The 922,746-nt window shown below is 68.6% G+C and carries 732 protein-coding genes, 1 tRNA gene, 3 rRNA genes, 5 pseudogenes and 3 riboswitches (1 of these 744 only partly in view); of the genes and pseudogenes, 442 read left to right on the top strand and 299 right to left on the bottom strand.

Translation table 11 applies throughout. The features are described 5' to 3' along the window. Nucleotides 1-298: 298 nt before the first annotated feature. Both AORI_RS69560 and AORI_RS69555 read left to right on the top strand, forming a co-directional pair. Nucleotides 299-1,351, top strand: a complete 1,053-nt coding sequence (locus tag AORI_RS69560; protein ID WP_016336032.1) for a C40 family peptidase — start codon at nucleotides 299-301, stop codon at nucleotides 1,349-1,351. Nucleotides 1,352-1,428: 77 nt separating this feature from the next. Beyond that, nucleotides 1,429-2,586 carry a glycosyltransferase family 4 protein gene (locus tag AORI_RS69555; protein ID WP_200870939.1) on the top strand — a complete coding sequence of 386 codons (1,158 nt, stop codon included), beginning with the start codon at nucleotides 1,429-1,431 and terminating at the stop codon, nucleotides 2,584-2,586. Between the two features lie 4 nt (nucleotides 2,587-2,590). Here AORI_RS69555 and AORI_RS69550 read toward each other — a convergent pair whose 3' ends face one another. Beyond that, the gene (locus AORI_RS69550; protein ID WP_016336030.1) at nucleotides 2,591-3,214 is read right to left on the bottom strand and encodes a nucleoside/nucleotide kinase family protein; all 624 of its coding nucleotides are present in this window, start codon (nucleotides 3,212-3,214) and stop codon (nucleotides 2,591-2,593) included. Nucleotides 3,215-3,338: 124 nt separating this feature from the next. Between AORI_RS69550 and AORI_RS69545 the strand changes: the two genes are divergently transcribed. The 10 genes from AORI_RS69545 to AORI_RS69505 all read left to right on the top strand — a co-directional run bounded on the left by AORI_RS69545 (nucleotide 3,339) and on the right by AORI_RS69505 (nucleotide 15,015). Further along, the gene (locus tag AORI_RS69545; RefSeq protein WP_016336029.1) at nucleotides 3,339-3,692 is read left to right on the top strand and encodes an SRPBCC domain-containing protein; all 354 of its coding nucleotides are present in this window, start codon (nucleotides 3,339-3,341) and stop codon (nucleotides 3,690-3,692) included. Nucleotides 3,693-3,717: 25 nt separating this feature from the next. Then, nucleotides 3,718-4,917 carry a cytochrome P450 family protein gene (locus AORI_RS69540; RefSeq protein ID WP_016336028.1) on the top strand — a complete coding sequence of 400 codons (1,200 nt, stop codon included), beginning with the start codon at nucleotides 3,718-3,720 and terminating at the stop codon, nucleotides 4,915-4,917. A 25-nt stretch (nucleotides 4,918-4,942) separates the two neighbouring features. After that, nucleotides 4,943-6,223, top strand: a complete 1,281-nt coding sequence (locus tag AORI_RS69535) for an adenosylmethionine--8-amino-7-oxononanoate transaminase (RefSeq protein WP_016336027.1) — start codon at nucleotides 4,943-4,945, stop codon at nucleotides 6,221-6,223. A gap of 239 nt (nucleotides 6,224-6,462) precedes the next feature. Then, entirely contained in the window at nucleotides 6,463-8,715 is a 2,253-nt protein-coding gene (locus AORI_RS69530) for a bifunctional SulP family inorganic anion transporter/carbonic anhydrase (protein ID WP_016336026.1), read from the top strand. A 232-nt stretch (nucleotides 8,716-8,947) separates the two neighbouring features. After that, nucleotides 8,948-11,152 carry a SulP family inorganic anion transporter gene (locus AORI_RS69525; RefSeq protein WP_043849068.1) on the top strand — a complete coding sequence of 735 codons (2,205 nt, stop codon included), beginning with the start codon at nucleotides 8,948-8,950 and terminating at the stop codon, nucleotides 11,150-11,152. A 49-nt stretch (nucleotides 11,153-11,201) separates the two neighbouring features. Continuing rightward, complete coding sequence (gene bioD / locus AORI_RS69520) at nucleotides 11,202-11,924, top strand: dethiobiotin synthase (protein WP_043848281.1); 723 nt, start codon at nucleotides 11,202-11,204, stop codon at nucleotides 11,922-11,924. Nucleotides 11,925-12,008: 84 nt separating this feature from the next. Continuing rightward, nucleotides 12,009-13,025 carry a biotin synthase BioB gene (gene bioB / locus AORI_RS69515; RefSeq protein WP_016336023.1) on the top strand — a complete coding sequence of 339 codons (1,017 nt, stop codon included), beginning with the start codon at nucleotides 12,009-12,011 and terminating at the stop codon, nucleotides 13,023-13,025. Continuing rightward, on the top strand, nucleotides 13,012-13,215 hold the full coding sequence (bsaP, locus tag AORI_RS84465; protein WP_081809725.1) for a biotin synthase auxiliary protein BsaP: 204 nt from the start codon (nucleotides 13,012-13,014) through the stop codon (nucleotides 13,213-13,215). Before bioB ends, bsaP begins: the two co-directional genes overlap by 14 nt. 89 nt (nucleotides 13,216-13,304) lie before the next feature. Beyond that, the gene (locus tag AORI_RS69510; RefSeq protein WP_016336022.1) at nucleotides 13,305-13,910 is read left to right on the top strand and encodes a DUF2567 domain-containing protein; all 606 of its coding nucleotides are present in this window, start codon (nucleotides 13,305-13,307) and stop codon (nucleotides 13,908-13,910) included. 46 nt (nucleotides 13,911-13,956) lie between these two features. Then, nucleotides 13,957-15,015 (top strand): M48 family metallopeptidase, encoded by a 1,059-nt coding sequence (locus AORI_RS69505; protein WP_016336021.1) that lies wholly within the window; start codon nucleotides 13,957-13,959, stop codon nucleotides 15,013-15,015. A gap of 286 nt (nucleotides 15,016-15,301) precedes the next feature. Here AORI_RS69505 and AORI_RS69500 read toward each other — a convergent pair whose 3' ends face one another. After that, nucleotides 15,302-16,018: an LON peptidase substrate-binding domain-containing protein gene (locus AORI_RS69500; protein ID WP_016336020.1), complete on the bottom strand. Its 717-nt coding sequence runs from the start codon at nucleotides 16,016-16,018 to the stop codon at nucleotides 15,302-15,304. 40 nt (nucleotides 16,019-16,058) lie between these two features. Then, entirely contained in the window at nucleotides 16,059-16,694 is a 636-nt protein-coding gene (locus AORI_RS69495) for an NUDIX hydrolase (protein WP_016336019.1), read from the bottom strand. Nucleotides 16,695-16,809: 115 nt separating this feature from the next. Here AORI_RS69495 and nadA point away from each other — a divergent pair, with 115 nt between their 5' ends. The 4 genes from nadA to AORI_RS69475 are packed head-to-tail and all read left to right on the top strand — an operon-like array spanning nucleotide 16,810 to nucleotide 21,575. Then, the gene (nadA, locus tag AORI_RS69490) at nucleotides 16,810-17,820 is read left to right on the top strand and encodes a quinolinate synthase NadA (RefSeq protein WP_016336018.1); all 1,011 of its coding nucleotides are present in this window, start codon (nucleotides 16,810-16,812) and stop codon (nucleotides 17,818-17,820) included. Next, nucleotides 17,817-19,472 (top strand): L-aspartate oxidase, encoded by a 1,656-nt coding sequence (locus tag AORI_RS69485; RefSeq protein WP_016336017.1) that lies wholly within the window; start codon nucleotides 17,817-17,819, stop codon nucleotides 19,470-19,472. Before nadA ends, AORI_RS69485 begins: the two co-directional genes overlap by 4 nt. Next, the gene (nadC, locus tag AORI_RS69480) at nucleotides 19,469-20,359 is read left to right on the top strand and encodes a carboxylating nicotinate-nucleotide diphosphorylase (protein ID WP_016336016.1); all 891 of its coding nucleotides are present in this window, start codon (nucleotides 19,469-19,471) and stop codon (nucleotides 20,357-20,359) included. Before AORI_RS69485 ends, nadC begins: the two co-directional genes overlap by 4 nt. Before the next feature lie 46 nt (nucleotides 20,360-20,405). After that, nucleotides 20,406-21,575 carry a S8 family serine peptidase gene (locus tag AORI_RS69475; RefSeq protein WP_016336015.1) on the top strand — a complete coding sequence of 390 codons (1,170 nt, stop codon included), beginning with the start codon at nucleotides 20,406-20,408 and terminating at the stop codon, nucleotides 21,573-21,575. 62 nt (nucleotides 21,576-21,637) lie between these two features. Here the strand turns inward: AORI_RS69475 and AORI_RS69470 are convergent, their stop codons facing one another. From AORI_RS69470 to AORI_RS69445, 6 genes are all read right to left on the bottom strand, one after another. Then, nucleotides 21,638-22,015 carry a hypothetical protein gene (locus AORI_RS69470; protein WP_043849066.1) on the bottom strand — a complete coding sequence of 126 codons (378 nt, stop codon included), beginning with the start codon at nucleotides 22,013-22,015 and terminating at the stop codon, nucleotides 21,638-21,640. Nucleotides 22,016-22,025: 10 nt separating this feature from the next. After that, nucleotides 22,026-23,372, bottom strand: coding sequence for an alpha/beta hydrolase (locus AORI_RS69465; RefSeq protein WP_043848280.1), 1,347 nt, complete (start codon nucleotides 23,370-23,372; stop codon nucleotides 22,026-22,028). 29 nt (nucleotides 23,373-23,401) lie between these two features. Then, nucleotides 23,402-24,709 carry a WXG100 family type VII secretion target gene (locus AORI_RS69460; protein WP_016336012.1) on the bottom strand — a complete coding sequence of 436 codons (1,308 nt, stop codon included), beginning with the start codon at nucleotides 24,707-24,709 and terminating at the stop codon, nucleotides 23,402-23,404. Next, nucleotides 24,706-25,110 carry a hypothetical protein gene (locus AORI_RS69455; protein ID WP_016336011.1) on the bottom strand — a complete coding sequence of 135 codons (405 nt, stop codon included), beginning with the start codon at nucleotides 25,108-25,110 and terminating at the stop codon, nucleotides 24,706-24,708. The genes AORI_RS69460 and AORI_RS69455 overlap by 4 nt, the downstream gene beginning before the upstream one ends. A 111-nt stretch (nucleotides 25,111-25,221) precedes the next feature. Next, nucleotides 25,222-25,524: a hypothetical protein gene (locus AORI_RS69450; protein WP_005155348.1), complete on the bottom strand. Its 303-nt coding sequence runs from the start codon at nucleotides 25,522-25,524 to the stop codon at nucleotides 25,222-25,224. Between the two features lie 21 nt (nucleotides 25,525-25,545). Further along, nucleotides 25,546-25,887 (bottom strand): WXG100 family type VII secretion target, encoded by a 342-nt coding sequence (locus AORI_RS69445; protein ID WP_076153289.1) that lies wholly within the window; start codon nucleotides 25,885-25,887, stop codon nucleotides 25,546-25,548. Nucleotides 25,888-26,081: 194 nt separating this feature from the next. On the opposite strand from AORI_RS69445, the gene AORI_RS69440 reads away from it, so the two are divergent. Next, nucleotides 26,082-27,062, top strand: coding sequence for a hypothetical protein (locus AORI_RS69440; RefSeq protein ID WP_016336010.1), 981 nt, complete (start codon nucleotides 26,082-26,084; stop codon nucleotides 27,060-27,062). A gap of 63 nt (nucleotides 27,063-27,125) precedes the next feature. Here the strand turns inward: AORI_RS69440 and AORI_RS69435 are convergent, their stop codons facing one another. Next, nucleotides 27,126-27,824 (bottom strand): S1 family peptidase, encoded by a 699-nt coding sequence (locus AORI_RS69435; RefSeq protein ID WP_043848279.1) that lies wholly within the window; start codon nucleotides 27,822-27,824, stop codon nucleotides 27,126-27,128. 182 nt (nucleotides 27,825-28,006) lie between these two features. On the opposite strand from AORI_RS69435, the gene cpt reads away from it, so the two are divergent. Beyond that, a complete protein-coding gene (cpt, locus tag AORI_RS69430; protein WP_200870938.1) occupies nucleotides 28,007-28,561 on the top strand; it encodes a chloramphenicol phosphotransferase CPT in 555 nt (184 codons plus the stop codon). 294 nt (nucleotides 28,562-28,855) lie between these two features. Here cpt and AORI_RS69425 read toward each other — a convergent pair whose 3' ends face one another. Beyond that, nucleotides 28,856-30,037 carry an HNH endonuclease signature motif containing protein gene (locus AORI_RS69425; protein ID WP_081809724.1) on the bottom strand — a complete coding sequence of 394 codons (1,182 nt, stop codon included), beginning with the start codon at nucleotides 30,035-30,037 and terminating at the stop codon, nucleotides 28,856-28,858. Nucleotides 30,038-30,366: 329 nt separating this feature from the next. Further along, on the bottom strand, nucleotides 30,367-34,308 hold the full coding sequence (locus tag AORI_RS69420) for a type VII secretion protein EccC (protein ID WP_016336006.1): 3,942 nt from the start codon (nucleotides 34,306-34,308) through the stop codon (nucleotides 30,367-30,369). 152 nt (nucleotides 34,309-34,460) lie between these two features. On the opposite strand from AORI_RS69420, the gene AORI_RS69415 reads away from it, so the two are divergent. Genes AORI_RS69415 through eccD (AORI_RS69390) form a run of 6 tightly spaced genes read left to right on the top strand, consistent with a single transcriptional unit; the run spans nucleotide 34,461 to nucleotide 39,892 of the window. Further along, the gene (locus AORI_RS69415) at nucleotides 34,461-35,240 is read left to right on the top strand and encodes a WXG100 family type VII secretion target (RefSeq protein ID WP_016336005.1); all 780 of its coding nucleotides are present in this window, start codon (nucleotides 34,461-34,463) and stop codon (nucleotides 35,238-35,240) included. Between the two features lie 21 nt (nucleotides 35,241-35,261). After that, nucleotides 35,262-36,302 (top strand): hypothetical protein, encoded by a 1,041-nt coding sequence (locus AORI_RS69410; protein WP_016336004.1) that lies wholly within the window; start codon nucleotides 35,262-35,264, stop codon nucleotides 36,300-36,302. Between the two features lie 17 nt (nucleotides 36,303-36,319). Then, on the top strand, nucleotides 36,320-37,669 hold the full coding sequence (locus AORI_RS69405; RefSeq protein WP_016336003.1) for a WXG100 family type VII secretion target: 1,350 nt from the start codon (nucleotides 36,320-36,322) through the stop codon (nucleotides 37,667-37,669). 14 nt (nucleotides 37,670-37,683) lie between these two features. Next, a complete protein-coding gene (locus tag AORI_RS69400; RefSeq protein ID WP_043849063.1) occupies nucleotides 37,684-38,193 on the top strand; it encodes a hypothetical protein in 510 nt (169 codons plus the stop codon). Then, nucleotides 38,190-38,519, top strand: coding sequence for a YbaB/EbfC family nucleoid-associated protein (locus tag AORI_RS69395; RefSeq protein WP_016336001.1), 330 nt, complete (start codon nucleotides 38,190-38,192; stop codon nucleotides 38,517-38,519). The genes AORI_RS69400 and AORI_RS69395 overlap by 4 nt, the downstream gene beginning before the upstream one ends. After that, a complete protein-coding gene (gene eccD, locus AORI_RS69390) occupies nucleotides 38,516-39,892 on the top strand; it encodes a type VII secretion integral membrane protein EccD (protein WP_016336000.1) in 1,377 nt (458 codons plus the stop codon). Before AORI_RS69395 ends, eccD (AORI_RS69390) begins: the two co-directional genes overlap by 4 nt. Before the next feature lie 298 nt (nucleotides 39,893-40,190). Here eccD (AORI_RS69390) and AORI_RS69385 read toward each other — a convergent pair whose 3' ends face one another. After that, a complete protein-coding gene (locus tag AORI_RS69385) occupies nucleotides 40,191-41,264 on the bottom strand; it encodes a type VII secretion protein EccE (RefSeq protein ID WP_016335999.1) in 1,074 nt (357 codons plus the stop codon). Nucleotides 41,265-41,411: 147 nt separating this feature from the next. Here AORI_RS69385 and eccB (AORI_RS69380) point away from each other — a divergent pair, with 147 nt between their 5' ends. Genes eccB (AORI_RS69380) through AORI_RS69370 form a run of 3 tightly spaced genes read left to right on the top strand, consistent with a single transcriptional unit; the run spans nucleotide 41,412 to nucleotide 44,226 of the window. Beyond that, entirely contained in the window at nucleotides 41,412-42,836 is a 1,425-nt protein-coding gene (gene eccB / locus AORI_RS69380) for a type VII secretion protein EccB (RefSeq protein WP_016335998.1), read from the top strand. After that, nucleotides 42,833-43,573, top strand: a complete 741-nt coding sequence (locus AORI_RS69375) for a response regulator transcription factor (protein ID WP_016335997.1) — start codon at nucleotides 42,833-42,835, stop codon at nucleotides 43,571-43,573. The genes eccB (AORI_RS69380) and AORI_RS69375 overlap by 4 nt, the downstream gene beginning before the upstream one ends. Then, nucleotides 43,570-44,226 carry a response regulator gene (locus AORI_RS69370; protein ID WP_016335996.1) on the top strand — a complete coding sequence of 219 codons (657 nt, stop codon included), beginning with the start codon at nucleotides 43,570-43,572 and terminating at the stop codon, nucleotides 44,224-44,226. The genes AORI_RS69375 and AORI_RS69370 overlap by 4 nt, the downstream gene beginning before the upstream one ends. 20 nt (nucleotides 44,227-44,246) lie before the next feature. On the opposite strand, the gene AORI_RS69365 is transcribed toward AORI_RS69370, so the two are convergent. Beyond that, complete coding sequence (locus AORI_RS69365) at nucleotides 44,247-45,143, bottom strand: SMP-30/gluconolactonase/LRE family protein (protein ID WP_016335995.1); 897 nt, start codon at nucleotides 45,141-45,143, stop codon at nucleotides 44,247-44,249. A 68-nt stretch (nucleotides 45,144-45,211) separates the two neighbouring features. Here AORI_RS69365 and AORI_RS69360 point away from each other — a divergent pair, with 68 nt between their 5' ends. After that, nucleotides 45,212-45,700, top strand: coding sequence for an Lrp/AsnC family transcriptional regulator (locus tag AORI_RS69360; RefSeq protein ID WP_043848277.1), 489 nt, complete (start codon nucleotides 45,212-45,214; stop codon nucleotides 45,698-45,700). On the opposite strand, the gene AORI_RS69355 is transcribed toward AORI_RS69360, so the two are convergent. Next, nucleotides 45,648-46,442 carry a carbon-nitrogen hydrolase family protein gene (locus AORI_RS69355; protein ID WP_043849062.1) on the bottom strand — a complete coding sequence of 265 codons (795 nt, stop codon included), beginning with the start codon at nucleotides 46,440-46,442 and terminating at the stop codon, nucleotides 45,648-45,650. The genes AORI_RS69360 and AORI_RS69355 overlap by 53 nt on opposite strands. Nucleotides 46,443-46,526: 84 nt before the next feature. Here AORI_RS69355 and hisD point away from each other — a divergent pair, with 84 nt between their 5' ends. Genes hisD through hisB form a run of 3 tightly spaced genes read left to right on the top strand, consistent with a single transcriptional unit; the run spans nucleotide 46,527 to nucleotide 49,545 of the window. Beyond that, on the top strand, nucleotides 46,527-47,852 hold the full coding sequence (hisD, locus tag AORI_RS69350; RefSeq protein WP_016335993.1) for a histidinol dehydrogenase: 1,326 nt from the start codon (nucleotides 46,527-46,529) through the stop codon (nucleotides 47,850-47,852). Continuing rightward, entirely contained in the window at nucleotides 47,849-48,949 is a 1,101-nt protein-coding gene (locus AORI_RS69345; protein WP_016335992.1) for a histidinol-phosphate transaminase, read from the top strand. The genes hisD and AORI_RS69345 overlap by 4 nt, the downstream gene beginning before the upstream one ends. Continuing rightward, on the top strand, nucleotides 48,946-49,545 hold the full coding sequence (gene hisB / locus AORI_RS69340; RefSeq protein ID WP_007029930.1) for an imidazoleglycerol-phosphate dehydratase HisB: 600 nt from the start codon (nucleotides 48,946-48,948) through the stop codon (nucleotides 49,543-49,545). The genes AORI_RS69345 and hisB overlap by 4 nt, the downstream gene beginning before the upstream one ends. Nucleotides 49,546-49,562: 17 nt before the next feature. Here hisB and AORI_RS69335 read toward each other — a convergent pair whose 3' ends face one another. From AORI_RS69335 to AORI_RS69325, 3 genes are read right to left on the bottom strand one after another with little or no spacing between them, the layout of a single operon-like run. Beyond that, nucleotides 49,563-50,135: a dihydrofolate reductase family protein gene (locus AORI_RS69335; protein ID WP_016335991.1), complete on the bottom strand. Its 573-nt coding sequence runs from the start codon at nucleotides 50,133-50,135 to the stop codon at nucleotides 49,563-49,565. Then, nucleotides 50,135-50,605: an SRPBCC family protein gene (locus tag AORI_RS69330; protein ID WP_016335990.1), complete on the bottom strand. Its 471-nt coding sequence runs from the start codon at nucleotides 50,603-50,605 to the stop codon at nucleotides 50,135-50,137. Before AORI_RS69330 ends, AORI_RS69335 begins: the two co-directional genes overlap by 1 nt. Continuing rightward, a complete protein-coding gene (locus AORI_RS69325) occupies nucleotides 50,602-50,940 on the bottom strand; it encodes an ArsR/SmtB family transcription factor (protein ID WP_016335989.1) in 339 nt (112 codons plus the stop codon). The genes AORI_RS69330 and AORI_RS69325 overlap by 4 nt, the downstream gene beginning before the upstream one ends. 88 nt (nucleotides 50,941-51,028) lie before the next feature. On the opposite strand from AORI_RS69325, the gene AORI_RS83945 reads away from it, so the two are divergent. Continuing rightward, entirely contained in the window at nucleotides 51,029-51,184 is a 156-nt protein-coding gene (locus AORI_RS83945; protein WP_016335988.1) for a hypothetical protein, read from the top strand. Nucleotides 51,185-51,237: 53 nt separating this feature from the next. Next, on the top strand, nucleotides 51,238-51,792 hold the full coding sequence (locus tag AORI_RS69320) for an NADAR family protein (RefSeq protein WP_043849061.1): 555 nt from the start codon (nucleotides 51,238-51,240) through the stop codon (nucleotides 51,790-51,792). 60 nt (nucleotides 51,793-51,852) lie between these two features. Here the strand turns inward: AORI_RS69320 and AORI_RS69315 are convergent, their stop codons facing one another. After that, nucleotides 51,853-54,033 carry an MMPL family transporter gene (locus tag AORI_RS69315; protein WP_016335986.1) on the bottom strand — a complete coding sequence of 727 codons (2,181 nt, stop codon included), beginning with the start codon at nucleotides 54,031-54,033 and terminating at the stop codon, nucleotides 51,853-51,855. A 160-nt stretch (nucleotides 54,034-54,193) separates the two neighbouring features. On the opposite strand from AORI_RS69315, the gene AORI_RS69310 reads away from it, so the two are divergent. Then, the gene (locus AORI_RS69310; RefSeq protein ID WP_016335985.1) at nucleotides 54,194-54,763 is read left to right on the top strand and encodes a TetR/AcrR family transcriptional regulator; all 570 of its coding nucleotides are present in this window, start codon (nucleotides 54,194-54,196) and stop codon (nucleotides 54,761-54,763) included. A gap of 46 nt (nucleotides 54,764-54,809) precedes the next feature. After that, the gene (locus AORI_RS69305) at nucleotides 54,810-55,682 is read left to right on the top strand and encodes a prenyltransferase/squalene oxidase repeat-containing protein (RefSeq protein WP_016335984.1); all 873 of its coding nucleotides are present in this window, start codon (nucleotides 54,810-54,812) and stop codon (nucleotides 55,680-55,682) included. Here the strand turns inward: AORI_RS69305 and AORI_RS69300 are convergent. Together AORI_RS69300 and soxR are read right to left on the bottom strand one after the other, a co-directional pair. Then, nucleotides 55,679-56,227, bottom strand: a complete 549-nt coding sequence (locus tag AORI_RS69300; RefSeq protein WP_016335983.1) for an RNA 2'-phosphotransferase — start codon at nucleotides 56,225-56,227, stop codon at nucleotides 55,679-55,681. The two genes, AORI_RS69305 and AORI_RS69300, sit on opposite strands and share 4 nt — an antisense overlap. Before the next feature lie 46 nt (nucleotides 56,228-56,273). After that, on the bottom strand, nucleotides 56,274-56,735 hold the full coding sequence (gene soxR / locus AORI_RS69295; RefSeq protein ID WP_016335982.1) for a redox-sensitive transcriptional activator SoxR: 462 nt from the start codon (nucleotides 56,733-56,735) through the stop codon (nucleotides 56,274-56,276). Between the two features lie 52 nt (nucleotides 56,736-56,787). On the opposite strand from soxR, the gene AORI_RS69290 reads away from it, so the two are divergent. From AORI_RS69290 to AORI_RS69280, 3 genes are read left to right on the top strand one after another with little or no spacing between them, the layout of a single operon-like run. Then, complete coding sequence (locus AORI_RS69290; protein ID WP_016335981.1) at nucleotides 56,788-57,480, top strand: thiamine pyrophosphate-dependent enzyme; 693 nt, start codon at nucleotides 56,788-56,790, stop codon at nucleotides 57,478-57,480. A gap of 4 nt (nucleotides 57,481-57,484) precedes the next feature. Beyond that, complete coding sequence (locus AORI_RS69285; protein ID WP_016335980.1) at nucleotides 57,485-58,375, top strand: transketolase family protein; 891 nt, start codon at nucleotides 57,485-57,487, stop codon at nucleotides 58,373-58,375. Nucleotides 58,376-58,385: 10 nt separating this feature from the next. Beyond that, the gene (locus AORI_RS69280) at nucleotides 58,386-58,814 is read left to right on the top strand and encodes an NUDIX hydrolase (protein WP_016335979.1); all 429 of its coding nucleotides are present in this window, start codon (nucleotides 58,386-58,388) and stop codon (nucleotides 58,812-58,814) included. Here AORI_RS69280 and AORI_RS69275 read toward each other — a convergent pair. The 3 genes from AORI_RS69275 to AORI_RS69265 all read right to left on the bottom strand — a co-directional run bounded on the left by AORI_RS69275 (nucleotide 58,800) and on the right by AORI_RS69265 (nucleotide 60,935). Further along, entirely contained in the window at nucleotides 58,800-59,468 is a 669-nt protein-coding gene (locus AORI_RS69275; protein ID WP_016335978.1) for an NIPSNAP family protein, read from the bottom strand. The genes AORI_RS69280 and AORI_RS69275 overlap by 15 nt on opposite strands. Nucleotides 59,469-59,512: 44 nt before the next feature. Continuing rightward, entirely contained in the window at nucleotides 59,513-60,685 is a 1,173-nt protein-coding gene (locus AORI_RS69270) for an acyl-CoA dehydrogenase family protein (protein WP_016335977.1), read from the bottom strand. A gap of 70 nt (nucleotides 60,686-60,755) precedes the next feature. Further along, nucleotides 60,756-60,935 carry a hypothetical protein gene (locus AORI_RS69265; RefSeq protein WP_016335976.1) on the bottom strand — a complete coding sequence of 60 codons (180 nt, stop codon included), beginning with the start codon at nucleotides 60,933-60,935 and terminating at the stop codon, nucleotides 60,756-60,758. Between the two features lie 136 nt (nucleotides 60,936-61,071). Between AORI_RS69265 and hisH the strand changes: the two genes are divergently transcribed. The 3 genes from hisH (at nucleotide 61,072) to AORI_RS69250 (ending at nucleotide 62,879) form a co-directional block, all read left to right on the top strand. Next, a complete protein-coding gene (gene hisH / locus AORI_RS69260) occupies nucleotides 61,072-61,695 on the top strand; it encodes an imidazole glycerol phosphate synthase subunit HisH (protein ID WP_016335975.1) in 624 nt (207 codons plus the stop codon). Between the two features lie 9 nt (nucleotides 61,696-61,704). Next, nucleotides 61,705-62,442 carry a bifunctional 1-(5-phosphoribosyl)-5-((5-phosphoribosylamino)methylideneamino)imidazole-4-carboxamide isomerase/phosphoribosylanthranilate isomerase PriA gene (priA, locus tag AORI_RS69255; RefSeq protein ID WP_007029948.1) on the top strand — a complete coding sequence of 246 codons (738 nt, stop codon included), beginning with the start codon at nucleotides 61,705-61,707 and terminating at the stop codon, nucleotides 62,440-62,442. 80 nt (nucleotides 62,443-62,522) lie between these two features. Further along, complete coding sequence (locus AORI_RS69250) at nucleotides 62,523-62,879, top strand: DUF1330 domain-containing protein (RefSeq protein ID WP_016335973.1); 357 nt, start codon at nucleotides 62,523-62,525, stop codon at nucleotides 62,877-62,879. Here the strand turns inward: AORI_RS69250 and AORI_RS69245 are convergent. The 9 genes from AORI_RS69245 to AORI_RS69205 form a co-directional block, all read right to left on the bottom strand. Continuing rightward, entirely contained in the window at nucleotides 62,863-63,249 is a 387-nt protein-coding gene (locus tag AORI_RS69245) for a PPOX class F420-dependent oxidoreductase (RefSeq protein ID WP_016335972.1), read from the bottom strand. The genes AORI_RS69250 and AORI_RS69245 overlap by 17 nt on opposite strands. Nucleotides 63,250-63,258: 9 nt before the next feature. Beyond that, entirely contained in the window at nucleotides 63,259-63,993 is a 735-nt protein-coding gene (locus AORI_RS69240) for an ABC transporter permease (RefSeq protein ID WP_016335971.1), read from the bottom strand. Then, entirely contained in the window at nucleotides 63,990-64,715 is a 726-nt protein-coding gene (locus AORI_RS69235) for an ABC transporter ATP-binding protein (protein WP_043848275.1), read from the bottom strand. The genes AORI_RS69240 and AORI_RS69235 overlap by 4 nt, the downstream gene beginning before the upstream one ends. 49 nt (nucleotides 64,716-64,764) lie before the next feature. Next, entirely contained in the window at nucleotides 64,765-65,325 is a 561-nt protein-coding gene (locus AORI_RS69230; protein WP_016335969.1) for a putative glycolipid-binding domain-containing protein, read from the bottom strand. Continuing rightward, a complete protein-coding gene (locus tag AORI_RS69225; protein WP_016335968.1) occupies nucleotides 65,322-66,245 on the bottom strand; it encodes an NADP-dependent oxidoreductase in 924 nt (307 codons plus the stop codon). Before AORI_RS69225 ends, AORI_RS69230 begins: the two co-directional genes overlap by 4 nt. 28 nt (nucleotides 66,246-66,273) lie before the next feature. Continuing rightward, nucleotides 66,274-67,272 (bottom strand): hypothetical protein, encoded by a 999-nt coding sequence (locus AORI_RS69220; RefSeq protein ID WP_016335967.1) that lies wholly within the window; start codon nucleotides 67,270-67,272, stop codon nucleotides 66,274-66,276. Then, nucleotides 67,269-67,778, bottom strand: coding sequence for an RNA polymerase sigma factor (locus tag AORI_RS69215; protein WP_016335966.1), 510 nt, complete (start codon nucleotides 67,776-67,778; stop codon nucleotides 67,269-67,271). The genes AORI_RS69220 and AORI_RS69215 overlap by 4 nt, the downstream gene beginning before the upstream one ends. Nucleotides 67,779-67,867: 89 nt before the next feature. Next, nucleotides 67,868-69,088: a phytase gene (locus AORI_RS69210; protein WP_043848274.1), complete on the bottom strand. Its 1,221-nt coding sequence runs from the start codon at nucleotides 69,086-69,088 to the stop codon at nucleotides 67,868-67,870. A 10-nt stretch (nucleotides 69,089-69,098) separates the two neighbouring features. Next, nucleotides 69,099-69,701, bottom strand: coding sequence for a TetR/AcrR family transcriptional regulator (locus AORI_RS69205; protein ID WP_016335964.1), 603 nt, complete (start codon nucleotides 69,699-69,701; stop codon nucleotides 69,099-69,101). A 38-nt stretch (nucleotides 69,702-69,739) separates the two neighbouring features. Here AORI_RS69205 and hisF point away from each other — a divergent pair, with 38 nt between their 5' ends. From hisF to AORI_RS69180, 5 genes are all read left to right on the top strand, one after another. Next, nucleotides 69,740-70,513, top strand: coding sequence for an imidazole glycerol phosphate synthase subunit HisF (hisF, locus tag AORI_RS69200; RefSeq protein WP_016335963.1), 774 nt, complete (start codon nucleotides 69,740-69,742; stop codon nucleotides 70,511-70,513). Next, on the top strand, nucleotides 70,510-70,899 hold the full coding sequence (locus AORI_RS69195) for a hypothetical protein (protein WP_016335962.1): 390 nt from the start codon (nucleotides 70,510-70,512) through the stop codon (nucleotides 70,897-70,899). The genes hisF and AORI_RS69195 overlap by 4 nt, the downstream gene beginning before the upstream one ends. Then, nucleotides 70,889-71,245 (top strand): phosphoribosyl-AMP cyclohydrolase, encoded by a 357-nt coding sequence (gene hisI, locus AORI_RS69190; RefSeq protein WP_016335961.1) that lies wholly within the window; start codon nucleotides 70,889-70,891, stop codon nucleotides 71,243-71,245. Before AORI_RS69195 ends, hisI begins: the two co-directional genes overlap by 11 nt. Nucleotides 71,246-71,248: 3 nt before the next feature. Beyond that, nucleotides 71,249-71,611, top strand: coding sequence for a DUF1304 domain-containing protein (locus AORI_RS69185; protein WP_016335960.1), 363 nt, complete (start codon nucleotides 71,249-71,251; stop codon nucleotides 71,609-71,611). Nucleotides 71,612-71,713: 102 nt separating this feature from the next. After that, entirely contained in the window at nucleotides 71,714-72,319 is a 606-nt protein-coding gene (locus AORI_RS69180; RefSeq protein ID WP_016335959.1) for a hypothetical protein, read from the top strand. Between the two features lie 33 nt (nucleotides 72,320-72,352). Here the strand turns inward: AORI_RS69180 and AORI_RS69175 are convergent, their stop codons facing one another. After that, nucleotides 72,353-72,958, bottom strand: a complete 606-nt coding sequence (locus AORI_RS69175; protein WP_043848273.1) for a TetR/AcrR family transcriptional regulator — start codon at nucleotides 72,956-72,958, stop codon at nucleotides 72,353-72,355. A 95-nt stretch (nucleotides 72,959-73,053) separates the two neighbouring features. On the opposite strand from AORI_RS69175, the gene AORI_RS69170 reads away from it, so the two are divergent. The 5 genes from AORI_RS69170 to trpA all read left to right on the top strand — a co-directional run bounded on the left by AORI_RS69170 (nucleotide 73,054) and on the right by trpA (nucleotide 78,182). Continuing rightward, the gene (locus AORI_RS69170; RefSeq protein WP_016335957.1) at nucleotides 73,054-74,616 is read left to right on the top strand and encodes an anthranilate synthase component I; all 1,563 of its coding nucleotides are present in this window, start codon (nucleotides 73,054-73,056) and stop codon (nucleotides 74,614-74,616) included. Beyond that, nucleotides 74,609-75,166: a Trp biosynthesis-associated membrane protein gene (locus AORI_RS69165; protein WP_016335956.1), complete on the top strand. Its 558-nt coding sequence runs from the start codon at nucleotides 74,609-74,611 to the stop codon at nucleotides 75,164-75,166. Before AORI_RS69170 ends, AORI_RS69165 begins: the two co-directional genes overlap by 8 nt. 192 nt (nucleotides 75,167-75,358) lie before the next feature. Next, entirely contained in the window at nucleotides 75,359-76,168 is an 810-nt protein-coding gene (gene trpC, locus AORI_RS69160) for an indole-3-glycerol phosphate synthase TrpC (protein WP_005155232.1), read from the top strand. Continuing rightward, the gene (gene trpB / locus AORI_RS69155; RefSeq protein ID WP_046199846.1) at nucleotides 76,165-77,394 is read left to right on the top strand and encodes a tryptophan synthase subunit beta; all 1,230 of its coding nucleotides are present in this window, start codon (nucleotides 76,165-76,167) and stop codon (nucleotides 77,392-77,394) included. The genes trpC and trpB overlap by 4 nt, the downstream gene beginning before the upstream one ends. Then, entirely contained in the window at nucleotides 77,391-78,182 is a 792-nt protein-coding gene (gene trpA, locus AORI_RS69150; protein ID WP_016335954.1) for a tryptophan synthase subunit alpha, read from the top strand. Before trpB ends, trpA begins: the two co-directional genes overlap by 4 nt. 97 nt (nucleotides 78,183-78,279) lie before the next feature. Here trpA and AORI_RS69145 read toward each other — a convergent pair whose 3' ends face one another. Continuing rightward, on the bottom strand, nucleotides 78,280-79,653 hold the full coding sequence (locus tag AORI_RS69145) for a glutamine synthetase family protein (RefSeq protein ID WP_016335953.1): 1,374 nt from the start codon (nucleotides 79,651-79,653) through the stop codon (nucleotides 78,280-78,282). 96 nt (nucleotides 79,654-79,749) lie between these two features. Here AORI_RS69145 and AORI_RS69140 point away from each other — a divergent pair, with 96 nt between their 5' ends. Genes AORI_RS69140 through lgt form a run of 3 tightly spaced genes read left to right on the top strand, consistent with a single transcriptional unit; the run spans nucleotide 79,750 to nucleotide 83,137 of the window. After that, nucleotides 79,750-80,892: an amidohydrolase family protein gene (locus AORI_RS69140; RefSeq protein ID WP_016335952.1), complete on the top strand. Its 1,143-nt coding sequence runs from the start codon at nucleotides 79,750-79,752 to the stop codon at nucleotides 80,890-80,892. Next, nucleotides 80,889-82,058, top strand: coding sequence for a M20 metallopeptidase family protein (locus AORI_RS69135; protein WP_016335951.1), 1,170 nt, complete (start codon nucleotides 80,889-80,891; stop codon nucleotides 82,056-82,058). The genes AORI_RS69140 and AORI_RS69135 overlap by 4 nt, the downstream gene beginning before the upstream one ends. A 29-nt stretch (nucleotides 82,059-82,087) precedes the next feature. Then, the gene (gene lgt, locus AORI_RS69130; RefSeq protein WP_016335950.1) at nucleotides 82,088-83,137 is read left to right on the top strand and encodes a prolipoprotein diacylglyceryl transferase; all 1,050 of its coding nucleotides are present in this window, start codon (nucleotides 82,088-82,090) and stop codon (nucleotides 83,135-83,137) included. A gap of 263 nt (nucleotides 83,138-83,400) precedes the next feature. On the opposite strand, the gene AORI_RS69120 is transcribed toward lgt, so the two are convergent. Then, nucleotides 83,401-84,465, bottom strand: a complete 1,065-nt coding sequence (locus tag AORI_RS69120; RefSeq protein WP_016335948.1) for an NAD(P)H-dependent amine dehydrogenase family protein — start codon at nucleotides 84,463-84,465, stop codon at nucleotides 83,401-83,403. Nucleotides 84,466-84,477: 12 nt separating this feature from the next. Beyond that, nucleotides 84,478-85,263 (bottom strand): SDR family oxidoreductase, encoded by a 786-nt coding sequence (locus AORI_RS69115; protein ID WP_016335947.1) that lies wholly within the window; start codon nucleotides 85,261-85,263, stop codon nucleotides 84,478-84,480. 325 nt (nucleotides 85,264-85,588) lie between these two features. Between AORI_RS69115 and gltB the strand changes: the two genes are divergently transcribed. The 5 genes from gltB (at nucleotide 85,589) to AORI_RS69090 (ending at nucleotide 95,753) form a co-directional block, all read left to right on the top strand. After that, nucleotides 85,589-90,157: a glutamate synthase large subunit gene (gltB, locus tag AORI_RS69110; RefSeq protein WP_016335946.1), complete on the top strand. Its 4,569-nt coding sequence runs from the start codon at nucleotides 85,589-85,591 to the stop codon at nucleotides 90,155-90,157. Continuing rightward, on the top strand, nucleotides 90,150-91,658 hold the full coding sequence (locus AORI_RS69105; protein ID WP_016335945.1) for a glutamate synthase subunit beta: 1,509 nt from the start codon (nucleotides 90,150-90,152) through the stop codon (nucleotides 91,656-91,658). Before gltB ends, AORI_RS69105 begins: the two co-directional genes overlap by 8 nt. A 170-nt stretch (nucleotides 91,659-91,828) precedes the next feature. Then, nucleotides 91,829-93,220, top strand: a complete 1,392-nt coding sequence (locus tag AORI_RS69100) for an alpha/beta hydrolase (RefSeq protein WP_043848272.1) — start codon at nucleotides 91,829-91,831, stop codon at nucleotides 93,218-93,220. A 128-nt stretch (nucleotides 93,221-93,348) separates the two neighbouring features. Next, nucleotides 93,349-94,281, top strand: coding sequence for a trypsin-like serine peptidase (locus tag AORI_RS69095; RefSeq protein WP_016335943.1), 933 nt, complete (start codon nucleotides 93,349-93,351; stop codon nucleotides 94,279-94,281). A gap of 80 nt (nucleotides 94,282-94,361) precedes the next feature. Continuing rightward, the gene (locus AORI_RS69090; protein ID WP_043849059.1) at nucleotides 94,362-95,753 is read left to right on the top strand and encodes a class II 3-deoxy-7-phosphoheptulonate synthase; all 1,392 of its coding nucleotides are present in this window, start codon (nucleotides 94,362-94,364) and stop codon (nucleotides 95,751-95,753) included. 74 nt (nucleotides 95,754-95,827) lie between these two features. Here AORI_RS69090 and AORI_RS69085 read toward each other — a convergent pair whose 3' ends face one another. Further along, on the bottom strand, nucleotides 95,828-97,132 hold the full coding sequence (locus AORI_RS69085; protein WP_016335941.1) for a wax ester/triacylglycerol synthase family O-acyltransferase: 1,305 nt from the start codon (nucleotides 97,130-97,132) through the stop codon (nucleotides 95,828-95,830). Between the two features lie 222 nt (nucleotides 97,133-97,354). Here AORI_RS69085 and AORI_RS69080 point away from each other — a divergent pair, with 222 nt between their 5' ends. Beyond that, nucleotides 97,355-97,864: a DinB family protein gene (locus tag AORI_RS69080; RefSeq protein WP_016335940.1), complete on the top strand. Its 510-nt coding sequence runs from the start codon at nucleotides 97,355-97,357 to the stop codon at nucleotides 97,862-97,864. On the opposite strand, the gene AORI_RS69075 is transcribed toward AORI_RS69080, so the two are convergent. After that, the gene (locus tag AORI_RS69075; protein ID WP_016335939.1) at nucleotides 97,851-98,636 is read right to left on the bottom strand and encodes a DUF1295 domain-containing protein; all 786 of its coding nucleotides are present in this window, start codon (nucleotides 98,634-98,636) and stop codon (nucleotides 97,851-97,853) included. The genes AORI_RS69080 and AORI_RS69075 overlap by 14 nt on opposite strands. Then, complete coding sequence (locus AORI_RS69070) at nucleotides 98,636-99,907, bottom strand: SAM-dependent methyltransferase (RefSeq protein ID WP_043848271.1); 1,272 nt, start codon at nucleotides 99,905-99,907, stop codon at nucleotides 98,636-98,638. Before AORI_RS69070 ends, AORI_RS69075 begins: the two co-directional genes overlap by 1 nt. Before the next feature lie 87 nt (nucleotides 99,908-99,994). Between AORI_RS69070 and AORI_RS69065 the strand changes: the two genes are divergently transcribed. From AORI_RS69065 to AORI_RS69015, 11 genes are all read left to right on the top strand, one after another. Continuing rightward, on the top strand, nucleotides 99,995-101,272 hold the full coding sequence (locus tag AORI_RS69065; protein WP_016335937.1) for an NAD(P)/FAD-dependent oxidoreductase: 1,278 nt from the start codon (nucleotides 99,995-99,997) through the stop codon (nucleotides 101,270-101,272). Further along, nucleotides 101,266-102,006: a DUF1365 domain-containing protein gene (locus tag AORI_RS69060; protein ID WP_016335936.1), complete on the top strand. Its 741-nt coding sequence runs from the start codon at nucleotides 101,266-101,268 to the stop codon at nucleotides 102,004-102,006. Before AORI_RS69065 ends, AORI_RS69060 begins: the two co-directional genes overlap by 7 nt. Further along, nucleotides 101,999-102,607, top strand: coding sequence for an ECF RNA polymerase sigma factor SigK (gene sigK / locus AORI_RS69055; protein WP_043848270.1), 609 nt, complete (start codon nucleotides 101,999-102,001; stop codon nucleotides 102,605-102,607). Before AORI_RS69060 ends, sigK (AORI_RS69055) begins: the two co-directional genes overlap by 8 nt. Next, on the top strand, nucleotides 102,604-103,374 hold the full coding sequence (locus AORI_RS69050) for an anti-sigma factor (protein ID WP_016335934.1): 771 nt from the start codon (nucleotides 102,604-102,606) through the stop codon (nucleotides 103,372-103,374). The genes sigK (AORI_RS69055) and AORI_RS69050 overlap by 4 nt, the downstream gene beginning before the upstream one ends. Nucleotides 103,375-103,798: 424 nt before the next feature. Beyond that, nucleotides 103,799-105,121 (top strand): cell division protein FtsZ, encoded by a 1,323-nt coding sequence (gene ftsZ / locus AORI_RS69045; protein WP_016335933.1) that lies wholly within the window; start codon nucleotides 103,799-103,801, stop codon nucleotides 105,119-105,121. 74 nt (nucleotides 105,122-105,195) lie between these two features. Then, nucleotides 105,196-105,903: a peptidoglycan editing factor PgeF gene (pgeF, locus tag AORI_RS69040; protein WP_016335932.1), complete on the top strand. Its 708-nt coding sequence runs from the start codon at nucleotides 105,196-105,198 to the stop codon at nucleotides 105,901-105,903. Beyond that, nucleotides 105,900-106,631, top strand: a complete 732-nt coding sequence (locus AORI_RS69035; protein WP_016335931.1) for a YggS family pyridoxal phosphate-dependent enzyme — start codon at nucleotides 105,900-105,902, stop codon at nucleotides 106,629-106,631. Before pgeF ends, AORI_RS69035 begins: the two co-directional genes overlap by 4 nt. An 81-nt stretch (nucleotides 106,632-106,712) precedes the next feature. Beyond that, complete coding sequence (locus AORI_RS69030; RefSeq protein ID WP_016335930.1) at nucleotides 106,713-107,312, top strand: cell division protein SepF; 600 nt, start codon at nucleotides 106,713-106,715, stop codon at nucleotides 107,310-107,312. A gap of 114 nt (nucleotides 107,313-107,426) precedes the next feature. Then, a complete protein-coding gene (locus AORI_RS69025) occupies nucleotides 107,427-107,702 on the top strand; it encodes a YggT family protein (protein ID WP_005155180.1) in 276 nt (91 codons plus the stop codon). A gap of 54 nt (nucleotides 107,703-107,756) precedes the next feature. Then, nucleotides 107,757-108,617: a DivIVA-like cell division protein Wag31 gene (gene wag31 / locus AORI_RS69020; RefSeq protein WP_016335929.1), complete on the top strand. Its 861-nt coding sequence runs from the start codon at nucleotides 107,757-107,759 to the stop codon at nucleotides 108,615-108,617. A gap of 78 nt (nucleotides 108,618-108,695) precedes the next feature. Continuing rightward, the gene (locus AORI_RS69015; RefSeq protein ID WP_016335928.1) at nucleotides 108,696-109,247 is read left to right on the top strand and encodes a hypothetical protein; all 552 of its coding nucleotides are present in this window, start codon (nucleotides 108,696-108,698) and stop codon (nucleotides 109,245-109,247) included. On the opposite strand, the gene AORI_RS69010 is transcribed toward AORI_RS69015, so the two are convergent. Continuing rightward, a complete protein-coding gene (locus tag AORI_RS69010) occupies nucleotides 109,244-111,052 on the bottom strand; it encodes an FUSC family protein (protein WP_016335927.1) in 1,809 nt (602 codons plus the stop codon). The two genes, AORI_RS69015 and AORI_RS69010, sit on opposite strands and share 4 nt — an antisense overlap. A 247-nt stretch (nucleotides 111,053-111,299) precedes the next feature. Here AORI_RS69010 and AORI_RS69005 point away from each other — a divergent pair, with 247 nt between their 5' ends. Beyond that, complete coding sequence (locus AORI_RS69005) at nucleotides 111,300-112,556, top strand: HNH endonuclease signature motif containing protein (protein ID WP_043848269.1); 1,257 nt, start codon at nucleotides 111,300-111,302, stop codon at nucleotides 112,554-112,556. A gap of 72 nt (nucleotides 112,557-112,628) precedes the next feature. Here the strand turns inward: AORI_RS69005 and AORI_RS69000 are convergent, their stop codons facing one another. Then, nucleotides 112,629-114,263 (bottom strand): hypothetical protein, encoded by a 1,635-nt coding sequence (locus tag AORI_RS69000; protein WP_016335925.1) that lies wholly within the window; start codon nucleotides 114,261-114,263, stop codon nucleotides 112,629-112,631. Nucleotides 114,264-114,603: 340 nt separating this feature from the next. On the opposite strand from AORI_RS69000, the gene ileS reads away from it, so the two are divergent. From ileS to AORI_RS68955, 9 genes are all read left to right on the top strand, one after another. Further along, entirely contained in the window at nucleotides 114,604-117,765 is a 3,162-nt protein-coding gene (ileS, locus tag AORI_RS68995; protein ID WP_016335924.1) for an isoleucine--tRNA ligase, read from the top strand. Between the two features lie 220 nt (nucleotides 117,766-117,985). Further along, nucleotides 117,986-119,587 carry a penicillin-binding transpeptidase domain-containing protein gene (locus tag AORI_RS68990; protein WP_016335923.1) on the top strand — a complete coding sequence of 534 codons (1,602 nt, stop codon included), beginning with the start codon at nucleotides 117,986-117,988 and terminating at the stop codon, nucleotides 119,585-119,587. A gap of 43 nt (nucleotides 119,588-119,630) precedes the next feature. Then, nucleotides 119,631-120,314: an ArsR/SmtB family transcription factor gene (locus AORI_RS68985; RefSeq protein ID WP_016335922.1), complete on the top strand. Its 684-nt coding sequence runs from the start codon at nucleotides 119,631-119,633 to the stop codon at nucleotides 120,312-120,314. 112 nt (nucleotides 120,315-120,426) lie between these two features. Beyond that, nucleotides 120,427-121,905, top strand: a complete 1,479-nt coding sequence (locus AORI_RS68980; RefSeq protein ID WP_016335921.1) for a potassium/proton antiporter — start codon at nucleotides 120,427-120,429, stop codon at nucleotides 121,903-121,905. Nucleotides 121,906-122,036: 131 nt separating this feature from the next. After that, nucleotides 122,037-122,720 carry a M23 family metallopeptidase gene (locus AORI_RS68975; RefSeq protein ID WP_016335920.1) on the top strand — a complete coding sequence of 228 codons (684 nt, stop codon included), beginning with the start codon at nucleotides 122,037-122,039 and terminating at the stop codon, nucleotides 122,718-122,720. Between the two features lie 128 nt (nucleotides 122,721-122,848). Beyond that, a riboswitch (SAM riboswitch) is annotated at nucleotides 122,849-122,963 on the top strand. Between the two features lie 32 nt (nucleotides 122,964-122,995). Further along, nucleotides 122,996-124,339 (top strand): aminotransferase class V-fold PLP-dependent enzyme, encoded by a 1,344-nt coding sequence (locus tag AORI_RS68970; protein ID WP_016335919.1) that lies wholly within the window; start codon nucleotides 122,996-122,998, stop codon nucleotides 124,337-124,339. 19 nt (nucleotides 124,340-124,358) lie between these two features. After that, nucleotides 124,359-124,967 carry a hypothetical protein gene (locus AORI_RS83055; RefSeq protein WP_016335918.1) on the top strand — a complete coding sequence of 203 codons (609 nt, stop codon included), beginning with the start codon at nucleotides 124,359-124,361 and terminating at the stop codon, nucleotides 124,965-124,967. Nucleotides 124,968-124,991: 24 nt separating this feature from the next. Beyond that, a complete protein-coding gene (gene lspA, locus AORI_RS68960) occupies nucleotides 124,992-125,555 on the top strand; it encodes a signal peptidase II (RefSeq protein WP_016335917.1) in 564 nt (187 codons plus the stop codon). Beyond that, complete coding sequence (locus tag AORI_RS68955) at nucleotides 125,552-126,478, top strand: RluA family pseudouridine synthase (protein WP_016335916.1); 927 nt, start codon at nucleotides 125,552-125,554, stop codon at nucleotides 126,476-126,478. The genes lspA and AORI_RS68955 overlap by 4 nt, the downstream gene beginning before the upstream one ends. A 390-nt stretch (nucleotides 126,479-126,868) precedes the next feature. Here the strand turns inward: AORI_RS68955 and AORI_RS68950 are convergent, their stop codons facing one another. Then, nucleotides 126,869-127,855 carry an AsnC family protein gene (locus tag AORI_RS68950; protein WP_016335915.1) on the bottom strand — a complete coding sequence of 329 codons (987 nt, stop codon included), beginning with the start codon at nucleotides 127,853-127,855 and terminating at the stop codon, nucleotides 126,869-126,871. A 125-nt stretch (nucleotides 127,856-127,980) separates the two neighbouring features. Between AORI_RS68950 and AORI_RS68945 the strand changes: the two genes are divergently transcribed. The 4 genes from AORI_RS68945 to AORI_RS68930 all read left to right on the top strand — a co-directional run bounded on the left by AORI_RS68945 (nucleotide 127,981) and on the right by AORI_RS68930 (nucleotide 133,792). Further along, nucleotides 127,981-131,292 carry a DUF885 domain-containing protein gene (locus tag AORI_RS68945; RefSeq protein ID WP_016335914.1) on the top strand — a complete coding sequence of 1,104 codons (3,312 nt, stop codon included), beginning with the start codon at nucleotides 127,981-127,983 and terminating at the stop codon, nucleotides 131,290-131,292. An 80-nt stretch (nucleotides 131,293-131,372) separates the two neighbouring features. Beyond that, complete coding sequence (locus AORI_RS68940; RefSeq protein ID WP_016335913.1) at nucleotides 131,373-132,413, top strand: LLM class F420-dependent oxidoreductase; 1,041 nt, start codon at nucleotides 131,373-131,375, stop codon at nucleotides 132,411-132,413. Between the two features lie 203 nt (nucleotides 132,414-132,616). After that, nucleotides 132,617-133,573, top strand: a complete 957-nt coding sequence (locus tag AORI_RS68935; RefSeq protein ID WP_016335912.1) for a Ppx/GppA phosphatase family protein — start codon at nucleotides 132,617-132,619, stop codon at nucleotides 133,571-133,573. A 39-nt stretch (nucleotides 133,574-133,612) separates the two neighbouring features. After that, nucleotides 133,613-133,792: a hypothetical protein gene (locus tag AORI_RS68930; protein WP_016335911.1), complete on the top strand. Its 180-nt coding sequence runs from the start codon at nucleotides 133,613-133,615 to the stop codon at nucleotides 133,790-133,792. Nucleotides 133,793-133,798: 6 nt separating this feature from the next. Here AORI_RS68930 and AORI_RS68925 read toward each other — a convergent pair whose 3' ends face one another. Genes AORI_RS68925 through AORI_RS68915 form a run of 3 tightly spaced genes read right to left on the bottom strand, consistent with a single transcriptional unit; the run spans nucleotide 133,799 to nucleotide 137,490 of the window. Further along, nucleotides 133,799-136,099 (bottom strand): glycoside hydrolase family 65 protein, encoded by a 2,301-nt coding sequence (locus AORI_RS68925; protein WP_123799087.1) that lies wholly within the window; start codon nucleotides 136,097-136,099, stop codon nucleotides 133,799-133,801. Nucleotides 136,100-136,155: 56 nt separating this feature from the next. Continuing rightward, on the bottom strand, nucleotides 136,156-136,890 hold the full coding sequence (locus AORI_RS68920; RefSeq protein ID WP_016335909.1) for an HAD family hydrolase: 735 nt from the start codon (nucleotides 136,888-136,890) through the stop codon (nucleotides 136,156-136,158). A 42-nt stretch (nucleotides 136,891-136,932) separates the two neighbouring features. Continuing rightward, nucleotides 136,933-137,490: a TetR/AcrR family transcriptional regulator gene (locus tag AORI_RS68915; RefSeq protein WP_228688211.1), complete on the bottom strand. Its 558-nt coding sequence runs from the start codon at nucleotides 137,488-137,490 to the stop codon at nucleotides 136,933-136,935. Between the two features lie 72 nt (nucleotides 137,491-137,562). On the opposite strand from AORI_RS68915, the gene AORI_RS68910 reads away from it, so the two are divergent. After that, nucleotides 137,563-138,069 (top strand): PaaI family thioesterase, encoded by a 507-nt coding sequence (locus AORI_RS68910; protein ID WP_016335907.1) that lies wholly within the window; start codon nucleotides 137,563-137,565, stop codon nucleotides 138,067-138,069. On the opposite strand, the gene AORI_RS68905 is transcribed toward AORI_RS68910, so the two are convergent. The 3 genes from AORI_RS68905 to AORI_RS68895 all read right to left on the bottom strand — a co-directional run bounded on the left by AORI_RS68905 (nucleotide 138,066) and on the right by AORI_RS68895 (nucleotide 140,603). Continuing rightward, the gene (locus AORI_RS68905; RefSeq protein ID WP_016335906.1) at nucleotides 138,066-138,419 is read right to left on the bottom strand and encodes a nuclear transport factor 2 family protein; all 354 of its coding nucleotides are present in this window, start codon (nucleotides 138,417-138,419) and stop codon (nucleotides 138,066-138,068) included. The two genes, AORI_RS68910 and AORI_RS68905, sit on opposite strands and share 4 nt — an antisense overlap. Before the next feature lie 44 nt (nucleotides 138,420-138,463). After that, nucleotides 138,464-139,666, bottom strand: coding sequence for an ROK family transcriptional regulator (locus tag AORI_RS68900; RefSeq protein WP_016335905.1), 1,203 nt, complete (start codon nucleotides 139,664-139,666; stop codon nucleotides 138,464-138,466). Nucleotides 139,667-139,874: 208 nt separating this feature from the next. Continuing rightward, nucleotides 139,875-140,603, bottom strand: coding sequence for a zf-HC2 domain-containing protein (locus AORI_RS68895; RefSeq protein ID WP_016335904.1), 729 nt, complete (start codon nucleotides 140,601-140,603; stop codon nucleotides 139,875-139,877). A 58-nt stretch (nucleotides 140,604-140,661) separates the two neighbouring features. Between AORI_RS68895 and sigC the strand changes: the two genes are divergently transcribed. The 5 genes from sigC to AORI_RS68870 all read left to right on the top strand — a co-directional run bounded on the left by sigC (nucleotide 140,662) and on the right by AORI_RS68870 (nucleotide 146,351). After that, the gene (gene sigC, locus AORI_RS68890) at nucleotides 140,662-141,231 is read left to right on the top strand and encodes an RNA polymerase sigma factor SigC (protein ID WP_016335903.1); all 570 of its coding nucleotides are present in this window, start codon (nucleotides 140,662-140,664) and stop codon (nucleotides 141,229-141,231) included. A 180-nt stretch (nucleotides 141,232-141,411) separates the two neighbouring features. Then, nucleotides 141,412-143,664 carry a xanthine dehydrogenase family protein molybdopterin-binding subunit gene (locus AORI_RS68885; RefSeq protein WP_016335902.1) on the top strand — a complete coding sequence of 751 codons (2,253 nt, stop codon included), beginning with the start codon at nucleotides 141,412-141,414 and terminating at the stop codon, nucleotides 143,662-143,664. A gap of 26 nt (nucleotides 143,665-143,690) precedes the next feature. After that, a complete protein-coding gene (locus AORI_RS68880; protein WP_016335901.1) occupies nucleotides 143,691-144,146 on the top strand; it encodes a (2Fe-2S)-binding protein in 456 nt (151 codons plus the stop codon). Between the two features lie 140 nt (nucleotides 144,147-144,286). Then, entirely contained in the window at nucleotides 144,287-145,528 is a 1,242-nt protein-coding gene (locus AORI_RS68875; protein ID WP_016335900.1) for a PucR family transcriptional regulator, read from the top strand. A 10-nt stretch (nucleotides 145,529-145,538) separates the two neighbouring features. Beyond that, entirely contained in the window at nucleotides 145,539-146,351 is an 813-nt protein-coding gene (locus AORI_RS68870; protein WP_016335899.1) for an aldo/keto reductase, read from the top strand. A gap of 328 nt (nucleotides 146,352-146,679) precedes the next feature. On the opposite strand, the gene AORI_RS68865 is transcribed toward AORI_RS68870, so the two are convergent. From AORI_RS68865 to AORI_RS68855, 3 genes are read right to left on the bottom strand one after another with little or no spacing between them, the layout of a single operon-like run. Continuing rightward, nucleotides 146,680-147,426, bottom strand: coding sequence for a class I SAM-dependent methyltransferase (locus AORI_RS68865; protein WP_016335898.1), 747 nt, complete (start codon nucleotides 147,424-147,426; stop codon nucleotides 146,680-146,682). A 44-nt stretch (nucleotides 147,427-147,470) separates the two neighbouring features. Further along, nucleotides 147,471-148,505, bottom strand: a complete 1,035-nt coding sequence (mgrA, locus tag AORI_RS68860; RefSeq protein ID WP_016335897.1) for an L-glyceraldehyde 3-phosphate reductase — start codon at nucleotides 148,503-148,505, stop codon at nucleotides 147,471-147,473. Next, nucleotides 148,502-149,461, bottom strand: coding sequence for a helix-turn-helix transcriptional regulator (locus AORI_RS68855; protein WP_228688210.1), 960 nt, complete (start codon nucleotides 149,459-149,461; stop codon nucleotides 148,502-148,504). Before AORI_RS68855 ends, mgrA begins: the two co-directional genes overlap by 4 nt. Nucleotides 149,462-149,523: 62 nt before the next feature. Here AORI_RS68855 and AORI_RS68850 point away from each other — a divergent pair, with 62 nt between their 5' ends. From AORI_RS68850 to AORI_RS68840, 3 genes are read left to right on the top strand one after another with little or no spacing between them, the layout of a single operon-like run. After that, complete coding sequence (locus tag AORI_RS68850; RefSeq protein WP_016335895.1) at nucleotides 149,524-150,963, top strand: MFS transporter; 1,440 nt, start codon at nucleotides 149,524-149,526, stop codon at nucleotides 150,961-150,963. A gap of 21 nt (nucleotides 150,964-150,984) precedes the next feature. Continuing rightward, a complete protein-coding gene (locus AORI_RS68845; RefSeq protein WP_005155088.1) occupies nucleotides 150,985-151,866 on the top strand; it encodes an AAA family ATPase in 882 nt (293 codons plus the stop codon). Then, nucleotides 151,863-153,212 carry a vWA domain-containing protein gene (locus AORI_RS68840; protein WP_016335893.1) on the top strand — a complete coding sequence of 450 codons (1,350 nt, stop codon included), beginning with the start codon at nucleotides 151,863-151,865 and terminating at the stop codon, nucleotides 153,210-153,212. Before AORI_RS68845 ends, AORI_RS68840 begins: the two co-directional genes overlap by 4 nt. Here the strand turns inward: AORI_RS68840 and AORI_RS68835 are convergent. Further along, complete coding sequence (locus tag AORI_RS68835) at nucleotides 153,209-154,030, bottom strand: lytic transglycosylase domain-containing protein (protein ID WP_123798564.1); 822 nt, start codon at nucleotides 154,028-154,030, stop codon at nucleotides 153,209-153,211. The genes AORI_RS68840 and AORI_RS68835 overlap by 4 nt on opposite strands. A gap of 274 nt (nucleotides 154,031-154,304) precedes the next feature. On the opposite strand from AORI_RS68835, the gene AORI_RS68830 reads away from it, so the two are divergent. Continuing rightward, nucleotides 154,305-155,729 carry a cellulase family glycosylhydrolase gene (locus AORI_RS68830; protein WP_016335891.1) on the top strand — a complete coding sequence of 475 codons (1,425 nt, stop codon included), beginning with the start codon at nucleotides 154,305-154,307 and terminating at the stop codon, nucleotides 155,727-155,729. Nucleotides 155,730-155,799: 70 nt separating this feature from the next. On the opposite strand, the gene add is transcribed toward AORI_RS68830, so the two are convergent. Then, the gene (gene add, locus AORI_RS68825; RefSeq protein ID WP_043848268.1) at nucleotides 155,800-156,774 is read right to left on the bottom strand and encodes an adenosine deaminase; all 975 of its coding nucleotides are present in this window, start codon (nucleotides 156,772-156,774) and stop codon (nucleotides 155,800-155,802) included. A gap of 153 nt (nucleotides 156,775-156,927) precedes the next feature. On the opposite strand from add, the gene AORI_RS68820 reads away from it, so the two are divergent. Then, nucleotides 156,928-157,146, top strand: coding sequence for an antitoxin (locus tag AORI_RS68820; RefSeq protein ID WP_016335889.1), 219 nt, complete (start codon nucleotides 156,928-156,930; stop codon nucleotides 157,144-157,146). Here the strand turns inward: AORI_RS68820 and recQ are convergent. Beyond that, entirely contained in the window at nucleotides 157,143-158,984 is a 1,842-nt protein-coding gene (recQ, locus tag AORI_RS68815; protein ID WP_016335888.1) for a DNA helicase RecQ, read from the bottom strand. The genes AORI_RS68820 and recQ overlap by 4 nt on opposite strands. 41 nt (nucleotides 158,985-159,025) lie before the next feature. Then, nucleotides 159,026-159,367: an ArsR/SmtB family transcription factor gene (locus AORI_RS68810; protein WP_016335887.1), complete on the bottom strand. Its 342-nt coding sequence runs from the start codon at nucleotides 159,365-159,367 to the stop codon at nucleotides 159,026-159,028. A gap of 100 nt (nucleotides 159,368-159,467) precedes the next feature. On the opposite strand from AORI_RS68810, the gene AORI_RS68805 reads away from it, so the two are divergent. Next, a complete protein-coding gene (locus AORI_RS68805; RefSeq protein WP_043848267.1) occupies nucleotides 159,468-159,980 on the top strand; it encodes a mycothiol transferase in 513 nt (170 codons plus the stop codon). Between the two features lie 57 nt (nucleotides 159,981-160,037). Beyond that, complete coding sequence (locus tag AORI_RS68800) at nucleotides 160,038-160,592, top strand: hypothetical protein (protein ID WP_043848266.1); 555 nt, start codon at nucleotides 160,038-160,040, stop codon at nucleotides 160,590-160,592. Here AORI_RS68800 and AORI_RS68795 read toward each other — a convergent pair. Beyond that, nucleotides 160,589-161,458, bottom strand: a complete 870-nt coding sequence (locus AORI_RS68795) for a hypothetical protein (RefSeq protein ID WP_016335884.1) — start codon at nucleotides 161,456-161,458, stop codon at nucleotides 160,589-160,591. The genes AORI_RS68800 and AORI_RS68795 overlap by 4 nt on opposite strands. A 188-nt stretch (nucleotides 161,459-161,646) precedes the next feature. On the opposite strand from AORI_RS68795, the gene AORI_RS68790 reads away from it, so the two are divergent. Next, nucleotides 161,647-162,597: a hypothetical protein gene (locus AORI_RS68790; protein WP_016335883.1), complete on the top strand. Its 951-nt coding sequence runs from the start codon at nucleotides 161,647-161,649 to the stop codon at nucleotides 162,595-162,597. Here AORI_RS68790 and AORI_RS68785 read toward each other — a convergent pair. The 5 genes from AORI_RS68785 to pdxR all read right to left on the bottom strand — a co-directional run bounded on the left by AORI_RS68785 (nucleotide 162,587) and on the right by pdxR (nucleotide 166,783). Continuing rightward, on the bottom strand, nucleotides 162,587-163,213 hold the full coding sequence (locus AORI_RS68785; protein ID WP_043849054.1) for a TetR/AcrR family transcriptional regulator: 627 nt from the start codon (nucleotides 163,211-163,213) through the stop codon (nucleotides 162,587-162,589). The two genes, AORI_RS68790 and AORI_RS68785, sit on opposite strands and share 11 nt — an antisense overlap. A 92-nt stretch (nucleotides 163,214-163,305) precedes the next feature. Continuing rightward, the gene (locus tag AORI_RS68780; RefSeq protein WP_016335881.1) at nucleotides 163,306-163,614 is read right to left on the bottom strand and encodes a cupin domain-containing protein; all 309 of its coding nucleotides are present in this window, start codon (nucleotides 163,612-163,614) and stop codon (nucleotides 163,306-163,308) included. A gap of 36 nt (nucleotides 163,615-163,650) precedes the next feature. Continuing rightward, the gene (locus tag AORI_RS68775) at nucleotides 163,651-164,679 is read right to left on the bottom strand and encodes a polyprenyl synthetase family protein (RefSeq protein WP_016335880.1); all 1,029 of its coding nucleotides are present in this window, start codon (nucleotides 164,677-164,679) and stop codon (nucleotides 163,651-163,653) included. 84 nt (nucleotides 164,680-164,763) lie between these two features. Beyond that, entirely contained in the window at nucleotides 164,764-165,207 is a 444-nt protein-coding gene (locus AORI_RS68770) for a single-stranded DNA-binding protein (protein WP_016335879.1), read from the bottom strand. A gap of 124 nt (nucleotides 165,208-165,331) precedes the next feature. Further along, entirely contained in the window at nucleotides 165,332-166,783 is a 1,452-nt protein-coding gene (gene pdxR, locus AORI_RS68765; RefSeq protein ID WP_016335878.1) for a MocR-like pyridoxine biosynthesis transcription factor PdxR, read from the bottom strand. An 80-nt stretch (nucleotides 166,784-166,863) separates the two neighbouring features. Here pdxR and AORI_RS68760 point away from each other — a divergent pair, with 80 nt between their 5' ends. Continuing rightward, on the top strand, nucleotides 166,864-168,069 hold the full coding sequence (locus tag AORI_RS68760) for an MFS transporter (protein WP_016335877.1): 1,206 nt from the start codon (nucleotides 166,864-166,866) through the stop codon (nucleotides 168,067-168,069). Here AORI_RS68760 and AORI_RS68755 read toward each other — a convergent pair. Then, complete coding sequence (locus AORI_RS68755) at nucleotides 168,047-168,439, bottom strand: NUDIX domain-containing protein (RefSeq protein WP_081809815.1); 393 nt, start codon at nucleotides 168,437-168,439, stop codon at nucleotides 168,047-168,049. The genes AORI_RS68760 and AORI_RS68755 overlap by 23 nt on opposite strands. Before the next feature lie 78 nt (nucleotides 168,440-168,517). Between AORI_RS68755 and AORI_RS68750 the strand changes: the two genes are divergently transcribed. Then, the gene (locus AORI_RS68750) at nucleotides 168,518-169,675 is read left to right on the top strand and encodes an epoxide hydrolase family protein (protein WP_016335875.1); all 1,158 of its coding nucleotides are present in this window, start codon (nucleotides 168,518-168,520) and stop codon (nucleotides 169,673-169,675) included. On the opposite strand, the gene AORI_RS68745 is transcribed toward AORI_RS68750, so the two are convergent. Then, nucleotides 169,668-170,714, bottom strand: a complete 1,047-nt coding sequence (locus AORI_RS68745; protein ID WP_016335874.1) for a winged helix DNA-binding domain-containing protein — start codon at nucleotides 170,712-170,714, stop codon at nucleotides 169,668-169,670. The two genes, AORI_RS68750 and AORI_RS68745, sit on opposite strands and share 8 nt — an antisense overlap. After that, nucleotides 170,711-171,697: a cation diffusion facilitator family transporter gene (locus AORI_RS68740; RefSeq protein WP_016335873.1), complete on the bottom strand. Its 987-nt coding sequence runs from the start codon at nucleotides 171,695-171,697 to the stop codon at nucleotides 170,711-170,713. The genes AORI_RS68745 and AORI_RS68740 overlap by 4 nt, the downstream gene beginning before the upstream one ends. A gap of 75 nt (nucleotides 171,698-171,772) precedes the next feature. On the opposite strand from AORI_RS68740, the gene AORI_RS68735 reads away from it, so the two are divergent. The 3 genes from AORI_RS68735 to AORI_RS68725 are packed head-to-tail and all read left to right on the top strand — an operon-like array spanning nucleotide 171,773 to nucleotide 173,169. Beyond that, nucleotides 171,773-172,144: an ArsR/SmtB family transcription factor gene (locus tag AORI_RS68735; protein WP_016335872.1), complete on the top strand. Its 372-nt coding sequence runs from the start codon at nucleotides 171,773-171,775 to the stop codon at nucleotides 172,142-172,144. A 19-nt stretch (nucleotides 172,145-172,163) separates the two neighbouring features. Continuing rightward, nucleotides 172,164-172,535 carry a DUF6153 family protein gene (locus AORI_RS68730; RefSeq protein WP_016335871.1) on the top strand — a complete coding sequence of 124 codons (372 nt, stop codon included), beginning with the start codon at nucleotides 172,164-172,166 and terminating at the stop codon, nucleotides 172,533-172,535. Nucleotides 172,536-172,581: 46 nt separating this feature from the next. Then, the gene (locus tag AORI_RS68725; RefSeq protein WP_016335870.1) at nucleotides 172,582-173,169 is read left to right on the top strand and encodes a DUF305 domain-containing protein; all 588 of its coding nucleotides are present in this window, start codon (nucleotides 172,582-172,584) and stop codon (nucleotides 173,167-173,169) included. 24 nt (nucleotides 173,170-173,193) lie between these two features. Here AORI_RS68725 and AORI_RS68720 read toward each other — a convergent pair whose 3' ends face one another. Next, a complete protein-coding gene (locus AORI_RS68720; protein ID WP_016335869.1) occupies nucleotides 173,194-173,574 on the bottom strand; it encodes a helix-turn-helix domain-containing protein in 381 nt (126 codons plus the stop codon). A 28-nt stretch (nucleotides 173,575-173,602) separates the two neighbouring features. On the opposite strand from AORI_RS68720, the gene AORI_RS68715 reads away from it, so the two are divergent. Further along, a complete protein-coding gene (locus AORI_RS68715) occupies nucleotides 173,603-174,298 on the top strand; it encodes a methyltransferase domain-containing protein (RefSeq protein WP_016335868.1) in 696 nt (231 codons plus the stop codon). Nucleotides 174,299-174,345: 47 nt separating this feature from the next. After that, nucleotides 174,346-175,584 (top strand): HNH endonuclease signature motif containing protein, encoded by a 1,239-nt coding sequence (locus AORI_RS68710; RefSeq protein WP_420806972.1) that lies wholly within the window; start codon nucleotides 174,346-174,348, stop codon nucleotides 175,582-175,584. A 789-nt stretch (nucleotides 175,585-176,373) separates the two neighbouring features. Here the strand turns inward: AORI_RS68710 and AORI_RS84455 are convergent. Continuing rightward, nucleotides 176,374-177,030: a SagB/ThcOx family dehydrogenase gene (locus AORI_RS84455; RefSeq protein WP_228688209.1), complete on the bottom strand. Its 657-nt coding sequence runs from the start codon at nucleotides 177,028-177,030 to the stop codon at nucleotides 176,374-176,376. 99 nt (nucleotides 177,031-177,129) lie between these two features. Here AORI_RS84455 and AORI_RS84450 point away from each other — a divergent pair, with 99 nt between their 5' ends. Next, nucleotides 177,130-177,429 carry a hypothetical protein gene (locus AORI_RS84450; protein WP_228688208.1) on the top strand — a complete coding sequence of 100 codons (300 nt, stop codon included), beginning with the start codon at nucleotides 177,130-177,132 and terminating at the stop codon, nucleotides 177,427-177,429. A 72-nt stretch (nucleotides 177,430-177,501) separates the two neighbouring features. On the opposite strand, the gene AORI_RS84620 is transcribed toward AORI_RS84450, so the two are convergent. Continuing rightward, nucleotides 177,502-177,624, bottom strand: a complete 123-nt coding sequence (locus tag AORI_RS84620) for a hypothetical protein (RefSeq protein WP_255431501.1) — start codon at nucleotides 177,622-177,624, stop codon at nucleotides 177,502-177,504. Nucleotides 177,625-177,711: 87 nt separating this feature from the next. Then, entirely contained in the window at nucleotides 177,712-180,618 is a 2,907-nt protein-coding gene (locus AORI_RS68700) for an AfsR/SARP family transcriptional regulator (protein WP_016335865.1), read from the bottom strand. A gap of 431 nt (nucleotides 180,619-181,049) precedes the next feature. On the opposite strand from AORI_RS68700, the gene AORI_RS68695 reads away from it, so the two are divergent. Then, nucleotides 181,050-181,328 carry a YggT family protein gene (locus AORI_RS68695; protein WP_016335864.1) on the top strand — a complete coding sequence of 93 codons (279 nt, stop codon included), beginning with the start codon at nucleotides 181,050-181,052 and terminating at the stop codon, nucleotides 181,326-181,328. A 58-nt stretch (nucleotides 181,329-181,386) separates the two neighbouring features. Then, nucleotides 181,387-182,319 carry a non-homologous end joining protein Ku gene (gene ku / locus AORI_RS68690; RefSeq protein WP_016335863.1) on the top strand — a complete coding sequence of 311 codons (933 nt, stop codon included), beginning with the start codon at nucleotides 181,387-181,389 and terminating at the stop codon, nucleotides 182,317-182,319. Here the strand turns inward: ku and AORI_RS68685 are convergent. Together AORI_RS68685 and AORI_RS68680 are read right to left on the bottom strand one after the other, a co-directional pair. Then, on the bottom strand, nucleotides 182,306-182,953 hold the full coding sequence (locus AORI_RS68685) for a B3/B4 domain-containing protein (protein ID WP_016335862.1): 648 nt from the start codon (nucleotides 182,951-182,953) through the stop codon (nucleotides 182,306-182,308). The two genes, ku and AORI_RS68685, sit on opposite strands and share 14 nt — an antisense overlap. 11 nt (nucleotides 182,954-182,964) lie before the next feature. Next, nucleotides 182,965-183,576, bottom strand: coding sequence for a LysE family translocator (locus tag AORI_RS68680; RefSeq protein ID WP_043849051.1), 612 nt, complete (start codon nucleotides 183,574-183,576; stop codon nucleotides 182,965-182,967). Nucleotides 183,577-183,715: 139 nt separating this feature from the next. On the opposite strand from AORI_RS68680, the gene AORI_RS68675 reads away from it, so the two are divergent. From AORI_RS68675 to AORI_RS68665, 3 genes are all read left to right on the top strand, one after another. Further along, nucleotides 183,716-184,216: a hypothetical protein gene (locus tag AORI_RS68675; protein ID WP_016335860.1), complete on the top strand. Its 501-nt coding sequence runs from the start codon at nucleotides 183,716-183,718 to the stop codon at nucleotides 184,214-184,216. After that, entirely contained in the window at nucleotides 184,216-185,100 is an 885-nt protein-coding gene (locus AORI_RS68670; protein WP_016335859.1) for an alpha/beta fold hydrolase, read from the top strand. The genes AORI_RS68675 and AORI_RS68670 overlap by 1 nt, the downstream gene beginning before the upstream one ends. A gap of 84 nt (nucleotides 185,101-185,184) precedes the next feature. Further along, entirely contained in the window at nucleotides 185,185-185,391 is a 207-nt protein-coding gene (locus tag AORI_RS68665; protein WP_016335858.1) for a CsbD family protein, read from the top strand. Nucleotides 185,392-185,437: 46 nt separating this feature from the next. On the opposite strand, the gene AORI_RS68660 is transcribed toward AORI_RS68665, so the two are convergent. Further along, entirely contained in the window at nucleotides 185,438-186,544 is a 1,107-nt protein-coding gene (locus tag AORI_RS68660; protein WP_016335857.1) for a cytochrome P450 family protein, read from the bottom strand. Between the two features lie 86 nt (nucleotides 186,545-186,630). Between AORI_RS68660 and AORI_RS68655 the strand changes: the two genes are divergently transcribed. From AORI_RS68655 to AORI_RS68645, 3 genes are all read left to right on the top strand, one after another. After that, nucleotides 186,631-187,098 carry a MarR family winged helix-turn-helix transcriptional regulator gene (locus AORI_RS68655; RefSeq protein ID WP_016335856.1) on the top strand — a complete coding sequence of 156 codons (468 nt, stop codon included), beginning with the start codon at nucleotides 186,631-186,633 and terminating at the stop codon, nucleotides 187,096-187,098. A 95-nt stretch (nucleotides 187,099-187,193) separates the two neighbouring features. Next, complete coding sequence (gene sigK / locus AORI_RS68650) at nucleotides 187,194-187,790, top strand: ECF RNA polymerase sigma factor SigK (RefSeq protein ID WP_016335855.1); 597 nt, start codon at nucleotides 187,194-187,196, stop codon at nucleotides 187,788-187,790. Continuing rightward, a complete protein-coding gene (locus AORI_RS68645; protein WP_016335854.1) occupies nucleotides 187,787-188,482 on the top strand; it encodes an anti-sigma factor in 696 nt (231 codons plus the stop codon). The genes sigK (AORI_RS68650) and AORI_RS68645 overlap by 4 nt, the downstream gene beginning before the upstream one ends. Here AORI_RS68645 and AORI_RS68640 read toward each other — a convergent pair. From AORI_RS68640 to AORI_RS68615, 6 genes are read right to left on the bottom strand one after another with little or no spacing between them, the layout of a single operon-like run. Further along, nucleotides 188,479-189,414, bottom strand: a complete 936-nt coding sequence (locus AORI_RS68640; RefSeq protein WP_016335853.1) for an SDR family NAD(P)-dependent oxidoreductase — start codon at nucleotides 189,412-189,414, stop codon at nucleotides 188,479-188,481. The two genes, AORI_RS68645 and AORI_RS68640, sit on opposite strands and share 4 nt — an antisense overlap. 60 nt (nucleotides 189,415-189,474) lie before the next feature. Then, complete coding sequence (locus tag AORI_RS68635; RefSeq protein ID WP_016335852.1) at nucleotides 189,475-190,041, bottom strand: alkaline shock response membrane anchor protein AmaP; 567 nt, start codon at nucleotides 190,039-190,041, stop codon at nucleotides 189,475-189,477. Continuing rightward, nucleotides 190,038-190,565, bottom strand: a complete 528-nt coding sequence (locus AORI_RS68630) for a DUF6286 domain-containing protein (protein WP_016335851.1) — start codon at nucleotides 190,563-190,565, stop codon at nucleotides 190,038-190,040. Before AORI_RS68630 ends, AORI_RS68635 begins: the two co-directional genes overlap by 4 nt. Continuing rightward, nucleotides 190,562-190,948 (bottom strand): Asp23/Gls24 family envelope stress response protein, encoded by a 387-nt coding sequence (locus tag AORI_RS68625; protein WP_016335850.1) that lies wholly within the window; start codon nucleotides 190,946-190,948, stop codon nucleotides 190,562-190,564. The genes AORI_RS68630 and AORI_RS68625 overlap by 4 nt, the downstream gene beginning before the upstream one ends. Nucleotides 190,949-190,953: 5 nt before the next feature. Further along, nucleotides 190,954-191,130 carry a hypothetical protein gene (locus tag AORI_RS83940; protein WP_016335849.1) on the bottom strand — a complete coding sequence of 59 codons (177 nt, stop codon included), beginning with the start codon at nucleotides 191,128-191,130 and terminating at the stop codon, nucleotides 190,954-190,956. Between the two features lie 41 nt (nucleotides 191,131-191,171). Further along, nucleotides 191,172-191,630 (bottom strand): Asp23/Gls24 family envelope stress response protein, encoded by a 459-nt coding sequence (locus AORI_RS68615; RefSeq protein ID WP_016335848.1) that lies wholly within the window; start codon nucleotides 191,628-191,630, stop codon nucleotides 191,172-191,174. 245 nt (nucleotides 191,631-191,875) lie between these two features. Between AORI_RS68615 and AORI_RS68610 the strand changes: the two genes are divergently transcribed. From AORI_RS68610 to AORI_RS68590, 5 genes are read left to right on the top strand one after another with little or no spacing between them, the layout of a single operon-like run. Continuing rightward, nucleotides 191,876-193,321 (top strand): alpha/beta hydrolase, encoded by a 1,446-nt coding sequence (locus AORI_RS68610; protein WP_016335847.1) that lies wholly within the window; start codon nucleotides 191,876-191,878, stop codon nucleotides 193,319-193,321. A 16-nt stretch (nucleotides 193,322-193,337) separates the two neighbouring features. Further along, nucleotides 193,338-194,840, top strand: a complete 1,503-nt coding sequence (locus AORI_RS68605) for a sensor histidine kinase (protein WP_046200022.1) — start codon at nucleotides 193,338-193,340, stop codon at nucleotides 194,838-194,840. Next, nucleotides 194,837-195,490, top strand: coding sequence for a response regulator (locus AORI_RS68600; RefSeq protein WP_016335845.1), 654 nt, complete (start codon nucleotides 194,837-194,839; stop codon nucleotides 195,488-195,490). Before AORI_RS68605 ends, AORI_RS68600 begins: the two co-directional genes overlap by 4 nt. A gap of 50 nt (nucleotides 195,491-195,540) precedes the next feature. Continuing rightward, nucleotides 195,541-196,749 (top strand): alkaline phosphatase, encoded by a 1,209-nt coding sequence (locus AORI_RS68595; RefSeq protein ID WP_016335844.1) that lies wholly within the window; start codon nucleotides 195,541-195,543, stop codon nucleotides 196,747-196,749. A gap of 31 nt (nucleotides 196,750-196,780) precedes the next feature. Then, complete coding sequence (locus AORI_RS68590; RefSeq protein ID WP_016335843.1) at nucleotides 196,781-197,701, top strand: methylenetetrahydrofolate reductase; 921 nt, start codon at nucleotides 196,781-196,783, stop codon at nucleotides 197,699-197,701. A 24-nt stretch (nucleotides 197,702-197,725) separates the two neighbouring features. Here AORI_RS68590 and AORI_RS68585 read toward each other — a convergent pair whose 3' ends face one another. Then, on the bottom strand, nucleotides 197,726-198,115 hold the full coding sequence (locus AORI_RS68585) for a winged helix-turn-helix transcriptional regulator (RefSeq protein WP_016335842.1): 390 nt from the start codon (nucleotides 198,113-198,115) through the stop codon (nucleotides 197,726-197,728). A 143-nt stretch (nucleotides 198,116-198,258) separates the two neighbouring features. Here AORI_RS68585 and AORI_RS68580 point away from each other — a divergent pair, with 143 nt between their 5' ends. Together AORI_RS68580 and ligD (AORI_RS68575) are read left to right on the top strand one after the other, a co-directional pair. Then, complete coding sequence (locus tag AORI_RS68580; protein WP_016335841.1) at nucleotides 198,259-198,987, top strand: SDR family NAD(P)-dependent oxidoreductase; 729 nt, start codon at nucleotides 198,259-198,261, stop codon at nucleotides 198,985-198,987. A 195-nt stretch (nucleotides 198,988-199,182) separates the two neighbouring features. Beyond that, nucleotides 199,183-201,219, top strand: a complete 2,037-nt coding sequence (gene ligD, locus AORI_RS68575; RefSeq protein ID WP_016335840.1) for a DNA ligase D — start codon at nucleotides 199,183-199,185, stop codon at nucleotides 201,217-201,219. 15 nt (nucleotides 201,220-201,234) lie between these two features. Here ligD (AORI_RS68575) and AORI_RS68570 read toward each other — a convergent pair whose 3' ends face one another. The 4 genes from AORI_RS68570 to AORI_RS68550 all read right to left on the bottom strand — a co-directional run bounded on the left by AORI_RS68570 (nucleotide 201,235) and on the right by AORI_RS68550 (nucleotide 203,904). Further along, nucleotides 201,235-201,519, bottom strand: a complete 285-nt coding sequence (locus AORI_RS68570) for a J domain-containing protein (protein ID WP_016335839.1) — start codon at nucleotides 201,517-201,519, stop codon at nucleotides 201,235-201,237. 193 nt (nucleotides 201,520-201,712) lie between these two features. Then, on the bottom strand, nucleotides 201,713-202,144 hold the full coding sequence (locus AORI_RS68565) for an Hsp20/alpha crystallin family protein (RefSeq protein ID WP_016335838.1): 432 nt from the start codon (nucleotides 202,142-202,144) through the stop codon (nucleotides 201,713-201,715). A gap of 63 nt (nucleotides 202,145-202,207) precedes the next feature. Beyond that, nucleotides 202,208-202,621: a hypothetical protein gene (locus tag AORI_RS68560; protein ID WP_016335837.1), complete on the bottom strand. Its 414-nt coding sequence runs from the start codon at nucleotides 202,619-202,621 to the stop codon at nucleotides 202,208-202,210. An 845-nt stretch (nucleotides 202,622-203,466) separates the two neighbouring features. Next, entirely contained in the window at nucleotides 203,467-203,904 is a 438-nt protein-coding gene (locus AORI_RS68550) for a DUF2243 domain-containing protein (protein ID WP_016335835.1), read from the bottom strand. 112 nt (nucleotides 203,905-204,016) lie between these two features. Here AORI_RS68550 and AORI_RS83720 point away from each other — a divergent pair, with 112 nt between their 5' ends. Then, nucleotides 204,017-204,157: a hypothetical protein gene (locus AORI_RS83720; protein WP_158509145.1), complete on the top strand. Its 141-nt coding sequence runs from the start codon at nucleotides 204,017-204,019 to the stop codon at nucleotides 204,155-204,157. 25 nt (nucleotides 204,158-204,182) lie between these two features. Here the strand turns inward: AORI_RS83720 and ctaD (AORI_RS68545) are convergent, their stop codons facing one another. Beyond that, nucleotides 204,183-205,955, bottom strand: a complete 1,773-nt coding sequence (ctaD, locus tag AORI_RS68545) for an aa3-type cytochrome oxidase subunit I (RefSeq protein WP_016335834.1) — start codon at nucleotides 205,953-205,955, stop codon at nucleotides 204,183-204,185. Between the two features lie 141 nt (nucleotides 205,956-206,096). On the opposite strand from ctaD (AORI_RS68545), the gene AORI_RS68540 reads away from it, so the two are divergent. The 9 genes from AORI_RS68540 to AORI_RS68505 all read left to right on the top strand — a co-directional run bounded on the left by AORI_RS68540 (nucleotide 206,097) and on the right by AORI_RS68505 (nucleotide 215,498). After that, the gene (locus tag AORI_RS68540) at nucleotides 206,097-206,651 is read left to right on the top strand and encodes a hemerythrin domain-containing protein (protein WP_016335833.1); all 555 of its coding nucleotides are present in this window, start codon (nucleotides 206,097-206,099) and stop codon (nucleotides 206,649-206,651) included. Nucleotides 206,652-206,675: 24 nt separating this feature from the next. Beyond that, entirely contained in the window at nucleotides 206,676-207,065 is a 390-nt protein-coding gene (locus tag AORI_RS68535) for a hypothetical protein (RefSeq protein ID WP_016335832.1), read from the top strand. 75 nt (nucleotides 207,066-207,140) lie between these two features. Next, entirely contained in the window at nucleotides 207,141-207,281 is a 141-nt protein-coding gene (locus AORI_RS83525) for a hypothetical protein (RefSeq protein WP_228688207.1), read from the top strand. 1,048 nt (nucleotides 207,282-208,329) lie between these two features. Further along, nucleotides 208,330-209,997 (top strand): carbamoyltransferase N-terminal domain-containing protein, encoded by a 1,668-nt coding sequence (locus AORI_RS68530; RefSeq protein WP_228688206.1) that lies wholly within the window; start codon nucleotides 208,330-208,332, stop codon nucleotides 209,995-209,997. Then, nucleotides 209,994-211,265 (top strand): cytochrome P450, encoded by a 1,272-nt coding sequence (locus tag AORI_RS68525; protein ID WP_016335830.1) that lies wholly within the window; start codon nucleotides 209,994-209,996, stop codon nucleotides 211,263-211,265. The genes AORI_RS68530 and AORI_RS68525 overlap by 4 nt, the downstream gene beginning before the upstream one ends. Beyond that, complete coding sequence (locus AORI_RS68520) at nucleotides 211,262-212,983, top strand: fatty acyl-AMP ligase (protein ID WP_016335829.1); 1,722 nt, start codon at nucleotides 211,262-211,264, stop codon at nucleotides 212,981-212,983. Before AORI_RS68525 ends, AORI_RS68520 begins: the two co-directional genes overlap by 4 nt. A 23-nt stretch (nucleotides 212,984-213,006) precedes the next feature. After that, nucleotides 213,007-213,291, top strand: coding sequence for an acyl carrier protein (locus tag AORI_RS68515; RefSeq protein ID WP_016335828.1), 285 nt, complete (start codon nucleotides 213,007-213,009; stop codon nucleotides 213,289-213,291). Nucleotides 213,292-213,304: 13 nt separating this feature from the next. Further along, entirely contained in the window at nucleotides 213,305-214,555 is a 1,251-nt protein-coding gene (locus AORI_RS68510; protein ID WP_016335827.1) for a cytochrome P450 family protein, read from the top strand. A gap of 46 nt (nucleotides 214,556-214,601) precedes the next feature. Next, nucleotides 214,602-215,498: an AurF N-oxygenase family protein gene (locus tag AORI_RS68505; protein ID WP_043848264.1), complete on the top strand. Its 897-nt coding sequence runs from the start codon at nucleotides 214,602-214,604 to the stop codon at nucleotides 215,496-215,498. A gap of 437 nt (nucleotides 215,499-215,935) precedes the next feature. On the opposite strand, the gene AORI_RS68500 is transcribed toward AORI_RS68505, so the two are convergent. The 3 genes from AORI_RS68500 to AORI_RS68490 are packed head-to-tail and all read right to left on the bottom strand — an operon-like array spanning nucleotide 215,936 to nucleotide 225,109. After that, a complete protein-coding gene (locus tag AORI_RS68500) occupies nucleotides 215,936-220,879 on the bottom strand; it encodes a KR domain-containing protein (RefSeq protein ID WP_016335825.1) in 4,944 nt (1,647 codons plus the stop codon). A 22-nt stretch (nucleotides 220,880-220,901) separates the two neighbouring features. Then, nucleotides 220,902-223,931 (bottom strand): SDR family oxidoreductase, encoded by a 3,030-nt coding sequence (locus AORI_RS68495; protein ID WP_016335824.1) that lies wholly within the window; start codon nucleotides 223,929-223,931, stop codon nucleotides 220,902-220,904. Beyond that, entirely contained in the window at nucleotides 223,928-225,109 is a 1,182-nt protein-coding gene (locus AORI_RS68490; protein WP_158509144.1) for an acyltransferase domain-containing protein, read from the bottom strand. The genes AORI_RS68495 and AORI_RS68490 overlap by 4 nt, the downstream gene beginning before the upstream one ends. 614 nt (nucleotides 225,110-225,723) lie before the next feature. Between AORI_RS68490 and AORI_RS68485 the strand changes: the two genes are divergently transcribed. Beyond that, nucleotides 225,724-226,785 (top strand): AMP-binding protein, encoded by a 1,062-nt coding sequence (locus tag AORI_RS68485; RefSeq protein WP_016335822.1) that lies wholly within the window; start codon nucleotides 225,724-225,726, stop codon nucleotides 226,783-226,785. Next, nucleotides 226,785-228,158, top strand: a complete 1,374-nt coding sequence (locus AORI_RS68480) for an aldehyde dehydrogenase family protein (protein ID WP_016335821.1) — start codon at nucleotides 226,785-226,787, stop codon at nucleotides 228,156-228,158. Before AORI_RS68485 ends, AORI_RS68480 begins: the two co-directional genes overlap by 1 nt. Nucleotides 228,159-228,264: 106 nt before the next feature. Here the strand turns inward: AORI_RS68480 and AORI_RS84445 are convergent, their stop codons facing one another. Continuing rightward, a complete protein-coding gene (locus AORI_RS84445; protein WP_228688205.1) occupies nucleotides 228,265-228,489 on the bottom strand; it encodes a hypothetical protein in 225 nt (74 codons plus the stop codon). Nucleotides 228,490-228,675: 186 nt separating this feature from the next. Here AORI_RS84445 and AORI_RS68475 point away from each other — a divergent pair, with 186 nt between their 5' ends. Next, nucleotides 228,676-229,839 carry a methyltransferase gene (locus tag AORI_RS68475; protein ID WP_228688204.1) on the top strand — a complete coding sequence of 388 codons (1,164 nt, stop codon included), beginning with the start codon at nucleotides 228,676-228,678 and terminating at the stop codon, nucleotides 229,837-229,839. 195 nt (nucleotides 229,840-230,034) lie between these two features. Here AORI_RS68475 and gntA read toward each other — a convergent pair whose 3' ends face one another. Further along, the gene (gntA, locus tag AORI_RS68470; RefSeq protein WP_043849041.1) at nucleotides 230,035-230,739 is read right to left on the bottom strand and encodes a guanitoxin biosynthesis heme-dependent pre-guanitoxin N-hydroxylase GntA; all 705 of its coding nucleotides are present in this window, start codon (nucleotides 230,737-230,739) and stop codon (nucleotides 230,035-230,037) included. A gap of 712 nt (nucleotides 230,740-231,451) precedes the next feature. Between gntA and AORI_RS68465 the strand changes: the two genes are divergently transcribed. Continuing rightward, complete coding sequence (locus tag AORI_RS68465; RefSeq protein ID WP_016335818.1) at nucleotides 231,452-232,054, top strand: GNAT family N-acetyltransferase; 603 nt, start codon at nucleotides 231,452-231,454, stop codon at nucleotides 232,052-232,054. Further along, nucleotides 232,051-233,430, top strand: a complete 1,380-nt coding sequence (locus AORI_RS68460; protein WP_016335817.1) for a pyridoxal phosphate-dependent decarboxylase family protein — start codon at nucleotides 232,051-232,053, stop codon at nucleotides 233,428-233,430. Before AORI_RS68465 ends, AORI_RS68460 begins: the two co-directional genes overlap by 4 nt. Nucleotides 233,431-233,781: 351 nt before the next feature. Here AORI_RS68460 and AORI_RS68455 read toward each other — a convergent pair whose 3' ends face one another. The 8 genes from AORI_RS68455 to AORI_RS68425 form a co-directional block, all read right to left on the bottom strand. Then, a complete protein-coding gene (locus tag AORI_RS68455) occupies nucleotides 233,782-234,075 on the bottom strand; it encodes a hypothetical protein (protein ID WP_016335816.1) in 294 nt (97 codons plus the stop codon). Between the two features lie 53 nt (nucleotides 234,076-234,128). Then, nucleotides 234,129-235,373, bottom strand: coding sequence for a wax ester/triacylglycerol synthase domain-containing protein (locus AORI_RS68450; protein ID WP_016335815.1), 1,245 nt, complete (start codon nucleotides 235,371-235,373; stop codon nucleotides 234,129-234,131). Next, nucleotides 235,370-235,492 carry a hypothetical protein gene (locus AORI_RS84615; protein ID WP_267283962.1) on the bottom strand — a complete coding sequence of 41 codons (123 nt, stop codon included), beginning with the start codon at nucleotides 235,490-235,492 and terminating at the stop codon, nucleotides 235,370-235,372. Before AORI_RS84615 ends, AORI_RS68450 begins: the two co-directional genes overlap by 4 nt. A gap of 28 nt (nucleotides 235,493-235,520) precedes the next feature. Continuing rightward, complete coding sequence (locus AORI_RS68445) at nucleotides 235,521-236,897, bottom strand: pyridoxal phosphate-dependent decarboxylase family protein (protein ID WP_016335814.1); 1,377 nt, start codon at nucleotides 236,895-236,897, stop codon at nucleotides 235,521-235,523. A 56-nt stretch (nucleotides 236,898-236,953) separates the two neighbouring features. Next, a complete protein-coding gene (locus AORI_RS82535) occupies nucleotides 236,954-238,144 on the bottom strand; it encodes a tryptophan 2,3-dioxygenase family protein (RefSeq protein WP_016335813.1) in 1,191 nt (396 codons plus the stop codon). A gap of 62 nt (nucleotides 238,145-238,206) precedes the next feature. Beyond that, nucleotides 238,207-239,388: an acyl-CoA dehydrogenase family protein gene (locus AORI_RS68435; RefSeq protein ID WP_043848261.1), complete on the bottom strand. Its 1,182-nt coding sequence runs from the start codon at nucleotides 239,386-239,388 to the stop codon at nucleotides 238,207-238,209. A 75-nt stretch (nucleotides 239,389-239,463) separates the two neighbouring features. After that, nucleotides 239,464-240,678 carry an MFS transporter gene (locus tag AORI_RS68430; RefSeq protein ID WP_016335811.1) on the bottom strand — a complete coding sequence of 405 codons (1,215 nt, stop codon included), beginning with the start codon at nucleotides 240,676-240,678 and terminating at the stop codon, nucleotides 239,464-239,466. 655 nt (nucleotides 240,679-241,333) lie between these two features. Next, entirely contained in the window at nucleotides 241,334-242,560 is a 1,227-nt protein-coding gene (locus tag AORI_RS68425) for an MFS transporter (RefSeq protein ID WP_046199844.1), read from the bottom strand. A gap of 524 nt (nucleotides 242,561-243,084) precedes the next feature. On the opposite strand from AORI_RS68425, the gene AORI_RS68420 reads away from it, so the two are divergent. Then, a complete protein-coding gene (locus AORI_RS68420; RefSeq protein ID WP_016335809.1) occupies nucleotides 243,085-243,864 on the top strand; it encodes a helix-turn-helix domain-containing protein in 780 nt (259 codons plus the stop codon). A gap of 79 nt (nucleotides 243,865-243,943) precedes the next feature. Here AORI_RS68420 and AORI_RS68415 read toward each other — a convergent pair whose 3' ends face one another. Further along, nucleotides 243,944-246,742, bottom strand: a complete 2,799-nt coding sequence (locus AORI_RS68415) for an AfsR/SARP family transcriptional regulator (protein WP_043848260.1) — start codon at nucleotides 246,740-246,742, stop codon at nucleotides 243,944-243,946. 353 nt (nucleotides 246,743-247,095) lie between these two features. Here AORI_RS68415 and AORI_RS68410 point away from each other — a divergent pair, with 353 nt between their 5' ends. The 4 genes from AORI_RS68410 (at nucleotide 247,096) to AORI_RS68395 (ending at nucleotide 250,745) form a co-directional block, all read left to right on the top strand. Beyond that, nucleotides 247,096-247,359: a hypothetical protein gene (locus tag AORI_RS68410; RefSeq protein ID WP_043849038.1), complete on the top strand. Its 264-nt coding sequence runs from the start codon at nucleotides 247,096-247,098 to the stop codon at nucleotides 247,357-247,359. Between the two features lie 48 nt (nucleotides 247,360-247,407). Beyond that, nucleotides 247,408-248,427: a hypothetical protein gene (locus AORI_RS68405; RefSeq protein WP_228688203.1), complete on the top strand. Its 1,020-nt coding sequence runs from the start codon at nucleotides 247,408-247,410 to the stop codon at nucleotides 248,425-248,427. Nucleotides 248,428-248,837: 410 nt separating this feature from the next. Continuing rightward, nucleotides 248,838-249,089, top strand: coding sequence for a hypothetical protein (locus tag AORI_RS68400; protein ID WP_016335804.1), 252 nt, complete (start codon nucleotides 248,838-248,840; stop codon nucleotides 249,087-249,089). A 588-nt stretch (nucleotides 249,090-249,677) separates the two neighbouring features. Next, nucleotides 249,678-250,745, top strand: coding sequence for an alcohol dehydrogenase catalytic domain-containing protein (locus AORI_RS68395; protein WP_228688202.1), 1,068 nt, complete (start codon nucleotides 249,678-249,680; stop codon nucleotides 250,743-250,745). A gap of 61 nt (nucleotides 250,746-250,806) precedes the next feature. On the opposite strand, the gene AORI_RS68390 is transcribed toward AORI_RS68395, so the two are convergent. Continuing rightward, on the bottom strand, nucleotides 250,807-251,181 hold the full coding sequence (locus AORI_RS68390) for a hypothetical protein (RefSeq protein WP_228688201.1): 375 nt from the start codon (nucleotides 251,179-251,181) through the stop codon (nucleotides 250,807-250,809). Nucleotides 251,182-251,510: 329 nt separating this feature from the next. On the opposite strand from AORI_RS68390, the gene AORI_RS68385 reads away from it, so the two are divergent. The 6 genes from AORI_RS68385 to AORI_RS68360 all read left to right on the top strand — a co-directional run bounded on the left by AORI_RS68385 (nucleotide 251,511) and on the right by AORI_RS68360 (nucleotide 257,993). Continuing rightward, nucleotides 251,511-252,317: a GntR family transcriptional regulator gene (locus AORI_RS68385; protein WP_016335801.1), complete on the top strand. Its 807-nt coding sequence runs from the start codon at nucleotides 251,511-251,513 to the stop codon at nucleotides 252,315-252,317. A 591-nt stretch (nucleotides 252,318-252,908) separates the two neighbouring features. Beyond that, nucleotides 252,909-253,535 carry a helix-turn-helix transcriptional regulator gene (locus AORI_RS68380; RefSeq protein ID WP_016335800.1) on the top strand — a complete coding sequence of 209 codons (627 nt, stop codon included), beginning with the start codon at nucleotides 252,909-252,911 and terminating at the stop codon, nucleotides 253,533-253,535. A 50-nt stretch (nucleotides 253,536-253,585) separates the two neighbouring features. Next, the gene (locus AORI_RS68375) at nucleotides 253,586-254,851 is read left to right on the top strand and encodes an ABC transporter substrate-binding protein (RefSeq protein WP_016335799.1); all 1,266 of its coding nucleotides are present in this window, start codon (nucleotides 253,586-253,588) and stop codon (nucleotides 254,849-254,851) included. A 46-nt stretch (nucleotides 254,852-254,897) separates the two neighbouring features. Beyond that, a complete protein-coding gene (locus AORI_RS68370) occupies nucleotides 254,898-255,755 on the top strand; it encodes a carbohydrate ABC transporter permease (protein ID WP_016335798.1) in 858 nt (285 codons plus the stop codon). After that, entirely contained in the window at nucleotides 255,755-256,597 is an 843-nt protein-coding gene (locus AORI_RS68365; RefSeq protein WP_016335797.1) for a carbohydrate ABC transporter permease, read from the top strand. The genes AORI_RS68370 and AORI_RS68365 overlap by 1 nt, the downstream gene beginning before the upstream one ends. A gap of 10 nt (nucleotides 256,598-256,607) precedes the next feature. Next, entirely contained in the window at nucleotides 256,608-257,993 is a 1,386-nt protein-coding gene (locus AORI_RS68360; protein ID WP_016335796.1) for a GH1 family beta-glucosidase, read from the top strand. Here the strand turns inward: AORI_RS68360 and AORI_RS68355 are convergent. From AORI_RS68355 to AORI_RS68325, 7 genes are all read right to left on the bottom strand, one after another. After that, nucleotides 257,965-261,636 carry an ATP-binding protein gene (locus AORI_RS68355; protein WP_046200019.1) on the bottom strand — a complete coding sequence of 1,224 codons (3,672 nt, stop codon included), beginning with the start codon at nucleotides 261,634-261,636 and terminating at the stop codon, nucleotides 257,965-257,967. The genes AORI_RS68360 and AORI_RS68355 overlap by 29 nt on opposite strands. Further along, nucleotides 261,633-264,740 carry an ATP-binding protein gene (locus AORI_RS68350; RefSeq protein ID WP_051552918.1) on the bottom strand — a complete coding sequence of 1,036 codons (3,108 nt, stop codon included), beginning with the start codon at nucleotides 264,738-264,740 and terminating at the stop codon, nucleotides 261,633-261,635. Before AORI_RS68350 ends, AORI_RS68355 begins: the two co-directional genes overlap by 4 nt. Before the next feature lie 332 nt (nucleotides 264,741-265,072). Beyond that, entirely contained in the window at nucleotides 265,073-265,519 is a 447-nt protein-coding gene (locus tag AORI_RS68345) for a hypothetical protein (RefSeq protein WP_228688199.1), read from the bottom strand. 1,178 nt (nucleotides 265,520-266,697) lie between these two features. Then, complete coding sequence (locus tag AORI_RS83715; protein ID WP_228688198.1) at nucleotides 266,698-266,874, bottom strand: hypothetical protein; 177 nt, start codon at nucleotides 266,872-266,874, stop codon at nucleotides 266,698-266,700. A gap of 711 nt (nucleotides 266,875-267,585) precedes the next feature. Continuing rightward, nucleotides 267,586-268,206, bottom strand: coding sequence for a helix-turn-helix transcriptional regulator (locus tag AORI_RS68335; protein WP_016335791.1), 621 nt, complete (start codon nucleotides 268,204-268,206; stop codon nucleotides 267,586-267,588). A 100-nt stretch (nucleotides 268,207-268,306) separates the two neighbouring features. After that, nucleotides 268,307-268,942, bottom strand: a complete 636-nt coding sequence (locus AORI_RS68330; protein ID WP_016335790.1) for a helix-turn-helix transcriptional regulator — start codon at nucleotides 268,940-268,942, stop codon at nucleotides 268,307-268,309. 368 nt (nucleotides 268,943-269,310) lie between these two features. Next, nucleotides 269,311-270,753, bottom strand: coding sequence for an amino acid permease (locus AORI_RS68325; RefSeq protein ID WP_046199842.1), 1,443 nt, complete (start codon nucleotides 270,751-270,753; stop codon nucleotides 269,311-269,313). Nucleotides 270,754-271,269: 516 nt separating this feature from the next. Between AORI_RS68325 and AORI_RS68320 the strand changes: the two genes are divergently transcribed. The 3 genes from AORI_RS68320 to AORI_RS68310 all read left to right on the top strand — a co-directional run bounded on the left by AORI_RS68320 (nucleotide 271,270) and on the right by AORI_RS68310 (nucleotide 276,553). Further along, complete coding sequence (locus AORI_RS68320; protein WP_228688197.1) at nucleotides 271,270-273,762, top strand: helix-turn-helix transcriptional regulator; 2,493 nt, start codon at nucleotides 271,270-271,272, stop codon at nucleotides 273,760-273,762. Beyond that, nucleotides 273,746-274,255, top strand: a complete 510-nt coding sequence (locus AORI_RS68315; protein ID WP_016335787.1) for an SsgA family sporulation/cell division regulator — start codon at nucleotides 273,746-273,748, stop codon at nucleotides 274,253-274,255. Before AORI_RS68320 ends, AORI_RS68315 begins: the two co-directional genes overlap by 17 nt. A gap of 72 nt (nucleotides 274,256-274,327) precedes the next feature. Beyond that, nucleotides 274,328-276,553 (top strand): hypothetical protein, encoded by a 2,226-nt coding sequence (locus AORI_RS68310; RefSeq protein ID WP_228688196.1) that lies wholly within the window; start codon nucleotides 274,328-274,330, stop codon nucleotides 276,551-276,553. A 322-nt stretch (nucleotides 276,554-276,875) separates the two neighbouring features. Here AORI_RS68310 and AORI_RS68305 read toward each other — a convergent pair whose 3' ends face one another. Beyond that, complete coding sequence (locus AORI_RS68305) at nucleotides 276,876-278,282, bottom strand: helix-turn-helix transcriptional regulator (RefSeq protein WP_016335785.1); 1,407 nt, start codon at nucleotides 278,280-278,282, stop codon at nucleotides 276,876-276,878. A gap of 544 nt (nucleotides 278,283-278,826) precedes the next feature. On the opposite strand from AORI_RS68305, the gene AORI_RS68300 reads away from it, so the two are divergent. The 5 genes from AORI_RS68300 (at nucleotide 278,827) to mycP (ending at nucleotide 321,354) form a co-directional block, all read left to right on the top strand. Further along, complete coding sequence (locus AORI_RS68300; protein ID WP_016335784.1) at nucleotides 278,827-281,226, top strand: right-handed parallel beta-helix repeat-containing protein; 2,400 nt, start codon at nucleotides 278,827-278,829, stop codon at nucleotides 281,224-281,226. 56 nt (nucleotides 281,227-281,282) lie between these two features. Then, a complete protein-coding gene (locus AORI_RS68295; RefSeq protein ID WP_016335783.1) occupies nucleotides 281,283-283,820 on the top strand; it encodes a hypothetical protein in 2,538 nt (845 codons plus the stop codon). A gap of 56 nt (nucleotides 283,821-283,876) precedes the next feature. Further along, nucleotides 283,877-284,224 (top strand): WXG100 family type VII secretion target, encoded by a 348-nt coding sequence (locus tag AORI_RS68290; protein ID WP_016335782.1) that lies wholly within the window; start codon nucleotides 283,877-283,879, stop codon nucleotides 284,222-284,224. Nucleotides 284,225-284,287: 63 nt separating this feature from the next. After that, nucleotides 284,288-320,002 (top strand): WXG100-like domain-containing protein, encoded by a 35,715-nt coding sequence (locus tag AORI_RS68275; RefSeq protein WP_476692322.1) that lies wholly within the window; start codon nucleotides 284,288-284,290, stop codon nucleotides 320,000-320,002. Nucleotides 320,003-320,118: 116 nt separating this feature from the next. After that, nucleotides 320,119-321,354, top strand: a complete 1,236-nt coding sequence (mycP, locus tag AORI_RS68270; protein ID WP_016335779.1) for a type VII secretion-associated serine protease mycosin — start codon at nucleotides 320,119-320,121, stop codon at nucleotides 321,352-321,354. Between the two features lie 552 nt (nucleotides 321,355-321,906). Here mycP and AORI_RS68265 read toward each other — a convergent pair. Then, nucleotides 321,907-325,887 carry a type VII secretion protein EccC gene (locus AORI_RS68265; protein ID WP_016335778.1) on the bottom strand — a complete coding sequence of 1,327 codons (3,981 nt, stop codon included), beginning with the start codon at nucleotides 325,885-325,887 and terminating at the stop codon, nucleotides 321,907-321,909. A 257-nt stretch (nucleotides 325,888-326,144) separates the two neighbouring features. Here AORI_RS68265 and AORI_RS68260 point away from each other — a divergent pair, with 257 nt between their 5' ends. The 4 genes from AORI_RS68260 (at nucleotide 326,145) to AORI_RS68245 (ending at nucleotide 335,566) form a co-directional block, all read left to right on the top strand. After that, the gene (locus AORI_RS68260; RefSeq protein WP_016335777.1) at nucleotides 326,145-327,890 is read left to right on the top strand and encodes a hypothetical protein; all 1,746 of its coding nucleotides are present in this window, start codon (nucleotides 326,145-326,147) and stop codon (nucleotides 327,888-327,890) included. A gap of 240 nt (nucleotides 327,891-328,130) precedes the next feature. Beyond that, nucleotides 328,131-328,496, top strand: coding sequence for a WXG100 family type VII secretion target (locus tag AORI_RS68255; RefSeq protein WP_123798553.1), 366 nt, complete (start codon nucleotides 328,131-328,133; stop codon nucleotides 328,494-328,496). Between the two features lie 107 nt (nucleotides 328,497-328,603). Next, nucleotides 328,604-334,936, top strand: a complete 6,333-nt coding sequence (locus AORI_RS68250) for a WXG100-like domain-containing protein (protein ID WP_123798551.1) — start codon at nucleotides 328,604-328,606, stop codon at nucleotides 334,934-334,936. 213 nt (nucleotides 334,937-335,149) lie between these two features. Continuing rightward, entirely contained in the window at nucleotides 335,150-335,566 is a 417-nt protein-coding gene (locus AORI_RS68245; RefSeq protein ID WP_046199841.1) for a hypothetical protein, read from the top strand. Nucleotides 335,567-336,056: 490 nt separating this feature from the next. On the opposite strand, the gene AORI_RS68240 is transcribed toward AORI_RS68245, so the two are convergent. Further along, on the bottom strand, nucleotides 336,057-336,812 hold the full coding sequence (locus AORI_RS68240) for an HpcH/HpaI aldolase family protein (protein ID WP_123798549.1): 756 nt from the start codon (nucleotides 336,810-336,812) through the stop codon (nucleotides 336,057-336,059). Next, a complete protein-coding gene (locus AORI_RS68235) occupies nucleotides 336,809-338,173 on the bottom strand; it encodes a M24 family metallopeptidase (protein WP_228688195.1) in 1,365 nt (454 codons plus the stop codon). The genes AORI_RS68240 and AORI_RS68235 overlap by 4 nt, the downstream gene beginning before the upstream one ends. Here AORI_RS68235 and AORI_RS68230 point away from each other — a divergent pair. Beyond that, nucleotides 338,156-338,884, top strand: a complete 729-nt coding sequence (locus AORI_RS68230) for an SDR family NAD(P)-dependent oxidoreductase (protein ID WP_016335771.1) — start codon at nucleotides 338,156-338,158, stop codon at nucleotides 338,882-338,884. The genes AORI_RS68235 and AORI_RS68230 overlap by 18 nt on opposite strands. An 18-nt stretch (nucleotides 338,885-338,902) precedes the next feature. Here AORI_RS68230 and AORI_RS68225 read toward each other — a convergent pair whose 3' ends face one another. Beyond that, nucleotides 338,903-340,177, bottom strand: a complete 1,275-nt coding sequence (locus AORI_RS68225; RefSeq protein ID WP_016335770.1) for a sedoheptulose 7-phosphate cyclase — start codon at nucleotides 340,175-340,177, stop codon at nucleotides 338,903-338,905. Nucleotides 340,178-340,237: 60 nt separating this feature from the next. After that, nucleotides 340,238-341,167, bottom strand: a complete 930-nt coding sequence (locus AORI_RS68220; RefSeq protein ID WP_016335769.1) for an ATP-grasp domain-containing protein — start codon at nucleotides 341,165-341,167, stop codon at nucleotides 340,238-340,240. A 374-nt stretch (nucleotides 341,168-341,541) separates the two neighbouring features. Here AORI_RS68220 and AORI_RS68215 point away from each other — a divergent pair, with 374 nt between their 5' ends. The 4 genes from AORI_RS68215 to AORI_RS68200 are packed head-to-tail and all read left to right on the top strand — an operon-like array spanning nucleotide 341,542 to nucleotide 346,725. Continuing rightward, on the top strand, nucleotides 341,542-342,999 hold the full coding sequence (locus AORI_RS68215) for an aromatic amino acid ammonia-lyase (protein ID WP_228688194.1): 1,458 nt from the start codon (nucleotides 341,542-341,544) through the stop codon (nucleotides 342,997-342,999). Continuing rightward, nucleotides 342,996-343,814: a hypothetical protein gene (locus AORI_RS68210; protein ID WP_063751885.1), complete on the top strand. Its 819-nt coding sequence runs from the start codon at nucleotides 342,996-342,998 to the stop codon at nucleotides 343,812-343,814. The genes AORI_RS68215 and AORI_RS68210 overlap by 4 nt, the downstream gene beginning before the upstream one ends. Then, nucleotides 343,811-344,485, top strand: coding sequence for an O-methyltransferase (locus AORI_RS68205; RefSeq protein WP_016335766.1), 675 nt, complete (start codon nucleotides 343,811-343,813; stop codon nucleotides 344,483-344,485). The genes AORI_RS68210 and AORI_RS68205 overlap by 4 nt, the downstream gene beginning before the upstream one ends. Before the next feature lie 8 nt (nucleotides 344,486-344,493). After that, nucleotides 344,494-346,725, top strand: a complete 2,232-nt coding sequence (locus tag AORI_RS68200) for an SDR family NAD(P)-dependent oxidoreductase (protein WP_016335765.1) — start codon at nucleotides 344,494-344,496, stop codon at nucleotides 346,723-346,725. 29 nt (nucleotides 346,726-346,754) lie between these two features. On the opposite strand, the gene AORI_RS68195 is transcribed toward AORI_RS68200, so the two are convergent. Next, a complete protein-coding gene (locus AORI_RS68195; protein WP_016335764.1) occupies nucleotides 346,755-347,900 on the bottom strand; it encodes a helix-turn-helix transcriptional regulator in 1,146 nt (381 codons plus the stop codon). A 684-nt stretch (nucleotides 347,901-348,584) separates the two neighbouring features. On the opposite strand from AORI_RS68195, the gene AORI_RS68190 reads away from it, so the two are divergent. From AORI_RS68190 to AORI_RS68180, 3 genes are all read left to right on the top strand, one after another. Next, nucleotides 348,585-350,006, top strand: a complete 1,422-nt coding sequence (locus tag AORI_RS68190; RefSeq protein WP_043848253.1) for an acyltransferase domain-containing protein — start codon at nucleotides 348,585-348,587, stop codon at nucleotides 350,004-350,006. Continuing rightward, complete coding sequence (locus AORI_RS68185; protein ID WP_016335762.1) at nucleotides 350,003-355,555, top strand: SDR family oxidoreductase; 5,553 nt, start codon at nucleotides 350,003-350,005, stop codon at nucleotides 355,553-355,555. The genes AORI_RS68190 and AORI_RS68185 overlap by 4 nt, the downstream gene beginning before the upstream one ends. A 246-nt stretch (nucleotides 355,556-355,801) precedes the next feature. Continuing rightward, complete coding sequence (locus tag AORI_RS68180; protein WP_016335761.1) at nucleotides 355,802-356,437, top strand: helix-turn-helix transcriptional regulator; 636 nt, start codon at nucleotides 355,802-355,804, stop codon at nucleotides 356,435-356,437. On the opposite strand, the gene AORI_RS68175 is transcribed toward AORI_RS68180, so the two are convergent. Next, entirely contained in the window at nucleotides 356,430-356,975 is a 546-nt protein-coding gene (locus AORI_RS68175; RefSeq protein ID WP_123798546.1) for a hypothetical protein, read from the bottom strand. The genes AORI_RS68180 and AORI_RS68175 overlap by 8 nt on opposite strands. A gap of 400 nt (nucleotides 356,976-357,375) precedes the next feature. Beyond that, on the bottom strand, nucleotides 357,376-358,443 hold the full coding sequence (locus AORI_RS68170) for a hypothetical protein (protein ID WP_016335759.1): 1,068 nt from the start codon (nucleotides 358,441-358,443) through the stop codon (nucleotides 357,376-357,378). A gap of 333 nt (nucleotides 358,444-358,776) precedes the next feature. Here AORI_RS68170 and AORI_RS68165 point away from each other — a divergent pair, with 333 nt between their 5' ends. Further along, nucleotides 358,777-359,187: a cold shock domain-containing protein gene (locus AORI_RS68165; RefSeq protein WP_016335758.1), complete on the top strand. Its 411-nt coding sequence runs from the start codon at nucleotides 358,777-358,779 to the stop codon at nucleotides 359,185-359,187. Nucleotides 359,188-359,368: 181 nt separating this feature from the next. After that, complete coding sequence (locus tag AORI_RS68160) at nucleotides 359,369-359,821, top strand: SsgA family sporulation/cell division regulator (RefSeq protein ID WP_051552917.1); 453 nt, start codon at nucleotides 359,369-359,371, stop codon at nucleotides 359,819-359,821. Between the two features lie 110 nt (nucleotides 359,822-359,931). Here the strand turns inward: AORI_RS68160 and AORI_RS68155 are convergent, their stop codons facing one another. After that, nucleotides 359,932-360,531 carry a type VII secretion system-associated protein gene (locus AORI_RS68155; protein ID WP_016335756.1) on the bottom strand — a complete coding sequence of 200 codons (600 nt, stop codon included), beginning with the start codon at nucleotides 360,529-360,531 and terminating at the stop codon, nucleotides 359,932-359,934. Between the two features lie 81 nt (nucleotides 360,532-360,612). Further along, nucleotides 360,613-361,872, bottom strand: coding sequence for a salicylate synthase (locus AORI_RS68150; protein WP_016335755.1), 1,260 nt, complete (start codon nucleotides 361,870-361,872; stop codon nucleotides 360,613-360,615). Nucleotides 361,873-362,323: 451 nt separating this feature from the next. Between AORI_RS68150 and AORI_RS68145 the strand changes: the two genes are divergently transcribed. Further along, nucleotides 362,324-362,872, top strand: a complete 549-nt coding sequence (locus AORI_RS68145; RefSeq protein ID WP_043849028.1) for a type VII secretion system-associated protein — start codon at nucleotides 362,324-362,326, stop codon at nucleotides 362,870-362,872. Between the two features lie 20 nt (nucleotides 362,873-362,892). Here AORI_RS68145 and AORI_RS68140 read toward each other — a convergent pair whose 3' ends face one another. Then, a complete protein-coding gene (locus AORI_RS68140; protein WP_016335753.1) occupies nucleotides 362,893-365,616 on the bottom strand; it encodes an AAA family ATPase in 2,724 nt (907 codons plus the stop codon). Between the two features lie 279 nt (nucleotides 365,617-365,895). On the opposite strand from AORI_RS68140, the gene AORI_RS68135 reads away from it, so the two are divergent. The 9 genes and pseudogenes from AORI_RS68135 to AORI_RS84825 form a co-directional block, all read left to right on the top strand. After that, on the top strand, nucleotides 365,896-366,363 hold the full coding sequence (locus AORI_RS68135; protein WP_043848252.1) for a YbaB/EbfC family nucleoid-associated protein: 468 nt from the start codon (nucleotides 365,896-365,898) through the stop codon (nucleotides 366,361-366,363). Nucleotides 366,364-366,652: 289 nt separating this feature from the next. Continuing rightward, nucleotides 366,653-368,047, top strand: coding sequence for a type VII secretion integral membrane protein EccD (gene eccD, locus AORI_RS68130; RefSeq protein WP_016335751.1), 1,395 nt, complete (start codon nucleotides 366,653-366,655; stop codon nucleotides 368,045-368,047). Beyond that, nucleotides 368,047-369,477, top strand: coding sequence for a type VII secretion protein EccB (gene eccB, locus AORI_RS68125; RefSeq protein WP_016335750.1), 1,431 nt, complete (start codon nucleotides 368,047-368,049; stop codon nucleotides 369,475-369,477). Before eccD (AORI_RS68130) ends, eccB (AORI_RS68125) begins: the two co-directional genes overlap by 1 nt. Nucleotides 369,478-369,638: 161 nt before the next feature. Continuing rightward, entirely contained in the window at nucleotides 369,639-369,965 is a 327-nt protein-coding gene (locus tag AORI_RS68120) for a hypothetical protein (RefSeq protein WP_016335749.1), read from the top strand. A gap of 50 nt (nucleotides 369,966-370,015) precedes the next feature. Next, nucleotides 370,016-370,312, top strand: a complete 297-nt coding sequence (locus AORI_RS68115) for a WXG100 family type VII secretion target (RefSeq protein WP_016335748.1) — start codon at nucleotides 370,016-370,018, stop codon at nucleotides 370,310-370,312. A 90-nt stretch (nucleotides 370,313-370,402) separates the two neighbouring features. Then, complete coding sequence (locus tag AORI_RS68110) at nucleotides 370,403-370,861, top strand: hypothetical protein (RefSeq protein WP_016335747.1); 459 nt, start codon at nucleotides 370,403-370,405, stop codon at nucleotides 370,859-370,861. An 87-nt stretch (nucleotides 370,862-370,948) separates the two neighbouring features. Continuing rightward, a complete protein-coding gene (locus AORI_RS68105) occupies nucleotides 370,949-373,726 on the top strand; it encodes a large repetitive protein (RefSeq protein ID WP_200870936.1) in 2,778 nt (925 codons plus the stop codon). Between the two features lie 461 nt (nucleotides 373,727-374,187). Next, nucleotides 374,188-374,514 (top strand): hypothetical protein, encoded by a 327-nt coding sequence (locus tag AORI_RS68100; RefSeq protein WP_016335745.1) that lies wholly within the window; start codon nucleotides 374,188-374,190, stop codon nucleotides 374,512-374,514. A gap of 123 nt (nucleotides 374,515-374,637) precedes the next feature. Continuing rightward, nucleotides 374,638-375,021: pseudogene (locus tag AORI_RS84825) on the top strand (WXG100-like domain-containing protein); the annotation flags it as partial. Nucleotides 375,022-376,544: 1,523 nt separating this feature from the next. Here AORI_RS84825 and AORI_RS83515 read toward each other — a convergent pair. Then, nucleotides 376,545-377,246: a hypothetical protein gene (locus AORI_RS83515; protein ID WP_123798543.1), complete on the bottom strand. Its 702-nt coding sequence runs from the start codon at nucleotides 377,244-377,246 to the stop codon at nucleotides 376,545-376,547. A 919-nt stretch (nucleotides 377,247-378,165) separates the two neighbouring features. Between AORI_RS83515 and AORI_RS68085 the strand changes: the two genes are divergently transcribed. Further along, the gene (locus AORI_RS68085; protein WP_016335742.1) at nucleotides 378,166-412,020 is read left to right on the top strand and encodes a hypothetical protein; all 33,855 of its coding nucleotides are present in this window, start codon (nucleotides 378,166-378,168) and stop codon (nucleotides 412,018-412,020) included. Next, nucleotides 412,013-412,687, top strand: a complete 675-nt coding sequence (locus tag AORI_RS68080) for a type VII secretion system-associated protein (RefSeq protein ID WP_228688192.1) — start codon at nucleotides 412,013-412,015, stop codon at nucleotides 412,685-412,687. The genes AORI_RS68085 and AORI_RS68080 overlap by 8 nt, the downstream gene beginning before the upstream one ends. Before the next feature lie 52 nt (nucleotides 412,688-412,739). On the opposite strand, the gene AORI_RS68075 is transcribed toward AORI_RS68080, so the two are convergent. The 4 genes from AORI_RS68075 to AORI_RS68060 form a co-directional block, all read right to left on the bottom strand. Next, nucleotides 412,740-414,221, bottom strand: a complete 1,482-nt coding sequence (locus tag AORI_RS68075; RefSeq protein WP_016335740.1) for a multicopper oxidase family protein — start codon at nucleotides 414,219-414,221, stop codon at nucleotides 412,740-412,742. Beyond that, nucleotides 414,130-414,774 carry a hypothetical protein gene (locus AORI_RS83510; RefSeq protein ID WP_016335739.1) on the bottom strand — a complete coding sequence of 215 codons (645 nt, stop codon included), beginning with the start codon at nucleotides 414,772-414,774 and terminating at the stop codon, nucleotides 414,130-414,132. Before AORI_RS83510 ends, AORI_RS68075 begins: the two co-directional genes overlap by 92 nt. Before the next feature lie 39 nt (nucleotides 414,775-414,813). Next, entirely contained in the window at nucleotides 414,814-415,719 is a 906-nt protein-coding gene (locus AORI_RS68065) for a nuclear transport factor 2 family protein (protein WP_158509143.1), read from the bottom strand. A 112-nt stretch (nucleotides 415,720-415,831) separates the two neighbouring features. Next, nucleotides 415,832-416,827: a zinc-binding dehydrogenase gene (locus tag AORI_RS68060; protein ID WP_228688191.1), complete on the bottom strand. Its 996-nt coding sequence runs from the start codon at nucleotides 416,825-416,827 to the stop codon at nucleotides 415,832-415,834. 903 nt (nucleotides 416,828-417,730) lie between these two features. Here AORI_RS68060 and AORI_RS68055 point away from each other — a divergent pair. The 10 genes from AORI_RS68055 (at nucleotide 417,731) to AORI_RS68010 (ending at nucleotide 427,166) form a co-directional block, all read left to right on the top strand. Continuing rightward, nucleotides 417,731-417,979 carry a hypothetical protein gene (locus tag AORI_RS68055; protein ID WP_228688190.1) on the top strand — a complete coding sequence of 83 codons (249 nt, stop codon included), beginning with the start codon at nucleotides 417,731-417,733 and terminating at the stop codon, nucleotides 417,977-417,979. A gap of 158 nt (nucleotides 417,980-418,137) precedes the next feature. Then, a complete protein-coding gene (locus tag AORI_RS68050) occupies nucleotides 418,138-418,668 on the top strand; it encodes a hypothetical protein (protein WP_123798538.1) in 531 nt (176 codons plus the stop codon). A 131-nt stretch (nucleotides 418,669-418,799) separates the two neighbouring features. Next, on the top strand, nucleotides 418,800-419,408 hold the full coding sequence (locus AORI_RS68045) for a hypothetical protein (RefSeq protein ID WP_063751895.1): 609 nt from the start codon (nucleotides 418,800-418,802) through the stop codon (nucleotides 419,406-419,408). After that, nucleotides 419,408-420,529, top strand: coding sequence for a C40 family peptidase (locus AORI_RS84690; protein WP_016335733.1), 1,122 nt, complete (start codon nucleotides 419,408-419,410; stop codon nucleotides 420,527-420,529). The genes AORI_RS68045 and AORI_RS84690 overlap by 1 nt, the downstream gene beginning before the upstream one ends. Further along, complete coding sequence (locus AORI_RS68035; protein WP_016335732.1) at nucleotides 420,522-421,280, top strand: hypothetical protein; 759 nt, start codon at nucleotides 420,522-420,524, stop codon at nucleotides 421,278-421,280. The genes AORI_RS84690 and AORI_RS68035 overlap by 8 nt, the downstream gene beginning before the upstream one ends. Then, nucleotides 421,277-421,579 (top strand): hypothetical protein, encoded by a 303-nt coding sequence (locus AORI_RS68030; RefSeq protein ID WP_016335731.1) that lies wholly within the window; start codon nucleotides 421,277-421,279, stop codon nucleotides 421,577-421,579. The genes AORI_RS68035 and AORI_RS68030 overlap by 4 nt, the downstream gene beginning before the upstream one ends. Nucleotides 421,580-421,589: 10 nt before the next feature. Next, entirely contained in the window at nucleotides 421,590-422,717 is a 1,128-nt protein-coding gene (locus AORI_RS83775; RefSeq protein WP_016335730.1) for a hypothetical protein, read from the top strand. Next, a complete protein-coding gene (locus AORI_RS68020) occupies nucleotides 422,717-424,189 on the top strand; it encodes an SCO6880 family protein (protein ID WP_016335729.1) in 1,473 nt (490 codons plus the stop codon). Before AORI_RS83775 ends, AORI_RS68020 begins: the two co-directional genes overlap by 1 nt. Then, a complete protein-coding gene (locus AORI_RS68015; protein ID WP_016335728.1) occupies nucleotides 424,186-425,619 on the top strand; it encodes an ATP/GTP-binding motif-containing protein in 1,434 nt (477 codons plus the stop codon). Before AORI_RS68020 ends, AORI_RS68015 begins: the two co-directional genes overlap by 4 nt. 299 nt (nucleotides 425,620-425,918) lie before the next feature. Further along, on the top strand, nucleotides 425,919-427,166 hold the full coding sequence (locus tag AORI_RS68010; protein WP_016335727.1) for a helix-turn-helix domain-containing protein: 1,248 nt from the start codon (nucleotides 425,919-425,921) through the stop codon (nucleotides 427,164-427,166). Nucleotides 427,167-427,187: 21 nt separating this feature from the next. On the opposite strand, the gene AORI_RS68005 is transcribed toward AORI_RS68010, so the two are convergent. From AORI_RS68005 to AORI_RS67965, 9 genes are all read right to left on the bottom strand, one after another. Next, a complete protein-coding gene (locus tag AORI_RS68005) occupies nucleotides 427,188-428,396 on the bottom strand; it encodes a cytochrome P450 (RefSeq protein ID WP_016335726.1) in 1,209 nt (402 codons plus the stop codon). A gap of 20 nt (nucleotides 428,397-428,416) precedes the next feature. Continuing rightward, a complete protein-coding gene (locus tag AORI_RS68000) occupies nucleotides 428,417-429,388 on the bottom strand; it encodes an aldo/keto reductase (protein WP_016335725.1) in 972 nt (323 codons plus the stop codon). Between the two features lie 5 nt (nucleotides 429,389-429,393). Then, nucleotides 429,394-430,185, bottom strand: coding sequence for an SDR family NAD(P)-dependent oxidoreductase (locus AORI_RS67995; RefSeq protein WP_016335724.1), 792 nt, complete (start codon nucleotides 430,183-430,185; stop codon nucleotides 429,394-429,396). A gap of 155 nt (nucleotides 430,186-430,340) precedes the next feature. After that, complete coding sequence (locus AORI_RS67990) at nucleotides 430,341-431,534, bottom strand: phthiocerol/phthiodiolone dimycocerosyl transferase family protein (protein WP_016335723.1); 1,194 nt, start codon at nucleotides 431,532-431,534, stop codon at nucleotides 430,341-430,343. Between the two features lie 985 nt (nucleotides 431,535-432,519). Next, nucleotides 432,520-432,837: a 2Fe-2S iron-sulfur cluster-binding protein gene (locus AORI_RS67985; RefSeq protein ID WP_016335722.1), complete on the bottom strand. Its 318-nt coding sequence runs from the start codon at nucleotides 432,835-432,837 to the stop codon at nucleotides 432,520-432,522. Next, nucleotides 432,825-433,931 carry an acyl-CoA dehydrogenase family protein gene (locus tag AORI_RS67980; RefSeq protein WP_016335721.1) on the bottom strand — a complete coding sequence of 369 codons (1,107 nt, stop codon included), beginning with the start codon at nucleotides 433,929-433,931 and terminating at the stop codon, nucleotides 432,825-432,827. The genes AORI_RS67985 and AORI_RS67980 overlap by 13 nt, the downstream gene beginning before the upstream one ends. A 462-nt stretch (nucleotides 433,932-434,393) precedes the next feature. Next, on the bottom strand, nucleotides 434,394-439,610 hold the full coding sequence (locus AORI_RS67975; protein ID WP_043848249.1) for a type I polyketide synthase: 5,217 nt from the start codon (nucleotides 439,608-439,610) through the stop codon (nucleotides 434,394-434,396). Between the two features lie 148 nt (nucleotides 439,611-439,758). Continuing rightward, nucleotides 439,759-440,376, bottom strand: a complete 618-nt coding sequence (locus AORI_RS67970) for an LOG family protein (protein ID WP_016335719.1) — start codon at nucleotides 440,374-440,376, stop codon at nucleotides 439,759-439,761. Between the two features lie 1,037 nt (nucleotides 440,377-441,413). Further along, entirely contained in the window at nucleotides 441,414-442,709 is a 1,296-nt protein-coding gene (locus AORI_RS67965; RefSeq protein WP_016335718.1) for a beta-ketoacyl [acyl carrier protein] synthase domain-containing protein, read from the bottom strand. A 286-nt stretch (nucleotides 442,710-442,995) separates the two neighbouring features. Between AORI_RS67965 and asnB the strand changes: the two genes are divergently transcribed. Then, complete coding sequence (gene asnB / locus AORI_RS67960; protein ID WP_046200014.1) at nucleotides 442,996-444,849, top strand: asparagine synthase (glutamine-hydrolyzing); 1,854 nt, start codon at nucleotides 442,996-442,998, stop codon at nucleotides 444,847-444,849. A 771-nt stretch (nucleotides 444,850-445,620) separates the two neighbouring features. Here asnB and AORI_RS67955 read toward each other — a convergent pair. The 4 genes from AORI_RS67955 to AORI_RS67940 form a co-directional block, all read right to left on the bottom strand. Beyond that, the gene (locus AORI_RS67955; RefSeq protein ID WP_016335716.1) at nucleotides 445,621-446,937 is read right to left on the bottom strand and encodes a nucleotide disphospho-sugar-binding domain-containing protein; all 1,317 of its coding nucleotides are present in this window, start codon (nucleotides 446,935-446,937) and stop codon (nucleotides 445,621-445,623) included. Between the two features lie 285 nt (nucleotides 446,938-447,222). Then, nucleotides 447,223-447,753, bottom strand: coding sequence for a hypothetical protein (locus tag AORI_RS67950; protein WP_016335715.1), 531 nt, complete (start codon nucleotides 447,751-447,753; stop codon nucleotides 447,223-447,225). Between the two features lie 66 nt (nucleotides 447,754-447,819). Next, entirely contained in the window at nucleotides 447,820-455,535 is a 7,716-nt protein-coding gene (locus AORI_RS67945) for a type I polyketide synthase (protein ID WP_063751883.1), read from the bottom strand. A 24-nt stretch (nucleotides 455,536-455,559) separates the two neighbouring features. Then, a complete protein-coding gene (locus tag AORI_RS67940) occupies nucleotides 455,560-457,050 on the bottom strand; it encodes an acyl-CoA synthetase (RefSeq protein WP_228688189.1) in 1,491 nt (496 codons plus the stop codon). 749 nt (nucleotides 457,051-457,799) lie between these two features. Between AORI_RS67940 and AORI_RS83710 the strand changes: the two genes are divergently transcribed. From AORI_RS83710 to AORI_RS67915, 5 genes are read left to right on the top strand one after another with little or no spacing between them, the layout of a single operon-like run. Beyond that, nucleotides 457,800-458,216, top strand: coding sequence for an NUDIX domain-containing protein (locus tag AORI_RS83710; protein ID WP_185927372.1), 417 nt, complete (start codon nucleotides 457,800-457,802; stop codon nucleotides 458,214-458,216). Continuing rightward, nucleotides 458,216-459,238, top strand: coding sequence for an NAD-dependent epimerase/dehydratase family protein (locus AORI_RS67930; protein WP_016335711.1), 1,023 nt, complete (start codon nucleotides 458,216-458,218; stop codon nucleotides 459,236-459,238). Before AORI_RS83710 ends, AORI_RS67930 begins: the two co-directional genes overlap by 1 nt. A 29-nt stretch (nucleotides 459,239-459,267) precedes the next feature. Beyond that, nucleotides 459,268-460,578: a D-arabinono-1,4-lactone oxidase gene (locus tag AORI_RS67925; protein WP_081809717.1), complete on the top strand. Its 1,311-nt coding sequence runs from the start codon at nucleotides 459,268-459,270 to the stop codon at nucleotides 460,576-460,578. After that, complete coding sequence (locus AORI_RS67920; RefSeq protein WP_016335709.1) at nucleotides 460,575-461,999, top strand: MFS transporter; 1,425 nt, start codon at nucleotides 460,575-460,577, stop codon at nucleotides 461,997-461,999. The genes AORI_RS67925 and AORI_RS67920 overlap by 4 nt, the downstream gene beginning before the upstream one ends. Further along, complete coding sequence (locus AORI_RS67915) at nucleotides 461,996-462,874, top strand: sugar phosphate isomerase/epimerase family protein (protein WP_016335708.1); 879 nt, start codon at nucleotides 461,996-461,998, stop codon at nucleotides 462,872-462,874. The genes AORI_RS67920 and AORI_RS67915 overlap by 4 nt, the downstream gene beginning before the upstream one ends. Before the next feature lie 344 nt (nucleotides 462,875-463,218). On the opposite strand, the gene AORI_RS67910 is transcribed toward AORI_RS67915, so the two are convergent. Next, nucleotides 463,219-463,548: a GntR family transcriptional regulator gene (locus AORI_RS67910; RefSeq protein ID WP_016335707.1), complete on the bottom strand. Its 330-nt coding sequence runs from the start codon at nucleotides 463,546-463,548 to the stop codon at nucleotides 463,219-463,221. 238 nt (nucleotides 463,549-463,786) lie between these two features. Here AORI_RS67910 and AORI_RS82530 point away from each other — a divergent pair, with 238 nt between their 5' ends. From AORI_RS82530 to AORI_RS67890, 4 genes are all read left to right on the top strand, one after another. Continuing rightward, nucleotides 463,787-466,267 (top strand): AMP-binding protein, encoded by a 2,481-nt coding sequence (locus tag AORI_RS82530; RefSeq protein ID WP_016335706.1) that lies wholly within the window; start codon nucleotides 463,787-463,789, stop codon nucleotides 466,265-466,267. Between the two features lie 6 nt (nucleotides 466,268-466,273). After that, entirely contained in the window at nucleotides 466,274-467,347 is a 1,074-nt protein-coding gene (locus AORI_RS67900) for an aldo/keto reductase (RefSeq protein WP_016335705.1), read from the top strand. A 790-nt stretch (nucleotides 467,348-468,137) separates the two neighbouring features. Then, entirely contained in the window at nucleotides 468,138-469,163 is a 1,026-nt protein-coding gene (locus AORI_RS67895) for an alcohol dehydrogenase catalytic domain-containing protein (protein WP_043848247.1), read from the top strand. A gap of 338 nt (nucleotides 469,164-469,501) precedes the next feature. Beyond that, nucleotides 469,502-470,962, top strand: coding sequence for an aromatic amino acid ammonia-lyase (locus AORI_RS67890; RefSeq protein WP_267283961.1), 1,461 nt, complete (start codon nucleotides 469,502-469,504; stop codon nucleotides 470,960-470,962). A 133-nt stretch (nucleotides 470,963-471,095) separates the two neighbouring features. Here AORI_RS67890 and AORI_RS84795 read toward each other — a convergent pair whose 3' ends face one another. From AORI_RS84795 to AORI_RS67880, 3 genes are all read right to left on the bottom strand, one after another. Then, nucleotides 471,096-471,881: an IS3 family transposase gene (locus AORI_RS84795; RefSeq protein ID WP_123798536.1), complete on the bottom strand. Its 786-nt coding sequence runs from the start codon at nucleotides 471,879-471,881 to the stop codon at nucleotides 471,096-471,098. Beyond that, complete coding sequence (locus AORI_RS67885; RefSeq protein ID WP_016335702.1) at nucleotides 471,878-472,162, bottom strand: transposase; 285 nt, start codon at nucleotides 472,160-472,162, stop codon at nucleotides 471,878-471,880. The genes AORI_RS84795 and AORI_RS67885 overlap by 4 nt, the downstream gene beginning before the upstream one ends. 182 nt (nucleotides 472,163-472,344) lie before the next feature. After that, nucleotides 472,345-472,938: a TetR/AcrR family transcriptional regulator gene (locus tag AORI_RS67880; RefSeq protein WP_043849016.1), complete on the bottom strand. Its 594-nt coding sequence runs from the start codon at nucleotides 472,936-472,938 to the stop codon at nucleotides 472,345-472,347. Nucleotides 472,939-473,008: 70 nt separating this feature from the next. Here AORI_RS67880 and AORI_RS67875 point away from each other — a divergent pair, with 70 nt between their 5' ends. After that, nucleotides 473,009-473,881: an SDR family oxidoreductase gene (locus AORI_RS67875; protein ID WP_016335700.1), complete on the top strand. Its 873-nt coding sequence runs from the start codon at nucleotides 473,009-473,011 to the stop codon at nucleotides 473,879-473,881. A 348-nt stretch (nucleotides 473,882-474,229) separates the two neighbouring features. Next, nucleotides 474,230-474,706, top strand: a pseudogene (locus AORI_RS67870) (transposase); the annotation flags it as partial. A gap of 405 nt (nucleotides 474,707-475,111) precedes the next feature. Here AORI_RS67870 and AORI_RS84685 read toward each other — a convergent pair. Continuing rightward, complete coding sequence (locus tag AORI_RS84685; protein WP_016335698.1) at nucleotides 475,112-477,655, bottom strand: aldehyde dehydrogenase family protein; 2,544 nt, start codon at nucleotides 477,653-477,655, stop codon at nucleotides 475,112-475,114. Nucleotides 477,656-478,250: 595 nt separating this feature from the next. Here AORI_RS84685 and AORI_RS83495 point away from each other — a divergent pair. Further along, the gene (locus AORI_RS83495) at nucleotides 478,251-478,457 is read left to right on the top strand and encodes a hypothetical protein (RefSeq protein WP_123798534.1); all 207 of its coding nucleotides are present in this window, start codon (nucleotides 478,251-478,253) and stop codon (nucleotides 478,455-478,457) included. Nucleotides 478,458-478,775: 318 nt separating this feature from the next. Here the strand turns inward: AORI_RS83495 and AORI_RS67860 are convergent, their stop codons facing one another. Both AORI_RS67860 and AORI_RS67855 read right to left on the bottom strand, forming a co-directional pair. After that, nucleotides 478,776-480,473 carry an MFS transporter gene (locus tag AORI_RS67860; protein ID WP_228688188.1) on the bottom strand — a complete coding sequence of 566 codons (1,698 nt, stop codon included), beginning with the start codon at nucleotides 480,471-480,473 and terminating at the stop codon, nucleotides 478,776-478,778. An 849-nt stretch (nucleotides 480,474-481,322) separates the two neighbouring features. Further along, nucleotides 481,323-481,396 (bottom strand) — tRNA-Leu (locus tag AORI_RS67855). Nucleotides 481,397-481,568: 172 nt separating this feature from the next. Between AORI_RS67855 and AORI_RS67850 the strand changes: the two genes are divergently transcribed. The 3 genes from AORI_RS67850 to AORI_RS67840 are packed head-to-tail and all read left to right on the top strand — an operon-like array spanning nucleotide 481,569 to nucleotide 484,041. Beyond that, complete coding sequence (locus tag AORI_RS67850) at nucleotides 481,569-482,180, top strand: ANTAR domain-containing response regulator (RefSeq protein ID WP_005157321.1); 612 nt, start codon at nucleotides 481,569-481,571, stop codon at nucleotides 482,178-482,180. 60 nt (nucleotides 482,181-482,240) lie between these two features. Next, on the top strand, nucleotides 482,241-482,609 hold the full coding sequence (locus AORI_RS67845) for a hypothetical protein (protein WP_016335695.1): 369 nt from the start codon (nucleotides 482,241-482,243) through the stop codon (nucleotides 482,607-482,609). 4 nt (nucleotides 482,610-482,613) lie between these two features. Beyond that, on the top strand, nucleotides 482,614-484,041 hold the full coding sequence (locus tag AORI_RS67840; RefSeq protein ID WP_016335694.1) for a caspase, EACC1-associated type: 1,428 nt from the start codon (nucleotides 482,614-482,616) through the stop codon (nucleotides 484,039-484,041). 6 nt (nucleotides 484,042-484,047) lie between these two features. Here the strand turns inward: AORI_RS67840 and AORI_RS67835 are convergent, their stop codons facing one another. Then, a complete protein-coding gene (locus AORI_RS67835) occupies nucleotides 484,048-484,656 on the bottom strand; it encodes a gamma carbonic anhydrase family protein (RefSeq protein ID WP_043848245.1) in 609 nt (202 codons plus the stop codon). Between the two features lie 143 nt (nucleotides 484,657-484,799). Between AORI_RS67835 and AORI_RS67830 the strand changes: the two genes are divergently transcribed. Both AORI_RS67830 and AORI_RS67825 read left to right on the top strand, forming a co-directional pair. Further along, entirely contained in the window at nucleotides 484,800-485,642 is an 843-nt protein-coding gene (locus AORI_RS67830; protein ID WP_016335692.1) for an alpha/beta fold hydrolase, read from the top strand. A gap of 9 nt (nucleotides 485,643-485,651) precedes the next feature. Continuing rightward, nucleotides 485,652-486,506: a helix-turn-helix domain-containing protein gene (locus tag AORI_RS67825; protein ID WP_228688187.1), complete on the top strand. Its 855-nt coding sequence runs from the start codon at nucleotides 485,652-485,654 to the stop codon at nucleotides 486,504-486,506. Here AORI_RS67825 and AORI_RS67820 read toward each other — a convergent pair. The 6 genes from AORI_RS67820 to AORI_RS67795 all read right to left on the bottom strand — a co-directional run bounded on the left by AORI_RS67820 (nucleotide 486,488) and on the right by AORI_RS67795 (nucleotide 494,380). Continuing rightward, entirely contained in the window at nucleotides 486,488-487,891 is a 1,404-nt protein-coding gene (locus AORI_RS67820; protein ID WP_016335690.1) for a tryptophanase, read from the bottom strand. The two genes, AORI_RS67825 and AORI_RS67820, sit on opposite strands and share 19 nt — an antisense overlap. Next, on the bottom strand, nucleotides 487,884-489,053 hold the full coding sequence (locus AORI_RS67815) for a cation:proton antiporter (protein WP_016335689.1): 1,170 nt from the start codon (nucleotides 489,051-489,053) through the stop codon (nucleotides 487,884-487,886). Before AORI_RS67815 ends, AORI_RS67820 begins: the two co-directional genes overlap by 8 nt. Further along, nucleotides 489,046-490,410 carry a tryptophan 7-halogenase gene (locus AORI_RS67810; protein WP_016335688.1) on the bottom strand — a complete coding sequence of 455 codons (1,365 nt, stop codon included), beginning with the start codon at nucleotides 490,408-490,410 and terminating at the stop codon, nucleotides 489,046-489,048. The genes AORI_RS67815 and AORI_RS67810 overlap by 8 nt, the downstream gene beginning before the upstream one ends. After that, complete coding sequence (locus AORI_RS67805) at nucleotides 490,410-492,161, bottom strand: amino acid adenylation domain-containing protein (RefSeq protein ID WP_228688186.1); 1,752 nt, start codon at nucleotides 492,159-492,161, stop codon at nucleotides 490,410-490,412. Before AORI_RS67805 ends, AORI_RS67810 begins: the two co-directional genes overlap by 1 nt. Further along, complete coding sequence (locus AORI_RS67800; RefSeq protein ID WP_043849013.1) at nucleotides 492,154-492,915, bottom strand: thioesterase II family protein; 762 nt, start codon at nucleotides 492,913-492,915, stop codon at nucleotides 492,154-492,156. Before AORI_RS67800 ends, AORI_RS67805 begins: the two co-directional genes overlap by 8 nt. A gap of 481 nt (nucleotides 492,916-493,396) precedes the next feature. After that, on the bottom strand, nucleotides 493,397-494,380 hold the full coding sequence (locus AORI_RS67795) for an Lrp/AsnC family transcriptional regulator (protein WP_016335685.1): 984 nt from the start codon (nucleotides 494,378-494,380) through the stop codon (nucleotides 493,397-493,399). 159 nt (nucleotides 494,381-494,539) lie between these two features. On the opposite strand from AORI_RS67795, the gene AORI_RS67790 reads away from it, so the two are divergent. The 3 genes from AORI_RS67790 to AORI_RS67780 all read left to right on the top strand — a co-directional run bounded on the left by AORI_RS67790 (nucleotide 494,540) and on the right by AORI_RS67780 (nucleotide 498,211). Beyond that, nucleotides 494,540-496,048, top strand: a complete 1,509-nt coding sequence (locus AORI_RS67790) for an AbgT family transporter (protein ID WP_016335684.1) — start codon at nucleotides 494,540-494,542, stop codon at nucleotides 496,046-496,048. 12 nt (nucleotides 496,049-496,060) lie between these two features. Further along, a complete protein-coding gene (locus tag AORI_RS67785; protein WP_016335683.1) occupies nucleotides 496,061-497,194 on the top strand; it encodes a M20 family metallopeptidase in 1,134 nt (377 codons plus the stop codon). Between the two features lie 81 nt (nucleotides 497,195-497,275). Next, on the top strand, nucleotides 497,276-498,211 hold the full coding sequence (locus AORI_RS67780) for a universal stress protein (protein ID WP_016335682.1): 936 nt from the start codon (nucleotides 497,276-497,278) through the stop codon (nucleotides 498,209-498,211). Here the strand turns inward: AORI_RS67780 and AORI_RS67775 are convergent. Next, nucleotides 498,178-498,468: a DUF3040 domain-containing protein gene (locus AORI_RS67775; protein ID WP_016335681.1), complete on the bottom strand. Its 291-nt coding sequence runs from the start codon at nucleotides 498,466-498,468 to the stop codon at nucleotides 498,178-498,180. The genes AORI_RS67780 and AORI_RS67775 overlap by 34 nt on opposite strands. A 181-nt stretch (nucleotides 498,469-498,649) precedes the next feature. Here AORI_RS67775 and AORI_RS67770 point away from each other — a divergent pair, with 181 nt between their 5' ends. The 3 genes from AORI_RS67770 (at nucleotide 498,650) to AORI_RS82525 (ending at nucleotide 503,775) form a co-directional block, all read left to right on the top strand. Beyond that, nucleotides 498,650-499,585 (top strand): glycoside hydrolase family 43 protein, encoded by a 936-nt coding sequence (locus AORI_RS67770; protein WP_016335680.1) that lies wholly within the window; start codon nucleotides 498,650-498,652, stop codon nucleotides 499,583-499,585. A gap of 62 nt (nucleotides 499,586-499,647) precedes the next feature. Beyond that, nucleotides 499,648-499,881: a DUF6480 family protein gene (locus AORI_RS67765; protein WP_016335679.1), complete on the top strand. Its 234-nt coding sequence runs from the start codon at nucleotides 499,648-499,650 to the stop codon at nucleotides 499,879-499,881. A gap of 624 nt (nucleotides 499,882-500,505) precedes the next feature. Next, complete coding sequence (locus AORI_RS82525) at nucleotides 500,506-503,775, top strand: AfsR/SARP family transcriptional regulator (protein ID WP_016335678.1); 3,270 nt, start codon at nucleotides 500,506-500,508, stop codon at nucleotides 503,773-503,775. Here AORI_RS82525 and AORI_RS67755 read toward each other — a convergent pair. The 3 genes from AORI_RS67755 to lxmK form a co-directional block, all read right to left on the bottom strand. Further along, nucleotides 503,749-504,975, bottom strand: coding sequence for an MFS transporter (locus AORI_RS67755; RefSeq protein ID WP_043848242.1), 1,227 nt, complete (start codon nucleotides 504,973-504,975; stop codon nucleotides 503,749-503,751). The two genes, AORI_RS82525 and AORI_RS67755, sit on opposite strands and share 27 nt — an antisense overlap. 278 nt (nucleotides 504,976-505,253) lie before the next feature. Then, the gene (locus AORI_RS82520) at nucleotides 505,254-506,171 is read right to left on the bottom strand and encodes a T3SS effector HopA1 family protein (RefSeq protein ID WP_123798532.1); all 918 of its coding nucleotides are present in this window, start codon (nucleotides 506,169-506,171) and stop codon (nucleotides 505,254-505,256) included. Next, nucleotides 506,168-507,172, bottom strand: coding sequence for a class V lanthionine synthetase subunit LxmK (gene lxmK / locus AORI_RS83020; protein WP_081809712.1), 1,005 nt, complete (start codon nucleotides 507,170-507,172; stop codon nucleotides 506,168-506,170). The genes AORI_RS82520 and lxmK overlap by 4 nt, the downstream gene beginning before the upstream one ends. Before the next feature lie 87 nt (nucleotides 507,173-507,259). On the opposite strand from lxmK, the gene AORI_RS67740 reads away from it, so the two are divergent. From AORI_RS67740 to AORI_RS67720, 5 genes are all read left to right on the top strand, one after another. Then, on the top strand, nucleotides 507,260-508,000 hold the full coding sequence (locus AORI_RS67740) for a GNAT family N-acetyltransferase (RefSeq protein WP_043848241.1): 741 nt from the start codon (nucleotides 507,260-507,262) through the stop codon (nucleotides 507,998-508,000). A 287-nt stretch (nucleotides 508,001-508,287) separates the two neighbouring features. Continuing rightward, the gene (locus tag AORI_RS67735) at nucleotides 508,288-509,355 is read left to right on the top strand and encodes a ParB/RepB/Spo0J family partition protein (RefSeq protein ID WP_046199836.1); all 1,068 of its coding nucleotides are present in this window, start codon (nucleotides 508,288-508,290) and stop codon (nucleotides 509,353-509,355) included. A 229-nt stretch (nucleotides 509,356-509,584) separates the two neighbouring features. Next, on the top strand, nucleotides 509,585-511,369 hold the full coding sequence (locus AORI_RS67730) for an amino acid adenylation domain-containing protein (RefSeq protein WP_123798528.1): 1,785 nt from the start codon (nucleotides 509,585-509,587) through the stop codon (nucleotides 511,367-511,369). Then, entirely contained in the window at nucleotides 511,370-512,122 is a 753-nt protein-coding gene (locus tag AORI_RS67725; protein ID WP_016335672.1) for a thioesterase II family protein, read from the top strand. Nucleotides 512,123-512,305: 183 nt separating this feature from the next. Further along, nucleotides 512,306-515,806: a non-ribosomal peptide synthetase gene (locus tag AORI_RS67720; protein ID WP_016335671.1), complete on the top strand. Its 3,501-nt coding sequence runs from the start codon at nucleotides 512,306-512,308 to the stop codon at nucleotides 515,804-515,806. A 7-nt stretch (nucleotides 515,807-515,813) separates the two neighbouring features. On the opposite strand, the gene AORI_RS67715 is transcribed toward AORI_RS67720, so the two are convergent. Beyond that, nucleotides 515,814-517,568 (bottom strand): condensation domain-containing protein, encoded by a 1,755-nt coding sequence (locus AORI_RS67715; RefSeq protein ID WP_016335670.1) that lies wholly within the window; start codon nucleotides 517,566-517,568, stop codon nucleotides 515,814-515,816. Nucleotides 517,569-517,651: 83 nt separating this feature from the next. Between AORI_RS67715 and AORI_RS67710 the strand changes: the two genes are divergently transcribed. The 11 genes from AORI_RS67710 (at nucleotide 517,652) to AORI_RS67660 (ending at nucleotide 537,053) form a co-directional block, all read left to right on the top strand. Beyond that, the gene (locus AORI_RS67710) at nucleotides 517,652-518,536 is read left to right on the top strand and encodes a thioesterase domain-containing protein (protein ID WP_158509141.1); all 885 of its coding nucleotides are present in this window, start codon (nucleotides 517,652-517,654) and stop codon (nucleotides 518,534-518,536) included. After that, complete coding sequence (locus AORI_RS82515; protein WP_016335668.1) at nucleotides 518,533-521,433, top strand: non-ribosomal peptide synthetase; 2,901 nt, start codon at nucleotides 518,533-518,535, stop codon at nucleotides 521,431-521,433. The genes AORI_RS67710 and AORI_RS82515 overlap by 4 nt, the downstream gene beginning before the upstream one ends. Nucleotides 521,434-521,520: 87 nt before the next feature. Continuing rightward, complete coding sequence (locus AORI_RS67700) at nucleotides 521,521-522,801, top strand: helix-turn-helix domain-containing protein (RefSeq protein WP_016335667.1); 1,281 nt, start codon at nucleotides 521,521-521,523, stop codon at nucleotides 522,799-522,801. A gap of 94 nt (nucleotides 522,802-522,895) precedes the next feature. Next, nucleotides 522,896-524,488: a condensation domain-containing protein gene (locus tag AORI_RS67695; RefSeq protein WP_016335666.1), complete on the top strand. Its 1,593-nt coding sequence runs from the start codon at nucleotides 522,896-522,898 to the stop codon at nucleotides 524,486-524,488. Between the two features lie 215 nt (nucleotides 524,489-524,703). Further along, nucleotides 524,704-530,388: a non-ribosomal peptide synthetase gene (locus tag AORI_RS67690; protein WP_123798526.1), complete on the top strand. Its 5,685-nt coding sequence runs from the start codon at nucleotides 524,704-524,706 to the stop codon at nucleotides 530,386-530,388. After that, nucleotides 530,385-531,605 (top strand): aminotransferase-like domain-containing protein, encoded by a 1,221-nt coding sequence (locus tag AORI_RS67685; protein ID WP_016335663.1) that lies wholly within the window; start codon nucleotides 530,385-530,387, stop codon nucleotides 531,603-531,605. The genes AORI_RS67690 and AORI_RS67685 overlap by 4 nt, the downstream gene beginning before the upstream one ends. 35 nt (nucleotides 531,606-531,640) lie before the next feature. Beyond that, nucleotides 531,641-532,072: a cupin domain-containing protein gene (locus tag AORI_RS67680; protein WP_200870935.1), complete on the top strand. Its 432-nt coding sequence runs from the start codon at nucleotides 531,641-531,643 to the stop codon at nucleotides 532,070-532,072. Beyond that, the gene (locus AORI_RS67675; protein ID WP_016335661.1) at nucleotides 532,059-533,555 is read left to right on the top strand and encodes a condensation domain-containing protein; all 1,497 of its coding nucleotides are present in this window, start codon (nucleotides 532,059-532,061) and stop codon (nucleotides 533,553-533,555) included. The genes AORI_RS67680 and AORI_RS67675 overlap by 14 nt, the downstream gene beginning before the upstream one ends. 2 nt (nucleotides 533,556-533,557) lie before the next feature. Beyond that, nucleotides 533,558-535,141 (top strand): tryptophan halogenase family protein, encoded by a 1,584-nt coding sequence (locus AORI_RS67670; protein WP_016335660.1) that lies wholly within the window; start codon nucleotides 533,558-533,560, stop codon nucleotides 535,139-535,141. A gap of 32 nt (nucleotides 535,142-535,173) precedes the next feature. Further along, nucleotides 535,174-535,698, top strand: coding sequence for a flavin reductase family protein (locus tag AORI_RS67665; protein WP_016335659.1), 525 nt, complete (start codon nucleotides 535,174-535,176; stop codon nucleotides 535,696-535,698). Further along, nucleotides 535,695-537,053, top strand: a complete 1,359-nt coding sequence (locus AORI_RS67660; RefSeq protein WP_016335658.1) for a cation:proton antiporter — start codon at nucleotides 535,695-535,697, stop codon at nucleotides 537,051-537,053. Before AORI_RS67665 ends, AORI_RS67660 begins: the two co-directional genes overlap by 4 nt. 17 nt (nucleotides 537,054-537,070) lie before the next feature. Here the strand turns inward: AORI_RS67660 and AORI_RS67655 are convergent, their stop codons facing one another. Together AORI_RS67655 and AORI_RS67650 are read right to left on the bottom strand one after the other, a co-directional pair. Next, nucleotides 537,071-537,964 (bottom strand): TauD/TfdA family dioxygenase, encoded by an 894-nt coding sequence (locus AORI_RS67655; protein ID WP_016335657.1) that lies wholly within the window; start codon nucleotides 537,962-537,964, stop codon nucleotides 537,071-537,073. Beyond that, nucleotides 537,961-538,995: a GntG family PLP-dependent aldolase gene (locus AORI_RS67650; RefSeq protein WP_016335656.1), complete on the bottom strand. Its 1,035-nt coding sequence runs from the start codon at nucleotides 538,993-538,995 to the stop codon at nucleotides 537,961-537,963. Before AORI_RS67650 ends, AORI_RS67655 begins: the two co-directional genes overlap by 4 nt. 87 nt (nucleotides 538,996-539,082) lie before the next feature. On the opposite strand from AORI_RS67650, the gene AORI_RS67645 reads away from it, so the two are divergent. The 12 genes from AORI_RS67645 (at nucleotide 539,083) to AORI_RS67590 (ending at nucleotide 555,612) form a co-directional block, all read left to right on the top strand. Then, a complete protein-coding gene (locus AORI_RS67645) occupies nucleotides 539,083-540,462 on the top strand; it encodes a condensation domain-containing protein (protein ID WP_158509140.1) in 1,380 nt (459 codons plus the stop codon). Between the two features lie 49 nt (nucleotides 540,463-540,511). Continuing rightward, the gene (gene dpgA, locus AORI_RS67640; RefSeq protein ID WP_016335654.1) at nucleotides 540,512-541,579 is read left to right on the top strand and encodes a 3,5-dihydroxyphenylacetyl-CoA synthase DpgA; all 1,068 of its coding nucleotides are present in this window, start codon (nucleotides 540,512-540,514) and stop codon (nucleotides 541,577-541,579) included. Between the two features lie 21 nt (nucleotides 541,580-541,600). Next, nucleotides 541,601-542,287, top strand: coding sequence for an enoyl-CoA-hydratase DpgB (gene dpgB, locus AORI_RS67635; RefSeq protein ID WP_043848240.1), 687 nt, complete (start codon nucleotides 541,601-541,603; stop codon nucleotides 542,285-542,287). Then, the gene (locus AORI_RS67630; RefSeq protein ID WP_016335652.1) at nucleotides 542,284-543,594 is read left to right on the top strand and encodes an enoyl-CoA hydratase/isomerase family protein; all 1,311 of its coding nucleotides are present in this window, start codon (nucleotides 542,284-542,286) and stop codon (nucleotides 543,592-543,594) included. The genes dpgB and AORI_RS67630 overlap by 4 nt, the downstream gene beginning before the upstream one ends. After that, entirely contained in the window at nucleotides 543,579-544,877 is a 1,299-nt protein-coding gene (locus AORI_RS67625; protein ID WP_016335651.1) for an aminotransferase-like domain-containing protein, read from the top strand. The genes AORI_RS67630 and AORI_RS67625 overlap by 16 nt, the downstream gene beginning before the upstream one ends. Before the next feature lie 12 nt (nucleotides 544,878-544,889). Then, on the top strand, nucleotides 544,890-545,249 hold the full coding sequence (locus tag AORI_RS67620) for a peptidase inhibitor family I36 protein (RefSeq protein ID WP_016335650.1): 360 nt from the start codon (nucleotides 544,890-544,892) through the stop codon (nucleotides 545,247-545,249). Nucleotides 545,250-545,284: 35 nt separating this feature from the next. Then, nucleotides 545,285-548,350 carry a non-ribosomal peptide synthetase gene (locus AORI_RS67615; RefSeq protein ID WP_016335649.1) on the top strand — a complete coding sequence of 1,022 codons (3,066 nt, stop codon included), beginning with the start codon at nucleotides 545,285-545,287 and terminating at the stop codon, nucleotides 548,348-548,350. Continuing rightward, complete coding sequence (locus AORI_RS67610; RefSeq protein WP_016335648.1) at nucleotides 548,347-549,852, top strand: lyase family protein; 1,506 nt, start codon at nucleotides 548,347-548,349, stop codon at nucleotides 549,850-549,852. Before AORI_RS67615 ends, AORI_RS67610 begins: the two co-directional genes overlap by 4 nt. Next, a complete protein-coding gene (locus AORI_RS67605) occupies nucleotides 549,849-550,766 on the top strand; it encodes a GHMP family kinase ATP-binding protein (protein WP_016335647.1) in 918 nt (305 codons plus the stop codon). The genes AORI_RS67610 and AORI_RS67605 overlap by 4 nt, the downstream gene beginning before the upstream one ends. Before the next feature lie 21 nt (nucleotides 550,767-550,787). Further along, nucleotides 550,788-553,289, top strand: coding sequence for a pyridoxal-phosphate dependent enzyme (locus AORI_RS67600; RefSeq protein WP_228688185.1), 2,502 nt, complete (start codon nucleotides 550,788-550,790; stop codon nucleotides 553,287-553,289). Then, complete coding sequence (locus AORI_RS67595) at nucleotides 553,286-554,764, top strand: aldehyde dehydrogenase family protein (protein WP_016335645.1); 1,479 nt, start codon at nucleotides 553,286-553,288, stop codon at nucleotides 554,762-554,764. Before AORI_RS67600 ends, AORI_RS67595 begins: the two co-directional genes overlap by 4 nt. Nucleotides 554,765-554,901: 137 nt before the next feature. Further along, nucleotides 554,902-555,612, top strand: a complete 711-nt coding sequence (locus tag AORI_RS67590; RefSeq protein WP_123798524.1) for a class I SAM-dependent DNA methyltransferase — start codon at nucleotides 554,902-554,904, stop codon at nucleotides 555,610-555,612. Between the two features lie 73 nt (nucleotides 555,613-555,685). Here AORI_RS67590 and AORI_RS67585 read toward each other — a convergent pair whose 3' ends face one another. Beyond that, nucleotides 555,686-556,936, bottom strand: coding sequence for an MFS transporter (locus AORI_RS67585; protein WP_016335643.1), 1,251 nt, complete (start codon nucleotides 556,934-556,936; stop codon nucleotides 555,686-555,688). Nucleotides 556,937-557,063: 127 nt separating this feature from the next. On the opposite strand from AORI_RS67585, the gene AORI_RS67580 reads away from it, so the two are divergent. Both AORI_RS67580 and dpgD read left to right on the top strand, forming a co-directional pair. Next, nucleotides 557,064-557,423, top strand: a complete 360-nt coding sequence (locus AORI_RS67580) for a helix-turn-helix transcriptional regulator (RefSeq protein WP_043848999.1) — start codon at nucleotides 557,064-557,066, stop codon at nucleotides 557,421-557,423. Between the two features lie 53 nt (nucleotides 557,424-557,476). Continuing rightward, nucleotides 557,477-558,280, top strand: coding sequence for an enoyl-CoA-hydratase DpgD (gene dpgD, locus AORI_RS67575; protein WP_081809709.1), 804 nt, complete (start codon nucleotides 557,477-557,479; stop codon nucleotides 558,278-558,280). A gap of 103 nt (nucleotides 558,281-558,383) precedes the next feature. On the opposite strand, the gene AORI_RS67570 is transcribed toward dpgD, so the two are convergent. Further along, entirely contained in the window at nucleotides 558,384-559,442 is a 1,059-nt protein-coding gene (locus AORI_RS67570; protein WP_016335640.1) for a M20 family metallopeptidase, read from the bottom strand. Then, nucleotides 559,439-560,428, bottom strand: coding sequence for a LacI family DNA-binding transcriptional regulator (locus AORI_RS67565; RefSeq protein ID WP_016335639.1), 990 nt, complete (start codon nucleotides 560,426-560,428; stop codon nucleotides 559,439-559,441). The genes AORI_RS67570 and AORI_RS67565 overlap by 4 nt, the downstream gene beginning before the upstream one ends. 111 nt (nucleotides 560,429-560,539) lie before the next feature. On the opposite strand from AORI_RS67565, the gene AORI_RS67560 reads away from it, so the two are divergent. From AORI_RS67560 to AORI_RS67530, 7 genes are all read left to right on the top strand, one after another. Continuing rightward, complete coding sequence (locus AORI_RS67560) at nucleotides 560,540-561,292, top strand: glutamine amidotransferase (RefSeq protein ID WP_016335638.1); 753 nt, start codon at nucleotides 560,540-560,542, stop codon at nucleotides 561,290-561,292. Nucleotides 561,293-561,323: 31 nt separating this feature from the next. Then, the gene (locus tag AORI_RS67555) at nucleotides 561,324-562,319 is read left to right on the top strand and encodes a DMT family transporter (protein WP_016335637.1); all 996 of its coding nucleotides are present in this window, start codon (nucleotides 561,324-561,326) and stop codon (nucleotides 562,317-562,319) included. Next, nucleotides 562,312-563,346 carry a phosphotriesterase family protein gene (locus tag AORI_RS67550; RefSeq protein ID WP_016335636.1) on the top strand — a complete coding sequence of 345 codons (1,035 nt, stop codon included), beginning with the start codon at nucleotides 562,312-562,314 and terminating at the stop codon, nucleotides 563,344-563,346. The genes AORI_RS67555 and AORI_RS67550 overlap by 8 nt, the downstream gene beginning before the upstream one ends. After that, on the top strand, nucleotides 563,343-564,269 hold the full coding sequence (locus tag AORI_RS67545) for a ribokinase (RefSeq protein WP_200870933.1): 927 nt from the start codon (nucleotides 563,343-563,345) through the stop codon (nucleotides 564,267-564,269). The genes AORI_RS67550 and AORI_RS67545 overlap by 4 nt, the downstream gene beginning before the upstream one ends. Before the next feature lie 278 nt (nucleotides 564,270-564,547). Continuing rightward, nucleotides 564,548-564,859: a hypothetical protein gene (locus tag AORI_RS67540; protein WP_016335634.1), complete on the top strand. Its 312-nt coding sequence runs from the start codon at nucleotides 564,548-564,550 to the stop codon at nucleotides 564,857-564,859. A gap of 14 nt (nucleotides 564,860-564,873) precedes the next feature. Next, nucleotides 564,874-566,121, top strand: a complete 1,248-nt coding sequence (locus AORI_RS67535) for a nucleotide sugar dehydrogenase (RefSeq protein WP_016335633.1) — start codon at nucleotides 564,874-564,876, stop codon at nucleotides 566,119-566,121. Nucleotides 566,122-566,199: 78 nt separating this feature from the next. After that, nucleotides 566,200-566,736: an EF-hand domain-containing protein gene (locus tag AORI_RS67530; protein WP_016335632.1), complete on the top strand. Its 537-nt coding sequence runs from the start codon at nucleotides 566,200-566,202 to the stop codon at nucleotides 566,734-566,736. Nucleotides 566,737-567,114: 378 nt separating this feature from the next. Here AORI_RS67530 and AORI_RS67525 read toward each other — a convergent pair whose 3' ends face one another. The 6 genes from AORI_RS67525 to AORI_RS67500 are packed head-to-tail and all read right to left on the bottom strand — an operon-like array spanning nucleotide 567,115 to nucleotide 572,480. After that, nucleotides 567,115-567,516, bottom strand: a complete 402-nt coding sequence (locus AORI_RS67525; protein ID WP_038510733.1) for a DUF6917 domain-containing protein — start codon at nucleotides 567,514-567,516, stop codon at nucleotides 567,115-567,117. Beyond that, a complete protein-coding gene (locus AORI_RS67520; protein WP_016335630.1) occupies nucleotides 567,449-568,393 on the bottom strand; it encodes a Gfo/Idh/MocA family protein in 945 nt (314 codons plus the stop codon). The genes AORI_RS67525 and AORI_RS67520 overlap by 68 nt, the downstream gene beginning before the upstream one ends. Next, nucleotides 568,390-569,439, bottom strand: a complete 1,050-nt coding sequence (locus tag AORI_RS67515) for an Ldh family oxidoreductase (RefSeq protein ID WP_016335629.1) — start codon at nucleotides 569,437-569,439, stop codon at nucleotides 568,390-568,392. Before AORI_RS67515 ends, AORI_RS67520 begins: the two co-directional genes overlap by 4 nt. Continuing rightward, nucleotides 569,436-570,656, bottom strand: a complete 1,221-nt coding sequence (locus AORI_RS67510) for a M20/M25/M40 family metallo-hydrolase (protein ID WP_016335628.1) — start codon at nucleotides 570,654-570,656, stop codon at nucleotides 569,436-569,438. The genes AORI_RS67515 and AORI_RS67510 overlap by 4 nt, the downstream gene beginning before the upstream one ends. Beyond that, nucleotides 570,653-571,471 (bottom strand): sugar phosphate isomerase/epimerase family protein, encoded by an 819-nt coding sequence (locus tag AORI_RS67505; RefSeq protein WP_016335627.1) that lies wholly within the window; start codon nucleotides 571,469-571,471, stop codon nucleotides 570,653-570,655. Before AORI_RS67505 ends, AORI_RS67510 begins: the two co-directional genes overlap by 4 nt. After that, nucleotides 571,461-572,480 carry a Gfo/Idh/MocA family oxidoreductase gene (locus AORI_RS67500; protein WP_016335626.1) on the bottom strand — a complete coding sequence of 340 codons (1,020 nt, stop codon included), beginning with the start codon at nucleotides 572,478-572,480 and terminating at the stop codon, nucleotides 571,461-571,463. Before AORI_RS67500 ends, AORI_RS67505 begins: the two co-directional genes overlap by 11 nt. Before the next feature lie 99 nt (nucleotides 572,481-572,579). On the opposite strand from AORI_RS67500, the gene AORI_RS67495 reads away from it, so the two are divergent. From AORI_RS67495 to AORI_RS67455, 9 genes are read left to right on the top strand one after another with little or no spacing between them, the layout of a single operon-like run. Beyond that, nucleotides 572,580-573,794, top strand: coding sequence for a DegT/DnrJ/EryC1/StrS family aminotransferase (locus tag AORI_RS67495; protein WP_420806971.1), 1,215 nt, complete (start codon nucleotides 572,580-572,582; stop codon nucleotides 573,792-573,794). Continuing rightward, nucleotides 573,791-574,912 (top strand): DegT/DnrJ/EryC1/StrS family aminotransferase, encoded by a 1,122-nt coding sequence (locus tag AORI_RS67490; protein WP_016335624.1) that lies wholly within the window; start codon nucleotides 573,791-573,793, stop codon nucleotides 574,910-574,912. The genes AORI_RS67495 and AORI_RS67490 overlap by 4 nt, the downstream gene beginning before the upstream one ends. After that, nucleotides 574,912-575,553 (top strand): class I SAM-dependent methyltransferase, encoded by a 642-nt coding sequence (locus AORI_RS67485; protein WP_016335623.1) that lies wholly within the window; start codon nucleotides 574,912-574,914, stop codon nucleotides 575,551-575,553. The genes AORI_RS67490 and AORI_RS67485 overlap by 1 nt, the downstream gene beginning before the upstream one ends. Beyond that, entirely contained in the window at nucleotides 575,550-576,473 is a 924-nt protein-coding gene (locus tag AORI_RS67480; protein ID WP_016335622.1) for a UbiA family prenyltransferase, read from the top strand. The genes AORI_RS67485 and AORI_RS67480 overlap by 4 nt, the downstream gene beginning before the upstream one ends. Then, the gene (locus AORI_RS67475) at nucleotides 576,470-577,774 is read left to right on the top strand and encodes a protoporphyrinogen/coproporphyrinogen oxidase (protein WP_016335621.1); all 1,305 of its coding nucleotides are present in this window, start codon (nucleotides 576,470-576,472) and stop codon (nucleotides 577,772-577,774) included. Before AORI_RS67480 ends, AORI_RS67475 begins: the two co-directional genes overlap by 4 nt. After that, complete coding sequence (locus AORI_RS67470) at nucleotides 577,771-579,264, top strand: class I adenylate-forming enzyme family protein (protein ID WP_016335620.1); 1,494 nt, start codon at nucleotides 577,771-577,773, stop codon at nucleotides 579,262-579,264. The genes AORI_RS67475 and AORI_RS67470 overlap by 4 nt, the downstream gene beginning before the upstream one ends. Continuing rightward, complete coding sequence (locus AORI_RS67465; protein ID WP_016335619.1) at nucleotides 579,255-580,046, top strand: class I SAM-dependent methyltransferase; 792 nt, start codon at nucleotides 579,255-579,257, stop codon at nucleotides 580,044-580,046. Before AORI_RS67470 ends, AORI_RS67465 begins: the two co-directional genes overlap by 10 nt. Further along, on the top strand, nucleotides 580,043-581,416 hold the full coding sequence (locus AORI_RS67460) for a CoA transferase (protein WP_016335618.1): 1,374 nt from the start codon (nucleotides 580,043-580,045) through the stop codon (nucleotides 581,414-581,416). The genes AORI_RS67465 and AORI_RS67460 overlap by 4 nt, the downstream gene beginning before the upstream one ends. Further along, nucleotides 581,413-582,888: a class I adenylate-forming enzyme family protein gene (locus AORI_RS67455; protein ID WP_016335617.1), complete on the top strand. Its 1,476-nt coding sequence runs from the start codon at nucleotides 581,413-581,415 to the stop codon at nucleotides 582,886-582,888. Before AORI_RS67460 ends, AORI_RS67455 begins: the two co-directional genes overlap by 4 nt. Nucleotides 582,889-583,051: 163 nt before the next feature. Here the strand turns inward: AORI_RS67455 and AORI_RS67450 are convergent, their stop codons facing one another. Next, complete coding sequence (locus AORI_RS67450; RefSeq protein WP_016335616.1) at nucleotides 583,052-583,873, bottom strand: S1 family peptidase; 822 nt, start codon at nucleotides 583,871-583,873, stop codon at nucleotides 583,052-583,054. A 316-nt stretch (nucleotides 583,874-584,189) separates the two neighbouring features. Between AORI_RS67450 and AORI_RS67445 the strand changes: the two genes are divergently transcribed. The 3 genes from AORI_RS67445 to AORI_RS67435 all read left to right on the top strand — a co-directional run bounded on the left by AORI_RS67445 (nucleotide 584,190) and on the right by AORI_RS67435 (nucleotide 586,432). Then, a complete protein-coding gene (locus AORI_RS67445) occupies nucleotides 584,190-584,924 on the top strand; it encodes a helix-turn-helix domain-containing protein (RefSeq protein ID WP_016335615.1) in 735 nt (244 codons plus the stop codon). 37 nt (nucleotides 584,925-584,961) lie between these two features. After that, nucleotides 584,962-585,372 (top strand): VOC family protein, encoded by a 411-nt coding sequence (locus tag AORI_RS67440; protein ID WP_016335614.1) that lies wholly within the window; start codon nucleotides 584,962-584,964, stop codon nucleotides 585,370-585,372. A gap of 82 nt (nucleotides 585,373-585,454) precedes the next feature. Further along, nucleotides 585,455-586,432: an RNA polymerase subunit sigma-70 gene (locus AORI_RS67435; protein WP_016335613.1), complete on the top strand. Its 978-nt coding sequence runs from the start codon at nucleotides 585,455-585,457 to the stop codon at nucleotides 586,430-586,432. Between the two features lie 290 nt (nucleotides 586,433-586,722). On the opposite strand, the gene AORI_RS67430 is transcribed toward AORI_RS67435, so the two are convergent. Continuing rightward, entirely contained in the window at nucleotides 586,723-587,121 is a 399-nt protein-coding gene (locus tag AORI_RS67430; RefSeq protein ID WP_016335612.1) for a DUF5313 domain-containing protein, read from the bottom strand. Nucleotides 587,122-587,225: 104 nt separating this feature from the next. Here AORI_RS67430 and AORI_RS67425 point away from each other — a divergent pair, with 104 nt between their 5' ends. Together AORI_RS67425 and AORI_RS67420 are read left to right on the top strand one after the other, a co-directional pair. Next, a complete protein-coding gene (locus tag AORI_RS67425; protein WP_043848995.1) occupies nucleotides 587,226-587,669 on the top strand; it encodes a MarR family winged helix-turn-helix transcriptional regulator in 444 nt (147 codons plus the stop codon). A gap of 100 nt (nucleotides 587,670-587,769) precedes the next feature. After that, entirely contained in the window at nucleotides 587,770-588,201 is a 432-nt protein-coding gene (locus tag AORI_RS67420; RefSeq protein WP_016335610.1) for a DUF6292 family protein, read from the top strand. Here AORI_RS67420 and AORI_RS67415 read toward each other — a convergent pair whose 3' ends face one another. Together AORI_RS67415 and AORI_RS84065 are read right to left on the bottom strand one after the other, a co-directional pair. Beyond that, nucleotides 588,202-588,714 carry a YceI family protein gene (locus AORI_RS67415; RefSeq protein WP_016335609.1) on the bottom strand — a complete coding sequence of 171 codons (513 nt, stop codon included), beginning with the start codon at nucleotides 588,712-588,714 and terminating at the stop codon, nucleotides 588,202-588,204. Then, nucleotides 588,711-589,307 (bottom strand): hypothetical protein, encoded by a 597-nt coding sequence (locus tag AORI_RS84065; protein ID WP_016335608.1) that lies wholly within the window; start codon nucleotides 589,305-589,307, stop codon nucleotides 588,711-588,713. The genes AORI_RS67415 and AORI_RS84065 overlap by 4 nt, the downstream gene beginning before the upstream one ends. A gap of 112 nt (nucleotides 589,308-589,419) precedes the next feature. Here AORI_RS84065 and AORI_RS67405 point away from each other — a divergent pair, with 112 nt between their 5' ends. Further along, nucleotides 589,420-592,131, top strand: coding sequence for an ATP-binding protein (locus tag AORI_RS67405; RefSeq protein ID WP_016335607.1), 2,712 nt, complete (start codon nucleotides 589,420-589,422; stop codon nucleotides 592,129-592,131). Here AORI_RS67405 and AORI_RS67400 read toward each other — a convergent pair. Beyond that, nucleotides 592,121-592,867 (bottom strand): thioesterase II family protein, encoded by a 747-nt coding sequence (locus tag AORI_RS67400; protein WP_200870931.1) that lies wholly within the window; start codon nucleotides 592,865-592,867, stop codon nucleotides 592,121-592,123. The two genes, AORI_RS67405 and AORI_RS67400, sit on opposite strands and share 11 nt — an antisense overlap. A 138-nt stretch (nucleotides 592,868-593,005) precedes the next feature. On the opposite strand from AORI_RS67400, the gene AORI_RS67395 reads away from it, so the two are divergent. Beyond that, nucleotides 593,006-593,896 (top strand): TIGR03854 family LLM class F420-dependent oxidoreductase, encoded by an 891-nt coding sequence (locus tag AORI_RS67395; RefSeq protein ID WP_016335605.1) that lies wholly within the window; start codon nucleotides 593,006-593,008, stop codon nucleotides 593,894-593,896. Nucleotides 593,897-593,971: 75 nt separating this feature from the next. On the opposite strand, the gene AORI_RS67390 is transcribed toward AORI_RS67395, so the two are convergent. Then, on the bottom strand, nucleotides 593,972-595,492 hold the full coding sequence (locus AORI_RS67390) for an MDR family MFS transporter (RefSeq protein WP_016335604.1): 1,521 nt from the start codon (nucleotides 595,490-595,492) through the stop codon (nucleotides 593,972-593,974). A gap of 111 nt (nucleotides 595,493-595,603) precedes the next feature. On the opposite strand from AORI_RS67390, the gene AORI_RS67385 reads away from it, so the two are divergent. The 3 genes from AORI_RS67385 to ligD (AORI_RS67375) are packed head-to-tail and all read left to right on the top strand — an operon-like array spanning nucleotide 595,604 to nucleotide 598,878. Beyond that, nucleotides 595,604-596,755 (top strand): DUF1015 family protein, encoded by a 1,152-nt coding sequence (locus AORI_RS67385; protein ID WP_016335603.1) that lies wholly within the window; start codon nucleotides 595,604-595,606, stop codon nucleotides 596,753-596,755. A gap of 39 nt (nucleotides 596,756-596,794) precedes the next feature. Beyond that, nucleotides 596,795-597,874, top strand: coding sequence for an ATP-dependent DNA ligase (locus tag AORI_RS67380; protein ID WP_016335602.1), 1,080 nt, complete (start codon nucleotides 596,795-596,797; stop codon nucleotides 597,872-597,874). After that, nucleotides 597,871-598,878 carry a non-homologous end-joining DNA ligase gene (gene ligD / locus AORI_RS67375; RefSeq protein ID WP_016335601.1) on the top strand — a complete coding sequence of 336 codons (1,008 nt, stop codon included), beginning with the start codon at nucleotides 597,871-597,873 and terminating at the stop codon, nucleotides 598,876-598,878. The genes AORI_RS67380 and ligD (AORI_RS67375) overlap by 4 nt, the downstream gene beginning before the upstream one ends. Before the next feature lie 56 nt (nucleotides 598,879-598,934). On the opposite strand, the gene AORI_RS67370 is transcribed toward ligD (AORI_RS67375), so the two are convergent. Beyond that, on the bottom strand, nucleotides 598,935-599,201 hold the full coding sequence (locus AORI_RS67370; RefSeq protein ID WP_016335600.1) for a hypothetical protein: 267 nt from the start codon (nucleotides 599,199-599,201) through the stop codon (nucleotides 598,935-598,937). 289 nt (nucleotides 599,202-599,490) lie between these two features. Next, nucleotides 599,491-600,507: a CobW family GTP-binding protein gene (locus AORI_RS67365; RefSeq protein ID WP_016335599.1), complete on the bottom strand. Its 1,017-nt coding sequence runs from the start codon at nucleotides 600,505-600,507 to the stop codon at nucleotides 599,491-599,493. Between the two features lie 375 nt (nucleotides 600,508-600,882). Between AORI_RS67365 and AORI_RS67360 the strand changes: the two genes are divergently transcribed. The 5 genes from AORI_RS67360 to AORI_RS67340 all read left to right on the top strand — a co-directional run bounded on the left by AORI_RS67360 (nucleotide 600,883) and on the right by AORI_RS67340 (nucleotide 605,141). Continuing rightward, nucleotides 600,883-602,091, top strand: a complete 1,209-nt coding sequence (locus AORI_RS67360; protein WP_016335598.1) for a nitric oxide synthase oxygenase — start codon at nucleotides 600,883-600,885, stop codon at nucleotides 602,089-602,091. 88 nt (nucleotides 602,092-602,179) lie between these two features. Then, nucleotides 602,180-602,686 carry a flavodoxin domain-containing protein gene (locus AORI_RS67355; protein ID WP_043848991.1) on the top strand — a complete coding sequence of 169 codons (507 nt, stop codon included), beginning with the start codon at nucleotides 602,180-602,182 and terminating at the stop codon, nucleotides 602,684-602,686. 214 nt (nucleotides 602,687-602,900) lie between these two features. Further along, entirely contained in the window at nucleotides 602,901-603,173 is a 273-nt protein-coding gene (locus tag AORI_RS67350) for a DUF1905 domain-containing protein (protein ID WP_016335596.1), read from the top strand. A gap of 1 nt (nucleotide 603,174) precedes the next feature. Next, complete coding sequence (locus AORI_RS67345) at nucleotides 603,175-603,642, top strand: hypothetical protein (protein ID WP_016335595.1); 468 nt, start codon at nucleotides 603,175-603,177, stop codon at nucleotides 603,640-603,642. Nucleotides 603,643-603,731: 89 nt separating this feature from the next. Further along, nucleotides 603,732-605,141: a DHA2 family efflux MFS transporter permease subunit gene (locus AORI_RS67340; RefSeq protein WP_016335594.1), complete on the top strand. Its 1,410-nt coding sequence runs from the start codon at nucleotides 603,732-603,734 to the stop codon at nucleotides 605,139-605,141. Between the two features lie 67 nt (nucleotides 605,142-605,208). Here AORI_RS67340 and AORI_RS67335 read toward each other — a convergent pair whose 3' ends face one another. Beyond that, nucleotides 605,209-606,705, bottom strand: coding sequence for a sialidase family protein (locus AORI_RS67335; protein ID WP_043848237.1), 1,497 nt, complete (start codon nucleotides 606,703-606,705; stop codon nucleotides 605,209-605,211). A gap of 174 nt (nucleotides 606,706-606,879) precedes the next feature. Between AORI_RS67335 and AORI_RS67330 the strand changes: the two genes are divergently transcribed. Further along, nucleotides 606,880-607,476, top strand: coding sequence for a hypothetical protein (locus tag AORI_RS67330; protein WP_016335592.1), 597 nt, complete (start codon nucleotides 606,880-606,882; stop codon nucleotides 607,474-607,476). Nucleotides 607,477-607,494: 18 nt separating this feature from the next. Here the strand turns inward: AORI_RS67330 and AORI_RS67325 are convergent, their stop codons facing one another. Continuing rightward, nucleotides 607,495-608,193 carry a Crp/Fnr family transcriptional regulator gene (locus AORI_RS67325; protein WP_016335591.1) on the bottom strand — a complete coding sequence of 233 codons (699 nt, stop codon included), beginning with the start codon at nucleotides 608,191-608,193 and terminating at the stop codon, nucleotides 607,495-607,497. 36 nt (nucleotides 608,194-608,229) lie between these two features. Next, nucleotides 608,230-609,654 (bottom strand): aminotransferase-like domain-containing protein, encoded by a 1,425-nt coding sequence (locus AORI_RS67320; RefSeq protein WP_016335590.1) that lies wholly within the window; start codon nucleotides 609,652-609,654, stop codon nucleotides 608,230-608,232. On the opposite strand from AORI_RS67320, the gene AORI_RS67315 reads away from it, so the two are divergent. Beyond that, nucleotides 609,653-610,549, top strand: coding sequence for a DMT family transporter (locus tag AORI_RS67315; RefSeq protein WP_043848236.1), 897 nt, complete (start codon nucleotides 609,653-609,655; stop codon nucleotides 610,547-610,549). The two genes, AORI_RS67320 and AORI_RS67315, sit on opposite strands and share 2 nt — an antisense overlap. Nucleotides 610,550-610,704: 155 nt before the next feature. Next, nucleotides 610,705-611,880 (top strand): MFS transporter, encoded by a 1,176-nt coding sequence (locus AORI_RS67310; RefSeq protein WP_016335588.1) that lies wholly within the window; start codon nucleotides 610,705-610,707, stop codon nucleotides 611,878-611,880. Here the strand turns inward: AORI_RS67310 and AORI_RS67305 are convergent. Next, a complete protein-coding gene (locus AORI_RS67305; RefSeq protein ID WP_016335587.1) occupies nucleotides 611,858-612,847 on the bottom strand; it encodes a YeiH family protein in 990 nt (329 codons plus the stop codon). The two genes, AORI_RS67310 and AORI_RS67305, sit on opposite strands and share 23 nt — an antisense overlap. Before the next feature lie 71 nt (nucleotides 612,848-612,918). Between AORI_RS67305 and AORI_RS67300 the strand changes: the two genes are divergently transcribed. Then, a complete protein-coding gene (locus AORI_RS67300) occupies nucleotides 612,919-613,824 on the top strand; it encodes a LysR family transcriptional regulator (RefSeq protein ID WP_016335586.1) in 906 nt (301 codons plus the stop codon). Nucleotides 613,825-613,964: 140 nt separating this feature from the next. Here the strand turns inward: AORI_RS67300 and AORI_RS67295 are convergent, their stop codons facing one another. Further along, nucleotides 613,965-614,972 (bottom strand): serine hydrolase domain-containing protein, encoded by a 1,008-nt coding sequence (locus AORI_RS67295; protein ID WP_043848235.1) that lies wholly within the window; start codon nucleotides 614,970-614,972, stop codon nucleotides 613,965-613,967. 133 nt (nucleotides 614,973-615,105) lie between these two features. Between AORI_RS67295 and ctaD (AORI_RS67290) the strand changes: the two genes are divergently transcribed. Both ctaD (AORI_RS67290) and AORI_RS67285 read left to right on the top strand, forming a co-directional pair. Further along, nucleotides 615,106-616,860 (top strand): aa3-type cytochrome oxidase subunit I, encoded by a 1,755-nt coding sequence (gene ctaD / locus AORI_RS67290; RefSeq protein ID WP_081809811.1) that lies wholly within the window; start codon nucleotides 615,106-615,108, stop codon nucleotides 616,858-616,860. Nucleotides 616,861-616,883: 23 nt separating this feature from the next. Then, nucleotides 616,884-617,426 carry a bifunctional nuclease family protein gene (locus AORI_RS67285; RefSeq protein ID WP_016335583.1) on the top strand — a complete coding sequence of 181 codons (543 nt, stop codon included), beginning with the start codon at nucleotides 616,884-616,886 and terminating at the stop codon, nucleotides 617,424-617,426. An 84-nt stretch (nucleotides 617,427-617,510) separates the two neighbouring features. On the opposite strand, the gene AORI_RS67280 is transcribed toward AORI_RS67285, so the two are convergent. From AORI_RS67280 to AORI_RS67255, 6 genes are all read right to left on the bottom strand, one after another. Further along, entirely contained in the window at nucleotides 617,511-623,000 is a 5,490-nt protein-coding gene (locus tag AORI_RS67280) for an ATP-binding protein (RefSeq protein WP_016335582.1), read from the bottom strand. A gap of 595 nt (nucleotides 623,001-623,595) precedes the next feature. Further along, nucleotides 623,596-624,813, bottom strand: a complete 1,218-nt coding sequence (locus AORI_RS67275; RefSeq protein ID WP_063751893.1) for an HNH endonuclease signature motif containing protein — start codon at nucleotides 624,811-624,813, stop codon at nucleotides 623,596-623,598. 76 nt (nucleotides 624,814-624,889) lie between these two features. Then, a complete protein-coding gene (locus tag AORI_RS67270) occupies nucleotides 624,890-626,239 on the bottom strand; it encodes a GH1 family beta-glucosidase (protein ID WP_016335579.1) in 1,350 nt (449 codons plus the stop codon). An 11-nt stretch (nucleotides 626,240-626,250) separates the two neighbouring features. Further along, nucleotides 626,251-627,510, bottom strand: a complete 1,260-nt coding sequence (locus AORI_RS67265) for an ABC transporter substrate-binding protein (protein WP_016335578.1) — start codon at nucleotides 627,508-627,510, stop codon at nucleotides 626,251-626,253. A 20-nt stretch (nucleotides 627,511-627,530) separates the two neighbouring features. Beyond that, on the bottom strand, nucleotides 627,531-631,178 hold the full coding sequence (locus AORI_RS67260; RefSeq protein ID WP_016335577.1) for an ATP-binding protein: 3,648 nt from the start codon (nucleotides 631,176-631,178) through the stop codon (nucleotides 627,531-627,533). A gap of 63 nt (nucleotides 631,179-631,241) precedes the next feature. Next, on the bottom strand, nucleotides 631,242-633,299 hold the full coding sequence (locus AORI_RS67255) for an ATP-binding protein (protein WP_016335576.1): 2,058 nt from the start codon (nucleotides 633,297-633,299) through the stop codon (nucleotides 631,242-631,244). A gap of 276 nt (nucleotides 633,300-633,575) precedes the next feature. Here AORI_RS67255 and AORI_RS67250 point away from each other — a divergent pair, with 276 nt between their 5' ends. Both AORI_RS67250 and AORI_RS67245 read left to right on the top strand, forming a co-directional pair. After that, nucleotides 633,576-633,827, top strand: a complete 252-nt coding sequence (locus AORI_RS67250) for a hypothetical protein (RefSeq protein ID WP_043848987.1) — start codon at nucleotides 633,576-633,578, stop codon at nucleotides 633,825-633,827. A gap of 86 nt (nucleotides 633,828-633,913) precedes the next feature. Beyond that, on the top strand, nucleotides 633,914-634,549 hold the full coding sequence (locus AORI_RS67245; RefSeq protein WP_016335574.1) for a helix-turn-helix transcriptional regulator: 636 nt from the start codon (nucleotides 633,914-633,916) through the stop codon (nucleotides 634,547-634,549). Here the strand turns inward: AORI_RS67245 and AORI_RS67240 are convergent. After that, on the bottom strand, nucleotides 634,479-635,432 hold the full coding sequence (locus AORI_RS67240) for a hypothetical protein (RefSeq protein ID WP_228688184.1): 954 nt from the start codon (nucleotides 635,430-635,432) through the stop codon (nucleotides 634,479-634,481). The genes AORI_RS67245 and AORI_RS67240 overlap by 71 nt on opposite strands. 87 nt (nucleotides 635,433-635,519) lie before the next feature. After that, nucleotides 635,520-636,047 carry an EF-hand domain-containing protein gene (locus AORI_RS67235; protein ID WP_016335573.1) on the bottom strand — a complete coding sequence of 176 codons (528 nt, stop codon included), beginning with the start codon at nucleotides 636,045-636,047 and terminating at the stop codon, nucleotides 635,520-635,522. A gap of 146 nt (nucleotides 636,048-636,193) precedes the next feature. Between AORI_RS67235 and AORI_RS83015 the strand changes: the two genes are divergently transcribed. From AORI_RS83015 to AORI_RS67225, 3 genes are all read left to right on the top strand, one after another. Further along, nucleotides 636,194-636,400, top strand: coding sequence for a hypothetical protein (locus tag AORI_RS83015; RefSeq protein ID WP_016335572.1), 207 nt, complete (start codon nucleotides 636,194-636,196; stop codon nucleotides 636,398-636,400). 72 nt (nucleotides 636,401-636,472) lie between these two features. After that, complete coding sequence (locus AORI_RS67230; RefSeq protein WP_016335571.1) at nucleotides 636,473-636,649, top strand: CsbD family protein; 177 nt, start codon at nucleotides 636,473-636,475, stop codon at nucleotides 636,647-636,649. Between the two features lie 54 nt (nucleotides 636,650-636,703). After that, nucleotides 636,704-637,369 carry a pentapeptide repeat-containing protein gene (locus AORI_RS67225; RefSeq protein WP_016335570.1) on the top strand — a complete coding sequence of 222 codons (666 nt, stop codon included), beginning with the start codon at nucleotides 636,704-636,706 and terminating at the stop codon, nucleotides 637,367-637,369. Here AORI_RS67225 and AORI_RS67220 read toward each other — a convergent pair. Continuing rightward, nucleotides 637,354-637,689: a cupin domain-containing protein gene (locus AORI_RS67220; RefSeq protein WP_016335569.1), complete on the bottom strand. Its 336-nt coding sequence runs from the start codon at nucleotides 637,687-637,689 to the stop codon at nucleotides 637,354-637,356. The genes AORI_RS67225 and AORI_RS67220 overlap by 16 nt on opposite strands. Before the next feature lie 70 nt (nucleotides 637,690-637,759). Between AORI_RS67220 and AORI_RS67215 the strand changes: the two genes are divergently transcribed. Both AORI_RS67215 and AORI_RS67210 read left to right on the top strand, forming a co-directional pair. Continuing rightward, entirely contained in the window at nucleotides 637,760-638,704 is a 945-nt protein-coding gene (locus tag AORI_RS67215) for a GlxA family transcriptional regulator (RefSeq protein ID WP_016335568.1), read from the top strand. Nucleotides 638,705-638,749: 45 nt separating this feature from the next. Next, nucleotides 638,750-639,082, top strand: a complete 333-nt coding sequence (locus AORI_RS67210) for a helix-turn-helix domain-containing protein (protein WP_016335567.1) — start codon at nucleotides 638,750-638,752, stop codon at nucleotides 639,080-639,082. Between the two features lie 149 nt (nucleotides 639,083-639,231). On the opposite strand, the gene AORI_RS67205 is transcribed toward AORI_RS67210, so the two are convergent. From AORI_RS67205 to AORI_RS67195, 3 genes are read right to left on the bottom strand one after another with little or no spacing between them, the layout of a single operon-like run. After that, nucleotides 639,232-639,822 (bottom strand): ClpP family protease, encoded by a 591-nt coding sequence (locus AORI_RS67205; RefSeq protein WP_016335566.1) that lies wholly within the window; start codon nucleotides 639,820-639,822, stop codon nucleotides 639,232-639,234. Further along, the gene (locus AORI_RS67200) at nucleotides 639,819-640,445 is read right to left on the bottom strand and encodes a ClpP family protease (RefSeq protein WP_016335565.1); all 627 of its coding nucleotides are present in this window, start codon (nucleotides 640,443-640,445) and stop codon (nucleotides 639,819-639,821) included. Before AORI_RS67200 ends, AORI_RS67205 begins: the two co-directional genes overlap by 4 nt. 56 nt (nucleotides 640,446-640,501) lie before the next feature. Next, the gene (locus tag AORI_RS67195; RefSeq protein WP_016335564.1) at nucleotides 640,502-641,707 is read right to left on the bottom strand and encodes a serine/threonine-protein kinase; all 1,206 of its coding nucleotides are present in this window, start codon (nucleotides 641,705-641,707) and stop codon (nucleotides 640,502-640,504) included. A gap of 117 nt (nucleotides 641,708-641,824) precedes the next feature. Here AORI_RS67195 and AORI_RS67190 point away from each other — a divergent pair, with 117 nt between their 5' ends. Further along, nucleotides 641,825-643,384 (top strand): PucR family transcriptional regulator, encoded by a 1,560-nt coding sequence (locus AORI_RS67190; RefSeq protein ID WP_016335563.1) that lies wholly within the window; start codon nucleotides 641,825-641,827, stop codon nucleotides 643,382-643,384. Here the strand turns inward: AORI_RS67190 and AORI_RS67185 are convergent. The 3 genes from AORI_RS67185 to AORI_RS67175 are packed head-to-tail and all read right to left on the bottom strand — an operon-like array spanning nucleotide 643,372 to nucleotide 645,964. Continuing rightward, nucleotides 643,372-644,241 (bottom strand): polysaccharide deacetylase family protein, encoded by an 870-nt coding sequence (locus AORI_RS67185; protein ID WP_016335562.1) that lies wholly within the window; start codon nucleotides 644,239-644,241, stop codon nucleotides 643,372-643,374. The two genes, AORI_RS67190 and AORI_RS67185, sit on opposite strands and share 13 nt — an antisense overlap. After that, entirely contained in the window at nucleotides 644,238-645,350 is a 1,113-nt protein-coding gene (locus AORI_RS67180) for an oxidoreductase (RefSeq protein ID WP_016335561.1), read from the bottom strand. Before AORI_RS67180 ends, AORI_RS67185 begins: the two co-directional genes overlap by 4 nt. After that, the gene (locus AORI_RS67175; RefSeq protein ID WP_043848233.1) at nucleotides 645,347-645,964 is read right to left on the bottom strand and encodes a DUF1989 domain-containing protein; all 618 of its coding nucleotides are present in this window, start codon (nucleotides 645,962-645,964) and stop codon (nucleotides 645,347-645,349) included. Before AORI_RS67175 ends, AORI_RS67180 begins: the two co-directional genes overlap by 4 nt. 380 nt (nucleotides 645,965-646,344) lie before the next feature. Between AORI_RS67175 and AORI_RS67170 the strand changes: the two genes are divergently transcribed. The 3 genes from AORI_RS67170 to fahA all read left to right on the top strand — a co-directional run bounded on the left by AORI_RS67170 (nucleotide 646,345) and on the right by fahA (nucleotide 648,982). Continuing rightward, the gene (locus AORI_RS67170; protein ID WP_016335559.1) at nucleotides 646,345-646,887 is read left to right on the top strand and encodes a MarR family winged helix-turn-helix transcriptional regulator; all 543 of its coding nucleotides are present in this window, start codon (nucleotides 646,345-646,347) and stop codon (nucleotides 646,885-646,887) included. An 80-nt stretch (nucleotides 646,888-646,967) separates the two neighbouring features. Next, nucleotides 646,968-647,810: a hypothetical protein gene (locus tag AORI_RS67165; RefSeq protein ID WP_016335558.1), complete on the top strand. Its 843-nt coding sequence runs from the start codon at nucleotides 646,968-646,970 to the stop codon at nucleotides 647,808-647,810. After that, the gene (gene fahA, locus AORI_RS67160) at nucleotides 647,807-648,982 is read left to right on the top strand and encodes a fumarylacetoacetase (protein ID WP_016335557.1); all 1,176 of its coding nucleotides are present in this window, start codon (nucleotides 647,807-647,809) and stop codon (nucleotides 648,980-648,982) included. Before AORI_RS67165 ends, fahA begins: the two co-directional genes overlap by 4 nt. A gap of 1 nt (nucleotide 648,983) precedes the next feature. Here the strand turns inward: fahA and AORI_RS67155 are convergent, their stop codons facing one another. The 6 genes from AORI_RS67155 to bdeA are packed head-to-tail and all read right to left on the bottom strand — an operon-like array spanning nucleotide 648,984 to nucleotide 654,559. Then, on the bottom strand, nucleotides 648,984-650,291 hold the full coding sequence (locus AORI_RS67155; protein WP_016335556.1) for an ABC transporter substrate-binding protein: 1,308 nt from the start codon (nucleotides 650,289-650,291) through the stop codon (nucleotides 648,984-648,986). Continuing rightward, on the bottom strand, nucleotides 650,288-651,289 hold the full coding sequence (locus AORI_RS67150) for a branched-chain amino acid ABC transporter permease (protein ID WP_016335555.1): 1,002 nt from the start codon (nucleotides 651,287-651,289) through the stop codon (nucleotides 650,288-650,290). Before AORI_RS67150 ends, AORI_RS67155 begins: the two co-directional genes overlap by 4 nt. A 1-nt stretch (nucleotide 651,290) precedes the next feature. Beyond that, nucleotides 651,291-652,169 (bottom strand): branched-chain amino acid ABC transporter permease, encoded by an 879-nt coding sequence (locus AORI_RS67145; protein ID WP_016335554.1) that lies wholly within the window; start codon nucleotides 652,167-652,169, stop codon nucleotides 651,291-651,293. Between the two features lie 11 nt (nucleotides 652,170-652,180). Continuing rightward, nucleotides 652,181-652,885: an ABC transporter ATP-binding protein gene (locus tag AORI_RS67140; protein ID WP_016335553.1), complete on the bottom strand. Its 705-nt coding sequence runs from the start codon at nucleotides 652,883-652,885 to the stop codon at nucleotides 652,181-652,183. Further along, entirely contained in the window at nucleotides 652,872-653,642 is a 771-nt protein-coding gene (locus AORI_RS67135) for an ABC transporter ATP-binding protein (protein ID WP_016335552.1), read from the bottom strand. The genes AORI_RS67140 and AORI_RS67135 overlap by 14 nt, the downstream gene beginning before the upstream one ends. A gap of 59 nt (nucleotides 653,643-653,701) precedes the next feature. Then, nucleotides 653,702-654,559, bottom strand: coding sequence for a bis(hydroxyethyl) terephthalate hydrolase (bdeA, locus tag AORI_RS67130; RefSeq protein WP_016335551.1), 858 nt, complete (start codon nucleotides 654,557-654,559; stop codon nucleotides 653,702-653,704). 140 nt (nucleotides 654,560-654,699) lie between these two features. On the opposite strand from bdeA, the gene AORI_RS67125 reads away from it, so the two are divergent. Both AORI_RS67125 and AORI_RS67120 read left to right on the top strand, forming a co-directional pair. After that, nucleotides 654,700-655,296: a QsdR family transcriptional regulator gene (locus AORI_RS67125; protein WP_016335550.1), complete on the top strand. Its 597-nt coding sequence runs from the start codon at nucleotides 654,700-654,702 to the stop codon at nucleotides 655,294-655,296. Nucleotides 655,297-655,344: 48 nt separating this feature from the next. Continuing rightward, the gene (locus tag AORI_RS67120; RefSeq protein ID WP_016335549.1) at nucleotides 655,345-657,711 is read left to right on the top strand and encodes a helix-turn-helix transcriptional regulator; all 2,367 of its coding nucleotides are present in this window, start codon (nucleotides 655,345-655,347) and stop codon (nucleotides 657,709-657,711) included. Between the two features lie 411 nt (nucleotides 657,712-658,122). On the opposite strand, the gene AORI_RS67115 is transcribed toward AORI_RS67120, so the two are convergent. Beyond that, nucleotides 658,123-659,130, bottom strand: a complete 1,008-nt coding sequence (locus tag AORI_RS67115; protein WP_043848232.1) for a prenyltransferase/squalene oxidase repeat-containing protein — start codon at nucleotides 659,128-659,130, stop codon at nucleotides 658,123-658,125. A gap of 32 nt (nucleotides 659,131-659,162) precedes the next feature. Then, nucleotides 659,163-659,311, bottom strand: a riboswitch (cobalamin riboswitch). A 93-nt stretch (nucleotides 659,312-659,404) separates the two neighbouring features. After that, nucleotides 659,405-659,470, top strand: a riboswitch (cobalamin riboswitch). Between the two features lie 89 nt (nucleotides 659,471-659,559). On the opposite strand from AORI_RS67115, the gene AORI_RS67110 reads away from it, so the two are divergent. The 6 genes and pseudogenes from AORI_RS67110 to AORI_RS67085 all read left to right on the top strand — a co-directional run bounded on the left by AORI_RS67110 (nucleotide 659,560) and on the right by AORI_RS67085 (nucleotide 667,062). After that, nucleotides 659,560-662,004 (top strand): hypothetical protein, encoded by a 2,445-nt coding sequence (locus AORI_RS67110; RefSeq protein ID WP_016335547.1) that lies wholly within the window; start codon nucleotides 659,560-659,562, stop codon nucleotides 662,002-662,004. Continuing rightward, nucleotides 662,001-662,561: a hypothetical protein gene (locus AORI_RS67105; RefSeq protein WP_016335546.1), complete on the top strand. Its 561-nt coding sequence runs from the start codon at nucleotides 662,001-662,003 to the stop codon at nucleotides 662,559-662,561. The genes AORI_RS67110 and AORI_RS67105 overlap by 4 nt, the downstream gene beginning before the upstream one ends. Then, the gene (locus AORI_RS67100; RefSeq protein WP_016335545.1) at nucleotides 662,558-663,481 is read left to right on the top strand and encodes a hypothetical protein; all 924 of its coding nucleotides are present in this window, start codon (nucleotides 662,558-662,560) and stop codon (nucleotides 663,479-663,481) included. The genes AORI_RS67105 and AORI_RS67100 overlap by 4 nt, the downstream gene beginning before the upstream one ends. Next, nucleotides 663,481-664,593, top strand: coding sequence for an energy-coupling factor transporter transmembrane component T (locus AORI_RS67095; protein WP_016335544.1), 1,113 nt, complete (start codon nucleotides 663,481-663,483; stop codon nucleotides 664,591-664,593). The genes AORI_RS67100 and AORI_RS67095 overlap by 1 nt, the downstream gene beginning before the upstream one ends. Further along, nucleotides 664,590-666,184, top strand: a pseudogene (locus AORI_RS82270) (ABC transporter ATP-binding protein). Before AORI_RS67095 ends, AORI_RS82270 begins: the two are co-directional and overlap by 4 nt. After that, nucleotides 666,181-667,062: an ECF transporter S component gene (locus AORI_RS67085; protein WP_016335543.1), complete on the top strand. Its 882-nt coding sequence runs from the start codon at nucleotides 666,181-666,183 to the stop codon at nucleotides 667,060-667,062. The pseudogene AORI_RS82270 and the gene AORI_RS67085 overlap by 4 nt, the downstream one beginning before the upstream one ends. On the opposite strand, the gene AORI_RS67080 is transcribed toward AORI_RS67085, so the two are convergent. Next, complete coding sequence (locus tag AORI_RS67080; RefSeq protein WP_043848231.1) at nucleotides 666,992-667,351, bottom strand: hypothetical protein; 360 nt, start codon at nucleotides 667,349-667,351, stop codon at nucleotides 666,992-666,994. The genes AORI_RS67085 and AORI_RS67080 overlap by 71 nt on opposite strands. 340 nt (nucleotides 667,352-667,691) lie before the next feature. Beyond that, complete coding sequence (locus tag AORI_RS67075) at nucleotides 667,692-668,144, bottom strand: SRPBCC family protein (protein ID WP_016335542.1); 453 nt, start codon at nucleotides 668,142-668,144, stop codon at nucleotides 667,692-667,694. 140 nt (nucleotides 668,145-668,284) lie between these two features. Here AORI_RS67075 and AORI_RS82265 point away from each other — a divergent pair. The 5 genes and pseudogenes from AORI_RS82265 (at nucleotide 668,285) to AORI_RS67050 (ending at nucleotide 671,603) form a co-directional block, all read left to right on the top strand. Then, nucleotides 668,285-668,814: pseudogene (locus AORI_RS82265) on the top strand (TetR/AcrR family transcriptional regulator). A gap of 101 nt (nucleotides 668,815-668,915) precedes the next feature. Further along, nucleotides 668,916-669,494: a hypothetical protein gene (locus AORI_RS67065; RefSeq protein ID WP_016335540.1), complete on the top strand. Its 579-nt coding sequence runs from the start codon at nucleotides 668,916-668,918 to the stop codon at nucleotides 669,492-669,494. A gap of 115 nt (nucleotides 669,495-669,609) precedes the next feature. Beyond that, nucleotides 669,610-669,906: a hypothetical protein gene (locus AORI_RS67060; RefSeq protein WP_016335539.1), complete on the top strand. Its 297-nt coding sequence runs from the start codon at nucleotides 669,610-669,612 to the stop codon at nucleotides 669,904-669,906. A 193-nt stretch (nucleotides 669,907-670,099) separates the two neighbouring features. Continuing rightward, on the top strand, nucleotides 670,100-671,332 hold the full coding sequence (locus AORI_RS67055) for a hypothetical protein (protein WP_016335538.1): 1,233 nt from the start codon (nucleotides 670,100-670,102) through the stop codon (nucleotides 671,330-671,332). A 37-nt stretch (nucleotides 671,333-671,369) separates the two neighbouring features. Further along, a complete protein-coding gene (locus tag AORI_RS67050) occupies nucleotides 671,370-671,603 on the top strand; it encodes a hypothetical protein (RefSeq protein ID WP_016335537.1) in 234 nt (77 codons plus the stop codon). 4 nt (nucleotides 671,604-671,607) lie between these two features. Here the strand turns inward: AORI_RS67050 and AORI_RS67045 are convergent, their stop codons facing one another. Then, nucleotides 671,608-671,835: a hypothetical protein gene (locus AORI_RS67045; protein WP_046199830.1), complete on the bottom strand. Its 228-nt coding sequence runs from the start codon at nucleotides 671,833-671,835 to the stop codon at nucleotides 671,608-671,610. Between the two features lie 211 nt (nucleotides 671,836-672,046). Between AORI_RS67045 and AORI_RS67040 the strand changes: the two genes are divergently transcribed. Together AORI_RS67040 and AORI_RS67035 are read left to right on the top strand one after the other, a co-directional pair. After that, nucleotides 672,047-672,880, top strand: coding sequence for a hypothetical protein (locus AORI_RS67040; protein WP_228688183.1), 834 nt, complete (start codon nucleotides 672,047-672,049; stop codon nucleotides 672,878-672,880). A 15-nt stretch (nucleotides 672,881-672,895) separates the two neighbouring features. Continuing rightward, nucleotides 672,896-673,609, top strand: a complete 714-nt coding sequence (locus tag AORI_RS67035; RefSeq protein ID WP_016335534.1) for a hypothetical protein — start codon at nucleotides 672,896-672,898, stop codon at nucleotides 673,607-673,609. A gap of 156 nt (nucleotides 673,610-673,765) precedes the next feature. On the opposite strand, the gene AORI_RS67030 is transcribed toward AORI_RS67035, so the two are convergent. After that, nucleotides 673,766-675,421, bottom strand: a complete 1,656-nt coding sequence (locus AORI_RS67030) for a glutamate--tRNA ligase (protein WP_016335533.1) — start codon at nucleotides 675,419-675,421, stop codon at nucleotides 673,766-673,768. 170 nt (nucleotides 675,422-675,591) lie between these two features. On the opposite strand from AORI_RS67030, the gene AORI_RS67025 reads away from it, so the two are divergent. From AORI_RS67025 to AORI_RS83930, 4 genes are all read left to right on the top strand, one after another. After that, a complete protein-coding gene (locus AORI_RS67025; protein WP_016335532.1) occupies nucleotides 675,592-676,830 on the top strand; it encodes a hypothetical protein in 1,239 nt (412 codons plus the stop codon). After that, complete coding sequence (locus AORI_RS67020; protein WP_016335531.1) at nucleotides 676,827-678,362, top strand: vWA domain-containing protein; 1,536 nt, start codon at nucleotides 676,827-676,829, stop codon at nucleotides 678,360-678,362. The genes AORI_RS67025 and AORI_RS67020 overlap by 4 nt, the downstream gene beginning before the upstream one ends. Beyond that, on the top strand, nucleotides 678,349-679,122 hold the full coding sequence (locus AORI_RS67015; protein WP_016335530.1) for a hypothetical protein: 774 nt from the start codon (nucleotides 678,349-678,351) through the stop codon (nucleotides 679,120-679,122). The genes AORI_RS67020 and AORI_RS67015 overlap by 14 nt, the downstream gene beginning before the upstream one ends. Before the next feature lie 146 nt (nucleotides 679,123-679,268). Further along, nucleotides 679,269-679,445: a hypothetical protein gene (locus tag AORI_RS83930; protein WP_167337776.1), complete on the top strand. Its 177-nt coding sequence runs from the start codon at nucleotides 679,269-679,271 to the stop codon at nucleotides 679,443-679,445. Here the strand turns inward: AORI_RS83930 and AORI_RS67010 are convergent. Then, nucleotides 679,392-680,333, bottom strand: a complete 942-nt coding sequence (locus tag AORI_RS67010) for an MBL fold metallo-hydrolase (protein WP_016335529.1) — start codon at nucleotides 680,331-680,333, stop codon at nucleotides 679,392-679,394. The genes AORI_RS83930 and AORI_RS67010 overlap by 54 nt on opposite strands. Nucleotides 680,334-680,415: 82 nt before the next feature. Between AORI_RS67010 and AORI_RS67005 the strand changes: the two genes are divergently transcribed. The 4 genes from AORI_RS67005 to AORI_RS66990 all read left to right on the top strand — a co-directional run bounded on the left by AORI_RS67005 (nucleotide 680,416) and on the right by AORI_RS66990 (nucleotide 683,147). Further along, nucleotides 680,416-681,276, top strand: coding sequence for a LysR family transcriptional regulator (locus AORI_RS67005; RefSeq protein WP_043848230.1), 861 nt, complete (start codon nucleotides 680,416-680,418; stop codon nucleotides 681,274-681,276). A gap of 90 nt (nucleotides 681,277-681,366) precedes the next feature. Beyond that, nucleotides 681,367-682,260 (top strand): MBL fold metallo-hydrolase, encoded by an 894-nt coding sequence (locus AORI_RS67000; protein ID WP_016335527.1) that lies wholly within the window; start codon nucleotides 681,367-681,369, stop codon nucleotides 682,258-682,260. 10 nt (nucleotides 682,261-682,270) lie between these two features. Further along, on the top strand, nucleotides 682,271-682,699 hold the full coding sequence (locus AORI_RS66995) for a winged helix-turn-helix transcriptional regulator (protein WP_081809708.1): 429 nt from the start codon (nucleotides 682,271-682,273) through the stop codon (nucleotides 682,697-682,699). 28 nt (nucleotides 682,700-682,727) lie between these two features. Then, on the top strand, nucleotides 682,728-683,147 hold the full coding sequence (locus tag AORI_RS66990; RefSeq protein WP_016335525.1) for a hypothetical protein: 420 nt from the start codon (nucleotides 682,728-682,730) through the stop codon (nucleotides 683,145-683,147). Here the strand turns inward: AORI_RS66990 and AORI_RS66985 are convergent, their stop codons facing one another. The 4 genes from AORI_RS66985 to AORI_RS66975 are packed head-to-tail and all read right to left on the bottom strand — an operon-like array spanning nucleotide 683,148 to nucleotide 685,102. Next, nucleotides 683,148-683,474, bottom strand: coding sequence for a DUF3140 domain-containing protein (locus AORI_RS66985; protein ID WP_016335524.1), 327 nt, complete (start codon nucleotides 683,472-683,474; stop codon nucleotides 683,148-683,150). It abuts the gene before it with no gap. Then, nucleotides 683,471-683,680 (bottom strand): hypervirulence associated TUDOR domain-containing protein, encoded by a 210-nt coding sequence (locus AORI_RS83010; RefSeq protein ID WP_016335523.1) that lies wholly within the window; start codon nucleotides 683,678-683,680, stop codon nucleotides 683,471-683,473. The genes AORI_RS66985 and AORI_RS83010 overlap by 4 nt, the downstream gene beginning before the upstream one ends. Next, nucleotides 683,677-684,159 carry an MSMEG_6728 family protein gene (locus AORI_RS66980; RefSeq protein ID WP_016335522.1) on the bottom strand — a complete coding sequence of 161 codons (483 nt, stop codon included), beginning with the start codon at nucleotides 684,157-684,159 and terminating at the stop codon, nucleotides 683,677-683,679. The genes AORI_RS83010 and AORI_RS66980 overlap by 4 nt, the downstream gene beginning before the upstream one ends. Before the next feature lie 37 nt (nucleotides 684,160-684,196). Continuing rightward, entirely contained in the window at nucleotides 684,197-685,102 is a 906-nt protein-coding gene (locus AORI_RS66975; RefSeq protein WP_016335521.1) for a glutaminase, read from the bottom strand. 171 nt (nucleotides 685,103-685,273) lie between these two features. On the opposite strand from AORI_RS66975, the gene AORI_RS66970 reads away from it, so the two are divergent. Beyond that, nucleotides 685,274-686,662 carry an amino acid permease gene (locus tag AORI_RS66970; protein ID WP_016335520.1) on the top strand — a complete coding sequence of 463 codons (1,389 nt, stop codon included), beginning with the start codon at nucleotides 685,274-685,276 and terminating at the stop codon, nucleotides 686,660-686,662. Between the two features lie 218 nt (nucleotides 686,663-686,880). Here the strand turns inward: AORI_RS66970 and AORI_RS66965 are convergent, their stop codons facing one another. Beyond that, the gene (locus tag AORI_RS66965) at nucleotides 686,881-688,365 is read right to left on the bottom strand and encodes a CoA-acylating methylmalonate-semialdehyde dehydrogenase (RefSeq protein ID WP_016335519.1); all 1,485 of its coding nucleotides are present in this window, start codon (nucleotides 688,363-688,365) and stop codon (nucleotides 686,881-686,883) included. Nucleotides 688,366-688,385: 20 nt separating this feature from the next. Next, nucleotides 688,386-689,255 (bottom strand): Cgl0159 family (beta/alpha)8-fold protein, encoded by an 870-nt coding sequence (locus AORI_RS66960; RefSeq protein ID WP_043848982.1) that lies wholly within the window; start codon nucleotides 689,253-689,255, stop codon nucleotides 688,386-688,388. 109 nt (nucleotides 689,256-689,364) lie between these two features. Between AORI_RS66960 and AORI_RS66955 the strand changes: the two genes are divergently transcribed. Beyond that, complete coding sequence (locus AORI_RS66955; protein ID WP_016335517.1) at nucleotides 689,365-690,114, top strand: GntR family transcriptional regulator; 750 nt, start codon at nucleotides 689,365-689,367, stop codon at nucleotides 690,112-690,114. Here AORI_RS66955 and AORI_RS66950 read toward each other — a convergent pair. From AORI_RS66950 to AORI_RS66940, 3 genes are all read right to left on the bottom strand, one after another. Further along, nucleotides 690,094-691,539: an APC family permease gene (locus AORI_RS66950; RefSeq protein ID WP_016335516.1), complete on the bottom strand. Its 1,446-nt coding sequence runs from the start codon at nucleotides 691,537-691,539 to the stop codon at nucleotides 690,094-690,096. The two genes, AORI_RS66955 and AORI_RS66950, sit on opposite strands and share 21 nt — an antisense overlap. A 215-nt stretch (nucleotides 691,540-691,754) precedes the next feature. Beyond that, complete coding sequence (locus AORI_RS66945) at nucleotides 691,755-692,204, bottom strand: MoaF C-terminal domain-containing protein (protein ID WP_016335515.1); 450 nt, start codon at nucleotides 692,202-692,204, stop codon at nucleotides 691,755-691,757. A 99-nt stretch (nucleotides 692,205-692,303) separates the two neighbouring features. Further along, the gene (locus AORI_RS66940) at nucleotides 692,304-692,777 is read right to left on the bottom strand and encodes a carboxymuconolactone decarboxylase family protein (RefSeq protein ID WP_016335514.1); all 474 of its coding nucleotides are present in this window, start codon (nucleotides 692,775-692,777) and stop codon (nucleotides 692,304-692,306) included. Nucleotides 692,778-692,995: 218 nt separating this feature from the next. Between AORI_RS66940 and AORI_RS66935 the strand changes: the two genes are divergently transcribed. The 10 genes from AORI_RS66935 to AORI_RS66890 all read left to right on the top strand — a co-directional run bounded on the left by AORI_RS66935 (nucleotide 692,996) and on the right by AORI_RS66890 (nucleotide 706,207). Further along, on the top strand, nucleotides 692,996-693,877 hold the full coding sequence (locus tag AORI_RS66935) for an SIS domain-containing protein (RefSeq protein ID WP_016335513.1): 882 nt from the start codon (nucleotides 692,996-692,998) through the stop codon (nucleotides 693,875-693,877). 7 nt (nucleotides 693,878-693,884) lie between these two features. Next, nucleotides 693,885-694,775, top strand: coding sequence for a 1-phosphofructokinase family hexose kinase (locus AORI_RS66930; RefSeq protein WP_016335512.1), 891 nt, complete (start codon nucleotides 693,885-693,887; stop codon nucleotides 694,773-694,775). A 10-nt stretch (nucleotides 694,776-694,785) separates the two neighbouring features. Continuing rightward, on the top strand, nucleotides 694,786-695,667 hold the full coding sequence (locus AORI_RS66925) for a class II fructose-bisphosphate aldolase (RefSeq protein WP_016335511.1): 882 nt from the start codon (nucleotides 694,786-694,788) through the stop codon (nucleotides 695,665-695,667). An 81-nt stretch (nucleotides 695,668-695,748) separates the two neighbouring features. Further along, nucleotides 695,749-697,140 carry an ABC transporter substrate-binding protein gene (locus AORI_RS66920; RefSeq protein ID WP_016335510.1) on the top strand — a complete coding sequence of 464 codons (1,392 nt, stop codon included), beginning with the start codon at nucleotides 695,749-695,751 and terminating at the stop codon, nucleotides 697,138-697,140. Continuing rightward, complete coding sequence (locus tag AORI_RS66915) at nucleotides 697,140-698,078, top strand: carbohydrate ABC transporter permease (RefSeq protein WP_016335509.1); 939 nt, start codon at nucleotides 697,140-697,142, stop codon at nucleotides 698,076-698,078. The genes AORI_RS66920 and AORI_RS66915 overlap by 1 nt, the downstream gene beginning before the upstream one ends. Before the next feature lie 10 nt (nucleotides 698,079-698,088). After that, nucleotides 698,089-699,018: a carbohydrate ABC transporter permease gene (locus tag AORI_RS66910; RefSeq protein WP_016335508.1), complete on the top strand. Its 930-nt coding sequence runs from the start codon at nucleotides 698,089-698,091 to the stop codon at nucleotides 699,016-699,018. A gap of 6 nt (nucleotides 699,019-699,024) precedes the next feature. Next, nucleotides 699,025-700,092: an ABC transporter ATP-binding protein gene (locus AORI_RS66905; RefSeq protein WP_016335507.1), complete on the top strand. Its 1,068-nt coding sequence runs from the start codon at nucleotides 699,025-699,027 to the stop codon at nucleotides 700,090-700,092. After that, nucleotides 700,089-701,945, top strand: coding sequence for a DUF5107 domain-containing protein (locus tag AORI_RS66900; RefSeq protein ID WP_016335506.1), 1,857 nt, complete (start codon nucleotides 700,089-700,091; stop codon nucleotides 701,943-701,945). The genes AORI_RS66905 and AORI_RS66900 overlap by 4 nt, the downstream gene beginning before the upstream one ends. A 126-nt stretch (nucleotides 701,946-702,071) precedes the next feature. Beyond that, nucleotides 702,072-702,857 carry a DeoR/GlpR family DNA-binding transcription regulator gene (locus tag AORI_RS66895; protein ID WP_016335505.1) on the top strand — a complete coding sequence of 262 codons (786 nt, stop codon included), beginning with the start codon at nucleotides 702,072-702,074 and terminating at the stop codon, nucleotides 702,855-702,857. Between the two features lie 254 nt (nucleotides 702,858-703,111). Beyond that, nucleotides 703,112-706,207 (top strand): TIM-barrel domain-containing protein, encoded by a 3,096-nt coding sequence (locus AORI_RS66890; RefSeq protein WP_016335504.1) that lies wholly within the window; start codon nucleotides 703,112-703,114, stop codon nucleotides 706,205-706,207. A 49-nt stretch (nucleotides 706,208-706,256) separates the two neighbouring features. Here AORI_RS66890 and AORI_RS66885 read toward each other — a convergent pair whose 3' ends face one another. Further along, nucleotides 706,257-706,898: an FMN-dependent NADH-azoreductase gene (locus tag AORI_RS66885; protein ID WP_016335503.1), complete on the bottom strand. Its 642-nt coding sequence runs from the start codon at nucleotides 706,896-706,898 to the stop codon at nucleotides 706,257-706,259. 83 nt (nucleotides 706,899-706,981) lie between these two features. On the opposite strand from AORI_RS66885, the gene AORI_RS66880 reads away from it, so the two are divergent. Beyond that, nucleotides 706,982-707,461, top strand: a complete 480-nt coding sequence (locus tag AORI_RS66880) for a MarR family winged helix-turn-helix transcriptional regulator (protein ID WP_016335502.1) — start codon at nucleotides 706,982-706,984, stop codon at nucleotides 707,459-707,461. Here AORI_RS66880 and AORI_RS66875 read toward each other — a convergent pair. Both AORI_RS66875 and AORI_RS66870 read right to left on the bottom strand, forming a co-directional pair. Beyond that, nucleotides 707,458-707,754 (bottom strand): DUF6506 family protein, encoded by a 297-nt coding sequence (locus AORI_RS66875; protein ID WP_016335501.1) that lies wholly within the window; start codon nucleotides 707,752-707,754, stop codon nucleotides 707,458-707,460. The two genes, AORI_RS66880 and AORI_RS66875, sit on opposite strands and share 4 nt — an antisense overlap. A 141-nt stretch (nucleotides 707,755-707,895) precedes the next feature. Continuing rightward, entirely contained in the window at nucleotides 707,896-708,717 is an 822-nt protein-coding gene (locus AORI_RS66870; protein WP_081809707.1) for a LysR family transcriptional regulator, read from the bottom strand. Between the two features lie 38 nt (nucleotides 708,718-708,755). Here AORI_RS66870 and AORI_RS66865 point away from each other — a divergent pair, with 38 nt between their 5' ends. Together AORI_RS66865 and AORI_RS66860 are read left to right on the top strand one after the other, a co-directional pair. Beyond that, nucleotides 708,756-709,202 carry a hypothetical protein gene (locus tag AORI_RS66865; RefSeq protein ID WP_016335499.1) on the top strand — a complete coding sequence of 149 codons (447 nt, stop codon included), beginning with the start codon at nucleotides 708,756-708,758 and terminating at the stop codon, nucleotides 709,200-709,202. Next, complete coding sequence (locus AORI_RS66860) at nucleotides 709,199-709,732, top strand: hypothetical protein (protein WP_016335498.1); 534 nt, start codon at nucleotides 709,199-709,201, stop codon at nucleotides 709,730-709,732. The genes AORI_RS66865 and AORI_RS66860 overlap by 4 nt, the downstream gene beginning before the upstream one ends. A gap of 45 nt (nucleotides 709,733-709,777) precedes the next feature. Here the strand turns inward: AORI_RS66860 and AORI_RS66855 are convergent, their stop codons facing one another. The 5 genes from AORI_RS66855 to AORI_RS66835 form a co-directional block, all read right to left on the bottom strand. Then, the gene (locus AORI_RS66855; protein WP_016335497.1) at nucleotides 709,778-710,491 is read right to left on the bottom strand and encodes an ABC transporter ATP-binding protein; all 714 of its coding nucleotides are present in this window, start codon (nucleotides 710,489-710,491) and stop codon (nucleotides 709,778-709,780) included. Next, complete coding sequence (locus AORI_RS66850; RefSeq protein WP_016335496.1) at nucleotides 710,481-711,254, bottom strand: ABC transporter ATP-binding protein; 774 nt, start codon at nucleotides 711,252-711,254, stop codon at nucleotides 710,481-710,483. Before AORI_RS66850 ends, AORI_RS66855 begins: the two co-directional genes overlap by 11 nt. After that, nucleotides 711,251-712,390: a branched-chain amino acid ABC transporter permease gene (locus tag AORI_RS66845; RefSeq protein WP_016335495.1), complete on the bottom strand. Its 1,140-nt coding sequence runs from the start codon at nucleotides 712,388-712,390 to the stop codon at nucleotides 711,251-711,253. The genes AORI_RS66850 and AORI_RS66845 overlap by 4 nt, the downstream gene beginning before the upstream one ends. Next, nucleotides 712,387-713,358: a branched-chain amino acid ABC transporter permease gene (locus AORI_RS66840; RefSeq protein WP_016335494.1), complete on the bottom strand. Its 972-nt coding sequence runs from the start codon at nucleotides 713,356-713,358 to the stop codon at nucleotides 712,387-712,389. The genes AORI_RS66845 and AORI_RS66840 overlap by 4 nt, the downstream gene beginning before the upstream one ends. A 114-nt stretch (nucleotides 713,359-713,472) precedes the next feature. Further along, nucleotides 713,473-714,627, bottom strand: a complete 1,155-nt coding sequence (locus AORI_RS66835; RefSeq protein ID WP_016335493.1) for a branched-chain amino acid ABC transporter substrate-binding protein — start codon at nucleotides 714,625-714,627, stop codon at nucleotides 713,473-713,475. 436 nt (nucleotides 714,628-715,063) lie between these two features. Between AORI_RS66835 and AORI_RS66830 the strand changes: the two genes are divergently transcribed. Further along, nucleotides 715,064-715,876, top strand: a complete 813-nt coding sequence (locus AORI_RS66830) for an alpha/beta fold hydrolase (protein WP_016335492.1) — start codon at nucleotides 715,064-715,066, stop codon at nucleotides 715,874-715,876. Here the strand turns inward: AORI_RS66830 and AORI_RS66825 are convergent. Further along, nucleotides 715,842-716,819, bottom strand: coding sequence for a LysR family transcriptional regulator (locus AORI_RS66825; protein WP_016335491.1), 978 nt, complete (start codon nucleotides 716,817-716,819; stop codon nucleotides 715,842-715,844). The genes AORI_RS66830 and AORI_RS66825 overlap by 35 nt on opposite strands. A 168-nt stretch (nucleotides 716,820-716,987) precedes the next feature. After that, on the bottom strand, nucleotides 716,988-717,416 hold the full coding sequence (locus tag AORI_RS66820) for a PaaI family thioesterase (RefSeq protein WP_016335490.1): 429 nt from the start codon (nucleotides 717,414-717,416) through the stop codon (nucleotides 716,988-716,990). A 223-nt stretch (nucleotides 717,417-717,639) separates the two neighbouring features. Here AORI_RS66820 and polA point away from each other — a divergent pair, with 223 nt between their 5' ends. The 7 genes from polA (at nucleotide 717,640) to AORI_RS66785 (ending at nucleotide 728,420) form a co-directional block, all read left to right on the top strand. Then, nucleotides 717,640-720,381 carry a DNA polymerase I gene (gene polA, locus AORI_RS66815; RefSeq protein WP_016335489.1) on the top strand — a complete coding sequence of 914 codons (2,742 nt, stop codon included), beginning with the start codon at nucleotides 717,640-717,642 and terminating at the stop codon, nucleotides 720,379-720,381. Between the two features lie 64 nt (nucleotides 720,382-720,445). Continuing rightward, complete coding sequence (locus AORI_RS66810; RefSeq protein WP_043848229.1) at nucleotides 720,446-722,050, top strand: S1 family peptidase; 1,605 nt, start codon at nucleotides 720,446-720,448, stop codon at nucleotides 722,048-722,050. Further along, nucleotides 722,047-724,290 (top strand): serine/threonine-protein kinase, encoded by a 2,244-nt coding sequence (locus AORI_RS66805; RefSeq protein ID WP_016335487.1) that lies wholly within the window; start codon nucleotides 722,047-722,049, stop codon nucleotides 724,288-724,290. Before AORI_RS66810 ends, AORI_RS66805 begins: the two co-directional genes overlap by 4 nt. 10 nt (nucleotides 724,291-724,300) lie before the next feature. Continuing rightward, nucleotides 724,301-725,716 carry a VWA domain-containing protein gene (locus tag AORI_RS66800; RefSeq protein WP_016335486.1) on the top strand — a complete coding sequence of 472 codons (1,416 nt, stop codon included), beginning with the start codon at nucleotides 724,301-724,303 and terminating at the stop codon, nucleotides 725,714-725,716. Beyond that, a complete protein-coding gene (locus AORI_RS66795; RefSeq protein ID WP_016335485.1) occupies nucleotides 725,713-726,801 on the top strand; it encodes a hypothetical protein in 1,089 nt (362 codons plus the stop codon). The genes AORI_RS66800 and AORI_RS66795 overlap by 4 nt, the downstream gene beginning before the upstream one ends. Beyond that, on the top strand, nucleotides 726,798-728,087 hold the full coding sequence (locus AORI_RS66790) for an ABC transporter substrate-binding protein (RefSeq protein ID WP_016335484.1): 1,290 nt from the start codon (nucleotides 726,798-726,800) through the stop codon (nucleotides 728,085-728,087). Before AORI_RS66795 ends, AORI_RS66790 begins: the two co-directional genes overlap by 4 nt. 9 nt (nucleotides 728,088-728,096) lie before the next feature. Further along, entirely contained in the window at nucleotides 728,097-728,420 is a 324-nt protein-coding gene (locus tag AORI_RS66785) for a CU044_2847 family protein (protein WP_016335483.1), read from the top strand. Between the two features lie 322 nt (nucleotides 728,421-728,742). Here the strand turns inward: AORI_RS66785 and AORI_RS66780 are convergent, their stop codons facing one another. The 6 genes from AORI_RS66780 to AORI_RS66755 all read right to left on the bottom strand — a co-directional run bounded on the left by AORI_RS66780 (nucleotide 728,743) and on the right by AORI_RS66755 (nucleotide 734,735). Continuing rightward, nucleotides 728,743-729,321 (bottom strand): TetR/AcrR family transcriptional regulator, encoded by a 579-nt coding sequence (locus AORI_RS66780; protein WP_016335482.1) that lies wholly within the window; start codon nucleotides 729,319-729,321, stop codon nucleotides 728,743-728,745. Further along, entirely contained in the window at nucleotides 729,318-731,213 is a 1,896-nt protein-coding gene (locus tag AORI_RS66775) for a YhgE/Pip domain-containing protein (RefSeq protein WP_016335481.1), read from the bottom strand. Before AORI_RS66775 ends, AORI_RS66780 begins: the two co-directional genes overlap by 4 nt. Further along, complete coding sequence (locus tag AORI_RS66770; RefSeq protein WP_016335480.1) at nucleotides 731,210-731,884, bottom strand: ATP-binding cassette domain-containing protein; 675 nt, start codon at nucleotides 731,882-731,884, stop codon at nucleotides 731,210-731,212. The genes AORI_RS66775 and AORI_RS66770 overlap by 4 nt, the downstream gene beginning before the upstream one ends. Nucleotides 731,885-732,023: 139 nt before the next feature. Then, the gene (locus AORI_RS66765; RefSeq protein ID WP_016335479.1) at nucleotides 732,024-732,953 is read right to left on the bottom strand and encodes a GNAT family N-acetyltransferase; all 930 of its coding nucleotides are present in this window, start codon (nucleotides 732,951-732,953) and stop codon (nucleotides 732,024-732,026) included. Nucleotides 732,954-732,984: 31 nt separating this feature from the next. Continuing rightward, nucleotides 732,985-733,887 (bottom strand): GNAT family N-acetyltransferase, encoded by a 903-nt coding sequence (locus AORI_RS66760; protein ID WP_016335478.1) that lies wholly within the window; start codon nucleotides 733,885-733,887, stop codon nucleotides 732,985-732,987. Beyond that, entirely contained in the window at nucleotides 733,884-734,735 is an 852-nt protein-coding gene (locus tag AORI_RS66755; RefSeq protein ID WP_016335477.1) for a class I SAM-dependent methyltransferase, read from the bottom strand. The genes AORI_RS66760 and AORI_RS66755 overlap by 4 nt, the downstream gene beginning before the upstream one ends. Nucleotides 734,736-735,040: 305 nt before the next feature. Between AORI_RS66755 and rpsA the strand changes: the two genes are divergently transcribed. Next, nucleotides 735,041-736,540, top strand: a complete 1,500-nt coding sequence (gene rpsA, locus AORI_RS66750) for a 30S ribosomal protein S1 (RefSeq protein ID WP_005159322.1) — start codon at nucleotides 735,041-735,043, stop codon at nucleotides 736,538-736,540. A gap of 153 nt (nucleotides 736,541-736,693) precedes the next feature. Here the strand turns inward: rpsA and AORI_RS66745 are convergent, their stop codons facing one another. Further along, entirely contained in the window at nucleotides 736,694-736,918 is a 225-nt protein-coding gene (locus AORI_RS66745; protein WP_016335476.1) for a hypothetical protein, read from the bottom strand. Nucleotides 736,919-737,115: 197 nt separating this feature from the next. Here AORI_RS66745 and coaE point away from each other — a divergent pair, with 197 nt between their 5' ends. Further along, the gene (gene coaE / locus AORI_RS66740) at nucleotides 737,116-738,300 is read left to right on the top strand and encodes a dephospho-CoA kinase (protein ID WP_016335475.1); all 1,185 of its coding nucleotides are present in this window, start codon (nucleotides 737,116-737,118) and stop codon (nucleotides 738,298-738,300) included. Between the two features lie 7 nt (nucleotides 738,301-738,307). Here coaE and AORI_RS66735 read toward each other — a convergent pair whose 3' ends face one another. The 3 genes from AORI_RS66735 to AORI_RS66725 form a co-directional block, all read right to left on the bottom strand. Next, nucleotides 738,308-739,828 (bottom strand): ArnT family glycosyltransferase, encoded by a 1,521-nt coding sequence (locus AORI_RS66735; protein WP_016335474.1) that lies wholly within the window; start codon nucleotides 739,826-739,828, stop codon nucleotides 738,308-738,310. Nucleotides 739,829-739,918: 90 nt separating this feature from the next. Beyond that, nucleotides 739,919-741,433, bottom strand: a complete 1,515-nt coding sequence (locus tag AORI_RS66730; protein WP_016335473.1) for an ArnT family glycosyltransferase — start codon at nucleotides 741,431-741,433, stop codon at nucleotides 739,919-739,921. Between the two features lie 139 nt (nucleotides 741,434-741,572). After that, nucleotides 741,573-742,088, bottom strand: coding sequence for a ribonuclease FAU-1 family protein (locus AORI_RS66725; protein ID WP_016335472.1), 516 nt, complete (start codon nucleotides 742,086-742,088; stop codon nucleotides 741,573-741,575). Between the two features lie 143 nt (nucleotides 742,089-742,231). Between AORI_RS66725 and AORI_RS66720 the strand changes: the two genes are divergently transcribed. Together AORI_RS66720 and uvrB are read left to right on the top strand one after the other, a co-directional pair. Then, nucleotides 742,232-743,542: a DUF5685 family protein gene (locus AORI_RS66720; protein WP_016335471.1), complete on the top strand. Its 1,311-nt coding sequence runs from the start codon at nucleotides 742,232-742,234 to the stop codon at nucleotides 743,540-743,542. A gap of 51 nt (nucleotides 743,543-743,593) precedes the next feature. Beyond that, nucleotides 743,594-745,750 carry an excinuclease ABC subunit UvrB gene (uvrB, locus tag AORI_RS66715; RefSeq protein ID WP_016335470.1) on the top strand — a complete coding sequence of 719 codons (2,157 nt, stop codon included), beginning with the start codon at nucleotides 743,594-743,596 and terminating at the stop codon, nucleotides 745,748-745,750. Between the two features lie 75 nt (nucleotides 745,751-745,825). On the opposite strand, the gene AORI_RS66710 is transcribed toward uvrB, so the two are convergent. The 5 genes from AORI_RS66710 to AORI_RS66690 form a co-directional block, all read right to left on the bottom strand. After that, nucleotides 745,826-747,235 (bottom strand): S28 family serine protease, encoded by a 1,410-nt coding sequence (locus AORI_RS66710; RefSeq protein WP_016335469.1) that lies wholly within the window; start codon nucleotides 747,233-747,235, stop codon nucleotides 745,826-745,828. Nucleotides 747,236-747,324: 89 nt separating this feature from the next. Then, nucleotides 747,325-748,095: an enoyl-CoA hydratase/isomerase family protein gene (locus AORI_RS66705; protein ID WP_016335468.1), complete on the bottom strand. Its 771-nt coding sequence runs from the start codon at nucleotides 748,093-748,095 to the stop codon at nucleotides 747,325-747,327. A gap of 42 nt (nucleotides 748,096-748,137) precedes the next feature. Then, a complete protein-coding gene (locus AORI_RS66700; protein ID WP_016335467.1) occupies nucleotides 748,138-748,560 on the bottom strand; it encodes a hypothetical protein in 423 nt (140 codons plus the stop codon). 259 nt (nucleotides 748,561-748,819) lie between these two features. After that, nucleotides 748,820-749,779: an ABC transporter permease gene (locus tag AORI_RS66695; RefSeq protein ID WP_016335466.1), complete on the bottom strand. Its 960-nt coding sequence runs from the start codon at nucleotides 749,777-749,779 to the stop codon at nucleotides 748,820-748,822. After that, on the bottom strand, nucleotides 749,772-752,660 hold the full coding sequence (locus tag AORI_RS66690) for an alpha/beta fold hydrolase (RefSeq protein ID WP_043848979.1): 2,889 nt from the start codon (nucleotides 752,658-752,660) through the stop codon (nucleotides 749,772-749,774). Before AORI_RS66690 ends, AORI_RS66695 begins: the two co-directional genes overlap by 8 nt. 336 nt (nucleotides 752,661-752,996) lie before the next feature. Here AORI_RS66690 and AORI_RS66685 point away from each other — a divergent pair, with 336 nt between their 5' ends. Further along, entirely contained in the window at nucleotides 752,997-753,971 is a 975-nt protein-coding gene (locus tag AORI_RS66685; protein ID WP_016335464.1) for a TerC family protein, read from the top strand. 30 nt (nucleotides 753,972-754,001) lie between these two features. Next, nucleotides 754,002-755,963, top strand: a complete 1,962-nt coding sequence (locus AORI_RS66680; RefSeq protein ID WP_016335463.1) for a S9 family peptidase — start codon at nucleotides 754,002-754,004, stop codon at nucleotides 755,961-755,963. A 24-nt stretch (nucleotides 755,964-755,987) separates the two neighbouring features. On the opposite strand, the gene AORI_RS66675 is transcribed toward AORI_RS66680, so the two are convergent. The 4 genes from AORI_RS66675 to AORI_RS66660 all read right to left on the bottom strand — a co-directional run bounded on the left by AORI_RS66675 (nucleotide 755,988) and on the right by AORI_RS66660 (nucleotide 759,381). Continuing rightward, the gene (locus tag AORI_RS66675; RefSeq protein ID WP_016335462.1) at nucleotides 755,988-756,686 is read right to left on the bottom strand and encodes a GAF and ANTAR domain-containing protein; all 699 of its coding nucleotides are present in this window, start codon (nucleotides 756,684-756,686) and stop codon (nucleotides 755,988-755,990) included. A gap of 57 nt (nucleotides 756,687-756,743) precedes the next feature. After that, nucleotides 756,744-757,400, bottom strand: a complete 657-nt coding sequence (locus AORI_RS66670; protein WP_016335461.1) for an RES family NAD+ phosphorylase — start codon at nucleotides 757,398-757,400, stop codon at nucleotides 756,744-756,746. A 95-nt stretch (nucleotides 757,401-757,495) separates the two neighbouring features. Then, nucleotides 757,496-758,077, bottom strand: coding sequence for a hypothetical protein (locus AORI_RS66665; protein ID WP_016335460.1), 582 nt, complete (start codon nucleotides 758,075-758,077; stop codon nucleotides 757,496-757,498). Nucleotides 758,078-758,400: 323 nt separating this feature from the next. Further along, a complete protein-coding gene (locus tag AORI_RS66660; protein ID WP_016335459.1) occupies nucleotides 758,401-759,381 on the bottom strand; it encodes a LacI family DNA-binding transcriptional regulator in 981 nt (326 codons plus the stop codon). Nucleotides 759,382-759,495: 114 nt separating this feature from the next. Here AORI_RS66660 and AORI_RS66655 point away from each other — a divergent pair, with 114 nt between their 5' ends. Further along, nucleotides 759,496-761,022, top strand: a complete 1,527-nt coding sequence (locus AORI_RS66655; protein WP_016335458.1) for an FGGY-family carbohydrate kinase — start codon at nucleotides 759,496-759,498, stop codon at nucleotides 761,020-761,022. Here AORI_RS66655 and AORI_RS66650 read toward each other — a convergent pair. Next, nucleotides 760,953-761,636 carry a helix-turn-helix domain-containing protein gene (locus AORI_RS66650; RefSeq protein ID WP_046199827.1) on the bottom strand — a complete coding sequence of 228 codons (684 nt, stop codon included), beginning with the start codon at nucleotides 761,634-761,636 and terminating at the stop codon, nucleotides 760,953-760,955. The genes AORI_RS66655 and AORI_RS66650 overlap by 70 nt on opposite strands. 30 nt (nucleotides 761,637-761,666) lie before the next feature. On the opposite strand from AORI_RS66650, the gene AORI_RS66645 reads away from it, so the two are divergent. From AORI_RS66645 to AORI_RS66635, 3 genes are all read left to right on the top strand, one after another. Then, entirely contained in the window at nucleotides 761,667-762,071 is a 405-nt protein-coding gene (locus tag AORI_RS66645; protein WP_016335457.1) for an NUDIX hydrolase, read from the top strand. A 201-nt stretch (nucleotides 762,072-762,272) separates the two neighbouring features. Then, the gene (locus AORI_RS66640) at nucleotides 762,273-762,758 is read left to right on the top strand and encodes an MmpS family transport accessory protein (RefSeq protein ID WP_016335456.1); all 486 of its coding nucleotides are present in this window, start codon (nucleotides 762,273-762,275) and stop codon (nucleotides 762,756-762,758) included. Between the two features lie 22 nt (nucleotides 762,759-762,780). Further along, a complete protein-coding gene (locus tag AORI_RS66635; protein WP_016335455.1) occupies nucleotides 762,781-763,548 on the top strand; it encodes an ABC transporter permease in 768 nt (255 codons plus the stop codon). Here the strand turns inward: AORI_RS66635 and AORI_RS66630 are convergent. The 10 genes from AORI_RS66630 to AORI_RS66585 form a co-directional block, all read right to left on the bottom strand. Beyond that, nucleotides 763,511-764,197, bottom strand: coding sequence for a histidine phosphatase family protein (locus AORI_RS66630; protein WP_016335454.1), 687 nt, complete (start codon nucleotides 764,195-764,197; stop codon nucleotides 763,511-763,513). The genes AORI_RS66635 and AORI_RS66630 overlap by 38 nt on opposite strands. 18 nt (nucleotides 764,198-764,215) lie before the next feature. Beyond that, nucleotides 764,216-766,084, bottom strand: a complete 1,869-nt coding sequence (locus tag AORI_RS66625) for a Na+/H+ antiporter (RefSeq protein WP_081809808.1) — start codon at nucleotides 766,082-766,084, stop codon at nucleotides 764,216-764,218. Between the two features lie 40 nt (nucleotides 766,085-766,124). Beyond that, entirely contained in the window at nucleotides 766,125-766,520 is a 396-nt protein-coding gene (locus AORI_RS66620; protein WP_016335452.1) for a VOC family protein, read from the bottom strand. Nucleotides 766,521-766,525: 5 nt separating this feature from the next. Further along, entirely contained in the window at nucleotides 766,526-766,930 is a 405-nt protein-coding gene (locus tag AORI_RS66615) for a helix-turn-helix transcriptional regulator (RefSeq protein WP_199749084.1), read from the bottom strand. A 118-nt stretch (nucleotides 766,931-767,048) separates the two neighbouring features. Continuing rightward, nucleotides 767,049-770,126 (bottom strand): glycosyl hydrolase 2 galactose-binding domain-containing protein, encoded by a 3,078-nt coding sequence (locus tag AORI_RS66610; protein WP_016335450.1) that lies wholly within the window; start codon nucleotides 770,124-770,126, stop codon nucleotides 767,049-767,051. Between the two features lie 122 nt (nucleotides 770,127-770,248). After that, a complete protein-coding gene (locus AORI_RS66605; protein ID WP_016335449.1) occupies nucleotides 770,249-770,635 on the bottom strand; it encodes a YchJ family protein in 387 nt (128 codons plus the stop codon). A gap of 19 nt (nucleotides 770,636-770,654) precedes the next feature. Then, a complete protein-coding gene (locus AORI_RS66600) occupies nucleotides 770,655-771,032 on the bottom strand; it encodes a DUF1801 domain-containing protein (protein ID WP_016335448.1) in 378 nt (125 codons plus the stop codon). Between the two features lie 73 nt (nucleotides 771,033-771,105). Then, nucleotides 771,106-771,309 carry a helix-hairpin-helix domain-containing protein gene (locus AORI_RS66595; protein WP_016335447.1) on the bottom strand — a complete coding sequence of 68 codons (204 nt, stop codon included), beginning with the start codon at nucleotides 771,307-771,309 and terminating at the stop codon, nucleotides 771,106-771,108. Between the two features lie 56 nt (nucleotides 771,310-771,365). After that, a complete protein-coding gene (locus tag AORI_RS84425) occupies nucleotides 771,366-772,292 on the bottom strand; it encodes a hypothetical protein (RefSeq protein ID WP_228688180.1) in 927 nt (308 codons plus the stop codon). Between the two features lie 60 nt (nucleotides 772,293-772,352). After that, nucleotides 772,353-773,606, bottom strand: coding sequence for an HNH endonuclease signature motif containing protein (locus AORI_RS66585; RefSeq protein ID WP_016335445.1), 1,254 nt, complete (start codon nucleotides 773,604-773,606; stop codon nucleotides 772,353-772,355). A gap of 214 nt (nucleotides 773,607-773,820) precedes the next feature. Here AORI_RS66585 and AORI_RS66580 point away from each other — a divergent pair, with 214 nt between their 5' ends. Both AORI_RS66580 and AORI_RS66575 read left to right on the top strand, forming a co-directional pair. Further along, the gene (locus AORI_RS66580; protein WP_043848227.1) at nucleotides 773,821-774,162 is read left to right on the top strand and encodes an antibiotic biosynthesis monooxygenase family protein; all 342 of its coding nucleotides are present in this window, start codon (nucleotides 773,821-773,823) and stop codon (nucleotides 774,160-774,162) included. 37 nt (nucleotides 774,163-774,199) lie between these two features. After that, a complete protein-coding gene (locus AORI_RS66575; protein ID WP_016335443.1) occupies nucleotides 774,200-774,991 on the top strand; it encodes a DUF1684 domain-containing protein in 792 nt (263 codons plus the stop codon). Here AORI_RS66575 and AORI_RS66570 read toward each other — a convergent pair. The 8 genes from AORI_RS66570 to AORI_RS83925 all read right to left on the bottom strand — a co-directional run bounded on the left by AORI_RS66570 (nucleotide 774,973) and on the right by AORI_RS83925 (nucleotide 783,304). Then, on the bottom strand, nucleotides 774,973-775,968 hold the full coding sequence (locus AORI_RS66570) for a BtrH N-terminal domain-containing protein (RefSeq protein ID WP_043848974.1): 996 nt from the start codon (nucleotides 775,966-775,968) through the stop codon (nucleotides 774,973-774,975). The two genes, AORI_RS66575 and AORI_RS66570, sit on opposite strands and share 19 nt — an antisense overlap. Further along, on the bottom strand, nucleotides 775,965-776,768 hold the full coding sequence (locus tag AORI_RS66565) for a MerR family transcriptional regulator (RefSeq protein WP_016335441.1): 804 nt from the start codon (nucleotides 776,766-776,768) through the stop codon (nucleotides 775,965-775,967). The genes AORI_RS66570 and AORI_RS66565 overlap by 4 nt, the downstream gene beginning before the upstream one ends. Before the next feature lie 46 nt (nucleotides 776,769-776,814). Continuing rightward, nucleotides 776,815-779,715 (bottom strand): alpha-L-fucosidase, encoded by a 2,901-nt coding sequence (locus AORI_RS66560; RefSeq protein ID WP_016335440.1) that lies wholly within the window; start codon nucleotides 779,713-779,715, stop codon nucleotides 776,815-776,817. Nucleotides 779,716-779,874: 159 nt separating this feature from the next. Further along, nucleotides 779,875-780,561, bottom strand: coding sequence for a hypothetical protein (locus AORI_RS66555; protein WP_016335439.1), 687 nt, complete (start codon nucleotides 780,559-780,561; stop codon nucleotides 779,875-779,877). A 38-nt stretch (nucleotides 780,562-780,599) separates the two neighbouring features. Continuing rightward, nucleotides 780,600-781,313, bottom strand: coding sequence for a HEAT repeat domain-containing protein (locus AORI_RS66550; RefSeq protein WP_016335438.1), 714 nt, complete (start codon nucleotides 781,311-781,313; stop codon nucleotides 780,600-780,602). Between the two features lie 190 nt (nucleotides 781,314-781,503). Continuing rightward, a complete protein-coding gene (locus AORI_RS66545) occupies nucleotides 781,504-781,998 on the bottom strand; it encodes an AMIN-like domain-containing (lipo)protein (protein ID WP_016335437.1) in 495 nt (164 codons plus the stop codon). 79 nt (nucleotides 781,999-782,077) lie between these two features. After that, nucleotides 782,078-783,097, bottom strand: a complete 1,020-nt coding sequence (locus AORI_RS66540; RefSeq protein ID WP_016335436.1) for a DUF6734 family protein — start codon at nucleotides 783,095-783,097, stop codon at nucleotides 782,078-782,080. 39 nt (nucleotides 783,098-783,136) lie between these two features. Further along, a complete protein-coding gene (locus AORI_RS83925; protein ID WP_167337775.1) occupies nucleotides 783,137-783,304 on the bottom strand; it encodes a hypothetical protein in 168 nt (55 codons plus the stop codon). A gap of 187 nt (nucleotides 783,305-783,491) precedes the next feature. Here AORI_RS83925 and AORI_RS66535 point away from each other — a divergent pair, with 187 nt between their 5' ends. Then, on the top strand, nucleotides 783,492-784,676 hold the full coding sequence (locus AORI_RS66535) for a hypothetical protein (protein ID WP_016335435.1): 1,185 nt from the start codon (nucleotides 783,492-783,494) through the stop codon (nucleotides 784,674-784,676). A 51-nt stretch (nucleotides 784,677-784,727) separates the two neighbouring features. Here AORI_RS66535 and AORI_RS83705 read toward each other — a convergent pair whose 3' ends face one another. Then, complete coding sequence (locus tag AORI_RS83705) at nucleotides 784,728-784,877, bottom strand: hypothetical protein (RefSeq protein ID WP_158509139.1); 150 nt, start codon at nucleotides 784,875-784,877, stop codon at nucleotides 784,728-784,730. Nucleotides 784,878-784,934: 57 nt separating this feature from the next. Here AORI_RS83705 and AORI_RS66530 point away from each other — a divergent pair, with 57 nt between their 5' ends. From AORI_RS66530 to AORI_RS66520, 3 genes are read left to right on the top strand one after another with little or no spacing between them, the layout of a single operon-like run. Further along, nucleotides 784,935-785,282, top strand: coding sequence for a hypothetical protein (locus tag AORI_RS66530; RefSeq protein ID WP_016335434.1), 348 nt, complete (start codon nucleotides 784,935-784,937; stop codon nucleotides 785,280-785,282). A gap of 33 nt (nucleotides 785,283-785,315) precedes the next feature. After that, on the top strand, nucleotides 785,316-785,594 hold the full coding sequence (locus AORI_RS66525) for a type II toxin-antitoxin system Phd/YefM family antitoxin (RefSeq protein WP_016335433.1): 279 nt from the start codon (nucleotides 785,316-785,318) through the stop codon (nucleotides 785,592-785,594). Next, a complete protein-coding gene (locus tag AORI_RS66520) occupies nucleotides 785,587-785,991 on the top strand; it encodes a type II toxin-antitoxin system VapC family toxin (RefSeq protein ID WP_043848226.1) in 405 nt (134 codons plus the stop codon). The genes AORI_RS66525 and AORI_RS66520 overlap by 8 nt, the downstream gene beginning before the upstream one ends. A 176-nt stretch (nucleotides 785,992-786,167) precedes the next feature. Here AORI_RS66520 and AORI_RS66515 read toward each other — a convergent pair whose 3' ends face one another. Then, nucleotides 786,168-786,845, bottom strand: a complete 678-nt coding sequence (locus AORI_RS66515; protein WP_043848225.1) for an MBL fold metallo-hydrolase — start codon at nucleotides 786,843-786,845, stop codon at nucleotides 786,168-786,170. 107 nt (nucleotides 786,846-786,952) lie between these two features. Between AORI_RS66515 and AORI_RS66510 the strand changes: the two genes are divergently transcribed. Both AORI_RS66510 and uvrA read left to right on the top strand, forming a co-directional pair. Next, the gene (locus AORI_RS66510) at nucleotides 786,953-788,176 is read left to right on the top strand and encodes an acyltransferase family protein (RefSeq protein ID WP_016335430.1); all 1,224 of its coding nucleotides are present in this window, start codon (nucleotides 786,953-786,955) and stop codon (nucleotides 788,174-788,176) included. 77 nt (nucleotides 788,177-788,253) lie between these two features. Then, on the top strand, nucleotides 788,254-791,109 hold the full coding sequence (uvrA, locus tag AORI_RS66505) for an excinuclease ABC subunit UvrA (protein ID WP_016335429.1): 2,856 nt from the start codon (nucleotides 788,254-788,256) through the stop codon (nucleotides 791,107-791,109). 25 nt (nucleotides 791,110-791,134) lie between these two features. On the opposite strand, the gene AORI_RS66500 is transcribed toward uvrA, so the two are convergent. Continuing rightward, nucleotides 791,135-791,776 (bottom strand): fibronectin type III domain-containing protein, encoded by a 642-nt coding sequence (locus tag AORI_RS66500; RefSeq protein WP_016335428.1) that lies wholly within the window; start codon nucleotides 791,774-791,776, stop codon nucleotides 791,135-791,137. A gap of 260 nt (nucleotides 791,777-792,036) precedes the next feature. Here AORI_RS66500 and AORI_RS66495 point away from each other — a divergent pair, with 260 nt between their 5' ends. The 4 genes from AORI_RS66495 to AORI_RS66480 are packed head-to-tail and all read left to right on the top strand — an operon-like array spanning nucleotide 792,037 to nucleotide 794,470. After that, a complete protein-coding gene (locus tag AORI_RS66495; RefSeq protein ID WP_016335427.1) occupies nucleotides 792,037-792,588 on the top strand; it encodes a sigma-70 family RNA polymerase sigma factor in 552 nt (183 codons plus the stop codon). Continuing rightward, a complete protein-coding gene (locus AORI_RS66490) occupies nucleotides 792,585-793,295 on the top strand; it encodes an anti-sigma factor family protein (RefSeq protein WP_016335426.1) in 711 nt (236 codons plus the stop codon). The genes AORI_RS66495 and AORI_RS66490 overlap by 4 nt, the downstream gene beginning before the upstream one ends. Beyond that, nucleotides 793,292-793,756, top strand: a complete 465-nt coding sequence (locus AORI_RS66485) for an SRPBCC family protein (RefSeq protein WP_016335425.1) — start codon at nucleotides 793,292-793,294, stop codon at nucleotides 793,754-793,756. Before AORI_RS66490 ends, AORI_RS66485 begins: the two co-directional genes overlap by 4 nt. Nucleotides 793,757-793,765: 9 nt before the next feature. Next, nucleotides 793,766-794,470 carry a carbon-nitrogen hydrolase family protein gene (locus tag AORI_RS66480; RefSeq protein ID WP_016335424.1) on the top strand — a complete coding sequence of 235 codons (705 nt, stop codon included), beginning with the start codon at nucleotides 793,766-793,768 and terminating at the stop codon, nucleotides 794,468-794,470. Here AORI_RS66480 and AORI_RS66475 read toward each other — a convergent pair. Then, a complete protein-coding gene (locus AORI_RS66475) occupies nucleotides 794,449-795,852 on the bottom strand; it encodes an MFS transporter (protein WP_016335423.1) in 1,404 nt (467 codons plus the stop codon). The two genes, AORI_RS66480 and AORI_RS66475, sit on opposite strands and share 22 nt — an antisense overlap. Nucleotides 795,853-795,951: 99 nt before the next feature. Between AORI_RS66475 and AORI_RS66470 the strand changes: the two genes are divergently transcribed. Next, on the top strand, nucleotides 795,952-796,353 hold the full coding sequence (locus tag AORI_RS66470; RefSeq protein ID WP_016335422.1) for a winged helix-turn-helix transcriptional regulator: 402 nt from the start codon (nucleotides 795,952-795,954) through the stop codon (nucleotides 796,351-796,353). Here AORI_RS66470 and AORI_RS66465 read toward each other — a convergent pair. Then, on the bottom strand, nucleotides 796,343-796,924 hold the full coding sequence (locus AORI_RS66465; RefSeq protein WP_016335421.1) for a DUF6000 family protein: 582 nt from the start codon (nucleotides 796,922-796,924) through the stop codon (nucleotides 796,343-796,345). The genes AORI_RS66470 and AORI_RS66465 overlap by 11 nt on opposite strands. 82 nt (nucleotides 796,925-797,006) lie before the next feature. Next, nucleotides 797,007-798,326, bottom strand: a complete 1,320-nt coding sequence (locus AORI_RS66460; protein ID WP_016335420.1) for a C4-dicarboxylate transporter DctA — start codon at nucleotides 798,324-798,326, stop codon at nucleotides 797,007-797,009. Between the two features lie 206 nt (nucleotides 798,327-798,532). On the opposite strand from AORI_RS66460, the gene AORI_RS66455 reads away from it, so the two are divergent. From AORI_RS66455 to AORI_RS66435, 5 genes are all read left to right on the top strand, one after another. Next, nucleotides 798,533-800,137, top strand: coding sequence for an ATP-binding protein (locus tag AORI_RS66455; RefSeq protein ID WP_016335419.1), 1,605 nt, complete (start codon nucleotides 798,533-798,535; stop codon nucleotides 800,135-800,137). Beyond that, nucleotides 800,134-800,802 (top strand): response regulator, encoded by a 669-nt coding sequence (locus AORI_RS66450; RefSeq protein ID WP_016335418.1) that lies wholly within the window; start codon nucleotides 800,134-800,136, stop codon nucleotides 800,800-800,802. Before AORI_RS66455 ends, AORI_RS66450 begins: the two co-directional genes overlap by 4 nt. A 36-nt stretch (nucleotides 800,803-800,838) precedes the next feature. Continuing rightward, the gene (locus tag AORI_RS66445) at nucleotides 800,839-801,204 is read left to right on the top strand and encodes a MerR family transcriptional regulator (protein WP_016335417.1); all 366 of its coding nucleotides are present in this window, start codon (nucleotides 800,839-800,841) and stop codon (nucleotides 801,202-801,204) included. An 18-nt stretch (nucleotides 801,205-801,222) separates the two neighbouring features. Next, on the top strand, nucleotides 801,223-802,170 hold the full coding sequence (locus AORI_RS66440) for an alcohol dehydrogenase catalytic domain-containing protein (RefSeq protein ID WP_016335416.1): 948 nt from the start codon (nucleotides 801,223-801,225) through the stop codon (nucleotides 802,168-802,170). 153 nt (nucleotides 802,171-802,323) lie between these two features. Beyond that, nucleotides 802,324-802,872, top strand: a complete 549-nt coding sequence (locus tag AORI_RS66435) for a snapalysin family zinc-dependent metalloprotease (protein ID WP_016335415.1) — start codon at nucleotides 802,324-802,326, stop codon at nucleotides 802,870-802,872. A 282-nt stretch (nucleotides 802,873-803,154) separates the two neighbouring features. Here AORI_RS66435 and AORI_RS66430 read toward each other — a convergent pair whose 3' ends face one another. Then, nucleotides 803,155-804,405, bottom strand: coding sequence for a choice-of-anchor Q domain-containing protein (locus tag AORI_RS66430; RefSeq protein ID WP_016335414.1), 1,251 nt, complete (start codon nucleotides 804,403-804,405; stop codon nucleotides 803,155-803,157). A 67-nt stretch (nucleotides 804,406-804,472) separates the two neighbouring features. Between AORI_RS66430 and AORI_RS66425 the strand changes: the two genes are divergently transcribed. Then, nucleotides 804,473-805,570 (top strand): DUF5005 domain-containing protein, encoded by a 1,098-nt coding sequence (locus AORI_RS66425; RefSeq protein WP_016335413.1) that lies wholly within the window; start codon nucleotides 804,473-804,475, stop codon nucleotides 805,568-805,570. 245 nt (nucleotides 805,571-805,815) lie between these two features. Here AORI_RS66425 and AORI_RS66420 read toward each other — a convergent pair whose 3' ends face one another. Genes AORI_RS66420 through AORI_RS66380 form a run of 9 tightly spaced genes read right to left on the bottom strand, consistent with a single transcriptional unit; the run spans nucleotide 805,816 to nucleotide 816,394 of the window. Next, nucleotides 805,816-806,376, bottom strand: coding sequence for a hypothetical protein (locus AORI_RS66420; RefSeq protein WP_043848224.1), 561 nt, complete (start codon nucleotides 806,374-806,376; stop codon nucleotides 805,816-805,818). A 21-nt stretch (nucleotides 806,377-806,397) separates the two neighbouring features. Further along, nucleotides 806,398-807,804 (bottom strand): beta-N-acetylhexosaminidase, encoded by a 1,407-nt coding sequence (locus tag AORI_RS66415; RefSeq protein WP_016335411.1) that lies wholly within the window; start codon nucleotides 807,802-807,804, stop codon nucleotides 806,398-806,400. 1 nt (nucleotide 807,805) lies between these two features. Next, complete coding sequence (locus tag AORI_RS66410; protein WP_016335410.1) at nucleotides 807,806-808,672, bottom strand: carbohydrate ABC transporter permease; 867 nt, start codon at nucleotides 808,670-808,672, stop codon at nucleotides 807,806-807,808. Next, complete coding sequence (locus AORI_RS66405) at nucleotides 808,663-809,622, bottom strand: carbohydrate ABC transporter permease (RefSeq protein ID WP_016335409.1); 960 nt, start codon at nucleotides 809,620-809,622, stop codon at nucleotides 808,663-808,665. Before AORI_RS66405 ends, AORI_RS66410 begins: the two co-directional genes overlap by 10 nt. Continuing rightward, nucleotides 809,623-810,906, bottom strand: coding sequence for an extracellular solute-binding protein (locus AORI_RS66400; RefSeq protein ID WP_016335408.1), 1,284 nt, complete (start codon nucleotides 810,904-810,906; stop codon nucleotides 809,623-809,625). Nucleotides 810,907-810,917: 11 nt separating this feature from the next. Further along, nucleotides 810,918-812,048 carry a lactonase family protein gene (locus AORI_RS66395; RefSeq protein WP_016335407.1) on the bottom strand — a complete coding sequence of 377 codons (1,131 nt, stop codon included), beginning with the start codon at nucleotides 812,046-812,048 and terminating at the stop codon, nucleotides 810,918-810,920. A 27-nt stretch (nucleotides 812,049-812,075) separates the two neighbouring features. After that, a complete protein-coding gene (locus AORI_RS66390) occupies nucleotides 812,076-813,464 on the bottom strand; it encodes a GntP family permease (protein ID WP_016335406.1) in 1,389 nt (462 codons plus the stop codon). Next, nucleotides 813,461-815,056 carry an N-acyl-D-amino-acid deacylase family protein gene (locus AORI_RS66385; protein WP_016335405.1) on the bottom strand — a complete coding sequence of 532 codons (1,596 nt, stop codon included), beginning with the start codon at nucleotides 815,054-815,056 and terminating at the stop codon, nucleotides 813,461-813,463. Before AORI_RS66385 ends, AORI_RS66390 begins: the two co-directional genes overlap by 4 nt. Nucleotides 815,057-815,089: 33 nt before the next feature. Continuing rightward, entirely contained in the window at nucleotides 815,090-816,394 is a 1,305-nt protein-coding gene (locus AORI_RS66380) for an amino acid deaminase (protein WP_016335404.1), read from the bottom strand. A gap of 150 nt (nucleotides 816,395-816,544) precedes the next feature. Between AORI_RS66380 and AORI_RS66375 the strand changes: the two genes are divergently transcribed. From AORI_RS66375 to AORI_RS66365, 3 genes are read left to right on the top strand one after another with little or no spacing between them, the layout of a single operon-like run. Next, nucleotides 816,545-817,486, top strand: coding sequence for a sugar kinase (locus AORI_RS66375; protein WP_420806992.1), 942 nt, complete (start codon nucleotides 816,545-816,547; stop codon nucleotides 817,484-817,486). Next, nucleotides 817,483-818,247: an IclR family transcriptional regulator gene (locus tag AORI_RS66370; protein WP_016335402.1), complete on the top strand. Its 765-nt coding sequence runs from the start codon at nucleotides 817,483-817,485 to the stop codon at nucleotides 818,245-818,247. The genes AORI_RS66375 and AORI_RS66370 overlap by 4 nt, the downstream gene beginning before the upstream one ends. Further along, complete coding sequence (locus tag AORI_RS66365) at nucleotides 818,244-818,627, top strand: RidA family protein (protein WP_007028047.1); 384 nt, start codon at nucleotides 818,244-818,246, stop codon at nucleotides 818,625-818,627. Before AORI_RS66370 ends, AORI_RS66365 begins: the two co-directional genes overlap by 4 nt. 69 nt (nucleotides 818,628-818,696) lie before the next feature. Here AORI_RS66365 and AORI_RS66360 read toward each other — a convergent pair whose 3' ends face one another. From AORI_RS66360 to AORI_RS66350, 3 genes are all read right to left on the bottom strand, one after another. Further along, nucleotides 818,697-819,692 carry a 1-aminocyclopropane-1-carboxylate deaminase gene (locus AORI_RS66360; protein ID WP_016335401.1) on the bottom strand — a complete coding sequence of 332 codons (996 nt, stop codon included), beginning with the start codon at nucleotides 819,690-819,692 and terminating at the stop codon, nucleotides 818,697-818,699. After that, nucleotides 819,689-820,318, bottom strand: a complete 630-nt coding sequence (locus AORI_RS66355) for a GntR family transcriptional regulator (RefSeq protein ID WP_016335400.1) — start codon at nucleotides 820,316-820,318, stop codon at nucleotides 819,689-819,691. Before AORI_RS66355 ends, AORI_RS66360 begins: the two co-directional genes overlap by 4 nt. A gap of 133 nt (nucleotides 820,319-820,451) precedes the next feature. After that, nucleotides 820,452-820,811, bottom strand: a complete 360-nt coding sequence (locus AORI_RS66350; protein WP_005163289.1) for a DUF1844 domain-containing protein — start codon at nucleotides 820,809-820,811, stop codon at nucleotides 820,452-820,454. 270 nt (nucleotides 820,812-821,081) lie between these two features. On the opposite strand from AORI_RS66350, the gene infC reads away from it, so the two are divergent. The 7 genes from infC to AORI_RS66315 all read left to right on the top strand — a co-directional run bounded on the left by infC (nucleotide 821,082) and on the right by AORI_RS66315 (nucleotide 830,537). Then, on the top strand, nucleotides 821,082-821,657 hold the full coding sequence (gene infC / locus AORI_RS66345; RefSeq protein ID WP_051071860.1) for a translation initiation factor IF-3: 576 nt from the start codon (nucleotides 821,082-821,084) through the stop codon (nucleotides 821,655-821,657). Between the two features lie 70 nt (nucleotides 821,658-821,727). Then, a complete protein-coding gene (gene rpmI / locus AORI_RS66340) occupies nucleotides 821,728-821,922 on the top strand; it encodes a 50S ribosomal protein L35 (RefSeq protein WP_007028043.1) in 195 nt (64 codons plus the stop codon). Between the two features lie 62 nt (nucleotides 821,923-821,984). After that, nucleotides 821,985-822,362, top strand: coding sequence for a 50S ribosomal protein L20 (gene rplT / locus AORI_RS66335; RefSeq protein WP_005163284.1), 378 nt, complete (start codon nucleotides 821,985-821,987; stop codon nucleotides 822,360-822,362). Continuing rightward, on the top strand, nucleotides 822,359-823,192 hold the full coding sequence (locus AORI_RS66330; protein ID WP_081809806.1) for a TrmH family RNA methyltransferase: 834 nt from the start codon (nucleotides 822,359-822,361) through the stop codon (nucleotides 823,190-823,192). Before rplT ends, AORI_RS66330 begins: the two co-directional genes overlap by 4 nt. A 236-nt stretch (nucleotides 823,193-823,428) precedes the next feature. After that, on the top strand, nucleotides 823,429-824,493 hold the full coding sequence (gene pheS, locus AORI_RS66325) for a phenylalanine--tRNA ligase subunit alpha (RefSeq protein ID WP_016335397.1): 1,065 nt from the start codon (nucleotides 823,429-823,431) through the stop codon (nucleotides 824,491-824,493). Then, the gene (gene pheT / locus AORI_RS66320) at nucleotides 824,494-827,064 is read left to right on the top strand and encodes a phenylalanine--tRNA ligase subunit beta (protein WP_016335396.1); all 2,571 of its coding nucleotides are present in this window, start codon (nucleotides 824,494-824,496) and stop codon (nucleotides 827,062-827,064) included. Nucleotides 827,065-827,150: 86 nt separating this feature from the next. Further along, nucleotides 827,151-830,537, top strand: a complete 3,387-nt coding sequence (locus AORI_RS66315; protein WP_016335395.1) for a tetratricopeptide repeat protein — start codon at nucleotides 827,151-827,153, stop codon at nucleotides 830,535-830,537. On the opposite strand, the gene AORI_RS66310 is transcribed toward AORI_RS66315, so the two are convergent. After that, complete coding sequence (locus AORI_RS66310) at nucleotides 830,518-831,210, bottom strand: DNA alkylation repair protein (protein ID WP_016335394.1); 693 nt, start codon at nucleotides 831,208-831,210, stop codon at nucleotides 830,518-830,520. The genes AORI_RS66315 and AORI_RS66310 overlap by 20 nt on opposite strands. 185 nt (nucleotides 831,211-831,395) lie before the next feature. Between AORI_RS66310 and AORI_RS66305 the strand changes: the two genes are divergently transcribed. Further along, on the top strand, nucleotides 831,396-832,982 hold the full coding sequence (locus AORI_RS66305) for an alpha/beta hydrolase (protein WP_016335393.1): 1,587 nt from the start codon (nucleotides 831,396-831,398) through the stop codon (nucleotides 832,980-832,982). A gap of 182 nt (nucleotides 832,983-833,164) precedes the next feature. On the opposite strand, the gene AORI_RS66300 is transcribed toward AORI_RS66305, so the two are convergent. Next, nucleotides 833,165-833,593 carry a DUF6294 family protein gene (locus tag AORI_RS66300; RefSeq protein ID WP_016335392.1) on the bottom strand — a complete coding sequence of 143 codons (429 nt, stop codon included), beginning with the start codon at nucleotides 833,591-833,593 and terminating at the stop codon, nucleotides 833,165-833,167. 227 nt (nucleotides 833,594-833,820) lie between these two features. Between AORI_RS66300 and AORI_RS66295 the strand changes: the two genes are divergently transcribed. Beyond that, nucleotides 833,821-834,315 carry a hypothetical protein gene (locus AORI_RS66295; RefSeq protein WP_016335391.1) on the top strand — a complete coding sequence of 165 codons (495 nt, stop codon included), beginning with the start codon at nucleotides 833,821-833,823 and terminating at the stop codon, nucleotides 834,313-834,315. Between the two features lie 41 nt (nucleotides 834,316-834,356). On the opposite strand, the gene AORI_RS66290 is transcribed toward AORI_RS66295, so the two are convergent. Continuing rightward, complete coding sequence (locus AORI_RS66290) at nucleotides 834,357-835,322, bottom strand: helix-turn-helix transcriptional regulator (protein WP_016335390.1); 966 nt, start codon at nucleotides 835,320-835,322, stop codon at nucleotides 834,357-834,359. 90 nt (nucleotides 835,323-835,412) lie between these two features. Between AORI_RS66290 and argC the strand changes: the two genes are divergently transcribed. From argC to argH, 8 genes are read left to right on the top strand one after another with little or no spacing between them, the layout of a single operon-like run. Then, a complete protein-coding gene (argC, locus tag AORI_RS66285; protein ID WP_043848221.1) occupies nucleotides 835,413-836,441 on the top strand; it encodes an N-acetyl-gamma-glutamyl-phosphate reductase in 1,029 nt (342 codons plus the stop codon). Then, nucleotides 836,438-837,598, top strand: coding sequence for a bifunctional glutamate N-acetyltransferase/amino-acid acetyltransferase ArgJ (gene argJ, locus AORI_RS66280; RefSeq protein WP_016335388.1), 1,161 nt, complete (start codon nucleotides 836,438-836,440; stop codon nucleotides 837,596-837,598). Before argC ends, argJ begins: the two co-directional genes overlap by 4 nt. Further along, complete coding sequence (gene argB, locus AORI_RS66275) at nucleotides 837,595-838,515, top strand: acetylglutamate kinase (RefSeq protein ID WP_016335387.1); 921 nt, start codon at nucleotides 837,595-837,597, stop codon at nucleotides 838,513-838,515. The genes argJ and argB overlap by 4 nt, the downstream gene beginning before the upstream one ends. Further along, nucleotides 838,512-839,705: an acetylornithine transaminase gene (locus tag AORI_RS66270; RefSeq protein ID WP_016335386.1), complete on the top strand. Its 1,194-nt coding sequence runs from the start codon at nucleotides 838,512-838,514 to the stop codon at nucleotides 839,703-839,705. Before argB ends, AORI_RS66270 begins: the two co-directional genes overlap by 4 nt. 16 nt (nucleotides 839,706-839,721) lie before the next feature. After that, a complete protein-coding gene (argF, locus tag AORI_RS66265; RefSeq protein WP_016335385.1) occupies nucleotides 839,722-840,648 on the top strand; it encodes an ornithine carbamoyltransferase in 927 nt (308 codons plus the stop codon). Continuing rightward, nucleotides 840,645-841,166 (top strand): arginine repressor, encoded by a 522-nt coding sequence (locus AORI_RS66260; protein WP_016335384.1) that lies wholly within the window; start codon nucleotides 840,645-840,647, stop codon nucleotides 841,164-841,166. The genes argF and AORI_RS66260 overlap by 4 nt, the downstream gene beginning before the upstream one ends. Further along, nucleotides 841,156-841,509 carry an adenine nucleotide alpha hydrolase family protein gene (locus AORI_RS66255; RefSeq protein WP_016335383.1) on the top strand — a complete coding sequence of 118 codons (354 nt, stop codon included), beginning with the start codon at nucleotides 841,156-841,158 and terminating at the stop codon, nucleotides 841,507-841,509. The genes AORI_RS66260 and AORI_RS66255 overlap by 11 nt, the downstream gene beginning before the upstream one ends. A 27-nt stretch (nucleotides 841,510-841,536) precedes the next feature. Next, entirely contained in the window at nucleotides 841,537-842,952 is a 1,416-nt protein-coding gene (gene argH, locus AORI_RS66250; protein ID WP_016335382.1) for an argininosuccinate lyase, read from the top strand. A gap of 61 nt (nucleotides 842,953-843,013) precedes the next feature. Here the strand turns inward: argH and AORI_RS66245 are convergent, their stop codons facing one another. Then, nucleotides 843,014-843,709, bottom strand: a complete 696-nt coding sequence (locus AORI_RS66245; protein WP_016335381.1) for a TetR/AcrR family transcriptional regulator — start codon at nucleotides 843,707-843,709, stop codon at nucleotides 843,014-843,016. A 34-nt stretch (nucleotides 843,710-843,743) separates the two neighbouring features. On the opposite strand from AORI_RS66245, the gene AORI_RS66240 reads away from it, so the two are divergent. The 14 genes from AORI_RS66240 to AORI_RS66175 all read left to right on the top strand — a co-directional run bounded on the left by AORI_RS66240 (nucleotide 843,744) and on the right by AORI_RS66175 (nucleotide 861,687). After that, nucleotides 843,744-845,129: a serine hydrolase domain-containing protein gene (locus AORI_RS66240; RefSeq protein WP_043848220.1), complete on the top strand. Its 1,386-nt coding sequence runs from the start codon at nucleotides 843,744-843,746 to the stop codon at nucleotides 845,127-845,129. Between the two features lie 40 nt (nucleotides 845,130-845,169). Next, nucleotides 845,170-845,805 (top strand): DNA-3-methyladenine glycosylase, encoded by a 636-nt coding sequence (locus tag AORI_RS66235; RefSeq protein WP_200870930.1) that lies wholly within the window; start codon nucleotides 845,170-845,172, stop codon nucleotides 845,803-845,805. 32 nt (nucleotides 845,806-845,837) lie between these two features. Beyond that, nucleotides 845,838-847,112 carry a tyrosine--tRNA ligase gene (gene tyrS / locus AORI_RS66230; protein WP_016335378.1) on the top strand — a complete coding sequence of 425 codons (1,275 nt, stop codon included), beginning with the start codon at nucleotides 845,838-845,840 and terminating at the stop codon, nucleotides 847,110-847,112. Between the two features lie 349 nt (nucleotides 847,113-847,461). After that, nucleotides 847,462-848,980: ribosomal RNA gene (locus AORI_RS66225) — 16S ribosomal RNA — on the top strand. 320 nt (nucleotides 848,981-849,300) lie between these two features. After that, nucleotides 849,301-852,437: ribosomal RNA gene (locus tag AORI_RS66220) — 23S ribosomal RNA — on the top strand. An 80-nt stretch (nucleotides 852,438-852,517) separates the two neighbouring features. Continuing rightward, nucleotides 852,518-852,634: ribosomal RNA gene (rrf, locus tag AORI_RS66215) — 5S ribosomal RNA — on the top strand. The 16S, 23S and 5S rRNA genes sit together here, the layout of an rRNA operon. Nucleotides 852,635-852,794: 160 nt before the next feature. Next, complete coding sequence (locus AORI_RS66210; RefSeq protein WP_016335377.1) at nucleotides 852,795-854,588, top strand: hypothetical protein; 1,794 nt, start codon at nucleotides 852,795-852,797, stop codon at nucleotides 854,586-854,588. Beyond that, nucleotides 854,581-855,570 carry an HAD-IIA family hydrolase gene (locus AORI_RS66205; RefSeq protein ID WP_016335376.1) on the top strand — a complete coding sequence of 330 codons (990 nt, stop codon included), beginning with the start codon at nucleotides 854,581-854,583 and terminating at the stop codon, nucleotides 855,568-855,570. Before AORI_RS66210 ends, AORI_RS66205 begins: the two co-directional genes overlap by 8 nt. 76 nt (nucleotides 855,571-855,646) lie before the next feature. After that, the gene (locus AORI_RS66200) at nucleotides 855,647-855,826 is read left to right on the top strand and encodes a hypothetical protein (RefSeq protein ID WP_016335375.1); all 180 of its coding nucleotides are present in this window, start codon (nucleotides 855,647-855,649) and stop codon (nucleotides 855,824-855,826) included. A 4-nt stretch (nucleotides 855,827-855,830) separates the two neighbouring features. Beyond that, on the top strand, nucleotides 855,831-856,646 hold the full coding sequence (locus AORI_RS66195) for a TlyA family RNA methyltransferase (protein ID WP_016335374.1): 816 nt from the start codon (nucleotides 855,831-855,833) through the stop codon (nucleotides 856,644-856,646). Then, nucleotides 856,643-857,554 (top strand): NAD kinase, encoded by a 912-nt coding sequence (locus tag AORI_RS66190; protein WP_016335373.1) that lies wholly within the window; start codon nucleotides 856,643-856,645, stop codon nucleotides 857,552-857,554. Before AORI_RS66195 ends, AORI_RS66190 begins: the two co-directional genes overlap by 4 nt. Nucleotides 857,555-857,658: 104 nt before the next feature. After that, complete coding sequence (gene recN / locus AORI_RS66185) at nucleotides 857,659-859,455, top strand: DNA repair protein RecN (protein ID WP_037348283.1); 1,797 nt, start codon at nucleotides 857,659-857,661, stop codon at nucleotides 859,453-859,455. Nucleotides 859,456-859,558: 103 nt separating this feature from the next. Then, on the top strand, nucleotides 859,559-860,743 hold the full coding sequence (gene steA, locus AORI_RS66180; protein ID WP_016335371.1) for a putative cytokinetic ring protein SteA: 1,185 nt from the start codon (nucleotides 859,559-859,561) through the stop codon (nucleotides 860,741-860,743). Continuing rightward, nucleotides 860,740-861,687, top strand: a complete 948-nt coding sequence (locus AORI_RS66175) for a copper transporter (RefSeq protein ID WP_016335370.1) — start codon at nucleotides 860,740-860,742, stop codon at nucleotides 861,685-861,687. The genes steA and AORI_RS66175 overlap by 4 nt, the downstream gene beginning before the upstream one ends. A gap of 188 nt (nucleotides 861,688-861,875) precedes the next feature. Here the strand turns inward: AORI_RS66175 and AORI_RS66170 are convergent, their stop codons facing one another. Beyond that, nucleotides 861,876-862,595 (bottom strand): aspartate/glutamate racemase family protein, encoded by a 720-nt coding sequence (locus AORI_RS66170; RefSeq protein ID WP_016335369.1) that lies wholly within the window; start codon nucleotides 862,593-862,595, stop codon nucleotides 861,876-861,878. Then, on the bottom strand, nucleotides 862,595-864,037 hold the full coding sequence (locus tag AORI_RS66165) for an NCS1 family nucleobase:cation symporter-1 (protein WP_016335368.1): 1,443 nt from the start codon (nucleotides 864,035-864,037) through the stop codon (nucleotides 862,595-862,597). Before AORI_RS66165 ends, AORI_RS66170 begins: the two co-directional genes overlap by 1 nt. 147 nt (nucleotides 864,038-864,184) lie before the next feature. On the opposite strand from AORI_RS66165, the gene AORI_RS66160 reads away from it, so the two are divergent. Together AORI_RS66160 and AORI_RS66155 are read left to right on the top strand one after the other, a co-directional pair. Then, nucleotides 864,185-864,862, top strand: coding sequence for a GntR family transcriptional regulator (locus AORI_RS66160; RefSeq protein WP_016335367.1), 678 nt, complete (start codon nucleotides 864,185-864,187; stop codon nucleotides 864,860-864,862). Nucleotides 864,863-864,885: 23 nt separating this feature from the next. Beyond that, a complete protein-coding gene (locus tag AORI_RS66155; protein ID WP_016335366.1) occupies nucleotides 864,886-865,821 on the top strand; it encodes an aminoglycoside phosphotransferase/kinase family protein in 936 nt (311 codons plus the stop codon). On the opposite strand, the gene aroA is transcribed toward AORI_RS66155, so the two are convergent. Continuing rightward, nucleotides 865,818-867,104 carry a 3-phosphoshikimate 1-carboxyvinyltransferase gene (gene aroA, locus AORI_RS66150; RefSeq protein WP_016335365.1) on the bottom strand — a complete coding sequence of 429 codons (1,287 nt, stop codon included), beginning with the start codon at nucleotides 867,102-867,104 and terminating at the stop codon, nucleotides 865,818-865,820. The two genes, AORI_RS66155 and aroA, sit on opposite strands and share 4 nt — an antisense overlap. Before the next feature lie 88 nt (nucleotides 867,105-867,192). On the opposite strand from aroA, the gene AORI_RS66145 reads away from it, so the two are divergent. Together AORI_RS66145 and AORI_RS66140 are read left to right on the top strand one after the other, a co-directional pair. Next, a complete protein-coding gene (locus AORI_RS66145) occupies nucleotides 867,193-868,893 on the top strand; it encodes a CTP synthase (RefSeq protein WP_081809706.1) in 1,701 nt (566 codons plus the stop codon). Continuing rightward, the gene (locus AORI_RS66140; protein WP_016335363.1) at nucleotides 868,890-869,516 is read left to right on the top strand and encodes an NUDIX domain-containing protein; all 627 of its coding nucleotides are present in this window, start codon (nucleotides 868,890-868,892) and stop codon (nucleotides 869,514-869,516) included. The genes AORI_RS66145 and AORI_RS66140 overlap by 4 nt, the downstream gene beginning before the upstream one ends. Nucleotides 869,517-869,567: 51 nt before the next feature. Here the strand turns inward: AORI_RS66140 and AORI_RS66135 are convergent, their stop codons facing one another. After that, nucleotides 869,568-870,053, bottom strand: a complete 486-nt coding sequence (locus AORI_RS66135; RefSeq protein WP_016335362.1) for a DUF1707 domain-containing protein — start codon at nucleotides 870,051-870,053, stop codon at nucleotides 869,568-869,570. A gap of 118 nt (nucleotides 870,054-870,171) precedes the next feature. Here AORI_RS66135 and xerD point away from each other — a divergent pair, with 118 nt between their 5' ends. The 7 genes from xerD (at nucleotide 870,172) to AORI_RS66100 (ending at nucleotide 877,336) form a co-directional block, all read left to right on the top strand. Continuing rightward, nucleotides 870,172-871,074, top strand: coding sequence for a site-specific tyrosine recombinase XerD (xerD, locus tag AORI_RS66130; protein ID WP_016335361.1), 903 nt, complete (start codon nucleotides 870,172-870,174; stop codon nucleotides 871,072-871,074). Between the two features lie 255 nt (nucleotides 871,075-871,329). Next, nucleotides 871,330-872,355: a ParA family protein gene (locus tag AORI_RS66125; protein ID WP_016335360.1), complete on the top strand. Its 1,026-nt coding sequence runs from the start codon at nucleotides 871,330-871,332 to the stop codon at nucleotides 872,353-872,355. After that, on the top strand, nucleotides 872,352-872,777 hold the full coding sequence (locus AORI_RS66120) for a hypothetical protein (RefSeq protein ID WP_016335359.1): 426 nt from the start codon (nucleotides 872,352-872,354) through the stop codon (nucleotides 872,775-872,777). Before AORI_RS66125 ends, AORI_RS66120 begins: the two co-directional genes overlap by 4 nt. Further along, nucleotides 872,777-873,712, top strand: coding sequence for a segregation and condensation protein A (locus AORI_RS66115; protein ID WP_043848219.1), 936 nt, complete (start codon nucleotides 872,777-872,779; stop codon nucleotides 873,710-873,712). Before AORI_RS66120 ends, AORI_RS66115 begins: the two co-directional genes overlap by 1 nt. After that, a complete protein-coding gene (gene scpB, locus AORI_RS66110; RefSeq protein ID WP_016335357.1) occupies nucleotides 873,709-874,578 on the top strand; it encodes an SMC-Scp complex subunit ScpB in 870 nt (289 codons plus the stop codon). The genes AORI_RS66115 and scpB overlap by 4 nt, the downstream gene beginning before the upstream one ends. Next, entirely contained in the window at nucleotides 874,568-875,320 is a 753-nt protein-coding gene (locus AORI_RS66105; RefSeq protein ID WP_007035528.1) for a pseudouridine synthase, read from the top strand. Before scpB ends, AORI_RS66105 begins: the two co-directional genes overlap by 11 nt. A 147-nt stretch (nucleotides 875,321-875,467) precedes the next feature. Next, nucleotides 875,468-877,336 carry a Xaa-Pro dipeptidyl-peptidase gene (locus tag AORI_RS66100; RefSeq protein ID WP_016335356.1) on the top strand — a complete coding sequence of 623 codons (1,869 nt, stop codon included), beginning with the start codon at nucleotides 875,468-875,470 and terminating at the stop codon, nucleotides 877,334-877,336. Nucleotides 877,337-877,414: 78 nt separating this feature from the next. On the opposite strand, the gene AORI_RS66095 is transcribed toward AORI_RS66100, so the two are convergent. Genes AORI_RS66095 through AORI_RS66085 form a run of 3 tightly spaced genes read right to left on the bottom strand, consistent with a single transcriptional unit; the run spans nucleotide 877,415 to nucleotide 879,508 of the window. After that, on the bottom strand, nucleotides 877,415-878,611 hold the full coding sequence (locus AORI_RS66095) for a cation:proton antiporter (RefSeq protein ID WP_016335355.1): 1,197 nt from the start codon (nucleotides 878,609-878,611) through the stop codon (nucleotides 877,415-877,417). 6 nt (nucleotides 878,612-878,617) lie between these two features. Then, nucleotides 878,618-879,100 (bottom strand): cation:proton antiporter regulatory subunit, encoded by a 483-nt coding sequence (locus AORI_RS66090; protein WP_016335354.1) that lies wholly within the window; start codon nucleotides 879,098-879,100, stop codon nucleotides 878,618-878,620. Nucleotides 879,101-879,115: 15 nt separating this feature from the next. Further along, entirely contained in the window at nucleotides 879,116-879,508 is a 393-nt protein-coding gene (locus AORI_RS66085; protein WP_016335353.1) for a DUF4267 domain-containing protein, read from the bottom strand. Between the two features lie 91 nt (nucleotides 879,509-879,599). Here AORI_RS66085 and AORI_RS66080 point away from each other — a divergent pair, with 91 nt between their 5' ends. The 6 genes from AORI_RS66080 (at nucleotide 879,600) to AORI_RS66055 (ending at nucleotide 888,634) form a co-directional block, all read left to right on the top strand. Then, nucleotides 879,600-880,178: a TetR/AcrR family transcriptional regulator gene (locus tag AORI_RS66080; protein WP_016335352.1), complete on the top strand. Its 579-nt coding sequence runs from the start codon at nucleotides 879,600-879,602 to the stop codon at nucleotides 880,176-880,178. A gap of 92 nt (nucleotides 880,179-880,270) precedes the next feature. Continuing rightward, nucleotides 880,271-880,975, top strand: coding sequence for a (d)CMP kinase (gene cmk, locus AORI_RS66075; protein ID WP_043848218.1), 705 nt, complete (start codon nucleotides 880,271-880,273; stop codon nucleotides 880,973-880,975). Then, a complete protein-coding gene (locus AORI_RS66070; RefSeq protein ID WP_016335350.1) occupies nucleotides 880,972-881,640 on the top strand; it encodes a lysophospholipid acyltransferase family protein in 669 nt (222 codons plus the stop codon). The genes cmk and AORI_RS66070 overlap by 4 nt, the downstream gene beginning before the upstream one ends. A 4-nt stretch (nucleotides 881,641-881,644) precedes the next feature. Next, entirely contained in the window at nucleotides 881,645-883,126 is a 1,482-nt protein-coding gene (gene der, locus AORI_RS66065; protein ID WP_016335349.1) for a ribosome biogenesis GTPase Der, read from the top strand. 247 nt (nucleotides 883,127-883,373) lie between these two features. Further along, nucleotides 883,374-887,276, top strand: a complete 3,903-nt coding sequence (locus tag AORI_RS66060; RefSeq protein WP_016335348.1) for a Pls/PosA family non-ribosomal peptide synthetase — start codon at nucleotides 883,374-883,376, stop codon at nucleotides 887,274-887,276. 20 nt (nucleotides 887,277-887,296) lie between these two features. Continuing rightward, the gene (locus tag AORI_RS66055) at nucleotides 887,297-888,634 is read left to right on the top strand and encodes a M1 family metallopeptidase (protein WP_016335347.1); all 1,338 of its coding nucleotides are present in this window, start codon (nucleotides 887,297-887,299) and stop codon (nucleotides 888,632-888,634) included. A gap of 324 nt (nucleotides 888,635-888,958) precedes the next feature. Here AORI_RS66055 and AORI_RS84055 read toward each other — a convergent pair whose 3' ends face one another. Then, entirely contained in the window at nucleotides 888,959-889,117 is a 159-nt protein-coding gene (locus AORI_RS84055; RefSeq protein ID WP_200870929.1) for a hypothetical protein, read from the bottom strand. Between the two features lie 27 nt (nucleotides 889,118-889,144). Between AORI_RS84055 and AORI_RS82510 the strand changes: the two genes are divergently transcribed. The 7 genes from AORI_RS82510 (at nucleotide 889,145) to AORI_RS66020 (ending at nucleotide 899,568) form a co-directional block, all read left to right on the top strand. Then, a complete protein-coding gene (locus AORI_RS82510) occupies nucleotides 889,145-889,753 on the top strand; it encodes a hypothetical protein (protein ID WP_016335346.1) in 609 nt (202 codons plus the stop codon). A gap of 44 nt (nucleotides 889,754-889,797) precedes the next feature. Further along, complete coding sequence (locus AORI_RS66045) at nucleotides 889,798-892,224, top strand: PEP/pyruvate-binding domain-containing protein (protein ID WP_016335345.1); 2,427 nt, start codon at nucleotides 889,798-889,800, stop codon at nucleotides 892,222-892,224. Then, nucleotides 892,221-892,877 carry a tyrosine-protein phosphatase gene (locus AORI_RS66040; RefSeq protein ID WP_016335344.1) on the top strand — a complete coding sequence of 219 codons (657 nt, stop codon included), beginning with the start codon at nucleotides 892,221-892,223 and terminating at the stop codon, nucleotides 892,875-892,877. Before AORI_RS66045 ends, AORI_RS66040 begins: the two co-directional genes overlap by 4 nt. Before the next feature lie 135 nt (nucleotides 892,878-893,012). Next, a complete protein-coding gene (locus AORI_RS66035) occupies nucleotides 893,013-895,292 on the top strand; it encodes a glycosyl hydrolase family 95 catalytic domain-containing protein (RefSeq protein ID WP_043848217.1) in 2,280 nt (759 codons plus the stop codon). Nucleotides 895,293-895,294: 2 nt separating this feature from the next. Then, complete coding sequence (locus AORI_RS66030; RefSeq protein ID WP_016335342.1) at nucleotides 895,295-897,586, top strand: glycosyl hydrolase family 95 catalytic domain-containing protein; 2,292 nt, start codon at nucleotides 895,295-895,297, stop codon at nucleotides 897,584-897,586. Between the two features lie 60 nt (nucleotides 897,587-897,646). Continuing rightward, nucleotides 897,647-898,600, top strand: a complete 954-nt coding sequence (locus AORI_RS66025; protein WP_016335341.1) for a peptidylprolyl isomerase — start codon at nucleotides 897,647-897,649, stop codon at nucleotides 898,598-898,600. A 254-nt stretch (nucleotides 898,601-898,854) separates the two neighbouring features. Next, the gene (locus AORI_RS66020; RefSeq protein ID WP_016335340.1) at nucleotides 898,855-899,568 is read left to right on the top strand and encodes a MerR family transcriptional regulator; all 714 of its coding nucleotides are present in this window, start codon (nucleotides 898,855-898,857) and stop codon (nucleotides 899,566-899,568) included. Here AORI_RS66020 and AORI_RS66015 read toward each other — a convergent pair. Beyond that, the gene (locus tag AORI_RS66015; protein ID WP_037348294.1) at nucleotides 899,550-899,984 is read right to left on the bottom strand and encodes a MarR family winged helix-turn-helix transcriptional regulator; all 435 of its coding nucleotides are present in this window, start codon (nucleotides 899,982-899,984) and stop codon (nucleotides 899,550-899,552) included. The two genes, AORI_RS66020 and AORI_RS66015, sit on opposite strands and share 19 nt — an antisense overlap. A gap of 57 nt (nucleotides 899,985-900,041) precedes the next feature. Here AORI_RS66015 and AORI_RS66010 point away from each other — a divergent pair, with 57 nt between their 5' ends. Genes AORI_RS66010 through AORI_RS82260 form a run of 3 tightly spaced genes read left to right on the top strand, consistent with a single transcriptional unit; the run spans nucleotide 900,042 to nucleotide 901,514 of the window. Then, entirely contained in the window at nucleotides 900,042-900,548 is a 507-nt protein-coding gene (locus AORI_RS66010; protein ID WP_016335338.1) for a DUF6790 family protein, read from the top strand. 22 nt (nucleotides 900,549-900,570) lie between these two features. Then, a complete protein-coding gene (locus AORI_RS66005; RefSeq protein ID WP_016335337.1) occupies nucleotides 900,571-901,287 on the top strand; it encodes a TMEM175 family protein in 717 nt (238 codons plus the stop codon). Beyond that, nucleotides 901,284-901,514 carry a hypothetical protein gene (locus AORI_RS82260; protein WP_016335336.1) on the top strand — a complete coding sequence of 77 codons (231 nt, stop codon included), beginning with the start codon at nucleotides 901,284-901,286 and terminating at the stop codon, nucleotides 901,512-901,514. Before AORI_RS66005 ends, AORI_RS82260 begins: the two co-directional genes overlap by 4 nt. Nucleotides 901,515-901,723: 209 nt before the next feature. Here AORI_RS82260 and AORI_RS65995 read toward each other — a convergent pair whose 3' ends face one another. Next, on the bottom strand, nucleotides 901,724-902,548 hold the full coding sequence (locus AORI_RS65995; protein ID WP_016335335.1) for an NAD-dependent epimerase/dehydratase family protein: 825 nt from the start codon (nucleotides 902,546-902,548) through the stop codon (nucleotides 901,724-901,726). A 37-nt stretch (nucleotides 902,549-902,585) separates the two neighbouring features. Next, a complete protein-coding gene (locus AORI_RS65990) occupies nucleotides 902,586-903,392 on the bottom strand; it encodes an IclR family transcriptional regulator (RefSeq protein WP_016335334.1) in 807 nt (268 codons plus the stop codon). A 154-nt stretch (nucleotides 903,393-903,546) separates the two neighbouring features. On the opposite strand from AORI_RS65990, the gene AORI_RS65985 reads away from it, so the two are divergent. The 8 genes from AORI_RS65985 to AORI_RS65950 all read left to right on the top strand — a co-directional run bounded on the left by AORI_RS65985 (nucleotide 903,547) and on the right by AORI_RS65950 (nucleotide 914,458). Further along, entirely contained in the window at nucleotides 903,547-905,058 is a 1,512-nt protein-coding gene (locus tag AORI_RS65985; RefSeq protein WP_016335333.1) for a sodium:solute symporter family protein, read from the top strand. Between the two features lie 46 nt (nucleotides 905,059-905,104). After that, entirely contained in the window at nucleotides 905,105-906,049 is a 945-nt protein-coding gene (locus AORI_RS65980; RefSeq protein WP_016335332.1) for a 5-dehydro-4-deoxyglucarate dehydratase, read from the top strand. A gap of 2 nt (nucleotides 906,050-906,051) precedes the next feature. Beyond that, nucleotides 906,052-907,308 (top strand): enolase C-terminal domain-like protein, encoded by a 1,257-nt coding sequence (locus AORI_RS65975; protein ID WP_016335331.1) that lies wholly within the window; start codon nucleotides 906,052-906,054, stop codon nucleotides 907,306-907,308. A gap of 4 nt (nucleotides 907,309-907,312) precedes the next feature. Next, the gene (locus AORI_RS65970; protein WP_016335330.1) at nucleotides 907,313-908,458 is read left to right on the top strand and encodes a hypothetical protein; all 1,146 of its coding nucleotides are present in this window, start codon (nucleotides 907,313-907,315) and stop codon (nucleotides 908,456-908,458) included. A 15-nt stretch (nucleotides 908,459-908,473) separates the two neighbouring features. After that, nucleotides 908,474-909,931 (top strand): aldehyde dehydrogenase (NADP(+)), encoded by a 1,458-nt coding sequence (locus AORI_RS65965; RefSeq protein ID WP_016335329.1) that lies wholly within the window; start codon nucleotides 908,474-908,476, stop codon nucleotides 909,929-909,931. A gap of 106 nt (nucleotides 909,932-910,037) precedes the next feature. Then, the gene (locus AORI_RS65960) at nucleotides 910,038-912,380 is read left to right on the top strand and encodes a polysaccharide lyase 8 family protein (RefSeq protein WP_043848216.1); all 2,343 of its coding nucleotides are present in this window, start codon (nucleotides 910,038-910,040) and stop codon (nucleotides 912,378-912,380) included. 62 nt (nucleotides 912,381-912,442) lie between these two features. Beyond that, nucleotides 912,443-913,591 carry an epoxide hydrolase family protein gene (locus AORI_RS65955; protein ID WP_016335327.1) on the top strand — a complete coding sequence of 383 codons (1,149 nt, stop codon included), beginning with the start codon at nucleotides 912,443-912,445 and terminating at the stop codon, nucleotides 913,589-913,591. A 69-nt stretch (nucleotides 913,592-913,660) separates the two neighbouring features. After that, nucleotides 913,661-914,458 (top strand): alpha/beta fold hydrolase, encoded by a 798-nt coding sequence (locus tag AORI_RS65950; protein ID WP_016335326.1) that lies wholly within the window; start codon nucleotides 913,661-913,663, stop codon nucleotides 914,456-914,458. On the opposite strand, the gene AORI_RS65945 is transcribed toward AORI_RS65950, so the two are convergent. After that, complete coding sequence (locus tag AORI_RS65945) at nucleotides 914,451-917,150, bottom strand: AfsR/SARP family transcriptional regulator (RefSeq protein ID WP_016335325.1); 2,700 nt, start codon at nucleotides 917,148-917,150, stop codon at nucleotides 914,451-914,453. The two genes, AORI_RS65950 and AORI_RS65945, sit on opposite strands and share 8 nt — an antisense overlap. Nucleotides 917,151-917,274: 124 nt before the next feature. Here AORI_RS65945 and AORI_RS65940 point away from each other — a divergent pair, with 124 nt between their 5' ends. Beyond that, the gene (locus AORI_RS65940; protein WP_016335324.1) at nucleotides 917,275-917,763 is read left to right on the top strand and encodes a hypothetical protein; all 489 of its coding nucleotides are present in this window, start codon (nucleotides 917,275-917,277) and stop codon (nucleotides 917,761-917,763) included. 59 nt (nucleotides 917,764-917,822) lie between these two features. On the opposite strand, the gene AORI_RS65935 is transcribed toward AORI_RS65940, so the two are convergent. Then, nucleotides 917,823-918,635 (bottom strand): SAM-dependent methyltransferase, encoded by an 813-nt coding sequence (locus AORI_RS65935; RefSeq protein WP_016335323.1) that lies wholly within the window; start codon nucleotides 918,633-918,635, stop codon nucleotides 917,823-917,825. Between the two features lie 171 nt (nucleotides 918,636-918,806). Between AORI_RS65935 and AORI_RS65930 the strand changes: the two genes are divergently transcribed. From AORI_RS65930 to AORI_RS84420, 3 genes and pseudogenes are all read left to right on the top strand, one after another. Beyond that, nucleotides 918,807-920,150, top strand: a complete 1,344-nt coding sequence (locus AORI_RS65930; RefSeq protein ID WP_016335322.1) for a cytochrome P450 — start codon at nucleotides 918,807-918,809, stop codon at nucleotides 920,148-920,150. A 76-nt stretch (nucleotides 920,151-920,226) separates the two neighbouring features. Further along, nucleotides 920,227-921,276: an alpha/beta hydrolase gene (locus AORI_RS65925; RefSeq protein ID WP_123798512.1), complete on the top strand. Its 1,050-nt coding sequence runs from the start codon at nucleotides 920,227-920,229 to the stop codon at nucleotides 921,274-921,276. A gap of 423 nt (nucleotides 921,277-921,699) precedes the next feature. After that, nucleotides 921,700-922,746: pseudogene (locus tag AORI_RS84420) on the top strand (diguanylate cyclase domain-containing protein) (its annotated part continues 237 nt past the right edge of the window); the annotation flags it as partial.

The raw sequence follows: 922,746 nt of genomic DNA, 5'->3' as shown, positions 1-922,746 counted from the left end.
CCCTTCCCATGGTGGACGCGGTGCCCCTGGTTTCGTAACCTGTCCGAGATCTCGTGGCCGGAAGCCGTCGCCGGACGGCGACACGGGATCGCCACTGAGGCAGCTTTGTCGGGGAGCTGCACCGGAACCAGCCAAGCGCCAAACCTGTTGCGATAGCACTCGGCCAGGCGCGAGGCGGGCAACGCGGGGAACCGCGCGGACCTCACGGTCGGCGTCGCGGCTTCGCGGAAGAGGGCCCCCGACCTCTTCGTCCCGGGTTCCGAGTCGGTGGCCGACAGCAAAGGAGACACGCGCGACCGTGCAGTCGCATCCAGTCAAGCGCGTGGTGTCAGGAGCTCTGGCCGCGGCCGCGGTGATCACCGCGGTGACAGTGGCCCAGCCTTCAGCCACCGCTGCCCCAGGCCCCGCCCTCCAACAGCCCCCGTCCGGCTCGGACGCGCTCGCCAAGTACCGCGACCTCGCGGCACAGGCCGAGAAGGCGAACGAAGACCTCCTCAAGGCGAAGGACGACCTCGCCGCGAAGCAGGGTGAGCTCGACAAGGCGACCGCCGACGCCGCCGCGGCCAAGGAACTCGGCATCAAGGCGGCCGGTGACGAGAAGACCTTCCAGGCCGAGGTGAACAAGTTCGCCGGTGCCTCCTTCACCAGCGGTGTGCAGCTGAACAAGCTGTCGTCGCTGCTGTCGGGCGCGTCGACCCAGGACTTCCTGGAGCGTTCCTCGGCACTCGAGGTCCTCGCCGCGAACAAGAACACCGCTCTGACCAACCTGAGCGGTGCCGTCGCCCAGGCCGCGGCCGCGGCCAAGCAGGCGGCGGACGCCCAGAACACCGCCACCTCCGCCCGTGACGCGGCCGCCAAGCTGACCACGGACATCGAGGCGCGCCAGAAGACGCTGAGCGACCAGCTCAAGGAGATCGAGCGCGCCGGCGGCAACCTGAGCGCCGCGGATCGCAACGCCCAGAAGGACAAGGGCGGCGCGTTCCCGAACCTGCCCGCCCCGGGTCCCGCCGCGGCGGCGGCCCTCGCGGCCGCGAAGAGCAAGCTCGGCAGCCCGTACGGCTGGGGTGACACCGGACCGTCGTCCTTCGACTGCTCCGGTCTGATGCTCTGGGCGTATAAGCAGGCCGGTCTGACCCTGCCGCGGTCCAGCCGTCAGCAGTCGACCTTCGGCGCCCCGGTGCAGAGGTCGCAGCTCCAGCCGGGCGACCTGGTGTTCTACAACTCGCCGGTCTCGCACGTCGGCATGTACGTCGGCAACGGCATGATGGTGCACGCGCCGACCACCGGTGACGTCGTCAAGGTGTCGCCGCTGCAGAACAACTACGTCGGCGCCCGTCGCCCGACGGCCTGACGAACAGACGACAAGGGGCGGTACCGCGCAGGCGGTGCCGCCCCTTTCGCACGCGGAGGGCCAAGTAGCCTGCAGGGGTGCTGAGGACCCTGCTGGTGACCAACGACTTCCCGCCCCGGCCGGGCGGTATCCAGAACTACCTGAACTCGCTGGCCACCCGCCTGCCCGCGGACGACCTGGTCGTCTACGCCCCCTCATGGGAGTCGAGCACCGGCTCGCACGGCGAGTTCGACGCCGCCGCCCCGTTCGAGGTGGTGCGCCATCCGACGTCGCTGATGCTGCCGACCCCGGACGTGCTCAAGCGGGCGAAGGAGATCATGCGCGCCCGCGACTGCGAGGCCGTCTGGTTCGGCGCCGCGGCGCCGCTGGCGTTGCTGGGGCATCCGCTGCGGGCGGCGGGCGCGCGCCGGGTGCTGGCGTCGACGCACGGACACGAGGTCGGCTGGTCGATGCTGCCGGGCTCACGGCAGGCGCTGCGGCGGATCGGCGACACCGTCGACGTGATCACTTACGTCAGCAAGTACACGCGTTCCCGGTTTTCGGCCGCCTTCGGCCCGATGGCGGGGCTGGAGATGCTCCCGTGCGGCGTCGACACCGCGCTCTACCGGCCGGATCCGGCCGCCGGCAAGGAGATCCGCGAGCGGCACGGGCTCGCCGACCGGCCGACGATCGTCTGCGTTTCGCGGCTGGTGCCGCGAAAGGGCCAGGACATGCTGATCAAGATCCTGCCCGAGCTGCGCAAGCGGATCCCGGACGTGGCGCTGCTGCTCGTCGGCGGCGGTCCGTACCGCAAGACGCTCACCGGACTCGTCGAAGCGCTGGGGGTCGAGGACAGCGTCGTCATCACCGGATCGGTGCCGTGGAAGGAGTTGCCCGCGCACTACAACGCGGGTGACGTCTTCGCGATGCCGGCGCGGACGCGCGGGAAGGGGCTCGACGTCGAGGGCCTGGGCATCGTGTACCTGGAAGCGTCGGCGACCGGGCTGCCGGTCGTCGCCGGGAATTCCGGTGGTGCACCGGAAACGGTGCTGGACGAGGTCACCGGGCACGTCGTCGACGGCCGCGACGAGCAGCAGCTGAGGGAGACGCTGGCCGCGTTGCTGGCCGATCCGGTGCGGGCACGGCGGATGGGGGCCGCCGGTCGCGACTGGGTCGGCGAGAACTGGCGGTGGGACACCATGGCGAGCCGGCTTTCCGGCCTGCTCGACGGCGACCCCGTCGCGGCGGTGCGTTGAGGAATCAGGGTTCGTAACGCGCCGGATGCTTCGGATCGTCGACGCGGATCACCACGTCCGACAGCGCCGACGGATCGACTTCCTGTTCGTAGCGCGCGTAAGCGGGGAGTGCCCAGGCGTCGGGCACGCGCCGCTTCAGCGCGCCGGGCGAGAGCCACAGGTGCACGCTCAGGTCGAAGGCGAGCCCCGCGCCGAACAGGAACTCGCCGTCCAGCAGGACGACGCCGCCCTCGGGCAGTTCGACGCGTTCGGCGCGGGTGGCGCGATCGCGGACGGGATCCCACAAGGACGGGAGGACCAGGCCGCTTCCGTCCTCGGCGAGCGGGTCGAGCACTTCGCGGCGCAGGGCCCCGAGGTCGAGCCAGTCGCTGTAGCGCGAGTCCGGGTCCTCCTTGCCGCGTTCGAAGCGCAACGAGGCGGGGCGGAGGAAGTCGTTCGCCGAGATCCGCAACACCGCGTGACCGGCGATCCGCAGGGGATCGACCAGGGCGTCGGCGAGTTCTGTGGTGTTGGTCGCACCGGCCGCGCCGTCGATCGCGACCGCGATCCGGCGGCGGCCCGTGATCGCCGTGATGCGCTCGGTCAGTTCGGAGACCAGCAGAGCGGGAGAAATCGGACGGTAGCGCACGGGAAGACATCCTCCACCCGGACCGGTGACTGTCGCACGGTACACCCGATGGGATGATGGCCCGGTGACCAAGACAACGGCCAAAACAGCCGGAAGTGGTTGGCAGGTAGGCGTTTCCCAGACGGTGCCGTACAGCGGCACCCAGGTGTGGGACTTCCTGGTCGGACGCGAGGGCGTCGGCATCTGGCTCGGTCCGGGCGCCGAACTCGGCCACGAGCTGGGCGCGGCGTACGAGACGGCCAACGGGACGACCGGCGAGATCCGCGGCCGCTCCGAAGGCGACAAGCTCCGGCTGACCTGGCGCCCGAAGGACTGGGACCACGATTCGACCCTGCAGATCACGGTGAGCGGCACCGACCAGAAGACCACGCTCCGTTTCCACCAGGAATGGCTCGCGGGCGCCGACGAGCGCGAGGAACAGCGGGCATACTGGACCGAGGTGACCGAGCGAGTGGTGGCCGCGCTGGCCGAACGCTGACCGGCGCGCCGGGGGAGGCGTACCGATGGGGGAACCGAAGAACCTGGACTGGGAGCTCGTCCAGGATCCACACCGGGTTTCGGCACTGCTGCGTGAAGAGGGCCCGGCCCGCAAGGTCCGGTTGCCGCGCGGCCTGAACGTCTGGATCGTCACCGGATACGCCGAAGCCCGCGCGATCCTCGCGGATTCCCGGGTGGGCAAGGATCCGGAGGCGATCCGGCGGCTCTTCGAACGCGACGGTTTCGAATCCGCGGCCGACAACGCCGTCCGCGCGCTCGGCGCGCATATGCTCAACTCGGATCCGCCGGACCACACGCGGTTGCGCAAACTGGTCAACCAGGCCTTCACCTCCCGTACGGTTTCCCGTCTGCGGCCGAGGATCGAGCAGATCACCGCGGAACTGCTGGACGGCATCGGCGACGCCGAGCGCATCGACCTCCTGCCCGCTTTCGCCGTCCCGTTGCCGATCCGGGTGATCTGCGAACTGCTCGGCGTCCACGCGGGCGACCAGCCGGCGTTCGCGACCTGGTCGAACACGATGGTCGCCTGGTCGACGCCGGAGGAACTCCAGGCCGCGGCCGCGAAGATGCACGCGTACCTCGTCGACCTCATCGAAGAGAAGCGCGCCGAGCCCGCCGATGACCTGCTTTCGGCCCTGATCCACGCCAGCGACGAAGGCGATTCGCTCACCGCGGACGAATTGCTGGCCATGGCGTTCCTGCTGCTGGTGGCGGGATTCGAGACGACGGTCAACCTGATCGCGAACAGCGTCTTGGCGCTGCTTCGGGAGCCGGACCAGCTGGCCGCCCTCCGGTCTGATCCCGCCCTGATCCCCGGCGCGGTCGAGGAGTTCCTGCGCTACGACGGCGCGATCCACCTGGCGACCATCCGGTTCACCAAGGAGGCCGTGCCCGTCGGTGACGTCGAAATCCCGGCAGGCGAGTTCGTGCTCGTCTCCCTGCTGGGCGCGAACCGGGACGCCGGACGGTTCGAAGACCCGGACCGCCTGGACGTCACGCGTTCGGCGTCGGGGCATCTCGCGTTCGGCCACGGCATCCACTACTGCGTCGGCGCCCCGCTGGCTCGGCTGGAGGCCGAGATCGCCTTGCGCGGGCTGCTGGAGAGGTTCCCCGCCCTCGGCCTGGACGCCGAACCGGAAACCCTGCGGTGGCGGGAAAGCACCCTGGTCCACGGTCTGGAGACCCTCCCTGTGCGCCTGCGCTGAGGAGGGCGTGTCGTAGGGTCGCCGGATGGACGCCGCCGAACTCCTCGCGCTCGACGCGGAACACGTCTGGCACCCGTACGGGCCGATGCCGAGCACGATCGACTCCCTGCTGGTCCGCGAGGCGAGCGGGGTCCGGCTCACCCTCGACGACGGCCGCGAACTGATCGACGGCATGTCGTCGTGGTGGGCGGCGATCCACGGCTACCGGAACCCGGTGCTGGACGCGGCGCTGGCGGAGCAGGCGGGCCGGATGAGCCACGTGATGTTCGGCGGGCTCACCCACGAACCGGCGATCAGGCTGGCGAAGACCCTCGTCGACCTCGCGCCGGAGGGGTTGCGTCACGTCTTCCTGTGCGACTCGGGGTCGGTGTCGGTCGAGGTCGCGGTCAAGATGTGCCTGCAGTACTGGCAGTCGGTGGGGCGCAAGGAAAAGCGGCGCCTGATGACCTGGCGCGGCGGCTACCACGGCGACACGTTCACGCCGATGAGCGTCTGCGACCCCGAGGGCGGGATGCACTCGCTGTGGCGCGGGATCCTGCCGGATCAGCTGTTCCTGCCCAGGCCGCCCGGCGGTTTCGCCGACGAGCCGGATCAGGACTACCTGGAGCTGCTCGCGACCGAGATCGGGCGGCACGCGGGTGAGCTGGCCGCGATCATCGTCGAGCCGGTCGTGCAGGGCGCCGGCGGGATGCGGTTCCACCCGCCCGCGTACCTGCGCGCGCTGCACGAGATCACCGAGGCGAACGACGTCCTGCTCATCTTCGACGAGATCGCCACCGGTTTCGGCCGCACCGGCCGGATGTTCGCCGCCGAGCACGCCGGGGTCACGCCCGACGTCCTGTGCCTCGGCAAGGCGCTGACCGGCGGGTACCTGACGATGGCGGCGGCGCTGTGCACCCCGGAGATCGCCGACGGGATCTCGCGCGGTGAGCTGCCCGTGCTGGCGCACGGCCCGACGTTCATGGCGAACCCGCTGTCCTCGGCCGTCGCCAACGCCTCGCTGGGGATCCTGGCCGAAGGCGGCTGGAGGTCCGACGTCCCGCGGATCGAGGCCGCGCTGAAGGCCGGGCTCGAACCGGCTCGCGAACTCCCCGCGGTCGCCGACGTGCGCGTGCTCGGCGCCATCGGCGTGATCGAACTGGACCATCCCGTGGACATGGCGGTGGCGACGGAGATCCTGACCGGGAACGGGGTCTGGCTGCGCCCGTTCCGGAACCTGATCTACACGATGCCGCCCTACATCTCCGAGGCGGACGACCTCGCCGCGATCACTTCCGCAATGGTGTCGGCCGCACAAAAAGCGTAAAAACGGCAAAATTCAGCCCAAAGAGTGTGACAGCGGCCACAGCATTCCGGAGAGGCCACGCTCGGTACAGAGCGTGGTCGCGAGTTGATCTTGGTCAAGCGAACGGGCGAGTCCGATCGGGGTCCTTCTCGGGTGCTTTGTCGCGAAAGCCGGGTATGTCCTAGTTCGCTGGCGCACAAGCAAACCTGAGAAACCTTTGCGTAGCGGACTTTTGCGCGCCGATCCGGTTTCCTGCCCCCATGATCGACATCGTTGGTGACGAGCACGACACCGGGCCTCCGGGCCGCCGCAATCCCGCATCGACCCTCCTGAAGAACCTCCGCCACGACGTCCCGGCTTCGGTCGTCGTCTTCCTCGTGGCCGTCCCGCTTTCGCTCGGCGTCGCGCACGCCGCCGGAGCCCCCTTGCTCGCGGGACTCGTCTCCGCCGTCGTCGGCGGGATCGTCGCGAGCCTCTTCGGCGCCTCTCCCCTGCAGGTCAGCGGTCCCTCCGCCGCGCTGACCATCGTCATCGCGGAGAGCATCGCCACCTTCGGCTGGGCCGCCACCTGCGCGATCACCGCCGGGGCGGGCCTGGTCCAGATCCTCTTCGGCCTCTGCCGCGTCGCCCGCGCCTCACTGGTGATCTCGCCCGCCATCGTGCACGGCCTGCTCGCCGGGATCGGGTTGATCCTCGTCCTCGGCCAGCTGCACGTCGTGCTCGGCGGCACGGCGCGGGGTTCCACGATCGAGAACGTCCTCGCGCTGCCGGGCCGGATCGTCGGGCACCACGACCAGGCCGCGCTGATCGGTGTCGTCACCGTCGGTGTTCTGCTGGCCTGGACGCGGATGCCGCGATCGGTGCGCCGCGTCCCCGGGCCGCTCGCCGCCGTCGCGCTGGCGACCGGCCTTTCCGTCGCGGCGGGGATGGACCTGCCGCGCGTCGACCTCCCGAACGGCTTGCCGGGGCTGGGTTTCGTCCCCGAGGTGCCGTCCGGGTCCTGGGCCGCGATCATCGGGGCCGTCCTCTCCATCGCGCTCATCGCCAGCCTGGAGAGCCTGCTTTCCGCCGTGGCCATCGACAAACTCCGCGACGGGCAGCGCACCGACCTCAACCGCGAACTGGTCGGCCAGGGCCTGGCGAACGTCGCCGCCGGGTCGCTCGGCGGGTTCCCGGTCACCGGCGTCGTCGTGCGCACCATGACCAATTTCGAAGCTGGCGCCCGCACCCGGATGTCGGCGACCCTGCACAGCGTCTGGATCCTCGGCTGCTGTCTGTTCCTCGCGGGCGCGCTGCGGCTGATCCCGCTCGCCGCGCTCGCCGGTCTCCTCGTCTACGTCGGCGCCAAACTGGTCAACCTCACCAATCTCCGCGAGGTCCGCCGTCACGGTGATCTGCCGGTCTATCTCGCGACCCTGCTCGGCGCGGTCGCCGTGAACCTGCTGACCGGGGTCGCCGCGGGGATCGCGGTGGCGCTCGCGCTGATGCTGCGCCGCATGCTGTTCTCCGGGATCCACGTCGAACGGGACGGCTCGCGGACCCGCGTCGTCATCGAAGGCGCGCTCACTTTCCTTTCCGTGCCAAGGCTCACGACCGTGCTGGGGGAAGTTCCCGAGCGGGCGGAGGTGACGCTGGAACTGTTCGTCGACTACCTCGACCACGCCGCTTTCGACTGCCTGCGCGGCTGGCAGCGCGCGTACGAACGCGCCGGGGGAACCGTGATCGTCGACGAGATCGGGCATCCGTGGTTCGAACGCGGCAAGGCGGGTGTGCCGACCGTGCGCCGCGGCGTGGCGTCCCGCGTGGTGCCGCGCTGGCTCGCGCCGTGGTCGCAATGGCAGGCCGAACATCTCGAACTGCCGAGCCAGCGCGGCGGCAGCGTTCCGTTGTGCCGCGGTGCTTCGGAGTTCCAGCGGCGGACGGCGCCGCTGCTGCGGAGCACCTGGGACGGGCTGGCGAACGGGCAACAGCCGCATACGCTCTTCATCACCTGTGGCGACGCGCGGATCGTCCCGAACCTGATCACCACGAGCGGGCCGGGTGACCTGTTCACCGTGCGGAACATCGGGAACCTCGTCCCGCGCGCCGAAGCGGACTTCTCGGTGGGGGCGGCGATCGAGTACGCCGTCGGGCTGCTGCGGGTGCGGGAAGTGGTGGTGTGCGGGCATTCCGGCTGTGGCGCGATGAAGGCGTTGCTCGGGGACGCGCCCGCCGGCCTCGCGCATCTCGGCGGCTGGCTCCGTCATGGCGAGGCGACCATGCGGCGCAGGGAAAGCGAAGGGCCGGTGCTGCTCGACGGCGTGCGGCCGTCGCACGAAGGCGATCGGCTCGCGCTGCACAACGTGGTGCAGCAACTGGAAAACCTGCGTTCGTACCCAGTTGTCGACGCCGCGCTGGCGCGCGGGGAACTGCGGCTGACGGGGATGTACTTCGACGTCGGGAAGGCGAACGTGTACCTGCTCGACGAAGCGCTGCGGTCGTTCACCTCGGCGGCGGCCCCGGTGAAGTCCTGACACGTCGTGAGTGGCGAGGACGGTTCTAACCGTCCTCGCCACTCACGACGATCTTGGCCGGGCGGCCGACCGATAGTTCCCAGGATCCGGGACAGGACAAGGCTTTTCGCAACACTGGAGTCATCTCCAGGCAACGAATCGAGGCGAAAGTGGGCCACGCCACCCGTTCGTAGAGTGATGTTCACTCGATCAGGTGGTGCGAATCGGACAATTCACCAGTTTCCTGGTGATCATGCTCGCCAGTTCTAAGAAGCCCAAACCTCTCGCCGTGCTTCGTCACGACCTGCCCGCCTCGTTGGTGGTGTTCCTCGTCGCCGTCCCGCTTTCCCTCGGGATCGCTCTCGCGTCAGGGGCGCCGATCGTCGCGGGGCTGATCGCTGCCGTGGTGGGAGGTGTGGTCGCGGGAGCCCTCGGCGGCTCCGTGCTTCAGGTCAGCGGCCCGGCCGCCGGCCTGACGGTGATCATGGCCGAGACCATCGCGACCTTCGGCTGGGCGACCACCTGCGCGATCACCGTCGCCGCGGGCGCGCTGCAGATCCTGCTGGGGCTGAGCCGGATCGCCCGCGCGGCGCTCGCCATCTCGCCCGCCATCGTCCACGGCATGCTGGCCGGCATCGGCGTCACGATCGTGCTCGGCCAGCTCCACGTCGTGCTGGGCGGAGCGGCGCAGAGTTCGGCGCTCGAGAACATCGCGCAACTGCCCGCGCAGATCGTCGGCCACCACGACACCGCCGCGCTGATCGGCGTGCTCACGATCGGCATCCTGCTCGTGTGGCCGCGGCTGCCCAAGGCCGTCCGCAAGGTGCCCGGCCCGCTCGCCGCGATCGCGCTGGTGACCGTGCTGTCCGTCGCCACCGCGATGACCCTGCCCCGGGTCGACCTGCCGGGCGACCTGCTCAACATCCGTTTCGCGCCGGAATTCCCGGACACCGGCTGGGGCGCGTTCGCCGTCGCGGTCGTCACCATCGCCCTCATCGCGAGCGTGGAAAGCCTGCTTTCGGCCGTCGCCGTCGACAAGATGCACACCGGGCCGCGGTCGAACCTCGACCGCGAACTGATCGGCCAGGGCGCCGCGAACATGACCTCCGGCGCACTGGGCGGTCTCCCCGTCACCGGCGTGATCGTCCGCAGCTCGACCAACGTCGCCGCCGGTGCGCGCACCCGGGCGTCCGCGGTCCTGCACGGCGTCTGGATCCTGGTGTTCGTCGCCGCGTTCGCCGGGCTCATCCAGAACATCCCGCTCGCCGCGCTGGCCGGTCTGCTCGTCCACGTCGGCGCGAAACTGGTGAACCCCGGCCACATGAAGCAGGTCCTCAAGCACGGTGACCTGGGGCTGTACCTGGTGACGCTCGCCGGTGTAGTCGTCTTCGACCTGCTCACCGGCGTCCTGCTCGGGATCGCGCTGTCGGTGCTGCTGATGCTGCGGCGCACGGTGTGGTCCGGGATCCACGCCGAGCGCGACGGCGACGAATGGCGCGTCGTCGTCGAAGGCGTCCTGACGTTCCTTTCGGTGCCGAGGCTCAGCCGTGTGCTCGCGACCGTGCCCGAAGGCGCGAAGGTGACCTTGGAACTGGTCGTCGACTACCTCGATCACGCCGCCTTCGAGAGCCTGTCGAACTGGCAGCAGGGCCACGAACGAGCCGGCGGCACGGTGACTGTCGACGAGGTCGGGCATCCGTGGTTCGCCAAGGGCAAATCCGGAGATCCCACGCTGACCCGGACGGCCGCGGCGCGTTCGGTGCCGCGCTTCCTCGCCCCGTGGTCCGACTGGCAGGCCAAGGACGTCGAACTGCCCGGACAGCGCGGCGGGCCCACCCTGCGCGGGGCGACCGAGTTCCAGCGGCGTACCGCCGCGCTCATGCAGCCCGCGCTCAGCAAGCTGGCCGCCGGTCAGTCGCCGCACACCCTGTTCATCACCTGCGGTGACGCGCGGATCGTGCCGAACATGATCACCACGAGCGGTCCCGGTGACCTGTTCACCGTGCGCAACATCGGGAACCTCGTGCCCGCCCGCCGGGCCGATCCGTCGATGGGCGCCACCGTCGAGTTCGCCGTCGGCGTGCTGAAGGTGCGCGAGATCGTGGTCTGCGGTCATTCCGGCTGCGGCGCGATGCAGGCGCTGGCCACCGGAGCCCCGGACGGCGCGCCGATGCTGGCCTCCTGGCTGCGGCACGCCGAGCCGAGCGCGCATCGCGAGGCCACGGTGACCCTCGATGGCGAACGCCCGGGCAGCGAGGTCGACCGGCTCGCGCTCAAGAACGTGCTCCAGCAGCTGGAGCACCTGCGCCACTATCCGCTGATCGCCGAGGCGGAGGCGCGCGGCGAGCTGCACCTGACCGGGATGTACTTCGACGTCGGGGCGGCGCAGGTCTACCTGTCGGACGACGGGAGCCCGTCGTTCACCCCGGTCGGGGTCGTCACCGCATCCGGGGGCTAACGGAAGCCGTTCAGCGGGACTCGATTCCGACCCACTAGATTCAACGCACGTGAGCATGCTGGTCATGACCGGCACCGGTACGGGTGTCGGCAAGACGATCTCCACCGCCGCCATCGCCGCTCTGGCCGCCGGTCAGGGCCAGCGTGTCGCCGTGCTGAAACCGGCGCAGACCGGAGTGGGCCCGGACGAGCCGGGCGACCTCGCCGACGTCCTTCGCCTCGCCGGCCCGGTCACCACCCGTGAGCTGCGGAGGTACCCGGATCCGCTGTCGCCGGAGGCGGCGGCCAGGCTTTCGGGACTGCCGACGCTCGCCCCGAGCGAGATCGCCGCCGCGGCGAGCGACCTCGACGGCGAACACGACCTGACCCTCATCGAGGGCGCGGGCGGGCTGCTGGTGCGTTTCGACGCCGACGGGGCCACGCTGGCCGATGTCGCCTGGTCGCTGGGCGCGCTGGTCATCATCGTCGCCGAGGCCGGGCTGGGCACGCTCAACGCCACCGCCCTGACCGCCGAGGTCGCCACCAAACGCGGGCTGACCGTGGCCGGGGTGATCATCGGATCGTGGCCGGACGAGCCGGATCTGGCGGCGGTGTCGAATCTGCGGGACCTGCCGGTCGCCGCCGGGGCCCCGCTGCTGGGCGTGCTGCCCGCAGGCCTGGGCACGGCCGGGCCCGAGGAGTTCGCCGACCGGGCCAAGACGGGTCTTTCGCCGTGGTTCGGTGGTGAATTCGATCCGGAATGCTTCGTCGGCCGGGCCTCGGCACAGAAGTGACCTGCGTCGCTGTGGCCGAGCCGCCCGGTCGTGCACGATGATGTGCCTTCGCTTCACCGCCCCACCTCGAACAGGAGCCGCCTCGTGACCACTGCCCCGGAGACCGTCGACATCCTCGCCGTGGCGCGTGACCAGGTCCTCGAGCGCGGTGTCGGGCTCGGCGAGGAGCAGATCCTCGAAGTCCTGCGGCTCGACGACGACCGCCTGACCGACCTGCTGGCGCTGGCCCACGAGGTCCGGATGCGCTGGTGCGGCCCCGAGGTCGAGGTCGAGGGCATCATCAGCCTCAAGACCGGCGGCTGCCCGGAGGACTGCCACTTCTGCTCGCAGTCCGGCCGGTTCCCGACGCCGGTGCGGTCGGCGTGGCTGGACATCCCCGGCCTGGTCAAGGCCGCCCGCCAGACCGCCGAGACCGGCGCGACCGAGTTCTGCATCGTCGCCGCCGTCCGCGGCCCCGACAAGCGGCTGCTCTCGCAGGTCCGCGAGGGGATCAAGGCCATCCGCGAGGACGGCAACGACATCCAGATCGCGTGCTCGCTCGGCATGCTCACCCAGGAGCAGGTCGACGAGCTCGTCGAGATGGGCGTGCACCGCTACAACCACAACCTGGAGACCGCGCGCTCGCATTTCGCGAACGTCGTCACCACGCACACGTGGGAAGAGCGCTGGGAGACTCTCCGCATGATCCGCGAGGCGGGCATGGAGGTCTGCTGCGGCGGCATCATCGGCATGGGGGAGAGCGTCGAGCAGCGCGCCGAGTTCGCCGCGCAGCTGGCCGAACTGAACCCGGACGAGTGCACGATGAACTTCCTCATCCCGCAGCCGGGCACGCCGTATGAGGACTACGAGGTCGTCGAGGGCAAGGACGCGCTGCGCACCGTGGCCGCGTTCCGGCTCGCGATGCCCCGTCCGCTGCTCCGCTTCTCCGGCGGACGTGAGCTGACCTTCGGCGACCTGGGCACCAAGCAGGGCATGCTCGGCGGCATCAACGCGATCATCGTCGGCAACTACCTGACCAACCTCGGCCGCCCGGCCACCGCGGACCTGGCGATGCTCGAAGAGCTGAAGATGCCGGTGAAGGCGATCAGTGACGTCCTCTGACCCTGCGGCGTACTGCGTCCACTGTGGACAGACGTCCGACGGTGGCGCGGAGCATCCGGCTTGCCACAATCCCAGAACGGCACTCGAGCCGCCGCGGTACTGCACGTACTGCGCGCGGCGGATGGTCGTCCAGATCACCCCGGTCGGGTGGACGGCCCGGTGCAGCCGTCACGGTGAACTAGCCGGCTGACACTTTCCCGCCATTCGGTGCCGGGTTGCGTGCGCTGGGGGCGTCATTGGTTACGCTCTGCACAAGCAGCACGAGGGAGGAGTCCGGGGTTGGGCGAGACGACGGGTAAACCGGCGCACCTGTCTTCCAGCGTGCCCGACCCCTGGTCGGTGCCCGTGCTGCCGAGGCCTCGCCGCCCGTACCCCAAGGTCGTCGTCAAGGCCGATCTGCTGCCCGCGGTCAGCGTCCTGTCCACGGCCGGCCTGCTCGGTTTCCCGCTGGCCTGGCTGTGGGCGAGGCTCGCGCCGCCCCAGCGGATGCGGGTGATCAACGACCAGGGCGGTCTCGCCCCGCTGGAGCTGGAGAGCTGGCACCGCTTCGACGACCTCGCCGTCTACGGTTTCCTCGCGCTCGGCGCCGGGCTGCTGATCGGCATCGTGACCTGGCTGCTGCGGGAACGCCGCGGCCCGGTCGTGCTGATCGCCGCGACCGGCGGCGCGACCCTCGCGGGCTGGCTGGGGACGACGATGGGCGTCGCGTTCGCCAACGGCCGCTACGAGATCGGTGCCGCGCCCGCCGTCGGCGACGTCATCGCGAAGGCGCCGCAGATCGAATCGACGTGGATCATGCTCGCCGCGCCGTTGATGACGACGCTGGCGTACACGCTGCTGACCGCGTGGAACGGACGGGAAGACCTGGGCCGCCGCCTCGGCTGACGAATTTCCTCTAGGGTGGGCGGCAACTTCTCTAGGGGGCTTTCTCTTGACCGACGACATCGAGGTTTCCCGGCACAACGCCGTCCGCTTCCCGGGTATCAGCCCGCGCGCCTACGAACACCCCGTCGATCGCGGCGCACTGGCCACCCTGCGCGCCGTTCCGGGGTTCGCGCAGGTCGTGAAGGCGGTTTCCGGTTTCTACGCCGAACGCGGTGAGCGGCTCATGGCGCTCGCGTCCGCGATCCGGGTCGGCCCGACGCAGTATCCGGAACTGGACAGGCTGCGCCACGAATGCGCCGAAACGCTCGACCTCGACCGCGTGCCGAACCTGTTCGTCGCCCGCAGCCCCGAGGTCAACGCGCAGACGATCGGGATGGACGAGCCGTTCATCGTGCTCAACACCGCGGCCGTCGAGGCGATGGACCTCGCGTCGCTGCGGTTCGTGATCGGGCACGAGATGGGGCACGTGCTGTCCGGGCACGCGGTGTACCGCACGATCATGATCCGGCTGATCGGCCTGCAGATGTCGATGTCGTGGACGCCGGTGAGCGCGATCGGCATCCGTGTCGTCATCGCGGCGCTGCGCGAGTGGTACCGCAAGGCCGAACTGTCCTGCGACCGCGCCGGGCTGCTGTGCTCGCAGGACCCGACGGCGGCGCTGCGCTCGCAGATCCTGGTCGCGGGCGGGATCGACCCGTCGAAGATCGACATCCCGGCCTTCCTGCAGCAGGCTTCGGAGTACGAATCGGTCGACGACATCCGCGACAGTTACCTGAAGCTGCGTTACGTCGAGACGATGTCGCATCCGCTGGCCGTCGTGCGCGCCGCCCAGCTGCAGAAGTGGGCCGCGTCTGAGGAGTACCGGGGGATCCTGGCCGGCGAGTACCCGCGCCGTGACGAGGACGCGCCTTCGTCCACCTGGACCGACGACCTGAAGTCGGCCGCGAAGTCGTACAAGGACTCCTGGAACAGCTCGACCGACCCGCTGACGAAGGTGTTCAGCGACGTCGGCGAGGCGGTGTCCGGGGCTGCGGGGAAGGTGTGGAGCAAGTTCGGGACCGGCAACGGGTCGGACGACGGGGGTTCTTCGGAGGCCGGCAAGTAGCGCTTCGCGGATGTCATGAAAGGGCCGTTCAGGACGTTTTTTGTCCTGAACGGCCCTTTCATGACGCGGGTCGGCACCTCACGCGCGCTATGAAAGGTCCTTTCCTTGCAAAATTTGCAAGGAAAGGACCTTTCATAGCATTCGGGGCAGGGGGAGGGCGGGCTAAAGGGACCTTCGCCGCGTCTCGCGTGGTGAAGGGAGCTTTCGTCGCGTCGCATGCGGGGAAAGCGCCCTTCGGCCCCCGGCGAGGGAGCGGCGGCCGGCAGGGAGCGAGGGGCCCGGCGCTTCAGTTCAGGTTCGAGGGGCGCGTGAACTCGCCGAGTTCCCCCGGCGGCATCGGCACCGCGCCCAGCGTGCTCAGGAACCCGGCCTCCCGCGTCAGCAGACGGCACGCGATCCGCAGCCGCCGCAGCGGGTTCGTCTCCTCCAGCAGGCGCTGCCGGTCCTCCAGCGGGAGCAGGCAGTCGGCGGTGAGCCGGTACGCGAGTGCCGCGATGTCACCGTCCTCGGGCGGGGTGGTCCAGTCCTCGTCGTTCCAGGCGGACTCGCAGTAGCGCCGGTGGGCGGCCTTCGCGACGTCGGCGAGCCTGGTCACGGTGTCGCCGTGCACCGTGGCGATGCGGTCGTCGGGCACCCATTCGACCGAGCCGATCAGGTACGGCGCGGAGACGCGGTCGATCTCCAGCAGCCGGAACCGGCGCCGTGCGGTGGTGACGACGTCGAATCTGCCGTCCGGCAGCCGTTTCGCCTCGCGCAGCACCGTGCTGCAGCCGAACTCGTGGACGTGTTCGGGCCCGCTGACCTCCCTGATCATCGCCGAACGCAGCGCGACGACGCCGAACTCGCGGTCCGGGACCACTTCGGCGACGAGGTCCGCCATCAGCTGCCGGTACCGCGGTTCGAAGATGTGCAACGGAAGGTGTGTTCCGGGCAGAAGCACGGTCTGTAGCGGGAACAGCGGCAAGATCGCCTTCCCGGTGGACTCCTCGCTCGGCTCGGTCACCCGTTCAAGGTACGGGGACCGGGAGGAGTTCGCAGGGCGGTCACTTCCCGGTGGGCGGACGGAACACCGCGAACGGGTCGGTGATCTGCATCCCCTTGCCCGCGAAGGAGAACAGCGCCGCCGGGCGGCCACCGCTGCGTCCGGGCGGGGCGGTGTGGCCGGTGGGCAGGAGCAACCCGCGCCGGGACAGCACACGTTGCAGGTTCGTCGCGGACACGCGGTAACCCAGCGCAGCCGAGTACAGCCTCCGCAACGCCGAAACGGTGAACTCTTCCGGGGCGAGCGCGAAGCCGAGGTTCGTGTAGCAGAGCTTCGAGCGGAGGCGGTCCCGCGCGCGCAGGACGATGGACTCGTGGTCGAACGCCGTCCGGGGGAGCTCGGAAACGTCGTGCCACTCGGTGTCTTCGGGGATCTCGGGGTCCACATCGGACGGTACGAGGCCGAGGAACGCCGTCGCGACGACGCGGGGGCCCGGCACCCGGTCCGGGGCGCTGAAGACGGCCAGTTGCTCCACATGCTTCAGCTGGCGTACGTCGACCTTCTCCGCGAGCTGCCGCCGGATGGACGCCTCGACGTCTTCATCCGGGCGAAGCCTGCCGCCGGGAAGGGACCAGCGGCCCAGGTGCGGATCGAGCGCGCGCCGCCACAGCAGGACCCGGAGTGTGTCCGAGCGCACTTGAAGGACCGCCCCCAAGACCTCGTGGGCGAGGGGGGTCTGGGTGTTAAGATGACTTCGCACGGTTTTCGATTATAAGGCGAAAACCGGAGACAGGTCCAGGAGGGCCAGAACGATGACGAGCACTCTGCAGAACGACTTGACCCCGTACGGTGGCGTGGTCGCCGACGCGGCTTGGGCGGAGGAGGTGCGCAGCCTCGCGCGCAAACGCGACGCCGTCCTGCTCGCGCACAACTACCAGGTCCCCGAGATCCAGGACATCGCCGATTTCACCGGCGACTCCCTCGCGCTCAGCCGCATCGCGGCGAGCAGTGACGCGTCCACCATCGTCTTCTGCGGCGTGCACTTCATGGCCGAGACGGCGAAGATCCTGGCGCCGGAGAAGACGGTCCTGATCCCGGACGCGCGGGCCGGCTGCTCGCTGGCGGACTCGATCACCGGCGCCGAACTGCGCGCCTGGAAGGCCGAGCACCCCGGCGCGGTCGTCGTGTCGTACGTGAACACCACGGCCGAGGTCAAGGCGGAGACCGACATCTGCTGCACGTCGTCGAACGCCGTCGACGTGGTCGCGTCCATCCCCGCTGACCAGGAGGTTCTCTTCCTGCCGGACCAGTTCCTCGGTGCGCACGTCAAACGCGTGACCGGCCGGGAGAACATGCACATCTGGGCCGGGGAGTGCCACGTGCACGCCGGGATCAACGGCGCCGAGCTGGCCGAGCGGGCCTCGGAGAACCCGGACGCCGACCTGTTCATCCACCCGGAATGCGGCTGCGCGACCTCGGCGCTGTACCTGGCGGGAGAGGGCGCCGTCGCCCCCGAGCGGGTCAAGATCCTCTCGACCGGCGACATGGTCCACGCCGCCCGCGACACCAAGGCGACGTCGGTGCTCGTGGCCACCGAGATCGGGATGATCCACCAGCTGCGCAAGGCCGCGCCGGAGATCGACTTCCGCGCGGTGAACGACCGGGCGTCCTGCCGGTACATGAAGATGATCACGCCGGCCGCCCTGCTGCGGTCGCTGCGCGAGGGCGCCGACGAGGTCCACGTCGACGCCGAGACCGCCGCCCGTGCCCGCGCTTCCGTGCAGCGCATGATCGAGATCGGGCAGCCTGGCGGCGGAGAATGACCGACCCGGTTACCGCTCTCCAGGCGAAAACCCACCCGGTCTGGGAGGCCGCCGCCGATCTCGTGGTGATCGGCAGCGGGGTGGCCGGGCTCACCGCCGCGCTGCGCGCGCACGAGCTCGGCCTGCACGTCCTGGTGGTCACCAAGGCGACGGTCTCCGACGGCAACACCCGCTGGGCGCAGGGCGGCATCGCGGTCGTGCTGGAGGGCGAGCACGAGCGAGGCGACTCGGTCGGCAAGCACGCCGAGGACACGCTCACCGCCGGTGCCGGGCTGTGCGACGAGGATGCCGTCCGGTCGATCATCGCCGGTGGCCCCGCCGCGGTGGCCCGGCTGCGGGCGGAGGGGGCGCGGTTCGACCCGGCGGCCGAAGGGCGGCCCGAGCTGGCCCGCACGCGGGAAGGCGGGCACAGCGCGTTCCGCGTCATCCACGCGGGTGGCGACGCGACCGGCGCCGAGGTCGAGCGGACGCTGGTCGCGACGGCCGGTGACCGGCGGATCCCGGTGCTGGAGCACCACATCGCGGTCGACGCGATTCGCACGCCCGCGGGCGAGGTCGTCGGGGTGACCGTCCTCGACCACAACGGGGTGCCCGGCGTCGTCCGGGCGCCCGCGGTGCTCCTGGCCAGCGGCGGGCTGGGGCAGCTTTATCAGGCGACGTCGAATCCGGAGCTCGCCACGGGGGACGGGCTGGCGCTGGCGTTGCGCGCGGGCGCGCAGGTCGCGGACGTCGAGTTCGTCCAGTTCCACCCGACGGTCCTGTTCACACCCGGCGCGCGCGGCCGCCTCCCGCTGGTCACCGAGGCGGTGCGCGGCGAGGGCGCGACCCTCCACGACGCGACGGGCGCCTCGGTGATGCGCGGCGTCCACCCGCTCGGCGATCTCGCGCCCCGGGATGTCGTGTCGGCGGCCATCACACGCCGGATGGGGCAGGCGCCCGGCGGTGTCGACGACCACGTCTTCCTCGACGCCACCGGGATTTCCGGCTTCGCCCAACGGTTCCCGACCGTCCACGCGGCGTGCGCGGCGATCGGGCTGGACCCGGCCGAAGACCCGATCCCGGTCACCCCCGCGGCGCATTTCGCCTGTGGCGGGGTGGTGACCACTGTGGACGGACGGTCCGGTGTCCGCGGGCTCTACGCCGCGGGCGAGGTCGCGAGGACGGGCCTGCACGGCGCGAACCGCTTGGCCTCCAACAGTTTGCTCGAAGGTCTGGTGGTCGGGCAGCGGGTGGCGGAAGCGGTCGCCATCGACCTCGCCGCCGGCCTGCTGGGCGACCCGCGCCGCGGTGTGCTCCTGCCGCCGGCGAAGGTCCCGGTGGCCGATCGGGACGCGTTGCAGCGGGCGATGAGCCGGTACGCCGCCATCGGCCGGGACGCAGAAGGTCTCGCGGTCGTGGGTTCGGTGCTCGATCTATCCGTGACCGAGAGTCCTTTGTGGACACCGAGGATCGTGGAGGACGCGGCGCTCACCCTGGTGGCGGAGGCCTTGGTCGCGGCGGCGGCGCGCCGTACGGAGTCCCGTGGCTGCCACGTGCGGACCGATTTCCCCGAACGCGACGACGACGTCCGGCAGCGCGGTCAGCTCATCCGGCTCAGCCCCTCGGGGCAGCCGGTGCTGGCCGATCCGATCGCTTTGGAGGGTGTGGCATGACCGAATTCTCCCCGTGGGTCGTCAAGGCACTGGCCGATCACGGCCTCGACGTCGCCGACGTGCACCGGGTCGTCACGACGGCGCTGGCCGAGGATCTGCGGTACGGGCCCGACGCGACGACGAACGCCACCGTCCCCGAATCCGCGCGTGCGCTGGCCGAACTCACGCCGAGGTCGGCCGGGGTGGTCGCCGGGATCCCGGTGGCGCTGGCGGTGTTCGACGTCGTGCTCGGGTCGGATCTGGAGATCCTGGCCGCCCGTGACGACGGCGACCGGCTGACCGCCGGCGAGCCCGCGCTGGTCGTCCGCGGCCCGGTGCGTGGCCTGCTCACCGCCGAACGCACCGCGCTGAACCTGTTGTGCCACCTGTCCGGTATCGCCACCGCGACCGCCGCCTGGGTGGCCGCGGTGGAGGGGACCGGTTGCCGGGTCAGGGATTCCCGCAAGACCCTGCCCGGGCTCCGGCTGCTGGAGAAGTACGCCGTCCGCGCGGGCGGCGGGGTGAACCACCGGCTCGGGCTCGGCGACGCGGTGCTGATCAAGGACAACCACGTGGTCGCCGCCGGTTCGGTGACCGCGGCGCTCGCCGCCGCGCGCGAGCACGCGCCCGAACTGCACTGCGAGGTCGAGGTCGACGACCTGGCCCAGCTGGAGGAGGCGCTCACCGCGGGTGCCGACGAGGTGCTGCTGGACAACTTCACGCCCGACGAATGCGCGAAGGCGGTCGACCGGCGTGACGAGGTTTCCCCGAAGACCCGCCTGGAATCCTCGGGCGGCCTGCGGCTCGACGTCGCGCGGGCTTACGCGGAGTCCGGTGTGGACTTCCTCGCCGTCGGAGCGCTCACGCATTCCTCACCCGCGCTCGACCTCGGGATGGACCTGCGCTGACGTGGCGCACTAGAATTCCCTTGTGTGACAAGGGGATTCTGGAGGAATGGTGGGCTTTGCCGGTAAAAGTGCCGTCGCGGGATGCGTCGGTTTCGTGGCACTGCTCGGCACCCCCGTCCCGTCGACGGCGGTCGCCGAGCAGTGCGCCAACCCGACGGGTACCTACACCGCGGCCGTCCCGTGGGGACAGCGGCTGATCGATCCCGTGCGGCTCTGGCCGCTGTCCCGCGGCACCGGCCAGCTGGTCGCGGTGATCGGCACCGGCGTCGACGGCGGCAACGGCCAGTTCGCGCCGGGGCAGCTCCTCGGCGGGCAGGGCACCGAGGCCGAAGACTGCGACGGCCGCGGCACGATCGCCGCCGGGATCGTCGGCGCGCAACCGGATCCGTCCACGACGTTCACCGGCATCGCGCCCGGCGCCAAGATCCTGCCGATCCGCTACACCCAGGTGAACGGCGGCGGCGATCCCGGACAACTCGCGGGCGCCATCGAGACCGCGCTGAACCGCGGTGCCGGGATCATCCTGATCGCCGTCCCGGCCGCTTCCGACAGTCCCGCGCTGACCGGCGCCGTCTCGCGCGCCAGGGAGAAGGGCGCGCTGATCGTCTCGCCCGCCGCGGGGACCCAGCAGGGCCAGACGTCGTACCCGACGGCGACACCGGGCGTGCTCGCCGTGGGTTCGACCAACCAGGCAGGCGAGGCCGTGCAGACGGAATCCGGTGCCTACGTGGGGATTTCCGCGCCCGGTGCCGAACTGGTCAGCACGTCCGCCGGAGCGGGCGGGACGGTGGCGCACCGGTGGCCGGTGAGCGATCCGAGCCTGGCCGCCGCGCACGTCGCCGGGGTCGCCGCGCTCGTGCGCGCGTATCACCCCGGGCTGTCGCCGGAGCAGGTCGTCGCGCGGCTGACGCTGACCGCGCACCGCGGTCCGAGCGGTGGGCACGATCCCCGCCGGGGCTGGGGCGCGATCGACGCCTACGCCGCCGTTTCCGCCTCGATCCCGGCCGGTACGCCCGGCCCGGGAGGACCGCCGAGCGTCGGCCCGGACACGTTCGTCGTCCCCGCGGCGGCCCCGGCCCCCACCAAGGCGGACAAGGTCTCCGGTGTGCTCGCCATCGCCGGGGTGGCCCTCGCCATCGCGGCCGGCGTGGTGGTGGCCGCGGTCCGGCGGGGCAAACGACGGGGCTGGAAACCTTCGCGATTCCGCGCCTCGTGAGCGGCAGCGGTGTACTGGGGGACACCGCCGCCGCTCACGAGGTCTTTCGCGACCCCCTGGGTTTAGGGGACGGATACGCAGGCCGTCGAGCCCACGATGGCCACGCCGTCGCCGGCGCGGGAGACGTGCACGTTGAAGTCGGCGCCGTCGCGGCTGAACTGCGCGATCAGCTCACGCGGGTTGCTGCGGTCGCGCCACCGCCAGCCCTGGCCTTCCAGCATGGGGAGGACGTCTTCGACGAGTTTGCGGATCGCGTCGGTCGCGTCGTCCACCCGGAGGCCGTACTGCCAGCAGAGCGACCGGCCTGGCTGAGTGGGGTCGCAGTCCAGTTCGCCTTCCACGGTGCGCTCCGCGGTGGTGCCGAAGGTGCCCGCGACACCGTCGATGACCGCCGTGAGGTCCTCGGCCAGCGGGTCGAGTCCGGTGTGCCTCGTGATCATGAACAATCCCTCACAAGCCTCGTCCGACGCCTTCGATGACCATCTCGCGCAGCGAGCCGCCGGTGAAGCCTTCGTGCGTGACCGCGCCGCCCGTGATCACACCGTAGATGTTGTTCCACGAATCGGAACCCGGTTTGAGCACACCGCTGTGGGAATCGAAACCCCACTGCAGATCGCCGTTCGCGTCGCGGCCGGTTTCCAGTTCGACGACGCCGGGGAAGCGGTCGGGGTCCGCTCCGTGCCCGGCGCCGAGCCATTCGACCAGCCCCGCGTTGCCCTGTGCGATCACGATCGGGTCGAAGGGAGCCGTCATGGAGTACCGCTGCACACCGGCCTGGCTGGCCGGCAGGTCGCTCGGGCTCCAGATCCCGTGTCCCATGCCCGCGGATTCGACGTGCAGCACCTGATCGGCCCTGAGCCCGAGCTGCTCGGCGAGCCCCACGGTGGCGCCGCCGTAGCTGTGCCCGACGGCGGTGACCACGACTCCCGGTCCGGCGTGGCTGTCGATCTGGCCGCGCAGTTCGTCGCCGAACGCCTTGAGATCGGGCGCCATCGTCTGCGCGTAGTGCGCTGCCGGGCCCTCGGTGACGACGTTCTGGGGGAACACCCCGTCGGCCCAGACCACCATCGCGGTCCGGCCGGTGGCGTCCGCGGCGACCAGGCTCTTGCCGAGGTCGGCGTAGCTCTGGAAGTTGTCGAACGAGGTGTTGACGCCGGGGACGAACAATCCGACGTTGCGGGTGCCCGGCTCGATGCGGCCGACCAGTTCGACGATGCGCCCGTTACCGGACGGGTCGAACCGCAGGATCTGCCGGTCGTTGGCGAGGATGTCCTCGTACAGCGCGATCCGGGTGCGCGCGCTCGCGATGTCGTCGGCTTTCCCGCCCTGTGCCAGGAGATTCGCGAGCCGCTCGCGTTCGGCGGTCAGCGCGTCGGTGACCTTCGTGCGGTTCTCGGCGATCGCGGTGGCCCACGATCCGGTGTCGGCCGCGCCGCCGACGCCTGCCGGATTCCCGGCCTTGGGCAACGGGTTCTCCGGCATCAGCGACCGGTACGAGGCGGCGACCTGGACGTCGGCGCGCCGGTAGCCGCCACCAGCGGCCGTCAGCCCTTGATGGATCACCGTCGCCTTGGTGATCTGGCCGTCGAGTTTGCCCGAGACGTCTTTGATCGTCTTGGTGTACGTGGCCGAAGCCGCGCTGGAAGCCGAAACCTGGCCGAACGCGGTGGCGGGGACGTTCTCGCCCGCCAGCGCGGTCTGCGCGGTCTTGAGCACGCCGGCGCGCTGTTCGAGTTCGGCCGCCGCCGCTTCGAGCCTGGCGGGGGCGACTCGGTAACCGCCCGCACTGGATGCCATCACCGAGCCGCCTCTCCTGGTCGGGAAAATCAGTACTGTTCGGGTTCTTCGCCGAGCACGGCGGGAGCGACCGGGGACGACTGGCCCCAGACGTTCTCGGTCTCCACGAGCCACGGCGGGATCCGCCGTCCGGAGCCCATGTCGCCGCCCGCACCCATGCCCATCGGCATCATGGGCATCATCGGCATCGCGCCCTTGGCCGCCGCCGCGCCCGCGGCACCGGCCGCTCCGCCCGCGAGGCCGCTCATCGCGCTGCCCGGGCCACCGTCGCCGGCCAGGCCGGAGAACGCGGCCGGAGCCTCACCGGGGCCGGAGAACCCGCCGCCGCCACCACCGGCGCCGATCGCGCCGCCGTCCAGCGAGGGCGCTCCGCCACCGCCGATCGGGATGCCGCCGCCGGCACCACCCGCGGTCGCGCCGGCCGCACCGGCGCCGCCGCCCGCGGGCTCGCCGTTCTTGTCCTTGTCGTTCTTGCCGTTCGCCCACGCGGGCACCCGCGGCATGATCGAACCGAACCGGCCGAACGCGGCGGCCGAAGCCGCGGCGAGACCGGCGGTGAACATGTCGCCGAACAACGGGTTCGACTTGGGCGGCTGACCGGGCTGTCCGGTGGTGGGCGGGGTGGAGCCGTCCGAGGGCAGCGGATGCGTGTTGTCGCCCGGAACGACGCCGACGCCGGGCGTCCCGCCGATGTTGTTGCCGACCGAACCGCCAGGGGCGGTGCCGCCACCGGTGACCGGCGGCGGGGCGACGGCGTTCGGCGAGGCCGGGATCGATTCCTCTGCCGTGGAGTATTCGCCCGCGAGCTGGGTCATCACCACGATCGCCTTGCTGTGCGCCGCGCTGGCCGCGCTCGCCGCCTGCTGCTGCGCTTCGACGTTCGCGATGGCCTGCTGCCGCTGCTGGGCGGCGTTGATGATCGTCGCCTGCGACGAATCCGGCGGCAGGAGCGGCGGATTGACGGCCAGCGCGAGATCGGCGGGGGAGACGTCCGGCACCGCGACCGGCGGCGGCATCTCCTTCTTGGCCTTCACGAGCGCGTCCGCAGCGTCCTCGAGAAGGTTGTTCATCGCGTGCGCGGTCTGGGCGACCTTGCGGATTCCGCCGACGAGATCGGTGATCATCGTGTGGTACTTGTCGGCCGCTCCGCCGGTCCAGTTGCCGGAGAAGTCCTTCAGCTCGCCGGTGAGGTTCTCGGCCTGCTCGAACAGCCCGGAGCCGGTGGACTGCCATTTGTGGGCCGCGTGGCGGGCCGTGTTGGGGTCGCCCGCCTGCAGCATCGCGTAGAGCTGCTGGTGCGAGTACGCGGCGAAGTTCGTGTGCGCGGTGTCGGTCATCCCTTGTTCCCCCCGCCGTTCGAGCCGCTGTTACCGCCCAGCACGCCCCCGAGGACGTTGAGCAACGGATCGAGCAGCCCGGTCTGCTGGCTCGAGTGGTTCATGTCGCCCGCCACCGAATCGTCGGCCGCCGCGTAACCGTCGGCGACGGTCGTCGTGACGTCCTGCGCGAACGTGATCGCGCCCTTGACCTGATCCAGCAGGCCCTGCATCTCGGCGACGGCCGCCTGGTGCGCCTTGTTGAGTGAACCCGCTTCCCCGAACTCGCCGAACAGCAGTGGCTGTTCGCTCAGGGTCAGCAGGAAGTCGTTCGGCTTGGACATCGCGTGGATCTGGGTCTCCAGTTCCCGCACGAAGTCCTTCAGTGATTCCAGATGGACGTAGTACGAGTGGTCTTGCATTGATCCCGGCTCTCTCGTGAACGGCCACGCCGACAAGGGGGACGACAACACGCAAAGCCGGCCGGCCGGTGCCGAGGGGGGTGAAAGCACCGGCCGGCCGACGGATGGGGATCAGCCGGCGAACAGGCCCTGGTTGCGGTTCTCCAGGCTGTGCTGGAGATCGTGGGCGTCGCCGACCTTGCCACCGAACTGCGCGATGATCGCCACGATGTCCGCGGTGGCCTGGCGCAGGCGGGTTTCAGACGCACGGGCGGCCTCACCGGCGGAGCTGCCGGAGGCGTACCAGGTCTGGGTGATCGGCTGCAGGTTGGTGTGCAGCTGTTCGAGCTGTGAGGTGAGCGCCTTGGCCTTGGCGGCCAGCGAGGCCGAGCTGTGCTGCAGCGCGGCGAAGTTGATTTCGACGACGTCAGCCATGATTGGTGGTCCTCTCGCGGATCAGGGGTTCAGCCGGTGGATCACGGTCTGGTCGACGACTCCGCTGACCCCGGTGAGGCTTTCCCGGACCTGCTCGTCACCCGAGTTGTAGTTCCGGTTGCTCTCGTGCACGAGGCGCGACATCGTGTTGAGCTCGTTCACGGCGATGGTCATCTTCTCCTGCAGGCGGCGCTGCAGGTCCCAGAACGCGACCGCCTGGTCACCCTTGTAGTTGTGCAGGGTCTGGGTCAGCTCGCTCTCCAAGCTGGCCATCGTGGTCTTGGCGTTCGACGCGGTTTCCTCGAACCCCTGGACGGCGCGCGCCATCGCAGCTGCGTCTGCCTGATATCCCGTACCGGTCATTGATGGGCCACCTCCTCTCATCTCGCTGGAAATCCCGGTGAGCACCAGGGGACGCCCTGTCTGCTCTTGTGAAGGACACGCTAGAAAAGAGGGGAGTGCGGTCAAACGGCACAACTGCCGGTCGCGGTGACGGCACTATTACCCACAGGTCGGCGGTAGGGCTCTCCCCACCCCCGATCAGGGGGAGTACTCCAGTGTCCGGATCGGAGCTTCCCGGCACGCTCGAATCCATGGTGGACAAGGGATCCAGGACAGTACCGCATCGCCCGTTGATGATCTTGGCGGCGGCGATGGCGGTGCTCGGCGTGATCGCGCTCGGGGGCCTGGTCTTCGACGATCGCAGCCTCGTGAACGCGCCCATTTGGCTCAAACCGCTCAAGTTCACGATCTCCGTGGGGCTCTACGCGGTGACACTGGCCTGGCTGATCGGTCAGCTGACCCGGGGCAAGCGGCTCGGCTGGTGGCTCGGGACGGTGTTCGCGGTCGGCCTCGGCATGGACATGGCGCTGCTGTTCTGGCAGATCGCCGTCCGCGGGCGGACGCTGCACTTCAACCGGGAGACCCCGGTCGACCAGTGGATCAACAACATGGTCGCGAACGGCGCGTTCACCGGCTGGGCCGCGACGGCGGCCATCGCGATTCTCCTGCTGTTCCAACGGCTTCCCGACCGGGCGATGAATTCCGCGTTGCGCGCGGGTGCCGCGTTGTCGGTCGCCGGGATCGGGATCGCGTTGCTCATGTTCGGGCCGAACGAGCAGCAGCTGGCCCAGTTCCGCGCCGGCGAACGGCCGTCGATCGTCGGCGCCCACGCGGTCGGCGTGCCCGATGGCGGGCCGGGGCTGCCGGTGCTGGGGTGGAGCACGGTGGGCGGGGACATGCGGATCCCGCACTTCTTCGGGATCCACGCGATCCAGGTGCTGCCGCTGGTCGCTTTCGGACTGCTCAAACTCGCCCGGCGGTATCCGGTGCTCGAATCGGAATTCGTGCGGCGGAATCTGGTGCGGACCGCTTCGGTGGGCTTCGCGGCGCTGCTCGTGCTGCTCACTTGGCAGGCTCAGCGTGGACAGTCCATTGTGCATCCGGACTTCTGGACGCTGGTCGCCGGCGCGGGGATCATCGCCGTCGTGGCGGCGGGTTCGGCGCTTTCGCTCCGGCCGATGCATCAACTGGCATAGTGCTCAGTGCGTCCACTTTGGACAGGTGGCCGTTCGCGCGCGAACGGCCACCTGTCGGTCGTCTCAGACTCCCGCAGTGGCGCGGATCCAGTCGCGGCTCGCCGCGACGCTCGCGTAGTTCTGGGTGCCCTGCGGGTTCGTGCCGGAGTTGCTGCCGGTGGAGCAGACGCCGACCTGGACGCCGTTCGCAAGCTGCGGACCGCCCGAGTCGCCGTGCCAGGCGGAACCATTGATGCCGACGCTGGCGATGGCCTGGCCGCCGTACGCGTCACTGCTGGTGCCGGTGATGCGGACATCGGCCGTCTTCAGGACGCTCGAAGGCGGGTTGCTGCCCTGCGTACGTCCCCAGCCGTAGATCTGGTTCGTGGTGCCGTTGGCGGGGTTCGCGGTGCCGAGCTTCATGTACGTCGTGCTGACCGCGGTCGTGAGGTGCAGCAGGGCGATGTCGCCGCTAGGCGCGGCCTTCTGCTGGTCGACGTCGGCCTCGGTGCCCTGGTTCAGGTTGACGTTGCCGACCTTGACGTGCATACCGGGCTTGTTGAGGCAGTGTTTCGCGGTGAGGACCCATTGCGGCGCGATGATCGTGCCGGAGCAGTTGAAACCGCCGAACGCGGTGGCGTCGTCCCAGTAGATCTGGGCGCCCCACGGCGCGGAACTCACGGTGCCGCCGCCGATGATGTCCTGGCCCGCGTTCGCGGCGGGGGTGGCGGCAAGGGTCAGCGCCGCGGCGGCGCCCGCCACCGTTGCGACGATCTTGGACATACGCATGAATACGCCCTTCGGCCTGCGTCGGGGGAACCGCTTCGATTCGAAACGGTTTCACCAAGTTAGGTCGCGGTAAGGGTTTTAGTAACCTACCGAAGTCGGTAAACGTCGTGAGGAATGTATTGGCACGTCCCTTGTATCCGTTTTGCTGGAAAAGTGTTCGTCTTTAGGCTGTCAGCGTGACGACCAGGGTGATCGTGTTGAACGGCGGCTCCAGTTCCGGCAAGTCGGGGATAGCCCGGTGCCTGCAAGCGGTGTTGCCGGATCCCTGGCTCACCCTCGGTGTGGACACCTTGATCGACGCCATGCCTGCCGCCGTGGACGAGGGGATCGAGTTCGCGGGGGACGGCGGGGTGAGTGTCGGATCCGGTTTCCGGCAGCTCGAGGACGCGTGGATGGCCGGTGTCGCGGCGATGGTGCGGGCGGGGGCCCGGGTGATCATCGACGACGCGTTCCTCGGTGGGGCCGCCTCGCAGCGGCGGTGGCGTGACGCGCTGGACGGACTCGACGTGCTGTGGGTCGGGGTCCGGTGTGACGGCGTCGTGGCCGCCGGGCGGGAGATGGCACGGGGAGACCGGGTCACGGGGATGGCGGAGGCGCAGGCCGAGGTCGTGCATCGGGGCGTGGTTTACGACTTCGAGGTGGACACGGGGGTGAACGAGGCTCTGGCCTGTGCGCGGGAGATCGCCGCACGGGTCTTGACCGCCGGGGCCGGTTCGCCGGCGGTGGAGTAAGCGCTGCCGGCGAATTCGAATCACGGCCGATTTGGTGCTCTCGTTGGGGAGTCTCTTCGTTGAGCTTGGACTTCAGGTCGAGGTCGACGTTCCGTGATCGTGTCGCGCATTGCGAAGCTGGGCTCTCAACTCGCCGCCGGTGAAGGACGTTTCGACGGTGTCGTCGACTTCCGGCGACGCGGGTGTGGTGCCCAGGGCGTGCCCACCGGATGGCTTTTCAACTAGACCTGGTCGTGGGCGCGGCGGTGTCCTACCCGTCGCGTGTCCGGGTAGCGGCGGGGTGGTCCGCGCCGGTCAGAAGGGTGGGGTGTCGTCTTCGGGTTGGGGTCGTGGGTCGTGGAGTGGTTCGGGGGTTGTGGTGTAGGTGCGGCCTGTGGGGGTGGTGATGGTCATGCCGCCGTTGCCGGTGGGTTCTGCGGTCCAGCCGGGTTCTTCTTTGAGCATGTTGTGGATTTTGCAGGCGGCGTGGCAGTTGTGGTGGTCGGTGCTGCCGTTGCGGGCCCAGGTGGTGATGTGGTCGATTTCGGAGAACTCGGCGGGGCGGTGGCATCCGGGGTGGGTGCATTCCCGGTCGCGGGCTTTGATCAGGCGGGCGAGCGACGCCGGGGATCGGTAGGTGCCGGGGCTGGCTTCGAGGAGTTGCCCGGTGAGCGGGTCGGTGATCAGCCGGGACCAGGTGGAGCCGGGATCGGCGGCGATCTCTCGGGCGAGCCAGCCAGGAATCGGCCCGTAACCAGCCAGGGTCGCGGGATCCTCCCGGGCGCCGGTCAGGGTCAGCAAGTCGACATAGACATGGACATGCGCCCGAGGCGCACCACGACCGTCCTCGGCGAGGAGTCGTTCGGCGAAGATGTCCGCACGATGCTGGTCAAGGGTGCGGGTCTTGTCGGATGCGCGGCGGGCTTTGGCCGCGCGGGACAGGGACGCGTAGACCGAGCTGGCGACTTCGGCGGGAAGATAACCCGACAGCTTCGACATGGTCTCGTGCTCGTGGTCCAGCGACACATGCCGCAACGCGCGTTTCTGCTCGGCGCGGTCGCGATAGCCGTCGGGGTCGAATTTCTGTACCGCGTGATCCACCGATTTCCGGATCGCCGTCGGGTCACGCCCGGCCAGACGGCCCGCCATCCAGGCATCCACCAGGGCGGCGACCTCATCGGACACCTCCCGGGTCAACTGGGACACCTTCGACGCCTTGTACAGATCGATATCACCGTTTTCCAGCGCTGCCAACGTGTTCGGCAACCGGCGAATCAGCGCGCACGAGGTTTCGACCAGCAGATAGGCCTGATTACGAGAGACCGAGAAGGCCAACGCGACCTCCTCGGTCACCGATCTTCGAGAGCCACCCACCCTGGCGAACTGGGCTATCGAGTGCACCTGCCGTCCCTGTGCACGGCGAAGCACCACCTCCTCGTCGTAGGCGGCGTCGAGAAAACGAGCGGCTTTCGGATTAAAAGCAAGAGATTGGGTCATGACAAAGATCATACCCGAACACGCGTTCGAGTTCTACTGAATCGGCGGTGAGGGGTAAACCATCTAACGTGCCCGAGAATCTATTGGTAGGCAAGGAAAGTGCGACTTCGATGAGTCGGGACGGCTTGTCGTAAGGAGAATCGGCCACCTCGCGCCAGGAACAGTATCCGAAACAGTTCCCCGCCCGGAAACGGTGACGAGATCGCGACCCCGACGACGGCCGATACGACGCACCTCACATTTTCACCTGGCTCGCCAGATGCCGGCGTGACGCGCTCGACCTGCGCCGCCGCCGCGGCGTGGAAAGCAAGTGCCAGGGCCGGCGACGCTCAGTCCTCCACCGGCTTCGTCCACGCCACCTGCACCAGCCCGGTCCCATGCCGCCGCGACACCAGCACACCCCGCCCGGCGGGCTGCGGTCCCGGTTTCACGTCCCCGAGCAGTGCCCCTTCGTCCCGCGAGCCGGACATCACGAGCCCGGGCGAACCCAGCTCCCGGATCCGTTGCAGCACAGGCTCGAACAGCGAACGCCCGGCACCGCCGCTGCCGCGTGCGATGACGAGGTGGAGCCCGATGTCCCGGGCCTGCGGCAGGAATTCCAGCAGCGGCTGCAACGGGTTCCGGCCCACGGTCGCGACCATCTCGTAGTCGTCGACGAGCACGAACAGCTCCGGGCCACGCCACCAAGACCGGTTCCGCAACTGCTCCGGCGTGACGTCCGGGCCGGGCAGCCGGTTCCGCATCGCCTGCTGGCATTGGTCGATCAGCCCGCCCAGCACAGTTTCCGAACCCGCGTAGCCGAGCAGATGCGAATCAGGCACCGCGCCCAGCATTCCTCGCCGGTAGTCGGCGACCACGATCGCCGCTTCCTCCGGCGAGTACTTCGACACGATGCCCTGCGCGATCGCGCGCAGGAGCGAGCTCTTGCCGGATTCCACGTCGCCGAAGGCCACGAAATGCGGTTCGGTGGCGAAGTCGAGATGCACCGGCCGCAGATTCGATTCCGCGATGCCGAGCGTGACCTGCTTGCGCGGCCCGGCTTCCAGCGAGTCCAGCGGGACCTCGGGAGGCAGCAGCCGGACCTGCGGCGCCGCCGCACCCTTCCAGGCCGCCGAGATCCGGCGATTCAGGTCCAGTCCACCCGCGCCGACGGTGTCCGGCCGCTGGTCCGAGTCGATCCGCGGGAGCGCCGCGAGGAAGTGCAGTTTGTCCGCGGTCAGGCCGCGGCCCGGCCGGTCCGCCGGGACGTTCTGCGCGATCTTGCGGTCGATCAGCGAGTCCGCCGGCTCGCCGAGCCGCAGTTCGAACTTGGTGCCGATCGCGTCCCGCAGCGGCGCGCGCATCCCCATCCACTGGTTGATCGAGACGACGACGTGGATGCCGAAGCCGAGCCCGCGTGACGCGAGGCTGGTGATCTGTTCCTCCAGCTGTTCGTATTCCTGGCGGATCGTGGTCCAGTTGTCCACGAACAGGAAGACGTCGCCGAATTCGCGCCCGTCGGTGCTCTCCTGGTATTCCGAACGCCGCTGGCGGAACGTCGTGATCGACTCGATCCCGTTGGCGGAGAAGAACTCCTCACGCTGTTCGAGCAGGGTCGTCAGCTCCGCCACCACCCGGCGGCACCGCTGGGCGTCACGCCGGGTCGCGTAGCCGGACACGTGGGGCAGCCCGGCGATCGGCGCCAGCGCACCACCACCCATGTCCAGCACGAACAGCTGGACCTCTTCCGGCGTGTGGGTCAGCGCGAGCATGGCGGCGATGTCGCGCATCAGCGTGCTCTTGCCGCTCTGCGGCGCCCCGACGATCAGCGCGTGCCCGGCGGCACCGGAGAAATCGGCCCACAGCATGTCGCGCCGCTGTTCGAAGGGCTTGTCCACCAACGCGACCGGGATCATCAGCTTGCCGTTGCCGCCCCAGCCCAGCGGGCACAAGCCGCGTGCGGGGTCTTCGCCGAGCGGCGGCAGCAGCTGATCCAAGGTGGGCGGTTCGGCCAGCGGCGGAAGCCAGATCTGGTGCGCTTCCGGTCCCTTGCCTTCGATCCGCGAGATCATCGCGCCGATGATCGTCTCGCCGGTGCCCTTTTCGACCGGCTCTTCGGCTTCGACGGTCACCGGGATCTCGACCGGCGCCAGCGTGAACGGCATCAGGCCGAGACTCTGGCCGTCCTTGCGCACGATCTTGCTGCGCGGAGGCAGTTCTCCGGAGACGTACGCGGCCTTGAGCCGGATGAGGGTGTCGTTGTCGGACTTCAGATACGCCGAACCCGGCACGGGCGGCAGCTGGTACGCGTCCGCGACGCCGAGGACCGCGCGGCTCTCCGACGCGGAGAACGTCCGCAGGCCGATCCGGTACGACAGATGCGAGTCCAGCCCGCGCAGCCGCCCTTCCTCCAGGCGCTGCGAGGCCAGCAGCAGGTGGATCCCGAGGCTCCGGCCCAGCCGCCCGATCGCGACGAACAGGTCGATGAACTCCGGCCGCGACGACAGCAGCTCGCTGAATTCGTCGATGATCACCAGCAGCGACGGCAACGGCCGTAGGTTGGCACCCGATTCCCTGGCCTTTTCGTAGTCCCGCACCGACGCGTAGTTCCCGGCGGCGTGCAGGAGTTCCTGACGCCGCAACAGTTCGCCGTTCAGCGCGTCCGCCATGCGGTCGACCAGCGCGAGGTCGTCGGACAGGTTGGTGATCACAGCGCAGGTGTGCGGCAGCCCGGTCATCCCGGCGAACGTCGCACCACCCTTGAAGTCGATCAGCGCGAGGTTCAGCTTCTCCGAAGAATGCGTGACGGCGAGCGCGGTCACCAGCGTCCGCAGCAGCTCGCTCTTGCCGGACCCGGTCGCGCCGATGACGAGCCCGTGCGGCCCCATCCCGCCTTCGGCCGATTCCTTGAGGTCCAGGTCGACGGGCCTGCCTTCGGGGTTGACGCCCAACGGGATCCGCAGCCGGTCTCGCGCCGAACGCGGTGCCCAGGTGACCGCGGTGTCGGTGTCGCGCGGATCGCCGATGCCGAGCAGCCCCGCCAGCCCGAACGTCGCCGACATCGGGGCCTCGCTGACCACCGCCGCTCCCTGGAACAGCGGCGTCAGCATCCGGGACAGCGCCTCGGCGGCCCCGCGGTCCAAGGTGTCCGGCTTGCCGAGGAACCCGAGCCGCTGCTCCGTGCCGTCGCCGACGACCATGCCGAGCTGATCGGGACTCATGTGCAGGCTCAGCAGCCGTTCCGACGAGACCGAACGCGGCTGCTCGGTGCCGATCTCCACCACGGTGACGCCGAGCCTGCCCTCTTCGGCGACGAGCCGCGCGTCGGCGTGGACGTGCCCGCCGTCCACGATCACGACGACGTGCGGCAGATCCAGCCGGGCGTCCGGCCGCCGGGTGAACGCGGGCCGGTCGCCGAGGTCGGGGCCGAGGAGGTCGGCGAGCTTCCCGGAGTCGGCGTCGACTAGCCGTCGCGGTCCCGCTGCGTCGGCCGCGGTCGAGGCGACGTGCGGCAGCCACTTCGCCCATTCCCAGTCGTGCAGCCGGTCGTTCTTGACGCACAACGCGATCCGCAGGTCACCGGGTGAATGGAAGGTCGCGAGCTGGGTCAGCAGCGCCCGCGCCGTCCCGAGCGTGTCCGGGCGGCGTCCGGACAGGCTGACCTGCGCGAACGACCGCAGCGAGATCGCGACCGGGAGTCCGTCCACCGTCGAGTAGGTGCGGATGAAGTGCTTGAGGTTCGTCGAGCACACCGGGTCGAGGTCTTCCAGCGGCACGGTCTGCGGCGCCTTCAGCGGTGTCGCCAGCCGCTGCGGCCCCGTCCCGACGCGCACCTGCCCGAACTGCGGATCGGATTTGCGGCGGTCCCACAGCTTCCCCGTCTCGATGTACGCCCACAGATCCGCCGGGTCGGGCTGCAACGCCGCCATCGCCGCGCGCTGGTTGTCCGCGATCTCGCGGACCTGGCCGCGCAGACCGGTCAGGTACCGCTGGTAGTCGCGGCGTTCCTCGTTGATCTGCGCCTTCTTCTGCGCGCCGCCGCGGCCGAGCGACATCACCACCATGCCCACCATCGCGGTGAGGAACAACGCGCCGAAGATGTAGGTCATCACCCCGCCGTCGCGTCCGATGTAGACGAACGACATGGCGCCCATGCCCAGCATCATCGGCATGAACATCAGTAGTTGCATGGCTCCGCCGGAGGAGCCTTTCGGCAGCATCGGCGGGGACTGCAGGACGATCTCTCCGGGCTGCTCGCCCAGGGCCGGCAGGCGGTCGCGAGTGGCGCTCATCAGGGTCTTTCTGGCCGCTTGTGGGTAATCCTGCCGATCATTCTGGCCACTCGTGCCGCCCTTGCGGTGGGTACTTTTGCCGTCCGCTCACGTCTGGTGGCGAACTTACGCTGCTGGTCACGCAGACGTGGGGGAACGAGAGAAGGAGAGCCATGGTCGGCACGGGCGAGTACCGGGCGGAGCCCGAGGCCATGCGCTCGGCGGTCGGGAACCTGGGCGGCATCATCATGCAGGGCATCAACGTCGTCGCCGACCTCGAACGCACCGTCCTGCAGCCGATGTCGTTCGCCACGTTCGGCAGCGCGGTGGCGGCGGCCAACACGGCGATGCAGAGCCAGCAGGTGGTCGCGGTCCGCACCCTGTTGCAGCTGCTGCAGCAGATCAACGGCTTCATCAAGAGCAGCGCCGACGCGTACCAGGCCGCCGACGAGGCGGTCGCGGGCGGATACGGCGGCCGCCCCGGCGGCGGTGCCGGATCGACGTCTTCGTCGATCTGGGGGAACTCGCACGCTTCCGAGCTGGCGACGCTGGCCATCAACGACAGCGCCGGCGGCACCGGCGAGCCGTCTTCGGTCGGCAACGTGCTGCGCTACCTGCAGGACGCGCGGCTGGGGCAGCTCGGTGACCACCCGATCACCGACACGCGCTTCCACGGCGTCTCGGACTTCAACGACTGGCTGGCCGGTGACGCCGACAACCAGGCGCGGGTCGGGGTCATCGAGGTCTACGCGGGCACGGCGCGCAACTTCGGCGACGTGCCGGGCGGTGTGCACAGCGGTGACGTCGTCGTGGTCGAACCGCTCCTGTTCTCCGACAGCAAGCCGATCATCGCCATCGCCGGAGAGGGCGGGCTGCTCTACAACCACGGAATCGTCGAAGCGGACATCAACGGCCTGGCGAAGGTCAGCGTCTACCGCCCGGCTTCCGTCTGACTTCCGGCCTGAGGAGCGACCATGCTGACTTACCCCAATTCCAGCGCGATGGACGCCACGGCGTCCTCGGGCGGGCCGATCACCATCCTGCCGCAGATCCTCACCGGCCAGCCGGAGCAGATCGCGAAGCACGTGCTCGAGGTGCTCAAGAAGGCCAACGAGTTCCTCACCATGTACAACGAGGTGACGAAGGCCGCCGAGCAGCTGGGCAAGATCTGGTCCGGTGGCGCGTCGGACTCCGCGCTGAAGAAGATCACCGATTCCCTGAACTCGCTGACCAAGATCATCCAGGTCGTGCAGAAGGGCGCCGAGCTGCTCGGCATCGCGGGAACGCTGATCAAGACCGCGCAGACCGCGTACAAGGCGGTGGTCTCGGCGGTGAACCCGACGGTCGCGGGCCTGATGTCGAATCCGTGGACCTACGGTGCCGCCGTCGCGCTTTCCACCGCCACCAGTGCTTCGCTGCGCGCGTTCATCACCGCGATCGGCGCGCTGCTGAAGGCGCTCGGCGTGGTCGACCTCGCCAACCAGATCACCCAGATCGCCACCATCATCGGCGAGGTCCAGAAACTGTTCGGGCACAACGACGCCGGCGACAACGGCGCGGCCGGCAACTCGGCGGTCTCCGGGACCCCGGTCACCAACCCGCAGGCGCCGGGTTCGGTCGCCAGCGGTTCCGGGCAGGCCGCGATCGGTGGTTCCGGTGGCGGCGCGGGCGGCGGTTCGACGCCGGGCGAGACGCCGCCGTTCACCCAGTACCGGCCGCCTGCCTTGGGCGGCAACGGATCCCAGGGCAACTGGCCGGGTGGCGCCGACGCCTGGATCCCGGTGGACAGACCCTCGGGCGGCGGCGCGGGTTCGCCGGGCTCGTTCCCGGGAGCGGGCGCGGGCAACGGGAACACCGTCACCATCACCACCGACCTGAGCACCGGCAAGTCCACCGTGCAGGCGCCGGGCGGCCAGGACATCGATATCGACATCGACATGAACTACGGCGGGAAGCACTTCGAGCAGCACATCGACATCGATGCGGGTGCTGACTCACCGGCGAAGGGCAGGTAGCCGTGTGGGGGAGCGGTGTGGTCGACGCTTCGGGCGTCGTCAGCTCGATCCTGTCGAATTACCGGCGGCTGGTGGTCGAGTACCAGCGGCGGGTCACCGGTGACCCTTCGGCGCTGACCGCGGCCGGTCAGCGGTGCGGCGACCGGGCGTCGACGGTTTCCGGCCGGGCGGACGAGATCGGCAAGGCGTCGAAGGCGCTCAACGCGTCTTGGGAAGGCGACGCCTACACGGCGTTCTCCGTCTCCGCCACGAAACTGTGCCAGGAACTCGGCGAGCTCGGCGCGAAACTGAGCGACCAGTCGAACCGGCTGCGGGCCGGGGCGCAGGCGCTGCAGGGCGCGAAGTCCTGTGTGGACTCGATCCTCGCGCAGTTCGACCAGTACGCCGCGCAGCTCACCAGCCAGGCACGGACGGCGAACGCGAACGCCGTCAACGCCTTCATCTCCGCCGCCCGTCAGCTCGGCGAACGGGCAGCGCAGGCGGCACAGGAGATCGCCGACGAGCTGAGCGAGGAACTCGCGCGGCTGTTCCCGCCGGAGGGCACCGGCCGGATCGAGCACGAGCTCGGCAAATGGGGCCGCGGCCCGTTGTACTGGCTCAACGGCGAAGCGCTCGACGGCCGCAAGCGCCCGCGTTCGCATCCTTCGTGGTTCGGCAATTCCGGCTGGAAGAAGCTCACCTGGGACGGGCTCGAAGGCACGCGCGCCCCGCGTGCCGGCGACACCCCGTTCGGCAGGCCGAAGCCGGAGACCCTGGGCGAAAAGGCCTGGGGCAACACCGAGATCACCTACGCCAAGTGGAAACAGGAACAGGACGGTTTCACCCCGGGGTGGGACGCCAAGATCTCCACACAGGGCTGGGACTTCAAGGCGGCCGGCCACGCCGAATTGGCCGCCTTCAAGGAAGAGCTCGAAGGCAAGAAGGAATGGGGCGTCGCTTCGGCCAGCGCCAAGGGGACCGCGTTCGTCGGCGGCGAGGTGAACGGATCGCTGCAGGCGGGCGCGCACGGCGTCGGCGTGCACGCCAACGCCTTCGTGGGCGGCAAGATCGAAGGCGAGCTCGCGGCGGACGTGGCGGGTGTCGGCGTCGGCGCGAGCGGCACCCTCCAATATGGACTCGGTGCGCAGCTCGACGGCCAGGCCGTCTACGACGCCGGGCACATCAAGGTCAACTTCAAGGCGGGCGTCGCGCTCGGGCTCGGTGCCGGGATCGGCGCGAAGATCGACATCGACCTGCCGAAGATCGCCGACACCTTCGGCGAGTACGGCGGCGCGGCCGTCGACGCGGTGAGCGGCGCGGCCGGCCAGGCGGCGGACGCCGTCGGCGAGGCGTGGGACGACGCGATCTCCTACGTGGGCACGTGGTGACGGGGATGAACGACATGGCGACGCAGGACCGGGTCTCCCTTCCGCTCGGCTTCGACATCCCCGACGGCTGGGTGCCGGTCGAGCCGTCGTCCGTCGGCGCCGAGGGCGCGGTCTTCGTGGCGGTGCACCGCGGGACCGCGTCGGAGTTCACCCCGAACATCACCCTGAGCGTCGGGCAACGCCCGGACCAGGCGCAGATCACCGACATCGCCGACGAGGCCGTCGAACGCCTCGGCCGCACCATGGCCGCGCTGGAAGTGGTGCGGCGCAGGGTGATCGGCGCCGGGGTCGCGCCGGGTGTGACGCAGGTGCTGCGCATCCGCACCGGCGAAGGGCAGGACCTCGTCCAGACGCAGGTGCTGCTGACCGTGCCGGGGGCGAACCCGGCCGAGCGGCTGATCCTCGAGATCGCCTGCACCGCGACCCCCGAGGCGGCCCGCGGCCTCGGCGACGACTTCCGGCGGTTCGTGGGCAGTGTCCACGTCCGCCGGGATACCACCGCAGATGAAGGAGAAGACTCGTGACCACCGACCCCTACGCCATGCCGGACATGGACGAGTTGCTGGACCAGGTCCGCAAGCAGACCGAAGAGGTGCAGCGCATCCAGCGTTCGGTCGAGGCGATGGAGGTCAAGGCGCACTCCCGGCAGAACGAGGTCACCGTCGTGCTGCGCGGTGACGGCCGGTTCACCTCGATCGACATCGACCCGCGCGCGGTGCGCCAGTACGACGCGCGCAACCTCTCGGAGATCGTGCTGGAGGCGGTCAACAACGGGCTGCAGAAACTGGCCGAGGCCAGCAGCGCCAAATTCGCCCCGGTCATCGAGTCCGCCAAGTCGATCGAAGCATGACGGCCGCGATCGCGGGCTCCACCCGGCGCGTCACGGTGGTGACACCGCGGGCGCGCGTCGATGTGGCGCTGCCGCAGCAGAGCACTTTCGCCGAACTCGTCCCGCAGCTCGTGCGGCTCGCGGGTGCTTCGGGGCAGGCGTCGGCCGAGCATCCCGGCTGGGTGCTGTCCCGGCTCGGCGGCGCTCCGCTCGCGCTCGGGCTCACGGTGGCCGCCGCGCAGGTGCGCGACGGCGAAGTCCTCCATCTGACCCCGCGGGAACGCCCGCGGGGTCCGCTGCTGTTCGACGACGTCGTCGATTCGATCGCCAGCGTGGCCGAGTCGGGCACCGGCCGCTGGGGTCCGTCGGTGGCGCGCAAGGCGGGCATCGTCGCGTCCGTGGTGCTGCTGCTCGCCGGCGGGCTGCTGGTGCAGGCGGCGGCGTCGGGGAGTGTGCTGGCGCCGATCGGGACCGGGCTGCTCGCACTGGTCCTGGTTCTGGGCGGTGGCGCGCTGAGCCGCGCGTACGGCGACGCGGAGGCCGGTGCCGCCGGTGCCCTCGCCGGGGTCGGCGCGGCCCTGCTGGCCGGGATGTCGATCCTGTCGCCGCATCCGCTGTTCTCCCTGTCGGCGGGACCGCTGGCCGCGGGGCTCGCGGTGGTGACCGTGTACGGCGTGATCGCGGCCGTTTCGGTGGCGGACCGGCTGCCGTGGTTCGTCGCGGTGACCGTCGCGGCCGGGCTCGGCGCGATCACCACCGCAGTCGTGCTGCTGGCCGACGTCCGTCCGGTCTCGGCGGCCGCCGTCGTCGCCGTCGTGGCGACCGCTCTGGCCGCGGTGGCGCCGATGATGGCGCTGCGGCTCGGCAGGCTGCCGCTGCCGCGGGTGCCGGACGACATGGACTCGTTCCGCGCCGACGAGAACCCTTCGCTCGGCGAGGACATGGTCGGCGGCACGACTTACGCGCAGGCGTTGCTGACCGGGCTGCTCGTCGCGCTCGGGCTCGTCGTGGTCTCGGCGTCGGTGGTCCTGTCGTCTTCCGGCGGTGCCTGGGAAGCCGGCCTGAGCGCGCTGCTGGGCCTGGCGCTGATGCTGCGTTCGCGTGCGTTCGCCGGCCGTTCGCAGCGGCTCGTGCTCATCGGTTTCGGTGCGGCGGCCCTGGCGGCGGCCGGTTTCTGGCTCGCCGCGGACGGTCCGCGCTCGTTCGTCTTCGCCGCCGGTTGTGCCGTCGTCGTCGCGGCGGGCGTCTGTCTCACCTACGCGACGCGTGTCGCGAAGGGACGACGTTCCCCTTACTGGGCAAGGACTCTCGATATCGTCGAGTTCCTGGTGCTGCTCTCGCTGATCCCGTTCGTCGGCATGATCGCCGGGGTCTACGAAGCCGTGCGGGGCTGATCCCCTTTGCCGAAGGATCCCGTCCACAAGGGACATCTCTTGGCGATCATGTGTCCGATTGATCCATATGTGCGTTTCCGCGCGAGGTCGTGAGTGGTAAAGAGGGTTAGAACGACCCGAATCACTCACGACCCCCGCGTTGAACTGGTCATGTCAGTGCTCGCGCCTTGCCTTTCGGCTCGAATAGATCTCTGACTTCGGCGTGGTGCGGTCCCTTTCGCGACGTCAATGCGTCACGTCCGTGGAGGATTCCTTCCCTACCCTCAGAGAAGAAAGGAACCCTCCACGGACCGTCCCCTCAGTTCTCCAGCGCCAGCGGCAGGGTCCGCCGGACCGCCGCCGCGTGCCGTCCGTGCAGCGGGGTGACCGCGATCCCGCCCGGCCGCACCGTTTCCGCCCCCGGCCGCCCGCCGACCCGGATGGTCACCTCGGACTTCTCGCGCCCGCCAGGGGAGCGGTACAGCGTGTACGAAGTCGCGGTGAACGCCGAGCCGGGGACGTGAAGATCCAGTGTCCGCGTGAGATCCCGCTCCGAGCGGGGCCGGTAGCAGACCTGCGACGCGCCGCCCCAGTCCCAGGAACGCCAGCCGTCCACCGGCGCGCCCTGACCGCTGCCGAGCGCGACGCGCAGGTTTTCCGCCACCTCGCCGGCTTCGAGCACGGTGCTCTCGAACCCGGCTTCGGCCAGCGCGCCCATGAGCGACAGCGCCGCGCAGGCGGTGCTCCGCAGCGCGCCCAGTTCCCCGCCGCCCCTGGCGAGCGCCGCGATCGGCGCGTCCTCAGGGCGGTACCGGACGGTGAGCCAGCGGACGCGCAGCACCGACTGTCCATTGGGGACGGTCCAGGTCAGCAGTTGCGCGCTGGACAAAGGGATCCCGGTGCTCGCGTACGCGTCGCGCAGGATGCCGACGAGCAGGTCCGGCGCGGGCGCCATGGCGCCCGGGGTGAGTCGGACGATCGCGCTCCATCCGTCGCTCACCTCGGCGACACCGAACCGGTTGCCCGCGCGGTCGACGTGCTGACGCACCCGGACCGGGCCGGCGATCCGGTGCAGCGGATCGGGGACTTCGGGTTTGGTCCGGCGCTTCAGCCGGTAACCGGCCCAGGTGAGCACCCAGCCCGCGGCGTGGCGTCCGGCGAAGCGGACCGACGTCGTCAGCACGAGGACGCCGGCGACGGCGGCGACGCTGATCCGCGCGGCCTGCGGGATCCCGTCGACGGTGAAGGCCAGCAGGATCGCGATCCCGGCGATCTCCCAGAGCGCCGCCTGCAGCGGGCGGACCGGCAGCAGCCAGGGCAGGGGAGCCGCGCCCGCGACACCTCGCGCGGGAGCGTGTTCCTGGACCGGGCGGGCCGGGGCATCAACCGACAAGGAATTCCCCTTCTCCGTGCACGCGCCCGACGGTAGCCCCGCCCCGCGCGGGGGAGGGGCGTAAAAAATACCCTCACCGCGAACCGGGGCCGGACCTAACGTGAGCACCCTCGAAACGGGTGGGCACGAACGGCGGGGGACGGGAGCGTGTGGACGCAGCGGGACCAGATCCAGGCCTACCAATTCCTCCGCAGGAGACTGGTTTCGGCACTGGTCTCGGCTGACGCCAACCACCCGGTCGCCCCGAGCCGCAGGCTCGTCATCGGCACCCTGTGCGGGCTCGGTGTGGCGTTGCTGGTCACCGCGGTGTTCGGCGTGATCGGCCTGCTGAACCCCTCCGGCGGCAAGGACTGGCTTGCGGGCGGCAAGGTGATCGTCGAGGAGGGCACCGGCGCGCGCTACATCCTCGGCCAGGACGGCGCTTTGCATCCGGTGCTCAACTACGCCTCCGCGCGGCTGATGGCGGGCGGCAACGGCGAGGCCACTGTGACCGTCCCTTCGGACAAGCTCGCGAAGGCGCCGAGGGGTTCGCAGATCGGCATCCCCGGCGCCCCCGATTCGCTGCCCGCGGCGGCCGCGCTCGTGAAAACCCCGTGGACGGCCTGTTCGCGGACGACCCAGGACGCGCCCGCGTCGGCCGAACCGGAGACGACGGTGCTCCTCGGCGCGCCCGCCGCCGGGATCGACCTGCCGAGGGATCAGGCCGTCGTGGTCCGCGTCCCCGAGGGGGAGCGTTATCTCGTGACGGCCGGGCGCCGCTACAAGCTCACCCCGGAAGCCGCCACGGCGTTGCAGTTCGACACCTACCCGGCGATCGCGGTGTCCTCCCGGTGGATCGGCACCGTCGCCGCCGGACGCGATCTCGCCTACCGCGCGGTCGAGGACGCCGGGCGGCCCGGCCCGAAGGTCGGCGGCACCGCGACGAAGGTCGGCTCGGTGCTCGGCGTCATCGACGCGATGGCGTCGCCCAACGACGCGACGTCGTACTACCTCGTCCACGCCGAAGGGCTCGAACCGATCGGCCAGACCGAGGCGAGCCTGCTGATCAACACCCCGCAGAACGCCGACGCCTATACCGGCGTCCCGGCGCCCGTCGCGGTGCGCGCGGCCGACGTCGCCGTGGTGGCGAAGGTCGGCACGGCACGGGCGGGCGGGGCCGATCCCGCGGAGTATCCCGATCGGATCCCGCGAAAAGCGCCCGTTACCGGACAGTCCGTGACGTTATGCGCACAGGGTTCTCGAATCGTTATCTCCGCACAGGTCCCGTTGCCGCAAGGTGCGAAGGCGATCCCGGTGACCGCGCGGACGGACGCGTTGGTCGCCGACGCCGTCTTCGTGCCCCCGTCGGGAGGCGCGGTGGTGGCGGAATCCGGTTCCGGCACGGTCTACGTCGTCACCGACACGGGCCAGAAGTACCCGGTGGCGAGCACTGAGGCACTCGCTTCCCTCGGCTACGGCCAAGCCGAACGGCAACCGGTTCCGAATGGATTGCTGGCACTGGTTCCGCGCGGTCCCGCGCTGGATCCGGCGCAAGCGGGCCGTGCGGTGTCCGCGGCGGGTGGGACGGGGTGATCGGGAACGTGCAGAGGACCGAAGACAGGCCGGAGACCGACCGGGTCGACGTCGCGGTGATCGAGGACCATCCGCTGTACCGGCACGCCGTGGTCCGGGTCCTCACCGAGGCCGACGGCATCGAACTGGGCGCGGTGGTCGATTCGGTCGCCCGGTTCCACGTCCACCCGCAGCCGCCCGGCAGCGTGGTGCTGCTCGACCTCGGCCTGCCGGGGATCGCCGGGGCGGCGGCCGTGCTCCAGGTGTGCGAACTGGGACATCACGTGCTCGTGGTGTCCGCGCAGGCCGAGCCCGAGCAGGTGCTCGGCGCGATCGCGGCCGGTGCCAAGGGTTTCCTGTCCAAGGACGTCGACGTCGACGAGCTGCTGACCGCGATCAGGACGGTCGCGCGCGGCCGGGCCTACGTTTCCGCGGTGGTGGCCGGAATGATCATCAAGGACAACGCCGACCGTCCCGCGTCGGCTCCGGACGTCGCGCTCTCCGCACGGGAGAAGCAAGTCCTGCGGCTCGTCGCCGCGGGCGAACGCGACGTCGACATCGCCCGCATCCTGGGCATCGGAGTTCGGACGGTCCGCGGTTACCTGGACCGGATCCGTGACAAACTCGGAGAGAGAAGGCGGGCCGGTCTGGTCCGCAAGGCCATCCAGCTCGGGCTCGCGTCTCCGCCGGAGGTGCCCGGTCCGTCTCGGCCGGTCGCGCCCCGCGCCGACGCGGGCGGATTCGAAGGACGCCGGTGAACGCAGACGAGCAGCAGCCGAAACGCAGTACGCCGATCAACGTCGGGGTGATCGAAGATCATCCGCTGTACCGGGACGCGGTCGCACGTGTCCTCACCGAGGCGCCCGACATCGAGCTGGGCGCCGTCGCCGACTCCGTCGCGCGGTTCGCCGTCCAGGAGCAGCCTCCCGGCAGCGTCGTCGTCCTCGACCTCAAGCTGCGGGGTGTCCAGGACGCCGCCGCGGTGCTGGAGGTGGGACAGATGGGGCACAAAGTGCTCGTGGTGTCCGCGCACGCCGAACAGCCCGAGGTGCTCGGCGCCATGCAGGCCGGGGCGAAGGGCTTCCTGTCCAAGGACGTCGACGGCGACGAGCTCCTGCGCGCCATCCGCACCATCGCCGAAGACAACGCGTACGTGTCGCCGACGCTGGCCGGGATGATCATCCAGGACAGCGAAGACCGCCACGCCGGGCCCAAGATCGTCCTGTCCGAACGGGAGAAGCAGGTCCTGCGGCTGGTCGCGGCCGGCGAGCGGGACGTCGACGTGGCGGAGATCCTGAACATCAGCGTGCGGACGGTGCGGTCCTATCTCGACCGGATCCGGGACAAGACCGGCGAGCGGCGGCGCGCCGGCTTCGTCCGCGTGGCGATCCGGGAAGGCCTGCTGCGCTAGCCCCCCACGCATTTCGTCCTCTAAATGCGTGGAGCGGAGAAGTTCACCCGCAGCGTGTACACCGAACTGGACGCGGTGATGAACAGGTCGTTCCGCCGCGGCCCGCCGAAGGTCAGGTTCGAACAGACCTCCGGTACCCGCAGCTTCCCGATCCTCGTGCCGTCGGGCGCGAAGCAGTGCAGGCCGTCGTGCGCAGCCGCCCAGAGCCGCCCGGCGGCGTCCAGCCGCATCCCGTCGAAACCGCCGGCGTCGCTCGTCGCGAAGACCTCGCCACCGGAGAGCCGTCCGTTCTCCACCGAGAAAACCCTGATGTGGCTGGGTTTCTGCCGCGTGTCCGCGATGTAGAGCAGCGACTCGTCGAGGGAGAACGCCAGCCCGTTCGGGCGCGAGAAGTCGTCCGCGACGATCCGCACCGAACCGTCCACCGGATCGACGCGGTAGACGTGACAGGCGCCGATCTCGCTCTCGGCTTGATGGCCTTCGTAGTCGCTGTCGATGCCGTAACTCGGGTCGGTGAACCAGATCGCGCCGTCCAAGGACTCGACGACATCGTTGGGGCTGTTGAACCTCTTGCCCTGATAGGTCTCCGCGAGGACGGTGGTCGTGCCGTCGTGCTCGGTACGCGTCACCCGGCGGCCGCCCTGTTCGCAGCTGACGAGCCTGCCCTGCCGGTCGACGGTGTGCCCGTTGTGGAATCCGGCGGGCTCGCGGAACACGCCGACCGCGCCCGTCGTCTCGTCCCAGCGCAGCACCCGGTCGTTCGGGATGTCGCTGAACACCAGGTACCGCCCGGCGGGGAAGTAGGCGGGGCCCTCGGTCCACCGGCAGCCGGTGTGCAGCCGCCGCATCCACTCGTCCCCGTTGACCCGGGCGAATCGCTCGTCGAGCACCTCGAACTGTGCCTTGACCATGTCCATGAGAACCCCAGTGCTCCGAATGAGATATTGCGATCATCCTGAACCGCCGAACTTGATATGGTCAAGCCATGGATGACGTAGATCGCATGTTGCTCACTGCGTTGCAGCAGGACGCGACGCAGGCGTACGCCGCGCTCGGCAAGGCGGTCGGGCTGTCCGCGGGCGCCGCGCACGAGCGGGTCCGCAAACTGCGCGAACAGGGCGTCATCCGGCGCACGACCGTCGACGTCGACCCGGCGGCCGTCGGCCGGGGCGTGATGGCGTTCGTGCTGGTCGAGGCGGGCTCGTGGATGGGCGACGCGCCGACCAAGGCCGCGCTGGAGGCGCTTCCGGAGGTCGTCGAGGCGCACATCATCGCGGGCCCGGCCTCGCTGCTGGTGAAGGTGCGCACGCCGACCACCGAGGAGCTTCAGGCGTCCTTGCGCAGGCTGTACGCGATCGAGGGCGTCACCGGGACTCAGACGATCGTGGTGCTCGAATCCTTCTTCGAGCGATCGGTGGACGCTACAGGCGACGGTTCGCCAGAACGCCCGTCGCCGCCCGCGCCTTCCCGCTGATCGCGGGGTCGAGATCGACGACGACCAGTTCCGCCCCGGCGCCCAGCTGGGTGTGGACGCGGCCGAAACCGTCGGACACCGTGGAATAGCCGATCCCGGTCGGCGCCTTGGGGTTCACCGGGGTCGACGTCGTGGCCGGATCGGCCTGCCCGCAGCCCAGCACCCAGCAGCCGGAGTCGAGCGCGCGGGCGCGCACCAGCACCTCCCACTGCTCGCGTTTGCCCTCGCCCGCGCCCCAGGACGTGGGCACGAGCACGATGTCGGCGCCGTCGTCGGCCAGCTTCCGGAACAGTTCGGGGAAGCGGATGTCGTAACAGGTCGCGAGGCCGAAGGTGACCCCGTCGACCTCGAAGGTGACGGGCGCGGTGCCCGGGGCGACCGTGTCGGACTCGGCGAACCCGAACGCGTCGTACAGATGGATCTTGTCGTAGCCGAAATGGTGTCCGGCGCCGGTGACGAGCAGCGTGTTGCTCACGCGCCCGTCGGGTGACGGCGTGAACATGCCCGCGACGACCACGACGCCCTGCTCGTCGGCGAGGGCCGCCACTGTGGACGCCCAGGGACCGTCCAAGGGTTGCGCGACCGGCGCGAGCGGGATGCCGAAGCGCGCCATCGCCGCCTCGGGGAACACCACGATCCGCGCGCCCTCGGCCGCCGCGGCCGTCACGCCTTCGCGAATCAGCTTCAGGTTCGTTTCGGGATCCTCGGCCGCCGTGAGCTGGCACAACCCGATTCGCGGCACGGAGGCCTCCCTCATCGTGGGATCGCTGGTCACCACCCCAGTGTGCCTGCTCGGGGCGATCCGGCCACCTCGTACCCTTGACCCATGCTGAACCGTACCGACCTGCGTGGACAGGTCCCGTCCGTTGCCGAACTCAGGAGCACGCTCCCGCGTGCCGAGTACGACGTGGACGCGGCGCTGCATCACGTACGGCCGGTGGTCGAGGCGGTCCGCGATCGCGGCGTCGAAGCGGTCCTCGAGTACACCGAGAAGTTCGACAAGGTGCGTCCCGGCGGTGTCCGCGTGGCCGCCTCGGAGCTCACCAGCGCGCTCGCGAACCTGGACCCGGCCGTCCGCGAGGCGCTGGAGGAGTCCATCGTCCGCGCCCGCAAGGTCCACGGCGATCAGCGCCGTCAGGACGTCACGACCGAGGTCGTCGACGGCGGCACCGTCACCGAGCGCTGGATCCCGGTCGAGCGCGTCGGGCTGTACGCGCCGGGCGGGCTCGCGGTGTACCCCTCGACCGTGGTGATGAACGTCGTCCCGGCACAGATCGCCGGCGTCGGCACGCTCGTGCTGTGCTCGCCGCCGCAGGCCGCGTTCGGCGGGCTCCCGCACCCGACGATCCTGGCGGCCGCCGAACTGCTCGGCGTCGACGAGGTCTGGGCCGTCGGCGGCGCGCAGGCCGTGGCGCTGCTCGCGTACGGCGGCACGGACACCGACGGCGCGACGCTGGAGCCCGTCGACATCGTCACCGGGCCGGGCAACATCTACCTCACCGCGGCCAAGCGGCTGCTGCGCGGCATCATCGGCATCGACTCCGAGGCGGGCCCGACCGAGATCGCGATCCTCGCCGACGAGACCGCCGACCCGGTGCACGTCGCCGCCGACCTGATCAGCCAGGCCGAGCACGACCCGCTCGCCGCGAGTGTGCTGGTCACCACGTCCGAGGGGCTCGCGGACGCCGTCGACAAGGAACTCACCGGGCGCGTCGCCGCGACCAAGCACTCCGAGCGAGTGACGGAGGCCTTGGGCGGCAAGCAGTCCGGCGTCATTCTGGTGTCCACTGTGGACGACGGGATCCGCGTTGTGGACGCGTACGCCGCCGAGCACCTGGAGATCCAGACCGCGGACGCGCGTGCGGTGGCGGCTCGCGTGCGCAACGCCGGTGCGATCTTCGTCGGGGCGTACGCGCCGGTCTCGCTCGGCGACTACTGCGCCGGGTCGAACCACGTCCTGCCGACCGGCGGATTCGCGCGGCACTCGTCCGGGCTCTCGGTGCAGAGCTTCCTCAAGGGCGTGCACGTCGTCGACTACAGCCAGGACGCGCTGCGCGAGATCGCCGGCCGCGTCGTCGCGCTGGCGAACGCCGAAGACCTGCCCGCGCACGGCGAGGCCATCACGGCACGGTTCGAGGGAGAGCGGGCATGAGCATCGGCGAGGAGATCACGCTCGACGCGCTTCCGCTGCGGGAGGACCTGCGGGGCAAGACCCCGTACGGCGCACCGCAGCTCGACGTGCCTATCCGGCTCAACACCAACGAAAACCCGTACCCGCCGCCGGACGCGCTGGTGGCCGACGTCGCCGAGGCCGTCCGCGCCGAGGCCGCTTCGCTGCACCGCTACCCGGATCGCGACGCCGTCGCGCTGCGCCAGGACCTCGCGGACTATCTCGCGGTGTCCACCGGCGTGCTGGTGTCGGAGTCGAACGTGTGGGCCGCCAACGGATCCAACGAGATCCTGCAGCAGATCCTGCAGGCCTTCGGCGGTCCCGGCCGGTCGGCGCTGGGCTTCGAGCCGTCGTACTCGATGCACCCGATCATCTCGGCGGGCACCCGCACCGACTGGCTGCCGGTGCCGCGCCGCGACGATTTCACGCTCGACACCGAGAAGGCGGCCGCGCTGGTGGGCGAACGCCGTCCGGACATCGTGTTCGTGACCAGCCCGAACAACCCGACCGGCGGGTCGATCCCGTTCGGCGAGTTGCGCGGGCTGCTCGAAGCGGCGCCGGGCATCGTGGTGGTCGACGAGGCGTACGCGGAGTTCTCGTCGCAGCCGAGCGCCGTCGAGCTGATCGAGGAGTACCCGGCGAAGCTGATCGTGTCGCGCACGATGAGCAAGGCGTTCGCCTTCGCGGGCGGACGGCTCGGCTATCTGGCTGCCGCGCCCGCGATCGTCGACGCGCTGCAGCTGGTGCGCCTGCCGTACCACCTCTCGAAGCTCACGCAGGCCGCCGCGCGCGCCGCGCTGCGGCACGCGGACGCCACCCTCGCCTCGGTCGCCAAACTCGCGGCCGAACGCGACCGCGTGGTGGAATCGTTGCTGGGCTTGGGATTCACGCCGGTCCCGAGCGACGCGAACTTCGTCCTCTTCGGACGGTTCGCGGACGCGCCCGCGACCTGGAAGTCCTATTTGGACAACGGTGTGCTGATCAGGGACGTCGGCATCGCCGGGCACCTGCGGGTGACCATCGGCACGCCGGAAGAGAACGACGCCTTTCTCGAGGCCAGCAAGGAGGTGCCGCGATGAGTCGCGTCGGCAAGGTGGATCGCACCACCAAGGAATCGTCCATTTCGGTCCAGCTCGACCTGGACGGCACGGGTCAGGTGGAGATCGACACCGGTGTCCCGTTCTACGACCACATGCTCACCGCGTTCGGTGTGCACGGCTCGCTCGACCTCAAGGTGCAGGCGACCGGTGACGTGCACATCGACGCGCACCACACCGTCGAGGACACCGCGATCGTGCTCGGCCAGGCGCTGCGGCAGGCGCTCGGCGACAAAAGCGGTATCCGCCGGTTCGGCGACGCGTGGATCCCGATGGACGAGACCCTCGCGCACGCCGCGATCGACGTCTCCGGGCGCCCGTACTGCGTTCACCTCGGCGAGCCGGAGCAGTTCAACAGCTTCACCATCGGCGGGAACTACCCGTTCGTGCTGACGCGGCACGTGTTCGACTCGCTGTCGTTCCACGCGCAGATCGCGCTGCACGTGCGGGTGCTGCACGGCCGGGACCCGCACCACATCGCGGAGGCCGAGTACAAGGCCGTCGCGCGGGCACTGCGGGCCGCCACCGAGCCGGACCCGCGGGCGGGCGGCATCCCGTCGACGAAGGGCGTCCTCTGACTACCGCATCCAGAGGACTAAATGCGTCCGGTGGGGCGGTAGGTAGTGAGCTGGACACCGGACGGGGTCGTCGTGGACCCGACGAAGTCCAGGGTCTGGGCAGGCGTTCCTTCGGCGAAGAAACGCTTGCCCGTGCCCAAAAGGAGCGGATAGACGGCCAGTACGACTTCGTCCGCGAGCCCGTTTTCGAGCAGGGGTGACGTCAGCGTGGAACTGCCGGACAGGATGAGGTCGGGGCCGTCCTGCGCCTTGAGGCGGCGGACGCTTTCGACGACGTCCGGGCCGACTCCCTCGAACGGACCCCATTTCAGGCTTTCCGGTCGATGGGTGACGACGAACTTCGTCGCCGCCTTGAGCCGGTCCGCGAACGGCTCGCTCGGCGCGTCCGGCCAGGATTCCGACCAGAGGTCGTAGGTGTGACGGCCGAGCAGCAGGTCGAAGCTGTCGGTGTGCGCGGCCAGGAGGGCTTCCCGGCCGGCGGGGGTCCGGTAGGGCATGTTCCAGCCGCTGTACGGGAAGCCGTTCTCGTCGGCCGAATGCTGGATCACGCCGTCGAGCGAGATGTGCTCGATGATCTTGAGCCTTCTCATCAAGCCTCCAGCAGTGCGTCGAGCTGGGGCATCGCGGCGCGGAAGCCCTCTTCCATCCCGGGGATCGTCTTCTCCATGGCTTCGACGCTGGAAAAGCGCGTCACATGGATCATCCGGGATCCCGTGGAGGTCGTCTCGAAGGTGAAAGTCATCGAGGTGGGCATGTCCTCGTCGTTGTCGTCGCCGTCTTCCGCCTCGAAGAAGCCGATGGGGTTCACCTCGGTGAACTTCCAGGAATTGGGCCACTTCTCCCCGTTGGGCCCAGTCAGGAAGTACTCGGCGCGGCCGCCCGTCCGGAAATCGTGATGAGTGAACGTGGCGGGCGCGAACGGCGGCCCCCAGAAGCGTTCCAATTGTCTTGGATCCTCCCAAGCCGCCCAGAGGCGCTTTTGCGAAACGGAAAAGTCCGCCACGACGGTGAGGTGGAGTTTCTCGGGATCTTTGGTGACCGAGGTGATCGGCATCGTCATTCCCCTTCCCGGAGGACATCGTCGAGCTGCGCCACCCGTTGGCGCCAAAGGACTTCGTAGGAATCGAGAAGCTCGGTGGCGCGCTGGAGCCGCTCGCGGTCGGTCGACACCAGCTGTTCGCGCCCGTGGGCGCGCTTCCGCACGAGACCCGCGCGCTGGAGCACGGCGACGTGTTTCTGCACCGCGGCGAAGCTCATCTCGTAATGCGCGGCGAGCTCGGAGACCGACGGCGCTTCCGCGATCGCCCGGGCCAGGATGTCGCGGCGGGTGCCGTCGGCCAAGGCGCGGAAGAGCTGGTTGAGCGACTCCTCGTTCTCCTCGCGAAGTACAACCATGTGGTTGTACGTTAGCCGGGTCCGGTCCCGGCGGCAAGGTGCGAGCCCGGCGCGATCCGGCTCGCTGGCGTGTGGCAGGGTGACGGTCGTGAGTAACACGACCATCGCTGTGCTGCTGTTCGCGCTCGGCGGCTTCCTGATCGGCGGCGTCTACGCGACCTGGAAGAGCGTCAAGTTCATGGCCGTCGTGCTGGGGATCGGCGCGCTGCTGGCCATCGGCGGCGCCATCGCCTGGCTGGCCTGACCGGCCTGGTAAATCGGCTGCGCGCCGCGACGTCGGCGAGCATGCTGTCCGGCATGTCCGGAAACCCGCGCTCGGTCGCCGAGGTCGTCCGGCTCCAGCGATCGGGGAGCCGCGTCAAATTCCTGTACTTCTGGGGTCATCAGCCCCGGCGTGACGGCACGGTCGGGCCCGAATGCTTCAGTCAGTGGTGGCCTGCCCGGTTCGCCGCCGACGGCGAAACCTTCCCGACGGCCGAGCACTACATGATGTGGCGCAAAGCGGTCCTGTTCGACGACGCCGAGAGCGCGGCGCGGATCCTCGGCGCCCGGCATCCGCGCGAGGCCAAGGCGATGGGCCGCGAAGTGCGGGGATTCGAGCAGGCACGCTGGGAGGACGAGCGCTACGGCATCGTCCTCGACGGAACGGTCGCGAAGTTCGGACAACACCAGAACCTGCGGGACTTCCTGCTCGGCACCAGGAATCGCGTGCTGGTCGAGGCCAGCCCGCTGGACACCGTGTGGGGGATCGGGCTGGCGGCCGACCATCCGCACGTCGAAAACGCCGAACGCTGGCGCGGGCTGAACCTGCTCGGCTTCGCGCTGGGAGAGGCCCGCGCGGCACTCGCCTGAACGCCGTGAAGGCCTCCTTGAGGGACCCAGAGTCCCTCAAGGAGGCCTTCACGGACGGACCTACTTCGTGGCGTCGACCAGCTCTCGCTCATCAGGCGCATCAAGCTGCTTCGCGAGCTTCTCGCCTTCGACGTCGACATCGGGCAGCACGCGGTCCAGCCACTTCGGCAGCCACCACGCACCGCGGCCGAGCAGCGACATCAGCGCCGGCACGATGGTCATCCGGATCACGAACGCGTCCACCAGCACCCCGAAGGCCAGCGCGAACCCGATCGACTGGATCAGCGAGGACTCCGCGAGCACGAATCCGGCGAACACACTGATCATGATCAGCGCGGCGGCGACCACGACGCGGGAGCCGTGCCGGAAACCGGTCACCATCGCCTGCTGCGGGTCGGCGCCGTGGACGTATTCCTCCCGCATCCGGGTCACCAGGAACACCTGGTAGTCCATCGCGAGCCCGAACAGCACACCGATGAGCAGGATCGGCAGCATGCTCATGATCGGCCCGGTCGTCTTCACACCGAGCAGGTCGGTGAGCCAGCCCCACTGGAACACGGCCACCACGGCACCGAACGTCGCGACCACCGAACCGAGGAAGCCCAGCGTCGCCTTCAGCGGCACGACGATCGACCGGAACACCAGCATCAGCAGCAGGAACGCGAGCCCGACGATCAGCGCGAGGTAGGGCAGCATCGCGTCGGCGAGTTTCTCCGAGACGTCGATGTTGGCCGCGGTCTGGCCGGTCACCGCCAGCGACGCACCGGTGGCCGTGCCCAGTTTCGCGTTCAGGCCGCGGATGTCGCTGACCAGGTCTTCGGTCGCGGTGCTGCTCGGGCCGCTCTTCGGGATGACGGTCAGCAGCGCCAGGTCACCGTCGCGGTTGGTCCTGGGCGGCGTGACGATCGGGCGTTCGGGGAGGCCGCCGATACCCGCGGCCGCCTGCTGGAGCGCGGCTTGCCGGTCGGCGCTGCCGCTCAGGTCGACGACGATCACCAGCGGGCCGTTGGCGCCCTCGCCGAAACTGCGGGCGACGGTGTCGTAGGCCTTGCGCTGGGTGGTGTCCGGCGCGGCGGTGCTGTCGTTCGGCAGGCCGAGCTGCATGCTCGCGGCGGGCACGGCGACGATCGCGAGCCCGGCGATCGCGGCGATCAGCACCGGGATGCGGTGGCGGGCGACGAATTTCGCCCAGCGCTCGCCGTGTGTCGTCTCGCTTTCCTTGCGGCGCAAGCGGATCTTGCCGCCCGCCAGTTTGGCGCCGGCGAAGCCGAGCACGGCTGGCAGCAGGGTGAGCGCGATGACGACCGCGATCGCGACCGTGATCGCCGCCGCGATGCCCATCTCGCCGAGGAACGGGATGCCGACGACGGTCAGGCCGGCCAGCGCGATGATGACGGTCAGCCCGGCGAACACCACGGCGGAGCCCGCGGTGCCGGTGGCGCGGCCGGCGGCTTCCTCCGGATCGCGGCCGACGGTGAGTTCGTGGCGGTAGCGGGAAACGATGAAGAGCGCGTAGTCGATGCCGACGGCGAGGCCGATCATCAGCGCGAGCACCGGCGTGTTCGTGTTCAGTTCGAGGAAACCGGACGCCGTCGTGATGCCCGCCATGCCGATGCCGACGCCGATGAGCGCGGTCAGCAGCGGGATCCCGGCCGCGAGCAGCGAGCCGAAGGTGATGATCAGGACGACCGCGGCGACGGCGACCCCCAGGCCTTCGGTGGCGTTGGTCGCGGGCATCGCCTGCACGGCGTCACCGCCGAATTCGACGGTGTACCCGGCCGCCTTGGCGGAATCGGCGGCGGCCATCAGGCCGTCGCGGTCGGCGTCGGTGAGCTCGAAACCCGGCACGCGATAGCTGACCTGCGCCAGCGCCACATGCTTGTCGGGCGAGATCGCCTGCACCTGCAACGGGTCGACCACCCCGGCGACCTTCGGCGCGTCCTTGAGTCCCTTGACGAGGCCGGCGATCGCCGCTTGCCCGTTCGCGTCGGTGATGTCGCCGGGCGTCGAGATGACGACGCGCCCCGTCGCGCCACCGGCGGCGGCCTCCGGGAACCGGTCGGCGAGCTGGTCGATCGCCTTCTGCGACTCGGTGCCGGGGATGGTCACCGAGTTCGAAAGCTGGCCGGACAGGGTCAGCGCTCCCGCGCCGAGGGCCACCAGGACGGCGGCCCACACCGCCGTCACCAGTGCCCGGCGCCGGAACGAGAACCGGCCCAGGCGGTAGAGGAAGCTGGCCACGAAAGTCTCCCGTTCACTCGATCAGGTTCATTCCAAGCTAGCCGATCGGCTAGGGGCCTACAAGCCGATCGGCAAGTGTGTGACTAGCCGCACGGCTAGTACTCGTTTGGCCACGCGGGCACGCTTGACGTAATCTCCGACGGCTGAACGAGGAGGGAACATGGACGTCGTCCACGCGGAGGACACCCGCACGCGACTACTGGGCACGGCGTTGCGGTTGTTCACCGAACACGGCGTGGAAGGCACCTCGCTGCAGATGATCGCGGACGCCCTCGGCGTCACGAAGGCCGCCGTCTACTACCACTTCAAGACGAAGGCGGAGATCACCGAATCCGTCGCCGAGCCCGTGCTGCGCGAGCTGGAGGGCATCGTCGACGACGCGCGCGCCCAGCGCACCCGGGGCGCGCAGATCGACCACCTGCTGGACGGTTTCGTCGATCTCGTGGTGCGGCACCGTTCGCTGGTCGCCCTGTTCTCCAGCGACCCCGGCATCGCCCGCGCGATCGAGAAGTCCGTGCACAGCTCGGACAGTTTCAAGAACCGGCTGCTGGAGATCCTGGTCGGCCCGGATCCGGATCTCACCGCGATCGTCACCGCGCAGGTGCTGCTGGCGGGGATCGCCGTCGCCGGCGGCTCGCCCGAGGTCGCCTCGCTCGACGACGAGACGCTGCGCGAAACGCTCTTGGCCGTCGGGCGCAAGCTCTACAACCGTCCGCGCCGCCGCTCGTGACCGATGTGTTCAAGACAGCGGCCGCGATCCACGCGACCCTGTCGGTATGAACATCGATCTGAAGACGGCGGCCACGTTCATGGCCACCCAGGCCCGGCTACTCGACAGGCGGCGCTTCGAGGTGCTGTTCCGCGACGGTGATCCGGCGGCGGCGCTCGCCGCGCTGGAGGCGTATCGCAATCCCGACGGTGGTTACGGTCACGGGCTGGAACCCGATTGCCGCTCGGCGACGAGCCAGCCGGGTGGCGCGCTGCACGCTTTCGAGGTCTTCGCCGACGTCGGCCCGGTGATCAGCCCGCGCGCGGCCGGACTCTGCGACTGGCTCGACTCGATCACCCTTCCCGACGGCGGGATCCCGTTCGCGCTCCCGATGCCGGATCCGTTCGGCAGCGCGCCGTTCTGGGCGAACGCGGATCCGTCGGTCTCCTCGCTGCAGATCACCGCGATCGTCGCGGCCACCGCCCATCGCGTCGCGGCGCACGATCCCGCGGTCGCCGCGCATCCGTGGCTGGCGAAGGCGACGGGCTACTGCCTCGGCGAGATCGAAAAGCTCGATGAGACACCGCACGCGCTCGTGCTCGCCTTCGCGATGAAGCTGGTGGACGCCCTGGGCGACACGCGTCTGGTCGAGAAGCTCGGCCGGTTCCTCCCGGCCGACGGGGTGGTGGCCGTCGGCGGCGGAATCGAGGGCGAGGCCATGCGCCCGCTCGATTTCGCCCCGGAACCCGGCGGCCCGGCACGGAAGCTGTTCCGGCCCGAGGTCATCGAAGCGGATCTGCGGCGGGTGGCGGGCGGCCAGCACGAGGACGGCGGCTGGCGGGTCGACTACGCCAGCTATTCGCCCGCGGCCGCGCTGGAGTGGAACGGCATGTTCACCGTGGGCACGCTGGGGCTGCTGCGGGCCAACGGCCTCGTTTAAGGGAGCCGCCGCAGGAACTCCGGCGGAACGGCGGCGGTGAGCCAGACACCGTTGGCGCTGACCTGGAATTCGTGCCCGGCGGCGGTCATCTCCCGTGCGCCGACGGCGAGCAGCACCGGGACGCCACGCCGGGCCCCGACGGCTCGCGCGGTGTCCACGGTCGCCGAAAGATGCACGGCGTGCCGGTTCATCGGCCGGAGTCCCTCGTGCATGATCGCGTCGAGGAACCGGGACACCGTGCCGTGGTAGAGCACGTCCGGCGGGATCGCCGCGGGCAGCGCGAGGTCGACCTCGACACTGTGGCCCTGGCTGGCGCGGATCCGAAGCCCGTCCTCGTCGAAGGCGAAGCGCCGCTTGTCGTTGCCCTCGACGACTTCGTCGAGTTCGGCGCGCGTGAGCTTCAAGCCGTTGCGCCGCAAGGCCGCCAAGAGCGTGTCGACTTCGACCCAGCCGTCGGGGGTGAGGGTGATCCCGATGTCGCCGGGTGCGTGCCGCAGATGCCGGGAGAGTCGTTTCGAGACCCGGATGAGGTGTTTCTTGTCCATTTCGAGTCCTAGTGACCCACAGCCGGCCCCCGCGTGGCAACGGAATTCAGATGCCGCCCTCGGAAGCCGGGCGCAGTTTGCCCGCGCCGGGGCCGAACCGCGACATCTGGTCGTCGGCGTTGTAGAGCCCGCAGCTGCGCAGGGAAAGGCAACCGCAGCCGACGCAGCCGGTCAGCCTGTCGCGCAGGCGCTGCAACGCGTCGATCCGCGCGTCGAGCTCGTCCTGCCAGCCCCGTGAGAGGCGGGCCCAGTCGGCCTTGGTGGGGGCGTGGTCCTTGGGTAGGGTCTCCAGTGCCGAGCTGATGTCGTCCAGGCTGAGGCCGACCCGTTGCGCGGCGCGGATGAAGGCGATCCGGCGCAGCACCGAACGCGAGTACCGCCGCTGGTTGCCCGCGGAGCGCTCGGAGCTGATCAGCCCTTTGTCCTCGTAGAAACGCAAAGCCGTATGGGGCACGCCGCTGCGGTCGGCGACCTGCCCGATGCTCAGGTGTTCAGCCAGTCTCGTCACGTCGCCAGGCTAGCCTTGACTTCGACCTAAGTCGAGGTTGCAACCTCGGTTCATGACCACTGACATCAAGACCGGCTACGAGGATCTGCCGCGGCTGATCTCGCTGATGACCGGGGACGAGAAGCATCAAGCCGCCGCCGAGTCCACTGTGGACGTATTGTGGGTGCTCTACGACCGTGTGCTCGACATCACCCCGGAGAACGTCCGCGAGCCCGGCCGCGACCGCTTCCTGCTGTCGAAGGGCCACGGCCCGATGGCCTATTACGCGGTGCTGGCGAAGAAGGGCTTCATCCACGAGGAGGAACTCGCCGACTGGACTTCGGCCGAGTCCCGGCTCGGCCACCATCCGGACCGGGCGCGGCTGCCCGTGGCCGAGATCTCCAGCGGTTCGCTCGGGCACGGCCTGCCGCTGGCCATCGGCACGGTGTTCGGCCTGCGCGCCAAGGGATTCCGTGACGCCAAGGTCGTCACCCTGGTCGGCGACGCGGAACTCGACGAGGGCTCCAACCAAGAGGCCATCGCGGTCGCCGGCCGCATCGGCATGCCGCAGCTGACCGCCGTCGTCGTCGACAACTCCTCGGCCACGCACGGCTGGCCCGGTGGGATCGCGCGCCGGTTCGAGGTCGAGGGCTGGACCACGCGCACCGTCGACGGCCGTGATCACGACGCCCTCCACGAAGCCTTCACCACCCCCCATCCGGACCGGCCGCTCGCCGTGGTCGCGACCGTCGAGCGAAAGGCCTGAAGCCGTGAACATGCGTGACACGTTCCTGGAAGCCGCCGCCGAAGTGCTCGACACCGACCCGAACGTCGCCGTCGTGCTCGCCGACATCTCCGCGGCACAACTCGCCTTCGCCGCGAGGAAACACCCCGACCGGGTGCTCAACGTCGGCATCCGCGAACAACTGATGATGAGCACCGCGGGCGGGCTGGCGCTGGCCGGGATGCGCCCGATCGTCCACACCTTCTCGTCGTTCCTCGTGGAGCGGGCCTTCGAGCAGGTCAAACTCGACCTCGGGCACCAGGACGTCGGCGCCGTGCTCGTGTCCTCGGGCGCGTCCTACGACATGCCGACCGCCGGGCGCACGCATCAGGCGCCCGGGGATGTCGCCCTCATCGACACGCTGCCGGGCTGGACCGTGCACGTGCCGGGACACCCCGAGGAAGCACGGCGGCTGCTGCTCGAGTCCATCCCCGGCACCGGGCGCGTCTATCTCCGGCTTTCCGCGCAGGAGAACGCCAAAGCGCATCTGGGCGCGGGACTCCAGACGCTGCGCGAAGGTACGCGAGGAGTGGTGGTGGCCGTCGGGCCGATGCTCGACAGGGTGCTGGAAGCGACCGCCGGCCTCGACGTCACCGTGCTCTACACCTCGACGATCCGGCCGTTCGACGCCGCCGGGCTGCGCTCGGCCGTCGAGGCCGCGGACAGCACCGACGTCGTCCTGGTCGAGCCCTACCTCGCGGGGACCTCGGCGCACGCGGTGGCGGACGTCTTGTCCGGAACGCCGCACCGGCTGCTTTCCCTCGGCGTCCGCCGCGACGCGGAGGTCCGGATCTACGGCGAAATGGCCGACCACGACCTCGCGCACGGTCTCGACGCCGGCTCGATCGCCTTGTCGGTCAAGGAATTCCTCCGCTAGCGTCACCGGGATGACGAAGATCCGCCCGCTCGCGCTCGGGGTCATCCGCCGCAGCGAAGACCTTCTCGTGTTCGAAGGCCGTGATCACACCAAAGGCGTAACCTACCACCGGCCGCTCGGCGGCGGGATCGAGTTCGGTGAGACCGCCGCCGAGGCGCTGCACCGCGAATTCCAGGAGGAACTCGCGGCGGAGCTGACCTCGGTCGAGCAGATCGCCGTGCTGGAGAACGTGTTCACCTTCGAAGGCAGGCCGGGGCACGAGATCGTGTTCCTGTTCACCGCCGACCTCATCGACAAGACGTTCTACGAGCGCGACGAGGTCGGCGTCGTCCTCGACGACGGCGCACGCGTGCACTGGCTGCCGATGGCCGACGTGGCGAGCGGCAAGGCGATCCTCTACCCGGACGGACTCGCGGACCTCCTTTCAGCGCAGGACTGAGCGCGCGGTCGGGGCCAGTTCCAGTTGCTGCCAAGGGCGTTCGAGCTTGTCCGCGAGTTCCGCGCCCACCCCGGCGAGGACTTCCCGGTGCTCTTCGGCGGGCTTCGAGAACCAGACGAACACCGTCTCGTCCTCCCGCACGGGAAGCCGGGGGAAGGTGTTCTCCGCCGGCTCCGTTTCGAAGTGGCCGAACGTGTCCACACCGGAATCCCGCAGCCTGGGGGCCACGGTGTCCGCGAAGTACGCGGAGAACTCCTTGACCGGGACGGCCGGATGGCACACCGTCGCCAGCACCCGGGACTCCCCGCCGCCGCCGGGCGCGGGGAAGCCGGGCCCGGACGGGCGCAGCAGGAGGACGTCCGAGGCGTCGATCATCGTCTCGTTCGCCGCCGGGCCGTGCGCACGCCAAACCGGCCCGCCGTAGAACGCCTCGAGCGCGGCCCGCCTGGTGGCCATGTCTCGGAAACCGCGCAGCCACACGAACTTGTCCGGCTCCGCCGGTTCGCGGAAGAGGCCGAACAAGCGCATGCCGCAGGCTTCCTGGCTCTCCACGAACTCGCGCTCGAAGAGCTCGATCAGCTCGTCCCGGCGGCCGGGGTGCAGGGTGTACCGGCGCAGCTCGACGACGGACTGGAACTCGGGGGAATCGACCATGTGCGGACCATAAAGGCCCGCACCGACAGTTTCCGGCGGACGGCTCAGCGGAAGGCGGCCAGCCCGGTGACCGACTGGCCGAGCGAGAGCGCGTGCATCTCCTCGGTGCCCTCGTAGGTCAGCACGGTCTCCAGGTTCGACATATGCCGCATCACCGGGTACTCCAGCGAGATCCCGTTGGCGCCGAGCATGCCGCGCGCGGTCCTGGCGACCTCCAGCGCGGAGCGGACGTTGGCGAGCTTGCCGAAGCTGACGTGGTTGTGGTGCAGCGTCCCGGCGTCCTTGAGCCGCCCGATCCGCAGCGCGACCAGCCCGGCGCGGTTGACCTCGACGACGAGGTCGGCGAGCTTGCGCTGGGTGAGCTGGAAACCGGCCAGCGGTTTGCCGAACTGTTCCCGGCTCAGCGTGTACTCCAGCGCTGACTCGTAGCAGGAACGAGCGGCGCCGACGACGCCGAACAGGATCCCGTAGCGCGCCTCGTTCAGGCAGGACAGCGGCCCGCGCAGCCCCCTGACCTCGGGGAACGCCGCCGAATCCGGCAGGCGGACGCCGTCGAGCACGAGTTCCGCGGTCAGCGAGGCCCGCAGCGAAAGCTTGTGCTTGACCTCGTTCGCGGTGAAGCCCGGCGTGTTCGTGGGGACGACGAAGCCGCGCACGCCCTCGTCGGTCTGCGCCCAGACGACCGCGACGTCGGCCACGGTTCCGTTGGTGATCCACATCTTCGTGCCGCTCAGCACCCAGTCGGAGCCGTCGCGCACCGCGCGCGTCCGCATGCTGCCGGGGTCGCTGCCGGCGTCCGGTTCGGTCAGGCCGAAGCAGCCGAGCGCCTCACCGGCGGCCATCCGCGGCAGCCACTCCTGCTTGTGCTCCTCGGTGCCCCATTTGTGGATCGCGTACATCGCCAGCGAACCCTGCACCGAGACGAAGCTGCGCAGCCCGGAATCGACGGCCTCCAGCTCACGGCAGGCGATGCCGTAGGCGACGGCGCTGGTCCCGGCACAGCCGTAACCCTCCAGGTGCATGCCGAGCAGGCCGAGCTGCCCGAACCCCTTGGCGAGCTCGGCGGCGGGCAGGGCGCCCGATTCGTACCATTCGGCGATGTTCGGCAGCAGCTGATCCTGCGCGTAGGAGCGCACGGCGTCCCGCATGGCCCGGTCCTCGGCGGAAAGCTCGGCGTCGAGATCGAGGAAGTCGCGCGGATCCGGGCTGCTGCTCATGCGTCACTCCTGGTCGGCTCGGTGGGCACCTTCCCAAGAAGAAAACCACACACTGGACCGGAGTCGGGTGTCAGCGATCGCGCCATCCGGTGGTCTTCGTCACCTGAACCGATGCCGTGGCCGTCCGGGCGGGGGCGGAGCGCCGCTTCTGCGCCGGGATCAGCAGCTCCGCGAAGGTAGGGAAAGGCACGCTGTCGATGTCCTCGCGCCACGCGTTGAGCAGGCGGGTCAGGTCGTCGGCGTCCTGCATCGTTCCTCCATAAGTGCAGGGCGGTCCTGCGCCGGCCTTTCACTCGGAGTCGCTATTACCCAGAAGAGTGAAGGTCGAAACAGGGAATCCGGGAAAAATCCGGTCCGCTAGCCTGGATGGCGTGGCTACTCCTCGCGTGGTGATCCTGGACTACGGGTCCGGCAATCTCCGGTCCGCCGAACGCGCCGTCGAGCGCGCCGGCGCCGACGTCGAGGTCACCGCCGACCCGCATGCCGCGCTCGAGGCGGACGGCCTGGTCGTCCCCGGTGTCGGCGCCTTCTCCGCCTGCATGGAGGGGCTGCGGTCGGTTTCGGGGGAGAAGATCATCGGCAAGCGCCTCGCCGGCGGCCGCCCCGTGCTGGGCATCTGCGTCGGCATGCAGATCCTGTTCGAACGCGGGGTCGAGCACGGTGTGGAGGCCGAAGGCGCCGGTGAGTGGCCGGGCACGGTCGACCGGCTGGAGGCCGACGTCCTCCCCCACATGGGGTGGAACACCGTCCGCGCGCCCGAGGATTCGCGGCTTTTCGCCGGGCTCGACGCGGACACGCGGTTCTATTTCGTGCACTCCTACGCCGCGCGGACCTGGGATCTGGATTCCGGCCTCGCCGGGCAGCAACCCAAGGTGACCTGGGCGAACCACGGCCAGGACTTCGTCGCCGCCGTCGAGAACGGGCCGCTGTGGGCGACCCAGTTCCACCCCGAGAAGTCCGGGGACGCGGGTGCGCACCTGCTGCGCAACTGGCTGAACACCCTCGCTTAGAGTGGGCGCGTGACTTTCACGCTCCTTCCCGCCGTTGATGTGGCCGATGGCCAGGCCGTGCGACTCGTCCAGGGCGAGGCCGGCACCGAGACCTCCTATGGCAGCCCGCTGGAGGCGGCGCTCGCCTGGCAGCGTGACGGGGCGGAATGGATCCATCTGGTGGATCTCGACGCCGCGTTCGGCAAGGGCTCCAACCGCGAGCTGCTCGCCGACGTCGTGGCGAAGCTCGACGTCCAGGTGGAGCTGTCCGGCGGCATCCGCGACGACGCCTCGCTGGAGGCCGCGCTGGCCACCGGCGCCCGCCGGGTCAACCTCGGCACGGCGGCGCTGGAGGACCCGGAGTGGACCGCGAAGGTCGTTTCGTCCTACGGCGACCGTGTCGCCATCGGGCTGGACGTGCGCATCACCGAGGCCGGGCACCGGCTGTCCGCCCGCGGCTGGACGCAGGACGGCGGTGACCTCTGGGAGGTCCTCGACCGGCTCGACCGCGACGGCGCGCAGCGCTACGTCGTCACCGACGTGAGCAAGGACGGCACGCTCCAGGGCCCGAACATCGACCTGCTCCGCGAGGTCGCCGCGCGTACCGACGCGCCGGTCATCGCCTCCGGCGGTGTGTCCAGTGTGGACGACCTTCGCGCGCTGGCCGCGCTGGCCCGCGACGGTGTCGAGGGTTCCATCGTCGGCAAGGCGCTCTACGCCGGCGCGTTCACCCTCCCCGAGGCGCTCGCGGCCGTCGCGGAGTTCTGAGCTTTACCTCCGGGGTAATCGACGCCACGCGCCCGCTCGGTCAGGATTCCTTCCAGGACAACGAAACCTGGGAGGACATCATGACCGCGTACGGAATCGCCCACCTTCGCCCCGCCGCCGTGCTGGCCGAAGAGGTCTTCGAGTACATGGAACGGATCCAGGCCACGCTCGATCCCTTCGGCGGCAAGTTCCTCGTGCACGGGAACGAGATCGAGGTCGTCGAGGGGGAGTGGCCGGGGGCGCTGGTGATGATCGGCTTCCCGAGCCTCGCCGTGGCCCGCGAGTGGTACGCGTCGGCCGCCTACCAGGAGATCCTGCACCTGCGGGCGGACCACATCCCGGGCGATCTGATCCTGGTGGACGGCTGCGGGCCGGACCACGACTCGGCGGCGATGGCGGCGGAGCTGCGGGCGGCTCAGCTCACTCGGCCAGCTTGACCGCGATCCCCACGGTCCGGTCCTTCGGCCCCCGCAGCCTGCTGAAGAACATCGTCACCCGGCCGGTGATCCCGTACTTCCGCGCGATCACCTTGCGCACCCGTTCGGTCTCGTCGAGGTCCAGCAGCCGCGCCTCGCCCGCGACGACGTCGCCGTGGGTCTTGTTGCCCCGGAAGTCGCAGGCCTGGACCTCGACCCGTCCGCTGTTGCGGATGCGCTTGACCTTGCCCGCCTTCCGCTCGGACCAGAGCACCAGTTCACCGCCGTCGCCCGCCGCCCAGACCGGCGTCGGCACCGGGGTGCCGTTCTTGCGGAAGGTGGTCAGGACGACGTACTTCTCGGCGGCGATCCGCTCGAACTCCGATCCCATGTGGAAAGTCTAGGCCGTCCGCCTGCGCAAGGTCGCCGCGCCGAGGACCAGCGCCGCCAGGGCACACGCTCCGACGATGATCAGATTCCGGATCAGCGTCGCGTCCACGGTGCCCGACGTGGTGACGCGGGTGAGCGCTTCGACGGCGTACGAAAGCGGCATCACGTTCGAAAGCCAGTTCAGGAGCCAGCCCATCTCCCCGCGCGGCACGAACAGGCCGCACAGCAGGATCTGCGGCAGCACGAACAGCGGCATGAACTGCACCGCCTGGAACTCCGTCCGCGCGAACGCGCTCACGAAGAGGCCGAGCGCCATCCCGAGAAGCGCGTCGAGGACGGCGATGAGCAGCAGCATCCCGATCGAGCCCGCGATGTCGAGGCCCAGCCAGGCGAGCGACACCCCGGCGGCGACGCCGACCTGCACGATCGCGATCGAGCCGAACGCGAGCGCGTAGCCGAAGAGCAGGTCCATCCTGCCGATCGGCAGGGTCATCAGCCGTTCCAGGGTGGCGGTGGTGCGCTCGCGCAGTGTCGTGATCGAGGTGATCAGGAACATGATCAGGAACGGGAAGACACCGAGCAGTGCCGGGGCGACGCGGCTGAACACCGCTTCGGAGTTGAAGACGAAGCGCAGCAGCACCATCAGCAGCGACGGGACGACGATCAGCATCGCGACGGTGCGCGGATCGTGCCGGAGCTGCAGGAGGATGCGGCGGGCAGTGGCCAGGGTCAAGGCGGGGTTCATGAGGGGCTCACCTCGGTCTCGCGGACCAGCCGCAGGAACGCCTGCTCCAGATCGGTCGTCCCGGTGCGCTCGCGCAGCCCGGCCGGGGTGTCGTCGGCGAGGATCCGACCTTTGCGCATGAGCAGCAGACGGTCGCATCGCGCGGCTTCGTCCATGACGTGGCTGGACACGAGCAGCGTCGCCCCGCCCTCGGCGAGACGGCGGAAAAGGGCCCAGAGTTCGTCGCGGAGCACGGGATCCAGGCCGACGGTCGGCTCGTCGAGGACGAGCAGTTCGGGCTTTCCGAGCAGTGCGACGGCGAGGTTGGCCCGGCTGTGCTGGCCGCCCGACAGGGCGCCGACGAGCTTGCCCGCGTGCTCGGTGAGTCCGACCTCGCCGATCACTCTGTCCACATCGGACACCGGAGCGCGGAGCACGGAAGCGAAGTAGCGCAAGGCTTCCGTGATGGTGAGGTCGGCGTAGATGGCCGGGTTCTGGGTGGCGTAGCCGATCAAGCGGCGCAGCGGCGGGCTGCCCGCGGGGTGGCCGAGCACGGTGACCTCGCCCGCGGCGACGATCTGCACGCCGACGATCGAGCGCATCAGCGTCGTCTTGCCGCAGCCACTGGGGCCGAGTAGGCCGGTGATCCGGCCGCGCGGCGTCGCGAAACCGATGTCCCTGACGACCTCACGGCCGCCGCGGATGACCCGCAGGCCGGTCACGGAGATCGCAGAATTAGTCATGTGTTTAATTCTGCACCCGTTGAGAAGCGAGAGTCAAGGGGTGCGGCGTTCAGGACAGCCGCACGGCGATGCCCGGGTAGTCGTGCACCAGCAGGTGCCGGTCGTAGCGCAGCACGCAGGAGAAATCGAAGACCGGTGCGGTATAGGCGAAATCGCGGTCACCGATCCGCTCGTAGCGCTGCTCGAGCCGCTCCACGGCGAGATCGCTCGCCCGGACGTACACGGCGGGCGCCCCGGCGGCGGCACCTGGCGCCAGGCCGAGCCGGTGCACCGGCAGCGTGTTCGTCATCGACGACGACTCGAGGTCCACGTCGAAACAGCCGTCGAGCCGTGGATTCGCGACCCCGTCCACCCGCCATCGTCCGTCGCCGCCGGATTCGAGCACCGTGCGCCGGGCGCCGCTCGCCGACCGGCCCGAGATCTCCGCCGACCGCGTATGCCAGCCGGCGTCGACGGTGATCGCGTACTCGACGAACCAGGATTCACCGTCCTCGACGGCCGTCGTGGCCCCGCTTATCCTCCAGCCGCCTTCGTGTTCTTGGAAGAACGCGACCTCGAGCCCGGTCCTGGCGTCCCGATGCAGCCAGCTCGCCGTCGCGGGAAGGCTCATGGGACCAGGACGAGCTTGCCCCGGACGTGGCCCGCTTCGCTCTCGTCCTGGGCCGCGGCCGCTTCGGCGAGCGGGTAGACACGGGCGATCGGCAGGTCGAGCTTGCCTTCTGCGGCGAGCGCGGCGCCTTCGGCCAGCGAGCCGGGCACCTGCTCGGCCGGGGATCCCGAGGTGAAGCGGACGCCGTGCTCGGCCGCGTCCGGCGCGGCGATGGTGATGACCCGCTTCGGGCCACCCGTCAGCTCGACGAGGGTGGCAAGCGAGCCACGCCCGGAGGCGTCGAACGACGCGTCGACCCCCTGGGGCGCGACGTCGCGTACGCGTTCGGCGAGTCCTTCGCCGTACTGGACCGGGACGGCGCCCAGCGAGCGCAGGTACTCGTGGTTCCCTTCGCTCGCGGTGCCCACCACGGTCAGCCCGCGCGCGACGGCGAGCTGCACGGCGATGGTGCCGACACCACCCGCGGCGCCGTCGATGAGCAGGGTCTCGCCCTTCTCGAGATCCAGCAGGTTGAGGGCGCGATAGGCGGTGTTGACGACAGCGGGCAGCGCGGCGGCCAGTTCCCACGAAAGCGACTCCGGTTTGGTGATCAGGCGCGCGGGATCCGCGAGGACGTACTCCGCGTATCCGCCCGCTCCGGAGCCGAGCACTTCGTCGCCGGCCGCGAAACCGGACACGCCCTCGCCGATCGCGTCGATCACGCCGGCGATGTCGCCACCGGGGACGGCCGGGAACTCCGTCGGGAAGGCGTCGGCCATCAGCCCGGAGCGGATCTTCCAGTCGATGGGGTTCACGCCCGCGGCCCTGACGGCGACCCGCACCTGACCGGGGCCCGGCTCGGGCAGCTCGCGCTCGAGGACGCGAAGGACCCCGGAGTCGCCGTATTCGGTGAACGCGATGGAGCGGTAGGTGTCCGTCATGCCGTCGACAACCCGCGCCCCTCCGTCACTATTCCGGTGCCTTCCCGAACCAGCCGAAGTCGCCGGGGATCAGCTGGATGTCGTTCGCGATGCCGAGCAGGGTGGCCTGGTCCCGTTTGCCGGACACGGTGAGCCAGCGCCCGCCTTCCACCTGGACGGCGACCGTTTCGTCCTCGTGTCCGAGCCGCCCGGTCCGTTCGGGCAGGGAGAAGCCGTCGGTCCCCCTGACCTTGAGCGGCACGGGCGCGGCGTCGCCCGAGTCCGGCCGTTCGGCGCGGAGTGACGCCCTGACGACCGCCGCCGCGGTGGGTTGCCCGGTGCGGGTGGCTTCGAGTTCGGTCGCGGCCCCGCCGACGGTCATGAACAGGTTCACGCCGGACAGTTCCAGGTCGGCGGGCAACCGGCCGAACCGCAGTTCGCCCGACACCCGGGCACGGTCGTCCCGGACCATCTCGTCCGCGATCCGCTGACCGACGTCGCGCGGGTTCTTCACCCCGATCAACGTCAAGCTCAGCAGATACGTGTCGTCGGGCGACCAGGTCAGCATCGTCCCGTCGCCGTAGACCTCCGCGACCATCCCGACGCGGCCGTGCACGATGATCTGGTTCGGCGCGGGCGCGATGGTCCACGGCCCGCGCCGGTCGTCCAGCGGTGTGGTGGTCAGCTGCACCTGCCCGGCCTCGCCGCTGCTCCACGTCCTGGTCTGCGGTCCGGGATAGGCCTTCGCGCTCCGGGTCAGCTCCTTGAAGCCGTCGGGCAACCAGCCGGGCTTGTACGGCAGCACCGTCCAGTCGGCGTTTCGCGGCGAGGCGGGGGTGACCGTGGTGTAGGCCCGCAGGCCCAGCGGGACGGCGAGCGCGATGATCGCGACCGCCGCCGCGACCAGTGCCAAGGCCATCGTCGGACGGCTCGACGGCCGTTGGGCCAGCACCTCGCGGATCTCGGCCCCGTCGGGCGCCCGCGTCGCCAGATGTTCGAGGCTCTCCCGGATCAGGTCCTCGGTGTGCTCGTCACTCAGTCGGGTCATTTGCGGGCTCCCGTGGGCTGCACGGACGGGGACGGCCCGGTTTCCCGCAGCGTCGCGAGCGCGCGCGAGATCTGGCTGCGCACGGTCGACGTCGCGCAGCGGAGCACCGCGGCGATCTCCTCGTCGGAGTAGTTCTCGTAGTAGCGGAGCACGATCGCGGCGCGTTGTTTGCGCGGGAGCTTCGCGAGCCGGTCCAGCATCGCGTCGCGTTCGTCGTACTCGATGGAGTGATCGGAGACCGGCGGGCTCACCAGGTCGAGCACTTCCGGCGACGACGGTGTCACCCGGCGGACCGCCAGCCGCCTTCGCCACGAGAGGTACTCGTTGGTCACCATCCGGCGGACGTAGGTCGGTGGCGAGTCGATCTTCGGCCAGCGTTGCTGAGCACGCAGCAGCACCTCCTGGACGATGTCCTGCGCCAGATACGGATCGTCGGTCAGGACGGTCGCGTAGCGCAGGAGCCCGTCCAGGCGATCCGCGACGAACTCGTCGAAGGTCGCAGGCACGTGTCCCCCTCAGCCGGTGGTCTCCCTCTAGGGACGCGCGAGACCACCCGGCTGATGCATCGGGAACGGAACTTTCTCGGTGAACACGATCACCGCACGGCGGTCTCCAGGCGGACGAAGGCGAATCCGGTCGTCGCGAGCTCTTCACCGGCGGGGTCGGTCGCCGCCGGGCGGCGTTCGCCGTCGTGCACCACCAGCAGGCCGTGCGGGAACAGCGGCCCCAGGGACTTCGTGGAGATCGCGGCGCCGTCGGAGTGCTCGACCGAGTCGGTCCCGTGTCCGGCGACGACCCGGAAATCACGCCGCGGCGTGCCTTCACGGTCGTAGACCACGAACCGGGAGTCGCCCTGGCTCGACGCGAGCAGCTTGCCGTCGGCCAGCGCCAGCCCTTCGGCGTCCGCCGTCAGCCACTTGCCGCCGAAACCGGGGTCGGGGCCGTCTGCGACGCATTCCTCGGTCGCCTCGTCGAACCGCTGCGGCACCCCGAACGACCGCACCTTGTCGATCAGTACCGGACGGCCGAAACCGGCTCCGTCCACCGGGATCCGCCAGATCCCGACGTCCTCCTGCGCGGTGTAGAGCACGCGGTTCGCGGTGTCGAGGATCGAACCTTCCAGCTGCGGCCGCTCGTCCGGTTCGCCGCAGGGCGACCACGTCTTCCCGTTCGGCAGCCGGAACTCCGACGGCAGGTCGATCGTGCCGATCGGCGCCGTGCCGACGGTGCCGTCCGCTTTGTCGACAAGTCGCAAGAGCGCCACCCGGGTCTCGTGGCGCCGGGTCACCGCGACCCAGCGCGCGCCGGTGCGCGGGTCGCGTCCGGCGGTGAGCCCGTACGCGGTCCGCTGTTCGTCCACTTCGGACTCCGACGCGGAGAAAACCGGTGGGGCGGCGGGATCCGTGACGTCACGCAGCACCCGCGAGCCGGCCGCGGCACCGGCCGGGTCGATCCGGTAGACGCGCACGCGGTCCCGGCCGCGGTCGCTCACCACGGCGAGATCGCCGACGACGTCGACGTTGTTGAACCGGCCGCCCGCGGGAACGGCGAGATGCTGCAACTGCCGCGCCTTCAGGTCGAACGCGGCCAGCCCGCCTTCCTTGAGCGTGCCGAGCACGACGCTGGCCGACGGATTCTTCGGGTGGACCCAGATCGCCGGGTCGTCGGCGTCGGCGTTCGCCGGGTCCGCACCGGCGTCGTCGACGTACGCCCTGGTCTGCGCCACGGGCGAGGGGTTCTGGCCCGCTTCGGCGGGCGCGGCGGCGAGCAGTGAGGCCGCCAGCAGGGGGAGGGGGAGGAGAGCAGCTATGCGCATCCTCGGGAAGCTAGCCGCGCGGAGTGACCGGGTGGTGAACGTCGGGGGTCAGGTAGTACTGCGCGACCGGCGCCAGCATCGCGACGATCTCGTCCTCCGAGGCGGCGGCCAGCGGCGGGAGCCCGATGACGTAGCGCAACAGCGCGAACCCGATCATCTGGGCGGCGATCCCGGCCACCCGGACCTTCGGCACGCCGCGTGCCTCGGCGACCCGCGCCAGCACCGCCCGCTCCAGGAACTGCCGCATCATGGTCGCGACCTGCTCGTTCGTGGTGGCGGACCGGATCATCGCCAGGAACGGCGCGCGGCCCTCCGGGGCCCGCCAGAGACCGAGGAACGCGCGGACGAGGCGTTCGCCGATCTCGTCCTCGGGGCCTTCGAGGATCCGGGGGACCAGCTCGCCCGGATCGACGGGCAGGTTCATCGACATGGCGAAGAGCCGTTGCTTGGTGCCGAAGAAATGGTGCAGCAGCGCGGCGTTGACCCCGGCGTCGGCCGCGATGCCGCGCACGGTCGCCCCGTCGTAGCCCTGTTCGGCGAACCTGCGCCGTGCCGCTTCGAGGATCACCTCCCGCGTCTCGGTCTGCCCCGGACGCCGCCCCGCCTGTGCCATTCCGCGAGCTTAGAACGCGCTTGACTACGCTTGTCCCCATGTCAGTCGCAGTCAGGGTCATCCCGTGTCTCGACGTCGACGCGGGCCGTGTGGTGAAGGGCGTCAACTTCGCCGACCTGCGCGACGCCGGCGACCCCGTCGAACTCGCCCGCCTGTACGACGCCGAGGGCGCGGACGAGCTCACGTTCCTCGACGTCACGGCCTCCTCCGGGGACCGTGAGACCACCTTCGACGTGGTCCGCCGGACCGCGGAGCAGGTGTTCATCCCGCTCACCGTCGGTGGCGGCGTGCGCACGAACGACGACGTCAACCGGCTGCTGCGCACCGGTGCGGACAAGGTGAGCATCAACACCGCCGCCATCGCGCGGCCGGAGTTCCTGCGCGAGGCGTCCCGCCGGTTCGGCGCGCAGTGCGTCGTGCTGTCGGTGGACGCGCGCCGGGTCCCCGAGGGCACCGAACCGACCCCGTCCGGCTTCGAGGTGACCACTCACGGCGGCCGTCGCGGCACCGGGATCGACGCCGTCGAATGGGCCGCGCGCGGCGAGGAACTCGGCGTCGGCGAGATCCTGCTCAACTCGATGGACGCCGACGGCACGAAGAATGGCTTCGACCTCGAACTCCTCACCCAGGTGCGCGCGGCCGTCCGCGTCCCGGTGATCGCCAGCGGCGGCGCCGGCGCGCTGGAACACTTCCTGCCCGCCGTCGAGGCCGGTGCGGACGCGGTGCTCGCGGCGAGCGTGTTCCACTTCGGACAGTTGAAGATCGGCGAGGTCAAGAGCGCGCTGCGCGCCGGGGGAGTCGTGGTCCGGTGATCCCGAACCAGTGGAAGGCCGCCACCGAGGTCAAGGTCGTCTGCGCGCTGCTGCTCGGGCTCGCCGTCGCGTACCTCGCGATGGCCGGGATCCTCATGTTCGCGCCGTATTCGTCCGCGCGGACGTTCCTGCTGCCGGGGACGTCGCTCGTGCTCGGCGGTCTCGTCGTGGCGGGGCTGGTGCTGAAGATGTCGTCCGCGCGGTTCGCCGGGTTCGCGGTCAGCTTCCTCTTCGGCTTGCTGCACGCGCTGTCGATGCTGGCGGCGGAACTCTTCTGGGTGAAGATCGTCTCCGGGATCCTCTTCGCCGGGTACATCTACACGGCGGTCCTGCTCAACTCGATGCCGGTGAAACGGCACCTTCTCGGAGCCACGAATGACGCTTGACCCCGCCCTGTCGGATCGCCTGAAGCGCAACGCCGACGGGCTGATCGCGGCCGTCGTCGTCGAACACTCCACATCGGACGTGCTGATGATGGCGTGGATGAACGACGAGGCGCTCGAACGCACGCTCACCACGCGGCGCGGCACCTACTACTCGCGCAGCCGCAAGGAACTGTGGGTCAAGGGCGAGACGTCGGGCCACGTCCAGCACGTGCGCGAGGTGCGGATCGACTGCGACGGCGATACCGTCCTGCTGCGCGTCGACCAGACCGGCCCGGCCTGTCACACCGGCACGCACACCTGTTTCGACACCGACGAACGGCTGCTGCTGGCCGACGAGAGCGAGTAATCCGTGAATGTCGTCGCCAACGTGCTGGTCGGCATCGTCGCGCTGATCCACCTGTACATCGTCGTGCTCGAGATGTTCCTGTGGACCACCCCGCGCGCTCGCGCCTCCTTCGGCACCACCGAGGAGTTCGCGAAGGCGAGCTCCGCGCTCGCGGCGAATCAGGGGCTGTACAACGGTTTCCTGGCCGCCGCGCTGATCTGGGGCCTGAGCGCGACCGGAAGCACGGCTTGGCAGTTCAAGATCTACGGCCTCGCGTGCGTGATCGTGGCCGGGCTCTACGGGACGGCGACGGCGAGCAAGAAGATCTTCTTCGTGCAGGTGGTGCCGGGCACGCTGGCGTTGATCGCGGTGCTGGTCGCGGGCTGACGCGCCTGCTCACTTGTACGCTCGGCCGAGGCTTGCGGTTGCCCTGGAGCGACACTGAACTCGTTATCCGGAAAGGCCGCTCTTCTCGATTAACCTCAGTGCATGAAACTGGGGCGAGGGAAAAAGAAGACCGACCGTCCGAGACGACGTCCAAGGGTCGCCGGGCGACCTCCCTTCGCCGAGGACCACGACTTCACCGAAAGCTTCGAGGCGCCGACGGTCCACGAAGAAGTGGCCAACCCCTTGATCGAAAAACTGTCGCTTCTCGAACAACGGGCGGCGGCTTGGGCGGTCTTCTGGATCGCATACTTCGTCGTGTGCCAGATAGTCTCCGAAGATCGCCGATTCGAGGTGCTCGCCCCGCTGTCCTTGGCGGCCGTCTACGGCATTCCGGCGTGTCTGTACGCGGCCTGGCTCTGGAAGAGTCGCCGCCGCTCCGCTGAGAAGACCGGCTTGCGCGAGGCCACGGCGACGGTCCGGCCGGGCTGGTTGTACCCCAGGATCGACGTCTATCTCGAGCGCGACTACAAGCTGCTCCAGACGCGCCGGTCACTGCGGATCGCTCCCCGTTTCAAGGGACTTCAGAAGGTCCCCGTCTTCATCGGTGGCGAGGACACGGACATGATCGTGATCTTCCCGCGGGGCCGGTTCTCGAAGGACACGCTCTACACGGTCCCTGTCAAGGAGATCGAACCGGACACGGCGTGAGCGAAGGCGTAACTCGCGTGATCGCCCGAAGGGTCAGTCGATGTCGCCGGTCAGGTAACGCTGCACAGTCGGTGCGATCGCGGTGACGAGCGGCTCGATCTCGCTCGAAGCCATCGGCTCGAATTTCGCGACGTAGCGCACCAGCCCCATTCCGACGAGCTGGGAGGCGCAGAGCGTGGTCCGCAGTTCGACGCGGTCCGAGCCCAGGCCGCCGATCACCTTCGTGAAGAAGTTCTGGAAGAAGCCGCGCAGCACGGCCGCGGCCTGCTCGTGCCCGGCGACGCTACGGACGAGGGCCTGGAACACCTCGCCGCCCGCGCCGTCCCATCGGGTGAGGAAGGTACGGACGATCCGCTGGCCGAACTCGTCGTCGGGTCCGTCGCGCAGCACCACGAGCAGTTCGTGCGGGTCGAAGGGGAGCTTCAGGATGGCTTGGGCGAACAGCCCTTCCTTGCTGCCGAACCAGTGGTTCACCATCGCCGCGTCGACCCCGGCCCGGGTCGCGATCGCGCGCACGGTCGCGCCGTCGAAGCCGCTCTCGCCGAACACCGCGCGCGCCGCTTCGATCAGCGCGGTCCGGGTGTCCTGTCCGCCGGGCCGCCGTCCCCGTCGCCGCACGGTAGTGTCTTCACCAGCCATGGCGTCATCATGAACGGACCCGGCCAGAAATTCAACAAACTTTGAATTCATCCCCCCGTCCCGGTCCGCCCGGCCGTTGCAGCACAATGAGCGACATGGTCAGCGCCGCAAACGCCAGCCCGTCGGGGCTCGGCTCGGTCAGCCCTTCGCGCGACGAGTTCCGCGCGCTCGCCGAGGGCCGTCGCGTCATCCCCGTTGTCCGTCGCGTGCTCGCCGACGGTGAGACCCCCATCGGGGTCTACCGCAAGCTCGCCGCCGACCGGCCGGGGACGTTCCTGTTCGAATCGGCGGAGAACGGCGCTTCCTGGAGCCGATGGTCGTTCATCGGCGTCGACAGCCCCGCCGCGCTGACCGTGCGTGACGGCCAGGCCGTGTGGACCGGCACCCCGCCGGTCGGCCTGCCGACCGAGGGCGACCCGCTCACCGTCCTGCGCGAGACCGTCGCGGCGCTCCACACCGAGCAGCTGCCCGGGATGCCGCCGCTCACCGGCGGCATGGTCGGCTACATCGGCTACGACGCCGTCCGCTGGCTCGAACGGCTCCCCGAGCTAGCCGAGCGTGACCTCGACATCCCCGAGCTCACCATGCTGCTGGCGACCGATCTGGCCGCCTTCGACCACCACGAGGGCACCGTCACGCTGATCGCCAACGCGGTCAACTGGGACGACTCGGCCGAGCGCGTCGACGCCGCGTACGACGACGCCGTCGCGCGCCTGAACGCGATGACCAAGCAGCTGCACGTCGCCGCCCCGGCCACGGCCGCGGTCTTCGACCGTCCCGCGCCCGAATTCACGCGCCGCCGGTCCAAGCCCGACTTCCACGCGGCCGTCGAGAAGGCCGTCGAGGCGATCAAGGCGGGCGAAGCGTTCCAAATCGTGCCGTCGCAACGCTTCGAGATCGAGACCCAGGCCGACGCGCTCGACGTCTACCGGGTACTGCGCACGTCCAACCCGAGCCCGTACATGTACCTGCTGCGCCTGGACGGTTTCGACATCGTCGGATCCAGTCCGGAGTCGCTGGTCACCGTGCGGGACGGCCGCGCGACCACGCATCCGATCGCGGGCACCCGCTGGCGCGGCGCCGATCCGGAGGAGGACGCGCAGCTGGCCAAGGACCTGCTCGCGGACGAGAAGGAGCGCGCCGAGCACCTGATGCTCGTCGACCTCGGCCGCAACGACCTCGGCAAGGTCTGCAAGCCCGGCACCGTGCGTGTCGTCGACTTCTTCGACGTCGAGCGCTACAGCCACGTCATGCACATCGTCTCCACGGTCACCGGGGAGCTCCTCGACGACAAGACGGCTTTCGACGCCGTCACCGCCTGTTTCCCGGCAGGAACGCTCTCGGGCGCGCCGAAGGTCCGCGCGATGCAGCTGATCGAGGAGCTGGAGCCGACCCGCAGGGCGCTCTACGGCGGCGTTGTCGGCTATCTCGACTTCGCGGGCGACGCCGACACCGCGATCGCGATCCGCACCGCGCTGATGAAGGACGGCACCGCGTACGTCCAGGCCGGCGGGGGAGTCGTCGCCGACTCGGTGGCCGACTACGAGGACAACGAGTCGCTCAACAAGGCCCGTACGGTGCTTTCCGCCGTCGCGGCGGCGCAGACGATGATCGCGGCGGACGAACTCGACCCGGCGGGTGACAGCACTCGTGTCTGACGCCCCGGCGAAGAAGGCCAAGCGTCCACTGTGGATCGCCGTGGTGGGCCTGCTGCTGGGCGCGGTCGCGCTGTGGGGTTCCTCGCGGCTGGTCTGGTTCGCGGAGTTCCGCGACGGTGGCGTGCGCGGCACCGTGCTGTACACGGAAACCGGTTCACAGCGCGCGGTTGCGCTGATTCCTCTCGCGTTGCTGGCGCTCGCCGGCACGGCCGGGCTGATCGCCACCGGTGGCTGGCCACGCCGGGTGCTCGGCGTGGTACTCGCCGTGTCCGGCCTCGCGGCGGTGTGGATCGGCGTGGCGGGCGGCTCGTTCAGCGGATTCGCCGACGGACTGCCCGTCGCCCAGATGCTGGGAGCCCGCGGTCTCGCGATCCTCGGGGGAATTCTCGTGACCGCGGGCGGGTTGGCAGCGATCAAGGGCGCGGGCCGGATGCCGCGCCTCGGCGCGAAGTATTCGGCGCCGGGGGCGAAGAAGAAGGCCGCGAAGGATCCGGAGACCGAGCTGTGGGAGGCGCTGTCCGACGGCGAAGATCCCACCGCGACACGGTGACGACGGCGGAATTCGCGGGTTTCGGAGATCTACGCCGGGAAAGATGACACGGTGGGCATTCGGAGTAACGGACATACCCGGAACCAGGCCGTATCCGTGCGGGGGTTAGCATCGTTTCGGCGGGAAGGGGAAGGTTTTTGTGAGCGACCTTGCGAAGGAATCCGTGAGTACGACGGCCGGTGAGGAACTCCGGTGAGCGTGCTCGAAGACATCGTCGCCGGCGTCCGTGCCGATCTCGCCGAGCGCGAGGCGGCTCTGCCGTTCGACGAACTGAAGAAGCGCGCGACCCAGGTCGCGCCCCCACGTGACGTCCTCGCGGCCCTGCGCGAGTCCGGTATCGGCGTCATCGCCGAGGTGAAGCGGCGCAGCCCGTCCAAGGGCGATCTGGCCGAGATCCCGGATCCGGCCGCGCTGGCGAAGGACTACGCCGACGGCGGCGCCCGGGTGATCAGCGTGCTGACCGAGCAGCGGCGGTTCGGCGGCTCGCTCGCCGACCTCGACGCGGTCCGCGCGGCGGTCGACATCCCGGTGCTGCGCAAGGACTTCATCGTCAGCCCGTACCAGGTCCACGAGGCGCGGCTGCACGGCGCCGACATGGTCCTGCTGATCGTGGCCGCGCTGGAGCAGAACGCCCTGATCGCGTTGCTGGACCGCGTCGAATCCCTCGGGATGACCGCGCTGGTCGAGATCCACAACGCCGAAGAGGCCGACAAGGCACTCGAAGCCGGCGCGAAGGTGATCGGTGTCAACGCCCGCAACCTGCACACCCTCGAGGTCGACAGGGACGTCTTCTCGCGGCTGGCTCCCGGCCTGCCGATGGACGTCTTCAAGATCGCCGAGTCCGGTGTCCGCGGCCCCGGCGACCTGATGTCCTACGCGGGTCACGGCGCCGACGCCGTCCTCGTGGGCGAAGGGCTCGTCGCTTCGGGAGACCCGAAGGGCGCCCTGGTCAAGCTCGTGACCGCCGGTTCGCACCCCGCTTGCCCGAGGCCTTCTCGATGAGCGTGGAGTACACCGAAACACCGCACGGCGAGCACGACCCGGACGGCCGGGGCTACTACGGCCCGTACGGCGGCCGGTTCATGCCCGAGGCCCTGATCGGCGTCGTCGACGAGGTCGCGGCGGAATACGACAAGGCGAGGACCGACCCGGACTTCGTCAACGAGTTCCGGCGCCTGCTGCGCGAGTACGCCGGCCGCCCGTCGCTGCTCACCGAGGCCAAGCGCTTCGGCGAGCACGCCGGCGGCGCCCGGATCTTCCTCAAGCGCGAGGATCTGAACCACACCGGTTCGCACAAGATCAACAACGTGCTCGGCCAGGCGCTGCTCACCAAGCGGATGGGCAAGAAGCGGGTCATCGCCGAGACCGGGGCCGGACAGCACGGCGTGGCCACCGCCACCGCCTGCGCGCTGCTGGACCTGGAATGCATCGTCTACATGGGCGAGGTCGACACCGAGCGGCAGGCGCTGAACGTCGCCCGCATGAAGCTGCTCGGCGCCGAGGTCGTCCCGGTGAAGACCGGTTCGCGCACGCTCAAGGACGCGATCAACGAGGCGCTGCGCGACTGGGTCACCAACGCCGACACCACGCATTACCTGTTCGGCACGGCGGCGGGCCCGTACCCGTTCCCGATGATGGTGCGGAACTTCCACAAGATCATCGGCGAGGAGGCCCGCGCCCAGATCCTGGAGCAGGCGGGCCGCCTGCCCGACGCCGTCGCGGCCTGCGTCGGCGGCGGGTCGAACGCGATCGGGATCTTCCACGGCTTCATCGACGACGAGTCGGTGCGCCTGGTCGGTCTCGAACCGGGTGGCGAGGGCATCGAGGGCAACCGTCACGGAGCCACGCTGACCAAGGGCACGCCGGGCAACCTGCACGGCGCGATGACGTACCTGCTGCAGGACGAGGACGGCCAGACCGTCGAATCGCACTCGATCTCCGCGGGCCTCGACTACCCGGGCGTCGGCCCGGAGCACGCGTGGCTCAAGGACAGCGGCCGTGCCGAGTACCGGCCGGTGACCGACGCCGAGGCGATGGACGCGTTCAAGCTGCTTTCGCGCACCGAGGGCATCATCCCGGCGATCGAGTCGGCGCACGCGCTGGCCGGCGCGCTGGTGCTCGGCCGTGAACTCGGCCCCGAGGGGCTGATCATCGTGAACCTGTCCGGTCGCGGCGACAAGGACATGGACACGGCCGCGAAGTACTTCGGCCTGGTGGAGAACGCATGAGCGCGCTGGACGACATCTTCGCGAAGACCCGGGCGGAGGGACGCGGAGCGCTGATCGGCTACCTCCCGGCCGGTTTTCCGACGGTCGACGGGTCCAAGGACCTGCTGGCCGCGGTGGTCGACGGCGGCGCCGACCTGGTCGAGGTGGGCGTGCCCTACTCGGACCCGGTGATGGACGGCCCGACCATCCAGGCCGCGTCGGTGAGCGCGCTCTCCGGCGGCTTCAAGCTCAAGCACCTGTTCGAGGTCGTCGAGTCGGTGTCGGCGCGCGGCGGCAAGGCCGTCGTGATGACCTACTGGAACCCGGTGCACCGCTACGGTGTCGACCGTTTCGCGCGGGACCTCGCCGCCGCGGGCGGGCTTGGGATGATCACCCCGGACCTGATCCCGGACGAGGCCGACGAGTGGATGGCCGCCTCCGAACAGCATGGTCTGGACCGGATCTTCCTGGTCGCGCCGTCCTCCTCGGAGGAGCGGATCGCGAAGACCGTCGCGGCCGCTTCCGGCTTCGTGTACGCCACCGCCGTGATGGGCGTGACGGGTGCTCGTGACCAGGTCGGCGTGCACGCCGAGGAGCTGGTCGAGCGGACCCGCGCGCATACGGAACTGCCGATCGGCGTCGGGATCGGCGTCCGGTCCGGCGAGCAGGCGGCGCAGGTCGCCGGGTTCGCGGACGGCGTCATCGTCGGCTCGGCGCTGGTGACGGCCGCGGCGAGCGGGACCGATGCGGTGCGCGAGCTTTCGGCCGAACTGGCCGCGGGTGTGCGGAAGGCCGTCGCCCCCGCTTGATCCTGACGTGGGCTGAAGGGGCCCTTCACCGCATGCGACGCAGTGAAGGGCCCCTTCACTGCGTCTGATGCGGGGAAAGCGTCCTTCAGCCCCTCGCTCAGTGCCGCCACCGCTGCGCTTCGGTGATCTCCTCCGGGCTCGCGTCCGCGAACCGCTCGATCTCCGCCCGTCGCACGTCCACGATCGTCGTCGCCAGCGGAGCGCCGAACGCGGCCGCCAGGTCCTTGTCCGCCTCGAACGCGGCGACGGCCTCCTCCAGCCGCTGAGGCAGGCGCTCGACCCCGCGGGCGGCGCGCTCCTCCTCGGTCAGGGTTCCGGGATCGACGTCGAGCGGCTCCGGCAGTGACGCGTCCTCGTCGACACCGGCCATCCCGGCGAACAGCAGCGCGGCCGCCAGCAGATACGGATTCGCGGTCAGGTCGAAGCATTTGACCTCGAGATTCGCCGCCGTCTCACGGTTCCCGGCGACGCCGCGCACCAGCCGCAGCGGCGTCTCCCGGTTCTCCAGCCCCCACGCGGTGTACACCCCCGCCCAGTGGTGCGGCTCCAGCCGCAGGTAGCTGACCACCGACGGAGCCCCGATCGCGAGCAGCGCGGGCAGCCGCTCCAGGATGCCCGCGCTGAACGACTCGGCGACCGGTGTCAGCCCGAAAACCCTTTCCCCGCCGGAGAAAAGGTTCCGTGCACCGTCCCAGACGCTCAGATGCACATGCCCGCCGTTGCCGACGCCGGCGGGCGCGAACTTCGGGGTGAAGGACGCCTTGAGCCCGTGCCGGTGGCTGAGCGCGCGGATCGTCTCCTTCGTCAGCACGGCGACGTCGGCCGCCCGCACCGGATCGGCCGCGGCGACGGACAGCTCGAACTGGCCGTCGGCGTATTCGGGATGGATCTGCTCCACTCCGACACCCTGTTGGTCCAAAGTGGACACGAGGGCGCGAAGATAGTCGGCGCGCTCGGAAAGCCTCGCGTAACCGTAGGCCGGGCCCGCCGTGGCCGACTTCGCGTCGTCCGGGGCGTCGGCGCCGGTGATCACCCATTCGATTTCGAAACTCATCCGCGCCCGCTGACCGCGTGCGGCGAGCCGGTCCACCGCGGTCGCGAGCAGGGCCCGCGGATCCTGCGGATGCGGCTCGCCCTCCTGGTCGAGTTTCGTCACCGGCGCCCAAGCCCAGCCGGGCTGCCCGGCGAGCACGGTCAGCGCGTCGAGATCCGGATGCAGCCGCAGGTCGCCGACCGGCCCGAGGGAATGCTCACCGCCGGTGATGACGTCGTCGAAACCGAAGAAATCGAAGGAATTCGAAGCGCCGACACCCCACGCGGCCGCCGACGGCAGCTTCCGCAGCGGCACCGCCTTGACCCGCGCGATCCCGGCGTTGTCCACGAAGGTCAGCGCCACGAGCTCGACACCCCGTGCCCGGAGTTCCCCGGTGAGGGCGGTCGCGCGGGCCGTCAGTGCTTCCCGGTTCACCATGGTTCCTCATCCTGGCCTGTTCTCCAGCCCCTTGCCACGCCCGGATCCGGCCATAGGGTGAGGCCGCACTCGTCGATCACGAGAAGGGACGCGCTCATGCCGGGAACCCCGATCCTGCCGTTCGTGGCCCGGACGCGGCTGGTGGACCACCACTGCCACGGCGTCGTCACCGGCGACCTCGGCCGGATCGAGTTCGAACAGCTGCTCACCGAGGCCGACACCGTCTCGTCACTGGGCACGACCCTGTTCGATTCGCTGATCGGGCTCGCCGTGCGGGCCCGCTGCGCTCCCGTGCTCGACCTGCCGCCGCACGTCCCCGCCGAGGTTTATCTGGCCCGCCGCGCCGAACTGGGCGCCACGGAGGTCAACGCGCGGTTCCTGCGCGCCACCGGCACGACCGAGTTCCTGCTCGACGGCGGTTTCCTGCCGGACACGCTGACCACGACGGAGCAGTTCGCGGCCTTGTCCGGCGCTCGCGCGCGGGACATCGTCCGCCTCGAACAGGTCGCCGAAACGGTGATCGGAGCGACCGGCGCCGCCGGATTCGCCGAAGCCTTCACCGGCGAACTGGCGAAACGCGCCACGACGGCCGTCGGGTTCAAATCCATCGCCGCCTACCGGGTCGGCCTCGACCTGGCGGAGGAGAGGCCCACGGACGCCGAAGTCACCGAAGCGGCGGGCCGCTGGCTCGCGCGGATCGAGGCGGGCGAACCGGTCCGGCTCGCGGACGAGGTGCTGCACCGGTTCCTGATCTGGACCGGGATCGACCTGGCGTTGCCGATCCAGTTCCACGTCGGGTTCGGCGATTCCGACGTCGACCTGCATCGCTGCGATCCGCTGCTGCTCACCGCGCTGCTGCGGGCCACCCGGTCACACGGGGTGCCCATCATGCTGCTGCACAACTATCCCTTCCACCGGAACGCCGCGTATCTGGCACAGGTGTTCGAGCACGTGTTCGTCGACGTGGGACTCGCGACGCACAACGCCGGTCATCGTGCGCCCGCGATCATCGCGGAGACAATGGAGATCGTGCCGTTCGGGAAGCTGCTGTTCTCCACGGACGCGTTCGGGCTGGCCGAGCTGTACCACCTCGGTACCGCGCTGTTCCGGCAAGGACTGTCCGACTTCCTGTACGCGGGGCTCACTGCGGACGTACTGTCCGAAGTGGACGCGCATCGGATAGCGGCGCTGGTGGGGCACCGCAACGCCGAACGGGTGTACGGGCTGGAGGGGACATGACGGAGCTGGACGAACTGCACGACCGGTGGGAGGCCGCGGTCGAAGCGGAGCTGCCATCCGCGATCGAACTGCGGCACCGGGTGCACGCCGACCCCCGGGCGTCGGGGGACGAGGAGGACACCGCGCGCGTCGTCGTCGAGGCGCTGGGCATCGACGACGGGGTCCGGGTCGCGAAGACCGGGCGCGCCGTGCTGCTCCCCGGGACCCGGCCGGGACCGGCCGTGGCGCTGCGTACCGAACTGGACGCGCTGCCGGTCAGCGAGCGCACCGGGATCCCGTGGGCCTCGGAGACGCCGCTGATGCACGCGTGCGGACACGACGTGCACATGGCCGCGCTCGTCGCCACCTGCCGCGCGGCCGCCGCCGTCGGGGTGCCGCGGCCGCTCGTCGCGCTCCTGCAGCCGCGTGAGGAGACGTCGCCGTCCGGCGCGCTGGACATCGTCGAGTCGGGCGTGCTCACCGAGTACGGCGTCGAGTCGGTGATCGGCGCGCACGTCCAGCCCCGGCTCGCGGCGGGCGTGGTGTCGGCGGTGCCGGGACCGGTCAACGCCTCCACCGACGAGTTCGACATCGTCGTCCGCGGCCAGGGCGGGCACGCCGGGTACCCGCATCTGCTGCGGGACCCGATCCTCGCGCTCAGCCAGATCGTGGTGAGCCTGCAGCAGCTCGCGAGCCGCCGGGTCGACCCGGTGTTCGGCGCGGTCTGCTCGGTCGGCCGGATCGAAGCCGGGACCACGGCGAACGTCGTGCCGAACGAGGCCCGTCTGTCGGGCTCGCTGCGGCTGATGCGTGCCGAAGACCGCGACCTCGCGCTGGAGGGGCTCGCCGAGGTCGTCCACGGAACCGCGAAGGCGCACGGCTGCCGGGCGGAACTCGAGATCAGCCCGTGCGAACCGGTGCTGCACAACGACGCCGGGCTCACCCAGCGCGCGCACCGGCGGCTCGTCCGGACCGGGGTGGCCGTGGACACCGAATTCCGGTCGTTCGGCGCCGACGACTTCGCGCACTACTGCGGGATGTCGCGCGGGCTGATGATGTTCGTCGGCCTCGGCGACACCGCGGGCGCGCCGAGCCTGCACGACGAGGTGTTCCTGCCACCCGACGCCGCCGTCGGGCAGGTCGCGTCGGCGCTGATCGCGGGCTATTTGGCCGCCGTCGAGGGCTGACGCCCCCAAGAAGTCGATGAAGCGCTACGGTGGCCGACGTGAATACCGCCTCGGCAGCGTTCCTCGCGACCATCCCCAGCCCCGACCAGGGCGTCTGGCATATCGGGCCGATCCCGATCCGGGCCTACGCGCTCTGCATCATCGCCGGCATCATCGTGGCGATCTGGCTGGGCGAGCGACGCTGGGTGAACCGCGGCGGCACGAAGGGCACCGTCATCGACGTCGCCGTCTTCGCGGTGCCGTTCGGCCTGGTCGGCGGCCGGTTGTACCACGTCATCACCGACAACCAGCTGTACTTCGGCGAGGGCAAGAACCCGCTCAACGCGCTGAAGATCTGGGACGGCGGCCTCGGGATCTGGGGCGCCATCGCGCTCGGCGCCGTCGGCGCGCTGATCGCCTGCCGCCGCCGGGGCATCCCGCTGCCCGCGATGGCGGACGCGCTCGCGCCGGGGATCGTGATCGCGCAGGCGATCGGGCGGCTCGGCAACTACTTCAACCAGGAGCTCTACGGCGCGCACACCGATCTGCCGTGGGGCCTGGAGATCTACCAGCGCTACAACCCGACCAACCCGGACGACTTCCTGAACGGCGTCGCGATCGGGCACGTCCCGCTGCCGGACAGCCCGGTGCACCCGACGTTCCTCTACGAGCTGCTCTGGAACCTCGGTGTCGCGCTGCTGGTCATCTGGGCGGACAAGAAGTTCCGCCTCGGCCACGGCCGGGTGTTCGCGCTGTACGTCGCCGGGTATACCGCTGGCCGGTTCTGGATCGAGATGATGCGGACCGACACCGCGAACCACATCCTCGGCCTGCGGGTCAACGTGTGGACCTCGATCCTGCTGTTCGCCGCGGCGATCGCGTACTTCGTCCTCGCCGCCAAACGGGGGCCGAGGGAAGCGCCGGAAACGCTGTGGAGCAAGGACGTGCCGCGCGAGGACGCCGACTCCGACTCCGCTTCGGCCTCCGCTTCGGCCGACTCCGGTGAGTCGCACGCGGAGGTCGCCGCGGCTCCGGACACGGTCCGGGACTCCGCCGCCGACAAGGCGACCGAGGACCCGAAGCCGGACGCCGAGAAGTAGCGCTCCGCCCTCCGTCGCGAGTGCCATGAAAGGTCCTTTCCTTGCAAATTTTGCAAGGAAAGGACCTTTCATGGCATCGGGGACTCGCCGCGGTGAGTCGCGTGACCAGACGGACGACACATGTGTCCAGACGGACGACACGCGTGATCAGGTGGACGGCACGCGCCAGGACCTGGCTACGGCCCGTGCCGTCGATCCCGTCACGCGTGTCGTCCGTCTGATCACACGTGTCGTCCACGCAGTCACGTGAAAGTGCCGCCGCCTCAGGGAGTCACCAGGCCCCGGCCAGTCACCAAAGGCAGGTCCAGCGCCGTCAGCAGCCCGGCCGGAGCCGCCACCACCGCCGGGATCGCGTTCACCAGCCGCATCGCGGTCGCCTTCAGCCCGGCGGTGTTGTGGTCACCGTCGGTCCCGACCAACCGCAGGTCCAGTTCATACCGAGGCTCGCCGGTCACCTGGACGCGGTAGCAGCCCTGCCCGGTCGGCTGCGGCCAGTCCGGCCCGAGGTCGCCGCGCAGCCGCGTGATGTGCTCCAGCACGCACACCGCCCGCCCGCCGCGCATTCCGCGCACTTCGAACCGCAGTGCCGCCGCCGTGCCCTCCTTGATGGTTCCCGAGGCGATCTCGAACGTCTCAGGCGCCGGGAGCCGCTCGTAGGCCTCCTCGACGGCGTCGAGCTCGACGTCCAGCCCGGCCGCGAGCTGCCGTACGACGCTGCCCCAGGCCAGCGACAGCACGCCGGGCTGCAGCAGCAGCGGCAGGTCGTCCATCTCGCGGCCGAAGCCCATGATGTCGAACAGCACCTTGCCGTTGTCGTACGTCGAATAGTCGAGGATCTCCAGGCAGCGCACCTCGTCGATCCGCTCGCACACGCCGGTGAGCACCAGCGGTAACCAGTCGTTGGCGAAGCCGGGGTCAACACCGTTGACCCACAGCGAAGCGCCGCCTTCGCGGGCCGCTTCGCGGATCGGCTCGATCATCTCCGGCGGCACGACACCTTCGGGGTACTGGAGGAACACCGGGCTGCTGGACACCACGTTGATCCCCGCGTGCAGGAAGCGTTTCAGGTCCTCGACGGCCTCGACGAGCCTGTCGTCGGCCATCGCCGTGTAGAGCACGCAATCCGGCTTCAGCGCGATGAGTGCGTCCGCGTCGGTGGTGGCCGCGACGCCGAGCAGGCGCCCGAGCCCGGCCAGTTCCCCGGCGTCCACGCCCGCCTTGGCCTCGCTGGAGACCCAGACCCCGGCGAGTTCGAGATCGGGCCGAGCGGCTATCCCGGCCAGCGCGTGGCGGCCGACGTTCCCGGTACTCCACTGGACCACGCGCAAAGCGTTCGCCTCCTATAGATCGGGCAGACCGAGCTCCAGATTCGGCGCCTGCAGCCCACCGTCGACTTCGATGATCTTGCCGGTGACGTACCGGCCCGCGCCCGACGCCAGGAACACGACAGTGGCCGCGATGTCCTCGGCCTCGCCGATCCGGCGCAGGGGAGTGGCGGCCTCCATCCGGGCGCGCAGCTCGTCGTTGCCCACCACCACTTCGAGCGCGGAGGTCGCCACCGAGCCGACCGAGATCGCGTTCACCCGCACCTTCGGCGCGAGGTCGGCCGCGGCGAGCCGGGTGTAGTGCGCCAGCGCGGCCTTCGCCGTGCCGTACGCGGCGAAACCACGGCCGGTCACGCGGCCCATGACCGACGAGATGTTGACGACCGAGCCGCCCGACTCCAGTAAGGACGGTGCCGCCGCGACGGTCAGCGCGTGCGCGGTGGAGACGTTGAAGCGAAAGGCTTCTTCGAGGAAGTCCGCGGTGGTTTCCAGCAGCGGCCGTGGATACGTGCCGCCGACGTTGTTGACGACCAGGTCCAGCCGCCCGAACTCCGCCTTCGCGATACGCGCCAGCTCGCCGGCGGCGGCCGGGTCGCTCAGATCGGCGGGCACCACGTGGGCGCGCCTGCCGGTGGCGGCGACCAGGGCGGCCACGTCTTCGAGCTGGGTTTCGGTGCGGGAGGAGATCACCACGTCGGCGCCGGCCTCGGCGAGCGCCACGGCGGTCGCCGCGCCGATCCCGCGTCCGGCGCCGGTGACCACGGCGACCTGGTCGGTGAGCCGGAAACGGTCCAGGATCATGGCCGGAACTGTAACACGTTCTATTTCCGGTGTCCTGGGCTCGCGCCGGGCGCCGTGAGTGACTAGGGTCGCCTCACCGCTTCTCGTGACATCCCGGAACAGGACATATACTTAGCGGAACGAACTACTGTGACCTCATCAGGAACTGTGTCGTTCCGGGCGTCCAGATCGTTACCCATCGGCGGGCTTTCGCGCCCGCCGAATTGATGCCTACGTGTTTCACAGGTGTTAAAGTCGCGCTAACGAACGGGCCATCGTCGTCCCGTGCGCATCCCCCGGCCGGTCCGCCCGGCCGCTGAGCACAGACGACGAAGGAGGTCCCTTCATGATCTTCTCCGCCATTCCCGGCAAACAGGGTCTCTACGATCCCGAATCCGAACAGGACTCCTGCGGTGTGGCCATGGTGGCCGACGTCCGCGGGCGGCGCTCGCACGGCATCGTCACCGACGGCCTGTCCGCGCTGACGAACCTCGACCATCGAGGGGCCGCCGGAGCGGAGCCGACCAGTGGCGACGGGGCGGGCATCCTGCTGCAGCTCCCGGACGAGCTGCTGCGGGCGGAGGTGGACTTCCCCCTGCCCGAGGCGGACGCGGACGGTCACCAGACCTACGCGACCGGGATCGGTTTCCTGCCCTCGGACGTCGAGGAGCGGAACAAGGCCATCGCCCTGATCGAGCGGATCGCCGGCGAAGAGGGCCTCGACGTCCTCGGCTGGCGTGAGGTACCGGTCGACGCCGACCGCGCCGACATCGGCCCCACGGCGCGTTCGGTCATGCCGCATTTCGCGATGCTGTTCGTCGCGGGCGCCGAGGCCGACGGGCGATGTCCGTCCGGGCTCGAACTGGACCGCCTGGCCTTCTGTCTCCGCAAGCGCGTCGAGAACGAGAGCGTGACCGCGGGCTGCGGCACCTACTTCCCGTCGCTGTCCTCGCGGACCATCGTCTACAAGGGAATGCTGACCCCCGAGCAGCTCCCGCTCTTCTTCGCCGACCTGACCGACACCCGGCTCACCAGCGCCATCGCGCTCGTGCACTCCCGGTTCTCCACCAACACCTTCCCGTCGTGGCCGCTGGCGCATCCGTTCCGGTTCGTCGCGCACAACGGCGAGATCAACACCATCCGGGGCAACCGCAACCGCATGCGCGCCCGCGAGGCGCTGCTCGAATCGGACCTCATCCCCGGCGACCTCACCCGGCTGTACCCGATCTGCTCGCCCGACGCGTCGGACTCCGCCTCCTTCGACGAGGTGCTGGAGCTGCTGCACCTCGGCGGGCGGTCGCTCCCGCACGCGGTGCTGATGATGATCCCCGAAGCGTGGGAGAACCACACCGGGATGGACGCACAGCGCCGTGCGTTCTACCAGTTCCACGCCAGCCTCATGGAGCCGTGGGACGGCCCGGCCTGTGTCACCTTCACCGACGGCACGCTCGTCGGCGCGGTGCTCGACCGCAACGGCCTGCGGCCCGCCCGATGGTGGCGCACCGCGGACGACCGCGTCGTGCTGGCCAGTGAGGCGGGCGTCCTCGACGTCGCCCCCGCCGACGTCGTGGCCAAGGGCCGTCTCAAGCCCGGCCGCATGTTCCTGGTGGACACCGAGGCGGGCCGGATCGTCGACGACGAAGAGGTCAAGTCGGCGCTGGCCAAGGAACTCCCGTACGAGGGCTGGCTGCACGCCGGTCTCCTGCAGATCGCCGACCTGCCGGACCGCGACCACATCGTGCAGAGCCACGATTCCGTGCTGCGGCGCCAGCTTTCCTTCGGCTACACCGAAGAAGAGCTGAAGATCCTCCTCGCGCCGATGGCGGTCAAGGCGGCCGAGCCGATCGGTTCGATGGGCTCCGACACCCCGCCCGCGGTGCTGTCGCAGCGTTCGCGGCTGCTCTACGACTACTTCAAGCAGAACTTCGCGCAGGTCACCAACCCGCCGCTGGACGCGATCCGCGAAGAGCTCGTCACCTCGATGAGCCGCATCATGGGCCCCGAGCGCAACCTGCTCGCCCCCGGTCCGGCCTCCTGCCGTCACGTGCAGCTGCCGTATCCGGTGATCGACAACGACGAACTCGCCAAGCTGATCCACATCAACGACGACGGCGACCTTCCCGGCTTCGCGTGCAGTGTCCTTTCCGGACTGTACGAAGTGGACGGTGGTGCCGAGGCGCTGGCGTCCGCGATCGAGCGGGTCCGGCGCGAGGCCTCCGAAGCGATCGCGGCCGGCGCGCGCACACTCGTGCTGTCCGATCGCGACTCCGACCACCGCATGGCGCCGATCCCGTCGCTGCTGCTAGTGTCCGCGGTGCACCACCATCTGGTGCGCACCAAGGAGCGGCTCCGCGTCGCGCTGGTCGTCGAGACCGGTGACGCGCGCGAGGTCCACCACGTCGCGCTGCTGCTCGGCTACGGCGCCGCGGCGGTGAACCCGTACCTGGCCTTCGAGACCATCGAGGACATGATCTCGACCGGTGCGGTCACCGGGATCGAGCCCGCCACGGCGGTCCGCAACTACGTCAAGGCGCTCGTGAAGGGCGTCCTGAAGATCATGTCGAAGATGGGCATCTCGACCGTCGGCGCGTACACCGCGGCGCAGGTCTTCGAATCCTTCGGCCTGGCCCAGGATCTGCTCGACGAGTACTTCACCGGGACGTCGTCGAAGCTCGGCGGGGTCGGGCTGACCGTGCTCGCCGAAGAGGTCGCCACGCGTCACCGCCGGGCGTACCCGGACAACCCGACCGATCGTGTCCACCGTGGACTCGAGACCGGCGGAGAGTACGCGTATCGCCGCGAGGGCGAACTGCACCTGTTCACCCCCGAGACCGTCTTCCTGTTGCAGCACGCGACGAAGACCGGCCGCGAAGAGGTCTACAAGAAGTACTCCGACGAGGTGCACCGCCTGTACCGCCAGGGCGGCGCGCTGCGCGGGCTGTTCGCCTTCCGCGAGGGCGTCCGCGAGCCCGTCCCGCTGGACGAGGTCGAGCCCGTCGAGGCGATCTTCAAGCGCTTCAACACCGGCGCGATGTCCTATGGCTCGATTTCGGCCGAGGCGCACGAAACGCTCGCCATCGCGATGAACCGCATCGGCGGACGGTCGAACACCGGCGAGGGCGGGGAAGACCCCGAGCGGCTCTACGACCCGGCACGGCGCAGCGCGATCAAGCAGGTCGCGAGCGGCCGGTTCGGCGTCACGAGCGAATACCTCGTCAACGCCGACGACATCCAGATCAAGATGGCGCAGGGCGCGAAGCCGGGCGAGGGCGGGCAGCTTCCGCCCAACAAGGTGTACCCGTGGATCGCGCGCACCCGGCACTCGACGCCGGGCGTCGGGCTCATCTCGCCGCCGCCGCACCACGACATCTACTCGATCGAGGATCTCGCCCAGCTGATCCACGACCTCAAGAACGCCAACGAGAACGCCCGCATCCACGTGAAGCTGGTGTCCTCGCTCGGCGTCGGCACGGTCGCGGCAGGCGTGTCCAAGGCGCACGCCGACGTCGTGCTGATCTCCGGCCACGACGGCGGCACCGGCGCCTCCCCGATGAACTCGCTCAAGCACGCGGGCACACCGTGGGAGATCGGCCTCGCCGAGACCCAGCAGACGTTGCTGCTCAACGGTTTGCGCGACCGGATCACCGTGCAGGTCGACGGCGCGATGAAGACCGGCAAGGACGTCGTCATCGCCGCGCTGCTCGGCGCGGAGGAGTACGGCTTCGCGACGGCGCCGCTGATCGTCGAAGGCTGCGTCATGATGCGCGTCTGCCACCTCGACACCTGCCCGGTCGGCGTCGCGACCCAGAGCCCGGATCTGCGCAAGCGGTACACCGGCCAGGCCGACCACGTCGTGAACTACTTCCGGTTCGTCGCCGAAGAGGTCCGGGAAACGTTGGCGGCACTCGGTTTCCGCACTCTCGACGAGGCCATCGGGCACGCCGAGGTGCTGAACACCGACGAGGCGATCGAGCACTGGAAGGCCTCCGGTCTCGACCTCGCGCCGATCTTCGAGATGCCGACCGAAACCCCGTACGGCGGGGCGAAGCGGCGCACGCGGGCGCAGGACCACGGCCTGGAGCACGCGCTCGACCGGACGCTGATCCAGCTCGCCGAGGCGGCGCTGGAGGACGCGCATCCGGTGCGGCTGGAACTGCCGGTACGGAACGTGAACCGGACCGTCGGCACGCTGCTCGGTTCCGAGATCACCCGTCGCTACGGCGGTGAGGGGCTGCCCGAGGACACGATCCACGTGCTGCTGACCGGTTCCGCCGGGCAGTCGCTCGGGGCGTTCCTGCCGCGCGGCATCACACTCGACATGGTCGGCGACGCGAACGACTACGTCGGCAAGGGCCTTTCGGGCGGGCGGATCATCGTGCGCCCGCATCCGGACGCGAAGTTCGCCGCGGAAGGCCAGACCATCGCCGGGAACACGCTGGCCTACGGTGCCACCGGCGGCGAGATGTTCCTGCGCGGCCAGGTCGGCGAACGGTTCTGCGTGCGCAACTCCGGCGCGGTGGTGGTCGCCGAAGGCGTCGGCGACCACGCCTTCGAGTACATGACCGGCGGACAGGCCGTGGTCCTCGGCCCGACCGGGCGCAACCTCGCGGCGGGTATGTCCGGCGGCGAGGCCTACGTGCTCGACTTGGACCGCGGCAAGGTCAACGAGGAGATGGTGAACCTCCAGACGCCGTCGTCCGAGGACCTCGCCTGGCTCAAGAAGACCGTGCAGAAGCACTACGACCTCACACGTTCGGCCGTGGCCGCGTCGCTGCTCGGCGACTGGCCGCGTCGCTCGGCGGCGTTCACCAAGGTGATGCCCCGCGACTACCAGCGTGTCCTTGACGCGGCGAAGGCGGCGCGTGCCGCGGGCCGCGACGTCGACGAAGCGATCATGGAGGCCGCTCGTGGCTGATCCGACGGGTTTCCTGAAGTACGACCGTGAAGAGCCGAAGAAGAAGTCCAAAGAGGACCGTCTCGCCACCTGGGGCGAGGTCTACGCCGACGTGGAACCCGGCGAGCGCAACGAACAGGTGCGCAAGCAGGCTTCCCGGTGCATGGACTGCGGTATCCCGTTCTGTCACTCCGGTGGTTCCGGCTGCCCGCTGGGCAACCTGATCCCGGAGTGGAACGACCTGGTGCGCCGCGGCGACTGGGCCGCGGCGAGCGACCGGCTGCACGCGACCAACAACTTCCCCGAGTTCACCGGGAAGCTGTGCCCCGCGCCGTGCGAGGCGGGCTGCGTGCTGTCGATCTCGCCGCTGTCCGGCGGTCCGGTGTCGATCAAGCGGGTCGAGCAGACGATCGCCGACCAGTCCTGGGAAGCCGGTTACGTGCAGCCGCAGGTCTCGGCGGTTTCGTCGGGGCAGCGGGTCGCGGTCGTCGGCTCCGGTCCGGCCGGGCTCGCCGCCGCGCAGCAGCTGACCCGAGCCGGCCACGAGGTGACCGTCTTCGAGCGGGACGACCGGCTCGGCGGCCTGCTGCGGTACGGCATTCCTGAGTTCAAGATGGAGAAGAAGGTCCTCGACCGCCGGCTCGCGCAGCTCCGCAAGGAGGGCACGAAGTTCGTCACCGGCTGCGAGGTCGGCGTCGACCTGACCGTCGAGGAACTGCGGGCGGAGTACGACGCGGTGATCCTCGCGGTGGGCGCGCTGCGCGGCCGTGACGACAAGACCACGCCCGGCCGCGAGCTCGCCGGGATCCACCTGGCGATGGAACATCTGGTCCCGGCCAACAAGTACGTCGAGGGCGACGGCCCGTCGGCGATCGACGCGGCGGGCAAGCACGTCGTCATCATCGGCGGCGGCGACACCGGGGCCGACTCCTACGGCACCGCGACCCGGCAGGGCGCGCTTTCGGTGACCCAGCTGGACCAGTACCCGGCGCCACCGTCCACAAGGGACGACGAACGCTCGCCGTGGCCGACCTGGCCGTACATCCTGCGCACCTATCCGGCGCACGAGGAGGCGGGCGAGCGCAAGTTCGCCGTCGCGGTCACCCGGTTCATCGGTGACGACGAAGGCAACGTGCGCGCCGTGGAGCTCCGTCAGGTCCGCGTGGTCAAGGACCCCGAGACCGGCAAGCGGATGGTGACCCCGGTCAACGACGAGGTCGAGGAACTGCCCGCCGACCTCGTGCTGCTCGCGATCGGGTTCGAGGGTGTCGAGCACATGCCGCTGCTGGACGGGCTCGGTCTCTCGCTGACCCAGCGGGGCACGCTCTCGTGCGGCGCGGACTGGCAGACCTCCTCGCCCGGCGTGTTCGTCTGCGGCGACGCGCACCGCGGTGCCTCGCTGGTGGTGTGGGCGATCGCCGAGGGACGTTCGGTGGCGAGTGCCGTCGACGCGTACCTCACCGGCGCTTCGGACCTGCCCGCCCCGGTGCACCCGACGGCGCTGCCGCTCGCGGTGGTCTGAGCCTGGTGGAGATGTCAGGAAAGGGTCGTTCAAGACGTTTTTCGTCCTGAACGACCCTTTCCTGACACTCGGGGTCGACGAACGACAGGGTGAGACCCCACCCAAGGCGGAGGTCCGGGATCAGGCCGTGGTCCGACGCGGTAGAGCCTTCCGCCCGCCAAGCTCGCCGCATGAGAAAAACGTTGGCGGTACTGGCTTTCCTGCCACTGACCATGGTCGTCCCGGCGACCGCCGAAGCGGCTCCGGCGCTGCGCTGGACGTCGCCGTGCCCGGACTACGGCATGACTCCCTCACCGACCGAGGGCCTCGAATGCGCGAAACTCCGGGTGCCGCTGGACTACGCCGATCCCGGCGGCCGGACCATCGAGCTCACCATTTCCCGCAAGGCGAGCAACTCGCCGAAGCGGCGAGGCGCGCTGCTGATGAACCCGGGCGGCCCAGGGAGCCCCGGCCTCGCGATGCCCGCGCAACTCGCGCAGCGACAGGGACAGTCCGGCCTGCTCGACAGTTACGACGTCATCGGTTTCGACCCACGCGGGACCGGCTACAGCACGCCGGTGACCTGTGACCTGAGCGAGGAACAGCGGTTCATCCTCGTCGGCCCGTACGCGGAGGGTCCACGTGACGTCGCCGAGAAGGCGGTGAAGTCGCGTGCGGTGGCGAAGCAATGCGCCGAGTCGAAGACCGCGGATCTCCTGCCGCACATGACCACCGCCAACACCGCGCGCGACCTGGACCGGATCCGCGCGGCGTTGGGGGAGCGGAAGATCTCGTACTACGGCGTTTCGTACGGGAGCTATCTCGGCGCGGCGTATGCGTCGATGTTCCCCGCGCGCACGGATCGGATCGTGCTGGACAGCCTGGTCGGCCCCAACGGGCTGGATGTCCAGGCACATCAGCGGTTCGCGGACGGCTTCGACGACCGTTTCGGTGACTTCGCGGCTTGGGCGGCGGCGCGGGACGACGTCTACCACCTCGGGCGGACACCGGCCGAGGTGACGGCGAAGTTCTTCGAGCTGGCCGAAAAGCGCCCAGGAATCCGCACCGACACCTGGGGAGCGCTGTACGACGACGCGAACTTCCCCGGCCTGGCCGAGCGATGGGCCGCTCCGGCGGCGAAGGCACAAGGCGGACCGCCGGACACCGACAATCACGCCGCGCTCCAGCTCCAGGTGCTCTGCAACGACTCCGACTGGCCGGAAAGCGTTCGCCACTACCAAAAAGCAGTCGAACGGGCCCGCGTGACGCAGCCGATGTTCGGCCCCGCGGCCGCGAACATCACCCCGTGCGCGTTCTGGCCCGTCGAACGCCGCGAACCGCCCGTGCGGATCCACGACCGCGGACCGACGAACATCCTGCTGGTGCAGAATCTTCGCGACCCGGCGACCCCGCTTGTCGGCGCCCGCGAGATGCGGTCGGCGCTGGGCGCACGGGCGAAGTTCGTCACCGTGGACGCCGGCGGGCACGGTGTCTTCACCATGGGCAACGCCTGTGGCAACGACTTCGTGATCCGGTATCTGCGGGACGGCGTCCTCCCGGCGGCCGACGCGCACTGCCGCTAGACCGAACGGCCCATACGCCACCCCGGATGCGGCCGAACGGCCGCTTGTACCCCTGGTAGCAGGACAAATACTTTCGAAATGTCGTGCAAGTCATACGGCAATTCACCGGTGGCGAAAGGTGGTACGCCATGAAGAGGACGGCTTCCCGGGCGGGGATACTGGCGGCACTCGTGGGGCTGGCGGTGACGGCGCTGACGGCCGTCGCGAACCCCGCCCACGCCGGGCCGGTCCAGCATCAGGCAGCGACCGGCGCGCAGGCGGTCGCGGCCTACTGGACTCCGGAGCGGATGCGGTCGGCGGTGCCGATCGAACAGCTGGTCCAGGCGCCCGCCTTCACCCCGAAGGATGTCGCGAAGGGTACGAGCACGATCATCCAGAGCATCCCCAACGGCGGGGGCGCGTGGACCGGCGCCGGCAAGGTCGTGCAGACCGCGGGCCGGGTGTTCTTCACCATGGGCGGGCGGAACGCGTCGTGCTCCGGTGACGCGGTCACGAGCACGAACGGCAGTGTCGTGATCACCGCCGGGCACTGCGTGAAGTACCAGGGCGCCTGGCACACCAACTGGACCTTCGCTCCCGGCTACAACAATGGCAACACGCCCTACGGCACCTGGGCAGCGAAGAGCACGCTGACCACTCCGCAGTGGGAAGCGAGCGAGGACATGAACTACGACATCGGCGCGGCCGTGGTGAATCCGCTCAACGGGCAGAAGCTGACCGACGTCGTCGGCGCGCAGGGGATCGCGTTCAACCAGGCGCGCAACCAGTCGATGTACACGTTCGGGTACCCGGCGGCGGCGCCGTACGACGGCTCGAAGCTGATCTACTGCAGCGGGAGCACCTTCACGGACTTCCTGCTCACCAAGGACCACGGGATGAACTGCAACATGACCGGTGGTTCGAGCGGCGGCCCGTGGTTCCTCAACTTCAGCGAGGCGACCGGTGCCGGCATCCAGGCCTCGGTGAACAGCTTCGGGTACAACTTCCTGCCCGGCTACATGTTCGGCCCGTACTTCGGCACGGACGCGCAGAACCTCTACAACAAGGCCCAGGCCGCCTGATCTCCTCCGCCGCCCGTCCACGTTCTGGGACTTTCGTCCCGGTGGGCGGGCGGCTTTCGGCCCGGCATATCCTGGTGCCCGTGAACTGGACAGTGGACGTTCCCGTCGACACGCTCCCCGAACTGCCACCCCTGCCGCCCGGGCTGCGTGAGCGGCTCGACGACGCGCTTTCCCGGCCCGCCGCCCAGCAGCCCGAGTGGCCGGACGCCGAGTTGACGAAGCGCGTCCGCGGTGTGCTGGAGAGCGTGCCGCCGATCACCGTCCCCGCCGAGATCGACCGCCTTTCGGACCGGCTCGCCATGGTCGCCCGCGGCGAGGCGTTCCTGCTGCAGGGCGGCGACTGCGCGGAGACGTTCGAATCGAACACCGAGCCGCATATCCGCGCCAACCTGCGCACCCTGCTGCAGATGGCCGTCGTCCTCACCTACGGCGCGAGCCTGCCGGTGGTGAAGGTCGGCCGGATCGCGGGCCAGTACGCGAAGCCGCGTTCGGCCTCCACCGACGCGCTCGGCCTGCCGGTGTACCGCGGCGACATCATCAACTCGCTCGTCGCCAAGCCCGAACTGCGCGTGCCGGACCCCGGCCGGATGATCCGCGCCTACGCGAACGCGGGCGCCGCGATGAACCTCGTCCGCGCGCTCACCGGCGCCGGCATGGCGGACCTGCACCAGGTGCACGACTGGAACAAGGACTTCGTGAAGTCCTCGCCCGCCAGCGAGCGCTACGAGGCGCTGGCCTCGGAGATCGACCGCGGCCTGCGGTTCATGTCGGCCTGCGGCGTCACCGACACCTCGCTCCAGTCCACCGAGATCTTCGCCAGCCACGAGGCGCTGCTGCTGGACTACGAGCGCTCCATGCTGCGGATGGACCGCGCGGACGCGGCGAACCCCAAGCTGTACAACCTGTCCTCTCACTTCCTGTGGGTGGGCGAGCGGACGCGGCAGCTCGACGGCGCGCACATCGCCTTCGCCGAACTGCTGGCCAACCCGATCGGTCTCAAGATCGGCCCGACGACCACGCCCGAGCAGGCCGTCGAGTACGTCCGGCGGCTCGACCCGCGCAACGAGCCCGGCCGCCTGACGCTGATCGCCCGGATGGGCAACGGCAAGGTGCGCGAGGTGCTGCCCGCGATCGTCGAGAAGGTCGAGGCGTCCGGGCACAAGGTCATCTGGCAGTGCGACCCGATGCACGGCAACACGCACGAGTCTTCGACGGGTTACAAGACCCGGCACTTCGACCGGATCGTGGACGAGGTGCAGGGCTTCTTCGAGGTGCACCGCAAGCTCGGCACCTACCCGGGCGGCATCCACGTCGAGCTGACCGGCGAGGACGTCACCGAATGCCTCGGCGGCGCGCAGGAGATCTCGGATCTGGACCTTTCGGGCCGGTACGAGACCGCGTGCGACCCGCGGCTGAACACGCAGCAGTCGCTGGAGCTGGCGTTCCTGGTCGCGGAGATGCTGCGCGGCTGACCGACCCTGGATGTCATGAAAGGGTCGTTCAGGACAAAAGATGTCCTGAACGACCCTTTCATGACATTTGGGTGCTAGGCGGTGTCCAGCAGGCGCGAAGCGGACTTGAGCACCCCGTCCCGCAGCGAACCCACGTCCGAGACCGCCGCCCCGTTCGCCTGAAGTCCGATGTGGACCGAGTCGCGATAGGTCGCCACCGCGATCCCGATCGCCTGCCGCGGCGCCAGCGGCACGAACGGGTACACGCCCGAAACCTTCGTCCCGTCCAGGGTGAGGCGGTTGGGCGGCACCGGCACCGTGGTCACCACGAGATCGAACAGCAGCGGCGCGGCCAGCCCGGCGGCCTTCGAACCGAGCCGGTGCAGCATCGGCGGCATCCGGTCGGCGAGCAGCGGGAAGGCGCCCGCGCCCCGGGCCGGGCCCGCCGCCTTGTTCCGGCTCATCTCACGCTGGACGGCCAGCAGCCGCTCCACCGGATCGTCGAGGCCGACCGGCAGCTCGCAGAGGTACCCGGACAGCTTGTTCCCGCCGAGCTGCTCGGCGGACCGCCCGCGCACGCTGACCGGGATGAGCGCCCGCAGCGTCCGGTCGTCGGCGCGCTGGCCGCGGTTGATCATCCATTCGCGCAGCGCGCCGCTGAGGATCGCCAGCACGACGTCGTTGGCGGTCCCGCCGTGGGCCCGGCGGATCCGCCGGATCTCGGCGGTCTCCAGCCGGACGAGGCCGAGCCGTCGTTCGGTCGACGGCGGCGCGCTGAGCGGGGACAGCGGCGAACGGGTCGCCCGGACGACCGAAGAGGCGATCCCGGCCTGGGCCAGCGTCGAGCCGACCGCTTCCTTGACAGCGTCCACAGGGGAGCGGGGCGAGGGCGGCAGGGACCCGCTGTGCGGACGCCTCGGCGCGCGGGGAAGCTCGTCGAGCAGGCCGACGGCGACGGCGTACGCGCCGGCCCCGTCGGTCAGGGCGTGGTGCAGTTTCAGCAGCAACGCGAACTCGCCGTCCGGCAGGCCGGTGACGAGATGCAAGTCCCACAAGGGTTTTCCGGTGTCGAGCGGTCGTCCCATCCAGCGTGACGCGTAGGCGGAGAGCGGGTCCGGTTCGTACAGGGAGCTCAGGTGGTGATGTGAAATATGTTCACTGGCAACGAAATCCGGGTCTTCGGCCCAGATCGCGGCACCGGGCGGGAACAGCGCGGTGCGGGGACGCTGACGCAGCTTGGGGAGCCGCGCCGCCCGCTCGGCGAGCAGCGTGGTCAGCTCGCGCGCGTGCACCTGCCCGTGCGGGCGGAAGGTGACCACCGCCCCCATGTGCATGGGCGTCGTTTCGCTTTCCAGGCAAAGGAAAGCGACATCGAGTGCGCTCAGCTGCAGGCCTGACATCAGTGACCTTTCTCGGGTGCTCCGGCTATGGGCACAACTGCACCAGCCTGACATGACGGGCGGGTGGTCGTCATGTTTCCTCGGCGCTAACTACCGCCGGTTTCACTCGAACGATGGGATCACGTTCGGACATGGACCACGGCTCTGCGACAGATGGTGGACAGTGCGTCCCGGGGTAACTCGTTAGCGGATCATCCGAGGAAACCGGCAGACTGAACGACCATGACCGACGAACCGAAGCGCCCCGAACCGCCGCTCACCGGCGACGAGCGCACCCAGCTGAACGGCTTCCTCGACTTCCTCCGCGCCACTGTCGTGTGGAAATGCTCGGGCCTCACCGACGAACAGGCCCGGCGGCCGCTCGTCCCCAGCGAACTGACCACCGTCGCCGGTCTGCTCGGGCACCTGACCCTCGTCGAGCAGTACTGGTTCAACGTGGTGCTCAACGGACAGGAGGACGTCTGGAAGGAGGCACTGGAGGCCGATCCGGACGCCGAGTTCCGGGTCGCCATGCAGACCCCGATCGAGCAGCTGATCGCCGCCTACGAGGCCGAGTGCGAGCGGAGCCGCAAGATCGTCGAAGCGATGGGGCTGGACGACGAGGTCCCCTTCCGCGGCGACCGCAAGGTCAACGTCCGGTTCGTGGTCGCGCACATGATCGAGGAGACCGGCAGGCACGCCGGCCACCTCGACCTGTTGCGCGAGCTGACGGACGGTCTCACCGGGGAGTGAGCTTGCGAGGGGGCAGCGGGAAGAACCCGCTGGTCCGCTCGACGTACGTCGCGTATCCCGGCCGCGAACGCCGCAAACCCTTCTCCAGCAAAGGTTTTCCGGTCCCCTTGGCCAGCGTGTACGTCATCGCGACCGGCGACAGCACGGTCGCCGCCCCCACCCAGCTCGAACACGCCAGTAGGTACAGGCCCCACCACACGCACGCGTCCCCGAAGTAGTTGGGATGCCGGGTGTAGCGCCACAGCCCGCTGTCGAGCACCTTCCCCTTGTTGCCGGGGTCGGCCTTGAAGCGGCGCAGCTGCTCGTCGCCGATCGCCTCGAACCCGAAGCCGACCAGCCACACCGCGACGCCCAGCCACGCCGTCACCCCGAAGGTGTCGCCGTACATCGCGAACTGGACCGGCAGCGAGACGAACCAGAGCACCACGGCCTGGACCAGGTACACGCGGACGAACAGCTTGAGCGCCGGATTCGGGCCGGCGCTCTCGGCCATCCGCACGTAGCGCGGGTCTTCGGGCAGCTTGTGGTTGCGCAGGTGGAGGTGGACGCCGAGGCGCACACCCCAGACCGCGGTCAGCAGCGCGGCGACCACGCGCAGCGCGACCGACCCGTCCCCGAGCGGGGCCGCCACCAGCGCGACGAGCGCGAAGCCCGGCCCCCACAGCGTGTCGACGGTGTCGTACCGCTTCCGCCACCGCGCGATGCCGAAGGTGACGACGAAGGCCAGCAGCGTCGTGCCCGCCGTGACCGCGAGCGTCCCGCCGAGGGGCATCAGGACCACTCCCGGGTGGCGGGCAGCGCGCTCAGGCCGTCTTCCGAGGTACGGACCGCGAGGATCTGGTCCACGCCCATCCGGTTCTCTTCGAACGCGAGCGCACCGCCGACCAGATACAGCCGCCAGACCCGCGCGCCGGATTCACCGATCAGCGCGACGACGTCGTCCCAGTTGCCTTCGAGCGTCTTCTCCCAGGCGCGGACCGTGCGCACGTAGTGCTCCCGCAGCGCGTGGACGTCGCGGATTTCGAAGCCCGCGGTCTCCAGATGCCCGAGGGTGCGGCTCAGCGGCCGCATCGTCATGTCGGGGGCGATGTAGCGCTCGATGAACGCGCCGCCGCCGGGCGCCACCGCGCCGCGGGACATCTGCTGCAGGACCAGCCGTCCGGTGGGCTTGAGCATCCGGTACAGCGTCCGTGTGTACTCGGGGTAGTTCTCCTCGCCGACGTGTTCACCCATCTCGATGGAGGCGACGGCGTCGAAGGGCTCGTCACGCAGTTCGCGATAGTCCTGCCGCCGGACCTCGACGCGATCCTCCAGATCGTGCTGGACGAGGCGGCCGCGGACGTGCTGGAGCTGTTCCGCCGACAGCGTGATCCCGACGGCGGTCACGCCGTGATGTTTCGCGGCGTGCACCAGGAGCGAGCCCCAGCCGCAGCCGACGTCGAGCAGCCGCATCCCCGGGCGCAGGCCGAGCTTGCGGCAGATCAGTTCGAGCTTGTCCCACTGGGCCTGTTCGAGGTCGTAACCCTCCTCCTCAGACGTCCAGTACGCCGACGAATAGGCCATCGATTCGTCCATCAACAGCTGGTAGAAGGCATTGCCGAGGTCGTAGTGGTGCGCGATCGCCGACTTGTCGCGGAGCAGGGTGTGCAGCTTCCCGGACAGCCGGGCCTCCTCGGCGGGCGGTGCGGGCGGCGGCCCGACGACACCGAGGCGCACCGCGAGGCGCAGGGCCTCGGCCCAATCGCGCGGGCCGAGCTTCGCGCCGCGCACGGCACCCGAACGGGTCAGCGCCCAGATCCGGCGGAATCCGTCGGCGAGATCGCCCTCGACGTCGAGATCACCCGAGACGTATGCCCTGGCCAGGCCCAATTCGCCGGGGGCGTAGAGGAGACGGCGCAGGGCCCGGCGGTTGTGGAGTACCACGGTCGGGGCATCCGGCGGACCGGCGCGTACGCCATCCCAGGTACGCAAACCGACCGGAAGGGCACCACCGAGGAGCCGCTCGACGAACGGGGCTAGGCGGGACACAGGACTGTTCGGCATAGTCGTCATTCGCTCCCGGACCGGAAAGGGATGGGTCGGATGCCGAGCCGGTTCACGAGATCCAATCCTCGCCCGATCCGGCTCCGAATGCTTCACGTGCACACCAAGGGTCAACGCATCGGAGTCATCGGCAGCGGCGTGGCCGGCCTCACGGCCGCCTATCTGCTGCAACGCCGCTACGAGGTACTGCTGTTCGAAGCCGAGGACAGGTTGGGCGGGCACGCGCACACCCACGACGTCCCGAGCGCGCACGGCGGCACCGTCGGCGTCGATTCCGGGTTCATCGTGCACAACGAGCGTACCTACCCGAACCTGCTCCGCCTGTTCGCCGAACTGGGCGTCGCCACCCGCGACACCGAGATGTCGATGAGCATCCGCTGCGACGGCTGCGGGCTCCAGTACGCCGGCGCGAAGGGCCTGAAAGGCCTGTTCGCGCAGCCGCGCAACGTCGCACGGGGCCGCTACCTGCGGATGCTCGCCGACGTCAAACGCTTCCACCGGCACGCGAGGCGCGTCCTCGAAGCGCCCGAGGCCGGAGACGTCACCCTCGGCGCCTTCCTCGCGATCGGCGGGTACACGAAGTACTTCGTCGACCACTTCATGCTCCCGGTCGTTTCGACCGTCTGGTCCGCCGACCGGACCGACACGCTCAGGTACCCGGCGCGCTACCTGTTCGAGTTCCTCCGCAACCACGGGATGCTGTCGGTCGGCGGGTCCCCGAAGTGGCGCACCGTCGTCGGCGGCTCTCGCGAGTACGTCGAGCGGGCGGCCAAACAGCTGACCGCGGTGCACCTGTCGACCCCGGTCCGCTCGGTCAAGCGCACCGCGCGGGGGATCGAGGTCCGCGACGACGCCGACACACGGCACCGGCTCGACAAGGTCGTCCTCGCCACGCACGCGGACCAGGCGCTGAAGCTGCTCGCTTCGCCGACCGCGGCCGAGCGCGACGTCCTCGGGGCCTTCCGGTACTCCAGCAACGAGGCGTGGCTGCACACCGACACCGGCGTGCTCCCGACGGCGGAATCGGCGCGGGCGGGCTGGAACTACGCGACCCCGTTCTGCGGCGCCCATCACGGCGCGGTCCAGGTGTCCTACGACATGAACCGCCTGATGCGGCTCGACGAGCCGACCGGCTACGTCGTCACGCTCAACCCGGGCACCGGCCCGGCCGACGGTGCGGTGCTCGCCAAGATGACCTACGAACACCCGGTCTACACGCCGGAATCCGTGGCCGCCCAGTGCCGTCTGCCCGAACTGAACGACGCCACGGTCGCCTTCGCCGGCGCGTACCACGGCTGGGGTTTCCACGAGGACGGCTGCGCGTCCGGCGTCCGCGCGGCCGAGAACTTCGGGGTGCGATGGTGACCGTCATGGCCGTGCTCTACGACTCCACGGTGGCGCATGTCCGGCGCCTCGATCCGCCGATCTCGTTCGCCCACCGGATCTACCTGTGGTTCGTCGACCTCGACGTGCCGCCGAAGCTGCCGTGGTGGCTTCGCACCTTCGCCCGCTTCGACTCGCGAGACCACTTCGCGCCCGAGGACACCTCCAGCATCCGGTCCAAATTGGACCACTGGCTCGCGGCGCGCGGTGTCGACCTCCGCGGCGGCCGGGTGCTGATGCTGGCCGGCGCGCGGATGCTCGGCCACAACTTCAACCCGATCACCCTGTACTGGTGCCACCGGCCCGACGGCGGACTCGAATGCGTCGTCGCCGAGGTGCACAACACCTACGGGGGCAGGCACGCGTACCTCCTGCGGCCCGACGCGGACGGGAACGCCTTCGCGGACAAGGAGTTCTACGTCTCGCCGTTCCAGTCGATGGACGGCGAGTACCGAATGGCGGTGCCCAGGCCCGAGTCGCTGCTTTCGGTCAAGATCGCCCTCCACCAGGACGGCCGGACACCGTTGATCGCGTCGCTGCGCGGTGTGCGACGCCCCGCCACCGCCAAGTGGCTGGCGCACATGCTGATCACCCGTCCGCTCATGCCGCACCGGGTCTCCGCGCTGATCCGGCGGCATGGGGTCAAACTGTGGTTGAAGAAGGCGCCGATCACCCCACGGACGCCGCGGACGGCCGGAGGCAGGCTTGATGGATGAATCGGCACGCCCGCGCCGGATGGCGCCCGTCCCCGGTGACGGCGAACCGGCCGGCCCGACGGCCGAGGATCTGCTCGTCCGGGTCGCGAAGGGTGACGAGCGGGCCTTCGACGCCTTGTACGACCAGCTCGCCGGGCCGGTCCTCGGCCTCGTGCGGCGGATCCTCCGTGACGCCGCGCAGTCCGAAGAGGTCACGCAGGAGGTCATGGTGGAGCTGTGGCGCACGGCCACGCGCTACTCCCCGGAGCGGGGGAGCGCGCTGAACTGGGCCATGACGCTCGCGCACCGCCGCGCGGTCGACCGCGTCCGCTCGGCACGCGCCAGTTCGGACCGCGAGGTCAAGGCGACCTTCGAGGCCGCCCGCGCGCGGCCCTTCGACGAGGTGGCCGAGGCCGTGGCGGCCCGCTGGGAGCGTTCGCAGGTACGCCGCTGCCTGACCACCCTCACCGAGCTGCAACGGGAATCCGTGCTGCTCGCCTACTACCAGGGCTACACCTATCGCGAGGTCTCGGAGGTGCTGCAGACGCCGCACGGGACCATCAAGACCCGTCTCCGGGACGGCCTGATCAGGCTCCGGGACTGTTTGGGGGTGACGGCATGACCATGCCCGAGATGCACACGCTCACCGGCGCGTACGCCGTCGACGCGCTGTCCGAAGTGGAGCGAGCGCAGTTCCAGCGGCACCTCGCCGAGTGTGCTTCGTGCGCGCAAGAGGTCCTCGAACTGCAGATGACCGCGACCCGGCTCGGTGCCGCGCTGGCCGAGGACCCGCCGCCCGAACTCAAGCGACGCGTGCTCGCCGAGGCGATGGCGACCAGGCAACAGCCGCCGAAGACGCGCTTCGGCGCGGGGGAGCGCGTCAAGGACCGGCGTCGCGCCCCGCGCTGGGCGATCGCCGCGGTCGCGGCGGCCGTCGTCGGGCTCGCGGGCACCGCCGTGTTCGGCGGGATCGCCTACGACAACCACTCGCAACTGACGGCCGCGCGGGAGCGTGCGGCGCAGTACGCGGAGCGCTACGCCCCGGTCGCCGACGTCCTTTCGGCGGCCGATCTCCGGACCGGGCACGCCGAGACCTCGGCCGGCGGTGGCGGGACCGTGATGATGTCGCGCGCCAAGGACCGGCTGGTGTTCATGGCGGCGCAGCTGCCGGCGAACGAACCGGGCCGGGTCTACCAGGCCTGGCTCATGTTCCCGGGTGCCGCACCCAAACCCGCCGGGCTCATTTCCGGTGGTCAGGACGGTGCGCTGCTGGTCGCCGACGGGCTCGGCGGGGCGGAGAAGTTCGCGCTCAGCGTCGAACAGGCGGGCGGATCACCGACCGGGACGCCGTCGAAGGACGTCGTCATGGTCATGTCGATGCCGACCTGATCTTGCTCTTGCCGTCTGGCAGTGAACCCGCGTCCGCGATCGACGTCGGCAGGGCGCTGCTTGGTCGAATCTCTCACGTCCGTGAGTAAGGCGCCCTGCCACCGCGATAGCGGGGCCTTCGGCGGGCGGGCTCACGCGTCATGTCCCTTCACGAGTTCGTTCTCAGCTCCGCCAATGGCCCCTTTACCAGGCCGCCGTTCGCCGCCGCGACCGGGTCTCGCTCTTGCGCCCGCGAACATGTTGTGGCAAAACACCTTTGCGACACACGGCGTGGCTACTGGATTCGAGCCAGCCTGGTGCATACCGTCCTGCTTCAACGTCGGCAGTTGACATAACTCTCAATCTGAACTTCAGCTCGAGGGTTCGGCACAGGCTCAGCGACCGGCGGGCAGCACGGGCACACACGATCAGGAAGGCGGCCCCGATGACGCCCCCGCACAACTACCTTGCGGTGATCAAGGTCGTCGGTATCGGCGGCGGCGGCGTGAACGCCGTGAACCGCATGATCGAGGTCGGCCTCAAGGGCGTCGAGTTCATCGCGGTGAACACCGACGCGCAGGCACTGCTCATGTCCGACGCCGACGTCAAGCTCGACATCGGCCGGGAACTGACCCGCGGCCTCGGCGCCGGCGCCGCCCCCGAGGTGGGGCAGAAGGCCGCCGAGGACCACCGCGAAGAGATCGAAGAGGTCATCAAGGGCGCCGACATGGTGTTCGTGACCGCGGGCGAGGGCGGTGGCACCGGTACCGGTGGCGCGCCGGTCGTCGCCCAGATCGCCCGCAAGCTCGGCGCGCTGACCATCGGCGTCGTCACCCGCCCGTTCACCTTCGAGGGCAAGCGCCGCAGCAAGCAGGCCGAAGAGGGCATCCAGCAGCTGCGCAACGAATGCGACACGCTCATCGTGATCCCGAACGACCGGCTGCTGCAGCTGGGCGACATCGGCGTCTCGCTGATGGACGCCTTCCGCTCGGCGGACGAGGTGCTGCTGTCCGGTGTCCAGGGCATCACCGACCTGATCACCACGCCGGGACTGATCAACCTGGACTTCGCCGACGTCAAGAGCGTCATGTCCGGCGCGGGTTCCGCGCTGATGGGCATCGGCTCGGCGCGCGGCGAGGGCCGGGCGATCCAGGCGGCGGAGAAGGCGATCAACTCGCCGCTGCTGGAAGCATCGATGGACGGGGCACACGGCGCGCTGCTGTCGATCGCGGGCGGGTCGGATCTCGGCCTGTTCGAGATCAACGAAGCCGCGTCGCTGGTGCAGGAGTCCGCGCACCCCGACGCCAACATCATCTTCGGGACGATCATCGACGACTCTCTCGGCGACGAGGTCCGGGTCACCGTGATCGCGGCCGGGTTCGACGCCGGCACCCCGACCCACAAGAAGCTCGACCCGCCCGCGTTCGGCTCCCGCACGAACTCGACCGCGTCAGCGCAGGCAGGCCAGGTCAACGCCGGCGGGGCGACCCCGGTGCAGAGCCCGCCCTCGGGTGCCACTCCGGTGCCGTCGACCGGGTCGAACGGCTATCCGGTCGCGCCGCCGCGCACCCACACGCCGATGCCGTCCGCCCGCAACGAGGGCAACGGTTCGCTGAGCGGCGGGCTCCCGCAGCCCGGCGGCGGTTCGCGCGGCTACTCGCCGATCGGGTCGAACACGAACCACGGCAGCCTGCCCGGCCGTGCCACCCCGGTGCACGACGACCCGTCGGACGACGAGGTCGACGTGCCGCCGTTCATGCGCCGGTAGTTCGCCAGTACGTTCCGTGAAGGCCTCCTTGACTACAGTCGAGGGGGCCTTCACTCAGGTCTAGGAGGAAAAGCGTGCGGGTACGGCGGGTCGTCACGACAAGGGCGGGCGGGGCTTCCCGCGCGCCTTACGACACCTTCAACCTCGGTGATCACGTCGGCGACGACGCGGGCGACGTCTACGCCAACCGCAAGCGCCTCGCCACCGAACTCGGCCTCGCCGAGGACAGGCTGGCGTGGATGGAGCAGGTCCACGGCCGGACCGCGACCATCGTGGACGGTTCGGAGACCTCCGCCGCCGAAGCGACCGACGCGCTCGTGACGGCCGAGCCCGGCCTCGCGCTCGTGGTGCTCGTCGCCGACTGCGTACCTCTTCTGCTGGCCGACGCGGAAGCCGGTGTCGTCGCCGCCGTCCACGCGGGCCGCGTCGGCGCCAGGGTCGGCGTCGTCCCCGCCGCGGTCGAGGCGATGCGTTCGCTCGGCGCCGAACCGGCCAGGACCGAAGCGCTGCTCGGTCCCGCGATCTGCGGCGACTGCTACGAAGTCCCCGCCGACATGGCCGCCGACGTCGAAAAGCACGTGCCGGGCAGTGCCTGCAAAACCCGCAAGGGCACGCCGGGGCTCGACCTGCGTGCGGGTCTTTGGCGGCAACTGGCCGACCTCGGCGTCGGCAAGATCGGCGTCGATCCGCGCTGCACCAACGAAGACAAGACCCTCTTCAGCTTCCGTCGCGACGGCACCACAGGCCGGATCGCGGGCATCACGTGGCTGGACGCGTCGTGAGTGACACCCGCAAGGGGGAACTCGCCGCCTCCCTCGCCGAAGTGGAAGAGCGGATCGCGGCCGCGTGCAAGGCCGCCGGCCGGGCACGCGACGAGGTCAAGCTGCTCGCGGTCACCAAGACCTTCCCGGCGCTCGACGCCGCGCTGCTCGCCGACCTCGGCGCGCTCGACCTCGCCGAGAACCGCGATCAGGAAGCGGGCGCGAAGGCCGAAGAGGTCGCCGGTCTGCGGCCGGACGCCCGGATCCGCTGGCATATGGTCGGCAGCCTGCAGCGGAACAAGGCCAAATCCGTCGTGCGCTGGGCCGACGAGGTCCAGTCCGTCGACTCCGAACGGCTGGCCGAGGCGCTCGCGAAGGCGACCAAGTCGGCCCTCGAATCCGGGCAACGCGAGCACCCGCTGGACGTCCTCATTCAAGTAAGTCTCGATGACGATCCGAAGCGCGGGGGCATTCGGTTGAGCGAAGTGAGCCATTTGGCGGAGCGGATAGCCCATGTGGGTGATATTCGCCTCCGAGGGCTTATGGCGGTCGCCCCGCTGGGTACTGATCCCGCGGAGGCGTTCGGGAAACTCGCCCGAGCGTCGGAGCGTCTACGGGAAGAACACCCAAATGCCCGTGAGATCTCCGCCGGAATGAGCAATGATCTCGAGCAGGCGATCGCGCACGGGTCGACCTGTGTGCGTGTCGGAACCGCGTTGCTCGGTGGACGCGGTTTAGCCTCGCCTTAGGGAATACCGTCCCGTCGTTACGGGGAGTGGCGGCGAGGGCGGGGGAGTACGTGCGGGACGCGGCTAAGGCTAGGGAGAGGCATGAGCGCGCTGCAGAAGCTGAAGGCCTACTTCGGGATGGTGCCCGCGGACGAAGACGGCTATGACGTCGAGGATGACTACCGGCGAGGCTACGCCGACGACGAGTACGACTACGACGACGAGCCGCCGGCCCGGTCACGGGGTGGACGTTACCGGGACGAAGTTGACACTTATGACGAGCCCGCACCCCGGCCTCGGTCACGCTCCGTGGCCAGCCCGGAGCCTGCCGTCCACGGAGCGCTGGCGATGGACCGTCAGCCGGAGCCGGTCGCGCGGCTGCGGCCGGTCACCGAGCCGGTCCGTCCGGCGGTGCGTGACCCGTTGAGCCGGATCACGACGCTGCACCCGACGAGCTACGCGGAAGCGCGCGCGATCGGGGAGCACTACCGGGAGGGCATCCCGGTGATCATGAACCTCACGGAGATGGAGAACGCGGACGCGAAGCGTCTCGTCGACTTCGCCGCGGGGCTCGCTTTCGCGTTGCGCGGATCGATGGACAAGGTCACCAACAAGGTGTTCCTTCTCTCACCGCCCGATGTGGATGTCACCGCGGAGGACCGTCGGCGGATTGCCGAAGGCGGATTATTCCTGCGCGGCTGATCACCCGGTGACCGCTGAGCGCAGCCGGATGTGATTTTGTCGACTCATCGGCATCCGTGGCCCGTCAACTGCGTCTTTTGACGCGAGGCATGGCAGAGTGGTTACGTGAATGCTGTGTTGCTGGTCGTCTGGTACGTGCTGTTCGCCTTCTGGCTCCTGCTGACGGCACGGATCGTCGTCGAGCTCGTGCGTGCTTTCGCTCGCGAGTGGCGTCCTGCCGGAGGGGTTGCGGTAACGCTCGAGACCATCTACACAGTGACCGACCCACCGGTTCGTCTGTTCAGACGAATCATCCCGACCGTACGAATCGGCGGCGTCGGACTGGACTTATCGATTATGGTGCTGCTGTTGGTTGTGTTCTTCGCGATGCAGCTGGCAACGCCAGGGTGATTTTCGGGGAAGCCCCGGTGGACCTGCAGGCCATGGAGTGCGTGAGGTGATCTGATGTCGTTGACCCCCGCTGACGTGCATAACGTCGCGTTCAGCAAGCCGCCCATTGGCAAAAGGGGCTACAACGAGGACGAGGTGGACGCGTTCCTCGACCTGGTGGAGACCGAGCTTGCCCGGTTGATCGAGGACAACAACGAGCTGCGGCAGCAGGTCGAGCAGCTCGACAACGAGCTCGAGACCACGCGTGGTGAGCTCGAAAACGCCAAGGCCGGCGCCGTCGGCCCGCCGCCGCAGGTACGCGACGAGCCGTCGCGCCGCCTGGCGCCGGTGCCGCCGCCGCAGTCGGCGATGGAGCAGACCCAGGCCCACTCGATGGTGCCGGACAACGGGGAGCCCAACGTCCAGGCCGCGAAGGTGCTCGGGCTGGCGCAGGAAATGGCCGACCGGCTCACCGCCGAGGCCAAGACCGAGTCGGACGGCATGCTCGCCGAAGCCCGGACCAAGTCCGAGCAGCTGCTGTCGGACGCGCGGTCCAAGTCGGACTCGATGGTGAACGAGGCGCGCACGCGTGCCGAGACGATGCTGAACGACGCGCGGACCCGTGCCGAGACCTTGGAGCGCCAGGCGCGCGACAAGGCGACGACCATGGAGCGCGAGGCTCAGCGCAAGTACACCGAGACCATGAACAACATGAACGCGGAGAAGGGCTCGCTGGGCAAGAAGATCGAAGAGCTGCGCACGATCGAGCGGGAGTACCGCACGAGGCTGCGCGGGTTCCTCGAGTCCCAGCTGCGTGAGCTCGACGACCGTGGTTCGGCCGCTCCCGCATCGGCGTCCTCGTCGACCTCGGGGCAGTCGTCGTCCTCCGGTAGCGGACAGGGTTACTCGTTCGGCCCCCGGGCCGAAGCGGGCTGATTTCTACCCACTGGAACGGCCTCGGCACTCTCCGGAGGGTCGGGGCCGTTCCGCTGTGCGCTCGTGTTGTAATTCACCGTGCTCTTCATCGTCCTGGTACTGGTACTGGCGGCTCTGGGGCTGCTCGTCGCGGCGCTCATCACCGCGAACTCCCTGTGGGCTTGGATCTCCATCGGCCTCTCCGTCGTCGCGGGGTTGCTGCTCCTCTTCGACTGGCTGCGCCGCCGGAAGAAGCGCGCGGCCGCGGCTCCCGCGGAGGAGGAAGACCCGGCCGAAGAGGATGAGCCCGCCGAGGATGAGGAAAAGACACCCGAGGACGTCGAGCAGACCGTCTTGATGCCCGCCGCGGGTGAACTCGGTGACGCGGAAGACACCCCGGAGCCTCAGCAAAGCGGCGACCCCGGCGAGGAGAAGAGCGACCCCGCGGATGTGGCGGTCGTCTCCGAACTCGAGGTCGAGGTCGTCGTCGTCGACGAGTACCCGCGCTATCACGTGACTTCGTGCGAGTGGCTCGAAACCAGGGACACCATCCCGCTCGGCATCGGTGAGGCGCGGCAGCTCGGGTTCACCCCGTGCGCGCTGTGCACACCCGACGCCGAGATCGCCGGGAATCACCGCGAGAAGGCTTAGAGCTTCAGCGCCGCTTCGCCGACCGCCACGACGTCGGCGGCGATCGTGTCGAGCACCAGGCGCTGTTCCTCGTCCGCGTCCCGCGGCACGGTGATCTCCGCGGTTTCTTCGGTACCGAGTGTGCGCGCCGCCTCGTCGACGGCATTCGCCGCTTCGGCCGATCCGGGCCGCAGCAGGAGCGATGACGCCGTGACGGACAGGCCGCGCAACGCTTCGGCGGCCTTCTCCAGCGCGTCCTGTTGACCGGGCGCGGGTTGCTTCGTGCCCGGCTCCGCCGCGAGCAGACCGTGATGGGCGATGGTGGCGGCACGGAACTCGCGGCCGAGCGTCCGCGGGTCGACGTCCTCCCCGCGTAGTTTCCGCGCCACCGAACCGAGCAGCTCCCGGGTGGCGCAGACGGCGTTCTCGAACCGTTCCCCCGGGCCGGGTTTCGGCACCCCGGGGATCGCGGCGAAACCGAACAGCAGCGCGATGGCGCCGGCGAGGACCATCAGGAGCAGGTACTCGACGAGCACGTAACGCGGGTCGAGATGCCGGGTGGTCGCGTTCATGCCGACCGACATCAGGACCATGCAGCCGTTGAACACCGCCGGCCGCGTCTGCATGAACGAGAACCCGCCGAGGAGCGCGACGAGCCCGATTGGCAGCAGAAACCCTTGCGGCAGAAGCCAAAGGACGAGACTGAGCACGACGGCGCCGCCGAGCGAGCCGCCGATCCGCTGCCAGGCCTTGCCGAGGCTGTCCCGCCATTCCGGTTGCAGGATGGCGAACGTGCCGAGCAGGAACGACACGGTGAGCGGGTCACCGGGCCGGAAACTCGCGACCACCAGCGCCAGCCCGACGCCGAGCCCGCAGCGGAGCGCGTGCCGGAACTGCGCCGACTGCCAGGAAAACGCGCCACTCAGCTCGATCCGGCGCAGTTCCTTGCGCAGTCCCTTCGGAACGTCCACACGAGACTCGTCGCGTTCGGTCGCCGCGGTCCGGATGGTTTCGAGCGCCTCCCAGAGCGCGGTGACGAGCCTCGCCGTGGCGCCGGGCAACCCGCCGGGCTCGTTGCGCCGCACCGGTTCGACGTCGTTCGGCGCGGTGGGACTTCGGACGGCTTCGGCCAGTCTCGCGGCTTCTTCCTTGGCGGCGTCGAGTGTTTCGCCGATTTCCTTGCTGTCCAGCCGTTTCCGGCGGATCTCCAGCAACCCCGTGGCCGCGCGATACCGGAACAGGCCGCCGAGGACCCCGCCGGTCCAGCGACGGGGCCGGTCCGCGAGCCAAAGCCTCGCCGCACGCACTTGGGTTTCGGAAGTATCCGTCGAGAGCGCGTCGGCCAGCGCGTCACGGGTCGGCTTGGCGGGATCCTTCGCGCCCATCAGCACCCGCAACAGGATCACGACCCCCACCGCGAGCGCGGGCGCCCCCAGGATCTGCCCCGCCGACGCCGTGCCCGTCAACTGGAAGCCGTACCCGAACAGCGACGCCATCCCGAGTCCCAGTCCGACGGTCACGAACCGAGGCCCGAGCACCGGCAGCAGGCCGGCCACGACCACGATCGCCACCAGCAGCCCGATCGCCGCCCACTGCGACACCGCGCCCAGCAACCGCGGCACCCCGACCGCGAGGATCAGCGCGGGCGCGAACCACGCCAGCAACCGCAGATCCGCCCACAGCGGCCCGCCGACCGCCGCGATGAGACAGAAGAGCGCCGTGAGGGCGGCCAGGACGGCCGCGTTGCCCAGTCCCAAGAGGAACCCGAGCCCGCTGACGCCACCGAGGACGACCAGCAGGACGATGAGGAGTCCGGGCCCTTTCATCGGGCCCCGCAGATCGGCATACCGTCAACCTAGATGCGGTGGCGGGGACGGCAACTCGGGGGCTGCGTGGTGGGCCGGCGTTGGCCGCGCTCGTGACCTGAATTCGGCCTAGTGCTTAAGGCGCCTTCGTGTCCTTAAGGTGCTTCGCCGCTTTAAGACTTACTTCGCTGTCGCCATTTTTCGGCAATTCTCTTCGTTGGTCTGTTTGGGCTAGCGCATGCGTTCGGTTCAGGCTAGCTTCGGTGTCGTGGCCAGCAACGATGCACCTCCGAGGACGTCCACCGAGTGGTGGCGCGTCGACACCGCGACGCTGCACGCCCGCAAACAAGAACTCGAAGTTCTTAAACGCCAGTTGGATGCCGAGCAGAACGCCATCCTCGCGGAGATCAATTCTCGCGGGATCCGTGGCTGCAGTGGTCATTCAACGCTGGCGGGGTTGATTTTCGAGGATTTCCTGGTGTCGGACAAGGAAGCCGGTGCCCGCGCCGATCGGGTGCTGGCTCTGCATCCCGGCCCCTCGATCGGTGGGGACCCCGAGCCGCCGTTGGCGCCGTTGACGGCCGAGGCTGCTGCGGAGGGTGCGATCGGTGGTGGCCAGATCGACGCGATTATCAAGACTCTCGCCAGGATTCCGTCGAGTGTCCCGGACGCGGATGTGCGGGCCGGGGAGAAAATCCTCGTCGAACTGGCCAGACATGCGGGGCCACGCCAGATCGCCCGCGCCGGCCGCCGCCTGCTCGACGAACTCGACCCCGACGGCAAAGAACCCCGCAACGACGACCCCAAAGACACCCGCCCCGAACTACGGTTCGTTAAGCACCGCGACGGCACCCTGGGCCTCAAAGCGCGACTCGACCTGGAAACCTACGCCCGCTTGAAGTCCGACCTGGATCCGATGGCCAAACCGCACAAGGCCATCGACGGCATTCGGGACTCCCGCACCCAGGACGAACGCTATGGCGATGCCTTCACCGACTACGTCCGGTTGAAGACCACCAGCCGCAACCTCCCCGGCCAAGCCGGGGAAGCGACCCACATCCTCATCACCATGTCCTACGACGACCTGATCCGGGACATCGGCGAAGCCCACCTCGACCTCGTCGGCCCGATCAGCGCCACCGACGCGAGGATCCTCGCCTGCGACGCCCGCGTCAGACCCGGCGTCCTCGGCACCGCAGGCGAACCACTCGACATCGGCCGGTCCAAACGCACCGTGTCGTTGGCCCAGAAGTACGCGCTCACCCTTCGAGATGGTGGCTGCGCGTTCCCGGGCTGCGACATGCCCGTACCCCGTTGTACGGCTCACCACATTGTTTTCTGGCGGCATCACGGCGAAACGAAGATCGACAACCTCGTACTCCTGTGCACCAGACACCATCGGCTGATCCACCGCAGCGAATGGAAAGTCCAGATCGCCCAAGACGGACTCCCCGAATTCACCCCACCCACCTACCTCGACCCCACCAGCACGCCAAGGAGGAACACCATGCACCTCAGGACATAGGCCGTTTCGTGACTGTATAACGACCTACACGGCTGCGCTCAGGGCCGTCGGCTCGGCGATCGGGGCGTGCTCTTAGGCGCGCAAAAGGTAAGCCCGATTCCGCAATGCCCTTGCCCGCGCCGTGGGAGTCAGCCGGACGGCCTCTTCCGCGGCATCGGCGGCGTCCTCGAAACGCTCCATCGTCAAGAAGAGCTCCGCGAGATCGGCGCGGGTCCAGCCGAGCGCGTCGGTGTTCTCGGCGGACTCGAAGCTTTCGGCGGCCATGAGCAGCCGGAAAACCGCCTCGTCGAGATCGCCGAACGACTGCGAGAGCTTTCCGTGGGTGTACAGCACCTCGGCCTGCACCTCGGGGTTCCCGCCGACGGGGTCGGGCTTGTCGATCAGGTCGAGAGCGGCCTTCGGATCGCCTGTGAACGCCAGGATCCACACCGCCATCAGCCGTGCGCGGGCGGCGTTCGTGTAGTCCGACTTCGCCAGGAAGAGGTCGATGGCATCCCGCGCGAACGTCAAGGCTCGCAAAGGGTCCTCTTCCAGAGACGGCGCAGCGCCCCAGAACGCGCGCGCCCCGGGATCACGGTCGGTGGCTCCGGCACGTTCGCGGGAACCGGCGAGGCGGCGCGCGAGCAGTTCACCTTCGGGGTTCGGCAGGAGCTCGTCGAACCGTTCCCACATGACGGCGGCGAACTCAGGATCGTCTTCGTTGCGTTCGGCCAGGGAAGCCAGTTCCTCCACGGTCGTCGGATAGATCACGAGGCGCGACCCCATTTGCTTGGTACGGGGCAGCAACGCCGAACCCAGGTCCACTGCGACCGGGGCCGGATCCTCGGCGAGCGACGCCCGGATCCGCTCGCTTTGCACGGGGTTGCCGTTGCGGGCGTCGAACCGGGCGGCGATCTCCAGCGTGAGGGACGCGTGGGAGTCCGTCACCAAGGCCGCCGCGGCGTGGAACTCCATCGTCGCGAAGGGCGTCGATCGCCACCCGCCGTGCCGGGCGACCAGTTTCCGGGCGGCGGCGTGATTCCCCGTGTGCGCGCAGAACTCGACGTGCCGGGCCAGCGAGCCGAACTCCGCCGGTTCGGTCCAGAAGGCCGAATAGGATGCCCGGAACGCTTCCACCGCGTCGTCGAGCCGCCCGGCTCGGGCGTACGGGAGCATCAGTGCCGCGAGCATCGCGTGCGGCTGGCGGGAGCAGCGGTCGTCGTCGGAGAAGAGCTCGACGGCGTCGTCGAAGCGGCCGATCCGGAGCAGGTGGTCGATCCTCAAGCCGGTGTCGCACTGGCCGCACCGCGAGCTTTCCGCAGGAGCTTCGTACCCGACGTCCGCATCGGTGCCGAGATGCGACGCGATGATCAGGCGGTTGTCGGGCATCGGGCCGAAGAGCCGTTCCCCTTCGTCGAGCGCGGCGAGGGTGTCCGCGAGCGGAACGCGCGGGTCTTCGGTGAACGCCTCGGCGAGGTGGTCGAACACCGGCCTGAGGTCGGGGTCGCCGGAGTCCAGGCACAGGGAGAGGGGCTCGAACGCCTTCGCGGGCTCGCCGCCGAGCAGGTAAGCGGTGGTGAGCCGGACGCGCGCCTCGTTCCGATGCGCGATCAAGCCGAGCGCGTCCACGCGACGAGTCACCTTCTCGAGCGCGGCGATCTGCCCCGGGCCTTCCCGCATCCGGTCGGTGACGCGGATCTGGCGCCAGAGCTGTTCTTCGGTGTCCATCACCCTCCTCGGGCGGGAGCCTAATCACGGCCGCCGGCCGCCGCCTCCGGGTTTCCGCACACCCCGGACAACCCGGTTGCCCTCGCGCGCTACCCTTGACTCAACTGGCACCGATCCGGCCATCACCGGGGAGCCTCCGGAAGAACAGGGCCCGCGCCCTCAGTAGAACCGGACGGGTACGGCCCGTCACAGCCGTCGAATGAGCGGCCCAGCCGGAAACACCGACCGGCCGGGCAAGCGGGGTGGTACCGCGGAACGCGCCGGAAACGGCCGTCTCGTCCCCGTGTGGGTGGAAGCCCGTACACGAGACGAGCAGTGTCGGATCTGAGGAGCACCGAAGATGTATCCCAAGGCACAGGTGGACGGCGAGACCGGCGTCCCGTCCCAGCCTTCGTTCCCCGAGTCGGAAAAGCGCGTCCTCGCGTACTGGGAAGCCGATCGGACCTTCCAGGCGTCGATCGACGCCCGCGACCCCGGCGTCAACGGTTCGAACGAGTACGTCTTCTACGACGGCCCGCCGTTCGCCAACGGTCTCCCGCACTACGGTCACCTGCTCACCGGGTACGTGAAGGACCTGGTGCCGCGTTACCAGACCATGAAGGGCAAGCGCGTCGAGCGCCGCTTCGGCTGGGACACCCACGGCCTGCCCGCCGAACTCGAGGCCATGCGCCAGCTCGGGATCACCGAGAAATCCGAGATCGACGCGATGGGCATCGACGTCTTCAACGACGCCTGCCGCGAGTCCGTGCTGCGCTACACCGGCGAATGGCAGGACTACGTCACCCGTCAGGCCCGCTGGGTCGACTTCGACAACGACTACAAGACGCTCGACCTGTCCTACATGGAGTCGGTCATCTGGGCGTTCAAGCAGCTGTGGGACAAGGGCCTGGTCTACGAGGGCTACCGCGTCCTGCCCTACTGCTGGCGCGACGAGACCCCGCTGTCCAACCACGAGCTGCGCATGGACGACGACGTCTACGCCAGCCGCCAGGACCCGGCCGTCACGGTCGGTTTCCGCTTGGAGGGCAACGACAACGAGCTCGACGGCACGTACCTGCTGATCTGGACCACGACCCCGTGGACGCTGCCGTCCAACCTGGCGACCGCGGTGCACCCGGACGTGCGGTACGTCGTGGTGGAAAGCGACGGCAAGCGGTTCCTGCTCGCCGAAGCGCGCGTCGCCGCGTACGCCCGCGAACTCGGTGAGGAGCCGACGGTCGTCGGGCACTACACCGGTACCGAGCTGCTCGGAACCCGTTATGCCCCACCGTTCCCATACTTCGCCGGGCACGAGAACGCGCACCGCGTGCTGTCCGCGGACTACGTCACCACCGAGGACGGCACCGGTGTCGTCCACATCGCGCCCGCCTACGGTGAAGAGGACAAGGTCGTCACCGACGCGGCGGGCATCGTCCCGGTCACCCCGGTGGACGCGCAGGGCAAGTTCGACGCGACCGTCTCGGATTACGAGGGCCAGCAGGTCTTCGACGCCAACCCGAACATCATCAAGGACCTCAAGAACGGCACCGGTTCGGCCGGCCGTCAGGGCGCGGTCCTGCTGCGTCACGAGACCTACGAGCACCCGTACCCGCACTGCTGGCGCTGCCGGAACCCGCTGATCTACCGCGCCGTCTCGTCGTGGTTCGTCGCGGTGACCGAGATCAAGGACCGGATGGTCGAGCTGAACCAGCAGATCACCTGGTACCCGGAGAACGTCAAGGACGGCCAGTTCGGCAAATGGCTGGAGAACGCCCGCGACTGGTCGGTCTCCCGCAACCGGTACTTCGGCACGCCGATCCCGGTGTGGCAGTCGGACGACCCGGCGTACCCGCGCACGGACGTGTACGGCTCGCTCGACGAGATCGAGCGCGATTTCGGCGTGCGGCTGGAGAACCTGCACCGGCCGTTCATCGACGACCTGACCCGGCCCAACCCGGACGACCCGACCGGGAAGTCCACCATGCGCCGGATCGAGGACGTGCTGGACGTCTGGTTCGACTCGGGCTCGATGCCGTACGCGCAGGTGCACTATCCGTTCGAGAACACCGAGTGGTTCGAGCACCACTACCCGGGCGACTTCATCGTCGAGTACATCGGGCAGACGCGCGGCTGGTTCTACGTCCTGCACGTGCTGGCGACCGCGCTGTTCGACCGGCCGGCGTTCCGCACCTGCATCTCGCACGGCATCGTGCTCGGCTCGGACGGCCAGAAGATGTCCAAGTCGCTGCGCAACTATCCGGACGTCAACGAGGTCTTCGACCGTGACGGCTCCGACGCGATGCGCTGGTACCTGATGGCGAGCCCGATCCTGCGTGGCGGGAACCTGGTCGTCACCGACAAGGGCATCCGCGACGCCGTCCGCCAGGCCGTGCTGCCGCTGTGGAACTCGTACTACTTCCTCGCGCTCTACGCGAACGCCGAGGGCGTGGAAGGCCAGTGGCGCACGGATTCGAAGCACATCCTCGACCGGTATGTGCTGGCGAAGACGCACGAACTGGTGACCGACGTCGAGCACGCGCTCGACACCTATGACGTCGCCGGTGCCTGCTCGACCGTCCGCGACTTCCTCGAGGTGCTGACGAACTGGTACGTGCGCCGCTCACGTGACCGGTTCTGGGCGGGCGAGCAGGACGCGATCGACACCCTGCACACCGTGCTGGAGGTGACCTCGCGGGTGGTGGCGCCGCTGCTGCCGCTGACCACGGAGGTCGTCTGGCGCGGCCTGACCGGCGGCCGTTCGGTGCACCTGACCGACTGGCCGAACGCGCTCGACCTGCCCGCCGACGCGGCGCTGGTGACGGCGATGGACCGGGTGCGCCAGGTGGCGTCTTCGGCGCTGTCGCTGCGGAAGTCGAACAAGCTGCGCGTGCGGCTGCCGCTGGCCAAGCTGGTCGTCGCCGCGCACGAGGCCGACTCGCTGCGCGACTTCACCGACATCCTGCGCGACGAGGTCAACGTCAAATCCGTCGAGCTGACCACGGACGTCGCCGCGCACGGCGGGTTCGAGGTCGCGGTGAACGCCCGTGCGGCCGGACCGCGGCTGGGCAAGGACGTCCAGACGGTGATCAAGGCCGTCAAGGCCGGTGAGTGGACGACGTCCGAGAGCGGCGCCGTCGTGGCGGCTGGGATCGAACTCGTCGAAGGCGAGTACGACCGGCGTCTGGTCGCCAAGGGCGGCGGCGCGGCCGCGGAACTGCCGGGCGGTGCCGGGCTGGTGCTGCTCGACACCGAGGTGACCGACGAACTGGCGGCCGAGGGCCTGGCCCGTGACCTGGTCCGGGTCGTGCAGCAGGCCCGCCGCGACGCCGGGCTCGACGTCGCCGACCGCATCGCGCTGACGGTCGACGCGCCGGAAGACGTGGTCACGGCCGCGAAGACGCACGAGGAGTTCATCGCTTCGGAGACGTTGGCGACTTCGGTGGCGTACGGCACCGTCGCCGACGGCTCGGCCGGGACGGTCGGGGAGGGCACCAAGGTGACCGTGGCGGTCACCAAGGCCTGACCCTGCGCTGGCTAGGAATGTCATGAAAGGGTCGTTCAGGACAGAAAATGTCCTGAACGACCCTTTCATGACATCCAGAGCGGGTTACCGATCACCGGGATCACGAAACGGATTCGGAACAGCCGCTTTCCCGCCCTAAACGCGCCTTGCGCGGGGGAAATCGGCAGGCTGGCGCCCGGGGGCGCGCGAGGGGCGCGCCGCACTGGGGGAGAGCGAATCCATGAGTCCTGCCCGGAAAAGAGGGATCCTGATCGGCGCCGCGCTGGCGGTGGTCGCCATCGTGGTGGCCGCGGTGGTGCTGCTGGTCAGGGAGGACCGGGCGCCGGCGGCTTCCGGCGGTGGCCAGGGCGACGCCACCGAGAGCGCGCAGGAGAGCCCGGCGCAGGTCGCAGGCCGATTCCTGCGGCTGTTCGACACCGGTGACCTGACCACCGCCCCGGTCGACGATCCGGCGGCGGCCACGACCGCCCTGTCCGGAACGCGCACGGCGCTCAACGGGGCGTCGGTCAAGACGTCGCTCGGCGAGGTCCCGACGACACCGGGCAACGCGACCACGACGTCGGCCACCTTCCACGTCGCGTGGACCTTCGCGGGCAACAGCGCCTGGAAGTACGAGGGCAAGCTTGAGCTGGTGCGCAACGCCGGGAAGTGGGTGGTCCGCTGGGCGATGTCGGTGATCCACCCGAAGCTCGAAGCGGGCCAGCGGCTTTCGCTCGCCCCCGTCGCGGCCAAGCCGATCGTGGCCGACCGCGACGGCAAGGCACTCGTCGGCGGTGACGCGACGGGCGTCGCGCCGATCCTGCAGGGAGCGTTGTCCAAGGTCGCCTCGGGGGAGAACAGCGGCACCGGAGCGACCGTCACCGTGTCCCGTGTCGACGTCTCCGGCAAACCGGTCGAGACGCTCTTCGGACAGGCGGCCGAGACGGACAAGCCGCTGGTTTCGACCTTGAGCGTGGCGTCCCAGAACGCCGCCCAGAAGGCCGTCGACGGCTTCGCGGGACCGGCGATCATCGTCGCGATGAAGACCTCGGGCGAGCTGCTGGCGGTCGCGCAGAACGGTGCCGCCGGGAACCAGCCGAAGGCGCTCAACGGCCTGTACTCGCCGGGTTCGGCCTTCAAGATCGCCACGGCGACCGCGGCGCTGCAGCAGGGCGGGGTATCCGCCGACTCGCCGTTGCCCTGCCCGGGCAGCGAGCAGATCGGGACCCGCACGCTCAAGAACGACAACGGGTTCGACCTGGGGACCGTCTCGCTGAAGACGGCGTTCGCCGCGTCGTGCAACACGACCTTCGGGCGGCTCGCCGGGCAACTGCCCGCGGACGGCCTCGCGAAGGCCGCGAGCCAGCTCGGCCTCAACGCCGACTTCGAGATCCCCGGACTGGCGACGGAGGCCGGGAAGGTGGAGCCGTCGGGCAGCGGTGACGAGCAGGTCGAGGCCGGGATCGGCCAGGGCAGGGTGCAGGTCAGCCCACTGGGCGCGGCGCTCATGGCCGCGACGGTCGCGACCGGGAAGCCGGTCGTGCCGAAGCTGTGGCAGGGGCTGGAGACCAAGGTCAACGCCGGGTACCAGGCTCCGCCTGCCGGGGTGCTGAACCAGGTCCGCGCGATGATGCGCGAGGTCTGCACGACGGGGACCGCGAAAGCGTTGAAGGGCAGCGGAGCCGTCTTCGGCAAGACCGGTACGGCGCAGTTCGGCTCGGGCGCCGACGCCAACGGCTGGTTCGTCGGCTATCGCGGCGACGTCGCTTTCGCCGTCATGCTCGAAGGTTCCAACGACTCCAAACCCGCGGTCCAGCTGGCGGCGAAGTTCCTGGCGGGCTGACGCTTCGGCCGCCGCCGAACCATGCGTCTTCTACGGTGAGGGCATGGAAACGATCGCACTGGCCGAGGTCGCGGCCGTGCTCGCCGATCCGAGCCGCGCGTCGATGTGCCTCGCGCTGCTCGACGGGCGCGCCTGGACGGTGACCGAGCTGGCGGGTGCGGCCGAGGTGGCCGCGTCGACGGCGAGCGAGCACGTGACGAAGCTGACCGACGCCGGGTTCGTCGTGCGCGTCAAGCAGGGGAGGCACAGTTACGTCCGGATAGCCGACCCCCGGGTGGCGGAGCTGATCGAGCATTTGGCACAGCACGCCGAGCATCGGCCGGTGAAGGGACTGCGGTCTTCGGTGCGGGTGAAGCGGCTGGAGTTCGCCAGGACCTGCTACGACCACCTCGCCGGGACGGTCGGGGTCGCGCTACGGGACGGGATGCTCACCACCGGGCTGATCGACGACGCCGGCGGATTGACGCTGACCGGCCGAGGACGCGAAGTGCTCGACGCGCTCGGGGTGGAGATCGACGACGGCCGCCGTCCGATGCTGCGTGACTGTCTGGATTGGACAGTGCGCCGTGATCATCTGGCGGGCCGGGTCGCCGCGGCGTTACTGTCTCACGGAGTGAGCGCCGGCTGGTTGTCCCGTGAGGGCAACCGCGCGGTGAAAGTCCTGCCCGCGGCGGAAGAACCGTTCGCCGAACTCGGTGTCGACCTGGTGGCCCTGCGCAGTCCCTAATGGACAGTCTGTAACACAGGTTATCCGGACGCTTTTCGGCCGGTACACGAACGTGTGACGATCACCGCCTCACTATTCTGGAGCCCTCACGGCGACCGGAACGGGAGGCGACATGGAGCAGCTCCCGCTCATCCTCGGTACCGGTGGCGCGGTGCTTCTCGTCGCCGTGATCGCCGTCCGGGTGTCGATCCGGGTCGGCCTTCCTTCGCTGCTGCTGTACCTGGGGATGGGGGTCCTGCTCGGCGAAGCCGGGTTCGGCATCCAGTACGACAACCCCGAGCTCACCCAGTCGCTCGGCCTCGCCGCGCTGGTGATGATCCTGTCCGAAGGTGGCCTCACCACCCGGTGGACGGCCGTGAAACCCTCGCTGGGCATCGGAATCGCACTGTCCACAGTGGCCGTCGCGGTGAGCATCGCGGTCACCGGCGCGGCGTTGCACTGGCTGCTGGGCCTGGACTGGCGGATGGCGTTGCTGTGGGGCGCGGTACTCGCCTCCACCGACGCCGCCGCGGTCTTCTCCGTGCTGAGATCGGCGGGGATCGGGAAGCGGCTCGTGGGCGCGCTGGAGATCGAGTCCGGCATCAACGACGCCCCGGCCTACATCGCGGTCGTCGTCCTCGCCGAGGGGGCGACCATCGACTGGTCGCTGCCGCTGCTGGTGGTCTACGAACTCGCCGCCGGCCTGGTGATCGGCCTGGCCTTCGGCTGGGGCGGCGCGTTCGCGCTGCGCCGGGCGGCGCTTCCCGCCACCGGCCTGTACCCGCTGGCCACGGTCGCGGTGTGCGTCGTGGCGTACTCGAGCGGGCAGCTCGCCCACGCGTCGGGACTGCTCGCCACCTACGTCGCCGCCTTGGTGCTGGGGAACTCGAAGCTGCCGCACCGATCGGACACGCTCTCCTTCGCCGAAGGGCTCGGCTGGCTCGCGCAGATCGGCCTGTTCGTGCTGCTCGGCCTGTTCGCCTCGCCGAGCAGGATCTTCGAAAGCCTGGTCCAGGGCCTGGTCGCGGGCGCGGTCGTGTTGCTGCTGGCCCGCCCGCTGTCGGTGTTCCTGTCGGCGCTGCCGTTCAAGATCCCCTGGCGGGAACAGGTGTTCCTGTCCTGGGCCGGGCTGCGCGGAGCGGTCCCGATCGTGCTCGCGCTGATCCCGCTGTCGTCCGGGGTGCCCGGCGCGCAGGAGCTGGTCGACGCGGTGTTCGTGCTGGTCATCGTGCTGACGCTGCTCCAGGGGGCGACGCTGACCCCGCTCGCGCGAGCGCTCGGGCTGGCCCAGCACGCCGAGGCGCACGAGATCGACGTCGACTCCGCGCCGCTCGACGAGATGGGCGCGGAACTCCTGCAGGTCCGGATCAACACCGGATCGAAGATGCACGGCGTCTACCTGGCCGAGCTGCGGCTGCCGGTGGGGGCGACGATCAGCCTCCTCGTCCGCGACGGCACCGGCTTCACGCCGAACAAGAACACGCGGCTTCAGGAACGCGACCAGTTACTCGTCGTGACCACCGCCGAGGTCCGTGACGCGGCCGAACGACGCCTGCGGGCGGTCGACCGCGCCGGCCGCCTGGCCAGGTGGAAGGGCGAATCCGGCCAGTAGATCACGAACCGGCACCAGCTGTTCGTCGGTTGATCTCAGAAAATTCTTCCCTTTTGTACTCCCTTTGGATTACTTTCCCCGCAATCGACTCCATCGAATGGGTGAGTGTCACGGGGTAAGGAGTACGCAAGGTGACGAAACTTCCTGCGCGGTTCGCCGGTCTGGGGGTTACCGCGACCCTCGTCGGGGTGGTTCTCGCGGCCCCGACGGCGACAGCGGCCGGCGCCTTTCCCGCGTTCGGGCTGCCCTTCGACACGGGCCAATCCGTCTACTCGGCAGGCATTCACTCGGACAACGGGAACTCCGGCGTGAAGAACGCCATCGACTTCAGCCCCGGCGACAAGACCGTTCGCGCCCCGCTGGCGGGCACCGTCCGGATCCAGCACTGCTCCGGTGGCGACTGGGTGACCGTCGACCATGACGGCGGCTGGCGCACCGGGTACTACCACATGGAGAACATTTCGGTCACCGACGGCCAGAAGGTCGCCCCGGGCGACGCCCTCGGCCGGACCGGCAACGCGCTGCCCTGCGGTGGCAGCAGCACCGGCGCCCACGTGCACTTCACCTTGTGGACCCTGCCCACGGTCGCCGCCCAGGGCGGCGACTCGCGCGACTTCGGGGTCGGCGCGGGCAACTGGGACGGCAAGTCCTACGACGAGGTCTCGACCAAGGTCGCCGAGGCTTACGGCGAAGCGGTCGACGGCAAGACCTTCGGCGGCTGGCAGTTCACCGCGGGCGCCGATCAGTACTCGGGTACCGCGACCGAACTCTCCTCCCGCGCGACCATCGGGCTGCCCGGCCGATTCCGGGTCTGACCTGCCGTTGCCCGGCGCGGCGCGGCGCCGGGCAACGGTGTTTCCCGCTCACCGGGCACGTGAGCGGCGTCTCAAGATGCGGACGAGGGCTGGCTCGATCGGCCGCTCATCCGCTAACTTCGTCCGTAGGTCACGAGTGTCAGCGTCAAGCCCCGGCTAGCTGACCGGCAACCCTCCTTCCGCGGTGGGGTGCCCCGGGTGAGGACCTGGCTCGTCGCGCGGTGCGACGGGCAAGCGCGGGATCCTCGTCGGGTCCCCTGGCCCGGAGGATGACGATGACCCTCGCTCTCGAACGCACCAGCACCCCTGCTGAAACCGTTGCCACGCACGAAATCCCGGCGGTCGCCTGCGCCGATCTGCGGGTTCCGCTGGTCACCGGCGGCGACATCGGCTACGCCAACCTCGATCACGCGGCGAGTGCCCCGTGTCTGGACAAGGTGCGCGCCGCGGTCGACGAGTTCCTGCCCTGGTACGCCAGCGTGCACCGCGGCGCGGGGTTCGCCTCGCAGGTCTCCACCAAGCTCTACGAGCGCACACGCGGAATCCTGCGGGACTTCGTCGACGCGCGATCGACCGACACCGTCGTGTTCACCCGCAACACCACCGATTCCTTCAACCTTCTGGCGCGCAGCCTGCCGAAGCACACGTCGGTCGTGGTGTTCGACACCGAGCACCACGCCGCGCTGCTGCCGTGGAAGGGCCCGAACGTCCGCCGGATCGAGACGCCGCGCACCCGCCTCGCCGCGGTGTCTGCTGTGGACGAAGCGCTCGCGGACTGCCCGCAGGGACCGCGGCTGGTGGTGCTCACCGGCGCGTCCAACGTGACCGGGGAACTGTTGCCGGTCAAGGAGATCGCGGCCGTCGCGCGGCGGCACGGCGCCCGCATCGCGCTCGACGCGGCCCAGCTCGCGCCGCACCGGAAGATCTCGGTGCGCGAACTCGACGTTGACTACGTCGCGCTGTCGGGCCACAAGCTGTACGCGCCTTTCGGTGCCGGCGCGCTGATCGGCCGCGCGGACTGGCTGCGCGCGGCCCAGCCGTACCTCGCCGGCGGCGGCGCGACGAAGCTCGTCAGCCGTGAATCCGTGGTCTGGAATTCCGGACCTGAGCGGCACGAAGCCGGTTCGCCCAACACTGTCGGCGTCTACGCGCTCGGGGTCGCCTGCGAGACCCTGGCCGCGAACTGGGACGGCATCGTCGCCCACGAAGAGGAACTGCTCGCGCGGCTGCGTCGCGGCCTCGCCGCCATTCCCGGCTTCGCCGAATTGCGGCTGTTCGACGCTCCGGTCGACCGCGTCGGCACGCTCAGCTTCGTCGTCGACGGATTCGAACCCGGCTGGCTCGCCGCGGTCCTGTCCGCGGAGTACGGCATCGGCGTGCGGGACGGCGCGTTCTGCGCGCACGTGGCGACCAAACGGCTGATCGCCGTCGCCGGTTCGTCGGGGCAGCAGGCCGTGCGCGTGAGCCTCGGCCTCGGCAGCACCACCGAGCACGTGGACCGGATCGTCCTGGCGCTGCGCCAGATCGTCGCCCGCGGCGCGCGCTGGCAGTACGAGAAGCCGGAAGGCCGCTGGGTGCCGGAAAACGATCCGCGGGAGCTTCCCCCGTTCTGCGCCTGAGCCACTACCCTCACCCCGCATGGGGAACGAACGACCGCGTTACTGGTTCCCGCTGGCGTTACTGGGATTCGCCCAGCTGCTGGTGGTGGCCTTTTCGCTGGGCGGGATCCGGTCCGGGGGTTGGTTCGCCTACGCGCCCGCGACGGGCGATGGGCAGTTCCTGACCCAGAATCTGTACGCGGTCGGGGACGGCGGGGTCTTCGGTTCGGTGAATTCGGTGTCGTTCTCCGGTCTCGGCCGGAACGACGGCTGGCTGTTCGCCGTGTTCGCGGTCTACCTCGGCACGGTGCTCTTCTACGCCCTTCGGACGAAGACCATGCGGTGGTGGAAGGTCGCCGCGATCGCGCTCGGCGGCCTGGTCGCCATCGCACTGGCCGACCTGGTCGGCTACTGGGAGTTCGACCTCGGCGGGGACACCCGGAGCGCGATCCTGCTGACGATCGGCCTGCTCCTGCTCGCCTGGCTGGACCGCAGCGTGCTGGTGCTGGCCGTGGCCGCGGCGTTCGTGCTCTGCGCGGTCGTGCCCGCACGAGGACAGCTCGCGCTGGTGCTGTCCTCGCTGGTCGCGCTCGCCGGGGCGTTCGCGGCCCTGCTGAGCAGGCCGAAGGCGGCCGCCGAGGAGGCCTGAACACGCTCAGTGGACAATGGGGGAGTGAGTACAGAGCCCGAAACGGCGCCACCGTCGCCGCCGCTGCCCAAGAAGCGCGTCGCCGTGGTGTTCGCCGTCGCCGCGGTGCTGTGGGGGATCGACCTCCTCACCAAGCAGATCGCCGTGTCCACGCTGGAGGGCAAGCAGCCGGTCGAGTTCCTCGGCGGGCTCGTGTACTTCCAGCTGGTGCGCAACCCCGGTGCCGCCTTCTCGATGGCGACCGGGCTGACCTGGGTGCTCGCGCTGGTCGCGATCGCCGTCGTGATCGCCATCGTCTGGCTGTCCCGGCGGCTGCGCTCGGTCGGCTGGGCGATCGGCCTCGGCCTCGTGCTGGCCGGCGCGCTCGGCAACCTGACCGACCGGATCTTCCGCGCCCCCGGCCCGCTGCAGGGGCACGTGGTCGACATGATCTCCGCCTTCGCGCCGAACGGGCAGGGCTGGGCGATCTTCAACGTCGCCGACTCCGCGATCTGCGTCGGCGGCGTGCTCATCGTGATTCTTTCCTTGCTGGGCAAGGACTACGACGGAACATCCACAAAGGACAAGAAGAAGGCGGCGACCGAATGAGCGCGCGCATGCTGCCCGTCCCCGACGGGCTCGACGGAATGCGCGTCGACGCGGGGCTGGCGAAGCTGCTGGGACTTTCCCGCACCGTCGTGGCGGAACTGGCCGAATCCGGTGAGGTCTTCCTCGACGGCAGGCCCGCCGGGAAGTCGGACCGGCTGACCGCCGGCGGGCTGCTCGAAGTGACGCTGCCCGATCCGGCGTCGGCCGTCGAGGTCGTCGCGGAGCCCGTCGAGGGGATGAAGATCCTGCACGACGATGACGACATCGTGGTGATCTCGAAGCCGGTCGGCGTCGCCGTGCACCCGAGCCCAGGCTGGACCGGGCCGACCGTCGTCGGCGGGCTCGCCGCCGCCGGGCTGCGCATCGCGACCTCGGGCGCGGCCGAACGCCAGGGTGTCGTGCACCGGCTGGACGCCGGCACCACCGGCGTGATGGTCGTGGCGAAGAGCGAGCACGCGTACACCGTGCTGAAGCGGGCGTTCAAGGAACGCACCGTCGACAAGGGCTACCACGCCATCGTCCAGGGCCACCCGGACCCGACGCGCGGCACCATCGACGCGCCGATCGACCGGCACCCCCGGCACGACTACAAGTTCGCCGTCGTCCAGGGCGGACGGCCGAGCGTCACGCACTACGAGGTCGTCGAGGCCTTCCGCGCCGCTTCGCTGGCGCAGATCAAGCTGGAGACCGGCCGCACGCACCAGATCCGCGTGCACTTCTCGGCGCTCAAGCACCCGTGCGTCGGTGACCTGACCTACGGCGCCGACCCCGTGCTGGCGCGCAAGCTCGGGCTTTCGCGGCAGTGGCTGCACGCGAAGACGCTCGCCTTCGCGCACCCGGCCGACGGGCGCTGGGTCGAGTTCGAGTCGGAGTACCCGGACGACCTGGCGAACGCGCTGCGGATCCTGCAGGACGAGAACTAGCCGCTTGCCGCATTTAGTCCTCTGAATGCGGCCGGGGTACGTGAAGGACCCCTTCATTGCGTCTAGCGCAGTGAAGGGGTCCTTCACGTACTTGAGGGGGTGCTTGGATGTCATGAAAGGGTCGTTCAGGACGAAATATGTCCTGAACGACCCTTTCATGACATCCGGGGGAGTCGCGAAGGCCTAGTTCCCTCGGCTGAGCCGCGTGAAGGGGTCCTTCACGCGCAACCGTTGTGGCGTGTGGGTCTTCCGTGACCGTTGAGGCGATCGGCGGGCCGTGAAGGCCTCCTTCACAACCCTGAGGGTAGGAAAGGAGGCCTTCACTACCGTTGCCTCATTGCGTCCTGAAGAGCCGCATTTAGTCCTCTGAATGCGGAGACAGAGGGCGCGTCAGTCCTCGATCGACCAGGTCAGCGTGCGCTCGTCCGGTTCCGGCCGCGGTGACCAGCGCACGGCGACCACGCGGGTGGCGTCCGGCAGCACGTAGACGGTGTGCCCGCCGAGGGTCTCACCGGGCCGCACGCCGATCTTGTGCGGCGGCCGCGACGTCAGCGAGACCGGAGCTTTCGCGATCGGCTTGCCGTCCGCGGTGAGCAGTTCGAGGTAGTTGTCCGGAAGCGACACGAACGGGATGTTCCCGCGGTTGGTGATCTCGGTGTGCACCACGACCGACCGTTCCCCGGCCTCCAGCGAGTAGCCCGCCGCGCTGAACAGGTAGTCCGCCGGGTCCTGGACCTCGAGCAACTGGACGGTGAGCTGTTCGCCCTCCAGGCCCTGGGTCTCCATCACGTCGCCGGTCCGGCCCTTCTTGCCCTCCGGGGCGGCTTGCGGAGTGACCTGCTGCTCGTCGCCGCGCGCCCAGGACGCGGTCTGGGGGACGCCCCAGGTGCTCATCACCGGGTCGGCGGGCGCCATCGGCGGCGGGGCGAACTGCTGCTGCGGCGGGGCAGGCGGACGCGGCGGGGGCTGCGGCGGCGCCATCGGCTGGCGCACCGGGGCCGACGGCGGACCCGGGTAGCGGCCCGAAGGCGTGCCGTGCACGTTGTACGCGCCCGAAGGCGTCCCCTGGACGTTGTACGGCCCCGAGGGCGTGCCCTGGATGTTGTGCGGCCCGGAGTGTCCCGGGGGACGCTGAGGTTGTTGCGGGGGCTGTTGGGCCCAGGAGGGCGGGGCGCTCGAGATCGCGGCCCGCAGCCCGTTCGGGTCGCTCTCCACGCCCACGAGCAGCGGCAACCCGCTGCCCGAGAGGGCGACCAGGCGGTACGCGACCTCGCGCGGATCCATCCCGACCTTCGCCGCGAGTTCGTGTACGGCCGCCTTGCCCAGGTCCGCGAGGGCGGCGAGCAGGCGGATGTCCACGGGATCGGTCACGGCCACGTCGGGGAACGCTACCGTCTCGCCTCCGGCGCCGCGGGGAGAGGCCGCAAATCCCGGCTTCGGTAGTACTCGCTCTCCATTAGGGTCGGGGATACCGCCTCCATCGACCACTGGGGAAAGCAAACATGAGCCAAGTCTCCGCCCTCGCCGACGAGTTCGTCGAAGCCCTCTTCGACGCCGAGCCGGTCATGCCCGCTTTGCAGGGCTTCCGTCCGGAATCGACCGGCCTCACCGATCTCAGCGAGGCCGCGGGAGACGCTTTCCGCGCGCGGCTGGCCGGGCTCGCCGAGCGGGCCGAGGCACTCGCCACGGACGGGTTGAGCGCGGAGGAGAAGACCACCCGTGACGTCCTGATCGCGATGGCGCGGGCGAGGATCGCCCTGCTGGACTCGCGGTTCGTCGAGTTCACCATCAGCGACCTGTTCATCTCGCCCGCCGCCGAGGTGCTCACCGTGCTGCCGATGATGTCGGTCGGGACGGGCGCGCAGGCCGACGCCCACCTCGGGCGGATCGCCGCGATCCCGGAGTACCTGCGGCAGGCCGCGCAGCGGCACCGGGACGGCGTCGCCCGCGGCCTGGTCCCGGTCGCCTACCTGGTCGACGCCGCCGTCGCGTACCTCGACCGGCACCTCGCCGACCCTTCGGCCGATCCGCTGCTGCGCCAGCCCGCGCCCGACGAGGACTTCGAGACCCGCCGCGCGGAACTGCTGCGCGACGTCGTCCGTCCCGCGATCGCCGAGTACCGGGAGGTGCTCGCGAAGGAGATCGCGCCGCACGGCCGTCCCGAGGACAAGCCCGGCGTCTGCTGGCTGCCCGACGGCGAGCGCCTCTACGCCCTGCTCGCCGAGATGCACACCACGACCGTCCGCACCCCGCGTGAGCTGCACCAGACCGGTCTCGACGTGATCGCCGGCCTCGCCGACGAGTACCGCGAGTACGGCTCACGGGTCTTCGGCACCAGCGACCTGCAGGAGATCTTCAGCAAGCTCCGCAGCGACCCGGACCTGCGCTGGTCCAGCGCCGAGGAGATGCTCGACTCCGCCCGCGCGGCCATCACCAGGGCCGAGGCCGAGGCGCCGAACTGGTTCGGCCGGATCCCGCCGCAGCCGTGGACGGTCGAGGCGGTCCCCGCCGAATCCGCGCCCGGCGCGCCCGCCGCGTACTACATGTGGCCCGCCGTCGACGGCTCCCGCCCCGGCATCTACTTCGCCAACACCCACAAGGCGGAGGAGCGGTTCCGGCACGCGGCCGAGGCGACGGCCTTCCACGAGGCCATCCCCGGCCACCACTTCCAGCTGAGCCTCGCGCAGGGCCTCACCGAGCTCCCGTTGCTCCGCCGTGTCGGCGACTTCACCGCGTACGCCGAGGGCTGGGGCCTGTACACCGAGCGCCTCGCCGACGAGATGGGCCTGTACTCCGACGACGTCGCGAAGCTCGGCATGCTGACCATGGATTCGATGCGTGCCGGACGGCTGGTCGTCGACACCGGGTTGCACGCGCTGGGCTGGAGCCGCCGTCAGGCCATCGACTTCCTCACCGAGAACACGCCGATGGCGCTCGTGGAGATCGAGTCCGAAGTGGACCGGTACATCGCGTTCCCCGGCCAGGCGCTGTCGTACATGGTGGGACGGCTGGAGATCCAGCGCATCCGCGCCGCGGCCGAGCTGACGCTGGGCAGCCGGTTCGACATCAAGGCCTTCCACGACGTCGTGCTCGGCGGCGGGTCGCTGCCGCTTTCGGTGCTGGACGGCGTGGTCCGCGACTGGGTGAAGGGCCACGGCGACACCCCGAACGGCCTCGCCGAGGAGCTGATGGAGCTCAAGTTCGAGGAGCTTCCGCTGTGGCGTTCGCTGCTCGGACTCCCCGGCGACGAAGGCGCGTTGCCCGACCCGAGCGCGGAGGCCGCGGCCGCGCAGCGCGCGTCGGCGGTCGCCATCGCCGAACGGGCCGAAGCCCTTGCCACCGAAGGACTTTCCCCGGCCGAGGCGGTCACCCGCGAAGTCGTGATCCAGCAGGCGAAGGCGATGGTCGACGTCATCGATTCGCGGGCCTCGGAGTTCTCGGTCAGCGACGGGCTCGCCTCGCCCGCGCTGTTCATGCTCAACGAACTTTCGGTGCTGTCGCTGAACGACGAGGAAAAGGTCCGCGGTTACCTGAAGCGGCTGGAAGGCCTGGGCGCCTACCTGGACGCCCTGATCGTGCGCCAGCGCGCGGCCGCGGCCGACGGTCTCGTCCCGCCCGGCTTCCTCGTCGAAGGCGGGATCGCTTACGTGGAGCGCTATCTCGGCGACGAGGCGGGGGATCCGCTGGCGCTCACCGCGTCCGTTTCCGTGGACGGCTACGAGGCCGAACGTGACCGGCTGCTGGCCGAGGTCGTCCGGCCCGCCTACAAGCGGTATCGCGATTTCCTCGCCGACGAGCTGCGTCCCGTGGCGAAGCCCGAAACCGAGCCGGGTCTCTGCGCGCTTCCCGGCGGGCAGGAGAAGTACGCCGCGCTGATCCGGGCGCATACGTCCACCGAGCGCACCGCGCGGGATCTGCACGACACCGGCCTCGACATGATCGCGAAACTGGCCGACCAATACCGCGAGCTGGGCGAGAAGATCTTCGGCACCAAGGACCTCGACGAAATCTTCGAACGGCTGCGCACCGACCCGGCACTGCGCTGGCGGGACGGCGACGAACTGCTCGACGCCGCGCGTGACGCCATCACCCGCGCCGAAGCCGTCGCGCCGGAGTGGTTCTCGACCGTGCCCGAGGAGCGGTGCCAGGTCGAGCCGGTCCCACCGGCGGAGGCGCCCGGCGGCACGCTGGCGTACTACATCGAGGCGGCGCTCGACGGTTCGCGGCCGGGCACCTACTACGCGAACACCTACGAGGCCGAGCAGCGCCCGAAGCACACGAGCGAGGCGATCGCCTTCCACGAAGCCGTTCCGGGGCACCACTTCCAGATCTGCATCGCGCACAAGCTCAAGGGCCTGCCCATGTTGCGCGGGCACGCCGACGTCAACGCCTACGTCGAAGGCTGGGGTCTCTACTCGGAGCGCCTCGCCGACGAGATGGGCCTGTACTCGAGCGACCTGACCAGGTTCGGCATGCTCACCCAGGATTCGATGCGCGCCGGACGGCTGGTCGTCGACACCGGGATGCACGCGCTCGGCTGGAGCCGTCAGCAGGCCGTCGACTATCTGGCCGAGAACACGCCGATGGCCAGGGTGGAGATCGAGGCCGAGATCGACCGCTACGCCGCCGTTCCCGGGCAGGCGCTGTCGTACATGGTGGGACGCCTGGAGATCGAACGGATCCGCGCCGAGGCCGAGGCCGCGCTCGGGGACCGGTTCGACATCAAGGGCTTCCACGAGGTCGTGCTGAGCAACGGGATCCTGCCGCTGGCGGTGCTGGACGACGTGGTGAAGGGCTGGGTGGCCGCGCAGTGAGCCGGAACACACGCGAAGTAGGCGCTCCCGGCGCATACTGTCGCTAAGCGAGCGCTCAGTAACTCGATGAGGAGATGCGGATGAGGATCGGGACCGCGATCAGCTACGCCGGCGGGTTCGCCGAGAGCGTGGCCGACATCGTCGAACTGGAGAAGGCCGGGCTGGACATCGTCTTCGTCCCCGAGGCCTATTCGTTCGACGCGGTCAGCCAGCTCGGCTACGTCGCGGCGAAGACCGAGCGCGTCCAGATCGCGTCGGGCATCTTCCAGATCTACACGCGGACGCCGACGCTGACCGCGATGACCGCCGCCGGGCTCGACTTCGTGTCCGACGGCCGGTTCACGCTCGGCATCGGCGCCTCCGGTCCGCAGGTCATCGAGGGTTTCCACGGTGTGAAGTACGACGCGCCGCTCGGGCGCACGCGCGAGATCATCGACATCTGCCGTCAGGTGTGGCGGCGGGAGAAGGTGGTGCACTCCGGTACGCACTACTCGATCCCGCTGCCACCCGAGCAGGGCACGGGTCTCGGCAAGCCGCTGAAGCTGATCAACCACCCGGTGCGCGAGCGGATCCCGATCCTGCTGGCGTCGATCGGCCCGAAGAACGTCGCGCTCACCGCCGAACTCGCCGAGGGCTGGGAGCCGATCTTCTTCCACCCCGAGAAGGCCGCGGACGTCTGGGGCGCGTCGCTGGCCGAGGGCAAGGCGAAGCGCGACCCGTCGCTGGGCGAGCTGGACACCTTCGTCGGCACCGCGCTGGCGATCGGTGACGACGTCGAAGGGATGCTGGACCACCTTCGCGGCATGCTGGCGCTCTACATCGGCGGCATGGGCGCGCGCGGCAAGAACTTCTACAACAGTCTCGCTCAGCGGTACGGCTACGAAGCCGAAGCGAAGCTCATCCAGGATCTCTACCTGGACGGCAAGAAGGAAGAGGCTGCCGCGGCGGTGCCGAAGGAATTGATCAGGGCGATCTCGCTGATCGGTCCCGAGGGTTACGTCAAGGAGCGGCTGGCCGCCTTCCGCGAGGCCGGTGCGACCACGCTGGTGGTCAACCCGCTCCTGCCCGGCCGGGAGGCCCGCGTCGCGCAGGTTTCGAAGCTGCGCGAACTCATCGACTAGGCGCGCAGGGGGAGGCGAACCTCTCACCTGTATCGATACGGTATACTTGACCTGCGCCGGTGTAACCCCTTCGTGGTCAAAAAACGGCCTCCCGGTGGAAAGAGAACGTGAATCACGCCTGAACGGCGGGGAAATCCGCCATTATCAGGAGTGAAAGCGAGACCTCGGGGGAATCCGTTCGCGACGAAGGTGAGGTGCCTCGCGTGCGCAAGCAGATCGGCGAGCCGTCCGCCGCGGTCCTGGACGTCGGTTCGTTCAGTGCGCGGCTGGTGGTCCTGGCCAAGGGTGGTTCGCCACTCGATCCCGTGCTGAGCCACCAGACGCGGCTGCGGTTGGACCGGGAACTCGACGATGACGGGAACCTGACCCGGCGTGGCATCGACGCGGTCTCCTCCGCGGTCAAGGCGGGGATGACCATTGCCGCCAAGCACGGTGTCGAGGACGTGTACCCGCTCGCCACGTCGTCGATCCGCGACGCGGCCAACGTGAAGCAGGTCGTCTGTGACGTCGCGAAGGCCACCGGGGTCAAACTGCGCTTCCTCACCGGCCGCCGCGAGGCCGAGCTGGCCTACGTCGGCGCGCGCCGCTGGTACGGCGCCTCCGCCGGGCGGCTGCTCGTGCTCGACATCGGCGGCGGGACCGTCGAACTCGCCGCGGGCGACGCCGAGGAAGCCGGGTTCGCGCATTCCCTGCCGCTCGGCGCGCGTTCGCTGACCCGGGACTGGTTCGCCACCGAATGCCCGTCGCCCAAGGTCGTGCGGGCGATGCGGGAACACGTGCTCGACGAGGTCCGCGACGCGATGCAGGACGTCCTGCCGCATATCCGCGACCATCGCGCCGTCGGCTGCTCCAAGGTGCTGCGGCAACTCGCCCGGCTCGCCGGCGACCGGCCGTCCCGCTCCAGGGAACTGCACCTCGACGACCTCCGCGCATGGATCCCGCGGCTGGCGAAGCTGCCCGCGAAACGCCGCGCCGAACTGCCGGGCATCTCGCGGCAGCGCTCCCATCAGGCGCTCGCGGGCGCGATCGTCGCCGAGGCGCTGCTGACGCTTTCGGGTGGTCAGGTCGCCATCTGCCCGTGGTCCACCAGGGACGGGCTGCTGCTCGGCATGCTCGACGGGCTGGTCACGCTGGACGGCAAACCGGCGAAAGCCGCCTGAGGACTGGCGCATCCGGCCGCGAGCGGGTACCCCGGACACATGAGGGAAAGCAAGAAGAGCTTCGGGCAGGACGACGAAGAAGACCTCGACGACCTCCGCGGGATCCAGCCGAAGACCGACGTGCCGAGCGCGCCCAACCGTGACATCGGGCCGCACGGCACCAAGGAGGTCGACGACGTGCCGGGCGGCGGCGAGGCGCCGGTCGAACCCCCGGACTGACCGGTATCACGCGTCCTTCGGCCGCCGTCGCGCCGGAGCGCGGCCCGCGGGCTGTGTCGGCGCCGGCCCCGGATCGATCGCCGGGATCGGCAGCCGCACCGGTTCGGCGGTCACGGTGAACGTCTCGCCGTGGTGCGCCAGTTCCAGCGGGTCCCCGGTGATCACGTGGTACGTCGCGCTCTCGCCGTCGATCTCGACCTGGAACCGGGTGCCGCGGAAGGTCAGCCGGAACGCGATCCGCCGCAGCTGGGGCGGCAGCCTCGGCGCGAAGGTCAGCCGCCCGCCGTGGTCGCGCAGCCCGCCGAATCCGGCCACGGTGCCCTGCCACGCGCCCGCGAGCGACGCCAGGTGCAGCCCGTTGCGGACGTTGTTGTGCACGTCGTGCAGGTCGGTCAGCGCCGCCTCGGCGAGGTAGTCGTAAGCCAGGTCGAGATGCCCGACCTCGGCCGCCACCACGGCCTGCGTTCCCGCGGACAGCGAGGAATCCCGCACGGTGATCGCCTCGTAGTAGGCGAAGTCGCGAGCCTTCTGTTCAGGGGTGAAGGAATCCCCGCACAGGTGCAGCGCGAGCACCAGATCGGCCTGTTTGACCACCTGCTTGCGGTACAGGTCGAAGTACGGGAAGTTCAGCAGCAGCGGGTAGAAATCCAGGTCCGTCGCCTCGAAATCCCACTCGTCGTGCTCCAGGAACCCTTCGGACTGCGGATGGACGCCGAGGTCCTCGTCGTAGGGCACCAGCATCGCGTCGGCCGCCTTGCGCCACAACGCGACCTCGTCCTCGCCGACCTCGAACCGCCGGGCGATGTCGTCGTGCTGGCCGACGATTTCGGCGGCGTAGAAGAGATTCCGGCGGGCCATCAGGTTCGTGTAGACGTTGTTGTCCGCCACCGCGGAGTACTCGTCCGGTCCGGTGACACCGTCGATCCGGAAGCGGCCTCGCCGGTCGAAATGCCCCAGCGAAACCCACAGCCGCGCGGTTTCGAAGAGCAGTTCCGCGCCGCAGGTCCGCATGAACTCGTCGTCACCGGTGGCGTTGAGATAGCGCACGACGGCGTCGGAGATGTCCGCGCTGACGTGGAACGCCGCCGTGCCCGCCGGCCAGTACGCCGAACACTCGGCACCGTTGATGGACCGCCAGGGGAACGCGGCACCGCGTAAACCCAGCTGCGCCGCCCTTTCCCGCGCTTTGTCCAAAGTGGAGTGACGCCAGCGCAGGGCGTCGCGGGCGGCGTCCGGGATGCTGTAGGTGAGCACGGGCAGGACGAAGGTCTCGGTGTCCCAGAACGCGTGGCCGTCGTAGCCGGGGCCGGTCAATCCCTTGCCCGCCAGCGCCCTCGTCTCGCCGCGGGCCCCGGCCTGCAGGAGATGGAAGAGCGCGAACCGCACGGCCTGCTGCAGTTCGGGGTCGCCGTCGATCTCGATGTCCGAGGTCTCCCAGAAGTCGTCGAGGAACGCCTTCTGTTCGGCGAGCAGTCCCTTCCAGCCGGTCTGCCGGGCCCCGGCCAGCGCGGCCTCGACCTGCGCGCGCACGGCGGGCACCGAACGCTGCGCGGACCAGCCGTAGGCGAGGAACTTGGTGATCCGCAGCCGTCCGCCCTTGGGCACGTCGACGGCGATGGTGAGCCGCGCGAGATCGTCTTCGGCCTCGATATGCGTGCGCACGCCGTCGGAGACGTCGATCTTGTGGTCCATCGCCGCGGCCATCCGCAGCCCGGATCGCCGGGTCTGGTGCACCAGCACCGCGTGATACGCCTCCGCGTGGTGATATTCGCCGACCAGCGGCGATTCCAGCGCCGCCGCGACCCGCGGATCGCGCGTGTCGGACTCGATCGGCTCGTTCGCCAGCAGATCCGACTGCACCACCAGCTGGAGATCGTCGTCGAGCGGTTCGACCTCGTACCGGATCGCGGCGACGGCGCGCTGGGTGAACGAGACCAGGCGTTCGGTCTTCACCCGGACCCGGCGCCCGGTGGGTGAGGACCAGACGGTGTCGCGCGCGAGGGTGCCCTTCCGGAAGTCGAGCACGCGGTCGTGTTCGGTGGCCTGGCCGTAGCGCATGTCGAGTGGTTCGTCCTCGACCAGCAGCCGGATTATCTTGCCGTCGGTCACGTTGACGACCGTCTGGCCTTCTTCGGGGTAGCCGTAACCGCTTTCGGCGTACGGAAGGTCGTGCTGTTCGTAGAAACCGTTGAGGTAGGTGCCCGGCAGGCCGCGCGGCTCCGCCTCCTCCAGCGTGCCGCGCAGGCCGATGTGCCCGTTGGACACCGCGAACGCCGATTCGGTGCGCTGCAACGCGTCGACGTCCATCCCGTGCCAGCGCAGCTCCCAGGGCGCGACCTCGTAGCCGCGGAAAAGCGCTTCGCTCACTTGCGGTCCTCCAGGAGTTCGGCGAGGTCGTCCACCACGACGTCGGCACCGTGCGCGAGCAGTTCGCCCGCCTGGTGCGCGCGGTTCACCCCGACCACGTAACCGAAACCGCCGTCCTTGCCTGCCTGTACGCCCGCGAGCGCGTCCTCGAAGACCGCCGCGTTCGCCGGGGCGACACCGAACGCCTCGGCGCCGGCGAGGAAGGAATCGGGCGCGGGTTTGCCGCGCAGGTTCTTCTCGGCGATCACGATGCCGTCGATCCGCGCTTCGACGAACTTGGTCAGGTCGGCGGCGTCGAGCACCTTGGCGCCGTTGGCCGACGAAGTGACGACGCCGATGCGCAGTCCGGCCGCCTTCGCCGCTTCCAGATACCGGACGGAACCCGGGTACGGGGTCACGCCCTCCTCGTCGATGATCTTCAGCACCAGCTGGTTCTTGCGGTTCCCGACGCCGTTGACGGTGGCGGCGTCGATGCCGTCGCCGGGATTTCCCTCGGGCAGCTCGATTCCGCGTGAGGTGAGGAAGGTGCGGACGCCGTCGGCCCTCGGCCTTCCGTCGACGTAGGCCGCGTAGTCGGTGTCGGTGAACGGCGAGAACGCGTCGCCGTCGCGGGCGCGCAGGAACTCGTCGAACGTGCGCTTCCACGCTTCGCGATGCTGGGCCGCGGTTCCGGTCAGCACGCCGTCGAGGTCGAAGAGACAGGCCGTGATGGTGTCGGGCAGACCGATCATGTCTGGCAACGCTACCCGGGCTCGACGGTACTCGCTCGGCTCTCAGGCGGCGCGGACCACGAGCGCGACGTGCCGCGCGGCCCGCTCCAGCGGTTCCGGCGACCGGTGGACCCGGCTCACCAGCAGCGCGCCTTCCAGGTTGTTCATGATGGCCGTCGCGACGTCCTCGGGATCTTCGGCCTCGCCGAGCAGTTCGACGAGCAGCTTGTGCCAGGCGGCGAACGCGTCCTGGCACGCCTTGGTGATCGCGGGGGAGGCGTGCGCCATCTCCAGCGTGATCGTGGCGAGCGGGCAGCCACCGCGGTAGTCGTCGGCGGCCAGCGCTTCACCCGCCTTGCGATACCACCAGGCCACGGCGTCTTCGACCGTCTCGTTGCGCTCGAAAGCGCGGCGGACCGTCTTCGCCACGACGGCGGTGCCGAGCTCGATCGCGGCGACCGCGAGCTGCTCCTTGCCGCCGGGGAAGTGGTGGTACGCCGACCCCCACGGCGTGCCTGCCTGCTCGACCAGCCGCCGCCATGAAGTCGCCTGGTAGCCCTCGCGGCGGAAGAGCGTCATCGCGGTCGAGATCATCCGCTCGCGAGTGGTGGTGTCGGACACGTGGCCCAGCATAGTCCTTGACTAGGACGACCGTCTTAGGAAAGCCTAGGACGATCGTCTTAGGAGGCAGCCATGACCATCGACGTCACCGGGCAGACCAGGCAGAAGACCGTGACCTGGCAGGATCCGCTGCCCACCGCCCGGCTCGGCCGGGAGCTGTCCGGGCTCGACTACCTGACCGGGATCGCTGAGGGCCGGATCCCGCCCGCGCCGATCTCCGCGCATTTCGGCATGCGCTGGGTGAGCGTGGCCGAGGGTGACGTCGTGATCGCCGCGACGCCGGACGAGTCGCTCTACAACCCGATCGGCACCGTGCACGGCGGGGTCGCGGCGACCCTGCTGGATTCGGCGGTGGCGTGCGCGGTGCACTCGACCCTGCCCGCCGGCGTCGGGTACACCTCGGTGGAGCTGAAGGTGAACTACCTGCGCGCGATTTCCGGTTCGGTGGGGGAGATCCGCGCGCACGGCTGGATCGTGAAGGCCGGTTCGCGCGTCGCGTTCGCCGAGGGCGACATCCGCGACGGGCAGGGCAAGGTGCTCGCGACGGCGTCGAGCACCTGCCTGATCATCAAGCCCTAGAACATCCCGGCGCCCGGCGGCACGGGCTGCTTGACGTCCCAGTGCTCCACGATGAGCCCGTCTTCCACGCGCACGATGTCGACGATGGCGGCTCCGAGCTCCTCACCCGGCCGGACGACGTGCAGGTGCACGACGACGTGCTCGTCGTCGGCGATCACGCGTTTCACCGCGACGTCCGCGTCCGCCAGCGGTGAATTCCGCATGGCTTCGACGAAAGCGTCACGGCCGGAGGGGAAACCCGGGCTGTGGGTGACGAAATCCGGGTGCACGTCCCTGCCCGCGGCGGCGAAGTCCTTGTGCACGAACATGTTCTCGAAGCAGTCGAGGACGATCTTCTTGGCTGTGGTCATAGGAACAGCGTGCACCCGCTGTCGATTACCGCGGAGGTAATGCCTCAGGCCGCGCCGACCTTGCGTTCGAAGACCAGGCCCTCCGCGGCGCGCAGCCCGACGCTGATCGCGCCGGTGAGCACTCCGTCGTCGCCCAGTTCGCCCTGGACGACCGCCGGGACCAGGGGCGTGAACGAGCGCAAGGCGCGGTCGATCGGGTCGAGCAGCAGATCGGCCGCGGTGCCGATGCCGCCGCCGAGCACGATCAGCTCGGGGTCGATCACCGCCGCCACCGACGCCACGGTGTACGCGAGCCTGTCGGCCTCCGCCTCGACGGCACGCAGGGCGAGCTCGTCGCCGTCGCGGGCGAGCCGGAAGACCTCGCGGGCGGATTTCGCCGTGCCGAGGCCGAGTTCACGCGCGCCGCGCACGACGGACTGTGCCGCCGTCGCCTCTTCGAGGTGGCCGCGGACCGGTGGGGCGTCCTCGCCCTCGCCCGCCGCGTGCGACTGGCCATAGGGCAGGTAGCCGATCTCGCCCGCCGCGCCCGTCGCGCCGCGGAAGACCTGACCGTTGACCATCACGCCCATCCCGACGCCGGTGCCGATGGTGATGCAGCCGAACACGGACGCGCCGCGCGCGGCCCCGCGTTCCCATTCGCCGACGGCGGTGAGGTTCGCGTCGTTCTCGACCATGAGGTCCGGGCCGAGGACGCCTTCGAGTTCGTCGAGCAAGCCCGCCTTGCCCCAGCCGGGCAGGTTCGGCGCGTGCCGGAAGCAGCGTTTGTCCGGGTCGGCGACGCCGGGGGAGCCGAGGACCCGCACGACGATGTCCGCCTGGGACAGTCCCGCTTCGCGCACCGTCGCCGAGGCGAGGGCGCCGACGGCGCTGACGAGCGCGGTGCCCGAACGCGAGGTGTTCCGCTCGTCACGGCGGGCGACCACGGTGTGGCCGAGATCCGAGACGGCGACGCGGAGGTGCTCGCGTCCGATGTCGACACCGAGGACGTAGCCCGCCGTGGGATCCGCTTCGTAGAGCACGGCGGACCGGCCGGTGCCGGTCGAGGTGTGGCCGGTCGCCCTGGCGAGACCGGCGGCTTCGAGCGCCAGTAACGCTTGGCTCACCGTGGGTTTCGAAAGGCCGGTGTCCTTGGCGACTTGGGGCCGCGTCGCCGGGCCGCTGCGGCGCAGGAGGTCCAGCACGGCGCGCTGATTGATCTTCCGCATCCCGGCGGGGGTGCCGACGGGTGGGTTTTCTGCGCCAACCACGAGCTTCGCCTCCTGTCGAACCAAGGTGTTCCACCAAAGTTATCCGCCTCCGGCCCGAAATGGGCAAGAAGGTTTACATTCGGTGGTCCCAGGCGACGATAAACGTGTCCGCGCCGCGAATCGCGCACGCCGCGCGCGAAAAACCGTGATTCACCCGGTATCCGGGCGCGTGCTCCCAGTGACCGGTAATGGTCTAGACCAGACGGCTTCAGGCGACGTGGCGGCTCGCGGGCCGCCGGAATCCCCTGTGCTGCCGGGGTCGTTCGGGGGTTTCGCCGGTCTCGTGGTCCGTTTCGGCGCTGTGGGCACCCGGGTGATCGGCCGTCGTCGCCGGGCTGGGGCGGTTGCGCAGCCGGTGCTGCCGGTTCACCACGTACAGCAACATCAGTCCGGCGACGACCAACCCGTGGGTGAGCACGCGCCCGGCGGTCACCTGCCCGGTGACGAGGTCACCCGCCGACAGTGCCAGGAGCAGCGCGACGAAACCGGTCAGCGCGGGCAGCTGGCCGGCCGCCGCCTTCGTGCGGACGGCCGCCCAGCCGAGTCCGACGCCGACGGCGAGGTTCCACGCGCTGCTTTCGTGGGAAAGGTGCCCGATCAGGGATTCCGTGCCGTGGCCCGCGGTGTGGTCTTCGACGCCCAGCAGCTGGGCGAAGGCGAGCCCGAGCTGCGCGATCGCGACCAGCGCGAGCGCTATCCTGGCTGGCCAGCCCTCGCTCGGCGGGGCGGGTGTGCGTTCGAGGATGACGGCGGTGAGGTCCGGGACCGCGGGAGCGGGCCGCAGCAGTATCGCCCGGTGCATCCGCTCGGCGCGCGAAAGCCACGACCGGCACGCGGCGCAACCGGCCACGTGCCGGTCGACCACCTCGGGTGGGGCGGGTTCGGTTTCGCCGTCGAGCCGGGCCGACAGGGCCTCGCGGCAGGTCTCGCACTTCACGTCTCACTTGTCGGGCGCGGGCCTGCCCCGGTTCCCGCGACGCTGCTACGTTTCTCGTATGGCCGGGGCGCGCAACCACGACGACGAGCGGGTGACCGAGCTCGCCCTCGCCGCCGCTCGCGGCGACCGGCGGGCGCTCGAGGACTGGGTGCGTGCCACCCAGGCGGACGTCTGGCGTTTCGTCGCGCACCTCGCCGACGTCGGCGCCGCCGACGATCTCACCCAGGAGACGTACCTGCGCGCGTTCGGCAGCCTGCGCCGGTTCGCCGGCCGGTCGTCCTCGCGGACCTGGCTCCTGTCGATCGCGCGCCGCGTGGTGGTCGACCGCATTCGCGCGGCTTCGGCGCGCCCGAAGCTCGCCGACGTCGACTGGGAGGCCACCGCCGAACGCCGCGGTGCCCGTCAGGCCGAGGGCGTCGCCGGGTTCGAAGACCTCGTGGAGCTGCGGATGCTGCTCGACGGGCTCGACCCGGAGCGGCGCGAGGTCCTCGTCCTCACCCAGGTGCTGGGCCTTTCCTATGCCGAGGCCGCCGAGATCTGCGGCTGCCCGGTCGGCACCGTGCGTTCGCGCGTCGCGCGCGCCCGCGAAGACCTGCTGGAAGCGGGCCGGGAGCGCGACTCCATCTGACGCCCGCCTGTGGCGCGTCACACATTTGAGCCCTTCCGCTGTCACCTCGTCACACAGATGGGGCGACACGACTACTCCGCGTTGACTAGGCCGAATGCCGATGCCTAGCGTGTCGCCATCCAACCCCAGGCCGCGCGAGGGTCCCCGCCTGCTCCGCGCGCTCTCGAAGGGATCTTCCCGATGGCCAGTCCCACCACCGCTGAGGGCCACGGCAGTGAGGCTCCGGACCCCGGAGGCCTCGGCCGCCGCCGGTTCCTGACCTTCCTCGTCGCCGCGCCCACCCTCACGATCGCCACGAAGATCGGTATCGACACCGTCTCGCCCGAAGAGGCCGAAGCCGTCATCCCGACCCCGCCGGGCCCGGCCGAGATCCTCGACCTCGGCGACGTGCTGATCCTGTCGAACGCCCCCACCGCCAACCTGCTCGTCCTCGAAGTCCGCGAAGACGGCCGGGTCCGGCTGGAACTGCCGCGGACCGAGGTCGGCCAGGGCATCACCACGGCGAACGCGATGCTGGTCGCCGAAGAAATGGACCTCCCGCTCGATCAGGTCGACGTCGTCCTCTCCGACGCCCGCTCGGAGCTGCTGTTCAACCAGCTGACCGGCGGCTCCAACACGATGCGCTCGCTCTACACCCCGGTGCGGACCGCGGCGGCCGCCGCGCGCGCCCGCCTGGTCGCGACCGCCGCCAAGCAGTGGGGCGCCAAGGCCGACCGGCTGTCCACAAGGGACGGTGCGGTGATCGCCCCCGACGGCCGCCGCGCGGACTACGGCGCGCTGGCCAAACCCGCCGCCCGCGCCGACCTCGGCAAGCTCACCGCGACCCCGAAGGCCGAGTCCGCGCACAAGCTGGTCGGCACGCCGCAATCGCGCAAGGACGCCCGCGCGATGGTCACCGGGCAGCTGAAATACACCCTCGACCTGGACGTTCCCGGCGCGAAGCCGGTCATGGTCCGCCGCCCGCCGACGATCAACGGCACGGTCGCGAAGGTGAACAACGAGGCGGCCGTCCGCGCCATGCCGGGCATCATCGACATCGCGGTCATCAAGACCGGGGTCGCGGTGATGGCCGAGACGTTCGGCCAGGCGCTGGACGGCAAGAACGCCCTCGACGTCAGCTGGAACGGCGGCACCGTCGACGGGGAGAACAACGCGACGATCAAGAAGAAGCTGCAAGCCGCGGCGCTTCCGTTCGTCGTCCCGCCGCTGCTGACCCAGTACGTCGACGGCGAGTTCGACTTCGCCTTCGCCAGCCACGCCCCGCTGGAGACCAACTCGGCGGTCGCCGACGTCCGCGAGGACAGCGCGACCATCTGGTCCGGGATGAAGGTGCCGATCCTCGCGAAGCAGAACATCGCGCGGGAACTCGGTCTGCCCGAGAACAAGGTCACCGTGCACGTCCAGCAGGCGGGCGGATCGTTCGGCAGGCGGCTGTTCTCCGACGGCGCCATCGAGGCCGCGCGCGCCTCCAAGGCGTTCAAGCGGCCGGTGCGGCTGATGTGGAGCCGCATCGACGACATGCGCCACGGCCGCGCCCGTGCCGCGAGCCACCACAAGATCCGCGCCACCTTCGCGCTCGGCCAGGTGCTCACCTTCGAACACCGCGTCGCCAGCGTGGAGACCGACTGGAGCCACGGGCTCGGCGAGGTACTCACCGCGTTCGCCGCCGAACTGCCGGTCGGCGGCAACCTGAGCTTCGCGCAGACGGTGTTCCTGCTGACGGTGAAGTCGCCGTACAACTTCGGCGTCACCACGCAGCTGCTCAACGAGGTGCCGGTGGACTTCCACACCGGTGCATGGCGGTCGGTTTACTCGTCGAGCACGCGCGGCGCGGAAGAGATCATGGTCGACGAGATCGCCGCGAAGCTCGGGAAGGACCCGGTGGAGTTCCGGCGCGAGTTCATCAAGGACGACCGGCAGCGCGCCGTGCTGGACAAGGTCGCGGAACTCGGTGAGTGGGGCAAGAAGATGCCCAAGGGCTTCGCGCAGGGTGTCGCCGTGCACGGCGAGTACAAGTCGTACACCGCCTGCCTCGTCGAAATGGACGCCCGCGACCCGAAGAAGCCGCGTGTCACCAAGGCGACCATCGCGGTCGACGTCGGCAAGCCGATCAACCCGCGCGGGATCGAGGCGCAGATGCTCGGCGGCCTGACCGACGGCATCTCCACCACGCTGACCGCGGGCCTGCACATCGACAAGGGGCTGCCGCTGGAGGGCAGCTACTCGCAGTTCCACTACGCGCGGCAGAAGAACTCGCCGATGGACGTCAAGGTGTTCGTCATGCCGGAGACGGGCGAGATCGGCGGTGCCGGGGAACTCGGCGTGCCCGCGCCGGTCGGCGCGATCGGGAACGCCTACGCGCGGGCGACCGGGATCAAACCGCGCAGTTTCCCGATCAACTTCCCGATCGACTTCGACCCCTTCCCCCGCTGACTTTCCTTCCCCGCCAAGGAGTTCCGATGCCCAATTACACCTTCACGGTGAACGGGAAGACCGTCACCGTCGACGCGCCCGCGGATCTGCCCATGCTGTGGGCGTTGCGGGACAAGCTCGGCGTCCGCGGCCCTAAGTACGGCTGCGGGATCAACGTCTGCAAGGCCTGCACCAGCCACCTCGACGGCGAGGCGTTCAACCCGTGTGTGACGCCCGTGTCCGACTGCTCGGGCAAGGAGGTCACCACGATCGAAGGCCTCGCCGACGGTGACGACCTGCACCCGGTGCAGGAGGCCTGGCTGGAACAGGACGTCGCGCAGTGCGGCTACTGCCAGCCGGGGCAGATCATGGCCGCGGTGGCGCTGCTGAAGAAGACGAAGAACCCGACCGACGCCGAGATCGACGCGATCCAGAACGTCTGCCGGTGCGGCACCTACTTCCGGATCCGCGAAGCCATCAAGAGCGCGGCCGCGAAGATGTGAACCACCGCCGGTGCGGCGGGAATCCCGATTTCCCGCCGCACCGGCGGAGTCTTTCCGCTTCGACAGGCCGCCTCCGGGCAAGTCGTGTTAGATGACGGCCCCAGGGACTCGACGAGGAGTCCCTGCCCCGGAGGACGTCCATGCACTACGAAACTGTGCTCCGCGAAGGCTCGGCCGTCATCGTCGCCGAACTGGCCGTCGAGGTCGAAAAGCAGCTTCCCGGGCTCATCGACGGCACCGTCGAGCAGATCCGCGCCGAAATGCCGGTGTACCGCGACGCGCAGTTCGTCAGCCTCGCCGAACTGCGGACGTCGGTGCGGAACAACCTCGAGTTCGTCATGCGGACCTTGCGCGGCACGGAGAAACCCGACCTCGCGCAAGCGCGGGCGACCGGGCGCGCGCGGGCGTTGCAGGGCGCGCCGCTGCCGGAACTCCTCCGGGCCTACCGGATCGGGCTCACCGAGGTGTGGAACCGGTTCGTCGAACTGACCGCGTCGGGCGAGCACCAGGACCTCCGCGGCCTCGTCGCCGCGACGTCGGCGATCTGGGCGCTGATCGACGACTATGCCGAGGCGCTGACGACGACCTACCGCGACACCACCGCCGAAGTCATGCTGGCGCACCAAAGCCGGCGCTCGGCGTTGGTCGAGGCGTTGTTCGCGGGCGGCGCGGCCACCGAAGGCACGCTGTGGGACATCGCGCGCGTGCTGGAGCTCTCGCTCGACGGGACCTATGTGGTCGTCGCGGCGGAGACCCCGCGCGTCGGGCACGAACCGTTGCCACAGATCGAAAACCGGCTTCGCGAACGGCATCACGCGTCCGCCTGGCGGCTCACCCCGGACCTGCAGGTCGGCGTGGTCTCGATGCGGGATCCGGCGGCGTCCCAGGTGATCATCGGGCTGCTGAGGGAGAATCAGACCGGCCGGATCGGCGTCAGCCCGGTGTTCACCGGACTCGGGAACACCTCGCGCGCCCTGCACCTCGCGCGGGTCGCGCTGTCCAGCATGATGCCGGGGACGACGGGAATGGTGCAGTTCAACGAATCCCCGCTCGCCGGTCTCGTCGCCAGCGCGCCGGAGGCGTCGGTCCAGCTCGCGCATCACGTGCTCCGGCCGATCCTCGACCTGTCCGGCGACGACCGCAACGTGCTGCTGCTGACGTTGCGGGCGTGGTTCGAATGCCAGGGCTCCACGAAGCTGACGTCGGAGCGGATGTTCTGTCACCCCAACACGATCCGGCACCGGCTGAAGCGGATCTCCGAGGAACTCGGCCGTTCGCTGACCGATCCGGCGGACATCGCCGAACTCGGCGCGGCCCTGCGTGCGCTCCACATGTTCCCGGATACCTCGCATCTGCCCTCGCCGCGGGATCCGCTGCGCTAGGTTTCCCGGCATGGAACAGTTCGCCATCGGCGGAGACCTGCCCGTACGCCGTCTCGGTTTCGGCGCCATGCATCTGCCCACCGACGCCGGACCCGCACGCGAGAACGCGATCGCCGTCGCGCGGCGCGCGGTCGAACTCGGCATCACGCTGATCGACACCGCGCACCTCTACGGCGGCGGGGCGAACGAGGAACTGCTCGCCGAGGCGCTTCACCCGTATCCGGACGACCTGGTGGTCACCACGAAGGTCGGCGTCGTGCGGACCGGCGACGACTGGAAGTACGACGGGCGGCCGGAATCCCTGCGCGTGCAGGTGGACGAGGGACTTCGGCGGCTGCGGGTCGAGCGGATCGAGCTGCTGCAACTGCACCGCATCGACCCGGAGACCCCGCTGGCCGACCAGCTCGGCGCGCTGCGGGACCTGCGCGACGAGGGCAAGATCGGCCGGATCGGGCTGTCGGAGGTCACCGTGGACGAACTCGCGCGGGCGCGGGAGATCGTGGACATCGCGAGTGTGCAGAACCGCTACAGCCTCCTCGACCGCGAGCACGAAGCGGTGCTGGACGCGTGCGAGGCGGCCGGGATCGCTTTCCTGCCTTGGCGTCCGGTGCTCGGTGCCGCGTCTTCCGGTGGTGCCGAGCTCACGGCCGTCGCCGCGGAGCTCGGTGTGACCACGGCGCAGGTCGGGCTCGCATGGCTGCTCGCGCGGTCGCCGGTGATCCTGCCGATCCCGGGGACGGCGAACGTCGCGCACCTTGAGGAGAACTTCGCCGCGGCGGAGGTCAAGTTGACCGGCGAGCACCTGGAGCGGCTGGGCGCGTGAGTGGTGCCTCTGAGGTACATGAAGGCCCCCTTCCTGTACCCAGGCGCCAGGGCCCCGGGGTCGTGAGTGTTTTTGGTCGTTCTAACGAGCAAAAACACTCACGACCCCACTTGTGCAAGCCTCCCCGCCAGGCGCTTATGCGACTTTGCCGGGGCCCTGACCTAGGCGTAAGAAAGGGGTCCTTCACGCGCACCACCGTGACTGCTGGGATTGGTGTTGTTGCTGAGGCTGCGGGCGGCGATGGCCTAGTCCGTGAAGGCCTCCTTCCCTACCTTCAGGGTAGGCAAGGAGGCCTTCACGGACTCTTGGTTCTGAGAGTCCGTACCGCTCACGAAGGCTTGACGGCCTCCACCAGCACACGACGGGAGTGCGCGACGAACTTCCCGTCGGTCTCGATCACCCGATGGAGTTCCGCGAGCTTGTCTCGGTACTTCCCTACCTCGAATCCCGGCACGATCCAGATCACCTTCCGGAGGAAGTGGACGACCGCGGCGAGGTCGAAGAACTCCATCCGCAGTTTCGCCGGTTCGAGCCGATCCACCCGGAGCCCGACGGCTTCCGCCTCGATCCGCAGAACGTCGGGCGTCCAGCCGCCGTAGTCCTGCGGGCCGAGGAAGAACTCCTTCAGCTCCCGCACGGTGCCCGCGCCGATCTGCTGCGACAGGAAGGTGCCGCCCGGACGCAGCACGCGGGCGATCTCCCGCCACGGATTCGCGATCGGATGACGGCTGCTCACCAGATCGAAGGACTCGTTGGGGAAGGGAAGGGGCGCGTCGTACTCGGCCTCGACCACCTGGCCGCCGAGGGGCGCGAGGTTCCTCCGCGCGACCTCGACGTTCGGCGGCCAGCCTTCGGTGGCGGCGAGGACCGGCGGCGGTTCCGGGATGCCCGCGAGCACCTCGCCGCCGCCGGTCTGCAGGTCCAGCCCGGCGGCGGCCGCCGCCATCCGCTCGCCGAGCAACCGCGAGTAACCCCACGGCGGCCGTTCCTCCGTGGCCCGTCCTTCGAACCACGAGAAGTCCCAGCCTTCGACCGGGACGGCCTCTCCTTCGGCGAGCTGATCTTCGAAAGTCATCTCCGCAGTCTCGGCTCCCCGGCCCGGTGGGGCAACGCGATTAGCTAGCCGGCGTCGGTCGAGCGCTTCCAGAGGTTGATGTCGGCCTCGGTGGCGTAGCGGTCGATCTCGGCCAGCTCCTCGTTCGTGAAGTGCAGATTCTTCAGCGCGCCGACGTTGTCCTCCAGCTGGGCGACGCTGCTCGCGCCGATCAGCACCGACGTCATCCGCGGGTCACGCAGGCCCCACGCCAGCGCGAGCTGCGCCAGCGTCTGGCCGCGGCGCTGAGCGATCTCGTTCAGTGCCCGGATCTTGCCGAGGGTGCTCTCGGTGATCGTGTCCGGGTTGAGTGACTTCCCCTGCGCGGCACGGGAATTCTCGGGAACGCCGTCGAGGTAGCGGCTGGTCAGCAGCCCCTGTGCCAGCGGCGAGAAGGCGATGCAGCCCGCGCCTTCGGCTTCGAGCGTGTCGAGCAGCTTGTCGCCTTCGAGCCAGCGGTTGAACATCGAGTACGACGGCTGGTGGATGAGCAGCGGGGTGCCCAGCTCGCGAAGGAGCCGGGCGGCCTCGGCGGTCTTCTCCGACGAGTACGACGAGATGCCGACGTACAGCGCGCGTCCGGACCGGACGGCGGTGTCGAGCGCGCCGACCGTCTCTTCGAGCGGCGTGTCGGGGTCGAAACGGTGCGAGTAGAAGATGTCGACGTAGTCCAGGCCCATCCGGCCGAGCGATTGGTCCAAAGAGGACAACAGGTACTTGCGCGAGCCCCATTCGCCGTACGGGCCCGGCCACATGTCGTACCCCGCCTTGGTCGAGATGACCAGTTCGTCCCGGTACGGCTTGAAGTCCGATGCCAGCAGCCTGCCGAAGTTCTCCTCCGCCGAGCCGTAGGGCGGGCCGTAGTTGTTGGCGAGGTCGAAATGGGTGATGCCCAGGTCGAACGCGCGCCGCGCGATGTCCCGCTGCGTGCCCAGCGGCTTGTCGTTCCCGAAGTTGTGCCACAGGCCCAGCGAGATCGCGGGCAGCTTCAGGCCGCTGCGCCCGGTGCGGCGATAGGGGATGCTCTCGTATCGGCCCTCGGCCGCGACATAGGTGCTCACGGCCCGATGCTAGCCGTCGTGAAGAGGGCGGCGACGGACGCGAGGTGGTCTTTGAACGCCGAAGGGCTCTCGACCTCGAAAGGCGCGCCGATGGCGGCGAGGATCAGGACCGGCCAGTCGAAGGTGTCGACGTTCATCGTCAGGCGGCACGACATCTCGTCGATCGCTTCGAGCGCGCCGCCGAGGTACCGCACCGCCGATTCGACCCGGTCCTTCGGCGCCTGCACCCGGACGACCAGCGTATGCGTGGTCGGCCTCGCCTTGATCTGCGCCTCGACGAACTTGACCGCGTCGCCGCCGGGGATCTCGCGCGGCCGGTAGCGGGCGCCGGTGGTGCGCGGCTCGCTGAGCCTGTCCACGCGGAAGGTGCGCCAGTCCACCCGGTCGAGGTCCCACGCCACCAGGTACCAGCGCCGTCCGAGCGAGACGAGCCGGTGCGGCTCGACCAGCCGGGCGGACTCCTCGCCACCGCGTGCCGCGTAGTCGAACTTCAGCCGCTCGTCGTCCCGGCACGCCTGCGCGATCACCGTCAGGCTGGCGGCGTTGACCCGGGGACCCGTGACGGCCGCCGGCGTCGTGTACGCCTGGAGCGCGTCGACACGCCTGCGCAGCCGCGGCGGCATCACCTGGACGACCTTCGTCAGCGCCCGGACCGAGGTCTCCTCGATGCCCTCCACCGAACCGCTCGCCGCCGTCCGGAGGCCGACCGCGATCGCCACGGCCTCCTCGTCGTCCAGCAGCAGCGGCGGCATGACCGTGCCCGACCGCAGCTGGTAGCCGCCGGCGACGCCGCGGCTCGCGTTGACCGGATAACCCAGCTCGCGGAGCCGTTCGACGTCGCGCCGCAGCGTCCGCTCACTCACTTCGAGCTTGTCGCTCAGCTCGATCCCCGACCAGAAGCGGTGTGTCTGCAGCAGGGAGAGCAACCGCAGCATCCGTGCACTCGTGTTCGCCATGAATCCAGATTCGCTCGCATTCCGGTCAGAAAGTGGCCGGAATTGACTTTAGCGTTGTTCCCATGACGATGACACTGGACACCCCGAGCGGTGTGACCACGGAAAACGTGGAGAAGTCCTACCGCTGGCGCTGGCCCGCGCTGTTCGTGATCCTGACCGGCTCGGTGATGGAACTGCTCGACATGACGGTCACGAGCATCGCCGGACCGGTCATGCGGGAGTCGCTCGGCGGCGGCACGGCGATGATCCAGTGGCTCGGCGTGGCCTACACCCTCGCGATGGTGTCCGGCCTGCTCACCGGCGGGCGGCTCGGTGACATCTTCGGCCGCAAGCGCATGTTCCTGATCGGCGCGATCGGTTTCGTCGTGGGCTCGCTGTTCTGCGCGATCGCGGTGAACCCCGAGATGATCATCACCGCGCGGGTGGTGCAGGGCCTCTTCGGCGCCGCGATGGTGCCGCAGGGCCTCGGCATGATGAAGGAGATGTTCGCGGGCAAGGAACTGCAGTCCGCGTTCGGCATGTTCGGGCCGGTGATGGGCCTCGCCGCGGTCGGCGGCCCGATCCTCGCGGGCTGGCTGGTCGACGCCGATCTCTTCGGCACCGGCTGGCGGATGATCTTCCTGATCAACCTCCCGATCGGCGCGCTGGCCGTGCTCGCGGCGCTGAAGTTCCTTCCCGAGTCCCGTCCCGGCGGTTCGCTCACCCTCGACATCCCCGGCGCGCTGCTCGCGACCACCGGCGCGCTGCTGATCGTCTTCCCGCTGGTGCAGGGGCGTGAGTACGGCTGGCCGCTGTGGACGTTCGCGATGATGGCCGCCGCGGTCGTGGTGTTCGGTGTGTTCGCGTGGTTCGAGAAGCGCAAGAGCCGCCGCGGCGGCGACCCGCTGGTCGAGCCGAGCCTGTTCCGCAAGCGCAGCTTCCTCGCCGGGATGGCGACCGGGACGATCTACTTCGCGGCGTTCTCCGGCTTCGGCCTGGTCTTCACGCTGTATCTGCAGCTCGGGCTCGGTTTCTCGCCGCTCAAGGCCGGGCTGACCGGGGTGCCGATGTCGCTGGGGATGATCGTCGGGATGGGCCTGGTGCAGGCGGTGCGCAAGCACGGCCGCAAGGTGCTGCACACCGGCGCGCTGATCATGACCGCCGGCGTGGTCGCTCTCCTGCTGCTCCTCGGCCCGGAGACCGGTCCGTGGCTGATCGCCCCGGCGTTGCTGGTGGTCGGGATCGGCTCCGGACTGATCATGGGGCCGTACTTCGAGATCGCCCTGTCCGGGGTGGAACCGGCGGAGGCCGGATCGGCGTCGGGCGCGCTGACGTCGCTCCAGCAGGTCGGCGGCGCGCTGGGGCTCGCGCTGCTGGGCACGGTGTTCTTCGATGCGGGGACCGCCGACCCGACCGGCGCGGCCCAGCGGACGTTCTGGGTGGTCGCGGTGATGGTGATGCTCACCTTCGCGGTCGGGTTCCTGCTGCCGAAGCGGATTCGCGACGTAGAGTCGGCCGGGTAGGCGATCGAGCTGGGAGGCCGCGTGGCTGGGACCGGGTACTTCACATCAGTCGAAGACGTGACGGCGAAGCTCGCCGACACCGGCTACCTGGCCTCCGCGGCCGTCGCCACCACGGTGTTCCTCGCGGACGCCCTCGGCAAGCCGTTGCTGATCGAGGGCCCCGCGGGGGTCGGCAAGACCGAGCTGGCGAAGGCGGTCGCGCAGGCGAGCGGCTCCCGGCTCGTGCGCTTGCAGTGCTACGAAGGCGTCGACGAGTCTCGCGCGCTGTACGAGTGGAACCACGCGAAGCAGCTTCTCCGGATCACCGCCGGCAAGGACGAGACGTGGGACGAAGCCCGCAACGACATCTTCGGTGAAGAGTTCCTGCTGGCCAGGCCGCTTCTGACGGCCATCAAGGGCGACGAGCCGACCGTCCTGCTCATCGACGAGACCGACAAGGCCGACGTCGAGATCGAGGGGCTGCTGCTGGAGGTGCTCGGCGACTTCCAGATCACCGTCCCGGAACTCGGCACGATCACCGCCGGACGCAAGCCGTTCGTGGTGCTGACCTCCAACGCGACGCGCGAGCTTTCGGAGGCGCTGCGCCGCCGGTGCCTGTTCCTGCACATCGACTTCCCCGACGCGGCGCTGGAGCAGCGCATCGTGCGGCTCAAGGTGCCGGGCGTCGACGACGCGCTCGCCGCGTCCGTGGTCAAGGTGATCACCGCGCTGCGGGCGATGGAGCTGAGGAAGGCGCCGTCGGTCGCCGAGACCATCGACTGGGCGCGGACCCTGCTGGCGCTCGGCGCGGACAGCCTCGGCGAGGACGTCGTCCGCGCGAGCCTCGGCGTCATCCTCAAGCACCAGGACGACGTCGTGAAGGCGGACGCGCGGCTGGAACTCGGCAAGGTCCTCGACTCGTGAGCGGCGTGCCGGGCAGGCTCGTCGAATTCGTGGAAGCGTTGCGGGAACACGGAATCCCGGCGGGGCCCAGCGAGACGGTCGACGCCGCCGCGGCACTCGAAGTGCTGGGCCTCGACTCCCGCGAGCAGATGCGGGAAGGGCTCGCGGCGGCGCTGGTCCGGCGCGGCGGCCAGCGCGCGGTGTTCGACGCGACCTTCGACATCTACTTCCCGCTCGGTGTCGGCGCGCCGTCGCAGGACCCCGTCGACGATCTGGCCGCGCTGCGCGACCGGCTCGCCACCGCGCTCGCGGCGAACGATCAGCCGGAGCTGACGCAGCTGGCCGGGCTCGCCGTCGACATGCTGGGGGAGTACGGGGGCACGGCGGGCAGCGGCGGCTGGTCGGCGCACCAGACGCTGGAACGGCTCCAGCCGCAGACGCTCGTGGTCCGGGTGCTCGAAGCGATCCGTGCGGGCGGCCAGGAGGAGTTCACCGACCGGCTGGATCGCGACGACGTCCGCCGCCGCGTCGAGGGTTTCCGCGGTCTCGTGCGGACCGAAGCACGGCGGCGTGTGGCGGAAGTCCGTGGCAGGGAAAGGGTTTCGCGGCACGCGGTGGCGCCCGCCGCCGACCGCGTCGACTTCCTGCTCGCCAGCCGCGCGCAACTCGCCGAACTCCGCCGGGTCGTGCAGCCGTTGTCACGCAAGCTCGCCACGCGCTTGGCCGCCCGGCGACGGCGGCACGCGCGCGGGCGCATCGACCTGCGCCGGACGCTGCGGCGCTCGCTGTCCACCGGCGGCGTCCCGATGCGGCCGTCGTACCGGCGGCATCGGCCGGGAAGGCCGGAAATCGTGCTGCTGTGCGACATGTCGGGGTCGGTGGCCGGCTTCGCGAACTTCACCATGCTGCTGGTGCAGGCCCTGCGCGACCAGTTCAGCAAGGTGCGGGTGTTCGCGTTCATCGACGCCTGCGACGAGATCACCCACCTCGTCGACACCGGCGCCGCCGATCCCGAAGACCTCGGCGCGCGCATCCTCGCCGACGCGGAACTGACCCGCTGGGACGGGCACAGCGACTACGGGCACGCGCTCGGCGAGTTCGTCGAGCGCTACTCGGACGCGGTGGGCCCCAGGACGTCCATGCTCATCCTCGGTGACGCCAGGACCAACGGCGGTGACCCGAACCTCGACGCGGTGCGCGGGATCGCCGCCGCGGCAAGGCATACGTACTGGCTCAACCCCGAGCGGACCGAGCTGTGGTCCACCGGTGACTCCGAGGCGCACGCGTACGCGGAGGTCGTCGAGATGTACGAATGCCGGAACGTGCACCAGCTGACCCGGCTGGTGACCCGTCTTCTGCCCGCTTAAGGCTTCAGTGCCGCTTTCCCATAGGCGTCGGCGTTGCTGAACACTTCCTGCCCGTACTGGGTGGAGTTGTTGTAGGTCAGCACCGCGGTCCACCAGCCGGAGGGGTCGCCGAGGTCGCCGCCCCGCGCGCACATGTACCGCGCGGTCGTCATCGCGGCGTCGTCGATGTTCTGCGGGTCCGGCGCGGCGCCGTCGCCGCTCGCGCGGACGCCGTACCGCTTCCACGTGGCGGGCAGGAACTGCATCGGCCCGACCGCGCGGTCCCATTTGGGGTCGCCGTCGAGTGCGCCCTTGTCGGTGTCGACGACCGCAAGCACGCCGGGGGAGCCGTCGAGCGGGATACCGATGATCGGCGGCGTCACGACACCGTCCTCGCCGGCGCGGGAACCGTCGTGCCGGGCGTGCTGGGACTCGGTCCGGCCGATCCCGGCGATGGTCGCCCAGGTGATCTCGCAACGCGGAGTGGTCTTCGCGGTCTTCTCGGCCGCGTTCACGTACGCCCGCAGCGCGCGTGAGGGGATGTCCGTGTTCTCCGACACCTTCGCGATCCAGGCGTCCTTCGCGGGCTCCGCGGGCAGCGGTCCCGCGTCGCCGGGGATGGCCGAACGCGGGGCGGGCTTGAGCGAGGGGACCTCGAATTCCGGCTTGACCGGCACCGGCTCACGGTCGTTGAGGCTGACCACGACCCAGACGGCACCGGCGACCAAGGCGCCCACGACCAGGAGCGCGAGCATCACGCAGCCACGCGGGCCACGTTTCCTGGGCGCCTGCTGCCACTGGTCCATCAGGTCCAGGGTCGAAGGGGACGAAGCGGTCACCGGTTCCACGGTACGTGACGAATGTGGAGAACTTGTGTGGCCCGCCGTCCGGGTGATGCGGACCACGACCCGCATTTCGTCCTCTGAATGCGGTACTTGCGCGTGCAACTACCGCAAGTAGAGGACCGACTGCGGGGTGCGATCGCCCCCTTTGCCCTGTTGACAGCGCTTCATCCGGATGGTGAGACTAGTCCGCGTTAGGAAGGTTTCTTAACAAGGGCTCGCCGCGCCCCCGCTTCACGGAACGCAACGACGCTTCTGAAGGAGACACAAAGTGGTACGCCCAAGATGGCGGGCGGCGCTGGTCACGGTGCTCGCGGCCGCCTCGGTCCCGATCTCCGCCCAGGCCGCTTCCGCGGCTCCCGTCCGATACGAGTCCGAGAACGCGACGATCTCGCGCGGCGTGGTCGAAGCCAATCACACCGGCTTCACCGGATCCGGCTTCGTCAACTATGACAACGTCACCGGTAGCTACGTCGAGTACACCGTCAACGCGGCGCAGGCGGGCCCGCACACGCTGACCTTCCGTTACGCCAACGGCACTACCGCCAACCGCCCGCTCGACATCACCGTCAACGGCTCCATCGCCGTCGACGACCTCGGGTTCGCCGGCACGGGCGCGTGGACGAGCTGGAGTACCGTCACCACCACGGTGAATCTCGCCGCGGGCAGCAACAAGATCCGCACCACCGCCGTCACGTCGAACGGCGGCCCCAACGCGGACTCGCTGTCGGTCGAAAGCGGCGGCGGTCCGGGCGCCGGGACGCCGGTGTCCATCAACGGCAAGCTCCACGTCTGCGGCGTCAAACTGTGCAACCAGTACGGCAAGCCCATCCAGCTGCGGGGGATGAGCACGCACGGGATCCAGTGGTACAGCCAGTGCGTGAAGACCGCCTCGCTGGACGCGCTGGCCAACGACTGGAAGGCCGACATCCTGCGGGTCGCCATGTACATCCAGGACGACGGCTATGAGAGCAACCCGCGCAAGTTCACCGACATGATGCACAACTACATCGAAGAGGCGACGAAACGCGGGATGTACGTCCTCGTCGACTGGCACCAGCTCGACCCGGGCGACCCGAACGTGAACACGGACCTCGCGAAGACCTTCTTCACCGAGATCGCCCAGCGGCACAAGGACAAGGTCAACATCATCTACGACGTCGCGAACGAGCCGAACGGCGTCAGCTGGGCGGACGTGAAGCGGTACGCCGAAGAGGTCATCCCGGTGATCCGTGCCCAGGACCCGGACAGCGTCGTCTTCCTCGGCACGCACGGCTGGTCGACCTTCGGCGTCTCCGACCAGCGCGACGAGACCGACATCCTGAACAACCCGGTCAACGCCACCAACATCATGTACACGTTCCACTTCTACGCGGCGTCGCACCAGGACGAGCACTACGACGCGCTGGCGCGGACGGCCGACAAGCTCCCGGTGTTCGTCACGGAATTCGGCACCCAGACCTACACGGGTGACGGCGGGAACGACTTCACGTATTCGCAGAAGTACCTGGATCTGCTGGCCGCCAAGAAGATCGGCTGGACGAACTGGAACTTCTCCGACGACTTCCGCTCCGGTGCCGTGTTCAAGACCGGAACCTGCGCCGGGAACTCCTTCACCGGCACTTCGATGCTGAAGCCCGCCGGTGTCTGGGTGCGGGACCGCATCCGCACCCCGGACGACTTCCCGACCGGCTGACCCCCTCGCGTTTCGTCCTCTGAATGCGGTGCTTGCACGCGCAAGTACCGCATTCAGAGGACTAATTGCGTCAGGAGAGCCAGGCGTCGATCTCGGCGTGGAGGGAACGCTTGAGCTCGGCGGGCGCGAAGGACGCGTCGACGGCGGCGCGGGCCAGCCCGGCGAGTGCGTGATCGTCATAGGCGAACGCTTCCCGGGTGCGCAGGAATTCGTCGGTCAGCGTCGTTCCGGTGATCGAGGGGACGTCGGTGCTGAGGGTGACCACGAGTCCGGCGTCGACCAGCCGGGGGAGCGGGTGCTCCTCGAACGACGGCACGAGTCCGAGCGTCACGTTCGACGACGGGCAGACCTCCAGCGCGATTCCGCGTTCCCGCACCTCGGCGACCAGCGCGAGATCCTCCAAGATCCGGATGCCGTGGCCGATCCGTTCGCTGTGCCCGACTTCCAGCGCCTCGCGAATGCTGGCCGGGCCTGCGTCCTCCCCGGCGTGGTGGATCAGGTGCAGCCCCGCCTCCTCGGCTTCGTCACAGATCCCGGCGAACGGCGCGAGCGGGTACTTCTCCTCCCCGGCGAGGCCGATCGCGAACACCCCGTCCGGGGCGTACCGGCGGGCGAGGTCGAGGGTGAGCCGGGCGCGTTCGACCGGACGGCGGCGCGAATGGTCCAGGATCATTCGCCAGTGAAGGCCGTGTTCGGCGGCACCCGTCGACAGTCCTTTGAGGACGGACTCCAGCGGCATGTCCGGCTCGCCGAGCCGTTCGCCGTGCGAAGCCGCCGTGAAGGTGACTTCGGCGTAGCGGACGCCGTCCGCGGCCTGGTCCTCGCAGAACTCCCGCGCCACCCGTTCGAAGTCCTCCGGTCTCCGCAGGCAGGAACGCAGCAGCCCGTTGTAGTCACCGAACGCGCGGAACCCGTCGAACACGGGTTGTTCCGCAGGGACGGCGATGCCGTTCGCCTCGCCGATGTCACGGAGCGTGTCCGGCCGGATGGTGCTCTCGAGGTGGACGTGCAGATGGGCCTTGGGCAGCAGCGAAAGATCCCGCATGAGCACGAATTTAGTGGTCGTGACCGTCGGCGCGCGCCCCGTTTTCCGGCGGTCATCATCCGAAATGAGTGATTCGGCTCGCCGCGGGGAACCCAGGAGCCATCACCGGTCGTTGAGCAGGACAACCAGACGACCCCGAGGAAAGGGACCACAGTGCCTCTACTGCGGAAGTTGACCGCCCTGGCCGGCACCGCCGGGGCCGTGCGCGCCTACGTGCGGAAGAACCCCGAGAAGGTCTCCAAGGTCGTGAACAAGGCCGCGACCTTCGTCGACCACAAGACCAAGGGCAAGTACCACAGCCAGATCGACGGCGCGGTGCGCAAGGTCGACGGGATGACCGGACGGCCGCCGCGCCGACCCTACGAGCACTAGGCGTCGGCTAGCGTCTCGAGGATCTGCTCGCCGTATTTGGCGAGCTTGTTCTCGCCGACGCCGCTGACCGTGCCCAGCTCCTGCAGCGTGGCCGGCCGTTTGGTGGCGATCTGGCGCAGGGTCGCGTCGTGGAAGATCACGTACGCGGGCACCCCCTGCTCCTTCGCCGCCGCGGCCCGCCACGACCGCAGCAGCTCGAACACCGGCGCCGCCTCGGCGGGCATGTCGGCGGCCGCGGCCTTCTTCGCGCTGGAGCGGGCCGCGGCCTTCGCCGCTCGCTCCGGCTCACGCCGCAACTGGACCTTTCGCGACCCGTTCAGGACTTCAGCGCTGCCCTCGGTCAGCACCAGCGAGCCGTAGTCGCCCTCGACCGCCGCCAGCCCTTGCGCCAGGAGCTGCCGCACGACGGCACGCCACTCCGGCTCCTTCAGCTCCGTGCCGATCCCGAAGACCTTCAACGTGTCGTGCCGATGCTGGTTCACCTTCGGGGTGGACTTGCCGAGCAGGATGTCGATGATCTGCCCGGCGCCGAACTTCTGCCGCCGCTCGTTCTGCAGCCGGACGATGGTGGAAAGAAGCTTCTGCGCCGGGATCGTGCCGTCCCAGGTCTCCGGCGGCGCCAGGCAGGTGTCGCAGTTGCCGCAGGGCTCGCTCCGCTGCCCGAAGTAGCTCAGCACCTGCACACGGCGGCATTCGACCGTCTCGCACAGCGCCAGCATCGCGTTGAGGTGCGCGCTCAGCTGCCGCTTGTGCGCGTCGGACCCCTCCGAGGTGTCGATCATCTTGCGCTGCTGGACGACGTCCTGGAGGCCGTACGCCAGCCACGCCGTCGACGGCAGCCCGTCGCGGCCCGCGCGACCGGTCTCCTGGTAGTAGCCTTCGACGGACTTCGGCAGGTCCAGATGCGCCACGAACCGGACGTCCGGCTTGTCGATGCCCATGCCGAAGGCGATCGTCGCGACGACGATCAGCCCGTCCTCGCGCAGGAACCGCGACTGATGCTTCGCGCGGGTCCGCGCGTCGAGCCCGGCGTGATAGGGCACCGCCGGGATCCCGTTCTCCACCAGGAAGTCCGCGGTCTTCTCGACCGAATTCCGTGACAGGCAGTAGACGATGCCCGCGTCGCCCTTGTGCTCGGTGCGCAGCAGCTCCAGCAACTGCCGCTGCGGCGAGTTCTTGCCGACGATGCGGTACTGGATGTTCGGCCGGTCGAAGCTCGCGACGAAATGCCGCGCGTCCTCCAGGTTGAGCCGGGACGCGATCTCGGCGTGCGTCGCCTTCGTGGCCGTCGCGGTGAGCGCGATCCTCGGCACGTCCGGCCAGCGCTCGTGCACCGCGGACAGCATCAGGTAGTCGGGGCGGAAGTCGTGACCCCACTGGGAGACGCAGTGCGCCTCGTCGATCGCGAACAGGGAGATCTTGCCGCGATCGAGCAGCCGCACCGTCGACTCGACCGAAAGCCGCTCGGGCGCCAGGTACAGCAGGTCCAGCTCGCCGGAGAGGAACGCGGACTCGACCTTGTTCCGCTCGGCGTAGTCCTGCGTCGAGTTCAGGAACCCCGCGCGCACGCCGAGGTTGCGCAGCGCGTCGACCTGGTCCTGCATCAACGCTATCAGCGGCGAGATCACCACGCCGACGCCCGGCCGCACCAGCGCGGGGATCTGGTAGCACAGCGACTTCCCGCCGCCGGTGGGCATGAGGACGAGCGCGTCACCGCCTGCGATGACGTGTTCGACGATGGCGTGCTGGTCGCCGCGGAAGTCGTCGTAGCCGAAGACGCGGTTCAGCGTTTCAAGGGCTTCCGAGACTTCCGAGGTACCGATGTCGGGGGCTGCCACCCGCACGATTCTAGGGGCGGGGTCCGACAGTCCCCGCGCGCCTAGTCTTCGGCGGCCTTCCGCCGTTCACGGCGGCCGCGGGCGATCTCGGTGGCGAGCGCGTCGAGCGGCCCGGTCCAGAATCGCCGGTACTGCTCCAGCCAGCCGTCGATCTCCTTGAGCGGGCCCGGATCGACCGAGTACAGCCGTCGCGCGCCCTCGGCGCGGACCGTGGTGAAGCCGTTTTCGCGCAGGACGCGCAGATGCTGGGAGACCGCGGGTTGCGAGATCCCGAACTCGGCGCGGACCACGGTGGTCACGTCGCCGGAACTCTGTTCCCCGCCCGCCAGCAGTTCCAGGATCCGGCGGCGTACCGGATCCCCGAGGACGTCGAACGCGTGCATCCGGCAACTATCACGGCCTGGGCTTATATAAGTCAAGGTTGCAAGGCCGGGGTCACCTCTCGGTGGCATCGTGGGGCTGGAGACGCCGGAAGGGGAATCGATGAAACTGGCCGAAGTGGTGGCCGACGGGTTCGGCCGCGTCCGGGAAGTGGTGCACGCCGCCGTCGAGGGGCTGGACGCCGATCAGCTGATCGCGAGCCCGGCGCCGGGTGCGAACACGATCGCGTGGCTGGTCTGGCATCTGGCCCGGGTGCAGGACGATCACGTCGCCGACCTGATGGGCACCGAGCAGCTCTGGACCGCGCAGGACTGGGTCGGCCGCTTCGGGCTGCCCTTCCCGGCGTCGGACATCGGGTACGGGCATCGCCCCGAAGACGTCGAGGCGGTCCGTGTCGGCTCCGCCGACCTGTTGACCGGGTACTACGACGCGGTGCACGAGGCGACGGCGGCCTGGGTCGCCGGACTCGGTGAGGCCGATCTGGACCGTATTGTCGACGAGGCGTGGGACCCGCCCGTCAGTCTCGGGGTTCGCCTGGTCAGCGTGCTGTCCGACGATCTCCAGCATGCCGGGCAAGCGGCGTATGTCCGGGGGCTCGTACTCCGCGATACGTAGCCGAGGTGCCGCTCCACGACGGACGACGGGAGCCTCGCCCGCGGAAACACTGGTCGCATGAGTACTTCCACAGTGTGGCGACCGCTCACCCCGCGGTGGCGGAAACTCGTCCTCGTCGTCCATGTCGTTTCGTCACTCGGCTGGCTCGGGATCACCATGGTGAACGCGGTCCTGACCTTCACCTCGGTGTTCACCGACGACGCGCGGCGCCAGCACGCCGCCATCCTGATGATGGAGCAGATCGGCGGCTACCTGCTGCTGCCGGTCAGCCTGACCGCCCTGGTCAGCGGGATCGTGCTCGGCGTCGGCACGAAATGGGGGCTGATCCGGTACAAGTGGGTGGCGATCAAACTCGTGCTGACCCTGATCGCCGCCGGGCTGACGTTGTTCTCGCTACTGCCGGGGATCAGGGAGCTGGCTGCCGCGGCGGAGTCCACTATGGACGGTGTGTTCGTGGAGGCGGGGCGTCGCGTGGACGGGTTCTATCCGATCATCGTGTCCACGACGATGTACGTGACCATGACCGTGCTGTCGGTGTACAAGCCGGGCGGCAAGACACCATACGGACGGCGGGTGGCCGCCACGCGGCTTCGTGACCGGCAGCCTGCCTAGAACCGTTCGAGGGCGTCGTCGATACGCGCCGCCTCGGCGCGCAGATCGTCCAGGACGGTCTGCGCTGACGCGGTCTCGCCGTTCGCCGTCTCTTCCTCGAGTTCGGCGTCGGCGAGCCGCCGCCGGAGGTCGTTCGCCTTCTCCGTGGCCTTCTCGGCGCGGCGTTCGGCGCGGGAAAGGTCGATCTCGGCCTGCTTGCGGGCCTTCGCGAGGTCGGCCGCCTCGCGCCGGAGCCGGTTGAACTCCGCCACCCGCTTCTGTTCGCGTTCGGCCTCTTCGCGGGCCTTGTCGATCCGCTCCTGTTCGGCCTTCTCGGCGGCCGCGCGCTTCGCCTTCCTCCGATCGTCCAAATGCGACACGGTGGCCGGCTTTTCCCGTTCCGGTGCGGGTTTCCGCTTCGGTTGCGGGATGAACCCGCTGGTCAGCCATTGGTCACCCGAGCTGTCCGCGCCGCTGCTCAGCCGTCCGGCCAGGGCGAGCGCCGCCACTTCGGGATCGGCCACGACGGCTTCGAGGGTGGCTTCGACTTCGCGGCTGACGGACTCGCTCATCGAGCGTTCGTCCCGCAGGATCCGGTTCACCAGCTCCTGGCGCCGCCGGGCGAGCTTGCGGAGGTCTGCACCGGCCAGCGCCGAATGCGCCTTGCGGAGCTCATCGCCCAGCTTGGCCAGCTCCGCCAGCTCGGGGGACCCGGCGCGGCGGTTGAGGATCGTGGCGGCGAGCGTCGGCTTCCGCAGGGCGCGGATACGTTCGGCCAGGGCCGCGTCACCCGCCGCCTTGGCCTCTTTCGCCCGTTGGTTGCGCACCGCGACGAACTCGGCCGGATCGCCGGCGTAGAGCTCGTCCGCGACCTCGTCGAAGTCCATCGTCCTCCGCAGGTTTCAGTGGCCGTACACGTCCGCCGATGATCCCACGAGACCCGGCGGCTTTCACCTTTTCGGAATTACCCGGAGCCGGACGGACCAAGGGGAGATCGGCACTTTGGAGGTGGCGCGACCCGGGCGGCGGAACAACGATGAGCAGCGGGGGAAGCCAACAGCCGCTGGAGGTACGAATGTCCGTGACCGAACGCGCTCCCGTTTCCCCGCAGGCGGATTTCCTCGGCTCGGGACCCTATCCGGAACACAAGGGGCGCGTCGTCCTCTGGTCCGTCCTCGCCGGCTTCGCGCTGACGGTGATCTGGTCGGCTCCCTTTGTGGACAGTGTGATCGGCGACAGCGTCGCCAACACCCTCCTGGGACACGACGCCAAGGCGACCCCGATCGGCGGGGTGCTGGCCGGAACGTTCTTCGCGTTCGTCTCGGGCCTCGCCGGAACCTTCACCGCGTGCAACATCGCCGCCTTCGGTGCCGTCGCCCCGCTTGTCGGCGGAGGAACCACCGGACGACCGAAGTTCACCCACACCTTGAAACCGCTCGGCTGGATCGCGGCGGGAATGCTGACGGTTTCCGTGGTGTACGGCGTCATCGTCGCGCTCGTGGGCACCAGGATGCCGCAGTTCTCGACCGTCTCGTCACCGGGCGGGCTCACGCCGCGCAACATCCAGTCGATGATCGTCTATGGCGTGATCGGGATCGTGTTCATCGTGTTGGGCTTGGCTTCTGTCGGCCTCATCCGTAATCCGATCGCCGGTCTCACCCGCCGGTTCCCGCCCGCGCCGCTCGTCCTGATGGGCGCGCTCATCGGCGGTTTCCTGGTCGGCAGGCCGTTCCCGCTGTTCCGGATGATGTTCCGCAGCGCGGCCGAGAGCCACAACGTCTTCTACGGCGCAGCCGCGTTCGCTTTGCAATCGGTCGGGAACATCCTGGTGATGGCGCTGTTGTTCCTGGTGCTCACCCACGGCACGGGCGGGCGGTTGCAGCGATGGATGCTCGCGAAGCCCACCAGGATCGCCGTGGTGACCGGCGCCGCGTTGCTGGTCGCCGGCACGTTCACGCTGCTGTACTGGGATCTGCGGGTGCTCGGCCGGACCGGCGTCATCTGGTATCCGACCATCAAGTGGTGAACAGCCGCGCCAGTACCTGCTCGACCGAGTCCTGAAGGCACCTCGCCGCGTCCTCCCGGCCGGCGAGGTGTTTCAGCAGGCCTTGCTGGAACAGTCCGTCGAAGAGCGCGTATGTCGTCGATGGTGCGAAATCCGCCGGTTTGCCCAGCAGTTCCGCGTACCGGGACACGACCCGCCAGATCATCAGTTCGAGTGTCTCGTCGATGGCCAGCACCTCGGCCTGGAACAGTTTCTCGAACAGGCTCTGGTTGCGCAGGTCGTACCAGAGCCGGTGCAGCCGGGCGTTTTCACGCAGCGTGGCAGCCGTCGCGGCGCCGAATGCGGTCTTCAGTTCTTCGGCGGTCTCCGCGGTCTCGACCATCCGGTCGTATCTCGTGACGCATTCGGCCTTGTACTGCTTGACGCAATAGGTGATCAGCTCGGCCTTGTTGCGGAAGTAGTAGTGCAGCACCCCGTGGGAGAACTCGGAGTTCTGCGCGATCTCCCGCAGGCTCGTGCGCGCGTAGCCCAGTTCGGACAACGTGACCAGCGCCGACATCGCCAGCTGCGCGCGCCGTTGGTCGAATCTGTCCACCTGGCGGGTTTTGTCACCACTGCGGTCCGCCACGTCGGTCACGATTCCCGGTTCCCGTCGCCTCGGGTGCCCGCCGTCCACGAGCACGTCGTCGGATTCTAGACCCGGGAAGGGTTTTCTGGCGCCCGACAGAATTACTCGAGCCATTCGGTGATGAAATGGTCGCTTTCGTGGATGTGGACGGCTTCGTAGACCTCCGGGCCGATCACGGCGAACTTGTGCGGTGTCTCCGCGGGCACGACCAGGACGTCGCCCGCCCCGCCTTCGCGCTCGGAATCGCCGATGGTGAACCTCACCCGGCCGCGGATGATGACGAAGGTTTCCGGATACGGGTGCTGGTGCAGCCTCGGCCCGGAACCGTCGACGTCGGTTCGTTCGCGGATGATCGAGACTCCGGAACCGATGTCGCGGCCTTCGACGTTTTCCAGGGTATCGGTGGTCATTCCGCCACTGTAACCCCGCTCACGGGCACCGTGGGCCTATTCGCCGCGGTCGACCACGAACGCCGAAAGGCCGACGAGCAGTGCTCGGGCGGGCCGGTCGGGGAGGCTGAGCGCGAGGTCCTTCGCCTTGGCCGCGTACCCGTGTGCCTCGGCGAGGGCACGCACGACTCCGGCGGAGTCGCGCAGGAGCCCCAGCGCCTCCTGGCGGACCGCCGGATCGGAAACCGGCCCGTGCCCGATGATCTCGCGCAACCGGGCCGCGCCCGGTCCCTCGTCGTCGAGCGAGTGCAGCATCGGCAAGGTGACGATGCCTTCGCGGAGATCCGTACCCGCGGACTTGCCGAGGTCGGTGCTGGACGCCGAGATGTCGAGGACGTCGTCGGAGATCTGGAACGCCACGCCGATCAGTTCGCCGTACTGGCCCAACGTTTCGATGGTCCGCTCATCCGCGCCCGACACCTGTGCGCCGAGTCTGCCCGCCATCGCGATCAGCGAAGCGGACTTGTCGGCCATCACCTGGATGTGGTGCTCGTAGGGCGCGTGACGGCCGCAGTCTTCGAACGGCCCTGTCGTCTCCAGGAACTGACCGCGCACGAGCCTGCCGAACGTCTCCGCCTGCGAGCGCAACGCGTAGTCGCCGAGCCCGGCACCGACCCGCGCCGCGCAGGCGAGCACGTAATCGCCGATCAGGACGGCTTTCTTGTTGCCCCACAGGGAGTTCGCGCTGGCGACCCCGTGCCGCATCGGCGCCTCGTCCATGACGTCGTCGTGGTAGAGCGTCGCGACATGGACGAGCTCGACGAGTACGGCCGCCGAGATCGCCTCGTCCCGTCCGTCGCCGAACGCGGCTCCGGCCAGCGCCATCAACGGACGCAGCCTCTTCCCGCCCGCGCGGACGAGATGGGTGGCGGCTTCGGTGAGCTCCGGCTGCCCTGGGCTGTGCAACACCTCCTGAAGTCTCTCTTCGACCCGGGCGAGCCCGGTGCGGAGTTCGGCGGCGAACCTCCTGTGCCGCTCGAGGGCCGGGTCCAGCCCGAGTTCCGTGACGATCGTGGTCGTGTTCACGACCTCCAGCCTCCGGGCCGGAGGTGCGCGACCGCCTGACGCGCGGGAGGGAGATCGCTCCCTCCCGGGAGGGAAACCGCCCGGTCAGAAGGGCGGCTCCGGATTTCCGGCGGCCACCGGCGTTCGCTCCCACGCGCCGTCCGACGGCGTGCCCGCCGAGCTCCGGCCCGCCTTGTTCACCTTCGCCGTGGCGTAGCGCAGCGACGGGCCGATCTCGTCGACGTCGAGCTCGACCACCGTGCGTTTCTCGCCCTCCTTCGTTTCGAACGATCGCTGTTTCAGCCTGCCCTGCACGATCACCCTGGTCCCCCTGGTGAGCGATTCGGCCAGGTTCTCCGCGGCCTGCTTCCACAGCGCGCAGCGCAGGAACAGCGGATCTCCGTCACGCCATTCCCCGCTCGCGCGGTCCAGGACGCGTGGCGTCGACGCGACCGTGAAGTTCGCTACCGCGGCGCCCGACGGGGTGAACTTCAGCTCCGGGTCGGTCGTCAGGTTGCCGATCACCGTGAGCACCGTTTCTCCGGCCATGGGACTTTCCTCCTCTGCTCCGCGCGCGGCCCCGGACGGGCCCGCTGTCGCCTGGGAACAGGAGACCACCGGGGTACGACAGTTTTCGGCGTCCCGCGGCGACCGGATGTCAGGAAAGGGTCGTTCAAGACGGAAAGTGTCCGGAACGGACCTTTCCTGACATCCCGGCGGCCGAAACGCACTCGCCGAGCCGGGCGAGCCCTTCGTCGATGCGGTCGGAACCGACCAGTCCGTAGCCGATCACCAAGCCGCCGCGCGTTCCTCCATACGTGGAAAGGCTTTCGACGGCCACCCCGGCCCGGCCCGCTTCGGTGACCGCGTTGTCCACAGTGACTGTCGCATGTGGAGAGACCGGTGCGCACAAGTGAAGCCCGGCGCTGGAAGGGACGATCTCCAGCGCGTCCCGGAGCTCGTCGCGCACGAAGGCCAGGATCCGGTCCCGTCGTACCGAATACTCCCGGGTGGCCTTGCGTACGTGGCGGGCGAGCAGTCCCTCGTCGATGAAGCTCGCCAACGCCGATTGGGTGACGAGGTCGCCGTGCCAGTCCATGAGCTGCTTCGCCTGGCGCAACGCCGGCCGCAGCGAGGCGGGCGCCACGAGAAAACCCAATCGCAGCAACGGAAGCAAGGTCTTCGAGAAGGATCCGACGTAGAGCACCCTGCCGTCGTGGTCCAGGCTCTGGAGCGGTTCGAGCGGCCGGTCCGAGAAGCGGTACTCGCTGTCGTAGTCGTCCTCGATGATCACCGCGTCGTTCCGTTCCGCCCACGCGAGCAACGCCGTCCTCCTGGCGAGTGACATCGGCGTGCCGAGCGGGAACTGGTGCGAGGGCGTCGTATAGATCAATCGGATGCCCTTCGTCAGGGCAGTGACGTCGAGACCTTCGGCGTCCACCGGCACCTTCACGATCCGGGCGCCATGGGCGGTGAAAAGCCGCTCGGCCGGGGGATAACCGGGGTCTTCGACGGCGACACGCGTGCCGGGTTCGATCAGGACCCGGCCGATCAGGTCGAGGGCCTGTTGCGCGCCTTGGGTGACCAGGACGTCCTCGGCGCCGGCGCGCACGGATCGGGCGGCGCCGATGTGCCGGGCGATCGCCACCCGCAGTGCTTCGAGCCCGGCCGGGTCGGCGTACCCCGATGGCGGGAGCAGTGACGGCCGGAGCGCCTGGCTGACCAGCCGCCGCCAGGTCCGCAACGGGAACAGGGCCGGATCGGGGGCGCCGACCCGGAAGTCGAACGCGGGCCGGTCGACGCCGGGAGGGGCCGGCAGCGAACTCCAACGCGCGATGGGCCGCACCCCGGTGCCCGCGGGCGCGGCGCGCTTCGAACGCGCCACGAAGCCGGGGCTGACGAAGGTCCCGCGTCCGACATGGCTGTCGAGGAAGCCTTCGGCGGTGAGCCGTTCGTAGGCGACCGCGACGGTATTGCGCGAGACGTCGAGTTCCCGGGCCAGGTCCCTGGTCGGGGGAAGGCGTTCCCCGGCGCGCAGGCGACCGTCCAGGATGCCGTCGCGGAGCTGGCGGTAGATCCGCGCGGCCAGGTCGGTGTGCCCGTCGAGGCTGATGTGAAACGGCACGTTCCGAGCCTATATTGGCCCAATCCGATCGGCGGATATTGGAGCTGGGATGTGGCCAATCCGGTGCTTAGTTTGAGCATATGAAGCGACTGACCTCGGCCCAGCTGATCAGCTCCGTCGGCGACGGCGCCTACTACGTCACCTCGGCCCTGTACTTCACGCTGATCGTCGGGCTTTCGCCCGCGCAGGTGGGGCTCGGCCTCACCGTGGGCTGGGCGGTCGGCTCGGTGTCCGGGGTCGCGCTGGGGCAACTGGCCGACCGCCGGGGACCGAAGGGCACGGCCGTCCTGCTGGCACTGGGCACGGCCGCGTCGGTCACGGCGTTCTTGTTCGTGGACTCGATCATCGCGTTCGTGATCGCGGCCTGTGTGTATGCCTGCTGCCAATGCGGCCTCGGCGCGGCACGGCAGGCGCTGCTCGCCGGCCTGATCGACCCCGCCGGGCGCACGACGTTCCGCGCCCGGTTGCAGGCGATGTCCAACGCGGGGATCGCGATCGGCGCGGCGCTCGGCGGGATCGCCCTGGCGATCGGGACGCGGGAAGCGTTCCTGACGGTGTTCGTGGTCGACGCGCTGGCCTTCGTCGCCGCGGCGCTCGTGCTCCGCAAGGTGCCCCCGGTGGCTCCGGTGCCGATGCGCGCGGGCGAGCCCTCCGTGGCCGTCCTCCGCGACCGCCCGTATGCGCTTCTGGCGCTGCTCAACATGATCATGCTGCTCTACATGCCGCTGTTCAGCCTGGTCCTCCCGCTGTGGATCTCGACCCGGACCGCGGCACCTAGCTGGCTCGTCTCGGCGATGCTGGTGCTCAACACGGCGAGCGTGGTGGTGTTCCAGGTGCGGGTGGCGCGCGGCGTGACCGGCCTGCGCGGCGCCTCCCGCTACGTCCGCCACGCGGGACTGCTGCTTTTCGTCTCCTGCCTGATCTTCTCGTTCTCCGCCATGGGCGACTCCGCGTGGGCGGCGGCGCTGGTCCTGCTGGCGGGCGCCGCGCTGCAGGTGGTGGGGGAGATGGCGCAGGCGGCGGGCTCCTGGGAGATCGGCTTCGGTCTCGCCCCCGACGGCAAACAGGGGCAGTACCAAGGACTCTTCGGCGCGGGGACGGCCATCGCCCGCATGCTCGGCCCGGTACTGCTGACCGGTCTGATCCTGGTCGGCGGCACGGTCGGCTGGGTGGTGCTGGGCGGATTGTTCCTGCTGGCGGGGACGCTCACCGCGCCCGCCGTCCGCTGGGCGGAGCGGACGAGGCCGCGGCAAGGTCTCGAGGTCAGTCCTCCAGTGCCCGCCTGAAGTGCTCGGCGAGATCGAGTCCCGCGGTTTCTTCCGGGGCGCACCACACGAAGGCGTCGTGCTCGTCGGGGTCGAGCACGACTTCGCCCAGCTCCTCCTCGGCGAGCGCGTACACCGCGGCGTGGATCCGCATCGGCCTGCCCGCGACGTCGTCCCAGCTGTGGGTGCCGCGTTCGCCGGTGACGTGAACGGTCAGCCCGGTCTCCTCGGCGAACTCGCGGACCACGGTCTCGGCCGGTCGCTCGCCCGGCTCGACGGTCCCGCCCGGCAGTTCCCAGCGGCCGCCCAGGAACGACGACGGCTGCCGCCGGATGAACAGGATCTTCCCGTCGCGGATGAGCCTGCCGTACGCCAAGTACTTGTCCGTCACGAGCGAATCTTCCCGCACTCGGAATATCCTCTCGATCGAGGACCAAACCTGTCCGCAATGGCTCGTAACGTGGGCTTTATGGAAAACACCGAGCTCCGCCCCTTCCGCCTCGACATCCCCCAAGAGCAGTTGGACGAGCTGCACGCGAAGCTCGACGGCACGCGCTGGCCCGCGCCGCTCCCCGGCGACGGCTGGGACACCGGAGTGCCGGTGGCCTGGCTGCGCGGACTCGCCGAATACTGGCGCGACGGCTACGACTGGCGCGCCGCCGAACGCGAGATCAACCGTCACCCGCAGTTCACCACGGTCATCGACGGGCAGCGGATCCACTTCCTGCACGTCCGCTCGCCCGAAGCCGGCGCGACGCCGCTGATCCTCACGCACGGCTGGCCGGGTTCGGTGGTGGAGTTCCTCGACGTCATCGGGCCGCTCACGGACCCGAAAGCGTACGGCGGCGACCCGGCGGACGCGTTCCACCTCGTGATCCCGTCGCTTCCGGGCTTCGGTTTTTCGGGCCCTGTCTCGGATTCCGGGTGGACCATGCCGCGGATCGGCCGGGCATGGGCCGAGCTGATGCGCCGGCTCGGCTACGAACGCTACGGCGTGCAGGGCGGCGACCTCGGCGCTTCGGTGTCGCCGGAGGTGGCGAGGTTCGCGCCGGACAAGGTGATCGGCGTGCACGTCAACGGCGGGCTGACGCCGATGCCCCCGATGTCGTTGTCGGACGAGGAACTCGCTTCGCTGAGCGACATCGAACGCGATCGCATCGACCGGATCCGTGCTTTCATGCGGGAGGAGGCCGGCTACATCTCGATCCAGTCCACGCGGCCGCAGACCCTCGGCTACGGGCTCGTCGATTCCCCGGTCGCGCAGCTGGCCTGGATCATGGACAAGTTCCGCGAGTGGACGCATCCGCGTCCCACCCTGCCCGAGGAGATCATCGGCAAGGACCGGTTGCTGACCAACGTCATGTTCACCTGGCTGACCGGGACCGCGGCTTCGTCCGCGTACGTCGGCTACGCGCAGGCTGAAACCTGGGGAGCCGTCGAGAAGAACTCCGGCGTGCCGACGGCGGCGCTGATCTTCGCGCACGATGTCGGGATCCGGCGGTATTCCGAGGACGCCCACACGATCGTGCGGTGGACCGACGTCGATCGCGGCGGGCATTTCGCGGCGATGGAAGAACCCGAGATCCTGGTCTCGGATGTGCGGGAGTTCTTCCGGTCCCTCAAATGACGAGGACGGCCGTCTCGCCGAGGAAGCGACCGTAATCGTCCACTTCGGACTCCAGGCCGGTGATGGCGGACCGCGAAAGCATGGCGAAGGGCTCCACGACCACCTTCGTCTGCTTCGCGGTCCGCTTGGTGTGCCAGGTTCCGGCGATCCGGCCGTCGACCAGCACCGTCGGCGCGATCATCCCGCCGCCGGCGTTGACGCGTTTCGCCTCGGCCGGGTCTAGGAGCAGATCGCGGTCGCGGTAGCCCAGCAGGTACGTGTCGAAGGCGCCGAGCAGACGCGGAGGGCATGGGGGAGCGGACAACTCGGTCTGCGCGAGGGCGAAGCCGCCGCCGGCGGAAACGAGGTCCAGCGCGTCGAAAGCCTTGCGGCAGAGGCCGAGCGGGAGCCCGGACCAAACGACGAAGTCTTCGACGGTCGCGATGCCGTACGCGGTCAGGTACCGGTGGGCGAGTTCGGTATGCGGTTCCGCCGGGTCGTGGCCTTCGGCGGCCCATTCGTCCAGGAGTACGTACGTCGGCTCCGTCCCGGCGTCGTGGCCTCGGCACAGCAGCCCGCGATTGGCCGCGTACGCCAGGAGATGGGCCGGGGCCTGGGACTTCGCGTCGAGCGCGATGCCGTCGGCGGCCAAGCCGTCGAGGATCTCCTGGCGGGTGAGTGCCTTGCCCCGCAAGAGATCCTGGAGTCTCTCGAGAGCGCGTCCGCAGAGCTCGTCGGTGAGGTCAAGCTGCCTGCGGCGTCCCTGCCCCGCCTGGACGTTGCGCGGTCCGAACAGCCGGTTCAGCCAGCGGAGATCCACCGTCGGCACCAAGTGGAGCGTCTTGCGCATCAACCAGGTGCGCGTCACGTCACGGGATGTGTCGATGTCGTGGGCAGTCAGGCCCCGGCTACGGGCCCGGAACGTGAGCCGCGCGGCGGGCGTCGACTGCGCCTGGACGGCCGCGATGGATCCGGCGACGGCGAGCACGTCCGCGGCCGGAGCGGTCAGCAGTTGCGCGCGGGCACGGACGGCGCGGATGTCGTTGTCGGACGGCGTCACCCGCTGACGATCTCATGGGCGTTCACCGGCTCGGTGTGCACGACCGCTTCCGCGAGCCGCGGGAGGACCTCGCGCAGCCGCGCCTCGACACGATGGGCGAGGCGGTGTGCCTCGGTGACGGTCAGCCCGGCCTCGACCGACACCGCCAGCTCCGCGCGCAGGCTGTGCCCGATCCAGCGCATCCGCAGGTCCCGCGTGCCGAGCACGCCGGGAACCTCGGCGGCCGCGTGTTCGGCACGATCGACGTCGGCCGGGTCGACGGCGTCCATCAGGCGGCGGAAGACCTCCTTGGCCGCGTCGCGCAGGACGAACAGGATCGCGACGGTGATGGCGAGACCGACGATCGGGTCGGCCATCGGGAAGCCGAACGCGACACCGGCGGCGCCGAGCACGACCGCGAGCGAGGTGAACCCGTCGGTGCGGGCATGCAGGCCGTCCGCGACCAATGCGGCCGACCCGATCTCGCGACCGACGGTGATCCGGTACCTGGCCACGAGTTCGTTGCCCGCGAAACCGATGACACCCGCCGCCGCGACCACCCACAGATGCTGGACCGGACGAGGATCGAGCAGCCGCTGGACGGACTCGTACCCGGCGAGGAAGGCCGAGGCGGCGATGAGCAGGACGACGAGCACACCGGCCAGGTCTTCGGCGCGGCCGAGCCCGTAGGTGTAGCGGCGGGTGGCGGCGCGGCGGCCGAGCAGGAAGGCGATGCCGAGCGGGAGCGCGGTCAGCGCGTCGGCGAAGTTGTGGATCGTGTCGCCGAGCAGGGCGACCGAACCGGTGATCAGCACGAGCGCGAGCTGGGCGACGGCGGTGACGAACAGGGCGGCGAACGACCAGATCAGCGTCCGGACGCCGCGTTTGCTGGTCTCCAACGCGCTGTCGACACGGTCGGCGCTGTCGTGGCTGTGTGGAGTCAGGAGGTGCCGGAGACGGCTCTTCGCCGCCTGGTGGCCATGACTGTGTCCATGCCCTGGCATCTTCCACCTCACTGTCATGCTACCTGCGCAGTCATGCAGGTACGCAGGCAGAAGGATAGCGGCTATCCTCCTGGCATGCACGAGTCGGTCCCGGATTTCGAGATGCCCACCGAGGAGCAGGTCCACCTGGCCGCGGAGACGTTCCGGCTGCTCGCGGATCCGACGAGGGTCAAGGTCCTCTGGGCGCTCCTGCAGGGCGAGTCCTCGGTCGCCTGTCTCGCGGAGCTGGCGGGCGCGGCGCCGACGGCGGTCAGCCAGCACCTCGCGAAACTGCGGCTCGCGGGCCTGGTGAAGGGGCGCCGTGAGGGGACGTTCGTCTACTACTCGGCGGCCAACGATCACGTCCGCGGCCTGCTCGCGCAGGCGCTGTTCCACGCCGACCACCTCGATCGCGACATCCCGGCAGTGCATTCGGCGGCGAAACCCCACCGTCCGGTGGCGCACTGAATCCGGCTACGGTGGAGCCGTGACCCAGTCCTCGCGCCCGGCCGTCCTGCGGTGGCTGCTGCTGTGCGTGGTGGCGCTGGGGCTCGTCGGCATGCACCACGTCGTCGCCGGGTCCGGCCACGGCGCGGAGCACTCCGCCGTCGCGATGGCGGATCCGTGTTGCGCGGACACGCCTTCGCACGACGACGGTGGACACAGTGGACTGCACCTGTGTCTCGCGGTGCTCGCCGCGGGGGTCCTGCTGATCGTCACCTGGCTGCTCGTCCGCAATGGACGGACGGTGGCGACGTGGAAGTCTCGGCGGGCCGGTGGTTCGGCGTCAGGCCGTGATCCGCCGCGCTGGAGACCGGTGCCGGAGAAGTTGTCCCTCCTTTGCGTGTTGCGGGTGTGACAGGCGGGTTCGTCCGCCCTACCCGAAACCGACTCGAGGAAGAATCATGACCAGCAGCAAACTGGTCGGAGCGGCGCTCGCCGCTCTGGCCTCCTTCGCCGTGCTCACCGGATGCGCCAGTTCCGACACCGCTTCCACCGGGCACGACATGTCCACGGTGAAGGCACCGGATCCCGAGCAGGCAAGCCACAACCAGGCCGACGTCACGTTCGCGCAAGGGATGATCCCGCACCACGAACAGGCGCTCGCGATGGCGAAACTCGTCGAGGGCCGCACCCGGAACGCGAAGGTCGTCGACCTCGCCGCCCGGATCCAGAAGGCGCAGGATCCGGAGATCCAGCAGCTGAACGGCCTGTTGAAGGGCTGGGGTGTGGCGCCGTCGGGCGAGCACTCCGGGCACGGCTCGGCGTCCGGCATGATGACCGAGGACGATCTCGCGAAACTCGGCAAGGCGAAGGACGCCGCCTTCGACAAGCAGTGGCTGGAGATGATGGTCAAACATCACGAAGGCGCGCTGGAGATGGCGAAGACCGCGCTGCAGCAGGGCAGCAACGCCGAGGTGAAGGCCTTGGCGCAGAAGGTGATCGACGGTCAGCAGGCCGAGATCACCGAGATGCGCACACTGCTCGGCTGAGTGGGGTGGTGGCGCGGGTCCGGATCAACCGGCCCGCGCCACCGCCTCCCGGAAATGCGCGCACTGGGTGAAATCGTCGTGCTCGCACCCGAGAGCGCAGTCGACGATCGCGAGTGAGGCCTGTGCTGCCGCTATCCGTCGTTCGAGCTCTTGCTTGTGCTGCTTGAGGATCGCTTCGCGATCGCTGGGCTTCTGGAACATCTCGCGGATGCCGTCGAGGCTCAGCCCCGCCTCTTTCGCGCGCAGGATGATCGCGATCCGGTAGAGGTCGTTGTCGTCGTACCGCCGCCGATCGCCCGTCCGCGCCGGCTTGAGAAGGCCCACGGATTCCCAGTGGCGCAGAACGTGCGTCGCCAGGCCGAAGCGCTCGGCGACCTCGCCGACGCTCAAGGTGCTTGACTTCATGTCGACATTAAGTCGGACGATCCCGGGTATGTCCATGATGCAGCGGCTCGACGCCGCCGATGCCCTGCCGGGAGCCGCCGAACTGCGTGCCCGGACCTACGAACTGCTCCGGCTCGAACCCGGCTCCGCGGTGATCGACGTCGGTTGCGGTGCGGGGCTGGCCGTCTCGGAGTTGTCGGCGCGGGGTCTTCGGGCTGTCGGCGTCGACCTTTCGGGCGAGATGATCGACGAGGCCCTTCGACGTTGGCCTGAGCGGGATTTCCTTCTCGGGGACGCTTACGCGCTGCCGGTGGACGGTGGGTTCGCGGGCTACCGGGCGGACAAGGTGTTCCATGAACTGGCGGAGTCGGAACTCGCTCTCGCCGAGGCGCGGCGGGTTCTGGTCCCAGGTGGACGGGTCGTGCTTTCCGGGCCCGACTGGGAGGGCCTGATGATCGATTCCTCCTACCCGGCGCTGACACGGGAGATCGTGCGTGCCCGGGCTTCGGTGATCGCCGCGCCTCGGATCGCGCGTGGGTTTCGGCGGCTGCTCACCGGGTGCGGATTTCGCGACGTCTCGATGGAGGGGCTCATCGGGTTTCTCGGTGGGGAGTCGTTTTTTCGCGGGCTGGTTGAGGTTGCAGTCCGGGTGGGGGCTATTTCTGTTGAGGAGGGGGAGGTTTGGCTGGCGGAACAGGTTGATGTTGTTGCTGTGCCGCAGTTTCTGGCTTCGGGGGTGGCTTGAGTCTTTGTGTTTCGAAAACTGTCGGTGGTCGGTTGTACGTTCTGGGTGTGGACACTCTCAACGCCACTGTGGCGCTCTTGAAGGAAATCACTGCGTCGGAATTTTTGAGGGAGGTTAATGGTTCGCTGGATACGTTGGGGGATGACGATGCCGTGGCTGCTGCTGTTGCGGCGTCGGAAGGGATCGCGCGGTTGGAGGCTGTTCGGTTTCGTGCTTTGGGGCGGTTGAGTCGGTATCGTGATGGTGTCTCCAGTGTGGTGCAGGAGGTCGCGTTGGCTCTGTCTGTTGTGGACGGTCATGCGGCTGGGTTGGTGTCGACGGCTGAGGCGTTGATGACCCGTCTGCCTCGCACGCTGGGGTTGCTGGATGCCGGCAAGGTGGGTGGTTTCGGGGCGATGAAAGTCGCTGCGGCCACGGCGTGGTTGTCGGATGACGATGCTCGCGCGGTGGATGCGGTTCTGGAGGACCGGTTGCCGGACCGGAACTCTGATCAGGTCCGGAAGGCGGCTAGTCATGCGGCGATGATGGCCGATCGGGACGGGGCGGCTCGGCGGGCTGAACGGAATCGTGGTGGGCGGCGTTTGTCTGTGCGTCATGGTGAGACTGGGGTGGCGTCGATCGAGGTCGAGGACGGTCCTGTGGAGAAGGTGGCTGCCGCGTATACGCGGATCGATCGTGAGGCGCGGGCGCTGCGGGCTGGTGGGGAGACACGCACGTTGGATCAGCTTCGTGCGGATGTCGCTCTTGATCTTTTGCTGGGTGGTCAGGGTGGGAAGAGTGAGCGGTCGGAGGTGTTTCTTTACATGGACTTGAACACCTACCTTGGGCTGAACGATGATCCGGCGGAGATGGCGGGGCATGGGCATATTCCGGCGTCGTTGGCGCGGGAGATCGCTGGTGGGTCGAATACGGTGTTGCGGCGGATCATCACGGATCCGTTGTCGGGGCAGGTTCTCGATCTAGGGCGGGATCGCTATCGGCCTACCGCCGGTCTCGGTGAGTTCGTGCGGGTGCGGGATCGTGAGTGCCGAAGACCGGGGTGTCACCGGGTGGCGCAGGCCTGCGATCTGGATCATTCGGTGCCGTGGCAGTTCGGTGGTCATACCGCGGATACCGAGTTGGTCGATCTGTGCCGTCGTGACCATCGGTTGAAGGACGAGCTTGGTTGGAACTATCGGTTGGGTTCGGATGGGACCTTGACGATCACCACGCCTACGGGGCAGAGATACGACAGCTCGCCTCCGCCGCTGCATGAACCTCGGGCGGAGGAACCGCCGCCGTTCTGAGTAGTTGCCGGAAAACGGCCAGGGTGTTCACGAGGTTGCGATTCCGGTAGCGGCCCTTGCTGGAGCCGCGTCATGATCGGTGGGCGTCGCCGGAAAGTGGCAACGGCTTGCGGACAGCCCGGCTTGCTTAGGACAGTGTCGCCGTCTTGAGCCGCGCCATGATCAGTGGCGACGCCGGAAAATGGTGAGAACCGCATGGCCGCGTGAGAGCCGACAGAGCAGCGTCACCGGGACTTGGTGCCGCCAAACGGTAACGGCTCATGAGCGTGAGCCTCCCGGAGGGATCCGATACCAAGCTGGCCGATCGCGACGACCCGTTGAAGACGAGCCCGGCCAACCTCGGACGGCACTTTCACGAGCGCGACGCTTGCTGGGCAGAGTTGCGTCAGCTCGCGTTCGCCGCCGTTTCGAGTTGTCGTCGGAAAACGGCAACGGCCCGCGGCTGCGGGTACCCGTCCGAGGAATTGATACCGAACTGGTCGATCGCGACCACCGGTTGAGGACGAGCCGGCCAACCTTCGACGGCTCTTTCACGGTCGCGACGCCCGTTGAGCAGAGAGGCTTCAGCTGTATGAATCTAGTGCTGGGGAGGCGAAGTCGTTGCCGGGAAACGGCGGGAACCGCAAGAGGCTCGCGAGCGCTGGCAACCACCCAAGGCCTCGATCGTGGGACCAAACCCTGCCCGACGTTAAAGCAGCACACCACCCTCGCTGCACGAGAAACCACCACGGTTCCAGGCCGTCGCCGAAATCCGGCCACGCCTCCACCGCCGGACCGGATCAGCCGCCGTCACAAACGATTGCCCACCACAGACATACCGAGCACCAGCTCGTTCGCCGGATCACATCCAAGGAGGTCCTCGACCAGTTCGTCGCGGAGCGCGGCGGTGAACGTGACGTTCAGGCCCAGCGCGGTCGCCAGCAGGTACACGGTTTGGCTGAGGTGGCCGACGTCCATCAGCAGCACGCGATACGTGCGGCTCACCGGGTACTTCCACTGGTTCCGCTCGATGACGCTGGTGTAGATCAGCAGCGCGCCGGCGTTTCCGGTCCACTGCTGGTCGCCGGCGAGCGCGATCAGCTGGTCGTCGTCGATCTTGCCGTCCAGCGGCGTGAGGCCGTGCCGGAAGCCGTCGTAGTGGTAGGCGCCGCGGGCCAGGCCCTCGACGTTCCTCGCGTAGACGTACACCTCTGTCGGATGCCGCGCGCCGCCCGACGGGCTCGTCTTGAAGACGTTCCCGGTGGCGGGGATGTCGGGATGCGTTTCCGGCCTCGTCGGCCTGGCCGCGGTGAGAAGCGCGCTCAAATCGCGCAGCCGTAAGGGTTCTTCGCCGAACTCGCGGACGCTTCTGCGCCGGCTCAGCGCGTCGCCGAGCCCGATCGTGTTCAGTGGTTCCGGTGACGGTTCGGGCAGCGCGATCGTGTGGCGCTCGCCCGAAGGCCTCACCGGAGAAGGCGGAGGGCTGACCTTCGCCTTCTCCAGCAAGGTTTTAGCCGTCGTTTCGCTGGTCGTGAACTCGGTCTCGCGTAACGAGCGCGTGCCGAAGTGAAACGCCCGGGCGGACGTTCCCCAAGGGCCCCAATCCCGAAGGATCTCTTCTTCACGTCGTTGCCGGTGAGAACCTTTGACCACCAGTACTTCGTACCGGATCATCGCTCGCGCGATACGGACGAGCCTTTCCCCGATCTCGGGATTCTCATCCGCTTCGTGGACCGATTCCGGTTCTCGCCAAGAACTGAACCAACGCAGGACGCGTTCGGTTCCTTCGGCGAGTTTGAGCTGGCGATGACCGAGGTGATCGTCCCAGACGACGTCACCATCGGACCAATAGAGCGTTCCGCATGAGGAAACCCTGACCAGCATCGAATGTCTTGCGCCCCAGTCCCCAGTAAATACTTTCCGAATACGTCAGGTCATTCAGCGTCGCGAGCGGAAAGGAGGCCCGCCGTGCGGCGGCGGCTCGAACCCGCCCCAGGTGCTCTGCGCCTTGTACTCCGCTTCGAGCTCGTACAAGAACTCGTCTTCATCCTCATCGTGCATGCCGCCGATCCTCTCCGTGAACGGTTACTCCGGTCAAGCGAATATACCTACGCCAACAGGGTACCGGAGCAGAACGGCTAATTACGCCTAGTAATCGTTCAGGCGCTGTTTGAGTTCGCGAACCTCGGGCGACTCCGAAATGCCGAGATCGGTGTAGAGGCGCAATGCGAACCGGCGATGACGGTCCGCATTCAGTCGCTCACCGAGAATGTCGAAGGCGAACGCCATCTCCTTGTGGGCGATGGGCAGCATGCTGCGATTCCCGGTCGATTCCAGCACTTCCACCGCGGTCCTCAACTGGCTGACCGCGAGCGCGCCGTCACCGAGTCCGCGCGAATTGATACCGAGGGCGAGAAAGCATTCCGCCTCGAGATCGGGTGATTCGTTCTCCTGCGCGAGCCGCAGTGCCTGGTCGAGTTCCTCGGCGGCTTCGGGATAGCGCCTGCTCTCGGTGTGGATCAGCCCGATCCGGTGCCGGGCGCGGGCCTCGATGAGCACGCTGCCGTGGGCATGGGCGGTCTCGCGGACCCAGCCGAGATGTTCGATCGCCTGGTCCGGCTCGCCCTTGAGCCAGTGGGTGACCCCCGAGTTGCCCCTCGCCCGGCACTGCATCCGGACGTCGCCGGTGGTCGACGCCAGCTCGAACACCTCGTTGAACAGCCGGTTCGCCTCGGTGAACTCGTTGAGCCGCCACAGGGTCAGCGCGTACATGTGCAGGGCCTGGTATTCGAGGACCACGTTCCCGGTGACCCGCGCGGCGGACAGGGCGAGGGTCTCCAGCTCCCTGGCCTGCCGGTAGTAGCCGCGGTTGTCGAAGTAGCGCCACACCGCCGAACAGAAGGGCACGAGGTCCGAGTACTGCTGATGGTTGTTCATCGCGACGGCCACCGGCAGCACGTTCTGCCATTGCGCGTCCATCCAGTGCGCGGCCTGGTCGTAGTCCGCGAAGGACTGTCCGAACTCGCTCTTCGGGACCTCGAGGCCGCCCGGCTCCTCTTCGGAATCCGGGTCGATGAACTCCATCGCGGCCGCGACGGTGCTGCGGTAGTAGTCGAACAGCCGCCGCATCATCGCCTCGCGCTGGTGCTCGGGCTCCTCGGCGAGCAGGAGCTCGCGACCGTAGCTGCGGAGGAGGTCGTGCATCTCGTAGCGGTCCATCGACGGCTGGCGCAGGAGGTTCACGTCGACGAGGCGTTCGGCGAGCCGCCGGGCCTCGGCGAGGTCGACTTCGGCCAGGGCCGCCGTGGAGTGGAGATCGAACGCGGCACCGGGATGGTGGCTCAACCGGCGGAACACCCGGCGTTCGGTTTCGGACAAGTTCAGATAGGACACCCGGAACGCGCCCGCGACGTCGCGTTCCCCCGCGGTGAGCTCGCCGAACCGGTTCCGCTCGTCGCGCAGCTGCCTGGCGACGAAGTCGAGCGTCCACGACGCCCGCGCGCGCAGCCTGCTCGCCGTGACGGCCAGCGCGAGCGGGAGATCACCGCACAGGCTCGCGACCTGGTCGGCCGCGTCCGGGGACTCCCGCTTCAACCGGGACGGCCCGACGATCCGGCCGAGCAGGTCCACCGCGTCGGCCCGGCTGAACGGTTCCAGCGAGAGCAGCTCGGCGCCGTCGAGGTCCACGAGCCGGGTGCGGCTGGTGATCAGCACACAACAGCTCGCCGCACCGGGTAGCAGCGGGCTCACCTGCGTCGCCCCGATGGCGTTGTCCAGCACCAGGAGCACACGTTTGCCGGCGAGGCAGCTGCGGAACAACGCCGCGCGCTGCTCGGTGCCGGCGGGGATGTCCGAACCCTGGATGCCGAGCGACCGCAGCAGCGCTTCGAGCGCGGCTCCCGGATCGACGGGGTCTCCGGCCGGGGAGAACCCTTCGAGGTTCACGAACAGCTGCCCGTCCGGGAAGAGCGGGGCGAGCCGGTGCGCGGCGTGGACGGCCAGCGCGGTCTTCCCGACGCCGGGCATGCCGTCGATCGCGATCAGCCGCGGCCCCGCCGAGGAGTCGTCCTGGCCGATTTCGAGGACGGTCCGCAGTTCGGTGGCGCGGCCGCCGAACGCGGGGAGGTCCGCGGGAAGCTGTGCGGGACGGGGGAAGAGCGCCTTCTGCGCGTCGGCGTCTTCGCGGCGCCCGCCGGTGTCCATTCCGGTACGGAGCCCGCCGACGCCGTACCGGACGAGGGCGCCGTCCTCCATCAGTTCGGCGTCGGCGCGCAGGATCTGCTGGTGGAGCGCGCTCAGCTCGGCGCTCGGGTCCACGCCGAGTTCCTCGGCGAGCGCGATCCTGGTCCGGTCGAACGTCCGCAGGGCGTCGGCGCCGCGACCTGCCCGGTAGAGCGCCAGCATGGTGAGGCACTGCAGGGTCTCGCGGGTGGGATGCCAGGCGGCGAGGTCGAAGGCCTCACGAGCCGCCGCCTCGGTCTCGCCGAGCCGGAGCCTGGCGCCGATGAGGAGTTCGCAGGCGGCGAGGCGTTCTTCGTCGAGGCGCCGCGCCGTCTGCTCGATGGCGTCGCCTTCGAGACCGTCGAACGCCGGGCCGCGCCAGAGCGAGAGCGCGTCGGCCAGTTTGGCGGCCGCCTGGGAGATCAGCCCGGCCGCCAGGAGCTCGGCGCCCTGGTTGTAGTCGGCCTCGAAGCGGACAGAGTCGAGCGAGGCGCTGCTGATGACGACGCGGTACGCCGAACCGGTGGTGACCACGGCGGACCGGGCCACCCCGAGGTCGTGCCGCAGCCGCGCGATCGCGTTGCTGACCTGGCGGACCGCGGTCTTCGGCGGATTTTCGGGCCACATCGTGCCGATCAGGTACGACACCGGGACGAGCCTGCCCGCGTTGATCAGCAGGGCGGCGAGGAGGCGCTGTTCACGGCGTCCGCCCAGCCGGACGGGGACGCCGTCGACCTCGGCTTCGAGCGGGCCGAGAACGGAGAAGCCGAGCTGGGAACTCTGGACGGCGGTTCGAGGCGATCCCGCCGAATCGGGTAGACGATCAGCGGTCATATGCCACTATGTCGTCCGAGGCCGTGAGCGTGCTCACGCACTACCTCCAGTCCGTTCGCCGGCTGATCGGCACCCTAGCCCACCGCTTCGGCCTCCAGCCAGGTCGGCGCGGGGCGCGCCGTACTGCATTCGGCCTAACGGGCGTGCGCGGGCCTGCCCTGAAACCTTCCCGATTCTACGCCCCATGGCCGCTGATCTGCGCGGATGTCCGCCGGTGGAGAGCCGATGTAATTCCGATGCAGGCCCTTGGAAAGCTGAAGGCACAGCTGGCGGGTCGGAGCGACGGGGCAGCGCGCCGAACCGTGTGTAGGGGCTCCGCGGCGGTTGGCCTTCGTACTGGGGGTGGCCAACCGCCCTGGTAGCCCTTTCTTCTCGTCACAGGTCGCTCCCAGCTGAGCACGGCACACTGGACCGAAGAGGAGTGTGCCGTCATGAGTGCTCTTGGTGATATCGCAGGTGTCCTGCTCACCCTGTTCCTGGTCGTGCTCATCGTCCGGCTGGTGCTGGACTGGGCCGTCAATCTCGCCACGCGGCTGCCCGCCTGGGCGTTCCGGGTCCGCGACTTCGCCCATCGGCTGACCGAGCCCGTCCTGGCGCCGGTCCGCCGCGTGCTCCCTCCCGTGCGGACCGGTGGCGTGGCGTTCGACCTCGCCTTCACCCTCGTGTTCCTCGGGGTCGTGCTCCTGCAGTCCCTCGCCTTCAGTCTCTGACCAGGTGTGATCCGCCGCGATCACGGGTACCAGATCGCTGGAGGAGAGGAGTGTGCCCATGCGCCCGGTCTGGAGCGGTTCGCTTTCGCTCGGTCTGGTGACGGTGCCGGTCCGCCTGTACAGCGCGGTCGAAGACCATACGGTCCACTTCCGCCAGTTCCAGCGCGGCACCGAGGACCGCATCCGGTACCGGCGGGTGAACGAGCGCACCGGCAAGGAAGTCGGCTACGAAGACATCGTCAAGGGTTACGAGCTCGACAGCGGCGAGTACGTCGTCGTCGAGCCGGAGGAACTGGACGAGATCGCGCCCGGCCGGTCGAAGTCGCTCGACATCGAGAGCTTCGTCGAGCTGGACGCCATCGACCCGATGTTCTTCGACAAGACCTACTGGCTCGCGCCCGCGAAGGACGAGTTCGAGCGTCCGTACGCGCTGCTGCTCGAGGCGATGGACTCGTCGGGGAAGGCCGGGATCGCCAAGTTCGTCATGCGCGGCCGCGAGTACCTGGCACTGGTGCGTTCCGGCGACGGCGTGATGGTGCTCAACACCCTCCATTTCGCGGCCGACCTGCGGGATCCCGCCGAGCAGCTGCCGGACCTGCCCGGCAAGGCGAAGGCGCGCGGCAAGGAACTCGACATGGCCGTCAACCTGATCGACGCGATGAGCGACGAATGGCGGCCCGAGGAGTACCGCGACACCTACACCGACCGGGTCCGGGAGCTGATCAAGGCCAAGAAGAAGGGCGACACCATCACACCGGCCACCGAGCCCGGGGAGCCGACGAAGGTCGTCGACCTGTTCGAGGCGCTTTCGAAGAGCGTGGAGAGCGGAAAGGCCAAGAAGAAGTCCGGGGCGAAGAAGAAGCCGACAGCGAAGAAGGACCTCTCGTCGCTGTCGAAGGCCGAATTGGACAAGCTGGCGCGGGAACGCGACATCAAGGGACGGTCGAAGATGACCCGCGCGAGCCTGGAGAAGGCGCTCAAGGCCTCGTGACGACGCCTGCCGCCGCGAGTTCGCCCGCGATGGCCTCGATCAGGAGCCGGACGTCCTCCGCCGCCGTCGCGTGCAGCCCTTCGGACACGATCAGTACGTCGGACGTCGTGGCGGAGACCGCGGAATGCCCGCTCTGCCGGTTCGTCCATCGCCGTGCGTGGGCCTGGCCGTCCTCGTCCGCGAAGATCACCTCGCCGGGGTTCGGCTGCTCGACCGTGCCGGCGAAGGTCACGTACTTCTCGTCGCCGCGAGCGTGACGGACTTCCAGCGAGCCGCTGATCTTCGCGACGTCGAGCACGGCGACCGGGATGGCGTAGGCGACCGAAACCGCGTTGCAGAGGTCGATCACCGGATGGATGCGGGGGAGCGTGCCTTCTTTCCGCAGCCTGCGCAGCAACGATTCCGACGCGCAGCGGTACTGCGTCGGCTTCAGGCCCATCTTGGCGAACGCCCGCCGCCACGCCTGGATCTCGGGGAACTCCGATTCCGGGCCGTCCGCGAGCCGCCGCGTCGCCCGCGCGACGAACTTCTCGAGATCGACCGGCAGGTCCGGGGTGATCCCGGTGGCTTGGAGGGTGCCGACGGCGAGGCCAGGGTGGCCGGAACGGACGTCAGGGTGGTGCTGGAGTCGCATGCTGGACCTGTCTACTGGGTGGTGAACGCGAGTTTGGCGCCGAGCGCGGCGAAGGAACCGGCGAAGACCCGCCGGAGCCAGGCGAGCACGCGCGGCCGGGAAAGAACGTGGTGCCGCACGCCGGCGGCGAGGATGCCGTACACGCTGAACACCACGAACGTCGCCAGCATGAACACGCCGCTCAGCAGCAGCATCCGGGGAATCGAACCGGGCTCGCCCGCCGGGACGAACTGGGGCAGGAACGCGAAGAAGAACAGCGTCAGCTTCGGGTTCAGGACGTTGATCAGGACGCCGGACGTGATCGTCCGCAGCGCGGACGTGGGTTCGGGATCGCCCTCCACGACGATGGCTTCCCGGTCCTTCAGCGTCGCCCACGCCATGTAGAGCAGGTACGCCACACCGAGGTACTTGAGAATCTCGAACGCCACCGCGCTCGCGTGCAGCAGCGCCGCGAGGCCGGTGATCGCGGCGATCATGTGGGGGACGATGCCGAGGGTGCAGGCGGTCGCGGCGAGGACGCTCGCGCGTCTTCCGCGGGCCAGCCCGGCGGAAAGGGTGTAGACCACGCCGGTGCCGGGCGTGGCGACCACGACCAGCGTGGTGATCAGGAAGGCGATGCTCACGCCGACCACTGTGCGCGCCGTTTGGCCTCGTGGACAGAGCCAAACCCGTGCCACTCCACTGGACCAAAGGGTTGATCGACGGGTTCACCGGATGGAGTGGCATGATGCACGCTCGCACGTCGACGAGGAAGGCCTTGGTTTGAGCGCGCGCACTTCCCAGATGGACGACCTGCGGCTGGTGGCACAACCGAACGCCGTGTTGTGCTCCGAGCTCTTCGTCCGTCTCATCTTGTCGGATTGGTCCTTGCGGCCGTTGCTCGATCAGGCGAAGACCGCCGCCGCCAGACTGGTGGGCACGCTGGTCGACGCGGCCGATCCGAAGGAGCCGCCGTTCCTGACGCTGAGGTTGCGCCTGCGCTCGGACGTGCTGGTCATCGAGGTCGACCACGAGCTGGACGGGCTTCCGGTGCCGACGCCCGCGCCGGGCGAGCGGACCGGGGTGGCGCCGAGCGCGACCGGCGGGGTGACCGTCTGGTGCGAGCTTCCGCTGCCCGGCGGCCTGTCCGCCGGACAGGTCCGGCTGCCGAGGCGAGGCGACCGGCGCACGCTGGTGGACGAACCCGTGTCCGGCGAGCCCGTCGGCGCCGATCCCGAAGTCCTGGAACGGCTTTTGACGAGGCTGAGCGGCTGGTCCGGCTGATGGCGACGAAGCGCGTCACGACGCCGGTCCTCGAGATCGAATACGAACACCTCGGCGAGGCGGGCGGGCCGCCGGTGGTCCTGCTGCACGGGTTCCCGTACGACGTCCGCGCCTACGACGAGGTCGCCGCGCTCCTCGCGGCGGGCGGTGCCTCGGTGTACGTCCCGTATCTCCGCGGCTTCGGAGGGACGCGGTTCCTCGACGACGCCACGCCCCGCTCCGGGCAGCAGGCCGCGCTCGCGCAGGACCTGCTCGACTTCATGGACGCGCTGGCGCTGGAAAACGCCGTCGTCGCCGGATACGACTGGGGTGGCCGCGCGGCGTGCATCGTGGCCGCGCTCCGGCCGGAGCGCGTGCGCGGACTGGTGTCGGTGGACGGTTACAACGTCCAGAACCTCGCTTACGCCGGGGAACCGGCGCCGCCGGAATGGGAACGCACCTACTGGTACCAGTACTACTTCCATTCCGAGCGCGGCCGCCGAGGGCTGACGGAGAACCGCGACGAGCTGTGCGCGTTGTTGTGGCGCACCTGGTCACCGACGTGGACCGGCGCCGACGCGGCGTTCCCGGCGAGCGCGCAGAGCCTCCACAATCCGGACTTCGTCGACGTCGTCATCCATTCGTACCGGCACCGGTTCGGTCTGGCGGAGGGCGATCCGCGGTATCAGGCGCTCGAAGACCTGATCGCGCGGGAGCCTGCCATCACGGTGCCGGCGGTGGTCCTGGAAAGCGGGGACGACGGCGTCGGCGGGCCCAGCGCGGCGGGCGATCGCGAGTACTTCACCGGGCCGTACGAGCATCGGGTTCTGCCAGGAGTGGGCCACAACGTTCCTCAGGAGGCGCCTGAAGCGTTCGCCGCCGCGGTGACGTCTCTGCTCGGGTGAGCGCGATCACCCGTCCGTGTGCGTGACGAATCCTGATCTTCGCTTGTCCTTCGGAGGTAAGGCACACGATCCGGAGGAGGAACGATGTCTTTGGGTGACAAGATCAGCAACAAGGCGGAAGAGTTCGGCGGTAAGGCCAAGGAGGCCGCCGGTGACGCCACCGGCAACGACGAACTGCGCGCGGAAGGTCAGGCGGACCAGGCGAAGGCCGGCCTCAAGGGCGCCGTCGAGAACGTGAAGGACGCCGTCGGCGACGCGGCGGACAAGATCCGCGACACCTTCAAGAAGTAGCGGTCCTTTCGGGCCGGGGCGGTGGGTTTCCGCGCCCCGGCCCGGTTCATCCGTGCAGTCGCACCGGCAGGCTCGTGAGCCGCGTGCCCTGGATGCCGCCGAGGAACGTCTGCCGAAGTTCCCCGTACGGCACGGCGAGCCGGGCTCCGGGGAACTCCGTGCGCAGCACCGTCGCCACCGCCCGCAGTTCGAGCTGCGCGAGCTGGGCGCCGACGCAGAAATGCGGCCCCGCCCCGAAGGTCAGGTCCGGACCCGGTTTCCTCGCCGGGTCCGTGTTGATGCCCTGGATGTCGACGAGCACCGGTGCCCCGGCGGGGAGCCGGACCCCGGCGAGGTCGAGTTCCACGGTGGTGAACCGCCACAGCGTGAACGGCGCGGGCGGATGGTCCTTGAGCGTTTCGCGGACGAGGTCGTTCACGGATGCCTTGTCCCCGTTCAGCAGCCGCGAAATCAGGAAGCCGATCGAGGCGTCGGTGGTCAGCTGCCCGGCGAAGATCAACGCGAACAGGTGATACCGAAGGTCCTTTTCGGACGTTCCGGGCGGGAGGCTGTCGCGTAGTTCCGTCGCGAGCCCCGTCCGGTTCGGCGTCAGCCCCGCGGCGGCGAGATCCGCGATCGCGGCGATGGCCTTGCCCTGCGCACCCGGTTCCGGATCCGACATGCGGCGGCAGGCGTCGACGGCGGTGTCGAGCAGGTGGAGCGGGATTCCGAGCAGGTCGAGCAGCACCGTCAGCGGAAAACGGGTGGAGAACCCGTCCATGAGGTCGACGGTCTCGCCACCGAGGTCCGTCAGCAGGGCGCGCGCGATCCGGTGGATCCGGTCCGCCTGCGCCTGGATCCGTTTGGCGCTCAGCAGTGGTGCGTGCGCACGCCGCAAACGCGTGTGTTCGGGCCCGTCCAGCGTGGTGAGGGACGGCTGTTCGGCGGCGGTCTGTTCGAGCGCCGTCCAGCCCGCGGGGGCCAGCGCCGGATCCTTGGCGATGCGGGGATCGGAGAGGACTTCGCGGGCCAGGCCCTCCTCGATGACTATCCACGCGCTTCCGCCCTCGGGGGCGGCCACTTCGACGAGGGGACCGGCGGCTCTCAGCGCGGGACGGACGGGATCGGGTTCGGTGATGCCGCGGGTCGACGCGGCGAACGGATCGGGGAGCACGGGAACTCCTTCATGAGAAAGTAGCTTCACCATGAAGGTATATTTGCGGCCGGTAGGTTGTCAAAGCACGGAACCGAGGAGGGGTGATGACGGACGATGTCGCGGCGCGGAGCGCGTCGCTCCTGGACGGCCTCCGGAGCTTCGGGGCGAACTACACCGAATTCACCCGCCGGTTCGCGGACTGGCTCGGCCTGCACGCCACCGACGCCGCCGCGCTGGTGGAGATCCTCTACGCCGAAGACACCGGATCGCCGTTGTCCCCGGCCCGGCTCGGCGAACGCATCGCCCTGACCTCCGGTGCGACCACGAACCTGCTCAACCGGCTGGAGAACCTCGGCTACGTGGTGCGGACCAGGGAGAACACCGACCGCCGGGTGGTGACCCTGCGCAGCGGCACCGACATCCAGGCGCCCGCGCGGGAGTTCTTCGGCCCGTTCAGCGCCGGGCTCGCGGCGCTCGTGGCGGAGTATCCGCCCGAAGAGATCGAACGCTTCGAGGGCTTCCTCCGGCAGCTGAAGTCCACAATGGACAAGGTGCTCGAAGAGCAGGCATGACTGGCGGACCAGTCCGATCCGCTCTCGGCACCGAATACCTCCCGGACGCCCTGGTAACCGCGTAGCCGGGCGTCGGGTGAGGTGGAGGCAGCTTGATGGTCGAGGGTGTGCGGACGAGTCCGCGCGGAAGCGGCGGCACCGGAACGGAGCCCGCCGAGACGAGTTTGATGCAACGCGTCGCGGCCGGCGACGAACAGGCGTTCGCCGACCTGTACGACGTCGTGGCGGGACCGGTGTGGGGTGTGGTGAACAGGGTCGTGCGCAACGGCACGTTCGCCGAGGAGGTCACCCAAGAGGTCCTGGTGGAGGTGTGGCGGACGGCCGCGCGGTTCAAACCGGGCAAGGGGAGCACGCTGGCCTGGGTGCTCACCATCGCGCACCGGCGGGCGGTGGACAGGGTGCGGTCGCATCAGGCCGCGCTCGACCGGGACGACCGCGCGGGCAGACTCGATTTCCGGCGCCCCTTCGACGAGGTCGCCGAGTCGACGATCAGCAACCTCGAGCAGCAGCGGGTGCGCCAGTGCCTGTCCGCGCTGACCGACCTGCAACGCGAATCGGTGGTGCTGGCCTATTACAACGGCTACACCTACCCGGAGGTCGCGGAAGTGCTCGACACCGCTCCCGGCACGGTGAAGACCCGCATCCGCGACGGCCTGATCCGGCTGCGCGACTGCCTGGGGGTGGGGCAGTGACCGCCGAACTGCACACGCTGACCGGGGCTTACGCCGTGGACGCCGTCCCGGCGGAAGAGGCCGCGGCGTTCGAACGGCACCTGCGGGGTTGTCCCGCGTGCAGCCAAGAGGTCCGTGAACTCCGGGAGACCGCCGCGCGGCTGGGCAGGGCCCTGGCCACCGCGCCACCGCCGAGGCTGCGGGAAGCGACGCTCGCTCGGGTCGCCCACACGCGTCAGTGGCCGCCCTCGATCGCGCGTCGCAGCGGGGTCGTGAAGACCCGCGTCGCCCTTTGGGGTGCCGCGGCGGCGGCCGTCGGAGCGCTGGTGTTCGGCCTGGTGACCACGGGCACCGATCCCGCGCGACCGCAGCCGACCGGCGTCGACGCCGTGCTCGCCGCGCCCGACGCCTCGACGGTCAAGAGCGCCGAACGCGGGACGACCACGGTCGTGACCTCGCGGAGCCAGGGCAAGATCGTCGTACTGGCCGGTGAACTCCCGCCGTTGGCGGCGGGCAAGGCGTATCAGGTGTGGCTCATCGGGGCGAGCGGGGTGCATTCGGCCGGTCTGCTGGCGCCGGACGGTCCACATCGGACTCGTCCGGTGCTCGCGCGGTTGCCGGACGGGATCGACCGGGTCGGCATCACCGCGGAACCCGCCGGAGGATCGCCCGCGCCGACGGTCCCGGCGGTGGTGATGGTGGATCTGACCTAGAGCCCGGTCAGCCGCTCGCAGGCCTGCCACAGTTCTCGGCGCTGCGCGGCGGTTTCCCGGGTCTTGCCGAGGTAGTGCGTCGGGCGCTGGACGCGGTCGTGCCAGAACATGCCGTTGTACCGGCCCGGTTCCTCGGCGGCGGCGAGCCACACGAACGTGTCCGCGCCCTGCTCGGGGTTCCGCAAGAGCGGGCCCGTCAGCTTCCGGAACGTCGGCAAGGAGGTCGCGACCCCGGGCGTGTCCGCCCAGCCGGGGTGGGCGCTGTGCACGGTGATCCCGGAGCCGTCCAGCCGGTCCGCCCACAGTTCGGCGAGCACCACCTGCATCCGTTTGGTGCGCGCGTAGCCGGCGGCCGGTTTGTACTCGTCGCGGCGGTACTGCAGGTCGTCGGCGCGCAGCGGCTGGCCGTACATGCCACCGGAGCTGACCCAGATCACCCTCGCGCCGTCGGAGAGCTTCGGCCGGAGCGACGCGGTCAGCAGATGGGGGCCGAGTACGTGCGTGGCCAGCATGAGTTCGTTGCCCTCGGCCGTCTCCGTGCGTTCCGCCGGCATGACTCCGGCGTTGTGCACGAGCACGTCGACCTCGCCGTCGAGATTCTTGACGTAGTCGCGCACCGACGAGATCAGGCTGACGTCGCAGTGGTCGGCGATGATCCGCGAACCGGGCGCGGCGCGCTCGATTTCGGCGCGGGCGGCGTCCCCGTCGCCGCGGATCGCGATGCGGACGGTCGCGCCCAGCTTCGCCAGGCCGATGGCCGTCGCCTTGCCCAGGCCCGCCTTCGCCCCGGTCACCACGGCGACCTTGCCCGTGAGCGCGTCCGGCGCGGGATCCCCGGGCCACCACATCCGGCGCAGGAGGTAGCCGATGTTGCCGTACCCGAGCAGGGTCCGGTCGAGCACGGTGTCGGCGGCGCGGGTCACGGTGGACATGCGGATGCTCCTCCTCGGTCGTGGTATCCGTCTTCCCGGCGAGCCCGCGGCGGAAACGTCTTACCGGATGCGGGGCCCGGCCTTCGCGGAGAAGCGGAACTCGATGGTCATCGGAAGGTCGTCGAGATCCAGCGCCTGACGCAGCCTCGGCAAACCCTCTTCGGTGATCCGTTCACGGATCGCGGCCAGATCGCCGTCCTGTTCGGCGCTCAGCACCACGGCCAGCACCGGTGCGTCCTGGGTGCCGCCGAGCGTGGCGTGCGCGGCGTGGACGCCGGGATAGGTCGCGACCTCCGCCGTGAAGGGTTCCACCGCGGTGCTCGCGGCCAGCGCGGTCCGGCCGGTGTCCTGCTCGAAACGCCAGGTGTGGGATTTGGGTTTGCGGACCGGCTGCGCGATCAGCCAGCGCAGGGCAAGCAGCCCGAGGATCACCGCGCCCCCGGCGACGGCGTACCAGACCCAGCCGGGTGGCGTGGCGGTGCCGGGGACGAGCGTGGTGGCGGGATCCAGCAGCGGGATCCGGCCGAAATGGGTGCCGACGGCGAACCCGCCACCGGCGATCAGCACGAGCCCGGTCAGCACCAGCAGGGTGCGGTTCAGCCGGGCGGGACGGTTGAGGTCGGTCATGACGCGCTCCTGGTGGCCTTGACCCGGACCCGCACGGCGGGAACGGTGGCGGGACCGATCTGGGCGAGACGGTGCTCGATGGCGGCGCGGACGGCATCGGCGAGCCCCGCGGTGTTCGTCCGCCCGGTGGTCACCACGGAGACGACCGAGCGCCGCTTCACCTTCAGCTTCGCGGCCGAGACACCGTCCACAGTGGAGGCCGCCGTGCGCAGGGTCGACCGGTAGCTGCGCCGGGAGGCGCCCGAATCCGGGCCGCCTTCGAGTGGCAGCACGGTCGGCCTTCCCGGCACGATCGCGCTCACGAGGAGCAGCAGGCCGAGAAGCGCGACCACGCCACCGGCGATCGCCGGAAGGGGATCACTCCACCGGAGATCGTGCAGCGCGGACGCGACGGCGTCGTAGCTGATCCACGGTTTCTCCCCGACGATCGTCTGGACCGCGACGGCGGCGGCCAGGACACATCCGGCGAGCACCACGAGGGCGACCAGCACGGCCGGGACACTGCGGCGGGGGCGCCGTTTCATCGGACCCTCCTCGTCTCGGTCTCCCCGGAATGCAGGGCGGTGACGGTGATGTCGACCCGCGTGACGGTCAGGCCCGAGAGCCCGCCGACGCGGCGGATCAGATGCTCGCGCACGGCCTCGGTGGTGGCGCGCACTGAAAGCGGGTACTTCACCGAAAGCCGGACGTCCAAAGTGGTCGTCGAACCGGTGACGTGCGCGCTCACCTTGGCGCCCTGGTCGAGGTCTTCGCCGCCGACCGCGATCCCGAGCACCCGGGAAGCCGCGCCGCCGACGCCGTCGACCTCGGTGATCGCCCGCGCGGCGATCCGTTCGACGGCGCCGTCGGCCACGGTCAGCCCGCCGCGCCCGTCCGTTCCGGGCGCGGCGGCGGTCATGGTCGTCATGGCGATCAGCCCCTGTCGCGGCCCGCCAGGGCCGAAAGGTCGAGCTTGCCGTCGAGGAACCTGCCGACCAGCAGGCCGAGCGCGGCGAGCACGAGCACGACGAGGAAGGCGCCGAAGCCGCCGAACGCGCCGGCCACGCCGAGCACGAGACCGGTCAACAGGCCGAGTTGGGTGGCGTTCATGAACGTTCTCCTTGCTGTCTGGCGCGGACCGGCGCCGATGGTCACTGGACTCGGCCGGACTCGGCGTTGTCGTCGGCGTCGTCGTCGCCCGGGATGTGCACGTCGGACACGTTGATGTTGACCTCGACTACCTCGAGCCCGGTCATCTGCTCGACCGCGCCGATCACGTTGCGGCGCACCGATTTCGCGAGGTCCGCGATCGCGACGCCGTATTCCACGACGATCTGCAGGTCGACCGCGGCCTGGCGCTCGCCGACCTCGACGGAGACGCCCTGCCCGGCGGACGCGGTGGCGCCCGGGATGCGCTCGCGCAGCGCGTTGAACGCGCGCACGGCGCCGCCGCCCAGCGCGTGGACACCGGTGATCTCCCGGGTCGCGAGGCCCGCGACCTTCTGCACGACGGTGTCCGCGATCGTGGTCACGCCCTGGGTGGAGACGAGCGCGCTGTTCTCGGCGGTGGAGTTCGAGTTCGGCTTGGCGGTGGTGGCGGTGTTCGTCATCGCGATCTCCTCAATTCGGATTCCGTTGCCTGCGGTGGAAGTTCTTCGCTCCCACACTCCATAGACCCAGCCGCGCGGAGATCGTCACGACCCGATCGTGTGGTCTGGATCTCATCGTTCGCGGGTATGTCTTTCGGCCTAGTCCCCGCGGCCGACACCGCCGTCCTTTTCCCTCCCGTGGAGGGTCGTGCGCGCGGTGGGCGGCGGGGTTGGATCGTCCGGTGTCCCGAAGGCAGGAGTTACGAGTGAGCTGGAAATGCGTGATGCTGTCGCTCGCGCTGGTCGCCGGATGTACCACCTCGCAGGGAAGCCCGGCGCCGGAGACCAAAGTGGACGAACCGGAGCGCGAGGCGGCACTGGCGTCGTTCTACCGGCAGACCCTGGACTGGCGCCCCTGTGACGCCCTCCAGTGCGCGAACCTGACCGTGCCCGTGGACTACCGGCGGCCGGACGGGCCGAAGTTCACGCTGCCGGTGATCAAGGCGGCGGCGACCCGGCCGGGGGAGCGGCTCGGCACGCTCGTCGCCGGCGCGGGTGGCCCCGGGCAGTCCGGGGTCGCCATGGTGAAGGACATCGCGGGCACGTGGCCCGCCTCGGTCCGGGCCCGCTTCGACCTGGTCGGCTTCGATCCGCGGGGGATCGGAGGCAGCGAACCCCGGCTCCGCTGCGAGACGGTGGGGGAGCCCGATTCGAAGGCTCCCGAGGGCCTGCCGCTGATCGGCGCCGAGGTCCCGAGTACCCGGCAGTACACCGAGGCGTGCCTGAAACACACCGGGGAGAACGTGCTGCGGCACCTGGGCACCGACGACGTCGTCAGCGATCTCGACGTCCTGCGCGTGGTCACCGGACAGGAGAAACTGACCTATCTCGGCTACTCCTACGGCACGCGGATCGGGCAGTTGTACGCCGACCGGTTCCCGAAGAAGATTCGCGCCATGGTGCTCGACGGCGTCGACAACACCTATCTCGACTGGCGGGCCGACACCGTCGAGCAGGCGAAAGGTGTGGAAGACACCCTGCTGACCTACGCGAAACAATGTGCCACGAGGACCGGCAAACCGTGCCCCGGCCGCGACGAGACCGAAATCCTGGCCACCGTCGACCGGGTACTGGCCAAAGCGGACAAAGCGGGTGACGGGAGCGCTCTTCGCTCGGAGATCTCCGCGAAAGTCACTTTTCCGGCGGACTGGCCGGAGCTGTCGGAAATCATCCTCGGCGCCGACGCTCCCTCGGACGGCTCGTCGGACGAGCCCGCCGACGAGCCGGAACCCTCGACCGACACGACCGACGCGCTCACCGTCGTCAACTGTCTCGACCGGACCCATCCCACCGATCTGGCGGCCTACGAGGACGCCGCGCGAGAGCTTCGCCGCGTTTCCCGGCTCTCGTCCGGCACGGAAGCACTCGGCTGCGCCTTCCTGCCCACCGGCGCGACGCCGTCCCGGACGGTCCGTGCGGACGGCGCGCCGCCGATCCTGCTCGTCGGGACCACGAAGGACGCCGCGACACCGTATGGCTGGGCACGGCGGCTGCCGGAAAGCCTCAAATCCGCGGTGCTTCTGTCCAATGAGGACGTCGGGCACGCCGTCTTCGGCGGTGGATCGTCCTGTGTGGACGATGCGGTCGGCCGGTATCTGGTCGACTTGACGATTCCCGCCGCCCCGGCCCGCTGCACCACCGGTCCCGTGTGATGCTGGACGCGTGAAGATGCTCGACCGGCTGCTCGCCGAGGTGCTCCTCGGCGGATTCGTCGCGGGCGTGACGGTCTTCCTCGCCGATCTGCTGCCGTCGTGGGGCTGGCCGGAGGTGTTCTCGCCGTCGGCGCCGGTGCTGACCGCGGTGATCGCCTGCGCCGTCGTGCTGGTGCTGCTGCGCCGCCGGTTCACGGTGGCCGCGCTGCTCGCCGCGACCGTGCTGTTCGGGCTGTTCCCCGCGACCGGTGTCGCGCTCGCGGTCGTCGCGCACACGGCGGGGACCCGGGGACGGCGGTGGCCGGTGTTCGCCCTCGCCGCGCTGCTGCCCGCCGCGGTCGTGCTGCTCACCCAGCCCGCCTTCCGCTGGCAGTACGTCCTCGTGGTGATCGCCGTTTCGACGGTCTCGTGCCTCGTCCTGCCCGCGCTGGCGGGGGCGATGCAGGCGCAGCGGGCGAGACTGGTGGTGGCGTTGCGCGACCGCGCCCGGCTGGAGGAACGCTCGCGGCTCGCCGAGGAGATGCACGACCAGCTCGGGCACCGGCTCAGCCTCATCACGATGTTCTCCGGCGCGCTGGAGGTCGCCGCCGAGGGCAAGGATCCCGAGTTGCGGCAGGCCGCCGGGCACGTCCGGTCGACGGCCAAGCTCGCGCTCGAAGAACTGCGGGAGTCGCTCGGCATCCTGCGGCCGGGCGGTGAGCCGGCCGAGCCCGCCGAAGCCACCGACGCCGCCGGTACGAAGGCCGACATCGAGGGCCTGGTGGCGTCGTCGCGCGATGCCGGCCTCGACGTGGCGTTCGACTGGCGTGGTTCCGACCTCGACGGCGTCCGGCCGCCGGTCCGGCGGGCCGTGCACCGCCTGGTGCGCGAGGCGCTGACCAACGTGCACAAGCACGCCGCCGGGGCTTCGGTCACCGTCGTCGTCGACCACGGCCCCGATTCGGTGCAGGTCGTGGTGCGCAACGGCGCCGAGCAGGTGACGGCGGAGCGGCTGCCCGGTACCGGGCGCGGGCTGGGCGGCCTGCGTGAACGGGTCCGTCTCCTCGGCGGGACGTTCACGGCCGGACCGGATCCGGAAGGCGGCTTCGCCGTCACGGCCGGCCTGCCGAAACGGGTGAACGCGCCACTCGCCGAAGAGCCGGGCGAGGAGCGGCCGGGCCGGATCCAGTCCGGTCTGCTGCTGACGACCGGTCTGGCGGCCGTCGCCGCGTTGCTGCTGACCACGCTCGCCTTCGTGCCGCCACTCACGCCTGCCGACCACGAGGATCCGCTGGCCAGCGTGAAGATCGGGATGACGCCGGAGGAGGTCGAGGCGTGGTTCGGCCCGAACGAACCCGCGGCGCACGCCGCCGCGGAGGGGTACGAGCCGCCGATACCCGGCGACAGCTACTGCGTCTACGTCGCGGCCGCCGATCCGCCCGACGCGGAAACCGCCGCGATCTTCCGGTTCTGCTTCGGCGACCGGGGTTTGGTGGACAAGACCTGGTTCGAGGTCCCCGTACCGGAGGAGACGCCGTGATCCGGGTCCTGCTCGCCGACGACGAACCGCTGCTCCGCGCGGGCGCGCGGCTCCTGCTGAACCAGGCGGGCGACATCGACGTCGTGGCCGAGGCCTCGGACGGCGCGGAGGCGATCGACGTCGTGCGGCGGATACCCGTGGACGTCGCGCTGATGGACATCCGGATGCCCGGGACCGGCGGGCTCGCCGCGGTCGAGGAGATCGCCCGTGAGGTGCGGGTCATCATGCTCACCACGTTCGGGGACGAGGCCTACGTGGCCCGCGCCCTGCGCGCGGGAGCGGCCGGGTTCCTGCTCAAGGACACCGATCCGGCGCAGCTCATCCAGGCGGTGCGGTCCGCGGCCGCCGGCGAGGCGGTGCTGTCACCCCGGATAGCGCAGCAGGTCATCGACCGGTTCCGCGACGCCGACGCGGCGGACGCCGACAACGCCGCACGGGCCAGGCGGCGGATCGAGGCGCTGACCGGCAGGGAGCTCGACGTCCTGGTGCGCGTGGGGCGGGGGCTCGGCAACGCGGAGATCGCGGGGGAGCTGCGGCTGTCGAACGGCACGGTGAAGATCCACGTCAGCCGGATCCTCGCCAAGCTGGGCTGCGCGAACCGGGTCCAGGCCGCGATCCTCGCGCACGACGCGGGCATTCTGCGCGGTTGAACGAGCTCCCGTTCTCTGTTAGGAAAGGTTCCTAACTAACTGGAGGCGATGTGCGCGGACGTGGTCTTGCGGCGGCGACGGTGCTGGTGGTCCTGTGCGGTGGCTCGGCCGCCGTCGCGGACACGACGACGGCGGGGTCCGGCGCGCGGAACATCATCTACATCCAGGGCGACGGTCTCGGCCTCGGCCAGCGGGATCTGCTGCGGCTGGCGCTCAAGGGCAAGAACGGCAGACTCGCGATGGACGGGCTCGCGGCCACCGGTCTCGTGCGGACGGCTTCGGACGACCCCGACGAGATCGTCACCGACTCCGCCGCGGCGGCCACCGCGCTCGCGACCGGGCACAAGACGCGCAACGGCGCGGTCGGCGTGGACGGCCACGGGCGCCCGCTGGAGACGATTCTCGAACGGGCGAAGCGGGCGGGGAAGTCGACCGGCCTGGTCACCACCGCGCAGGTGACGGGCGCGTCGCCGGCGGCCTTCGCGGCGCACGTGCCCAGCCGGGACTCGCAGAGCGACATCGCGAAGCAGTACATCGAGAACAGCCGCCCGGACGTCCTGCTCGGCGGCGGCGAGGACTGGTGGTATCCCAAGGGGAACCCCGGGCTCTGGCCGGACAAGCCGGGGGAGGAGAGCCGCAGTCCCTACGGCAACCTGGTCGAACGCGCGCAGCGGACCGGCTACACCTACGTGCGCGACGGCGACGAACTGCGGGCCACGCGGGCGAACCGGATCCTCGGCCTGTTCGCGAACGAGGACATGGTCGACTACGGCCCCGACGGCGTCGGGAAGTACGCGCCGCGGGTGCCGCTCCAGCAGATGGCGCGCAAGGCGCTGGACACCCTCTCGAAGAACCCGCGCGGCTTCTTCCTGTTCCTGGAGGAAGAAGGGACCGACGGGATGTCGCACGAGAACAACGCGCACGGCGTGATCGACGCGGGCCGCGCGCTCGACGACACCGTCGCCGAGGTCCTGCGCTTCGTCCGCACGCACCCCGACACGCTGGTGATCATCGGCGGTGATCACGAGACGGGCGGATTGAGTATCGAGAACTACGACGCCTCCGACACCGACCCGGGCCAGGACGGCCCCTTCGACGTACCGGGTTCGAAGCTCCGGTTCACTGTGGACTGGACGACGCATGACCACACCGGCGCCGACACCCCGGTCACCGCCGAAGGCCCCGGCTCCACTCGCTTGGGTGGCACGGTCCAGAACACCGACGTCCATTGGGTGATGCGGCTGGCGAGCGGTCTCTGAGCACGATGCGCGCTTCGGTTACGGTTCCCCCATGGACCTTGTGCGCCGCATCGACCGCGCCGCGGGTGAATTCCTGCTGTTCGCTCTGACCCCACCGCGCCTGGCCACCGCTCACGAACGCGTTCAACAGATCGCCGACGCCACCATGGCCCGCTTGCGCCCGTTGGATCTCGACGGCCTGATCCTCTACGACATCGATGACGAAGCGGCCCGGAACCCCGCGCGGCGCCCGTTCCCGTTCGTGCCGACCCTCGACCCCGCGAACTATCTCGCGGACAACTTCACGAGCTGGCAGACCCCGGTCATCGTGTACCGGGCGGTCGGGAAGTACGCGCCGTCGGAGCTGCGGACCTGGCTGGCGGCCCAGGATCCGGCGCGCGTGATGACGGTTCTCGTCGGCGCGTCGTCCAGCAAGATCGACACCATGACGTCACTCGCGGATGCCCAGGCACTGCGGCGTGACGCCAATCCCGGCCTGTCACTCGGCGGCGTCGCGATTCCGGAACGGCACAGCCGCCGGGACGACGAACATCACCGGCTGCTGGCGAAACAGGACGCCGGTTGCCGGTTCTTCGTGACCCAGGTGGTCTACGACGTCAACGCGGCGAAGAACCTCGTTTCCGACTATCACTACGAATGCGTCGCGCGCGGACGAGCACCCGTGCCGATCGTCTTCACCTTCTCGGTCTGCGGATCGTTGAAGACACTCGACTTCCTGCGGTGGCTGGGCGTCGACGTGCCGCGGTGGATCGAGAACGACCTCAAGCACGCCGCCGACACCCTCGAAGCGTCGTATCAGCTGGCCCTCGCGGCGGCCACGGAACTGATGACCTACTGCCGCGGCCTGGACGTCCCGTTCGGCATCAACGTCGAAAGCGTGTCGATCAGGCGGGAAGAGATCGAGGCGTCCGTACGGCTCGCCGAACGGCTTCGGGCGGAGATCAAGGGCTGAACCCCGGCCGCGGCGCGCCGGGGATCAGGACTGCGTTCGCGGTGGATGGGTGGTGTCGTAGCGGCGCCGGTTGTCGGTGATCTCGTGCCGGTGGGTGGTGGCCCATTCGCCGAGGGCCACGGCCGCGTCCAGCAGCGTGGTGCCGAGTGCGGTGAGGGTGTAGTCGACGCGCGGGGGAACGCTGGGGTGCACGGTGCGGGTCACCAGGCCGTCGCGTTCGAGTTGCCGCAGGGTCAAGGTGAGCATGCGCTGGGAGATGCCGGTGATCGCGCGGTGTAGCTCGCTGAAGCGCAAGGTCCGGTCGCCGAGTCGCCCGACGACCTGGATCGTCCACTTGTCGCCGATGAGGGCGAGGATCTGCAGCACCTGACGGCACGCCTCGTCGTCCGGTTCGGGGTTTCCGTGGGTTGCCAAGGGTTACCTCCGTGTGCGTCACCGACATGAATGTGCCGTCTTGCCGGCGGCAGCTCTGTGACAAACCATGGCTCTACGAACAAAGAGTAACCGCCGGCGGCCGAGGAACTCGTCCTGGCCGGGGTGGTCGGAAAGGAGTCGAGGTGGCGAAGACCCTTGTCGTCGTCGGTGCCGGCCCGGGGCTGGGGATGGGCGTGGCCCGGAGTTTCGGCCGTCAGGGTTTCCGGGTCGGGCTGATCGCCCGGAACGAGGACGTGCTCGATGGTCTGGTCGGCGAGCTGGCCGAACTCGGTGTGACCGCCGGGGCGTTTCCCGCCGACATCCGTGATCGTGACGCGCTGGTCGATGCCCTCACCGCGGCCAGGCGGACGCTGGGACCGGTCGACGTGCTGGAGTTCAGCCCCAGCCCGACCGGCGCGATCACCCACGCCGCGCAGACCACGGCCGGCTCCGCCACCGAGCAGTTCGAATTGCACGTGCTGGGTGCGGTGACGGCCGTGGGACAGGTGTTGCCGGACATGCGTGCCCGTGGCGACGGAACGCTCCTGCTGACCACCGGCGTTTCCTCGGCCATCCCCGCACCGTTCCTGGCCAACGTGGGCCTGGCCATGGCCGGTTTGCGGAACTGGGCACACGCCCTGCACACCGAACTACGGCCCCAGGGCATCCACGTGGCTACGGTGACTATCGCGTCCGGTGTCATTCCCGGCGACGTGGTGGCCGACCCCGACGTGATCGGTGCCCGCTACTACGAGCTCTACAGGCAGCGGGACCGCGCCGAAGAGGTCATCGGCGACCTCGATGCGTTCCGCGCCCTCGTCGCCGGAGGAGTCGGCGATCCCGGTAGGGCCGGCGCATCGACGGCGGGCTAAGCCACTCCTGAACGCCGCTGCCCGCGGCCAAGCAGGCTGCCCGCCCTCCAGGGCGCAACGCCGAGATCGGTCAGCGCCACCCTTTCCGGGGTGTTGACCTGCGCGTATCCAGCGCGGTTACGCCAAGCGGGTTACGGTCGAACCGCGGACGACTCGCACGGTGTCCGGTGCGGTCGGCGGTGACGGGAGCTCGTGATGGCGCGGGAGGCGGTGCGCGGTGTTCCGGGGTGGGTGAGCCCGATGCTGGCCAGTCCGGACGGTGGCCGGTTGCGGGAGGGGCCGGAGTGGGCGTACGAGTACAAGCTCGACGGCTACCGGGCGTGCATGAGGATCGCCGCCGACGGCACCACGGTGTTGACCAGCCGTAACGACGTCGACTTCACCGACGAGTTCCTGGATCTGACCGGTGTCCTGACGGAGGCGCTGGAGGGGCGGAGCGCGGTGCTGGACGGGGAGATCGTCGTCTACAACGACGCGGGTCAGATCGACTTCGGGTTGCTGCAGGAACGCCGCGGCCGCTACCAGACCCATCGCGGCTCTGCTCGCCGTGACGAGCCGTTCGCCGACGACGTTCCGGTCCGGTTCCTGGCGTTCGATTTGGTGCAGCTCGGCGGTGTCTCGCTGCTGCGTGAGCCGTATGACGAGCGCCGGCGGCAGTTGACCGCGCTGCCGATGCCGGATCCGTACCGGGTGGAGGTGGTGCGCGGGTTCACCTTCACCGATCTGGCCGCGGATCGCCGGACCCCGTGGCACCTGCTCGACCACGTGAAAGCCAGTGGTCACGAGGGATTGGTCGCGAAGCTCCGCACCGCCGCCTACACCCCCGGGCGCCGCAGCAACGCCTGGCTGAAACATCCGCTGATCCAGACGGCCGAGGTGATCGTCTGCGGTTACCGGCCCGGGCAGGGACGGCTGGACGGGCTGATGGGCGGGCTCCTGCTCGGTGCCCACGACCCGGACACCGGCGACCTGGTCTACATCGGTGACGTCGGCACCGGCTTCACCGAAGCCGAACGAGCCCGCTTGCAGGCCCGGCTCGACGCCCTCGAGCGGAAGCGGCATCCCTTCGCTGAGACACCACCCAGGGCCGACACCGCGAGGGCGCAGTGGGTGGAGCCGGAGCTGGTGGGCGAGGTGGTGTTCCGGCAGTTCACCCGCGGCGCCGGTCGCCTGCGGCATACCGCGTGGCGGGGTCTGCGCGATGACAAGGAGCCTGCCGACGTCCTGGCCCCGCAACGACGCGAGCCCGCCTCTGCCCGAAAGACCACGCGTGAGCAGGCACAAGGTGATCCGGTGGCCGAGGATCAGCCCACGGCTTCACCGGGGGCGAAGATCACCGTCCAGGCCGGTGACCGGAGACTCGTTCTGTCCAATTTGGACAAACCTTTGTATCCGGACGGGTTCACGAAGGGGGAGGTGATCAACTACTACTCGCGTATCGCCCCGGTGCTGCTGCCGCATCTGGCCGGGCGTCCGGTGACGTTCATCCGCTTCCCGGACGGTGTCGGCGGGGAGCAGTTCTTCGAGAAGAACGTCCCGCACGGCGCGCCGGCGTGGCTGCCGACCGCCCGGATCGCTCGCAGCGGCAGCCGGGGCTCGACAGAGCCGGTCACGTACGCGTTGCTGGACGAGCTCGCCGCGGTGGTGTGGGCGGCGAACATGGCCGCACTCGAACTCCACGTTCCACAATGGACCGTCGGCGACGACGGCACGCGCCGCCCGCCGGACCGGCTGGTGTTCGACCTCGACCCCGGGCCGGGAACCTCGATCGTGCACTGCTGCCGCGTCGCCGAACGACTGCACGAAGCCCTGACGGACAACGGGTTGACGCCGCTGGCGAAGACGTCCGGCTCGAAGGGCATGCAGCTCTACTGCGCCATCACCACCGACGACCCTGCGGCCCCGTCGGCGTACGCGAAGAAACTCGCCCAACGCCTGGCCCGGGAGACACCGGGCAAGGTGACCGCCGTGATGGCCAAAGCCCAGCGCACCGGGCGGGTGTTCATCGACTGGTCCCAGAACAACCCCGCCAAGACCACCGTCGCCCCGTACTCGCTGCGCGGCCGCGACCACCCCACCGTCTCCACCCCGGTCACCTGGGACGAAGTCCGCGCCTGCCGCCGCCCGGCACAGCTGGTGTTCACCGCCGACGACGTCCTCGACCGCGTCAACGAACACGGCGACCTCCTCGCCGGACTCGACGTCACACGCGCTCCATTGCCCTCCGGCTGACGGCCGTAGGCCCGATCACGGCTTCTCGCCGTCATCGGAGCCTGGACGCCACCGGAGGTAGGGCGACGAGCTCCGTCGCTTGTGGACACGGACGGGAATGGCGACGCCGCGCGACCCGGTCGTCCGCGGCGCTTTGGCGCGAAGCGTCCGGTAGGCCGCCAGGACGGCGGCGAGGCGCTCGGGATCAGGGAACCGGCCATCGGGGTGCAGCCTGCGAACGAGACGGCGATACGCCGTCGCGATATCGGCCGGGGTCGCGTCGCGAGCCACCCCGAGCACTGTGTACGGATCGGCCGTCATGATCCATCACCCGCCTCCGGAACCCTGTCAGTGCCAGGGTTCCCGGTCCGCGAGCGCGGGAACACCACGTCGATGGTCGGCCACGTCCGCCACGGGCTTTCGTCGTGGAGCATCGCGGTACTCCTGCGCTGAGGGGCGCGGCCCGCCCCGCGGAAGGGCGGGCCGCTCCGCGTCGAGTGGAACTCGGGAACGGTCAGGGGTTGATCTGCTCGGCCTTTTCGCCACTGGTGACGGCGATCTTGCGTGGCTTGGCCTGTTCGGCGATCGGGATGCGCAGGGTAAGCACCCCGGCGTCGTAATCCGCGCTGATGTCGTCGGTCGTCAGCGTGTCTCCCAGGAACAGTTGACGGCTGAACACCCCGCGAGGCCTCTCGGCCACCTGGACCTCGGCGTTCCCGCCCGGTTCGAGGGCGCGTTCGGCCTTGACCGTCAGCACGTGGCGTTCCACGTCGATTTCGATCGAATCCGGCGAGACCCCGGGCAGGTCGAACGCCACCACGTATTCGTTGCCGGACCGGTAGGCATCCATCGGCATCATCACTTGGCGGGAAGCGGTGCCGTTGGCGCCCAGGAACTGCTGGGTGAGCCTGTCCAGCTCACGGAACGGATCGGTTCGCATCAACATCACAATTGCCTCCTTCCTCGTATCGCCACTTCTTCGTGGCGAAAGCGTGTGCCTTCGTTCTTTTCAGCGGCGGCTCGCCGCTTCGTGTTCCTGTCCGGCCGCCGTGGCGCCCGGCGAGGAATCGCCGAAGGAGCGGAAGCGGAAACGAATCCGGCCGGCGCCGTCCGCGACCCGGTCGGCCATCGGTTCGATGATCCCGGCCGTGCCCGGCTCGTCGAGGCGGGCCAGCAGGCGGGCGAGTTCGTCGGGTGCCTCGACCGGTTCGACGGGTGTCTGGATCAGTGTGCGATGCAGGATGCCGACGTCCCAGCCGCTGGTGTTGCCGCTGCCCGCGGGGACCGCGACGGTGGCGTCGAACAGCCAGCGCGGGGATTTGCCGGGAATCGACGGGGTGGCGTGCGCGGTCAGCCCGATGACCTGGTCGGCACGGAGAAGACCATCGCTGAGAGTGCGTATCCAGACTTTGTTCAACCCCATGAATGCTCCATCGGTTCGTGAGCGGGAGTCCGTGGTCAGTCGCGGGTGAGATCGTCCAGGTGGTGTCTGCGGGCGGCGACGGCGACCATCGCGACGATGCCCGTGACCACGGTGCTGAAAACGATCACAGCTGTCATGCTTTCCGTCCTTGTGGAGAGGCGTGGTCCGTTAGCACTCTCGACCGCCGAGTGCTAATTCTCTCATAGCACGTCGAGCGCGGGTCCGCAAGCGTGCGGGGCTTGACATCCTCGGCAGGGCGGGTTACATAGTTTTTCAGAGATGACTTGACCTGGCTTCGGTCCCGACGACGTTCCGGGGAGTGATCGACATGCGGCACGGTATCCGCCGTACAGCGGTGAACGAAGCGTTCGCCGAGCTGGTGTACGCGGACCCGGTGTGGCTGCGCACCGAGTTCGAGTCGATCATCGCGGCCTCTTTCGCCGATGTCTCACGCATTCCCCCTCGGCGTTCGTGGGGCCTGGCCCCGTCCGAGCGATCGCGGGCCGCTCGGACCGCACGGCCTGCCCGTTCACCGACAGCGCGACCGTGTCCCGCGGTCCACGTCGGTGAGCGCTGGATGCGGCAGCGTTCACCTCCGGTACCGGTTCGTGAGTCCGGCACGGCTGAGTGAAAGGCAGGTGATGTCATCGAGCGCGACTTTCAGGACTGTGACACTCCAGCGACCCCGCCGCGCGCCGCGGCGGGGTCCTTGCAAGTGGCCGTTGGCCGCCTGGAACGGACGAACACCGTTGCCGCCAAACAGGTCGGCGGCGGGACCGTCGCTTGAACGACGCCTGTGAAGACGGACGCCCACCAACGGCCGGCATCCCGGCAAGACCCGGTGTTCATCGGGTCCCGGCGGGGGAGCGGGACGAGCGTGAGGTCAGCAGGCCTGCTGTCACCAGGACGGCTCCGAGTGCAAGGAAGCCGAGGTCGTAGGCGAGTTGGTACGGGCCTGGGCGGACGTGGTGCACGCCGAGGATCAGGTGGTCGACGGTGCCTTCTACGAGGTTGAACACGCCCCAGCCTGTCGCCATGCCGCCCCAGAGGGTCCGCGCGGCCAGCCGGTCACCCCGGTTCAGCAGGACCACACCGGCGATCACGAAGATCAGGCACAGGAGGTGGAATAGTCCATCGCCGACCATGTTGAGGTGAAGGTCGTGCGGGGTGGTCGGCGGGTACCAGCTCGACAGCATGTGATGCCAGCCCAGAATCTGGTGGGCGACGATACCGTCGATGAATCCGCCGAACCCCAATCCCAGTAGCAGCGTCGCCCGGTTCACCGAACGCTTCGTTCTCGAGGAAATTCCATACCTGCCCGGGTATCCGCCAGATGGGTACTCAAACGCCGGTTGGCGCGAGCCGACGGCGAAATTGCGGTAGGAGCCGGCGCCCGTGCTGCAGTTCGCCCTGGCGCTGGGTGCGCCCGGTGTGGTCCTCGAGACGCTGGCTTATGCCGATTCGTCCTTCGTCACCGAACTCCGTGAGCGTTTGCGGTACGGGACCGATCGGGGACTGGCCACCGAATCGGCGTGAAGAGGCTTGCGGCCATGGTCGAGGGTCAACGCCCGCGAGGGTCGCGGCTGGGCCCTTGGTCGTCGGGTTGAGTGGCGGAGGCGGCGACTTCGGCCGGGTCCGCGGCGTTCCCAGGATGGCCGGTCGTCCGGTGGGCTTCGTCGCGGATTCGTTCGATCATGTGCGGGTAGTGCAGTTCGAACGCGGGGCGTTCGGAGCGGATCCGGGGTAGTTCGAGAAAGTTGTGGCGGGGTGGCGGGCTGGTGGTCGCCCATTCCAGGGAGTTGCCGAAACCCCAGGGATCGTCGACGTCGACGGGTTCGCCGTAGCGGTAGCTTTTGAACACGTTCCACATGAACGGCAGTACGGACAGGCCGAGCAGGAAGGCGCCGACGGTGGAGACCATGTGCATGCCGGTGAATTGATCGCTGTGCAGATAGTCGGCGTAGCGGCGGGGCATGCCCGCGTTGCCGAGCCAGTGCTGGACCAGGAACGTCGTGTGGAAGCCGAGGAACGTGGTCCAGAAATGCCATTTGGCGAGCCGCTCGTCCATCATCCGTCCGGTCATCTTGGGGAACCAGAAGTAGATCCCGGCGAAGGTGGCGAACACGATGGTGCCGAACAGCACGTAATGGAAGTGCGCCACCACGAAATAGGTGTCGTGGATGTGGAAATCCAGCGGCGGCGAAGCGAGGATGATCCCGGTCAGCCCGCCGAGCAGGAACGTCACCAGGAATCCGACCGACCACAGCATCGGTGATTCGAAGGTCAGCTGCCCCTTCCACATGGTGCCGATCCAGTTGAAGAACTTGATCCCGGTCGGCACCGCGATGAGAAAGGTCATGATGGAGAAGAACGGCAGCAGCACCGCGCCGGTGGCGAACATGTGGTGCGCCCACACCGCCACCGACAGCGCGGTGATCGCGATCGTCGCGAACACCATGAGTTTGTAGCCGAACAACGGTTTCCGGCTGAACACCGGGACGATCTCGCTGACGATGCCGAAATACGGCAACGCGACGATGTACACCTCGGGATGGCCGAAGAACCAGAACAGGTGCTGCCAGAGGATCGCCCCGCCGTTGGCCGGGTCGAAAACGTGCGCTCCGAGATGCCTGTCGGCCATCAGACCGAACAACGCCGCCGTCAGGATCGGGAACGCCAGCAGGATCAGGATGCTGGTGAAGAAGATGTTCCAGGTGAAGATCGGCATGCGCCACATCAGCATCCCCGGGCAGCGCAGGCAGACGATCGTGGTGATCATGTTGACCGCGCCGAGGATCGTGCCGAGCCCGGTCACGATCAGCCCGGCGATCCACAGATCCCCGCCGACGCCCGGTGAGTGCACGGCCGTCGACAAGGGGGTGTAGGCCGTCCAGCCGAAGTCCGGCGGCCCGCCCGGCGTCAGATAGCCGCCGAGCACGATCATCGCGCCGAACAGGTACAGCCAGTAGGAGAAGGCGTTCAGCCGCGGAAACGCCACGTCGGGCGACCCGATCTGAAGCGGTACGAGGAAGTTGGCGAAGGCGAACACATTCGGCGTGGCGTAGAGCAGCAGCATGATCGTGCCGTGCATGGTGAAGAGCTGGTTGTACTGCTCTGGAGACAGGAACTGCAGTCCCGGCCGGGCCAGTTCGCCGCGCATCAGCAGTGCCGTGAAGCCACCGATCAGGAAGAACCCGAACGACGTGACCATGTACATCACGCCGATCGTCTTCGGATCCGTCGTCCTCATCAGCTTCAGCAGGGTGTTCCCGCGCCTGCCCTTCCGGCGGGGCGCGTGCGGAACCTGGAGGGGCCGTGCCGGCGTCTGGGTCATCGCGCTGCCTGTTCTTCCGGGGACGTCGCAGGCGTGTACCCGGCTTCTCGATCGTCACACCTGTTCGCGGTGATGTGTGAAGCACGGCGAGGCGGGAATCCGGGGGCAACCGCATGTTCCCGCCGGACAGAGGAAGAAAAAGTGCCCGACAACGAAAACGAAGACGTCATCGCCCTGTTGCACCGTCAGCACGACGAGATCCGGCTGCTGTTCACCGAACTGGAGACCGCGGAAGGAGAACAGCGCCGGGACCTGTTCCGTGACCTGGTCCGGCTGCTCGCCGTGCACGAGACCGCCGAAGAAGAGGTGGTTCACCCGGAAGTGCGCGGCTTGCCGGACGGCGAACACGTAGTGGAAGCCCGTATCGGCGAGGAACACCGCGCCAAGCGGCTGCTCGTCACCTTGACCGAGATGGGGCCGGAGGCCGAGGGCTTCGACACCCTGCTCGTCCAGTTGCGCGAAGACGTTCTCGCGCACGCGGAACACGAAGAAAAAGAGGAGTTCCCGCTGCTGCGGGCGGCGCACGGCCCCGAACGGCTCCGCGCCATGGCCGCGACCGTCCGGGTGGCGGAAGCGATCGCGCCGACCCGCCCCCATCCCGGGGTCGAAAGCGCGACGGCGAACCTCCTGCTCGGCCCGCCCATCGCGATCATGGACCGCGCCCGCGACGCCATCCGCGACGCCCTCGGCCGCTGATCCGCGTAGCACGAAAGGTGAATCATGTCCGAGCACGATCAGGCTTACGCCGCTCCGCAGGACACCGGCGCGCCCGACCCCGTCGAGACCGACCCCGCGGCGCTGAACAGCGCCGAAGATCTCGACGAAGACCGCTTGCGTGTCGACCCGCTCGAAGAGGGAATGGATCCGCCGGAGCACTGGAGCGGGGTGACCAAACACGGCATGACCCCGTGGGAACAAGCGCATCCCGCCCCGCTCGGTGAGCGTCTGGCCGAGGAACGTCCCGACGTCGACGAGACGGCGGAAGCCGCCGACCGTGAGCGGGAGGAAAGACCGGACAGCGTCGACTACGCCGAAGACCTCGGCGTCGCGGCCGATTTCGCGGGCGGTTCCGTGCCCGACGAGATCCGCACCCCACCACCCCCGGACTGAGCGAGTCCGCCGAGGAAAGGCGGACGAATGAGAACAGCACGAACAGTCGCCGCGGCCACCGGGGGAGGTGCCGGTGTGGTCGCCTTGACCGTCAACCGCGCGCCCGACGAAGTGGGGCCGAGCGAGGCGAAGTCACTCATCGAAACGGGGATCGTGCTGGAGGCGGATCCTCCAGCCACGCATCCGGGGCCTTCGGCGAAGTGCTGTGGAAAGTGACCCGCAACGCCCAGAAAGGCGGACGGCTGTCAGGAATGGATGCCTCGGTGATCACCGACCGGCCCCCTCGACGCCGAGAACCGCGGTATCATCCTCGGTTACGCCACGACCTCAACCACTCTGGCAAATCCGGTCGTCAGATGGTGCGCAGGAGATCTGTCCAGGGGTTGACCACTTCCCGTTCGCCCGTCCCGGCCGGCTTCCGGGAGCGCATAGTTCCCGGCGCCGGGGCTCACCAGACGCATAATGGCACCTGAACTTCCCTCCGTGGCTTCAGCATGCCCGTACTGCATACCTGCGGTTGTCCTCACCCGTCTGAAGCGCTACCGAGCCGGTACGTGCGTCACGGCCCGCATCCGAGTCGTTCGCGATGTGCTGGCAGGTCTTGACACCGCCCATAGCTCGCACGTAGTCGTCTGACGGATACCTGGGCTTGGAGTGCATGTTGAAGGCGCACAAGCTCCGCTGCACGTACACCTGGTCCTTCCTGGCCACCTTTCCTGCGATCGTGGCCTGAGCAATGCCACATCGACCGGCGGAAGCCTGGTGCGCAATTCGGTCCGCACGAGGGGCACGGCGATGGCGGGCAGTCCGGCGAAACCGGCGATCGGGGTGTAGCCGTAGATCGGCTGAGGGAGAGGGGTCCAGCGGAGGCTCGGGCTGTCCACTACGAATGCTCAGTGCGCGGGAGCCGACCACGACTTCGCGTCTGGCTGCGTCCGGATCGCGTGGGGGTTCGGCCTGTTCCGGCGTTGTCCGGCGAGCAGGTATTCCATGAGATGTGACCCGAACTGCCCGAATATCGGCCCGGGTTGCCCTGATTGCCCTTCGGCTCACGCCGCGTACAACAAGGTCGGGCGGTCGCATCCACAAAGTGACCGAAGAGGCAACGATCTTATGCGGGAAGTCCAATTCCGCCCGGTCGTGTTGGACATTTTTATTCCGCATACCGAAGATGGTGCCGGAATTCTTCTGTTCGGCTGACCTCCGCGAAGCGGGAAATCGACTCCGGGTAGGGGGCACCACCATCAGCGAGATCTTCTGCGGATTGAAGCTCACCCACGACGGCTCCCTGGCCGCGATCGAAGACGATCGATTGCTTTTTTCGATCGAGGCCGAAAAACTGGAGAACCGGGCCCGGTATTCGGCGCTGAACACGTGGTGCGACCTCATCGCCGTGCTCGACGGGCAGGGGCTGCGCCCGGAAGAACTGACTTCGATCGCGGTGGACGGCTGGGGACGAACCGCGGGGGAGGACACCCACCAGGTCCACGTGATCGACGACGCGGGCGCCCGGCGCCCGGTACCGGTCGCCTCCTATCGCGACTCGCCCGGCACCGGCATCGACCCGCTCAGCCGTCCGTTCGAAACGGCCGAACTGTTCGGTGACGGCCTGGTGAAGTTTCGCAGTTTCAGCCACGCGACCGGCCACGCGCTGGCGGGCTACTGCAGCAGCCCGTTCGCCCAGCGAGGTGAATCCGCGCTCATCGTGGTGTGGGACGGCGGCATGGCGCCCTGTCTGTATCACTACGACCCGGTCCGCCGGTCCTTGCGGCCGCTGCGCTGGCTGTCGGACGTCTTGGGTGGCCTGTACCCCATCTTCGCCACCCACCTCGAACCCTTCCGTACCGGGGACGGCGCGCTCGACACCGATGCCCGGAAACTGGAGACGGTGATCCTGCCGGTCTCCGGCAAAGCGATGGCCTACGCGGCATTGGGGAGCCCGGACGACGACGTCCTGGCCGCCATGGCGGCCGCTTCCAGCAGGCACCGGCCCAACGACGTCGTGCCCATGTATCTGTGGAGCCGCTCCGTCCTGCGCGACCTGGCGCCGAAGAAGCTTTCCGACGCCACCTTGATGGCGTCGATGCAGGAATACCTTGGGGGGCTGCTGGTCGAGGCGCTCCGCCGGTTCGTGATCGAGCACGAAGAGTTCCGCGGCACGCCGCTCGCGTTGTCCGGTGGATGTGCCTTGAACATCAAGTGGAACGCCCGCGTGCGTGACTCCGGCCTGTTCTCCGAGGTGTGGGTACCGCCGTTCCCCAACGACGCGGGTTCGGCCATCGGCGCGGCCTGTGCGGAGATGATCGACCGCACCGGGAACAGTGCCCTGCACTGGTCCGCCTTCGCGGGACCGGAGGTCGTTCCCGGCGCCGAAGTGCCGGAGGGCTGGTCGTCGACGCCGTGCACGCTTGACGAACTGGCCGAACTGCTCGCCGTCGAAGGCGAACCGGTGATCGTACTGACCGGCCGGGCCGAGATCGGTCCCCGCGCGCTCGGGCACCGGAGCATCATCGCCCCGGCGATCGACGCCGGGATGCTGGACCGGCTGAACGAGCTCAAGCAGCGCGCGTCCTACCGGCCGGTGGCACCGATCTGCCTGGAGGACGCGGCTCCCGACGTGTTCTCGCCGGGCACCCGCGACCCGTACATGTTGTTCGAGCACCAGGTCCGTCCGGAATGGCGTGCGCGGGTCCCGGCCGTGGTGCACGTCGACGGCAGCGCCCGGCTGCAGACCGTCGGTGCGGAGAACCCGGTGATGTACGAACTGCTGACCGCCTACCGGCGCCGGACCGGGGTACCGGTGTTGTGCAACACCAGCGCGAACTTCAACGGCTCCGGGTTCTTCCCGGACGTCGCCTCCGCCGCCCGCTGGGGAAAGGTCCGCTACATCTGGTCGGAAGGCGCCCTTTACCGCTCCGAGGCCGGCCGATGACCACCGACCTCGGAGAGGTCTTCACCCGCTTACCGGAGGTCCTGCGTGAGCGGGAGCCCTACCCGGTTCTCGCCCACCTGCGGGAATCCTCGCCGTATCCCGCTTCGGACGGCGTCGTGGTGGTGGCGAAACACGAACACTGTTCGGCGATCCTGCGCGACCCACGCGTCAGTAGCGACAGGAGCCGGGCCCGCATCTTCCATGAGGACGTCCACCCGGCGAGCCGGAAGCTCGTCGACCTCGATCCGCCGGACCACACCCGCCTCCGCCGCCTGGTGTCCAAGGCCTTCACCGGGCGCGCCCTCGCGCCACTGCTGCCGCGGATCAGTGCGACGGTGCACGACCTCCTCGACGCGGTACCCCCGGACGGTCTTTTCGATGTCATCAAGGATTTCGCTTCGCCGCTGGCGTTGTCGACGGTCTGTAACCAGCTGGGTGTTCCCGCCGCGGACCACGAACGGGTCGGCGACTGGTCCAGGACGCTTTCCCGCGGGCTGTACCCGCTTCCGCTGGGATCGGTGGACCAGGAGGCGACCGGCGACGCGGCGCGGGCGGGCGGGCGCCTGCTCGTCTACTTCAAGAAGCTGCTCGCGGAACCACGTTCGGCGCCGTACGGTCCCGTCCTCGACGTCCTGCTGAACACCGGAGACGAGGGAAGCGGGCTGAGTGAAAGCGAAGTCCTCGGTATCTGCGTGCTGCTGATCAACGCCGGCTACGAGACGACGGTCGGTCTCGTCGGAAACGGCGTCCGGGCACTGCTGGAGCATCCGGAGCAGTTGCGGCGTCTCGCCGGGGATCCGGACCTGGCGCCCGCGGTGGTGGACGAGGTGCTGCGATACGACTCGCCCGCACAGATCACCACGAGAGTGGCCATCGCCGACCTGACCGTCGGTGGACTGCGGATCGCGGCAGGGGATCTCCTGGTCCTCCTGCTGGGTGCGGCCAATCGCGATCCCGCCGTCTTCACCGGGCCGGACGAGTTCGACATCGGCCGGACGGGAGCCGGGCAGCACCTCGCTTTCGCGTCGGGTCCGCATTTCTGCCTCGGCAGCGGGCTCGCCCGGATCGAGGGAGCCGCCGCGTTCGCGGCGTTCGCCGGTCGCGTGATCGAGCCGAAGATGACCGATCGGCTCACCTACAAGGCGACCCCGAGTTTGCGTGGGCCGGAAAGTCTCGTAGTCGCGTTCAGCGGTGTCCGTGCTGCGCCACCGGTGCTCAGCAGAGCGACAGCCGACCACGGAGTCGGCCAGGAAAGGAGGCGGACGTGACCGGTGTGACCACGGGCCCAGGCGTGGCGCGGGTCTTCCAGGAGCGGGTCCGGGAGCACGGTGAGCGGGAGGCCGTGGCCTTCGTTCGAGACCCGGACGACCCGGCCTCCACCGTGTCCTGGAGTTATCGACGGCTGCACGACGAGGCGAGCGCCGTCGCGGCACAACTCGAACGACTGGCCCGGCCGGGAGACCGGATCCTGCTGACCTATCCGTCCGGACCGCATTTCGCCGCGGCATTCCTCGGCTGTCTCTACAGTGGACTGATCGCTGTTCCGGCGCCGTTGCCCGTGCGCTCAAAACAGCAGAAGCGGCGGTTGACGGCCATCGCGGAGGACGCCGGTGTCTCGGTGGTGCTGGCCCACTCGGGCGACCGCGACGTCGTACTGGACTGGGTGTCCTCGGAAGGGCTCGACGATCTGGCTCCCGTGTTCACCGACACCGTGAACCCCGCCCCGGCGGCGGACTTCTCCGCGCGGGAAAGCGGACCCGACGCCCCCGCCTTCCTGCAGTACACCTCCGGGTCCACGGGTGACGCCAAAGGTGTCGTGCTGACCCACGACAACATCCTGACCAATTCCCGGATCCTGTTCGAGATCACCGATCTGCCGCCGGAAGAGATCCGCCTGGTCTGCTGGCTCCCGCTCTACCACGACATGGGGTTGATCGGCCAGCTGCTGAGCCCGCTGTTGTTCGGTGGAACCTCGTATCTCCTCGATCCCGGCACCTTCGTCCGGCGTCCCTATTCCTGGCTGCGCACCATCGACCGGTACCGCGCCACGGTTTCGGCGGCCCCCGACTTCGCCTTCGGCCTTTGTGTCGACCGGATCTCCGACGAGGAGGTCTCCCGGCTCGACCTGTCGACCTGGAAGATGGCGACCAATGGTGCCGACTGGCTCAACCTGTCCACCATGCGCGGCTTCGCGGACAAGTTCGCCCCCGCCGGGTTCAAGGCCGAAATGTGCCCGGCTTACGGCCTGGCGGAGGCCACGCTGATCGTGGCGAGCCGTCGTTCGTCCACCCTGCGGGTCCTCGACGCGGACCGGAACGCGCTCGACGGCGGGGCCTTCGAGGTCGCGGATCCGCCCGAGACCGGCAAGCAGATCATCAGCTGCGGGTACCCGCACGAGATCGATCTGGAACTCGTCGATCCGGACACCCTGGAGCCTCTCGGCGAAGACCAGGTCGGTGAGATCTGGCTGCGCGGACGCAGCGTCGCCAAGGGGTACTGGGGCAAGGCCGAACAGACCAGCCAGTTGTTCCACGCGACCACGGCCCAGGGCGACGGACCGTATCTCCGGACCGGCGATCTCGGGTTCCGCCACGACGGTGAGCTTTATGTGACCGGGCGGATCAAGGAGGTCATCGTCGTGCGGGGGCTGAAGATCTACCCGCAGGACATCGAGTCCGCCTTGCGGGCGGAATTCCCGGAACTGCCGGGGATCACCGCGGCCTTCCGCCTTCCTGGACCCGAGGACGAACCGGACCGGGTCGTCATCACGCACGAGGTCCGCGAAGCATCGGCCGAACACCTGGCGGAACTGGCGCAGAAGGTCGTGCACCTGGTGGCTCGCGAGTTCGGTGCCCAGGTCGCCGGGGTGTCATTCCTCCGCCCGGGCGGCGTACAGCGGACCACCAGCGGGAAGGTGAAACGCGTCGAAATGCGCGAACGCTATCTGGCCGGCTCGTTGCAGCCGGTCTATCAGTACACCCGCTGAACTCGAGGACTGGAGAGCAGGAAATGAGCATCGAGCAGAACGGTCTGCAGCAGATCGACGAAGAAAAGCTGCGTGAGTGGCTGGTCTCCCAGGCCGCCAAGTACGCGAAGCTGGACGACGCCGAGATCGACGCCGACACGCCGCTGTCCCAGTACGGCTTGGATTCGGTGAGCGCGGTCGCCCTCGCCGTCGACCTCGAGGACGAATTCGGGATCGTGCTCGGCGTCGACACGCTGTGGAAGTACCCGACCGTGAACCTCGTGGTCGAGATGCTTCTCTCGACCCCCCGACGAAGCCAGCGGGATTAGCGGAGGAACTTCGGTGGATGACCTTTCGACCGCCCGCACCGTCCAAGAGCGACGGTGCCCCGTCGGCACCTCTTTGCACAGCAAGCTCAGGACACCGGAGTTCGCGGCGAATCCGTTCGACCTGCTCGGCGAACTGCGGGAGAGCGGGCCGGTGCACCGGTGCGAACCGCCCGGCGCGGCCCCGATCTGGCTGATCACCCGACACGCGGAGGGGGCCGCCGCGCTCACCGACCCTCGGCTGGTGAAGGATCCGACCGCGGTCGGTCTGCCCGCGGGCTGGCAGCCCGGCACGGAAACGTCCCAGCTCTGGTCGAAGGATCTGGCCGGCAACGACCCGCCGAACCACACCCGGCTGCGCAAGCTCGTGGCCCGTCCGTTCACGAAGCGCCGTGTCGAGGCGATGCGGCCGGGCATCGAGAAGGCGGCCCGGGAACTGCGCGAGACCATGGTGCGGCACGAAACCTTCGATCTGGTCACCGAGTTCGCCGGCGGTCTGACCACCGCCACGATCTGCGATCTGCTCGGTATACCCGCCGCCGACCGGGACACCTTCCAAGGGTGGGCGGACACGTTCTTCACCGTCACCGTGCCTGGGCAGGCGGACAACGACCTGTTCGTCTCGATCACCAAGTATTTCGCCAGGCTCATCGCCCGCAAGCGCGACGATCCGCAGGACGATCTCCTGAGCGCCCTGATCAAGGACACCGGAAACGACAAACTCGACGGCCACGAACTGATCTCGATGGCGTCGTCGCTGCTGCTCACGGGGCACGAGCCCGCCGTCCGGCTGATCGGCAACATCCTGTTCAGCCTGCTGCGGAGGCCCGAACTGGTCCGGGAACTGCGAGAGGACCCGTCGCTGATCCCCGCCACCATCAGGGAGATCATCCGATTCGACAGCCCGGCGCTGACCTCGTTGGTCCGCTTCGCCGCCGAAGACATCGAGATGGGCGACGTGGTGATCCGCCGCGGGGACGCCGTGCTGGTCTCGTTGCTCTCGGCCAACCGTGATCCGGCGAGGTTCGAGCAGGCGGACGAATTCCTCCCGGCCCGGGACACCGCCGGTCACCTCGGTTTCGGTCTCGGCATCCACTTCTGCATCGGCGCACAGCTGGCCCAACTGGAGGCGGAGGTGGCGGTGCGGGAACTGCTGCCGCTGCTGCCCGAACTCAGCCTCGCCGTGCCGGAAAGCGAACTGCCCTATCACCCGGGGCTGCAGATGTACGGGGTGCAAAGCCTGCCGGTGCGCCTTCACCGGACGTGACGAACCCGCTTGGCTCTATTCGCCGAACTAGTGGAGATGAGGTGCCATGTCCCCTGTGACAAGGGAAACGAACCGTGAGAAGACGGCGGAGCGGCTGCTCAAGTCGTCCGCCGGAAAATTCTACGACCCCGAAGTCGACATCGACTGGAACGCTCCACTGGTCGAGGGCAAGTCCTTCATGCTCCCTCACCGCTCTTCGCTCTACGGCACGAAGCTGTGGGACACGCTATCGCATGAGCAACGCATCGAGCTCAGCAAACACGAGATGGCCAACGTCGCGGGTTTGGGATTATGGTTCGAAAACCTCGTGATGCAGATGCTCCTCAAAGAGCTCTACACAGGGGATCAGATCAGCTCGCACGCCCAGTACGCGCTGACCGAGATCGCGGACGAATGCCGCCACTCGACCATGTTCGCGCGGCTGACCGTCTGGATGGATTGCCCGGTCTACGGCCCCGTACCGTGGATGCGCCAGCTGGGGAAGCTCCTGCCCACCCTCAGCTACGGGCCCGCCCGTTATGCCGCGATCCTGGTCGCGGAAGAGGTACTCGACCGCATCGGGCGTGAACAGATGAACAACCCGGACATCCAGCCCCTGGTGCGGATGGTCAACCGGATCCACGTGCTCGAAGAGGCCCGTCACGTCACCTTCGCCCGCGAAGAGCTCACCCGCGGGATGGCCCGGCTGTCCAAGGCGGAATTGCTCTACCAGCAGGCCATGGCCGCACAGATCTCGTTCCTCGTGGTTCGCGCGTTGGTCAACCCGAACTTCTTCGCGGCCGTCGGGATCCGGCCTCGTGACGGAGCCAAAGCGGCATGGAGCAACCCGAACTGGCACGAGACCATTCGTTGGGCGGGAGAGAAGGTCATGCCGTTCCTTCTGGATTCGGGCCTGGTCGGCAAACCCGGCATGTACTTCTGGCGTAAGTCCTTTCTTTTGTGAAGTGTGGAGGAGCACGGCGTCGCGGGCCGGCCGACGGGTGAGCCCGATCCTTGACGGGTAAGGGCGACCACGGCGCGTCCGTGAAGGCCTCCTTCCCTACCTTGAGAGTAGGGAAGGAGGCCTTTATGTCTTTCACGCCTACAAAGCCGCGGGCCACGAGTAGGTACCTGAGAGAGGGTTCGGGTTCTATTGAGGAGTAAGGCAAAGGTGGCGTGGTCGGTACAGGGGGCGTGAGTGGCGTTTCGTGTTCTAAGCCGAAACGCCACTCACGACCAGCGCACGACCAGGGCCGAAGGCTCCCATCACCGCATCAGACGCGACGAAGGGAGCCTTCACCCCGCCGCCTGCCCCGCCCACGAGCACGACACGTTTGCCATACTCCTCAATAGAATCCGAAACGCCACTCACGACAGCGGCTCGGCTAGGCCGCATTCGCCTCACCCGCCGTCGACCCGCAGCACCACACGTCCGTCCGCCATCGCGAGTCCTCCGCCCGGCTCCATGTGCACGGCTGTGGCGCCCCTGGCTCCTGGAAGGGCGACGATCCGCGCGATCTTCATCTGCCCCCCGGTGGACTCCGCCGGCGCCAGGATGGCGGCCAGCGCCGGATGCGGCAGGCAGGCGGCAGGCGTCGGCGTACCGCACCAGAGGTCCTCGTCCGCGTGGGCGCGCACCCCGACGAGCCCGCCGACCGGGGCCTCGGGCGCCTCGGGCGGGCGCTCGCCGTAGTTCACCACCGCCGTGGCCACCGTGCCGGCGTCGTCGTTCACCGTCACCTGTACTCGCCAGACCTCACCGTTCCAGCCGCCGGCCGCGTCGAACTCCAGAGCCAGGGAGTTCCCGTCATGCCGAAGCCTGTCGAGGTGGATGTCCACCTCGGAGATCGATTCCAGGTGCTGGCGCGGATGTCCTTCCGGGCGTACCCAGTCACCGGCGGCGAGGACGTATTCGAGCAACATCGGCACGGAGAGCGCGCCGGTGGATTCGCGCAGGTGGGGGTCCTCGGCGAGGGTCCATCGGTGCCGAGTGCGGAATCGCTCGTGCTCGACGAACCGGCTGACCTCGCCGAGGAGCAGCCTGCCGGTGTCCACTCGTCTCCGGTCCGGGCTCCCGGCGGGCCACGCCGTGCTGCGCAGATGATGCGGCCGGGCCATCACGCCGAGCCTGCCGAAGTAGCCGGATTCCCCGCTGTGGTCAGGGTTCGCGGTCAGTGCGGCCATTTCCGAGAGCCAGTTCGCGACGCCGTTCGCGGGTGACATCGTGGAACCGTAACGGGCGGCACCGACGTAGTGCACGATGTTGCCGGTGCGTTCCCAAGTCGGCCAGTTGATCGTGTGCACAGGCACGCCACTACGCCGCGCCGTCCACAGTCCGAGCCTGCTCAGCGCGCCGCTGCCCGCCGCGTAGGCGGTGTGACCGACCATCCCGCCGCTCGCGGACATGGATCCCGCGCAGGAGACGAAGCGCAAGGGCCGGTCCACCGACGCCCGCGCGGAGACCGCGTCGAACAGGGTCGCGAAGCCGGTGACCTTCACGTCGACCGCCCGCACCACTTCCTCCGGCGTCAGCCGGGAGAACCGGACACCGCGGTAAGTGGCGGCGTTGTGCACCAGCACGGTCGGGCCGGCGTCCAGAGAGGACAGAAGTCGTTCGACCTGAGCCCGGTCGGTGACATCGCAAGGCTCGTAACGGATCCGCAGGCCGTTATCGGCCGCGGCGGCGAGGTTGGCCAGCGCGGTTCGGACGAATTCGGCGTCCTCGACGGCGCGACGGCCTTCGGCGACTCCGCCGGGTTCACCGGCCGCCTCGATGAGCCGCCTCTTGCGCCAGTCGGTGAAGGTGGCGTCGTCCGGCTCCGCACCGGGTCCGGTCAGAGGGCGTCTTCCGGTGACCACCACCTCCGCGCCGAGGGCGGCGAGTCGCCGCGCGAGGGCGAAACCGACTCCTCGCCCGCCACCGGAGACGAGTACGCAGTCTTCGGGGCCCACCGGCGACGCCGAGGCCGGGTCCGATGGTGCGGAGGTGATCCGGACACGCTGAACGTGGCGTACCCCGTCCCGGTAGCCGACCTCCTGATCGCCGGGCAGTCCGGCTTCGGTGTCGAGCACCCTGGCGATCGTGGCGGCGTCACCGCGGTCGAGGTCGATGCTCCTCGTGCGGACCCCGGGAAGTTCGACCATCAGGTTCTTCGCGAGTGCGACCCAGGCCCCGCTCAGCGGTTGGGGGACGGGACCACCGGAGCGACCGAACAGCCCGTCGCCATGGCCGACCGTCAGATACTGGAAGCGGTCCGCTTCCGCCGATTCGAGCCAGTGGTCGTACACCGCCTGGAGTGCCGCGGTGGTGGTCTGGAGAGCTTCACGCCAGGCCTGATCACCCAGCTCGTAGTCGGTGAGACCGGTGAGCGTGAGATCCGCGATGACATCCCACTCGGCCGTCAGTTCCGCGACACGCGCCGGGGAATCCGCCGTGACGACGACAGCGCCTCGTGCGGCGAGTTGTTCCGCCACCGCTTCCGTAGTGGGTCCGTGCGCGCCCAGCACCAGCACCCGCCGGTCCAGGAGCCCACCCGGAGCGGGCTCCGCCGGACGCGGCACCGGCTCGGCCACCCAACGCTGCACCGGCCTCGAGAAGGAGGAACCGTCGTAGGCGAGGAGCTGCGGGCGCACCGCCGGTTCGTTTTCCGCGCCGTCCGCGGGTGCCCGCACCGCCGGTGGGGGCACCGTCAGAGGATGTGCCGCACGCTGCTCGTCGACCGTCCGCACCTGTCCGCTTTCCTGATGCACGTAACCCAGCGGTTCGCCGGTCGCGCCGGTCATCCGCAGCACGAGCCGTCCGTCCGAGGTGAAGACCCCGCCCCAGTCACCGGTCTCCGGGCCGGAGGTGGCCCTCAGCGTCAGTTCCTCCCCGGCCAGCGCGACGTCGTCGAGTCCGCCGTAGAAGTCGATCCTGCGAACCGTCCGCGGCACCGCGATCGGGCTCCACCCGTCTTCGGCGGCCACCGCCATCACCTGCGCCAGCGCGTCACAGACGACGGCGGGGAACACCGCGTCCTCGAACCAGCGCGTCACCTCGACGCGGTCGAGTGTCAGCGTGGCCAGTTTGCCCTCGTGACCGAAGTGGACCCGTTCTGCCGCCGCGAAGATCCCGGACAGCGCGACGAACGGGTTCGGCAGTTGATAAGGGTTCGCCAGCTCCACGGAGCCGGCGGTGACGGGAAGCCGATCCGGTCGCGGCCGCGGGCACTCGACCTGCCGGTCACGCAGGACCACCGACATCCTGCCGTGCTCCCGGTCGGTGGCCAGCACCGTCCCGTCCGGCGCGACGACATCGGTCAGGATCCGAACTCGCACCACGGTTTCGCCGTACTCGCCAGGCGTGTCCTCGACGACCTCCGCCACGATCTTCTTCCGCTGCGGCTGGGCGGAATCCCGGAAGACGCGGACGAAGCGGTCGAGGGAGAGGTCGCGTACGCCGACCGGCACCCGGCCGGGCACCAGCGCTTTCGCCGCCTGTGCGGCGATCTCCACGACGAGCATCCCGGGGACGGTGGGATGCCCGCCGACGAGATGGTGCCGCAGGTAGGTGTCACGGTCGACGCTGAATTCTCGGTGGGCGACCAGCCTGCCCGCGCCCGCTTCGGTGACTTCGCCGAGCAGCGGTTCCGCCTTCGGCCCGGGGCCGGGGGCCCAGACCGCGATCCGCTGCGGATGCCGCTCGCTCATGATGCGCCGTTCGACCGCGCCGAAATAGCCGAGGGTGGGGGCAGCGCCCGGCCTGCTCAGCTCGGCGAGGAAGTGCGCGATGCCCTCGGCGGCGGGCATCCGCGACAGATGCCGGTCCAGCACCTCGGCCACCAGTGGCTCGGTTGAGCGGGTCGTGCCGTCCCACAGTCCCCAGCCGAAGGTGGTTTCGGTCGAATCCGTCGCCGCGTCCGCGGCGGTGTACAGGAAGTCGTTGGCCGCGGCATAGTCGGTCTCGCCTTGGATACCGAAGAGCCCGGCCAGCGAACCCGCGTTGACCCAGCGCCGCGGCGGGTTCGCGGCGAAGGCGTGTTTGAGCGCGTGATAGGTGTCGACCTTGATGTCACGCACGGCGCGGAAGTTCTTCAGCGGTTTCGCGGGCAGTTCCGCGGAGCGGGTCAGCCCGGAGAAGTTCAGCAACAGATCCACGGGCCTCCCGTCGTGCGCCGCCACCACCTCCGCGCACACCCGCCGGACCTCGTCCGGATCACGCGTGTCACACACGTGGTAGTGCACCTTGCCCTCGCCGCAAAGCGCGGTGAGCCGGGCGAGATCGGCGTGCACTTCCCGGGCTTGGGCGAGTTTTCGCAGCCTGGCGTTGGCCATCGGTACACCGCCGGCTTCACGGGCGGCCGCCACCAGGGCCGTCCGGCGACGAAGCCGATGGGCTTCCTCGTCCTCGACCAGTTCTTCGTGGTCGTAGGCGGAAAGGTCGTTGGTGCCGAGGATGTGGACGACGGGACGGCAGTTCTCCGCCAAGCCGAGCAGGGTGAGCATTCCGATGCCCCGGCTCGTGCCCGCACCGAGGACGACGGAGCCCTCGGCCAGTACCGGTCCCCGCGCCGGCGGCACGGGGGCGGGCCGCGCGCGCCGTACCCAGCGCTCACCGCCTCCCAGTACGACTCCCGGCAGGGCGTGCCGGACCCGCATCTCTTCGGTGAGCTGCGCGGGAGCCGCTTGATCGTCCGCAGCGGTCAGGACCACGCAGAACCGTGCGTCGGCGACCACCGGTTCCAGCTCCAGCACCTTGACCAGTCCGGTGAACAATCCCGCGTAGGGGTGGACCGCTCCGTCTTCGCGTGCGCCGCCGGAAAGGGCGATTCCGTAGGTTTCCAGCTCCCTGGCGGCCTTCGCGACGAGAAAACAGGCGTCATGCAGCCGGAGTACATCTGCGGGGGCCGAAACACGGTCCAGCCAGTCGTGCCAAGGATCAAGGGTCGCGAGCACGCGTACATGCCGGTAGGACCGTTCGGCCAGCATCGCGAGCAGTTCCTCGTCGTCGCTCACCCGCCGGCCGCCGAGCCGCCAGCCCACGTCATCGAACCGAAGGACGGTCGCGTCGTCCGACAGCCCCTCCGGCACCGAAGCGCCATCAGCGAGCACCGCCAACGTGTCGGCTGGGAACAGCGGTCCGGCAGGGAGCACAGGGACGCGCTTTTCCCGCTGCCAGGACAGTTCGTACCGTTGCAGCACGGTCGTGGGCGAGGCCGGGGCCCTGACCCGCAACCGGGCCGTCCGGCCGTTCGACTCGCGGGCCACGACCTGTTCGGGCACCTTGCCGGTCAGCACTTCCAGCAGTTCCCGCGCTCCCTCGGCGCCGAAGAGATGCGGTGAATCGACGCCATCCGGAATGCTCATGACAACTCCAAAGCAGTGTGCGTCAGGGTTCGATGTGCGCGAGCACGGGTAGGGACCATTCCTCGGCCTTCTCCGCCGAAGTGACCGCGAAGAGGTAAGCGCCTTCGACGTCGACGGAGTCACCGGACGGTTTCTCCCGTAGCGACCGGACCCAGGCGGGGTACGGGTTGGCGCTCATCCCGCCCACCAGGGCCAGGTCGAGATCGCCTTCTTCGAGGAACCGGGCCGCGGTCTCGAAGGATTCGAGCAGAGCCGCGTTCCCGGCGTCCACCACCAAGTTCAGCCCGCGGAGGTCGAAGTGGTTGGCGATCCTGGAGGCGATGACGTTCGGCATCACCCCGGGCTGGGTGTCCGGGTTGATCGCGGGCCAGGTGCCTGCCACCTCGGACCACATCCGGTCGAGGAAGTCCGCCACGGCGGGGGCAGGATTCCCGCCCACCGCGGCCCGGATGTCGTCGAAATGCACCCGCAGCTGGGCGCCGTGCATCGCGCCGGTCTGGCCGGTCACACCGAACAGGACGCCCGTGGTGTCGCGGTGGGTCTCGCACTGTTTCCGCACCGGGGCGGGAAGCCGCGCCATGCATTCGAGGGCCAGTAGCTGTGCCCTGTCGATCCGGCGCATCATCGGCGGTGGCAACGCGACCCCGTCGATCGGGTGGACCGGGTAGACCGCACCGAAGGAGGCCGCGCCGTCGTCCGGCTCGCAGGCCGACCAGCCGACGATCACCAGCGGCCGGGACCGGACGGCGACCGGGGCGGCCCCACGCGGCTCCTCGGACGTCCTCGAATACAGCTCGGGAAGATACTCCGACACCACGGCTGTCGCGTTCGTGCCGCCGAAGCCGAACGCGGCCACCGCGCCGGTCCGCGCTCGATCACGGGCACTTCGCCGCCAGTCCGTGGTCCGGCGTGGCACCTCGATGTTCGTGGTCTGCTCCGTGACCCGCGCGGGCAGGCGTGCGAACCGGTGCTGGGGCGGGATCCGGTCGTGGCGCAGACACAGCAGGAGGTGGATCAGGGACACCACGCCCGCCGGCCACCCGGTGTGCCCGATGACGGATTTGTTGGACACCACGGTGACCGGGCGGTCCGGCGCGTAGACCTCGGCGATACCGAGCAGTTCGGCGGTGTCGCCCGTGGGGGTGCCGGTCGCGTGCGCGATGACGAGGTCGATGTCCCGCGGGCTGGTGGCGGCCTTGGCCAGCGCCCGTCGCGCCGCCATCACCTGGCCGGTGGTGGCGGGTGCGTTGATGGCCTTGCCCTTACCGTCCGCCGACAGACCGACTCCACGGACGATGCCGAGCACGGTGTCGCCGTCCGCCAGCGCCCGGGACAGCTTCTTCAGCACCACGAGTCCCGCGCCGTCGGCGAACAGCACGCCGTTGGCGCCTTCGTCGAGCGATCGGACTTCGCCGGTGGGGGACAGGCCGCCCATTTTGGCGAACGCCACCATATAGGTGACCTGCATGACGGCCGAGCCACCGCATACGGCGACGTCGCAGCGGCCGGAATTCAGTTCGCGGATACCCCGGTCCAGTGCGTACAGCGAGGACGAACAAGCCGTGTCCACCACGTGCACGGCGGAATCACGGGGGAGGATCCCCGCGATGGCGTCCGACGCGATCGCGTGCGGCAACGACCGGGCGGCATCGCCCGTGCCGCGCGGGAAACGGGCCAGGACGCGCTGCTCGACCTGATGTTTCTCCTCAGCGGTCATGCCCTGCGCGTGTGGTCCGTCAAGCGCTTCGCGTACCGCGGCCACCACCTGGGCCTCGGAAAGGTGCTGGCTGCCGTCGGCGGTGAGCCCGACGCAGAAGGCGACTCGGTCGCGCGCGCCCACACTGGTGCTCTCGAGCGCCTGATACAGGCTGTGCCGCAGCCACAGGGTGCTGAAATCGACGTCCGCCGGTGCTTCCGCCGCGAGCCGGGGATGCGGACGGAAACCGGTGATGAGACCGGAAACCGGCTGCGATCCCTTGTCCGGCACGTCGGTGCGGTCAGGGGTGAACGCGGCGGTCACCCAACGATCGGGGGTGGCCTCGGTGAACAGGTTCGGTCCGTCGACCAGCACGTCCCAGAACTCGTCCGGACTGGACGCGCCGGGAACCGCCATGCCCATCCCCACGACGACGATCGGATCTTCGGTGTCCGGCTCCGCGGGCGGAGTGGACTCGGGTGCCGGTGGTGGAGCGACTTCCCGCACCGCGCGGGGGTTCTCGATCCGGCGCTTCGCAACGACGGGCTCGGGGGTGGACTCCGTTTCCTGCTCGGGAAGATTCCCGCACATCAGGTCGACACCGCCGTCCGCGCTGACCGTCTGCCCGGTGATCCAGCGGGAGCGGGACGAGGCGAGGAAAGCGACCAGCTCGGCGAACTCGTCGACCTCACCCAGCCTGCGGCCCAATGGCGTCCGGTCCCGCATCATCGAGGCGAAGTCGGCGTAACCGGGGAACATGCGACCGCCCGCGGTGTCCAGCAGCCCGCCGGAGGCGGTGTTGACCCGGATCCCCGCCGGGCCCAGCTCCACCGCGAGATACCGCGTCATCGCCTCGAGCGCCGCCTTGGTGACGCCGATGGCGAGGTAGTCCTTCAGCACCGAGCGCGCCCCCACCGAGGACACGTTGACCACACTGGCCTGACCGCTCGCGGCCAGCAGCGGCCGGGCCCGTTGCACGCAGCGCAACGGTGCCTTGAGGTTCGTCGCCAGTGCCCGGTCGAGCTCGTCCTCGCTGATCCCGGCGGCGGTGCCGAAGATCCCGAGTGCGGCGTTGTTGACCAGGATGTCCAGTCTGCCCTCGGCCTCCAGGATTTGCCCCATGATCCGTTCGACGTGCTCGTCCTTGGCGACCGAACCGCGCGCGAGCCGGACGTCCAGCCCTTCGGCGGACAAGCGCCCGGCGATCTCCTTGCCTCGCTGGAAGGAGTGGAAGCAGTTGAGGTAGACGACCGCCCCGCGGCGCGCGAGCAGTTCCACCACCGCGGAACCGACGCCGCCCGCGCCACCGGTCACCAGCGCGACGCGGCCTTCCAGTTCCCCGGTCGCCGGGTTCACCCGCGACTGCCGATCACATAGTCGGTGACCTTGGCGAGCGTGTCCAGGTCGGTACTGCGGAAACCCGGCGCGGGCGCGGGAAGATCGAAGATCTGCCGGGCCTTCGTCAGCAGTTCCGTCTGGCGCATCGAGTCGACGCCGAGGTCCGCCTCCAGCGCCGCGTCCTCGGTCAGCACCTCGACCGGGTATTCCAGCGCTTCGGCGTACAGTTCCCGCAACTGGGAGAACACCTTCCCCCGCGCCGGGATCGAGCCGGCGGCGACCAGGGCCGGAGCCGGCACCGTCTCCTGCGCAGGAGGCGCGGCGGGAGCCGGGACGGCGACCTCCTGCCGTGTGCTGCGGGCAGGGGTGGTTTGCCCGGTCTGCGTGAGGGCGCTCACCGCGGAGGCGAGCGGCATGGCGGCACGGACGAGTTTGGTGAGCGTCTCACCCGCGCCCAGCTCGATGAACGACCGCCTTCCTTCGGCGTAGAGGCCGGAAAGTGTCTCCCGGAACTGAACCGGCTGGGACAGATGAAGCCCCAGCAGGGTGGCCAGGTCGTCGCCATCGTGATACCGGCGCCCGAGGATCGGGGAATACACAGGGACGGCGAAGCCGCCCGCTTTGTACTCGGCGGCCTTGGTGGCCAGTTTCCGCCCCGCCGGAACGAGAGCGTGATTGTGGAACCCGTAAGGCGAAGAGACCGCGCCAGTGCCGATTCCGAGCGTTTCCGCCACCGTGCGAGCCGTGGCCAACTGCGCCGCGGGACCCGACAGCACGCTTTGTTCGTCGGCGTTGTCGACCGCGAAGGCCAGGCCTGGCAGTTCCGCGAGCGAGAGCAGAAGCTCGCTGCGGGCCCGGCCGCACCGCAATGCGAGCAGGCCGCCCTCGGGAGCGTGTGCACGCAGGACTTCGTTGCGGTCACAGACGAGGGAAGCACCGTCCGCGACGGAGAACGCCCCGCCGATCACGAGGGCCGCGATCTCCCCGAAGCTGTGCCCCACCACCAGATCGAGGATCGTGCCGCGGGCGGCGAGAATCCGGTACGCGGTGACGGAGGCGCCGTAGATCGCCAGCTGGAGTTCGTCCGGATGCCGGGTGAGCATTTCTTCGAGCGAGGGTGCCTCGGCCGCGAACACCACCGAACTGACGGTGCGGCCGGTCCGTGCGCGATACACCTCGTCGATGGTTTCGAACACTTCGTGCACCGATTCGTCACCGCGTGCCCAGGGAACGGCCAACGTGCCTGGCCGGTACGCCCCTTGTCCGGGAACCAGTCCGACTTCAGTCTGTCCGAGGTCCATCGTTCGGCCCACCTTCTGTCCGGCTTCTGTTTTCTGTCGTGCCAGGAAATATGGGGAAGCTTTCGATTTCCGGACGGTATCGGCCGACCTCGCGTCAGAAGGTGAAAAGTGCCCGAACAGTGCGCGGGGTAGCCCTTTTGTCACCGGTGCCGGGGTACGCGTGAAGTTCACCTGCGGCCGACCGGCTCATGATCGAGGGGTTGCCCTTTCGGGCAGGGTCGTTGGACGAAGGAGGGGGACCAAGGGTGGCCTGTCACGGCCGCCGGTCACCGTCGCCCCGCGCGCAGGTTCATGGGGCAGACCCGCTGTCCGAAAGTCCTCGCGTGATGGTCTTTTGGAGTGTATCGGGGGTTGCATTGTTGCCGTAACGGTACGTGACTGGGTACATCTTTCGGTGTTGCGCTCCGATGACCTCGGAAACTGGGGAGTTTCCCGTCTGAGGCGATTTCTGGATCGGCAGGTAAAGGTCGATGTCCGTTAGTCTTTCTTTTCTCGAGTGGGACCATGAATTGGCGGCTGCCGAGGGTGACTTCTATTCGGCGGCGATGGAATGGCACTTCGGTCCGGAGACAGGGTCGCCGTTCTGGCTGGCCAAGGCGGACTCCCTCGGGTTCGATCCGCGCCGGGACGTCCGTACCCACGCCGATCTGCGCCGGTTCCCGAATGTGGTCGGCGAACTGCGGAACGTTCCGGTCGAAGCCCTGATACCGCGGGGATACGGTGACCGACCGGATGTGATCGGCGCCTTCGACAGCGGTGGCACCACAGGCGCGCCGAAACGCGTCCTGCTCATGTCGGACTGGATGCGGCATTCCTTGACGTGGAAGTCGCTGCGCATGGACGACCTGGGATTCCCGTTCGACGCCAACTGGCTGACGATCGCGCCGAGCGGACCGCATATCTTCGGCAGGTTGATGGCCGAGGTGACCCGGATGCGAGGCGGCATCTGTTTCACGATCGACCTCGATCCGCGCTGGGTACGCAAATCGCTGGCGCTGGGGCGCACCGAAGAGGCGAACAGGTACGCCGACCATGTGGTGGACCAGGCGCACTCGATCCTCGAACAACAGGACATCGGCGTTCTCGTGGTGACCCCGCCCTTGCTCGTCCGGATGGCCGAGTCCGACCGCCTGGTCGACCTTGTCAACGAAAAGGTGTCGGTGATCATGTGGGGCGGAGCGCATCTGGACGCCGACACTCGCGCGGTCCTGCAGGGCGAGGTTTTCCCGAAGGTAAGGCTTTGCGGCCAGTACGGGAGCACCATGATCTTGGGTGGGAGCATGGAGCGCGCGGGTTCCGGTAAGCCGGCGGGACAATGCGTGTTCGATTCTTTCTCGCCCTACACGACGTTTTCGGTCGTCGATCCCGACTCGTTGAAGGAGGTCGCCGAGGGCGAGCGTGGGCAGGTCGTCATGCATCACGTCAGCAAGTCCTTGTTGCTGCCGAACAACCTGGAGCGGGACCTCGCCACCAGGGTCGCCGCGCCGGCCGGAGCCTTGGGTGTCTCGGTCGCCGACGTCACACCCGTCGCCGTCTTCGAAGAGGCCCAGGTCATCGAAGGTGTCTACTGATGGCCGTCATTCCGCGCCTGGACGCGCTCGGCCCTTCGAACACCTTCCGGTCACACCGTGCCGACGAGGTGACCGGTGTGGACGGGACCGCGCTTGCGGAGCTCAGCTTGGCGCCCGGTCTCTACGTGAAGCGCAGTATCGCGAGGATGCGGGAAGCGCGTCCGATGCCCTTGTCGGTACGGATCGACCGGATCGCGGCCGCTGGCGCACGGTTCTTGCGAACGGTCGGCGGGGTCTCGCTGGACGAACACGAGCGACAGGTGTCGCAAGCGTCCGGCGTGGCGTTGTCCGTGGTCAGAGAGGCCTCCCAGGCCATCGTGCGCAGCGCCGCGGCGGTGGGGGAGTCGGTGCGGCTCGCGCGCCCGCTCGGAACCGGTGACGATTGGCACGAGGTGTCTTCGACGGGAGCGGTCTGGACGCGCCGAGGTGACGTGCTCGCAGTGCAGGCACCGGGAAATCATCCCGCGACCCACGCCGCCTGGCTCGAGGCGCTCGCGTTGGGATACCGGGTCGCCGTACGGCCTTCGCGACGGGAACCGTTCACCCCGTATCGCCTGGTCCAGGCTCTCCGAATGAGCGGATTCGGCGCTGAGCAGGTGACTTTCCTGCCCACGGACTACACCGTGGCCCGGGAGTTCGTTGACACCGCGGATCTGGCCTTGGTCTATGGCGGAAGCGACGCCGTGGCCAGGTATCGGGACCGGGGCGATGTACTCGTGCAGGGGCCGGGCCGCTCCAAGGTCTTGATCGCCGACGGCGACTGGGCCGAGCATGTCGACACCGTGGTGTCCTCCGTGGCCGGCTTCGGGGGAACCGCCTGCGTGAACGCCTCCGCGGTCCTGGTCGACGGCGAAGCGGCCGCATTCGCGAAAGAGCTCGCCCGCCGGCTGGCCGAAGTCGCCGTGGCGCCACCGGCGAGCGAAGCCGCCGTTCTCCCCGCGTTCCCGTTGGAACGCGCACGCGAACTCGAGACCTACCTGCGGAGCGAGCTGGACGGTGGCGAGCTGCTGTCCGGCGGTGAGCTTCTCGAACCGTTGCCCGGTGGCGGTGCGGTCCTGCGACCGGCTGTCGTCCTGCTCGACCGTCCGAATCCGTCGCGGCTCGGTATCGAGCTTCCGTTCCCGTGCGTGTGGGTCGCCCCGTGGTCGCCCGCGGACGGGATCACGCCACTTCGCCACAGCCTGACCGTCACCGCCATCACCGGCGACGAAGAACTGTTGGCGTCGTTGATCGAGGAAACCACCATCGGCAACCTTCACATCGGTGACCGGCCGACCCACGAGATGCGGCCCGGCCTGCCGCACGACGGGCACCTGGCGGAGTTCCTGATGCGAAGCAAGACCGTGATCCGGGGCGACTTCGCCCACCACTGAGACGGCTTTGGTCGATTCGGGAGGACCGAAAGTGCTGAGCAGTCAAGACGAACTCCGGTTGTACAGGGCTGCCTCGCTGGCCGCCCGGTCGACCGCCCCAGGTGCCCTAGCCCGCCTTCTCGGGAATCCTGCCGCCGCTGACATCGACGATCGAGTCGAGTTCGATCACGTCGCGGTCCTCGTCTTCCCGGATTCCGAGACGGACGTCCGCGATTTCCTGGCCGAGGCAGGCTTCGAGACGAGGCCTTCCGTGCCGAGCCGGGTGGTCCGGTCCAGGCTCGCCGAGCGCCATCGTGTTGCCGAGGATGATCTGGACGTCACCATCGTCCACGCGTCGCCGATCACGGGCCTAGGCGGCGACCTGGAGATCTTCGTCCTCCCACGCGGCTCGGCCGAGAGGGTCGCGCCGGGGCTCATCGAGCGTGAGCGCGCGAGGGAGGAAGAGTCCCACACCGGTTGGCTGGTCGCGGAGGGGCAACTCGAGGGAATCCGGCGGACCTGCCGGGACGCTCTCGGGATGGAACCCGATGGTGGTGGCCACAATCCCCACGAAGACACCGGTACGGGCGGCCGGTCGGTGGTGTACTTCAAGGCTCCGGCAGGCGACAACGAGTACCGCCCCCGGTTCGAACTGACCGCGAGAGGACACCACGCGGAGGTTCTCGCCGCGCACGTGGGGGAACCGGTGTCGATGCCCGACGAGCACACCGCTCTCCTGTCGCTCCTCGCCGGCCACTGGTCGGCACGTGCTCTCCACGTGTCCGTCGAGCTGGGGATCCCGGACGCGGTCGGCGACGAAGCGCTCGAGCCGGCTGAAGTGGCACGCCGTATCGGTTGTGATGCCGGCGCCACCGCACGTTTTCTGCGATTCCTCGTGCGGGTGGGCGTGGTCCGGCTGCGAGCGAACGGTTGCTACGAGACGACGGAGAGGGGAAGACTTCTCCGTGCGGCCAATCCCTTCAGCGACTTGACCCGGCTCTACGGTAACGAGTTCTACGACGCCTGGAACGAGCTCGCCGCAGCTCTGCGAACGGGTCGCACGGCCTTCAGTCATCACTATGGGATGGAGCATTTCGACTATTTCGCCACCGCCCCGGAATCGTCCCGGACCTTCGACCGCGCCATGCAGGCCGTCACCCGCCTCGTCGCGGAGGAGCTCAGTCACTCCTGTCCTTTCCCCGCCGGAACGACCGTGGTCGACATCGGGGGTGGCAATGGCACGTTGCTACGCACGATCGTGGACGAGCATCCCGGCGTGTCGGGCGTGGTGTTCGATCGAGCGCACGTCATCGGATCGGCGGTGACCGAACCCGGCGGTAGGGTGCGCTTCGAGGCAGGCGACTTCTTCGAGGAAGTACCCGCGGGTGCGCAGACGTATCTGCTGTCCCGGGTGCTGCACGACTGGGATGACGAGGATTGCGACCGCATCCTGCACAACTGTCGCCGTGCTTGCGATGCCGGCGCCAGGCTTCTCGTGGTGGAGCGCCTGCTTCCGAGCGGCTCGTCGAGCCGGCCGGTCGATCTCGCCGAACCCTGGGACTTGCAGATGCTCGCGGTCACCGGTGGCCGCGAGCGCGATCGGACGGAGTACGAAAAGCTCCTGTATGGATCGGGTTTCCGTGTCGATCGGGTTATCGCGATGCCGGTGGATCTGAACCTTCTCATCGCCACCGCGGTCTGACCCGTCACAGAGCTGACATTCGCAGGCCTCCGTCGTCGCCGAGCTCGTGAATACCCTGCTCGGCCCAGGTGAGGGGCAGCCTCGCCAGGGGTTTACGTTGCACTCACCCGAATACGTCGGCTGATGTCGGCAAGACCTCGTCACACCTGCTGGCTCAATCCTCCAGGTGAGGGGCACGGCGGACGGTGCCAAGAGTCAGCCGGCGGGGCGCTGCACCATGTCCGAGGTGTACTTGACCGAAGAAGGTTCGTGTCGCGAGGTGAACGGACACTTCCAGTCCTCTTCGGTCATCCGTCCGGAGAAGTGCCGGGACGGCATCTGGTACTCGTAGGTGGTGAAGCTCGGGTTGACCGAGCCGTTGTTGGTCGTCTCGCGTTTGCGGATCGCGTCCTGCATCGAGAAGAACTTGTCGCCCAGCAACATGAATTGCAGCATCGAGTTGAACGCGATCGCCGGCCGGGAGAACCGGCGGCTCGCCCGGGACGAACCGGGGTGCATGCCGATGGCGAAGAACGAGTGCCCGCCGACGTGGAAACCGAAGTTCGGTTCGTTGGGATCCGAGGTGAAATCTTCGTCGAGGCCGTAGGTGCGGCTGTCGATGTCGTGCATGAGCTGGAGATGGCGCCACATCAGGCGTTCGTACTCCTCCTCGTGGAGGATCCCGCCGGGTTCTTCGAAGGTGGACACGAACGTGCGGAAGCTCTTGTCCGACAACGTAGGCCGGATGTCGCGGGCGTAGCCGAGCATGTCGCGGTAGTGGGCACGCGCCGACTCCGGATCGCCCAGCGTCGGATAGTGGCCGTGGACGATCGAGCCCTTCTTCAACGCGGCACGAGCTCCGAGGCAGCTGAACTCCGTGGTCTGGATGAACGCTTCGAGCTCCGCTTTCGGGTCGCTCATTTCACTCCACCTTTCCGATACTTCCCGGCCGATCGATGCCTGCCGGGGAAGCCAGTCGAAAGCGCGCGCGGGGGCCGGGCGCGCCGGGAGGGCCGGAGCGGTCACGTGGCCCGCGCCGACGTCCAGTGCCGCGATCGTACACTCAGGACGGTGGTCGACTTCGATGTCGCCGGTGAGGGAAAGCGAGGGCGCGGAAAGTCCGGCCAGTCGGGTGCCGTCGACCTTGAGGTAGGCCTCCTTGCAGGTCCAGTACCGGAAGAAGGTCAGGGGCTCGAACACGGCGTCGGCCTCTATCGGTCGCAGCGCCGCGTGGTCAGGCCGTCGTGGTCGACTTCCCGGACCTCTTCGACGACGATACCGACCCGGAACCCGGCCGCGACCAGCGCCAGCGCACTGGATCGGACAAGCTGAACTCGATCCCCGTCGCGCCGTCCAAGGCCGGGCGGGCACCGTCGCGGCATCATCACCCAGAGTCGGCGTGTAACAGCCGTGACCACTTTGTGTCACTCTCCAGCGGGTTCATTCTTTTCCCTTTCGGGCAGTTTCACCGGAAACTTCGCCCTGATTCATTGAACGTCGATCGGCGTCAAAAGGCCGCCCGGTTACGGTACAGCGGTCGTGATCTCAACCTCACAACGGCGACAGCGTCCGTCGGCAGCCGATGTCGGTACCGACCATGAGTGCAAGTCCTACAGGGAACGGAAGTTCGGCCGTGCAGATCGTGAACGCCACAGAAAGCGACGCTCCGGCAATCGGCGAACTCGTCGCCGAATCATTCGCGCAGTTGGACCTGGCGCGCTGGCTGATCGACGACAAGGACGATTGGAAAAGAATCGCTCCGCGATACTTCGAGGCGGAGGTCAGGGATGCCGTGACCAACGGCGCCGTCTACACGTTCCCTGATCTCTCTGCCGTCCTGGTCATGTTCGACGGCGACGCAACGCACGAACCTGATCCAGGCCGGCAAAAGTGGCTCGAGGAAACTACTGGGCCATACTATGACAGGTTCGTGCGGCTCGAAGAGGCTTTGAAGGATCGCCGGCCGAGCAGGCCCCATCAATACGGTGCGATCGTTGCCGTCCGCGCTGGAGATCGCAGCAAGGGAGCCTGCTCCCTGCTGCTCGAACATTTCCACCGCATTCTCGACGAACGCGGGCAAGACCTTTACTGCGAAGCCGCGAGCAAGAATCTGGAAGGTTTCTTCGCCCGGCATGGCTACACCACGTTCGGGCCGCCGGTGATCCTTGACGGCCGCGAGCTTGTGCATCCGATTTGGCGCGATGCCGGCCGCCCTGCCGACGAGGTGCATTCATGAATCAGCGCATGCATCGACACGATGATAGGCTTTTCGACCTGATTTCGAACCATGTGCACGAACAGTTGCACAGCGACGACATCGCTTTGGACTGCCCGGACTCGGGTGAGGATCTCGGCGAGGTATTGGACGGCCTGCTCTGCGCGTCCGGGAACGATCCGGAACACGTGCTCAAGCTGTACCAGCGAGAGTTGTCTCGAACGATCATAAACCAGGCAAGCCCTCGGTTTTTGTCCTTTATCCCGGGAGCGCCGACCAAGGCGGCCCAACTGTTCGACATGGTGGTGTCCAGCGACGCGCTCCTGGGCACGTTCTGGCTGGAATCAGCCGGGGTGATCGCGGCGGAGAACCAAGTTCTCCGGCTGATCGCCGATCTGGCCGGTCTTCCCGCGACAGCCGGTGGCTGCTTCGTCTCCGGCGGCTCGGCAGGAAATCTCTCGGCTCTCGTGGTGGCGCGTGACATAGCCCGTCGGCGACTGGGGCTTCCCGTGGGTTCCCGGCTCAGGGTCGCGGTCAGTGACCAGGCGCACTCTTCGGTGGGGAGCACGCTCAACGTCATCGGGGTGGAGGCATTGGTCGTACCGTCTGTCGACCATCGTTTCACCGGAGCGGCATTGCGCGCGGCGCTGGAGGACGACCGCGACCCGAGCCCCGTGATCGCCGTCGTGGCCACGGCTGGAACCACCAACGCCGGAATCATCGACGACCTGGCGGGGATAGCGGATGCCGCCGAGGCGCACGACCTGTGGTTCCACGTGGACGCCGCCTACGGTGGGGCCGGGCTCTTCGCCCACTCGGTCCGGCGAAAATTCGATGGCATCGAAAGGGCCGACTCCTTCATCGTCGACTCGCACAAATGGCTGTTCGGCCCTTTCGGTTCCGGCGCCCTGATCTACCGGGATCCCCAGGTGGCCAGATCTGTGCACAGCCAGGTCGCGCCGTATCTCGATGGCGTGCAGACCCACGCCGGACAATCGAAATGGAATCCTTCGGACTACGCTCACCACCTCACCCGCACTCCCGGTGGCATGCCTCTCTGGTTCTCCCTCGCGGTCCACGGAACCGATGCCTACCGCAGCGCCATCGAGAGCGGAATCTCGATCGCCAAGGAGACGGCCGATCTGATCCGCGCCGAGTATCCGCATCTCGAAGTGATTCGCGATCCCGAACTGTCCTGCCTGCTTTTTCGGCGGCACGGCTGGTCCGCAGGCGACTACTACCGCTGGTCGAAGGAGTTGCTCGCCGACGAGATCGGCTTCATCCTCCCGACCACCTGGGAGAACGAGGTCGTCGGCCGATTCGCCTTCGTGCACCCGGGAACCACCATCGAAATGGTTCGCCAGGTCCTGGACAGCACTACTGAGCCTGCAAGCTGAAGTTCGATCGCCGCTGATGAGAATTCCGCGCCGGTACCGCTCGCTTCCGGTGCGCAGCCTGTTCCGGCAGAGCGCCGACGGCCTGCGGCAACCTCAGTGCCGCCCACAAAGTGGAAGCCGATCTCGCCGCCCTTGATCTCCGGCTGCCCGGTTTGGCATCTCCGGCCGGCCGCTACCCGCCGACACGAGCCACTGGCGAAGCCTGGGACGAGGGGGGTAAGCACCCTCACCGCCGCGCTCGGCGAACTGGTCGTGCCCCGCCCGATTCCGTCGATGCCGCTGTGTGAGCAGTTCTCGCAGACGGCGGTGGTCGGCTCCGTCGGTGTTCAGCACGTGCCGGCCCGGCACCGCTCAGCTGTCCTCGGGGTGCCGGCCCCCGTCGAACAGGAGCGCGGGATCGGACAGTGTCGCCGGATCCTTTCTCAGCCGACTGTCCAGCAGGACCGCTTTCGCCTCGGCGTAGCGAGTCACGACCCTGCCCCGGAGCTCGGTCGACAGCACGACCTGCTGGACCGCATCTCCTTCGCACAGCGCAGCCAGCATCAGGTCGTTGTCGGCCTGATCCGTACTCGGCTCATAGCTGGCGAAGAGCCGCTCGCGCACTTCGCCACGACGCCACTTCCCGCTGCTGGTCCGCGGCAGCATCGGTGCGATTCCCGGCGGCCCGCTCCGCCGACGACTCCTTTGACACGTGGCTTTCATGTGGCCGTGTCCGTCAGTGCGGGTCTGATGCCGACGGCCTTGCGAAGGGCGGCCACCTCGTCGGCCCAGAGAGCCGACAGGTCGCGGGTCGCGCCTACTCCCGTATCGGTCAGCACGGAGAGCGACGCCCGGTGGCCATGCACGGCCAGGATCGTGAAGCAGCCGTGGCCCAGCGGCAGCCAGGGCAGGGCGAACACGCTCTGAACAGCGCTTCCGAGCACAGAGGAAGGCGACGACGGCCGGAAGATCGAGGCGGTGAGTGCGACGGCTCGGCGATCACCGAGCCGTCGCATCGCGGCTCCGCTCCATCGGGACGGCACGTCGTCGACGAGCGCTCGGGCGGCGTTCCGCGCGGCGGCCATACGGCGTCGCGACAGTCGCCGGGCGACGATTCGCAGCCGCTCGGCCGGGTCGGCGGTCCCGGTCGGCAGCACCGCGCGATGCAGACCGATATGGACACCGAGAAGGTCGCGCTCCCCACTTGTCCTGGTGTCGACGGGCACGCACACGGGAATGTCACGGACGTGCGTTCCGGCGGCCGACCACTCGCGAACGGCTCCGGAAAGTGCGGCCAAGTGCACCTGGCCGACAGTGGTGCCCGTGGCCTCGGCGACCGCGCGGAGGTCGGCGAGCGCGACGCTCGCGTGGTCGAGGCGGCGCTCGCCGGTCAGGGCGCCCATCACAGGCAGGTCGGGTGCGGGGCGAAGCGTGCCGAAGACGTTCGGCAGGGCGCGCACGGCCGCCAGCGGGCGGGGAAGCCTGGCGGCCACCGGTGCGGGTTCCTGGTCGTCGAAAAGCACTCGCAGCGCGTGCAGCAACGCGGTGCCGTCGAACACGGCGTGGTGCACGACGAAGGCCAGCCCCCAGGAATCGCCGCTCCCGGGCTGCAGCAACCACGCGCGCCACAGCGGGTGGTCGTGGTCAGGTGCGGTTCCCATCAGCCGCCGCACGGGAACGGGTTCGACCGGGACGCCGGGCGCCAGGTGGACATGGTGGGCGATGTCGAAGTGCGGGTCGTGCTCCCACTCCGCCTCGCCGGTCAGCCGGCTGGTGAGCGCGGGCAGCCGGTCAAGCCGCTCACCGATACGGGCACGGACGTCGTCCAGGGTGGGAACGCGACCCGTGCAGCGGAGCAGCACGCCGAAGTAGACGTCGGTAGGGTCGGGACCGAATCGTTCCATGGCCAGGAAGGTGTGCGTGAGCAGGTCGGTCCTGGGACCGGCGGCGATCGGATCTCTCATCGGGTGACGTCCTTTTCACGGGCCGAAGTCAGCCCATCGGCGATGGTGAGCAGCACGGACTCGCTCCGCTCGTGAGCGAGTCCGTTGGTGGAGGGCTGGTCGTCGACGATCGCACGCATCCCTCCCCAGAGTCGGACGAAAAGTCGTCTAAGAAAACCCGGTCTGAGAAGAAGCCAGTGTTTCCACCCTGTCGTGAAGCCGCGGGATGAAGTGTTCGAACTCCGGCTTCATCAATACGCTGCGGATGATGCGCGCCTCGGAGGCGTCCGCGACAACGCCGGAATGCCGGCCGGTGAGTGCCCCCGAGGGCACCTTCAAAGTGCTCAAGAACACCGGATCTGTGCCTTTCGCGCCGTTCTCCAGCATTCTCGCTGAAGTCTGATCTATGAGCTTCATGCTCGCGGGCCGGACAACCGGGAAGTAGGTGACGATATCCAGTTCGGGCTCCTGGTACAGCTCCAGGACCTCCGACGAGGCGATCCTCGCGGACCAATCCAGAGCGGCCCGCCTGCCGGCGGCGAGTACCCGGCCCAGCCCCGAGGGGGTCGGTGGCAAGACCTGGAAGGTGAGCCAAAGGGCTGCCGCCGCCGCACCGGAACGCGAGCACTCCAGGCTCGTCTCGCCGGGGTTGAACTCCGCGGCGGCGCAATAGGTGTAAGGAGAGTCGTGGGCATAGAACCGGTCGACGTCCGGGTCGTTGAAGAGCACCGCGCCGCAACCGTAGGGTTGCAGGCCGTGTTTGTGAGGATCGACGACCACGGAATCACACTGGGAGACCGCCAGCCACGGTTCCGGTGGGACAGCCTCAGCGTTGTCCAGCCCCTTGAGCAATGTGAAGAAGCCACCGTAGGCGGCGTCGACATGGATGCGGATGTCATAGCGTTCCCGCAGCGCGAGGACCTCGTGGATCGGGTCGACCGCGCCCAGTCCGGTTGTGCCGGCCGTCAGTACGACTGTGCCGATCTGTTGTGTCCGCAACAGCTTCTCAAGGGCCTCCACGTCCATCCGGCCGCGTCGATCTGCCGACACCGTGTGACCTTCCAAGCCCAGGACACGACACATCCGGCTGTGTGTGAAATGGGCTTCTTCGCTGAAGGCGACGCCGCGGCCCGGCCGGAGCTCTCGCGCGACATAAAGAGCTTCGAGGTTCGCGATCGTGCCACTGGTGGTCAGGTGGCCGAGCGAGGCGTCGAAACCGAACATGGCGGATAGTCGGGCGACGACCTCCTTCTCCATCTCGACGGTTGCCGGGCCGCCGTCGAACGCATGGTTGTTCGGGTTGATCAACATGGTCGCCAGATAGCCGACCGTCGCAGCGAAGTGTGGTGGACGAACCATATGTCCGGCATAAGATGGATGAAAGAAGGGGTAATTCTTCCCCAGCCGCTTGGTGAAGTCCTGGAAGACGTCACTGAATGCGTCGTCTTCGACTTCCATCGATGAATGCGGTGAAAACGGAGCAAAAGAGTCTTGCCACTTCGCGTTTTCTTCGATTGCTCGGGTCATCCACTTCGACAGATCCACGGTTCTCCTTGGTCGCCGCTGGTCATCCTCATCGTGGGTCACGTCTCACGATGAATTCAATGCGATTGATTGCGCATTTTAGGAACAAGACCCTGGTGCGGGCACTGCTCGCCGATCGGCCAGAAAAGCCGGGCTTCCGTGCGCTTCCGGAGGTACTCGACGCCCTCGGTGCCGCCGGTTCCGCCGCTGCTTCCGATCATGGATTTCGCGATGGAGTAGTGAGTACGCTTCCATTTCTGGTGACTCGTTTCCAGTCGCTCCAGTGCGTTCGCCATCATCTTGCCTTCTACGTCGCTCCATCGGGCCTGTTGGCGGCAGTGCCACGAGGCAAGCGAGTCTTGGTCGGACAAAGCGCGTTGTCGCACTCTTGGCACGGAAAGAAAGGCGGGGGAGTCGATGCGGGCCCTTCTCGGCAACGCGCAGAAAATCTCCACCAACTTGTACGCTTCCGACTGGATGGCGCTCGACCCGTCGGTTTGCATGCGAAACGACCGGAAATTCGCGGGTGGCATGGTCGCCAGCAGGCTGAACAGTCCTGACGCTTGGTCCAACGTGGTCGCAGCCGACTCCATACGACTGGTGACGTCGGAAACCTCTCCCGACCCGGTGGCCACAATTGCTTCTTCCAGTAGCATCGCCATCATTGTGAAGATAGTCTCATAGCATTGGAGAACTCGAATGAACAGGTACTCGTCATGCTGATCCGAGACCGGGAGGACACTGAAGTGAAGAATACTTTCGACCGGCCCGTTCATGTAATCAGGCGCTTCATGCGATGGGTTCGTGGATTCCCGTAGATCACCTGCCTTGCGAATCCTCTTGAGTGCCACCTGGCGGCTGGGGCGGCCGTGTGGAAGCAAATCGCCGCCGCCATTCTCCAGAGTCATCCGCTCGAATTCCGCAAGATCGCCCAAAAGGTGGGATACCAGATCTCGCCCGGTCTGGATGCGGCCTTGCGTGGGAAGCAGGGGTTTCAGCACGTCCATCGCCAGATAGCTCCGGTAGGAGTATCGGTTTTCCGTCTTGTCCAGGACGCAGTGATAGAATCCGGCTATCTCCGGTCTGATCGCGACGTCGGCGCGGGCTGCTCTGACCTGATCCAGGTCGTGATCCGCAAGCCGATCCTTACCCTTTTTCAGTATCCGCAAGCGAACCGAGTTGGCCAGGCTCAGCGCCGCCGTGTCGGCCTGCCGGTCACCGGCGATCGAGGTCGTCTCGCGCTCACTTGCTCTGCCGATAGCGGTCATGGGAATCCTTCGTGCCTCGTCTTGATCACTGCGGAGTACGGTGAACCTGGCTTTGGTGACAGTCAGATATCATTCCGAAGATTCGGTGGAACCACTGCGCCCATTCTTGTCAGTGCATAGGCTTGATACGGCCCGGAGTAGACGTTGATCGCATGGTTCAATCCGGCATGTGCGTCACGCCAGAAACGCTGCATCGGCCGATCCGAACGCAAGGCGTTCCCACCTGAATGGCTGTAGAGGCGGTCGAGTGCCTCGACGGCGCGTCGGCTGCCGCGAACCTGATCGCAGCGCGCTGCCGCGCGAATCTCGAACGGGACTTCTTTTCCGGAATCGACGATATCCCACATTCGGCGCACGTTGGCCGTCAGTTGAGCTCGTGCGGATTCGACCTCGGAGTGGCATTCGCTCAGTTGTGCCAGCAGAAATTTGTCTTCACGGACCAGACGGCCGGCCTCGTCGACCCGATCGCGCTGATAGTCGAAGGATGCCGCGAGCGCGCCACGGCACATGCCGATGATGGATGCGGTGATCGCGTTGGGGAAGATGGCGGACCAAGGCATGCGGAACAGGTTCTCGCTTCGCCCTGCTTCTCGGGCGGCGGCGCCGCTGACGACCTTCTGTTCCGCTATCACGCGCTCGAGGGGTACGAACGCGTCGGTGACCGTGACATCCTTGCTGCCGCTGCCGCGCAGTCCGACCGCATTCCACGACCCGTCGATGATCGTGTAGTCGCTACGTGGCAACAGCATGTGCAGAGTGCCATCGGCACCGACGCGATTACCCTCGTCGTCGACCACGGTCGCGCCCAGCCATGCCCATTCGCAGTGGTCCGTGCCCGACGAGAATGCCCACCTGCCGCTCAGCAGGTAGCCTCCTTCGACCCTTCGGGCCTTGCCGAACGGGGAGAAAGGGGAAGCTATCCAAGTGTCCGGATCCGCCGCCCACACGTCGTGCTGAACAGACTCCGGCATCAATGCCATCTGCCAAGGGTGTGAACCCAGGACGCCCGCGACCCAGCCTGTGGCGCTACAGGACTCGGCGGCCAGTATGACCGCATCGAAGAAGTCCCATGGATCAGTTTCGAGGCCACCGTGCCGACGGGGCTGCAACATTCTCACCAAGCCGGTCTTCCTCAAGATGTCCGCAGTATTGCCGGGAAGGGAACCCAGATCCTCAGCTTCAGCTGCTTGAGCGCAGAGCTGCAGGCGCAAACCTTCGAGGTTCTCAAGAACATCGTTCGCCATGTCAAGTGGTCCTTTCGTCGACTCGTTTGCTCGTTTATTTAATGGCGATGGCGGGCGTGGAAGCCTGCCCTGCAGTCAAGAAGCCGGTAATTGTTCCTGTTTTGTCTTCGATTTAATCCGAGAATTCAACAGGTGTGCGGTGGCGGCGGCCGACAGTGCGCATAGCGCGGGGAGAAAGAAGGTCGGCCGGGCACCCATTTCGTCAGCGACCTTGCCGACGGTGGCGGTTCCTGCGCCGAAGCCGAGCGAGAGACTCGACCACACCCAGTTCATTCCCTCGGTCCGGATCGCCACCGGAACAAGCTCGTCGAGCAGATGAAAAGCGTTGATGACGGTCGGTGCCATGCTCAGGCCGTTGACCGCGGACCAAATCATGAGGGCGGGCAGGCTGTTCGCGGTGAAGTAGAGGAGAGGGAGCAAGCCGAACGCCGAGGCGCTCAAGGCGAGCCGGAGCGACGTTGGCCCACTTCGTGTCCGAGAGCCGTACAGGATGGCCGAGACGCCACTGCCCACCGCGAAGCATGCGAGGACGAGGCCGGAGCCGCCTGGTGTGCCCAGGTCGTCACAGCGTGCGACGAGCAGCACTTCGGCCGCGCCGCAGGTGGCCCCTACCGCGGTCAGCAGGACCAGCAGGAATGGCATGCCCGGGTATCGTGCGGCGAGGCGCCGATGCCCCCGAGCGACCGGGGGCTGCCTGGGTGGCTCGGTATGACGCTGGAACAGCAGCCAAGTCGCACCGGCGACGGTGATGACAAGTGCTGTGGCGACGGCCAGGTACGGTGAAACCTGGACCGCGAGGATCGCTGTCGCGAGGGGGCCGACGGCGAAGACGACCTCGTCCAAAACGGTCTCGACCGAGTAAGCGGCCGATCTCTCAGGGGTGTCGTCCGGCCACATTGCCGCCCATCGCGCTCGCGTCATCGGGCCGGTGTTGACAACCGAAGCGCCAAGAAGAAACGCCGACGGCAGGATGATCAGCAGAGATGACCCGAGGGCGACTGACCCGAGTAGCGTCGCGGCGAGTGCGGCATGTGCGAAAATGGACAAGAGCAGAGTTTTGCGCTGTCCGAAACGGTCTGCGATCATCCCGACGGCGGGACTGCTGAGTGCGTTTCCGATCGTCCAGCAGCCGCTCACCAGCGCAGCTTTTCCATACTCGCCGGTCGGCAAGGCCAGCAGAAGAAGCAAGCCCAGCGGGTAGATCCCGACAAAAAAACGAGACAATACACCCGCGATGCAGAATGACGCTGCGCCGCGCCTGGCGAAGGCGCTGCGGTAACCGGCAAACACAGCAGACCTCCAAGATCGGTCGTATGTGTCGCCGCATAAGGGGCGACAGTCCGCCGCGGTGACGGTTTCAATGGGCTTGACGGACGTCAATCGTGCTCGATCACGTCGCGATAGCGGGACAGCGGTTTTAACGCCTTGTGGACTCGGGGCCGTCGCGGAGACAGATGCTACCCACGCGAAGTGCGCTGAAAGCGAGCTTTGTTTCACCAGGCGGAACAGTTTGGCGCCGAGTTGGTCGGCAACGTTGTCACCGGCGTCCGATCGGGAAGCTTGCCCAGGCGAACGGGCAGATCACCTTGGTTTGGGGGGGGTGATGGCCGGAGTAGTACCGGCCGATCTCGCGGAACTCGGGCGCGGCCCACCGCGGTGACGGCGGTCTTCGGGTCGAGGCGAAAGGGCTGTCGGGGACCACGGCAAACGGAGGGCGTGCGATTCCCAGGGCGGCCACGCTTCCTTGAACAAAACTGCAAAGGATACGAAGCGGGGCTCATCGTGCCCGATATGAGATTTTCGCGCAGATACCGCGGTGCTGCGTTGCGGGCGCGGTGATGTCGGGGCGGTGTTCGGATGCGACGCCGCGGTCACCCTCTCGGCTATGAAGCCAGGACTCGGGTGGTCCCGGCTTCTCCCGCCGTGTCGCATGCCTAGACGGCGGCTATCGAGCTTCAGTCGCTTCTGGACGCCGTCGGATGCGAACGGCGAGCACGATGTTGAGCAGGGCAGCCGCGGTCATGAGTACGCAGGTGTAAAGAACTATGTCCCGGGAAGAAACCCGCATGGCGGCGAGCGCGCCGGCGTAGGCGGGGCCGATGACGCCGCCGACGCGGCCGAGTGCGACGGCCCATCCGACGCCGGTGGTACGAAGAGGACCGGGGTAGGTCGACATGGCGACGGCCATGGAGCCGTTCGCGGTGGCGATCAAACACATTCCGATACCGCACAGGGCGATCAGCAGTCCGGTGTGAGTCAACGGCGCCCGCGCGGCCACGAACAGGATCAGCGCACCGAGCATCGTGGTCGAGGCGACCACATTGATCGCCCGGAACCGGGTCGTCAACAGGACCAGAACCGCGCCACCGAGCATGCCGCCGAAACCGAAGGCGGCGATCCCCATCGGGGCCTCGGTCGGGCTCAGCCCGTAGTCGGCCACGAGTACGGGCGCCCAGGTGGTGATGACCCCGATGGTGGCCACCACCAGGAGGAAGACCGCCCAAAGCAGCAGTGTCGCCGAACGACGGTCTCGAGTGAAAAGGAACCGGAACGCCGCCTGAGCCGGCTCGGACGGCGGTCGTCGATCGTCGGCAGGCTCGCGCATGCCCCACCACAGGACAGGCAGCAGCAGCACGGGGAGCAGGGTGCCGACCCAGAGGACGGAGCGCCAGCCATAGGAGCCGATGAGCGGGCCGGCCAAGATCCCGCCGATGGTCGGTCCAACGGCCAAGCCGAGGCTGACAAGGACCGTGATCAACTCCCTCCGGCGGGGAGGACCGTTGTCGGCGGCCAACGAGGCCGCAGGGGGCACGATGACCCCGAGACCCACACCGGTGAGCAGTCGTGCCACGGACAACGGCGGAATGGTCGTGACGACAGCCGTCCAAGCCGAACCGATGGCGAAGAGTGTCGTACCCCAGAGGATCACACGACGGCGCCCGAAGCGGGCACTGGCCCACCCTGAACCCGAGTAGCCGACGGCCGTTCCGATGCCCGTGAGGACCAGCGGAAGCGTGAAGGCGGACGCGTCGACACCCCACTCGATCTCGAGGGTGGGGATCACCAGACCCAAGGTGACGCCGTCGAAACCGTCGAGGACGATGAGCAGGAAACCGAGTATCGCCACTCGCCATCGGACGACTTCGCCGCCACGAGGCGCCGTGCCGCGCACGTCTTGCCTGGATGCCGCGCTATCCAATGCGGCAACCCGGTGCATGCAGGCGGGTGCCCCGCGACGTCTCCGGGACGTTCCTCTCAAGCAAGGCTTTGACCTCGAGAAACAGGATGACGGGATCGGCGGTGCCCACTCGCCCCAATGACAACCTGACCACGATCCGCTCCTCTCCGAGTCCCTGTCCGGATTAGACCAGACAAGCCCAGGCGACGCTGCCCGAAACTCTGCTCCGGGTCGGAGAGAGTGCGTGCCCCGGCAGCGCCGGTCCGCCCCGAAGTCAGGCCGTCGTGTATCCGGAGGAACCGGCTGGGGGCATCGGCCCGCTCCCCGCTCCGGTCTCGGGAACGGGCGACCCCATCCCGGGATGTCAACCATGATCGGCTTCCCCGAGGCGGGCCAAGGCAGGTTCGTTAGCCGAAAGACTCGGCCGAAGTTGGCCGTGGTTCCGGGAATCCGGGCGGCGGTTGATACTGCTCGTCAGTGGACAAGAGAATGCCGTTGGCCGACCCGTTGGATTTCCCATGAGCGCTTCTTTGGCAAGTAAGTCGGCGGAGTACGGCTTCGACGGCGGCACGGGGCGTACTGCCGTGGACAAGGCGATGGTCGTTCTGGCGGCATTGATCACGAGCGAAGTCACGCTCAGTCTTACCCAGCTCAGTCAGCGCACCTGCTTGGCGAAAGCGACTGTGCACAGGATTCTCGCGGCGCTGCAGTCCCACGGTATGATCGTCAGGACGGGGGACAAGTACTCGGCCGGCGTTATGGTGCAGCCGCGCCGCAATAGCGAGGACGGTATTTTCACGTCGCTCCAGCAGCACTCCACGCCTTATCTTGTGGAGCTCCACCAAATGACCGGGCACACCGCGAGCGTCAGCGTATTGATTGGCGAGTCGGTGCAGCACGTCAATCAGATATTCGGGCACCGGACCCCAAGGTTGCCTGGTATGGCCTCGGCTGGGAAAGACCTTCCCGCGACTGCGATAGACCAGGTGCTTCACGCTTATCAGGTCGGGCACGGCACCAGACGGCTCTCTGCCGCGGCTACCGATGAATTATCGGAGATTCGCCGTATCGGCCTCGCGCATGTGGACGACGCCACACGAAAGGTCACGAGTGTCGCGGTTCCGCTCACGGGGGTCCAGCACCCCGCCGCGTTGGCACTGGCCGGTCACTTCGGGCAAGTGGACGTGATTTCAGCGGCCAGGGTGCTCAGGCGGACGGCCTTCGAGTTGAGCAGGGCGTTGATGGCATATCGGGCAGCCATGAACTATCCGGTTCAGCGGTCCGTATCCCACGGTTGATCGACAATCTACCTCTTTGTGGCCGTAAAGCGGCACGTCGGAGGTCAGGATCCACGGGGCCGGCGCGGCTCGGTTGTCGTCAGGGTGTGGCTTCTTCCTCGAGAGTCTCGAGGAGCGCGCGGGCCACGTCGGCCTCTTCTCCGTCGAGGTCGATGAAGATCTCCAGCGCTCGCAGCGCATGCTCCCTCGCGGTGTCGTATTGAGCGATTCGGCGACGAAGTTCCGCCAGTCCTAGTAAGGCGAGGGCTTGGTGATAGCGGTCTCCCAGGTCGGCACACAGTTCCAGTGCTGATTCGTACATGCGGGTCGCCGTCGCCATGTCCGCCAGATCCCGGTGCGCGTGTGCGACATTCACCGTCAAGTTCGCCTCGAGTAGCCCCGCGGCGCAGGCGCGCGCGGCCTTCAAGCCGAGTTCGCCATAGTGCAGTGCCTGTTCGGGTTGGCCGGATTCGACGTACAACTCGCAAAGTGCGTCTATGCTGCCCGCCTTCTGGTAATGCGGCGAATCGGGCTTCGCCAGCTGAACTGCCTCGCGGGCGTAAACAATACCCTCTTCGTATCTTTTCATTTCGCGCAGCGTGGACGCCAGATTCGCCAACATGCTCGACTTCAAATGATCGTTTTCCATCCGGCGAGCCAAGGCGAGGCCTCGTTCGAGGTACTCGACCGCGACCTTGTTCCGGCCCAGTCGCGAGTACGCGATGCCCAGGAACATCAGAATACGTGCTTGGGGACCCGGATCGGCAAGCTGCTCAGTGGAGGACAGCGCGGTGGTGAGGATCGGGATCCATTCCGAAATCAGTCCCGAGGAATAAAAGCTGTTATAGGTGCACCAGGTCAATTGCCAGGCGATCTCGTGTTCGCCGAGTTCCGCCGCATGTTCGATCAAGGCTGTTACGTTCTTCGTTTCCTCTTCGTACCAGCCCCACATCGCCTCGCGTGTATCGAAATCCGGCAGCGGATGCGTGGTCTCCGGAACTCCGCTGTGCGGCAATGGGTAGTCTTTGATCAGACGCCGAAGCGTCGCCCGCATGCTGGACAGGTACCAGATCATCAGCTCCCGGATCGCTTCGCGACGGCTGTCCGGTGACTCTTCACTGTGCGCCATTTCGCCGGCATAGACCTTGATGAGGTCGTGGAAGGTGTATCGGTCGGATTCGGGTTCGAGCAGATGCTGTTCGCTCAAGATACGGAGGAGTTCTCCGGTCTCGGCGACGGGACGGTCGATGAGCGCGGCCACGGCCGAAGCGCCGAACTTCGGGGCGCGGACCAGGCCAAGCATGCGGAACGTCCTCGCCAGTTCCCGGTCGAGGGAGGTGTAGGACCAGGAGATGACACTGCGCACCGAGGTCATCTCGTCGTCGTCGACATGAAGGTTGTCCAATCGGTCCTGGACGGCATGCAGGCTCTCGACGAGTTCACGCAGGCTCGCATCCGGACTTCCCGAGATCTTTTCGGCGGCGACCCGCAGGGCCAGGGGAAGGTAGCCGCACAGCCGGACGAGTTCGGCCGCCGCGGCCTCCTCGTCGTCGACCCGTCGCCGGCCGACCGTGTTGCGCAGCAGGTCCAGCGCTTCGGGTTCGGTCAGTAGGCCCAAGGTGAGCCTGCGTGCCCCGTCCCTGGCCACCAGGCCGCTGAGCCGGTTGCGGCTGGTGATCAGTACCAGGCTGTTCGACGTGCCGGGGAGCAGATCGCGCACCTGCTCGGTCGATGCCGCGTTGTCCAGCAGGATGAGCACTCGTTTGTCGGCGAGCAGAGTCCGGTACATCGAGGCGAGAGCGTCCGGTTCTGCTCGTTGTCGTGCGCTGCCCAGCGCCCAGAGCAACTGGCCGAGGGCATCGGTGGTACTGAGTGGCACGCGGTTCGGATCGAAACCACGAAGGTCCAGGTACAGTTGGCCGTCCGGGTAATTCGGCGCGACCGACCTGGCGAACCGCACCGCGAGTGTGGTCTTGCCGATTCCCCCCGCGCCGTCGATCGCCGAGATGACCAGTGCCTTGTCACTCGACCGTTCCGTGACACACCACCTCGACAGCTGTTCGAGTTCGCTGGTCCGGCCGACGAAGTCCGGTGCCTCGTGCGGTAGCTGGGCCGGTTTCCGCGAGCGTGGCGGTGCTACCGCTTTGGCCGGCGAATCCAGTTCGGGATCGGAGCGCAACATGCGCAGGTGCAGATCGGTCAACGCGGCTTCGGGATCGAGCCCGAGCTCGTCGGCGAGCAACCGGCGTACCGCTTCGAACTCCGCCAACGCGTCCGCGCGCCGCCCACTCCGGTACAGCGCCAGCATGAGTTGCGCTCGGAAGCCTTCCCGGAAGGGCTCCGCTTCCACAGCTTCGCCGAGGTCCGAGATGAGCTCTCGATGCCTGCCTGCCGCAAGCATCAGTTCCGCCCGCTCCTCGACAAGCCGGTAACGGAGTTCTGTCAGGCGTACGCGCTCCGAGTCCGCGAAGGGGCCTGGTAACCCGGACAAGGGAATGCCACGCCACAACGCGAGGCATTCACCGATCAGATCGGCCGCGGCCGAGCCTTTGCCGGCTCGCGCCAGGCCGCGTGCGTCACTGAGCTGTGATTCGACCACCGTCAAATCGAGCTGCTGTGGGCCGAGGGCGAGTCGATAGCCCGCTCCAGTGCGCGTGAGCACGGCATCGCCCGCTACGGACAATGCACGGCGGAGACCGTGGATGTAGGTGTGCACACTGCCTTCGACGGACGCCGGTGGCGCGTCACCCCAGACACCATCGATGAGTTCCGAGCGCGTGACCGTCTGGTTGGCACGTATCGCGAGAATAGCGAGGACGGCACGCTGCCGAGGAGCACCGAGAGTGACCTCGTTCACGCCCACACGGGCCCGCACCTCGCCCAGCAACTCTACCCACATGGTCTGTTCAACTCCGCCACCGCGCTCCAACCTCCAGCCGGGACCAGGATCGCGTACTCGGCGTAACCCGGCTGAACCAGCCTGGTCGGATCTGCCCTTTTGCACTCGGAGCTCTGGACATTCGCTCGCCGGTACGGCTGATCAGGTGAGCTGCGCCACGCCATGGCGGGGTTGTCGCACGACACTTCGGCGCTCACCCCAGGGCAAGCCGGCATTCGGAACTGCCGATGGACGGGCCCTCGACCTGTTGCGGGCCTTGGAACTCCGCTCGCCGCCCAGTCCTGTGAAGAAGGAATGAAGAACTCCGGCGCACGCTTTCCACCCAGGAAAGCCGAGTTGGGACGGTGATCGTGATGACCGGTATCCGAGTCGAATTGAACCGGCGAGAGCGAGCGATACTGCGTGCTGTCGCGGCCGGGCGTGCCGTGCTCGTCTGGAGTTGCGAACCCGACCTCACCGTCGACGGCTGCTGGTGTGATCACTCAGCGGTGCACAACCTCCTCGAGGCCGGGCTCATCGCGGGAGCGCGGCAAGTCGGATTCGGGCAGCCCACGCCCGCGGTGGTCACGGATGCGGGGGCGGTCGTCCTTGACGAAGCCACGGAATTCGTCGCCTGAGCGGAATCCTTGCCAGGATTACACGTCATCCTTCTCCGGAAGAGCCCCTTGCTCGCCAAGTTCGTGCCGACGGTGGCATACCGGCGAAATTCGAACAAGCTTTCCAACCTTGGGGGCCATCGATCGGCTCTGGGATCCCGAAATCGTCCGGACGTCAGGTTTACAGGGAGATTCCTCTTGTTCGGTAAACGACTCGCGTGCGTTCTCGCCGTGACCGCCGGAGTGCTTTCGCTCGCGGCCTGTGGTTCGTCGTCGCCGGAGTCCGCACGGACCTGGTCGGCGCCGGTGCGGACGGTAGAAGTGGGCAGCGGCCTGGTCGTGCTTCCCGGTACCGCCAAGTCGAACAACGCGCAGCCGAAAACAGGCGACTGGGCCACCGGACCGGACGGGACTCCGAACACCGCCGAGCAGACCACCGCCCGGGCGTGGGTCCAGTTCAAGGTGTCCGAGGCAGGCGGGCCGGATCCGATCCTCGTGAACGGCGCGGGACTGACGCTTTACCGCTTCGACAAGGACACGGTCAAACCGTCGAAGTCCGCATGCGGCGGTGAGTGCACGAAGATCTGGCCTCCGGTTCTGGTGGCCGGAGGAAGCAAGATCTTCCTCGCCGGCGTGAAAAAGTCCTCGATGGGCTCGATCGAGCGGAGCGATGGCTCCCGGCAGGTCACGATCGACGGCTGGCCGGTGTACCGGTTCGTGAAGGACGTCAAACCAGGTGATACGAAGGGGCACGGGGCCGGAGGAACCTGGTTCGGTGTGACCCCGGATGGCCGGAACGGCTCGGCCGCTGAGACCACGGCACCGTCCGAGGAGCGGCAGCCCGCCACCAGCGCGGTTCTGTTCGATGGCAAAGACTTCAGCGACAACGAGGCTTCGCAGGGACTGTCCGGAGATGGCTGCGAGAATGTGGCCCGCCCTGGTGTGACCTCGTCGATCGCGGCTTCCGGTTCCGTGAAGATCTGGAGCGAGCGCGATTGCAAGGGTAGGTCCCTGGTCGTCGACGGCGATGTCACCGATCTCGCCGAAGTCGGATTCGACAACGCGGTGGTTTCGATCTTCTTCGGATGACCTGAAAAGGCGGCCGACCGTCACGTTCGAGGACGTCCGGGTCAGGACTGTTTCGGTCGAGTCCGCGCCCTCGCGTTGCGCATGGCTTCGATCGCCGGGCCCAACGCGGCCGAAGAAGACGAGCCGGCGAGACGCAAGAGAGGGGAAGTCCGTTCGGTCGGAGGGCCCGGTGAAGTGGAGACGGGGTAGTTCGAGGCAGGGCGTCGCAGATTCGCGAGCAAGGCCGGGCTGGGTTTCGCGCGAGCCGCCGCTGTCGCTCGCGGTGCCTCCCGGACTTCCTCGACCGCGGGGTGGGCACCGTCCAGGGGACCGGCGTGCGGGTCCATGCCACCGTGCGAGGAGCCATTGGCTCCGGTGCGGTGAGGACGCAAGGACGAGGTCAGTGCACGAACGGCGGCGAGCGTGTCCGGATGCACGATATGGCGTTTTCGCCTGATGGGTACGGGAGGATTCTTCCGCCGTTCTTCGACGGTTGTCACCGTGACTTCGGATTTGATCTGCTGGCTCTGGGCGTACTTGGCGGCCGACCGTCGATGCTTTCGTCCCGCGCCGAAAGGCCTGAGGCGCATCAGCCGGTCGAGCTGGGCGTCGAGTTCACCTTCGAGGTCGTGATCGGGACATGTGCCGCGCCAGGCGCATCCGTCGATGGCACAACGGCGTAGGTGTCGAGTTGATCCCCTGGTTTCCGTGGCCATGTCTCATGCTAGGCCGGGAGCGTGGGCCGCGTCTGGTGGTGTGCCTCGACGACCAGTGTTCGTGCCCCTATTTCCTTGCTTCCCGCGTACTCCCCGTCGATTGGCGGGTCCGCCCGGTCGTACTGGTTCACTTTTGTCCAAGGATGCTGCCCCATAGGGCATGCGTTTCCAGGTAGCGTATTTGCTGCAGGACGTTCGGAAGGGCTCCGCGGCAGGTCATCGTGTGGGCCTGCATCAGCACGGCTTCCGTGAAATGAATACTCGGTCTCTTCCGAATGCGAAGCGGCGGAGGTCTGCTCCTAGGCACCCCGACCCAAGGAGCAGGCCGCCGTTTCGATGGTCGGCGTGAACCGTTGTTCGCCGGGCGTCGGCCGGTGCCGAAAGGGCTTCCCTGTGTTACGGTGCCTTCAAATCCGAGGGTTCGCTCCTTGCCCTAGGGTTTATCGGCACGTTCGCGCTGCCTGCGACGGCTTCGGATCCGTCAGCTCCGCGTGACACCGAAGGGGGAGTATCGGTGAACTTGGCGAGTATTGGTGTGCACGGCGCGATCGGCCGATGAAATCCATGATCATCCAGCACGGATTGCCCGCTACGATGCGCGCGGTCCGCTTCGATTCCGTTGCGGGGAAACTGGAACTGATGGACGTGCCGTTTCCGGCGCCGCAGCGGGACGAAGTCGTGGTCAAAGTCGCTGTCTGCGGCGTCTGCCGATCCGATTTGGCCCGTATCGACAGTGCGGTCCAGCCTCGGATGCCGGTCTACACGCCGGGACATGAAGCGGCCGGCGTTGTCGCGGCGGTCGGGGAAGACGTGCGGTCGTGGGCGCCCGGTGACCGGGTCGTCGTCGCGGCCGGCCGGGAGTGTCACGACTGTCCCGAGTGCCGGGAAGGACTCGGATCGGACAGGTGTTCCGATCTTCAGCTGATGGCTGTGCACTACGACGGTGCGTGGGCCGAGTACCTGGTCACCTCCGCGACCGCGTTGGTCGCTGTCCCCGACGCCGTTCCGCTGGAGCACGCTGCTGTTCTGTGCGGGGCGGTGTCCATTCCGTACGGTGCCATCGACACGGCGCGGCTGCGACCCGCCGAAGCCGTCGGCGTTTGGAGTTCGGGCGGGCACGGCGCCCATTTGGTCCAGGTGGCCCGGATCTGTGGGGCTTCGCCGATCATCGCCCTTGACGGCAGTCCGGAGGTCCGTGAGCGGGCACTCGAATGGGGTGCGGACGTCGCTCTCGACCCGGCGAACAAACGAGTTGCCTCTTATATAGGGGAAATCACGAGGGGCCGGGGTCTGGACGTGGCGTTCGATTTCGTCGGGCGCGAGTCGACGTTCGGGCAAGCGAATGCCGTTCTCGGTGAACGGGGCCGTCTGGTTCTGGTGAAAGCAGCTTCGGAGGGGCCGGTCGAAAATCTTCCTTCCGGCGCCGAGGAAGGCCGAACCATCGTCGGCCACACCGGGTACCGAGTTCGTCATCTGCGGGATCTGGTGGAACTCGCCGAGCGTGGGCGGCTGGACGTCTCGGCGTCGATAAGTTCGATCCTTCCCCTAGCGCGCGTCGCGGAAGGACTGTCCAAAGTGCGTGAGAGTGAGGGCGATCCACTCCTGCTGCTGCTCCGGCCCTGAAGTGGAGGCGCGCTGAACGGGAAACGCCGTGCCTACCCGCCCCGACCCCGGGGAACCATGATCACAGTTCACCCGGACCGATCGACCAAGAGACCTGGCGGCCCTTCTTCCTCGCGCTGACCCGCCGGAGTCGTTCCAGGTCGTTGAGCAGTTCGGATGCGCGCGTCTGGTGGATCCGCATCGCGCTGGCCACTTCGATCGTCCGCAACGGAGGCAGGTGGTTTCGTTCGGCCTGCCGGAGCAGCCAGATCACCTGCCCGATCGAGTTCCACAGAGGGTCTTTGTCGAAAGCTTCCCGCTCCTCGGGGGCCATGTGCTGCCGGCAGGAGGGCGCATACTGGCGCAGGGGCGCTGAATAGCTGACTATGCCCTTGCAGGAATCCCCGGATCGTGATTTGCGTTTGCAGCGTGGTCTGGCGGCTTTCAAATCGCTCATGAACAGGCCTGTCGGATGATTCGTCGTGAGAACGGGTTTCGATGTTGCCGGAAAAGTTGGGTATATTCCAATCTTCCGGGCGGCTCCGTTCTTGTCGAGGCAGAAGACCTGTGACTTATGGCCCTTGACTCGTCACGCTTGTGTTTCGCCGTGGACAACCTGCCGCTATGTCGGTCGCCTAAACTTCTGCCCTTTCGTACCCGACCTCCCGGAAACCGCTTTGCCTGGGTCGCCGGCAAATGCAGTGTGTGGTGCGTACTCGTTCGTTCCTGGTCCATGGGAGTGTCTTGCGTCAACAGAGAGAAACGACGGCGAGAACGATCTCGGGTATGATAGCCGCGCAGATTCGCCGTCGCATCGATGACGGCGAGCTGAAGCCAGGTGATCGGGTGCCATCGATCCGGAAGATCGAGGTCGAGTGGCAGGTGGCGCATGCCACCGCCACCAAGGCCCTGTCCATTCTCCGTGCGGAGGGGTTGGTCGAAGGCATCGCCGGTTCGGGCACCGTTGTCGCGGGTGGGCCCGGAGACAGGGTCGCGCGAGGCAATCCCCGGGAAAGAATCGTTCGCGCCGCGATCGAGATCGCGGATGCCGATGGACTGGACGCGGTGTCCATGCGAGCTATCGCGGACCGGTTGCACGGTGCGGCGATGTCGATCTACCACCACGTGAAGGGTAGATCCGAGCTGGTCGTCCTGATGGCGGAAACCGCATTGGCGGGGGTCGTGCCAGTCGACGACGCTCCCCACGGGAGGTCCCGGCTCGAGTCGGCGGCACAGTCGCTCTGGAGGGCCTATCGGCGGCATCCGTGGTTGGCGCGGCTTGGTCTCGACGCGTTGCGATCGGTGTCTCCGATGGTCGAATACAAGGAGTACGTCAAGTGTGAGCTGATCGGCCGGGGGGCGGATCCTGTGGCGGTCTTGCGCTACCACCTTCTGCTGCACGGGCTTGTCCGAGGGCTGGTGGCGAACCTCTTCGGCGAAGAATCCGCATCCGGTGCGTCGTGGTGGTTCGACGGTGAGGAGAAGGACTTGGCGAACGAGGCTGACGACATCTTCGCCCTGGGGCTCCGTGGCCTGCTCGACGGGTTGGCTTCCGGCCGAGTGAACAAGGCGAAGGGCCGCGAAACGCGGTGAGTTCCGGCTACCGCTAGGCGGTTCTGCGTCAGAGGCCTTTCACCGCATGCGACGCGGGTAGAGCGTCCTTCATCGGGTGAGATGTGTGGAGGTGACAGGAATGTCCACAAGGGACGTTGTGCCGAGGGGGTCGTGAGTGAAAATGAGGGTTAGAACGACCTTTGCCACTCACGACGCCCGGGCAAAATCAGGCAAGGTGCTCACGTCGGGCGCCGTTGTCTCGAGGATCGTCCCGAAGGGCGGTCAAGGGCCCGCCTGCATCTTACGGCCCGGCTCAGGCGCAAACGGCCGGCTACCGATACGGACTTACGGCGCGAACTTCCTACTCGCCGGCACTGGGTGGTTCCATTGAACAGTTTGAAGTGCGCAAAACGGACATCTTGATCAGGTCTGTTGTGCCGCGATGCGCGACCCCGCACGTTCGCCTGGTCTCAGTAAGCCCCGCGGCGGCGCACGGTCGCTCACCGGGTGCGAACGGGCACTCTTCGTGACTTCCCACCCGTCGGGGGGAGGCTGGCCTGGGCATTGAGAGATCGTGAAGTCCGGTTCCACATCCTCATGGCTCACTGGGTACCGAGCTCGGGAGGACACATGACGGAACCGGTACGTGTCGCGGTGCAGGCGACCGACACGATCATGCAAGTGGGTCTGACCAGTTTCCTGCGAAGCCGTCCCGAGCTGGCGGTCGTCGACCGAAGCGAACTGACCGAACGGGACGTCCTGGTCGTCCACGCGGACCGGATAACCCAGCACATGGCCACCGATCTTCGGGGCGACGCCGTCACGGCGCAGGTCCCCAAGGTGCTCGTCACGGGTGAGCTGCGGGAGAACGACATCCTGGCCGCGGTCGAATGCCGGGTGGTGGCGGTGCTCGCCCGGGCACAGACCTCCGGAGATCGCTTGGTCGAGACGATCCTGTCCGTCGTGCCCGGACGCGGTTTCCTGCCCGCGGATCTTCTTGGAAGGCTGCTCGACGGTGCTCGTCGGCTCCAGTGCGAGGCAGTCGCCTCACAGGGTCTGGACTCCTCCGGTCTGACGCCGCGTGAAGTCGACGTCCTGCGACTGATGGCCGAAGGTCACGACACCGTCGAGATCGCGGACAAGCTCTGCTACTCGGAGCGAACCGTGAAAAACGTGATCTACGGGCTGACCAATCGCCTGAACCTGCGGAACCGCCCACATGCGGTCGCCTACGCGATGCGCGCCGGGGTGATCTGAAGCTCTTTTCGGGTGGCGTCATGGTTGACGTCCTGACAGGAAGGATCGGAATGGCTTCCGGTTTGCGCAAGAGTCTGCTCGTGATCGCCGCCCTGACAGGCCTGGTGGGCGCCGGGTGCGCTCCCGCCGAGGACCAGGGGATCGAACTGAGCATCGCCACCTTCGGCGAGTTCGGTTACGACTCCCTTCTCAAAGAGTACGAGGCGGCGCACCCCGGGATTCGGATTCAGAACCGGGTCGCGGACTTCGAAGCCCATCACAAGGCCATCGCCACACAGTTGGCGGCGGGGCGTGGTGCGGCCGACGTGGTCGCGATCGAAGAGCAGTACATGCCGCAGTTCCGGCAGTCCGCGGACAAGTTCGTCGACCTGAACGGCTTCGGGGCGGGCGGTCTGCGTGCCCAATGGCCACAGTGGAAGTGGGAACAGGGGCTCGCGGACAGCGGCCGCGTCGTGATGGGCCTCGGCACGGACATGGGCGGCCTCGCCATGTGCTTCCGCAAAGACTACTTCGCCCAGGCGGGACTGCCGACCGAGCGCGCCGCGGTGGCCGCGTTGTGGCCGACCTGGGAGGACTACGCCAAGATCGGGGATCTGTTCTCCGCCAAGGTCTCTTCGGCCAAGTTCGCCGATTCCGCGGGCGGCATCTACACCGCCGTGCTGAATCAGTCGCCGGAGAACTTCTTCTCCGCCAAGGACGACTCGTTCATCGCGGACCGGAACCCCGCCCTGCGCCGGGCGTTCACGATCGCGGGACAGATAGGCGCGAAGGGACAGACCGCGCGGGTGACCCCGTTCACCCAGCCGTGGAACGTCGCCATCAAGCAGGGCTCCTTCGCCACCATCGCGTGCCCGGCGTGGATGCTCACTCAGATCCAGGAAGCGGGAGGCCCGGAGAACGCGGGCAAATGGGATGTCGCGGCGGTGCCCGGTGGGGGTGGCAACAACGGTGGCTCGTTCCTGACCGTGCCCACCCAGAGCAAGCATCAACGTGAGGCCTACGACCTCGCGAAATGGCTGACAGAGCCGGCGCAGGAGGTGCGGCTGTTCACCGAGTCCAACATTCTGCCCAGCGAACCGGCCGCCTACGGCGCGCCGGAGGTTCTCTCGAAAACCGACCCGTACTTCAGCGGAGCGCCCATCGGCCGGATCTACGCCGCGTCGGCCGACAGCCTGAAGCCCAACTACCGCGGCTTGAAGGACGCCAAAGTGCGTCCGACGTTCGGTACCGCACTGGGCCGGGTGGAATCAGGCAAGCAGACACTCGACGCGGCTTGGGATCAAGCGGTCACGGAAGCCCGTGCTGCGGCTTCGTGACCGGAGGGTCTCGGCTCGATGGGATCGGCGGGTCACGCCGTTCCTCATGGTCATGCCCTTCTTCGCGCTCTTCACGGTGTTCGGGCTGTTCCCGCTGCTCTACACGCTCTGGGTGTCGCTGCACGACTGGCAGTTGATCAACGGTGACGAAGGTTTCGTCGCGCTGGACAACTACTTCGAGCTTTTCGGCGACCCCAAGTTCTACAACGCGCTCGGCAACACGCTCACGTTGCTGCTGCTGGCCACGGTGCCGCAGATCGTGCTCGCGCTCGGCATCGCCGCCCTGCTCGACCGTCCGCTGCGTGCCAAGACCTTCTGGCGATCGGCGGTCCTGTTGCCGAACGTGGTTTCGGTGGCCGCGGTCGCCTTGGTGTTCGGGCAGCTGTTCGGACGCGATTTCGGTGTCGTCAACTGGCTGCTCGGCCTCGTCGGTGCGCCACGGCTCGACTGGCACGCACAAGGCTGGTCCGCTCAGGCGGCGATCGCCCTGATCGTCGTCTGGCGCTGGGCGGGCTACAACGCGCTGCTCTACCTGGCGGCGATGCAGAGTGTGCCCGCCGAACTGTACGAAGCCGCGGAGCTCGACGGGGCCTCCCGGCTGCGGCAGTTCTTCTCCGTCACGCTGCCGGCGATCCGTCCCACGATCCTGTTCACCGCGATCGTCTCGGCCATCGGCGGAATGCAGCTGTTCGTCGAACCGCAGTTGTTCGACACCAACGGCGTGGCGGGCACCGGCGGCGACGACCGGCAGTTCCAGACCATCGTGATGTACCTGTACGAGAAGGGGTTCGGGCAGTTCGACGCCGGTTACGCGGCCGCGATCGCGTGGGTGGTGTTTCTCGTCTGCGCCGCGCTCGCGGCGGCCTGCGTCGTCCTCGCCCGCCGGCTCCCGGGGAGGTCGTGATGGTGGAACGACGCCGTCGGCCCGGCTTTCTCGTCTACGGCGCGCTGCTGGCGGTCGTGGCCGGCTCGGTCTTCCCGCTCTACTGGTCGTTCGTGGTGTCCACCAAGGACGGTTCCGCGATCGCCGAGCGGACCCCGCCCCTGGTCCCGGGTGGCCATCTCTTCGACAACGTGCGCGAGGTCTTCGACAAGGTCGATTTCTGGCTCGCGATGCAGAACTCGCTGATCGTCTCGGGCACGTTGACGGTGTCCAACGTGCTGCTGGCGAGCCTCGCCGGGTTCGCCTTCGCCAGATTGCGGTTCCGGGGCCGCGACACCCTGTTCCTCCTTCTGATCGGTACCGTGATGGTGCCCGCACAGCTGGGGATCATCCCGTTGTACATGGTGGTGAGCGAACTCGGCTGGTACGGCGAACTGCCGGCGGTGATAGTCCCGGGCCTGGTGAGCGCGTTCAGCGTGTTCTGGATGCGCCAGGCCTGCGAGGAAGCCATCCCCGCCGAACTGCTCGACGCGGCCACCATGGACGGTTGCTCGATACTGCGGGCCTACTGGCATGTCGCGTTGCCCGCGATCCGGCCTCAGGCCGCCGTTCTGGCGATGCTCACGTTCATGGCCGCCTGGAACGACTTCTTCTTCCCGCTCGTCGTCCTGGACCCGCATGACAGCCCTACCGTCCAGGTGGCGCTGTCGGCGCTCGCCAGCGGCTACTACACCGACTACGCGCTGATGCTCACCGGCGCCACGCTCGGGGTGATCCCGGTGATCGCTCTGTTCGTCCTGCTGGCGCGTCACGTGGTCCAGGGAGCACTTCGCGGCGTGCCGAGCGCCGATTTCAAGCGATGAGAGGAACGCGATGAACGACGCGCAGCCGTACCGATTCCCGTCCGGTTTCCGTTGGGGGGCGGGGACTTCCGCTTTCCAGATCGAGGGAGGCGTCGCCGAGGACGGTCGTGGCAGATCGGTCTGGGATACCTTCGCCGCGATCGAGGGCAAGATCCACTCCGGGCACACCGCGGACGTGGCCTGTGATCACTTCCATCGCTACGAAGAGGATTTCTCCCTTTTGACCAGGATCGGCGTGCCCTGGTACCGGTTCTCGGTCTCGTGGCCGCGCGTGATGCCCGACGGGCGCACCCTGGAGGCGCGCGGTCTGGGTTTCTACGACCGGATGGTGGACTCCCTGCTGAGCCGCGGGATCACCCCGTCGGTGACCCTCTATCACTGGGATTTGCCGCAGGCACTCGAGGACGAAGGCGGCTGGCCTGCCAGGGACACGGCTTACCGGTTCGCCGACTATGCCGCGCTGGTCCAGGAGCTGCTCGGCGACCGGGTCGATCACTGGACGACGGTCAACGAGCCCTTCTGCGCGGCTTTCCTCGGCTACGGCACCGGTGTGCACGCTCCCGGCCGCACCGACGAGGTGCTCGCGATGCGGGCCGCGCACCACCTGATGCTCGCCCACGGCCTGGCCATGAAGGCGCTGCGGGCAGGCGCCCGGCAAGAGCAGGAGTTCGGTCTGGCGCTCAACTTCGCCCCGGCGCTCGCCGACGTCGACGACGAGCGGCATCGTGAAGCCAGGCGCAAGTTCGACGGCCTGCACAACCGCTTCTTCCTGGACCCCGCCCTGGGAAGGGGCTATCCGGAGGATGTCCTGGCCGACTCCCGCCACCTCGACTGGACGTCGGTCGTCCACGACGGTGATCTCGGGACCATCGCCCAGCCGATGGACTGGCTCGGGGTCAACTATTACGCCCCGGCCAGGGTGGTCCCGCTGGAGGACGCCGATGCCGTGAGCAACTGCGGACTGCCGAGCCTGCGTGGGATGGACGTGACTTCGCCGCGAGGACCGCTGACGTCCTTCGGGTGGGAGCAGGCGCCCGGATCGCTGACGGATCTTCTCGTCTGGCTGCACGAGCACACGGGCGGCCTGCCGACGCAGGTCCTGGAGAACGGCGCGGCTTTCGAGGACCGCGTCGAGGAAGACGGCCGGATCCGCGACGGCGAGCGCGAACGGTACCTCCACGACCACCTGCACGCGGTCCTCGCCGCCATCCGCGCAGGGGCGGACGTACGCGGCTACGTCGTCTGGTCGCTGCTGGACAACTTCGAATGGTCGCTCGGGTACACGCAGCGGTTCGGCCTGGTCAGGGTCGACTTCGCCGATGGACTGCGCCGGACGGTCAAGGACAGCGCCCGCTACTACGCGCGCGTCATCGAGAAGAACCAGCTACCTGTCTGAGCGGCGTGTCCCAGGACAGCCCGGCGAGCTCGTTGCGCGACGTCAAGCCGAGTTCGGCGAGCACGCGGGTGACATGTGCCTGCACGGTGCGGCGGGGCAGCGCCAGCGCGGTGGCGATCTCAGGGTTCGAGCGGCCCTGTCCCGCCAAGGTCGCGATCACGCGCTCCATCGCGGACAAAGAGGACCAACCCGCCCCGGCGACGGTTCTTTCCGGTCGGCCCGGAACGATGCCGTACGTCCGCAACCGCTGTTCGAGTGCCCCGATGTCCCATTGCGCGCCGAACCGGTCCAGCCCGGCGACTGCGTCGTCCGCAGCGGCCTGCGCCTCGTCCCGTCTGCCGTTCGCGGCGAGCAGAACCGCGGCATCGCCCAGCGCCGAGGCCAGTTCGACCCGGCGGCCGACCTTGTCGTAGTGGTCGACGGCCTGGAGCAGAGGCTCCGGATCGCCGAAGACGAGGGCTTCGCACCATCGCGCGGCAGCGGTCGCTCTCGCGGGTATGACCTCCTTCGCGGCCTCTTCCCGGCAAACGTCGAGAGCCTTGGCGGCGATCGGATCGCCGCCCTGCGCCAGAGCCAGCCGGATGAGCCACGGAAGCCATTGATGACGCAGCATCATCGCGGCGTACGTGGGATCCATGATGGGGCTGAGGAGGGCGACCGCCTGGTCCGGGTCGCCTTGCTGTTCCGCCTGTTGAGAGCGGGCGACCAGGAGGAAGTCGCAGCTCTCCCGCTCGGAGTCGGTGACCGGGATGTGCTCCTCGGCGGCGTAGAGATGGGCCGCGGCCTGTTCGGCTTCGCCGCGGCGGCCGTGGATCAGACCGGCGACGCCGTGCAGCAGCAGCGCGGCCGCGCCAGGCTCGCGGTGGCCGTGGAAGGTGATCGCCGGCCCGTCCTCGGTGACGGTGTCCAGCTCCGCCAGCGCGTCGTCCCATTCGCCGGTCCAATAGTCGTGCACCGCCGAAGAGACCTGCAGCCCGTGGGGAAGCGAGTACTTCGCCGCCGCGCGCTGCGCGGTGCGCAGCGTCGTCCGCGCCTCGTCCAGCCGATCGAGGTTCTGCAGAGTGAAAAGGCGGTTGTCGAGCAAATCGAAGTAGAACCCCGCGTGCTCTTGGTGTCCTTCGACGGCGTCGATGGCGTGCTCGACATGGCGCAGCGCGCTGCCGTGGTCGCGTTCGATCGACTTGACGAGCCAGAGCGTTTGCAGCGCGTGCCCGATCGGATAGGGCTCGCCTACCGCGAGCGCTTGGCTGTAGGACCGCAGGGCCTTCCGGGTGGCTTCTTCGAGATCATCGAGGGTGCCGCGTTCGAAGTTCGCCAGCAGGGCACGCCGTCGCTCCCGCCAGATCGGTGGGGTTTCGGGGGAGTCGTTGCGCTCCAGCAGAGTCGTCGCGGTGTCCGTCTCTCCGCGTCGGTGCGCCATCGCCGCCGCGAGATGGCGCATCTCCGCCGCCCGTCCCGGGTCACGGCTGATGAGCATGGCTTCCTGCGCCAAGTCGAAGGGCTCCTGATCGAGCCGGAACAGGACCAGGACGTACGCGGAGAGCAGTACTTCCCGGCGAGGGTCGTCGGCCGGGCATTCGTCCAGTACCCGGTGCAGAAGGACGGCGGCGATCGAGGGGGCGCGATTGGAAAGAGACTCGTGGTGGTCGGCAAGCCAGCCGATCACCCAGTCGTCGACCGCCGCCGGAACGGCGACGAGTTGCTGGGCGATGTGTTCCACACCCGAACCGATACCCGCCAGCGCCTCGGCGGCCCGCCGATGCCATTCGGCCCGGATGTCTTCGGGGATCTCGTTGTACAGCGCCCAGCGGAGCATCGGATGCCGGAACGCCAGTTGCGTCCCGGCATCCACGACGATCCGCATCTCCATCACCTGTTCGAAGACACCGAGCAGTTCGGACGGCATCTTGCCCATCGTGGCGGCCACCTGTGCCAGGCCGAATTCCATTCCCAGCACCGCCGCGCGGCGCACCGTCTCCCTGCTGAGCCCGTCGAGCAGAGCCAACGACCGGGCGACGGCGTCGAGCAGCGACTCCGGCGCTTTCAGGTCAGTGCCTTCTCGAACACGCGCGACGCCCTCGACGACTTCGATCGCGTCCTCCCTCAGCAGGGCGCTCGTCACCTCGCGGAGGTAGAGCGGATTGCCCGAGGCCTTGGCGATGAGCGAGCGCAGTTCGTCGCCGGGAGGGGCGCCGATCAGGTCGCCGAGGAGATCTTCGGCGGCGGACACGGCGAGTGGCCCGAGCGTGATCGCTTCCAGCCCGCGAGCCTCCGCCGCCTGACGGGCCTGCACCAGCTCTTCCCGTCGCGGCACGGGCCGGGACGCGGCGATCAGCAGCAGCGGAAGCTGCCGCGTGGCCGCGGAGAGCCGGTTCCACATGAGCACGCTCGCCTCGTCCGCCCACTGGAGGTCGTCGATGACCATCACCAGCGGCGCGGTGGCGCACAGCCGGTCGACGTGCGCGAGAATCCGGTCGGCGGTGGCGGCCACCGGGTCGGTATCGCTCGCCGACGACTCCGACTCGGTGCGCTTCGCGTCCAACCCCAGGCAGTCCAGGACGACCTGCAGCGGGAACAGCTGCTCGAGTTCACTGGCCGCGGCCCAAGCGACGTGGCAGCCGCGCTCGCCGATGTCCGCGAGCGCACAGGTGAGCACTTCGGACTTTCCGATGCCGGGCTCGCCTTCGATCCACACAGTCCGGCCTCGGCCTCCCAGCGCTTCTTCGGCGAGACCTTGGAGGACGGCGACTTCCTCTTCGCGGCCGTGGCAGACGGGCGGGGTCGTACGGCGGGCCTCCAGGGCGTGGATCACGGGGCCGGGGAGCACCGACAGCGTCTCGACGACCGCCGTGGGCGCGGTGGTCGAAAGCAATTCCGGATCGTTGGTCAGAATGCGCTGGTGGGTCTCTGCGAGCTCCCGGCCCGGTTGGATGCCCAGCTCGTCGCGGAGGATCCCGCGGGCGGTACGGAAGGCTTCCAGCGCTTCCGTGGTCCGGCCACTGCGGTGCAGGGCGATCATCAGCGACTGCCAAAGCGCCTCGCGCAGCGGATGCTCGCGGACGAGGACGGTCAACTCCGAGACCAGATCCTCGTGGGCCCCCAAGGCCAGCAACCCGGCCGCCCGCATTTCGAGCGCGGCGATCCGTTGTTCGGCCAATCCGGTGCGCAGGGCTTCGGCATGGGGGCCGGGGACGCCGGTCAGGGCCTCGCCGCTCCACAAAGCCAGGGCGCGGTCCAGCGTTTCGACCGTGTGGGCGGCGTCATTCTCCTGCCACTGCGCGCGGGCCGTTTCACGGAGCCTGTCGAACTCTCCGATGTCGAGCGCGGTGGGGGCGAGCCGGAGCCGGTACCCAGCGGAGTCCGACACCAGCAGGCCGTCGGTGGACCAGCGGGTCCGGCTCGGTTCGAGGATCCGGCGCAGTCCCGAGATGTAGGTGTGCACGCTGCCGTTCGCGCTGGCAGGCGCGGCGTCACCCCAAACCGCCTGGATCAGGTCGGCCCGGCTGATCGGCCGTGTCACCGCACGGGTCGCCAGCGCGGCGAACACGGCACGTTGACGGGCCGGCCCCAGCTTGAGTTCGTCGTCGCCCAGCCAGGCACGCAGCGGGCCGAGAGCCTGGACCCTGAAAGGTTCTTCGCTCATCGGCACGCCCGCTCACGTCCGCGGACGAACCGCCGTTTCGCTCTTCGGATGTCAGTGAGCGCACCCAGCTCGCCGTAGCCGTTCAGCGCGACCTGTAAAGCCTCTTCGGCCTTGACCGTCTCGCCTCGCCCGGCGAGAAGAGCGGCGGCGTCTTCCATGGCCTGTGCCTCGCCGAAGCGGTTTCCCGCCGTCCGCACGTACTCGGCCGCATCGAACGCGGCCATCGGGTCGCCGGCGAGGACGGCCCGGCATCGGAGCGCGGCCGCTCGGTGCTCCGATGTGTTTTCACACCGCGACGTCGCCAGTTCCGCCTCCGCGTACTCACCCAGCTCGACCGCGATCCGCACCAGACCGGGTAGCCAGGGGCACGCCACCTCGTCCTCGAACTCCAGCAGGCCCGACAACATGTCGAACGCCACCGCCTGCCTGTCCTCCGCCTCGGCGAGCATCGCGTTGGCCACCAGCATGAAGTCCGTGCCGTCCTGACCCGGCCCCCCGGCGGGAGCCGAGGCCCATACGGACATCAGGTGTGTGCGCGCGTCGTCCGGCCTGCCCTGGTGGGCGGCGATCACCGCCGTTACGCCGCTGAGCCGTCGCAGGGCGCCGGAACGGTCGAGGGTGTGCCGCGCGAGGGTCAGCCCGCTGCGCAGCCGCCGGGTGAGGTCCTTCTGTGGCGAGTCCCAGTGGCCGAGCCAGTAGGACTCCGCGGGGTCGAGGGCCGGCATCGTCCGCTGGGGCGGGATCAGGGTCGGGTGCGGTTCGCCGGCGGGTTTCCCGTCCACCGGCCAGCCGCCGGTCTGGACACGCGTGAGCAGGGCTTCGTTGAGAGCACGCCAGCCCGAGGATGCCCCTTCGGCCTCGAGCGTCTCCTCGATCTCTTGCCGGGTCTGATCAGCGCCGCCACGGAGAAGACGCGAGAAGGCGAGCAGCCAGCAAATCTCCGCCAGCACCTCGGGGTCCTTCGTCCGGGCGGCTACTTGGCTCGCCTCGGCGGTCAGGTCCCGTTCGAGCCAGAATTTGATGCGCGCCGTCGCGATCCCCAGCTCTTCACGAAGCGCCAAGGGAACCACGCCGGAGGTGGTCACCCGCTGGAGCAGCCGCAGCGTCGCCAGAGGTGATCGTGGCGCCAGCTGGTAGACCTCGCGCGCCAGCCAGGCGCAGAACCATTTGTCGACCGGGATCGGGGCGGCGAGCAGTTGGAACGCGACGCGTTCGACAGGGGCGCCGACGTCGGCGAGTGCTTCCGCCAGTTGCCGGTGCAGAGCCAGCCGGATCGCGGTCGGGGTCCTGGCGTAGAGCGCCTCGCGGACTACAGGGTGCCTGAAGGTGAGTCTGCCCCGGACCCGGGTCACCAGACCGGCCGCCTCCACCTCGGCGATGACGTGATCGAAGTCCGCCGTCGGCCTCCCCAACGCCGCCGCGAGGTCGTCGGGTGTGAAGAACCGGTCCAGCAGAGCCGCCCACCGGAGCAATTCCGAGGCCGCGGCGGAGAGGAAGCCGAGACGGCGGCCAATGCTCTCCAAGGCGGGCTGAGGAACGATCGTGCGACCTTCCGCGGTCACCACGTCTGGCGGCTCGTTCCCGCCAAGAGCACTGACGAGGTCCCGGACGAAGAGCGGATTCCCCGCCGCGCCGCGGGCGAGTTCGACCAGAGCCGGGCTAGGGACGTCGCCGGTCAGTTCGACCAGGAGAAGGTGTGTCTCTTCCTGCGAAAGCGGCGCGAGGTTGTGAACCTGCGTGCCCGTCGTGACGATCTGGGCGCGGACCGCGTCGAGCCGGTGATCGGCGGGTACACGCCTGCTCACACCGAACAGCAGTATCGGAAGCCGCCGGGTCTCGATCGCGAGCCGTCTCCAGGCATCGAGACTGGCCGGATCCGCCCACTGGAGGTCGTCCATCACGAGGATCAGGGGGCGTTCACGGCACAGGTCCGCGACAAGTTCGACGACGAGGTCGATCGCCGCCGCCACCGCGGTTTCGTCGTCCGCGGCGATGGTGCGGACCGCACGCGCCACTTCACGACGGCGGGCGTCGGCCGAGTTCGCTTTGACGTCGAGGCAGTCGAGCACGACCTGCAGCGGGCCGCGCTGCTCCAGCTGATCGGCGCCGGCGGTCGCGGGCGCGCAGGCTCCGGCCTGCGCGAGACCCGCGGTGATCAGTGCGGACTTGCCGATGCCCGGTTCGCCCTCGAGCCAGAACGAGCAGCCACGGCCCTCGTCCAGCCCGCGCACGGCGGTCCGGATCGACGCCAGTTCGCAGTGCCTGCCGACGATGGACTCCTGCGCTTTGGCACGAGGCGTCCGGGTGGCGGTCACCGGCGGTCCGGTCACCTGTCCGTGCCACAGCGCCGGGTCGTCGGCGCGGATCTGCTCGTATCGTGCCGTCAGGTCGGTGCCCGGTTCGACCCCGAGCTCGTCGATCGTGGCGGAACGGAGCCGCTCGAACGCGCCCAGCGCCTCGTCGCGCTGCCCACAGCGGTAGAGCGTGAGCAGATGGAGGCTCTGCAGGCCCTCTCGAACCGGATACGCGGCGGCGACCGGCGCCAGTTCGGCGAGGACCTTCTGGTGCTCGCCGGCGTCGAGCATGATCTTGGCGCGGCGTTCGACGACCTCGAGCCGCAGTTCCTTCAGCCGCTCACGCTGAGTCTCGGCATAGGGACCCGACAGACCGGCCATGGGCTCGTCCTGGAAGAGCTCGAGCGCGTCGTCCAGGGCGGCGAGCGCGCCGGTGACGTCTTGTCCCCGCAGGCACAGCCGAGCCTTTTCGCGGAGATTTTCGAACCGGACGACGTCGATCGCTTCGGCTTCGACCCGAAGGCAGTAGCCGGGTCCACTCGAAGCCAGAACCGTGGCGGCGTCACGCAGCGTGCGGGTGGGGTCGAGAGCGGAGCGCAGGGAGGAGACGTAGGTGTAGATGCTGCCGTTGGCGCTGGCCGGCGCCTTGTCGCCCCAGATCGCGTCGATGAGATCCGAACGCGTGACGACCTGGTTCGCCTGGAACGCCAGAACGGCCAGCAGGGTCCGGCGCTGGGCGGATCCCAGCACTACTTCGTCGCCGCCTCGCCAAGCGCGTACTGGACCGAAGAGGTCAAGTTGCAAGCGCATCTTCGCCTCCGCGGTGTTCGCAGTACCAGATGGGGAATCACTGAGCGCTGATCGATCTGACTGATGGAGCATCCGAATCACCCGAACGGTCTTGCTGGCTTGTGTGGATAATCTGCCGATTACGCCCTGTGCGCGAAACGCTCTGCCGAGATACTGTGGTTCGACCCCAGGTTCGCCGGTGAATCCGTAGTTCTTTCAGCTTCTGGACTGGGCCGGCGGTCGAAAACGCCGCTGATCGACGGGCTGACCGGTGGACCCACGGCCGAGTGGTATCGATGGGGCGAGGCGACCACGCGGGCGGCTGTGCTCACTCGTTGTGCGAATGCCTGGATTCAGGGGCCGGTTCGGGCATTCACCGCGTCCAGGAGCACGTCGCCGTCGAAGAGCGCTTGGCCAGGGATCGGTTCACGTACCCAGGCGACGCCGTGTGCCGGAAGCGGGCCATGGGGGAGGGGTATGTCCGTTCCCTCGCTGAACACCCATACCCCGCAGGTCGGGGCCCGTCGCTGCTCCGGTGGGGTGACGAGGAAGGCCCACCACCGTTCGTTGTCGCCGCGCAGGCTCACCACTCCGCCGCGTGCTCCCGACGAATCCAGCATCGAGAGCAGTGCCGCACCGCGGCCCGCGGGTATGGCCACGGCGAGCAAGTCGGGTTGGAGGGAGAGTACGACTTCGGCTTGGGTGGTCCTGACGGGCCAGCCGAAGTCGCTCCAGTAGCGCAAGGCGGCGTCGCGGATGTCCCTGCCGGGTCCGGCCAAAGAGAGTGCGGAACTCGTCATGGTGGGCACACCTTTCTCGTGTGGTCCGGCCGGTGGACTGGAGTGAGAAGTAGGTAACCCGCCCGGTCTTCAGACTTTCTTAATGTCGCGGGGACGAGGAGAAGAGAGGTGCCTCCGAACGGAAGGTGGATCTGAGTCAATGGTGAAATGCCGACTCCACCCGATCGGGTGACACGGGTGGGAATGTCAACCCTGATCGTGTCGCTGCCTTTCCTTGTGCGGCGCCAATTCGCCGGTTGATCACGGGTGGGATGCTCGCGACGCGAGGAGACTGAGCCTGGCGGCGTGAAGTCAGAGGTGTGGTGTCGGACACAGGCCCGGTCCTGCGTCCAACATCGGGGATGCCGGCTTTCCGGTTTTCGGATGGGCGGCGAGGCCGGGTGGCCGTCTCGGCGCTATGAGTGAACGCGGGGCCCGCGTTGCGCCATGAGCGGTTTGCGATCTCGTCCGGCGCTTGCGGGAAAGATGCGATCCGTTCCGGTAATGGAGGTGGTCGCCGGGCGGTGCGCCGAGGTGGTCTTCGGGAATGGTGCGGACGAGACCATGACGCCGAATGGATCGCGGGCGGCGGCCTGTATCGAGCGCGCGATCGAATTCCCTTCGTCTCGCCTCTGTCCGATGCTTTCGTTTCGGTGAACGTATGAGGAGGACGAAATCGCCGGCGGGAAATGTTCGGTACCGGCGGGTTCGCACGGGTGGCCGTTGGTCCGTCACGGTCTCGGCGATCGACCCGGGAGGTGAACTGTGCCCGGGAAACCTTGGTGGCGCCGAAGGAATGATGTGCTCAGCGCTGTTTGAGCCGTGGCGCGGGTGGGGTGGACGGCCGGCCCGCAGGCTTCCGCTGGGGGCCGCGTGACGCATCCGCGGCCATCGGAGAATCGAGATTTTGTATCGACATAAGAGGTGACCGCGTTCGGGTGAACGATTCACGATTTAGGTTGACTCGACCTGTTCGTGCGCTCAGGGTGTTCTCGCTCTGCTATCCTGAAATGACATTTGTGCTGCGGGCGGCTCATCGACCTCGGGAAAGCGGCAAATGTCACCCCGAGACGAGGGTTTGAAGCAGGCTGTCACATCGACATCAATGAGAGCGAGTCATCGTGAGATCAGAGGGGTTCGGCAATCGGTTTGCGGAAAGCAAGCGGATTCCGCCGGTGGGCGGCGCCCCGTCCGGGTCCTTAGGCGTCCTGCTGCCGCACCTGGAACTGGCCAGTCTGCTGGATCAGTGTGTCGATCGGCTGGTGCGGGTCACCTCCAGAGCGCATGACGTACAGGACGAAGAGCAGCGCGTGGATCTCATGGTCGGTTTGACGAAAGCCGCCGAGGCCCTTCGTGCGTCCGAGCGATGTGATCACGAACCCGCGGAACGGTTGCTCCGATCGGCGCTCGACCTCATGCGGGGAGTCGACCTGAACCGATTCGCACTGTCCGATCGTTAGGATCCGCACCGGTGCTGAAGAACCGGGATCGGCATGCGGCTTATTGAGGGGTGAGTCAATGTGGGGTGACCGAGTCTCTGCGGTGAAGGCCCCTTCGCTGGGTCAAGGCTGAGAGTCGGCCTTCCTGGCTGTCGTTCTGGACCGGCCGACAGAGTCAGCTGCGCTCTGATCGTCCACAGGGGACACTTTTCCGGCGATGAATTGCCTAGTTTAAGGCCGTATGTCCGGTTTGGCGAGGGGGTCGTGAGTGGCAAGTAGGGTTCTAACCCTCTTTATCACTCACGACCCCCTGGCCAAACCGGGCAAATCGCTAAACTCGGGCACTGTCGCCGCAGAAAACGTCCTTTATGGACAGTCTGCGAGTCCTGCTCCTGCCTGCGACTCCGGCACGCCACATTTGCCTTACCCCGCTATATGTATCGACCAGGGAAGAGGCGTGGAAGCCTGCGCCACACGAGAGCCACCGAAACTGCCTCGGACGTAGGCGAATTCGGTGATCTGCTCACTGGGGAATGGGGAGATGTCCCAGCTCCGGGTACCCGGCAGGCGTGAGCTGATCACCAAGGGCCCGGAGGGGCCGATCTCATGGTCGACGTCGTCGAGGGAGAACGGCACCGTCTCACCGGATCAGATGATTCCCGCCTGCATGGCGTAGGCGACCGCGTGCGGCCGGTTGCGCAGGTTGAGCCTGCTGGTCAGCTCGTAGATCACGTTCTTGACGGTGCGCTCGGAGTAGCACAGCTTTTCGGCGATCTCACCGGTGTCCCAGCCATCGGCCATGAGCCGGAGGACGTCGACTTCCCGCGAGGTCAGACCGGCGGCGCTCAACCCCCGCGGGGAGAGCACGTCGTGCTGCAGCCGGCGTACGCTGTCGAGCAGCTTGCCCAGCAGGTCCGGGGGCATCAGGCCGCGTCCGGAACCCGCCGCCACGATGGCCTCGAGCAGCCGGTCACCAGACGTGCGGCTCCTGGGGAGAACCGCGACCACGCGGCACTCGACAGCGCTGAGGACGTCGTTCTCCCGCAGGTCGCCGACCAGCAAAACCTTGGGAACCATCGCGAGGTCACCCTGGCGGAGGCTCGCAACGATCTGTGGAGTCATCCGGTCCGCCTGGACCAAGAGCACGTCCTGCTCGGTCACCATGTCGACATCGAGCACCGCCACCTCGGAGCGCGTCCGTAGGAAGCTCGCCAACCCGGTCTGCGTGATCGAATCCGTGGCTTGGACGGCTACCCGTATCGGTTCCATTTCGACCCTCCACCATGGCCGCGACCTTCATCGGGGCGCCGGCCGTAACTCGAGCACCTGTGCAACTACTTCACAGCGACGCCGCTTCCAGCGTGGCTGGTCAGATCAATCCCACCCGCATGGCATAGGCGACCGCCTGCGAACGGGTGTTGAGCCTCAGCCGGTTCATCAGCCCGTACAGCACGTTCTTGACCGTTCCCTCGGAGTAGGTGAGCTTTTTCGCTATCTCGTCGGTCTGGTAGCCCTCGGCGATCAGCTGGAGGACATCACGTTCGCGCGTTTCGAAGCCGAAGAGCGTCAAGCCGGCCGGCGCCAGCACCTGGAACCTGAGCTGGGTGAGCTGGTCGAGAAGAATGCCCTGCAGCCGGTGCGGCATCAGCGCGGCGCCGCGGCTCACCGCGAGTACCGCCGAAGCCAAGGAGCCTTCTTTGAGCTCGTTACGGGCGAGCAACGCCGTCACTCCGCACTCGACGGCGACCAGCAGGTCTTCCGCACGGAACCGATCGGCGACGATCACCGCGCGCGGTGCCGACGTGACACCGGTGCCCTGGAACTGACGCAGGAACGCGAAGGTACTGCTCCCCACCACTCCGTCCACGACCACCAAGGCGACATCGGGAGTTTCCGTTCGGGTGTCCATCAGCAGCCGGAACTGCTCGCCGGCACCCAGCATGGCCTTCACTCCGGCCTCGGTGAACTCGTCACTCGCGTGCACCAGGACTTTAACCGCAGCCACGGTACGAACTCCTCTCCCGTCCATCTCGGGACGTGAAGAAGAGTGACGGTGACTACTTAATAATCGCTCTATTACCCTTCGCGACCTTGATCGTCACGCTGTGCCGGGAGCGAAAACCCGCAGGTCGTTTCGTTACCCCTGCTCGGTCGGGTGCCTGGTGAGAAGCCTAGACCGCTGATCAACGCCTTCGCCGCTCCGAGACGCAGGCGAGGGATCTTCGGAGCTCCTTCTTGCCTCGAAGACTCTGACGACCCCTTCAGTGGTCACGGAGTGTGATCATTGCTGCTGGCTTCCCGCATCACCCGATGGCCCCGTGGGCCGTGCCGCCGCGCTGAGGGGCGGCACGGCCCACGTGGACTGTCATCCGGTCAGTCCGCGTCGTCGTGCACCCCGGCGAGTTCGTGCCGCTTACGTCGGCTGGTGAACCAGCCCACGATCAGGGCGGCGGCGATGAGCGGCAGGCACAGCAGGGTCACCCGTCCCGCGCCTTCGTCGAACCACATCAGCACAAGCACGGACGCGAGGAAGGCGAGGGTGACGTACTGTGTCACCGGCGTCCACGGCAGCCGGTAACCCGGCCGTTCGACCAGGCCCGCCTTCGAGCGCTTCACGAAGACGAGGTGACAGATGATGATCAAGCTCCAGGTGGCGACGATCGCGACCGCGGAGAAGTTGAGAATGATCTCGAACGCGCTGGCCGGGACCAGGTAGTTCAGGCCGACACCGAGGACGCACACGCCACCGGTGAGCAGGATGCCGCCATAGGGCACCTGACTCTTGTTCATCACGCCGGTGAATCCGGGGGCGGAACCGGTCTTCGCCATCGAACGCAGGATGCGGCCGGTGGCGTAGAGGCCCGAGTTCAGGCTGGACAGGGCGGCCGTGAGCACGACGAGGTTCATCACGTCGCCGGCGGCGGGGACGCCGATGCTGGACAGGACGGTGACGAACGGGCTTTCGCCGGCGCGGTACTCGTCCGATGGCAGCAGCATGGACAGAAGCACGACCGATCCGACGTAGAACACGCCGATCCGCCACATGATCGAGTTGATCGCCTTCGGCATCACCTTGGCAGGCTCGGCGGTCTCACCCGCGGTGACACCGACGAGCTCCACCGCCGCGTAAGCGAACACCACACCCTGGACGACCAGCACCAGCGGCAGGAGACCGTGCGGCATGATGCCGCCGCCATCCGCGATCAGTTGTGGTCCTGGGGTATGTCCGTCGACCGGCGTACCGGTGACCAGCAGGAAGATCGCGATCGCCATGAACACCACCACGGCGCCGACCTTGATGATGGCGAACCAGAACTCCATCTCGCCGAAGATCTTCACCGAGACGAGGTTCAGCGCCAGCACGACGGCCAGCATGATCAAGGCAAGGATCCATTGGGGAATGGAAGAGAACATCGCCCAGTAATGCGCGTAGATCGCGATCGCGGTGATGTCGGCGATACCGGTCGTCGCCCAGTTCAGGAAATACATCCACCCGGCGACGAAGGCGCCTTTTTCACCCAGGAATTCCCGTGCGTAGGAGACGAAAGCGCCTGATGAGGGGCGGTGCAGTACCAGCTCGCCGAGGGCGCGGACCACGAAAAAGGCGAACACGCCACAGATGGCGTAGACGATCGCGAGGGCGGGACCCGCCGAGTTCAGCCGACCGCCGGCGCCCAGGAACAGACCTGTGCCGATGGCGCCACCGATCGCCATCATGCTGATATGCCTTGGCTTCAAAGACTTGCTGTAGCCCTCATCGCCGGCGTCGTGGGACACGCCTGCAGTGGCCACTTCCTCTGTTTCTGAAGGTCGCATCAGGATTTCAGCCTCATGTCCTGTGATGGCGGACGGCCACGCCCCCCCACAGAGCTTCGAAGGCGTCAAGCCGGCGAGCGCGTCAGTGGGCTCGCGAGGGGAACTGTGCTGACGGCGAGAGTTCCGGTCAATGGAAGCTGCACTCAGTTTGAACTTCTGGACAACAGACGGCGCTATTCCGGGAACCACTTGAACTACTGTTGAGTTCGATTTAAGGAAGATTTGATGTGGGCATAGTGAGCCAGATCGCATTCCGGGAGTTTCGGGGAAATCCGCGCGAGGTCAGGTCGATTGTCGTGAGTTCGCCACGGGAGGCGCCGTGATGTGACGCCCAGCACAGGGGCCGGGAGTCATCCCGGTGGGAAGACCACAGGCCCCTGCTCAGTGTCATCTGCCCGTGGTCGTCGCTCTCCTCTGTCCGAAGACGGTCGGAGCGGCGCGGATGAAGAATTCGTTGAGTCCCGCTTGCTGAAATCGACGGCATTCCAGAGAAGCCGAGGCCGGAGGGATGGCGAAATGGCGCGACGACGTGGCGGACTGGTGGGGCGCAGAGCGGAACTCGCGACCATCGTCCAGGACCGTTGTGCCGCCGGCCCGACCGTGGTGTCCGGTCTTCCGGGCGCCGGTAAGTCGGCGTTGCTGGACGAGGTGCGCCGGACGCTGGTCGACAGCGGGGCCCCGGTGCTCAGCGTGTCTTTCCCCGCGGAACGGCCGGAGTGGGACCTGTTCGGTTTCCGGTCCGTGCTGGCGGCGATCCGCGAGCAGTACGAGCAGTTCGCAACCGATCCCCGCCTTCCGGAGTCCCTCGAACGCGTGAGTACTTCGTGCACGAAAGAGGCCTACGCCGATCCGTGGTCGCGCTTCTGCCTGCTGCACGCCATGAGCACGCTGTTCACCCGTCTCGAGACGACAGCGCCGGTCACGGTCGTGCTGGACGGGATCGACCACCTTGCCGATCCCGTGCTCGCAGTGGCGCCGATGCACCGTGCGGGCCACCGGGTCATCGCTTCGTATCGCACGCCGCGGTCCGGCCGGGCGGACCCGTTCCGCGGGACACAGGGCCGGACGATCGAGCTGGGCCCGCTCTCCTCGGATGAGGCCTCCACCCTGTTGCGGCGCGCGACGGGCATGCGGGTCACGCCGGCCCTGGAGCAGGCCGTCCACTGGGCACTGGGACCGCTGTGGGGGCATCCTGCCTCGATGATCTCGACGGTGAGCGAGTTGCGTCGCGGCGAGAAGCTCGAAGTCGTCGACGGTCTCGCCCACCTGCGTGCGGGGGAAGCGCCCATCGCGGTGCCGGCCGGCCACCCTTTCTCCGAGGTGATCGAAAGCTTCGGGGAGATCGGAAGGCGTGTGGTACTGCTCGCGGCGAGCACTCCCGGGCTCCTGATCGAGGAGACTTCTTACCTCGAAGTCGGTGATCAGCCGGGCAGGATCGCGGGCCGGGCGACCGACGCGCTGATCCAGGCCGGGTTGCTGGACTGCGATCCGGACGGCCGGATCCGGTGCCGGGTGCCCGGGATCGGGGCGGCGATGGAGCAGGGTGGGCTGGACGTGCGGAAGCTGCACCGCACTGTCGCCGAAGGCATGCTGGACGCAGGCAAGGTGACGGGGCCGTACCGGCAACCGCTCGCGAGTCACATCGCCGCCGCGGGAAGCGAAATGCCGGTTTGCGGGGACTACGTCGGCCTCCTTCGCTCCTCGGAGTCCGCTCTTGCCGCCGATTCCGTGGAGCGCACCGCGTATCTTCATGCGATCTGGTGGCACACCGGCCGCACACCCGACCGGGCCGGCCGTCAAACCGAGCTCTTCCGTCACCTGGTTCGCACCGCCGACTACGCGACGCTGGAGGGGTTCACCCACGAGGCGCTGGCCGACCGCCCGGGAGCGGGCGAACGCGCCGAACTCGCGGTGGCTGCGGTCCTGTCCGCCGTGCACCTCGGGCGGCCGGTGCCCCAGCAGGTGCGGGACATGCTGGTGGGTGACGAAGTGACGTTGAATTTCGCCGACCGGTGGTTCGCCGGCCGACGGATCGTGCCGGAGGACGTGGAGTTGTCCCTCCTGCCGATCTGGCGTCAGGTCAGCTTCGCGGCGTGCCACCCGGGCCGGCGCGGCGATCTTCCCTGCGAAGAAGTCACCGAAGCCTGCGCCGTTCGCGATCTCGTGCCGGTGTTCCGTGCGGTGCTCGGCCGGGACTACCGGACTCCGTCGGCCGGGCCGGTGGCCGCGCACCACCGCGCGCGGATCGCGTACGCGGAGGGCGACTGGACCGGCGTGCTGGACGCGGTGTACGAGCTCGAAGCACACGCTTCAGTGGACGAGCTGGTCCGCGAACACACCCGTCTGCTCGCGGCCGAAGTGTTCGGGCGTCGGAACGAACTCCGCCGCGCGGCCGACTGGCTGGCCAAGGTGCCCGAGAACGGCCACCTTCCCCTGCTGCGGGCTTGGGTGGAGATCGGAGCATCCGCGGAGACCGGGAACGACCGCGAGGCTTTCGAGTCCGGTTGGCGTGCCCTGCGAACCCACTTCGAGTCCGACGACGAGGTCGGTGCCGCGCGGCTGTTCCTCCGGCTCGCCCGCCACGAAAAGAGGGATCCCATGCTCGACGAGGTCGTCGACGCCGCGGAGAAATGGTTCGCCGGCAAGGGATCTTCGTATACCTGCAAGATGGTCGCCTTGATACGTTCCCAGCCGAATGGCGAGGAGACGAAAACCGCCTCCACGGAAAGGGTGCTGGCCGAGATCGGCCGGCTTCCCGCCGATCGCCGGTCGAAGAAGGCCGGCGGCGGGGAAGTGCCCGGTCGCGAACCGCTGACGGAAATCGAAACAGGGATTCTCGAACTGGTACGCACCGGTCGGACGAACCGGCAGATCGCCCGCGCGGTCCGGATCAGCGAGAAGACGGTCGAGAAACATCTGACGAGATTGTTCGCCAAAGCGGGTTGCCGCACCAGGTATGGCTTGGCGACGTCGAATCTGGGGCGACGAGCAGATGCCGTCGGTGCCTGAGGAGTCCGGCTGCCGCCGGAGCCGGCTTCCCGCCGAGGACGCCGGACGCGGGTTGCCGCCCCGCCACTCGGTTCATCGCCACCGAGCGGATTTCACGCTGAGGTCCCACCTCGGCGAAGCGATCGCGATCGAGACGAACCTGTCCTACGACACCAGGGATCCGCTGGCGGTCACCCTGTCCTTCCAACGCGCCGGGGGCCAACCGGCCGAGTGGGTGCTCGGGCGTGACCTCCTCGTCGAAGGCCTGGTGTTCCCGGTGGGTGACGGAGACGTCCGGATTCATCCCGACGACGAAGATCCCGGACTCGTGTGGATCCACCTCGAAGTCCCCGTCGGCCGGGCGGAACTGACCGGCTGCTGTCGTCAATTGGCGGCGTTCATCGGGTGTACGGCCGCGGTGGTGCCCTTCGGCCGGGAAATGGAGTGGATGGAGATCGACGCGTCGATCGCGCGGCTGTTCACCGAAGACTGTGATGACCTCCCCGAATCCTGACCTCGAAAGGCGAACCCGATGCCGGTCCTCAAAATGCCACGCCTCGGCCGACGGAAGTCACAAGTGGCGTGCGTGCGCATCGGCACGTCACTGGTCGTGCACAGACCGGATGCGATCACCGCGCCGGCCCGGGAACTGGCCTCGTCGATGCCGGCCGATCCGGAGTACGTCGTTGTCGTCGTGGACCAGCCTGACACCGGAGGCTCTGCTCTCGGAGAGGCCGTCGGGACCGCTCTCGGCGAGGAGGTACGGCCTGTTCGGCTGATCCCTTCGCAGGATGCCGGGGCCATCAGCCTCGCCACCGCGCAGAAGCTCGCGGATCGGATCGGCCGGACGGTGGTCTACCCCGACGGTGTGGTCCTCGCGAACGCGTCCGGCCTGTCTTTCCTGCCTCCTTTCGAAGGCAACGGCTGGGTCGCTTGCGGGCCGGGAAGGGAACCGGCTCGGCTCGGCAGGCGTTTCCCCGAACCGGAGTGGGAAGGCCCCGCCACCACCGACGTCCAGCGGGCAGGGCAGGCCACGGTCGTCGAACCGTTGCCCGCCGGAGTCTGGCTGCGTCCCGACGGTCCACCGCGGTGGCTGGAGGCCGACCGCGCGAAGCTGTCCCGATGGCTCACCATGCGTCCCCGTGACCTGACTGTCGTACTCGGCGGACATGGGATACCTCCACTCGCGCTGGACGACGTCGCCGAGTGGTGGGCCGTCGTACCTCCGGAAACCCGCGCGAAGACTCGTTTTCTGAGCTTCGGGGACGTCCGGATCCCTTCGCGCACCGCGCTCGGGCACGCACTGGCGGACGCTCTCGGCGAAGAGATCGTGCTTTACGGCGGTCTCCCGGTGGGAACGTCCGAGGCGCCCAAATTCCTCACCCTGCGCGAGGACGGCTCACATGGCTTGCGGACCTTCGCCGAGGAGATCGTCTTCTCGCCACGGCGCGGCTCGGCGAAGGCCGCCGCACCGCAGATCCGCCGGGGCCGCGTGCCGTTCAAGGGCCTGATCGAGGTCGGGCCCGGGGTTTACCGGTACGAAGGGGATGCGGTCGTCGAGGTCGTTCAGGCCGGACTGTGGCTCCGCACCATCCGTGAGCCCGGGATGGCGACCGAAGTCCGGACGATGCCGTGCGACCCGGGGTCCATCCTGATTTTCCACGACCCCGCCGTCGACGGGCACGACGCGCTCGTCGCCAATCTGCTCGACCGGCTGGACGGCTCGACCCGGGCAGGGGCGAAGCTCTTCCCCGTCCCCGCCGCGCCGGAAACGCGGCGGGCGGAGCTTCCGTTCGCGGCCGATCTCACCGCGCCGCTCACGCCGTTGCCGCGGCTTTCCCGGCTCCTGCGCGAGCATTTGAAGGAGACCGCGGTCGCGGAGCCCGCGGCGGCGGAGGTGCCTTATCTTCCGGTGGAACTCGGCGGCCAGGATACGGAGCCGGCCGAAGCGGATCCCGTTCCGGCGCGGGAGCCGGAGGTCGGGCCGCGGCCGGAACACGAACTCGTGGCCGTCCAGGCCACGCCGCGACCGGAACTGCGTGCGTGGCCACTCATCCCCGGCTTCGCCCCTGACCAGGAGCTCGTCCGTGCGGGCCGCGAGGAGGCTTTCGACAGGCTGTCGGAACAGGTCTTGGAGATCTGGCGTCGCTTCTCACCGAATCGGCCCATGTCGGACGGTGGCCTTGCCGAGGCGGTGGCGGCCGGACTGTACCTGGCCGGCGACGATCCCGACGTCGATGGGGGATTGCGTGCGGGCGTGGAGGGCCCGCACGTGGATTTCGCCCGTTGTGTGGCCGCTGGTCTGCAGAAGCTGCCGGTGCATCGCAACGTCGCGGCGACGGTCGTGAGCCCCGTGCCGGGGGTGTGGGAACTGCTCCGTGGCAATCCCGTGTTGCGGGAGTGGGGCTTCCTCAACCTGCTCACCGTGCCGGAGGAGGCAGCGGATGGTTCGACGGACCTGGTCGTCTGGTCGGTCACCGGGCGGCTGACCGCGCTGATCGAGCCGAAGGACAAAGGCCTTCCACATCGGGTGGTCTTCTTGCCAGGCACGGTCTTCAAGGTGATCGAGGTCGTCGAGCCCACCGAGAAGGAGCGAGGACGTATCTTGATGCGCGAAATGGTCGAGTCGGAATCCGGGGAAGGTGGCGGTGCCGCGGCCAAGGCCCGGGACGATCTCATCCGGTCGTCGTTGCGGCGGTTCGCTCGCCGCTCGGACAGGGCGAAGTCACGGCGACCTGGTGAGGCCAGGATCGTGCGCCTGGGCAGGGTCCCCGGAATCGCGGACCCGCCCAGCCGAAGGAACGAGCTTTGACCAGGCGGGGCCTGGATCCAGGGTCCCGCGAGATGAATGTGCCCGATTCGGGCGTCTCACGACCCCCATCGAAACCGCACTAATATGTATCAAACGGACATTTGCCTGTCGGTTGGTGTCCTGGTCAAGTCGAGGCTCCTGTCGTCTGCCCCGTCCGGAGATCGAGTCTGCGCGGAGCATCGCGCCGAACGACCTCCAGGTGCTCGCCGTGACGGCGCGGGGATGTCGCTCATGCGCCGAGTACGGCACCGCTCAGTGGCCTGGTGCGACGGCTTCCGGCTGAAGCTCCCAGGTGAAGAGTGATCGGCTGGGGGCCGGCGGCCTACAGAATGGGAACCAGAATGGACCTCAGCTCGCTTCGGCCGGAAATCGCGAGCTTGCGGTAGACGTTGGAAAGATGGAATTCCACCGTGGATGTGGTCAGGTGCAAGCGCTTGGCTATCTCTCCGTTGCTCAGCCCCGCCTGGGCGAGGTTCGCGACCTTGCGTTCTTTCACGGACACCTTCGCGGTATCACCGGTCTCGGACCATCGTCGCATCGTGTCGTCGGCGCGCTCGATCCACGATTCGTTGCCTGTCGCCACCGCTGTTTCCCGGAAGTCCCGTAGGGCGAGCTGGACTTCGTCGTGACGACCTTCGATTTTGAGTTTGACGGCGAGTTCGTATCGAGCCTGCATCAGAGTGCTCCGCGCGCCACTTCGGGCCAGCACGTCGATCGCTTTTTTCAAGAGGTCGATGTCCCTTCCCCCGATGTCCACGAGGCCGACGGCGCGCAAAGCGGTGCCGATCGCGCGAGCGGTGCCCCAGCGTCGTGAGCTGCTGAGTTCGTCCTCGGCCAGTGGGAGAGCGACGGTTGCGCGCCCGGTCGCGGCGGCGCTGAGGGCCGCCCTTGACCGCCACGGGATGACGGCGGGATTGGTGACGCCCCACCTGGCGAGTTCCCGGCCGCACGCGATGAAGTCGTCGTAGGCCGATTCCGGGTTTCCGATCGCCATGCTGAGAAGACCGCGCGCCGCCAGCACTTCGGCACGATCGAAGACGGCTTCCAGACCGCCGCTGAGGGAGTGTCCGCGCAGCAGGTCGTCCGCGCGATCGAGCTCGCCGAGCTCGACCAGCGCTTCGATGGCCCAGGCCACCGCGACCTCGGTGAACTGGTCCGGGCCACCCTGGGTGACGAAGGGGACGAGCAGCTCGGCGGCGGTGACAGGGTCACCGTTGACGGCCGCGACCCGAGCCCGTAACACGGGCACCGCGGTGGATTTCGCCCATCCCGAGCGCGTCGTCGCGCGGTCGAGGTGGAACTGAGCCGCCTCGCCCTCGTCGAGATAGACGAGGGTGAGGATGGAGTACCAGAAGCTGCCGACATCGCGCCAGTTGAAAGACTTCAGTGCCTGGTGTGCGAGTTCGGCCGCGAGCTGGGGTTCCGTTCCGTGATTCACCAGCTGCATCGCTTGAGTGGCGCTCAGGCGTTCCGGTGGAACCGGGTGCCCATGCCTGGCGGAATGCTGGATACCGGGCCGGGGACTGCCTGCCACGTAGACCAGCCCACCCAGGTCTGGTCCGACGATGTCGGGGGAGGCACAGGAGAGGACCTGGCGCAAAGTACCCAGCGCGGCTTCGCCGGCTTCGCTCCACCGGCCCAGTTCGCCCAACCTCGCCCGCTCGATTCGTGCGGCCTCCAGGGCTTCGAGAGCGGCTGCGGCGTCATGCGGCTGGTCCAGTTCGGTCATCCCGGCCACCGTCCTCTCCACTCGTTCGTACACCGGACGGCGTGATCACGCCGTCCGGATGGTCGCTTCGGGTCGTTCCCTGCTCGTGACGGAGGGTGACCTTGCTTCCATCGTACTTTCTCTGGCTCCACCGGAACCCCAGTAGTCACGTCCTGAACGTCTCACCTGCTCCGTTGCGCTTTCGAACGCGCCGCTCGGGGATGGTTCCCAGGCTCACCGATGACCGTACCTCCGTCGGGACGGCCGAACGCGTGTCGGCTCGCTCGCGGTGAGTGCGGCGTCCCGGCCCGTGGCAGCGCGGGACTCCACCTCAGGCACCCTCGGGTCCTCCAGCCCCCGGCGCCCCGCTCTCGGTGCCGAGGGCAGGACACACCAGGTGGTTTCGTCCGAGTTGTTGCCCGAAGTTCCCCAGCGTTGCCGCCCTTCGTGTGTTCGATCGGGTTTGACGCCATCGTCGAATAAAGAATTCGTTGAGGCATCAGTGATGCTCTTGAGTTCTGCACTCGGGACAGGTCGGACGATGGTCGAAGGAGGAAGCCGGAACGTGGGCCAGAACGTCATCATGGTCACGCAGACGCCGGGGCACGGTTACCGGCGCATCGGCGACGCGGTGGCCGGCGCCCCTGAGGGCGCCCTGATCGTGGTGGCGCCCGGCCGGTACAGCGAGAACATCGTGCTGTCCAAGCCGGTGACCATCACCGCCGAAGAGGGCATCGGGACGGTGACCATCCTGACCGGATCCGGCGTCGCGGTCTCGGCGGCCACCTCGTCCGCCGCCTTGTCCGGCATCTCGGTAGTGTCCACCGACAAGGACAACCCGGCCGTCTTCGTGGCGCAAGGGCAACTGAGTCTCACCGAATGCGCGCTGGAGGGATCGGGCTGGTCCTCGGTCTTCGCCTCCGGCGAAGGCCAGATCCTCATGCGTGGTTGCGAAATACGCAATGGCGCCGGGGCTGGAGTGGTGGTCACCGCCGCCGACGGGGGAGTGCTCGAGTCCTGCCGGTTCAACGACCTGGGCACCTCCGCCGTGGTCGTCGCCGACGACGGCGCGCTGATGATGCGTTCCTGCACTGTCGACAAGGCGGCGGGTAACGGCATCTGCCTCAACGGCCGCGGCGCCCTGACCGTGGAGGACACCACCATCACCGGTACGGGCAAGCCCGCGGTCGCCGTCGAACAGCAAGCGGCGATGAAGGCCAAGCGGCTGTCCGTCTCTTCCGGGGACGGGATCGGGTTCTACCTGGCCAGCACCGGCAGCGTCCACCTCGACGACTGCTCCGTCGAGCACGTCGGCGCCGAGGGCATCTTCGTGGCCGAGGGCTGCAAGCCCGAACTGCGCGGCTGCCGCGTCCGGGCCACCGGTTTCCGGGGTGTCCACTTCGCCGCTCGCTCGGGCGGAAAGATGACCAACTGCGAGGTCGCGGACGTGGACGGCATCGGGGTCCAGGTGACCGAACGCTCCACACCGGAATTCGACCAGCTTTCCGTCGCCGGGAGCAAACGTTCCGGCATCCGGGTGTCCGAAGCCGCGGATCCGTTCTTCCGCCGGTTGCGGGTGCTCGGCTCGGACGGCGCCGGCATCGAGGTCGACGAGGGCGGCCGCGGAACGATGGAAAACGTCGAGATCGAGGGCGGCGAAGTCGGACTGCGCGTCTTGGGCGGTTCCCGGCTGACGGCGAACGGGCTGAGTGTGCGGAACACCAGGGCCTCCGGGGTCGAGGTCGTCGACGCCGCGCTGGCGCTGGCGGACAGCGCGATCACCGGTTCGGGTGGTGACGGTATCCAGGCCGGTGCCGGCGCGAATCTGTCGGTTCTTCGTTGCCGCGTGCACGACAGCGGCGGTATGGGCTGCCAGTTCGCCGAAGGCGCGTCCGGCAGTGTCACCGAATCCGAATTCTCCGGCGGCAAGGCCGACGGCATCCGGCTCGAGACCAAAGAAGCGGTGCGGGTCTCGTCCTGCACGGTGCGGGACAACCACGGCAGCGGTGTGCGGCAGACCAGGCCAGGCACGGCGATCGAGGTGCTGGACCTGATCACCAGCGGCAATCTCCGTCCCGACGCCTTCGGGACGTCCGCCTCGGCCGAAGCGGCGGGTCCCGGGGCCGCCACCGCGCCCGCTCGCCCCAAGTCCGCCGGCGACCCTTTGGAGGAACTGCAGGCGCTCGTCGGTCTGGACGGGGTCAAACGCGAGGTGACCTCGCTGATCAACCTCAACAAGATGGCCAAACGGCGGCAGGACGCCGGGCTGTCGGCGCCGCCGATGGCCCGTCACCTGGTGTTCGCGGGTGCCCCGGGAACCGGTAAGACCACAGTCGCGCGCCTCTACGGGCAGGTTCTCGCGCAACTCGGTGTACTGCGAGAGGGGCATCTGGTCGAGGTGGCCAGGGCCGATCTGGTCGCCCAGATCATCGGCGGCACCGCGATCAAGACCACGGAGGCCTTCACCACCGCACTCGGCGGCGTGCTGTTCATCGACGAGGCGTACACCTTGAGCTCGGGTTCGGGCGGTAACGGGCCCGACTTCGGCCGTGAAGCCATCGACACCCTGGTCAAGCTGATGGAAGATCACCGCGACGACGTCGTCGTGATCGCCGCCGGCTACTCCAACGAGATGGCGAAATTCCTCGAATCCAACCCCGGTATGGAATCGAGGTTCAGCCGCACCATCGAGTTCGCCAACTACACGGCGGACGAACTCGTCACCATCGTCCGGACCCAATGCGCCAAGCACGACTACCGCCTCGACGAGGAGGCCGCGGACAGCCTCCTCGGCTACTTCGAGGCGATTCCGAAGGATGGCACCTTCGGCAACGGCCGGACCGCCCGACGGGTGTTCGAGCGCATGACGGACAGACAGGCCTCACGCCTCGCGGAAGCCCCCGAGGTGACCGCGGCCGACCTCACGCTTCTGACGGCGGACGACCTGGAACCAGGTGCTCGATGACCCATGTGCTCGAGGGAACCGCCCCGTCCACCCGCACCGCCCGAGCAGGAGGCAAGATGAACCACGGCACCGTGGATCAAGGAGCCGGTGATTTCCTCGTCGAACGGCGCGGTGCCCATGTGCTGGTCCGCCGGATCGGTGAAGCGGCCGCCCACGGTGATCCCATCGGCTGGCCGGAGCCCCTCGCCGGTCACGTTTTCGTCCTGGTTTCTCCCGCCGCGGCAAGGGAATCCTCGTTCGTCACCGCGCTGCCCGCACTGCTGCACCGCTCCGTGGTGACAGAGGAGGTCAGGGCCGTCCGGATCGCGCTGCCGGGTTTCGGCCGGGATCCGTTCGTCCCGCAGGCGCTGGCCGACGCGCTGAAGATCGAGGTTTTCGCCCCGGACGGCGCTTTCGTCACGAACCCGGGTGCGTTCCTTTACGCGGGTCACGGGACAGGCGGTACGGGATGGCTTCGGTTCCGCCCGGGAGTGCCCGTCCGGCCCGGCGGACGACGATATCCGGTGCCGGCTTGGGAAACGGCGATGCCGGGCGCTCCCTCCGACTTGCCTGGCGCGATCGTCGAACCCGTGCCTGCCGGTCTGCTGGTGCGGCGTCCGGAGGGGCGTCCAACGGCTCCCGGCGATGTGGCCTTCTCGGTGCCCGCCGATCCTGCCGCCGCGAAAATCGTCGTGGGCGCGGATGATCTCGCGCCTGAGCCCGCTGTCGTGGCCGCGGTGATCGGTCAGTTGCCGCCGGTTCCGATGCAGCTGGTTTCACTGTCCACAGTGTCCAGTGCGCATCCCTGGTTGAGCGAATTCGCGAAGTCACTCGGACGTGATGTCGCCGTGACAGTCTCCCCCGTGGACGTCAAGAAGCGCTATAGGCCTTTCGTGGCTGAACTTCTGCAGCGTGCAGATGGCACTCAGGAAGTACTGGAGTTCGTCGCCCCACCCCGGGGATGGCAGCGGCGTGACGCCCTCGGATACAGGCTTGGCCAGGTCATGGCCGACGTCGTGCCGTCAGGTCTCGTGCTGCGCACCGGCGCCGGTGATCCCGCGGCGTCGACGCTGCCGTTCGACCCCGAAGGCTGGACGCTGCACCTGGGATCGCCCGGCACGCCGATCGGCCCGGATCTGCTTTCCGCCACGGAAGCGCTGCTCGGCGAACTCGCTCCGGAGATCCGTAAGGTCGCCCGTCTCCGGTTGCTGGGACGGCTCGACGAGCGGACCCTGGACCTGATCGATCCCGGACCGGCCGTCGCCGAGCGGATCACCCCTGCCGGGCCAGGGCAAGCCGAACCTCCGCGGACGGGGTCCGAACAGGACGGATCGGTTCAGCGACCGGAAGCACGACCCGGCCCGGCGGCCGCACCTCGGCCGGGTACGGCCGAAACGGCCCGCCCGAGCGCCGAGGCATCGCGTCCGCGGGGCGGGCCGGTCATGCCGGCCGCGCTGATGGTGTCTTCGGCGCCGGTACCGACGGTGTCCGGCTCGGCGTTCGCCGCCCCCGCGCAGGAGCCGGTCGCGGAGGTTCCGCAGGCGCCTTCGACTCCGGCCACACGGCCGGAAGCTCAGCTCGCGGCGGTGGACGTGAGGCCGGTGCACCGGGAAGCAGGCCTGGAGGCTTCGCCCGTCACCGGCTTACGTCCGGATGACACCGCTCCGATGCCCATGCCGGTGGTGGAAGAGACCCGCACGGAGATCCTGGCCATCGCCGCCGAAACGCGGGAACCTGGCCCCTCGGCCGAACCTCGGTCGGTGCCGGGAACCGCGCTCGCCGTCGCCGACAGGTCCAGCACGACGGCCGAGCAAGCTCGTTTCACCGCTGCGGCGGGCGAAGAGTACGGCGAAGCACTCGCCACGGTGAACGCGGCTTTGGCGACTTGGCCGTCCATGCGCGGCCAGGCCGACTCCGGAATCAAGGCCGACTACGTCGCGGTCTGTCTGTACCTGGGGCGTGGACGCGGAGGTTTCGGGAATCTCCACACCGCCGTGCGCGGTGGAGGCGCTGGAGAGATCCCCGATCAGATCACCTGCCTCGCGTCGGGACTGCGGCGGCTTCCGACACACCGGCGTGCGGTGCTCCGCCAGAGCAAGGACCCGCAGGCGCTCGAGCGCACGCTCGCGCCGGGCTCGATCCTGACCGAGCCGGGGTTCCTCGTCGGCAGTATGGATCTCGACGTGACCGTGCCTGACGCGGATCTCGATGTCCTCATCTGGCCCGCTTCGGCCCGCCGGACCTCGGAGCTGATGATCGGCCAGCCGGTGAACGAGGTCGTTTTCTTCGCCGGTGCGAGGTTCAAGGCGCTGGCTCTGCGGGAGACCGAGCCCGCCGAAGGCGAGCCGGACGACGAGCCGACGGTGCCCCGGGTGGCGGCGTTGTTCCGGGAACTCGGGCCCGATGAAGCCGTTCCGGCCTCCGATGAACTGGACGAGCACGATCTGGCCGTACTGGCGAAGCTCGACCGGGCGCTCGAACGGCGGCGCCGCGGTGCTCTGCGGTTGGTCGAGGAACCCGATCTGATGAACCGCCTGACGAGCTCGCTCTATGAGTGGCGCGAGGAAGCGTCGTCCACGGCCGACAGGGGCCAGGCGATCACGATGGCTTCATAACAGGCCGGGCATCAGATCTGCCGAGGCAGGAATTCCATCACGGAAAGGTGACAACGATGGCGGACAAGTTTCGTCTGGATCCTGCGGGGATGCAGGAGATGCTGGCCAAGCTTCGTTCCGAAAACGCGGATTTCTCGGCTGCCTTGACACAGTTGAATCACACCCTGGACAGGTACGAGGGGTGCTGGGGTGAGGACAAGGCGGGAAAGCAGTTCGCCAATGGCTACGTGAAAAATGCGACAGATGTCCGAAAAGGACTGGGCGATATTTCCAAGGGGGTGGGCGAGCTGTCCGATGGGGTGAACACCACGGTCGGTGAGTTCCGTGATTTGGATGAGGAGAACGCGAAAACTTTTGATCACCGACTGGCGGAATCCATGCAGCAACAGCAGAATAAATCCTGAGCTTGATCGACTGAGTCAGCCGGAATTTTCTGTGGTGATGTGACTTTTCTGTGAAGGGAGTGGGTGGTGTTCGAGTCCGGCGATGGGCCTGCGAAGCCGCCCAAAGCCCTGCAGAATTTCTTGAAGATCATGGTGGGGATGGAGTGGCCTGAGGGCAATGTCCGGAGTATGCGGGCGATGTCTCAGGCTTGGTCCGATTTCGCTCCGGTGGCGGAGGATTTCGCGGCGGGGGTGCGGTCGCGGGCGGCTGATCTGGATCGGTCGATGGACGGCGAGTACGCGCAGGCGATGGTGGAGTACTTGAACGCGACCATCGCCAAGTCTTTGGATCAGCTGGCGGCGTACGCGCGGGAGTTGGCCAAGACGACGAAGACCGCTGCGGCGAATGTGGAGAAGGCGCAAATTCTGTTGATCGCGGCCGCGGTGTTCGCGGTGGCGCAGATCGCGTTTTTGGCGGCTTCGCTGATTTTTTCGTGGATGATCCCGGCGGTGAAGGCCGCGACGCAGTTGACGATGCGGATGATCATCCAGCAGTTGCTGGCGAAGTTGTCGACGTTGGGGCTGGAGAAGCTGTCGTGGGAGGGGTTGAAGCAGGCGCTGGTGAGGATCGCGCCGTTCGCCCAGCAGGCGGCGATCGATGTGGGTACGTCCGCGGCGGTGGGTGCGGGCTTGATGACGTCGATCGACTACTTCACGCAGGTGGGCCAGCAGAACAACGGTCAGCGGGACGAGATCGACGGGAAGGCGGTGTGGCAGGCGGCGGTGGGTGGTGCGATCGGCGGTGCGGCGTCGGGGGTGATGACCGGTGGTGCGCGGGTGGTCGTGCATGTGGCGCAGTCGGCGGCGAGGGACCTCGGGGCGAAGATTCCGCGGGGGATGGTGATCTGGGGGCAGGTGGGGTATGCGGGTGGTCAGGTCGCTTCGGTGTTGTGGAGCACGCCGATCATCAACACGGTGCTGAACAATCCCGACGCGTTCTGGGGTGGGGCCCTGGGGGCATTGTCGGGATTCGGGCGGCCCCGGATGCCGGAGGGGGCGGGTGGCGAGGGCGGGATGCGGGTCGATGTCCCGGACGTCGATCTGCGTTTGCCCGGTGCGCCGGAGAAGCCCGCATCGGGCGGGTCGGAGAAGCCGGGCGATGTCGGTGATGAGGGGCCGGTGTCGTCGCGGCCACCGTCCTATGTGGAGTCCGAGGCGCCACCGCGGTATTCGGAGGAGCAGGGAGTCCCGGATGCGGGTGAGAAGAAGGACGTCCGGCCGGCGCTGGTGATTCCGCCGGCCGCTGAAGACGCGGCGGCCCCGGTCACCGAATCGGCGGGGGGTCGCGGCCCGGTGGCGGGGGCCGATGAGGCACAGTCTCCCGGCACCCAGACGACTCCCGGCACTCAGACGGACACCGGGCAGCCCGCTGTCGTGCGGCAGCCGGTCAGCGGCAGCGGTGGAAGTCCACTCGGCCAGCTGTTCACCGCCGATCCCGGCGCCACCATCGCCCCTCCGGCCACCTCCACCACCGGCGGGCCGGTCTCGACGAGCCCGGCCGGTACGACCACCGGCCCGGCTTCGGGATCCGGCACCGCGCAACCCGCAACCGCTGCCGGCAATGGCCAGGTCACGGCGGGCAGCGACGGCCGTGCCACCACCACCAACGGCGCGCAGGGAATGCCCGGCGCGCCCTCGTCGAACGCGACCGCACAGCCGGCCACCTCGGCCGGTCCCGCGCAATCGGGTCAGCCGGTCGCGGGTGAAGCCGGGCGCGGGCAGGCCGCGAACCAGCCTTCCGGGAACACCGTTGGCGGCCCCGGACAGCAAGGAAGCACTACGTCCGGCACACCGGGTGCGGGCGAGAACGGGCGAGTGCCGGGTGTCACGCAGCCTGCGTCCGGCCAGCCGGCGAATACCACCGGCGGTCCTGCTCAGCCGGGTACGGGATCACAGAGTCCGGCGGCGGGGCAATCTTCGGTGGTTCAGTCGCCCGGGAACACCACTGGCGGTCCTGCTCAGCCGGGGGCTGGAGCCCCAGGCCAGGCCGGTACGGGTGAGGGCAGGGGGCCGGTGGCCGGGCAGGCTGGTGCGAACCCGGCGGGTGGTCCGGTGCAGCCGGGAAGCGGCACGCCCGCCGCGGGCGAGAACGGGCGAGTGCCGGGTGTCACGCAGCCTGCGTCCGGCCAGCCGGCGAATACCACCGGCGGTCCTGCTCAGCCGGGTACGGGATCACAGAGTCCGGCGGCGGGGCAATCTTCGGTGATTCAGTCGCCCGGGAACACCACAGGCGGGCCTGCTCAGCCGGTTGTCGGAACCCCAGGCCAACCCGGTACGGGTGAGGGCAGGGGGCCGGTGGCCGGGCAGGCCGTCACGAACACGGCCGGTGGTCCGGCGCAGTCGGGAAGCGGCACGCTCGCCGCGGGTGAGAACGGTCGAGCGCAGGGTGTCACGCAGCCTGGGGCCGGCCAGGCGAACACCACCGGCGGTCCGGCAGCGCCGAAGCCGGGGGAGTCTGGAGCGATCGGGGAACAGCCGCCGGTGGGACGTCCGGGAGAGGGCACGCCCTCGCCGTCCGTCCCCGAGACGGACGGCCCGGCGCCGAAGGCCGAGAGCCCGACGCCACCTTCCGGGCCGAAGACCGATCCCGTGCCCGATTCGAATACGCCGAAGGTCGACGAGAGCGGACCGGCCAAGGAACAGCCCACGGAGAGCAGGCCGGCTTCCGGCGACGCCGACCAGCGCGTGCGTCCGGACACCGACCAGCCTGTCGTGGTGGAGAACGGTCGTCCGGCGCCCGTTTCCGGTCAGCCGGCGGCGAACCAGACACCTCGTCCGGATGCCGCAGCGGCCCAGCCGGGGGCCGGCGATGCCGCGCGCCCGGCGTCCGGACAGGGTGCCCGCCCGGAGGCCGCCGGGGTGGAACGGATACCGGGGCGCGATGCCGATGGGCGTGGCGGGTCTTCCACCCAGCAGTTCTTGCGGGGTGACGCGCCGGCCGCCGGGAGCCAGGCTCCGAGGACTGAGTCGGGGCCTGCTGCGCAGCCGCCGAGGGGTGAAGGTTCGCAGGCCGCCCGGACGGAATCGGGGCCCACGGCGCAGCCACCCAAGGGCGATGGGCCGCAGCCTCCGCGGACTGAGTCGGGGCCTGCTGCGCCGCAATCGAAGGGTGATGGGCCGCAGCCTGCGAGGCCGTCCGGTGAGAGTGTCCGTCCTGGTGCGGAGTCGGTCGCGGCGCAGCGTGGCCTGCGGGCCCCGGGTGACGTGCCACAGGTCGTGGGAGCACCGGAGAGCAAGCCGGGCGGCAGGGCAGGTGATGATCGGTCGCGGGCAGGCTCGGGCGTCGACACGGGGGACGTCCAGGCCGCGCTGGTGGCGGCCCAGCTGGGATCGACCCGACCGGACCAGGTGATCAGGTCTGCTCAGGACGGACGCTTGGACGGCCCGGCGGAGTTCGTGACGGCCGCGGACTGGAATGCGGTGCGGGAGTCGGTTCCGCCGACGAGGCATCGGGCCGAACGACGGGATCTCTCGACCGCGGCGGACACGGAGCCCCTGATCTCACAGATCCGGTTCGACATGCGGCGAGCCGAGGTGGCGCCGGGTCGCTGGGTGAGCGAGCTGTCGGTGCCGGTGGAACTGGTGTCGAAGCCGGACGAGGTGGACGCGGGTGCGCGCCGGGGTCTGGCACGCGACATGCAGCGGATGCTGGACGAGCGGATCAACGGCAGGCACCGCCTCCCCGGCGGGGAACAGCTGCATGTGGTGATCGACGCGCGGACGTCGGAGGCGCCACCCCGTGCGGGATGGGAGCGGGACGGATCGCGGCCGGTGCCGGTCGAGGTGGGCACCACAGCGGAGCGGGGGCAGCTGTCCTGGCGGGCAGGGGACACCGACGCGGCGGTGGGGAAGCTGCTGCGGTTCATCGGGGTGGAGGGGCGGCCATCGGAGCCGGTGCGGCTCGGCGGCTCCGTCGAGGGCCCGGGCGCCCGCCTGGATCCGACGGATCTGGTGGGGATCGAGGAAACGATCCGGGAGACCGTGGGTGAGGCGGGGGTGGCGCCGCCGGGGGTGGATCCGGTTCGGCCGGTGGTGGTGTCGGGTCCGTCGGGGACGGTGGTGTGGCCGGAGCGGTTGGCGGGGTTGGGAACGTCGTGGGCGCGGGGTGAGGACGGGTGGTATCGGGCGGAGAGCCCCGGGGAGATACAAGGCACCGGGGGGCCGGTGGTGGTGCCGGGGGGCGCACGGGCGGTGTTCGACGGGGGCGGCGAGGCGCGGTATGTGGCGCTGGACGAAGGCGGCAGCGTCGAGCGGGGTTTGGACGGCACGTGGTCACCTGTGCGGTCGCAGCCGGGCGAGGTCCGGGCGCAGAAGATGACCGAGGCCGAGGTGCGTGAGGCCGGTGTGATGACCCTTGCCGACGGATCGAGGGCGATGTTGCCGCCGGAGAGCGAGCGCGTGGTCGATCACCACGGCGGTGCGGAGGAGGTGGTGGCGTACCGGCAGTTGAAGGACGGCGACGGGAAATGGCTGAGCGAGCCACGGGTGTTCGTGCCGGATGGCGGCGGTGGATGGGTGCAGCACGCGACGGACGCGGTGGCGTACGAGGGCTGGTTGGCGAGTGCGAACAAGGCGTCGGAGGCGGCGCGGACGTTGTGGGACATCGCGGCACGGTCGGGGCCGGAGGTTCCGCGGCACCGGCGGCTGACCGAGTTGTCGGAGCCGGAGCTGAAGGACCTGTACGGGCGGGGGCCGGAGGCGGACGCGTTCGCGGCGGTTTTCGAGTTGATCCGGCGGAGCAAGGGGATCGCGTTGCGGTGGACGCAGGTGTCGGCCGTACATGCCTTCGGTGAGGGCCGGGTGGTGAACATGGCCGCGGGAGAGGGAAAGTCCTGGCTGTTCTTCGCGCATGCGGCGGTGAACGCGATGCGGCCGGGGGTGGACGGGGTGCAGGTGACCACGACCCGGGGAATCCTGGCGGACCGGGAGATGCCGGTGTACGTGGACCTACTGCAGAACCTCGGGGTGGATGTACACCGGCTGGACCAGGACAACCCGCCGCCGGGGCCGCGGGAGGGGCGTCCGACGGTGTATCTGGGCACCGCCGAGGACGTCGGGTTCACCTATTTGCGGCACGACACGTTGCCGGGGCAGCAGGCGAAGGAAGACCCGATGCTGTTGACGGTCAGCATCGACGAGATCGACGAGGCGCTGGTGTACTCGAACGCGCAATACATTCTGAGCGATGGAGTGCAGGGAGCGGCTTCGCCGGAAGCTATCGGTCAGGTGCAGGCGGCGCATGATCTGGTGCGGGACGGAATCGACAGTGGCTGGTTGACCGAGGCCGATTTCGGGCGCAGGGAAGGGCAGGCGGGTGGTCAGGCCCGGCTGACCGAACCGGGGCGGGAAAAGGTGGAACTGCTGCTGGGACGGACCTTGTCCGACGACGAGGTGACCCGGTTGAACATGGCCGCCGCCGCTCGCTGGGAATACCAGGAGAACGTGCATTACGTCCTGCACGACGGAAAGATCTACATCATCGACCAGACGACACATAACGTGATGTTCAATCCGGCGACGAGTTCGGAGAGCCGGTGGAACGGCGGGCTGGCCCAGGCGGTTGAGTTCAAACACGGCCTGGAGGTCCGGAGTGACTCCGCCGGGAACAAGGTCGTGACGGCGCACGAGTTGCTGGCGAAGAAGGAGTACGGACAGAAGACGGGCGCGTCGGGGACGGCGAACGGGCACGGGGACAAGTTCGCGGAACAGGGGATGTCGCCGGTCGTGCAGGACATTCCGCGGTACTACCAGTCGCGGCTGAAGATCTCCGATGACGTGGTCGCCGCGGACGAGGCCGCGAAGCTGCGGCAGCTGGCCCAGGACGTCCAGGCGATGCAGGGCCCCGAGGGTACCCGCCAGCCACAGTTGATTCTGGCGACCCGCAACGACCAGGTCGCGATGGTGTCGGGCATGTTGAGTGAGCTCGGTGTCACCCACGAGGCGATCGACGCGAAATGGCAGCTGGAGAAGGGCGTCGATTTCGACGACGAGTTCAAGCGGGTCATCGACGCCGCCGGCGCGAAGGGCAAGGTCCTGGTGATCAACATGCAGGGCGCCCGCGGGGTCGACATCACCACCACGAAAGAGGCCAAGGACGCCGGCGATCTGGTGGTGCGGATCACCGCGCACTCGGAGATCTCCCGCGACATCGACGTGCAGGCCCAGAACCGGGCCGGACGCTCCGGCGGCGGCGGTGAGGTCGTGTACTACTCCTCGCCCAAGGACGAGTTGTTCCAACTGTCGCACAACCCCGACGTCCAGCTGGCGATCACCAAGTACACCGACGCGGTCACCTCCGGGGACACACGCGCCATCACCGTCGCCGAGCAGGGGCTCCGCGATCTGGTCGAAGAACTCCACGACGTCCACTCCGGACACCCCACGCGCGATCAGCACGTCGCTCAGGCCAACGCCCCGCCGGCAGGCCCCGACACGCGCTTGCGAACCTCGGGCGAGGAACCCGAAACCCGCCCCCCGGCCGAGGCGCTCAGCGCCGCGCAGCGGGCCTTCACCGAGCAGTTCGACGCCTGGCGTGCCGCCCACCCCGGCACGGTGGCTCCTGCCTCGGTGACCGCCCGGCTGAACGAGGAGTTCCTCACCGAATTCCGGGGCGCGTACGCGGCTCCGGCCGGTACCTCGCGGCAGAACTGGCGGGCTTGGCTCGATCAGGCCGCCACGGGCCTGCACGACACGTTCGACCACACGATCCCCGCCGGATCCGCGGACACCACCCCGGTTGGGGCGTGGCCGTCGATTCCGCCGGATCCTGTGGGTGCGCGTGCCTGGGTGGACAGTGGTGGTGGGCTTTCACCACAACAGTTCGGCAAGAGACCCGCCCGGGAAATTCGGTCTTTCGAGGAGCGGGCGACGCGTATCGTGTCGCGGTTTCATCGAGTGCCGGTCTGGATCGAGAGCCCGGCCCCGGAACATGCGGACGCTGTCCGGCTGAACAATGCCGTGAAGGATCTCGTCGCGGGGTATCTGGCGAACGGGTTGTCCGAGCAGGACGCTGAGAGGCTGGCTCAGGAACTCGCGACGAAACTCGGCACCGCGCGAACCTCGCCTGCCGCCCCGACCGCCCTCCCAGGCGGCGCCGAAACCGGCCGCGCTCTCCCCGGCGAGCCGGGTTCCGCTGGTCGTGACGAGCCGGCCAACCAGCCGGGGCCGTCTTCTGCTGTCGCGACGATGGACGATGTGGTGCGGTGGCGGCCGGGCTCGGACGACGAGTTCGGTCCGGAAACCTTGCGGGCTTATCTGGACACGTTGACTCTGCCCAGGGGCGTTTTCTTCGACAGGACCGCCACGAGGTTGAACGATGCTGCTCGGGACTGGCTGCGGGCGTGGGTGCAGGGCCTGGCTGTGGAAAGGGACAGCGAAGGCCGGTGGCGTTACTCGGCTGGTGACATTGTCGCTCTTGGTGGTGAGGGGCTGCTCGCACGCAGGTCGGTCCAGAAATGGATCAGCGCGGTGCGCCAGCCTGTCGCGCCCGCTCAGCCCCTTGAGGAACCGGGTGGGCTTGCTTCTCCTGCGGATCGCGATGTCATCGGTGACGTGGCGCACGGTTCGGGTGTTCCTGCCGATGTGAGGCAGGAAGCGGAGGATGCCTGGGCGCGGGGGCGGGAGGCTTCTCGTCGTGACGCGAACGAGCCGGATGACTTTGAAGACCTTCCGCATCTGTCGGCGCGAGCGAACCGGCGGGATGAGACGACGGCGGACCGAGTGTCGCGGGTGCCGGAAATCGGTGACGAGCGTTCTTCCGGCTGGGTGGGTGATACGGCTGATCCGTATGGTGTTGGGCCGTTCGACATGGGGGATTTCGATTTCGACAATATGTTGGAGACCTTGCCGGAGTGGCTTTCGTCGACGCGGTCGGGTCTTTCCGGTTCCGCGGATATCGGTCCGGTGCCGTCGTGGCCGTCGATTCCGTCGGATCCTGAGGGTGCTCGTGCCTGGGTGGAGAGTGGTGGTGGGCTTTCGCGGCAGTTCGGCGAGGGTTCTGTCCAGGAGGGTCGACCTTTCCTCGATCAGGCTGCGCGGATCGTGTCGCGGTTTCCTTGGGTGCCGGTGTGGAGTGAGAATCCGGGTCGGGAGTATGCGGACGTTGTCCGGCTGAACGATGCGGTGAAGGACGTCGTCGCGGGGTATCTGGCGAACGGGTTGTCCGAGCAGGACGCTGAGAGGCTGACTGAGGAACTCGCGAGGAAACTCGGCACCTCGCCGGCTGTTCTTCCTGGTAGCGCGGAAACCGGTGCTGGTCTTTCCGATGAGTCGCGGCTTGCTGATTTTGGTGAGTCGCCGCGTCGGTCGGAGTCAGAGTCGTTCTCTGCTGTCGCACGGATGGAGGATGTGGCGCGGTGGCGGCCGGGTCCGGTCGATGAGGCCGGGCCGAGAACATTACGGGCTTACCTGGAAACCCTTGCTTTTCCTGAAGGTATTTATTTCGACAAGGCTGCTGTGTTGCAGCTGAACAACAATTCCATGGCTTGGCTGCGGGCGTGGGTGCAGGGCCTGGCCGTGGAAAAAGACAGCGAAGGCCGGTGGCGTTATAAGCCGAAAGAAATTCTCGCTCTTGGCGGTGACGGGCTTTTTTCCCCGCACACCGTCGCAGGTTGGATCAGAGAGGCGCGCGGGGCCGCGGTTGAGGCCGAGGCGGCGCGTGCTGGGGTGGGAGGGGCCCGCCTGACGCCGGCGGCTGCCGCGAAAAAGGAGGATGTGGCGGGGTGGCGTCCGGATCCGGTAAATGCGGTCGGCCCGAGAACGTTGCGGGCTTATCTGGACACGGTGACCCTGCCCAAGGGCGTTTTCTTCGACAGGACCACCACGAAGCTGAACGATGCTGCTCGGGACTGGCTGCGCGCGTGGGTGCAAGGCATGGCTGCGGAAAAAGACGGCGAAGGCCGGTGGCGTTACCCGAGTCGTGACATTCTCGCTCTTGGTGGTGATGGGCTGCTCGCACGCAGGTCGGTCCAGAAATGGATCAGCGCGGTGCGCCAGCCTGTCGCGCCCGCTCAGCCCCTTGAGGAATCGGGCGGCCTTGGTTCTCCTGCGGATCGCGACGTCGTCGGCGACGCGGTACCTGGCTCGGCGGACCGAGTGTCGCCGGTGCCGGAAATCGGTGACGAGCGTTCTTCCGGCTGGGTGGGTGATACGGCTGATCCGTATGGTGCTGGGGTGTTCGACATGGGGGATTTCGATTTCGACAATATGTTGGAGACCTTGCCGGAGTGGCTTTCGTCGGCGCAGTCGGTTTCTTTCGGTTCCGCGGATGTCGCTCCGGTGGGGGCGGTGTCGTTGTGGCCGTCGATTCCGTCGGATCCTGAGGGGGCTCGTGCTTGGGTGGATGGTGGTGGTGGGCTTTCGCGGCAGTTCGGCGAGGGATCCGTCCAGGAGGTTCGGTCTTTCCTTGATCGGGCTACGCGTATTGTGTCGCGGTTTCATCGGGTGCCGGTCTGGACCCACAGTCCGGGGCCGGAGCATGCGGACGCTGTCCGGCTGAACGACGCGGTGAAGGACGTCGTCGCGGGGTATCTGGCGAACGGACTGTCCGAGCAGGACGCTGAGAGGCTGGCCGAGGAACTCGCGACGAAACTCGGCACCGCGCCTGCCGTTCTTCCTGGTGGCGCGGAAACCGGTGCTGGTCTTTCCGATGAGTCGCGGCTTGCTGACCTTGGTGAGTCGCCGCGTCGGTCAGAGCCACAGCCGTTCACTGCTGTCGCACAGATGGAGGATGTGGTCCGGTGGCGGCCGGATCCAGTCGATGCGGCCGGACCGAGAACATTTCGGGCTTACCTGGACACGCTTGTTCTTCCTATAGGCATTTCTTTCGACAGGGCCGCTGTGGCGCAGCTGAACAACAATTCCATGGCTTGGCTGCGGGCATGGGTGCAGGGCCTGGCTGTGGAAAAAGACAGCGAAGGCCGGTGGCGTTACTCACCTGGCGAAATTCTCGCTCTTGGTGAGAAGGGGCTTTTCAACCCCCACACCGTCAGAGTTTGGACCAAAGAGGCGCGCGAGGCTGTGGCGGATGCCGGAGCGGCGCGTGCTGGGGTGGGAGGGGCGCACCTGGCGCCGGCGGCTGCCGCGAAAAAGGAGGATGTGGTCCGGTGGCGGCCGGATCCAGACGATGCGGTCGGCCCGAGGACATTGCGGGCATATCTGGACACGGTGACCCTACCCAAGGGTGTTTTCTTCGACAGGGCCCTCACGAAGCTGAACGATGCTGCTCGGGACTGGCTGCTTGCGTGGGTGCAGGGCCTGGCCGCGGAAAAAGACAGTGAAGGCCGGTGGCTTTACTCGACTAGCGGAATTCTCGCTCTTGCTGGTGGGGGGCTCCTCAAGCGCAGAACAACCCAAAGATGGATCGACGCGGCGCGCAAGCCTGTCGTGCCCGCTCAGCAGCCCCCCGGGGAATCGGACGGTCTCGATTCTCCCGCTCTTGACGAAGTGGTGGGCCGGCCGGAGTCGTCCTCTGCTGTCGTGGCCGGTGTCGCGAAGATGGAGGATGTGGTGCGGTGGCGCCCGGATTCAGTCGATGCGGCCGGGCCGAGAACATTTCAGGCTTACTTGGGCACCCTTGTTCTTCCTGTGGGCATTTCTTTCGACAGGGCTGCTGTGGGGCACCTGACCAATCATTCCATGGCTTGGCTGCGGGCGTGGGTGCAGGGCCTGGCCGCGGAAAAAGACAGTGAAGGTCGGTGGCGTTATGAGCCGGAAGACGTTCTCGCTCTTGGTGGAGAGGGCATTTTTGTCGCGAAGACCGTCAGAGTTTGGATCAGAGAGGCGCGCAAGGCTGCGGTCGATGCCGGGGTGGAGAGCGTTCAGGTAGGAGGGTCGCACCCGGAGCCGGGCGAATCCGGCCTGGCGGCTGTCGCGACGATGGAGGATGTGACGCGGTGGCGGCCAGGCTCGGACGACGACTTCGGTCCGGAAACCTTGCGGGCCTACCTGGACACCCTGGTTCTTCCTAAAGGTATTTCTTTCGACAGGGCCGCCACGAAGCTGAACAACAATTCGGTGGCTTGGCTGCGGGCGTGGGTGCAAGGCCTGGCTGCGGAAAAGAGCAGCGAAGGGCGGTGGCGTTATCAGCCGAAAGACATTCTCGCTCTTGGTGGTGAGGGGCTCCTCAGGCGCGAATCGGTCCAGAACTGGATGAAGGCGGTGCGCCAGCCTGTCGCGCCCGCTCGGCCCCTTGCGGAATCGGGCGGCCTTGGTTCTCCTGCGGATCGCGACGTCGTCGGCGACGCGGTACATGGCTCGGCGGACCGAGTGTCGCGGGTGCCGGAAATCGGTGACGAGTATTCTTCCGGTTGGGTGGGTGATACGGGTGATCCGTATGGTGCTGGGGTGTTCGACATGGGGGATTTCGATTTCGACAATATGTTGGAGACCTTGCCGGAGTGGCTTTCGTCGGCGCAGTCGGTTTCTTTCGGTTCCGCGGATATCGCTCCGGTGGGGGCGGTGCCGTTGTGGCCGTCGATTCCGTCGGATCCTGAGGGGGCTCGTGCTTGGGTGGATGGTGGTGGTGGGCTTTCGCGGCAGTTCGGCAAGCTGCCCGTGCAGGATGTCCGGCCGTTCGTTGATCGGGCTACGCGTATTGTGTCGCGGTTTCATCGGGTGCCGGTCTGGACCCACAGTCCGGGGCCGGAGCATGCGGACGCTGTCCGGCTGAACGACGCGGTGAAGGACATCGTCGCGGGGTACCTGGCCGACGGGTTGTCCGAACACGACGCCGGGAGGCTGGCCGAGGAACTCGCGACGAAACTCGGCACCTCGCGAACCTCTGTCACATTGCCGGTCACCTTGCCGGGCGGGAGCCGGCCCGAGGCTCCGCCGCGGGTGGGGGAATCCTCGGGCAGCGGACCGGTGCGTGCGCGTGTCCCGAGCTCCGCTCACGGTGTTCCGCCGGACGTCGTGGGATGGCGGCCCGCGACGCATGAGTCCGGGCCGCGGACGCTGCGCGAATACCTGCTGCAGCGTGGGATCGCGAGGTGGCTGAGTTTCGGCGAGCTGCGAAAGAGCAAGCTGAGCGAGGAAGTCAAGATCCTTCTTCGCGAAACGCCTTTGGGGCAGCTTCCGGCGGAATTACTGGAATTGGTCCGGCAGCAGGTGGAGCTGGATCCGGCGCCCGTGGAGTGGGTACGCGCCTGGACCGACACCGTCGCGAATGCCGTGGACGCGCAGGGGGAGTACCGCTATCTCGAGGAAGACGTGGCGTCGATGTCCGGCGGGTTGGTGGACGGCTGGGTCGTGCGTCAGCTGCGAGGGGTCGCCCGGACGGAGTGGGAAGGGCGGTTGAGCGACGCCGGCATGTTGTCGCGTTTCGACGGCGGAGTCATCGGCTCGATGCTGGAAGGGTTCGTCGATGCCGCGGTACAGGCTCGGCGCGGGGCGTTGCCGAGCGTGCGAGGAGTGCTCTACGTCGCGGAGGGAGATCCCGGCACGGTGGTGAGCCAGGTGCGCTCGCTCGCGGAGTCGGCGGTGCGATCCCGGCTGGCGGAATACCGGTCGGGCGCGGGCGCGGTGCCGGCGAGGAAGCTGCTGGCGAGGGTGGACATCGAGGCTCGTGCGGTGCCGTCAGGAGACCCCAGGATCGGTACCGCGCGGCTCCGCGTGGCCGGGCAGCGGCCTCCAGGTGGGTTGTTCGGTCCGGTCGTCCACGAGGATGTCGACGATCCGCGGTGGGCGTGGCGGTCCGATCTCCAGGAGGCGCGTGCGGGGTTGGCCGGGCTGGATCGCGCGGACGCGGTCTTCGGGCGGGCTCGCGAACTGGTGAACAGGCACAGCCAGGAGCCGTTGCGATCCACCGGGCCGTCCCCGCGGGAGCATCGCTTGCACCAGGCCCGGTACGAAGCAGCGATCGATCTGGTCGCTTGGGAACTTCGCCGCTTTTCCCGGGACCCGCAGGGAGCGGAAGTCTTCGCTGACGAGCTGGCCTCCGTTCTGGCCGACGCGGTGGGCCCGCGCCGCGGGAATGGCGTCCTGGGTGGCGGATCGAAGCCGGTCTCCGGGCGAGGTTCGCGCGAAGTCGCGAACACGCCGGAGGATCGCACGCCCGAGCAGGAAGCTCGGCCGCGGTCCACCGTGAAGCCGGGGAGCCTGGTGCCGGTGGGCGATCGTGTCGGACGTGTCCAGGCCGGGCTGGTCCTGGGCGACACGGCTTCGGTGACGGGGCAGGCGGCACGGTGGCTGCCGCGCGAACCCGGGGTGTTCGGCTTGGTGATCACGGATCAGCGCGTGCCGGACGCGGAGACCGTGGTGGAGGCACTCCGGGACGCCGGGTGGAACGGGACGGACGCGATCCGGTTGTTCCTCTGCGCCCTGCCCGGCCTGCCGGAGCTGGCCGCGCGCCTGGCGGACCAGCTGAAAGTCCGGGTCGCCTACCCCCAGGATCAAGTGTGGTTCGGGACGGCGGCCGACCAGCAGCCCGATCGTCCCGCCGCGCGGGTGGGCAGGCTCGTGCATCTCGACGGTGTCCCCATGCTGAGGCTGGCGAAGGACGGTGCGGGGTGGTTCTGGAAGGAACCCGGTGGAGCGGAGAAACCTGCCCCGTACGTGTTGCCGGCTCCTTCCCGCGCTCCTCGCCTGGGGCTGAAACAACCGGTCCACCTGGGCCCACGAGCCGCCATGGCGTCCACCGCCGTGGAACTGGAAGACCTCGGACCGCGCCTCGCCGAGCCACCCGTGGTGTCGCAGACACAGCCGCAGGCGGGGCTGACAGGTGCTCCGGTCGCTTCGGATTCTCAAGCGCCCGTCATCGACGCCAGCGGTGCCCCGGCGCCGCAGCCCGCTTCCGGCACGGAAACCCGCGCGCTGCCGGGGATCGCGCGGACGATCCCCGGATATTTCCGCCGCGGCAAGGCACCGGGGATCTCCACGCAGTTGAACCGGACCGAGGAAGTGGAGCAGGTCGTCGAGTCGGCCCGCTCGTTCGCCCCGAAGGCACCCACGGCGGCGGAGCTCGCCGACCTCGAGCACGCGTTCGGCACCGACGCGGCCTCCTTCTTCGGAGAGGGCCGGGTGTTCACCATGGGCGGCAGGCCCGTCCGGATCAGGGTCGACGAACTCCATTGGCCCAAGCAGACGACGGCGAGCCGGACGGGGACGACGAAAGCGGCGACCCGTGCAGGCGCCGGAAGCAGCAGCGCGCGCACCGAGACGAAGACCAACCCGCGGACGACCTGGATCTTCTTCACTCCCATGGTCCCCGGCCTGTTCGCCACGGGTGTCGTCTCGGCACCGACCGCCGTCGCCACCAGCCGCCGGCACGGCCACGATCTGAGCGCATCCAAACAGCTCAGTGTCTCGCTTCCGGCGCGACCGGCGAACGATGAGAGCGGCTACCGGGGAACGCGCTCGGTCAGGGTGCCGATGACGGTGATCGTCGAGCCGGAGGAGCACCGGAGCGATGACGGCAAACTGAGCGTCAGGCACCCGGGTGACAGCTCGCTGCGCAAGCCCATCGCGGCCGAGTTCAGTGTTCCGGAAGGACTGCGCGAAGAAGCCCGTATCGTTCCCATGCCCGACGCCTTGCCTCCGTCGGCCACCGAATCGCTCACGGTGAAGCGGGGATCGTCGCGGCAGATCTTCGATCAGGTGCTCGCCCGGCTCGGCAAACTGAACGACGAATCGCGAGAGGTGCTGCGGGAGTTCCTCAGCACGGGCAGCATCACCACCCATCTGGCGGACATCGCGGTGACTCCGCACGCCGACCCTGAAACAGGCTGGGTGACCTCACACGCGTTGGTGCGAGGCGGGAATCCGATCAAGCGCCTCGTCTCCTCGCGATCGCAGAAGGTGCAGATGCGTGCCGTCGCCCGCAAGGTCGCGTACCTGGAGACGATCGAGGACGCCGAGTTCCGCGAGCACGAAGCCGAAACCGGTTCGAAGACGGCGTCGAGCACCGTCGGCCGGGACATCGCCGCTTCCCTGGCCGGTGGGCCGGGCTTCGACTACGGCATGGTCAGCGCGGGAGGCGGCCCCGCCATCGGAGTCGGCTACGGCAAGAGCCGGACGGCCACGAGCGCCCGGGAGTCCGGTCTTTCGGTCACCCGCTCCTACAAGGACAGCGTGGTCCGGTACCGCACGGTCTACGACCTGCAGGTCCGCACGCCCGGCCGGTCGCCGCTCACCTTCGCCGGGGTCGCGGAAGGAACTCAGTGGGCTCAGCTCGACGACGCGCGGCGGGCGGGTCTTCTTCCGGACGAAAACACCGGCACCGTGACGAACGGGCAGCCCGGTCCGGGCATCGCCACGGCAGGTTCCCCGCTTCAACTGAGTGAAGCCAGTGCCCGGCTGAAGAAGATCCTGCGCGAGTCGGCGAAGATGATCCCCGGGCACAAGCGCTGGGGCTGGCGGGACGCCGGGCTGGTGACCCCGTTCGACGACCCCAAGCTCAAGAAGGGCTTGACGGGAAAGCTGGAACGCCAGCTCGGACGCTGGGACGACATCGACTCGGCCGTGTCGGCGGACAATCTCGCCCGGCGGCTGCCGGACCTGCTTTCCGACAAGTCACAGTTCCTGGAGCTGGCGCCCGAGGCAGGCTGGGGACACGACTATCGGACGGGATTCCGGATCGACGCCCGGCTGCTGGCGCCGCTCGGCGAGCCGCTGGGGCCGGTCAAGGGCGGCGCGGGCACCAGGACGCTGACCGACGCCGAGCGCGGCGGGGACACCGCCAACACCGGAATGGACCTCTCCGCCGGGTTCCGCGCCCGGATCTACGGAGCGTTGTCGGGCAACACCGTCATGTTCACCGGCACGCACAAGTTCTCGTTCAACCGGAGCAGGGCCACCGGACGGGCGCGTGACATCGAGCTGGCCGCCGGCGGGACCGCGGGCCGGGAACTGGACGAGTCCGGTGCCGTCGTCCCGGAGCCGAAATACCGCTATGCGGCGAAGGTCGAATTGAAGGTCTCCGGTTCGTACTACTCCCGGTACAACGAACTCGCCCAAGGGCTCACTGTCGGCAAGCGGGGCGAACACGTTCCCGAGGGCTTCCAGCTGCCGATCATCGATTCGCAGGCCGCCGCGGACGGACGCGCTCCCCACACGATCGTCGCCGACGTGGTGCTCGAGCTGACGGAGGCGGAGCGGAACGCCCTGCAGTCGGTGTCGGCGACCAGGGAAACCCGGCTCCCGTCGCAGCCGTTGAACAGGGCCGACTACCTCCGGACCGGCACCTCCCGTGTCCTGGACGGCGTCCAGGTCCTTTCGGCGAGCGGACTGGACCAGGTACGCGAGCGGGTCAAGAGAACGCTCAAGCGCGCCTCCGGAGACCCGATCTGGACCTACCGCGACGGCGACAACTCCACGCTGATCGACCAGGCCATCTCGGCAGAGGCCCTGCGCTTGGACCCGCGGGCGTTCAACCGGCCGACGCGGATCGACGGGTTGCGATGGAAGCGGCGCAGGGCGATCAGGACCGCGGCTGTGGGGGTCTCCTACCGGCTTCGCGACCCCGAAGTGCTCGACACCTTCTGGCAGCAGCCGCAACAGGGCGCGGGAACTTCGACGTCGACCTCGTCGGAGAAGGGCCGCGCTTGGGGATTCGCGAACGAGTTCGAACCCGCGGTCTTCGGTGTCAGTGACGGGACCGCGCGTCCGGAGGGAACCGTCCTGCGCGGCGTGGCGCCGGTCCTCGCGGAACTGAACCTCTGGCGCTCCAGCATCAGTAAGATCACGAGCCGCAAGACGCGGGTGTCGACGAACAGTTCGCAGACCCTGGAGCCGCGTCGCGTGCACGTGGTCGAAGCGACGCTCGAGACGACTGTCTCGGTGGAAACAGCCAGGCGGGGTCTCCTCGACCGGTGGCATTTCCGCAAGACACGACCCCCGAAGACGGCCGCGCACCGGGCAGAGCTGCCCAGGGCCGCGCGCGTCCTGCTCACCGACGAGCAATTGCACGAGGTGCGGATCCAGCAGGCGGCGGAGGACGCACGCCGTGGCATCGCGAGTTCCGCGCTGGTGGCGCCCCTGCCTGCCAGGGGAGTCGAAGGTGTTCCTGCGGGGCACGAGCTCGGCGGGTCGAACTGGGCCGACGGGGTCAGCGAGCCGGTCGACCTCAGCGGCTCGCTGTACCGAGCCGACAAGCCGGACGGGGCTGGCGGCTCCGCCGGGCTCTACGAGCGCCTGGAGAACGCGCTCACCAAGGAGAAGGCCGATCAGCTGCTGAACAGCGCGGCCTCGGACACCGGGCATGACAACCACAGCGCGATCGAGCGGTTCCTCTCCGACTTCCAGGCGTCGATGGTCGATCTGGCCAACGGTGGCGTCAGCGCCGGCCTGCGGCTGGACAACAGGATCAGCGGGGAGACCTACGACCTGATCGTGGAGGCTCGGCCGAAGAGCGACCCGAAGCCCGTCGGCGTGGTGCACGGCGAGCTCACCAAGACGTCGGTGGCTTCGGTCTGGGCGGCGACGACCCGCACCGTGAAGCGAAGCTTCGTCGAGCTGATGACCGTTCCCGCCGGGGCCATGATGTTCCAGTCGGAGTCCGACGTCCAGGAAGCGCAGCAGAACCCCGGCAGGCACGGCGCGCCCGCCGCCACGCTCGGCTACGGCGCCGGTCACCTCGTCGACTGGCTCAACCAGTTCCGCAGCCGCGTCACCACGCGCGCCGCGGACCTGCTGCAGTCCGAGACGGTCAGCGGAACCTTGGCCGAGCGCAGCGTCGAGCTGGAATTCGACATCCGCTTCGAACGGCACGGCGAGCGCATCGCCGACATCGCCGCCGAACGCACGGTGCGCACCCGGTCCGCTGTGGAGGACCGCGGCGCGGACGACGGTCCGCGCGAAGGCACCGTGATCCGGCGCCCGGAAACGGAAGCCGCCAAAAACAGCGTCGACAAATGGCGGAAGCCCGCCGGCGCCGCGCGGCTCCCGGACGACCCCGCGGACTTCCGGATGGCTCACTTCGGCGGCAGCGTCGACTCCCTGCGCGACGCCGCCCAAACCGTGCTGGAAGCGGCGCTCGGGAAGAAGCTGGACGCGCGGACGCTGGCGATGCTGCGCGAGCAGCTCACCCCCAGCCAGTTGAACGCCTTGGCGCGGTCGCACTTCGGCGCCGGCAGCGCTTCGAGTCTCCCGGCTGAAGCCGTCGTGCCGGAAAACGATGACACCACCGGCACCGAACTGAACCTCCCGTCGGAGCTGGGCGTGAAACTGACCCTGCACGCCATGATGGACGGCCCCGGCTCCCTCGAGAACGTGAGCGGGCGGATCACGATGAACGGGCACACGGACGCCACCCGGACCAAGGAATCGAGCGGCGGAAGTGAGACCGCCAACGTGGTCATGACCATGCCGGTCTGGGGTGCGGGCGTCCCCCAGGCTCCCGGGCACACCACGTACGAAGAAGGCAGGCAGATCTTCGGCAGCATGACCGCCCTGTTCTTCGGATCCGAGCCTCACGGCGCCGTCGGCGTGGGGCACGAGCACGAGAGTGCCGAACGATCAGGCGGCCGGGCGCTGGCGAAGCCGGGAGCACCCGCCGCAGCGGATCCCATCACCAGTACCTGGTCCTATCCCACCCGGTTCCGGTTGGTGGCCGAGCCTCTCTCCACCGGCCCGCTGGCCCGGCGTACGAAGCAGGTGGCCGATGTCGACTACGACAAGGGCTACCACGTCCGCCGCAAGGACCAGAACCACCGGCTGCCCGCATCGCTCAAGGACAGTGCCCTCGCGCTGGCCGCGCGTGACCGGGAATGGACCCAGGCCCGGGGGAAGGCCAGGGTGCTGGCCGCCAAGAACCCCACCAGCGCCGGTGTACAGACCGCCTTCGAACGCCGCGCCGCGGCGAAGTTCTGGAAGGCGAAGCGCGACTACGACAACGCGCTGGCCGCCGCCCGAGCGAACCCGGCCCTCCACGGCGGGCGACGTGTCGTGCGGATGGAGATCCCGCCGGGCGCCGAGGGCGTGCCGGTCGAATACTGGAAGCCGCTTTCCGAGCTCGCTCGCGACCTGCTCGCCGCGCATGCGGAGGGCCGGAGGCCCACGGTGCGCTACCGCGTGATCGGCGACTCCGTCACGGCCCTGCGGGACTTCAACGGTTTGGTCATGGCCAAGCTGGACTCCCTCGTCAACCTCGAGCAGTTGTCGGTCCCCTTGCTGCAGCGGCTCGGACGGCACCAGGTCGGGTTGGCGGCCACGCCCGAGGTCGTGCCGGACACCGGAGCTTCGGTGATCGAGATCTGGGTCGACGAGAACACGGATCGTCTGCCGATGCGTCAAGGCGACGACGGGAACCTGCCCCCGATCTGGGAAGAGGACGAGCCGGACCCGCAGGGGACGGACGACGGTGCCGGGAAGCCGGGAGATTCCTCGGAGGCGCCGGCCCTGCCCGGTGGGCAGCGTCTTCTGCGCGTCGAGCTGTCCCCCGAAAACCGGGACGGGGATGCCGCACTCCAGAAGCAGGCGCGTGACGTGGCTCGTTTCCTTCTCGACAACCCGGGTGCCGAGCTGCAGGTCCGTGTCTTCGGTGACGAAGCCGAGGACACGTACCAGGCACTGGTCGAGCCGGCCCTGGACGCGGCGGTCCACCTCGAACAGGTGTCGCTCCCCGGCTCCGCACCCCGGACCGGGAAGGCCGCGCTCGGCCTGCCGGAGGCACTCGTGGCCGTTCCCGGCGACGGACACCCGGTCGTCGAGATCTGGGGCAAGGCAAGCGAGGACGGCGCCGCCGCCGGATCCTCGCACCCGGGCAAGGGGGAATACCGCCGCCTGAAGACGATCGCCGAGGAGGACGAATCGGGCTCGTCGGCGGAGGCCGCACCTTCAGGTGGACAGCGCCCAGGTGACCTGGGAGACGGCGCGCCTCCCACGATCGCGGCGACGGGCAAGCCCGGTCCGTCGTTCCGGGAGGCGATGCCGGAGTATGCCCGCGACGGGAAGGCTCTGGGCCTGGTCGTGGTGAGCGACGTGAAGGATCGTGACAAGGTCGGCGACCGGATCACCGAGCTCCTGGCCCCGTTCGGCACCGCGGCGCCGGAGGGCATCAAGGCCATCAGCGGAAAGCTGAATCGCGCGAGGTTCGAGAGCTTCCTCGGGGCGAAACCGGGTACGGAACAGGCGGCCGAAACGGCTGCCTCACCGGCGCGGGGCGGCCGGAGCTTCCAGGTCCGGGTCGGGGAGAAGTGGTTCGAGGCGCATGTCGTCGCGGTGATGGACCTCGATGGAGCCACCCCCGGGGAGGGCAAGAGGGAACCGTCCAGGGCCGTCCGCGAAGTCCGTGACGAGCACGTCTTCGGCCACTCACACAGCCGTGCGGAGAATTCCGCCTATCGGCTGGGGCTTTCCGGGGTCTCACTGATGAGCAGTGGTTGGCCGGTGCTCGCTGGAGGCAGCGTGGGGCTGGCCCGGCCGGTCGGGGTACGCACCTCCGACACCTCAACGAACACGCAGACCATCTGGAGGCCGAAATCCGAGGCCCAGAGCGCGAAAGTCCCGGTCAAGTACTACATCACCCTCACGGGCGAAGACGGCGCTGTCACCGGAGGCACCACCGACGGCGAGGTCACTCTGCTGCTTTCGGATTCGCTCAGCGAGATCACGAAACCGGAGGGCGTGTCGACGGGCAAGCCGTATCGAGGCTGGGAAAAGCGGATGGGTTTCGTGGCCGTCGACGCGGTGCTGATCGACGAGCTGTCGTTGGTCGACAAGCTCCAGCGGAAACTCCACCCGTCGGTGACCAAGCTGGGCGCTCCCGGCTGGGCGGCTCTGCGTGAATTCGTGTCCTCCGCGAACATTCGCGCGTTGTCCAGGCGGATGTGGCCGGGTGAGGCCGTGCCCTCCGCGGACCTGGTGAGTCGTCACGGCGCCTATCGCGAAGCCGCCCGCATGAACTTCCGTCCGCAGGAAGTGGAGTTCGTCGGCGTGGTGTCCGCCAGAGGTGAGTCCCGTACGCAGGACACGGTGACAGCGGAGGAATCGGTCGCGTACACCACCAAGGCCGGGCCCGAGCTGCGCGGTGGAATCGGTGGTGGGGCCGGGGTGCCCGGCGTCGCGGCGGCGTACGGCGGGGCCGCGGGGAACGTCAACGCGAGCATCCCCGACATCGCCTCCGGAGGACGCTCGGACACCACGGGGACCGGCCTGTACGTCCAGGGCGACGTCGGTCTCTATCGCGTGACGGGCGAGGTCGCCGTGCAGACTTCGCACGGTCAATGGGTGACGGAACCGGCGACGAAGTACGTCCGGCTGGACCTGCACGAGGCGGCGGCCGAGAACCTTCCGGTCCCGCCGGGCTACGAGAAGCGTTTCATCGACGTGGGTCCGCGTTTCGAACCCCCTTACCTGGCGGCCGCCGCGGCCGGTGGCCACATCCGCGCCGGGGTCACGCCCGCGGCCGCGGGCATCCTCCCTCGGATCGAGAACGCGTTGCGGCGGGCTCCCGGCTTGGAGGATCTGCTGCCCAAGTGGAGCAGCCAGGAGGAGAAGACGGTCCGAGGCAGCGGCGACAAAATGGAGCGACGCCTGTCCAACCAGCGGAAGCTCGCGTCGGTGTTCTCGGCGACCGCACTGATGAACCGTTTGGACAGCCTGCTCGGACCGGGTGTCTCGACACAGCTCAAACGTCGTGGCTTCTTCTTCGACGAGTTCATCAGCGTGCGGGTCAAAGCCACCCTCGACGACGGCCGTCATCTCGGACAGGTCGACGGGCGCACGGTGGCCGGAATCCAGGCCACGGGGGCGACCGTCGCCGGCGGCGCCGGTGTGAATCGTGGCTGGGGCGCCGGGCCGGAGGCACGCGGGCGGGTCGGTTTCACCGGCGCGCTGGAGACCGGCGCGATCGTCAACGTCGCGGCTACACCGGTCAAGTTCGCTGATGGCCGAGCGTGGAAGAACACCGGTGGGAGCGGACGCACCCTGAGCGTCGAGCAGGTCGGTACCGACCGCTCCCATGTGTTCGCCCATGGAATCACCTTCGACATCGAGATCGTCAGCCACCGGCGCCCCCGCCGCTGGGTGCGCCGGCTGACCCCCGGATCCCCCCGGCGCTCGATCCCGAAGGTGCGCACGCTCGCCGGTTCCCGTCCCGGCGCCGAGATCACTCTCCCGAAGGTGAAGGGGAGGACAGAGTTGTGGGTGAGCGAATCCGCGGTCTACGAGACCGATCCGTCGGAGTTCGCCCCGGGGCCCTCGAAGGTCGTCCACCTCGATCCCGGGCAGACACCTTCCATCGACGAGCTGGCCGCGTCGGCCGGTCCCATGCCGGATTTCCTCTACGTGGAGGCTTTCGCCCACGCAGGGGAATTGGGTGAGCTGGCAGTCGATCTGTCCAACCGTGCCACGAAAGACGACGAGGTACTGGTGCTTCCGGGAAGCAAGGGACACCAGCTCGTGCACCAGTGGTTCGCCCCCGAGACGCTGCGTGGGCTGCTCAAATCCGTCTCGATACCGGCCTTCCGGCGCAACGGCCTCAGCTACGGGCGTCGCGCCACGAAACGGATCGGAGCGCTCGGCATGCGGCTGGAACTCACCGATCCGGTCGTGGTGAGGACCTCGGACGTCGGCCGGGACAAGACGACTTTCAGCGGCACGACCAAGGCGGCGTCGGAGTACATCCGGGTGAAGGCGCTGGGCCCCAGCGCGACCATGAACTTCTTCGCACCCGACGCGACGTCGACGTCGGTGGCGGGTGGACGGATGGCACTGGGTGGGGCGGCGAAGTTCTGGGGCAGGAAGCGGGGCCGGGCGAGCGAACAGACCGTCATGGTCGATCACAAGGAAAAGGGCTCGGAGCACAGCCGGACGGTGCTCGTCCGTTACGACGTCCGTTCACGGATGGTCGTCGAGAGCAGGCAGAAGCGGGTCGTCGACGGCGAGGTCTCCGTCGCCGGTGCCGACAAGTACCTGCCGGGTTCGCTTTTCGTCCGGATGAGTGAGCGGCAGGCCAGGGCGCAGGGACTGCTTCCCCCGGCCGAACCTCGGGAAACGGTGCCGAATCTCGGCGCGCCGGAATTGTCGTTCGGCGCGTCGGGCTCGCTCGGCGCCTACGTGGCCGAGGATCTACCGGACCTCTCCAGCCTGCTGCCCACCCTGCGCGCCGGCCTCCCGGGCAAGCATCGGGGCCTGATCCCGGAGTCCGTGCTGGAGGACGCGATGGGGACGGCCGAACGGCTGGGCGAACTGGTCAATGACGCGAACGCGACGTCCTTGCTCGACAACGCGCTGGACGGCGGCGTTCCCTTGCGTGTCCACAAGCCGGGAGTGCTGTGGTCGGACGACTACAACGTCGTCCTCAAGGCCACCGCGGAGACCGTCGAGTTCGACGGTTACGTGAACGACGGCAGCGAGATCGAGCAAGCGATCACCAACACGGCCATGAGCAAGACGGTCGAAGAACGCTCGAAGTCGAGGGGAGGCTGGTTCCGTCCCGGCTGGCGGTCCCTGTTCTCGTCCGGTGACGCGACTTCTGGCGCGATGGGCGGCTCCGCGGGCTTGGGCGGGACTCGTGAGCGCACCGATCGCCGCGTCACCGGCTCGGGGCTGACCTCGATCCGCGCGACCACCGGGTCCGGTCCGGGTGCCCGCTACCGGGTCGGGTTGAAGTGGGAGCTGAAGATCGAGCGGGAAGGCCGCGAGGTCGCGTCCAGCGCCCTAACCGATCACATCACCATCCGGACCAACGCAGACGACCAGAGGCTCGGTGGCGGTGCCGCCCCGGAACACCGGAGCCTGACGGTCCCGGTCGGACGGCACACCGACGCCAGCGTCAAGGAATGGCAGAGCGAGGGCGTGAAACTGCCGGTGGACGTACTCGTGGAGGGGTTCCGAGGCGCCGCGGACATCCGGGACGGTGTGGTCCGCGCGATGAAGGACGCCGGAGCCAAAGCGGGGTTGACCAGCAGCGAAACCGGCGCGATGAACACGCTCGCGTTGTCGGTGACCAACTCGGCCATCCGGGCCAATCTGGTCAAGACGTCCGCGGCCTCACTGCCCCTCCCGGACCTGTACACCATGTCGCTCACCGGTGGCCAGGAAGCGAAGGTCAAGATCTACTCCCGGCTGACCGGGGTACAGATCGCAGGCCTGAGCGACACCGTCCGTTTCGACCAGTCCGCGAAGATCCTGGAAAGCTTCACCTCCGACACCGCCCAGTCCGGGAGCTCGGGCACCCAGCTGGTCGGTGGTGACGGTGGCATCACGGATCGAGCCGGCAACCTGCACATCCCCGGAGGAGCCGACTCGCAATCGGCGACGGCGAGCGGGCAGCTCGCCGGTGCCACCGCGGGACAGCGGTCGGTCACCCTGCAGGACACCGGCCGGAGCGGGTTGACGAAGTTCGACACCGAGCACTTCATCGTGGCCGAGGTCGACGGCGTCACCAGCGCGGTGGTCGTGCGGCTCCCCGCCTCGGCCCTTCCCCGGGTGATCAACGCCGGCCTGGCCAAGGTCCTGGGCGCGCCGCTCCCGGAGACGGCGGTGCGAGCCCAGGACAGGGTTACCCAGGCCGCCGCCTTGTGGCGGGCCAAGGAGACGATCCTTCACCGGAAGCAGGGCGTCGCCGACCGGAAGTGGTTCGACGAGCAAGGTGCGGAGCAACGGCTTCGCGAGGTGGCGGGAGTGCCGGGCGAGGTCGGACTCGATCCGCGGATCGCCGCGCAGCGGGCGCGAGCCGCCGCGAGTGTCGCCGCGTTGCGGGCGGACGGCACCGATATGCGGGACGAAGCGAGGGAACAGAGCAGGAGCCTGGCCGCGACGCTCGCTCAAGAAGAAGCGAAGCTCGACGCCGCCGCGGAAGAGCTCGCCCAGGCACGCGCCGAGCTGACCAAGGCCACCCAGGCGGCCGACGCGGCTCGGGCCGCCTGGGTGCGCGCCAAGGAGGAACTGGAAACCGAGCTGGCGAAGATCAACGCGAGATTGCGCGAGCAGAACGGCGCAGCCTCGGATTCCGTGGCCGACCGAGCACCGGCGGATTCCGCTGACGAGCGGTCTCGGATCTCGTTGCCGGACTGGGTACGGCGGAAGGCGATCTGGGCGCGAGAGTTGCTGGAGACCGAGCCGGTCTCCGTGGACGTGCTCGCCGGTCTCACGGAGGAAGCGCGGCAGACGCTGTCCGGGTATTTCCCCCGCCTGAGCTCCACGGTGCCGGGGACAGGGGAACTGCGGGAAGTCCTGCACACCATCCTGGCGGCCGAGCGGGTGCACTACCACCTGGACGGTGAGAGCCCGGCCGCCGCCGGGGCCATGCTCAGGGTGCTGGCGCAGGAGCTGGCCACCGAGGTGAAGGTGCCCGAAGCGGTGACGGCGGCAGGTGAGCGGGGTGACCGGCCGCCTGCCGAGGTGACGGACTCGAGCCTGCTCTCGAATGCCGTGCCTCCGAACAGTTCCGTCCCGGACAGCGCCGCCGGAAATCCCACCGGCTCGGACGAGGCCGGACAGATCTTCCTGGACAGCGACAGCGAGTCCGGTTCGTCGGCGTTCGAACCGGATGCCGGGCGTGCTCTGGTCACTTGGGAGGGCCGTTCGGACGGTTCGGGCCGGTTGACCGGTGCCGACCACCGCACGGTCACGTTGATGGTGGAGGGTTTCGTCGACGCCGCGGTGGCCGCGCGGCCGGGAGCGGAACCGACGTTGCGCGGTGGAGTGTTCGTGTCCCCGGATTCCCGGGAGGGGGTCTCAGGGGTGTCCTCGCTCGTGGAGTCGGCGGTCCGGGCCAGGCTGAACGCGTATCCGCCGGGGGCGGCGGGCATCTCGGCCGAGAAGCTCTTGAGCCGGGTGCGGGTGTCCGCGATCGAACGGCCTTCGGGTGACCCGTCGGTGGGCGCGGTGCAGCTTCAGGTGTCGGGACAGCGTCCTGTCACGGGCTTGTTCGGTCCGGAGGTCTTCACGGCCCCTGCGAACCCGTTGCCACGCCGTGCGGAGGAACTGGCCCGGGCGCGCGCCGCGCTGGCCGGGCTCGAGGACTCGGACCCGGTGCTCGCGCTGGCGCGCGAAATCGTGAGCCGTCATCACCAAGCGCCCCGGCCGTTCGTCGAGACCGCTTCTTGGGTGGACCGTGCCCACCGCGCACGGTATCGGGCAGCGGTCGACCTGGTCGCCTGGAACCTGTACCGATACGACGACGAGCATTCGGCGGACGCACTTTCGGGCGCACTGGTGAGCGAAGTCATGTGGCCTCGTGAAAAGGGCCTACAGGGTGGCGCCCCGCCCCGGCGGAGTGAGACCGCACGGGTGTTCCCAGTGCCGGAGGATGTGGCGGGCTGGCGGGCCGGCGACGACAGCACCGGACCGCAGACGCTGCGGGAGTACTTGGTCGAGCGGGGGCTTCCCGCGGGTTTCGTTCTCAAATCGGACACGAACAGGAGGTCGAACGCGGCTGCCAGGACGTGGATCCGGGCCTGGGCGGCGAGATTCCACGGTGTGAACGACGTGCTGGGTGAGCCCTTCACCCGCACCGAGGTCGCCCACCTGTCGGGAGATCTGATCGACGCCAACGAGATCGGCCGGTTGTGGAACGACCTCGACCAAGGCAAAACGCTGGAAGAGCTGGGCTTGGTGGCACCCGCCGTCACCGAACCGGAAGTGGGACAGGCAAGTGCCGCGCAGGCGCGACCGGTGGCAGTTCCCGCGGACGTGGTGGGGTGGCGGCCGGAGGAGGGCGGGCCGGAGACGTTGCGCGCCTATCTGGAGGCACGTGATCTGCCTGAGGGTGTTTCGGTCACGCCTGCCTCCGGCAGGCTGAACGCCGCCACCATGCACTGGGTGCGAGCCTGGGTGGAGGGTATGGCGAACGAGGTCGCCCCCAGCGCCGGACAGCGTTACTCCCACAGAGCCCTGGCGGCACTTGCCGGTGGCCTGGTCAGCGAGCACTCAGTCGGCATGTGGCTCAAGGAAGCGCGATCCCGCGTCGCGCAGCACGCGGAAGCAAGCGGTACGGCTACCGGGCGAGGGCGGGCGCAGAGGACACGTACCGATCTTCCGCCTGACTCGGAATTCCTCTACGCAACGCCGGAGATCCACTGGACGGGGCAACCCATCGCCCATCGAGCGGGCTTGACGGTGAGCACGCCGGACCTCCGGGAACTCGAGAGGGTCGTCAACCTCATCGCGCCGGAGATTCTGCTGCGACTGGGCGAGGGTGCACAGGCGCCCGATCTTCGGCTGCGTCTCTATGTCGACCACAAGGACATGCGTAAACCCTTTCAATGGGAACGGCTGAAGTCGCTCAGCTCGGTGCTGCAGAGAATGATCGATGACGAGATCGTGCGCCTTTCGGCCGAGGTAGGCGTCGAAGTCGCGTCTTTCGCGCCCGAGCTGAAGGCGAAAATCGATCTCAGCACGCACCGTGTCGCTGTCGGGGATCGGATGCGCTTCGAGCTGCTCCGGTACACCGATCGCGAGCTGAAACCCGGTGATTACCGTGGAATGACGCGGCTGGCCGTCGCGTTCTCGCAGCATTCGGAAGCCTTGCCGCTGGCGCACGCCGATCAACTGAGGTGGGTCGTCCAGGGCGAGGCGCTGCGAGCGCTGCTCGCGGGGGAAAGCAGGATGAGTCCGATCGCCTTCGTCCTGGACCCGGCCTTCCATGGCACGCCGCAGTTGCTGGAGCAGAGAAAAGCGCACTTGATCGACTCGGTCAAAGCCGCGGCGACGACGGTCCTGGATGTGTGGAAGCCGGCGGGATCCGATATCGATCTTGACGGTTTGCTCGGGGAGGTGAAGATCGAACTTTCCCAACGCCACGCCAAGACGAGTGGCCCGGATCTGGTCGATATGACCGTCGAGAAGAGCGCCGTCGAGTCTCCCGGACACGTATCCGATGAAGAGCCGCAGGAAGATCCTGCTCTCAGGGAATTCCTGCTGCGCGAGCTCGCCAAGGTCGAAGGCGCGGAAGTGACCATGCCGGTCGAGGTCGGCAATGTGGCCGAACCTCGAGTTGCGGAAAGCGACGAGTCGGACAGTAGTGCGGAGGCATCGGCCGGCTTGCCGGGGCTGGAGTGGTCGGCACCACTGGACGCGGAATCCGGACACCAGCTCGCGCTGGATGACCTGCAGGCGTTGCACGCGGCGGTGAGGACTTTGGTGCCCGAAGTGCTCCGGCGTCAGCAGGCCGGGTTGCAGGCCCCGGACATCAGGATCGTCCTGGTCATCCGAAGCGAGGCGGACCGTCTCCGCACCGTGCACGCGGTGAGACTGCAGGGGGTCGCGACGCTCGTGCGCGAAGAGCTGGAACGAGCGGGTGTGGTTCAAACGGGGCTCAACGAGTCCCTGAAGCTCAAGATCAGTACGGGAACGCGTACCGCCAAGGGAAGAATGCGCCTTGAAATGTTGCGATACGCGGATGAGGGAAAGGTGCCGTCGGAATATCAGCGAGCATCTTCGATCGGTATTTCTTTCCCGGTGAAAAAATCGGATCCGACAATGGCGCAAGCGGATCGGATAAGATGGATGGCGCAAGGGGAGGCGCTGCGATCCCTGAGCGCGGGACAAGCGAAAATGCGACCTTTCACACTGGTGCAGGCCAGGTCTCAGCACGAGACGGACGACGTTCGGGAACAACGCCGGACTCTCGTCGAGAGGCTGGTCCGGGACGGTGTCAGGACAGTGGTTCTGGGTCTGCGCGCGCGAGGCTGGACCGGCGCCGTCGATCTCGAGCGGTTCGCTGCCGACGTGCTGGCCGAATACTCGGGTTCCGGCCCTCGTCTGGGGCCGGACGCCCATGTACGGGCCAAGGTTTACGTCGGTGATGCGCGAAGTGTCAGCGAGGCTGAGGTCGACGAAGGCGATGTGGGAATCCCCAGTCCGCTGGCGAGGGAAGCGGAAGAGGCGCGTCAGCGGGGTCGGACGGCTTTGCGTCCTGATCAGGAGGAAAGCGAGGAAAGTGGGCAGGAGGCGTCGGCCGATCCTCAGGCCGGTGTCGATTGGCAGGAGCCGGAGACGATTCCGCTAGCGTCAGGTGAACCCACCGCTTTCATTGAAGATGGCATGGATCTCATACCGGAACCCGCGCCGGACCTGAACTCGCCTCTGGATCTGTCGCCTTTCGAATTCGAAGCGATGCTGGAGACCATGCCGGAATGGCTCTCCTCGGTCCAATGGGATGAGCCGCTGAATTTCGACTTCGAAGATCTTTGGGCAGCCGATGAGGCTGAAATTCATGCTGAACCGGCAGGCGCAGAACAGGCCCGTGCCCAGGAACGAAGCATCTCTCGCCCGCTTTCGGAGGAGAGGGGAGACAGCGGGCCGGCCTCGGGAGCGGTCGAGGTCCAATTCGGTGTGGGACGGGACGGTCGTCCGGTGGTGTCGTCCCCCACGGGCGAGCCTTTGGTCGCGGGTGGGGAGTTTTCGCGGCAGAGGGAGCCTGTTGACGATGGGCCGGCGCGGGTACCCCTGGATGTGCTGCGGTGGCGTCCCGCGGTGGACGGATCGGGTCCGCGGACCCTGCGCGAGTTCCTGATGGGGCGGGGCCTTCCGGCGGGGGTCGTGCTGAAGTCGGCGGCGAACAGGTATTCGAGCAAGTCTGCTTTGGGATGGATCCGTGCCTGGGCGGCCGGGCTGCGCGAGACGAAAGATGCTTCCGGGAAGCCCGTGGTCCTGGCGGATATCGCGAAGATGTCCGGGGGTTTGATCGCCCCTGAGACCCTCAGCCGGCTGTGGCGAGACCTTCGGGCGGGGAAAACGTCCGCGGAACTGGGAATCGCTGCGCCTGCCGAGCAGGTGACCGAGGAAGTCGACGCGTGGTCGGTAATGCCCGAGGATGTGCTGAGGTGGCGCCCCGCGGTGGACGGGTCCGGTCCGCGGACGCTGCGGGAGTTTCTGATCGGCCGCGGTCTTCCCCAGGGTTTCGTGCTGAAGTCGGCGACGAACAGAACTTCGAGCAGGGCCGCTTTGGCTTGGATCCATGCCTGGGCGGAAGGGATGCGTGAGTCGAAAGACCCGGCGGGTAACTCTTACGACGCGCTGGAAGTTTCGAGAATTTCCGGGGATTTGATCGGTCGTGATCAGGTCAGGCGGGCGTGGGAGGGGATAAGCGGCCGTGGTGAGGGGGCTTCCCGCAGGGAAAAGCCGGCTGGGGACGAACGCTCGGTGGTGCCCGATGACGTCGTGGATTGGCGTCCCTCGGTGGACGGGTCCGGTCCGCGGACACTGCGGGAGTTTCTGATCGCGCGGGGCCTTCCCCAGGGATTCGTCTTGAAGTCGGAGGGAAACCGGCTTTCGAATGAGGCTGCTTTGGCTTGGATCCGTGCCTGGGTGGCAGGGATGCGCGACGCCAACGACAGCTCTGGAAATGCCTTCACGCAGGCGAAGGTCTCCGAGCTGTCCGGTGGGCTGCTCGATCGCAGCCAGATCAGCCGGCTTTGGAGGAATCTGGGAGCGGGGAAGTCGTTCGCGGAGCTGGGGGTCGGTGTGTCCGCCAGGCAGGCGGGCAAGGCGGCCGAGTTCGTCGGCGGCGGACAGAATGTTCCGGAAGAGAATTTCCCGGCTCAGCCGGATTCGGGAACGGGTGATCCGTCTCTGTGGGACATGCCGAATCGGGTCGGTGCGGCTTACTCGGTGACGCCGGCCGGCGTGGGGGTGTTGATCGGTGACGCTGACTCAGCCCTTGGGCAAGCGGCCAGGTGGTTGCCGAGAGAAGAAAACGTGGTCGGTGTGGTGTTGCTCGATCACGGGTCGCGGGATCTCGACGTGATCGAGCAGGCCGTGCGGAACTCCGGCTGGAACGGCGAGGACGCGGTCCGGTTGTACGCCTGTGAGACCGGCGATTTGGAGCCGTTGGCCATCGCCTTGCGGCAGCGGTTGGGTGTCCCGGTGGGGCATCCGACAGATCTGTTGTGGCTGGGTGTGCCCGGAGCCGGTACCGCGGTCCGGGTTGGCTCTCTCGGCCTTACCGAGGACGGAAGGCCGATCCGGCCCGACGCCGACGGTGACGGCTGGGTCTGGCAGATCGAGCCCACGGCGCAGAACCGTGACGGCCGAATCGACGGAAGCTATCGCCTGCCCGTCCCGCTCAACGCACCGTTCGCCCTCGGTCTCGGCGAACCACGGCACCTGGCTCGCGAGAAGAACGCGGCGCGGACGCCGGAGAGTCCTCCCGCGGACGTGGTGGAGTGGCGCCCCGGCGCCGGCGGGGCGGACACGTTGCGGGAGTTCCTGGCCGCGACGGGCCGGGCGGAGGCGGAGCGGCCGGAATGGCTGCGCGCCTGGGTGGTGGGCATGCAGCAGGAGGCCGTGGGCCAGACCGGCATGCGGATGCCCGCGGCGTTGCTGGAGATGTTCTCCGGCGGTCTGCTCACCGTGAAATCCGTGCGGGCGTACAGCAAGAAGGGCCCCGAGCCCACGCCTGAGGCGATGCTCTCGCTGGTCCCCGACTGGGTCCTGGCTTTCCGGGCAGGCTCCGGTCCGGGGTCCTTCGGCGATTTGCTGTCGTTCCTGAAGGCGAACAAGGACCGGTTGCCGCTGAACATCTGGCTGGAGCCGGACGGCAAGAACAAGTATTCGGCGCCGCTGGTGCGGTGGGCCGGCGTATGGGTGCGGACGGTGCAGGAGGAGGCGCTGCGGAAAACCGGCTCCGGACTGAAGGTGCAGAAACTCGTGTCGCTGACCGGGGGCCTCGCGCACCACACGTCGGTGTCGGACTGGGTGGCCGCGCTGACCGGGAACGACGCGGACGACTCTGGCGGCGAGGCGGCCACCGGCGAGCCGGATGGTCTCGGCGAGGGAGCTGCCCGGCCGGCGAAGAACGTGCCGGAGGATGTCGTGTGGTGGCGTCCTGGGGTCGGCGGGGCGGACACCCTGCGGGAATTCCTGGAAAAGACGGGCAGAGCGGAGGAAGAACACCTGGATTGGCTGCGCGCCTGGGTCATGAGCGTGCAGCAGGAAGCCGTGGAGCAGACCGGTATGCGGGTGCCGACGATCCTGTTGGGCGTTCTCTCCGGTGATCTGGTCACCCGGCCACGGGCACGGTCGTACAACGAAGGCGCCGCCGCGCCTCGCCCGGAGCTGGTCGCCTCGCTCGTTCCCGGCTGGATCCTGGCTTTCCGGGCAGGCTCCGGTCCGGAGCCCTTCGGCGATCTGCTGTCGTTCCTGGAGGCGAACAAGGACCGGTTGCCGGTGAACATCTGGCTGGAACCGGTGGGCAAGGCCGGGTACACCTCGCCGTTGCTGGAATGGGTCCGTGCCTGGGTGCGGGAAGTGCAGTCGGAATCGCTGCGGCTGACCGGCAAGAAGCTGGCGCTGACCGAACTCGCGAAGCTGACCGGCGGGCCCTCGGCGGCTCTGTCGAAGTGGACGTCCGATTTGACCGGGGGCTACCCGAATCCCGCCGACGACGTCTTTTTCGAGCGGGTGGAGGGGCCTTCCGGTGTCCCCGAGACGGCCGGAGTCCAGCCGTCGCAGGGATCTTCGGACTGGGAACTGTCGGTCCCGAGGCTTCTTCCCGGAATACCGGCGGACGTGGTCCAGTGGCGGCCGGGCATCGGTGGTGCGGAGACCTTGAGCGCTTTCCTGGAGAACACCGGACGGTTGGCGCAGCATGAAGCGGCCTGGCTGCGCGAGTGGGCGATCGACATGCATCGGGAGGCGGTGCAGCGAACCGGCATGCGGGTGCCCGCCACGGTGCTCTCGCACATCGCCGGCGATGTGCTCCCGGTCCGGAAGGCTTTCGAATTCAACGCCGAAGCGATCGCACCCAGGCCGGAGTCGGTGCCGTCGCTGGTGCCGGAGTGGGTGATGAGCTTCCGGCCCGGGACGGGGGAAGGATCGTTCGGCGACATTCTTTCGTTCCTGAAGGCCAACCGGCACCGGCTGCCGTTCAACATCTGGCCGGAGCCGGTGGCCTCGGGGAACTATCCCGAGCCGTTGGTGCGCTGGGTCGAGCTGTGGCTCCGGGGCGTGCAGGAGAAGTCGCTGCGGGAGACCGGGTACCGGCTCAAGGTCCGGGAACTCACCGAGTACACCGGGGGAGTGGCCGGCACGACGGCCGTTTCCCGGTGGACCAAGGATCTGTCGGCTTCCACGGTCGGCCGCGAGTTCGGCGCGAGCCCGGCCCCGAGGATCGCCGGACCGTCCGGTGCGGAAACCGGCGACGGGGCGCCCGCAGACGTGGTGGACTGGGTGCCCAGCGAAGAGCAGCCGACGCTGCGGGATTTCCTGGACGCGACCGGGCGCTCGGCCGAGGCGAACCCGAAGTGGCTGCGCGCGTGGGCCTCGCGGATGCAGGAGCGGGCCGTGGAGCAAACGGGTATGAGGGTTCCGGTGACCGTGCTCGCGGCTCTTTCCGGCGATCTGTTCACCGCGAAGGCCGCGGGCCGCGCCAGCGCCGACTGGGCCAAGCCCCGGCCTGCCGAAGTCCCCTCCCTGATGCCGGCCTGGGTCAAGGATTTCCGGCCGGGCAAGGGCGCGGATCCGCAGCCCGACTTCCTGGCTTTCCTACGGGCGAACAAGCGCAGGCTGCCGTTCGCCGTCTCGTTGGACCTGCAGGAAAGGAGCGTGTACTCCGAACCGTTGATGCGGTGGGCGCAAGTCTGGGTCCGGGGCGTCCAGCAGGAATCGGTGCGGGAGACCGGGCGGCGCGTTCCGATCGAACTGCTCGCCTCCTACACCGGGGGACTGGCCGGTACGAGCACTGTCTCCAGCTGGGTCAGGGACCTGCCGAAGGGCGAGGCGCGCTCGGCGCTGACCCAGGCGCCGGAGTGGATCAGGGACTTCCGGCCGGGCAAGGGCGCCGACCCGTATCCGGACCTGTGGTCTTTCCTGTGGCTCAACCGGGACCGGCTGCCGCTCGACATCTCCCTGCAGCCGAGGACGGGGCACCAGCACGCGGAGCCGTTGACGCGGCTGGTCCGGGTGTGGGTGCGCGAGATCCAGCAGGAATCCGTCCGGCTGACCGGCATGCGGATCTCGAACGACCGGATCGCCTCCTTCGCCACCGGTCTGGTCAGCCGCGAGTCCGTGGCGACCTGGACCGAAGACCTGCCGAAGAGCGACTTCACCGCCGCGGCGGCGCTGGTCCCGTCCTGGGTGACGGATTTCCGGCCGGGCCGGGGGCCGGAGCCGTTCCCCGACCTGTTGTCGTTGCTGCGGGCGCACAAGGACGACCTGCCGCTGGCCATCGCCTTGGAGCGCGCCGAGAAAGGAAAACACCCTCAGCCCACGATGATCTGGGTGCGTTCGTGGTTCCAGGCCGTGCAGGAAGAGTCCGTGCGGCTCACCGGCCTGCCGGTGCCGACGGCGATGATTTCGCTGCTGTCCGGCGGGATGGTCAGCACGACCACCGCGGCGAGGTGGGGCGCCGAACTGGAGCGGCCGTCCCTGGACGAGGCGTTGTCGCTGGTGCCGGACTGGGTGACCGGGTGGCGCCCTGATCCGTCGCCCGGTTCGCCCGGGACGCTGATGGATTTCCTCGCGGTGCACGAATCGCGGCTTCCCTTCACCGTGTCGCTGGTACCCGGGCCGCAGGGCTTGGTCCCGGAAGCGACGTCGATCTGGATCCGCGCCTGGGTGCTGGACATGCTGCGGGAGGCCGGCCGCGCCGGGAACGAAGAACTCCGGGAAATCCGGAGGCTCGTCACCGCCGGGCCTTTCCGGGGCACGCTTCCGGACGGAACCGGCGTGCTTTCGGTTCCGGAATCGCTGTCGCTGCCCCACCGCGGCACGTCGGCGGTGCCCGACGCACTCCGGGACGAGGCGCAGGAGGCGATGCTGCGCGGCCGGGCGGGCTCGCGGGCTCGCCTGAGCGAGGAGGGAGACCACGACGCGGAGATGGCGGACGCGCCGCCGATGACGGAAACGGCGGACTCACCGATGCCGGACGCCCCGCCGGTGCGCGAGGAAGTGCGCGACCTGGATCAGGGACGGCGCGAAGTGGTTTTCCACCGGGACGGCCAGGACGCCGACCTCCAGATGACCCGAGTGGTGGAGCATGCTCTGCGGTGGAATCCGGAACTCGGTATGGATTACAGGTTCCCGTGGCGTGATGCGGCCGATCCGGTGAACCGGGTCTTCGAGCCGTTCGCGGACGAGGACGGTCGAGTGCATCCGATGGTGTTGGCCGGCCTTGATCAGGTCACGGCCAAAATGGCAGGCGGCAAGCAGGTGCTCAAGAGCATGGCGGCGAGCCCGGAGTACCCGCACTTGACGGGTATGTCCTCGAAGGACTTGGAGGCACTGTGGCCTCGGTTGGAGCAGGATGTCGCGGAATTGGTCAGGTCGCTGGCACTGGAAGATCCGGAGCGGGGGCCGGAGCCGCGCGCTGTTCCGGTGACGATGGAGGGGAGGCATCTGCCGGAGCACGAGCGGATGTTCCTCGTCGGCAAATGGGGTGCGCGCTTGTCGAAGGCTCCGGCCGAGACGGAGCCCCACGAACGGATGTCACTGCGCAACGGACGGGTGGTGGGTCTGTACCTGGGCGCGGTGCTCACCAACAATGCGACGGCCAAGACGTGGGAGGAGACCTATCGGCTGTACCCCGCTTATCACATGGACCTGACCGACAGGGTGGGATACACGATGAGCGCGGAAGGCGCGGCGAACGCGATCCCGTTCGCCAACACGGCGCTCAAGAACGGCGAGATCGCTTACGATGAACCTCGAATCAACGCCATTTTCGTTCCTTTCGAGGTGAGGATTCCGGACAAGACCGGAAATCTGAAGAAGATGATGATCTCCGCGATGATCGCCTTGGACAACGCGTTCGACCCCATCCTCAACCCGTTCGGCATCCTGACCGTCAACTACGGCCCCCTGTATCTCGACATCTTCCGTGACATGGACATCATCAAGTCCGAGCCCGAGGAGTGAGCGGTGCTCGCCGCCTGGGGGATGAAGATTTCCTTGAGCCGGGTCTGGTCGACTCTGCACTGGGCCGGTCCGCCCTCCGGACCGGCACGGGAAGCGCGGATCCGGGAGGACTTCGGATGGGCAACGGAATGGTGAAGCGTCACGGCGTCTTGGTGATCACCCTGGTCATCGGCATGCTCTGGACGTCGTCCCCGGCCGTGGCGCAGCAGGCGCCCGCCCCGCTGCCGACCGGCCAGAAGGGCTGTCTCCCGCCTCCTGCCGCCACCGAGCCCGGCGTTCCCTGGGCCCAGCAGCGCATGGCCGTCGACCGGGTCTGGTCGTTGACGAAGGGAGCCGGGGTCACCGTCGGGGTGGTCGACACCGGTGTCGACGGTCGCACGCCACAGCTGTCGGGCGGCCGCGTGAAACCCGGTCTCGACGTCACCACGCCGGAGCGCAAGCCGGCGGACGACGACTGTTTCGGCCACGGCACTTTCGTCGCGGGGATTATCGGCGCGGCCGTCCTGGAGGGGACGGGTTTCGCCGGCGTCGCACCCGAGGCCACGATCCTGCCGATCCGCTGTGCGATCACGACGCCGGACGGCTCCCCGCCGGTCCTCACCGCGGCCGAGATGGCCGAGGGCATCCGTGCCGCCGTCGACGGCGGTGCCCGGGTGATCAACATTTCGGCCAGCACCGACACCCCCGACCAGGGACTCGCGGACGCCGTCCGGTACGCGGCCCAGCGCGATGTCGTGGTGGTCGCGTCCGCGGCGAACTCCGCCCAGCAGGGGGATCCGATCACCTACCCCGCGTCGTACCCCACCGTCATCGCCGTCGGCGCGATCGACATGACCGGCAAGAAGGCGGACTTCTCCCAAACCGGGAAGTTCCTCTCCCTGGTGGCCCCGGGTGTCGGGATCACCAGTATCGGTCCCGGCGGTGGCGGGCACTGGGTGGGCAGCGGGACCAGCTACGCCGCGCCGTTCGTGGCGGGCGTCGCCGCGCTCGTGCGCGCCTACCGGCCACAGTTGTCCGCCGAACAGGTCAAGCACCGGCTGGAAGCCACCGCCGACCATCCGGCCGCGGAGCTGCCCGACACGCGACTGGGCTGGGGCACGGTCAACGCGATGGCCGCCGTGACGACGCTGTTGCCCGAAGAAGCGGGCAGTGGGGGGCCGGTCGTCGCCGGCGAACCGGCACCGGTGCCGGTGTCCGCCCGCCCGGACGGTCCCGGCGAGGTCATCGCGGTCGCCGCCACGATTTCGGTGCCGATCCTCGCGCTGCTCGGATTGCTCGTGTTCCGTCTGTGCCTGGGGGGCAGGCGCCGCCGCTGGAAGCGGGCGCGGGTGGTCGAGCCTCGCGAGAGGTAAGGACGGTTCTAGTGAGGGGTAAGTCAAAGGTGGCGTGTCGCGTGCCTGAGGCCGGCCGATCGCGATCTCACCGTCCACAAGGGACACCGAACTCCTCCGCGTGCCCGATTTGAGCGGTTTTCGCGGGGGTCGTGAGTGGCAATGATCGTTCTAACCCGCTTTACCACTCACGACCCCTGCGAGAACTGGACATCAGGACATTAACCAGGCACACAATCCGCGCGATGTGTCCCTTGTGGACACATCGCGCCGGGGGCTGTGCGGCAGGGGTTCGAACACGCCATTTTTGCCTTACCCCTCAATAAGTGACGCTCTTGTGAACCTGTGTCTGCCGGCCCTTGCTTCGCAGGCGCAGGTGAGGGCGTCCACAGTCCCTGACTTCACGACGACATCCTGAGCGCCACAACCGCGGTGAAGGTCCGCGCGTCGTTCACCTGCTCGATGTATCTCCGCACCACCCGGGGCCGCCCCCACCGCGATCTGTCCTCCTCGCGGCAGGAGCGGAACCTGTCCTCGCCGGGACCGGACCGCGGCAGCGCGGTCCGGTGACCGTCAGGCCGACGGCCGCGTGTCCTCCACCAGCGGTGTCTGCACCAGCTTGATCGACCGTCGGCGATTGATGAACTGCGCGCGTCCCGGCGGAAGCACCCGCGGCCGGAGGTTGCCCAGGAAGCTCCCTTCGGTCTTGGGGCAGGACAGCAGGAGGGCGGGAGTGCCGAGTTCCCACATCCGCCGGATCGCCGGATTGCTCATCGACCTGCTCGCCCCCGCTGTGCTGCGCGCGAGGATGATGTGGATACCCACGTCGGCGGCCTGGGCGAGCAGGGGCATCACACCCTGCAGCGGGCCCGCGCTTCCGGCGGATTCCGACAGTTCGAAGTCGTCGATGATGATGTACAGCCGTCCGCCCGTCCACCAATCGCGCAGCGGAAGCCTGCTCGGGCTGATTTCCGGCCCTGGGATGCGCTTCTCGATGACTGAGGCCGCACCGGCGATCGATTTCGCCAGTGCTTCGGCGCCCACGGCGTATTCCAGCTGGTATTCGGCCGGGATCGAGTCGTGCAGTTCACGGCGGAAGTCTCCGAACATGATGCGCGCCTCGTCGCTGGTGTGGTGCGCCACGATCGAGCGGGCGATGTGCTTGAGGATGTTGGTCTTGCCCGACTCGGCGTCTCCGTAGATCAGCAGGTGCGGTGTGACGTCGAAGTCGTGCCACTCCGGTTCGAGAAGCTGGTCCTCCAGGCCGAGTGCCATGCGCATCTCGGCCGCCGCGGTCGGCGCGTGCGGGGCGGGCAGCTCCCGCGCGTGCAGGGTCTGGGGCAAGAGCCGGACCTTCGGTGCGCGCGGCGCTCCCGGCGGTGCCAGCGCCTCGGCGAGTTCCGTTGTCGCCTCGGCGAGGTCATCGGTGCGTGAGTCGCCGTCGATCCGGGGGAGGGCCGCGAGGAAGTGCAACCGGTCGGGGGTGATACCGCGGCCGGGGATCGACGGGACGGTGGCGGCGAACCGGCTGTTGATCTCCGAGTCGACGGGATCGCCGAGCTTGAGCTCGAACCGCGTGCCCATGACGTCCCGGAGCCACGGCCGCATTTCCGACCACCGGTTGGACGCGACGACGAGGTGGATCCCGAAGCTCAGCCCGCGCGCGGCCAGCTCGTTGAACTTCTCCTCGACCTCCTCGAAGTCCTGGCGGATCGTGTACCAGCCATCGACCACGAGGAAGACGTCACCGTAGGGGTCGAGATCGTGGAATCGGCCCTCGGCACGGGCACGACGGTAACTGGCCATCGAGTCGACGTTGTGCTCGGCGAAAATACCCTCACGCCGCGCCATGAGGTTGGTGACCTCCAGTACGGTCCGGGTCACGCGGTCGCGGTCGAGCCGGTTGGCGATGCTGCCGATGTGCGGCATCGCCGCGAGCGAGGAAAGAGTCCCGCCGAAGTCGAGGCAGTAGAACTGGACCTGTTCGGCGGTGTGGGTGAGGGCGAGCCCGCAGATCAACGTACGCAGCATCGTGCTCTTGCCGCTCTGCGGTCCGCCGACCACCGCCACGTTGCCCTTGCTGCTCGACAGGTCGGCGATCAGCAGTTCACGCCGTTGCTGAGCGGGCAGGTCGATGAGCCCGACGGCCACGGTCATGTTCGCGGTGTTCAGCTCGCCGACCGGACGCGGACCGTACGTCGGGTGATCCACCAGCGGCGGCAGCAGCTGGTCCAGGGTGGCCGACGTCTTCAGCGGCGGCAGCCAGACCTGGTGCGCTCGCGGGCCGATGCCGCGCAACCTGCCGATCAGCACGTCGATCATGGTCTCGGTGGTGTCGTTGGACTGGTCGTCTTCTTCGGGTTCGGGCTCCGGGGCGGCCGAAGGCTCGATGTAGCGCTGCCCGAAGGGGACGATGTGCTGCTCGACGGCGAGTCCGGCGCGCTGTCGCTTCGGCCGATAGGGCGCCGAGGAGAACGCGCCCTTGAAACGCACCAGGGTCTGGGTGTCCGGCCGGAGGTAGCCGTTACCCGGGCTGTTGGGCAGCTCGTAGGCGTCCGGGACACCGATGACGCTGCGGCTCTCCATCGCCGAGAAGGTACGCAGGCCGATCCGGTAGGACAGGTGCGTCTCGACCTTGTGGATCCGGCCTTCGTCCAGCCGCTGGGACGCGAGCAGCAGGTGGACCCCGAGGCTGCGGCCCAGCCTGCCGATCATGGCGAACACGTCGATGAACTCGGGCTTGCTCGAGAGCATCTCACTGAACTCGTCCACCACGATGAACAGCGCGGGCAACGGCTCGAGTGGCACGCCCTGGGCGCGAGCTGCCTCGTAGTCCCGCCGGGAGGCGTAGTTGCCGGCCGCGCGCAGGTGTTCCTGACGCCGGTTCATCTCACCGGTCAGCGCGTCCTGCATCCGGTCGACCAGTTCGAGTTCTTCGGCGAGGTTGGTGATCACCGCGGAGGTGTGCGGCAGTTGGTCGAAGCCGAGGAAGGCCGCGCCACCCTTGAAGTCCACCAGCACGAAGTTCAGATCCTCGGGGGAGTGGGTGGTGGCCAGCGCGAGCACCAATGTGCGCAGCAGCTCGCTCTTGCCGGAGCCGGTGGCGCCGACGCACAGCCCGTGCGGCCCCATGCCGTCCTCGGCGGATTCCTTGATGTCGAGTTCGAGCGGAGCGCCGGCCCCGGCGATGCCGATCGGCACGCGCAGGCGCCGTTTCCCGGTCATCCGCTCGCGGCGGTATTTCACCGGGTCGAACGTGGCGACGTCGCCGATACCGAGCAGGGTGGCCAGGTCGTAGTCGACGGCGAGCGGCTCGTCGTCCTCGGAAACCTCACCGATACGGAACTGGGCCATCGTGCGGGCGAGCGCGTTCGCGGCGGTCACGCTCATCCGGTCGGGACGGCAGAGCCGGGCGGTCTGCTGCTTGCCGACCCGGTCGAAGGAGACCGTGCGGACCTCGTCCTCGTCCACCTCGAGGAACAACGCGCCGGCCCGCTGCTGCCAGGGCAGAGAACCGGAGACGTCCAGCACCACGGTGTTGCGGTAACCCTCGTCGGCGACCCGGTGGTCGGCGGGCACCTCCACCCCGTCGAGCACGAGGACGACCAACGGCTCGGACGCGGTGATCGGTGTGTCGGCCTCGAACCGCGGCCGCCCGGTGAACGAAGGGCCACCGAGCAGAAGTTCGGCCTGCGTGACGTCGTCGGTGGCGAGCCGCCGGGCCCCGGCGGCGTCGCGGCTTTCGGTGTCCTGGTGATGGGGCAGCCACTTGAGCCAGTCCCACCGTTCGATGTGCGCGTCGGAGGCGCAGACCGCGATGCGCACGTCACCGGGAGCGTGCGCGGTGGCCAGCTGGGCGAGGATCGCCCGGGTCAGGCCGAGGACGGCTTCGTCGTCACCGGAGAACTGGATCTGCCCGAAACCCCGCAGGTAGACCGCGATCGGCGCGTCCGGAAGCGTGTTGTAGGCACGCATGAACCGGCGCAGGGCGTGCGCGGCGAGCGGCTCGAGGTCCTCGATCGGCTGGCTGCTCGGGGGGACCAGTTTGAAGGTCGAACGCTGGGTGCCCAGACCGAGCCTGACCTCGCCGAAGTCGTCGTGAGCGGGACGGCGCTCCCACAGCCGGTACCCCAGTGCCATCGACCACAACGAGTTCGGGTCGGGATGGAGCCAGCGGGCTGCCTTGCGCTGGGCGCTCAGCGCGTCACGGGCCTGCTTGCGCAGCTGGCCGAGGTAACGGATGTAGTCACGACGATGACCGTTCAGCTTCTGCTTGTGGGTGACGGAGTTCCGCAGCATCTGCGTGACGAGCATCCCCAGAGCCGACAGCACCATGAGGCCGCCGCCGATGTAGGCGAAGGCGCCCGCACCGGGCCGGACGAACATCATCACCATGGCGAGCGAACCCAGCGCCATGGGGGCGTACATCAGGACGCTGCTGATGCCGCCGCCGGTGTTCTCGGGCACACCCGGGGGCGGCTGGAGCTCGGTCTCGATCTCGGGTGCGGGCGGTTTGGGCCGTCGCGCGCGCCGGGCGAACAGCGTCGTGCTCATAGGCTCTCCCTTGGTGAGTGGTTCTCCCCGTTTTCGGGGATCTCGGTCCGGAACGGGCCACCCGCGGCGCGGCCGGGGCTTAGCGTGATCGCCGGGACAAGGGCCTGGACGTGGAAGGAAAGGCCTGTCATCCGAGGAAGAGCAACCACAGCATCGCACAACGAACGCGACGAAGCTACCGTCCATTTCGGACGATCGGACAAGACGACCGGGACCTCCGGCCGAACCGAAACCTGTGCTGACCGAGGGGCTGATCCGTGACGGCGTCCGAACCGGTACCGATCCTGGACCCGGAAATCGAAGTGATGACCTTCGAGCAGCTGGCCCAGCTGGTCAACGAGGTCGATCCGCGAACCTTCTACGACCGTGCACAGGTCTTCGACACGGCTCTGGCGCAGTTGGAGCAGGTACAGGACAATCTCGAGCGCGGCACCCGTGAACTCTGGGACGCCTGGCGGAGCGAAGGTGCCGAATCCTTCGCCGACGTCGTCCGGAACGTCGCGGTAGCCGGCAACGCGGCGATCCAGGCCATGGCCGCTCCGGGATACGGCGCCACACTTCGGCGGGCCGGCGACGCTCTCACGCTCGCCCAGCAGCGCATCCGTGAACTGCAGGCGCAGAAGCGGGAGAGCGACCTCCTGGCCGCGCGCCAGGTGGTGCACGAACTCGGTACCGCCTACCAGGAGATCGGTTCGGCCATCACCCCGTTCCCCGGTGCCGAAACCGACATCCCGGTGAACGGTCAGGGCGCGGCGGTGAACACGGCTCCGCCCCAGGGGGTGGCCCCAGGGGCGGGCACGGTTCAGCTCCCGGCCGGTGACCGGACGAGCCAGTACGGCTATGACCAGGGCACGCACGGTGGCGGTGTCATGCCCGCCGCGGCGCTGGTGGGCTTGGGCGGGCCGACGGCACAGGGGCAGCCCGGCGGACGGGGGGATTTCTGGGCGGACCTGATGGGAGACCCGGACCAAGACCGGACCGGGCCGGTGCTGCCCGCCGCGCTGGGCAGGGCGACGCCGGTCGAAATCGTGCAGCCGGAAGTGAGTGGAGGGACCTCCGACGGTCAGCAGAACGGTCTGTTCCTCGCGGTACTGGGCCGGGCGCCGGGGATGCGGGCCGAGTCGCGGGAGACGGAACCCGAGCGAAGGCACAAGCGAGAGGACGCGTGCGAGAACGCGACCTCCGAGCCGCACTCGGCCCCGGAGGTTCCGAACGTGGACCTGACCTCTCCCGGTGCTTCGGCGCGCGCGGACTCCAGCGTCAAGTCCGACCTCACGGCCGGCATCGACACGCCAACGCCCTCGGTGACGACGGTGTCCGCGGCTGAGCCTTCGTCCACGATCGTCCCCGGTCCCGGACCGGCCGAGGCCCGGACCCCTGTCCCGGAGGGCGCTTCGGCTTCGGCGGCGGTGTCTTCGCCGCCGGAAACCGCCGGGCCGCCGGAAACCCCGATGCCTCCACCGGAGATCCCCAAAGTGCCTTCGCCACCGCACGGCTCGGGTGCCGGGCTTCCCGGCGGTGCCACGCCGATGTCGATGGGCGTTCCGGTGCAGCCGGCCGTCACGCCGGTCGCGGGAGAGCCTTCCTTGCCGGGCGCGCTGCCCGCCTCGCCTGCTTTCCGGCCCGTCACCGGCAGCTTCGACGCCAGCGTCAACCCCGGGCTCCCGCCGGTGGTTCCCGGCGGGGCCGGTACTGCGCGGCTGCCCGGAGAGGCCACGCATGGCAACGGCGGCGGTTTCATGCCGCCGATGCACGGCGGCGGATTCGGTGGATTCAGCGGGGACAACGACAGCGAGAAGGAACGGCAGCCGGGTGGCCTGCTCGGCGTGGACCCCGAGGTCTGGGACGGTTCCTCGAACGCGCCTCGGGTGCTGGGCCGCTCCGCGGCGGTACCTGAGGCGCCGACGCCGGATCTCGACGACGCGAAAAAGAAGGCCGTGGATGCGATGGAATCCATACTGGGGCGCACTGATCGGAAAGAAGAAGATCGAGCCGCCGAGTAAGGAGGGTGGACACCCGGCGCGCGCGATTTAGGCGGCTTTCGCTGGGGTCACCCCCGCGATCCAGTCCGGACCCGCTGTCCGGGGTGACCGTCTCATCACGAGCCGGTGAGGACGGCTTGCGCGGCAGGAGTTCGATCACGTGAAATGTGCCTTACCTCTCTGAAGATCGTGAAGGACGTCTCCTTGCATAAGATGCGGGGAGACGCCTTCCGGCGAGTCTCACTGTGACGGTTTCCCTCGATGTCGGAAAACAAGTTCGGGAGTGTTGCGACAATGGCTGAAAGCCTTCGGTTGGATCCGGAAGCCCTGGAGCAGGTGGCTTCGAGGCTGAAGGGGGCAGGGGAGCGCTTTGCGGAGGCGGTCACGGAATTGAGCTCCGAACTCGCCGGAAGTGATGGATGCTGGGGTGACGACGAAATCGGCAAGTCGTTCGAGAAGAAATACCGTGACCCTGCCGGGCAGGGGCAGCGCTCCGCCGGTGAATTGGAGAAGGTCGTCGCCGATCTTCCCGCGGTTCTGCGAGCGGTGGCGCAAGGCCTCCGCGAGGTCGATCAGGCTTCGGCGTCGAGGCTGGATCACACCCTGGCGGAAGAACTCCGAACCTGAAGATCCACGAGAGCATCGACACATAGCCCCGCCGTCGTTGTTAGCCTAACCTAATTTTCATGTGCTTCCGATGTGAACCAGCAGGTCGGCGCGAGTAGATGGCCGGCGTGTACGAAAGCACGGAGCTCCCGGCTTCGCTGCAGAAGTTCTTTCTTGTCGTCCTGGGAATGGAGTGGCCGGAAGCCAGTGAGGGCGGATTGCGCGCCATCTCTCGGGCATGGTCGTGCTTCGCCGACAGCCTTGAAGACCTCGGTGAAGCCATTACCGTTTCGGCTTCGGGGCTGGACTCCGCAATGGACGGTGAATTCGCCGGTGCCGCGGTGGAATTCCTGCGGAAAGACCTGGTGGCCAGCGTTGCGGACATGATCGACAACGCACGGGATCTCGCGAAGGCGGCCAAGACCACGGCACTGGACGTGCAGAAGGTCAAAATCCTCCTGATCGCCATGGCGGCGATGGTCTTCGCGATGATCGCGCACTTGCTCGCGACCGTCATTTTCTCCTTTCTCGTCCCGGCCGCGAGACTGGCGGCACAGATTTCGATGCGTGAGGTGCTGCGTCATCTGGTGACGAAGGTTCAGCAGCTCACCATCCGGCAAGCGGGCACGGCGATGGTGAGCCTGGCCGGGAAGACGGTCAAGTTCGCGGCCATCGGTGGAGCGGTCATGGGCGGGCTCGATCTCGGAATCCAAACCGGGCAAATGGTCTTTTCGGACCGGGAAAACCTCGACTGGTCTTCGGTGGGCGGTTCGGTACTGGGGGGTGTGACCGGGGGAGCGGTCGCGGGACTGGCACACGGCGCGGCAGTGGGCCTGAGGTTCCTCGGCCGGTCCGCACAGACGCGATCGAAGACCTTCGCCCCGCACGTGATCGCGGCGGGACATACCGGCTACGCGTTCGCGCAGGTGCTCGTGACCCCGCTCGGCACCGTGTTCTCGAATCTGTCGACGGGTGTCAAAGGCGGCGCCGCGGACGGCATGCTCGGAGCCTTGGGGTCGGTGGGTGGCGCACGTGGCGTGTCCGGTGCCCACGGCGAGGGCCCCGTGGGTTCGGTGCCGGTGACGATCCCGGACCTCAAGATCGATTTTCCGGCCCTGTCGGAGAAGGTACGGAGCATCGGCCCGCAGGAACCGCCGAGTGTGCCCGCGGAGATGCTTGAGCAGGTCCGCCTCGCGGCGGACGAGGCGGCGCTGTCACTGGGGAAGGTCAGCGAATCGCGCTACGACGGCTTGCTGAGCGACGCGGCGCGCATCGTCTCCCGGTATCACCGGACCCCGTTGATCCGCTCCGAGACGGATCCCGCGCTGGTGAGGTGGCAGAACCTGATCGGAGACCTCCGGCTCGTCGTCGCCGCGGACGTGCATCGCCGCGGCGAGGCCGTGGCACGACAGCGGTCCGCCGAACTGGCCGAGAAGCTGGGCACAGCGCGGCCCGGCGGTCTGCCGGGAGGTGCGCCGGTGGCACCGGCGGGAGTGGGCCTTGTGGCCGTCGCAGACGGACCTGCCGAGGGAGAGGCCGGTCCCTCTTCGGTCGCCCCCGAGCGCTCGGAAAGCCCGTTCACCGAGAACACCTCGGTCGGGCAGCAAGCGTCCTCGTCGCCCATGCAGCAGAGCACCGACGCGAGTTCCGCTCCAGTCCCGCAGACGGTGTCCGAAGATCTGTCGGGAGCCCCTGCCGAGACCCAGCCGTCCGAAACGGATCCGATGAGCTTCGCGGCGATGGCGTTCCTGCAACCGGCCATCGAACTCGCCCCGCTCACCCTCCCCGGGCAGCCGAGCGCCGAGACCCAGCATGTCCGCAGGCTCGCGGCGGCGAACAGCGTGCTCGCGACCGCGGTCGACGGCTCGGCGATCCGGGCCGACGTCAAGGCGATGCTCGAGGCCGCCCAAGCCCCGCCCGCGCAGGTGACGAGGATCCTCGGTGCGTTGACCGACCTGGCCCTCAAGGACAACTACAAGCAGTTCGCTCACGAGGGCTACCTCGTCGTCGACGGGCATGGCGAAGACGCCGTCGAAATCGTCGTGCGGGGCGAACCCGGCGACAACACTTCGGCCGACACCACGGTCACCACCGGACCGCAGGATCCCGCGCGCAAGTCCGACCAGGTCGCCACGGGCAACCGGGGCGCGGCGACGAACGACGCGGCCTCGGCGCCGCGCAGGCAGGGCGCCTTCGGGCACTACCTGTCGTTGCCGATCTCCCAGGATCCCGGAGCCTTCCGCACGGTCGATCCGGCCGTCGGCATCAAGGGGATCACTTCCACACCCTCATGGCGGACGTCGAGCACCACCGAGACCCAGGCCTCCGAGTCGGTCACCCCGCCGGACAAGTGGACGGGCAAACCGTTCGACCTACAGCACGAAATCGTCCTCGCGCGGACCGGTGAGCCCGCCGCGCACCGGCGAGGCAACCAGTCCGGCGGCGTCCGGTTGAGCAGCCCGGAGATCCTCGGCGACCTTCGTGAGATCGAGGCGCCGCCTTCGGTCTCGACCGGACCACGAGCGACCTTCCTGCGCGGCGACCAAGGCCTGCTCACCGCCGTGGGCGGTGTGCTGCACCGGCATTCCGACTGGGCCGGCGCCGCGAATGTGATCGGCTCTCCGCTGCGCTCGTCGCTGCAGGACATCACCAGTAGCGGCGCGCTCTCGCGAACCGGCACGGAACTGGCCGGAGGCGCCAAGGTGGTGACGAAGGTGCAGCTGCCGGACTCGCTTGGCCGCTTGCGGAACGCCACCGTCGAACTCAGCGCCACGATGGGCAACCACCGCCATTTCGCCACCGGAGAGAGCGAGGAGTCCTCGTCCGTCAGCAAACAAGGGCGCGGACATCGTGGCGAAGAATCGGTCACCGCCGCCAGCCGGAGCCCCTTCAGCGTCAACGCCTCGCTGGGATTGGGCTTCCTGTGGAGCATTCACGAGCAACCCAGTGTCGTCTTCGGGAACCGGCTGGATCTCAGGTTCGACGCCATGGCGTTCCGCTCCGCCTCCGAGTCGCGGGAACTCACCGCCTCCGACGAGGTCACCGCTTCCACTTCCACATCCGAGTCCGGCGACCTGCGGATGAGGATCAGCGACGTCACCTACGAGATCCACGCACGCTTCGACGACGGCAAGGAGTTCACCGGAAGTCACACGGTGACGGACGGGGCGACCAGATGGTCGGTCCAGCCCAAGGACACGGCCGAGGTGTCCGAATCGCGTGTCACCGCGCCGTTCGTGGCGGGCAAGGTACTGGGCGCGGCGGAAACCCGGTACCCGCAAGCCGAACGGTTGAAGGCACAACTGCGGGCGCAGCTGCCCAAGGGGGTGCTGCAGGAGCCGGAGCAGAAGGACGGCCATGGCGCGACCGCCGACAACGAGGCACTGGTCGACGCGTTCCTGTCCCCGGCGGGGCTCACCGCTCGATCCCCGGACCTCAACGGTGACGGCCTTTCGTTCCTGCTCGTCCGGGAGACCCATCGGGGCAGCAACCGATCGAACGAACTGCTGCACGTGGTCATCGAGACCGTCCCGGCGCCGAGGGCAGGGCGGACACCGGCCGGCGGCCCCACGTTCTCCGCGACAGGGCTCAGCGGTGAGATCGCCGCGAAACGCAAGGCTCAGCACAACGACTCCGTCGAGGGGTCGGTGACCCTCGGCGGGAACGCGGGTGTCCGGGTCGGTGCCGGCTCACGGGAAACCGTCCGCAGCTACGAGGTGAGCGGTGGTGCGAACCGTTCGTTCGCCAACTCGGCGCGCACTCTGGAAACCGTCGACACGCAGGCGCAAGGGCAGAGCTGGTCGGCCGACGGCAGCACGACCCACCGGCGTGACGTCGACTACAAGGTCTCCATCTTCGACGACCAAGGCTCGAAGACCTTCCACGTCACCGGCGGCGAAACCGAAACAGTCCTGAGTGGACAAATCTCCTTCACGCCACCGAGCACAGAAGGCAACACCTCGTTCACCCATGTCGATCGTGCGACAGCGAGCCGGCCTGCCGGCTGGACGTCCGCGAACCTGCCGGATCACTTCGCGGTCCACGGTCTCGACCTGCCTCCGGGCATCGCCCGCTTCCTGTCGGACGATCTGTTCGGCGGCCTGGGCAAGGGCCAGCATCTCGCCTCGCATCAGCTGTTCCGGTTCGCGGGGCCCGACCGGGTCGCCGCGAATCTCGACCGCGCGGTCAGCGGGACCTACCACGCGCCGCTGCACCGCTACGGCCGTGGTGAGGGGCAGCATCTCGGGTTCCGCGATCGTATCGGCGACGTCGGCATGGCGATCGTCCTCGGCAACGCGCGAGCGGCCGGTCCGCCGCGGAAGATGAAGCTGACGTTCACCAGCACCGCGGGCGGCGCCCGCGCCCACGGGGGCTGGAGCACGTCCGGTGGCTACACCTACGGCAACGGCAGGCTCGGCATCGCGGCCGATCGGCAGGCGAGCACGTACGCGTTTCCGCAAGGCGGCTACGGGTTCTACGGGAGCACCGCCGACGGGCATTCGCTGCGCGTGGAGCACGAACAGACCAGGCGAACCACCTATGACGGCGACGCCTACCTCGTGACCTACGACGCGACTGTGCTCCTCGCCGGCCGGGACTATCGCCATCTCGGCGTCGGACCCTACGACGGGACGACCGACGGCGGCTGGAACTACGCGCAGGCGCATCGGCGCAACGCGGTGCAGGTCTGGGTGCCCGCCGCCGAGATCGACCGGCTCGGCCTGCCCCACGGCTGGGACGACGGCTTCCCCGCCGTTTCGGAGCCCGCCACGCCGTCCATCGCACCGCCTCCGTCCCTGGGGTACGACGGGCGGTCGCCGGTCAGCCTCGGTACCGAGGTCACCGGGCAACTCGTTTCCGCCGTGGAGCGGGAGATGAAGTCGTTCCAGGCGCCGAGCGCGACCGCGAGTGGCTGGGCGGCTTTCGCGACCGGCATCGGCGACGTGGCGCACCGCCTGGTGTTCGGCGCCGGTGACGAGGTCGCCGGGGCGCGCCTGCTCGACCAGGTTCGCGCCGACGTTTCACCGCGTGCGCTGGAAAGCCTGTTCCGGACGCTGACCCTCGGCGGGAAGACGTGGTCCGCGTCGTTCACCGGTCCTCTGGGCACCATCACCCATCAGCTCACCGCGACCGCGAAACCGGCGGACGGCACCGATCCGCGACCGGCGGGCGGCTGGTCGGAGCAGCTCACCACCAAGTCGACCAAGACCGAGGAGAGCTTCCATGAAGACGTGAGTTCGCACAGCGGCAACGCATCCTTCCGGATGCCGTTCTACCTGTCGCGGCCGACCGTGCGCGGGCTCGGGATGTCCGGCCAGAGTGGACTGTCCGCCGGTACGACGCTCCGCCGTACCGACACCGAGACGGCCGAAGAAACCAGGACGGTCTCGTCCGCCGGAGAGGCCGTCGTCTACCGTCACGACGTCGTCATCGAACTGAAGTTCACCAGGACAGCCCACCTGGCACGTTCCGTCCGGTCGCTCACCGGCGGTCTCACGGATCTGGTGACCCCCGCCGCCATCCATCACCGCGCGCCCGATCTGCTGTTGCCGGACGCCGCGCGCAGCAGGGTTCAGCTGGACACCCTGATGGAAGGGCAGTCGCAGGGACGCGTCACCAGGCTGCCGGACACGGCATACCTGGACGTGCCGGGTGGTGCGGTCGCCCGGGTCGTAGGTGACATCCTCGAAGGTGTCCCTGTCGCCGAAGAATCCGGGCCACGGCCGCCTTCGGTGCCCGTGGAAGCGGCCGCCGCCAGACGGGTCGTCGAAGTCGGGACGTCTTCGGCGGCTCTCACGACCGGCCTTCCCGCCGCGTTGACCGACGCGGGCCATCGAGTGGACGGCCTGGCGGACGACGGCTTTTACGCGGCGGGCTTCCTGCAAAACCATCCGTTGTCCGCACTGGTGTTTCACGTCGATCTGTCGGACACGTGGGTGACCCCGCTGAAGGGCACCGACGACACCACCCCGGAAGTCACCGTCAGCGGGGAAACCGCGAAAAAGACCCTTCAGGACCGCACGGCCGGTCCGTCGTGGAGCACCTTGTTCGCGTCGTTCCCGCTGAGCATCTTCCCCCGGAAGACGACCAGGCCGGCGGGGCAGAGTCTCGCCCAGGGGCTGGTACCCGGAACGTCCGTCGTGGAACTGCCGGAGGTGCGCGGAGTCGGCCCGATGCTCGCCTGGCAGCAGTCGGCGTCGACGGGCTCCGGCGGCAAGACCGGGGAACACACGCTGCGCTCGGAAGGGCAGCTTTACCTGGTGCGGGCGCGGGCGGACTGGCGGATCACCCCGGAGTACCGGGGCACCGTACCGCCCGCCTGGACCCGCTCGCGGACCACGTCCGACGTGATCTACTTCCGCACGGACTCCGACGGCCTGGGCGCGATCGGCCTGCGGCCGCCCGACGAGGAAGGGGACGTCTTCTTCGACGCGCGGTCGGCCTTCGGGGACGAGTCGTGAGTGTTTTGGGTCGTTCTAACGACCCAAAACACTCACGACCAGCTGCGCCGCCCGCCTCCGCCGACGTTGCGAAAGCGGCTCTCGCAACACGCCACCTTTGCCTCGCCGCTCAAGAATGGAATGCGGGTAGTTCGGATACGGCGTTTGTCCACTTCGGGCAGAACACGCGCGGTATGCCCCTTCCCAGGCCCGTCGTTTCCTATCCTCGGAGGCATGGGCGTGGCGTACCGAGAGAAAAGCGCACCGGTCGCGGTGTTCGAATCCATTGCCGAGTACAATATCGCGTATCCTCATGCGCAGATGCCGTATCTCGGTGACGCCCATCCCCGGCTGCGCAGCTTCACCTGTGCGGCCTCCGGCTTGTGGGACGATCTGACCGTCAGCGGCTACAAGTACACGCTGACTTTTCTGCCCAGTGGTGAGCCGGGCCCGGAGCGCGAAGGTGTCGTCGTGGCCACCCGTTGGGGGAATCCGCCGGTCCTGCTGCTGGCCCGGCAGGTTCCGCTGCGGTGGGCCTGGGAAGTCGTCACGAAGTCTTGGCCCACCACACTGGACAGCGCGGCACGGCTTCTGAACACGGCTTCTCGTGACAGGCAGAGTCCCGGCGAAGTCGAGGTCGGGCAGGCCTGATTCCGGACACCGAGGCCGAGGAGGTCTCAGTGTCCGCAAGAGACACTTCCTGAGGGAAGAGTGGCCGGTTGACGCTCTTTGTCCGATTTTACCCGGGGTCGTGAGTGACAAAGAGCGTTAGAACGACCATCGCCACTCACGACCCCCCACGCAAAGCGTGCAAACCGGTCACGGATGACGAGGCAGCCGTCCTTTATGGACAGTTATAGGTGCGGCTGGTCCCACAGGCGAGTCCTTGGCAGGCAACACGCCACGTTTGCCCTACCCCTCAATAGAACGAGCATTGCCACTCGCGACCCCGGGTCGAAGGCTCCCTTGGCCGCGTCGGACGCGGCCAAGGGAGCTTTCACCCCGGCGGAGGCCTCGATCACGAACACGCCACGTTTGACTCGCCCCTCAATAGAACGCTCATTGTCACACACGACCCCGGCGGATCGGCCACTGTGCCGGGGTCCCTCAAGGCGCGGGCCGGACACGTCCACTCCGTCGGCTATTCGCGCACGCTGTCCACGATGGCGCGCAAACCTTCGACCACCACGGTGTTGTAGTTGAACAGAAGGACACTGGCGCCGCGGTCTCGCCATTCCTCGACCTTGCCGGGATGATCCACCAGGGCGCACAACGCGCACTGCGGTGCCGACCCCACCGCCTCGACGATCCGGTCGACGGCCGATCGATACTCCGCAAGGTCGAAATCCCCTGGTATGCCGAGGGAAAGCGACAAGTCGGTCGGGCCGATCCACACGGCGTCGACGCCTTCGGTCGCAGCGATCGCCTCGCAGTTCCGGACGGAGTCCCGGTCTTCGGCCTGAACCACGACGACGGTCTCGCGAGCGGCCTTGGCCAGGTGCTCTTCCAGAGTGACCGTGCCGTGCCGCCCCGCCCGAGTGCTCACCGCGAGGCTGCGAGCACCACGAGGCGGGTAGTGCGCGGCGCGGACCGCGGCTTCGGCGTCTGCGACGTCCGACACGTGGGGCACGACGATTCCCGCCGCGCCGGCGTCGAGTGCGTGCAGTGCGGAGGCGGGATCCTTCCCGGCGAGGCGCACCAGCACGGGGATCCCGGCTGCCTCACCTGCCCTGACATGGTGCTCCACTTCGACGGTCTCGGCGGCCGAATGCTCCGTGTCGAGCAGCACGAAGTCGAAGCCCAGATGGCCGGCCAGTTCCACCGCGGAATGAGCGGGGATCTTGAGGATCAGGCCGAGCAGCGGATCGCCGTCGACCATGCGGGAACGTAAGCTCACTCGCCGCCACCCGACAGCGGTCGGTTCCATCCACGCGCTTCGTCTCCGGGGGCTTCCCAACCGTCCTCCGTGACGATCAGGGTGTCCTCCAGCTTGACTATGCCGACATCGGGATTGGACAGCGTCGTCTCCAGGGACAGGACCATGCCCACTTCGAGCGGGGCTTCCGCGTGATCCGCGGGGTAGGGCACCGGGCCGGTACCGGTCAACCGGGGGACCTCGTGCGTGATGAGACCCATGCCGTGACCGACGAAGAACATCTCGTCCGCGTGCGGACACGCCGCCAAAGCCTTGTCGGCAAGATCGAAGATGTCCCCGCCCCGCCGGCCGGGCGCCACCGCGGCGCGCACACTCTGCTGCACCGACTCGACCTCGGCGAGCAGATCGCGCATCAAGGCGGTGGGCTCACCCGCCACCGCCATGCGGGCCAGATCCCCGATGTATCCCTGGTACATCCCGCCGGAATCAAGCGAGAGTGCTTCCCCTTCTCGCCACACCCTGGACGACGGCGCACGATTGAACTCACTGCCGCACGACACCAGGCAGTAGTCGAAAACCAGTCCCCGGTCAGTCTGTGCACGGCGAAAGCGCTCGACTATGTCGATCTTGGTTTCGCCGGGCCGGGACGCGGCGAAGGTGGCCGACATGGATTCGATGATCCCGACGGAGGCGGTTCGCACCAGTTCGAGCTCTTCGGGGGATTTGATCGCGCGGATGGCTTCGAGTACCGGATGAGCGTCCACGAAGGCCGCCTCCGGAAGCGCGGCTCGCAGTACCTCGGCCGCGTCGAACGGGAGAAAGGCCTTTTCCACCGCGATGGTCGAGCTGTCCAGGCCGTGCTCCCGCAACCCGGTGACGATCGAGTTCGCGGTGTCCACACTCGACCACGACTGGTTCCGGATGTCGGTGACCCACAGCGGGAAGACGGAAGTGCCCCATTCCTCGTTGCCGCAGCCGATGTAGAACGACTTCTCCGGTGAGCCCTTGATGTAGACGAGGGCCGGAAGGTATCGGGACACGCCGATCGCGTCAAGGTTGGCGAAGAAGAAGTATCGGTATCCACCGAGCAGGTGCTGGATGGAGAAACGAGTGGTCGCGATCACCACATCGGCGCCGGAATTTTCCATCAGCGTGTCCATGCGGCTCTGGTCGAACGGTAGGTCCATGACGCTCCTCGAATGAATTCCTGTCACTGTGCGGCCAAGGTAAGTATAGTGTCGAACGGCTGGTTTTCCTTTGGTCCAGAAATGAGTGAAGACATGAACGAAAATCTTGGCGGCGCCCAGGCTTCCGCCACCCGTTCGATTTTGGACCGGTTCCGACTGGATGGCAGGACTGCCCTCGTGACCGGTGGTGGGCAAGGAATCGGGCGCGCCTTCGCGCACGCCCTGGCGGAGGCGGGTGCCAAGGTGGCGGTCATCGATCTCAGCGCGGACCGTGCGGACGAGGTCGCCCGCGAATTGCGGGAGAAAGGCGCGGAAGCGATCTCGGTCCAGGCTGATGCCGCCGACGAAACTTCTGTCGCGAGCTTTGTGCGCACGACGGTGCAGACGTTCGGCCGGCTCGACATCGCAGTGAACAACGCGGGAATAAATCTCAATTCCGCGGCCGAAGAAGCGACGCTCGAAGAGTGGGACATGGTGCACAACCTCAACTTGAGGGGTGTGTTCATCGCTTGTCAGCACGAAGCGAAGGTGATGTTCCCGAAGGGGTACGGAAAGATCATCAATACCGCCTCGATGGCGTCGATGATCGTGCCTCACCCCCAAAAGCAGGTGTCGTACAACGTTTCCAAGGGGGCGGTGGTGAGCCTGACCCGGACGCTGGCCGCCGAGTGGGCCGACCGCGGGATCCGGGTGAACTGCATTTCACCGGGAATCATCAGGACCGCCTTGATCGAGGAGTCCGAGGCGCTGGCACCTCTGGTCGACGAATGGATTTCGAACATCCCGGCCGGTCGGCTGGGTGAGGTCGGCGACCTCCAGGGCGCCGTGGTCTACCTGGCCAGTGAGGTGTCCGACTACATGACCGGCCACAACCTCGCGATCGAGGGAGGGCAGACCTTGTGGTAGGCCTTGTGACGCCGGGCTTTACGCGACCTCCGTCGAGCTGCACGTGGCCATTTCCCGCTGGAATTCGATGGCCGCGACCAGTTCCTCGTCCGAGACGTCGTTGACGAAGACGGTGTTCCCGATGCCGACGGGCAGCGGCAGCCGCTGCTGCCCGTCGCGCCGGCGGACCGTCGCGTGCAGTGCGCTCCCCAGAACCTCCGGCGTGTGCAAAGGACTCCAGGTGGGCAGCTCGAGATCGGACATCACCGCGAACACTCGTCCGCACTCGTCCTCGTTCACGAGTCCGCGGCGGCAGGCGAGCGCGGTACTCAGCGCCATGTCGAGACATACGGCTTCGCCGTGCAGCATCGAGGGAAGGCCGAGCATCTCGACGGCCGGGCTGAAAGTGTGCCCGTAGTCCATGCTGCGTTCCAGTGTTTCTTCCCAGAGATTCGGTTCGAGCTCCTCCAGCATGCCGGTGATCGCTGCTTCGAGGATGGCGGTCGCGGCGTCGGCTCCCTCGGGTGAGCGGCCCTGGAAGTTCTCGTTCAGGACCAGCCGGCCGTGCCGCTCGAGAAGGTCGAAGAGTGCTTCGTCCTTGATCAGGCCGACCTTCAGGATCTCGGCGAGCCCGTTGCTGATGTGCCGACGGCTCAGTGTCGAGAGAAAGCCGCGGTCGAGCAGGGTGAGCGTCGCCGCCGAATACGTGCCCAGCTGGTTCTTGTGACCGTTGAAGTTCACTCCGGTCTTGACACCCACCCCGGCGTCGATCAAACCGACCAGGGTCGTCGGAACCCTGACGAACGGCGTTCCGCGGCGGTAGAGACTGGCGGCGAGGCCCACGATGTCCATCACGACACCGCCACCCACCACGATGACCGGCTCGCGCCTGCGATCGATCCCGAAGGCGTCGAGTCGTTCCACGAGACGCAGCACGACGTCGATCTCCTTGTGTACGTCGCCTGCCTGGATCACCATGATCTCGTAGGTGACGCCGTGGTGATCGAAATACTGCCTTATCGCCGGTCCGTACAGGCTGTCGACGGTCTCGTCCACGACGACGAACCGGCGCTGTGTCCGGTTCCCGCCGGAGCCGCCCGCGTCGAGGAGGTCTGTTCGGTTGGGATCGAAAACGTCCTGGCAAACACGGACTTCGTAGTTGACCGGCTGGGAAGCCTTGACATGCCAAGAGGCCCCGTCCGTCGCCGGTGCGATCTTCCTTGGCGTGATCGGTTTTCGCGGCGCGGGTGGCGCGATGGCTTCCGGCGCGCTGTCCTCTTTCGCGTCACCGGCCGGAATCGGCGATTTCGGCATGCTCGCCCTCTTTTCTTGATCAGGTAACGATGATTTCTGCCCGGGTGGCCTGTTGAAGGGTCAGTGCCGGACCAGGTCGCTCGCGGCCGCCAGAGTGATCAGTGAGCGGGCATAACGTTCCGCCGCCGCCGGATGAAGGTGGAAGAACTTCACGGGTGCCACCGATTCGATCTCCAGCAGCAGCAACCTGCCGGTGACGGGGTGGCGAAGGAAATCGAGCCGTACCGATACCGGGTGGACCGGAACTGTCTTCAGGTAGGCGTCGTATGCGTTATGGATGTCGGTGAGGTCCTCGCCGTGTTCGGTGTAGCCGGCACGGGCGTTCGGATGGAATTGTGTTCCCTCGCGTCCCGGCGCGAGGATGGCGTCCTTGGTGATCGCGTGGGAGACGGCGCCGTCGATCATGATGATTCCGTGTTCTCCCAAGGAATCGATCGACGACACGTAAGGCTGGACGCAGGCGGTGACGCCGGCTTCGTCGAAGGCCGCGAGCCTGGCGACCAGGTCCTGCTCCTCGGTGACGCGAGCGGCGCCGAGCGTGCCTCCGGACGAGATGGGTTTGACGACGACGGCGGCCTCTCCGAAATCACGTTCGGCGCGCGCGAGCGTTTCCGCCGCGACAGCGCCGATCCGTTCTCCCGGCCGGACCACCGTCGTCGGGATCGTCCTGGCACCGTGCTGCTCCACCTCGGGGAGGTATTCCTTGCTCATACCGCTCACGATGACGGGGTGCGGGTTCGCCAACCGCACACCCTGCCGGTGCAGGGAATCCACCCATTCCCGGAACTGCGTCAGTTTGAGCCACATGCTCCACGGGGATTGCACGGCGACCACGTCGAACACGGTCCAGTCGATCCCGTCGGAGTCGTCCCATTCGAGAATCTGCGTTGTGCAGCCCTGCTCGTTCAGGCTGGCACGCAGGATGGGGGTGTCGCGATCCGACCAATCACTGCCCGGAAAGGCGCTGGAGGTCACGAGTGCGATGTTCACGGAATGCCTCTCGATAGTTCACAAGCGCCGATTCACGAGCGCCAGGCCAGGGAAGCCGAAGGTGATGCGCGAACGAGAACCGTCCACGACAGCGATTCCGCGAACCGGAGACGTCGGTCCGCGCCGAGTACTGAAGTTTTTTGCTTGCAGGAGTTTGCCCCACGGGAACCCGAAGGTCCAGTGTGGCCACACGGCGTGGACGTTCGGGCAATCGCGTTGGACGAAGCGCGCGGATATGCGCTGAGGTCGGCTCTGCTGGCAGAGGATCGGTCGCAAGCTACTTCGCCAAGCCACCTCGAGCGACGGGGACGATTGACCAGATGAGCCCGACTCAGATCGCAGCCACAACCCTTGATCCTGCCGCCTCCCTGGACTTGAAGCTCTTGGACCTGGCGGGGCATCCCCTCGATGTCGTGTTGTCGGACGACGCGATCGCGCGGATCACGCGTGGCCGCCACTTCGTCGAAGACGTGCTCGGCGGGGACGGACGGCCTGTCTATGGAGCGACCACCGGATTCGGCCCTCTCGTGATCTTCGAAGGCCGGGACAGCGCCACCGAGCAGTGCGACAACGTTCTGCAGCACCTGACCGTCGGACAGGGCGCCGATCTGCCGGTCCCCATCGCACGGGCCTCCGTGCTCGTGCGTGCTTTGTCACTGGCACAAGGCTTGTCGGGCGCTTCGGTGTCCACGGTGGACGCTTTGTGCCGGATGCTGTCCACGGGGTTCGCCCCGGCCATCCCGACCTGGGGTTCGGTCGGGGCGAGCGGGGATCTCGTTCCGCTCGCCCACGCGGTCCAAAGCCTGCGCGGAGTCGGGCACGCCTTCGTCGACGGCGAGCGGATGCCCGCGGCCGACGCCCTCGCCGCCGTCGGGCTCACGCCGCTCGAACTGGATGGACGGGACGCGCTGGCTCTGGTCAACGGCACGTCGGTGACGACGGCCGCCGCCGGTCTCGCGGCGCTGTCCGCGCAGCGTTCGGTCAAGGTCGCCATCGCGCTGACGGCTGCTCTCGCCGATCTGCTCGGCGCCGTGCCCGCGTTCTTGGCACCCTCATTGCTGAAGGCTTTCGGTCACCCCGAAGTCGCGACCACCGGGGAAGATCTGGCGTGGTGGCTGAATGAGACGACGCCGTCCCAGGACCGGCCGCTCCAGGAGCCGTACAGCATCCGGTGCGCGCCGCAGTTGCTGGGAGCCGCGCGTTCGGCGATCGGGTGGTCCACCCAGACCGTCTCGCAGGATCTGCGCGGGGTCAGCGACAACCCGCTGTTCTTCCCCGACGAAGACCTCGTCGCCCACGGTGGCAACTTCTTCGGCCAGCCTTCCGCGTTCGCCTCCGATCTTCTGTCCTCGGCGGTCACGCAGATCGGCAACCTGGCGGAACGCCAGATCGACATGCTGGTGGACCCCGGTCGCAACGGCGGGCGGCCGCCGATGCTCGCCGCCGAACCGGGTAGGCACCACGCCATCCAGGGGCTGCAGGTGCTGTCGACCTCGCTGGTGGTGGCGATGCGGCGGGCCTGCACACCCGCGGCGATGCAGAGTGTCCCCACCAACCTGCACAACCAGGACGTGGTGCCCTTCGGCACCCAGGCGGCGTTGACCGCTTATGAGCAGGCCCAAAAGCTGCGCCTGTTACACGGAGCCCTTGGTGTCGCGGTACGGCAGGCCGCACACCTCGACGACCGTGCTTCGACCGCTTCACGCTGCACCGGTCTGGTGGCGGCGCTGTCGGAAGAGATCGACCCGATCACCCGTGATCGACCGCTCGACGAGGACATCAGGGTCGCCGCGGACGTGCTCGATCGCCATACCCAAGAGGTGAGTCCATGACCGCCCAGGTGATCCCCCGAATCGTCATTCCCCTGCCGCAGGAGCGACTCACCCCGTGCTCCGAGGGGGAGCAAGCCGGTCCCGGGGCGTTGCCGCGTCAGTCTCACGCGTCGTGCGCGCGGCGGGAGAACACCCAGCCAGTGCCGCCTCCGCCGGCCCATTCGGAAATCGAGCGTGCCTGGTACCGCTGGATACTGGGACATCACGGCTCTTTCGTCACTTGGCGATTGCTTTCCTCCGCGCTCTACCACCGTGATTTCGACGAGGCCGCGGCGCTTTTCGACGCGTACTCGGCGTTGCTGCTCTACGCGGGAAGCTGTACGCCCGAGCTGTACGGCACGGTGGTGCGGCCGAGGATGGTGGCGCGGGATCCGGCGATGAGCGGAACCTGGGCGCGGGATTACCGCCACATCAATCAGCAACTCGCGGACATCGTCCCTGCCCGCGGTTCGGCGCTGAAGGAGGCGATGAAGATCAACCGCCTCGTGCACATGTCGGTCGCCTGGCGGCTCGTGCCCGCCGGTGGATCACTCCTCCGCGACTCCGGCCACGACGTCCACGACGAGCCGACCCTCGAAGAGCAAGACATCGTCGACGACTTCTTTCTGCTGGACAGGGGCCCGAACTGCACGAGTGGATTCCTGGTCGCGCTCCGAGCCCGGATCACGGCGATACTCGCCGACACGCACACCAGGCCGGTTCAGGCGGGTTACAAACATGAGGCGGTGAACCGCTTCCAGGAGGACCTGCCTGTCCATATCGCTCGCGTGGTCTCGATCGCCGAGGCCACGCTCTTGGAAGGAGTCAACGCTTGACGAACACGGAGACACAGCCGGCGAAGGCGGTGCCGCTCACCTCGGAAGTGCTCGGCTACATGCGTGATCAGCTCCCGCCGTTCACCGAGGTGCAGCAGGAGCTGATGGACGCCACCCTGGCTCTCGGCAGCGTGGCGGAGATGCAGGTGCCGCCGGAGCAGGGTGCCCTGCTGACACTGCTGGCGAGGCTGATCGGTGCGCGCGTGGCCGTCGAGGTGGGCACGTTCACCGGATACTCGACGCTCGCCCTGGCCGAGGGAGTCGGCCAGGACGGGAAGGTGATCACCCTCGACATCACCGACCGCTGGCTGGACATCGCCTCGAACGCCTGGACGAAAGCCGGTGTGGCCGACCGCGTGGAGCCCGTCGTCGGACCCGCGGCGGAGAGCATCGAGAAGCTTCCCGAAGAGCCGTTCATCGATCTCGTGTTCATCGATGCCGACAAGGTCGGCTACCTCGGCTATTGGGAGGCGCTCGTGCCGAGGGTCAAGCCGAACGGTCTCATCGCGGTCGACAACGTGCTCTACGCGGGTGAAGCGGCTTCACCCGACGCCGAAGGCAATGCCCGGGCGATCCGTGAGTTCAACGAGCACGTGCTGCGCGACGACCGGGTCGAGTCGGTCATGCTCACCGTGGCGGACGGTTTGACCCTGGCGCGCAAGAAGAATTGAGTCGTCCGATGGAGCCAGCACAGTCGGCCGTCGCGTGGGACGTTCCCGCCGAGGTCAATGTCCACGACTATGTCCTGCGCTCCGCCACCGCGAGGGGTGATCACCTCGCGGTGGCGGACCTTTCCCGGGGTGACCGTCGTGAATGGACCTACACGCAGCTGCGGGCGGCCGTCGCCGGACTCGCGACCTGGTTGCGGCTCAACGGGATAACCGACGACGACGTCGTGGCGGTGCTGACGGAGAACAGCGCGGAGTTCGTCGTGGCCTACCACGGGATCCTGGCGGCGGGCGGGGTGGTGCTCGCGCTCGAACCGCGCGACACCGGCGAGCACTGGCGGGGGAAGATCGACGCCGGTGGCGCGAAAGCGCTGATCGCCGAGACGGCCTTGCGCCCACCGGAGGTCGAGATGCCGGTCGTCTGTGTCGGGGCGGTCACGCCGGGTGGTGCGGCGTGGGAGGAGGCTGTCACGATCGAGCCGCGGCTGACGCACCCGCCCGGAGGCGACCGGACCGCGGTGCTGATGAGTTCCAGTGGCACGGAAGGTGTGCCGAAGCTCGTCCCGGTGACCCATCGCAACCTGACCTCGAACCTCGGCCAGATCGACTACCTGCACCGGGTGCGCGGTGACGACGTGGTGTTGTCGGTGCCGCCGCTGCGGCACATCTACGGCATGCAGATGGCGATGAACCCGGCGCTGCGGGCGGGGGCGACCCTGGTGATCGGGGCGACCCCTTTCTCGGCCGAAGACTTCCTTCGCGACGTGACCGAGAACGAGGTATCCCTGTCGTATCTGGTGCCCAGCGTCATCACCGAGCTGGGGAAGGCCGGGCGGCGGCTCCCGTCGCTGCGGATGATCGTCTCGGGTGGAGCGCCGCTTCCCACGACGGACGGCGCCCGGTGCGCCGAAACCCTCGGTGTGCCGGTGGTGCAGGGCTTCGGGATGACCGAAGCCGGGTGCGTGAGTTTCAGCCCGGACGGGGTCGAGGTGCCGCCGGGTTCCGTCGGCAGGTTGGTTCCCGGGACGGAGGTCAAGTTCCTCGGTGGCGAGGACGGAACCGAGGCCGGTGAACTGTGCCTGCGCGGACCCCAGATCGCCTCCGCCGCGGCGGACGCGGACGGCTGGCTGCGCACCGGCGACCTGGTGGCCCGCGACGCGGACGGGTTCCTGCGGATCACCGGAAGGGCGAAGTCCCTGATCAAGTACAAGGGACATCAGGTCTCGCCCGCCGAGCTCGAAGAGGTGCTGACCAGCCATCCCGCCGTGTCCGAGGCCCACGTCACGGGTCTGCCCGACCCGGTCGCAGGGGAGATACCGAAGGCGTTCGTCGTCCTCTCCGAAGGCATCGCGCTCGCGGAAATCACGGCGTACGTCGCCGAGCGGGTCCCCCCGTACAAACGCGTGCGGGCGATCGAGCGGGTGGGCGCCATCCCGCGGTCTTCGACCGGCAAGCGGACGCGGCCGCCTGCCCTTCGCGTGCTGGTGACCGGGGGCGGAAGCGGGCTGGGCCGGGCGTTCGCCCTCGCGCTCGGCGCCTCGGGCGCGAACGTCCTCGTCGCAGGCCGCGACGAGGACGCGCTGGCCAAGACGGTTCTGGACATCCGGCAAACCGGTGGAACCGCGACGCCCGTGACCTTCGACGTCACCGACCAGGCGTCGGTGACCCGCGGGGTCGCCAGGGCGACGGAGGAGTACGGCGGCCTCGACGTCCTGGTCAACAATGCGGGCATCGCCGGTCCTAAAGGTCCTTTGTGGGCAGTCGACGAGGGGGAATGGCGGCGGACGGTCGAGGTCAACCTGTTCGGTTCGACGAACGTGATCAGGGCCGTCTTGCCCGCGCTCACCGGGCGCGTGGTGAACGTGGTGAGCCGGGCAGGCCGGGTCGGTTGGCCGAACGCGGGTGCCTACGCGGCGTCCAAAGCGGCGTTGATCTCGTTGACCGCCAGCCTGGCTGGCGAGTTCGGCGAAACCGGCCGGGTGGCGGTGGCGTTCGATCCGGGGTTGGTGGACATCGGCATCACGAAGGCGCATCTCGATCGCGGTCGGACGGGAGTGAGCTGGGAGGACGAGATCCTCGCCTGGACGCTGAAAACCCGTGAAGCCGGCCGGTTCACTTCGGTCGAGGACGCGGCCGGAGCGCTGGTCGCCGTGGTGACCGGGGCGGCGGATCACCTGAACGGGCGATATGTGTCCGTGGAGGATGTGGCGCCGCTGCCGAGTTCTCGCCTCGTTCGCCAGTGAACCCTGCGCGATCAGGTGGGAACGCGCTCCTATGACTGGGGAGGCGGCAGAACCTCGTTGGCCAGCGCGCGCCGACCGGAGATCCCGAGTTTGCGGTACACGTTGGAGAGGTGGAACTCGATCGTGCGTACGGTGAGCACCAAACGCTCCGCGATCTGTTTGTTGGTGTAGCCGTTCTGTGCCAGCTCGGCGATCTTCAGCTCCTGCGCGGTCAGGGAGGCCTGCGGGGCCGGTGAGGTGAGCGCGCACAGCAAGTTCTCGATCTTGCCGCTCAACGCCTTGTCGCCGATCCGCCGGGCCGCTCCATCCGCTCGCAGGAGCAGGGCTCGTCCCGCCTGCTCCTGACCGGCTTCCAGGAATCTCCTGCCCTGCTCGAAGCAGAGTGCGGCGAGGCCGACCGGGGACCGGCCGAGCTCCATCAGGTCGATGGCGTCCCTGAGCCGGTCGGACGGACGGCCCTCGCCCTCGACCATCTCAAGGACATAGAGCGCCCAGGCGATATGGGAATGCGACCGCCACGCCGTGGCGGCCTCGTACTCGCGCGCCGCCGCGGGACCGGCGATGTCGGGGCGTCCGGCGGCGGCCGCGGCCAAGGCGAGCAAGCCCCTGCGGTGTGCGACCGTGAAATGGGCGGCCACTTCCGTGACAGGAAGCCGCGAACACTCCAGCGCGTCCTTCAACGCCTCGTCCGCCCGGCCCGCTGCCAGGTGGAGGTAGCCGCGAACGGCCAGCAGAAACGGGCGCAGGGCCTGCCGTCGCATGAGCCGACCGAAGTCGTGGTCGCGAAGGACCTGGTCGCCGATGTCGGGTTCGTTCGCCGCGACGAGCACTTCGAGATAGCAAGGAACCGCCAGCTCACGGACGGTGGGCGGGGACGCCGTGGTGGCCAGTCGCTCCAGCGCCTCCCTCGCCCCCATCAGGTCCCCGACGTATTGGGCGTGCTCGGCCCGCATCAGGGCGACGAGATCGGCGAGCCCGTCGTCGCGACGGCTCTCGAGTTTCCACAGATGCGCGTCCACGCTCTCGAACTCGCCGGTCCGCAAAAGAATCGTCACGCCGTGCCACAGACAGCCCGCATGCCGCAGGCACACCTCGTCGGCGAGCACCATCTCGGCCTGTGCTGCTGTCGCGAGCCGATCGTTTCCCTGCATCAGCAATGCCAGGGCCGTCGTCACCCGGCATCCCTCGTGCGAATCCGGGAACAAGGTCCGCGCGAACCCGGATCCCGCGGAAGACCGAGTGGACCGGATAGGCCGAGCCGCCCGGTCCCGCTCCACCTCGTACCTCCCACGCTGTCCTCGGACATTCTGCACGACCGCTCTTGCTGAGGTCTCTGTCCGTCGGGGGGAGACTACGTGGAGCAACATGATCGAACGAATGTTCGCATCATCGTGGTGTTCGATGCGTCACCACGCCGTGTGGCGAACGAGGCCGGCTGCGACGGGCTGCTGCGTCCGGCTGCCTTCGCGGGAGGGCGCGGTGGATGCGTGTCCTCGTGTCGAAAAGTGTCATCAAGGCATTCGCGGACAAAGTCGGATGAACAATCCGTGGTTCTGGTCCGTGAATTGATTGGCCGGAAGAGGCCGCTTGCGAATGATTACCGTTCGTCATCGTCGCGGCGCAATGTCGGCCGGTTCCGGCGAGACGAACCCTCGTCACTGCAGGTGGCGCCCGGTTTTCGTATCGTGAAAAGTTCGATCACCTCACTCAAGGTGACGACACTGCATGTTTTTCGGTTATCACTGTAGGAAAGGGTCGAAATTTTTCGACCATCACGCGATCGTGTTAGTCTGCTTTCGCCTGAATCGCAGATCACCTTGGCGTGAAACGCCTTAAGGACCGAGTCTCCCGGAGTCCCTGTGCAGCATGATTCGCTTACTTCGACGTTTCTTTTCCCGGGGCAGGGTGCCTACCTGGCTGGTGTGTTCAGCGCCTGCAGGGAGGCTTTTCCCGTTATCGCCGACGAATTATCGCAGGTGGACGAATATTCGCTGCGGGCAGGCGGTCCCGCTGTGGCGTCTCTGCTCACTGATCCCGCGTCGCCCACCTTGGACCGTCTTCTGGAAAATGACGTCCCGGCATTGAGCCTGGCCATCTTCGCCTCCCAGATCGTGGCCGCACGGCTTTGTCGAGAAGAGTTCGGCCTTTCGCCGGCGTTGCTCGTCGGACACAGCTTCGGTGAATTCGCCGCCTTGGTGGTTTCCGGGGCCTTGACACTGGAAGAAGGGGTCACGCTCGTGGTCGCGCGTGACCGGGCGTTGAGGGCTTCGGGGGCGTCCGGGGGAATGGTCGCCGTCGAAGCCGGTTTCCGGCGGGTGGAACATCTTGTCGCAGCGGTGGCGGATCGCAGTCTCTCCATCGCCGCGGACAACGCCTACGATCAGGTCGTGGTCTCCGGGACCACTACGGCCGTCGCCCATCTCGCGGCCGTCGCGGGCGCGCTGGGTGTCAAGGCCACCGTCCTCCGGGTGCCTTACCCCTTCCACAACCACCAGCTCCTCGGCCGGGCCAACGAGCTGTTCGCCCGCACGGTGACCACGATCACCCCGCGCGTGCCGCGGATCGCGGTCCACTCACCCGTTCTCGGGCGCCGGGTCGAAACCCCCGGAGACGTCTTGGAAGTGCTGTCGAGCCATCTGGTCCGGCCCGTGCGCTTCCTCGACGCACTGCACACCATCCGCGGGGAAGGCGAGACCCGATTCGCCGAGTGCGGCGCACGTTCGACATTGGTGGACCTGGCGACGACGACCCTGGCCGGGATCAGCACCAGCGCGCCGTTCCGCCGTCGTGCCGATGACACGGGCGTGCTGGCCGAAGTACGCGCTCTCGACGCAGGTGCCGAGACCGCCCGGCCCATGCCGGACCCGCAGCCTGCCGCCCCGGCTCCGGTTCCCGCCGCGCAGGTACCCACTCCGGCTCCTGTCGCGGTGACTCCTGCTCCCGCCGAGCCTGTCGTCGAACCGGTGCCCGCCCAGCGGGCCACCTCGGCCTCGGGCGAACCGGCCGGCGAGGAAGGAGGCCTTGTCGAGACCAAGGTCCTCGGTGAGCTCAAGACCCTTTACGCCGACGCGGTCGGATACCCCGCCGATGTCTTCGAGGACAACGTGGAACTCGAGGCCGATCTCGGCATCGACTCCATTCGCCAGACCGAACTCCTGCAGCGGGCGAGGAAGCGCTACGACGTCCCGGAGGCGGACCACATCCGGATCACCGACTACACGACTCTCGAGTCCATCGCCGGGTTGATCGTCGAGCTGAGTCACCAAGGGGCGCGAGTGTGAGTGACCAGGACTTTCGCGACAAGATCTGCCTGGTCACCGGCGGTTCCAAGGGGCAGGGCCGGGCCATCTCGTACGAACTGGCCGGACGGGGCGCGCACGTCATCGTCAACTGGTTCCACGATCAAGAGACGGCCGAGGAGACCGTCCGGGCCATCGTTTCCGCCGGCGGCTCGGCGGAGGGCTTGCGCGCGAGCGTGGCGAAGGCCGAAACCGTCGACACGATGTTCGAGGAGATCGGACATCGGCATGGCAGGCTCGACGTGCTGGTCAACAACGCCGCCCGCGGGGTCTTCGTACCGCCGGAGGTGCTGACCGAGCACGACTGGGAGCGCGCGTTCAACACCAATGTGCACGGTCCGCGCCGTTGTTCCATGGCGGCCTTCCCGCTGATGCGGGAACGCGGCGGCGCCATCGTGAACCTGGGTTCGCTCGGCACGAGCGTGGTGATCGACAACTACCTCTGTACGGCCGTGTGCAAGGGTGCGCTGGAACAGCTCACCAAGTACCTCGCGGTCGAATTCGGGCCGTATGGCGTCCGGGTCAACATGGCCTCCGCCGGGATGCTGGAGAGCGAGACCGTCAAGCTGTTCCCGGACAGCGAGCGGGTGCTCGAAGCCACCGTCGCGGGTACCCCGCTGAACCGGCTGGGCACCCTCGAGGAGAACGCGAAGCTGGTCGCGTTCCTCGCGTCGGACCAGTCGTCGTGGATGACCGGTGAACAGGTCGTCAACGACGGTGGTCTCCGGCTGGGTGGCTCGCTCATCCGAGCCGGTGGCACCTGGGGTGGCCGGGAGCGGGTCGTGGCCGCGACCACGTCCGCCCCCGCACCGAAGGCCACCACCGCGCCCGCCGCCGAGCCGGTGACCGACGACGAGGACGCCTGCGTCGCCATCGTCGGCATGGGCCTGGTCGTTCCCGGGGCGGAGTCCCCGGAAGAGTTCTGGAATCTCCTGCGGACCGGCGATCCCGCGTTCTCCGCCCCAGGGGATCGCTACCCGGCCGAAACGTTCTGGGCCGCCTCACCCGGTCAGCAGGACCGCACCTACGCCGGCGTGTCCGGCTTCGTCCGTGCCGGTCGGTCCGACGACGTCGCCCCGGAGGCGAGTCTCTCCGCGTCCTGGCTGCGCCGGGCCCTGCGTCAGGCCCTGCCTGCTTCCGCCGGTCGGGGCCTGCGGACCAGTTGCCACATCGGGGCCTGCTCCGACGGTGACCAGCACTTCGAACAGGCGATGGTGGTCGAGGGTTACGCCCGGCGGCTCGCCGAGCACTGGCCTGGCGAAGACCCGGTTTCGCTCGATGAGCTCCGTGCCGCGTTGCGGACCCGCTACGACCTCGACACCGGGCAAGCGGCGGGGCATCTTCCGGACGGGATCGTCCGGCAAGCCATCGAAGGCCTGCTGCCCGAGAACAGCCCGTTCACCGTCGTGGACACCGCCTGCTCGTCGTCCTTGTACGCCATCGACCAAGGCATGGACGCGGTGCTCGACGGCCGGGCCGACCTGGCTCTCTGCGGGGGCTACTTCATGGTCACCCCGCGGTTCAACGTGCTGTTCGGCAAGCTTTCCGGGCTCAGCAAGACGGGCAGGGTCGCCTCCTACCAGCGGTCGGCCGACGGGACCCTGTTCTCGGACGGCGCCGCCGTCGTCGCCCTGCGCCGACTCTCCGACGCCCGGCGCGACGGAGACGAAGTGCTCGCCGTCGTCGCCGGCTTCGGTGCAGCGGCGGACGGCCGGGGACGCGCCATCGCCGCGCCGAACCCCCGTGGTCAGGGCCTGGCGCTGACCAGGGCGGCCACGGTGTCGCAAGTGCCCGCCGAAGAGATCGGCTGGATCGTCGGACACGGCACCGGCACCGCGGCGGGTGACGCCGTCGAACTCGCCGCCCTCGACGAAGTCGCCCCGGCCGTTCCGGTGCTGTGCACCTCGAACAAGCCCCTGATCGGACACAGCGGGTGGGCCGCGGGCGCGGTCTCGGTGATCCATGCCGTGCTGGGTCTGCGCAACGGTGTCGTGCCCGCGCAACGTCCCGTCGCCGGCGAGGGGGAGTTGCTCGAATCGCGACGGGTCACGGTTCCGGTGCAGGACACGCCGCTGCCCGCGTCGTCACGCACCGTCGGGGTCTCCGGGTTCGGCTTCGGCGGTACCAACGGACATCTGTTGCTGCGGAAGGAGCCGGCATCGGGCGAACCCGTGGTCCGGAGCAAGCCGGAGTCCGCCCATCACGAACCGATCGTCCTGGTGGGCTGGTCGGCGCACCTTCCAGGATCGCCGGACGCCGCCACCGTGCTCGACCGGCTCCGCGCGGGGAAGCCGCCGGCCGAAGCCGCAGCCTTCCCGTCACCGTATCCCTCTCCGTCGGTCCGCGTCACGAAGATGCCACCGGCCGCCTCGAACGCCGTGGACCGGACACAGCTGATGGCACTGGAAGTCGCCGACCGGTTCGCGACGGAAAACGGCGCCCTCTGGCGCGGCATCGAGCCGACCACCGGCGTGATCGGCGCGCACTACGGCCCGGCGACATCGTGGCTGGAAACCGCTTTGCGCTGCTATGCCGACGATCTGCTGTCCTGGACCCCGCCAGGGCTGGCCGCGGACGACTATTCCGTGGCGGCCGAGACGGCCGTCAAGCTGGTCCGGGAGAACACCCCGGTCACCACTCAGGACAGCCAGCCCGGCCTGATGGGCAACGTGATCCCGTCCCGGATCGCCAACCACTTCGATCTCAACGGTCCGGTGCTGCTCGCCGACGCGGGCCCCGCCGCGACCCTGCACGCCGTCGACATCGCGCGCCGGTATCTCCGGGACGGCACCCTCGATCTCGCCCTGGTGCTGGCGGTCAACGGCAACAGCACACCGGAATTGGAGACACTCCTTGGCCGGGAAGCGCTGGGGGAGGGCGCCTTCCTCATGGCGCTGGCCCGCCGCGGCGACGCTGTCGCGGCAGGCTGGCCGGTGCTGTGCGAGGTGTCGACCGAGGATCCGGCGACGTCCGGCGAATCCGGCACACCCGAGCGGGACTACCTCGGCGCACAAGGTGCGATCGACCTGCTCACCGCGCTCGCCACCCTGGATCGGACGCCTCGGCAGGAGATCACCGGTGCTTTCCCCGCACCGGCGGTGACACTCACCGCCTCCGCCACCCCTCAGCGCGTCCGGCGCAACGATCGCTATGTCTGTTCGCTGGCCGAAGACCTCGAACCGGCAGCCGGCGGATGGACGATCCCGCCGGGGCCCGACTGGCTGGTTCTCGTTCAGCCGGGGTGCGCGGATCTGGTACCCCAGGCCGTCCGCGAGGCGGGAGCCGTCGTCCGGGAACTGGACGGGGCCGTGCCCGTGGAGGAACAGGTGTCGCTCGACGAAGGCCGGTTCCCCCACGTCCGGATAGTCGTCTCGACCCGGAAAACGGGGTGGCCGACTTCGGCTGACGACAACCTCGTGCTCACCCACGAGGCGCTTTTCCTCGCCGCGAAGGCCTGTCGTGACCGCATCGACGCCGGCGGGTCGCTCGGAGTCCTCATCGACGACGCTCTCGCGGGTGGTGTGCCACACCCTGACACCGGGCTCTTCTCGGCCCTGGTGAGCAGCCTCGCGTGGGATCTGCGCGGTGCCCGGCTCGCCGTGGTCATCGGCACGTCGGACTGGGACGTGGTCAACCGGGAACTGGCGAACTTCGGCGGGAACCCCGTTGTGATCCACCGTGACGGAAAGCGGCTGAGGACGACCCTCGTGGCCACCCCGTCGGATCTCGACGAGATCGCTCCGGTCCTGCGTCCCGGCGCCGTCGTGGTGACCACCGGTGGAGCCCGCGGGATCACGGCGGCCTGTATGAAGGAACTCGCCGCCGCGCAGCGAATCCGGCTCTGGCTGCTCGGTTCTTCGCAACTGCGGGATGTGCCCGGACACATCCTCGACGCGCCGGACGCCGACCTGAACCGCCTCCGCGGCGAGTTCATCGCGGCCGAACGCGCGAAGCGGCCGGACCTGTCGGTGCGCGAGCTGAACGCCCAGTTCGCCAAACTGCTCAATGCCCGTGAGTCGTTGCTGAACCTGCGCGAGCTGCGCGCGTTGTGCGGTGAGGACGCGGTGCACTACCTGTCCTGCGATCTCAACTCCGCCGAGGCGGTCTCCGCGGCGGTCCAGCGGATCCGGGAGGCGGATCCGCAGGTGGACCTGCTCGTACACGGCGCGGGCCTGCACAACGGCGGGGACATTTCGCGGATCACCCTCGACGGCTTGCGGCGGATCCGTGATGTGAAACGGCGCGGATACCACAACCTCAAGGAAGCCTTCGGGGACGCGCAGCCCCTTTCGTGGTGCAACTTCGGTTCGGTGGCCGGTTTGGTCGGCCTTCCGGGTGAAACCGATTACGCGCCGGGGAACGACTTCCTCCATGGGGCGGCCCGGGCGAACACTTTCGCGCGGGGTCTCGAGGAACGCACGCTGGTGTGGCCGATCTGGTCCGAGGTCGGCATGGGCGGGTCGGAGCTCATGCAGGGCAACAACGAGCGAGCCGGGATCATGGCTCCGCTCCACCCCGCCGAAGGGGTGCGCCACTTCGTCGCGGAGCTGACCCGGTTCCCGGCTTCCGAGCCGTTGGTCGCCTTCCTGAATCCGCGGGAACGGGACACCTTCTCCCAGCAGTTCCCCGGATTCGTGCGGAACCGTCCGGCACGGGCGCCGTGGCTGCTCGGCACCCCGTACCGGTTCGACGCCGAATCGGCGGAGTGGGTGCTCGAACTCGGGGAGCGGACGGCCGGATTCCTGGCCGAACACCTGGTGAACGACAAGCGCACCCTGCACGGCACCGGCCTCGCCACGATCGCGGCCGAAGCGGCGGCGGAACTGTTCCCCGACCGCCCGGTGAGCGCTTTGCGTGATCTGCGGTTCCACGCGTTCGTGGCTCCGAAACCCAGGCCCGGAAGCCCATACCGGGTGACGGCGGCGGTCACCGGGCACGAAGGCGACAACGTGCTGGTGGAGGTCCGGATCACCAGTGACGTCGTGGACCGGCGTGGCCGGGTGCTGCGCCGCGACCGGCCGCATTTCACCTGCGTCGCCGAACTGGGGCCCCTCCAGCCGATGCCGAGGGCGGCGGAAAGGGTCACCGGAAAGCCTTCGGACGACCCTTACTACCAGGCCGGCAGCGGCGTCTACCTCGGTGGCGTCTTCCGAGCCACCACCGAATCGGTCGAAGGTCCCCGCGGATCGAGCGCCCGGTGGGTGTTCGTGCCCCCGTCGACCGAGTCGGAGCGGACGCTGCAGGAGAACCCGCCGGTCCCGTCGGTCCTGCTCGACGCACTGGCCCGGACACGGATGCTGCGGACGGACGAGAACGGTGTCCACCTGATCGCCGTCCCCCGCGCCATCGGGAGGATCGACTTCTTCACCGCGGGCGGTGACGGCCCGGTGTCCCGGGCGAATCGCGACGGCATCGTGCTCAACCACGTCGCCGCCGAGAACGTGGACGAAGCGTCCACAATGGACGGAAGGGTGCTGATCCGGATCATCGGCTGCGAAATCTACGACGTGGACGACACCGAGGCGCACTAGGTCCGGTCTGGACCGGTGGAAACCCACAGCGACATCCGCGGCCCGAAGCCGACGATGTCGCTGTGGGTTTTCTCTCGTCATCGTGACTGACGTCGCATCTCGGCGAAGTCAAGCGCCGGCCGCCGAATCACAGTGAAGTCGCTCTCGTCGATTCGGCTGGGACAGAGGTGAAATCGGGCAGCTTTTCACCGGATCCCGGTTCGTCGCTTGACAGCCCGTGGCCTTTGATCGAGATTCGAAAAAAGAATGACTGAACAGAACCCGAGAGCGGCAGACCGTGCCCAGTCCGCGTTCCACGCGTTGCTGGTGGATCCGAATCCGGACAGGCGGTGGAATCTGGCGTGCGGACTGAAAGCCATGGGAGCCGAAGCCGTCGCCGAGATCACGATGACCCACAGTGCCCGCATGGAGAAGTCTGTGGTGGCGGAATGTGACCTCGTTCTCCTCCACTCCGGTCAGGCAACGGACAGCGCGGCCGAAACGGTGGCGGATCTGCGCCGGCACGGCGGGGAGCGTGTGCTCGTGATCGCGTCCGAGCGCGAACCGGCACCGGCGATCGCCGCTTTCGCGGCGAACGCGGTGGGGTATCTGATCGACAGGTCCGATCCCGCGCAGGTAGACGGTCCCGTGGCGCGGCCGTCCCCGCGGGACGAGAAGCTCGTCCGGGGCGAGCACGACACGCCCGCTCAGCGTCTGTCCGCGCGCGAGATCGAAATCCTCTCCTTGGTGGCGGAAGGCAAGTCGAATCGCGAAATCAGTGTCGACCTCGCCTTGTCGGCGAACACCGTCAAGGGGCATCTCGCCAGGGTGTCCAAGAAACTGCAGACCGGCGACCGGTCGCGGATGGTGTTGCTCGCGCTCCGTGCCGGAGTGATCAGCTGAGCCTGCCGCGCATCGCCTGGACGACGGGATACCGGAGCACTCGCCGCTGCGGACGGGACAGCGCCGCGATGAGACCGGAGGCCACCGGCAGCCAGCGATCCTTCGGTGACGGTTCACGCAGCCACTGCACGGAACCGCGTGAAGTGACCGTCGGCGGGAGCAGGGCTCGTGTGGGGGACCTGTGGAACAGCACACCGCTGGGCAGCTCCTCGTCGGAGACGACGCAGTCGTCCGATTCGACGAGCGCCAACGCCCGGAACGGGGCGCCGGGAACCAGGATCAGCGGGCCGCTGGGAAGGGCGCCGGTCGTGGCGAAAAGGTGTTCACCACCCCGGAACGGCACGGAAACCGCCGCCATGCCACCGGTCAGGCACAGCTGCAGGGAATTTCCCTGAATCTCGACGTCCCAGGCGAAATTGGCCTTGTAGAACTCGGCCGCCGCGAGCAATCTCGGCGAGATGCCACGGTGGGCAGCCTCTCGCAGTCCGCTCGATCCGTTGATCATCTCGACGCCGGCGCCGGAAGGGGTTGTGCTCATGGAAACCGCCATTCTGCTCGTGCTCCCGTCGTTTCCTCCGCATCCACTCGGCTGCGTGGAATTGATTCTCCGCGGCGCGTCTTCATGAACTCTCTATGGAGAAGTAAGGTAAATGTGGCGTGTTCGGTACAGGGGGTCGTGAGTGGCAAGTGTCGTTAGAACGACCCGAAACACTCACGACCACCCGCACCGGCCACTCACCTGCCTTTGTGACGCTTCCGCCCCCTGCGGACTGCAAGACCCGAGGTGAAGGGGACCTTCCGCTCATGCGACGCGGGGAAAGTCCTCTTCACCTCACCCATCCCCGCAGAGCAACGATCCGACATCCGGGCAAGGGACCGAACCAGCCATATTCGCCTTACCGCTCAATATGTACGGGAGCGTTCGCGGCCGGAAATAGTCAGGAACCGGTCCAGGCGGGCTCGTCGTCGGCAGCCGGTGTCAGTACCTTCAGCACACGGCCGAGCGCCACGGTGTCCGGGAGCGGAGGCGGGCCGTCGACGTCGTCGATGTAGGCGAGAAGCTCGGGATCCGGCGCCAAGTGGTGTTCCCGGAGATAATAGGTCACCGAGTCGGTCCACACCCAGACACCGTCGGTGTAGAAGTTCGTGGGCACCGTCGGACCCCGCCCGGGATCGACGATGTCGTCCAGCATCGCCGAAGTGACGAGCAGCAAGGTGGCCGATTCGAGGTATGCGCAGATCCTCTCCCGTTCCTCCTCGTCGTCGATCTTCGGCCGGTCGGGAGCGAACGCGGGGCCCTTTTCCGGGTCGACGTTGTCGAAGATCCTGGCCACCTTGATCTCGGAGTCGTTGTCGGCGGCCCACAGCAACTTGCCGTTCTGCTGCACGGCCCGCTGATAACGGAGGTCACCGCTGCCCAGGGGGACCACCTCGACCTGCGGGTCCCGCTCGCCGGCGGCGATCAGGCTCTCCTGGAAGCGGCCGGCCAGCTCGGCGGGCGCTGTGGCCTCTTCGTGCTCTTCGTCGATTTCGGCCACATAGACCACGCGGGGCGGCGGATAGGGCGCGTCGTCGACGGGGCTGCGCACGGCGCTCCAAAGGCCGCGCAGGCCGGGTTCGTCGGTCGCGGCGGCGAGCAGATCCTGCTCGGCGAGCGCGGAGAGCAGCATCGCGTTGCTCACGTCTTCGTCCTGCTCGCTGTCGTCGGGCTGGACTCGATCGGCGGAGAACCGCCACGGCGGCGGGGTGTCTTCGGAGATGAGTTCCATCGTGGCCAGCGAGGCGGGGTCGCCCCCCTCGGACGCCAGTAGCTCACTGAGCACGTCGAGATCGTCTTCGGTCAGTGGAAGTGTGGTTCGCCGCCCCGCGAACACCAAAAGCCGGGCGACCTCCCCGCATCGATCCTCCGCCAGCATGCCCCGGGCGCTGGTTAGTGAGTCGTCGGACAGCCAGCCGGCGGTACGGAGAAGCATGCCGTGCAGCTCGGAGGTGAAGAGGTGGTTCATGCGTCGCTCCCAGTGCGGTCGCCGGTCGCGGTTATTCTGACGCCAACGGGAATCGGAATCGGGGAAGCCGCCGTTGTAGTGCCCTAATGTGCACCCTTCGCCGACGATCGGCACCCCGGCCGTCGCGCGCGGGACGCCTGGCGGGCCCCCGGGTTCAGGGAACTTCGGGCATTGTTGGCTGCCGGAAGCGCCCTGACGGTGTACTCGGAAGACGTCACGTCGGCGACGGTGACAACGTGGGGCGATACCGTTACGCGTGCTGGTCGGAAGATCAGCCGGAGCGCCCGAGAGTCCGCCGGCCCGACACCGCGGAAGACAGTCCAGGAGACAGCGATGCTGATGACCGGAAAAGTGATTCGTTACGACGAGCTGCGAGGTTACGGCTTCGTGGCGCCGGACAGCGGCGACGAAGACGTTTTCCTGCACGTCAACGATTTGACCTTCGACAAGCGCCTGCTCGCGGCCGGCGTGCAGGTCCAGTTCACCACGGAAGAAAGCCCCCGTGGCTTGAAGGCGTCGGACGTCACGTTGCTCGACCGCGGCACCCAGGACGTCCCGAGCCGCGCCGAACGAGGCCCTTCCGTCCGCGCCGGAGACCATGACGTGCTCACGGCGCAGGATCTGCGCGAAGAGGTCACCGAAGTACTGCTGCTCGGTGCGCCGATGCTGACGGGGCAGCAGATCGTCGAGATCCGGCAAGGGTTCATCGCGCTGGCGCTGTCCCACGGCTGGGTCAGCGACTGAGCCGCAGCGCCGCACCGGTTCCTCCGGCCGTTTTCCCTGTTCATCGCCCCTTTGCGGCACGGTGAGCGGCCAGGAACGCCATCGATGACTCATCGTGATGGCTGTCTTACCCGATCGGCGGTTCCGGGGCCGCGACCGGCGTGTTGAGGGGAAATGAAGTCTCCGTGTCAACACTGGGGACATGAACAACGAGTCAACCCAGTCAGTGTCCGAGAACATCCCGGCCAAGCACGTTGCGCACAGTCACGATGTTGTCTTCGCGCGGGTGGTCGAGGGTGGCGAGGACGTGCTCCTCGATGTCAAGTTGGACTACGACACCAGCGACCCGTTCGCGATCAGGGCCTGTTTCCTGCGGGATACCCCGAACGAGATCGACTGGTTGTTCTCGCGTGAACTCCTGGTGGCCGGCATGATCGTGCCCGCGGGGGAGGGTGACGTCCGGATCAGCCCGACGGCTTCCGACACCGCCACCGTGCAGATCGATCTGAAGACCCCGGACGGCGCGGCCACCTTCACGGTCGCCGCCGAAGATCTGAAGAGCTTTTTGGACTGCAGCGAAGAGATCGTGCCGCGCGGCGAAGAAACTCTTTGGGTCGACTTCGACTTCGAGCTTCACCGTCTCGTGTCCGGCTGAGACGGCCGGTACGGTTCGCGAGGGTTACCCGGGGTTTCCGAACCCGGCAGTAGCCCTCGCGATAGCCGAACCGACGCGGTCCGCGCAGGCTGAAAGAGCCGAATAAGACTTCACGATTCCGAAGCACGCTCGACCGAAGGCGACTGCGCCGCGTAAAGCCGTTCGACAGCTTCCTCGTCCATGTCCAGACTCGACCGCAGGAAATCCGCGTTCAGCCGCACCGCGGTGGCCCCACCCGGATTGAAGTAGACATCGACGTCCTCGGCGAGCTGCTCCACGAGCTCGCCGAGGTCGACCCGACGCCAGTCCGGAGAGCTGATCCGCCGCCGATGAGGCTCCCCGGTCGCGATCACGACACAGGGAATGTCGTCCGGGGACTTCATCACCAGCGGCTTGCCGTCCCCGTTCATCGCGATGTCGAAGAGCGAGTCACGCAGCATCACCTGGATCTGCTCCGGGCCGCCCTGCCCGCGCGAGACCAGTCGCAGCGCGGCGTCCAGGAGATCGGTCGGGGAGTTTTCGTCCGCGGGGACATAGCCGGGATTGGCCCGGAACTTGCCCGCCCGCCCGTCCTCGATCGGCCAGAGGCCGACGATCGCCTCGATGGGTGGCCGCTGGTCCTCCGTTTCCGGCTCCCAGCCGGGATCCATCAACAGAACCCAATTCTCCAACCCGTCTTCGTCCGGCGGCGGTTCCACGGTTCCGGCCATGGTGTGCTTCTCCTGATCTTCTTCGTCGAGTTGCCGTTCCCGGCAAAACGTGCCCGCGCCACCGCGGGGCCGGCGTCCCGGTCAGCCGATCGGTCGCTCGACGAGATAGCGCGACACGCTTCGCAGCTTTTCGCAGGTTTCTTCCAGCTCCCGTTCCGGAGTCGATTCGCCGACGACGCCGGCGCCCGCCCGCAACCAGGTCCGACCCTCATGCCTGAAGACACTGCGCAGCACGAGTGCGGCGTCGAGTTCGCCGTTGAAATCCAGGGCCAGCACGGCCCCGCTGTAGAGCCCGCGCGCCGGTTCGGAGCGCCCGATGAAGTCGCAGGCGGCGCGTTTGGGGATGCCCGACGCGGTGATCGCGGGGAAGAGCGCGGCGAACGCGCCCCATTCCGATCCGCCTGTCGCGAGCGTGCCCGAGAGGCGGGACGCGAGATGCTGGACGCTGCCGCGCTCACGCACGTGCATGAACTCCTCCACCGCGACCGAGGACGGGGTGCATACCGTGGTCAGTTCCTTGGCGGCCAGCCGCACCGAGATGGCGTGCTCGAAGACCTCCTTGGGATCACGATAGAGTTCTTCGCGATTCCGCTCGTTCAGCAGTTCGTCCGCGCCGAAGGCCCGCGTACCGGCCAGAGGTTGTGCGAACACCTCTCCCGACGGGGTCACCCGCGTCACGATCTCGGGGCTGAATCCCGCCACCTCCCAGCCGCCGAGTGAGAGGAGGTAGGACCGTGCCGGCGTGTTGCCCGCCCGTCCGGCCAGATAGGTGCGGGCGAGATCGATCTCGAAGGGTACTTCGACCACACGGGAGAGAATGACCTTGTCGAAGACGCCGCCCCGGATCGCCTCGACGCCCTTCGCCACCAAGGCCTTGTACCCCTCGGCGGAAGCACCGTTCAGGAGCGGCTCCACGAGATCCTGCCCCACGGGCTCCTGGGGCCCCAGCGGGATCAACCGCCGTTCCAGCCGGTCCAGGTCGTCCTCGGTGAGACCGCGCAGTCGAGCGATCCCGTCCCGGATCCGCACCTCCCGGCGAGGGATCATGAGCCGCAGCAACGCGTCGTCGGCTGGCGTATCGTCCCGCGCTGTGATGGCCAGCTCGAACTTCGCCCAGCCGTACGCGCGCCATTCCTCGATGTCTACTTCGGACAGTTTCTCGGAGGCGCGAGCAACCTCGTCGGCGTTCGAGAAGGCGAAATCCCGCAGGGGGTCTTCGGCGAAGCTCATTTGATCCGGTTCTTCGTAGGCGACGTGGTCGCATTCCGAAGTCGCGCTCAAGGCCGCGGCCGTGGCCGGCGGTGAGTGCCGGAGCGGGATCAGGCGTTCGAGATACTGCATCGAGGGCTCCCCTGTGTGGCTTGCGCATGTGCCGGGTGTGTTCAAGTCGGATAATGGCTCGCCGGCCGGAGGCAGAGGCCTACCTGGCGTGCCAGGTGCTCTTTCGCATGAAAGAGCCCGCTCCCGAGGTCGTCGCCGCTGCTCCTCCATCACTACGGCCTGGTTCCTGCCGCGGTAGCGGAACTGGCCGAAACCGGGGCGGGAAGAAACGGCTTTCCGGATTATGGGGATTCCTCACCGGATCGGACGGATCCTGGGGAATGGTCGGTGCGCTGAGTCAGCGACCGTGCCCAATCGTGCACGCGCCTCTCCGGGCGGCCGGGGAAAAGGCCCTCGCATCCTGCGCACGGCGTTCGTGAGGGATAACCGGCAGAAAACCCCGGCCCGGCCGTTTCCCGTCCAGGTTCCTCGAAGAACCAGCACAGTGGAGAGGCGTTCGGAAGGGGAGAACATGAGTGAACAACCCGGGCGGACCGAGGCCGCGGAAGCCTCCGGTGCCAGGTTGCTGTTGTTGCTCGATCCCGAATTCACCCTGAGTGAAGAGCAGGATCACCTGCCGCCTCAGGTGATCCTGGGTGCCTGGGTCGTCGACGAAGAGGGCGAACCGAGCCGCTTCCACCCGAACCCGGAGTACCGGCCCAGCACTCCCGGCTCCCCGCTCGACCCCGTGGACGCGGTGCTCCGTGCCCTCGCCGACGGTCAGGACGTCGCTGACCAGTTCTCCGTCGTGCTCCGGGACACCGTGCTCGGGATCGCCACGGACGACGAGGGCGTCGCGGTGATCAAGCCGGCTCCGGACGGGGTTCCCTCGGTCCAGGTGACCACGTCCTACGGCCACCGCGAGCGTGTCGGGACCGGTGTCCGCTGGCTGGACGTCACCGTGGAAGAGCTGGCCGCGGCGTTGCCTCGGCAGGGTGTCGACGTGCTGCTCAACCCGGGTTCACCGGCGTCGATGCGAGTGCTGGCGGACGCGATCCGCGCGGCCGCCCAAGACGCCTGACCGCCCGGGTCGTTCACCGGTCAGAGCTGGAGTTCACCGTTGGCGATCGCGGTCGCCAGTTCGATCCGGGAGCGGTAGCCGCTCCGGACGAACAGCCGGCTCAGCCGGCCTTCGACGCTCTTTTCGCTCGTGATCAAGGCCGCGGCGATCTGCTTGTTACTCAGTCCTTCGGCGGCCAGCGTCGCCAGAAGCCGTTCGTTCTCCTCCACCGTGTTCCGGCGGCCGGGAACGACGATGCCGTGCTTCTGCATGAGGGTGCGGGTCTTGGCGCGATGCATCAGCGCGCCGAGACCCGCCATCAGCTCGTAGGCCTCGCTGAGCAGCGCGGGGTCGGCCATCCCGTGTTTGACCAGGCGTGCGATGAGGACCGACAACTCGAGCGGCTGACCACGTTCGTGAGCCACCCGCAGGGACTCCGCTGCCGCGTCCGCGTCCTTCTCGACCACGGCACGCACGAACGACGCGAGCAACCCCGCCCTGCCCGTGGGCAGGTCACGCGCCAGTCGTTCGGCGTTCACCAGGCATTGCGCCGCGGTCTCCTTGTCCTCGAGGTCGAGGGCCAGGTCGGCCAGCTCCGCGTACGCGGTGTCGCAGCCGATCACCAGGCCGCGTTCTTCGGCCGCGCTCAACGCCGTGGTGAGCCGATCGGCCGCCCGTCGCGCGTCGCCGAGGGCGCGGTCGATCAGCGCCTCGGTGAAGTCCAGCAGATGGGCGAGGACCGGGGTGCCCTCCGCGGCCGCGGAGAGCAGCTCGCGCGCGGTGGCGAGCCGTCCCTGACAGACGAGAGCGGCGACCGTCGCGTTGAACATCCCGGTGGTCGCCGCGGCGAAGCCGGGAACCGATCGGCGGGCCACGCTCCGGCAGGCCAGCTCGGTGGCGTACCGGAAGTCGCCACGCAGCACCGCGGCCGTCGTCCGGTTGGCGGGCCCCACGTCGTCCCACGAAAGCCCTTCGTCCGCCAGCAGGTTCTCGGCGCGGGCGAGCTCTCCGTTCAGGAGCAGGCCGGTGAGGTACGCGTCGATCTGCTCGGCGCGGTATCGCGCGACATCACTCAGCGGCCACTGTCCTCGTTCCAGCAGACTTCGCTCGAAGAACCCCGCCCGGCCCTGCCACAGGCCGCCGAGCGCTCCGATCAGACGCGCGACGACGGCTTGAGGATGCCCCTTGCGGACCGTCGACGTCGCGGTTTCCGCCCACCGCCCGGCTTCCCCCCAGCGGTCGAGCAGCGCGCACGCGATCGCCCGGATCACCGCTCGTGACCCGGGATCACCGGCCAGGCGGTGGTCGCCGTCCGCGATGTCGCGCAGCGGCTCGGTGTCACGCCTGCCACTGAGGCCGCAGAGGAGCAGCGAGTGCACCTCGAACACGGCATCCGGGTTCAGTTCGTTCGCGAAGTCGCTCAGCACCAGCCGGATGGTGCGCAGACTTCGCTCGTAGTCACCGTTCCGGTGGTAGGTACCGACGAGCAGCAGGAGCACCTTCGCTCGTTGTGCCCGGTCGCCGGCGAGTTCGACGGCGGCGTCCAGCCAGCGAAGCGCCGGCACGGTCTCGTCCTCTCCCGCTTCGACGGCACGACGGAGCAGTTCCTCCAACGCCCGTTCCGGATCCACCATCCGGCCGGCCTCGGCCAGGAGATTCGCCCGGTGCGCCGGATCGCGGCAGACCGCTGCTCCGGACCACAAGGCTTCGACGGCGGCCGCCGCCAGCACCCGGCGTTCGTAAGGCCCGCAGGCCTCGGCCAACGTGACGGCGTGGAGGGGGAGGACGAAGCGCCAGGACTCGTCCCCGCGATGAAGGACACCGGCGGCGCGCAGGCTTTCCAGACGACGAAGGACCTCGTCCTCGGATAGGCCGATCACCTCGCCGGCTACGCGAGGTGCCGCGCCGCCGAGCGGAGACAGGAGGGCCATCGCCTTCGCCGTTTCCCATTCCGCGGGGCCGAGCGCGTGAGCCGACAGGAAGTACTCACTGGGCTGGGATGGTTTCCGCGTGGCCATGGCGGGCACGAAGTAGGCGGACCGGTTCACGATCCGGATCGCGCCGCGCCGGCGCAGTGCCTCCACGGTCTCGGACACCGCGGCGCGCACGCCGCGGCTGAGAGCGTGCACGTGATCGACGAGCGCGGGCTCCGGCCTCGCCCCCAGCGTGCTTTTCAGCTCGCCCGCCAGCTTCTCCTTCGTCAGCGGACGCAGCCGAAGGGTGTGGACCAAGTTCGCCTCGCGGAGTCGGGCCAAAGCCGCGGGGCCATAGCGGGCGGCCGCGTCGCCGGCGGGGACGCGGAGCGCGCCGACACACCTGATCTTGGTCCCATCGAGCATCGGGACCAGCGCTTCGAGCACCGCGAGGGAGTCACGGTCGATCCAGTGCAGATCGTCGAGCAACAGGACCGTGCCGTCGCCACCGCGACGCAACGCCGCGGCCGCGGCGTGGGCCGCCCGCAGCGCCGCCGCAGGTTCCTCGGCCGCACGGGCGACCGGGCCGATCGTCGCCCAGGCCGGTTCGCCGGGCACCGGGCCCCGTAGCCGGGTGGGCGCATCATCACGCGGGCTGTCGGACGGGAGATTGAAGCGGGCGGGAGCGACGTCCCCGCTCGGGGTGAACCGCATCGCCGAGACCTGCCGGCCGTCCGTCTCGAAGTGTTCGGAAAGCCGAGCGAGCATGGTCGTACGACCGGTGCCGGTGAGCCCGGTGAGCAAGACCAGTGGTTTCTCCGCCTCGAGAACGGCGCCGAGAATGTCCTCCACGTCGTCATCATCGGCGCGAACAGGGAAGAAGCCCATCGGGAAGGCGAGTTGGCCCGACATCGTGCCCGAAGGTCCCCACCGGCGAAATGCCTCACGGTCGCCGCCCGTGACGGCCGGCTCCGGATACTCGGCGTCGAAGGTGATAAGGGCACGGATCACAGCAAAAGAGGCCGTGTACCCCGCGCGGGGATCGGTTCGCCACGTTGTCCCATGCACCATGAGGGCGAACGCGTGACGCCGGATTGTTCGGGCTGGTCATGAGTAGTGAGGAATGGTGTGATGACGGATTGGGCTTCGGCTTTCGGCAACGCGGACTTGGGTGTCGAGCAGGCGCTGGCGGATCTGGAGCGGGAGAAGCAGAAGCTACGGGAGGTGAGCAAGATTTGGGAGGAGAGCACGACGACCGTCCGCGCCAAGGACAATTCGTTCTCGATGACCTTCGACGGACGCGGCGAATTGACCGACGTCTCGTTCCAGGGATCGAAGTACCGTTCGTTGCCTCCGGCCCAGTTGGCTCATCACATCGTGGAAGCGGTGCGACAGGGCCGTAACGAGGCGATGGCCAAGGTGGAGAAGGTCATGGGCACGGGGGCGACGGGGCTCGACTTCGCCGGGGTCGCCGGCGGCAAGGTCGATCCGATGGAGATGATGAACTCGTTGCTGGGGCCGATGCTGGAGGGCCTCGACGGGCTCGGCATGAGCGTTCCGGATCCGTCGGACAAGGGCAAGGACAAGAAGAGCGAGTGACGGCGGTCCGGTCGTTTTCCGGGATGGGTCGTTCACGGGCAGATTTCAGTCCCTTGTGGACAACTTGAGCGCGGACGGCCGTCGGGTCGATCCGGCCGTGCCACTTGCGGACCCCTTGCCGGGGTGATCTCCACAGTGTCACCTTCGCCGCCGCGCACGTTCTCCCTTGGTGAGTGGTTGTCCCCGTTTTCCGGAGAACACCGTGACTAGGTCTCCGAGTCGCCTCACCCGTGCTTAAGGTCTCGGCCAGACACGGGTCTAGACCTGGAAGGAAGGGCCTGGGTACCTGATGGAAGAGCAGACTCAGCATCGCACAACGAGTTCGGCGAGGCTACGGTTCGTCCTGGGTGGACAGGCGAGGGATCTGGCGTTGCCCGCCGAGGTCCCGCTCGTGGATCTGCTGCCCGCGATTCTCACCCAGTTCGGTGCCGAGACGATCGAGCAGGGAGCCGAACACGAAGGCTGGGTCGTACAACGGATCGGCGAAGCTCCGCTGAACGAGGATCGCACCCTGCTCCAGCTCAGCGTGGTCGACGGGGAAAGCCTGCACCTGCTGCCCCGCGCCGAACAGCTCGCCGCGATCGACTACGACGATCTCGTCGACGGCGTGGCGGTGCAGGTACGGGAGCACCCCGGCGCGCTCACCCCGGCAAGGGTGGGCTGGATGTTCCGGCTGGGCGCGGCGGCGGTCATGCTGCTCGCCTGCCGGCTGCTGGTGGCCGATGTGGCGGTGGCGGCCCAGGTGCTGCTCTCGACCGGGCTCTCGGTGACACTCCTCGCCGTGGCGGCCTTGGTGGCCCGCGGTGCGGCGAAGCCCGTACCCGCGGTGATCCTCGCCGGCACCGGCGTCGTTTTCGCCGCGCTGGCGGGCTGGTATCTGGTGCTCCTGCTCGATCCCGCGGCGATCGCGATGATGAGCCTCACCGGTGCGGCAGCGGCGGCTTTGCTCGCCCTGTTGATCGGGGTGATCGTGGTCGCGGACGGCGCGGCGGTGTTCGCCGGGGCGATCCTGTTCACCATCGTGCTGCTCGTCACCGGCCTGATCGGCTCGGTCACTCCCGTCGACCCGGCCCAAGCCGCAGCCATCGGCCTGGTGATCTCCCTCATCCTGGCCTTGTTCATCCCGACGACGGCCTTCCGGCTGTCCGGGCTGACCCTGCCGATGCTCCCGACGGGCGCCGAGGAACTCCACGAGGACATCGACGCGGTGTCCCACAAGGTGGTCGTGGATCGCGGCAACGCGACGTTCGGATACTCGACGGCGTTGCACGCCGGCCTGGGCTTGGCCCAGGCCGTGCTCCTGCCGGTGCTCGACATCGGCGGCGACGGCTGGCATCTCACGTTCGCACTCGTCCTCGCTCTGCTTCTGGTGCTGCGCTCCCGCCACCCGAGCGGGATGATCCAGCGCTGGTCCGTCCTGGTGCCCGCCGCGGTCGTGGTGCTCTTGGTCGCGGCAGGCCTCGGCCTTGCCCAGCCGATGGAGAGCCGCTTCGTGGTCGTGATCCCGTTGGTCCTCGTGGCGGGGCTGCTCTTGTTCGGTGGCGAACGCTTGCCGGGTAAGCGGTTCCGGCCGTACTGGGGCCGTACGGTGGAGATCTTCGAGCTGATCACGGCGATCGCGGTGCTGCCGATCCTCCTGCAGGTCCTGCACGTCTACAGTTTCATGCGACACTTGGCCGGCTGATGAAATCACGTAAAGACCAGGTACAGGCCTACTTTTTCGTGGTCGGGCGGCTGGCGGCCGCCGTGACGCACGGCAAGCCGGACGCCTTGGAATCACCGAGCAAGCGGATGACCACCGGGACGGTGCTCGGGTTCGTGCTCGCCGCGGTGATCATGGGCGTCTTCGGCATCTTCGGCATGTTCGTGCCCGCCACCGGCAACTCGTCCTGGAAGCAGGACGGGGCGATCGTGATGGACGAGACCAGCGGCGCGCGTTACGTATACCTCGCCGGGCAGCTCCGTCCGGTGCTCAACTACTCGTCCGCTCGTCTGGTGGCCGGGCAGTCCGGTGGCCAGATCGCCTCGGTTTCTCCGGGTTCGCTGGCCGGAACCCCGGTCGGCCAGCCGATCGGGATCGCAGGCGCGCCGGATTCGCTGCCCGCCGCCGACAAGGTCAAGGGCGGGCCGTGGACGGTGTGCACGAGCGGGCCGGGGGGCGTCACCACCGCTCCGGGCGCGGTGGTGACCGTCCTTTTGGGACATTCGCCCGGCTCTGTGCTCAGCGAAAACCAGGCTTACTACGTGTCGGCTCCGAGCGGTGAACTCTACCTGGTGACGCGCGGGAAGCGGTTCAAGCTGCCGAGCAGCTCGGTGGCCATCGCGCTCGGTTACGGGACGGCACGCCCCATCGAGGTCCCGGCGTTATGGCTGAACACGATCACGCAGGGCCCGGACTTCGTCGCGCAGGCGGTACCCGGTCTCGGCCAGCCGGGGCCGGTGATCGACGGGAAGCAGAGCCTGGTCGGCCAGATCTACCAGGCACGGAACCCCGCCATCGGCACCGAGCAGAACTACCTCGTGCGCCGGGACGGGCTGGCCGCGCTCAGCCGGACCGGGGCGGCCCTCCTGCTGACCACGCCGAGCACCCGGCAGGCCTATCCCGACGGGCCGATCGAAGCCGTCCAGGTCACCCCGGACGCTTTGAGCGGCTTGGCGATCTCGGCCACCGCGGGGATCGCGAACGACCTGCCTCCCGACCCGCCCGAAATCGTGACTCCGTCGCCTGGTGCGCAACCTTGCCTCCGTCAAGACCCGTCGGCGGGGCCGGGGCAGCCGATGGTGGCCGAGTCGCTACCCGACGCCCAGGTCGCCCAGGCATCGGTTCCCCTGGGCACGCACCAGGCGGGAACAACGGCCGACAGGGTCGCGATACCGGCGGGCCAAGGCGTTCTCGCCAGGGACCAGCCGGCCCCGGGCGCGGCCCCGGGTGTGACTTACCTGGTCACGGAAGTGGGGGAGAAGTACCCCCTGGCCGATACGGAAACCGTCACCGCGCTGGGCTATACCGAGTCCGCGGCGGTCCCGATCCCGATGCGGTTGCTCGATCTGCTGCCGACCGGGCCGGTACTCAGCGTGAACGCCGCACGGCAGACCCAGACCGTGCGGTCGTGATCGCGGCCCTGCCGCTCGTAAGGGGAATCCCTACCCAGGGCCCCAGGTTTGTGAAAGGCCGTTCCGGGCAAGGTTTTCAATTTAATCTTGAATAGTGGTCGTGCTACTACGAAAACGTAGAGCTCGCCAAAGTCGTAGCACTCATCGCAGGAGGAAGCACAGTGGCACACTCCACTCAGCTAAATGATTCGGAAATCAACGCCCAGGCCGCCAGGCACGAGGAGACGGCGGACAACGTCAACAACGAACTCGACAACCTGAAGCGCGAGGTCGAAGCCACTCTCGCGGCCAGCGGCAGCGCGGCCACCAGGGCTCTCAGCTCGGTCACCAACGACTGGGTGGAAGCCGTGCGCAAGACGGTCCTGGACAACATGCGCGCCATGGCGGCCAGCATGCGCAAGGAGGCCGGTGCCCAGGTGGACGCCGACTCCGACAACACGCAGTCGATCCTGAACGTCCCGATGGACACCGCCGACTTCCTCCGCTAGTGATTTCGGCCACCGCGTAAAGACCACCGCGTAAAATCTTAGGAGTATTGATGTCCGACGGTACGATTCTCTACGACTACCCCGTCATCGAACAATGCATCTCGATGATGATGAAGAAGGCCAACGAGATCGACAATCAGGCGACCGCGTTGAGCAGTGACGTGAAGACGATCATGGTGGGCTGGAAGGGTGAGACGGCCAACGCGTACGAGCAGCGTTCCACCAACCTGCAGCAGGGTCTCGACACCCACCGCCAGAACCTGCTGAACCTTCGCAAGTCCCTGTCCGACGCGGCCGAGCGGATGGCGAACGCCGACAAGAGCGGCGGCCGGAGCATCGCCAACTGATCTGCACGGTGTGCCGGGTGAATCCGCTCGGCACACCGTGTTTCCATGAGCAGCTGAACGGTCATTGCCGTTCGAGAAGAAGGAGTCGTCGTGTCGACTAAGTTCGATGCCGAAGCCATCGCGACCGCCGGCAAGAACATCGGTCAGCTGATGGATGACATGAGTGCCTTCGAGGCGCTGAAACAGAACTGGCCCAACGCCGGGAAGTTCAAGCTCGCGGTGTGGCTCGAGCGCGTCGTGGACGATCGGCGCAACGCCGTCGTGGCGCACGCCGAGCATCTCAAGATCGCTTTCGAAGAGATGGAAACGAAGCTCAAGGACATCGCGGAGCGATTCAAGAACACCGACGGGCAGAACGCCGAAGAGATCAAAAAGGTGATGGCCGGCCTCGAGGGCGCCGTGGTGCAGGCCGTCGGCGCCTACGACACCAACACCGAGAACCAGCAGCACAACTACACCGCGGACCCCGTCGGAACCGGGCCCAACGCCAACAAGCCGACCGACGGTGACGGATACAACGACAACCTGAACGACACGGTCACCACCTGACAACAGAGCCGGGAAAGGAACCGGGCGGTCCGCGCGGATTCGCGTCTGTCGACCTCGGTGCTGGCTGTCTAGATAGGAAACTCTGGCATGTCCGAATCCACTGTTAGGCCTACGCTGGTCGGTCAGTACGCGGTCCCGGCGCCCGTGCTCGACCCGGCCTATTTCTCGACGCTGGAATCGCTCGAATCCGCCGTCAGCGACCTGGTCAACGCTGCCGACGGTTCGGCCACCACCGCTTGGTACGAACTCGAGAAGGACATCAAGGCCGCCGAGGTGGCGCTGGCGTCCGTCAACGAGAAGTTCGCCAAACAGATCAAGGCGGTCGGGGATGCCTTGGAAGGTGACACGGGTGAGGCGTTCCGGAAGTACGCCACCGCGATCCTCGACACCAGTGAACAAGTCTATGACACGTTGATGGGCAAGCAGTTCGGCACGAACATGGGCAACATCGGCCGTGCCATCCAGAATTTCGTCACCACCTGGTGGCAACTGCAGAAAATCGGAAAAGAGGTCTACGAGCAACGGGTCTCCGCCTTGCGGGCAGATACCCAGCGGAAGATCCAGGCCGCCGAGTCGACCGCCGAGATCGCCGCGCACACGGCGAACCTGGCGACCGGGCTGGTCACGATCAAAACGACTTCGGACGCCGCTTTGTTGAAGGATCTGCAAAACGCGTTGGGTACGCTCGGAAGCGCCTACAACGCGCGTGCCGCGGACCTGGTCCCGCTCTACATCTCCGATGGTGACACGACCACCGCGGCGCCCCAGGACAGCTATCAGGCTCAGGCGGGGCAGCCCCAGGCTGAGGAGAAGCGGACCGCGTACCTTACGAAAGTGCCGGATCGTCGTGATCAGCCGGCCTCGCAGCAGCCGACGCAGACCGGGGACGCGGAGCAACAGGCTCCCGGAGACCCGACGGAATCGCAGAACAACGCGGAACTCGCTTCCGGCACGCAACCCGATTCCGGACTGAAGCCCTCGCTGGAGACGATACCCACCGAAAGTGCCGTTCCCGGTTCGGGCACTCCTGGGCTGACTCCGGCCACAGGCGGAAGCGATGGGCTCGGCGGGCCGGGTCAGGCCGACGGTTCGCAGGCAGGCGGCGTGTCTCCTGAAGCGCAAGCCGCTTTGGGTGACGCGAAACAGGCGGCGGGCGATGCCATCGACGACCTGACCTCACAGACGGAGGACCCGGCCCGCAAGGAAGCCCTCCAGGACGCCAAGGAAGCCGCCCAGGGCGCCATCGACGGCCTCACGGATGGAGCGCCGGGCGGCGAGACCGGCGGCCCCGCGGGCACCGAAGGCGGGCTCGATCCTGGCGCCGGCTCCGGCGCCGGGGCGGGTGTAGGCGGCGGGCTCGGTTCGCCGATGCCTGGCTTGGCGGATGCGAAGAAGGCCGCGGGCAAGGCGATCGACGAACTGGGCAAGAAGACCGACGACCCGAAGCGCCAGAAGGCGCTGGACGACGCGAAGAAGGCCGCGGAAGACGCCATCGACGGGCTCACCAGCCCGACGGCGCCCGGTGCACTCACCGGCGGGCCGGGTGAACCCTCCGCAGACGAGGCCAAGGAGGCCGTCGGCGGCGCGATCGACGACCTCGCGAAGGCCGGTGATTCCGAGGCACGTCAGCAAGCCCTCGAAGACGCCAAGAAGGCCGCATCGGATGCCGTCGACGGCATCACCGGCGGGGGAACCGGCGCGGAGATGCAGGACGCGGCGGGCAAGGCGATCGACGACCTCATCGGCGGCACCGACGATCCCGAGCGCAAAGCAGCCCTCGAAGAGGCCAAGAACGCCGCGAACGACGCGATCGACAAAATGACCCCGCCGGATCTGGGCGACGCCAAGCAGGCCGCGCAAGACGCCATCGGCGACCTGGCTCGACCGGGTGATACCGAGGCGCGGCAGCAGGCACTCGACGACGCGAAGAACGCCGCGTCGGATGCCGTCGACGGCATCCTGGGCCAGGACGGAACCGATCCCGCGGCCGCGGCCGACCGCGCGCAGCTGCTCGACGCGAAGGAAGCGGCGGGCAAGGCGATCGACGACCTCATCGGCGACACCGACGATCCCGAGCGCAAAACAGCTCTCGAGGACGCCAAGGACGCGATGAGTTCGGCGATCGACGAGATGGCCGCGCCGGAGCACTTCCAGCAGGTGCAGGACGCGAAGCTGGCCGCGGAGCGGGCGATCGACGGCCTCGGCACTTCGAGTGACGATGCTCAGCGACAGCAGGCCTTGGACGCGGCGAAATCGGCCGCGAACGAGGCGATCGACCGGATCAACGACTCGCCCGACCTCACCGGCCCCGAGCACGACCAGGCGCTGGCGCAGGCGAGGGAAGACGCGGCCAAGGCGATCGACGGTCTGGCTCGGCCCGACGACACGCCCGCCGAACGCCAGGAGCTCGCCGATGCGAAGGCGGCCGCCAACAGAGCCATCGACGCCATCGGCGGCACGCAGGGCGGCAGTGGTGGCGGAAGCGGTGGCGGCAGCGCGATGCGCGACTTCCTGGAACCGTCGGCACCTGGCCAGGGGAACGTGGCAGGCGGAGCGGGCGCCGGAGGGGCACCCGCCACCGCGGGCGGCCCGCCGCCGGGCAAGTTCGACACCCAGCCTCTCTCCGCCGGTGTTCCGGTCAACACGCAGGGCGGCCCGCCCCAGTCGGCCGTGCCCGGCGGGCTCGGCGCCGGCCAGCAGGCCGGTATGCCGATGGGCCCGATGGGCGGCGCTCCCATGGGCGGTGGCGGTGCCGGCGGCGGCCAGGGCGAGAAGGAACGGGAACCGCAGATCTGGATCCAAGCCGAGCAGGGCGCCTGGGGCGAGAACGACGACTCGCAGAATCCCGTTCTGGGCAAGAACTGATCCCGATCCCCGGCCTCCGGGCCCTCACGACGGCGGAGCCCGCCCGAGTTGTTCGACTCGAGTTCCGAAGGCCACCTCTGCGGCACCGCCCAGAAGGTGGCCTTCGGCACGTTCCGCTCGACCCGGCACATTCGCCTCTCGGCCACAGCGGAACGTTCTGCGCAAGTGTGCGGTGACCGATCTTGATCAGTCACCGAACGTCGCCGAACCCACGGAATCCTCGCGTATTTCTCGCCGTGAGTGACGAATTGTGTGCTTATGGGCAAGTCGGGGATGTCTTCGAGGGAGGTAAGGGCAACAAGCGCGAGAAAAGGGCTTCGGGACGCGCCTTGCCTTGGTACTGGGCCGAACGTGTGTAACCGTGGGTTTTCGGCCACCGTCTGTCCCGACGGGCCGCAGGTGCGGATGCCGCGGCGGACGACTGGACACAAAGGACAGAAAAATCGAGGAGCGGAGGAAGGATGCCTGAAACGTTCCGGCTGGACCCGGAGGGGGCCTCCGCCGCCGCCGCGCGACTGGGTGCTCTCGGGGAGATGCTGCAGGACTCGCTGCGCGTTCTCGAAGGCACGCTCGATGATCACCACGGGTGCTGGGGTAAAGACGACATCGGTAAGGCGTTCGCCAACAATTACGTGGCGCCTTCGGACGAGGCCCGGCAGGGGGCGCACGCGGCGGCCGAAGGCACTGTCCAGCTCGAAGACGGTATCAAGAAGAGCGTCGAGGTTTTGAAGGATCTGGATCAGGCGAGTGCCGCGCGGATCGACGCGTCGACCGGACAGGGCAGTTGATCCCGGCCGGGTAGCCACCGGTGGGTCTCCAGTTCGCGGAGGCGTGACTCGGCTGTTTGAGGGAAAACCAGGGGAGATGAGGTGAAGGAGAGCTCAGGCGCAGGCGGTGGTGATCAGCGGCCGATGCACGGCGCTGACGAGACCACCCAGCTGCCGCCGAGTCTCCAGCACTTCTTCAAGGTCGTCCTGGGTATGGAGTGGCCGGAAGGCAGCGAGGGCGGGCTGAAAGCCATCAGTCACGCCTGGTCGGTGTTCCATGCGGATCTCGACAGAGTCGTCGATGAGCTCCCTTCGGTGGCGGGCCGGCTGGATCGGTCGTTCGACGGCCAGACGGCGTCGAAAATCCTGGGGTTCATCCAGGGCGATCTGGCGGCCGGTCTCGAGCAGTTGAAGGTCCAGGCGGCGGCGTTCGAGAAGCAGACGAAAAACGCCGCCGCCGACATTCAGAAGAACAAGATCATGTTGATCACGTTCGCGGCGTTGACGCTCGCGGCGATCATTCAACTGCTGTCGACGTTGTTCGGCGCGATCTTCGTTCCCGTGGTGCAGGTGGCTGCTCGTCTCACCATTCAGGGGATCCTCCAGCTGTTGAAGGCGAAGTTGAGTCAGCTCACCGTGCAACAGGTGGGTAGTCAGTTGTTGAAGCTGAGCTCGACGGCGGCGAAGTGGGCGGCGGGCGGTGCGGGGCTCATGGTCGCGGTGGACGGGGGTATCCAGGGTGGTCAGATCGCGACGGATGGCCGGGACGGGTGGGATACCGAGTCGCTGAAGGGGTCGGCGATCGGTGGCGCGATCGGCGGTGTGGCGGGTGGCGTGTTCCACGGTGCGGCCAGGGGAGTGGGGAGCTTCTTCTCGAAGGAGATACGGCACCAGCTGCCGCAAGGGTGGCAGAAGACGTTCGATATCGCTGGCCCGTCGGCTTACGCGCTGGGCCAGGTGGCCATGGTGGCCTTCAGTAATCCCTTGGTGTTCCTCGCGCTCAAGGACGACGAGGGGGTGATGTGGGAAGGCATTCTGGGCGCGCTGTCCGGTCCCGGGGATGGGGGGAAGGGCGGCGGTGTCACCGGCCAGGGTGCCACGGTGATGGGGCAGTCGTTCTTGGACAAGCTGGATCAGCTGGGACTCGGGTGGCTCAAGCCTGCCGCGGCGTCGTTGCCCGGTAATGGTGAAACCACCGCCGAGGGTGAGGACAAGGCCGCTGTCGCGGCGGAAGAGGAGCCGGATCCCGAGAACGGGCGGGACTCGGAGCAGTTGCCGCCCTATACCGAGTCGGCGGATGAGGCGTCTCAGGTCGCCGGGGAATCGCAGAAGCGGCCGCTGGTCATTCCCGAGCCCGGTGCTGCCCCGGCCGCGCAAGCGACCGATGGTGTCGCGGATGGCGCGCGTGAGATCACGTCTCCTGCCCGGACTCCATTGGGGACGGTGTTCGGTTCCGAATCTGCTGCACAGCAGGCTGTTCCGACCGAGAGTGCCGGTCAGCCGGACTTGCGGGAGTTTCTCGGGGAGGCAGCGACCGCGCAGGCCGGAGAGGCGGCAGCGCATGGTCCCGCTGGGGCGCGGGTTCCGGCCACGGGCCCAGAACCCACGGTCACGGCCGGCGGGCACACCGGTGACACGTCGGGTCCTGGGGTGACCGAGGGCGCCGCCCCGGGGGCGCGCGGGGACAGTGTCGCGCAGGATGCTCGTCAGGGGCAGACGGCCGGTTCGGCCCAGCCGTCGACGCCGCCCTCGAACGTGACCGGCCAGCCGGATGCGGGCACTGGGTCTCCCGGGAACGCCGAGGCCGCGCCGGTGGGTCAACAGGCCGGCGGGGACACGCGTTCGTCCGCGGCGCCGGCGAACCGGCAAGCCGGTGATGATCCCCGTGACGTGACGGGTGGAACGCCGTCGACCCAGGAGCGAGCGGCCGGCTCTTCACAGCCGGCGGTGGTGTCGGGCGGCCAGCCTGCCGGAACAGCCAGCACACCTCCTTCGGGCCAGAGTCAAAGCCAGCCGCGCGCGGAGTCGGCTGCTGCCGGTCAGCCTCAGAATCAGAATCCGGCGAACAGCCGGGCGGTTCGTCCGGACGTCGCGGTGGAGAGCCGGCCGCAGACCCAGTCCCAGGCGGGCGGCGCGCCGTCGTCCCCGGCCGCGGCGCCGGATCGTGCTTCGGTGACCGCATCCGGAGCCTCGGCGCCGTCGGGCCGTCCGGCGGCGACGGCAGGTGCTCCGGACGTCACCGTGCCGTCGCGGCCGGGCGGCGAATCGTCGTCTGCCGTGCGTGTCTCGGATCGGCCGAGTGCTGCGTCGTCCGTGGCGCCGGATCGTGCTTCGGTGGCCGCATCCGGGACCTCGGCGCAGCCGGGTCGTCCGGTGACGGTGGCAGGCGCTCCGGAGGCCACTGTGCCGTCGCGACCGGCCGGCGAGTCATCGCAGGCGGCATCCGCAGCGGGAACCGAAGACCGGCGAAAGCCCGCAGCCGGGCTGGAAAAGACGGAGACGAGCCCTTCAGGGAACCGGACTCGTGCGAGCGGCGACGACACTTCCCCGCAACGGCCGGACACGTCGAAGTCCGCGGCCGCGCAGACGCAGTCTCGCGTGGGCGAAGACGGAGCGTCCCGCCGCCGGCCGGGTGTCGTGAAACCCGAGGCGCCCTTGTCGTCGCGGGACGGCGTGGGTTCGGGGCTCGCGCCGGAAACGGCCACGCCTCGGACGACGGCCGGGCCTCGATCGGGCACCGCCGAATCGGTCACCCCGAAGGAATCCGCTCGTGCCTCGGCCGAGACCACGACATCGCCGCGGATTCCCGAGCGCTCGACCGGCCCGGCGGCGACGGTCGTGTCGGGTGTGGGGTCGGTGGGGGATCCGGTGTTGTTGTCGGATGTGGTGGGGGTGGGGTTGGAGGAGGTGGAGTTTGTTGCGTTGGAGGATGGTGGGGGTGGTGTGGTGGGGGTGTTTTTTCCGTTGGTTGTGGGTGAGGTCGAGGTGGTGCGGTCGGCGTTTGTGGCGGGTGCTGGTGGGGTGGGTGTGTATTCGGTGGTGGGTCATGGTGGGGATGGTGGTGGTTTTTCGGTTCGGCGTAGGTCGGATGGTGTGGTGGTGGATTTGGATGGGGCTGGGGTTTATCGGTTGTTGAGTAGTCGGGTGTTGCCGGGTGGTGGTGGGTGGCGGGTTTTGCCGGAGTTGGTGGTGGTGAGTTGCCGGGTGGATGATCCGGTGGCGGGTGGGTTGCTCGGCAGGGTGCGGGAATTGGCGCGGCGGGAGGGGTACGAGGGCGGTGTTTCGGGTCCGACGGGCCGGGTTCGGGTATGGGACGACGGCCGGGTCGAGAACTTGGACAGCGACACTTCCGGGGATGGTAGTGAGGGGGCGCGGTATGTGGATCTCGCTTCGCCGGAGGGGCTCCGACAGGAAACAGTGGCCGGGCCGAGCCATGCCCTCGAGGGCCCCTTCCCGCTTCCGGAAGCACGAGCCGATTCACGGGTGGCGCCTGGAAAGAACAGCACTGTGCCGGCCCCCACGGCGGAGGCGCGTTGGTCCGCGAGTCCGTCCATGTCCGACGGGCTGGAGTTGTCGGAGACGGATCGGGCTTCGCTGCATGGTTTGGCGGAGCTTCTTGTCCGGGACTTCCCGCTTCAGCCTGGCGTAGAGCCATGGGATGTCCGGTTGCGGGTGACAGCCGGCGTCTTGTGGCTTCAGCGGCAAGGCCGGACTTTGTTCGCGCTGATGGAACAGGGTTTGCGAGCGGCCTTGATCGAGCGTGGTGTGGATCCGGAGCTGCTGCGATTCGACTTCGATCACATCGAAGACGCGGCGCGGGGAAACAGTTCTTCCAGTATCGAGATCGTCGTGCACGAGACGTCGAAGCAGCCGATCGAGGCTTATCGCGCCGCCCGGAGTTTGGACCTGTTCTTCTTGCCACGTGACAAGGTTCTGCCGTGGGTTCATCGGCGTCGCCTGCGCTGGATGGTGGAGGGGCTGGCTCGCCGGGTGGCCGGCGACAGCGGCGACCAGAGCCGTCTGACGCTCCACCTGCGCAGTACGAAGAGCATGCTCCAAGACCGGAAGGACACGGTCACCTCGGAGGTGAACGCGGCGGTCCGGCAGGCGCTTCCCGGGGCCGCCGCCGACCAGATCAAGACCTTCATCGATCAGCGCATCGAGTTCGTGCAGGAGGTATCCCTCAAGAGCACCGCGCTTTTCGCGAGGTTGACCGAACCCGGCCTTGTTCCTGCTCCCGCGTCCACCGCACCCTCGGCCGGAGGCTTGGTCGCCTTGCCCGCCGCCACGGCTGTCGACCGGCCCAGCTGGGGCGCCGACGCCTATCACCAAATCGTGGACGATTGGTGGGCCGGTCTTCCGGCGGTCGGTGAAATACGGTGGTCGCCGGAGGACGAGTGGAAGCTTGGCGCGTTGGTGGACCGGATCGCGCGGACCTCGGCGGAACTGGAGCGTGACGGGCGCGAGCCGGCGGATGTGCGGTTGCATCTGACGGACACTCCGGCACGGCGGGCGCGGCTCGGTCCCAGGTTGTTCGAGTCGCTGGCGAGGCGTCTGCGTGAAGCCATGCGGGCTCAGGGAATGGACGTGGACGCGGAGCGGTTCCCCTTCGATCGCTTGCAGAGCAGCGTACCCAAGGACGCGATGCCCAGCATCGCGATAACGGTGCACCTGTCACCGAACAGGCCGGCGTCGAACTATCGGGCGGCACGAAAGCTCCAGGTTCCCTTCTTCGCGCACAGCGCCGAAATCTCACAGGCGTCGAGGCGCCGGCTGAGGTGGCTGGTGGAGGGCTTCGCCGCGCGGGTGAGGGACAACGCCGATCCGGGGAAGCCGTCCAGATTGCTCATCGAGCTGCGTTGCACGGAGAAGGGGAGCGAGGAGCGGGTCTCCACGATCACGGCCGTGGTGAACGAGGCCGTGCGGGCGGCGCTACCGGACGCGTCCGACGAGATGATCAAACGATTCATCGAGGGCCACATCGGACTCGCTCGGAGTACGTGGCGGAAGAGCCCGATGTTCCTCCTGGACATCGAGGGCCCGGAGCACGCCTTGGATGACAGTGGGGACCGGCAACCCGCGCGTTCCTCGAGCGGTGAGACTCGCGTGTCCGGCGCGGAGTCCGCCACCCGCCCGGCGGAACATCCGCCGACGAGGGAAACGGTGTCCGAACAGCCGATGCGGGACTGGGAGCCCGCACTGTTCGAAGAGAATATGGACTTCGAGCACACGCACGTCGGGCAGTGGGAAGAACCTGGGCAGGATGTTTCGGCAGAGCCGGTCCATGAGGACTTCGGTGCGGCGGAATCGTCGAGGGACGCGCCGGTACCGCCGGGCTCCGAGGGTGCGGTCCGTTTCGGAGAGCCGATTCCTGACGATCCTGATATGGCGTTGTCGGTGGAGGAAAGCGAATCGTCCGAAAACGACGTACCCGTGATTCCGCTGCCCGCCTCCGCGAGGCCGCTCCTGCACAACACCCGCCTGGGCATCGAAACCTTGGAGAAGGCGCCGCTGGTGGGTCGTTGGGCCGTACCGGCGGACAGAAACAACCCGATGTCGTTGTCGGAAGCGGATCAAGCCTCCTTGGCAGACTTGGCCGAGAACCTCGTTGGTGAGCTGTCACTCCTGCCGGGACAGGAGCCCTGGGACGTCAGGCTGCATGTGCACGACACCGTCTACTGGCTCAAGAACCACGCCGAGGCGTTGTTCGACCTGATGGATCGGTCGTTGCGGACCGCGCTGCTCGATCGTGGGGTCGATCCGGAGCTGCTTCGGTTCGAATTCGATCGCATCGAGCACACCGTCATCCAAAAGCCTCGTCGTGGTTTGTCGATCACGGTGCACCGGACGCCGAACCGGTCCGTGCAGTCCTATCGGGACGCTTCCAGTCTCGCTCTCTCCTTCCTCCCTCGCGGCAAGGCGCTCTTCGCCGTCGAGAGCCGCCGGCTGCGATGGATGGTGGGCGGCCTGGTCCAACGAGTGACCGAGAACGGCAGTGATCCGAGCCGTCTTGCGCTGGAGCTGCGAAGTACCACGGCCGCGCGGGCCCATCTGGCGGGAACGGTCGCGGACGAGGTGAACGCCGCGGTGTGGTCCTCGCTTCCGGAGGCCACCGCGGAGACGGTCAAGAAGTTCATCGAAGAGCGCATCGAATTCCTGCAAGGTCCGTCGAGGGCTCACACGGTGGTGTTCGCGGACCTCATCGACACCGGTACCACCGAGGCGCCACCACCTGCGCCGGTACCGATGATCGGGGCCGTCGCGTTGCCGGCCGAGGCCGGCGCTCCCCGCGAGCAGGCCGGGTCGAGCGCGACGGACGCGGTGGTGGAAACACGATGGCGGGCCGAACTTCCGGCGACGGGTGAGCCGCGGCTGTCGCCCGAGGACGAGGCCTCGCTGGCCGTGTTGACGGATCGGATCGCGCGGAACGCGGCGGAGCTGGAGCGGAACGGTCGCGAGCCGGCGGACGTGCGGTTGAACCTGGTCGACACCGCCGAGCGCCGGGCGCAATTCGGTCCGTCGTTGTTCGGGTTGCTGGAGGGGCGTCTTCGGGACGCCATGCGGGCTCATGGCGTGGACGCGGACGCGGCCAGGTTCACCTTTGATCGGCTGCATGGCGGTGTGCCGAAGAATGGGACGCCTGGTGTCGAGGTCACGGTGCATCGGTCGCCGAACCGGCCGGTGCGTGGTTACCAGGCGGCGCGAAGTCTTCGAGTACCCTTCCTCGCCCGCGACAGCGCTTTCTCGCGAGCCGCGCAGCGCCGGTTGGGCTGGCTGATCGAGGGGCTGGCCGAGCGGGTGCGGGACAACGCCGATCCGGTGCGGCGGCCCCGCCTGATCCTGGATCTTCGTAGCACGGAGCACTGGATCACTGTTCGAAAGGCCACGGTCACGGTCGCGGTCAACGCGGCGGTGCGAGCGGCATTGCCGGACGCGCCTGGAGAGGCGATCAAGCAGTTCGTCGAAGAGCACATAACTTTTCGACAGGAGGTCTCACCGAGCTATGGCTGGCTCTACTCGGAGATCGAAGGGCCGGAACACGCTCTGGATTCAGTGGCCGCCCGGCCCGAGCCATCTGAGGCGCCGCTGCCTGAGCCGCCCGATGCGGGCCGAGACGAGTCTCTGATCGCGCTGCCGTTGGCTCCGGGACCGCCATTGCGTGATTCGGCGGCGGGCGGCGTGGCAGCACCGGACGCGCCCGAGGAACGGAGCTGGTCCGCGAAGGTGACGAAGACCGATCCGCCAGGGCTGTCGCCGGAGGATCAGGCCTCGTTGACCGAACTCGCGGACAGCGTCGCCCGCGAGACAGCGGCTTCGGCAGGGCGCGAGCCCGCTGATGTGAGGTTGCACGTGTTCGACACGTCGCAGCGACGCCGGCGCTTCGCACCGGCGCTGTTCGACATGCTCGAAGAGAAACTGTCGTCGCTCCTGGAGCAGCGTGGTGTGGCTCGCGATGCGCTGCGGTTCGCGGTCGATCGCATCGAGCACGAGTTGCGTGAGGGGGAGTCTCCCTGGGTGCGGTTCGCGGTGCATCGATCTCCACATCGGACGGTGCGGAGTTATCAGGCCTCGCGGAGGCTGGATCTGCCCTTCCCGCCCCGCAGTAGCGGGTTGTCGCAGGCTTCGCGGCGCCGGCTGGGGTGGTTGGTGGAGGGGCTGGCCGAGCGGGCGCGCGACAACGCCCAACCGGACGACCGGCCTCGGCTGGTACTCGATCTGCGGTCTTCGGAGACGGTGCTCCCGCGACGGTTGAACGCGATCACGATCGAGATGAACGCGGCGGTGCGGGCGGTGCTGCCGGATGCGACCTGGGAGGAAGCCGAACAGTTCATCAAGGACCATGTCGAACTCCGCCAGACCATCGGGCCCAACAACCCGATGCTGCGCATGGAGATCACGGGACCTGATCACTTTCTCGACTCGGAGCAGGAAAGTACTTCGGAGCAGGGCGCACCCGTGGAGCACGACGGTTCCGCGTCCAGGACCGGCCTCGTTCCGTTGCCCGCCGCGACCGCCGACGCGCCGATACGATCCGCGGCGGACCAAAAAGCCGCCACGGGCGCCGCGGTCGAGGCGGCGTGGCGAGGCACTCTGTCCGGCGACTCCTTGGTCTTGCCGCCGGAGACCGAAGCCGAGCTGAACACGCTGCTGGATCACATCGCACGGAACGCCGCGGAGTTGACGCGACTCGGACTGGAGCCACTGGACATCAGGTTGCAGGTGACGGATACGCCCGCGCGTCTGAAGCAGCGGGCTCCGGAGTTGTTCGATTCGCTGGAAGAGCGGGTACGGACCGCGTTGCGGGACCGGGGAGTCGCCCTCGAAGAGTCACAGCTCCCCTTCGACCGTATGCAGCACACCATCAGCGAAGGACAGCCGGCACGCGTCGGCGTGTCCGTGTATCGATCGCCGAACCGAGCTCGGCGGGCTTATCGCGCCGAGAGGGAACTGGTCCTCGCTTTCCTCCCCCGCAGTGACCGTCTTCCGCAGGTCTCGTTACGGCGGTTGGGGTGGCTGCTGGAAGGCCTGGTCGAGCGGGTGCGAGACGCCGGTGACTCCGGGCAGCGGGTGCGATTGAATCTGGAGTTGCACGCGGGGAAGCGCTTCCCTCAGGCCCGGGAGTTCGCGGTGCTGAGGGCGGTGAACGCGGCCGTGCGGGCAGCGATGCCCTCGGCCCAGGAAGAGGAGATCCGACGATTCATCGAAGGCCACGTCGCATTCCGGCAGAACTCGCAGGAATCGAAGGCCACGGTGCTGTACCTCGATGTCGAGGGTCCGGAACACATCCTCGACCAGGCATCGGCCGAGCCAGTACCCGAACTTTCCTGGCCTGCGCTTCCCTGGCTTTTGAAGAAACTGTCAGAAGACAAGTCGAAGCTGGCGTTCGACGGCGACTTCAGCGTGGTGAACGAGCGATCCGTGAAAATGTTCACCGACGACGAGAACAAGCTGATCGCTCTCGGAAGGTCACTGGGGCAGCGCATCCTGGCGCAGGCGCCGGGCACGGAGTACCCGGACGTGCGGATTCTTTCGGAGATCAGGGTCAAATCGGGTGACGAGGTGATCCGGCGGGCAATGCGGGACCACCTCACCAATCTGCTGAATGCCGGAATGCGGGATGCGGGCATGGCCGAGTCCGCGCTTCAGAAGCTCGATATAACGTGGTCGTGGCGTAAGGGTGGCCGAGGTTTCGACGGTCATACCGCTGTGCGGGTTCATCTCACGCCCGGTAAAACGCCGGAGCAGTACCGGCAATCCCGGGTGTTCACCAGCCCGCTCCACAGATCGCAGACCCAGATTCCGGTGGCTGTGGCACATCGGCTGACCTGGGTGGTGGAGGGCTTCTTCGACCGGTTCGCCGCCGCTTCGGGTGCCCGGCCGAGCTTGCACATCGACGTCACCGGAAGTTCGAAAGTGGGCCCGGATCGGCAGGCACGGGTGGAGGAGCTGGTCCGTGAGGCGTTACTGAGCCACCGGGAGAGGAGCTCTGGGCAGTGGAGGCTGCCGTCGGTCGACGAGATCATGCGTGAGCACGTGCGGATCGTCTGGGACGCGGAACTGCAATTGCCCGACAAGATGGGTTTGTCGGTCCGGGAATCGGTGCCGGGGGGAGACGGCGTGCCAGAGGCTTCGCCGGAGGTCGCGGCGGTCGAGACCCCCGCGCCTGCGGGTGGTGTCGCTCCGGAGGCGGTGGTTTCGGGTTCGTCGCCTGATTCTCCGGAAACCGACGGTGGTGTGCCGCCCGAAACGCGTGCCGAGTGGGAGTCGCAGATGGCGCGCGCCCGCGAGGCGTCGCGGGCGGCCAGGGAGGGCGAGGAGCCCGACGGGAGGCGGGTGCCTGACCCGGCCGAGGAGGCCTCGGGAGAGAGGCTGCCCGAGTCGTCGGCTCAGTGGTCGTGGGAAGAACAGGAGACGGCTTGGGGCACCGGTGTCGAGCCTTTCGGCGGCATGCGGGAGTGGGGTGCGGAGCCGAATAACGGGTCGTGGGCCGGTGGGTTCGATCCGGAGATTTTCACGTCGATGGGGTTCGATCCCGCGGACTTCGCCGGTTTGGCGGAGGTCTTCGGACACACCGGTGAAGTGGGGTCGGTGGGGGATCCGGTGTTGTTGTCGGATGTGGTAGGGGTGGGGTTGGAGGAGGTGGAGTTTGTCGCGTTGAGGGATGGTGGGGGTGGTGTGGTGGGGGTGTTTTTCCCGTTGGCTGTGGGTGAGGTCGAGGTGGTGGAGTCGGCGTTTGCGGCGGGTGCTGGAACGGGTGCGTATTCGGTGGTTGGTCATCGTGGGGATGGTGGTGGTTTTTCGGTTCGGCGTAGGTCGGATGGTGTGGTGGTGGATTTGGATGGGGCTGGGGTTTATCGGTTGTTGAGTAGTCGGGTGTTGCCGGGTGGTGGTGGGTGGCGGGTCTTGCCGGAGTTGGTGGTGGTGAGTTGCCGGGTGGATGATCCGGTGGCGGGTGGGTTGCTCGGCAGGGTGCGGGAGCTGGCGCGGCAGGATGGCTACCGCGGCACTGTGCGGGGGCCGGCCACCCTGGTGGAGATCCGGCGGGATGGCACGATCCGTGTTCCCGACGGCAGTTCGCCTTCTCCGGATTCGGTCGTCCTTTCCCGCGAAACCGCCCTGCCGGAAATCGATCAGGAAGCTCGGATGTTCACCGAGGAGGTGCTGGCCGCGATCGACGGCAGGCCGACTCCTGAGGACGGTTCAGAGGCGGAAAGAAGCTCGTTCGCCGAGTCCGAACGTGTGTCCGATGAAGCGCCGAAACTGCCCGAGATCGAACGTGAAGCAGCCCGTTTCATCGAAGAGCTTTTCGACGAAATCGACGAGCACGTTTCCACCGCGACGCCGCCGACGCAGCTTCGCCGGAACAGCTGGGTTTCGGTCCAGTCCGCGCATTCGGATTACGTCAGTGAGCGGACACTTCAAGCCCAGTACGGGATTCCGCGACAGGATCAGCGTCGTTTCCAGAAGATGGCAGACCGGTTCGGCGTGGTGTTCGACGTCCGGCCCGCCAACCCCGCCTCGGTCGAGTGGCGGGCCCGGGGAGCGGTGCCCAAGCCCGTGGAGATCAAGGCCAAGACGCTCAACGAGCTGGACGTTCCGCTGGGAATGCCGCGCGAGCAGATCGGCCTGGTGGCCTACTTCGAGCCGAGGCGGCCGGATGTCGCCAAGATGCCGGAGGAGCTCCGTGAACGGGTGATGAAGCGGTACGAGGACCGTGCGACGGAGTACGCGCAGTTGGCCGAGTCCATGCGCGGGCTGGAGGAGTCCGGCCGTTTCCGGGTGATCGACGGCATCGTCCAGGAACGCGGGGAGTCCGGTTACCGCGATGTCACCGGCGACAACGACCTCTACGACATCCGGCTCCCCGAGGACGGGGCGAGCCTGCATGACACCGACTACGACCGGATGGTCTACCTGCTCACGGGGCGGGAGATGGGAGTCGAGCACGGCGCGCTCAAGTACTGGAAACCGGAGACGGACTTCCAGCGCAAGATCCGCGACGACATCGACGAACAACATCGGACCGTGCCGCTCATCCGCTTCGGGCCGGGCCTGCGCCCCACCCTGATCCACCTGGGCGACAACCAAGACGAACGGCGGCCTTCCGTCGCTCCTGTCGCGGCTCCCGCGCCGCAGCCGAACCTCACTTTCGGCTACCAGCCCGAGCCTGTCGGAGCGAAGCATTTCGAATCCCTCCGGCCGCTTCAGGCCGAGCAGCGGACCGACGATGCCTTCCCCGCCTTCGGCCGTCCTGAGAGCGGGACCAAGGCGGCGTACCGGCCGCCCCTGCGGATCGCGAAGGACAGGACGCTGGGCATCAACGGCGCCCGGTCCGTGGACGACGGTGGAGGCGTTGTCGGGGCGAGGGAGTTCTTCGCGACCGAGGAGGTGCTGGAGCAGGCTCGTGAAACGTTGCGCCGCACCGGCTCCGGCATCGAACTCGAGGTGCGGGATTCCCGGATCGTACTCGACGACCAGGGCCGGGATCAGGTGCTGCATCGGGTGGTTCCCCGGATGCCCAGGCAGCTCACCGATGTCTCCCGTGATTTCGCCGGGATCGTCCACGGAGCCATACCGGACACGCTGTTGTTCGACGGTTCGGGAGAACGACCGGCGACGGCTCGGGTCAACGCGGGGAACGACACGGAGGTGACAGGCGCCTTCCACCTCGCCGAAGGACTGGCCGAGATCGTCGAGCACGGCGCTCCCTCCACTGTGGACGCGAGCAGAGCCGCGGAGATCGCCGGACGGGACCAGCGCGACATCGGCGGGATCCCGGGGCGCCCGCTTCCCGGGCATCGTTATGGGCAGATGCTGAACCATGCCCCGGAGATGCGGAAACAACGGGTGCGGCTCGACGAAGCCGCCCAGCGGATGGGGGTGAACCAGTTCGCGTGGGCCAAGCCCGGGCAAATGTACGTGCTGTCCTCGATCCCGGGGGAGGGCGCCGACGGGCGTCCTGACTACACGAACATGGCCCGGGCCGGTACGCGTGACAACACCGGGAACCGGTTCGCCACCGTGATCGCGGAAAGCGCCGATGGCCGGACGCAGGTGACCTTGGAGAACCACTCGCACACCGCGGAAGAGGAAGCCGCCGTACGAGCGGCGATCGAGCGCAATCTGCTGCACCACAACGTGGAACTCGAGAACCTCGCGGCGGATCTGGCGCGCCGGGTGGAGCGGGCGAGGAGCGGCGGTCACGTAGCGGAAACGGCTCGACTCGAACGTCACCGCGAACTCGCGGAAGCACTTCACGGCATCGGGAAAACCGGATACGACGGCGCCACGGCATCGGCCCGGCGGCGGGCTTGGCTGGCGATGGCCGACGAACTCGGCATCCTGCCGGGACCTGAGCGCTGGTTCTTCCGGATGTACACCCGGGAACCGGGCGAGACCTTCTTCGAGCAGCAGGCGCTGTTGTACGCGTCCGACGGCACAGCCGCGAGCGTCAATCCCTTGGTGACGGTCGCGCTGGGGGGAGTCAGCGAGATACCGCCGGTGAAGGTGCGCTTCAAGCCTGGCCTGTCGACCGCGGGCAAGCGCGCTTTCACCGGTGCCCGCGTGCTCGCTCGAGACGTCGCTCGCGCGTCCGTGCTCCGGAAGGACCTGGGGCTGGGCGGGGTCAAGGTGACCATCACCGGGTACGGAAGCGGTCGTCCCCGGCTCCCCGGAATGTCCGACACGATCGCCCGGAAACGAGCCGGCCGGGTGCGGGATCAGATCCGCGAGACTCTGGCCGAAGAACTCGCCCTGCTCCAAGAGGACAACCAGACCGTCCGAGCGGAAGACGTGGAACTCCACATCGAAACCGGCGGTATCCCGGAGGGACACGCTCCGGGCGACGGCCACTGGGCGATCGTCGAGGTCACCCTCGACGACGGTCAGAACAACACCCCGGAGCGTCAAGCCGCCGCGGGCTACGATCGGGTGATCCACGGGCTGCCCGAACTCGAGCTCCCCCGAGCCGAGCTGCGGGCCAAGATCGCCGAATACACCGCGCTGGCAGGCGAAGGCAAACTGGAGTACTACGCCCTGCCGCACGGCACGAGGACACGGCTGATCGCGATCGAGCGTTCACTCGACGCGTTGCCCGAGGCCAGCCGGGCACAGGTCCGCTCCTTCGTCAACGAGGCCTTGCTGGCCGCTTCCCTGGTACCCACTCAGGAACAGCCCCACCGTCCGAAGCGTTCCCATGGCGGTTCGGAGGTGGACCGGCGGGCCGTCCAGCCGGTGCCGCCCGCACGACTCTCGAACCTGCTCGACGTGCTGAGAGCGGAAATCTCGGGTGGCGCGGATCCGTTCACGTCAGGCACTTCACCGCTGCTGAGCCTGGCCATCCCGGCGGACGCCGGCCTGCCGGTGCGTCTGGCCATGCTCGGCTTGGCGAACCTCGGGACGACCGCCCGGAGGGCACTGCTCGCCGATCCGTTGTTCAGCGCACTGCTGAACAACGGATCGGCGCTGGCGGAAGCGTTGTTCGCCGCCACCGGCCATGAGGAGCAGTACTTCCTCAACACCGCCGCTCCGGCCGCGATCGACATGCGCGTCCGCGGCATGGTGCCGACGGTGGCGGGGCTGCTGAGGGTGGGCCGTGCGGTGGCCGATGCCACCGAAGACGCTCTCGCCATGACGAGCGTGGAACGCCGGTCCAGGCCCGACCGGCCCTTCGGCCGGACCCACGAGGAGATGGTGCGGAAGCGGGTCGCCGACGCGCGATCCGAGTTCTCCGCGCTCGAAAGCCGGGCACTGCGTCTGGTGAACGCGGTACAGGACGCCGGTACCGTGCGCCGGGAATGGCGAGCGCTGACCGCCCGCTGGGCCCGCACCATGCAGAAACTCGCCGCCGCCGAGCCGGACGTCGATCAGGCTCCGGTGCTCACCAGGAAGACACTGGGTGAGAACCGGTTGAGCGGCGTCCTGGTGTCGCCGCTGCTCGTGGACCGGGGAAGCCGCCGCCGCAGCCGGGTCGATCACGAGTCCTACGTGGCGATGATGGGCAACCAGTTCGCGCCGGAAGCCGATGGAACCCCCTTCGGTTCCAGCATGCTGAGCGAGGAAACGCGGCCGGATCCTGCCCTGGCGGAGGCATTGCGAACCACGGACGACCTCGTTTCCTTCTGGGGGCACGTGTCGGCTCGCGGTGGTGCCATGGTGTCCGCTCCGGGCCACTCTGTCCATGTTCAGGCCACCACGGTGGACGGCCGGCGGGTGTTCGTGCTGCACGATCCGAGGACCTCGTACCCGGCTTTGCTCACCCTGGACGAGTTCGGCGAATGGGCGACTCTCGGGAACGTCCGTGCGAACGCGAAGTTCTTCACGCCGCTGGACGACGACGCGCCGGCAGCCGAGGTGAACCCGGGTGCGAGCGAGGACGCCGGTTTCGCCGAGCACGAGACCACTCCCTCGAAATCCGCGCACTCGGACCGGAGTGACCACGTTCCCCCCGTGGGGCAGGCACGGGGTCGGAGCCGGGCGAGTATCGCTCCGTCGAGCCGGGAGATCTCGCCGTTCGACACGCGCCGCACGGCGAGCGAGGCCGGGCCGAGTGGCAAGCAGACGCCGAGCCTCGAGTCGTCGCGCAGCCAGGAGAGGTTGCGTAGCCGAAGCCCGGACTTGATCAGGCGCACCGGGCGACTTGCCTCGCCCGCAGGGCGGTTCGGCCCGAACGACACCTACCTTCAGGTGCCAGTGCACCGCTCGTCCGGCGGGTTCGCCGGCGCGTTCTTCCCGACGCACGACACCCCGCTCGAGACGTTCGCGCACTGGCGTTCCGTCTTCGACGTCACGCACGGTCTGCACCTGCCCGAGACGATCCAGGAGGTGCCGGAGGACGCGGAGAACCTCCCCCGGGTGCGGGTCGACGCCGCACCCGCCGACACACCCGCGGTCAGGACTCGTTCCGGGAGCGGGTCGCTCACCGACGAACCTGCCCCCTCGTCTTCACCAGGCCCGTTCCCCGGTGTCGACGTGTCCGACACGGATTCCTTGTCGGTGGTTTCGCGTTCGGGTGTGCAGGTGGGGACCGGCTTCGTTCTTCCTGATCCTGATGATGCCGTGTCCGATGGGGACGGTGGGGGACCGGAGCAGGCGGATATGGCGTTGGCGGTGTGGGCCGAGGTGCTGTCGGAGATTTCGGGCCGGGTCGCCGAGCGGGAAGAGGGTTTGGTGCCCTCGGTGGTGCCGGCGGAGCGGGCGCGGGCCGAGGCTGAGGGGCTGGTGGGTGAACCGGCGCCGGCGTTGCCGGGTGTCGACGAGGACACGGTTCGGTTCTTGCACGACGGCCTGGTGGCGATGGTGGCCGATTTGATCGCCGAGGGTGCGGTCGCGGAGGTGGCGTGGGAGCACGCGGACGTGGTGCGTCTGCGGGGTGATCTGGAGGGGTTGCGGGGTCTGGAGGGGGAGGTGCCCCGCACGCCGGGAGCGGCGATTCCGGAGCCGTCAACGGAAGCCGGTGCCGGCCCGGGTCCGGATGCCGAGCGTGCGTTGGAGAACTGGCTGGGGCCGATCATGGAGGCGTCGGCGAGGGTGGAGGAGTGGGAGGAAGGTTCGCCGGAGTCGGCGGGCGCGGTGTCGCGCGCCCGAGGGCAGGCCGAGGCGTTGGCTCGAGGGTTGCCTTCCGCGGTGGACGGCGCGGACGAGGAGGCGCGGCAGCTTCTGCACGACGGTCTGGTGTCGATGCTGACCGAGGCGATCATGACGGGTACCGACCAGCGTTTGGCGTGGCACAGCCCGGTGGTCGCGGGGTTGCGCGCGGAACTGGAGGCGTTGCGTGGTCCGGCGGAGGAGGCGCACTACACGGCGACCGCGGTGCAGATTCTCGGGCCAGTCCGTTCCGTGGCGGCGTCTGCGGCGGTGAGCCCGCCCGAGTCCGGGCCGGTGGGGCGGGCGGGCGAACCGGCACCGGTGGAGGGCCGGTCGCGGGCCGAGCGGGTGTGGGAGCGGTGGGCGGAGCGGGTGGAGGGGGCCGCGGAGCGGGTGCGGGAGCGGGAGCGGGCCGAGGCGCGGACGGTGGAGGCGGCCCGGCGGGTGGTCGAGTCCTTGCTGGGTGGGCTGCCCAGGGCGGCCGAGGGCGCGGACACCCCTGCCCGGCAGCTGATCCACGACGGACTCGCGACTCTGTTGACGGACCTGGTCTCCGCCGGGGCGTCTCTGCGCGAGGCGTGGGACGACCCGGCTGTCGTGCCGCTGCGTGAGAGCGCCGAGGCGCTGCGGGACCTGCCCGGCGCACGCTCGCATTACACCGGTGTGCCGCTGGAACTCATCCGGCTGCAGGCCACCCTCCCGCCCACCGCGCCCCCACGCGCCGGACCCGTCGTGGACGACGCGTTCGACGGCGACTCGTTCGCCGACGAGGACTTCGCGGACGATCCGTTCGCGGACGAGCCCTGGAGCGGCGGGACGTGGAGGGGTGGGGTGGGTTCGCCGTTGTCGCCGGTGCAGACCGAGAGTCCGCGCGGGGACCGCTACACGACCGGGGATGCGGACGAGTCGGTAAGTGACAGCGAGAGCGTCTATGCGAGCGCGTATCCGGTGGACCGGGCCGACGGCATGCACAGGGGAGATGTCCAGGGGCCGGCCGGGTGGGTGGAGGAACCGCTCGCCGGGGACCTGCCTGCCGAGCCGGGGCGGTTGTCCGCCGCGGTGGCCGAGTTCGAATCACGGCTGGACGCCGACGTCCGGCAGCCGTCGCCGGAGCTGGCACTCTGGCGTGCGGAGGCGGCGGCGCTGCTCGGTGAGCGCCCCCGGCCCCGTGGGGGCTATGGCCCGAGCGCCGGCGAGCAGCGGCGGTTGTGGCAGGCCATGATCGGCTCGGTGGCCAGGGCGCTGTCGCAGGGCGCGGACGCGGAAGGGGTCGCCACTGATCTGCGGGCCGGATTCGAGCGGCTGCGTGAGTTCGACGACCTCGCCGCCTGGGCCGACATCGAGCTGGAGCGAGTGCGGGAGCGGATCGACCAGGCGCGGGAACGTCTGGAGCAGCGGCGGCACGACGAGCCTCCCGCCGGTGACGGACAGGATCGCCGTCAATGGCAGGAACAACTGCACTGGCGGGAACAGTTGCGCCGCCAGGAGGCGGAGGACCTGCTGGGCCCGCTGCCGCCGTCGGTGCCGGGCGGCGTGCCGGAACGGATCCGGGCGGCCTTCCACGAGGGCCTCACGACGATGCTCACCGACCTGCTCCTGCACGGGGAGGACCCTCTCTATGCCTGGACTGAACTGAGCTCCGTGCGGCAGGCGGCCGAAACGGTCCGGCTGAGCAGCCGCCACTTGCGCGACGCCACGCCGGAAACGCCGTTCGGCCGGTTCCCCGAGCCGGGACGCGGCGCCTACAGCGAGGATCTGTACGAAGCCGAGCTGCCGAACTACGACCACGTGCGGGATCCGGACGGCACAAGGCATTCCGACGGCGCACCCGCCTACAGCGAGCACCCGATCGAGGATCAGCCCCCGAGCTACGAGGACAGCCAGGAACCGGTCGACCAGGAGCTGCAATCGGCGCTGCCCCAGCAGGTCGCGCAGATGGCGAACCTGCTCGCCCAGATCCCGCGCACCGAGGCCACCGCGCTGCGGACCCGCCTGCTGCCCCTGGTGGTGCCGCCGGAAGGGCTGACACCGGAGGAACTCGCGCGCCGGTTCCCGCTGCACGACATCGTCTTGAGCGCACTCGCCTACCACGCCTATCTCGAGGGCGAGAATCCCGGCGCGGCCTGGGAGCGCGGGCAGATGACCGCACTGCTCGACAGGCCCGGCCTCGACGACATCCTGGGACCCGACGCCCGGCGACACGAAGTCCTCGACGACGCCCATCACGCACTGCGGACCATGTTCGCCGTCGCGCGGTCCTACGCCGAGCCGGCCGCGGCCGCGCCGGAACCCGCGCCGGAATCCGGATCCGGGCTCTCCGACGTGGACTTCGTCCCGCTGCGGTCGCGCTCCGGCGCGGTCGTGGGAGTGGGCTTCCCGCACTCGGACCACGAACGGGGAGTGCTCCTGGAAGCGTTCCGGAACCGCCCCGAGACCGGGGACGAGTTCACCGTTCCGCTTCACCACGACCACAACGGCTTCTCGGTCCGGACCGGGAACGGGCGGCTCGTGACACTCGACGAGCGCGCGGTCGTCCAGCTGCTGTCCAGCATCGCCCTGCCCGGGGAAACGCACTGGCGGCAGCACTCCTCCCTGGTCTTCCTCAGCTGCCGGGTGAGCAGCCCTCACCACGGCAACCGGGTGATCACCCTGACCGAACTGCTTCGCGACACGGGGTTCCGGGGCGGTGTCACCGGCTTCGACACCCGAGTCGAAGTCAGACGCGACGGGACCGTACGGCCACTGGCCGATGGCGCCGAACCGGAACAAGGAGCCGTGGTCTTCGCCACGCCCCACAACGCTTCCGCAGGGGCGCTCGGGATGGGCAGCACCCTGTCGGTGAACACCGGATCCGGCCCTGGCGGCTCTTTCGGCAGCTCTTGGAGCGACGACAGTTCGATCGCCTCCGACGAGGACTCGGACGCGGCCAGCATCGACTCGGACGCGGTCAGCGAGTACTCGCTCTCCTCCAGCGCGAGCTCGTTCGCCGTGGACGAAGCGCGACGCGAAGAAGTAAGGGCGGAACTGTCCGGACACCTGACGTTCACCGTGGAGGCCGACACGCCGGCGTCGGCCGATGTCGACGATCGGCCTGCTTTGCGGCGGCTCGCGAACGCTCTGCTGGAGGCTCACACGTTTCAGCGAGCCGATGGTCTGTCCGTGCGTGTCGAGATCACGGGCACTCCGAGAGACACACGGATCTTCGCGGACCTGCTGCGGACGGAACTGGGGGACGATCCGGCGCAAGCGATGCCGGAGATCGCGCTCCGCACGGTGACCGCCGAGACGGTCACCGTCGAGGTCACCTTGGACGAGGTCCCCGAGGGGTCTTCGTACGAACCGACCACGAACTCGTCCGGTGGCATCAGCTTCGATTCCGGTCGCGACTCGGTGGATTCCTCCTGGGAGGCCCTCCACGCCGGCATGCCGTCCCTGCCCGGGCTGAATCGGCCCTTTTACGTCTACGTGACCGGTCACATGGGCAAGTTCGTGGTGGGCGGCGTGCGGATCGACGGCGCCACGCTGGCCCGGCACGTCCGGAACTCACCGATGTTCCGGTTGCACGCGGCCGACGACCCCTCGGTCCCGGTCGTCCTGATCGGCGCGGATCCGACGCGGCCGGACTTGACTTTCGCCGCCGCACAGGAATTCGCCAAGGCCCTGCGCGGCGACGGGCCATACCGGTCGGTGGCCGCGGCGAACGACCTGGTGGAATCGGACGCCACGGGGACGACCGTCGTGAGAGACGGCGGAATCTTCGGCAACGTGGCGGAAATTCTGCCGGACGACGTGCAGTGGGCGCCGCTCACCGACGTCGACGGCCGGCAGTTCGGCATGGGTTTCGTGCACGGCACGAGCTACATCAGCAATTTTTCCGCGCAACTGGAGAACACCACCGACCACAGCCTGCGGTCGGTGATCGAAACCTCTGTCGATCAGAACGGGAAGAGGCACGATGAGCCGGCCACCCAGGCATGGGCCGATGCCACGGACGGTGCGCGGAGGAGGCCGGTGGCGCTGCATCTGGACGGCGAAATGGGCCGCTTCAAAATACCGCTGAGCAACGAAACCGATGTCTTCAACACCCCCGAGGCCACCGCGGAACTGATCGCGAAGGCCGGCATCTTCCAGGCCGCGACCGCCGGTGCCGTTCGCCCGCCGTTGCTGGTGTTCACCTACTCCAACAGCACCAGTGAAACCACGACGAGCGACGCGAACCGGCGACTGCTGAGCAAGTTGCGCGCGTTGACCGGGCATTGGCAGAGCTACGATTACGCTGGCTTTTATCGCTTCAGCGACGCCGCCATGCTGCAGGTGCCGCGTGGCGCGGAATTCAGGAAGGGACCTCCGCCCTCGCTGGCGGAGATCGCGCACGTGGCTTCGGACGAAGTGTTCGGCTTCCCGGTTTCCGGCGGAACCCGCGCCCCCGCGGACGAGCAAGCGGTGCTGGACGAGTTCCGTGAAGCTGTCAGGGCCGGCACCGCGGACCTGGCAGGCCCTTGGGGATCGAAGGAACCTCTGGTCGTCTCGGTGGACTCCCCGGACGGGAAGTTCGCGCGCATCGAAACGCGAGACGGTGCTGTGCTCGAGCTCAACGGGCAGGAACTGGGTGAGATGCTGCTCGCCGACCCGGACTTCGTGTGGCAGCTCAGGAGCGAACCGGAGCGGCCGGTGCTGCTGGTGGCGCGCCACGGCGGAAGCCGGGTGAACTTCGGTCGGCTGGGCTTCGATTTCGCCGGAGCCTTGCGGGCGCACCGGTTCTACCCTGACGTTTATTCCACGCCTGGAGAGGCGAGAATCGAAGCGAACCGGATCGTCACCAGCGGAGAGCCGGGCTTCGTGAAGGTCTCGGAGCTGCGCGCCGGCGACTTGAAGACCGACCTGTTGCACAACGATGACGGCGAGCCGGTGGCGCTGTTCGTGCGGTACCCGGGGGACGAAGCCGATTTCGCCCGAGCCGAGGCTTGGGCGAAGAACGTCACCGCCGGCACCCTGGAGACCTACTGGTCCGATACCGCCGCCGGCCGGGTGAACGTGCCCTGGGACGCCGGTGTTCTGCCGATGTTCCTACTCCACGGCGGTGGGAAGCGCGGTTCCCGAACCGTCCGGAATGACGGAGCGGCGGTGGAACTCACGCCGGCGGAACTGGGCCGGATCGTGCGGAACGACGAGGGCTTGCGCAAGGCGCTCAACCGGAGCAAGCGCCGTCCTTGGACGCGGCCCTTGGTGTTCGCCGCGCTGGACGGGGAAACCAGGGGAGTGGAGGAATTCGCCCAGACGCTGGCCGCCGGAGGTTATTCGCGCCTCATCCATCACCCGGCGGGCAGAGTGAAGCTCTTCGAGAGCGGAGGCTTCGCGACGAGCGGGATGGGGCTGAAAACACAACCCGTTCCGTCCACTGTGGAGGAGCGGTTCATCAGCCATGCGATGGCCAATGATGCCCTCGGTGTCCACGGCGAGTTCTTTCCCCTGACCGAAAACGACGCCCAGCACATGTTCCTTGCCGCGCGCAACAACGATCCGGCGGGGCTGCGCTACTACTTTCGTGAAGTGGCCGATGCGGCGACAGGCAGCGGGACCAGGTTTTATGAACCAGTCCTCTCCCCTTGGGCCGACAGCACGGTCCCGGTGTGGTTCTTGGACGGGCACGGCAGCACCGAGGGTCTCGCCTTCGGGATGGGGACGGACCGGCCCCTGCAGTTCGGTGACACGGTGGTGCGCGATGGCGGCGATGCGGCACGGGTGATCTTCGGCAGCAAGGTGTTCCAAGACGCGGGCTTCGACCCCACGGTCCGGGCCGTCCTCGGTCACTGCAAGTCGATGGTGACCGTGAACGCCACCACGATGACGCCGGCGGAGGAGCTCAAGTTCGCCCGTCAGTGGCTCACGGAGGGGACGGGCCAGGTATTCGGTGCGACCGAGATCGTCCGCGTGAGCACTCACCAGGGTTTTCGGGCGGTCGTCGGGACCGGCGAGTTCGTCGAGGCACTTCCTGCGGGGCGGCGAGTCCCGTCGATCCCGCTCGCCGACCTGGCGGCGAACCGGATCGACCCCGTCGAGGTGACCTTCCCCACCGCGGCCGCCTCCATACCGAAGTCCTCGGAAGCGCTGGTGCGAGAGGTGGCGCGAAAAGTCGCGAGAGCGGCGGCGTGGCGGCTGCGCAACACCGTGGGCCTGCCGCGGGTCACCATCACGGGCTGGGGCAAAGCAGGCATCCTGGGCGCCAAACCCGCACGCAAGCGGGGGCTGGAGCGGGCGGAAGCCCTGAGCAAGCTGTTCCACGTGGAGCTTCGTGCCGAGTCCGGGATGCTGCGTTCGCTGGGCCTGGCGATCCGGCCAGAGGACGTGCTGGTGGACGTCATCGGTTCGGAGACGACGTCCGGCACGGGACCGACCGGCAGGATCGACATCACGTTGCCGTGGCACGACCTCGGCGAGGAGGCTGCTCGCCCGGTCTCAGACACCTTCGTGGACGCCGACGTGCCCGCGCTCAACAAGGCCTTCGCCCTGCTCGCCCCGGATCACGCGACGAAGGCGGCCTCGAACACCACTGCCGCATCAGACGCCGGTCCGGCGACGGACCTGCTTGCCCGTGCCCTGCCCGAAGGTGGTTCGGCGCTTTCCCGGCCCTCGCCGGACCTGGACGCCGCCGTGCCTGCCGGTCCGATCGTTTATCTTCCGTCGCACCCCGCCGCTTCGGGCGGGGTGCTCCTGCTGGCGAACGCCGCGGAGGCGCAGGTCTGGGAACAGGTTTACGCCTCCTTGCCGGTGGGGCCGGACATCGGGGCCCGGCCGTTCTACGTTTTCGCGACCGCGCACCGGCAAGGGTTCGTCGTCGACGGCGAGGTGTTCGACGGTGCGTCGATGGTCACGCTCGTCCGGAACGCCGGCAGTTACCAGGACATGCTCGTGACCGACCCGGACGCCGAAATCGTGCTCGTCGTCTCCGGCACGATGGAACCCGCCACGTTGTGGTTCGAAGCCGGCCGGTTCGCCGAAGGGATGAACAGCGAAGAGACCTATTGGCTCGTTTCGGCGCTGTACGGCTTGCCCGTCACCGATCAGAACGGCGTTCCGCACCTGCCTTATCTGTCCGAGCGGGTCGTCGTCTCCTCGCCCCGTTCGCGCTTGCGCGCCAGACCACTCATCGACGCCTACGGCAGGGAGCGCGGCGCGGCGTTCTTCCTCGACGAGCACCAGGCCGCCGCCGTCTCCAAGGCCATGAGGCTGGCCACCGACGTCTCCTCCCGGGCCGTGGGGCGGCTCGGATTCGACGCCTCCGGCAAGCCGATGATCGTCGAGGAGATCCAAGAGTGGGCACCGGCGACCACCGGTGATCGCACCCGGCCGCGTTTCCTGTTCCTGGAGAACGGTGAAGTGGGGAGCCCGGCCTTTTCGGCCAAGGACACACAGGGGCACGGATCGCTGCTCGGCCCGGTCGAGATGGCGCATTCGGTGGCGGCCGGCGGATTCTTCTCGCAGGCGGCAGGAGGCGTGCGCCCGCAGCTCGTGCTGTTCACGGTGGCACGGGCACCGTCGGCCGCTGATCAGCTCAACCAGCGTTTCCTGGCGGCGTTGCGCCGGCTCGCCGGACCCCTGCACGCCTTCACCACGTCGGGCCCCTTCTCGACCGTCGGGTTCGGCGCGTACATCCATGCCATGGGAGCAGGCTTCGCTTCCCACCCTCTTCGCGCCTCCGACGTCCGCATCGAGCAGTACGGGCCGGTGTTCGGCTTCCCGAACGACGCGAACCCCGGGCAGGCCGAGGCATTGCGGGCGTTCGCGGCGGGGCTGCGGGCGGGGACGACTCCGGGTACCGGGCCATGGGGCGACCGGGTACCGGTGTTCGTACTCCCCGACGCGTACGCCAAGTACGCCAAAATCGGCACGATCGACGGGATGCTCAGTGAGGTCGGCGGTGCCTCGGCGGCGGACATCCTGCTTGAGCTGCCCGGCTTCCGCGAGCTCGTGCAGAATCCGAAGCGGCCGGTCGTTCTGCTCGGGTACGGCACCGGACGCCGGGTCAGCCACGGTGGCTTCGGCTTCGACTTCGCCGGTGCGCTGAGGAAACGGAAGCTCTTCAACGATGTCTTCGCCCCGGCCTCCGCGGTAGCGGTGGACGCCGGTGGACTGCACCTGCCCGCCGGCGGCGGGTTCGCCCGCGTCTCCACCCTGCGTGCCGGCGATGTGCGGGTCTCCACGCTCGCCGGCGCGGACGGCGAGAACTTCTTGCGGGTCGTTCACTGGGGGACCGACCAGGCCGCCATGGAGCGGCTCGCGGCGTGGGCGAGGAACACGACGGCGGCGAACCTCCGTCTGGTCGGCCCCGATGGCAACCCGATACCTCTTCCGTGGGCTGGCGGCGAGCCGCCGGTGGTAGTGGTGGCCGCGCGGAACCCTCAGGCCGGATATCTCTTCGTCCGCGCGGACGGGGAGCCCGTGGCACTGCCTGCGGGCGCACTGGCCCGCGCGCTGCGCGACGATCGCGAATTGCGGGCCATGCTCGGCAGGGAGGCCGGTCCTTCGGGAGGGAAGCGCCCGGTGCTGCTGATCGATCAGGGCACGGATCGTGCGGATCTCGTCGCGTTCGCAGACGGGATGGTGCCCGGCGGCTACCGGCGGGCCTTCTACCGGATCACCGGACCGATCTCGCTCACCCCCGCCGGGCGGCTCCGCGTCGACGGGGAGATTCAGACGTACCTGCCGGAGATCCCAGAACCCCCGGCTTTCGCCAGCCATCCGCTGACCAATTCGCGGCGGGGCACGTTCGGTGAGTACTTCCCCAGCCTGACCTTCGACGCGGCGACGATGGAACGGGTCGGCTTGTACAGCCAGACCCCCGAGGTGCACGACCACTACACCAGGATCACCGCACGGGTCGGCCAGACCGGTTTGGTTCAGCAGCACCACAAGCGCTTTCGCTCTCCCTGGATCGGACGCCGTACCTGGACCTCGATCGGACATGGCACCGCGCTCGGCTTCAGCGTGTCGCTGAAGACCGATTTCGAGTTCGTGCTCGGCGACGTGCTCATGCTCGCCGGCGACCGCATGGCACGCGTGCTCTACCAGAGCGAGATCTACCGCGCCGGCAACCCGTCCCCGGCGAGCGACCTGGTGTTGTTCCAATGCTCGGTGCACTCCGATGAGGCCGCGCCGGACGGCAGGACGCCCGCGTACTTGCTGAGACTCGCCTGGGAACAAGGCCATGGGCCGGTTTCGGTCTTCGCGGGGACCAAGCCCACCGGGCAGCTGCGAGTCGCGGAGCTCTCGGTCCACGGCGGGGATTTCGTCGAGGTATTGCCGCCGGGACAGGTCCCGTCCCCGCCGGTCGAGTATCCGGGTCCGGTGCACCCCGGCGAGGGAGGACTGGGGTACGACGCCGGTGGCCGGATCGAGGAATTGCCGGATGACCGTGAGACAGGTGACGCCGCGGTGGGCGCGAAGCTCGACCCTCCGGCCACCGACACGCCTCGTTCGGCACCGGTGGAGGCGTTCGCCGACCTGGACCTGATCTCGACTGCCGGGCCCGTCCCGGTCCTCACGGGTCCGGTCTCCGAGCCCGAGTCCTTTGTGGACGTCGAACGGGAACAGCGCGACGCGGTGCACGCCGAACTCGGGCGCCGACGCATCTTCGAGGTTCACGGCCGGCCGCCGCGTCTCGAAGGGCCGGAAGCCGAGAACGGACCTGTGCCGCACATCGAAGCCGTGCGTGCCCCGCAGGGCACGGTCACCGTGGACGTGTCGGTGCGAACCGCGCCCGCCGGATCGGTGCACGGGCCGACGACCTCGTCCGTGGGCGCGATCGGTTTCGATCCGGCGGGCACCTCACGCCACGCCCATTGGGAGACCCTCCACCAGGCGATGCCCGCCGAGGAGCCGCGCAAGACGTTCCGGGTGTTCGCCGAGGGACGGGACGGCGGTTTCCTGCTCGACGGAACCGTGGTCGACGGCACCACCCTCGCCCGGCACGTGCGGAATTCGCCGGAGTTCCGCGCACTCGCGTGGAGCCCGAAGGTACCGGTGACGCTCATCGGCGCGGATCCGGCGAATCCCGAAGCGGCCGAGCGGGCGGCCAGGGAGTTCGCCGAAGCCCTGCGGGGCGACGGACCTTTCCGTACCGTGCGGGCGGTGCCCGTGTCCGGCGGGAAGGTCTCCTTGGTGGCGGAGGTCCGGCCGGACGACGTCGCGTGGATTTCGCTGGAATCCGCGAACGGCCGCCGGATCGGTATGGGTTTCGCGTCGGAGAAGCGCCTGGCGCAGAATCTGCGAAGCCGGGCTTTGCTGGTGAACGATCACACCCAGCGGACCACATTCGAATCGTTCGGCTTAGGTGACGACGGCCTCCCCCGGCGGAAGTACACCATGCAGGCGTGGGCTCCGGCGACGGACGGGAGCCGTACCCGCCCGGTCGGGCTCCTGCTCGACGAGCAAGACGGCAGGTTCGACGCACCGCTGACCGACGGCAGTGTGCGGGACTTCGGTCCTGCCCGGATGGCGGAGCTCGTCCACGGCTCTTCGATGTTCGGGCTGATGACCGGAGGGCCGGTCCGGCCTCCCTTGCTCGTGCTCACGGAGAACCCGCGGGTGAAGGACGCCAACCCCAGCGCGAGCAACGCCAGACTGCTGGTGAGATTGCGTGAACTCGCCGGACCGTGGGAGGCCCACGACTACGCCGGCAGATACAAGTTCACGCCTTCCATGATGGTGAACTTGGTGCGAGGCGGGAGATTCACCGAAAGCGGCGTGCCCACCTGGCAGGATGTGTCGCTCCTGGCCTCGGAGTCGGCGTGGGGTTTCCCGGTGGACGGCGGGGGACTGGACTCGGGTGTGGTGCAGAACTTCTTCGACGCCCTCGACAACGGTACGGCCGCTCTGAACGGTGCGTGGGGCGGGGAGAAGCCACTGGTCGTGGTGGTGGACTCGCCGGACGGGACATACGCGAGGATCACCGGTAAGGCCGGTGTCCTCATGGAACTGGACGGTCACCGGCTCGGCCTGCTTTTGCTGAGCGATCCGCTGTTCCGGGTCACGTTGAAAACGAACCCGGGGCGGCCGGTGGTCCTGGTGGCACGGAACGCCGGCGCACGCGTCAACTTCGGTGGTCTGGGCTTCGATCTCGCGGGGGCTCTGCGCGCCAACGGGTTGTATTCCGACGTGTACGCACCCTCGGGGAACGCTTGGCTGGAGCCGGACCGGGTCGTCGCCGACGGCGAGCCAGGCTTCGTCCTCGTGTCCGAACTGCGTGCCGGCGATCTACGGACCGAGGTGCTGAGAAATTCCGCGGGCCAGCGAGTCGCCCTGTTCGTGCGCTTCCCGGGGGATCAGCTTCACCGTGCCCGTGCCAAGCAGTGGGCCTTTCACGCCACCGCGGACAGAGTGCGGCAGTTCTCGGTGGACAACGGCTATCAGTCTCCCTACGCGGTGCAGGCTCCTTGGCACGGGCTCCCGGTGTTCCTGCTCACCGGGGCGGGCCCGCGGGGCTACCACGCCGTCCGCAAGGACGGGGCGCCCCAGTCGCTCACTCCGTCGGAGCTGGTGAAGATCGTGCGCGCGGACCTCGACCTGCGGGTGGTGATGCTTCGTGGCGAGGGGACGGCCGCGGACCGGTCACTGGTGGTCGCCGCGCTGAACGGAGCGGGCGCAGGGCTCAGCGAGATCTCCAGTGGCCTGCAACGCGGGGGGTATTCGCGGTTCGTGTATCTGCCTCCGGGCCGGATCCGGCTGTCCTCCGACGGCGGGATCACCATCGACGGCGACACGTTCCGAGCCGCCACGCCCCTGCCTCCCAAAACCGACAGTGTCCTCAGTTACCCCATGGCCAACGACGTCCTCGGTGTCCACGGGCAGTTCTTCCCGCTCGACGAGGGCGACGCGCACTCCATGTTCTTGCCCGCCTTCCGTGATTCCGCCGTGCGGCAGGCCTACTTCTTCCAGGAGACGACAGAGCAGGGCTCCGATGGCGCGGTGGTCACGCGTCTGACGCCTTACCTGTCACCGTGGGTGGGGAGTCCTCATCGACCGTGGTTCCTCGACGGTCATGGCGGAGCGGACCTGATGAGTGTCTCGTTGAGGACGGACCGGCCATTGCACATCGGGGACAGGGTGACGCTCGCCGGGCGGTCGGGGGCGCGGATCGTGCACGGTAGCGAGATCTATCGGACGGCCGCTCCCCACCCCTCGAGCCCGATCGTGCTCGGACAATGCAGGATGAACGCGCCGGTGGAGGGAGCGGCCCGGAATTTCGCCGAGACCTTCACGGTGGCCTGGCAGGAGCTGGTGAAAGCACCGGCCGCGGGTTTCGCGGCCACGGATGTCGTCAACGTCACCGACGCCACGGGCAGACGCGCGGTGGAGAACAGCGGCCTCTTCGCTCAAGCGAGGACGGATGGCAGGCCGGATGATCCGCCGATCCCGCTGGGTGATCTCGCGGCGAGCACGATCGCGCCGGTACTGATCGACTTCCGCGACGGTGGCACTCTGTCCGACGCCGGCTACCGAACCATTCGCGAGACGGCCCGGCGCGTGGTCCGGGCGGCGGCCTGGCGGAAACGGAACAGTGTCGCCCTGCCCGAGGTGACGATCAGTGGGTTCGACGGCAAGGACAGCGCCGAGGCCGTCGCCGCGGTTTTCAAGGACGCGGTGAACGCGGAAGCGGTGCGGATGGGCGGTCGCGGGCTCCCCGTGGACCCCGCGGACATCGTCGTCCGGGTCGTCACGGCAGAGCACGTCCAGGAGAAGGGGCTGGACGCCGCGGCCCCACGCCAGGTGACCATCGAAATCGCGCTCGAACCGGCGGAGCTGGGGGAGAAGGAGATCGCCCGGACGGCCACCGACGGGAGCGCGAAGGCGATCAACGCGCTCAACAAGGTGTTCGCCCCTCTCGTGCCGGGGCAACCGGCGCACGATGCGGTGGTGACCGGGCTGGTGCAGACCGAACAAGCCCGGGGCTCGGGGCAAAGCGCCAATGCGGTCATCGACGCACCGGAAGCGCCCTCGTACGGCCAGGACACGGATGTCTCGGGCGATGAGGCCCAGCCACCGCCGAAGAAGCTCAAACTTTCCCCTCGGATGATCGTCTTCGAGGGCACACCGCGGGCGATCGGTGCGGTGGCCTTCCCCGCCGACGCGGCCGAATTGACCCTGTGGCGCGAGATCTACGACGAGCTGCCTCCGCTGCCGGTCAACGGTTTGCGCAATCCGTTCTATGTTTTCATCACCGCGCGCGACGGCGGGTTCGACGTCGACGGGCGGCTGGTCGATGGGGCGGAGCTGGCCTCGTATGTGCGGTCGAACCCGGAGTACCGGCGTGCGCTCGCGGCGGAACCCGACCTGCCGGTGAGCGTGATCGGTGTCGATTCCTCTCTCCCCGGTGACTTCGCCCGGGCGCTGCGCGAATTCACCGACGCCCTTCGTGGCGACGGTCCCTACCGGGAGATGTTCGTGGCGGACCTCCCCGCGTCGCAGCAACCTCAGCACGGCGGTTTCCGCCGTATCGCCCCGCCTCGCCTGGAAGACCTGAACTGGACGCCCCTGACCGACGCGCACGGCCGCGACTACGGCGTGGGCTTCCCGAGCGACGCGTGGCCGTCGGAGGCGATGGAGTCCGGCGCACGTCAAGCCACTGATCCCGCCCAACGCGTGATCGCCGGACGCCCTGAAGGGGATGACGCCTCGTACGGCGACCGTGCCGAGCAGTGGGACGAGACGATCGCGGACTGGACGGGGGCCACCGAGGATGGCCGCGCGCGTCCGCTGCATCTGTTGCTGACGGCCGTCGGGGGCGTCGTCGTGCAGTTCAAGAACGGGATCGAGCTGGAACTGACCGAGGGCGAGGTCGCGGAACTGGCGCTGGCCACCGATGTGTTCGCGCGGGCGCGTGCGGAACAGATCCGGCGACCGCTGATCGTGGCCATCGCCGAGACGACCGGAGTTCCCGGTACCGACGACTTGGCTCCCGCCCTCTTGTCGGAGCTGAAGGCCTTGTCCGGGCCCTGGCAAAGTTACTCGTACCACGGCCAGGTCACACTCGACGAACATGTCGGCTTCTTGACAGTGCCGCAGGGTGAGCGGTTCACCGAGACGCCCCTGACCCTCGGCGACGTCGATCACGTGTCCTTCGGTCCGGTCTTCGGCTTCCCCACTGGCCCCGACCGCGCCACCGCGGCCGATACCCTCCGGCGCTTCGCCCAAGCCGTCGCCGCGGGAACGGCTGGGCTCCCGGGCGAGTGGAGCGACCGCGAGCCGATTTTCGTCTCCGCGGACGGCGCGACCGGCCACGCGACGATGGGGCTGCCGAACGGGATCCACGCGGAGGTCGAGGGAGGCGATCTGGGGAAGCAACTGCTGTCCGACCCGGATTTCGTACACCTGCTGCGAAGTGAGCCGAAGCGGCCGGTCGTTCTGGTCTCCTCTCACGGGGCCGCCCGGAAGACCTTCGGCGGACTGGGCTTCGACGTGGCCGGCGCCCTGCGCACGGCCGGTCATTTCACGGACGTCTACGCACCGACCGCGGGCGCTTGGATCGAGTCCGACGGGGTCACCCTGCAGAAGGGATCGGAGTTCGAGCTGGTTTCGGGCTGGCGTGCCGGCGACCTCATGATCGGCACGCTGCGGAGCGACGACGGTTCTGTCGTGATCAAGCTCTTGCGTTCACCCGACGACGGCGACCTCGTCGAGCGGCTGCGGACATGGATCCGCGGGGCGAGCGCCGGCGCCCTCGGACATTTCTCGGACCCGCACGGTCAGCAGCGGGAAGCCCCGTGGGGCGCGGTGGACAAGCTGGTGTTCGTGGTCGGACGTCGTGGCCAGGACGACACCTACTCGGTTCTTCGCCATGATCGGGCTGCCGTCGGGGTCTCGCAGGAATCGCTCGGCGAGGTATTGCGCGACGACGAGGGACTGCGCACCGATCTGGGCGACTCCGTCTTGATCCCGCTGCTGCTGGTCGGTGTCGGCGGCTCGCCGTCCTCCCTCGGCAGCTTCGCCACGGCTATGGCGGACGGTGGCTACGCCCGTGACATGTACCGCTCACTCGGTGACGTTTCGTTCGAGAAGCCGGGCACGATCATCGTCGACGGTAAGGGGTTCGAGACACACGACGCGATCCCACCCACGCGAGACCGGCTGGCGACTTATCCGCAAGTGCGGTCCGACGGTGTGGTGCACGGACAGTTCTTTCCCAGCAAGCCTCTGGAAACCCCCTTGATCACGCTGCACGGTATTCACCACGTCGGGGAAAAGCAGCGAACGTATCTCAGGCAGCTTCCGGGTGACGGGGTGGGGGCCGCCACCCAGGACCTGGAGGTGGAGGCGCCCTGGGCCGGAAAAGACCCCTGGTTGATCAATGGCCACGGTTCCCTGCGCGGGCTGTTCTTCGCGCTTATGACCGGCCGGCCACATGTGCGGGGTGACGTGATCGTCCTGGACGAGTCGTCGGCGGCGAAAACCTTCTACGCCGGGGAAATCTTCGTAAAGGCGGGAGTGGAACCGGACCGGCCGGTCGTGCTGGGTCAATGCTGGAGCAACGGCATCTCGCCGGACCAGCCCGTCTCGACGGCATTCCTGATCAAGCAGGCGTGGGAACGAGACTTCCGGCCGGTGACGATGTACGGCTCGGACACGCGCGTGCAGTTGGGCACCACAGGCGGGTTGTGGTCGGCGGACGGTGGCCGCTTCGCCGAAGTCGGTACCGCTCCCGGCGCGGAGCCGCCGATCGTCGGTTCCGCGACGGCCGGTTCCGGGCCGATCTTGCCTCTGGGGGGCGAAGCGAGTTCTCGGGACGCCGGCGTCGGGGACGGCTCGAATCTCGCGGTGGGCCTTGCCGGAGTTCCGGAGCTGCTCGGGCAGCTGTCCGAGCAGATCGCCCAGATGAAGCGGCATCTGGCGGCACTCCCGCCCGGCTTGGTGCCGGAGATCCGGGCGAGGATGGAGGTGTGGGACCGGCTGCAGGCGACGCTCACGGTCACCGAACGGCAAGTGCCCGAGCTGGTGAACAGGGTGTCCGCCGCGCGGCAGCTGACGGCCCACCTCCGCGACGTTCGCTTGAAGGCACTAGTCGGACTCCTCGAGGCGGCCGCGATCGAGGTGGCGGACGAGGAAAACCCCCTGACCTTCCATCCTGACGGGATTCCGGGAGGGGTGAGTAGCAGGCCGGACGTCAGATTCGGCTTCGAGATCGAGGCACAGCTGATGACGGGTGACTTCGATCAGCTCGTCCAGGCTCTCGGAGCGAAGCTGGAGTCCGCCGGGTACCTGAACTGGGAAAACGGACGGCTCTTCACCGAGAAGGAAGACACCACCACCGATGCCTGGTGGCTCAAGGAGGAACCGGCCCACGACTCCGGTATCGAGATCGTCTCGCGGATCCTGCGTGGGGACCCTGGCAGCTGGCGGGAGCTGGCTGATGTGCTGGAGATCATCCGCACGCATGGAGGTGACGACGCACCGGACGCCGGGTACACCGGTGGGCACGTGAACTTCAGCTTCGAACAGCAGCTCCCTCTCCCGGTGTACGGGCGGTTGGCGCAGCTGAACAAGGCCTTCGAAAGTGTGCTCTACCGGCTGGGCAACCACTACGGCACGAAGGCTCTGCAGAGAAAATTGTGGGCGGTCGGTCCGAATCCGATACCTCCGCCGGTCGACCAGCTCGCCACGATCGGTGATGTCCAGGGGCTGAGCGACGGCAAGTACGACGCACTCAGTTTCGCGGCCGTTCTGGGGGACGCCGACGACAGGCTGGAATTCCGGTTCTGGGCGGGAAGTCTGGACCCGGCGGTGTGGCAGGTCCACGCCGAGATCTCGGCCGCGATGGTGCAGGCCGCCCGGGACCCGTCGATCTACCGCCGTCTCGACGAGCTGATGACCGAGCCACGACTGCTCGGCCACGATCCGGAATCCGGCACCACAGAGCAAGAGCTGGGTCTCTTGCTGGACTTCCTGGAGCTCCTGCCGTTGAGCCCGGCCGCGCAGAAGCTGATCGTGGGGATGTTCGCCTGGACGGCGCCGTGGAACTTCGAGGGCGACAACGATCACCAGCTGCGGGCGCAGATGATCACGAGCCATGGCGGAATGGGGTGGCTGTACCCGACGTGGGGCGAAAGCGTGCGTGAAGCCCTGCGCACTCTCGATCAGTTCCCGGTCTACGCCGGGGCACAGATCCTCTCGGCCACGATCACGCCCGGACAGGACACGGTGGAAATGTGGCTGGGTGATCCCGTGTCCTTCGAAGGCTTTGCCAACGTTCTCGCGGTGCGCGGCGTGCTCCGCGCGGTCCGCGACTTCCTGCCGGAAGACGAGGACGTCGACCCCCATCTGATCCTGGCGGTCCACAGCGGAACCCGGCTGGGTGAAACGATCGTCAAGTACCTGGGGCGACCGGTCCTGGTGACCAACGGCCGGGTACGGATCACCGAGGACGGCCGCCTGGAAGCGGAGACCGGTTGGATCCAGCTCAGCAAAGCAGAACCGGCCGTGGTGCACACCGGGCTCGGTGACGCACAGCAGGCGCTGGAGTCACTGCGGACGCTCGCGGAACAGGCCGACTCGGTGCCGACCCGGTCGATGTCGAGCAGTGGATCGAGCCCGTCCTTCTCGCTCGCTTCCGCCGGCCCGGTCCCGGCGGAGGTGAGCGCACCGCTGGCCGAGCCGTCCACGGCCGCGGCGCCGGTGCCCGCGGACCAGGTCGCCGCGGACGACATCGAGTGGGCCACGCCGAAGAACGCGCACGGCAAGGAAAACGTCATGGCGAGCTTCGATGGTCAGACCGCCCGGGAGACGCATCGTGCGCTCGGCCGGAGCACCGAGCACACCGAGCGGCTGCTCGGACTGTGGTCCGAAGACGGGAACGGGGTCCGCCGGATCAGCGAGTCGAAGGTGGACTGGCCCGGCGATGTCAGCCCACTGCGGCTGTTGCTCACCGCCCACGACGGCCGGTTCCGGCTGCCGCTGCGGGACGAGCGTTACACGCTGCTGACGCCTGAAGAAGCAGCGGAGAAGGTCGCCGCGAGCTCCACGTTCCGCCGGTTGACCGCTGATGTGGTGCGCCCGCCGCTCGCGGTGATCACCCGGGCCACCACCGCGCAAGCGGGGGATCGCTCACTCAACGAGGCTTTTCTGGCGAAGCTGATCGAGCTGACCGGTCCGTGGCAGTCCCGTCACTACATCGGCGAATACGGTGTCGACGAGTTCGGTGTCCTGGTCGTCGACGAACCTTTCACGGCCGGCCCGCCGTTGACTCTGGCCGCTGTCCGGTACTCCAGGTCCGGTTCCGCGTTCGGGTTCGATGGGCTCCCCTCCTACACCGATGAACGGGACCCGGTGGTGGTCGGCTTCCCGGGAACCGAGTTCGCGGCGCGGCTGGAATTGTCGAACGGCAGGGTCACGCACGTGGATGGCACGGAGCTGGGCCGGATGCTGCTGGAGGACGAGGATTTCCGGCGGTACCTGGAGGAGGGCAGGCCGGTGGTGCTGGACAGCACCGCCTGGGATGTCCGCGTGAACTTCGGTGGGGTGGGGTTCGACTTCGCCGGAGCCTTGCGTGAAGCGAAGTTCTTCAACGATGTCCAGGTGCGGGCCGGGGACGGCACGCTGACGCTGGTGTCCGTCCCGCGCGCGGGAGACCTGCGGACGGTGCCGATCACGGGCCCGGACGGGGAGCGGATCGGGGAATTCGTGCGTTTCCCGGGCGACGGCCATGCTCTCAGGCGAGTGCGGCGCTGGGCCGAGAAGTTCTCCGGTTCCTTCACTGTTTTCCTCTCCGCGCAAGGGGAGTACTCCTCGTGGCAAAAGCGCCCGGTCTTGCTGTTCGCGCGGCGCAGCGAGACCGGATACCTGGCGCTTCGCGCGGACGGCCAGGAGTTGGACCTGACCTCGAGTGTGCTGGCCCGCTCGCTGCGTGACGGACAGGGCCTGCGTGACATGCTGGGCACCGAGGGCGCGTCCCTGGCCGGCGAAGAGACGGAGATCCCGGTCATGCTGGCGAGCCTCGGTGGTCCGGTGATCGGCTTGGCCGAGTTCGCCGACGGTTTCGTCCCGGCCGGGTATTCGCGCGCTTTCCACGGCCCGCGAGGCGAGCTCGAGTTCGGGCAGGACGGCGTGCTGAAGCTGGCGGGTACGGGGTTCGAGCGGATCGCGCCGATCGTGCCCGGCCCGCAGCACCTGGTCAGTTACGAACGGGCGAACGCGAAGCTGGGCACGAGCGGGCGCTTCTTCCCGTCGCAGGACTTCGACCGTGCCAGATTCTCGGCGCAGGCGTCGCACGAGGAGCCCGTCCACCGGTATTTCTACTACTCCGTCACCGAGGTGCCGGACGGCCAAGGAGGCACACGAAAGGTCTCCGTCCCGTATCTGATGCCGCTCAAGCCGGACACCGGCCGGATGTGGACCACCGCGGTGCACGGCAATTCCGGCACCGGTTTCGATTTCTCCATGCTCAGCGGGCATCGCGATGTCTCGGGTGACCGGGTCCGGCTCGCCGGGGCGCCGAACGCCGCCGCTCTCCACAGCGAGATCTTCCGCAGGGCTCAGCCGGGTGAGCGCACCCAGCAGGTGCTCCTCAGCTGCTGGGCCGACGCGACTCCCGGGCCGGACGGGGACAGCTCGGCCCTCCAGCTCAAGAAGATCTGGGGCCAGGGCCATTCGCTGGTTGCCGCGGACAACGTCGTCACCCTCGACCTGGCGGGCAGCCGATCGGTCCAGAACGGCGGGCACTTCCGCGAGGTGGGAAGCCAGGCCGAACCGATCCCCTTGAGCGATCTGGCGGCCAGCCACATCACGGAGGCGGCCGCGTTCGGCGACGGGGTGAACGCGGATGTGCGGAGGCTGGCCCGCCAGGTCGCCAGGGCGGCCGCGTGGCGGGCGCGCAACGCCGCGGCGCTCCCTGTCGTCGAGATCGTCGGTCACGGCTACGACATCGAGGAAGGGCGCGAGATGGCCGACAAGATCGCGTCGGCGTTCCGGGAGAACTATCGTCAGGAGCAGGCGCGGTTGGCCGAACTGGGATTGCCCGCTCCCAGTGTCGAGGTTCGGCTCGCCGGAGCCGCCTACCCGGAGCTGCCCGACCGCCTGTGGGAGGCAGAGGGAGCGGTCAGGGTCGAACTGCCGGCACACGAACTCGGCGAGCAGGCGTTGATCGCCGGAGATCACCTCGCGATCACCGCGGCGTTCAGCGCGCTCGCGCCGGACCGAGCGCCCTCCACCCCGGACGTGGCGGGAGGCGAACCCTCACCGGTACTCGCCTCGGGGCTCTCTGCGGAACAGACGGTCGAGCTGATCCGCCGGTCGGACATGACCGGCACACTGCGTGCCGTGGTCGTGGACCGGGAGAAGCCCTCGGAGGAGCGTCGCTACAGCTGGGGTGGGCGTGGGCGGACGTCGCCGTTGCCGCCTCTGCTGGCGTCGCCCCGGTGGGTACATGCGGTCTGGGTGCCCGGTGGTCTGCCTACGGTGGAGGCGGTGGCGAGGTTCCGGGAGCAGCTCGAGCATGCGGTGCGGGTGGCCGGTGATCGGTGGCGTGTGGTGTTGTGGACCACCGTCACCCGGGAGAAGCTGGTGCGGGCACTGCGACCGCTGACCGCTGTCCGTCACGACGTGGATGACGACGACGAGCCGGCCGAGATCGCCGACACCTATGACTGGGCGCGGAACGCGGGGATCGCGCTGGTGAACATCCAGCAGGGGATCGAGGCCGCGGAGTTCGCCCGTGACAGCGCTCTTCCGGCGGCGTCCGAGGATCTCGCCGGTGCGATCCTGTCGCGCTTCGGTGGCGTGTACCTGCCCGCGGACCATCGCGTCGATGACCTGGAGCCCGCCGAGAACGTGGTGCGGGCTCCCGCCGCGTGGGCGGGCCACGGCGGGGTGCTGGCGATGCCACAAGGACACCCGGCGGCCTGGCTTCACTCTCTGCCGCGACCGGAGGTGGAGATGCCTGAGCTGCGCGGATTCACTCCCATCGGCCCGGCGACACCGGCCATTCCCGGTCCGGCGACGCCCGCGATCGAGACCGGCGTGCCCGAAAGCGAAACTCCGGCCGGCTCGGCGGGGGACTCGGTGGCCGATTCGAGTGAACGGGTGCTGCAGGTGCTTCTCGACGGCCTGCGGGATCACCCGGGTCATCTGGACCTGGCCGCGGTGGCCGCCCTGGTGGAGGGTGCTCCCGACGCCGACGAGGTGTGGATCACCGTGCTCGCCTTCCTCGCGGCGGATCCCGAGCTGGCCGCCCAGATCCACACCGTCACGCTGCAGTCGGTCGACGAGGCGGGCGTGCCGCGCCGCGTCGTCCTCCCGCCCTTGGCGGACGAGCTTCTGCACCTGTCCGAGGAACCACCAACCTCGCCGGAACCCGGCGAGTTCACCTACCGAGCGGAACTGACTCGACCGGCCTGGCTGCCGGTGAGCCGCGAAGCGCATCCGACGACGAAGGAGGATCATGGTCACCATGACTGAGACCACGGACGACACAGAGGCGAAAGGTCCGCTGGAGAACTGGTTCCTGCTGATGGACCCGTCCTGGCGTCCGGCGACGGAGAACGACCCGCCACCGATCGAGGCCGTGGTCGGCCTCTGGCCGGTGGAGGAGGAAGGAAAGCTCGGCAAGTTCCGGGCGAACCCGGACTACGTGCCGACCGACGACAACTCGCCGTCGGACCCCTTGGACGCGGTGCTGCGGCTGGTCCTCCAGGGGCGGGCCGAGGCCGAGCACATCCAGCTTTTGTTGCGCGACACGCTGTTCGACATCGCGATGAACGGCGACGGCAACCCGCTGATCACCAAGTCGCCCGACGACATCCTCTGCGTCATCGTGGCCACCGGTGAGCCACACCGCCGGCGGCTCGCGTCGCCGGACTGGCGCCGGATCGACCTCGGTGAGCTGATCGAGCTGCTCGCCGACGGGGTCGACGTGCTGTTCAACCCCGCCGGCCCGGCGGCGGTGCGCCTGACCGGGGATTTCATGCGCGACACCCTGGAACTGGACGAGGAGCAGGTCGCCGGGCTCTACGCGAAGAGCAACCAAGACGCTTCGGGGCTGCGCGTCGTCATGTGGGAGCCCTCGGCGGAGGGTGCCGCGCCCTCGGAGGCGCGCGAATCAGGACCGGGGACCAAGTCCGAATAGGACCCACGCGCCCTGTCCGGCACGGGGGTGCCGCCCCCGCGCCGGACAGGCCTCAACGACGTGGCACCACTTCGAACTGGCCCATCATCGAGTGGGTCGCATGGTCGAGGAAATGACAGTGGAACGGGTACCGGCCGAGGTAGGAGTCGAACGTGGCCTGGATCCGGACGACGTCGCCGGGGAACAGCCGGACGGTGTCCTTCGGGTACGCGTCGTAAGCGGGCTCGGGTCTGCCGTTCCGGTCGAGCACCCTGAACTGCACGAGATGCAGGTGCATCGTGTGCTGGATGCCGAGAGCGACGTCGTCGTTCACGATCTCCCAGATCTCGGTCGAGCCGTGCTCGATCGTCGCGTCCACCCGATCCGGGTCGAATCCCTTGTCGTTGATGACGAACCGGCCGCTCCCGAGATCGAGCCGCATGACGAATCGCCGCGTTTTCGTGGCCCGTCCTCGCAGCGGATCGTTCGACGGCCATCCCGGGATCTCTTCCCTCGCCGAGGGAACCCGTGCACGGGGCCACCCGGGAATGGCGATCTCCGGTTTGGACCACGAAGCCCCGCCGCCGACCCGGAACTGGAGGATGTCCCGCTTGTTCTCGGAGAGGGCCGCCGCGTTCTGCAGGGCGATGGCGGTGCCCGGCGGAACCGACCGGAAGTCCACCAGGACCTCGGCGCGCTCCGCCGGCCAGACGTCGATCTCGTGCCGCGCCACGGGCACGCGCAGGAAGCCGCCGTCGGACGCGATCTGCAGGAACGGCGCTCCGGTGGAGAGCCGGAACTTGAACATCTCCAGGTTCGAGCCGTTGATCAACCTGAGGCGGTACAGCTTCCGCTTGACCTCGAAGTAGGGCTGCGGACGTCCGTTGACGAGGATCGTCGGCCGGTTCAGGAAGTCGTCCGGCACGAAGACGAGCTGGCCTCCGCTGTCGAACTTCGCGTCCCTGAGGATCAGTGGCACGTCGAATTCGCCACTGGGCAACGGAAGCCGCGCGTCCACGGGATCCGACAGCAGATACGCGCCGGAAAGGCCGCGGTAGACCCGTTCGCCTTCGAGGTGATGCGTGTGGTCGTGATACCAGAGCGTGGCGGCCCGCTGGTCGTTCGGATATCGGTACACCCTGGCCTGGCCCGGCGCGATCGGGTCCATCGGATGCCCGTCACTCGACGGCGGGACGTCGGCGCCGTGCAGATGCACCGTGGCCGGGCCGGGCAGGCCGTTGAACTGCCTGATCACCGTGTTGCGACCACGCTGGGCCCGAATGGTCGGCCCGGGGAAACTCCCGTTGAAGGTGAGTGTCCTGGTCCGGATGCCGGGGAGGATCTCCAGTTCGGTCTCCGCGATCCGCATGTCGTAGAAATCGGTGTCCGCCGTGCTTCGCGTGGGCTTGAGCACCGGGGGGATCGACAACGGCACCGAGAAGGGCCGCACTTCCGGCGGGTCGTCAGAAAGCGCGGATGCCAGCTGTTTCGTCGGAAAGATCAGTGCCGCGCCGGCGACGGAACCGAGTTTGATCGCATCTCTTCTGTTCAGCACTTCGATCACCTTCGGGGAATCGGGCAGCGGGCCGCCGGTGCAGGGCGACCGCGACCAGCAGGGAGAGCACGAACGAGTACTGCAACACGGTGATCGCCGCGGACAGCGTGTTACCCGGTGAGATCGCGTTGCCGACGGTGAACCTCGTCAGGGGGATCGTCGCCGACGCGCTGAGGACGGCCGACGTAGCCGCGAAGATCAGCATGGCAGGGATATTTCCCGTCGCCCACCGCCGGGTGACGGCACCGGCGAGCAGCACGCTCGCCGTGGTCGCGTGCGCGGCGAGCAGCGTGATGCCCGCGAAGTTGAGGATGGCGCGCGCGGCGATCGCGGGGGGAGGGGTACGCGCCCCGCTCGCTCCGGTGTGGTGTCCGGCGCCGGCCGGCAGGAGAGACGGTGACCGTGGCCTCACGTCCAAATAGGACGACCAATCCCGGATCTGCCACGCCATGACCGCCGCGAGGGCGATCGCCAGTAGGACCAGGGGAGTCGTGGGCCAGGAACGGCCCGGTGAAGACGGGGACGCGGGCCGGGCTGCGACCTTGGTTTGCATAGAGCCACCTTTCCGGCCCGCGCCCCCTCGGTCATCGGATCAGTACATCGTGTTCGGATTGGCCGATGTCGGCGGAATGGGTTCGATGACGGCCCAGTGCTCCAGCAGTTTCCCGTCTCGGACCCGGTACAGGTCGACACTGACACTGTTCTCGATGTCGAAGAGCTTCTCCAAGTGGGCGACGACCGCGACCAGATCTCCCTCGGCGACGACGGTCTTCACGTTGGCGCGGTAGTCCGGCTGCGCGGCGTACGCGTCGTGCAGGAACTGCTGCAGTGCCTCGGTTCCGTTCGGAACATTCGGGAAATGCTGGTAGTAGGTGTTGTCCCCGATGTAGCGCTCCAGTGCCTGAAGACGGAGTTCGTCGTCGGGCTGGTTGACGATCTCGGCGAAGGCGGCGCGGCCGACGCGTTCGCTTTCGGCGTCCGTGGCGAACGGGAGCGACTTGGAGATCCTGGGAGAGCTGAGCGTGGAGAACATGTCGTTGCCGATGCCCCGTGGCTGGACGGCCTCGTTGAATTCCCAGTGTTCGGCGATCTTGCCCCGGTCCAGACGGAACAGGTTGACCTTGGCGATACCGGCGTCGCCGGCCTTTCCGACGAAGTGGCTGTGCACCACGACCAGGTCGTTCTGGGCGATGGTCCGCTTCACGATGAACCGGAGATCCGGATTCTGATCACGCAGGCCCGCGTGGTAGGCGCGGAACGCGGACCGGCCGTTGGCGATCGTGGGATAGTGCTGGACGAGGTCGGGGCGCACCATCTTGTCGAGGTAGCCGAGGTCCCCGCGGTTCAGCGCGGTGTAGAAGCCGAGGACGACCGCCCTGTTCGCCCTTTCCTGCGGTGTGGCGATCGACTCGAACGCGTTCGGCTGGGGGTGTCGCGGTGCGGCGGTGGCGGACGGGCTGAGGGCGGCGATCATGGTGACGGAGAAGATGAGCGACATGACCACACGCGAGTAGCTTCGGGATCGATAAGTCCTTTTTGACATCTGACTCCCCGTTTCCTGGGATTGTCGAAGACTTGACTGTGCTTGGCAGAAGGCGGTTTTCGATGTGCTAAGGCAGCACGAGCACCTTGCTGGCCGTGCGCGCGTCCATCGCCTCGTAGCCGGACACGATGTCGTCGAGAGCCACCGTCTTCTCGAAGATCGAACCGGGGGCGAGTGTGCCGGCCAGAACCCGTTCGACGAGTTCAGGAAGGTAGGCGCGGGCCGGGGTGAGCCCGCCGGTGAGGGTGATACCACGGAGGAAAACCGGGGTGACGTCGCCGATCGGCGGGCTGCCCATCACACAGACGGCGCCGCCGGCCCGGCACATCGCGAAGGCCGTGTCCTGTGCCTGAGGGCCACCACCGCACTCCACCACCACGTCGGCGCCGACCCCTTGCGTGGCCGTGTGGACGTAATCGACGGATTCGGCGACGCCTTCGGATCCTTGGGCGTTGAAGGTGTCGGTCGCACCGAACTCCTTGCCTTTGCTCAACCGCGCTTCGTGCCTGCCCACGAGGATGATCCGGGCGGCGCCCGCGTCGCGGGCCGCGAGCACCGCGCACATCCCGACCGGCCCGTCGCCGACGACGGCGACCGACGAGCCCGGCGCGACCCTGCCTGTCTTGATGGCGTGCAAGCCGGTCGCCATCGTGTCGGTGAGCGTGAGGAGCGAGGGCAGCCGTTCGTCGTTCTCATCCACCGGGACCGCCACCAGGTTGGCGTCGGCGAAGGGCACCCGGACCGCTTCGGCCTGTGCACCGTCACCTTGCACACCGAACATGCCGCCCGCCGCGCAGGCGTTGTGCGAACCGGTCAGGCATGCGGAGCAGGTTCCGTCGGCGAAGTTGAAGGGCGCGACGACCATCGTCCCGGGACGGAGCGTGGAGACCTCGCCACCGATGTCCTCGACGACACCGACGAATTCGTGCCCGCAGCGTGGGCCGGTGACCGGACCGGGGAGCCCGCGATAGCCGTGCAGATCCGTGCCGCAGATCCCGGCGACGACCACGCGGACGACCGCGTCGCCGGGCGCCTGGAGCGCTGCGTCTGGGACTGTTTCCACGGTCAGCGCATGCTTTCCGTGTAGGATGGCAGCCTTCATTAGGACACCTCTCGCCAGGCCCCCTGATCGAATCCGGCCCTCCCGGTCCGACTGAACAGACCGTCCATCATGGCTCTCGGCAAGGCAAACAATCTGTAGAACCGGCTGTCTGTTCGGCTATTATGCTTGCCTCTTCGTCCCCGCGTCACACTTTGCGGCAGGACGATGAACTACGTGATGGTATTTTACCGACTTTCTCCGCTGGGTGATTCCGGTCAACCGATCAGTGCGCGCCGTTCGGCGCCGACCTGGGCTTTCCGGTAGGTCGCGGTCTCAGGGAATCTCGCGGCCGTGTGCGGCCTGGGGTCGGCAGCAGTTTCGAAGTGGTCTTCGTGTGCAAGGGCTTCGATCCGAGGTGGCCGCCGGGTGGCGATGATTCTCGAGATCGCGCGTCTTCTTTCGTGGCACTGGCTTTCCGGTCGGAAAGACGGCGGACTGGGGGCACGTGTGTCTTCTCTGTCCACTGGGGATCGGATCGCGTTCAGGAACCCTGCGGCTTGACGCCGAGCTTGGTTTCCCGGCATGGCGTGAGGGGAAGATCACCGATTTTCCGGTGCTTTCTATTCGACGCCCTTCCCGGTGAACCGGAAAAGCGATTTCCGGCCAGTGGTGGCGCTGAGTGTTCTTCGGATCACTAAAAGGATTGCGAATGCGTCTGAATGGCGGTGGACTACGCTCGCGTGTTACGAAATCATGGGTCGCCGGAAACGCGGGCTCGCTCGGTCGGCCTGCGCACAACGACGACAAAGCGGGGGCATCGTGCGATCAGGGGAGTACGGCCATCGGCCTGCGGAAAACGCATGGTCGGAGTTGACGGGTGGCAACAGCGAAGGGGGCGCTCCGCCCATGCCGCCGGGTGTGCTCATGCCGAGTCTGGAACTCGCGAAGTGGCTGGACCGCTGTGTGGACCGGCTCCTTCGTGAGGGCAACGAAAACAGCGACCCGGTGAGCGGTGGAGAGCGCGTGGACCTCATGGTCGGCCTCTCGAACGCCGCCGAAGCCCTTCGTGCTTCGGAACGCTGCGATCACGAATCCGCCGAACAAGAGCTGCGGTCGGCCCTGGAACTGATGCAGGGGATCGATCTGGATCGGTACGCGCTTTCCCTCGGTTAGGGCCGGTAGCAGCCGGCCCCGGTTCGCAAAGGTCTCCTTCTCGCGCGCAACGTGGAAAGTGAAGAGGACGATCACTAGGGCAGCTTTCGCTGACGGAAGTCCCGTGTTGTTTCCTGGCTGCTGCGTAGCGAGGGCCGACCGCAGTAGACATGGAAACCATGGCAGCCGGCGACGTCACCACAGCGCACCCCGAGCGGGTCGACTGCGTACTCGATGCGCAGTACCCGTACTTCTACCTCAGCGAGAACACCTCGTTGATCAATCCCGGGCTCTCGACCTGGACCGGGATGGTCACCGCAGCGAGGGGAAAGCTGCAAATGCAGGTGCCGTGGACCGCCGAGCGGGTACACGTCGTCACGGAGATCCACCCTGGTGAGCCGGATGATGTGATCGAGGCCTACGACGACGTCATCGAGTTCGGTTACTCGTCCGCGACCGGGCTCGCCGCGGTGCTGGACTGGTCACAGACGCTGGCCGGTCCGGTGGATCTGCTGCCGGGTGATCATCGTCTGCGCTATCACGTACGGGAAGCCGTGGAACCCGGCGCCGGGAGTGCCGTGGTGGCGGAAGCGTTGATTCAGCTCTGGCCTGCGAAGCTCGGTGAAAAAGAGGAGCTGCGGATCACCGGCGCACTCGGGAATTTCTGGCATCCGGGGGCGCGCTTGAGAAGCGTGTGGAACGGCCTGTAAACGCGGCGCCGCTGCCCGAGCACACCCCGGCGATAAGCAGTTCGGACATAGATGACGGATTTCGGTGGCCTTCGTCCGGGCCACTCCACAGACTGCGAATATTCGCTCGAGTGGAGTCCGGAGGTGACGTGATGCGTGGAACGGCGTGGTTCTCCCTCCTGATCGCCTTGTGCTGTACGGCATGTGGAACCACGGCTCCCTTCGGCGCCGGCCCGGCGAAGCCCGAGAATTCCACTGGAGTCACACAGATCCCGGTTGGTTCCGTCGCTCCGCAGACACCGGTGCGGACCGTTCCCTCCGCGGTGGTGCCGCTGTCGACCGTCGAAACTCCACGGCCCGGCGGCCTCGCGCTCTTCGCCGATCCCGCGGCGGTGAGCACCGAATGGCTGAGGGCCTGGTGCACGCTCGATTGGCGTGAGCCGATGAACGGGAATCTCGATCGCGCGGCACGGTATCAGACTCCGTCGGCGGCCAAGGCCGACCGCCGTGAAGGCGACACCGAAGACACTTACCGGAGTATGCGGGAACAACAGTTGAGCAGCGGTTGTGACGAAGTGACCGCGACGCCGAGTCCTGAGGCACCGCAAAGCGCCGACGTGGCCTATCTGGTGCTTTCCGCCCGCCGCGTCAACTCCGCGGCGGGCGTGGCTTTCGAGATCGAGCAGATCCGTTCGGTGCGCCGGGTCCTCCGGCAGACCGACGGACGCTGGCTGGTCGACACCCGGGTGGAGGCGGGCTGATGCGGGTGAAGGCCCTGTTCGCCAGTGTGGTGCTCGTCGTGGGCGCCTTGCTGCTGGTGCTGCCCCGGCCCGAGAAGGCGGAGGCGTTGAGCTGCACAGGTGCGGCTCCGGAGACGACCGCACGGCCCGCCCCGGACGGAAGCACCCCACCCGACCTGTCCCTGCCGCAGCTCGAAGTCGCCAAGAGCATCGTCGCCACCGCGAAGGGCATGGCGATCACCCGGCGCGGCGTCGTCATCGCCCTCCAGATCGCGAGGCAGGAATCCCGGTTCGAAGCCGACGTGGTCGTCGGCCGGGCGACCGGCGCTTTCCAGCAGATCGCCCCGGGACCGGACAACGCCTACACCGGCTACGACCGGAAGAACGCGAGCATGGCGGCGAAGGGTTTCTTCACCGTGCTGCTCGCCAGGGTGCCCGGTTACGACACCGATCCCCGTTCCAACGCCGACATCGGCCAGGTGGTCCAGGCCAGTGGTGCCGGCGCGGGCAAGTACGAACCGTGGCAGCCGCTGGCCGAGTCGCTGGCGAACGTGCTCTACGACGGCACCGCGGCGATGACCTGTCAGACCGGTCAAAGCGGGCCGAGGGCCGTGCGGGCCGACGGAGTCGACGTCCAACTGCCGCCGGAGGCGGGGCTCGCCGGCACGGTCAAGGCACCTGGCCCGGAGACCGCGCGGGTGCTGGCTGCCGCGCTGTCCTGGCTGGGCACGCCGTACGCCTGGGGCGGAGGGACCGCGTCCGGGCCATCTCGTGGCATCCGTGACGGCGGTGTCGCCGACGCGAACGGCGACTTCGCCAAGGTCGGTTTCGACTGCAGTGGCTTGATGCTCTATTCCTACGCTCAGGTCGGCGTTTCCCTCCCGAGGACGTCACGCGCGCAGCACGCCGGCGGCGGCGCGGTCGTGCCCTGGAGTGCGGCTCTCCCCGGCGACCTGGTGTTCTACGGCGCCGTCGTGCACCACGTGGCGATGTTCCTCGGTGTCGTCAACGGCGTCCCGTACATGGTGGAAGCACCGCAGAGCGGCGATGTCGTCAAGGTCTCCCCGGTGCGCACCGGTGGGGACTTCCGGGCGGAAGTCGTCCGGCCCATTCCAGGAGGAGGGGCTGATCAGCATGTCTGAGCACCCGCCGGGCTACGAAGCCGAACAACCCGTCGACCTCAGCAAGCCGGTCGCCTACGTCCCGATCACGGAGCGGGCCGCGACAGCCGACCGTTCCGAGGGGCGCGGGGAAAAGCGGGAGAAGGCCCCGGAAGAGGCGGCACCAGCTGCTCCTCAAAGCGTCTACGGGCTCGTGACGGTCGCCAACGTCCAGCCGCGGACGTTCAAGAGCACCGTGGCCCGGAAGCTCTACGCCGGCCTGGAACCCCGCTATGCCGGAGTGCGGCTGTGGAACGGCGTCGGCTCGATCCGGCTCGACGGCCTCGTCATCGCGGACATGCCCGCCGACCCGCGCGGCACAGACTGGCGACGGCAAAGCTGGACCACCGATCAGCTGGTGCTCCCGGTGCATGACGATCTCCAGGCGGCCCGGGCGGCGTGGTGGATGCTTGACCGGCTGGAGGCCGAAGGCCGCCCCGATCTGGTGAGTACGGCGATCGTCGTCGGCATCCAGACCGGCACGCACCGGATGCTGGGCCGCAAGATCGCCAAGACCTTCGGGGCGCGGACGGCCGGGGTGATCCGGGTCAAGCTACCCGGCGGGGTCGTCCCCGCCGACGACGAAGCACGGTGGGAGCCGCTCGTGACCGCTGTGTCTCACACAGTGACGCAACTGTCGTCGCGAAGCCGCCCCTCAATGCTCCCGCCGAGGGCTCCACATCAGGTGGTTCAACTCGACAGCCGACGTCACGGGAAGGCCGCGAACCAATGATCCTTCAGTACCTCGCTCAGTCACCGAATCCCTTCGACGGTGTCGTACCCAACTTCGACGTCTTCGGGGTGGACTTCAACGCCACCTGGAAGAAGCTGCTCGGCGGGGCCTGGGGGCTGGCGTTCGTCGTGATCGCCTTCGGCACGATCCGCGCGACACTGGAACTGCAGTCCGCGAAGCGGCACGGATATCACACCTCGGTCGCCGAGCATTCGGCCTCGCTCAAGCGTTCGGTGATCGGCCTCGTGGTGCTGGCGAGCCTTGGCCTGATCTTCGGCGCCATTCTGTCGGTCTTCTGAGAGGCACGACATGCCTGGAATCGATCGCGGCGGCCACCTCGCGGAGTTCGTCGCCGACCCCTCGACCCCGCTCGACGACCTCGTGAACTCGGTGCACGCGTCCGCGTTCGATCTCGTCAAGCAGGTGGTGAACGGTCTGGGAGACCAAGGAAACGTCAATCCCGCGGCACCCGGTTTCCTGACCCAGTACGCGGCCGCCGCCGGTCTCGGACTGGTGGTCATGGCCTTCGCCGCCATTTTCGCGGTCTTTCATGGCCTGCGGCGCGGCGGGCGGGACGACCTGCGCGAGTCGCTGTTCAAGTATCTTCCGCTGGCGGTACTGCTGATCGTGTTCTTCCCCGCGATCGGGGTTCTGGTGTCGAACGTCGCCAACGCCGCGGGCGAGGGGATCGCCGGCTGGGGTGCGACCACGATCGGCCAGACCGGCTCCCGGATCGAGAAACTGGCCGGGATATCCGCCGACAAGCTGCCGGGTGGCGCGTTCGTGGGCTTGATCGTCTCGCTGCTGATCGTGGCCGGCGCGCTCGGGGTCTTCCTCGTGCTCGCGGTGGAGAAGATCGGCTTGCCGGTCGCCGGGGTCATCGCCGGGATCGGCTGGGGAATGCTGGTGCATCCGGTGTGGCGGCCGAAGGCACTGCGGGTGCCCGCCCTCTGGCTTGGCCTGATCTTCGCCAAGCCGTTGCTGTTTCTGCTGCTCGCCGCCGCGTTCGGTGCTTTCGGCGCGGCCGAGGGCGATCCTTCGGGCGTGCCGGGGCTGATCCAGCTGTGCCTGCTGGCCGTCGCCCTCATCGTGTCGAGTGTGGCGCCCTTGATGGTCCTGCGCAGGCTCCCGGCGACCCGCGCCGGGGCCGCGGACCGGTCGAGCACACGGCCCCCGGCCCCCGTCGGGGTACGCGAATCGGTCGCCGTCTCCCTGGAACGGGGCCCGGTGCTTGCGGCGCCGTTTCCCCATCGGAATCCGGCGGAGTCACGTTCCATCGAGCAGGCGTACGAGAACCGGCAACGGGAGCGCCGGAGTTCACAGCGTGACCGGGGGCGGGCCCAGCCGCGGCAGGACCCTCCCGTGCCGTCGGGAGGTCACCTCGAAGCGGACAGCCACACCGAGAAGATCTCCGCTCCGATCCGGGGACGTGCCTGATGCGTACTTCGATCCTGGGAGGCGAGGTCGTCGGGCGCGGCCTGCTGGGCAAAGTCGACGGTCGCACCGCCGTCGCCCTCGGCGTGACCGGCCTGCTGGCCGGATGGCTTTGGCTGGGGATGGGCGGTGTCGCGGGCACCGTCGTGGGCGTCGTGGTCCTCGTCCTCGGTGTCATCGTCCTGTACCCGTGGAGCGGGCAGCGGTCCATCGCGGCGGGGTGGGTCCGCCGGTGGCGGTTCGGCCTGCGCCGCCGTCAAGGGGTCACCGCGTTCGTCGCCGAGCCCGGCAGCGAACAGGCGATCCTGCCGCCTCCGCTCGGCCGGGTGGCGCCGCTCGACCTGGGCGGCACACCGCACGAGGACATGTTCATCCTGCGGCACTCCAACCCCGGTGAAACCCCTTACCTGTCCGTGGTGATGGAGGTCGACGGCCAGCCGCAGGGGCTGCGCACCGTCGCGGAGTTCGAGGTGGCGTCGGCCCGGTACGGCGTGATGCTCTCCCAGCTGGCCCGGGACGGTTCCTTCCTCCGCGGCCTTCAGCAGATCAACCGGATCCTGCCCCACGACCCGGCGCGCCACCGTGCCTTCGTCGCGGCGAGGGTCTCCGACCGGCCGGGTATCGAGGCACTCGTCAAGTCCTATGAGGATCTGATCGACCTCACCGCGCACACCGCCGAGCAGCACCGGAACTACCTCGTGGCCCGATTCCCGCTCAACGGCGAGTTCGCCGTCGCGGCGCGGCGGCACGGGCAGGGCGAGACGGGCTGGGCCGGACTGGTGCGCGAGGAACTGGCCAGGCTCGCCGATCTGGTGAGCCGCGCGGATCTGGTGCGGCCGCGGGTGCTGGGCGAGCAACGCACCTGTGCGGTGCTGCGTTCGATGCAGGATCCGGCGTTTCCGGTGGATCAGCACGAGGGGGTCCGCTGGCACAACTGCTGGCAGGACTACCGGGCCGAGCGCGGGCACATGACGGTCAACGACCGCTGGCTGCACCGGGTGGCGGTGGTGCCCAGGGACGGCATCGGTGCCGTGCCGCTCGGCCCTCATTGGCTCGCCCCCCTGCTGGTCGAGGTCAACCCGGCGGTGATCCGGACGCTCAGCGTGCGGATGGAGTTCGTCCCGGCGCGGATCGCCAGGGCCCGCGCGGTCCGCGACGTGACCGTCGATGGCGCGAGCAGGCACAACGCCGCCGAAAAGGGGCAGGTCGGCGACGGTACCGGAGACCTGCTGCTGTCCGCCTCGCGGCGACGACTCGACGATCTTTCCCCGGGCAGCGGGCATCACGGTGTGGACTGGTCCATGTCCTTGTCGGTCACCGCCTCCGACGAAGGCGAGCTGGCAAGGGCGTCCACGCGGGTCGGCAACGCCGCGGCCAACTGCGCGATCGGCAGGCTGGAATGGCAGGACATGTGGCACGACGCGGCGGCGATCACCACCTATCCGTTGGCGCGGGGAATGGCGGTGCCGAAATGACGGTACGGACGGCGACGGCATTGCCTGGTACTCCTGGCGAACAGCAGGTCCCATCACCGGGGGCCGAACCGGAACCGCGGCGGAAGAAGCGCCGCGATCCGCGCCGCACCCGCTGGCTGGACCGGGCCGGATGGTACGAGCCCCGCGAGACCGGCTCACGGTCGACGACGCGGCAGGCGGAGGCGCTGAACCTCGCCCTGTCTTCGCCGCCGACGACGCACCGCGGCCTGATCCTCGGCACCGACAGGCTTTCCGGGCAACTGGTGTGCCACGACCCGTTCATCGCCTACGACGACAAGCTGGTCTCGGCGCCCAACGTGGCGGTGATCGGCGACGTCGGCAAGGGCAAAAGTTCCCTGCTCAAGACCTGGGGAACGCTTCGTCAGCTGCTGCTCTCCGGTCGTCGTGTGGTCGTGCTCGACAAGAAGACCCAAGCGGGGCAAGGGGAGTACACCCGGCTAGCCCGCGCGGTCGGCGCGCCGTCGATCCGGTTCACCGTGGACGGCACCGGAAGCAGGCTGAACCTGCTCGACCCGGTCATCTCACTCGGCGAGGCGGGCGAGGGAGGCAAGCAGGCGGGCCGGCCCACCGGCCAGATGATGCTGCTCCGTGCCGTCCTGGCCGAAGCGCTCGGCAGAGAGGTCAGCGAACGCGAGGGCAAGGCGTTACGGATCGCGTTGTTCGCCGCGACCGGTGACGCGCGGGAGCGCAACCGCGTCCCGGTGATCGGCGATGTCGTCCATCACTTGATCAAACCCGCCGCGGCGGCGGCGAAGGACATCGGGATCCCCGTGTCCGAGCTGCGTGAATGGGGTTTCGACCCGGCCTTCGCACTGGAACGCATGATCGAGGAGGACCTGGCCGGTCTGGTGGACGGTGAGACCTCTCCCGACGTCCAGCTCGACCATCCCAGCGGCCTGGTCCACTTCGACATCTCCGCCCTGCCGGTGGAGGGGCCCGCCCTGCGGATCGTGATGACGGTGATCAACACCTGGCAGACGAACATGCTCGCGCGACGTTCGCGGCAGCTGACGCAGACGGTGAACATCGTCGAAGAGGGCTGGCACGTCGCGGAGGGCGCGCTCGGCAAGGTGTTCCAGCGCAACACCAAACTCGCGCGCGGGCTGGGGCTGGCGACGATGGCGGGGTTCCACCATGTGTCGGATCTGCCCGCGGACTCCGCCGCCCGCTCGTTGCTGCAGGAAGCCGAGACGGTGTTCATCTTCGGACAGTCGTTGCGCAGTGACGCCCTCGCTTGTGTTGACCTGTACGACCTGCCGGCAGGCACCGAGGACACCATCATGGGGCTCGGCAGGGGCACCTTCCTCGCCAAGATCGGCTCCGAAGCGCCGCTGCTCGTCCAGCACATCCGCTCACCGGCCGAGATCGAGCTCACCGAGACCGACGACGCCATGACCGGCAGGCGATGACGGGCGGGCGGCCGTAGCAGATCGCATCAGGCCGGGCTGATGGGTGGATCACCGCTGGTGGTGGCCTTGCCAGACGCGGTGGTGTCCGCGCCGATGCGACGGTGGAGCTGTCTTGACAAGGAGCCCCGGGCCGCCGAGGCTGTGTCGAGTGTCATGCCCTTCAACGGCTGCGGCACGATCTCGAACAGCCACCAGTCCAGTACGCTGCGTGGCGTGACGTGTCATCGGCGATCGGCGGAGTGGCCGGCCGAGGATGCTCCGTCCGCGCAGCGTGTCCGCCGAGGGCAGGGAGGCGCCAGTTGAAGCTGGATGAGAGGGCGTTCGGGGAGACCCGGGTGGTGCCGGACCCGGAGTTCATCGGCCCTCTGTGGCCAGCGTCGCACGTGGGCTGCAAAGCGAGCCCCGCGCTGGCGTTGCTTTCGATGGGGGCCGACCGGCTGTCGGTCACGGCGCAGGCCGAACTCGTGTTCACCGACCCGGCCTGTCTGCGAGATCCGCGCTGTCTGTGGCATGGAATGATGATCCTGCTGCGGACCGGCGCTCTCGAGAGTGTGGACGCACATCTTTGGAAGCTCGAGCACGACCGGCACGGCGGATTCCCCGATCATGTCGCCCTGATGCGGGCAGAGCACGCGAAGCACGCCGGGGACCTGGTGGGCTCGCTGGACACCCTGGCCCGGCTCGCGGACACGGCGTCGCCCGCGTGCCTGAGCGATCTGGCGGCCCCTCTCTATGTCGAAGCGCTTGTCGCGGTCAACGAGGTCAAACTGGGCGACCGGGTCCTTCGCGAGCACGATTTCGATCGACTTCTGCGGCAATGGGAGCCCATCCGCTCGCTGGTGCTGGTGGTACGTGGCGGGCTTCATCTGATCGCGGGCAGGGTCGACAAGGCCTTCGAGGATCTACTTGAATCTTCGCGAGTCCCCGCCAGGGAGGCCGTGGCTTCTTCGCCGATCGCGCGCCGTGACGGTTTGCTGGCCCTGGCCGCGGCCGCCGCGGGACAGTCCGATGTCGCCACCGCCGCGGCGACGCAGGCGTACGAGGCCGCGATGGCGTGGCGGTCGTATGCCGACGTGGCCTGGGGGCTGTACGTCCTCGAAACGATCGAGGATTCCGAACGACCGTCCGACCGGCTGAGGGACGCCATCGATCTCATGGAGCTTGCCCGGTCACCGGTCGGGATCGCCACCCTCTGCCACGAACAAGGCAAGAGGTTTCTGGCGTCCGGGCAGCTACGCGAAGGGAAAGCTCAGCTTCGTCGAGCCAAGGAAGCGGCCCTGCGGATCGGTGACGCGACCTTGACGGAGAAGATCGACAAGTTGCTGCGAGAACACACCACTCGGCCGACGTCGCGGCCTTCGCTGACCGCGCAAGAGCTGCGGATCGCCGAATTGGCGAAAGACGGCTACAGCAACAAGCAGATAGCGAACCGCCTGGTGCTCACCATGCGGACGGTCGAATTCCATCTTTCCAACGTGTATCGCAAACTCGGGGTTTCCGGCCGCCGGGCGCTGGCCGGCGAGACATTGCCGCCGCGCCGGGCCTGAGAGTGACGACGGCAACGGAAATCAGCCGAGAATCGCCGGTAGGCCATCGAGGCGGCGCATGAACGAGCCGGGACGCCAAACCAGGTCTTCGGACGCCACCGCGAGCCGGGTTCGCGGGACTCTGGTGATCAGTTCCCGCAGCGCGATTTCGGTTTCCAGCCTGCCGAGGGCGGCGCCGAGACAGCGATGCGCGCCGTGGCCGAAGCCCAGATGCCCGCGCGTCTCGCGTTCGATGTCGAAGACATCCGGGTCGGGGAACCGGGCCGGGTCACGATTCGCCGCACCGGGTGAGACCGCGATCATCTCGCCGGCCGGGATCGTCACACCGTTCACGTCGACAGGCTTTTCGTAGAACCGAGGGGGTAGAAGTTTGAAGGGCGACTCGTAGCGCACGATCTCTTCGACGGCCGCGCCGAACAGATCCGGGGTGGCGAGCAACTTGCTCACCGCGTCCGGCCGGTCGAGCAGCAAGGCGAGCCCGGTCCCGATGCTGCTCGCCGGCTCCGAGCCACCGATGAGCAACACCACGTAGGTGGAGGCGAGTTCGTCGGCGTCCATTCCGCCGTCCGCTTCGTGGACCCGCAGCAGCCTGGTGAAGAGGTCGTCTCCCGGCTCGCGTTTCTTCTCGTCGATCATGCGCAGGGCGAGTTCGTACAGGCGATGAGCGCCATCCTCCGCCTCGGCGACGCTGTTGCCTGTCAGCATCGACATCTGCCAGTCGGAGAATCCTTCCCGTTCGTGGTCGGGAAGCCCGAGGAAGTCGGCCAGCACAGTGGTGACCAGCGGCCGCGCATAGGCCTTGACCAGGTCGACCGGCTCGCCAAGGGGCAGCCGGTCCAGCAATGCCGTGGCCGTGCGTTCGATGGCCGGCTTCAACCGCATCACCCGCGCGGTGCTGAACTCGCCGCTCAACTGTGCCCGGAGCCGGCGATGGTCGGGTCCGTCGCGATCGAGCAGGCTGCGTCGCGACCTGTGCGCGAGTTTGGCGCTGTGATCAGGGCGGAGAATCGATTGTGGAACGACTCTTTTCCGGTGCTGCACGATGTCCTTGCACGCGTCGGCATCGGCAAGGATCCTGCGCACTTCGGCGTACTGGGTGACCGCCCACATCCTGAACCCGTTGACCTGCACGGGTACGGCGGGCGCTGTATCCCGCAACCCGTCGAACACCGAATAGGGGCAGGCCGTGTACTGGGATGTCGCGAGGTACTTCGGTGGTCTCTCCGCCATGACAGCCTCCTGACGGCAGCTCAGATACTTACTTCCGGATAGCCGCGACGAGGTGCGGACACCTCGTCGAGCCTGCGCCGGTGCTCCTCGGGCAGGTGAAGATCCAGGCCTGCCAGAGATTCTTCGAGCTGCTCGACGGTCCTCGCGCCGATCAGCGGGGCGACCACGCCCGGACGGTCACGAAGCCACGCCAGGGACACCGCGACCGGCGTCGTTCCCAGCTCGTCGGCGACGGACGCCACGACCTCGACGATCCCGGCGGCGCGGTCGTTGAGATGCCTGCCCACATACCATTTGAAGAACCGGTTCTCCGCCCGCTTCTCCGGTACGCCGTGCCGGTACTTCGCGCTCAGCACACCCCTGCCCAGAGGCGCCCACGGAAGGATGCCGAGGCCCAGGTTCGTCGCGGCGGGCACCACTTCGCGCTCGATGCCTCGTTCGAGCAGGGAGTACTCGACCTGCACGCTTGCCAGCGGACGACTGTTCCCGCCCGCCTGCCGGACGGCGGCGACCGCGGTCTGCCAACCCGAGTAGTTGCACACACCGGCATTGCGCACCTTGCCCGCGGCGATGGCGGTCTCGATGGCTTTGAGGCTCTCGTCGATGGGGACGGTCCTGTCCCACGCGTGCAACTGCCACAGGTCGATGTGATCGGTGCCAAGCCGGGAAAGAGAAGCATCGAGTGCGTTCAGCAGGTAGCCGGACGAGGCGTTCGCGGTGGGCTTTCCGTCGACTATGACCGCCGCGGATTTGGTCGCCAGCACAAGGGATTCCCGTGGTATTCCCGTACCGAGCAACCGGCCGATGATTCGCTCGGCCTGGCCGGCGCCGTAGACATCGGCGGTGTCCAGCAAGTTGCCACCCGCGTCGAGATAGGCGGCCAATTGACTCGCTGCGGCGTCGTGGTCGGTCGTCGTACCCCAGGTCGAAGTGCCCAGGCCGAAAGGGGAAACGATCAGATCGCTTTCGCCGAGGCGGCGTGACTCCTTCATCGTGCTCAAACCTCTCGATCGGAAATGCGCGCGTCGAGGTCGTCCTCGGCGTGGATGACGTGCCCGGTGAGGACGTCGGCGTCCCCTCTCGCCAAGCGCACCAAACAGGCGACGGCGGTTTCGAGTGGGACGAAGGCACCCGAGTCACGGGCGTCGATCGCCCAGCGGCCGATCCTGTCCAGCCAAGGATCGTCGGTGTTGCCGGCGAACCGCATGCCTGCGCGAGTGAGCCCGGCGTCGACGATTCCGGGGTTGTAGCTGAACACGGTGACACCCGTGGAGCGCAATTCGGTTGCCAGGTTCTCGGAAAGCTTGAGCAGTGCCGCCTTGGACACCGAGTAGGCGGTGGCGTAGGGCCAGCGTTTGATCCCGGCAGGACTGACGAGGTTGATGATCCGGCCGCGGCCTGCCGGGAGCATCACCGCCAGGGCGGCCTGTGCGCCGATCAGCGGACCGGCCACGTTGACCTCCTGGGTACGCCACCAGGCGCCGAAGTCGATATCGGCGGTGGGCCCGACCGGGCCGGGATCGACGGCGTTGTTGACGAGCACGTCGAGCCGGCCGCTGACCTTCATGATCCGTGCTACGACGTCCTTCATGGCGTCACGGTCGACGACGTCGGCGCGGATGGCCTCGACGAGGATTCCGTCCCCGTTCAGTGTTTCGGCGGTTTCTTCCAGCGCCGAGGCGTCCCGCCCGGTGATGAAGACCCGGGCGCCTGCCTGCCCCAGCGCTTCAGTGAACGCGCGGCCCAGTCCCTTACCGCCGCCGGTCACCAGAACCGTCGAGTCCCGCATTACGTCCGACCTCCCTCTGTGCCGGTTACTGACACAGGGTCACGACATCTCGGCTGACCTTCACAGTGGTCGAAGTCCCGGTCAACGATCCGGGGGGAGAACCTGCCCGATGATCAGGGCCGAAACGTCTTTCGGGCACGACCTGTGGCACCGGATCAGGCGTTCACCCGCGAACGCAGCGAGGACTCGATCGATGCCATGACCTGATCCATCTCTTCGGGTTTGTGGTAAGCGAGGTCGTAAACCGCGTCGAGAGTGAGCCGACCGCTCACCGTCGCCACGAACATCGCGGGTACCGGACCGTTCAGCGTCGCGGCGAAACGGCTACCGGTGACACAGAGGCCTTCGGGCAACACGGGATCCTCCACGACACCGATGTTCGACACCATGAAGGTCATGGGCGGTGGGGGCGCCGGCGCGAGGCACTGGGCCAGCAAGGCGCGTTGCGGTTCGTCCCGTTCGAGAGCCGTACGCAGCTCCGCGGCCACCCGATGGCCGATCTCGAGCGGTTCGTCGCTCGCGGCGACCGGGACGGTGACCGTGCACGGAAGGGCTCCACACAGCTGGGCGTCCGAGTCGACCGGTGGATCAAGCCGTCGGCGGAGATCCACGGGGAGGCACAAGGTGACCGGTAGCGGGCCGTCGGTTTCGGGGAACCGCGCCCTTACCGATCTCGAAATCGCTCCGGACAGCAAGTCCGTGACCGACATCCGGTTGGCGCGGGCGAAGGTGACGAGCTCGGCCGTTGGCTCGGGCTCGAGTTCGAGGTGATGCACGCCGAAGCCGGACGACGGTTCACCGGAACCGCGCGAAAGGGCCAGCGGCTCTCCTGGCACCTTGGGTGGGCCGGGCCGCCCCGGGGCGTAGTGCCCGGAGAAGAGTTCTTCCAACCCCGGCTCGAAAACCGGCCGCGGCTTCGAGGCCGGGGTCTCGCCGCGGAGCAAGGTGGTGTAGATGCGGAGCAGGACGCGTACCAGTATTTGCACGAGACGTCCGTCGGAAAAGGCATGATCGACGGCGAGCGTCAGTACCGCTGTGCCGTCCGTCTGGGACAGTGACAATCGGCTGACCGCACCGTCTCCGATCCGTTGGGAGATGTCTTCGTCGAAAGTGTCCACACCGGCTTCTACCTTCGGCATGCTGTCTCGCAAGCTCAGCAGGAATCCGCCCTCACTTCCGAGTATTCCGCATCGCAGCAGCGGGTATTCGCGACCGAGCAGCTGCCACGCGGTCTCGAGCAGCTCAAGGTCGAATCGGCCGGTGAAGGCCGTGCGGACCACTACCGGGCCGAACCCCGCGAGGATGAAGGCCGTCTCGCTGATCGTCAGCGCTCGTTCGGTGGTCTTCATCGGTCTCCGTTTTGCTTTGTGAGGTCGGCGGCTTCAAGCTGCAACTTCTCCCACCGTCTGAACGGCGGTCAACGCGACCGGGGAGAAAGTTGCCCGGTTTTCCCGCAGAAGTGGACGGCCGGACGTGGGGTGCGCGCACGCTCCATGTCGAATTGTTACTGCCGGTGACACTGGCGTACCGCGGACCTTGAGCGGTCGCCTGATGGGTAGCTACGACGAGAGCCTCTTGGTCATCGACAAGGCCGCTAGCGCGGACGTGGTGTCGGTGCGGTGGCGTGAGCGGCGATTCGTGTTCCACCGGGGTGGGGGGCGTGTCGTGACCGACTTCTGTCCTTGGCTTGGCGGTCGGTGGCGACGAAGGGGGTCCGGCGCAGAGCCGGCAGATCTTGGCGATGGTCTGGGTGCGGTTGTCATGAGACAGGTGCGCTCTCCGCTTTGCGGAGTTTGCCGGAGGTTTCCTGGTGAGTCCGGAGCGGAGCCGGTATGAGGGGCCGTCGAGGCCGTTCAGGTTCGGGGGCGCGAACAGTCTCGGTGCTGATCGATGTTTCAAGGTCATCAACCGGGGCTGGGGCTGGGTCGTTTCGAGGGGGCGAATCACACGATGGAGTGGTGGGCATCGGGGCAGGCGTCTTGATGTGGCCGAGGACGCCGCCTGGGGCCGCGGTCGGGATCGACCGAGTCACGCCCAGAGCCGTCGGCTATCACGTTCTGTCGGACGCTGATTTCCTCGGCGGACATCGGCATGGATGGACGGCGCGGAATCTCCGGGGGGCAAACCGACGCAGTTTGAGCTGGGGCGCGCTGACATCGCTGGTCAGCAAGTGTGCTCCCCGCCGGCGCGGGGCTGGCCCGAGGGCAGCGCGTGCGGTACGGGCACGCGCAGTGCTCCCGGTGGAGCGGCAGCATTAACGCCACCGACACGCAGCTTTACTCGCATGGACGAATGCGGGCACCTACATACGCTAGGCGTCCGCTGCCGTGGAGATCATGCGAGCGTTCTGGGGAGGCGCACGCGAAGGCCGTGGAGGTCGCTCGTCATAGTGATCTGACAGCCGAGGCGGGACGTCTGCTGCCGGTCGAGCAGCGCGTCGAGCAGGTCGGTTTCCTCGCAACCAGGCGGCATGAGCCGCCCGGCCCACGCCGGGTCGACGATCACGTGGCACGTCCCGCAGTACATCGAGCCACCGCACTCGCCTCGTACCGGAAGACCCGCCTCCCGCGCGCGCTCCATGACCGTGTCGGTTCCGCTCCCGCTGAGAACGTGTTCGCCGCCGGCGGACGCCGCGATGATCAGGTCAGCCACGGAGCCCTCTCTCCCATCGTCGCCAACGCCCGGGCGAGGAACCTCATCGACGGCGTGATTGTCGCGACGAAGTTGCCTTCGCGCATTCTCCGGTCAACCGGAGAACCCTGCATGAAGGCCGGCAGTCCGGCCCGCAGCATGGCCATCTGCGTCGCCGCCAGGGTGAGCTCACTGGCCCTGAACCGCGTCTCGAAAACCGACCGGAGGTACCCGGGCGAGTCGTCGAGTGGCGTTTCCGTGAGCCGTGCGATCCGATCCTGTAGCTCGTCGCGGTCGGCCGCGAAGTCGTCCGGGTGGCGTAACAGGTGCTGATTGCTCTCGGATTGCCCGGCGTCGAACTCGCGCATCAAGGCGATGCTGGCCCCGATCACTCCTAGCGCCATTCCAGTCTGCAGCAGCACGATTCCTGGGTAGGCACGGGTCAGCAGGCCCTTGGCAGGGGACGCCAAAACCTGCTCTGTGGGGATGAAGGCCTGCTTGAACAGGACCGTCACCGTCGCGCTGCCGCGCAACGACGTCATCTGGACGTTCGGGCGGATCGTCACGCCGGGCTGCCCGCAACGCACCATCGCCATGGTCCAGTGGGACTGGTCTGCCACGTCCGCGAAGACCGTGGCGAACCAGTGCCCCTCGTCCATGTTGGATATCCACGGCTGGGCGCCACTGACCAGGTAACCGCCCGGGACACGTTCGGCGCGCAGCTTGAACTGCTCGATGCCGCTCATGGCCTTGACCGGATTCGCGAGCCCAACACCGGCCATGACGGTGCCGTTCGCGACGTCGGGCAGCAACCTGGCGCGCAACTCGGAGTTGCCACTGTTCGCCAGGAGCCAGGCCGCCGAGTGCTGGCACCAAGCGCAGAACCCGGTCGTCAAGCAGGCTTTCGAGATGACCGCCGTCGTCGCGATGGCGACGTCGAGGCCAGGCGGTTTCCCGCCTTCACCATGAAGACGGAAAGCACCCGCCTGCCCGAGGCGGACGAGTGCCGTGGCGGGATAGACGCCGTCCTCGTCGACACGCTTCGCAGCGGGGGCCACCTCCGCGTGCACCAGTTCGCGAACAGTCGTGGCGACCATCGCCGGGGAACTGATCATGACGTAACGCTACACAACGAGCACGGCGTGCGAGTGGCCGGCAAGAAGGCGGCTGGGGCTTTCGTCCACAATTCCTGCCCGTTCGGCCTGGACTCTCCAGGGGCCGGGGCGCGCCGATGAGCGGTGCCACGCTCGGAAGCTCAGACACGTGGTCTTCGATCCCGTGGGTGTCATCGTCAGCATTCCAGGCAGCGAGACCCTCACGACGAGCCCGCTGCGCGGGATACCGGGCTATCGCAGGGTGGCTGTACGTGGCCACCCTGCGCACGGCGCCGTCGATGAGGACGGCGGTGTGTTCGGGCGCGTCGTCCGGGTGGGTTCCCCCGAGGGATTCGCTCGGTCCGTCGTGCACGCGGACGCCCTCGATTTAAACAGCGAACTAGAAGGCTCCGGCGGTGTCGTATCGTCGATCGATCGCCTGTTCTCTGCGTCGGTGCGGTCTCCCTTCTCCTGCCTAATTCGCTATGTCCGCAGGGACGGCGCCCTGTCCGCCGCGCCTGAGGTGGCCCGCTTCGCGACCAGCCGTTCGGTCAAGTGGCGGGCCAGCGCGGCAGGCGTCGGATTGGTCCACAGAACAGTGATCGGCAGATCCAGTTCTATGGAGCGTTGCAGCCGGCTGCGGATGGCGATGGCCATCACCGAGTCCAGGCCCAGGTCGGCGAAAGGCACGTTGTCCTCGATCCGTTCGCCCGGAAGCCCCGTCTCTTCGGCGATATGACGGGTGATCTCCTCCACGATCGTGACCGCGAGTGTCTCCGGATCCGCCGAACGCAGTGCGGCACCGGCAGGGGAATCGTCCTTGAGCTCGACTGACTTGGGGCTCTTGACGTGCTCGAAGATCGGGCGCCGCTGCATATCCGGAAGCTGGGTCGGGCGAACGATGATCGCTTGGGCGGCATCCATGGCGTCCGCGTATTCCCAGGCACGCAACGCTTCCACGACTGTGATGTCGCCGAAGCCCTGCGAATCCATGGCGTCCTGCTCCAGGGCGCCGAAGGAAGCGCCCATTCCCGTGTTGCGCCAAGCCGTCCAAGCAAGCGCTTTGGTGTCCGGCGCCTGGGCACGCCGATAGTGCGCGAGGGCATCGAGAAAACTGTTGGCGCCGGCGTACGCGGTACAACCGGGAAGTACCACCAGAGGCGCGGTGGATGAGAAGAACACCAGGAAATCCAGGGTTCCCGGCGGGAACAGCTCGTGGAGCACGTAGGCACCCGCGGCTTTGGCATGAAGGTTGGTGTGTATGGAGGTTTCGTCGAGTTCGTCGATGACGCCGCCGCTGAACACACCTGCGGCGTGCACGATCCCGCGCACAGGGGGGAGCCCCAGCGCATCCGCTCGCGTCAAGATCCGTGCGGCGTCGGGATCGGCGATGTCCAAGGAGTAGGGCTGAACAGTGACACCGAGCTGCTCCAAGGACGTGATGACGTCGATCGCGTGGCGGATCGCCGGATCCGTCTGCTCTGCCCAGAGACCGCGTTCGGGAAGTCCTCGACGCCCGATGAGCACAAGCCTGCGAGCACCGTGCGCGACCAGGTAGCGCGCGGCTTCCAGCCCGAGTGCTCCCAGCCCACCGGTCACCACGTAGGTTCCATCCGGCGCGCACCTTAGCGGGGCCGGAGCGATGCCCGAAACAGGAACCATGCGGGCGGCTTCCGGAGCCGGCCCGTCGAGGGCGACCCAATCCTCCGCGGGAGGATGGTGCAGCAGCCGCAGGAGCCGCCCGATCGCTTCGTCGGTGCCTTCCGCACCGAGATCAACGGTTCCACCCCACAGATCCGGGTGCTCCGAGGCGATGACCCGCCCGGCCCCCCAGAGCGGCCGCTGTGACAAGGCGCGATCGTCCCGGCACTCGCGGGCACCGGCGGTGACCGCCCACAACCGAGCAGTGCCCTCGCCCCTGGACAACAGAGCCTGCGCCGTACGGGCCAGCAAGCCGAGGTTCAGCTCGGTCTGCCGCACTGGAGCCTCTGTGTCTCCCGGGAATACGAGTACGTGATCAGCGCCGGTGAGCGCGTCGAGACAGTCTGTGGTGATGCAGGTGATGTCCTCGGCCGCCGCGCGCTGCGCGATTCGATCTACCAGCGGGGAGGGCCCGGGCGCGACCAGGGCGATGACCGGTGCCCTGCCGGTGACGGCGAACTCGGCCATCGGCTGCCAGTCCAGCCGGTGCAGCAGCCTCCGGGGGTCGGAGAGCAGATCGTCGGAAGCGTCCAGGATGCCGAAACGCAGCCCGCGCACCTGAGCCGTCGACGCGCCGTCCCGGCTGATCACATCGACATCGACGACGTCGGACGTACCACTCCGCAGCCTGGCGTGGACCTGCACGTCACGGGGAACGGGGCCGCAGACGCGGACGCTTTCGATGAAAGTGGGCATCCGGCGAACCCCCTGCCTGGCCATCGGCAGGGCCGCGAGTGTGGTCGCGGCGTCGAAGAGCGGTGCCCAGGTCTCGGCGTCGGGGGCGAGGACATGTGCGTCGACTTCGGCGGCGTCGTGCTGGAGAGCCCGCACCTCCCAGGGAAAGGCGACCCCGGTGACTCCCAGCGGCGCGAGAAGGCCGAGGAGTTCGTCCTCGGAGAATGACTGCGACCCGGCGAGAGGTTCGCGGTACGGATCCGGAGCACCGGCGCCGGTGGGCTCGGCGACGTGGGCAGTGGTGTGGACGATCCAGTTCCCGCCGCTTTCCTCGTCCGCCAACCGGGACGAGAGGGTCAGCTGTCCTTCGTGGGAGAGAATCTGCACGGCACGCCGCTGGTCCGCCGGAAGCGGCGTGCGCAGCGAGATGTCACGCAGGTGGTAGCCACCGGCAATGTCGCTCCGGCCACCGGCCGCCGCGCCAAGCGTTCCCATGAGGACTGCCGCCGGCACGATGTCCACTCCGTGAACGACGTGGGGAGTGGGATAGGGGCGGGATTCGGGAGCCAGCGAGGTGGTCCAGACCGTCGTGGGCGGAACCGAGCTGACGTCGATGCGGCGGCCCAGTAGCGTGTGCCCTGCCGGGTCGTGCGCGTCGGTGTCCTCGGGCCTGGCCGGGGGCAGCCAGAACCGTTCGTGCCGCCACGGCTGGGTGGGCAAGTCGACCAGACGGCCGGGAAGCGCTGCGGCCCAGTCGATGGCGGCGCCCCCGCAGTACAGTTTCCCGGTTTGGGCCAGGAATTCCTGGAGTTGCGAGCGGCGACGGCGCAATGTGTGGACCACCAGCACCGGTTCGGAGTCGAACCGCGCCGCCGTCTCCATGATCGAATGTGTCACCACCGGATGCGTCGAGACTTCGATGAAGGTGCGGTACCCGTCTTCGAGCGCGGCCTGAATCGCCGGTCCGAAGCGCACCGGTTCGCGCAGATTGGCCCGCCAGTACAGGGGATCGCGGGGCGAGTCGCTTCTGGGGTCCCGCAGGGCGGTGCTGTAGAGGGGCAGGCACGGTTCGCTGATGCCCAGTGGCGCGGCAGCCGCGCCGAGATCGGCCAGCAGCGGCTCCATCTGCGCACTGTGGAAGGCCACGTCGGAGGCGATCCTCCGCACCGTCAGTCCTCGGTCCTGCCACTCGCGGACCAGCTCGTCGATCGCGGCGGGATCGCCGGAGGCGACGGACCAGTCCGGAGACGGATGGATCGCCGCGGTCACGTCGGTGCGTCCGGCCAACCGATCGCTGAGCTCGGGGAAGGGCAGAGCCACCATCACCATCGCTCCGGCCCCGGCTACGGAACGCAGCAGAGAGGCCCGGCGGCAGGCGAATCGGACCGCGTCCTCCTCGCTCCACACCCCGGCCACCGCGGCGGCGGAAATCTCTCCCACGGAATGGCCGATCACGGCGGCAGGCCGGACACCGCGCGCCCGCCACATCCTGGCCAGCCCCAGCTGGATACCGATCAGCGCTGCCTGGATGCGGTCGACCTCGGTGAACTCGCCGTGCCGGATCTCCTCCAGCAGGGAGAATCCGGCTTCCTGCCGGAAAACGGGGTCCAGCCGTTGGCAGGACTGTGCGAACTCGGCGCTGTCCCGGAGGAGTTCCCGTCCCATTCCCGCCCAGTGCGAGCCATGTCCGGAGAACACCCACACCGGGCCAGGTCCCGGTTCGTTCGCCCGGCCGACGACGACACCGTCGTCAGGCTTCTCCGCGGAGACCGCGTCGAGCCGTTCCACCGCCTGATCCCAGTTCTCGGCCACTACGGCGAGGCGGTGCGGCAAGTGCGAGCGGCGCACCGCGAGTGTGTGGGCCGCGGAGCCGAGGTCGGGCCGGTCATCTCCGGTGCGCACCGCGTCCGCCAGCCGTCCAGCGGCGTCCCGGAGCGCGGGCGCGGAAGCGGCCGACAACACCAGCACCTGAGTCGACGGTTTTCCCGTCGTGCGCGGGGGAAGCGGAGACACGGCCGGTTCTTCCAGGCACACATGGGCGATCGTTCCGCCGTATCCGAAGCTGGACACTCCCGCGCGCCGCGGACTTTCACCCCGTGGCCATGGCGTGGGCGCGTCGACCACGCGGACGCCAGGCATGGTGGTGATGTCGGGCAATACCCCAGCCGGACCGTCGGGGCCGACAGTGGATGGAAGCAGTTCATGCGTCATCGCGAGAACCGTCTTCATCACGCCCGCGATACCGGCACCTGCCTCCAAATGCCCGATATTGCCTTTGATCGAGCCGATCAGGACCTCGCCGTCGGCCCGGCCGGTTCCGAGGACCGACGCGATGGCTCCTGCCTCGATCGGATCGCCGACCGAGGTCCCCGTCCCGTGTGCCTCGACGTAGTGCACACTCGCCGGGTCCACACCGGCCTTCTCATAGAGTCCTCGCAGCAGCGCGGCTTGCGCGGTACCGTTCGGGGCCATGATTCCGCTGGTGCGCCCGTCTTGAGCCACCGCCGAGGCCACGATGGTGGCCAGGATCCGGTCACCGTCACGGAGTGCGTCGGACTTCCGCTTAAGCACCAGCGCCCCGGCGCCTTCACCACGCCCGTACCCGTCGGCCTGGGCGGAGAAGGGCTTGCTCCTTCCGTCGGGAGCCATCGCTCCAGAGGCGGCCAGGGACATCGACTGCCCCGGCGCGGGAATGAGGTTCACTCCGCCGGCCAACGCCAGGTCCGCCTCCCCGGATCGCAGGGCCTGGCTCGCCGCGTGCACTGCGACCAGCGAAGAAGAACAAGCGCTGTCCACCGCGTAACTCGGCCCGAGCAGGTCCAGCGCGTAGGAAACGCGGTTGGCCACCGCGCAATATGCGCCTCCGATACTGCTGTACGGCCCGATGCGGGAGGCATCGGACAACAGCAGCTGGCCGTATTCGTTACCGCCGACTCCCATCACGACCGCGGTGACACTACCCGCCAGGGACCGTGGCGGGATGCCGGCGTGCTCCAGACTTTCCCAAGCCACTTCGAGCACGATTCGCTGCTGTGGGTCCATCTGCTCGGCTTCTCTCGGGGTGATTCCGAAGAATCCCGCGTCGAATCCCGCGGTATCGTCGAGGTAGGAGGCCCGCTGAATCATCCGGCGTACCGCGCCGGAGGCGGCCTCGCTGGGCGCGGGATAGGCGTCCCAGCGTCCCTCGGGAAGGTCGGAGACGGCGGAGCGGGCCTCCTTCAAATGAGCCCAAAGCGCATCAGGGCTGTTGATCCCGCCCGGGAATCGACAGCCCATTCCGATAATGGCGATCTGGTCGGAAAAGTCTGATGGTCGTGCTTTCATGGGTATTTCCGATCTGCATTATTCCTGTAATGCGAAAGTCTGGTCGTATAACCGGCGGTCTCGACGCGACCGCTCTTGCCGGGCCTAACGCTCGAGCTGGATATGCCAGAGTGTCCTCGATGGCATAAGGTATCGCGCGCTGTCGGTTCTATCGCTGCGCTGGGACCGCGATCTCGGGTTTCGCAGAGCAGGGCCCAGGTGACTCACGGTGGGTCTGTGGTCCGAGGTTCGCAAGGACCTTGTCCAGCAGGGCTGCCGGTTCGGCATCGACGTGCATCGTTTCCCGGCTGTGCTGATGCAGGAATCCCTCGGTCACCATGTGGTCGGTGAACTGCAGAAGTAGCCGGTAGTAGCCATTCGTGTCCAGGAGGCCGACAGGTTTGGTGTGCATGCCCAGATGTGCCCAGGTCCAAACCTCGAAGAGATCCTCCAAAGTTCCGGTCCCGCCGGGAAGAGCGATGAATCCTTGGGAAAGCTGAGCCATCCTGGTCTTGCGCGCATGCATATCGTCGACCACCTGAAGCTGGGTGATGCCGTGATGTGTGGCCTCGTCGCGGACGACATTCCTGGCTATTACGCCGATGACCTCGCCGCCTGCGGCCAGAGCCGCGTCGGCCACCGCTCCCATTATGCCGTGGCTCGCGCCACCGTAAACGAGTCCGAAACCCCGCTCGGCCAGCAGAGTGCCGAGAGCCGTAGCGGGAAGCAGATACCGCGGGGCGTTGCTCGCCGAAGAGCCACAAAAAACACAGATGCGCTTCTTCATGAGGACGCCTCCTGAAGCCCTTGTCGCCCCCCAGCGGTTGTCTTTCAGAGGCACTGACGGTTGCGTGAACCTGTGCTCTCGGGATGGACGATACGCCTGAGTGGTGGCGGCACGGCAATCAGCGGAAAACCTTGCACGTTGTAGCATTTGTGCCCGACGTCAGGACCGCTTTTGACGAAATACTTGACAATGTGTCCACATGTTGCTAACTGGCTTCTGACTGAGATCTCGGAGTGATTGTCGAGTGAGGAGGCAGAAGTGGCGTGTTGCCGAACGGGCCGACCTGAAGCGTGCTCGGGGTGGTGAGTGACAATGGTCGTCCTGATGTGGGTAAGCCGAAAGGCGCGGTGGGCAGATCGACGACCCGGCCGTGCTCAGCGTGTCCACCAGGGCTCCGGCAAAGTCGGATAAGCGCTGGCCGGCGCCGCTCTTGGTGGTTCGGGCTCGATCTCCGGGCGGGGCAGGCGACAGGAGGCTCGACTTGGCCGGTTGGTGTCCACAAAGGACACCAACCGACAGGCAGATGTCCGTTTGATGCATATTGGTGCGGTTTTCGATGGGGGTCGTGAGTGTTTTTGGTCGTTCTAACGACCAAAAACACTCACGACCCCTTCGTAAAACGCCCGAATCGGGAACGTTCACCTCGAAAGTATCCCCTGTGGACAGTTGAGAAGAGGCCAAGTGGGTGACGAGCCCCTCTGTCAACCACTTGACCAGCGGATAGACGACTTTGCCGGGACCCTGGCGTGTCCACGAAGGGCGGTCCGCTTCACTGTGATGCCCGTTCGCCCTGATACTCCAGTTGTCGTTCGTGACTGTGCTGGTGGCCTGGTGTGGTGGGTGCGGTCACGATGGTGATCACGGGTGGTGTGAGGACCGCTCGAGATCCTGTGGTGGCTTCTTGCCAGAGTGGGGTCGCGTCGGCGGGCGGGACGATTGGTGGCGGGTTCGCTGGCTGGGGCGCCGCGGGTGAATCGAAGTCGGACGATTCCCATCCGCTTCGCGCTACCTGTTCACTCGACGGTAGCGTGCGTCTGTCACTGGTGTGGTGGCTGGCCGACGAGGATGTGGACGAAGGTGCCGGACAGGCCGTAGGTGCTGACTCCCGCGATGGCGGATTCGCTGTCGGGCCAGTCGATCGTGCGGGGGACCGGTGCGATGCCGAGTCCGGTCCAGTCGACCTGGGAGGTGGGCTGATCGCTGTGTAAGCTGGCGGGCACCGTTCGATTCCGCACAGCCAGGGCTGCCTTGATCAGTCCGGCGATGCCGCCGGCAGCTTCGGGATGACCGATGTTGGTCTTGATGGAGCCGACCAGGCACGGCCGGCCGGTCGGGCGGTGAACGCCGATGGCGGCGCCGATGGCGTGTAGTTCCGTGCGGTCGCCGGCCGGAGCGGCGTTGCCGTGTGCCTCCACGTAGGCGATGCGGTCGGGACTGACGTCGGCGACGGCGCACGCGCGAGTGATGACGTGGAGGTAGCCCTCGAGCGAGGGGGCGATGATCGCTTTGGCGGTGCGGCCCTTGCTGGCCTGGGCGCTGCCGAGGATAAGGGCGTGGATGGTGTCGCCGTCCGCCTGGGCACGGGAAAGCCTTTTGAGGACAAGGACTCCGGCGCCGTCGCTGCGGACGAAGCCGTCGGCGTCCTCGTGTCCGAAGCGGCAGCGGCCCGAAGGGGAGAGCATGCCGGCGGCCGAGTAGCCGACGGTGTGGTGGGTGTCCAGTACGAGGCTGACGCCGCCGGCCAGCGCGATGTCGCACTCGCCGGTGCGCAGGCTTTGGCAGGCGAGGTGGACGGCGAGGGTGCCCGAGGAGCATGCCGCGTCGACCGTGGCGCACGGGCCGCGCAGGTCCCAGGCGTAGCTGATACGGCCGGAGGCCATGCTGCGGGCGGCAGCGGTGGCGATGGCGTACATGTCGGTGGTCGTGTTGCCGTGCAACCGGTCCCAGTGCTCACCGGTGCTCTGGCCCATGAAGACCCCGATGTCCTGGCCGGCGGTCTCGGTCAACGCGGCGTCAGCCAGTGCGTCGCGAGCGCACTGGAGCAGCAGGCGGTGCTGGGGGTCGAGCGTCGCGTTCTCCCGTTCGGTCACGGCGTAGTCGCCGGGCACGAAACCTGTCGTGTGGTCCAGGAAACCGCCGTCAAGGCTTACGACGCGGCCGGCCTTACGAGGTGTCGGGTCGTAAAGCGGGCGGGCGTCACACCGGTCCGCTGGAGGCTCCGCGGTGACCGCGTCGACCTCCCCGCACACCAGGTCCCACAGTTCCTGTGCGCCACTGGCGCCGGGGAAACGCGCTCCGATACCAACGATCGCGATCGGCTCATACGCGGTCATCACGCCTCCACTGGCTCACGGGATCGGGGCGCCGTGACGGTGACCGCCCCCGAGTCCGCGCGGTCCCCAAGCGACCTTGTCATGAAAGATGATCTGAATCGGCACTCTTGATTACCAGGCTGATCCAAGAGGATCCCCGGTGAACAGGGCCACCGGTTCGGACGAATCACCGGCCTTTCGGGCAGCCGTCTTGGAAGAAGGTCGCCGGAACGCCGCTGACCCGGCCGTCGTGGCTGAGGATGATCACCAAACGCTCGGCAGATCATTCGAAGGGTTTGTGAAGCTGATGTGCGGCATTGCAGGCTGGGCAGATCTCGGGTGTTTGCCGGAGGACAGGGAAAAACGGGTCCGCCGGATGACCGACGCCATGGCGAGCAGGGGGCCGGACGGCGCGGGCGTGTGGACCGGCACGCATGCTGTTCTGGGGCACCGACGGCTGGCCGTCATGGATCCCGAGCACGGTCAGCAGCCCATGATCTTCACCGACGACCGCCACGAGCCGCTGGTCGCCATGACCTACAGCGGTGAGGTGTACAACCATCCCGAGCTCCGTGAGGAGCTTCAACAACGGGGGCACAAGTTCCGGACCGGTACCGACACCGAGGTCGTTCTGCATGCCTACCTCGAGTGGGGCATCGACGCGGTGGAACGGCTCAACGGCATGTACGCCTTCGCGATCTGGGATGAGATCCGCGGCAGGCTGGTGCTTGTCCGCGACCGGCTGGGTGTCAAGCCGCTGCACTATGCCCGCCACGCGGGCGGCGTGCTGTTCGCTTCCGAACCGAAGTCGTTGTTCGCCAGCGGTCTGATCGCCCCCGCGGTCAGCGTCGACGGCCTGCGCGATCTGTTCGCCTCCGCGCACACGCCCGGCGCGACCCTGTTCCGCGACGTGCACGAGGTCAGGCCCGGGACCATCGTTGTCCTCGATGCCGCAGGCCTGCGCGAGCGGCACTACTGGCAGCTCACCGCTCGGCCACACGACGACGACGTGCCCGCCACCGTCGGGCGGGTACGTGAGCTGCTGAGCGACATCGCCGCCCGGCACGTCCGAGCCGACGTCCCACTCGGAGCCCTGCTTTCCGGTGGCCTGGATTCCAGTGCACTGGTCGCCCTCGGTCAGCAAGCTGGCCCGACTCCGTTACGCACCTTCTCCGTCGACTTCGCGGGCAACACCGACCACTTCGTCGGGAACAGCCTGCGCGCCACCCCGGATACCCTGTTCGTGCGCGCCGTCGCCGAGCACTGCGGCTTGGACCACCGCGACATCGTGCTCGACGCGGCCGAGTTGGCCGATCCGCGGCACCGGCAGGCAGTGGTCGCGGCCAAGGACGCACCCGCGCTCGGGGACATGGACACCTCGCTGTACCTGTTGTTCCGTGCTGTCCGGGAGCACACCACCGTGACCATCTCCGGCGAGAGCGCCGATGAGGTCTTCGGCGGCTACGCGTGGTTCCACGACCCCGAACGCATCGGTGCCCAGACCTACCCGTGGCGGTACTTCACCGGCCACAGCGGCACTTATCAGGCCCTTCTGCGCCCCGAGGCCGGCGCCGAACTCGACATCGCGGCACACCGTGAGGCGCAGTACCGTGACGCTCTCGCCGGCGTCCCGCGCCTCGATGGCGAGGCCGGGCTCCAGCGCCGCATGCGCGAGGTGTTCCACCTGCACCTGACCCGCTGGCTACCCCATTTGCTGGACCGCAAGGATCGGCTCAGCATGGCGGTAGGGCTGGAAGTACGTGTGCCGTTCTGCGACCACCGGCTCGTCGAGTACGCCTTCAACATCCCCTGGGCGCTTCACACCGTCGACGGCCGGGAGAAATCCCTGCTGCGCGCGGCGGTAGCGCCGTTGCTGCCCGCCAGCGTCACCGCCCGGACCAAGGCGCCGTATCCGGTGACCCACGACCCCGCCTACCACCACGCCATCAGCGAACAGGCACACGATCTGCTGGCCACCCCGACCGCGCCGGTGTGGAGTTTTCTCGCACCGCAACGACTCCGGGACCGCCTGAACCGCCCTGCCGCCGACCATGCCACCCGCGCGGGCATCGACTTCGCCCTCAATTTCGATCTGTGGCTACGCAATCACACCGGCCACAATGGCAGGCTGGCCGGCCACGCCCCTGCCTCGTGGTCCTAGGTCAGGGTCCACAAGGGAGTCCGCGTCGGAGTCGGGCGAGCCAGGTCAGCGGTTTCCGGGAGTCGGCGGGCACGGGGAGTATTCTCGCTGCCGGCCGCCTCGCCGGGAGAACGTGTCGGCACCCGCAACAAGCTGCGCCGGTTCGACAGCCACACCACGCGCGCATAGGTTCCCTGCGGCGTCGACGGCCGACGGGAACAGGAGGTTCGCGAATGTGCCTACAGGTGCGGGAGATGGCCGCTCCTGGCCCCCGCCGCACTTTCGATCGTGTCCAGCCCGAGCATCGCCAGCAGGTTCGCCTGTTCGTTCGCATCCCTTGCCAGCCTTCGGACCGCCCGGGCCGCGCGTTCGCGAACTTTGTCGTCAGGAGGGTTCGCGGACACTTCGCCGCTGGTTCCCGGTAGCCGGTAGACCGGATTTCGACGTGATTCGCCTGGCATCGATCTGTGTGAAGCATTCGGCATGATGACGCCTTCGGTCGCGGCAGTACGTCGTATTCGGTCGACGCCATGCCGAATCTGGTTCGGTTTACCTTGCGGGAACTGTACGTTCGGCGTGGTGCCGAGGGCATATTCGTGGAGTGAACATGCCCCTTTGGGAATCCTGGCAGCATAATTGGGCAGTCCGCCGCGACCAGGCCGGTGGGTTCCCGCAGGGTGAGTAGGAGCCGTTGACGTAGACCGACATCGGCGGGTTGATCAGCCGACGTGTACGGATCACTGGGCCGCCGGCGTGCGGCTCATCAGCGTACCCACGCCTCGCGAGAGGCGATCACGTTGACGCCGCGGCGAGCATGCGGTCGACCTCGTGCCTGATCCGGGCCAGGGTGTCGTTGGCCCGGTATTCACGTTGGATTTCCTTTGCCCTGGAACGGTAAGCCGGTTCCCGCAGCACCCGTTCGACCGCGTCGCGCACACTCGAGCCGGTGGGGAGCCCCGTGCGGAGGTTGACCCCTGCTCCCGAGTGCTCGACGCGCATCGCGACCTCCGGCTTGTCTTCGGTGTCACCCGCGACGACCATGGGGATGCCCGCCATCAAGGCGGCCTGAACGCCGCCGAAACCGCCGTTGGTGACGAAAACGGAGGTGTACGGGAAGATCATCTCGTACGGCAGGTACGAGATGACCCGCGCGTTGGCGGGCACCCTGAGATCGCGCGGTACCGGCCGGCCGCCGAAAGTCGCCACCACGAGGACGTCGGAGCCGGCGAGCGAATCCAGCGTCGGTCCGATGAGAGCGGCGTGGTTCACATTGTTCAACGTGCCTTGCGTGACGAAGACAACACGCTCAGCCGTCAAGACGTCCTGCCACCACACCGGCGGCTCGAAGGTCGCCGTGGGAGTCGGCTCCGGGCGGCCGATCAGCTCGATGTGTTCCGGCAACTGCGACCGGTCGTACTCGAGACTCGGCGGCGACAGCTGGAAGAAGGTGTCGCACAGCATTGAGAAGCCATCCCAGTAGTACGGGGCCGGCTTGATCGTGCCCAGGCCGGCCAGAACGTGGTCCAGACGGCTCTGTACCGGCTCGAATTCCTGACGCAACTGGACGCGGAGCCGCTCCGCACGCTCGATCCCGGCCGGCGACGAGTCGGGAGCGACACCGAAACCGAAGGGCGCGAGGCACGGGTCTTCCAGTGTCAGTACGGAGACGCCGATACCGATCGTCCCGGCCGGTCGCAGCCCCGGAGCTCCGAGCAGCGAGGGCCACGTGCCGTGGAAGAACGACTCGTGGACAACGACGGTCTCGGCCGGATTCCCAGTCCGGAGGATCTCCTGAACGGCGGCGAACTGCTCCGGGATCGGCGGGATGAACATCTCGTGGGGGGCGTCCACGACCTGCCGGTGCCCGGATGGCGTGTCCTTCATCGCCGGAAACTCCGCCAGGACACGGTTCCCGTCGAACGCGGCCTTGCCGCGCAAAGGATGCAACCGGCAACCCGGCGTCGTCACGATGTCTTGCGCCAAGTGCTCCAGGGCAGGCGACGTCAGAACTGTGACGCCGTAACCTTTCTCGGCGAGGTACCGGCCGATGGGAAGCAGCGGAATCAAGTGTCCCGGCATGGGAATGGACGCCAACACGACCTGAACCATGGTTCCTCCGTAACTCGGCACACCGCCTGTCAGGACCCTCTCCCGTCCCTCCACCCGCCGGCAAGATCACGTTCCGGCTCGCGGAACCCAGCCGGCCGCAGGGAGACTCGCGCACCCAGCGCCTTCGGACGCGCTCCATGACGACGGCGCTGGGGCACCGTCCGACTGGCTCAGACTCGGCGCACGGCCCTTCGCCGATCAGCACGGATCCCACGGCGCATTCCGCCTCCCCGAAGTGCTGACACGCGTACGTGGACGGCTGACGCACCAGGTCGCGTAATGCGGTCAGACAGTCGGAGAAATGAGTGATTGACGACCAAGGTCGAACAACCGCCGGTAAACGATTTCGTTCACCGCCGCGACCAGTTCGTCCGCGACCGTGAGCGTCGCAGCCACCCGAAGTACCTGTGGGCCGTTGCCGTCGACCGCCGAAGACGTGGTGACAGACTGGGTGTGCCGTCGCATTCCCTGACTGCTGAGTATCGAGCCGAGCGCCACCTTTTTCGAATCGAGGGCCTGCCGGGCGTCCCGACTCAGGCGGTGATCGACCACGACGGCACTCACCTCGGCCACCGGCTGTCGTGCACCCAGCGATCGGACTTCGAGGTATCCGCGCCGGAACAACACGGTACTTCCCACCGGAATACCCAGCTGCGAGGCATGCTCCGCTGTTACGGGACGATACTCGTGGCGCAGTGACGAATATTCGACCGGGGACTGCAGCCAGCGGGCGATGGTCCCGGTGAAGGTGTCCGTATCGCGAAGCCAGGCGGCGAGGGTCCGCACCTTGCTGTCGACATCGTTTTCGCAGTGCACGAGTGGAACCTCTCTATTCTTCGACCGCGGACCACGGCTTCGTTCCACAGGTCGGCGATGACGAACTCACAATGTCGCTTCGAGCCACTCCCGGATCACCTGGCTGGTCCGACCTGATTCGGCCCCGACTATGGTGAAATGGTCGGATCGCACGGTCCGCACCGCGTGCGCCGGCTCACCGGGCTCGGCCAGCGAGCGGGACACGTCGCAGGTTTCGCCGGAGAACGGTTCTGTGGCTTGGATGAACAGCGCCGGCGCGGCGACCGGGCCGAGCCGCAGGCCGGACATCACCGCGAGCCAGCGACCCATGGCGGAGAGCCGCTCGGCGGTGATCGCACCGAATGTCGGCTCGGCCGAAAACATCCGACGCAGGATTTGGTCAAGGGGCACCGAAGGGTCGTCGAGCCGGAACGTGTCGATGAGAATCACCGCGGCGGGTTGGATCTGCCCTCCGGTCCGCAGGTAGTGGGCGGTGGCGTAGGCCAGTGCTCCGCCGGAGGAATGCCCCAGCAGTACGAACGGGTCACCCGCGCTCGCCCGCAGCACGCTTTCGGAGACCACCCGTACCGCGGCCTCGCCGGTGGCGGGCAACTTCTCGCCCGGCCCGAACCCGGGGAGGGAGATCGCCGACACGGGCATGACGCCCTGGAAATGCGCGGCGAGCCGCGCGTGCTGGTGGACGCCTCCATCGGCCATCGGTGAACTCAGGGTGATCAGCCGAAGGCCGGGCGGTCCCTCGGCCAGAGTGGTCGGCTCAGGCAACGGTCCCAGCTCGACGACCGAGTCGAAGGACGGGCGGAGATCCGCGACCGCGCGCATGAGGCCGAAGGCTTCGCCGACCCTTCCGGCATCCGCCGCACCGCGGATCAAGGAACAGACCGAGTCCGCGTAGCGAGGTTCTGGTGCGGGCGGCGCGGTTTTCCCAACGCCCGATCGCTCGGCCATCGCACGGCACACCGTCGCGGCCAGCCCGATCGGGGTCCTGCTCTCGAATACGGCCATCGCGGGCAGCTTCAAACCGGTGACCTGGTTGAGTTTGTTTCGCAGCTCCATCGCCGTGAGCGAGTCGAATCCGCTGTGCAGGAACTCCCGGTCCGGATCCACCTGGGCCGGATCGCTGTAGCCCAGAACCGCGGCGGCATGAGATAGCACCAGGTTCTGGACGCGCCGCGTCCGCTCGATTTCGTCCATCCCCGCGAGCTCCCCGCTCAACAAGTCGTCGGCGGTCGCAGCGGCCGCGACCGCTCTGGTCGCGACGCTCAGCCGGGTGGGCGGCCGGACGATACGGTGCCATACCGGTCGCGCCGAACCGCGCCGGATGGCGGGCAGGTCCACGCGCATCGCCGCGAGCAGCGCGGGACCAGCGGCGACCGCGGCGTCGAAGAGACGGAGTCCGTCCTCATCGGACAGCGCGTCGATGCCGGCGCGCGAAATCCGAGCGCGGTCCGTCGCGGTCATCATGCCGGTCATGCCGGTATCGGATTCCCACAGGCCCCATGCCACCGACACCGCCGGCAGGCCACGAGCCCTGCGGTGAGCGGCCAGCCCGTCCAGGTAGGCGTTGGCCGCCGCGTAGTTGCCCTGGCCGGGACCGCCGAGCAGGCCGGCGATCGAGGAGAAGAACACGAACAGCTCCGGTGGGCGGTCGAGAGTGAGTTCGTGCAGATGCCACGCCGCATCGGCCTTGGCTCGAAGCACGTGGTCGAGACGGTCGACGGTCATCGAGCCGATCACCCCGTCGTCGAGCACCCCCGCCGCGTGCACCACTCCGGTCAATGGGTGCTCGGGGGAGATCGCGGTCAGTACCTCGGCGAGGGAAGCGCGGTCGCCCACATCACAGGCGACGATGTCCACTGTCGCACCGCGACGGCTCAGCTCGTCACGAAGCACGTCCGCACCGGGGGCGTCCGGTCCCCGGCGGGAAAGCAGCAGGAGACGACGCACCTCGTACCGCTCGACCAGATGCGTGGCCAGTAGCCGGCCCAGCGTGCCGGTTCCACCGGTGATCACCACGGTGCCGTCGGGGTCCAGCGTCACCGGCCTGCTTTGCGCCGGTTGCCTGGCGAGCCTGGGTACCAGGATCGAGCCGGAGCGGAGGGCGACTTCGGGTTCCCCCGAGGGGAGGATCGGCGGGAACGTCACCGGGTCATCTGTGTCGACCAGGACGAACAAGCCCGGATTCTCCTGCTGGGCCGAACGGACCAGACCCCATACCGCGGCCTGGACCGGATCGGTGTCCTCGTCCTCCCCGGTGGACACCGCGTGGCTGGTCAGAACCATCGATCGGGTCTCGGTGGCCGCACCGTTCCGCATGGCCGTGACCACGTCGGCAAGAATGGTCCGCAGGTCCCGTTCGGCCCTCAGATCCAGCACGGCGAGGTCGGACGGCGAACACTGATCATGCCGTAAGGCGGTCCAGTCGATCCTGAACAGCGACTCCCGCGCCGCGTCCGCCCGGGAAAGACCATCGGCCAGCCGGCGAAGGGCCAGAGATTCCACCCGCGCGACCGGATCACCCCGGTCGTCGGCGATGTCGATGGCGAAATCACCCGTCGCGTCGTCACCGGGTCGTAGCCGGACCCGAAGCGCCGTCGCGCCGGTGGCGAACAGGCTGACTCCTCGCCATGAGAACGGCAACAGCGGGCCACCGGAATGGTCGCCGAGCAACGCTGCCGGATGCAGCGCCCCGTCCAGCAGCGCCGGATGGAGCTGGAAGGCGGACGATTCGCCAAGCAGCCTCTCCGGCAGCTCGACCTCGGCGAACAGTTCGGCATCGCGCTGCCAGGCCGCGCGCAGGCCACGGAACATCGGCCCGTGTACCACGCCGGCGCCGGCAAGCGCGTCGTAGATGGTGTCCGGATCCACCGCGTGGGCTCCCGGTGGTGGCCAAGCGGCGAGGGTGAATCCGGGCGAGGCCGTATCCGGTCCGAGCTCTCCGGTCGCGTGCTTCGTCCACGACTCGTGACCTTCGGCCCTGGAATGAATGCTGAACGCGAGGCGGCCGTCTTGTTCGCCGCCGACGCGAACCTGAAGCTGGACACCACCTCGATCAGGTACCACCAGCGGGGCCAGCACGATCAGCTCGTTCACTCGCTCGCGGCCGAACCGGTCACCGACTTGGAGCGCCAGCTCCAGCAGGCCCGTTCCCGGAATCACCACCGTGCCGTTCACGCGGTGATCACCCAGCCAGTCGAGCTCGGCCAGGCAGACCCGGCCGGTGAACACCGAGCCGTCCTGCTCGGGGGCTTCGACGAGGGCCGAGACCAGCGGGTGGGTGACGCCCTCCTGACCGAGCCCGGCCGCACCCGCCCGCGTCGTGCGGCCACGCCAGAAACGACGTCTTTGGAAGGAATAGGTGGGCAGGTCCGTGTGCCGTGCTCCGCTGCCGTCGAACAGACGTGCCCAGTCGACGGCCAAGCCGCGCACGTAGCCTTGGGCCATCGAAGTCAGAAACCGGCGGACACCACCCTGGTCGCGTCGCAACGTTCCGACTGCCGATCCGGCCTCTCCCACCGTCTCCTGGATCGCCGGTAACAGCACGGGATGCGGGCTTATCTCGATGAAGTGCGCGAATCCCGCGGATACCAGGGTTTCCACGGTCGAGGCGAACCGCACCGGTCGACGCAGATTCTCGTACCAGTAGTCGACGCCTGCCTCCTGCCCGCGCATCGACCTGCCGGTAACAGTGGAGTACCAAGGGATGTCCGCGGGCTGCGGGTCGATACCGGACAGGTCTTCCAATAGCCGGTCCCGGACGGACTCGACGTGCGCGGAGTGCGACGGAAAACTGGCCGGGACGACGCGGGCCCGAACACCTTCGGCTCGGTATTCCTCGGCCAGCTCGGTGATGGTGACGGCATCCGCGACAAGAACCGCCGAAGACGGCCCGTTGTAGGCGGCGACGGTCAGGCCGGGCCGTTCCGAGATTCGTCGCTCGAGGTCCCCGGTCGACTCGACCGACAGCAACAGGCCGGTACCGATCAGCGAGGAACACAGCGCGGCACGACGCACGACCATCTGGACGGCGTCGCGCAACGAGAGCACGCCGGCGACATGCGCGGCGGCGATCTCACCCTGGGAATGGCCCACGACAGCATCGGGCATGACGCCATGGGACTGCCACAGCCTCGCCAGCGAGACCATGATCGCGAACAGGACCGGCTGGACGACCTCGACGCGCTCCAGCGCGGATTCGTCCTCGATGACCTCGGTCAACGACCAGTCGACGAACTCGTTCAGCGTCTTCTCGCACTCGCGCATGGCATCCGCGAAAACCGGGGCGGAGTCGAGCAGTTCGAGCCCCATCCCGGCCCATTGCGCACCTTGGCCGGGAAAGACGAACACGGTCTGGCCAGGCAAGTCCGAGCGGCCGGTCACCGCCGCGCCGGGCTCGCCGGAAGCCAGCGCGGCCAGCTCGGCGCGGTCGGCGTCGACGACCACGGCACGATGCTCCAGCCTTGCCCGTGTCGTAGCCAATGAATACCCCGTGTCCATGGGGTCGGCACCCGCGTCCAGGCCGGCGAGCAGCCGCGCCGCCTGATCTTTCAGAGCCGCCGACGTCGCCGCCGAGAGGATCAACGGCACTGCCGGCAGCGGTGACCGCGCGATGGACGCATCACCCTCGACTGGTGCCTGCTCCAGGATGACGTGGGCGTTGGTGCCGCTGATGCCGAACGCCGAGACACCGGCGCGCCGCGGCCGTCCGGTCTCGGGCCATGGCACCGGTTCGGTGACCAGGCGCACGGCTCCCGCGGTCCAGTCCACGTGCGGCGACGGTTGGTCGACGTGCAGGGTCATCGGTACCGATCCATGGCGGATCGCCAGGATCGTCTTGATGACGCCGACGACACCGGCGGCGGCCTGGGTGTGACCGAGATTCGACTTCACCGAGCCCAACAGCAGTGGGTGGGTCCGGTCCTGTCCGTAGGTCGCCAGCACCGCCGTCGCTTCGATCGGGTCGCCGAGCTTCGTGCCCGTGCCGTGCGCCTCCACCATGTCCACATCGGACGGTGAGAGCCCGGCGTCGGCCAGCGCCCTGCGGATCACCTGTTGCTGCGCCAGACCGTTGGGTGCGGTCAAGCCGTTCGAGGTGCCGTCCTGATTGACGGCGCAGGCCTTGATGACGGCGAGTACTCGGTGACCGGCGCGACGTGCGTCCGAAAGACGTTCGAGGACGAGCATGCCGACGGCTTCGGACCACGCGGTACCGTCCGCCGATGAAGCGAAGGATTTGCACCGTCCATCGGCGGAAAGCGCCTGTTGCGCGGCGAACTCCACAAAGGTGGCCGGAGTCGACATGACCGTGGCCCCACCGACCAGCGCAAGCGAACACTCACCGTCGCGCAGTGAGCGCGCCGCGAGCTGGATGGCGACCAGCGAAGATGAACAGGCGGTGTCGACGGTGAGCGACGGGCCCTGAAGCCCCAGCACGTAGGAGATCCTGCCGGACGCGACACTGCTCTGGTTGCCGGTCATCGCAGCGCCGTCGAAGCCCTGCGTCGTCTCGTTCGGGCGGGGCAGATAGTCCGAGGCCATCATGCCGACGAAGACCCCGGTGTCACCGTCGCGCAGGGAACGCGGATCGATCCGGGCATGTTCGAGCGCTTCCCAGGATGTTTCCAGCAAGAGCCGCTGTTGCGGGTCCATCGCCGCGGCTTCGCGTGGCGAGATGCCAAAGAACTCGGCGTCGAACCAGGCCGCGTCGGTCAGGAAGCCACCGCCGCGGGCGTTCGCCGCGACCGCGCCGAGGTCCCAGCCACGGTCGGCGGGCAAGTCGCCGACCGCGTCCCCGCCTGACGTGAGCAGGTCCCACAGCCCGGCCGGTGAGGTGATACCGCCTGGCAACCTGCAACCCATACCCACGACGACGATCGGGTCCTCGTCGCTCGGTCGTGCCGGTCGCGGCGCGATGACCCGGTCCGGACCGGGTCGGCCGGTGGCGACCAGGCTGATCAGATACTCAGCCAGCCGGCGGGGCGTCGGCAGGTCGAAGGCAACGGTGGTCGGCAGGTCGAGCCCGGTCGCGTCGACCAGTTCCGAACGCAGCCTGACCGCGGTCAGTGACCGTAAGCCGTAGTCGGTGAAGATCTGGTCCGGTCCGATCTGATCGGCGCGTCCGAGCACCGCGGCGACCCGCGTCCGCACCAGGTCCAACGCCGCGGTGAACTGCTCCGCGGGGCTCAGCGCCAGAAGTCGCCGGGCCCACGTCGACGCCGCGGGCGAATCGCCGCTGCCGAGCATCGCGGCCAGCCGGCTCTTCGCGATCTTTCCGGTCGGTGTGCAGGGCATCTCCTCGACCACGATCAGCTCGGCGGGGATCTTGTACTCCGCCGTTCCCTTCGCGACCAGATGCTCGACGACCTCTCCGAGGGTGACCGACGCGTCGTCGAGGACCGTCGCGACCAAGCAGGGGTACTCGCCGAGCCGATCGTCTTGGCGCCCGACGATCCCGACCTGCCGCAAGCCCGGGAGGTCCGCGAGCAGCGCCTCGACTTCCGTCGCACTGAACTTCACGCCGCCGACGTTGATCAGGTCCGCGTCGCGACCACGGAAAGCGATCGTGCCGTCATCGTTCAGGCAGGCCCGGTCGCCGGTGCGCAGCCAGCCGTCGGAGGTGAACGCGGCGCGTGTCAGTTCCGGATCCGCCAAATACTCCTTGAACAGAGACCGCCCGCGATACTGCAAGTGACCGGTCTGTCCGATGCCACAACGGCCGCCGTTGTCCCCGACGATCCGTACTTCACCGTCGGAGATGGGACGGCCGACGCTCCGGCTCGCGGTCTCCGGCGGGTCGGCGGGCCGGGTGAACAGGCCCCCGCCCAGTTCGGACATGCCCCAGTGGACGATCACCCGCGCCTTCATCAGGCGGCGCGTCTGCTCGACGAGGGTGGGGGGCACCGCCGCGCCACTGATCCGCACCTCCCGCAGCTCGCATTCGTTCGCGTGCCCGACAGTGTCCAGCCGCGACACGACATCCCGGATCTGTGTGGGCACCGCGAACAGCACCGTCGGATCGGCCTGCCGCGTCAACCGCAAAAAGTCATCGACGTCCCAGCTGGGCAGCAGCGCTTGCCTGCCCCCGGTGACCAGACTCAGGTGGACGGAGAGCAGACCGTACAGGTGGGTGAGCGGGCTGGCGCTGATGATTTCGTCGGTACTCGACGCCTGGCCGTCAGCGGCGGTCGTGGCGGCATTGGACAGAAGGCCGTCGTGGGTGTGCACGCAGATCTTCTGGCGTAGCGAAGTCGTCCCCGAAGAGGGCAACAAGACGAACGTGTCGTCCGGCGAAACGCGTACCGGCAGCGGTGCCGCACCCTGCCATTGTCGTTTCAGGTCGTCGAGCCGGCGCAAGTCGCCGAGTGCGCCGTCCGGCTCTCCTGAGATCAGCACCTGCCTGAGCGCCGACGAGTTCTCGAGCAGCTGCCGGCCGAGCTCGATGCCGGATCGCCCCCGATTGTCGGCAGGGAGCACGATCGTGCCGGCGCCGGTGCGTTCGAGCAGCGAACGCAGTTCGGCCACCCCGAGGCCGAGGTGCAGCGGAAGCATCACCGCGCCGGCGGTGGCGATAGCGACGTGAAGAGTGAGGAAATCCCAGCAGTTGGGCAGATGGACGGCGATCACGTCGCCCTGCTCGACTCCCGACTCCTGCAACCCCCGAGCCAGCTCGTCCGCCTCCGCATGCCATTCTGCCCAGGAACGGTAGCGTCCGTCTGCGAACACAGCAGGCTCGTCCCGCCCGGCATCAACGGATTCGGCGAACAACGAGGGAAGTGTGTAGCGCATGCTCACTCCTAAACGGGTTTTGTCCTAACCACGTCGATTCCGCATGCGTGCCGAATAGGAGGTGCGCTCGCCGTCGCCGTAGCGTAGGTGGACCTCGGACCTGGCTATCTTGCCCGACGCGGTGGTGGGCAAGGAATCGACGAACTGCACGTACTTCGGCACCTTGTACTTGGCCAGCCGGAGTCGCAACCGAGCAAGTACCTCGGCGTCGGTGATGCGGGCATCGGGATCGGCGACGACCAGCGCCTTACCGATCTCACCCCATTTGTCATCCGCCACGCCGATCACGACACAGTCGGCGATACCGTCCATGTCGCGTAACACGGCTTCGACCTCCGCGGGGTAGACGTTCTCGCCGCCGGAGATGATCACGTTCTTGGACCGGTCGACGATGAAGAAATAGCCATCTTCATCGAAGACACCCACATCGCCGGTCCGAAACCATCCGTCCTCGAAGACTTCCTCCGTGGCATCGGGTTTCCCCCAGTAGCCCCGCATCACATTCGGACCACTGACCACTATCTCCCCTGGAACTCCGCTGGGGACCTCCAGTCGATCAGCGTCGACCACTCGGACATCAGTGAAGAACGAGGGCACACCAACAGATCCGGCCTTGGCGTGAAGATGCCCGCTGTCGAGCATCAGCACGCCGGCCGCCGTCTCGGTGAGACCGTATCCCTGGGCGAAGTGCAGTCCACGGTCGAGATATCGGCGGAGCGTCGCCGACCGTATGGGCGCGCCACCGCACACCAGTCTCCGGACACTGGAAAGATCGGCGTCCGTCCAGCGTGGCTGCCTCGCCATCATCTCGAACATCGTCGGCACACCGAACATCACCGTGATGCGTTCGCGCTCTATCAATTCGAGCACCGTGTCCGGGGCGAACGAGGGGACAAGGAAGACTGCGCCCCCCTTCAGCAGAACCGGCAGGCATGTCATGCCCAGTGCGGCCGCGTGGAAAAGCGGCGCGACGATCAGCGCCCGCTCATCGCTCGCCACATCACTTTCGACGATGGCGTTGAAACAATTCCACGTGAGATTGCCGTGCGTCAGCATCACGCCCTTTGGCTTTCCCGTTGTGCCAGAGGTGTAGAGGATCAGGCACACGTCCTCCAGGCTCACGTGCTCGTCGGGGGGAAGGTCGGCGCGGCCGATGCCGTCGAGTTCGGTGCAGGCCAATGGCCGAACAGCACACCGTTCCCGGTCGAGTCCGGCGATCTTCTTGTCCATGCCTTCGCCGTAGATCACGATCTTGGCCGCACAGTCGGCAAGAATCTCATCGAGTTCACCGACGGTGAGCCTGAAGTTCAGTGGAACGAATACGGCGCCGAGCACTCCGGCCGCGAACAGTACTTCGAGGTACGAGGGATGGTTCGGACCGAGATAGGCGACCCGGCCACCCCGGCCGATACCGAGTGCGCGCAGCCGGCCCGCCAACGTGGTGACCCGCTCATCGAGCTCGGCGAACGTGGTGACTTGATCCTCATGCCAGATCGCCACGTTCTCAGGACTCATTCGAGCTCGTCTGGCGGGCCAGGAACCTAGGCCTTGATTTCGCACCGTTCCTCCCTGAGCCATGGTCGTTCCACCAGCGAAGCCCGCATCGCGACCGGCTCAACGAATGTGTCACGCCGCCGGTAGCTAACTCGGCACCGATCAGAAGTGGCCGCGCGACGCAGATTCAATCAGACGAACCCGCTTCGACCCTCGCTTCAATCAAGGGGTGCCCGAGTTCACCCTGAGGTTTTTCCAGTTCAGCCAATCCACGCCCGCAGTATTGACTATTCACTCTGGATGTGATAGGCGCGGCTGTTCGGGGGATGGCCTTTTTCTCATCAAGGAACGTTGCCGTCGTAACCGGACCGGCCGCCCGTGACCACATCTGCCGCGTTGCCGGACGGTGAACGGCTTGCGTCTGACAGAAGGTTCCAGGGATGTCAACCAGGCCTGTCGATAGAGAGGGAAAAAGGGGCAACCATCCACATCGAACGCCTCGGTTCCCACTCTGCCCCATTGCGCGTTTCCCCTGGAAAAATCACGTTATGGGGGTCTCGAACGAGTTCCCGGTCACGCATGCCGAGGGGTTGATCACTGTGGACAGCGCGACGACAACCCCTTCATCGACTCGATCACTGGCACCTGTTCCATCCGCATCGACGGAGGGGCCTGGCTCGGAGCGGATCACCCTTGACTGGCGACTTGGAAACGTCCCTGTCACCAGCGAGTGGATCCCGGCCGAGTCCTATCGGGACATCGTGGAATGGATGCCGCTGGTCTGTGTCGACACACTCGTCGTCCGGGGCGGCTTCGCCCTGCTGACCCGGCGCCGCCAGGAGCCACAGGCCGGTTCGCTGTGGCTGCAGGGCGGGCGAATGCGGAAGGGCGAGACCCTGGAGAGCGCTGCCCTGCGGACGGCGGAGCAGGAATGCGGTCTGCGGTTGACGTTGTCCGTACCGCTGGGCACTTTTTCCACCGTGTTCGACGCTTCCGCCCACGGTGGCGCGACGACGCACACGGTCAACACGACCTTTCTCGCCCACGCGCGGTCGGATGACGACCCCAGGATCGACACCGCACACGAGGACTTCATCTGGTGGTCTCTCCGACGAGCCACTGGGAACGCCTATCTCGACCAGGTTTTCAAGCTCGCCCGTACTCACCTCAAGATCGGGGAAAGCTGATGCGACAGGCCTTTTGGGACGGTAAGAGGGTTCTGGTCACCGGTGGTTGTTCCTTCATCGGCTCTCATCTGGTGGAGTACCTGATCGAAGCCGGTGCGACGGTAAGGGTCGTGGACGACCTCAGTTCGGGCAAACTGTCCAATCTGGACGACGCGCCCGCGGGCTGGGAGTTCGTTCACGCGGATCTCCGTGATCCTCAGGTCGCGGCCTCGGCGATGGACGGTATCGAGATCGTCTTCCATCTCGCCGCGGTTCACGGTGGGCGTGGCTTCATCGACCTGCATCAGACGGCCTGCTCCAGCAACTTCGTGCTGGACGGAGTCGTCTCGCAGGCCGCGATGGGGGCCGGCGTGGACAACTTCGTCTACGCGTCGTCCGGGTGTGTCTATCCGGTCGAGCTTCAGGGCGACGTCACCGAGGAGGTGCGGCTCACCGAGCCGCAGGTAGGTCCGCCCTACGAAGCCGACGGTCTGTACGGGTGGGCCAAGCTCATGATGGAACTGCGGCTCGCGGCGATGCACGCCGAAGCAGGGTTCCCCTCCGTTTCCTGCCGATTGTTCACGGTCTACGGGGAACGCTGTCCGGAAAGCCACGCCCTGACCGCGATGGTCGGCCGTGCCTTTCTGCGGCAGGCGCCGTTCGAGATCTGGGGCGACGGCACGCAAGTGCGAAACTGGACCTACGTCACCGACATCGTCCGCGGACTGGCGCTGGCCGCCGAGCATGTTCGTGACGGCAGCGCGATCAACCTCGGCACAGAGGAAGGCATCCAGGTCCACGAGGCGGCGCAGCTCATCCTCGACATCACCGGCCTCGACTCGCGGATCAAGCCACTTCCCGACATGCCTACCGGACCGTACAACCGGGTCGCGTCCGCCGCCATGGCGCGGGAGAGGCTCGGCTGGGTGCCGGAGATGCCTTTTCATACCGGTTTGAAGCGACTCGCGAACTGGTACTTCGAGACGCGGTCCAAGGATTCGATGTCCTCGGCGGAGTTCGCCGACAAGCTGATCACGAGGTAGTCCGCAGAACCCGGCTGGAGGCGTAGGCCATGGCTGTTCCACGTACCACCTCGGCAGGCCGTCGGCAGACCTCATGGGAGAACTGGAGCGGGACGGTTCGAGGTGTCCCGGAGCGGCTCGAGATCGTCCACGGCGAGGATGAGATCTGCGAAATCGTGCGCGACCGTGGGAACCGAGCCCAGGGGATCGGTGTCGCCGGAGCCGGGCATTCCTACGCCGGTCTGGTCTCGCCTGCCGGTCGTACCCTGCTTGATCTGATACGCCACAAAGGAATCGTCTCCATCGACCGGGCGCGGATGACGGTCACCGTGAAGGCCGGGACCTCACTGCGGGCGTTGAACCGGCACCTGGCGGCCGAAGGGCTCGCGCTGCCGAACCAGAGTGCGATCGACGAACAGACCGTCGCGGGAGCGGTCGCCACCGCGACCCACGGTAGCGGTCCCGCGATGGGGACCCTTTCCAGCCATCTCCGGTCCGTCCGGCTGGTGGCGGCCGACGGCGCCGTCCGCACCGTCACGGACGACGAACCCGAGTTCGACGCCGTTCGCGTGCATCTCGGCTGTCTTGGCGTGGTCACCGCACTGACCCTCGACGTCGTCCCCGCGCACACCCTGCGCAAGACGATCGCCCGGACGCCGCTGAAGAAGATCCTGGGTGGTTTGGACGAACTCCGCAAAGCCCGGTACGGCGGGTTCTGGTGGTATCCGCACACTTCGCAGGCGGTGGTTTGGCGTGCCGATCCGACCGGTGAGGCCGCGCCTCCGGTCCCTTCCGGTTCCCGCGGGCTGCCCCAGGCCTTCACCAACAACCGGCTCAGTCCGGCCGCGGCTCGACCGGTTCACTCCTTGGCCGCCCGCATCGAAGGCCGAGCCCGGTCCGGTGTCTTGCGTTGCGACGAGGCCCTGCTCGGTTCGGTGCCATCCCGGCTGCAAGGGTTCGAGTACGGAATTCCGGTAGCCCGGGCCGCGGAAGCCATCACCGAACTCGCGGACACCGTGACCCGGCGCGGGCTGCGGATCAACGCGCCGGTGGACGTCCGGTTCACCGGCGCCGACAGCGCGTGGCTGAGTCCGAGCTACCAGCGGGACACCTGTTACCTCGGGGTGACGTGCGCCTTGCCTGCCCGGCGGATGTCCGACACCTGGTCCCAGCCGTTCTCCGTCATCGACGACCTGCTGGCACGCCACGAAGGACGACCGCACTGGGCGAAGGTACATTTTCGCGAACCCTCCGACCTGGCCGCACGATACCCGCGCTGGCGCGACTTCGTCGAACTCCGCCGACGCTGGGATCCGGACGGTGTGTTCCTCGGCGACTACCTCCGGGCTGCTTTCCAGTGATCCCATCGGCCGAACCCGGCCGCACGAACGTCCGGCCGTTGGCCGTCCTCGTCGCCGGCGCGTTCTTCATGGAGATGTTCGATGGCACCGCCATCATCCCCGCCCTGCCCGCCATCGCCGAAGCGTTCGACGTCAGCCCGGTCGACGCCGGTCTCGGTGTCACCGCCTATCTGCTGACGGCCACCGCGATGATCCCGCTCAGCGGGTGGCTGGCAGTCCGCTACGGGGTCCGGAAGGTGTTCTGTGCCGCGATCGCCGGATTCGTTCTCGCCTCGGTGCTCTGCGTGGTGGCGCTGACGTTATGGCAGTTCGTCGCGTCCCGGGTCCTACAGGGCTTCGCCGGGGCGATGATGGTGCCGGTGGGCCGCACGCTGGTCCTGCGGATCGCGCCGAAGGCGGATCTGATGGCGGCCACCGCCATCTTCACCTGGCCGGGACTGGTGGCGCCCGTTCTCGGCCCGCCGATCGGCGGTTTGGTGACGACCTATGCGTCGTGGCGGTGGGTCTTCCTGATCAACGTGCCGCTCGGGCTGGTCGCCTTCGTGTTCGCCCTGCGCATGGTCGAAGAGTCGCCAACCGAGCGCCGGCCGTTCGACGGCAAGGGTTTCGCGCTCGGCACCATCGCGATCGCCACTCTGATGTACGGCCTCGAGTCCACCAGCGGCGGGCACGCCCAGTGGTCCCTCGCCGGCGGGTTGATCGTGACCGGGCTGGCGATCGGCGCGCTCGCCGTGCGACACGCTCGCCGCCACCCGACACCGTTGATCGACCTCTCGCCGCTACGGATCACCACCTATGCCGCGTGCACCTGGCAGGGAGGCCTGCTGCGACTGGCGATCAACATGGTGCCGTTCTTGCTGCCCTTGCTGTTCCAGGTCGTATTCGGGATGAGCGCGGCCGTATCAGGCTTGCTCGTGCTGACCGTCTTCGCCGGCAATCTCCTGGCGAAGACCGTCACGACACCGATCATGCGGCGTTTCGGGTTCCGTCCGATCCTCGTTGTCTCCGGCCTGCTCTCCGCGGTTTCGCTCGCCGCCTGCGTGCTGTTCGACCCATCGACCCCGTATGCGACGATCGCGGCCATCTGTTTCCTGGGTGGTGTCTTCCGGTCACTGGCCTTCACCGCGACCAACACGCTCGCCTTCGCGGATGTACCTCCGGCGACGATGAACGCGGCGAGCACCTTGTACGCCACCACCACGCAACTTTCCATCGGTTTGGGCGTCGCCGTGGCCGCGACCACGGTACGCCTGGCCGCGGACGGCTCGGCAGCGACCGCGGCCGACTTCCGCGCCGGCTTTCTCGCCGGTGCGGTGATCGCGCTGGCCGGCGCCTTGCTCTTCCTTCGTATCGCTCCCTCCGCCGGTGCCGAGGTCAGCGCCGGACGGAATCCCCCTCGTCAAAGGAGAGCCGCATCATGACGATCAAGTTCGGTTACCACACGTGGTCCTACTCCGGGTTCGGTGCCTGGGTTCCCTCCTACACCTTGGACGAGACGATCAAACGTCTCGGGAAGATCGGGTTCGACGGGATCGAGATCGGCGCGGCCGCCCCGCACGCCTACCCGCCGGATCTCACCTCCGCGCGACGCCGGGAGATCCGTGGCCTGCTCGACGACCACGGCTTGGAGCTGGCGGGAATCGGAGCGGCCCCCGGAGGCGGGCCCGGCTACAACCCGGCTTCCCCCAGCATCGAGGAGCGGCGGGCGACCGCGGAGCATTACAAAGAGCTGTCCGAACTGTGCGCCGAATGGGGCGGCCGGACAGTACTCTACGTCCCTGGCTGGACCGTCTTCGGCACCCGGCGGAGGCAAGCCAGGGCTTGGTCGCTCGAGTGTCTGACGGAGATCGCCGTCGACGCCGCGCAATACGACCTGACGGTCGTCATCGAGCCCCTCGCGCAGCATTCGAACCTGATCGACGACGGCGAGGACGCCATGGAACTCCTCGAGGATGTCGGGCTGCCGAACGTCAAGGTCATGTTCGACTGCAACCACGTGTCGCATCGGCAGGAGTTGTTCGGCGACTACGTCCACCTCATGGGCCGGCAACTGCATCAAGTACACATTTCCGATTCGACGGCGACAGAGGTCCGGTTGCCGGCGGGCAAGGGCGACGGTGACTGGGAAGGACTCGTCGACGCACTGATCGAGACTGGGTTCGACGGCTATCTCACGGCGGAGACCGGATTCCTCCGCCGCGGGATCAGCCCGGATCAGGATGCTCGCGACGGTCTCCGCTTCCTCAAGACCTTGGTCGAGCGGAAGCTGGCCGAACGAATGTCTCCATCGAGCTGATTGCCGATCGCGTTGGAGCGCACTTCAGCTCAGGCTCGAAAGCATGCGATATATCGAACTCGGAACGACCGGGCTGGAAGCTCGGCCATCACGCTCGGCTGCACGAGTTTCGGCGAGCCGGAGTGGGGCGGCGAGCAGCGAGGAGATCGTGGGCCAGACGGTCAAGGACTATCACCCGGCGCGAGGAGGCGGTTCTCGCCACCAAGGTGGCTGCGGACGCGATCCCGGCCCGAATGGTGCGGGTCTGTCTCGTAAGGCGATTCCCGCCGAGCTCGACGCCTTCCTGAAGCGGCTGGAGACGTGCCCAAAAGTCTCCCGGTCACTGCCTTGCAGGCAAGTGGCCTTCAGCCGCCGGAGCTCGGCGTCGACTTGGCCGGGTGCCGATCCTTGGCCGCATCCGGCGGGCCGGCCATTGCGTCGGACGCGGCCCGACGCGAGCTGGTGAACGTGCCGCGGCCGTGCCGGCGCGTCACAAAACCCTCCGCAACCAGCTCCTCGATCGTCGCGCGAACAGTGGAGCGGGACAAACCCGGTTCGCCTACCAGGACTCGCTCAAAGGCATTGGCCAAGCCGGGAGGCATGTCGTCGACGAGCCGCACGACATGGCGACGCACCCGTTCGCGCTTCTTGGTGCGGCCGATCCGATCGGTGGTTGCTGCTGCGTAAAAGTACACACTCGTGGAGTTCTTCGGGCACATCGAGGCGCGCGACGTAGCGCGTCGCTGAACGAAACAGCAAACCTTTGCTTGGCGTCACTGCGGGCTTGCCCGCAGAGGAAACACCTCTCAGAGGCGTAGCCACTCGCGCAGGGAGGCCTGGGCGAGAACCACGACGCCCACGTGTGGTGACCGCTCTGCGAGCACACCTGGGAAACTCTGGCGCTCACGAGCGCACGCTCGAACGGAGTGGACGATGAACACCACCGCAGTCGCCCGAGTATCGATGCCTTCCGTCGGAAAGCCTTTGGGGCTCACCTTCCCGGCATTGTTCGCCGCGGCGTCTACCCCGAGCCCGTTTTCGGTCGCCGTGACCGATGGCGACCGTTCGTGGACTTGGGCGCAGTGGAAGTCCGACGCGGACGCCGTCGCGAAAGGGCTTCAGGATCGCGGGGTCAAGTCCGGCGACCTGGTGGCGGCACGGCTGTCCAACAGCTGGGAGTTCCTCACTCTGCACGTAGCTGTCGCACAGCTGGGTGCCGTCCTGCTCCCCTTGCACCTCGCGCACGGACAGGCCGATCTCGATGCTCTCATCGCGCTCGGGCGGCCGGTGGCGGTCGTCGACCGGGACGAATGGAAGCGGATTCACGCCGAGGGTGCGGGCGGTGTGCCCCTTCCCGTCGAGATCTCACCATCCATGCCGTTCGTGGCGCTGCCGTCGTCGGGCACCACGTCGGTCCGGCCGAAGATCTGCCTCCACAGCCACGACGGGTTGCTTTCCAACGCTTCCGAACTGATCTCGAGTAGTCCGTTGACCCGCGACGACGTAGTGGTCAGCGCAAGCCCGTTCTCCCATCTGTTCGGCCTGCACTCAGTCCACCAGAGCCTGCTCGGCGGGGCGGTTCTCGCCCTGCTGCCGAGCTGGGACGCCGACGACTTCTTGGCACTGGCGGACAACGCCGAGGTCACCGTCCTCTGCGCTGTGCCCGCCCAGTTGCACGACCTGCTGTCTCGTCTCGGCGGACGGACACTGCCTGCGCTGCGCACCGTCCGCACCTCCGGGGCACCAGTGCCTGCTCGTCTGGTCCGCGATGTCCGCGCGACTGTGAACGCTCCCGTGCTGGTGACTTGGGGGATGTCCGAGATAGGGGCCGGTACGTCCACCCGGCCGGACGACCCCGACGAGGCCGCGTCGTCCACCGTGGGCCATCCTCTTGCCGGCGCCCAGGTCCGCGAGCAGGACGGCGAACTGCAGTTCCGTAGCGCCACGATGTTCCTCGGCTATTTGGGGGATCCGGACCTGACCCGAGCGTCCTTCACCGACGATGGCTGGCTCCGCACCGGCGACCTCGCCCGGCTCGACGACGACGGGCGGGTCGTGCACCTGGGCAGGACCGGCGACCTGATCAACGTCGGCGGTCGTAAGGTCGTCACCCGCGAGATCGAGGATCTCTTGGCGCATTGCGGACGTATCGCGGTCGTGGGCGTGCCCGACGATCGGCTCGGCGAATACCCGTGCCTCATCACCGACGACCCACGTCTTACGCTCGACGACGCTGTGACGATCCTGAGGGATGCCGGTGTAGCGGAGCACAAGCTGCCGCTGGAACTGGTCAAAGTCGACGCGATTCCGTTGACGCCGTCCGGCAAGATCCGCCGCGGCAAGCTCGTGGAGCTGCTGGCCTCGCGCACCGCCACTCGTGGGCAGGGCGCGGCTGCGGTAGATCTGCTCCGGGTCGTGCGCGAGTGCGCGTCGCGCATTCTCGACGATGCCGAGCTCATCGACCCGGACAGGACGTTTCGCGACTACGGTTTCGACTCCGCATCGTCCGTGCGGTTCCGCAACGAGCTCGCCTCCGAGACCGGCCTTCGCCTGTCTAGCGGCATCGTGTTCGACTATCCGACCCCGGCAGCGTTGGCGCGGCATCTGACGGTGGAGGCGGCGAACACCCTGCCCACCGGGTTCGAACAGCTATACCGCCTGCTGTGCAAGAAGGAACCGGCCGCCGCCGCGGACATGATCCGTGCCGCGTCGCTGTCGCGACAGGTGTTCACAGCAAGCGATCCGGTTGCGGTCGAGGTGATTTCGCTCGCGAGCGGGCCGGGTCCCGTCGCGGTCGTGTGCTTCTCGTCGATGCTGCCCATGACCACGCCGACGAAATTCACCGAGTTCGCTCAAGCTTTCGCCGGCCTCGCGGACGTGCATGGCGTCGCCCACCCCGGTTTCGCGGAGGGGCAGTCACTCCCCGCGGACGCGGAAGCCCTGGCAGCTGCGCACATCGCCGCACTGAACTCATCGGTGGGGGAACGACCCTATGTGCTGTGCGGCTACTCATCCGGCGGCTGGATCGCACACCTCCTCGCCGAGCGGTTAGCGAACGACCCCTCCGCCGGTCTGCGCGGTGTGGTGCTGCTCGACTCGTCGTGGCCGTCACCGGACCACGTTCGCGACAAGGCTCCCGCGGCCCTCGCCGGCTCGGTGGAACGGGAGGAGGCCCTCGGTATCGACGAGGTGGGTCTGACCCGGCTCACCGCCACGGGCGCGTATCTGCGCCTGCTCGACAAATGGACGCCCTGCCCGCTCGGCGTTCCGGTGCTGCATGTCGGAGCCGAGGTGGGGGGCGCGATCTGGGAGCTTCCCTGCGAGGCCGCCACGGCGTCCGGCGACCACTTGACCATGCTGCCCGCCGCCGGACATGTTGTGGCGGCGTGGCTGAACGAACTTCCGGGGAGGTGATGCACGATGCGGCAGGTACGGATGGGTAAGAGCGGTCTCACCGTGTCGGGAATTGTGCTGGGCTGCATGGGTTTCGGCGACCCCGGCGGCGGAACGCACCGGTGGGCCTTGGGGATCGACGATGCGCGGCCGTTGTTCCGGCAGGCCGTGGAGTCCGGTATCACGACCTTCGACACCGCGAACGTGTACTCGCACGGCGCCAGCGAGGAGATCACCGGCGAGCTGGTGCGTGAGTTCGCCCGGCGCGACGACGTGGTCATCGCGACCAAGGTGTTCGGCAACATGACGCAGGGCCCCAAGGGCGGCGGTCTGTCCCGTAGCGCGATCCTGACCCAGCTCGACGAGAGCCTGCGTCGCCTCGGCACCGACTACATCGACCTCTACCAGGTGCACCGGTTCGACCCCGACGTCACCGTAGAGGAAACGATGTCCGCGCTGCACGACGTGGTGCGCGCCGGCAAGGTCCGCTACATCGGCGCCTGTTCCATGTCTGCGTGGCAGTTCGCCGAGATGCAGCACGCGGCGGACCTCCACGGCTGGACGAGGTTCGTGTCGATGCAGAACCAGTACAACCTTCTGCAGCGCGAGGAGGAGCGGGAGATGTTGCCCTTCTGCCGCTATCAGGGGGTCGGTGTCATCCCCTGGAGCCCGCTTGCCCGAGGACGGCTCACGCGGGCCGCTGACGCCGAGACCACGCGCAGCCGTGTCGACGAGTCGGCCCGTCGCCTTTACGACGCTACGGCGACGGCCGATGAAGCGATCATCGATGCGGTCGCCACGATCGCGAAGTCCCGCGGGGTCACCCGTGCCCAAGTGGCTTTGGCGTGGGTGGCGGGGCAGCCCGGCATCACCGCGCCGATCCTGGGAGTGACCAAGCCACACCACCTCGCCGACGCCATCGCCGCCCTGGGCCTCGAGCTGACTCCTGCGGAACAGGCCGATCTCACAAAGCACTACACCCCACGCCTCGCCACGGGCATCAACCGGTCGCGCACGGGAGAAGCGGTGCCGGCACCCCGTCCTGAGTCCGACACGGCCCGGCGTGCGGCTCGAAGCGGGGCGGAACAACGGTTCTATTGAGGGGCAAGTCAAACGTGTCGTGTTCGTGATCGAGGCCTCCGCCGAGGTGAAAGCTCCCTTGGCCGCGTTCGACACGGCCAAGGGAGCCTTCGACCCGGGGTCGTGAGTGGCGAGGCTCATTCTAACCCTCTTTGCCACTCACGACCCCCCGCGAACCGGACATACAGGCGCATACCACCCGGAAGTGACCACTGTGGACACCACAGGCCCCAGGCGGCACGACGCGCCACCTTTGACTTGCCCCTCAATGACGGACGCCGCACACCCACGCTTCGCGGAAACGGCCGCAACACCCTTGGTGCCTCATCAAGGAACGTCGACGTGGAAACCGTGCCTTGTGGACATCCGGGTCGGTGATGGCCTTGACCCTGATATTCGTGCGGCCGTTGGAGCGAGAAGAAGCTCATCGGCTGGTGAAGAAAACGAACAGATGCACACCGCCGCGTGTAATATTTCTCGGTGGTAGTGGAGGAGTCCTTCACTACGATCATGCGGAGGGCGAATTCGTGCCTCTGCCTGGTAACAAGACGAACGCGGGTTTCACAGCGTGGAACCTGCCGATACCCGGGCCGCAGGGTTTTCTATATTCCTGGTATCACTCCGAGTGTCAGCTTCTTCGCGAAAGAAGATCATTTACCCCCCATGACTTCGATCGACCCGTGAACCGAAAACCGTCCTCCAGTTGCGCGTTCGCCGGAGCGGCAACTTGCGATGACCGGCCGGTCTGCTCGTCGTCGACGGCATCAATCCTCGCCCATGAGGATTCAACGGAGGTTCAGGAGGCAAGACCATGAGGGCAGCGGTATTGCGTGGACCCGGCCGGGTGACCGTGGACCAAGTACCCGATCCCAAGATCGAGCAGCCGACGGACGCCGTCGTGCGTGTAGTGGCTTCCGGGATCTGCGGCACCGATCTTCGCGGATATCTCGGCAGGCCCGGCCCGGTACGGGGACCACGTTGCGGACACGAGTTCATCGGTGTGGTGGCCAATGTGGGCTCGTCGGTCCGGTCGATACGTCCGGGAGAGCTGGTGGTGGCACCGTTCATGTTTTCGGACGGTGAATGTCACAGCTGTGTTCACGGCGCACAGAGCTCCTGCGCTCGCGGCGGGATGTTCGGTGTAGCGGCGGGAGGCGCGCAGGCTGAGGGCGTGCGTGTGCCGTTCGCCGACGGCACTTTGGTGCCTGTGCCGTTCGACGAGTACGACGAGCGGATTCCGGCTGTGCTGACTCTCGCGGACGTGATGGCGACCGGCCAGCATGCCGTGCACACCGGTGGAAGGCCCGTACCCGAAACGATGGCCGTCGTCGGCGACGGCCAGGTGGGTTTGTGCGCCGTCCTCGCGGCGAGCCGCCTGGGCATCGAGCGGATCTTCCTGCTGGGTCACCACGAAGACCGGCTGCGGATCGGGCAGAAGTTCGGCGCTACTGATCTCGTGAGCTCGAGAGGCGCCGAGAGCCGGGCGCAGGTGATCGATGCGACCGGGGGCGCCGGGGCCGGTCTGGTGGTGGAAGCCGTCGGTGAGCAGGACGCGCTGGACACCGCGTTGGCCATCTGCGTCGACGGCGGCGTCGTCAGTGTGGCCGGAGGGCCGCACGGGAGTCTGGATTCGACGGCCTGCTCTTCGCGGAACATAACCGTCAGAAGCGGCCCAGTGCCCGTCCGCGCCTATCTCCCGGCATTACTCGGCGAAGTCATCGCCGGCAAGCTGGATCCGAGCGCGATTTTCGACCGGACTCTCAAACTCGCCGATGTCGGCCACGGCTACCAGGCAATGGTGGACCGTGATGCGACCAAGGTGCTGATCACCTTGTGAGCGTGACGAACGCGCCGTGGCGTGACGAGGTGGAGAGCGTTCACCGTGTCATCGCGAGTGGCTGACTTCCTTGCTGTCCGCCGTCGTTCCGTCCCGTGGAACCGCGATTGAGGCGGTTCCACGGCGGACTTAAGATCAAGATCGTTCACCACGCTGATCTTGCGAAAGATGTCAGGCGCGTATCGCCAATTCGGCAGCGAGGGTCTGTCGCCCATATCGAGCCGCGGCTGGACGTCGGTCGGTGATTTCCCAGCCGGATTCGAAAGGAAGTGCCTACTGTGGGGCTCATTCAAGAGCAGACTTGCGTTCCTGTCATCTCGGTCGCCGAAGCACGTACGTTGGCCGATCTCGAAGCCGCCGCGGGCCCCGTCGAAGTCGTCCTCGACCCCGCCACCAGGAACCGGGTCGCGGAAGGTCGGGAATTCGTGATGCGGTGCCTCGCCGAAGGCCGTCCTATCTATGGCGCGACGACCGGGTTCGGTCCCCTGGTGGGCTTTTCCGGGCGAGACGAGGACACCGATCAGTGTGAGAATCTGCTCTCCCACCTCACCGCGGGGCAGGGGCCCGATCTGCCGACGTCCATCGTCCGCGCGGCAACGCTCGCCCGGCTTTCCTCGCTGGCGCGAGGACGGTCGGGGGTTTCGGTCTCGGTGCTCGACGCGCTGGCGGAAATGCTGAAGACGACCTTCGCTCCAGCCGTACCCCGGCTCGGCTCGGTCGGTGCCAGTGGTGATCTGGTCCCGCTCGCACACCTGACGCAGGCTTTGAAGGGTCGTGGGTACGCGTACGCCGATGGAGTGCGGCAAGACGCCGGTGACGCACTCGCGTCCTGTGGGCTGCGGCCTCTCGAGCTCGACGGGCGGGACGCACTGGGCCTGGTGAACGGCGTCTCGCTGACCGCGGCCGCTGCAGGGCTGGCGATGGCGCAGTTCATCCGGTCACACCGGATCGCCGGACTTTTGTCCGCCATGCTCGCCGATCAGCTCGGATGCGGTACCGACTTCTGCGATCACCACCTCCTTGAGGCTTTCGGGCATCCCGAAGCGATCGCCGAGGCCGCTGATCTCCGTGCCCGTCTGCGAGGTACCCGGCCCACCGGGGACCGGCCACTGCAAGAGCCCTACACCATCCGTTGCGTTCCCCAGCTCCTCGGCGCGGTGAGGGCAAGCCTCGGCCAAGCGAGAGATGTCATCCTGCGTGATTTGAACGGCATCAGCGACAACCCGTTGTTCTTCCCGGAAGACAACCTCGTCGTGCACGGCGGCAACTTCTTCGGCCAGCCTGTCGCCTTTGCCGCAGATACGATGACCACTGCCGTCGTACAGACGGGCAACCTTGCCGAGCGGCAGCTCGATCTCCTCGTCGATCCCCACCGCAACGGCGGTCTGCCGCCCGTACTTGCCACCGAACCCGGGCGACAGCACGGAGTGCAGGGAGTCCAGATCGCCGCGACCGCGATCATCGCCGACATGCGCCGTTCTGCCGTCCCCGCGTCGCTGCAGAGTCTGCCCACCAACCTGCACAATCAGGACATCGTCCCCTTCGGAACGCAGGCCGCGTTGAACGCGTTCGATCAGGTTCGTTCGCTGCGGCTTCTGCACGGGTCCTTGGCCGTCGCCCTGCGCCAGGCGATTCACGTCGGTGCGCGCAGGCCCACCGCTCCTGCCTGTGCGGATGTGATGGAGAGGCTGATGGACGCGATCGCCCCCATCGAACCGGACCGGCCTCTCCACGAGGACGTACGACGGGCCGCCGACGTACTCGACGATGTCGTGGCCTCCCAACAGGACAATGACTGAAACTGGGCTTGTCTGACAGCAAGGAGATCGACCGCGAAGATCGTGACCGCTACAGAAGACGATGCCCCGTGATCGGGGAGCTGATTGCCGACTCGTTCGGTCAGTCGGATCTCGAACATCGGCTGGCGGACGATCAAGACGACTGGAAGAGGATCACCGCGCGGTACTTCGAAGCGGGGTCAGCGACGCTGTGACCAGTGGCGTGGCGACGCGTTCCTCTCTGCCGGCCTACTGAGGTAGGGCAGCAGAGAGGAAGCCGTCGGCGATGAGTGGCCAGATGGCGGCGGTGGTGTGGTCGGCACCGAAGTGGAGGGCGAAGCCTCGTCCGTGGCAGTAGGTGGTGACGAGGGCGGTGCAGCCGCACTGCACGGCAAGACCAGGTTCGCGCCACTGGCCGGACGATGTTGCTCCGTTGAGGTGGCTCATGACGGTCACCGGACCTTGCGGCGATGCCGCTCGAGCATGGTCGTCGCGGAGATCCGCAGCTCACGGGCAGGTAGGTGATGTCCCCGACGAATCGCTGACCAGGGTGCTCGGCGGTGAAATCGCGGTGGATCAGATCCTGGACCGCCGCGGCCGGCGACGGATCGGCCTTGGTCAGCGACCGGCGTTTGCGGCGGGTGATCCCGGCCAGGCCCTGCTCGCGCATCAACCGCTCCACCCGCTTGTGGTTCACCACCCGCCCACGCCGGCGCAGCTCGGCGGTGATCCGCAGGATACCGTAGGCGCGCCGGTGCTCAGCATGGATCGACGCGATCACCGCCACCAGCTCCCGCTGCCGCGCCGCCGCGGCCTCACGAGCGGCCTCGGCCGAGACCCACTCGTGGAAACCCTGCCGCCGCAGGCCCAGGACCTGACACAACCGCTTCACACCGAACTCGGCCCGATGCTCGGAGATGAACCAGTAGCGGTAGATCATCGATCCATCTCTTTGGCAAAATAGGCGGCCGCTTTACACAGAATCTCCTTCTCTTTCTGCAGCTCAGCGACCTGCTTCCGCAACCGCTGCACCTCATCGGTGACCGCGGGATCCTCCACCGGCGCGGCCGCTTCCTCCTTGGCCTTGTTCACCCACGACCGCAGCGTCTCGTGATTGACGCCCAGCTCTCGCGCGATCTGACGCAACGGACGATCACTGGACTCCACCAGCTCCACCGCATCCCGACGGAACTGCTCCGGATACTTCGACGAACGCGACACCAAGACATCCTCCCTCCAGACCCATGTCTGGAATCAAGATGTCCGGCCCCAAGAGGCAACTCCAGGTTGGCTGGCTGTGTCGAACGATTCGAGGCCGGAGTCGTCGACGAGACGGGCGAGTAGCCCGCCCACTTGGCGGTGCTCGCCTGCCGATGGGGCGTGTGGTGCCGCTCCCCGCAGGGCTACCCGTTGCGGGCCTGCCGGTGGATCATGGACACCAGGGTCGAGACGAGTTCCTCGGCCGTAATGTGCCACTTGTCCGCGGACAGGTGCCCGTTGACCTGCATGTCCGTGATCCCGTGCGCGCTGGTCAGCAGCAGCGCCGCAAATCGCCGGGCGTGCTGTGCGCCGACCAGATCGCCGACGATGGTGAGGAACTCGTCCATGGCGCGGTCGGCCGCCTGGACCGCTGCGTGGACCGTGGCCGCGGCGCCGACCGGAGAGGCGAACATCAGCCGGTACAGGTGCGGTTGTCGGCGGCCGATCGTCATCAGCGCGTCCAGGGCGCGCTGCAGCGTGTCGGCCGGAGGCACCCGCGAATCGGCCCGCACGACCTGCACCTGATCCGCGAGCTGATCCAAGGCCTCGGCTGCGATGGTGGTCAGCAGGCTGTCTTTGTCCGGGAAGTGCCGGTACGGCGCTCCTCGGGTGACCCCCGCACGCGCCCCGACCGCGCGCAACGTCACCGCGTCTGGACCGCCGACGTCCAGCAGATCGGCGGCCGCATCCAGCAGAGCGCGTCGCGTTGCGGCAGCGGATTCCACACGACTGACCATGCCGATCACTATACAGTTGACACCGTCATCTGAGATGTCTACCATCAGTAAGATGACAATGTCATCTGAAATGTCGTCGCAAACCCGGGGCTGTGTCGTCGTGACCGGAGCCTCGACCGGGATCGGCGCGGCGTCCGCACGTGAGCTGGCCCGCCGGGGATTCCACGTCCTCGCCGGCGTCCGCCGCGATCGTGACGCCGATGCGCTCCGTGCCCCGGGCGTCGAGCCGATCATCCTCGACATCACCCAGCCCGACCACATCGCGAGGCTGGCCTCCCGCTTCGACGATGACTCGAAGTCAGGTGCGTTGCGGGCGCTGGTGAACAATGCCGCCATCCAAATCAACGCCCCCGTCGAGACTCTGCCGTTGAGCGAGTGGCGCCGGCAGTTCGAGGTCAACCTCTTTGGTCACATCGCGGTCACCCAGGCGCTGCTGCCCGCGCTGCTGCGCCACTCGGGCCGGGTGGTCAACATCAGTTCGGTCGGCGGAAAGGTCGCCATGGCCACCTACGGGCCCTACGCGGGCACGAAGTTCGCCCTCGAGGCGGTCAGCGACTCGCTGCGCCGGGAACTGGCGCCGCTGGGCGTGCGGGTGGTCGTCGTCGAGCCTGGAGCGGTCCGCACGGAGATGGCGGACCGGGTGATCGCCGCCACGAACCGGGTGGCCGCTGCCATGTCACCGGAGCAGAGTGACCGCTACGGAAGCCTGATCCAGGCGATTAACGCGCAGTCCGCCGCCCACACCCCAGGTGGCACGCCCGCCGCCGACGCGGCCCGTGTGATCGCGAAGGCCGTAACCGCCGGGAAGCCTCGCACCCGCTACACCATCGGCCGTGACGCAGGCGTGATCACGCGCTTGTCGCGGGTGCTACCTGACCGGATGCTCGACCGCATCCTCGTGGACAGCCTCCGTCCGCACTACCCGAAGACCACCACGACATGAGACTCCAGTTCGTTCAAGTCAGTATTCGATCAACCGAATCCGCAGGGCCGCGACCGTCCCACAGGTTTCCGCTGGACCGGACATCAGACGAGGAAATGGATCGGTCAGATCTTCAAACACTTCCCCGATCCGAAACCGTCCTACGTCGCTGACCAGGGCGACTTGCCCGAGTGGCAGAAGGCCACCGACATCGGCATCTTCGAGCGCATCGAATAAGACACGGAGGCATTGAGCTTTGGTGAGCGCCGATACCGACGCCTCCGGCATAGGTATCGGCCGACAACTCCGATCCGTTCCTACCCACCCATTCGGTGCTCCAGAGGTCGCAAGCCTATGCGCGCAGGTGCCGGGAACGTGGGCTGCTACGGCGTCGTGGCGAACGTCTGGCCGCAGACCATCGTTCAGACCTGCGTCGTCCGCCTGATCCGCAACACTTTCCGGCTCGTTTCCCGCCGGGACTGGGACGTGGTGAAACGCGACATCAAACCCATCCACACCGCACCCGGCCCGGATGTCGCGATAGCCGCTCTCGATGAATTCGAAGGGAAATGGGGAGCACAGCATTCAGCGGTGATCCGCCTATGGCGCAACGCCTGGGACGAGTTCGCGCCGTTCCTGGACTACGACATCGAGATCAGGTGCATGATCTACTCGACGAACGCGATCGAATCGGTGAACGCCCGCTATCGACGGGCGATCCTTGCGACCCGCAGCCTGGACCCGACCGGGGCAGGCCGCGCCCGATGGACGATGCGCTGGAAACCAGTGATCAACGCCTTCGTCATCACGTTCGGTGACCGCTGGCCGGGAGCCGAAACCTGCTGATCGACAACGCCGGAAACACCGATCACGGGACAGACCTCAGTCAAGCTGTGTCCGCACATGAGCACATCGGTCGAGGGTGGCGGGTTGTCCAGCTAGTAGGCCACCGCTGCCCAGAGGCTGGCCAGACCGACCAGGCCGGCCGTGTTGACGCTGGCGACCCAGTTTGAACCCGCTCGGCTGGTCCACTCTGGACATCAACGTGCGGATGTCACAGAAGGACTGGGAATGCTGAGGCACGGCGCCGATAGAACCGGACGTGCACCGACGCCGGAACCGTATTCACCGGTGCGCTTTGCCAGAACGGCGCCCGTGCAGCGGGCACGGCCTGTAGGCCGTTCGACGAGGAGCGTGGAACGCTCACGGGCCGCTGAGAAGCGGCCCGTGAGGACGGCTCGGAGCGCGGGGTCAGTACGGGAACTGTCGTCGCCCGCGGTGGACAGAAATCCACTTGAGGGTGGTGAACTCGTCAAGGCTGCGGTCACCATTGAGGCGCCCGAACCCGGACTGCTTCTCGCCGCCGAAGGGGACGATCGGCTCGTCGTGGATGGTCGTATCGTTGATGTGGACCATGCCGGTGTGGAGCCGCTTCGCGATCTCGACGCCGTGTTCGAGGCGGCGAGTGTGGACCGCACCGCTCAGGCCGAAGTCGGTGTCGTTGGCGATGTCGATCGCCTCGTCCTCGGTATCGAACGGGATCAGGCACGCCACCGGACCGAACATCTCCTGCTGCATCACCGACATCGCAGTTGTCACGTCCGTCAGTACTGTGGGGCCGAACAGGTTCCCGTTGACCTCGCCGCGCAGCGCGACCGTCGCACCCTCCGCGATGCTCTGCTCGACCTGCGCGGCGAGTGCGGCGGTTTGCCGCTGGTTGATCAGCGGTCCGAGGATCGTCTCCGCGTCACGAGGATCGCCGACCTGCAGCGACTTCGCCTTCGCCACGAACTTCGCCGTGAACTCCTCACACACCTCCCGGTGGACGAGGATCCGGTTCGCCGACATGCAGATCTGGCCCTGGTGGGTGAAGCGGGAAAAGGCCGCCGCGTCGACCGCGAGGTCGATATCGGCGTCCGCCAGCACGATCATCGCGCTGTTTCCGCCCAGCTCCAGCAGCGGTTTCTTGAAGTGCCGCACCGCGACCTCGGCGACGTGCCTGCCGACGGCCGACGACCCGGTGAACGAGATGACCCTCGGTGCGGGGTGTTCGAGGAACGCGTCGCCGATCGCCGGGATCTCGGTCACGACGACGTTGAGCAGGCCCGCGGGCAGCCCGGCCGCCTCGAAGATCTCGGCGATGAGCGTGCCGCCGGTGATGGGTGAGTCCTCGTGCGGTTTGAGGACAACGCCGTTGCCGGCGCCGAGTGCGGGCGCCACCGACTTCATCGACAGGAAGAACGGGAAGTTGAAGGGGCTGATGACACCGACGACGCCCACCGGTTCGCGGTAGACGCGGTTCTCCTTGTCGTCTATCGGGGACGGCAGGATGCGGCCCTCCATGCGCAGCGGGAAGGTCGCCGCCTCCTTGAGCATGTTCAGCACCAGGCCGATCTCGAACATGGCCTTGAGCCGGGTACCGCCGAGCTCGTCGACGATGATCTCCACGATCGCGTCCTCATGCTCCTCGACGTACCGGACCGCTCGCTCGAACACCGTCCGCTTGGCATAGGGGTTGATCCGATCCCATTCGAGCCTGGCACGCGCCGCCGCCCGGTACGCGTCGTCGATGTCGTCGACTCCCGCGATCCGGAACTCGGCGACGGTGGTGCCGTCATACGGGTTCCGGTCGACGAGGACCTTGTCCATCGAGCCGTCACGCCACTCACCTGCGATGAATTGGTGGCGCCTGGGCGAACCTGCGACAGGTGATGTCGTCGGTGTCTTCGCTGAGCGTCTCCCTGTATCGGTGCCTGGCTGAGCGAGATTGACGCGGGGCGCGGCGCCGTGAGCGGGTGGTGTGGGCGACGCGGCCTGGGCAGCCCGCTGTGCTGGGGGCTGAGCGAGGTGCGCGGCGACCGCGTCGGCACCGTGGAGCCGTTCGAGCGCCGCACGGCCGCGCTCGGTCGCGGTCGGCTGCAGCTCCGGGATCTGGGGGTTGTCGATGAGCACCGTCGGCTGGGAACGGAATTCGTAGGCGCGGATGGACTTGTCGGGGCTCAGATTCTGCACGGTGTGCGCGTACTTCCGTCCCTTCTTTATGGGCAGGAGATCGCCGCGGTACTGCACGGCATCGTGCTCGAGGTGCTCGCCGTGCAGGGTGAGTGCCCCTTCCTCGCCGCAGTCGACGACCAGCACGATCACATCGGTCCGGGGGTGCATGTGCGCCTTGGCGAGGAACCAGGCAGGGACCTCGAGCCCGCCCACGGAAATGCCCACCCCGGAGGGATCGTCGACCAGAGGCCGGATTCGGTGTCCCTGGGGAGTCAGGACCGGGTCGACGGAGTCGAACGGGACAACAGTGCAGCTACCGTTCACGGAGCGTGTTCGAGATGGGTTCTTCCGGCGGGCGGCCGCGTGGCGCTGTGCCACTTCTCGCAGGTCGGACCGGACGACAGTGTCGGCGAACAGGTACTCGTCCGAACGCACCACGTAGCCGGTGGCGCCGCGGTCGAACCCGGTGCTGACCGCGTAGGGCGTGCCACGGCGGATGCTCAGCAGGTCGCCCTGCTCCTGGACCGCGAGATAGCGCAGGTCATCGCCGTAGAAGACCCACACGGGGTCGCCCTCGGTGAACAGCAGCACCGTGTCGGTGTTGGGATGTTCCTGCGGGTCGCTGAGGAAACCGGCCGACAGCTCCAGTCCGCCGGCGGACAACGCGAAACCGGGAACGTTACCGGTGGCGGTGCCATTGACCAGCTCTCTGACTTGCCCCCACCCCGGTGCGCGGCACGGATCGACGGAGGTGAACGAGATCGGGCTCAACTGCGCGCTGATGGGGTGGGTCGAGGTCACGGTCGGCTCCTTTCACGAGCCTTGCCTTGGAGGATGGAGCGCGCGACGTGACCGGTGCTGTGGTGCTCCTGCCGAACGCTGGCGTTCTCGGAAACTGTCTTCGATATCGGCTCAGTGGTCCTGGCGCGCCTCGTCGCGGGAAATAAGACGCCTGGTCAGGATAGTGATCATGGCGCCGTCGCCAATGTCTCGGAGTGTTCGGGGGAGACATTCTTAGCCGGACGTAGCAGCGGGCTTGTGTGATCCCGGGCGCATGGGTAAAGAGCCAAGGCAATGCCGTCCCCCCGCTGGGGCGGCGAGTAATTGCGAATATTCGGTTACGATCTTCCCAAGTTGCAGACATATCGCCGGTGTGACAGAGGATGATTGGGTAGCCGAGCGGTCGGGGGAGTTCGCGTCGAGTCGTGGACTGTCGTGACGGGCGGTGGCCCTAAGTTCACAAGTCCGTGGGCGCACTGTTCACGGGTGTTCGGCTTGCCAATACGGCTGGAGGATGACGCCGTGTGGACTGTCGATACTCACGAAGACGGCACCGCGTCCGGAAGCGAGGTTTCGGGACATGGGGCGGTGGGGCGGAATCCGCCGATGGAGAGCGTTGGCCGAGTTGCCGCTTGGACAGGTCGAACATGTGGCTGTCTTCGCTGACGAGGGCGTTCTGGCCCAGGCAAAACCGGAAATCGGCGAACGGCCACTGCTGCTGATCGCAGGCGCACTCGATGAGAAGGATGCGAAAGAGCGCTTATTCCACGCGCTGGACGAATCGGCGACTGGTCGCTCGCCGTTGAATCGTGAGAGCGGCTAAAGATTGTCCCTTAATGAGCAAATGCGTTGGTGGTACAGGTGATGGCGCCGCGGGGCGGCCGGTCACTCCGTGTCGGCCAGGTTGCGCATGAGGGCGATGCCGCTGGTGGCGTGTGTGGCGCCGTCGCGCGTGCTGCGGGAGTGCGCAGGGTTTCACCGCGGCAACGCCGGTTGTCCGTCACGGGGTTGCCCCGGTAGCCGCCGTCGGTCATCGCCTGGGCGCCCGGCATTGCTCGTCGACGTCGGAGTCCGTGCGGGCGCGGCAGTGGACGAGGAAGTGGTGACCCGGCGTCGGAGAAATCGATCCTGGGGCGCGAGGTCAGGCAACTCGTTCGCCGTACCCTGTATGCGTTTCGAGGTTCTTGGTGCCGCGCATGAAGACGAAGGCAGTGAGAACCGCGACCAGTGAAGCTCCGGCCCACATCGCGGACTGCCAACCCGCGACGAAGGACTCCCGCGCTGCCCTGGCCACGGCCTGCTCCCGTTCGCCGGCGCTTGCGATTGCCTGGGCGATGCCTTTTCGAGCGGCTTCGGCGGCCGCGGTGGGAACGCCGTCGAGTCTGGAGCCGATGTTGCTGCGGTAGCCCGCTGATAGGAGCGCTCCGAGCAGTGCGATTCCCACTGCGGCACCGATCTCTCGTGCGATGTCGTTGAGCGCGGAGGCCACGCCTTGCTGGTCCTGCGGCAAAGCACCGGTAATGGACTCTGTCGCGAGCGGCATGGACACGCCCATTCCGCTGCCCGCGGCGACCATCCCGGGCAGGACGGCGAGGTAGCCGGAATCGGCGGAGACGGAGGTCGCGAGTAGAACGAGGCCCGTCCCGGTCACGATCAGTCCGGTTGTCATGGTGGCGCGCGATCCGATCCGCTCGGCCAAGCGCGTGGACAAGCCGGAAGCGATCGCCATCAGGCCGGCCATGGGGAGGAGTGCCACCGCAGAGAGCACCCCTGACCAACCCAAGACGTTTTGGAAGAACGGGAAGAGGAGCACGGCGGACCCGGCGTGAACCGCGAAGACCGCCGCGAGCGCGACGGACCCGCTTGCCAGGCGACCGTTTCTGAACAGGCGCATGTCCAAAAGCGGAGCCGGGTGGCGAAGATCCCAAACCACGAAACCGGCGGTGCCGAGGATTCCGCAGGCCAGGCTGATGGTGGTGCCGACCGCCCACCAGCCCCGCTCCGGGCCTTCGTGCAGGAACAGAACGATCCCGACCACCCCCAGTACTGATGTCAGGGAGCCGATCAGGTCGAAGGGGCGTTTCGAATGCGCACGGGAGCTGGGGACCGAGTGCCACGCCGGGGCGAACGCGAAAAGCACCAGAACGACGGGAAACACGAACAGGAAGCGCCAGCTCGCCGCGTCGACGAGTACACCGGAAAGGAGCATGCCGAGCACCGCTCCGACCCCGGCGACCCCAGTCCACACCCCGATGGCACGGACTCGCTCCTGCGCGGGGAAGGTCGAGGTGATGACGGCCAAGGTGACCGGCATGATCATCGCCGCGCCCACCCCGCCGAGCAAGCGCGCCGCGAGCATGAGCCCGGCGGACGGGGCGAGACCGGCCCCCGCGCTCGCGACGCCGAAGACGGCGAGGCCGACGAGAAGCACGGGCTTGCGGCCCTGTCTGTCGCCGACTGCGCCGAGCGGCAGTAGTAGCGCGGCCAGGGTGAGGACGTAACCGTTCATGATCCAGAGGACTGTGCCTTGTGATGCGTCGAAGTCGGAGGCGAGGTCCGGCTGAGCGACGTTCAGTCCCGTGACGGAGGCGACGACAGCGAGCAAAGCCGCGCACATCGCGACCAGGATCGAGCGCCGTTGCCGCGGATCGGAGACCAGGGCTTCGGCAGTCGTGCTTGATCCGGATCGCCTCGGGTGTGGCAGATTTGCGGTCAAGCTGGCCTCCGGGGATGAGAGTGTCGGCTCGCCATGCGACTGGCCGTAGGTCAGCTTGCGCAGGTGCTCTGTTCGAGTTCTCGCTGCTTCGGAGGGCACCACCCTCGCCGAAGCCTCGATCACGCCTGAAGCTCCGCTGGTCGGCACCTCGCTCCACGGCAACCCGGGGCAGGGGAGACCTCGCGTTCCTTCGTCACCGGGTGTGCGCTGACCCGAATCTCCGTGCGATGGCGTAATAGCGGCCGCCTAAAACGAGATCTGGGACTCCACTCCGATTCGTCCTGCCTCGGCCTTGGCGCGGTGAGCACATCCTCTCGCGGCATCGCCGTACGAAAAGTGAATGGTCAACGCTGCGCCGGATGGTAGAAGAGTAGAAAGCCCATCCGCCGGAGACAAGCGACGTTCCGTCACGTGGAATGGCGACGCGGGCCGGTCCCTGAGGTGCCGCGGTGACCGACCTGCAGCATGCGCAAACGCAAAAACCGGGGACGGCGGACGCCGTATTGCACACGTGGCCGGCGTTCGCACCGGCAGGAGTTGCCGGCCGGTCGTCAATGAGCGGCCAGTCCGTTCGACGGTCGAGGGACGCGAGCGCACGGTGCGGGTGTCCTCTCGCTACGGCAGCGTTATGCCGTGGCGGGTGAGCGAGCAGGACAACGCTGACCGTCGGGCACCCGTGCCGCGTCCTCTTGTCGCGCGGTGATTGATTCCGTCACGGACCCGCGAACGCACGACGTCGATCGGCGCCGGGGGAAGCGGGCAGGCCCGAGAGTGGGGCACGGTCGGCTCCGGGCTGCTCACTGGGAACCTCTGCGGGACCCGTATCTGGCGGCGCAGGGGCCGGCGGGGTGCTTGCGGCTCGAACCTGCTGGACGCTCGACCTGACACAGCCATCCTGCCCGCCGACCCGGACTCGATCGCTTCCATCGGCGATACCGCTGCGCAGGTGGCGACGAATGTGCATCCTGCGAGTGCCCCCGGTGAGATTCGAACTCACACTGGACGGGTTTTGAATCCGTTGCCTCTGCCAGTTGGGCTACGGGGGCGGTGCCCGGTGAACTTTACGGGATCACGGGTGCGCGCCTTCCGCCGGGCCCGGAGTGTGACGACCGTCTGACGTGGTGAACGCCATCTAGCCGTCTGGATCGTTCCCGGTAGGCTTCAGGTTCGCGGACGGACCGCGAGCCGAACTGCCCGACGACCTTCAGGAGGACCCCGGTGACCGAGCAGGCTGCCGAGGCCAATGGTGCCGTCGCCGCACCCCAGCGGCGGGTGCTCGTGGCCGAAGACGAGGCCCTCATCCGTCTGGACCTCGTCGAGATGCTCCGCGAAGAGGGCTACGAGGTGGTCGGTGAGGCCGGGGACGGCGAGCAGGCCATCAACCTGGCCACCGAGCTGAAGCCCGACCTGGTGATCCTCGACGTCAAGATGCCGAAGCTCGACGGTATCGAGGCGGCTTCCAAGATCACCGGCGACCGGATCGCGCCGGTCGTCATCCTGACCGCGTTCAGCCAGCGCGACCTCGTCGAGCGGGCCAGGGACGCGGGCACGATGGCGTATCTGGTCAAGCCGTTCGCCAAACGCGACCTGGTGCCCGCCATCGAGCTGGCCGTGAGCCGGTTCGCCGAGCTGCAGGCGCTGGAATCCGAGGTCGCGGGCCTGACGGACCGGCTCGAGACGCGCAAGGTCATCGACCGCGCCAAGGGCCTGTTGATGAGCCGTCAGGGGCTCACCGAGCCGGACGCGTTCCGGTGGATACAGCGCACCGCGATGGACCGCCGGACCACGATGAAGGCGGTCGCCGAGGCCGTCGTCGAGAGCATCGGCTGACGAAGCCCGCGAAAGCACGCCGGCGACTACCCTGCACGGATAACCGGACGAGGGGGGCGCATGATGACGTTGCTGGTGCGGGTGTCGGGGGACGAGGAGCTGGACGCGGAGACGCGGAAGCTCCGGAGAGCCTTGCTGGAGCTGGACGTCGAGGACGTCCGCCTGCCCGAGGTCGTCGCACCCGACGGCGCGAAGGGCGCCGGAACCGACATCGGGGCGATGGTCGTCAGCCTGGGTGGCTCCGCGGTGCTGACCGCGCTGGTCACCGGGGTCTGCCAGGTTCTGCGGACCTGGGTGACCCGTGACAAGGACCGGCGCGTGGTGATCGAGGTCGGTGACCACAAGCTGGAGCTGACCGGAGGGAACGCCGAACAGCAGGCGAGCGCGATCGAAGCCTTCACGAAAACGCTGGAGCTGGAAGCGGACTGACGACATGGGCGTCCGCGACGCGCTTCTGATCGCCACCGGCACGTACAGCAGCGGGCGGCTCGCCGGGCTGCGTTCGCCTGCCGCGGACGTCGTCGAGCTCGCCGGCGTGCTTTCCGATCCCGCGATCGGCTGGTTCGAGACCCGGCAGGTCGTCGACCCGCCGGCGCATCAGGCGATGCGCGCCATCGAGAGGTTCTTCCGCAACCGCGGCACCGACGATCTGCTGGTACTGCACATCTCTTGCCACGGCGTCAAAGACGACGACGGCCTCCTGTACTTCGCTTGCGCGGACACGGATCCGGATCTGCTCGCGTCCACATCGGTCCCGGCGGAGTTCCTGCATGCCCAGATGGGCCGATGCCGCGCGAAGTCGATCGTGTTGTTGCTCGACTGCTGTTTCAGCGGGGCGTTCGTACCGGGGATGAAGGCGACCGCCGGAGTGGACGCGAAAGAACAGTTGTCCGGCTACGGACGCGCGGTCCTGATGGCCACCGGCCGCACGGAGTACGCGTGGGAAGGGAGCCGGTTCCGGGAGCTCGAACCGGAGCCTTCACGGTTCACCGAGGCCATCGTCCACGGTCTGCGCACCGGGGAAGCGGATCGCGACGGCGATGGCAGGGTGGCGGTGGACGAGCTGTACGAGCATGTCTACGAGCGCCTGCGGGAATCCGGGGCCAAGCAGACACCGCAGTGGTCGTCGGAACTGGTGCATCGCGTGTACCTGGCGAATCGCGCGATTTCGCTGCAGTCGGAGCGGTCGCCGCAATCCCGGACCCGGCCGCAGCGCCGTGCTCGCCGCGGGCAGGACGCGTTGATCCTGCTCGACGTCCCGCTGCGGGACGCGGTCCTGGGCGCCGTCGAAACGGTGCAGGTCGAGACCCCGGTCACGTGCGAAGAATGCCTGGGGCTCGGCACCGCCGCGGATTCTGTCGTCGAGCGGTGTTCCGGATGCGGCGGGGACGGACTCCGGGACGGGGAGGACTGCGGGACCTGCGACGGTTTCGGGACGCTGATCCACGATCCCTGTCAGGTCTGCGCCGGCGACGGCCGGGTCCGCATGCGGAAGGGGCTGACGGTCAAGATCCCGCCTGGGGTGGCGACCGGTATGCGCATCCGGCTGTCCGAGCAGGGTGAAGTCGGGCTTGGTGGCGGGCCTGCCGGTGATCTGTACGTCGAGATCAACGAACTGCCCGACGACCGGTTCGAACGCCGTGGCACGGACTTGCACTGCACGACCAGGATCCCGGTCGCGATCGCGCGGAAGGGCGGGATCATCGACCTGGACACTTTCGACGGCACCAGAAAGGTCCGGATACCGGCCGGGGTGAAGCGCGGCAGCCTCGTCCGGCTCGCCGGGCTCGGGGTTCCGCTGCTCCGCGCGTCCGGCGAGGTGGAGGACCGGGGAGACCTGATGGTCACCCTCGAATGGTGACCCGGCTCAACGCTCCGGGGGATCTTCGAGAATCCGATCGTCCTGGTGCGCGCCGTAGAACCGGGTCTGTCGTGCCATGATCTCGCGCATGGTGGTCCCTCTCGGGACGCCGTACACGACTTCCGGGAATTCCAAGGTGCGTTGCAGTTCCCAGAGTTCGTCGTGCCGGTCCGGCGAGAACAGCGTGGCCGGGTCCCCGGCGGCGATCCACCCGATGGGGAGCACCGCACCGGGTTCCAGCCGGGAAGCGACGTGCAGCACGCTGTTGATCCGCAGCTCGGCGCCGGTGCCGGCGACCGATCCGGGGAACAGCGACGCGCCGGTCGCCACGAACACCTCGTCCTCGATGGTGGCGCCGTTGACATGGGAGTGCGGACCGATCAGCACCGCGTCGCCGACGGTCACGGGATGCCGGGCGCGGCCGCGGATCAGCGCGTGCTCCATGATGACGACGTCCGACCCGACGCGTATTTCCCCGTCTTCCGCGCTGAGCACGGCACCATGCAGGACCCGGGCGCGCTCGCCGAGAACCACCGCGCCGCTCAGCACCGCGGACGGCGCGACGTACGCCGATTCGGGTACCACGGGGCGTCGTCCTCGATGTTCGATCAACATGGCCCCACGTTATCGGCTCGAACGGGCTCAGCCGAGCCGGAACCGTTGTGATCCGGCCCGTCCGGCATCGGGAACGTGGTAGGTCACGCCATTCGACGACATTCGTCCAAGACCGGTGGCCGTCGACCGTGCACGATCCTCGTATGAGCGAGAACGGTGCTGAGCAATCGCAGCGGATACACGTGGTGCGCGACGGTCCACGGGAGGCGCCGCCGCTGCTGCTCATCCACGGATCGGGGGCGTCGAGTACCTTGTGGAGCCCGGTGGTCCCGGCCCTGGCCTGCCACCATCACGTCATCCGGGTCGACCTCCCGGGCTGCGGCCAATCCCCGCCCGCACCGCCTTACGACGTGCCCGCCCAGGCGCGCCGGGTGGCGGCGGTGCTCGGCGAACTCGGCCTCGGCGACGTCACCGTCGTCGGGCACTCCAGCGGCGGCTACGTCGCCACCGCCCTCGCCGAACAGCGCCCCGGCCTGGTGCGGTCGGTCGCGCTGATCAGCTGCGGCCCGCAGCCGAGCGCGCTGCTTTCCCAGCCGTTGATCCTCCGGATGCTGCTGAGCCCGCCGTTCGGCCCGCTGATCTGGCCGAGACGTTCGGATGCGTTGATCCGCAGGGGAATCGGGGCGACGGCCGCTCGTCCGGTGGAGGTTCCCGACGAAGCGGTCGCCGATCTCAAGCACATCTCCTATGGCACGTTCAGGACGATCTTGCGCCGCAACACCGAGTACATCGCCGAGCGCGGCGTGCCCGACCGCCTAGCCGCCCTCACCGTTCCGGTGCTGGCGGTGTTCGGTGGCGCAGACCCTCGCTGGGACCCGTCTTCGGTGCGCCAGTACGAGGTGGTGCCCGGTGCCCGGATCGAAATGCTGTCCGGCGTCGGGCACCTTCCGATGCTCGAGGCGCCTGAGACGATCAGCGAGCTGTTGCTGAGCTGGGCCTCGCGGGAGCGGACGGCGAACACCCCGCCCACGGTCCCCGATCACTAGACTGGTCGTGTGCTGCCGACTGGAACACCGGACTGGGAAGCGGTGGACATCGCGGTTCCGCGCCGGTCGAACCGGCTGCCGGGCGTCACCATGGCCGGGTTCCGCCAGCGGCTCCCCGCCCCCGTGGACATCGCCATGGTCGCGCATCCCATGGTCACCGTGCTCATCGATCTGAGCGAGGGTGAAGGCATCGTCTCCGAGAGCCACGGCCGTCGCGAGCGGGGCAGTGTCGTCATCGGGCTCATGCCCGGCGAGCTACGGGCGGGCGGCCGCGTGGGCGAATGCCTCCAGATCCGGCTGGAACCGGACGTGGCGGCCGCGGTGCTCGACGCGTCGCCCGATCTCAACGGGACGATGGCGCCCCTGGCGGACGTCTGGGGCCGCGACGCCGAGCGGTTCGAAGACCGGTTACGCGCCACCGCGTCATGGGACGAACGGTTCGGGATCGCGGCCGAGGTCGTGGGCCGGCGGATACACGCCCGCACGCCGGTCGCGCCGGAAGTCGCCCACAGCTGGCGGCGGACGCTCACGAGCCGGGGGCGGATACCGGTCGACAGCCTGGCGGACGAGGTCGGCTGGGACCGCAAGCGCCTGTGGTCCCGCTTCCGGTCGCAGCTCGGCATCAGCCCCAAACGCGCCATGCGGCTGGTGCGGTTCGACAACGCCGCCCACCTCCTCGCCGCCGGTCACCCCGCCGCGGGCGTCGCCGCCGAGTGCGGCTACGCCGACCAATCCCACCTGAACCGCGAGGTCAAGGCGTTCACCGGGCACACGCCCTCGGCCGTGGCCGTCGCGCCGTGGCTCGCCATCGACGACGTCGCGTGGCCCGCGTCGTCCGGTCGAGCTCACGAGCGGTCGGCGTAGATGGTGGCGCCCGTGGTGGGCGCGAAGCGGGCTTGGAAAAAGCGCAGGTGGGGTGGCTCGTGGGTGAAGGTGAGTCCGTGGGTGATGTCGTGGCGGTTCTTGTGGACGCGCACGAGGCTGTCGGCGACGTGATCGATATGGCTTTGGGTGTAGACGCGGCGGGGGATGGCGAGCCGGAGGAATTCCAGCGGCGGGTAGCGGTTCTCGCCGGTGGCCGGGTCGCGTCCGGCTGAGACGGTGCCGCGTTCGACACCGCGGATCCCGCCTTCGAGGTAGACGGCGGCGGCGAGGGTCTGGCCGGGGAGTTCGGTGCGGGGGAGATGGTCGAGGACGGCGGTGGCGTCGACGCAGACGCAGTGTCCGCCGACGGGATGGACGATCGGGACGCCCGCGGTGTCGAGCCGGTGGCCGAGGTATTCGAGCTGGGCGATGCGGGCGCGGATGTGGTGTTCGTCCACGGATTCGCCGATGCCTTGGGCGATGGCTTCCATGTCCCGGCCTGCCATGCCGCCGTAGGTGTGGAGGCCTTCGTAGAGCAGGACGAGCCCGCGTGCCTGTTCGGCGAGGCCGGGATCGCGGAGGGCGATCCAGCCGCCGATGTTGGCGAGACAGTCCTTTTTGGCCGACATGACGGCGCCGTCGGTGGGGGCGCACAGCGCGAGCAGGATGTCCGCGATCGAGCGGTGAGCCCAGCCCGGTTCGCGTTGTTTGACGAACCAGGCGTTCTCGACGGCGCGGGCGGTGTCGAGGAAGACGGGGATTCCGTGGGCGTGGGCGAGGTCGCAGGCGGCGGTGAGGTTGGCGACGCTGATCGGCTGGCCGCCCGCCATGTTCACGGTGGCGGCGAGCGAGACGTAAGGGATGGTGGCGCCGTGTTCGGCGATGACGGCCCGCAGTTTGTCGAGGTCGACGTTGCCCTTGAACGGATGTTCGTCGCGCGCGTCGTGTGCTTCGTCGATGATGACGTCGTGGAAGGTGGCGCCGTTCAGTTCCTGGTGGGCGCGGGTGCTGGGGAAGTACATGTTGCCGGGGACATGGGAACCCGGGCGGATGAGGCAGCGGGAGAGGATGTTCTCCCCGCCGCGGCCCTGGTGGACGGGGATGACGTGTTCGTAGCCGTAGTGGGTGCGGACGGCCTGTTCGAAGAGGTAGAAGCTGCGGGCGCCGGCGTAGGCCTCGTCGCCGCGCATGAGCGCCGACCACTGCCGGTCGGACATCGCGCTAGTGCCGGAGTCGGTGAACAGGTCGATGTAGACGTCTTCGGAGCGGAGCAGGCAGGGATTCCAGCCCGCCTCCCGCAGGGCTTCTTCGCGGTGTTCGCGGGTGGTGGTGCGGATCGGTTCGACCATCTTGATCCGCCAGGGTTCCGCCGGGTGGTCAGGCATTTCGGATCACCTTTTCTCGTTCGAGGTGGTTGAGGAGCGGGCCGGTCATGGCCGTCGTCACGAGGGCCATGACGACCATCGCGGTGTAGAAGGCGCTGTCGATGACGCCGAGGCCGAGCCCGATGCTGAGGAACACGAGTTCGGTGACGCCGCGGGTGTTCATCAGGGTCGCGAACAGCGCGGCCGGACGCGGCGGCTGTCCCGCGAGGCGGGCACCGAGGTAGGCGCCGCCGCCTTTCGCGACGACGGCGACCGCGATGATCGCGAGGGTTTCGGTCACCAGGGCGGCATCGAGCCCGCCGAGGTCGACCTTCCGTCCGATGAGGACGAAGTACAGCGGGACCAGCAATGACGCGACGGGCGTGATCAGCGCGGCGGGTTCGTGCCGAGACGAGGGCCGTCCGGCGGCCATGCCGACCAAGAACGCGCCGATCGCGGAATGCAGGCCGATGGCGTCGGTCATCGCGGCCCCGGCGCAGGCGAGGGCGACCATGGTCACGGCCGCGGTCGGCGCGGACAGGCGGTCCGTCGTCCGGCCGAACCACGGCCGGGCGAGGACGAGGAGGCCCGCTAGGAACGGCACGGCCACCAGAAGCTTCCAGAACTGGGTTCCACTGTGGACGGACGCGACGACGGCGAGTGCCGCCCAGGCGATGGCGTCGGTGAGCGCGGCGGCGGTGAGCGCGCAGCGGCCGCGGTCGTCGTCCAGCATCCGTCGTTCGGCCAGAATCCGCGCCAGTACGGGAAAGGCGGTCACCGCCATGGCCGCGGCGGCGAAGAGGACGAACGGCGTGCCCCCGGCCGGGGCGTGACGGGTGGCCAGCCAGAGCGCCAGCAGCGCGCCGAGGGCGACCGGGACGACGGTCGCGCCGAGGGCGGGGACGAAGGCCGCCTTGATCCGTGCCGCCGTCATCGACGGTGCGAGGCGGGCGCCGACCCCGAACAGGAACAGGATCAGGCCGAGCTGGGCGAGCGCGTCCAGCGTGGTGTCGACCGGGCCGGGCAGACCCGGCCCGGTCTGCAGGGCGAGGCCGACGACGAGCCCGCAGGTGATCTCCCCGAGGACGGCGGGCTGCCCGGCCCGGGTGAAGACCCAGCCGAAGCAACGGGCCAGTGCCAGCAGGACGGCGAGCGCGGCGAGCAGCAGGGCCAGGTCAGGCATCGGGCACCCGCCACCGCCTGCCGTCCGCGGTGGGGACGAGCCCGCCGGGGAACATCGGCGGCTCGTCGCCCGCGGCCTCGCCGAGCAGGCCACGTAACTGGAGCTGCACCCCTTCGGCGAGCACGTCGCCGAACATCGCGCGGGAGAAGTCCTGTGAGGACACTCCGCCGACAAGCTCGGCGAAAGCCTCGTCGGCGGTTCCGTGATGGCCGGTCAGCCGACGTGCCTGCCGGAAGTAGTCGTCTTCGCCGGAGTCCAGCCGGTAGAAGGTGATGAGGAAGTCCCGGAACAGCGCGAATTCCCGGCGATAGCGGGCCTCGAACTCGGCGAAGCACCGCTTCTCGTCGGAGAAGCCCGCGAGAGTGCTGTTGATCGACCGGGCGGCCAGCAACGCGCTGTAGGTCGCCAGATGCACACCCGAGGAGAACACCGGGTCGATGAAGCAGGCGGCGTCGCCGACGAGCACCATGCCCGGCGCCCACAGCACGGTCCGGTCGTAGGAATAGTCCTTCCGTACCCGGAGGCGGTCGTACGGTGGTTCGGTCGCGCGCCGCGCGTCGCGGAGGAAATCCTTGACGAGCGGGCAATCCTCGATCAGCGCCGCATAGGCGGCATCCGGATCGCCCTGCACCCGGTCGGCCGCTTCCTGCTTGACGACGGCGCCGACGCTGGTCAACGTGTCCGACAGCGGGATGTACCAGAACCAGCCGTCGGGGAAGGAGACGCACAGGATGTTCCCGGCGTCGGGCGCGGGCATCCGGCGGCCGTCCTCGAAGTACCCGAACAGCGCCAGGTTCCGGAAATGCGGCGAATATTCGCGGATGCCGCCGACGTCGTGGTGGAGCCGGCTGCCGTGCCCGGAGGCGTCGACCACGAACCTGGCCGTCGCGTGCCGTTCGTTCCCGGTGTCGTCGAGGTAGCGGACGCCGCCGATCCGCTCGCCCGCCCGGAGCGTGCCGAGTGCCCGATGTCCTTGCCGGATCTCGGCGCCGAGCCGCCGGGCGCCGTCGAGCAGCAGGGCGTCGAACCGGGTGCGCTCGACCTGATACGCGTACGACGTGGGCCCGGCCATGCGGTCGGACGCGGCGAAGGAGAACGTCCACGGTTCGGCGCCGCTGCCCCATTTGAAGGTGCCGCCCCGTTTGCGGACGAAGCCGGCGCGTTCGATCTCGTCGCGGACCCCGAGCATCGCGCAGATCCCGTGGATCGTGGCGGGGAGCAGGGATTCCCCGATCTGGTAGCGCGGGAAACGGTCTTTGTCCAGCAGCAGCACCCGGTGACCTTCCGCGGCGGTGAGGCCGGCGACGGTGGAGCCACCCGGTCCGCCGCCGACGACGATCACGTCGTAGTCGTCCATCACGGCGTCCTTCCTTTCTCTGTGACGGGAACGAGTTCGGCGAGCCGGGCAACGGTGCGGCGCAGCAGGACGTCCCGCAGCGAACAGGGCACGCCCCGTGCCCGTAACCGGGCGGCGAGCGCCGCGGCGGAGAGACTGTGCCCGCCGAGGTCGAAGAAGTCGCTGTCCGCGTCGACCGCCGGGATCTCCAGCTGGACGCGGAACGCGGCGGCGACGAGCTCCTGTGTGGAGGTCAGCACGATCGTCCGCCGTACCGCGACGGGAGGCTTGAGAGCGGCCCGGTCGATCTTCCCGGTCGGTCCGAGCGGCATGGCGTCGAGCGGGATCACGGCGGAGGGCAGCAGATACGACGGCAGCACGGCCCGCAGCCGTTCCCGCAACGTGGTGACGCTTCCCGTGTCGAGCACGACGTAGGCGACCAACCGCGGCTCGCTGCCTTCGGCCCGGACGACGGCCTGCCGGACGCCGGGAGAGGCGAGCAGGGCCTGCTCCACCTCGCCGGGCTCGACCCGATGACCGCGGATCTTGACCTGGTCGTCCAGCCTGCCCAGCCATTCCAGATGACCGTCGGCCGTGAGACGGCATCGGTCACCGGTCCGGTACCGGCGTTCTCCCGTGGTGACGAACCGATCCGCGGTCAGCTCCGGCCGCCCGGGATAGCCCAGCGCGAGGCAAGAGCCACCGATCACGAGTTCGCCCGGTTCCCCGACCGGCACGGGCCGCAGGTGTTCGTCGACGACCTGGGCGGTGGTGTTGCCGATCGGCCGCCCGATCGACGGTGTCGCGCGGTCATCGAGCCGGCAGGCCGTGGTGAACACCGTGCACTCGGTCGGGCCGTACAGGTTCACCGCGGTGACGCCCGCGGCCCCGCGCAGCTGTGCCCAGAGATCCCGCCCGACGGCCTCCCCGCCCATCAACAGCGTCCGCGGGCGGCTCCGTCCGTCGAGCAACCCGGCCTCCAGCAACGCCGACATCTGCGCGGGCACCGCCTCTACGACCGACAACCGGTGCTCCCGTACGAAGTCCACATAGGACCCCGGATCCGCGCGGACGGGATCGGGAAGCAGATGCAGCTCATGCCCGCCCGCCATCCACAGCAGCGGATTCCACGACGCGTCGAAGACCAGCGGCAATCCGTGCGCCACCCGCTGCGGACCACGGCCCGCGGGGAAGAACGCGCTTGCCAGTTCGCCGTACAGGTTGACCAGGCTCCGGTGCCCGACCAGCACCCCTTTGGGCAGGCCCGTCGAACCGGAGGTGTAGATGAGGTACGCCGGACCGGCGACGTCGCCGGGCGGCCGGTGCCCGGCATACCCGGCGAGCTCCGCCTTCCAGGCCTCTGTGGACAGGACCACGTCCGCCCGGTGTCTGAGGCGCGCCACGTCCGTAAGCACGACGGCGGGACGGGCGTCGGCGAGTATCGCGTCGATGCGTGCGGCGGGCAGGGCGGGGTCGACCGGAAGGTGGACCGCTCCCGCCTTCGCCACCGCGAGTACGCCCAGCATCGCTCGCACGGACCTCGTCATCGCGCAGGCCACCACCGTCCCCGGCGACGCGCCCGCGTCCTGGAGCGACCGGGCGAGCCGGTCGCCCCAGAGGTCGAGTTCGTGGAAGGTCCAGGGGACCTCGTCGGCCACCAGGCAGACTCGGTCCGGCGACCGCCGGGCCCGCTGCTCGAACAACCCGCACCAGGTCACGTCGGGAAGCCGGCGTGTCACGCCGTTCACCGAGGACATCGCCGTGTCAGTCATCGCCCGGCTCCAATCCGGACCGGACCAGCTCCCAGAAGCGGGTTTCCTCACCTGGTGTGAGAACCGCCAGATGGCCGCCGGGCACGACATGGCCGGTGAACCGCCCGGTCGTCCATGCCCGCCAAGCCCGGATCTCCTCGTCACCGGTCGCGAAGTCCGGGTCGTTCGCGCCCCGGATCGCGACCACCGGGCAGGACAACGGCACTTTCGCGGGGCCGGGGTAGGCGCTGGTCAGTCGCAGGTCGCCGAGGAACAGATCGAGCGCGTACTCCCGGAGTTCGGGGGAGTCGCGGTAGTCCGCCGACGAGCGTTCCAGCAACCGTCCCGCCTCGGCCGTGTCCGTCTTCGCGTATTTCCCGGGAACTCGCCGCTGCGGCGCGCACGCCCCCACGACGACCAGTCCCGCGGGGCCCGGCCGTCCTCGGCCGACGACGCGCTGAGCCACCTCGAGTGCGACGAACGCGCCCATGCTGAAACCGATCAGCACGGTTCGTGAAAAACCTTCGGCACCGAAGCGGGCGAGGCATTCCAGGGCGATTCCGTCGGCGAGGCCGGCGAGCGATTCGCCGGGAGCCTCGGTGAGACGCGCGCCGTGTCCGGGATATTCCACGCCCCATACCGCCGACGCCGCCGAGGTGCGAGCGAGCCCGCGCAGGCCGAGAACCGTGCCTCCGGCGGGTGGAAAGCACAGGTACGCAGGACTATGAGCGAGGTCATTGTCTACTGTGGACAGTGGGCTGACGGCAGTGTTCATTGCCACGTTCTCTCCGAACCGTTCGTCAACGGGGGGTTGCCGCCCGTTGAAGACGAAGCCGAAGGCACGACGCATCGCCTCGGCGTCCATATCGGACGGAGCGGGCCGGTGCTGTGCGCTACGAGCGAATTTTCACGATGTCGCGCCATCCCGGTGAACGTCCGGGCTCCGCGCTGATGACGCGCCTTGGCGAAAGTGGGATTTCGCCTCGCCCGCACCTTTGGGGTGCTTCCGCGACCGCGCCGACCGCGGGAAAGATGCGGGCTCCTTCTTGCGTCTCTTCCGTTAGGTGGTAACCGTCAGAGGTGGTGGTCCGAAAGATACGACGCCGTTAGACCGTTCGGGGTAACAGTTTGATGGCGAGATCAAACCGGCTGCATGCGGCGATCCCCGGAGGGGGCCGCTCACCCGGGCGGGCTACCTCAGAATGAGTGGCCACCTCACCGGATTGATCACAGCCTGGTCGATCGGACGGCCGGTTTCAGGGGTGGTCCGGGGCGAAGCGGCCGTCTTCCCGATACAGCCAATACCGGCGCAGCATGCGCAGCACCACGGAGACCTGCAACGCGGTGATCCCGGGTAGTGGCGCGAGATCCCTGGTGAGGAAGTCGGCCATTTCGTCCTCGTTCCGGAACACGCCCTGATGGATGACCGAAGCGGTGCCGGCGACGATCGACACGTACCGCGCCGACGGATGCCGTGCCAGTTCCCCCGCCACGGCCTGGATAGCGCCCGGGGTGATGGTCAGCGCGATGACCGCTTCCAGTTCGTAGCCGAGTTGCGCGGGTTCCACCTCGACGCGGGGCCGGACGAGACCGCGCCGCAACGTCGACTGGATCAGCCGGTAGGCGGTGGACTGGCTGAGGCCGAGGCTCCGGCCCGCTTCGGCCGCGGTGATCCGCCCGTTCCCGGCCAGTAGCCCGATGAGCCGCCGCTCGTCCGGGCCCACTTCGGCGGCGTCGAAGCCGTCCGGGACGATCTGTTCGCGGGACAAGATCCTCTGCTGGTCTTCGCTGAGCCGGTGCAGGCGCCAGGAGTCGGCCCTGGTCGGCGCCCGCAGCACCAGCTCCGAATGGGTGCCCGCCACGCCCGGCACGCCGGGGATGCGCTCGGCGAGCAGTTCGCGCGCCTCGGCCCGGTCCGGAACATGCACGGCCAGGTAGACGTCCGACCGGCCCGCCGTCTCCGCGGCGAGCTGGACCTCGGGAAATCGCGCGAGCGCCTTCGCCGCCGACCCGGACGCGCCCGGTTCGGTCGTGACCCAGACGTGCCGCGGGTTCCCGCGAGCCCTCGCCGTCCACTCGACCTGGCCGATCACCCGGAGGATCCGCTGTTCCTCGAGCCGGATCAGCCGCCGTCCCACCGTGCTCGCGGAGACGTCGAGCGCTTCGGCGAGCGTGGCGACCGAGGCACGCGGGGCGATCTGGAGCGCCGCGATCAGGTCGAGGTCGGGTTCGGTCAGCACCCGCTGAATGTATCAGTCATTTTGAGCGCCCACCTGACTGATCCGTGCAGAATCCGAATCGAGGTTGCACTATTCGTTCGCTTGAGTTTGTAATGAGCCTCCGATCAGGAAGGAGCCGCGCCGGTGAGTTCCAGCCAGGCCAGAACGACCTCACGTCCGATGAATCTCCTGCTGCGCGCGCTCGACGGCGTCGAGCGGCTCGGCAACAAGCTGCCGCATCCGTTCTGGCTGTTCGTCATCCTGAGCGGAGTGCTGGCACTGGCCAGCTGGGGGCTCAGCGCCGCCGGGGTGTCGGCGGTGAACCCGGCGACGGGCAAGACGGTCGAGGCGAAGAACCTGCTGTCCGCCGACGGCGTGCGGATGATGGTGACCGACGCGGTCAAGAGCTACACGTCGTTCCCGCCGCTCGGCACGATCCTCGTGGTGATGCTCGGCGTGGCGGTCGCCGAGCGGTCCGGTCTGCTCGCGGCCGTGCTCCGCTCCGGTGTTTCGAAGGTTTCGCCGCGGTGGGTGACCTTCGCGCTGGCGTTCACCGGAATGGTGTCCCACGTCGCGTCCGACGCGGCCTATGTGGTGCTGATCCCGTTGGGGGCCTTGGCTTTCCGTGCGGTGGGGCGGAGCCCGATCCTGGGCATCGTGGTCGCGTTCGTGTCCATCTCCGCCGGGTACGACGCGAGCCCGCTGATCACGCCGACCGACGCCATCCTGTCCGGGCTGACCACGGCCGCGGCGCAGACGATCGATCCGGCCTATTCGGTCACCCCGCTGGCCAACTACTTCTTCTCGCTCGCGTCGTCGGTCGTGCTGGCCGCCGTGATCACGCTCGTGACCGAGAAGGTCCTCGCGCGGCGAGCCGAGGCGATGCCCGTCGACGCCGACGCGGAGGAGGACGATCTCGGTTCGCTCAAGCTCAGCCGCGAGGAACGGCGGGGCCTGCTCGCCGCGCTGATCGCGCTGGCCGTCTTCGTGGTCGCCCTGGTGCTGGCGGTGCTCCCGGCGTCGTCGCCCTTGCGCGGCAAGGGCGGAAGCATCATCGAGTCGCCGTTGCTGACCTCCATCTCGATCTTCCTCGCGCTCGGCTTCCTGGCCGCGGGCTGGGCCTACGGCAAGGTCGCCGGGACGGTGACCAGCAGCCGTGACATCCCCGGGTTCATGGCACACGGTTTCCGTGAGATGGCGCCGATCCTGGTGCTGTTCTTCGCCATTTCCCAGTTCCTGGCCTACTTCAAATGGACTGGGATCGGTGAGATCACCGCGATCAACGGCGCCGGTCTGCTCGAATCCGCCGGGGTCTCCGGGCCGGTCATCATGCTGGGCATCCTCGTCGTGGTGACCCTGGTGAACCTGATCGTCACCAGCGGCTCCGCCCAGTGGGCGCTGATCGGCCCGGTGTTCGTGCCGATGCTGATGCTGCTGGACATCCCGCCGGAGACCACGCAGGCGCTGTACCGCATCGCGGACTCGTGCACGAACGCGATCACCCCGATGAGCCCGTATTTCGTGATGGCGCTGGGTTTCCTGCAGCGCTACCGGCGCTCGGCGGGCATCGGCACGCTCTTCTCGATGACGGTCCCGCTCTCGTTCGCCCTGCTGGTGGTGTGGACGTTGCTGTTCTTCGTGTTCTGGGTGTTCGGCATCCCGCTCGGCCCCGGTGCCCCCGTTCGCTAGGAAAGGATTCTCTTGTCACACAAGGATTGGTCCCGGCAGGCGCTGCCCGCCATACTCGACGATCTGCGGAGCATCGTCGAGCTGGAGACGCACAGCTACGACAAGCCGATGCTGGACGAAGGCCTCGACACCATCCGGGCGTGGGTCTTCGACCGGCTCGGCGCACCCGATACCGAGGCCCGGCACACCGACACGGTCCGGGGCGACGTGCTCGAACTGGGCTACCAGGGGACGGCGCCGGGCACGGTACTGCTGCTGAGCCACTACGACACCGTCTGGCCGACGGGCACGCTCGCCGGATGGCCGTACACCGACGAGGACGGCCGCATCACCGGTCCGGGTGCGTTCGACATGAAACTCGGTCTGGTGCAATCGGTCTGGGCCCTGCGCGGTCTCCGCGAACTCGGCCTGCCGCATCCGTCGGTCAAGTTCCTCTTCAACGGCGACGAGGAGATCGGCAGCCCCCACTCACGGCCGTACATCGAAGCGGCCAGTGAAGGCGCACTGGCCACCCTCGTCTTCGAGGCGTCGCTGGACGGCAAGCTGAAGACCGCGCGCAAGGGGGTCGGCCTGTTCGACGTGACCGCCGCCGGCGTCGAGGCGCACGCGGGCCTGGACCCGTACGCGGGAGCGAGCGCGATCCACGCCCTCGCCGGGATCGTCGGGCAGCTGGCGGCCGCCGGCTCGCGCGAACTCGGGACCACGGTCAACGTCGGCACCATCTCCGGCGGCACCGGCCGGAACGTCACCGCGGGCGGCGCCGGCTGCGGCGTCGACGTCCGGGTCGCCGAACCGTCCGAAATGGACCGGATCGACAAGGTGTTCGCCGGTCTGGAAGCCGCCGATCCCCGCGTGACCGTCTCGGTCGAAGGGGAGTGGAACCGGCCGCCGATGACCCCGAACGACCCGTCCCGGGCGCTGTTCGCGACCGCGCGGAAGGTGGCCGCCGAAGCGGGCTGGGAGCTGGAAGAGACCGCGGTGGGAGGGGCGAGCGATGGCAACTTCGTGTCCGCGCTGGGCCGCCCGGTGCTCGACGGCCTCGGTGCCGTCGGAGGCGGCGCGCACGCACGCGACGAACACATCCTCGTGAAGCACATCCCGGAACGGACGGCGCTGGTGATCGGGCTGATCGCGGCACTCGCCTGACGAGGGCGGATCCGAGGTTTCGGCGACCGCCCGGCGTGGTAGCCCACATGGTGTCAAAGCCCGCAGTCGGGGAGTGACACCATGACCGTTTCGATGGACAAGGGAGCCGTCGTCGCAGGCTATGACGGCTCCGAGGAAGCGCGGAAGGCCGTGCGCTGGGCGGCGGAGGAAGCCGCTGTCCGTGGCCACGAACTGGTTATCGCCCATGTCGTCGGGTTCCCGCCCGTGCCCGAAGCCCTCCCGGGCGGCGGCGCTTGGCCGCGGCCCGGGTTCCTCGAAGCTGGTCAGGAAACAGCGCAACGGCACGCGGAGGCCATACTCGGCGACATCGCGCAGGAATGCCGCCGGGCATGGCCGGAGCTGACCGCGTCGACGCGGCTGTTGTCCGGCCGCGCGCCCGACGAGCTCGCCCGCGCCGCGGAGGCCGCGGATCTGCTGGTGATCGGGTCGTCGGGGCTCACCGCGCTGCCCAGGCTCCTGGTCGGCTCGACGGCCAACGAACTCCTGCACGACTACCACCGGCCCATCGTGGTCGTGCGCGCCGTCGACGAACCGGCGGCGGACGGCGACCGGAAGGTCGTGGTCGGCGTCGACGGATCCGAGACCAGCAAGGAAGCCATCGGGTTCGCCTACGACTTCGCCGACCGGCACGACCGCGCGCTGGTGGCCATGCACGTCTGGTCCGATCTCCCGCTCGAAGCGATGGCGGTGACTCCCACCGAGCACGACCGGGAGCTCATCGAGGAACGCGGAAAGCCCGTACTCGACGAAGCACTGGCCGGATATCGGGAACGGTATCCGGACGTCCCCGTCCACCGCGTGATCGCGGTCGACCGGCCCGCTCACGCGCTGGCCGAGCAGGCCGAGGGTGCCGCGCTGCTCGTCGTCGGCAGTCACGGACGCGGACCGCTACGCCGTGCACTGCTGGGCTCGGTCAGCCGCGCCATGGTCCATCACGCGCCCTGTCCGGTCGCCGTGGTCCGTCACCACAAGGAACGCCACGCCGGCAACCGCTGAGCCCGGCGATAAGTGTTGTGCGCCCACACGAGCGCGCTCGCGGCGGCGACCCCGGCCAGGAACACGAGGCCCCTGTCGCTGAAGAGTCCCACCGTGATCATGAGGAGCGCGGTGATCTCGGCGACGAAGAGCACGGCCCACCAGGCCTGGACGCCCGGGGCCCGCTTCACCTGGTCGAAGGCCGCCGCGAGATCGGGGTCGCTCGCGGTCAGGTCTTCTTCGATCTCCTGCAGGATGCGGCGGTCTCGGCGTCGCACGATGCCTCCTTCGTCGGCCTTGTACCCGCGCGTACCCGCCGAGGCCCGGGACAAACGGTGCGACTACCCGAAGAAGCGCGGATGAATCCCGCGAGACCGGGTGAACGGCCAAGTCCACGCTTCCCGGTGACCGTGCCCGGGTGACGCTGCCGCCCGCGCCGCCCCGTCCACAGAATCGGTCATGAAGTTCATGCACCGGCTCCTGATCCTCGCCGTGGCCCTGACACTCGTCCTCTCGCCGCCCGCCTTCGCGATCGGCACGCCGAAGCTGCTCATCGGACAGGACTTCCCGGATCCCGACATCGTCAAGACCGACTCCGGTTACCTCGCCTTCTCCACGAGCACCGGTGCGGTGAAAGTGCCGTACGCGCACGCTCCGGCAGCGGAAGGCCCGTGGCGGGTGGGCGGTGACGCCCTCGCGGCCGTACCGAAATGGGCGAAACCCGACGGCGGATTCTGGGCCCCCGACGTGACCCGGCTTTCCGACGGTACGTTCGTGCTCTACTTCTCCGCGGCGGTGGCGCCCGGCGGGGAGATGTGCATCGGCGTCGCGACCGCCGCGAAGGCCGAAGGGCCGTACACGCCTGCCGGAGACGGTCCGCTGATCTGTGTCCCCGGCGACGGTGGTGACATCGACCCGCAGACCTTCTTGGACTCGGACGGTTCGCGCTACCTGCTCTACAAGAGCGACGGCGCGGCGGTCGGGCCCCCGGCCGCGATCTGGTCCCAGAAACTGCTCGCCGACGGACGGACACCGGACGGTCCGCGGATCGAGCTCCTGCGCGCCGACCTCGCATCGGAGAACGCCGTCGTCGAGGCGCCGTCGGTGGTGAAGACGCAGAGCCGGTACGTGTTGTTCTATTCGGCCGACACGTTCCAAAGTTCCGGCTACCACACGGGATATGCCACCGCGCCCTCGCTGAGCGGACCGTTCGTCAAAGCGGGCACGCCGTTCCTGTCCACCGATCTGGTCGGCGGCAAGGTCGACGCGCCGGGCGGCGCCGACGTCGTCGACGGCCACATCCACTTCCACGGCTGGCTCGGAGGTGGCCGCACCGCCCGCGGGATGTACCAGCTGCCCATCGCGTTCCCGAACGACGTTCCCCAGCTCGGCTGAAAGGGTTTCGTCGCCGTCGTTCGGGTACTCGATGGGGAAGACCGACCGAAGGAGCACCGGCGATGACAGCCCAGCCGCCCGACCCGGAACCCGAGAAGACCCGCCGCGAACCGGGAGGCGGTGTCACGCCAGGCGACACGCCGCCCGACTCGGCTCAGACGTCCGGACTCTCGCACCCGCAACCGATGCCGTCCAAGGCGATGCCTGTCGCGTGGCTGATCCTCATCGGCGTGATCGTGGTGTTGGCGAGCGGGTTCGTCGTCGCGCTGGCACTGGGGTGGCTCAAGCTGGGCTGACCACTGAACTCAACTTCTGACCCGCGTGGATGGCGTAAGTGGCGTTCGGACTCTGGGTCGGCTTTCCTGTACATGGAGCCCCTTCCTAGCGTCTGATGCGAGGAAGGGGCTTCCACGGGCCTGAGCCGCGATCAGCCGCAGCCAGATCCAGCAGGATCACCGCTCGCGACCGAGTCGAGTGCGCGGCAAGGTAAAACGGAGTGCATGCTAGTTCTCTTTGGGCGACACAGGGTATCGGCGACGCGGACAGCCCGCGGAGGCACTTGCGGCCGAGCCGGCCGGCGGGGTGGCTTCCGCTGGGATATTCCCACTTGCGATCGAGCTGAATTCGGAAGTCGTCGATGTTTCCCTGCGTGGCAATTGAATTCGTAGAAGACGACGTTATATAAACCGAAAGTCGTAATGTCGCCCCGGTGAGGGTTCGGGGCGGCGAAGAAGCATTGGACCATCGGAGACGCCCTCGTGGTCGCGGCGCATCCCGGCGGTCGGCAATCTCGGTTGCATCACGGTGTGAGTCGACTCTTGGATCCTCAATTACCTGTCTGTCCTGCGGAAATACTGGCATCGTCCGGGCTTCCAGTGCTAAGGTTTAAGTAGTGTGGATCAGCGTGTGGGAGGATGCGAATGGGGGAGGGGCTAAATTTTCGTATCCTGGGTCCTCTCGAGGTGGTTGTCGGCGGAGTTGCCGTTCCTGTCAATGCGTCGAAGCAACGCGTCCTGCTCGCCAGATTACTTCTTGCGCCAAATAAGATGGTCAGTGCCGATGAGTTAGTGGACCTGCTGTGGGATCAAGGCCCTCCTCGCGGCGCCCGTGCGACGTTGCAGACCTACGTTCAGCGCCTGCGCCGGGTGATCGGCGATCCTGGGCGGATAGCGACCTTGACCGGGGGCTATCGAATTTCTGTCGAACCCGGTGAATTGGACCTGGCTCGATTTCGTGAACTGTCCGAACTGGCGCGGCACGCTTTGGATTTCGAAGACAAAGCCCGAATTTTACGTGACGGCCTTGCATGTTGGCGTGGCGAAGCATTAGCGGATGTCTCATCGGACTCGCTTCGAACGATCTACTTGCCGCGGTTGGAACAGGAGCGACTGATGGCCTTGGAGCTCCTGTTCGACGCAGAGCTCCGCCTGGGACGGCACCGCGAGCTGATCCCCGAACTTCATGCGGCCACTCATGCTGCTCCGCTACGTGAGAAGTTGCACAGTCAGCTCATGCTTGCGATGTACAGGTCCGGTCAGCAGGCCGAAGCGTTCGCTGTGTATCACAGAATCAGGGAATCGCTCGCCGACGAGCTCGGCGTCGATCCCGATGCCGAGCTGCAGACGTTGTATCGGCGGCTCTTGGCGCGTAGTTCGGCTGTGGGCCCGTCGACGGCGGATGCTGCTCCTGAAAGCGACGCCGATGATTCAGCGCCGCACGAGTTGCCCGCGGATGTGCCGGACTTCGTCGGCAGGGAGCTGTTCGCGAGCCAGATCAAGAAGGCGCTGGGCAAGTCAACCACCGGCGTACCCGTCGTCGTGATCACCGGGTTACCGGGCGTCGGCAAAACCGCCCTTGCCGTGAAGGTCGCGCATGAGATGCATGACCAGTTTCCAGACGGCCAGCTATACGTCGACTTGCGTGGTCACGCATCCATGCCGGCGTTGACGCCGACCGACGTGTTGGCTCGCTTTCTGACCTCGTTGGGTGCGAAGGCGGCGCAGCTCCCGGCCAATCGAGAGGAATTGGTCGGACTGTATCGTACCTTCCTGCGCGGCCGGAAGGTCCTTGTCCTGCTGGACAATGCCGGCAATCCCGGCCAAGTTCGCCCGTTACTGCCGAGTGCACCGGGATGCGCCGTCGTGGTGACCAGCCGTAATGACCTACGTGGACTGGTAGCGCTGCAAAGTGCGGAGCTGTTCCAGCTCGGCGTGCTCACCGACGAGCAGTCACTCGAACTATTGGTCAACATTGTCGGAGCCGAGCGGGTAAGGAGGGAGCAGGCCGCCGCAATGGAATTGGCCAGTCTGTGCGGATGGCTGCCTCTGGCGCTGCGAATCGCGGCAGCGAACGTGGTCACGCAGCCAGGCCGATCGCTGGCAGACTACGTCGCAGGGTTTCGTCAAGGTAATCGCTTGACATCATTGGAAATCGACGGTGACGAAGAAGCCACTGTCCGTACGGCGTTCCAGCACTCCTATGCGGCGTTGGAGGATGCCACCGCCGAGGCGTTTCGCCTGCTGGGACTAATCTGGGGAACTGATTTCTCAGTCGCCGCTGTCGGCGCCCTCCTCGGTGTGACCGATGTGCGCGCCGAGGCTCTGCTTGACCAGTTGACGGTGGCGAACCTGGTGATGAGGGGGGCCGGGGGGAGATACCAGTTACATGATCTACTGCGCATGTTCGCTGAAGAACGCTGCGCCGAAGAGCCCGTAGTGGCAGCCGAGGCCGCAGAGCGACTGCTCACTTTCTATTTCCGGCATACGGAGGCGGCTGCGGAGATCCTATATCCCACCTACGTGCGGCAGCCTCGACCGGAATTCCTTGCGGCCAAGATCGAGCAGGGCTTCGCTGATTCCAGCGAAGCCGTGGCTTGGATGAACGTCGAATGCGTCAACGTGCTCGCCGCCGTGGTGGGCGCGTTGGAAAGTGACTTCAACCGGCTGGCATGGCTACTGGTCGAGACTCTGCGCCCGTACTTGGTGGCGAGTGGACGCAATCGCGAAGAAGGGTTGGCCGTTTTTGCGGCCGCGCTTCGTGCAGCGATTGCAGAAGACGATCTTTCGGCGATCGCCGCCATACATTGTTGCCTGGGCTCGCTCAATTTTCGGCATGGCGAGCTCAAGGCATCATTGCACCACTTCAGTCAAGAACATTTGGCCTACCGGGCGGCGCGGCACGTCGAAGGGCAAGCGCACGCGCTCGTGGCGCTAGGGGCCACACAGCGCGAAGCGGGTCGGATCGACGACGGGGCAAGCCTGATATACGAGGGCTTGGAGTTGGCTGAGCAGACCGAGAACGTGCCCCTGCAGCGGTTCGGCTGGCTCTGCTTGAGCTATGCGGAACTTTTGCGTGGTAATTTGAATGATGCGGAGAAGGCCGCGAGGCGGACCATCGAGTTATGTGATCCCGCCGGCGAGCAAGCTTCAGAGGGCGACGTGCGAGGAATTCTTGGGGAGATCCTGTTGCTTCGCGGGCATTGCGGCGCAGCCATCGAACAGTTCACCAGGTCATTGGAACTACTTCGTAATGGCTCCGTCGGCCATTTTGAAGCAGACGTACTCGGACATCTTTCTCATGCTTACCGAGAATGCGGCAATCTGGAAGCGGCCGGCCAGAACGCAAGGCTGGCCCTGCGGATCTCCCGTGACAGCGCCGCCAAAGACGACGAGGCGGAAGCCTTGATCGCATTGGCTGCCTTGCGTCAGATGAACGGCGATCTGGACGAGGCACACCGATTGTATCGTGCTGCGCTCAGCCTATGTCAGGAAATCGGATATACACGTGGTGAAGTCTCGGCGCTCGTCGGGCACGCGGACATCAGCCGGGTGACCGGTAATGCCATGCTCGCGGTATCGCAGGCCCGAAGGGCCATCGCGTTATGCGAGGGCGCCGGACTGAAGATACTGGGTATGCGAGCGAGGGTGACCTTGGCGCATGCGGAACTCGACGGCGGCAACTTCGAGTCGGCCGCGGTGCAAGCGGGATCGGCGTTCGCAGCCGCACAGGGTTTCGGCGCACAACTGGATCAGGCACGCGCATTGCATGTCCTGGCATTGTCCCGCCGTGCAGGCGGCGATCCGGCGGCCGCGGAAAGGTACTGGCGTATGGCCGATGAATGTCTGGAGGAAACCGCGATACCGGACTCTTCAGGTATTCGCCGGTCATTGGCCGACGTTCGTTGCAGGTAACTGTGTTCGCGCGTCGACGCGCCGCCAAGTGAGTCCGATCCAGCAGGAGACGATCAGTCCGAGCAGCCCGGCTGTCGCGATGACCGTGGACGCTGAGACGATTTCGGCGAGCAGCCCGTAGACCAGAACTGCTATGCCCTGGCTCAGGCGCAGTAACGCGAAGACCAGACCGCTCATTTGACCGCGCATCGCATCGGGTGTGGTCTGTACGACACCGGTGGTGACCGGAACCCAAAAACACGTCGCGGCGCCGTTGACCAACCATATTATCGCGGTGACGGTGATGTCCGGATTCCAGGCGCACAGCACGAATGGTGCAGCCGATGTCGCGGCGAGCACACCCAGCAGCCGCATTCTGACCTCGGGCCGGACCCATCTGGCCAGTGCCCACACACCGACGACCATGCCGACCGAGCCCAGCGCCATCAAAAGCCCGGCGGTGGCCTCATCACTGCCGGACTCGATCGCATATGGCGCGGCCAGGGTGGTCGCGACCATACAGATCCCAGGTATGACGGCGAACGACATCAGTACGCGGAGCCGCCGGTCGGTGCGGATCAGTCTCGAACCGGCGGCCAGCGAGCTCCACCAGCCGGAAGAAGGGGAGGTCCCGCCCGGACCGGTTGCCGGGCGGGACCGAACACCATGCCAGATCAGCAACGCGGAACATACGAAGGTGGCCGCGTTGATGTAAAGAGCAGTGCTCATGCCCAATTGCTGGACAACCGCGCCGGCTCCCGCAAAGCCGACCCCTACCGCCAGGTTGGCCAGCATGGCATTGGCGGATGTGCCGACGACGTAGCGGTCGCCGGTGAGCACCACCGACAAAGTCGCGGTCTGAGCACTGCGAAACGGTGAGTCCAGCAACCGCACTGCTATGAACAGCAGCCACAGTACTGCCAGCGGTAGTCCGGCAGTCGCCATCACCGCGACCAGCGCGGCTCTCGTCAGATCGGCTACGATCATCACGGTTTTGCGGCTGAATCGATCCGCGAGGCCGGACAGTAACGAGCCACCGACCAGGTCGGGCAGAAAAGTCAGCGCGTAGGTGACAGCCATCAGTCCTGTCGACTGGCTCGCGGTGTAGACGCCGATCGTAACCGAAGCTCGGGCGAGGAAGTCGCCGGCTGTCGACAAGCCGAGTCCGCAGAAGATCGCACGGAACTCGGTGTTCGCGAAGACTTCCCGAAATGTCGTCACTGACTCGTCCTCCGATGCGCCCTATTCGTTATTGCGCGGCGCGTGCGCGTGGTCGGCTGTGTCAGTGAGGAAAGTGGGAGTCGTCGTGTTCCGGGATCCTGTGTGTGATCCGTATGAAGCGACGGACAGTTCGGTCGAGGTGGTGAACTCGTGGTACGCCGCGAACAATTCTTCAGAGTGCATCGAGGAACCCCTCCGGATGCTTGATCGATATCTTGCGAGGTCAACAGTGCACGCCTTTGTGCGCCGAGGCAACCGTCCAACTTGTGTGACTCGTATCACAGATGCGGCGATGTAGCGTTTCGGAAGATTCCCGATGGGTCGATGTTGCCCAAGGCGAACGAATCCTTTAACTCTTTCTTTCGAGTGCCGGAAGCGAGTAGTGCGTCGACGATGGCGAGCGATCGGTGCTCTCCAAAACTCAAGTCTCTGTAGCCTGGCCTGGCGTCATCGGGATTCCAAGCCATTGCGACCCCGTCGGTCAGCCGGTTCGCATAGGTGGAGACGGGCGTGCCGAGTCCGGGGGAGTCCGATAATGCTTCGATGATCTTCGGCAGGGCCCGCCAAGCGTGGCGTCCGAGGTAGAGGACCAGCGCGTCACGGCGCGGCAAGTACAGGCTAATTTTCGCCCGGTAGGGAACCTGGAGCCGCTCAAGGAGAATCAGGATCGAATGCCATATCGCCGTCGCGGTGATCGGTTCGACAAGATGTGCGTAGAGCCGCAGCGTGTCGCCTCGGCTGCTGAGGCCGTGGCCCAAAGAACCGTCGGCAAGGAAAAAGCCGGGTGACAGGTTGGGGCGGGTACAGCCGATGTCGATCGAGATGACCTCGCCGATCTCCGAAGACGCGATGTTCGTGTCGTGAATCCGAACGCGGACGCCATCGATCTCTACGACCGCTTCGCCTGCGTTCTCGACGGACCATACGCGGCCGTGAACGCGAGTGAACTTGTGAGGTACCGTCGCGGCCAGTTCGGCGGAGAATCCCGGCGGCTCTGTTTCGTTCGAGTTCCCGCCTGTGTGCAGATGGTCGTAGAGCGCTGCCACGAGCTTTGACCGCAGATCGATTCTATCAACTGCTTCGATGACGTGACCTGCGATGGTGGCTCGGTTCTTGTCGAGCTCGACATCGACGTCTTGTAACATCCTGACCACGTCGGCGAGTGAGCCTGTTCCCGATGAAGAATGCTGGCTCATCCGGCCAGTCCTAGCGTGGCGATGAGCCGCTCAGGACTGAGCAGCACCGCTCGGCCGATCCCCGCCGCGGCCCGCTCGATCGGGAGAAGCCGTGATTGTCCATACGCGGCTCCGAGTGCCCGATCGAATTGATGCCAGCCTGCGAACGCTGTTGCACGAAGTGCGAGGTCCGCATCGGGGCACTGGCGGGTAGTCACATACGAATTCCAGAAGGCGGTAATCAATGGACGTACGGAAGAAAATTGCTTCGTTCCTTGTGAAACGATTGCATCATGGTCCATTTTTCCTTTATCGGATGTAATTCCGAGCACGCTTCGGAACAGCCACTCGCCGACGAACGCGCCGACGTCTCGTGCTGGATCCGCAAGCCTGAGTTCCTCCCAATCGGCAAGGTATACATCGTCCCCGGCGATGATGAACTGACTGAGCCGGAGATCGCAATGGGTGGGTGTGTGCGGTGCCGGTACATCGCACAGCCAACGGATCGCCTCGACCAACTGCTGATCCTTCTGCACCAGTTGCCACAACTCGAGTTCCCCGGCATGCGCGTTACGGAACGCGTCCACTGGCAGAGCTTCCAGCTCGGCCGAAGGGGGAAGCCGCGGCCTGGACGTGTCCAGCCACGGGGGACAAGGCGCGTCGTGCAACTTGGCGACCAGTCGACCCAGCTCGCCGGCGGTAGCTTCGTCGAGAGCGTCGTTGTCCGCGAGTTGGCCGCCATCGAATGCGGGGGTCACCAGTTCGAACACCATAAGCCCGGTGTCAGCTTCCCAACCGAGGCATCTGGGCCTCGCGACTGGAGACCATCCGGCCGACTCCAGAGTGATCAAGCGATGGAGCGCGGCAGTACTGTCCGGTGAGTCGGGCGGCATATACTTGACAAAGACTTCTATGCCCGACTCGGTGGTGCCGACCCAGTTGTGGTGCCGGCCGTGGTACGTGGTCGAGGCTGGGCTCAGAGTGCCCAGGCCGAGTCGTGTCAACAGGGAATCGATAACCATTCGGCTTGGCGGGCGCGTGTCCGGAGAACTGTTTTTCGTCACCACGCCTCATGTTAGCCTGACCGGAGGGGGCGACGTTGGGGAGTCATGTTGCGTGAGATTCGCGCCAATGCCGATGGGGCGCCTGCTGTTTCCTACATTCGACGGGAATACGCGGACCGGCCTTGGGCGGACCGGGTTGCGGTTGTCGGTGCCGGTGCGGCGGACGTCGTGCTCCGTGAGATGTCGGGCTGGACGGTTACCGCGCCGAAGGCGTTCGCCGAAGAACTGGTGAGGCGAGGTGCTCGCTTGGGCAGGGCGACCCATCGGATGACCTGTGACCTGTCCGTACGGCGGCCACCTGCGGAGTGGGCGAACCCGGCATTGCCGTCGCCGTTGCGTTTCGAGTCGTTCGACCGGTCCATTGACGACCTGCTTCCGGCGTGGCGTGCCGCGTATGCTCCCGGTCATCCCGACCACCGGCAAGAGTACGACGACGATTCCGTACTCCGTGATCGGTTCGGAATGATGGTGGCCGGTGCTGCCTTCGGGGCATTGTCGTCCCTCAGTTGTGTGGTCTGCGACAGCGGTGCTGTCGTAGCCGGCCTGGTTCTCAACCATGTCCCGGGAAAGATCCCCTGGGGAGGCCCGTTTATTACAGACCTGTTCCGGCATCCGTCCTACCCGGGTACGGGGACGGCGTTGCTCCGGCGGACGCTGACTCGCGCGGCGGCGTCGGATCTTCGAGTGGTGGGACTGGTGGTCACCGACACCAATCCCGCCCTTCGCGTCTATACGCGGCACGGCTTCGAGGTGTTCGATAGCCCGGTGACCGTCACTATTCCCTGACTGTGCACCTGTACCGGCCAGTGCGACATCGAGTCGGTCCGATGGCGGATGGGCCACACAGTGGTACCACCGCACCCGACAGATCGGGCGTCGATCCGGACCGGCATGCGGCGCTCACCGGGTCCGGCATCAACGGTGGTGACCAGCGCAGACGTCGACGTCTGCGAAACGTCTGCGGCTTGCGCAAGACTCGGTACGTCCGCTGGGGAGGACAGTCGCCGACCTCTGCCACGACCATGACCGGGGTCGGCGACTGGCCAGCTTGACTGGGTGAGGGGAAGGGCTCCGTGAAAGGACTGCTTGCCGAACGGTGCGGACTGTCCGCCACACCGGAGAAGGTGCCGATCACCGATCTTTTGACCGGGGACTCGCCGCGCGTGCACGGAGAGCGGGTCGAGCACACGAGAATGCTCGCCGCGATGGATACGCCGTTGCCCCCGATCGTCGTTCACCGTCCCACGATGACGGTCATCGACGGGATGCACCGCCTGCGTGCCGCCGCGTTGCGGGGTGATGACTTCGTCGAAGTGGTGTTTTTCACCGGAGGCGCGGCCGACGCCTTCGTACTGGCCGTCGAGCTCAATCACGCACACGGTATGCCGTTGTCGATGGTCGATCGCAAGGTTGCCGCAGGTCGTATCGTCCACTTGCACCCCACGTGGTCGGATCGACGTATCTCAGCGGTCACAGGTCTGTCGGCGAGCACGGTCGCCTCGATCCGTGAGTGTTCGAGTGAACGGATCGGGCAGTCGAACACTCGCGTCGGACGAGATGGCCGCAGCCGGCCGATCGACAGCACCGATGCGCGTCGTCGTGCGGGTGAGCTGATGCTGGCAAACCCACGGGCGTCGCTGCGTGAAATCGCGAAGGCGGCTGGAATTTCACCGTCGACCGTCCGCGATGTACGTGCCCGGCTCGCTCGGGGCGAGAGTCCGGTGACGCGACGTCAGCGTGGATTCCGTGAACCCCGGCGGCCCGAGCTCGCCGACGCGGTCTCGAAGACCGGCGTGGCGCGATCCGCCCGCCGTGCCGCGGTGACGCCGTCATCGTCAAGCGGCTCTGATGCTGAGCGGCCGGAGGGATCCGCGTCCGCGGTACATCGGACGTTCTCTCCGGCCGAGTTCATCGGGCTTCTCGCTCGGGACCCCTCTTTGCGTTCCAACGAGCCTGGACGAGTCTTGCTGCGGTTCCTCGGGTGTGTCATGGTTGAGGACGACCAATGGGAGGACATGGTGCGACATGTTCCCAGTCATCAACGGGATACCGTGGTCAAGCTGGCGAGAGAATGCGCGGCTACTTGGCGCGGCTTCGCTGATCGACTCGAGCGCCGTGGCGAGCAGATGCTCGCCCGATGAAGAATCGTATGCCCGGCCCTCGTAAAATAAGCACTTGAAATTTATTTGTTTGCTCGGGTAGGTTTCAGTGCGCCAGGAAGTGTGCTGGTTCACTGTCATTGTTCGGCGCATATAAGGATGTCGTGTCGACGGTGGGCTGCCCGCCAGTCTGGTAGGTGGCCGGAAATCTATTGCCTGGAGGGAATATGGACGGAAGGCTCCCTGTCTGCGAAGGCAGAGATTCTCCTTGTTGGCGAAAGGGGAGATCGCTGGCTCAGCAGGTATTTCTGAGGGTCGTGACGCGATTTTGACCTCTACCATTGTTTCCCGCTTTGAACGACAGGTTTCCACTTTTCCGGGCCATACGGCGCTCACCTCGGACGGAAGCAGGCTGACCTATGCGCAGCTGCACGAGCGTTCATCGAACCTCGCGCAGGCCATTTTCGAAGCGGGCGTCCGGCGTGGTGATCGGGTCGGCGTGAGTTTACGTCGAGGCCCCGAACTCGTTATCGCTTTGCTTGCGGTGATGAAGACTGGCGCCGCATACGTTCCACTCGACCCCGAGTATCCACTGGAACGTACGCGTTTCATAGCCGAAGACTCCAAAATCAAAGTGATGGTCACTCAGAGTGGAACGTCCGGCTTTGCCGGAGTACGCGCGATCGATATGGGCTCCCGGCTGAGCATGAACGAGCCCACGTTTGAGGGGCCCGCGCCTGAAGATGTCGCCTACATTATCTATACGTCAGGATCAACTGGAAAACCTAAAGGTGTACTCGTACCGCACCGGTCCGTGGTTGCGCTCTTCGAAGCCGTCGAGCGAAATTTTGGATTCTCCGACGACGATGTGTGGACATTGTTCCACTCTTTCGCTTTCGACTTCTCGGTGTGGGAAATGTGGGGATGCCTGTCGACCGGAGGTCGGCTGGTCGTGGTTCCTTATTGGACGACGCGAGATCCTGCGGAGTTCCATGCACTGCTGGTGCGTGAGCGGGTGACCGTGCTCAGTCAGACGCCCTCGGCCTTCACGCAGTTGATCGCCGCCCCCGCCTTTCCGGGCGGGGGTCTTTCCGTACGGCTGCTCGTGTTCGGCGGCGAAGCGCTCGATGTACGCGCCCTTCGCTCATGGTTCGCTCGCTACCCGGAGGTGCGAGTCGAGAACATGTACGGCATAACAGAGACGACTGTGCACGTGACGACGAGGACACTGACTTCCGTGGATGTGGAGTCGGGTACCCGATCGGTGGGTGTGCCCCTGCCGGGTTGGACCGTGCGTCTTCTCGGCCCTGATGGCAAGCGGGTTCCTGTCGGTGAACCCGGCGAAATCTACGTGGGCGGCGCTGGTGTGACACTGGGATATCTCGATCGTCCCGAGTTGAATGAGCAACGGTTCTTGCCCGATCCGGACGGAAATGGAACGATTTACCGGAGTGGTGACCTGGCTCGTGAGCTTCCCGGCGGTGAGATCGAATACCTCGGCCGCCTCGACGACCAAGTGAAAGTTCGCGGCCATCGAATCGAACTGGGTGAGATCCGGGCGGCTCTGACCGAGAATCCCGCGGTCAGAGCCGCGGTGGTCGTTGGCAATGGTTCGCGTGGCCTCGATGCTTATGTGGTCACCTCTGAGTCGTACGGCATGGCGAAGCTGCGACGGCATTTGTCCGAGCGTCTGCCGGCTTACCTGGTTCCGGACACGATAACCGTGATACCGGAACTGCCGCTGACAGTGAACGGGAAGGTCGACATATCACGGCTGCCTGCCCCGGGAAAGAAATTCCCGATCGAATCGTCGGCCGGGTTACCGGCGGAGCCGATTTCGATTCAGGTGGCCGCCATTTGGGAGGAGATACTCGGCGTCCCGGTCGCTGCCGACGACAACTTTTTCGAGGTGGGTGGAAACTCCTTGGCGGCCGCCAGGCTCGCCGTCGAGTTGGCTAGATCCGGGCTGGCGGATATCACGATGCGCGAACTGTATCTGCACGCCTCGCTGAAAACCATGACCGAACTTGTCCGATCGAAACAGAAGGATGACTAGGTGAGCGAGACGAGACTGGTGTGCTTGCCCTTCGCGGGGGCAGGGGCTGGTTTGTTCCGGCAATGGCATGAGCGCGTCGGTGGCCGTGTTTCGCTGGTGCCGTTGCAACTGCCTGGCCGGGAAGAACTATTTTCCGATGCTCCGCTGGTCACCATGGACGCTTTGGTCGACTTTGTGACAGCGAAGATTTCGCGTACCGTCGGAAAGTGTCCGTTTGCCTTGTTCGGCCACAGCTTTGGCGCCTTGGTGGCCTACGAAGTCGCGCAAGAACTCGTAGCGAGCGGATTACCCCGGCCTGCCACACTGGTGGTCAGCGGCGCCGCCTCGCCGTGGGTGGCCCGGCCCCGGTTGGACCTCGCATCGATCACCGACGCAGAGTTCATCGCGCGGTTGAGCGAGCTGGTCGGATACGTGCATCCGGCACTCGCGGACCCCGGCCTGCGCGAAGTCCTCCTGCCGGCATTGCGTGCGGACATGGCCATCGTCGGCGACTACCGGCCGAGTTCGCGCAGCCCGCTCCCGATCCCGATCACGGTACTGCGTGGTAGCGAGGATCAACTCGTGTCTGATCGTGACGTGTCGGGTTGGGCCGAAGTCGGAGCAGCGAACGTCGAATTCATTCGTTTCCCCGGGCCGCATATGTACTTCGTCGACGACCCGGAAGCTTTACTCGTCGAGCTGGAGCGGATTGTCGCGCGCTCCGCTGACCTGAAACCCGATGTCGGGGTCTCCGGGACCACTATGTCGGGTTGAGCCTGCCGAGCGTGGTGTCGTGGATATCGGTGGCCTTCCCGCTTCGAAACGCTCGTACCGTTTCTCGAGGGCCGGACTAGCGAGATATCCAGTTTGAAACGCGGAAACAGAATATCGAGGGGGTATTGTGGGTTTCACCGTCCTGCCGGAACTCGGCCGTGATACCGAGTCGTCGGACTGGCCATGGCTTCGCTGATGACCGACAGCAGCCAGAAGATGGCGATCGAGTCGCACGCGGCCGCCGCGGTCTATTTCGCCGACCGTTGGCTGGCCAGGCCGGGGATCTGGCACGGTTCCGTCGGCCTGATGCTTGAAGGTCTGGTGCAGCCTGATCGGCTGGGCGCGCGGGCCACGGCGGTCGTGGCCCGACATCCCGCGTTGCGGACGTCCATCGTCTTCGACGAGAACGGTGTGTCCACGCGAACGCATATGTCCGCCGAGGTCGACTTCGATGTCCGTGACGTCACCAGCCTCCCCGTCGTGGAAGTGGATCGGCTGGTCGCGGAAGACTGCGCGGCGCCGTTCGATCTGGCAGCAGGCCCGGCCACGCGGTGCCGGCTGTACCGGCTCGGGGATCAACGGCACTTGCTCGTCGTGACCGCTCACCGCGCTGTCTGCGACATGGGATCGCTGCGTCTCGTCGCGGCCGGGATCGCCGGCGGCGAGGATACCGTCGGCCCGGTCGCCGAGGACGTCGGTGCGGATCGTCAGGATCCGGATGCCGTCGCTTTTCGGCGCCGGACGCTGGTCGGTGCGGCGGATGAGATCGTCTGGACAACGGACCGGCCGAGGCCGCCGCGGCGCCGTGGTCTCGGTGGTGTGGTGCGTCGTGTCATCGCCCCGGCTACGGCAGATCGTCTCGCTGAATTCGCCGCGGCTGTCGGCGGCAGTGAAGAAGCCGTGCTGCTGATCGCCTTGCGCGTGCTCGTGTTACGCCACACCCGGCAGGGTGACGTGCTGATCGGCCTGTGGGCGGACGGACGTCCGGCGGATGACGCGGTGGGAGTCTTCGAAGACCTGGTGCCGCTGAGGAACCCGCTCTCCTTGGCTCTCACACCACGAGAGGCGATCCGCGCCGAGGCGTGGGAACGCGCGTCGGCGTTGGCTCAGCGGATTCCGTACTTCACCTTGACGGAGGGCTTCCGGCACAACCGGTCCACGCCTCTGCCCGGGATGGTGCAGGTCGTCTTCGGTCACCGGAAAGCGTCACCCGATCCGGCTCCGGCTGCCCGGTGGCACGCACTCGCCCATCAGGCGTTCCCTTTCGACCTCGGGCTTGACGTGTGCCGAGGTGAAGAGACCGTGGTCACTTGGAGCTATGACGATGACTTCCTCGACGCCGGGATGGTTTCCGCGTTGGCGGACCGATTCGCGGTCTTGCTCGATCAGATGCTCGCCGAGCCGGACCGCGCGATCGCGGACACCCCCTGGCTGACCGAAGCCGATCGGACCGCGCTACCGGCATCGTCGTCACAGGGGGCCGCCCCTTGTGTACCGGTGGTCGACCGTGTGGACGAGTGGGTCAAGGCGACGCCGGAGGCGGTCGCTGTCCGGCAACACGAGGAGACGCTGACCTACTCCGAACTGAGCACGTTCGCCGGCCGGGTGTCCGCTTGGCTGGCGGCGCTGGACTTCCCACGGCAAGCGCGTATCGGCTTGCTGATGGACCGGTCCGTGGACGTGGTGCCGGTGATCCTGGGGATCGCCAAAGCTGGGTTCGTCTGCGTGCCGATGGATCCGACGCACCCGTCGGCCCGGCTGGCTCATGTCGTCGCCGACGCCGGTGTGCGGTTGATCCTCACGGACCGGCATGACGGCTTGATTTCCACCGGCGTTCCGGTGCAGCGGGTCTCCGATCTTCCGGATGTGGCCGGCGGTGCGCTGACGGAGCCACACCCGGACGATCTCGCGTACGTGCTCTACACCTCCGGGTCCACCGGCCTGCCCAAGGGCGTCGAAGTGACCCTCGGCGGGCTCGCCAACTGCCTGCGGGCCACAGGTGCGGATCTGGACTACCGGCCAGGGGAACGGCTGCTGGCGGTGAGCACGATCGCCTTCGACATCGCGATGCTGGAGTTGCTGCTGCCCGTGACACACGGCGGTGAGACGATTCTGTCCACTTCGGACGAGAGCCGCGACGGTGAACGCCTGCGCGCGGCCTTGGACGGCTATCGGCCCCGGTACCTGCAAGGGACGCCGATGACCTGGCAGATGCTGCTGTTCTGCGGTTGGCCAGGTGATCCAGGGCTTGTGGCGATGTGTGGTGGTGATCTCGTCAGTCCTGCGCTGGCCGGGCGTTTGCTAGCGAGTTGTCACTCGTTCTGGCACACGTACGGACCGACCGAAACAACGCTGTACACGCTTTCAGCCAGGTTGCGACCCGGTCCGCAACCACACGTGCTTTCGGTCGGCAAGCCGATCGACGGCACGAGTGTGTCCATTGTGGACGAAATTGGGCGAGACGTCGCGCCCGGTGTGGTCGGCGAACTGTGCGTCGGCGGGGCGGGAGTCGCCCGAGGGTATACCGGGCGACGCGCCGAGACGGCCGCGCGGTTCGTACCGGATCCCGGCATGGGTGGCGGAGCGCGCCGGTACCGCACCGGTGATCTCGCCCGCTTCCGCCCCGACGGCGCGGTCGAACTGCATGGTCGCGGCGACCGGCAGGTGAAGATCCGGGGCCAGCGCATCGAGCTGGGCGAGATCGAGACGGTCCTGCAGGGCTGTGCCGGCGTCGCCGCCGCGGCCGTGATCGTGGCCGGTGCGGGCGAAGAGCGGAGCATTGTGGCGTTCTTGCAACCCGAGCGTTCGGAGCTGTCTCCACGGGAGATGGTGGCGAGGGTCGGCGCGCATGCCAGGGATCGGTTGCCGAGGTACATGGTCCCGGCCTCCTGGGCCACGGTCGCGGCCTTGCCGCTCGGGCCCAACGGCAAGATCGATCGCGCGCGGCTCGCGCGCGCTACGCCACCGAGACGGACCGGCGAGTACCTGATGCGGCCAGAGGACATCGAGGTGAGCGCGATCTGGGCCGAGGTCCTCGGCCGTGCGGCGATCCCGGCCGAAGCCGTCTTTCCGGATCTCGGTGGTGATGTCGTCGCGGCGTCGAGGGTGCTGGAACACGTCTCGCTGCGCTTCGGTGTCCGTCTGTCGCTCGCCGACTTCGTCGAAGAACCGACGGTGCGGACACTCGCGGACCGGATTCGGCGGGCGAAGGTGCTCGCCGCCGCCGGAGCCCAGCCCCGTGACCACGACCTCCGCCATTCGGCTTTGCTCTTGGTCGCCGCGAAGGGGCAGACGGACGGGGTTTTGGCGGCGATGGAGCCTTCGCGCGTGACACGGATGTGCGCCGCGGACACTGTGTGGACAGAGGCGGTGGGGCTGCTAGCGGGCTTCGGTGCCCGGATGGTCGTGGCGGGCTGGGGCGACGAGGCGGTGCCGGCATTGGAGACCGCTATCCGGCTACGCGAGGAATTCGGCTGCACGGTTCCCGTGGTCGCGGTGCGGCCAGGGCCCCTTCCGGCCCACGTGGCGGCGCGGGCAGGGGGACCGGTCTTCGTGGTGGACACCAGCTTGCGGGCGATGACGTCGAGCTGGGACCGGATTCCTGGCGGTGCGGGCCCGGTGCTGCTGCCAGGCGGTGCGGACGACGATCTCCGCCTGGCAGGGTTGCTGGCCGTGGCGGGGTGAGGTTTCCTCAGTCCACCACGGTCAGCAGCCGTTCGACCTCGTCGTCGGACAGCGTTTCGATCAGGTCCACCAGAGCGCCGTCGTCGAGCCGGGCGGCTCGTCGGCGGTCGATCCGCACGGCGAGGCCGCCGATGGTCGGGGTGCGGAAGAACTCCAGGACGGTCAGCTCCACGGCGAACCGCTCGCGGATCGCGGCGATGAGCTGGGCGGCCTGAAGGCTGCTCCCGCCCGCGCGGAAAAAGTTCGTACGCGTTCCCACTCCGGACCGCGCCAGTACCTGTGCGAACTCCTCGGTGAGTTCGTGCTCGGTGGGGCATTCGGGGGCAACGTAGTCGTCCTCGTCGTCCACGACGCGGATCTCGGCCGCCTTGGTCACCGTGACGCTCGTGGGCACGTCGGGTTCGGACAGCCGGGATCGCAGGAGTTCAAGGTAGGACTCGATCATCGTGTCGACGGTCGCGGGGTGGTAGAGGTCTGTGCTGTACTCGACGACCACCTCCCCGGAAGAGCCCAGCGTCACTGTCCAGTTCAGGTCGAAGCGGGCGGTGCCCAGATCCTGGTGGACCTCCTCGGCGTGGACTTCGCCGAACGAAGGTGGCGCGAGTTGCTCGGCGGCCCCGAAGCCGACCTGGAACAGCGGCGAACGACCGAGATCGCGGTCGGGGGCGACGGCGTCCACCAGTAGTTCCCACGGCAGGTCCGCGTGCGCGAGCGCCTGCCGGGTGGTTGCGGCCGCCCGGCTGACCAGCTCACGGAAGGTCGGTGTGCCACCGAGGTCACCGCGCAGCACAACCATGCTGGCGAAGTAGCCGAGCACTTCGGCGACCTCGGCCACCGGCCTGCCTTCGGTGGCGGTGCCGACCGCGATGTCGTCCTGGTTCGCGTGTCGGCCGAGGTGTAGCCAGAACGCCGCGAGATGGACCGTGAAAGGGGTCGTGCCCTCGGTTCGGGCCAGCCGCAGCACCGCGGCGGCGGTTTCGGGCGGCACCGGCGCGGTGCGGATGCCGCCTGCGCCCGTGGGCGCGGACGGCCGCGGGCGGTCGGTGGGCAGCGCAAGCGTAGGAAGGTCGTGGAGGTTCTCGAGCCAGTAGCGGCGGGAGCGGCGCCATGCGCTTGAGGTGACCCTGTCGTGCTGCCAGGCGGCGAAGTCGGCGTAAGTGATCGGCGGGACGGGCCGTGGCCCGCCGGCTTCGTTGACGTCGACTTCGGCGCGGTAGTGATCCGCGAGGTCGCGCCACAGGATCGCCAGCGATGTCCCGTCCAAGATCGCGTGGTGGCCCGCGAAGGTGCATACATGCTCGGCCGGGCCGATCCGCCACAGCTTGGCCCGCCACAGCGGCGCCGAGGTCAAGTCGATGGGCCGCGCACCGAGTTGCGCTGCCTGTTCGAGCGCGGTGGCCGTGTCCGGCGCTTCGGCGGTCCGCAGGCCATGGGGCACGTCAGGGATGACCTCCAGCTGCGGCTGCCCGTCTCGCTCGGTCAAGCGCGTGCGCAGCGCGTCGTGCCGGCGGACGACCGCGGCGAAGGCTCGGCGGAGTGCGGTCACGTCCAGCGGCCCGGTGAGCCGCAGGTGCACGGGCATGTTGTAGGCCGTCGAGGTGGGTGAAAGGCGGTCGAGGAACCATAACGCGCGTTGCTGGAAGGTCGCGGGCGCCGAGTCCAGCCCGCGCCGGACCGGGCGGTCGCGGCCGCGCAGTTCGGCCAGCAGCGCGGCTCGGTTCCGCATGGACAGCTCGGCGATCGTGGTGCGTACCTCGGACACGGCAAGCCTCCCTGATTGACTGTAGTCAATATTGAATATTACTCTAGTAATTGCCAGTGAAGGTTAGCCAGGGGGAGGCGATGATGTCGTCCGAGACGCTCGATCCCGAGACGGTGCGCGCCGCCCGGCTGTCCGGTCGTCGTCGCGCGCTGTACGACCTCGTGCGTGCCGAGCGACGGGCGCTGGAAGACGCCGCGGCGGTCGACGTGCTGAGGACCGGGGCCGGCGCGCCAGTGGTCCTGGTCAACCCGCTGAGCGGGCAGCTCTTCGCCTACACCCATCTCGTCAGCCACCTCACCACGGAGCGCCCGGTACTCGCTCTTCCCGCCGACGTCGTGCTCGGTCGCGGCGAGGGACTGACATTCCAACAGCTCGCCGCCCGCTACGTGGATCGCCTGCGACTGGCAGGCACGCGTCCTGCTGTCTTGGCGGGCTGGTCCATCGGCGGAGTGCTCGCCTACGAGATCGGCTACCAGCTGTCCGCCCACGGCACGCCGTGCCCGGTATTGCTCATCGATTCCGCGGTGACACCACCGGAACACCTCGGTGCCGTCCGTCCGGCCGCGATGCTGGTCCGCGAGTTCGTCGAAAACTTCGCGATCTCCGCGGGGCTGGCCGTCCCGGCAGTGGCCGACTGGTCCGAACCCTGGCCGGTGCTCAGCGGGCTGGCTGAGGCCGGCGGGGCCGGCCTCAGCCCAGATGACCTGCTCGGCCGTTACCGAACACACGTTGACGCCATCGCGGCCCTCGACGACTACGCCCCCAGCCCCGCGGTGATGCCCGTGCACGTGGTGCGGGCCTCCCGGACGTCCGCGGCGATCGCCGCTCGCTGGGCCGGCTTGGTCGCCGGTGAGCTCCCGCTCCGGACCGTCGACACCGACCACCACGGTCTGCTGCACGCGCCCGCAGTCGCCGAGGTGGCCGAAGACCTCGACCGTCTCGCCGACTCCGCGCAGGAGGACCGATGACCGACGCACTCCCGCTCAGCCCGGCACAGGATGTTTGGTACCGCGCCGAACTCGCGCGCGGTCCGCGGCCCGAAGACACCGTGGTGGTGCGAAGCCCGCTCGACGGCCGAGACCCGGCCGAAGTGGTCCGCGCGCTCGTCGCCGCCCACCCGCCATTGACGTCCAAAGTGGCCTTGGTCGAGGGGATCCCCTGTTTCGTTCCCGGCCACGTAGTCGGCTTGGGCGCGCCTGCTCCCGGCGCGTGCCTGTCCCTGAGCGAAGGGCGGCTGTTGGCGGCCTGGGCCGACGAGAACACGCTCTTCTTGGCCGTGCATCGCGCGTGTTTCGGGCTGGGTGCGCGGCATCTGCTGGGTGCGCCCGGTTCTTACGTCCCCGACTACGCAGGGGCCATCGCCGCGGCCCGCGCCCGACTCGACCGCGGCGCCGACACCGCTATCGCACACTGGGCCGCCAGGCTGGGCGGGACACCCCCGGCGAGTACCTGGCCGCAGGACCATAGGTGTTCCGACCTAGGGCACGTCACCGCGAGCCGTCTGTTTCCGGGCGCCGCCCTCCGAGAGCTGGCCGGTGAGCAGCCGGTGTCGCACGCGGCCGCCGCGTTGGTCCGAACGCTGCTCGCCCGTGTCACGCAGGCGGACGACGTGGTGTTCGCCGCCACGCTCGACCCGGTTCGGTCGGAGCTGCTCGTACCCGACGACATCGTGGTCCTGCGCGGCGGCTACGACCCGGAGGAACGGGCGAGCGCCGCGCTGGTGCGAGCGATGGCCGAGTGCGCCACGGACCTCGCGGCGCCACGCATACCCTACGCATGGTCGCCGGTCGAGTGCCGTGTCCTGCTTGTCGCCGACGACCGCCCGCTCGAGTTCGAACTGCCGCCTCCGCCGGGGTTCGACGTGGTGCTGACCCTGACACAGGAGGGCGCCGACTACCGATGTGTGGTGACGGCCGCAGCCGCCCGGTACGTCGAGGGCACTGCGGCACGGATAGCCGAGTGCCTTGCCCGGCTCCTCGACGGTGACCGCGCCGGTCCGGTCGGCGACCTGCCGATCAATGCGCCGGCCGACCGGAGGCCGGGGGGCCGGCCGACCGGGATCACCGTGCACGGGCTGGTGGACCAGGTGGTCGCGGAGCGGCCTGATGCCATCGCCTGCAGCTGGGACGGCGGTCAGTGGACCTACGCCGAGCTGTCCGCCGCTGCCGACCGGGTGGCCGGCCTTGTGCGCGGCGTATCGCGGGTGGCCTTGTGTCTTCGGCGAGGACCGGATCTCGCGGCCGCCGCGCTGGGGGTGCTGCGGGCAGGCGCAGCCTACGTACCTCTCGATCCGGACTTACCCCGAGCCCGGCTGGACTACCTGCTCGCCGACTCCGGCTCGGAAGTGCTGCTCCACGACTCGACGACGAAGGACGCTGTCGAGGCTATCGCCGGAGTCGTGGCCGTCGATCTCGATGCGGACGAACCCGGCGGCCCGGTCCGGGCGGCCCGGCGGCCCGATGTCGCCTACGTCGTTTACACCTCGGGCTCAACTGGTCAGCCCAAGGGCGTGGTCATGCCTCACGAGGCGCTGGTGTGCCTGCTGGAGTGGCAGGCCGCAGCGCCGGCGGGCCGGACGCTCCAGTTCGCCGCCGTCGGGTTCGATGTCGCCTTCCAAGAGATGTTCACGACCTGGGCGGCGGGCGGGACGCTCGTACATGTGTCCGACGACCTGCGGCGGGACACCTACGCCCTGGTGCGGTACGTGGACCGGCAGCGCGTGGAGCGGCTCTTCCTGCCGTTCGTCGCTCTGCGCCAGTTCGCCGAGGTCGCGGTGGAGATCGGGGTGTACCCACGCCGCCTGCGCGAAGTCGTGACGGCGGGAGAGCAGCTCCAGGTCACCGCTGCCATCCGTGCCTTCTTCGAACGGACCGGCGCGGTGCTGGAGAACCAGTACGGTCCGGCGGAAAGTCATGTGGTGACAGCCGAGCGGCTGTCCCCGCCGGTCGCCACGTGGCCGGACCTGCCTCCGATCGGGCGGCCGGTGGGGCGGGCGGCGGTGGACGTCCTCGACCGGCGGGGGCAGCCGCTGCCCGTGGGCGTGCCCGGGGAGATCTGCATCCGGGGGCCGGTGCTGGCGCACGGCTACGCCAACCTGCCCACTGAAACGGCGGCCCGGTTCACCGACTCGGCAGGGCGGGGCCGCACTTACCGCACCGGTGACCACGGTCGGTTTCGCCCGGACGGGCGGCTGGAGTTTCTTGGCCGGCTGGACGCGCAGGTCAAGATCCGCGGGCATCGGGTCGAACCCGGTGAGATCGAGGTACGGTTGCGAGCCCTGCCGGGTATCGCGGACGCCGTGGTCGTCAAGACCGACAGCACGGGGGGTCCCCAGCTGGTGGCGTGCCTCGTCATCAGTGGCGAGACGCAGCTCAGCACGGGGGACATCCGGACGGCGTTGCTGGCCGAACTTCCCGAGCACAGTGTCCCCGTCCGCTACGCGGTCCTGCCGGTGCTCCCGCTCACCTCCACCGGCAAGGTCGATCGCCGGGCCGCGGCCGACCTGCTGGTCGGATTGGCCGACGACCGGTGGCTGGCCGACCGGTCAGGTGTGCCGCCGGAGGGTGAGGCGGAGACCATGATCGCCGAGATCTGGGCCGATCTGCTCGGCGTCGAGGTCACCCGCGCCGACGTCGATTTCCTGGCGCTGGGCGGGCATTCACTGCTGACGGCTCGGCTGGGTACCCGTCTGGAGGACGCGTTCGGCGTCGAGGTCCCGCTTATGGAGCTGTTCGCTCACACGACCGTCGCCGCGCAAGCGCGCTTGGTCGGTGACCTCGTCTCCGCCGAGCTGGAGGAGTTCGACGACGCCGAGACGGCCGCCGTCCTGGACCGGCTGCTTGAATCCAGTCGAGACCCGTTATGACAGCAGTCGTCGACTGCGCCCGGTGCCCTTTACTGTGGTTTGGTAAAATCCGGCGTCGGGACAGCACAGTCGAAGCGGGGCGAACCTATGGCGGCGCTAGAAGTCGCACAGCCGGAATTCGGAAGCCGGCTACGTGACCGGAGGCTGGAACTGGGCCTGTCCCAGAAGGCTCTGGCGGACAGCGGGCAGGTCACCGCCAGCTATGTCTCCCTGCTGGAAAAGGGCACACGAGTACCGACCCTCGACGTCGTCGTCGGCCTCGCCCGCGTCCTCAACACATCGATCGAGAGCCTACTCGGGGTCTCCGCGGCCGGACTGATCGGCGCTGAAGCCGGTGGCACCGACGGCACCGCGAGCACTCTCGTCGAAGCGCGGCAATGCGTGGAGGCGGGGGACGTCGAGCGGGCCGTGAAGCTCCTGTCCGCGGCACGCGCCATCGGTGGCCTCGACGAACGCCGGTTGTTCGACATCGACGTGCTGCTGCAGGAGCAGCTGGGCGCGCTCGACCGGCATACCGAGCGGCTGGCTTTGTTGGACGAACTCGACGGGCTGGCCTTGGTCGCGGCGTCCCACGAGATCCGGCTTTCCCTCGGCGTCGACCGGGCTGTCGCCTTGCGCGAGTCCGGCAGGCTCGGCGCGGCCTGGGAAGTGCTCGAACCGCTGATCGGTCAGGTCGGCGCGCCTCCGTACGCTGGTTCGTGGGTCCACGTGCGGCTGCTGGGTGTCGTCGTGTCGGTGCTGGTGGAACGCGGGGAGTTCGAGCCGGTCAGGGCGTTCGTCCCGGAAATGCTCGACCACGCCGGGAAACTCGGCTCGGGGGGTGTCCTGGGCCGGGCATACTGGGCTGCCGCTATGGCGTCTCATCGCCTCGGTGATCTCGAGCGGACCCGGGACTACCTGACTGAGGCACATCGCGAGCTGACTCACGCCTCTATCAAGCTGGTCGACTGGCTGCGTTTCTGCCGGTTCTACGCCACCGCCCTCCTGGATGTGGGCGAGGACCTCGACGCCGCGCGCGACTGGCTGCTGGCTGCCGAGACGCTGACCAAGACCGTCCGGCTGCCGGGCGAGTGGACCGCGGCCACCGCCCTGCGCGCCCGGTTCGAGCTGGCCGCCGGCGACATCGCGCGTGCCGCGGAGCTGTTCGAGGAAGCTGTCGCGCAGGATGCCGGGCTCACCGGGGCCACGCTGATCTCCGTACTGCTCGAGTGGGCCACGGCGCTTCAGCGGCTCGGTCGGCCCGCCGAGGCGATCGAGGTTCTGCGTCGTGCCGCACGGCAGTGCGAGCGGGACGGCAACTATCGGCAGGCGGCCGAGGCGTGGCGGCGGATCGACGACGTCCGGGGCACTGACGAAGAGCGTCGTTGACTGCAGTCAATCTGCGATTGACTTTGGTTATAGTCGGTGGGGTGCGTGGCCATGGTCGCGCGCTTTTCGTCCATCCAAGTCTGGAGGAACGCCGATGTCCGTGCGCGATGGTCTGCCGTCCTGGGTCCGGCCGGAGGCCCGGATGCCGTTGTCCGGGCCCCAGGAGCGGATGTGGCTGCTGGATCAGGTCGGCGACGATCAGATGCCGACGAACTCCCCGCTCGCCTTCCGCGTCCACGGTCCGCTCGACGTGGCCGCGATGAAGGACGCCGTCGCCGGCGTGCGGCGACGGCACGACGTCCTTCGGACGCGGTACGCGATGACGGCGTCCGGGCCGGTCCAGTGGGTCACGAGTGCCGACGATCTCGACTGGTCCGAAGTGGACTTGAGCGGTGAGACCGATCCGACCTGCCGGATCACCGCGGACGTCCTGGCGCGGTTCGACTTGACCTCGAGTGATCCGCTGCGCGTGCGGGTGTACCACCTCGGGCCGGACGACCACCTGCTGCTCGTGGTCACCCACCACATCGTCTCCGACGCGCGCGCTGACGAGATCCTCGTTCGAGAGCTCGCCTGCCACTACCGGCACGCCGCTTTCGGCACGATGATGGATTTGCCGGAACTTCCGGTGCAGTACACGGATTACGCGGTGCGCGAGAGTGAGGCGGGGGCGGCCTCGGGAGAGGACTACTGGGCAGCGGCGCTGGCCGGAGTACCGGTGGTGCGGCCACCAGGGCAGGGCGGGGCGGGGGCGAGTCGGGTTCACCATGTGGTGCTTCCCGATGAGCTGGTTCGCGCGGTGGGTGAGCTGGCGCGAGCTTGTCGAGTGTCGCCGTTCATGGTGCTGCTGGCGGCGTTCCGGTTGGTGTTGTGGCGCGCTTGGAGCCAGCCGGACGTCGTGGTCGGCACGCCGATGAGCTGCCGGACAACGCCCGAAGTCCAGGACCTGATCGGAAACTTCCTCGTCATGGTCCCGCTGCGCACCGCCTTGCAGCCGGTCGGCACCTTCCGGGATCTCGTGGCCAGGGAACGTGCCACTGTGCTGGGGGCTTACGTGAACCAGGGTGCCCTCCCGCAGCGCGTGCCGCCGTTCTCGGTCACGTTCTCCTACGAGCCGGACGTTCCGCTCCTGCTCGATCTCGGCCCGGGAACTGCTGTCGAACCGCACGACCTCGGTGGTGCGCTGGTGCAGTACGACCTGATGGTCAAGATGGTCGGACGGCGGATCGAATGGGCGTACCGCGACGAAGCGGTCGACGGTGGTGCCGTGGTGGCCTGGGCGGACGAGTTCCTCCGGGTGCTGGGTCAGGTGTTGGGGAGCCCGAATGAACCGCTCGCTGGCCCGGCTGGGGCGTTGCCTGCCGAGCCGCAGCCGGAGACGTTCGAAGTGACCTGGGTGGGGAACTCCGAGCCCGAGCAGGAATGGACGCAGGTCGAGCGGATCGTCGTAGATCTCTGGGAAGAACTGATCGGGACGCGGCCCCGGCGTGCTTCGGACGGTTTTTTCGAGCTTGGCGGGCATTCGCTGTCCGCGGCGCGGCTGGCGTTTAGGCTGACCGAGGAGCTCGGGGTGCCGGTCACGGTCGCCCAGTTGCTTGAGCATGCTCGGCTCAACGAGCAGGCAGAACTGGTCGAAGACCTGCTGCGCGCCGAGCTGGGCAAGCTCGACCCAGCTGAAATCAACTAGAGAAATATCTGTTGTGACTGCAGTCAATATTCGTTAAGGTTGACTGTGCGCCGCGAAAGTCGCGGCGCAGTGGGGGATCGGCGTCCCGGCCAGGCCGGGACAACCGCCTCCGTGTCCTCGAGCGCCTGTGGACCGACTCGAATTCGGTGAACCTGCGCGGGCAGGCGGGCGTCGGCGTATCTGGACTGATCGCAACCAGCGGAGCGGAAATCCTTGTGACTGAACGCACCTATCCGGCCAGCGCGCTCGAGGCGTGGGCCGACCACCTCGCCGGGGCTCCCGTCGGACTCGACCTGCCTGCTGACGGCCGCCCACCCGCCCGGGTATCGGTTCCCGCCCACCCCGGGGAACTCGCCGATGCCTTGGGCGAGAGACCGGAGCACGTGCTGCTCGCGGCTTTCGCGACCACGCTCTTCCGCTACACCGAAAGCACCGACCTGGTTTTCGGGGCGCCTGGCCGCGCCTACCGCGTCAAGGTTGACGGCGACCCGGCGTTCGCCGAGCTGGTCGCCCGCGTAGCCGCCGAAGTGTCGTTCGTGGACGAAAAGCTTCCCGTCGTGCCCGCCGCCGAGCTGCTGAACGTGTGGCAGGGGACCGAGAAGTCGATTCCGTTCGTGGCCGGGTTTGCCCGTGACGTGGGCGAAGTGGATGCCGCGGTCACCCTGGTATGGCGGGACGGCGGGGCCGAGCTGGTCTACCGGGAGGGCGCGGCCGGGGCGGCGAACATGGCCCGGCACCTGGCCACCGTGCTGGACACCGCCGCGCCGGAGCGCCGGATGTCCGAAGTGGACCTCATGACCGCCGACGAGCGGCACCGGGTCGTGGTCGCCGCGAACGACACCGGGGTCGCGTTCGACGGCGCCCGGACCTTGTCCACCCGGATCGCCGAGTTCGCGCTGACGACGCCGCACGCACCGGCCGTCGTGGATCCGGTTCGCCGGCTGGATTTCGCCGGGCTGGACGCCGCGGCGAACCGGCTCGCCCGGCACTTGGTCGACCACGGCGTTCGGCCTGCCGACCGGGTGGGTGTGCTGCTGGAACGAGGCGTGGACGCGGTCGTCGCGCAACTGGCGGTCCACCGCGCGCAGGCGGCCGCCGTATTGTTGGACCCGGCGCTTCCCACCGGCCGGTTGCGTTTCATGCTCGCCGATGCCGCAGTCGTGGTCGTGCTCACCCACAGTGCGCACGCCGCGGTGCCCGAGACCGGTACGGTGATCGAGCTGGACCGCGACCGGGAGCTGATCGGTCGCGCGTCCGCCGGGCTGCCGTCCGGCCCGGCCGGGCCGGACGACATCAGCCACGTCGTCTACACCTCGGGCTCCACAGGGAAACCGAAGGCCGTGCTGCAGAGGCACCGCGCGGTGGCAAACCTGATCGACTGGGCGGCACGCGCCTACGCGCCACGTGCCGGCGATCGCGCGAGCTGGGTGTCGGCGCCTGGGTTCGCCGTCGGTCTGATGGAATGGATGCCATTCCTCGGCAACGGCGTCCCGGTGTACATCGCCGCCGACGCGACCACCCGCTCCCCGCACGAGTTGCGCGACTGGCTGGTCAGTTCGGCCATCACACACGCGGTGGTGGTCACGACGATGGCCGAACGTGTTTGGTCCCTGCCCTGGCCGGAGACCGCGCCACTGCGGTGCCTGATCGTCACCGGCGAGCCGGTGCGCCGGTGGCCACCCGCGGACCTGCCGTTCGACATCATCGTCAGCTACGGCTCGACCGAGACGACCAACGTCGCCTCCTGCTACCACGCCGGCCGAGGGATCAGGCTCACCTCGGCGACGGTCGACCCGGTCGACCGCAAGGGACTGCCGCCGGTCGGACTGCCCATCGACAACGTGCGCACCTACTTGCTGGACCCCCGGGGCGAGCCCGTCCCCGACGGCGTCATCGGCGAGCTGTATGTGGCGGGCGCCGGCCTCTCCGCGGGTTACCTCGGCCGGCAGACGGAGACGGCGGCCAAATACGTGCGGAGCCCGGTACCCGAAGAACCTGACCGCACGGTCGTCCGCACTGGCGACCTGGGCAGGCGGGGCGTCGGCGGCGCACTCGAGATCGTCGGCCGCGCGGACGCGCAGGTGAAGGTGCGCGGGTTCCGAGTCGAGCTGGGCGAGGTGGAGAACGCGTTGCGCGAGCGCACCTCCGCGCAAGAGGCCGCGGTGGTGGCGATCGGTGACGATCAGCCGCGGATCGTCGCCTATGTGACCGGCACCGCCGAGCCGGCGGCCGACCTGCACGGCAAGCTGGCCGAATTCCTGCCGCACTACATGCTGCCCGCCGCCTACGTCCGCCTCGGTGAACTGCCGAAGCTGCCCAACGGCAAGCTCGACCGCGCGAACCTGCCCGCGCCGTCGACCGCCGAGAGCGCGGTCGGCCCGGACCACGTCGAACCTCGCACCGAGACCGAGCGTGCGCTGGCCGACCTATGGCGGGAGCTGCTCGGGCTGGACCGCGTGGGCAGCGGCGACGACTTCTTCAAGGTCGGCGGCCACTCGATGGCCGCCGTCGACCTGGTGGCCCGGATCGAGCACCGGTTCGGCGTGGTGATCAGCCTGGCGGCTCTGCAGGCCGCGCCGACCGTGGCAGGCATCGCCGCCTTGATCGAGGACGGCGGCGCCGACCCGTTCGCCGCGCTGCCCGCACTGGTGCCCGATCCGGCGCGGGCGCACGAGCCGTTCCCGCTGACGGACACCCAGCACGCGTACTGGATCGGCCGCGGCGACGCCGTCGAACTCGGCGGGGTCGGTTGCCACGGTTATTTCGAATGGGAGAGCACCGACCTCGACGTCGATCGGTTTCGGCACGCCTGGTGGCGATTGGTCGAGCGGCACTCGGCGCTGCGGACGATCATCCGGCCGGACGGCACGCAGGAGGTGCTGACCGCCTTGCCCGACCACGACATCGCCGTCCTCGACCTCACCGGCGAGCCGGACGACGTGGTCGAAGAACGGCTCGACTCGCTGCGGGAGCTCCTGTCGCACCAGGTGTTCCCCGCCGACCGGTGGCCGCTGTTCGACGTGCGTCTCACGCTGCTGCCCGGCGGCGTCGTCCGCCTGCACCTCGGGTTCGACCTGCTGATCACCGACGCGTGGAGCTATTTCCAGATCCTGGTGCCGGATCTCGTGCTGCTCTACGACCAGCACGAGAACGAGCTCGAACCGCTGGAGCTGACTTTCCGCGACTACGTCCTCGCCGCCGAGGTCGAGCTGGAGCGCTCGCCGGTCTACCGGCGCGCCCGCGATTACTGGCTTCGCCGCCTGGACACCCTGCCGCCCGCGCCTGATCTGCCCAAGGTAGCGAAGGCCGCGAGCCGCGGTCCGGTCCGGTTCCACCGCCGGGCGCATCAGCTGGCGCCGGAGCGCTGGAACGAGCTCAAGAAGCGAGCCCGTGAACGCTCGATCACGCCGACCTGCCTGCTGGTGGCCGTCTTCGCGGAGGTACTGCGGACGTGGAGCGCGAACGAGCGGTTCACCATCAACTTCCCGCTGTTCAACCGGCTGGCGCTGCACCCACAGGTCAAGCGGATCGTCGGTGACTTCACCACGACCTCGCTGCTGGCCGTGGACAAGGTGGATGGCACCTTCGCCGAGCGGGCCACGGCGCTGCAGCGTCGCATGTGGACGGATCTGGAGCACCGCCACTTCGGCGGGGTGCGGGTGCTGCGGGAGCTGGCCCGCCGGGGTGACAGCGGTGTGCGTGCTGCCTTCCCCGTCGTGGTGACCAGCCTGCTCGGCCATCCACCTCGGCACACCAGCGCGTCGTTCGGCGAGGCTATCTACACCATTTCCCAGACTCCGCAGGTTTCGCTGGACTTCCAGATCTTCGAGGTGGCCGGCGAACTGCGGTTCAACTGGGACTCGCTCGACGCGCTGTTCCCGGAGGGCGTGCTGGACGACATGTTCGGCGCCTATCGCCGCCTGCTCGAGCGGCTCGCCGATGACGAGCGATCCTGGGACACCGAGTGGTTCGACCTCGTGCCCGCCCACCAACGGGAGGTGTGGCGCGAGGTCAATGACACCGCCGCGCCCGCGCCCACCGCGCTGCTGCACGCCGCGGTGGCCGAACATGCGGCCACCGACCCCGGCAGGCCGGCCGTCGTTGCCGTGGATCGGACGTTGACCTACGGCGAACTCGACGCCGAGGTCAACCGGGTCGGCCGGCGGCTACGGGACTTGGGCGCGCGACCTGGTGAGCTGGTCGGCGTCGTGCTGGAGAAGGGCTGGGAACAGATCGTCGCCGTGCACGGCGTGCTGGCCTCCGGCGCGGGCTACCTGCCGATCGACCCCGGCGTGCCCGCCGAACGGCTACGTCATCTGCTCGACGACGGCCAGGTCCGGTTCGTGCTGACCAGCCGGGTGCTGGACGGCGGGCTCGATTGGCCCGGCGCGGTCCGCAGGCTGGTGGTGGACTCCGATTTCGCCGACGTCGACGCCGGTCCGCTACCGCCGGTGCAGCGGCCGTCCGATCTCGCCTACGTCATCCATACCTCGGGGTCCACGGGCGTGCCCAAGGGAGTGATGGTCGATCACCAGGGCGCGATGAACACCATCGCCGACATCAACGCCCGGTTCGACATCGGTCCCGCTGACCGCTGTCTGGCGGTGTCGGGCCTGCACTTCGATCTGTCGGTGTACGACGTGTTCGGCATGATCGCCGCGGGCGGCACGGTGGTCGTGCCGCCGCCGTCGGCGACGCCGTCTCCCGCTGTATGGGCCGACCTGGTCGTCGAGCACGGCGTCACCTTCTGGAACTCGGTGCCGCAGCTGGCCGAACTGTGCGTGCTCGACGTCGAAGGGCGCGGTGAGGGGCTGGGCGACACGCTGCGGCTGGTGGTCCTCGCGGGTGACTGGATCCCGCTGTCGCTGCCGGACCAGATCCGCGCCGTGGCGCCGTCGGCGGACGTCATCGGCTCGGGCGGGCCCACCGAAACCTGCATCTGGTCGGTCATCCAGCCGATCGGGACCGTCGACCCGGAGTGGCCGAGCATCCCCTACGGCAAGCCGATGACCAACCAGCGCCACCACGTCCTCGACGCCCAAGGGCGGCCGCGGCCGTTCTGGGTTCCGGGAGAGATCCACACCGCGAGCGAAGTCGGCCTGGCCCTGGGCTACTGGCGGGACGAGGAGCTCACCGCGCAGCGGTTCGCCCCGCTTCCTGGTTCTGGGGACCGGGCCTACGCGACCGGTGATCTCGGCCGCTACCTGCCGGACGGCACGATCGAGATCCTCGGTCGCGTGGACCTACAGGTCAAGATCCAGGGCAATCGTGTGGAACTCGGGGAGATCGAGGCCGTGCTCACCCGGCACCCGGCTGTGCGGGCTGCGGCCGTGGTCGCCGCAGGACCGTCGCACGGCGCGAAGACGTTGCGCGCCTTCGTCGTGCCCCAACCTGGCTCAGCGCCGGCCGAGCTGGATCTCCGGACTCATCTCGCCGACCGAATGCCCGGCTACCTCGTCCCGGCCTCGATCACCGTTGTGGACAGTCTTCCGTTGACCGGCAACGGAAAGGTCGACCGGGCCGCCTTGACCGACAGGTCGACGGACACCGCGGTGGGCCGGTTGCGGAAGACCCCACCGAGCACCGACCTGGAACGCGTCGTCTGCGCCGTGTGGGCGGACGTGCTCGGCCTCGACGAAGTCGGGGTCGACGACGGCTTCTTCGCACTGGGCGGCGATTCACTGAACGCGACCAAGGTCGTCTCCCGGATCCGTGAGCTGTTCGAGATCGAACTGCCGATCCGGGTCGTCCTCGAGTCGCCGACGGTGGCCGAACTGTGCGCGGAGATGACCGAAGACCCCGCCAAGGCCGACGAGGTCGCAGAGCTGGCAGGCCTGCTCTGCGGCCTGTCGGCATCCCTCGTCGACGACCTGCTCGCCGAACTGGAAAGCGCCTCATGACCAGCACACACGCACAAGTCCCGTACGCCGATCGGATGCGAGGCCTGGTCCCGTCGGGGATCCGGAAGGCGCTGATCGCGGCCAACCAGCCCGGACTGGTGTCGCTCGCGGGTGGTGTCCCCGCCACGGAGTCTCTACCGGCCGAACGGTTCCAGGCCGCCTTCGCCCAGGTGCTTCGAGCCGATCCAGGCCGCTTCCTCCAGTACGGTCACACCGAGGGATACGCACCGCTGCGTGAGCTGATCGCCGAGCGCACCAACCGGTTCGGCAGCACTTTCACCGCGGACCGGATCCTGGTGACCAACGGTTCGCAACAGGGGCTCGACCTCGTTGGCAGGCTCCTGCTCAACCCTGGGGACAAGGTTGTCGTGGAGTCGCCGAGCTACCTCGGCGCTCTGGAGACGTTCCGCCAGTACCAGGTCGGTTTCGAGGTGATTCCTTCCGACGACGAAGGTCCTGACGTCAATGCGCTGGCGGCGTTGCTCGCGGCGGATCGCGATCACCGGCTGCGTCTCTTCTACACGATGCCGAACTTCGCGAACCCGACCGGCGTGACCATGAGCCTGCCCCGCAGGCGGGCGCTCATGAACGTCGTCACCAGATTCGGGATCCACGTCCTCGAGGACGACGCCTATGGCGAACTGCGCTACGGCGGCTCTACCTTGCCCAGCCTGGCCAGCTTCGACACCGATGGCCTCGTAATCTATTCGGGGAGCTTCTCGAAGGTCCTGTCACCCGGCCTGCGTATTGGCTGGCTGGCGTCGTCCGAAGCGCTGGTGGAACCGTTGCAGAGCCTCAAGGAGCGGTCCGATTTGCACAGCGCGACCGGTGCGCAGATGGCCGTGGCCGAGTTGCTGTCCGACGGTTTCCTCGACACCCATGTGCCCGACCTGATCTCCCTCTACCGCGCTCGGCGGGACGCGATGCTCACCGAGCTCGGCCGCGGCCTGCCCGCCGAGGTGCGCCATACCCGGCCCGACGGGGGGTTCTTCGTATGGTGCGTATTGCCCTCTCAGCTGGACGGCGGTGAGCTGCTCGCGCGTGCGGCCGCCCATCGGGTGGCCTTCGTCCCGGGTGCCGAGTTCCACGCGGGCGGCGGCTCGCCCAACACCGTCCGGCTCAGTTTCTCGGGCCTGCCCCCCGACCTCGTCACCGAGGCGGTTCGCCGCTTCGGCGCCGTTCTCGCCGACGCGGTCGCTCTGCCCGCCGTCCGGTGAGGTCGTACCCATCCATTGACCAGCAGGAGGCCATTGTGTCCATCGAACAGTCCGGTACCACTGCTCGTTGCCGAGTAGTCCGCGCCGAGGAGATGTACGAAGGGAAGCAGCGCGCCCAGTTCTTCGCGGGGATCTCCGCCGAATCGGTGGGCGCCAAGGGGCTGTGCATGCACCTGGTCACCATCCCGCCTGGCGCGGTGGGGGAAGTGCATCTGCACGAGGAGCACGAAACCGCGCTCTTCGTGCTGGAAGGCGAGTCCACCACCTACTTCGGGGAGGGCCTGACCGACTCGGCCACCGTGCGGGCAGGGGAGTTTCTCTTCATCCCGGCGGGCGTCCCACACCGCGCGGAGAACAACGACCCGATCAATCCTGCCCGTGCCGTTCTGGCCAGGACCGATCCGAACGAACAGGAGAGCGTCGTGCTTCTCGCCGCCGACGGGTCTCGCCGCGATGACGCGGGCTGAATCGGTTCCCGGCGGCCTGGCCAAGCTGCTCCAGTGTGACCGGGAGAGCAGGCTCGCCGTGGTCGCCCGGCTGCGCGGACGGGACGTGGCTGCGACGTTGTGCCGCCGGGAGGACACGTCGGTGCCGGCTCCCGCGTCGTACGTGCAGGAGCAGTTCCTGTTCTTCGACCGTGTCGACCCCGGCGCACCGACCTACAACATCTCCTTCGCCTTCCACCTGCGCGGCGAGCTGGATGTCGGTGCGCTGGAAACCGCGCTGACGGAGGTGGTGCGTCGGCACGAGGTACTGCGCACGGTAATCGACATCGATGTCGCCGGTGCGGTCCAGCTCGTACACGACTCCGTGCCCGTACGGCTGCCCGTCGTCGATCTTTCGGTGTTGCCGGTGGAGGAGAAGGAGCGCAGGTTCGCCCAGGCGTCGTACGCCGCGGCGCGGCGGGGCTTCGCGATCTCCAGAGGACCGCTGTACCGTGCCGAGCTGTACCGGCTGTCCGACGACCTGCATACCCTGCTGTGGGTTACGCACCACGCCGTCGCGGACGGCCAGTCGCAGGCGGTCCTGATCGGGGAACTCGCCCGGCTCTACCGTGCGGCGCGGGCGGGTGAACCTGTTGTGCTGCCGGAACCGGCGGTCCAGTACGGCGATTACGCCGCGTGGCATCGCGGGCACCTGAGCGGGCCGCGGCTCGAAGAGCTGTTGACGTTCTGGCGCGGGACCCTTGACGGGGTGCCGGACTTAGAACTGGTACCGCACCGGAAGAGGCCGCGTATGGCGACCTTTACCGGCGCGTCAGCGCAGTTCGTCGTGCCGGGCAAGGTTTCCGCGGAGATCCGTGCGCTCGCCCGGCAGCGGTCGGTGACGCCGTTCGTGGTCTTGCTCACCGCCTACCGCCTGGCGCTCTACGCGGCGACCGGCCAGCCGGACCTTGCCATCGGCACGTCCGTCGCCGGGCGGCTGCGGCCGGAGGTGGAGGCCGCCATCGGGCCGTTCCTCAACGTCATCGCCGTCCGGATCGATGTCTCCGGCGCGGAGACGGCCGATGACGTGTTCACGCGGACCAGTACGGCGATGTCAGCCGCGTTCGCCCAGCAGGAACTGCCCTTCGGGCTGTTGGTGAGCAAGCTCGGCGGTCGGCGCGACAGCAGCCGCAACGCGATCTTCCAGACCTTGTTCGAACTCGGCGGGGCCGGCGTCGCGCATTCGAGCACGCCGCTGGGCGCCGACCTGCGGCTGATCCCCGAGGGCATCCTCAACGACGTGGCACCGGTCGACCTGCTGATGGCGATGGAGGACGACGGCACGGTCTTCACCGGACGACTCGACTACAACACCGATCTCGCCGACGCCACCGAGGCGGCCAGGCTGATCGACCACTACCAGGCGGCACTCGCCACGCTGACCGCGCACCCGGGGACCCCGGTCGCGGCTTTGATCCCGGACAGGCAGGCGACGTGCGGCCGTCCAGCCGACAGAGGAGAGTAATCGTGGACAATCGCATCGAGAACGTGCTGGTCCTGGGGGGCGGCACCGCGGGCTGGATGACCGCGGCCTACCTCGGCAAGGCACTCGGCGAGACGGTCACCGTCACCGTCCTGGAGGCGCCCGGCATCCCGCGCATCGGCGTGGGTGAGGCGACGGTGCCGAACCTGCAGCGGGTCTTCTTCGACTTTCTCGGGATCGACGAAGACGACTGGATGCGGGAATGCAACGCCAGCTTCAAGACGGCCGTGCGCTTCGTCAACTGGCGCACCCCAGGCCGGGGTGAGGCCGAGGCGCGGGACCTCGAAGGGCGGCCGGATCACTTCTTCCACCCGTTCGGATTGCTGCCCACGCACGACGGCGTGCCGCTGTCGCACTACTGGGCGCGCGACCGGCTTCGCGGTGTCACCGAGGAGCCGTTCGACTACGCGTGCTTCCGGGAACCGCCCATGATGGACGCGTTGCGCGCGCCCAAGTGGTTCGACGGCACTCCGGCCACCCGGTACGCCTGGCATTTCGACGCCCAGCTCGTTGCCGAGTACCTGCGCCGGTTCGCGATCGAACGTCTCGGTGTGCGGCACGTCGAGGACGAGATGACCGAGGCCGAAATAGACGAACGTGGCTTCATCACCCGGCTCCGCACCCGTTCGGGCCGGACGCTGGCCGCCGACCTCTTCGTCGACTGCTCCGGCTTCCGTGGCCTGCTCATCAACAAGGCACTCGACGAGCCGTTCCTGGACATGAGTGACCAGCTGCTCTGCGACAGCGCTGTGGCCACCGCGATCCCGCATGACGACGAGGCTCGCGGCGTCGAGCCCTACACCTCGGCGATCGCCATGAGCTCGGGCTGGTCGTGGAAGATCCCGATGCCGGGCCGATTCGGTACTGGTTACGTCTACTCCGCGCGGCACACCGACAAGGACGACGCGACCGAGGAGTTCAGCCGCATGTGGGGGCTCGACCCTGAGCGGACCGCGTTCAACCACATCCGTTTCCGGGTGGGCCGTAACCGCCGCGCGTGGGTGAACAACTGTGTCAGCGTCGGCTTGTCCTCGTGCTTCCTGGAACCACTGGAGTCGACCGGCATCTACTTCATCACCGCCGCGCTCTACCAGCTGGCCAAGCACTTTCCCGACCGCCGCTTCGACCCTGTGCTCGTCGACCGGTTCAACCGCGAGATCGAGCTGATGTTCGACGACACTCGGGACTTCATCCAGGCGCATTTCTACCTGTCCCCGCGGGTCGACACCGAGTTCTGGGCCGATAACAAGAAGCTGACCCTCCCGGAGAACATCCAGGAGAAGATCGCGATGTTCCGCTCCGGCCTGCCGATCAACGAGCCGGTGACCGACGAGGCCACCTACTACGGCAACTTCGACGCCGAATTCCGGAACTTCTGGACCAACGGCAGCTACTACGCGATCTTCGCAGGGCTCGGACATACCCCAGACCGGGTTCTGCCTGCGCTGAACTACCGGCCTGAGACCGACGCGGGGCACCTGTTCGACGAGGTTCGCAAGCGCCAGCGGGACATCGTCGAAACGCTGCCGTCCAACCACGAATTCCTGGTGAAGTTGCACGGCCGCTGAGGTCGGTCGCAGCAGGGAAAGGAAAGAACCGCATGGTCGGCACACTGCCCGGTACCGCGTACGCGACGACCGACGAGTTCCGCGGGCTGATGAGCGGATTCCCCACGGGCGTCGCGGTCGTCACCGCGATCGACCACCGGGGAGCGCCGTGGGGGCTGACCTGTTCGTCGTTGTCCAGCGTGACCCTGGACCCGCCGACACTCCTGGTCTGTCTGCGTGAGGACAGCGGCACGCTGGCCGCGCTCGCGGCGGGTGGCCGGTTCGGGGTCAACCTTCTGCACACGGACGGGCTGGCAGCCGCCGGGGTGTTCGCTACCCCGGGCGACGATCGCTTCGCGCGGGTCTGCTGGGAGCCCGCCGGCGGCGCGGGCATGCCGTGGCTGGTGGACGACGCGCTGGCGTTCGCCGGATGTGCCGTTGCCGGCACCATCCCTGTCGGCGACCACACGATCGTGCTCGGCGAGGTGACCGACGTGCGTCTGGCGTCCGGTGACCCTCTGCTCTACGGGCGGCGCCGGTTCGCCGTTTGGCCCCACGCCGGGGAGGCCCGGCGGTGACCGCTACCGAAGACCGGGCGCCCGCGAAGAGGCGGCAGGCGGGGCGCGTCGCCGGGGCGGTGGCCGCTGTCGCGGCCGTCGCCGCGGTGGCGGTCTTCGCCATGCCCAGGCTGCTTGGCGCCGTGCCGTCCGGGCCTCTCACCGGCTTTCTGCTCGCCATCACGGTCATCTTGGCGGTTTGTCATCTACTCGGCACGCTATGTGTGGCGCTGCGGCAGCCGCCGGTGGTGGGCGAGATCATCGGCGGCCTCGTGCTGGGCCCCGGCGTGCTCGGGGCGTTCGCGCCGGGCGTACGCGAAGAGTTGTTCCCTCCCGATGTGCTTTCGGCCGTGGGAGCGACCGCGCAGCTGGGCCTGATCGTGTTCATGTTCCTGATGGGGCGGGAACTGCGTTCGGCGGGCGGCGCCGGAATCCGTACCCGCGGAGTCGGCCTTGTCGTGCTCGGCGGCGGAAGCCTGCCTTTCCTCGGCGGCGTGTGCGTCGCGTGGTGGGGTCAGTCCCTGCTCGCCGGCGACGGGGGCACGACCTTGACCCGGCTGGTGTTCTTCGGGCTCGCGTTGTCGGTCACCGCGCTGCCGGTGCTGGCCCGGCTACAGGAGGACCTGTCCTTGGCCGGTACGCCACTCGGCAGTCTCACCCTCGCCGCGGCGGCGCTCGGTGACGGGCTGACCTGGTTGGTGCTCATCCTGGTCGTGGCGCTCGGTTCCGGTGGGCAGCTCGAGAACGTGCTGGTCGTCGCGGCGACCGCGCTGGTGCTCCTCGTGGTTTCGCTCGCTTTCCTTCGTCCGCTGTTCGCGCGGCTGGTGCGGAGGCTGGAGGCGCGGGCGCTGGGTCGCCGACTCCTTTCGCCGCTGTTGATCACTGTCGCGCTCGCATACGCCGCCACCACTCAGGTGATCGGGCTGCACCCGGCGATCGGCGCCTTCCTGGGTGGCATGGTCCTGGCCGGTGATTCGCCCGCCCTTCGCCGGTTCGACGAGCAGGCGCACGAGTTCTCGACGATCGTGCTGCTACCGCTGTTCTTCGCGAGCATCGGCATGGTGGCCCCGATCGGGCTGCCGGGCGGTTCACTCGCGCACTGGTTGTTGCTGGCCGCGGTCCTCGCGGTGGCGGCTCTCGGCAAGGTACTCGGCGCCGGTGGCGGCGCGAGGCTGGCCGGTCTTCCTGCTTCGGAGGCGTTGCGCGCCGGCTTGCTGATGAACTGCCGGGGTGTGACCGAGCTGGTGGTGATCGGGATCGGTTGGCAGTACGGTCTGATCAACGGCTATGGGGTGACCGTGCTGGTGGTGATGACATTGGTGACCACGGCGCTCACCGGCCCGGCGATGCGGTGGGTGGCCAAGACCGGGCGGTGAGAGACCCGGCCCCGGCCTCACGCGCCGAACGCTACGGCGAGCTCGCGCGGCCCCGAGTAAGGCTCGCGCCCGGTCGAGGTCAACGCCGGGTCGATCACCAGGACATCGCCCCGTTGCCAGCGGACCGGCCGGCTGAGGTCGGCGTAAACCTCATCGATCGTGGCCACGGTCCTGGGTTCCAGGGGCTCGTCCGCGCCGAGAAAGGTATCGAACGGCAGGCCGTCGACACCGTAGGCGGACACCAGAACCTTCCGTTCGTCCGCGCGGAGGCTCCAGCGGTTCAAGAAGGCCAGGTGGTTTGCCCAGCAACTCTCGCCCGTAACCGGGTGCGTGCGCACCGCGGCGCGTCGCTGGCTCGTCCGTAGTCCGCTGCCAGGTAGAATCTCCAGGCCGACGTCGTGGGCGGAGCAGTAGATGGCCATCTCGTCAACGGTCGCCGCGTCGAACGCCTCGCGCCAAGAGAGCCCGATGCGGTCGCGGAACATCCTGGTCAGCGTCCAGCCTTCAGCCTGTGCCGCGGCTACCAGTTCTCGCGGCAGCGCGTGGAGCGCCGCGCGGTTGTCCGCCAACAGGGTCGCGCCGCCCTCGGCCGGTGGCGCAAGACAGCCGATCAACAGCAGTGCGGGTGGAGTGTCCACATAGGACTGCTCGGGCTGTGGGCAGAGGATCCGATCGGCCGCCCAGCCGAGGGCCGAGTAGACGCCCGGCCCCAACGTCGTCCTGGGTGCGAATCTCTCGCGTGCGGTACCGGGGGCATCGGCCAGTGCGTCGCGGATGGCCGCGAGCTGGTCGGCCGACCGCAGCACCCCTGGCAGCAACACCGCGCCGTCGCGGTACACGTGCCGGAGTATCTGCGCGCGTTGGGCCGAAATCTCGGGCTCTGAAACCGGGAACACCGGGGCGGGGGTCATCGGACGGCTCCGACGAGGTCGGCCGTGGCTACGGCCGCCGCGGCTACGGCCGCCGCGATGTCGGCGTCGGTCGTGCCGGAGTGGGTGACCGCGCGCACCTTGAGGCCGCCGGGGGACAGGACGGCGAGCCCCGCCCGGGCGGCGGCGTCGATGAAGTCCTGTGCCGTGCCGACGGTTACGTCGAAGAGCACGATGTTGGTCACGACCTCGGCAGGGTCCAGTTCGAGCCCGGGAACACCGGCCAGCCCCTCGGCGAGCTTCCGAGCCCGTCGGTGATCGTCGGCGAGCCGGTCGACCATCGTGTCCAGTGCGACGAGGCCGGCCGCGGCGATGACGCCGGCCTGGCGCATCGTGCCGCCCAGCATCGTGCGGACCCGTCGGGCACCGGCGATGAAGTCGGCATCACCGGCGAGGATCGACCCGATCGGTGCGGAAAGTCCCTTGGACAGGCAGAACTGCGCCGAGTCGGCCCCGCGCACCAGCTCGGCGGCGGGGACACCGGTCGCGATGGCGGCGTTGAACAGCCGTGCACCGTCGACATGTACCCGGGCGCCGTGTTCGTCGGCCAGCTCACGCACGGCGTCCAAATAGGACAGTGGCAAGGGCTTGCCGCCGCAGCGGTTCTGGGTGTTTTCCAGGCAAATCAGCCGTGGCTCACCTGCGGTCTCGGCGAGCGCGGCCCTGAGCGCGTCCAGCGGGAGCGTGCCGTCGGGGGCGGTGGTGACAGGGTGGTAGACCAGTCCGCCGCAGATCGACGCGCCGCCGTGCTCGTGCCGGTAAATATCGCTCTCGTCCCCCACGAGCAGCGAGCCCCCGCGAGGCAGGTGCGTCATGAGCCCCGCCAGGTTGGCCATGATGCCGCTCGGCGTCAGGCAGGCGGCGGCCTTGCCGAGCTCATCGGCGGCCCGCTGTTCCAGTTCGAGCACTGTCGGGTCTTCGCGGTAACCGTCGTTGCCGACGGCCGCGAAGGACATCGCCTCGCGCATCGCGGCGGTGGGCAGCGTGAACGTGTCGCTGCGCAGTTCGATCATCGGTGTTCTCCCTCGTGTCGTCCAACGCACATGACTATAGTTATAGGTGCAATAGACAGTAGTTGATTCCGGGGCAGGTGGTTGCTTGTGTCCGATGGCGTCCTCAGCCGATTCCTCGCCCTCTCGCCGGAGCGACGGCGGGGCCTGCTCGGCCGGTCCGCCGAGGAGCTCCCGCGATTGCCTCGTCCGCCGCTTCCCGCCAGGTTCCCGGTCTCGCCCGGTCAACGCTCGCTTTGGTACCTGTGGCGACTTGCCCCGAGCGGTGCCACCTACAACGTGCCGTTCGCCTATGACCTGCATGGCGATCTGGATATCAGCGCACTGCGCACGGCACTGGCCGGACTCGTCACCCGCCACGAAGCGCTGCGCACGACGTTCACCGACCGTCCGGAGGACGGCAAGCCGGACGACGGCGACCTGGCCCAGGTCGTGCACCCGCCTCGCGCGGTCGAACTCACCGTCGAAGCCGTGCCGGACCTGCGCGGCGCGCTCACCGCCGCCCTGCGGGCCGGCCGCGGCCCGTTCGACCTGCGCCGCGGTCCGCTCTGGCGCGCCCGTGTCTGGCGCTACGCCGACCGCCGCCACCTGCTTTCCTTCGTCTGCCATCACATCGTGGTCGACGACCGGTCGAGCGCGCTGATCGAGCGGGACCTCGCCGCCCTCTACGCGGCGGCCGTCACCGGGAGCCCGGACGCGCTGCCGAATCTGGTGGTCCAGTATGCCGACCACGTGGCCGGGCGCCGAGAGAGTGAGTCGGACCTCGGTTACTGGCGCGCGCAGCTGGCGGATCTGCCGGTCGTCGACCTGCCCGCGGACCGGCCGCGGCCGGTCCGCGCGACGCAGGCCGGGGCGACCGTGGACGTGCCACTGGCGGCCGGAGCGCGGGAAAGCCTCGACTTCCTGGCCGCGAGGTTCGGCGTTTCGCCTTTTGTCGTCGGGTTGGCCGCGTTCGCCGAGCTGCTCGCCGCGGAGACGGGCCGATCCGGTCTCGTGATCGGCACGCCCGTGGCCGGCCGGGACCACCCGGCGGTCGAGAATGTGGTCGGCTACTTCCTTGACACCCTCGCGCTCCGCCTTGATACGGGTGGGCGCGACTTCGCCGACCTTGTCACGCACGTGCGCACCGTGCTCGCCGACGGCCTGGCCCACCAGGGGGTCGCCTTTCCCGAAGTGGTCCGCGCACTCGGCGTGCCACCGTCGGCCGCGCGCCATCCGCTCTTCGACGTGCTCTTCACGCTGGTCGACACGCGTGAGGGCCCTCGCTCCTGGGCTGGGCTCGACATGCACGCGGTGCCTCTGCCTGCCGCGGGTGCCCCGTTCGACCTCACGGTCGCGCTGGTGCGCAGGAGTGCGGGTCTGACAGTGGGCCTGCGCTACGCCTCGGATCTGTTCGACGAATCGAGAGTGCTCGGCTGGGGGCGCCGGTTTGGCGAGATTCTGATCTCGAAGGCTGAACTCTTTACCTAATCAACTACAGTCACTATTGTTGACTGTAGTTGATGACGGGAGGGTGGGCATGACCGCGGAACCGCACGCCGGTGTCCGGCTCGTCGGAGTGGGCACCGCGACCCCATCGGCGTCGTACACACAGGACGAGGTGCTGGCGCTCAACGACATCCAAGACCCGAGGGTCCGGTCGGTCTTCGCCAATAGCGCGATCGACCGGCGGCACCTGAGCCTGAACGTCGACGCGGAGACCGGCCGAGTCCGGTCGGAGACCCAGGGCGAGCTTCTGGCCAAGCACCGCGCGGTCGGACTGGACCTCGGCGGCGCCGCGCTCGCCGACTGCCTGCGCGGCCTCGACGCGGGGCTCGCCGACATCGCCCACATCTCCTGCGTGACGTCAACAGGGCTCTTGACGCCCGGACTGAGCGCGCGGATTTCCGCCGAGTTCGGACTTCGCTGGGACATAAGTCGTCTCGACGTCGTGGGCATGGGCTGCAACGCGGGCCTGAATGCGCTCAACACCGTGACAGCCTGGGCGAGCGCGAATCCCGGCGAGCTCGCCGTTCTGCTGTGCGTCGAGGTCTGTTCCGCGGCCTACGTTGTCGACGGCACCATGCGCACCGCGGTGGTCAACAGCCTCTTCGGTGATGGCGCGGCCGCGGTGGCCGTGACCACCGATCCGGCGGCGGAGAGCCGGGGCCCGGAGGTGCTCGGTTTCGCGAGCTGCCTCATCACGGAAGCGATCGAAGCCATGCGTTTCGACTGGGATGACGACCACGGCAAGTTCAGCTTCTATCTCGACCGCGAGGTGCCGTACGTCGTCGGCGCGCACGCCGAGAAGGTGGTCGCCGCCCTGCTGGACGAAGCCGGGTTGCAGCGTTCGCAGATCGCGCACTGGGTCGTGCACTCGGGCGGGAAGAAGGTGGTTGACTCCGTCCGGGTCAACCTCGGACTCACCCGCCACGACGTACGGCACACGATCGGGGTGCTGCGTGACAACGGAAATCTCTCCAGCGGGTCCTTTCTCTTTTCCTATCAGCGGCTGCTCGACGAGTGCGTGGTCTGCCCGGATGAGTACGGCGTGCTGATGACCATGGGGCCCGGCTCGACGATCGAGACGGCCCTTGTCCGGTGGTAACGACTGACGGAGAGCGCTGAAATGGCTGGCATTGACGATTCAACCGGGGCGATCGTGCTCGACCTGCGGGGCCTGAGCGAGCTGACGGGGGCGTTGATCGAGCGGATCAACACGGCGTGTGACGGCGCCGGGTCGGCCGGGGATATCGCACTGGTGCTGGTACTCGGCGGCGAGGGGACCGGCCCCGCCTGGCCGGGGCCGGTGGGCATCCACGCGGTCAACCGGTGGGAGAAAGCGCTACGCCGGGTCGAGCGGCTCGGCGCGCTGACCGTCGCCGCCGTGTCCGGACGGTGCGTCGGCCCGGCGGTCGAACTGCTGCTGACCACCGACTACCGGGTCGCGGCTCCCGACACGGTCCTGCGTGTCGCGGCGGACTCCGGTGGCGCGTGGCCGGGCATGGTCCTGCACCGGCTGGCCACCCAGATCGGCGCGGGCCGAGCGAGAGGGCTTGCCCTGTCCGGCGCGACGGTTTCGATGGCCAAGGCTACGACCCTCGGATTGGTCGACGACGTCGCCGAGGACCCTCACACACACGCACTGTCGGCGGTGAAAGCCGGAGGCCTGGTCGCCGGGCCGGAGCTGGCCGTGCGGCGGGGGCTCGTGCTCGACGCGGTGACGACTTCGTTCGAGGAGGCACTGGGCGCGCACCTCGCCGCGTGCGACCGGGAACTCAGGCGCACCATGGCCATACCCGGAGTGGGAGTGTGATCGCGCCACCGTGCTGGACCGAGCGAGCACTTTCGCTCGTCGGTGACCTCGATACCGACGCGAGCGCATTGGCCGGATTCACGGAGGCCGGGGAACGGGTGCTGGGCGCGTTGCCCGCCAAGGTGCGACGCGATGACGAAGAGCGGCACATGGCCAACGAGATCCACCAGGCGTGCCGCCGTGCTCGGATGGCGTTTCTCGCGTTGCACGCCACCGCCGTGTACGACCGGCTGACCGCCGACCGAACCCGGTTCATGCGCGTCCGCGAGCTGGCTGACGTGGCAGCCATCGCTTTTCCCGGACTGGCGCCCACAGCGGCGCAGCTGTTCGCGGAGCGCGCGGTTCTCCAGGTGAACAAAGAAGGTCGAGAAGTCGACCAGGGCATATTGTTCGCCGCGTTTCTTGCTTCACCCGGCGTGGGCACGCACTTGATCCGGGCGATGCTACGGCCCACCGAGCGCGCTGAGCGGTTGCTCGGAGATTTCCGTCGCACTGGTGAGGCCGACCTCGGCAAGGTGACCGTGCGGCGCATCGGCTCGGCAGGGCATGTGACGCTCCACGACCCGCACCACCTCAACGCCGAGGACATGCGCCTCGTCGACGATCTCGAGGTTGCCGTCGACCTGGTCTTGCTGGACCCCGGTAGCCGGGTCGGCGTGCTTCGCGGCGCACCCGCGACCCATCCGAAATACGCCGGACGGCGCGTGTTCAGCGCGGGCATCAACCTGATCGACTTGTGGCACGGCCGCATTCCCTATGTCGGTTTCATGCTGGGCCGTGAGCTGGGCTGCGTTCACAAGCTGTTGCGCGGCCTCGAACCCGAGACGGGCACACCGGTCGAGAAACCGTGGGTCGCCGCTGTCGACACGTTCGCCATCGGCGGTGGGACCCAGCTGCTTCTGGTCTGTGATCACGTGATCGTCGCCGACGATAGTTACTTGAGCCTGCCGGCCGCGCAGGAGGGCATCGTCCCCGGGCTGGCGAACCTGCGCCTGACCAGGCACGGCGGCGCCCGTATGGCCAGATCGTTACTCCTCGGTGGGGCGCGCTTGGCCGCCACCGATCCGGTGGCCATCGCCTTGGTCGACCGGGTGGTCCCGGCCGCTGGAGTCGACGATGCCGTCGACGACGCGGTCGCGGCACTCGGCTCCCCGGCGATCGTGGCCAACCGCCGGATGTTGCGCGCGGCGGAAGAGCCCTTGGACCTGTTTCGCGCCTTCATGGCCGAGTTCGCCCGACTGCAGGCCGAACGGTTGTACTCGGACGACGTGCATGCTCGGCTAGAGCGCTCATGGGCGCACCGATGACCCGCGTGGTGTTCGCCGAGGACGGTCTGCACGGCTCGGTCGGCGATCCAGTGCTGGGCGGGGTGACCTTCCTCAACGAGGTCATGTCCCGTTACCCGGACGCCATTTCGTTCGCCCCAGGAGCTCCGCATCCCGACTTCGTGTCCACTGTGGACGTCGCTGCCAGCCTGCGCCGCTTTGAGCGCCACATCCAGGAGACCCGGCACTGGTCGCCGGCCCGGGTGCGCACGTGGCTGCACCAATACGGGCCAAGCAGGGGCCTGATCAACGACCTGCTCGCCGACGCACTACGCGCGGATGTCGGCGTCGATGTCGACCCCGAGGCGATCGTGGTCACCGTCGGCTGCCAGGAGGCGATCCTGCTGACGCTGCGTGCCCTGTTCGCCGGGCCGCGTGACCTGTTCGCGGTGGCCGACCCGTGCTACGTCGGGGCCGCGGGTGCCGCGCGGTTGTTGGACATTCCGGTCGTACCCATCCCCGAGACGGTGGCGGGCCTCGACCTCGATGCGCTCGCCGGAAGCTGTGCCGCCGCACGCCGGAGAGGGGAGCGGGTGCGTGCGCTCTATGTGGCGCCGGACTTCGCCAACCCATCGGGTTCGGTGCTCGGCCTCGCGGCACGGGAACGATTGCTCGACCTCGCCGAGCGCGAGGACCTGATGATTCTCGAAGACAGCACATATGGCTTCACCGCCAGGCCCGGCGCGGTGCCACCGCCGTTGAAGGTCCTTGATCGGTATGGTCGGGTACTCCATCTGGGCACCTTCGCCAAGATCGGCCTTCCCGCCGCCCGGGTCGGCTACGTCGTCGCGGACCAGACCGTGGTCGGTCCCTCCGGAACCAGGATGCTCGCCGAGGACTTGGCGGCGATCAAGAGCATGGTCACGGTCAACACCTCACCGATCGGGCAGGCCGTCGTCGGCGGTCTCCTGCTGGAGTACAGCGGGTCCATTGCCGCCTTGGCTGCGGAGAAGGCCGAGCGTTACCGGCATTCCCTCGATCTGTTGCTCGCGGAACTCTCAGAACACCTGCCGCCGACGGTGTCCTGGAACAACCCCGTCGGCGGGTTTTTCGTCCGCATCAGCGTGCCGGTCCCGGCTGACACCGCATTGCTGGATCGCTCGGCCCGTGAGTATGGCGTGCTGTGGACCCCGATGCGCCAGTTCCACCTCGCCGGCGGCGGCACGCACGAATTGAGACTGTCCTGCAGCTTCCTCGACGACGACCGGATCGTCGAGGGCGCTCGTCGCCTCGGCCGTTTCCTCACCGACCTTCCGCACCTGTGAAAGGAAGAATCCATGCTCCCGCTGACCGTCATGCTGAGTGTCGCGACCGCGCTGACCCCGATCCAGACCGGTTCTCCGGCCGCACCCGACTGCGGCTTCCACGAGATCTGCGTGTGGTCGGGCACCGACTACACCGGGACCAAGGCCTTCGTGGAGTCCGTGGGCACACCGTGCCTGACGGCCTCCTCACTGGGCCTCCCCGCCATCCGGTCGGTCGACGACAACCATGAGTACAAAGTGGTCACCCTGTTCAGCGACACCGCTTGCGCGGTCGCTGCCACGCCGCACTACGTGGGACCGACCGACTCGGCTCGTTCGGTCACCCCCGCGGCGCGCAGCGTCCAGCTGATGCCTTTGCCGTCCGTGCGCTGAACCGCCACCGCACCCGTTCCGTATTGGGGGTAAAGATGACGAATGGCGCACCCGTCGCCGATCTCGCCGCCGCGCTGATTCCGCGTTGGCAGGCGGCTGAGGCAGTTCGCCGGTGGGAGAACTGGGGCCCTGCCGTGACCGTGGACCTCGCCACTCGAGTCCGCGCGCTCGCCGCCGAGCTGGAGGTGCCGGCGGCGGTCCTGTCGCTGACCGCGCACGTGGCCGTGCTGCATGCGGTGTCCGGTGAGATGGAACTGCTCGTCGGCACTGATGGCGACGTGCTCGCTGTGTCCGCAGCCGACTGCTCATGGCGCGAGCTGGTCGCCAGGGTGCACGCGGCGGTCCCGGTGCCAGGCGCCAAGGCGGAGACGGTCTTTTCCCACTGTGGCCACGACGATCTGATCGCCGACGAGGTGGTGCTACGCGTGCGCGTGGGCGAAGCGCTCGGGTTGGCGTTCGACTATCGAGCCGACCTGTTCGCCCGTGAGCACGTGGTCAGGCTGGCCGGCTACCACGTCGCGGCCTTGACCGCGCTGGCCGACGGGCCAGATGCGGCGCATGGTGACGCAGAGTTGTTGTCTGCCAACGAAAGTGCCTATCAGTTGGACGACTTGGCCGGCCCCGTAAGGTCGTTGCCCGACCGGCGTTTCGCGGATCTCGTCGCGGAGCAGGCCGGTCGAACCCCGGACGCGGTCGCTGTCGTCGCGGGTGATGACGAGTTGACCTACGCTGAGCTCGACCGGCGTGCCGACCGGATCGCCCGCGGCTTGATCACGCTCGGTGTGGCGGACGAGGACGTCGTCGCCGTGGCCAGCAGCCGCACGATCGACTGGCCGGTGGCCGTGCTCGGGGTGTTCCGCGCCGGTGGAGTGTACCTGCCTATCGACCCGAAGTATCCCGAAAATCGCGTCAAGACCTTGATCGAGCGCAGCGCCTGCCGGATCGTGGTGGCCGACCCGGATGTGACGGGGGTCTTCACGACCGGGGGCATGGCGGTCACCGTGACCACGGTGCCCGATCTCTTGGACGGAGATCATCCGGACGGTCCTGTCGAACGGACGGTCACCGCCGGGCAACTCGCATATGTCTACTTCACTTCCGGCTCCACCGGGCAGCCCAAGGGCGCGCTGTGCGAGCACGGCGGGATGCTCAACCACCTGCTCGCCAAGATCGAGGACTTCACCGTCGGCCCGGCCGATGTGGTGGCGCAGAACGCGCCGCTGTCCTTTGACATCTCGCTTTGGCAGCTCATCGCCGGATGGGCCGTGGGCGCCAAGACGATCATCGTGCCCGACGCAGCCATTCGTGATGTGACCCGTTTCCTCGAAACAGTGCGCGGTGCGGGCGTTACCGTTCTGCAGGTCGTACCGTCCTATTTGGACCTCTTGCTGCGCCATCTCGGTGAGGACGATGAACGCCTCGACAGCCTCCGCATCGTCAGCGCCACCGGTGAAGCATTGCCGATCAAGTTGGCCGACCGGTGGTTTCAGCGGTTCCCTGGTGTGCCGTTGGTCAATGCCTACGGCGCGACCGAAGCCTCTGACGACACCACGCACGCGGTGCTGACGAAACCGCCAGAGGGGGGTGTCATGCCCTTGGGCGATCCGATTCGCAACGTGCACGTGCGAGTCGTCGACGAGCGCTTGCGGCTGCGGCCACTCGGTTCGTCCGGCGAGATCGTCTTCGCCGGCGTCTGCGTCGGCCGGGGTTATCTCAACGACATTGAGCGCACCGAGGCCGCGTTCGTCGCCGACCCGGTCCGCCCGGGTGAACGCCTCTACCGCACCGGGGATATGGGCCGATGGGGGCCAGGGGGCACACTGGAATTTCAAGGCCGCCGCGATGAGCAGGTCAAGGTCCGCGGTCTTCGGGTCGAACTCGGCGAGGTCGAGAGCTGGATGCTGTCCGCGCCCGGCGTGCGTGGTGCGGCCGTGGTGGTCAAGGACGGGAACCTGGCTGGGTTCTACACCGCCGAGACCGAAATCGACTTCACCACTCATCTGGCTACCGGGCTGCCCGCCCACATGGTGCCCAGGTCACTGCGCCGGCTCGACGTGCTTCCGTTGAACGCCAATGGAAAAGTGGACAAGAAGGCCCTTGCCGCGCATGCCGCTCCGAGCACCACCGATCGTGTCGCGCCGCGCACGGTGCTCGAGGAACGCATTGCCGCGGCGTGGTCGCAGGCGTTGAAGGTGCCCATCGAGCGGATCGGTGTCCACGACGACTTCTACGATCTGGGCGGTAACTCACTCGCCGCGATCTCGGTGGTCGCCGATTTGGACGGCCTGATCACCTTGCAGGCTCTCACGACCACCCCGAAGCTGGGCGACCTCGCTGTGCACGCCGCCGGACCGGCCTTGCCGATGTTGGTGCACGACCTGTCCGGCGGCATGACCGACGCCGCGGCCGGCACTGTTCTGTGCCTGCCGCCGGCGGCAGGCAACACCATCCATTACCGGCCGCTGGCTCACGTGGCGGCCCAGCGAGGACTACGGGTACTGGCCGCTGAGCTGCCTGGCCACGACCTCTGGAGATCGGCAGAGCCGCTGGCCGCACTCGAGGCCACCGCGGACCGGATCGTCGCCGATCTTCAGGCCACCACCGACGGGCCACTGGACCTGTGGGGGCACAGCGCGGGCGCCGCGCTCGCGCTGGCTTGTGCGCATCGGCTCACCGCCGAAGGTCGTGAGCCACGCCGAGTCTTCCTCGGCGCGCCACCCCCAGCCACGGCCGCCGCTCTCGCCGGCTACCGCGCCGAGATCGCGGCCACCGGCGATGAGGCCCTCTTCCAGACGCTCGTGCGTCGGCATGGTCATCGGGACCTCGTCACCTTCTCCGAGGACAAGCGCGCGGCCTTGTGCGCGATGTTCCGTCACGACGTCGACAACGCCGCGCGATACCTCGCCGAGCAGCATCCCCGCCTCACCATGCCGGTCACCCTGGTGGCCGCCGCGGACGACGACAGCGATACCGGCCCGGCGGGCTGGTCTCGGTTGGCCACCTCTGTCACCCTCCACGAGCTCCCCGACGGTGGGCACCTGTTCCTGCGGACCCGCTCGGCCGATGTCGTGGACTTGCTCGTCGGGGGTGTGCTCCGATGAGCGCGTTGACCGGCCGTCTTGCCGAACCGCCCGCGGATCTGCTCCTCCACGAGATCTTGGAGCCGCAGTTCAGATTCGAGGCCGCGTCGCTGCTCGACGGATACGTCCATGCCGAAAAGGCGTTGCTGGTCGAGGCCCGCCGTTTGAGGCTGGTGACCCCGGAAGCCACGGCGCGGATCGCCGCTGTGCTTCACCGGCTCACTCCGGACGAACTGTCCGCCGATCCGGGCGCGAACGCGGCCGATCTCGCTTTCGCCATAGAACGCCATGTCCTCGCGGGGCTCGCCGATATCGCCCCTGCCTGGCGCGCTGACCGCAGCCGCAACGATCTGCAAGCCGCGGCTCATCTTCTTTACCTGCGCACCGGTGTGCTGGATCTCGCCGACCGGCTGTTGCGTTTGGCGGCGGCCGCCCACGACCTCGCCGCGCGTGGGATCGACCAGGTGATGCCCGGGTACACCCACGGCCAGGCTGCCCAGGCGATCAGCCCGGGGTTCGCCTTCGCCGCGATCGGCGAGCAGATCCTCCGTACCGGACGTGCCCTGCTGTATCGCTACGACGAGGGCAATCTGTCCCCGTTGGGAGCGGGCGCGATGGCGGGCCAGGAGCAGCCTTGGGACCGGGCGGAGCTGGCCGACCTGCTCGGCTGTGCGGGCCCGTGTCCGCATGCGCTGGTGGCCGTCGCCGGCCGCGGGTGGCCGCTGGAGGTCACCGCTGAGCTGTCACTGTTCGGGCTCGTACTCGGACGGCACATCACCGACTTGATGACTTGGACCGGAGCCGGCCACGGGTTCTTCGAACTCCCGGACCGGCTGAGCGGGATTTCGTCGGCGATGCCGCAGAAGAAGAACTACGTGGTGCTCGAACGGATCCGCGGTCGTACCGCCCATCTGTCCTCCCTGCACCTGTCGATCGTGCTGGCCCAGCGCGGCACGGCCTTCGCCAACTCCGTCGAAGTAGGCAAGGAGGCCATGGCATTTATGCCCCAAGCGCTGGCGACGGCACGGTCTGTTCTGGCCCTGACCGAGGCCGTGTTCAACAACCTCACCCCGGTGCCCGAGCGGATGGCCGCCGCCGCCCGCACCGAGTTTCTCGGAGCGTTCTCACTGGCAAACCGGATGACGTTGACGGCAGGCATACCTTGGCGGCCCGCGCAGGTCATAGTCGGCCGGTACATCGTCGCCGCGATGGCGCGCGGCCTCGCTCCTGACACGGCAGACCCTGCCTTGCTGGCTGAGGCCGCCGACGCCGAGGGCTACCCCCTGCCCGATCCGTCGGCTCTGCTGGCCGGGGTGTTCGAAGCGGAGGCGAATCTCCTGAGCCGGGCCACCTCCGGCTCCACCCACCCAGACGCGGTTCGCGCGCTACTAGCTGACCAACAACGTGAAGCCGCGCGGCAGCGCGAGCTGTGGGCGGACAGGCGGGCCCAGGTCACCGACGCCATGGCCCGTACCGATGCGGCCCTCGGCCTGGTGCCCGATGATCGGAAGGAAACCCGGTGACCAAACCCAGCGTGGTTGCCGGACGCGACCTCAACCGTCGGACGGCCGAAGGCACCGCGTTCGGCACCTTCGGCGAACTACTGCAGGGCGCCATCGACGAACCGGGTGTGGATTTCCTGGTCACCCTCCCCATCACCCTGAGTGCCACCGCGAGCTTCGAGCACGACCCGGCGGGTACCGAACTGTGGGTGCAGCCGTCGCATAAGGTCAAATCGCGTCTGCTGGCCCAGCGAATGCTGCAGCGGTGGGGCGCGGTGCCCTCGGGCACACTCCGGCTGACCGGCAACTTGCCCGAGGGTAAGGGCCTGGCCAGTTCGTCGGCCGACCTGGTAGCCACCGCGCGCGCGGTGGCCGCGGTGTTCGGCAAGTGGATCTCCGGCGCGGACATCGAAGACCTGATCCGCGGCATCGAGCCTTCCGATGGCGTTATGCACCACGGGGTCGTTGCCTTCCACCACCGCCGCACCGAGCTGCGCCGACCGTTGGGCACACTGCCGCCGTTGGCGATCGTTGCCGTCGATGAGGGCGGCATGGTGGACACGATCGAGTTCAACCAGGTGCGTAAGCCGTACACCGCCGAGGACCGACACGAATACGGGCTGTTGCTGGATCGGCTCACCCGGGCCATCGGCGAGCGAGATCTGCGGGCCGTCGGCGAAGTCGCCACCCGCAGCGCGGTGCTGAACCAGCGGCTGCGGGCCAAGCGTTCGCTCGGGGACATGGTCGACCTGTGCGCCCGCGTCGGCGGTCTGGGCGTTGTCGTCGCGCACAGCGGCACGATGGTCGGGATCCTCCTCGACGAGGGTGCGGAGGGCTTCGCCACCCAGACGGCCGAAACGATCACCGCCGTGTCGGCGAACTTCGGCTACGCGTCGTTGTTCCGCACGTGGCGTCCCGGCGACGGGGAGGGCTGACCAGTGCAGTACGAGGACATTGTGGCGGCAGTAGGCCACACGCCGCTGGTGCGGCTCGCGACGGACGATGTCGGCGGCACGGAGCTCTACGCGAAACTGGAGTTGCGAAACGAGTTCGCGATGAAGGACCGAGTCGCCAGGGAAATCGTGCTGTACGCCCGGCGCACCGGGGAACTGTCGCCCGGAGCGCCGATCGTGGAGAGTTCGTCGGGCACCATGGCGCTGGGCCTGGCGCTGGTCGGCGGCAGGCTGGGGCACCCGGTGCACATCGTCACCGATCCCCGGATCGACCCGATCACCTTGGCCAAGCTCAGCGCGCTCGGCTGCTCTGTGCACGTCGTGGACTCGATGGTGGGCGGCAGTTGGCAGAGTGCCCGGCTAACCCGGCTCGCCGACCTGCGCGCCGAGCTTCCGGGGGCGTTCTGGCCCCGGCAGTACGCCAATCCCCGCAACCCTGCCGCGTACCGCGCGTTGGCCGACGAGCTGCTCGCCGACCTCGGCGGTCTGGACGTGCTCGTCGGGGCGGTCGGCAGCGGGGGCTCGCTGTGCGGCACCGCGCGGGCACTCCGCGAGACCTTGCCCGGGCTGCGCGTCATCGGAGTGGACGCCACCGGCAGCGTCCTGTTCGACCAGCCGGACCGGCCGGGCCGGACGCAGAGCGGGCTGGGCAACAGCCTGCGGCCGGACAACCTGGACCCGACGGTCATCGACGAGGTGCACTGGCTGGGCGACCGCGAGGCGTTCGCCGCCACTCGCGAGCTCGCCGCAGAGCAACAGATCTTCGGCGGCAACACGTCAGGCTCGGTGTACCACGTCCTGCGGTGGCTGGCGCGGACCGCGCCGGGCGTCCGGGCGGTCGGCATCCTGCCCGACCGGGGAGACCGCTACGTCGACTCCGTTTACAACGACGGCTTCTGGGCCGAGCGCGGGCTGCTGGCCGAGGACGTCTCCGCGGAACCGGCCGAAGTACCCTATGGCACCGTCGTGCGCAGCTGGTCCCGCTCGCGGCTGCCCGTGCGGGAGCGGCTGGTGTTCATCGAGTCGAACACCACCGGCACCGGGATGCTGGCGCTCGCCACCGCCAGGGAACTCGGGTACGAGCCGGTCTTCTTCACCGATGACCCCGCGCGGTACCCCGAACTGACCGATGCGCGGATCCAGGTCGTCCGTTGCGACACCGGCTCCCACACGGCCCTGCTGGACCTCGTGTCGCGATGGGCCGAGCGGACCACTGTCGCCGGAGTCACGACCACCAGCGAGTTGTACGCCCAGGCCGCGGCCGAGGTCGCCGAGGCCCTCGGCTTGCCCGGCCCGCGTCCTTCGGGGGTCGCCGCGTGCAGGGACAAGGCGCGCACCCGAGAGATCCTCACCGCGGCAGGACTGACTCAGCCTCTCTACGTCGAAGTCGACGATCCGGCGGAGGTGGCCGCCGCGTGCGCCGTCGTCGGGCTGCCCTGCGTGGTCAAGCCCGTCGGCGACACCGGGTCGATGAACGTCAGGCTCTGCGACGACCCGGACGAAGCGGCCGCGCACGTGGCACACATCCTGGGCGTCACCCATAACGTGCGCGGCCAACCTGTATCGCGTCGGGTTCTTGTCGAGGCGTTCGTTCCCGGTCCCGAAGTGAGCGTCGAGACGGTCACCTTGGACGGCGTGACCCAGTGGGCCGGCGTCACCGAGAAACGGACGACCGCCGGCCCGCACTTCGTCGAGACCGGCCACGTGTTCCCAGCGGGGCTCGCTCCGAAGGCCGCGGCCGCGGTCACCGATGCCGTCACCCGCGCGCTACAGGCCGTGGGTCTGGACCACGGTGTCGCCCACACCGAGGTGCGGCTTGGCCCAGCCGGGCCAGCCGTCGTGGAGATCAACCCGCGCCCGGCCGGCGGGATGATCCCCGAGCTCGTCCGCCTCGCGGCCGGAGTCGACCTGCTCGACCTGCACCTGCGGCTGTCCGCCGGGCAGCGGGTCGGACCGGTTGCCGCCGCCGTGGACACGCACACCGCGATCCGGTTCCTCCTCGCTCCGGAGGAGGGTGTGCTCGTCACAGTGGGAGGTACGGACCGGGCGTGGCGGGTCGCCGGCGTGCGCGACATCGCAGTGGGCGCCACGGCGGGAGCACGGGTGCGCCCGCCGCGCAGCGCCTACGACCGTCTCGGCCACGTGATAGCCGCGGCCGGCGACCGTGCGGGCGCGCTGGCCGTCGTCGACGCCGCACTGCAGACGCTGACCGTTGTCGTCGAGCCTGACTCAAGTACCAGCCGATCGGGAGATGCCATGTCCATACCGTCCGAAGTCGTCAAGAAGCAGGTTCTCGGCTGCTACGCCGTGGTGTTGCCGGGGATCGAGGTCGGGGATGACGACGACTTCTTCGAGCTCGGTGGCGACAGCCTGGGGCTGATCCGAGTCGCCACGCTGGCCCAGCAGGAGGCTGGCGTCGAGGTCGACGTCAGGACGTTCTTGGAGAAGCCCACGCTGGCCACTCTGGTCCAGGTGCTCACCCGCGTCGACAGCGGCGCCCGGTGACGGCCGGGCTCGTCCGGTCCCGCACGCACCAATGGATCGGTGGCGCCTGGACGTCCGCGGCCACCGAGGAGGAACTGGCCGTCGTCGACCCCAGCTCGGAACAGCCGCTGGCCACAGTGCCCGACGGCGGCGCCGTCGACGTCGATCGCGCCGTCGCGGCGGCGACGGCGGCGTTTCCCTTGTGGGCGGCCGCTTCCGGCGAGGTCCGCCGCCGCGTGCTGGCGAAGTTCACCGAGGGCCTTCGGGACCGCGCGGACGATCTCGCCGCGGTGATCACCGCCGAGGTCGGTGCCCCCGTGGTGATGGCGCGGCAGGCCCAGGTCGGACTGGCGGTCGCCTTCGTCGAGAGCTTTCCCGAGGTGCTCGACCGATTCGTCCAACGTGAACAGGTCGGCAACTCGTTGGTGCTGCGCGAGCCGAGGGGCGTGGTCGCGGCCATCACGCCGTGGAACATGCCACTGCTGCTCGCCCTGCAGAAGGTCGTGCCGGCGTTGCTGGCGGGGTGTACCGTCGTTCTGAAACCGAGCGAGCTGACCCCGTTGCACGCCTATCTGCTGGCAGAGGTCTTCGCCGAGGCCGACCTTCCACCGGGCGTGATGAACCTGGTCGTCGGTGGACCCGCCGCGGGTGCCGCGCTGGTCTCCCACCCGCTGGTCGACATGGTCACCTTCACCGGTTCGACGGGTGTGGGCAAGGAAATCATCCGCGCCGCGGCGGACACCATCAAGACCGTCCAGCTCGAACTCGGCGGCAAGAGCGCCTCCGTCGTGCTCGACGACGCGGATCTGGGCACCGCCGTGCGGGCGACGGTCGACCAGATGTCGTTCAACTCGGGACAAGCCTGTCTGGCCTGGAGCAGACTCCTCGTACCGCACGACCAAGTGGCCGACGCGGTCGAACTGGCGGCGGCGACGGCCGACGGGTACCAGGTCGGTGATCCGCGCGACGCCGCCACGGAGATCGGTCCGCTGGTGTCCGAGCCGGCACTCGAGCGGGTGCGCGACCACATTCGCCGCGCCGAGCGCGCAGGTGCCCGCTTGGCCGCGGGCGGCGCGGACCCGGTTCCGGGTTTGACCAGGGGTTACTATTTGCGTCCCACCGTATTCGGCGGCGTCGACCCGCGTTCCGCGCTGGCGCAGGAAGAGGTCTTCGGTCCCGTGCTGGCGGTCGTCGGCTACGACACTGAGGACGACGCCGTTCGCATCGCCAACGACACCCGGTACGGATTGCATGGGGCGGTGTGGTCGGGCAGCACGGATCGGGCGGTTGCCGTCGCAGCCCGATTGCGCACGGGCCTGGTGGACGTCAACGGAGGCCCGTTCAACGTGCTCGCGCCGTTCGGCGGGTACAAACAGTCCGGCACCGGCCGTGAATGCGGCTTGCCGGGACTGGAAGCGTTCTACGAGACCAAGTCGGTGCAGCTGCCCAGGCACCTCTCACTGCCGGTGGGCCCGCGATTGCGTGCCGACGGTTAGGTGCATGTCGTGGTCGGTACCGACGGGTCTGTGCCGAATTCCGCGATCGCGGCCGCGACATTCGATGGCAACAGTCGCCTGAGCGCGGCCGGCGACGGCTTTCCCTCTCGGGTCGTATCGACTTAAGGTAGGTTGGTGTGAAAGATGTTCAGTATGGTGAATCCGCAGCTTTGATCTATGATCGGCTCTTGGGTGAGCCGAGTTACGTCACCGGTATGCTTGCCCGTTTGCCTGAATTGGTGACCGGCGCTCATGTGCTCGAACTCGGTGTTGGAACCGGGCGCGTGGCGACCTGGGTATCGTCCATGGCGGCGAGTCTGGTCGGTGTGGACAATTCCGCTCCGATGTTGCAGGTATTTCGGCGCAAGGGTGTTCCCGGCAATGTCACGCTGGTCGAAGCGGATTTCCGTGACCCGTTGCCTTTTCGGATGTCCTTTGATGTCGCATACAGCGCCTTGGGTTCCTTCGCGTACTGCGCCACCAAGGAAGAACTTGTCGCGGCGCTGGCCGGTGTCGCCGACCGTGTTTCCCCCGGATCGCCTCTGTGCTTCGAGTATTACTCGGCCGAAACCTATCGTATGCTCTTGCGGTCCGGTGGCTTCACCATTTCTTCGTCGAGCGGGAACCCGGTGAGCATCGAATTGGCCCAGCCCTCCGGGGGGGATGTGATGACGATGCGCACTACCACGTCCACCGAGGCCGGGGCCGTGACTCTCGACGAGAACGTCCTTCTGCTCGGGCCGGATGAGCTGGCCGATGGTCTCCGGCGGGCGGGCTGGGAACTATCCGAATCCCATATTCAGCGAGGCCATCCGTTCGACTGGTTCATGGCCAGGAAGAAGCAATAGTCCGATTCCGGATACGCGCCGTGATGGTGCGGTGCGGGTGGCACGCCGATTCCGGGCACCCGCACCGCCGGCCTCAGCCGACCGCGTTGGCCATTGGTTCGTGGGCTCCGTCGCGGATGGCGCGCAGGGGGCTGGCGATGACGAACACCGCGCCACAGCAGATGATCGCGGCCGCCACCACAAGCCCGGGCAGAGTGCCGAACACGGTACCGATGAGACCGCCGGTGAGCCCGCCCAGCGTTCCGGTGCCCCACACGACGGAGAGCGCGGTCCCGTTCACCCGGCCCATCATCTCCGGCGGGGTGATCCGCTGAACCAGGCTGAGGGTGTGGATGTTGAACACCGAGTCCGCGAACCCGGTCAGAAATTGGCAAACCAGCATGGTGACCAGTGCGGCGTCGCGTCCGCCGATCGGCAGCAGCAGATAGCTGAGCCCGGTGAGCAGGATCGCCAGCGTCAACGTTCGGCCTACGGTGAGCTTCCGGGAGATCGCGCCGGATGTGATCGCGCCCAGGATGAGGCCGACCGTGCCGACCGCGAACGCGAGGCCGACCACACCCGGGCTCAGTTTCCCGTAGTCGTAAGCGAACACCAGCATGATCGCGGCACCGGACGCCACTCCGAGGTTCACCGTGGTCGTCGCGAACATCAGGTTGCGCAGCCGAGGGTCGGCCATCAGCATCGCCAACCCTTCCCTGGCCTCCCGTAGCGCGGAGCGTGGCTTGTCCTGCGCCGGCGCGGGATCCTCGCGGTGACGCATCAGCAGCAGTGAGATCAGCGAGGCCAAAAAGGACAGTGCGTCGGCCAGGATGGCCAGCGCGTTGCCCAGGAACTGCATCAGACCGCCCGCGGCCGCCGCGCCGCCGACCTCGGCGACGGCGCGCGAGGTCTGCATGCGTTCGTTCGCGGCCACGATCCCGTCCGGTCCGGCGAGGGCCGGGATGTAGGACTGGGCGGCCACTTCGAAGAACACCGTCAGCGTTCCGACCACGCCGGCGACGACGAACAGCTGGCCGAGCGTGAGGATGTCGAGCAGGTAGGCGAGTGGGACGTAGCCCATCGCCAGCAGTCTGCCGACGTCCGCCCAGATCATGATCTTCCGGCGTGAAGTCCGGTCGACCCACACACCGACCACGGAGCCCAGCAGCACGAACGGCAAGAAGCGCAGAGCGGCCAGTACTCCGACATCCCATGCCGTTCCGCCGAGACTCAGCAGCGCGACAGTGGGCAGGGCGACCCGCGACGCCTTGTCACCGAAAGCGCTGATCGTCTGGCCGATCCACAGCTTCCGGAAGTCGCGAGGGTGGGCGAAAAGTGACTGCATAACCGTCCAATCATGCGAAGAAGGCGAGCGTACGATCGGATAGACGACAGAGCGGTGTCGGTTGTCGGACTTCGATCGGAGGAAAATGAGCCAGCGGCGTTTGGTCGGATCCGGCGGGATCGCGGGCATGACTCAGCTGCACCAGGCGGTGCCCTTGGTCGAACGTCAGCACGCGATCATCGAACTTTTGCGGGTGCGTGCGCCGCGCCGTGTACAGGGTGCGGATCTCGCGACAGCGACCGGTGTGAGCCAGCGGACGGTGGAGCGGGACATCATCCGCCTTCGCGAGGCCGGCGTGCCCATCTCGATCCACCGCGGGCCCGGCGGCGGTTACAGCATCGACGCGCGGACCGTGCTGCCGTCGATCTCGCTGACCCCTGGTGAGGCTTCCGCGCTGATCGCCTCGTTGGTCGCGGTAGGTCCGTACACATCCGCCGCGGCGCAATCCGCGCTGGGCAAGGTGTTGACCGCGCTCGCCGACCGATAGTCACCTCTACTAAACTGTAGATGATACAGTTATGACTCCAGTCAAATTGAGGAGTGGGGTTGACTTCTCGCGTTCTGTACGAAAAACGTGGGCGAGTCGCGTACGTGACCCTCAACCGCCCGGAGGTGCTCAATGCGCTGGACCTCCGTGCCCACGCCGAGCTGACCGAGGTTTGGGACGACTTCGAGGCGGACGGCGACTTGCGCGTCGCAGTGCTCACGGGCGCCGGGAAACGGGCCTTTTGTGTCGGACAAGACCTCAAAGAGCTGGCTGAGCGTCGTCGTGCCGGGCACGATGTCAGAAGCACGATCGGCAGTCTCGGTCGTCCAGGCTGGCCTCGTTTCACCGAGCGGTTCGACTTCGTGAAGCCGGTCGTCGCCAAGGTGCGCGGTCATGCGATAGGCGGTGGTTTCGAGCTGGCGCTGGCCTGTGATGTGGTTGTGGCGGAGGTGAGAGCGAGTTTCGCGTTACCGGAAGTCCGGCTGGGCCTCATCGCGGGGGCGGGCGGCGCGATCCGCCTGCCCAAGCAGATCCCGTATCGAATCGCCATCGGACATCTGCTCACCGGCCGGGCGATGAGCGCGGCCCGGGCGTACGAACTCGGGTTGGTCAACGAGGTCGTCTCCGAACCTGAACTGGACGCCTCCGTTGACGCCTGGGCGGACGAGATCGCCGCGGCCGCCCCGCTGTCGGTACTCGCCACGAAGGAGGTGGTGTCGAAATCGCACCACCTTGCCGTCGACGAAGCGTTCATGACCCGCTACCACTGGGAGGAGAGGCGGATGTGCAGTGCGGACGCGGCCGAGGGCGCGGCGGCGTTCGCGGAGAACCGGCCACCCCATTGGCGGGGCTGCTGAAGGAGCTCTGCGATCTCGGTCGGCTGTGGGCGCGACGCGGCCGGCTCATGGACTCGGTCCATGACGTTGACGTGGTAGTTGCCTTTCGGTGGCAAGGAATCGCTCAGCGTGCGGCGGCCAAGACCAGTTCGAGGTAGTCACGCGAAGCCCGCCGCCACGATTCCAGTTCCAGCTTCTCGTTCGCCGCGTGCATTTCCCCGGGATCTCCCGGCCCCCAGATCACGATCGGCGCGCCGCCCACGGACCCGGCCAAAGCCGAGGCGTCCGTGAAGTAAGTGGCGGCGGGCGCGGGCGTCTGGCCGGAGAGAAGCTCCGGCAGCCGCGCCGTCCGGACGGCGGGCAGATCGAGATCCACCTCCGCGCTGATGTGCGGATCGAGTGACGAGGCCCAAGCGATCGACGGCGCTCCACCGTCCACAGTGCGCACATCCAGTGTCAGAACCGCCGACGCGGGCACGATGTTCGTCGCGGTCCCGCCCTCGAAGGTGCCGACGTTGACGGTTTCCTCGCCCAGGTAGTCGTCGGCGGCCAACGGCAGGGAATCGAGCGCGCCGAGGGCCCGGTCGGCGAGCAACCGGATCGCGTTGCGGCCGAGACGGGGCGTGGAACCATGCGCCGCCTTCCCCTCCGCGGCGAGCCGCAGCCAGGTGGCGCCGCGGTGGCCGAGCGAGACGCGGTTCCGGGTCGCCTCCGGCACCACGACGATCCGCGGCGTCAGCTCCAGCGAGGCCGACGCCTCGGCCGCGCCCCGGCAGCCGATCTCTTCGTCGCTGGTGATGAGGACCTGCGCCGGCGCACCGGCTTCCGCGGCGTTGCGCAACGCGGCCAGTGCGGCGACCAGCCCGCCCTTCATGTCGACGCTGCCGCGGCCGTGCAGGAACTCCTCGTCGACGTCCGCGGAGAACGGGGCGCGGTCCCACAGCGCGGGGGAGCCGACGGGGACGGTGTCGATATGGCACACGAACAGCGGCCCGTCGCCGGATTCGGTACCGACCAGCACCCAAGGTCGCCCGGAGGTGGAGCGCCGCAGCACGCGGACACCCGGGGCGGCGGTGGCGTAGGAGACGGCCAGTTCCTGCGCGGCGGCCTGTGCGGCGCTGTCGCCGGAGGTGGTGTCCTGGCGCACCAGATCGCGCAGCAGCGCGAGGGCTTCGTCGGTCATGCGGAGTACTCCTGGGTCGATTCACGGACGACGAGCCGCATGGAGAGCACATGATCGCCCGCGTCGCGGCCGGCCGCGAGGCGGGTGATCTCGTCGACCGCCTTGCGGGCCATCTGTTCCGTCGGCTGCGCGACGGTGGTCAGCCGCGGCGACGTCCATTCGCCGAGGGTGATCCCGTCGCAGCCGATCACCGAAAGGTCTCCCGGCACCGAGATCCCGGCGCGGCGGGCCGCTTCGAGCAGGCCGACCGCGGCGATGTCGCTGGCGGTGAACACGGCTGTCGGCGTCGCGCCGGTCCGCGCCATATGCGCGAAGAAGTTCATGCCGAACGCCGAGCTGAAGGCGCCGCGCACGATCATCGCTTCGTCCGCCTCGATCCCGTGCGACTTCAGCGCGGCCCGGTAGCCCGCCTCGCGCTGGTCGGCCGTGCGCAGCCCGGCCGGTCCGCCGACGTGGGCGATCCGCCGGTGGCCCTGGGAGAGCAGGTGGGTGGTCGCCTGGTAGGCGCCGCCGAAGCTGTTCGCGGTGACGTGCGCGATCCGCGGTCCGGCCGCTTCGACGTACTCGTCGAGGAAGACCACCGGGAAATCGCCTGCCAGGCGGCTGGTGAAGGCTTCGTTGGTGGAGTTCATCCCCAGGTAGATCAGCCCGCCCACGTCCTGCACGCGCATCAGGCGCTCGACGGCGGCGCGCTCCCGTGACGGCGAAGACCCGGTGAGCGCGGTGAGCACGTCGACGCCGTCCGTCGCGGCGGCGTCGACCACGGCGTCCGCCAGCGTGGAGAAGTACGGGTTGTCCAGCGACGGGACCACCAGGCCGAGGCTGAGGCCGGTCACCTGTTTCCGCACGGGCGGATGCCCTTCGGCCGACAGCGCGGCGTCGATGCGCCGGGCCGTCTCGGAGGCGACGTTGAGCTCCCCCTTGACATACCTCGACACCGTCGACACGGCCACTCCGGCCTCTCGGGCCACCTTCGCCAGCGACATCCGGCTCCTCCCCGTTGAGCGTTGACGGCGACTGCGACCGCATCTTATATTGGCGGCGTTGCGCTAAGTTGCGCAACATACGCAAAGGCTTTTCGCCCGAAGGAGTCGTCGATGGTCAAGGTCCTGCTAGCCGGGGAGTCGTGGGTCAGTGCGACCATCGATCACAAGGGATACGACCCGTTCGCGCACACCCAGGTGGAGATCGGGTGCGAGCGGCTGCTGGCGGCGCTGGCGGCGGAAGGGGTCGAGGTGACTCATCTGCGTTCGCACGACGTGGCCGAGAAGTTCCCGCAGACGCTGGAGGAGCTCGACGCCTACGACGTCGTCCTGCTCTCCGACATCGGCGCCAACACGCTGCTGCTGCACCCGGACACGTTCACCCGCGGCCGTCCGACGCCGAACCGGCTCAAGCTGCTGCGCGAGTGGGTCACGAACGGTGGCGGCCTGATGATGGCCGGCGGCTACCTGAGCTTCCAGGGTTTCGAGGGCAAGGCCAATTACCACCGGACGCCGATCGAGGAGATCCTCCCGGTCGACATCGACCCGTACGACGACCGCGTCGAGACGCCGGAGGGCGTGCGTGCCCAGGTCGTGCGGCCCGGGCACCCCGTGGTCTCCGGCCTCGACCAGGAGTGGCCGATCCTGCTGGGCTACCAGCACACCACGCTGAAGCCGGACGCGGAGCTGCTCGCCACCGTCGAGGGCGACGTCATGCTGGCCGCGCGCCAGGTCGGCCGCGGCCGCACCCTCGCGTTCACCTCGGACATCTCCCCGCACTGGGCTCCGGAGGAGTTCATGGCCTGGAGCGGCTACGGCAAGCTCTTCGCGCAGGCGATGAGCTGGCTCGCCGGTCGCGAAATCTGAGCCGCGCGCACTCGGGATCAAGGAGGATTCGATGAGTACGTCACCCACCGGCCGCGCGGCTTCGGTCGTCGTCCTGACGATTGCTACCGTCTTCGCCGGAATGCTCGGCCCGTTGCAGTCGCTCGTCAACGGACATCTCGGCACCGCGCTCGCCGACGGGCACGCCGCCGCGCTGGTGTCCTTCGGCACCGGCCTGGTGCTGATGCTGATCCTCGTGCTGGCACGCACCCGGACGCGCGACGCGTTCTTCCGGCTGCCCGGTCAGCTGGTGCGCGGGGAGATCCCGCGGTGGAACTTCTTCGCCGGCCTGTGCGGCGCGGTGATCGTGCTTTCCGAAGGTGTCACGGTGGGCTTCCTCGGGGTGGCGATCTTCCAGACGTCGCTGATCTCCGGCATGGTCATCTCCGGCGTGGTGTGCGACCGCCTCGGCATCGGCGTCCCGTTCAAGCAGGCGATGAGCGCGCCGCGCGTGGCCGGGGCGATCCTGGCCATCTGCGCCACGGTGCTGGTGGTCTCGCCGAACTGGTCGGCCCCGCACATGATCGCGCTGGCGATCATGCCGTTCGTCGGTGGCCTGCTCGCCGGCTGGCAGCCCGCCGGCAACTCCGAGGTCGGCCTGCTGTCCGGCTCGATGTTCGTGTCCATCACCTGGAACTTCCTCATCGGCTTCGTGGCGCTCGGCCTCGTGTACGTGGTGCGGATGGCGGTCTCGGGCGCGCACTTCACGTTGCCGGGCACCTGGTGGATGTACTTCGGCGGGCCGCTCGGCCTGATGTCGATCGCGTTGATGGCCTTGCTGGTGCGCGGGCTGGGACTTCTGTTGCTGGGGCTGGCTTCCACGGCCGGTCAGCTCATCGGGTCGCTGCTGCTCGAACTCGTCGCCCCCGCGGCCGGGTCCAGCCTCCACCTGGTCACCGTCATCGGTGCGGTCGTGGCCCTGGCGGCCGCGGCGATCGCGATGATCCCGTCCCGGCACACGGCCGAACCTGCGGTCCTCGCCCAGCCCGCCGAGGTGCGCCGTGGCTGAGGTGCGCGGTGTTCTCGGACCGGTCGACGCGGCGGACCTCGGGCTGGTGCTGCCGCACGAGCACCTCTTCAACGATCTGTCCTCCGCGGTCGCGGAGCCCTCGTACGCCTCCACACGGCCGCTCGCCGAGGCGGAAGTGGGACCCGGGTGGCAGTTCCTGCTCCGCCAGGATCCCTACTGCTGCGCCGACAACGTGGCGGCGAAGGACCGGGCGAGCGTCGTGCGCGAGGTGACCGCCTTCGCCGCGGCGGGCGGCGGCACGCTGGTCGACGCGACCGGCAGTGCCGCGATCGGCCGGGATCCGCTCGCCCTGGCGGCGGTGGCCGAGGCCACCGGGGTCACCATCGTCATGGGCACCGGTGCGTACCTGGAGAAGTTCGAGGGGGAGCGCATCACCGCGGTCACCGTCGACGCGCAGACCGAGCGCATCCTCGCCGAACTGGACGAGGGTGCCGGCGAGACGGGGATCCGGGCCGGTGTCATCGGCGAGGTCGGCGTCTCGCCGTTCTTCACCGACGGGGAGCGGGCGTCCCTGCGGGCCGCGGCGCTCGCGCAGGCGGAGCGGCCCTCCGTGGGACTGAACATCCACATGCCGGGCTGGCAGCGCCGCGGGCACGAAGTGCTCGACCTCGTGCTGGAGGAATGCGGTGCGCTGCCGGGCAAAGTCGCGCTCGCGCACAGCGATCCGTCCGGTGAGGACCCGGGATACCAACGCGAGCTTCTCGAACGCGGCGTGCTGCTGGAGTTCGACATGATCGGCCTCGACATCTCGTTCCCCGGCGAAGGGGTCGCCCCGACGGTTTCCCAGACCGCTCGCGCCGTGGCGAGATGGGTGCACGAGGGCTTCGGCGACCGGATCATGCTGTCGCACGACCTGTTCCTCAAGCAGATGTGGACGCACAACGGCGGGAACGGACTCGTGTTCGTACCGACGATCTTCGCCGATCTGCTCGAAGCCGAAGGCGTGCCCGCCGAGGCCGTGGCACGGATGATGCGAGACGTCCCGGCCCGGTGGCTGACCGCATGAGCCGGGCAATAGCCGTGATCGCGTCGCTCAACGTCGATCACATCGTCCACGCGCCGCGCATCCCGGAGCCGGGGGAGACCCTGATGGGGTTTTCGACGAGCCGGGAGCTGGGCGGGAAGGGTGGCAACCAAGCGGTCGCCGCCGCCCGGCTCGGCGCGGAAGTGGCCGTGATCGGCTGCGTCGGCCAGGACGAGGACGGCGACGAATACCTGGCAGCCCTGCTCGCCGAGGGCGCCGACGTGACCCATGTGCGCCGGTCGGCGCTGCCCACCGGCCGCGCGGCGATCACCGTCGACGCGGAGGGCGTCAACTCGATCGTCGTGGTCTCCGGGGCGAACGCCGACATCCCGGCGGCCGCGGCCGAAGCGGCGATTGATGAGCTGCCGGGGCTTCGCGTCGTCGCAGGCCAGTTGGAGGCGGCTGCCGAAGCGACGGAACGCGCTTTCGCTGCCGCTCGCTCCCGTGGCGCGTTGACCGTGCTCAACACCGCTCCCGTCGGCGACGCGGCCGAAAAGCTGTTGCCGCTCAGCGATGTGGTGGTGGCGAACGAAATCGAGTTCCGGCAGCTCACCGGTCAGGATCCGTTCGACGGCAACGGTTTGCGGCGCGGCGGGGCCGAACTGTCCGCCGTGGGATGCCGGTGGGTGATCGTGACGCTGGGGGCCGCGGGCTGTGCCGTCCTCGACGCGTCGTCGTCCACGCACGTCCCGGCCGTCGCGGTACGGGCGGTGGACACCACCGCCGCGGGGGATTCGTTCGTCGGAGCGCTCGCCGCCCGGCTCGCGGAAATCCCCGGTGAGCCGACGACCGCGGATGTGGTGGCGGCTTGCGGTTTCGCGGCGAAAGTGGCCGCGGTCGTGGTGACACGGCACGGAGCGCATCCTTCGCTGCCGACTGCGGCCGAGGTCGCCGGATTCTCTTGAGGGATAAGGCGAACATCGCGTTCATGTCGCGAAACCCACTTTCCCGACCTTCAACGTGAGTAGTCCCCGTTCGTCCTGACGACCACACCCTCCACTCCTTCATGTGAACGGCGCGTTCTCGACTGTCACACAGGGAACGCTTGACGCCACCATCCGGATGACCCTGTCCGAGCGGCCGCAACCTGCGCGCGTGAAGATCCGCCGTGAGCAAAAGTTTGACACGGAGTGACTGTTAGCGTGCGGAGAGAAGTCGTGATCTTGGATGTGGGAGGCATGCGATGAACCGTTTCTTCGCCGCGGTGTCGAGCGCGGCAGCCGTCGGAGCACTACTGATCGTGCCGAGTCCGCCTGCTCTGGCGGCGGCGGGCGAGGTGGTGGTCTTTTCCACCGAATTCCAGCGTCTGGACAACTACCGGAACCCCGAAGGCTGCAACAAACTTCCCATCGCCGCACACGTTCTGCTCAACCTGAGCTCGTCGGAGGTGGTCGTCCACGCGGATCCGCTCTGCCTGACACCGGGCATGGTGGTCGGTCAAGGGTTCGGCTCCCATGTCGCGCCGGGCAGCGGCTCCTTCTCGGTCAACCGTTGACTGAGAAGGTTCCCGTGACCGTCGACGTTGTCGTGGTGGGAGTCGGCTACGTCGGGCTACCGCTGGCGGAAGCCGTCGCCGGGGCGGGGTTGTCGGTGATCGGATACGACACTTCGCCCCGGGTGGCGGCCGAGATCGCCGCGGGCAGGCCACATGTGCCCGACGTGTCCGCGAGCCGGCTACGGGCCATGCGCGCGAACGGCTTCACGGTGACGACCGACCCTGAAGTCCTCGGTGGCGCGGAGACGATCGTGCTGTGCGTGCCGACCGGGTTGACCACGGCGGGCGGACCGGATCTGGCCGCCGTGCGGCGCGCGGTGGAGACGGTCTCCGAGCGCTTGGCGCCGGGCATGATGGTGATCGTCGAGTCGACGAGCTTTCCGGGCACCACCGACGAGATCGTCCGGCCGATCCTGGAAAAGCGCGGTCTCACAGCGGGAACCGATTTCTCGCTCGCCTATTCGCCCGAGCGGGTCGACCCGGGGAACAGACGGTTCGGCATCAGGAACACGCCGAAGGTGATCAGCGGCCACACCCCGTCCTGCGCGAAGCGGTGCGCGGAGTTCTACGAGCGTTTCGTCGACACGGTGGTGATCGCGCGCGGCACCAGGGAAGCGGAGATGGCCAAGCTGCTGGAGAACACCTACCGGTACGTGAACATCGCGCTGGTCAACGAGATCGCGATCTTCTGCGACCGGATCGGCGTCGACGTGTGGGACGTGATGCACTGCGCGGCGACCAAACCGTTCGGCTTCACCCCGTTCGCGCCGGGGCCGGGTGTCGGCGGGCATTGCATCCCGGTCGATCCCAAGTACCTGCTGGACAAGGCCGAGCGGGAAGGCGCCCTGCTCGGCGTGGTGCACGCCGCCCGGCTCGTGGACGACCGGATGCCGGAGCACGTGGTCGAACGCGTCACCCGGCTGCTCGCCGAACACGGAAAGCCGTTGCGGGGCGCGAAAGTGCTGCTGCTCGGGGTCTCGTACAAGGCGGACGTGCCGGACACCCGCGAGTCCGCCGCGATCCGGATCGCCCTTCGGTTGCGAGCGCTCGGGGCGGACCTGTCCTACCACGATCCGGTGGCGGAGACCGTGCCCGAACTGGGGCCGCCGGTGGCCGATCTCGACGCGACGCTGCGCACCGCGGACGTCGCCGTCCTGCTGGTGGCGCATCGCGCCTACGACCACGGGCACCTGGCCTCGACGGCCAGGGTGCTGTTCGACGTGACGGGACGGGTTCCCGGAAAGGAGGTCGTCCGGCTCTGAACGTTCTGCCTGGTCGAGAGCAGGGCAGGCACGCGTACCGCAATTCTTCCGAGCTTTCGCGAAAAGGAGAGTGCACGAATGACCACGGCGATCAAGAACGACAGGCTCAAGAAGCGTTTCGAGAAGTGGGACGTCAACGGCAACGGCAGGATCGAGAAGTCCGACTTCGAGGCCGAGGCCAAGCGGATCATCGGTGCGTTCGGTGAGGATCCGGCGTCGCCACAGGCGCGAGCGGTGAAGGACTCGTTCGTGACGATGTTCGAGTTCCTGGCGGGCAAGGCGGGTGTCGGCCCGAACGGCGCACTGGACGAGCGGCAGTTCACCGAGGTGATCGAAGCGCAGATCTTCCAGGAAGGCGACGCGGGATTCGCCAGGGTGGTCCGCCCGACCATTTCGGCGATCGTCGGCCTGTGCGACACCGACGGCGATGGCGAGGTCGATCAGCGGGAGTTCGCCAAGTGGCTGAACGCCATCGGGGTCGAAGCCTCGGCCGTGGGCCCGGCGTTCCAGGCCATCGACGTGAACGGCAACGGGAAGCTGACCGTCGACGAACTCGTGCACGCGGTTCGCGACTACCACCTCGGCAAGAGTGACGTGCCACTGCTGGGCAAGTGACCGCGCGGTGGTGAGTGGCCCGCCCGGCGCCGGGGAGCCACTCACCACCGGCCCCGGAAGGGTTGGGGGTACGGCAAACGTGTCGTGTTCGTGAGCGAGGCCGCTGCCGGGGTGAAGGCTCCCTTCGCCGCATCCGACGCGGCCAAGGGAGCCTTCGGCCCTGGCCCCGCACCGGGTCGCGAGTGGCGATTCGGGTCAGAGCCAACCCTGTCTCGCGACGGAAGCTTCGCCACGGCCGTGTCGTCCGTCTGATCACACGTGCCGTCCGTCTGATCACACGTGCCGTCCGATCGATCACGCGAAGCCGCCGTTCGGCACGACCCACCTGTACCGATCGCTGTGACCGCCGCCAGCGGGTTGACGACTTTGCCGGACCCCTCACCACCGGCCCCGGAAGCAGACCTCCCGCTCCGGCTTCAGGCCGATCCCCTCACCGGTGACCGGCAGCGCGGTGTGGATGAGAATGTTGTAGTGGTTGGGGAAATGGCAGCCGTCGAAGCCGAGCACGGTGCCGACGAGTTCGCCGCCGATCCACACTTCGTCGCCCCGGTCGATCACGCCGGCGCGGTCGATCTCGGCGAATCCGAGGAAGCCGACGTGGTCGATGCGTGCGCCCGGCTCCGTGTCGTCGTGGCTGGTCGTCACGAGTTCGTGCACCTCGCCGGCGCGGACGCACCGGCTGGCGAACGGTTCGAGACTCATGCCCCGGTCGTCACGCCGATGCACCAGCACCTTCACCACCGTGCCGATGATCTCCCGCTTCGGCCCGTCTTCCCGCATCGTTCTCCCTCCGATAGCAATCGTCCACTATGGACAGAGCGGTCAGGCCGTTGTCGCGCCAGGAACCGCCCTCGCGTACGGCGTCCTCGAACTCGCGCAGCAGCCCGTCGTACTCGTGCCACAGCGATCCTTTGAACTCCGGGTAGCCGTCGAGCAGATCGGCGTGCAGGATCGTGCCGTCCGCCAACCGGACCTCGACGTCCTTGACCTCCCCGGGGAACGACCAGTCGAGTTCGACGACCGCGCCGTCGAGCAGGAGCGTCGCCTGCCGGTCGATGCCGTCCGCGTCGCGGCTGATCCGGACGTCTCGCAGCGTGAGCGTGCCGAGGAACAACTGGACGAGGTCGAGGGCGTTCGGTCCGTTGTCCGCCACGCACCCGCCGCCGCATCGCGCCGCGTCGAGATACCAGCGATCCCCGCCGACGTGCTCTTCGATCCGTTCCAGGTAGCGCACCGTCACGGAATCGATCGGCGGCCCGCCCGCGATCTTCTCGCGCAACGCCCGCACGTTGCCGTTGTACCGCCGATGGAAAGCCGTGAACAGGGCGACATCCCGCCGCGCCGCCCGCTCCACGAGATCCTCGCCGTCGAGGAGGCTCGTGGCGATCGGTTTCTCCACGCACACGGGCAGGCCCGCGTCCAGCACGTCCCGGCACACCGTGGCGTGCACGTCGTTCGGAGCCGTGACGATCACCGCGTCGAGCCCTCCGGCGGCGAGCATTTCCCGATGATCGCGGTAGCCGGGCACGGTGCTTTCCGCGAGTTCCGCGGGATCGAGATCGCAGACCGCCGCGAGGTCGAAGGACGGCGACCGCTCCACCGCGGAGAGGTAGAACCGCGAGATGACCCCGAGCCCAACGACACCGACCCGGATCACCTCGCCGTCCTCTCCGCCGCGGCGCGGAGTTCCCGGTAGACCGCGTCGGCCACGGGCACGCCGTGCGCACGGTGGTGGGCCGCGCGCTCACCCTCGTGCCAGCCGGGATAGACCACCGGGACCTCGGGATCGCGGGCAGGCCACTCCCGCACCGCGGTGAAGAGCGCGGACGCGTCGGCGGCGAATCCGGTGCGCAGCACTTCCGGAGCGATCGCGAGCGCCAGCACCCCGATGTCGTCGTCGCGGTTCCCGTCCGCCGAAGTCGCGCCGAGCCTGGCGCCGGGTACCAGCGCGCCGAGGACCTCGACGAGCAGGCCGAGCCCGAATCCCTTGTAGGCGCCCGTTTCGGGGCCGCCGCCCAGCCATTGCAGATGAGCCTCGCCCCGGTCGAACGCGGCGGGATCGGTCACCGGGGAACCGTCGTCGGCGGCGAGCCAGCCCGGCGGGATCTCCCTGCCTTCGCGCGCCGCGGCACGGATCCGGCCGGTCGGTACGACGGTGGTGCTCATGTCGAGGACGAACGGATGCGCGCCACCGGCGGGACAGGCCAGCGCGAGCGGGTTCGTGCCGAGCATCGCGGCCGTGCCGCCGGGCGGCGGGGCGATGCGCTGCCCGCCGCAGTTCGAAGCGACGAGACCGATCATGCCGTGCGTGACGGCACGTGCGGCGTGGTGGCCGGCGCAGCCGATATGCGTCGCCCCGCGCAGTGACACCATGCCGATGCCGTGCCGGGAAGCCCTGGCGCACGCCAGTTCCATGGCCTGCGACGCCGACCACAACCCGAAGGTGCGGCGGGCGTCGGCGAGGACGCACGCGCCAAGGTCCGTCTCCACGGCCATGTCCGCCTTCGGCTCGGCGCGTCCTTGATCGAGCAGGGGCAGGTACAGCCGGGTCAGGTTCACGAGGCCGTGCGACGTCACTCCGGTGAGGTCGCCGTGGCACAACGCGGTCGCGGCGATCGCCGCCCGATCCTCGGGCATCCCTCGATCCACGAAGATCCCGACGACCAAGGAAAGAAGCACGGGATAGGGCACCAGCACGGTCATGCTCCTCCGTCGCGGGCGAACCGCACGACGATCTCGCGGACGAGATCGCCGAACCGGTCGAGTTCTCCGACATCGGCGTATTCCCCGCGCGAGTGCGCGTTGTTCGCTCCCAGCGAACCGGGACCGAGGACGGCCGTCTTGGTGCCGGGAACGCCGGCGAGCCAGAGGGCGTCGCAGGTGAACCCGGGTTCGTCGTCCGGCCAGCGGGGAACGAACGCGTCCAGCAGCGGGATGTCCTGCGCCGGCAAGGCAGGCAGATCGCGTTTCAGCCAGCGCAGGCCGGTGATCCTCGCCGCGTCGGTCGCGGTGCGGGCGTACGACGGGGACCGCCGGAACCTGGCCTCGAACGCGGTGATGCCGGTCCTCAGCCCGTCCTCCAGCGCCGCGGCCATCTTCGCCGCCGCTTCCGGCGAGTCGTAAGGGATGTTGAGCAGAAGCTCGCCGCGGCCGTACACCCTGTTGTGCATCCGCCCCGTGTGCAGGCCCGCGACGCAGAGCTGGCCGTGCTTCGGCAGGTCGTCCGCGAGGTGCTGAGCGAGGAAACCGAGCAGGACCGTCGCGTTGTGCCCTCGGTGCGGCTCGTCGTCGATGGCGTCTTCGCCGTCCACTCGTACGCACGCGGTCATCGACGCCGAGCAGCGGGGGAGGTACCGCAGTCCGGTCGGCTCGCAGAAGACGTTGAGTTCGCCGTGGAATCCCGCTTCGACGAGCGGCCGTGTGCCGAAGGTGCCCATCGCCCCGCCCTCTTCACCGGAGACGGCCTGGATGAGGACGCCGACGTCCCGGCCGACCGACGGCTCCGTCGCCAGCGCGGCGCGGACACCGGCCAGCAGGGCCACCGCGGGCCCCTTGGCGTCGATCGCGCCGCGGCCGACGAATCTGGTCCCGTCGAAACCGGCCGGTTCGAACGGGGCCACCGTGTCGAGGTGCACGTTGAACATGACGGCGGGAGCGGCGGGGCCGATCCGCAGCACGAGGCTCGGCTGGCAGGCGAGGAATCCGGGCCCGGTGTCGCGGAGCAGGACGGGAACACCCGGACGGTCCAGCACCGACGGATCCGGGGCGGCGAACCGCAGGACGTCGAAACCGATGTCGGTGGCGGCGTCGGCGTACGTCCGCATCGCGTCCCACAGGCGGACTTCACCCTTCGTTTCGAGTGGACCGGCCGTCGGGAGATCGAGCAGCTTCAGCAGCAGGCTCCGGTCCGCGGGCATCATCGGAGCAGCCCGGCCATCGCCCGGCCAGCGGCGACGAAGGTGTCCGCCGCGCCACTGGCGAGCACCCCGTCTTCGTGCGGTGCGATCGCGAGATGCGGCTCCAGCGACCACGCGCCCTGATATCCGTTGGCCCGCAACAGTTTCACGCAGTCGGCGACTCGCGCGGTGCCCTGGCCGGGCAGGGTGAATCCGCGCTCGTCGGCGTCCTTGACGTGCACGTGTTCGACGTGGCCGACGATGTCGGCGAGCAGATCGAACCCGTCGTAACCGTGGGCGACCCCGTTGCCGGTGTCGAACAACAGCTTCAGCGCCGGGCTCGCGACCTCGTCCAGCAGGTCGAGCATGCGCTCGGCCCGCGTGCCCGCCCAGCCCGAGCAGTTCTCGTGAAGCAGCGTCACCCCATGCCGCTCGGCCCGCTCGGCGAGCACGGTGATCCTCTCGATGGCCAGCGCGCGCCAGGATCGATCACTCAGCCCGTCGTTCGGATAGGACATGATCCTCACGTAGCGGGTGCCGATCGCCCGTGCGCGTCCGGCGAGCACGTCGAGCTCCCCCAGGTCACGCCGGAAATCGGTGCCTGCCGGCCGGGACCAGCCACCGATCCGGGACGCCAGGCAGACCACGCGCACACCACTGTCCGACAAGGCGGTCGCGACGGCGTCGAACCGTTCGTCGGTGAGGTCGGCGACGGCCTCCCGGTCGACCGTGCGCAGCTCGATCGCCTTCCAGCCCAGTTCGTCGAGCACTGAGAGCTGCCCACCGATGTCGTACGCCGCCTCGTCGGTGATGCCGGCGAGCACCGGGTCATCCGGCATGGGTCGCCACCACGTCCGGTTCGGGGCTGGTGACCGGTTCCGCGCAGATGTTCTTGGCCACCGAAAGCAGCCGCACCACCTCGGTGGCGAAGGTGAAGCCCTGCGTCTGCTCCCCGTCCAGCTGGAACTTCCGGTAGGCCTCGAACATCCATTCCGTCATCGCGTCGTCCCGCAGTACGACGTGCTCGGACCGGCCGTTCGAACGCAGCGTCAACTGCGAGTGATGGTCGTCGCCGCTCACCGCGAAATGCCCGACCGCGCTGCCCTGCTCGAACTCGACGGTGACCCGCCGCTCGCGGACCGGGGAGGTGAGATCCGAGCGGATCTCCGTGTGGACACCCGAGTTGTGCCGGAGACCGACGGTGGCTCCGCCCATCCGCGGGCCGATGTTGCCCTCGACCTCGAGATCGGTTCCCGACGCGTGGGTGACCCGGGCGGCGCCCGCGAGCCGCAGCGCGAGCGCGACCCCGTGCGGCAGCTCGACGTCGAAGGCGGTGGGGTGGCCGGGCCGCACGAGCGACCGGCGGAATCTCGGCTTGTTCTGCACGACGTCGATCGACTTCGCCGCGCCGAACCGGCCACCGCGGAAAAGCTCGACCAGCCGTGCCGTGAGGCTGCTGGCGAGCCAGGGTTCGACGACCTCGATATGCAGTTTGTGCTTGCGGCGCAGGCGGACGATCCGGGCGAGGTCGTCGATGTCGGTGGTGAGGGGCTTCTCCACGATCATCTTGCGGAAGCCCAGGGCGGCCAGATCGGAGAGCACCGCCAGCCGCTGGGTCGGTGGCGTGCACACGTGCACGATCGTGTCGGCGGGGCAGAGCCCGTCGGCCGCGGCGTCGAGGGTCGGCGCGACCACCAGACCCGGCCGGGAGACGACCGTCTCCCTCGGTTCGCAGGCCACGACGGGATGGTCGTCGAAGAGCTTCGGGTTCCGTTCACGCAGTTTGGCCAAGACGGGGAGATGCAGACCCGCGCCCGCCCGGCCGAGTCCAACGACGAATGATCGCACTGGCGAGCCCGCTCCTCGAGTTTCGCAATCAGAAATCCAATTCGAAACTGACATCACCAAGATCAACTGTCAACAGTTCGGCCACGGGTTGACCAGGAAGTGCGAACGTGGCGGACGGGCGGATTTCCTGTCCTACGCTCGGAAACGGTTCCTACACCACCGGAGGTGGGTACGCTGTCGGTGTCCTTCTTCAATCAATCGGCCACATTCGAGCGGACGTGGGCCGGCACCAGGCGACATATTCTCGACGTCATCGAAAATGGCAAGTATTCGCACGGTGCCAAGGTGGCCGAACTGGAGTCCGCGCTGGCCGCGTACACCGGCGCGAGGTTCGTCGTCGGGGTGAACAACGGAACGGACGCGCTCGTCCTCCTGCTGAGGGCGGCGGGTCTGGAGCGCGGCGAGGAGGTGATCGTTCCCGCCTTCTCCTTCGGGGCCACGGCGACCTCGGTCGTGCTGGCGGGCGGCAGGCCGGTCTTCGCCGACATCGAGGCGGACGGGTACGGCGTCGACCCCGCCGCGGTGGCGGACACCGCCGGGGAGCGCACCCGGTTCGTCATGCCGACGCATTTGTTCTCGCGGCTCGCGGACATCGACGGTGTGCTTCGCGTCGCGCGACGCCTCGGCCTCACGGTGGTGGAGGACAGCGCGGAGGCCATCGGCATGCGTCACCGCGGCACGCACGCCGGCCTGTTCGGCGCGGGCGGGGTGCTGTCGTTCTTCCCGACGAAGACACTGGGCGCGCTCGGTGACGCCGGCGCCGTGCTCACCGACGACGCCCGGATCGCCGCGATCGCCGGCGCGCTCCGCCACCACGGCCGCTTCGGCGTCACGATCGCCGACTTCCCCGCGATCTCGACGGCGACCGGCCTGCCCGGCGTGAACAGCAAGATGGACGACATCCAGGCCGCCGTCCTCCTCTCGAAGCTCACCACACTCGACGGCGACATCGCCCGGCGCGCGGAACTGGCGTCCCGGTACGGCGAAGCGCTCACGGGCGTGGCGGGCGTGCGCAAGCTGCCGGAACACCGGCCGGACAGCGTGTTCTACGTCTACGTGGTCGAGGTCGACGTGAGGGACGACCTGGCGGCGTATCTGTCGGCGGTGGGGGTGGAGACCGAGATCTACTACCCGGCCCCGCTTCATCTGCAACCCTGCTTCGACGGCCTCGGCCATCGGAAGGGTGACTTCCCGAACGCCGAGCGCGCCTGCCGTCACACGCTCGCGCTACCGCTGTATCCGGACATGCCCGCCGGAGACTGCTACCGGGTCTGCGACGCGATCCGCGACTTCTACCACGGGCGGCGAGGATGACCCTGCCGTTCTTCCCGGCCGATCTCTTCGACGACGACCGAGCCGAACTGCTGGACATCGTCCATCGCGTCGGCCTCGCACCCGAGCAGAAATTCATCCTCGGCGAGCGCACGGCCCGGTTCGAGGCGGCCATCCGTGACTCGGTCGGCGCCGCGGACGCGGTCGCTTGCGGCAGCGGAACCTCGGCATTGACGCTGGTCTTGCGCGCGATGGACGTCGGCGCCGGGGACGAGGTGATCGTGCCCGCCTTCGGCTGCGCTCCGCTCGCGGCGGCGCCCGCGCTGCTCGGCGCGACGCCGGTGTTCGCCGACATCGACCCGTGGACCATGGTCGTCGATCCGGCCGCGGTCGCCCGGCTGGTCACGCCGCGCACCAAGGTGATCATGCCCGCGCACATGTTCTCGGTCATGGCGGACATGCCGGAGTTGCGCCGGATCGCCACCGCGCCCGGCGTGCGGTTGCTGGAGGATTCCGCGGTCGCTCAGGGCGGGACGCTCGCGGGCCTTCCCGCCGGGATGTGGGGCGACGCCGGTGTCTACTCGTTCGTGCAGGTCAAGACGTTCGGGATGCCGGGCGAGGGCGGCATGGTCGTCACCCGCGACGCCGGGCTCGGCTCGGCGGTGCGGATGCTGCGCAACCACGGCCAGGACGGCAAGTCCAGGTTCCGGTATCACCGCATCGGCTACAACAGCCGGTTCGACGAGATCATGGCGGAGTTCCAGCTGTACCGGCTCCCGACGTTGCCCCGGCGGCTCGAACGCCGGGCGCGCATCGGCGAGTACTACACCGGACGCTTCGCCGAACTGGCGGGCTGTGGTGTGCTCGCACCGCCTCCGGCTCGTGATGGACGGTGCTACTACGTCTATTCGCTCCTCTGCGAGCGCAGGGACGAACTCCGTGAGTACCTGGCGACGCGAGGTATCGGCTCGCACGTCTACTACCCGGCGCCGTTGCCGAGGCAACCCGCGTTCGCCCCCTTCACCCGGCCTGGCGATGCCTGGCCTGCGGCGGAGCTCGCCGCGCGGCGGACGCTGGCCATCCCGATCTACCCGCAGCTGACGGACGGGCAGGTGGAACGCATCGCGGACGCGGTGTGCCGATTCGCGAAGGAGTCGTGATGCAGCAGGTTACCCGCACCCCCGCGCCGAGCGAGGTCGCCGACGAGTGGCGCAAACGCGCGGAGCGGACCGGGCTGACCCGGGTCATGCGTGCCTCCCAGCCCGCCGAACTCGCGGCCGGGACGACCGCCCGCACCATCCGGCTCGTCACGACGTTCCTGGAATCGCTCGGCGAGGTGGGAGCCGCGCTGGAGATCGGCTGCGGGATGGGCAGGCTCACGCCGTCGATCGCGGCGCACGCGCGGGCGCTGACGGCCATCGACATGACCCCGCGCATGCTCGCGCTCGCCAGGGCGAACTGCGCACATCTGTCCACTGTGGACTTCATGCGGACGACCGTCCAGCGGCTGCCGTGGCGGGACAAGCGTTTCGACGTCGCCGTTTGCGTGTGGGTGCTGATGCACGTCCTGGACGAGGACGAGATCGCCGTAGCGTGCAGGGCGATCGCCGCGGCGGCACGGCATCTCGTCCTGATCGAGTACGAGGAAGCGGAGATCCCGGTCGGCCGGTTCTCGAGATTGCGGACCGTGGAGGAGTACTTGGCCCTGCTCCCCGGCGCCCGCCTGCTCGACCGGCGTGAGCTGGACTATGGCGGCGACCGGTCGTTCGCCGCCTTGATCGCCTTGGACGACCCGCGATGACCACCCTCGCCGTCTCCCGTGGCAAAGCGTATTTCAGGCTCGCGAAGCTCGACATCGTCGACTACTACCTCGGCGTGGTCGTGGTGTGGACGTTGCTGGCGCCGATGTCGAGGTTCGATCCGGATGTCTTGGCGACCGTCGGGGTGTTCCTGCTCGGCGAGGTGTTCGTGATCGCGGCGATGGTCGCGCTGGACGATCTCACGGGGTACCGGGACGGCAGCGACATCACGAACTACTCGCCGGACGACGCGCGGCGCAAGCGATACCGCAAGCCACTGGTGGCGGGAACGCTGAACGAGAACCAGGTGCTGCGGTTCGCGTGGGCGACCGGTGTCGTCGGTGCGGCACTGTGGCTCGCGGCCATCGCGATGGCCCCACACCGTCCTGTGTGGACGGTCGTGCTGATCGTGGTCACCTACTTCTTCTCGTTGCAGTACTCCTGGGGAGTGAAGCTCAGCTATCACGGTTTCCAGGAGTTCTTCATCGCGGCGCTCGGCTGGTCGCTGGTCCTCGCGCCGTACGGCCTCGCGACCGGCGAGTTCACCGGGTTCGCGCTCGCCCAGGCGCTGCTCTTCGGCCTGGGGCCGCTGCTGTTCGGCGTCTACTCCAACACCAACGACGTCGACGGCGATCGCCGCGTCGGCAGGCCGACGGTGGCCGCCCTGACCTCGGCGCGGGGCAACATGTTCTTCGTCATCGGCGTGTCGGCGGCCGAACTCGCGCTGATCCTCGCCGTCCCCGCCCTCGGCGGCCCGTGGTGGTTCCCCCTCGCGCTGTCACCCACGATCGTGTCCCGCGGATGGCAGCTGTGGCTCGGTTTCGCGGTGGGGGACATCCTGCGGGCGCGCATGCTCGGCATCCGGATCCACCGGCTCACCGTGCTGACGCTCGTCCTGGTGAACCTGGTGGTGATCACGTGACCGATGTCGACGTGGCGGTCGTGGGCGCGGGCGTCGCCGGGCTCACCACCGCGTACCAGCTCGGCAAGGCCGGATGCGAAGCGCGGGTTTTCGAGGCGGCCGACGTGGTCGGCGGCCGGATGACCACACTGCGCGAGGACGGCTACCTGATCGACACCTGCGCTGAGCAGATGGCCGAGCGGGGTTACGGCGAGACCTGGCGATTGCTGGCGGAACTGGGTGTCGGTCCCGCCGCGGCGCCCCCGATCGGACGCGGCATCGCGATGTGGCGCGGCAAGGCCAGGCCCGGTGTCGCGCAGACCCGCGGGCTGCTCACCGGGGCCGGGTTGTCCCTCCGGGCGCGACTGGACGCGGCACGGCTGATCAGGGGCGCGTTCGACACCGGACGACCGGAGAACTCGGCGCTGGGCGGCACCACCGTCGCGGAGTTCGCCGCACCGCATCACCCGGACCTGATGAACTACCTGCTGCAACCGATCGTCTCCGGCTTCTTCGGCTGGGATCCGGCCCGGTCGGCCGCGGCGCCCTTGCTGGCGCTGCTCACGGCGGTGGGACCACCGCCGACCTGGCGGGCGTATCGCGACGGGATGGACACCCTCGCCCGTGCCCTCGCCGCGAAAACGGACGTCACCACGGGGTTCCCCGTCGATCAGGTCGTCGACGACGGTGCCTCGGCGCGCGTTCTCAGCGGCACGCGGGAGATCACCGCCCGCGCGGTCGTGCTGGCCGTCCCCGCCCCGGTGGCGGCCCGGCTCCACCCCGGGCACGGTTCGGCCTTTCTCCGCGAGTGTTCGTTCACCCCGGTGGTCAAGGCGCACCTGCTTCTCGATCGCCCGCTCGGTGGCCCCGACTACGCCTTGATGGTGCCGGCCGCCGAGAACGGCACCGTGTCCACGGTCATCTTCGACCACTTGAAACATCCCGGCCGCGCGCCTGAGGGCCGCGGTCTGGTCACGCTCATGGCCCATCCGGCCGTGGTGCCGGAACTGCTGGACGCCTCCGACGAGGACGTGGCGAGCCGGTTGACCGGCGCCGCCGAGGCACTCGTTCCCGGTCTGCGGTCGGCGACCCGCCGCGCGATCGTCCGGCGGGTACGCCACGCGGCGCCCGAAGCGACACCTCGGGCGCTGGCCCTGCGCGCCGGGTTCGAGGCGGACCTCGGTCGTGGCGTCGTCGACTACGCGGGTGACTGGGTGTTCCTGAGTCCGTGCAGCGAGGCGGCCGTCCGCTCCGGCCTGCGGGCGGCGCGACGGCTGGCCGGTCGCGTCGTGCGGCCGGTGGAGGAGGGCGGCGCTCGATGAAGCCGCACGACATGGGCACGTTGTTCGACGAGTGCGCGGGCGCCCGGACGTGGGTGTACCTCGACCGGCCGTTCGACATCGCTCCGGAGCGCGGGACGGCGTACCCGGTCGCCGGGCTCGCCGGGCTGGTGCGGGACGTGGCGGGATGGCTGGCCGAATCCGGCGTGGGGCCGGGGGACCGGGTGGCCATCGTCAAACGCGGCCACTGGGACTACGACCTGCTCGCCTGCGCCGCGGTACGGATCGGAGCCGTTCCGGCGAAGCTGTCCGGAGCGCTGCCGGACGGCACCGTGCAGCTGCTGCTGCGGCGTCTCGGCCCGGCGGTGCTGGTGACCGACCGGCCTTCCCTGCGGGCGGACCGGGTCCTGCGCGTCGAGGACTTCGCCCCCGCGCCACCGCCCGCGATACACCGGAGGCACGCCGACGATCCGCTGCTCATCTGCCACACCTCGGGGACGACCGGGACGCCGAAGCTGGTGGTCCACACGACCCGGACGATCATCGACCGGCTGGCGCGGCCGGAGGCGGTCCGCTGGCCCGTCCTCGGTCTCCGGCGGGACGACGTGCTGGCCAACGCCAGCGCGTACGCGCACGGCCGGACCTTCTGCTGGACGGCGTCGGCGTTGTGCCTCGCGCCGCGGGAGATCGTGATCCTGAGCGATCCCTCCTCGGCGCCGTCGATGTTCGGGCGTCATCGGCCGACCGTCGTCGAAGCCCTCCCGGCGGCGTACGCGCGCTGGCGGCCGCTCGCGAACTCGCCGGAGAACCCGTTCTTCCGGGTGCGGAGGTTCGTCAGCACCTACGACGCCGTGCATCCGCCGGTGATCCGGACGATGCTCCACGCCAGCGGCCGGAAGTGTCCACTGTGGATGCAGGGCTGGGGCCAATCGGAGACGGGGCCGCTGTCGTTCCGGTTCTTCACCAGGCGTACCGCGCACACCACCCGTGATCTCGGCAGGCCGTTGCCCGGCCTCGCCCGGCTGCGGGCCGTCGACCCGGAGACCGCCGAACCGGTGCCGCGTGGCACCGCCGGGCTGTTGCTGGCCCGGACGCGCGCGCGATGCGTGGCGTACGTGGGTGAACAGGACCGATGGGAGGCCAAGGTGCACGGGCGGTGGTGGAACACCGGTGATCTCGGCGTGGTGGGCCGCGGTGGTGCGGTGACGCTGCTCGACCGTGAGGTCGACAGCGTGCCGGGGATGAGCTGCCTCGCGGTGGAGGACGCCATCGAGGACCGGCTCCCGTCCATCGCCGAATGCGTGGTGCTCTCCGCGGCCGGGCGCGCGCCGATCCCGGTGGTCGTGACCGACGACGGACTGGACGCGGACGACTGGCGGAAGGCGGTGCTCGGCCTGCCACCGCTCGGGGAGCCCGTGGTGCTCCCGTGGGACGAGGTCCCGAGAACCGGGACGGGGAAGGTACGGCGCCTGGAACTGCTGGCGCGGCTGACCGGCACGGCCGAAACGAACGGTTCGGGAAGGTGGACGTGAGTACGGCCTACGCGTTCGACAACGACAGCGGGCACGCCGTCGAGCAGCATCGCTGTCTCTCCGAGGCGTACGACCCGGTCACCTTCGCGCGGCTGGCGGGGACCGGGGTCGGCGCGGGCTGGTCCTGTCTCGAGGTCGGCGCGGGCGGCAGCGGCGTGGCCCAGTGGCTCGCCGCCAGGGTGGCGCCGACCGGCACGGTGCTGGCGACCGACATCAAACCCCACCACATCGCACCCGCGCCGGGGCTGACCGTCCTTCGGCACGACGTCGTGCACGATCCCTTGCCCCGGAATGAGTTCGACCTCGTCCACACCCGGTTGGTGTTGCAGCATCTGCCGGAGCGGGAGGCCGTGCTCCGCAAACTGGTCCGCGCGCTGAAGCCCGGCGGGTGGATGCAGATCGACGAGTTCGACATCTCCTACGGCCCGGTCCTGCTCGCGCCCGATGCGAGAGCCGCGAACCTTTACGAGACTTTCTTGGCGGCCAAGGAAAAGGCGTTCTCGACGGCGGGCGGGGACGGCACGTGGGGCCGCCGCGCCGCCGCGTCCATGGTCGCCGCGGGGCTGGTCGACGTCGATCCGGTGCCCGCGGTCTTCCCGTGGCGGGCCGGATCGCCGGGGCTGGAGCTGCTGATCCACCACACACATCACCTGCGGGACCGGTTGGTCGCCGCGGGGATGACCGACGGCGAGCTCGCCGAAGTGCGTGCGGTCATGCGGGATCCGGGGTTCCGGGCGTCGTCCTGTGTCGTGTACTCGGTGCGGGGCAGGCGGCCCGCGTGAACACCGCGCTGGACACCGTGACGGTGGCGGGGCCACTCGATCTGCCGCTGGACGGCGAATTCGACGTGCAGGCCGCCTGCGGCATCATGCATGTGCACGGCCGGAGCCTCGGCGAGCCGACCCGGCTCGGTCTCGACTACGCGTCCATCCTCGCTGCCGAGCTCTCCGCGCTGGGCGCCGTCTCGCTGAAGCTCGCGCGTGGCCGCGGAATTCCGCTGCGCGGGGTATCCACTTCGCTGGCGCAGGCGGCGTTGCTGGCGATCTCGCAGTATCTCGCGGCGGCGACGGCCGAGGACGAGTACCGGGAGACGTTCGTCCCCGGCGGGCCGCCCTTCCGCGCGGCCGACGGTGTCTCGTTCGAGATCGAGACACTCGAATCTGCGGTCTGGCAACGGTTCTGGACGACGCTCGGAGTCGGCACGCACGCGATTTCGAGCGGTTGGCACCCTTTCCTGCACCGCTTCGCGACCGCGACCTGCCCGCTGCCGCCACAGCTGTGGGAAGCCCTTGCCGCTCGGCCGATCGGGGAGCTGGAACAGGTCGCCCTCCTGACGGGTATGACGCTGGTGCGGACGGCGGAGCGGCCGCTCGACCGGGCTCCCGCGTTCGTCGTGAGCGGGGAGGGCCGCGGCTACCGTCCGGTGCGGGCGGTGGAGCCGCTTCCGTTGTCCGGCTTGGTCGTACTCGAATCCTGCCGCCGGGTCCAGGGCCCGCTCGCGGGTCACCTGTTGCGCCTTCTCGGCGCGACGGTGCTGAGGATCGAGCCGCCGGGTGGTGATCCGCTGCGGTGGGTTCCGCCGGTCGCCGGCCACACGTCGGCCCGGTTCCGCGCGCTCAACGACGGCAAGGAGGTCGTCGAGATCGACCTGAGCACACCGGACGGGAGACAGCATCTGCTCGAACTCGCCGCCGGGGCCGATGTGTTCCTGCACAACTGGGCGCCGGGCAAGGCGGAGCGGTGGTCGTTGAGCGCGCTCGATCTCGCGCGCGCCCGGCCGGGGATCCTGTACGCGCACGCGTCGGGATGGGGAACGGAGCTGGGGCCGGAACCGCCGGTGGGCACGGATTTCGTCGTCCAGGCCTACGCCGGGGTCCCGCCGTCGCTGATGACGATCGTCGATGTGTTCGGCGGGATCGTGTGCGCGCACGGGATCGTGACGGGCCTGGCCCAAGGCGCGACGCGGGTCGCGTCGTCACTCCTGTCCGCGGCGTACCGGCTCAACGCGGGCGCCCGCCGCCGATGCGACCGGCCGCTGTCGGTGCCGGTGTGCGACGACCTCGCCGCACTCGCCGCGGATCCGCGATTTTCCCGCGCCCTCATCCATGCCGACTGCGCGCTTGTCGCGTCGCCGTGGGAATTCACGTCATGATCTGGGAGTCGGAGACCGGGATCGTCCTGCGTGACCTCGTTCCCGCCGGATTGCGCCGCGAATGGGTCCGGTGTGGACATTGCCCGGGCCGCGATCTGTATTCGTTGTTCCGTGACCGGGTTCGTGAGCATCCGCTTCGCACGGCGGTGATCGACGACGAGGGCACGCTCGACTACGCGATGGTGGATGTCGCGGTGCGGGCGATGGCCGCTCGGTTGTCGGCCGCCGGATGCGGCTCGGCGGATATCGTCGGGGTGCGGGAACCCGACGGACGGGCCGCGGTGGTCGCCGAACTCGCGATCCTCGCGCTCGGCGCCGTGGTCTTGCCCCTGCCACGCGGGGCGGACGGTCTCCTCGAACGCGCCGGTGTCCGGTTCGTCATCGAAAACGGAAGAGTGTCAGGCTCGTCGAAGCCGAGCCGCGTCGGCGACGTCCACCCGGATGCCCCGGCCCGGATCCTGGTGTCGTCCGGCTCGGAATCGGAACCGAAAATGGTCGCGTACTCGCACAACGCCTTCGCCGGTGGCCGGGCGAACTACGTCCGTGCCGTGCACGGCGGGACCGAGATCCCGCGAGACCTGGTCCTCGTTTCACTGACGTCGGGATTCGGCTCGTTCGGTGTCGCGGTGACCCTTTGCCGCCTCGGCGGCACGCTGATCTCGACCCGCCGGTTCGAGGCGGGTGCGGCCCTCCGGCTCATCACCGAGCACCGGCCGACGCACGTGTTCGGTGTGCCCGCGATGTGGCGGCGCATGGTCGAGCACCCCTCGGCCGTGGACACCGCCGGACTGGCGGCCATCGTGTCGAGCGGCGACACCCTGCCACCTTCGACGCGCGCCGCCTGTCGTCGGCGGTTCGGCGTGGAGATGATCGACATCTACGGCTCCTCGGACGGGGTCAACTGCCACACGGCGAAGCCGGAAAACGGCGTCGGCGTCCCGGATCCCGCGGTCTGCGAAGTGCGCCTCGTCGACGGCGAGATCTGCGCGCGGGGCCCGATGACGCCGCTGTGCTACGTGGGCGCGCCCGAACTGGACGCGGCGTACCGGCTCGACGGGGGCTGGGTGCGGACGGGGGACAACGGCCGGTTCGACGACGAGGGCAGGCTCCACGTCACCGGCAGGCGCAAACGCGTGGTGATCCGCGGCGGGTACACCATCAGCCCGGCCGAAGTGGAGCTCGCGCTGGGTGACCACCCCGCGATCAGCGAGGTCGCCTGTGTCCCGGTGCCGGACAGCGTTCTGGGGGAACGGCTCTGTGCTTGCGTTTCCGTCCTTGGCGGACGATCGGTGGGCTTGCCTGAGCTGAAGGCTTTTCTTGCCGATCGGGGCTTGGCTGTCGCCAAGATGCCGGAGTTCTTGATCGCGCTTCCTGAGCTGCCGCTGGGGCGTACGGGGAAGGTGTGCCGTCGTACGTTGACGGAGATCGCGGTGAGGCGAAGCGAACTCGCCTCTGGGGTTGGTCAGGGGTAACGCTGATATCGGTGAGCGGGGAAGATTTGGGACGTTCAACGTCCCAAATCCTCCACGCTCGACCTGGCCGGGAACCCACTCCAGAAAAAGGGCTGAAGGCTCCCTTCGCCGCATAAGACTCGGCGAAGGGAGCCTTCAGCCCACCATCGGACCCGAAGAAGGATCAGCGGTGCCCGTGGATGGTCCGGTGGATCCACCCGGCGTAGGCGGGCACGCTGGTGTAGAGGCCGGGACCGTTGGCGCACGGCACGTCGTCGTCACCAGGGCCGGACGTGACGCCGATCAGCTCCCAGCGGCCGCCCCAGCCGCGCTGGACCTGCGGTCCGCCGGAGTCACCCATGCACGCCATCGCGCCGGGCTTGCGGCTCACCGTGCACAGCCGGGTCGAGTCCGCGTAACCGGGCGAGCATTCGGACACGGCGCCGATGCGCGTGTCGAGTTGCTGGAGCCGTTCCGGGAACACGACCTTGTCCAAGTCGGGGGTGTCGACCGTGGTGCCGAAGCCCATCAAGCGGGTCGGCGTGCCGGGGCGGCCGGGACGGTTGGCGATGCGGATGGGCCGTTCGGAGACCGGGCGGTCCAGGCGCACCAGCGCGATGTCGTTCTTGTTCGGCGCGCCCGGCTGGTAGCCCGGGTGGCGGACCCAGCGGTCGATCGTGCGGACGGTGCCGCCGGTCGTCCGCCGCTCGCTGCCGATGCGCACGGTTCCCTCCGGCCTGGCCGGATTGTTGTCCGGGTCGACGCAGTGCGCCGCGGTCACCACCCATTGCGGATGCACCAGCACGGCACCGCAGACGCCCTTGGCGTTGTTCATTTCGGGCACGACCTCCGGGATCGAGGCCATGAATTCGTAGCGTTCGGTGGAGTTCTTGCCGTTCACCACCGCGCCGGCGCTGCCGGGCACCGCGATCGCGCAGAACACTCCCGCCAGCGTGACAGCGGCGGCACGAACCAGATTGCGGCGCAGGGTCGCCACCTTCGACATGCTTTTCCTTTGTTCGACGACTTCGGATCGATCAAGTCCAGCTTTGTCGTTCAACTCGCCCGTGACCATCGGGCAAGCCCCCCGAACCACGGTGGTGGCTGCCCGACGCCGGCCGGTAGCGCAGGTACCACCTATGTCATGAAAGGGTCGTTCAGGACGTCCGCCACGGGTTGTGCGACCGCGGTGGCCGCTGTGGCTTCGGTCGAGGTGGTCGTGAGTGGCGTTTCGGGTTAGAACCCGAAACGCCACTCACGACCACCTGTACCGATCGGCGGAACTCGCGTGTGCGGCCGGAGCCGGTGCTAGCTTCTTGCCTGTGAGCCTCGATGGCGTCGAGCAGCGCCCGTCCGATTCTCCCTACGTGGAGCGGGTCTACCGTGCCGGGCAGGCCGCTATCGGGCCGTCGCGCATGCGGTCCATCGCGAACTCGAACTGGGAGCTCGTGGTGTGGCGCGACCGGGGCGAGACGCATGTGGCGGTGCGCGGGCCCGAGACCAGCCCCACGGTGCTGGACCTGGGGCCGGGTGAGGGCGAAACGCTCGGCATCATCTTCCGGCACGGGGCGTACCTGGCGCCGATGCCGGTGCGGGGGCTGGTCGACACCGCGGTGCCGAGTCCCCACACCACGGCCCGTTCGTTCGTCCTGCAGGGCGAGGAGTGGGAGACCCCGGGCTACGACAACGCCGACGTCTTCGTCGAGCGGCTGGTCCGTGCCGGGTTGCTGATCCGCGATCCGCTCGTCACCGACGTGCTCCGCGGCGAAGTGCCCACTTTGGTCACACCGCGGTCGGTGCAGCGGCGGGTGGCCGCGGCGACCGGGCTGACCCAGGGCGCGATCCGGCAGATCGAGCGCGCCAGGCAGGCCGTGATGCTGCTGGGGCAGGGGGTGGCGGCGATCGAGGTCGTGCAGCGGGTCGGGTATCACGACCAGCCGCATCTGGCCCGCTCGCTGACGCGGTTCACCGGACGCACGGCCACTCAGCTCAGGCGCACGAGCGAGGACGAGGTGCTGTCGCTTCTGTACAAGACCGAGGTCGCGGTGCACCCGTAGGTTTCGTGGTGACCACAGACCTACTGGAGGACAAGTCATGGCAATCTCGCAGATCTACGTCAACCTGCCGGTCTCCGACCTCGAGGCGAGCACGAAGCTGTACACGGCGATGGGCGGAACGGTGAACCCGGACTTCAGCGGTGACACCTCGGTGCAGGTGGCGCTCGCCGACACGATCCTGGTGCAGCTGATGACGCGCGAAACGTTCGCGTCGTTCACCAAGCGGTCCATGACGGACGGTCCGATCGAGGTGATCAACGCGTTGGCCGCCGGGTCGCGCGAAGAGGTGGACGGCCTGGTCGACGCGGCACTGGCCGCGGGCGCCACCGAGCCGCGCGCGGCACAGGACATGGGCTGGCTGTACAACCGGGCCATCGACGACCTGGACGGCCACAGCTGGGAATTCCTCGCCTACGACCCGACCGCGATGGGCGACGGCCAGGAGTGACCGCGGGGCCTCACCGATGAGAAATCCTCCGCCGCGTCGTCGATTCAGGTGACCCCTCGCACCAGTGGAAGGATCGACGACCATGACCGACGCGGACGAGGCCACGTTCATCGAGGTGGCCCGCTCCGGCGATCCGGCGCGGTTCGCGCTCGTCACCGAGCGCCACCGGCGTGAGCTGCAGGTGCACTGCTACCGGATGCTCGCGAACTACGAGGACGCCCAGGACATGACGCAGGAGACGTTCCTGCGGGCGTGGCACCGGCGGGAGTCGTTCAAGGGGCACGCCGCGCTGCGGACCTGGCTGTACCGGATCGCGACGAACGCCTGCCTCGACTTCCTGGAGAAACGCGAGGATCGCACCCCCGTCCCGGCCGGGCTGCAGGACTCCGAGGTGCTGTACCTGCAGCCGTACCCCGACCGGATGCTCCCCGAGGACCCGCAGGAATCGGTGGTGGCGCGGGAGACGATCGAGCTGGCGTTCATCGTGGCCGTCCAGCATCTCCCGCCGCGGCAGCGGGCGGTGTTCATCCTGCGCGACGTCCTCGGCTGGCCGGCGTCGACGGTGGCCGACGCCCTCGAGTTGACCGTCGCATCGGTGACGAGCGCTTTGCAGCGGGCACGCGTGACGATGCGCGGGCGACTGCCCGATCGCCGTCTCGACTGGCGGGGCGCGGAGCTGTCGAAGGACGAGCGTGGCGTGGTGAAGGCGTACATCGAGGCTCATGAGCGCAACGACCTCGACGGGCTGGCGGCCTTGCTGCGCGAAGACCTGCGCTTCGCGATGTTGCCTGAGGCCGGTACCACGACCACGACGGCCAAGGACGCGGTGGACGGCTGGGTCTCCGGCGGGCTCTTCCAGCGGGGCCACGACGACTGGCGCGGTATCGCCACGACGGTCAACCGCATGCCGGCCGCCGCGCTGTACCTGCGCACCCCCGGAGAGCCGGAGTACCGGCTGTTCGCCATCGCGGTCCTGCGCGTCGCCGACGGGAAGATCGCCGAGCTCACCGGATTCGACGCCACCGGCAAGCCGTGGCTGGACTTGCCCCCGACCCTGTGATCGTCCAGGTCCGTCGTGTCGCGAAAGCCGCTGGCGCTCTGGTGGGGGTTGTCTTGCGGAAGATCTGCCGGCTCTGTCGTGGTCTCCGTTCGTGACTTGATAGGAGCCTGTGCCACCAGGACACCCGTTCAACGGATCGAGACACAGATGGGCAGTGACCGGGATGACCGGTCAGCAGCACATCGTCACCCCTTGACATCGCTAGGAGCATCTCTCGCAACCTTCAACGTTGCGAAGTGGCTTCCGCAACGTCCGGACCGGCACCCGGGCGCCCGGCGGGCCGAAGAGCGTCAGGAGTTCGGCTGGTCCCGGTACCGCGCCAGATACCGCTCGGTCACCTCGGCTTCCGCGACCGCGGTGGCCTCAGCGCGGGTCCGGCGCCCGATGCCCGGCGGGAAGCCGTTCTTGGCGAGCCGGTGCTCGATGCTCTCCTCCATGTAGGCCATCGAGTAGAAGTACGCCACGAGCGCGGCCATCAGCACGATCGCCAGCCGCAGGGTGAGCGGGCCGGGCAGGAGCAGCCACACCGCGCACAGCGGGGCGATCATCACCGTGCTGCGGGCGACGTGCCGCCAGCGCCAGCTCCCGGTGGTCGCGTCGTGGAGGATCCAGTCGTGGTAGCGCTCGGGCAGCCTGCCGCCGAGGGAGTACCACAGCCAGCGGAACACGTCCGGGCGTTTGCGGGGCATCGGGCGACTCCTTCCGTCGATGCCATCACAGTACACTAATCATTAGTACGCTAAATATTAGCGTCAACACTAGGATCGACGGTATGAACTCGGAGGGGCCGGAGATGAAGGCGATCGATCTGGGCGAGGATCCGCTCGCGCTGGAGCGTCAGGTGTGTTTCGCGCTGTCGGTCGCGTCGCGCAGCGTCATCGCCATCTACCGGCCGCTGCTGGAACCCCACGGGCTCACCCATCCGCAGTACCTGGTCATGCTGGCGCTGTGGGAGCGGGGCCCGCAGGCGGTCAAGGAGCTGAGTGTCGCCCTGCGCGCCGAACCCGCGACGTTGTCACCGCTGCTCAAGCGGCTGGAGACGATCGGTTACGTCACCCGGCGGCGCAGCGCCGAGGACGAGCGGCTGCTCACGGTCGAGCTGACGGAATCCGGTCGCGCGTTGCGCGCGGAGGCCGAGAAGATCCCGTATCGCGTCGTGGAGAAGCTCGGAATGGAGGTCTCCGAGCTGGAGGCTCTGCACAAGGCGCTTACCCGGGTCATCGAAGCCACGGCTTGAGCGAACCGAAACCGGGGTGTGACGAAATGAGGGTGTGAAGCCGCTCCGGGGTGGGTAATTCCCGTCACGCCAGTACAAAGTGACAGGAAGATGAGGGACCGTGACCACCTCGACCCCCGCGCCCACGGAAGCAGGTCTGGAGCTCATGACCAGGCTGAACGCCTACCTGGAGGACGTGGCCGCGGCACTGGGGATACCGCGGGATTCGGGCACGGTCGACCTCGCCGGTCCGGTCACCGCCCAGCTCAGGCTGAACTGGCGCCTCCCCGGCTTCCCCGAGCGCGACGTCGACCTGATGTGGCACGAGGAGCACGGCTGGTCGGCCGCCGTGGCGACGCATTCGGACGACGACCACCACGTCGTCGTCGCCTACCTCGGCGGCCGCACGGTGGCGTCGCATCCGCGCCTGGTCGCCAGGTTCGCCGAGAGCCTGCGGACCGGCGACCACCAGGACTGCTGGCCCGGCCCGCCGGCGTTGCGCACCGCCACCGGACCTTCCTCGCTCGCCAAGGAGCTCGCCGCCTGGGCCTGATCAGCCCGGCGGGGCGAGCACCACGTCGAGCGCGATCGTGATCTCCCTGCCGATCAGGAACCTCGGCGCGCGGAGTCCGATCGCCCGCCGGTCGAAGACGGCACCGGCGAGCACCCGCCAGGTGCCGTCGCCGTCGTCCGCCGGCCCGGTCGCGGTCACCGTGAGGGGACAGGACTCGCCGCGCGCGCCGAGGGTGCCCTCGACCAACCATCCGTCCGGGCCCTCTTCGATCCGGTCCGCCGCGAAGGTCAGCACAGGATGCGCGTCGATCGCCAGCAGACCGGGTTTACGCAGGTCGGCGTCGCGTTTGGCGTTGCCGGTGTCGATCTTGTCGAGGTCCAGCGCCGCTTCGACGGCGACGACGCCGTCGGCCGAGACCCGCACCGAGCCCAGCTCGACCGGGATCGAGCCGTGGACCACGCGGAACCCGAAGTTCCGGACGGTGAACGTGGCCGAGGTCCGGTCGGCGAGCACGGTCCACGTGCCGACCCGCGCGGACGTCCCGGCGGTCATCGCGGCTCACCCACCAGGCCGAGCGAGGGCAGGGACGTGTGGAGCACACGGTGGACGTCGATCCGGTCCGGACCCGGCAGCAGCGCCGGATCCTCGCCGGGCAGCAGTTCCGTGGCCATGATCGTCTTCTGGACCGCCTCCATCGCCTCGATCGACTCGGTGAAGCCGAGGATGAGGCTGGACCGGTCTTCGGCGGTCAGGACGTAGAAGCCGCCGACCCCGTCGAGCCCTCGTACGGCGGGCCGGATCCGTTCGTGCCCGCCGAACCGGGCTGCGTCGGCCTCCGCCTGGCTGAGCGGCCGGTCGAACCAGGTCGCCTGCGCGATCCTGGGCTCGGCCGCGCCGCTTTCGACGTCGGTGACCGCGTAGACACGGGCGTCGAAGACACGGGAGACGCGGCGGTCGGCGGCGGCGAGCGCGGACCCGCGGTCGCGCCACAACGCGACGACGAGCCCGGTCAGGCCGCCGACCTGGGCGAGGGTGCAGGTGCCCGGCGAACCGGTGCCTGGGTGGAGTTCGGCGGCGAGGGCGTGGCCCCAGCCCGCGGACTCGTCGGCGTGCGAACGCCGGAACTGATGGACGGTGGCGTACATGGGCTTTCCTTTCCCGTCGGACGTGCCGACTCTGCGCTCCCGGCGGCCGCCGGACATCAGTGCCAGTACGCAGGGCGGTACGGAATCGAGCCCGGAGAGCGATACTCCTTGCGTGAACCGGGAACCGTTCGTGGGCCGGGAGGGCGAACTGGCGAGTCTGCGCGGCAGGCTCGCCGACGCCGCCGCGGGGTCCGGCGGGCTGGTGCTCGTCTCGGGGCCGCCCGGGATCGGCAAGACCCGGCTGGTCGAGGAGGCGACGGCCACCGTGTCCGCCGTGGTGTGGGGCCGGTGCGCCGACGATCCGGGTGCGCCGCCGCTGTGGCCGTGGCGCCGCGTCGTCGAGGCGCTGCCGTCGGTCGATTCGGCCGTGAAGACCGCTTTCGCCGAGGCCGAGGGTGCCGGCGACGTCCACGCGGCGCGGTTCCGGCTGGTGGCCGCCGCGGCGGACGCGCTGGTGGCCGCGGCGGAACCGGCGGGTCTGGTCGTCGTCCTCGAAGACCTGCACTGGGCCGACGAGGCGTCGTTGCGGCTGTTGCGGCATCTGGCGGGGGAGTTGCGGCGCTCGAAACTGGCCGTGGTCGCGACGCATCGGGACACCGGGCACACTCCCGCACTCGACGCGGCCCTGCCGGATCTCCTGCGCCGTCCGGGCGCGCGGAGCATCTCGCTGCCGCCGCTGGCCGAGTCCGACGCGCGGGCGCTGCTCACCGGACTGGCCGAAGACGGAGTACGCGAGGCTTATCGCCGCTCCGGCGGGAACCCGCTCTATCTCGGCGCGATCGCGCGTTCTGCCGGGGGAGCGGAACTCGGCCACCTCGTGCGGACCGCGGTGGCCGCCCTCGATCCAGAGGTGCGGCGGCTGCTCGCCATCGCGGCGGTGCTCGGCGAGGACGTCGACGCCACCTTGCTCTCGGAGGTGTCCGGCCTGCCGGCCGTCGAGGTCGCGGACGGGCTCGATCAAGCCGAAAAGGCAGGGGTACTGGGTTCCGGCCGGTTCGCGCACGCCGTCGTGCGCGACGGGATCTACGCGGATCTCGGCCAAGCCGAACGGGAAACGTTGCACGGGCGGGCCGCGGCCGCGCTCGAAGGGCACGCCCGGCGTGAACCCGCGCTCGCCGGAACGGTGGCCGGGCATTGGTTGCGCTCGGCGACCGAGCCGGAGAAGACGGCCGAGTGGGCGGCGCTCGCGGCCGCGGAAGCGAACCGGGCGCTGGCCTTCGACGAAGCGGCGCGCTTCCTCGCGATGGCGCTCGACGCGCGCGCGAAGGCCGGACTGTCCGAAGTGGACCGTGCCGCGCTGTTGCTCGACCTGGCCGTCGCCGAATACCGGACCGGCCGGTTCGCGCGAAGTCTCGACCATGCCCGGCGCGCCGCCGACGCGGGGCTGCTCGCCCGTGCGGCGCTGGTGGTCCGCGACGTCGCGGCGCCGGATCTCCTGCCCGGCATCCGCGACCTCGCCGTCCGCGCGCTCGCCGCCGGCGGGGTCGACCGGGCGACGCGGGCACGCCTGCTGGCGCACAGCGCGTCGGTGGAAGCCGACTACGGCCGGTTCGCCGACGCGGAGAAGCTCGCCGACGAAGCGTTCGCGCTCGCCGAGGGATCAGGCGATCCGGAGGCGCTGGTCGACGCCGTCCGCGCCCGGATGAAGGTCGCCCCGGACAGGCTGCCGCTGTCCGAACGGCTGCGGCTCGGCGCGCTCGCCGCCGAACTGGGCTCGCGCACCCGGCAGCCGCTGGTTTCCTTATGGGGCCACAAATGGCGGATCGACACGGCCTTGGCGGACGGGCGGATGGCGCTCGTCGACGACGAACTCGTCGCGGTGACCACGCTGGCGCGGCTCACGAGGCTCCCGCTGGTGCGCTGGCACGACCTGCGGCTGCGCAGTTCGGTGCTGGCGTTGCGCGGAGATCTGGCCGGGGCGCGCGAACTGGATCTCGCGGCGGAGGAACTGGCGGACACCGAACTCGCGGACGATTTCTCCGCGAAAGGGATGTCGTACGCGTTCCGCACCCAGCTCATGCTGCTCACGGGCGATCCCGGCGACCTGCCTGAGGACTACGCAAGTTTGCTGGACCGGGCACCGCGTCTACCGGTCACCTTGGTCTCGCGCCCGTTGCTGAGCCTGCTCGCGGGCGACCTCGACGAGGCGAGGGTCCGCTACGAACAGCTGGTCCCGCTGGTACGGAGCCCGGAATTCGCGCTGCACGCCACCGGCGCGCTGCCCAACCTCATACCGCTGGTCGAGGCCTTTCGAGACGTCGAGATGGCGGAATACCTGTTGCGGCGCCTCGAAGAGGTGCGGCCGATCGTGGCAGGCGGCGCGGGTGTCTTCTGCACCGGATCCAGTCTGGAACACCCCGCCCGGCTCAACGCCCTGCTGGGCCGCCACGACGAGGCGGTGCGGCTGTCCGAGCGGGCCATCACGATCAACGAAGGCATCGGCGCGCGGCCCGGCGTCGCCCAAACGAGGTTGCTGCTCGCCGAAGCCCTGGTCGCCAAAGGCGATTTCGTTCGTGCGCAAGGGATCGCGCGCGAGGCCCTCGACGAATTCCGGCGGCTGGCCATGCCGGGACCGCTCGCGCGGGCGGCGGCGCTGCTCGACCGGATCCGCGCCGGACGCCGCGCCGCGGACCCGCTCACCGGGCGGGAACGCGAGATCGTCACCCTGCTCGCCGACGCGCTGAGCAACCGCCGGATCGCCGAGAAACTGGTGCTTTCCGAACGTACGGTGGAAAGCCACGTCCGGAGCATCCTGGCGAAACTGGGTCTGGCGAACCGGACCGAGGTCGTCGCGTGGGCGAGCAGGGAAGGCCTCAGGGACTGACGGTCAGCTTGCCGAGGATGTGCGCGACGACGGCGTCCAGGTTGTCTTCGAGGAAGAAGTGCCCGCCTGGGAACACTTCCAGCTCGAAGGAGCCGCTGGTGTGTTCGGCCCAGTTTTCGACGTCCGGCAGCTCCAGGACCGGGTCCGCGTCGCCCGCGAGCGCCACGATCGGGCAGCTCACGTCGGGTCCGGGCCGGTACCGATAGGTCTCGACGGCCTTGTAGTCACCGCGCAGGGCGGGCAACGCGAGCGCGCGGATGTCCGGGTCGTCGAAGATCGTGGGATCGGTGCCACCGAGACGGCTGACCTCCTTGAGGAAGGTGTCGTCGTCGGCGAGGTGGTGCGCCCTTTCCTTCTGCACGTCCGGGCCTCGGCGGGCCGAGACGAACAACGCCGTCGGCACGATGCCCCGCGCTTCGAGCCGCCGCGCGACCTCGAACGCGGCGATGGCGCCCATGCTGTGGCCGAAGAGGGCGAACGGTTGCCGGAACGCGGCGACGACGTCCACCAGCTGCTCGGCGAGGGCGTGCAGGTCGTCGATGACCGGCTCGCCCATCCGGTCCTGCCGTCCCGGGTACTGGGCGGTGTGCACCTCGACGGTGGGTGAGAGCGCGGCCGAAAACGAGCGGAACGCGCTCGCGGACCCGCCGGCGTGCGGGAAGGCGAGGAGCCGCATCCCGGCCGACGGCGCCGGATGGAAGCAGCGCGTCCAACTGCTCAGAGCACGTCCTGCCATCGAAAATCCCCCAATCCGTGCGGGAACGACCCGCACGACACTGGAATGTACGGGGGATCCGCGGAATGAGTCCATCCTTGTGCGGGGTTGTTCACGCTGGGAACACTGGACACCGGGGCTCGGCGGATGGGAGCGGATGTGGCGGAGGACCTGAAGATCAGGATCGGCGTGGGGCTGGGGACCGGGACGGCGCCGGAGGAGTTCGGTGCCGCGGTCGATCTGCTGGAGCGGGCCGGCGTCGATTCGCTCTGGCTGCCCGAGGCGGTGTACTCGCCCAGGATCGATCCGGTCGTCGGGCTGACGCACGCGCTCGCCCGCACCACGAAACTGAAGGTCGGCACCGGGGTGATGGTGCTGCCGGGCCGTGATCCGGTGCTGGTCGCCAAACAGCTCGCCTCCCTCGCCGCGCTGGCGCCGAAAAGGGTGCTCCCGGTCTTCGGCCTGAAGCCCGCGCGTGCCGCGGAACTGCCCCTGTTCCCGGTGCCGCGAGGCCGCCGCGCCGCGGTGTTCGACGAGTCGCTGCTACTGGTCAGGGCCTTGCTGGAACAGAAGGAAGTGACCTTCGAGGGCGAGTTCTTCCGCGTGGAAGGCGCGGGTTTCGGCCTCACCCCGGTCAACCGGCTCGACCTCTGGCTCGGCGGGAAGGCACCCGGCGCGCTGCGGCGGGTCGGCAGGCTCGCGGACGGCTGGCTGGCCAGTTTCCTCACGCCGGAGGAGACGAGGGCCGGCCGCGAGACGATCCAGGAGGCCGCCGCCGAGGCGGGCCGGGAAATCGAGGCCGACCACTTCGGGATCGGTCTCTTCGTCGCGGAGGACGGGATCCCTGACACACTCGCGGCTTCGGTCACGGCGCGGTCCGGCGCGGACCCGTCCCGGCTGATCGCGGACGGCTGGAGCGCCGCCCGCGACCTGATCGCCGAGCACATCGACGCCGGGCTGAGCAAGTTCGTGCTGTACCCGGCCGGGCCGGAGCCGATCGAGCGGTTCGTGGAGAACTTCGTCGAGCACGCCGTCCCGCTGCAGAACTGAGTGGGTCACCGTGGTCGTGAGTGGCGTTTCGGGTTAGAACCCGAAACGCCACTCACGACCCACCGCACCGAGGCGCTAGTCGAACTTCAGCTCTTCGGTCCGCCGCGGCATCAGCAGCAGCGCGCCGACGCTGAGCACGGCGACCACCAGCATCGCCAGGAAGACGTGGTGCGTGGCGTCCGCGAGGGCGCCCCGCACGAACGTCGTCGTCGGGGTTTCCGGGCCGTTGCCCTCCAGGACGACACTGGTCGCGTCGACGCCGGACGGCAGGCCGGTGACCCCGGCAGGCGGGCTGGCGAAGCGGTTCGCCAAGGTCGCGTTCGCGATCGCGCCGAAGATCGCCACGCCGACGGCGCTGCCCAGCGAGCGGCTGAACATGTTGGTCGCGGTGACGACGCCGCGGCGTTCCCAGCCGATGGTGGACTGCACGGCGATCAGCGTCGGGCTCGACGCCAGCCCCAGTCCCAGCCCGAGGACGAACGCGGCCGCGGCCGCCAGCCAGATCGACGAGCCCGCGGCCAGGAACACCGTGAGCGCCGCGCCCGCGATGACCGCCCCGCTGCCGATCAGCGCGGTGTCCCGGAACCCGATCCGCATGTAGATCCGGCCCGCCAGCGACGCCGAGATCGGCCAGCCGACGGTCAGCGCCGCCAGCGCGAATCCGGCGACGAGCGCGCCGGTGCCGAGCACGCCCTGCGAGAAGGTCGGCAGATACGACGTCAGGCCCATCAGCAGCATGCCGACCACGACGGCGACCAGGTTGCCGCCGATCAGGGTCCGTTTGGTGAAGATCCACAGCGGCAGCACCGGCTCTTCGGCCTTGCGCTCCACGAACACGAACGCCACCAGCAGCACCGCCGCGGCGGCGAAGATCCCCAGGCTCGGCGCGGACGCCCAGCCCCAGGCGACGCCGCCTTCCAGGAGACCGAGGATCAGCAGCGAGCAGCCGAGGGTGAGCAGCGTGGCGCCGAGGTAGTCGATGCGGTGCGAGCGGCGTTCGACGCGTTCGCTGAAGTTCCGGAACAGCATCCACGCCGCCAGCGCGCCGAGCGGCAGGTTGATGAAGAAGATCCAGCGCCAGTCCAGGTACTCGGCGAACACCCCGCCCAGCGTCGGCCCGACCACCGACGAGATGGCCCACACACTGGCGAGATAGCCCTGCACCCTCGCGCGTTCCTCGACGGTGTACATGTCGCCGACCATGGTCAGCGCGATCGGCTGGATGGCGCCCGCGCCGATGCCCTGCACCGCGCGGGCGGCGATCAGCACCGGCATGCTCCAGGCCGCGCCGCACAGCACCGAGCCCAGGAGGAACGCCGCGATCCCGAAGAACATCACCGGGCGCCTGCCGAGCACGTCGGCGAACTTGCCGTACAGCGGGACGGTGACCGCCTGGGTCAGCAGATAGATCGAGAACAGCCACGGGAACTGCGAGAACCCGCCCAGATCGGCGACCACCGAGGGCACCGCCGTGGCGATGATGGTCGAGTCCAGCGCGATCAGGCCGGAACACAGCATCACGGCGATCAGGACGGGGCCGCGTTCGGACCGGAAACCGACCCCTTCCTTCGCGGTGACCGGGGCCGGGGTGGTCATCTGTGACGGTCTCCTCAGGCTCATGAACGACGTCAACTACTTCGCATGGGTAAGCATTCCATGGAGACACCCGGTCATGGGACCGATTTATCCCGTGAGCCATCCCGCAAAATGGATCGGATGAGCACCTGGATCCGCCCGATCGACCGTGGCTGGGTAGTCCGCGACACCGTCCCGGGGCCCGACGTCGACGAGTTCGCCGACCCGGACCGCGTGGCCGCCGCGCTCGCCGGGGCCCGCGGCGACAGCCTGCTGGCGGTGCAGCATCCGGCCCGAACCCCGGCCGCGCTGGCGGGCGGGCTGTCGATCGAGGCCGCGTTGCCGCAGGCCGGGGCGACGTTCGAGCGGATCCGGGAGCGGCACTATCGCCCGGTCTCCTCGGTGGTCGCCCCGTATCGCATCGACGGGCCGGACGGGGTCGCGCTGGGCGTGCTCTGCCTCGTCGACCCCGCCGCGGTCCGGGACGACGGCGTCACCCGGGTCCGGCACACCGAGGACGTCTATCCGGACGTCGTCGCGGAACGGGCCGCGATGCTCGCCGGGCTCGGTGTCGCGACGAGCGCCGCGATGCTGGTCCCCGCGACCGGCGGCCGCGAGCTGACCGCGCTGATCGAACGGACCTGCCGCGGCCGGGTGCCCAGCCTGTCCACAGTGGACGGCACGGGCCGCAAACACGAACTGTGGCTCACCGGTCCCGGCGAAGACCAGGACGGGCTGCTGGCGACCCTGGACGGCCTGGATCTCCTGGTCGCGGACGGCAACCACCGTGTCGCGGCCGCCGCGGCCTCCGGGCGCGGCGCGCTGCTGGCGCTGGTCACCGGCGGGCCGGGGTTGCGGATCGGGCCCATCCACCGGGTGCTCGCCGGCACCGGCCTCGACGCGGACACCCTGGTCCGGCGCTGGACGGAGGCGGGATACGACGTCCACCCCGGCCCGCCGGAGCCGCCGTCCGAGGCGGGCGAGGTGACCGTGGTGGCGGGGACGTCGGCATTCCGGGTGTCGCTCGGCAAGGCGGGTGGTGACCACGCGGTGGTCGAACAGGAGCTGCTCCGCGGGGCGCTCGGGGTCGATCCGGAAGGCCCGAACGTGCGTCCGCTGCTGCCCGGCGTGCCGGTGCCCGAAGACGCGGACGCGGTGCTGCTGCTGGCCCCGGTCCCGTACGCGGAGGTGCTCGCCGTGCACGCGGCCGGGGCGCGGATGCCGAGGAAGGCCACCTACTTCACCCCGAAACCGCGCAGCGGACTCCTCCTGGCCGGGCTCTGACGTCGCGCTTTTGTCGGTGGCGCGGCTTAGGATCGCCTCGTGGAACTGCCCGTGATGCCGCCCGTCAAGCCGATGCTGGCCAAGGCCGTGCACGAACTGCCGCGCACGCCGGGGCTGCTGTACGAGCCGAAGTGGGACGGCTTCCGCTGCGTGGTCTTCCGCGACGGCGACGAGGTGGTGCTGGGCTCGCGCAACGACCGGCCGTTGACGAGGTACTTCCCCGAGCTGGTCGAGCTGCTCAAGGACGCGCTGCCCGAGCGCTGCGTCGTCGACGGCGAGATCGTGCTGGTCACCGAGGGCGGGCTCGATTTCGAGGCGCTCCAGCTGCGCCTGCATCCGGCGGCGTCCCGCGTGAAGAAGCTGGCCGAGGAGACACCCTCCAGTTTCGTCGTGTTCGACCTGCTCGCCCTGGAAGACCGGGATCTCACGCCGGAACCGTTCGGGGAGCGGCGCAAGCTGCTCGAAAGCGTGGTCGACACGAAATTCGCCCGGGTGCACCTCACCCCGCTGTCCGAGGATCCCGACGTCGCACAGGACTGGTTCACCCGCTTCGAGGGCGCGGGCTTCGACGGCGTGATGGCCAAGCCCGCCGACGCGCCGTACGAGCAGGACAAGCGGGTGATGTGGAAGGTCAAGCACCAGCGCACCGCGGACTGCGTCGTCGCCGGTTTCCGGTGGCACAAGGACGGGGCCGGGGTCGGGTCGCTGCTGCTGGGCCTCTACGACGACGAGGGCGTCCTGAACCATGTGGGCGTGGCCAGCAGTTTCACCGCCGCGAGGCGCCGTGAGCTGGTGGACGAGCTCGCGCCGCTGCGGGAGAACGCGCTGGAGGACCATCCCTGGCGCGAGTGGGCCGTGGCCCACGAGGAGGCGGGCGGCCGGATGCCGGGCGCGGGCAGCCGGTGGGCGCCGAAGAAGGACCTGAGCTGGGAGCCGGTCCGCATCGAATGGGTCGCCGAGGTCCGCTACGAACACGTCGAGGGCACCCGGTTCCGGCACGGCGGGAGGCTCGTGCGCTTCCGTCCCGATCGCGAGCCGGCCTCGTGCACGTACGCGCAGCTCGAAGAGGTCCCGCCCGCCGAGCTGGCCACCTTGTTCACCGAGCTGGGGGAAGCATGAAAGCGGAGCCGGTCACGCTGGATCTCGACGGCGTCGAGTTCACGGTGTCCAATCCGGGCAAGGTCTACTTCCCGGAGCGCGGTGAGACCAAATTGGACCTCGTCGAGTACTACCGCGCGGTCTCGGTCCCGCTGCTGGCCCAGCTCGGCGACCGGCCCTTGCTGCTGGAGCGCTATCCCGACGGCGCCGGTGGGAAGTCCTGGTTCCAGAAGCGGGTCCCGAAGAACGCGCCGGGCTGGTTGACCACGACGGTGGTGTCCACTCCGAACGGGACCACATCGGACGCGCTGGTGGCGAGGGACCTGGCGCATGTCATTTGGGCGGTGAACCAGGGCTGCCTCGGTTTCCACGTCTGGCCGAACCGGGCCGACGCGCCGGACATCAGCGACCAGCTGCGCATCGACCTCGACCCGTCGCCGGGGATCGGGTTCCCCGAGTTGCGGCATGGCGCCGTCCTCACGAAGGCGTTGCTGGAGGAGCTGGGCATCACGGCGCAGCTGAAGACCTCGGGCTCGCGCGGCCTGCATCTCTACGTGCCGCTGGAGCCGAAGTGGGACGGCTACGAGGTCCGCGCGGCCGCCGTCGCGCTCGCCCGGGAACTCGAACGCCGCCACCCGGACGAGATGACGGCGCAGTGGTGGAAGGAAGAACGCGGTTCCCGCGTGTTCGTCGACTTCAACCAGAACGCGCCGCACAAGACGGTGTTCGGCGCGTGGTGCGTGCGCCCGCGGGTCGGCGGGCAGGTGTCGACGCCGATCGGCTGGGACGAACTGGAGACCGTCGAGCCGGACAAGCTCACTCTGTCCACTGTGCCCGCTCGGCTCGCCGAACGCGGAGACCCTTGGGCGGCAACGGAACCACAGTCGATCGAGCCGCTGCTGGAGATGTCCCGGAAGGACATGGCGAACGGGCTCATGGACGCTCCCTGGCCGCCCGTCTACCCGAAGATGCCGAACGAGCCGCCCCGGGTGGCGCCGAGCAGGGCGAAGAAAGAAAGCATTTAGTCCTCTGAATGCGGTCCTTGCGCGCGCAACTACCGCATTCAGAGGACGAAATGCGGTCAGAGTGGCAGGTCGAAGGCGAGTTGCGTGTTCACGGCGGGTTCGGCCTTGCGGCTGGACCGGTGGCCGGGCAGGGTCGCGGCGCAGCGCGGGCACGGGGCGACCTCGGTGGTGGTGAGATCCACCGGCGTCCACAGCCGGGATTCCTTGTCCCCGCAGGCGGAACGCCGGTACCGGAGGTCTTCGGAGCGGGTCATCAGATGCGCGGCGGGGGAGTCCTCCGGCAGCGCGCCGACCAGGTACCAGCGTCCGGCGGTGTTCGTCATGGAACTGTCCTCCCGATACAGGTGGTCCAGCTCGAGATTCCTTCCGGAAAACAGTGTCAAGCAGACGCGCCGTGATTCCCGGTATTTCGGCCTTCGGCGTGTCTCGCGATCCCTGTGCCCGAACAGAGGACACGCGTGTCTGGAGGCGTAACTCGCGTGTTTGGAGGCGTAACGGGCCCAATCACGCGAGTTTCGCCTCTGATCACGTGAGATGCGGGCCCAGACACGCGAGATCGGCTGGTGAGCGAGCGAGGCGGGTAGCGTGGCCCTTCGGCGTTTCAGGCCCGCTTCAGTCCTGAATGAACCGCAGCACCCGCAGCATGCCGCGTTCGTCGACGACCTCGGGGTCGTCCGCGACACAGGCCTCGAGGCGTGCGGTGACGGCCTCGGTGTCGATGCCCGAACCGATCAGCACCAGCTCGCTCCGGCGCGGCCGGCCTGAAGGCCACGCCGACCGCTCCAGCTGGATGAACGAGCCCACCGTGTGCAGGCCGAACCGGGACCGCGCGCCATTCGGGCCGAAGTCGAGAAAACCCTTGATCCGGTAGAGCCCGCCGGGGCGCTGTTCGAGGAAGTCCATCAGCCGTCGCGGGTCCAGCGGACGCTCGGTGGTGAAGGCGACGCTGTCGTACGCGGTGTGGAAGTGGTGCTCGTGGTCGTGCTCCTCCTCGCGGAGGTCGTCGAACGACATCTGGCCCACCCGTTCGCGCGGCCGGGCGTCGAAGAACAGGGTGGGGTCGATCCGGCCGTGGGAGGTCGCGATCACCGGCGTGCCGGGTGCGATCTCGTCGATCGTGCCGCGCAGTTTGGCCAGGGTCTCCTCGTCAGCCCGGTCGGTCTTGTTGAGCACGACCAGGTCGGCGAACCCGAGATGCTCGTCCAGTTCCGGGTGTCGCTTCCTGGTCGACTCGAACTCGGCGGCGTCGACGAGTTCGACCAGGCCGCCGTAGGCGATGACGGGGTTCTCGCTGGCGATCATCAGACGGATGAGGTCACGCGGTTCGGCGAGCCCGCTGGCTTCGATCACGATGACGTCGATCCCGGCCTCGGCCTCGGAAAGCTTCGCGAGCATGGCGTCGAGGCCGCTCGCGTCGACGGCGCAGCACAGGCAGCCGTTGCCGAACGACATCATGGTGTCGACCTGGCCGGAGACGGCCATCGCGTCGACCGCGATGCTGCCGAAGTCGTTGACCACGACCCCGATCCGCGCACCCTGCCGGTTGGCCAGCAGATGGTTGAGCAGGGTGGTCTTGCCGGAGCCGAGGAAGCCCGCGACCAGGATGACCGGAATCCGCCTGTCGACCACGATTTTCCTTTCCGTTGGACCTTCCCGCACTCTAGCGACGGCGGAAGCGGGCCAATACACCGGTACGGGGAAAGAGTAGAAGGGCTGGCGGGTGAATACGCTCGAAAGAGTGATTAATGACGATCATAAAGTGATCTTGGCCGCCTGTGATCATTTCGTTCGAAGAAATTCGGTGAATATCCCGCGAAGTCTTACGCAATTCCAAATATTGTCGCCAGCAAGCTTTCTACCTGGCGAAATGTCATCGCGGTCGAAGCTTCTGCCATTTGGTGGATCGTGGCCGTCTTTCTGTGGGGTATCGTCTTTCGTCTGGTCCGGACCCGGCCAGCTCGCCGATCGGGCATGAGCCTCCGGGCATTTCCGAGTGCAGGAGGAATGGTGATCTTTCCCGCCGCCGGTGCCGGCGTCGAATTCGGAGAGTGGGAGGCCGAGGTGGCGACGGCGTCCATGCGAGTGACGGATATCCCTCGCTTGCCTCCGGAGGTGCGGCCGCGGGAACGGAGCGTCGACGTGGCGGAGGCCGAGGAGTTCCTCCGGCTCTTCCACGCCGAAACGGAGGGCGGGCAGGCGCGACTGCACGCGCGTCTCGACCGGGTCCGTGCCGAGATCGGCGCGACCGGTACCTACCGGCACACGACCACCGAGCTCGAATTCGGCGCGCGCGTGGCCTGGCGGAACTCCGCGCGGTGCATCGGCAGGCTGTACTGGCAGGGGTTGAAGGTGCGAGACCGCCGCGACGTCGACGGCGCCGCCGCCATCGCAGACGAGTGCGTCACCCATTTGCGGGAGGCGACCAGGGGTGGCCGGATCCGCTCGACCATCACCGTGTTCGCGCCGGACGGCCCGGCGGGGCCCGGTCCGAAGATCCACAACGATCAGCTCGTCCGGTACGCGGGCTACCGGCTCGGCGACGGCTCGGTGCTGGGCGATCCGCGCCACGCCGACTTCACCGAGACCGTCCGGGAGCACGGCTGGCGTCCGCCGGAACGGAAGGGGTCCTTCGACATCCTCCCGCTCCTCATCGAGACCGAGCCGGGGGAACGGCGCCTGTTCCGGCTGCCCCAGGACGCCGTGCTGGAGGTCCCGTTGTCGCATCCCGACCACCGGTGGTTCGCCGGGCTCGGCCTGCGCTGGCACGCGGTACCGGCGATCAGCAACATGCGGCTGGTCATCGGCGGGATCACCTATCCGGCGGCGCCGTTCAACGGCTGGTATCTCGCCACCGAGGTCGGCGCGCGCAACCTCGCCGACGCCGACCGCTACGACCTGTTGCCGGTGATCGCCGATCTGATGGGTCTGTCGACGGAGTCGGAGCGCACCCTGTGGCGTGATCGCGCGCTGGTGGAACTGACGCTGGCCGTCCAGCACTCCTTCGACGCGGCGGGCGTGACCGTCGCCGACCACCACACCGAATCGCGGCGGTTCCTCACGCATATCGCCAAGGAGGAGCGCGCGGGACGCCGTTGCCAGGCCGAGTGGAGCTGGATCGTCCCCCCGCTGTCCGGCGGGCAGACCGCCGTGTTCCACCGTTACTACGACGAACCCGACCCGGCCGTGCGGCCGGCGTTCCTGCCTCCCGGGTAGCGCTCCGACGGGTGAAGAGGTGAGCCGAATGCGGCGTGTCGATGGGCTGAACGGCGGCACGGGTTGCGGCCGCGCGGACAATGGTGACATGACCGCAGTGCTCGTCGTCCACGCCGGCAGATCCGGTGGGACAAAGGAGATCGCCGAGGTGATCGCCGCCGAGCTGCGGGAAGGCGGGCTGACGGCCGATCTGCTGGACGCGGCCGAAGTCGAGGATGTCGAGCCGTACGGCGCGGTGATCGTGGGCAGCGCGCTGTATCACCGGCGCTGGCGCCCGGAGGCGGTCCGCCTGCTCACCGAGCACGAAGAGGCGCTTCGGAACCGCCCCGTCTGGTTGTTCCACAGCGGGCCTTGCGGGCCGCTCGCCGCGGGCAAACGGGTGAGCCTGCCCGCCGGGGTCGCCCTGCTGGCCGCCAGGATCGACGCCGAACGCACGGCCACCTTCGGCGGAAAGCTCACCCCGGACACCGCGAGCGGCCTGTTCTGGAAGATCATGGCCGCGGGCCCGTGGGCGGGCGATTTCCGGGACTGGCCGTCGATCCGGGCGTGGGCCCGCGATGTCGGCCGCCGCGTGCGCATCCGGGTCACCCTCTGAGCGTTTGCAGGTGAACCCGCGTCCGCGATCGACGTCGGCAGGGCGCTCGCTGGTAAAAGCACGTCACGACGGCGGATCGGGCGCCCTGCCACCGCGATAGCGGGGCCTTCGGCCGGGCGGGTTCACGCGTATGGCACTTTTCCGAGTGCACCTCCGCTCCGCGGTCACCCTCTGAGTGTCTGGTTTCGTCGGTCCACTGTCGTAGGGTGGATCCATGGACAAGAAACAGTTCACCGCGAAGCTGCTCAAGAGCCCGGAGAAGGGCGGCTGGACGTACGTGATCATGCCCGGCTCCGCCGAGTTCTTCGGCACCAGGGGACTGGTGAAGGTGCGCGGGACGATCGACGGGCACCCGTTCCGGAGTTCGTTCATGGCGCTGGGGGACGGCACCCACAAGCTGCCGGTGAAGGCCGACGTGCGCAAGGCGATCGGCAAAGAGGAGGGTGACACCGTCGACATCGTGCTGCTCGAAAGGCTCGAGGGCTGAGTTGGCCACCGCATGGAAGCCGTCCCCGGTCATCAAGATCTACGAGGCGCTCGGCGCGGTGGCCGACGGGCGCGTCGAGATCGACGGTGACACGGCACGCGTGACGTCGTCGGACAAGGCCAAGACCTACGACGTCCGCCACGATCCGGCCGCGGGATCGATCACGGCCAACGACAACGGGTCCTACTGGCAGGGATACCTCGGGTACCCGGGCATCGCGTATCTGATGGAGCGCGGCGTGCTCGCCTACGACGACGGCCTCACCGCCGGGCTGGCCGGTGTGCCGTGGAAGGAACTCGCCACCCGGTACCGCAACGACTGGGCGAAGGTGGAGAAGCACGTTCGCGAAGACCTGTCCGAGAAGGGGGTGGATCTGGACCGGTTCGACGCCGGGCTCGCGGAGATCTCGAGCCGGCTGGAGGAATTGGCGCTCACCAAGCTTTCCCCGCGGCTGCGGCCGCCGAAGTGATCGAGGTGTTCTTCACTTGACCTTGAGTTAAGTCGAGGTCTTAGCGTGAGCCGGGTCAAGATCCCCGGGCACGTGAGGAGAACATCCCGATGGCTGTTTCGCTGGAACGGCGGGCGAACACGGTCCCGCCGCCGGACAATGTTCCGGCCGAGGCCTGGCGGATGGCCTGGGTGATCGTGCTCGGCGCGTTCATGACCATGCTGGACACCACGGTCCTCGCGGTCGGAGCCGAGACGCTCACCCGCGAACTCGGCGCCGGAATCGCTTCCGTGCAATGGGTTTTCACCGCGTACCTGGTCGCGCTGGCGGTCGCGTTGCCGTTGTGCGGCTGGCTGAGCCGCCGCTTCGGTGCGGGCCGGGTGTGGCTGGTGTCGCTGGCGGCGTTCACCGTGGCTTCGGTGCTGTGCGCGCTGGCCGGGAACGTCGGCTGGCTGATCGGGCTGCGGGTGCTGCAAGGCCTCGCCGCCGGTCTGCTGCTGCCCGCCGGGCAAACGGTGCTCGGCCAGGCGGTCGGTCCCGCCCGGCTCGGCCGTGTCATGGGGACGCTGGGCATCGTGATGAGCGTCGGCCCGACGTTCGGCCCGGTTCTCGGCGGGGTCCTGTTGCGCGGCCTCTCCTGGGAATGGCTGTTCCTGATCAACATCCCGGTCGGCGCGATCGCGCTGGTCCTCGGGCTGCGCTTGGTGCCTCGCGGTGAGAAGGGCGCGGCGACCCGGCCGGACTGGCTCGGCTTCGTCCTGGTGAGCGCGGGAATCCCGGCGTTGCTGTACGGGCTCACCACCTGGGGTGAGGGTGGCGAGGAATTCGGCGCGGGAGTGCTGGTGCCGCTCGTCGCCGGGGTCGTGCTGCTGGCGGTGTTCGTGCGGCGGTCGTGGGGCCGGGAGAACCCGGTCATGGACCTGACGTTGTTCTCCAGCCGCGTCTACACCGCGGCGGTCGCGCTGTCCTTCTTCGCCGCGCCCGCGTTGTTCGGCGCGCTTTTCCTGCTGCCGCTGTACTTCCAGGTGCTGGGCGGGAGCGGGGTCGTCGAGACGGGGCTGCTGCTGATGGGGCTCGGGTTCGGTTCGGCGATCGCGTTGCCGATTTCCGGCAAGCTCACCGACCGCTACGGCGCGGGTCTGGTGGCCGCCTGGGGGAGTGTCGCGACGCTCGCCACCACCGTCCCCTTCGCCATCGGCGGTTTCCCGCCCGACGGTGCGGTCGTGCAGATCCTGTTGCTGGCCAGGGGAATCGCCGTGGCCTTCCTGCTGATGCCCGCGACGACGGCCGGATACGCGGCCGTCACCAAGGACCAGTTGCCCGACGCCGCCGCGCAGATCAACATCGTCAGCCGGGTCGGCGGCGCCGCCGGGACCGCCCTGTTCGCCGTCGTACTGGCGAATCTGTTGCCCGCGGGCGGGGATGCGGCCTTCCGCGCGACGTTCTGGTGGCTCACCGCCGCGGCCGCGATCGCCGCGCTGCTGGGCACGAGGCTCTGGTGGGTGACGCGCCGCGCGTGAGTTCGGTCCGTGAAGGCCTCCTTGAGGGACCCAGAGTCCCTCAAGGAGGCCTTCACGGACGCCCGGCTCAGCCGCAGTGTTCGGACGGGCTGTCGTACTTGATCCCGCCCGCGGAACCGCCCCATTTCACGCATTTGCCCGCCGCGGCCGTCCGCACCGGACCGGCGAACCACGAGAACGAGCCCGAGTCGGTGATCCGGGCCGACCCCGACACCTCGAGGTAGGCCGACGTCGCGGTCGCGGTGCCCGCGGCTTCGCTCTTCATCGTGCTGACACAGTTCTGTCCGTTGGAAGCGTTGTAGGACAGGTAAACCGTGCCCGCCGTCCCGAGGGGCGCCGAGTCGATCACGCCGTAACCGCCACCGCACACCGGGGCGCCGAGGGTCGTCTCGGTGACGGTCGAGAAGCGGATGGTCTCGTTGGCGTTGCCCGCCGGGCCCGCTTCGTACAGCACGCCGACCGAGCCCGACGAAAGCTGGACCATGTCGGAGTACGCGGCATCACCGCTCCACACCAGGGTTCCGGCGGAGTTGCCCTGCCAGTTCGCGCCCTCGTCGAACGACGACCGCACGACGAGTTCCTTGCGGCGGTCGCAGACCGACGGCGCGGCGAACAGGATCCGGTTGTACTTGCCCGCCTTGTCGGTCGCGGTCATCCGCGCGGTCGAAGCCTGCACCACCGGCGTGATCAAGTCCTCCTCGAAGGTGAACTTGGTGGAGAAGCTCGCGCCACCGTCGGAACTGATGGCGTAGGCACGGTTCTTCGCGCCTCCGCTCAAGCATTTGTCGTCGTTGTTGGCCTGGTTGCGCGCCGCGGCGTAGACCCGCCCGTCGAGCAGTTCGGTGACGCTGATCTCCTGCGGGTTGAGCCCGGCCGTCGTCGCCGGGGTGTCGGTGGCGCCGCGTTTCCACGTGACGCCCTGGTCGTCGCTGTAGACGAGCGCGCCGCTGTTCTTGCCGTCGATGGTGTAACTCATCCCGGCGACGATCCGGCCGGCGTGCGCGCCGCGCGTCAGCACGATGCCGTGCGACGGGCCGGTCGCGAGCCAGCCCGGCGCGGTGGCGAACCCGAGCTGCGTGGTGAGCACCTTCGGCGCGGTCCACGTCTTGCCGTGGTCGTCACTGATCGAGACGCGCGGAATCCGGTTGCAGTCCGGGTTCTTGACGCATTCCATCACCGAGAGCAGCACGATCCGCCCGGTGGAGGGGATCACGATCGGTGTCGGGTTTCCTTTGGTGTCACCGAAACCTTCGATGACGATCTTCGGGGCGCTCCAGGTCTTCCCGTTGTCGGCGGAGCGTTTCACGACGAGATCGATGTCACCGCGGTCGTTGCAGAAGCCGGCGCCGCCGTTGCGGCCTTCGGCGAAGGCGAGCAGCTCACCGTTGTTCGCTTTGACGATCGCGGGGATTCTGAAGCAGTCGTAACCTTCTGTTTTCTGTTTGTACACCACCGTGTTCCCGACGGCGGCGGTCGCGGCGAATGAGGTGGCCGGGAAGGCGCCGACCGCCGCGATGGCGACGAGGGCCGCGAACAGGCCCTGTGCGACGCGAGAGATCTTCAAGGGATTTGCTCCGTCCTGGATGGTTTCCGGGTGACGGGGCATCAGCGTCCTTTTCGGTCGTACAAGGCGCGTACAACCGATCTCGCGTTCTGTGTCAGGTGACGCAGAACGACGCTGTTTTTCCTGCCAAGCTCGATCCCGCCGACACGGGGCGAGATCGAGAGGGGGAGGGCGATGAAGGTGTTCGATCCGGAGGGGCGCGAATGGGCGGTCGATCGCCGGTTCGCCCCGTGGCGCCGGTGGGTCCAGCCGTTCGCTGGGCTCGCCGGCGGCTACCGGCACTACAAGCTCACCCCGGACTGGGGGCTCTACCTCGACGACGAACCCAAGGCTCGAGACGAGGCCGAAGACAACGGACCTCTGGACAAGGTGGCGACGGGCGCTTTCGGGCTGCTGGTCTTCTTGGAAGCACTCGTGCATGTCCCGATCTACTTGCTGCTGGGGCTCTTCTTGATGCCGTTCCTGGTGCTGGAATCGCTGTGCCAGGGTGTCGCGGGGCTCGTCGCCATGGGCGTGCGCCGGTTCCGGAGGGCGCCGGTCCGCGTCGACGTCCTGGCCTGGCACAAGAAGCAGAGCGGTCTGGCTTCGCTGACGATTCTCAGGGTCCATGACGACCTGGCGGGGCCGCTGATCATCGAACTGGGCGCCCTCGTGCGCGACCGCGTCATGTTCGACCCCGGCGACCCGGCCGTGCACGAAACGCTCACCCGGTTCGGGGCGCGGGTGGAACGCCATCGGACCCTGCTTCGCTGGAGAGCCGTGCGCCGATGAGGGCGCTGCCGCGGCGGCTCAGCGGTCGTCGGGTGCCAGCTGCCTGAGGTCGTTCAGGCTCCGGACGACCAGCCGCTGGCGGCCGGTGCTGAGCAGCCCGTCGGCGCGCAAGGCCCGCAGGGTGCGCGCGACGGCTTCCCGCGACGCGGACGCGAGTCCCGCCAGGTCGCGTTGGTTGATCTTCAGGGCGATCAGGGTGCCGTCGGCGACGGGCACACCGTAGCGCTCGGCGAGGTCGACGAGGATGGCGGCGATGCGTTCGGCGGCGGTGCTGTCCCCGAATTCGGTGCGGCGCGAGTTGGCGTAACGCAGACGTGAGGTGATGATCCGGAGCAGGACCACGGAGATACCGGGCTGTTCGCGGAGCACGGAGTTGAACGCCCGCGCCGACAGCCACAGCCCGGTGACCGGCTCGACGGCGATCGCCGTCGCCGAGCGCAGGCTGCCGTCCATCGACGCCATCTCGCCGATGATGTCGCCCGGATCGCGCACGGCCAGCACGGCGTCGTAGCCGCCGGTGGACACCGACGTGATCTTGACCCGCCCGGTCATCAGGATCAGCACCCAGTCCGAGCGGTCACCCTCGCGGATGATCACCGTTCCCGCCGGGTACCGGCGCAGTTCGGCCTCGGCCCGCAGCGCCTTGCGCTGGCCGTCGTCGAGCAGCTCCCAGAGCCTGCCGGGTGAATCGTGCGGCTCCGCCGCGGGCTGAGTCATGCCTCTCGTCGCCTCCGTGCGCGATCGTACGAGACGTCAACCGGGGAGCTCCTGGTACGCCTGGGATAGGCGCTGGACCCCTTCGCGCAGCTGCGCGCCTGTCGCGGCGCTGACGTAGCTCAGGCGCAGATAGGGGCCCGGAGCCTCGGCCGCGAAGTACATCCTGCCGGGGGTGACCGCTACTCCCGCACGGAAAGCGGCACTGGTCAGCGCTACTTCGTCGACGAAGCCGGGAAGCGGCTGCCACAGGTGGTAGCCCCCGGTCGGGACCGGGACGGCTCGCCAGGACGGCAGGAACTCCCGAAGCGCCGAGACGGCCACATCGCGGCGTTCCCGCAACGAGGCCGCGAGAGTCCGCAGGTGCCGGGCCCAGGCCGGAGAGCTCACCAGTTCGAGCGCGGTTTCCTGCAACGGCCGCGGCACGAAGAAGCTCTCGACGGCGTGGAGGCCGCGCAACCGTTCCAGCGCCGGGCCGCGGGCGGCCAGCGCGCTGATCCGCAGGCTCGGCGACGCCGGTTTCGTCAGCGAGCGGATGTGCACCACGACCCCGTCGGGATCGTCGGCCACCAGCGGCGGCGGGGGCGCCGGGCTGCCGGGATGCGCCATCAGGCGGGCGAAATCGTCCTCGATCACGAAAGCACCCGCGTCACGGGCGATCCGCAGCACCTCGGCGCGGCGCTCGGCGCACAGCACCGCGCCGGTCGGGTTCTGGAACGCGGGCTGGCAGACGAACAACCGGGCACCGGTGTCGCGGAAGGCGTCCGCGAGCAGTCCGGGCCGGACGCCGTCGCGGTCGATCGGCACCGGGACTGGCCGCAGCCCCGACGCCCGCGCGATGGCCAGCATCCCCGGGTACGTCGGGGATTCCACCAGCACCGGCGCGCCGGGGGCGCCGAGCGCGCGCAACGCCGTGGTCAGCGCGCTCTGCCCGCCCGAGGTGACCAGCACGTTCTCGACGTTCACCGGGCTGCCGATGTCGCGGGCGAACCAGGCCCGCAGTTCGGGCAGACCGCAGATCGGCGGCCGCGTCCACGCGCCGGGACGGCGGCCGGCGCGGGCCGACGCCGCCGCGAGTTCGCGTTCCGGCTGGAGGCTCGGATGCGTGTACCCGCCGTTGAGGTCGATGACGCCCGACGGCGGATCGCTCAGCGCGGTGAGCACGCCGCTCGCGTCGATCGCGCGGGTGCCGGACCGCGAGCTCAGCGCCACCTCCTGCCACGACACGTCGCCGGACACCGCCGCTTCACGCGGCGGCGGCGCGCGGAAGACGCCGGCCCCGGGGCGGGTGATCACCAGTCCTTCGGCGGCCAGCGCAGCGATGGCGCGCGACACCGTCACCGGGCTCACCTTCAGCTCTCGGACCAGCTCCCGGCTGGACGGGAGCTTTCCATCGACCGGATAGCGCTCCAAAGTGGACCGCAGCTGTGTGACCAGGCTGGTGACGCTGCTACCATCGGACATGAGACTGGATGATAGCGCTATCGCGGACCGGGCAGTAGCGGTCCGCTCCGGGACCGCGCTGGCGGCGCTGGGTGTCCTCGCCTTCTCGTTCACGTTCCCCGCCACCGTGTGGGCGCTCAAGGGCTTCGACCCGTGGACCGCCACCGGGCTGCGCAGCGTCCTGGCCGCGCTGGTCGCCGGCACCTGTCTCCGGGTCTTCCGGGTCCCGCTGCCGAGGCGCGACCAGTGGCGGGGCCTGGCCGTGGTCTCGCTCGGCTGTGTCCTCGCCTTCCCGATCCTGACCACGCTCGCGCTCAAGACGTCGTCGACGGCGCATTCCGCGGTGGTGATCGGGCTGCTGCCGCTGGCCACCGCCGTCATCTCCTCGAAGCTGACCGGGAACCGGCCGTCCCGCCGGTTCTGGCTCGCCGCCGCGGTCGGCGCGAGCGCGGTCGTGGTGTTCACCGTCGCGCAGAGCGGCGGCGGACTGTCCACAGCGGACCTCTTCCTGTTCGGCGCGCTAGTGCTGTGCGCGTTCGGGTACGCCGAGGGCGGCAGGCTGGCCAGGGAGATGGCGGGCTGGCACGTGATCGCCTGGGCGCTGGTGATGGCGCTGCCGGTCACCGGCGCGTTCGCCGTCTTCGGGCTCGCGACCGAGCCGCTGCACATCACCGGCGAAGGGATCGTCGGCCTGCTGTACGTCGCCCTGATCTCGCAGTTCGGCGGGTTTTTCGCCTGGTACCGGGGAATGGCCGAGATCGGTGTCGCGCGGGCGAGCCAGCTGCAGCTCGCCCAGCCGCTGTTCACGCTGGTCTGGGCGGTCCTGCTGCTCGGCGAGCACCTCCCGGCCGCCGCGCCGGTGACCGCGCTGATCGTCGTCGCCTGCATCGTCGTGACCCAGCGGTCCCGTACCTAGACCCGTGGGCTGAAGGGGCCCATCGCCGCATGCGACGCGGTGAAGGACGCTTTCGTCGCATGTGACGCGGGGAAAGTCCCCTTCAGCCCCCGCAGCTAGATCAACGTCGCGAATCCGCCAGACCGCGGTGCCCGCGCGGTGATGGGCTGGAGCACATGACCGCTTCGACCCTCGACACCTCCGCGCGGACCCCGCTGAAGGGATGGCTCGCCGTCCTCGCGGTGACGCTCGGGATCTTCTCCCTCGTCACCACGGAGATCCTGCCGATCGGCCTCCTGACCCCGATCGGCGAGGACTTCCGGATCACGCCGGGGACGGCGGGCCTGACCATGACCCTGCCGGGCTTCCTCGCCGCGCTCGCGGCCCCGGCGGTCACCGTCGCCGCCGGACGGCTCGACCGCAAGAACCTGCTGTGCGCGCTGATGGTGGTGCTGGCCCTGTCCGACGTCCTCGCGGCGACGGCGCACGCGTACTGGGCCGTGCTCGTCTCGCGAGTCCTGGTCGGGCTGGTGATCGGCGCCTTCTGGGCGATCGGGTCCGGGCTCGCCGCCCGGCTCGTCGGCCCGGAACGCGCGGGCACGGCGACCGCGGTGATCTTCTCCGCCGTGCCGCTCGGCTCCGTGCTGGGCGTGCCCGCGGGCACCTTCCTCGGCGAACTTTTCGGCTGGCGGGCGGCTTTCGCCGTGATGGCGGTGTTCACGGCCGGTGTCCTCGCCGCGCTGGCGTGGGCCTTGCCCCCACTGCCGTCGACGGGCGCGACCCGGCTCGGCGTCCTGCGCGAGATGACCCGTCAGCGGGCGACCCGGCTCGGGCTGGCCGTCACGGTGCTGGTCGTGCTCGCCCATTTCGGGACCTACACCTACGTCACGCCGCTCCTGCGCCAGGTGACGCAGGTGAGCCCGGAGCTGATCACCGTCTTCCTGTTCGTCTACGGCACCGCCGGGATCGCCGGCAACTTCGTGGCCGGCGCGGCGATCGCACGCGACCTCCGGCTGACCTTCCTCACCGCGGCGGGCCTGATCGGCGTGGTGACCTGCGCGTTGCCGTTCCTCGGCGACACGGAACCGGGCGCGCTCGCGCTGCTGGTGATCTGGGGTTTCGCCTACGGTGCCGTCCCGGTCTGCTCGGGAACGTGGTTCGCGAGGGCGGCTCCGCAGGCGCCCGAGGCGGCGTCGGTGCTGTTCACCTCGTCGTTCCAGGCGACCCTTTCGGCGGGCGCGCTGCTCGGCGGGCTGGTCGTCGACGCGGTGTCCGTCCCGGCCGTGATGGTCACCGGCGGCGTGGTCGCGCTGCTCGCGGTCGCGGTCCTCAGCCGAGCACGGTCAGCGTGACCAGCGCGGTGGTCCCGACCAGCAGGGTGGAGAGCAGCCCGAGCACCAGGGCCCGGCCGCCGGTGCGGACGAGCGTGCCGATCCGGACCGCGCAGCCCAGCCCGAACAGCGCTCCGGCCAGCAGCAGGGTGCAGGCGATCTTGGCGACGTCGAGCGCGACGCCCGGCACGATCCCGGTGCTGCGCAACGCGGCCATCGCCAGGAAGCCGAGGACGAACAGCGGCACGAGCGGCGGCCGCTTGCCGTCGACCGGACGCTTCCGTTCGTGCACGCCGACCGCGGCGACCATCGGCGCGAGCAGGACCACCCGGCTGAGCTTGATCACGATCGCGACCGCGATGGCGGCGCCGCCCGCGGGAGTGGCCGCGGCGACGACCTGCGCGACCTCGTGCACGCTGAGCCCGGCCCATTCGCCGACGCGGGCCGCGTCGAGCCGCAGCCAGCCGCCGATCAACGGGACCGCGGCGATGGCGAGCCCGCCGTAGAAGGTGACCAGCGCGACCGCGGTCGCGACGTCGGAGTCCTCGCGTTTCACCACGCCTTCCATGGCGGCGATGGCGGACGCGCCGCAGATCGAGAACCCGGTCGCGACCAGCATCGCCAGGCCACGCGGCACACCGAGGAGCCTGCCGAGGCCGATCGTGCCGAGGAACGTGATGCCGACCGTGAGCACGACGGCGAGCAGGGTCCCGGGGCCGAGCGCGAGGACCGCGGGGAGCGAGAGCTGGAGACCGAGCAGCACGACACCGGCGCGAAGCAGCTTCTTGGTGATCCCGGACATGGCCTTCCGGGTCTCCTCCGACACCGACGACAGCGAGCCGGTGAGGATGCCGAGCACGACGGCGATGGTGAGCGCGCTGACGACCGGGAAAGCGGTGCCGGCCAGGTACGCGGCGGCCACCCCGGCGCCGGTGACGGCCAGGGCGGTGAGGTAGGGCTTCGTCGGTCTCGCGTGCGTGGTGCTCATGGTTCGAGCTTCGCCCGGCCGGGATGGCCTCGGTAGCCGGGAATACCGGGGGTAGGTCATACACTTGGGCTATGACCACACCCGATCTGGACTCCCTGCGCCTGCTCGTGCTCGTGGACGAGCTCGGCAGTATCGGGCAGGCCGCGGCCAGTCTCGGGATCGCGCAGCCGTCGGCGAGCAAACGACTGTCCACAGTCGAGCGACGGCTGGGACTGGTGCTGGTCGACCGTACGCGGCGCGGCTCCGCGCTCACCCCCGACGGCCGGGTCATCGCGGGCTGGGCGCACCGCGTGCTGTCCGAACTCGACGGTCTGCTCGACGGCGCCGAAGCGCTGCGCACTCAGCACGAGGCGCATCTGCGCGTCGCCGCGAGCATGACCTTGGCCGAGTATCTGGTGCCGGGCTGGATCGGCGAGCTCAAACGCGGCGACCCCGGGCTGTACCTCGGGCTGGAGGTCACCAACTCCGATCAGGCCGCCGAAATGGCGCGAGAGGGCAAGGTCGATCTCGGGTTCGTCGAGTCGCCGGGTTCGCTGCCCGGCCTTTCATCCCGGCGGGTGGCCACCGACCGCCTGGTCCTCGTCGTGCCCGCGAGCCACCCGTGGGCGCGCAAACGCCGCCCGGTGACCGCGGCCGAACTGGCGATTACGCCGCTCGTGGTCCGTGAACTCGGTTCCGGGACCAGGGAGACGGTGGACGCCGCACTGCGCAAGGCCGGGGTCGGACCGGCGAAACCATTGCTGGAACTGGGTTCCGCCTCCGCCGTCCGCAACGCGGTGATCGCGGGCGCCGGACCGGCGGTGATCAGCGAACTCGCCATCGCCCGCGATGTCGCCGACCGGCGGCTCGTCGCGGTCGCGGTGGACGGCGTCGACTTCGGCCGGGAGTTGCGCGCGGTGTGGCCGGCCGGGCGGCGGCTCGCCGGTCCGGCCGCGGAACTGCTGAGCATCGCCGTCCGTAATGCGAAAGCCCGCTGATTCCCGGTGGTCCGATGAAGGCGGAATGGTGAACTCCGGGTAGCAGGCCGGATGGCGTATCGACTGTAGGGGGCGGAAAGAAGAATTCTCGCGACGGAATTCGCGTTTCGGCAAGGCGAAACCCGAACGGATCGCGGCGGCTAGGAGATCGCGGCCGAGACCTCGTGCAGCAACCCTCCGGCGTCCTCACCCCAGCGGGACACGATGACGAGGTCGCGTTCGGGATCGACCCACAGCAGGTGCCTGCCGCCGTTCCCGCGGGCACACCGGCCAGTCGGCGGAGCGGCGGGGAAGACCCGCCGACGGTCGTTGAGCCACCAGAGGTAGCCGTAATCCGGGTTGTGGTCGCACGGGCTCCAGGTGCGGTCGATCCACTCGCGGCTGAGCAGACGGCGGCCGTGGTGTTCGCCGTCGCGAAGGTAGAGCAGGCCGAGCAAGGCGAGGTCGTCGGCGGAGATCCACAGGCCGCCTCCCCAATGCGCTCCGCCGCTGACGACGGGAACCTCCTCGCCGCCGATACGGGTCGTCGCGCCGCGGTAGCCGTGCCACGACCAGGTGCCGGACGCGCCCATCGGCCCGAGGACGCCCTCCCGCAGCACCGAGGGCAGCGGCCGGGCGAACAGGCGGGTGAGGGCGAGGCAGAGCAGGTTCACCCGGACGTCGTTGTAAGCCCATCCACCGCCCGGTGGGGCGTCCGGCGGCGCGCTTCCCGGACCGAGGCTTCCGGCGTCCGCCCACGCCGGTTTGCCCCAGAGCTCACCGTCCCATTGACTGGTCTGCTGGAGCAGGTGGTGCCAGGTGATCGTGCCCGCGCGCGGGCCCGTCAGTTCGGGCATGTCGAGCGTGTCGCGCACCGGCTGATGGACATCCGGGAGCAGCCCGCCGTCGAAGGCGAGACCCGCGACGGTCGATACGACGCTCTTGGTGGCACTGAACGCCATTTCGGGCACACCGGGATCACCCCAGGACGCGACGCGTTCCCCGCCGTGGACGATCACCCCGCTCGCTCCGGAGCCGGGCAGTGCCGGCCCGATCACCTCCCGGTGGGAAACATCGGCCACCTGGGATTCCAGGTAGCTCTTCATATCCTCGATTCCCGGCGTGACACGCGACTGCTGTGCCATCGAGGCGGCACGGATTACGGACATTTTCAAAGGACGCCCCCTTCACTCACCGTGTCCAGGTTCCTCTACTCGGCCGGCCCTTGAAAAGCGCGCGTGTAGGGACTCTCCTGGAGGGGTACCAGCCTTCAGAAGGTGTGTCCTCGTGCTGGGAGTCGCCATGACCGCCGTGAAGCCCTCTCCGCGACCGGAGGCCGTCCGCTTCGGCGGGCGGATCCGTGCCCCCAAGGGGAGTGTCTTCCTCAGCGTCGTCCGCACCACCGACCACAAGACGATCGGCGTGCTCTATCTGAGCACCTCGTTCGGGTTCTTCCTCGTCGGCGGCTTCATGGCGCTGCTGATGCGCGGCGAGCTGGGCAGGCCGGGGATGCAGTTCCTGTCGCAGGAGCAGTACAACCAGCTGTTCACCATGCACGGCCTGATCATGCTGCTGCTGTACGCGACACCGAATCTTTTCGCCTTCGCCAACTACATCCTGCCGCTGCAGATCGGCTCCCCGGACGTCGCCTTCCCGCGGCTGAACGCGTTCTCCTACTGGCTCTACCTCTTCGGCGGGCTGATGGTGCTCAGCTCGTTCATGACGCCGGGCGGTGCGCCCGACTTCGGGTGGACGATGTACACGCCGCTGTCCAACGCCGCGCACACCCCGGGCGTCGGCGCCGATCTGGTGATCATGGGCCTGATCGTGTCCGGGCTCGGGACGATCCTCGGCGCGGTCAACATGGTCACCACGATCCTCTGCCTGCGCGCGCCCGGGATGACCATGTGGCGGCTGCCGCTGTTCACCTGGAACATCCTGTTCACCACGATCCTGATCCTGGCGGTCTTCCCGATCCTCACCGCGGCGCTGTTCGGGCTGGAGGCGGACCGGCGGCTCGGCGCGCACGTCTTCGATCCGGCCAACGGCGGGGCGATCCTGTTCCAGCACCTGTTCTGGTTCTTCGGGCATCCCGAGGTGTACATCGTCGCGTTGCCGTATTTCGGCATCATCACCGAGATCGTCCCGGTGTTCAGCCGGAAACCGTTGTTCGGCTACAAACTCATGGTGTTCGCGACGATCGCGATCACCGCGCTGTCGTTCGCCGTATGGGCGCACCACATGTTCGCCACCGGCGCGGTGCTGCTGCCGTTCTTCTCCATCATGACCTTCCTGATCGCGGTGCCGACCGGGATCAAGTTCTTCAACTGGATCGGCACCATGTGGAAGGGGCAGCTGACCTTCGAATCACCGATGCTGTGGTCGATCGGGTTCATGGTGACGTTCCTGCTCGGCGGGCTGACCGGGATCATCCTCGCCGCGCCGCCGCTGGACTTCCACATCCACGACACCTATTTCGTGGTGGCGCACTTCCATTACGTGCTGTTCGGCACCATCGTGTTCGCCACCTTCGCCGGGATCTACTTCTGGTTCCCCAAGATGACCGGGCGGATGCTCGACGAGCGGCTCGCGAAGCTCCATTTCTGGACCACCTTCATCGGCTTCCACATGACGTTCCTCGTCCAGCACTGGCTCGGCAACGAAGGAATGCCGCGCCGCTACGCCGACTACCTGAGCTCGGACGGTTTCACCCTGCTGCACACCATTTCCACGATCGGCGCGTTCCTGCTGGGCGCGTCGGTGCTGCCGTTCATCTGGAACGTCGTCCGCAGCTACCGGTTCGGGGAGGTCGTCGAAGTCGACGACCCGTGGGGACACGGGAACTCCCTGGAGTGGGCGACGACCTGTCCGCCGCCCCGCCACAACTTCTTCGATCTGCCGAGGATCCGGTCGGAACGGCCGGCGTTCGAGCTCCACTACCCGCACATGATCCCCCGGCTGCGCGCCGAGGGGCACACGACGCCGTTCCAGCGGCGTGACCGGCCCGCCCCGTCGGAGGTGGTGGCGGACAAGGCACTCAAGGACGACGACGCCTGAGGCGAGGGAATGAGGTACCGCGCATGATTTCGATGGACGTCGAGGGGATGGCAGTCCTGGCCCCGGAAGCGGCACCGGTGATGTTGCTGCGGGAACGGGAGGGCGAACGCCGCTGGCTGGCGATCACGATCGGCGGCCCCGAGGCGAGCGCGGTGGCGCTCGCGCAGGAACGGATCCGGCTGCCCCGGCCCGGCACGATCGAACTGATCGGCCAGGTGGTCGAGTCGTTCGGGCACCGGGTCACCGGGGTGCAGGTCACCGCGCTGCGGGACGGCATCTTCTTCGCGGATCTGGTACTCGATTCCGGAATCCGCGTCTCCGCCCGGCCGAGTGACGCGGTCGCGATCGGCTTGCGGGCCGGGGTCGGGATCGAGGTGGCGGACGCGGTACTGGAGGTCGCTTCGGTGCGGGTCGAGATCGTGGGGGCCGGGCCGGACGCGGAACTGCCGACGGTGCCGTCCGACCCGGTCGCGCAGGAACGGGAGGTCGAGGAGTTCCGGGCGGCACTGGACAAGATCGCGCCGGAGGATTTCGGGGATCAGCCGCCCGATCCACCTTCACGCTAGCCTGCCCTGGATGTCATGAAAGGGCCGTTCAGGACATTTTTCGTCCTGAACGGCCCTTTCATGACATTCCGGAGGGGGTGGCGGTTACTGCTTCGCCAGGCCCGCTTCGATCGCTTCGATGATGCGCGGCCGCATCTCGGCGGCGCTGATGATCGCGTCCACCGAGCCGACCTTCACCGCGCGCTCGATGCTGTGCACGCCGTCGAACTCGGCCGCGACCGCGCCCAGCTTCTCGGCCCGCACCGACGACTGGACCTCGGCCAGCTCTGCGGCCAGCGCGGCACGTTCGGCACCCACCGCCCCGCTGAGCTTCTCGGTGAGCGACCGCACCCGCTGATCCGCCGCGGTCCGCGCGTTGACCTCACCGGCGAACACGACCGCCGCGGCGGGTGCTCCGCCGAGCACGGAGGCGAACGAGCCTTCCAGCGCCAGCACCGTCATGTTCGGGTTCAGCGCCTTCGAGAAGACCACGAACGCGCCGCCGTGGTACCGCGAGATCACGGTGAACACGATCGGGCCTTCGAAGTTGACGATCGCCCGGCCGATCTCCGCGCCGTACTCCAGCTGCAGCTTCCGCATCGACTCCGGCGAACCGTCGAAGCCGGACAGGTTCGCCAGCACCACCAGCGGCCGGTTGCCGCTGGCCGCGTTGATCGCCCGCGCCGCCTTCTTCGACGACCGCGGGAACAGCGTGCCCGCGGTGTAGGTGTCCGGGCCGTCGGTGGGCGGGAAACCGCGGCGCGGCACCGAACGCGACTCGATGCCGAGCAGGCACACCGGCCGCCCGCCGAGGTGCACGTCCTGCACGGCCGCGGTCTCCGCGTCGGCCATACCCGGCCAGCGCTCCAGCACCGGGTGGTCCTGATCCGACAGCGCGCGCATCACGGTGCGGATGTCGAACGGCTTCTTGCGGTCGGGGTTGGCCTCCCGCGAGAAGATCTGGCCGACCGTGGTGAAGTCGCTGTCGACGGCCGCGTGCGGGAACGACGAGATGTCCCGGTCGATCGGGTCGTTCGTGACCGCCTTGCGCGGACCGGGCTCGCCCGGTGCCACGTAGGTGTGGTCGTAGTGCGACATCAGCACGTCGCGTGCCGCGGCGAGGTTCGGCGCCCAGTACTGCGCTTGGCCGTTCGGGCCCATGACACGGTCGTAGCCGCCGATGCCGAAGTTGTCCTCGGCCGAGACGCCACCGGAGAAGTCGAGGGACTGCTTACCGGTCAGCACCATCGCGGAATCCGGCGTCATCACCAGGATTCCCTTGGTGTGCATGAGCATCGTCGCTTCGGCGTTCCAGTACGGCTGGGCGCCGACGTTGATTCCCGCGACGACGATGTTGATCTCGCCGCCGTTCTGGGTGAAGTGCACGATCCGCTTGAGCGCGGCCGCGACCCAGTCCATGTTCTCGGTACCGGACTCCATCGAGATCCGCGCGCCCGCCGAAAGCGCGTACCACTCCAGCGGGACCCGCAGCCGCTCGGCGAGGTCCAGCGCCGCGATCACCCGCGAGCACTCCGGCTCCGACAGCGCGCCGAGCGCCTTCGTCGGGTCGCCCAGCAGCACCACGCGCTTGACGCCCTCCGGGTGCCGTTCGGTCGGCGTGGTGACCACCCCGGCGACGATCGCCGCCTTGTTGCGGCCCTTCTTCCGGTCGACCGGGACGAGGGTGTTCGTGTCGTCCATGTCGTACTCCGTGAACGAACCGAGCATCTCGGTCAGCTCGTACGGGTACACGGTGTCGCGGCGACGGGCGCGCAGCACGTTCTGGCGGTAGTCGTCGAGCGGGAGGATCGGCTCGGTGGTGGGCTCGGACAGCGACATCTGCACGCCGCCGCTCACGTCGTAGCCGATGCGCACGGCGACCTCTTTGACCTCGCCGGTCGCGCGGTCGCGCTGCCTGCCGAGGAACTGGACCTCTTCGAGCCCCGCACCCGCGGTCGACGGCTGCACCCGCTGGGCGACCGTGTCCAGCTCCTCGCCGGTGAGCTCACTGGTCGGCCAGACGTACAGCATGATCCGGTTGGTGTCGAAGCGCTTCTTCGGCGGAAGCTTCGCCTGCACCTCGCGGATCGCGTCGAGGCAGCCCGCCAGCGTGCCTTCGACCGCGGGCAGGGCCAGCAGCTTGCCGTCGTTGTCCCGCAGCGGGGTCAGGTCGCGGACCTGGGCGAGCGCGACCAGCCGCTGATCCGACGGGTTCATCGGCGAGACGCACTTGAACAGGTACACGTCCTCGTCACCCGACGGCAGGCGCGTGAGGTCGAAGTTCGCCAGCCGCTGCAACTGCATCCGCTGGGCGATCAGCGGGTGCAGGCCGCGGATCAGCCGCTCCTCGCTGAACCCGGTCGAGGACGGGCGGAAGGTGAAGTGGTGGTGCATCACCGCACCGCCGTGCCCGGCGACCGTGGTGGTGATCCGGCGGATCCGGCTCGGCAGCGACTCGGCCGTGAGGACCTCGCGCAGCCCGGCGGCCATCGTGTCGTCGTCGGCCGACTCGTCGTCCCAGGTGAGGTACAGGTCCGCCTCGACGTCGGTGTCGGCGGGCAGCTGCGCGGCGAGGCCGGCGACCGCCTTGATCGCCCCGGGCAGCCCGGCGCGGTCGACGGCGGTGGTGACCATGTGGAACCGCTCGTTCGCGTCGGCGTAGTCGCCGGTGACGAAGGTGCAGCCGCCGACGGTCACCTGCTGGACATCGGTGAGCGCACGGTTGCCGTAGTAGCGGCGGCTCAGCACCTCCAGCAGCGGGCTGTGATCGGTGCCGGGACGGCCGATCCGCTGCCCGAGCAGGCGGACCAGCGGCTGCGCGCTGGCCAGCATGCTCGCGATCCGCTCGGCGCGGTCCGGCGAATCCGGGTGCAGGTCGAGGTGACGCAGGTGTTTGCGGACCTCGCTGTAGGCCTCGGCGCGGGTGCGGCGCAGCAACGGCTGGGCGAACCACCGGAACACCACGCTGCGCGCCAGGTCGCCGACCACCGGGAAGCGGAGCTGGGTGGCGGCGATGAGCTGCTCCAGCGCCTTGCCCGCCGGTTCGCGCATCGACTCGAACGGCTGCGGCTCGGTGAGCCACTGCCGCAGCAGCGCGGTGACGACCGCGACGTCGGACGAGGTCCGCTGCTGGGCGAGGAAGATGCGGAAGACCGCCTCCTCCAGCTCCGGCGTCCGCTCCAGATCCTTGATGCCGTAGTGCGCCAGCACCTTCTTCAGCTTGTTCTGGAACGACTCCGACAGCCCGGCGCGTTCGACGTCGAGGCTCTGCAGGTAGGTGTGGAAGAACTCGCGGGAGCTGTGCACCCGGGTGTCCGTCTTGGCGTCTTCGCGCGCCGGCTTGTTGCGCATCAGCTCGGAGAGGTCCGCGAACACGGTCAGCAGCTCGACCTCGCCCTCCAGCGGGCGATCGCCGTTGCCGTCCAGTTCGGCGCGGGCGGCCAGGTACGCGCTGAGCGTGCGGCGCTCGTCGTGCGGGTCGACGTCGAAGCCGAGCAGGAGACTGCGCAGATCCTGCTGTCCCCGCGTGATCCGCTGTGCCGCCGACGTGCCGTCCGGCTCCGCGGGCAGCTCGATCTCGACACTGCCGGTGTCCTCGGCGACCTCTTCGCCTTCTTCGGCCACCGGTTCGAGCCGCAGCAGGGGAGCTCCGGTCTCGACCTGGCTGCCGACCGAGACGACGCACTCACGCAGCTTCGCGCGGAACGGCGCGCGGAGCACCGTCTCCATCTTCATGCTTTCCAGCACCAGCACGGGCGCGCCTGCCTCGACCTCGGCGCCGACCTCCAGCGGGGTCGCGACGACGAGCGCCGGCGCGGGGGAGCGGACGACGCCGCCCTCGTCCCGGCTGATGCGGTGGGTGATGCCGTCGACCTCCACCAGGTGGATCGGGCCGTGGGTGCCGGTGACCAGGCGGAACCGGCTGCCGTTGACGGTGATCTGGCCGGTGTGCTCGTCGAACCGGTCGACCTCGACGTCGGCGGGGTGGATCTCGCCGCCGCCCGCCGAGACGCCGACGCGGAACCGGCGGTGGCCGATCCTGGCGACGCTCACGCGGTACGCGGCGCCGCGCAGCTTGAGGTCGAGCGGACGGCCGCTTTCGTGCTGGACCTGCGGGCGGCCACCGTGCGCGGTGGAGAGGAGCCGCTGACGCTCGACGGCTTCCTCGTCCTCGTACGCCTCGATGGCGGCGGCCGCGAGCGCGATCGCCGAATGGCGGTGGGTGACCAGCTTGCCCTCGCCGCGGACGCGGTCGATCCAGCCGGTGTCGGCGCTGCCGTCGATCACCTCGGGCTGGTCGAGCAGGTCGAGGACGAAGCTCTTGTTGGTCGCGCCGCCCTCGATGATGACCGTGGTCTGCGCCATCGCGCGGCGCAGACGGCCGAGCGCCTCGTCACGGTCGCGGCCGTAGGCGATGATCTTCGCGATCATCGAGTCGAAGTCGGCCGGGATGGTGTCGCCTTCGCTGACCCCGGTGTCGACGCGGATACCGGGGCCGGCGGGCAGGTCCAGGCGGGCGATGCGGCCCGGGGACGGCGCGAAGTCGCGGTCCGGGTCTTCGGCGTTGAGCCGCGCCTCGACGGCGTGCCCGAACTCGGCGGGCTGGACCCCTTCGAGCTTGCCGCCGGAAGCGACGTGCAACTGGGCCTTGACCAGGTCCATGCCGGTGGTCAGCTCGGTGATCGGGTGCTCGACCTGGAGGCGGGTGTTCACCTCGAGGAACGCGAACAGCTTGTCGCCGGGGTGGTAGAGGAACTCGACCGTTCCGGCGCCGCGGTAATCGACCGCGAGCGCGAGCCGCTCGGCGGACCGCTTGAGCTCGTCGGCCTGCTCGGGGCTCAGCACCGGGGAGGCGGACTCCTCGATGATCTTCTGGTTGCGGCGCTGCACCGAACAGTCACGGACGCCGAGCGCCCACGCGGTGCCCTGACCGTCGGCGATGACCTGGACCTCGACGTGCCGGGCGCCGGTGACCAGGCGCTCCAGGAAGACGACGCCGCTGCCGAAGGCGCGCTCGGCCTCCAGGCTGGTGCGCTCGTAGGCGTCCTTGAGCTCGTCGGCGGAGCTGATGACGCGGATACCGCGACCGCCACCGCCGGCGGTGGCCTTGAGCATCAGCGGATAGCCGATCTCGTCGGCGGCCTTGATGGCGGCGTCGAGATCGGAGACGGCGCCGCGGCTCCACGGAGCGACGGGCACCCCGACCTCTTCGGCGATCAGCTTGGCGCCGATCTTGTCGCCGAGCTTGCGCATCGCGTCCGCGCTCGGACCGATGAAGGTGACGCCCAGCCGCTCACACAGCTCGGCGAAGGCCGGATCCTCGGCCACGAACCCCCAGCCGACCCAGGCCGCGTCGGCCCCGGTCTCGGTCAGCGCCCGCTCCAGCACGGCGAAGTCGAGATAGGGGCGCGCCGACGCGGGCCCGAGGTTGTAGCTGATGTCGGCTTCCCGCACGAACGTCGCCGACCGGTCCGCGTCCGTGAAGAGCGCGACGGTCTCGATCCGCCGTCCGGTCTCCGCCGAAAGCTCGCGGACGGCGTGGATGAGCCGCATCGCGGCTTCCCCGCGGTTGACGATGGCGACACGACTGAACACCGACTGAGCCTCCCAAGTGAGCGGCACCGTCCCGCCGGATCACGTGCGGGACAGTCTCCTGATACCTGTCTAACAGCCTGCCTCTTACCGGCCGGTACGAGAATGTCGCCGGTGGCGCATGCCGGGGGCCGGGGATTGTAGGAACCCGCCAAAAAGTGTCGTGGAACACCTAGCGGTGGGGCCGGATGACGTCATGAACTGGACAACTGGGGCCTGGGGTTGCCGGGTGGGGTCGCGAGGTGTCACCGGGTGTTCACGCCGGTTTCACCGGGGCGCTTGGGGTTGTGGCTGCCGGTGGTGGGGGTGGTCGGTTTTCGGCGACGGTGTTAGGGGGCGGGGCCTTGTCGTGCTGCGGTGGGTGCTGCCGGGGTTGGCCGTTTTTCGGCGACGACGCCGAGGGTTGTCGGCCGACGAGTGAGGCGGCGGTCGGTCGATGGCTGTCGGAGGTGTGGCGCCGTTGTGATGCGTAGGGCGCTTCCGGGCGACCCTCGTGTGGAGGTTGCCGGGTCTCGCCGTTTTTCGGCGACGGATGGAAGCCGGGTCGGGCGTTGGTGGCTGTCGTTGCGATGCGCCATTGCCGTTTTCCGGCGACGGGTCAGAACGGTGGTGGTTCTTCGGCGCGGGGTTCGTGCAGTGGCGGAGGCGTGCTGTCGTAGCGCTGCCCGGTGGGCGTGGTGATGGTGAGAGTCCCCTCGGAACCCAATGCGTAGTTCCAGCCCGGCTCGTCCTTCAACCGATGGTCGCGGCGGCACAGATCGACCAGCTCCGTGTCCGCGGTGTGGCCACCGAACTGCCAGGGCAGTGAATGGTCGAGGTCGCAGGCTTGGGCGACGCGGTGGCAGCCGGGTCTTCGGCATTCTCTGTCCCGGACCCGGACGAATTCGTCGAGTCCGGCGGTGGGCCGGTAGCGGTCGCGTCCGAGGTCGAGGACTTGTCCGGAGAGTGGGTCGGTGATGATCCGCCGCAGCACCGTGTTCGACCCGCTAGCGATCTCGCGGGCCAGTGATGCCGGGATGTGGCCGTGTCCGGCCATCTCGGCTGGGTCGTCGTTCAGTCCGAGGTAGGTGTGCAGGTCCATGTAGAGGAACACTTCGGATCGTTCGCTCTTCCCACCCTGGCCACCCAGCAAGAGATCGAGGGCGACATCGGCACGAAGCTGATCCAGCGTGCGTGTCTCTCCACCGGCCCGCAGGGCTCGGGCTTCACGGTCGATCCGCGTGTAGGCAGCGGCGACCTTCTCGACGGGGCCGTCTTCGACTTCGATGGAGGCGACCCCGGTCTCACCGTGCCGCACCGACAAACGACGGCCACCGCGATTCCGTTCGGCCCGGCGAGCCGCGCCGTCGCGGTCGGCCATCATCGCGGCGTGGTTGGCGGCTTTCCGGATCTGGTCGGAGTTCCGGTCCGGCAGACGGTCCTCCAGAACGGTATCCACCGCGCGGGCGTCGTCGTCGGAGAGCCAGGCGGTGGCCGCGGCGACTTTCATCGCCCCATAGCCGCCTACCTTTCCGGAATCCAGCAACCCGAGTGTGCGGGGCAGGCGGGTGGTCAATGCCTGGGCGGTGGAGACCAGCGCGGCAGCGTGTCCGTCTACAACGGACAGAGCGAGCGCGACCTCCTGTGCCACGCTGGAGGCGCCATCACGATGTCGGCTTAACCGGCCCAGGGCGCGGAACCGGATGGCTTCCAGTCGTGCGATTCCTTCCGTAGCTGCGATAGCGGCATCCACGGCATCGTTGTCCCCCAATGTATCCAGTGAAGCATTGACCTCCCGAAGAGCTTCCAGTGCGGTGATTTCCTTGAGTAGCGCCACAGTGGCGTTGAGTGTGTCCACACGGAGAACATACGACCGACCACCGACAGTTTTCGGCAGCAAGCGGAAGCGGCCGCTAAAGACCGTTGCGCGCCACCACATCCGCATAGAACAGGGCGCTGTCCTTGAGTACCCGCTCCTGGGTCTCGAAGTCGACGTGCACGAGCCCGAACCGTTGCGTGTACCCCATGGCCCACTCGAAATTGTCCAGCAGCGACCAGGCCATGTAGCCGCGGACATCGGCGCCGCGCTCGATAGCGGCGTGTACGGCGGCGAGATGCTCGGCGAAGTACTGTACGCGCTTCTCGTCGTGTACGCGGCCTTCGACGACTTCGTCCTCAAAGGCCGCTCCGTTCTCGGCGATCACGAGCGGCAGGCCGTCGCAATGTTCGTGCAGCCACAGCAAAAGTTCGGTGAAGCACTCCGGCCGCTGCTCCCAGCCGAGCGAGGTCAGCTCGCCGCGGGGCGGCTGGACGTCCATCCCGCGCAGGCCCGGCAGGGGGCAGTTGCTGTCGGTCTCGGGGTCGTCGAGGGGGACCGCGCGGGCGGGCGCGTAGTAGTTGACACCCAGGACGTCCAGCGGCTGCGCGATGATCTCCAGATCACCGTCGGCGATCGCCGGTTCCAGTGTGCCGACGTGTGCCAGATCTGCCAGCAGCTCAGGCGGATAGCCGCGGCCCAGCAGGGGGTCGAGGAAGAACCTGTTGTGCAGGAAGTCGAATTTGCGCGCGGCCTCGCGGTGCGCGGCGTCGTCCGCATCGGTCAGCACCGGGGCGAAGTTGAGTACGATGGAAACCTCTTGCTCGCCGCCGGCAGACCGCAACGCCTGTGTCGCCTTGCCGTGCGCCAGAAGGAGGTTGTGCCCGGCGACCAGCGCCGCACCCTCGTCCTGGATGCCCGGTGCATGATCGCCGTTGCCGTAGCCGATGAAGGAGGCGCAGAAAGGCTCATTGATCGTGGTCCATTGCCGCACCCGATCGCCGAGTACTTTGTGGACGGTCAGCGCGTAGTCCGAGAAGAGGTCCGCGAGCTCGCGATTCGGCCAGCCGCCTTCCGCTTGCAGCGCCTCGGGCAGGTCCCAGTGGTAGAGCGTCACCATCGGGGTGATCCCGTGATCCAGCAACGTGTCGACGAGACGGTCGTAGAAGGCGAGACCGCGTGGCTCGACCGTGCGGCCGTCCGGCATGACCCGCGACCATGCGACGGAGAACCGGTAATACGGCACGCCGAGTTCGCTCAGCAGGCGGACGTCCTCGCGGTAGCGCCGGTAGTGATCGCAAGCCGGGTCACCGGTGGCCAGGCCGGGTCTCGCGGTGAAGGTGTCCCAAATGGACGGTCCACGGCCGTCCGCCGTCGTCGAGCCCTCGATCTGGTACGCCGCCGTGGCCGTACCCCACCGGAACCCGTCCGGAAACCCCAGTGTCACGCCGTCCCCGCTCAGTTGGCGGCCGCGGCGCGGCCTTCGGTGGCGGCCTGGTTCCAAGCCTCGTCGAGCGATTGCTTCCCCTCTTCGACGCGGCCGAGCGCGTGCCCGTACACCGGCCGCACCTCACCGTCGCGCAGCCCGCGGTAGTTGGGCCGCAAGGCCTCGGCGGATGCGGCGAAGATCTTGCCGATCGGCGCACCGCTGAAATACGGGCTGGTGTGGGAAAGCACGGCACTATCCTGGTAGGCGCCCAGCGCGCTCGGCAGCAACCCGCTCTCCAGGAAGATCCGTTTCTGCTGTTCGGGGGCGGTGAGCCAGACGGCGAGGTCGTAGGCCTCCTTGCGGTGCGCGCCCTGCTTCGGGATGGTCAGGAACGAACCGCCCCAGTTGCCCGCCTTGCCCGGAACCGAGGTGACGTCCCATTTTCCGGCCAGCTCCGGGCCGCCCGCCTCCTGGATCTGGGTGAGCATCCAGGCGGGACAGGTGATGGCGGCGAACCGGCTCTGCTTGATCGCCACCGTCCACGGCTGGGTGAACGTGGTGACCGCGGCGGTCTCCTTCTTCAGCGCCATCCCGCCCGCGAGCTCGAAAGCCTTGCGCACGTTGGGATTCGTGTCGGCGATGAACTTGTCGTCCGTGGAGAAGTAGTTCTCCTCCGCCTGGTTGAGCATCGCCGTGTAGACGGTGCCCGCCGAGTCGGCGAACTTGACGTCGTCCGGTGCCTTGGCGCTGAACCGTTCCCCGGTTTCGGCGAACTTCTCCCAGGTCGGCCACAGCGCGGCCACCTGGTCGCGGTCGGTCGGCAGGCCGGCGTTCGCGAACAGGTCACGGCGGTAGCAGAGGGCGAGACTGCCCATGTCGGTGCCGAGGCCCATCACGAATTTCCCGCCCTCGGCGGTGCCCTGGTCCCATTTCCAGGCAGGCCAGTGCTCGCGGAGACCCTGCGCGCCGAACTCGGACAGATCGCTGAACTTGTCCGTCGACTGACGGAACTTGGGGAGGTACTGCTCTTCGATCGCCACCACGTCGGCACTGCCGCGTCCGGCGCCGAGCCCGGTGGCGAGCTGCCGGTGATGCGTCTCGAAGTCGGCGACCCGGCCTTCGACGGTGATGCCCGGGTGGGCCTTTTCGTAGGCGTCGAACAGTTTCTCGTACCCGAACTCGCCGAAGGTGGCGACGGTGAGCTTGATCGGACCACCGGCTTCAGGCGTGCCGGAACAGCCGGTGAGCAGCAGCACGAGGGCCGTCAATCCGGCCAGTACGCGGGTCATGGTTCTCCTCGGTCGTGCGGTCACGCGAGTCGTCTCGGCAGCTGGTCGCCGACGGTCAGCCGGGAATCGGCGTGCAGTTTGGTCAGCACCCTGGACACCAGCGACTGCACCGTCCGCCTCGGAAGGCTCAGCTCCGCGGCGATCTCCGGGTTGGACAGCTTCGCCGCCACCAGCCGCGCGACGCGCAGTTCCAGCGGCGACAGTGCCGCGCTGTGCCGGGGGCCTCGTTCCGCGCGGCTCAAGACGCCGTAGCGCCGCAGCCTGCTTTCCGCGCGGCGGATGCTCCAGGTGGCGCCGACCGGCCCGAGCACTTCGCACGCCTCGGTGAGCGAGCGGGTGGCCTCTTCGAGGTAGCCGGCGCGGCCGAGCAGTTCGGCGGTGTCTTCCAGAGCGGCCGCGAGTTCGATGGGACGGCGGACCTCGCGGTAGTGATCGGCCGCCGCGCGCATACCTTCGGGATCGCCGTCGATCAGCGCCCGGCACCGCAGGGCGGCGGCGGTGGCCCTGGCCGGGACGGTCTCCTGGCTCGCCTCCTCGGCGCAGACGGCGAGCGCTTCGTGCGCGACGGCGTCGTTCCCGGCGGCGAGCGCGACGCGGACGACGTCGGGAAGCCATTGGTGGCGCAGCATCATCCGGGCGTAATCGGGGCGCAGCACCGGCGCGATCAGGCGTAACGCGTCGTCGAGTTCGCCGCGTTGTTCGGCGGCCATCGCCAGTGCCGCCAGGTAGAAGTCGCAGCTCTCGCGTTCGGACGAGTTCGACGGCGAATGCGCCTCGGCCGCTTCCAGATGGGCGCGGACGGCGACGCGTTCGTCGCGATGGCCCGCGATGAGCGCGGCGACCCCGTGCAGCAACAGGGCGGCGGCACCCGGCTCGCGCACGCCGTAGAACGTGATCGCCGGGCCGTCCTCGGTGACCGAATCGAGCTCGGCCAGTGCCTCGTCCCAGCGCCCCGTCCAGTAGTAGTGCACGGCCGCCGAGACCTGCGGACCGGTCGGCAGACCGTGCCGCGCCGCGGTCTCGTAGCCGGCGTGCAGCGTGGCGTCGGCTTCGCCGAGCCGGTCGAGGTTCTGCAGCGTGAAGAGCCGGTTGTCGAGCAGATCGAACCGCAGCGTCGCCAGATCGGCCTCGTGGCCGGCGGTCTCCAGCGCGGCGTCGATCGCGGTCAGCGCCCGGTCGTGCTCCCGGCGGATCGAGTGCACCAGCCACAACGTCTGCTGCGCGTGCGCGGCGGGGTAGCGCTCACCCGCTTCGGCCGCCTCGGCGTGCAGGCCCCGCGCGATCCGTTCGGTCTCGTCGAGATCGGACAGGTCTCCACGGCGAAAGTTGGCGAGCAGCGTCCGGGTGCTGGTGCGCCACAGTTCCGGGATCGACGGGTCGTCCGCGGTGTCGCCGAGCGCCTCGATCGCGCCGGGCGTGTCGCCCCGGCGGTAGCGCAGCGCGGCCAGGAAATGCCGCATCTGCGCCAGATCCGCCTTGTCCACGACGGTCTTCACCGCCTCCTCGGCTTCGGCCTCGGGCGTGAGTTCGAGCCGGAACAGCACGCGGACCAGCGCGGCGATCAGCGTCTCCCGTTGCTCACGGGTGGGCACCGCGCTGTCGAGCGCGCCGCGGAGCAGGTCGGCCGCGATATGCGGGGCGCGGTTGGACACCGCGACGTGGTTCGCGGTGAGCCAGCCCGCCAGCCACGGGTCGAACGGCACCGGCCCGGCGGCCAGCTGCTCGGCGACCCGTTTGACCGGCGCGCCCGCCCGCGCGAGCGATTCGGCGGCGCGCCGGTGCAACTCGGCGCGGACCGGTTCGCCGATGGCGCCGTAGAGCGCCTGCCGCTGGAACGGATGGTGGAAGGCGAGTTTGTCGCCGGCGTACTCGATGACGCCCGCGGTGATGGCGGGCTCCAGCTCCTGCAGCACCTCGAGCGGGCTCTTGCCCGCCAGCGTGGCGATGTCCTCGACGGCGAACTCCGCGCCCAGCAGGGAGGCGGTGCGCAGGATCCCGGTCGTGGCCTGGTCGAGGGTCTCCAGCGTCCTGGCCACCGCCGCCAGCAGCGAACGCGGCGCGTTCTCGGTGCCGTCCAGCGTCACCTCGGCCACACCCGCCGTGATCCGCACCGCGCCCGTCCGGACCAGGTCGTGCGCGACTTCCCTGGCGTAGAGCGGATTCCCGGCCGCGCGCCGGACCAGCGGGCGCAGGCTCGGCCCGAGCTTCGCCGTGAGGATCGCCTCGAACACGGCGGCGATGTCGTCGTCGGTCAGCACCTCGACCGGCATGATCACGCCGTCCCTCGCTTCCACCCCGCGACGCAGCTGGGCGAGGTCCCGGCGGCCGTGCCCGGCGCGCGTGGCGGCGACCAGCAGCAACGGCAGCTGGCGGGTGGCGGCGGCCAGCCGCTGCCACAGCAGCACACTGGCCTCATCGGCCCAGTGGAGGTCGTCGATCACCAGCACCAGCGGGCCCGCCGCGCAGGTCTCGTCGACCAGCGTGAGCAGTTTGTCCACAGTGGACAGGATCGGGTCGGCGGGGCCCCAGTCGCCGTGCGCGGGTTCGGCGTGCAGCTCACCGGCCAGCTTGGCCTTCGCCGGATCCGCCGCGCCGTGGTGCACGCCGAGACATTCCATGATCACCTGCAGCGGGAACCGTTGCTGCAGCTCGTCGGCCGCGGTCCAGGCGAGCTGACAGCCGCGCGCCGCGGCACCGGCCAGCCCGGCGATCAGCAGTTCCGATTTGCCGATACCCGGTTCGCCTTCGAGCCAGACCGGGCGGCCGCGGCCGGCCAGCACGTCGGTGACGAAGCCGTCGAGCCGCTCCACCTGCCGGGCACGGCCGGGCAGGTGGCCGTGGCCGCCGCGTTCGATCGCCTTGGCCACCGGCGGCGGCACGACCCGGACCGGAGCCGGTTTCGGTGCGGTGGCGGGTTTTTCGCTGCCGTCGAGGATGCGCTGGTGCAGCTCCCGCAGCGGGGCGCCGGGTTCGACGCCGAGTTCGTCGCGGAGGATCCGCCTGGCCTCGCGGTACGCGCCGAGCGCTTCGATCTGCCGCCCGCTGGCGTGCAGGGCGCGCATGAGCGTCTCGTGCAGGGACTCGCGCAACGGATGCCGCTGCACCAGCGCGGTCAGCTCGGCCACCAGCTCCCGGTGATCGCCGGTACCGAGCAGGGCCGTGGCGCGCAGTTCGGCGGCGGTGAGCCGGAGTTCGGCGAGCCGGACGCGTTCCGCTTCGGCGAACGGGCCGGGCACGCCGGAGTAGGCCTCGCCGCGCCAGAGGCCGAGCGCGGAGGTGAGTCGCGCGGCCGCGCCCCGCTGATCGGCGAGCGCCGCCCTGGCGGCCGCGACGTCCTTTTCGAACCGGTGGACGTCGAGCGCTTCACCGTCCAGCCGCAGTGAGTAGCTCGATCCGGACGAACGCAATATTTCGTGCGCGTCTCCGCCCGCCTTGCGAATCGCCCCGCGCAGACCGGAGACATAGGTGTGGACACTGCCGGTGGCGCTGGCGGGCGCTGAACCGCCCCAGACATCGGAGATCAGTTCGCCGAGGGAGATCGCCTGGCCGCGCCGCGTCGCCAGGGTGGCGAAGACCGCGCGCTGGCGGGCGGGCCCGAGCTTCAGCTCGACGTCGTCGAGCCAGGCACGAGGCGGCCCGAGCAGCTCGACGCGCAGCCCGTTCGTCACGCCGGCTCCATTTCTCGTCATACAGCGGAAGTGGCCGGATCACTGGTCTGTGTCCCGCGCAGTTTAGGACGTCCTCGGCGCGGTCGGGTTGCGCACCCGGGTGAGGGCGTGCAGCGGCGTGCACCAGGGCTGGGTGGGCCAGGAGGGCGCGGCGTCCGCTTCGGGCAGCAGGAGCGCGGCGAGTTCACCGGTCAGCTCCTGGTGCTGCTCCTCGGTGAGATTCCGTTGGTGGGAAAGCACATCGAGCAGTTCGACGGCGGTGCCTGCGGACAGCGCGCGGACGTTGTCGAGTACCCAGCGGGGGATCCAGGGCGCGGTCAGCTCGTCGCCTGCCTGCAGTAGCTGCTCGGCGACACGATCCGCGGGCGCGCCGGAGTCCGCCATGGTCGTGGCGATCTCCTGGTGCAGCACGGCGCGGATGGCGGGCGGGGTGTTCGCGGCGAACACCGCTCGAACGAGCGGGACGCGGAACCGCAGACGTTCTCCGTCGGCTTCGAGCACGTGCGCGGCGAGCGCCTCCTCCACCGGTCCGGTGAGCGATGGCGGTTTTCGGCCGGTGACCCCCGCGAGGTCCGCGATGGTGAACGAAGAGCCGAGCAACGCGGCTGAATTCAGCGTTCGCTTGCCCGGCACGGAAAGCGTGGCGAGATGATCCTCCACCACGGCGGCGAGCCTGCCGTGCGGCGCGGTGTCCGGCTCGTGGCCGTCGGCGAACTCGGCGAACAGCTCACGCAGGTAGCCGGGGTTGCCGGCGGTGTACTCGGCGGCGAACCGGAGGAAGTCCTCACCCGGATCCCTGGCCAGGGTCTCCTCGGCGAGCGCGGCGACGGCCGGGCCGTCGAACGGCGGCAACGGGATGATCTCGCCGTCGAACTCCGAGCGGAGGACGTCGAGCGTGCGGCGCCGGGGGAGCGGCCGCGCCGAGCCGATCAGCAGCAGCGGCAGATGCGCGGTCAACCGGTGAAGCCGCTGCCAGGCGAGCAGGCTTTCCTCGTCGGCCCAGTGCAGATCTTCGAAGACGAGCACCTGGGGCCCGGCTTCGCACAGCTCGGTGACCGTTTTGCCGAGATCGGCCAGCGCCTCACCACCGAGGCAGTCGGCGACGATGCTCATCGGGACCGCGCCGCTCAGCTCGTCGGCCTCGACCCAGCGTGTCCGGCTCCTCGCCGTGACCAGCGCCTCGGCCAGGAACGTGCTCTTGCCGCTGCCCGCCTCGCCGTCCACCCAGATCGTCGTGCCGCGACCTTCGTCCAGCAGCGCGGACAGGGGCCGTCGCACCCGCCCGAGCTCGAACTCACGGCCGACGAAAGCGGACGGCCGGGCGGGGACGGCCTGCGTCCGCTGGGGAGGTTCCGGCCGGCCGTGCAAGGACGGATCGCCGGCCGAGATCCGTCGCCGCAGGTCCAGCAGGTCCGGGCCGGGTTCGAGGCCGGATCGCTCGATGATCGTCTCGCGGGCACGGTCGAACGCGGCCAGGGCCTCGGCCTGCCGCCCGGACCGGAACAGGGCGGTGATCAGCACGCGGTGCAGGCCTTCGCGCAGCGGATGGCGCTCGACCAGGACGGCGAGCTCGTCCACGAGTTCGCGATGCTCACCGAGCCGCAGCGCGACCTCGGCCTGGCGTTCGAGCGCGCTCAGACGCAGTTCGTTCAGCCGGGCACGCTGGGTCTCGGCGAACGGGCCGGGGATACCGTCGAGCGCGGAGCCCCGCCACTGCCCGAGCGCCGACCGCAGCGACTCCAGCTCCCGCCGGTGCGCGCCCTCGAGCCGGTGCGCGCGGGCGCGGTCCAGCTCGGCTTCGAAGACGTGGACGTCGACCTGCGGCTTCGGCAAGTCGAGGCGGTAACCGGCGCGGCTGGCGACGAGCGGTTCGCCGGCCGGCTCCAGCGCGCGGCGCAACGCCGAGACGTGGGTGTACACGATTCCGGTGGCACTGTCCGGTGGCCGCTCGCCCCAGACGGCGTCGATGATCTCCCGGCGCGAGACGAACTGGCCGGCGTGCAGCGCGAGCGTGGCGAACACCGCCTGGCGCTGGGCAGGACCCAGCGCGATCTCGCCGTCGCCGTGGCAGGCGGGGGAACCGCCCAGCAGCCGCACCGTCAGCGAGGAAACCTCGTCCATGACCTGCCGCCTGTGCGTCCGACCGCCGAAAAGAGTGTCCCGCTCGGCGAAAATCCTAGTGGCGCCGATGTGGGCTTCGCAATCAATCGGACACTCACCGTGTGGGTTTGCGCGGCCATGACCGGATTTCGCCGGCCCACGGACCATCGGATGTCCGTTCATGTGGTTTTCGCTCACCGGACGGGTGACGGGCGAGTGGGCAAACCCGGGCGTGCGCAGGGGCAAAGTGTCGGCCGGTGCTGGTGGCGGGCATGCGCGGCTGTGCATGCTGTGCCGGTGAGCCAGGATCAGGAGCTGTTCGCCGGTGATGTCCTGCTCGGTCTCGCCCAGAACGGCAGGCTGGTCCTCGACGCCGACGAGGCGGAAGCCCGCGTCGCCGAACTTCGCCGGACGCTGGCCTACGGCTACGCCCTCCTCGCCGACCCGGACTACACCGGCCCCGAGGGCAGGCTCCGCGAGCTTCTGGACGAGCTCCCCAAGTACGTCGAGGCGTTTCAGCAGGCCACGAAGTTCTTCACGCCTCGTTGAGGTCTCGCGGAGACTTCGTGAAGAGCTCTTTCGCAGACTGTGTCCCATCCATCCGACTGGGGCCGCGGACAAGCGGAGGGGACGAAGTGGACACGGAAACCCGACAGATCACCGTGGCGGTGCACGCGCCCGACCCGATCACGACGGCGGGGCTGGCCAGCCAGCTGGGCACGCAGCAGGGGATCGACATCCGGGACTGGGATCGGCGCGCCGAGACCGACGTACTGGTGTTCGCAGCCGAATGCCTGACGCCGGAGATCGTGCTCTGGCTGCGGCGGCTCGCCGCCGAGGACGGCAAGCCGGTGGTGCTCGTGGTGAGCCAGATCAGCGAGGCGGAGCTCGTGCCCGCCATCGAATGCCGGGTGGTGGCGGTCCTGCCGCGGTCGGCCACGACCGGCGAACGGCTGGCGCACGCGGTCCGCGCGGCGGCCACCGGCGGCGGAGTGCTCCCGCCGAGCCTGCTCGGTGAACTGCTCAAACACGTCGAACGGCTGCAACGCGAGGTGCTCGACCCGATGGGCGTCAACACCGCCGGGCTCACCACGCGGGAGATCGACGTGCTGCGGCTGATGGCCGAGGGCAAGGACACCGTCGAGATCGCCGGTGAGCTCAGCTACTCGGAACGCAGCGTGAAGCACATCATCCAGGGCATCACCGGACGGCTGAAGCTGAAGAACCGGCCGCACGCCGTGGCGTACGCGGTCCGGGCCGGGGTGATCTAGCTCCACGGCTCGCCAGGCGTTCGGCGACGACGGCCAGTTCGAACGGTTGGTCGCGTTCACGGGCCAGCCAGAGGCACTCGTCGGCGGACTCCTTGCCGAGGCAGGCCCGGACCAGATGCCGATGCAACAACACCCGTCCGGTCGGCATCGCGGCGGCGAGAGCCTCCAGCGCGTCGAGGGCCTGCTTCGCCGACGCCCGGTCGTTCCTCCGTAACGCGAGGTCGGCGAGGTCGGCCCAGGCGATGTCCGTGCCGACGACCAGCCCGCGGGTGGCCGCGTGGAGGAGCCGGGTGGCGCGGTCGGTTTCGCCCTCCGCGAGGTCGACGCGGGCTTCGGCGATGTCGAGCAGGTGCGCCAGCGCCGGTGCCGTGGCGCGGGCGGCGGTCAGCAGTTCCCGCGCTTCGGTGGACCGTCCCTCTGACAGCAGGACCGACACGGTCGACAGGTGCATCGCGGAGGCCCCGATGTCGTAGCCGGGCCCAGCACCGTCGGTCAGGCTCCGGTGCGCGAAGTCGATCGCCGGACCGGGCCGGCCGCGCATGGCCGCGAGCAGCGAACGTTCGCTGTCCCGCAGGCGGGATTCGGGGAAGGCCTCGTCGGCGAGCAGCTTTTCCGCGCGTGCTCGTTCGCCCAGCACCAGCAACGCGGCGACGTACGAAGCGATCTGATCGTCCAGGCATCGCGGTACCGCCCTCGACGGCCACCGCTCGCGCTGGGTCAGATTCGCGCCGAACCGCGCGGAACGGCCGTCCCAGAGCTCGGCCAGTCCGCCGAAGAGCTCGCCCAGCCAGGAATCGTTCTCCGCCAACAGTTCGGCGGCTGCCTTCCACCGGTCCCGCAGGCACAGCGCGATCGCACGCGAGACCATCGAGTCGGCTTCCACGCGTGCCATCCTGAGCGGCCAGGACGGTGGCGGCGTGCCGAGTGGCCGGGGTCGGCCCGTATGGACGCGGGGTCCGCCCGAAAGCCGTCAGACCGCCAGCGGGCCGAAGACGAGCGTGCCCGGTGCCTCCGCGTCGTCACCGGCCCAGAACTCCAGCCACAGCGCGGCGAACTCGTCCCGCGACAGCATCCCGTCGCCGTCGGAGTCCAACAGCGGGAAGGTGGCGTCGGTGTCGGTCGGGCACCCGTTCCACACCTCGATCAACTGGTGGTACTCCGCCGCGGAGATCAGGCCGTCGCGGTTCTCGTCGACCGCTTCGAACATCGCGTCGGCCGTGGCGGTCACGGCCTCGGGCGTGTCCGGGAGCTTGTCGACCACCATCAGCACTTCGTCGAGGGTGACCTTGTTGTCGCGGTTCAGATCCGAGGCCGCCAGCAACGTCGTCCACCAGCTCAGCATGATGCCGGTCAGGCGCCGTTCGTCACCCGGCCCGCGCCGCCGCGCCCAGCGGTCGGCCAGGGCCTGGAAATCTTGCTCCTCAAGGAAACCGTCGCCGTCGACGTCCATCGCGGCGAAGACCCCCGACACCTTGCGCCGCTGCAAGTCGCTTGCCATGCGCCGAACGATAGAACCGGAAGCAGTAGCGGAACAGCGGCCATTCAGGGCCCCGGGCCGCCACGATCGGGGGACGTCTCGGAGAACGCGGAGCGAGGACCGCCGTATTCTGACCGGGGAACGGCCTATCCACCAGGAGGTGGAGCATGACAGCCGGAATCGAGCGGGCGGCACACGCCTACTGCCCCGCCTGCAACCCGGACCCCGCTCTTGGAGAGCCGGTCACCGCGCTCTGCGGAGCCACTCATCCCTACTGGGGCCGGCGGGAACGGCCGGTCAACAACTGCCCGGTCTGCGAAGCCGTCGCCGCCAGGACGGAGTACCCCTGCGGTCACACGGGCGGCGAGCGATGACTGTGACGAACGCGCCGTTTTCGGGGCCGTGAGCCGGGTATTCGGAGGCGACGGACAACGAAGGAGGCTCCGATGAACGACAAGGCCGAGAACAAGATCGACGAGCTCAAGGGTAAGGCCAAGGAAGCCGCCGGGAACGCCACGGACAACGAGCAGTGGCAGGCGGAAGGCAAGGCCGAGCAGGGCAAGGCCAATGTCAAGCAGGCGGGCGAGAAGGTCAAGGACGCGGTGAAGGGCGTCCGGGACTGACCTCGTGACCGGCGGGGCCCGCCTGCCGAGGCGGGCCCCGGTACGGTCCGGGGCATGGAGTTCCGGGATTTCGACGGCATCAAGGTGCGGCGGCCTTCGGTCGAGCGCGAAGACCTCGGAAGCGAAATCGCCGTGTTCCGCGGCGATTTCGACTTCGACTCGGTCCACCTCGACGGCGGTGAGCAGGACGGCGCCCGCGGTGGCGGCGAGATCGCGCACTCCCTTGTCTCGGACGTGAGTTTGGCGAACGCCCGCCTCGACCGGTTGACGCTCTCCAACGTGGTTTTCGAAGGCGTCGACCTGTCCAACGCGGCGATCCGCGAACTGTCGGCCCGGCGGGTCGAAATCCTGCGCTGCCGGGCGATCGGGCTCGGGGTGGCGATCACTTCCGCCACCGATCTGTACGTCGAGAACGCGCGCTTCGACTACGCCTCAGTGACCGTCGAGCGGGTTAAGGGTTCGGTCGTGTTCTCTGGATGCTCGTTCCGGGAGACGGTGTTCTCCGGCGATCTGTCGCGGCTCACCTTCGTGGACTGCGATTTCACCGAAACCGAGTTCGCGGCGACCGCCGCGGTGGGCTGCGATCTCCGCGGCTCGCGCCTGTCCGGGGTCCGCGGTCTGCTGACCCTGCGCGGCGCGAAGATCACCGGCGAACAGGCCGTCTCGGTCGCGGGGATCCTCGCGACCGAGAGCGGCTTGTCGGTTCAGCCCTCGGGGTAGAAGACGAACAGCGTGCACCCGATCGCCGACGCGGGCACGTGCCATGAACCGGCCGGGGCGTGCAGGAAGGTCCCCGTCGGATAGTCGCGCGCGCCGTCGTTGAAGGTGCCGGAGACGACGAAGACCTCTTCGGGGCCGGGTTCGTGGACGTCGCGGTGCGGCCACGAACTCCCGGGATCCATTTCCAGCAGGTTCGCCTGCGCGCCGTCCGTGCCTGTCCACAATGGACGAAGGCGGATTCCGGGGAAGAGCTCGCGCGCGGGGGATTCCTTGACGGAGACGGAAGTGTAGCCCTCTTGGGCGAGGATCTCTGAGTGCATGTCCCCATGCTGCCTCGGCCGTCGGGCCGCGGACAGTGTCAGGGAAGACACCATGGGGTACTTTCTTGCCATGCATCGCGTGAGGGCACTGGTGCGGCCGGTGCAGTCGACGTTCGAGCTCGGGATCGCCGCCGAGGTCTTCGGCACGGAGCGGGCAGGGGTGCCGAAGTACTACGAGTTCGACGTCTGCACGGAGAAACCCGGCCCGGTGCCGACCACGGCCGGGTACGCGATGTCCGTGACGCGGGGCCTTTCCTCGTTGGCGGACGCCGACACCGTGCTCATCCCCGGCTGGTCGCCGGTCGAGGCACCGCTGTCGGCCCCCGTGCGCCGGGCGCTCCTGCGCGCGCACGCCAGGGGAGCGCGGCTCGTCACGATCTGTTCCGGTGTCTTCGCCCTGGCCCGCACCGGGCTGCTCGACGGCAGGTCGGCGACCACGCATTGGGCGCGCGCCGCCCAGCTGCGGGAGGAGTTCCCGCTGATCCAGGTGGAGCCGGACGTGCTCTATGTGGACCACGGAGACGTCGCCACGAGCGCCGGGGCGGGCGCCGGGATCGACCTCTGCCTGCACCTCGTCCGGCGCGACCACGGCGCCGCGCACGCCGCCCTCGTCGCCCGGCACATGGTGATGCCGCCGCATCGCGACGGCGGGCAGGCGCAGTTCGTCCCGGCCCCGCCGCCCGGCGACGAGCTGGACGGTCTCCTCGAATGGGCGGGCACGCGCCTCGGGACGCCGTTGTCGGTGGCCGATCTGGCCGCGCACCTCAACGTCTCGCCGCGCACGCTGGCCCGGCGTTTCGCCGATCAGCTCGGCACCACGCCGGGCGCGTGGCTGCTGACGCGCCGGGTGACCGAGGCGCGCACCCTGCTGGAGGAGACCGGCCTGCCGGTGGAGGTGATCGCGTCCCGCGTCGGGCTGACATCGGCTGTGAACCTCAGGCGCCGCTTCCGAGACCAGGTCGGCACGACGCCGGGCGCGTACCGGCGCGCGTTCCGTGACCCGGTTTCGCCTTGAGCGGAACGGCGCACGCGGGCCCCGGCCCGATGTCACGATGACCGTATGGCGGACATCCTTCCTTTCCAGCAGAAGCGCCCCGAACCGGAACCGCTGTGGCGTGACGTGCTGGGCCGGAGCCTGCGCGCCGCGCGGGAGGAACAGGGCGGCCGCCTCGTCGACGTCGCGGAACGCGCGGGGATCTCGCCGCAGTACCTCTCGGAGATCGAGCGCGGCCGCAAGGAGCCGTCGAGCGAGATGATCGCCGCGGTCACCGGTGCGCTCGGGCTCGACCTGGCGGAGCTGCTCTTCGGGATCGCGGGCACGATCAGCCGGGGCGGCAGCACGGGCCTCGCGGTCGGCCGCCGTCCGCGAGGGCCCGTGCTCATGGCCGCCTGAGCGGTCGAGCCCGAGTGTCGTCCACCCAATCACGCGTGTCGTCCGTCTGATCACACGCGCCGTCCGCCCAGTCACGAGATGAAGAGAGCTTTACCCGCATCGCATGCGGTGAAAGTCCCCTTCAGCCACCTCCGGGACCAGACTTCGCACTAGGCACGTTCGTCGAGGACGCGGTCCGCCAGCCCGTAGGCGACGGCGCCCGCCGCGTCGAACACGCGGTCCCGGTCGGTGTCGTGCCGCAGATCCGAGACGGCGCGGCCGGTGTGGGCGGAAAGGATCTCCTCCAGCTGCGTCCGCACCCGCACGACCTCGTCGGCCTGCAGGATGAGGTCCGGGATCGTGCCGCGCCCCTGCGCCGCGGGCTGGTGCAGCACCACCCGCGTGTGCGGCAGCACGAACCGGTGCCCCGCCTCGCCCGCGGCCAGCAGGATCGCGCCCGCCGCGACGGCCTGGCCGACACAGGTCGTCGCCACCGGCGCCTTGATGAAGCGCATGGTGTCGTACAGCGCGAGCATCGCCGACGGATCACCGCCCTCGGTGTTGATGTAGAGGTTGATCTCCTGCTCGGGGTTGTCCGCCTCCAGGTACAGCAGCTGCGTGATCAGGGCGTTCGCCACCCCGGAGTCGATCGCGGTCCCGAGGTAGATGATCCGCTCCGACAGTAGATGCGAGTAGACGTCCATGATCCGCTCGCCGGCGGGACTGCGGGAGATGACGTTGGGGATGGTGTAGGTGCTCATTTGCCCGCACCCCTTTCCGTGCCGAGGCCGAGTTTGTGGGTGCGGACGGGGACGACCTGGTCGAGGCTTTCGACGATGTGGTCGATGAAGCCGTATTCGCGGGCCTGTTCGGTGGTGAACCAGCGATCGTGCAGCGAATCGGCGAAGATCCGGTCGATGGGCTGCCCGGTGTCCTCGGCGATGAGCCCGAGCACCGTGTCGCGCGTGTAGCGCAGGTCGTCCGCCTGCACCTCCACCTCGACGGCCGAGCCGCCGATGCCCGCCGAACCCTGGTGCATCAGGATCCGCGCGTGCGGCAGGGCGAACCGCTTGCCCGGGGTGCCCGCGGAGAGCAGGAACTGCCCGGCACTGCACGCCAAGCCCAGCGCGAGGGTGGCGACGTCACACGGCACAAGCCGCATCACGTCCCGGATCGCCAGCATCGACGGGACGGAACCGCCCGGCGAGTGGATCCACAACGCGATGTCCTTGCGCGGATCCTCGCTCGCCAGCGACAGCAGCTGGGTGGTGAGGACCGTTCCGTTGTCGTCGTCGAGCGGGCCGTCGAGGACCAGCACACGCTGGCTGAAGAACCGTTCCCGTTGCCGTTGGTCGAAGAGTGGCTGCTTCTCGTTGTCGCTCATGCCCCGACCATGCCGCCGGGGCCCGGCCGCCCGCCGGTTTCTCTGCTGTGAGCGGATCAGCCCACAGCAGGGCGTTTCGCCGGCACGAACCACACGGTGATGGTCAAGAGCATGGCGAAGACGATGGCGAGGAGGTCGAGGGTGAGCCCCGGTTGCAGGGCGAGGCCGAGGTAGTCCGCTTCACCCAGCGCCTTCAGCAGAAGCAGGCTGAGCAGCGTCAGCCCGCCGCCGACGGTGATCATGACCTGCCCACGGCGGACGTTGGTGAGCAGGAGCCCGCCGCCGGCCACCGAAAACACCCCCGACAGGACGAGGGCGACATGACAGAGCAGCAGTGGCACCCAATGCCAGTGCATCAGGTACACGTAGTGGACCAGCATCGCGTCCGCCAGCACGAAGAAACCGAAGAGCATGCTCGCCACCCCGGTCAGTACCGCGAAGACCGACGGCGGTTTCGGGCCGGGACGCGTCGGCGGGATCGGCGCGGGCGTTTCGATCCCGCTCGCGGCCTGGGCCAGCAACGGGAGCGCTTGGCCCGGCAGCATGCGCGCGTGCGGCGCTTTCGCCAGCAGCCCGCGGAGCACGTCCGCGAGCGGGCGGGGCGTCCGGTCGATGGCGGGCTGCTCGTTGACGACGGCGTACAGCGTGGCCGCGACGTTCGCCCGCTGGAAGAAGTTCCCGCCCTCGGTCGCGCTGAGCAGTGTCACGCCGAGCGACCAGAGGTCGGAATGGGGCGTGCCTTCGTGTCCCGCGATCGTTTCGGGGGCGAGGAACGCCGGTGTGCCGGCCGGGTCGAGGGCCTTGGCGATCCCGAAGCCGATCAGCTTCACGGCGCCGTCGGGACCCACCAGGATGTTCGCGGGCCGCACGTCCCCGTGCACGACGCCCGCCGTATGCGCGGCGGTGAGCGCGCCGAGGACCTTCCCGCCGAGGTCGGCCACGAACCGCGGCGGCAGCGGCCCCGCGGACGCCAGGTCCTTCAGGGTCCGTCCCTCCACCGGATCCATCACGACGAACGCGCTTCCGTCCGCGATCACGACATCCCGGACGGAAACCACCGACGGGTGATCCACCGCGACGCGGGCTTCCTCCTGGAGCCGCTCCACGCGGGCGGGCTCGTGCGTGGGAAGCGGCAATTGCTTGATCGCGACCTGGGGCCCGTCCGGCCCGTCCTCGCCGCGCCACAGCACGGCCGTCCCGTCGCCGCCCAGCTTCTCGAGCAGGGTGTAGCGCTCGGCGATCGTGCTCGAAACTGCCGTCACAGTAGGGCTCCTCGAATCCTGAAGGGTCTCCGAGGCACGTTAACCAGGGCTCATGACAAAACGATGAAATGGCCGTTCATCCATATAGGACCGGCGCGGCTGGATATATTCACAGCCATGCTGACCTTGGCGGCGCTGGTCGAGGACCCGGCCCTGGAACTGCGGGTGGTCGTCCCCGGCCGCGACGGAGCACTGGCCGGGCAGGTGTTGTGGGTGCACAACACCGAGCTCCCCGATCCGGGGCCGTACGTGCGCGAGCACGAGGTCGTGCTGACCAACGGCCTGTGGCTCGACCGGGTCGATCCGGCGGATTTCGTCGCGAGGGTGGTCGGCGCCGGAGCGGCGGGGATCATCTTCGGCCTGCGCGTGGAACAACGCGACACCCCGCCCGCGCTCGCCGACGCCTGCCGGGAAGCCGGGTTGCCGCTGCTGGAGATCTCGGTGGCGGTGCCGTTCACGGCGGTCACCCGCGCGGCCGCGGCGATCCAGGCCACCGACCGGCAGAACGCGCTGATGTCGTTGGTGCGCCGAGGCGACGAGCTGACTTCGGCGCTGTCGAGGGGCGCGGGCGCGTCCGGGGTACTCGCGGTCCTCCGCCGGGAACACGAACTCCCGCTGGCGGTCGTGGACCGGATGGGCCGGGAACTGGCGTCCGCCGGCGCCGAACTGGACGCCGGGCAGACGCGCGCCGCGGCGGAGGCACTGGCCGGGCATCCACCGCCGCTGGAGGCGGATCTCGGCGCGGGGACGCGGGCGGCGTTGTTCCCCGTCGGCGCGATCGGCGATGCGGACGCCGCGCTGTTGTGCCTGCGTCCTGCGGCGGAGCTGACCCGCGGAGAGCGGGACGCGCTGGAGCAGACCGCGCGCTACCTCAGCCTGGAGGTGGCCCGGCACCAGGCGGTGCAGGCGATCGAGATGCGGTTCGCCGTCGAACTGCTGGACATGGTGCTCTCCGGCGCACAGCGAGCCGCGGAGGTGCCCGGCAGGTTACGTGCCTTCGGGGTCGACCCGGACGGGCCGCTGGCGGTGATCGCGCTGGCGTTCGCCGGTGAGGAAGCCGCGACCCCGCCGGGAATGGCCGAGGCCGTCACGGACTTCCTCTTGGCGGACGGGCTGCCCGCGGTCGTGGCGGCGGGCAGCCAGGACGTCGTCGCGGTGCTGCCGTTCCGTTCGGGCAGGCAGTCGCCCGCCGTCTTCGCGCCGCGGCTGGCGGCGTCGGTTTCGCACCGGCTCTCCGGTGGGCGCGTGGTCGTCGGACTCGCCGACCCGGTGCCGGGTGCGGCCGAACTGCGGACGCCGTTGTCGCGCAGCCGCGAAGCCTGCCGCGTGCTCCGTGGCAGGCGCGGCGGGCCGATCGCCGCGAGTTTCGCCGAGCTGGGCAGCTACCGGCTCCTGCTGGAGTCGCACGACGAACAGTGGCGGCACACCTTCGCCGACGCCCTGCTCGGTCCGTTGCGCGAGCACGATCGCCTCCGCGACGGCGAACTGGAGACCACCTTGCGGGCGTTCCTCGACCACGACGGCCACTGGGCGGCCACCGCCGCGGCCCTGTTCGTGCACGTCAACACCTTGCGCAACCGGCTGGCCAAGGTCACCGAGCTGACCGGCCGCGACGTCGGGCGGACCGCGGACCGGGTCGACCTGTTCCTGGCGCTCGAAGCGGCTCAGTCCGGATAGACCGCGGGGTCGACTTCGAGGCGCCGCAACGGTTCCACGGGCAAGGCGGGGTCGGCCAGCGCCGCGGCCGCCACGTCGCGGCAGCGCGCGAACCGGACGTCGCCGAGCCCGAGTCCGAATTCGATGAGCGCGCGCACCGCCTCCAGCCGCCCCGGCCTGCCCGAAAGGAACGGATGCAGGCACAGGTTGAACAGGCACCGATAGCGGCGCATCGCGTCCAGCTCGGCGCGCCACATCTCGAGCACCTTCGTCGGTGAGGTGATCACCGAGCCGATGTGCGGCGAGGGAAGAAACGCGTACTGCTCCCAGTCGTCGAGCGACCAGTGCACCGGCAACTCGGCGATCCGGCCCGCCCCGGTGTCGATCAGGTACGGCCGGTCGTCGGCCATCAGCGACGAGTCGTAGGTCAGCCCGTGTCCGGCCACCAGCGCCGGAGTGTCCCAAGTGGACTCCCAGCCCGCCGCGCGATGGCCGCTGATCTCGATGCCCTGTGCGGCGAAGACCGCCATGCCCCGTTCGAAATCGGCCCGCTGCTCGGCCGCGGTCATCGCGGTCGGCGGCCGGTGGCTGTAGGAGTGGTGGGCCACCTCGTGCCCCCGCTCCACGATCGCGACGGCGAGGCCGGGCCGCTGTTCGGCGACCCAGCCCGGCACGAAGAACGTCGCGGGCACGGCCAGTTCGTCGAGCAGATCGAGGACGCGCGGCACCCCGACCCTGGGCCCGTACGCCTGATGGGACATGGTCGACAGGTGGTCCGCGTAACCCCGTCCTCGGGCGAGGATCGGGGATTCCGCGTCGACATCGAAGGTCAGGGTCGCGACCGCGGCCGCGCCGCCGTGCCAGCTTGCTTCCGTCACGCCTGCCGACTCTCCCGCCAACGGCGCGCGTTCGCCACCGTGACCGTCGGGGAGACCATCGCGCGGTCGAACTCGGCCAGCGGTTCCGCCGCCGCGACACGGGCGGGCAGATCGGGGTTCGCCAGCGCGCCGTGCCCGATCGACAGCAGGTCCGCGTGCCCGCCGGTGAGGACCTCGTGGGCCTGCGCGAGGTCGTGCATCCCGCCGTTGGCGATCACCGGCAGCCCGGTGACCTCCCGGGCGAGCGCGGTGATCGTGCCGCCGTCGGCCAGCTTCGCCGTCTCCAGCCAGTTCCGGCCCTCGCTGGCGATGTGGAGATACCGCGCGCCCGCCTCGGCGACCGCGGCGAAGATCACCTCGGCGTCGGCGCGGCCGCCAGGCCAGCGATAGGTGAAGTCGTTGACCTTGGTCTGCGACAACCGCACGCCGGTCACCAGCTCCGGCACCGCCTCGGCGACGGCGGTCACGACCCGGGCGGTCAGCCGGATCCGGTTCGCGACCGGTCCGCCGTGGGAATCGGTGCGGTGATTGGTGTAGTCGGTCAGGAACTGGTCGAGCAGATACCCGTTGGCCGCGTGCACCTCGACGCCGTCGAAGCCGGCCTGACGGGCGCGCACGGCCGCGGCCGCGAAACCGTCGATGATGTCGTCGATCTCGGCGGTGGTCAGTTCGCGGGGGACCGGCCACGGCCCGGAACCGCCGTACGCGCGCATTTTCTCCCCGCGCGGCTGGACGGCCGACGGGCCGACGGTGTTCGGGTTGCCCTGCGCGATGGCCCCGGCGTGCATGAGCTGCGCGATCATCCGGCCGCCCGCCGCGCGGACTCCGGCGGTGACCACCCGCCAGCCCGCGACGTGCTCGTCCCGCGCGAGGCCGGGCTGGTTGAGGTAGCCCTGGCTGGCCGCGCTGTCGGGGTAGGTGCCCTCGCTGAACACCAGCCCGAAGCCGCCGCGGGCGAATTCGGCGTAGTAGTCGGCCATTTCGCCGGTCGGGGTGCCGTCCGGCCGCGCGGAGACGCGGGACATCGGGGCGACGGCGTAACGGTTGCGCAGCGCGAGACCGCCGAGGGTGATCGGGGCGAGCGCGGGGTGTTCGACGGTGGTCGTCATGACCTGGTTCCTCCATTGTGGACGGTTTCGATGGCGAGCGGGGAGAGTCCGGCGTCGCTGATCCGGACGAGGTCTTGCGGGCAGGCGGAGACCACGACGACGCAGTCCATCTCGGCCCGCAGGGTCACCGCGTCGCCGGGGCGCGAGTTCGCGGTGAGCCAGTTCAGGCGTCCGCCTTCGCCGACCGGGATGCGCATGAAGACGTTGATCGGCTGCGGGGTCGGACCGGTGAAGCTCAGGCCCTCCGCTGCCAGCGCCTCTAGCAGATTCGCGGCGCAGGACCGGTGGTCCGGTACACCCAGCGCCTTGTAACGGGCCGGGTCACACGCCGGGATGAGCATGTCGTGCTCGCCGGGTGAGGTGTCTTCGACCAGCGTGAGGATCGGGCGGCGCAGGTTGGTCAGGAAGGCCTCGCCGACCGCGGGGAACAGCCTGTCGACGCCGGCGCGGGTGTGCGCGGCGCTGTGGTGCTCGGTCAGTTCGGCCCCTCCGCTGTCGCGGAAGGCGAACACGTCCCCGACCTGGCCGCCGTCGACGTCGATCACGCGGATCAGGTCGCCTGCGGCCACGCGGACGGCCTTGGCGGTGCCTGGTGGCACTTCCGTTCTGCTCATGGCCCCAGCAAACAGGGCCGGGTCGAGGTCTCGCCATGGAGAAACCTCCATGATCAAGCACCCCAGATAGACAAACATCCAAGTGCCTATGGTTACTCGTCGAACCCTGGAGGTAGTGAAGGCCTCCTTTCCTACCCTGAAGGTAGGGAAGGAGGCCTTCACGGACCGGGCGATCGCGGCGGCCGCGGTCGAACGCAGGTACGGAGGTCGCGCGTATGGCAATCATCTAGTCCGTGAAGGCCTCCTAGAGGGACTCTGGGTCCCTCAAGGAGGCCTTCATTTACTTCTGCCGGCCCCAATGTGACATCACCCTCCTGCCAAGCCTGCCGAAAGTAGTTTCGACTTTGACCATTTTCGCAGGACCGGGTTAGTGTTCGCCGATGGAAGACGTGGACGCTGTGGACGCGGCCGGGCTGGACTTCTGGTCGTTCGTGGCGCTGGCGAACCGGCGGCTCGCCCAGGAGTACGGCTTCCGTCACCAGCTGGCGACCGAGGTGCTGCTGACCCTCAACCGCGCCTCCGACCTGGTGACCTACGACCTCGAAGCCGCGGTGCACCGGCCGCGCGGGCGGTCCTGGTCGGCGTTCCGGCTGCTGTTCGTGGTCTGGCTCGCCGGACCACTCGAACCGACCAGTGCCGCCCGGCTGACCGGGATGAGCCGGGCCGCGGTGTCGAACCTGGTCAAGACGCTGGTCGCGGAGGGCATGCTCGACCGGGCCCCGGACGAGCGCGACGGTCGTTCGGTGCGGTTGTCGCTCACCGAGGTGGGGCAAGAGGAGATGGTGTCGGTCTTCCGCGAGCACAACGAGCGCGAATTCGGCTGGACGAACGCGTTGACCGAGACCGAACAGCGCATCCTCGTGATGCTGCTGGGCAAGCTGATCACCAGCCGCGCCGAGTTCGGCACCCGGAGCCGCAAGTAGGCCTTCCCGTCGCCCGGAAGACCGGACTACGCTGCCCGATGGATAGTCAAAGTGTGAACTAAATCGGCGAGGAGGAGACCATGGTGGACGGCGGACGGATTCCCGCGCTCTTCGCCGGGCTGTGCGACGACGCCGCGGTGTTCCCGCCCGGTCTGGCCCCGCTGCCGGACGCCGTCGCGGCGCACGACGAGCACGTCTCCGCCTGGTACGCCGGCCTCGTCGGCCCCTTGGTCATCGCCGCGACCGCGCTCGGCGACCTCGCCGAGGTGCTGGACGGCCGGGAGACCCCGCTGCCGGTCTCGGTGACCCTGCCCGGCGGACCCGCACAGCTCGACGGCGTGCTCGACGCGGTCGCCAAACTCCCGGTGAAGCTCGAAGCGCTCGAGATCGCCGTCCCGGACGGGATGGGTGCGGACGAGGTGCTCGCCGCGCTTTCCCGTGCCACCGCGCCGGTCTTCGTCGAGATCCCGCGTGACGAGCGGCGAATCCCGCTGCTGAAGGCCCTTGCTGGCACCGGTCACCGGGCGAAGTTCCGCACCGGCGGCGTCCGCGCCGACCTGTACCCCGACGAAGCCGAACTCGCCGCCGCGGTCCGTGCGGCCTGCGACACGGGTGTGCCGTTCAAGGCCACCGCGGGGCTGCATCACGCCCTCCGCAACACCGATCCGGAGACCGGCTTCGAACAGCACGGTTTCCTCAACCTGATGCTCGCCACAGACGCCGTCCTCACCGGCGGAGACGCCGAAGCCGTTCTCTCCGAACGAGACGGCGCCGTCATCGCCGAGCGCCTCCGCGCACTGGACGCGGATCGTGTCGACGCGGTCCGCGCGGGCTTCACGTCGTTCGGCACCTGCAGCATCACCGACCCCCTGACCGAACTGGCCGGACTCGGCCTGCTCGAGGCGCCCCGAGGAGAGGCATGACCACGATCGACATCCCCGCAGGCTCCCTGTTCGGGATCGACAACCTGCCGTACGGCGTGTTCTCCGTCGACGGTGATTCCCCGCGCGTCGGCGTGCGCGTCGGCGACTCCGTCGTCGACCTGGCTGCGGCGCTCGGCGACGACGTGTTCGCCGCGCCGACGCTGAACCCGTTCATGGCGCAGGGATACGACCGCTGGGTGGCGGTCCGCGAGCGGATCCGCGACCTGCTCTCCGGCGAACTCCCCGACGGCGCGGTCCATCCTGTCGGACGGGTGACACTGCACCTGCCGATCGAGGTCGCCGATTACGTCGACTTCTACGCCTCCGAGCACCACGCCTCGAACGTCGGCAGGCTGTTCCGCCCCGACGCGGAACCGTTGCTGCCCAACTGGAAACACCTCCCGGTCGGTTACCACGGCCGCTCCGGCACGGTCCTGGTCTCCGGTACGGACATCGTGCGCCCGAGCGGTCAGCGCAAGGCCCCGGCCGACACGGCGCCGGTGTTCGGCCCGAGCGTCCGGCTCGACATCGAAGCGGAGATGGGGTTCGTCGTCGGCACCGGGACGCCGCTGAACAGCCCGATCACGCCGGACGACTTCCCCCGCCACGTCTTCGGCGCGGTCCTGCTCAACGACTGGTCGGCCCGCGACATCCAGGCGTGGGAGTACGTGCCGCTGGGCCCGCACCTCGGCAAGAGCTTCGCGACCTCGATCTCCCCGTGGGTGGTGCCGATCCTGGCGCTGGAAGCCGCGCGGATCCCGCTGCCCGGGCAGACCGATCCGGAGCCGCTGCCGTACCTGCGGGAGAGCGACCCGTGGGGGCTCGACATCGACCTCGTCATCGAATGGAACGGCGAGGAGGTCAGCCGCCCGCCGTTCCGCGAGATGTACTGGTCACCCGCGCAGATGCTCGCGCATCTGACGGTCAACGGCGCTTCGTCGCGCACGGGTGACCTGTACGGCTCCGGGACGATCTCCGGACCGGAGAAGCGTCAGCGCGGTGCGTTCCTCGAATTGTCCTGGGGCGGTAAGGAACCGCTCACGGTCAAGGGGGAGGAGCGCACCTTCCTGCAGGACGGCGACGAGGTCGTGATCACCGGCACCGCGCCCGGCGCGAACGGCTCGCGGATCGGGTTCGGCGAGGTGCGGGGACGCGTGCTGCCCGCACGGTGACTCAGCTACCGGCGATCCCGTTCGGCGGCGGCGCGTCGTTCGCCGCCGAATCGTTCGCCTCGATGGGGGCGTCACCGAGGTCTGTCACCAGTACCGGGGTCAGATCCTTGCCGACGCCTCCCTTGAGCTCGACCACCGACATCCCGGAAATGCCCAGGTGGTTCTCACCGGTGTAACGGAACGGCGCCAGGCCCGGTCCCGCGAAGGTCTTCCCGGACTGCTGGAGCACTTCGACGATCCGTTCCCGCGTCAGGTCCTTTCCGGCCGCCTGCAACGCCTGGACGAACGTGTACGCCTGCGCCATCCCGTAGATGCGGTAGTTCGTCAGGTCGCCGCCCTTGCCGTGCGCCTTCCAGACGTTCTGCCACAGCTTCGTCCACGCGTTGTCCGGCGCGTCGACACCGGGCAGGTATTCGGTGGTGACCACGCCGTCGATGAGCGACGCGCCGTTGGTCACCTTGCCTTCGGAGAACCGCGCCAGCAGGGAGCCGACGAGCGCGGGATCGGAGCCGACGTTGCTGTAGAACCACTTCGGCTTGAACCCGATCTTCAGCGAAGCCAGCTGCGAGAGCGCGGTGTACGACGGAACGGTGAAGCCCAGCACCAGATCCACGCCCGCGGCCTTGAGTTTCGCGATCTGCGGCGCGATGTCGGTGTTGCCCGGCGAGTACTTCGCGACCTCCACGATCTGCTCGCCGAGGTAGCGCCGCGCGCCCTTCTCGCCGTCGCGGCCGAAGTCGTCGTCCTGGAGGAACAGGCCGATCTTGGCGTTCGGCAGGTTCTTGCGCACCCAGTCGCCGATGATCTTGCCCTCGATCTCGTAGTCCGGCTGCCAGCCGAAGGTGAACGGCGCCTTCTTCGGGTCGTCGCCCCAGCGCAGCGAACCCGACGACACGAACAGGTCCGGCACCTTTGAGTTGTTCAGGAAGTCGACGACGGCGCTGTGCGTCGGCGTGCCGAGGCCGCCGACCATCGCGAAGATCTCTTCCTTGAGCACCAGTTCGTTGGTGACGGCGCTGGTCGTGGTCGGGTTGTAGCCGTCGTCCTTCACCACGAACTCGATCTTGCGGCCGTGGACACCGCCGTTCGCGTTCACGTAGTCGTAGTACGCCTGATGTCCGCTGGGGATCTCGCTGTAGCCCGGCGCGGCGACGCCGGTCAGCGGGAAATGCGCCCCGATCTTGATGGTCGTGTCGGTGACGCCGACCGTCGAGCCCTTCTGGTCGCCTTCGGGTCTGCCGCCCGCACCGCAGGCGGCGGTGACCGTCACGGCCAGGAAGACGGCCACGGCCTTGGTCCAGCGTTTCATGAACTTCGCCTCCAGTGGATGAGTTTCCGCAGCCCGCCGGCGAGGCCCGCCGGTGCGAGCAGCACGATCAGGACGGTGACCAGGCCGTAGAGCAACGGCGCCAGATGCGCGGCCTGCACGTCGGACAGGCCGAGATCCGTTCCCGCGCCGGTCACCAGCGGCGGCAGGAAGGTCAGCAGCGCGGCCCCGGCGAGCGCTCCGGTGAGGCTTCCGAGACCGCCGAGCACCACCGCGGACACCAGCAGCAGCGAGAGCGTCAGCGCGAAACCGCTCGGCGCGGCCAATCGTGCGGACAGGGCCATCAGCGCTCCGGCCAGCCCCGCGCAGCCCGCGCTGACCACGAACGCCCGCACCCGGGTGCGGGCGAGGTCGATCCCGGCCAGTTCGGCGGCCACGTCCTCGTCGCGGACCGCCCGCCAGTCGCGTCCGACGCGGCCGCGCGACAGGTTCGCCAGCAGGACGAACACGGCGATCACCGCGAACCACGAAAGGTAAGCGAGGTAACGGATCGACGTGAGGTCCTGGCCGGTGACGAAGTACGCTGCGTCCGCCAGCCAGGCGGGGATCTCCGGCATCCGTACCGGCAAACCCTGCTCGCCGCCGAGCGATTCGCCGAAGAACAACGGAATCCCGGGGACGGCGACGGCGAGCGCGAGCGTCGCCCCGGCGAGATACGGTCCGTGCAGCCTGGCGGCGGCGACACCCACGAGCGCCCCGACCGCGAGGGTGATCACCATCGCCAGGAGCAGGATCACCAGGAGCGGCAAGGCATCCGACCGCAGCAGGAGCGCCGTCGAATAGGCGCCGACGGCCATCAACGCGCCGTGTCCCAAGGAGAGCTGCCCGTTGAGTCCGGTAAGGACGGTCAGGCCGCCCGCCGCGATCGCGAGATACGCCATCGTGGTGAACTGCGCGGTGAGGTACGGCCCGGAGTTCTCCAACGCGAGCACGACGACGATCAGCGCGGCGAGCGCGCCCAGCAGATGACGTCGCAGCACGTCAGACCCTCCGTTCGCGAACGCTCGTGAACAGGCCGCCGGGTTTCAGGAGCAGCACCGCCATGAGCAGCGCCAGCGCGGCGAGGGGCACCAGTTCCGCGCCGACGTAGCCGCTCACCAGGCTCAGCGACAGGCCGAGGACGACGCCGCCGACGACCGCGCCGACCGGGCTGTCCAGCCCGCCGAGCACCGCGGCGACGAAGCCGTACACCACCACACCGTCCATATAGGACGGATGGACGAGGCCGCCGCCGGCGATCAGCAGGCCCGACAGCGAACCGGCGAGCGCGGCCAGCGCCCAGCCGAGAGTGAGCATCCGCCCGACCCGCACCCCGAGCAGGCGGGCCACCTCCCGGTCGAAAGCCGCGGCGCGCATCCGCAGGCCCAGATCGGTACCGCGGAACAACACCACGAGCCCGATCAGCACCACGCCGACGGCGGCGATGGTGAACACGCCGAACCCGGTCAGCGCGATCGTCGTGCCGCCGACCTGGAAACCGGTGAGCCCGAACGGCGCCGGGAACGACCGGTACCGCGAGCCGAACACCAGCGCCGCCAGCGCGTGCAGCACGATGAACAGCCCCAGGGTCAGGATGACGGCGTTGATCTCGGGTTTCCCGGACACGAACCGGATCACGAACCGTTCCACCAGCGCGCCGAGCACCAGGCCCGAAAGCAGGGCGACGGCGAAACCCGCCCAGTACGACCAGCCCGCGTCGATCAGGACGAGCGCGACGTACGTGGTGATCATCGCCATCGGCGCCTGCGCGAAGTTCACGATCCGCGTCGCCCGCCAGATCAGCACGAGCGCCAGCGCGAACGCGGCGTAGACCGCGCCCAGCGTCAGGCCGGTGAGCGCGGTGGTGAGCAGTTGCTGCACGAAGCTCCCTTTCAGAATCCGAGGTAGGCGTGCCGGAGCGCGTCGTCCGCGACGAGCGCGGCCGCGTCCCGCCGGACGACGACCCGCCCGAGGTTGAGCACGACACCGTGATCGGCGATGGACAGCGCGCTGCGGGCGTTCTGCTCGACCAGCACGACGGCCAGGCCTTCTTCGTGGACGAGACCGCGCAGCAGGCCGAAGATCCGCGCCACGATTCTGGGCGCGAGACCCAACGACGGTTCGTCGAGCAGCAATACCTTCGGCCGGGAGAGCAGCGCGCGGCCGATGACCAGCATCTGGCGCTCGCCGCCGGAAAGGACGTGCGCGAGACCGTTCTTGCGCTCGGCGAGCACGGGGAAGAGGTCGTAGATCCGGCGCAGGTCGGCCGTCTTCACCCGGCCGCGCGCCCCGAGCGCGCCGAGCCGCAGGTTCTCCTCGACGGTCAGTTCGGCCAGTACGCCGCGGCCTTCGGGAACATGCGCGAGGCCCAGCGCCGGGAGGTCCTCTGTGGACACTCGGCTCAACTCCCTGCCGCCGAGACGGATATGGCCGCCCGCGGGCCGGACGAGGCCGGAGATGGTGCGCAGCAACGTGGTCTTGCCCGCGCCGTTCGCGCCGAGCACCGCGGTGATCTCGCCCTCGGCGGCCGAAAGGCTCACCGAATCGAGCGCGCGCACCGGGCCGTAGCTCGCCGAGAGCCGTTCAACGGTCAGCACCGGCCACCTCCTCGCCGAGGTAGGCCGCCTGCACCGCCGGATCGGCGCGGATCTCGTCCGGGGTGCCGCGGGCGATGACCCTGCCGAAGTCCAGCACCACGATCTCGTCGCAGACCCCCATCACCAGATCCATGTGGTGCTCGACGAGCATCACCGACATGCGTTCGGTCAGGCCGCGGACCAGCACGCCGATCTCGTCGATCTCGGCCGACGACAGGCCGCCGGCCGGTTCGTCGAGCAGCAGCAGGTCGGGTTCGCTCACGAGCGCTCGCGCCAAAGCGACCCTTTTCCTTGTCGGGTAAGGAAGACTGGTGGGGTAGCGATGGGCGACGTCGGCGATGCCGAAGTCCTCCAGCTGCTTCATCGCCCGCTCGGTCAGGGCTTTCTCGTCCTTCGTCAACCCCAGCAACGAAGACCAGAAGCCGGATTTCGCGTGCCTGCCCGCGCCCACGAGGACGTTCTCCAGCACGGTCATCCGGTCGAACAGGCCGAGTTCCTGCAGACCGCGCGCGATGCCGAGGCCGGCGAGATGATGCGGGCGCAGCCGCCGCAGTTCCGTGCCGCGCCAGGACAGCGTGCCGGTGTCCGGGCGGACGAAACCGCACGCGACGTTGAACAGCGTGGTCTTGCCCGCCCCGTTCGGGCCGATCACCCCGAGCACCCGGCCCGGTGCGACGGTGAGGGAGACGTCCGACAACGCGACGAGACCACCGAAGGTCACCGATACGCCGGACATCTCGAAGGTCGACAGGGTCACGCAAGAACTCCCAACGGCGGAAGGGGGCCCCGGCGCGGGCGCGCCGGGGCCGAGGACACTCAGGCGTGCGGACACGTGTCCCGGTAGTCGCTGATCGCGCGGTCGTCCGGGGCGGGGCAGAGGAACTGCTCGTAGCGGGTGTCGTTGTCCACGAACCGTTTCAGCCACGAGATCGTGTACTTGGCCATGGTCGTGTTCGCCGTGTTGGGGAAGAAGTGGCTCGCGTTGTCCAGCTCCATGTACGCCTTCTCCGCGGTGGCGGGAATGCTGGTGTAGAACGGGATCGAGTGCGACGCCACCGGCGCGACGGAGTCGGACTCGCCGCCGATGATGAACGTCGGCACCCTCAGCGAGGACCACGACTTCTGCGTGTTCCATGGCGCGAGCGGCACCGCGGCCTGCAGTGACGGCCGGTCCTGTGCGGCTTCGAGCGAACCGCCGCCGCCCATCGAGTGCCCGGCCACGGCGAGCCGGGAGGTGTCGATGCGGGAGCGGACGGTGCTGCGCTGGGTCAGGTAGTCGAGTGCGGCGAGCAACTGGTCGCCGCGGCTGTCGGGCTGGTCGTAGATGGTGTTGGTGTCGATCGTGAACACGACGAACCCCTGCGACGCCAGCCGCGGGCCGATCCACGCGATACTCGACTGTGTCGCGGTGAACCCCGGCGAGATGGCGACCGCGCCGAACGTGCCCTGCGCGGTGCTGGTGGGGTAGTAGATGGTTCCGCCGCCGAAGCCGGTGACGGCCAGGCTCGACACGGAGGTCTGCGACACCGCGAAGGAGCCGCGAGAGGCTTCGATGCTACTTTCAGTCGGGTCCGGTCCTCGTTCGTAGGGGTTCTCGGCGGCGTAGGCCGTGGGGGCGACAGTGAGTGCCGCGACGGTGGCCAGTCCACAAAGGATCCGGGTCGTACTACGCATGGTGCCGTCTCCGTTCGCCGTTGAACACAGTCCGTGGTGATGGACTCTGACAAACGGACGGAGGCGCCTGCATCGGTGAAATCGCCGGTCTTGCTCCGCGGTCGCCCTCGCCGGCCCGGGCGCCCGTACGATCGGCGATCGTGAATCCCTCAGCCGAGGACATAGTCCGGGCGGCGGCCCGGTGGATCGATCGCGGCGTCCGCGTCGACACCTCCGCCTTCGCCCAGGATCTGGGCATCTCGCGCAGCACCCTGTTCCGTCGCGTCGGAAACCGGGAAGACCTGCTCGGTGATGCCCTCTACTACCTGTCCGAGCGCACCCTGACGGCCGCCGCGCGCACCTGGGAGCGCGAAGAGGGCGACGTGGTGCGCAACGCGGCCGGCGAACTGCGCTGTCTCGCGATCATGCGGGAGTACCGGTCGGTGCTCGCGGCGAGCGCGGGGTTCCGCCGCTTCCTCGACGACGAGCCGGTGCTGGCGATCAGGCTGCTCACCGATCCGCACGGCCGGGTCCAGCCGAGGGTGATCGCCGCGCACGTCGAGCTCCTGCGCCGCGACGTCGACGCGGGTGGCTTCGAGCCCAGCGTCGGGCTGGACAGCCTCTGCTACGCCATCGTGCGGCTGGGGGAGGCGTTCCTGTATTCGGACGTCCTCGCCTCCCGGACCCCCGATCTCGACGCGGCGTCGACGCTGCTGGGAGCGCTCGTGGAGGGACGGGTGCCGAGCAAGACCTTGTGAAACACTTGCGCCTGGTGTTTCATCGAGAGGGATCTCGAGGAGGCGCGGATGCCTGTGTACCCGTTGCGGGGCAGGGACGACCTCTTCGGTGGGCTGCGCTCGGCCGCCGGGCGCGCGGTGCTCATCCGCGGCACGGAGGGCCTGGGCAAGTCGGCTCTGCTCGCCGAGCTGCGTGCCACCCTCGGCGTTCGGCTCGTCGGAGTACGGGGTCTGCGGGCGGAAAGCACGCTGCCGTACGGCGCCCTGCAGCGGATGTTCGGCGCGTCGGTCTCCAGCGGGGCGGAAGCGCGGGACCGGCTCGGCGCCGTGTCGGCTCCGACGATCTGCTGGGTCGACGACGCGCACTGGATCGACCCGGAGTCCTTGGCCGCGCTGGGTTTCGCCGCCCGGCGCCTGGCGGGCGCGCCGGTCGGGATGGTGCTCGCGTCGCGATCCGGGTCGGACGAGTTCGACTCCGTCGAGCTGCCACCGTTGAATGAGTCCGCCGCCGATCAGGTGCTGCGCGACCGCGGTGTGCCCGCCGGTGTCCGCCCGCAATTGGTCGAGCTGGGCGACGGGAATCCCGCCGACCTGGTCGCGCTGGCGGCCTCGCTGACGCCCGCGCAGGCGGCCGGACGGGAGCCGGTTTCGCCGATCCTGCGGGACCGCCTGTCTCGGTACACGGCCGAGCTCGACGCGATGCCGCTCGACGAGCGTCTGCGGTTTCTCAGCACCTGCATGGACTTTTCCGCGCGGAAGGCGACTTGGTACGCGGCGGCGTCACCGGCCGACCGGCGGGCGGCGCACGCGCGGCTGGCCTCCGTCGAGGAGGGACCGGACGCGCTCTGGCATCGCGCGATGGCGACGTCCGCGCCGTCCGAGCCACTCGCGGACGCGCTCGCCGCGGCACCCGCGGCGGATCACGCGGCCGCGGCGCGGCATCTCGAACGCGCCGCCGCGCTGACCGCCGATCCGGGCGCGCGGGCGGCCCGGCTGGTGGCGGCGGCGGACGCGGCCTGGCAGGCGGGCAGACCGGGATGGGCGCGGTTGCTGCTGTCGAGAGCCGACGCCGAACCGGGTGCGGTCGCGTTGCTGCACGGCGAGATCGAGCTGCGCGACGGTGATCCCGCCGTCGCCACCCACGAACTCGGCACGGCGGCGCGGCTGCTGCCCGATCCGGCCGCCGCGCTCCTGCTCGCGGGCGAGGCACGGAGGCTCGGCGGCGACCTGGGTGGCTACCGGGCCCTCGCGCGGACGGTCCCGGCCGGAGAAGGCCTGGCCTTCGCGCATTTCCGCGGCCTGACTTCGGTTTACGCCGGACGGCACGACGCCGCGGTCGCCCCGCTGGAGGAAGCCGTCGCCAAGGGGATGGCCGACACCGACGTCGCCGGAGCCGTTTGGGCCGCCGAAGCGGCCTTCGCCCGCGGGCACGCCGAACAGGCGCACGAGTACGCGGCGGCCGCGGTGAGCCGCGCGCGGCTCGGCAAACGGCACGCGGAACTGCCGTGGGCGCTGGTCTACCTTTCGCTTTCGGCCATCGCGCTCGACCGGATCCCCTGTGCGCGGGCGGCGTCGCGCGACGGCCTGCACGCGCCGCACAACCTGCGGATGGAACATCTGACGCTGCTGGGGCTGGCCGCCGCGCTCCTCGGCGACCGGGCGCCGGAACTGGACGAAGCGGCCGAGGGCATCGCCGAACGTGGCCTCGGCAGGCCCGCCGCCGTCGCCGCGTGGGCGTATGCCTGCCTGGACCTGGCCGAGGACCGGCCCGACGACGCGCTGAGCAGACTCGAAGATCTCGCTTCGGGCGTCTCCGGCGACCAGCCGGTGATCCGCGTGCTGGCCACTCCGCAACTCGTCGAGGCGGCCGTCAGCACCGGGCAGCCCGAACGCGCCCGTGCCGCGCTGGAGGTGTTCGACCGCTGGACCTTGGCCGGGGCGGAACCCTGCTGGCTCGCGCTGAGCCACCGGTGTCACGCGCTGATGACGTCGGATCCCGGCGTGGCGGAACGGCGTTTCCGGCTGGCCGTCGAGGCACACCGGCGGGCGGGCGGCGCGGTGGAACTCGCCAGGACCAGGTTCGCGTACGCCACCTTGCTGCGGCGCCATCGCCGGACCCGCGACGCCCGCGACCAGTTCCGCGATGCCTTGCGCGGCTTCGAAAACGTCGGCGCGACCCGGTTCGCCGAACGGGCCCGGGCCGGGCTGCGGGCGGCGGGCGAGACCGTCGACGCGCCGCACCGCTCGCTCGCCGGCCTCACCCCGCAACAGGACGCCATCACCCGGCTGGTGGCGGCGGGGGAGACGAACAAGGAGATCGCGCGGCGGCTGGTGATCAGCCACCGGACGGTGGACCACCACCTGCGGAACATCTTCACGGCATTGGGGGTGCGGTCCCGCGTGGAACTCGCGCGCCGTGTCGCCGCCGGCGAGTGATGCTGCCCGTGACTCACGTGATTGAAGGCGCGACTCACGTGATTGAAGGCGTAACACGCGAGTTTCGCCTTCAATCACGCGAATCACGTCCCTGATCACGCGAGTCGCACTTCCGCTCACGCCGCACCCTGGGTACCCAGTCCGTGAAGGCCTCCTTGAGAGACCCAGGAGGGGTAACTCAAAGGCGGCTTGGTGTCCACAGTGGTCACTTTCCGGGCAGCATGCGCCTGCTTTATACCTGTAAGTCCGGTTTCGCGGGGAGTCGTGAGTGGTAAAGAGGGTTAGAACGACCATCGCCACTCACGACCCCCGGGTGAAACTGCGCAAAGTGCCCGAATCGGACTCTTTGATCTCAACTGAGCGTCCTTTTTGGACAGTCTGAGGGAGGCGCACCCCACTCACGAGCTCACGTCACGGGCAGGCGAGTACCGGCGCCTGCGGACGCCCGCCGCCGTGCAGGTCGCTCAGCGGAACCCTGGCCAGGCCCAGGATCGCCTGCGCGGTCGCGCGCGGGGCGGTCGAAGGGTTCAGGCCGGTGGCGTCGTAGGCGATCGCGCCGCGGTCCGGCTCGGCGCCGGCGCAGCCGGTCTGCAGTGAGCGCAGGAATTCCCGCGCCTTGCTCGCGGCGGCGGGACGGTGCCTGGCCAGCGCTTCCGCGGCGAGGCCGGTGCTGTTGGCGTTGGGCGCGTTCGTGCCGACGCCGAAGCCGCCGTTCGCGTGCTGCTTCGTGACCAGCCACGAGATGCCCTCGCGGGCGTTCACCGGGTCACCGGTGGCGCGCAAGGCCTGCACGGCCGTCGCGGTCGCGTCGACGTCGCTCGTGCACGTCGCTTCGCCGAAGTTCAGCGGGAAACCGCCGTCCGCGCACTGGGTGCCCGCGAGGAACGTAACGGCCGGAGCCGGGGCGCCGCCGGGCGTGCGGTCCAGCGCCAGCAGGGCGAGCGACTGCGAGAGGGCGTTGGAGTAGTCGCCGTATTCGGAGCGGTCGGAGAACCGGCCGGACGGCGTGAGCAGTGAGAGCAGGCCCGCCTTCAGGTCGACGCCGCCGAACGACGCCGGATCCTTGCCCCGGATCTGCGCGGCGAGCATCAGTTTGGCGTGCGCGCCCGCGTAGGACTCGGTGCCGCCGCCGACGTAGGCGGTGGTGATCTCCGGTTTCGCGAGCCAGGCGATCGCCTTGCCGGCGTTCGTGTCCGACACCCCGGCCGCGGCGAACGCGAAGATCGCGTCGATCGTCAGGCCCTGGTCCGGGAACTTCTGGCCGCCGAAGTCGGCCTCGAACCGTTCACCGTCGGTCATCTGCCTGGCGAGCCAGCCCGCGGCGGCATCGGCCTTGTTGTGGGTGGCCGCGGCCGCCGCCGGGGCGGTGACCAGCCCGATGCCGCACAGCAGGGCGACAGCGAAAACCAAACGTCTCATGAGAACCCTTTCCCGCATTTCCACGACAGGAGTCGGTGACATAGCGCGACATGGGTGACCGGGCTCGCCTGGAAGGCATACCGTTGCGGGACAGCGCCGGACTCTCACCGGACTTCCCCCACGACCGCGCGAGAAGACTCTCACCCCGGTCGAGTACGGGATACCGCCGGGTGCCGATGTGATCCTGGCAACCGACCTGGTCAGCGGTACCTGCCGGAGGTGAACGGGTGTTAACCTCGGCTGGCTCGACAACAGAACATCGCCGCCCGTGACGGGGAAGCCGGTCGAAATCCGGCGCTGTCGCGCAACCGTGGGCCCTCGCAGGGCAAGCCGGGATACCGAACGGGCGGATGAACGAACCACTGTCGCGATAAACAGGGGTGACCGCGGCGTCCCGCGCTGTCCTCCGTCACGCCGCAAGGAGGAGTCATGCGCCGCGGGTACCTGGCCGCGTCGGCGTTCGCCGTCGGTGCCGCCCTGATCGCCGCACCGCTCGCCGGGACGGCGACGGCCGCGAACGATCCCGGCGCGGCGAAGGCGAATTCCCACTGGCTCGCGACGAAGCTGAAGCCGGACGGCACGCTCGACAACCCCAGCGGCGGCTCGCTGCCCGACCACGGCCTGATGCTCGACGTGCTCTTCGCGATGCACGCCGCGGGCGAGGGCACGCGGGCCGAGCCGATCGTGAAGTTCCTCGACGACCAGGGCCACGCCACCGACTACTTCACCTGGGACGGGCTGGCTCCCGGCGCCGGCTACGACAAGATCATCGTCGGCGGCGCCGTGGCGAAGACGCTGGTCGCCGCGCAGGTCTCCGGCCGGAACCCCCGGGCCTTCGACGGCTACGACCTGGTCGCCGAGACCCAGGGCGCGATCATGCGCAAAGGCCCTGACAAGGGCCGGATCAGCGACTACTCCAAGGATCCCGCACTCGCCGACGCGGTGAGCAACAATGCGAACATGTTCGGCCAGGCGCTCGGGGTGATCGGCCTCGCCGCCGCGGGCGCGAACGACCGGCTCGCCATCGACAAACTGCTGACCCAGCAGTGCTCCGAGGGCTACTTCCGCGTCCTCTTCTCCTACATCCCGACGAAGGAGACCGGCGACCACGTCACCCCGGACGGCCGCAAGGTCTCGACCTGCGACGAGGGCAAACCCCTCGGCCTTTCCCCGACCGACGGTGACGCCACCGGCCTCGCCCTCTCGGCGCTGCTGGCCGCGAAGAAGGCGGGCGCGGCCGGTCTCGACGCCCCGATCGCCAAGACCGTCTCCTGGCTCAAGGCGAACCAGAAGCCCGGCGGCGGCTGGGGTGGCGGTGTCGGCACCGAGGCGCCGAACACCAACAGCACCGGCCTGATCGTCCAAGCGCTCGTCGACATCGGCGGCGCGGACGCGGCGGTGGACAAGGGCGTGCGGTACCTCAAATCCGCGCAGGCGAACGCCGCGGCCGATGCCGGGAACAAGCTCGCGGGCGAACTCGGCGCGATCGCCTACGACCCGGCTTCCTACGAGGCCGCCCGCTCCTCCGGCATCAGCGGTGTCGACACCTGGATCCGCGCGAGTGCCCAGGCTTCGCTCGGGTTGTCGCAGGTCGGCTTCTATTCGCTCGCGAAGGGCGAAACCCTGCCGCCTGCCACCGGCGTCCCGGAAACCCCGGCCCCGACGACGCAGCCGCACAAGCCTGCTCCGAAACCCAAGAAGTTCGTCACACCCAGGGCGTCCACCGGCGCCCGGGTGTCGACGGTGGCGGCGATCACCACCCCGGTCGCCGCGACCCCGGCCGCCCGCCTCGGTGCCTACCTGACGAACCGGCTCGTCGGCGGCGACCACGTCGAGGTCACCGAGGACGGCAAGACCTACGTCGACTACGACGCCACCGCCGATGTGGTGCTGGCCCTGCGGGCGCTGGACCAACAGCCGGATTCGGTCGCCCGCGCTTCGCAATTCCTTCTGAAGCCGGAATCCGTGCAGGCCTACGCCCACGGCGCGCCGTACGAACAGGGCGAGGCGTCGTACGCCGAACCGCTCGCGAAACTCGTGCTCGTCGCCCAATTCTCGAAGTCGGACGCTGCCGGCCCGTTGCGTGCCGACCTGGTGAAACTGCGCGGTGCCGACGGCGAATTCACCGACACCGGATCGTTCGCGGACGCCGACCGCACGGTCGAGCGGCACGCTTGGGCGGTGCTCGCCACCGCCGCCGATCCCGGCCCCGCGGTCGAACTGCTCCTTTCCCGCCAGTGCGCGGACGGGACCTTCCCGAAGCACCTCGACACCGCGGAGTGCGGTTCCGGCGATCTCGCCGCGACGGCCGCCGCGGTCACCGCGCTGGTCGCCCGTCCGCATACGGACACCGCGCCGCCGACCAGACGCCCGGACGCCTGGACCGAGCGGCGTGTGTCGGCGTTCGTCTCCGCGGTGGGCGCGCTCGGCGTCCGGCCCACCGGCGAAGGTTTGGTGACCGGGGAAGGCGGCGAGACGGACGTCGCGCTCAGCGCCGCCGTCGCCGCCGCGCGGCAGACCGCCGGGCTCGACGCGAGCGGAACCGCGCGCTCGCTGGGCAAGCTCGTCCAGGCGGACGGCGGGTTCGCCAAGGCATCGGGTGGCGAGACCGATCTCCCCACCAGTTCGGCCGCCGCCCAAGGGATCGCGGGCCGGTCCTGGCTCACCGCCGCGGATTCGCCGCTGTCACCCGCGATCCGGCTCCCGCTGACCACCGGCACCGATACGCCGGTGCTGGCCGCCGCCCAATCCGACGACCAGCCGGCCTGGGTGATCTGGGGGCTCGCGGGGCTGGCCGCGCTGCTCCTGCTCACCGCGATCGCACTCGTCTTCGTCCTTCGCCGTTTCACCAAGAAAAAGGGGGTAACACCATGAAGAGACTGCTCGCCGTCACGACCGTCCTCATCGGACTGATCGGGCTGTCCGCCGCACCCGCGAACGCGGTCGACACCACGAAGGGGTACAACGGGATCTGCACCGGCGCCGACGCGCGAACCGGGGTCACGGTCGTGATCGACTTCCAGGAGCTCGCCGCGCCGACGATCACCCGCTGCTCGCCCAACGCCACGCCGGGCACCGCCCGCACGGGGATCAAGGCGTTGCAGGACGCGGGGATCGCGGTCGCCGGCACCGCACGCTGGGGCCTCGCTTTCGTCTGCCGGCTGGAAGGCCGCCCGTCGGCGACGGAGACGCTCCCGCTGACGACCAACCCGAACTACAAGGAAGCGTGCGTCACCACCCCGCCCGCGGGCGCGTACTGGGGTTACTGGCACGCCGACGGTTCCGGTTCCACCTGGACCTACAGCAGCTCGGGGGCGCTCAACCGCAACGTCGTCCCTGGCGGGTTCGAGGGCTGGTCGTTCTCGCTGAACAAGTCCGCGACGACCAACCCGCCGCCCGGCGTCACGCCGAGGAACCCGGCCATCCCGTGAAAAGGCTCTTCGGAGTGGTGGCGGCGATCGTCTTGATCGCCGCCACGGCGCCGTCCGCGCACGCGGTCGACCAGGGCAAGGGATATCCCGGGTTCTGCAAGGACGCCACCGGGGTCACCGTGGTGGTGGATTTCCAGCAGCTCGGCGGCACGACGATCGTGCGGTGCAATCCGCAGACCACCCGCGGCACCGGGCTCGACGCGCTCAAGGGCGCCGGTTTCCAGATCGCCGGGGTCCAGCGCTGGGGCGAGTCGTTCGTCTGCCGGGTCGAGAACCGCCCGTCCGCGGCCGAGAACGTCCCCATCACGGGCCGCGGTGACTACCGCGAGCCGTGCGTCGACACGCCACCGGCTCAGGCCTATTGGTCGTATTGGCACGCCTCGAACAACTGCGCCTGGGACTACAGCCAGTGGGGCGTCAAGAACCGTGACTTCATCCCGGGCGGTTTCGAGGGCTGGTCGTTCTCCCTGAACGCCACCACCCAGAGCAACCCGGTCCCGCGGGTCTCCGCCGTACGGCCGGGTACCGAGAGCCAGCCCTGTGTGCCGCGCGAGGAGGCGAAGCCGGTCACCGGTGACCCCGGCGAGCGGCAGCAGCGACCGCCGTCGGGGAACGGACAGCAGGCCGACGGACCTCAGCCGACGACAGGGGCCGGAGAGGTTCCGGCCGCGGGCCCGGGTTCCGGCGCGCTGCCGCCGCCCAAGCCGCGTCCGAGCGCTTCGGCGCGGCCGAAGGCGCAGGACCCGTCGATGAACGTCGCGTTCACCGGCGGCGAGAACGCCGAGGACGTCAACGCGGTCATCGAACGCGAGTCCGGAGCTGCGGGCTGGGCGCCCTGGGCGGCGGGCGCCGCGGTGCTCGCGCTGTGCGTGGCCGGATTCCTGATGGCGCGCAGACGCAAACGCGCACAAGGAGTCTGATGACGTCGTACTTCCTGCCGCGCGATCTGCATCCGGCCGCGTGGTGGGTGTGGGCGCTCGGACTCGCCGTCGCCGCGACCCGGACGACGAACCCGTGGCTGCTGCTGACCATCGTGGCCGTCGCGGGGTACGTCGTCGTGGCCCGCCGCACCGAGGCGCCGTGGGCGCTGGCGTTCCGGCTCTACCTGTACCTCGGCGCGTTCATCGTCGCGATCCGCGTGTTCTTCCGCGTCGTCTTCGGCGGCGCCGAGGGCTCCACGATCATCCTGCGGCTGCCCGAGATCCCGCTGCCGGAATGGGCGGCGGGCATCCGGCTCTTCGGCGACGTCTCCGCGGAATCGTTGCTGGGCGGGCTCTACGACGGGATGCGGCTGGCGACGATGGTGATCTGCCTCGGCGCGGCCAACGCGCTCGCGAACCCGAAACGGCTGCTCAAGGCGATGCCGCCGGCGCTGTACGAGGTGGGCACGGCGGTGATCGTCGCGCTGTCGGTGTTCCCGCAGCTCGCCGAGAGCGTGCTGCGGGTCCGGCGGGCCCGCAGGCTGCGCGGTGGTTCGGGGAAGAAGAAGGTGAAGGCGCTGCACACCATCCTCATCCCGGTGCTGGAGGACGCGCTTTCCCGCTCGCTGCAGCTGGCCGCGTCGATGGACTCACGCGGTTACGGCCGCGCGGGAGCGGTCGAAGCGCGGGCCAGGCTGATCACCGGAACGCTGATGATCACCGGGCTGCTCGGCGTCTGCGTCGGTGTTTACGCCACTTTGGACGGTTCGACGCCCCGATACCTGGCCGCACCGGTGCTTTCCGCGGGGGTCGTCATCGGCCTGATCGGGTTCTGGTCTGCGGGCAAGCGGGTCCGGCGCACCCGTTACCGGCCGGATCGCTGGCAACCGCCGGAAATCGTCGTCGCCCTCAGCGGGATCGCCGTCGCGGCCGTCCTGTTCACGACGTCGGAGGTGAACCCGATGAACATGAACCCGTCGCTGATCGGCCTGTCCTGGCCGTCGCTGTCGTGGGTACCGTTGCTCGCGGTGCTGATCGGCGTGCTGCCCGCGTTCCTCACCCCCGCCCCCGAACCGCCTTACGCCGCACTGGAAGAAGAAGCCCGGGCATGATCGAACTGGACCACGTTTCCTTCACCTATCACGGCCGCGCCGAACCGGTGCTGTCCGACGTGACGCTGTCCATCGGTGAGGGCGAGCTCGTGCTGTTCGCGGGCCGGACGGGGGCGGGCAAGTCGACGCTGCTCGGCACGATCAACGGTCTCGTCCCGCATTTCACCGGCGGTCACCTCGAAGGCACGGTGTCCGTCGACGGCGTGACGACGCGGTCCCGGCCGCCGCGCGAGTTCGCGCATCTGGTCGGCGTCGTCGGCCAGGATCCGCTCGCGGGCTTCGTCACCGACACGGTGGAGGACGAGCTCGCGTACGGCATGGAGCAACTCGGCCTGAGCCCGCAGGTGATGCGCCGCCGGGTGGAGGAGACCCTCGACCTCCTCGGCATCGCGGAACTGCGCAGGCGCGCGCTGCGGACGCTGTCCGGCGGACAGCAGCAACGGGTGGCGATCGGCGCGGTGCTCACCACCCATCCCAAAGTGCTCGTGCTGGACGAACCGACGTCGGCGCTGGACCCGACCGCGGCCGAGGAGGTGCTCGCGACGCTGGCCAGGCTGGTGGAAGACCTCGGCACCACGGTGCTGATGGCCGAGCACCGGATGGAACGCGTGATCCCGTTCGCGGACCGGATGATCCACGTCCCGGGCACCGGGGAAGTGATCGACGGAACGCCGCCGGAGGTGTTGAAGGACATGCCCATCGCGCCGCCGATCGTCCACTTGGGACGGTTGGCGGCCTGGGACCCGCTCCCGATGTCGGTCCGTGATGCCCGGCGGCGCGCTTCTTCGCTGACGCTGGGGAACCCGCCCGCGCGGAACACGGCCGTGGGCGAAGAACTGCTGGCCGCGTCCGGCGTCGTCGTGCGGTACGGGCCGAAGGTGGCGGTGCGGGAGGTCGACCTGACCCTGCGCGCCGGCGAGGTGCTGGCGATGATGGGGCGCAACGGTTCCGGCAAGTCGTCGCTGCTGTGGGCGGTGCAGGGTTCCGGCCCCGCCAGGGTGGCAAGGTCACCGTCGAGGGCAAAGACCCGAAGACGCTGAGCAGTGCCGCGGCCCGCGCCCTGGTCGGGATGGTGCCGCAGACCGCGAGCGACCTGCTGTACCTGCAGACCGTCGCCGCCGAATGCGAAGCCGCCGACGCGGAATCGGACGCGCAGCCAGGGAAGTGCCGGGAACTGCTCGACAGGCTCGCTCCGGGCATCGATCCGGCGTCGCATCCCCGTGATCTTTCGGAGGGACAGCGTCTCGCGCTCGTGCTCGCGGTCCAGTTGTCGGCGGCCCCGCGGATCATGCTGCTGGACGAACCGACCCGTGGCCTCGACTACACCGCGAAGGCGGCGCTGGCGCGGATGATCGCTTCGCTGACGGCCGAGGGCAAGGCGATCGTCGTGGCCACCCACGACGTCGAGTTCGTCGCGACGATCGCGGACCGGGTACTCGTGATGGCGGAGGGGGAGGTCGTCTCGGACGGCCCGACCGGTGAGGTACTCGGCGGCTCCCCGGCGTTCGCCACGCAGATCGCGAAAATCCTCGGCGAGCCCTGGCTCACCGTCGAAGAGGTCCGGGCGGCGCTTCCGCAGGAGGTCCCGTGACCACGGCGGCCCCGGCGGTCCGGCTCGGTCCCCGCTCGGCGACGGTGCTCGGCCTCGCGTCGCTGGCGGGGCTGATGATGTTCGTCTGGCCGCTGCTGGTCCGCGTCGAGCCGCAATCGATGCAGCACGGCCCGGACGCTCCGTTCGTGTTCATCGGGATCCTGCCGATCCTGATCGTCATCGTGCTGGCCGAGATGTCCGAAGGGGGCATGGATTCCAAGGCCCTCGCGATGCTCGGTGTGCTCTCCGCGGTGAACGCCGCCCTGCGGCCCCTCGGCGCGGGGACCGCGGGCATCGAGACCGTTTTCTTCCTGCTGGTGCTGGCCGGGCGGGTGCTCGGTCCCGGCTTCGGTTTCGTGCTGGGCTGCACGTCGATGTTCGCTTCGGCGCTGCTGACCGCCGGGGTGGGGCCGTGGCTGCCGTTCCAGATGATGTGCTCGGCGTGGATCGGCATGGGTGCCGGGCTGCTGCCCCGCCGTGTCACCGGCAAGGCGGAGATCGCGATGCTGGTGGCGTACGGGATCTTCGTCGCCTACGTCTTCGGATTCCTGATGAACCTGTGGTTCTGGCCGTTCATCACCGACGCCGAAGTGCCGTACCACGACGGGCACATCTCCTACGTGCCCGGCGCCCCGCTGCTGGAGAACCTGCACCGCTTCGCCGTGTTCACCCTGCTGACGTCGACGGCGGGCTGGGACACCGGCCGGGCGATCACCAACACGGTGGCGATCCTGGTGCTGGGGCCCGCCGTGCTCGCGACGTTGCGCCGGGCTTCGCGGAAGGCTTCCTACGGCGTGATCCCCTCGTTCACCGATGAGCCCGCTTCCGGCGCAGGACGTGGAAGGACACGGCGAACGCCACTCCCGCGGCCACGATGATCGCGGCGAAGACGGGATGCATGTCCTTGGACAGGCTCTGCGCCCGTTCGGGGCCGATCGCCCACAGCGCCAGGGGAGTGGCGTAGGCCGCGGTGAGAGCGATCGCGCCCCAGCGGAGCGTTCTGAGCCGGGCGTCGCGCAAAGTGCCGATCAGGACGAGCGCGACCGGGACGATCGCGAGCATCGCGAACTGGCCGGCGACCATGATCGGCACGGCCCAGGCCGAGACGATGACGGTACGCGAAGCGCGGCGGACGGTGGTTTCGCGGTCGAGCGTCTGGGTGGACATCGGTTCCTCCGAGGTGTTATCGAGGGGTAAGTCAAAGGTGGCGTGATGGAGTCGGCGGTGCGAGCGGGCTCGTCACCGAGACCCGGCACCGCGCCCTCAGACTGTCCCAAAAGGACAATTCCCGAGATCAAGGCGTCCGATTTGAGCACTTTGCGCAGTGTTGCCCCAGGGTCGTGAGTGGTGATGGTCGTTCTAACCCTCTTTATCACTCACGACTCGCCGCGAAACCGGACTTAAAGGCACAAAGCGGCCGCATGCGGCCCGCGAAGTGACCACTGTGGACACCAATGCCTCAGACGGCACCACGCGCCACATTGGGCTTACCCCTCAATAAGTGCGGTCAGCGGTGGGATTCGGCGGTCGCCTTGAGGTCCTTCAGCCAGGCTTCGAGGCTCCAGCCGAGGAATTTGGTCGCGGTGGGCACGTCGGCCTCCACCTGGGCGCCGGACCAGCTCTCTTCGGTGCGGACGAGCACCCCGCCCTTGACCTCGGTGAAGTTCCAGACGTGGATCCCGTTGTCGATGCCGTGGTCCAGGCGTTCGCTGCTCAGCACCGGCTCCTGCCAGGACGGCCGGCGTCCGACGTCGGTCTGCAGGCGCCAGATCTTGCTCAGCGGGGCCTTGATCAGGGCCTCGGTCCGGTAGTGGATCGGGGCCTTCGTGTCGATGGTCTTGCCTTGGCACGAAAGCGGGGCGGGGGACGTGGTGGTGGCGTGCGCGGGTGCCACCGCACCACCCAGCAGGCCGATCGTCACCGGGAGGGCGAGCGCGGCGGTGCGGTAGAGCGGCTTCACGAGGACTCCTTGTTAGCAGTGATTGCAATAGTTAGAAGCTATAACTGTACTGAGGTGAGTGTCAATAGGGAAAGTGATAGCTTCTAACTGAACGGAAGGGGTGGCCGGTGGAGACCTCGCGGGAGCGGTACCGGGCCCAGGTGCGCGCGGAGATCAAGCGGCACGCCTGGGAGCAGCTGGCCACGACCGGGGTGTCCGCGCTGTCCCTCAACGCGATCGCCAGGCACGTCGGCATGAGCGGCCCCGCGCTGTACCGGTACTTCCCCAGTCGCGACGACCTGATCACGGACCTCGTCCGCGACGCGTATCGAAGCCTCGCCGATGCCGTTCAGGCGGCAGTCAGCGTGACTGAAGTCGCCTACGCGATCAGGGAATGGGCTTTGGCGGACCCGCAGCGATACCTGTTCGTCTATGGGACGCCGATCCCCGGGTATCACGCGCCTGGCGACACCACGAAGATCTCGGACGAGATCATGACCGTATTGCTCCGGGTGTACGCGGCGGAGCCGGACGACGGCCGGGCGCTCCGTCGTGCCGTCACCTTCTGGACCCGTGTTCACGGCGTTCTCTCGCTGGAGCTCGCCGGGCATTTCCCGGCATGGGGTTCGACCCCACCCTGCTGTTCGCCGCCGAGGTCGACTCTTTGTCCATAAAGGACGGTTTCCGCTGAGTGGGGCATCGTCGGCCGCTTTCGGCGCTGTACGGCGGTTTTCGCGTTCGCTGTGCTAGCTTCCGGGAATGCGCGGAGGATCCAGGATTCGTACGCTCGCGGTGCTCTCGTCGATGCTCCTGGCTTCGCTGATCGGCCCCGGTGCCGTCGCGAACGCGTCCGGCGGGCACGGCTGTGAATGCGCCACCCCGTCGATCGACCGATTGCAGCAGTGGCTCGCCTCCGGTGAGGGCACCACCCTGCCGCCGACCGGCAGCCTGCTCGTCCGCGAACGCGGCGGTTACGCGGCCAAGGTGACCTTCCTCAACGCCGAATGGCACGTGGTCGTCGTCTGGCTGGGGAACCGGTTCGAAGCACAGGCCGATCTCTCGAAATCCGCCGGTTTCTGGATGACCTACAGCGCGACCGACGACCTCTACGTCCAGTTGCGTCCCGCCTCGAAGTGGAGCGGCGGGGACAAGTGGCTCACGAAGGTGCCGTCGACCGGCGGGAAGAGGGTGAAGAAGTTCTTCAGCTTCAAGCCCGGCGCCTGGACGACGCTGCCCGAACTGGGTACGCCCGGCTACTCCTTCGCTTCGGCGCTCACCGAGGCGCGGGGCCTGGTCTTCGTCGGCAAAACGCCGAACGAACTCGACTTCCGCGGCCTCTCGATCGACCGCTACCGGCCGCCCTGTCTCTGAACACTCCTCGGTATTTCACCTGTCCGGAGCGACGGCCTTCGCGCACCGTGCCCGATTTGTCCTGTACGGTGAACCTTCAGCCGCCTTCGCAAGACCGATCCGAGGAGTACCCCTGATGAGCCTGTTCGACTCGCTCAAGGAAAAGGCCGCCGAACTGCTGGGCGGCGCGGGCGACAAGGTCAGCGAGCTGACCGGTGTCGACCTTTCCGGCGCCGCCGACCAGGTCACCCAGGCGACCGGCGGGCTGGCCGAGACCGGTCAGGGCCTCGCCGAGAGCGCCACCACGGCAGGCCAGGACGCCGTCGACTCGGCCACCGCGGCCGGTCAGGGCGTCGTCGACTCCACCGGTGCGCTCGGTGACGCCGCCACCGGACTGGCGGGCGACGTGATCGACCCGAACGCCCGGGGCTGACCGCCCCCGGACTCCCCGGTATCCCGCGGATACCGGGGAGTCCGTCATTTCGGGCCCGGGTGCTCCGGTGTGACGACGTCCGGTTTTCGGCATGACGATCTTCGGTTTTCCCTATCCCACAAGGGAATTCTCGCCGGACAGGCGGATGCGGAAACGGTTGTGGTAACCCGTCCGCGGCCGCGAAGCTCGGTCGGTGATCATCAACCGACTGAGGCCCGTCGGCCTGTGCGCCGGGCTCACCGTGCCCGCGCTTCTCCTGCGGTTCACCGGCACCGACCCGGGTGCGCCGGCCGGTCTGCTGCTGTTCGGCCTCGCCGTCGTGGCGGCGTCGTTCCTGCTCGCCTGGGCGGCCGAAGCCGCGCAGGTGGACATCTCCGGCGGCCTCGCGATCGCCGTGCTGGCCGTCATCGCGGTCCTTCCCGAGTACGCGGTGGACCTGTACTTCGCCTACACGGCAGGCTCGAACCCCGAGTACGTCGCCTATGCCGCGGCTAACATGACCGGCTCCAACCGGCTGCTGCTCGGCCTGGGCTGGTCCGCCGTCGTGCTGGTCGCGCTCGCCGTCGCGAAGAAACGCGGCGGCATCACCGTCCGCGAGCTGGTCCTCGACGCGCCGTACCGGATCGAGCTCGGATTCCTCGCGATCGCCTCGATCGTCGCGTTCGTCATTCCCGGAACGGGGCAGATCTCGCTGGTCCTCGGCTTCGCGTTGCTCGGTTTCTTCGTGTTCTACCTCTGGAAGGTCTCCCGCGCCGAACCCGGTGAACCCGAACTCGTCGGTCCGGCCGCCGCACTGGGCGCGCTGCCCCGGCGATCCCGCCGGACCCTCGTGGCCACGCTGTTCGTGTTCGCGGCCGTGGTGATCCTCGCCAGTGCGGAACCGTTCGCGCACAACCTGATCGCCGTCGGGACGGAACTGGGCGCCGACCGGTTCCTGCTCGTGCAGTGGCTCGCGCCGCTGGCGTCGGAGGCGCCGGAGTTCATCGTGGCGATCCTCTTCGCGCTACGGGGCAAGGGCGACGCGGCGATCGGCACCCTGCTTTCCAGCAAGGTCAACCAATGGACGTTGCTCGTCGGCAGCCTGCCGATCGCCTATGTCCTCGGCGGCGGGGGAGCGGCACTGCGCCTGGACGGCCGTCAGATCGAGGAATTCCTCCTCACCGCGACCCAGACCCTGCTGGGGGTCGCCGCGCTGCTCGCCCTGCGTTTCCCGCGCTGGGCCGCCTGGACGCTGCTCGGCCTGTTCGCGGTGCAGTTCGCGTTGCCCGGCCAGACCGCGCGCTATGTCCTTTGCGGGGTCTACGCGCTCATCGCGTTCGCCGCTCTGATCCGCAACCGCCACCACCTCCTGCCGACCCTGACCGCCCCGTTCCACCGCACACCTGGCCGGAAAAATGAGGTCCGCCCGAGCGCCGTCCGCCGTTAGTCTGGTCGGAACCGACCGATCTGCGGGGGAGCGGACCATGGCCGTGATCTGGATAGTGCTCGGGATATTGGTGCTGGTGATCGGCATCGCCGTCGTCACCGACATACGCGATCGAGGGCGGGGCGGGACACGCAAGATCATGTTGCCTGGCTGGGCTTCACGGCGCGCCGATTACACGGAGAACGACCTCGTCCACGGTCGCTGGTCGGAAAAGTCGCCGCGTGAACAGGACGAAGAACTCCAGCGCCGGTACAAATCGGGCGACGAATAAGGGGTCAGGCGGCGGGTCTGGTCCAGCGCCAGGCGGCGTGCAGGGCGGTGATCAGCGCCTCGTCGTCGGCGAAGGTGGGTTCTTCCCCGACCGGTATCCAGGTGTGGTCGACGATTTCGCCCTCGGTCCGCCGGACCACCGAGATCCCGGGGTAGGACAAGGCCGCGCGGCCGCCGTCGCCGGCCACGTGGCGGTGCTCCCAGCGCAGCTGGACAACGCGATCAGCGCTCATCGACCACAACTTTCCGTACTTGCGTATCGGGTATGTCGTCTGTCGGCGTCCGCGCGTTTCACTTCGCCCTTGTGATCTGCGCCCTTCGCACTGCGGAATCCCGCACCGGATCCGATTCTTTTCGTGAATTCCGTGGAGAGTGACCCCGATCACAAATCCACTCCCCGATCGTGAGAACATGAGGGCCAAGCAGCCGGATCCCGGAGGGTGAATGCTCCGCAGAATGCGTCGCTGGCTCGAATTGCTCAGTCTCGGCGGGTTGGCGGTGGCCGGCTTCGCGGTCGGGATCGCGGAACAACTCGGCCTGCTTGACAAAGTCGCGCCGAAAGGCGTCACCACGCTGACCTTGATCATGGTCAGCGGGGTGGTCGTGGTGCTGCTCGTCGAGCTGACCCCGTTGCGCGCGCTGGAGGACATCCGCGATCGGCTCGCCGGTCTCGACATCGACACCATCGCCACGAGCCTCCGCCGTTCGCACTACGGCGGCGTGGTCGAAGTGCACAAACGCTTTCCGGACGACGAGTTCGCGGCACACGTCGCGAAGGCCAAACAGGTGACGATCCTGAACACCTGGATCCCCAACCTGCAGCGCCTGGAAAAGGAACTCGAAGCCGCGATCGTCGACCGGCGCGCCGAGGTGCGGATCATGCTGCTGCACCCGAACTCGATGCTGGTGGGGCTGCGGGAGGCGGCGCTGGGCCGGAACGACGGCGCGGGCAACCCCTTCGTCAGCACGGGGATCGCGGAGTGCCTGGAGATACTCTCCCGGCTGCACCGGCGGCTGGCGAAGCGCCAGGGCAACCTGAAGGTGCGGGTGTTCAACTCGCAGGCCTCGGTTTCGGTGTACCGGGCCGACGGGCGCTACCTGGTCAGCATGTTCCTGCACGGCCAGCTGGCGGTCAATTCGCCGCAGTTCCAGATCGAGGGCACGCACGACACCGTGCTCGGCGAACAGATCCAGCGCGAGCTCGACACGTTGTGGGACATCGGCCGCGACGTCGACCTCGCCGACTGGAACCGAAGCATCGACATGATCCGTTTCTGAGCAAGAGGTGTACTGATGCGCGAGCTCGACGAGTTCGAAGACGGTTTGATCGAGCGGTTCAGGAATCACCCCGCGCTGCGGGGCGTCACCGAGCTCCCGGTGGAGGACCTCCATGCCGTCCTGTTGCAGCGCCGGTTCCTGTCGCTGGCGTTCACCATGGCCTACGACCTGGCGATCGACCTGCTCACCGACGAGCAGTCCAAACGGATCGCCCGCGTCATCGTGCGCGAGGAGTACCCGGACAACACTTCGCCCGGCAGCACACCTTCGCACCGCGAGGATCTGATGACGGACATCCTCGCCCTGGGCGTCCCGCGCGAAGTGCTCGTACGGTCGAGGAAGTCCCTGGCCACGTCGGCCTGCCTCGACACCACCATGGAGCTGATCGCCTCGGCGGGCGACTCGAAGTACGCCGATATCGAACTGCTGACCATTCTGCGGTTCTGGGGCGAGGTGCTGGTCTCGGTCGAGTACGGCGAACTCTGGCGCCGGATCGGCCCGGTGCTCGGCGACAAGTCCGTCTTCTACTACCCGCACCACGTGCACGACGCGAAGTCGCGCCCGCTCGCCGCGGCGTCCCCGCTTTCGCTGACGCATTCCGACCAGCTCGGACTGCGGCTGGTGCAGCTGATCGACTCCAGTGAGGCGCGGGAGCGGTTCCGAGAGACGGAAGAGGCGGTGGTCGCGGTCAAGACGGCGTTCTACGACCAGTTCGTCCCCGCCTCGTGAGTGGTAAGGACGGTTCTGAAGTACGTGAAGGCCCTTCATGTACCTAGGCGCAAGCAAGGGGTCCTTCATGTACTCGGCAAGCCGTGAAGGCCTCCTTCCCTACCTTCAGGGTAGGCAAGGAGGCCTTCACGGACTTCAGTCGAGCAAGGTCACGAGTCACTCACCCACGAGACCGGCGAACCGGCTCAGCGTCTCCTCGCGTCCCAGCGCCTGGGTGATCGAGTGCAGGTCCGGGCTCCGGGTCGAGCCCGTGATCGCGATCCGGATGATCTGCGAAGCCTCGCGGATGGAGCCCGGGAAGCCCTCGGGGTTCTTCTTGAACTCCTTGGCGTTCTTCGCGAAGCCGTGTTTCGCCGCCACGTCGCGGATCTGCTGGAACCACTCCTGGCCGTCGTCGAGCTGCTGGTAGTTCTCGACGAAGTCCCGCACCACGGCCTGGACGACGGCGGGGTCGACGCCGAGGGCGGTGATCCGCTCGTCGCCGGGGCTCGCGACGGCCGCGTGCAGCTGCGGGAAGAAGAAGCCGTAGACGGCGCGGAACTCGCTCCACTTCTTCAGGTCCTTGCGCGGGTTCTCGGCGTCGTCACGCTCGACGGCGAGCGCCCGGAGCGCGAGGTCCGGCTCGGCGTCGAGGACGGTCCGCAGCTCGGGGTCGAACCGCTCCGCCCAGCCCCGGACCTCCTCGAGGATCTCGGCGCCGGACAGCGTGGCGATGTGGTCGGCCGAGATGTCGTCGAGTTTGACCAGGTCGACCAGCGGGCCGGCGACCCCGCATTCGTCGAGGTTGATCGGCTCGGCCAGCGCCTGGTCGAGCGGCATCTCGGCGAGACGGCCGTTGGCGAGGCCGCGCAGGTAGTAGAGGACGGCCTTGGTGGGATAGCCGGACTCGATGTAGAAGTCGACGCTGGCTTCCGGGTCCTTGCGCTTCGACAGCTTGCGCTTGCTGCCGCCCTCCTGCTTCATCAGCGGCGCGATGTGCGCGTACGTGATCGGCTCGAAGCCGAGCGCGTCGAACAGCTGCTGGTGCACCGGCACCGACGAGATCCACTCGTCGCCGCGGATGACCAGGTTGACCCGCATGAGGTGATCGTCGACCGCGTGCGCGAAGTGGTAGGTCGGCAGCCGCGGGCTCTGGTCGGAGCTCTTGAGGATGACGACGTCGTTGCGGTTCGCCTCGGCCTCCAGCGGGCCGCGGATGGCGTCGGTGAACCGGGCGCGGGCGCCGGTGTCGTCCGGGGCGCGGAACCGGACGACGTACGGGTCGCCGGCGTCGAGCTTGGCCTGCACGTCGGCGGGGTCGGCGTCGCGCCAGATGGCCCACGAGCCGTAGTAGCCGGTCGGCAGCTTCGTCGCCTGCTGCCGGGCGGTGATCGCCGCCAGCTCGTCCTTGGTGGCGAAGTCGAGGTACGCGCGGCCGGAGCGGAGCAGGTGGCGGACGTAGGTCAGGTAGATCTGCTCGCGCTCGGACTGCTGGTACGGGCCGTAGTCGCCGCCGCGGTGGATGTCCTCGTCGGCGGCGAGGCCGAAGTAGGCGAACCCGCGCTCGAACTGGTCGATGGCGCCTTCGACCTCGCGGGAGCGGTCGGTGTCCTCGACCCGGACGAGGTAGCGGCCGCCGCTGCGGCGGGCGACGTCCTGGTCGATGGTGGCGACGTAGACCCCGCCGATGTGGACGAACCCGGTCGGCGAGGGGCCGAACCGGGTGACCAGGGCGCCTTCGGGCAGCTCGCGGGCGGGGTAACGCTGTTCCCAGTGCTCGGGCTCGGGCAGGTCGGCGGGGAAGAGGGCGTCGATGACTGCTCGGTCCAGCATGGCGGTTCAGATCTCCCGGCGTCGTGGTGCATGGCGGTTTTCGCCACCGAAGAGCCTAACCGTCCGGCCTCCGGGCCTGGTGAGGGTGGTCCCGAAGCCGGATCGAGACGTGCTTTTCCGTCGGTGCTCCCCGGTAAAATGGGCGTGCCGGACATTCGGGGAGGAAATCGGTGACCACCGATAGCTCGCTTCGTGAAGAACCCCAGCTCACCATCCGACCAAAACCCTCGGCGTTCTTTCTGCGCCGTCGCTTTCTCCGCACTTTTGGGCCCGCGCTGGCCCTGGCCGTCGGCGGCCTGATCGCCCTGCTCCTGAGCGGGACGATCGTGGTCCCGTTCCAGCAGACGCTCGTCCTGCGCGGCAAGATGGGCTCCAAATCGGATCTCTTCGAGGACGCGAAGATCCAGGAAATCCTGATGCGCCACCACATCCGCGTCCATGTGACCAGGGCGGGTTCGCGGGACGTCGCCACCCACGACCTCAGCCAGTACGACTTCGTGTTCATGTCGGGCGAGCCCGCCGCGAGCCTCGTCCGCCGGTCGAGGGCCGACCAATGGACGGGCAGCGCGCGGCAGCCCTTCACCAGCCCGATCGTCCTCGCCACGTATCGCCGCTACGCGGAAACGCTGGAGAGCAACAAGATCGCCACGAAACCGCAAGGAGAGCGGGATCCGCTGTACTACACGCTGGACACCCAGAAGTTCATCGAGACGATGAGGCAGGGGCAGACCTGGGACTCGCTGGGCATCAGCCGCTTCGGCGCGCAGAACGGGAACAGGGTGCTCGCCCAGACCTCGAACGTCTGCGACTCCAACTCGGGCGCGACGTACCTGATCCTGCTGGCTTTCCTGGAGAACGGCCGCCATGTCCCGGTCGCCGACCCGCAACCGGCGGGCGCGCCCGCCGGTCCGCCGAACCTCTCGTCCGCGAAAAGGCTGGCCAACCGGATCAAACCGCTCGTGGCGGCACAAGGCTTCTCGTCGGCGGATCTGTCGGAGTCGTACGCGAATCTGGCCGAGGGCGACAAGCCGATCGTCGTCATCTACGAGCACCAGTATCTCGCCATGCAGTTGCGGGCCAAGGCGCAGAGCGGGCAGCCGGATCTCGACCGGGTGCTGCTGTACCCGAAGGACGACATCCTGACCAAACCCCAGTTCCTGGCGCTGAAACCGGAAGCGGAACGGCTCGGCGAGCTGATCACCTTCGACCCGGAGCTGCAGCGCCGCGCGATGGAGCTCGGCTTCGGCGTCGCGACGCCCGCGGGCAGCACGAAAAGCGCGCGGCTGTACGACTTCCTCCGCGGGCAGGGGCTGCCCGCGCCGCAGATCGCCGGTGACGACAGCACCACGCCGTTGCCGGACAGCCCGGTGCTGGAGGAGATGATCAAGACGGTCGGGGACTGCCCGTGAAGCGGCTCCTCGCGATCCTGTGCTGCCTGCTCCTGGCGGCCGCCGCCTGTACGAGCGGCGGGCAGAAGGTGAAGCTGCGCGTGCTGGCCAGTTCGGAGCTGGCCGATCTCGGACCGATTCTCGAAGACCTTCGCGCGGAAACGGGAATCGAACTGGAAATGGATTTCCGGGGAACCATCGACGCCGTCGCCTCCCTCACCCCGGGAAAGGCACAGCACGATCTCGCCTGGCTTTCCACCGACCGGTATTTCCAGCTCAAGCACCGGCAGTCGGGGGACAAGGGGGAACGGCCGCTCGCGACCAAGACCATGGTGTCTCCGGTCATCGTCGGGATCACCCCGGCGAAGGCGGCGGAACTGCGCCGCGGCAAACCGGACGGGAAGCTCTCGTGGGCGGATCTGGCGGACGCGGCGGCGGGCGGCGGCTTCCGGTTCGCGATGGCGGATCCGGCCAAGTCGACCAGCGGGCTCACCTCGCTCGTCGGGGTGGCGACGGCCGCCGCGGGCACGGGCGCGGCGCTGCGCCTCCAGGACGTGAAATGCGACAAGCTCCAAGGCTTCCGCACCGGGCACACGCTGACCGCGGACACTTCGGCCGCCGTGGCCGATCGGTTCACCGAGCGCCAGGACGTGGACGCGATCATCGGATACGAGTCCACCTTGCTCTCCCTCAACGCGAGCGGCAGGCTCAAAACCCCGTTGGAACTGGTGTACCCGCGCGACGGCATCGTCCAGTCCGACTATCCGGTCCTGCTGCTCGACCCGGCCAAACGGGAGGTGTACGACAAGGTCGTCTCCTGGCTCAGAAGCCCGGCGACACAGAAGAAACTGATGGAGCGGACGCTCCGCCGCCCGATCACCGGCGAGGTGGGGCTCGATCCGAGGCTGCCCGCCTCCATCGGGAACTCGCTGTACTTCCCGGACGAACAGGCCGTCGTGGACAAACTCCTCGAAGACTACGCGGCCTCCGCTTCCCGCGCGCCGGGACGCGTGATCTTCGTGCTGGACTTCTCCGGTTCGATGAAGGGCTCGCGTATCGCCGCGCTCCGGGCGACCTTCGCCGGGCTGAGCGGCGGTCCGGACGGAGGGTTCGACCGCTTCTACCGCGGCGAGCGCCTCACGGTCCTCCGGTTCGGCGGGAAGATACTGGGGGACAAGGAGTTCACCATCGACGGGCCGGGTGATCTCGACGCGTTGCGGGCCTTCATCGCGGCCGACGAGTTCGACGGCAACACCGCGGTCTGGGCCGCGCTCGGCGAGGCGTACGCGAAGGCGAGCGCCCATCGCGGCGCCGAGCCCGGCAGAGGCGTCTCGATCGTGTTGATGACCGACGGGGAGAGCAACACCGGCCCCGGCATCGAAGAATTCCTGCGCGCGCCAAGGGATCCGGGCGTGCACACGTACACCATCCGGTTCGGCGAGGCGAATCCCGCCGAACTGGAGCGCGCGGCCGTGGCCACCGGTGGCCGGATGGTCGACGCGAACACCACCTCCCTGCTCGACGCCTTCAAGGAGATCCGTGGCTGCCGATAATCTGTGGTGGGAAGTCTGGGGCTGGTGGATCGCGGTCTGGGTGCTGACCGTGCTCGCCTTCCTCGTCGCGATCGTCGTCTTCGTGAAGCATTGGCGCCGCGCGCGCTCCGACGGCGATCAGGGCATGATCCGGGGCATCGCCTTCTACCTGCACACGAAATCCGTGATGGGTCTCTACCAGTTGCATCGCTACAACGAGGCGCTGGAACAGGAGGTCGAGAAACGGAAGAGCCGGGGCTGGCGGTTCTGGGGTTCGGGTGGATTCGGGCCGCTGAGAGGGGAATCGGAGCGCACCGACACCGACGAGGAGTTCCGGCGGTACATCCGCAAGGCCGAACCGATCACGGTGATCGGTATCGTGACGAAGGTGCTGGAGAAGCACCACGACATCATCTACGTCGATTTGACGAAGCAGGAATTGGTCCACAATCGGGCACTGGTCAGGGAACTCGGCTGGGCCGACGGCCCCGAGAGCACCCGGCAGCTCAAGACCAGGCTGCGCGGTTTCGAGGCGTTCATCTCCGTGAAAGGCCTGTTCCGTCAACGGTCCCAGACCGACACCGAGACGGTTTTCGTGGCGCCGTACGGGAATCCGGACGATCCGGAGCGGAGCAGGCGGATCCGGTTCACCTGTGTGACCAGCGACCTGCGCGACTCCGCGCCCGCCGGCGCGTTCCGGGCGCGCTGCCTCGGCAAGGTCGAGGACTGGGATCCCGAAACCGGGGAACTCGTCGTCCACCCCATCGCCATCTTCAAGTAGCAGGCTGCTCCACTCGCGTCGTCCGGTTGACGCGAGTGGAGCAGTCGAAAGCCACACGTCGCCCGTGTCGCTTCGCACTGTCGACACCGGGGCCCGAACCTGCACGATTTCGGTATCCAACACCGCAGGTTCGAGGGAGATCTTCGATGAAGACCACCGTTTCCGACGATATCCGCAGCTTCTTCTCCGACGCCGGCATCGATGTCACCGCGGCCGGGCAGGCCGAGGTCGAACTCGTGATCGACCACTTCGACAACTGGAAGAACGCGTCAAGCGGAGGCGCCTTCGGCTGCTTCACCGGCGCCTGCTGTCTCATGGCCTGAATGGTCGGCGCAGAAGCAGCCGACCCCCTTCGCGATCCAGTCCCGCCCCTCCCACCCGGGGTGGCGTTCGATCATCAACGCTTCGACCTCCGCGGCGATCGTCTCTTCGGGAAGCGCCGAGTCACGCCGCTTCCAGGTCTCGTCGCGCAGCAGTGCGAGGTATTCGCGGACGTCGGTCAGGATCCGGCGTCCGGAGACGTCGCCGTGACCAGGGACGACGAGGTCCGGTCCGGCGGCGGCCAGCCGTCCCAGCACTTCGATCCAGCGCACTCCCGAGACATCGGTGTCGTACGGCGGGAACCACGGGAAGATCGAGAACTGCCCGGTCTCGACCAGGTCTCCGGTGAACAGCACGCCGGCGTCGGGCACGGTCACCACCTGATCGCCCCTGCTGTGGGCGCGTCCGGTGGCCGCCAGGCGCACGACCCGCCCGCCGAGATCGAGGTCGTACGCGTCGTCGTAGACCACGTCGGGGGTGGCGAGTTCGACACCGTCCAACGCCCGGGCGACCGGAGTGCCGAGGCCGCGGAACATGTCGAGATAACCCGGTCCTTTGTGGACCAGATCCGCGGCTTGGACGCTGTTGACGAGGTAGGTCGCGTCGTCCGCGAAGACCTGCGCGCCGAAAGCGTGCTCGGGGTGGAAATGCGTCGTCGTCAGGTAGAGCCTGCGGCCGCGGGCGAGTTCGGCCGCGAAGGCGAGCACCTTCTCGGCGTTACGAGGGCCGAGTCCCGTGTCGACGACGAGCACCGAGTGCGAGCCGCCGATGACGCCGATGTTGGGGACGAGGTCGACGCCGAGATTCGGGATCACCACGACGTCGCGGGCGATCTCCCTGGCCTGGGCCGGGTCGACGGCGGGTTCGTGGGTGAGTGGTTCGAAGGGCATGTCCCCACCTTCGCGCCGGGCTCCGGACGTCGTCCAAGACCGATCTCCACACCTCGATACCTGATGGGTATCATCGCTGGTGATGGAGCTACGCCTGTTGCGCTACTTCGTGGCCGTCACCGAGGAGCGGCACTTCGGCCGGGCCGCCGCGCGGCTGCACATGACCCAGCCGCCGCTGAGCCGGGCCATCCGGCAACTGGAGAACGACCTGGGGGTCGTCCTGCTGCTCCGGTCGGCCGCCGGCGTCGAGCCCACCGCGGCCGGAAGCACCCTGTACGCCGAGGCCCGCACCCTGCTGGACCAGGCCGAACGCGCCCGCGCTCGGGTGGTGGAGGCGGCAGGCCCCGCGACCCTCACCGTCGGCACCCTGTCCGACGGCGCGGGGGAGGCGGGCACCCGCCTGGCCGCGGCGTTCCGGCGACGGCATCCCGAGGTCTCGATCCGCTTCCGTGAGGCGGATTTCACCGACCCCACCACCGGCCTGCGCCCCGGGCTGGCCGACGTCGCGCTGACCCGGTCGCCGTTCGACGAAACCGGCCTCACCGTCCGGATTTTGCGTGAGGATCCGGTCGGGCTGGTGCTGCGTACCGGCGATCCGCTCGCCGACCATGCGACGCTCCGGCTGGACGACGTCGCCGATCGGCCGTGGTTCCAGTTGCCGGAGGGCACGGATCCCCGGTGGCGCGAGTACTGGCACGGGGCGACACCCGTCGGCGGGCGGCCCGCCGGGCCGGTGGTGCGCACGGTCGGCGAATGCCTGCAAGCCGTCCTGTGGAACGGATCGGCCGGGATCGCGCCGATCGGGCACGCCCTGCCCGACGGGCTCACCTGGGTGCCGCTGGCCGACATGCCACCGAGCCCGCTGGTCGTCGCGTGGGTGACCGAGCGGGAGAACCCGCTGATCCGCTCGTTCGCGCGGATCGCCGTGGAAGGCCATCGCTAGACCGCACTTACAAGTGCGTACTTCCCTCCGGAGAGCGGCTCCCCGAAAGTGAGTACAGCTTCGCTCACCATCCACAAGGGAGTCCACGACATGTCCAGACCTGCCGCCAGGTCCCAGATCCGGGTCGGCCGGACCACGGTCACCTACCTGCCCGACGGGCACGCCTGGCTCAACCCCGCCGTTTTCCTGCCGTCGAGTGTGCCGTCCGGCTGGGCGGCCCACGACGCGTTCCTCGACGAACGCGGCTGGTTCCCGGTCAGCATCGGTTCCTTCCTGATCAGGACGGACGACCGCGTCATCCTCGTGGACCTGGGGCTCGGCGCGGCCGACTTCAGCCTGCCCGGTGCCGCCGAGTTCCATGGCGGGGGCCTGCTCGACGCCCTGGCCGCGGAAGGCCTGAGCCCGGAAGACGTCGACACCGTGATCTACACGCATCTGCACCACGACCACGTCGGCTGGACGACGAACGTCCCGCCCGCGCCGGACGGTCCGGGCGGGCCGGTGACCGGGCTGACCTTCCCGGCGGCGCGGCATCTGGTCAGCGAGGCCGAATGGGCGCACTGGTCCGGCACGAACGACCCGGTCGGCCCGGATCCGCTCGCCGTGCAGGAGCCGCTGGCCGAGGTGATCGGGTTCTTCGGTGACGGCGACGTCGTCGCGCCGGGTGTGCGGATACTCGCCACGCCGGGGCACACGCCCGGCCACAGCAGCCTGGTGGTCACCGATCCGGACGGGGAAGACCCCCGCCGCGTCGTCGTGCTCGGCGACGTCATGCACTGCCAGGTGCAGATCACCGAAAGCCACTGGACGTTCGCGTTCGACGTCGATCCGGCGGAGGGCGTCGCCACCCGCGAGCAACTGCTGAAGGAGATCGAGGACGACCGGACGATCCTCGCGGGCGGGCATTTCGCCGGCCAGGTGTTCGGCCGGGTCCTGCCGCCCGCGCTGCGCCGGATCTGGGCCGCCGGCCAGGCCACCGGATAACGTCGCGGGTATGCCGGAACCACACCGCCGCCGTCCCCGTCCAGGCACTCCGGGCCAGGTGCTGGCCTGGTTGCCGGACGGGCGGCCGGCCGATGTGTACAGCGCGCCGTGTCCCTCGCGACAGGTACTGGATCGCATCGCGGACAAATGGACCGCGCTGATCGTCGGCTGCCTCTCCACGGGGACCAAGCGCTACAGCGAACTGCGCGCCGCGATCGACGGGGTCAGCGAGAAGATGCTCACCCAGACCCTGCGCGGGCTCGAACGCGACGGTCTGGTCACGCGCACCGTTCATCCGACGGTGCCGCCGAAGGTCGAGTACACGCTGACCTCGCTCGGCCAGACCATCACCGCACCGCTGGCGGTGATCCGGGACTGGGCCGAACTCCATATCAACGAGATCAACGACGCCAGGACGCGGTACGACGCCGGGGTGTAGGAACGCCGCGTCCGGGGCATTCCCCGGCATGCCGGACACATCTCCAGAACCCGACCAGGCGACCGTCGACGCCGTCGGGAAGCTGACCTTCGCCCTCGAAACGGTCGAGCAGGCGCGGGGCCACCTGTATGCCTTCCACCACCTCACCGGAACCGCCGACTTCGCGCTCGGCGAGGCCGTCGAAGCACTCCGGGAGGCCGGGCACGCCGAGTGGGCGGAGCGGATCCAGACCGAACTGGTCGGGCTCAACGTGCTGCCGGAGCGGTGGACCTTCCAGATGATCGAGGAGTACGACGAGGGCTACTACGCGGCCTACCGCGAGATGGCGCGCGACGTCACCGGTGACCTGACCGGTGGGCGGCGGCACCTGCACGAAGAGCGGATCAAGCGCCGGCGGCGTACCGAGGGACGGCCGGGGCACGAGATGGGGCGGCCGTCGAGCGGCTGACTACTTGCAGGGGTCGTGGCCCCAGTTCATCAGCGAATACCGCCAGGTCGTGTCCGTGACGTCGCCGGACGGGCGCTGCGCGAGATGCCGGTGCACGTAGCCGACCACCTTGCGCATGTGCCGTTCGTCCTCTTCGGAGAGTTCCGCCTTCTTCGTGCGCAGGATCGTGACGATCCGGCGGCCCGACTCGTGGCCGACCGACTCGCCTCCGTCCTTGTGCTGTCCCGCTTCGCGAGACTCGTCGGTCTTCAGCCACTTCTCGAGTTCACCCGCGGTCATGTTGACCGCTTCGCCGAACTCGGCGTGGACGTCCTTGTCTCCGCTCACAGCTTCTCCAGTGCCTCGGGCTTGTGGACCGCTTCGCCGCCGCTCTTGTCGCTGCGGACGAGGTACTGCGGCTGCTCCTTGGACGCGCGAACCGTGCGGCCGCCCGCTTCGGTGTCCGAAGTGATCTCCTTCAGGACCTCGCCTTCGGCGTGCCCGCCATGGCTGTTCCAGCGGACCTTGTCGCCTTTGCGGAATCGCTTGCTCATCGCACTCCTTCTCGTCGTGGACGGTCCGACGCGGGCCAGACGTAGGGCAGGTCGTCGGGGACGTCCGGGAAAATCGGGCGGTAATGCCCCGGCTCCTTGCGGACGAGCGCGGACTGGTGGCTGCGGTGGAAATCCGGGTCGCCGAGCCAGGGCGGCAGTTCCTTCGCGTCGGCGAGCCGGTCCTGGGTGCGGACCTCGTCGAGCCCGGTGGCGCGGAGCAGATCGAGCCGGAGCGTTTGCCGGCAGGTGTCCTGGCGGCCGGTCTCGCACCAGACCTCGCAGATGTCGAAGCCGTACCGGACGAGCGCCTCCTCGTAGCCCGCCCACATCGCCGCGGCCGGGTGATGCCGCCAGCCGTATCCCGGCACCGTCAGCGCGCGCAGCACCTGGATGGTCTCGACCCGCTGCTTACCGAGCCTCCGCTGGTCGAGGACGGAAGCGGAGGCCCGGAAATCAGCGCACGGGAGAAACGTCTGCACACCGGCGGCTTCCCCCGCCGGCGCGGATCCAAACCGCTCAGAAGATCGACCAGCCGGTCAGGGTGGTGAACCTGTCCAGCGCCGCGACGCCCGCGACGGAGTTGCCGCGCGGGTCGAGGCCGGGGCTCCAGACGCAGATCGCGCACCGGCCGGGGACGATCGCGACGATGCCGCCACCGACCCCGCTTTTGCCGGGAAGCCCGACGCGATAGGCGAATTCGCCCGCCGCGTCGTAGGTGCCGCAGGTCAGCATCACCGCGTTGACCCGCTTGGCCGCGCTCTGCCCGAGCAGTCGGCTGCCGTCGTTGCGCACGCCGTGCCGGGCGAGGAACACCGCCGCTCGCGCGACGTCGCCACAGTTCATCGCGATCGAGCACTGGCGCATGTACTGGTCGAGGACCGCGGGCACCGGATGCCGCATGTTCCGGTACGACGCCATGAAATACGCGAGCGCGCGATTGCGGTCGGCGTGCGCGGCCTCCGACGCGGCGACCTCGGCGTCGATTCCGATGTCCGCGCGCCCGCTTTCCTCCCGGAGGAACCGGATCAGTGTTTCCGCCGCGTCGCCGTGATGCGCCAATTCGTCGGTCACCACGAGCGCGCCGGCGTTGATGAACGGATTGCGCGGGATTCCGTCCTCGTTCTCCAGCTGGACCAGCGAGTTGAACGGGTTCCCGGACGGTTCGCGGCCCACCCGTTCCCACACCCCGTCGCCGTGGGAGAGGGCGAGCGCCAAGGTGAAGACCTTCGACATGCTCTGGATGGAGAACGGCACCTCCCAGTCGCCGACCCCGTGCAGCCCACCGTCCACTTCGGCCACCGCCATGCCGAACCGGCCGGGATCGACCCTGGCCAGGGCGGGGATGTAGTCCGCGACGGAGCCGCGGCCGATCTCCGGCGCGACGTCGTCGGCGATCCGGTCCAGCAGCGCTGCGAGGTCCACGGCCGTAGCGTAGAAGCGCCTCTTCGCGCGCGACCATCGGGGTTCGCGGGTGAATTTGTCAAATCGAAAAGGGAAATTCCCGTAAAACCGGCGGAGTGACGTCCCGCACACCTTAAGTCTTCCTTAGCAATGTTGGGTGACGTGCCGCACACGCTCTAGCGTCTGGCAACCATGGATTCCTCGCTGCTCACCGAAAAAGGTGAAAGCTACTCAAAAGCACTGGGCAACCGCCAAGTGCAGATGATCGCCATCGGCGGCGCGATCGGCGTCGGGCTGTTCCTCGGTGCCGGTGGCAAGCTCCACCAGGTCGGGCCGTCGCTGGTCCTGTCGTACGCGCTCTGCGGTATCGCCGCGTACTTCGTGATGCGCGCCCTCGGTGAGCTCGTGCTGCACGAGCCGTCCTCCGGCAGTTTCGTCACCTATGCCCGCAAGTTCATCGGGCCGTGGGCGGGTTTCGCCTCCGGCTGGATGTACTGGGTGAACTGGGCGATGACCGGCATCGCGGAGATCACCGCGGTGGCGATCTACGTGCACAAGTGGCTGCCCGACGTGCCGCAGTGGATCACCGCGCTGGTCGCCCTCGGCGTGCTGCTGGCGGTGAACCTGCTTTCGGTGAAACTGTTCGGCGAGCTGGAATTCTGGTTTTCGGTGGTCAAGGTGCTGGCCATCGTGGTCTTCCTGGTCACCGCGGCCGGGCTGGTGCTCACCAGCGCCGACATCGGCGGCACCACGGCGGGCGTGCACAACCTGACCGCCCACAACGGCTTCTTCCCGGCCGGTGTCGGCATCGCGCTGATGACCTTGCAGGCGGTCATCTTCGCCTACTCCGCGATCGAGGTCGTCGGTATCGCGGCAGGCGAGACGAAGGACGCGCGCAAGGTGCTGCCGAAGGCGATCAACGGTGTCGTCTGGCGGATCGGCGTGTTCTACGTGGGATCCGTGCTGCTGCTGGCGATGCTGCTGCCGTGGCCGTTCTACAACGGCGGCGAGAGCCCGTTCGTCACCGTGTTCAGCCGCCTCGGGATCCCGGGTATCGGTGACGTGATGAACGCGGTCGTGCTCACCGCCGCGCTGTCGAGCTGCAACTCCGGGCTCTACTCGACCGGCCGCATCCTGCGGGCGCTCGCCGACAAGGGCGAGGCACCGAAGTTCGTCGGCCGGATGAGCAGCCGTCACGTGCCCTATGGCGGCATCCTGTTCACGTCCGGTGCGTACGTGCTGGGCGTGGTGCTCAACTACCTGGTGCCGAAGGACGCCTTCGACATCGCGATCGCCATCGCCTCGCTCGGCGTGATCACCACCTGGGCGACGCTGATCTTCTGCCAGCTGCGGCTGCGTCAGGCGGCGCTGCGCGGGGAGCTGGAACGGCCGTCCTACCGGATGCCGTGGGCGCCCTACAGCGGCTGGGCGACGCTGGGCTTCCTCGCGCTGGTGGTGGTCCTGATGGGCTTCTCCGACGGTGCCGAGAAGATCGCGTTCTACTCGATCCCGGTGCTGGTCGTGGTGCTGGCGGTCGGCTGGCGGATCGTCGGGAAACGGCAACGGCAAGAGGTGCGGTGACGATCCGCGTTTCGTCCTCTGAATGCGGTTGCCGCATTAACTGCGGCTCGCCTCAACGGTTGCGCGTGAAGGCCCCTTCACGCGGCTCAGCCGAGGGAACTCGGCCTTCATGACATCCAGCACCCCCTCAAGTACGTGAAGGACCCCTTCACTGCGCTAGACGCAATGAAGGGGTCCTTCACGTACCTGACCGCATTCAGAGGACGAAACGCGGTCGTTCAGCTGGACGTCGGGAAGTTGAAGCCCGCCGCGCTGTGCGGCCACCGGGTCGTGACGACCTTCGCCCGCGTGTAGAACCGCACGCCCGCCGGGCCGTGGATCGGGCTGTCCCCGATGAGGGAGTCCTTCCACCCACCGAAGGAGTAGTACGACATCGGCACCGGGATGGGCACGTTGACCCCGATCATCCCGACCTTCACCTCCCGCTGGAACCGCCGCGCCGCCTCGCCGCTGCCGGTGAACACCGCGGTCCCGTTGCCGTATGGGTTCGCGTTGATCAGCTCGATCGCTTCATCCAGTGTGGACACCCGCACGATCCCGAGCACCGGCCCGAAGATCTCGTCGCGGTAGGCGGCCATCCCGGTGGTCACGTGGTCCAAAAGGGACGGTCCGACGAAGAATCCGTCCTCGTGCCCGGCGACCCGTAGCTCCCGCCCGTCGACGACCACGGTCGCGCCCTGCTCCGCGCCGAGGGTGACGGAGTCGATCACCCGCCGCCGCGCCGCCTCGGTGACCACCGGGCCCATGTCGTTGCCCGCCTCGTGTCCGGGCCCGACCTTGATCTCGGCGGCCTTGCGTTCGAGGATCTCGATCAGCCCGTCACCGGCGGATCCCACGGCGACGCCGATGGAGATCGCCATGCAGCGCTGCCCGGCCGAACCGAACGCGGCCGCCGTGAGATGGTTCGCGGCGTACTCCAGGTCGGCGTCGGGCAGGACGACGGCGTGGTTCTTGGCCCCGCCCAGTGCCTGCACGCGTTTGCCGGTGGCCGTCGCGCGTTCGTGGACGTACTTGGCGATCGGTGTCGACCCGACGAACGACACGGCGGAGATGCCGGGATGCTCCAGGATCGCGTCGACCGCGACCTTGTCCCCGTTGACCACGTTGAACACGCCGTCGGGAAGCCCCGCCTCGGCGTACAGTTCGGCGACCAGCCGGGACGCGGACGGGACCCGTTCGCTCGGCTTGAGGACGAACGTGTTGCCCGCCGCGATGGCGATCGGGTGCATCCACAACGGCACCATGATCGGGAAGTTGAACGGCGTGATCCCGGCGACGACGCCGAGCGGCTGCCGGAAGTCGTGCACGTCCACGTCCCGCGAGACCTGGTCGGAGAAGCCGCCTTTCAGCGCGTCGGCGATCCCGCAGGCGTACTCGACGATCTCGCGGCCGCGGACGATCTCGCCACGCGCGTCGTCGATCACCTTGCCATGCTCGGCGGAGATGATCCTGGCGAGTTCGTCCTCGTGCTTCACCAGCAGCTCGCGGAAGGCGAACATCACCTTCGTCCGCTGCGACAGCGACGAATCACCCCACGCCTCGAAGGCCTTGGCCGCGGCGGCGACCGCGGTGTCCACATCGGACGGTTCCGCGAGGAGCACCTCCGCCCGCGCCTGTCCCGCGGCCGGGTCGTACACCGGGGCCGTACGGGTGGAGCCTGCCGTGGTCGCGGCGCCGTTGATCCAGTGGTCGATGGTCTTCACGCGTTGTCCTCCACAGGTGTTCACAGCAGTCCGACGGCCGTGTCGACGGCCTTGGCGACGTCGCCGTCGTGCGGGTAGAGCAGGGACCGGCCGACCACGAGGCCCTGCACGGTCGGCAGCGCGAGCGCCCGCTGCCAGGCGGCGAACGCGGCGTCCGGATCCTTGACCTCGCCGCCCAGCAGGACCGCGGGCAAGGTCGACGCGGCCAGTACGCGCTCCATGTCCTTCACCACCGGAAGCTTCAGCCACGTGTACGCCGACGAGCGGCCGAGCGCGGAGGCGATGGTGATCGAGCGGATCACGGCGTCGGGGGAGAGGTCGTTGCGGAGGCGTCCGTCGACCCAGTCCGCGAGGAACGGCTCGACCATGGCGATCAGCTTGCGGTCGGCGAGGTCGTTGACCGCCTTCGCCGTGTTCTCGAGAACGCTCGGTGTCGCCGGGTCGGTCAGGCAGATCCTGGTGAGCGTCTTGCCGCCGTCGAAGCGCATCCGCTCGATCGTTTCGGCGTCGTAGCAGGCGAACCGGTCGTCGATCTCGAAACTCGATCCCGCGAGCCCGGTGCGGTTCATCGAGCCGATGACGGTCTTGCCGTCGAGTACGCCGAGGAGCAGCAGGTCGTCGATGATGTCCGGCGTCGCCAGCACGCCGGTGACCCCGGGGCGTTCCAGCGCGAGGCCGAGGCGGTCGAGCAGTTCGCCGCGGTCGGCCATCGCGAGCGGGTCGGAGCCGACGCCGTTGGCGCCGCGGGCCGGGTGGTCCGCGGCGATGATCATCGTGCGGCCCTTGTCGTTGAACGGCGACTTCGCGCGGACCCGGGTGGCGGCGGCCACCGCGACGGCCCCCGGATCCCGCACTCGCGCGGCGACTATCCGGCGCACTGTGTCCGACACGTTCGTACCTCCCGGCTCGCGTGATCCTTCGACCATCGCAAGCACCCGGAGACTTTGTCAAGACATATGGACATAAGGTCATAGTCGTCGAGCGCGGTAGGCTCCGCGCATGAAACCCTGGGCACCCGGCGAGATCGTGGTGGATCCGAACGGCCCGGAACCGCTGTACTCCCAGGTCGCCCGGCAGATCGGCGCCGCCATCGAAGACGGCAGGCTGCCCAACGGTGCCAGGCTGGACAACGAGCTGGATCTGGCGGCGCGGCTGCACCTGTCACGGCCGACCATCCGCCAAGCGATCCAGTCACTGGTCAATCAGGGGCTGCTCGTCCGCAAACGAGGTGTCGGCACGCAGGTCGTCCGCACCAAGGTCGCCCGGCCGCTGCGGTTGAGCAGCCTCTTCGACGACCTCAGCGAACTCGGGGACAAGCCGGAATCCGTCGTCCTCGTGAACCGCGTCGAGCCGGCGGGAGACGAGGCGATCGAGCATCTCGAGACGCCGGGCCTGACCCACGTCCGGCGGTTGAAGCGGGTGCGCTCGACCGGCGGCGAGCCGCTGGCGGTCATGAACAACTACCTGCCCGACGGCCTCATCGATCCGGCCGACGACGAACTGCGGGACAAGGGGCTCTACCAGTTACTGCGTTCGGCGGGGGTCCGTCTGCACGCCGCCCAGCAGAACGTCGGCGCGCGGCAGGCGACCGAGGAGGACGCCGAACTGCTCGACGAGAAGCCGGGTGCGGCACTGCTCACCATGCGCCGCACCACCTACGACGAGTCCGGCAAGGTCGTGGAATACGGGTGGCACGTCTACCGCGCTTCGCGGTACTCGTTCAACCTCTCACTGACCAACAACGTCTGACGGTTCGCGTTCCAGGTCGGTCTCCAGCGCCTCGTACACCGAGGGGCGGAACCGGCGCAGCCAGACCGCGAGCGCGAGCCCGGCCAGCGCGACCACCAGCAGCAGCCACGGCAGGTGCGGGACCACGCCGTTGCTCGACCCGGCGAGCGTCGGGAAGTTGAGGATCGCCAGCGTCACGATGAGCCCGAGCCCCACCGCGCCCAGCCCGGGGGCGATCAGCGTCTTCACCACCCGGCGGTCCCGTGTCCGGCGGAAATAGACCAGGATCGCCACGGCCGCGAACAACTGCAGGGTGAGGATGCCGAGGGTGCCGAAGCCGGTCATGCTCGCGGTGAGGTCGGCGACCGGGTCGAGCCCGGCGAGCCGGAACGCCAGCGCCACCAGCGAACCGAAGGCTAGCTGGACGATCGAGGCGTAACGCGGGGCGCCGTTGCTCGGGCTGGTCTTGCCGAGCAGCCGCGGCAGTACGCCGACCCGGCCCAGCGCGTACAGATAGCGGGTGGCCGAATTGTGCAGCGCCAGCAGCGCCGCGAACAGGCTGACCACCAGGAGCAGCAACATCAGCTTGGTCAACGGGCCGCCGAGGTACTCCTGGGCGACCGAGAGCACGAGATCCCCGCTCGACAGATGTGCGGCGGCCACGTCCTGCGCCTGCTCGGCGCCGATCGCGCTGACCACGGCCCAGGTCGTGAACGCGGCGAACACCCCGATGAACCCGATGGCGATGTAGGTCGCGCGCGGGATCGTCCGCTTGGGATCCTTGGCCTCCTCGCCGAACAGAGCCGTCGCCTCGAAGCCGATGAAAGCGTTGGCGGCGAACAACAACGCGAGTCCGCCCGCTCCCTGGAACATCACGGACGGGCTGAACGCGGCGAACGAGAAGCCGTGCCGGAACAGCACGCTGAAGTCCATGATCAGCAGAATCGACACTTCGAGGATCAGCGAGACACCCAGTACCTTGGCGCTGACCGCGATCCCGCGACGGCTGAGCAGGAGGACCAGCGCGACCGAAAGCGCGCTCCAGAACAGCCAATCGAGTTTCAGGCCGAAGACGTCGTCGATCGCCGTGGAGGTGAAGAACCCGCTCGTACCGATCGCTCCGGCGACGAAACAGTTGTAGCCGAGCATCGCGATGAAACCGGCGACGAGACCCGGTGTCCTGCCCAATCCCTTGACCACGAAGGCGTAGAAGCCACCCGCGCTCGTGAGGACCCGCGACATCTGCGCGTACCCGACCGCGAACAGCAGCAGGACGACCGTCGCCAGCAGGAACGCCGCGACCATGCCGCCGCCGTTGCCGACCGCGATGCCGATGGCCGCGATCACGATCATCCCGGTCAGCGGCGCGACCGCGGCGAGCACGAGGAAAACGATGCCCGGTACGCCCAGGACGTTCTTGGCGAGCGACGTGTCGTCACGGCTCATTCGGTGCTCCTCGTCTCGGCTGGACGGCCAGTATGGGAGCGGAGGCGGGCTCGGGCTTTGCCTTTGCGCGCGCGGCGCTTGTTCGGCAGCGCCCGGTCTTTCGGGTCACGCTCCCAGCGCGCGATTTGGTTGTTTGCGCGATCTCGCGCGGGGGTCGTGAGTGATTTGGGTTGTTCTAACCCTCATTGCCACTCACGACCTCGCGCGGTCGTCACTCACGACCGCGGTCCGGGAAAGGAAGGCCATCCGTGCGGCTTGTCCAGGATCTCGATCGTCGCCTGGTCGACCAGGAAATACTGGCCGCCGTCTTCACGCGGATTCGTGTAGGCGGCAGTCGCGATCAGACGGCCGAAGTCGGCCAGCACCGCGATGGGATAGCCACCGTCGAAGATCTCACCGTGCGCCGCCGTCGCGACGGTCCCGGATTCGTACCAGGTGACGAAATACTGCGCCGGGCCGGTTTCGAAGACACGCAGTGTCGATTCCTTCTGTCGGACACCGGCGAAGTCGCCGGACACGCCGGTCCAGATCATCGTCGTCCGGTCCGCGTAATGCTGCTCCAGCACGTTTCCCGAGCCGTAGTGGAAGTTCGCGCGGAGCCCGACGAGGTCGGTGCTGAGCCGATGGGTCCCGGTCACGGGGAAGAAGCGGACGTCGAGTTGCACGGGCTGAACCTCCGGATCGCTGGTATCCGCAGGTTTAGCAGCCCGTCGCACATCGATCGTTGTCCGGCGAAGCGATCCTGTTGTCGATGAACGCGAGGATCAGTCGAACATGCCGGGCTGGTAGTCGCCCGCCGGTGTCCGGGCGATGACGTTGAGCCGGTTGTACGCGTTGATCGCGGCGATCAACGCGATCAACGCGCCGATCTGCTCGTCGTCGTAGTGCTTGCGCACCTGCGCCCAGGTGTCGTCGCTGACGCCGTGGTGCGCGTCGGCGATCCGGGTGCCCTCCTCGGTGAGCGCGAGGGCCGCGCGCTCGGGCTCGGTGAACACGTTCGCCTCCCGCCAGGCGGCGACCAGGTTGAGCCGGACCGAGGTCTCACCGGCGTGCGCGGCGTCCTTGCTGTGCATGTCGGTGCAGAAACCGCAGCCGTTGATCTGGCTGGCGCGCAGCTTCACCAGTTCCTGGGTCGCGTGCGGCAGCGAAGACTCCTCGATCGGGCGGTTCGCGGCGCCGAGACGCTTGACGTACTTGAGGACGACTTCGTTCTCGAACAGGTTGACGCGCGGTTCCATGATCTTTCCTCTCGGTCGATTGCTGCCTACATGACGAGCCGGGCGGAGCGGTTGTGACAGCTTTCGGAGTGACGCCGGTCACGCATGTCGAGGCCGCGGCCATCACGCACATCCGAACGCATCAAATGCGTGAAAGTGCGCTAACAGAGCATTGACGTTGCACAAAACTGCACCTAACGTGACAGCTATTGCGCACAACTGGCACGGATGGGGAGTTCATGAGCGGGACCTTCATGGCGGCGGAGATCGCGAGCCAGCCCGGCCGCTGGCGGGACGCGGCGGCGCTGGCCTCGGCGAACAGTGAGCTGCTGCCGCCGCCGGGCGCGCGGGTCGCGATCGTCGGCTGCGGCACTTCGTGGTTCATCGGCCAGGCGTACGCCGTCCTTCGCGAGTCCGCCGGGCTCGGCGAGACTGACGCCTTCGCCGCGTCGGAGTTCCCGGAGGGGCGCGGATACGACCACGTCGTGGCGCTGACCAGGTCGGGCACCACGACCGAGGTCCACGCCCTGCTGGCGAAGCTGCGGGGCAGGACGCCGACCATCGCGATCACCGGCGTGCCCCGCGAGATCGAGGCCGCCGCGGACACGATCGTCGACCTGTCCGTCGTCGACGAACGCTCGGTCGTGCAGACCCGCTTCGCCACGACGGCGCTGGCGATGCTGCGCGCGCACCTCGGCGAGGATCTGACCGCGGTCGCCGACCAGGCCGAGCGCGTGCTCGCCGAACCGTTGCCCGACGAACTCATCGGTGCCGAGCAGTTCAGCTTCCTCGGCACCGGCTGGTCCGTCGGCATCGCGAACGAGGCCGCGCTCAAGTTCCGCGAGGCGTGCCTGCTGTGGACCGAGTCGTACCCGGCGTGGGACTACCGCCACGGGCCGATCAGCATCAGTGAACCCGGCCGGGTGACCTGGATGTTCGGGAAGGCGCCGGAGGGGCTGGCCGAAGACGTCGCCCGCGCGGGTGGGCTGTTCGTCGAAAGCGGCCTGGACCCGCTGGCGGACCTGGTCCGCGCGCAGCGTGTCGCCGGGGCGATCGCCGCCCGCAAGGGGCTCGACCCCGACAACCCCCGCAGCCTCACGCGTTCCGTCGTCCTGACCTGAGAACATCATGATCGTCACCGTCACGCCGAACACCGCGCTGGACGTCACGTACACAGTGGACGGTCTCCGGCCCGGTGACGTGCACCGGGTGCGGGAGGTGCGGCACCGGGCGGGCGGCAAGGGCGTCAACGTCGCCCGCGTACTGCACACGCTCGGGGCCGACGTCCGTGCGCTCTTCACGGCGGGCGGTGCGACGGGCGCCGCCGTCGTGGGTGATCTCGCGGCGGCGGGCATCCCGGCCACCGCCGTTCCGATCGGCGGCGAGACCCGGCGCACCATCACGGTTCTCGCGGACGACGGATCGGTCACGTTGCTGAACGAGCCCGGGCCACGGCTCGCCGGAAACGAGTGGCAAGCGTTTGCGACGGCCGTCCAGGCCCGCAAGCCGGACGTACTCGTCTGCTCGGGCAGCCTTCCTCCGGGTTCCGGGGGATACGCCGGGCTGTTCGGCGGCGCACCGTCCATCTTGGACACTTCCGGCGAGGCGCTGCTCGCCGGGCTGGCCGGGAAGCCGTCCGTCGTCAAGCCGAACGCCGACGAACTGCGCGAGGTCACCGGCCTCCGGGATCCGGTGGCCGCCGCGGCCGAACTGCGCAAGGCCGGGGCCGGCGCGGTCGTCGTCTCGCTGGGTGCCGAAGGGCTGCTGGCGGTGACCGGCTCCGGCGCCTGGCACGCGGCACCGTCCACTGTGCTCAGTGGCAACACGACCGGCGCGGGTGACGCCGTCGTCGCCGCGCTGGCACTGGGGCTGAGCCGTGCCGAATCCTGGCCGGACATCCTGCGCCGCGCCGTCGCGTTGTCCGGGGCGGCCGTGCTCGGCCCGCTCGCCGGGGACGTCGACCTCGAGCACTACCGAGCCGAACAGGGGCTGGTCGCCGTGCGCGCCCGCCCGGACTAGGAGAACAGTCATGCCTCTGGTGGGAACCGGGGAGATCGTCGGTGCCGCCGCGGCGGCCCGGCACGGCTGCGGCGCGTTCAACGCGATCCAGCTCGAACACCTCACCGCGATCATCGACGGCGCCGCCGCGGCGGAAGCACCGGTGATCGTGCAGCTGAGCCAGAACGCCGTGAAGTACCACGGCTCACTGGCGCCGGTCGGTGCCGCGGCCCTCGCAGCGGCCAGAGAAGCCGCCACGCCGGTCGCGGTACATCTCGACCACGCGGAATCGGCCGATCTGGTCCGCGAGGCGGTCGCACTCGGCTTTGGCTCCGTCATGTTCGACGCGTCCAAACTGGACTACACCGACAACGTGCGCGCCACACGGGAAGTCGCCGCGTACTGCCACGACCACGGCGTATGGGTGGAGGCCGAACTCGGCGAGGTCGGGGGCAAGGACGGCGTCCACGCGCCCGGAGCGCGCACCGATCCCGATGAGGCGGCGCAGTTCGTCGCGTCCACCGGTGTCGACGCGCTGGCGGTGGCGGTCGGCAGTTCGCATGCCATGCTCACCCGTGACGCCGCGCTGGACTTCGAGCTGATCGCGCGGCTGCGGGAGACAGTGCCGGTGCCGTTGGTGCTGCACGGATCGTCCGGCGTGCCCGACGACGGGCTGGCCGAAGCCGTACGAGCCGGGATGACGAAGATCAATATCGCCACCCAGCTCAACAAGGTGTTCACCGCGGCCGTGGCGGAGGACTGGCGCGCGCATCCTGAGCGCGTCGACCCGCGAAAGTACCTCGGTGCCGGGCGCGCCGCGGTCGCCGTCGAGGTGCGGCGGCTGCTGGGAGTGCTCAAGCTTGATCATGTTGAACCGGTCAAGGTGACGATTGAGCAGACTTTGCGCGATTGAGTGTTGACATGTGCGTGAAACCTCACAAAACTGCGCAAGAACAAGCAGAACTTGTGTGATCTTCGATCCAGGTGGTGGCGGATGCGGGTAGGCAGGCTCACGGCATTGACGGCAGGGGCGGCGCTCCTGCTCGCGGGATGCGGCGGCGGGGACACGGCTGGTGGCACCGGCGAGAACGCCCTCCCGGGCGTCGATCAGTTCCTCAACGCGCCCTGTCCGGAGGCGGGGGTGAAACCCGTGACGGACAAGGAATTCACGTACTGGTCCATGTGGACGGCCGACGAGCCGCAGGGCAAGGTCCTCCAGAAGGCCTTCAAATGCTTCCAGGAGAAGACCGGCGTCAAGGTCGACGTGCAGTGGCTGGGCCGCAAGGCCTACACACAGAACCTGGTGCCCGCGCTGAACACCGACGCCGTGCCGGACCTGTTCGACCAGGACGTCAGCAAGGTCGGCGCGGCGGTCATGACGCCGGGCGGCACGCAGAGCGTCGACGACGTGTTCGCGATGAAGGTCGGCGAGGGCGACAAGACCGTCAAGGACGTGCTTTCGCCCAGCTCGTACGACTTCCCGCAGAACAAGGACCGCGAGGGCCACAACTTCATGGTCCCGTACACGATCCAGTCGAGCGCCTGGTGGTTCAACAAGGACACCGCCGGCGACATCCAGCAGCCGAAGACGATGGACGAGCTGATCGGCCTGTTCGACAAGGCGAAGGCCGACGGCAAGGCCGCGATCAGCCTCGACGGCGACATCCCGTTCTACAACATGTACTTCTACACCCAGCTCGCCGAGCGCTACGTCGGCGCGGGCGGGCTGTACAAGGCCGCGACCGACAAGACCGGCCAGGCGTGGAAGACCGACCCCGGTTTCCTCAAGGCCGCCACCGAAACCGCGAAGCTGCCCAAGTACTTCATCGACGGCTGGGACGCGGCGAAGTTCCCGCAGGTGCAGCAGCGCTGGGCCGACGGTGACTCCCGGTTCCTCTACGTCGGCAGCTGGGCGCCGAGCGAGACCCGCGAGTACCTGGACAAGCAGGGCGCCGGGACGAAGATCAACTACGGCTCGTTCCAGTTCCCGATGCCCGAGGGCGCCACACACGACACCGTCGAGCAGATGTCGATCGGGTTCTCGGTGACCAAGAAGGCCAAGCACGCCGAGGCGGCCAAGGCGTTCATCGCCTACTTCCTCAACAAGGACCTGCTCGCCGGGATCCCCGTGGTGGCCGACAACCTCGTGCCGCGCGCGGACCTCGCCGTGCCGGACGACCTGAAGCAGGTCAAGGCCGCGCTGGACGACCCGAAGAAGGAGCACGTCCTGCAGTACGACGGGATCGACGGTATCGCCGGCGGCAAATGGCAGACCGACGTCTTCGACCCCGCCGACATCGCGCTGCTGAAGGGCCAGATCACCCCGCAGCAGTTCGTGGACCAGCTCGCCACCAAGGGCGCCGAATTCTGGAAGAACCAGGGCTGATGACGGTCACGACACCGCCGGCGCGGGCCGTGAAGGCCGGGGCGCACCTGAGTCGCAAGAAACGGCTGTTCTGGCCGTTCGCCGCGCCGGCGCTGGTGCTGTACCTGGCCTTCCTGGTCCTGCCGACGATCGCGACCGTCGTGCTGAGCTTCACCAGCTGGGCCGGGGCGGGGGACACGCCGGAACCCAACGGCGTCACCAACTACACGCAGATGTGGGCGAGCGACTCGTTCCAGTACGCCTTTCGCAACACGCTGATCTACGTGTTCCTCGGCGGGATCGGCACGTTCGCGCTGGCGTTCCTGTTCACCATGGTGCTGAGGGACATGAAGGGCGGCAAGATCGTCCGCGCCATCCTGTTCTTCCCGAACATCGTGGCGCCGGTGGCGCTCGGCATGTTCCTCGGCTTCGTCTTCAAGTACCAGCCGGGGAAACAGGGGCTGGCGAACTACGTGCTGGAAAGTCTCGGCGCGGACGCGGCGAAGTTCCTCGCACCGTCCAATGTGACCGGTGTGGTGACGGCTTCGCTGATCTGGGCCAGCTCGGGTTTCTACATCACCATCCTGATGGCCGCGGTCGACCGCATCCCGCCGTACCTCTACGAGGACGCGGAGCTGGGTGGGGCGTCGCCGTGGCAGAAGTTCAAGAACATCACGCTGCCGATGACCTGGGACGTCGTCGGCGTCGCGGGGGTGCTGTGGACGATCAACGCGCTCAAGATCTTCGAGCTGGTGTTCGTGCTGGCCGGGCCGGGCACCTACGCCCCGCCCAACGAGGCGTGGACGCTGGGGATCTACGTGTTCGACCGGACCTTCGGCTCGAACGGCACCCCGGACTTCGGTGCCGCCTGTGCCTGCGCGGTGGCGATGATCGTGCTGGTGTCCGTGCTCGTCGTCCTGCTCCGCCGGCTGATGCGCCGTGACGCGATCCAGTTCTGAGGGAGATCCCATGTCCGTCACCGACGTCGAGGCGCCCGCGCGGCGAGCGGCGAAACCGGTGCGCAAGCCGCCACGCAAACCACGTCCGGCACCCGGCGCGAAACGGTTCAGCCCGTTGCGCGTCCTGGGTTCCACGATCGTGTGGCTGTTCACCGCAGGTAACATCCTGGTGCTGTACTGGCTGCTCACGGCGTCGTTCAAGACACCGGTGGAGATCTTCACCAGGCCGTTCGACCTGCCGTACCAGTGGTTCAAGGTCGGCAAGCCGTTCCGGAACTTCATCTACGCCTGGAACAACGCCGGTTTCGGCGAGGCCGTGCTGACCACGGTGGTCCTGGTCGGGCTGGCGACGGTCGTCACGGTCGCCGTCTCGGCGCCCTGCGCGTACGCCCTGACCCGGCTCGGCGTCCGCGGCGCGGGACCGATGACGAACGTCGTCGCGATCGGCATGGGCGTGCCGTTCCAGACCGTGATCATCCCGCTGTTCGTGGTGCTCAGCAAAGTGCACCTGGACAACGAATACGGCCTGTTCGTGCTGTACGTGGCGCTGTCGATCCCGTTCACGGTGTTCCTGATGACCGGGTTCTTCCGGTCGCTGCCCGACGAACTGGAGGAGGCGGCCGCGCTCGACGGCGCGTCGCCGATGCGCACGTTCTTCTCGGTCATGTTGCCGCTCACTCGGGGCGGCATGATCACCGCGCTGACGTTGAACGCCATCGGGCTGTGGAACGAGACGCTGCTGGCGATCGTGTTCCTCAAGGACCAGGCGCATTTCACGCTGTCGCGCGCGCTCTTCACCTTCTACGGGGCCGCGAGCTATCAGTCGGAGTACGGCGGACTGATCGCCGGTGTGGCGATCGTGGTGCTCCCGATGCTCGTGCTCTACCTCGTGCTCGCCCGCCGGATCATCACCGGCCTGACCCTCGGCGCCGGAAAGTAGGACCTGATGGCCACCGTGACCTTCTCCGACACCACCCGGTTCTACGCCGGGGTGGACCGTCCCGCGGTCGACGGCCTCGACCTCGAGGTCGCCGACGGCGAGTTCCTGGTGCTGGTCGGCCCGTCCGGCTGCGGGAAGTCGACCACGCTGCGGATGCTCGCCGGGCTGGAAGGCGTCGACGACGGCTCCATCCACATCGGCGACCGCGACGTCACCGAACTGCCGCCGAAGGACCGGGACATCGCCATGGTGTTCCAGAACTACGCGCTCTACCCGCATATGACGGTGGGGGAGAACATCGGCTTCCACCTGAAGCTGGCCAAGATGCCCAAGGCCGAACGCGACCGCAAGGTGCGCGAGGCCGCGGCCGTGCTCGACCTGACCGAGTACCTGGACCGCAAACCCGCGAAGCTGTCCGGTGGTCAGCGGCAGCGGGTCGCGATGGGGCGGGCGATCGTGCGCGAGCCCAGTGTGTTCCTGATGGACGAGCCACTGTCCAACTTGGACGCCAAACTCCGCGTGCAGACACGCACCCAGATCGCGTCACTGCAGCGGCGGCTGGGCATCACCACGCTCTACGTCACGCACGACCAGGTCGAGGCGATGACCATGGGAGACCGGGTCGCCGTACTGAAGGACGGGATCCTCCAGCAATGCGACACACCGGTCGGGTTGTTCGCCAAGCCGGTCAACGTGTTCGTCGCCGGGTTCATCGGCTCGCCCGCGATGAACCTGCTGGAGACCACTGTGGACAGTGATGGGGCCGTCGCCGGTGGGACGCGGCTTCCGCTGACCCCGGCGCAACGTTCGGCACTGACCGGGCCCGGTATCGTCGTCGGCGTCCGGCCCGAGGGCTGGACGATCGGCGACGGCGGTTTCGAGGCCATCGTCGAGGTCGTCGAGGAACTGGGCAGCGACCAGTACCTCTACTGCCGTGACGGTGACCGCGTGCTGACGGTCCGCACCCCGGGGATGGCCCCGTGGCAGCGCGGCGAGCCGATCTCCCTCACCCCGCAACCGGGTGCGGTGCACCTGTTCGACGCCGCGACCGGTGACAGGCTCCCGGACGCATGACCAGCCTGTACCGCGCCGGGCTGGTGCTCCCGGCCGCCGAACTGGGCCCGGAGAACCCGTTGCCGCCACTCCGGAAACCGGAGGCGGTGGCCAAGGTGTCCAATGTGGACGAGCTGCCACCCGACCTGGCGGAGAACGTCGGCTACGGCCGCCTGGACACCACGCTGCCGTGTCTCCTGCAGGACGGCTACACGCGCGAACGTGCCGAACGCGAGCTCCCGGCGGTGGTGCTGGAGAACGACAAGCTCCGGGCCACCGTGCTGCCGTCGGTGGGCGGGCGGCTGTACTCGCTGGTCCACAAGCCGTCCGGGCGTGAGCTGCTCTACCGCAACCCCGTGTTCCAGCCCGCGAACCTCGCGCTGAGGGACGCGTGGTTCGCCGGTGGTGTCGAGTGGAACCTCGGCAGCACCGGGCATACGACGCTGACCTGCGAGCCGATGTTCGCCGCTGAGATCGAGGGGCCGGACGGCACGCCGGTGCTGCGCCTGTGGGAGTGGGAACGCACCCGCGACCTGCCTTACCAGGTCGACTTCTGGCTGCCGGAAGGGGCGGAGCACCTGCTCGTGGCCGTGCGGGTGCGGAACCCGCATCCCTACGACGTCCCGGTGTACTGGTGGTCGAACATCGCGGTGCCGCAGAACGAAGGCACCCGCGTGCTGGCGCCCGCGACGCAGGCTTGGCACTACGGCTATTCGGGACGGCTCGACCTGGTCGACGTACCCGGCGAGCTGACGTATCCGGCTCGCGCGGAGGCCGCGGCGGACTACTTCTTCGAAGTGACCGGGCGACCGTGGGTCGCGGCCGTGGAGCAGGACGGGACGGGGCTCGCTCAGCTGTCCACCGGCCGGTTGCGCGGCCGGAAACTGTTCCTGTGGGGCGAATCCACGGGCGGCCGTCGCTGGCAGGAGTGGCTGGCCCCGGGCGCCGGTGGCTATCTGGAGATCCAGGCCGGGCTGGCCCGCACCCAGTTGGAGCACCTGCGCTTGCCGCCGGGGGAGAGCTGGGACTGGCTGGAGGCATACGGCCCCGTCGCCGCCGATCCTGTCGCGGTGCACGGCGAAGACTGGACGGCGGCTCGCGAAGCCGTCGCCGCCGGTCTGCCGTCGGCGGAGACCATGGACGGGTTCCACGACGCGTGGCGGAAGATCGCCGACGTCACCCCGGAATCCTTCCTGGCCACCGGTTCCGGCTGGGGTGCCCTGGAGAACCGGCGGGCGCCGATGTGTCTCCCGGGCACGCCGTTCCCGGACGAATCACTCGGGCCGGACCAGGAGCCGTGGCTCGCGTTGCTCGAAGGGACGCCGCCGGACGGCGATCCGCTCGCCGTCCCGCCGGCGACGCTGGTGAACCGGTACTGGGCGGATCTCATGGAGTACGCCCCGAAGAACTGGCTGACCTGGTACCACCGCGGCGTCGCGCACTGGGCGGCCGGACGGCAGTCGGACGCGGTCCGCGCCTGGCGCGAGTCCGTGTCGGCGGCCGAGAACCCTTGGGCCCTGCGGAATCTCGCGATCGCGACGGCCGGGCACGAGGCCGCCTGGCTGTACCGGCGGGCGGTCACCCTCGCGCCGTCACTGCGTCCACTGGTCGTCGAGGCCATCGCGGCGCAACTGGCCGCCGGGCTTCCGGACGAAGCGAGTGTGCTGCTGGAGGGGCTGCCCGTGGAAGGGCGGATCGCCCTCCTGACCGCCAGGACCCGGCTCGCCCTCGGCGACACCGCCGGGGCCAAGGCCGTGTACGACAGCGGTTTCGAGGTCGCGAACATCAGGGAAGGGGAAACGTCTTTGTCCGACACCTGGGCGGCGGTTTCCGACGAACCGCTGCCGGAACAGCACGACTTCCGGATGAAGTGACCGGCCGGGCCACTCGACCGGCGTGCCGCTCGCGGCGGACAGCCGCGATGCAGCATACTGCTCGAAACAGTGGCCAACAGCGCACCGGTATGCGCGATAGGCCGCAGCGAGCTAGGAGTGGCGCCGATGGCCCGGCACGAACGGCTGAGCACCCTGCTGGACCTGCTGGGGCAGCGGGAGAAGATCGACGTCGAGGACGTGGCGGAGGAACTGAACGTTTCCGCCGCCACGATCCGGCGCGACCTCGATCATCTGGCGGAGCAGCAGTTGCTCACCCGCACCCGAGGTGGCGCGGTGGCCAACGACCTCGCCTACGACCTGCCGTTGCGCTACAAGACCGCGCGGCACGTGCCCGAGAAGCAGCGGATCAGTGTCGCCGCGGCGGCGCTCGTCGCGCAGGGCATGGTGGTCGGCCTCAACGGCGGGACGACGACGGCCGGGGTCGCGCGCTCGCTGGCCACCCGGTCCGATCTGGCCGGACGCGGTGATTCGCCGGGGCTGACCGTGGTCACCAACGCGCTGAACATCGCGCACGAACTCGCGGTCCGGCCGCATGTGAAGATCGTGGTCACCGGCGGGGTCGCGCGTCCGCAGTCGTTCGAGCTCAGTGGGCCGCTGGCCACGCGCGTGCTCAGCGAACTGACGATCGACCTGCTGTTCCTCGGGGTCGACGCGTTCGACGCCGACGCCGGCGCCTTCGCCCACCACGAGGGTGAGGCGAGTATCAACCGGCTGATGGTCGAGCGCGCGGAACGCGTCGTCGCGGTCGCCGACGGTTCGAAGCTGGGCCGCCGGGCGTTCGCGCGGATCTGCGCGACGCCGCAGGTGCACGCGCTGGTCACCGATTCGAACGCCGATCCGAAGGTGCTGCGGGCCTTCGAGGCCGCGGGCGTCGAGGTCCAGGCGGTCTGACCTCTCCGGTCCCGAGTGTCATGAAAGGGTCGTTCAGGACAAAAGATGTCCTGAACGACCCTTTCATGACATCCAGGGCACGAACACCCGTTGCCGCATAAGGATCTTCGGCCGACCCGACGAAAGTCGGCAGCACCGCTTCGGCGGATGACTTTGCGCGAACCGTGCGCTATACAGAGACTCTATTGCGTATTCATGCGCGAAAGGTGTCTCGAATGAGCAGAGTTGCGCAATCCTTGAGTTGTTTGGCCGCAGTGGCCCTTCTCGGGCTTTCCCCGGTCGCCGCCCACGCCGACCCGACCGCGGCGGCGGCAGGCAAGCTGGGCGATCTGACCGGCATCTCCGCCGAAGGCCCCACGGTGACGCTGAAATCGGGAAGCGCCGCGGTGCGTGTCGGCTTCCCGGCAGAAGGCGCCGTCAGGGTCTGGCTAGCGCCGGACGGCACGTTCACCGATCCGGCCGGGAGCAAGATCGTGCTGCCGCGCACCGGCGCCCCGGTGACCCCCAAGACGGCCGACAAGGGTGACTACTGGGCGGTTTCCACGGCCAAGGCGACGTTGCGGGCGTACAAGCATCCACTGCGCCTCGCTTTGTACGACGGCGCGGATCGCAAGCGGCTCTGGGAGGAGTCGGCGCCGCTGTCCTGGACCGACAAACAGACCACGCAGACCCTGGCGCGGACGGCGACCGAGCAGTTCGTCGGCGGCGGTGAGCAGAACGGCCGCTTCAGCCACCGCGACCAGACGATCCGGATCTTCGCCGACTACAACTGGAACGACGGCGGAGCCCCGAATTCGCAGCCGTTCTACGCTTCCACGGCGGGATACGGCGTGCTGCGCAACACCTTCGCGCAAGGCACCTACGCCTTCACCGAACCGGTGCGCACGACCCACGACGAGCGCCGCTTCGACGCGACGTACGTCGTCGGCGACGGGCTCAAGGACGTCATCACCGGCTACACCGATCTGGTCGGGAAGCCATTCCTGCCACCGCTCTACGGCCTCGAACACGGTGACGCCGACTGCTACCTGCACAACGCCAACCGCGGCGAGCGCCACACGCTGGACGCGGTGAAGATCGCGGAGGGCTACACCGAACACGGGATGCCCAACGGCTGGATGCTCGTCAACGACGGCTACGGCTGTGGCTACGAAAACCTCCAGCAGACCGGCGAAGGCCTGCGCAAGAACAACATGCAGCTGGGCCTCTGGACCGAAAACGGCGTGCCGAACCAGGTCGAAGAGGTCAAGGCCGGGGTCCGCGTCCGCAAACTCGACGTCGCGTGGGTCGGCCCGGGCTACCAGTTCGCGCTGGACGCCTGCGACACCGCGCACAAGGGCATCGAGGACAACAGCGACGCGCGAGGCTTCGTCTGGACGCCGGTCAGCTGGGCGGGCGCGCAGCGTTGCGGCGTGCTGTGGAGCGGTGACCAGGCCGGTTCCTACGACTACATCAAGTGGCAGATCCCGACCTACGCCGGCGCCACGACGTCGGGGATCGCGTACAACACCGGCGACATCGACGGCATCTTCGGCGGCAGCCCGCAGACCTACGTCCGAGACCTGCAGTGGAAGGCCTTCCTGCCGGTCTCGATGACGATGGACGGCTGGGCCGCGTCGGACAAGCAGCCGTGGCGGTACGGCGAGCCGTACACCTCGATCAACCGCAAGTATCTGCTGCTCAAGGAGCGGCTGCTGCCCTACACCTACAGTCACTCGGTGGAGGCGCACAAGTCCGGCGTCGGCCAGGTCCGCCCGCTGGCGCTCGAATACCCCGACGACCCCAACGTGTGGGGTGAGAAGGCGAAGTACGAGTTCCTGTCCGGCAAGGACTTCCTCGTCGCGCCGGTGTACGAGAACTCCACCGTCCGCAACGGCATCTACCTGCCGAAGGGCACCTGGGTCGACTACTGGAGCGGCAAGAACTACACCGGTCCGACCACTGTGGACGGTTACGACGCGCCGCTCGACACGTTGCCGTTGTTCGTCCGCGCCGGTGCCGTGGTGCCGATGTGGGCCGAGGGTACGAAGTCGTGGCAGACGCGGGACAAGGGCGTGCTCGACCTCGACGTCTACCCGCAGGGCAAGGGTTCGTTCACGCTCACCGAGGACGACGGCGTGACCAGGGCGTACAAGAACGGTGACCAGGCGAAGCAGACGTTCACCGTGGACGCGCCGACGTCCGGGCTCGGTACGGTGACGGTCGGGATCGGTGCGAGCTCCGGTTCCTACGCCGGGAAACCCGCGGCGCGGAACTACCAGCTGACCGTCCACACGGGAAGCAAGCCCGCGACCGTACTGGCCGGGACTTCGATCCTGCGGCAGTACGGCAGCAAGGCCGAACTGGACGCGGCGCCGTCGGGCTGGTGGTTCGATCCGGCCACCGGCGGGGTCGCGCGGGTCAAGACCGGCAAGATCGGCGCCGGTGACCGTCAGGACGTCCGGCTGTTCGGCACGAGCGCCGTCGGCGGGATCTTCCCCGAGGACCGCAACGGCTCGGTCACCCTGTCCGTCCCGGCGGTCGCCGGTCCCGGACAGGCCGCGACGGGCACGCTGAGCTTCACCAACGGCACGCCGCTGCCGGTCCGGGACGTCTCGTTCTCCTTGCCGGCCAACGGCTTCCGTGCCGAGGTGCCCGCCGGCCCGCGGCTGGTGATGCCCGGCGCGACCGTGCGTGTCCCGGTCAAGGTGACGCCGGACGCGGGCATCAAACCGGATGACTACCAGCTCACCGCGTCGGCGTCGTACAAAGCGCGGCTCGGGGAGAACCGGGTCACCGACTCGGTGACGGTCACCGTGCCGCACGGTTCGCTGGCCGCGGCCTACGGCAACGTCGGCGTCACCGACGCGGCCCACGTCGCGGTGGGGGACCTCGATGGTGGCGGCAGCAGTTTCCGGGCGGAAGGCCTAGCCGAGGTGGGGCTCAAGCCGGGTGCGGGCTTCTCGGCGCTCGGTGCACAGCTGACGTGGCCGCAGACCGGTTCCGGGCAGAAGGACAACGTCCTCGCGTCCGGCCAGACCATCGCGGTGCGCGGTACCGGGGCGAAGCTCGTGCTGGCCGGAACCGGTACCGGTACGGCGAAGGGGACGGTCGTCGTCCGCTATGCCGACGGCAGCACGAGTCAGGCCGAACTCGGCTTCCCCAACTGGTGCTGCGCCGATCCCGCCCAGTACGGCGCGACCACGGTGGCGACCGTGCTGGGCAAGCACACCCGGGCCGGGGTCGCGTATCCGACCACGCCGTACCGGGTGTTCGCGAACTCCGTCCCGCTGACCGCGGGTAAGGAGGTCGTCGCGGTCACCTTGCCGTCGAACAGCGCGATGCACGTGTTCGCGGCGGGCATCGGCTGAAGCCTCGTGAGTGGCAAGGACGGTTAGAACCGTCCTTGCCACTCACGAGTCAGGCGGCCACGGGAGTCCACAAGGCGTCGATGGCGCGTTCCGCCTCGGCCTGGCTCTCGTCGGCCAGCGGGATGAGGTCCGCCATCGCCGGGTTGGTCTTCGCCATGGTCAGCTCGGCGGTGACGAACCGCGGCTCGAGGCCGGTCAGCGAGAGACCGTGGGGGATCCAGGACTGCGCGTGATCCCAGCCCTCGCGTGGCGTGCCCGCGCCGTATCCGCCGCCGCGTGCGGCGAGGACGATGAAATCGCGCCCGCCCAGGAGGCCTTCCCTGGTCTCCATGTCGATCGACAGCCCGGGCGCGATCAGATGGTCGACCCAGGCCTTGACCGTGCTCGGCGGGCCGAAGTTGTACAGCGGCAGGCCCAGCACGATCGTGTCGGCCGCCTTCACCTCGTCGACGAGCTCCTTGATCAGCCGCCAGGCGGCTGCCTGCTCCGGGGTGTGCTGTTCCGGCGGGACCGTCCTGGCGACGTTGGTGACCGCGTCCAGATGCGGCAGCGGGTCGGCGCCCAAGTCGCGATAGGTGACGGTGCCTTCCGGATTGGCCGCACGCCAGGCCGCGGCCGCCCGCGCGGTGAGGCGGCGGCTGGTGGAGTGCTCGCCCGTGATGCTGGAGTCGATGTGCAGCAGGTTCGTCATGCGTACTATCTTGCATAGATAGTTTGTGTAACGCAAACCATTGATGCTGTGGCGGTCATCATGTGGGAACGTACACTTGACGAGTGTCCGAACTCCCGGTCGTGAACCAGCCCCCGCATCGCTGCGGTGCGCTGCTCGACCACGTCACCCGCCGCATCCGGCTGCGCAGCGAGTCGGTCCTGGCCCCGCTCGGCCTGCGCCCCCGGCATCTCGTCGCGCTGACCGTGCTGCGCGACCTCGGCGGCTGTTCGCAGCAGGACCTCGCGAAGACGCTGGAGATGGACAGCACGAACGTCGTCGGGCTGCTCAACGACCTCGAATCCGCGAACCTCATCGAACGCAGGCGATCACCCGCGGACCGGCGCCGCCACATCGTCGAACTGACCGACGTCGGCCTGAAGCAACTCGTCAAGGCCGAGTTCGCCCTCGCCGCGGTCGAAGACGAGGTGCTCGGCGCGCTCGACAAGGATCAGCGCGAGACGCTGTACACCCTGCTGTACCAGGCGGCGGGCCATGCCGAGCCCGCCGCCTGCGTCGAATCCGCGCATATCGACGACTGCTAGCCGCCGAACAGGTCGTGAAGCTGTTCCGTTGCTTCGGCGCCGTACATGACACTCCCGACCGGAACCTCGCTGCCCACCGCCTCGATCACCCGTGCCGTCCAAACGGGACCGAACGCGCCGCACAGCTCGATCAGCTGCGCCCCTTCGCCGACCAGTCGCCGGGCCGCGGCGACGACCTGCTCCACGCGGCCGACCCCGATCAGCACCGTCAGGCAGTTCCCACTGTCCACACGGGACACGTCCCGCGTCGGGTCGCAGCCGTCGGCCAAATACACGAAACCCCACTGTCTCATGACGATTCTCCTTCGTTCCCGGACACCGTGAGGTAATCGCGAACCGAGGGGCGCCGTCCACGAGGCGGATCCGAACGGCCGTCCGGCGTCACCGAACAGGAGAGGTCGAACGGCCGGCGTGGAAATCCGTTGTGGGCGCCGTCATACCAGCGCCGCGATCCGATCGGAGGACTCGTGCGCCGGATCCCACACGAGCGCGTGCCGGACGACAGGCGCCTCCCGCAGCGGCAGCCGTCGCAGTCCTTCGGCAGGTTCCTCCTCGGGGCGCAAGGCGACGACGTCGCCGCCGTACCGCAATTCGCCGACGAACAGCGACCGCCGGGGTGGCCCGGACCGCACGTGAGCAGGCCGCCAGCCCGCGGCCGCGCAGTCCGCGAGCAGCGCGTCGTGATACCCGGGGGCCAGCTTCCGTTCGTACAGAAGGAGGTCCAGTCCGGCGAGGTCCTCCCAGCCGACGGTGTCCAGCCGGGCCAGCGGGTGCGTGTCCGCGACGAGCACACCCAGCGGCCGCTCGCTCACGACGACCACCCGCAGGCCGTCCACGTCCTCCGGCAGGGCGAGCAGACCGGCGTCGAGCGCGCCGCGGCGGAGGAGTTCGAGCTGCCGTGCCGCGGAGAGGTCGTCGATCTCCACCCCTTCCGCGTGAAGGGCGGGAAGCACGTTCGCCGGCGCGCCCGGTGTCAAGCCGACGCGGAGCGGCCTGCCCACGGTGTCGCGGACGGCCCGCGCGCCGAGATCGGCCTCCTCCAGCATCCGGCGGGCGTGGGGGAGCAGCGCCAGCGCGGCGGCGGTGGGTGTCATCCCCGCTTGGGTGCGGACGAACAGTGTCGCGTCAAGTTCCCGCTCCAGCGCGATGATCTGCTGGCTGAGCGACGACGCCCGGATGCCGAGGCGTTCCGCGGCGCGGGTGAGATGGCCTTCCTCCACCACGGCACACAGATAGCGAAGACGTCGTAACTCCACAGCCGCACAGTAGCCCTGGACCGGGCAGAATCGACGGGGTGAGTGAATGGCGCAACACCACGCACGACTGGGCCGGTTCCGTGGACCTCGACCACCTGGCGCGTATCCGCCGGAACCCCGGGGAGTTCGCCCCCGGCGGGGTCGCGCACCTCGTCCTCGAAGTGCTCGCCTATGCGGCCGAGGAGGCCGAAAGCACCGGCGGCGGGCGTGCCGTCGTCACGGTCCATTCCGACGGTTCGGTCTCCGTGGCGGACGACGGGCGGGGCACCACAACCCGCGCCGACGGACACGGCGGGTTCGTGAAGAAGCCGGTCATGTCGACCAAGGATCTGCGTTTCTTCGATTCCCCCGAGCCAGAAAAGCTGCCGGACGGTCATCCGCGCCGCGGTGTCCCGGTCACCGAACTGTCGCCGATCGCCGACGACGGGACGACCGGCACGACGGTTGCCGGAGGTCGACGGCTGAACGTGGAGGTCGTCCGATGAGAAAGCGCCTGACAGCGGCGGCTTCGGTCCTGGTCCTGCTCACCGGCTGCTCCGCCGGGCAGGAACCGCCGTCCGCCAAACCCGTCTACGACCTCCCAGCGCGAGAGGTCCGCCCGGACGAGACCGCGCTGCACCTACCACCCGCGCTCAACGGGGAGACCGAGTTCTCCCTCATCGGGCTGGCCGCCGGGCTGCCCAGTCTCACCGGCAGCCACACCGAGTTCGAGGCGAAGGGAGGGTTCGTCCGCCTCCGGCTGGTGGTCACGGGCAAGGGCGTGTCCGGCATCCTCTTCGACACCCGGCGCCAGCAGCTGGTCACCGATTCCGGCGCGGTGATCGCGGTCGACAACCAGGCGATGACGATCAAACGGCAGCCGGACAAGTTCGAGCTGGGGCGCGGTGTGCGGGTCGAGTTCGACCTCTACTTCGACCTGCCCAAGGAGGCGAAACCCGTGGTGCTGCGGGCTTTCGGCGGTCCGACGCTGACCGACATGAAGAACCTCACCGGAACCGACATCAAGCTGGCATGAGAAAGGGCCCCGCCGCGGAAGCGACGGGGCCCTTCCTGAAAGGCGTCAGACGCCCAGATCGCCACCGAGGTAGGCGGCCCGCACCTGCGGGTCGTCCAGCAGCTCGGCACCGCGGGCGCTCTTGACCACTTCACCGGTCTCCAGCACGTACGCGCGGTCGGAGAGCTTCAGCGCCTGCTGCGCGTTCTGCTCCACCAGCAGGACCGTGGTCCCGCGCTTGTTGATCTCGCGGATGATGTCGAAGATCTGCGCGATCAGCATCGGCGCCAGGCCCATGGACGGCTCGTCGAGCAGCAGCACCTTGGGCTTGGTCATCAGCGCGCGGCCGATGGCGATCATCTGCTGCTCGCCACCGGACATCGTGCCGCCGAACTGGGTCTTGCGCTCGTTCAGCCGCGGGAACAGCTCGTACACCTCGTCGAGGTCGGCCTTCAGGTCGTCCTTGCGGGTGTAGGCACCCATCAGGAGGTTCTCCTGCACCGTCATACCGGGGAACACACCCCGGCCTTCCGGTGACTGGCCGATCCCGAGCTCGACCCGCTTGTGGCCGGGCGTCTTCGAGATGTCCTTGCCGTCGAAGAGGATCCGGCCGCTGGTCAGCGGACGCAGGCCCGAGATCGTCTTCAGTGTCGTGGTCTTGCCGGCGCCGTTGGCCCCGATGAGCGAAACGATTTCGCCCTCGCCGACCTCGATGCTCATTCCCTTGAGCGCGGCGATCTTCCCGTAGTGGACGTTGATGTCCTGAACCTCAAGAAGCATCTTCCGCCACCCCCAGGTAAGCCTCGATCACCTTCTGGTTGTTCTGCACCTCGTGGGGGAGCCCTTCTGCGATCTTCTGGCCGAAGTCGAGCACGGCCAGCCGGTCGGCGATCTGCATGACCAGGCCCATGTCGTGCTCGATGAGGAGCACGGTCCGGCCGTCGTCACGGATCTTGCGGATCAGTTGCTGCAGCGAGTTCTTCTCCGCCGGGTTCATCCCGGCGGCGGGCTCGTCGAGCAGCAGCAGCTTCGGGTCGGTCGCGAGCGCACGCGCGATCTCCAGACGGCGCTGGTCGCCGTAGGAGAGGTTCTTCGCGGTGTTGTGCTCGACCCGGCCGATGCCGACGAAGTCCAGCAGATCCCTCGCCAGTTCGCGGCCCCGCTTCTCCTCCTTGCGGTGGACGGGCAGGCCCAGCGTCGCCGAGATCGCGCCGGTCTTGTGGTGCGAGTCCGCACCGACCATGACGTTCTCGAGCGCCGACATGTTGTGGAACAGCCGGATGTTCTGGAACGTGCGGGCGATCCCGGCCTGGTTGACCTTGAACCGCTTCATCCCGTCGATCCGGGTGTCGCCGAAACGCACCTGGCCTTCGGTCGGCCGGTAGACGCCGGTGATCACGTTGAAGACCGTGGTCTTCCCCGCGCCGTTCGGGCCGATCAGGGCGAAGATCTCACCCTGGTTGATGGCGAGGTTGACTTCCTTCAACGCCGTGACACCGCCGAAGCGCATCGTCACGTTGTCGAATTCGAGCAGCGCGCTCATTTCGTCACCTCCGCCGAAGCCTCGGAATCCGGACCCGCGACTTCGGCGCCCATGGCACCCATCCCGCCCGTTCCCTCGTGTAGTTCCGCCTTGCGCTGCCGCGACGGCAGCAGACCCTCCGGCCGCAGCGCCATCATCAGCACCAGCACGCCGCCGAAGATCAGGATGCGGTACTCGGACAGGAACCGGAACCGCTCCGGAAGCCAGGCGACCAGGAAGGCACCGAGCATGACGCCGGGCAGGTTGCCCGCGCCGCCGAGCACCACGGCCGCGAGGATGGTCGCGGACAGGATGAACGGGAAGTTGTTCGGCTCGATGAAGACGGCCTTGCTGGCGTAGACCACACCGGCCATACCGCCGAGCATGGCGCCGATGGCGAACGCCAGCAGCTTGAACTTGAACGTCGGGACACCCATCAGCTCGGCGGCGTCCTCGTCCTCGCGGATGGCCGCCCACGCCCGCCCGACCCGGCTCTTGTGCAGCCGCACCGAGAAGATGATCGCGATCACGATCGCCGCGAGGATCAGGTAGTAGTACGGCGCCGGGTCGAGCAGGAACTCGGTCCCGAACATGGGCTCCGGGTGCGGGATGTTGGTGATACCGCGGGCGCCGCCGATGGCGTCGGTGTTCGTCGCGGTGATCCGGACGATCTCACCGAAGCCGAGGGTCACGATGGCCAGATAGTCACCGCGCAACCGCAGCGTCGGAGCACCGAGGATCACCCCTGACATCGCCGCCAGGAAGATACCGAGCACGAGCGTGCCCCAGAATCCCCAGCCGTGCAGGGTGCCCATCACGGCGAGCGTGTACGCGCCGATCGCGAAGAACGCGACGAACCCGAGGTCCAGCATGCCCGCGTGGCCGACCACGATGTTCAGGCCGATCGCCAGCAGGATGTACACGCCGACCGGGAAGATCAGGACCGTGGTCCAGTCCGATTCCGGCGACATGAACGACCCGATCGCGGGCGCGGGCAGGATCAGCGCGCCGATGATCAGGGCGATGTACACGCCATAGCGTTGCCAATGCGGAGCGCGTGCCCACCAATCCCGCATACCGTCCACGGGGTGGAAGCCGGCGCGCGTCGGCTTTCCGTTCTCTGGGGACTTTTCAGCCACTTCTTCGTTGCCCTTCATGCGCGTGCCCGCTGCAGCGATTCACCGAGGATGCCGGTGGGACGGAACATCAGGACGAGCACCAGTACCACGAAGGCGGTGACGTCCTTCCAAGCCGAACCGAAGAAGATGGAACTCCAGTTCTCCACCAAACCGAGCACGATGCCACCCAGCAGAGCGCCGCGCAGGTTGCCGATACCTCCCAGCACGGCCGCGGTGAACGCCTTGATGCCGAGGAGGAACCCGATGCGGTAGTCGGTGTTCTCGTACTCCATCACGTACAGCGCGGCGGCGACACCGGCCATCGCGCCGCCGAGCAGGAAGGTGAGGCGCACGATCTTGTCGATGCTGACGCCCATCAGCACGGCGGCTTCGGGATCCTGCGCGGTGGCGCGGATACCTCGGCCGATGCGGGTGCGGCTGACCAGCTGGTCGAGTACGACCATCATGATCACGGCACCGACGACGACGAACACGTGGTCCGTGCGGACCACACCGTTGCCGATGCGGAACAGCTCCTCGTGCGGGATGAAACGCGGCGCGTTCTGTTGCACGCGGCCGGACTTGTCGGTGATCCATTCGATGATCTCGAGGCCGAACAGTTCCTGGAGGAACAGCGAGGCGCCGATGGCGGAGATCAGGGCGGCGAGCCGGGTCGCGCCCTTCTTGCGGAGCGGCCGGTAGGCAACTTGCTCCAGAAGGACCGCCGCACCACCGGATACGGCGGCCGAAGCGATGATGATCAACAGCAGTACGGCGATCATCCCGAACACGCCGAGCGTGATCGGGGCGGTGCCACCCGCGATGGTGATCAAGACGAACAGGGACGTGACCGTCCCGATCATGAAGATCTCGGAATGCGCGAAGTTGATGAGCCGGAGCACGCCGTAGACCATTGTGTAGCCGAGGGCGATGAGGGCGTAGATGCTTCCGGCGACCAGTCCGCCGATGGTGCTACCGAGGAACTGGGCTTGCAGGTCTTGAAGCATGACGTGGATGCCTTACGGGACGGGGCGAGGATTTCTTTCGCCACATTTGCGGGAAGCGGGGGTGCTGTGATCGCACAGCGCCCCCGCTTCCGTTAGGTGTTCCTATCTGCTCCGTCAGCCGTTGAGCTTGGCTTCGGTCGAGACGCCGAGGTTCTTCAGGACACCACCGGTGACCTGGTAGATGTTGATCGCTTCCGTCGACGGTTCGCCGTTCTCCTTGAACTTGATCTGCTTCGAGGCACCCTTGAAGTCGATCGTCTTGAGGGCCTCGTTGATCTTCTCCGAGGTGTTGGCGCCGGACTTGACCGCGTTGATGATGGCGGTCGCGGCGTCGTAGCCCTCGCTCGAGTAGATCGCCGGGTCGACGTTGAACGCGGCCTTGTACTTGGTGCTGAACTCGTCGGTGGAGCCGGCGTCCGGGATGTTGCACGGGCAGCCGACGACGGCCTTCTCGGCGGCCGCGGCACCGGCACCGCTGATCAGCTGGGCGTCGAGCGAACCGTCACCGGTCGCGAAGGTGGCGGTCACCTGGCCGTCACGCAGCTGCTTGAGCAGACGGCCACCCTGGGCGTAGTAGCCACCGAAGAGGATGATGTCCGGGTTCGCGGCCTTGACCTTCTGCACGGTCGAGGAGTAGTCCGACGCGTCCTTGGCGAACTTGTCGCGCTCGGTCGGGACGTTCTTCTCCTTCAGGGTCTTCTCGAAGTTGTCGGCCAGGCCGACGCTGTATTCCTGGTCGTCCGAGATGATGTAGGCCTTCTTGGGCGACTTCGCCGTGACGAGGAAGTTGGCGATCGCCGGTCCCTGGCTGGCGTCGCTCGCGACGACGCGGTGCCAGTACTTCCATCCGTTGGAGGAGAGGCCCGCGTTGGTGGCCGAGGGCGAGACACTCGGGATCTTGTTCTGCTCCAGCTGACCGCCGATGGCCTTCGACTCACCGGAGAACGCCGGGCCGATCAGCGCGGTGATCTTGTCCTGGCCGACGGCCGTCGCGATCAGCGACGTCGCCTGCTCGGGCTTGCCCTGGCTGTCGTATTCCTTGAGCTCCAGCTTGATCGCCGGGTTCGTCTTGTTGTACTCGTCGATAGCGAGCTTGGCGCCGTTACGGGGCGGGATCACGATCCCGGAGTTCTCACCGGTGAGGTCACCCATGAACCCGATCTTCAGCGTGCTGCTGTCACCGCTGCCGGACGAGCTGCTGCCGCCTGCACAGCCCGCCAGCGCCAGCGACGCAGCCGCCGCGACGGCGAAAACCCGTCCAAAACGCACTCCTGACACCGACTACCTCCCATGACCAACCAGCCGCCGGTAGGCGTTGCCCCCGACACAGGGGCTAGGTTAGGGCAGGAAGATATCCCCCTCCGCCATGATCTGGACAGACGCCCATCACTCTGTGTCCACATCGTGACGGTCGAAACCAGAACGAATTGCACGAAAAGGCGAATGTTGCCGGTTGACAGGTCTTCGCTGGTCACGCTGGGGATTCACCGCTACCACGTCGATCATGCTCGTGGGTAATGATCATGTTTCGGCCGCGTATCTTGCGGTTTTCAGCTCCTTCGTAGGCGGCCTTTCGTCGTAGCAAGGCTGCCCCAAAGGGCGCCAACGGTGCCCCGTCTTCCTTCGCGCCTTGACAACCGATGGTTGTCGTCGCGGTCCGAACGGCTGTTGGATCCCGGCCCTGACCTCGCGATTAGCTGTTCCCATGACGATGAGTACCGAAGCGATCGAAGGCGTGGCAGCAGGGGTTCCGTTCGTGGCGTTGCCGCCGTCGGACGGTAAGCGCCCGGCGCCACTGGTGCTGACCTGGCATCTGCTGGGCGCGCCGTTCAGCGAGGCGGCCATGGCGGCGGCGCTGCCGATGCGGGAACTGCACGCGTGGCGGGTGCACCTCGGGTTGCCACTGACCGGGAAACGTTTTCCCGAAGGCGGTTTCGAGGGCTTCTTCCGGCTGGCGAGCGAGGACAACGTGCTCAACGTCGTCGAACCGCTCACCAAGCAGGTCGAGGCGGAGTTCCCGGCGGCGGTGGCGGAACTGCGCTCCCGCTTGTCCATTGAGGACGGTCCGGTCGGGCTGGTCGGCGGTTCACAGGGTGGCGGGGTCGCGCTGCAGATGCTGACCCACCCCGAGATCGAGGTCGCGGCCGCCGCGCTGGTGAACCCGGTGACCCAGCTGGCGCCGGTGATCGCGGCGAACGAGCGGGTCTACGACGTCACCTACCCCTGGTCGGACCGCTCCCGCGCGGTCGCGAACGAATACGACTACGTGCGGCGGGCGGACGAACTGACCGCGCCGGTCCTGCTCGTCATCGGCGAGGAGGACGACGTCTCCATCACCGAACCGGCCGCGGCCCTGCACAAGGCGCTGGGGGAGCGGCGATCCGAGCTCGTCACCATCCCGGGGATGGCGCACGAATTCGCCGAGGCGCCCGGACTCGAACCCGCTCCGCAGACCGAACACGCGAAGCTGGTCGACGCCGAGCTCACGCGCTGGTTCGCCCGGCACCTAGCTGTCTGAGGTCGTCGTCCGGCAGCCAGGACCGGTCGGGATCGTAGGCGCACCAACCTTCTTCGTGGCTGGTCCGGCCCGCGAGCGCCAGCAGGCGCCGCAGGGCCGGGCCTTCGCCGCGGCGCCAGACCACCGACCACGGGAACAGCGGCGACGGCTCGAACGGCAGGACTCGCAGATTGAGGTCGGAAGCGAGGTCCATGTCGGCGCCGGCGAGCGTGACCCGCTGCTTTCCGTAGCGCGTCTGTTCCAATGTGTGCCGGAGGTCGTAGCTGACCCCGGAGTCGTCGATCGGGACGTCGAATTCTTTGCATAGGCGTTGCAAATAAGAAAGCCATTCGATCGGCCCGCCCAATTGCGGAATCCAGATGCCTTCTTGCCGGAGATCGGACAATTTCAGGACATCAGGGGCATCACCGCCCGCCAGTGGGTGCTCCGGCGCGAGAAGGGCGACCAGCGGTTCGAGCCGGACGAGCCGGTGTTCGAGTTCGGCCGGCACCTCGCGGCCGAGGTCCGCGACGCGGCCGAACGCGAGATCGATCTCGCCGCGGACCAGCGGGTCGAGGGCGTTGGCCAACCCGCGCCCGGCGACGCGCTCGACCGCCAGCGCCGGGTCACGCTGGGCGATGCGCCGCAGCATGTACATGGGGGAGAGGCGCGGGTCGATGATGTCGAGACGGGGCGGGCGGTCCTGCAGGCCCATCGCGGCGACGGCGGCGTCGGCCGCGCGGATCAGCTCGCGCGCGTGCGGGAGGAAGCGGTCGCCGTCGGCGGTGAGCTCGACGGATCGGTTGGTGCGCCGGAAGAGCTGGACGGACAGGGCGTCTTCGAGCTTCCGGATCCGCTTCGACAGCGCTTGCTGGGTGAGGAACAGGGATTCTGCCGCGCGACCGAAATGACCGTGGTCGGCGGTGGCGACGAACGCGCGCACCTGGGCAGTGTCGAGATCCACGTCGCTCAAAGTACGTGAAGGCCCCCTTGCCCACCCTCAAGGTAGTGAAGGAGGCCTTCACGGACCTCCGGTGCACGCCCACGGCGGTCCCGAGTGTCATGAAAGGGCCGTTCAGGACGCAAAACGTCCTGAACGGCCCTTTCATGACACTTCAGAGGGCCGGACGGCTCAGGCGCCCGGCGGCCGCTCCCGCACCACACAGGTCAGCCGCGCCGTGCACGACCGGCGTCCCTCGTCGTCGGTCAGCACGATCTCGGCGGTCACGGTCCCGCGTCCGACGTGCACCGGCGTCGCGACACCGGTCACCCGCCCCGACCGGACCGCCCGGTGGTGCGTGCACGAAAGCTCGAGCCCCATCGTCGCCTTGTCGGTGCCGGCGTTGAGCGCGCAGACCATCGAACCGAGCGCCTCCGCGACGACGGCGTTCGCACCGCCGTGGAGGAGGCCGTAGGGCTGGAGGTTGCCCTCTACCGGGATGCTGCCCACGACGCGTTCGGGACCGAATTCGCTGATCTCGAGCCCGAGCTTGTCGTTGAGCTGCTGTCCGGCGAAGGCCGGGTCGATCCCGGCGAAGGTTTCGAGGGCTTGTTCGGTCACGCAGAGCTCCTTAAACATTCGTGAACCCGCGACCACGATCGCGTCGCCAGGGCGCACGTTATCGAGTTTTACTCACGTCCTGCCCAAGGGCGCCCTGCCGCCGCGATCGCGGGGCCTCCGGCCAGGCGGGTTCCTGCGCCAAGGGGGTCTGAGCAGCTCCGCCGACAGGCCGCAAACGACACGACAGGTAGGACTGTCAGACCCTCACCCTAGACTCGCTCCCGTGAGCCCGAGTGAGAACACGACCGTTGCCAACGCCACACCCGCCACCGCACAGGCCGAGCGGCCCAAACTGCTGCTGATCGACGGCCATTCGATGGCGTATCGCGCCTTCTTCGCGCTGCCCGCGGAGAACTTCAAGACGAAGACCGGGCAGACGACGAACGCCGTCTTCGGGTTCACCTCGATGCTCATCAACCTGCTGCGCGACGAGGCACCGACCCACCTGGCGGTGGCGTTCGACCTCTCGCGCAAGACGTTCCGGTCGGAGACGTTCGCGGAGTACAAGGCCAACCGCAGCAGCACCCCGGACGAGTTCAAGGGCCAGGTCGGGCTGGTCGAGGACGTGCTCAAGGTCCTCGGCATCCCGGCGCTGACCAAGGAGAACTACGAAGCCGACGACATCATCGCCACGCTCACGACACAGGCGACCGCCGAAGGTTTCGACGTCCTCATCTGTACGGGCGACCGTGACGCGCTCCAGCTGGTGACCGACCAGGTCACCGTGCTGTACCCGAAGCGCGGCGTGTCCGAGATGACCAGGTTCACCCCGGAGGCGGTCGAGGAGAAGTACGGCCTCACGCCGGCGCAGTACCCGGACTTCGCCGCGCTGCGTGGCGACCCTTCGGACAACCTGCCGAGCATCCCCGGGGTGGGGGAGAAGACGGCCGCGAAGTGGATCAGGCAGTTCGGCTCCTTCAACGAGCTGGTCGACCGGGTCGACGAGGTCAAGGGCAAGGTCGGCGACGCGCTGCGCGAGCACCTCGGCGCGGTGATGCTGAACCGCCAGCTCACCGAGCTGATCCGCGACGTCGAGCTGGAGCTCGGCCCGACCATGCTCGAGCTGCGCCCGTGGGACCGCGAGGCCGTGCACGCGCTGTTCGACGAGCTCGAGTTCCGCGTCCTGCGGGACCGGCTCTTCGCCACCTTGCAGAGCGCCGAGCCCGAGGCCGAGGAGGGTTTCGAGGTCAGCGGGTCGAAGCTCGCGCCGGGCGCCCTCACGGAATGGCTGTCCGCGCACACCGGCACGGACAAGCCGGTCGGCCTGGCGTTCCGCACCACCGGCGCCTCGGTCCGCTCGGACCTGAAGGCCATCACCTTCGCGGCCGCGGACGGCGAAGGCGCGTACGTCGACGTCACCACGATGGACGCCGAGGACGACAAGGCCCTCACGGCCTGGCTCGCCGACGAGAAGATCCAGAAGATCGGCCACGAGCTCAAGATCCCCCTGCACGCCGTCAAGGCCCGCGGCTGGGCGTTCGCCGGGCTCGTCATGGACACCGCGCTCGCGGCGTACCTGGTCCGCCCCGGTCAGCGCACCTTCGAGCTCGACGATCTCGCCCTGCGGTACCTGCACCGTGAGCTGCGGTCCGAGGCCGACACCGGGGACGGGCAGCTTTCGCTGCTCGACGGCGGCGCCGAGGACATGGAGCAGAAGGAGATCCAGGCCGAGCTGGTCAAGGCCCGCGCGGTCTTCGAGCTCGCCGGCGCGCTGACCAAGGAGCTCGAAGAACTGGGCGGCGCGCAGCTGCTCGCCGAGCTCGAACTGCCGCTGCTGCAGGTGATCACCGGGCTCGAAGCGGCGGGTATCGCGGTCGACATCGAGCACCTCACCGATCTGGAAGCGCATTACCTCAGCCGGGTGACGCAGGCCGCGGAGGAGGCGTACGCGGTCATCGGCAAGCAGGTCAACCTCGGTTCGCCGAAGCAGTTGCAGGTCATCCTGTTCGACGAGCTCGGCATGCCGAAGACCAAGCGCACCAAGACCGGTTACACCACCGACGCCGAGGCATTGCAGAGCCTGTTCGAGAAGACCGAGCACCCGTTCCTGCAGCATCTGCTGGAGCACCGGGACGCGACCCGCCTGCGCACCACGGTCGAGGGCCTGATCAAGTCGGTCGCCGACGACGGCCGCATCCACACCACGCTGCTGCAGACGATCGCCGCCACCGGACGGCTCTCGTCGGTCGATCCGAACCTCCAGAACATCCCGATCCGCACCGAAGAAGGCCGCCGCATCCGCGACGCGTTCGTCGTCGGCGACGGGTACGCCGAACTGATGACGGCGGACTACAGCCAGATCGAAATGCGGATCATGGCGCACCTTTCGCAGGACGAGGGCCTGATCCAGGCCTTCAACAGCGGCGAGGATCTGCACACTTTCGTGGCGTCGCGCGCGTTCTCGCTGCCGCCGGAGGAGATCACGCCGGAGCTGCGGTTCCGGGTCAAGGCGATGTCGTACGGCCTGGCGTACGGGCTTTCGGCGTACGGCCTTTCGCAGCAGCTGCGGATCTCGACCGAAGAGGCCAAGGAACAGATGGAGGCGTACTTCTCCCGGTTCGGCGGCGTGCGCGATTACCTCCATTCGGTCGTGGGCGACGCGGCGAAGGTCGGCTACACCGAGACGATCTTCGGCCGCCGCCGTTATCTGCCCGATCTCAACAGCGACAACCGTCAGCGCCGCGAAATGGCCGAGCGGATGGCGCTCAACGCGCCCATCCAGGGCAGCGCGGCCGACATCATCAAGGTCGCCATGCTCAACGTGCACAAGGCGCTGACCGAGGCGAAGTTGAAGAGCCGCGTGCTGCTGCAGGTCCACGACGAGCTCGTCCTCGAAGTCGCCGATGGCGAACGCGAGCAGCTGGAAGCCTTGGTGCGCCAGGGAATGGGTTCGGCGTACGAGCTGGCCGTCCCGCTCGAGGTCTCCGTCGGGTACGGGCGGTCCTGGAACGACGCCGCGCATTAGGCCTCGTGAGTGGTAATGACGGTTCTGACCGTCATTACCACTCACGATCGGTAGGGTCTTCCGCGTGACTTCCGAGCGCAGACGCTGGCGGGTGCGGCTGCGCGATCATCGTGGGCGGATCCTGGGCGCCGGGACCATGCTCGACGGCGAGCATCTCCTCACCTGCGCTCACGTGATCGAAGGCCAAGACGGTGTCACGGTGGATTTCGTGGCGCTTCCCGGTGTGGAGCCCGGAATCGCCACGATCGTCGCGCAGGCGGCGCCCATCGGCGACGACGGCGGGGACATCGCGCTGCTCCGGTTGCGTGACCCCGAGGAACAGATCGTCGGCGCCCCGCTCCACCGGACCGCTCTCGAAGACGACCAGCGTGTCCGGGCCTACGGCTTCCCGTGCGGTTCGGACGGCATGTGGTCGCTCGCGACCGTCGTCGGCGACGGCGGGCACGGTCTCGAACGTGTCCAGTTGCACCGCGACCCCGACGCCGAGCCGATCACCCACGGCTTCAGCGGTTCCGCGGTGATCGCCGACAAGACCGGCCACGTCGTCGGCATGGTCGCGACCCGGTACGCGACCGAGGCCGCCCGCGTCTCCTGGATGATCCCGGTCGAGACCATGCTCGGGTACCTGCCGGAACTGCGCCGCTGGGCCGAAGGCAGCCCCGCGATCGACCCGAGTTTCGTGCGGTACCCGGAGCCGCCCGCGCTCGATCCGCGGTTCGCGCGCGAATTCGCCCGATGGCTCGGCGGGCACGGCGGGGACGACGTCCGGGTGATCATCATGGGACAGGACGATTCCGCCGTCGCCGGCTCGTTGCGGCGCGCCGTCGTCCTCGCCGACCGCGAACGCGGCGCGGGCCGGGCCGACACGGGGCCGACGGTGCCGCCGGTGGGCAGTGTCGTGCTCGCCGTCGACGCGATCGGCAAGACCGCCGACGAGGTACGCCGCCGCATCTCCGACCGGCTCGACGTCGCCGCGGATTCGCCCGCCGGCCGTCACGGTTCCGGCCGCACCGTGGTCGTCTACGGGATCGACGAAGCCGCCGAACCCGACGAACTCGTCGGCGACGTGCTCGTGCCGCTGGCCCAGCGCGCGCACGAACTCGGGCTGCGGCTCGCGCTGGCGTTCCGCGAGGCGACCTCACCGGGGGTGAGCGTGGTCCGGTCGAGTACGGACGTGCTGCCCGCGGACGAGGACGACATCGAGGGCCGGTTCGGTCTCCTGGAAACCCGGTTGGGTGAACTCGCCAAGCTGGAGAAGAACAATGCGAGCGACTCACCCCGCTTCTCCGACGCCCCGCACGTTCATCCGAAGGAGCGGCGGCTGCGGGGCGCGTTGACGCAACTGCGTTCGGCGGAGCGGGACGGAGACACGGATTGGGTGAAACGGCAGCTTCCGGTCTGTGAGCGTGCCGTGGCCAAGACCCTTGACCGGGCTCGCGACCTTCGCCGTCTTCTCGACGAGAACCTCGCCCGGCGTGCGGAACTGCGCGCCCGGCTCGACGCGTACGGGGAGATGGCCCGTAACAGCGGGCTCGTCGAAGACGTCGAACTGGATGCCGCCTACGCCCCCGCCTGGCGGATGCTCTTCGAAGGACCGTGCGACCTGACGGCCGCGGCGGCCGCCGTCGAGCGGTACGCGGACACCGTACGGAAACGGATCGACGGATGACGGCCTGCGGACAGGACGGCTGCCCCGGCGTGCTCGGCAAGACCGGCTTCTGCAAGATCTGCGGATTGCCGCCCGGCGCACCGGAAGAGCCCGCGCCGCGGGGGAAACCGACCCTGGTGATCCCCGGCCCCGGTGAGCTGCCGACCAGGATCACCAGCACGATGGTCACCCGTTCCCAGCAGCTCGCGGGCCACGCCGGCACGGACGACCGGGTCCCGCTGCCGGTCGTCGAACTCCCGGACGTCGCGGGCCGCCTGCTCACCGAGCCGCATGTCCCGGAGGAGGAGCGGTTCTGCGGCAAGCACGGGTGCACGGCCACTCCGGTTGGCCGCTCGATCGGCGGCGGGCCCGCGCCCGCCGAGGGGTTCTGCCCGGTCTGCCGGACGCCGTTCTCCTTCTCGCCCAAGCTCGCGGCGGGCGACGTGGTCGACGGCCGCTACCACGTGCTCGGCTGTGTCGCGCGCGGCGGGCTCGGATTCGTCTATCTGGCAACGGATTCCGGGCTCGGCGATCGGTACGTCGCGCTCAAGGGCCTGATCAACACGAACAACACCGCCGCCGTCCGGATCGCCGAGACCGAGAGCCAGGTGCTCACCGCGCTGGATCATCCGAACATCGTCCGGATCCTCGACGTGGTGGAGCACGACGACTTCCGGTACATCGTGATGGAGTACGTCGACGGCCTTTCGCTGCGGGAGGTCAAGAACCGCGGCCGGGCCGGGCTGGACTCCAGCGAGGGACGGCTGCTGGTCGAGCACGTCGTGGCGTACGGGCGCGAGATCCTGACCGCGCTCGACTACCTGCACGGCGAGGGCCTGCTGTACTGCGACATGAAGCCGGACAACGTGATCCACGGCGAGAAGCGGATCAAGCTCATCGATTTCGGCGCCATCCGCAAGATCGACGACGACGAAAGCCCGATCGTCGGCACCGAGCACTATCAGGTGACCCCGCGGGAACGGGCGACCCACGGCCTCACCGTCCGGTCCGACATCCACACCGTCGGCGTGACATTGCGGGAACTCTTCCAGGCCAGCGACGGCTGGTCGGTCACCACAGACGCGCGGGGCGTGCGGTTCGGCATCGAATCGTTCCTCCGCGTCCTCGACCGGGCGACCGCGCCGTTCGAACAGCGGTTCGCGACGGCGCGCGAGATGCTGGTCCAGCTCGACGGCGTGCTCGGTGAGATCCTTTCCTTGCGGGACAAGCAGTCCCGGCCCGGTGCGTCGACGTTGTTCGCCGAAGGGGCGGTGCTGCTCGACGCGGGACTCGGCCAGGCGCCGCCGCTGGAGCACTGGACGCGGGGCACGGCCGTCTCGCTCGGCGCGCGGCCGTCCGCCGAGGAGATCGCCCTCGGGCTGCCGGTGCCGCGGGAGGATCCGGACGACGCGCAGGCGAACTTCCTCCGCGCCGTGCGCGCGCCCGACGCGGCGCGGTTGCTGAAGAAGCTCGACAAGGTGCCCGGTTCGCCGGAGGTCGGATTCCGCCGGTGCCGGGCGCATCTGGAGCTCGGGGCCGTCATCGAAGGCACACTGGCGGTGGCGGAGGCCGAACGGCTGCTCGGGGAACGCGCCGCCCACGACTGGCGGGTGGCGTGGCACCGGGGCCTGCTCGCGCTCGGCGAGGGCGACTTCGCCGCGGCCAAGGAGAAGTTCACCGCCGTGTACCGCGACATCCCCGGCGAGGAGCCGCCGAAACTCGCGCTGGGGCTCTGCGAGGAGCACCTCAACGGCGCGGCCGCCGCCGAGCGGTACTACGACGCCTTGTGGGTGCGGGACCGGGCGCAGGTGAGCGCGGCGTTCGGGCTCGCGCGGGTCCGTTTGTCGCGGGGCAATCGTGCGGCTGCCGTCGAGATCCTCGACCAGGTCCCGGAGTTCTCGCGTTACGACGAGGCGGCGCGGATCGCCGGGGTGCGGGTGCTGTCCGCGCCGATGCCGGGGACGGGTGACCTCCCGGCGTCGGCGGAACTCGACGACGCCGTGGTCCGGCTGACCGCGTTGGACCTCGACGGCGACGCCTTCGACCGGCTGGTGACGGCCGTGCGCGAGACCGGGCTGGCGGGGGTGCTGCTCGGGCAGGACGGGATCACCGACGGGGAGATCCTGCGCGCGGACGAGACGGGTGCCCGCACCGTGCTGGACAAGTCGTACCGGCGCCTCGCCCATCACGCGCCCTCGCCGGAAGCGCACGACGTGCTGATCGATCTCGCGAACTCGGTGAGACCGGTGACCTTGGTGTGAAAGGGAAGCGATGAGCGGGGAACCGGGTCTGGGCCTCGAAGTGCACCAGAACAAGTTCCTGGCCGAGGGGGACCGGACGATGACCGCGATCGTCCGGGTCGTCTCCCGCGGCGGTGAAACGTCCGCGGCCAGGACGGCCGCCGAGGTCCTGATGATCGACTGCTCCAGTTCGATGCGCTTCCCCAGCACCAAGATCGGCGAGGCCCGGCGCGCGGCCGCGGCGGCCATCGACGTCCTCCCCGACGGCGTGCGGTTCGCCGTCATCCAGGGCACCGACCGCGCGAAGACGATCTACCCGGCCGAGGACGGTCTGGTGACCGCTTCCGACCGGACCAGGGCGGAGGCACGCGCCGCCGTCGAGCATCTCGCGGCCGTCGGCGGCACCGCGATGGGCGCCTGGCTCGCCAAGGCACGCGACCTCTTCGACGGCGTTCCCGACGCCGTCCGCCACGCGATCCTCCTCACCGACGGCCGCAACGATTCCCAGACCAGGGCCGATCTGATGGCCGTGCTGAACAGCTGCGAAGGCCGGTTCGTCTGCGACGCCAGGGGGATCGGCGACGGCTGGGAGCCCGCCGAACTCACCCAGATCGGCCGGGTCCTGCGCGGGAACGTCGATTCCGTCGTCGAGGACGACAAGCTCGCCGACGATTTCCGGCAGCTGGTCGAGAGCGCGATGACGAAGGTGCTGCCCGAGGTCCGGCTGCGGATCGGCACCATGCCGTTCAGCAGGCTGCGGTCGATCAAGCAGGTGTTCCCCGACGAGTACGACCTCACCGACCGGTGCCGGGAGGTCGGCCTCCGTGAGCAGGAGCTGTCGCTCGGTTCGTTCGCGAGCGACGAGACGCGGGATTACCAGCTGATCCTGGATCTCGACCCGGACCTGGAACCCAGCCACGGACAGGACCGCCAGCTGGCGTGGACGGAACTCGTCCCGGTGCCGGGAGCCGCGGTCGAGGAGGACGCGCTGGCCATCGCGGGGCGGTGGACACGCGATCCGATCCCGCCGACGCTGATTCACCCGATGGTCTCGAAGTACGCCGCGCAGGCCGATCTCGGCGAGGCGCTGACCTCCGGCGGTGACGCCTATGCGGCAGGTGACCGGGCCGGGGCCGAACGGAATTGGGGACGCGCAGTCGCCCTGGCCACCGCCGCGGGCGACGAAGAGACCCTCAGCCGCCTTTCGGGGGTCGTGGAGATCGTCGACGCGGAGAAAGGCGTGGTGCGGCTGCGACCGGACGCGACCCGCAGCCACGCGTTGCACGTCGTCATCCCGTCGAGGGTTTCGGAAATCGCCCTTCCGCAGGAAGATCGGCCGATGCCCGACGGAACACCGGTCGCCTGCCCGGCCTGCCCCGCGCTCTCACCCGCCGGGGCGAACTTCTGCGTCGGCTGCGGAAGACCGTTCGGCGAGGCGGTTTCGTGACGGCCACCCGGGTGCGGCTGGTCCGGCTCCGCACCGCCCTGCTGGCACTCACCCTCGCGGTACTGGTGGTCTCGCTGTGGGCGTTCCAGAACGTCCAGAATACGGCGGAGACCGTCCGCGACCGCACCGCGCAGGCGGTGCTCGAAGTGACCGCCGCGCGGGCCGCGCTGGTGGCCGCCGACGCCGCCGCGATCGCGAGTTTCGCTTCCGGTGAGGCGAAACTCGCCGGGCCGGGGCAGGAGTACACGAATCAGCTGGCGCTGGCGAGCCAGAGCCTCGCACGGGTCGCGGAGTTCAACCAGGCGGGTGAGGCGGGCGGTAACGCGCTTCAGGTGATCGAAAGCCAGGTCGCGGCCTACTCGGGCTCCATCGGACAGGCCGACGTGCACTTCCGCCAGCCGGACGCCGCCGTGCTGGGCGCGGTCGATCTCTGGCACGCCTCACGGCTGCTGCACGCTTCGGGCGGGGTCCTGGAAGAGCTGGAAGGGTTGCAGGGCAGGCAACGTGACGCGCTGAACCGGCAGCTGTCGGACACCGGGATGAGTCTCGCGATGCTCCCGCTGTGGCTGCTGCCGGTGCTGGCCCTGCTGGCGCTGCTCGTCTTCACCCAGCTGTACCTGCGGAAGCGTTTCCGGCGCGTGGCGAATGTCCCGCTGCTCGTGGCGACCGTGCTGATCGCCGCCATCGGGGTCGCCCTGGTGCTCACCCTGATCAGCCGCGAGCGGCTGGATTCGGTCGGGGAGCGGCTCGACGGTGTCGCCGCCGCGCGATCGCAGCAGATCAGGGCGGCCGACGATGCCGGTCAGCGACAGCTCGCCGAACTGCTGACCGGGTACTGCGACGAGGAGCAGGGATGCGGGGTGACCGTCGACGAGTTCCGGGCACGGGCGCTACGGACCACGACATTGGCGACGGACAACACCCGGGTGGCCACCGCCGGCGCGAAGGCGGTGGCGGCCGACGCCTCCGCCGCGGCCGAATCCGGCGGACGGGAGTTCCTGATCCCGGCGGGCACCCTGCTCGCGGGCGGACTCGTCCTGCTCGGGCTGCACGCCCGGATCGACGAATACCGGTATCGCCCATGAAGCGCCTGATCTCCGTGCTGACGGCGCTGTCGCTGGTCGCGGCGGGCTGTTCGGCGTCGGCGGAAGACGAACCGGTCGTCGTCCTCGCGTCCTGGACCGACGGCGAGGAAACGGCCTTCCGCCAGGTGCTGGACGCGTTCACGGCCGAGACCGGGATCGGTTACCTCTACGAAGGCACCCGGGCCGTCGACCAGGTACTCGCTTCGGACGTCCAGCGCGGCACACCGCCGGACGTGGCCGTCCTGCCGAACGCCGGGGTGCTGGCGAAATACCGGAAGTCGGGCGACCTGCTGCCGCTCGACGAAGACCTTTCCGCCGGCGTGACGCGGTCCTTCAGTTCGCCATGGGTCACCCTGCAGAAGATCGGCACGGAGCAGCTGTACGCGGTCGCGGTGAAGGCCGATCTCAAGAGCCTGATCTGGTACGACCCGGCGCGGATGACCGGGATCCGCCCGACGACGTTCGCCGCGCTCCGCGAGTACTCCGCCGGCCTGACGGCGGCGGGCGGCACACCCTGGTGCGTCGGGATGGGCGCCCCGCCCACCTCGGGCTGGCCGGGGACCGACTGGATCGAGGACATCCTGCTGCATTCGGCGGGGCCGGAGAAGTACTGGCAGTGGGCGTCCGGCGGGCTGCCGTGGAACTCGCCCGAGGTCAAACAGGCCTGGCTGGACTGGGGTTCCGTGCTCGAACCCGCCGCGATCCGCGGCGGCACCGCGGCCGCGCTGCTGACCGATTTCGGCGACGCGGGCAAGCCGATGTTCACCGACCCGCCGGGCTGCGCGCTCGAACACCAGGCTTCGTTCATCATGAGCCGCTACCAGAACTTCAAACGCCCCGACGGGACCTTTCCCAAGCCGGGTACCGATTTCGACTTCCTCTCCTTCCCGGGGCGCGACGTCTCCGAGGTCGCGGCCGACCTCGCCGGGATGTTCCAGGACACCCCGCAGGCGCGAAGGCTGATGGAGTTCCTCGCTTCGGAGAAGGCACAGCGGATCTGGCCGTCGATTCCGCGCGCGAACGCGTTCTCCGCCAACCGGAAGCTCGGTCTCGACGTCTATCCGGACCAGGTGAGCCGGAGGGTCGCGGACACGATCACTTCGGCGTCCGCGCTGTGCTTCGACGCCTCGGACCTGATGCCCGCGACGATGACCGGCGCGTTCCATCGCGCCGTCCTCGAGTACCTGAGCAACCGGGACCGGCTGGACATCCTGCTGAAACAACTCGACGACGTCCGGAAGAGCATCCAACCCGGCGAATGGTTGGAAATCCCCTGTGGACAGTGAGGAGCATCGGTGAACGACCTGGCACGGTTCCCGCTCGAAGGCGGCGGTTCGGTGGTCGTCGAGATCGACCCGGTCCCCGGTACCGCCCGGGTCTCCCGGCGCGACGACCTGATCGAGGACACCAAGGGGTCCTTCGAAGCGGCGCTCGCGAACGTGAAGGACGCGGCCACGGCGGCACTGGACGCCTTCCGGTCGATGCCGAGGGGACCGGACGAGGTCGAACTCAAGTTCGGCGTCAAGCTCACCGCGCAGGCGGGCGCCGTCATCGCGAAAACGGGCTTGGAGGGGAACTTCGAGGTCAAGCTGAAGTGGGCCCGGGAGACAGACAGCTGAAGGATGTTTCGACACCCACGCTCCGCGATGGGCACTTGAAGGACGTGATGCTGAGGTACGTGAAGGCCCCCTTCCTGTACCTAGGCGCAAGGAAGGGGGCCTTCATGTACTTGGCAAGGTCGAGTTTCCTCGGCTGAGCCGAGGGAAGGTGCCCTTAACGCGCGACACCTGTGATGGCTGTGGCTGCCGGTGTACCTGGGTCGAGTGTGGCGATTCGCGAGTCCGTGAAGGCCTCCTTGAGGGACCCAGAGTCCCTCAAGGAGGCCTTCACGGACCTAACCCGAAGCGCCGCTCCCCGTATCCGGCCGGGGGCGTCCTTCAGCTAACGCCCGAGGCCCCGGATCAGCACCATCACCGATTCCCGCACATCGGCCCTGGTCCGTTTCGGCTGGAACACCTGCCAGTCGAGCGCGACCACCAGCATCGTGCCGAACAACCCCGCCGCGGCGGTCTGGATCTGCACGCCGTCGGGCAGCCGCCCGGCGGCGTCCAGCCGGTGGAGTTGTTCGCGCACGATCGAAATGATCTCCTCGCGCAGCAGCGTCAACGTCTCGTGCCAGGTGCCGGGCGTGCGCCACATCTCGCTCACCAGGATCTGCGAGAAACCGGGGTATTCGGCGATGAACTCCAGCGCACCGTCCACTTGCGACTCGATCACGTCCATCGGGTCGCCGTCGCCGGTCGCCGTGCGCAGCCGGTCCGCGAGCACGCCGACGCCGTAGCGCAGCAGTGCGTCGACAAGACCGTCCTTGCTGCCGAAGTTGTAGTAGACGGTGCCCTTCGCGACCTTCGCCTCGGCCGCGATGTCGTCCACCGTCAGCCCCACGAGGCCGCGGCTGGCGGACAGCCGCAGCGTCGCTTCGAACAGCTTCTGCTTCGTCGCCTCGCCCCGGGGGCTCACAACGCCAGCTCGGGTTTCAGCGCCGAAACCGTCCAGGTGCGCCGTTTCCGCGCGGCCAGCGTCGAGACCAGGATCCCGCCGACGAGATAAGCGAGAAGGACACCGATGTCACCGAGGATCTCCATCGAGGCGCCACTGTAGAGCAGGTGCCGGAACCCGTCGATCGCGTAACCCATCGGCAGCACGATGTGCAGCGGGTACAACGCGTCCGGGATGGTCTGCCACGGGAACGTGCCGCCCGCGCTCACCAGCTGGAGCACCAGCAGAACCAGGCCGAGGAACTTCCCGACGGCGCCGAAGAACGCGTTGAGCGCGTGCACCACCGAGGTGAACGTCAGCGACACCAGCACCGCGAACCCGATCGCGCCGAGCGGATGCGCGACGTCGATGCCGACCAGCCAGGTCACCGCGCCGAACAGCACGATCACCTGCGCGATCCCGAGCAGCGCCGAGGACAGCCAGCCGCCGAGCGCGACCTTGAACGGCGACGCGCCGGCGGTCAGCGCGCGGGTCGAGAGCGGGCGCAGCAACAGGAACAGGACGAACGCGCCGATCCAGGTCGCGAGCGAGATGAAGAACGGGGCCAGACCCGCGCCGTAGGTCCCGGCCGAGGCGACGCCGGAGGAGTTGACCGCCACCGGGTCCGCGATGGTGTTGGCGGTCGCCGCCCTGGTGGGGTCGTCCGGGTTCGGGATCTCCTTGAGCCCGGCCGCGAGCCCGTCGCGCAGCTGCACCGCGCCGTCGGCGAGCTGGTTCGTGCCGTTGACCGCGGTCTTCTCGCCGTCGTTCAGCTTCGCGGCGCCGTCGCGGATCTGCACGGAGGCGTCGGCCGCCTGCGCGATGCCGCTGGTGAGCTGCGGGGTGGCCGAGGCCAGCTGGTGCGCGCCGTCGGACACCTGGCGGGCGCCGGACGCGAGCTGGGCGAGCTGGCTGTTCGCGCCCTGGATCTTCGTGTTCGCCTGGTCGACCGGCGACCGGAGGGTGTCGAGGCGGCTCAGGATCTCCTGCACTTTCGCCTCGGGGACTTCGGCGGCACGCAGGTCCTGCGCGAGCTGGGTGCGGTAGCCGTCGAGTTTGGCCTGGATGTCCCCGGAGGCCGTCGCCGCGAGCGAGGCGGCGTCGGCGACCTTCTGGTTCCCGTCGGCGACCTGACCGGCGCCGTCGGCGAGCTTCTGGGTCTGGGCGGGGAGCTGGGCGGTACTGGATTTCAGCGTGCCGAGCCCGGTCGCCAGCTGCGAGCTGCCGGAGGCGAGCTGATTGGCGCCGTCGGCCAGCTGCTGCTGTCCGGTCTTGAGCTTGCCCGCGCCGTCGGCGAGCTGCGAAGCACCCGTCGAGGCCTCCTGGATCTTGCCGTAGATCGTGGAGAAGCCGACCAGGAACTTGTCCGCCGCCTCGCTGCCGACCTTCTCCGCGATCGTCTTGCGCACCTGCTCGGCCACCTGTTTCGCGATGGTCCCGGACAGATAGTTGTTCGCGTCGTTGGTGGTCAGCGTGATCGTCGCCTGCTGGGGCTGGAAGTTGCCCGAGGACAGCAGCGCCGTGGAGAAGTCGCGCGGGATGCCGATCGCGAACGAGTACTTGTCGTCGCGGACGCCCTTCGCGGCCTCGTCCTGGGACACCTCGTGCCACTGGAACGTGCCGGATTTGACCAGCTCGTCGGTGACCTCACGGCCGACGTTGCGCTCCACGCCGGCCGAGTCCTTCGCGCCGATGTCGGAGGTGAAGACCGCGGCGGGCAGCTTGTCCAGGCGCGAGTACGGGTCGTAGTTCGCGTAGAGGTAGAAGGACGCGTAGAGCAGCGGCACCAGGACGAGCGCGGCCATGGCGAGCTTCGGCAGGGTGCCACTGCTCAGCCGGCGCAGCTCGTTGGCGGCGATCCGGACGGGATTCATTCCTGGTCTCCTGAAGTCTCTTCGATCTCAGCGGTTTCGACCGGCGCGCAGCGCACGGGGTCGGGCTGCTCGAGAGCGCCGCAGCGGGCGGGCTTCTCCGGCAGGGCCGAAACCGGGGTGGTGGCGGTCAGCACGATCACGGCGAGGCCGCGCTCGGCGTGCTCGCGGGCGAGCCGCGCCCAGCTGTCGACGTCGCTGGTGTGCCTGTCCGGGGTGTCGAGCACGAGGACACCGACGCCCTCGCGGCCCGCGGCGAGCGCGGTGAGCAGCCGGGTGCGCGTCACCGGTTCGATATTCTCGAAGCGGGTGGTGGCGAAGGCGGCGGCGCCGTGTTCGGCCAGCCAGCTCGCGACGGCGGCCTTGTTCGCCGGGCGCTTCGCCAGTTCGAGTTCCTCCCCGACGACGACTTGCAGCGACAACGCGCCGTCCGGCTCGCTCACCCCGGGGGAGTCGACGATCGCCACGACCTTGCGCGGGTCACCGCCCTCGACGGTCACCGTCCCGGTGGCGGGCTTCAGCCTGCCTGCCAGCGCCAGCCCGAAGGCGGTGACGCCGACCCCCGGCTCGCCGTGCACGATCGCCAGCTCACCGCCCGAAACGGTGAGCGAAGTAGGCGACAGCAACGTGCCGTGGGGTCCGGTCACGGACACCCTGTCGGCTTGAACCCGCACGAAGAACTCCCAGGTCGGTGACTCGCGGAACTTTTAAACTGACTGGTCAGTTCAAAAGTTAGCCCTGACCTGGGAGGCGCACAACCTTGGGGGGCTCACGTCACACACAAGAGTGACGAAACCTCCGCAAACCGGACGACTAGCGCAGGGCCGAAGCCGGATGGACCTCCCAGGACGTCCACAGTGGACGATAACCCTGCCGGTGCCAGAACACCGAGGAGAGCGGGTTGGTCGGGTTGTAGTAGAGGTAGGTGCCGTCCGCGCCGTCGGCGGCGAACTCCTTGTGCACCACCGACATCAGTGTGCGGCCGAGCCCGTTCCCGCGCAGGCCGGGCACGGTGACGACGTTGTTGACGTAACCCCAGCGGCCGTGGGGGAGCAGTTCGGCCTCGGCCGACCCCGGCGACGAGGTGATCCACGCGCCGTGCGCGAACGCCGCGATGCGGGCGTCCCGTTCGGCCAGCCACAGCAGGGGGACGTCCTTGTCGAGCGCGCGTTCCAGTGCCGGGGCGAGCAGTTCGGCCGTGTTCGGGCGGTGCCGGGTGGCGACCTGGCCGATGTAGTCGTGGGTCGACACGGCCATCGCGAGCACGGTGTCGAAGTCTTCGCGTCGCGCACGGCGGACGGCCACACCTTCGGCGGCCGGGGAGTCCCGGTGGCTTCCGGTGCGCACGGCGAGCGCGGACATCGGCACCAGCCCGTGGTCGAGGAAGGCGCGGATCGCCTCGGCGTCCCGGCTCGGCCAGTTGACCACGCAGGACGAGTCCTCGCCGGGGGATTCGGCGTCCATCCACGTCCGCCACGCGCGCAGCAGCACGTCCATGCCCTCGGTGCCGGTGTCCCCGGTGAACGGGAAGAGCTGGCGCACGTCGGCGGCCGACCACAGCAGGGGGACGTCGTCCGGGCCGTGCAGCTGGCGCTGCACCACTCCGGTGACCTGGACGCCCGCCGCGGTGGCCGCGTCCACGCGTTCGCCGACGACCGGGGGCGGCGCCGCTTCGGGCAGGAGCCTGTCGATCGACGCGAACCGGGCGCGGTGCGCGTCGAACAAGGTCTTCTCGATTTCCATCCCGTCCCCAGGGTCGACGCGCCGGGCACCGCTACCGAAGGGCCGCGGCCGGGGCGGCCGCCCACGTCGTCCACAGAGGACGATAACCCTGCCGGTGCCAGAACACCGGGGACAGCGGATTCGCCGGATTGTACGAGACGAAGGTACCGCGCAGCGACGGCGAGAACAGCTCGTCGTGCACGACGGCGGTCAGCGCGCGCCCGATCCCGCGTCCCCGCGCGGCCGCGGTGACGGCGAGCGTTCCGACGTAACCCCATTCGCCCGGTGGCAGGCGCCCGGCGAGCGCGTCGCCGGGGATGGGGGAGCGCTTTCCGCCGGTCACCATCCCGACCGTGAGCCCTTCCTCCTCGGCGATCCAGACCCGGCCGCCGAACTGCAGGCCTCGCCGGACCTCTTCCGCCAGCAAGGCCTTGGCGCCGGGACGGACGACACCGTGGCCGACGAGCGAGGTGTAGCGGAGTTCCTCGAACCGGAGGCCGACGATCTCCTCCAGGTCGCCCCGCGTCGACTCGCGGACGGTCACGCCGGGGACGGAATGCGCTTCCCCCGCCGCGGGCGCGCGGACGGCCAGCGCCAGTTGCGGCGCGAGCCCGTGGTCCAGCAGCGCCCGCGAGACGGCGACGTCACGGCTGGGCCAGGTGACCGTGCACGACGAATCGGGTTCGGCGTCGGCGAGCGCGATCCGCTCGCGCCAGGCGGACAGCAGCGCGCTCATGCCCGCGACGGCGTCGAGCGGGAGGACGGCGGACAGGATCTGCAGATGCGCGGGGCTCCAGAGCCGTTGCCAGGATCCCGCCGCGAACCGCACGTGCGTGATCGTCCCTGTCGCGCCGCCCGCTTCGAGGGGTTCGCCCGGCGGGAGCGGGGGTGGCGGCGGAAGCAACGGGTCGAGCGCGGCGAACCGCGCCCGCTGCCGTTCCGCCGCCGGGGTCATCCCCGCTGGGTGCAGAAGATCGCGGTGCCGGGGAAGAGCTTGCCGCGCAACGGGCTCCACTGGCCCCAGGTGCGGGTGTGACCCTCCGGCCAAGCGGGCTCGATGAGATCCGTGAGCGCGAAGCCAGCGTCGGAGAGCGCGCGGACGTAGTCGCCGAGGGTGCGGTGATACTCGACGTACGTCGCGACGCCCTCTTCGTCGACCTCGACGTACGGCGTGCGGTCGAAGTACGGCTGGGTGACGGTGAGGCCCTGAGGTCCGGGATCGTCGGGGAAGATCCAGCGCATCGGGTGGGTCACGGAGAACACCCAGCGGGCACCCGGCCGGAGCACCCGGCGCACTTCGGCGAACACGACGTCCACCGACGCCACGAACGGCACCGCGCCGAAAGCCGAACAGGCGGCGTCGAAGCTCGCGTCGGCGAACGGGAGCGACTCCGCCGTCGCCTGCACGAGCGGGACGGGGGTGCCGGTCCGCTCGTTGCCCTCCCTCGCGTGCCGCAGCATGCCCGCCGACAGATCGGTCGCCACCGCCTCGGCGCCCTGCGCGGCGAGCCAGCGCGAGCAGGCCGCCTGCCCGCAGCCGACCTCGAGGATCCGCTTGCCGGCGACTTCACCCAGAAGCGCGACATCGGCCTCGCGGACGCCCTCGGGGCACCAGACGAAGTCCGCGTCGCCGAGGAACCCGCCGTGGGTCGCCTGGTAGTCGTCGGCGTCGGCGTCCCACCAGGCCAGGTTCGCGGCGGTCGCTTCCGGCGCCGAGACCGCCCGGTAGGCGACCCCCGCGGTGCCGAGCCGCTCCTCGGCCTGTGCGTGCCGATCGGGCTCGGCGACGGACTGCTGGCTCAAAACCGATATCCTTTCCCCAGGTCAGGGCTTCGCGGCACAGCTTATCCGCCCGCCGTGATCGTGGGGGCGACCCTGATTGTGCCGTGTACAGGGGGCCGCGTAGGATATCTGTTAGCGCAGTGGGTTCGCGCTACTCTTTCCCCCGGTTCGCTCAGCGTCCGGGTCAGGGGGTCGCGTACCGGATGCGGTGATGCTCGCGGTCGTTCCCTGTGGACGTTTGCTTATGTGGTCGCCTCATGTCGGAAGAGCCCATGGTGCCCTAACTGCAAACCCACTACTTCCCATCCACCGGAGCAACCCGCCTAATGACGACCGACACCGCCACCGCCCCGACCGCCCCCGCCGGGCCCCAGCAGGTCGCTATCAACGACATCGGGTCGGAGGAAGACTTCCTCGCTGCGATCGACAAGACGATCAAGTACTTCAACGATGGCGACATCGTCGAAGGAACCATCGTCAAGGTCGATCGCGATGAGGTCTTGCTCGACATCGGCTACAAGACCGAGGGTGTCATCCCCTCGCGCGAGCTCTCCATCAAGCACGATGTCGACCCGGCTGAGGTTGTCACCGTCGGCGATGAGGTCGAAGCCCTGGTTCTCCAGAAGGAGGACAAGGAAGGCCGTCTGATCCTGTCCAAGAAGCGTGCGCAGTACGAGCGCGCCTGGGGCACGATCGAGGAGCTCAAGGAGAAGGACGAGCCCGTCAAGGGCACCGTCATCGAGGTCGTCAAGGGCGGCCTCATCCTGGACATCGGCCTCCGCGGCTTCCTGCCCGCGTCGCTGGTCGAGATGCGCCGCGTGCGCGACCTGCAGCCGTACGTCGGCCGCGAGCTCGAGGCGAAGATCATCGAGCTGGACAAGAACCGCAACAACGTGGTCCTGTCCCGCCGCGCCTACCTGGAGCAGACCCAGTCCGAGGTGCGCAGCGAGTTCCTCAACGCGCTCGCCAAGGGCCAGGTCCGCAAGGGCGTCGTGTCGTCCATCGTCAACTTCGGTGCCTTCGTGGACCTGGGTGGCGTCGACGGCCTGGTGCACGTCTCCGAGCTGTCCTGGAAGCACATCGACCACCCGTCCGAGGTCGTCGAGGTCGGCCAGGAGGTCACGGTCGAGGTTCTGGACGTCGACATGGACCGCGAGCGCGTCTCGCTGTCGCTGAAGGCGACCCAGGAAGACCCGTGGCGTCAGTTCGCCCGCACCCACGCGATCGGCCAGATCGTGCCGGGCAAGGTCACCAAGCTCGTCCCGTTCGGTGCGTTCGTGCGCGTCGAGGAGGGCATCGAGGGCCTGGTGCACATCTCCGAGCTGGCCGAGCGCCACGTGGAGATCCCGGAGCAGGTCGTCCAGGTCAACGGCGACGTGATGGTCAAGGTCATCGACATCGACCTCGAGCGTCGTCGCATCTCGCTGTCGCTGAAGCAGGCGAACGAGGGTGTCACGCCGGAGACCGAGTTCGACCCGACTCAGTACGGCATGGCCGCCGAGTACGACGCCGAGGGCAACTACATCTACCCCGAAGGCTTCGACCCGGACACCCAGGAGTGGCAGGAAGGCTTCGACAAGCAGCGTGAGGAGTGGGAGCGTCAGTACGCCGAGGCTCACACCCGCTACGAGGCTCACATGAAGCAGGTCGTCAAGGCCGCCGAGGCCGACGCGGAAGCCGCGGCCGACGCCGCGACCGGTGTCACCTCCGGCGACTCGGGCGAGCAGAGCTACACCTCCGCTCCGGCCGAGGCCAAGAGCGGCGGCACGCTCGCCAGCGACGAGCAGCTCGCGGCTCTCCGCGAGAAGCTGTCGGGCGGCGCGTGATCCAGGCGCTCAGCCAGTAGCTGACAGACAGCGGCCCCGGTCCACACGGACCGGGGCCGCTGTCTTTTGCCCGCATTTAGTCCTCTGAATGCGTTCCTTGCACGCGCAACTACCGCATCCAGAGGACTGGATGCGGTAGGGGAGGGAAGAGCGTCAGGAGGTGGCGGGCCGGACGGCCGGCACCCAGACGCGTTCGAGCGCAGCGGCGCGGGCCTTGCGGCGGAGTCCGGCGAAGCTGTGCTTGGCCGGGACCAGGAGCGCGCTCAGCCACGTGCGCCGATATTCGGCGAGGGCCTCGGCCACGGGACGATGGAGGACACAGTGCACCAGGCCCGGCGTTCCGAGCCGGTGCCTTCCGACGTGCTTGCCGTCTGCCATCTTTCCTCCGTGTGGGCTACCTTCGCCGCGCACGGTACGCAATCAGGCGCCTGATGCGGCGTAACCGCGCGGCGTGTCACCCATAAAGGTTGAGTCTCGCGTCACTATGAACTTGCCTTTTGCATCCGTCTGTGCCGGTTGCGTACATCTCGTGACCCTGCGCGGTCACCCCAGGTGGCGCCACTAGGCTGATCGACATGCTGCGTGTGGGCCTGACCGGCGGGATCGGCGCCGGAAAATCGACGGTGGCGAACCGGCTTTCCGAGCACGGCGCCGTCCTCATCGACTCCGACAAGATCGCCAGGGAGGTCGTCGAGCCGGGGACGCCGGGGCTCGCCGAGCTGGTCGAGGCTTTCGGGGAAGACATCCTGGGCCCCGGAGGCGCCCTCGATCGGGCCGCGCTCGCCGCGAAGGCGTTCGCCGACGAGGACTCACGCAAGCGGCTGAACTCGATCGTCCATCCCAGGGTCGGCGCCAGGACGGCCGAGCTGATGGCGGCCGCCGCGCCGGACGCGATCATCGTCCACGACATCCCGCTGCTGGTCGAAGGCGGGCTGGCGCCGATGTACCACCTCGTCGTCATGGTCGACGCGCCGGAGGAGGTCCGGGTCCGCCGCCTGGTCGAGGCCCGCGGCATGGCCGAACCGGACGCCCGCGCCAGGATCAAGGCGCAGGCCACCACCGATCAGCGCCGGGCGGTGGCCGACGTGTGGTTCGACAACAGCGGAGCGCCCGACATCGTGCTCGCCGAGGTCGACGCGCTGTGGGCTGACCGGCTGACCCCGTTCGAGGCGAACGTGCGGCTCCGCAAGCCGCGGGCGCCGATGTCGCCGAAGATCGCGCCGTACGACGAGACGTGGCCCGTGCAGGCCGAGCGGGCGCTCGCGCGGATCCGCGTGGTGGCAGGCGACAACGCCGTGCGGATCGATCACATCGGCTCGACGTCCGTGCCGGGGCTGCCGGCCAAGGACATCCTCGATCTCCAGCTGACGGTGTCCACTTTGGACAAGGCCGACGAGCTGGCGGAAGCGCTCTCCGACGCGGGGTTCCCGCGGGCGGAAGGGGAGTGGTACGACGACGCGCACGGCGAAGAGGGCACCTGGCCCAAGCGGTTCCACTTCGGCGGCGACCCTCGCCGTCCGGTCAACCTGCACGTCCGCTCGCAGGAGACCCCGGCCTGGCGGCTCGCGCTGCTGTTCCCGGAATGGCTGCGACAGAACCCCGACGAACGCGACGCCTACGCGGCGGTCAAGACCGCCATGGCCGCGAAACACGCCGGCGACGGGACTGTCGAGCAGTACACCGACGAGAAGCAGGTCTGGGTCGACGCCGCCTTCACCCGTGCCGACGCCTGGGCGGAATCGACCGGCTGGACCCCGTAAGCGCAGGTCATACCCGGAATTCCCGGAGCGCGGGCCACGCCGACGCCCAGGTTTCGGTGTGACCGGTGACCAGCCAGATCGGCATCCCGCGGCTCACGTTGCGCACGCCGGCCTCGTTGTCCACGCGGGAGACGATCCGGGCATCGGTGAACGAACGCAGCAGCCGCGCCGGATCCGGCCCGACGAACAGGACGCTGTCCGCGGTCTCGGGTGGATGCCCGAAGTACCAGAACCCGCGGCTCGGGCTGTACACGGCGGGCAGCCCGTAGCCGGCGCCGTACCGGTCCAGCGCTCCGGCCTGCCAGTAGCCCGCCGTGACGAGGGTGGTGCGCTCCCGCTGAGCCGGCGGGAGCCGGTGATAGGCGTCGGCGACCGAACGGGCGAGGTCCGGCCAGCCGATCTCCTCCAGCGCGTACGCCGGGCGCGGTACGTCCCGGCCTTCCGCGAGCCAGGCGGACGGCCACACCGGCAGCGCGTACGGGAGGGTGTACAGCGCGGAAAGCAGGAACACCGGCCAGGTCGGGATCCAGCGGAACCACGGTGACGGCTTCAACTGTCCGAAGTGGACCGCCGCGCCCGCCCACAGGACACCGAACATGCCCGCCGCGTAGTAGTACCGGCCGTTGGACAGGATGAACAGCGCGATCACGCCGACGGTCGTCCAGCCGAGGAACCGGTAGGCCCGCAGCCTGGACGAGAACGACAGCACCCACAGTCCATAGAGGACACCGACGACACCGATGCCGAGCCCTGCCCCGGTCAGCAGGGCGGGCAGGAACCCGGCGCGCCCGCTCCAGCCGCCGGTGGTCTCGTGGGCGATGACGTCGCCCATCTCCAGCTGCGGCCAGCCGTTCGCGGCCTGCCACCACAGCGTCGGCACCATCGACAGCGCGGCGATCCCCGCGCCCGCCCAGAGTTTGGGCCTGCGCAACAGATCCCGGGGCCCGAAGAGCAGGATCGCGATCCCGGCCGCGACCCAGAACGTCGCGATGAGGAGCTTGACGTTCAGCGCGACGGCGGTCGCCACACCCAGCCACAGCAACAGGTTGTCGTCACGCTTCCGCATCCACCGGACGAGCAGCCAGGCGATGAGCGTCCACAGCGCCGGATCGATCGTCGAGGTGGCCAGGTAGTGCCCGCTGCCGAGGAACTGCCCGCAGATCGCGTACGCGGCGGCGGCGCGGGTCTGCGCCCGGCGGTCCCCGCCCATCTCGTAGGCGATGAGCCCGGTGAACACGACACCGGCGGCCGTCGCGAGGACGGCGGGCAGGCGGAACACGAAGACGTTGCCCGGCGCGAGCGTGTCCATCGCCAGCGCCAGGAACGGGAGCACCGGCGGCTGATCCGCGTAACCCCAGGCCAGCCGCTTGCCCGCGGAGAGGAAGTACAGCTCGTCGCCGAAGTAGCCGTAGCGCCACGCCGTCGCCAGCAGGACCGCCGCGGCCGCGGCGGCGAGCAGCCCCACCGGGAGCCGGGCGAACGCCGCACTGGACACGGTCGGTGTTTCGGCCGCGGGGGCGGCTTCCATCCATTCCTCGCAGATCCCTCGGGTGCCGGTCCTCTCGCACCTTACGTGCCACCGGCGTGGCGCGTCGGTCGTGAGAGGACCGCCGGAGCATCAGAACCCCCAGTCCGTGAGCTTCGGCCATACCGTGTCCCAGCTCCCGTTCCGGCCGGTGGCCAGCCAGATCTTCATGCCCTGACTCGTGTTCGTGATCCCGGCCCGGTTGTCGAGCGCACCGACCTCTTGGATCCGCGTGAAGTACGGCACAAGCCCCGAAGGGTCGTTCCCGACGAACAGGACGTCCCGTGCCGATTCCGGCGGCCTCGGCAGCGTCGCGTAGCCGCGGTTGGGGCTAGACGGCGACGGGAGCCCGAGCTCCGGTCCGTAGTGGTCGATCGCGCTCGCCTGCCAGTACTTCGCCGCCACGATCCCGGTCCGGGCCGGATCGGGCGCGGTCCGGTACGCCCGCGCCACCGACTCCGTGATCTCCCGCCAGCCGATCTCCTCGACGGCGAACACCGGCCGGGCCCACTCCGGGGCACTCGCCAGCTCCGCCCGCGGGAGGACCGGGAGCGCTTGCGGGATCGCGACCAGCGCGGCCACGACGTATACCGGCCAGGTGGCGACCCAGCGCCAGTACTTCGACGCCTGACCCGCTTCGATCTCCACCGCCGCGGCCGCGAACAGCGGGGCGAACATCCCCGCCGCGTAGTAGTAGCGCCCGTTCGCCAGCAGGAACAGGGCGAGGACGCCGAGCGCGGTCCAGCCGAGGAAACGGTACGGCCGCAGGCGTTCGGACCGCAGCAGCCGCCACAGCCCATAGCCGACCAGGGCCATCCCCACCGGGACCCCGGCGCTGAGCACCAGAGTCGGGACGAACGTGGCCCGTCCGCCCCAGCCTGCCGAGACCTCTTGGGAGATCGCCGCGCCCATGGTCAGCTGGGGCCACCCGTTCGCGGCCTGCCAGACGAGCGTGGGCGCGATCATCGCGGCGGCGATCAGCGCGCCGCACCACAACGCCGGACGGCGGACGAGGTCGCGGGGCCCGGACACCACCGCGGCGATCAGCGCGACGAGCCAGAAGCCCCCGATGAGGAACTTCGTGTTCAGCGCGAATCCGGTGACCACGCCGCTCCAGACGAGCAGCCCGTCCGCACGGGTCCGCGTCCACCGGACGAGCAGCCAGCTCAGCAGCGTCCACAGGAACGGGTCGATCGTGCTGGTCGCCAGGTAGTGCCCGCTGCCCAGCATCTGGAGGGACACCGCGAAGGCCGCCGCGGCGATCGTCTGCGCTTTGCGGCCGCCGCCCAGTTCCCTGGCGATGAGCGCGGTCAGCACGACGCCGGCGACCATCGCCAGCATCGCCGGGATCCGCAGGACGAACGGCGAATCGGCGCCCAATCCGTCCATCAGCCGGGCCAGGAGCGGCAACAGCGGTGGCTGGTCGGCATACCCCCAGTCCAGATGCCGACCCGCCGCCAGAAAGTACAGTTCGTCGCCGAAATAGCCGTAGCGGCCCGCCGTCGCCGCGAGAACCGCCCCCATCGCGCCGGCGATCGCCAGCACCGGTGCTCTCGCGAACGGCGTGGCCTCCGCGCGTTCCCGGAGTCCCTCGGCCTCGATGACCACGGGTATCCGCCCCCTCTCGATCGGTTACTCCGTGATCGAGAGTCCTGCAAGAGTGCTCTGCCGGGTATCCATCGGCCGGTCGGAATCCGTCTCTCCCAAAGGATGAGCGAAGATCAACCGAACGATGGATGCCGGTGGCTCAGTGCCGTCGCCAGCCGAGGGCGATGTCCTTTGTGGACAGCCAGCCGCGCAGGTCGTGCCCGTGGGAGGCCAGTCCGTCGACGGTCGTGTGACTGACGTCGAGCGCGTGTTCGCCGTCGGCGGGGGAGACCAGCCCGGCGACGACCGCGGCGAGGAGTTCGTCGGTGTCGATCACCTGGACGGACTTCTTGTCCCTCAGGACGAGATCGAGATAGAGATCGGTGGCCACCCAGACGCCGTCCTCGCGGCGGATGTCGACGACGTCGAGGTAGAAGTCCTGATCGCGTTCGTGGCCGGGGTTGAACCAGAAGTCGGTGATCCGCAGGCCGAGATCGGGCAACAGCCAGGACTCGAGATAGTGGAACTGCGCCCGCCCCGGCGTCGGCCGCGCCATGTAGAGGCCGAAGGGCTCTTCGCGGTATTCCTCGACGTCCCTCACGACGCCCTTGGGGTCGGTGTTGGTCTTCGCGGCCGGGTCGAAGTACTCGACCTTCGGCGGATGCAGCGCGGTCATGCGCCCATCTTGGAAGGAGCCGACGCCCGCGAACACCGCCCAACCGGGTGGACGATCACGGTTTCGCGGTTCCGCGGGAGCGGCGCCGCCCGGCCGGATAAGGTGCGCTGGTTCCGCCATAGGGGTGAGTGGGGAGTCGACGTATGTTCGGGATCATCAGGCCGTGCCGCCATCGGCTTTCCGCTGGTCTGCACGCGGACTGGCTCGCCCATCTCTGCGGTCTTTGCCTGGCGCTGCGCGACGAACACGGACATCTCGCCCGAATGGTGACGAACTACGACGGCCTGATCATCTCGGCACTCGTCGAAGCCCAGTCTCCTCGCGCGGAGGGACGGCGTGACGCCGGCCCTTGCCCGCTTCGGGCGATGAAGGGAACGTCGGTCGCGAAGGGCGGCGGTGCCCAGCTCGCGGCGGCGGTCTCCCTGGTGCTGGCGTCGGCCAAGATCAGCGACCACGTCGAAGACCGGGACGGCGCTTTCGCGCGGCGTTCCGTCGCTCTCGCCGCGAGGCGGGTCGCGACGCGTTGGGCGGACCAGGGGAGCCGCACGGGCACCCGGATCGGCTTCGACACGGCGGTCCTGACCGAGGCCGTCGACCGGCAGGGCGAGATCGAACGAGCCCTCCACCTGGGTGATTCGGCCGTGCTCGCCACCGAACCGGCCGAGCTGGCGACGGCGGCCGCGTTCGCGCACACCGCGGTCATCGCTGGCCGTCCGGAGAACGCCGCGCCGCTGGCCGAGGCAGGGCGCCTGTTCGGCAGGGCGGCTCACCTGCTCGACGCCGTCGAGGACCTCGCTGAGGACGAGGCCGCCGGGGCGTGGAACCCGCTGACGGCCACCGGCACCGACCTCGCCGAGGCGCGGCGGCTGTGCGACGACGCCGTGCTCGGTGTCGAGCTCGCCCTCCGCGAAGTGAAGTTCGACCAGCCGAAGCTCGTCCACGCGCTGCTGGTGCACGAATTGCGGCAGGCGGTGCGACGTTCCTTCGGGCACAACCTCACCGGTCACGGGCACGGCCCCCAGCAGCCGCCGCCGGGCTGGATCGGGCCCGGACCTCGGCCGCAACAGCATCCTCATCAGCCGTATCAGCAACAGCCCTACCCTCAGCAGCCCTACCCGCAGGGGGGACACCAGGCGCCGCCACCGGGGCCTGTCCCGCCGCAGGGCGCGCCCGGCAGTGGAGGCCCGCCGCAGGAGCCGCCGAAGAAGAAGCGGAAGCACGGCGGCGCGCCCACGGACGGCCAGGGTGGCTGCTGCTGGACGCCGAAGTTCCGGGTGCCGCCGAAGCCGAGGGATTTCTTCTTCGGCTGCGCCGTGGCCGCCTACATGTGCTGTTCGTGCCAGTTCTGCTGCCGCGACCCCTTCCCGGGGGCGTGGAGCGGGAAGCCGCACGAGGCCTGGTGCAACAACTGTGACGGTTGTGACTGCTGTAACTGTTGTGACTGTTCCTGCTGATCCGACCAGGCGAAACGGAAACTGTCGGACCCAGCGCCTACTCTGGTTACCGTGGCTTTCGCATCCGAACACCCCGTGCTCGCCCAGTCGGACTTCCGCCCCGTCACGGACATCCCCCGGACCGGCGGCCGGTTCGAGGTGGTCAGCGAGTACAAGCCCGCCGGTGACCAGCCGGCGGCCATCGACGAGCTCGAACGCCGGATCAACGCCGGCGAGAAGGACGTCGTGCTGCTCGGTGCCACGGGTACCGGCAAGTCGGCGACGACGGCTTGGCTGATCGAGCGCGTCCAGCGCCCGACGCTGGTCATGGCGCCGAACAAGACGCTCGCCGCGCAGCTGGCGAACGAGCTGAGGGAGCTGTTCCCGCACAACGCGGTCGAATACTTCGTCAGTTACTACGACTACTACCAGCCCGAGGCGTACATCGCGCAGACGGACACCTACATCGAGAAGGACTCGTCGATCAACGACGACGTCGAGCGGCTGCGGCACTCGGCGACGATGAACCTGCTGTCCCGGCGGGACGTCATCGTGGTCGCGAGTGTCTCGTGCATCTACGGCCTCGGCACACCGCAGTCGTACCTCGACCGGTCGACGAAGCTGAAGGTCGGCGAGCAGCTCGACCGCGACGTCTTCCTCCGCGCGCTGGTGGACGTGCAGTACACCCGCAACGACATCGCCTTCGCGCGCGGCACCTTCCGCGCCCGCGGCGACACGGTCGAGATCATCCCGGCGTACGAGGAGCTGGCGATCCGCGTCGAGTTCTTCGGCGACGAGATCGAGAAGCTGTACTACCTGCACCCGCTCACCGGCGACATCGTGAAAGAGGTCGACGAGGTCCGCATCTTCCCGGCCACGCACTACGTCGCGGGCCCGGAGCGGATGGAGAAGGCCATCCGCGGCATCGAGGCCGAGCTGGAGGAGCGGCTGGCCGAGCTGGAGAAGCAGGGCAAGCTGCTCGAGGCGCAGCGGCTGCGGATGCGCACCGCGTACGACATCGAGATGATGCGCCAGGTCGGGTTCTGCTCCGGCATCGAGAACTACTCGCGGCATATCGACGGCCGGGCCGCCGGGTCGGCGCCCGCCACGCTCATCGACTACTTCCCGGACGACTTCCTGCTGGTCATCGACGAGTCGCACCAGACCGTCCCGCAGATCGGCGGCATGTTCGAGGGTGACATGTCGCGGAAGCGGAACCTGGTCGACTTCGGCTTCCGGCTGCCCAGCGCGGTCGACAACCGGCCGCTGACCTGGGAGGAGTTCAGCGACCGGATCGGGCAGACGGTGTATCTGTCGGCGACGCCGGGGCCGTACGAGATGGGGCAGGCGGGCGGCGAGTTCGTCGAGCAGGTCATCCGGCCCACCGGCCTGGTCGACCCGAAGGTCGTCGTGAAGCCCACCGAGGGCCAGATCGACGACCTGGTGCACGAGATCCGCGAGCGGGCCGAGAAGGATGAGCGCGTCTTGGTCACCACGCTCACCAAGAAGATGGCCGAGGACCTCACCGACTACCTGCTGGAGCTGGGCATCCGGGTGCGGTACCTGCACTCCGAGGTGGACACGCTGCGCCGGGTCGAGCTGCTGCGGCAGCTGCGCGCGGGCGATTTCGACGTACTGGTCGGCATCAACCTGCTCCGTGAGGGTCTCGACCTGCCCGAAGTGTCGCTGGTCGCGATCCTCGACGCCGACAAGGAGGGCTTCCTCCGCAGTGGCACGTCGCTGATCCAGACGATCGGCCGCGCGGCGCGAAACGTGTCGGGCGAGGTGCACATGTACGCGGACAAGATCACGGACTCGATGCAGCACGCCATCGACGAGACCGATCGCCGCCGCGCCAAGCAGGTCGCCTACAACGAGGAGCGGGGCGTCGATCCGCAGCCGCTGCGGAAGAAGATCGCCGACATCCTGGACCGCGTGTACAGCGAGGCCGAGGACACGGAGTCCGTCGCCGTCGGCGGTTCGGGCCGGAACTCCTCGCGCGGCAAGAAGCCCGAGCAGGGCGACCGCGTCCGCAGCTCCGGGATGCTCGCGGACAAGGACGTCGCCGGGATGCCGCGCGCCGAGCTGGCCGACCTCATCCAGCAGATGACCGACCAGATGATGCAGGCCGCGCGCGACCTGCAGTTCGAACTGGCGGCCCGGCTGCGTGACGAAGTCGCGGACCTCAAGAAGGAGCTCCGGGGAATGGACGCGGCCGGCATCAAGTGACCCCGCGTTTCGTCCTCTGGACGCGATCCTTGCGTGTGCAAGTACCGCATTCAGAGGACGAAACGCGTGAGGGGGTCAGAGGCGACGGCGTTCCAGCATGGTCAGGTCGGCGTCGAAGTCCGGGAAACCGGCGGGCGCCGAACGCGTGCTGACACCCGGCGAGACCGGAGGCAGACCGGCCCACCGCCGCACGGTGTTCGTCGCTTCGGCCGCCTGCTCGGCGGGAAGCTGCGAGATCCGGGCGCCGTGATTCCCGCCCGGCACCGTGTAGCTGTAGGAGTCCTTCGTGCCGAAGCCGAGTTTGAACGGCTCCGCACTCCACGGGTCGTTCTCGCCGTTGACGAACATCAGCCGCGTCCCCCGCGACTTCACCCAGAAGTCGATGTCCGGCATCGCCAGATGGTCGAACCGCGGGATGTCGACCGACTTCGGCACGAACGTCCGCGACACGTTGGCTCCCGGGTAACGCAGCAGATCCCGGAGATAGCCCTCGTAGGACTCGGGGGCGCCGAGCTGGTAGGCCGCCTGGAAGTAGTACGGGACGTAGACCTCGAGGTTCTGGTCGGAGTAGGTGTTGAGGCTCTCGACGCGTTCGAACCAGGCGTAGACCTCGGCCGCCGGGGCGCCCTCCTTCGGGATCGTCGCGCAATCCGACTGCCTCTGGTATTGCCAGAAGGCGAAGTACGAGTCGATCACCGAGATCTCCAGTGACACGTCGGCCGAGCCGACGGTCTTGAACGTGAAGCCGTTCTTGGCCGCGTCGGCGGCGGCGAGCGCCGCGAACTCGGAGCGCCGGGTCAGCACGTCACGCTGGATCGCCTTCAGTGCCGAACGGCAGGCCGGATCGTTGCCGACGTTCGCCAGGAAGGCGTTGTAGCGATCGTGCGAGTTGATGACGTCGTTGGGCGCGACGTAAGGGATCGTCGCGTCGACGTCGTCCGGGAAAAACCTACGGAAGTAGGTCGCCGTCATGCCGCCCTTGCTGCCGCCGGTCGCCAGCCACTTGCCCGGGTAGAGCCGCTTGAACGCCTCCACGGCGCGGTGCTGATCGGCGGCGGCCTGCCAGATCGTCAGCTGCTTGCCCCAGTTCGGCCGGTCCGGTCGGGACGGGGTGAAGAAGCGGTATTCCATCGACAGCTGGTTGCCGTCGACGATCTGTGTCGGCTCCGAGCGGTTGGGCGATGCGGACACGTTGTACCCGCTCGTGTACACCACGGTCGGCGAGCGGAATTCCTTGTGCAGCAACGTGAACCGCTGCTGGAAGGTGCCGCCGCCGGGCCTGCGGTGGTCGACGGGCTGGGTGTAGGTGAGTTTGAAGAACCGGTAGCCGGTCGGCGCCGGGTTCTCCGAGACGACGGTCAGCCCGGGGATCCGCCCGAGCGCCTCCTTGATGTCGTCGGGTGCCGCCTGCGCGGCCGGGGTCAGCCCGGCCAGTGCGAGAACGGTGGTCGCCAGAACCGACCACGCGGCCGTGAGCTTCCGCATCCATGCCCTCCCCATCGGGACCTGTTGAGCGGTCGGATACTCACAGAGTCCCCGCCGGTGGGCAATCGCCTATCCGGTCGAGCCCGGATTCAGCCTTGGCCGCGCAGCACCTTGTCGACGTAGGCCTTGATGGCCGCTCGGGCTTCGGGGGAGCTCCACAGTTCGAGGACGTGGGCGTCGTCGCCGGTGCGGTGTTCGGCGATCCGCTCGTGGAACGGCCGGTGCAGCTGTGCCTTCGTGTGCGCGTACGCGGCCGCCGGGATCTCGGCGAGTTTCCTGGCCACCTCCACCGCGCGCTCGACCACGTTCCCGGGCGCGGTCACCTCGTTCACCAGGCCGAGCCGGAGCGCGTCCGCCGGAAGGTGGGTCTCGCCGAGGAACGCGAGTTCGGCCAGGATGTCGGCGCCGAACCCGGAGCGCAGGATCTCCAGCGCCGCCAACGGGAACGGCACGCCGACGAGCAGTTCGGTGATCCCGATCCGGCCGGGTCCGTCGGCGAGGACACGGCGGTCGCACGCGGCGGCGAGCACCGCCCCGCCGGCGATCGCGTGACCGTTGACGGCCGCGATCACCGGACCGGGGAAGCCGAACACCGAGAGGAACGCGTCCGACAGCGCGGGCAGGAAGTCCTCGAGATATCCCGGGCCGCCGTCGTGCACCCGGCGCAGGTCGACGCCCGCGGAGAAGATGCCGCCGGTACCGGTCAGCACGACACCGCGATGGCCGCCGACCTGTACGTCTTCGAGCCGGACGATCAGTTCCTGGCAGAACTCCGTGTCGAGGGTGTTCGCCTTGCCGTGCTGCAGGGTGACGACGGCTATCCCGCCTTCGTCGTCCACGCGGATCGAGGAGGTGGCCATGGGCCGACCGTACCCGAGCCGTCGAGGATCTACAGTGGACCGCTAATCCTTGAGGCGCACGGTGACCGTCGGGCTGAAGGACCGTTTGCGGTTCCAGCCGGTTTCGGCGCCGATGCTGAGCTGGATGGCGCGGTCGGCGGGCGCCCAGTAGCCGGTGCGGACGAAGTAGGCGTCCATCGAGCACAGCCTGCTGCACGACTTGCGGTTGCAGATGGTCTCCCAGCCCCACTGCCTGCCGCTCTCCTCGACGCCGTTGCGGCGGACGAACAGGTGCGGGTTGCCGATCTCACGGCAGTAGGCGCTGCCCTCGGAGATGTAGAGGACCCCGTCGATCTTGTAGAAGCGATTGTTGTCGAGAAGCGTCACCTGACCCGAGACGGCGAATCCGACCCGGCCGCCCTTGCCGGCGGTCATGGTCCAATCGAGAAAGAATTCTTGGACCGGAGTCTCGACTGACTGGGTCATGGTGACGTCCCCGCTTTCTTCTCGCGTCGGCACCTTCGCACTGAAGATAAGGATTTCCCGGAGGTCCGGCGAAGACGAATGGGAACTTTTCACCCAATGAGTCGATGATCGGAAAACCGATGTTCTCATGCGCATGAAACACCGATTACCGGCGCTAATGGGTGAAGGTCGCCACGGCCAGTGAAAACCGGGGCCCACCAGGGAAGAGGATTTCGTCTTCCCGGTGGACCCCGGTCGTTTCTTCAGTGCGGAAACGCTCTCAGCTGGTGATGTCCTTCGTCGCGAACCGGCGGCCGGCGAGGAGGAAGAACACCGTGCCGTACAACGCCGCCGACAACATGCCGTTGGCCATGTTCGTCCAGTCGATGTCGGTCGAGATCAGATCCATCCACGAGAACGCGAAATGCGTCGGCAGATAGTCCCGCAGTCCTTCGAGCGCGGTGATCTGGTCGAGGATCTGGGAGACGATCGCGACGATCACCGCGCCGCCGACGGCGCCCAGCGGGGCGTCGGTGGCGACCGAGAGCAGCATCGCCAGCCCGGCCACCCACGCCAGCTGCAGGATGATGTAGATCGTCGCCAGCCCCATCGCGATGAGACTGTCACCGAACGACACCGCGTCCCCGGTCGGGCTGATCGCGTCGCCCGCGCCGTACCAGATGACGCCGACCACCAGCGACACCAGTGGCAACAGGATCAACGCGACCGCGGAGAGGATGCCGGAGACGATCGCCTTCTGCCGCAGCACCCGATGCCGGGGGACCGGCATCGCGAGCAGGTATTTCAGGCTCGACCACGACGCCTCGCTCGCGATCGTGTCGCCGTAGAACAACGCCACGATCATGGGGAGCAGGAACGTCCCGGACACGAACAGCGCGAGCACCACGAAGTTCGGCGCGCTCGCGGTGGCGAGGTCGACGAAGCCGCCGCTGCGGCGGTTCGGGTTGGCCTGCCCGATCTCGAACGCGATCACCAGGATGAACGGCAGCAGCGCGACGAACCCCAGCATCAGCTGGGTCCGCCGCCGTTTGAGCTGCCGCTTCAGTTCGACGCCGAGCCGCAGCGTCCGGTCGGCGCGGTAGCCCGCCACCGCCCCGTCCGGGCCGACCTCGGTCGGCTCGTGCGACGCGACCTCGGTCAGCTCCAGCAGTGCCGCCGGATCGGTGTGCACGCCGTGATCCGCCCGGGTCGCCGGGCCGGAACCATTGGTCTTACTCACCCTTCGAGTCCTCTCCGACCAGCTGCAGGAACGCGTCTTCCAGGCGCCGCCGCGGCCCGGCCTGCTCGACCGCGACCCCGGCCCGCACCAGGACGGCGACCGCCTCGGCGCGCGCGAGACCGTCGAGATCCGCGTGGACCAGTTCGCCGTCGACGTCGACGCCGGAAACGCCGCCGACCTTTCGCAGCGCTTCGGCCGCTTCGGCGGGCTTGTCGACGCGGAACGTCGCTTCACCGCTGGACGCGGCCAGTTCGCCGACCTCACCCGAGGCGACCAGCATGCCGCGGTGCATCACGACCACGTGCGTACAGGTCTGCTCGACCTCGGCCAGCAGGTGGCTCGAAACCACCACGGTGCGTCCGGTCGCCGCGTAGCGCTGGAGCACCTCGCGCATCTGGTGGATCTGTGGCGGGTCGAGCCCGTTGGTCGGTTCGTCGAGCACCATGAGCTCCGGCAGGCCGAGCATCGCCTGCGCGATCGCGAGCCGCTGCCGCATGCCCTGGCTGTAGGTGCGGACCCGCCGGTTCACCGCGTCGCCGAGCCCGGCGATCTCCAGTGCTTCGGCGAAATGCGCCTTGTCCTTCGGGCGTCCCGTGCTCGCCCAGTACAGCTCCAGGTTCTCCTTGCCGGACAGATGCGGCAGGAAGCCCGAACCCTCCACAAAGGACCCGATCCGCGACAGCACCGGCGCGCCGGGCGCGATCAGATGGCCGAACACGCGGATGGTGCCCGCGGTCGGCGTGATGAGCCCCATCAGCATGCGCAGGGTCGTCGTCTTGCCGGCGCCGTTCGGTCCGAGCAGGCCGAGCACCTGGCCGGGTTCGACCCGGAAGGACAGATCCTTCACCGCGACGAAGCCGCCCGCGTAGGCCTTTCGCAGACCTTCGATGACCAGCGGTGTCTTCGCCAGGCTCTCGTCGACGTCGTGCGCGCGGCGGCGGCGGAACGCGGCGATCACCGTGATCACGATCCCCGCGAGCAGCGTCCCGGCGATCCCGAGCAGCTGCGCGGTGGGCGCACCGGCGCCGACGGAGTTGCCGGGCACGACCGGGACGGCGAGCCGTCCACCGTCCGCCAGCCCGATGCGGAACACCGCGGGCTCGACCGGCGTCGCGAACGCCTGGTCCGTCGTGCCGACGACCAGCCGGAGCGTGTGCCCGGCCTCCAGCGGCCGCACGATGCCCGGCAGGGTCACCGTCACCTCGACCGGGCTGCCGTCGGCGGGCAGACCGGAAACGCGGAACGGCGCGACGGCGTTGGCCGGAAGCGTCCGGACGCCTTCGGAGTTGACGTCGTAGAGCTTCGCGAACAGGACGGCTTCCTGCTGCGGAACCCCGGCGGACGGATCCGCGGAGACCTGCAGCCGGACCGTCGAGGAACCGGCCGCGATCGTCTGCGCGTCGAGCGGCGGCGTCGCGAACTGCGCGGCCTGCCCCGGCGGGTCGAGACTGAACAGTCCGGAGAGCCGGGACGAGCCGGCCACAGCTCCGTTCAAACCGGGGATCCCGCTCACCGCGGCGGGATTGCCACCGGCGGGCCGGACGACGGGCTGCGCCGGGCCCGCCAAGGTGAACGGCCGCCGCTCGGTGGCGTCGCCGGTCGCTCCCGGGTACGCCGGGGCGCTGACCGTCCGGACCGAAGGGGCGCCGTTCGCCCGCAGCGTGCCCTGGATGTCGTAGCTGAACCCGGTGCCGGGGTCGGTGCCCTGCCCGGTGAGGGAGAACTTGAGGAAGTCGGCGATCTGCGCGCGCAGTTTCTGCCCAGGCTTCCCGCCGTCGTGGCCGCCGGTGTACCAGATCGTGCGGACCTTGCCGCCCGCGGCCGAGATCTGCCGGGCGGTCGCGTCGGACTGGTCCAAACCGAACAGCGTGTCGCTTTCACCCTGCACCAGCAGGGTCGGCACGGTGATCTTGTCCGTCACGGACGCGGGGGAGACCCGGCGGAGCAGTTCGACGGTCTTCTGGCTCGCCTTCCCAGTGGTGGCCAGTTCGGTGTAGGCCTGGCAGACCTCGGCGGTGAACCGTCCACAAGGGTCGGCGGGGCCGGACGGGGGGCGCTGTCCATTCGGGCCACCGAGCGGCAGCGACTGCGCCGCGGCCGCCGCGCCCGTGCCCTGTGCCGCACCGGATTCGCTCGTCTCGTCCCCGGCTTCGGGGGCGTCGTTGGCGGGGGAGCCGGTCTGCGCCGCGCCGGAACCGGCGGAGAAGAAGATGCCGGCCCACGACTTCTTGAAGACGCCATCCGCGGTGAACGCGCCCGCGGCCGGGGTGGCGGCGTTCGGCGCGGCCGGAGAAGCGGCGTTCGGGAAGAGACCTTGGGCGAGATCGTTGTAGGTGATCACCGGCGCGATCGCGTCGACGCGCTTGTCGGTCCCCGCGAGCAGCAGGGAAAGCGCGCCGCCGTACGAAGCGCCGGACACGGCCACCTTCGGGTCGCCGTTCTCGCTGAGGACCTCGGGCCGCGCGGCCAGGGTGTCGATCAGCTTCCGGGCGTCGGCGACTTCGCGGTCGGGGTCGTTCAGCGCGATCTTCCCGGTGCTGCGGCCGAAACCGCGCGCGGACCAGGTCAGCACGACGAAGCCCTTGTCGGCGAGCTCGCGCGCTTCGGTGGCGACACTGTTCTTGTCACCGCCGAAACCGTGGGCGAGCAGCACGGCCGGGGCCGGGGTCTGTTCGGGCAGGTACGTGGTCGTGTCGATCTTGACGACCTCGGACGAGCCCGGCGTTTCGGGCAGATCGAGGGTCGCGTCCTGGATTTTGACCGCGGACGGCGCGGGATCGCTGTTCGTCCACACGACGGCCGCGGCGGCCAGGACCACCACGACCGCGGCGAGCGCGACGAGCTTCGCGCCTCGCGTGCGAGGGAGCGGGATTCGGGGCACGGAATGACCGTATTTCACCGAACCTGAGAGTCGCTCCTCCAGCACACAGGGACCACACAAGCGTGACGTTCAACCGCCACCGGAACGGGTACTCGAAGAGGGAAAAGAGGTAGGTGTGACGGGAGTTACGCCATCATCTTGGTGACAAGGGCAACCTTAACTGGCGTCAGACGTACAGACAGGTCAAACTGGACCAGCTGTGAGGGGAGTATTCCTTCGCGGCGGTGTCGTCAGCACGGTGGCCTTCGCAGGCCCCCGGCACCGTCGGCCGGTTTCGAACCGGCGGAAGAGACCTCCGGTTAGTTGCTGCTGTGCACTATCCGGAGGGTTGGATACATGTCTGTTCCCCTGTGGCTATGGATCGCCACGGTCGGTGGCCTGCTCGCGCTCATCGCGCTGGACCTGGTCATCGTCGATCGCAAGCCACATGAGGTCACCACCGGCGAAGCCGCCCGATGGGTCATCTTCTACATCGCCGTGGCCATCGCGTTCGGCGTCGGTGTCTGGGTGTTCGCCGGACACGAACCGGGTGTCCAGTTCTTCACCGGGTACATCACCGAGTACTCGCTGAGCGTCGACAACCTGTTCATCTTCATGATCATCATGACGTCGTTCAAGGTGCCCGCGATCCACCAGCACCGCGTGCTGCTGATCGGCATCCTGCTCGCGCTCGCCATGCGCAGCGTGTTCATCGCCGTGGGCGCCGCGCTGATCGCGCAGTTCGTCTGGGTCTTCTTCCTCTTCGGTGCCGTCCTCATCTGGACCGCGATCAGCATGGTCCGCAACAAGGACGAAGAAGAGGAATACGAGGAGAACGCGCTCACCCGCTGGGTGCGCAAGCTCTTCCCGGTCACCGAGGAGTGGCACGGGCACAAGTCCTTCGTGAAGAAGGACGGCAAGCGCTGGATCACCCCGATGTTCCTGGTGATCGTCGCGATCGGCAGCGCGGACCTGCTGTTCGCCGTCGACTCGATCCCCGCGATCTTCGGTATCACGCAGGAGGCCTTCCTGGTCTTCACCGCCAACGCGTTCGCGCTGATGGGCCTGCGCCAGCTGTACTTCCTGCTCGGTGGCCTGGTCACCAAGCTGGTGTACCTGTCCTACGGTCTCGCGGTGATCCTCGCCTTCATCGGCGCCAAGCTGTTCCTGCACGCGCTGCACGAGTACCACGTCGTCCCGGACTGGCTGGACATCAACAACTGGGTCTCCCTGGGTGTCATCGTCGTGGTCCTGACCGTGACGACGCTGGCCAGCCTCGCGAAGGCGAAGAAACTGGAAGCCGCTGAGCAGGAATCTTCGATCAGTAGTTAGAGCTGCTAAGGATCGGGTACCGTCGGGGCCGTGCGTCCCGTTGACATCGAAGCCCTGACGGTCCCCGGCATCCTCGCGCTGCACGGCGACCTGCTGCTCACCGCGGTGAGCAGGCCTGATCTGAAGACGAACAGCTACCGCGGCGGCCTGCGCAAGGTCGACCTCGGCGGTGGCGGGGAAGGTCCCTGGACCCACGGGGCCAAGGACTCGGCCCCCGCCATCTCCCCGGACGGCCGGTGGGTCGCGTTCCTCCGGGCCGGAGAGGGCTCCGGGCGCGCGGCCAAGCCGCAGGTGCACGTGATTCCCGCGGCAGGCGGCGACGCGAAGCGGATCACCGATCTCCCCCTCGGCGCGGGCGCACCGGTCTGGGCGCCGGACTCCCGTCGCGTCGCCTTCGTCGCCCGCGTGCCGGAGCCGGGCCGCTACGGCACCGAGAACGCGGACGGCGAAACGCCGGAACCGGCTGAAGAAGCGCCGCGGCACATCAAGAACCTCTTCTACCGCGTCGACGACGCGGGTTTCCTCAACGACCGTCCACAACGTCTGTTCGTCGTGGACACCGCGGCCGCGCTCGACGAGGAGGAGCCCGCCGAGCTCACGCCACTGACCGACGACCGGGCCGACGTCGATCATCCTTCGTGGACGGACGACGGCGAGCACGTCCTGATCACCGCCCCGCGCGACTGGGCCGCCGAAGACACCGTCCGCTCGGACGTCTACGCCGTGCCCGCCGACGGCGGCGAACCCCGGCTGCTGGTCCGGTCGCTGGGCACCGCGGACCGGCCGGTCGTCGCGCCGGACGGTTCGATCCTGTTCTACGGCACCGAGTTCTCCGGGCAGGAGGAGATCGCCCGCAACACCGGGCTCTGGCGAGCGTCATGGCCCACCGGTGCCGAGCCGTCGTCCCCGCGGCGGCTGACCGACGTCGAAACGGTCGACTGCGACAACGCGGCGAGCCCGCCGGTCGTCTTCGGTGACGAGGTCCTCGTCGTGGTCCGCACCCGCGGCGCCGCCGAGCTGCGCGCCGTCCCCTTCTCCGCCGAATTGGCCGAGCTGAAGACGTTGCGGCACCTCGCCGGCGAGCGCACCGTGGTGAAGACGTTCGCCGTCGACGGCGAACGGATCGTCGCGGTGATCGGAACGCCCGAGAGCTCCGGTGACGTCGCGCTGCTGTCGGACGGGGCGCCGCGCGTGCTCACCGACTACTCGAAGGCGTTGCGGGACACCGGGATCCTGCCGCTGGAGGAGCTGGACACGACCGCTCCCGACGGCTATCCGGTCCACGGCTGGATCGTCCGGCCCGAGGGCGACGGGCCGCATCCTGTGGTCCTGATGGTCCACGGTGGACCGTTCGCGCCGTACGAGTGGAAGGTCTTCGACGAGGCGCAGGTGCTCGCCGCCGCGGGCTACGCCGTCGTACTGGGGAACCCGCGCGGTTCCGCGGGTTACGGCGAAAGCCACGGCCGGAGCATCGTGCACGGCTTCGGCACCGTGGACGCGGACGATCTGCTGGCCTTGCTGGACAAAGCGCTCGAACTGCCCAACCTGGACGGCGATCGCGTCGGCGTGATGGGCGGTTCGTACGGCGGCTTCATGACCAGCTGGCTCGCCGCGCATCACGGCGGCCGGTTCCGCGCCGCGTGGAGCGAGCGCGCGGTCAACGCCTGGGACTCGTTCGTCGGCAGCTCCGACATCGGCTGGTTCTTCGCCGGGGGTTACGTCGGGGACGACCCCGACGAGCAGCGCAAGCGCAGCCCGTTGACCTACGCGGGCAAGATCGACATCCCGTTCATGGTCGTGCACTCGGAGCAGGACTGGCGATGCCCGCTGGAGCAGGCGCAGCGGATGTACGTGGCACTGCGGCAGAACGGCGTCGCGGCCGAGTTCCTGCTGTTCCCCGGCGAGGGGCACGAACTCACGCGATCGGGGCTGCCCCGGCACCGGGTGCAGCGGTTCGACGCCGTGCTGGAGTGGTGGGGCCGCCACCTCTGAGCGTCATCACGGCACCGCCGCGGGCTACAGCTCGCGGCGGTGCTCGACGACCCAGGCCGCGACATCGAGCAGTTTGATGTTGGTGGTCTGCGACGACTCGACCAGCAACCGGAAGGCCTGCACGGCGTCGATGTCGTGGCGTTGCATCAGGATGCCCTTCGCCATGCCGATCACGTCGCGGTTCTCGACCGCGACGTGCAACCGGGCCTCCGTCTGCGCGCCGGCGAGCGCGATGGCGGCGTGGGTCGCGAACAGCCGTCCGTCGTCGTCGGCTTGATCGCCGAACGCGTCGCGAGCCCGGGCGTAGAGGTTCAGCGTGCCGAGGGTCTGATCGGTGACGAACAGCCGGTACACCAGCATCGACCGCACGCCGGTCTCGGCGGCCTTCGGCGTGAACTGCGGCCAGCGCGACTCCGAGGTCAGGTCGCCGGTGCGGAAGATCTGGCGTTCGGCGATCGCGTCGAGACACGGGCCCTGCTGGGTTTCGTACTGCAGATCGTCGATCGTGGAGACGACGGCGGCGGTCGGCGCGACGGTCCGGACCCGGCCCCCTGGCTCGATCAGGGAGACCCCGGCGTATTCCGCGCCCGGGACGTGATCGACCGCGGCCTTCACGATGGCCGCGAGGGTGGATTCGACGTCCGGCTCGGCCTGCAGCGTGCGCGAGATCCCGCCGAGCGTCGCGCTCAGACCGCTGCCGACCGTGTGTTCATGATCGTTCACGAAGGTCCCCTCTCCGTCGCCCGACAGGGACCAGAATAGTCAGCGCGGTCGCTTCGTTCAGCTCAGCAGGGTGTAGTTCAGCTCTTCGCAGACCCGGCCCAGCGGCACGTCGAGCCCCGGATGGTCCAAGGGGAGCAGCACGTCGGGCGCGATCGGCAGCGAGTTCCCGGCAGGCGGGTCCCACAGCGCGAGGGCGGGGCCGCCGGAGTCCATGGACGACCGGTACCAGACCCCGTCGAGGTCACCGAACGCGGCGCGGATGGCGCGCGCCCAGGCCTGGGTGATCTTCTTCGGGCCGCTGGAGATCTCCTGCGAGGCGCCGACGCGGGTCGGCCACAGGCCGGCGAGATCGAGCAGCCGCAGCGTGCGGGTCGGCCGGACGACCACCAGCCGCGGGCCGCGGGATTTGCGGTCGACCGTGGACGTGGTCTGGAAGACCTCCGCGATGCTGGTGCGCACGGTGAGCCCGAAGTACAGGACGCCGTTGCCGGGGTCGGTGACCGGGCGGCCGCCGCGTCCGGGGGTCTGCGGGTCGAAACGGCCGTGCGGGAGCGGGCCGCTGTAGCGGAACGAATTCCACTGCTGGGGGTGGTTGCCGTGCGCGGTGAAGATCCTGACCAGCCTGGTGCCGGGGTGCACCGTCACCACGTCGTTGGTGCGGTGCAGCTCCTTGACCAGGACAGAGCGTGCGGGCGGCAGGGGGAGCCGGGCCATACCTCGGGAGTCGTCCGTCCTTGTCGGGTGATCTTGCTCGTTGGGGTCAGCCTACGGCCTACCCCCGACTGGAATTCCGTCGTCGGGCAAGGATCTCAGAACGGCGAGCCCAGCGTGGCCACCAGTCTCGCGACGTGCTCGGGATCGCCGCCGGAGAGGAGCCATTGCCGCGGGGTCGCGGGATGGTCGTTGATCACCAGATCGGCCTGCGGGGTGCTCATGAACGCGGCGACGACGAGCGCGGGCTGGTCCTCGGGGACGGCACGCAGCACGACCTCCAGGCCGGGCAGCACCCCGGAGCCGGCGAACTGCCAGGCGGGCAACCGCCAGCCCTGGTCCTTCCAGCCGGTGAGCCTGCCCTCCTTCAGGCGGTGGCGGATACGGCTGTCGTCCACGCCCAGCGTTTTCGCCGCTTCCAGCACACTGAGCGCGGAATCGGCGAGCACGGCGTGCGCGGCGACCGTGCGGGCACGGAAGTCCGGCTCGTCCTCGCCGCGGGGTGAGAGGTCCAGGCCGACGTCGGTGAGCGCGGCTCGCTGGTCCGCCGAGAAGTAGTGCGACGGATCGGGGTTCGGTGGGGTCAGCCTCCGCGCCGCGTCCTCGACGAGGTTCAGGAACTCGTTGGCGTCGACCTTCAGGCCCGCCTTGGCGAGAACGTTCTCGAGCGCTATCGACATAGCGCCTAGGGTAACTCGTCTGTGCGGGTTCGTGCGGTCTCATCTCGATTTCGTGGGTGAATTCACCAGAGACGAACACGGAGTGCACGGAATCAAACACGTGCAGTAGGGATATCGCCATAGTGTGCCCGCATCGGGCGAGCTTGTCCAGGACTTCGGCTTGACAGGTGGTAAGCGGGAATTTACCGTCCGAAAGGTAAACGATTTCTTCCCACCGCTTCGGAGAACCCGGCTGGTGTGGGGCCGGCTTGGGGGAACAAGGGGGTGGGGCGTTCCTGGGCGGCCGGTGCGAACCGGTCGCCCAGGCACGTCGTGCACCTGGGTCAGCCGCGACGTGAGCTCCGGCGCACGATCAGCTTCGCCTGCAGCGTGGTCGTCGTGGCCTTGCGCGTGCCGTCGCCGATGCGGGCGAGCAGCAGTTCGGCGGCGACCCTGCCCACCTCGTTCGCGGGCTGCGCCACCACCGTCAGCGGCGGATCGATCAGCGTCGTCCAGGGCGCGTCGTCGAACGACACGATCCCCACGTCCTGTCCCGATCGCAGGCCGCGTGAAGCCAGCGCCTCCAGGACGCCGATCGCCATCGTGCTGTTGCCGATCAGCAGCGCGTCCGGCGGCTCGGGCTCGTCGAGCAGGCTGAGCGCGGCGAGCCTGCCGCCCTCCGCGCGGAACTCGGCCCGCCGGGTGAGCGCGTTCGCCTCGCCGACGGCGTCGGTGTAGCCGGCCAGCCGGTCTTCGGCCGTGCGCACCCCGGGCGGCCCGCTGACACAGGCGACCCGCCGGTAGCCGCCGTCGAGCAGATGCCGGGTCGCGTCCCGGGCGGCGAGGCGGGTGTCCACCAGCACCTGGTCGCCGGTGTTCTTGAGCAGCGGCCGGTCGACGGCGACCACGGGGGTGCCGCGTTCGGTCAGCCGGTCGACGTTGGTGGCCCGGCCGGTGGGGGAGAGCACCACGCCGGCGACCCGTTCCTGGAGGGCGACGTCGATGTAGCGCCGCTCCTTCTCCTCGTTGTCGTCGGCGTTGCACAACACCACCGAGTAGCCCGCGGTCTGCGCGATGTCCTCCACGCCGCGGGCGATCGCGGTGAAGAAGGGGTTCTCCACGTCGGAGATGATGAGCGCGAGGACCGCGGTCTCCTGACGGCGCAGATTCCTCGCGAGACCGTTCGGGTGATAGCCCAATTCCGCGGCGGCGGCCTGCACCCGTGCCGCGAGTACCGGGTCCACAGTGGACTTCCCGTTCAGCGTCCTCGACACGGTCGCCGTCGAAACCCCGGCCTTCGCCGCCACGTCGTTGATGGTGGCCACCGTGACCTCCCCTTCTGCAGGTGTATTGACACCTTCGCACGGGAAGAATAGCTTGACCGACAATCGTTACCATCCGCTGATCGCGCTACTCGCGCGGAGGAGTTCGGAGGGGTCGTGGGGGAACCGGGCCTGGTGCTCGGCATCGACATCGGCACTTCGAGTTCCAAAGGTGTCCTCGTCGATTCCCGGGGCGCCGTGGTGGCGCGGGCTTCCCGCCCGCACGAGACTTCCCGGCCCCGCCCCGGCTGGTTCGAGCACGACGCGGAAACCGTGTGGTGGCAAGACTTCCTCTCGCTGGCGAGAGAGCTTTCGGCGGCGGTCGCGGAGGATCATCCCATCATCGGGGTGTCGGTCAGCGGGATCGGGCCGGTGCTGTTACCCGCCGACGCTTCCGGCAAACCGTTGCGCCCGGCGATCCTTTACGGCGTCGACACCCGCGCATTCGACGAAATCCGGGAATTGAATCGGGAATTCGGCGAAGAATCCATTGTGGAACGTGGTGGGAGCGCGCTCGGCTCGCAGGCCGTCGGGCCGAAATGGCGCTGGCTGGCCAAGAACGAGCCGGACGTGTTCGAACGGGCGAAGCTCTTCTTGATGGCGAGTTCGTTCCTCGTCCTGCGGCTGACCGGTGAGTACGTCCTCGACCATCATTCCGCGAGCCAATGCGACCCGATGTACGACCTGCGCGAGGCCCGCTGGGCGGCCGACCGGGTCGCCGCGATCGCCCCCGGCGTCGAACTGCCCAGGCTCGCGTGGCCGACCGAGGTGGTCGGCTCGGTCACCGCCGAGGCGGCCGCGGAAACCGGCCTGCCGCAAGGGATCCCGGTGACGGCGGGCACGGTGGACGCGTGGGCCGAGGCGACCAGCGTCGGGGTCACCGCGCCCGGGGACACGATGCTCATGTACGGCACCACGATGTTCCTGGTCCAGATGCTCTCCGACCCCCGTCCCGGGCATGGGCTGTGGACGACTCGCGGCGCTTTTCCCGGTACTTACTCGCTCGCGGCGGGCATGGCGACCTCTGGCGCGATCACCGACTGGCTGCGAGAGCTCGTGGGCGGAGAGTTCGGCGACCTGGCGGCCGCGGCGGGCGAGGTCCCGGCGGGCAGCCGCGGCTTGCTGATGCTGCCGTATTTCGCGGGAGAACGGACACCGGTGCCGGATCCGGACGCGCGGGGCATCGTCGCCGGGCTCACCACCTCCCACGATCGGGCCGATCTGTATCGCGCGGCGCTGGAAGGAACGGCGTACGGGGTGCGGCACAACCTGGAAGCCATGCGGGAGGCAGGTGGCGGCACGGGACGGTTCGTCGCCGTCGGCGGTGGGACGCGCGGCGGGGTGTGGACGCGGATCGTCAGCGACGTCGCGCGGATCGACCAGGAGATCCCCGCGGAAACCGTCGGCGCCGCGTTCGGGAACGCCGTTCTCGCGTCCTTCGCGCTGGGGCGGGAGCCGGATATCGAAGCCTGGAACCCCGTCGCCGAAATCGTGCGTCCGAGCGCGGACGCCGATGTCTACGACGAGTTCTATCCGCACTATCGCGCGCTGTACGAGTCCACAGTGGACATCGCTCACTTCCTGGCGCGGAAGAATTCGCTCGCCTTCAGCCCGGAGAACTCCCGGCAATCCCGGCTCAAGTGAGCTTGATCGGCGTAGCCCGCCGAGAACGCCAGCGAGGCGAGATCCGGCGCCGATCCCGCGAGGCCGATGGCGCGCTGGAACCGGCTGACCCGCAGGTAGGTCGCCGGACCGTAGCCCACCGCGAGGGTGAACCGCCGCCGCAGCTGCCGCTCCCCGGTGGTGAACGGCTCCAGCGCGGCGGAAACCCTGGCCGCCCCGCCGTCCAGCCTGGCGATCAGCTCCGAAACCTCCCGGTCGGCCCGTCCGGCCCGGCGCCGCGCGACGACGTCGGTCAGCGAAGCGGCGCCGGAGAGCACCTGCTCGGCCAGCAGTTCGCCTTCCCGGCCCCACAGGTCGGCGAGGGGGACGCGCTGATCACGCAGCTCGTCGGCGCCCAGCCCGAGGACGTCGCCCGCCCTGCCCGGGGCGAACCGCACGCCGCGTGCCCGTTCGCCGGTCTCCCAGGTCCAGGGCGCCGTGTCCGGCCCGGCGACGAAGACCTCGCCGCCGCATTCCACGAGGTCCACACAGCAGTCGGGCACGATCCGCTTCGGCGCTCCGCCCGCTTCCTCCCACAGGCAACGCACCACGTCGGCCAGGCCGGGCGCCGTCGTCTCTCGATACACGGTTGCCATGATGCCCCCGGGGCACGACAGAATCAGGCCGTGTCCGAAGCAGAGATCGATTCACTGGCCTGGATCCACGTCCGCGACCGCCGCCTCCTGTCGGTGCGGACCGAGGGCAAGGCCAAGTTCTACCTGCCGGGAGGCAAGCGGGAGCCGGGAGAAGGCGACGTCGCCGGGCTGTGCCGGGAGATCCGGGAGGAGCTCGGCATCGAGCTCGACCCGCTGAGCTTCCGCTTCTTCGCGGTGCTGAACGAGCAGGCCGACGGTTACGCGGACGGCCGCCGCGTCCGCATGACCTGTTACACCGCCGGACATCGCGGGGAACCCGTGCCCGGACGCGAGATCGCGGAGTCCGCGTGGCTGTCCTCGGCCGACGCCCACCTCTGCCCGCCGGCGGGCAGGCGAGTGCTCGGGCTGCTCGCCGACACGGGTCTCGTCGATTGACGCGGTGTCACTCAAAGTGAGCTATTCGGCTCACTGTGTTTACGCCGATCGCTCTATGACCAGGCACTCCCCGCTCACTGGGACACCCAAAAGGGTGAATATCGGGTTTCTTCCCGATAACGGCTAACGCGGAGTCACCTTCGAGCGAGAAGTAGTCGACGCACTCGACGGAAGTGCGCTCGGACGAGAGAAGACCTCTCCATGGGTGTTCCCACCGCGACCCCTCCGGCATCGGCGCCGGAGCAGGGTGCCCCCGGCAGGCTGAAGCCGCTGGGGACCGTAGTGGTCGTGCTGGGTGTGGTGGCCGTCGCCATCACCCTCACCAGTTACGTGCTGCCGAAGGCCTCGCGGCCGGTGCAGAGCCCGCCCGCGCCGCGGGTCGAACAGGCCGCGGCCGCCGTGCGCACGGTGATCCATTCGGTCGTCTACGAGCTTTCCGGCGCGAAGGGCGCCAAGAACGTCACCTATGTCGCGCAGGGTTCCGAGCTCCTGCAGAAGACCGAAGTGACGGCGCCGTGGAGCACCACCTTCGAGCGCGAGAGCCAGGAAGGCCGCGACGAGTTCTACAGCCTTTCCGCGCAGGGTTCGGGCAGCGGCGCCTTGCGGTGCCGGATCGTCGTCGACGGCGAGGTCGTCAGCGACCGCACCGCCCCCGCTCCGGGCGCGCCGGTGACCTGCACGTCCTGATCCCTACGGCAGGATCATCCGGGTGACGGATGGTGCGATCGCGTTCGGCCCGGTGCTCGCCGTGGTCTTGGCCGTGCTGGCGATCTTCGGCGCGGCGGTGGTGCAGTTCGGGCGGCTGGGGCAGGGCAAGGCGGTGCTGTTCGCGGCCGCGCGCGCCGTCGTGCAGCTCGCCGCCGTGTCGCTGGTGATCGTCGGGATCCTGAAATCCGGCTGGCTGACCGGCGGTTTCGTGCTGCTGATGTTCGTGATCGCGGCGGTCACCTCCGCGCGCCGGATCGGGGTCGCGAAGGATCTCGCGTGGGTCGCGCTCGCCATCGCGTCCGGCGTGGTGCCGGTGCTGACGCTCGTGCTCGCGACCGGGGTGGTCCCGTGGCGGCCCATCGCGATCGTGCCGATCGCCGGCATCGTCATCGGCGGCGCGATGTCCGCGACCTCGCAGGCGGCGCGACGTGCCCTGGACGAACTCGTGACCCGGCACGGCGAGTACGAAGCCGCGCTGGCACTGGGTTTCCTTCCCCGCCCGGCCGCGCTGGAGATCTGCCGCCCCTCGGCGGGGCACGCGCTGATCCCCGCCCTCGACCAGACCCGGACCGTCGGCCTGGTGACCCTGCCCGGCGCCTACGTCGGTGTCCTCCTCGGTGGCGCCGGGCCGGTGCAGGCCGGGGTGACGCAGGTGCTCGTGCTGATCGGGTTGCTGGCCGCCGAGGCGGTCGCGGTCCTGGTCGTCGTGCACCTGGTCGCGGCGGGCCGGATCAGCCGAAAGGCGACTGAAGATGCGACGTGTCGTTGAACCGCCGCACCATCCAGGTCTCGCCCGACACCACGAGATGGGAGATCGAGCCGTTGTCCGCCCCGAGGAAGGCGAACCGGTTCGTCGCGCCGCTCGCCTGCGCGAAGACCTCGCCGATGACGCCGCCGTGGGTGAACACGGCGATCCTCCGGTCCGGGTTGGCCGCGGCGAGCCTGCCGATGGCCGCCTTGATCCGCCCGCCGAACGACTCCATCGTCTCCGCGCCGGGGATGACGTCCCAGCGCTGTTCGCGCCACAGCTCTTCGACGATCGGGTGACCTTCGTGGGTGTAGCGCCGGAAGAGGCCGTTCTCCCAGTCCCCGAGGTGGATTTCCCGTAGATCCGGCTCGACCTCCGGGGTTAGCCCGAGCTTCGCCGCGAGCGGTGCCGCGGTCTGCGGCGTCCGGCGCAGCGTCGTCACGTACAGCGCGGAGATCCGCTCGTCCGCCAGGCGGCGGCCCACCTGCTCGGCGTGGTCCCTGCCTTCCGGCGCGAGATCCGGATCGGCCTGCCCGTCGACGAGGTCGAACGGGTTGTCGCCCTTCGCCGGGGCTGATTCACCGTGGCGGACAAGGAAGATCTCGGTCGCGCCCGGGGGAGGTGAGAACCGGTGCTGGCGGTATTCGACTTCCTGCTCAGGGGTGCTCATACCCCGGACCCTACCGAGCTAACCGAGCTGCTTGTCCACGAAACACCAGCGCCAGGTCTCGCCGGGCTCGTGGCTGCGCATCACCGGGTGCAGGGTGTCGTGGAAGTGCTCGGTCGCGTGCTTGCCCGGCGAGGAGTCGCAGCAGGCGACGTTCCCGCATTTGACGCATTCGCGCAGGTGCACCCAGGTCATCCCGTTCTCGACGCAGACCGCGCAGACGTCCGGGGAGCTGGGCTCGACCGACGGCCAGTTCTTAGTCAGATGCTTGCACGTTCCCGCCGTCGCGGCGGGGGTGCGCAGTTCCCGATCGGAATCCGGCACGGTCTCTTCCTCCCTGTCCAGCATGGATTCCTCGATGTCGAGGCGTTCGAGGATCCGGCGCAGGACATCATCATCGGCCATCCCGGAGTCGCGCGCCTCCAGGAACTTCTCCCGTTCGACTTCGAGCAGCCTCAACCGAAGCCGCCGGTACGCGTCGCTCGGCGTTTCGGTCAGCGCGCTCTGCCTGCCGAGTTCCTCCCACGCGGAGTCCGAGCGGTGCTGGAGCCTGCTGCGCAGCCGCTCGACGATGTCTTCCGGGTCCTCGGGCGTCCGGATCTTCTCCAGCTCTTCGAGCGCGGCCCTCGTCATGTCGTGGAGCACGGCCGCCTCCTGCAGCGCGTCCTCGGCCGGATCGGGCGGCGGCAGCTTCAGGCGGCGGACCAGCACCGGCAGCGTCGTCCCGTGCAGCAGCAGCGTTCCCGCCACCACGACGAACGCGACCAGCACCAGCACGGCCCGCTGCGGGGTGTCCGCGGGCAGCACGAACGCCGCCGCGAGCGTGACGACGCCGCGCATCCCCGCCCAGGCGATCACGGCCGAGTACCGCCACGGCCAGGCGTGACGGCGGAACACGCGGCGTGCCAAGCCGATCCCCGCCATCCAGACGATCCGGGTGACGATCGTCGCGGCCAGCGTGGCGGCGCAGATCAGGATCAGTTCCATCGCGGTCAGCCCGCTGTCGCCGACCTCGGTCATGATCCGGCGGACCTGCAGCCCGATCAGCAGGAAGACGATGTTCTCCAGCAGGAACTGGATGGTCTGCCAGTTCAGCCTGCTGGCCAGCCGCGAACGCCCCGAAAGCATGCTCGGCGCCTTGTGCCCGAGGATCAGCCCCGCGACGACCACGGAGATCACGCCGGAACCGTGGATCGCCTCGGCGGCGAGGTAGGCGACGAACGGGACCACCAGCGAGAGCGCGGTGTCGGTGACCGGATCCTCGAGCCGGGTGCGGATCAGCGCGGCGAGCGCGCCGACGGCGAACCCGATCAGCAGCCCGCCGCCGGCGGCCAGCAGGAAATCGCCGCCGACCTGCAGCAGGCTCACCGAACCCGCGATGGCCGCGATGGCGGTCCGCAACGCGACCAGCGCGGCCGCGTCGTTGAACAGGCTTTCGCCCTCCAGCAGCCGGGTCAGCTTGCGCGGCATCCCGACCTTGCGGGCGACGGCGGTGGCCGCGACCGCGTCCGGCGGCGCGACCACCGCGCCGATCGCGAGCCCGGCGGCCAGCGGCAGCCCGGGGATCACCAGCCACGCCACGACTCCGACCGCGGCCGTGGTGAAGATGACGAGCCCCACCGACAACAGAAGGATCGGCCCGCGATTACGGCGGAAGTCGATGAGCGATGTGCGGATCGCGGTGGCGTACAGCAGCGGCGGCAACAGCCCCAGCAGCACGACCTCGGGGTCCAGTTCGTACTCCGGGACACCCGGGATGTACGAGGCGACGACCCCGACCGCGATCAGGCACAGCGGTGCCGACCAGTCGAGTTTCCGCGCCGCGGCGGTGACCAGGAGGACGGCCACCACCAGTGCCACGAGTTCTACCGCGATCTCCACGCCGCTCATCATCACCCGAGAGCGTCACGGCGCGCGCACCGAGGCCCGGCTACCGCTCTTCGAAACGCACCAGGTTGCCCGCCGGATCGCGGAAAGAGCAGTCGAAAGCGCCCCAGGACTGCTTCATCGGTTCTTGGACGACGTCCGCGCCCTGCGCCTGGATCCGGTCGAAGGTGCCGATCAGGTCCGGGGTGGACAGCACGATGATGCCGTGGACGCCTTTGGCCATCAGTTCGGCGATGGTCGTGCGTTCCTCGTCGGTGAGCTCCGGATCGGCGGCGGGCGGGCGGAGCAGGAGCGACGTCCCGGGCTGCCCCGGCGGGCCGACCGTGGCCTGGAGCGGGCCCTCGTCACGCACTTCGAAGCCCAGGATGTCGCGATAGAAGGAAACCGAAGCCCCGAGATCGTCCGCGGGGAGGTAGGACGCCTGAATCGAAAGGGTCATACGACTCAAGGTAGGTCGGCGCGCGGCGGAGTCGCTTCTCGATTCCTGATCGGTCGCATGACCTGTTTGACGACGCAGCCGGGCATGCCCCGGCCGTCTTCCGCGGCCTGCTTGCGGTACACGCTCGGCGAGACGCCGACCAGCTCGGAGAAGCGCGTGCTGAACGTGCCCAGCGACGAGAAACCGACGTCGAAGCACACCTCGGTGACCGACATGTCCCCGCGCCGCAGCAGCATCATGGCCCGCTCGATCCGGCGGGTCATCAGGTAGCTGTAGGGCGACTCGCCGTACGCGGCCCGGAACTCGCGGCTCAGATGCCCGGCGGAGACGTGCACGCCGCGCGCCAGCGCTTCGACGTCCAGGGGCTGCGCGTAGTCGCGATCGATCCGGTCGCGGACGCGGCGCAGCATCGCGAGGTCCCGCAGGCGCGGGTCGGGTTTGCCGGTCACCCGGAAAGCGTAACCCACCCCGGACACCGAAAGGCCCCTTCGCCCGGCGGCGAAGGGGCCCTCGCAGGCGACTCCCGGACTAGAGCGTGATCTTGTCGACGTTCGGACCGCCGTTCGCCGTGGTGGCGACGGCCTTGATCTGGTTCACTCCCGCCGCCAACGTCACCTTGACGGTTCTCGTCGTCCAGTTCGGCCAGGCGCCGGTGCCGCCGAAGCCGACGCCGGACGCGCTGATCGAACCGTTGACGGAGAAGTCGAGCGGCCGGTTCGACGTCGTGCCGTTGGCGTACCGGACGACGACGTCGTAGGTGCCCGCGGCGGGCACGTTGACCGTCCACTCGACCGAGCTGCCCGCCACGTTGTCGTAGTTGACGAACCCGGTGCCGGTGAACCCGGCGTGGTTGGACTCCACCGCGCCCTGGTCGATCGTGGCGTCCTCCGCCTGGTAGTCGACCGGGGTGGCCGGGCCGGAGCCGTCGGCCGGAACGGTCTGCGTCCCGGTGTTCCAGCCCGAGACCCGCACCGAAGGCTTGGAGCCCTTGAGGTCGGCCGTGCGGTACTTCGCGGTCAGCGTGGTCGTCTCACTCGGCCAGAGGCTCACCGCGTTGTCGTTCCACTCCACCGGCAGCACCGGCTTGCCCGCGGCGTCCACGACCTTCGAATCGACGTAGAACGCCGGGAGCTTGCCGCCCGAGGTGTTCTTCAGCGTCACGGTGGTCGTGGTGGTGCCGTCGGCGCCGGCCACCGACTTCGCCGTCGCGCTGACGGCGGACTGGCCGAGGCTCTTCAACCCGGTCAGATCGGCGTAGCCAGACTGCGGCGTGTAGTACCAATCGCTGCCGCCCCAGTTCAGCGTGTCGGCCTTGGTGGAGAGCCAGTACACGTTCCGGCTGACCTCCTTGCCGGACGAGTCGGTGAGCACGAGCTTCGCCAGGTAGGTGTTCGACAGCCCGCTCACCGCCGGGACGGTGACCGCGGTGGCCTTGGCGCCCAGCGCGCCGACCGACAGCCCGGTCTTGGTGTTGCTGTACTTCTCGGTGCCGTCGAGGTTGTACAGCTTCGTGGTCGCCGTCAGCCCGCTCACCGCGTTCGACGTCTGGTTGATCACCACGACCGACCGGTTGTCGTGCGAGTACTGGATGTGCAGCGGCTCGTTCGCCTTCTTCGCCCCGTAGTAGGCGCCGTTCTGGTCCATGTAGGCGTCGAACAGCTGCCAGTGCAGCGAGGTCCACGGGCTGTTGAGCATCCAGTAGATCAACCCGGTCGACGGGTTGGTCGAGTCGGTGTAGTTGCGCGAGTGCGACTCGAACTCGGCGCGGACGTTCTCGTACTGCGCGAGCTGCGCCTTCCGCACGAAGTCGTTCAGGTCGGCGGGCGCGCCGTAGCGCTTGGTCAGCGCGTTGGCGAACAGCTTCAGGTTCGCGAACGTCGTCGACGAAGAGCGGTGGTATTGGGGCGCCGACGGGTCCTTCCACATCGTTTCCAGCTCACTGGCCGACATCATCCGCTTCAACGTGTCCATCGTCGGGATGTCGACGCCCGCGCTGGTCTCGGAGTTGAAGCTCCACGCGCCGCCACGGTCCTTTTGCGACTTGTCGTACCAGTAGACCGGCGGGACGTAGTCGTACGGGCCGTTCATCTTCATCCCGGACGCGCCCGTGATCGGGGACGGCCGCTTCGACGCCGACGGGATCACCGGGAGGGTGAAGTCGGCGGCCTTCATCGCGTCGAGGTAGCCCTGCTCGATCCGCTGGTCCGGCGCGAAGTCGCTGCCGATGTGGAAGGAGATGACACTCGGGTGGTCACGCAGGCGTTCGGCCTCGGAGAACATCGACGCCTTGGCGATCGGGTAGTCCGACTCGACCCACGGCTCGCCCTTTTCCTCGCCGTTGACGTGGCCTTCCCACTTGTCGCAGCATTCCCAGCCGGGCATGGTCAGCACGCCGAGGTCGTCGGCGAGGTCGAAGAACTCGTCCGGCTCGATGTGGCCTTCCAGCCGGACCGTGTTGAGCCCGAGGTTCAGCACGTACTTGAGCTTGTCGGCCGCCGCGGTCTCGTTCCAGCGCAGGAACAGGTCCGGCGTGTAGCCGCCGCCGCGGATCAGCAGCGGCTTGCCGTTGACGCTGTACTGCCGCCCGCCGCTGGAGTTCAGCGGCGCCTTGACGTCGCGGACACCGAACTTCGACTTCGAGCTGTCCGACGGCGTGCCGCCGACACTCGCGGTCAGGTCGAGTTCGTACCGGTGCTGGCCGCCCATCCCGGCGGGCCACCACAGGTTCGGCTTGTCGAGGCCGACGACCCCGAAGGTGACCGTCTTGCGCTCCTTCGCCGCCAGCGAGACGGTCTGGCTGACCGGCTTGCCCGCGACGGTGCCGGAGACGGTGGTCTGCACCGCGGCGGCCGAGTCGTTGCGGACGTCCGCCTTCACCGTGAGGTCGGCGTGGTCGAGCGCGGAGTTCAGTTTCTGGACGACGTGGGCGCTGCGCAGCGCGACCGGGCCGCCGCGCCGGACGAGGACGTCGCGCACGATGCCCATGTTCTGGTCCGGCGGGGTCTGCGCCCAGTCGATCCAGCCCATCGAGAGGTCGTTGTTGGGGTCGTTGGGGTAGACCTTGAACGCGACACTGTTGACGCCCTGGCGCACGTGCTCGGTGATGTCGAGGTCGTGGCGGGTGTAGGCGCCGTTGACCTGGTCCTTCGTCGCGATCCGGACGCCGTTGACCCAGACGTCGGCCTTGGAGAGCACGCCGCTGAAGTCGAGGTACGTGCGCTTCGAGGTGTCCTCGACGTTCAGGTCCGTGCGGTACCACCACGGCACCGAGAACTGCGCGGTCGGGACGTTCTTCATGTTCGTCGAATAGAACGGGTCGGCGTACTTGCCGTTCTGCAGCAATCCGGCGTAGACCGTCGAACGCGACGACACCGGGTACCAGCCGGCGGTGGGGAAGCCCGGCTTCGACACCGCGGAATCATCGCTGACCTGTGCCGAAGACTGGATCACGAAGCCGGGGATCGGGGTGGCGCCGGTGGAAAGCGGGACGGCCACTTCCGCGCCGGTGGCGGCGGGGGCGGTGGTCACCCCGCAGACCGCGGCGGCCAGCGCGGTGACGGTCAAGGCCAGTAACGGGATCCGGGTTCTCTTCTGCCGAAAACTCACGAGCGCGCCTCCTCGGGCACACGGCGGCGGACCTGGGCGGAAATCGTTAAGAAAGTTCCCTAACAATGTTGGGGGAGATAGTAGCCGCCTCGTGGCGCGGAGAACAGACCCTTGCGCCGGACTCAGCCGACGGGCGCCACGTAGATCCACTGCCCGTCGACGCGGACGAAGGCGCTGTTCTCGTGCATGCTGTCCGCCCGGCGATCCTGGCGGTAGTGGGCCCGGAACTCCACGGTGCCCTCGTTCTCCAGTAGTCCGCCGCCGGTCTTGCCGAGGATCTCCAGGAACGTCCAGCGCTGCCCGGGGTCGAGTTCGAGATCGGCCGGCCGCGTCTTCGGATGCCAGGTCTTCGTGAGGTACGCGGTGTCGCCGACGGCGAACGCGCTGAACCGCGACCGCATCAGGAGTTCGGCGGTCGGCGCGGTCGCGGCGCCCCGATGGAAGCGGCCGCAGCAGACGCCGTAGGGCTCGCCGAGACCGCAGGGGCAACGGGAATCGTCGGTGATCACAGGCACGCCGCCGATTGTGTCATCGTGCCGTCGCGGTGGTTTCGAGGTCTCGGGCCTGCTTGAGCCATAGGGTGAACAGGTCGGCGTCGATGTCGTCGACCGAGCGCAGCTTGACGTGTGCCATCTCCCGCGCGCTCGGCTCCAGCCTGCCGGAAGCGTCGTCGACGTGCTGCCCCTTCCAGAGGGCGAACGTGACATACGACGAGTACGCCTTCATCAGGCAGACGAGGTTCTTGCCGACGGCTTCGCCGGCGCTCCAGGTGGGGGAGGCGTGGTACATCGCCTCGATGGAGCCGGGCAGGGCGGCGTTGACGATCGGGCGCAGCGCGACGGCGACCTCGCGCAGGTTCTCGGGCAGCGCGGCGATGTAGTCGTCGACGTTCGCGAACTTGGCCATGACTTGGATCCCTTCGGTCGGTGTCCTGCGCTCAGCAAACCCTCCGAAGGGTCAAGTTGTCAAGACAAAAAAATTAGTCGGTGGGTTTGAACGTCTGACCTCGCGTTTCCAGGGCTTCGCGGATGATGCGGAGCGCTTTGGGGCCGACGCCGTGCAGGCTCGCGAGCTCGGCTTCGGTGGCGCGGGTGAAGTGCTCCAGCCGGGTGTAGCCGGCGCCGGTGAAGGCGCGGGTCGCCGGTTTGCCGATGCCGGACGGCAGGTCGGTCTGGTCGTCCATGGGTCCTCTTCGGTCAGTGGCCGGTCCTGGTCGCCTCCATTGTGGATCGCCGGTGGTCAAGGTGAGGGGAACTCGACGGCGACTTCGACCGCGGTCTCGAGCGTCGTTTCGCTCGGCCGTCCACCCGCGGGAGCGGATTCGGCGATCACGACAAGCTTTTTGGCCAGACGGGAGTCGTAGTTCTTCCCGGTGAAGCGGCTACCGGGCGGGGCCTCGCCGAAGAGGATGACGTTGCCGGTGCCGTCCTTGTCGATGAGCCGTTTCAGGTCACCCGCTCGGCTCGCCGTCGGCATCCTCACCCACGCGACGGAGACGTCGATGGTGTTGCCTGCGCCGTCGTCGACGGTGACCAGCATGCGGTCGAGATCGGCGCAAGGGTGGCGCAGGAAGAAACGCTGGACCTCGCCGAAGGAATGCGGCCCGCATTCGAGCTCCCGCTTGGCCTGCTTTTTGATTTGGCGCCAGCCCATGCGTTGCCAGGCTTCGGAGTGGCGGCCCTTTTGTGCGGATTTCTTGCTGGAGCTTTTGCCTTTGAGGGCTTGGCTCGCGGCGGAATCGAGGGAGGCGGTGGCGCCTCCGCCGATCCCGATGCTCGCACCGCCGACGGCCAATGCGCCTCCGGTGACCACGGCCGCCGCAGTGATGGCCGCGCCTTTTTTCGGTTTGTCGTCACCGAATGGACGCGGTTTGCCGTTTATCGTTCTGACCATACTTTCCGTCCCCTCCCAAGTCCGGAACGGACGATCTTGCTCCGGGTGCCGCGGCGGAAACGAGGACTTCCGTGCGAATACGCCCGAATGGCGCAGTCGGCCTTCGTGGACCCGCCGGTGGTGAACAGTTCCGGCGGCCATGGGCCTGTCGCCCCTGGTGGCGGAGGTCTTCGTCGCCGATGCGGTGGACAAGTCCTGCGGATCTTCTGTCGTGATCGGTTCGGCGGCGGTGGACTGTGTGGATTTTGGGACGTTGGATGTCCCGAAATCCACACGGTCACCAGGCATGCCGAGGGGCCCGTCGCCTGGGATGGCTGGCGGGCTCCTCGGGGGTCAGACGTGATGCAGGGTGTTACGCCGGGGTTGTCGGAGCGGATCCCGGTATTGGGGTGGGATGAACTCCGGTAACCCATCGGCCGCCATCCGTACTTCCCAGTCACCGTGATGAATCAACCGATGATGAAACCCACAGAGCAGCACCAGATTCCGAAGATCCGTCGGTCCGCCGTCTGCCCAGTGCTCAATATGATGAGCGTGGCAATTCTTCGGCCTCCGATGACATCCCGGGAACGCGCAGCCGCCGTCGCGGATGTTCAACGCCCGGCGTTGGCCGGGGGTGACGAACCGTCTCAGGCGACCCATATCCAACGGCTCACCCGAGCCGCTCATCACGACCGGCAACATCAAGCAGTCGCAGGCAGCGAGCCGGGCTTCCCGAGCGGTCATCGTCCCCACGAAGTCCAAGCACGCGGTCCCGAGACCGGACTTCAGTTCCTCAAGCCCGATGGTGACGTGCACCAATGTCCGGTAGCCGCTGGTGCCGGGCTGGTCTGGGCAGGCGATGGCCAGATCGAGGAGTTCGGCCCAGGCGTCGCCCATGCGTTCGCACTTCATCCGCAGATCCGCCTGGCCGAACTCGTCGACGGGGCGGGGCTGGGCATGCGCCTCCAACGCAGTTGCGGTGCGGGCACCGGTCTCATCGTCGAGCAGGCCGGTCAGCTTCCAGAAGCCGTCCTTGCGGCGTTCCAGAGTGATTTCCCGGCGTGGTTCCTTGGGCTCGGGATCCTTCGGCTCGTTGCCGTCGGGATTCAGCCAGCCCATCAGTTTCGCTTCGGCCTTGGAGAGTTGCCGGGGTCCGGCGGTCGGGGCGAGGTCCGCGAGGATCTTCTCCGCGCTGGCCCGATCTTCGGCGGAGGTGTCGGCGGGGAGCTTCTTCAAGATCTCCAGGATCTGGTCGATCCGCTCGTCGCCGACCAGTCCCTGAGCGGCGACCGCGGCAGTGCGGGGAGCGACAGGCGGAACCTCCGTGCCGTCCAAGGCCCGGGTGGGGTTCAAGGCGATCGCCCGCTTCACCACCGCACCCGCCTCACCCCGCGACAACCCCGCCATCTCCGCGAACCAGCTGGCCGTACTGCCATGCCCATACAAGTCTTTGACGCCCCGATTCTCGATCTCCGCCAGAAACCGCCCCAAACAAGCGGTCGCCATCCGGATCACCTGCAACGACTGCTGCACGCCATGCGCAAGCTCCAGCTTGCCGGCGCGCCACAGCTCCTGCGGCAACTCGGGGAGGAAGGTCTCGGACACCCCTCAATAATACCGCAAACCCGTCGAACATGTGTTCGTAATTTTAAGCAACAAGCGAAACCGCACTAACAACACTGAAGGGTGATATCGCCCCACGCGGAGGCCACGCAAAGAAAGCGCACCGCATTTAGCCGACTAAATGCACCCGGTGAGTCGGCAAGCGCGAAGCGAGTAACCGGCCGAACGCGAACAGCGGTCACCTAACATCCACACCATGACGACAGGCACCACGACGACAGTGGAACTGACCCGCTTCAAAGTCCCCGCCGACCGCGCGGACGAACTGCTCCAGGCCCGCCCCGCGATGGTCGCCGACTTCCGGGCCGACCGGGAGGGGTTCCTCGACGCCCAGCTGATCCGGGTCGACGAGGAGACCTGGCTCGACGTCGTGTGGTGGCGTTCCTCCGAGGACTTCGCGGCGTCCAGGGAGAAGGGCGCGAACCTGCCGGGGATCAAGGCCTTCTTCGCGCCGATCGCCGAGCTGGTCTCGGCCGAGGAGGGTGTCACGGGCGACCACATACCGGGACAGGAAATATCACCGCCGCCAGTCCGTTGACCAGGGAGAACGCGCAAGGTCACGGAAGGAATCGGCGATGAGCACAGACACGTTCACCCGGGACTGGCAGGACTGGAAGACCCAGCGCGAGCGCGATCTCGCCGATCCGCTCGGCTGGCTCGCCCTGGTCTCGCTCGACTGGCTGGAGGACAAGCCACGCGCGTACGAGGGGTTGCCCGGGTTGTGGTGGCAGGACGCTGACGCGGCGTACCTCGACCCGCAGGGCGCGGACCTCTCGCACGACGGCGAACGCGTCACCGGCGTCCGCCGCTTCGAGCTGGTCAACAGCGGCGCGACCACCCGGGTCGTCGCCGGTGACATCGAGATCGAGGTGGCGCGTCGGGGCGGGTATCTGATCCGGACGCACGACCCGAAGGCGCCGGTGCTCAACGCTTTCCGCGGTGTCCCGGCGTACGAGCCCGACGAGGCCTGGGTGTTGTCCGGGACCTTCGAGCCCTTCGACGAACCGCGGCCGACGACGGTCGGAGCGGTCGTCGAAGGGCTCAGCCACGTTTACGTCTCCCCGGGCATCGTGCGCTTCGAGCACGACGGCGCGGAGCACACGCTCACCGCCTTCAACGGCAAGAAGGACGGTCTGCTCATCCTGTTCACCGACGCCACGAGCGGTGTCACCACGTACGCGGCGAACCGGTCGCTCGCGGTACCCGAGCCCGCCGAGGACGGGTCGGTCGTCCTCGACTTCACCCGCGCGACGAATCTGCCGTGCGCGTTCACCGATTTCGCCACCTGCCCGTTGCCGCCGGCGGGCAACGATCTGCCGTTCGCGGTGGAAGCGGGGGAGAAACTGCCCTACGAACGCACACCCTGAACCGTCGCTAGCGCCGTCATCGCCTCCTGTTCGCGCTGGGCCAGCTCGGACAGGACGGCGGACGCGTCGTTCAGCGGTCGGGCTTCGCCGGTTTCCCCTGCCTGTGTGAACAAGCGCGCGACTTCGGTCCACAGTGGAGTGATTTCGCGGTACTTCTCATACGCGGCATGGAGACCGGCGTCGTCGACAAGGCTCGTGCACTCTTCGAGGAAGTCTCGGTAGATCCGGCGGAAGAGCGCGCCGCCGGTGCCCGCCCGTTCCATCAGGCTCGCCGCCTGCGGCAGGTCGCGAGCCGGATCGTCGCTGCGTTCCAGCCATTTCCGCACCTGTACGGCGGCCTTGCCGATACCGCGATATCCGAGGTTCGCGATGGGCGGGTTGAGAAACTCCGCCGCGTTGGCCCGCACCGCGGTCCGGATGGCGTCCGGAAGCGGCACGAGAGGCCCCTCCGCGGTGATGGTGAACGAACGGTTCTTCGCGGTCATCGGGCCTTTCTCCGCGCGGGCGCGTTCCAGGCTCGCCAAGGATGTCGAGACCGCGCCACCCTGCTGGGCCGTGTCGACGACAAAGGCCCGCTCGTCGTCATAGCCGTACAACGCGACGAAATGCCCTCCAAAGTGGACCTTCGAGGTGAAGTACTCCAGGTGGTACGAGTCGAGTTGCAGGCCGACCGGCGCCCCGGCGTCGATTTCCTCGGCCACGTTGCGCCACGACGTGCGCACCGACGACGTCTCCTTGACCCGCAAGGTGAGTCCGAGCCGGTCGGTCAGCTTCCGTGTGATCTCGGCGGGCTTGGCGCGCCCGCCGAGGAAGGGGAACGGCAGGTTCTTCCCGTCCCAGTAGACGAAGCCGAGGCCTTCGCCGAGTCCGAACAGCATCGGCTCGGAAAGCTCGATCCCGGCGTGCCGCAGGAGGACGTCGAGTGTGCTGGTCTCGCAGTGCTCCCCGCCCGTGGTCTTGATTCCGTCGAGGATCACGAGGCCACCGGCCACGCGATCTCGGTGCGGTACGCCTCGGGAGCGACCGACGGTCCGGGCGCCACCAGGTACAACTCCTCGGCGGGCCCCGCGAGGACGCGGTCGCGTTCGGCGATCCAGCGGCCGAGTGACCGGTACGCGGTCTCGACGTTCTCGTAGCCACCCTCGTGAATCGTCGCCACCAGCAGGCCACCGGGAAGCTCGGCGGCGCCGATGTCGCCGTCGTCCCGCACCGGTTCGTCCACGGGCACGAACAATTCGGCCGTCAACTCGTCGGGATCGGTGGCGAGGTAACGGGTCCCGGGCGGCCCTGACGGCCTGATCCCCTGCAGGTCGAGCGCCGCGAACAGCCGCGCGTACGCGGGCCCGATCAGCTCCGCCAGGCCGTTCAGCGGAGTCCGGATCGACAGACGGGCGATCTGCTGCGGCGCGCGCACACGCTCGTAGACGTGCAGCCATCGCGTCGGTTCGGCGAGCACGGAGTCGAGTTCGTCGCTGATCGCCGCGAGTTCCGCGGCCCGCGCCGCCACCCGGTCGTGATGCCGTTTGATCGCCGCCTTCACCTCGTGCGGGTCGCCCGCGTCCAGGATTCCGGCGATCTCCGCCAGCGGCACTTCCAGCTCCCGGAGCCGCCGGATCAACCCCGCGCGGGCGAACTGGTCGAGCGAATACCGGCGGTACCCGGTGCCTGGGTCGGTGACGGCGGGCACCAGCAGCCCGATCCGGTCGTAGTTCCGCAGCGCGCGGACCGACAGCCTGGTGGCGTGCGCGAACACGCCGATCGGCATCAAGGTCGTCATGGGACCAGCCTGAACCCTCTCCCCGGGAGAGGGTCAAGCCGGTACCTCACCCCAGTGACAGCCGATCGAGATCCGGCGCGGACGCGTGGTCGTTGCCCAGTTCGATCGTGTTCGGCCCCGCTTTCAGTTCGACCGGCAAGGACGTCGTGAGCCGGGTGTTGTTGCCGGCACCGTCGACCTTCACCTCGATCGGCGTGCCGCCGTTGACCGTGACGAAGTACGAGCGCGGCCCGTTGACGGTGAAGTCGATGTAGAGGGTGTATCGCCTGGTCTCGGGCACGGTGACGCCGTCGAAGCGCACGACCGAACCCGGGTCGCCGCCGATGTTGCGCACCTTCTGGCCACCCGAGCACACGCCGCAGTTCGTGACGCCCGCGTCGCCGACGTCGTTCGCCGAGTCTTCGGCCTCCCGCATGAAGACCCGGTCCGCCGGTCGTGGGCTCACCCGGACCGGTTTACTCACCGTTTTCGCCCGTCCGAGCAGCTCGAACGACGCGGTGACCGGGATGTCGGCCGTGGTGACGCCTTCGGGGGAGACGAGCGTCCAAGAGGCTTCCAGCTCATCCCCGACGCGCATGGACTCCGCCGTGGCCGGGGCACCCCGCAGGGTCCAGCCCGCCGGGACGACCGGGGCCAGAGAGACCTTCCCGATCGCGTCATCGGCGTCGAGCCGGAGCTTCGCCGTCACCCGCAAGGACTGCTGTCCAGTCGAGAGCCATTGGATGCCACCGGGTTCGACGGTCAGAGTCGTCTTCGGCGTGTAGGACGACGGCGGCAGGGGAGCGATCGCGATCCGGTCGAGGCCCGGCCCCGAGCGTGCGTCGCTGAACACCTTGACGCTGTTGGTGCCGGCGTTCAGCGCGACGGGGATCGCCGTCGACGCCACGACTCCCGGCGTTCCGGCGCCGATCGCGGTCTCCACGGGGGCACCGCCGTTGACGCTCACCGCCACCGAGGTCGCGGGCCCACCCGTGGTGTCGAGCTGAAGCCGGTGGCTTCCGGCTTCGGCGGCCATCACGGCCGGAAAGGTGACCGAGTTGCGCGGACCCCCGCCGAGGCCGGTGACCTGGAACGATCCGGAGCAGGACGAGCAGTGGCCCAGGTGGGCACGGCCGTCGTGATCGTTGCGGGAGGACTCGGCCTCCAGCGGACCCTGCGCGCCCGGAACCGAACTCGGGTAGCCGTACGCCACCTTGACCTCGTCGATGGCCAACTGCCGGTAGAAGGGTTTCGCCTGCGGTCCCGACCAGGTGTTCAGCACCTCGAGTTTGATGAACCGGGTCTGCCGTTCGCCGAAGTCGATGAACTGCACGCCGCGGGCGCTCGGCATCGCGCCGGTGCGGACCGGCTCACCCCAGTTCCGCCCGTCGTCGCTGACGTAGAGGCGATAGTCCTTGATCCGGGCCGAGTCCTCCGGCCTGCCGAACGATTCGCGGGCGTGGGTCGGCGACATCTCGCGCTGATTCACCGCGAGGTAGGCCGCGGTCCGCCGCCTCCCGAGGTCCAAGGTCACCGAGACCGGCTGTTTGCCGTCGGCGTCCCAGTAGTTCTCGAAGTTCCCGTCGACGAGGTTCGACGCCGGATGTCCTTCGCGTGCGGACGAAGCGGTCGCCTTGATCGTCCGGGAGTCGTGGAAGCCCCGCTGCCCGGCCGTCTCCACCTTGAACACGGTGTCGTAGGTGTCCCAGTCCTTGATGTCCACAATGGTCAGATAGCCGCCGGATTGACTGAACCGCAGCTGCTTCCCCGTGCGCACGTCCGACACCCTGGTCACCTTGTAGCCGTTGTCGCGCAAGCGGAGCAGGTCGGTGCGCGGCCGGGTGACGACGTGGAGGTACTGCGTTCCGGCGCCGGGCTCGACGGTGATGACGCCGTGCGCGCCGTCGTTCCAGAACCCGGGTTGCATCCCTCCGTACATGTAGCCGCCGCCCTCCTTGCCCTGCAGGGAGGACTTGATCGGCGGCACCCAGCTCGCCATGAAGTTGTTGTACGCCTCCTGTTGCGGCGGGAACTTCCCGTTCACCATCGGGGTTTCGGCCATGAGCGACTTCATCGACGAACCCGCGTTGGCGATGTAGCGCCCGGTGGACAGCCGGAAATCGACGGCCTGATCGGTGCCGTCGTACCACCAGCCACCGTTGGTCGGCAGCTTGTAGTCGGCTTCGGTGAGCCTCGGCATCGGGGTGAAGGCGGCCTGCGGATAGTCGTACGACGGGGTGATACCGGTCTTCTGCTCGTTGCTGACCGTGTCCATGATCGGGGTGTCCTCGTTGTTGTTGCTCAGCAACCAGGACGGGCGGTTCTCGCGGATCTGTTCGTAGAGCTTGTTCTTTTCCCAGTACTCGTTGTCGTTGTCGATCCAGAATCCGGCGAGGTCCGCATAGCGGTCCATGACCTCGTGGAAGAGGTCGTAACTGTACTCGCCGAAGCCCCGGCGGGTGGTGAGGTCGACCTGCTTGCCCTTGTAGGCGGAGTACGCGGCGGAATCCAGCGACTCGACGCCGGTTTCCTTGTGCCACTGGGGATCATCGGTCATGTAGAGGATCGTCCGGACACCCTTCGCGTTGCCTGCCTTGACGAGTTCGCCGAGGAGGTCGCGACGGGTGGAGCAACTGCCCGGGATCGCCGACGGCCATGGCCGCGCGTAGCCCAGCCTGCTGTGGAAGGTGGCCAGCACGATGTAGGAGGCGCCGAGCTTGCGGGCCTCGTCCACCCAGTAGTCCGCGTTCCAGCCGCCTTCGGTGACGGCGCGTTCCCAAGCGGCGCAGTCGGTCTGGCGTGGCGCGGTGAACATGCCCCAGTGGAGGAAGAGCCCCGCGGTGGCCTCGCGCAGCCACTTCTGGCGGGGATGGTGCACTTCCGCGCTCGCCGGAGTCGTGGTGAGCAGGCCTGCCAGCAGGGCGAGGACCAGGGCGAGCCAGGTAGCGCGGTGAACTCTCATGACCATCCGCTCTCATCCGGGGCATGGTTACCGAGAGATCCGATGATTGCGGCAGAAATCGTGGTGGTCAAGCCCCGATGAGCGGAACATGAGTGTAGTCATCCGAGGTATTTCGTGGACATGGCCCTCTCGTCTGCAGTACGAGAGGGCCATGCCGGTCGTGATTCAGATGTTGAAGCCCGGATGGGTCGCGAAGGCGTTGTCGATCACGAGGTTCCCGCGCTGGCGGGCCCGTTCACGCAGCGCCGACGTCGTGCGGGCGCCCTGGGCGTAGAACCACCACAGGTACAGCGCGCCGTACATCCAGGCGCCCTCGTAACCCCAGGTGGAGTCGGCGCCGCTCTTTCCGGCGCCGAAGACCGAACCCGCCGGGAAGTTCGCGTTGTGCGGCTTCCCGCCCTGATGGCGCGATTCGTGGATCAGCGTCTCGGCGCGGCCGGGAACGTCCTTGGAGTACCAGAAACCCAGATACAACTCGATCCGGTCGTCGACGAACGCCCCCTTGAACGAGCGCGCGATGGCACTGCCGTCACCGCAGAGCGAGCGGAGGTCGTCGCAGTTGTCGCGGACGTAGCGGCGTGCCCAGTTCAGCATCGCCCCGGAATAGGCGTCGTTCTCGTAGTCCTGGGCCGAATAGGTCAGGAGGTAGCACGCGTTGAACGTCCGGGCCAGCGGCTTGTCGGTGTTGCACGCGTCTTCCCAGCCGAAGCCGTCGTCCCAGTACTCCTTGTTGCCCGAGAAGCCGTAGGTGTTCCAGAAATAGTCGATGTAGGTCTGATTGCAGATCGATGCACCGTAGAAATTGTCCCCGGTCACGTTCTTGTCCGGCACGGTGTAGCTGCAAGTGGCCATCGGAGATCACCTGTCTGTAGTAAGGAATTCGTTCTGGTTCAGGAGGGCGGCGGCACGTCGTCGGTCCGCTGGTCCTTCACGTACCGGCCGCCGACGGCCTGCGGGACACCGCGGACGTCGACCCGCCGGATGTTCAGCAGGCGCTCGTCCTCGGTGCCGCTGAGCTCCTCGCGCACGCGGGCGGTGAGCTCGGTGTCCCCGGTCTCGGCGATGGCCTGCACCGCCGCCCGCCGCACCGTGAACACCTCGTGCCGGACCTGCCGCAACAGCAGCTCCTTCGCCGCGCTGTCCCCGGCGGATGCCAAGCGCGCCAACGCTTCCACGGCGGTGGTGCGGATGATCACCTCTTCGCCGACGGTGCTGATCCCGTGTGCGGGGTCGTCGGAACGCTCCGGCGGGATCGGCTGGCGCAGCACGTTTTCGAGCGCGGGGACGGCGGCGGCGTGCCGGAGGTCGGTGAGCAGCTGGACCAGGCCCCAGCGTTCGAGGTACTGCTCCTCGGACAGGGCGTCGTACTGCGCGCCGAGCGCCGGGACGACGTCGTCCGCGCGCTCGCGAAGCCGATCGAGGCTTCGCTGGTAATTGCGCTCGGCGTCCTCGCCGGAAGCGGCCATGGTTTCGGCGGCCTGGGTGACCAGTTCGCCGATTTCGCTGTTCGAGAAGCTTCCCAGGCCCGAACTGCCAGGGCCCGCTTCGAGGTTGTCGCCACCCGGGCCCAAGGACGGGGTGTCGGGATTGCGTGGGGTCGGCATGAGGTTCTCCTTCGCAGCGGCGGTGATGCTGACGGAAGGAAGGAACGCGATCCCCGGCGGCAGATACCTGGTTTTCCGAAAAACCGCCCGTTGGGGCAGAACGGGATTTTCACCGCGGGAATCCGAAAAGGATTTTGCTCACCGAAAATGCGGCGGCAGGCGAAAAGTCTTCACGGATTCCCGCTCGTGGTCAATGACGGACGTCGATGACTACGCGGTTCGGCGAGGTCAGCGTGAACACGGTGACCGCCGTCCTCGACCGGACGCCGAGGCCGATGGACAAGGTGCCTTCATAGTCGCCCGTGACCGCGACCGCCATGACGTTGCGCAGATTCCTGGTCCGGAACTTCTGCGGACCGGGATAGGTGGGATTCCCGGCGTCGTCGTGCGCGGCGGCCGGGGTAGCGGTGACCGCGACGAAGAATTCCCCGGTCAGCCAGACGATCTCGCCCGAGCCGTCGGCGATCAGCTCGTCGACGAGGTCGTACCGGACGGCGGGTGCCGGGCCGGCGGTCAGGTCGAGCACGACCCGGTCGAACCCGATGTTCTGGCCGGTGCGGATCCCCGTCATGGTGGGGATCGCCGCTGCCGCGACGGAAGCGGGCGCGGCCGCGGCGATGGCGCCGGTCAGCATGAGGGAGGTGGCGGCGAGCGCTCCGAGCGCGCGCCGGAGGTTGATGGCCATGGCGATGACCTCCTGCCGGAGAGTTGGTTACGGAAAGACGTCCGGTTCGCCGAGGCGGTTGGTATTCTTCGCCTTATCGTTACTGATCGCCGTATAGCCGTCGAGCGATCTCGAAGTCGGCTGAGAAATGGTTTTTCACTTGCCGCGCGAGCGAATGCAGGTAACGGAGATCGCTTTTCGCGGAGGCGATGAGATGTGTGAATCCCCGGTCTTCCTCCCGGTAGCCTTCGTCCTGGGAGCCGAAGACGCACTGCACGTCGACGGTGTCGCCACCCCAGCACAGCGCGCCGAGAAGGTATTGCTCGACAACGAGGTTGTAGTCCTCGAGCGGCGCGAGCCGTTGCCAGGCCGTCCGATTCTCGGCCGACTCCACCATGCGGATGGCGAGATCGGCGTAGTGGCGGAGAAGAGGAACCGCCGTGCCGCCGACGATTCCGGTACACAGCGCGGCTTCCCCGGTGTAGTCGCGGAATTCCTCCGGCAGGAACCCGCCGGTGCTCCGGATCGCCGCGGCGACGGCCGACGGCCGGTAGTAGCCGGCATCGGAAGCCGGTGCGTGCTCGGGATTCTGCGCGACGATCTCCCCGTCAAGCCCGTCCGCGGGGAAGCCCGGCCAGAGGAACACGTCGTTGTCGATGTGCAGGAACGGTTCGCGCTGCTCCCGGTACGCGTGCAACTTCCCGAGCGCCCACCAGGACGGGTGCTGCCCGGCGAGCCCGTTCAGCGACAGGGAAACGTCGTCGAAGGGCAGCCTGAGCCGGGCGACGAGCAATTCGTACCCCCAGTCGTCGGTCACCAACGCGGTCGCGGGGAAGAGGCGGGACGCGAGGCGGAACGACAGGATCCACGACAGCGCGTGGAAGAAGTCGCTGGGCCAGTGTCTTCCGTGCCGCCGCCGGTACGGAGTACTCCAGAACGACCAGACCGCCCGGCGGATCGGGTGCTTGGCCTGGTCACCCGGACGGACCACGCGGACCAGCGGGGGACGCCAGCCCGGCTCGACGACCTCGCCGTATCCGGCGTGCCGGGGGATCCCGGGCGCGAGCAGGCGGCCGCCGATGGCGACCGCTGTGCCGGGGTCGTATCCGTAGTACGGCATCGCGGAGTGGTTCGGGCCGGGGCGGTCGAACGTTACCGGCTAGCGGCGGAATCCGCTGAGGTAGAGCACGGTGACCGCGGTTGCCGTGCCGAGAGTCGTCACGACGAAGGATCCGGTGACCAGATAGAGGCCTCCCACACCGGCCAGTGAAGCCTTGAGCAGCTTCACGATTACGTCGTGCTCGTTGTCAGAGGCTTTCTTGGCCATTGTCGAACCCTCCGCGTGTGGTGTACTAGTACACCGTAGGGCGCGACGACCGGCGAAACCTTCGCCGGTTCTGATCTTTCACGGTCAGGAGGAGTTTCTTGTCGTCGAGTGCGGGCTCTCTGATCGTCGGCCGTTTTCCCGCCGCGTCGCGAATTGTCGATCATCGCCACGATTCACGGAGGGCGTAGTGACAATCCAGCTGGAGGGGGAGTGTCTCGACGGCACGCCTCCGGTCGCCGCGGTCGAGGCCGCGCTGCGCTGGCTCGCGGTCCGTAAGGACGGCCGGCCGCTCAGGTTCCTGCGGTACGCGATCGAAGACCCGGCGAGCGAATCGGCCGCCGTGCTCGATTGCCTGGTCCGGCCGACCGCTTCGATGACCACGGCCGCCCCGGAAGTACGGGCTCTCGCGGTCTGGGGATTGATCCTCGACGAGATCGCGAAGATCGGATCGACCGCCGAGTCCCGGCGCCGCAACACTTTGTGCGCCGCGTTCCGGACAGGGGAGCGGGAGTGGAAGGCGACCCTGGACGACCGTTTCGGTCAATTGAGGGAGCTGCGCGGTGTGTTCGGGGATCCGCCGCCGACGACCACGACGCCGATGCACAAGGCCTGGAGGCGAGCGGTGAGCGACAAGCTGGCCCCTTGCCTGGCAAGGGATCTCGCGATACTCGCGGTCGACGGCGAGGCCTGGCGGCCTTATGTGGAAATCGCTCGGGCCACTTCGCCGGAGCCGAGGGCATCCGGTGGCCGGACACCCTCGGGCGGGGCGCAGCCGGTGTTCCTGGAGCGTCTGCTGGTGGCCGTGGAAATGCGGCGCAGGACAGCCCATCGGAGGCTGACGGTGAGAAACGTGGTCGCTCGCGAGGACGGAGTGGGTGGCTATATGGCGCGGGCTCTGACGGGGTGGACCGGCGATCTGGCGTCCATTCCCGTCAAAGCGATCTTCGGTTGCCATGTCGAGACTTCGCCGGGTGCCCAGCCGGGAGACCCGATGATCGTGGATCTTCGTTTCCCGAAACCGCTGCGCAAAGGGGAGCGGCACGAGTTCATCTCGCTCGCATGTGAAGACGATCCGGACGAGGAACGGTATTGGATCAATGTCGACGTCGACCATCACGGGATCGCGCCGGGTGTCGTCGATGGCGAGGGCAAGGTGACCGGAGGTCTGAGCATCAGCATCACGTTCGACGACTGCGTTCCGGAGGCCTGCTGGTGGTATGCGGAGCAGACCGACTACGAGCGCCTGGTCCGGCCGCCCGCCGGTGATCGGCGTCTGCTCGAAATTCGGCGAGGCGTCGTCGAGCACACGTTTCTGGGACCCTGTCACCCGCGGGAGGAGTATGGCATCGCTTTTCGCTGGCCCCAGCCCTGATCGAAGCGGGCCGCATACGCGATCGATGTGGCCCGCTCCGGCCGCTGGTGGCTAATTGCCGGTGTTGCCGCCGCCGCTGCCCTTGCCGTCGTCGCCATGGATCGTCATCGAAACCTCCCTTGGTGCCTTGAGTACGCGGCGCAACCTATCGGCACTGAGGGTGACAGTTGGTAACGGGGTGTGCTCGGTGTGGAGATCCACTCCCGCTAGGGTGGCGGTGGCTTTTCCCTGGGGCGCCTACGGTTCGGGGAGTCGGACATGGCTGATGAAGAGGATCTGGAGCCTCTGCTCAAGTACGCACGGGAAGGCTGCGTCGGCCTCTCGGTCGTGGTCGTCGTGGCGGAGATGAAGGCGGGTCCGGATGCGACCTTCGCCGAGATGACCGCCGCGCTGCTGTCCGTGGTCGGGACGCTGATCGACCGGGGCGCGGTCCCCGGCGATCTGGTCGACGGGGAACCCTGCTTCGTGGCCTGGCAGGGGTCGAAGAGCGAGATTCTGGGGCGGCTGGCCTGCGAGATCAAGACCTTGGGAGAGATACCGGCCACCGGGGAGGTCTGCTGGATCCACGATCCTGCCGCGACCGAGGCTGACAGAGGTCGCGTGTAGCTCGATGCGCTACAGGTGGCTACACTTGCTGGCATGAAGGTGATCACCCAGCGCGAGTTTCGCAACAACTCCGCTGCCGTCATGGATGCCGTCGAGGCCGGCGAGGTCTACCACGTCACTCGTAACGGTGTCGAAGTAGCTGAGCTGCGGCCGATATCTCGTAGGCGGCGTCTGACCGCCGAGGAACTCGTCCAAAAGCATCGAGGGTTGCCCGCGGTCGCGGCGGCCCAAATGCGGCAAGAGGCTGACGAGTTCTTCGGCACCGAAGATCGTGTCGATTCCGGCGACGTGTGGGAGCGCGGTCGTGGCTGAGCGGCACGAGGCAGGTGTGCTCGACACCTGTACTTACATCGACCTTGGCCTGCTCGAGCCGTCGGCTTTGCCTCGCATGCCGGAACTCACGGCGATCACCATGGCTGAGCTCCATCAAGGAGTGGCGATGGCGAAGGAGCCCGCGGTCCGCGCTGCGCGCACTGAGAAGCTCGGTGCCGCGATCGTCGACTTCGCTCCCTTGCCGTTCGATGGCGACGCGGCCGCCCGTTATGGAACGTTGGTCGCGCTGGTTCTCGCGGCGAACCGGGATCCGAAGCCCCGGCGGATGGATCTGATGATCGCCGCGATCGCGTCCTCGCGGGAACTGCCGCTCTACACTCGCAATGAAGACGACTTCAAGGGTCTGGGCGGCATGGTCGAGGTCGTTGCCATCTGAACTGCTCAGGTCCCCGCGGGCAGTGCGAAACCTGGCGTTGGATCGTCCGCGTGCGAGCCGATGGAATTACTTCCGGTCGCAGATTCTCGTCGGGACAGCTGCCAACCCATTCGCGGATACAGAACAGGGTCGCCGGTTCTCCGGCGACCCTGTTCGTTCAGGCTGCTCTCGTCAGCTCACCAGCCGCGTTCGCGCCACTCCGCCAGGTGCCCCCGCTGCTCACCCAGCGTCGAGTCGTCCCCGTGCCCCGGATAGAACCAGGTCTCGTCCGGCAGTTCGCCGAAGATCCGCGTCTCGACATCGTCCAGCAGCGACGTGAAATCCGAAGGCGACCCGGTCTTCCCGACACCGCCGGGGAACAGCGAGTCGCCGGTGAACAGGTGCGGGTGTCCGTTCGGGTCCTGGTACAGCAGCGCGATGGAGCCGGGCGTGTGGCCGCGCAGGTGGATCACCTCGAGAGTGATCTGCCCGACCTTGAGCGTGTCGCCGTGTTCGACGAGGAAGTCCGGCGGGATCGGCAGCGGCTCGGCGTCCAGCGGGTGGGCGGCGGTGTTCGCGCCGTTCGCGCCGGCGACGGCGCCGAGGGCCTGCCAGTGGTCCTGGTGCTGATGGGTGGTCACGACGGTCCTCAGCGCGGGCCTGTCGGGGCCGTGGCCGATGAGGTCGGAGATCCGTTCCGGGTCGTTCGCCGCGTCGATCAGCAGCGCCTCGTTTTCGGCGCGGCAGACGAGCAGATACGCGTTGTTGTCCATCGGGCCGACCGACAGCTTCGTGATGGTGAGCGCGTCCAGGGTGCGTCGGGCGGCGTCGCCGCCGGGGTCGACATGCCCGGTGTAGGTCTCGACGATGTTCACGCCGCACACGGTAGTCGTCCGCCTGCAATCGGTTCCACCCGCACAGGCGGCGCACAGGTGCACGACGTAGGCTCGCGTCGCCCCGCCAGCCGAACCACAGGACGCTCGTGCCCGACGCCTCGCCGCGCACCCCGCGCAAGATCAGCTGGGACGTCCTTCGCGTGGTCGCCGTCTTCGCGGTCATGCTCGGACACGTCACCCATCAGGGGGCGCTTCTGCATCCGGAACTGGTGGGGTACCCCTTTCGGGTAACCGCCCAGTTCGGTGCCGCCATCCTTTTGGTGATTTCCGCCTTCTTCGTGTGCGCGAGCCTGCGCAAGGGGCGGCCGGGACGGTGGCTGTGGAACCGGGTCGCGCGGCTGGTGCCCGCGTACCTGGTGGCGGTGATCGTCACCTACGTCGTCGCCCGGTACGCGACGATCCGGTTCAGCGGCCTGCCGTTCCCGCCGGGCCTGTCCGGGTTCCTGTTCGGTGTCCCGCAGGGCCCGCCGACCGACCCGTCGCCCTGGTACGTCCCCACCGGTGCCGATCTGCTCGGCAACCTGGGCATGGTCCAGGAATGGGGCTGGCGGTACGAACTCTTCTACTACCTCGACGGCGCCTACTGGACGCTGCCGGTCCAGCTCATCGCGTTCACCGCCGCGGCCCTGCTGTGGCCACGCCGGTGGCGCACCCACCGGCTCACGGTCGCGCTGCTCTGGGCGCTGATCCTGGTCCCGCTCTTCCTCCGGTTCGTCGTCTTCGACCCGGTTTCCACGCCGAAGCTCGTGGAGACCTTCTACTACGGCCTCGGCCTGCACCGGGTCCACGTGTTCGCCATTGGGATCGCGATCTGGCTGTGGGCGAAACGACGGCTGGCGAATTGGCATCTCGCGCTGTTCGTGCTCGCCGCCTGTGCCGCCCAGGACCTGCAGGTCTTCCCCTTCCACCAAGCCCTGCCGAACGACCCCGAGCGCTGGCCGTCGGCCATCGGTTTCGCGATCATGCTGCTGCTGGTGTGCCTGGCCGCGCGCGGGCCGGACTGGCGGTTCCCCGGTCTCGTCAGGGTCGCCCCGGCTGTCACCTGGCTCGCGGGCATCTCGTATGGTCTTTATCTGGTGCACCAGGAACTCGGTTACATCCTGGCCCGTGCCCTGCTGAACGTCGGCGTCCCCGGCTGGCTGCGGCTCCCCATCGTGCTGGCCGCCGCCGTCCTCGGAGGCTGGGCGATCACCGCTGGCGTGGAACGGCCGGTCCACCGGTGGCTCACCGCTCGCCGGGATCGACGCGATAAGCCTGGAAAACCGCAGGTCAAGGACTCGGAACCAGTTTCTGTCGGTGGTGCCTCGTAGCATGGAAGCGGCCGCCCGTGCAGCTATCGACCGGGCCGGCGACCGCAGCTGAGAATGAAACCTGAAGGGACCCTGGCGTGGCTGATCGCCTCGTTGTTCGCGGCGCCCGCGAGCACAACCTCCGCGGTGTGGATCTCGACCTGCCCCGCGACAGCCTGATCGTGTTCACCGGTCTGTCCGGGTCCGGGAAGTCGAGCCTCGCCTTCGACACCATCTTCGCCGAAGGGCAGCGCCGCTACGTCGAGTCGCTGTCGGCGTACGCTCGCCAGTTCCTCGGCCAGATGGACAAGCCGGACGTCGACTTCATCGAGGGCCTCTCGCCCGCGGTGTCGATCGACCAGAAGTCCACCTCGCGCAACCCGCGTTCGACCGTCGGCACCATCACCGAGGTCTACGACTACCTGCGCCTGCTCTACGCCCGCGCCGGCAAGGCGCACTGCCCGCAGTGCGGCGAGGCGATCAGCAAGCAGACCCCGCAGCAGATCGTCGACCAGGTGCTCGCGATGGAGGAAGGCACCCGCTTCCAGGTGCTCGCGCCGGTCGTGCGCGGGCGCAAGGGGGAGTACCTCGACCTCTTCGAGAACCTGCAGCAGCAGGGCTACGCGCGCGTCGTGGTCGACGGGACGATCCACCCGCTCACCGACCCGCCGAAGCTGAAGAAGCAGGAAAAGCACCAGATCGCCGTCATCATCGACAGGCTTTCGGTGAAGACCAGCTCGCGGCAGCGCCTCACCGACTCGGTCGAGACGGCGCTCCGGCTGGCCGACGGCCTGATCGAGCTGGAATTCGTCGACCTGCCGGAGAACGACCCGCATCGTGTGCGCGGTTTCTCCGAGAACCTGGCCTGCCCGAACGGCCACCCGCTGGCGATCGAGGACCTCGAGCCGCGGTCGTTCTCCTTCAACGCCCCGTACGGCGCCTGCCCCGATTGCACCGGTATCGGCGTCCGCAAGGAGGTCGACCCGGAGCTCGTGGTCCCGGACGACGAGCTGTCCCTCGGCGAGGGCGCCATCGCGCCGTGGGCCGGCGGCCAGAGCGCGGACTACTTCATCCGCCTGCTCGAATCGCTGTCGGAGACCATCGGCTTCCGCATGGACACGCCGTGGCGCAAGCTGCCGGCGAAGGTGCAGAAGGCCGTCCTGCACGGCGTCGACGAGCAGGTCCACGTCCGCTACAAGAACCGCTACGGCCGTCAGCGGTCGTACTACGCGAGCTTCGAGGGTGTCATCCCGTTCCTCGAGCGGCGCCAGGAGCAGACCGAGTCCGAGTACATGCGCGAGCGGTACGAGGGCTACATGCGCGAGGTGCCGTGCCCGGCCTGTCAGGGCACGCGGCTCAAGCCGGAGATCCTCGCCGTCACCCTGGAGCACAAGACCCAGGGCGACCGGTCGATCGCCGAGGTCTGCGCCCTTTCGATCGCCGAGGCGTCGCGGTTCCTCGACGAGCTGGAGCTCGGCAAGCGCGAGCAGGTCATCGCCGGCGCGGTGCTCAAGGAGATCCAGGCGCGGCTGCGCTTCCTGCTCGACGTCGGCCTCAACTACCTCTCGCTCGACCGCGCCTCCGGGACGCTGTCCGGCGGCGAGGCACAGCGCATCCGGCTCGCCACGCAGATCGGTTCCGGTCTGGTCGGCGTGCTGTACGTGCTGGACGAGCCGTCGATCGGGCTGCACCAGCGAGACAACCACCGCTTGATCGAGACGCTGGTCCGCCTGCGGGATCTGGGCAACACGCTGATCGTCGTCGAGCACGACGAGGACACCATCCGCTCCAGCGACTGGGTGGTCGACATCGGCCCCGGCGCCGGCGAGCACGGCGGCCACATCGTCCACAGTGGACCGTACAAGAAGATCCTGCGGAACAAGGATTCGATCACCGGCGCGTACCTTTCGGGCCGCACCAAGATCGAGGTCCCGGCGATCCGTCGCCCGGTCGACAAGAAGCGGCAGCTGACCGTCGTCGGCGCGCGCGAGCACAACCTGCGCGGGCTCGACGTGGCCTTCCCGCTCGGCTGCCTCGTGTCGGTCACGGGCGTCTCGGGTTCCGGGAAGTCCACGCTGGTCAACGACATCCTCGCGACCGTGCTGGCGAACAAACTCAACGGAGCGCGCCAGGTCCCGGGCCGGCACACCCGCGTGAACGGGCTGGCGAACGTGGACAAGCTGGTCCGCGTCGACCAGTCGCCGATCGGCCGCACCCCGCGGTCCAACCCGGCGACGTACACCGGCGTCTGGGACCACGTGCGCAAGCTGTTCGCCGCGACCACCGAGGCGAAGGTGCGCGGCTACCAGCAGGGCCGGTTCTCGTTCAACGTCAAGGGCGGCCGGTGCGAGGCCTGCGCCGGTGACGGCACGATCAAGATCGAGATGAATTTCCTGCCGGACGTGTACGTCCCGTGCGAGGTCTGCAAGGGCGACCGGTACAACCGCGAGACCCTCGAGGTGCACTACAAGGGCAAGACCGTCTCCGATGTGCTGAACATGCCGATCGAGGAGGCTGCCGAGTTCTTCGAGCCGATCAAGGCGATCCACCGGCACCTGGCCACCCTCGTCGACGTCGGCCTCGGCTACGTCCGGCTCGGGCAGCCCGCGCCGACGCTGTCCGGCGGTGAGGCGCAGCGCGTCAAGCTCGCCAGCGAACTGCAGAAGCGGTCCACCGGCAAGACGGTCTACATCCTCGACGAGCCGACCACCGGTCTGCACTTCGAGGACATCAGCAAGCTGATCGGCGTGATCAACGGGCTGGTGGACAAGGGCAACACGGTGATCGTCATCGAGCACAACCTCGACGTCATCAAGACCTCGGACTGGATCATCGACATGGGCCCCGAGGGCGGTTCCGGCGGTGGCACCGTGATCGCGGAGGGCACGCCGGAGCACGTCGCTTCGGTGGAGGAGAGCTACACCGGTCAGTTCCTGAAGACCGTTCTCGCGTAGGGGCTCGTGAGTGGTAAGGACGGCTCTAACCGTCCTTACCACTCACGAGGTCCAGCACCGGAGAAGCGGGCCCGTAGTAGAAGGCGCGCAGCCGATACGAGGCGCCTTCTTCGCCCGGCATGGTGGCGAGCCCGGCCGATGTCGTCCCCGGATCGGACACCTCGATCGGCACGAACTCGGCCGCGCCGGGTTTCTTGATCTCCACCAGGAAGCCGTCCTCGTCGCTGGAGCGATCGGCCCAGCTGAACTTCACCATCTCCTCCGGCGCCGGCTCGGCCCGGAACGAAGCCGGGGCGGCCGATCGATCGCCCGCCCGCAGCGGCACGGCGGGGCCGGAAGCGGCGGCGGGGGTCGCGGGGCCGGAAACCGTCACGGCGTCCGAAACGGCGCCGTAGAACGGCCGGATCCGGTAGTAGAACCGCGTTTCCGGCATCAGATCCGGATGCCGGTACGTCGTCTGCCGAGGCGGCACGAACTGCAGGATCGTGTACTCGCCGTGCGGATCGGTCGTGTACTCGACGATCCGCCCCGCGGCGGCCGGATCGTCGTCGGGCCAGCTCAGGTCGACGTTCACCGGATCCGTCAGCGTCGCGGTGAAACCGGGCTCGTCGCCGCAGCCCGAGACGAAGGCGACCGCCAGCAGAACGGCCGCGAGTTTCCTTGGCACGCCGAGACCCTCCCGGGAATCAGGCGGCGGCGGAATCCGGAGGCGTCAGCATACGAGCGCGTCCGATGATCGACAAGACCCCGGTTGAACCGCATCCCCCGGCCGTCCGTGTGGGAGGCAAGAGGAGGCGGCCATGGAGAACCGAGGAGAGGCCGGTGCCGATGCACAGTTCGATCGCGGCGCGCGCCGAACGATCCACTCTGCCCCTGCGGGTTGCAGTACTGTCCTCGCCGACCCAGAAGACCGTCGGGAGGACGCGAGTGGCGATCGGAGGCTGGCGGCCCAAAAAGGCCAAAGGCGAGGACTTGGTCCGGCACTTGTACGCCGAACACGGGCGAAGCCTGCTGGCGTACGCGACAAGGCTGACCGGGGACCGCGCGGCCGCGGAGGACGTCGTGCAGGAGACCTTGGTCCGGGCTTGGAAACATGCCGAAGATCTGGAGAACGACGCGAAGGGATCGGTGCGGGGCTGGCTGCTCACGGTCGCCCGGAACATCATCACCGACCGCGCGCGGGCCAGGGCGGCGCGGCCACCGGAAGTGGCGGAGCCCGCGGAAGGCGTGCCCACCCCGGCGGTGGAGCGGGACCACGCGCAGAGCGTCGTGGACTCGATGGCCGTGCTCGGGGCCATGGACGGCCTGTCCACGGAACATCGTGAGGTACTGGTGGAGATCTACTACCGGGGCCGGACGGTGGCCGAAGCGGCGAAGTCCCTGGGCGTGGCCCCGGGTACCGTTAAGTCGAGATCTTATTACGCGTTACGGGCGCTCAGAGCCGTGATGTCCGGACCCGGGAAGGAGGTAGCGCGATGAGTGCGGTGGGACACGACCAGGGCCAGCTCGCCGCCTACGTCCTGGGCGGCCTGACCCCGGGGGAAGCGGCCACGTTCGAGACGCATCTGGCGAACTGCCCCACGTGCCGTCGTGAGGTGCGCGAGCTGTCGGAGCTGCGCCACCATCTCGACGAGGTGCCGCCGGAGGCGTTCCTCGAAGGACCTCCCGATGGCGGAGATCTGCTCCTGCAGCGCACGCTGCGTCAGGTTCGCGAAGAAGAGGGCGCCCAGGAGCGCAAACCGCGGCGGTTCCTCGCCGTCGCCGGTGCGGCCGTGCTGGTCGTGGTGGCGCTCGGCGCGGGTGTGCTGGTCGGACGGCAGACCTCGCCCGAACCGTCGACGGTGGCTCTGCCGGTGCCGACGGCGACCGCCCCGGTGCCCGGCACCCGCGACCTCGCGGCGACCAACCGGGACACGGGTGTGCAGCTGGCGGTCCGGGTGGTTCCGGCCGCGGGCTGGGTGCGGCTGCACGCCAAGGCGACAGGCGTCCGCGAAGGCGAGAAGTGCGCGCTCGTCGTGGTGACCAAGAGCGGAGAGCGGGTCAACGCCGGCAGCTGGCTCGTTTCGGAGAAGGGACAGCGTGAGGGCACCGGTGTCGACGGTTCCGCGTTGGTCGCCCCCGGCGACGTGGCCTCGGTCGAGGTCGTGACGATGGACGGCCGGAACCTGGTGTCGGCGCAGGCATGACGGGTTCACTCACGGGTCGCGGAGGCGGTTGGTACCGCTTCCGCGACACGTGGGTGCTGCCCGCGTCGCCCAAGGCGGTTTTCGACGCGGTCGTCGACTTGGCCGCGTATCCGTTGTGGTGGCGCGACGTGCGTTCGGTCAGCCGGGTCGACGACGACACCGCCGAACTCGTCTGCCGCTCCAGGCTGCCGTACGCGCTGACCGTACGGATGCACCGAGACCGCCAGGACGAGCGTGAGGGACGGCTGCGAGTGCTGCTCAGCGGTGACCTCGAAGGGACGCTGGCCGGTGCGCTGGTCGCGGTGGGAAGCGGCACCAGACTGGAGATCACGCAGGAGGTCGAGGCGCGGAAACCGTTGCTGCGCAAGCTCGATCGCGTCGCCAGGCCGGTCTTCCGGATCAACCACGCGCTCATGATGCGGCGCGGGCAACACGGATTGCGGGGGTACCTGGGGCGCTAGGCTCAGGCCATGCGTGTCGCCACCGTGCAGCCGTTCACCGTCCCGGCGGACCTTTCCGCGAACATCGCCGAACACGGCAGGCTCCTCCGGATCGCGGACGCCGACCTCTGCGTGTTCCCCGAACTCTCCCTGACCGGTCTGGAATTCGAGGCGCTCGCCGCCGATCCGGCACTCTGGCTGACGCCGGACGACCGACGTCTCGAACCGCTTCGGGAGGCTTGCCGGGCGAGCGCCGTCCACGCCGTCATCGGACTGCCCCTGGTGGAGGACGGCCGCCGGTACATCGGTTCGCTCGTCCTCGGCCCCGGCGGGGAAACCGTTGCCACCTATGCGAAACGGAACCTGCACAACTGCGAGGAAGAGCTCTTCGAACCGGGCAGGCGGCAGGTGATCGTCGAGGTCGGCGGCAGGCGCCTCGGGCTGGCGATCTGTCTCGACGCCGCGAATCCGGACCACGCGCGGGAACTCGCCGAGGCGGGCGCCGAGGTCTACGTCCTCAGCGCGCTCTTCAGCGAGGGCCAGGAAGACCGGTTGCTCGATCAGGTCGGCGTCGCGGCCGGATACGGGATGTGGGTGGTGCTTTCCCAGTACTCCGGCAAGACCGGCGGCATGGCCGCGTTCGGCGGCAGCGGGGTCTGGAAACCCGGAGGCGCCGCCGAGGTGCGTCTCGGCGGCGAGGTCTCCGAGTGGGCTTACGCGACGATCGCTTCCTGAGCCTTCCGGGCGCGAAGGAGCACCGTCGCGGCGAAGACCGCGAGAGCGAGCAGACCGGCGCTCAACGCGTACGCGGCCCGATACCCGCTAGCGAGCGCTTCGGGCATCGTGGCTCCTTCGGCCAGCACCGATCCGGTGCGCGAAGCGGCGGTGGTCGCGAGCACGGCGGTCCCGATCGCCGCGCCGATCTGCTGCGTGGTGTTGATCAGCCCCGAAGCGACACCGGCGTCGGCGGGCGCGACATCCGACATCGCCTGCCCCATCAGCGCCGGCATCGCCGCGCCGAACCCGACGCCCATCAGCACGAGTGCGGGCAGGACGTCCGTCGCGTAGTCGCCGTCGGCCTGGGCGGTGGCGAGGAAGCCGAGCGCCAGCGCGACCAGCGAGAGCCCGCCGATGAGTACCGTTCGTGCCCCGAAGCGGTGGTTCAGCCGCTCGGCGAAGACCAGCGACATCACCGCGATCGAAAGCGGAGCGGGCAGGAAGGCGAACCCGGTGCTCAACGCGTCGAGCTGGAGCACACGCTGCAGGTAGAGCGCGGTGATGAACTGGAAACCGAACAATCCGGCCACCATCAGGACCATCACCGTGTTCGCCCCGGACACCGCGCGGAGGCGGAAGATCCGCAGCGGCAGCAGCGGCCGGCGTGCCTTCGCCTGCCGGAGCACGAACCCGGCGAGCAGGAGCAGCGACACCGCGAGCAGGCCGAGCGTGCGGGCGTCGGCCCAGGTGTACTCCTCGGCCTTGACGATCGTGTAGACCAGCAGCATCAGGCCGCCGGTGACCAGCCCGGCACCGGTGACGTCCGTGCCGTCGCGCAGGCCGGGGCCTCGATCGTCCGCGAGCAGCCGGACGGCGAGCGCCAGCGCGATCGCGCCGATCGGCAGGTTGACGAAGAACGTCCAGTGCCAGTCGAGCAGCTGGGTGAGCGTGCCGCCCGCGATGAGCCCGATCGACGATCCGGCGGCCTGGGTGAAGCTGTAGACGCCGATGGCCTTCGCCCGTGCCCGCGGTTCCGGGTAGAGCGTGGTGATCATGCCGAGTACGACGGCCGACGCCAGCGCGCCACCGGCCCCCTGCAGGAAGCGGAACCCGATGAGCTGCGCCTGGTCCTGCGCGATTCCGCAGAGCAGCGAGGCGAGTGTGAACAGGCTGAGGCCGGTGACAAAGACCCGTTTCCGGCCGATCAGGTCGCCCAGCCTGCCGGACAGCAGGAGCAGCCCGGCGAAGGCGATCAGGTAGGCGTTGACGACCCAGGCCAGCGTCGAGGGCGTGAAGCCGAGGTCGTTCTGGATCGCGGGCAGCGCGACGGCGACGATCGAGCCGTCGAGGACGACCATCAGCGAGACGGCGCAGAGGACGGCGAGGGCGAAAGCGCGCATGGTGATCCTTCGAGATTTCCCCAGGTGATGCCTTGGTGCATCACTTGTAACAGCGCCCATCTTGTGTGACTCTGTTCCTCGCCGGAAGGAGGCACTTTCATGTCCCAGGGGAACACCGATGTGACCGCGCAGGCCAGGGTCGTCGATCCCGAAAAACTCGAGGTGTGCACTGTGCTCGAGGTGATCAACCGGATCAGCGGCAAGTGGGCGATCGGCATCCTGCTGGAGGCCACCCGCGGCCCGGTGCGGTTCACCGAGCTGGAGCGCTCGGTGGAGGGGATCAGCAGGCGGATGCTCACCCTGACGTTGCGGAACCTCGAACGCGACGGCCTGCTCGAACGCACCGTGTACCCGACGGTGCCGCCGAAGGTGGAGTACGAGGCCACGCCGATGGCGAAGGAGCTGTACGCGTCGCTGAGCGGCTTGCTGACCTGGGCCGAGCGTCACCGCGACTCGATCGCCGCGTCCCGTGTCGTGTACGACGAGAAGGTCAGCGCCTGACGTCCGCCGCGTGCACGGCCCGCTGGACGTGCGAGCACAGCATGGCGAAGTACATCTTGTGGAACGGCAGGTCCGTGCTGTTCTTCGCGGACCAGCTTTCCCAGAGCCCGCCCGGCCGCAGATAGCGTGACGTGTACGCGGTCGTGAGGTCGGCGTCGATGTGGTGCAGGGCCGCGAGCGCCCATTCCTGGTCGTAGCGCAGATCCGGCCGCGCGAGGTAATGGTCCAGATAGGACACGAGGATCTCGGCGTCGGCGATCGTGCCGAACCGGGCGAGCGCGAAACAGTAGCCTTGCCCGGCGAAGACCAGGCCGCTTTCCAGGAACAGTTCCCGGATGCGGCTTCGCCACGCGGTGCGGCGGTCGACGCCGATCAGCCAGGCCGCGGTGATCCGGGGCCGCCAGTCCGCGGCGAGCAGTTCGCCCAGTTCGTCGTCGGTGATGGTCCGCGCGTCCTCCACGAGGTCGCGCAGGAACCGCTCGCGTTCGGGGTCGGTCATCATCCCGGCGAAGTTGCCGTGCAGCAGCTTCGAGTACCGCGAGAGCACGTAGCGGTCGATGGCGTCCGGCATGCCGTTCAGCTTCCCAGAAAAGAGGAACCGCGGTGCGAGGACGGGGGCCCCTCGCACCGCGGTTCCGGTCTGTCGCCGGGCGCTACGCGTGCGCCACGGCCTTCTCCCTGTCGCCGCCGGGATCCTTCGGCGTGTCGGAATGGTCGTCGATCAGCGTGGCTTCGTCGAACGGGGCCTGGCCGCTGAAGACCCGGTTGGCCTGATCCCGGTCGAACTCCTTGGTCCAGGTGCCGACCAGGACGGTCGCGACGGCGTTGCCCGCGAAGTTGGTCAGCGCGCGGGCCTCGGACATGAACCGGTCGATGCCGAGGATGAACCCGACGCCGTCGACCAGTTCCGGCCGGTGCGACTGGAGACCGCCCGCGAGGGTGGCGATCCCTGCGCCGCTCACGCCCGCCGCGCCCTTCGACGCGATGATCATGAACAGCAGCAAGGAGATCTGCTCGCCGACGCCCAGCGGCTGGTCCTGCGCGCTGGCGATGAACAGCGTCGCCATCGTCAGGTAGATGGCCGTGCCGTCGAGGTTGAACGAATAGCCGGTGGGCACGGTGATGCCGACGACCGGTTTGGACACCCCGAGGTGCTCCATCTTCGCGATCAGCCGCGGCAGCGCCGACTCGGACGACGACGTCGACAGGATCAGCAGGAACTCGCGGCCGAGATAACGCAACAGGGTGAAGATGTTGATCCGCGCGCCGATCCAGAGCACCGAGCCGAGCACGCCGAACACGAACACCAGGCAGGTCAGGTAGAAGCCGATCATGATGACGGCGAGGCTGCGAAGCGCGCCCCAGCCGGTTTCACCGACCACCGCGGCGATCGCGCCGAACGCGCCGACCGGGGCGGCCCACATGATCATGGCCAGGATCCGGAACACGAGCCGCTGGATGTGCTCGATGCCGCGGCGGATCGGCTCGCCCTTGGTGCCCAGTTTCTGCACGGCGAAGCCGGCGAGGAGCGCGACCAGGAGTGTCTGCAGCACCTGGCCTTCGGTGAACGCGGAACCGAAGCTGGTGGGGATGATGCCCATGAGGAAGTCGACGGTGCCTTCGCCGCCTTCGGCCTGCTTGTGCGCCTTCGCTGCAGCGGCCGGGTCGAGGTGCAGGCCCTCACCCGGGTGCAGGAGGTTGCCCACGACGAGGCCGATCGCGAGCGCGAACGTCGACATCATCAGGAAGTAGCCGAGCGACAGCAACCCGACCTTGCCGACCTTCGCGGCCTTCGCCACCGATCCGATGCCGAGCACGATGGTGCAGAAGATGATGGGGGAGATCATCATCTTGATCAGGTTGACGAAGCCCGTGCCGAGCGGCTTGAGCTCCTTGGCCAGACCCGGCGCCGCGAACCCGACGATGACGCCGAGGACGACCGCCGCGATCACGGCCAGGTACAGGTAGTGCATCTTGTCGCGGCGTCGTGGCGCCGCTTCCGGCGTTGTAGGCACCTTTGCCTCCAGCTCAGGGGGATGTCCGTGGGATTGCCGGTCACTATCACCCGGGCTGGTGAGCTGGGTCACGGTTGTGTTCATTGAGTTCGTACGAGTGTCATTTAGGGAATTCCGCCCGGCCGTGTGGAGCGACCTCGGCGTGGGTGTGCTGGTATGGGCGGGTGCCCTCGACGACGCGGATCCGGACCAGGCGCGGCAGTCTCGCCCGTCAGCTGCTGATTCTGCAGCTCGTGGTGCTTTTCGTGCTCGTCGCGGCCGGGGTGACCTTCGCGTACCTCGATTCGGTCAGGGCCACCGAAGACCGGGCGCGGGACAAGGTGACCGCGGTCGCCGAAGCGGTGGCGGACGCCCCCGGCGTGCTGGCCGCACTGTCCACATCGGAGCCGACGCGGACGCTGCAGCCGTTCGCGCAGAGTGTCCGCGCGGACACGGACGTGGACTTCGTGACCATCATGGACAAGAACGGTATCCGCTACACGCACCCGAATCCGGCGCTGATCGGGCAGCGGTTCATCGGCAACATCGGCGAGGCGCAACGCGGCGGCAAGGTCGTCGAGACCTACGCCGGTTCGCTCGGCCCGTCCGAACGCGTCGTGGTCCCGGTGCGCGGCGCCGCCGGGCAGGTCGTCGCGCTGGTGTCGGTCGGCATCACGGTCGAAGCGATCGACGCGGAACTGCGGGAACGGCTGTGGCCGCTGCTCGGGGTCGCGGCGGCGGTACTGGTGGTCGGCGGAATCGGCAGCTATCTGGTCAGCGCCCGGCTCCGGCGGCAGACCAGGGGGATCGCGCCGGAGGAACTGAGCAACCTGTTCGAGTACCACGAAGCCGTGCTGCATTCCGTGCGCGAGGGGCTGCTGCTCGTCGGCGGGGACGGGCGGGTGGTGCTGTGCAACGACGGAGCGCGGGCGCTGCTGGGCGTCGACGAGGACGTCGTCGGCCGCGAACTGTCCGAATTGGACATTCCCGAGGATCTCGTCGAAGCGTTCGCTTCGGGCGAGGAGCGCACCGACGAACTGCATCTCACCGACGCCAGGGTGCTCGTGGTCAGCACGTCGCCGGTGCGCTCGCGCGGGAAGGCGATGGGCACCGTGGTGATCCTGCGCGACCACACGGAACTCCAGGCGCTGACCGGGGAACTGACCACGGTGCGCGGACTGGCCGAGGCGCTGCGGTCGCAGGCGCACGAAGCGGCGAACCGGCTCCACACCGTCGTTTCGCTGGTCGAGATCGGCCGCCCCGAACAGGCCGTCGAATTCGCGACCGAAGAACTCGCGCTGGCGCAGGAACTCACCGACCGTGTGGTCGGCGCGGTCGCCGAACCCGTGCTCGCGGCGCTGCTGCTGGGCAAGGCGGCGGAGGCGAGCGAACGCGGCGTCGAGTTCACGATCACGCCCGACACCGTCATGGAGGATTCGGACACCGGCGTCCCGCCGCGCGACCTGGTGACCATCCTCGGCAACCTGATCGACAACGGCATCGACGCGGCGGCGGGGAACGCCGGCCACGGCGGACGGCCCGGCGTCGAGGTCACCGTGCGGTCCGGCGCCGAAGGGCTGCTGCTGCGGGTCGCGGACACCGGGCCCGGCGTGGACGACGTCGAGGACGTGTTCCGGCGCGGGTGGTCCACCAAACCCGAGGACGGGCACGGGCTCGGGCTGGCGCTGGTGGGTCAGGCGGTGCGGCGGCACAGTGGGACGATCGACGTCGGCCGCGACGAGGGCGCGGTGTTCACCGTGTGCCTGCCGCCGAAGGAGCCCGCCCGATGATCAAGGTGCTGGTCGTCGAGGACGAACCGGTGGCCGCCGACGCGCATCGGGTGTACGTGGAGCGGATGCCGGGCTTCACCGTGGCCGGGGTCGTGCACTCCGGCGGGGACGCCCTGCGGTTCTGTGAACGCGAACCGGTCGACCTGGTCCTGCTGGACTTCTATCTGCCGGACACGCACGGCCTCGCCGTCTGCCGGTCGCTGCGCGCGGCCGGACTCCCGATCGACGTCATCGCCGTGACCTCGGCGCGGGATCTGGCGCTGGTGAAGGCCGCCGTGTCGGTCGGCGTGGTGCAGTACCTGCTGAAACCGTTCACTTTCGCCTCACTGCGGGAGAAATTGGAGCGCTACGCGGAGTTCCACGGCGCTTCGGGCGAAGTCACCGGACAGGCCGAGATCGACCGCGCGCTCGGCACCCTGCGCACCACCGAGCGGCAGGCGCTGCCGAAGGGGATGAGCGCGCAGACCCTGGAGGCGATCACCGAAGTCCTCGCCTCGGCCGCCGACGGCCTCTCCGCCGGAGCGGCCGCGACCGCCATCGGCGCCTCCCGCGTCACCGCGCGCCGCTACCTCGAATACCTCGCCGACAACGGCCTCGCCCAGCGCGAGCCCCGCTACGGACAGGTCGGCCGCCCCGAGGTCTGGTACAAGCCGAAAATCGTATAACGACCTATACGGCGGCCCGCGGGCTACCTTGGGATCGTGAAGATCGGCGAACTCGCGCGGAAGACCGGGGTCAGCGTCCGCGCGCTGCGCTACTACGAGGAAGAGGGCTTGATCAGCTCTGGCCGCGAAGGCAACGGCTATCGCGACTTCTGCGAAGGCTCGGTGGAGGCGGTCCTGCAGATCCGCGGGATGCTCGATGCCGGGCTGCCGGTGCGGCTGATCCGTGAGGTCCTGCCGTACCTCGACGGACCGGACGAGGTTCGGCCGAAGGTGCCGTGCGAGTACATGATCGGCGAGGTCGCGCGGCAGCGTGAAGTGCTCGACCGCCGGATCGCGCTCATGACCCGCAATCGCGACGCCCTCGACGCGTACCTGCGCGACTTGACCCTGACACAAACGTGAGGGTTTTAGCGTGCGGACATGACTTCGATGCGCGCGCTGCGACAGGATTCCGCGAACGGTCCTGAAGACCTCCACCTCGTCACCGATGCCCCCGTCCCCGCTGCGGGACCAGGCGAAATCCTGCTGAAGGTCACCGCGGCGGGCGTCAACTTCGCCGACGTCATGCAGACGCGGGGGACGTACGAAGACGGCCCGGAAGCCCCGTACATCGCCGGATTCGAGGCGGCCGGCGAGGTCGTGGCCGTGGGGGAAGGGGTGACGGTGCCCGCGGTCGGCGACCGCGTCGTCGGGACCGGTGGCGGGGCTTTCGCCGAGTACATGGTCATGCCCGCGGCCGGCGCGGTCGCGGTGCCGGAAGGCTGGTCGGACGAGCAGGCGATCGGGCTGATCCTGAACTGGGTCACGGCGCTCGCCGCGCTCAAGCTGGGCCGGCTGGCCGCCGGTGAGACCGTGCTGGTCCAGGCGGCGGCGGGCGGGGTCGGCCAGGCCGCGGTCCGGCTGGCCAAGCACTACGGCGCCACCGTCGTCGGCACCGCGTCGCCGGGCAAACACGACGTCGTGCGGAGCTTGGGTGCTGATCGCGTCCTCGGCTACGGAGCCGATCCGGGGACGGCCGACCTGGTGCTCGAATCGGTCGGCGGGGCGGCTTTCGCCACGAGTCTCGCCGCCGCCAAGCGGGTCACCGGGCGCGTCGTGGTCTACGGCGTCGCCGGGGGAGAGGTCGCGATCACCAACCGGGACTTGAACTTCCGGCGGCAGATCCACGTGATCGGGCTGCACCTCGGCGTCCTGATCGAGCACGCCCCGGCGATCTTCGCGGAGCTGATGGACGAACTGCGTGCCCTGATCGCGGCCGGTGTCTGCGTGCCGGGGACGCCGACGGTGTACGACCTCGCGGACGGGCCCAAGGCGCTGGCGGAACTGGAGGCGCGGGCGACGTCGGGAAAGCTGGTTCTACGGCCTTGAGCAGAGCATGATCGTATGCGGACATGCGCATGTCAATAGGTCGAAAGTGTTGGTAAATCACCAGCTGGCCGACACTACGAAAGTCGGTGCCGGGTCGCGGCCGGGGCTCCTAAATTCACGAACCATTCCGTTGTCCTCACAAGGAGTGGGTCCATGGCAAGGAAGTTCTTCGTCTCCGCGTCCGTGAGTTTGGCGCTGCTGGCCGTCCCGGTCACCGCGGGCCAGGCCACGGCGGCGGTCCAGCCTGCTCAGAAGGCCGCCGCGGCGACCACGGTCTACTACGACGCCTCGGGAGCGCCCAGCTTCCGGGCCGCCATCCAGGCGGGCGTGGCGAACTGGAACAACTCGGTGTCGAACGTGAAGCTGCAGGAGAGCTCCTCGGGCGCCACCTTGCGCTACACCGAAGGCAACGACCCCTCGGGTTCGTACGCCGAGACCGACGGCCACGGCCGCGGCACCATCTTCATCGACTACACGCAGGCGCAGCAGTACAACCAGACGCGGATCGCCGCGCACGAGACCGGCCACGCGCTCGGCCTGCCGGACAACTACCAGGGCCCGTGCTCCGAACTGATGTCCGGCGGCGGACCCGGCCCGTCCTGCACCAACGCGACGCCGAACGCCCAGGAGATCTCGCGGGTGAACTCGCTGTGGGCCAACGGGCTCGTCGCGGCGGGCGCCATCCAGCGCATCTACAACTGACGCCTCTGGTCCCTCGTGAGTGGTGAGGACGGTTCTAACCGTCCTCACCACTCACGACCACCTGTACCGAACGGCGGCTCCGCGTGCTTGAACGGACGACACGTGTGATCAGACGGACGGCACGCGTGACCAGATGGACGACACGACCACGGCGAAGCCTCCACCGCGAGTCGTCCGTCCAGACACGCGTGTCGTCCGTCTGATCACGTGTGTCGTCCATCCAGTCACGCGAGATCGCCAGTAGGTATCCAGGACACGGTTGGCGCTAACCGCCCTCACCACTCACGAGAATTCGTAGGCGCCCGCGTCCACCGCCGCACCCGAGTACACGGTGTTCCCGTCGACGTCGCGGTCGTCGTACTTCGTGGTGCCGAGGTCGATCGCCGGGCTGCCCGCCTGCAGGATCAGGTTCGTGGCCGAGGTGAACTTCGGATCGGCGACCTTGTCCGTCGTGCCCGGCGTGAACTGCCGGAGCCCGCCGAAGTACACGTTGTGGTCGGTCGCGGTGAAGGTCGCGTCCGCGTAGCCGACCTTGTACGCGGCCTGGACGACGTTCTGCGTCATCGTCAGCATCTGGTTCGTGCAGCCGCCGTAGCAGACGAAACCCTCCGCCTCGGCGTTCGGGAGCTGGAGCGAGTTGTTGCGGAACACCGTGCCGAGCACCGGCCCGTTGCCGTCTTCCGCGCCGCGCGTGATGATCCCGCCGCGTGTCTTGGCGCCGAAGATCGCGTTGTACTCGAAGACGTTGCCGGTCGAGACGCCGTCGGGGTCCTTCGCGTCCGTCCCGAGCTCGGTGAAGGTCTCGTTGTCCTCGGAGATGTTGTGGTGGATGACGTTCCGGGAGCCGTAGAAGATCTCGACCGCGGCGCCGTCGAGGCCGCCGAAGTCGTCGGCCTTCGCGATCGAGCCGCTGATCCGGTTCCAGCCGATGTCGGAGTCGTTGCCCTGGACCAGCACGGCGAACGCGCCGGAGTCGTCGTTGCCACCCGGCGTCACCACGGTCATGTGGTTGTTGTCGACGAGGTCGTTCTGCGTGACCTCGGTGCCGTCGGCCGACGGCGCGATGTACACGCCCGCGCCGGCCCCGGTGATCAGGTTCGACAGCACCTTGTTGCGATCGCCGGACACCTTCACCCCGGCCCACGAACAGCGTCCCGCGTCGGCCGCGACGCCGATCTGCAGGTCCTTCACCACGTTGTCGTTGCCCGGAAGGTCGACGCACGCTTCGGCGTTGCCCTTGACGATCGGCCGCGCGCCGGTGCCGTACGCGCCGATCGTGACGCCCGAGCCCTTGACCGTGAGGCCGCCGGACCAGTTCCCGCCACGACGCAGCAGGACGGTGTCGCCAGCCGCGAACGTGGTCGAGGAAACCTTCGCCAGGGATTTCCACGGGGTCTGCTGGGAAGTGCCGCTCGCGGTGTCGCTGCCGGAGACCTGGTCGACGTAGTAGGTCTTCGAAGCGGCTTCGGCTGTCGTGAACCCGGTGCACGCGACGGCGGCGAGCACGGCCACGGAAAGCAGTTTCCAGGACATGCGGCGGACCGTAACCACCTGCCGCACAAGGGTCGTACAAAGACCTCGGCGCCTCTAGCATGATCGGATGCGCCGGGCGTCGCGGATTCTCGTACCGGCCGCATTGCTGTTCAGCGCCATGGTGGCGAGCAGCGGGATCGCCTCCGCGCCGCCACCGCCGGTGGCTCCCGTCGCCGGGTTGAACGAGCTCTGGAACGCGTACGGCGATCAGGGCGGGCACTGGACCGGCGGCGATCGCACGGTGTCGGTCCCGCTGCCGGACGGCCGTACGGCGTGGCTGTTCTCGGACACGTTCCTCGGCACGGTGAACCCCGACCACAGCCGCCCGCGGGACAGCCCGATCGCGCGCAACACCCTCGTCGTGCAGCGACCAGACGGCTCGCTGGGGGAGACGCTGCACGGTGGCACCGCCGATGCCCCGGAGGCGCTGATCGGTCTCGCGGGTTCGGACGAGCACTACTGGGTCGGCGACGGTGTCGTCCAGGGCGACGTCCTACGGGTGCTTTACAACCGGTACGAGACGACGGGGTCCGGCGGCCTCGACTTCCGGAGCACCGGGACTTCTTTGGCGACCTTCCGGCTACCCGCGCTGACGCCGTCCGAGCTGTTGGTGATCCCGGTGGGCGACAAGGTCGCGTGGGGATCGGAACTGCTCGAAGACGGCGGGTACATCTACATCTATGGCGCCGAACAAGGCCACCTCCGGCTCGCCAGAGTGCCTGTCGGTGGCCTTCGCGGACCATGGCAGTTCTGGACCGGCGTCGGCTGGTCGCCCCACGAGGAGGATTCCGCCCGGATGCTGGCCGGGGTCGGGACGGCGTTCTCGGTGACCCGCGTCGGCGGTGAATACGTGCTGATCACCATGGACACCGGCCCCGGCTTCAGCCCGGTGATGCTCGCCTACACCGCCGGTTCGCCGACCGGCCCGTTCGGTGCTCCGGTCGTCCTCTACCGGGCGCCCGAAGCGAGCGATCGGCGGATCGTCTACGACGCGACGGCGCATCCGCAGCTGAGCCGCCCCGGGAAGCTCACGGTGTCGTACAACGTGAACTCGCTCGACCACGGGGACAACATCGCGGACGTGCGGATCTACCGGCCGCGGTTCGTGGAGGTCGATTGGCCACCTCGGCCGAACTGGCCTCGTGAGTGGCGAGGACGGTTCTAACGACCCAAACACTCACGAGACGCCCTGCTCGTCTGAGGTACATGAAGGCCCCCTTCCTGTACCTAGGCGCAAGGATGGGGGCCTTCACGTACTGGGCAAGGTCGAGGGGGGTGAAGGCTCCTTTCGTCGCATCAGACTCGGTGAAGGGAGCCTTCAGCCCACACCGCCACTCCACTAGCGCGTACTGGCGCAGGCTGGATCAGCCACAGCCGCGATCCGCGTAGGTACCTAAGACACCCTTGGCTCTAACCGTCCTCGCCACTCACGAGTGCCTGCCGGACGGTGCCACCGGTGAGCTGGTTCAGCTGCGTCATGGTCCGGTCCAGCTGCTCCGCCAGCCGCGGGATCGAGTTCGACGGGAGATAGGCCTCGGCGCCGGCGTCGAGGAGACGCCGGACCGGGCCTTCGTACTTGACGCCGAGCTCGGCGTCTTCGATCTCCGTGATCACGATCCGCGCCTTCGGGTACAGCGCGCGGAAGTTGCCGATCAGTTGCGGGCTGGCGGGCGGTACCAGCAGCACGTCGACGGTCGGGGGCGCCGAGTGCAGGTCCAGGACAAGGTATCCGGGGCCGAGCCGCTCGGACAACGAGTCCCGCGCTGACGCCGACAGCTTCATGGCGGTGGCCACGACCGTGATGTCGTCGGAGTCCGCGGACGAGGAGGTTTCCTGACGGGAAACGCCGGAAATCGTCCCGATCGTCTCACCGTTCCTGGTGATGGTCACCTCCTCGCCGGGGCGGAGGGTGTCGATGAGGGCGACGAGTTCTTCAGGAAGCTGGGAGGCCTCGACCCACTGATCACTCATCACCCCATCATGGCCTGACTTCTAGCGAGGCCGCCCGGGGACACCGGGCCGGGTCTGCCACGGGTGCGGCCCGTCGAGCGGCCGGTACTCGACGCCCAGCGCGTCCAGCCGCGGCAGGTGGTGGTCCCGCAGGCGCGGCAGGAACTCCGCGTAATCCCGGCCGTCCGGGTCGCTCCACGCCACCTCGGCGAAAGCACACAGGCGCGGGAAGGCGACGTAGTCCACCCGCCGCACGGTGTCGAGGTGCTCCGACCACACCTGCGCCTGCGCGCCGAGGATCGCCTTCCCCTCGGGGTAACCGGCGGGCACCGGCTCGTAGCCGTAGAAGCTCTCCAGCGTGCTCAGGTAGCCGACGGGGATGGGCTCGTCGGGGTGGTCGGACTGCCGGTGGTCCAGGTACACGTGGTCCTCCGGGCACATGACGACGTCGTGCCCGGCGGCCGCCGCGCGGGCACCGGCCGCCTCGCTCTGCCACGAGCCGATGACCATCGGCGGCAGATCGCCCGCTTCGAGCACCTCGTCCCAGCCGAGCGGACGACGTCCGCGTTCGACGAGGTGCCGCGCGATCTCGCGGACGAACCGGCCGTGCTCCTCGGTCGCACCGGGCACCTCATCGCCGCCGAGCGCGATGACCTCCGACGGGAAGATGTCCAGCACGTGGTCGAAGACCCGCTTGAAGAAGTCCACTGTGGACTCGTTCGTGTTCAGCAGCGACGTGCTGATACCCCAGCTCGTCCAGACCTCCCACGGTTCGTCGGTCTCCGGCCCGAGTTCGGGATAGGCGGCGATGGCGGCCCTGGCGTGGCCGGGGATGTCGACCTCCGGGACGACCGTCACCGAACGCGCGGCGGCGTACGCGACGATCTCGCGGAGATCGTCGGACGAGTAGAAACCGCCGTGCGGCCGTCCGTCGCGCTCCGGCCCGTCGTGCCGTCCGACCATCGACGACTTCCGCCAGCCGCCGACCTCGGTCAGCCTGGGGAACTCGGGGATCTCGATCCGCCAGCCCTGGTCGTCGGTCAGATGCAGGTTGAGCACGTTGAGCTTGTGTGTGGCGATCAGGTCGATGAACCGCAGCACCTCGGCCTTGGTGCGAAAATGCCTTGCCACGTCCAGCAAGCAGCCGCGCCAGCCGAACCGCGGATGATCGGTCACCACACCGCACGGGATCGTGGCTTGTCCACTGTGGATAGAGGCGGCCCGGAACGCGTCCGGTCCGACGAGCTGTCGCAGCGTCTGGCGGCCGTAGAACTCGCCGGCGGCGTCGGCCGCGTGCAGGGTCACTCCGGACGGGTCGATCTCCAGCCGGTAACCCTCGGCGGGCAACGCGGCGTCACGCCGGACGTCCACTTCGGACGGTACGGAACAGGTTCCCGGCAAGGGTTCCACCGAGACGGGACGGGGAAGCAGAGTTTCGAAGCCAGGCATGTCAACCCTTCACCGCGCCGCCCATGACGGACACGAGTCGTCGTTGCACGAGGATGAAGAACACCAGCACCGGGATGGTCATCAGGGTCGATCCCGCCATCACCGCGCCCCAGTCGGTGTCCTCCGGTTTGAAGAACACGAGGATCGCCAGTGGGAGTGTCTGGTTTTCGGTGTTGGAGATGATGAACGTCTTCGCGAACAGGAAGTCGTTCCACGCGTGGATGAACGCCAGCACGCTGATCGCCACCAGCCCGGGCGCCACCAGCGGGAAGAGGATCTGCCAGGTGAACCGCATACGGCTCGCCCCGTCGATCTTCGACGCCTCTTCCAGCTCCTGCGGCACCGCGGCGACGAAGCCGCGCAGCATCCAGATCGCGAACGGCAGGCTGAACGCCAGGTGCACCAGGATCAGCGAGCCGAGGTGGTTGGTACCGAACGCCGGCGCGACGTCGCCGACCGACCGCATCAGGAAGAACAGCGGAATGGTCAGCGCCTCGACCGGCACCATCTGCGCCACGAGCACCATCACCAGCAGCACGGTCCGGCCCTTGAAGTTGAACCGCGTCAGCGCGACCGCCGAGAGGAACGAAAGCAGCAGCGACAGCGCCACCACCACGACGGCCACGATCACGCTGTTCAGGAAGAACATCGCGAAACCCTCGCCGCTGAGCACCCGTTCGAAATGTTCCAGGGTCGGCGTGAGCGTCCAGGGGCGGGGGTTCTCCGCCTGGATCTGCCCGGTGGGCTTGAACGCCGAAAGCACCATCCAGTACACGGGGAACGCGACCATTCCCGCGATCACCACGCAGACGATCTCGGCGATCAGCCTGCCGGGTCTGCGAACCCGGCGTCCCGTCGTCACACCCATCCGGCGCTCCGGCGTTGCGACCGGACGTACAACCCGGTGATGGACAGCAGCAGCAAGGTCATCACGACTCCGAGCGCCGCGCCGAGACCGTATTCCTGTCCGGCGAAGGCCTGTTGATAGGCGAAGACGTTGAGCACGAGGTTGCGCCCGGCCACGCCGCCGCCGTTGGTCATCACGTAGATCTGGGTGAAGATCTTGAAGTCCCAGATGATCGACTGGATCGTGGCGATGGTCAGCAGCGGCCGCACCATCGGCAGCGTGATCGACCACGTGGTGCGCCAGGTCGACGCGCCGTCGAGGTACGCGGCCTCGATGACCTCTTCCGGCACGCCCTTGAGCCCGGCGTACATCGTCACCATGACGAACGGGAACGAGCACCAGATGACCTCGGCGGCCACCAGCCCGAACGTGCTGTACGTGTCGAAGGTCCAGGAGTGGTTCGCCATCCCGGTGAACCCGATGCCCGACAGCACCTCGTTCACCAGGCCGAAGTCCGCGTCGAACAGGAACAGCCAGACGTACGAGCCCGCCATGGCCGGCGTCGCCCACGCGGCCAGCGCCGCCAGGAACAGCGGCACGCGCGCCCAGGCGCGGACCCGGGTCGCCAGCACGGCGAGCCCGGTCCCGAGGGCGAGGCTGCCGACGACGCAGACCGCGGTGAACCCGAGGGTCTTGGCCAGCACCTCCCAGAACTGGAGGTTCTCCAGCAGTTCCACGTAGTTGCCGAAGCCGAGGAACACCAGCGGTGCGTTGCCGACCGCCTGCGGCTGGCCGTAGTCGTAGAACGAGATCAGGACGAGCTGGTAGATCGGGTACACCAGCATCGCGAGCAGCAGGATGCCACCGGGAGCCAGGTAGAGCAGGGCGGCCCGCCCGTCCCGGCGACGGCGGGGCGACCGCCGTGCCGGGACGGCCGGAGCCGTGGTGCGGGGGATTTCCTTCGTGACCACTTAGCCGAACGCCTTGTTCATCTCGGCGGCCGCGGCGGTCAGCGCGGTGGCCGGGTCCTTGCCGCCGGTCGCGATCTGCTGGATCGCGGTGGGCAGCACGTTCTGTGCGTCGATCTTCGACCACGCCGCGGTGGCGGGGACGAACTTCGTGCCCGCGGTGAGCGTGTCGACGAACGGCTTGACCGACGGGTCGCTCGCGGCCAGCTTCTGCTGGACGCTGCCGAGCGTGGGCAGGTTGCCCATCGCGACGTACATCTTCTCCTGGTACTTGGCGCCACCGAGCAGCTGGGTGAACTCGACCGCGAGGCTCTTGCGCTTGGTCGCGTTGAACACGCCGAGCAGGTTGCCGCCCGCGAACGCCGGGGCGATCTTGCCCGCCTCGGTGCCCGGGAGCGGGATGATCGCGTACTTGCCCTTCACCTGACCGGCCTCGACGGCCTTGCGGTTGAAGTCACCGCCGATCGACATCCCGGCCTTGCCACCGGCGAACGCCGTGATGCTCTGCGTGCCGGTGAGGTTGGCGCACTGTTCGGGCGGGCAGATGTCCGCCTTCAGCAGGTTCGCGTACGCGGTCACGCCCGCCTTGGCCTGCTCGGAGTCCACAGTGGACTTCCACTTGCCGCCGTCCTGCTTGGCGATCTCACCGCCGTGCGCCCACAGGAACGGCAGCATCGCGTAGGTGTACTTGCCGCCGACGGAGATGCCGTACAGCTCGGGCTTCTTGGCGCGGATCGTCTTCGCGGTCTCGGTCAGTTCCGCCAGCGTCGTCGGCGGCTTGAGGCCGAGTTCGGCGAAGAGGTCCGTGCGGTAGTACAACGCGCGGATACCGGTGAACCAGGGGAGCCCGTAGGTCTTGCCGCCGGACTTCGCGGTTTCCAGGACCGCGGGCAGGATGTCGGCGCCTTCCTTCCACGACGACAGATCGCCGGTCAGGTCGGCCAGCGCGCCCGTGGCGGCGTAGCTGGAGACGTCGGTGTTGCCGAACTCGGCGACGTCCGGCGCGCTGGCCGGGTCGTTGAAGGCACCGGAGAACTTGTCGGCACGGCCTTCCACCGGGATCCACTGGACGTCGACCTCGACGCCCGAGTGCGCCGCCTTGAACTCGGCGATCGCCTCCTTGACGGCGGCCTCCTTCGGCGCGCGGTTGGCTTCGTCGAACAGCCAGACCCGGACGGTGCCGGTCTTCTCGTCACCGCCGCCCGCGGCCGGGGTGTTCTGGGCCGGCGCGCAGGCCGCGACGAGGCCGACCGCCGCGAGCCCCGCGATGAGGACGCGAGTTCTCATGGGTTTTCTCCTTATGCGAAAAAGACGGAATTGACTTGGGGGAGCGCCAGTTTCCCGGCGACGGCCCCCGGCAGGCCGGTGCCGGGATCGCGCGGCAGCCAGCTGAGCGTGCCGGACTTGTCGCTCGAGACGTAGAACCAGCGCTCGGTCAGGTCGAGGGTGAAGTGGCGCGGGTACACCCCGCCGACGGGCGCGTTGTTCAGCAGCTTCAAGGACTTCCCGTCCTCGCTGACGCCGAACGACGCGATCGTGTCGGAGCCGCGCACGGAGGCGTACACGAACTTCCCGTCCTTGGACGTGGTGATCTCACCCGGGTACTGCGCCCCGGGTGTGCCCGCCGGAACGGCCGGGACCACCTGCCCGGCGGTCAGTTTCCCGGTGGCCGGGTTCCACGCCGCGACGGTGACCTCGGCCCGCAGCTCGCCGAGGATGTACGCGTACTTGCCGTTCGGGTGGAACGCCAGATGCCGCGGCCCGGCGCCGGACGGGAGCTTCAGCTGCTGGTTCAGCTTGAGCTTGCCGGTGGAGACGTCGAGTTTGTAGACGTAGACCGAATCCGCGCCGAGGTCGACCGCGAGCACCCACTTGCCGGTGGGGTCGTTGACCACCTGGTGCGCGTGCGCGTCCCGCTCGGCGCCCTTGTGCTGCGCCAGATCGACGACGTCGCCGAGCTTCCCGCCCGCGAGGATCGGGAGGACGACGACGCTGCCGCTGCTGTAGTTCGCGGCCAGCACGTATTTCTGGCTCGAGTGGACGCTCAGATGGGTCGGGTGCTTTCCCCTGGCCGACTTCTTGTTGAGCAGCTTGGGTTTGGCCGGGTCGGCCAGGTTGAACGCGGAGATCTGGCCGTTCTCGTCCTCGTTGGTCACGTAGAGCGTCTTGCGGTCGGCGCTGATGTCGAACCAGGAAGCGTTGCTCACTCCCGGAATCGTCCGGTCGACGACCACGGCGTTCGTGGCCGCGTCCCGGTGAGCGACATCGAGCCCGTGCCCGGAACTGGTGTAGCTGCTGACGTAAATGGCTCCGGTCCCCTTCGGTCCGCAGTGTTGTTCGGAAGCGTTCGCGAGGTGGGAACCGAGAACGGTGGTGAGTCCAGCCGCTCCGACGGCGCCGAGGAACGTGCGTCGATCGAGTCCGGTCATCGTGATCTCTCCCAGCTGTCGGGTGGTTTAAACCACTGCCATGAGCAATGCTGCCACGCCGAAACCGGAAACGGAAAGGACGGTTTCCAATACGGTCCAGGTTTTCAGGGTCTCCGGCACGGTCATGTTGAAGTACCGCGAGATGATCCAGAAACCGCCGTCGTTCACGTGGGAGGCGATGATCGAGCCCGCCGAAATAGCGACGACCAGCAGCGCGAGCTGCATCTGCGAGTAGCCCAGCGTCGCCACCGTCGGTGCGACGATGCCGCTCGTGGTCACGATCGCGACCGTCGCCGAACCCTGTGCGATGCGCATACCGCAACTGATGACGTAGGCGGCCAGGATGACCGGGAGACCGGCGTTGTCCAGCGATCCCGCGACGGCCTTGCCGATCCCGGTGGCGGACAGCACGGCACCGAAGAACGCGCCCGCGCCGACCACCAGCAGGATCATCGCGACCGGGCGCAGCGACTTCGCCGAAAGCTCGCTCAAATCCTTGCCCGTCAGGCCGCGGCGCAGTCCCAGCAGCCAGGACGCGAGCAGCACCGAGACCGTCAGCGCGACCGCCGGGGTACCGATGAACGCGGCGACACCCGCGGCCGCGGAGGCCTTGGGAAGCCAGATGCTGCCGAAGGTACCGGCGAGGATCAGCACCAGCGGGACCGCGATGATCCCCAGCACCAGCCCGAGCGACGGCGGATTCGTCTCCTTTTCGCCTTCTTCCTCCGCGACCAGGAATTCCGCGGGCACCCGTACATCGACGCGCTTGCCGATCCAGGTCGAATACAGCACGCCACCGACGAGGAACGCGGGGATACCGCAGACCAGGCCCATCAGGATGATCCAGCCGAGTTCCACGTGCAGCAGACCGGCCGCGGCCACCGGGCCGGGGTGCGGCGGGAGGAACGCGTGGGTGATGGAAAGCCCGGCCAGCAACGGCAGCGCGTACAGCACGAGCGAACGGCCGCCCTGTTTGGCGGCGACGTAGACCAGCGGCGCCAGCACGAAGATGCCGATGTCGAAGAAGACCGGGATGCCGAAGACGAAACCCGCGAGGCCCATCGCCAACGGGGCCCGCTTCTCGCCGATGGCGCGCAGCAGCGCGCTGGTGAGCACCTTCGCCCCGCCCGAACGCTCCAAAATGGACCCGAGGATCGTGCCCAGACCGATGATCGCGGCGATATGGCCGAGGATCCCGCCGAATCCCTTCTCCAGAAGGGAATCCGAGGCCTTCTGCGCGGAGCCGACGATCTGGACGACGGGCAGGCCCGCGGCCAGCGCGGTCAGCAGGCCGACCACGATCAGCGCGATGAAGGGCTCGAGCTTGACCTTGATGATGAGGAACAACAACACCGCGATCGAGACGGCGGCGAGGGTCAGGAGACCTCCCGTCGTGTGTTGGAGCCAGTCGATCATCGGGCACTCCCGGGGTTCCGCAGTGAATGGCCGGCGAGGGCGCCGGTCGGTTGACCATCGTCGATGGCGGCGACACCGTTGACGAAGACATAGGGGATACCGGCGGCCTGCTGCCGCGGCTCGTCGAACGTGGCGGTGTCGGCGACGGTTTCCGGGGCGAACAGCACGAGGTCCGCCGCGTATCCGGCACGGACGAGACCCCGGTCGGTCAGCCGCAGGCGCTGTGCCGCGCGGCCGGTGAGGTGGGCGACGCATTCGGCGAGTTCGAGGACGCCGAGTTCGCGGACGTAACGCGCGAGGTAACGCGGGAACGTGCCCCAGGCGCGGGGATGCGGCCGCGCGCCGACGAGCAGCCCGTCGCTGCCGCCGGTATGCGTGCGGTGGCGCATGATCGCCTGGACGTTCTCTTCGTGCCCGACGTGCATCAGGCAGGACGTCCCGAGCTTTTCCGAGAGCAGGACGTCGAAGTACAGCTCCGCGGCCGGCTTTCCGGCCCGCTGGGCCGAAGCGGCGACGGAATGCCCGACGAGGTGGGCGTTCTCGTCGCGGCGGACGCCGTTGATCTCGATGGCCTCCCAGTCGATCGGCACCCCGTGGGCGCCGTCGGAACCGGTCTCCTCGATCTCGGCGCGGATCCGCTCGCGAGTGTCCACATCGGACAAGCGGGCCAGTGTGGCGTCGAGCCCGCCCTCGGTGGCCCAGCTCGGCAGCAGCGCCGAAAGGTAGGTGGCGCCGGGAAGGTAGGGATAGGTGTCGAGCGTGATGTCGCAGCCGTCGTCGAGTGCCTGGTCGAGCAACTCCAGCAGGTTCGACGCCTTGCCCTTGTTCACCGAGAAGTTCATCGTGGCGTGCGCGAGGTGCAGCGGGCAGCCCGAGCGGCGGGAGACGTCGACCATCTCGCCGAACGCCTCCAGCGCGCCCTTGCCGTAGCTGCGGTGGTGCGGGCTGTAGAAGCCGCCGTTCTCCCCGACGACCCGGCACAGCTCGACCAGCTCTTCGGTGGTCGCGTACATGCCCGGCGTGTAGGTGAGCCCGGACGACATGCCCATCGCGCCCTCCGCCAGCCCGGTCGCGATGAGCTCCTTCATCGCGTTCATCTCGGCTTCGGTGGCGGGCCGGTCTTCCCAGCCCACGGTGAGCATGCGGACGGTGCCCTGCGGCACCAGGTAGGCCGCGTTGACCGCGACGCCGGCGTCGAGCCGGTCCAGGTACTCGCCGACGGAACGCCAGTTCCAGTCGAAACCGGCCGGATCGTCGTTCCAGCCGGCGAGTTGCTGGCGCAGCGCGGCGAGGACCTCGTCGTTCACCGGAGCGTAGGAGAGCCCGTCCTGTCCGAGGACCTCGGTCGTGACGCCCTGGGAGAGCTTCGCGAGGTGATCCGGATTGGCGAGGAGCTGAAGGTCGGAATGCGAATGCATGTCGATGAACCCGGGCGCGAGCACGAGTCCTTCGGCGTCGATGGTGCGGCGGCCCGCGAGCGAGCCGGGTTCGGCGACACTGGTGATACGGCCGTCGGAAATGCCCACGTCGTGCCTGGTGAGCGGATCTCCGGTGCCGTCGGCGACCAGGGCCGAGCGGACGACGATGTCCATGGTGATTCTTCCTCTGCGGCGGTGGAGGACGGATCAGAAGTGGGTGCGGACGAAATCGAGCACGGTCTCGCCGTCGGGGCCGACGACCGGGATCAGGGGCCACTTGTCGAAGACGGTGCAGGGATGGGACAGACCGAGGGCGATCCAGTCCCCGACCTCGACCGGTGACGACGCGGGCAGGGTGAGAAAGGCGTGCTGGTCGTTCATCTTCTGGATGGAGTGACCTTCGAGCGCGGACGGTGGCCCGTCGCCCTTGCGGATGAGGCGCGGCTCGGGCATGCCCTCGTCGAACGAGGCGTCCCGTTTGCCGATGGTGAGCAGCGCGAGTTCGTCCGTCGGCTTCGACGTCACCTGTGCCCAGGCGCGCAACGCGGAACGGAACGACGCGACGCCGCCGATACGCGGGTGTTCGCCCAGCGGCGAGATCACCCGGTAGAAGCCGTCGTCGTGGGTCACGTAGGCGCCGCTGCGCAGGATCGGCAGGACGTCCAGGTCACCCCAGTCCTTGGTGAGCTCGTCGGCGACGCGGTCGAAGTACGCGCTGCCGCCGCCGGTGACGATGATCTGCCCGGCGTCGTCGAGTAGGCCCTTGGCGTGGAAGGCGAAGACGAGTTCGCGCAGACCGTCCACATAGGAGCTGATCAGCTGGAGCGACTTTTCGTCCGTGTGGTGGGAAAGCGCGCCTTCGTAGCCGCCGGATCCACGCAGGCGCAGAGCCGGGCTCGCGTGCGCGGCCTCGGCGACGGCGAGCGCGGTCTCGGTGTCGCGGACACCGGTGCGGCCGCCCTCGGCGCCGAGTTCGACGAGCACGTCGACCTTGCGGCGGGCTCCGCGCAGGGCTTCGGTCATCAGCTCGACACCGCGGACCGAGTCGACCCAGCAGACGAACTCGAAGTCGTCGTCGGCGTCCAGTTCGGCGGCCAGCCACTTCAGACCGGACGGGTCGAGCAGCTGGTTCGCCAGCAGGATGCGGGAAACGCCGAACGCGCGGTAGATCCGCAGGTGGCCGGCGTTCGCGCAGGTGATACCCCACGAGCCGTGCTTCAGCTGCCGCTCGAACAGTTGCGGCGCCATCGTCGTCTTGCCGTGCGGTGCCAGCGCGACCCCGCGCTCGGCGCACCAGGCCGCCATCGTGCGGAGGTTGTGCTCGACGGCCTCTTCGTCGAGGACGACGAACGGGCCGAGGAAGCCGTCTTCGAACAGCTTCGCGCCTCGGGCGGCGGCCTCGCCGATCGTGAGACCGGACAGCGAGGGCGCGACCGAGCGGAAGCGCCAGTCGACGCGCTCCTCCCGGACGGCCGCGACCGCGGCGGAATCGATGGTGCCGGCTTGGAACATGAGGTTCACCTCGGTTGCGTATGTTGCAACGGACGTTGCGCATATTGCGTGGGATAGGTGTAGCATCCGGTCCGCTGGAGGTCAACGGCGTGACGACTAGGAGACGTGAAGGTGACAAGCGCGCCCGACGTTTTGTGCATCGGGGAGTCGATGGCCTTGTTCGTGCCGGCCGAACCCGGGCCGCCCGACGAGGTACGTAAGTGGGTGCGAAGCATCGGAGGGGCCGAATCGAACGTCGCCTGTCATCTCCCGGCGCTGGGTTTCACCAGCGCGTGGGTGAGCGCCGTCGGCGACGATCCGTTCGGCCGGGCGCTGGTGCGGGAGATCGGCGAGACCGGGGTGGACGTCAGCGCGGTCGTGGTCGACCCGACGCGTCCTACCGGGCTGTACGTCAAGGAGAGTGGCGCGGACGGCAGCCCCGTGCGCTACTACCGCAAGGGCTCGGCGGCGTCCGGAATGGACGCCGGACTACTGGGGAAACTCGCGCTCGACGGGGTCCGCGTCATCCACCTGTCCGGGATCACGCCCGCGCTGTCGGACGGGTGCCTCGACCTGGTGCGGGCGCTGATGGAACGTCCGCGTGGCGACACGCTGGTGTCGTTCGACGTGAACTTCCGGCCCGCGCTGTGGACCGAGCGGGATCCGTCGGTGCTGGCCGGGCTGGCCGCCCGCGCCGACATCGTGCTGGCGGGCGAGGACGAGGCCGAACGAGTGTGGGGGACAGGCGACCCGGAACGGCTGCGCGCCGCGGTGCCGGGACCGAAGACGCTGGTCGTCAAGCACGGCGCACGCGGGGTGACGTTGGTCGAGGGCGACGGGGCACCGCTGTTCTCGCCCGCGCTCCAGGTCGACGTCGTGGAACCGGTCGGCGCCGGTGACGCCTTCGCGGCCGGATTCCTCGCCGCCACCCTGCGCGGCGACGACCCCGCGACCCGGCTGCGACGTGGTCATCTGCAGGCCGCGGCCACCCTGCTGACCCACGACGACGTGGGCACGCCGTTGCCCGGATCCGTCATCGACGCGCTCCTCGGCGCGGATGAGGCAGCATGGGCGGCGGCCAAGCTGACGGAAAAGGGAGTGGTGGGCGGATGAGCCAGAGCCTGGACAGGGCGCTCACGCTGCTGGGCGGGCTCGCCCGTGAGCCGAAGACGCTCGACCAGCTCGCCGAGGAGATCGGCGTGCACAAGTCGACCGTGCTGCGCCTGCTGCGCACCCTGGAGGCACACCACTTCGTGCGCCGGGAAGGGCAGCGGCACTACCGGCTGGGCAGTGCGCTCTTCGACCTCGCGCAGCAGGCACTGGAGGATCGCGACGTCCGCCGCACCGCGCAATCCGCGCTCGCCGGGCTCAACGCGCGCACCGGGCACACCGTGCACCTCGCGTCCTATGAGGACGGCGAGGTCGTCTACATCGACAAGTTCGAGGGCAGGCATTCGGTGCGGATGTACTCCCGCATCGGGAAACGCGCGCCGCTGCACTGCACCGCCGTCGGCAAGGTGCTGGTCGCGGCGATGACGCCGGAGAAGCAGGCGGACGTGGTATCGAGGATCGACTTCTTCGTCCGCACGCCGAACACGATCACCACGCCCGAGGCCTACGAGAAGGAGCTCGCGCTCGTCGCCGACCGCGGCTACGCGGTGGACAACGCCGAGCACGAGGACTTCATCCACTGCGTCGCCGCGCCCGTTCGCGGCCCGGGCGGCGTGGTGCTCGCGGCCGCGTCGGTGTCGGTGCCGAAGGTGCTGCTGGACTACGACGGTCTGATGGCGCTCGTGCCGGAACTGATCGCCGCGACCGAAGAAGCTTCCGTCCACAGTGGATGGACGGGGAACCGAAAGGGGAAGTTGGAATGAGCAAGACCGCGATCAGCACGGAGAACGCGCCGAAGCCGGTGGCCGCGTTCTCGCAGGCGGTCCGCAAGGGCAACATCCTGCAGGTGGCCGGCCAGGTCGCCTTCGACCCGGCCACCGGCGCCATCGTCGGCGAGACCGTTGGCGAGCAGACCGAGCAGACCTTCAAGAACATCGAAGCGGTGCTCGAGGCCGCCGGTTCGAGCCTGGCCGACGCGCTGATGGTGCGTGTCTACCTGACCGACGTCGACCACTTCGGCGCGTTCAACGAGGTCTACAACAAGCTGATCGGCGAGGCGCCGCACCCGGCCCGGACCACCGTGTACGTCGGCCTGCCCGCCGGGCTGCTGGTGGAGATCGACGTCCTGGCCGTGACGGACTGACCCTCGCGCGTGCGATGAACGGGCCGTTCCTTGCAAATTTCGCTAGGAACGGCCCGTTCCTAGCAGCCGCTAGAGGACGCTCGTGTACCCGTTCAGCGCGGGTTGCCCGCCCAGGTGCGCGAAGAGCACGTTCGAGTCCCGCGAGATCTCGCCGCGGGAAACGAGGTCGATCAGCCCCGCCATGGACTTGCCCTCGTACACCGGATCGGTGAGCACTCCCTCCAGCCGCGCCAGCGTCCGGATCGCGTCCAGAGTGGACTCGTCCGGGATGCCGTAGATCCCGGCGTGATACCGCTCGTCCAGTTCGACCTCGCCGATCCCGCCCGCGCCGATCAGGTCCGCGGTCGCCCGCGCGATGCGGGTGATCTGGTCACGCGTTTCCGCCGGCTTCGCCGACCCGTCGATGCCGAGGATCCGCCGAGGCTTCCCGGAAAGCGCGGCCCCGGCGACCATCCCCGCCTGCGTGCTGCCGGTCACCGAGCAGACGACCACCGTGTCGAAGAAGACGCCGAGCTCGGCCTCCTGCGCTTCGAGCTCGACGATCCAGTTCGCGAAACCGAGCCCGCCGAGGCGGTGGTCCGAGCCGCCGGCCGGGATCGCGTACGGCTTCCCGCCGTCGGCCTCGATCTCCTTGACCGCGTTTTCCCAGCTCTCCTTGAAGCCGACGCCGAATCCGGCCTCGACCATCCGGATGTCCGCGCCGAGGATGCGCGAGAGCTGGATGTTGCCGACCTTGTCGTACATCGGGTCGTTCCAGTCGACCCAGCTCTCCTGCACCAGCACGGCCTTGAGCCCGGCCCGCGCGGCGGCCGCGGCGACCTGACGGGTGTGGTTCGACTGCACGCCGCCGATCGAGATCAGCGTGTCCGCGCCCTGGGCCAGCGCGTCGGCGACCAGGTACTCGAGCTTCCGGGTCTTGTTGCCGCCGAACGCGATCCCGGAGTTGACGTCCTCGCGTTTCGCCCAGACCTTCGCGCCGCCGAGATGGGCGGTGAGCCGTTCGAGCGGGTGGACGGGGGAGGGGCCGAACAGCAGCGGATAGCGGGGGAAGTCGGCGAGGGTCATGGCGTCTCCAGGAGGTCTTCGAGCTCGGTCCAGATGGTGGCGGTGATGGCGCAGGCCGCGTCGACGTCGCCCGCTTCGATGGCGTCGGCCAGCTCCGCGTGGCGCTGGACCGACCGGTGGGCGGGCAGGGAGCCGAAGCGGGCGTACTCGAGACGTCGCAACAGCGGCGTGTAGCGGGCCAGCGTCGCGGCGATCGCCCGGTTGCGCGCGGCGGCCACCGGGACGTCGTGGAGTTCGTCGTCGGCGGCGATCGCGGCCGCGATGTCCCCGGCGGCGATCGCGTCGGCGAACCGGGCGTTGGCCGCCCGCATCGCGGCGACCTCCGCCGGTCCCATCCTCGGCGCGCCCGCCCGGACGGCGAACTCGTGCAGCGTCCGCACGAGCTGCAAGGCGTCACGGACGTCGTCGGGGACGAACCCCGCCACCCGCGTGTAGCTCTGCGGCTTCGACTCGACGAGACCGTCCTCGATGAGGCGCAGCAGGGCCTGGCGCACCGGCGCCCGGGAAAGCCCCAGCTGCTCGGCGAGGTCCCCGTCGCGCAGGTTCGTGCCCGGTGGCAGCGTCCCGTCGATGATCGCGCGCCGGATGTTCTCGTAGGCCTCGTCTCTGAGGAGGGACCTCGGCACCTTCGCTAACCCACTCACATCTGAAATGTTAGTTGGCGGTGCGCCGGTTCGGTAGCCCGGATGTCAGGAAAGGGTCGTTCAGGACGAAAAATGTCCTGAACGACCCTTTCCTGACACTTGACGGACGGCGGGGCTAGTAGACCGGTCCCGTGTACTTCTCGCCCGGCCCCTGCCCGGGCGCGTCCGGCACGGCCGAAGCCTCGCGGAACGCCTTCTGCAGCGACTGCAGGCCGTCGCGCAACGGGCCGGCGTGCAGGCCGAGGTACTCTGCCGAAGCGGTGACCAGCCCGGCGAGGGCGGTGATCAGGCGACGGGCCTCGTCGAGGTCGCGGTGCGGTGAGCTGGCCGGGTCCTCGTCCGCGAGGCCGAGGCGTTCGGCGCCGGCGGAGAGCAGCATGACGGCCGCCCTGCTGATCACCTCGACGCTCGGGATGTCCTCCAGGTCGCGGACGTCCGGGGAATACGGGGGTTGCTGAACGGGTTCATCTGACACGTCTGGTACCCTTCCACGAGCGACCAGCCCCCGAGCGATCGGGGGCGGCAAGTGGAGCCCCGCTCCCACCCGTGTCACCGCCGCAACACCAGGTGTCCGGGTCCGGTCTCGCCGAAGACGATTTCGGGCGTCGGAGGCGGTGCGTTCGGTTCTGGAGACTGAACGCGATCGGAATGAGTGGGCCTCGCGTACCTCACGGTACCGGGGCCTTCGGCATGTGGGCACCAGGTCGAAACGGTAGAAGAATTTACCTCGGACCAAGGAGGCCCCATCAGCTCCGAGACACGCATCAACGACCGAATCCGGGTTCCGGAGGTCCGCCTCGTCGGGCCTGCCGGTGAACAGGTCGGCATCGTCCGGATCGAAGATGCGCTGCGGCTGGCACAGGAGAACGATCTCGATCTGGTCGAGGTCGCTCCGCAGGCACGCCCGCCCGTATGCAAGCTCATGGACTTCGGCAAGTTCAAGTACGAGAGCGCGCAGAAGGCCCGCGAGTCCCGCCGCAACCAGCAGCTCACCGTCATCAAAGAGCAGAAGCTGCGGCCGAAGATCGATCAGCACGACTACGAGACCAAGAAGGGTCACGTGTCGCGCTTCCTGGCGGCAGGCAACAAGGTCAAGGTCACGATCATGTTCCGCGGTCGAGAGCAGTCCCGGCCGGAACTCGGTTTCCGGCTGCTGCAGAAGCTCGCCGACGAGGTGACCGAGCTCGGGTTCGTCGAGTCGTCGCCGAAGCAGGACGGTCGCAACATGATCATGGTGTTGGCTCCGCACAAGAACGTGAAGCCGCAGAAGGCCGCGAAGGCAGCCAAGGACGAGTCGTCCGAGCCGCCCGCCGACGCGTAGCGCCGACCAGCACATGTCAGCGGCACACCGGGGAACACCGGTGTGCCGCCGCACGAAAGAGGACAACGTAATGCCGAAGATGAAGACGCACAGCGGGACGTCCAAGCGTGTCCGCGTCACGGGCTCGGGCAAGCTGCGCCGCCAGAAGGCCGGCCGTCGCCACCTGATGGAGAAGAAGTCCAACAGGCTCACCCGTCGCCTCGAAGGCACGACCGAGATCGCCAAGAACGACGTCGGCCGCGTCAAGCGCCTTCTCGGCCGCTGACACCCCCGCACTTGTAAACCCCGGGCGCGCCAGCCGCGCCCCCAGATCGACAGGATGGACCAGTGGCACGCGTCAAGAGGGCGGTCAACGCCCAGAAGAAGCGTCGCGCGACTCTCGAGCTCGCCAGCGGCTACCGCGGCCAGCGTTCGCGGCTGTACCGCAAGGCGAAGGAGCAGACGCTTCACTCGCTGAACTACGCCTACCGGGACCGTCGTGCCCGCAAGGGTGACTTCCGCCAGCTGTGGATCACCCGCATCAACGCCGCGGCCCGCGCCAACGGCGTGACCTACAACCGGTTCATCCAGGGCCTCAAGGCCGCGGGTGTCGAGGTCGACCGCAAGATCCTCGCGGACCTCGCCGTCAACGACGCCGCCGCGTTCACCGCGCTGGCCGAGCTGGCCAAGGCGAACGTGAACACCGAAGAGAAGAAGTCGGCCTGACCGGCTACAGCGCTCTTCCGCAACCCGGGGCGGCTCCGTTCACCGAACGGACGCCCCGGGTTGTTGCTGCGCGCAAGCTCACCCGCCGGGCCGAGCGTGAGAAGACCGGCCGGTTCCTCGCCGAGGGCGCGAACGCCGTCGAGGCCGCGCTCGAAGACGGCGGCACGGTGTACGAGCTGTTCGTGACCGAACGTGCCGCCGCGCAGCACGAGCGGCTGCTCACCATCGCGCGTGAGGCGGGCGTCCCCGTCTCGCCGATCACCGATCGCGCCGCCGACGGGTTGTCCGAGACCGTGACACCGCAAGGCATCGTCGCGGTCTGCGCGCTCGTCGACCGTCCACAGGAGACCGTCCTGAAGCCGGGCGCGAAGCTCGTCGTCGTCCTCGTCGACGTCGCCGACCCCGGCAACGCGGGCACCGTGATCCGCGTCGCGGACGCCGCCGGCGCCGACGCGGTCGTCCTCGCCGGCGACAGCGTTGACCCGCACAACGGCAAATGCGTCCGCGCGGCCGCCGGCAGCCTGTTCCACCCCGCCATCACCCGGATCCGGGACGTCGACGCGGCCTTGAAGGCCTGCTCCGCCGCCGGGCTCCGCACCCTCGGCGCGCACGGTTACGCCGACACCGAACTCGATCAGGTGACCTTCGCCGAGCCGACCGCGTGGGTGTTCGGCAACGAGGCGCACGGCCTGCCGCGGGAGGTCCTGGAAACGGTCGACCTCGCGGTGAAGATCCCGATGTACGGCCGCGCCGAGAGCCTGAACCTCGCGACGGCCGCCGCTGTCTGTGTGTACACAAATGCGATGGCTTCGCGGGCCGCGGCCACGTAGAGTCTCGGCCATCACGCCGTCGCACCACGACACCAAGGGAGCTCTCATGGAACGCAGTGTTCGTTCCAGCACCTTGTTTACGGCGTAGAGCGCGTTTTTCGCACTCCCGAGTGACGGTGTGCCCAGCCCGAGGGTGATCGGGGGCCGCCGTTCGCTGTCCCATAGAATTCAGCAGCTGCTAAACCCATGTGTGCGCTCGCGTGCACCGGACCAGTCCCAGCGGACGCCGAGGAGTTATGTCCGAAGCCAACGACAAGCAGGACCCCCAGGCGGGGGCGCTCGCGCCGGAAACGTTGACGGCCGCCGTCAAACAGGCCGAGACGGGTTTCGCGGCCGCGGCGGATCTCGACGCGCTGGCCGCGGTCAAGCCCGCCCACCTCGGGGACCAGTCTCCGCTGCTGCTCGCCCGCCGCGAGATCGGCGCCCTGCCGAAGCAGGAGAAGGCCGAGGCAGGCAAGCGGGTCAACGAAGCGCGCCAGGGCATCCAGTCCGCGTTCGACGCCCGCCGCGCGGTGCTCCAGGCGGAACGTGACGAGAGGGTGCTCCGCGAGGAGGCCGTCGACGTCACGCTGCCGTGGGACCGCGTGCCCCGTGGCGCCCGGCACCCGATCGCGACCCTCTCGGAGCGGATCGCCGACGCGTTCGTCGCGATGGGCTACGAGGTCGCCGACGGTCCCGAGCTCGAAGCCGAGTGGTTCAACTTCGACGCGCTGAACTTCGGCAAGGACCACCCCGCGCGCCAGCTGCAGGACACGTTCTACCTCGGCGAGGAGGACTCCGGCCTGGTGCTGCGGACGCACACCTCGCCGGTGCAGGCCCGGACGCTGCTGCACCGCGACCTGCCCGTGTACGTCGTCTGCCCCGGCCGCACCTACCGGACCGATGAGCTCGACGCCACGCACACCCCGGTGTTCTCGCAGGTCGAAGGGCTCGCGGTGGACAAGGGCCTGACGATGGCGCACCTCAAGGGCACCCTCGACGCCTTCGCCCGCGCGATGTTCGGCGGGACCTCGAAGACCCGTCTGCGCCCGCACTTCTTCCCGTTCACCGAGCCGTCGGCCGAGGTCGACGTCTGGTTCGAGGAGAAGAAGGGCGGCCCCGGCTGGGTCGAATGGGGCGGCTGCGGCATGGTCAACCCCAACGTCTTGCGTGCCTGTGGCGTCGACCCCGAGGTGTACTCGGGCTTCGCCTTCGGCATGGGTATCGAGCGCACCCTGCAGTTCCGCAACGGAATCCCGGACATGCGCGACATGGTGGAGGGCGACATCAGGTTCACCCTGCCTTTCGGAACGGAGGCCTGAGTGAAGGTCCCAGCCAGCTGGCTGATCGAACACCTCGACGTCGACGAGGAGGTCACGGCCCAGGATCTGGCCGACGCCTTCGTGCGCATCGGCATCGAGGTCGACGACGTCCGTGAACTCGAACCCGTCACCGGCCCGCTCGTGGTCGGCCGCGTCGCCGAGATCGAGGAGCTCACCGAGTTCAAGAAGCCGGTCCGGTTCTGCCGGGTCGATGTCGGTGAGTCGGAGGACGAGGACGCCGGCAAGCCGGACGAGAACCTCGACGAAGACGAGGACGACGACGAAGGTCCTTTCGAGGACGACGGCCCCACGGGGATCAAGACCCGCGGGATCATCTGCGGTGCCTCGAACTTCGCCGAGGGTGACCTGGTCGTCGTCGCGCTGCCCGGCACCGTGCTGCCCGGCGGTTTCGAGATCGGCGCGCGCAAGACCTACGGCCGTCTCAGCGACGGCATGATCTGCTCCGCGAGCGAACTCGGCATCGGCGACGACCACTCCGGCATCCTGGTGCTCCCGCCGAGCACGGCCAGCCCGGGCGAAGACGCGAGCAAGCTGCTCGGCCTCGACGACACCGTCCTCGAGGTCACGCCGACCCCGGACCGCGGGTACACGCTGTCGGTCCGCGGCCTGGCCCGCGAGCTGTCCAACGCGCTCGACGTCCCGTTCGGCGACCCGGCGTCCATCGAGGTCCCCGAGGCCGAGAGCGACGTCTGGCCGGTGCACCTCGAAGACACCGAGGGCTGCAAGCGGTTCGTCCTGCGCCGGGTCAAGAACCTGGACGCGACCGCGCCGACGCCGTGGTGGATGCGCCGCCGCCTGATGCTGGCCGGCATCCGGTCGATCTCGCTCGCGGTCGACGTGACCAACTACGTCATGCTCGAGCTCGGGCACCCGCTGCACGCGTTCGCGACCGGTTCGGTCAAGGGCGATCTGGTGGTGCGCAAGGCGAAGCCGGGCGAAAAACTGACCACTTTGGACGATGTCGAGCGCACGCTCGACGCGGACGACGTGGTGATCGCCGACGACAGCGGGGTCATCTCGCTGGCGGGCACGATGGGCGGCGCGTCGACCGAGATCACCCCCGAGAGCACCGACGTGCTGCTCGAAGCGGCGCACTGGGACCCGTCGTCGATCAGCCGGACGGCCCGCCGTCACAAGCTGTTCTCCGAGGCGGCCAAGCGGTTCGAGCGCTACACCGACCCGCAGCTGTGCGCGGTGGCCGTCGAACTCGCCGCGCGCCTGCTGCGTCAGTACGGCGAGGGTTCGATCCTGCCCGGCCGCACCGACGAGGGCGGCGTCGAGCCGAACCCGCCGGTGACCATGCCGATCAGCCTGCCCGACCAGGTGGCCGGGGTGCGCTACGAGCGTGGTGTCACGGTCAAGCGGCTTTCGCAGATCGGCTGCAAGGTCAATGTGGGCACGTCGGAGGACGGCACCGCCCTGGTGACCGCGGTCCCGCCGAGCTGGCGTGGCGACCTGGTGCAGCCCGCCGACCTGGTCGAGGAGGTGCTCCGGCTGGAGGGCTACGACAGCATCCCGTCGGTGCTGCCCGACGCCCCGGCCGGCCGCGGACTCACCGACGTGCAGCGTCGTCGCCGCTCGGTCGCGCGTGCGCTGGCGGAGAACGGCTACGTCGAGGTGCTGCCCTTCCCGTTCATCTCGGACACGGTCTGGGACGCGTTCGGGCTGCCCGAGGACGACGTCCGCCGCAGCACCGTCAAGGTCCGCAACCCGCTGGAGGCGGACAAGGACCGGATGGCGAGCACCTTGCTGCCGGGGCTGCTGGAGACCTTGCAGCGCAACATTTCCCGCGGTTTCAAGGATGTCTCGCTGTTCCACATCGGGCAGGTCGTGCTGCCCGGGCCGAACCCGATCCCGATGCCTTCGCTCGGGGTGGACCGGCGCCCGACCGACGAGGAGCTCGCGGTACTGGAGGCAGCCGTGCCGCCGCAGCCGCTGCACGTCGCCGTCGTGCTCGCCGGTCAGCGCGCTCGCGCCGGCTGGTGGGGCGAGGGTGAGCAGGCGAACTGGGCCGACGCGGTCCAGGCCGCCCGGCTGGTGGCGCAGGCCGCCGGTGTCGAGCTGACCACGGCCGCGGCGGATCAGCCGCCGTGGCACCCCGGTCGCTGCGCGCAGCTGCGGGTGGGGCAGTGGCCGGTCGGTTACGCCGGTGAGCTGCACCCGAAGGTCGTCGAGGCGCTCGGGCTGCCGCCGCGCACCGTCGCGATGGAACTCGACCTGGACGCGATCCCGATTCCGGACGACCGTCCGGCGCCGCGGATCTCGGCGTACCCGCCGGTGTTGCTCGACGTCGCCCTCGTCGCGGAGTCGGAGGTGCCGTCGGCGGATCTGGCCGAGGCGCTGCGCGAAGGCGCGGGCGAACTGCTCGAGGACATCACGCTGTTCGACTCCTACCAGGGCGAGCAGGTGGGCGAGGGCAAGCGTTCGGTGGCGTACAAGCTGCGGTTCCGTGCCGCGGACCGCACGCTGACCGTCGACGAGGCCACCAAGGCCCGCGACGCCGCCGTCGCGGTCGCCGGCGAACGTTTCGGCGCGAGCCTGCGGGCCTGACCCGGTTGTCCCGTGAAGGCCCCTTTCCTCGGTTCAGCCGAGGAAAGGGGCCTTCACGCGCTTCGGGTGTGGCAAAGTGAGGACTTGTGTCACGTCCAGACGGCCGGTCCAGTATCCAAGACATCGCCCGCGCCAGGCTGAGCGACGGTTTCGTCGGCAGGGTCGGGGAACGTGAGGACTTCCGGGACAATCTGGGGTTGTCCGGAGACGACCGGCGCCGCCGGTACCTGTATTCGGTGCACGGTCTCGCCGGGGTCGGGAAGTCCTTCCTGCTCGACCAGCTTCGCGGTATCGCCGAGGAAGCCCGCGCCGCCGTCGGGTTCGCGGACGACCGGCAGCAGGATCTGCCCGCGACACTGGTCAAACTGGCGAAGGACCTCGCTCGCGGCGGGTACGAGATGCGCCGCTTCGAGAAGCGCTACGAGTCGTATCTCAAGGCGAGGGAACGGCTGCACAGCGATCCGCAGGCACCCGCGGCCGGGCGTGAACTGGTGACGAAGACCGTCGTCAAGGCCGGTCTCGGCGTTGCGAAGACACTGCCCGGCGGCAGCATCGCCGCCGACGCGATCGACGCGGACGCGACGGCGAAACAGCTGGAGCAGCTCCAGGTCTACCTCGCGGCGAAGTTCAAGCGGAAGGCCGATGTCCAGCTGCTCCTCGAACCGGCGGAGGAGCTCACCAAACCGTTCGTCGAAGATCTGTGGCGCGTTCCGGAGACGCGGCAGATCGCGCTGTTCTTCGACACCTTCGAGCGAACCGCGCCGGTGCTGGAGACCTGGCTGCTCGACCTGCTCGCCGGACTGTACGGCGATCTGCCGCAGAACCTGGTGCTCACCGTCGCGGGCCAGTTCCCGCTGGACGAGGCGAACTGGAACCGGCACGCGCCGCTGGTACGCGAGATCGAGCTCCGGCCGTTCACCGAGCCGGAGGCACGGCGCCTGCTCGCCGAACACGGCATCACCGACGAACAGGTCATCGAGATCGTGCTGCGGCTGACCGACGGCCTGCCCGTCCTGGTCGCCATGCTGGCCCGCGGGAATCCGGCCGGAGCGGACGCCGTCGGCGATCCCAGCGACGACGCGGTCAAGCGATTCCTGCACTGGGTCCCCGAAAAGGCGAGGAAGGACATCGCCGCCACCGCGTCGCTACCCCGCTTCCTCGACGAGGACGTCATCGGCGTGCTGACCGGGAAGGAGACCGCGGGGGAGACCTTCCGCTGGCTGCGGGAACTGCCGTTCGTCGGTCGCCGCGAGCTTCCGGTGCGCTACCACCCGGTGGTCCGCGGCCCGATGGTGCGGCTGGAACGCGGTCGCTCGCCCGCCGAGTTCGCCGAACGCCACCTGCGGCTCGGCGAGTACTACGAAGGCCGCTGTGCCGAACTCGGCCTGAGCAGTCACCGCGACGCCTGGAGCGACGAGCGCTGGCAGAAGAGGAAGCTCGAACAGACCTATCACCGGCTCTGCGGCGCCCCGGCCGACGCGCTACCGGACGCGCTGCTCGGCGCGGCCGAGATGATCACCACCGGCACCGCTCCCGCCCGCGCTTGGGCCCGCATGATGGAGCAGGCCGGTGCCGACGCGGACGCGCCTTCGGTACTCGGCTGGGGCCGGCGGCTGACCGCCGCGATCGGCGACGGCGACGGCCCGCGGGAGATCCCGGTGCTCGATCTGCTCGCCGGCGCGGGCGAACTCGACGCCGCGCGGCTTTCGACGGTGATCCGGCGGCGCGCCTGGGCCTACGAAAGCCAAGAGGACATCGAGGCGGCGACACGGGACTTCGACCGGGCGCTCGATCTGAACCCCGCCGACCCCTACGCGTGGAGCGATCGGGGCAACCTGTTCCGCAACGAGGGTGACTGGGAACGGGCGTTGTCGGATCTGAACCGGGCGATCGAACTCGACCCCGGGTACGCCTATTCGTGGCGCGGACGCGGCTCCGCCCGTGCCGAACTCGGCGACCTCGACGGTGCGATGGCGGACCTCGACGAGGCCGTCCGTCTCCAGCCCGACCACACATGGGCGTACGCCATCCGGAGCGAGGTGCACTTCAAACGCGGCGATATCCGGAAGGCGATCCACGAGATCGACATCGCGATCCGGCTCGACCCCGAGTACGCCTGGGCCGTCCACTACCGGGCCACGCTGCTCGCCGAGCTGGGAGACGACGAGGGAGCACTCGCCGGTCATCGCGCGGCCGCCGCCCTCCGCCCCAAAGACGTCTTCTACCTGACCAAACTGGCGTTGTTCCTGGAGCGGACGGGAGACGGAGACGCCGCGTCGGCGGCGTTCGACGCGATCGTCGCGGCGGACCCCGGGAGCGCCAGGGCCCACGCGATCCGGGCGGCCTTCCACCACCGCGGTGAACGGAACCGGCTCGCCGTCGACGGTTTCACCGCCGCGCTGCGGATCGACCCGGACTACGAGTGGGCGTACTACATGCGCGGCCTGGCCCACCACAATCTGGACGAGTACCGGACGGCACTCGCCGACCTGGACCGGGCCATCGAGCTGGCTCCCGACGACGCCGAGAACCATCTGCAGCGAGGGGCGGTGCTCAGCAGACTCAACGAGAACGGCAGCGCGGTGACCTCCTTGAGCCGCGCGATCGAACTCGACCCCGGCAACGAGTGGGCGCACAGCTGGCGTGCTCTGGCCCACCAGCGCTCCGGCGATTTCCCGGCGGCCCTCGCCGACATCGACATCGCCGTCTCGGCGAATGCGGGGCTGGCCTTCTTCCACACCAGCCGCGGCGACATCCTCAGAGACCTCGACCGGCACGACGAGGCCAGGGCGGCACTCGACGAAGGTGTTCGCCTTGGCCAGGACGGTGGGTACGCCTTGTACCGGCGCGCCCGCCATCGGTTCGTCTTCGGTGACCTGGAAGGCGCGTTGGCCGACACGGAGAGCGCGCTGGAAGCGGGGCACGACGAGAGCGCCCGCGCCCTGCGCGCGGACATCCGCTGCCGGGCAGGCGAGTACGAGGAGGCCATCCGCGAACTGCGCGAACTGGTCGCCTCGGACCCTGAGAACACCGAATACCGCGAAAGCCTCGGGGAGGCCCTGCTGTTCGCGGGGGAGCTCGACGAGGCGGAGACGCTCCTGGCCCCGCTCGCACCGGAATTCGGCTGGGCGCACAACCTCCTCACCCTCGTCTGGCTGAAGACCGGGAAGACGGAAGAAGCCCACCAAGCGCTGAACGAAGGCCTCGACAAGGCCAACGCCCGGATCTCGACCGGCCCCTTCGACTGGGACGTCCAGCTCCAGCCGCTCTTCTACCTCCTCGTCCTCGGACGTGAGGAAGAGATGACCCGTGACCTCAAGACCCTGCTCGAGAAGGGGCCGCCCCAGGAGACGCGCTTGGAACTGCTTCGCGATCTCAAGGAGCTACGAGTGCTGTTGCCCGAACTCGGTGGGGTGGTCGAGGAACTCATCGCCCTCGTCCCCAGGCCGGTGCTCACCCTCCCAGGTGCTTGAGCGCCTCCTTCCTGGACAGAGTGGACAGTGCCGGATGCGCGGCGGCGAACGCGCGCACCCAGTCCGGCTCGGTCTTCGCGTACTCGCGCAGGGCCCAGCCGATTCCCTTGCGCAGGAAGAAGTCCTTGTCGTCGATGTTCGCCTCGACGGCACGGGTGAGCAGGTCGGTGTCCGTTCCGCCCTTGGCACCGATCTGGCAGATGACCGCGGTGCGGCGACGCCATCGGTCCTCGTCGTAGGCCCAGGTCAGCATCAGCGTGGTCACCGTCTCCGGCTCCGCGCGCAGGATCGGGCCGATCCGGCGGATGGCGACCTCGTCCACGTAATCCCACCAGGCGCCCGTCACGATCATCTCCTCGTACAGGCCGAGCAGATCGCCGTCCTGCCAACGGGTGTACGCGCGATGCCCGGAAAGGGCGATCGCCGCATAGCGCTCTTCCCGGAACTCGGCCTCTCGCCACAACGTGAGAATTGCCGTCGAAAAGCTCACACGATCGGGTAGCGGATGTTCGGCATAGAGCCGCTTCAGCAAGGCGGCCCGAGGCGGGGACGCCACACCGAGGAACGGCATTTCCGACTTCATGTACGCCCGCATCGACGGCGCCTTTTCCGGATCGGCCAGCGCGGCCAAACCGTTGCGAACCGCCGAAACCAGGCTTTTCACCTCGTCCATGCGCTCTCCTTTCCCCAGTGGGCGACGCGAGCGTACGACAGGGGACCGACAAGACTGATATGCCCGGATCGAGGATCGGATACCGACTAAAGAGGGATGGCGGTCAACGTGTCGGTCAGCGAGATTGAAGCCGGTTCTCGGTAGCTTCGGCCCGACCGGGTCGAACGCGGACGAAAAGGAACACAGTGAAGAAATTCGTTGCCGCCCTGGCGGTCGCGGGGATCGGCGTCGGCACCATGGCGCTCGCTCCCTCCGCCACGGCCGCCTCGGCGTCGGACTTCGATCCGAAGCCCATCTCCTGGGGAGCCTGTACGCGCCCGAGCCTGGTGAAGGCCGGCGCGGAATGCGGTTTCCTCGAGGTCCCGCTGGACTACGCGAAGCCGGGCGGGGAGAAGATCTCGATCGCCGTCTCGCGGGTGAAGCACAAGTCCGCCAAGTCGCAGGGCGTCATGCTGGTCAACCCGGGCGGTCCCGGCGGATCGGGTCTCGGCCTGTCGACGCTCGGCCGGGCCGTCCCCAAGAAGGCGGGTGAGGAGTACGACTGGATCGGCTTCGACCCGCGTGGCGTGGGGGAGAGCAAGCCGTCGCTGACCTGCGACGGGAACTACGCCTCCTACAACCGCCCGCAGTACGTGCCGACCACGCGCGCCATCGAGACGGCGTGGCGTGAGAGGGCCAAGGGCTACGCGAAGGCGTGCGCCAAGAACGGCGCGATCCTCGACCACATCAAGACCATCGATGTGGCGAAGGACGTCGACAGCCTGCGGAAGGCGCTGGGCGAGAAGCAGATCAACTACTACGGCTTCTCCTACGGCACCTACCTCGGACAGGTCTACAGCACGCTGTTCCCGCAGAACGTGCGGCGGATGGTGTTCGACGGCACCGTCGACCCCCGCGACGTCTGGTACAAGGCGAACCTGAACCAGGACATCGCCTTCGACAAGAACATCAAGATCTACTTTGGCTGGCTCGCCAAGTACGACTCGGTCTACCACCTCGGCAACACCGCCGCCGCGGTCGAGAAGCTGTGGTACGCCGAGCAGAAGAAGCTGTACGACAAGCCCGCGGGCGGCGTCATCGGCGGATCCGAGTGGACGGACATCTTCCTGCAGGCCGGTTACTACGTCTTCGGCTGGGAAGACATGGCGAACGCCTTCTCCGGCTGGGTGCACAAGGGTGACTGGCAGACCCTGAAGGGCCTGTACGACGACTCCAACCCGCCGGGCCAGGACAACGGCTACGCGGTGTACGCGGCCGTGCAGTGCACAGACGTGGCGTGGCCGCAGAGCTGGCCCCGCTGGAAGTTCGACAACTGGGTCACGCACTTCCGGGCGCCGTTCGAGACCTGGGGCAATGCCTGGTTCAACGCGCCGTGCCTCGACTGGCCCGCGAAGCCGGGCAAGCCGGTGGAGATCGACGGCAGCAAGGTCCCCGGCATCCTGCTGGTCAACGAGGAGAACGACGCCGCGACGCCGTATCCCGGCAGCCTCGAGGTCCGCAAGCGCTACCCGAACTCCAGCCTGATCAGCGCTCCGGGCGGCACGACGCACTCGGGCTCGCTGTCCGGTGTGTCCTGTGTGGACGACAAGATCGCGGACTACCTGCTGACCGGAAAGCTGCCCGTGCGCAAGCCGGGCAACGGTTCGGACGTGCAGTGCGGCCCGGTCCCGCCGCCGGTTCCGGCCGGCGCTTCCGCGGCCGCGAAGTCGGACGTGCCGTCTTCGGTCGCCGAGGTGAAGAAGGAGGCGCTGGCTCAGGCGCTGCCTTTCTGAGCCTTCGTCAGGATGTTTCGATGCCCCGGTCCGGGTTTTCCGGACCGGGGCATTTCCTTGCTGTGGGGCTTGGACGCTTGTGTCGCATTCGCGGCCGATGGTGGGCTGAAGGCTCCCTTCAGCGCGTCCGATGCGGCGAAGGACGCCTTCGGTCCATTTCCTGGCCGCCCGTCCGATGCTTCTTAGCAGTGGCTCGTCATCCGCATGCTGTGGATGCGGTCGAAGAACCTGGCGTCGAACGATCCCTCGGCGAACCACCAGTGCCACACGTTCTTGACGGTGCCCTTGACGAATTTGGGGTCACCGCCGTGATGGATGGGCCCGAGGACGATGCCGTTGCTGTCCAAGATGTTCACCCACATCAGCCAAGCGTCGTTGCTGTCGCTGCTGACGATCGTCGCCTCGAACGAAGCGCTCCCGTCGCGCCTGAGGGTCCACTTCGCGTTGTCCATCGTGCAGTCCCCGGCCTGGATGCGACCCCAGGTGAACCAGCAGGAATCCGCTCCTGTGCAGGTGGCCAGCGCGCTGGTGGACGCCGCCGTCCCGGCCGAGGCGGGCGCCGCGAAGACGGTCCCGATCGCGAGTACGAGCATGGTCAAGAAAAGCGACATCCGACGTGCCTTGGTCCTCATTTTTCCTCCCCTTCGTAGAAGAACCGGTGAGCAAAGCTAACTCGCGGGCGACCGCGGTCAGGATCACTTAGGTGCGGCAACCGGGGTGGCCGATAGTGCCGTGACCGGCCCCCTCGCGGCCGGGAAGGCGAGGAAACTTCCGGTCACGCACCGAATCCCCTCGCCGCGCCGTCGAATTGTCGGGCCCGCCCGTTAGCGTCCCCGCCATGACCATCGTCGAAGAGCACCGGACCGAGATCCGGGTGCAGGACACCGTTTATCGCATCGAGGTCGCCGCCCGTGAGGGTGGCGGCGCGGCCGGGGAAGACCGCTGGGTGACCGTAATGGTCGGCGGAGCCGGACCGCTGGAAGAGCCTGTCGCCGAAGGCAGGCTCGATATCGACGCCGAAGCCGTACCGGCCTTGGCGACCGTCCTTTCCGACACACTGCTGGCGTTCGCCGGGCGGAGCACCGGCCGGAACGGCCGCCGAAGATCGGCGGACCGCCCCGCGCAGCAGGGCCTGCCGTGGACCGACGAGCTGGACGCGGAACTGGAAAGCCGTTGGCTCGCTGGGGAAAGCGTCGAGGAGATCGCGCGGCGGTTCGAGCGGACACCGGGCGGGATCCGGGCCCGGTTGCCCAGGGTCGGCTGCGACCCGGAGCGCCGTGGCGCGTATCTCCCCATCCCGCCGAGCCAACGAGAGGTGGCGGAAATCGGCTGAGCACCGGTGGTCGCGAGGGCCTTCGGTCCTCGTGGCCACCGTCAGTCCACTGTGGACGCCGCTCCGCGTTCGGCTCGTGCGGCCATCTCCCGGAGATGCTCGATCAGCTCCGGCGGTTCGTGCACGGTGAATTCGCAGCCGAGCCCGAGAATCCGGAACGCTAGCCAGTCCAGGGTGTCGGTGCCCGCGTGGAAGACGCAGGTTTCGTCGTCCAGCGATTCCAGTTCGCCGAAGCCCTCGCCGATCGCGGGGGCGACCTGGCCGATCGGTGCGTGCAGGGTCACGCGTGCGCTGTAGGTGGGAAGGAGGCTGTACATCCTGTCGGTGACATAGGCCGCCACGTCCTCCGCGGGCGGCTGTCTCGGGGTGGCCCGGCCGCCGGTCGCCCGTGGTTCCGAGATCCGGTCCGCGCGGAAGATCCGCCAGTCGTTCCGGTCGAGGTCGTAGCCGAGCAGGTACCAGCGGCGTCCGGCGGAGACGAGCCGGTGCGGTTCGACGTGCCGCCGGGATTCGGTCCCGTCGCCGGTGCGGTAGGTGAACCGGGTCCGCTCGGTGTTGGCGATCGCGCCCGCGAAGACGGTGAGGTGTTCCGGATCCACCGCCGGGCCCGTGCCGGGGAGCGGCACGGTCGCGGCGCCCAGCGCGCCGACGCGATAACGCAGCCGCGAAGGCAGCACCTGTTCGAGTTTGGCCAGCGCCCGCACCGAAGACTCCTCGATACCCGAGATCGCCTGCCCGGCGGCGCCACGCAGACCGACCGCGATCGCGACGGCCTCTTCGTCGTCGAGCAGCAGCGGTGGCATCGCCGTGCCGGCGCCCAGCCGGTAGCCGCCCTCGGCGCCTCGTGACGCTTCGACGGGGTAACCGAGCTCACGCAGCCGGTCGATGTCGCGCCGGATGGTCCGCGGACTGACCTCCAGCCGTTCGGCGAGCTCGCTTCCGGGCCACTCGCGCGGGGTCTGCAGGAGCGACAGCAGGCTGAGCAGCCGGGCGGGTGTGTCGGTCATGCGGTCAAGGATGCCTCGACAACAACCCTTATCGGGTGAGCCACACGACTTTGTTTGATTGAACTTGCATGGGAGTGCATAATCATGCGTATGACGGTGAAGATCGCGGTGGCCGGAGCCAGCGGGTACGCGGGCGGCGAACTCCTGCGCCTGCTGCTGACCCATCCCGAAGTCCAGATCGGCGCGCTCACCGCGGCCAGCTCCGCGGGGACGCCGCTCGTCCAGCATCAGCCGCACCTCGCACCACTGGTGGACCGGGTCCTGCTGGAGACGACCCCGGAGACCCTGGCCGGACACGACGTCGTCTTCCTCGCCCTGCCGCACGGCCACTCCGGTGCCATCGCCGCGCAGCTGGGCCCGGATGTCCTGGTGGTCGACCTCGGCGCGGACCACCGCCTCGCGGACGCGGCCGACTGGCAGCGCTGGTACGGCGGTGACCACGCCGGGCAATGGCCGTACGGGCTCCCCGAGCTCCCCGGCGCCCGCGAACGTCTCGCCGGGACCAAACGCATCGCGGTCCCCGGCTGCTTCCCGACCGGCGGTTCGATCGCCCTCGCCCCGGCGCTCGCCGCGGGCCTGGTCGAGCCGGAGGTCAACGTCGTCGCCGTCACCGGGACGTCGGGCGCGGGCAAGAGCCTGAAGCCGAACCTCCTCGGTTCGGAGGTGATGGGCTCGGCCACCGCGTACGGCGTCGGTGGTGCCCATCGGCACACTCCCGAGTTCGCGCAGAACCTCTCGGCGGTCTCGGGTGAACGGGTCAAGGTCTCGTTCACCCCGGTGCTGGCCCCGATGCCGCGCGGGATCCTCACCACCGCGAGCGCCGCGCTCAAGACCGATCTCGACGCCGAAGGCGCCCGCGCGGTCTACGAAAAGGCGTACGCCACCGAGCCGTTCGTCCAGCTGCTGCCCGAGGGCCGGTGGCCGTCCTCGGCGTCGGTGGTCGGCTCGAACAACGTCCAGCTGCAGGTCACCGTCGACGCCGACACCCGGCGCCTGATCGTGGTCGCGGCCATCGACAACCTGACCAAGGGCACCGCGGGCGGCGCCGTCCAGTCGATGAACATCGCCCTCGGCCTCCCCGAAACCACCGGACTACCGACCGTAGGAGTCGCTCCGTGACCGTCACCCAGCCGAAGGGATTCCGTGCCGCGGGCGTCGCCGCCGGGATCAAGGCCGAGGGCAAGCTCGACCTCGCGCTCGTCGTCAACGACGGGCCGCTGCAGGTCGCGGCCGGCGTCTTCACGCGCAACGTGATCAAGGCCGCGCCCGTCCTGTGGTCGCAGGAAGTGCTCAAGCAGCAGCGGCTCAAGGCCGTCGTCCTCAACTCCGGCGGGGCGAACGCCGCCACCGGCCCCGGCGGCTTCCAGGACACCCACCAGACCGCCGAGAAGGTCGCGGGACTCTTCGAAGCCGGCGCGATCGAGGTCGCGGTCTGCTCGACCGGCCTGATCGGTGAACGGCTGCCGATGGACGCGTTGCTCTCCGGGGTGGACACCGCCTTCGAGCGGCTCGGCACCGGTGACGAAGCCGACCTCGCCGCCGCCACCGCGGTCATGACCACCGACACCAAGCCGAAGCAGGCGGCCGCGAAGCACGAAAGCGGCTGGAGCGTCGGCGGGTTCGCCAAGGGCGCGGGCATGCTCGCCCCGAACCTCGCGACGATGCTCTCCGTCCTCACCACCGACGCGGTCGTCACACCCGAAGTCCTGGACAAGGCCCTGCGTGCCGCCACCGGCGTGACCTTCGACCGGCTCGACGTCGACGGCGGGACCTCCACCAACGACACGGTGCTCGTCCTCGCGTCGGGTGCCAGCGGTGTCGAGCCGACCGAGGCCGAGCTGACCGAACTCCTCACCACCGTCAGCCTCGACCTCGTGCTGCAACTGCGCGCGGACTCCGAGGGCGCGACCAAGTACGTCGACGTCACGGTCACCGGCGCGGTGAGCGAGGCCGACGCCATCGCCGTCGGCCGGACGATCGCCGAGGACAACCTGGTCAAGACCGCCCTGTTCGGTTCCGACCCGAACTGGGGCCGCATCGCCATGGCGCTGGGCCGCGTGCCGGCGGAGATCGACCCGGAGAAGGTCGCCATCGCGATCAACGGCGTCACCCTGTTCGCCAAGGGCACCACTGCGGCGGACCGCTCCGAGGCGGATCTTTCGGGCCGCGACATCCAGATCGTCGTCGACCTCGGCCTCGGCGAAGGCGGGGCGACGATCTACACGACCGACCTTTCGCACGCGTACGTCGAAGAGAACAGCGCGTACTCGTCATGAGCCCTTCCGAATCCACCGTCCCCGCGGACGAGCGGCTCGCGACGGCCGCCGAGAAGGCCTCGATCCTCATCGAAGCCTTGCCCTGGTTGCAGCGTTTCCACGGCGCCACCGTCGTGGTGAAGTACGGCGGCAACGCGATGATCGACGAGAGTCTCAAGCAGGCCTTCGCCGAGGACATGGTCTTCCTGCGTACGGCCGGGTTGCGCCCGGTGGTGGTGCACGGCGGCGGCCCGCAGATCACCGCGATGCTCAACCGGCTCGGCGTCGAAGGCGAGTTCAAGGGCGGCCTGCGGGTCACCACACCCGAGACCATGGACATCGTCCGCATGGTGCTGACCGGTCAGGTCAGCCGGGAACTGGTCGGCCTGATCAACGCGCACGGCCCGTACGCGGTCGGCATCTCCGGCGAGGACGCGCGGCTGTTCACCGCCGAGCGCAAACAGGCCACTGTGGACGGTGTCCCGGTCGACATCGGGCTCGTCGGTGAGGTCTCCGAGGTGAACCCGGACGCCGTGCTCGACATCGTCAACGCGGGCCGGATCCCGGTGGTGTCCACCGTGGCCCCGGACGTCGACGGCGTCGTGCACAACATCAACGCCGACACCGCGGCCGGTGCGCTGGCGGCGGCGCTGGGCGCGGAAAAGCTCGTCGTGCTCACCGACGTCGAAGGCCTTTACGCCAACTGGCCGGATCGCGGTTCGCTGGTCGACAGGATCCGCGTGGACCGCCTCGAAACCCTGCTCCCCGGCCTCGCCAGCGGCATGATCCCGAAGATGGAGGCCTGCGTGCGCGCCATCCGCGGCGGCGTCCGCCGCGCGCACGTGATCGACGGCCGCATCGCCCATTCGGTGTTGCTGGAGGTCTTCACCTCCCGCGGCATCGGTACCATGGTCTTCCCCGAAACGGAGCTCCCGTGACCACGTACAAGTCCAATGTAGACGGCCAGGAGCACTGGAAGTCGTCCCTCATGGACAACTACGGCACCCCGGCGCTGACCCTGGTCCGCGGTGAGGGGGCGAAGGTCTGGGACGCCGACGGCAAACCGTACGTCGACCTGCTTGGCGGCATCGCGGTCAACGCGCTCGGCCACGCCCACCCCGCCGTGGTCGCCGCGGTCACCGAGCAGATCGCGAAACTCGGCCACACCTCGAACCTCTACGTGAACCCGGTCGCCGTCGAACTGGCCGAGACCCTCCTGGACGTCGCCGGCCTGTCCGGCAACGCGAAGGTGCTGTTCGTCAACTCCGGCGCGGAGGCCAACGAAGCCGCGCTGAAGATCAGCAGACTCACCGGACGGACCAAGATCGTCGCGTGCGAAGGTGCCTTCCACGGCCGCACCATGGGCGCGCTGACGCTGACCGGGCAGCCGTCGAAGCGGGACGCGTTCGAGCCGCTGGTTCCCGGCGTCACCCACGTTCCCTATGGCGACGTCGACGCGCTTCGCGCCGCGGTGGACACCGAGACGGCGGCGGTGTTCCTCGAGCCGATCCTCGGGGAGGCGGGCGTCGTCCCGGCGCCGGACGGCTACCTCCAGGCCGCACGGGAGATCACCAAGGCGACCGGGACCCTGCTGGTCCTCGACGAGGTGCAGACCGGCATCGGCCGCACCGGCGCCTGGTTCGCCTTCCAGCACACCGGCATCGTCCCGGACGTCATCACGCTGGCCAAGGGGCTCGGCGGCGGGCTGCCGATCGGCGCGGTCATCGGCGTCGGCGAGGCCGGGGAGCTGGTCAAGCCGGGGCAGCACGGCACCACCTTCGGCGGCAATCCGGTCTGCTGCGCAGCCGGGCTCGCCGTGCTCAAGACCATCGCCAAGGACAACCTGAACGACCACGTTTCCGCACTGGGCAAGGACATCGCCTCCCGCGTGGAGGAGCTCGGCCACCCGCTGGTGTCCGGGGTCCGCGGTGCCGGGCTGCTGCTCGGCATCGCCTTGCGCGAACCGGTCTCGGCGAAGGTCGCCAAGGCCGCGCAGGAAGCGGGATACCTGGTCAACCCGATCGCACCCGACACCATCCGGCTGGCCCCACCGCTGATCCTGAGCGCCGACGAGGCCACGGGATTCCTCGAAGCCCTTCCCGGGGCGCTCGATTCCACCACCACCTAGGACAGAGACGAAAAGCATGCTCCGCAACTTCCTCCGTGACGACGATCTCAGCCCTGCCGAACAGGCCGAGATCCTGGACCTCGCCGACCAGCTGAAAGCCGAGCCCTTGAGCTCGCGCGCGCTGGAGGGCAAGTCCGTCGCGGCGATCTTCGAGAAGAACTCCACCCGGACCCGGTTCTCCTTCGAGGTGGGCATCGCCCAGCTCGGCGGCAACCCGGTCATCGTCGACGGCCGCTCCATGCAGCTCGGCCGCGAAGAGACCATCGAGGACACCTCGCGCGTGCTTTCGCGGTACCTGGACGCGATCGTCTGGCGGACCTTCGCCCAGAAGCGCATCGACGCGATGGCTTCGGCGGCCAGCATCCCGGTGATCAACGCGCTCACCGACGAGTTCCACCCGTGTCAGGTGCTCACCGACCTGATGACCATCCGCGAGCGCAAGGGCAAGCTCGCCGGGCTCACCCTGGTGTACCTCGGCGACGGCGCCAACAACATGGCGCATTCGCTGCTGCTGGGCGGGACCACGGCGGGGATGCACGTGCGCGTCGTCTCGCCGGAGGGGTTCCAGCCGGATCAGCAGGTCATGCTCGACGCCAAGCACCGTTCGACGGAGACCGGCGGCAGCACCACGGTCTTCACCGACCCGTACGCCGCCGTCGAAGGCGCGGACGTCGTCGTCACCGACACCTGGACCTCCATGGGCCAGGAGAACGACGGTCTCGACCGGGTCGGCCCGTTCCGTGAGCTGCAGGTCAACTCCGCGCTGATGCGCCGCGCGGCGGACGAGGCGATCGTGCTGCACTGCCTGCCCGCGCACCGCGGCTGGGAGATCACCGACGAGGTCATCGACGGGCCGGCGAGCGCGGTCTGGGACGAGGCCGAGAACCGGCTGCACGCGCAGAAGGCGCTGCTGGTGTGGCTCATGGACGAGAAGCGACGATGACCGGCAGCAGGGTCACCCGGCAGGCCCGGATCACCGAGCTCGTGTCCTCGATGGCCATCCGCAGCCAGACGGAGCTCGCGAAGCTCCTGGCCGCGGAGGGTATCGACGTCACACAGGCGACGCTTTCGCGCGACCTCGACGAACTGGGCGCGGTGAAGCTCCGAGGTGCCGATTCCGGGGCACCGGTGTATGTCATTCCGGAGGACGGCAGCCCGGTACGCGGAGTGCAGGGCGGTACTTCCCGGCTTTCGCGGCTGCTCGCCGAACTGCTCGTTTCGGCGGACTCGTCGGGGAACCTGACGGTGCTGCGCACCCCGCCGGGGGCGGCGCAGTTCCTGGCCAGCGCCATCGACAGGGCGGCGCTGGAGGAGGTCGTCGGCTCGATCGCCGGCGACGACACGGTCGCGGTGATCGCGAGGGAACCGTTGTCCGGCAAAGACCTGGCCGAGCGTTTCATGGCGCTGGCCCGACGGTCGTCCACAGTGGACGGCGGTGAGGAGACCGAAGGTGACGCCTGACGGGTTCGCCTTCCCGGATGACCCGGAGAAGCTGGTCATCACCTTCGACGAGGGTGTGCCGGTGGCCATCGACGGGGAGACCGTGACGCTGCTGGAGGCCTTCCAGCAGCTGAACCTGCGTGTCGGCGCCTTCGGGCTCAAAGGACGCGAGATCTACGAGGGGCCGGCCGCGATCGCGCTGGTCACCGCGCACGAGGAACTGCAAAAGGTCAGTACCGGGCGGGTGTCCGGCGAGGTGCGGCTGGTCCTGCACCGCGGCAACGCGGTCGTGAACTCCGCGCGCGACGAGCGCGCGCTGTACGACTTCACCACAGGCGCTACCTTCGACCGGTCAGTCGCCTGAAGAGAACCAAGGAATTCGAGGAGTGTTGTGAGCGGGAATGAGCAGCCGGTGCAGCTGTGGGGCGGCCGGTTCGCCAGCGGACCGGCCGAGGCGATGGCGGCGCTGAGCGCGTCGACCCATTTCGACTGGCGGCTGGCGCCGTACGACATCGCCGGGTCGCGGGCCCACGCGCGGGTGCTGCGGAAGGCGGGGCTGCTCACCGAAGACGAGCTGACCGGCATGCTCGCCGCGCTGGACACCCTCGCGCAGGACGTCGCCTCGGGCGCGTTCACCCCGACCGTCGCCGACGAGGACGTCCACACCGCGCTCGAACGCGGCCTCCTGGAGCGGGCGGGCACCGAACTCGGCGGCAAGCTCCGGGCGGGCCGTTCGCGCAACGACCAGGTCGCGACGCTGTTCCGGATGTGGCTGCGCGACGCCGCCCGCCGGGTGGTCGCGGGCACCCTCGGCGTCGTCGACGCCCTCGTCTCGCAGGCGAAGCGGCACCCGGACGCGATCCTGCCGGGCCGCACCCACCTGCAGCACGCCCAGCCCGTCCTGCTGGCGCACCACCTGCTCGCGCACGGCCAGTCGCTGCTGCGCGACGTCACCCGGCTGCGTGACTGGGACGCTCGCACCGCCGAGTCGCCCTACGGCTCCGGTGCCCTGGCGGGGTCCTCACTCGGCCTCGACCCGGAGGCCGTCGCCGAGGAGCTGGGCTTCGACACCAGCGTCGAGAACTCGATCGACGGCACCGCCTCGCGGGACTTCGTCGCCGAGTTCGCCTTCGACGTCGCGATGCTCGCGGTCAACCTGTCCAGGATCGCCGAAGAGGTGATCATCTGGAACACCGCCGAGTTCGGCTACGTCACCCTCGACGACGCCTGGGCGACCGGGAGTTCGATCATGCCGCAGAAGAAGAACCCCGATGTCGCCGAGCTGACCCGAGGCAAGGCGGGGCGGTTGATCGGCAACCTGACCGGTCTGCTCGCGACGCTCAAGGCGCAGCCGCTCGCGTACAACCGCGACCTGCAGGAGGACAAGGAGCCGGTCTTCGACTCCGTCGAGCAGCTGGAACTGCTGTTCCCGGCGATCGCGGGCATGCTCGAGACGCTGACCTTCCACACCGACCGGCTCGCCGAACTCGCGCCCGCCGGCTTCACCCTCGCCACCGACATCGCCGAATGGCTGGTCCGGCAGGGCGTTCCGTTCCGCGTCGCGCACGAAGCGGCGGGGGAGAGCGTCCGCGTCGCCGAGGCCCGCGGCGTCGGTCTGGACGAACTGACCGACGAAGAATTCGAGAAGATCAACCCGGCGCTGACGCCGGCCGTGCGCGAGGTCCTGACCGTCGAGGGTTCGGTGAGCTCGCGCAACGCCCGGGGCGGTACCGCTCCGGAGCGCGTCGCCGAACAGCGGGATCGGCTGGTCGCACGGGTCGCCGAACACCGCGCCTGGCTCGGCTGAACAAAGCGCGTGAAGGCCCCCTTCCCTCGGCTGAGTCAAGGGAAGGGGGCCTTCACGCGTATCACGGAAGCCTGGTCTCCAAGCCGTCGAGAACGCAGTCGAGGCCGCGCTCGAAGTCCGCTTCGTTCGTCTCGCCCGGGGCCCGCCTCCGTTGTGCCGCGTACAGCTTCTTGAGTCGCGGATGATCACGCACCGCCTGCTCGGCCGCCGGCCACAGGCGCTCCTTCCACTCTGCCTCGCTCTGCCCGCCGCGTTCGAGTGTGGTCAGCCACGCGGCTTCGCTGGTGGCCCGCCCGACGACGAACGCCATGACCGTGTTCCACGCCAGATCGGCGTCCTCCAGGGAGAAACCGGCGTTCTCGAACAGGGCGAGCGCCGCTTCCGACATCTTCAGCACGTTCGGCCCGAGGTACGCCACTCCCGTCTCGCCGAGCAGCGAGCCGAGCCACGGATGGCGAAGGAAGACCGAACGCAGGTCGCGCGCGAACCGTCCCGCCACGACGCGCCACGGCCCCTCACCGGGGAGCGCGACCTCGCCGTACACCTCGTCGACGACCAGTTCCACCAGCTCGTCCTTGGTGGCCACGTGGGTGTACATCGACGGGGCGGCCACACCGAGCCGGGCTCCGAGCTTCCGCATGCTCAACGCGTCGACGCCGCCACCGTCGAGAAGCGCGATGGCCTGGGAAACGATCTGTTCCCGGCTCAGCGACGGCTGCTCGCGCTTGCGTTTCGGGGGACGCATCCACACCGACATCCGCGCTCCCTCACTTTTCCGTACAGTGTTCAGTATGCCTAACACTGTACGGACAAAGTTCGACCTCGCCCACTGGCAGTCCAGGTTCGACGACCTGAGGGCCGAACACCACGTGCCGGGCGCGACGCTCGCCGTGCTGGCCGAGGGAGAGATCCACGAACTGGCGAGCGGGGTCCTGCACCGGGGGACCGGGGTGGCGGCGACCACCGATTCGATCTTCCAGCTCGGCTCGATCGCGAAGGTCTACACGGCCGCGCTGGTACTGGGCCTGGCCGAGGAAGGCCGCCTGGACCTCGACGCGCCGGTCGTCGAGGTGCTGCCGGAGTTCGCGACGATCGATCCCGCGGCGACGAAGACCATCACCGCCCGGCGGCTGCTCAGTCATACCGGCGGGCTCACGTGCGACTTCGTCGAAGACACCGGACGCGGGGACGATTGCCTCGCCAAGTACGTCGAGGCCGCCAGGGGAGTGGCGCTCGACTGCCCGCCGGGGACGGCCGCGTCCTACAGCAGCGTCGGGTACAACGTGCTCGGCCGGATCGTCGAGGTCCTCACCGGTCTGACCTGGGACGACGCCCTGCGCGAGCGGCTCGTCCTCCCGCTCGGGCTCGCCGAGACGATGACCCTGCCCGAGGAGGCGCTGCGCTTCCGGGTGGCGATGGGACACCTCGGCCCGGACCCGGAGCCGACCGCCGCGTGGGATCTCCTGCCGCGTTCCGCCGGACCGTTCGGCCGCGTCCTCGCCACGGCGGGCGACGTCGTCCGCTTCGCCCGGATGCTGCTGGACGGCACGGCACCCGACGGGACGCGCGTGCTGGCCGAAGAGACGGTGACCATGATGCGGCGTCTCGAAGCCGAGGTGCCCGACAAGTGGACCCTCGGTTCCGAAGGCTGGGGGCTCGGGCTGTCGATCCACGACTGGAACGGCGTTCCCGGTTTCGGGCACAACGGATCCTCGATCGGGCAGCGCTCCTACCTGCGTGTGGTGCCGGACGCCGGAGTGGCCTTCGCCCTGCTCACCAATCACGGCACGACCGACAGGCTGTACAACGAGCTTTCGCGAGAACTGCTCGGCGAGGTCGCCGGGGTCGAAGTTCCCGGGGACTTCGACCCGCCGGCGTCACCACCCACGGTGGACGTCGCCCCCTTCGCCGGTACTTACCGTCGGGAAGGCGTCATCATCACCGTCAGCGAAACGGCGGGAAAGCTGCACTTCGTCTACGAATTCGCCGACGGTCTCAAGGGGATCGCCCCGCCGATCGAAACGGATCTGGTGCCCGTGTCGGAGGGTGTCTTCGCCGGGAAGAACCCCATGTTCGGCGACGACTGGATGCCGGTGCTGTTCACGAAGCTCCCCGACGGCACCGAGTGTTGCCACACCAGCATGCGGGTGGCGCCGAAGATCGAGGCGGCCGGTTAAGGTCGGCCTGGGAGAACGCGACGTTAGGGGAGTGCGGAACGTGGAGACCGGCAGACAGTTCACCCGGCGCGAGCTGGCGCTGGATCCGGTGGAGCTGTCCACGCTCCTGCTCGGCGCGGTGATCGAGGCCACCGGCCCCGACGGCACGGTCGCGGTTCGTCTGGTGGAGGTCGAGGCCTATCGAGGGCTCGACGATCCCGCGTCGCACTGCTATCGCGGCAAGACCCCGCGCAACGCGGTCATGTGGGGGCCCGCGGGGCATCTGTACGTGTACTTCGTCTACGGCATGCACTTCTGCGCGAACGTCGTCGGCACCGAAGACGGGCAGCCGGGTGCCGTGCTGCTGCGTGCCGGGGAGGTGGTGTCCGGTGCGGACATCGCCAGGGCGCGCAGGCCGTCCGCGCGCGGCAACGGCGAACTCGCCAAAGGCCCGGCCATCCTCACCTCGGTGCTCGGTATCGACCGGGCCGAGAACGGCGTCGACCTGACCGACCCCGCGTCACCCGTCCGGCTGTTCACCGGCGAACGGATCCCCGAAGCGGACATCCGCACCGGGCCGCGCGTCGGGGTCGCGATGGCGATGGACACGCCCTGGCGCTTCTGGATCGACGGATCACCCGCGGTCTCCACCTACCGCCGCGGTGGCAAGCGACGGGCGGCCGCCCCCGGCCGATAGTCGGTTGACCTGGTGCGGGAGGATCTACAGGCGTGAGCGAGCACATCCTTGACGAGCTGACCTGGCGCGGCCTGATCGCGCAATCCACCGACCTCGAAGCCCTGCGGCGAGACCTCGACCAAGGACCCCTCACGCTCTATTGCGGATTCGACCCGACCGCGCCCAGCCTGCACGCCGGCAACCTGGTGCCCCTGCTGATGCTCTCGCGCTTCCAGCGCGCCGGGCACCGGCCGATCGTGCTGGCGGGCGTCGCCACCGGGATGATCGGCGACCCGCGTGACACCGGTGAACGCACCCTGAACACGCTGGACACCGTCGCCGAGTGGGCGGATCGGATCCGCGGGCAGCTGGAGCGGTTCGTCGACTTCGACGACTCGCCGACCGGCGCGGTCATCGAGAACAACCTGAACTGGACCGGCAAGCAGACCGTGGTCGAGTTCCTGCGCGACGTCGGCAAGCACTTCCCGGTCAACATGATGCTGAACCGGGAGACGGTGAAGCGCCGCCTCGAAGCCGACGGCATGTCGTACACCGAGTTCAGCTACCTGCTGCTGCAGTCGCAGGACTACCTGCACCTGTACCGCGAGTACGGCTGCAAGCTGCAGATCGGCGGCTCCGACCAGTGGGGCAACCTCGTGGGTGGCGTCGACCTGATCCGCCGGACCGACGGCGGGCACACGCACGCGCTGACCGCGCCGCTGGTCACCGACACCGAAGGACGCAAGTTCGGGAAGTCCACCGGCGGCGGCAGTGTCTGGCTCGACCCGGAGATGACGTCGCCGTACGCGTGGTTCCAGTACTTCGTGAACGTCGCCGACGCCGACGTCATCCGCTACCTGCGGATGTTCTCCTTCCTCGGCCAGGAGGAGATCGCGGCGCTGGCCGAGGACACCGAACAGCGCCCGCACCTGCGGTCCGCGCAGCGGAAGCTGGCCGAGGAGTTCACGACCCTGGTGCACGGTGCGGAGGCGACCCGCCAGGTCATCGCCGCGAGCCAGGCGCTGTTCGGCAGGGGAGAGCTCCGTGAGCTCGACTCGTCCACCCTCGACGCCGCCATGGCCGAGGTGCCGAACGGCAAGGTCGACCCGAACGGCGAGTCGACGATCGTCGATCTGCTGATCGCGGCCGGGCTCGTCGACAGCAAGGGCGCCGCGCGCCGCACCGTCAAGGAAGGCGGCGCGTACGTCAACAACACGAAGATCGCCGACGAGGAGTGGAAGCCGTCCTCGGACGACGCTCTGCACGGCCGCTGGCTGGTGGTCCGCAAGGGCAAGCGCAACGTCGCCGGCGTGCGCGTCAGGGGCTGACCGCGGCCCGGGCCCGAAACAGGGGCCCTGACCTGCGGAAACGCAGTTAAGGTACCCCCCTGTTTCGGGCCCTTTCGGGGCGTGTAAAGTTCTCCAAGTCGCCAGGGAAACCGAGCGGCCGACCGGGACACGAACCAAGCTCTCGCTCAGTGCGATTGAGTGGGTGTCCCACCAAAAACTGCTAGGAATGACTGCTTCGGATAAGGCCGCTGTGATGGTGGTGCGATTCGGGGTGTGTTGCTTGAGAACTCAACAGTGTGCTAGTGAACTAAGCCAGTAGAGCTTATGTATTGAAACCTCGTAAGAGGTTCCTTTGAGAGCAAATTATTTGCCTCGATCAAATTTGACATTGTTGGAGAGTTTGATCCTGGCTCAGGACGAACGCTGGCGGCGTGCTTAACACATGCAAGTCGAACGATGAACCCGCTTCGGTGGGGGATTAGTGGCGAACGGGTGAGTAACACGTGGGCAATCTGCCCTGTACTTTGGGATAAGCCTGGGAAACTGGGTCTAATACCGGATATGACAGGTTCTCGCATGGGAACTTGTGGAAAGCTCCGGCGGTACGGGATGAGCCCGCGGCCTATCAGCTTGTTGGTGGGGTAATGGCCTACCAAGGCGACGACGGGTAGCCGGCCTGAGAGGGTGACCGGCCACACTGGGACTGAGACACGGCCCAGACTCCTACGGGAGGCAGCAGTGGGGAATATTGCACAATGGGCGCAAGCCTGATGCAGCGACGCCGCGTGAGGGATGACGGCCTTCGGGTTGTAAACCTCTTTCGCCAGGGACGAAGCGCAAGTGACGGTACCTGGATAAGAAGCACCGGCTAACTACGTGCCAGCAGCCGCGGTAATACGTAGGGTGCGAGCGTTGTCCGGAATTATTGGGCGTAAAGAGCTCGTAGGCGGTTTGTCGCGTCGTTCGTGAAAACTCCACGCTTAACGTGGAGCGTGCGGGCGATACGGGCAGACTTGAGTTCGGTAGGGGAGACTGGAATTCCTGGTGTAGCGGTGAAATGCGCAGATATCAGGAGGAACACCGGTGGCGAAGGCGGGTCTCTGGGCCGATACTGACGCTGAGGAGCGAAAGCGTGGGGAGCGAACAGGATTAGATACCCTGGTAGTCCACGCTGTAAACGTTGGGCGCTAGGTGTGGGCGACATCCACGTTGTCCGTGCCGTAGCTAACGCATTAAGCGCCCCGCCTGGGGAGTACGGCCGCAAGGCTAAAACTCAAAGGAATTGACGGGGGCCCGCACAAGCGGCGGAGCATGTGGATTAATTCGATGCAACGCGAAGAACCTTACCTGGGCTTGACATGCGCCAGACATCCCTAGAGATAGGGCTTCCCTTGTGGTTGGTGTACAGGTGGTGCATGGCTGTCGTCAGCTCGTGTCGTGAGATGTTGGGTTAAGTCCCGCAACGAGCGCAACCCTTATCCTACGTTGCCAGCGCGTTATGGCGGGGACTCGTGGGAGACTGCCGGGGTCAACTCGGAGGAAGGTGGGGATGACGTCAAGTCATCATGCCCCTTATGTCCAGGGCTTCACACATGCTACAATGGCTGGTACAGAGGGCTGCGATACCGCGAGGTGGAGCGAATCCCTTAAAGCCGGTCTCAGTTCGGATCGCAGTCTGCAACTCGACTGCGTGAAGTCGGAGTCGCTAGTAATCGCAGATCAGCAACGCTGCGGTGAATACGTTCCCGGGCCTTGTACACACCGCCCGTCACGTCATGAAAGTCGGTAACACCCGAAGCCCATGGCCCAACTGCTTGCAGAGGGAGTGGTCGAAGGTGGGACTGGCGATTGGGACGAAGTCGTAACAAGGTAGCCGTACCGGAAGGTGCGGCTGGATCACCTCCTTTCTAAGGAGCAACACATCCACCCCGCCGGGATACCCGGACCAACGGTGGTGGAGTGGCCAGGGTTTCAGCACCGAATGTGTGTTGGCACTGGTTGCTCAAGGAATTGTGGAACTACTGGTTAGGGTTCGGCCGGCTTCTGCCGGGACGCTCTAGTACTGCACTTTTGGTGCGTGGAACGGGTGCTCCTGGGAGGTCGGAAGAATTGTTCACTCAGCACGCTGTTGGGTCCTGAGGCAACACGCCGAGGGGCTTACGCCCTGGGAGCTGTTTGTTTCTGGTGTGGTGTTTGAGAACTGTAGAGTGGATGCGAGCATCTTTGTGGTCAAGTTGTTAAGGGCACATGGTGGATGTCTTGGCTTCAGGAGCCGATGAAGGACGTGGGAGGCTGCGATATGCCTCGGGGAGCTGTCAACCGAGCTGTGATCCGAGGATTTCCGAATGGGGAAACCCAGCACCAGTTATGTGGTGTTACCCGCATCTGAATATATAGGGTGCGTGGAGGGAACGCGGGGAAGTGAAACATCTCAGTACCCGTAGGAAGAGAAAACAACCGTGATTCCGTGAGTAGTGGCGAGCGAAAGCGGAAGAGGCTAAACCTTGCACATGTCAAGCTGTCAGGCGTTGTGTGTGTGGTGTTGTGGGACCCGCCTTGAGAATTCTGACAGGTTCTCGGGTTGATGTGCTGGTTAGTGGAACGCCTTGGGATGGGCGACCGGAGTGGGTGAGAGTCCCGTACGCGAAAACCAGTGTCAGAGACCTTGGTGGTGTTCCCGAGTAGCAGCGAGCTCGTGGAATTTGCTGTGAATCTGCCGGGACCACCCGGTAAGCCTAAATACTTCCTGAAGACCGATAGCGGACTAGTACCGTGAGGGAAAGATGAAAAGTACCCCGGGAGGGGAGTGAAAGAGTACCTGAAACCGTGTGCCTACAAGCCGTCAGAGCCCGAGCACATCCTTGTGATGTTGAGGTGATGGCGTGCCTTTTGAAGAATGAGCCTGCGAGTTAGTGCTGCGTGGCGAGGTTAACCCGTGTGGGGTAGCCGTAGCGAAAGCGAGTCTGAATAGGGCGTCATAGTCGCGTGGTCTAGACCCGAAGCGGAGTGATCTACCCATGGCCAGGCTGAAGCGTCGGTAAGACGACGTGGAGGGCCGAACCCACTTAGGTTGAAAACTGAGGGGATGAGCTGTGGGTAGGGGTGAAAGGCCAATCAAACTCCGTGATAGCTGGTTCTCCCCGAAATGCATTTAGGTGCAGCGTCACATGTTTCTCCACGGGGGTAGAGCTACTGGATGGTCTAGGGGCCTTACCGGGTTACCGAAATCAACCAAACTCCGAATACCGTGGTGTGAGAGTGTGGCAGTGAGACGGCGGGGGATAAGCTTCGTCGTCGAGAGGGAAACAGCCCAGAACACCAGCTAAGGCCCCTAAGTGTGTGCTCAGTGGGAAAGGATGTGGGATTGCCCAGACAACCAGGAGGTTGGCTTAGAAGCAGCCACCCTTGAAAGAGTGCGTAATAGCTCACTGGTCAAGTGGTCCTGCGCCGACAATGTAGCGGGGCTTAAGCACACCGCCGAAGCTGTGTCATTCGTGCATATAGATCGGCGTCTCTCTTGAAGGGATGTCTAGTCGCACGGATGGGTAGGGGAGCGTCCTGCATCCAGGGAAGCGGCGGCGGAAGCCAGTCGTGGAGGGTGTGGGAGTGAGAATGCAGGCATGAGTAGCGAATGCAGAGTGAGAAACTCTGCCGCCGGATGACCAAGGGTTCCTGGGCCAGGCTAATCCGCCCAGGGTAAGTCGGGACCTAAGGCGAGGCCGACAGGCGTAGTCGATGGATAACGGGTTGATATTCCCGTACCCGAGCACGTGCGCCCAGGATGAGGCGGTTGATACTAACCACCCAAAGCCTCGTGTTGAAGCCTTCGGGTGGATACGCGAGTGTGGAGCGTGGGATCTGATTCCGTAGTAGTCGAGTGATGGGGTGACGCAGGAAGGTAGCTCCGCCAGTGAGTGGTAGTACTGGTGTAAGCGTGTAGACCGAATGGTAGGCAAATCCGCCATTCATATAGGTTGAGACGTGATGCGTAGCCGATTGAGGTGAAGTAGAGTGATCCTATGCTGCCGAGAAAAGCCTCTAGCGAGTGCGTGCACGGCCCGTACCCCAAACCAACACAGGTGGTCAGGTAGAGAATACTAAGGCGATCGGGTGAACTGTGGTTAAGGAACTCGGCAAAATGCCCCCGTAACTTCGGGAGAAGGGGGGCCAAACACTCTGAAGTCCCTTGCGGACTAGGGGTGGGTGGCCGCAGAGACCAGCGGAAAGCGACTGTTTACTAAAAACACAGGTCCATGCGAAGTCGCAAGACGATGTATATGGACTGACGCCTGCCCGGTGCTGGAACGTTAAGAGGACCGGTTAACCCCTTTGGGGGTGAAGCTGAGAATTTAAGCGCCAGTAAACGGCGGTGGTAACTATAACCATCCTAAGGTAGCGAAATTCCTTGTCGGGTAAGTTCCGACCTGCACGAATGGCGTAACGACTTTCCGGCTGTCTCAACCACAGGCCCGGCGAAATTGCACTACGAGTAAAGATGCTCGTTACGCGCGGCAGGACGGAAAGACCCCGGGACCTTTACTATAGTTTGGTATTGGTTTTCGGTTCGGCTTGTGTAGGATAGGTGGGAGACTGTGAAGCCGGCACGCTAGTGTTGGTGGAGTCGTTGTTGAAATACCACTCTGGTCGGATTGGGAATCTGAACCTCGGACCATGATCTGGTTCAGGGACAGTGCCTGATGGGTAGTTTAACTGGGGCGGTTGCCTCCTAAAGAGTAACGGAGGCGCCCAAAGGTTCCCTCAGCCTGGTTGGCAATCAGGTGTTGAGTGCAAGTGCACAAGGGAGCTTGACTGTGAGACAGACATGTCGAGCAGGGACGAAAGTCGGGACTAGTGATCCGGCACCACCTGGTGGAAGGGGTGTCGCTCAACGGATAAAAGGTACCCCGGGGATAACAGGCTGATCTTGCCCAAGAGTCCATATCGACGGCATGGTTTGGCACCTCGATGTCGGCTCGTCGCATCCTGGGGCCGGAGTAGGTCCCAAGGGTTGGGCTGTTCGCCCATTAAAGCGGCACGCGAGCTGGGTTTAGAACGTCGTGAGACAGTTCGGTCCCTATCCGCCGCGCGCGTAGGATACTTGAGGAAGGCTGTCCCTAGTACGAGAGGACCGGGACGGACGAACCTCTGGTATGCCAGTTGTCACGCCAGTGGCATGGCTGGTTGGCCACGTTCGGAAGGGATAACCGCTGAAGGCATCTAAGCGGGAAGCCTGTTCCAAGATGAGGTATCCCACCCCATGTGGGTTAAGGCCCCCAACAGACCATTGGGTTGATAGGCCAGAAATGGAAGCACAGTAATGTGTTGTCGAGTTGACTGGTACTAATAGGCCGAGGACTTGCCCACAAAGATGTTACGCATCCACTCTACAGCTCTGAAACACCACACCGTTCTGGAAACAGGCAGTGTGTGTTGTTTCGTAGTGTTTCGGTGGTTATAGCGTCAGGGAAACGCCCGGTCCCATTCCGAACCCGGAAGCTAAGCCTGACAGCGCCGATGGTACTGCAACCGAAGGGTTGTGGGAGAGTAGGACACCGCCGGACTAACTTCAGGACAGGGTCCTGACCAGGGTCGAGAACCCCAACAGGTTCTCCCCGGTCAGGGCCCTGTCTCTTTTCATGTCCAGGCACGGACTAGAATGGTCCGTTGGTCCGCCTTGAGGTGGGCCGGTATCGAAACTTTTCAATAGTGGCAGGAGGCCAGGTGTCCGAGTTCGGTCGACGTGACTCAGATGATGGCGCGTCCGGCCGGTCGGGTCGCCGGGACGACAGTCCCCGCGGAGGCCGGTCTGACGCGCAGCGAGGTGACCGGCGCGGTTCCGCCGGCGGCAGGCAGGACCGGGGCGGCCGCGACGGCGGCTACCAGGGCCGCCCTCGCCGTGACGACCGCGGTGCCCGCGGTGCCCGCGGTTCGGGCAGCTATCCCGCGCGCAGCGGCGACGGCTCTCGTGACCAGCGGTCCGGGGGTCGTTTCGGTGGCCAGGGGCGCGACGAGAACCGCCCGCGCTACAACAACGACCGGTCGTCGGGTGGCCGCGACAACGACCGTCGCGGCGGCTACCGCTCGGACGAGCGTCGCGACAACCGGGGTGGCGGCTACCGGTCCGACGACCGTCGGGACAACCGCGGTGGCGACCGTGGCGGATACCGCTCCGACAACCGAGACAGCCGGGACAACCGCGGCGGCGATCGCGGTGGATACCGTGGCGGCAACGATCGCGGCGGGTACCGCTCGGACAGCCGGGGCAGTGACGACCGCGGTGGCTACCGGTCCGACGACCGTCGGGACAACCGGGGTGGCGATCGCGGCGGGTACCGCTCGTCCGACAGCCGTCCCGAGCGTCGCTACGACAACCGTTCGGACAGCCGCTCGGACAACCGTTCCGAGGGCCGCTACGAGAAGCGTTCCGACAGCCGCCCGGCCCGTTCCGGCTACGGCTCGGAAAACCGCGGCCGGTCCGACGACCGCCCGTCCGGCAACCGCTACGAAGGACGTCCCCAGGGCAAGTCCTATGGCGACCGCGACGACCGGCGTCCGTCCTACCGTGACCGTGACGACCGCGGCGGTTCCCGTTCCGGCGGGTACAACGGCGACCGGCGAGGCTCGTCCTCGGGTGACCGTCGTCCCAGCGGTGGCGGCTACGAACGCAAGTCCTACGGCGACCGGCCGGAGAAGCGGTACGACGATCGGCGTGGCGGCGAAGGCCGGTTCGAGCGCAAGCGCGACGACCGTCCCCAGCGTGACCGTTCCGAGGGCCGCAAGGACTTCCGGTCCTCGCCGCGCACCGAAGACAGGCCGGTCGACGACGAGACCTTGGCGCGTGAGCTGCTCGAGGCTCCGGAGCTGCCCGAGGGCATCGAGTTCTCCGATCTCGACGAGGAGGTCCGCCGGGAGCTGCGCACCCTGCCCAAGGCACTCGCCGAAACCGTCGGCAAGCACCTTGTCGCCGCCGGCGGGCTCGTCGACGAAGACCCCGAAGCCGCCATGGAGCACGCCAAGTACGCGAAGGCCAAGGCGTCGCGGGTCCCGATCGTCCGTGAGGCGCTCGGCCTGGTCGCCTACCACGCGGGCAACTGGTCCGAGGCGCTGTCCGAGCTGCGGGCCGTCCGCCGGATGACCCGGACCGACGACCACATCGCGATCATCGCCGACGCGGAGCGCGCCATCGGCCGTCCGGAGCGGGCGCTCGACCTCGCGAAGGAGGTCGACAAGGAGCGCCTGAGCAAGGCGACCCAGATCGAGCTCGCGATCGTCGCCGCCGGTGCCCGGCGGGACCTCGGTCAGCTCGACGCCGCCGTCGTCTCCCTGCAGGGCGACGACCTCAAGGCGGAGAAGCGCGACCCGTGGAGCGCCCGGCTGTTCTACGCCTACGCCGACAACCTCGCCGCGGCCGACCGCAAGGACGAGGCGATCCGCTGGTTCCTGAACGCGGCGGAGGCCGACGAGGAGGACGAGACCGACGCCGCCGAGCGCGCCGCGGAGCTCACGAATGGCTGACGCCCTGTCGGCCGGGTACGACGCGGTCCTGTTCGACCTCGACGGCACGGTCTATCACGGCAGCAAAGTGGTCCCGGGCGCACCGGAAGCACTCCGGGCGCTCCGGGACCACGGCACGGCGGTCCGTTGGGTGACCAACAACGCCTCCAAGGCGCCCGCGGAGGTCTCCGCGCACCTGGAGGCACTCGGACTGCCCGCCACCCCCGAAGAGGTCCACACGAGCTCTCAGGCCGCCGCCGCCCTTCTGGGTGAGCGGCTGCCTCAGGGTGCGGTGGTCCTCGTCGTGGGCACGGACTCGCTGGCCGCCGAGGTCGAGTCCGTCGGCCTCGAGACGGTCCGCGAAGCCGGCCCGGACGTGGCCGCCGTGGTCCAGGGGCATTCCCCGGAGAACACCTGGGCCGCTCTCGCGGAGGCGTGCCTCGCCATCCGCGCGGGCGCGCTGTGGGTGGCGACCAACGTCGACGCGACCCTGCCCAGCGAGCGCGGTCTCCTGCCGGGCAACGGGTCGATGGTGGCCGCGTTGCGCCACGCCACGGGCGTCGAACCGCTGGTGGCGGGCAAGCCGGCGCCCGGGCTCTTCTCCACGGCGGCGCGGGACGCGGGCGCGGAGCGTGCCCTTGTCGTGGGCGACCGGCTGGACACGGACATCGAGGGCGCGGTCGCGGCCGGGATCGACGCGCTGTGCGTCCTGACCGGTGTCGCCGACGCGGCGTCCCTCATCGCGGCGAGGCCCGAGGAGCGGCCGCGCTACCTCGCGGCGGACCTGTCCGGGCTGAGCAGCCGGGCGGAGCTGCTCGAGATCGGGCCCAAGGACGGCTGGCGTGTCACCGCACAGGGTGACGTGCTCGAAGCCGACGGTGAGGGCGACTCCCTCGACCTGTTGCGGGCGTTGTGCGCGGCGGCCTGGGAGTCGGGGATCACCGAGGTCCGTGGTGTGGGCGACACCGCCCGCGCCGCGCTCGGCGAGCTGCGCCTCGCCTGACCAGCGCTGCTAACTTGGTGGGGTGCAAGACCACTTCCACCCCGTTCCGCGACCCCCGGTTCCCGGCCCGCCGCCGGTGCCGGGACCGCCGCCGGACCAGTTCGCGCAGCAGGACACGGATCCCCGGGCCGGCATCGACGAAGCCGTGGCCGGTCTGGACGACCTCACCGCGCTTCCGCTCTCGGAGCACGTCGACCGGTTCGAGGCCGTGCACACCGAGCTGACGGTGGCGCTGTCCACCATCGACAAGGTCTGACCGCGTGCCCAAACGCGCCCGCCTGGACGCGGAGCTCGTCCGGCGGGGTCTCGCCCGGTCCCGGGAGCAGGCGTCGACGTTGATCGCCGAGGGCAAGGTCACCGTCCGCGGGATGGTGGCCACCAAACCCGCGACCGGCGTCGAGTCCGGCGCGCCGATCGTGGTGCGCGACGGTGACGACCCCGGCTGGGCCTCCCGCGGCGCGCACAAACTCCTCGGCGCGCTCGAAGTCTTCACCCCGCAAGGTCTTTCCACCGAAGGAAAGCGCTGCCTCGACGCGGGCGCATCGACCGGTGGCTTCACCGACGTCCTGCTGCGCAACGGCGCCGCCACCGTGATCGCCGCCGACGTCGGCCGCGGCCTGCTGGACTGGCGGCTGCGCACCGACGACCGCGTGGTCGTCCTCGACAAGACGAACGTCCGCAACCTGACCCCGGAAGACCTCGGCGGGCAGGTCGATCTCGTGGTCGGGGACCTCTCGTTCATCTCGCTCAAACTCGTGCTGCCCGCGCTGGCCGCCTGCGCGCGGGACGGCGCGGACCTGGTGCCGATGGTGAAACCGCAGTTCGAGGTCGGCAAGGACCGGCTCGGCAGCGGCGGCGTCGTCCGTGACCCGGAGCTGCGGGTCGAATCGGTGCTCGGCGTGCTCGCCGAGGCGGAGAAGCTGGACCTGAGCCTGCGCGGCGTCGTGGCGAGCCCGCTCCCCGGGCCGTCCGGGAACGTCGAATACTTCGTCTGGCTTACCCGCGGAGCGGGGGAGACCGCCGGCACCGACGCCGAGCGGCTCGTCCGGACCGCAGTCCTGGAGGGACCCCAATGAGCGATCGCGAGGTGCTGCTCGTCGTGCACCCGGACCGGGACGCGACCCGGGACGCGGGACGCGAGGTGTCGGCCCGGTTCGCCAAGGCCGGTGTGCGGCTGCGGGTACTCGACGAGGACGTCCGCGAGATGCTGGAGGCGGACGGCGGGATCGGCGCGCCCTGCACGGTGATGGCGCCGGAGCAGGATCCGGCCGCCGGCACCGAGCTGGTGTTCGTGCTCGGCGGTGACGGCACGCTGCTGCGGGCCGCGGAGCTGGCCAGGCCGAACGGGGTCCCCGTGCTCGGTGTGAACCTCGGCCGCGTCGGCTTCCTGGCCGAGGCCGATTCGGACAAGCTCGCCGACACCGTCCAGCGGGCCGTCGACGGCGACTACCAGGTCGAAGAGCGGATGACGGTCGACGTCGTCGTCACCGTCGACGGCGAAGAGACCGTCAACACGTGGGCGCTCAACGAGGCCAGTGTCGAGAAGAGCTCGCGTGAGCGGGTGCTGGACGCGCTCATCGAGGTCGACGGGCGGCCCGTGTCGTCCTTCGGCTGCGACGGTGTCCTGTGCGCCACTCCGACCGGCTCGACGGCGTACGCGTTCTCCGCGGGCGGGCCGATCATCTGGCCGGACGTCCAGGCCCTGCTGGTGGTCCCGAGCAACGCGCACGCGATGTTCTCGCGGCCGCTGGTCGTCTCGCGGGACTCGGAGATCACCGTCGCCATCGATCCGGACGGTTCTCCGGCGGTCCTGACCTGCGACGGATCGCGGACCTTCGATCTTCCCGCCGGTGCGGCCGTGCGGGTCACCTGCGGGCGGGTGCCGGTGCGCCTGGTCCGGTTGTGGGAAGGCCCGTTCACCGACCGGCTGGTGCACAAGTTCTCGTTGCCGATCAAGGGCTGGCGGGAGCGGCACGCCCGCTGACGGATGTCATGAAAGGGCCGTTCAGGACAATTTCTGTCTTGAACGGCCCTTTCATGACGTGCCGGGTGCGGGAATGGTCGGGGTGGGCCGCTACGGTGGGCGTCGTGCTGGCCGAGATGCGCATCCAGGGCCTCGGAGTCATCGAGGACGCCCTGCTGGAACTGCACGCGGGCTTCACCGTGGTCACCGGTGAGACGGGTGCGGGCAAGACGATGGTCGTCAGCGGGTTGCACCTGCTCTCCGGCGGCCGAGCCGAAGTGTCCAAGGTGCGGACGGGAATGCTGAAGGCCTTCGTGGAAGGCCGATTCGAGCTGGGCGGTGCCGAGGGCGCCACCCGGATCGTCACCGACGCCGGGGCGGAGGTCGACGAGGACGGCAGCGTCATCGCGCTGCGCGCGGTCTCGGTCGACGGCCGGTCCCGTGCCCACCTCGGCGGCCGTTCGGTGCCGGTCGGTGTGCTGGCCGACCTGTCCGAGCAGCTGATCGCGGTCCACGGGCAGAACGATCAGCTGCGGCTGCTGCGGCCCGCCGAGCAGCGAGCGGTGATCGACCGGTTCGCCGGTGAGGCCGTCACCGAGCCGCTCGAGCAGTACCGCGCGGTCCGGGACGAATGGCTCGCCGTCGTCGCCGAGCTGACCGAGCGCTCCACCCGCTCCCGCGAGATGGCCCAGCAGGCCGACCTGTTGCGCCACGGGCTCGCCGAGATCGACGCCGTCGCGCCGGAGCCCGGCGAGGACACCGAGCTCACCGAGCAGATCAAGCGGCTCGCCGCGGTCGACGAACTGCGGTCCGCCGCGAGTGCCGCGCAGGCCGCCGTCTCGGGTTCGCCCGACGGCGACCCGGACGCGCCCGGCGCGGTCGGGCTGATCGGGGAGGCGAGCCGCCACCTGACCGGTTCCGAGGACGCCGTCCTGCGTGAGCTCGGTCCCCGGCTGGACGAGGCTTCGGTGCTGTTGTCCGAAGTGGGCGCCGAGCTGGGCAGCTATCTCGAAACGCTCGACGCCGATCCAGCGTTGCTGGAGAAGGTGCTCGCGCGCCAGGCCGATCTGAAGCGGCTCACCCGTAAATACGCGGCGGACGTGGACGGCGTGCTCGCCTGGGCCGACGACGCCCGCCGCCGGATGTCCACGATGGACACCTCCGAGGAGGCGCTGGCCGAGCTGGCCAAACGCCGCGACGAACTCGCCGTCACCTTGGCGGAACACGCGCTCACGCTGTCGGAAGCGCGGGTCGAGGCCGCCGCCGAACTCGCCGAGGCGATCACCGCCGAGATGTCCGGGCTCGCCATGGGACAGGCCGAGATCGAGATCACCGTCGAGCGGCGCACCGTCGACGAGAGCGACGCGCACGCGGTGAAGGTCGGCGGCAGGCTCGTGCACGCCGGGCCGGACGGCGTCGACGACGTCGAATTGCTGCTGCGGGCGCACAACGGCGCTCCGCCGCTTCCGGTGCACAAGGCCGCATCCGGCGGTGAGCTTTCCCGCGTGATGCTGGCGATCGAGGTCGTCCTCGCCCACGCGGACACCGTGCAGACACTGGTGTTCGACGAGGTCGACGCCGGGGTCGGCGGCCGCGCGGCGGTCGAGATCGGCAGGCGGCTGGCGCGGCTGGCGCGTAGTCACCAGGTCCTGGTGGTCACGCACCTGCCGCAGGTGGCCGCGTTCGCCGATCAGCATCTGGTGGTGGACAAGGGCACCAGCGGCGGGGTGACCCGCAGCGGGGTGCGCGTGCTCGAACAGTCGGAGCGCGTCGTCGAGCTCGCGCGCATGCTCGCCGGGATGGAAAGCACCGAGACCGGCCGGGCGCACGCGGAGGAACTGCTCGCCGTCGCCGAGGCCGACAAGAGCGCGCCGGACAAGCCCAAAGCCCGTCGCGGTGGGAAGCGAAAGAAGGCGAAGTAGCCCCTGTCACGACCGGGTGGCCCGATCCGGTGTGGGTTAATCGGCGTGTTTCCATCGGCGTGGCGGACGCAGAAGCCCGCGCGGATTTGTCACTATCGGTCGCATGAAGCTCACCGGCTTGCTCTCGCGTAACCAAGAGACCCTCCCCGGGATCACCGGCGTCGCCAGGGTCGACAGGCGTACGCGTGAGCTGCTCCGCCGGCTGAGCCCGGGCGACATCGTCGTCCTCGACCAGCTCGACCTCGACCGGTCGACGGCCGATGCCTTGGTGGAGGCCGAAGTCGCGGCGGTGGTGAACGCTTCGCCGTCGATCTCCGGCCGGTTCCCCAACCTGGGCCCGGAGATCTTGCTCGAGGCGGGGATCCCGCTGGTCGATTCGGTCGGCGGCGAACTGCTGCGCAAGGTCAAGGACGGCACGAAACTCCGCCTGCACGAGGGCGTCGTCTACATCGGAGAGCGGCAGCTCGGTTCGGGTGTCCAGCAGACGCGGGAAAGCGTCGCGGATCAGATGATCGAGGCCAAGGCCGGGATGTCCACCCAGCTGGAGGCGTTCTCCGCGAACACGATCGAATTCCTCCGCCGGGAACGCAGCCTCATCCTCGACGGCGTCGGCGTCCCGGAGATCCGTGTCCCGCTGCGGGATCGGCACGCTCTCGTGGTCGCGGGCGGCAACGGGCACGCCGAAGACCTCAAGAAGCTGAAGAAGTACATCTCCGAGCACCGGCCGGTGCTGATCGGTGTCGACGCCGGGGCGGACACCTTGCGCGCGCAGGGTTATCAGCCGGACGTCATCGTCGGCGACCCGCACGGCATCGGCGCCGAGACGCTGCGCAGCGGCGGCGAGGTCGTGGTCCCGGCGCAGCCGGACGGGCACGCGCCGGGTGTCGAGCGCATCCAGGATCTCGGGATCGGCGCGGTCACCTTCCCCGCGACGGGCAACGCCGAGGATCTGGCGCTGCTGCTGGCCGACGCGCACGAGGCGAGCCTGGTGGTCACCGTCGGATTCCAGGCGACACTGCGGGAATTCCTCGACCACGGCCGGTCCGGGTCGAACCCGTCGACGTTCCTCACCAGGCTCAAGCTCGGCACGAAACTGGTCGACGGCAAGGCGGTCGCGACCCTGCACCGCAGCCGGGTGTCCATCGGCGCCGTCGTCCTGCTGGTCGTCGCGACCTTGGTGGCCGTCGCGGCCGCGCTGCTGGTGTCCGATGTGGGTTCGGTGTACCTCGACTGGATCCGCGACACCTGGAACTCGTTCATCGCCTGGGGCAAGGGACTCTTCACGTGATTTCACTGCGGTACCACATCGTTTCCATCGCCGCCTGCTTCCTGGCGCTCGCCATCGGCGTGGTGCTCGGATCGACGGCGCTGAACGGTTCCCTGCTTTCGGGTCTCGCCAGCCAGAAGGAGGATCTGGGTTCCCAGGTCGCGGATCTGGAGGCGCAGCGCAATTCGCTCAACGCCAGGCTCGGTGACGCGGACGCGTTCGCCGGCGCGATGGGGCCGAAGGTCGTCGCGGGGCAGCTGGACAAGCGTTCGGTGGTGCTGGTGACCACCGAGGACGCGAAGCCCGCGGACCGCGACGCGCTTAAGCAGCTCGTCGGGCAGGCCGGTGCTTCGGTCACCGGTGAGATCCAGCTGACCGAGGCGTTCTCCGACCCGATGCGGTCGGATCAGCTGCGTGACGTCGTGTCGCGTCTTCAGCCCGCCGGTGTGCAGTTCCCGACCGCGGGCGACCCAGGCACCCTCGCGGGCGCGCTGATCGGCTCCGTGGCGTTGCTGAACAAGGACAACGCGCAGCCGCAGTCCACCCCGGTGGAGCTGGCGGCCGCGCTCGGCGGGCTCACCGACGGCGGATTCCTCAAGACCGGCGGGGACGTGAAGCCCGCGCAGCTCGCGATCGTGCTCACCGGTTCCAAGTACACCGGGGACGGCGCCGGTGACCGCGCGTCGACCATCGCGCGGTTCGCCGCGCAGCTCGACCGTTCCGGTGCGGGCACCGTCCTGGCGGGCGACGCGGGATCCGCCGATGGCACCGGCGCGATCGGGGTCGTCCGCGCCGACACCTCGTCGACCTCCATCCTGTCCACTGTGGACAACGCGGAGACCGCGGCGGGCCGGGTCACCACGATCATGGCCCTGCGGGAGCAACTCGAAGGCGGTGCCGGGCGCTACGGCATCGCCGGCAACGCGCAGGCCCCGGCCCCCGGGATCGCCGCCGCCGGCAACTGACCCCTTTCGCATTTCGTCCTCTGGATGCGGTACCCGGGCGGAGTGCCCGCTGTGGTGAAGGGGTCTTTCCCCGCATTGGATGCGGGGAAAGACCCCTTCATTCCCGGCGCTGGCGGTCTGGCTCGTGAGACGGGGTTCGCCCGGGCAACTGTGTCGCGAAAGCCACTTTCGGGACATCAGACGTCGCGTCACCCCTCGGCAATGTGGGGCCAGAGGCGGGTTTTCGGGAGTGGGCGGGCGTAGGAACCGGCCCGGCTGGTCTTGAGGTTCAGGGCCACCAGCGATTCGGCGAGGCGGACGGCGGCGGCGACGCCGTCGATCACCGGGATGTCCAGCATCGCCGAGATCCGGCGATCGAGCCCCGTCATTCCCGCGCAGCCGAGGACCAGGACTTCCGCCCCCGCGTCGCGGGCGCGGCGTCCGGCGGTCAGCAGGGCCGATTCCGTCCGGCGTTCGTCGGTCAGTTCGAGGACGCCGAGCCCCGCGCCGAGGACTCCGACACAGTTCTGGGCGACGCCCGCGGCGTGCAGGCTGTCCTCGATGAGCCCGCACGTCCGGTCCAATGTGGTCACGACGCCGTAGCGTCTTCCCAGCAGACAGGCCAGATGCGCGGCGGCCTCGGTGATGTCGACGACCGGGACGTCGAGCAGTTCCCTGGCGCCTTCCCGTCCGTGCTCGCCGAAACCGGCCATCACGAGCGCGTCGAAGGGTTCGTCCAGCCCGTTGAGAAGGTCGAGGACGGCCGCGGCGCTCAGGAAGCTGTCCAGCCAGCCCTCGGCGGATTCCGGGCCCCACGACGGTGTTCTGGCCAGGATTTCGGTGCCCGGGCTCGCGGCGGCGCGGGCACCCGCCTCGATCTCCTTGGTCATCGCCTCGGTGGTGTTGCAGTTGGTGACCAGGATCCGCATCACGCGACCCGCTGCTTGCGCGACACCACGAAATAGAGGGCCGCGGCGGAAGCGGTGCCGATGAACCACGAATACGGCGCGGCGGGGGCGAAGAACGGCACCAGCGCGATGATCGCGGACAGCGCCGCCGTGGGCAGGAAGGTGACCATCGCCCGCGGGTTGAACCCGCGTTTGTAGTGGTACGGCGAATCGGGTCCGGCCACGAACAGCTTGCCCACGTCGATCCGGCCGCGTTTCACCAGGTAGTAGTCCACGATCATGATGCCGAACAGCGGGCCGAGGAAGGCCCCGAGGCCGCCGAGGAAGTAGTTGACCACCGCGGGCGACGAGTACAGCTTCCACGGCAGCACGCACAACGCCGCGACCGCGCTGATCATCCCGCCGATGGTGAAGGTGATCCGTTTCGGCCAGATGTTGGCCAGGTCGTAGGCGGGGGAGACGAAGTTCGCGACGATGTTCACGCCCATGGTGGCGATCGCGAAGGTCAGCGCGCCGATGATCAGGACGGGGGTGTTGTCGATGCGGGCCAGCAGTTCGGCGGGGTCGGTGATGGCCTCACCGAACACCTGGAGGCTGCCCGCCGTGACCAGTACGGACAGCAGCGCGAACGCCGTCGAGTTGATCGGCAGACCCCAGAAATTGCCGCGCCGCACCGTTTTCTGGTTCGGGGCGAACCGCGAGAAGTCGCAGAAGTTGAGCATCAGGGTGCCGTAGATGGACAGGATCAGGCCGACGGCGCCGAACCATTGCCGTACTTGCTCCCCTGTGGACAGTGCCTTCGGGTTACTGGTCAAGGAGATGTTCCAGTCGGCCGCGGCTAGGATCCACACGGCGAGCGCGATCATCACGACCCAGATGCCGGGGCCGCACCAGTCCTGGAACTTGCGCACGGCCTCCATGCCGCGGGTGAGCACGAGCGCCTGCGCGAGCCACAGCGCGATGAAGCAAATCCAGCCGAGCGCGTGCAGCCCGAGGAAACCCACCTCTGTCAACGGTTTCAGCCCCGGATCGATCGCGAGGACGAGCAGCGTGATGGCCACGGAGGCGAGATAGGTCTGGATGCCGTACCAGAAGATCGCGATGATCGCGCGGATCAGCGCGGGCAGGTTCGCGCCGAAGGTGCCGAAGCTGATGCGGGCGACGACGGGGAAGGGGACGCCCGTCTTCTGGCCGATCCGGCCCATCAGGTTCATGCCGAAGTAGATGAGCACGAAGCCGGTCAGCAAGGCGGTGAACACCTGCCACGCCGAGAGCCCGAGGACGAACAGGCCCGCCGCGAAGGTGTAGTTGCCGAGGTTGTGCACGTCCGACATCCACAGCGCGAAGATGTCGTAAACCTTCCAGCGGCGTTCTTTCGCCGGGGCGAGGTCTTCGTTCCAGAGCCGGGGATCGGCGTTCTCGGTGGTAGGCGCTTCGGACCGGGTTGCTGGGGCGGCGGTCATGCGGGCCTCCGATCGACGGGGAGTCCGGTCGATTTGGTATCCCAAAATTTGGCATCCCAAATATCACCCCGCGGTGGCCCGTCGTCAAGGTTTCTGCCGATAAACTCGGGTTACGAGCTGTTACGGCAGTGTTGAAGAGGGGGTCAGGTGGCCGAGGAAGGACAGCGTCAGCCGCTGGCCGCGACCCGCCAGCGGGTCCGCGACGAGCTGCGTGAACGTATCCTCGCCGGACGGCTGAAGCCGGGGGACAGGCTGGTCGAACGCGAACTCGCCGAGGATCTCGGCGTCTCGCGCGTGCCGGTGCGCGAAGCCATCCGCAGCCTGGAGGCCGAAGGATTCCTCGCCGTCCAGTCGCCCCGCCGGATCGTCGTGCGCCAGCTGGCCAGGGCCGACGTCGAGGAGCTGTTCGACGTCCGTGAGGCGCTCGAAGGGCTCGCCGCCGGGCTGGCCGCCGAGCGGGCGGGCAAAGCCGGACTCCGCACGCTCGAACGGCTGCTCACTGACGCCGCCCGCGCGACCGAGAGCGGCGACCCGGCCCGCATCACCCTGCTCAACACCCGCTTCCACGACCAGATCGTCGCGCTCGCCGGCAACGGCCTGCTGCACGAGATCCTCCGCCCGCTCGAGGGCAGGCTGCGCTGGCTGACCAGCCAGAACGAGCACTGGGGCGAACTGCTCGACGAGCATCGCCGCCTCTACGACGCGATCGCTTCGGGTGACGCCGACCGTGCGCGCGCCCACGCCGTCGAGCATGTGCGGGTCAACCGCGACGTGACGTTGAAGACGCTGTTCCCCGAAGATGACGGAGAACGCTCCGCGGGCTGAAACGGACATGTCAGACTCGCGGCATGATCACCGACGAACAACGGGCCGCCCGCACCGCGCGGGCGGTGGCCGCCGCGGTCTCCGCGGGACGCGACCTGGGTATCACCGTCACCGAACCCGAGGTCCTGTACGACGTTTTCTCCGTCATCGTGCGGCTGGCGCCTTCGCCGGTCGTGGTGCGGGTGCCGACCGTGCTGCCGCGCACGACGACACCGGAGACGCAGCTGACCGATCAGCGGCGCGAACTCGCCGTCGCCACCTGGCTCGGTGAGAAGGGGCTTCCGGTCGTCAAGCCGAGCCCGCTGGTGCCGGTGGAACCTGTGCGGCGCGACGGTTTCTCGATGACCTTCTGGGAGCTGATCGAGTTCGTCGAGGACGCGAACCTCGCCGTGGAGCACTCGGCCAAGCTCGTCGCGAAGCTGCACGCCGCGCTTCGCGACTATCCCGGCGAGCTGGCCTTCCTGAACGGGCTCGACCCGTTCATCCCCGACGGCCTCGCCCAGCTCGAAGGCAGGCCGGACCTGCTCGACCCGGCCGACCTCGACCGCGCCCGCCGCGAATGGGAGGTCTTCCGGCCGCTGCTCGAATCGGAGGAGGCCTTCGCCAAGGCGTTCCCGAACGCCACCGTGCAGCCCGTCCACGGTGACGCGCCGGGCTACAACCTGATCGTCACCACCGAAGGCGAGCTGTACTCCGACTTCGAACTGGTCAACCGCGGGCCGATCGAACGCGACCTCGCCTTCAACGGACCCGAAGGCATCGCGGCCTACAACGCCGCCGCCGCCGAACTCGGCCTGCGCGAGGTCGACAAAGGCGTGCTGCGCACTTTCGAGGCGCTGGGCCTGCTCCAGGTGGTCGCGTGCCTGTCGATGGCGCCCGACCTGCCGATGCTCGTGGACGGTATGAAACCGATGATCGACCAGTGGCGGGACACCCCCTTTGCCGGAGGACTCGCTTAGCCGAGCATCGAGGTCCAGGCCTCGGCGAATCCGGGGAAGGTCTTCCCGACCGTCCCCGGGTTCTCGACCTCGACCCCTTCGACCTTCAGGCCGAGCACCGCGGCCGCCATCACCAGCCGGTGATCGTCGTAGGTGTGGAACTTCCCGCCGTGCAGCGGCGCCGGCGTGATCCGCAGGCCGTCCTCGGTCTCGCGGACGTCGGCGCCGAGCGACGACAGTTCGGTGGCGAGCGCGGTCAGCCGGTCGGTCTCGTGGCCGCGCAGATGCGCCACCCCGGAGATGACCGACGGTCCCTCGGCGAGGCACAGCAGCGCCGCGATGACCGGCGTCAGCTCGCCGACGTCGTGCAGATCCAGTTCGACGCCGGGGATCGTGCCGCCGCCGGTGACCGTCAGGCCCGCCGCGTCGAGTTCGGCGGTGGCGCCCAGGACGGGTGCCAGGCTGCGCAGCCAGTCCCCGGGCTGCGTCGTCCGCTGCGGCCAGCCCGCGATCCGCACCGTGCCGCCGGTCGCGATCGCGGCGGCGACGAACGGCGCCGCCGTCGAGAGGTCCGGCTCGACGATGTACTCGGGGCAGGAAAGCCGCGTCGGCGCGACGTGGAACTCGGTGCCCTCACGGTCCACAGTGGCCCCGAAACGGCGCAGCATCTCGACCGTCATCGCGATATGCGGTTCGCTCGGCACCTGGCCGCCCACCAGGCGCACGGTGACACCCTGCTGGAACGACGGCCCGGCGAGCAGCAGCGCGGACAGGAACTGGCTCGACGCCGAGGAGTCCAGATCCACCCGGCCGCCTCGTAAACCGCCTTCGCCGTGGACGGTGAAGGGCGGCGCCTCGCGGCGGTCGTCGTCGATGCGGGCACCGAGGTCGCGCAGCGCCTTCAGCAAGGGCCCGATCGGACGGCGGCGGATGGCCTCGTCGCCGTCGAAGAGTGCCGGGCCGGTGCCCAGCGCGGCGAGCGCGGGGGTGAACCGGGCGACCGTGCCCGCGTTGCCGAGTTCCACCCGGACGGTCTCGTCGGGATGGACGCGGCCGGGGCCGAGCGGATGCACGAGGTAGCCGCCGATGCTGCCCTGCGAGTGGGCGCCGAGGGCGTAGATGGCGCCGAGCATGAGGCGCGCGTCCCGGGAGTCGAGCGGGGTCCGCACCCGCGTCGGCGCGCTGGCGAGCGCGGCGAGGACGTAGGCCCGGTTGGTGATCGACTTCGAACCGGGGACACGGATGTCCGCGTCGAGCGGGCCTTCCGCCACCGGTGCGGTCCAGGTGTCGTGCGCGTCTGTCACGCCGCGAGGGTAGCGGTTTTCCACTCCATCGGACGCTTGCGGCGTGGCCGATGAGCGCTACGGCGGGCGTGCGATAAGGTGGAAGCCCGTGGGACTTCAGTCGCGGGCTACCAAGTATGTCTTTGTCACCGGAGGCGTTGCCTCCTCTCTGGGTAAGGGACTCACGGCTTCCAGCCTGGGTCAGCTCCTTACCGCACGTGGGCTCCGGGTCACGATGCAGAAGCTGGATCCGTACCTCAACGTCGATCCGGGCACGATGAACCCGTTCCAGCACGGTGAGGTGTTCGTCACCGACGACGGCGCCGAAACCGATCTGGACATCGGGCACTACGAGCGTTTTCTCGACCGGGCTCTCGACGGCAAGGCGAACGTCACCACCGGGCAGGTGTACTCCGAGGTCATCGCCAAGGAGCGTCGCGGTGAGTATCTCGGCGACACCGTGCAGGTCATCCCGCACATCACCGACGAGATCAAGGCGAGGATCACCGCCGCGGCGGGCGCCGACGAGGACGGGAACAGCCCGGACGTCGTGATCACCGAGGTCGGCGGCACCGTGGGCGACATCGAGTCGCTGCCGTTCCTGGAGGCCTGCCGTCAGGTCCGCCACGACGTCGGCCGCGACCAGTGCTTCTTCCTCCACGTCTCGCTGGTCCCGTACCTCGCCCCGTCGGGTGAGCTCAAGACCAAGCCGACCCAGCACTCGGTCGCCGCGCTGCGCAACATCGGTATCCAGCCCGACGCGCTCGTGTGCCGCGCCGACCGCGAGCTGCCGGAGGACCTCAAGCGCAAGATCGGCCTGATGTGCGACGTCGACACCGAGGCCGTCATCGCCTGCCCCGACGCGCCGTCGATCTACGACATCCCGAAGGTGCTGCACCGTGAGGCGCTCGACGCCTACGTGGTGCGCCGTCTCGGGCTGCCGTTCCGCGACGTCGACTGGACCGTGTGGGGCGACCTGCTCGACCGCGTGCACAACCCGTCGGAGACGGTGCGGGTCGCGGTCGTCGGCAAGTACATCGACCTGCCGGACGCGTACCTCTCGGTGACCGAGGCGCTGCGCGCGGGCGGGTTCGCCCACCGCGCCAAGGTGCAGATCGCCTGGGTCCCCTCGGACTCGTGCGAGACCCCGGCCGGTGCCGCGGCCGCGCTGTCCGATGTGGACGGTGTGCTGATCCCCGGCGGGTTCGGCATCCGCGGTATCGAGGGCAAGGTCGGCGCCATCGCGTACGCCCGCACCCACGGCGTGCCGCTGCTGGGCCTGTGCCTCGGCCTGCAGTGCATGGTGATCGACGCGGCGCGGAACCTGGCCGGGATCAAGGACGCGAACTCGGCCGAGTTCGAGGACGGCCCGAACCCGGTCATCTCCACGATGGCCGACCAGCGTGACGTCGTCGCGGGTGAGCGCGACATGGGCGGCACGATGCGTCTCGGCGCTTACGTCGCGAAGCTCAAGCCGGGCTCGCAGGTCGCGAAGGCGTACGGCAGCACCGAGGTCTCCGAGCGGCACCGTCACCGCTACGAGGTCAACAACGCCTACCGCAAGCGCCTTTCCGACGCCGGTCTGGTGTTCTCGGGTACCTCGCCCGACGACCACCTGGTCGAGTTCGTGGAGCTGCCCGCCGACAAGCACCCGTTCTTCGTCGGCACCCAGGCGCACCCGGAGCTCAAGAGCCGCCCGACCCGGCCGCACCCGCTGTTCAGCGCGTTCGTGAAGGCCGTCGTGGACCGCAAGGTCGCCGAGCGGCTGCCGGTCGAGCTGCCCGAGACAGCTCAGACGGGAGCCCGGTGACCGAGCCCGGCAAGCACGAGTTCACCGTCGCGTCCACAAAGGACGTCCACATCGGACGTGTCGTGGGCCTGCGGGTCGACGAGGTCGTGATGCCCGGCGGCGGCACCGCCCGCCGGGAGGTCGTCGAGCACCTCGGCGCGGTCGCCGTCGTAGCGCTGGACGCGGACGGCATGGTGACGCTGATCCACCAGTACCGCCACCCGATCGGGCGGCGGCTGTGGGAACTGCCCGCCGGGCTGATCGACAAGGCGGGGGAGGACCCCGTCGGCGCGGCCAAACGCGAACTGGTCGAGGAGGTCGGGCTCAGCGCCGAACGCTGGGAGACCTTGGTCGACGTCGCGGCGTCGCCCGGCTTCACCGACGAGGTCGTCCGCGTCTACCTCGCCCGCGAACTGTCCGAAGTGGACAGGGAGGTCCTCGGCGACGAAGAGGCGGACCTCGTCATGCGGAAGTTCCCGCTCGCCGAGGCGGTGCGGATGGCGCTGGCGGGTGAGCTGGTGAACGGGTCCACCGTCGGTGGTGTGCTCGCCGCGCACGCGGTGCTTTCGGGGGCGGCTTCGTCGCGGCCCGCGGACGCTCCTTGGGAGGACAGGCCGACGAAGTTCGCTTCGCGCGGTCTCTGACGCTCGTGAGTGGTAAGGACGGTTCTAACCGCCCTTACCGCTCGCGAGGCTCTAGTCGCGGAGGCGGCGGCCCTGCGCGTCGGTGCCGCCGTTCGCCAGCAGCACGATCCCGTCGACCATCGGCCAGACCACCCCGACGCCGCAGGTGACCAGCACGACCGCCAGCTGGCCGAGGGCGAGACCGATGTGCCCGGTGTAGAACCGCCCGATCCCGAACGGCAGCACGATCTGCAGCACCCCGGCGGCGATCTTCGACTTCGGCGAGTAGGGCAGCACCGCGGCGGGCCGCTGATACACGGGCACGAACGGCGGCGGGTCGAACCGCGGCGCCAGGTACGCCGGGTGCGGCGCGGGCAGGTCCTGGAACAGTGGCCGGAGTTCGCCGAGCGTCACGGCCTCGTACGCGGCGAGCACGCGGCCTTCGTACTCGTCCGGCGTGATCCTGCCCTGGCTGTAGTGGTCGCCGAGCAGCCGCGAGGCCTCTTCGCGCTCGGCGGTGCCGACGCGCATCTCGTCCGGGTCCGGTTGCTGGGACATGCTCCCAAGGTAGCCCGTTTCACACCCGCGGCGCGGCACGCGCGGCGAACCCCCGATCGGGTCGCGGTGGTCCTAGAGTGTCCGTGTGTCACGGGCCGGCGGTAGCGGAGTCGCCCAGGTGGTCGCCGCGTACCTCGACCATCTGGTGGTCGAGCGCGGAACCGCGCGGAACACCCTCGACAGCTACTCGCGTGACCTGCGCCGGTACACCGCGTACCTCGGCGACGCCGACGTCGAGCGCTTCGCCGACGTGACCTCCGCGCACATCACCTCGTTCGGCGCGGCGCTGCGCGAGGGCGACGAGGAGCATCGCCCGCTGGCCGCTTCCTCGGCGGCCCGCGCGCTGGTCGCGGTCCGGGGGTTGCACAAGTTCGCGCACGCCGACGGCATCACCGAGACCGACCCGGCCCGCGAGGTCCGCCCACCGGCCGCGGCCAAACGGCTGCCCAAGGCACTACCGGTCGGCGACGTGCTGAAACTGCTCGAAACCCCACCGCCCGAGGGCGAACGGCCACTGCGGGACCGGGCGCTGCTGGAACTGCTCTACTCCACCGGCGCGCGGATCTCCGAGGCCGTCGGGCTCGACGTCGACGACATCGACGACGCCGAACGGACCGTGCTGCTCGACGGCAAGGGCGGCAAACAGCGCATCGTGCCGATCGGCCGTCCCGCGCTGGAAGCGGTGCACGCGTACCTCGTCCGCGCGCGGCCCGCCCTCGCCACCCACGGCCGGGGGACGCCGGCGATGTTCCTGAACGCCCGCGGCTCCAGGCTTTCCCGGCAGAGCGCGTGGCAGGTTCTCAAGGACACCGCGGAATCCGCCGGGATCACGGCGGGCGTTTCGCCGCACACGTTGCGCCATTCCTTCGCCACGCATCTGCTCGAGGGCGGCGCCGACGTCCGCGTCGTGCAGGAACTGCTCGGCCACGCTTCGGTGACCACCACCCAGGTGTACACGCTGGTCACGGTCAACACGCTGCGCGAGGTTTACGCGACAGCACATCCGCGGGCGCTCGGCTAGGTGCTGTCCTGCGGCTCTGTTCGATGGGCTTCGTGATCCAGGTGGTTCCTGGCGGTGCGGGCGGTTCTCCCTCGTACGGGGTCGTACTCGGGTGAACCGCCCGTGCCGTCAGGGGCCGCCTGGGCGCGAAGACCGCGGACAAGAGTCGCAGGACAGCGCCTAAACGACCCGGTTGATCCCGGCGTGCCTCGTTGGCTCGGCTCCCGGATCGCGCATAGGCTGCCGAGGATCCTGCCGAAGAGGAGCTTTCGCGTTATGTCGACACCGAACGAGCCGGCGAAGCCGTCCGCGTCCGCCGGTTCGGCTGCCGCGAGCCTCAGCCAGGTGACCATCGCAACCCCCGCCGAACACGACGGCGACGAACCGTCGGAGGACACGATCTCTTCCCGCGGCCGCAAGGCCAAGCGCGCCAAAGAAGCCAAAGACGCCAAGCAGCAAGAACGCGACAACGACGGCATCGGGCCCACCGGCCGTCCGTATCGCGAGATCCCCGACCCGCCGCCGCTGGACCGGCACGGCCCCGCACTGGTGATGGCCATGTGCAACCAGAAGGGCGGCGTCGGCAAGACCACCTCGACCATCAACCTCGGCGCGGCGCTGGCCGAATGCGGCCGCCGGGTGCTGCTGGTCGACTTCGATCCGCAGGGCGCGCTCTCGGTCGGCCTCGGCATTCAGCCGCACGAGCTGGACCAGACGGTCTACAACGTCATCATGGAGCGCTCGGTCAGCATCACCGACGTCATCCGGAAGACCCGGGTGGACGGCGTCGACCTGCTGCCGAGCAACATCGACCTGTCCGCGGCCGAGGTCCAGTTGGTCGCAGAGGTAGGACGCGAACACACTTTGTTACGGGTCCTTCGTCCGGTCATGAACGACTACGACTATGTTCTTGTCGACTGCCAGCCCTCGCTAGGCCTGCTGACGGTGAACGCACTGACCGCCGCGGACGGTGTGATCATCCCGCTGGAGTGCGAGTTCTTCAGTCTGCGAGGCGTAGCGCTCCTGATCGACACCATCGAGAAGGTGCAGGAACGCCTCAACCCCAAACTGGACATCACCGGGATTCTCGCCACCATGTACGACCCGAGAACCCTGCACTCGAAGGAGGTCATGGCGAGAGTGGTGGAGGCATTCGGCGACACCGTGTTCGACACGGTGATCAACCGCACCGTGCGGTTCCCCGAGACGACGGTCGCGGGCGAGCCGATCACGACCTGGGCTCCCAAATCAGCGGGCGCGGCTGCCTATCGCGCGCTGGCACGTGAGGTGATCGCTCGGTGAGCAGGCGAGCTTCCCTGCCCGGAGCGTCCGAACTTTTCAGGATCACCTCCAGCCCCGCCCTCGATCTCCCGCCCGCGCCCGAGCAGCCCGCCCCCGCCAAGGGGAACGGCAACGGGAACGGTTCCGGGAACGAGACGGGCCACGCGCACAAGGAACAGCTGACCCGTGCCGCGCGCAGCGGTTCCGGGCGGACCAAGCACGACGCGAAGATCACCGTCTACGTCTCCGGCGACGAACTGCTGGCGATGGAGCAGGCCAGGCTGAACCTCCGGGCGAAGCACGGCCTCGTGCTCGATCGCGGCAGGCTGGTCCGCGAGGCGGTGGCCGTGCTGCTGGCCGACTTCGACGCGGCGGGCGAGGACTCGGTCCTCGTCCAGCGCCTGCGGGCGGGCAGCGAGGACGGGAAAGAGACCGAGAACTGATGGACGACCCGGCCGCGGCTGCTCCCAGCGGCCCAGAGCCGGTCGAGCGGACAGAGGCAGACGAGACCCCCGCCGTGCACGAGACCGTGCACGGCGGGATGGTCCCCGAAGGACTGACCAGTGAAGAGCTGAGCACGTCCAAGTTCAAGGTGCACCTGGAGAACTTCGAGGGCCCCTTCGACCTGCTGCTCCAGCTGATCTCGCAGCACCAGCTCGACGTCACCGAAGTCGCGTTGCACCGGGTCACGGACGATTTCATCGCCTACACCCGTGCGCTCGGCACGGAGTGGAACCTCGACGAGACGACCGAGTTCCTGGTCATCGCGGCGACCCTGCTCGACCTCAAGGCGGCACGTCTGCTTCCCGCCGCCGAGGTGGAGAGCGAAGACGACCTCGCCTTGCTCGAAGCGCGGGACCTGCTGTTCGCGCGTGTGCTGCAGTACCGGGCGTACAAGCAGGTCGCGGCGCTGTTCGGGGAACTGGAGGCCGGCGCGCTGCGGCGCTACCCGCGTTCGGTCGCGCTCGAAGACCGGTTCATGGGGCTGCTGCCCGAGGTGATGCTCGGCGTCGACGTCGGGAAGTTCTCCGAGATCGCGGTCGCGGTCTTCAAACCGAAGCCGCCGCCGCAGGTGTCGATCGCGCACATCCACATGGGCCGGGTCTCGGTGCGCGAGCACGCCGCGCTGCTGCGGCTCAAGCTCGCGGAACGAGGCGAAGCGACCTTCGGCGAACTGGTCGAGGACTGCGAGCACACCGTCGAGATCGTGGCGCGGTTCCTCGCGCTGCTGGAGCTGTACCGGGAGTCCTCGGTCCAGTTCGAGCAGCTGGAGGCGCTCGCCGAACTGCACGTGCGCTGGACCGGCGGGTCCGTGGAGGAGGCGTCGGTGGCGGCCGAGCAGGACCGCGCCGCCGCCGAGGACGAGGAGTACGGGTGACCCCGGAGAACACCGAAGAGACAGAGACGACCGAAGCGAGCGAAGCACCCGAAGCATCCGAAGCAGACGAGACCGGGGATGGGCCCAAGGCTCCCATCGCCGAGTCGGATGAGGCGAAGGACGCTTTCGTCGCGTCGGATGAGGCGAAGGACGCTTTCGTCGCGTCGGATGAGGCGAAGGACGCTTTCGTCGCGTCGGATGAGGCGAAGGACGCTTTCGTCGCGTCGGATGAGGTGAAGGACGCTTTCAGCCCGCCGGAGGCCGAAGCGGAGCCGCCCGCCGACGAAGGTCTCGTCGCGGCCGGTGACGGCGACTATCCCGACGTCACCTCCGACGAGGCGCTCGAAGCGGCTCTCGAGGCGTTGCTCCTGGTCGTCGACTCGCCGATCAGCGAGGAATCGCTCGCCGAAACGGTCGCGCAGCCCGTGTCGCGGGTGACCGTGGCGCTGCGCACGATGGCGCAGAAGTTCACCGAGCGGACCAGCGGAATCGACCTGCGCCGAGTCGGCGAAGGGTGGCGGTTCTACACTAGGGACGTCTATGCCCCGTTCGTGGAGAAGCTTCTGCTCGACGGCCAGCGTTCCAAGCTGACGCGAGCCGCACTGGAGAGCCTCGCCGTGATCGCCTATCGGCAGCCGGTGACCAGGGCCAGGGTCGCCGCCGTCCGAGGGGTGAACGTGGACGGGGTGATCAGGACGCTGCTGGCGCGCGGCCTGATCGAGGAGATGGGGACCGACCCCGAAACCACTGGCACGCTGTACGTGACGACCGAGCTGTTCCTGGAGCGACTGGGCCTGTCGTCCCTGGCCGACCTTCCGCCCATCGCTCCGTTGCTACCCGAAGTGGACACCATCGATGACATCTGACCCGCATCCCGACGGCATTCGGCTGCAGAAGGTCCTTTCGCAGGCGGGCGTCGCCTCGCGGCGCGCGGCCGAGGACCTGATCGTGCGCGGTCGCGTGAGCGTGGACGGCAAGGTGGTCACCGAACTCGGCCGCCGGGTCGATCCGGACAACTCCGTGATCCACGTCGACGGCACCCGCGTCCAGGTCCGCGAGGACCTCGTGTACCTCCTGCTGAACAAGCCCAAGGGCGTGCACAGCACGATGAACGACGACCGCGGCCGTCCGTGCGTCGGCGACTACCTGCGCGGCCGGTACGAGGAGACGCCCGGCATCGTGCACGTCGGCAGGCTCGACGAGAACACCGAGGGGCTCCTGCTCCTCACCAACGACGGCGACCTCGGGCACCGGCTGATGCACCCGTCGTTCCGGGTGCTGAAGACCTACTTCGCCGAGGTCGAGGGCATCGTCCCGCGCGGGCTCGGCAAGGAACTGCGCGCGGGTTTCGAGCTGCCGGACGGCATCGTCAAGGTCGACCAGTTCCGCGTCAAGGACATGCTGGCCGGGCGCACCCAGATCGAGCTGGTCATCCACGAGGGACGCAAGCACATCGTGCGGCGGCTGATGGCGGCCACCGGGCACCCGGTGCGGAAACTGGTCCGGACCGCGCTGGGCGACGTCCAGCTCGGTGCCCAGCGGTCGGGTTCGATCCGGCGGCTGAACCGCGGCGAGGTCGGCTCGCTGTACCGCGCCGTCGATCTCTAAGCCCGGACCCCGCCCCACCACCACCCTCAACGGACAGGCTGCGCCTGACTGTCAGACTTTCCGCTCTACTGCACAAGTGATCACCGCGTTTAGCTCTTCCTGACGGGCTTTCAGCCGACGGGGAAGGGCTCAACCGTGAAAACAGTTGTGCTGGCAGGGATCTTGGCGGTCGCCGCGGCCGTGGTCGCGGCACCGCAGGCCGCGGCGAAACCGCGGGCGAGTGAACCGGTCTACGACTTCGCCCAGGCCGTCCGCGAGACGGCCTGGGTGGACATCGGGCTCGACGGGGACGGCGACGGCCGTTCGGACCGGGTCGCCGCCGACATCATCCGCCCGAAGGAACCGGCGGCGCGGGGCGAGAAGGTCCCGGTCATCATGGACGCCAGCCCGTACTACTCGTGCTGCGGGCGCGGCAATGAGAGCGAACTGAAGACCTACGACTCGGCGGGCAGGCCGGTCGGTTTCCCGCTCTACTACGACAACTTCTTCGTCCCTCGCGGGTACGCCGTGGTCCTGGTGGATCTGGCCGGTACCAACAGGTCCCGCGGCTGCACCGACATCGGCGGCCCCTCGGACGTCAATTCGGCGCGCAAGGTCGTCGACTGGCTGAACGGCCGGGCGAACGGCTACACGACGGCGACCGGCCCGGCCAGGACGAACGCGACGTGGTCGACGGGCGCGGTCGGCATGATCGGGAAGTCCTACGACGGCACGGTGGCCAACGGCGTCGCCGCGACCGGTGTCGACGGGCTCAAGACCATCGTGCCGATCGGCGCGATCAGCTCCTGGTACGACTACTACCGCTCCGACGGCGCGAACCTGCGCCAGGGCAGCCCGGCGGGGCTCGCGCAGACCGTGTCCCGGCGCAACGGCGGGCAGAACTGCGGTGCGGCGAACCAGAAGCTCACCGCGGGCGCGACCTCGAACGGCGACTACAACGCGTTCTGGCTCGACCGGGACTACGTGCAGAGCGCCTCGAAGGTGAAGGCCAGCGTGCTCGCTTCGCACGGCCTCGGCGACCTCAACGTCAAGACCATCAACTTCGGGCAGTGGTGGGAGGCGCTGAACGTCGAGCGCAAGATCTGGCTGACGCAGGCCGGTCACGTCGACCCGTTCGACTACCGCCGGTCGGCTTGGGTCGACACCCTGCACAAGTGGTTCGACCACTACCTGCTCGGCGTCGACAACGGCATCGAGAAGACCCCGGGCGCGAGTGTGGAACGCGAACCCGACGTCTGGGTGGACCAGCCGGCGTGGCCCGCGGGCAGCGCCGTCACCCTGCGCCCCGCGTCCGGCAGTACGCCGGGGGTCGGCACGCTCGGCACGACCGCGGGGACGGGAACGATGTCGTTCACGGACTCATCCGGTCAGTCCTCGAACACCTGGGCCGCGAAGCCGACGGAGACTTCGGCCGGGCGCGTGCTTTTCAGCACCGGCGCGCTGGCGAAGGACCTTCACGTGTCCGGAACGGCGAAGGTGACTGTGACCGCGACGCCGTCGACGTCCACCGCGCGGCTCTCGGCGATCCTGGTGGACTACGGCCCGGCGACCATCCGGAACTACACCGGACCGAAGGAAGGCATCAAGAACGAGCTGACCCAGTCGTGCTGGGGTTCGAGCGGTCCCGGCAACGACGCCTGCTATCTGGACACGAGCACCGACGCGGTCTCGGTGGGGCTGAACATCATCAGCCGCGGTTGGGCGGACCTGGCCAACCACGGTTCGCTGACGCAGGAATCGCCGCTGACGCCGGGGCAGCCGTACACGATGACGTTCCGGCTGGCGAGCACGGATCACGTCGTTCCGCAGGGACATCAGCTCGCGCTCATCATCGGCGGGACGGACGGCTCGTTCATCTCGGGGCCGGCGCAGTACCCGAAGATCACGGTGGATCTGGGCAAGACCTCGCTGGCGCTGCCTGTCGCGGGTTCGGGTCCGTCGGCGGTGCCGGCGGTGCTTCCGGTGGCTCCGGCGCAGGTCGCTCCCGTCACCGGTTCGGGGCTTGAGCGCGGCTAAGCCACTGTCATGAAAGGGTCGTTCAGGACAAGATATGTCCTGAACGACCCTTTCATGACACTTAGAGCGGGGCGGGGGTCAGCCGGTTTGCGAGGCGGGGCTCTTCGACCCGAAGGGCTTCCGCTGCAGAGCACGGGCGACCGGTTCGACGATCCGCGCGGCCGTCGGGCCGAGGATGGCCATCAGCAGCACGTACGCCGTCGCGAGCGCCGCGAGTTCGCCGGTCACCGCACCGGCGGCCACCGCAAGCCCGGCGATGACGATCGAGAACTCGCCTCGCGCGACCAACGCGGCTCCGGCACGGGCGCGGCCCATCTTCCCGATGCCCTGCCGCCGCGCGGCCCACCAGCCGGTGCCGACCTTCGTGAGCGTGGTCGCGACCGCCAGCACGACCGCCCAGCCGAGCACGGGCGGGATCGAAGCGGGGTTCGTGTTGAGCCCGAACACCACGAAGAACACGGCGGCGAACAGGTCCCTCAGTGGTTCGAGCATGTGCGTCGCGTTCTCCGCCGTCGAACCGGAGATCGCGATGCCGAGCAGGAACGCGCCGACCGCGGCCGAAACCTGCATCGCCGAAGCGACACCGGCGACCAGCAGTGCCGCGCCGAGGACCTTGAGGAGGAACACCTCGCGATCCGGGCTGTCGACGGCCGCGGAGACGTAGCGGCCGAACTTCAGCGCGATCACCAGGACCACGGTGATGACCATCAGCGAGATCCCGACGGCCTTCATCCCGCCGAGGAAGCTCACCCCGCCGAGCACCGCGGTGAGGATCGGCAGGTACAGCGCCATCACCAGGTCCTCGAACACCAGGATCGACAGCACCACCGGGGTTTCCCGGTTACCGAGCCGTCCGAGATCGCCGAGCACCTTCGCGATGATCCCGGACGACGAGATGTAGGTGACGCCCGCCATGACGATCGCGCCGATCGGCCCCCAGCCGAGAATGAGCGCCACGATCGCCCCGGGTGCGGCGTTCAGCACGATGTCCACGACACCCGCCACCCACGAGCGTTTCAGCCCGGTGAACAGTTCGGCCGCCGAGTACTCCAGGCCCAGCAGGAGCAGCAGGAGGACGACACCGATCTCGCTGGCGAGATGGGTGAAGTCGCCGATGTCGCCGAGCGGGATGAACCCGCCCTGCCCGAAACACAGGCCACCGATCAGGTACAGCGGAATGGGGGACATCCCGATCTTCCCGGCGAGGCGGCCCAACGCGCCCAGCCCGAAGAAGACCGCCCCGAGTTCGATCAAGGACAGTGCGGTGTGATCCATCCGCGATCAGCCGTACTTCAAGATCTTGACGGCGGCCTCGAGACCCTCGGAGGTGCCGACCGCGACGAGCACGTCGCCCGCGGTGAGGTTGAAGTCCGGGCTGGGGGAGGGGTGGACCTGACCGGCCCGCATCACCGCGACCACCGAGACGCTCGTCCGTGTGCGCATGGCGGTGTCGCCCAGCGTCCGCCCGTCGAACGGCGACGACGCCTTGATCGGCAGCTGCTTGGTGTTGATACCGGGCAGATCCCGGTGCTCTTCGGTGAGCTGGGCGACCAGCTGGGGCGCGCCGAGCAGGTTCGCCAGCGCGCCCGCCTCGTCGGTGGTGAGCGGAAGTGACGCCAGGCAGGCGTCGGGATCGTCCGTTTTGGACACGATCAGCTCGACGTGTCCGTCGCGATGGGTCACCACCCCGACACGGCGGCCGTTGCGGGTGGCGAAGTCCTTGCGGACGCCTATTCCGGGGAGCGGGGTCACTTCGACGTTCACGTGAACAACACTAACTCACTGTCCGTTTCGTGCCGGGCGGATCAGGAACAACGCCGAGATCACCAGCATGAGGACGCACGTCGCGCCGTGGATACCGAGCGCGGTGCCCACGGATCCGTTGTGGGTCAACACGATCAGCATGTCGCCGAACGGGATGAAGGCCAGCGCGAGCATCGCCCAGCCCAGCGCGCGGGCGTTCCGGAACAGGATCAGCGCGAGCACCACGAGCGCCGTGCCGATGTCACGGACGCCCTTGACCGCGAGGATCGGGTCGCCCTCGGAAGGCATCACCGGCAGCCCGAAGCCGCCCGTCTGCGTCGCCGGGAAGAACACGTAACCGCTCCCGAAGTAGAGGACGAAAAGCACGAGGGCGGCGGACAGGATGTAGGCGATCTTGATGCGGGTCATGGTCTCCGACTCCAAAAGCTAGCAGTGCTAGGAACGGAGCTGACACTAGCGCTAGCACTGCTAGCTTGTCTAGCGGTGCTAGCATATTCGTATGGTCACGAACCCCCGGCGCGAGCGGGACCGCTCGCAACGCGAACAGCTGATCGTCACCACCGCCCGCGAGATCGCCGAAGAAGAAGGGTGGGACGCGGTCACCACCCGGCGGCTGGCGGCGAAGATCGAGTACAGCCAGCCCGTGCTCTACAGCCACTTCTCCGGCAAGGGGGCGATCATGGCGGCCGCGGCGCTCGAGGGCTGCACCGAAATGGCCGCCGACATGCGGAGAGGGGCCGGGACGGCGGAGGGCTCCCGTGACGCGCTGCTGCGGCTGGCCGAGAACTACTTCGACTTCGCCGACCGCAAACCCGCGCTCTACGACGCGATCTTCACCCTCGCCAGTGAACTGAGCTTCGCCAGCCCGGACAGTCCGGAGCCGTTGAAGGACGCGTTCGGCGCGCTGCTCGAAGTCGTCGGCCCGGTCGCCGGCCAGTACGACCCGGCCCTCTACACCGAGACCTTCTGGGCCGCCCTGCACGGCCTGGTCACCCTCGAACGCAGCAGGCGGCTCCCGGCGGCCGCGCGCGCGGAACGGATCGGCATGCTCGTCGACCGGTTCGCCGTGGGCGGCTGAGGCGTGTCGTTCGCCACCAGGCAGAATGGTCGTCGATCAGATGAGCGACGGATGAGCTGAGGAGTGTTTCGGTGGCGGGAGCCCTGCGTGGTGTGGTCGCGATGGACGGCCCGTCCGGAACCGGGAAGTCCACGGTTTCACGGAAGCTCGCGACGAAGCTCGGCGCCGGTTACCTCGACACCGGCGCGATGTACCGCATGGTCACCCTCGCCGTCCTGCGCGCCGGAACCGACCTGACCGACCCGGACGCGATCGCCGACGTCGCCCGGAAGGCCGAATTCGGCATCGGGACCAGCCCGGACGAAGCGACCGTGACCCTGGCGGGTGAAGACGTCTCCGCCGAGATCCGCGGCGCGGACGTCACCACCGCGGTGTCGCCGGTTTCGGCCGTCCCCGCGGTCCGTGAACTGCTGGTCGCCCGGCAGCGCGAGATCATCGCCGAGGTGCTCGGCCGCGTCGGCGGCATCGTGGTCGAAGGCCGCGACATCGGCACCGTCGTCTCGCCGGACGCCCCGCTCAAGATCTTCCTCACCGCGTCGGCCGAAGTCCGCGCCGCGCGCCGCAGCGCGCAGGACTCCGCCGCCGGTCGCGAGTCCACCGTCGACGTCGCCAAGGCGGCGGTGGAACGGCGTGACCGCCTCGACTCCACGCGGGCGGCTTCGCCCTTGCGCGCGGCCGAGGACGCCGTCGAGGTGGACACATCGGCGCTCAATATCGACCAGGTGATCGTGGCGCTGGCGGAACTCGCGCTGCACCGCGGCCTTCTCGAAGGTTGCCCGGCCGAGGCGACGAGGTGACCGCGCAGGGGCTTCCCGAGGGCGCGAGCGGCCCGATCCACACGTTCGGCCGCGGCATCGCGAAGTTCATCGTGCGGCCCGCCTTCCGGGTGCGGGTGCACGGTGCCGAGCGGGTTCCGGCGTCCGGGCCGGTGGTGTTCATCGCCAATCACAGCTCGATGGTGGAACCGCAGTTGCTCTTCGGAATGTTGCCGAGGCGCACGGCGTTCCTGGTCAAGGAGGAACTCTTCCGGGGGTTCGTCGGCTGGTTCTTCCCGAAGCTGGGCCAGATCCCGGTGAAACGGGGGGCGGTGGACCGCAAGCCGCTGATGGCGGCGGTCAAGGTGCTCGAGGACGGCGGTGCGGTCGGGATCTTCCCCGAAGGCACCCGCGGCCTCGGTGACGCCGAAAACTTCGAGCGCGGCGCGGCCTTCCTGGTCCGTGCCGGGAACGCGACCGTGGTTCCGGTCGCCACTCGGGGGACGTACAAACCCGCCGGCGCCAAACGGCGTTGGCGGCCACGCGTCGACATCATGGTCGGCGAACCTTTCACTCCCGACATCGGGAAGGGAAGGACAGGGCTGGAGGAGGGAACCGAGCGGCTTCGCATCGCGCTCGCGGACCTCGTGAAGGCACTGGACGAATGGCGCTTGGAGCACGGGCTCCGAGACACGCGACAGGATTGAGAAAATGACAGAGCTTGACGGAGTCGGCGAGGTCGACGGCTCCTGGTCCGACGAGTCCGAATTCACCGCGCTCGACGCGCAGATCGCCGCGGGCGAGGCCGAGGAGGAGGCGCAGCTCGCGCAGCCGGTCCTCGCCGTCGTCGGCAGGCCGAACGTCGGCAAGTCCACCCTGGTCAACCGCATCCTCGGCCGTCGCGAGGCGGTCGTGCAGGACGTCCCCGGCGTGACCAGGGACCGCGTCGCCTACGACGCGTTCTGGGCGGGCCGCCGGTTCACGCTGGTGGACACGGGCGGCTGGGAGCCGGACGCGACCGGGCTCCAGGCCAGCGTCGCCGCGCAGGCCGAGATGGCGATGGCCACCGCCGACGCGGTGCTGCTGGTCATCGACGCCAGTGTCGGCGCGACGGCCACCGACGAGGCCGTCTCCAAGGTCTTGCGCCGCTCGAAGAAGCCGGTGCTGCTCGCCGCCAACAAGGTCGACGACGACCGCCTGCTCGCCGACACCGCGTCGCTGTGGTCGCTCGGCCTCGGCGAGCCGTATCCGGTCAGCGCGCTGCACGGGCGCAGCTCGGGCGACCTGCTCGACGCCATCGTCAAGGCCCTGCCGTCGATGCCGCGTGACGGCGACCGCGCCACCACCGGCCCGCGCCGCGTCGCGCTGGTCGGCAAGCCGAACGTGGGCAAGTCCAGCCTGCTGAACAAGCTCTCCGGCGAGGAGCGGTCCGTCGTCGACTCGGTCGCCGGCACCACCGTCGACCCGGTCGACTCGCTGGTCGAGCTGGACGGCGAGACCTGGCGGTTCGTCGACACGGCCGGCCTGCGCAAGCGGGTCAACTCGGCCAACGGCGCGGAGTACTACGCCTCGCTGCGGACCAAGACCGCGATCGACGCGGCCGAGGTCGCGATCGTGCTGCTGGACGCGGCCGAGCCGCTTTCGGAGCAGGACCTGCGGGTGCTGACCATGGTCGTCGAAGCGGGCCGCGCCTGCGTGCTCGCCTTCAACAAGTGGGACCTCGTCGACGAAGACCGCCGTCACGCCATGGTCCGCGAGCTGGACCGCGGCCTGGTGCGGGTGCCGTGGGCGGACAAGGTCAACATCTCCGCGCTCACCGGCCGGTCGGTGCGCAAGCTCGCGCCCGCGCTGCGGACCGCGTTGAAGTCCTGGGACCAGCGGGTGCCCACCGGTCAGCTGAACGGCTGGCTGGCCGACCTCATTGCCGCGACCCCGCCGCCGGTGCGCGGTGGAAAGCAGCCGAAGGTGCTGTTCGCGACCCAGGCGGGCATCCGGCCGCCGACGCTGGTCCTGTTCACCACCGGCTTCCTCGAGGCGGGCTACCGGCGGTTCATCGAACGGAAGTTCCGTGAGCGGTTCGGTTTCGAAGGCAGCCCCGTTCGGGTGAATGTCCGGGTGCGGGAAAAGAAGCAAAAGCCCAAGGCCGGTGGTAAAGCGGCGGGGAAACCACAGGGTAAGCCAAAAGCGCGCTGATTTTCTCACGATGTAGGTGAATATTTCACTGGGTGGACACGCCGATGACCTCGGGTTTCGGCGTGTCCACCGGTGAGTTTCGACACTCTGCCGAGACCCTCCCGAGATATGTCGTTCACCTGCGGTAAAGTCGATGGTCTGCTAGCGGGCGCCTCATTCGGAGAGCGAGCCCGAATGACGCACTTCGCGAAAGGTGTGTGATGGGCTTGCGCGCCCATGGTTCTGCGGTGCCCGTGGTGATCTCCCGATGACCCTGACCGCCGACTCGCGACCGATCGCCTGCGTCGCGGACGTCACCGTCGCCCCGTCGCCGGCCCCGGTCGCCGATCGAGCCCTGTTCTGGTCCGGTCTCGGCGCGGGCGAGCGCACCCTGATCGACATCCTCGCCGAGACCGCCGCCCGTCACCCCAACGCGGGCGCGATCGACGACGGCGAGACCACGCTGTCCTACCGCAAGCTCGTCGAGGAGATCGACGCCTACGGCCGCAAGCTGACGGCCAACGGCGTCGGCGTCGGCGACCGGGTCGGCGTCCGGATCTCCTCCGGCACCGCAGAGCTCTATGTCGCGATCCTCGGGATCCTGTCCGTGGGCGCCGCCTATGTGCCGGTCGACGCGGACGACCCGGAAGAGCGTGCCGAGCTGGTCTTCGGCGAGGCCGACGTCGCCGCGGTCGTCACCGATGGCGGGGCGATCACCGTGCTGGGCTCGCCGAGCGGCGTCGAGGGCTCGCCCGCCCCGACCGACGACGCCTGGATCATCTTCACCTCCGGATCGACCGGCAAACCGAAGGGCGTCGCGGTCTCGCACGCCTCGGCCGCCGCCTTCGTCGACGCCGAAGCTCAGCTGTTCCTCACCGAGGAGCCGATCGGCCCCGGAGACCGCGTGCTCGCCGGGCTGTCCGTCGCGTTCGACGCGTCCTGTGAAGAGATGTGGCTCGCCTGGCGCCACGGCGCCTGCCTGGTCCCGGCGCCGCGTTCGCTCGTGCGCACCGGCGTCGACCTCGGCCCGTGGCTGGTCGCGCAGGGCATCACCGTCGTGTCGACCGTGCCGACGCTGGCCGCGCTGTGGCCCGCCGACGCGCTCGAAGACGTCCGCCTGCTGATCTTCGGCGGCGAAGCGTGCCCGCCGGAGCTGGCCGAACGCGTCGCCGTCGAGGGGCGCGAAGTCTGGAACACCTACGGACCGACCGAGGCCACCGTCGTCGCCTGCGCCGCGCAGATGACCGGTGAGGGTCCGGTCCGCATCGGCCTGCCGCTGGTGGGCTGGCAGCTCGCCGTGGTCAACGAGGCGGGTGAACCGGTCGCGATGGGGGAGACCGGCGAGCTGGTCATCGGCGGCGTCGGCCTGGCCCGCTACCTGGACCCGGAGAAGGACGCCGAGAAGTTCGCGCCGCTGCCTTCGCTGGGCTGGCGCCGCGCGTACCGCAGCGGCGACATGGTCCGCGCGGAGGCCGAGGGCCTGCTGTTCCTCGGGCGCCTCGACGAGCAGGTGAAACTCGGCGGCCGCCGGATCGAACTCGGTGAGGTCGACGCCGCGCTCCAGGCGCTGCCCGGCGTGCAGGGTGCCGCCGCCGCGGTCCGCCGCACGAAGGCGGGCAACCAGGTCCTCGTCGGGTACGTCGTGCCCGCCGATGGGGTCGATTTCGACCACGACGAGGCCGCGACCCGGCTGCGCGAGCAGCTGCCCGCCGCGCTTGTCCCGTTGCTGGCGCTGATCGACGATCTGCCGACGCGTACCTCCGGCAAGGTCGACCGCAACGCGCTGCCCTGGCCGCTGTCCACTGTGGACGCCGCGAAATCCGGTCTGTCGCCGACGGAGAGCTGGCTCGCCGAAGGCTGGGCGGAGATCCTGGGCGTGTCGGTCGACAGCCCGAAGGCCGACTTCTTCACCAACGGCGGCGGCAGCCTGACCGCCGCCCAGCTGATCGCGCGGATCCGCACCCGCCACCCGCAGGTGTCGGTGAGTGACATCTACGCGAACCCGAAGCTCGGCACGCTCGCGTCGACGCTGGACGCGCTGAGCGGCGAGAAGACCGAACGCCGTGACATCGCGCCCACCCCGCGCAAGGCCGGGATCATCCAGTCGCTGCTGATGATCCCATTGATGGGTCTGGTCGGCCTGCGCTGGACGACGATCGCCGCGACGCTCTCGAACGTGCTGTCGCTGGCCGGTTTCGCTTGGGCACCGACGCTGAACTGGGCGTGGATCGCGGCCGCGTGGATCGTGCTGTTCAGCCCGGCCGGGCGGATCGCGATCTCCGCGACCGGCTCCCGGCTGCTGCTGCGCGGCGTCCGTCCCGGCAGCTACCCGCGCGGCGGGAGTGTCCACTTGCGACTGTGGACCGCCGAGAAGCTCGCCGAGTTCAGCGGCGCGGACAGTGTCGCGGGCGCTTCCTGGATGACGACGTACGCCAAGGCCCTCGGCGCGCGGATCGCCAAGGACGTCGACCTGCACTCCCCACCGCCGGTCACCGGCATGCTGAAGCTCGGCCGTGGTGCCGCCGTCGAGCCCGAGGTCGACCTGTCCGGCCACTGGGTGGACGGCGACCTCGTGCACATCGGCAAGATCCGGATCGGCGCCGACGCGCGGATCGGCGCGCGCAGCACGCTGTTCCCCGGCGTGCGGATCGGGAAGGGCGCGGAGATCGCAGCCGGGTCGACCGTCCGCGGCAACGTGCCCGCCGGGCAGCGCTGGGCCGGCGCGCCCGCCGCGCGTGCCAGCAAGGACGCGCTGAAGTGGCCGTCGAGCCGGCCGCCGCGGTCGCGGTTCTGGGCTTCGGTCTACGGGGCGACCTCGGTCGCGCTGGGGCTGCTGCCCGCCGTCGCCGCCCTGCCCGCTGTCGCCGTGCTGGGTCACGCGATCGCCGGTGCGCCGTCGCTGGGCGCCGCGCTCGGCCAGGCGCTGCTGTTCACGCCGCTCGCGACCGTCGCGTACTTCCTGTCCTACGCCCTGCTCGTGCTCGTCGGCGTCCGTTCGCTGAGCATCGGCATGGTCGAGGGCTACCACCCGGTGCACGGGCGTGTGGCGTGGCAGGTCTGGGCGACCGAACGACTGATGGGCATGGCGCGTGAAGGGCTGTTCCCCTTGTACGCCAGCCTGTTCACCCCGGTGTGGCTCCGGATGCTCGGAGCGAAGGTCGGCCGCAACGTCGAGGCGTCCACCGTGCTCGCGCTGCCGAAGATGACCCAGGTGGACAGTGGCGCGTTCCTCGCGGACGACACCATGGTCGCCACCTACGAACTCGGCCACGGCTGGCTGCACGTCGCGCCGGCGCGGATCGGCAAGCAGGCGTTCCTCGGCAACTCGGGGATGGCCGCGCCGGGACGTTCGGTGCCGAAACGTGGTCTGGTCGGGGTGCTGTCGTCGGCCCCGCTCAAGGCGAAGAAGGGCTCGTCGTACCTCGGGATGCCGCCGCTGCCGGTCCGCCGGTCGGTCGGCGAGGCCGACACGAGCCGTACTTTCACCCCGCCGCTGCGGCTGAAGGCGGCCCGCGCGCTCGTCGAACTGTGCCGCATCGTGCCGGTGATGTGCGGTGTCGCGCTGACCGTGCTGGTGGCCGCCGGGATCTTCGCGCTGGCGTCGTCGTTCGGTTTCCTGGTCGCGGTGCTGCTCGGCGGGCCGCTGCTGCTCGCCGCCGGCGCCGTCGCCGCGCTGACCGCCACCGCGATGAAGTGGCTGCTGGTCGGCCGGTTCCGCGCGGTCGACCACCCGCTGTGGAGCTCGTTCGTCTGGCGCAACGAACTCGCCGACACGTTCGTCGAGGCGCTCGCCGTGCCGTGGCTGATCGGTTCGCTCGGCGGCACGCCGCTGCTGCTGGCGTGGCTGCGGACCATGGGCGTCAAGATCGGGCGCGGTGTGTGGCTGGAGACGTACTGGCTGCCCGAGTCGGATCTGGTGAGCCTCGGCGACGGCGCGACGATCAACCGCGGCTGTGTCGTGCAGACGCACCTGTTCCACGACCGGATCATGACGATGTCGCCGGTGACCCTGGACGAGGGAGCGACGCTCGGGCCGCACGGTATCGTGCTGCCTGGCGCGAGCATCGGCGCGCGGACGACCGTCGGACCGGGCTCCCTGGTGACCCGGGGCGACGCGGTTCCCGCCGACTCGCGCTGGCTGGGTAATCCCATCTCGGCCTGGACGAAGTAGGAAAGCGGGGTCTTTCGCGGGTGATTTCGAAGGCCTCCGCGCAGCCCTCGCCCGGCGCGGACACCTCCGGCGACTCCTATCTGCCCCGTCACGGTAACGGCGGTTACCGGGTCCGGCACTACGACCTGGAGCTGGACTACAAGATCGGCCCCAACCGCCTGTCCGCCTCCGCGGCCATCACCGCGGAGGCGACGCAGGCGCTGTCGCGGTTCACGCTCGACTTCGGTGATTTCCGGATCAACCGGGTGCTGGTCAACGGGAAACCGGCCAAGTACCTCCGGCGCGCGCACAAGCTGCAGGTGAAGCCGGCGAAGTCGCTGGCGCTCGGCAGCGAGTTCCTGGTGGAGGTCCACTACGTCGGCAATCCGCGGCCGCTTCCGGGGCTGTGGGGCGACATCGGCTGGGACGAACTGACCGACGGCTCGCTCGTCGCGAGCCAGCCGGTCGGGGCGCCGTCGTGGTTCCCGTGCAACGACCATCCCGCGGACAAGGCGACGTACCGTGTCGCGCTCACGACGTCGTCGCCGTATCTCGTGGCCGTCACGGGGAATCTCGTCTCACGGTACACACGCGCGAGCACCACCCAGTGGATCTTCGAACGGCCCGAGCCGACGCCGACGTATCTGATGAGTGTCCAAATCGGACGGTATGACGACATCGTGCTCGCGTCCGGCGGTGTCCCGCAGCGGGCCGCCGTTCCGCCGCGTCTGCGCCGGGCCTTCTCGCGCGATTTCGGGCGGCAGGGCCAGATCATGGACTCGCTGCAGCGGCTGTTCGGGCCGTATCCGTTCGGCGAGTACGTCATCGTCGTCACCGACGACGACCTCGACGACCCGATCGAAGCGCAGGGCATGTCGATCTTCGGCGCCAACCACGTCGACGGACGACGCACGCACGAACGGCTCGTCGTCCACGAGCTGGCGCATCAGTGGTTCGGCAACAGCCTGACCGTCGCCGACTGGCGGCACATCTGGCTGAACGAAGGCTTCGCGACGTACGCGGAATGGCTCTGGTCCGAGGAATCCGGCGGGCAGAGCGCACACGTGTGGGCGAAGACCTGGCACGCGCGGATGAAGGCGAAGCCCGCGGACCTGCGTCTCGCCGACCCCGGCATGGCACGGATGTTCGACGAGCGGGTGTACAAGCGAGGCGGGCTTTTGTTGCACGCCTTGCGTTGCACGGTCGGCGACGCGGTCTTCTTCCCGCTGGTGAAGGCTTGGGCGATGGAGAACCGGCATGGTCTGGTGACCACCGCGGCTTTCGTGGCGCTTGCGGAACGCTTCGCTGGTCGCTCGCTTGGTGGGTTCTTCGATGCTTGGCTGGATTCTCCGGCGCTGCCTCCGCTTCCGCTCGCTTGATGCGCGTGTCCTGAAGGCCCCCTTTGAGACATCCAACGTCTCAAAGGGGGCCTTCAGGACATCCGGTGAGTTGTCCACAGGCGGTGCTGACGGAGCGAGTTGTCCACAGATCGCCGGAGGCACTGGCGAGACGTCACCGAATGCTCGGACGATCATGGAGTGAAAACCGGAGAATGGGCCGACGACCCCGATCGGCTCTACCAGCACAGTCGCCGTGGCGTGATCACCGTCGCCCGGCTCGTGGAGCTCGGTGTACCTGCCAGAACCTGCTACCGGCGCTGTCAACCGGGGCGTCCTTGGCGACGCTTGCTGCCGGGTGTGCTCCTACTCGGCGGCGGCGAGCCTGACCAACGGCAGCTGGTAGACGCCGCGTTGCTGTACGCCGGCCGGGAAGCCGTGGTCACCGGTGCGGCCCTTTGCCGTCGCCGGGGTCTGCGCTCGGTGCCTGCGGGAGCGACCCGTGTGCATCTGCTGGTCCCGCATGAACACAAGATCAGGAGTTCCGGATTCGTGATCGTGGAGCGTACGACGCGGATGCCGCCGCGGCGGTTCGACGACGGTGTTCCGGTGGCGCCGTTCGCCAGAGCCGTTCTCGACTTGTGCAGGAGGCTCCACTCACCAAGCGCGATTTCGGCCTTGCTCACCGAGGCGGTGCAATCCGGTGGGCTGAGCCCGGTGGAGTTGCTGGAGGAGCTCGATGCGGGAAGCAAACGCGGCACGGCGATCCCACGTCAGGTGCTGCGCGATGTCGTCAGAGGGGCTCGATCCGTCGCCGAAATCGATGCGATGCGCGTCTGGAGGCTCTCCGGGCTGCCTGAACCGCTCTGGAACCACCAGCTCCGAGACGAAAAGGGCGAGTACATCGCGACACCCGACGGCTACTTCAAGGAAGCCGCCCTCGCTTGGGAGATCGACTCTTACGAGTTCCACTTCGCGAAAGAAGACTACGCGAAGACCTTGGACAGGAACGCCAGATACGCCGCTGCGGGAATCGCCGTCCTGCAAACCCTGCCTAGCCGTCTCAGGTCCGAGCCCGAGGCTTCGCTCGAGAGCTTCGCCAGGCGTACGAGGCTCAACGGCGCGAATTCCCAGAACGTACTTGAACTCAACCCAGGTTGAGGAGGCAAGCTCAGGCCAAGCGAACCCCCTGGGAGGTAACGAAAGTGATTCTCCAGCTCGCCGAAGCGAGAGGCTGCCCCCGCGACCTCGTCGGCGGCAAAGCCGCGAATCTCGCGGAGATGATCTCGGCGGGTTTCCCGGTGCCGGAGGGCTTCTGTATCACGACCGCCGCGTACCGGCAGATTCTTCCGGACGTTGCCGCGCCGCTCCCAGTCTGGCTAGAAACCGGGATCGTCGAGGCGTACGAACGGCTTTCGCGGGGCGGTCCGGTCGCGGTGCGGTCGTCGTCGACCGCCGAGGATCTGCCGGACGCCAGTTTCGCCGGCCAGTACGACACGTTCCTCGACGTCCGGGGTGCGGACGAGGTGCTCGCGGCGGTGCGCCGGTGCTGGGCCTCGTTGTGGTCCGATCGGGCGACGAGGTACCGGGCGGCGCACGACACCGGTCATGCTCCCGCCATCGCGGTGATCGTGCAGCGCCTGGTCGCCGCCGAGTGCGCCGGGGTGCTGTACACGGCGAATCCGGTTTCGGGTAAACGATCCGAAATCGTCGTCGACGCCGCGCCCGGGTTGGGCGAAGCAGTGGTTTCCGGTGCGGTCACGCCGGATCACTACCGGCTGAGCGTCGAAGGCGAAACCGTCGAGGGGCCGGGCGAGGGTTGCCTGACGCCGTCACGGCTGGGTGAGCTCGCGGCCGTCGGGAGGAGGCTGGAGAAGCACTTCGGCGCGCCGCAGGACGTCGAGTGGGCGTTCGATGGCGACGGTGGACTGTGGCTGACCCAGTCGCGGCACATCACCACGTTGTTCCCGGTCCCGGAGACCGCGGGGGAGCCGCGCGCGTACTGGTCGGTCAACGTCTACCAGGGGATCAACCGCCCCTTCACACCGATGGGCGCGTCCATGATCCGGGAGCGGCAGCGCGGGATGGCGACGTACATGAGCGCGCTCGGCTTCTCCGACGAGATCATCGATGTGGACGGGTGGCTGTTCTGGGACATCACCGACGGCGTGCGGAGCCCGGCGAAGCGGCCGAAGATGGCCGCGTTCATGGACAGCCTCGCGGCGCCGTCGGGTCGGCTGGTCGAACAGCTCGGCCGTGACCAGCGGTTTCCTTCGATGCCACCTGGTTCTGAAGAGGACATCCCACCTAAGAACCGGCGCCGTCGCTGGGCCCGGATGATCGCCGCGTGGCTGTGGCCGGACCAGGCCCGCGCCAGGGTCGTCCGCGACGCCGAACGGAGGATCGCCGCGTTCGCGGGGCCGGACGACGCGACGGCCCGGCAACGACTGTCCTTTGTGGAGTTAATTCGCGGTGACGTCTGCCGGATCGAGGCGAATCTTCCGCGTGACGCCAATACCGCGGGTGCGGTCGGCGGGCAGCTGGCCGGGCGGTTGCTGCGGGGCTACGTGGACGAGGCGGAGATCGCCACCGTTTTCCGCGCTATCCCGCACAATCCGACCACCGAGATGGATCTGGCGTTGTGGCGCACGGGAGAGTCGATCCGACGCGACGACGAGTCCCTCAGACTGCTGTTGGACACCGCGCCCGACGAGTTGGCCGCCAAACAGCTCGCGGGGACCCTGCCGGAGGTCATCCAGCACGGCGTCGCGGCGTTCCTGACGGATTACGGTTGCCGCGCCACCTCGGAGATCGACTTCGGTGTACCCCGCTGGGCCGACGATCCCGAGCCGGTCTTCGCGATGCTGGTGAACCTGCTGCGTGCGGAAGCCCGCTTCGAAAGCACGGCCGCGACGGCCGAGACACGGATCGTCGAACTCACTCGCCGACTTCCGGTGACCAAGGCGCACCGGACGCTCTTAGCGCGTTTCCTGCTGCGTCGGTCGAGGCGATTGCGCGGCCTGCGCGAGTTCCCGAAGTTCTGTCTCATGCGTGGTTTCGCCGCGCTCCGGAAGCAGTTGCTCCTCATCGGCGAGGAGATCGTCCAGGCGGAGCGGCTGGACCGGGCCGGCGACGTGATGTTCCTCGACCTCGTCGAAGTCCGCGAAGCCTTGGACGGCAAGGACTTCCGGACGACCGTGGCACGACGGCGAAAGGTCTGGGAGCGGGAGGCGCGCAGGCCCCGGGTGGCGTCGGTCCTGCTCTCCGACGGCACCGTGCCCGCACTCGAGTCCGATGCGGGCGAAGGTGACCTCGTCGGGCTGGCCGCGGCGGCGGGGGTGGTGACCGGCCGGGCGAGGGTGGTCCACGATCCCGACGGGGCGCGGATCGAACCGGGCGAGATCCTCGTCGCCGCGACGACGGATCCCGGCTGGACACCGCTGTTCCTCTCCGCGGCCGCGCTGGTGACCGAAACGGGCGGGATGATCTCCCATGGCACCACCGTCGCCAGGGAACACGGGATCCCGGCCGTGGTCGGTGTCCCCGGCGCCACCACGCTGATCACCACCGGCCGGGTGATCACCGTCGACGGGTCGGCGGGAACGATCACGTTCGGCGAGGAGCACCGGTGACTTCCACGTTCACCGGCGCGTTCAACTTCCGCGACACCGGTGGTGGCCCGATCCGGCGGGGACGGCTGTTCCGCAGCGACACCTTGCAGGCCCTGACCGGGACGGACAAAGAACTCCTGCTCGACCGGTTCCATATCGAAGGCGTTCTCGACCTTCGCTCCAGCGCCGAGACGTTCAGCGAGGGTCAGGCGGAACTGCCCGGAGTCCGCTACGCGAACGTGCCGTTGCGGACCGTCCAAAATGGAGGGTCGTTGGAGGAGATCTACGCCGACCATCTTCGGCTCGACGACAACCTCCCGGTCGCCATCGAGATCCTGGCGGTCCTGCTGGCCCGGCCTGTCGTGGTGCATTGCGCGTCGGGCAAGGACCGGACCGGGATCGTCACGGCCCTCGCGCTCGGTCTCGCCGGTGCGCCGCGGGAGCTGATCGTCCAGGACTACCTGCGCAGCGCGTACAGCCTTCCCCGGGTGATCGAGCGCTTCCGCGCGCTCCGGTTGCCGGAGGAACTGTTCCGGTGCACCGAAAGCACGATCAACGCTCTGCTGGACAGTGTCGAGGACGATTTCGGGGGTTTCGCCGGCTGGGCGCGGCAGCGTGGTGTGTCCGATGCGGCGGTCCGGACACTGAAGGCGCGTTTACTCAATGATCAATGAATTGTCCGACGAGACATCGGATGTATGTACCGCTGCGCGAGTGAAGGGGGTGGCCAAAGCTCGACTATCTCTGGAAACATGCCGGCCGCCAGGACTTGATCTGCGGTAAACGTAGTATGAATCTGGAGGCGACCCATGGCTGAGCTGTCCAGGCGATCGATGCTGAGGGTCGCGGCGGGGACGGCGGCGCTCGGTGGCCTCTGGGCTCAAGGGGCGCCAGCGGCGCTCGCCGGAGACGACGTCCGTCGCCGGATCGTCGACGACGCGCGCATGGTCTGGAAGCGGCTGCCGACGGGCTGGCAAGAGGGCCCGTTCCTCGCCAACGGCTTCCTCGGCGTCCAGTTCTACGCGGGTGCGCAGCCGAACGTCCTCAAGGTGATGCTCAGCCATTCGCGCGTCCAGGACCAGCGCGGGCAGTGGGAAGCGGCCATCGGGTACTCGCGGCTTCCGATCGGCTACCTCACCCTCACCTTCGAGGGTGCGATCACGGCGGTGGACTGGCACCTCGACCTGTACAACGCCGAACTCGGCGGCACGATCACCACCACCCGCGGCTCGGTGCGCTTCTCCGCGCTGGTCCACAACGACCAGGACCTCCTCCTCGTCTCGCTCACCGGGGAAGCGGCGGCGGACTGGGGGTTCACGCCGCTCAAGTCGGCGACCACCCGGACGATCCGCAAACCGCCCGACTACACGGCCAATCCCGATCCGAAGCTCGCCAGTGCGGGCGCCGTCCGGTACTGCGAGCAGCCGCTCCACGCCGGCGGCGGATACACGACGGCGTGGCGCGAGCGGACCATCGGCACGCGACGGCTTCTCGCGGCGACGGTCGCGTACGGGTTCCCCGAGCCGACGCACACCGCGGAAGCGATCACCAGGGTCAATCGGGCATCGACGGTGGTCCCGGACCTGCTCGTCGCCGGGCACCGGCGCTGGTGGAACGCCTTCTACCGGCGCAGTTTCGTGTCCATTCCGGACAAACGGATCCAGCGGTTCTACTGGATCCAGCTGTACAAGACCGCGTGCGCCACCCGCGCGAGCGGCCCGGTGGTCGCCGAGTGGGGGCCGTGGTTCCCGGAGGTCGGCAACAGCTGGACGGCGGTGTGGTGGAACCTGAACGTCCAGGTCACGTATCCGATCGTCAACAGCAGCAACCATCCCGAACTCGACGCCGTCACCGAGACCTTCCGCCGCGACCATGCCAACCTCGAACTCTCGGTGCCTCCCGCGTACCGGGATGGCGACACGTACGCGCTTTCGCATCCGGGCGACTGGCGGCTGCGGCCCGGCGGCACCCGCGCGGTCGGGATCCCTGGTCCAGCCACGAAGAACGACCAGACCGGAAACTTGATCTGGGGCCTGCACAACGTCTGGCTCGCGTACCGGCACAGCATGGACCACCGGGTCCTGCGCGACGTCCTGTATCCGACGCTCGCCAAGGCGCTCAACTACTACCGGCATTTCCTCGCGACGGGCCCGGACGGCGCCCTGCATCTGCCGATGACGAGATCGCCCGAGTACGCCGACGCGGCCGACTGCACCTACGACCTGTCGTTGATCCGCTGGGCCGCGCGCACCCTCGTCGAATCGGCGGCCAAGCTGCGAATCGACGATCCGCGGGTGCCGGCGTGGCGGGAGATCGGCGAGAAACTGGTGCCGTACCACCAGGATCCCGCCCAAGGCGTGTTGATCGGTGACGGCGTCCCGCTGGCCGATTCGCATCGGCACTTCTCGCATCTGCTGTGGCTCTATCCGCTGCGCGAGAAACTCTGGGATCGTCCCGGAGACCGGGACCTCATGCGCCGCACGTTCGCGCATTGGTCGAGCTTGCAGGAGAAATGGCACGGTTACAGCTTCGCGGCGGCGTCGTCGATGTGTTCCGTGATGGACCAGCCTGAAGAAGCCTTGCGCTATCTGAAGATCTTCCTCGACGGAACCGTCGTCGCGAACACCCAGCTGACACCGAACACGATGTACCGCGAGGGGGCGAACCTCGCGATCGAGAGTCCAGTCACCGCCGCGCAGTCCGTTGTGGACATGCTCCTGCAGGGCGACCACGGTGTGCTCAAGGTCTTCCCGTCGGTCTCGTCCGCGTGGCCGGACGCGTCCTTCGAAAGCCTGCGCGCGGAAGGGGCGTTTCTCGTGGACGCCTCCCGGCGGAACGGTACGACCGAATGGATCCGCGTGCGCAGCGAGGCGGGGGAGCCGCTCACCCTGCGGCACGGGATTCCGGGTGACATCGAGGTCCGTGACGCGCGCGGACGACGGCTCCCTTGGCGCCACACGGGTCCCGGCGCGATCTCGATCCCGCTCCGCCGCGGCGGGACGGCCGTCGTCTCGCGACGCGGCACGCGTCCGGAACTGGAGCCGCGGGACGTGCCCGGCGACCGTTCGACTCCGGCTTGGGGGATCTGAGCATGGACATCACTCGCAGGACGGTGCTCGGCGGGGCGTTGGCAGGCGTGGCCGCGGCCGGATTCGCGCCGTCCGCGTCGGCGGTGGAGAACGACTTCGCGCTCGGCGGCCTCGACTGGTCCGGATTCCTCGGCACGGCCGACCTGATCTGGCGCCGGATGCCGAAGACCTGGTATGAGGGACCCTTTCTGGGCAACGGTTTCCTCGGTTCGGGCATCTACGCCGAACCCGGCCGGAACGCCGTCCGGTTCAACGTCCAGCACAGCGAGGTACAGGACCACCGGCCGGAGTTCGGCTCCCTGTTCGGGCTCGCGCGGCTGCCGATCGGGCATTTCACCCTCGAACCGGTCGGCGCCATCACCGGGATCGACTGGCGGATGGACCTCTGGAACGCCGAGCTCAGGGGCACCATCACCACGGCCGCGGGCAGCCTGTCGCTGCGCGCGATCATCCACACCGGACAGTCGCTGCTGGCCGTCGAGATCGAGCCGACCGAGGGGGAGCGCGGTTTCGCCTGGGTCTTCCATCCGGCGGAGTCGGTGAGCCCGAGAACGGATCCGAAGTTCGGGAAGCCACCGCCCGCCGGATATGTCGCCAACCCGCCCGCGAGCCTGGAGAGCAGCGGTGACAGCAGGCTTTCCGTGCAGAGCCTGCTGTCGGGTGGCGAACACGTCACGGCGTGGCGCGAGGTCGCGCAAGGCTCGAAGCGGACGCTGTACGCGTCCGTGGCCTGGTCGTATCCGAAGCGGACCGCCGCGCGGGAGGCGTTGAAGACGGTCCGCCGCGCCGAGCCGTTCTCGGCGCTGACGGCCGGACATCGCAGATGGTGGCACGACTACTACCGGCACGGTTTCCTGTCCATTCCGGACACCCGGCTCCAGAGCTTCTACTGGATCCAGCTGTACAAGATCGCCTCCGCCGCGCGCCGGGAAGCGCCGGTGATGGCGACCTGCGGACCGTGGCTGGAGCCGACCCCGTGGCCCGCGACGTGGTGGAACCTCAACGTCCAGCTCGAGTACTGGCTCATCCACGGGTCCAACCATCTCGAACTGGACGCCGTCAGCCACGCGCTCGGCAAGTACCAGGAGAATCTGACGAGTCAGGTCGCCGAGCCGTACCAGCACGATTCGGCGGGCATCCCGCGTACGACGGACATGAACCTGCTCAACGGCGCGGTCGGGACGAACGCGGGCTTCCCGGTCGGCATCCCGGGCAAGGCGACGCCGACGCCGGAGGTCGGCAACCTCACCTGGGCGCTGCACAACGTCTGGCTGTCCTATCGGCACACGATGGACCGGCGGCTTTTGCGGGAGACCCTGTTTCCGTTGCTGCGCAAGGCGATCAACTACTACCTCCACTTCCTGGCACCCGGGACGGACGGAAAACTGCACCTTCCGGCGACGTTCTCCCCGGAGTACGGCGTCAACGCGCCCGATTGCAACTACGACCTGGCACTGATCCGATGGGGCTGCAAGACCCTGCTGGAGTCGGCGGCGGAACTGCGCGTCGACGATCCGCTCGCGCGACGGTGGCGGGAGGTCCTGGCGACGCTCGTCCCGTACCCGGCCGACGCCAACGGCTACATGATCGGCGCGGGGGTGCCGTTCGCGAAGTCGCATCGGCACTACTCGCATCTGCTGCAGATCTACCCGCTGTACGAGATCACCTGGGAGCGGCCGGAGCACCGGCGGATCATCGAGACCTCGCTCGATCACTGGGTGGGCTTCGAGGGGGCGTTGCAGGGCTACACGTTCACCGGGGCCGCGTCGATGTCGGCGCAGATGCTGCGCGGCGAGAAGGCGGAGTTCTACCTCGGCGAACTGCAGCGGCGCTACATCCAGCCGAACACGATGTACAAGGAATCCGGTCCGGTGATCGAGACGCCCCTTTCGGCGGCGCAATCGCTGCACGACATGCTCGTGCAGAGCTGGGGCGGCGTGATCCGGCTCTTCCCGGCGGTGCCCGCGAAATGGGCGGACGCCGCGCTGCGCGACTTCCGCACGGAGGGGGCGTTCCTGCTCAGCGCCTCTCGACAGGGCGGGAAGACGCGGTGGGTCAAGATCACCAGCGAGGCGGGGGCGCCGTGCGTGCTGCGGACGGATCTCGACGGCGAGCTGGCCGTCCGTGACCGGTGGGGGCGGCCGAAACGCTGGCGGCGGCTGCCGAACGGGGACATCCGGATCGACCTGCGGCGCGGTGAAGAGGCCGTCGTGCACCATGCGGGCGACCGGCCGGACTTCGAGATCCGGCCGGTGCCGTCGAACGGTGACGGCACGCCGTGGGGGATGCCGTGACCTTCTGAGGGGCGATACGCAAGAGTGTTCCCGTACTTCCTCCGGACGACAGGAGCACAGATGTCCCAGCCGCCGCAGCCGGGCGAGCCCGAAGGCCAGGCGCCCGACCCAGGCCCTCAGCCGGGGCAGCCGTACCCGCAGCAGCCGTATCAGCAACAAGGCTGGTACGGCGCGCCGCAGCAGCAGCCGCCGTCTTCGAACAAGACGGCGTTGTGGGTCGGGCTGGGGGTTCTGGGACTCGTCGTGGTGGTCGCCGTCGTGGCGATCCTCGGGTTCGTCGCGCCTGGGTTCTTCCTGTCGGACTCGAAGGGCAAGAGCGCGGTCGCGTCGTCCTCGTCGGCTCCGGCCTCCAGTTCCCAGGAGACGGCGACGCAGAGCCCGGTGAACATCCCGTCCGCGCGCACGGAACTGCCGGAACGCACGACCCCGCTCGCGGATCCGACGGAGTGCGCTTACCCGGCGGACACCTCCGGTCCGGTGCCGAAGAAGGTGAACCCGCCGGCCGCTGGACCGACTCCGGCTTCCGGTACGGCGGCGGTCACGGTCAAGACGAGCGCGGGTGACATCGGGCTGACGCTGGACCGCGGCCTCGCGCCGTGCACCGTGGCGAACTTCCTTTCGCTGGCGCAGCAGGGTTATTACGACGGCACCTCGTGCCACCGGCTCGGCGTTTCGGGACTGCAGATGCTCCAGTGCGGCGACCCGGAGGGCACCGGAATGGGCGGACCGGGTTACACGATCCCGGACGAGGTCTTCTCCGGGCTCAAGTACGGCCGCGGCATTCTCGCCATGGCGAAGAAGCAAGCGCCGGACTCGGGCGGCAGCCAGTTCTTCATGGTCTTCGGTGAAGCGGAACTGCCGCCGTACTACACGGTGTTCGGGAGCATCTCCGACGAGGGCCTCCAGACACTGGACAAGGTCGCACGCGGTGGCGTGGACGATGCGAAGGGGCCCGGAGACGGGACGGGGCCGCCGCGGATCTCGGTGCAGTTCCAGTCGATCGTGGTGGGCTGAACGCGCGGTTGCCAGGAAAGGTCCTTTCCTGGCAACCGTCGTCTCACGCGGCGGTCCGCGGCTCTTCGCGCAGGATCCGCCAGCACAGATAGAGGCAGACGCCCGCCGCATGCGTATCGAGCCGATCGCGTCTTCGTCCGTCGACGAACTGGCCGCCACGTTCGGCCCGCTCGTGCAGCACTGCCTGACCGGGCCCGCGACGCGCGCGTGATCGCTCTTGTATCTCCCCCGAGGGGAGGTGCGAGGGTGGGCGGATGGACGACCCCCGGTACTCGATCGGCGAGCTCTCCCGGCGGACCGGGCTGACCGTCAAGACCATCCGTTTCTACTCCGACCGAGGCATCTTGGCCCCGTCCGGCCGCACCGCGTCCGGGCACCGGCGCTATGGCGCCGACGCACTCGCGCGCCTGGAACTCGTGCGCACGTTGCGTGAGCTGGGACTCGACCTGGCCACGATCCGGAAGGTCGTCGAAAGCGAAGCCGCCCTTCCCGACGTCGCCGAGGCGCACCTGCGGGCGCTGGAAGCGCAGATCCACGTGCTGCGTCTCCGTCACGCGGTGCTGAAAGCCGTGACCCGGCGCGGATCCACTCCCGAGGAGATCACTCTGATGCACGACTTGGCCAAACTGACCGAGGAGGAGCGACGTCGGCTGATCGACGACTTCCTCGACGCCGTCTTCGGCGGTCTCGAACATCCCGGGTTTGCCGGTATCGCCCGCTCGATGACGCCCGAACTACCCGAAAGTCCCGCGGTAGAGCAGGTCGACGCCTGGGTGGAACTCGCGGAGCTCGTCAGGGATCCGGATTTCCGGGCCCTCATGCGACGTCTCGCCGAAGGGTACGACGCCGCCCCGCGGCGGGATCTGCCGTGGCTGGGCATCGCCGACGATCCCCGGCGGGAGCGGTATCTCGAGCTGCTCGCCGTGATCAACGGGTGGGCGGCTCCGGATCAGCGCCGCGTTCCCTGATCGGGGGAGAGGATCTCGGCCAGCCGGAGGGTGTCTTCGAGGTAGCGCTCGTAGGGGAAGCCCGCCGCGATGAGCCCGGCGCGGAACTCGTCGTAGAGCGGTTTTCCGGCCGCATGGAACGCTTTCCGGCCGACCTCGGTGAGGCGGACGAGCCTCCGGCGCGCGTGCTCGGGGTCGACGGTGATCTGTACCAGGCCGTCCGCCTCGAGCGGTCGTAGCGCCCGGCTGATCGCCGGGTCGGACACCGAAAGCGCCTGCGCGAGCCGATGCTGCGTCGCCGGCTCGATCTCTTCGAGCGTGCCCAAAAGCCTTATCTGGCTGTAGGTCAAGCCGTCGGTGTCTTCGGTGCGCCGCCGGGCGTTCTCACCCAGCAGCATGACCACGCGGTGCAACAGGTCTGCGAGTCCGTCATCCACGAGGGTCACTATACCTGATTGTTGACGGGTTAATATTAACTAGGTAAGATTGAAGGCATGGACAACTTCTCTTACCTCGCCCAATCCGCCTTCCCGCTGGTCTGGATGCTGGTCCCGGCCGTCGGGGCGTTCCTGCGCGCCCGCCGCGCTCCGACTGCCCACGAACGGCTGGAGATCTGGCAGCGCTGGTGGGCGATCGGCGCCCTGGGCTTCGGCAGCCTGTGGATGACGGTCGCGTTCCTCGCGTTCCCGGACGTCATGGCCACCGCCATCGGCTTCGACCGGACGCCCTTCCTGTTCGAGATCGCCTTCGCGAACCTCGGGCTGGCCGTCATGGGATTCCGCGCCGCCTCGGCGTCCGCGCGCGAACGCGTCACCATCGGGCTCGGCGCCGGGATGTTCCTCTGGGGAGCCCTGGTCGGCCACGTCTACCAGTGGTTCGCCAACGGTGTTCACAGCCCCGGCAACACCGGCGGTGTCCTCGCCAACGACCTGCTCATCCCCGCCGTCATGATCATCCTGGCCGTGCGGTCCCGGAAGCTCCGCCCGGCAACCGTCGCCTGACGCAGAGGGAGATTTCCGCATCATGGCGACTCAGGCCCCTCCCGAGCGGCTCACCATGTTCATCGACGCGGTGATCGCGATCGCGCTCACCCTGCTGGCGCTGGAACTCCCCGTCCCCGCCGGTGACACCACCGAGGCGATGCTGAATTCGGTGGCGGACCACGGCAAGGAGTATCTGGCCTTCGGCGTCAGCTTCGTGGTGATCGCCGCCCATTGGCGCGCCCACCACGAGATCTTCGGCCATGTCCGCTCGCTGAACAGCCGCCTGATCAGCCTCACCCTGGCCTGGCTGTTCATGCAGGTCCTGACGCCGTTCGCGACCCGGGTGATCACCGCGGACGGGGCCTTCCCGCCCCGGTTCAGCCTGTACGCCGTCGTGCAGGTGCTGGCTTCCGCGTCGTTCGCGCTGATCATCCGGGAGATCCGGCGCGAACACCTTTACCGCGCGGACACGCCGCCGTGGGCGTTCAGTCAGAACCTGGTGCGGAGTGTGTGCCTGGCGGTCGTGTTCGGGGTTTCGGTTCCTGTTTCGTTCGTCACCGCGGGTACTTGGGCGTATTTATGTTGGCTGGCGGCGCCGGTTGTGCTCGCGGTGGCCGGGCGGGTTCGGGGGCAGGCCGACGCCGATCGTCTGCGAACTTCTCGACGGCAACCCCGACTACCCGCATGGAGAGCACGCCATCGGCGACTTCACCGCCGACGAGTGCCTGGCAGTCCAGCGGGTCGTGCACCGCGTTGAGCGACTTGTTGACCGTCGAACGGCTTTACGTGCTGTCCTTGGGCAGCCAACAGGCCAACCGGCACGTTCATTGGCACCTCGCGCCCCTGCCGCCCGGCGTTCCGTACGAGCAGCAGCAAACCGCGGTGTTCGATCCCGCGCGTGGCCATCTGGACGTTTCCGATGACGAATTGGCGGATCTTGCGCGCGGGCTCGGTGAACGCATGACCGACAGCTCGACGATGTAGGAATCGGGACACTCAACGTCCCGATTCCTACATCGTCGACACCCGGCCCGCGAGAGGTTCCGGCTCCCTTCGGCGGTCGGGTGTGTCTCAGGAGACGGCGCGTGTGATCAGGTGGACGACACGCGTGACTGGATGGGCGACACGCGTGTAGCCTTCAGCCCATGTGCGACGGCAACTAAATCGCCCAGATAGGTAACAAGCGGAAGACGTCAGAGCGGGTTGTGCGCCCCCAGCGGCGCGGTGCAGAAAGGCCCCCCGACGTACTCCGCCGCCACCCCGGTCGGCGCGGGCATGTCCGCCAGCTGGGCCGCGTAGGTCTCGGCGTTGTCGAGCGACTTGTAGCCCAGCTCCTCGGCTTCGGCGAGCGAGTAGATCCGGCGCGTGTTGTCGGAGACGCCCCAGATCAGCCGGTAGCCGGGGGAGGGGTAGCTCAGGCAGGCCTCGAACAGCCGGGCGCCGTCGTCGGGGGAGAGCCACGTCGTCAGGCCGCGCGGGCCGAGGACGAGCGGGCTTTCGAAGCAGGAGCCGATCCGGATGACGATCACGTCCATGCCGAATCGCGAGTGGTACAGGCTGCCGAGCGCTTCGATGGCCGCCTTGCTGACGCCGTAGTAGGTGTCGGGGCGGGGCGTGGAGTCGGCGGGGAGGCCGTCCGGTCCCGCCTCGTCGTTGCGGCGGAAGCCGACGGAATGGTTGCTGGAAGCCAAGATCACGCGCGGTACACCGGCGGCGCGTGCGGCTTCGAGGACGGTGTGGGTGCCGTTGATGTTCACGTCGAGCGTGGCTTCCCACGAGTTCTCGCGGCTGTGCCCGCCGAGGTGGATCACCGCGTCGACGCCGGCGCAGGCCTTCGCCATCGCCTCCGGGTCGGTCACCGAAGCGGTGATCAGCTCGACGTCCTCGCCGCCCGAGGCTTCGGGTTGCGCGGCCAGGTCGAGCAGGCGCAGCACCCGTCCGGAACGGCGCAGCCGCGGCCGCATCAGGGTGCCGACGATGCCCGCCGAGCCGGTGATCAGGACGCGCTGGTCTGCCATGGGGGCCCCTTGTCAGTGAAGGAAAGTGGGAAACAGGTCAGCGGATGCCGGCGCGGCGCAGTTGCTGGCCGAGTTCCGCGGTGATTTCGGCGAGGAGTTCGCCGACGCGCTGGGCATCGGCGTCGGTGACCTCGGTGACCGGCATGGAGCAACTGATCGCGTCGGTGCCGGGGATGCGGTACGGGATCACGGCCGCGACGCAGCGGACGCCGAGGCTGCCTTCCTCGATTTCCGAGGCATAGCCGCGTTCGCGCGTCTTCGCGCATTCGGCGTGCAGCGCCTCGACGGTGGTGATGGTGTTCGGGGTGAGCGCCGGCAGCTCTCCGGTCAGGAGGCCGTCGATCTCGTCGTGCGTCAGTTCGGCCAGCAGTGCCTTCCCCAGTGCGGTCGCGTGGGTGGGCAGCGTGCGGCCGACGCGGGACACGAGATGCGTCGAGTGCCGGGACTCGCGCGTCTCCAGGTAGACGACGTCGGTGCCCTCGCGGCGCGCGAAGTGTGCCGTGTAGCCGGTCTTCTCCCGGATCCGCTCCAGTGCTTCGGTCGCGTACGGGACGACCGGGTCGCGGTCCAGATAAGCCGTGCCGCAGATCAGCGCGCGTACGCCGAGGCGGTAGCGGGCGGTGTTGGTGTCCACTTCCAGCCAGCCGGCTTCGAGCAGGGTGCGGAGCAGGCCGTGCAGGCTCGACCTGGGGAAACCGGTCCGCGCGTGGAGATCCGACAGGGAGAGCCACACATCGTTCGCGGCGAAGGTCTCGATGAGGTCGATCGCCCGCCTGGCCGACTTCACCCCGGCGGGTTCAGGCGCGCCGTTCGCCACCGTGACGGCGGCTTCCTGCTGCGGCATCCGCGCTCCTCCATCCGGCCGTTGACTTGTGACTCCGGCCATATTAGCGTCCCGAACAGCGTTCTTATGGATGAACATAATCACTATAACAGACTCCGTTCATGGATGTGAACAGGTCGGGCTGGGCCTTCGTGAACGCGGAAAGGAGTCAGCGGTGCATTTACTGGACTGGATCATGGTGTCCGCGTACTTCGTCCTGATGGTGGTGATCGGCTTGTGGTCGCACAGCCGCGTCAGCACGGTCAGTGACTTCTTCACGGCAGGCGGCAAGATGCCGTGGTGGCTGGCCGGTATCTCCCACCACATGTCCGGCTACAGCGCCGTGCTCTTCGTCGCGTACGCGGGCGTCGCGTACACGGACGGCATCACCGTCTACTTCTGGGGTATGGCCAGCATCGGCATCGGTGTCGGCATCGGCAGCTGGCTGTTCGCCTCACGGTGGAACCGCCTGCGTTCGAAGCTCGGTGTCGCCTCACCGCTCGAGTACCTGGCGAAGCGCTTCAACGTGCCCACCCAGCAGGCGCTGGCCTGGAGCGGCAGCCTCCTGAAGATCTTCGACATCGCGGCCAAGTGGTTCGCGGTCGCGACGATCCTCAACGTCTTCGCGGGCGTGCCCTACACCTGGGGCATCATCATCACCGGCACGATCACGCTGATCTACTGCACCGTCGGCGGTCTCTGGGCCGACGCGCTCACCGACTTCGGCCAGTTCGTCATCCAGGCCATCGCGGCGATCGTGATGCTGTGGGTCGTGCTGGACAAGCTCGGCGGCGTTTCCGGGCTGTGGACCGTGTGGGGCGACCTCCCGCCCGCCCACCTGAACCCGACGACGTCGAAGTTCACCACCATCGTGTTGCTCGTCTACGTGCTGGTGAAGACGCTGGAGTACAACGGCGGTATGTGGAACCTGGCGCAGCGCTACATGGCCGCGCCGAACACCTACGAGGCCCGTCGCGGCGCGCGGCTCTCCTCGATCCTGTACCTGGTGTGGCCGTTGGTGATGATGTTCCCGATGTTCGCCGCCCCGCTGCTGATCCCGGACATCGACAACCCCAACAACGCCTACGCGATCATGACCACGACCTTCCTCCCGCCGGGCCTGGTCGGGCTGGTGCTGGCCGGGATCTTCTCGCACACCATGGCGATGGTCTCCTCGGACGCCAACGCGATCTCCGCGGTCATCACCCGCGACATGCTGCCCGTGCTGTGGAAGAAGGCCAGGAACTTCACCGAGTCGCAGGGGCTGCTCGCCGCCCGTGTCTCCACCGTGCTGTTCGTCGCCGCCACCATGGCGGTGGCCACGCAGGCCGAGAAACTCGGCGGTGTGCTCGGGATCGTGGTGCTCTGGGTCGCGGCACTGATGGGCCCGATCTCGGTGCCGCTGCTGCTCGGCATGCTGCCGGCGTTCCGCCGCTCCGGCTCCCGCGCGGCGCTGATCTCGTGGGCGGGCGGTCTCATCGCCTACGCGATCGCTTACTACGGCTACAACGCCACCCTCGCGGTCACCGTGTCCACCCCGATCCTGGTCTCGCTGGGGTTGTTCATCGGGCTCGGCTACCTCATGCCCGAGCGCAAGGCCTCCACCGACGAGATCATCGACACGATCGACCGCGACGACGACGTCACACCCCGCAAGTCGCAGGACGGCACCACCGTGCCCGCCTGACCGGGCCCGTACCCGGGACCATCCACAAAGAACGAAAGAGAAATCCATGGCACAGCCCAAGATCGAACTCGACGGCCTACTGGCGTTCCCCCTGACCCCCTTCACCGAGGGGCTGGAACTCAACCTCGACGCGTTCGCGGAAACCGTCGAGAGCCACGTGGCCGCCGGAGCCGGTGCGCTGTTCGTCGCCTGCGGTACGGGCGAATTCAGCTCGCTGTCCCCGGACGAGCACGCAGCGATCCTGCGCAAGGCTCGTGAGGTCGTGGCCGGGCGCGTGCCCGTCTGGGTCGGTGCCGGCGGCGGTGCGGCCTCGGCCCGTGCCGGGATCGCGGCGGCGGAGGCGGGCGGCGCGGACGGCGTCCTCCTCCTGCCGCCGTACCTGGTCACCGGCCCGCCGTCCGGGCTGGTCGACCACGTCCGGTACGCCGTCGGGGATTCCTCGGTCCCGGTGATCGTCTACCACCGGTCCACCGGCGTGTTCACCCCGGACTCGGCGGTGGAACTGCTCGACATCCCTTCGGTGGTCGGCATCAAGGACGGCTTCGGCGACGTCGAACTCATGAGCCGGATCATCACCACGATCCGCTCCGTCGGCACCGACCGGGCCCGGGATTTCCTGTTCTTCAACGGTCTTCCCACGGCGGAGGTCTCCGCGCGCGCCTACTCCGCGGTGGGCGTGGCGCGGTACTCCTCGGCCGTACACTGCTTCGCGCCCGAGATCGCGGCGCGGTTCCACCGTGCGCTCGCGGAAAACGACGACGCCGTCATGGAGGCGCTGCTCGCCGGGTTCTACCTTCCGCTGGTCGCGTTGCGGGACGAGGGACAGGGCTTCGCCGTGTCGCTGGTCAAGGCAGCCGCACGGCTGCGCGGGGACAAGGTCGGCTCGGTCCGGCCGCCGCTGGTCGAGCCCACCGCGGACCAGATCGCCCGCCTGGAGAAGATCATCGACGACGGTCTCGCCGTCCTCAAGTCCGTCGAGGCCGGTGCCTGAAGATGAAGGTTCTCGACGTCGTCCTGACCCCGGTCGCGTTCGCCGACCCCCCGCTGCTCAACGCGATGGGCGTGCACGAGCCCTTCGCGCTGCGCGGTGTCGTCCAGCTGATCTGCGAAGACGGCGTGGTCGGCCTCGGCGAGTCCTACGGTGACCTCGCGTTCCTCGACCAGGTCAGGAAGGTGCTCCCGGAGCTCAAGGGGCACGACGTGTTCGACCTGCCCGGTCTCCGCCGGAAGGTCGCCACCACGCTGGGCGAGGTCGTCTTCGCCGACGCGCACGGGCTGACCGGTGGCTTCTCCGTCAGCAAGACCGTGGCCAGCGTGTACTCGCTGTTCGAGGTGGCCGCGCTCGACGCCCAGGGCCACTACCTCGGCAGGCCGGTCGTCGACCTGCTCGGCGGCAAGGCACGCGACGCCGTCGACTTCTCCGCCTACCTGTTCTACAAGTTCGGTGCCCACCTCGGCGCCGAGGAGGACTCGTGGGGCGAGGTGACCACGCCTGAAGCGCTCGTCGGCGAGGCTCGCCGCATGGTGGAGGAGTACGGCTTCGGCTCCATCAAGCTCAAGGGCGGCGCGTTCGACCCCGACCAGGAGATGGACGGGATCCGCGCGCTCGCGGACGCCTTCCCGGATCACCCGCTCCGCATCGACCCGAACGCGGCGTGGACCGTCGAGACCGGGATCCGGGTCGCCGGAGAACTCGACGGCGTCCTGGAGTATCTCGAAGACCCGACACCGGGTATCGAGGGCATGGCGCGGGTCGCGGAGAAGGCGAACATGCCGCTGGCCACGAACATGTGCGTCGTGCGCTTCGCGGATATCGAGCCCGCCTTCCGGCAGCGAGCGGTCGGGGTCATACTTTCGGACCATCACTACTGGGGCGGGCTGCGGGACACCCAGGCCCTCTCCATCACGGCGGAATGCTTCGACGTGGGCCTTTCCATGCATTCGAACAGTCATCTCGGGATCAGTCTGGCCGCTATGGTGCACGTGGCCGCGGCGACGCCGCACCTGACCTACGCCTGCGACACCCACTGGCCGTGGAAGACGGCCGACGTCATCGCCCCGGGTGCGCTGGAGTTCGCCGACGGTGCGGTCGCGGTGCCCGACAAGCCGGGGCTGGGGGTCGAACTCGACCCCGACGCGCTGGCACGGGCCCATGAAGACTATGTCCGAAGTGGACAGACAAAACGGGATGACGTGACCTATATGCGGAAGTTCGTGGGAAGCTTCGAACCGAACACGGCGCGGTGGTGACAGGGTGAAGGTCACCGGATACGCCTACCCCTGGGACGTCGTCGACGATCCCGGCTTCGTCGAGCGCGTACGGGAACTCGGCGTCGACGAGGTCGCCGTCGCCGTGTCGTACCACAGCGCCCGCGCGGCGACGCCCTGGTCGCCCGAGCGCACCTCGGTCGTCGCGCGCCACGCGGCGCTGTACCGGCCGGTGCGCGACGAGGCGTGGGGTGAGCTGAAGCCCGCCGAGCCGGATTGGGTGGAAAGCCGCGACAGCGCGGGCGACGCCGTCCGGACGCTGACCGAGGCGGGGATCCCGGCCGCGGCGTGGATCGTGCTGACGCACAACTCGCAGCTGGGCACGGAATTCCCCGATTTCACGGTGCGCAACTGTTTCGGCGAGCGGTATCCGTGGGCGCTGTGCCCCGGCGTGCCCGCGGTCCGCGAGTACGCGGCGAACGTGACGGCGGAGAGCCTCGCCGGGCTCGACTTCGCCACCGTCATCCTCGAGGCCTGCGGTCCGCTCGGCGCCGTGCACCAGCACCAGCACGAGAAGACCGACGGCGTCTGGTCGCCCGCGGTGGCCCGGCTGCTGTCGATCTGCTGCTGCGACGACTGTCTCGACGCCTGGGTCGCGGCCGGTCAGGACCCGGCGAAGGCGCTGGGCAAGCTGCGGGCCGAGGTCCGGCGGCTGATCGACAGCGGTGACCTGCGTGCCACCGAGGACAAGATCCTGCCCACGCTGCGGCAGGTCCTGCTGGACACGCGCCAGAACGCGACCGACGCCCTCCGGCGCGCGGTGCTCGAGAAGATCCCGTCCGGGCCCAGGATCGTGCTGCACGGCGCGATGGACCCGTGGGTCACCGGCGCGCTGCCGGGGCTGACGCCGTCGGCCCCGGACGACGTCGACGCGGTGGTGCTGCAGAACTGGGCACCCGGCCGCCCCAGCGTGGGCGCCGTCGAGGCGGCACGGGCGAAACTGCCGGAGAAGGTCGCCGTCGGCAGCTACATCACCGCGGTGGCGGCGAGCCCGGTGCCCGACATCGAGGCGTACACCACCGAACTCGGCAAGGCAGGCGCCACCGAGCTGCACCTGTACCACCTCGGCCTCGCCGGCCCGGGGCGCTGGGCGGATCTCATCGCCGCCGTCAGCGCCGCGCAAGAACTCTAGGAGACGCAAGAAATCATGAGCCAGGCAACGGATCCCGCCACGCTCGAACAGATCCTCGCGGCCGCCGCCGATGCGGCAGGCACGACGGCGGCCGCGACCCCAGCCCAGCGCGCCGGATGGCTGAACGCGGCCGCGGACGCCCTCGACGCGGCCGCCGAAGAGCTGATCGCGCTGGCCAACCAGGAGACGCACCTCCCGGCCGCGCCGCGGCTGCAGGGCGAGCTGAAGCGCACGACGTTCCAGCTGCGCCTGTTCGGCGAGGTGCTGGCGGACGGCGAGTTCCTCGGCGCCACCGTCGACCACGCGGACGCCGCGTGGCCGATGGGGCCGCGGCCGGACATCCGGCGGCTGCTCACCCCGATCGGGCCGGTGCTGGTGTTCGCCGCCAGCAATTTCCCGTTCGCGTTCAGCGTCGCGGGCGGCGACACCGCGTCGGCGCTGGCCGCGGGCTGCCCGGTCGTCCTCAAGGCGCACTCGGGGCATCCGGAGCTGTCCGCCCGCACCGGCGAGGTCCTGCGTGGCGCGCTGGTCGAGGCCGGTGCTCCGGAAGGGATCTTCGCGGTCATCCACGGCCAGCAGAACGGCGTCACGGCGCTGAAGGACTCGCGGATCCAGGCGGCGTCGTTCACCGGTTCCGTGCCGGGCGGGCGCGCGCTGTTCGACATCGCGACCTCGCGGCCGTCGCCGATCCCGTTCTACGGCGAACTCGGCAGCGTCAACCCGGTCGTCGTGACGCAGGCCGCGATCGACGCGCGCGGTGAGGCGATCGCCAAGGGCTACGCGGGCTCGTTCACCCTCGGCGCCGGGCAGTTCTGCACCAAGCCGGGGCTGCTGTTCCTGCCCGAGGGCCACGGCCTCGAAGACACGCTGCGCGAGGCCGTCGCGGCGATCCCGGCGCAGCCGATGCTCAACGAGCGCATCGCGGCGGGCTTCGCCGACGGATTGGCGAAGCTCAGCGAGGTCGACGGCGTCGAGGTGCTGTCGGAATCCGGTGGCGCGGAAGGGATTTCGCACGGCGCGACGCTGCTGGCCACCACCGCCAAGGCGTTCCTCTCCGACGCCGACACGGTCCGCGAGGAGTGCTTCGGCCCGGCGTCGCTGATCGTCACCTACACCGATCAGGCCGAGCTGATCAGCCTGCTCGGGGTGATGGAACCGGGGCTCACCGCGACCATCCAGGGCGAAGAGTCCGATGTGGACTGGATCCGCCCGGTCATCCCGTCGCTGACCCGGGTCGCCGGCCGTCTGCTGTGGAACGACTGGCCGACCGGCGTCACCGTCACCTGGGCACAGGAACACGGTGGTCCCTACCCGGCGACCACCGCGCCGACCAGTACCTCGGTCGGCACCGCCGCGATCGAGCGGTTCCTGCGACCGATCGCCTGGCAGGGCTTCCCCGACGCGCTGCTGCCGGAACCGTTGCAGGAGAACAACCCGTGGGACCTGCCTCGCAGGACCGACGGGAAGCGCTAAAAGCTCGTGAGTGATTTGGGTCGTTCTAACGACCCAAATCACTCACGAGACCCCAGCACCCGCCGCCGCCCTTGATCCGTCTCTGACCCCTTTGGGAGGCACTGTCATGCCCGGATTCGGTTACTTCGACAGGAGAACGGCCTTGCGGGGAGGCGCGGCAGCGGCCGCTTCGGTGGCGCTCACATCAGCAGTCGCGGGCACCTCGTCCGCGCAGCCCGCGGCACTGGGCTCGTCTTCCATCGTGACCGGCTACCGCGAACTGCAAACCGGTATCAACCGGCCCTCGGCGGAACGCGCGGCCGCGCTGGCGAACCTCGACAGGGTCGCGAAGGCGTACCACGACAGCATGACGGTCGGCGACGGTCCACTGTGGAACGATCTGCCGCTCGGCCCCGGTAGCGAGTTCACGACGTCGATGTACGCCCGGCTCCGCGCGATCGCGGTCAACTGGGGCACTCCCGGCGGTGCGCTCGCGGGTGATCCCGCGGTGCTCGCCCGGATCAAGGGCGCGCTGGAACTGCTGTACACCAGCGATCAGTACAGCGAGAAGACCGCCGAGATCGGCAACTGGTACACCTACGAGATCGGCATCCCACTCTACCTGCTGCACATCCTCGCGACGGTCGCCGACGAGCTCACGCAGGACGAGCTTGCCAAGTACCTGAAGCCGGTACTGAAGTTCTCCGGCGACCCGAACCGTCGCACCAACAACCCGAGCGTCGTCGAGACCGGCGCCAACCGCGCGGACAAGTCGACGATCTCCATCGTCTCCGGCGCGATGCTGGGCGACGCCGAGCGGATCGAACGCGGTGTCGGCGCGTTCACCGACATCGAAGGCGGGGGAGCGGCGAGTGTCATCGCGAAGCTTCACCGTTCCGGCGGCGACGGTTTCCACACCGACGGCTCGTTCCTGCAGCACGATTCGGTGCCGTATCCCGGGCACTACGGGATCATCCTGCTCACCGCCGTCGCGTCCGCCATCCACGTCACCAAGGGCACGGAGTTCGAACTGCCCGCCGACGTCCGCGACGCGGCGTATGCGCTGGTTTCCGACACGTTCGCGCCGTTCGTGTACGCGGGCTCGCTGATGGAGTCGGTCCGTGGCCGGTTCCTTTCCCGGCAAGGGGAATCCGCGCACGACATCGGGCACCAGCTCACCGGCGCGGTGGTCCTGCTGGCGCGATCGGCGAGCGGGAAACGCAAGGAGGAGCTCGGCGGTCTCGCCGCGAAGTGGATCACCGAGGACACTTTCGCGCCGTACCTCGAGATCCCCGATCCCGAACGGTTCGCGCCGGGGCCGGATCTCGTCGGCATCCCCGGTATCGAGTTCGCGCAGGAACTGCTGGCGACCAAGGTGCGGGCGACGCCGACGGTCGCGACGCACCGTGTGTTCGGCCAGCAGGACCGGATGGTGCACATCACCGAAGGCTGGTCGGCCTCGCTCGGCGTCGCCTCGACGCGGATCTCGCGGTACGAGTCGATCAACTCGATGAACCTGCACGGCTGGTACGTCGGCGACGGTTCGCTGTATCTGTTCCTGCCCAAGGCGAAGGGGCACTTCACCGACGCCTATTGGCCGACGGTCGACCCGCTGCTGCTGCCGGGCACGACCACCAAGAGCGGCCCGACCCCGAAACTCGAGTCGGTCCCGCTGACCGGCAAGGATCACTGCGGCGGTGTCCGCTGGGACGCGCGGCACGGCGCGCACGCCCTCGACTTCGTTTCGCAGGACGGCACGCTGACCGCGAAGAAGTCGTGGTTCTTCACGCCGTCCGGTGTGCTGTGCCTCGGCGCCGGGATCACCGACACCTCCGGCGAGCGGATCCGGACCACGATCGAGAACCGCAACCTCGGCGAGAACGGCACCGGTGTCCTGCTGGCCGACGGTCATCTCGTCGAGGGTTCGGAGTCCCTGCGGCGCAAGCGATGGCTGCACCTAGAACGGGTCGGCGGTTACGTCCTGCTCGACGACGCCGAGGTCACCGCGCTGCGTGAGGACCGGACGGGGACTTGGCGCGACATCGACAAGGGTGCCAACACCAAGGGCACCACGGTGCCGTACACCCGGCGCTACCAGAAGCTGGTCATCGAGCACGGGGCCAAGCCGTCGAACGCGAGCTACGCGTACGCCGTCCTTCCGACCGCGTCGGTACCGCAGACGATCGCTTCGGCCTGGTCGTGGCGCGTGCGGTCCAACACCGCGACCGTGCAGGCCGTCCGGCTGTGGGACGCGACCCTGCTGGCGAACTTCTTCGCGGCCGGGTCCGTCGACGAGGTGTCGGTGTCCGGTCCGGCTTCGGTGGCGCTGGGCCGGACGGGGAAGGGTTGGCAGCTGGCGGTTTCGGATCCGACGCAGCGTCAGGAGGTCCTGCGCGTGACCGTGCGTCGGAAGACCTTCGAGGTGCCGGTGAAGGACACCTTCGGCGCTACGCAGATCGTCCGCGTTTAGTCGGCTGAATGCGGGGGCCATTTAGGTCAGGATCCGGCCTGAATGGCCCCTACGGTCACCTCATGACCGACATCGAGCAGTTCCGCATCGACATCCCGCAGTCCGATCTGGACGACCTGACCGACCGGCTGGCCCGCACCCGCTGGCCGTCGGCGCTGCCCGGTGCAGAGTGGAGCCGCGGCGTCCCCGTCGCCTACCTCAAGGACCTGGCCGAATACTGGCGAGACGGCTACGACTGGCGTGCGTGGGAGAAGCAGCTCAACGAATTCCCGCAGTACGTCACCGAGATCGACGGCCAGCGCGTGCACTTCCTGCACGTCCGGTCGCCGGAACCGGACGCGATCCCGCTGATCATGACGCACAGCTGGCCCAACTCGATCGCCGAGTTCCTGAACGTGCTCGGCCCGCTCACCGACCCGCGAGCCCACGGCCTCGACCCGTCACGCGCCTTCCACGTCGTTGCGCCGTCCTTGCCGGGCTTCGGTTTCTCGCCGTTCCCGGAACCGGCCGACGAACGTCCGTGGGACGTCGCGCGGGTGGCGCGGACCTGGGCGGAACTGATGAGCCGTCTCGGTTACGAACGGTATGGCGCGCACGGGAACGACGCCGGCGCGCTGGTGACGCCCTGTCTCGCGGCGCACGCGGCCGAGCACGTCATCGGCTCGCACATCACGTCCGGCCTCGGGGTGCCGATGGGGGATCCGGCCGACTTCGAAGGGCTCACCGAACAGGATCAGGCTGATCTGGCGGGCTTGATGGAGCGCTTCGCGGGCGGCAGCGGATACGCGCCGTACCTGACGAACAGGCCGCAGACGCTGAGTTTCGGCTTCCTCGATTCGCCGGTCGCGCAGCTGGCGTACCTGGTGGAACGGTTCAAGGAGTTCGACGGCTGGCCCGACGGCACGGCGCCCGCCGAGCCGATCGACCGCGACCTCCTCCTCACCAACGCGACGCTGTACTGGCTGACCGGGACCGGCGGCACGTCGCTGTGGCCGTACTACGAGGGCCAGGCCGCGATGCCGATGGACCAGACGGTGGTGCCGACCGGCGTCTCCCACGGCGGGCCGTCCGCGTTGCGCACGATCGCCTCCCGCAAGAACGACGTCGTGCGCTGGGCCGATCACGACAGCCCCAGCCACATGGTCGCGATGGCTGTGCCGGACGACGTGGTGGCCGAACTCCGCGAATTTTTCGGAAATCTCCGGAAGTGATGTCGAGCGGTGGTCATCGGCTCCGACCCAGTGCCGAAGCTAGAGTGAAGCGACCCTGCGGAGGACCTGATGACCACCTCGTTCGAGACCGTGACTTCGGCCGACGGCACCCCGATCGCCTTCGAGCGCACCGGGGAGGGCACGCCGGTGATCCTGACCGGCGGCGCGTTCAACGACCGGACGACCGTCGCCGGCCTGGCCGCCACCCTGGCGCCGGAACACACCGTGATCGCCTACGACCGTCGCGGCCGCGGCGACAGCGGAGCCGGCGCTGTCTATTCGGTGGAGCGCGAGGTCGAGGATCTCGCCGCGCTCATCGAGCACGTGGGCGGTTCGGCCGCGGTGTTCGGGCACTCGTCGGGTGCAGTGCTGGGGCTGGAGGCGGCGGCCAGAGGCGTCGCCATGACCAAGCTCGCCGTGTACGAGCCGCCGTACGTCGTCGACGACAGCCGGGAGCGGCCCGAGGCCGACCTCTTCGACCGTGTCCGTGCGTTGATCGCCGACGGCGACCGCGACGGCGCGGTGGAACTGTTCCTGGTCGAGGGGACGGCGACGCCGGAAGAGGTCGTCAAGGGGATGCGGGACGACCCGTTCTGGGCGTGGTTCACCGGGCTCGCCCACACACTGCCTTACGACCTCGCGCTCTGCGGCCCCGGAAACGTGCTGCCCGCGGAAAGGCTGGCGAAGATCCCGGTGCCCACGCTGGTCATCGACGGCGGGGAGAGCGACGCCTGGATGCGGGCGGGCACCCGCGCGGTCGTCGACACGGTCCCCGGCGCCCGGTACGCCACCGTCGAGGGACAGGACCACGGCGTCCTCCACCAGCCGGACACCCTGCGCGATCTGCTCACCGGGTTCTTCAGGTGACGACCTGCAGCGGTTCGGTGGGCAGGCCCATCGCGGCGTAGTGGTCCCGCGCCGCCCCGGCCTGGCCCAAGCCGGCCAGCGCGCGGGCTTCCTGCAGCCGGTAGCCGATCCGCTTCGCCGTTTCGAGCGCAAGCCGATGCTGGCTCAGGCCCGCCGCCGTCTCGCCGAGCGCGACGCAGGCGGTGCCCAGGCTGTTGGCCGCCATCGCCAATAGCAGAGGATGGTTGAGCCGGGTGAGGATCGCGCACGCGCGGTCGGCCTGCTCGCGCGCGTCGCCCGGGCGGCGGGCGAGCAAGAGGGCGTCGGCGAGATCGATCCGGCTCCACGCCTCGCCGAACAGGTAACCGAGGTCGCGCGAGGCGGTGATCGACCGTTCGATGATCTCGAAGGCCTCGTCGAAACGGCCCAGCTTGGAGAGGACGAGGCCGAGCTGGGCCGAACTCAGGATGGCGCCGCGCTCGTCCTCACGCAGCGCCACCGCTCGCCGGGCCGAGACCAGCGCGTCGTCCAGCCTGCCGAGGACTTCCTGTGCGTTGCTGAGATTGGTCCACAGCGTGGCGGCGCCGGTGTCGCCCACGACGGCCAGACCGTCTTCGTACAAACGGATCGACTCGGGGTAGCGGCCGAGCATGGCGTGCAGCGCGCCCGCCCTGGACAGCGCGATCGCCTCGGCCGCGCGGTCGCCGGACGCGCGGACGACGTCCAGCCGTTCGAGGGCGCAGTCCATTCCCTCGGTGAGTCGCCCGTTTTCCCAGAACGCGAGGGTGAGGCTCGCCAGGCTCAGCTGGATCGCGTGCGGGTCGCCGATCCGGCGGGCGGCGGCGATCCCGGCTCGTGCCACGGCGAGCAGTTCGTCGAGATGCCCGCTCTCCCGGAGGTGCTCCGCGGTGTCCGCGGCGATCCGCCAGGCGTGTTCGTCGAGACCGGCGTCGAGCGCGTGCCGGGTCGCCGCGACGAGGTTCGCCCGTTCCGCCCGGTACCAGCCGGGGCCGCCGCCGTCGCGGTAGTGATCGAGGAGCCGATGCACGGCCGGGCCGGATTCCTCGTCGCGTGCGGCGTTGCGGGCGTGTTCGGCGATCAGGTCATGGAACGCGTAGCGGCCCAGCGCGGGCTGCCTGAGCAGGTGGGCGTCGAGCAGGTCCTCCAGCAGGCGTTCGGCCTCGCGTTCCCCGATACCCGCCAGCGCGGCCGCCGCGGGCACGCCGATGTCGGCGCCTGGATTGCGCCCCAGCAAACGGAACATACGCTGTTGCTCGGCGTCGAGTTCCCGATAGGACAGTGCGAAGGCCGCGGCCACGTCACGTCCGGCGACCTTCAGCTCGGCCAGCCGGTCGTGTTCGGAGCCCAGCCGCTCGGCCAGGGCCTGGACGGTCCACTGTGGACGATTCTGCAGCCGGGCGGCCGCGATGCGGATGGCCAGCGGCAGGTTCCCGCACAGCGCGGCCACACCCGAGTCCGGCCGCCCGGACGCCGCCGCGAACAGCGCGCCCGCCTCTTCGTCCGGCAGCACTTCGAGACTGATCGACGCGGCGCCGTCGACCGCGGCGAGGCGGCGTCTCCCGGTGACCAGGAGGGCGACCGTCGCCGAACCCGGTACCAGCGGCCGTAGCTGTTCCGCGCTCGCGGCGTTGTCGAGCACCACCAGCAGAGACCGGCCCGCCGTCCTGGTCCGCCACAACTCGGCCCTCCGGTCCACGCCGCCGGGAAGCCGCGAAGCCGGGACGTCCAGCTGTCCGAGCAAGGCTTCGAGCGCGGCCTCGGGCGGAAGCGGTTCGCGCGCGGGGGAGTGGCCGTGCAGATCCACGAACAGCTGCCCGTCGGGGAAATCGGCGGCGAGCCGATGTGCCGCGTGGACGGCGAGCGCGGTCTTGCCGACACCGGCCATCCCGTCGACGACGACCGGGCGGCCGAGCCGGACGGCGTCGGCCAGGCGGCCGATCTCGGCCTCGCGCCCGGTGAAATCCGGTACGTCGTAAGGGAGGAAGCAGCGGGTCTTGCCGTATTCCGGCTCGTCGCGCAGGATCCGCTCGTAAAGTTCGCGCAGTTTCGGCCCGGGGTCGATCCCGAGTTCCTCCACCAGCCGCGTTCGCGCCTGCCGGTAGACGTTCAGCGCGTCGGCCTGCCTGCCCTGCTGGTGCAGCGCGCGCATGAGCAAGCCGGCGAACGGCTCCCGGAGCGGGTGTTCGGCGACCAACGCCGTCAGCTCCGCGACGGAGTCTTCGCCGGCGGAGATCTCTTCGTCGAGGCAACGCTCCACAACGGACAGACGACGCTCGTCGAGCTCTTCGGCCTCACCGCGCAGTGTCGCACTGTCCACACCGGACAGAGCTGGTCCGCTCCAGCACGCGAGCGCTTCACGGAATTCTCCCCGCGAGACGTGCTCCTCGAACGTGCGCAGGTCGAAGGAGCTCGGGCGAAGGACGAAGCCCGGGCCCTCGGCGGTCAAGACGTCGTCGGCGGCACCCTCGGCGACGAGCGTGCGCTTCAGCGCGGTGGTGAGGTTGCGGATCTGGCGCGTGGCGGTGGCGGGCGGATCCTCGTCCCAGACGACGTCCACCAGCCGCGAGACCGAGACGACGCGATCGGCGCCGAGCAGCAGCGCGGCGAGGATCCGCTCCTGCCGCGGGCCCGCCAGTTTCACCGGCCGTGCCCCGTTCCGGCACTGCACCGGCCCCAAGATCCGGAACTCCATCGCACCCCCTCCCGCGAGGTTAACCGGCTCCGCGCCCGGCCCGGTGCGGAAGTGATGCAGCTGTGATGCGCCGCCCGGCGAACCTGCTGCTGGACGGATTACGGGACGTGATGAGGAGAACCCCATGCGCAAGCGCTATTACGCGGCGTTGGCCGGGCTGGTCGTGGCCGCGGCGGGAATCGGTGTGCCCGCCGCGGCGGCGGCGGGAGAGCAGCAGGCCGAGTCGGAGCGGCAGGCGTGCCAGCGCTCGTTCGACCGCGCGGTCTGGGAGGACATGGACAGCTACAACAAACGCGACGAGGCCCGCTACCGGGCGATCATCCACCAGAACATGGTGACCGTCGGGCGCAAGGGGCAGCTGTTCATCGGCTACGAGGCCAACGTGGAGCCGGTGGTCGACGTGCAGTTCAAGCTCCCGTACGAGTACAGCATGCCGTGGACGGTGACCCACACCGTCGTCGAGGACTGCAAGATGGGCTTCGCGATCCTCGACGCGTACTACAAGGTGCCGTCGCAGAACATCAACCGGCACTACACGATCAGCCTGACGCTGGTACGCGAGCACGGTAAGTGGCAGGTCATCAAGGACACCGTGACCGACGTGCTGCCCTGAGGGGGGTCGTGAGTGGCGATTCGGGTTAGAACCCGAATCGCCACTCACGAGGCTTGACCCTAGGGTTTCCGGCCCACCCCGGCGTACGGCAGCGAGTTGATCTCCGGGTCTTCGGACATGTCACCGGCGCCCTGCGGGTTCCACATCGCGCAGCCGACGACGCCGGGCTCGATGACGTCGAACCCCTCGAAGAACGAAAGCACCTGGTCGTGGGTCCGGGGGATGGGGTCGTTCTGGGTGCTCTTGTACGCCTCGATTGCCTCGTCGAGGCCGCTCGAGTTCGCGTCGGCGGCGACGTGCGAGACGGCCAGGAAGCTGCCAGGGGCCATCCGCTCCCGATAGCGGGCCAGGATCGCGTGCGGCTCCCACGAGTCCGGCACGAAATGCAGCAGCAGCAACATGAACAGGCCGATCGGCCGGTCGAGGTCGAGCAGGTCCCTGGTTTCGGGCGCGTCGAAGATGTCGTTGACGTCGCGGAGGTCGGCCTGGATCGCCGCGCACCGGTCGTTGCCGCGCAACAGCAGCTTGGCGTGTGCCACGGCGACCGATTCGCGGTCGACGTAGACCACCCGGCAGGACGGGTCGATCCGCTGGACGATCTCGTGGAGGTTGCCGACGGTCGGGATACCGGAGCCGATGTCGAGGAACTGCCGCACCCCCGCCTCCGCCATGTGCGCCGCGGCACGCCGCAGGAAGGCGCGGTTGAGCCGGGCCGCGTCGCGGATGCCCGGCATGATCTTCAGGATCTGTTCGCCCAGTTCACGGTCGGCCTGGAAGTTGTGGTCGCCGTTGAGCCAGTAGTCGTAGACCCGGGCGGGATTCGGCACGGTCGTGTCGACCTCGGGGGGCACCCAGCTCAGGTTCGAAGTCACCTTCGTCGCCGCCGTTCGGTTGGGATCCGTTGGGGCACAGGAGTCTAGCGGTCTCGCGGGACCGGGCGGCCATCGTCCGATCGTGTGGAAGTGCGACGGCGGATGCCTCTTCGCCGTTCGCCGGCCCTAAGGTGGCCGGGTTCAGCGTCCAGGCACCGGGAGACGAGCACGATGGCAGTACCTCCGGACGTCGCTGTCGCACCGGGCCGGTGGCCGGTGCTCGGGCATACCGTGCCGATGCTCCGTGACCCGCTGAAACTGTTGTCCTCATTGCCCTCGTATGGCGACGTCGTACGGCTCGACTTCGGCCCGATGCCGGTCTATCTGGTCACGACGCCGGAGCTGGCGTGGCAGCTGCTCGCCGTCGACGCGGGGAAGTTCGACAAAGGCATCGTGTTCGACAAGATGCGGCCGTTGTTCGGCGACGGGCTCGCGACCTCCAACGGGGCCTTCAACCAGCGGCAACGCCGGATGATGTTGCCCGCGTTCCAGCGAAGCCGGATCGCGCTCTACGCCGAGACGACGATGACGAAGCTCGCTGTGGACCTTGCCGGCAGCTGGAAACCGGGCGAGGTGGTCGAATTCGACAAGCGCATGCAGGACCTCGCGCTGACCATCTCCGGGCGCACGCTGTTCTCCACCGAACTCGGCGACGACCCGCTCACCGAGATCCAGCGGTCGATCCCGATCATGTTGAAGTACGTCATGGTCCGGGCGTTCTCGCCGAAGTTCGTGGAACGCCTGCCGATCCCGGCGAACCGCGAATTCGACGCGGCGGCCGCGCGGCTGCGGCGGGTCATCGGCGACGCCGTCCTCGAAGCGCGCGAGAAGGGCGGCGATCAGGGCGATCTGCTGTCGATGTTGTTGCTGGCCGAGGACGACGAGACCGGCGAGAGGATGACCGACCGGCAGGTGGAGGACGAGGTCATCACGATCCTCACCACCGGCGCCGAGACCACGGCCGTCGCGCTCGCTTGGTTCTTCCACGAGATCGGGGCGAGGCCGGACATAGAGCGCCGCTTCCACGCCGAGATCGACGAGGTGCTGGCGGGCGGGCCGGCGCGGTTCGAGCACCTGCCGCGGCTGGTCTACACGCAGCGGATCATCAACGAGGTCGTCCGCCGGACGCCGCCGGTGATCCTGATGCGGCGGGCACGGGAGGACGTCGAACTGGGCGGGGTACGCCTCCCCGCCGGTACCGAGGTCGCGGTCAGCCAGCACACCTTGCATCGCGATCCGCGTTGGTTCCCCGAGCCCGAACGCTTCGACCCGGACCGCTGGGAACCCGGGCGCGCCGCCGGAGTGCCGAAGGGCGCGTTCATCCCGTTCGGCGCCGGGGCCCGGCTGTGCCCCGGACATCAGTTCGCTCCCACGGAGATCGCGTTGGTGGCGGCGACGATCGGCGCCCGATGGCGGCTGGAACCGGTATCGGGGGTGAAGGTGTTCCCCAAGATCAAAGCGACGATGCAGCCGAATCGATTGCCGATGATCGCACGGCCGCGAAGTCAAGGCTGACGGTGAACGATCGATCACCAGGTGTAGGGTTCATGCTCCTTCCGAGCGTCCCGATTCCGGAGAGGGTCCTGTGCGAATGCCGCTCAAACTGGCCACGGCCATGGCCGCCTGCTGCGTGCTCCTCGGTGGTTTCCTGGTCGCGGCGCCGGCCGAGGCCGTCGACGTCCGCTGTTCCGATCTGGACCTCCCGGTCACCGGCCCGCTCGGCGAACCCGCCACGGTGCACGGCCGGTTCTGCCTGCCCGACGGCCCAGCGCCCGAGGCGGTCCAGCTGCTGGTGCACGGCGGCACCTACAACAGCGCCTACTGGGACCTGCCCTACGACCCGGATCGCTACTCCTATCAGCGGGACATGGCGAAACACGGATATGCGACCTTCGCCGCGGACCAGCTCGGGTCGGGCGGGAGCAGTAAACCGGCCAGCCTTCCGCTCCTGCTGCCGGTGCTGGCGCGGTCGATGCACGAGGTGGTCGGTCATCTGCGCGCCGGGCGGGTCGGCGGCACGCCGTTCGAGAAGGTCGTGATCGTCGGGCATTCGGTCGGTTCGGGCATCGTCGCGGCCGAGGCCTCGACGTATCACGACGTCGACGGCGTGATCCTCACCGGAATGACGCATCTGCCGTCCGTCCCCGCCCTGACGTTCGGGGTGCTTTTCGGCCTTCAGCCCGCGTTCACCGATGGGCGGCTCGGTTCGCTGGGCAGCGATCCGCTCTATTTCACGACGAAACCGGGAGCGCGTGCCGGACTTTTCTACGCGGCGGAAAATACCGACCCGCGGGTCATCGAAGCGGACGAGGCGACCAAGGATCAGGTTTCGGTCCCGGGAATGGGGACGGTCGCCGTGTTCGGCATCGTGCTGCCCGCGACGAAAGACATCCGGGTACCCGTTCTCCAGGCCGTCGGGTCGGAGGACATCCTGTTCTGCGGTCTTTTCGCGCTTCGCGACTGTTCGAGCGCCGAGTCGCTGCGTCCGGCGGAAGCGCCGTTCTACCGGCCCGAGGCCGAGCTTTCCACCTATGTTCTGTCCGGTGCCGGACATTCGCTGGCGTTACATCGCAACGCGTCCCGGTATCGGGACGCCACCCGCGATTGGCTGAAGGAAAAGGTCGGTGTTGCAGTACCGTAGGGTGACCACCCGATTGGGTTACCGTCAAACCGTGAGTACGGCCTCAGAATCGTGGAGGATGTCCCTCCACGACGGAATACGAAAGCGACCCCAGGACCGGCGGACGTGACTGCCCCACTTCCGGACGGCGATGAGTTCCCCGTATCGCCGGACGCCCCGAAGAGAACTTCATCCTCCGCAGCGCCGAAGCGGAAGAACGCCGCGCCGACCCGTGCCACGCTGGCCCGCAAATGGGCTTACCTGGTCACCGGTACGGCGTATCTTCCGTATACCCACGCCCAGATCGAAGAGCATTTCGCCACTTTGCTGGACGAGGTCTTCGACGCGGTGCTGAGCGGCGACGCCGAGCCCGCGCAGGCCACCGAGGCCGGCGCGCGGCTCGTCGCGCTCAGATGCGTCGGGCCGGACAGCCTGCGCCGCACGATGGACGTACTCGGCAAGGGACTCTTGCACGAACCGGAGTTGCGGGGAGTGAAGGCGCTCCCTGAACGGGTGTTGCAGGTGCTCGGCGCGCTCGCGTCCGGCTACGGCGAGGCGTTGCGCGAGAGCATCCAGACGCAGCAAGAGGATCTGAGCCGCACGTTGGTCACGCTCGAACGCGAGACGCGGCGTGAGCTGGTGCTGACGCAGGCGCGCTTCGAGCAGCTGTTCACCGGCTCGGCGACCGGCGTGGCCGTCACCAGGGTCGACGGCCGCGTCCAGCGGGTGAATCCGGCGTTCGCCGAAATGCTGAACCGGCCCGTCGCGGACCTGATCGGGCTCAATCTCTACGACCTCGTGCACCCGGACGACGCCGACGGCCTGCGCGAGGGCTACCGGAAGTTGCTGGAAGGCGAGAGTCAGCGGCTCGAGCTGTCGCGAAGACTCGTGACCGAGGACGAGGAGCCGCCGTGGGCTGCGTTCACCGGCGCCGTGATCCGCGACCCGGCCGGTGAAGCCCAGCAGCTGATCACCCTCGTCGACGGCGACACGGACGTTTCGTTGCTGCAGCGGCAGCTGAGCCGTCAAGCCCTGCACGATCCGCTCACCGGCCTGCCGAACCGGCAGTGCTTCGGCACCCGCCTGGAGAAGGCGTTGCGGCACGCCGACCCGTCCTTCGGCGTCACGGTCTATCACCTCGACCTGGACGGGTTCTCGCTGATCGCGGGCGGGCTCGGCCAGAAGCAGAGCGACGACCTGCTGAAGAACGTCGCGGCGAAGCTGAGGACCGTCGTCGGCGGCGAGGACGCGCTCGTGGCCAGGATCGGCGGCGACGAATTCGGCATCCTCATCCAGAACACCGCGGCCAGCCCGGACGTCGCCACCGTCATCGGCATGATCAACCAGGAGCTGTCCGAACCGGTCTACCTCGAGAGCGGCAGCGGCGTCGCGGTTTCGGCCTGCGTCGGCGTCGTGCACCGGCCGCCGAGGGACATCGCGCCGAACGAACTGCTGCGCGTCTCGGATATGACGCTGCGCCGGGCGCAGGCC

This window comes from Amycolatopsis keratiniphila, assembly GCF_000400635.2.
In the GTDB taxonomy this organism is placed as follows: domain Bacteria; phylum Actinomycetota; class Actinomycetes; order Mycobacteriales; family Pseudonocardiaceae; genus Amycolatopsis; species Amycolatopsis keratiniphila.
Note: the sequence above shows the minus strand (reverse complement) of the source record. Positions and strands in the feature narration are given on the sequence as shown.

Excerpts from the sequence above, each read along its gene's own strand:
- AORI_RS67740 (WP_043848241.1), top strand. The coding sequence starts at position 507,260 with ATGTTGCGTGAGATTCGCGCCAATGCCGATGGGGCGCCTGCTGTTTCC.
- AORI_RS69275 (WP_016335978.1), bottom strand. The coding sequence starts at position 59,468 with ATGGTCGATTCCCCCGAGTTCCAGTCCGTCGTCGAGCTGCGCCGGTAC.
- AORI_RS69310 (WP_016335985.1), top strand. The coding sequence starts at position 54,194 with ATGGACGTCGTCCACGCGGAGGACACCCGCACGCGACTACTGGGCACG.
- AORI_RS68715 (WP_016335868.1), top strand. The coding sequence starts at position 173,603 with ATGTCCATGATGCAGCGGCTCGACGCCGCCGATGCCCTGCCGGGAGCC.
- AORI_RS69250 (WP_016335973.1), top strand. The coding sequence starts at position 62,523 with ATGACCGCGTACGGAATCGCCCACCTTCGCCCCGCCGCCGTGCTGGCC.
- AORI_RS67720 (WP_016335671.1), top strand. The coding sequence starts at position 512,306 with ATGGCTTCGCTGATGACCGACAGCAGCCAGAAGATGGCGATCGAGTCG.
- AORI_RS69470 (WP_043849066.1), bottom strand. The coding sequence starts at position 22,015 with ATGATCACGAGGCACACCGGACTCGACCCGCTGGCCGAGGACCTCACG.
- AORI_RS66745 (WP_016335476.1), bottom strand. The coding sequence starts at position 736,918 with ATGGCAGACGGCAAGCACGTCGGAAGGCACCGGCTCGGAACGCCGGGC.
- AORI_RS67925 (WP_081809717.1), top strand. The coding sequence starts at position 459,268 with ATGGCTGTTCCACGTACCACCTCGGCAGGCCGTCGGCAGACCTCATGG.
- AORI_RS69230 (WP_016335969.1), bottom strand. The coding sequence starts at position 65,325 with ATGAGCCTTCCCGCGACGGCGAGCTGGCTGCATCGGGACGCCAGGACC.
- AORI_RS66020 (WP_016335340.1), top strand. The coding sequence starts at position 898,855 with ATGGACGACCCCCGGTACTCGATCGGCGAGCTCTCCCGGCGGACCGGG.
- AORI_RS67120 (WP_016335549.1), top strand. The coding sequence starts at position 655,345 with ATGCCTGTGTACCCGTTGCGGGGCAGGGACGACCTCTTCGGTGGGCTG.
- hisI (WP_016335961.1), top strand. The coding sequence starts at position 70,889 with ATGACGCTTGACCCCGCCCTGTCGGATCGCCTGAAGCGCAACGCCGAC.
- AORI_RS68980 (WP_016335921.1), top strand. The coding sequence starts at position 120,427 with ATGGAGCAGCTCCCGCTCATCCTCGGTACCGGTGGCGCGGTGCTTCTC.
- AORI_RS66490 (WP_016335426.1), top strand. The coding sequence starts at position 792,585 with ATGAGTGCGGTGGGACACGACCAGGGCCAGCTCGCCGCCTACGTCCTG.
- AORI_RS66830 (WP_016335492.1), top strand. The coding sequence starts at position 715,064 with ATGACGATGAGTACCGAAGCGATCGAAGGCGTGGCAGCAGGGGTTCCG.
- AORI_RS68640 (WP_016335853.1), bottom strand. The coding sequence starts at position 189,414 with ATGTCCACCGTGACCCGCGCCGCCGACACCGTGCTCGACCGGACCCTG.
- AORI_RS66790 (WP_016335484.1), top strand. The coding sequence starts at position 726,798 with ATGAAGCGCCTGATCTCCGTGCTGACGGCGCTGTCGCTGGTCGCGGCG.
- AORI_RS68135 (WP_043848252.1), top strand. The coding sequence starts at position 365,896 with ATGACGGATTGGGCTTCGGCTTTCGGCAACGCGGACTTGGGTGTCGAG.
- AORI_RS68005 (WP_016335726.1), bottom strand. The coding sequence starts at position 428,396 with ATGGCGGAGAGACCACCGAAGTACCTCGCGACATCCCAGTACACGGCC.
- AORI_RS68315 (WP_016335787.1), top strand. The coding sequence starts at position 273,746 with ATGCCGTCGGTGCCTGAGGAGTCCGGCTGCCGCCGGAGCCGGCTTCCC.
- AORI_RS66370 (WP_016335402.1), top strand. The coding sequence starts at position 817,483 with ATGAGCCAGAGCCTGGACAGGGCGCTCACGCTGCTGGGCGGGCTCGCC.
- AORI_RS66085 (WP_016335353.1), bottom strand. The coding sequence starts at position 879,508 with ATGACCCGCATCAAGATCGCCTACATCCTGTCCGCCGCCCTCGTGCTT.
- AORI_RS66555 (WP_016335439.1), bottom strand. The coding sequence starts at position 780,561 with ATGGCCACTTGCAGCTACACCGTGCCGGACAAGAACGTGACCGGGGAC.
- AORI_RS83940 (WP_016335849.1), bottom strand. The coding sequence starts at position 191,130 with ATGAACGCCACCCAACTCGGCCTGTTGACCGGTCTCGTGCTCGGCGTG.
- AORI_RS66480 (WP_016335424.1), top strand. The coding sequence starts at position 793,766 with ATGCGTGTCGCCACCGTGCAGCCGTTCACCGTCCCGGCGGACCTTTCC.
- AORI_RS67435 (WP_016335613.1), top strand. The coding sequence starts at position 585,455 with ATGACCGACGCGGACGAGGCCACGTTCATCGAGGTGGCCCGCTCCGGC.
- AORI_RS67115 (WP_043848232.1), bottom strand. The coding sequence starts at position 659,130 with ATGAGACGTTTGGTTTTCGCTGTCGCCCTGCTGTGCGGCATCGGGCTG.
- ctaD (WP_081809811.1), top strand. The coding sequence starts at position 615,106 with ATGACCGCCGTGAAGCCCTCTCCGCGACCGGAGGCCGTCCGCTTCGGC.
- AORI_RS67585 (WP_016335643.1), bottom strand. The coding sequence starts at position 556,936 with ATGCAGTCACTTTTCGCCCACCCTCGCGACTTCCGGAAGCTGTGGATC.
- AORI_RS68475 (WP_228688204.1), top strand. The coding sequence starts at position 228,676 with ATGGAACCCGATGGTGGTGGCCACAATCCCCACGAAGACACCGGTACG.
- AORI_RS68760 (WP_016335877.1), top strand. The coding sequence starts at position 166,864 with ATGAAGCGACTGACCTCGGCCCAGCTGATCAGCTCCGTCGGCGACGGC.
- AORI_RS67450 (WP_016335616.1), bottom strand. The coding sequence starts at position 583,873 with ATGTCGAAGGTGGCGACCCTGCGCCGCAATCTGGTTCGTGCCGCCGCT.
- AORI_RS67695 (WP_016335666.1), top strand. The coding sequence starts at position 522,896 with ATGTCCGTGCGCGATGGTCTGCCGTCCTGGGTCCGGCCGGAGGCCCGG.
- AORI_RS66850 (WP_016335496.1), bottom strand. The coding sequence starts at position 711,254 with ATGAGCGCGCTGCTCGAATTCGACAACGTGACGATGCGCTTCGGCGGT.
- asnB (WP_046200014.1), top strand. The coding sequence starts at position 442,996 with ATGTGCGGCATTGCAGGCTGGGCAGATCTCGGGTGTTTGCCGGAGGAC.
- lxmK (WP_081809712.1), bottom strand. The coding sequence starts at position 507,172 with ATGGTTATCGATTCCCTGTTGACACGACTCGGCCTGGGCACTCTGAGC.
- AORI_RS67525 (WP_038510733.1), bottom strand. The coding sequence starts at position 567,516 with ATGCGGGAAGACGGGCCGAAGCGGGAGATCATCGGCACGGTGGTGAAG.
- AORI_RS67675 (WP_016335661.1), top strand. The coding sequence starts at position 532,059 with ATGACGCGGGCTGAATCGGTTCCCGGCGGCCTGGCCAAGCTGCTCCAG.
- AORI_RS66650 (WP_046199827.1), bottom strand. The coding sequence starts at position 761,636 with ATGGCAACCGTGTATCGAGAGACGACGGCGCCCGGCCTGGCCGACGTG.
- AORI_RS68000 (WP_016335725.1), bottom strand. The coding sequence starts at position 429,388 with ATGAAGGAGTCACGCCGCCTCGGCGAAAGCGATCTGATCGTTTCCCCT.
- AORI_RS69360 (WP_043848277.1), top strand. The coding sequence starts at position 45,212 with ATGGATGACGTAGATCGCATGTTGCTCACTGCGTTGCAGCAGGACGCG.
- AORI_RS82520 (WP_123798532.1), bottom strand. The coding sequence starts at position 506,171 with ATGAGCCAGCATTCTTCATCGGGAACAGGCTCACTCGCCGACGTGGTC.
- AORI_RS66620 (WP_016335452.1), bottom strand. The coding sequence starts at position 766,520 with ATGACCCTTTCGATTCAGGCGTCCTACCTCCCCGCGGACGATCTCGGG.
- AORI_RS67030 (WP_016335533.1), bottom strand. The coding sequence starts at position 675,421 with ATGCTGGACCGAGCAGTCATCGACGCCCTCTTCCCCGCCGACCTGCCC.
- AORI_RS68170 (WP_016335759.1), bottom strand. The coding sequence starts at position 358,443 with ATGAACCACCTCTTCACCTCCGAGCTGCACGGCATGCTTCTCCGTACC.
- AORI_RS69335 (WP_016335991.1), bottom strand. The coding sequence starts at position 50,135 with ATGAGAAGGCTCAAGATCATCGAGCACATCTCGCTCGACGGCGTGATC.
- AORI_RS68385 (WP_016335801.1), top strand. The coding sequence starts at position 251,511 with ATGATAGCCGCGCAGATTCGCCGTCGCATCGATGACGGCGAGCTGAAG.
- nadA (WP_016336018.1), top strand. The coding sequence starts at position 16,810 with ATGACGAGCACTCTGCAGAACGACTTGACCCCGTACGGTGGCGTGGTC.
- AORI_RS66240 (WP_043848220.1), top strand. The coding sequence starts at position 843,744 with ATGCCTAACACTGTACGGACAAAGTTCGACCTCGCCCACTGGCAGTCC.
- AORI_RS68870 (WP_016335899.1), top strand. The coding sequence starts at position 145,539 with ATGGAACAGTTCGCCATCGGCGGAGACCTGCCCGTACGCCGTCTCGGT.
- AORI_RS68150 (WP_016335755.1), bottom strand. The coding sequence starts at position 361,872 with ATGCAGTATCTCGAACGCCTGATCCCGCTCCGGCACTCACCGCCGGCC.
- AORI_RS66295 (WP_016335391.1), top strand. The coding sequence starts at position 833,821 with ATGACCATCGTCGAAGAGCACCGGACCGAGATCCGGGTGCAGGACACC.
- AORI_RS67220 (WP_016335569.1), bottom strand. The coding sequence starts at position 637,689 with ATGCACTCAGAGATCCTCGCCCAAGAGGGCTACACTTCCGTCTCCGTC.
- AORI_RS68105 (WP_200870936.1), top strand. The coding sequence starts at position 370,949 with ATGTCCGAATCCACTGTTAGGCCTACGCTGGTCGGTCAGTACGCGGTC.
- AORI_RS67565 (WP_016335639.1), bottom strand. The coding sequence starts at position 560,428 with ATGTCGCTGGCGAAGGTGGCCCGAGAGGCCGGAGTGGCCGTGTCGACG.
- AORI_RS66155 (WP_016335366.1), top strand. The coding sequence starts at position 864,886 with ATGATCACCGACGAACAACGGGCCGCCCGCACCGCGCGGGCGGTGGCC.
- AORI_RS68970 (WP_016335919.1), top strand. The coding sequence starts at position 122,996 with ATGACCCTCGCTCTCGAACGCACCAGCACCCCTGCTGAAACCGTTGCC.
- AORI_RS67170 (WP_016335559.1), top strand. The coding sequence starts at position 646,345 with ATGGAAGACGTGGACGCTGTGGACGCGGCCGGGCTGGACTTCTGGTCG.
- AORI_RS66025 (WP_016335341.1), top strand. The coding sequence starts at position 897,647 with ATGTCCCAGCCGCCGCAGCCGGGCGAGCCCGAAGGCCAGGCGCCCGAC.
- AORI_RS69475 (WP_016336015.1), top strand. The coding sequence starts at position 20,406 with ATGGTGGGCTTTGCCGGTAAAAGTGCCGTCGCGGGATGCGTCGGTTTC.
- AORI_RS67840 (WP_016335694.1), top strand. The coding sequence starts at position 482,614 with ATGGGCGTCCGCGACGCGCTTCTGATCGCCACCGGCACGTACAGCAGC.
- bdeA (WP_016335551.1), bottom strand. The coding sequence starts at position 654,559 with ATGCGTAGTACGACCCGGATCCTTTGTGGACTGGCCACCGTCGCGGCA.
- AORI_RS66935 (WP_016335513.1), top strand. The coding sequence starts at position 692,996 with ATGAGCGGGACCTTCATGGCGGCGGAGATCGCGAGCCAGCCCGGCCGC.
- AORI_RS68865 (WP_016335898.1), bottom strand. The coding sequence starts at position 147,426 with ATGACTTTCGAAGATCAGCTCGCCGAAGGAGAGGCCGTCCCGGTCGAA.
- AORI_RS67045 (WP_046199830.1), bottom strand. The coding sequence starts at position 671,835 with ATGAGCGCTGATCGCGTTGTCCAGCTGCGCTGGGAGCACCGCCACGTG.
- AORI_RS66245 (WP_016335381.1), bottom strand. The coding sequence starts at position 843,709 with ATGTCGGTGTGGATGCGTCCCCCGAAACGCAAGCGCGAGCAGCCGTCG.
- AORI_RS67980 (WP_016335721.1), bottom strand. The coding sequence starts at position 433,931 with ATGATCAGTTCCCCGGCGATGGTCGCCACGACTGTTCGCGAACTGGTG.
- AORI_RS67325 (WP_016335591.1), bottom strand. The coding sequence starts at position 608,193 with ATGACTCAGCCCGCGGCGGAGCCGCACGATTCACCCGGCAGGCTCTGG.
- AORI_RS68400 (WP_016335804.1), top strand. The coding sequence starts at position 248,838 with ATGCACGATATGGCGTTTTCGCCTGATGGGTACGGGAGGATTCTTCCG.
- AORI_RS66905 (WP_016335507.1), top strand. The coding sequence starts at position 699,025 with ATGGCCACCGTGACCTTCTCCGACACCACCCGGTTCTACGCCGGGGTG.
- AORI_RS67665 (WP_016335659.1), top strand. The coding sequence starts at position 535,174 with ATGGTCGGCACACTGCCCGGTACCGCGTACGCGACGACCGACGAGTTC.
- AORI_RS66060 (WP_016335348.1), top strand. The coding sequence starts at position 883,374 with ATGACCCTGACCGCCGACTCGCGACCGATCGCCTGCGTCGCGGACGTC.
- AORI_RS67820 (WP_016335690.1), bottom strand. The coding sequence starts at position 487,891 with ATGCCTGACCACCCGGCGGAACCCTGGCGGATCAAGATGGTCGAACCG.
- AORI_RS68525 (WP_016335830.1), top strand. The coding sequence starts at position 209,994 with ATGACCACCGACCTCGGAGAGGTCTTCACCCGCTTACCGGAGGTCCTG.
- AORI_RS69010 (WP_016335927.1), bottom strand. The coding sequence starts at position 111,052 with ATGAAAGGGCCCGGACTCCTCATCGTCCTGCTGGTCGTCCTCGGTGGC.
- AORI_RS66630 (WP_016335454.1), bottom strand. The coding sequence starts at position 764,197 with ATGAGCACCCCTGAGCAGGAAGTCGAATACCGCCAGCACCGGTTCTCA.
- AORI_RS68115 (WP_016335748.1), top strand. The coding sequence starts at position 370,016 with ATGTCCGACGGTACGATTCTCTACGACTACCCCGTCATCGAACAATGC.
- AORI_RS66420 (WP_043848224.1), bottom strand. The coding sequence starts at position 806,376 with ATGAGTGATCAGTGGGTCGAGGCCTCCCAGCTTCCTGAAGAACTCGTC.
- rpsA (WP_005159322.1), top strand. The coding sequence starts at position 735,041 with ATGACGACCGACACCGCCACCGCCCCGACCGCCCCCGCCGGGCCCCAG.
- AORI_RS67190 (WP_016335563.1), top strand. The coding sequence starts at position 641,825 with ATGCTGACCTTGGCGGCGCTGGTCGAGGACCCGGCCCTGGAACTGCGG.
- AORI_RS67560 (WP_016335638.1), top strand. The coding sequence starts at position 560,540 with ATGGTCAAGGTCCTGCTAGCCGGGGAGTCGTGGGTCAGTGCGACCATC.
- AORI_RS67310 (WP_016335588.1), top strand. The coding sequence starts at position 610,705 with ATGACCGCTTCGACCCTCGACACCTCCGCGCGGACCCCGCTGAAGGGA.
- AORI_RS66080 (WP_016335352.1), top strand. The coding sequence starts at position 879,600 with ATGGTCACGAACCCCCGGCGCGAGCGGGACCGCTCGCAACGCGAACAG.
- AORI_RS67285 (WP_016335583.1), top strand. The coding sequence starts at position 616,884 with ATGATTTCGATGGACGTCGAGGGGATGGCAGTCCTGGCCCCGGAAGCG.
- AORI_RS67580 (WP_043848999.1), top strand. The coding sequence starts at position 557,064 with ATGACTCAGCTGCACCAGGCGGTGCCCTTGGTCGAACGTCAGCACGCG.
- AORI_RS67105 (WP_016335546.1), top strand. The coding sequence starts at position 662,001 with ATGAAGAGACTGCTCGCCGTCACGACCGTCCTCATCGGACTGATCGGG.
- rpmI (WP_007028043.1), top strand. The coding sequence starts at position 821,728 with ATGCCGAAGATGAAGACGCACAGCGGGACGTCCAAGCGTGTCCGCGTC.
- AORI_RS69135 (WP_016335951.1), top strand. The coding sequence starts at position 80,889 with ATGACGGAGCTGGACGAACTGCACGACCGGTGGGAGGCCGCGGTCGAA.
- AORI_RS69065 (WP_016335937.1), top strand. The coding sequence starts at position 99,995 with ATGCTTCACGTGCACACCAAGGGTCAACGCATCGGAGTCATCGGCAGC.
- AORI_RS66705 (WP_016335468.1), bottom strand. The coding sequence starts at position 748,095 with ATGGCCACCTCCTCGATCCGCGTGGACGACGAAGGCGGGATAGCCGTC.
- AORI_RS66290 (WP_016335390.1), bottom strand. The coding sequence starts at position 835,322 with ATGACCGACACACCCGCCCGGCTGCTCAGCCTGCTGTCGCTCCTGCAG.
- hisF (WP_016335963.1), top strand. The coding sequence starts at position 69,740 with ATGTCAGTCGCAGTCAGGGTCATCCCGTGTCTCGACGTCGACGCGGGC.
- AORI_RS69435 (WP_043848279.1), bottom strand. The coding sequence starts at position 27,824 with ATGTCCAAGATCGTCGCAACGGTGGCGGGCGCCGCCGCGGCGCTGACC.
- AORI_RS68625 (WP_016335850.1), bottom strand. The coding sequence starts at position 190,948 with ATGACGACCATGACCGCCGCCGCGCCCGGAACGGACGGGCGCGGCGGG.
- AORI_RS66375 (WP_420806992.1), top strand. The coding sequence starts at position 816,545 with ATGGCCTTGTTCGTGCCGGCCGAACCCGGGCCGCCCGACGAGGTACGT.
- ctaD (WP_016335834.1), bottom strand. The coding sequence starts at position 205,955 with ATGACCCAGACGCCGGCACGGCCCCTCCAGGTTCCGCACGCGCCCCGC.
- AORI_RS68460 (WP_016335817.1), top strand. The coding sequence starts at position 232,051 with ATGAATCAGCGCATGCATCGACACGATGATAGGCTTTTCGACCTGATT.
- AORI_RS66105 (WP_007035528.1), top strand. The coding sequence starts at position 874,568 with ATGACATCTGACCCGCATCCCGACGGCATTCGGCTGCAGAAGGTCCTT.
- AORI_RS68355 (WP_046200019.1), bottom strand. The coding sequence starts at position 261,636 with ATGAGCGAAGAACCTTTCAGGGTCCAGGCTCTCGGCCCGCTGCGTGCC.
- eccB (WP_016335750.1), top strand. The coding sequence starts at position 368,047 with ATGAAATCACGTAAAGACCAGGTACAGGCCTACTTTTTCGTGGTCGGG.
- AORI_RS65940 (WP_016335324.1), top strand. The coding sequence starts at position 917,275 with ATGCGCAAGCGCTATTACGCGGCGTTGGCCGGGCTGGTCGTGGCCGCG.
- AORI_RS68630 (WP_016335851.1), bottom strand. The coding sequence starts at position 190,565 with ATGAAACGGCGCCCCCGCCGCAGTGTCCCGGCCGTGCTGGTCGCCCTC.
- AORI_RS67265 (WP_016335578.1), bottom strand. The coding sequence starts at position 627,510 with ATGACCCGCGTACTGGCCGGATTGACGGCCCTCGTGCTGCTGCTCACC.
- AORI_RS68325 (WP_046199842.1), bottom strand. The coding sequence starts at position 270,753 with ATGCGACCTTCAGAAACAGAGGAAGTGGCCACTGCAGGCGTGTCCCAC.
- AORI_RS68665 (WP_016335858.1), top strand. The coding sequence starts at position 185,185 with ATGTCTTTGGGTGACAAGATCAGCAACAAGGCGGAAGAGTTCGGCGGT.
- AORI_RS67295 (WP_043848235.1), bottom strand. The coding sequence starts at position 614,972 with ATGTCCGTAATCCGTGCCGCCTCGATGGCACAGCAGTCGCGTGTCACG.
- AORI_RS66545 (WP_016335437.1), bottom strand. The coding sequence starts at position 781,998 with ATGGCCATCAACCTCCGGCGCGCGCTCGGAGCGCTCGCCGCCACCTCC.
- AORI_RS66525 (WP_016335433.1), top strand. The coding sequence starts at position 785,316 with ATGAAGGTGATCACCCAGCGCGAGTTTCGCAACAACTCCGCTGCCGTC.
- AORI_RS68390 (WP_228688201.1), bottom strand. The coding sequence starts at position 251,181 with ATGAGCGATTTGAAAGCCGCCAGACCACGCTGCAAACGCAAATCACGA.
- AORI_RS68100 (WP_016335745.1), top strand. The coding sequence starts at position 374,188 with ATGCCTGAAACGTTCCGGCTGGACCCGGAGGGGGCCTCCGCCGCCGCC.
- AORI_RS67010 (WP_016335529.1), bottom strand. The coding sequence starts at position 680,333 with ATGCCCTTCGAACCACTCACCCACGAACCCGCCGTCGACCCGGCCCAG.
- AORI_RS67060 (WP_016335539.1), top strand. The coding sequence starts at position 669,610 with ATGAGCCTGTTCGACTCGCTCAAGGAAAAGGCCGCCGAACTGCTGGGC.
- AORI_RS69115 (WP_016335947.1), bottom strand. The coding sequence starts at position 85,263 with ATGATCCTGGACCGTTTCCGGCTCACCGACCAGGTCGCCGTGGTCACC.
- AORI_RS83010 (WP_016335523.1), bottom strand. The coding sequence starts at position 683,680 with ATGAGCAAGCGATTCCGCAAAGGCGACAAGGTCCGCTGGAACAGCCAT.
- AORI_RS67685 (WP_016335663.1), top strand. The coding sequence starts at position 530,385 with ATGACCAGCACACACGCACAAGTCCCGTACGCCGATCGGATGCGAGGC.
- AORI_RS66310 (WP_016335394.1), bottom strand. The coding sequence starts at position 831,210 with ATGGACGAGGTGAAAAGCCTGGTTTCGGCGGTTCGCAACGGTTTGGCC.
- AORI_RS66900 (WP_016335506.1), top strand. The coding sequence starts at position 700,089 with ATGACCAGCCTGTACCGCGCCGGGCTGGTGCTCCCGGCCGCCGAACTG.
- AORI_RS67875 (WP_016335700.1), top strand. The coding sequence starts at position 473,009 with ATGTCGTCGCAAACCCGGGGCTGTGTCGTCGTGACCGGAGCCTCGACC.
- AORI_RS66875 (WP_016335501.1), bottom strand. The coding sequence starts at position 707,754 with ATGAGACAGTGGGGTTTCGTGTATTTGGCCGACGGCTGCGACCCGACG.
- AORI_RS68290 (WP_016335782.1), top strand. The coding sequence starts at position 283,877 with ATGGCGGACAAGTTTCGTCTGGATCCTGCGGGGATGCAGGAGATGCTG.
- pheS (WP_016335397.1), top strand. The coding sequence starts at position 823,429 with ATGTCCGAAGCCAACGACAAGCAGGACCCCCAGGCGGGGGCGCTCGCG.
- AORI_RS66550 (WP_016335438.1), bottom strand. The coding sequence starts at position 781,313 with ATGCCGACCCCACGCAATCCCGACACCCCGTCCTTGGGCCCGGGTGGC.
- AORI_RS69095 (WP_016335943.1), top strand. The coding sequence starts at position 93,349 with ATGAAGAGGACGGCTTCCCGGGCGGGGATACTGGCGGCACTCGTGGGG.
- AORI_RS66385 (WP_016335405.1), bottom strand. The coding sequence starts at position 815,056 with ATGGACATCGTCGTCCGCTCGGCCCTGGTCGCCGACGGCACCGGAGAT.
- AORI_RS66450 (WP_016335418.1), top strand. The coding sequence starts at position 800,134 with ATGATCAAGGTGCTGGTCGTCGAGGACGAACCGGTGGCCGCCGACGCG.
- AORI_RS68905 (WP_016335906.1), bottom strand. The coding sequence starts at position 138,419 with ATGACCACAGCCAAGAAGATCGTCCTCGACTGCTTCGAGAACATGTTC.
- ligD (WP_016335840.1), top strand. The coding sequence starts at position 199,183 with ATGGCGCGGGAGGCGGTGCGCGGTGTTCCGGGGTGGGTGAGCCCGATG.
- AORI_RS69270 (WP_016335977.1), bottom strand. The coding sequence starts at position 60,685 with ATGAGCAGCAGCCCGGATCCGCGCGACTTCCTCGATCTCGACGCCGAG.
- AORI_RS68800 (WP_043848266.1), top strand. The coding sequence starts at position 160,038 with ATGAGTACTTCCACAGTGTGGCGACCGCTCACCCCGCGGTGGCGGAAA.
- AORI_RS67610 (WP_016335648.1), top strand. The coding sequence starts at position 548,347 with ATGAGCGCGTTGACCGGCCGTCTTGCCGAACCGCCCGCGGATCTGCTC.
- nadC (WP_016336016.1), top strand. The coding sequence starts at position 19,469 with ATGACCGAATTCTCCCCGTGGGTCGTCAAGGCACTGGCCGATCACGGC.
- AORI_RS67540 (WP_016335634.1), top strand. The coding sequence starts at position 564,548 with ATGAACCGTTTCTTCGCCGCGGTGTCGAGCGCGGCAGCCGTCGGAGCA.
- AORI_RS66920 (WP_016335510.1), top strand. The coding sequence starts at position 695,749 with ATGCGGGTAGGCAGGCTCACGGCATTGACGGCAGGGGCGGCGCTCCTG.
- AORI_RS67965 (WP_016335718.1), bottom strand. The coding sequence starts at position 442,709 with ATGACCGCGTATGAGCCGATCGCGATCGTTGGTATCGGAGCGCGTTTC.
- AORI_RS69365 (WP_016335995.1), bottom strand. The coding sequence starts at position 45,143 with ATGGACATGGTCAAGGCACAGTTCGAGGTGCTCGACGAGCGATTCGCC.
- AORI_RS68145 (WP_043849028.1), top strand. The coding sequence starts at position 362,324 with ATGAGTGAACAACCCGGGCGGACCGAGGCCGCGGAAGCCTCCGGTGCC.
- AORI_RS68885 (WP_016335902.1), top strand. The coding sequence starts at position 141,412 with ATGGCCAGTCCCACCACCGCTGAGGGCCACGGCAGTGAGGCTCCGGAC.
- AORI_RS69080 (WP_016335940.1), top strand. The coding sequence starts at position 97,355 with ATGACCGACGAACCGAAGCGCCCCGAACCGCCGCTCACCGGCGACGAG.
- argC (WP_043848221.1), top strand. The coding sequence starts at position 835,413 with ATGACGGTGAAGATCGCGGTGGCCGGAGCCAGCGGGTACGCGGGCGGC.
- AORI_RS66470 (WP_016335422.1), top strand. The coding sequence starts at position 795,952 with ATGTCCCAGGGGAACACCGATGTGACCGCGCAGGCCAGGGTCGTCGAT.
- AORI_RS68670 (WP_016335859.1), top strand. The coding sequence starts at position 184,216 with ATGGCGACGAAGCGCGTCACGACGCCGGTCCTCGAGATCGAATACGAA.
- AORI_RS69465 (WP_043848280.1), bottom strand. The coding sequence starts at position 23,372 with ATGGCATCCAGTGCGGGCGGTTACCGAGTCGCCCCCGCCAGGCTCGAA.
- AORI_RS65980 (WP_016335332.1), top strand. The coding sequence starts at position 905,105 with ATGGCACAGCCCAAGATCGAACTCGACGGCCTACTGGCGTTCCCCCTG.
- AORI_RS66910 (WP_016335508.1), top strand. The coding sequence starts at position 698,089 with ATGTCCGTCACCGACGTCGAGGCGCCCGCGCGGCGAGCGGCGAAACCG.
- fahA (WP_016335557.1), top strand. The coding sequence starts at position 647,807 with ATGACCACGATCGACATCCCCGCAGGCTCCCTGTTCGGGATCGACAAC.
- AORI_RS66765 (WP_016335479.1), bottom strand. The coding sequence starts at position 732,953 with ATGGAAATCGAGAAGACCTTGTTCGACGCGCACCGCGCCCGGTTCGCG.
- AORI_RS68655 (WP_016335856.1), top strand. The coding sequence starts at position 186,631 with ATGACGGACGATGTCGCGGCGCGGAGCGCGTCGCTCCTGGACGGCCTC.
- AORI_RS67235 (WP_016335573.1), bottom strand. The coding sequence starts at position 636,047 with ATGGCAAGCGACTTGCAGCGGCGCAAGGTGTCGGGGGTCTTCGCCGCG.
- AORI_RS66485 (WP_016335425.1), top strand. The coding sequence starts at position 793,292 with ATGACGGGTTCACTCACGGGTCGCGGAGGCGGTTGGTACCGCTTCCGC.
- AORI_RS69415 (WP_016336005.1), top strand. The coding sequence starts at position 34,461 with ATGGTCGGCACGGGCGAGTACCGGGCGGAGCCCGAGGCCATGCGCTCG.
- AORI_RS67205 (WP_016335566.1), bottom strand. The coding sequence starts at position 639,822 with ATGAGCACCTACACCATCCCCAACGTCATCTCCCGCAGTCCCGCCGGC.
- AORI_RS68920 (WP_016335909.1), bottom strand. The coding sequence starts at position 136,890 with ATGATCGGTCTGCCCGACACCATCACGGCCTGTCTCTTCGACCTCGAC.
- AORI_RS84065 (WP_016335608.1), bottom strand. The coding sequence starts at position 589,307 with ATGTACGCCACCGTCCATCAGTTCCGGCGTTCGCACGCCGACGAGTCC.
- AORI_RS68080 (WP_228688192.1), top strand. The coding sequence starts at position 412,013 with ATGACTGAGACCACGGACGACACAGAGGCGAAAGGTCCGCTGGAGAAC.
- AORI_RS67430 (WP_016335612.1), bottom strand. The coding sequence starts at position 587,121 with ATGCCCCGCAAACGCCCGGACGTGTTCCGCTGGCTGTGGTACTCCCTC.
- AORI_RS66440 (WP_016335416.1), top strand. The coding sequence starts at position 801,223 with ATGACTTCGATGCGCGCGCTGCGACAGGATTCCGCGAACGGTCCTGAA.
- AORI_RS67765 (WP_016335679.1), top strand. The coding sequence starts at position 499,648 with ATGACAGCCCAGCCGCCCGACCCGGAACCCGAGAAGACCCGCCGCGAA.
- AORI_RS69235 (WP_043848275.1), bottom strand. The coding sequence starts at position 64,715 with ATGACTAATTCTGCGATCTCCGTGACCGGCCTGCGGGTCATCCGCGGC.
- AORI_RS68245 (WP_046199841.1), top strand. The coding sequence starts at position 335,150 with ATGGGCGTGGCGTACCGAGAGAAAAGCGCACCGGTCGCGGTGTTCGAA.
- AORI_RS68210 (WP_063751885.1), top strand. The coding sequence starts at position 342,996 with ATGACCGCCCAGGTGATCCCCCGAATCGTCATTCCCCTGCCGCAGGAG.
- AORI_RS69535 (WP_016336027.1), top strand. The coding sequence starts at position 4,943 with ATGGACGCCGCCGAACTCCTCGCGCTCGACGCGGAACACGTCTGGCAC.
- AORI_RS68370 (WP_016335798.1), top strand. The coding sequence starts at position 254,898 with ATGGTCATGCCCTTCTTCGCGCTCTTCACGGTGTTCGGGCTGTTCCCG.
- AORI_RS66565 (WP_016335441.1), bottom strand. The coding sequence starts at position 776,768 with ATGACGACCTTGATGCCGATCGGCGTGTTCGCGCACGCCACCAGGCTG.
- AORI_RS68375 (WP_016335799.1), top strand. The coding sequence starts at position 253,586 with ATGGCTTCCGGTTTGCGCAAGAGTCTGCTCGTGATCGCCGCCCTGACA.
- AORI_RS68180 (WP_016335761.1), top strand. The coding sequence starts at position 355,802 with ATGACTGAACAGAACCCGAGAGCGGCAGACCGTGCCCAGTCCGCGTTC.
- AORI_RS68725 (WP_016335870.1), top strand. The coding sequence starts at position 172,582 with ATGACCAGCAGCAAACTGGTCGGAGCGGCGCTCGCCGCTCTGGCCTCC.
- AORI_RS83925 (WP_167337775.1), bottom strand. The coding sequence starts at position 783,304 with ATGGCCAAGAAAGCCTCTGACAACGAGCACGACGTAATCGTGAAGCTG.
- AORI_RS66665 (WP_016335460.1), bottom strand. The coding sequence starts at position 758,077 with ATGTCGATAGCGCTCGAGAACGTTCTCGCCAAGGCGGGCCTGAAGGTC.
- AORI_RS66205 (WP_016335376.1), top strand. The coding sequence starts at position 854,581 with ATGGCTGACGCCCTGTCGGCCGGGTACGACGCGGTCCTGTTCGACCTC.
- hisB (WP_007029930.1), top strand. The coding sequence starts at position 48,946 with ATGAGTCGCGTCGGCAAGGTGGATCGCACCACCAAGGAATCGTCCATT.
- AORI_RS84795 (WP_123798536.1), bottom strand. The coding sequence starts at position 471,881 with ATGATCTACCGCTACTGGTTCATCTCCGAGCATCGGGCCGAGTTCGGT.
- AORI_RS68910 (WP_016335907.1), top strand. The coding sequence starts at position 137,563 with ATGACCATCGACGTCACCGGGCAGACCAGGCAGAAGACCGTGACCTGG.
- AORI_RS67770 (WP_016335680.1), top strand. The coding sequence starts at position 498,650 with ATGAAGTTCATGCACCGGCTCCTGATCCTCGCCGTGGCCCTGACACTC.
- AORI_RS67790 (WP_016335684.1), top strand. The coding sequence starts at position 494,540 with ATGAATCTCCTGCTGCGCGCGCTCGACGGCGTCGAGCGGCTCGGCAAC.
- AORI_RS67900 (WP_016335705.1), top strand. The coding sequence starts at position 466,274 with ATGCGGCAGGTACGGATGGGTAAGAGCGGTCTCACCGTGTCGGGAATT.
- AORI_RS68450 (WP_016335815.1), bottom strand. The coding sequence starts at position 235,373 with ATGAGAGATCCGATCGCCGCCGGTCCCAGGACCGACCTGCTCACGCAC.
- AORI_RS69300 (WP_016335983.1), bottom strand. The coding sequence starts at position 56,227 with ATGGACAAGAAACACCTCATCCGGGTCTCGAAACGACTCTCCCGGCAT.
- gntA (WP_043849041.1), bottom strand. The coding sequence starts at position 230,739 with ATGAGCGACCCGAAAGCGGAGCTCGAAGCGTTCATCCAGACCACGGAG.
- sigK (WP_043848270.1), top strand. The coding sequence starts at position 101,999 with ATGGATGAATCGGCACGCCCGCGCCGGATGGCGCCCGTCCCCGGTGAC.
- AORI_RS69060 (WP_016335936.1), top strand. The coding sequence starts at position 101,266 with ATGGTGACCGTCATGGCCGTGCTCTACGACTCCACGGTGGCGCATGTC.
- AORI_RS67180 (WP_016335561.1), bottom strand. The coding sequence starts at position 645,350 with ATGACGACCACCGTCGAACACCCCGCGCTCGCCCCGATCACCCTCGGC.
- AORI_RS66625 (WP_081809808.1), bottom strand. The coding sequence starts at position 766,084 with ATGAGCGGCGTGGAGATCGCGGTAGAACTCGTGGCACTGGTGGTGGCC.
- AORI_RS67455 (WP_016335617.1), top strand. The coding sequence starts at position 581,413 with ATGATCTGGGAGTCGGAGACCGGGATCGTCCTGCGTGACCTCGTTCCC.
- sigK (WP_016335855.1), top strand. The coding sequence starts at position 187,194 with ATGGTCGAGGGTGTGCGGACGAGTCCGCGCGGAAGCGGCGGCACCGGA.
- AORI_RS67360 (WP_016335598.1), top strand. The coding sequence starts at position 600,883 with ATGGTGATCTTTCCCGCCGCCGGTGCCGGCGTCGAATTCGGAGAGTGG.
- AORI_RS67210 (WP_016335567.1), top strand. The coding sequence starts at position 638,750 with ATGGCGGACATCCTTCCTTTCCAGCAGAAGCGCCCCGAACCGGAACCG.
- AORI_RS69210 (WP_043848274.1), bottom strand. The coding sequence starts at position 69,088 with ATGCGCATAGCTGCTCTCCTCCCCCTCCCCCTGCTGGCGGCCTCACTG.
- ku (WP_016335863.1), top strand. The coding sequence starts at position 181,387 with ATGCGCCCGGTCTGGAGCGGTTCGCTTTCGCTCGGTCTGGTGACGGTG.
- AORI_RS84620 (WP_255431501.1), bottom strand. The coding sequence starts at position 177,624 with ATGCACGATGAGGATGAAGACGAGTTCTTGTACGAGCTCGAAGCGGAG.
- AORI_RS66005 (WP_016335337.1), top strand. The coding sequence starts at position 900,571 with ATGGCGACTCAGGCCCCTCCCGAGCGGCTCACCATGTTCATCGACGCG.
- AORI_RS68435 (WP_043848261.1), bottom strand. The coding sequence starts at position 239,388 with ATGGCGAACGATGTTCTTGAGAACCTCGAAGGTTTGCGCCTGCAGCTC.
- AORI_RS67400 (WP_200870931.1), bottom strand. The coding sequence starts at position 592,867 with ATGGCAGGACGTGCTCTGAGCAGTTGGACGCGCTGCTTCCATCCGGCG.
- AORI_RS68925 (WP_123799087.1), bottom strand. The coding sequence starts at position 136,099 with ATGGACGTCGACGCGTTGCAGCGCACCGAATCGGCGTTCGCGGTGTCC.
- AORI_RS68790 (WP_016335883.1), top strand. The coding sequence starts at position 161,647 with ATGTCCGTGACCGAACGCGCTCCCGTTTCCCCGCAGGCGGATTTCCTC.
- AORI_RS66930 (WP_016335512.1), top strand. The coding sequence starts at position 693,885 with ATGATCGTCACCGTCACGCCGAACACCGCGCTGGACGTCACGTACACA.
- AORI_RS66775 (WP_016335481.1), bottom strand. The coding sequence starts at position 731,213 with ATGAATCCCGTCCGGATCGCCGCCAACGAGCTGCGCCGGCTGAGCAGT.
- AORI_RS69425 (WP_081809724.1), bottom strand. The coding sequence starts at position 30,037 with ATGACCCAATCTCTTGCTTTTAATCCGAAAGCCGCTCGTTTTCTCGAC.
- AORI_RS67530 (WP_016335632.1), top strand. The coding sequence starts at position 566,200 with ATGACCACGGCGATCAAGAACGACAGGCTCAAGAAGCGTTTCGAGAAG.
- AORI_RS68605 (WP_046200022.1), top strand. The coding sequence starts at position 193,338 with ATGCTCGACCGGCTGCTCGCCGAGGTGCTCCTCGGCGGATTCGTCGCG.
- AORI_RS69140 (WP_016335952.1), top strand. The coding sequence starts at position 79,750 with ATGCCGGGAACCCCGATCCTGCCGTTCGTGGCCCGGACGCGGCTGGTG.
- AORI_RS67040 (WP_228688183.1), top strand. The coding sequence starts at position 672,047 with ATGCTCCGCAGAATGCGTCGCTGGCTCGAATTGCTCAGTCTCGGCGGG.
- AORI_RS69245 (WP_016335972.1), bottom strand. The coding sequence starts at position 63,249 with ATGGGATCGGAGTTCGAGCGGATCGCCGCCGAGAAGTACGTCGTCCTG.
- AORI_RS67350 (WP_016335596.1), top strand. The coding sequence starts at position 602,901 with ATGGACAAGAAACAGTTCACCGCGAAGCTGCTCAAGAGCCCGGAGAAG.
- AORI_RS67175 (WP_043848233.1), bottom strand. The coding sequence starts at position 645,964 with ATGAGCAGAACGGAAGTGCCACCAGGCACCGCCAAGGCCGTCCGCGTG.
- AORI_RS68930 (WP_016335911.1), top strand. The coding sequence starts at position 133,613 with ATGAGGGAAAGCAAGAAGAGCTTCGGGCAGGACGACGAAGAAGACCTC.
- AORI_RS68720 (WP_016335869.1), bottom strand. The coding sequence starts at position 173,574 with ATGAAGTCAAGCACCTTGAGCGTCGGCGAGGTCGCCGAGCGCTTCGGC.
- AORI_RS68160 (WP_051552917.1), top strand. The coding sequence starts at position 359,369 with ATGAACAACGAGTCAACCCAGTCAGTGTCCGAGAACATCCCGGCCAAG.
- AORI_RS68805 (WP_043848267.1), top strand. The coding sequence starts at position 159,468 with ATGAAACTGGCCGAAGTGGTGGCCGACGGGTTCGGCCGCGTCCGGGAA.
- gltB (WP_016335946.1), top strand. The coding sequence starts at position 85,589 with ATGATCTTCTCCGCCATTCCCGGCAAACAGGGTCTCTACGATCCCGAA.
- ileS (WP_016335924.1), top strand. The coding sequence starts at position 114,604 with ATGTATCCCAAGGCACAGGTGGACGGCGAGACCGGCGTCCCGTCCCAG.
- AORI_RS83055 (WP_016335918.1), top strand. The coding sequence starts at position 124,359 with ATGGGGAACGAACGACCGCGTTACTGGTTCCCGCTGGCGTTACTGGGA.
- AORI_RS65965 (WP_016335329.1), top strand. The coding sequence starts at position 908,474 with ATGAGCCAGGCAACGGATCCCGCCACGCTCGAACAGATCCTCGCGGCC.
- AORI_RS68420 (WP_016335809.1), top strand. The coding sequence starts at position 243,085 with ATGAGCGCTTCTTTGGCAAGTAAGTCGGCGGAGTACGGCTTCGACGGC.
- AORI_RS68740 (WP_016335873.1), bottom strand. The coding sequence starts at position 171,697 with ATGCCAGGGCATGGACACAGTCATGGCCACCAGGCGGCGAAGAGCCGT.
- AORI_RS67490 (WP_016335624.1), top strand. The coding sequence starts at position 573,791 with ATGACCCTGCCGTTCTTCCCGGCCGATCTCTTCGACGACGACCGAGCC.
- AORI_RS67110 (WP_016335547.1), top strand. The coding sequence starts at position 659,560 with ATGCGCCGCGGGTACCTGGCCGCGTCGGCGTTCGCCGTCGGTGCCGCC.
- AORI_RS68305 (WP_016335785.1), bottom strand. The coding sequence starts at position 278,282 with ATGACCGAACTGGACCAGCCGCATGACGCCGCAGCCGCTCTCGAAGCC.
- AORI_RS66595 (WP_016335447.1), bottom strand. The coding sequence starts at position 771,309 with ATGGACGACCAGACCGACCTGCCGTCCGGCATCGGCAAACCGGCGACC.
- AORI_RS67805 (WP_228688186.1), bottom strand. The coding sequence starts at position 492,161 with ATGACTGACACGGCGATGTCCTCGGTGAACGGCGTGACACGCCGGCTT.
- AORI_RS67930 (WP_016335711.1), top strand. The coding sequence starts at position 458,216 with ATGCGACAGGCCTTTTGGGACGGTAAGAGGGTTCTGGTCACCGGTGGT.
- AORI_RS65930 (WP_016335322.1), top strand. The coding sequence starts at position 918,807 with ATGGCAGTACCTCCGGACGTCGCTGTCGCACCGGGCCGGTGGCCGGTG.
- AORI_RS67155 (WP_016335556.1), bottom strand. The coding sequence starts at position 650,291 with ATGAAACGCTGGACCAAGGCCGTGGCCGTCTTCCTGGCCGTGACGGTC.
- AORI_RS66415 (WP_016335411.1), bottom strand. The coding sequence starts at position 807,804 with ATGCCTGGCTTCGAAACTCTGCTTCCCCGTCCCGTCTCGGTGGAACCC.
- AORI_RS66300 (WP_016335392.1), bottom strand. The coding sequence starts at position 833,593 with ATGTCGCTTTTCTTGACCATGCTCGTACTCGCGATCGGGACCGTCTTC.
- AORI_RS68590 (WP_016335843.1), top strand. The coding sequence starts at position 196,781 with ATGGACCTTGTGCGCCGCATCGACCGCGCCGCGGGTGAATTCCTGCTG.
- AORI_RS67050 (WP_016335537.1), top strand. The coding sequence starts at position 671,370 with ATGGCCGTGATCTGGATAGTGCTCGGGATATTGGTGCTGGTGATCGGC.
- AORI_RS67165 (WP_016335558.1), top strand. The coding sequence starts at position 646,968 with ATGGTGGACGGCGGACGGATTCCCGCGCTCTTCGCCGGGCTGTGCGAC.
- AORI_RS67480 (WP_016335622.1), top strand. The coding sequence starts at position 575,550 with ATGACCACCCTCGCCGTCTCCCGTGGCAAAGCGTATTTCAGGCTCGCG.
- AORI_RS68990 (WP_016335923.1), top strand. The coding sequence starts at position 117,986 with ATGAGTCCTGCCCGGAAAAGAGGGATCCTGATCGGCGCCGCGCTGGCG.
- AORI_RS67780 (WP_016335682.1), top strand. The coding sequence starts at position 497,276 with ATGACCGTTTCGATGGACAAGGGAGCCGTCGTCGCAGGCTATGACGGC.
- AORI_RS67415 (WP_016335609.1), bottom strand. The coding sequence starts at position 588,714 with ATGACCGCCGGGACGTCCGCGCGGGTCGGCACGTGGACCGTGCTCGCC.
- AORI_RS69330 (WP_016335990.1), bottom strand. The coding sequence starts at position 50,605 with ATGACGATGCCGATCACCTCGGTCACCAAAGATCCCGAGAAACTCCAC.
- AORI_RS69420 (WP_016336006.1), bottom strand. The coding sequence starts at position 34,308 with ATGAGCGCCACTCGCGACCGCCTGCCGGCCCTGGGCGAGCAGCCCGGA.
- AORI_RS67800 (WP_043849013.1), bottom strand. The coding sequence starts at position 492,915 with ATGAACACTGCCGTCAGCCCACTGTCCACAGTAGACAATGACCTCGCT.
- AORI_RS66805 (WP_016335487.1), top strand. The coding sequence starts at position 722,047 with ATGACGGCCTGCGGACAGGACGGCTGCCCCGGCGTGCTCGGCAAGACC.
- AORI_RS82530 (WP_016335706.1), top strand. The coding sequence starts at position 463,787 with ATGAACACCACCGCAGTCGCCCGAGTATCGATGCCTTCCGTCGGAAAG.
- AORI_RS66970 (WP_016335520.1), top strand. The coding sequence starts at position 685,274 with ATGGATTCCTCGCTGCTCACCGAAAAAGGTGAAAGCTACTCAAAAGCA.
- AORI_RS68455 (WP_016335816.1), bottom strand. The coding sequence starts at position 234,075 with ATGCTGCCGCGGACCAGCAGCGGGAAGTGGCGTCGTGGCGAAGTGCGC.
- AORI_RS82535 (WP_016335813.1), bottom strand. The coding sequence starts at position 238,144 with ATGACCGCTATCGGCAGAGCAAGTGAGCGCGAGACGACCTCGATCGCC.
- AORI_RS69455 (WP_016336011.1), bottom strand. The coding sequence starts at position 25,110 with ATGCAAGACCACTCGTACTACGTCCATCTGGAATCACTGAAGGACTTC.
- AORI_RS69305 (WP_016335984.1), top strand. The coding sequence starts at position 54,810 with ATGAACATCGATCTGAAGACGGCGGCCACGTTCATGGCCACCCAGGCC.
- AORI_RS65960 (WP_043848216.1), top strand. The coding sequence starts at position 910,038 with ATGCCCGGATTCGGTTACTTCGACAGGAGAACGGCCTTGCGGGGAGGC.
- AORI_RS68395 (WP_228688202.1), top strand. The coding sequence starts at position 249,678 with ATGAAATCCATGATCATCCAGCACGGATTGCCCGCTACGATGCGCGCG.
- AORI_RS67340 (WP_016335594.1), top strand. The coding sequence starts at position 603,732 with ATGGCTGTTTCGCTGGAACGGCGGGCGAACACGGTCCCGCCGCCGGAC.
- AORI_RS67510 (WP_016335628.1), bottom strand. The coding sequence starts at position 570,656 with ATGATGCCCGCGGACCGGAGCCTGCTGCTGAAGCTGCTCGATCTCCCG.
- coaE (WP_016335475.1), top strand. The coding sequence starts at position 737,116 with ATGCTGCGTGTGGGCCTGACCGGCGGGATCGGCGCCGGAAAATCGACG.
- AORI_RS68365 (WP_016335797.1), top strand. The coding sequence starts at position 255,755 with ATGGTGGAACGACGCCGTCGGCCCGGCTTTCTCGTCTACGGCGCGCTG.
- AORI_RS67315 (WP_043848236.1), top strand. The coding sequence starts at position 609,653 with ATGAGACTGGATGATAGCGCTATCGCGGACCGGGCAGTAGCGGTCCGC.
- AORI_RS68200 (WP_016335765.1), top strand. The coding sequence starts at position 344,494 with ATGGAGCCAGCACAGTCGGCCGTCGCGTGGGACGTTCCCGCCGAGGTC.
- AORI_RS68635 (WP_016335852.1), bottom strand. The coding sequence starts at position 190,041 with ATGACCGACCTCAACCGTCCCGCCCGGCTGAACCGCACCCTGCTGGTG.
- AORI_RS66190 (WP_016335373.1), top strand. The coding sequence starts at position 856,643 with ATGAGCGATCGCGAGGTGCTGCTCGTCGTGCACCCGGACCGGGACGCG.
- AORI_RS65975 (WP_016335331.1), top strand. The coding sequence starts at position 906,052 with ATGAAGGTTCTCGACGTCGTCCTGACCCCGGTCGCGTTCGCCGACCCC.
- AORI_RS67810 (WP_016335688.1), bottom strand. The coding sequence starts at position 490,410 with ATGGACGACTACGACGTGATCGTCGTCGGCGGCGGACCGGGTGGCTCC.
- AORI_RS66260 (WP_016335384.1), top strand. The coding sequence starts at position 840,645 with ATGACCGGCAGCAGGGTCACCCGGCAGGCCCGGATCACCGAGCTCGTG.
- AORI_RS66735 (WP_016335474.1), bottom strand. The coding sequence starts at position 739,828 with ATGGAAGCCGCCCCCGCGGCCGAAACACCGACCGTGTCCAGTGCGGCG.
- AORI_RS68810 (WP_016335887.1), bottom strand. The coding sequence starts at position 159,367 with ATGCACGCGTTCGACGTCCTCGGGGATCCGGTACGCCGCCGGATCCTG.
- wag31 (WP_016335929.1), top strand. The coding sequence starts at position 107,757 with ATGTCGTTGACCCCCGCTGACGTGCATAACGTCGCGTTCAGCAAGCCG.
- AORI_RS69540 (WP_016336028.1), top strand. The coding sequence starts at position 3,718 with ATGGGGGAACCGAAGAACCTGGACTGGGAGCTCGTCCAGGATCCACAC.
- AORI_RS67215 (WP_016335568.1), top strand. The coding sequence starts at position 637,760 with ATGCATCGCGTGAGGGCACTGGTGCGGCCGGTGCAGTCGACGTTCGAG.
- AORI_RS68515 (WP_016335828.1), top strand. The coding sequence starts at position 213,007 with ATGAGCATCGAGCAGAACGGTCTGCAGCAGATCGACGAAGAAAAGCTG.
- AORI_RS68480 (WP_016335821.1), top strand. The coding sequence starts at position 226,785 with ATGGCCGTCATTCCGCGCCTGGACGCGCTCGGCCCTTCGAACACCTTC.
- AORI_RS66460 (WP_016335420.1), bottom strand. The coding sequence starts at position 798,326 with ATGCACTACCTGTACCTGGCCGTGATCGCGGCGGTCGTCCTCGGCGTC.
- AORI_RS68335 (WP_016335791.1), bottom strand. The coding sequence starts at position 268,206 with ATGGAACCGATACGGGTAGCCGTCCAAGCCACGGATTCGATCACGCAG.
- AORI_RS67370 (WP_016335600.1), bottom strand. The coding sequence starts at position 599,201 with ATGACGAACACCGCCGGACGCTGGTACCTGGTCGGCGCGCTGCCGGAG.
- AORI_RS83710 (WP_185927372.1), top strand. The coding sequence starts at position 457,800 with ATGCCGCTGGTCTGTGTCGACACACTCGTCGTCCGGGGCGGCTTCGCC.
- AORI_RS68565 (WP_016335838.1), bottom strand. The coding sequence starts at position 202,144 with ATGTTGATGCGAACCGATCCGTTCCGTGAGCTGGACAGGCTCACCCAG.
- AORI_RS69280 (WP_016335979.1), top strand. The coding sequence starts at position 58,386 with ATGACGAAGATCCGCCCGCTCGCGCTCGGGGTCATCCGCCGCAGCGAA.
- AORI_RS65990 (WP_016335334.1), bottom strand. The coding sequence starts at position 903,392 with ATGCCGCAGCAGGAAGCCGCCGTCACGGTGGCGAACGGCGCGCCTGAA.
- AORI_RS69050 (WP_016335934.1), top strand. The coding sequence starts at position 102,604 with ATGACCATGCCCGAGATGCACACGCTCACCGGCGCGTACGCCGTCGAC.
- AORI_RS68940 (WP_016335913.1), top strand. The coding sequence starts at position 131,373 with ATGAGGATCGGGACCGCGATCAGCTACGCCGGCGGGTTCGCCGAGAGC.
- AORI_RS67515 (WP_016335629.1), bottom strand. The coding sequence starts at position 569,439 with ATGACCGTGCTGGTGCCCTATCCCGTGCTTCTTTCCTTGGTCGTCGGG.
- AORI_RS68320 (WP_228688197.1), top strand. The coding sequence starts at position 271,270 with ATGGCGCGACGACGTGGCGGACTGGTGGGGCGCAGAGCGGAACTCGCG.
- AORI_RS66955 (WP_016335517.1), top strand. The coding sequence starts at position 689,365 with ATGAAACCCTGGGCACCCGGCGAGATCGTGGTGGATCCGAACGGCCCG.
- AORI_RS68030 (WP_016335731.1), top strand. The coding sequence starts at position 421,277 with ATGATCCTTCAGTACCTCGCTCAGTCACCGAATCCCTTCGACGGTGTC.
- AORI_RS67200 (WP_016335565.1), bottom strand. The coding sequence starts at position 640,445 with ATGAGCGACAACGAGAAGCAGCCACTCTTCGACCAACGGCAACGGGAA.
- AORI_RS83510 (WP_016335739.1), bottom strand. The coding sequence starts at position 414,774 with ATGCAAACCAAGGTCGCAGCCCGGCCCGCGTCCCCGTCTTCACCGGGC.
- AORI_RS69265 (WP_016335976.1), bottom strand. The coding sequence starts at position 60,935 with ATGCAGGACGCCGACGACCTGACCCGCCTGCTCAACGCGTGGCGCGAG.
- AORI_RS66390 (WP_016335406.1), bottom strand. The coding sequence starts at position 813,464 with ATGATCGACTGGCTCCAACACACGACGGGAGGTCTCCTGACCCTCGCC.
- argB (WP_016335387.1), top strand. The coding sequence starts at position 837,595 with ATGAGCCCTTCCGAATCCACCGTCCCCGCGGACGAGCGGCTCGCGACG.
- AORI_RS83015 (WP_016335572.1), top strand. The coding sequence starts at position 636,194 with ATGACAGCCGGAATCGAGCGGGCGGCACACGCCTACTGCCCCGCCTGC.
- AORI_RS66115 (WP_043848219.1), top strand. The coding sequence starts at position 872,777 with ATGGACGACCCGGCCGCGGCTGCTCCCAGCGGCCCAGAGCCGGTCGAG.
- AORI_RS65950 (WP_016335326.1), top strand. The coding sequence starts at position 913,661 with ATGACCACCTCGTTCGAGACCGTGACTTCGGCCGACGGCACCCCGATC.
- AORI_RS68360 (WP_016335796.1), top strand. The coding sequence starts at position 256,608 with ATGAACGACGCGCAGCCGTACCGATTCCCGTCCGGTTTCCGTTGGGGG.
- AORI_RS68535 (WP_016335832.1), top strand. The coding sequence starts at position 206,676 with ATGTCCGAGCACGATCAGGCTTACGCCGCTCCGCAGGACACCGGCGCG.
- AORI_RS69070 (WP_043848271.1), bottom strand. The coding sequence starts at position 99,907 with ATGCCGAACAGTCCTGTGTCCCGCCTAGCCCCGTTCGTCGAGCGGCTC.
- AORI_RS67895 (WP_043848247.1), top strand. The coding sequence starts at position 468,138 with ATGAGGGCAGCGGTATTGCGTGGACCCGGCCGGGTGACCGTGGACCAA.
- AORI_RS65995 (WP_016335335.1), bottom strand. The coding sequence starts at position 902,548 with ATGGCAGACCAGCGCGTCCTGATCACCGGCTCGGCGGGCATCGTCGGC.
- AORI_RS67655 (WP_016335657.1), bottom strand. The coding sequence starts at position 537,964 with ATGACCCCCGCCCCGGTGTTCCCGGTTTCAGAGCCCGAGATTTCGGCC.
- AORI_RS67555 (WP_016335637.1), top strand. The coding sequence starts at position 561,324 with ATGAGTACGTCACCCACCGGCCGCGCGGCTTCGGTCGTCGTCCTGACG.
- AORI_RS67080 (WP_043848231.1), bottom strand. The coding sequence starts at position 667,351 with ATGTCCACCCAGACGCTCGACCGCGAAACCACCGTCCGCCGCGCTTCG.
- AORI_RS69410 (WP_016336004.1), top strand. The coding sequence starts at position 35,262 with ATGCTGACTTACCCCAATTCCAGCGCGATGGACGCCACGGCGTCCTCG.
- AORI_RS66135 (WP_016335362.1), bottom strand. The coding sequence starts at position 870,053 with ATGTCCCAGCAACCGGACCCGGACGAGATGCGCGTCGGCACCGCCGAG.
- AORI_RS66435 (WP_016335415.1), top strand. The coding sequence starts at position 802,324 with ATGGCAAGGAAGTTCTTCGTCTCCGCGTCCGTGAGTTTGGCGCTGCTG.
- AORI_RS66035 (WP_043848217.1), top strand. The coding sequence starts at position 893,013 with ATGGCTGAGCTGTCCAGGCGATCGATGCTGAGGGTCGCGGCGGGGACG.
- AORI_RS66560 (WP_016335440.1), bottom strand. The coding sequence starts at position 779,715 with ATGGTCATGAGAGTTCACCGCGCTACCTGGCTCGCCCTGGTCCTCGCC.
- AORI_RS67355 (WP_043848991.1), top strand. The coding sequence starts at position 602,180 with ATGACCGCAGTGCTCGTCGTCCACGCCGGCAGATCCGGTGGGACAAAG.
- AORI_RS67620 (WP_016335650.1), top strand. The coding sequence starts at position 544,890 with ATGCTCCCGCTGACCGTCATGCTGAGTGTCGCGACCGCGCTGACCCCG.
- argF (WP_016335385.1), top strand. The coding sequence starts at position 839,722 with ATGCTCCGCAACTTCCTCCGTGACGACGATCTCAGCCCTGCCGAACAG.
- AORI_RS66125 (WP_016335360.1), top strand. The coding sequence starts at position 871,330 with ATGTCGACACCGAACGAGCCGGCGAAGCCGTCCGCGTCCGCCGGTTCG.
- AORI_RS69525 (WP_043849068.1), top strand. The coding sequence starts at position 8,948 with ATGCTCGCCAGTTCTAAGAAGCCCAAACCTCTCGCCGTGCTTCGTCAC.
- AORI_RS66380 (WP_016335404.1), bottom strand. The coding sequence starts at position 816,394 with ATGTTCCAAGCCGGCACCATCGATTCCGCCGCGGTCGCGGCCGTCCGG.
- AORI_RS67975 (WP_043848249.1), bottom strand. The coding sequence starts at position 439,610 with ATGAAAGCACGACCATCAGACTTTTCCGACCAGATCGCCATTATCGGA.
- AORI_RS67710 (WP_158509141.1), top strand. The coding sequence starts at position 517,652 with ATGTCGTCCGAGACGCTCGATCCCGAGACGGTGCGCGCCGCCCGGCTG.
- dpgB (WP_043848240.1), top strand. The coding sequence starts at position 541,601 with ATGGCTGGCATTGACGATTCAACCGGGGCGATCGTGCTCGACCTGCGG.
- AORI_RS67990 (WP_016335723.1), bottom strand. The coding sequence starts at position 431,534 with ATGAAGACCACCGAACGAGCGCTGACGATCAGCGAGACGGCCTTCATC.
- AORI_RS67000 (WP_016335527.1), top strand. The coding sequence starts at position 681,367 with ATGTCCAGACCTGCCGCCAGGTCCCAGATCCGGGTCGGCCGGACCACG.
- trpA (WP_016335954.1), top strand. The coding sequence starts at position 77,391 with ATGAGCGCGCTGGACGACATCTTCGCGAAGACCCGGGCGGAGGGACGC.
- AORI_RS66395 (WP_016335407.1), bottom strand. The coding sequence starts at position 812,048 with ATGACCGGACTCGATCGACGCACGTTCCTCGGCGCCGTCGGAGCGGCT.
- AORI_RS69170 (WP_016335957.1), top strand. The coding sequence starts at position 73,054 with ATGGTCAGCGCCGCAAACGCCAGCCCGTCGGGGCTCGGCTCGGTCAGC.
- AORI_RS66410 (WP_016335410.1), bottom strand. The coding sequence starts at position 808,672 with ATGGGTGTGACGACGGGACGCCGGGTTCGCAGACCCGGCAGGCTGATC.
- eccD (WP_016336000.1), top strand. The coding sequence starts at position 38,516 with ATGACGGCCGCGATCGCGGGCTCCACCCGGCGCGTCACGGTGGTGACA.
- AORI_RS84690 (WP_016335733.1), top strand. The coding sequence starts at position 419,408 with ATGCGGGTGAAGGCCCTGTTCGCCAGTGTGGTGCTCGTCGTGGGCGCC.
- AORI_RS68265 (WP_016335778.1), bottom strand. The coding sequence starts at position 325,887 with ATGAGCACGACGCTGTTCGCCCGGCGCGCGCGACGGCCCAAACCGCCC.
- AORI_RS69180 (WP_016335959.1), top strand. The coding sequence starts at position 71,714 with ATGAAACTGGGGCGAGGGAAAAAGAAGACCGACCGTCCGAGACGACGT.
- AORI_RS68795 (WP_016335884.1), bottom strand. The coding sequence starts at position 161,458 with ATGGACTTCGACGAGGTCGCGGACGAGCTCTACGCCGGCGATCCGGCC.
- AORI_RS66400 (WP_016335408.1), bottom strand. The coding sequence starts at position 810,906 with ATGAGAACTCGCGTCCTCATCGCGGGGCTCGCGGCGGTCGGCCTCGTC.
- AORI_RS69240 (WP_016335971.1), bottom strand. The coding sequence starts at position 63,993 with ATGAACCCCGCCTTGACCCTGGCCACTGCCCGCCGCATCCTCCTGCAG.
- AORI_RS68380 (WP_016335800.1), top strand. The coding sequence starts at position 252,909 with ATGACGGAACCGGTACGTGTCGCGGTGCAGGCGACCGACACGATCATG.
- AORI_RS66840 (WP_016335494.1), bottom strand. The coding sequence starts at position 713,358 with ATGCTTCAAGACCTGCAAGCCCAGTTCCTCGGTAGCACCATCGGCGGA.
- AORI_RS67815 (WP_016335689.1), bottom strand. The coding sequence starts at position 489,053 with ATGCCTGACCTGGCCCTGCTGCTCGCCGCGCTCGCCGTCCTGCTGGCA.
- AORI_RS68175 (WP_123798546.1), bottom strand. The coding sequence starts at position 356,975 with ATGAGCACAACCCCTTCCGGCGCCGGCGTCGAGATGATCAACGGATCG.
- AORI_RS68050 (WP_123798538.1), top strand. The coding sequence starts at position 418,138 with ATGGCAGCCGGCGACGTCACCACAGCGCACCCCGAGCGGGTCGACTGC.
- AORI_RS69530 (WP_016336026.1), top strand. The coding sequence starts at position 6,463 with ATGATCGACATCGTTGGTGACGAGCACGACACCGGGCCTCCGGGCCGC.
- AORI_RS68165 (WP_016335758.1), top strand. The coding sequence starts at position 358,777 with ATGCTGATGACCGGAAAAGTGATTCGTTACGACGAGCTGCGAGGTTAC.
- AORI_RS66530 (WP_016335434.1), top strand. The coding sequence starts at position 784,935 with ATGGCTGATGAAGAGGATCTGGAGCCTCTGCTCAAGTACGCACGGGAA.
- AORI_RS67570 (WP_016335640.1), bottom strand. The coding sequence starts at position 559,442 with ATGACCGACGAAGCCCTCGCGCTGCTGCGCGATCTGGTGCGCCAGGAC.
- AORI_RS69225 (WP_016335968.1), bottom strand. The coding sequence starts at position 66,245 with ATGACGGACACCTACCGCTCCATCGCGTTCACCGAATACGGCGACTCC.
- add (WP_043848268.1), bottom strand. The coding sequence starts at position 156,774 with ATGCGGGATCTTTCGCTGCTGCCCAAGGCCCATCTGCACGTCCACCTC.
- AORI_RS67095 (WP_016335544.1), top strand. The coding sequence starts at position 663,481 with ATGACGTCGTACTTCCTGCCGCGCGATCTGCATCCGGCCGCGTGGTGG.
- AORI_RS66895 (WP_016335505.1), top strand. The coding sequence starts at position 702,072 with ATGGCCCGGCACGAACGGCTGAGCACCCTGCTGGACCTGCTGGGGCAG.
- AORI_RS67440 (WP_016335614.1), top strand. The coding sequence starts at position 584,962 with ATGGCAATCTCGCAGATCTACGTCAACCTGCCGGTCTCCGACCTCGAG.
- AORI_RS68560 (WP_016335837.1), bottom strand. The coding sequence starts at position 202,621 with ATGGGGTTGAACAAAGTCTGGATACGCACTCTCAGCGATGGTCTTCTC.
- AORI_RS66925 (WP_016335511.1), top strand. The coding sequence starts at position 694,786 with ATGCCTCTGGTGGGAACCGGGGAGATCGTCGGTGCCGCCGCGGCGGCC.
- AORI_RS69205 (WP_016335964.1), bottom strand. The coding sequence starts at position 69,701 with ATGGCACAGGCGGGGCGGCGTCCGGGGCAGACCGAGACGCGGGAGGTG.
- AORI_RS68700 (WP_016335865.1), bottom strand. The coding sequence starts at position 180,618 with ATGACCGCTGATCGTCTACCCGATTCGGCGGGATCGCCTCGAACCGCC.
- AORI_RS69445 (WP_076153289.1), bottom strand. The coding sequence starts at position 25,887 with ATGACCGGTACGGGATATCAGGCAGACGCAGCTGCGATGGCGCGCGCC.
- AORI_RS67545 (WP_200870933.1), top strand. The coding sequence starts at position 563,343 with ATGAGCCGGGCAATAGCCGTGATCGCGTCGCTCAACGTCGATCACATC.
- AORI_RS68570 (WP_016335839.1), bottom strand. The coding sequence starts at position 201,519 with ATGACGGCCGATCCGTACACAGTGCTCGGGGTGGCTCGCGACGCGACC.
- AORI_RS66950 (WP_016335516.1), bottom strand. The coding sequence starts at position 691,539 with ATGAGCCGTGACGACACGTCGCTCGCCAAGAACGTCCTGGGCGTACCG.
- AORI_RS67945 (WP_063751883.1), bottom strand. The coding sequence starts at position 455,535 with ATGCGCTACACACTTCCCTCGTTGTTCGCCGAATCCGTTGATGCCGGG.
- AORI_RS66990 (WP_016335525.1), top strand. The coding sequence starts at position 682,728 with ATGCCGGACACATCTCCAGAACCCGACCAGGCGACCGTCGACGCCGTC.
- AORI_RS68345 (WP_228688199.1), bottom strand. The coding sequence starts at position 265,519 with ATGACGAGTTCCGCACTCTCTTTGGCCGGACCCGGCAGGGACATCCGC.
- dpgA (WP_016335654.1), top strand. The coding sequence starts at position 540,512 with ATGACCGCGGAACCGCACGCCGGTGTCCGGCTCGTCGGAGTGGGCACC.
- AORI_RS67915 (WP_016335708.1), top strand. The coding sequence starts at position 461,996 with ATGACGATCAAGTTCGGTTACCACACGTGGTCCTACTCCGGGTTCGGT.
- AORI_RS66360 (WP_016335401.1), bottom strand. The coding sequence starts at position 819,692 with ATGACCCTCGCCGACTTCCCCCGCTATCCGCTGCTGTTCGGCCCCTCC.
- AORI_RS69075 (WP_016335939.1), bottom strand. The coding sequence starts at position 98,636 with ATGCCCCTCGGCGGGACGCTCGCGGTCACGGCGGGCACGACGCTGCTG.
- AORI_RS68350 (WP_051552918.1), bottom strand. The coding sequence starts at position 264,740 with ATGCGCTTGCAACTTGACCTCTTCGGTCCAGTACGCGCTTGGCGAGGC.
- AORI_RS67970 (WP_016335719.1), bottom strand. The coding sequence starts at position 440,376 with ATGAAGAAGCGCATCTGTGTTTTTTGTGGCTCTTCGGCGAGCAACGCC.
- AORI_RS66580 (WP_043848227.1), top strand. The coding sequence starts at position 773,821 with ATGACGACAGGCACCACGACGACAGTGGAACTGACCCGCTTCAAAGTC.
- AORI_RS68035 (WP_016335732.1), top strand. The coding sequence starts at position 420,522 with ATGTCTGAGCACCCGCCGGGCTACGAAGCCGAACAACCCGTCGACCTC.
- AORI_RS65945 (WP_016335325.1), bottom strand. The coding sequence starts at position 917,150 with ATGGAGTTCCGGATCTTGGGGCCGGTGCAGTGCCGGAACGGGGCACGG.
- AORI_RS84615 (WP_267283962.1), bottom strand. The coding sequence starts at position 235,492 with ATGCGTGCGATCGTCGACGACCAGCCCTCCACCAACGGACTCGCTCAC.
- AORI_RS66430 (WP_016335414.1), bottom strand. The coding sequence starts at position 804,405 with ATGTCCTGGAAACTGCTTTCCGTGGCCGTGCTCGCCGCCGTCGCGTGC.
- AORI_RS67955 (WP_016335716.1), bottom strand. The coding sequence starts at position 446,937 with ATGGTTCAGGTCGTGTTGGCGTCCATTCCCATGCCGGGACACTTGATT.
- AORI_RS66425 (WP_016335413.1), top strand. The coding sequence starts at position 804,473 with ATGCGCCGGGCGTCGCGGATTCTCGTACCGGCCGCATTGCTGTTCAGC.
- AORI_RS67995 (WP_016335724.1), bottom strand. The coding sequence starts at position 430,185 with ATGCGGGACTCGACGGTTCTGGTGACCGGCGGCGGTAAGGGACTGGGC.
- AORI_RS67305 (WP_016335587.1), bottom strand. The coding sequence starts at position 612,847 with ATGAGCACCACGCACGCGAGACCGACGAAGCCCTACCTCACCGCCCTG.
- AORI_RS69100 (WP_043848272.1), top strand. The coding sequence starts at position 91,829 with ATGAGAAAAACGTTGGCGGTACTGGCTTTCCTGCCACTGACCATGGTC.
- AORI_RS68735 (WP_016335872.1), top strand. The coding sequence starts at position 171,773 with ATGCACGAGTCGGTCCCGGATTTCGAGATGCCCACCGAGGAGCAGGTC.
- AORI_RS83775 (WP_016335730.1), top strand. The coding sequence starts at position 421,590 with ATGCCTGGAATCGATCGCGGCGGCCACCTCGCGGAGTTCGTCGCCGAC.
- AORI_RS66885 (WP_016335503.1), bottom strand. The coding sequence starts at position 706,898 with ATGACGAACCTGCTGCACATCGACTCCAGCATCACGGGCGAGCACTCC.
- AORI_RS68500 (WP_016335825.1), bottom strand. The coding sequence starts at position 220,879 with ATGAGCATTCCGGATGGCGTCGATTCACCGCATCTCTTCGGCGCCGAG.
- AORI_RS67425 (WP_043848995.1), top strand. The coding sequence starts at position 587,226 with ATGAAGGCGATCGATCTGGGCGAGGATCCGCTCGCGCTGGAGCGTCAG.
- AORI_RS67255 (WP_016335576.1), bottom strand. The coding sequence starts at position 633,299 with ATGGACGAGGTTTCCTCGCTGACGGTGCGGCTGCTGGGCGGTTCCCCC.
- AORI_RS66860 (WP_016335498.1), top strand. The coding sequence starts at position 709,199 with ATGAGAAAGCGCCTGACAGCGGCGGCTTCGGTCCTGGTCCTGCTCACC.
- AORI_RS69345 (WP_016335992.1), top strand. The coding sequence starts at position 47,849 with ATGAGCATCGGCGAGGAGATCACGCTCGACGCGCTTCCGCTGCGGGAG.
- AORI_RS67230 (WP_016335571.1), top strand. The coding sequence starts at position 636,473 with ATGAACGACAAGGCCGAGAACAAGATCGACGAGCTCAAGGGTAAGGCC.
- AORI_RS66095 (WP_016335355.1), bottom strand. The coding sequence starts at position 878,611 with ATGGATCACACCGCACTGTCCTTGATCGAACTCGGGGCGGTCTTCTTC.
- sigC (WP_016335903.1), top strand. The coding sequence starts at position 140,662 with ATGGCCGGGGCGCGCAACCACGACGACGAGCGGGTGACCGAGCTCGCC.
- AORI_RS68045 (WP_063751895.1), top strand. The coding sequence starts at position 418,800 with ATGCGTGGAACGGCGTGGTTCTCCCTCCTGATCGCCTTGTGCTGTACG.
- AORI_RS68875 (WP_016335900.1), top strand. The coding sequence starts at position 144,287 with ATGCACTACGAAACTGTGCTCCGCGAAGGCTCGGCCGTCATCGTCGCC.
- AORI_RS69325 (WP_016335989.1), bottom strand. The coding sequence starts at position 50,940 with ATGGTTGTACTTCGCGAGGAGAACGAGGAGTCGCTCAACCAGCTCTTC.
- AORI_RS66710 (WP_016335469.1), bottom strand. The coding sequence starts at position 747,235 with ATGCGGAAGCTCACGGCCGCGTGGTCGGTTCTGGCGACCACCGTTCTC.
- AORI_RS66700 (WP_016335467.1), bottom strand. The coding sequence starts at position 748,560 with ATGACCCAGTCAGTCGAGACTCCGGTCCAAGAATTCTTTCTCGATTGG.
- AORI_RS68685 (WP_016335862.1), bottom strand. The coding sequence starts at position 182,953 with ATGCGACTCCAGCACCACCCTGACGTCCGTTCCGGCCACCCTGGCCTC.
- AORI_RS66615 (WP_199749084.1), bottom strand. The coding sequence starts at position 766,930 with ATGCTGCGCCGCGTCCGCGACCGGATCGATCGCGACTACGCGCAGCCC.
- AORI_RS68410 (WP_043849038.1), top strand. The coding sequence starts at position 247,096 with ATGACCGGTATCCGAGTCGAATTGAACCGGCGAGAGCGAGCGATACTG.
- hisD (WP_016335993.1), top strand. The coding sequence starts at position 46,527 with ATGCTGAACCGTACCGACCTGCGTGGACAGGTCCCGTCCGTTGCCGAA.
- AORI_RS68505 (WP_043848264.1), top strand. The coding sequence starts at position 214,602 with ATGTCCCCTGTGACAAGGGAAACGAACCGTGAGAAGACGGCGGAGCGG.
- AORI_RS68225 (WP_016335770.1), bottom strand. The coding sequence starts at position 340,177 with ATGCCGAAATCGCCGATTCCGGCCGGTGACGCGAAAGAGGACAGCGCG.
- AORI_RS66760 (WP_016335478.1), bottom strand. The coding sequence starts at position 733,887 with ATGACCCCGGCGGCGGAACGGCAGCGGGCGCGGTTCGCCGCGCTCGAC.
- AORI_RS67330 (WP_016335592.1), top strand. The coding sequence starts at position 606,880 with ATGAAGGTGTTCGATCCGGAGGGGCGCGAATGGGCGGTCGATCGCCGG.
- AORI_RS66800 (WP_016335486.1), top strand. The coding sequence starts at position 724,301 with ATGAGCGGGGAACCGGGTCTGGGCCTCGAAGTGCACCAGAACAAGTTC.
- AORI_RS66365 (WP_007028047.1), top strand. The coding sequence starts at position 818,244 with ATGAGCAAGACCGCGATCAGCACGGAGAACGCGCCGAAGCCGGTGGCC.
- AORI_RS66575 (WP_016335443.1), top strand. The coding sequence starts at position 774,200 with ATGAGCACAGACACGTTCACCCGGGACTGGCAGGACTGGAAGACCCAG.
- der (WP_016335349.1), top strand. The coding sequence starts at position 881,645 with ATGACAGAGCTTGACGGAGTCGGCGAGGTCGACGGCTCCTGGTCCGAC.
- AORI_RS66640 (WP_016335456.1), top strand. The coding sequence starts at position 762,273 with ATGGGTGTTCCCACCGCGACCCCTCCGGCATCGGCGCCGGAGCAGGGT.
- AORI_RS68415 (WP_043848260.1), bottom strand. The coding sequence starts at position 246,742 with ATGTGGGTAGAGTTGCTGGGCGAGGTGCGGGCCCGTGTGGGCGTGAAC.
- AORI_RS69290 (WP_016335981.1), top strand. The coding sequence starts at position 56,788 with ATGACCACTGACATCAAGACCGGCTACGAGGATCTGCCGCGGCTGATC.
- AORI_RS66030 (WP_016335342.1), top strand. The coding sequence starts at position 895,295 with ATGGACATCACTCGCAGGACGGTGCTCGGCGGGGCGTTGGCAGGCGTG.
- steA (WP_016335371.1), top strand. The coding sequence starts at position 859,559 with ATGAAGCTCACCGGCTTGCTCTCGCGTAACCAAGAGACCCTCCCCGGG.
- AORI_RS68770 (WP_016335879.1), bottom strand. The coding sequence starts at position 165,207 with ATGGCCGGAGAAACGGTGCTCACGGTGATCGGCAACCTGACGACCGAC.
- AORI_RS67470 (WP_016335620.1), top strand. The coding sequence starts at position 577,771 with ATGAAGCCGCACGACATGGGCACGTTGTTCGACGAGTGCGCGGGCGCC.
- AORI_RS69450 (WP_005155348.1), bottom strand. The coding sequence starts at position 25,524 with ATGGCTGACGTCGTCGAAATCAACTTCGCCGCGCTGCAGCACAGCTCG.
- AORI_RS68015 (WP_016335728.1), top strand. The coding sequence starts at position 424,186 with ATGACGGTACGGACGGCGACGGCATTGCCTGGTACTCCTGGCGAACAG.
- eccD (WP_016335751.1), top strand. The coding sequence starts at position 366,653 with ATGGAAGAGCAGACTCAGCATCGCACAACGAGTTCGGCGAGGCTACGG.
- AORI_RS68295 (WP_016335783.1), top strand. The coding sequence starts at position 281,283 with ATGAACCACGGCACCGTGGATCAAGGAGCCGGTGATTTCCTCGTCGAA.
- AORI_RS82515 (WP_016335668.1), top strand. The coding sequence starts at position 518,533 with ATGACCGACGCACTCCCGCTCAGCCCGGCACAGGATGTTTGGTACCGC.
- AORI_RS66670 (WP_016335461.1), bottom strand. The coding sequence starts at position 757,400 with ATGGCCCGGCTCCCCCTGCCGCCCGCACGCTCTGTCCTGGTCAAGGAG.
- AORI_RS69145 (WP_016335953.1), bottom strand. The coding sequence starts at position 79,653 with ATGGTGAACCGGGAAGCACTGACGGCCCGCGCGACCGCCCTCACCGGG.
- AORI_RS83930 (WP_167337776.1), top strand. The coding sequence starts at position 679,269 with ATGAAGACCACCGTTTCCGACGATATCCGCAGCTTCTTCTCCGACGCC.
- AORI_RS67625 (WP_016335651.1), top strand. The coding sequence starts at position 543,579 with ATGGGCGCACCGATGACCCGCGTGGTGTTCGCCGAGGACGGTCTGCAC.
- AORI_RS69220 (WP_016335967.1), bottom strand. The coding sequence starts at position 67,272 with ATGACCCGACTGAGTGACGAGCACACCGAGGACCTGATCCGGGAGAGC.
- AORI_RS66170 (WP_016335369.1), bottom strand. The coding sequence starts at position 862,595 with ATGCGGATCCTGGTCACCAACTGCAACACCACCGAGGCGATGACCAAG.
- AORI_RS66915 (WP_016335509.1), top strand. The coding sequence starts at position 697,140 with ATGACGGTCACGACACCGCCGGCGCGGGCCGTGAAGGCCGGGGCGCAC.
- AORI_RS67940 (WP_228688189.1), bottom strand. The coding sequence starts at position 457,050 with ATGAGTCCTGAGAACGTGGCGATCTGGCATGAGGATCAAGTCACCACG.
- AORI_RS69485 (WP_016336017.1), top strand. The coding sequence starts at position 17,817 with ATGACCGACCCGGTTACCGCTCTCCAGGCGAAAACCCACCCGGTCTGG.
- AORI_RS66465 (WP_016335421.1), bottom strand. The coding sequence starts at position 796,924 with ATGCCGGACGCCATCGACCGCTACGTGCTCTCGCGGTACTCGAAGCTG.
- AORI_RS69400 (WP_043849063.1), top strand. The coding sequence starts at position 37,684 with ATGGCGACGCAGGACCGGGTCTCCCTTCCGCTCGGCTTCGACATCCCC.
- AORI_RS68020 (WP_016335729.1), top strand. The coding sequence starts at position 422,717 with ATGCGTACTTCGATCCTGGGAGGCGAGGTCGTCGGGCGCGGCCTGCTG.
- AORI_RS66725 (WP_016335472.1), bottom strand. The coding sequence starts at position 742,088 with ATGACCGCGCTGCATCCGCCGAAGGTCGAGTACTTCGACCCGGCCGCG.
- AORI_RS66540 (WP_016335436.1), bottom strand. The coding sequence starts at position 783,097 with ATGCCGTACTACGGATACGACCCCGGCACAGCGGTCGCCATCGGCGGC.
- AORI_RS66685 (WP_016335464.1), top strand. The coding sequence starts at position 752,997 with ATGTCTGTTCCCCTGTGGCTATGGATCGCCACGGTCGGTGGCCTGCTC.
- AORI_RS67485 (WP_016335623.1), top strand. The coding sequence starts at position 574,912 with ATGCAGCAGGTTACCCGCACCCCCGCGCCGAGCGAGGTCGCCGACGAG.
- ligD (WP_016335601.1), top strand. The coding sequence starts at position 597,871 with ATGAAAGCGGAGCCGGTCACGCTGGATCTCGACGGCGTCGAGTTCACG.
- AORI_RS67385 (WP_016335603.1), top strand. The coding sequence starts at position 595,604 with ATGGATCGGATGAGCACCTGGATCCGCCCGATCGACCGTGGCTGGGTA.
- AORI_RS68880 (WP_016335901.1), top strand. The coding sequence starts at position 143,691 with ATGCCCAATTACACCTTCACGGTGAACGGGAAGACCGTCACCGTCGAC.
- AORI_RS65925 (WP_123798512.1), top strand. The coding sequence starts at position 920,227 with ATGCCGCTCAAACTGGCCACGGCCATGGCCGCCTGCTGCGTGCTCCTC.
- AORI_RS67880 (WP_043849016.1), bottom strand. The coding sequence starts at position 472,938 with ATGGTCAGTCGTGTGGAATCCGCTGCCGCAACGCGACGCGCTCTGCTG.
- ftsZ (WP_016335933.1), top strand. The coding sequence starts at position 103,799 with ATGACGCCCCCGCACAACTACCTTGCGGTGATCAAGGTCGTCGGTATC.
- AORI_RS67650 (WP_016335656.1), bottom strand. The coding sequence starts at position 538,995 with ATGATCGAACTGCGCAGCGACACGTTCACGCTGCCCACCGCCGCGATG.
- AORI_RS68780 (WP_016335881.1), bottom strand. The coding sequence starts at position 163,614 with ATGACCACCGATACCCTGGAAAACGTCGAAGGCCGCGACATCGGTTCC.
- AORI_RS66940 (WP_016335514.1), bottom strand. The coding sequence starts at position 692,777 with ATGGAACCGCGCGTCAACCTGTTCGAGAACGAAGTCGTCCTCAAGTAC.
- AORI_RS67225 (WP_016335570.1), top strand. The coding sequence starts at position 636,704 with ATGGAGTTCCGGGATTTCGACGGCATCAAGGTGCGGCGGCCTTCGGTC.
- trpB (WP_046199846.1), top strand. The coding sequence starts at position 76,165 with ATGAGCGTGGAGTACACCGAAACACCGCACGGCGAGCACGACCCGGAC.
- AORI_RS69175 (WP_043848273.1), bottom strand. The coding sequence starts at position 72,958 with ATGGCTGGTGAAGACACTACCGTGCGGCGACGGGGACGGCGGCCCGGC.
- AORI_RS68955 (WP_016335916.1), top strand. The coding sequence starts at position 125,552 with ATGAGCGCGCGCATGCTGCCCGTCCCCGACGGGCTCGACGGAATGCGC.
- mycP (WP_016335779.1), top strand. The coding sequence starts at position 320,119 with ATGGGCAACGGAATGGTGAAGCGTCACGGCGTCTTGGTGATCACCCTG.
- AORI_RS67845 (WP_016335695.1), top strand. The coding sequence starts at position 482,241 with ATGATGACGTTGCTGGTGCGGGTGTCGGGGGACGAGGAGCTGGACGCG.
- AORI_RS68855 (WP_228688210.1), bottom strand. The coding sequence starts at position 149,461 with ATGGCGAACACGAGTGCACGGATGCTGCGGTTGCTCTCCCTGCTGCAG.
- AORI_RS66995 (WP_081809708.1), top strand. The coding sequence starts at position 682,271 with ATGCCGGAACCACACCGCCGCCGTCCCCGTCCAGGCACTCCGGGCCAG.
- AORI_RS66010 (WP_016335338.1), top strand. The coding sequence starts at position 900,042 with ATGGACAACTTCTCTTACCTCGCCCAATCCGCCTTCCCGCTGGTCTGG.
- AORI_RS65955 (WP_016335327.1), top strand. The coding sequence starts at position 912,443 with ATGACCGACATCGAGCAGTTCCGCATCGACATCCCGCAGTCCGATCTG.
- AORI_RS68055 (WP_228688190.1), top strand. The coding sequence starts at position 417,731 with ATGCCGAGTCTGGAACTCGCGAAGTGGCTGGACCGCTGTGTGGACCGG.
- AORI_RS68850 (WP_016335895.1), top strand. The coding sequence starts at position 149,524 with ATGACGATGACACTGGACACCCCGAGCGGTGTGACCACGGAAAACGTG.
- AORI_RS68985 (WP_016335922.1), top strand. The coding sequence starts at position 119,631 with ATGGAAACGATCGCACTGGCCGAGGTCGCGGCCGTGCTCGCCGATCCG.
- AORI_RS84055 (WP_200870929.1), bottom strand. The coding sequence starts at position 889,117 with ATGCGGGACCAGCAGATGCACACGGGTCGCTCCCGCAGGCACCGAGCG.
- AORI_RS68695 (WP_016335864.1), top strand. The coding sequence starts at position 181,050 with ATGAGTGCTCTTGGTGATATCGCAGGTGTCCTGCTCACCCTGTTCCTG.
- AORI_RS69460 (WP_016336012.1), bottom strand. The coding sequence starts at position 24,709 with ATGACCGACACCGCGCACACGAACTTCGCCGCGTACTCGCACCAGCAG.
- AORI_RS68255 (WP_123798553.1), top strand. The coding sequence starts at position 328,131 with ATGTCGGAAAACAAGTTCGGGAGTGTTGCGACAATGGCTGAAAGCCTT.
- AORI_RS67035 (WP_016335534.1), top strand. The coding sequence starts at position 672,896 with ATGCGCGAGCTCGACGAGTTCGAAGACGGTTTGATCGAGCGGTTCAGG.
- AORI_RS68065 (WP_158509143.1), bottom strand. The coding sequence starts at position 415,719 with ATGTCGCTCATCTTCTCCGTCACCATGATCGCCGCCCTCAGCCCGTCC.
- AORI_RS66475 (WP_016335423.1), bottom strand. The coding sequence starts at position 795,852 with ATGCGCGCTTTCGCCCTCGCCGTCCTCTGCGCCGTCTCGCTGATGGTC.
- AORI_RS69030 (WP_016335930.1), top strand. The coding sequence starts at position 106,713 with ATGAGCGCGCTGCAGAAGCTGAAGGCCTACTTCGGGATGGTGCCCGCG.
- AORI_RS68155 (WP_016335756.1), bottom strand. The coding sequence starts at position 360,531 with ATGGCCGGAACCGTGGAACCGCCGCCGGACGAAGACGGGTTGGAGAAT.
- AORI_RS67300 (WP_016335586.1), top strand. The coding sequence starts at position 612,919 with ATGACCACACCCGATCTGGACTCCCTGCGCCTGCTCGTGCTCGTGGAC.
- AORI_RS67615 (WP_016335649.1), top strand. The coding sequence starts at position 545,285 with ATGACGAATGGCGCACCCGTCGCCGATCTCGCCGCCGCGCTGATTCCG.
- AORI_RS68750 (WP_016335875.1), top strand. The coding sequence starts at position 168,518 with ATGGAAAACACCGAGCTCCGCCCCTTCCGCCTCGACATCCCCCAAGAG.
- AORI_RS67835 (WP_043848245.1), bottom strand. The coding sequence starts at position 484,656 with ATGTTGATCGAACATCGAGGACGACGCCCCGTGGTACCCGAATCGGCG.
- AORI_RS67700 (WP_016335667.1), top strand. The coding sequence starts at position 521,521 with ATGGCGGCGCTAGAAGTCGCACAGCCGGAATTCGGAAGCCGGCTACGT.
- AORI_RS66845 (WP_016335495.1), bottom strand. The coding sequence starts at position 712,390 with ATGAAGGGCAACGAAGAAGTGGCTGAAAAGTCCCCAGAGAACGGAAAG.
- AORI_RS67005 (WP_043848230.1), top strand. The coding sequence starts at position 680,416 with ATGGAGCTACGCCTGTTGCGCTACTTCGTGGCCGTCACCGAGGAGCGG.
- AORI_RS66165 (WP_016335368.1), bottom strand. The coding sequence starts at position 864,037 with ATGACCGCCGCCCCAGCAACCCGGTCCGAAGCGCCTACCACCGAGAAC.
- AORI_RS69000 (WP_016335925.1), bottom strand. The coding sequence starts at position 114,263 with ATGGACACCGAAGAACAGCTCTGGCGCCAGATCCGCGTCACCGACCGG.
- AORI_RS67830 (WP_016335692.1), top strand. The coding sequence starts at position 484,800 with ATGAGCGAGAACGGTGCTGAGCAATCGCAGCGGATACACGTGGTGCGC.
- AORI_RS68615 (WP_016335848.1), bottom strand. The coding sequence starts at position 191,630 with ATGACGAACACCGCCACCACCGCCAAGCCGAACTCGAACTCCACCGCC.
- AORI_RS67505 (WP_016335627.1), bottom strand. The coding sequence starts at position 571,471 with ATGCCGGATGACCCGGTGCTCGCCGGCATCACCGACGAGGCGGCGTAC.
- AORI_RS66855 (WP_016335497.1), bottom strand. The coding sequence starts at position 710,491 with ATGCTTCTTGAGGTTCAGGACATCAACGTCCACTACGGGAAGATCGCC.
- AORI_RS68945 (WP_016335914.1), top strand. The coding sequence starts at position 127,981 with ATGAGCCAAGTCTCCGCCCTCGCCGACGAGTTCGTCGAAGCCCTCTTC.
- AORI_RS67320 (WP_016335590.1), bottom strand. The coding sequence starts at position 609,654 with ATGTCCGATGGTAGCAGCGTCACCAGCCTGGTCACACAGCTGCGGTCC.
- AORI_RS69085 (WP_016335941.1), bottom strand. The coding sequence starts at position 97,132 with ATGTCAGGCCTGCAGCTGAGCGCACTCGATGTCGCTTTCCTTTGCCTG.
- AORI_RS67390 (WP_016335604.1), bottom strand. The coding sequence starts at position 595,492 with ATGACCACCCCGGCCCCGGTCACCGCGAAGGAAGGGGTCGGTTTCCGG.
- AORI_RS66600 (WP_016335448.1), bottom strand. The coding sequence starts at position 771,032 with ATGGCCAAGTTCGCGAACGTCGACGACTACATCGCCGCGCTGCCCGAG.
- AORI_RS66720 (WP_016335471.1), top strand. The coding sequence starts at position 742,232 with ATGTTCGGGATCATCAGGCCGTGCCGCCATCGGCTTTCCGCTGGTCTG.
- AORI_RS82525 (WP_016335678.1), top strand. The coding sequence starts at position 500,506 with ATGGGGGAGGGGCTAAATTTTCGTATCCTGGGTCCTCTCGAGGTGGTT.
- AORI_RS69320 (WP_043849061.1), top strand. The coding sequence starts at position 51,238 with ATGTCCGGAAACCCGCGCTCGGTCGCCGAGGTCGTCCGGCTCCAGCGA.